808 protein-coding genes, 24 tRNA genes, 4 other RNA genes, 10 pseudogenes and 2 riboswitches (2 of these 848 running past the window's edge) are annotated in these 922746 nt (G+C 49.3%); of the genes and pseudogenes, 338 read left to right on the top strand and 508 right to left on the bottom strand.

The features are described 5' to 3' along the window. Positions 1 to 1948, top strand: partial view of a YccS family putative transporter gene (yccS, locus tag A7K98_RS07080; RefSeq protein WP_087487914.1) — the 3' portion only. Its footprint begins 197 nt before the window's first position; the window shows 1948 of its 2145 coding nt (coding positions 198-2145); its start codon lies off the left edge, out of view; its stop codon occupies positions 1946 to 1948. Here the strand turns inward: yccS and A7K98_RS07075 are convergent. Further along, on the bottom strand, positions 1923 to 2573 hold the full coding sequence (locus tag A7K98_RS07075; RefSeq protein ID WP_087487913.1) for a TfoX/Sxy family DNA transformation protein: 651 nt from the start codon (positions 2571 to 2573) through the stop codon (positions 1923 to 1925). The two genes, yccS and A7K98_RS07075, sit on opposite strands and share 26 nt — an antisense overlap. A 218-nt stretch (positions 2574 to 2791) precedes the next feature. Between A7K98_RS07075 and sulA the strand changes: the two genes are divergently transcribed. Both sulA and ompA read left to right on the top strand, forming a co-directional pair. Further along, entirely contained in the window at positions 2792 to 3283 is a 492-nt protein-coding gene (gene sulA / locus A7K98_RS07070; protein ID WP_087490404.1) for an SOS-induced cell division inhibitor SulA, read from the top strand. A 346-nt stretch (positions 3284 to 3629) separates the two neighbouring features. Next, the gene (gene ompA, locus A7K98_RS07065; RefSeq protein ID WP_087487912.1) at positions 3630 to 4685 is read left to right on the top strand and encodes a porin OmpA; all 1056 of its coding nucleotides are present in this window, start codon (positions 3630 to 3632) and stop codon (positions 4683 to 4685) included. Positions 4686 to 4775: 90 nt separating this feature from the next. On the opposite strand, the gene matP is transcribed toward ompA, so the two are convergent. Next, positions 4776 to 5240 carry a macrodomain Ter protein MatP gene (gene matP / locus A7K98_RS07060; protein WP_087487911.1) on the bottom strand — a complete coding sequence of 155 codons (465 nt, stop codon included), beginning with the start codon at positions 5238 to 5240 and terminating at the stop codon, positions 4776 to 4778. A gap of 170 nt (positions 5241 to 5410) precedes the next feature. On the opposite strand from matP, the gene A7K98_RS07055 reads away from it, so the two are divergent. Next, positions 5411 to 7171: an AAA family ATPase gene (locus A7K98_RS07055; protein WP_087487910.1), complete on the top strand. Its 1761-nt coding sequence runs from the start codon at positions 5411 to 5413 to the stop codon at positions 7169 to 7171. Positions 7172 to 7239: 68 nt separating this feature from the next. Then, positions 7240 to 7758 (top strand): bifunctional 3-hydroxydecanoyl-ACP dehydratase/trans-2-decenoyl-ACP isomerase, encoded by a 519-nt coding sequence (gene fabA, locus A7K98_RS07050; protein ID WP_157665891.1) that lies wholly within the window; start codon positions 7240 to 7242, stop codon positions 7756 to 7758. 512 nt (positions 7759 to 8270) lie between these two features. On the opposite strand, the gene rmf is transcribed toward fabA, so the two are convergent. The 6 genes from rmf to rlmKL all read right to left on the bottom strand — a co-directional run bounded on the left by rmf (position 8271) and on the right by rlmKL (position 16262). After that, positions 8271 to 8438 carry a ribosome modulation factor gene (rmf, locus tag A7K98_RS07040; RefSeq protein WP_087487907.1) on the bottom strand — a complete coding sequence of 56 codons (168 nt, stop codon included), beginning with the start codon at positions 8436 to 8438 and terminating at the stop codon, positions 8271 to 8273. A gap of 298 nt (positions 8439 to 8736) precedes the next feature. Continuing rightward, on the bottom strand, positions 8737 to 9306 hold the full coding sequence (pqiC, locus tag A7K98_RS07035) for a membrane integrity-associated transporter subunit PqiC (protein WP_157665889.1): 570 nt from the start codon (positions 9304 to 9306) through the stop codon (positions 8737 to 8739). Then, the gene (gene pqiB, locus A7K98_RS07030; protein ID WP_087487906.1) at positions 9303 to 10946 is read right to left on the bottom strand and encodes an intermembrane transport protein PqiB; all 1644 of its coding nucleotides are present in this window, start codon (positions 10944 to 10946) and stop codon (positions 9303 to 9305) included. The genes pqiC and pqiB overlap by 4 nt, the downstream gene beginning before the upstream one ends. Continuing rightward, entirely contained in the window at positions 10933 to 12216 is a 1284-nt protein-coding gene (gene pqiA, locus A7K98_RS07025; RefSeq protein ID WP_087487905.1) for a membrane integrity-associated transporter subunit PqiA, read from the bottom strand. The genes pqiB and pqiA overlap by 14 nt, the downstream gene beginning before the upstream one ends. Positions 12217 to 12221: 5 nt before the next feature. After that, positions 12222 to 14141, bottom strand: coding sequence for an ABC transporter ATP-binding protein (locus A7K98_RS07020; RefSeq protein ID WP_087487904.1), 1920 nt, complete (start codon positions 14139 to 14141; stop codon positions 12222 to 12224). Between the two features lie 6 nt (positions 14142 to 14147). After that, the gene (rlmKL, locus tag A7K98_RS07015; RefSeq protein WP_087487903.1) at positions 14148 to 16262 is read right to left on the bottom strand and encodes a bifunctional 23S rRNA (guanine(2069)-N(7))-methyltransferase RlmK/23S rRNA (guanine(2445)-N(2))-methyltransferase RlmL; all 2115 of its coding nucleotides are present in this window, start codon (positions 16260 to 16262) and stop codon (positions 14148 to 14150) included. Between the two features lie 107 nt (positions 16263 to 16369). Between rlmKL and A7K98_RS07010 the strand changes: the two genes are divergently transcribed. Then, positions 16370 to 17482, top strand: coding sequence for a YcbX family protein (locus tag A7K98_RS07010; protein ID WP_087487902.1), 1113 nt, complete (start codon positions 16370 to 16372; stop codon positions 17480 to 17482). A gap of 2 nt (positions 17483 to 17484) precedes the next feature. On the opposite strand, the gene A7K98_RS07005 is transcribed toward A7K98_RS07010, so the two are convergent. From A7K98_RS07005 to pepN, 3 genes are all read right to left on the bottom strand, one after another. After that, the gene (locus A7K98_RS07005) at positions 17485 to 18027 is read right to left on the bottom strand and encodes a cell division protein ZapC (RefSeq protein ID WP_087487901.1); all 543 of its coding nucleotides are present in this window, start codon (positions 18025 to 18027) and stop codon (positions 17485 to 17487) included. Between the two features lie 172 nt (positions 18028 to 18199). Further along, positions 18200 to 19210 carry a quinone-dependent dihydroorotate dehydrogenase gene (gene pyrD, locus A7K98_RS07000; protein WP_087487900.1) on the bottom strand — a complete coding sequence of 337 codons (1011 nt, stop codon included), beginning with the start codon at positions 19208 to 19210 and terminating at the stop codon, positions 18200 to 18202. A 212-nt stretch (positions 19211 to 19422) separates the two neighbouring features. After that, positions 19423 to 22038 carry an aminopeptidase N gene (gene pepN / locus A7K98_RS06995; protein WP_087487899.1) on the bottom strand — a complete coding sequence of 872 codons (2616 nt, stop codon included), beginning with the start codon at positions 22036 to 22038 and terminating at the stop codon, positions 19423 to 19425. A gap of 263 nt (positions 22039 to 22301) precedes the next feature. Here pepN and pncB point away from each other — a divergent pair, with 263 nt between their 5' ends. The 4 genes from pncB to A7K98_RS06975 all read left to right on the top strand — a co-directional run bounded on the left by pncB (position 22302) and on the right by A7K98_RS06975 (position 27877). Continuing rightward, positions 22302 to 23507: a nicotinate phosphoribosyltransferase gene (gene pncB, locus A7K98_RS06990; RefSeq protein ID WP_087490402.1), complete on the top strand. Its 1206-nt coding sequence runs from the start codon at positions 22302 to 22304 to the stop codon at positions 23505 to 23507. A 148-nt stretch (positions 23508 to 23655) separates the two neighbouring features. Beyond that, positions 23656 to 25056 carry an asparagine--tRNA ligase gene (asnS, locus tag A7K98_RS06985; RefSeq protein ID WP_087487898.1) on the top strand — a complete coding sequence of 467 codons (1401 nt, stop codon included), beginning with the start codon at positions 23656 to 23658 and terminating at the stop codon, positions 25054 to 25056. Between the two features lie 297 nt (positions 25057 to 25353). Next, positions 25354 to 26439 carry a porin OmpF gene (gene ompF / locus A7K98_RS06980; RefSeq protein WP_087487897.1) on the top strand — a complete coding sequence of 362 codons (1086 nt, stop codon included), beginning with the start codon at positions 25354 to 25356 and terminating at the stop codon, positions 26437 to 26439. Positions 26440 to 26686: 247 nt separating this feature from the next. Continuing rightward, a complete protein-coding gene (locus A7K98_RS06975; protein ID WP_087487896.1) occupies positions 26687 to 27877 on the top strand; it encodes an amino acid aminotransferase in 1191 nt (396 codons plus the stop codon). A 53-nt stretch (positions 27878 to 27930) separates the two neighbouring features. On the opposite strand, the gene A7K98_RS06970 is transcribed toward A7K98_RS06975, so the two are convergent. From A7K98_RS06970 to cmoM, 7 genes are all read right to left on the bottom strand, one after another. Further along, entirely contained in the window at positions 27931 to 28560 is a 630-nt protein-coding gene (locus A7K98_RS06970) for an MBL fold metallo-hydrolase (protein ID WP_087490401.1), read from the bottom strand. Positions 28561 to 28596: 36 nt separating this feature from the next. Further along, positions 28597 to 29148 carry a YcbK family protein gene (locus A7K98_RS06965; protein ID WP_087487895.1) on the bottom strand — a complete coding sequence of 184 codons (552 nt, stop codon included), beginning with the start codon at positions 29146 to 29148 and terminating at the stop codon, positions 28597 to 28599. Between the two features lie 174 nt (positions 29149 to 29322). Continuing rightward, positions 29323 to 31167, bottom strand: coding sequence for a L,D-transpeptidase (ldtD, locus tag A7K98_RS06960; RefSeq protein WP_087487894.1), 1845 nt, complete (start codon positions 31165 to 31167; stop codon positions 29323 to 29325). Between the two features lie 160 nt (positions 31168 to 31327). Continuing rightward, positions 31328 to 35782, bottom strand: a complete 4455-nt coding sequence (gene mukB, locus A7K98_RS06955) for a chromosome partition protein MukB (protein ID WP_087487893.1) — start codon at positions 35780 to 35782, stop codon at positions 31328 to 31330. Continuing rightward, positions 35779 to 36504, bottom strand: a complete 726-nt coding sequence (gene mukE, locus A7K98_RS06950; protein WP_087487892.1) for a chromosome partition protein MukE — start codon at positions 36502 to 36504, stop codon at positions 35779 to 35781. Before mukE ends, mukB begins: the two co-directional genes overlap by 4 nt. Continuing rightward, entirely contained in the window at positions 36485 to 37807 is a 1323-nt protein-coding gene (gene mukF / locus A7K98_RS06945; protein ID WP_087487891.1) for a chromosome partition protein MukF, read from the bottom strand. The genes mukE and mukF overlap by 20 nt, the downstream gene beginning before the upstream one ends. Beyond that, positions 37804 to 38589 (bottom strand): tRNA uridine 5-oxyacetic acid(34) methyltransferase CmoM, encoded by a 786-nt coding sequence (gene cmoM / locus A7K98_RS06940; protein ID WP_087487890.1) that lies wholly within the window; start codon positions 38587 to 38589, stop codon positions 37804 to 37806. Before cmoM ends, mukF begins: the two co-directional genes overlap by 4 nt. Before the next feature lie 124 nt (positions 38590 to 38713). Between cmoM and elyC the strand changes: the two genes are divergently transcribed. Continuing rightward, positions 38714 to 39469 carry an envelope biogenesis factor ElyC gene (gene elyC / locus A7K98_RS06935; RefSeq protein WP_087487889.1) on the top strand — a complete coding sequence of 252 codons (756 nt, stop codon included), beginning with the start codon at positions 38714 to 38716 and terminating at the stop codon, positions 39467 to 39469. A 4-nt stretch (positions 39470 to 39473) separates the two neighbouring features. On the opposite strand, the gene A7K98_RS06930 is transcribed toward elyC, so the two are convergent. The 11 genes from A7K98_RS06930 to serC all read right to left on the bottom strand — a co-directional run bounded on the left by A7K98_RS06930 (position 39474) and on the right by serC (position 52272). Further along, positions 39474 to 40367 (bottom strand): phosphotransferase, encoded by an 894-nt coding sequence (locus A7K98_RS06930; RefSeq protein ID WP_087487888.1) that lies wholly within the window; start codon positions 40365 to 40367, stop codon positions 39474 to 39476. A 64-nt stretch (positions 40368 to 40431) separates the two neighbouring features. Beyond that, positions 40432 to 41184: a 3-deoxy-manno-octulosonate cytidylyltransferase gene (kdsB, locus tag A7K98_RS06925; protein ID WP_087487887.1), complete on the bottom strand. Its 753-nt coding sequence runs from the start codon at positions 41182 to 41184 to the stop codon at positions 40432 to 40434. Further along, on the bottom strand, positions 41181 to 41363 hold the full coding sequence (locus A7K98_RS06920; RefSeq protein WP_087487886.1) for a Trm112 family protein: 183 nt from the start codon (positions 41361 to 41363) through the stop codon (positions 41181 to 41183). The genes kdsB and A7K98_RS06920 overlap by 4 nt, the downstream gene beginning before the upstream one ends. Before the next feature lie 154 nt (positions 41364 to 41517). Beyond that, positions 41518 to 42498 carry a tetraacyldisaccharide 4'-kinase gene (gene lpxK, locus A7K98_RS06915; protein WP_087487885.1) on the bottom strand — a complete coding sequence of 327 codons (981 nt, stop codon included), beginning with the start codon at positions 42496 to 42498 and terminating at the stop codon, positions 41518 to 41520. Continuing rightward, positions 42495 to 44243, bottom strand: coding sequence for a lipid A ABC transporter ATP-binding protein/permease MsbA (gene msbA / locus A7K98_RS06910; RefSeq protein WP_087487884.1), 1749 nt, complete (start codon positions 44241 to 44243; stop codon positions 42495 to 42497). Before msbA ends, lpxK begins: the two co-directional genes overlap by 4 nt. 34 nt (positions 44244 to 44277) lie before the next feature. Continuing rightward, complete coding sequence (locus tag A7K98_RS06905) at positions 44278 to 46530, bottom strand: DNA internalization-related competence protein ComEC/Rec2 (RefSeq protein WP_157665887.1); 2253 nt, start codon at positions 46528 to 46530, stop codon at positions 44278 to 44280. A gap of 223 nt (positions 46531 to 46753) precedes the next feature. Continuing rightward, complete coding sequence (gene ihfB, locus A7K98_RS06900; protein WP_038019815.1) at positions 46754 to 47038, bottom strand: integration host factor subunit beta; 285 nt, start codon at positions 47036 to 47038, stop codon at positions 46754 to 46756. 88 nt (positions 47039 to 47126) lie between these two features. After that, positions 47127 to 48806 carry a 30S ribosomal protein S1 gene (gene rpsA / locus A7K98_RS06895; protein ID WP_038019813.1) on the bottom strand — a complete coding sequence of 560 codons (1680 nt, stop codon included), beginning with the start codon at positions 48804 to 48806 and terminating at the stop codon, positions 47127 to 47129. Between the two features lie 126 nt (positions 48807 to 48932). Further along, positions 48933 to 49616 carry a (d)CMP kinase gene (cmk, locus tag A7K98_RS06890; protein WP_407703100.1) on the bottom strand — a complete coding sequence of 228 codons (684 nt, stop codon included), beginning with the start codon at positions 49614 to 49616 and terminating at the stop codon, positions 48933 to 48935. A 209-nt stretch (positions 49617 to 49825) separates the two neighbouring features. Beyond that, the gene (gene aroA, locus A7K98_RS06885; RefSeq protein WP_087487881.1) at positions 49826 to 51109 is read right to left on the bottom strand and encodes a 3-phosphoshikimate 1-carboxyvinyltransferase; all 1284 of its coding nucleotides are present in this window, start codon (positions 51107 to 51109) and stop codon (positions 49826 to 49828) included. A gap of 77 nt (positions 51110 to 51186) precedes the next feature. Then, a complete protein-coding gene (gene serC, locus A7K98_RS06880) occupies positions 51187 to 52272 on the bottom strand; it encodes a 3-phosphoserine/phosphohydroxythreonine transaminase (protein WP_087487880.1) in 1086 nt (361 codons plus the stop codon). A 298-nt stretch (positions 52273 to 52570) separates the two neighbouring features. Between serC and ycaO the strand changes: the two genes are divergently transcribed. The 4 genes from ycaO to pflA all read left to right on the top strand — a co-directional run bounded on the left by ycaO (position 52571) and on the right by pflA (position 58779). Continuing rightward, positions 52571 to 54343, top strand: a complete 1773-nt coding sequence (ycaO, locus tag A7K98_RS06875; RefSeq protein ID WP_087490400.1) for a 30S ribosomal protein S12 methylthiotransferase accessory factor YcaO — start codon at positions 52571 to 52573, stop codon at positions 54341 to 54343. Between the two features lie 321 nt (positions 54344 to 54664). Beyond that, the gene (focA, locus tag A7K98_RS06870) at positions 54665 to 55525 is read left to right on the top strand and encodes a formate transporter FocA (RefSeq protein ID WP_087487879.1); all 861 of its coding nucleotides are present in this window, start codon (positions 54665 to 54667) and stop codon (positions 55523 to 55525) included. 91 nt (positions 55526 to 55616) lie between these two features. Continuing rightward, positions 55617 to 57899 carry a formate C-acetyltransferase gene (gene pflB, locus A7K98_RS06865; protein WP_087487878.1) on the top strand — a complete coding sequence of 761 codons (2283 nt, stop codon included), beginning with the start codon at positions 55617 to 55619 and terminating at the stop codon, positions 57897 to 57899. A 139-nt stretch (positions 57900 to 58038) separates the two neighbouring features. Beyond that, a complete protein-coding gene (pflA, locus tag A7K98_RS06860; protein WP_087487877.1) occupies positions 58039 to 58779 on the top strand; it encodes a pyruvate formate lyase 1-activating protein in 741 nt (246 codons plus the stop codon). Between the two features lie 64 nt (positions 58780 to 58843). On the opposite strand, the gene A7K98_RS06855 is transcribed toward pflA, so the two are convergent. The 12 genes and pseudogenes from A7K98_RS06855 to lrp form a co-directional block, all read right to left on the bottom strand. After that, the gene (locus tag A7K98_RS06855; RefSeq protein WP_087490399.1) at positions 58844 to 59995 is read right to left on the bottom strand and encodes an MFS transporter; all 1152 of its coding nucleotides are present in this window, start codon (positions 59993 to 59995) and stop codon (positions 58844 to 58846) included. A gap of 263 nt (positions 59996 to 60258) precedes the next feature. Next, positions 60259 to 60543, bottom strand: a complete 285-nt coding sequence (locus A7K98_RS21270) for a hypothetical protein (RefSeq protein WP_157665884.1) — start codon at positions 60541 to 60543, stop codon at positions 60259 to 60261. Between the two features lie 285 nt (positions 60544 to 60828). Continuing rightward, complete coding sequence (locus A7K98_RS06850; RefSeq protein ID WP_087487876.1) at positions 60829 to 61785, bottom strand: Csu type fimbrial protein; 957 nt, start codon at positions 61783 to 61785, stop codon at positions 60829 to 60831. After that, positions 61776 to 64025, bottom strand: a complete 2250-nt coding sequence (locus A7K98_RS06845) for a fimbria/pilus outer membrane usher protein (protein WP_169715409.1) — start codon at positions 64023 to 64025, stop codon at positions 61776 to 61778. The genes A7K98_RS06850 and A7K98_RS06845 overlap by 10 nt, the downstream gene beginning before the upstream one ends. Positions 64026 to 64086: 61 nt before the next feature. Next, the gene (locus A7K98_RS06840) at positions 64087 to 64806 is read right to left on the bottom strand and encodes a fimbrial biogenesis chaperone (protein WP_087487874.1); all 720 of its coding nucleotides are present in this window, start codon (positions 64804 to 64806) and stop codon (positions 64087 to 64089) included. A 21-nt stretch (positions 64807 to 64827) separates the two neighbouring features. Then, positions 64828 to 65307 carry a Csu type fimbrial protein gene (locus tag A7K98_RS06835; RefSeq protein WP_087487873.1) on the bottom strand — a complete coding sequence of 160 codons (480 nt, stop codon included), beginning with the start codon at positions 65305 to 65307 and terminating at the stop codon, positions 64828 to 64830. Between the two features lie 816 nt (positions 65308 to 66123). Beyond that, the gene (serS, locus tag A7K98_RS06830) at positions 66124 to 67416 is read right to left on the bottom strand and encodes a serine--tRNA ligase (RefSeq protein ID WP_087487872.1); all 1293 of its coding nucleotides are present in this window, start codon (positions 67414 to 67416) and stop codon (positions 66124 to 66126) included. Positions 67417 to 67507: 91 nt separating this feature from the next. After that, a complete protein-coding gene (locus A7K98_RS06825; RefSeq protein WP_087487871.1) occupies positions 67508 to 68851 on the bottom strand; it encodes a replication-associated recombination protein A in 1344 nt (447 codons plus the stop codon). Between the two features lie 7 nt (positions 68852 to 68858). After that, the gene (gene lolA, locus A7K98_RS06820; protein ID WP_087487870.1) at positions 68859 to 69470 is read right to left on the bottom strand and encodes an outer membrane lipoprotein chaperone LolA; all 612 of its coding nucleotides are present in this window, start codon (positions 69468 to 69470) and stop codon (positions 68859 to 68861) included. Positions 69471 to 69648: 178 nt separating this feature from the next. Then, a pseudogene (locus A7K98_RS21765) lies at positions 69649 to 71925 on the bottom strand (DNA translocase FtsK); the annotation flags it as partial. A gap of 779 nt (positions 71926 to 72704) precedes the next feature. Continuing rightward, positions 72705 to 73368 (bottom strand): annotated as a pseudogene (locus A7K98_RS21760) (DNA translocase FtsK 4TM domain-containing protein); the annotation flags it as partial. A 115-nt stretch (positions 73369 to 73483) separates the two neighbouring features. Continuing rightward, a complete protein-coding gene (lrp, locus tag A7K98_RS06810) occupies positions 73484 to 73978 on the bottom strand; it encodes a leucine-responsive transcriptional regulator Lrp (protein WP_038019770.1) in 495 nt (164 codons plus the stop codon). Between the two features lie 507 nt (positions 73979 to 74485). Here lrp and trxB point away from each other — a divergent pair. The 5 genes from trxB (at position 74486) to infA (ending at position 80363) form a co-directional block, all read left to right on the top strand. Continuing rightward, entirely contained in the window at positions 74486 to 75448 is a 963-nt protein-coding gene (trxB, locus tag A7K98_RS06805; protein WP_087487868.1) for a thioredoxin-disulfide reductase, read from the top strand. 138 nt (positions 75449 to 75586) lie between these two features. Further along, the gene (gene cydD / locus A7K98_RS06800) at positions 75587 to 77359 is read left to right on the top strand and encodes a heme ABC transporter permease/ATP-binding protein CydD (protein ID WP_087487867.1); all 1773 of its coding nucleotides are present in this window, start codon (positions 75587 to 75589) and stop codon (positions 77357 to 77359) included. Beyond that, positions 77356 to 79089 carry a heme ABC transporter ATP-binding protein/permease CydC gene (gene cydC / locus A7K98_RS06795; RefSeq protein WP_087487866.1) on the top strand — a complete coding sequence of 578 codons (1734 nt, stop codon included), beginning with the start codon at positions 77356 to 77358 and terminating at the stop codon, positions 79087 to 79089. Before cydD ends, cydC begins: the two co-directional genes overlap by 4 nt. Before the next feature lie 15 nt (positions 79090 to 79104). Continuing rightward, complete coding sequence (gene aat / locus A7K98_RS06790) at positions 79105 to 79797, top strand: leucyl/phenylalanyl-tRNA--protein transferase (RefSeq protein ID WP_087490398.1); 693 nt, start codon at positions 79105 to 79107, stop codon at positions 79795 to 79797. Between the two features lie 347 nt (positions 79798 to 80144). Beyond that, a complete protein-coding gene (infA, locus tag A7K98_RS06785; RefSeq protein ID WP_002211347.1) occupies positions 80145 to 80363 on the top strand; it encodes a translation initiation factor IF-1 in 219 nt (72 codons plus the stop codon). Between the two features lie 86 nt (positions 80364 to 80449). Here the strand turns inward: infA and clpA are convergent, their stop codons facing one another. Next, a complete protein-coding gene (gene clpA / locus A7K98_RS06780) occupies positions 80450 to 82732 on the bottom strand; it encodes an ATP-dependent Clp protease ATP-binding subunit ClpA (RefSeq protein WP_087487865.1) in 2283 nt (760 codons plus the stop codon). 52 nt (positions 82733 to 82784) lie between these two features. Beyond that, on the bottom strand, positions 82785 to 83108 hold the full coding sequence (gene clpS / locus A7K98_RS06775) for an ATP-dependent Clp protease adapter ClpS (RefSeq protein WP_038019755.1): 324 nt from the start codon (positions 83106 to 83108) through the stop codon (positions 82785 to 82787). Between the two features lie 304 nt (positions 83109 to 83412). Here clpS and cspD point away from each other — a divergent pair, with 304 nt between their 5' ends. After that, a complete protein-coding gene (gene cspD, locus A7K98_RS06770) occupies positions 83413 to 83640 on the top strand; it encodes a cold shock domain-containing protein CspD (protein WP_087487864.1) in 228 nt (75 codons plus the stop codon). A gap of 50 nt (positions 83641 to 83690) precedes the next feature. On the opposite strand, the gene A7K98_RS06765 is transcribed toward cspD, so the two are convergent. After that, complete coding sequence (locus A7K98_RS06765) at positions 83691 to 85325, bottom strand: DUF2813 domain-containing protein (RefSeq protein ID WP_087487863.1); 1635 nt, start codon at positions 85323 to 85325, stop codon at positions 83691 to 83693. A gap of 367 nt (positions 85326 to 85692) precedes the next feature. On the opposite strand from A7K98_RS06765, the gene poxB reads away from it, so the two are divergent. Together poxB and ltaE are read left to right on the top strand one after the other, a co-directional pair. After that, positions 85693 to 87414, top strand: a complete 1722-nt coding sequence (poxB, locus tag A7K98_RS06760; protein WP_087487862.1) for a ubiquinone-dependent pyruvate dehydrogenase — start codon at positions 85693 to 85695, stop codon at positions 87412 to 87414. Positions 87415 to 87479: 65 nt separating this feature from the next. After that, entirely contained in the window at positions 87480 to 88481 is a 1002-nt protein-coding gene (gene ltaE, locus A7K98_RS06755; protein WP_087490397.1) for a low-specificity L-threonine aldolase, read from the top strand. Positions 88482 to 88501: 20 nt separating this feature from the next. Here the strand turns inward: ltaE and A7K98_RS06750 are convergent, their stop codons facing one another. Continuing rightward, positions 88502 to 89326, bottom strand: coding sequence for an N-acetylmuramoyl-L-alanine amidase (locus A7K98_RS06750; protein ID WP_087487861.1), 825 nt, complete (start codon positions 89324 to 89326; stop codon positions 88502 to 88504). Between the two features lie 177 nt (positions 89327 to 89503). On the opposite strand from A7K98_RS06750, the gene artP reads away from it, so the two are divergent. Genes artP through artM form a run of 4 tightly spaced genes read left to right on the top strand, consistent with a single transcriptional unit; the run spans position 89504 to position 92368 of the window. Next, positions 89504 to 90232 (top strand): arginine ABC transporter ATP-binding protein ArtP, encoded by a 729-nt coding sequence (gene artP / locus A7K98_RS06745; protein WP_087490396.1) that lies wholly within the window; start codon positions 89504 to 89506, stop codon positions 90230 to 90232. Between the two features lie 13 nt (positions 90233 to 90245). After that, the gene (gene artJ, locus A7K98_RS06740; RefSeq protein ID WP_087487860.1) at positions 90246 to 90977 is read left to right on the top strand and encodes an arginine ABC transporter substrate-binding protein; all 732 of its coding nucleotides are present in this window, start codon (positions 90246 to 90248) and stop codon (positions 90975 to 90977) included. 6 nt (positions 90978 to 90983) lie between these two features. Then, the gene (artQ, locus tag A7K98_RS06735) at positions 90984 to 91700 is read left to right on the top strand and encodes an arginine ABC transporter permease ArtQ (protein ID WP_087487859.1); all 717 of its coding nucleotides are present in this window, start codon (positions 90984 to 90986) and stop codon (positions 91698 to 91700) included. Further along, positions 91700 to 92368, top strand: coding sequence for an arginine ABC transporter permease ArtM (gene artM, locus A7K98_RS06730; RefSeq protein ID WP_087487858.1), 669 nt, complete (start codon positions 91700 to 91702; stop codon positions 92366 to 92368). Before artQ ends, artM begins: the two co-directional genes overlap by 1 nt. A gap of 95 nt (positions 92369 to 92463) precedes the next feature. Here the strand turns inward: artM and A7K98_RS06725 are convergent, their stop codons facing one another. From A7K98_RS06725 to A7K98_RS06690, 8 genes are all read right to left on the bottom strand, one after another. Further along, complete coding sequence (locus A7K98_RS06725; RefSeq protein WP_087487857.1) at positions 92464 to 92928, bottom strand: YbjO family protein; 465 nt, start codon at positions 92926 to 92928, stop codon at positions 92464 to 92466. Between the two features lie 44 nt (positions 92929 to 92972). Continuing rightward, positions 92973 to 93824 (bottom strand): putrescine ABC transporter permease PotI, encoded by an 852-nt coding sequence (gene potI / locus A7K98_RS06720; RefSeq protein WP_087487856.1) that lies wholly within the window; start codon positions 93822 to 93824, stop codon positions 92973 to 92975. Continuing rightward, positions 93821 to 94729 (bottom strand): putrescine ABC transporter permease PotH, encoded by a 909-nt coding sequence (gene potH, locus A7K98_RS06715; RefSeq protein WP_198361166.1) that lies wholly within the window; start codon positions 94727 to 94729, stop codon positions 93821 to 93823. Before potH ends, potI begins: the two co-directional genes overlap by 4 nt. 64 nt (positions 94730 to 94793) lie before the next feature. Then, positions 94794 to 95924: a putrescine ABC transporter ATP-binding subunit PotG gene (gene potG / locus A7K98_RS06710; protein WP_087487854.1), complete on the bottom strand. Its 1131-nt coding sequence runs from the start codon at positions 95922 to 95924 to the stop codon at positions 94794 to 94796. Between the two features lie 92 nt (positions 95925 to 96016). Beyond that, positions 96017 to 97126: a spermidine/putrescine ABC transporter substrate-binding protein PotF gene (gene potF / locus A7K98_RS06705; protein WP_087487853.1), complete on the bottom strand. Its 1110-nt coding sequence runs from the start codon at positions 97124 to 97126 to the stop codon at positions 96017 to 96019. Positions 97127 to 97491: 365 nt separating this feature from the next. After that, on the bottom strand, positions 97492 to 97971 hold the full coding sequence (locus A7K98_RS06700) for a YbjN domain-containing protein (RefSeq protein WP_087487852.1): 480 nt from the start codon (positions 97969 to 97971) through the stop codon (positions 97492 to 97494). Positions 97972 to 98234: 263 nt separating this feature from the next. Further along, a complete protein-coding gene (nfsA, locus tag A7K98_RS06695; protein WP_087487851.1) occupies positions 98235 to 98957 on the bottom strand; it encodes an oxygen-insensitive NADPH nitroreductase in 723 nt (240 codons plus the stop codon). A 35-nt stretch (positions 98958 to 98992) separates the two neighbouring features. Then, entirely contained in the window at positions 98993 to 99232 is a 240-nt protein-coding gene (locus A7K98_RS06690) for a DUF1418 family protein (protein ID WP_087487850.1), read from the bottom strand. Between the two features lie 170 nt (positions 99233 to 99402). Here A7K98_RS06690 and A7K98_RS06685 point away from each other — a divergent pair, with 170 nt between their 5' ends. From A7K98_RS06685 to ybjG, 3 genes are all read left to right on the top strand, one after another. Beyond that, positions 99403 to 99666: a GrxA family glutaredoxin gene (locus tag A7K98_RS06685; RefSeq protein WP_087487849.1), complete on the top strand. Its 264-nt coding sequence runs from the start codon at positions 99403 to 99405 to the stop codon at positions 99664 to 99666. A 202-nt stretch (positions 99667 to 99868) separates the two neighbouring features. Next, positions 99869 to 101554, top strand: a complete 1686-nt coding sequence (locus A7K98_RS06680; protein WP_087487848.1) for an aspartate:alanine antiporter — start codon at positions 99869 to 99871, stop codon at positions 101552 to 101554. Positions 101555 to 101897: 343 nt separating this feature from the next. After that, positions 101898 to 102503 carry an undecaprenyl-diphosphate phosphatase gene (ybjG, locus tag A7K98_RS06675; RefSeq protein ID WP_087487847.1) on the top strand — a complete coding sequence of 202 codons (606 nt, stop codon included), beginning with the start codon at positions 101898 to 101900 and terminating at the stop codon, positions 102501 to 102503. A gap of 41 nt (positions 102504 to 102544) precedes the next feature. On the opposite strand, the gene A7K98_RS06670 is transcribed toward ybjG, so the two are convergent. Continuing rightward, on the bottom strand, positions 102545 to 103744 hold the full coding sequence (locus tag A7K98_RS06670; protein WP_087490395.1) for a serine hydrolase: 1200 nt from the start codon (positions 103742 to 103744) through the stop codon (positions 102545 to 102547). Between the two features lie 467 nt (positions 103745 to 104211). Between A7K98_RS06670 and rimO the strand changes: the two genes are divergently transcribed. From rimO to moeB, 3 genes are all read left to right on the top strand, one after another. Then, positions 104212 to 105570, top strand: a complete 1359-nt coding sequence (rimO, locus tag A7K98_RS06665; RefSeq protein WP_087487846.1) for a 30S ribosomal protein S12 methylthiotransferase RimO — start codon at positions 104212 to 104214, stop codon at positions 105568 to 105570. A 224-nt stretch (positions 105571 to 105794) separates the two neighbouring features. Further along, positions 105795 to 107030 carry a molybdopterin molybdotransferase MoeA gene (gene moeA, locus A7K98_RS06660; protein ID WP_087487845.1) on the top strand — a complete coding sequence of 412 codons (1236 nt, stop codon included), beginning with the start codon at positions 105795 to 105797 and terminating at the stop codon, positions 107028 to 107030. A 3-nt stretch (positions 107031 to 107033) separates the two neighbouring features. After that, positions 107034 to 107792 (top strand): molybdopterin-synthase adenylyltransferase MoeB, encoded by a 759-nt coding sequence (moeB, locus tag A7K98_RS06655; protein WP_087487844.1) that lies wholly within the window; start codon positions 107034 to 107036, stop codon positions 107790 to 107792. An 87-nt stretch (positions 107793 to 107879) separates the two neighbouring features. Here moeB and A7K98_RS06650 read toward each other — a convergent pair whose 3' ends face one another. The 3 genes from A7K98_RS06650 to mntR form a co-directional block, all read right to left on the bottom strand. Continuing rightward, complete coding sequence (locus A7K98_RS06650) at positions 107880 to 109472, bottom strand: ABC-F family ATPase (protein ID WP_087487843.1); 1593 nt, start codon at positions 109470 to 109472, stop codon at positions 107880 to 107882. 264 nt (positions 109473 to 109736) lie between these two features. Then, positions 109737 to 110135: an H-NS family histone-like protein gene (locus A7K98_RS06645; RefSeq protein ID WP_038019697.1), complete on the bottom strand. Its 399-nt coding sequence runs from the start codon at positions 110133 to 110135 to the stop codon at positions 109737 to 109739. A gap of 673 nt (positions 110136 to 110808) precedes the next feature. After that, a complete protein-coding gene (gene mntR, locus A7K98_RS06640) occupies positions 110809 to 111276 on the bottom strand; it encodes a manganese-binding transcriptional regulator MntR (RefSeq protein WP_087487842.1) in 468 nt (155 codons plus the stop codon). 655 nt (positions 111277 to 111931) lie between these two features. On the opposite strand from mntR, the gene A7K98_RS06630 reads away from it, so the two are divergent. From A7K98_RS06630 to A7K98_RS06620, 3 genes are read left to right on the top strand one after another with little or no spacing between them, the layout of a single operon-like run. After that, on the top strand, positions 111932 to 112660 hold the full coding sequence (locus A7K98_RS06630; protein ID WP_087487840.1) for a gluconate 2-dehydrogenase subunit 3 family protein: 729 nt from the start codon (positions 111932 to 111934) through the stop codon (positions 112658 to 112660). After that, on the top strand, positions 112660 to 114438 hold the full coding sequence (locus A7K98_RS06625) for a GMC family oxidoreductase (protein WP_087487839.1): 1779 nt from the start codon (positions 112660 to 112662) through the stop codon (positions 114436 to 114438). Before A7K98_RS06630 ends, A7K98_RS06625 begins: the two co-directional genes overlap by 1 nt. Positions 114439 to 114448: 10 nt before the next feature. Further along, a complete protein-coding gene (locus A7K98_RS06620; RefSeq protein ID WP_232461598.1) occupies positions 114449 to 115747 on the top strand; it encodes a c-type cytochrome in 1299 nt (432 codons plus the stop codon). 46 nt (positions 115748 to 115793) lie between these two features. Here A7K98_RS06620 and A7K98_RS06615 read toward each other — a convergent pair whose 3' ends face one another. Further along, positions 115794 to 117116: an IS4 family transposase gene (locus A7K98_RS06615; RefSeq protein WP_087487838.1), complete on the bottom strand. Its 1323-nt coding sequence runs from the start codon at positions 117114 to 117116 to the stop codon at positions 115794 to 115796. 121 nt (positions 117117 to 117237) lie between these two features. Then, the gene (ompX, locus tag A7K98_RS06610; protein ID WP_087487837.1) at positions 117238 to 117750 is read right to left on the bottom strand and encodes an outer membrane protein OmpX; all 513 of its coding nucleotides are present in this window, start codon (positions 117748 to 117750) and stop codon (positions 117238 to 117240) included. A gap of 817 nt (positions 117751 to 118567) precedes the next feature. Between ompX and dps the strand changes: the two genes are divergently transcribed. Continuing rightward, positions 118568 to 119071 (top strand): DNA starvation/stationary phase protection protein Dps, encoded by a 504-nt coding sequence (dps, locus tag A7K98_RS06605; RefSeq protein WP_087487836.1) that lies wholly within the window; start codon positions 118568 to 118570, stop codon positions 119069 to 119071. A gap of 57 nt (positions 119072 to 119128) precedes the next feature. On the opposite strand, the gene rlmF is transcribed toward dps, so the two are convergent. The 3 genes from rlmF to dinG form a co-directional block, all read right to left on the bottom strand. Further along, the gene (gene rlmF / locus A7K98_RS06600; protein ID WP_087487835.1) at positions 119129 to 120058 is read right to left on the bottom strand and encodes a 23S rRNA (adenine(1618)-N(6))-methyltransferase RlmF; all 930 of its coding nucleotides are present in this window, start codon (positions 120056 to 120058) and stop codon (positions 119129 to 119131) included. Positions 120059 to 120150: 92 nt separating this feature from the next. Beyond that, positions 120151 to 121119 (bottom strand): DNA-binding protein YbiB, encoded by a 969-nt coding sequence (ybiB, locus tag A7K98_RS06595; RefSeq protein WP_087487834.1) that lies wholly within the window; start codon positions 121117 to 121119, stop codon positions 120151 to 120153. A 52-nt stretch (positions 121120 to 121171) separates the two neighbouring features. After that, on the bottom strand, positions 121172 to 123370 hold the full coding sequence (gene dinG, locus A7K98_RS06590; RefSeq protein WP_087490393.1) for an ATP-dependent DNA helicase DinG: 2199 nt from the start codon (positions 123368 to 123370) through the stop codon (positions 121172 to 121174). Between the two features lie 248 nt (positions 123371 to 123618). Between dinG and A7K98_RS21555 the strand changes: the two genes are divergently transcribed. After that, a complete protein-coding gene (locus A7K98_RS21555) occupies positions 123619 to 123723 on the top strand; it encodes a hypothetical protein (RefSeq protein ID WP_232461597.1) in 105 nt (34 codons plus the stop codon). A 62-nt stretch (positions 123724 to 123785) separates the two neighbouring features. On the opposite strand, the gene idi is transcribed toward A7K98_RS21555, so the two are convergent. The 5 genes from idi to pbpG form a co-directional block, all read right to left on the bottom strand. Next, complete coding sequence (gene idi / locus A7K98_RS06585) at positions 123786 to 124304, bottom strand: isopentenyl-diphosphate Delta-isomerase (RefSeq protein ID WP_087487833.1); 519 nt, start codon at positions 124302 to 124304, stop codon at positions 123786 to 123788. Between the two features lie 63 nt (positions 124305 to 124367). Next, the gene (locus A7K98_RS06580; protein ID WP_407703104.1) at positions 124368 to 125240 is read right to left on the bottom strand and encodes an oxygenase MpaB family protein; all 873 of its coding nucleotides are present in this window, start codon (positions 125238 to 125240) and stop codon (positions 124368 to 124370) included. A 55-nt stretch (positions 125241 to 125295) separates the two neighbouring features. Beyond that, positions 125296 to 127590 (bottom strand): beta-glucosidase BglX, encoded by a 2295-nt coding sequence (gene bglX, locus A7K98_RS06575; protein ID WP_087490392.1) that lies wholly within the window; start codon positions 127588 to 127590, stop codon positions 125296 to 125298. 126 nt (positions 127591 to 127716) lie between these two features. Continuing rightward, positions 127717 to 130167 (bottom strand): DUF3772 domain-containing protein, encoded by a 2451-nt coding sequence (locus A7K98_RS06570; protein WP_087487831.1) that lies wholly within the window; start codon positions 130165 to 130167, stop codon positions 127717 to 127719. Positions 130168 to 130346: 179 nt separating this feature from the next. Next, complete coding sequence (pbpG, locus tag A7K98_RS06565; RefSeq protein WP_087487830.1) at positions 130347 to 131255, bottom strand: D-alanyl-D-alanine endopeptidase; 909 nt, start codon at positions 131253 to 131255, stop codon at positions 130347 to 130349. 268 nt (positions 131256 to 131523) lie between these two features. On the opposite strand from pbpG, the gene A7K98_RS06560 reads away from it, so the two are divergent. Both A7K98_RS06560 and A7K98_RS06555 read left to right on the top strand, forming a co-directional pair. Further along, the gene (locus A7K98_RS06560) at positions 131524 to 132102 is read left to right on the top strand and encodes a DedA family protein (RefSeq protein ID WP_087487829.1); all 579 of its coding nucleotides are present in this window, start codon (positions 131524 to 131526) and stop codon (positions 132100 to 132102) included. A 147-nt stretch (positions 132103 to 132249) separates the two neighbouring features. Further along, positions 132250 to 133341 carry a L,D-transpeptidase family protein gene (locus A7K98_RS06555; RefSeq protein ID WP_087487828.1) on the top strand — a complete coding sequence of 364 codons (1092 nt, stop codon included), beginning with the start codon at positions 132250 to 132252 and terminating at the stop codon, positions 133339 to 133341. A gap of 293 nt (positions 133342 to 133634) precedes the next feature. Here the strand turns inward: A7K98_RS06555 and A7K98_RS06550 are convergent, their stop codons facing one another. From A7K98_RS06550 to moaA, 11 genes are all read right to left on the bottom strand, one after another. Next, positions 133635 to 134831 carry an MFS transporter gene (locus A7K98_RS06550; protein WP_087487827.1) on the bottom strand — a complete coding sequence of 399 codons (1197 nt, stop codon included), beginning with the start codon at positions 134829 to 134831 and terminating at the stop codon, positions 133635 to 133637. 74 nt (positions 134832 to 134905) lie between these two features. Further along, the gene (dusC, locus tag A7K98_RS06545) at positions 134906 to 135853 is read right to left on the bottom strand and encodes a tRNA dihydrouridine(16) synthase DusC (RefSeq protein WP_087487826.1); all 948 of its coding nucleotides are present in this window, start codon (positions 135851 to 135853) and stop codon (positions 134906 to 134908) included. Between the two features lie 4 nt (positions 135854 to 135857). Continuing rightward, positions 135858 to 137174 carry an ATP-dependent RNA helicase RhlE gene (gene rhlE, locus A7K98_RS06540; RefSeq protein WP_087487825.1) on the bottom strand — a complete coding sequence of 439 codons (1317 nt, stop codon included), beginning with the start codon at positions 137172 to 137174 and terminating at the stop codon, positions 135858 to 135860. A gap of 225 nt (positions 137175 to 137399) precedes the next feature. Then, on the bottom strand, positions 137400 to 137792 hold the full coding sequence (locus A7K98_RS06535; protein ID WP_087487824.1) for a YbhQ family protein: 393 nt from the start codon (positions 137790 to 137792) through the stop codon (positions 137400 to 137402). Positions 137793 to 138244: 452 nt separating this feature from the next. Next, on the bottom strand, positions 138245 to 138955 hold the full coding sequence (locus tag A7K98_RS06525; RefSeq protein WP_087487822.1) for a Bax inhibitor-1/YccA family protein: 711 nt from the start codon (positions 138953 to 138955) through the stop codon (positions 138245 to 138247). Positions 138956 to 139028: 73 nt separating this feature from the next. Beyond that, a complete protein-coding gene (locus A7K98_RS06520; RefSeq protein ID WP_087490391.1) occupies positions 139029 to 140087 on the bottom strand; it encodes a DUF1615 domain-containing protein in 1059 nt (352 codons plus the stop codon). Positions 140088 to 140173: 86 nt separating this feature from the next. Beyond that, positions 140174 to 140638, bottom strand: a complete 465-nt coding sequence (moaE, locus tag A7K98_RS06515; protein WP_087487821.1) for a molybdopterin synthase catalytic subunit MoaE — start codon at positions 140636 to 140638, stop codon at positions 140174 to 140176. Between the two features lie 5 nt (positions 140639 to 140643). Next, a complete protein-coding gene (moaD, locus tag A7K98_RS06510; protein ID WP_087487820.1) occupies positions 140644 to 140889 on the bottom strand; it encodes a molybdopterin synthase sulfur carrier subunit in 246 nt (81 codons plus the stop codon). Beyond that, entirely contained in the window at positions 140882 to 141367 is a 486-nt protein-coding gene (gene moaC / locus A7K98_RS06505; RefSeq protein ID WP_087487819.1) for a cyclic pyranopterin monophosphate synthase MoaC, read from the bottom strand. The genes moaD and moaC overlap by 8 nt, the downstream gene beginning before the upstream one ends. Before the next feature lie 2 nt (positions 141368 to 141369). Continuing rightward, positions 141370 to 141885, bottom strand: a complete 516-nt coding sequence (moaB, locus tag A7K98_RS06500) for a molybdenum cofactor biosynthesis protein B (protein ID WP_087487818.1) — start codon at positions 141883 to 141885, stop codon at positions 141370 to 141372. Positions 141886 to 141899: 14 nt separating this feature from the next. Continuing rightward, positions 141900 to 142913, bottom strand: a complete 1014-nt coding sequence (gene moaA, locus A7K98_RS06495) for a GTP 3',8-cyclase MoaA (RefSeq protein ID WP_232461631.1) — start codon at positions 142911 to 142913, stop codon at positions 141900 to 141902. After that, positions 142876 to 143013: riboswitch (molybdenum cofactor riboswitch) on the bottom strand. It overlaps the preceding gene by 38 nt. 206 nt (positions 143014 to 143219) lie before the next feature. Here moaA and A7K98_RS06490 point away from each other — a divergent pair. Then, complete coding sequence (locus tag A7K98_RS06490) at positions 143220 to 144122, top strand: gluconeogenesis factor YvcK family protein (protein WP_087487816.1); 903 nt, start codon at positions 143220 to 143222, stop codon at positions 144120 to 144122. 2 nt (positions 144123 to 144124) lie between these two features. On the opposite strand, the gene uvrB is transcribed toward A7K98_RS06490, so the two are convergent. Continuing rightward, a complete protein-coding gene (gene uvrB, locus A7K98_RS06485) occupies positions 144125 to 146155 on the bottom strand; it encodes an excinuclease ABC subunit UvrB (protein WP_087487815.1) in 2031 nt (676 codons plus the stop codon). 853 nt (positions 146156 to 147008) lie between these two features. On the opposite strand from uvrB, the gene A7K98_RS06480 reads away from it, so the two are divergent. Then, the gene (locus A7K98_RS06480; RefSeq protein ID WP_087487814.1) at positions 147009 to 147725 is read left to right on the top strand and encodes an ATP-binding cassette domain-containing protein; all 717 of its coding nucleotides are present in this window, start codon (positions 147009 to 147011) and stop codon (positions 147723 to 147725) included. Here the strand turns inward: A7K98_RS06480 and bioD are convergent. The 4 genes from bioD to bioB are packed head-to-tail and all read right to left on the bottom strand — an operon-like array spanning position 147718 to position 151340. Next, positions 147718 to 148401, bottom strand: a complete 684-nt coding sequence (gene bioD, locus A7K98_RS06475; protein WP_087487813.1) for a dethiobiotin synthase — start codon at positions 148399 to 148401, stop codon at positions 147718 to 147720. The genes A7K98_RS06480 and bioD overlap by 8 nt on opposite strands. Further along, entirely contained in the window at positions 148398 to 149174 is a 777-nt protein-coding gene (gene bioC / locus A7K98_RS06470) for a malonyl-ACP O-methyltransferase BioC (RefSeq protein WP_232461596.1), read from the bottom strand. Before bioC ends, bioD begins: the two co-directional genes overlap by 4 nt. Continuing rightward, positions 149158 to 150309 carry an 8-amino-7-oxononanoate synthase gene (gene bioF / locus A7K98_RS06465; protein WP_087487812.1) on the bottom strand — a complete coding sequence of 384 codons (1152 nt, stop codon included), beginning with the start codon at positions 150307 to 150309 and terminating at the stop codon, positions 149158 to 149160. Before bioF ends, bioC begins: the two co-directional genes overlap by 17 nt. After that, positions 150309 to 151340, bottom strand: a complete 1032-nt coding sequence (gene bioB, locus A7K98_RS06460) for a biotin synthase BioB (RefSeq protein WP_087487811.1) — start codon at positions 151338 to 151340, stop codon at positions 150309 to 150311. Before bioB ends, bioF begins: the two co-directional genes overlap by 1 nt. Positions 151341 to 151420: 80 nt before the next feature. Here bioB and bioA point away from each other — a divergent pair, with 80 nt between their 5' ends. Together bioA and A7K98_RS06450 are read left to right on the top strand one after the other, a co-directional pair. Beyond that, a complete protein-coding gene (gene bioA / locus A7K98_RS06455) occupies positions 151421 to 152719 on the top strand; it encodes an adenosylmethionine--8-amino-7-oxononanoate transaminase (protein WP_087487810.1) in 1299 nt (432 codons plus the stop codon). A gap of 114 nt (positions 152720 to 152833) precedes the next feature. Further along, the gene (locus A7K98_RS06450; protein WP_087487809.1) at positions 152834 to 153310 is read left to right on the top strand and encodes a kinase inhibitor; all 477 of its coding nucleotides are present in this window, start codon (positions 152834 to 152836) and stop codon (positions 153308 to 153310) included. Positions 153311 to 153365: 55 nt separating this feature from the next. Here the strand turns inward: A7K98_RS06450 and pgl are convergent, their stop codons facing one another. Beyond that, positions 153366 to 154358, bottom strand: a complete 993-nt coding sequence (gene pgl / locus A7K98_RS06445) for a 6-phosphogluconolactonase (protein WP_087487808.1) — start codon at positions 154356 to 154358, stop codon at positions 153366 to 153368. A 156-nt stretch (positions 154359 to 154514) separates the two neighbouring features. On the opposite strand from pgl, the gene A7K98_RS06440 reads away from it, so the two are divergent. Next, positions 154515 to 155333: a pyridoxal phosphatase gene (locus tag A7K98_RS06440; protein WP_087487807.1), complete on the top strand. Its 819-nt coding sequence runs from the start codon at positions 154515 to 154517 to the stop codon at positions 155331 to 155333. Between the two features lie 51 nt (positions 155334 to 155384). Here the strand turns inward: A7K98_RS06440 and A7K98_RS06435 are convergent, their stop codons facing one another. After that, entirely contained in the window at positions 155385 to 155543 is a 159-nt protein-coding gene (locus A7K98_RS06435) for an AcrZ family multidrug efflux pump-associated protein (RefSeq protein ID WP_087487806.1), read from the bottom strand. Positions 155544 to 155703: 160 nt separating this feature from the next. Here A7K98_RS06435 and A7K98_RS06430 point away from each other — a divergent pair, with 160 nt between their 5' ends. From A7K98_RS06430 to gpmA, 6 genes are all read left to right on the top strand, one after another. Continuing rightward, entirely contained in the window at positions 155704 to 156477 is a 774-nt protein-coding gene (locus A7K98_RS06430; RefSeq protein ID WP_087487805.1) for a TOBE domain-containing protein, read from the top strand. A 110-nt stretch (positions 156478 to 156587) separates the two neighbouring features. After that, entirely contained in the window at positions 156588 to 158066 is a 1479-nt protein-coding gene (gene modF / locus A7K98_RS06425; protein ID WP_087487804.1) for a molybdate ABC transporter ATP-binding protein ModF, read from the top strand. 224 nt (positions 158067 to 158290) lie between these two features. Continuing rightward, complete coding sequence (gene galT / locus A7K98_RS06420) at positions 158291 to 159334, top strand: galactose-1-phosphate uridylyltransferase (RefSeq protein ID WP_087487803.1); 1044 nt, start codon at positions 158291 to 158293, stop codon at positions 159332 to 159334. Position 159335: 1 nt separating this feature from the next. Further along, positions 159336 to 160502, top strand: coding sequence for a galactokinase (galK, locus tag A7K98_RS06415; RefSeq protein WP_087487802.1), 1167 nt, complete (start codon positions 159336 to 159338; stop codon positions 160500 to 160502). Then, entirely contained in the window at positions 160478 to 161509 is a 1032-nt protein-coding gene (gene galM / locus A7K98_RS06410; protein WP_087487801.1) for a galactose-1-epimerase, read from the top strand. Before galK ends, galM begins: the two co-directional genes overlap by 25 nt. 151 nt (positions 161510 to 161660) lie before the next feature. Continuing rightward, positions 161661 to 162413: a 2,3-diphosphoglycerate-dependent phosphoglycerate mutase gene (gene gpmA / locus A7K98_RS06405; RefSeq protein ID WP_087487800.1), complete on the top strand. Its 753-nt coding sequence runs from the start codon at positions 161661 to 161663 to the stop codon at positions 162411 to 162413. Between the two features lie 60 nt (positions 162414 to 162473). On the opposite strand, the gene aroG is transcribed toward gpmA, so the two are convergent. Continuing rightward, complete coding sequence (gene aroG / locus A7K98_RS06400) at positions 162474 to 163529, bottom strand: 3-deoxy-7-phosphoheptulonate synthase AroG (RefSeq protein ID WP_087487799.1); 1056 nt, start codon at positions 163527 to 163529, stop codon at positions 162474 to 162476. A gap of 279 nt (positions 163530 to 163808) precedes the next feature. Between aroG and zitB the strand changes: the two genes are divergently transcribed. Continuing rightward, entirely contained in the window at positions 163809 to 164792 is a 984-nt protein-coding gene (gene zitB, locus A7K98_RS06395; RefSeq protein ID WP_087487798.1) for a CDF family zinc transporter ZitB, read from the top strand. Between the two features lie 42 nt (positions 164793 to 164834). On the opposite strand, the gene A7K98_RS06390 is transcribed toward zitB, so the two are convergent. Then, entirely contained in the window at positions 164835 to 165320 is a 486-nt protein-coding gene (locus tag A7K98_RS06390; RefSeq protein ID WP_087487797.1) for a methylated-DNA--[protein]-cysteine S-methyltransferase, read from the bottom strand. Positions 165321 to 165480: 160 nt separating this feature from the next. On the opposite strand from A7K98_RS06390, the gene A7K98_RS06385 reads away from it, so the two are divergent. Further along, a complete protein-coding gene (locus tag A7K98_RS06385; protein ID WP_087493475.1) occupies positions 165481 to 166935 on the top strand; it encodes an AlkA N-terminal domain-containing protein in 1455 nt (484 codons plus the stop codon). Positions 166936 to 167120: 185 nt separating this feature from the next. Here the strand turns inward: A7K98_RS06385 and A7K98_RS06380 are convergent, their stop codons facing one another. From A7K98_RS06380 to sdhC, 26 genes are all read right to left on the bottom strand, one after another. Beyond that, positions 167121 to 168224: an SDR family oxidoreductase gene (locus A7K98_RS06380; protein ID WP_087487795.1), complete on the bottom strand. Its 1104-nt coding sequence runs from the start codon at positions 168222 to 168224 to the stop codon at positions 167121 to 167123. A gap of 1094 nt (positions 168225 to 169318) precedes the next feature. Then, positions 169319 to 169439: non-coding RNA, RtT sRNA (locus tag A7K98_RS06375), on the bottom strand. A 44-nt stretch (positions 169440 to 169483) separates the two neighbouring features. Continuing rightward, positions 169484 to 169559 (bottom strand) — tRNA-Lys (locus A7K98_RS06370). Between the two features lie 37 nt (positions 169560 to 169596). Beyond that, positions 169597 to 169717, bottom strand: a non-coding RNA gene (locus A7K98_RS06365) — RtT sRNA. Between the two features lie 13 nt (positions 169718 to 169730). Next, positions 169731 to 169806, bottom strand: a tRNA-Lys gene (locus tag A7K98_RS06360). Between the two features lie 37 nt (positions 169807 to 169843). After that, positions 169844 to 169919: transfer RNA gene (locus A7K98_RS06355), tRNA-Lys, on the bottom strand. 54 nt (positions 169920 to 169973) lie between these two features. Beyond that, positions 169974 to 170049, bottom strand: a tRNA-Lys gene (locus tag A7K98_RS06350). A gap of 165 nt (positions 170050 to 170214) precedes the next feature. Further along, positions 170215 to 171018: a cell division protein CpoB gene (gene cpoB / locus A7K98_RS06345; RefSeq protein ID WP_087487794.1), complete on the bottom strand. Its 804-nt coding sequence runs from the start codon at positions 171016 to 171018 to the stop codon at positions 170215 to 170217. Between the two features lie 9 nt (positions 171019 to 171027). Continuing rightward, complete coding sequence (gene pal, locus A7K98_RS06340; protein WP_087487793.1) at positions 171028 to 171546, bottom strand: peptidoglycan-associated lipoprotein Pal; 519 nt, start codon at positions 171544 to 171546, stop codon at positions 171028 to 171030. Between the two features lie 43 nt (positions 171547 to 171589). Beyond that, positions 171590 to 172885: a Tol-Pal system beta propeller repeat protein TolB gene (tolB, locus tag A7K98_RS06335; protein ID WP_087487792.1), complete on the bottom strand. Its 1296-nt coding sequence runs from the start codon at positions 172883 to 172885 to the stop codon at positions 171590 to 171592. A gap of 113 nt (positions 172886 to 172998) precedes the next feature. Further along, positions 172999 to 174405 carry a cell envelope integrity protein TolA gene (gene tolA / locus A7K98_RS06330; RefSeq protein ID WP_087487791.1) on the bottom strand — a complete coding sequence of 469 codons (1407 nt, stop codon included), beginning with the start codon at positions 174403 to 174405 and terminating at the stop codon, positions 172999 to 173001. Between the two features lie 26 nt (positions 174406 to 174431). Further along, on the bottom strand, positions 174432 to 174860 hold the full coding sequence (tolR, locus tag A7K98_RS06325; protein WP_087487790.1) for a colicin uptake protein TolR: 429 nt from the start codon (positions 174858 to 174860) through the stop codon (positions 174432 to 174434). A 14-nt stretch (positions 174861 to 174874) separates the two neighbouring features. Next, positions 174875 to 175561: a Tol-Pal system protein TolQ gene (gene tolQ, locus A7K98_RS06320; RefSeq protein WP_038019198.1), complete on the bottom strand. Its 687-nt coding sequence runs from the start codon at positions 175559 to 175561 to the stop codon at positions 174875 to 174877. Further along, positions 175558 to 175962, bottom strand: coding sequence for a tol-pal system-associated acyl-CoA thioesterase (gene ybgC, locus A7K98_RS06315; RefSeq protein WP_087487789.1), 405 nt, complete (start codon positions 175960 to 175962; stop codon positions 175558 to 175560). Before ybgC ends, tolQ begins: the two co-directional genes overlap by 4 nt. Positions 175963 to 176244: 282 nt before the next feature. Then, on the bottom strand, positions 176245 to 176532 hold the full coding sequence (gene ybgE / locus A7K98_RS06310; protein WP_322787365.1) for a cyd operon protein YbgE: 288 nt from the start codon (positions 176530 to 176532) through the stop codon (positions 176245 to 176247). A gap of 8 nt (positions 176533 to 176540) precedes the next feature. Continuing rightward, the gene (cydX, locus tag A7K98_RS06305; protein ID WP_087487787.1) at positions 176541 to 176651 is read right to left on the bottom strand and encodes a cytochrome bd-I oxidase subunit CydX; all 111 of its coding nucleotides are present in this window, start codon (positions 176649 to 176651) and stop codon (positions 176541 to 176543) included. A gap of 14 nt (positions 176652 to 176665) precedes the next feature. Continuing rightward, positions 176666 to 177805, bottom strand: a complete 1140-nt coding sequence (gene cydB / locus A7K98_RS06300) for a cytochrome d ubiquinol oxidase subunit II (RefSeq protein ID WP_087487786.1) — start codon at positions 177803 to 177805, stop codon at positions 176666 to 176668. Between the two features lie 15 nt (positions 177806 to 177820). Beyond that, entirely contained in the window at positions 177821 to 179389 is a 1569-nt protein-coding gene (gene cydA / locus A7K98_RS06295; protein WP_087487785.1) for a cytochrome ubiquinol oxidase subunit I, read from the bottom strand. A gap of 719 nt (positions 179390 to 180108) precedes the next feature. Next, positions 180109 to 180984: a succinate--CoA ligase subunit alpha gene (gene sucD, locus A7K98_RS06290; protein WP_087487784.1), complete on the bottom strand. Its 876-nt coding sequence runs from the start codon at positions 180982 to 180984 to the stop codon at positions 180109 to 180111. Further along, positions 180984 to 182150, bottom strand: coding sequence for an ADP-forming succinate--CoA ligase subunit beta (gene sucC / locus A7K98_RS06285; RefSeq protein ID WP_087490389.1), 1167 nt, complete (start codon positions 182148 to 182150; stop codon positions 180984 to 180986). The genes sucD and sucC overlap by 1 nt, the downstream gene beginning before the upstream one ends. Positions 182151 to 182217: 67 nt before the next feature. After that, positions 182218 to 183438: a 2-oxoglutarate dehydrogenase complex dihydrolipoyllysine-residue succinyltransferase gene (gene odhB / locus A7K98_RS06280; RefSeq protein ID WP_087487783.1), complete on the bottom strand. Its 1221-nt coding sequence runs from the start codon at positions 183436 to 183438 to the stop codon at positions 182218 to 182220. A 15-nt stretch (positions 183439 to 183453) separates the two neighbouring features. Then, on the bottom strand, positions 183454 to 186261 hold the full coding sequence (sucA, locus tag A7K98_RS06275) for a 2-oxoglutarate dehydrogenase E1 component (RefSeq protein ID WP_087487782.1): 2808 nt from the start codon (positions 186259 to 186261) through the stop codon (positions 183454 to 183456). Between the two features lie 399 nt (positions 186262 to 186660). After that, positions 186661 to 187374, bottom strand: coding sequence for a succinate dehydrogenase iron-sulfur subunit (locus tag A7K98_RS06270; RefSeq protein WP_087487781.1), 714 nt, complete (start codon positions 187372 to 187374; stop codon positions 186661 to 186663). A gap of 17 nt (positions 187375 to 187391) precedes the next feature. After that, a complete protein-coding gene (gene sdhA, locus A7K98_RS06265; RefSeq protein ID WP_087487780.1) occupies positions 187392 to 189158 on the bottom strand; it encodes a succinate dehydrogenase flavoprotein subunit in 1767 nt (588 codons plus the stop codon). Next, on the bottom strand, positions 189159 to 189506 hold the full coding sequence (gene sdhD, locus A7K98_RS06260; RefSeq protein ID WP_038019165.1) for a succinate dehydrogenase membrane anchor subunit: 348 nt from the start codon (positions 189504 to 189506) through the stop codon (positions 189159 to 189161). It lies immediately after the preceding gene. After that, the gene (gene sdhC, locus A7K98_RS06255; RefSeq protein ID WP_087487779.1) at positions 189500 to 189889 is read right to left on the bottom strand and encodes a succinate dehydrogenase cytochrome b556 subunit; all 390 of its coding nucleotides are present in this window, start codon (positions 189887 to 189889) and stop codon (positions 189500 to 189502) included. Before sdhC ends, sdhD begins: the two co-directional genes overlap by 7 nt. A gap of 596 nt (positions 189890 to 190485) precedes the next feature. Here sdhC and A7K98_RS06250 point away from each other — a divergent pair. After that, positions 190486 to 191769 (top strand): citrate synthase, encoded by a 1284-nt coding sequence (locus tag A7K98_RS06250; protein ID WP_087487778.1) that lies wholly within the window; start codon positions 190486 to 190488, stop codon positions 191767 to 191769. Between the two features lie 34 nt (positions 191770 to 191803). On the opposite strand, the gene aroE is transcribed toward A7K98_RS06250, so the two are convergent. The 9 genes from aroE to seqA form a co-directional block, all read right to left on the bottom strand. After that, positions 191804 to 192658, bottom strand: coding sequence for a shikimate dehydrogenase (aroE, locus tag A7K98_RS06245; protein WP_087487777.1), 855 nt, complete (start codon positions 192656 to 192658; stop codon positions 191804 to 191806). Between the two features lie 157 nt (positions 192659 to 192815). Beyond that, positions 192816 to 193550 (bottom strand): 5-oxoprolinase subunit PxpA, encoded by a 735-nt coding sequence (pxpA, locus tag A7K98_RS06240; RefSeq protein ID WP_087487776.1) that lies wholly within the window; start codon positions 193548 to 193550, stop codon positions 192816 to 192818. Then, positions 193547 to 194476, bottom strand: a complete 930-nt coding sequence (gene pxpC / locus A7K98_RS06235) for a 5-oxoprolinase subunit PxpC (protein WP_087487775.1) — start codon at positions 194474 to 194476, stop codon at positions 193547 to 193549. Before pxpC ends, pxpA begins: the two co-directional genes overlap by 4 nt. After that, positions 194470 to 195126, bottom strand: a complete 657-nt coding sequence (pxpB, locus tag A7K98_RS06230) for a 5-oxoprolinase subunit PxpB (protein WP_087490388.1) — start codon at positions 195124 to 195126, stop codon at positions 194470 to 194472. Before pxpB (A7K98_RS06230) ends, pxpC begins: the two co-directional genes overlap by 7 nt. Before the next feature lie 284 nt (positions 195127 to 195410). Continuing rightward, a complete protein-coding gene (locus A7K98_RS06225) occupies positions 195411 to 196154 on the bottom strand; it encodes a type 2 GTP cyclohydrolase I (RefSeq protein WP_087487774.1) in 744 nt (247 codons plus the stop codon). Beyond that, the gene (gene phrB, locus A7K98_RS06220) at positions 196147 to 197601 is read right to left on the bottom strand and encodes a deoxyribodipyrimidine photo-lyase (protein WP_087487773.1); all 1455 of its coding nucleotides are present in this window, start codon (positions 197599 to 197601) and stop codon (positions 196147 to 196149) included. The genes A7K98_RS06225 and phrB overlap by 8 nt, the downstream gene beginning before the upstream one ends. Next, complete coding sequence (locus A7K98_RS06215; protein WP_087487772.1) at positions 197598 to 198386, bottom strand: YbgA family protein; 789 nt, start codon at positions 198384 to 198386, stop codon at positions 197598 to 197600. Before A7K98_RS06215 ends, phrB begins: the two co-directional genes overlap by 4 nt. Positions 198387 to 198592: 206 nt before the next feature. After that, positions 198593 to 200233: a phosphoglucomutase (alpha-D-glucose-1,6-bisphosphate-dependent) gene (gene pgm, locus A7K98_RS06210; RefSeq protein ID WP_087487771.1), complete on the bottom strand. Its 1641-nt coding sequence runs from the start codon at positions 200231 to 200233 to the stop codon at positions 198593 to 198595. A gap of 29 nt (positions 200234 to 200262) precedes the next feature. Further along, positions 200263 to 200808: a replication initiation negative regulator SeqA gene (gene seqA / locus A7K98_RS06205; RefSeq protein ID WP_087487770.1), complete on the bottom strand. Its 546-nt coding sequence runs from the start codon at positions 200806 to 200808 to the stop codon at positions 200263 to 200265. 240 nt (positions 200809 to 201048) lie between these two features. Between seqA and ybfF the strand changes: the two genes are divergently transcribed. The 4 genes from ybfF to fur all read left to right on the top strand — a co-directional run bounded on the left by ybfF (position 201049) and on the right by fur (position 203695). Next, positions 201049 to 201831 carry an esterase gene (gene ybfF / locus A7K98_RS06200; protein ID WP_087487769.1) on the top strand — a complete coding sequence of 261 codons (783 nt, stop codon included), beginning with the start codon at positions 201049 to 201051 and terminating at the stop codon, positions 201829 to 201831. Positions 201832 to 201976: 145 nt separating this feature from the next. Beyond that, on the top strand, positions 201977 to 202252 hold the full coding sequence (gene ybfE, locus A7K98_RS06195; RefSeq protein WP_087487768.1) for a LexA regulated protein: 276 nt from the start codon (positions 201977 to 201979) through the stop codon (positions 202250 to 202252). A gap of 133 nt (positions 202253 to 202385) precedes the next feature. Beyond that, on the top strand, positions 202386 to 202916 hold the full coding sequence (gene fldA / locus A7K98_RS06190; RefSeq protein ID WP_087487767.1) for a flavodoxin FldA: 531 nt from the start codon (positions 202386 to 202388) through the stop codon (positions 202914 to 202916). A gap of 332 nt (positions 202917 to 203248) precedes the next feature. Next, positions 203249 to 203695, top strand: coding sequence for a ferric iron uptake transcriptional regulator (gene fur, locus A7K98_RS06185; RefSeq protein WP_087487766.1), 447 nt, complete (start codon positions 203249 to 203251; stop codon positions 203693 to 203695). Positions 203696 to 203830: 135 nt separating this feature from the next. Here fur and A7K98_RS06180 read toward each other — a convergent pair whose 3' ends face one another. The 5 genes from A7K98_RS06180 to nagE form a co-directional block, all read right to left on the bottom strand. Next, on the bottom strand, positions 203831 to 206602 hold the full coding sequence (locus A7K98_RS06180) for a family 20 glycosylhydrolase (RefSeq protein ID WP_087487765.1): 2772 nt from the start codon (positions 206600 to 206602) through the stop codon (positions 203831 to 203833). Positions 206603 to 206624: 22 nt separating this feature from the next. Further along, positions 206625 to 206828 (bottom strand): ChiQ/YbfN family lipoprotein, encoded by a 204-nt coding sequence (gene chiQ / locus A7K98_RS06175; protein ID WP_087487764.1) that lies wholly within the window; start codon positions 206826 to 206828, stop codon positions 206625 to 206627. A gap of 23 nt (positions 206829 to 206851) precedes the next feature. Next, positions 206852 to 208246, bottom strand: a complete 1395-nt coding sequence (locus A7K98_RS06170) for an OprD family outer membrane porin (RefSeq protein ID WP_087487763.1) — start codon at positions 208244 to 208246, stop codon at positions 206852 to 206854. A 322-nt stretch (positions 208247 to 208568) separates the two neighbouring features. After that, the gene (glnS, locus tag A7K98_RS06165) at positions 208569 to 210236 is read right to left on the bottom strand and encodes a glutamine--tRNA ligase (RefSeq protein WP_087487762.1); all 1668 of its coding nucleotides are present in this window, start codon (positions 210234 to 210236) and stop codon (positions 208569 to 208571) included. A gap of 152 nt (positions 210237 to 210388) precedes the next feature. Then, complete coding sequence (gene nagE, locus A7K98_RS06160; RefSeq protein WP_087490387.1) at positions 210389 to 212425, bottom strand: N-acetylglucosamine-specific PTS transporter subunit IIBC; 2037 nt, start codon at positions 212423 to 212425, stop codon at positions 210389 to 210391. 335 nt (positions 212426 to 212760) lie between these two features. Here nagE and nagB point away from each other — a divergent pair, with 335 nt between their 5' ends. The 12 genes from nagB (at position 212761) to A7K98_RS06095 (ending at position 219823) form a co-directional block, all read left to right on the top strand. Continuing rightward, entirely contained in the window at positions 212761 to 213561 is an 801-nt protein-coding gene (gene nagB / locus A7K98_RS06155; protein WP_087487761.1) for a glucosamine-6-phosphate deaminase, read from the top strand. Positions 213562 to 213633: 72 nt separating this feature from the next. Continuing rightward, a complete protein-coding gene (gene nagA / locus A7K98_RS06150; RefSeq protein WP_087487760.1) occupies positions 213634 to 214782 on the top strand; it encodes an N-acetylglucosamine-6-phosphate deacetylase in 1149 nt (382 codons plus the stop codon). 7 nt (positions 214783 to 214789) lie between these two features. Continuing rightward, positions 214790 to 216010 (top strand): DNA-binding transcriptional regulator NagC, encoded by a 1221-nt coding sequence (gene nagC / locus A7K98_RS06145; RefSeq protein WP_087487759.1) that lies wholly within the window; start codon positions 214790 to 214792, stop codon positions 216008 to 216010. A 38-nt stretch (positions 216011 to 216048) separates the two neighbouring features. Then, positions 216049 to 216801: an HAD-IIA family hydrolase gene (locus tag A7K98_RS06140; protein WP_087487758.1), complete on the top strand. Its 753-nt coding sequence runs from the start codon at positions 216049 to 216051 to the stop codon at positions 216799 to 216801. A 363-nt stretch (positions 216802 to 217164) separates the two neighbouring features. Then, a complete protein-coding gene (gene asnB / locus A7K98_RS06130; protein WP_087487756.1) occupies positions 217165 to 218829 on the top strand; it encodes an asparagine synthase B in 1665 nt (554 codons plus the stop codon). 335 nt (positions 218830 to 219164) lie between these two features. Next, positions 219165 to 219241, top strand: a tRNA-Met gene (locus tag A7K98_RS06125). Positions 219242 to 219247: 6 nt separating this feature from the next. Next, positions 219248 to 219332, top strand: a tRNA-Leu gene (locus tag A7K98_RS06120). Positions 219333 to 219360: 28 nt separating this feature from the next. Beyond that, positions 219361 to 219435, top strand: a tRNA-Gln gene (locus A7K98_RS06115). A gap of 34 nt (positions 219436 to 219469) precedes the next feature. Then, positions 219470 to 219544, top strand: a tRNA-Gln gene (locus tag A7K98_RS06110). Positions 219545 to 219563: 19 nt separating this feature from the next. Then, a tRNA-Met gene (locus A7K98_RS06105) sits at positions 219564 to 219640 on the top strand. A gap of 8 nt (positions 219641 to 219648) precedes the next feature. Further along, positions 219649 to 219723, top strand: a tRNA-Gln gene (locus A7K98_RS06100). Between the two features lie 25 nt (positions 219724 to 219748). Next, positions 219749 to 219823, top strand: a tRNA-Gln gene (locus tag A7K98_RS06095). Positions 219824 to 219997: 174 nt separating this feature from the next. On the opposite strand, the gene A7K98_RS06090 is transcribed toward A7K98_RS06095, so the two are convergent. After that, the gene (locus tag A7K98_RS06090; RefSeq protein WP_087487620.1) at positions 219998 to 221320 is read right to left on the bottom strand and encodes an IS4 family transposase; all 1323 of its coding nucleotides are present in this window, start codon (positions 221318 to 221320) and stop codon (positions 219998 to 220000) included. A 142-nt stretch (positions 221321 to 221462) separates the two neighbouring features. Further along, a complete protein-coding gene (ubiF, locus tag A7K98_RS06085) occupies positions 221463 to 222635 on the bottom strand; it encodes a 3-demethoxyubiquinol 3-hydroxylase (RefSeq protein WP_087487755.1) in 1173 nt (390 codons plus the stop codon). Between the two features lie 171 nt (positions 222636 to 222806). On the opposite strand from ubiF, the gene miaB reads away from it, so the two are divergent. From miaB to lipA, 22 genes are all read left to right on the top strand, one after another. Beyond that, the gene (gene miaB / locus A7K98_RS06080) at positions 222807 to 224231 is read left to right on the top strand and encodes a tRNA (N6-isopentenyl adenosine(37)-C2)-methylthiotransferase MiaB (protein WP_087490386.1); all 1425 of its coding nucleotides are present in this window, start codon (positions 222807 to 222809) and stop codon (positions 224229 to 224231) included. 194 nt (positions 224232 to 224425) lie between these two features. Further along, positions 224426 to 225478, top strand: a complete 1053-nt coding sequence (locus A7K98_RS06075) for a PhoH family protein (protein ID WP_038019106.1) — start codon at positions 224426 to 224428, stop codon at positions 225476 to 225478. Further along, entirely contained in the window at positions 225475 to 225954 is a 480-nt protein-coding gene (gene ybeY / locus A7K98_RS06070; RefSeq protein WP_087487754.1) for an rRNA maturation RNase YbeY, read from the top strand. Before A7K98_RS06075 ends, ybeY begins: the two co-directional genes overlap by 4 nt. Before the next feature lie 86 nt (positions 225955 to 226040). Beyond that, positions 226041 to 226922 (top strand): CNNM family magnesium/cobalt transport protein CorC, encoded by an 882-nt coding sequence (gene corC / locus A7K98_RS06065; protein ID WP_087487753.1) that lies wholly within the window; start codon positions 226041 to 226043, stop codon positions 226920 to 226922. 6 nt (positions 226923 to 226928) lie between these two features. After that, complete coding sequence (gene lnt, locus A7K98_RS06060) at positions 226929 to 228461, top strand: apolipoprotein N-acyltransferase (protein ID WP_087487752.1); 1533 nt, start codon at positions 226929 to 226931, stop codon at positions 228459 to 228461. A gap of 425 nt (positions 228462 to 228886) precedes the next feature. Beyond that, complete coding sequence (locus A7K98_RS06055) at positions 228887 to 229795, top strand: amino acid ABC transporter substrate-binding protein (protein WP_087487751.1); 909 nt, start codon at positions 228887 to 228889, stop codon at positions 229793 to 229795. Between the two features lie 151 nt (positions 229796 to 229946). Further along, positions 229947 to 230687 (top strand): amino acid ABC transporter permease, encoded by a 741-nt coding sequence (locus A7K98_RS06050; protein ID WP_087487750.1) that lies wholly within the window; start codon positions 229947 to 229949, stop codon positions 230685 to 230687. Continuing rightward, the gene (gltK, locus tag A7K98_RS06045; RefSeq protein ID WP_087487749.1) at positions 230687 to 231364 is read left to right on the top strand and encodes a glutamate/aspartate ABC transporter permease GltK; all 678 of its coding nucleotides are present in this window, start codon (positions 230687 to 230689) and stop codon (positions 231362 to 231364) included. The genes A7K98_RS06050 and gltK overlap by 1 nt, the downstream gene beginning before the upstream one ends. Next, a complete protein-coding gene (locus A7K98_RS06040) occupies positions 231364 to 232089 on the top strand; it encodes an amino acid ABC transporter ATP-binding protein (RefSeq protein WP_087487748.1) in 726 nt (241 codons plus the stop codon). Before gltK ends, A7K98_RS06040 begins: the two co-directional genes overlap by 1 nt. A 260-nt stretch (positions 232090 to 232349) precedes the next feature. Continuing rightward, positions 232350 to 234932, top strand: a complete 2583-nt coding sequence (gene leuS / locus A7K98_RS06035) for a leucine--tRNA ligase (RefSeq protein WP_087487747.1) — start codon at positions 232350 to 232352, stop codon at positions 234930 to 234932. Positions 234933 to 234946: 14 nt separating this feature from the next. Continuing rightward, a complete protein-coding gene (gene lptE / locus A7K98_RS06030; protein WP_087487746.1) occupies positions 234947 to 235543 on the top strand; it encodes an LPS assembly lipoprotein LptE in 597 nt (198 codons plus the stop codon). Then, complete coding sequence (gene holA, locus A7K98_RS06025) at positions 235540 to 236571, top strand: DNA polymerase III subunit delta (protein WP_087487745.1); 1032 nt, start codon at positions 235540 to 235542, stop codon at positions 236569 to 236571. Before lptE ends, holA begins: the two co-directional genes overlap by 4 nt. Beyond that, positions 236564 to 237208, top strand: a complete 645-nt coding sequence (gene nadD, locus A7K98_RS06020; RefSeq protein WP_087487744.1) for a nicotinate-nucleotide adenylyltransferase — start codon at positions 236564 to 236566, stop codon at positions 237206 to 237208. Before holA ends, nadD begins: the two co-directional genes overlap by 8 nt. A gap of 92 nt (positions 237209 to 237300) precedes the next feature. Further along, positions 237301 to 237618, top strand: a complete 318-nt coding sequence (gene rsfS, locus A7K98_RS06015; protein ID WP_087487743.1) for a ribosome silencing factor — start codon at positions 237301 to 237303, stop codon at positions 237616 to 237618. Positions 237619 to 237621: 3 nt separating this feature from the next. After that, on the top strand, positions 237622 to 238092 hold the full coding sequence (gene rlmH, locus A7K98_RS06010; protein WP_087487742.1) for a 23S rRNA (pseudouridine(1915)-N(3))-methyltransferase RlmH: 471 nt from the start codon (positions 237622 to 237624) through the stop codon (positions 238090 to 238092). A gap of 35 nt (positions 238093 to 238127) precedes the next feature. Further along, positions 238128 to 240032 carry a peptidoglycan DD-transpeptidase MrdA gene (gene mrdA, locus A7K98_RS06005; protein ID WP_087487741.1) on the top strand — a complete coding sequence of 635 codons (1905 nt, stop codon included), beginning with the start codon at positions 238128 to 238130 and terminating at the stop codon, positions 240030 to 240032. A gap of 8 nt (positions 240033 to 240040) precedes the next feature. After that, on the top strand, positions 240041 to 241153 hold the full coding sequence (gene mrdB, locus A7K98_RS06000) for a peptidoglycan glycosyltransferase MrdB (RefSeq protein ID WP_087490385.1): 1113 nt from the start codon (positions 240041 to 240043) through the stop codon (positions 241151 to 241153). Positions 241154 to 241163: 10 nt separating this feature from the next. Beyond that, positions 241164 to 242375 (top strand): endolytic peptidoglycan transglycosylase RlpA, encoded by a 1212-nt coding sequence (rlpA, locus tag A7K98_RS05995; RefSeq protein WP_087487740.1) that lies wholly within the window; start codon positions 241164 to 241166, stop codon positions 242373 to 242375. 118 nt (positions 242376 to 242493) lie between these two features. Further along, positions 242494 to 243705 (top strand): D-alanyl-D-alanine carboxypeptidase DacA, encoded by a 1212-nt coding sequence (gene dacA, locus A7K98_RS05990; RefSeq protein ID WP_087487739.1) that lies wholly within the window; start codon positions 242494 to 242496, stop codon positions 243703 to 243705. A gap of 94 nt (positions 243706 to 243799) precedes the next feature. Next, the gene (ybeD, locus tag A7K98_RS05985; RefSeq protein WP_038019064.1) at positions 243800 to 244063 is read left to right on the top strand and encodes a DUF493 family protein YbeD; all 264 of its coding nucleotides are present in this window, start codon (positions 243800 to 243802) and stop codon (positions 244061 to 244063) included. 85 nt (positions 244064 to 244148) lie between these two features. Continuing rightward, positions 244149 to 244805, top strand: coding sequence for a lipoyl(octanoyl) transferase LipB (lipB, locus tag A7K98_RS05980; protein WP_232461595.1), 657 nt, complete (start codon positions 244149 to 244151; stop codon positions 244803 to 244805). 136 nt (positions 244806 to 244941) lie between these two features. After that, positions 244942 to 245907, top strand: coding sequence for a lipoyl synthase (gene lipA, locus A7K98_RS05975; RefSeq protein WP_087487737.1), 966 nt, complete (start codon positions 244942 to 244944; stop codon positions 245905 to 245907). A gap of 190 nt (positions 245908 to 246097) precedes the next feature. Here the strand turns inward: lipA and tatE are convergent, their stop codons facing one another. From tatE to pagP, 3 genes are all read right to left on the bottom strand, one after another. Continuing rightward, positions 246098 to 246301 (bottom strand): twin-arginine translocase subunit TatE, encoded by a 204-nt coding sequence (gene tatE / locus A7K98_RS05970; RefSeq protein ID WP_087487736.1) that lies wholly within the window; start codon positions 246299 to 246301, stop codon positions 246098 to 246100. A 247-nt stretch (positions 246302 to 246548) separates the two neighbouring features. Further along, positions 246549 to 246758: a transcription antiterminator/RNA stability regulator CspE gene (gene cspE / locus A7K98_RS05965; RefSeq protein WP_038019505.1), complete on the bottom strand. Its 210-nt coding sequence runs from the start codon at positions 246756 to 246758 to the stop codon at positions 246549 to 246551. 149 nt (positions 246759 to 246907) lie between these two features. After that, a complete protein-coding gene (pagP, locus tag A7K98_RS05960; RefSeq protein WP_232461630.1) occupies positions 246908 to 247435 on the bottom strand; it encodes a lipid IV(A) palmitoyltransferase PagP in 528 nt (175 codons plus the stop codon). Between the two features lie 454 nt (positions 247436 to 247889). Here pagP and A7K98_RS05955 point away from each other — a divergent pair, with 454 nt between their 5' ends. Next, positions 247890 to 248969 carry a malate/lactate/ureidoglycolate dehydrogenase gene (locus A7K98_RS05955; protein WP_087487734.1) on the top strand — a complete coding sequence of 360 codons (1080 nt, stop codon included), beginning with the start codon at positions 247890 to 247892 and terminating at the stop codon, positions 248967 to 248969. Positions 248970 to 249039: 70 nt separating this feature from the next. Here A7K98_RS05955 and A7K98_RS05950 read toward each other — a convergent pair whose 3' ends face one another. After that, complete coding sequence (locus A7K98_RS05950) at positions 249040 to 250128, bottom strand: endonuclease/exonuclease/phosphatase family protein (RefSeq protein WP_087487733.1); 1089 nt, start codon at positions 250126 to 250128, stop codon at positions 249040 to 249042. Positions 250129 to 250835: 707 nt separating this feature from the next. Between A7K98_RS05950 and A7K98_RS21720 the strand changes: the two are divergent. Next, positions 250836 to 251000: pseudogene (locus A7K98_RS21720) on the top strand (IS6 family transposase); the annotation flags it as partial. Between the two features lie 89 nt (positions 251001 to 251089). Next, positions 251090 to 251281, top strand: coding sequence for a hypothetical protein (locus tag A7K98_RS21265; protein ID WP_157665880.1), 192 nt, complete (start codon positions 251090 to 251092; stop codon positions 251279 to 251281). Between the two features lie 3 nt (positions 251282 to 251284). On the opposite strand, the gene A7K98_RS05945 is transcribed toward A7K98_RS21265, so the two are convergent. From A7K98_RS05945 to A7K98_RS05930, 4 genes are all read right to left on the bottom strand, one after another. Next, the gene (locus tag A7K98_RS05945; protein ID WP_087487732.1) at positions 251285 to 252238 is read right to left on the bottom strand and encodes an aminoimidazole riboside kinase; all 954 of its coding nucleotides are present in this window, start codon (positions 252236 to 252238) and stop codon (positions 251285 to 251287) included. 26 nt (positions 252239 to 252264) lie between these two features. Next, positions 252265 to 253605 (bottom strand): carbohydrate porin, encoded by a 1341-nt coding sequence (locus A7K98_RS05940; RefSeq protein WP_087487731.1) that lies wholly within the window; start codon positions 253603 to 253605, stop codon positions 252265 to 252267. A 120-nt stretch (positions 253606 to 253725) separates the two neighbouring features. Next, the gene (locus A7K98_RS05935; protein ID WP_087487730.1) at positions 253726 to 255159 is read right to left on the bottom strand and encodes a glycoside hydrolase family 32 protein; all 1434 of its coding nucleotides are present in this window, start codon (positions 255157 to 255159) and stop codon (positions 253726 to 253728) included. 18 nt (positions 255160 to 255177) lie between these two features. Beyond that, positions 255178 to 256419: an MFS transporter gene (locus tag A7K98_RS05930; protein WP_087487729.1), complete on the bottom strand. Its 1242-nt coding sequence runs from the start codon at positions 256417 to 256419 to the stop codon at positions 255178 to 255180. Between the two features lie 242 nt (positions 256420 to 256661). On the opposite strand from A7K98_RS05930, the gene A7K98_RS05925 reads away from it, so the two are divergent. Further along, the gene (locus A7K98_RS05925; RefSeq protein WP_087487728.1) at positions 256662 to 257657 is read left to right on the top strand and encodes a LacI family DNA-binding transcriptional regulator; all 996 of its coding nucleotides are present in this window, start codon (positions 256662 to 256664) and stop codon (positions 257655 to 257657) included. 176 nt (positions 257658 to 257833) lie between these two features. On the opposite strand, the gene A7K98_RS05920 is transcribed toward A7K98_RS05925, so the two are convergent. From A7K98_RS05920 to A7K98_RS05895, 5 genes are all read right to left on the bottom strand, one after another. Further along, positions 257834 to 258394 (bottom strand): YbhB/YbcL family Raf kinase inhibitor-like protein, encoded by a 561-nt coding sequence (locus A7K98_RS05920; RefSeq protein WP_232461594.1) that lies wholly within the window; start codon positions 258392 to 258394, stop codon positions 257834 to 257836. Positions 258395 to 258541: 147 nt separating this feature from the next. Beyond that, a complete protein-coding gene (locus A7K98_RS05915) occupies positions 258542 to 259405 on the bottom strand; it encodes a phytanoyl-CoA dioxygenase family protein (protein ID WP_087487727.1) in 864 nt (287 codons plus the stop codon). 125 nt (positions 259406 to 259530) lie between these two features. Next, positions 259531 to 260298, bottom strand: a complete 768-nt coding sequence (locus A7K98_RS05910) for an ABC transporter substrate-binding protein (protein WP_232461629.1) — start codon at positions 260296 to 260298, stop codon at positions 259531 to 259533. A gap of 563 nt (positions 260299 to 260861) precedes the next feature. After that, positions 260862 to 261668 (bottom strand): shikimate dehydrogenase family protein, encoded by an 807-nt coding sequence (locus tag A7K98_RS05900; protein WP_087487724.1) that lies wholly within the window; start codon positions 261666 to 261668, stop codon positions 260862 to 260864. A 93-nt stretch (positions 261669 to 261761) separates the two neighbouring features. After that, positions 261762 to 262088 (bottom strand): YnfA family protein, encoded by a 327-nt coding sequence (locus tag A7K98_RS05895; RefSeq protein ID WP_087487723.1) that lies wholly within the window; start codon positions 262086 to 262088, stop codon positions 261762 to 261764. Positions 262089 to 262389: 301 nt separating this feature from the next. Here A7K98_RS05895 and A7K98_RS05890 point away from each other — a divergent pair, with 301 nt between their 5' ends. After that, complete coding sequence (locus A7K98_RS05890) at positions 262390 to 263343, top strand: aldo/keto reductase (RefSeq protein ID WP_087487722.1); 954 nt, start codon at positions 262390 to 262392, stop codon at positions 263341 to 263343. Positions 263344 to 263394: 51 nt separating this feature from the next. On the opposite strand, the gene A7K98_RS05885 is transcribed toward A7K98_RS05890, so the two are convergent. Both A7K98_RS05885 and A7K98_RS05880 read right to left on the bottom strand, forming a co-directional pair. Next, complete coding sequence (locus A7K98_RS05885) at positions 263395 to 264864, bottom strand: carboxylesterase/lipase family protein (protein ID WP_087487721.1); 1470 nt, start codon at positions 264862 to 264864, stop codon at positions 263395 to 263397. Between the two features lie 55 nt (positions 264865 to 264919). Continuing rightward, on the bottom strand, positions 264920 to 265738 hold the full coding sequence (locus A7K98_RS05880) for a transporter substrate-binding domain-containing protein (protein ID WP_087487720.1): 819 nt from the start codon (positions 265736 to 265738) through the stop codon (positions 264920 to 264922). A gap of 498 nt (positions 265739 to 266236) precedes the next feature. Here A7K98_RS05880 and A7K98_RS05875 point away from each other — a divergent pair, with 498 nt between their 5' ends. After that, positions 266237 to 266656, top strand: a complete 420-nt coding sequence (locus A7K98_RS05875; protein ID WP_087487719.1) for a DoxX family protein — start codon at positions 266237 to 266239, stop codon at positions 266654 to 266656. A gap of 130 nt (positions 266657 to 266786) precedes the next feature. Here A7K98_RS05875 and A7K98_RS05870 read toward each other — a convergent pair whose 3' ends face one another. Continuing rightward, a complete protein-coding gene (locus tag A7K98_RS05870) occupies positions 266787 to 267179 on the bottom strand; it encodes a winged helix-turn-helix transcriptional regulator (RefSeq protein ID WP_087487718.1) in 393 nt (130 codons plus the stop codon). Between the two features lie 129 nt (positions 267180 to 267308). Between A7K98_RS05870 and A7K98_RS05865 the strand changes: the two genes are divergently transcribed. Next, a complete protein-coding gene (locus tag A7K98_RS05865; protein ID WP_087487717.1) occupies positions 267309 to 268373 on the top strand; it encodes an NAD(P)-dependent alcohol dehydrogenase in 1065 nt (354 codons plus the stop codon). Between the two features lie 39 nt (positions 268374 to 268412). Here A7K98_RS05865 and A7K98_RS05860 read toward each other — a convergent pair whose 3' ends face one another. Next, positions 268413 to 269441 carry an ABC transporter substrate-binding protein gene (locus A7K98_RS05860; RefSeq protein ID WP_407703103.1) on the bottom strand — a complete coding sequence of 343 codons (1029 nt, stop codon included), beginning with the start codon at positions 269439 to 269441 and terminating at the stop codon, positions 268413 to 268415. Then, positions 269441 to 271561 (bottom strand): TonB-dependent receptor, encoded by a 2121-nt coding sequence (locus tag A7K98_RS05855; protein ID WP_087487716.1) that lies wholly within the window; start codon positions 271559 to 271561, stop codon positions 269441 to 269443. Before A7K98_RS05855 ends, A7K98_RS05860 begins: the two co-directional genes overlap by 1 nt. 505 nt (positions 271562 to 272066) lie before the next feature. Here A7K98_RS05855 and A7K98_RS05850 point away from each other — a divergent pair. Beyond that, positions 272067 to 272363, top strand: coding sequence for a hypothetical protein (locus A7K98_RS05850; protein ID WP_087487715.1), 297 nt, complete (start codon positions 272067 to 272069; stop codon positions 272361 to 272363). Between the two features lie 65 nt (positions 272364 to 272428). Here the strand turns inward: A7K98_RS05850 and A7K98_RS05845 are convergent, their stop codons facing one another. Beyond that, positions 272429 to 272845, bottom strand: a complete 417-nt coding sequence (locus tag A7K98_RS05845) for a lysozyme inhibitor LprI family protein (RefSeq protein ID WP_087487714.1) — start codon at positions 272843 to 272845, stop codon at positions 272429 to 272431. 93 nt (positions 272846 to 272938) lie between these two features. On the opposite strand from A7K98_RS05845, the gene A7K98_RS05840 reads away from it, so the two are divergent. Beyond that, complete coding sequence (locus A7K98_RS05840) at positions 272939 to 273712, top strand: AraC family transcriptional regulator (RefSeq protein ID WP_087487713.1); 774 nt, start codon at positions 272939 to 272941, stop codon at positions 273710 to 273712. A gap of 8 nt (positions 273713 to 273720) precedes the next feature. On the opposite strand, the gene leuA is transcribed toward A7K98_RS05840, so the two are convergent. Beyond that, complete coding sequence (gene leuA, locus A7K98_RS05835; RefSeq protein ID WP_087487712.1) at positions 273721 to 275406, bottom strand: 2-isopropylmalate synthase; 1686 nt, start codon at positions 275404 to 275406, stop codon at positions 273721 to 273723. A gap of 207 nt (positions 275407 to 275613) precedes the next feature. On the opposite strand from leuA, the gene A7K98_RS05830 reads away from it, so the two are divergent. Continuing rightward, positions 275614 to 276186: a sugar O-acetyltransferase gene (locus A7K98_RS05830; RefSeq protein ID WP_087490382.1), complete on the top strand. Its 573-nt coding sequence runs from the start codon at positions 275614 to 275616 to the stop codon at positions 276184 to 276186. A 34-nt stretch (positions 276187 to 276220) separates the two neighbouring features. On the opposite strand, the gene A7K98_RS05825 is transcribed toward A7K98_RS05830, so the two are convergent. From A7K98_RS05825 to A7K98_RS05815, 3 genes are all read right to left on the bottom strand, one after another. Beyond that, positions 276221 to 276802, bottom strand: a complete 582-nt coding sequence (locus tag A7K98_RS05825) for a YceI family protein (RefSeq protein WP_087487711.1) — start codon at positions 276800 to 276802, stop codon at positions 276221 to 276223. A 296-nt stretch (positions 276803 to 277098) separates the two neighbouring features. Further along, complete coding sequence (locus A7K98_RS05820) at positions 277099 to 277527, bottom strand: secondary thiamine-phosphate synthase enzyme YjbQ (RefSeq protein WP_087487710.1); 429 nt, start codon at positions 277525 to 277527, stop codon at positions 277099 to 277101. Positions 277528 to 277602: 75 nt separating this feature from the next. Continuing rightward, entirely contained in the window at positions 277603 to 277992 is a 390-nt protein-coding gene (locus A7K98_RS05815) for a nuclear transport factor 2 family protein (RefSeq protein WP_087487709.1), read from the bottom strand. A 92-nt stretch (positions 277993 to 278084) separates the two neighbouring features. Between A7K98_RS05815 and A7K98_RS05810 the strand changes: the two genes are divergently transcribed. Further along, on the top strand, positions 278085 to 278801 hold the full coding sequence (locus tag A7K98_RS05810; protein ID WP_087487708.1) for an AraC family transcriptional regulator: 717 nt from the start codon (positions 278085 to 278087) through the stop codon (positions 278799 to 278801). A gap of 62 nt (positions 278802 to 278863) precedes the next feature. On the opposite strand, the gene A7K98_RS05805 is transcribed toward A7K98_RS05810, so the two are convergent. From A7K98_RS05805 to A7K98_RS05795, 3 genes are all read right to left on the bottom strand, one after another. Then, positions 278864 to 279235, bottom strand: coding sequence for a hypothetical protein (locus A7K98_RS05805; RefSeq protein ID WP_087487707.1), 372 nt, complete (start codon positions 279233 to 279235; stop codon positions 278864 to 278866). 136 nt (positions 279236 to 279371) lie between these two features. Then, complete coding sequence (locus A7K98_RS05800; RefSeq protein WP_087487706.1) at positions 279372 to 280196, bottom strand: sugar phosphate isomerase/epimerase family protein; 825 nt, start codon at positions 280194 to 280196, stop codon at positions 279372 to 279374. A 281-nt stretch (positions 280197 to 280477) separates the two neighbouring features. After that, positions 280478 to 280975: a hypothetical protein gene (locus A7K98_RS05795; protein ID WP_087487705.1), complete on the bottom strand. Its 498-nt coding sequence runs from the start codon at positions 280973 to 280975 to the stop codon at positions 280478 to 280480. 432 nt (positions 280976 to 281407) lie between these two features. On the opposite strand from A7K98_RS05795, the gene kdpF reads away from it, so the two are divergent. Genes kdpF through kdpE form a run of 6 tightly spaced genes read left to right on the top strand, consistent with a single transcriptional unit; the run spans position 281408 to position 289185 of the window. After that, positions 281408 to 281497: a K(+)-transporting ATPase subunit F gene (gene kdpF, locus A7K98_RS05790; protein WP_038018986.1), complete on the top strand. Its 90-nt coding sequence runs from the start codon at positions 281408 to 281410 to the stop codon at positions 281495 to 281497. Further along, positions 281497 to 283176 carry a potassium-transporting ATPase subunit KdpA gene (gene kdpA / locus A7K98_RS05785; protein WP_087487704.1) on the top strand — a complete coding sequence of 560 codons (1680 nt, stop codon included), beginning with the start codon at positions 281497 to 281499 and terminating at the stop codon, positions 283174 to 283176. The genes kdpF and kdpA overlap by 1 nt, the downstream gene beginning before the upstream one ends. Positions 283177 to 283194: 18 nt before the next feature. Next, positions 283195 to 285240 (top strand): potassium-transporting ATPase subunit KdpB, encoded by a 2046-nt coding sequence (gene kdpB, locus A7K98_RS05780; protein ID WP_087487703.1) that lies wholly within the window; start codon positions 283195 to 283197, stop codon positions 285238 to 285240. Further along, positions 285237 to 285812, top strand: a complete 576-nt coding sequence (gene kdpC / locus A7K98_RS05775) for a potassium-transporting ATPase subunit KdpC (RefSeq protein WP_087487702.1) — start codon at positions 285237 to 285239, stop codon at positions 285810 to 285812. The genes kdpB and kdpC overlap by 4 nt, the downstream gene beginning before the upstream one ends. A gap of 8 nt (positions 285813 to 285820) precedes the next feature. Next, positions 285821 to 288499, top strand: coding sequence for a two-component system sensor histidine kinase KdpD (gene kdpD, locus A7K98_RS05770; protein WP_087487701.1), 2679 nt, complete (start codon positions 285821 to 285823; stop codon positions 288497 to 288499). 2 nt (positions 288500 to 288501) lie between these two features. Then, complete coding sequence (gene kdpE / locus A7K98_RS05765) at positions 288502 to 289185, top strand: two-component system response regulator KdpE (protein ID WP_087487700.1); 684 nt, start codon at positions 288502 to 288504, stop codon at positions 289183 to 289185. A 75-nt stretch (positions 289186 to 289260) separates the two neighbouring features. Here the strand turns inward: kdpE and A7K98_RS05760 are convergent, their stop codons facing one another. Then, positions 289261 to 290166 carry an alpha/beta fold hydrolase gene (locus tag A7K98_RS05760; RefSeq protein ID WP_087487699.1) on the bottom strand — a complete coding sequence of 302 codons (906 nt, stop codon included), beginning with the start codon at positions 290164 to 290166 and terminating at the stop codon, positions 289261 to 289263. A gap of 97 nt (positions 290167 to 290263) precedes the next feature. Between A7K98_RS05760 and A7K98_RS05755 the strand changes: the two genes are divergently transcribed. Further along, positions 290264 to 291127, top strand: a complete 864-nt coding sequence (locus A7K98_RS05755) for a LysR family transcriptional regulator (RefSeq protein WP_087487698.1) — start codon at positions 290264 to 290266, stop codon at positions 291125 to 291127. 170 nt (positions 291128 to 291297) lie between these two features. Here the strand turns inward: A7K98_RS05755 and A7K98_RS05750 are convergent, their stop codons facing one another. Further along, on the bottom strand, positions 291298 to 292449 hold the full coding sequence (locus A7K98_RS05750) for a nickel/cobalt efflux protein RcnA (RefSeq protein WP_087487697.1): 1152 nt from the start codon (positions 292447 to 292449) through the stop codon (positions 291298 to 291300). A 124-nt stretch (positions 292450 to 292573) separates the two neighbouring features. Here A7K98_RS05750 and rcnR point away from each other — a divergent pair, with 124 nt between their 5' ends. Both rcnR and A7K98_RS05740 read left to right on the top strand, forming a co-directional pair. Then, positions 292574 to 292846 (top strand): Ni(II)/Co(II)-binding transcriptional repressor RcnR, encoded by a 273-nt coding sequence (gene rcnR / locus A7K98_RS05745; protein ID WP_087487696.1) that lies wholly within the window; start codon positions 292574 to 292576, stop codon positions 292844 to 292846. A 322-nt stretch (positions 292847 to 293168) separates the two neighbouring features. Then, complete coding sequence (locus A7K98_RS05740) at positions 293169 to 294074, top strand: alpha/beta fold hydrolase (RefSeq protein ID WP_087487695.1); 906 nt, start codon at positions 293169 to 293171, stop codon at positions 294072 to 294074. A gap of 161 nt (positions 294075 to 294235) precedes the next feature. Here the strand turns inward: A7K98_RS05740 and A7K98_RS05735 are convergent, their stop codons facing one another. From A7K98_RS05735 to A7K98_RS05725, 3 genes are read right to left on the bottom strand one after another with little or no spacing between them, the layout of a single operon-like run. Beyond that, positions 294236 to 295579, bottom strand: a complete 1344-nt coding sequence (locus A7K98_RS05735; RefSeq protein WP_087487694.1) for a TolC family outer membrane protein — start codon at positions 295577 to 295579, stop codon at positions 294236 to 294238. After that, a complete protein-coding gene (locus A7K98_RS05730; RefSeq protein WP_087487693.1) occupies positions 295579 to 296904 on the bottom strand; it encodes an HlyD family type I secretion periplasmic adaptor subunit in 1326 nt (441 codons plus the stop codon). The genes A7K98_RS05735 and A7K98_RS05730 overlap by 1 nt, the downstream gene beginning before the upstream one ends. 1 nt (position 296905) lies before the next feature. Then, a complete protein-coding gene (locus tag A7K98_RS05725; protein WP_087490381.1) occupies positions 296906 to 298675 on the bottom strand; it encodes a type I secretion system permease/ATPase in 1770 nt (589 codons plus the stop codon). 466 nt (positions 298676 to 299141) lie between these two features. Here A7K98_RS05725 and A7K98_RS05720 point away from each other — a divergent pair, with 466 nt between their 5' ends. From A7K98_RS05720 to A7K98_RS05705, 4 genes are all read left to right on the top strand, one after another. Then, positions 299142 to 299804, top strand: coding sequence for a hypothetical protein (locus tag A7K98_RS05720; RefSeq protein ID WP_087487692.1), 663 nt, complete (start codon positions 299142 to 299144; stop codon positions 299802 to 299804). A 78-nt stretch (positions 299805 to 299882) separates the two neighbouring features. Next, the gene (locus tag A7K98_RS05715) at positions 299883 to 300548 is read left to right on the top strand and encodes a hypothetical protein (RefSeq protein ID WP_087487691.1); all 666 of its coding nucleotides are present in this window, start codon (positions 299883 to 299885) and stop codon (positions 300546 to 300548) included. 40 nt (positions 300549 to 300588) lie between these two features. Beyond that, the gene (locus A7K98_RS05710; protein WP_157665878.1) at positions 300589 to 301236 is read left to right on the top strand and encodes a hypothetical protein; all 648 of its coding nucleotides are present in this window, start codon (positions 300589 to 300591) and stop codon (positions 301234 to 301236) included. 178 nt (positions 301237 to 301414) lie between these two features. Beyond that, entirely contained in the window at positions 301415 to 304087 is a 2673-nt protein-coding gene (locus A7K98_RS05705; protein ID WP_157665876.1) for a calcium-binding protein, read from the top strand. 54 nt (positions 304088 to 304141) lie between these two features. On the opposite strand, the gene A7K98_RS05700 is transcribed toward A7K98_RS05705, so the two are convergent. Both A7K98_RS05700 and A7K98_RS05695 read right to left on the bottom strand, forming a co-directional pair. After that, positions 304142 to 304957, bottom strand: a complete 816-nt coding sequence (locus A7K98_RS05700; RefSeq protein WP_157665874.1) for a glutamate racemase — start codon at positions 304955 to 304957, stop codon at positions 304142 to 304144. Positions 304958 to 305627: 670 nt separating this feature from the next. Then, positions 305628 to 306305, bottom strand: a pseudogene (locus A7K98_RS05695) (methyltransferase); the annotation flags it as partial. Between the two features lie 66 nt (positions 306306 to 306371). Between A7K98_RS05695 and A7K98_RS05690 the strand changes: the two are divergent. Both A7K98_RS05690 and A7K98_RS21715 read left to right on the top strand, forming a co-directional pair. Further along, the gene (locus tag A7K98_RS05690; RefSeq protein ID WP_198361145.1) at positions 306372 to 306695 is read left to right on the top strand and encodes an MFS transporter; all 324 of its coding nucleotides are present in this window, start codon (positions 306372 to 306374) and stop codon (positions 306693 to 306695) included. A 252-nt stretch (positions 306696 to 306947) separates the two neighbouring features. Further along, positions 306948 to 307386, top strand: a pseudogene (locus tag A7K98_RS21715) (IS3 family transposase); the annotation flags it as partial. 52 nt (positions 307387 to 307438) lie between these two features. Here the strand turns inward: A7K98_RS21715 and A7K98_RS05680 are convergent. After that, positions 307439 to 308272, bottom strand: coding sequence for an SDR family oxidoreductase (locus A7K98_RS05680; protein ID WP_087487685.1), 834 nt, complete (start codon positions 308270 to 308272; stop codon positions 307439 to 307441). 159 nt (positions 308273 to 308431) lie between these two features. Here A7K98_RS05680 and A7K98_RS05675 point away from each other — a divergent pair, with 159 nt between their 5' ends. Beyond that, complete coding sequence (locus A7K98_RS05675; protein ID WP_087487684.1) at positions 308432 to 309349, top strand: LysR family transcriptional regulator; 918 nt, start codon at positions 308432 to 308434, stop codon at positions 309347 to 309349. A gap of 545 nt (positions 309350 to 309894) precedes the next feature. On the opposite strand, the gene A7K98_RS05665 is transcribed toward A7K98_RS05675, so the two are convergent. Then, a complete protein-coding gene (locus A7K98_RS05665; protein ID WP_157665872.1) occupies positions 309895 to 310800 on the bottom strand; it encodes a GGDEF domain-containing protein in 906 nt (301 codons plus the stop codon). 342 nt (positions 310801 to 311142) lie between these two features. Beyond that, a tRNA-Arg gene (locus A7K98_RS05660) sits at positions 311143 to 311219 on the bottom strand. A 179-nt stretch (positions 311220 to 311398) separates the two neighbouring features. Here A7K98_RS05660 and folD point away from each other — a divergent pair. After that, positions 311399 to 312265, top strand: a complete 867-nt coding sequence (gene folD / locus A7K98_RS05655) for a bifunctional methylenetetrahydrofolate dehydrogenase/methenyltetrahydrofolate cyclohydrolase FolD (RefSeq protein ID WP_087490380.1) — start codon at positions 311399 to 311401, stop codon at positions 312263 to 312265. After that, on the top strand, positions 312265 to 312477 hold the full coding sequence (ybcJ, locus tag A7K98_RS05650; protein WP_038018807.1) for a ribosome-associated protein YbcJ: 213 nt from the start codon (positions 312265 to 312267) through the stop codon (positions 312475 to 312477). Before folD ends, ybcJ begins: the two co-directional genes overlap by 1 nt. Positions 312478 to 312535: 58 nt before the next feature. On the opposite strand, the gene cysS is transcribed toward ybcJ, so the two are convergent. Then, entirely contained in the window at positions 312536 to 313921 is a 1386-nt protein-coding gene (cysS, locus tag A7K98_RS05645) for a cysteine--tRNA ligase (protein WP_087487682.1), read from the bottom strand. A 209-nt stretch (positions 313922 to 314130) separates the two neighbouring features. On the opposite strand from cysS, the gene ppiB reads away from it, so the two are divergent. The 6 genes from ppiB to A7K98_RS05615 all read left to right on the top strand — a co-directional run bounded on the left by ppiB (position 314131) and on the right by A7K98_RS05615 (position 318927). After that, positions 314131 to 314625: a peptidylprolyl isomerase B gene (gene ppiB, locus A7K98_RS05640; RefSeq protein ID WP_087487681.1), complete on the top strand. Its 495-nt coding sequence runs from the start codon at positions 314131 to 314133 to the stop codon at positions 314623 to 314625. Further along, positions 314625 to 315341, top strand: coding sequence for a UDP-2,3-diacylglucosamine diphosphatase (lpxH, locus tag A7K98_RS05635; RefSeq protein WP_087487680.1), 717 nt, complete (start codon positions 314625 to 314627; stop codon positions 315339 to 315341). Before ppiB ends, lpxH begins: the two co-directional genes overlap by 1 nt. A gap of 135 nt (positions 315342 to 315476) precedes the next feature. Then, complete coding sequence (gene purE, locus A7K98_RS05630; protein ID WP_038018799.1) at positions 315477 to 315986, top strand: 5-(carboxyamino)imidazole ribonucleotide mutase; 510 nt, start codon at positions 315477 to 315479, stop codon at positions 315984 to 315986. After that, positions 315983 to 317047 (top strand): 5-(carboxyamino)imidazole ribonucleotide synthase, encoded by a 1065-nt coding sequence (gene purK, locus A7K98_RS05625; protein ID WP_087487679.1) that lies wholly within the window; start codon positions 315983 to 315985, stop codon positions 317045 to 317047. The genes purE and purK overlap by 4 nt, the downstream gene beginning before the upstream one ends. A gap of 159 nt (positions 317048 to 317206) precedes the next feature. Continuing rightward, positions 317207 to 317995 carry an SDR family oxidoreductase gene (locus A7K98_RS05620; protein WP_087487678.1) on the top strand — a complete coding sequence of 263 codons (789 nt, stop codon included), beginning with the start codon at positions 317207 to 317209 and terminating at the stop codon, positions 317993 to 317995. 74 nt (positions 317996 to 318069) lie between these two features. Then, the gene (locus A7K98_RS05615; RefSeq protein WP_087487677.1) at positions 318070 to 318927 is read left to right on the top strand and encodes a co-chaperone YbbN; all 858 of its coding nucleotides are present in this window, start codon (positions 318070 to 318072) and stop codon (positions 318925 to 318927) included. Between the two features lie 225 nt (positions 318928 to 319152). Here the strand turns inward: A7K98_RS05615 and cueR are convergent, their stop codons facing one another. Next, on the bottom strand, positions 319153 to 319554 hold the full coding sequence (gene cueR / locus A7K98_RS05610) for a Cu(I)-responsive transcriptional regulator (RefSeq protein WP_087487676.1): 402 nt from the start codon (positions 319552 to 319554) through the stop codon (positions 319153 to 319155). A 151-nt stretch (positions 319555 to 319705) separates the two neighbouring features. On the opposite strand from cueR, the gene A7K98_RS05605 reads away from it, so the two are divergent. From A7K98_RS05605 to ybaK, 3 genes are read left to right on the top strand one after another with little or no spacing between them, the layout of a single operon-like run. Next, positions 319706 to 322255 carry a copper-translocating P-type ATPase gene (locus A7K98_RS05605; RefSeq protein WP_087487675.1) on the top strand — a complete coding sequence of 850 codons (2550 nt, stop codon included), beginning with the start codon at positions 319706 to 319708 and terminating at the stop codon, positions 322253 to 322255. 36 nt (positions 322256 to 322291) lie between these two features. Next, on the top strand, positions 322292 to 323098 hold the full coding sequence (locus tag A7K98_RS05600; RefSeq protein WP_087487674.1) for a TraB/GumN family protein: 807 nt from the start codon (positions 322292 to 322294) through the stop codon (positions 323096 to 323098). Between the two features lie 58 nt (positions 323099 to 323156). Then, positions 323157 to 323636 carry a Cys-tRNA(Pro)/Cys-tRNA(Cys) deacylase YbaK gene (gene ybaK, locus A7K98_RS05595; protein ID WP_087487673.1) on the top strand — a complete coding sequence of 160 codons (480 nt, stop codon included), beginning with the start codon at positions 323157 to 323159 and terminating at the stop codon, positions 323634 to 323636. Here the strand turns inward: ybaK and A7K98_RS05590 are convergent. Further along, positions 323633 to 324499, bottom strand: a complete 867-nt coding sequence (locus tag A7K98_RS05590; RefSeq protein WP_087490379.1) for a LysR family transcriptional regulator — start codon at positions 324497 to 324499, stop codon at positions 323633 to 323635. The two genes, ybaK and A7K98_RS05590, sit on opposite strands and share 4 nt — an antisense overlap. Before the next feature lie 92 nt (positions 324500 to 324591). On the opposite strand from A7K98_RS05590, the gene A7K98_RS05585 reads away from it, so the two are divergent. Further along, positions 324592 to 325032 carry a PACE efflux transporter gene (locus A7K98_RS05585; RefSeq protein WP_087487672.1) on the top strand — a complete coding sequence of 147 codons (441 nt, stop codon included), beginning with the start codon at positions 324592 to 324594 and terminating at the stop codon, positions 325030 to 325032. Between the two features lie 442 nt (positions 325033 to 325474). Further along, the gene (ybaL, locus tag A7K98_RS05580) at positions 325475 to 327163 is read left to right on the top strand and encodes a YbaL family putative K(+) efflux transporter (RefSeq protein ID WP_087487671.1); all 1689 of its coding nucleotides are present in this window, start codon (positions 325475 to 325477) and stop codon (positions 327161 to 327163) included. A 37-nt stretch (positions 327164 to 327200) separates the two neighbouring features. Here ybaL and A7K98_RS05575 read toward each other — a convergent pair whose 3' ends face one another. From A7K98_RS05575 to apt, 8 genes are all read right to left on the bottom strand, one after another. After that, complete coding sequence (locus tag A7K98_RS05575) at positions 327201 to 328502, bottom strand: inosine/guanosine kinase (RefSeq protein WP_087487670.1); 1302 nt, start codon at positions 328500 to 328502, stop codon at positions 327201 to 327203. A gap of 65 nt (positions 328503 to 328567) precedes the next feature. Continuing rightward, a complete protein-coding gene (hemH, locus tag A7K98_RS05570) occupies positions 328568 to 329527 on the bottom strand; it encodes a ferrochelatase (protein WP_087487669.1) in 960 nt (319 codons plus the stop codon). A gap of 122 nt (positions 329528 to 329649) precedes the next feature. Continuing rightward, entirely contained in the window at positions 329650 to 330294 is a 645-nt protein-coding gene (adk, locus tag A7K98_RS05565; RefSeq protein ID WP_087487668.1) for an adenylate kinase, read from the bottom strand. Positions 330295 to 330571: 277 nt separating this feature from the next. Next, positions 330572 to 332440, bottom strand: a complete 1869-nt coding sequence (gene htpG / locus A7K98_RS05560) for a molecular chaperone HtpG (protein ID WP_198361144.1) — start codon at positions 332438 to 332440, stop codon at positions 330572 to 330574. Between the two features lie 105 nt (positions 332441 to 332545). Then, positions 332546 to 333151 (bottom strand): recombination mediator RecR, encoded by a 606-nt coding sequence (gene recR, locus A7K98_RS05555; protein ID WP_087487666.1) that lies wholly within the window; start codon positions 333149 to 333151, stop codon positions 332546 to 332548. Further along, positions 333151 to 333480, bottom strand: coding sequence for a YbaB/EbfC family nucleoid-associated protein (locus A7K98_RS05550; protein ID WP_038018760.1), 330 nt, complete (start codon positions 333478 to 333480; stop codon positions 333151 to 333153). Before A7K98_RS05550 ends, recR begins: the two co-directional genes overlap by 1 nt. 54 nt (positions 333481 to 333534) lie before the next feature. After that, complete coding sequence (gene dnaX / locus A7K98_RS05545; RefSeq protein WP_087487665.1) at positions 333535 to 335475, bottom strand: DNA polymerase III subunit gamma/tau; 1941 nt, start codon at positions 335473 to 335475, stop codon at positions 333535 to 333537. A gap of 187 nt (positions 335476 to 335662) precedes the next feature. After that, positions 335663 to 336214: an adenine phosphoribosyltransferase gene (gene apt / locus A7K98_RS05540; RefSeq protein ID WP_087487664.1), complete on the bottom strand. Its 552-nt coding sequence runs from the start codon at positions 336212 to 336214 to the stop codon at positions 335663 to 335665. Between the two features lie 325 nt (positions 336215 to 336539). Here apt and priC point away from each other — a divergent pair, with 325 nt between their 5' ends. Together priC and rsmS are read left to right on the top strand one after the other, a co-directional pair. Then, a complete protein-coding gene (priC, locus tag A7K98_RS05535) occupies positions 336540 to 337070 on the top strand; it encodes a primosomal replication protein PriC (RefSeq protein WP_157665869.1) in 531 nt (176 codons plus the stop codon). A gap of 175 nt (positions 337071 to 337245) precedes the next feature. Next, positions 337246 to 337416, top strand: coding sequence for a pleiotropic regulatory protein RsmS (rsmS, locus tag A7K98_RS05530; protein ID WP_087490378.1), 171 nt, complete (start codon positions 337246 to 337248; stop codon positions 337414 to 337416). Positions 337417 to 337435: 19 nt separating this feature from the next. Here the strand turns inward: rsmS and acrR are convergent, their stop codons facing one another. Continuing rightward, entirely contained in the window at positions 337436 to 338068 is a 633-nt protein-coding gene (gene acrR, locus A7K98_RS05525; RefSeq protein ID WP_087490377.1) for a multidrug efflux transporter transcriptional repressor AcrR, read from the bottom strand. A gap of 174 nt (positions 338069 to 338242) precedes the next feature. Here acrR and A7K98_RS05520 point away from each other — a divergent pair, with 174 nt between their 5' ends. The 6 genes from A7K98_RS05520 to A7K98_RS05495 all read left to right on the top strand — a co-directional run bounded on the left by A7K98_RS05520 (position 338243) and on the right by A7K98_RS05495 (position 345140). Beyond that, complete coding sequence (locus A7K98_RS05520) at positions 338243 to 339421, top strand: efflux RND transporter periplasmic adaptor subunit (protein WP_087487662.1); 1179 nt, start codon at positions 338243 to 338245, stop codon at positions 339419 to 339421. 40 nt (positions 339422 to 339461) lie between these two features. Further along, the gene (locus A7K98_RS05515) at positions 339462 to 342608 is read left to right on the top strand and encodes an efflux RND transporter permease subunit (protein WP_087487661.1); all 3147 of its coding nucleotides are present in this window, start codon (positions 339462 to 339464) and stop codon (positions 342606 to 342608) included. Positions 342609 to 342780: 172 nt separating this feature from the next. Beyond that, positions 342781 to 343044: a type B 50S ribosomal protein L31 gene (locus tag A7K98_RS05510; protein ID WP_087487660.1), complete on the top strand. Its 264-nt coding sequence runs from the start codon at positions 342781 to 342783 to the stop codon at positions 343042 to 343044. Positions 343045 to 343046: 2 nt separating this feature from the next. Beyond that, a complete protein-coding gene (ykgO, locus tag A7K98_RS05505; RefSeq protein WP_087487659.1) occupies positions 343047 to 343187 on the top strand; it encodes a type B 50S ribosomal protein L36 in 141 nt (46 codons plus the stop codon). 1336 nt (positions 343188 to 344523) lie between these two features. Beyond that, a complete protein-coding gene (gene tomB / locus A7K98_RS05500) occupies positions 344524 to 344904 on the top strand; it encodes an Hha toxicity modulator TomB (RefSeq protein WP_087487658.1) in 381 nt (126 codons plus the stop codon). A 17-nt stretch (positions 344905 to 344921) separates the two neighbouring features. Next, positions 344922 to 345140, top strand: coding sequence for an HHA domain-containing protein (locus tag A7K98_RS05495; protein WP_087487657.1), 219 nt, complete (start codon positions 344922 to 344924; stop codon positions 345138 to 345140). Between the two features lie 366 nt (positions 345141 to 345506). On the opposite strand, the gene ffs is transcribed toward A7K98_RS05495, so the two are convergent. Next, positions 345507 to 345603: signal recognition particle sRNA small type (ffs, locus tag A7K98_RS05490), an RNA gene on the bottom strand. 155 nt (positions 345604 to 345758) lie between these two features. Here ffs and A7K98_RS05485 point away from each other — a divergent pair. Then, positions 345759 to 346073, top strand: a complete 315-nt coding sequence (locus A7K98_RS05485) for an MGMT family protein (protein WP_087487656.1) — start codon at positions 345759 to 345761, stop codon at positions 346071 to 346073. A 26-nt stretch (positions 346074 to 346099) separates the two neighbouring features. On the opposite strand, the gene A7K98_RS05480 is transcribed toward A7K98_RS05485, so the two are convergent. Next, positions 346100 to 346594, bottom strand: coding sequence for a YbaY family lipoprotein (locus tag A7K98_RS05480; protein ID WP_087487655.1), 495 nt, complete (start codon positions 346592 to 346594; stop codon positions 346100 to 346102). A 191-nt stretch (positions 346595 to 346785) separates the two neighbouring features. Between A7K98_RS05480 and tesB the strand changes: the two genes are divergently transcribed. From tesB to A7K98_RS05460, 3 genes are all read left to right on the top strand, one after another. Further along, positions 346786 to 347649 carry an acyl-CoA thioesterase II gene (tesB, locus tag A7K98_RS05475; protein ID WP_087487654.1) on the top strand — a complete coding sequence of 288 codons (864 nt, stop codon included), beginning with the start codon at positions 346786 to 346788 and terminating at the stop codon, positions 347647 to 347649. A 929-nt stretch (positions 347650 to 348578) separates the two neighbouring features. Next, positions 348579 to 349448 (top strand): MFS transporter, encoded by an 870-nt coding sequence (locus tag A7K98_RS05465; RefSeq protein WP_087487653.1) that lies wholly within the window; start codon positions 348579 to 348581, stop codon positions 349446 to 349448. A 16-nt stretch (positions 349449 to 349464) separates the two neighbouring features. Continuing rightward, the gene (locus tag A7K98_RS05460) at positions 349465 to 350430 is read left to right on the top strand and encodes an alpha/beta fold hydrolase (protein ID WP_087487652.1); all 966 of its coding nucleotides are present in this window, start codon (positions 349465 to 349467) and stop codon (positions 350428 to 350430) included. A 118-nt stretch (positions 350431 to 350548) separates the two neighbouring features. Here A7K98_RS05460 and amtB read toward each other — a convergent pair whose 3' ends face one another. The 5 genes from amtB to A7K98_RS05435 form a co-directional block, all read right to left on the bottom strand. Then, positions 350549 to 351835: an ammonium transporter AmtB gene (gene amtB / locus A7K98_RS05455; protein ID WP_087487651.1), complete on the bottom strand. Its 1287-nt coding sequence runs from the start codon at positions 351833 to 351835 to the stop codon at positions 350549 to 350551. A 32-nt stretch (positions 351836 to 351867) separates the two neighbouring features. After that, positions 351868 to 352206: a P-II family nitrogen regulator gene (gene glnK, locus A7K98_RS05450; RefSeq protein ID WP_038018716.1), complete on the bottom strand. Its 339-nt coding sequence runs from the start codon at positions 352204 to 352206 to the stop codon at positions 351868 to 351870. A 258-nt stretch (positions 352207 to 352464) separates the two neighbouring features. Then, a complete protein-coding gene (locus tag A7K98_RS05445) occupies positions 352465 to 354234 on the bottom strand; it encodes a SmdB family multidrug efflux ABC transporter permease/ATP-binding protein (protein ID WP_407703099.1) in 1770 nt (589 codons plus the stop codon). Further along, the gene (locus tag A7K98_RS05440; RefSeq protein ID WP_087487650.1) at positions 354235 to 356010 is read right to left on the bottom strand and encodes a SmdA family multidrug ABC transporter permease/ATP-binding protein; all 1776 of its coding nucleotides are present in this window, start codon (positions 356008 to 356010) and stop codon (positions 354235 to 354237) included. A gap of 22 nt (positions 356011 to 356032) precedes the next feature. Beyond that, positions 356033 to 356494, bottom strand: coding sequence for an Lrp/AsnC family transcriptional regulator (locus A7K98_RS05435; protein WP_087487649.1), 462 nt, complete (start codon positions 356492 to 356494; stop codon positions 356033 to 356035). A gap of 116 nt (positions 356495 to 356610) precedes the next feature. Between A7K98_RS05435 and A7K98_RS05430 the strand changes: the two genes are divergently transcribed. Then, the gene (locus A7K98_RS05430; protein ID WP_087487648.1) at positions 356611 to 357648 is read left to right on the top strand and encodes a PLP-dependent cysteine synthase family protein; all 1038 of its coding nucleotides are present in this window, start codon (positions 356611 to 356613) and stop codon (positions 357646 to 357648) included. A 96-nt stretch (positions 357649 to 357744) separates the two neighbouring features. Next, complete coding sequence (gene queC, locus A7K98_RS05425) at positions 357745 to 358440, top strand: 7-cyano-7-deazaguanine synthase QueC (protein WP_087487647.1); 696 nt, start codon at positions 357745 to 357747, stop codon at positions 358438 to 358440. Positions 358441 to 358489: 49 nt separating this feature from the next. On the opposite strand, the gene A7K98_RS05420 is transcribed toward queC, so the two are convergent. From A7K98_RS05420 to bolA, 9 genes are all read right to left on the bottom strand, one after another. Further along, the gene (locus tag A7K98_RS05420) at positions 358490 to 358891 is read right to left on the bottom strand and encodes an acyl-CoA thioesterase (protein ID WP_087487646.1); all 402 of its coding nucleotides are present in this window, start codon (positions 358889 to 358891) and stop codon (positions 358490 to 358492) included. A gap of 97 nt (positions 358892 to 358988) precedes the next feature. Then, positions 358989 to 359321: a ComEA family DNA-binding protein gene (locus A7K98_RS05415; RefSeq protein ID WP_087487645.1), complete on the bottom strand. Its 333-nt coding sequence runs from the start codon at positions 359319 to 359321 to the stop codon at positions 358989 to 358991. 137 nt (positions 359322 to 359458) lie between these two features. Continuing rightward, on the bottom strand, positions 359459 to 361330 hold the full coding sequence (gene ppiD / locus A7K98_RS05410) for a peptidylprolyl isomerase (protein WP_087487644.1): 1872 nt from the start codon (positions 361328 to 361330) through the stop codon (positions 359459 to 359461). 239 nt (positions 361331 to 361569) lie between these two features. After that, positions 361570 to 361842: a nucleoid-associated protein HU-beta gene (gene hupB, locus A7K98_RS05405; RefSeq protein WP_087487643.1), complete on the bottom strand. Its 273-nt coding sequence runs from the start codon at positions 361840 to 361842 to the stop codon at positions 361570 to 361572. A 189-nt stretch (positions 361843 to 362031) separates the two neighbouring features. Beyond that, positions 362032 to 364386: an endopeptidase La gene (lon, locus tag A7K98_RS05400; protein WP_087487642.1), complete on the bottom strand. Its 2355-nt coding sequence runs from the start codon at positions 364384 to 364386 to the stop codon at positions 362032 to 362034. A gap of 194 nt (positions 364387 to 364580) precedes the next feature. Then, positions 364581 to 365852 (bottom strand): ATP-dependent protease ATP-binding subunit ClpX, encoded by a 1272-nt coding sequence (gene clpX, locus A7K98_RS05395; protein ID WP_038018684.1) that lies wholly within the window; start codon positions 365850 to 365852, stop codon positions 364581 to 364583. A gap of 127 nt (positions 365853 to 365979) precedes the next feature. Then, on the bottom strand, positions 365980 to 366615 hold the full coding sequence (clpP, locus tag A7K98_RS05390; protein WP_038018682.1) for an ATP-dependent Clp endopeptidase proteolytic subunit ClpP: 636 nt from the start codon (positions 366613 to 366615) through the stop codon (positions 365980 to 365982). Between the two features lie 342 nt (positions 366616 to 366957). Beyond that, on the bottom strand, positions 366958 to 368262 hold the full coding sequence (tig, locus tag A7K98_RS05385) for a trigger factor (RefSeq protein WP_087487641.1): 1305 nt from the start codon (positions 368260 to 368262) through the stop codon (positions 366958 to 366960). Positions 368263 to 368562: 300 nt separating this feature from the next. Beyond that, the gene (bolA, locus tag A7K98_RS05380; RefSeq protein WP_087487640.1) at positions 368563 to 368877 is read right to left on the bottom strand and encodes a transcriptional regulator BolA; all 315 of its coding nucleotides are present in this window, start codon (positions 368875 to 368877) and stop codon (positions 368563 to 368565) included. 275 nt (positions 368878 to 369152) lie between these two features. Between bolA and A7K98_RS05375 the strand changes: the two genes are divergently transcribed. The 8 genes from A7K98_RS05375 to A7K98_RS05340 all read left to right on the top strand — a co-directional run bounded on the left by A7K98_RS05375 (position 369153) and on the right by A7K98_RS05340 (position 377909). After that, the gene (locus A7K98_RS05375) at positions 369153 to 369731 is read left to right on the top strand and encodes a lipoprotein (protein WP_087490375.1); all 579 of its coding nucleotides are present in this window, start codon (positions 369153 to 369155) and stop codon (positions 369729 to 369731) included. Positions 369732 to 369776: 45 nt separating this feature from the next. Next, positions 369777 to 371246, top strand: coding sequence for a muropeptide MFS transporter AmpG (gene ampG / locus A7K98_RS05370; protein WP_087487639.1), 1470 nt, complete (start codon positions 369777 to 369779; stop codon positions 371244 to 371246). Between the two features lie 393 nt (positions 371247 to 371639). Continuing rightward, positions 371640 to 372566: a cytochrome o ubiquinol oxidase subunit II gene (gene cyoA / locus A7K98_RS05365; RefSeq protein ID WP_087487638.1), complete on the top strand. Its 927-nt coding sequence runs from the start codon at positions 371640 to 371642 to the stop codon at positions 372564 to 372566. 4 nt (positions 372567 to 372570) lie between these two features. Then, complete coding sequence (gene cyoB / locus A7K98_RS05360; RefSeq protein WP_087487637.1) at positions 372571 to 374553, top strand: cytochrome o ubiquinol oxidase subunit I; 1983 nt, start codon at positions 372571 to 372573, stop codon at positions 374551 to 374553. Then, entirely contained in the window at positions 374553 to 375167 is a 615-nt protein-coding gene (locus tag A7K98_RS05355) for a cytochrome o ubiquinol oxidase subunit III (RefSeq protein ID WP_087487636.1), read from the top strand. Before cyoB ends, A7K98_RS05355 begins: the two co-directional genes overlap by 1 nt. Further along, the gene (locus A7K98_RS05350) at positions 375167 to 375496 is read left to right on the top strand and encodes a cytochrome o ubiquinol oxidase subunit IV (protein WP_087487635.1); all 330 of its coding nucleotides are present in this window, start codon (positions 375167 to 375169) and stop codon (positions 375494 to 375496) included. Before A7K98_RS05355 ends, A7K98_RS05350 begins: the two co-directional genes overlap by 1 nt. A 14-nt stretch (positions 375497 to 375510) precedes the next feature. Then, positions 375511 to 376401 carry a heme o synthase gene (gene cyoE / locus A7K98_RS05345; protein ID WP_087487634.1) on the top strand — a complete coding sequence of 297 codons (891 nt, stop codon included), beginning with the start codon at positions 375511 to 375513 and terminating at the stop codon, positions 376399 to 376401. Between the two features lie 131 nt (positions 376402 to 376532). After that, positions 376533 to 377909 (top strand): MFS transporter, encoded by a 1377-nt coding sequence (locus tag A7K98_RS05340; protein WP_087487633.1) that lies wholly within the window; start codon positions 376533 to 376535, stop codon positions 377907 to 377909. Between the two features lie 88 nt (positions 377910 to 377997). Here A7K98_RS05340 and A7K98_RS05335 read toward each other — a convergent pair whose 3' ends face one another. After that, positions 377998 to 378489, bottom strand: a complete 492-nt coding sequence (locus tag A7K98_RS05335) for a YajQ family cyclic di-GMP-binding protein (protein WP_087490374.1) — start codon at positions 378487 to 378489, stop codon at positions 377998 to 378000. A gap of 134 nt (positions 378490 to 378623) precedes the next feature. Between A7K98_RS05335 and panE the strand changes: the two genes are divergently transcribed. Continuing rightward, on the top strand, positions 378624 to 379541 hold the full coding sequence (gene panE, locus A7K98_RS05330; protein WP_087487632.1) for a 2-dehydropantoate 2-reductase: 918 nt from the start codon (positions 378624 to 378626) through the stop codon (positions 379539 to 379541). Further along, a complete protein-coding gene (gene yajL / locus A7K98_RS05325) occupies positions 379498 to 380103 on the top strand; it encodes a protein deglycase YajL (protein WP_087487631.1) in 606 nt (201 codons plus the stop codon). Before panE ends, yajL begins: the two co-directional genes overlap by 44 nt. Before the next feature lie 54 nt (positions 380104 to 380157). Here yajL and thiI read toward each other — a convergent pair whose 3' ends face one another. Next, positions 380158 to 381606: a tRNA uracil 4-sulfurtransferase ThiI gene (thiI, locus tag A7K98_RS05320; protein WP_087487630.1), complete on the bottom strand. Its 1449-nt coding sequence runs from the start codon at positions 381604 to 381606 to the stop codon at positions 380158 to 380160. A gap of 235 nt (positions 381607 to 381841) precedes the next feature. Here thiI and xseB point away from each other — a divergent pair, with 235 nt between their 5' ends. The 3 genes from xseB to dxs are packed head-to-tail and all read left to right on the top strand — an operon-like array spanning position 381842 to position 384868. Next, a complete protein-coding gene (gene xseB / locus A7K98_RS05315; RefSeq protein ID WP_087487629.1) occupies positions 381842 to 382084 on the top strand; it encodes an exodeoxyribonuclease VII small subunit in 243 nt (80 codons plus the stop codon). Continuing rightward, a complete protein-coding gene (ispA, locus tag A7K98_RS05310; protein ID WP_087487628.1) occupies positions 382084 to 382983 on the top strand; it encodes a (2E,6E)-farnesyl diphosphate synthase in 900 nt (299 codons plus the stop codon). The genes xseB and ispA overlap by 1 nt, the downstream gene beginning before the upstream one ends. A 19-nt stretch (positions 382984 to 383002) precedes the next feature. After that, positions 383003 to 384868 carry a 1-deoxy-D-xylulose-5-phosphate synthase gene (dxs, locus tag A7K98_RS05305; RefSeq protein WP_087487627.1) on the top strand — a complete coding sequence of 622 codons (1866 nt, stop codon included), beginning with the start codon at positions 383003 to 383005 and terminating at the stop codon, positions 384866 to 384868. Between the two features lie 51 nt (positions 384869 to 384919). On the opposite strand, the gene pgpA is transcribed toward dxs, so the two are convergent. The 6 genes from pgpA to nrdR all read right to left on the bottom strand — a co-directional run bounded on the left by pgpA (position 384920) and on the right by nrdR (position 389019). After that, positions 384920 to 385438, bottom strand: coding sequence for a phosphatidylglycerophosphatase A (gene pgpA, locus A7K98_RS05300; RefSeq protein WP_087487626.1), 519 nt, complete (start codon positions 385436 to 385438; stop codon positions 384920 to 384922). Further along, positions 385416 to 386393, bottom strand: coding sequence for a thiamine-phosphate kinase (thiL, locus tag A7K98_RS05295; RefSeq protein WP_087487625.1), 978 nt, complete (start codon positions 386391 to 386393; stop codon positions 385416 to 385418). The genes pgpA and thiL overlap by 23 nt, the downstream gene beginning before the upstream one ends. Positions 386394 to 386461: 68 nt before the next feature. Next, positions 386462 to 386881: a transcription antitermination factor NusB gene (gene nusB / locus A7K98_RS05290; RefSeq protein ID WP_038018629.1), complete on the bottom strand. Its 420-nt coding sequence runs from the start codon at positions 386879 to 386881 to the stop codon at positions 386462 to 386464. 16 nt (positions 386882 to 386897) lie between these two features. After that, positions 386898 to 387368: a 6,7-dimethyl-8-ribityllumazine synthase gene (gene ribH, locus A7K98_RS05285; protein WP_087487624.1), complete on the bottom strand. Its 471-nt coding sequence runs from the start codon at positions 387366 to 387368 to the stop codon at positions 386898 to 386900. Positions 387369 to 387461: 93 nt separating this feature from the next. Further along, a complete protein-coding gene (gene ribD / locus A7K98_RS05280) occupies positions 387462 to 388565 on the bottom strand; it encodes a bifunctional diaminohydroxyphosphoribosylaminopyrimidine deaminase/5-amino-6-(5-phosphoribosylamino)uracil reductase RibD (protein ID WP_087487623.1) in 1104 nt (367 codons plus the stop codon). Positions 388566 to 388569: 4 nt separating this feature from the next. Next, a complete protein-coding gene (nrdR, locus tag A7K98_RS05275) occupies positions 388570 to 389019 on the bottom strand; it encodes a transcriptional regulator NrdR (RefSeq protein ID WP_038018620.1) in 450 nt (149 codons plus the stop codon). A 189-nt stretch (positions 389020 to 389208) separates the two neighbouring features. Here nrdR and lysM point away from each other — a divergent pair, with 189 nt between their 5' ends. Together lysM and A7K98_RS05265 are read left to right on the top strand one after the other, a co-directional pair. Next, on the top strand, positions 389209 to 389643 hold the full coding sequence (lysM, locus tag A7K98_RS05270; RefSeq protein WP_087487622.1) for a peptidoglycan-binding protein LysM: 435 nt from the start codon (positions 389209 to 389211) through the stop codon (positions 389641 to 389643). A gap of 30 nt (positions 389644 to 389673) precedes the next feature. After that, a complete protein-coding gene (locus A7K98_RS05265; protein WP_157665867.1) occupies positions 389674 to 390183 on the top strand; it encodes a DUF3251 domain-containing protein in 510 nt (169 codons plus the stop codon). 44 nt (positions 390184 to 390227) lie between these two features. Here the strand turns inward: A7K98_RS05265 and A7K98_RS05260 are convergent, their stop codons facing one another. The 6 genes from A7K98_RS05260 to queA form a co-directional block, all read right to left on the bottom strand. Then, positions 390228 to 391550 (bottom strand): IS4 family transposase, encoded by a 1323-nt coding sequence (locus A7K98_RS05260; RefSeq protein ID WP_087487620.1) that lies wholly within the window; start codon positions 391548 to 391550, stop codon positions 390228 to 390230. Positions 391551 to 391672: 122 nt separating this feature from the next. Beyond that, complete coding sequence (gene secF / locus A7K98_RS05255) at positions 391673 to 392641, bottom strand: protein translocase subunit SecF (RefSeq protein ID WP_087487619.1); 969 nt, start codon at positions 392639 to 392641, stop codon at positions 391673 to 391675. Positions 392642 to 392651: 10 nt separating this feature from the next. Continuing rightward, the gene (gene secD / locus A7K98_RS05250) at positions 392652 to 394499 is read right to left on the bottom strand and encodes a protein translocase subunit SecD (protein WP_087487618.1); all 1848 of its coding nucleotides are present in this window, start codon (positions 394497 to 394499) and stop codon (positions 392652 to 392654) included. A 25-nt stretch (positions 394500 to 394524) separates the two neighbouring features. After that, a complete protein-coding gene (gene yajC / locus A7K98_RS05245) occupies positions 394525 to 394857 on the bottom strand; it encodes a preprotein translocase subunit YajC (protein ID WP_087487617.1) in 333 nt (110 codons plus the stop codon). Positions 394858 to 394882: 25 nt separating this feature from the next. Next, a complete protein-coding gene (gene tgt, locus A7K98_RS05240; RefSeq protein ID WP_087487616.1) occupies positions 394883 to 396007 on the bottom strand; it encodes a tRNA guanosine(34) transglycosylase Tgt in 1125 nt (374 codons plus the stop codon). Positions 396008 to 396086: 79 nt separating this feature from the next. Further along, on the bottom strand, positions 396087 to 397157 hold the full coding sequence (gene queA, locus A7K98_RS05235) for a tRNA preQ1(34) S-adenosylmethionine ribosyltransferase-isomerase QueA (protein WP_087487615.1): 1071 nt from the start codon (positions 397155 to 397157) through the stop codon (positions 396087 to 396089). Between the two features lie 102 nt (positions 397158 to 397259). Between queA and A7K98_RS05230 the strand changes: the two genes are divergently transcribed. From A7K98_RS05230 to A7K98_RS05215, 4 genes are all read left to right on the top strand, one after another. Continuing rightward, positions 397260 to 397841, top strand: a complete 582-nt coding sequence (locus tag A7K98_RS05230) for an acyl carrier protein phosphodiesterase (RefSeq protein WP_087487614.1) — start codon at positions 397260 to 397262, stop codon at positions 397839 to 397841. 108 nt (positions 397842 to 397949) lie between these two features. Beyond that, on the top strand, positions 397950 to 398552 hold the full coding sequence (locus A7K98_RS05225) for a peroxiredoxin C (protein WP_038019452.1): 603 nt from the start codon (positions 397950 to 397952) through the stop codon (positions 398550 to 398552). Positions 398553 to 398733: 181 nt separating this feature from the next. After that, a complete protein-coding gene (locus A7K98_RS05220; protein ID WP_087487613.1) occupies positions 398734 to 399249 on the top strand; it encodes a DUF1543 domain-containing protein in 516 nt (171 codons plus the stop codon). Between the two features lie 129 nt (positions 399250 to 399378). Beyond that, positions 399379 to 400677 carry a mechanosensitive ion channel family protein gene (locus tag A7K98_RS05215; protein WP_087487612.1) on the top strand — a complete coding sequence of 433 codons (1299 nt, stop codon included), beginning with the start codon at positions 399379 to 399381 and terminating at the stop codon, positions 400675 to 400677. A gap of 39 nt (positions 400678 to 400716) precedes the next feature. Here the strand turns inward: A7K98_RS05215 and proY are convergent, their stop codons facing one another. The 5 genes from proY to phoB form a co-directional block, all read right to left on the bottom strand. Then, positions 400717 to 402087: a proline-specific permease ProY gene (proY, locus tag A7K98_RS05210; protein ID WP_087487611.1), complete on the bottom strand. Its 1371-nt coding sequence runs from the start codon at positions 402085 to 402087 to the stop codon at positions 400717 to 400719. 66 nt (positions 402088 to 402153) lie between these two features. Then, a complete protein-coding gene (gene brnQ, locus A7K98_RS05205) occupies positions 402154 to 403473 on the bottom strand; it encodes a branched-chain amino acid transport system II carrier protein (RefSeq protein ID WP_087487610.1) in 1320 nt (439 codons plus the stop codon). A 392-nt stretch (positions 403474 to 403865) separates the two neighbouring features. Continuing rightward, entirely contained in the window at positions 403866 to 404969 is a 1104-nt protein-coding gene (locus tag A7K98_RS05200; protein WP_087487609.1) for a cobalamin-independent methionine synthase II family protein, read from the bottom strand. A 228-nt stretch (positions 404970 to 405197) separates the two neighbouring features. Then, positions 405198 to 406514, bottom strand: coding sequence for a phosphate regulon sensor histidine kinase PhoR (phoR, locus tag A7K98_RS05195; RefSeq protein ID WP_087490373.1), 1317 nt, complete (start codon positions 406512 to 406514; stop codon positions 405198 to 405200). A gap of 14 nt (positions 406515 to 406528) precedes the next feature. Beyond that, positions 406529 to 407218 (bottom strand): phosphate response regulator transcription factor PhoB, encoded by a 690-nt coding sequence (phoB, locus tag A7K98_RS05190; RefSeq protein ID WP_087487608.1) that lies wholly within the window; start codon positions 407216 to 407218, stop codon positions 406529 to 406531. 246 nt (positions 407219 to 407464) lie between these two features. Between phoB and sbcD the strand changes: the two genes are divergently transcribed. Then, entirely contained in the window at positions 407465 to 408703 is a 1239-nt protein-coding gene (gene sbcD / locus A7K98_RS05185; protein ID WP_087490372.1) for an exonuclease subunit SbcD, read from the top strand. Further along, positions 408700 to 412383, top strand: coding sequence for an AAA family ATPase (locus A7K98_RS05180; protein ID WP_087487607.1), 3684 nt, complete (start codon positions 408700 to 408702; stop codon positions 412381 to 412383). Before sbcD ends, A7K98_RS05180 begins: the two co-directional genes overlap by 4 nt. On the opposite strand, the gene qhpR is transcribed toward A7K98_RS05180, so the two are convergent. Together qhpR and A7K98_RS05170 are read right to left on the bottom strand one after the other, a co-directional pair. Continuing rightward, positions 412380 to 413423 (bottom strand): AraC-like transcriptional regulator QhpR, encoded by a 1044-nt coding sequence (gene qhpR / locus A7K98_RS05175; RefSeq protein WP_087490371.1) that lies wholly within the window; start codon positions 413421 to 413423, stop codon positions 412380 to 412382. The genes A7K98_RS05180 and qhpR overlap by 4 nt on opposite strands. Positions 413424 to 413595: 172 nt before the next feature. Beyond that, on the bottom strand, positions 413596 to 414600 hold the full coding sequence (locus A7K98_RS05170) for a phosphotransferase enzyme family protein (protein ID WP_087487606.1): 1005 nt from the start codon (positions 414598 to 414600) through the stop codon (positions 413596 to 413598). A gap of 266 nt (positions 414601 to 414866) precedes the next feature. Here A7K98_RS05170 and eat point away from each other — a divergent pair, with 266 nt between their 5' ends. Both eat and rdgC read left to right on the top strand, forming a co-directional pair. Next, positions 414867 to 416234, top strand: a complete 1368-nt coding sequence (eat, locus tag A7K98_RS05165; protein WP_087490370.1) for an ethanolamine permease — start codon at positions 414867 to 414869, stop codon at positions 416232 to 416234. A 154-nt stretch (positions 416235 to 416388) separates the two neighbouring features. Continuing rightward, complete coding sequence (gene rdgC / locus A7K98_RS05160) at positions 416389 to 417300, top strand: recombination-associated protein RdgC (protein ID WP_087487605.1); 912 nt, start codon at positions 416389 to 416391, stop codon at positions 417298 to 417300. Between the two features lie 41 nt (positions 417301 to 417341). Here the strand turns inward: rdgC and ppnP are convergent, their stop codons facing one another. Continuing rightward, positions 417342 to 417626, bottom strand: a complete 285-nt coding sequence (gene ppnP, locus A7K98_RS05155; RefSeq protein WP_038018563.1) for a pyrimidine/purine nucleoside phosphorylase — start codon at positions 417624 to 417626, stop codon at positions 417342 to 417344. A 279-nt stretch (positions 417627 to 417905) separates the two neighbouring features. Here ppnP and A7K98_RS05150 point away from each other — a divergent pair, with 279 nt between their 5' ends. From A7K98_RS05150 to A7K98_RS05135, 4 genes are read left to right on the top strand one after another with little or no spacing between them, the layout of a single operon-like run. Next, positions 417906 to 418736: an ABC transporter substrate-binding protein gene (locus A7K98_RS05150; RefSeq protein ID WP_087487604.1), complete on the top strand. Its 831-nt coding sequence runs from the start codon at positions 417906 to 417908 to the stop codon at positions 418734 to 418736. A 1-nt stretch (position 418737) separates the two neighbouring features. Further along, entirely contained in the window at positions 418738 to 419550 is an 813-nt protein-coding gene (locus tag A7K98_RS05145; RefSeq protein WP_087487603.1) for an amino acid ABC transporter ATP-binding protein, read from the top strand. After that, on the top strand, positions 419547 to 420335 hold the full coding sequence (locus tag A7K98_RS05140; protein ID WP_087487602.1) for an amino acid ABC transporter permease: 789 nt from the start codon (positions 419547 to 419549) through the stop codon (positions 420333 to 420335). The genes A7K98_RS05145 and A7K98_RS05140 overlap by 4 nt, the downstream gene beginning before the upstream one ends. Continuing rightward, complete coding sequence (locus A7K98_RS05135) at positions 420325 to 421014, top strand: ABC transporter permease subunit (protein ID WP_087487601.1); 690 nt, start codon at positions 420325 to 420327, stop codon at positions 421012 to 421014. Before A7K98_RS05140 ends, A7K98_RS05135 begins: the two co-directional genes overlap by 11 nt. Positions 421015 to 421029: 15 nt before the next feature. Here the strand turns inward: A7K98_RS05135 and aroL are convergent, their stop codons facing one another. Continuing rightward, positions 421030 to 421554 carry a shikimate kinase AroL gene (gene aroL, locus A7K98_RS05130; RefSeq protein ID WP_087490369.1) on the bottom strand — a complete coding sequence of 175 codons (525 nt, stop codon included), beginning with the start codon at positions 421552 to 421554 and terminating at the stop codon, positions 421030 to 421032. A 362-nt stretch (positions 421555 to 421916) separates the two neighbouring features. On the opposite strand from aroL, the gene A7K98_RS05125 reads away from it, so the two are divergent. Further along, on the top strand, positions 421917 to 422618 hold the full coding sequence (locus tag A7K98_RS05125) for a DUF2076 domain-containing protein (protein WP_087487600.1): 702 nt from the start codon (positions 421917 to 421919) through the stop codon (positions 422616 to 422618). 27 nt (positions 422619 to 422645) lie between these two features. Here A7K98_RS05125 and A7K98_RS05120 read toward each other — a convergent pair whose 3' ends face one another. After that, positions 422646 to 423089, bottom strand: a complete 444-nt coding sequence (locus A7K98_RS05120) for a YaiI/YqxD family protein (RefSeq protein WP_087487599.1) — start codon at positions 423087 to 423089, stop codon at positions 422646 to 422648. Between the two features lie 130 nt (positions 423090 to 423219). Here A7K98_RS05120 and proC point away from each other — a divergent pair, with 130 nt between their 5' ends. Further along, positions 423220 to 424032: a pyrroline-5-carboxylate reductase gene (gene proC, locus A7K98_RS05115; protein WP_087487598.1), complete on the top strand. Its 813-nt coding sequence runs from the start codon at positions 423220 to 423222 to the stop codon at positions 424030 to 424032. A gap of 46 nt (positions 424033 to 424078) precedes the next feature. On the opposite strand, the gene lpxO is transcribed toward proC, so the two are convergent. From lpxO to A7K98_RS05085, 5 genes are all read right to left on the bottom strand, one after another. Beyond that, positions 424079 to 424993, bottom strand: coding sequence for a lipid A hydroxylase LpxO (gene lpxO / locus A7K98_RS05110; protein WP_087490368.1), 915 nt, complete (start codon positions 424991 to 424993; stop codon positions 424079 to 424081). A gap of 231 nt (positions 424994 to 425224) precedes the next feature. Then, entirely contained in the window at positions 425225 to 425527 is a 303-nt protein-coding gene (locus tag A7K98_RS05105) for a PsiF family protein (protein ID WP_087487597.1), read from the bottom strand. 106 nt (positions 425528 to 425633) lie between these two features. Beyond that, positions 425634 to 425891 (bottom strand): sigma-S stabilization anti-adapter protein IraP, encoded by a 258-nt coding sequence (locus A7K98_RS05100; RefSeq protein WP_087487596.1) that lies wholly within the window; start codon positions 425889 to 425891, stop codon positions 425634 to 425636. A gap of 262 nt (positions 425892 to 426153) precedes the next feature. Next, positions 426154 to 426303, bottom strand: a complete 150-nt coding sequence (locus A7K98_RS21470; RefSeq protein WP_169715408.1) for a hypothetical protein — start codon at positions 426301 to 426303, stop codon at positions 426154 to 426156. Between the two features lie 365 nt (positions 426304 to 426668). After that, positions 426669 to 426965: an I78 family peptidase inhibitor gene (locus tag A7K98_RS05085; RefSeq protein ID WP_087490367.1), complete on the bottom strand. Its 297-nt coding sequence runs from the start codon at positions 426963 to 426965 to the stop codon at positions 426669 to 426671. Between the two features lie 368 nt (positions 426966 to 427333). Between A7K98_RS05085 and A7K98_RS05080 the strand changes: the two genes are divergently transcribed. Further along, complete coding sequence (locus A7K98_RS05080; protein WP_087487593.1) at positions 427334 to 427987, top strand: CPBP family intramembrane glutamic endopeptidase; 654 nt, start codon at positions 427334 to 427336, stop codon at positions 427985 to 427987. Positions 427988 to 428047: 60 nt separating this feature from the next. Here the strand turns inward: A7K98_RS05080 and A7K98_RS21465 are convergent, their stop codons facing one another. Then, complete coding sequence (locus A7K98_RS21465) at positions 428048 to 428215, bottom strand: hypothetical protein (RefSeq protein WP_169715407.1); 168 nt, start codon at positions 428213 to 428215, stop codon at positions 428048 to 428050. 225 nt (positions 428216 to 428440) lie between these two features. On the opposite strand from A7K98_RS21465, the gene A7K98_RS05075 reads away from it, so the two are divergent. Then, positions 428441 to 428626: a hypothetical protein gene (locus A7K98_RS05075; RefSeq protein WP_087487592.1), complete on the top strand. Its 186-nt coding sequence runs from the start codon at positions 428441 to 428443 to the stop codon at positions 428624 to 428626. 83 nt (positions 428627 to 428709) lie between these two features. Beyond that, complete coding sequence (locus A7K98_RS05070) at positions 428710 to 428994, top strand: hypothetical protein (RefSeq protein WP_087487591.1); 285 nt, start codon at positions 428710 to 428712, stop codon at positions 428992 to 428994. A gap of 50 nt (positions 428995 to 429044) precedes the next feature. On the opposite strand, the gene A7K98_RS05065 is transcribed toward A7K98_RS05070, so the two are convergent. From A7K98_RS05065 to adhP, 4 genes and pseudogenes are all read right to left on the bottom strand, one after another. After that, positions 429045 to 429473 carry an OsmC family protein gene (locus tag A7K98_RS05065; RefSeq protein ID WP_087487590.1) on the bottom strand — a complete coding sequence of 143 codons (429 nt, stop codon included), beginning with the start codon at positions 429471 to 429473 and terminating at the stop codon, positions 429045 to 429047. A 94-nt stretch (positions 429474 to 429567) separates the two neighbouring features. Then, positions 429568 to 430692 (bottom strand): annotated as a pseudogene (gene lldD / locus A7K98_RS05060) (FMN-dependent L-lactate dehydrogenase LldD); the annotation flags it as partial. Positions 430693 to 430694: 2 nt separating this feature from the next. Continuing rightward, a complete protein-coding gene (lldR, locus tag A7K98_RS05055) occupies positions 430695 to 431474 on the bottom strand; it encodes a transcriptional regulator LldR (protein ID WP_087487588.1) in 780 nt (259 codons plus the stop codon). A gap of 327 nt (positions 431475 to 431801) precedes the next feature. Next, positions 431802 to 432821, bottom strand: a complete 1020-nt coding sequence (gene adhP, locus A7K98_RS05050) for an alcohol dehydrogenase AdhP (protein ID WP_087487587.1) — start codon at positions 432819 to 432821, stop codon at positions 431802 to 431804. 471 nt (positions 432822 to 433292) lie between these two features. On the opposite strand from adhP, the gene A7K98_RS05045 reads away from it, so the two are divergent. After that, positions 433293 to 433892 (top strand): nitroreductase family protein, encoded by a 600-nt coding sequence (locus A7K98_RS05045; protein WP_087487586.1) that lies wholly within the window; start codon positions 433293 to 433295, stop codon positions 433890 to 433892. A 45-nt stretch (positions 433893 to 433937) separates the two neighbouring features. On the opposite strand, the gene A7K98_RS05040 is transcribed toward A7K98_RS05045, so the two are convergent. The 7 genes from A7K98_RS05040 to ffh all read right to left on the bottom strand — a co-directional run bounded on the left by A7K98_RS05040 (position 433938) and on the right by ffh (position 440520). Continuing rightward, complete coding sequence (locus A7K98_RS05040) at positions 433938 to 435227, bottom strand: cystathionine gamma-synthase family protein (protein WP_087487585.1); 1290 nt, start codon at positions 435225 to 435227, stop codon at positions 433938 to 433940. Between the two features lie 152 nt (positions 435228 to 435379). Next, on the bottom strand, positions 435380 to 436717 hold the full coding sequence (locus tag A7K98_RS05035) for an APC family permease (RefSeq protein WP_087487584.1): 1338 nt from the start codon (positions 436715 to 436717) through the stop codon (positions 435380 to 435382). 285 nt (positions 436718 to 437002) lie between these two features. After that, positions 437003 to 437350, bottom strand: a complete 348-nt coding sequence (gene rplS / locus A7K98_RS05030; protein WP_087487583.1) for a 50S ribosomal protein L19 — start codon at positions 437348 to 437350, stop codon at positions 437003 to 437005. A gap of 42 nt (positions 437351 to 437392) precedes the next feature. Continuing rightward, positions 437393 to 438157 carry a tRNA (guanosine(37)-N1)-methyltransferase TrmD gene (gene trmD, locus A7K98_RS05025; protein ID WP_198361163.1) on the bottom strand — a complete coding sequence of 255 codons (765 nt, stop codon included), beginning with the start codon at positions 438155 to 438157 and terminating at the stop codon, positions 437393 to 437395. Positions 438158 to 438192: 35 nt separating this feature from the next. After that, on the bottom strand, positions 438193 to 438747 hold the full coding sequence (gene rimM / locus A7K98_RS05020) for a ribosome maturation factor RimM (RefSeq protein WP_407703098.1): 555 nt from the start codon (positions 438745 to 438747) through the stop codon (positions 438193 to 438195). An 18-nt stretch (positions 438748 to 438765) separates the two neighbouring features. Further along, positions 438766 to 439014, bottom strand: a complete 249-nt coding sequence (gene rpsP, locus A7K98_RS05015) for a 30S ribosomal protein S16 (protein WP_087487581.1) — start codon at positions 439012 to 439014, stop codon at positions 438766 to 438768. 144 nt (positions 439015 to 439158) lie between these two features. Then, positions 439159 to 440520, bottom strand: a complete 1362-nt coding sequence (gene ffh, locus A7K98_RS05010) for a signal recognition particle protein (protein WP_087487580.1) — start codon at positions 440518 to 440520, stop codon at positions 439159 to 439161. Between the two features lie 171 nt (positions 440521 to 440691). On the opposite strand from ffh, the gene A7K98_RS05005 reads away from it, so the two are divergent. Further along, positions 440692 to 441483, top strand: a complete 792-nt coding sequence (locus A7K98_RS05005) for a cytochrome C assembly family protein (protein WP_087487579.1) — start codon at positions 440692 to 440694, stop codon at positions 441481 to 441483. Positions 441484 to 441510: 27 nt separating this feature from the next. Next, the gene (locus A7K98_RS05000) at positions 441511 to 442794 is read left to right on the top strand and encodes an HlyC/CorC family transporter (protein ID WP_087487578.1); all 1284 of its coding nucleotides are present in this window, start codon (positions 441511 to 441513) and stop codon (positions 442792 to 442794) included. 125 nt (positions 442795 to 442919) lie between these two features. Here A7K98_RS05000 and luxS read toward each other — a convergent pair whose 3' ends face one another. The 18 genes from luxS to A7K98_RS04910 form a co-directional block, all read right to left on the bottom strand. Further along, positions 442920 to 443435, bottom strand: a complete 516-nt coding sequence (gene luxS / locus A7K98_RS04995) for an S-ribosylhomocysteine lyase (protein ID WP_087487577.1) — start codon at positions 443433 to 443435, stop codon at positions 442920 to 442922. A 148-nt stretch (positions 443436 to 443583) separates the two neighbouring features. Further along, the gene (gshA, locus tag A7K98_RS04990) at positions 443584 to 445146 is read right to left on the bottom strand and encodes a glutamate--cysteine ligase (RefSeq protein ID WP_087487576.1); all 1563 of its coding nucleotides are present in this window, start codon (positions 445144 to 445146) and stop codon (positions 443584 to 443586) included. Positions 445147 to 445287: 141 nt separating this feature from the next. Continuing rightward, the gene (gene yqaB / locus A7K98_RS04985) at positions 445288 to 445854 is read right to left on the bottom strand and encodes a fructose-1-phosphate/6-phosphogluconate phosphatase (RefSeq protein WP_087487575.1); all 567 of its coding nucleotides are present in this window, start codon (positions 445852 to 445854) and stop codon (positions 445288 to 445290) included. Between the two features lie 266 nt (positions 445855 to 446120). Then, positions 446121 to 446197: transfer RNA gene (locus tag A7K98_RS04980), tRNA-Arg, on the bottom strand. Between the two features lie 8 nt (positions 446198 to 446205). Then, positions 446206 to 446298: transfer RNA gene (locus A7K98_RS04975), tRNA-Ser, on the bottom strand. Between the two features lie 78 nt (positions 446299 to 446376). After that, positions 446377 to 446453, bottom strand: a tRNA-Arg gene (locus tag A7K98_RS04970). A gap of 120 nt (positions 446454 to 446573) precedes the next feature. After that, positions 446574 to 446650 (bottom strand) — tRNA-Arg (locus A7K98_RS04965). Between the two features lie 49 nt (positions 446651 to 446699). Continuing rightward, positions 446700 to 446776 (bottom strand) — tRNA-Arg (locus A7K98_RS04960). Between the two features lie 81 nt (positions 446777 to 446857). Beyond that, positions 446858 to 446934, bottom strand: a tRNA-Arg gene (locus A7K98_RS04955). Positions 446935 to 446942: 8 nt separating this feature from the next. Further along, positions 446943 to 447035 (bottom strand) — tRNA-Ser (locus A7K98_RS04950). A 266-nt stretch (positions 447036 to 447301) separates the two neighbouring features. After that, complete coding sequence (gene csrA, locus A7K98_RS04945) at positions 447302 to 447487, bottom strand: carbon storage regulator CsrA (RefSeq protein ID WP_025902553.1); 186 nt, start codon at positions 447485 to 447487, stop codon at positions 447302 to 447304. 251 nt (positions 447488 to 447738) lie between these two features. Continuing rightward, positions 447739 to 450366 (bottom strand): alanine--tRNA ligase, encoded by a 2628-nt coding sequence (alaS, locus tag A7K98_RS04940; protein ID WP_087487574.1) that lies wholly within the window; start codon positions 450364 to 450366, stop codon positions 447739 to 447741. 137 nt (positions 450367 to 450503) lie between these two features. Continuing rightward, the gene (locus A7K98_RS04935; RefSeq protein ID WP_198361143.1) at positions 450504 to 451016 is read right to left on the bottom strand and encodes a regulatory protein RecX; all 513 of its coding nucleotides are present in this window, start codon (positions 451014 to 451016) and stop codon (positions 450504 to 450506) included. A 133-nt stretch (positions 451017 to 451149) separates the two neighbouring features. Next, positions 451150 to 452220 carry a recombinase RecA gene (recA, locus tag A7K98_RS04930; RefSeq protein ID WP_087487573.1) on the bottom strand — a complete coding sequence of 357 codons (1071 nt, stop codon included), beginning with the start codon at positions 452218 to 452220 and terminating at the stop codon, positions 451150 to 451152. Positions 452221 to 452318: 98 nt separating this feature from the next. Next, the gene (gene pncC, locus A7K98_RS04925) at positions 452319 to 452810 is read right to left on the bottom strand and encodes a nicotinamide-nucleotide amidase (protein ID WP_087487572.1); all 492 of its coding nucleotides are present in this window, start codon (positions 452808 to 452810) and stop codon (positions 452319 to 452321) included. A 226-nt stretch (positions 452811 to 453036) separates the two neighbouring features. Continuing rightward, a complete protein-coding gene (locus A7K98_RS04920) occupies positions 453037 to 453375 on the bottom strand; it encodes a zinc ribbon domain-containing protein YjdM (RefSeq protein ID WP_087487571.1) in 339 nt (112 codons plus the stop codon). A gap of 86 nt (positions 453376 to 453461) precedes the next feature. Next, positions 453462 to 454538 carry a lytic murein transglycosylase B gene (mltB, locus tag A7K98_RS04915; RefSeq protein WP_087490364.1) on the bottom strand — a complete coding sequence of 359 codons (1077 nt, stop codon included), beginning with the start codon at positions 454536 to 454538 and terminating at the stop codon, positions 453462 to 453464. Between the two features lie 409 nt (positions 454539 to 454947). After that, the gene (locus A7K98_RS04910; RefSeq protein WP_087487570.1) at positions 454948 to 455307 is read right to left on the bottom strand and encodes a gamma-glutamylcyclotransferase family protein; all 360 of its coding nucleotides are present in this window, start codon (positions 455305 to 455307) and stop codon (positions 454948 to 454950) included. A gap of 398 nt (positions 455308 to 455705) precedes the next feature. On the opposite strand from A7K98_RS04910, the gene mutS reads away from it, so the two are divergent. Beyond that, a complete protein-coding gene (gene mutS / locus A7K98_RS04905) occupies positions 455706 to 458267 on the top strand; it encodes a DNA mismatch repair protein MutS (protein ID WP_087487569.1) in 2562 nt (853 codons plus the stop codon). Positions 458268 to 458401: 134 nt separating this feature from the next. On the opposite strand, the gene rpoS is transcribed toward mutS, so the two are convergent. The 13 genes from rpoS to cysG all read right to left on the bottom strand — a co-directional run bounded on the left by rpoS (position 458402) and on the right by cysG (position 469577). Further along, a complete protein-coding gene (rpoS, locus tag A7K98_RS04900; RefSeq protein WP_087487568.1) occupies positions 458402 to 459391 on the bottom strand; it encodes an RNA polymerase sigma factor RpoS in 990 nt (329 codons plus the stop codon). Between the two features lie 48 nt (positions 459392 to 459439). Further along, positions 459440 to 460576: a murein hydrolase activator NlpD gene (gene nlpD, locus A7K98_RS04895; protein ID WP_087487567.1), complete on the bottom strand. Its 1137-nt coding sequence runs from the start codon at positions 460574 to 460576 to the stop codon at positions 459440 to 459442. A 160-nt stretch (positions 460577 to 460736) separates the two neighbouring features. After that, positions 460737 to 461363 carry a protein-L-isoaspartate(D-aspartate) O-methyltransferase gene (locus A7K98_RS04890; RefSeq protein WP_087487566.1) on the bottom strand — a complete coding sequence of 209 codons (627 nt, stop codon included), beginning with the start codon at positions 461361 to 461363 and terminating at the stop codon, positions 460737 to 460739. Next, a complete protein-coding gene (gene surE / locus A7K98_RS04885; protein ID WP_087487565.1) occupies positions 461357 to 462118 on the bottom strand; it encodes a 5'/3'-nucleotidase SurE in 762 nt (253 codons plus the stop codon). The genes A7K98_RS04890 and surE overlap by 7 nt, the downstream gene beginning before the upstream one ends. Continuing rightward, the gene (gene truD, locus A7K98_RS04880) at positions 462099 to 463142 is read right to left on the bottom strand and encodes a tRNA pseudouridine(13) synthase TruD (RefSeq protein WP_087487564.1); all 1044 of its coding nucleotides are present in this window, start codon (positions 463140 to 463142) and stop codon (positions 462099 to 462101) included. The genes surE and truD overlap by 20 nt, the downstream gene beginning before the upstream one ends. Positions 463143 to 463144: 2 nt before the next feature. Further along, on the bottom strand, positions 463145 to 463624 hold the full coding sequence (gene ispF, locus A7K98_RS04875; RefSeq protein WP_087487563.1) for a 2-C-methyl-D-erythritol 2,4-cyclodiphosphate synthase: 480 nt from the start codon (positions 463622 to 463624) through the stop codon (positions 463145 to 463147). Continuing rightward, positions 463624 to 464340: a 2-C-methyl-D-erythritol 4-phosphate cytidylyltransferase gene (ispD, locus tag A7K98_RS04870; protein ID WP_087487562.1), complete on the bottom strand. Its 717-nt coding sequence runs from the start codon at positions 464338 to 464340 to the stop codon at positions 463624 to 463626. The genes ispF and ispD overlap by 1 nt, the downstream gene beginning before the upstream one ends. An 11-nt stretch (positions 464341 to 464351) precedes the next feature. Continuing rightward, positions 464352 to 464669 carry a cell division protein FtsB gene (ftsB, locus tag A7K98_RS04865; RefSeq protein WP_087487561.1) on the bottom strand — a complete coding sequence of 106 codons (318 nt, stop codon included), beginning with the start codon at positions 464667 to 464669 and terminating at the stop codon, positions 464352 to 464354. 159 nt (positions 464670 to 464828) lie between these two features. Next, a complete protein-coding gene (locus tag A7K98_RS04860; protein ID WP_087487560.1) occupies positions 464829 to 465152 on the bottom strand; it encodes a DUF3561 family protein in 324 nt (107 codons plus the stop codon). A gap of 47 nt (positions 465153 to 465199) precedes the next feature. Next, on the bottom strand, positions 465200 to 465805 hold the full coding sequence (gene cysC, locus A7K98_RS04855) for an adenylyl-sulfate kinase (RefSeq protein ID WP_087487559.1): 606 nt from the start codon (positions 465803 to 465805) through the stop codon (positions 465200 to 465202). Further along, positions 465805 to 467235 carry a sulfate adenylyltransferase subunit CysN gene (gene cysN, locus A7K98_RS04850; RefSeq protein WP_087487558.1) on the bottom strand — a complete coding sequence of 477 codons (1431 nt, stop codon included), beginning with the start codon at positions 467233 to 467235 and terminating at the stop codon, positions 465805 to 465807. The genes cysC and cysN overlap by 1 nt, the downstream gene beginning before the upstream one ends. A gap of 10 nt (positions 467236 to 467245) precedes the next feature. Beyond that, positions 467246 to 468154 carry a sulfate adenylyltransferase subunit CysD gene (gene cysD, locus A7K98_RS04845; protein ID WP_038018387.1) on the bottom strand — a complete coding sequence of 303 codons (909 nt, stop codon included), beginning with the start codon at positions 468152 to 468154 and terminating at the stop codon, positions 467246 to 467248. A gap of 10 nt (positions 468155 to 468164) precedes the next feature. Continuing rightward, on the bottom strand, positions 468165 to 469577 hold the full coding sequence (cysG, locus tag A7K98_RS04840; RefSeq protein WP_087490363.1) for a siroheme synthase CysG: 1413 nt from the start codon (positions 469575 to 469577) through the stop codon (positions 468165 to 468167). A gap of 234 nt (positions 469578 to 469811) precedes the next feature. On the opposite strand from cysG, the gene A7K98_RS04835 reads away from it, so the two are divergent. After that, complete coding sequence (locus A7K98_RS04835) at positions 469812 to 470795, top strand: aminopeptidase (protein WP_087487557.1); 984 nt, start codon at positions 469812 to 469814, stop codon at positions 470793 to 470795. A 19-nt stretch (positions 470796 to 470814) separates the two neighbouring features. Here A7K98_RS04835 and A7K98_RS04830 read toward each other — a convergent pair whose 3' ends face one another. The 3 genes from A7K98_RS04830 to cysJ are packed head-to-tail and all read right to left on the bottom strand — an operon-like array spanning position 470815 to position 475084. Then, the gene (locus tag A7K98_RS04830; protein WP_087487556.1) at positions 470815 to 471549 is read right to left on the bottom strand and encodes a phosphoadenylyl-sulfate reductase; all 735 of its coding nucleotides are present in this window, start codon (positions 471547 to 471549) and stop codon (positions 470815 to 470817) included. A gap of 11 nt (positions 471550 to 471560) precedes the next feature. Then, positions 471561 to 473273, bottom strand: coding sequence for an assimilatory sulfite reductase (NADPH) hemoprotein subunit (cysI, locus tag A7K98_RS04825; protein ID WP_087487555.1), 1713 nt, complete (start codon positions 473271 to 473273; stop codon positions 471561 to 471563). Next, positions 473273 to 475084, bottom strand: a complete 1812-nt coding sequence (gene cysJ / locus A7K98_RS04820) for an NADPH-dependent assimilatory sulfite reductase flavoprotein subunit (RefSeq protein WP_087487554.1) — start codon at positions 475082 to 475084, stop codon at positions 473273 to 473275. Before cysJ ends, cysI begins: the two co-directional genes overlap by 1 nt. A gap of 273 nt (positions 475085 to 475357) precedes the next feature. Between cysJ and queD the strand changes: the two genes are divergently transcribed. Then, positions 475358 to 475720 (top strand): 6-carboxytetrahydropterin synthase QueD, encoded by a 363-nt coding sequence (gene queD / locus A7K98_RS04815; protein WP_087487553.1) that lies wholly within the window; start codon positions 475358 to 475360, stop codon positions 475718 to 475720. A gap of 50 nt (positions 475721 to 475770) precedes the next feature. On the opposite strand, the gene queE is transcribed toward queD, so the two are convergent. From queE to A7K98_RS04740, 15 genes are all read right to left on the bottom strand, one after another. Continuing rightward, positions 475771 to 476442: a 7-carboxy-7-deazaguanine synthase QueE gene (gene queE / locus A7K98_RS04810; protein ID WP_087490362.1), complete on the bottom strand. Its 672-nt coding sequence runs from the start codon at positions 476440 to 476442 to the stop codon at positions 475771 to 475773. Between the two features lie 108 nt (positions 476443 to 476550). Next, positions 476551 to 478215, bottom strand: coding sequence for a TadE/TadG family type IV pilus assembly protein (locus A7K98_RS04805; RefSeq protein ID WP_087487552.1), 1665 nt, complete (start codon positions 478213 to 478215; stop codon positions 476551 to 476553). A 47-nt stretch (positions 478216 to 478262) separates the two neighbouring features. Further along, complete coding sequence (locus tag A7K98_RS04800; protein ID WP_087487551.1) at positions 478263 to 478664, bottom strand: hypothetical protein; 402 nt, start codon at positions 478662 to 478664, stop codon at positions 478263 to 478265. Between the two features lie 13 nt (positions 478665 to 478677). Continuing rightward, positions 478678 to 479250: a tight adherence pilus pseudopilin TadF gene (gene tadF / locus A7K98_RS04795; protein ID WP_157665865.1), complete on the bottom strand. Its 573-nt coding sequence runs from the start codon at positions 479248 to 479250 to the stop codon at positions 478678 to 478680. 1 nt (position 479251) lies between these two features. Then, positions 479252 to 479764, bottom strand: a complete 513-nt coding sequence (locus A7K98_RS04790; RefSeq protein ID WP_087487549.1) for a TadE/TadG family type IV pilus assembly protein — start codon at positions 479762 to 479764, stop codon at positions 479252 to 479254. A 20-nt stretch (positions 479765 to 479784) separates the two neighbouring features. After that, positions 479785 to 480501: a tetratricopeptide repeat protein gene (locus tag A7K98_RS04785; protein WP_087487548.1), complete on the bottom strand. Its 717-nt coding sequence runs from the start codon at positions 480499 to 480501 to the stop codon at positions 479785 to 479787. A 28-nt stretch (positions 480502 to 480529) separates the two neighbouring features. After that, positions 480530 to 481381, bottom strand: coding sequence for a type II secretion system F family protein (locus A7K98_RS04780; protein WP_087487547.1), 852 nt, complete (start codon positions 481379 to 481381; stop codon positions 480530 to 480532). A gap of 2 nt (positions 481382 to 481383) precedes the next feature. Further along, positions 481384 to 482319, bottom strand: coding sequence for a type II secretion system F family protein (locus A7K98_RS04775; protein ID WP_087487546.1), 936 nt, complete (start codon positions 482317 to 482319; stop codon positions 481384 to 481386). Between the two features lie 4 nt (positions 482320 to 482323). Beyond that, a complete protein-coding gene (locus A7K98_RS04770) occupies positions 482324 to 483595 on the bottom strand; it encodes a CpaF family protein (protein ID WP_087487545.1) in 1272 nt (423 codons plus the stop codon). A 2-nt stretch (positions 483596 to 483597) separates the two neighbouring features. After that, the gene (locus A7K98_RS04765; RefSeq protein ID WP_087487544.1) at positions 483598 to 484737 is read right to left on the bottom strand and encodes a hypothetical protein; all 1140 of its coding nucleotides are present in this window, start codon (positions 484735 to 484737) and stop codon (positions 483598 to 483600) included. Between the two features lie 32 nt (positions 484738 to 484769). Continuing rightward, positions 484770 to 485195, bottom strand: coding sequence for a hypothetical protein (locus tag A7K98_RS04760; protein ID WP_087487543.1), 426 nt, complete (start codon positions 485193 to 485195; stop codon positions 484770 to 484772). A 10-nt stretch (positions 485196 to 485205) separates the two neighbouring features. Then, positions 485206 to 486564, bottom strand: a complete 1359-nt coding sequence (locus A7K98_RS04755; RefSeq protein ID WP_087487542.1) for a type II and III secretion system protein family protein — start codon at positions 486562 to 486564, stop codon at positions 485206 to 485208. Beyond that, entirely contained in the window at positions 486561 to 487334 is a 774-nt protein-coding gene (locus A7K98_RS04750; protein WP_087487541.1) for a CpaB family protein, read from the bottom strand. Before A7K98_RS04750 ends, A7K98_RS04755 begins: the two co-directional genes overlap by 4 nt. Before the next feature lie 12 nt (positions 487335 to 487346). Continuing rightward, a complete protein-coding gene (locus A7K98_RS04745; RefSeq protein WP_157665863.1) occupies positions 487347 to 487760 on the bottom strand; it encodes an A24 family peptidase in 414 nt (137 codons plus the stop codon). 58 nt (positions 487761 to 487818) lie between these two features. Then, entirely contained in the window at positions 487819 to 488067 is a 249-nt protein-coding gene (locus A7K98_RS04740) for a Flp family type IVb pilin (protein ID WP_087487539.1), read from the bottom strand. A gap of 463 nt (positions 488068 to 488530) precedes the next feature. Between A7K98_RS04740 and A7K98_RS04735 the strand changes: the two genes are divergently transcribed. Then, positions 488531 to 489922 carry an aminotransferase-like domain-containing protein gene (locus A7K98_RS04735; protein ID WP_087487538.1) on the top strand — a complete coding sequence of 464 codons (1392 nt, stop codon included), beginning with the start codon at positions 488531 to 488533 and terminating at the stop codon, positions 489920 to 489922. 59 nt (positions 489923 to 489981) lie between these two features. Here the strand turns inward: A7K98_RS04735 and eno are convergent, their stop codons facing one another. Both eno and pyrG read right to left on the bottom strand, forming a co-directional pair. Further along, positions 489982 to 491283, bottom strand: a complete 1302-nt coding sequence (gene eno, locus A7K98_RS04730) for a phosphopyruvate hydratase (protein ID WP_038018348.1) — start codon at positions 491281 to 491283, stop codon at positions 489982 to 489984. A gap of 87 nt (positions 491284 to 491370) precedes the next feature. Then, on the bottom strand, positions 491371 to 493008 hold the full coding sequence (gene pyrG, locus A7K98_RS04725) for a glutamine hydrolyzing CTP synthase (protein WP_087487537.1): 1638 nt from the start codon (positions 493006 to 493008) through the stop codon (positions 491371 to 491373). Between the two features lie 430 nt (positions 493009 to 493438). Between pyrG and A7K98_RS04720 the strand changes: the two genes are divergently transcribed. Continuing rightward, positions 493439 to 493891 (top strand): cupin domain-containing protein, encoded by a 453-nt coding sequence (locus A7K98_RS04720; protein ID WP_087487536.1) that lies wholly within the window; start codon positions 493439 to 493441, stop codon positions 493889 to 493891. 48 nt (positions 493892 to 493939) lie between these two features. Here the strand turns inward: A7K98_RS04720 and mazG are convergent, their stop codons facing one another. The 3 genes from mazG to rlmD all read right to left on the bottom strand — a co-directional run bounded on the left by mazG (position 493940) and on the right by rlmD (position 498408). Further along, entirely contained in the window at positions 493940 to 494746 is an 807-nt protein-coding gene (mazG, locus tag A7K98_RS04715; RefSeq protein ID WP_087487535.1) for a nucleoside triphosphate pyrophosphohydrolase, read from the bottom strand. A gap of 78 nt (positions 494747 to 494824) precedes the next feature. Beyond that, positions 494825 to 497059, bottom strand: a complete 2235-nt coding sequence (gene relA, locus A7K98_RS04710) for a GTP diphosphokinase (protein WP_087493474.1) — start codon at positions 497057 to 497059, stop codon at positions 494825 to 494827. Between the two features lie 32 nt (positions 497060 to 497091). Then, positions 497092 to 498408, bottom strand: coding sequence for a 23S rRNA (uracil(1939)-C(5))-methyltransferase RlmD (gene rlmD / locus A7K98_RS04705; RefSeq protein ID WP_087487533.1), 1317 nt, complete (start codon positions 498406 to 498408; stop codon positions 497092 to 497094). A 100-nt stretch (positions 498409 to 498508) separates the two neighbouring features. Between rlmD and barA the strand changes: the two genes are divergently transcribed. Then, positions 498509 to 501235, top strand: a complete 2727-nt coding sequence (gene barA, locus A7K98_RS04700) for a two-component sensor histidine kinase BarA (protein WP_087487532.1) — start codon at positions 498509 to 498511, stop codon at positions 501233 to 501235. Between the two features lie 23 nt (positions 501236 to 501258). On the opposite strand, the gene A7K98_RS04695 is transcribed toward barA, so the two are convergent. The 4 genes from A7K98_RS04695 to syd form a co-directional block, all read right to left on the bottom strand. Then, a complete protein-coding gene (locus tag A7K98_RS04695; protein ID WP_087487531.1) occupies positions 501259 to 501705 on the bottom strand; it encodes a flavodoxin in 447 nt (148 codons plus the stop codon). After that, positions 501705 to 502496 carry a tRNA pseudouridine(65) synthase TruC gene (truC, locus tag A7K98_RS04690; protein ID WP_087487530.1) on the bottom strand — a complete coding sequence of 264 codons (792 nt, stop codon included), beginning with the start codon at positions 502494 to 502496 and terminating at the stop codon, positions 501705 to 501707. Before truC ends, A7K98_RS04695 begins: the two co-directional genes overlap by 1 nt. After that, complete coding sequence (locus A7K98_RS04685) at positions 502496 to 502825, bottom strand: YqcC family protein (RefSeq protein ID WP_087487529.1); 330 nt, start codon at positions 502823 to 502825, stop codon at positions 502496 to 502498. The genes truC and A7K98_RS04685 overlap by 1 nt, the downstream gene beginning before the upstream one ends. A 583-nt stretch (positions 502826 to 503408) precedes the next feature. Then, positions 503409 to 503960, bottom strand: coding sequence for a SecY-interacting protein (syd, locus tag A7K98_RS04680; RefSeq protein WP_087487528.1), 552 nt, complete (start codon positions 503958 to 503960; stop codon positions 503409 to 503411). A 61-nt stretch (positions 503961 to 504021) separates the two neighbouring features. On the opposite strand from syd, the gene queF reads away from it, so the two are divergent. The 3 genes from queF to xni all read left to right on the top strand — a co-directional run bounded on the left by queF (position 504022) and on the right by xni (position 507365). After that, positions 504022 to 504867, top strand: coding sequence for an NADPH-dependent 7-cyano-7-deazaguanine reductase QueF (queF, locus tag A7K98_RS04675; RefSeq protein WP_087487527.1), 846 nt, complete (start codon positions 504022 to 504024; stop codon positions 504865 to 504867). Positions 504868 to 505154: 287 nt separating this feature from the next. Next, on the top strand, positions 505155 to 506519 hold the full coding sequence (ppnN, locus tag A7K98_RS04670; protein WP_087487526.1) for a nucleotide 5'-monophosphate nucleosidase PpnN: 1365 nt from the start codon (positions 505155 to 505157) through the stop codon (positions 506517 to 506519). Positions 506520 to 506600: 81 nt separating this feature from the next. Beyond that, a complete protein-coding gene (gene xni / locus A7K98_RS04665) occupies positions 506601 to 507365 on the top strand; it encodes a flap endonuclease Xni (protein WP_087487525.1) in 765 nt (254 codons plus the stop codon). A 9-nt stretch (positions 507366 to 507374) separates the two neighbouring features. Here xni and rlmM read toward each other — a convergent pair whose 3' ends face one another. The 4 genes from rlmM to A7K98_RS04645 form a co-directional block, all read right to left on the bottom strand. Further along, positions 507375 to 508478, bottom strand: coding sequence for a 23S rRNA (cytidine(2498)-2'-O)-methyltransferase RlmM (rlmM, locus tag A7K98_RS04660; RefSeq protein WP_087493473.1), 1104 nt, complete (start codon positions 508476 to 508478; stop codon positions 507375 to 507377). Beyond that, positions 508471 to 508866, bottom strand: coding sequence for a DUF423 domain-containing protein (locus A7K98_RS04655; protein WP_087487523.1), 396 nt, complete (start codon positions 508864 to 508866; stop codon positions 508471 to 508473). Before A7K98_RS04655 ends, rlmM begins: the two co-directional genes overlap by 8 nt. 41 nt (positions 508867 to 508907) lie before the next feature. Continuing rightward, on the bottom strand, positions 508908 to 509822 hold the full coding sequence (locus A7K98_RS04650) for a transcriptional regulator GcvA (protein WP_087487522.1): 915 nt from the start codon (positions 509820 to 509822) through the stop codon (positions 508908 to 508910). A 616-nt stretch (positions 509823 to 510438) separates the two neighbouring features. Beyond that, a complete protein-coding gene (locus A7K98_RS04645) occupies positions 510439 to 510666 on the bottom strand; it encodes a YgdI/YgdR family lipoprotein (protein WP_087487521.1) in 228 nt (75 codons plus the stop codon). Between the two features lie 198 nt (positions 510667 to 510864). Between A7K98_RS04645 and csdA the strand changes: the two genes are divergently transcribed. Both csdA and csdE read left to right on the top strand, forming a co-directional pair. Beyond that, positions 510865 to 512067, top strand: a complete 1203-nt coding sequence (csdA, locus tag A7K98_RS04640; RefSeq protein WP_087487520.1) for a cysteine desulfurase CsdA — start codon at positions 510865 to 510867, stop codon at positions 512065 to 512067. Positions 512068 to 512071: 4 nt separating this feature from the next. Continuing rightward, positions 512072 to 512509: a cysteine desulfurase sulfur acceptor subunit CsdE gene (gene csdE, locus A7K98_RS04635; RefSeq protein ID WP_087487519.1), complete on the top strand. Its 438-nt coding sequence runs from the start codon at positions 512072 to 512074 to the stop codon at positions 512507 to 512509. A gap of 17 nt (positions 512510 to 512526) precedes the next feature. Here the strand turns inward: csdE and tcdA are convergent, their stop codons facing one another. Both tcdA and mltA read right to left on the bottom strand, forming a co-directional pair. After that, a complete protein-coding gene (gene tcdA, locus A7K98_RS04630; protein WP_087487518.1) occupies positions 512527 to 513345 on the bottom strand; it encodes a tRNA cyclic N6-threonylcarbamoyladenosine(37) synthase TcdA in 819 nt (272 codons plus the stop codon). 88 nt (positions 513346 to 513433) lie between these two features. Beyond that, positions 513434 to 514534 carry a murein transglycosylase A gene (gene mltA / locus A7K98_RS04625; RefSeq protein ID WP_087487517.1) on the bottom strand — a complete coding sequence of 367 codons (1101 nt, stop codon included), beginning with the start codon at positions 514532 to 514534 and terminating at the stop codon, positions 513434 to 513436. 199 nt (positions 514535 to 514733) lie between these two features. On the opposite strand from mltA, the gene A7K98_RS04620 reads away from it, so the two are divergent. The 4 genes from A7K98_RS04620 to A7K98_RS04605 all read left to right on the top strand — a co-directional run bounded on the left by A7K98_RS04620 (position 514734) and on the right by A7K98_RS04605 (position 515143). After that, positions 514734 to 514810 (top strand) — tRNA-Met (locus tag A7K98_RS04620). Positions 514811 to 514844: 34 nt separating this feature from the next. Beyond that, a tRNA-Met gene (locus tag A7K98_RS04615) sits at positions 514845 to 514921 on the top strand. A gap of 34 nt (positions 514922 to 514955) precedes the next feature. Then, positions 514956 to 515032: transfer RNA gene (locus A7K98_RS04610), tRNA-Met, on the top strand. Positions 515033 to 515066: 34 nt separating this feature from the next. Beyond that, positions 515067 to 515143 (top strand) — tRNA-Met (locus A7K98_RS04605). 84 nt (positions 515144 to 515227) lie between these two features. Here A7K98_RS04605 and argS read toward each other — a convergent pair. The 3 genes from argS to adiA form a co-directional block, all read right to left on the bottom strand. After that, positions 515228 to 516973 carry an arginine--tRNA ligase gene (gene argS / locus A7K98_RS04600; RefSeq protein WP_087487516.1) on the bottom strand — a complete coding sequence of 582 codons (1746 nt, stop codon included), beginning with the start codon at positions 516971 to 516973 and terminating at the stop codon, positions 515228 to 515230. A 61-nt stretch (positions 516974 to 517034) separates the two neighbouring features. Beyond that, positions 517035 to 517514, bottom strand: coding sequence for a transcriptional regulator ArgR (argR, locus tag A7K98_RS04595; protein ID WP_087487515.1), 480 nt, complete (start codon positions 517512 to 517514; stop codon positions 517035 to 517037). A gap of 372 nt (positions 517515 to 517886) precedes the next feature. Continuing rightward, a complete protein-coding gene (gene adiA / locus A7K98_RS04590) occupies positions 517887 to 520169 on the bottom strand; it encodes an arginine decarboxylase (RefSeq protein ID WP_087487514.1) in 2283 nt (760 codons plus the stop codon). A 484-nt stretch (positions 520170 to 520653) separates the two neighbouring features. Here adiA and potE point away from each other — a divergent pair, with 484 nt between their 5' ends. The 3 genes from potE to argA all read left to right on the top strand — a co-directional run bounded on the left by potE (position 520654) and on the right by argA (position 524904). Beyond that, positions 520654 to 521982, top strand: coding sequence for a putrescine-ornithine antiporter (potE, locus tag A7K98_RS04585; protein WP_087487513.1), 1329 nt, complete (start codon positions 520654 to 520656; stop codon positions 521980 to 521982). Between the two features lie 462 nt (positions 521983 to 522444). Further along, positions 522445 to 523020 carry a cytochrome b/b6 domain-containing protein gene (locus A7K98_RS04580; RefSeq protein WP_087487512.1) on the top strand — a complete coding sequence of 192 codons (576 nt, stop codon included), beginning with the start codon at positions 522445 to 522447 and terminating at the stop codon, positions 523018 to 523020. A 555-nt stretch (positions 523021 to 523575) separates the two neighbouring features. Then, the gene (gene argA / locus A7K98_RS04575) at positions 523576 to 524904 is read left to right on the top strand and encodes an amino-acid N-acetyltransferase (RefSeq protein ID WP_087487511.1); all 1329 of its coding nucleotides are present in this window, start codon (positions 523576 to 523578) and stop codon (positions 524902 to 524904) included. A 44-nt stretch (positions 524905 to 524948) separates the two neighbouring features. Here argA and recD read toward each other — a convergent pair whose 3' ends face one another. The 11 genes from recD to rppH all read right to left on the bottom strand — a co-directional run bounded on the left by recD (position 524949) and on the right by rppH (position 540455). Then, entirely contained in the window at positions 524949 to 526796 is a 1848-nt protein-coding gene (gene recD, locus A7K98_RS04570; RefSeq protein WP_087487510.1) for an exodeoxyribonuclease V subunit alpha, read from the bottom strand. Continuing rightward, the gene (gene recB / locus A7K98_RS04565) at positions 526789 to 530391 is read right to left on the bottom strand and encodes an exodeoxyribonuclease V subunit beta (RefSeq protein ID WP_087490361.1); all 3603 of its coding nucleotides are present in this window, start codon (positions 530389 to 530391) and stop codon (positions 526789 to 526791) included. The genes recD and recB overlap by 8 nt, the downstream gene beginning before the upstream one ends. Before the next feature lie 45 nt (positions 530392 to 530436). Further along, the gene (gene recC / locus A7K98_RS04560) at positions 530437 to 533808 is read right to left on the bottom strand and encodes an exodeoxyribonuclease V subunit gamma (RefSeq protein WP_087487509.1); all 3372 of its coding nucleotides are present in this window, start codon (positions 533806 to 533808) and stop codon (positions 530437 to 530439) included. 75 nt (positions 533809 to 533883) lie between these two features. After that, on the bottom strand, positions 533884 to 534150 hold the full coding sequence (locus A7K98_RS21545; RefSeq protein WP_237268682.1) for a prepilin-type N-terminal cleavage/methylation domain-containing protein: 267 nt from the start codon (positions 534148 to 534150) through the stop codon (positions 533884 to 533886). A 31-nt stretch (positions 534151 to 534181) separates the two neighbouring features. Continuing rightward, positions 534182 to 534613 (bottom strand): DUF2509 family protein, encoded by a 432-nt coding sequence (locus tag A7K98_RS21540; protein WP_087487507.1) that lies wholly within the window; start codon positions 534611 to 534613, stop codon positions 534182 to 534184. After that, entirely contained in the window at positions 534610 to 535182 is a 573-nt protein-coding gene (locus A7K98_RS04545) for a prepilin peptidase-dependent protein (RefSeq protein ID WP_157665859.1), read from the bottom strand. Before A7K98_RS04545 ends, A7K98_RS21540 begins: the two co-directional genes overlap by 4 nt. Further along, a complete protein-coding gene (locus A7K98_RS04540) occupies positions 535179 to 535649 on the bottom strand; it encodes a prepilin-type N-terminal cleavage/methylation domain-containing protein (protein ID WP_157665856.1) in 471 nt (156 codons plus the stop codon). The genes A7K98_RS04545 and A7K98_RS04540 overlap by 4 nt, the downstream gene beginning before the upstream one ends. 214 nt (positions 535650 to 535863) lie before the next feature. Further along, positions 535864 to 536658, bottom strand: coding sequence for a thymidylate synthase (gene thyA / locus A7K98_RS04535; protein ID WP_087487504.1), 795 nt, complete (start codon positions 536656 to 536658; stop codon positions 535864 to 535866). Next, positions 536655 to 537536, bottom strand: coding sequence for a prolipoprotein diacylglyceryl transferase (lgt, locus tag A7K98_RS04530; RefSeq protein ID WP_087487503.1), 882 nt, complete (start codon positions 537534 to 537536; stop codon positions 536655 to 536657). Before lgt ends, thyA begins: the two co-directional genes overlap by 4 nt. Before the next feature lie 132 nt (positions 537537 to 537668). Beyond that, a complete protein-coding gene (ptsP, locus tag A7K98_RS04525) occupies positions 537669 to 539915 on the bottom strand; it encodes a phosphoenolpyruvate--protein phosphotransferase (RefSeq protein WP_087490360.1) in 2247 nt (748 codons plus the stop codon). Positions 539916 to 539927: 12 nt separating this feature from the next. After that, on the bottom strand, positions 539928 to 540455 hold the full coding sequence (gene rppH / locus A7K98_RS04520) for an RNA pyrophosphohydrolase (RefSeq protein ID WP_038018261.1): 528 nt from the start codon (positions 540453 to 540455) through the stop codon (positions 539928 to 539930). 682 nt (positions 540456 to 541137) lie between these two features. On the opposite strand from rppH, the gene mutH reads away from it, so the two are divergent. The 4 genes from mutH to A7K98_RS04500 all read left to right on the top strand — a co-directional run bounded on the left by mutH (position 541138) and on the right by A7K98_RS04500 (position 544383). After that, positions 541138 to 541824, top strand: coding sequence for a DNA mismatch repair endonuclease MutH (gene mutH, locus A7K98_RS04515; RefSeq protein WP_087490359.1), 687 nt, complete (start codon positions 541138 to 541140; stop codon positions 541822 to 541824). Between the two features lie 59 nt (positions 541825 to 541883). After that, positions 541884 to 542594: a TerC family protein gene (locus tag A7K98_RS04510; protein ID WP_087487502.1), complete on the top strand. Its 711-nt coding sequence runs from the start codon at positions 541884 to 541886 to the stop codon at positions 542592 to 542594. Positions 542595 to 542784: 190 nt separating this feature from the next. After that, positions 542785 to 543009, top strand: coding sequence for a YgdI/YgdR family lipoprotein (locus A7K98_RS04505; protein WP_087487501.1), 225 nt, complete (start codon positions 542785 to 542787; stop codon positions 543007 to 543009). A gap of 333 nt (positions 543010 to 543342) precedes the next feature. Continuing rightward, positions 543343 to 544383 carry an NADP(H)-dependent aldo-keto reductase gene (locus A7K98_RS04500; protein ID WP_087487500.1) on the top strand — a complete coding sequence of 347 codons (1041 nt, stop codon included), beginning with the start codon at positions 543343 to 543345 and terminating at the stop codon, positions 544381 to 544383. 36 nt (positions 544384 to 544419) lie between these two features. On the opposite strand, the gene lplT is transcribed toward A7K98_RS04500, so the two are convergent. The 6 genes from lplT to A7K98_RS04470 all read right to left on the bottom strand — a co-directional run bounded on the left by lplT (position 544420) and on the right by A7K98_RS04470 (position 557061). Continuing rightward, positions 544420 to 545643: a lysophospholipid transporter LplT gene (gene lplT, locus A7K98_RS04495; RefSeq protein WP_087487499.1), complete on the bottom strand. Its 1224-nt coding sequence runs from the start codon at positions 545641 to 545643 to the stop codon at positions 544420 to 544422. Further along, positions 545636 to 547807 carry a bifunctional acyl-ACP--phospholipid O-acyltransferase/long-chain-fatty-acid--ACP ligase gene (gene aas / locus A7K98_RS04490; RefSeq protein WP_087487498.1) on the bottom strand — a complete coding sequence of 724 codons (2172 nt, stop codon included), beginning with the start codon at positions 547805 to 547807 and terminating at the stop codon, positions 545636 to 545638. Before aas ends, lplT begins: the two co-directional genes overlap by 8 nt. Before the next feature lie 163 nt (positions 547808 to 547970). Further along, on the bottom strand, positions 547971 to 549404 hold the full coding sequence (locus A7K98_RS04485; protein WP_087487497.1) for an efflux transporter outer membrane subunit: 1434 nt from the start codon (positions 549402 to 549404) through the stop codon (positions 547971 to 547973). A gap of 3 nt (positions 549405 to 549407) precedes the next feature. Then, positions 549408 to 552509, bottom strand: a complete 3102-nt coding sequence (locus A7K98_RS04480) for an efflux RND transporter permease subunit (RefSeq protein WP_087487496.1) — start codon at positions 552507 to 552509, stop codon at positions 549408 to 549410. Beyond that, positions 552506 to 555721, bottom strand: coding sequence for an efflux RND transporter permease subunit (locus A7K98_RS04475; protein ID WP_087487495.1), 3216 nt, complete (start codon positions 555719 to 555721; stop codon positions 552506 to 552508). Before A7K98_RS04475 ends, A7K98_RS04480 begins: the two co-directional genes overlap by 4 nt. After that, the gene (locus A7K98_RS04470; RefSeq protein WP_087487494.1) at positions 555721 to 557061 is read right to left on the bottom strand and encodes an MdtA/MuxA family multidrug efflux RND transporter periplasmic adaptor subunit; all 1341 of its coding nucleotides are present in this window, start codon (positions 557059 to 557061) and stop codon (positions 555721 to 555723) included. Before A7K98_RS04470 ends, A7K98_RS04475 begins: the two co-directional genes overlap by 1 nt. Before the next feature lie 201 nt (positions 557062 to 557262). On the opposite strand from A7K98_RS04470, the gene A7K98_RS04465 reads away from it, so the two are divergent. Continuing rightward, complete coding sequence (locus tag A7K98_RS04465; protein ID WP_087487493.1) at positions 557263 to 557487, top strand: hypothetical protein; 225 nt, start codon at positions 557263 to 557265, stop codon at positions 557485 to 557487. Here the strand turns inward: A7K98_RS04465 and A7K98_RS04460 are convergent. Then, positions 557484 to 559241, bottom strand: a complete 1758-nt coding sequence (locus A7K98_RS04460; protein WP_087487492.1) for a penicillin-binding transpeptidase domain-containing protein — start codon at positions 559239 to 559241, stop codon at positions 557484 to 557486. The genes A7K98_RS04465 and A7K98_RS04460 overlap by 4 nt on opposite strands. A gap of 524 nt (positions 559242 to 559765) precedes the next feature. On the opposite strand from A7K98_RS04460, the gene galR reads away from it, so the two are divergent. Next, positions 559766 to 560779: an HTH-type transcriptional regulator GalR gene (galR, locus tag A7K98_RS04455; RefSeq protein ID WP_087487491.1), complete on the top strand. Its 1014-nt coding sequence runs from the start codon at positions 559766 to 559768 to the stop codon at positions 560777 to 560779. Between the two features lie 19 nt (positions 560780 to 560798). Here galR and lysA read toward each other — a convergent pair whose 3' ends face one another. Beyond that, on the bottom strand, positions 560799 to 562064 hold the full coding sequence (gene lysA, locus A7K98_RS04450) for a diaminopimelate decarboxylase (protein ID WP_087487490.1): 1266 nt from the start codon (positions 562062 to 562064) through the stop codon (positions 560799 to 560801). Positions 562065 to 562222: 158 nt separating this feature from the next. Between lysA and A7K98_RS04445 the strand changes: the two genes are divergently transcribed. From A7K98_RS04445 to A7K98_RS04435, 3 genes are read left to right on the top strand one after another with little or no spacing between them, the layout of a single operon-like run. Beyond that, entirely contained in the window at positions 562223 to 562624 is a 402-nt protein-coding gene (locus A7K98_RS04445) for a VOC family protein (protein WP_087487489.1), read from the top strand. 48 nt (positions 562625 to 562672) lie between these two features. Continuing rightward, positions 562673 to 563161, top strand: a complete 489-nt coding sequence (locus A7K98_RS04440) for a nuclear transport factor 2 family protein (RefSeq protein ID WP_087487488.1) — start codon at positions 562673 to 562675, stop codon at positions 563159 to 563161. A gap of 59 nt (positions 563162 to 563220) precedes the next feature. Continuing rightward, a complete protein-coding gene (locus A7K98_RS04435) occupies positions 563221 to 564156 on the top strand; it encodes a LysR family transcriptional regulator (RefSeq protein WP_087487487.1) in 936 nt (311 codons plus the stop codon). A gap of 2 nt (positions 564157 to 564158) precedes the next feature. On the opposite strand, the gene A7K98_RS04430 is transcribed toward A7K98_RS04435, so the two are convergent. Beyond that, positions 564159 to 565328 (bottom strand): MFS transporter, encoded by a 1170-nt coding sequence (locus A7K98_RS04430; RefSeq protein ID WP_087487486.1) that lies wholly within the window; start codon positions 565326 to 565328, stop codon positions 564159 to 564161. A 462-nt stretch (positions 565329 to 565790) separates the two neighbouring features. Here A7K98_RS04430 and A7K98_RS04425 point away from each other — a divergent pair, with 462 nt between their 5' ends. From A7K98_RS04425 to A7K98_RS04410, 4 genes are read left to right on the top strand one after another with little or no spacing between them, the layout of a single operon-like run. Then, positions 565791 to 566090, top strand: a complete 300-nt coding sequence (locus A7K98_RS04425) for a PTS sugar transporter subunit IIB (RefSeq protein ID WP_087487485.1) — start codon at positions 565791 to 565793, stop codon at positions 566088 to 566090. A gap of 13 nt (positions 566091 to 566103) precedes the next feature. Further along, the gene (locus tag A7K98_RS04420) at positions 566104 to 567390 is read left to right on the top strand and encodes a PTS sugar transporter subunit IIC (protein WP_087487484.1); all 1287 of its coding nucleotides are present in this window, start codon (positions 566104 to 566106) and stop codon (positions 567388 to 567390) included. A gap of 1 nt (position 567391) precedes the next feature. Next, positions 567392 to 567730 carry a PTS lactose/cellobiose transporter subunit IIA gene (locus A7K98_RS04415; RefSeq protein ID WP_087487483.1) on the top strand — a complete coding sequence of 113 codons (339 nt, stop codon included), beginning with the start codon at positions 567392 to 567394 and terminating at the stop codon, positions 567728 to 567730. Beyond that, on the top strand, positions 567727 to 569121 hold the full coding sequence (locus A7K98_RS04410; protein WP_087487482.1) for a 6-phospho-beta-glucosidase: 1395 nt from the start codon (positions 567727 to 567729) through the stop codon (positions 569119 to 569121). The genes A7K98_RS04415 and A7K98_RS04410 overlap by 4 nt, the downstream gene beginning before the upstream one ends. Before the next feature lie 320 nt (positions 569122 to 569441). On the opposite strand, the gene A7K98_RS04405 is transcribed toward A7K98_RS04410, so the two are convergent. From A7K98_RS04405 to xerD, 31 genes are all read right to left on the bottom strand, one after another. Then, entirely contained in the window at positions 569442 to 570608 is a 1167-nt protein-coding gene (locus tag A7K98_RS04405) for a nucleotide sugar dehydrogenase (protein WP_087487481.1), read from the bottom strand. 183 nt (positions 570609 to 570791) lie between these two features. Then, entirely contained in the window at positions 570792 to 571253 is a 462-nt protein-coding gene (locus tag A7K98_RS04400) for a DUF986 family protein (RefSeq protein WP_087487480.1), read from the bottom strand. A 52-nt stretch (positions 571254 to 571305) separates the two neighbouring features. Then, positions 571306 to 572154, bottom strand: coding sequence for a PTS mannose transporter subunit IID (locus tag A7K98_RS04395; RefSeq protein WP_087487479.1), 849 nt, complete (start codon positions 572152 to 572154; stop codon positions 571306 to 571308). Between the two features lie 12 nt (positions 572155 to 572166). Then, complete coding sequence (locus A7K98_RS04390) at positions 572167 to 572964, bottom strand: PTS mannose/fructose/sorbose transporter subunit IIC (RefSeq protein ID WP_087487478.1); 798 nt, start codon at positions 572962 to 572964, stop codon at positions 572167 to 572169. Positions 572965 to 573014: 50 nt separating this feature from the next. After that, complete coding sequence (gene manX / locus A7K98_RS04385) at positions 573015 to 573989, bottom strand: PTS mannose transporter subunit IIAB (protein WP_087487477.1); 975 nt, start codon at positions 573987 to 573989, stop codon at positions 573015 to 573017. 417 nt (positions 573990 to 574406) lie between these two features. After that, the gene (gene manA, locus A7K98_RS04380; RefSeq protein ID WP_087487476.1) at positions 574407 to 575582 is read right to left on the bottom strand and encodes a mannose-6-phosphate isomerase; all 1176 of its coding nucleotides are present in this window, start codon (positions 575580 to 575582) and stop codon (positions 574407 to 574409) included. 463 nt (positions 575583 to 576045) lie between these two features. Continuing rightward, positions 576046 to 576564 carry an iron transporter gene (locus A7K98_RS04375; RefSeq protein ID WP_087487475.1) on the bottom strand — a complete coding sequence of 173 codons (519 nt, stop codon included), beginning with the start codon at positions 576562 to 576564 and terminating at the stop codon, positions 576046 to 576048. 965 nt (positions 576565 to 577529) lie between these two features. Then, entirely contained in the window at positions 577530 to 578948 is a 1419-nt protein-coding gene (locus A7K98_RS04370) for a lipopolysaccharide biosynthesis protein (protein ID WP_087490358.1), read from the bottom strand. A 5-nt stretch (positions 578949 to 578953) separates the two neighbouring features. Then, positions 578954 to 579775, bottom strand: a complete 822-nt coding sequence (locus tag A7K98_RS04365; protein ID WP_087487474.1) for a glycosyltransferase family protein — start codon at positions 579773 to 579775, stop codon at positions 578954 to 578956. Positions 579776 to 579815: 40 nt separating this feature from the next. Beyond that, entirely contained in the window at positions 579816 to 580733 is a 918-nt protein-coding gene (rfbD, locus tag A7K98_RS04360) for a dTDP-4-dehydrorhamnose reductase (protein WP_232461592.1), read from the bottom strand. Next, complete coding sequence (locus A7K98_RS04355; protein ID WP_087487473.1) at positions 580726 to 581631, bottom strand: glycosyltransferase family 32 protein; 906 nt, start codon at positions 581629 to 581631, stop codon at positions 580726 to 580728. The genes rfbD and A7K98_RS04355 overlap by 8 nt, the downstream gene beginning before the upstream one ends. A gap of 2 nt (positions 581632 to 581633) precedes the next feature. Continuing rightward, the gene (locus tag A7K98_RS04350) at positions 581634 to 582581 is read right to left on the bottom strand and encodes a glycosyltransferase family 2 protein (protein ID WP_157665854.1); all 948 of its coding nucleotides are present in this window, start codon (positions 582579 to 582581) and stop codon (positions 581634 to 581636) included. 25 nt (positions 582582 to 582606) lie between these two features. After that, on the bottom strand, positions 582607 to 583974 hold the full coding sequence (locus A7K98_RS04345; RefSeq protein WP_157665852.1) for a hypothetical protein: 1368 nt from the start codon (positions 583972 to 583974) through the stop codon (positions 582607 to 582609). An 11-nt stretch (positions 583975 to 583985) separates the two neighbouring features. Further along, positions 583986 to 584726, bottom strand: coding sequence for a glycosyltransferase (locus A7K98_RS04340; RefSeq protein WP_087487470.1), 741 nt, complete (start codon positions 584724 to 584726; stop codon positions 583986 to 583988). Next, entirely contained in the window at positions 584723 to 585586 is an 864-nt protein-coding gene (locus tag A7K98_RS04335) for a glycosyltransferase (RefSeq protein ID WP_087487469.1), read from the bottom strand. The genes A7K98_RS04340 and A7K98_RS04335 overlap by 4 nt, the downstream gene beginning before the upstream one ends. A gap of 5 nt (positions 585587 to 585591) precedes the next feature. Further along, a complete protein-coding gene (locus A7K98_RS04330) occupies positions 585592 to 586689 on the bottom strand; it encodes an EpsG family protein (protein ID WP_087487468.1) in 1098 nt (365 codons plus the stop codon). A gap of 9 nt (positions 586690 to 586698) precedes the next feature. Beyond that, the gene (locus A7K98_RS04325; protein WP_087487467.1) at positions 586699 to 587616 is read right to left on the bottom strand and encodes a glycosyltransferase family 2 protein; all 918 of its coding nucleotides are present in this window, start codon (positions 587614 to 587616) and stop codon (positions 586699 to 586701) included. Positions 587617 to 587661: 45 nt separating this feature from the next. Further along, complete coding sequence (gene rfbC, locus A7K98_RS04320) at positions 587662 to 588195, bottom strand: dTDP-4-dehydrorhamnose 3,5-epimerase (RefSeq protein ID WP_087487466.1); 534 nt, start codon at positions 588193 to 588195, stop codon at positions 587662 to 587664. 1 nt (position 588196) lies between these two features. Continuing rightward, a complete protein-coding gene (gene rfbA / locus A7K98_RS04315; RefSeq protein WP_087487465.1) occupies positions 588197 to 589066 on the bottom strand; it encodes a glucose-1-phosphate thymidylyltransferase RfbA in 870 nt (289 codons plus the stop codon). 20 nt (positions 589067 to 589086) lie between these two features. After that, positions 589087 to 590148, bottom strand: a complete 1062-nt coding sequence (gene rffG / locus A7K98_RS04310; protein WP_087487464.1) for a dTDP-glucose 4,6-dehydratase — start codon at positions 590146 to 590148, stop codon at positions 589087 to 589089. A gap of 63 nt (positions 590149 to 590211) precedes the next feature. Next, entirely contained in the window at positions 590212 to 591126 is a 915-nt protein-coding gene (locus A7K98_RS04305) for a glycosyltransferase (RefSeq protein ID WP_087487463.1), read from the bottom strand. 25 nt (positions 591127 to 591151) lie between these two features. After that, positions 591152 to 592582, bottom strand: coding sequence for an undecaprenyl-phosphate galactose phosphotransferase WbaP (gene wbaP / locus A7K98_RS04300; protein ID WP_087493472.1), 1431 nt, complete (start codon positions 592580 to 592582; stop codon positions 591152 to 591154). Between the two features lie 157 nt (positions 592583 to 592739). Next, complete coding sequence (locus A7K98_RS04295) at positions 592740 to 594908, bottom strand: polysaccharide biosynthesis tyrosine autokinase (RefSeq protein WP_087487461.1); 2169 nt, start codon at positions 594906 to 594908, stop codon at positions 592740 to 592742. Between the two features lie 17 nt (positions 594909 to 594925). Then, positions 594926 to 595360 (bottom strand): arsenate reductase/protein-tyrosine-phosphatase family protein, encoded by a 435-nt coding sequence (locus A7K98_RS04290; RefSeq protein WP_087487460.1) that lies wholly within the window; start codon positions 595358 to 595360, stop codon positions 594926 to 594928. A gap of 2 nt (positions 595361 to 595362) precedes the next feature. Further along, a complete protein-coding gene (locus A7K98_RS04285; protein ID WP_087487459.1) occupies positions 595363 to 596499 on the bottom strand; it encodes a polysaccharide export protein in 1137 nt (378 codons plus the stop codon). Between the two features lie 125 nt (positions 596500 to 596624). Further along, entirely contained in the window at positions 596625 to 598118 is a 1494-nt protein-coding gene (locus A7K98_RS04280; protein ID WP_087487458.1) for a capsule assembly Wzi family protein, read from the bottom strand. 819 nt (positions 598119 to 598937) lie between these two features. Continuing rightward, the gene (gene lysS, locus A7K98_RS04270; RefSeq protein WP_087487456.1) at positions 598938 to 600458 is read right to left on the bottom strand and encodes a lysine--tRNA ligase; all 1521 of its coding nucleotides are present in this window, start codon (positions 600456 to 600458) and stop codon (positions 598938 to 598940) included. 9 nt (positions 600459 to 600467) lie between these two features. Further along, a protein-coding gene (gene prfB / locus A7K98_RS04265) for a peptide chain release factor 2 (RefSeq protein WP_157665850.1) occupies positions 600468 to 601566 on the bottom strand; the annotation gives its coding sequence in 2 pieces (ribosomal slippage) (positions 600468 to 601490 and positions 601492 to 601566; 1098 coding nt in all). Between the two features lie 140 nt (positions 601567 to 601706). After that, complete coding sequence (gene recJ / locus A7K98_RS04260; RefSeq protein WP_087487455.1) at positions 601707 to 603443, bottom strand: single-stranded-DNA-specific exonuclease RecJ; 1737 nt, start codon at positions 603441 to 603443, stop codon at positions 601707 to 601709. A gap of 3 nt (positions 603444 to 603446) precedes the next feature. Beyond that, the gene (gene dsbC / locus A7K98_RS04255; protein ID WP_087487454.1) at positions 603447 to 604151 is read right to left on the bottom strand and encodes a bifunctional protein-disulfide isomerase/oxidoreductase DsbC; all 705 of its coding nucleotides are present in this window, start codon (positions 604149 to 604151) and stop codon (positions 603447 to 603449) included. Between the two features lie 28 nt (positions 604152 to 604179). Next, a complete protein-coding gene (gene xerD / locus A7K98_RS04250) occupies positions 604180 to 605094 on the bottom strand; it encodes a site-specific tyrosine recombinase XerD (RefSeq protein WP_087487453.1) in 915 nt (304 codons plus the stop codon). Positions 605095 to 605424: 330 nt separating this feature from the next. On the opposite strand from xerD, the gene fldB reads away from it, so the two are divergent. Then, on the top strand, positions 605425 to 605943 hold the full coding sequence (gene fldB / locus A7K98_RS04245) for a flavodoxin FldB (RefSeq protein WP_087487452.1): 519 nt from the start codon (positions 605425 to 605427) through the stop codon (positions 605941 to 605943). 217 nt (positions 605944 to 606160) lie between these two features. On the opposite strand, the gene A7K98_RS04240 is transcribed toward fldB, so the two are convergent. After that, positions 606161 to 606535 carry a protein YgfX gene (locus A7K98_RS04240; RefSeq protein WP_157665848.1) on the bottom strand — a complete coding sequence of 125 codons (375 nt, stop codon included), beginning with the start codon at positions 606533 to 606535 and terminating at the stop codon, positions 606161 to 606163. A 16-nt stretch (positions 606536 to 606551) separates the two neighbouring features. Then, positions 606552 to 606836 (bottom strand): FAD assembly factor SdhE, encoded by a 285-nt coding sequence (gene sdhE, locus A7K98_RS04235; protein ID WP_087487450.1) that lies wholly within the window; start codon positions 606834 to 606836, stop codon positions 606552 to 606554. 400 nt (positions 606837 to 607236) lie between these two features. Here sdhE and ygfZ point away from each other — a divergent pair, with 400 nt between their 5' ends. After that, complete coding sequence (gene ygfZ / locus A7K98_RS04230) at positions 607237 to 608217, top strand: tRNA-modifying protein YgfZ (RefSeq protein WP_087490356.1); 981 nt, start codon at positions 607237 to 607239, stop codon at positions 608215 to 608217. A gap of 46 nt (positions 608218 to 608263) precedes the next feature. On the opposite strand, the gene trhA is transcribed toward ygfZ, so the two are convergent. From trhA to A7K98_RS04160, 14 genes are all read right to left on the bottom strand, one after another. Next, positions 608264 to 608917 carry a PAQR family membrane homeostasis protein TrhA gene (trhA, locus tag A7K98_RS04225; RefSeq protein WP_087487449.1) on the bottom strand — a complete coding sequence of 218 codons (654 nt, stop codon included), beginning with the start codon at positions 608915 to 608917 and terminating at the stop codon, positions 608264 to 608266. A 156-nt stretch (positions 608918 to 609073) separates the two neighbouring features. Further along, on the bottom strand, positions 609074 to 609634 hold the full coding sequence (locus A7K98_RS04220; RefSeq protein ID WP_157665846.1) for a GNAT family N-acetyltransferase: 561 nt from the start codon (positions 609632 to 609634) through the stop codon (positions 609074 to 609076). 91 nt (positions 609635 to 609725) lie between these two features. Next, on the bottom strand, positions 609726 to 612605 hold the full coding sequence (gcvP, locus tag A7K98_RS04215; protein WP_087487447.1) for an aminomethyl-transferring glycine dehydrogenase: 2880 nt from the start codon (positions 612603 to 612605) through the stop codon (positions 609726 to 609728). A 103-nt stretch (positions 612606 to 612708) separates the two neighbouring features. Continuing rightward, positions 612709 to 613089 carry a glycine cleavage system protein GcvH gene (gene gcvH, locus A7K98_RS04210; protein WP_087487446.1) on the bottom strand — a complete coding sequence of 127 codons (381 nt, stop codon included), beginning with the start codon at positions 613087 to 613089 and terminating at the stop codon, positions 612709 to 612711. Positions 613090 to 613114: 25 nt separating this feature from the next. After that, a complete protein-coding gene (gene gcvT, locus A7K98_RS04205; RefSeq protein WP_087487445.1) occupies positions 613115 to 614209 on the bottom strand; it encodes a glycine cleavage system aminomethyltransferase GcvT in 1095 nt (364 codons plus the stop codon). A gap of 370 nt (positions 614210 to 614579) precedes the next feature. Next, complete coding sequence (locus A7K98_RS04200; RefSeq protein ID WP_087487444.1) at positions 614580 to 615491, bottom strand: nucleoside hydrolase; 912 nt, start codon at positions 615489 to 615491, stop codon at positions 614580 to 614582. A 53-nt stretch (positions 615492 to 615544) separates the two neighbouring features. Then, complete coding sequence (locus A7K98_RS04195; protein ID WP_157665844.1) at positions 615545 to 616522, bottom strand: ABC transporter substrate-binding protein; 978 nt, start codon at positions 616520 to 616522, stop codon at positions 615545 to 615547. A 48-nt stretch (positions 616523 to 616570) separates the two neighbouring features. Further along, a complete protein-coding gene (locus A7K98_RS04190; protein ID WP_087487442.1) occupies positions 616571 to 617362 on the bottom strand; it encodes an ABC transporter permease in 792 nt (263 codons plus the stop codon). Then, positions 617355 to 618179, bottom strand: a complete 825-nt coding sequence (locus tag A7K98_RS04185; RefSeq protein ID WP_232461591.1) for an ABC transporter ATP-binding protein — start codon at positions 618177 to 618179, stop codon at positions 617355 to 617357. Before A7K98_RS04185 ends, A7K98_RS04190 begins: the two co-directional genes overlap by 8 nt. 29 nt (positions 618180 to 618208) lie before the next feature. Then, complete coding sequence (gene pncA / locus A7K98_RS04180; RefSeq protein ID WP_087487441.1) at positions 618209 to 618859, bottom strand: bifunctional nicotinamidase/pyrazinamidase; 651 nt, start codon at positions 618857 to 618859, stop codon at positions 618209 to 618211. 298 nt (positions 618860 to 619157) lie between these two features. After that, positions 619158 to 620366: an FAD-dependent 2-octaprenylphenol hydroxylase gene (gene ubiI, locus A7K98_RS04175; protein ID WP_087487440.1), complete on the bottom strand. Its 1209-nt coding sequence runs from the start codon at positions 620364 to 620366 to the stop codon at positions 619158 to 619160. A 13-nt stretch (positions 620367 to 620379) separates the two neighbouring features. Continuing rightward, on the bottom strand, positions 620380 to 621558 hold the full coding sequence (gene ubiH / locus A7K98_RS04170) for a 2-octaprenyl-6-methoxyphenyl hydroxylase (protein WP_087487439.1): 1179 nt from the start codon (positions 621556 to 621558) through the stop codon (positions 620380 to 620382). Positions 621559 to 621576: 18 nt separating this feature from the next. Then, on the bottom strand, positions 621577 to 622905 hold the full coding sequence (pepP, locus tag A7K98_RS04165) for a Xaa-Pro aminopeptidase (protein ID WP_087487438.1): 1329 nt from the start codon (positions 622903 to 622905) through the stop codon (positions 621577 to 621579). 43 nt (positions 622906 to 622948) lie between these two features. Next, entirely contained in the window at positions 622949 to 623527 is a 579-nt protein-coding gene (locus A7K98_RS04160) for a YecA/YgfB family protein (RefSeq protein WP_087487437.1), read from the bottom strand. Positions 623528 to 623692: 165 nt separating this feature from the next. Here A7K98_RS04160 and zapA point away from each other — a divergent pair, with 165 nt between their 5' ends. The 3 genes from zapA to A7K98_RS04140 all read left to right on the top strand — a co-directional run bounded on the left by zapA (position 623693) and on the right by A7K98_RS04140 (position 625281). After that, a complete protein-coding gene (gene zapA / locus A7K98_RS04155) occupies positions 623693 to 624022 on the top strand; it encodes a cell division protein ZapA (protein WP_038018096.1) in 330 nt (109 codons plus the stop codon). 39 nt (positions 624023 to 624061) lie between these two features. Beyond that, positions 624062 to 624246: non-coding RNA, 6S RNA (gene ssrS, locus A7K98_RS04150), on the top strand. Between the two features lie 411 nt (positions 624247 to 624657). Continuing rightward, complete coding sequence (locus tag A7K98_RS04140) at positions 624658 to 625281, top strand: 5-formyltetrahydrofolate cyclo-ligase (protein WP_087487435.1); 624 nt, start codon at positions 624658 to 624660, stop codon at positions 625279 to 625281. A gap of 168 nt (positions 625282 to 625449) precedes the next feature. On the opposite strand, the gene serA is transcribed toward A7K98_RS04140, so the two are convergent. Together serA and rpiA are read right to left on the bottom strand one after the other, a co-directional pair. Further along, complete coding sequence (serA, locus tag A7K98_RS04135; protein WP_087487434.1) at positions 625450 to 626688, bottom strand: phosphoglycerate dehydrogenase; 1239 nt, start codon at positions 626686 to 626688, stop codon at positions 625450 to 625452. A gap of 236 nt (positions 626689 to 626924) precedes the next feature. Next, a complete protein-coding gene (gene rpiA / locus A7K98_RS04130) occupies positions 626925 to 627590 on the bottom strand; it encodes a ribose-5-phosphate isomerase RpiA (protein WP_087487433.1) in 666 nt (221 codons plus the stop codon). A gap of 190 nt (positions 627591 to 627780) precedes the next feature. Between rpiA and A7K98_RS04125 the strand changes: the two genes are divergently transcribed. Continuing rightward, complete coding sequence (locus tag A7K98_RS04125; RefSeq protein ID WP_087490354.1) at positions 627781 to 628716, top strand: LysR family transcriptional regulator ArgP; 936 nt, start codon at positions 627781 to 627783, stop codon at positions 628714 to 628716. 17 nt (positions 628717 to 628733) lie between these two features. Here A7K98_RS04125 and A7K98_RS04120 read toward each other — a convergent pair whose 3' ends face one another. The 14 genes from A7K98_RS04120 to A7K98_RS04055 all read right to left on the bottom strand — a co-directional run bounded on the left by A7K98_RS04120 (position 628734) and on the right by A7K98_RS04055 (position 645050). Next, positions 628734 to 629471, bottom strand: coding sequence for an oxidative stress defense protein (locus A7K98_RS04120; protein WP_087487432.1), 738 nt, complete (start codon positions 629469 to 629471; stop codon positions 628734 to 628736). A 99-nt stretch (positions 629472 to 629570) separates the two neighbouring features. Further along, positions 629571 to 630200, bottom strand: coding sequence for a LysE family transporter (locus tag A7K98_RS04115; RefSeq protein WP_087487431.1), 630 nt, complete (start codon positions 630198 to 630200; stop codon positions 629571 to 629573). 147 nt (positions 630201 to 630347) lie between these two features. Beyond that, positions 630348 to 631217 (bottom strand): small-conductance mechanosensitive channel MscS, encoded by an 870-nt coding sequence (mscS, locus tag A7K98_RS04110; RefSeq protein WP_087487430.1) that lies wholly within the window; start codon positions 631215 to 631217, stop codon positions 630348 to 630350. A 180-nt stretch (positions 631218 to 631397) separates the two neighbouring features. Further along, positions 631398 to 632264, bottom strand: coding sequence for an NAD(P)-dependent oxidoreductase (locus A7K98_RS04105; protein ID WP_087487429.1), 867 nt, complete (start codon positions 632262 to 632264; stop codon positions 631398 to 631400). 16 nt (positions 632265 to 632280) lie between these two features. Beyond that, the gene (locus A7K98_RS04100) at positions 632281 to 632598 is read right to left on the bottom strand and encodes an EthD family reductase (RefSeq protein ID WP_087487428.1); all 318 of its coding nucleotides are present in this window, start codon (positions 632596 to 632598) and stop codon (positions 632281 to 632283) included. Positions 632599 to 632942: 344 nt separating this feature from the next. After that, complete coding sequence (gene fbaA / locus A7K98_RS04095; RefSeq protein WP_087487427.1) at positions 632943 to 634022, bottom strand: class II fructose-bisphosphate aldolase; 1080 nt, start codon at positions 634020 to 634022, stop codon at positions 632943 to 632945. Positions 634023 to 634108: 86 nt separating this feature from the next. Then, complete coding sequence (gene pgk, locus A7K98_RS04090) at positions 634109 to 635272, bottom strand: phosphoglycerate kinase (RefSeq protein WP_087487426.1); 1164 nt, start codon at positions 635270 to 635272, stop codon at positions 634109 to 634111. Between the two features lie 50 nt (positions 635273 to 635322). Continuing rightward, on the bottom strand, positions 635323 to 636342 hold the full coding sequence (epd, locus tag A7K98_RS04085) for an erythrose-4-phosphate dehydrogenase (RefSeq protein WP_087487425.1): 1020 nt from the start codon (positions 636340 to 636342) through the stop codon (positions 635323 to 635325). Positions 636343 to 636662: 320 nt separating this feature from the next. Further along, positions 636663 to 638654 (bottom strand): transketolase, encoded by a 1992-nt coding sequence (gene tkt / locus A7K98_RS04080; protein ID WP_087493471.1) that lies wholly within the window; start codon positions 638652 to 638654, stop codon positions 636663 to 636665. Between the two features lie 533 nt (positions 638655 to 639187). Next, entirely contained in the window at positions 639188 to 640513 is a 1326-nt protein-coding gene (locus A7K98_RS04075) for an OprD family outer membrane porin (RefSeq protein ID WP_087487423.1), read from the bottom strand. A 26-nt stretch (positions 640514 to 640539) separates the two neighbouring features. After that, positions 640540 to 641796 carry a M20 metallopeptidase family protein gene (locus A7K98_RS04070; RefSeq protein ID WP_198361142.1) on the bottom strand — a complete coding sequence of 419 codons (1257 nt, stop codon included), beginning with the start codon at positions 641794 to 641796 and terminating at the stop codon, positions 640540 to 640542. 13 nt (positions 641797 to 641809) lie between these two features. Then, positions 641810 to 642994 carry an acyl-CoA dehydrogenase family protein gene (locus A7K98_RS04065; protein WP_087487421.1) on the bottom strand — a complete coding sequence of 395 codons (1185 nt, stop codon included), beginning with the start codon at positions 642992 to 642994 and terminating at the stop codon, positions 641810 to 641812. Between the two features lie 17 nt (positions 642995 to 643011). Then, positions 643012 to 644316 carry an MFS transporter gene (locus A7K98_RS04060; protein WP_087487420.1) on the bottom strand — a complete coding sequence of 435 codons (1305 nt, stop codon included), beginning with the start codon at positions 644314 to 644316 and terminating at the stop codon, positions 643012 to 643014. 17 nt (positions 644317 to 644333) lie between these two features. After that, positions 644334 to 645050, bottom strand: a complete 717-nt coding sequence (locus tag A7K98_RS04055; RefSeq protein ID WP_087487419.1) for an enoyl-CoA hydratase/isomerase family protein — start codon at positions 645048 to 645050, stop codon at positions 644334 to 644336. A gap of 127 nt (positions 645051 to 645177) precedes the next feature. Here A7K98_RS04055 and A7K98_RS04050 point away from each other — a divergent pair, with 127 nt between their 5' ends. After that, a complete protein-coding gene (locus A7K98_RS04050) occupies positions 645178 to 646203 on the top strand; it encodes an alcohol dehydrogenase catalytic domain-containing protein (protein WP_087487418.1) in 1026 nt (341 codons plus the stop codon). Position 646204: 1 nt separating this feature from the next. Then, positions 646205 to 647695: a class I adenylate-forming enzyme family protein gene (locus tag A7K98_RS04045; RefSeq protein ID WP_087487417.1), complete on the top strand. Its 1491-nt coding sequence runs from the start codon at positions 646205 to 646207 to the stop codon at positions 647693 to 647695. Here A7K98_RS04045 and A7K98_RS04040 read toward each other — a convergent pair. From A7K98_RS04040 to speA, 4 genes are all read right to left on the bottom strand, one after another. After that, positions 647690 to 648430 (bottom strand): IclR family transcriptional regulator, encoded by a 741-nt coding sequence (locus A7K98_RS04040; RefSeq protein ID WP_087487416.1) that lies wholly within the window; start codon positions 648428 to 648430, stop codon positions 647690 to 647692. The two genes, A7K98_RS04045 and A7K98_RS04040, sit on opposite strands and share 6 nt — an antisense overlap. A gap of 219 nt (positions 648431 to 648649) precedes the next feature. Further along, positions 648650 to 649057, bottom strand: coding sequence for a YidB family protein (locus tag A7K98_RS04035; protein ID WP_087487415.1), 408 nt, complete (start codon positions 649055 to 649057; stop codon positions 648650 to 648652). 61 nt (positions 649058 to 649118) lie between these two features. Then, positions 649119 to 650039 (bottom strand): agmatinase, encoded by a 921-nt coding sequence (gene speB / locus A7K98_RS04030; RefSeq protein ID WP_087487414.1) that lies wholly within the window; start codon positions 650037 to 650039, stop codon positions 649119 to 649121. Positions 650040 to 650243: 204 nt separating this feature from the next. Further along, positions 650244 to 652220, bottom strand: coding sequence for a biosynthetic arginine decarboxylase (gene speA / locus A7K98_RS04025; RefSeq protein ID WP_087487413.1), 1977 nt, complete (start codon positions 652218 to 652220; stop codon positions 650244 to 650246). Between the two features lie 812 nt (positions 652221 to 653032). Between speA and metK the strand changes: the two genes are divergently transcribed. From metK to A7K98_RS03980, 8 genes are all read left to right on the top strand, one after another. Then, the gene (gene metK / locus A7K98_RS04015; protein WP_087487411.1) at positions 653033 to 654184 is read left to right on the top strand and encodes a methionine adenosyltransferase; all 1152 of its coding nucleotides are present in this window, start codon (positions 653033 to 653035) and stop codon (positions 654182 to 654184) included. Positions 654185 to 654633: 449 nt separating this feature from the next. After that, positions 654634 to 656031: a sugar porter family MFS transporter gene (locus A7K98_RS04010; RefSeq protein WP_087487410.1), complete on the top strand. Its 1398-nt coding sequence runs from the start codon at positions 654634 to 654636 to the stop codon at positions 656029 to 656031. Between the two features lie 104 nt (positions 656032 to 656135). Beyond that, a complete protein-coding gene (locus tag A7K98_RS04005) occupies positions 656136 to 656642 on the top strand; it encodes a SprT family zinc-dependent metalloprotease (RefSeq protein WP_087490353.1) in 507 nt (168 codons plus the stop codon). Between the two features lie 185 nt (positions 656643 to 656827). After that, complete coding sequence (gene rsmE, locus A7K98_RS04000; protein ID WP_087487409.1) at positions 656828 to 657559, top strand: 16S rRNA (uracil(1498)-N(3))-methyltransferase; 732 nt, start codon at positions 656828 to 656830, stop codon at positions 657557 to 657559. A 101-nt stretch (positions 657560 to 657660) separates the two neighbouring features. After that, positions 657661 to 658608: a glutathione synthase gene (gene gshB, locus A7K98_RS03995; protein WP_087487408.1), complete on the top strand. Its 948-nt coding sequence runs from the start codon at positions 657661 to 657663 to the stop codon at positions 658606 to 658608. Between the two features lie 72 nt (positions 658609 to 658680). Then, a complete protein-coding gene (locus A7K98_RS03990; protein WP_087487407.1) occupies positions 658681 to 659244 on the top strand; it encodes a YqgE/AlgH family protein in 564 nt (187 codons plus the stop codon). Continuing rightward, a complete protein-coding gene (ruvX, locus tag A7K98_RS03985; RefSeq protein WP_087487406.1) occupies positions 659244 to 659660 on the top strand; it encodes a Holliday junction resolvase RuvX in 417 nt (138 codons plus the stop codon). Before A7K98_RS03990 ends, ruvX begins: the two co-directional genes overlap by 1 nt. Before the next feature lie 120 nt (positions 659661 to 659780). Next, positions 659781 to 660152, top strand: coding sequence for a protease inhibitor I42 family protein (locus A7K98_RS03980; RefSeq protein WP_157665842.1), 372 nt, complete (start codon positions 659781 to 659783; stop codon positions 660150 to 660152). Here the strand turns inward: A7K98_RS03980 and A7K98_RS03975 are convergent. Next, positions 660133 to 661209 carry a type IV pilus twitching motility protein PilT gene (locus A7K98_RS03975; RefSeq protein WP_087487405.1) on the bottom strand — a complete coding sequence of 359 codons (1077 nt, stop codon included), beginning with the start codon at positions 661207 to 661209 and terminating at the stop codon, positions 660133 to 660135. The two genes, A7K98_RS03980 and A7K98_RS03975, sit on opposite strands and share 20 nt — an antisense overlap. Positions 661210 to 661223: 14 nt before the next feature. Between A7K98_RS03975 and A7K98_RS03970 the strand changes: the two genes are divergently transcribed. From A7K98_RS03970 to hemW, 4 genes are read left to right on the top strand one after another with little or no spacing between them, the layout of a single operon-like run. Next, complete coding sequence (locus A7K98_RS03970; protein ID WP_087487404.1) at positions 661224 to 661931, top strand: YggS family pyridoxal phosphate-dependent enzyme; 708 nt, start codon at positions 661224 to 661226, stop codon at positions 661929 to 661931. A gap of 12 nt (positions 661932 to 661943) precedes the next feature. Next, positions 661944 to 662498 (top strand): YggT family protein, encoded by a 555-nt coding sequence (locus A7K98_RS03965; protein ID WP_087487403.1) that lies wholly within the window; start codon positions 661944 to 661946, stop codon positions 662496 to 662498. A gap of 20 nt (positions 662499 to 662518) precedes the next feature. Further along, positions 662519 to 663112 (top strand): RdgB/HAM1 family non-canonical purine NTP pyrophosphatase, encoded by a 594-nt coding sequence (gene rdgB / locus A7K98_RS03960; protein WP_087490351.1) that lies wholly within the window; start codon positions 662519 to 662521, stop codon positions 663110 to 663112. Next, the gene (gene hemW, locus A7K98_RS03955) at positions 663105 to 664244 is read left to right on the top strand and encodes a radical SAM family heme chaperone HemW (RefSeq protein ID WP_087487402.1); all 1140 of its coding nucleotides are present in this window, start codon (positions 663105 to 663107) and stop codon (positions 664242 to 664244) included. Before rdgB ends, hemW begins: the two co-directional genes overlap by 8 nt. A gap of 55 nt (positions 664245 to 664299) precedes the next feature. Here hemW and A7K98_RS03950 read toward each other — a convergent pair whose 3' ends face one another. From A7K98_RS03950 to trmB, 3 genes are all read right to left on the bottom strand, one after another. Continuing rightward, positions 664300 to 665013 carry a DUF2884 family protein gene (locus A7K98_RS03950; RefSeq protein WP_087487401.1) on the bottom strand — a complete coding sequence of 238 codons (714 nt, stop codon included), beginning with the start codon at positions 665011 to 665013 and terminating at the stop codon, positions 664300 to 664302. An 89-nt stretch (positions 665014 to 665102) separates the two neighbouring features. Continuing rightward, the gene (locus A7K98_RS03945; RefSeq protein ID WP_087487400.1) at positions 665103 to 665429 is read right to left on the bottom strand and encodes a YggL family protein; all 327 of its coding nucleotides are present in this window, start codon (positions 665427 to 665429) and stop codon (positions 665103 to 665105) included. Beyond that, entirely contained in the window at positions 665429 to 666148 is a 720-nt protein-coding gene (gene trmB / locus A7K98_RS03940) for a tRNA (guanosine(46)-N7)-methyltransferase TrmB (RefSeq protein WP_087487399.1), read from the bottom strand. The genes A7K98_RS03945 and trmB overlap by 1 nt, the downstream gene beginning before the upstream one ends. 153 nt (positions 666149 to 666301) lie before the next feature. Here trmB and mutY point away from each other — a divergent pair, with 153 nt between their 5' ends. From mutY to mltC, 3 genes are read left to right on the top strand one after another with little or no spacing between them, the layout of a single operon-like run. Next, entirely contained in the window at positions 666302 to 667387 is a 1086-nt protein-coding gene (mutY, locus tag A7K98_RS03935) for an A/G-specific adenine glycosylase (protein ID WP_087490350.1), read from the top strand. Next, complete coding sequence (locus A7K98_RS03930) at positions 667387 to 667659, top strand: oxidative damage protection protein (protein WP_038018022.1); 273 nt, start codon at positions 667387 to 667389, stop codon at positions 667657 to 667659. The genes mutY and A7K98_RS03930 overlap by 1 nt, the downstream gene beginning before the upstream one ends. A gap of 53 nt (positions 667660 to 667712) precedes the next feature. Continuing rightward, complete coding sequence (mltC, locus tag A7K98_RS03925; protein WP_087487398.1) at positions 667713 to 668789, top strand: membrane-bound lytic murein transglycosylase MltC; 1077 nt, start codon at positions 667713 to 667715, stop codon at positions 668787 to 668789. A 42-nt stretch (positions 668790 to 668831) separates the two neighbouring features. Here the strand turns inward: mltC and A7K98_RS03920 are convergent, their stop codons facing one another. Together A7K98_RS03920 and A7K98_RS03910 are read right to left on the bottom strand one after the other, a co-directional pair. Beyond that, positions 668832 to 670985, bottom strand: coding sequence for an ornithine decarboxylase (locus A7K98_RS03920; protein ID WP_087487397.1), 2154 nt, complete (start codon positions 670983 to 670985; stop codon positions 668832 to 668834). Positions 670986 to 671541: 556 nt separating this feature from the next. Next, entirely contained in the window at positions 671542 to 672954 is a 1413-nt protein-coding gene (locus tag A7K98_RS03910; RefSeq protein ID WP_087490349.1) for an aminotransferase-like domain-containing protein, read from the bottom strand. A 175-nt stretch (positions 672955 to 673129) separates the two neighbouring features. Here A7K98_RS03910 and A7K98_RS21260 point away from each other — a divergent pair, with 175 nt between their 5' ends. From A7K98_RS21260 to A7K98_RS03900, 3 genes are all read left to right on the top strand, one after another. Further along, the gene (locus A7K98_RS21260) at positions 673130 to 673294 is read left to right on the top strand and encodes a hypothetical protein (RefSeq protein WP_157665840.1); all 165 of its coding nucleotides are present in this window, start codon (positions 673130 to 673132) and stop codon (positions 673292 to 673294) included. A gap of 178 nt (positions 673295 to 673472) precedes the next feature. Beyond that, a complete protein-coding gene (acuI, locus tag A7K98_RS03905) occupies positions 673473 to 674471 on the top strand; it encodes an acrylyl-CoA reductase (NADPH) (RefSeq protein WP_087487395.1) in 999 nt (332 codons plus the stop codon). 39 nt (positions 674472 to 674510) lie between these two features. Further along, entirely contained in the window at positions 674511 to 674807 is a 297-nt protein-coding gene (locus tag A7K98_RS03900) for a SelT/SelW/SelH family protein (RefSeq protein ID WP_087487394.1), read from the top strand. A gap of 7 nt (positions 674808 to 674814) precedes the next feature. Here the strand turns inward: A7K98_RS03900 and A7K98_RS03895 are convergent, their stop codons facing one another. The 3 genes from A7K98_RS03895 to A7K98_RS03885 form a co-directional block, all read right to left on the bottom strand. Further along, positions 674815 to 675315, bottom strand: coding sequence for a PadR family transcriptional regulator (locus A7K98_RS03895; RefSeq protein WP_087487393.1), 501 nt, complete (start codon positions 675313 to 675315; stop codon positions 674815 to 674817). A 47-nt stretch (positions 675316 to 675362) separates the two neighbouring features. Continuing rightward, positions 675363 to 676157: a siderophore-interacting protein gene (locus A7K98_RS03890; RefSeq protein WP_087487392.1), complete on the bottom strand. Its 795-nt coding sequence runs from the start codon at positions 676155 to 676157 to the stop codon at positions 675363 to 675365. Between the two features lie 271 nt (positions 676158 to 676428). After that, on the bottom strand, positions 676429 to 676827 hold the full coding sequence (locus A7K98_RS03885; RefSeq protein WP_087487391.1) for a winged helix-turn-helix transcriptional regulator: 399 nt from the start codon (positions 676825 to 676827) through the stop codon (positions 676429 to 676431). 93 nt (positions 676828 to 676920) lie between these two features. Between A7K98_RS03885 and A7K98_RS03880 the strand changes: the two genes are divergently transcribed. After that, the gene (locus A7K98_RS03880; RefSeq protein ID WP_087487390.1) at positions 676921 to 677772 is read left to right on the top strand and encodes an SDR family oxidoreductase; all 852 of its coding nucleotides are present in this window, start codon (positions 676921 to 676923) and stop codon (positions 677770 to 677772) included. Between the two features lie 256 nt (positions 677773 to 678028). Beyond that, positions 678029 to 679588, top strand: a complete 1560-nt coding sequence (gene treF, locus A7K98_RS03875; RefSeq protein WP_322787363.1) for an alpha,alpha-trehalase TreF — start codon at positions 678029 to 678031, stop codon at positions 679586 to 679588. A gap of 124 nt (positions 679589 to 679712) precedes the next feature. Here the strand turns inward: treF and A7K98_RS03870 are convergent, their stop codons facing one another. Then, positions 679713 to 680135: a hypothetical protein gene (locus tag A7K98_RS03870; RefSeq protein ID WP_157665838.1), complete on the bottom strand. Its 423-nt coding sequence runs from the start codon at positions 680133 to 680135 to the stop codon at positions 679713 to 679715. Positions 680136 to 680213: 78 nt separating this feature from the next. Between A7K98_RS03870 and A7K98_RS21710 the strand changes: the two genes are divergently transcribed. The 8 genes from A7K98_RS21710 to narI all read left to right on the top strand — a co-directional run bounded on the left by A7K98_RS21710 (position 680214) and on the right by narI (position 691870). Next, complete coding sequence (locus tag A7K98_RS21710; protein WP_157666048.1) at positions 680214 to 680324, top strand: AgrD family cyclic lactone autoinducer peptide; 111 nt, start codon at positions 680214 to 680216, stop codon at positions 680322 to 680324. 130 nt (positions 680325 to 680454) lie between these two features. Further along, positions 680455 to 682998, top strand: coding sequence for a nitrite reductase large subunit NirB (gene nirB, locus A7K98_RS03865; RefSeq protein WP_087487387.1), 2544 nt, complete (start codon positions 680455 to 680457; stop codon positions 682996 to 682998). Continuing rightward, on the top strand, positions 682995 to 683378 hold the full coding sequence (gene nirD / locus A7K98_RS03860; RefSeq protein ID WP_087487386.1) for a nitrite reductase small subunit NirD: 384 nt from the start codon (positions 682995 to 682997) through the stop codon (positions 683376 to 683378). The genes nirB and nirD overlap by 4 nt, the downstream gene beginning before the upstream one ends. Before the next feature lie 389 nt (positions 683379 to 683767). Continuing rightward, positions 683768 to 685156: a NarK family nitrate/nitrite MFS transporter gene (locus A7K98_RS03855; RefSeq protein ID WP_087487385.1), complete on the top strand. Its 1389-nt coding sequence runs from the start codon at positions 683768 to 683770 to the stop codon at positions 685154 to 685156. Positions 685157 to 685234: 78 nt separating this feature from the next. Then, positions 685235 to 688972: a nitrate reductase subunit alpha gene (locus A7K98_RS03850; RefSeq protein WP_087487384.1), complete on the top strand. Its 3738-nt coding sequence runs from the start codon at positions 685235 to 685237 to the stop codon at positions 688970 to 688972. Then, entirely contained in the window at positions 688972 to 690504 is a 1533-nt protein-coding gene (narH, locus tag A7K98_RS03845) for a nitrate reductase subunit beta (protein WP_087487383.1), read from the top strand. The genes A7K98_RS03850 and narH overlap by 1 nt, the downstream gene beginning before the upstream one ends. Continuing rightward, entirely contained in the window at positions 690504 to 691193 is a 690-nt protein-coding gene (narJ, locus tag A7K98_RS03840) for a nitrate reductase molybdenum cofactor assembly chaperone (RefSeq protein ID WP_087487382.1), read from the top strand. Before narH ends, narJ begins: the two co-directional genes overlap by 1 nt. Next, positions 691193 to 691870 (top strand): respiratory nitrate reductase subunit gamma, encoded by a 678-nt coding sequence (gene narI / locus A7K98_RS03835; RefSeq protein WP_087490348.1) that lies wholly within the window; start codon positions 691193 to 691195, stop codon positions 691868 to 691870. Before narJ ends, narI begins: the two co-directional genes overlap by 1 nt. Positions 691871 to 691934: 64 nt before the next feature. Here narI and A7K98_RS03830 read toward each other — a convergent pair whose 3' ends face one another. The 3 genes from A7K98_RS03830 to idnO all read right to left on the bottom strand — a co-directional run bounded on the left by A7K98_RS03830 (position 691935) and on the right by idnO (position 695086). Further along, positions 691935 to 692939 (bottom strand): substrate-binding domain-containing protein, encoded by a 1005-nt coding sequence (locus tag A7K98_RS03830; protein ID WP_087487381.1) that lies wholly within the window; start codon positions 692937 to 692939, stop codon positions 691935 to 691937. 11 nt (positions 692940 to 692950) lie between these two features. Then, positions 692951 to 694240 carry an MFS transporter gene (locus A7K98_RS03825; protein WP_087487380.1) on the bottom strand — a complete coding sequence of 430 codons (1290 nt, stop codon included), beginning with the start codon at positions 694238 to 694240 and terminating at the stop codon, positions 692951 to 692953. Positions 694241 to 694321: 81 nt separating this feature from the next. Next, positions 694322 to 695086: a gluconate 5-dehydrogenase gene (idnO, locus tag A7K98_RS03820; protein WP_087487379.1), complete on the bottom strand. Its 765-nt coding sequence runs from the start codon at positions 695084 to 695086 to the stop codon at positions 694322 to 694324. Between the two features lie 617 nt (positions 695087 to 695703). Here idnO and A7K98_RS03815 point away from each other — a divergent pair. The 4 genes from A7K98_RS03815 (at position 695704) to A7K98_RS03795 (ending at position 700639) form a co-directional block, all read left to right on the top strand. Continuing rightward, positions 695704 to 696312, top strand: a complete 609-nt coding sequence (locus A7K98_RS03815) for a hypothetical protein (RefSeq protein WP_087487378.1) — start codon at positions 695704 to 695706, stop codon at positions 696310 to 696312. A gap of 194 nt (positions 696313 to 696506) precedes the next feature. Next, the gene (locus A7K98_RS03810) at positions 696507 to 697499 is read left to right on the top strand and encodes a LacI family DNA-binding transcriptional regulator (protein ID WP_087487377.1); all 993 of its coding nucleotides are present in this window, start codon (positions 696507 to 696509) and stop codon (positions 697497 to 697499) included. A 208-nt stretch (positions 697500 to 697707) separates the two neighbouring features. Then, the gene (locus A7K98_RS03805) at positions 697708 to 699018 is read left to right on the top strand and encodes an MFS transporter (protein WP_087487376.1); all 1311 of its coding nucleotides are present in this window, start codon (positions 697708 to 697710) and stop codon (positions 699016 to 699018) included. Positions 699019 to 699445: 427 nt separating this feature from the next. Further along, on the top strand, positions 699446 to 700639 hold the full coding sequence (locus A7K98_RS03795) for an MFS transporter (RefSeq protein WP_087487374.1): 1194 nt from the start codon (positions 699446 to 699448) through the stop codon (positions 700637 to 700639). 58 nt (positions 700640 to 700697) lie between these two features. On the opposite strand, the gene A7K98_RS03790 is transcribed toward A7K98_RS03795, so the two are convergent. From A7K98_RS03790 to A7K98_RS03760, 7 genes are all read right to left on the bottom strand, one after another. After that, entirely contained in the window at positions 700698 to 701672 is a 975-nt protein-coding gene (locus A7K98_RS03790; RefSeq protein ID WP_232461590.1) for a GlxA family transcriptional regulator, read from the bottom strand. 76 nt (positions 701673 to 701748) lie between these two features. Continuing rightward, on the bottom strand, positions 701749 to 702357 hold the full coding sequence (locus A7K98_RS03785) for a LysE family translocator (RefSeq protein ID WP_087487372.1): 609 nt from the start codon (positions 702355 to 702357) through the stop codon (positions 701749 to 701751). A 115-nt stretch (positions 702358 to 702472) separates the two neighbouring features. Next, on the bottom strand, positions 702473 to 703231 hold the full coding sequence (locus tag A7K98_RS03780; protein WP_087487371.1) for a class I SAM-dependent methyltransferase: 759 nt from the start codon (positions 703229 to 703231) through the stop codon (positions 702473 to 702475). Continuing rightward, complete coding sequence (locus tag A7K98_RS03775; protein WP_087487370.1) at positions 703215 to 703709, bottom strand: MarR family winged helix-turn-helix transcriptional regulator; 495 nt, start codon at positions 703707 to 703709, stop codon at positions 703215 to 703217. The genes A7K98_RS03780 and A7K98_RS03775 overlap by 17 nt, the downstream gene beginning before the upstream one ends. Positions 703710 to 703864: 155 nt before the next feature. Beyond that, complete coding sequence (locus A7K98_RS03770) at positions 703865 to 704962, bottom strand: NADH:flavin oxidoreductase/NADH oxidase (RefSeq protein WP_087487369.1); 1098 nt, start codon at positions 704960 to 704962, stop codon at positions 703865 to 703867. 17 nt (positions 704963 to 704979) lie between these two features. Further along, a complete protein-coding gene (locus A7K98_RS03765) occupies positions 704980 to 705954 on the bottom strand; it encodes a zinc-binding dehydrogenase (protein ID WP_087487368.1) in 975 nt (324 codons plus the stop codon). Next, the gene (locus A7K98_RS03760; RefSeq protein ID WP_087487367.1) at positions 705947 to 706447 is read right to left on the bottom strand and encodes a lactoylglutathione lyase family protein; all 501 of its coding nucleotides are present in this window, start codon (positions 706445 to 706447) and stop codon (positions 705947 to 705949) included. The genes A7K98_RS03765 and A7K98_RS03760 overlap by 8 nt, the downstream gene beginning before the upstream one ends. A 95-nt stretch (positions 706448 to 706542) precedes the next feature. On the opposite strand from A7K98_RS03760, the gene A7K98_RS03755 reads away from it, so the two are divergent. Further along, positions 706543 to 707409 carry a LysR family transcriptional regulator gene (locus A7K98_RS03755; protein ID WP_087487366.1) on the top strand — a complete coding sequence of 289 codons (867 nt, stop codon included), beginning with the start codon at positions 706543 to 706545 and terminating at the stop codon, positions 707407 to 707409. Between the two features lie 3 nt (positions 707410 to 707412). Here A7K98_RS03755 and A7K98_RS03750 read toward each other — a convergent pair whose 3' ends face one another. Then, positions 707413 to 707934, bottom strand: coding sequence for an SRPBCC family protein (locus A7K98_RS03750; RefSeq protein ID WP_087490347.1), 522 nt, complete (start codon positions 707932 to 707934; stop codon positions 707413 to 707415). A 232-nt stretch (positions 707935 to 708166) separates the two neighbouring features. Here A7K98_RS03750 and A7K98_RS03745 point away from each other — a divergent pair, with 232 nt between their 5' ends. Beyond that, positions 708167 to 709066, top strand: a complete 900-nt coding sequence (locus A7K98_RS03745; RefSeq protein ID WP_087487365.1) for a LysR family transcriptional regulator — start codon at positions 708167 to 708169, stop codon at positions 709064 to 709066. 386 nt (positions 709067 to 709452) lie between these two features. Next, positions 709453 to 710715, top strand: a complete 1263-nt coding sequence (umuC, locus tag A7K98_RS03740; protein WP_087487364.1) for a translesion error-prone DNA polymerase V subunit UmuC — start codon at positions 709453 to 709455, stop codon at positions 710713 to 710715. Positions 710716 to 710877: 162 nt separating this feature from the next. On the opposite strand, the gene umuD is transcribed toward umuC, so the two are convergent. The 3 genes from umuD to A7K98_RS03725 all read right to left on the bottom strand — a co-directional run bounded on the left by umuD (position 710878) and on the right by A7K98_RS03725 (position 713400). Further along, entirely contained in the window at positions 710878 to 711300 is a 423-nt protein-coding gene (umuD, locus tag A7K98_RS03735; RefSeq protein ID WP_087487363.1) for a translesion error-prone DNA polymerase V autoproteolytic subunit, read from the bottom strand. 163 nt (positions 711301 to 711463) lie between these two features. Further along, positions 711464 to 712444: a LacI family DNA-binding transcriptional regulator gene (locus tag A7K98_RS03730; RefSeq protein WP_087487362.1), complete on the bottom strand. Its 981-nt coding sequence runs from the start codon at positions 712442 to 712444 to the stop codon at positions 711464 to 711466. A gap of 221 nt (positions 712445 to 712665) precedes the next feature. Beyond that, a complete protein-coding gene (locus A7K98_RS03725) occupies positions 712666 to 713400 on the bottom strand; it encodes a pirin family protein (RefSeq protein ID WP_038017877.1) in 735 nt (244 codons plus the stop codon). A gap of 143 nt (positions 713401 to 713543) precedes the next feature. Between A7K98_RS03725 and A7K98_RS03720 the strand changes: the two genes are divergently transcribed. Further along, positions 713544 to 714017 (top strand): MarR family winged helix-turn-helix transcriptional regulator, encoded by a 474-nt coding sequence (locus tag A7K98_RS03720; protein ID WP_232461589.1) that lies wholly within the window; start codon positions 713544 to 713546, stop codon positions 714015 to 714017. Positions 714018 to 714027: 10 nt separating this feature from the next. Here A7K98_RS03720 and A7K98_RS03715 read toward each other — a convergent pair whose 3' ends face one another. Further along, the gene (locus A7K98_RS03715; protein WP_232461588.1) at positions 714028 to 714447 is read right to left on the bottom strand and encodes an ester cyclase; all 420 of its coding nucleotides are present in this window, start codon (positions 714445 to 714447) and stop codon (positions 714028 to 714030) included. 562 nt (positions 714448 to 715009) lie between these two features. Here A7K98_RS03715 and A7K98_RS03710 point away from each other — a divergent pair. Together A7K98_RS03710 and lhpI are read left to right on the top strand one after the other, a co-directional pair. Then, entirely contained in the window at positions 715010 to 715957 is a 948-nt protein-coding gene (locus A7K98_RS03710) for a dihydrodipicolinate synthase family protein (protein WP_087487359.1), read from the top strand. A gap of 245 nt (positions 715958 to 716202) precedes the next feature. Next, the gene (gene lhpI / locus A7K98_RS03705; protein ID WP_198361141.1) at positions 716203 to 717975 is read left to right on the top strand and encodes a cis-3-hydroxy-L-proline dehydratase; all 1773 of its coding nucleotides are present in this window, start codon (positions 716203 to 716205) and stop codon (positions 717973 to 717975) included. 410 nt (positions 717976 to 718385) lie between these two features. Here lhpI and A7K98_RS03695 read toward each other — a convergent pair whose 3' ends face one another. The 5 genes from A7K98_RS03695 to A7K98_RS03670 form a co-directional block, all read right to left on the bottom strand. Next, positions 718386 to 719111, bottom strand: a complete 726-nt coding sequence (locus A7K98_RS03695) for an amino acid ABC transporter ATP-binding protein (protein WP_087487357.1) — start codon at positions 719109 to 719111, stop codon at positions 718386 to 718388. Further along, a complete protein-coding gene (locus A7K98_RS03690) occupies positions 719104 to 719754 on the bottom strand; it encodes an amino acid ABC transporter permease (protein WP_087487356.1) in 651 nt (216 codons plus the stop codon). The genes A7K98_RS03695 and A7K98_RS03690 overlap by 8 nt, the downstream gene beginning before the upstream one ends. Before the next feature lie 10 nt (positions 719755 to 719764). Then, positions 719765 to 720430, bottom strand: a complete 666-nt coding sequence (locus A7K98_RS03685) for an amino acid ABC transporter permease (RefSeq protein ID WP_087487355.1) — start codon at positions 720428 to 720430, stop codon at positions 719765 to 719767. Positions 720431 to 720732: 302 nt separating this feature from the next. Continuing rightward, positions 720733 to 721770 carry a trans-3-hydroxy-L-proline dehydratase gene (locus A7K98_RS03675; RefSeq protein ID WP_087487353.1) on the bottom strand — a complete coding sequence of 346 codons (1038 nt, stop codon included), beginning with the start codon at positions 721768 to 721770 and terminating at the stop codon, positions 720733 to 720735. Positions 721771 to 721848: 78 nt separating this feature from the next. Continuing rightward, positions 721849 to 722661: an ABC transporter substrate-binding protein gene (locus A7K98_RS03670; protein ID WP_087487352.1), complete on the bottom strand. Its 813-nt coding sequence runs from the start codon at positions 722659 to 722661 to the stop codon at positions 721849 to 721851. Between the two features lie 567 nt (positions 722662 to 723228). Between A7K98_RS03670 and A7K98_RS03665 the strand changes: the two genes are divergently transcribed. Next, positions 723229 to 723969 (top strand): aspartyl/asparaginyl beta-hydroxylase domain-containing protein, encoded by a 741-nt coding sequence (locus tag A7K98_RS03665; protein ID WP_087487351.1) that lies wholly within the window; start codon positions 723229 to 723231, stop codon positions 723967 to 723969. A 124-nt stretch (positions 723970 to 724093) separates the two neighbouring features. Here A7K98_RS03665 and A7K98_RS03660 read toward each other — a convergent pair whose 3' ends face one another. The 4 genes from A7K98_RS03660 to A7K98_RS03645 form a co-directional block, all read right to left on the bottom strand. Beyond that, positions 724094 to 726529, bottom strand: a complete 2436-nt coding sequence (locus A7K98_RS03660; protein ID WP_087487350.1) for a membrane-bound PQQ-dependent dehydrogenase, glucose/quinate/shikimate family — start codon at positions 726527 to 726529, stop codon at positions 724094 to 724096. 450 nt (positions 726530 to 726979) lie between these two features. After that, entirely contained in the window at positions 726980 to 727441 is a 462-nt protein-coding gene (locus A7K98_RS03655) for a GNAT family N-acetyltransferase (protein ID WP_087487349.1), read from the bottom strand. 249 nt (positions 727442 to 727690) lie between these two features. Further along, positions 727691 to 729172 carry an alpha-amylase gene (gene amyA, locus A7K98_RS03650; protein ID WP_087487348.1) on the bottom strand — a complete coding sequence of 494 codons (1482 nt, stop codon included), beginning with the start codon at positions 729170 to 729172 and terminating at the stop codon, positions 727691 to 727693. Positions 729173 to 729397: 225 nt separating this feature from the next. Further along, entirely contained in the window at positions 729398 to 730555 is a 1158-nt protein-coding gene (locus tag A7K98_RS03645) for a serine hydrolase domain-containing protein (protein ID WP_087487347.1), read from the bottom strand. 283 nt (positions 730556 to 730838) lie between these two features. On the opposite strand from A7K98_RS03645, the gene efeU reads away from it, so the two are divergent. Genes efeU through efeB form a run of 3 tightly spaced genes read left to right on the top strand, consistent with a single transcriptional unit; the run spans position 730839 to position 734914 of the window. Further along, complete coding sequence (gene efeU, locus A7K98_RS03640) at positions 730839 to 732410, top strand: iron uptake transporter permease EfeU (RefSeq protein WP_087487346.1); 1572 nt, start codon at positions 730839 to 730841, stop codon at positions 732408 to 732410. Positions 732411 to 732421: 11 nt separating this feature from the next. After that, positions 732422 to 733645: an iron uptake system protein EfeO gene (gene efeO / locus A7K98_RS03635; RefSeq protein ID WP_087487345.1), complete on the top strand. Its 1224-nt coding sequence runs from the start codon at positions 732422 to 732424 to the stop codon at positions 733643 to 733645. A gap of 3 nt (positions 733646 to 733648) precedes the next feature. Then, positions 733649 to 734914 (top strand): iron uptake transporter deferrochelatase/peroxidase subunit, encoded by a 1266-nt coding sequence (efeB, locus tag A7K98_RS03630; protein WP_087487344.1) that lies wholly within the window; start codon positions 733649 to 733651, stop codon positions 734912 to 734914. A 133-nt stretch (positions 734915 to 735047) separates the two neighbouring features. Here efeB and A7K98_RS03625 read toward each other — a convergent pair whose 3' ends face one another. Both A7K98_RS03625 and A7K98_RS03620 read right to left on the bottom strand, forming a co-directional pair. Beyond that, positions 735048 to 735812: an HAD hydrolase family protein gene (locus tag A7K98_RS03625; RefSeq protein WP_087487343.1), complete on the bottom strand. Its 765-nt coding sequence runs from the start codon at positions 735810 to 735812 to the stop codon at positions 735048 to 735050. A 289-nt stretch (positions 735813 to 736101) separates the two neighbouring features. Beyond that, positions 736102 to 736914 carry a hydroxypyruvate isomerase family protein gene (locus A7K98_RS03620; protein WP_087487342.1) on the bottom strand — a complete coding sequence of 271 codons (813 nt, stop codon included), beginning with the start codon at positions 736912 to 736914 and terminating at the stop codon, positions 736102 to 736104. Between the two features lie 495 nt (positions 736915 to 737409). Between A7K98_RS03620 and A7K98_RS21525 the strand changes: the two genes are divergently transcribed. The 3 genes from A7K98_RS21525 to A7K98_RS03605 are packed head-to-tail and all read left to right on the top strand — an operon-like array spanning position 737410 to position 741955. Further along, entirely contained in the window at positions 737410 to 738810 is a 1401-nt protein-coding gene (locus A7K98_RS21525) for a purine-cytosine permease family protein (protein WP_232461587.1), read from the top strand. 15 nt (positions 738811 to 738825) lie between these two features. Further along, entirely contained in the window at positions 738826 to 740469 is a 1644-nt protein-coding gene (locus tag A7K98_RS21520) for a GMC family oxidoreductase (RefSeq protein WP_087487340.1), read from the top strand. Continuing rightward, a complete protein-coding gene (locus A7K98_RS03605; RefSeq protein WP_087487339.1) occupies positions 740462 to 741955 on the top strand; it encodes an aldehyde dehydrogenase in 1494 nt (497 codons plus the stop codon). The genes A7K98_RS21520 and A7K98_RS03605 overlap by 8 nt, the downstream gene beginning before the upstream one ends. 137 nt (positions 741956 to 742092) lie before the next feature. Here A7K98_RS03605 and A7K98_RS03600 read toward each other — a convergent pair whose 3' ends face one another. Next, entirely contained in the window at positions 742093 to 742866 is a 774-nt protein-coding gene (locus A7K98_RS03600) for an amino acid ABC transporter substrate-binding protein (protein WP_087487338.1), read from the bottom strand. A gap of 980 nt (positions 742867 to 743846) precedes the next feature. Here A7K98_RS03600 and A7K98_RS03595 point away from each other — a divergent pair. From A7K98_RS03595 to A7K98_RS03585, 3 genes are all read left to right on the top strand, one after another. Next, positions 743847 to 744140: a type II toxin-antitoxin system TacA family antitoxin gene (locus tag A7K98_RS03595; protein ID WP_038917748.1), complete on the top strand. Its 294-nt coding sequence runs from the start codon at positions 743847 to 743849 to the stop codon at positions 744138 to 744140. Beyond that, complete coding sequence (locus tag A7K98_RS03590; RefSeq protein WP_087487337.1) at positions 744137 to 744625, top strand: GNAT family N-acetyltransferase; 489 nt, start codon at positions 744137 to 744139, stop codon at positions 744623 to 744625. The genes A7K98_RS03595 and A7K98_RS03590 overlap by 4 nt, the downstream gene beginning before the upstream one ends. A gap of 93 nt (positions 744626 to 744718) precedes the next feature. Beyond that, positions 744719 to 745822: a hypothetical protein gene (locus A7K98_RS03585; RefSeq protein WP_087487336.1), complete on the top strand. Its 1104-nt coding sequence runs from the start codon at positions 744719 to 744721 to the stop codon at positions 745820 to 745822. A gap of 262 nt (positions 745823 to 746084) precedes the next feature. On the opposite strand, the pseudogene A7K98_RS03580 reads toward A7K98_RS03585, so the two are convergent. Together A7K98_RS03580 and A7K98_RS21535 are read right to left on the bottom strand one after the other, a co-directional pair. Continuing rightward, positions 746085 to 746564: pseudogene (locus A7K98_RS03580) on the bottom strand (MobC family replication-relaxation protein); the annotation flags it as partial. A 156-nt stretch (positions 746565 to 746720) separates the two neighbouring features. Then, positions 746721 to 746926, bottom strand: a pseudogene (locus A7K98_RS21535) (transposase); the annotation flags it as partial. A 148-nt stretch (positions 746927 to 747074) separates the two neighbouring features. Here A7K98_RS21535 and A7K98_RS03575 point away from each other — a divergent pair. From A7K98_RS03575 to A7K98_RS03555, 5 genes are all read left to right on the top strand, one after another. Next, positions 747075 to 748484, top strand: a complete 1410-nt coding sequence (locus tag A7K98_RS03575; RefSeq protein WP_087487335.1) for a class I SAM-dependent DNA methyltransferase — start codon at positions 747075 to 747077, stop codon at positions 748482 to 748484. An 86-nt stretch (positions 748485 to 748570) separates the two neighbouring features. Beyond that, on the top strand, positions 748571 to 750100 hold the full coding sequence (locus A7K98_RS03570; protein ID WP_087487334.1) for a restriction endonuclease subunit S: 1530 nt from the start codon (positions 748571 to 748573) through the stop codon (positions 750098 to 750100). Beyond that, positions 750097 to 751695, top strand: coding sequence for a restriction system-associated AAA family ATPase (locus A7K98_RS03565; protein WP_087487333.1), 1599 nt, complete (start codon positions 750097 to 750099; stop codon positions 751693 to 751695). The genes A7K98_RS03570 and A7K98_RS03565 overlap by 4 nt, the downstream gene beginning before the upstream one ends. Then, positions 751695 to 752780: a hypothetical protein gene (locus A7K98_RS03560; protein ID WP_087487332.1), complete on the top strand. Its 1086-nt coding sequence runs from the start codon at positions 751695 to 751697 to the stop codon at positions 752778 to 752780. Before A7K98_RS03565 ends, A7K98_RS03560 begins: the two co-directional genes overlap by 1 nt. Before the next feature lie 538 nt (positions 752781 to 753318). Beyond that, positions 753319 to 754427 (top strand): IS3 family transposase gene (locus tag A7K98_RS03555; RefSeq protein WP_087487331.1). Its coding sequence is split into 2 segments (ribosomal slippage): positions 753319 to 753571 and positions 753571 to 754427, totalling 1110 coding nucleotides; the frame shifts between segments, so codons are not numbered across the junction. Positions 754428 to 754443: 16 nt separating this feature from the next. Here A7K98_RS03555 and A7K98_RS03550 read toward each other — a convergent pair. The 13 genes and pseudogenes from A7K98_RS03550 to prfC all read right to left on the bottom strand — a co-directional run. Further along, positions 754444 to 755043, bottom strand: a pseudogene (locus A7K98_RS03550) (tyrosine-type recombinase/integrase); the annotation flags it as partial. Positions 755044 to 755203: 160 nt separating this feature from the next. Then, positions 755204 to 755279 (bottom strand) — tRNA-Phe (locus A7K98_RS03545). A 160-nt stretch (positions 755280 to 755439) separates the two neighbouring features. Further along, positions 755440 to 757377 (bottom strand): penicillin-binding protein 2, encoded by a 1938-nt coding sequence (mrdA, locus tag A7K98_RS03540; protein ID WP_087487330.1) that lies wholly within the window; start codon positions 757375 to 757377, stop codon positions 755440 to 755442. Positions 757378 to 757555: 178 nt separating this feature from the next. Beyond that, positions 757556 to 758275 carry a purine-nucleoside phosphorylase gene (gene deoD / locus A7K98_RS03535; protein ID WP_087487329.1) on the bottom strand — a complete coding sequence of 240 codons (720 nt, stop codon included), beginning with the start codon at positions 758273 to 758275 and terminating at the stop codon, positions 757556 to 757558. 69 nt (positions 758276 to 758344) lie between these two features. Then, on the bottom strand, positions 758345 to 759568 hold the full coding sequence (gene deoB, locus A7K98_RS03530) for a phosphopentomutase (RefSeq protein ID WP_087487328.1): 1224 nt from the start codon (positions 759566 to 759568) through the stop codon (positions 758345 to 758347). 58 nt (positions 759569 to 759626) lie between these two features. Continuing rightward, positions 759627 to 760946 (bottom strand): thymidine phosphorylase, encoded by a 1320-nt coding sequence (gene deoA, locus A7K98_RS03525; RefSeq protein WP_087487327.1) that lies wholly within the window; start codon positions 760944 to 760946, stop codon positions 759627 to 759629. 30 nt (positions 760947 to 760976) lie between these two features. Further along, positions 760977 to 761756: a deoxyribose-phosphate aldolase gene (gene deoC / locus A7K98_RS03520; RefSeq protein ID WP_087487326.1), complete on the bottom strand. Its 780-nt coding sequence runs from the start codon at positions 761754 to 761756 to the stop codon at positions 760977 to 760979. Between the two features lie 229 nt (positions 761757 to 761985). Next, the gene (locus A7K98_RS03515; protein ID WP_087487325.1) at positions 761986 to 762792 is read right to left on the bottom strand and encodes a TatD family hydrolase; all 807 of its coding nucleotides are present in this window, start codon (positions 762790 to 762792) and stop codon (positions 761986 to 761988) included. 151 nt (positions 762793 to 762943) lie between these two features. Next, positions 762944 to 763105, bottom strand: coding sequence for a DUF1328 domain-containing protein (locus A7K98_RS03510; RefSeq protein ID WP_087487324.1), 162 nt, complete (start codon positions 763103 to 763105; stop codon positions 762944 to 762946). A gap of 124 nt (positions 763106 to 763229) precedes the next feature. Continuing rightward, positions 763230 to 763832 carry a BON domain-containing protein gene (locus A7K98_RS03505; protein ID WP_087487323.1) on the bottom strand — a complete coding sequence of 201 codons (603 nt, stop codon included), beginning with the start codon at positions 763830 to 763832 and terminating at the stop codon, positions 763230 to 763232. A gap of 460 nt (positions 763833 to 764292) precedes the next feature. Next, entirely contained in the window at positions 764293 to 765507 is a 1215-nt protein-coding gene (locus A7K98_RS03500; RefSeq protein WP_087487322.1) for an alpha-hydroxy acid oxidase, read from the bottom strand. Positions 765508 to 765615: 108 nt separating this feature from the next. Next, complete coding sequence (locus A7K98_RS03495; protein ID WP_087487321.1) at positions 765616 to 766932, bottom strand: MFS transporter; 1317 nt, start codon at positions 766930 to 766932, stop codon at positions 765616 to 765618. A 937-nt stretch (positions 766933 to 767869) separates the two neighbouring features. Continuing rightward, positions 767870 to 769459: a peptide chain release factor 3 gene (gene prfC / locus A7K98_RS03490; protein WP_087490345.1), complete on the bottom strand. Its 1590-nt coding sequence runs from the start codon at positions 769457 to 769459 to the stop codon at positions 767870 to 767872. 519 nt (positions 769460 to 769978) lie between these two features. Between prfC and ftnA the strand changes: the two genes are divergently transcribed. Next, entirely contained in the window at positions 769979 to 770482 is a 504-nt protein-coding gene (gene ftnA / locus A7K98_RS03485) for a non-heme ferritin (RefSeq protein ID WP_087487320.1), read from the top strand. Between the two features lie 39 nt (positions 770483 to 770521). Here the strand turns inward: ftnA and A7K98_RS03480 are convergent, their stop codons facing one another. From A7K98_RS03480 to A7K98_RS03460, 5 genes are all read right to left on the bottom strand, one after another. Beyond that, positions 770522 to 772276 (bottom strand): lysophospholipid acyltransferase family protein, encoded by a 1755-nt coding sequence (locus A7K98_RS03480; protein ID WP_087487319.1) that lies wholly within the window; start codon positions 772274 to 772276, stop codon positions 770522 to 770524. A 101-nt stretch (positions 772277 to 772377) separates the two neighbouring features. Continuing rightward, complete coding sequence (locus A7K98_RS03475) at positions 772378 to 773085, bottom strand: proteasome-type protease (RefSeq protein WP_087487318.1); 708 nt, start codon at positions 773083 to 773085, stop codon at positions 772378 to 772380. Between the two features lie 25 nt (positions 773086 to 773110). Beyond that, entirely contained in the window at positions 773111 to 773911 is an 801-nt protein-coding gene (locus tag A7K98_RS03470; RefSeq protein ID WP_087487317.1) for a transglutaminase family protein, read from the bottom strand. Beyond that, complete coding sequence (locus A7K98_RS03465; RefSeq protein ID WP_087487316.1) at positions 773908 to 774837, bottom strand: alpha-E domain-containing protein; 930 nt, start codon at positions 774835 to 774837, stop codon at positions 773908 to 773910. Before A7K98_RS03465 ends, A7K98_RS03470 begins: the two co-directional genes overlap by 4 nt. Then, positions 774831 to 776270 (bottom strand): circularly permuted type 2 ATP-grasp protein, encoded by a 1440-nt coding sequence (locus A7K98_RS03460; RefSeq protein WP_087487315.1) that lies wholly within the window; start codon positions 776268 to 776270, stop codon positions 774831 to 774833. The genes A7K98_RS03465 and A7K98_RS03460 overlap by 7 nt, the downstream gene beginning before the upstream one ends. Positions 776271 to 776683: 413 nt before the next feature. On the opposite strand from A7K98_RS03460, the gene A7K98_RS03450 reads away from it, so the two are divergent. Then, on the top strand, positions 776684 to 777166 hold the full coding sequence (locus A7K98_RS03450; RefSeq protein ID WP_087487313.1) for a YlaC family protein: 483 nt from the start codon (positions 776684 to 776686) through the stop codon (positions 777164 to 777166). 5 nt (positions 777167 to 777171) lie between these two features. On the opposite strand, the gene A7K98_RS03445 is transcribed toward A7K98_RS03450, so the two are convergent. The 5 genes from A7K98_RS03445 to exbB form a co-directional block, all read right to left on the bottom strand. Then, positions 777172 to 778569, bottom strand: a complete 1398-nt coding sequence (locus A7K98_RS03445) for an aminotransferase-like domain-containing protein (RefSeq protein ID WP_087493470.1) — start codon at positions 778567 to 778569, stop codon at positions 777172 to 777174. Positions 778570 to 778633: 64 nt separating this feature from the next. Next, complete coding sequence (locus A7K98_RS03440) at positions 778634 to 780751, bottom strand: putative bifunctional diguanylate cyclase/phosphodiesterase (protein ID WP_087487311.1); 2118 nt, start codon at positions 780749 to 780751, stop codon at positions 778634 to 778636. A gap of 415 nt (positions 780752 to 781166) precedes the next feature. Continuing rightward, positions 781167 to 782489: an MFS transporter gene (gene tcuC, locus A7K98_RS03435; RefSeq protein ID WP_087487310.1), complete on the bottom strand. Its 1323-nt coding sequence runs from the start codon at positions 782487 to 782489 to the stop codon at positions 781167 to 781169. A gap of 216 nt (positions 782490 to 782705) precedes the next feature. Next, entirely contained in the window at positions 782706 to 783140 is a 435-nt protein-coding gene (exbD, locus tag A7K98_RS03430) for a TonB system transport protein ExbD (RefSeq protein WP_087487309.1), read from the bottom strand. Between the two features lie 5 nt (positions 783141 to 783145). Then, complete coding sequence (gene exbB / locus A7K98_RS03425; RefSeq protein WP_169715430.1) at positions 783146 to 783883, bottom strand: tol-pal system-associated acyl-CoA thioesterase; 738 nt, start codon at positions 783881 to 783883, stop codon at positions 783146 to 783148. Between the two features lie 275 nt (positions 783884 to 784158). On the opposite strand from exbB, the gene metC reads away from it, so the two are divergent. Together metC and A7K98_RS03415 are read left to right on the top strand one after the other, a co-directional pair. Next, entirely contained in the window at positions 784159 to 785367 is a 1209-nt protein-coding gene (gene metC, locus A7K98_RS03420; RefSeq protein WP_087487308.1) for a cystathionine beta-lyase, read from the top strand. Between the two features lie 107 nt (positions 785368 to 785474). Beyond that, positions 785475 to 786137, top strand: coding sequence for a DedA family protein (locus A7K98_RS03415; RefSeq protein ID WP_087487307.1), 663 nt, complete (start codon positions 785475 to 785477; stop codon positions 786135 to 786137). 12 nt (positions 786138 to 786149) lie between these two features. On the opposite strand, the gene A7K98_RS03410 is transcribed toward A7K98_RS03415, so the two are convergent. Beyond that, positions 786150 to 787052 (bottom strand): AraC family transcriptional regulator, encoded by a 903-nt coding sequence (locus A7K98_RS03410; RefSeq protein ID WP_087487306.1) that lies wholly within the window; start codon positions 787050 to 787052, stop codon positions 786150 to 786152. A 155-nt stretch (positions 787053 to 787207) separates the two neighbouring features. Between A7K98_RS03410 and dkgA the strand changes: the two genes are divergently transcribed. After that, positions 787208 to 788038 (top strand): 2,5-didehydrogluconate reductase DkgA, encoded by an 831-nt coding sequence (gene dkgA, locus A7K98_RS03405; RefSeq protein WP_087487305.1) that lies wholly within the window; start codon positions 787208 to 787210, stop codon positions 788036 to 788038. A 37-nt stretch (positions 788039 to 788075) separates the two neighbouring features. Here the strand turns inward: dkgA and A7K98_RS03400 are convergent, their stop codons facing one another. From A7K98_RS03400 to A7K98_RS03380, 5 genes are all read right to left on the bottom strand, one after another. After that, entirely contained in the window at positions 788076 to 788291 is a 216-nt protein-coding gene (locus tag A7K98_RS03400) for a hypothetical protein (protein WP_157665836.1), read from the bottom strand. A gap of 19 nt (positions 788292 to 788310) precedes the next feature. Beyond that, complete coding sequence (gene ftsP, locus A7K98_RS03395; protein ID WP_087490343.1) at positions 788311 to 789732, bottom strand: cell division protein FtsP; 1422 nt, start codon at positions 789730 to 789732, stop codon at positions 788311 to 788313. Positions 789733 to 789823: 91 nt separating this feature from the next. Next, positions 789824 to 790555: a 1-acylglycerol-3-phosphate O-acyltransferase gene (locus tag A7K98_RS03390; protein WP_087487303.1), complete on the bottom strand. Its 732-nt coding sequence runs from the start codon at positions 790553 to 790555 to the stop codon at positions 789824 to 789826. A 161-nt stretch (positions 790556 to 790716) separates the two neighbouring features. Continuing rightward, a complete protein-coding gene (parC, locus tag A7K98_RS03385; protein WP_087487302.1) occupies positions 790717 to 792993 on the bottom strand; it encodes a DNA topoisomerase IV subunit A in 2277 nt (758 codons plus the stop codon). 200 nt (positions 792994 to 793193) lie between these two features. Further along, entirely contained in the window at positions 793194 to 793964 is a 771-nt protein-coding gene (locus tag A7K98_RS03380; protein WP_087490342.1) for a transporter substrate-binding domain-containing protein, read from the bottom strand. Positions 793965 to 794104: 140 nt separating this feature from the next. On the opposite strand from A7K98_RS03380, the gene A7K98_RS03375 reads away from it, so the two are divergent. Continuing rightward, positions 794105 to 794686 carry an NAD(P)H-dependent oxidoreductase gene (locus tag A7K98_RS03375; RefSeq protein ID WP_087487301.1) on the top strand — a complete coding sequence of 194 codons (582 nt, stop codon included), beginning with the start codon at positions 794105 to 794107 and terminating at the stop codon, positions 794684 to 794686. Here the strand turns inward: A7K98_RS03375 and A7K98_RS03370 are convergent. Further along, positions 794683 to 795609: a LysR substrate-binding domain-containing protein gene (locus A7K98_RS03370; protein ID WP_087487300.1), complete on the bottom strand. Its 927-nt coding sequence runs from the start codon at positions 795607 to 795609 to the stop codon at positions 794683 to 794685. The two genes, A7K98_RS03375 and A7K98_RS03370, sit on opposite strands and share 4 nt — an antisense overlap. Positions 795610 to 795763: 154 nt before the next feature. Then, a complete protein-coding gene (locus A7K98_RS03365) occupies positions 795764 to 796075 on the bottom strand; it encodes a MoaF-related domain-containing protein (RefSeq protein ID WP_087487299.1) in 312 nt (103 codons plus the stop codon). Positions 796076 to 796262: 187 nt separating this feature from the next. Between A7K98_RS03365 and A7K98_RS03360 the strand changes: the two genes are divergently transcribed. After that, a complete protein-coding gene (locus A7K98_RS03360) occupies positions 796263 to 797192 on the top strand; it encodes a LysR family transcriptional regulator (RefSeq protein WP_087487298.1) in 930 nt (309 codons plus the stop codon). On the opposite strand, the gene A7K98_RS03355 is transcribed toward A7K98_RS03360, so the two are convergent. Beyond that, positions 797107 to 797634 carry a GNAT family N-acetyltransferase gene (locus tag A7K98_RS03355; RefSeq protein ID WP_087487297.1) on the bottom strand — a complete coding sequence of 176 codons (528 nt, stop codon included), beginning with the start codon at positions 797632 to 797634 and terminating at the stop codon, positions 797107 to 797109. The two genes, A7K98_RS03360 and A7K98_RS03355, sit on opposite strands and share 86 nt — an antisense overlap. Before the next feature lie 62 nt (positions 797635 to 797696). On the opposite strand from A7K98_RS03355, the gene A7K98_RS03350 reads away from it, so the two are divergent. Then, positions 797697 to 798275, top strand: a complete 579-nt coding sequence (locus A7K98_RS03350) for a helix-turn-helix domain-containing protein (protein ID WP_087487296.1) — start codon at positions 797697 to 797699, stop codon at positions 798273 to 798275. 47 nt (positions 798276 to 798322) lie between these two features. Here the strand turns inward: A7K98_RS03350 and A7K98_RS03345 are convergent, their stop codons facing one another. Further along, positions 798323 to 799246 carry an alpha/beta hydrolase gene (locus A7K98_RS03345; RefSeq protein WP_198361140.1) on the bottom strand — a complete coding sequence of 308 codons (924 nt, stop codon included), beginning with the start codon at positions 799244 to 799246 and terminating at the stop codon, positions 798323 to 798325. A gap of 125 nt (positions 799247 to 799371) precedes the next feature. Further along, positions 799372 to 801675 (bottom strand): TonB-dependent siderophore receptor, encoded by a 2304-nt coding sequence (locus A7K98_RS03340; protein ID WP_232461586.1) that lies wholly within the window; start codon positions 801673 to 801675, stop codon positions 799372 to 799374. 291 nt (positions 801676 to 801966) lie between these two features. Between A7K98_RS03340 and A7K98_RS03335 the strand changes: the two genes are divergently transcribed. Further along, complete coding sequence (locus A7K98_RS03335; protein WP_087487295.1) at positions 801967 to 802884, top strand: DMT family transporter; 918 nt, start codon at positions 801967 to 801969, stop codon at positions 802882 to 802884. Positions 802885 to 802973: 89 nt separating this feature from the next. Here the strand turns inward: A7K98_RS03335 and parE are convergent, their stop codons facing one another. The 5 genes from parE to nudF are packed head-to-tail and all read right to left on the bottom strand — an operon-like array spanning position 802974 to position 807416. Next, on the bottom strand, positions 802974 to 804869 hold the full coding sequence (gene parE / locus A7K98_RS03330; protein WP_087487294.1) for a DNA topoisomerase IV subunit B: 1896 nt from the start codon (positions 804867 to 804869) through the stop codon (positions 802974 to 802976). 45 nt (positions 804870 to 804914) lie between these two features. Beyond that, positions 804915 to 805496: an esterase YqiA gene (gene yqiA, locus A7K98_RS03325; RefSeq protein ID WP_087487293.1), complete on the bottom strand. Its 582-nt coding sequence runs from the start codon at positions 805494 to 805496 to the stop codon at positions 804915 to 804917. A gap of 3 nt (positions 805497 to 805499) precedes the next feature. Next, entirely contained in the window at positions 805500 to 806327 is an 828-nt protein-coding gene (gene cpdA, locus A7K98_RS03320; RefSeq protein ID WP_087487292.1) for a 3',5'-cyclic-AMP phosphodiesterase, read from the bottom strand. Between the two features lie 31 nt (positions 806328 to 806358). Further along, complete coding sequence (locus tag A7K98_RS03315) at positions 806359 to 806784, bottom strand: DUF1249 family protein (RefSeq protein ID WP_087487291.1); 426 nt, start codon at positions 806782 to 806784, stop codon at positions 806359 to 806361. Further along, positions 806781 to 807416: an ADP-ribose diphosphatase gene (gene nudF / locus A7K98_RS03310; RefSeq protein ID WP_087487290.1), complete on the bottom strand. Its 636-nt coding sequence runs from the start codon at positions 807414 to 807416 to the stop codon at positions 806781 to 806783. The genes A7K98_RS03315 and nudF overlap by 4 nt, the downstream gene beginning before the upstream one ends. 223 nt (positions 807417 to 807639) lie before the next feature. Here nudF and tolC point away from each other — a divergent pair, with 223 nt between their 5' ends. The 3 genes from tolC to A7K98_RS03295 all read left to right on the top strand — a co-directional run bounded on the left by tolC (position 807640) and on the right by A7K98_RS03295 (position 811082). After that, positions 807640 to 809112 carry an outer membrane channel protein TolC gene (gene tolC / locus A7K98_RS03305; RefSeq protein WP_087487289.1) on the top strand — a complete coding sequence of 491 codons (1473 nt, stop codon included), beginning with the start codon at positions 807640 to 807642 and terminating at the stop codon, positions 809110 to 809112. Positions 809113 to 809253: 141 nt separating this feature from the next. Continuing rightward, positions 809254 to 809913, top strand: a complete 660-nt coding sequence (locus A7K98_RS03300) for a DUF1190 family protein (RefSeq protein WP_087487288.1) — start codon at positions 809254 to 809256, stop codon at positions 809911 to 809913. Positions 809914 to 809921: 8 nt separating this feature from the next. Further along, the gene (locus tag A7K98_RS03295; RefSeq protein ID WP_087487287.1) at positions 809922 to 811082 is read left to right on the top strand and encodes a glutathionylspermidine synthase family protein; all 1161 of its coding nucleotides are present in this window, start codon (positions 809922 to 809924) and stop codon (positions 811080 to 811082) included. Between the two features lie 48 nt (positions 811083 to 811130). On the opposite strand, the gene ygiD is transcribed toward A7K98_RS03295, so the two are convergent. Together ygiD and ribB are read right to left on the bottom strand one after the other, a co-directional pair. Further along, positions 811131 to 811916 carry a 4,5-DOPA-extradiol-dioxygenase gene (gene ygiD, locus A7K98_RS03290; RefSeq protein ID WP_087487286.1) on the bottom strand — a complete coding sequence of 262 codons (786 nt, stop codon included), beginning with the start codon at positions 811914 to 811916 and terminating at the stop codon, positions 811131 to 811133. Positions 811917 to 812116: 200 nt separating this feature from the next. Further along, complete coding sequence (ribB, locus tag A7K98_RS03285) at positions 812117 to 812773, bottom strand: 3,4-dihydroxy-2-butanone-4-phosphate synthase (RefSeq protein WP_087487285.1); 657 nt, start codon at positions 812771 to 812773, stop codon at positions 812117 to 812119. A gap of 106 nt (positions 812774 to 812879) precedes the next feature. Next, positions 812880 to 813028, bottom strand: a riboswitch (FMN riboswitch). Between the two features lie 182 nt (positions 813029 to 813210). Here ribB and ubiK point away from each other — a divergent pair. Beyond that, the gene (ubiK, locus tag A7K98_RS03280) at positions 813211 to 813507 is read left to right on the top strand and encodes a ubiquinone biosynthesis accessory factor UbiK (protein ID WP_087487284.1); all 297 of its coding nucleotides are present in this window, start codon (positions 813211 to 813213) and stop codon (positions 813505 to 813507) included. 50 nt (positions 813508 to 813557) lie between these two features. On the opposite strand, the gene hldE is transcribed toward ubiK, so the two are convergent. The 3 genes from hldE to A7K98_RS03265 all read right to left on the bottom strand — a co-directional run bounded on the left by hldE (position 813558) and on the right by A7K98_RS03265 (position 819373). After that, positions 813558 to 814988, bottom strand: a complete 1431-nt coding sequence (gene hldE, locus A7K98_RS03275) for a bifunctional D-glycero-beta-D-manno-heptose-7-phosphate kinase/D-glycero-beta-D-manno-heptose 1-phosphate adenylyltransferase HldE (RefSeq protein ID WP_087487283.1) — start codon at positions 814986 to 814988, stop codon at positions 813558 to 813560. A 182-nt stretch (positions 814989 to 815170) separates the two neighbouring features. Beyond that, positions 815171 to 818011, bottom strand: a complete 2841-nt coding sequence (glnE, locus tag A7K98_RS03270; RefSeq protein WP_087487282.1) for a bifunctional [glutamate--ammonia ligase]-adenylyl-L-tyrosine phosphorylase/[glutamate--ammonia-ligase] adenylyltransferase — start codon at positions 818009 to 818011, stop codon at positions 815171 to 815173. A gap of 45 nt (positions 818012 to 818056) precedes the next feature. Then, positions 818057 to 819373: a CYTH domain-containing protein gene (locus A7K98_RS03265; protein ID WP_087487281.1), complete on the bottom strand. Its 1317-nt coding sequence runs from the start codon at positions 819371 to 819373 to the stop codon at positions 818057 to 818059. A gap of 201 nt (positions 819374 to 819574) precedes the next feature. On the opposite strand from A7K98_RS03265, the gene A7K98_RS03260 reads away from it, so the two are divergent. Both A7K98_RS03260 and A7K98_RS03255 read left to right on the top strand, forming a co-directional pair. Further along, positions 819575 to 820198: a TIGR04211 family SH3 domain-containing protein gene (locus tag A7K98_RS03260; protein ID WP_087487280.1), complete on the top strand. Its 624-nt coding sequence runs from the start codon at positions 819575 to 819577 to the stop codon at positions 820196 to 820198. A 112-nt stretch (positions 820199 to 820310) separates the two neighbouring features. After that, positions 820311 to 821537 carry a multifunctional CCA addition/repair protein gene (locus A7K98_RS03255; protein WP_087487279.1) on the top strand — a complete coding sequence of 409 codons (1227 nt, stop codon included), beginning with the start codon at positions 820311 to 820313 and terminating at the stop codon, positions 821535 to 821537. 58 nt (positions 821538 to 821595) lie between these two features. Here the strand turns inward: A7K98_RS03255 and bacA are convergent, their stop codons facing one another. Next, on the bottom strand, positions 821596 to 822414 hold the full coding sequence (bacA, locus tag A7K98_RS03250; RefSeq protein ID WP_087487278.1) for an undecaprenyl-diphosphate phosphatase: 819 nt from the start codon (positions 822412 to 822414) through the stop codon (positions 821596 to 821598). A gap of 208 nt (positions 822415 to 822622) precedes the next feature. Then, positions 822623 to 822982: a bifunctional dihydroneopterin aldolase/7,8-dihydroneopterin epimerase gene (gene folB / locus A7K98_RS03245; protein ID WP_087487277.1), complete on the bottom strand. Its 360-nt coding sequence runs from the start codon at positions 822980 to 822982 to the stop codon at positions 822623 to 822625. 103 nt (positions 822983 to 823085) lie between these two features. Between folB and plsY the strand changes: the two genes are divergently transcribed. Continuing rightward, positions 823086 to 823709 (top strand): glycerol-3-phosphate 1-O-acyltransferase PlsY, encoded by a 624-nt coding sequence (gene plsY / locus A7K98_RS03240; RefSeq protein WP_087490339.1) that lies wholly within the window; start codon positions 823086 to 823088, stop codon positions 823707 to 823709. A gap of 27 nt (positions 823710 to 823736) precedes the next feature. Here plsY and tsaD read toward each other — a convergent pair whose 3' ends face one another. Continuing rightward, positions 823737 to 824756 (bottom strand): tRNA (adenosine(37)-N6)-threonylcarbamoyltransferase complex transferase subunit TsaD, encoded by a 1020-nt coding sequence (tsaD, locus tag A7K98_RS03235; protein ID WP_087487276.1) that lies wholly within the window; start codon positions 824754 to 824756, stop codon positions 823737 to 823739. Between the two features lie 281 nt (positions 824757 to 825037). Here tsaD and rpsU point away from each other — a divergent pair, with 281 nt between their 5' ends. The 14 genes from rpsU to A7K98_RS03160 all read left to right on the top strand — a co-directional run bounded on the left by rpsU (position 825038) and on the right by A7K98_RS03160 (position 839813). Next, positions 825038 to 825253: a 30S ribosomal protein S21 gene (gene rpsU, locus A7K98_RS03225; protein ID WP_001144069.1), complete on the top strand. Its 216-nt coding sequence runs from the start codon at positions 825038 to 825040 to the stop codon at positions 825251 to 825253. Between the two features lie 116 nt (positions 825254 to 825369). Next, positions 825370 to 827115: a DNA primase gene (dnaG, locus tag A7K98_RS03220; protein WP_087487275.1), complete on the top strand. Its 1746-nt coding sequence runs from the start codon at positions 825370 to 825372 to the stop codon at positions 827113 to 827115. 271 nt (positions 827116 to 827386) lie between these two features. Further along, positions 827387 to 829231: an RNA polymerase sigma factor RpoD gene (gene rpoD, locus A7K98_RS03215; protein WP_087487274.1), complete on the top strand. Its 1845-nt coding sequence runs from the start codon at positions 827387 to 827389 to the stop codon at positions 829229 to 829231. Between the two features lie 355 nt (positions 829232 to 829586). Further along, the gene (locus tag A7K98_RS03210; RefSeq protein ID WP_087487273.1) at positions 829587 to 830399 is read left to right on the top strand and encodes a DeoR/GlpR family DNA-binding transcription regulator; all 813 of its coding nucleotides are present in this window, start codon (positions 829587 to 829589) and stop codon (positions 830397 to 830399) included. Further along, positions 830383 to 831021 (top strand): 3-oxo-tetronate 4-phosphate decarboxylase, encoded by a 639-nt coding sequence (gene otnC / locus A7K98_RS03205; protein ID WP_087487272.1) that lies wholly within the window; start codon positions 830383 to 830385, stop codon positions 831019 to 831021. Before A7K98_RS03210 ends, otnC begins: the two co-directional genes overlap by 17 nt. Positions 831022 to 831066: 45 nt before the next feature. After that, a complete protein-coding gene (locus tag A7K98_RS03200) occupies positions 831067 to 831981 on the top strand; it encodes an AEC family transporter (RefSeq protein WP_087487271.1) in 915 nt (304 codons plus the stop codon). 51 nt (positions 831982 to 832032) lie between these two features. Further along, positions 832033 to 832731, top strand: a complete 699-nt coding sequence (locus A7K98_RS03195) for a molybdate ABC transporter substrate-binding protein (RefSeq protein WP_087487270.1) — start codon at positions 832033 to 832035, stop codon at positions 832729 to 832731. Between the two features lie 22 nt (positions 832732 to 832753). After that, on the top strand, positions 832754 to 833431 hold the full coding sequence (locus A7K98_RS03190; RefSeq protein WP_087487269.1) for an aspartate/glutamate racemase family protein: 678 nt from the start codon (positions 832754 to 832756) through the stop codon (positions 833429 to 833431). Beyond that, a complete protein-coding gene (gene otnK / locus A7K98_RS03185) occupies positions 833425 to 834696 on the top strand; it encodes a 3-oxo-tetronate kinase (protein ID WP_087487268.1) in 1272 nt (423 codons plus the stop codon). Before A7K98_RS03190 ends, otnK begins: the two co-directional genes overlap by 7 nt. Before the next feature lie 199 nt (positions 834697 to 834895). Beyond that, positions 834896 to 835657: a hypothetical protein gene (locus A7K98_RS03180; RefSeq protein ID WP_087487267.1), complete on the top strand. Its 762-nt coding sequence runs from the start codon at positions 834896 to 834898 to the stop codon at positions 835655 to 835657. A gap of 242 nt (positions 835658 to 835899) precedes the next feature. Continuing rightward, the gene (locus tag A7K98_RS03175) at positions 835900 to 836715 is read left to right on the top strand and encodes a transporter substrate-binding domain-containing protein (protein ID WP_087487266.1); all 816 of its coding nucleotides are present in this window, start codon (positions 835900 to 835902) and stop codon (positions 836713 to 836715) included. Between the two features lie 21 nt (positions 836716 to 836736). Continuing rightward, positions 836737 to 838245 (top strand): amino acid ABC transporter permease/ATP-binding protein, encoded by a 1509-nt coding sequence (locus tag A7K98_RS03170; RefSeq protein ID WP_087487265.1) that lies wholly within the window; start codon positions 836737 to 836739, stop codon positions 838243 to 838245. Positions 838246 to 838254: 9 nt separating this feature from the next. Further along, on the top strand, positions 838255 to 838959 hold the full coding sequence (locus tag A7K98_RS03165) for a GntR family transcriptional regulator (protein ID WP_087487264.1): 705 nt from the start codon (positions 838255 to 838257) through the stop codon (positions 838957 to 838959). Positions 838960 to 838976: 17 nt separating this feature from the next. Further along, positions 838977 to 839813, top strand: a complete 837-nt coding sequence (locus tag A7K98_RS03160) for an urea carboxylase-associated family protein (protein WP_087487263.1) — start codon at positions 838977 to 838979, stop codon at positions 839811 to 839813. Between the two features lie 165 nt (positions 839814 to 839978). Here A7K98_RS03160 and A7K98_RS03155 read toward each other — a convergent pair whose 3' ends face one another. After that, positions 839979 to 841250, bottom strand: a complete 1272-nt coding sequence (locus A7K98_RS03155; RefSeq protein ID WP_087487262.1) for a flavin-containing monooxygenase — start codon at positions 841248 to 841250, stop codon at positions 839979 to 839981. A gap of 168 nt (positions 841251 to 841418) precedes the next feature. Beyond that, a complete protein-coding gene (locus A7K98_RS03150; RefSeq protein WP_087487261.1) occupies positions 841419 to 842303 on the bottom strand; it encodes a DMT family transporter in 885 nt (294 codons plus the stop codon). A gap of 106 nt (positions 842304 to 842409) precedes the next feature. Between A7K98_RS03150 and A7K98_RS03145 the strand changes: the two genes are divergently transcribed. Then, on the top strand, positions 842410 to 843744 hold the full coding sequence (locus A7K98_RS03145) for an aminotransferase-like domain-containing protein (protein ID WP_087490338.1): 1335 nt from the start codon (positions 842410 to 842412) through the stop codon (positions 843742 to 843744). Between the two features lie 39 nt (positions 843745 to 843783). Here the strand turns inward: A7K98_RS03145 and A7K98_RS03140 are convergent, their stop codons facing one another. The 3 genes from A7K98_RS03140 to A7K98_RS03125 all read right to left on the bottom strand — a co-directional run bounded on the left by A7K98_RS03140 (position 843784) and on the right by A7K98_RS03125 (position 846835). Beyond that, positions 843784 to 845025: an LVIVD repeat-containing protein gene (locus A7K98_RS03140; protein ID WP_087487260.1), complete on the bottom strand. Its 1242-nt coding sequence runs from the start codon at positions 845023 to 845025 to the stop codon at positions 843784 to 843786. A 9-nt stretch (positions 845026 to 845034) separates the two neighbouring features. Beyond that, positions 845035 to 846099 carry a sugar ABC transporter substrate-binding protein gene (locus A7K98_RS03135; RefSeq protein ID WP_087487259.1) on the bottom strand — a complete coding sequence of 355 codons (1065 nt, stop codon included), beginning with the start codon at positions 846097 to 846099 and terminating at the stop codon, positions 845035 to 845037. A 295-nt stretch (positions 846100 to 846394) separates the two neighbouring features. Further along, positions 846395 to 846835 carry a hypothetical protein gene (locus tag A7K98_RS03125; protein ID WP_087487257.1) on the bottom strand — a complete coding sequence of 147 codons (441 nt, stop codon included), beginning with the start codon at positions 846833 to 846835 and terminating at the stop codon, positions 846395 to 846397. Between the two features lie 232 nt (positions 846836 to 847067). On the opposite strand from A7K98_RS03125, the gene A7K98_RS03120 reads away from it, so the two are divergent. Next, complete coding sequence (locus A7K98_RS03120; protein WP_087487256.1) at positions 847068 to 848858, top strand: tannase/feruloyl esterase family alpha/beta hydrolase; 1791 nt, start codon at positions 847068 to 847070, stop codon at positions 848856 to 848858. A 40-nt stretch (positions 848859 to 848898) separates the two neighbouring features. Here A7K98_RS03120 and malT read toward each other — a convergent pair whose 3' ends face one another. After that, positions 848899 to 851625, bottom strand: a complete 2727-nt coding sequence (gene malT, locus A7K98_RS03115; RefSeq protein WP_087487255.1) for an HTH-type transcriptional regulator MalT — start codon at positions 851623 to 851625, stop codon at positions 848899 to 848901. Positions 851626 to 851918: 293 nt separating this feature from the next. On the opposite strand from malT, the gene malP reads away from it, so the two are divergent. Together malP and malQ are read left to right on the top strand one after the other, a co-directional pair. Next, positions 851919 to 854336 carry a maltodextrin phosphorylase gene (gene malP, locus A7K98_RS03110; protein WP_087487254.1) on the top strand — a complete coding sequence of 806 codons (2418 nt, stop codon included), beginning with the start codon at positions 851919 to 851921 and terminating at the stop codon, positions 854334 to 854336. A gap of 9 nt (positions 854337 to 854345) precedes the next feature. Beyond that, the gene (gene malQ / locus A7K98_RS03105; protein WP_087487253.1) at positions 854346 to 856433 is read left to right on the top strand and encodes a 4-alpha-glucanotransferase; all 2088 of its coding nucleotides are present in this window, start codon (positions 854346 to 854348) and stop codon (positions 856431 to 856433) included. Between the two features lie 93 nt (positions 856434 to 856526). On the opposite strand, the gene A7K98_RS03100 is transcribed toward malQ, so the two are convergent. The 5 genes from A7K98_RS03100 to malE all read right to left on the bottom strand — a co-directional run bounded on the left by A7K98_RS03100 (position 856527) and on the right by malE (position 863076). Further along, positions 856527 to 857321 (bottom strand): DUF4037 domain-containing protein, encoded by a 795-nt coding sequence (locus A7K98_RS03100; RefSeq protein WP_157665833.1) that lies wholly within the window; start codon positions 857319 to 857321, stop codon positions 856527 to 856529. A 1023-nt stretch (positions 857322 to 858344) separates the two neighbouring features. Next, positions 858345 to 858836 carry a hypothetical protein gene (locus A7K98_RS03090; RefSeq protein ID WP_087487250.1) on the bottom strand — a complete coding sequence of 164 codons (492 nt, stop codon included), beginning with the start codon at positions 858834 to 858836 and terminating at the stop codon, positions 858345 to 858347. A 508-nt stretch (positions 858837 to 859344) separates the two neighbouring features. Next, the gene (gene malG, locus A7K98_RS03085; protein ID WP_087487249.1) at positions 859345 to 860235 is read right to left on the bottom strand and encodes a maltose ABC transporter permease MalG; all 891 of its coding nucleotides are present in this window, start codon (positions 860233 to 860235) and stop codon (positions 859345 to 859347) included. Between the two features lie 13 nt (positions 860236 to 860248). After that, positions 860249 to 861793 carry a maltose ABC transporter permease MalF gene (malF, locus tag A7K98_RS03080; protein ID WP_087487248.1) on the bottom strand — a complete coding sequence of 515 codons (1545 nt, stop codon included), beginning with the start codon at positions 861791 to 861793 and terminating at the stop codon, positions 860249 to 860251. Between the two features lie 86 nt (positions 861794 to 861879). Next, entirely contained in the window at positions 861880 to 863076 is a 1197-nt protein-coding gene (gene malE / locus A7K98_RS03075; RefSeq protein ID WP_087487247.1) for a maltose/maltodextrin ABC transporter substrate-binding protein MalE, read from the bottom strand. 388 nt (positions 863077 to 863464) lie between these two features. Between malE and malK the strand changes: the two genes are divergently transcribed. From malK to malM, 3 genes are all read left to right on the top strand, one after another. Beyond that, positions 863465 to 864574 carry a maltose/maltodextrin ABC transporter ATP-binding protein MalK gene (gene malK, locus A7K98_RS03065; RefSeq protein WP_087487245.1) on the top strand — a complete coding sequence of 370 codons (1110 nt, stop codon included), beginning with the start codon at positions 863465 to 863467 and terminating at the stop codon, positions 864572 to 864574. Between the two features lie 26 nt (positions 864575 to 864600). Further along, a complete protein-coding gene (locus A7K98_RS03060; protein WP_198361139.1) occupies positions 864601 to 865899 on the top strand; it encodes a maltoporin in 1299 nt (432 codons plus the stop codon). A 121-nt stretch (positions 865900 to 866020) separates the two neighbouring features. Next, positions 866021 to 866920, top strand: coding sequence for a maltose operon protein MalM (gene malM, locus A7K98_RS03055; RefSeq protein ID WP_087487243.1), 900 nt, complete (start codon positions 866021 to 866023; stop codon positions 866918 to 866920). Between the two features lie 42 nt (positions 866921 to 866962). Here malM and A7K98_RS03050 read toward each other — a convergent pair whose 3' ends face one another. From A7K98_RS03050 to nac, 7 genes are all read right to left on the bottom strand, one after another. Next, entirely contained in the window at positions 866963 to 867634 is a 672-nt protein-coding gene (locus A7K98_RS03050; protein ID WP_087487242.1) for a YecA/YgfB family protein, read from the bottom strand. Between the two features lie 131 nt (positions 867635 to 867765). Beyond that, positions 867766 to 868503 carry an amino acid ABC transporter ATP-binding protein gene (locus A7K98_RS03045; protein ID WP_087487241.1) on the bottom strand — a complete coding sequence of 246 codons (738 nt, stop codon included), beginning with the start codon at positions 868501 to 868503 and terminating at the stop codon, positions 867766 to 867768. Between the two features lie 9 nt (positions 868504 to 868512). Next, positions 868513 to 869268 (bottom strand): amino acid ABC transporter permease, encoded by a 756-nt coding sequence (locus A7K98_RS03040; RefSeq protein WP_087487240.1) that lies wholly within the window; start codon positions 869266 to 869268, stop codon positions 868513 to 868515. Between the two features lie 5 nt (positions 869269 to 869273). Further along, positions 869274 to 869969 carry an amino acid ABC transporter permease gene (locus A7K98_RS03035; RefSeq protein WP_087487239.1) on the bottom strand — a complete coding sequence of 232 codons (696 nt, stop codon included), beginning with the start codon at positions 869967 to 869969 and terminating at the stop codon, positions 869274 to 869276. Positions 869970 to 869983: 14 nt separating this feature from the next. After that, on the bottom strand, positions 869984 to 870745 hold the full coding sequence (locus tag A7K98_RS03030; RefSeq protein WP_087487238.1) for an SDR family oxidoreductase: 762 nt from the start codon (positions 870743 to 870745) through the stop codon (positions 869984 to 869986). A 110-nt stretch (positions 870746 to 870855) separates the two neighbouring features. Then, entirely contained in the window at positions 870856 to 871326 is a 471-nt protein-coding gene (locus A7K98_RS03025) for an acetyl-CoA carboxylase biotin carboxyl carrier protein (RefSeq protein WP_087487237.1), read from the bottom strand. A gap of 109 nt (positions 871327 to 871435) precedes the next feature. Then, positions 871436 to 872359, bottom strand: coding sequence for a nitrogen assimilation transcriptional regulator NAC (nac, locus tag A7K98_RS03020; RefSeq protein WP_087487236.1), 924 nt, complete (start codon positions 872357 to 872359; stop codon positions 871436 to 871438). A 467-nt stretch (positions 872360 to 872826) separates the two neighbouring features. Between nac and A7K98_RS03010 the strand changes: the two genes are divergently transcribed. Next, positions 872827 to 874032: a pyridoxal phosphate-dependent aminotransferase gene (locus tag A7K98_RS03010; RefSeq protein ID WP_087487234.1), complete on the top strand. Its 1206-nt coding sequence runs from the start codon at positions 872827 to 872829 to the stop codon at positions 874030 to 874032. A 114-nt stretch (positions 874033 to 874146) separates the two neighbouring features. Here the strand turns inward: A7K98_RS03010 and A7K98_RS03005 are convergent, their stop codons facing one another. The 4 genes from A7K98_RS03005 to A7K98_RS02990 are packed head-to-tail and all read right to left on the bottom strand — an operon-like array spanning position 874147 to position 877462. After that, on the bottom strand, positions 874147 to 874917 hold the full coding sequence (locus A7K98_RS03005) for a LamB/YcsF family protein (RefSeq protein ID WP_087487233.1): 771 nt from the start codon (positions 874915 to 874917) through the stop codon (positions 874147 to 874149). A gap of 14 nt (positions 874918 to 874931) precedes the next feature. Then, complete coding sequence (locus A7K98_RS03000) at positions 874932 to 875915, bottom strand: 5-oxoprolinase subunit C family protein (RefSeq protein WP_087487232.1); 984 nt, start codon at positions 875913 to 875915, stop codon at positions 874932 to 874934. Continuing rightward, positions 875912 to 876619, bottom strand: a complete 708-nt coding sequence (gene pxpB, locus A7K98_RS02995; protein ID WP_169715405.1) for a 5-oxoprolinase subunit PxpB — start codon at positions 876617 to 876619, stop codon at positions 875912 to 875914. The genes A7K98_RS03000 and pxpB (A7K98_RS02995) overlap by 4 nt, the downstream gene beginning before the upstream one ends. A 3-nt stretch (positions 876620 to 876622) precedes the next feature. Next, a complete protein-coding gene (locus A7K98_RS02990; RefSeq protein ID WP_087487230.1) occupies positions 876623 to 877462 on the bottom strand; it encodes a transporter substrate-binding domain-containing protein in 840 nt (279 codons plus the stop codon). A 307-nt stretch (positions 877463 to 877769) separates the two neighbouring features. On the opposite strand from A7K98_RS02990, the gene A7K98_RS02985 reads away from it, so the two are divergent. The 8 genes from A7K98_RS02985 (at position 877770) to A7K98_RS02950 (ending at position 886980) form a co-directional block, all read left to right on the top strand. Further along, complete coding sequence (locus A7K98_RS02985; protein WP_087487229.1) at positions 877770 to 878690, top strand: DMT family transporter; 921 nt, start codon at positions 877770 to 877772, stop codon at positions 878688 to 878690. A gap of 431 nt (positions 878691 to 879121) precedes the next feature. Further along, positions 879122 to 880753 (top strand): APC family permease, encoded by a 1632-nt coding sequence (locus A7K98_RS02980; protein ID WP_087487228.1) that lies wholly within the window; start codon positions 879122 to 879124, stop codon positions 880751 to 880753. 78 nt (positions 880754 to 880831) lie between these two features. Next, on the top strand, positions 880832 to 881761 hold the full coding sequence (locus A7K98_RS02975; protein WP_087487227.1) for a 4-hydroxyproline epimerase: 930 nt from the start codon (positions 880832 to 880834) through the stop codon (positions 881759 to 881761). Next, positions 881761 to 882885 (top strand): NAD(P)/FAD-dependent oxidoreductase, encoded by a 1125-nt coding sequence (locus A7K98_RS02970; protein WP_087487226.1) that lies wholly within the window; start codon positions 881761 to 881763, stop codon positions 882883 to 882885. Before A7K98_RS02975 ends, A7K98_RS02970 begins: the two co-directional genes overlap by 1 nt. Then, complete coding sequence (locus A7K98_RS02965; RefSeq protein ID WP_087487225.1) at positions 882866 to 883102, top strand: (2Fe-2S)-binding protein; 237 nt, start codon at positions 882866 to 882868, stop codon at positions 883100 to 883102. The genes A7K98_RS02970 and A7K98_RS02965 overlap by 20 nt, the downstream gene beginning before the upstream one ends. After that, positions 883095 to 884363 (top strand): NAD(P)/FAD-dependent oxidoreductase, encoded by a 1269-nt coding sequence (locus tag A7K98_RS02960; protein ID WP_087487224.1) that lies wholly within the window; start codon positions 883095 to 883097, stop codon positions 884361 to 884363. The genes A7K98_RS02965 and A7K98_RS02960 overlap by 8 nt, the downstream gene beginning before the upstream one ends. A 17-nt stretch (positions 884364 to 884380) precedes the next feature. Continuing rightward, positions 884381 to 885955 carry an aldehyde dehydrogenase (NADP(+)) gene (locus tag A7K98_RS02955; RefSeq protein WP_087487223.1) on the top strand — a complete coding sequence of 525 codons (1575 nt, stop codon included), beginning with the start codon at positions 884381 to 884383 and terminating at the stop codon, positions 885953 to 885955. 14 nt (positions 885956 to 885969) lie between these two features. Beyond that, complete coding sequence (locus tag A7K98_RS02950; protein WP_087487222.1) at positions 885970 to 886980, top strand: Ldh family oxidoreductase; 1011 nt, start codon at positions 885970 to 885972, stop codon at positions 886978 to 886980. Positions 886981 to 887041: 61 nt separating this feature from the next. On the opposite strand, the gene ilvD is transcribed toward A7K98_RS02950, so the two are convergent. Continuing rightward, the gene (ilvD, locus tag A7K98_RS02945) at positions 887042 to 888874 is read right to left on the bottom strand and encodes a dihydroxy-acid dehydratase (RefSeq protein WP_087487221.1); all 1833 of its coding nucleotides are present in this window, start codon (positions 888872 to 888874) and stop codon (positions 887042 to 887044) included. 99 nt (positions 888875 to 888973) lie between these two features. Between ilvD and A7K98_RS02940 the strand changes: the two genes are divergently transcribed. The 10 genes and pseudogenes from A7K98_RS02940 to A7K98_RS02895 all read left to right on the top strand — a co-directional run bounded on the left by A7K98_RS02940 (position 888974) and on the right by A7K98_RS02895 (position 900529). Then, entirely contained in the window at positions 888974 to 889885 is a 912-nt protein-coding gene (locus tag A7K98_RS02940; protein WP_087487220.1) for a LysR family transcriptional regulator, read from the top strand. A gap of 385 nt (positions 889886 to 890270) precedes the next feature. After that, positions 890271 to 891359: an ABC transporter ATP-binding protein gene (locus A7K98_RS02935; protein WP_087487219.1), complete on the top strand. Its 1089-nt coding sequence runs from the start codon at positions 890271 to 890273 to the stop codon at positions 891357 to 891359. Positions 891360 to 891418: 59 nt separating this feature from the next. Then, positions 891419 to 892486: an extracellular solute-binding protein gene (locus A7K98_RS02930; protein WP_087487218.1), complete on the top strand. Its 1068-nt coding sequence runs from the start codon at positions 891419 to 891421 to the stop codon at positions 892484 to 892486. A 26-nt stretch (positions 892487 to 892512) separates the two neighbouring features. Then, positions 892513 to 893859 carry an LLM class flavin-dependent oxidoreductase gene (locus A7K98_RS02925; protein ID WP_198361138.1) on the top strand — a complete coding sequence of 449 codons (1347 nt, stop codon included), beginning with the start codon at positions 892513 to 892515 and terminating at the stop codon, positions 893857 to 893859. 38 nt (positions 893860 to 893897) lie between these two features. Next, positions 893898 to 895694, top strand: a complete 1797-nt coding sequence (locus A7K98_RS02920; RefSeq protein WP_087487217.1) for an ABC transporter permease subunit — start codon at positions 893898 to 893900, stop codon at positions 895692 to 895694. Positions 895695 to 895863: 169 nt separating this feature from the next. Beyond that, a pseudogene (locus tag A7K98_RS02915) lies at positions 895864 to 896267 on the top strand ((R)-mandelonitrile lyase). A 335-nt stretch (positions 896268 to 896602) separates the two neighbouring features. Next, entirely contained in the window at positions 896603 to 897061 is a 459-nt protein-coding gene (locus tag A7K98_RS02910; RefSeq protein ID WP_087487216.1) for a GlcG/HbpS family heme-binding protein, read from the top strand. A 25-nt stretch (positions 897062 to 897086) separates the two neighbouring features. Further along, the gene (locus A7K98_RS02905) at positions 897087 to 897611 is read left to right on the top strand and encodes a sugar dehydrogenase complex small subunit (RefSeq protein ID WP_087487215.1); all 525 of its coding nucleotides are present in this window, start codon (positions 897087 to 897089) and stop codon (positions 897609 to 897611) included. Beyond that, positions 897604 to 899205: a GMC family oxidoreductase gene (locus A7K98_RS02900; protein WP_087487214.1), complete on the top strand. Its 1602-nt coding sequence runs from the start codon at positions 897604 to 897606 to the stop codon at positions 899203 to 899205. Before A7K98_RS02905 ends, A7K98_RS02900 begins: the two co-directional genes overlap by 8 nt. Before the next feature lie 10 nt (positions 899206 to 899215). Then, positions 899216 to 900529 carry a cytochrome c gene (locus tag A7K98_RS02895; protein WP_087487213.1) on the top strand — a complete coding sequence of 438 codons (1314 nt, stop codon included), beginning with the start codon at positions 899216 to 899218 and terminating at the stop codon, positions 900527 to 900529. 68 nt (positions 900530 to 900597) lie between these two features. Here A7K98_RS02895 and A7K98_RS02890 read toward each other — a convergent pair whose 3' ends face one another. Both A7K98_RS02890 and A7K98_RS02885 read right to left on the bottom strand, forming a co-directional pair. After that, on the bottom strand, positions 900598 to 900885 hold the full coding sequence (locus A7K98_RS02890; RefSeq protein ID WP_087487212.1) for a chorismate mutase: 288 nt from the start codon (positions 900883 to 900885) through the stop codon (positions 900598 to 900600). Positions 900886 to 900936: 51 nt separating this feature from the next. Then, complete coding sequence (locus tag A7K98_RS02885; protein WP_198361137.1) at positions 900937 to 902064, bottom strand: alpha/beta hydrolase; 1128 nt, start codon at positions 902062 to 902064, stop codon at positions 900937 to 900939. Between the two features lie 569 nt (positions 902065 to 902633). Between A7K98_RS02885 and A7K98_RS02880 the strand changes: the two genes are divergently transcribed. Next, a complete protein-coding gene (locus A7K98_RS02880; protein ID WP_157665831.1) occupies positions 902634 to 903728 on the top strand; it encodes a lactonase family protein in 1095 nt (364 codons plus the stop codon). A gap of 96 nt (positions 903729 to 903824) precedes the next feature. Here the strand turns inward: A7K98_RS02880 and A7K98_RS02875 are convergent, their stop codons facing one another. The 6 genes from A7K98_RS02875 to hutU all read right to left on the bottom strand — a co-directional run bounded on the left by A7K98_RS02875 (position 903825) and on the right by hutU (position 911776). Continuing rightward, entirely contained in the window at positions 903825 to 905144 is a 1320-nt protein-coding gene (locus A7K98_RS02875; RefSeq protein ID WP_087487210.1) for a gluconate:H+ symporter, read from the bottom strand. A 138-nt stretch (positions 905145 to 905282) separates the two neighbouring features. Further along, a complete protein-coding gene (gene idnD / locus A7K98_RS02870; RefSeq protein ID WP_407703097.1) occupies positions 905283 to 906326 on the bottom strand; it encodes an L-idonate 5-dehydrogenase in 1044 nt (347 codons plus the stop codon). 295 nt (positions 906327 to 906621) lie between these two features. After that, complete coding sequence (hutG, locus tag A7K98_RS02865) at positions 906622 to 907434, bottom strand: N-formylglutamate deformylase (RefSeq protein WP_087487209.1); 813 nt, start codon at positions 907432 to 907434, stop codon at positions 906622 to 906624. Continuing rightward, positions 907427 to 908635, bottom strand: coding sequence for an imidazolonepropionase (gene hutI / locus A7K98_RS02860; RefSeq protein ID WP_087487208.1), 1209 nt, complete (start codon positions 908633 to 908635; stop codon positions 907427 to 907429). Before hutI ends, hutG begins: the two co-directional genes overlap by 8 nt. Positions 908636 to 908646: 11 nt before the next feature. After that, positions 908647 to 910014, bottom strand: a complete 1368-nt coding sequence (locus tag A7K98_RS02855) for a purine-cytosine permease family protein (RefSeq protein ID WP_087487207.1) — start codon at positions 910012 to 910014, stop codon at positions 908647 to 908649. Between the two features lie 85 nt (positions 910015 to 910099). Next, positions 910100 to 911776, bottom strand: coding sequence for a urocanate hydratase (gene hutU / locus A7K98_RS02850; protein ID WP_087487206.1), 1677 nt, complete (start codon positions 911774 to 911776; stop codon positions 910100 to 910102). A 496-nt stretch (positions 911777 to 912272) separates the two neighbouring features. Here hutU and A7K98_RS02845 point away from each other — a divergent pair, with 496 nt between their 5' ends. Genes A7K98_RS02845 through A7K98_RS02825 form a run of 5 tightly spaced genes read left to right on the top strand, consistent with a single transcriptional unit; the run spans position 912273 to position 917141 of the window. Continuing rightward, positions 912273 to 913370: an ABC transporter ATP-binding protein gene (locus tag A7K98_RS02845; RefSeq protein ID WP_087487205.1), complete on the top strand. Its 1098-nt coding sequence runs from the start codon at positions 912273 to 912275 to the stop codon at positions 913368 to 913370. Next, the gene (locus tag A7K98_RS02840) at positions 913367 to 914011 is read left to right on the top strand and encodes an ABC transporter permease (RefSeq protein WP_087487204.1); all 645 of its coding nucleotides are present in this window, start codon (positions 913367 to 913369) and stop codon (positions 914009 to 914011) included. The genes A7K98_RS02845 and A7K98_RS02840 overlap by 4 nt, the downstream gene beginning before the upstream one ends. Positions 914012 to 914013: 2 nt before the next feature. Further along, positions 914014 to 914694 carry an ABC transporter permease gene (locus A7K98_RS02835; protein WP_087487203.1) on the top strand — a complete coding sequence of 227 codons (681 nt, stop codon included), beginning with the start codon at positions 914014 to 914016 and terminating at the stop codon, positions 914692 to 914694. Between the two features lie 29 nt (positions 914695 to 914723). Beyond that, the gene (locus tag A7K98_RS02830) at positions 914724 to 915599 is read left to right on the top strand and encodes an ABC transporter substrate-binding protein (protein ID WP_087487202.1); all 876 of its coding nucleotides are present in this window, start codon (positions 914724 to 914726) and stop codon (positions 915597 to 915599) included. 12 nt (positions 915600 to 915611) lie between these two features. Then, positions 915612 to 917141, top strand: coding sequence for an HAL/PAL/TAL family ammonia-lyase (locus tag A7K98_RS02825; protein ID WP_087487201.1), 1530 nt, complete (start codon positions 915612 to 915614; stop codon positions 917139 to 917141). 7 nt (positions 917142 to 917148) lie between these two features. Here the strand turns inward: A7K98_RS02825 and A7K98_RS02820 are convergent, their stop codons facing one another. After that, complete coding sequence (locus A7K98_RS02820; RefSeq protein WP_087487200.1) at positions 917149 to 917721, bottom strand: HutD/Ves family protein; 573 nt, start codon at positions 917719 to 917721, stop codon at positions 917149 to 917151. Continuing rightward, positions 917718 to 918479, bottom strand: a complete 762-nt coding sequence (hutC, locus tag A7K98_RS02815) for a histidine utilization repressor (protein ID WP_087487199.1) — start codon at positions 918477 to 918479, stop codon at positions 917718 to 917720. Before hutC ends, A7K98_RS02820 begins: the two co-directional genes overlap by 4 nt. A 100-nt stretch (positions 918480 to 918579) precedes the next feature. Here hutC and A7K98_RS02810 point away from each other — a divergent pair, with 100 nt between their 5' ends. Then, complete coding sequence (locus A7K98_RS02810; protein ID WP_087487198.1) at positions 918580 to 919941, top strand: formimidoylglutamate deiminase; 1362 nt, start codon at positions 918580 to 918582, stop codon at positions 919939 to 919941. Between the two features lie 49 nt (positions 919942 to 919990). Here A7K98_RS02810 and A7K98_RS02805 read toward each other — a convergent pair whose 3' ends face one another. Continuing rightward, a complete protein-coding gene (locus A7K98_RS02805) occupies positions 919991 to 920536 on the bottom strand; it encodes a C40 family peptidase (protein ID WP_087487197.1) in 546 nt (181 codons plus the stop codon). Between the two features lie 598 nt (positions 920537 to 921134). Between A7K98_RS02805 and kefF the strand changes: the two genes are divergently transcribed. Both kefF and kefC read left to right on the top strand, forming a co-directional pair. Beyond that, positions 921135 to 921665, top strand: a complete 531-nt coding sequence (kefF, locus tag A7K98_RS02800) for a glutathione-regulated potassium-efflux system oxidoreductase KefF (protein WP_087490334.1) — start codon at positions 921135 to 921137, stop codon at positions 921663 to 921665. Beyond that, positions 921658 to 922746, top strand: the 5' portion of a protein-coding gene (gene kefC / locus A7K98_RS02795; protein ID WP_087487196.1) for a glutathione-regulated potassium-efflux system protein KefC. 762 nt of this gene lie beyond the right edge of the window; only the first 1089 of its 1851 coding nucleotides appear in the window; the start codon lies at positions 921658 to 921660; the stop codon falls past the right edge of the window. Before kefF ends, kefC begins: the two co-directional genes overlap by 8 nt.

Below are 922746 nucleotides of genomic sequence, written 5' to 3'. Positions count from 1 at the left end.
CGGGCGGCTGCGTAATATGAGCATTACACTCGGTTGTTTTTGTCTGGCGACGGTTTCGGTTGAGCTGTTATTCCCACATCCCTGGCTGTTTTTCTTCGGTCTCGCCATCTCCAGCTGGCTCTATATTTTATTAGGAGCCCTGGGTCAACGCTATGCCACCATTGCGTTCGGTGCATTGCTGATGGCTATTTACACCATGCTGGGTATCCACTTATTCAGCCTGTGGTACCTGCAACCTCTCCTGCTGCTTAGCGGTGCTCTTTGGTACTATCTGCTGACTATGCTGATGCATCTGTTGTTCCCTGTACAACCAGTCCAGGAACAACTTGCTCAGACCTACAACCAGTTAGCAGGTTATCTGGATGCAAAAGCAAATCTGTTTGACCCTGATGCAGAGGCAACAGATGATCCGTCATTAATCCAGGCTGCCCTGGTTAACAGCCAACTGGTTTCGCAGTTTAATCTGACCAAAACTGCTATTCAGAGCCGGCTAAGCGGCGAGCGCGCAGCCCGTAATAGTCGTCGTTCATTGCTCTATTATTTTGCAGCTCAGGAAATTCATGAACGGGCCAACTCATCGCACATTCAGTACCATCAGTTGCGTAATGAGTGGCGATACAGCGAAATTTTATTCCGTTTTCAGCGCCTGATGCACATGCAGGCTGGTGCCTGCCGTCAGGTCGCTCATTCCGTGATTATGAAGCAGCCATATCATCATGACTCCCGGTTTGAACGGGCATTCTTCCATCTGCAACAAGCGTTGGATCGCCTGGCGCTTCACTCACCGGGAGACCCTCAGTCACGGGGCTTACACTGGTTATTGCGTAATCTGAAAGCGATAGATGACCAGTTGATCTCTATTGCTTCGGAACAGCTACTGAATAATTTATGGCTGAACAGTGATACGCATCTTTCACAGGAAGGGCTAACTGGCTGGCAGGACGTCAGGGTTCGTCTGACCCGCCATCTGAGCCCAAAATCGGCTCTGTTTCGTCATGCGGTTCGCGTGTCAGTGGTTCTGTGTGTCGGTTATGCGTTTATTATGCTGACCGGTATGGACCGGGGCTACTGGATATTACTGACCAGTTTATTCGTCTGCCAGCCAAACTACGCAGCAACCAAAAAGCGTCTGGCTCTGCGAATCATTGGTACTCTTGCCGGAATTATTATCGGCCTGCCGGTGCTGTGGCTGGTCCCCTCTATCCAGGGCCAGCTGATTTTGATAGTTATCAGCGGAGTCTTGTTTTTTGCCTTCCGGCTTATTCAGTATGCACAGGCAACAATATTTATCACCTTACTGGCGCTACTCAGCTTCAATCTGTTAGGTGAAGGTTTTGATGTCGCTTTACCCAGAATTATAGACACACTCATCGGTTGTGCTCTTTCCTGGATGGCTGTTGCCTGGATTTTCCCGGACTGGCGCTATCGTCAGTTACCTGACGTGATTAACAAAGCACTGGCTGCGAATAACAGATATCTGGACGCAATTCTCGAGCAATATCACGAGGGTAAAGATAATCGTATGTCCTATCGTGTTGCCCGCAGGGATGCGCACAATGCTGATGCGGAACTGGCACTGGTTATTTCTAATCTGAACAGTGGAAATGACCTGACTTTACCAGTCAAGGATCTGGCGTTCAGAGTGCTATGCCTCAATCACAGTTTCCTCAGTTACATCTCAGCATTAGGGGCCCACAGGGAAAAGACCGGACGAGAGGACTTATTGCAGTTATTGGACGATACCGTCAGCCTGTCAGAAAACATTGTGCAAACAACCCCTGACAGCGAGCAGCAGATTACCGAAAAGCTGCATGTTCTGATTAAAGAGATGAACAATATTGAAGCCAATCCGGAAAGCCGGGAGCCGGTGATGCTACAACAGATTGGCTTGTTACTGAAAGTGCTCCCTGATCTTATCAGCATCAGGAAGGAGTTGAAGGCCCTTTAGTCCCTTTACGCAGGGTAATTATCGGACTCTGAGTAAATTGCTGATACCAGTGTTTAAGCTCATCTCTGACCTCTCTGGCCAGCACTTCCTGGTGCTGTCCAGAGATTGCGCCTTGTAATGCGTACAATGTTTTCAGACCAAGATGGCGATTTTTACTTCTGAGCCTCGCCCAACATTGTTTGGCACCCAGATCACGTAACCGGCTCACCGTGGTGACTCCAACTTCAATCAGTAACATTTCCAGGCGAATACTCAGATTAGGCAAATCTTTAAGCCGTTGGCAGTTGAGTTGTGCTTCACGCAAGGCTCTGGCTTCATTCAGGGATCCCCGGGATAGGGCCAGCAGATCATCGGTGTGGTGCCAGAGTCTGGAATCTACTTTAAAGTAATTCAGGCTAATACATTGCCCACGTTTGTGGAAAATAAATGGCTGTAATGCGCGTTGTTGCAGGTAACGCTGCATAGTTTCGCTCGCCCGCAAATACAGCTCACCATCACTCACCAGTGCAAACACAATCTTTTCCACTGATAAGGAGTACCCACCAAACTGGGTACGTGACTGAATTTCGCCGAGTTCAGCCAACTGTTTCTTCGATTCTTCAACACGTTGAACGGATATATTCATCGCGAACCTCCCTGGTTCAGGCAATGGAACAGATGCCAATAAAATAATATTTATCAACATGTTGGAAGGTAAACAAAAGCTATTAGATGTTCAATGTATAAATCACGGTTTGGTGAGTTAGTTTCAGATTCTGCGAACTGTTTTCAGAAAAATGATTGATCTTTGTTCATAACAGGAATACTGTATATCCATACAGTTTATTGCGGATGGGTAAAAAAATGCGTACTCAGCTACTGAAATCAGAGACTTTTAACGTTCACCGTCACTCAGCCCCCTCTTCTGAGGCTTGCGGCTGCATCAGTGAGCTAAGTTATCATGCACAGCATCCTGCCCTGCTGAACAGTTTACTGCTACCTTTATTGAAGCAACTCAGTGAACAGTCACGCTGGCAGCTCTGGCTGACCCCGGCTCATAAACTAAACCGCCACTGGCTGCAGCAATCAGGCTTGCCACTGGATAAAAGCATGCAGGTGCCGTCACTCACCACTGAAGGGGGTGTCAGAGCAATGGCCAAAGCACTTCGCTCAGGTAATTTTAGTGTGGTTGTTGCCTGGTTGCCCGGACATTTGACAGCCGCTGAACGCGAAGAACTCGAACAGGCAGCAAAAGAGGGTCGTACTCTTGGTTTGATTATGCGGGAAGAAAATGACTTTAATTATTCCGGCAGACAGGAAAATCGATTGAAAATTCAGTCTCCCTTACTACATTGAGCTAAAATAAGATTTTTCCCAGGAAAAATTGCGTGAAGAAAAATAAATTACTGATGCCGCGCGACATTCCTGAGCCAACAATGGTTTAAGGCCAATTTGTGATGGGTTTGTTGAGCAGAGTTCAGTTTTAAATGTAACAAACTGTGTACGTTTTGCTGTTTTTTTACTGTACAACATCATATCCTACTTGTAACTTTCTAATCTCGTTGTAGACTTTAGCTCGCCAGGGTGCTCAATAATCTCCTTTTTGGCAGAGTAAAAATCGAGCGATATAACCCGGCGAAGGATTACAACCAAGAGCAACATTTATGCTCATTGCCTATTTTGGATGATAACGAGGCGCAAAATGAAAAAGACAGCTATCGCAATTGCAGTGGCACTGGCAGGTTTCGCTACCGTAGCGCAGGCCGCACCGAAAGATAACACCTGGTACACCGGTGGTAAACTGGGCTGGTCTCAGTACCACGATACCGGGTTCTACGGTAACAACTACGACGTCAGTAACGCTCCTAAGAAAAACCAGCTGGGTGCCGGTGCATTCGTTGGCTATCAGGCAAACCAGTACCTGGGCTTTGAACTGGGTTATGACTGGTTAGGCCGCATGCCTTACGGTTCAACTAACCACGGTGCTTTCAAAGCACAGGGCGTTCAGTTAGCAGCTAAACTGAGCTACCCAATCATGGACGATCTGGACGTGTATACCCGTCTGGGCGGCATGGTATGGCGTGCAGACAGCAAAGACTACCGCAATGGTTACTCTGACCACGATACCGGTGTTTCTCCACTGGCAGCAGTTGGTGTTGAATACGCAATCACTCAGAACTGGGCAACCCGTCTGGATTACCAGTGGGTTAACAACATCGGTGATGCACAGACCGTTGGTGCACGTCCTGATAACTCAATGCTGAGTGTTGGTGTTTCTTACCGTTTCGGTCAGGATGATGCTCCAGCCCCTGTTGCAGCTCCGGCACCAGCTCCGGCCCCGGTTGTTGAAACCAAACACTTTACTCTGAAATCAGACGTACTGTTTAACTTCAACAAAGCAACTCTGAAACCAAGCGGCCAGCAGGCTCTGGATCAGCTGTACACCCAGCTGAGCTCTGTAGATCCTAAAGATGGTTCTGTTGTTGTTCTGGGCTTCACCGACCGTATCGGTTCAGCACAATACAACCAGAAACTGTCTGAGCAGCGCGCACAGTCTGTTGTTAACTACCTGATTTCTAAAGGTATCCCTTCTAACAAAATCTCTGCACAAGGTATGGGTAAATCTGACCCAGTTACCGGTAGCACCTGTGACAACGTGAAAGGCCGTGCTGCCCTGATCGATTGCCTGGGTCCAGACCGTCGTGTTGAGATCGAAGTTAAAGGTATCAAAGACGTTGTTACTCAGCCACAGGGCTAATAAGTAACAGCGTAAAAAAACCCCGCCTAAGCGGGGTTTTTTATTGGTGGCGGTAAAGCAACCCGCCTGAACATAATGATAGCTGTCAGCCTATTTACTCTCAGAACCCTGCCCGAGAATTGATTGCAGATCCTGCTTCAGTGAAGACATCTGCGAAGCATATTTTTCTTTCCTTTCCGCATCCTCAATCAACTGAACAATCGTTTCTGACAATGTATTGTTGCGACGCTGTGCCAGCCCCGCCAGTCGTTGCCATACCAGGTATTCGAGATCGATTGATTTCTTGCGGGTATGCTGGTGCTCCGCGTTAAAATGCCTTTTCCTGCGAGCCCTGATAGTTTGCTTCATCCGGTTAAACAACACCGGATTCATATGTTGTTCAATCCAGCCAGCAATCTCTCCGGGCCGGTGTTCAAGAGTGATCAGTATTCTCACCGCTTCTTCCGCAGCACTCTGTTCCGGATATCGGGTGATGGCTTCACCTTCCCTGTGCTTTTTCACCAGGTACTTCCATTTCCAGCCGGACTCCAGATTCTCAAGTTGCAGATATTTCATCGGGGTCTCATCATCTTCAGGTATCAGAATAAGAATAACAGTTTTTTTCGCCGCTGTAGTAAGGATTACTTTAGCCTATTCTGTGCTGTACGCCTATCAAAGCACGCTGTTTCATCCCCTTATTTCCTGTATAATCGTCGCTTTCTTTACACCGGATAAATGCGATTACTTTGATCAGCTCTCAACTTTCCTGGCAAGCCCTGCAGCCGGATACCAGCCAATATGAGGCTGCTTTCTCCCGGCCGTCCGATGATGATGACGATATTCAGGCATCTGTACAGCCCCGTTTAATGAACGCTTTGGCCTATTTAGACAGTCAGACCCTAATGACAGTGCTGATGGTACGTAGTCAGGAAAATACTGACTATCTTTCCCGAATTGCCTCCGCCTGTATGGCGGTGTCTGAATCCGATCCAGAGAATCCTGCTGTTGCCCAAGGTTGGAATTACCAGCAACAGACTGACGGTAGTTATTTACTTGCGGAAGCCCCGGCAGACCAGGCATTATTCTGCCAGCAATCCGGGATTTATTTCAGTGAATGGGTCGAATGCAGCGAATTGTTCGGAGTTGTTCGCCAACAGGGTAACAAACTGGTTCCTGAGCCTGGCTTACTCCATCAGGCTAACGGAGGGACACTGATCCTTTCCGTTCGAACCCTGCTTGAACAACCTCTGATGTGGTTGCGCCTCAAAAAATACCTTACCAACGGTTCTTTTGAATGGGTTCCGGCTGATGAACGTAAGCCCTTCCCTTTTGCTTTGCCAGCCTTGCCTCTGAATGTAAAACTGATCCTGTGTGGCGATCGTGATGCTCTGGCAGCGTTTCAGGAATCGGAGCCTGAACTGATGGAGAATGCTCTTTATAGCGAATTTGAAGAGCAGTGGCGTATCCACGATGATGAAGATATGACGCTATGGTGTGAGTGGGTAAGAACCCTGTGCCGTGAGCTCATGTTGCCTGAAATTGCTGATGATGGCTGGCCACTGTTGGTGGTTGAAGGTTGTCGTTATACCGGTGATCAAACCTTGCTACCACTTTGCCCACGCTGGATACAGCGACAACTGATGGACGCGGTGACTTACGGTGGCGAAATTAATGCTGAATCATTGCGTGGTGCGCTGGAAGCCAGAGTATGGCGTGAAAGCTTTCTCCCTGAAAGAATGCAGGAAGAAATCAGCGAACAACAGATTCTTATTGATACTGATGGTGAAGTGACTGGTCAGGTCAACGGATTGTCTGTACTGGATTTCCCTGGTCATCCGCGCCCCTGGGGTGAGCCATCACGTATTACCTGTGTGGTTCATTACGGCGATGGCGAAGTAATGGATATTGAACGAAAAGCTGAACTGGGCGGTAATCTTCATGCTAAAGGTATGATGATTATCCAGGCGTATCTGATTTCTGAGCTTGAACTCGAACAACAATTGCCTTTCAGTGCATCAATGGTGTTTGAACAGTCATATTCAGAAGTTGACGGAGACAGTGCCTCGCTGGCTGAACTTTGTGCCTTAGTCAGTGCCTTATCTCAGCAACCGCTGTCGCAGTCAATCGCGGTTACCGGTTCAGTAGATCAGTTGGGTAATATTCAGCCGGTTGGCGGGCTCAATGAAAAAATCGAAGGTTTTTTCACGGTATGCTCTCAACGGGAGCTCACCGGCAAACAAGGGGTGATTATTCCGCAAACGAATGTCCGTCACCTTTCGCTAAGTACTGAAGTGGTGGAAGCGGTAAAAGCAGGACAGTTTCACTTGTGGGCAGTAGACAGTGCTGAAGAAGCTATTGAATTACTCACTGGTAAGAAATGGCGTGCTGATGACGAAAGCGAGGATCTTTTATCGCTGATCCAGGAGCGTATTACCAGAGCAACTCAACCTGAAACCAGAGGCGGTACAGGGCTGTTACGTTGGCTTAACTGGTTCAACCAGCGTTAATCGGACTTGCTCAGCGTACAACTGTAAGCTATTCTCCCCAATTCACAAATTTAAGGCTAAAAACAGACATGGTAGATAAACGCGATTCCTATACAAAAGAAGACCTTGCTGCCTCCGGACGCGGAGAGCTATTTGGCGAGAATGGCCCGCCATTACCAGCAGGGAACATGCTGATGATGGACCGTGTCGTCAAAATGTCCGAAACGGGTGGTAAGTACGATAAAGGTTTCGTTGAAGCTGAATTAGATATCACTCCTGATTTATGGTTTTTTGCCTGCCATTTCGTCAATGACCCGGTTATGCCTGGTTGTCTGGGCCTGGATGCTATGTGGCAACTGGTTGGTTTTTACCTTGGCTGGCTGGGTGCCGAAGGTAAAGGACGTGCACTGGGTGTAGGTGAAGTTAAATTCACCGGACAGGTATTACCGACAGCGAAGAAAGTCACTTACAAAATCCACTTCAAACGCGTTATCAATCGCAAGTTGGTAATGGGTGTTGCTGATGGAGAAGTTTTCGTTGATGGTCAGTTGATCTACAACGCTAACGATCTGAAAGTGGGTCTGTTCAAGGACGCTGCGGCGTTCTAATCCAGATTCAGCTATATCTTCTAAAGGCGGGTTTTCCCCGCCTTTTTTGTTTCTGTTATTCCACTGTTATCTGAGTTATCTGCTGCGACTGAGCAGGCTCGCCGATTCCCCTTATGTTACCTGTGTTATATCAATCTCCGGTTATCCTGCGGATATAACAGGACTGCCCCGGACCTGAATATTCCGGATGAAACCCTTCTGACTTACATCACAACGCTTAGCAGAGTAACCGCTTTTGGCTCACGTCAGGCTGACTGCCACACAATACATTTATGCCGGAAACCCGGGCGCCGGGGAATCAAGCTAAGCCGGGTAAATCAGCAGTGAAAATCATTATTTTATCTGCTGGTGATTTGAGGAAGTTATCAGAGAACAAGTCGGTGCGGGGTGTTATGAAATGCAGGACAGAAATCAGAGTGAAGTGAAACAGTACCGGTAGTAGTTTTTGCCAGTTATTTTCTGCCGGAACCCCTGACATCAGCAAAGGCTCCGGCACGCTTAGATCCTCAGAGTTAAGCAAACACCGAACGTTCGGCCATTGCCATCCGCCATCCGCCCAGCCAATGTGAGCGTGTGTCAGTGGTCTGATACGGACAATTCTCTTTCGGTCGTCCGGTTATTCCGGCCTGATAGCCGCGTGAATGTGCCCGCTCTAAGCGATCTCTTTTTTGTCTCTTCATACCAGCTTTCCCTCATAGTTTAAGGTGGGACGGGATAGAAAGGATCCGTGGTTAATAAATGCTCAACCACGTCCTATTTCTACCGCCTAAAAACCAAAAGATCAATGCCTAAAATTCATCTGGCTGTCACATTAATGCAATAGCTTTTCAGGAAACAGACTTAAGACAAGGCGTTAGCGGTAACAGACGTTTTTCAGCTCTGGTAATTTTACAAATCTAAGCAAAAGTCCGGATTTTTCTGAGCCGGGCTCGCTCCAAAAAAAAAGCCTCCACAGGGAGGCTTTATGATACTGAAAGATTACTGGCTGATTTGCTGTGCTATCTGTCTGGCTTCCTGTTGCCAGCCTTCTGCCAGAGTTCTGACCAGCGCAGCATAACCATCCTTATCCTGCTTCAGGACCAGTGAGAAAGGTTTGCGGATTGACTGATCTCCTTTCTGTAATATCCATGAACCGCTGATCACCGCCTTACCATCATATCGACCGTGGAAGCCAGTGACAGTTACTGACAGCGTATCGTAGTTATTACCTGCCAGTGACCCGGTCACCAGCCAGCCTGGCATTAACTGGCTCAGATTACTGACCAGTGTTTGCTGTAACTGCTGGTCCAGGGGACTGGCCCATAAATTACTTGTGGCAATGACATATTGCACATCACTGGTCTGATACGCTAATCCATTGCCGGACAGATAATCTGACACATTGACCGGTTCAACCCATAACACATGCTGATCACTGGTCAGCGAAGCAGAACTGGTCGCAACAGGTGTAGTCACCGGCATTGCCGGTAACTGATAATATTGCTTGTCAGCTTCACTACTACAGGCACTGAGTAACAGTGCAGTAATTAAAACCAAAATTCTGTTCACTGTTTTGCCCTCTTAGGCTCAGGATCTTTGCCTGGCTTCGCTTCAAAGACTAATGCATTGCTCTTGTTATTCAGTGTTTTCAGTACCGGTTGCAACTCCTGCAATACCTGATCAAGTCGCTGCATATCACCTACCAGCTTATTGTAAGCCGGGGACCCTGGCTGCAGGCCTTTCAGACTGCGGTTAAGATCACGCAATGTTTGCTGCATATCTGCCGGCAAGGTTTTCATTGCCGGACTGCCAGTGATCTTGTTCAGATTATCCAGCGTAGTTTGCAGGTTTTTCATTGTTTTCTGGCTTTCTTTCAGTGTGCCAGTAGCCTCATTGAGCATTGGAGCCAAAGGTAATTTCTCCACTTTGTCGAGAATGGCCATGACTTTCTGCTGTATCTGATTAAGGCCACCGACTACTGTTGGAATAATTTCATAACCTGCTACAGAATCCGGACCGGTAAACTGCGGAACATTGTTGTAAAAGTCCAGATCAACATACAGGGAACCGGTAATCAGGTTCGCTGTTTTCAGGCTGGCTCTTAATCCGTTCAGACGGCCTTGCTGCAGATGTTGTTCCATATTGAAATTATTGCCGACACTGGAAGCAAACCGGCCCGGTTCTATCCGGATCAGTACCGGAATCCGGTAGTCATTGTTCAGTGTGTCAAACCGGCCAGGGATAACATAAGGCACTTTTTCTACGGTTCCTAAACGGATACCCCGGAATTCTACCGGCGCGCCAGGTTCCAGACCGCGGATAGATTCATTGAAGAACAACAGGAAATCCGTATGTTCGGTGTACATTGACTCCTGAATCGAACGCTGATCATCAAATAAATGGTAGTCAGCTTTATTCTCTGCCGGTTCACCCAGAGGAGATCCATCAGGAACATCAAAACTGACGCCACCGCTGAACAATGTTGTCAGTGAGCCCATTTCAACGCGCATACCTGAGGCCGACATGTCCACCGCAATGCCACTGTCTTTCCAGAAACGCACGTTAGTCGTTACCAGCCTGTCATACGGAGCCTGAATAAACAGCTGATAACTCATCATTCTTTTTGTCGTGTCAAACTTGCTGGTTTCTACCGAACCAACACGGAAACCACGGAACAACACCGGATCTCCGGCATTAAGCTGCCCTGCTTTCGCACTATCCAGAATGATACGAATCCCCTTAGCATCCGGACCTGCCAGCGGTGGTGAATCGAGTAACTGATAATGTTCCGGCTGCTCACCATGTGTGCCAGGCTGTAATTCGATATAAGAACCGGAAAGCAGAGTCCCGAGGCCGGTAACTCCCTCACGGCCGATCTGAGGCTTCACTGTCCAGAAGACCGAGTCTTCATGCAGCATTTTGTCCATGCCGGAATTGAGTCGCGCCTTAATTTCTACATGCCGGAGATCGGTGCTCAGTTCGGCACTCTCCACCATACCGATATCGACACTACGACTTTTTATTGCCGTTTTGCCCGGCACAATACCTTCCGCATCGCTGGTGATCAGCGTGACTTCAGGACCCTGATGCGAAAAATGATAAAACAATATCCATGCACCAATCAGTACCGTGACTATCGGTACAATCCAAACCGGAGACCATCTTTTGATGTTCTCTATGCGGGCTGTTTCCTGATTATTCTCTTTCAACACCGGATTCCTCAACGGGGTTCTTTGATTCACGATCCCACAGCAGGCGGGGATCAAATGTCAGTGCGGCAAACATGGTTAAAATAACAACAGCAGCAAATAGCAAAGCACCAGGTGCCGGATAGATATTCATTAACCCTCCCATCCGCACCAGAGAGGACAAAATTGCAATAACAAATACATCGATCATTGACCAGCGACCGACAAATTCGACCACTTCATACACCAGATGCATTTTTTCATTATCCCTCTGCCCTCTGCCGCTGGCGTTCCAACTGAGCCAGGCAATGGCCAGAATTTTCAGTGTTGGCACCATAATACTGGCAATGAAAATCACCAGCGCAACAGGATATGAGCCATCACTCCACAGCAAAACGACACCCGCCATGATATTTGATGTGATTTTAGACCCCAGAGCATCGGTGATCATAATCGGCATAATATTAGCGGGAATATAAAGCATTACAGAAGTCAGTAACAAGGCCAGAGTCCACTGCAAACTTTGCTTTTTCCGTGCCGTGCCGTGTGAAAAACAGCGCGGACAGACAGAGTCGTGCAGTGGCAAAATAGCAGTACAGCATGGGCAGGAACGTAGCTCCTGCGCGAGTCCGCTCAAACCTGCCATCGGCATTTTAGGAAGTGCCGGAGCAGGTTTAATGTGCTGCCATAACCGACGCTTATCCACACACTGAAAGGTGCGTAACTGAAAAATGCAAAACAGGCACCAGGGCCAGAAGCTGATCCCTAACCCTATTTCGCCGTAAGCCATAAGTTTCACGAAACTTACCAGCACACCAGCCATAAAAATTTCGGCCATTCCCCAGTTTCGCAAATGGAAGAACAGTTTTGCCAGTTGAACCTTCAATGGCAGTGGCATACTCGCGTGATTCACCAGCAGGATAATGATGATCAGGCAGCAGGCCGGAATTCCCTGCACCAGCAACAGAAACAGAACCGCCAGTGGCTGGTAATCATCAGATACCATGATCCCCGGAATACGCGTCAGACTGATCTCACTGCTCAAACCAGCAACATGCATACTGATAAACGGAAACAGATTGGCGAGCACCAGCATCAACAATGCCGAAATAGCATAAGCAGTAGGCCGTTTAGCCGCATCCGGCCAGCGCATATCCAGAGTGGTATGACAACGCGGGCACACCGCTTTCGTCCCGACAGTCAAAGACGGTAAGCGGCATGCCATGTCACACTGAGGACACAAAACCCATGTGTCTGCATCTTTGAGCTGCTCACACCGGGTAATGTTCATCGGGGTTACTCTCCATTCCTGAGATTTTCAAGATATTCCCAGCGGGTAAATGCTTCTTCCAGAGCCTGTTCGGCCACCGAAAGCTGATCGATAACCGGTTGTGTTTTATCATGCGGCTGGCTGAAAAAATCAGCTTTACTCATTGTCGCCTGCAGTTGTGCGATTTCAGTTTCCAGTGTTTCGAGTTTCTGTGGCAACTGTTCAAGTTCCCGCGCCAGGTTATAACTTAGCTTAGCCGGTTTACTGGTTTTAGCATCCGTTGTAGTCGCTGTTTTCGCTACCGGTGCTGCCGCAGGTTTACTGGTAGCTGGCTTTTTTGCCAGTTTATAGGCTGCACGCTGCCCCCGGGCATCGTGGTACCCGCCAACAAAGCGACCGACTTCACCATTTCCTTCAAATATCCAGCAATCGGTCACTGTATTATCAACAAACTGACGATCATGGCTAACCAGCAGAACTGTTCCCTGATAGCCGTCGATCAGTTCCTCAAGCAACTCCAGTGTTTCCACATCCAGGTCATTGGTTGGTTCATCGAGAATCAGTAAATTACTGGGTTTAAGGAACAACCGCGCCAGTAACAGACGGTTACGTTCACCACCAGACAACGCACGAACCGGGGTCATCGCACGTTTCGGGTGGAACAGGAAGTCCTGTAAGTATCCCAGAACATGGCGTGGCTTGCCGTTGACCATCACTTCCTGTTTTCCTTCGGCCAGGTTGTCCATCACTGTACGGTCAGGATCCAGCTCAGCACGATGCTGGTCAAAATAGGCGACTTCCAGTTTGGTTCCACGATGGATTTTGCCACTGTCAGCCGTTAAATCCCCCAGCATCAGGCGCAGCAGTGTCGTTTTACCGCAACCGTTAGCTCCAATCAGTGCAATTTTATCGCCACGTTGAACCTGAGCGGAGAAATTTTCAACCAGTGTTTTGCCCTGTACCTGATAGTTGACATCTTCCAGTTCAAAGACAATTTTTCCTGAACGGGAAGCTTCTTCAACCTGCATATTGGCTTTGCCCATCACCTCACGACGTTCGGAACGTTCGCGACGTAAAGCTTTCAGGGCCCGAACCCGCCCCTCATTGCGTGTCCGGCGGGCTTTTATCCCCTGGCGAATCCACACCTCTTCCTGGGCCAGCTTGCGGTCGAATTCAGCATTTTGTAGCTCTTCAACCCGCAGTGCTTCTTCCTTACCCAGTACAAAATTGTCATAGTCACCCGGCCAGGACACCAGTTTGCCGCGATCAAGGTCGACAATACGCGTTGCCATATTGCGGATAAACGAACGGTCGTGAGAAATAAACACGATGCTGCCACTGAATGTCTTAAGAAAAGTTTCAAGCCAGTCGATAGTTTCAATATCAAGGTGGTTGGTTGGCTCATCCAGCAGTAACACTTTAGGGTTGCTGACCAGGGCACGACCCAACGCTGCCTTTCTTAACCAGCCACCGGACAGTGAAGACAATTCTGTTTCCGCATCCAGACCAATATTTTGCAATACATCATTAATGCGCCCCTCCAACTGCCAGAGGTTATGGTGGTCCAGCAGTGTCTGGAGTCTGGCCATCTCATTGAGATTTTTATCGCTGGGGTCCTGCATCACCAGATGTGAAATGGCATGATATTCTTTCAGATATTTTGCCTGCTCAGCGACACCTTCTGCGACAAAATCATAGACCGAACCGGTGATGTTTCGTGGCGGGTCCTGCTGCAGGCGCGCAACCACTAAATCCTGCTCGTAGATAATCCTGCCATCATCCAGCGGAATTTCCTGATTAATGATCTTCATCAGGGTTGATTTACCAGCACCATTACGTCCGACCAGACAAACCCGCTCATTTTCTTCGATATGCAGTTCGGTATTATCCAGTAACGGCGCATCACTGAATGACAGCCAGGCATTATGTATACTAATTAATGACATAAAAAATTATTCCTTACCCGTGGCAGTGATTAGCCAGCAATTATGGATATGTTTATTTCTGGCAAAATCCTGAGAAAGGGTTTTTTGCGTAATTTCCTGAGCCTGCAGTCCCAGTGCCGCCAGCCCGTCGAGATCCATTTTGAATCCGCGTTTATTATTCGAGAACATGATAGTGCCACCTTTACGCAGCAGTCGTTTCAGATCGCTGAACAGATCAAGATGATCCCGTTGCACATCAAAACTATCTTCCATACGTTTGGAGTTCGAGAACGTCGGTGGATCGATAAATATCAAATCAAATGATTCATGTGCTTCCTGCATCCAGCTCAGGCAGTCAGCCTGAATTAACCGATGCGCCCGGCCGGACAGTCCGTTCAACTGCAGGTTACGTTCGGCCCATTCAAGATAAGTACGTGACATATCTACTGTGGTGGTTGAACGGGCGCCACCGAGGCCCGCATGAACGCTGGCACTTCCGGTATAAGCAAACAGGTTAAGAAAATCTTTACCCTGGCTCATCTCGCCCAACATTTTGCGGGCAATCCGGTGATCAATAAACAGACCGGTATCCAGATAATCGGTCAGATTCACCAGTAAACGCGCGTTGTACTCTTCAACCGGGAAGAACTCCCCTTTTTCACCCAGTTTCTGGTACTGGCTTTTTCCTTTCTGTCGCTCACGCGTTTTCAGAACCAGACGATTTGCCGGCATATCCAGCACTGTCAGGGTGGCACTGATAACATCAAACAGGCGTTGACGGGCTTTTTGAGCATCTACCGTTTTTGGTGGTGCGTACTCCTGAATCACCACCCAGTCAGCATAACGATCGACCGCAATATTGTATTCCGGTAAATCCGCATCATAAATACGGTAGCAGTTAGTTCCTTCCTGCTTCGCCCATTTATCCAGCTTCTTAATATTCTTACGCAAGCGGTTAGCATAATCTTCGGCAATATCCCGCGTCGATTCTGATGAGCCGGCCATCAACTGGTAATTTTTTTGTACACAGTCAAGCGGACCATTTTTTGCTTTGAACTGTCTTTCGGCACGCAGTTGCAGGCAGCTTAACAGCTCCGGAGAGCCGCTAAACAGAGACAATTTCCAGCCTGCAAACTCACGTTTTACAATTCGTCCAAACTGACTGTGTAATGCAATCAGCGCTGGTTCACTTTCCAGGCGCTCACCGTAAGGCGGGTTGCTGAGTATCGTTCCGGTTTCTTCTGCCGGCAACGGGTTTTTCAGCTGAAGTACATCCTGAGCTTTAAAACTGATAAACGCAGCCATTCCTGCTTTACGGGCGTTGACCTGTGCCCGTTGGATCACCTGCGGATCATTATCGTATCCGTAGAACCGGACTTTTTTACCCTGCATCGCCAGGCTGGCGCGACGATTGGCTTCACTGCTGACTTCCTGCCAGACAGCTTCATTGTGCCCTTTCCATGCACTGAATCCCCAGTGTTTACGGGCCAGTCCCGGAGCACGATCAGCAGCGATCATCGCGGCTTCAATAAGCAGAGTACCTGACCCACACATTGGATCGATCATTGGTGTTCCTGCACGCCAGCCGGAACGCATGACAATCGCAGCAGCCAGGTTCTCTTTAAGCGGTGCCTGACCTGTCTGTTGGCGATAATTACGCTGATGCAACGCATCTCCACTTAAATCCAGTGAAAGACTTACTTTGTCTTTGTTCAGCCATGCAACAATCCGGATATCCGGTGATTCACGGTCAACGTCAGGGCGTGCCAGATTTTTTCGGGTGAAACTATCTACGATAGCGTCTTTCACCCGCATTGCACCAAACTGACTGTTACGGATAATTTCGTTTGTGCCATTGAAGTGCACTGCAAAACTGCGGTTGCTGTCGAACAATTCTGTCCATGGAACAGACTGAGCACCCACATACAGATCAAGATCACTCCACAGGCCGAATTCTCCCAATGGCAGCAGGATCCGTGAAGCAAGCCGGCTCCACATCAGGCTCTGATACAACATTTTGTCATCGCCCTGATAATGAACACCGCCCGGCACCAGCTGTATATTCTGAGCACCCAACGCTTCCAGCTCAGTTTTTAAAAGTTCTTCCAGCCCACGGCCTGTACTGGCAAACAGAGAATTCATATTTTTTAAGTCTACTTAATGGAAAATTGTTGCGCATTATAGCGAATCACGGCGCTATGTCATAAAGTTAGCGTCTTTATTAATGAGAAGCCTGGAACGGAGGCCCGATGATCACTTTGTCACGGCTGTTTATTCATCCGGTTAAATCAATGCGCGGGACTTCTGTTTCTCAGTCGCTGGTGCGTCCTCAGGGTTTGTCCTGGGATCGGACGTTTATGCTAACAACGACTGACGGAACATTTATTACAGCGCGTCAGTACCCTGAAATGGTGTTGTTTTCACCGCTGGTGGTCCCGGAAGGATTGTTTATTCAGGCCACTGACGGCAGCCAGATACTGGTCCGTTTTGAGGATTTCAGTGAAGATGGAGCCACGACCGAAGTCTGGGGAACACATTTTGCCGCGCAGATAGCTCCGGATAATATCAACCACTGGCTGAGCCGTTTTTTCCCGCATCCTGTCCAGTTACGCTGGACCGGAAATCAACCGACCCGCAGAGTCAAAAATCTTCCGGAGATTCCGGTAGGTTTTGCCGACGGCTACCCTTTTTTACTGGTCAGTGAAGCATCATTTTATGATTTGCAGAATCGCTGCCCGGCAGGCATTCGTATCGAACAGTTCCGCCCGAATCTGGTGGTGAGTGGCTCTGATGCCTGGCAGGAAGATCAGTGGTCAGTTATTCGTGTCGGCGATATCACGTTTGATGTCACCAAACCCTGCAGCCGTTGTATTTTTACTACCGTAAGCACCAGTCGTGGTAAAAAACACTCGTCAGGTGAACCGATGACGACCCTTAAAACCTTCAGGCTGGCGGGTGACGAAAGTGGAGATATTGACTTCGGGCTGAATCTGGTTGCCCGCAACAGTGGGGTTATTCGTTGTGGTGATGAAGTTAAGGTACTGAGTACCAGACCTGGCCGCCCATATGCGGTGAGTGAACGACAAGCTGGCATAACTCCGGTGAAAACAGAGGTTAGACCGGCGAATATCAGCTGGCAGGGGGAGAGTTTTGTCGGTAATACTCAGCAGATTTTATTAGAACAACTGGAAGGTGCAGGGTTCAGGATCCCGTATTCCTGTAGAGCAGGGTCCTGTGGCTGTTGCAAGATGAAATTAGTTAGCGGAGAAGTCACTGCTCTTAATTCTTCTGCGATTAACGGCGATACCATTTTAAGCTGCAGCTGTATTCCACACAGCGATTTGGTACTGCAGGCTGTTTAAAATTAACCGGCCTGTTCAAAACGCATAGTCGTGACCGGTTCATGGGGACGCAGGCGGTCATTCATTATTTTGATCGCTTCTCCAAGCAACAATTTCTTGCCGGACAATTCCAGTGAAGTCTGAGCTACCACGCACAATGCGGCACTGCTTCCACTTTCAACCACCAGCAGGAGTACCGGTTGCCGGGTGTCTGATAAAGTCGTTTCTGCCAGTTGGCCGGCTTCGGGTTGCCATCCGGAATGACAGGCCACAAAATGCCAGCTTTTGGGCATTAAGGGTTTCAGAAAACGGCTGGCAACCAGTGCATTTAATACCAGCTCAGCGCGCTGTTGATGATTGAAATCTACATCGCGACATTTTTCTTCGAAATTAAAAAAACTCGCAGCATCATCAACACAAAAACTCTGTGATTCAAAAGCATCAGGGGTCAGCATTTTTTTAGGGTAACGGGATCTAAAATGCAATCCTTCGGTTAAATCCAGCATCATACGATCCTGGGTATCATCATAATACCACTGCCAGCGATCATCAGGCTTTAATGTCATATATTGCCGCCTCTCTTAATACGGTCATTTACCGTTCCCTGAAATATAAATCACTACCGATGCTAAATCTTAAATAGCCGGAGTAAACCCGATGTTGCCCTCATGCGGATAAAATATAAACGAGCCAGAGGAATAAATAAACCCCTCTGGCTAAATATTACACTTTTTCTGCTTAAATATGTTTCACAATATCCCGGATTAGAGTCGGGCCTTTATAAATAAAGCCGGAATATATTTGAATCAGTGTTGCACCTGCAGCTAATTTTTCCTTAGCCGAGATTAATGAATCAATACCGCCAACACCAATAATGGGTAACCGACCGTTAAGTTCAACGTTCAGACGACGGATTATTTCAGTACTGCGTAACTGGACCGGACGCCCGCTCAACCCACCAGCTTCACCTGCATGAGGTAAACCTTCCACCAGTGATCGATCAAGTGTGGTATTCGTTGCAATTACACCATCAATATTATGCCGCACTAAACTGTCAGCTACCTGGATCAATTCCTCTTCAGAAAGATCCGGCGCGATCTTTACTGCCACCGGTACATATTTAAGATGACGCTTTTGCAATTCCTGTTGTTTATTTTTTATTGCTGACAGCAAATCATCTAAGGCTTCACCGTATTGCAAACTGCGTAATCCTGGTGTATTCGGAGAAGATATATTGACAGTAATATAGCCTGCATGTGCATAGGTCTTCTCCATGCAAATCAGGTAATCATCTTTTCCCTGCTCAACAGGAGTATCTTTATTTTTTCCGATATTGATTCCGATAATGCCGCGATACTTCGCTTTTTTGACATTCTCAACCAGATGATCAACCCCAAAATTATTAAATCCCATCCGGTTGATGATCCCTTCCGCTTCTACCAGACGGAATAAACGGGGTTTATCATTTCCTGCCTGAGCACGCGGTGTCACCGTACCGACTTCAACAAAACCAAACCCCATTGCCCCGAAGGCATCAATGCATTCTGCATTTTTATCTAAACCCGCGGCCAGCCCGAGCAGATTATCAAACTGCAGCCCCATGCAGGTCACCGGCCGGGAAGGAAGCCGCTGATGGATCAGGCGCTCAAACGGCGTACCCCGTAATAATTTTAATTGTTTAATCGACAGTTCATGAGCCCGTTCAGGATCAAGTTTAAATAATGCAGGACGGATGATTGGATATAACATGCACTCTCCCTGGGAACACTGGTCGCGGTTGGCGGCCTCTGGCCGATTCTGAATTCTGCGCCGGAATGGTAAAGAGCTTTCAGGCAAAAGTAAATTTAACCCTTACGGAGTGGCGCAATACTGAGGGACATCAACAAACCTTATGACTTCTCCCATAAAAAAACCACCGGCTTTCACCAGTGGTTGTTTAGTGGATCGCTACTCTCTGATGATCAGGCGGTCAGGGCTTTAGTGATCTTCTCATACAAATCGCCGGACAGATTTTCCAGTGATTTCAACTCTTCTAACGCTTCGCGCATCATCTGCTGGCGTTTTCCATCATAACGTTTCAGACGAATAAGTGGTTCTATCATCCGTGCCGCTATTTGAGGATTCCGCTTATTCAGGTCGGTTAGCATGCGTGTCAGGAACCGATAACCACTGCCATCTGCTGCATGGAACGCTGACGGGTTTGCAGAAGCAAAGGCACCGACCAGTGAACGTACGCGGTTAGGATTACTCATGGTAAATGAGCGATGTCCAAGCAGTGATTCGACTCTTGCCAGAACATCTGCAGCCGGGCTGGTTGCCTGCAAAATAAACCATTTATCCATCACCAGACCATCCTGATGCCAGCGATCGTCCCAGTGCTGAAGAAGTTCATCAACGCATGGCAGTTGAGCCGAGACAGCAGAACTTAAGGCGGCCAGTGCATCCGTCATATTATTCGCCTGCTGATACTGCTGACGTACCAGTGAATCTGCAGCCTGCTGCTCACCAAACACCAGATAGCTCAGGCAAATATTCTTCAATGCGCGCTTGCCGATATCGTGGTGCTCTACCCGGTATTCACCCGTCTGGTTCTGCTGATACGTTTCGAGTAATTCGTTATGCAGCGCTTTAGCCAGTGTCCGGATAATGGCGGTTCTGACTGCAGCGATCGCCTGAGGATCAATGACCTCAAACCATTCTGCCATTTCGTTTTCAGAAGGTAATGTGAGAATTAATGCAGTCAGCGCCGGGTCACGACCTTTATCCAGCAATACTGCACGGAATGCCTCGGCCACATGTTGTGGCAAAGACAATGGCTGCTTCTGTGAGAAGCGCAAAACATTCAGCTTCACATAGGTGGCGAGCAGACTCTGAGCGGCATCCCAGCGAGAGAAATCGTTACGGGCATGGCGCATCAGGAAGGTCAGCTGCGCATCACTCCACTGATAATCCAGTTTTACCGGTGCAGAAAACTCACGTAACAGAGAAGGAACTGGCTGGAAGTACACATGATCAAAGACAAAGGTCTGTTCATTCTGCGTAACATTCAGTACCGGGTTCACCGACTGTCCCTGATACTGTAACGGAATCACCCCACCCTCACCGTCATAGAGCTCAATATCCAGCGGGATATGTAACGGCAGCTTTTCTTTTTGATCTGCTGTCGGTGGTGTGTGCTGTTTTACGTGCAGTTTATAGGTTTCAGTATGCGGGTCATACTCATCCTGTACGGTCAGTACCGGTGTGCCAGACTGACTGTACCAACGACGGAACTGGGTCAAATCTACACCTGAGGCATCTTCCATCGCCTGAACAAAATCATCACAGGTTGCTGCACTGCCGTCATGGCGCTGGAAATAGAGTTTCATCCCCTGCTGGAATTTCTGCTCACCCAACAAAGTATGCATCATGCGGATCACTTCTGAACCTTTCTCATACACGGTAAGTGTATAGAAATTGTTCATTTCCATTACCTGATCCGGGCGGATCGGATGCGCCATCGGGCTGGCATCTTCGGCAAACTGTGCGCCACGCACCACACGGACATTATCAATACGATTTACCGGACGTGAACCTAGATCGGAACTAAATTCCTGATCACGGAAAACCGTCAGCCCCTCTTTCAGACTGAGCTGGAACCAGTCACGACAGGTCACACGGTTGCCGGTCCAGTTATGGAAATATTCGTGACCAATCACCGCCTCTATACCCAGATAATCTTTGTCGGTCGCAGTTTCGGCTTTAGCAAGGACATATTTGGAATTAAAGACGTTCAGCCCTTTATTTTCCATAGCCCCCATATTAAAGAAATCGACCGCTACAATCATAAAGATGTCGAGATCGTATTCCAGACCAAAGCGTTCTTCATCCCACTTCATACTCTGTTTAAGAGAGGTCATTGCCCAGTCGGCGCGATCGAGATTGCCTTTATCGACGAAAATTTCCAGGGCAACATCACGGCCAGATCGGGTGGTAAAACTGTCGCGCAACACATCGAATTCACCGGCAACCAACGCAAACAGATAGCATGGTTTCGGGAATGGGTCCTGCCATTTAACCCAATGACGGCCATCCTCACCTTCGCCGGAATCCAGACGGTTACCGTTAGACAGTAAATAAGGATATTTTTTCTTATCAGCACTGATAGTCGTTGTGAACCGGGCCAGCACATCGGGACGGTCCAGATACCAGGTAATATGGTGAAACCCTTCGGCTTCACACTGGGTGCAGAGAGCATCACCAGACTTATAGAGCCCCTCGAGGGCGGTATTTTTATCCGGATGAATGGTATTCACAATCTGCAGGCTGAATTGCTCCGGGACATTGTGAATAGTCAGCAGGCTGCCATCAATGGTGTAATCTTCCCTGTTGACTCCGTCGATGGTGATGGAATGTAAAGTTAACGACTCACCCTGCAAAACCAGAGCTGTTGCCTGATCATTCAGACGTTTGACCTGGCTTACTGCGGTCACTATGGTTTGTTGCTCATCAAGATCAAAACTCAGGTCAATATCAGTGATAGTGAAGTCCGGAGCCCGGTAATCGTGACGACACTTAATTTGCGGTTGATCTGTCATAATTCCTTCTCAGCCTTAGAAAATAGTCTCAGTTACTGAGTTTAAGCCTCCCCGGCTTATGTTTCCAGATGGAAAGCATAAGCTGACTAATTATCTACATTTTTTTAACATCAAGCACGATTTAACCTCGACCTGAAAGCATAAAGTGTGTTGTGATCCAATTCACTTTTCATAAGATCAGGTTATACTGCAACTGTTGTTTAATATTCTTAACTTTTACCTGACCAGGCCCTGCGCCGCGGAATAGGATGCAGATACGCGACATGAAACAACTTGCTTCCCCAATATTGTCTTCATTGCTGGATACCGACGCTTACAAGCTTCATATGCAGCAGGCGGTCTATCACCGCTATCGTGAGGTCTCTGTGACCGCGGAATTTCGCAGTCGCGGAGAAGACCTGCCTGGCCGGTATGCTGATGAAATTCGCCAGCAGATTCAGCTAATGCAGTCTCTGGCTCTTACCAGCGAAGAATATGATTATCTTAGCCGGCTCCCATTCTTCAGTGCTGACTATCTGCAGTGGCTGCGTACTTTCCGGTTTAATCCGCAACAGGTCACGGTGACTGACCAGCAAGACAAACTGGTTATTACGATTAGTGGCTTGTGGGTAGAGGTTATTCTGTGGGAAGTACCGTTGCTGGCAATGATCAGTGAACTGGTGCACCGTGACCGTACACCTGAAACTGGTGTCACTCAGGCAATTGATTACCTGCAAACCAAACTGACAGAATTCAGACAGGCTTCAGCTGATCTTGATCTCAGTCGATTCCGGCTGATGGATTTTGGTACCCGCCGCCGCTACTCTCGTCAGGTTCAACAGGCGATTGTTGAAACGCTGAAACAGGATGTCAGTTGGCTCACCGGCACCAGTAATTACGATTTGGCCAGACGCCTGGACATCACCCCGGTAGGGACCCAGGCTCATGAATGGTTCCAGGCTCACCAGCAAATCAGCCCGGACCTGGCAAACAGCCAGCGCGCTGCCTTGCAGGTATGGCTGGATGAATACCATGATAAGTTGGGCATTGCCCTGACTGACTGTATCAGTACCGATGTTTTCCTGCGAGATTTTGATTTTAGTTTTGCCAGCCGTTATCAGGGCTTGCGTCATGATTCAGGTGAACCTCGCGAATGGGGCGAAAAAGTTATCTCCCACTATCGCAAGCTGGGTATTGACCCGCAGACTAAAACATTAGTGTTTTCCGATAATCTGACGCTGAATAAAGCACTCGAGCTTTATCGCCATTTTGACAGTCGAATTAATGTCATTTTCGGTGTCGGGACCCGTCTTACCTGTGATATTCCGGGCGTACAGCCGTTGAATATTGTGATTAAGCTTGTCAGTTGCAACGGTAAGCCCGTCGCCAAGTTATCTGACAGCCCCGGTAAAATGATCTGCCATGATCAGTCATTCGTTCGTGCTCTGCAAAAAGCTTTCGACCTGCCACCGGTCAAACGAGCCAGCTAAAATTCGCGGAGAGGAGTGATTCTCTCCGCCCGCATGACTAAATCACTCCGCTTCGCGTAATTTTTCTTGTTTCCTGAAAACTCGCAAGTAACATATCTGCCATCCCCTGATGGGGCATTTATAAACATTATTGAATAGAGAGATAATTATGAGCGTAGTGCCTGTAGTGGACGTACTGCAAGGCCGGGTTGCTGTTGACAGTGAAGTCACAGTACGCGGCTGGGTTCGTACCCGTAGAGATTCCAAAGCCGGTCTTTCTTTTATCGCCATTTATGACGGTTCCTGCTTTAATCCCGTTCAGGCAGTTGTGAATAATTCTCTTAATAATTATCAGGATGAAGTATTACATCTGACCACCGGCTGTTCTGTAATTGTCACCGGCAAGGTCGTTGAGTCTCCGGGACAAGGTCAGGCTTTTGAGATTGCGGCCACTGAAATTGAAGTGACCGGCTGGGTCGAAGACCCGGATAGCTATCCGATGGCGGCTAAACGTCACAGTATCGAATATCTGCGCGAAGTTGCTCACCTGCGTCCGAGAACTAACCTGATCGGTGCGGTGGCCCGTGTTCGTCATACTCTTGCTCAGGCTATTCACCGTTTCTTCCATGAAAATGGCTACTTTTGGGTTTCAACCCCGTTAATCACCGCCTCTGATACCGAAGGTGCCGGAGAATTATTCCGCGTATCTACCCTTGATCTTGAAAATCTGCCACGCACCGAACAAGGCAAAGTCGACTTTAGTGAAGACTTCTTTGGTCAGGAGTCATTTCTGACCGTTTCCGGACAGCTGAATGGTGAAACCTATGCCAGCGCCCTGTCCAAAATCTACACCTTTGGTCCGACTTTCCGTGCAGAAAACTCTAACACCAGTCGCCACCTGGCGGAATTCTGGATGATTGAGCCGGAAATCGCCTTTGCTGATCTTAACGATGCTGCAGCGCTGGCTGAAGCCATGCTGAAATATGCGTTTAAAGCGGTGCTGGCGGAACGTCCGGATGATATGGCGTTCTTTGCCGAACGTGTAGATAAAGAAGCCATCACCCGCCTGGAAACCTTTATCGAGGCTGATTTTGCCCAGGTTGATTATACCGATGCCATCGAGATTCTGTTAAAAAGCGGGCAAACCTTCGAGAACCCGGTGTCATGGGGTATTGACCTCTCCTCAGAGCATGAACGTTTCCTGGCTGAAAAACATTTCTGTGCTCCGGTCGTGGTTAAAAACTACCCTAAAGACATCAAAGCCTTCTATATGCGCCTTAATGATGACGGTAAAACAGTAGCAGCTATGGACGTACTGGCACCGGGGATTGGTGAAATTATCGGTGGTTCACAGCGTGAAGAAAGGCTGGATGTGTTTGATCAGCGTCTGGCGGATATGGGACTGAATAAAGAAGATTACTGGTGGTACCGCGACCTGCGTCGTTACGGCACCGTGCCTCACTCAGGTTTTGGACTGGGTTTCGAACGTTTAATCGCTTATGTCACCGGCGTACAAAATGTAAGAGACGTTATCCCCTTCCCACGTACCCCAAGGAATGCTAATTTCTAAATTGAAATTAAAGCATAACAAATTCATATAGATAATAAAGCCGGCATCGTCCGGCTTTTTTGTTTTCTGAAATATTGATTAGTCTCACAAAGTTCCGTAGAATTTACATGTTGTAATACATTTTTGCACAATGAAACTGTAATACTACTTTTGTAGCATATTCGGGCTAGAAATGGCATCGTATGAATGGAAAGATGCCTTTGACACAGAAAGACACGAAACTTCGCAATCGGTTCTCGTAAAGAATTATTGACGGTAGTGGCAGTAGTCTACAATAAACTCCAATGAGGGTAATAAATGATGAAGCGCAACATCCTGGCAGTCGTGATCCCAGCTTTACTCGTTGCTGGCGCAGCAAACGCTGCAGAAATCTATAATAAAGACGGCAACAAGCTGGATCTGTACGGTAAAGTCGACGGCCTGCACTATTTTTCTAAAGATAGCGGAAGCGATGGCGACCAGTCTTACATCCGTTTTGGTTTCAAAGGTGAAACTCAGATTAATGACTGGCTGACCGGTTACGGCCAGTGGGAATACAACGTTCAGGCAAACAACTCTGAAGGTTCTGATGCACAAGACGGCAACAAAACCCGTCTGGGCTTCGCTGGTCTGAAAGCTGGCCAGTACGGTTCTATCGACTACGGTCGTAACTACGGTATCACCTATGACGTTCTGGGCTGGACCGATATGATCCCAGAATTTGGTGATGACTACGCAGTATCTGACACCCTGACTGGTCGTACTACTGGCGTTGCTACTTACCGTAACACCAACTTCTTTGGTCTGGTTGACGGATGGAACTTTGCTGTTCAGTACCAGGGCAAAAATGACCGTGATGATTCTAACTTCCAGAAATCAAACGGCGACGGCTACGGTATTTCTACCAGCTATACTTCACCAATTGGTGTTGGCATTACTGGTTCATTTGCTTCTCAGAACCGTACTGACGCACAGAAAACTGGCTATTACGGAAAAGGCGACCACGCACAGGTTTGGGCTACCGGCCTGAAATATGATGCGAACAACGTATACCTGGCAGCAACCTATGCTCAAGGTCAGAACATTTCGCCAATCTCTAAAACTGTAGACACCGTTACTAATTCTGGTTTTGCTAACAAAACTCAGGACATTGAAATCGTTGCTCAGTACCAGTTCGACTTCGGTCTGCGTCCATCCCTGGGCTACGTACAGACCAAAGCTAAAGATGTTGAAGGTATCGGTGACGTAGATATCGTTAAATATGTTGACGTTGCAGCAACTTATTACTTCAACAAAAACATGTCTACCTATGTTGATTACAAAATCAACCAGCTGAACAAAGACAACCAACTGGGCATTGCAAGCGACGACACCGTTGCTGTTGGTCTGGTTTACCAGTTCTAAGTTTCCACTACGGAAATTATCTGCGGGGCCGTTTACGGCCCCGTTTTTTTTGCCTGTGATATAGCGCTATGTTGCTGTTCATACAAAGTTCAGGACATTACTGCATTCATCCTAACCACCGGCGTTATTTGAAAAAATAATGATCCCGGGCAGATAAAATTGCCCTGCAACTGTTGGCAATTTGCTGAGCTCAGGATAACCTTGAACTATTGCTAACCGTTTCTCTACTCATTATCGGGTCTCACTCATGTTTGAACTAATTTCTGCTGCACCTGCTGATCCTATTTTAGGCCTGGCTGATCTGTTTCGCGCCGATGAACGTCCGAATAAAATTAATCTCGGCATTGGTGTTTATAAAGATGAAACAGCAAAAACCGCAGTACTGACCAGTGTGAAAAAAGCAGAACAATATTTGCTTGAAACGGAAACAACCAAAAATTATCTGAGTATCGATGGCTATCCGGTTTTTGGCCGCGTGACTCAGGAATTGCTGTTTGGTAAAGAAAACCCGCTGCTGGCTTCCGGACGAGTGCGCACCGCACAGACCCCGGGAGGCACCGGAGCGTTAAGAGTCGCTGCCGATTTTCTGGTGCAACAGACTGCCGTAAAACGTGTCTGGGTCAGTGACCCAAGCTGGCCTAATCATAAAAGTATCTTCACTGCCAGTGGCCTCGAAGTCTGTACTTACCGTTACTATGATGCAGAAAATCATCAGCTGGATTTTCCGGCCATGTTGCAGTCTTTACAGCAGGTTGCTGCCGGTGATGTCGTTCTGTTCCACGGATGCTGCCACAACCCAACCGGCATCGACCCAACACCTGAGCAATGGCAGCAGCTTGCAGAACTTTCGCTGTCGCGTGGATGGTTGCCTCTGTTTGATTTCGCCTATCAGGGATTCGGTAACGGACTGGACGAAGATGCTGCGGGTCTGCGCCTGTTTGCAGAAAAACACAAGGAAATGCTGGTCTGCAGCTCTTATTCCAAAAACTTTGGCCTGTACAACGAACGTGTGGGTGCTGTCACACTGATTGCAGAAAATGAAGCTGCGGCGACCGCTGCATTCAGTCAGATTAAATTTGCGATTCGCGCAAATTACTCTAACCCGCCATCACACGGCGCGGCGATTGTGGCTACCATTCTTAGCGATGACAATCTGCGCTCTATCTGGGAGCAGGAGTTATCAGATATGCGCCAGCGTATTCAGAGAATGCGTCAGTTATTTGTGAATACACTGACTGACAAAGGCGCTAATCAGGATTTCACTTTTATCAATAAGCAGAACGGAATGTTTTCTTACAGTGGCCTGACAACTGCTCAGGTACACCGCCTGCGGAGTGAGTTTGGTATTTATGCTGTCGATTCAGGCAGGATTAACATTGCCGGGATGACTCCGGACAATATGTCAACGCTGTGCGAATCGATTATCGCAGTGCTGTAACTTACCGCACCATTAAAAAAGCCATCCTTTGAGATGGCTTTTTTTGGCACGATTCAGGTGAGAAATGGGTTCGAAATACGTTCCCGCCCTAATGTTGAACGTGGCCCGTGACCCGCAATAAAAGTAACATCATCTCCCAGCGGTAGCAGAGTATCGACAATCGACTCAATCAGGTGCTGATGATTGCCCTGAGGGAAGTCTGAACGCCCCACTCCGCCTCTGAAGATAACATCTCCGGAAATCAGTAACCTGGCCTGACGGTCAAAAAAAACGATATGTCCCGGAGTATGCCCCGGACAGTGAAACACTTCCAGAGTATGGTTACCCACGGCAACCGTTTCCCCGGCGGTCAGCCACTGATCGGGTTGTAAAGGTTCGCAGTATGGGAAACCAAACATCTGGCTTTGTGCCGGTAATGAATCCAGCAAAAATTTATCGCGGATATCTGGCCCAATCACCGGAATCTGATAACGATCGGCTAACACCGCTGCGGCACCCACATGATCAAGATGTCCGTGGGTCAGAAGAATTTGTTTAGGGGTTTTCTGTAAGGTCATCAGCGCCTGCAAAATGACATCGGCATCTCCGCCGGGGTCTACCACTGCAGACTCACCTGTTTCATCACACCAGATAATCGAACAATTCTGGGAAAACGCAGTCACTGTAACAAGCTGATAGTGCAATTGACTCAAAGAATAAACCTCAAATAAAACAGAATATTATGACCAGTGGCGCACAGGTCCGGTATCAATATGTACAAAATCGCTTTTCGGATAATAGCCTACTCCGCCGGCGCGCATTTTCATGGCTGCCGCACGAACGGTCGACAGCTGAACCCCTTCAATATGAAAATCCATTGCCTGGCCAAGTGTATGATAGCTGTGTTTGGCTACACCACTGCTATGAGCACGTAACCGGTTATTCGTTGCCAGAGAGCGATAACCCGAAATCAGTTGTACCGGTTTACGCGTTCCCAGCATTACCTGTAGACGATAAAGCTGATCAAATAACCGCGGGTCGATAGACCGAACCTGATTCGCACGATAATCACGGAAGAAATGGTTAAGACGAGCCAGTTCACTTTTATTGTAACTGGTTCCGTTGAAGAATTCCGTTTTCAGTGACTCTCCGGTATTGAGATTATTAAGAGTCAGAATTCGCGGACGTGAAGAGGATACTGAAGCTTCTGCCAGACCCGGTAACAAAACCAGTCCGGCGGAAGCTCCGCCTAATAACAGCAGCTTGCGGCGCTGGGAATCAAATTTATCCATGAAAAGCTATAACCTGAGGCAATGGAACAAAAAACAGACAAAACGAACCATAACCAGATGGGCAGGATGCGTCAAGCAGACCACAGGCAATAAATGCTCAATACCTGAAATAAAAAACTGAAACAGTAGCCACCATCACAATTTAGTAGGGTGACAACTGCTTCAGCTCAGACTTCAGAGAATAAATTTACCGGCATTACCGACACTGCTCTGCCCGTTACGTGCCAGATTATCATAATTGTAAATATCGGTGCGGAACTGCGGTTTACCATCATCGGCAACCCAGGCAGTAAGATAGTAGAGATTCACCGGTATCCGGTGGCGGATAGCCACAAAACGGGTATCACCCTGTTGAATTGCACCGGAAATCCGGCTGCCATCCCAGCCCACATTCTGCAGTAACAGCCCCGCCAGCTCTGATGCCTTGTTTATCCTGACACAACCGGAGCTTAATGCCCTGATATCACGCTGGAATAACATGTGATTTGGGGTGTCATGCAGATAGATAGCATCGGAACTTGGCATATTAAATTTATAGCGACCTAACGCATTTTGCGGCCCAGGTGACTGGCGGATACGGTACGGGAAAGTGGCAGGGTTCACCATAGTCCAGTTAATCGTTTCCGGATTCACCACGGTGGAATCAGCACTCCAGCCAGAAAATAGCGTGAAACCATGCTTTTCCAGATAAGAAGGATCGCTTTTAGCCTTAGGAACAATATCTTCCCTGACCAGACTGGTAGGGACATTCCATGGCGGATTAAGTACCACGTTATTCAACGCACTACGCATCAAAGGCGTCTTTCTGTCAGGGCGGCCGACAATGACCCTTGAGCGCAGAATAGTTTTCCCGTCTTCATAAAAATTCATCGAGAAGTTAGGGATATTCACCATAATACCGTTATGCATATCGTCAGGCAGCAAACGCAACCGCTGCATATTAAGAGCCAGCAATCCGGCACGCATACGTGGTGTGACATTCAGCCATTCTCGAGTGCGGGCCCCGATAACACCATCCGGTGCCAGCCCCTGCCATTGCTGAAACCGTTTGACGGCATCAACCAGTTCAGGGCTGTAAACAGTTTGCGGATCAACCGGAGTAGCTGAAGGCGTTACAGGTGCAGTTCCCTGACTTGTCAGCGGAGGCGTTCCGTTACCGCTATCTGTGACTAAAGAACTCTTCTGAACTGCCGGTGTAGCAGGTGCTGATGATGTGCTGGCAGCGGCAGGAGAGATAACAACCGGATGAACGGCTGGTGACGGTGTATTATCCATTGGTGAGGCATTTGCGCTCAGCATTCCGCTACGGATCAGGATATCACGCAGCACCGGAATTTCCGGGCTGCTGTCTCCCGGCCTGACAGATCCCCGGCCATTCATATGCGGCCAGGTCTCGTGGTCAGCAAGTAATTTTTTCAATGCGTCCTGCATTGGCAGATATTGTGGGTGCTGCGGAGCTAATCCGGTAATAAACGCCGCATCCCGGTGGCCATTCACAGCACTTTGCCATAACGATATCTGTCCTGACGGCGGCATAGCCAGCGCATACGGAGTATTGCCATACAACCAGCTTTCCCCTTTTATCGGCGCTTCAGCAGCAAATTGCAGATAACCAAGCATTGCGTCAGATAAAATAAGATCTCTTTGCATTCCGGTAATATCACTGCGCGAAAGCCAGCTGATCCATTGCCCGAATTGAGGTTGCACACCAGAAAGTGCGACTTCCGCCAGCTGCTGCTGGAATCTTTCAACTGCCTGCTGATCCTGCCACATTGGCTGCATATGCCGCGCATGATACAGAGCTGCAAGTTCAGATAAGTAGTAAGGATGTATCCCGCCGGGCAAAGCACTGGTAATAGCGCTAAAGCTTTCTGCCGGCGCATGGAGATTTGTATGCTGATGATGAACTTCAGTCCCGGTCATCCCTTGTGCTGCCAAAAGTGATGAACCAGGCATCAATGCTAATGACAGCCCGCAGATTAATAATAAAGGCCTGAATTTATGACCATTTTTCAACATCCCTGACCCCTTATGTCTTACCGTAAGCAACAACAGTAGTCCAGACTTAGAATTTTCGCACTATCACATTCAGTTTAAACAATAAAACGGCATTTGCTGAAAAACAAATGCCGTTTTATGTTAATTAATTTCCGGATTCACTGAACCCGGCAACCTTCAGTTAACTCTCTGTCAACTGTCCGGCCGGAGGTGTCGCCGCTGAAGGTTCAGGACCAAATCCCCTTAAACCGACCACATGCACATGCTCCGTATTATTAATGACTTTACGTACCAGTTTATAGGTCGTGCCTTTCTCCGGACTAATATTTTCCGGGGCAGCAATCACCAGTTGCATGTCCAGACGTTCACAGAGTTCAAACAGTGTTGCAATCGAACGGCCATCAAGACGTGCTGCTTCATCCAGGAACAGCAACCGGCAAGGAGAAATATCTTTGCCGCGCAAACGACGTGACTCTTCTTCCCAGCTCTGAACTACCATAACCAGAATTGACATCCCGGTACCGATAGCTTCCCCGGTGGACAATGCACCACTCTCTGCCCGTAGCCATCCATCAGAACCACGGTTAACTTCAACTTCCATTTCCAGATAGTTACGGTAGTCCAGCAATTCCTCGCCAATCACTTGCGGTGTGCGTTGTCCAAGGTCAATCTGCGGATTCAGGCGCTGGTAAAGTTTTGCCAGTGCTTCTGAAAATGTCAGACGCTGGCTGTTAAACAGATCCTGATGCTGCTCGTGATCGCTGGCTAAAGTCTCAAGTAACACAGAGTGGGCTTCACGAACATTAACGTTCAGACGAACGCTATTGACCTGGCCAAAACTCACGGCCTGCAGCCCCTGGTTAAGTTGACGAATACGATTCTGTTCACGCTGAATAGTCTTACGAATAATATTCGCTGCACTACGTGAGCTGATTGCCAGATTTTGTTCACGGGCAGTCAGTTCTTCAGTCAGGCGATTCAGCTCGATTTCCATCTGTTCGATCGCTTCAACCGGATCATCAGTACGAATGATATCCTGGCGAATACGCTCGCGAAGATGCTGATACACCGCAATAAAGAAGCGGATCTTACGTTCCGGATATTTCGGGTCTTCCGACAATCGCAATACATCACGCAGATGTTCATTGTCGGCGACCGCCAGACGCAATGCTCCGAGTGCCTTATCTGACATTGAGCGCAGTTCATCACCACTCAGATACGCCAGCTCACGACGGTGCAGACGACGTTCAATACCGTTGTCTTTGACCAGCCGCATAACATTGCACCATCCGGCCTTGGCACGGACAACCTGCTCCCGGTTTTGCGCATAGTCACGTTCCAGTTTACGTAACCTTTTCTGTAAGGCATCCATTTCGGCTTCACAGAAAGTGATTTGTTTTTCCAGTTGATTACGGCGGGCCCTGTTATGGCTTAACTGGTTATACAACTCATCACGACGCAATCTGGAGCGCTCTTCTGCACTGGTATCCGCAGCCACACCGATATCCTGCATCTCCTGATGTAATTCACGGAGCATGTCTTTTTTGGCATCGTAGGAGCTTTTCAGAGAAGCCAGTACACGGGAATATTGAGTCAGTACAGACTGATGTTCCCGAAGTTTCTCTCTGGCCTGGGCACGTTCACCTTCGGCCTGTTCCAGCTGCTTACGCAATTTGTTACTGAGATCACTATTACCATCCAGCATGCTGCCGGAGTCGGCATAGCTGAAATGGGCGCGGCGTTGCAGAACTTCCGTCAGCGCAAATGACTGCTGACGATATTCCCGTTGCTTCTGTTGCGCTGTCTGATAATCAGCCTGTAACTGTGCATGCTGCTGAGGATCACTTTGCAGAACCGGTAACAAAGTTTCCAGTTTAGTGATTTTGCTGGCGTGCTGATGAAGATAACGGGAAGCTTCCTGTGCTTCTTCAACATGTTCACGAATTTCTTCACAACGATCTGCCAGTGTTTCATCCTGCAGCAGGCTGACCCGCGGCAGCAACCGGTTCAGGCGGGCAACCCCCTCTTTTGCAGCTTCATACTGCTGGCGTTGCTGAACGGTCTCATTTTCATGCTGATTCAGTGAACGCTCAATATCAATGCGCTGGCTGTTCAGCTGACGAATTTGTTCCTCAGGATCCTGCTCAAAGGCAATCGCCAGATGGCTGCCGATGAAACGGCTGAACGACTGATGCAGCCTCTGGGTTTTCTGGACATCGAAAGATAATGTGGCATAAGTTTCGGCCAGTTTTTCACGTTCGTTATGCAGTAATTCCAGCTGATTTTCCCTGGCTGCTCTGCCAAACAACGGTACTTTAGGGAAACGGGAATAACGCCACTGACGATCAGCCACCTTAACAATAACCGCGCCTTCCAGCTCATCGACGCTGAATACACTGTCATCAAATGACTGTGGATCACCTTCAATCAGGTAAAGATCCTCAGGGCAATCTTCCAGACCGGACAACTGTTCCTGAACCAGAGATAAATCCGGGACCACAATGGCATGGCGTGACGGGCCGTATAATGCCGAGAAATACGGAGCATCATCCAGTGTTACGTCATCATAGATCTCAGATAATAAAACACCGCCAAATTTCTCTGCCAGCTGGTTAAGGCGTGCATCTTCGGCACCGCCTGGCTGGCTGAGACGTTCGATTTGTTGCTCTGCTTCACGCTTTTTCGCGGCAACGGCATCACGTTCAACCGTCGTTTCGCGCTCACGTTCCAGCAACTGTTGCATGTAACCCGTAACCTGCTGGCTATTGGTTAATGCCTGGCCGGTTTGCTCGCTTAACTGGGTCAGTATTTCCTGCGCTGCCAGCCAGTGTGGTGCTTTGCTGGTCAGAGACGTGATCTTTTCCCGAATCTGACTCAGAGTCTGGCGCAGAGATAACCGCTGTTCTCCGGCATTAGCTACGGTTTCAGATAAGGCTTCAATCTGTGCTTCCAGCTCACGGTGCAACCCTTCCAGCGCATCGGCATCATATTGCTGTCCCTGACTTTTACAGAAATCAGCCAGCAAACGCTCGGCTTCATTTTGTTCACGTAACCGCTGCTCAAGTTCCGCCAGTCGCAGCCGGAGTGAAGAAAGCTGATCCGCATAATGTCGTTGGGTCGCTGCCTCACGGACAATTTCCCGCCCGGTTTGCCAGGCATCGTGACGGCTCACGGGACCAGAAATTTGGGTGACCAGTTCCAGTGCCTGTTCAAACTGACTGTGGGCTGCTTCAGCCACACTCAGTTTTTGTTCAAGCGACAGTAACTGGCTGGTCGCCTCCTCTTCACGGGCACTGAAGCGCTCCTGCCACTCTTCAGCACTCTCCAGTGATAAGTCAGGGATTTGACAAAGTTCGCGGGCGCGCTGCAGTGCCTGAATAGCCTGCTGATACTGAATAGCACGGGTTTGCTGAACATCCAGTGCTTGCTGGAAGTCGGCCAGCTGGCTCTTCAGTTCATCAACCTCGAGCTCAGCAGCTTCAGATCGTTGCTGATTATCTTCAAAGATCTCTTCCGCTTCCGCCACGACTTCATTTTGTTCTTCCAGACGGAAGGTCAGTTCTTCAAGCTCACTTTCGTAACGCTCAATTTTTTCCTGCTGACGCACCGCAGTCTGAACCAGATTCAGATGATCACTTGCCGCCTGGTAATCGGATTCCAGAGATCCTTCTGCTGCTGAATGCTCTGAAAGCTCCCGGGCCATTTCGACATGCCGGTATTGCCCACTGGCCAGCTCTTTACGCCCGGTGAACAATTCATTTCTCAGTAACAGAGCACCATCCAGATGAATACGGCGCTCATTGGCATGCCGCATATAATCCGCGGCGACATAATCGGTCGCTTCGGTGATCAGATGCTTAAACAGATTACGATCTGACTGAGTGACACGTATCGCTTCCAGTGTCATACGGTTTTCGCGCAGAGCCGCTTCCATATCCTGGAATGCTTTACGCACACCGCCGTTTTCAGGTAACAGGTAATCACGCAGTGAACGGGTTATCGCACTGGAGATCCCGCCATACAATGAGGCTTCAATAAGACGGTAATATTTGCTGCGATCTCCCTGAGTACGAAGGCGACGCGCCACAATTCCCTGCTCAAACATCATGCTGTGATAGTCAGTTACAGAGTTATACTGACGGAAAGTTACGTCTTCCAGTGCATCCAGTCGCTCTTTCACTTCATTAAGAGGCAGTACTTTAGCCTGGCGGCTGTTAACTATTTCAGTCAGCAATTCGGTCGGAGCAACCGACTCAGGCAAGTCATGGACACTAAAAGCTTTAATATCGACTTTCTTATCACGCCCTGAGATTTGTTGTAAGCGCACTCCCACGACAGAACGCTGCCCACGGGAATTAACGACATCCAGCACCGCATAACAAACCCCGGCACGCAATTTACCGTGCAAACCCTTATCGCGTGAGCCACTGGTGGCTCCCGCTTCAGTTGTATTTCTGAAATGCAGCAATGTCAGATCAGGAATTAAGGCGGTAATAAAGGCAGCCATGGTGGTCGATTTACCCGCACCATTTCCCCCGGACAGCGTGGTCACCATATCGTCAAGATCAAAGGTCCGGGCAAAAAAGCCGTTCCAGTTAATCAACGTTAGCGATCGAAACTTTCCACGTTCAATCATTCCTCGTCATCCTCCCCGCTGTCAGCGGCATCATCACTGATCTCATTTTCTGCTTCTGTCTGACTGGCTGTATCCCGCTGCTCGAGCGAAACACCTTCTCCGTCACGGATTAAACGCAACTGTGCTTCACGTGGTTCATCACCACTTCGAACCTCAGCACCAAAACGGAATACTGACTCCATAATCCGAAACTTACTGTTATCATTCCCCATAAACCAGACCATACCCAGTCTGCGCAGGCGGTTGAGTGAGGCACGCACCTTTTCCTGTAATTTCGCCCGATCAAAATCAGAACCGGTTGAACGCTGGTTAACGAAACGCAGCAGTTTCGACTCATCGGCCAGCGATAACAACTCGTCGTACAGTTCCTGCTGAGTAAAGATACCTTCATTGGCCAGCCGCTCTGGGCTAAGGTACAGATAACAAAGAATTTTTCCGACCATCATATCCAGTTCAGACATCACAGATCGGGAAATCAGCGTAGTGGAACGTGGTCGCAGATAAAAGAACCCTTCCGGAGCACGAATCAACTCCACGTGGTAACGGGCATAGAATTCTTCAAATTCACCCTGAAAATCCATTAAAAAGGCATGATTGTCTAATTCTTCAAAACCAATATGCCGGCCTGCTCTCAGTTGACTGTCCAGTGCCGGAAAAATCGGGTTAGCCAGTGCCTGTGCCAGTTTTACCGGCATCACTTGTTCAATATTTGTCGATGACATGTGCCTGCACCTTGGCTCCGTAATCATTTATAATTTGCCACACAGCAGGCAGTCCTGCTAAGTCAGCTTCGGAAACACCTAACCGTACGGCCTGATCGATAACAATTCGCGCTAAATCAAAATGCCGCGCCCGTGGATACTGCGCCAGATATTCTCTCATGACATCGGCCAGATTCAGGGGAATAGCCTGCTGTTTATAGATACGCAATGCTTCTTCAATCATTGCTGCCAGTTGTTCTCTGATTTCATTAAATTCTTCAAACTCCAGCTCCGCCGGTAATTCTCCGGTGACCTCTTCATTTCGTAAGGCCAGTTCATCTTCACGGGTATCAAACAGACGTTCAGCATTTGCATAGGTCAAAGCCCACGGAGACTGAAAATAATTTTGAACAGACTGGCGCAAACGCTGGGCAAAAACCCGGTTTTTGTCCATATCGATGGCAGTTCGGATGAACTTATGAACATGGCGGTCATAGCCAATCCACAGGTCAATTGCCTGTTGGCCCCAACTGGTAATACGGTCTAATTTGCTCTGCAAATCAAACACCAGTTTATCGACAAACCCCAAATCCGGGCTGTTAAGTGTCGCATCCTGAATACGCATCAGACTGGCCTGCAATTTATCACCGGCGGCTTCCAGCGTATCCTGCAGTTCACGCAAGGTACCGGAAGTTTCGGAAAGTAATAATTCACAGCTGGAAATAGCAGCCCGCCAGTCTTTATTCAGCAAAGCGGCAATATCGTCTTTAACGCCCTGCTGCTGTTCATCCATAGTACGCTGAGTCAAATCAATGCTGTCGAAAATCTCTGCCACTGAATACTTAAGCGGTGCAAACACATTTCGATGCCAGTGAAATTCGTCGCCATTCTCTTCGGCAGCATCGGCGGCCCGTTTCAGTTCATTGGCAACAATTGACAGTTGCATTGACAGACGCAGCGTTGAGAATTCACGCTGGCGAATATAATAATCGGTAATTCCAATCCCCAACGGGGTCAGACGGTAGATCGCATGGCCATCAGCCTGTTCGCTGGTAAAGCGATTTAATAATCGCTGTTTTACCATATCATTAATTGCGTTATTCGCTCTGGCTTGAACTGTTTCACTGGTTTGTTCAAAGGCTTTACTGACATGGCGGAAGCCATCAATCAGTTCACCTTCACTCAGTTCACCATCCATCCTTTCGCCGTTCAGTGTCGCGATCGCCAGCAGGAAAGCCAGACGCTCCGTCGGCAGCGATATAGAAAAATCGCTGGTACGGGCCCAGGAAACCAACTCCGGGATCGTCTGGGAGAAATCACTCATAATTGATCCTTTTGCAGAGGTTTACGCGCTGTGACATGAATATACCGGCCCAGGCTCAAAAAAGGTTCCTGACGGCAGAACCGGCGCTCCATTTCGAGGATCCCATCAAAACCATTAGCACTGGGTGGCATATCACGAATAAAATCACTGAACACCCGGATTCCTGCCCGCTGTTCAATGGTAAATCCGCAGTCAGTCAGCCAACCATAGACCTGCTGTGGATCGCGGGGATAATCCGGCGACAACGTTTTCTTCTTGCGCTTTTTCATATCTGCACGCAGATAGCCAAAATTACCCAGCGTCAGATTCTGCATCGTCAGTCCATGAAGATTATAAAACATAAGCGACAATATCCCTCCGGGGGTTAACGCGTCATATAATGCCTTTAGCGTCAGTTCAGGTTCCGCGATCCATTCCAGCACAGCATGAAACAATACCAGATCCGCGGGCTTAACCAAATGGTCAGCGATATCCTGAGCCCGCATTTGTTTAAAAACCATATTATTGTCGGCACCCAGCAGCCTGGCATGCTCTTCAGCACGCTTCAGCATCTCTTCAGAAACATCACCTAACAGGACGTTGTGCCCCTGTAATGCCAGCTTGCTGGAAATTTGCCCGACACCACCACCAGCATCCACCACCGATAATGCTCGCTGTGGAAGATTCGCTAATATAACATTCAGTTCATCCCAAAGAATTGCCTGACGGATTTGACCTTTCGCGGTACCGTAAATATTTTGAGTAAATTTCTCCGCAAGATCATCGAAATTACGATCCTTCATGCTAAAGCTCCGAGCGGGTGGTGAAACGAAATATGCTATTTTGTCACAGCTCTTGCAAGAATGTAGCTTTCATCCCTGAGATCGCGACCGGCTGCTGTTTTTTCAGACAAAACTGGTGATATTTATGCTGTTTATAGTTAAAAAATTGATTGGCGCACTGTTATCTCCCTTGCCGATCATCATCCTGTTCATGGCCTGTGGGCTGTTATTACTCTGGTTCACCCGGCGGCAAAAAACAGCCAAAATAATGATTTCGGCCAGTTGGCTGATTTTATTGCTATTAAGCCTGCAGCCTGTTGCTGATCGATTACTTGCCCCACTGGAGGATCATTATCCCACCTGGCAGGGAAATCAGCCGGTTGATTATATCGTGGTTTTAGGGGGTGGCTACACCTGGAATCCACAGTGGGCGCCAGGATCGAACCTGATTGGTAACAGCCTGCCACGGGTGGCAGAAGGGGTCCGTCAATGGCGTCTCAGCCCGGGGGCAAAATTAATTTTCACAGGGGCAAAGGCCGGGGGGAATCCTCGTAGCAATGCCAGTGTTGCTGCTGAAGTCGCTATGTCACTGGGTGTTCCGGCCACCGATATCATCGAGTTGGATCAGCCTAAAGATACAGCGGAGGAAGCTGCCGCAGTAAAAAATGTGGTAGGCAACCACTCCCTGCTGCTGGTGACCTCGGCGAACCACTTACCAAGGGCCATGATATTTTTCCAACGTCAGGGATTACACCCCTTCCCCGCGCCCGCCAACCAGCTCGCGATCAACAGTCCGTTAAACTTTTGGGAAAGGATAACACCTTCTGCACTATGGCTTTCGCACAGTGAACGAGCCTGGTACGAAACACTGGGCGGATGGTGGCAGAAGCTGACCGGTTAGGCCATCAGCCGAGCCAGGGGAGAAGATCAGTTTTGGCTTGTGCAAACAACCGGGCAGAAAATGGCCGGTTGTACACCACCTGCTCAGCTTCATGCCATAACCGGTATAAGGCGCAACGCCAGATAAACCCTTCATCCAGTGGATAGCGTTGACGATAAGCAAGGATCAAACTCTGGCCGGCAGCCTCTGTCCACAGCCGAAACAATTCATACTCAGCTGGTGCCCAGAGTATTCTGCCAGGCTGAACCATGGCAAGTAACCGGTCAGTATGCGAATCTTTGATAATATTCTTTAATTCGAGATTACCGTGAATCATTACATTTGGCTGACTAAGATCGGCAAATAAATCATCATGTCGGACCTGCGTCCGGTGTAAAATTTGCAAATCTTCCGCGGAAAGGACTGAAGGCTGTTTTTGCTGTAACAATGAAAAAAGTACTGAAGTGTACTGAAAATACCAGTCCGGCCAGCTCAGATTCTGACTGCTGTCAATGTAGCCACTCATGCCGTCAGCAGTCTGGCTGTGCCAGGATGACAGGCCATCAATAATTTGCTGTTCGAGGAATTCCCATTGCGGGGCCGAATGGGTCGGGACTTCCGCAGAAATTCCGCCTAATCGTTCCACCAGTAGTAATTCGTGAAAAGGAGGTCTTTCACTGAGGACGACGCCATAAACAGTGGGTACATGAACTGTTCCCTTCTGGCGTAACAACATCAGTTTCCTGGCTTCCTGTTCAGCCAGACCTGGCTGAGAAAAATAACGGACGGCCATGGGCATTGCCTGCCCGGATTGATCATAGAGTGCATACAGGCAGGACTGTGGCTGGCAGTTCAGGGTCTCGACTCTGCTGACCGATTCACCGAGGATAAGACTAAGCTCTGATTTTAACAGTTCCATGTTACCTCCTGAAAACTGACTGCCAGACAGCGGATACCGTTTCGCTACCCGTTGACACCACAGATTACTTACTGGTCAGAATTTCACGTACACGTTGCAGGTCATGCGGTGTATCGACACCCACTTGTGGCGTTTCTATAGCTACATCGACATGAATCTTTTCGCCATACCAAAGCACACGAAGCTGTTCCAGTAATTCAATTTGCTCCAGTGCACAAGGCTGCCAGCTGATGTAACGTCTGATAAAGCCGGCCCGGTAAGCATAAATACCAATATGCCGTAGCAAAGTATCCCCTGCCTGTTCGCGGGAATGCTCATACCGCTGGCGATCCCAGGGGATCGTCGCCCTGGAAAAATAGAGTGCGTAACCCTGATGATCGGTGACAACTTTTACTGCATTTGGGTTGAATGCTTCTTCCGCATCAGCTATCGGGACGGCCAATGTCGCCATACCGGAGGTCGCTTTTGCCAGATTATCCGCCACCTGACGGATAATTACTGGCGGGACAAGTGGTTCATCACCCTGAACATTAACGATAATCGTATCATCAGAAAATTCATACTTCCCGATAACTTCAGCCAGGCGTTCAGTGCCTGAATGATGGTCTTCACGGGTCATACAAACTTCGCCGCCAACTGCTGTCACCGCAGCAGCAACGTCCGGGTGATCAGTAGCCACAATGACTCTTGATGCTCCCGAAGCCAGGGCTTTCTGCAATACATGAACAACCATCGGCTGACCATTAATATCCACCAGCGGTTTGCCGGGCAACCGTGTTGAAGCATAACGCGCCGGGATGATGACCACAAAACTCATGGCAGACTCTCTTCCGCAGTCAGAGAACGGGCTTCGTATTCCAGTAAAACCGGAATTCCGTCACGAACGGGGTAGGCTAAGCCATCCGCTTTACAGGTCAGTTCCTGTAATTGTTGGTTAAATTGCAACTTACCATTGCAGACAGGGCATGCCACTATTTCAAGTAAACGGTGATCCATATTTCCTCCATCACGGACCGCAGGGTGCAGCTGATTAGCATACCACAGCCACCCACACAGGAGACATTGTTTGTCGTTAACAGGATTTCGGGAGGAGATAAAATCCCCCCGCTTCAGAGCTGATGATTGGTGGGGTAATCGTTAAAAAGGGATGTTATGACCGACAGAGACGGGTAATTTTTTCCAGCAGTGGCTCGACAGAATCACCAAAGAGCTGTGCTGTAACCGGCAAATACCACCAGTCATCGCGGGCAAAGCTACGGCATTTGACGGCATCTTTTTCGGTCATCAACAGCTGCTGATCGTTCGTCTGTAATTGTGCCAGTTCTTCAGCGCTATATGCATGATGGTCAGCAAAAGCAATTTCAGCCTGCGGGACGACCCCCATTGACCTGAGAGTGGCGAAAAATCGCGGAGGATGTCCAATGCCAGCCATCGCTACAACCCGGGAAAATTCGGACAGAGACCGCCTCTCACCACTTAGCAGGTTAACGGCCTCACCAGCAACAAGCTGCATGCTGATCTCGCCCGGTCCGGCATGACCACCGTTAATGATCACTGCATTAACGTCGCGTAATCTTGATTCCCGTTCTCTCATCGGTCCGGCGGGTAACCACCAGCCATTACCAAAACGCCTGACGCCATCAACCACGACTATCTCAATATCCCGCTGCAATGCGTAATGTTGCAGACCATCATCGGTAACAATGACATCAATCGTTGCGGAGTGAAGTAATGCAGCAACGGCATCAGCCCGACGGGGGGCAACGGCCACCGGAGCACCAGTTCGCTGGAAAATTAACACCGGCTCATCTCCGGCTTCAGCCGTAGTAGTATGTTCATCAAGTAGCAGAGGATAATGAGCAGCTTTCCCGCCATAACCGCGTGACACGACGCCGGCGTTAAGCCCCCTGGCCTGCAGCTGTTCAACCAGCCAGATAACGACAGGAGTCTTACCATTTCCGCCAGCCGTGAGATTACCCACAACGACTACTGGTACCGGGGCGCGCCAGCTTTTTCGCCAGCCTTTAATATAACTCAGGCGAATTAATCCGCTGATGGCACCATACAAAAATGAAAAGGGTAGCAGCAACCGCCACCACCCTGATTTACCACTCCACAGCTTATCGATCATTGACCAAACTGCATTTTATGGAGTTGAGCATAGGTACCACTTTTTTCCAGTAACGCCGAGTGAGTGCCGCGTTCAATGATTCTGCCATCCTCAACAACGACAATTTCATCCGCTTTCTCGATGGTTGATAACCGGTGAGCAATAACCAATGAAGTACGGTTCTTTTGCAGTTCATCCAGAGCTGCCTGAATTGCCCTCTCAGATTCAGTATCCAGTGCTGACGTTGCTTCGTCCAGAATCAGTACCGGGCAGTCACGTAACAGAGCGCGTGCGATAGCAATACGCTGACGCTGACCACCGGATAACAGCACCCCATTTTCGCCGATCACAGTATCCAGTCCATGCTCCATTTTGTTAATAAAGTCCATCGCATGAGCCATTTTAGCGACTTTCTCTATTTCCTCACGGCTGTACTTAGATTCACGGGCATAAGCGATATTATTCGCGATGGTGTCATTGAATAAGTGGACATTCTGAGAAACTAACGCAACCTGATCACGTAATGAATGCAGTGTGTATTCCCGCAGATCATGGCCATCCAGCGTAATCTCCCCGGACTGAATATCATAAAATCGGGTTAACAGGCTGGCGATAGTTGATTTGCCCGAACCGGAACGCCCCACCAGAGCCACTGTTTTACCTGCAGGTAATTTCATGGAGATATCACGCAGTGCCGGAATTTCGCGACCAGGATAACTGAATGTCACATGACGGAACTCAATATCACCTTCAGCCCGCTCTACCACGCGAGTCCCGGTATCCACTTCCTGTTCAGAATCCAGGATGGTGAACAGTGTCTGGCAGGCCGCCATACCGCGCTGAAACTGAGCATTGACGTTGGTCAGCGATTTTAACGGACGCATTAAAGCTATCATAGAAGAGAACACGACCGTAATTGTACCTGCGGTCAGTGTTTCCATTACTCCGGGATAACTGGCGGCATACAGAACAAATGCCAGTGCCAACGAAGCGATAAGCTGAATAATCGGGTCAGAAATTGAGGATGCTGATACCAGTTTCATCCCCTGCTGCCTCATGCGGTTACTGACCACATCAAAGCGCTTGGTTTCTACTTCCTGGCCACCAAAAATCAATACTTCTTTGTGCCCTTTCAGCATCTGTTCCGCACTGGTCGTCACCTGCCCCATAGTATTCTGCATGGTTTTACTGATGCCACGAAAACGTTTAGAGACCATTCGTATCGCTACAGAGACAACCGGAGCCAGCACAATAAGAATCAAAGATAACTGCCAGCTGTAGTAAAACATCATCACAAACAAGCCGATAATGGATGCGCCTTCACGGACTACCGTAACCAGAGCACTGGACGATGACGAAGCGACTTGTTCAGAATCATAAGTGATACGTGATAATAAGGTACCGGTCGATTGCTGATCGAAAAACGCAACCGGCATTCCCATCATATGAGAGAACAACCGACGGCGCATAGCCATCACAACATTCCCGGAAACCCAGGAAATGCAGTAGCTTGAAATATAACTGGTAACACCACGGATCAGCATCAGACCAATAACGGCTAAAGGCATCCATATCAGCACTGATTTATCGGCTTTGCCAAAACCATCATCAAGTAAGGGTTTGAGTAACGATAACATCAGGGTATCGCCTGCAGCATTCAGTATCAGAGCAACAGCCGACACAAAGAGTCCTGCTTTGTGTGGTGCGATGAGTGGCCAGAGCCTGCGGAATGTTTGCCACGTTGAGAGATCTTTATCTGGATGCATTATTTCTTCACGTTGTTAGAGATTGCGGCTTATTCTACCTGGATTCGGCTTTCACGCCAAACCACTGATGATACCAGCGCGGGAAAATTTGTTCGCGCATTTCTAAAACCTGATAGCTATCTTTATAAATTATCACAGATATCTGTCCTGAAACCGCAGTATCCAGCCAGCGAAAACCGGCATGACGATAACGCCCGACCACTGCCGAAGATGGCATTCTCCAGCTGTTATAGCGGGCCAGAGAGGCCATTGCCAGTTCGCCGTTTACTCTTCTCAGTAACACAGGTACTGATGATGTATTACTGCCGTGGTGAGGCACCTGAATAAATGTTGATCGCAGCTGTTCTTTTTCCAGTTTGACCAGCTGTTTTTCTGCCCGCCCTTCAATATCACCGGTCAGAAGCAGGCTTATACGCCCGTCACTCACTTTCAAAACACAGGAATCATCATTTTGCCCCCGGTTTTGCCCGACGGGTGGCCATAACACGGTAAACTTCAGTTTTTTCCATTGCCAGTTTTCCCCTCTGAAACAGGGGAGATGTTGTGGTCTGCCCAGGGCGGTCCGCAAAGGCACTCCTGGCCAGCGTTGTTTTATGCTGCTAAGCCCGCCATAGTGGTCAAGATGCCGGTGGCTGATAATTATTTGTTTCAGATCCAGTTGCCGGTGTAACAGCCAGGGAATAATCAACCTCTGCCCTGCATCCGAATGCTGCCAGCGATTTCCGGTATCATAAATCACCGCCTCATGCTGCTGGCTTATCACTACTGCCAGCCCATGCCCTACATCAAGCATATCCACCCGCCACAATTCTGATGAACCGTGAAAACGCCACAACAAGCAACTCAGCAAGGCTGCCATACCCGACATTTTAAAGCCGGCATATCCACCCGCACGGACAAATAGCAGACCACCCCAGATCAGTCCACTCCACAACCAGGCATCGCTGATGGTCAGCCAGCCGGAGGGCAGAACTTCAAGCGCATTACACAATAACATCACACTGTTATCAGCCAGTTGCCAGGCCAGCGCTGAATATCCTGACGGAGTCAGCAACAGAGCGATACCTGCCAGAGGTAATGTCAGCAGAGAGATTACCGGTATAGCCAGTAAATTCGCGGGGAGTGCAAACAGGCTGGTACCACTGAACAGCAACGCCTGCAAAGGTAACATCAATACCATCATTCCCAGTTGCAGATGGAGTAAGCGTAAAATAAACCAACGCCGTTGCCGCCTGTACCGCCGGGGTAAACTAAACCATCGATACCAAATCAGTAGCATCAGGACAGCCAGCATCGATAACCAAAAACTGTCAGACAAAATCAGCATTGGATCCGCCAACAGCAACAATGCTGCACAGCAAATCCAGATCTGCCAGCTATTCATGTTTAGTCGCTGATGACGGAATCCCATCCATAATGACACGGCCAGCATTGCACGTAATGACGGAGGCTGCATCCCCGACAGCCAGGTGTAAATTGCAGCCATCAGCCAGCTAATTGCCTGTGATGTCACCCGGTTGACATAACGGCTGGGCAACCAACGCTGTACACCAACAGCCAGCCACCATCCTGCCCCGCCCGCAAGTCCGATATGCATGCCTGAAATTGCCATTAAATGAGCAACACCGGTATCGCGGAACAGCTGACTAACGCGCGGAGGAATACTGTCCCGCAGACCAAAAAGTAGTGCCTGCAATATCCCGCTACTTTCCATCAACCGGGTTTCGTCTTGTACCTGCTGAATGATTTGGTGTCTCAGGTTGCATTGAGTTTGCAGTGGCACCTTATCCAGAACCCGTCCGTGCAACGGCGTATAGTTTGCCAGCGCCTGACGTTGCTGATCATAGCCTCCTTCATTCAGTTGACTATGGACAGCCCTTAATCTAAGACGCATCTCCCAACGCTGTCCTGCACAAAATTCCTCCACTGAATCACCGGTAGTCAGCCATGCCGATAAGGTGGGAAATTTGATTTGTTGCCCGGCGTTGAGAATAGTGACCTTAATCCTCTGCCTGTGGATTTCAATTGCAGTAACTCTGATCACCAAGCGAACAGGGTGAAGCGTCAGCTCTTCAACCTGCTGTAATTGCTGCCTGGCAACGGTGGTACCCCAGCAAAATATCAGCCCGGACCATGCAATTAACCATAACCACTGATAATTCGACCGCAGTAATAACACTGCGACTAAAACAATAAGTAGCAGAATCGATGGCCCCGGCAGCGAAGGCAAAAACAGTAACAGCACCAGGCTTCCCGGCGTAATCCAGGCAAATGAAATAGCGCTCACATACTCTCCTGTCAGTCAGAGAAATATAGTGTCGCAACATCAGGTAATGGCTCAGTGGTAAATATTCAGTTTGCGGGGGGTGGCTCAAAGTAAAATCCGCCATTGTTTACAGAGCAAAATGGCTTAGGGAATACTCGCAGAGCAGAGGGTGAATAAATTACAGGCAAAAAAAACGATACCCTAAGGTATCGTTTTTAGCATCCAATGAGTTCAGGCTCAGACATTATTCACTAATGTTTGCACGATCCCGTAACTCTTTTCCTGGTTTGAAGTGGGGAACGTATTTACCTTCCAGTTCCACTTTGTCACCCGTTTTCGGGTTACGGCCAGTACGGGGAGCACGATAGTGCAGAGAAAAACTGCCGAATCCCCGGATTTCGATACGCTCACCCTGAGCCAGGGTCGATGCCATGTGTTCAAGCATCTCTTTTACAGCATCTTCAACAGCCTTGGCCGGAATATGTGTCTGCTGGCTGGCAAGGCGTTCGATCAACTCTGACTTAGTCATGAATCCTCCGGTTAATTCCTTTATGGAACATTTGACAGCTGACCTGACCGGACAACGATGATACATCGTTGTCCGTCATTTCAGGCAATTACTCGCCTTTAGATGCTGCTTTGAACGCTTCAGCCATTGCGTTAGAGAAGCTGCCTTCGTCAGACTGTTTGTTGTTAACAGTTGCGATTGCATCTTTCTCGTCAGCTTCGTCTTTCGCACGGACAGACAGGCTAACAACACGGTTTTTACGATCAACACCGGTGAATTTAGCTTCAACTTCGTCGCCAACATTCAGAACCAGAGTTGCATCTTCAATACGGTCGCGTGAAGCTTCAGAAGCGCGCAGGTAACCTTCAACGCCGTCAGCTAACTCAACTGTAGCACCTTTCGCGTCAACTGCAGTAACTTTACCAGTTACGATCACGCCTTTTTTGTTCAGGGTGATGTAGTTGTTGAAAGGATCTTCAGCCAGTTGTTTAACGCCTAAAGAGATACGCTCACGTTCTGCATCAACCTGCAGTACAACGGCAGCGATTTCGTCGCCTTTTTTGTACTCACGAACAGCTTCTTCGCCGGTCGCGTTCCAGGAGATGTCTGACAGGTGAACCAGACCGTCGATACCACCGTCCAGGCCGATGAAGATACCAAAGTCAGTGATTGACTTGATTTTACCTTCAACGCGATCGCCTTTGTTGTGGGTCTCTGCGAACTGCTGCCATGGGTTAGATTTACACTGCTTCAGACCCAGGGAGATACGACGACGTTCTTCGTCGATGTCCAGAACCATAACTTCAACAACATCGCCCACGTTAACAACTTTAGACGGATGAATGTTTTTGTTAGTCCAGTCCATTTCTGAAACGTGAACCAGGCCTTCAACGCCTTCTTCGATTTCAACGAAGCAGCCGTAGTCAGTCAGGTTAGTCACACGACCAGTCAGACGAGTACCTTCAGGGTAACGCTTAGCGATAGCAACCCATGGATCTTCGCCCAGCTGTTTCAGGCCCAGAGACACACGAGTACGTTCACGGTCGAATTTCAGCACTTTAACAGTGATTTCGTCGCCAACGTTGACAATTTCGCTTGGGTGTTTAACACGTTTCCACGCCATATCAGTGATATGCAGCAGGCCGTCAACACCACCCAGATCAACGAATGCACCGTAGTCAGTAAGGTTCTTAACGATACCTTTAACTTCCATGCCTTCCTGCAGGTTTTCCAGCAGTTGATCACGTTCAGCACTGTTTTCAGATTCGATAACTGCACGACGTGAAACCACGACGTTGTTACGTTTCTGATCAAGCTTGATTACTTTGAATTCAAGCTCTTTGCCTTCCAGGTGCAGAGTATCGCGGACAGGACGTACATCAACCAGTGAACCTGGCAGGAACGCACGAATACCGTTCAGCTCAACAGTGAAGCCGCCCTTGACTTTGCCGTTGATAATACCGGTAACAGTTTCAGCTTCTTCATACGCTTTTTCCAGCGTGATCCAAGCTTCGTGACGTTTAGCTTTCTCACGGGACAGCAGAGTTTCACCGAAGCCGTCTTCTACAGCATCGAGGGCTACGTCAACTTCGTCGCCTACCTGGATTTCCAGTTCGCCAGCTGCGTTTTTGAACTGCTCTGCAGGAATTGCAGATTCAGATTTCAGGCCCGCATCAACCAGGACGATGTCTTTGTCGATAGCAACAACAACACCACGAACGATGGAACCCGGACGGGTTTCGATTTCTTTCAGGGACTCTTCAAAGAGTTGAGCAAAAGATTCAGTCATATTGATAATCTTCAGGATTCTTCAATTTAACGTCCATCTGACTTCTTGTCGGATGGGGTTGTTTCACATTCCCCGCACCATCCATGGAACGAGGGTATAGCATTCGGCCGATAATTTGCGTTGCAGTTATCGGAGTTCTTCCAACCGTGACCTGGCATATTCCAGTGACATATCAATCACTTGCTCAATAGTCATTCCGGTCGAATCAATGACCAGCGCATCAGTAGCAGGCACCAATGGTGCTACAGCACGATTACGATCCCGGTCATCACGCTCTTTTATCTCAGATAAAAGGCGCTCAAAGTTAACACTAAAGCCCTTTTCCTGCAACTGTAGCATACGTCGCTGAGCTCTTTCTTCTGCACTGGCATCAAGAAAAATTTTAACCGCGGCTTCCGGAAACACTACTGTCCCCATATCCCGGCCATCAGCAATCAATCCCGGAGCTTCTTTGAAAGCACGCTGACGACGTAACAACGCTTCACGTACCCGGGGGAAAGCGGCAACTTTTGACGCTGTATTACTCACTTCCTGACTCCGGATTTCATGAGTGACCTCTTCGCCTTCCAGAATCACCTGCATCTCATCCCTGGCAGGAACAAAGCGCACATCTAAATGTGCTGCAATCGGTACCAGAGCTTCTTCTGAACTGATATCGACATGGTGATGTAAAGCCGCCAGCGCGAGCACCCGATAAATTGCCCCGGAATCCAGTAAATGCCATTGCAGTTGTTCAGCGATTGCTTTGCACAGAGTGCCTTTCCCGGCCCCGCTTGGACCGTCAATAGTAATTACCGGCACCATTGTCATTAATCTCTCCTTCATCGCTGCTCTGGATTTCAGGCATAGAAATACGCCACTGGCGTTAAGTATACCCTCTCCCGCGGGAAGTAGCAGTGACTTATGCCACCAGCAGGTCAAAAAAACAGAACTTTACGCTAAACCAGGAAATGCCGGTATGAAATCATACCGGCACTCCCACACACTAACCATAGACCAGAAAATAGCGGATCGTCAGATTAATCGTGGCTGATTGCTGCCAACTGACGGAAATAGTCAGGGAATGTTTTCGCAGTACATCCTGGATCAAGAATAGTGACCGGCGTATCAGATAAAGCTACCAGTGAGAAACACATGGCGATACGGTGATCATTATAAGTTTCAATTTCGGCATGCTTCAGCGTTTGTGCCGGAGTGATACGAATAAAATCATGTCCTTCTTCGACAGTTGCCCCTACTTTACGCAATTCTGCTGCCATAGCTGCCAACCGGTCAGTCTCTTTCACCCGCCAGTTGTAAATGTTGGTCATCAGCGTGGTGCCTTCGGCAAACAGAGCTGTAGTAGCAATAGTCATCGCCGCATCAGGAATATGGTTCATATCCATCTCTATCGCCTTGAGAGTACCCCGACGACAGGAAATATAATCATCTCCCCACTCGATAACAGCGCCCATTTTTTCCAGTACATCAGCAAAACGGATATCGCCCTGAACACTGTTACGACCAATACCGGTCACCCGAACCGTACCGCCTTTAATAGCTGCGGCCGCCAGGAAATAAGAGGCTGAAGAGGCATCTCCTTCGACCAGGTAATGACCAGGTGACTGATACTGCTGCCCGCCCTGAATCACAAACGTCTGATATTGCTGGTTTTCAACATCAATACCAAAACACTTCATCAGATTGAGAGTGATATCAATATACGGCTTAGAAACCAGATCACCTTTAATTGTGATAGTTGTCTGCTCACTGGCTAAAGGCGCGGTCATCAGCAACGCGGTAAGGAACTGACTCGAGACGCTACCATCAACGCTGATGACCCCGCCCCGGAATCCGCCTTTCAGACGTAATGGAGGATAATCCTCATTTTCCAGATAACTGATATCAGCTCCGCCCTGGCGAAGCGCATCGACCAGATGACCAATAGGCCGTTCTTTCATACGCGGTTCACCGGTGAGAACAATATCATTCTCCGCCAGGCTCAGTGCGGCAGCCAGTGGACGCATGGCAGTGCCTGCGTTACCAAGAAAAAGTTCAACAGGTGCTGATGCATGTAATGGTCCGCCGATTCCGGTCACTACGCATTCAGTACGATCTTCAGATAATGAATAGTCGATACCCAGCAGGGTTAAGCCATTCAGCATATGTCTGATGTCATCGCTGTCCAGCAGGTTGGTCAGACGGGTAGTTCCCCTGGCCATCGCAGCCAGCAACAGGGCGCGGTTGGACACACTTTTCGAGCCGGGTAAATTTACCGTACCGTCGATATGGGCTACAGGTTGTAAGGTCAGAGAATCCGGCATGTAAAAATCACTCTTTATCAAAGATGAAAACCCCGTCGGTGACGGGGTAAACAGAAAAGCCTAAAAATCCTGCAGATTTAGCCGTGGCGGCGTTCAAAGTCCTGCATGAATTCGGTCAGTGCAGTAACACCAGCCAGAGGCATTGCATTGTAGATTGAGGCACGCATCCCGCCAACAACACGGTGTCCTTTCAGTGCATGCAGTCCCTGGCTGAGAGACTCTTCCAGGAACACTTTATCCAGCGCAGAATCTGCCAGTTGGAAGGGTACATTCATCCGTGAGCGGCTTCTGGCTGCTACATTATTACGATAGAAGTCGCTGCGATCAATGGTACCGTACAACAGGTCGGCTTTCTGCTGGTTCAGTTTATCCATTGCCGCAACGCCGCCCTGCTCTTTCAGCCAGCTGAACACCAGTCCGGATAAATACCAGGCAAACGACGGCGGTGTATTGAACATCGAGTTATTTTCGGCCAGTACGGTGTAGTCCAGAATTGAAGGCAGTTCTTTACGCGCTTTACCTAACAGATCTTCACGCACAATCACCAGCGTCAGACCTGCCGGGCCGATATTTTTTTGCGCACCAGCGTAAATGACACCGAAACGGCTGACATCAATTGGCTGTGACAGAATGGTAGACGAGAAATCGGCAACCACAATTTTATCACCGAAATCCGGCTGTTCATCAATCGCCGTACCATCGATAGTTTCGTTCGGACAATAATGGACGTAAGCGGCATTATCGTTAAGCTGCCATTGGCTCATTGGCAACAGAGCTGTTTTGCCTTCTTCATTGACCTTGATATCAATGACGTTTGGTGTGCAGTATTTTTCAGCTTCTTTTACGGCACTATGCGCCCAGTAACCACCATCGACATAATCTGCATGGCTGGCATCGCCCAGTAAATTTCCCGGTACCGCCGCAAACTGTCCACGGCCACCGCCATGACAAAACAGAACTTTATAGTTGGACGGGATTTTTAACAGATCACGGAAATCCTGCTCAGCAGTTTCGGCAACCTGAATAAATTCTTTACTACGATGGCTGATCTCCATTACTGAAGTGCCCAGTCCTTGCCAGTTGACCAGATCCTGCTGCGCACGACGAAGAACTTCTGTTGGCAACATTGCCGGACCAGAACTAAAATTATACACCTGCGTCATTTCTACTCACCATGATTACATCGAAAGGATTATCGGATATCCATCGGTTGTATCACTGCAGGAAAACAGCTGCAATAACTAATCTCCCCGTAACGACATTTTTATTCATCAATGGCTAATCACCTGACTCTCCCTGCTTATTTATGCTTCAGAGCTTTTTTTTGCCGTTGATAACCCTTACAAACACCAGGGGATAACAGAAGGTAATTTTCACACAGCCGGATAGCAGTAAACCGATAAAATCCGTATCATGCATAGCAAACCCTCTGTTTATTACTCCCCGGGAGAACGCGGCGCTATGACGCAAACATTTATACCTGGCAAAGATGCCGCTCTGGAAGATTCGATTTCACGGTTCCAGACTAAACTTCAGGCTCTGGGCTTTAATATCGAAGAAGCCTCATGGCTGAACCCGGTACCTAACGTCTGGTCCGTGCATATCCGCGATCGCGACTGCCCTCTGTGCTTTACTAACGGCAAAGGAGCCACCAAAAAAGCCGCGTTAGCCTCTGCTTTAGGTGAGTATTTCGAGCGCTTATCCACCAACTACTTCTTCGCTGATTTTTGGCTGGGTAACCGCATTTCTTCGGGTGATTTTGTCCATTATCCCAATGAGAAATGGTTCCCGTTGACCGAAGATGACGATCTGCCGGAAGGTTTACTTGATCCACAACTGCGCAGTTTTTACGATCCTGAGAATGTACTGGGTGCCAGCCTGCTGATTGATCTGCAATCCGGTAATGATGATCGTGGTATCTGTGCACTACCATTTACCCGCCAGTCAGATGATCAGGTGGTCTACATTCCGATGAACATTATTGGAAACCTGTATGTTTCCAACGGAATGTCTGCGGGTAATACCGCCAGTGAAGCCCGGGTACAGGGGCTTTCTGAAGTTTTTGAGCGTTATATTAAGAACCGGATTATTGCAGAATCTATTAGTCTGCCCGCGATTCCTGACGCTGTAATGGCACGCTACCCTGGTGTGGTTGCTGCCATCGAGCAACTCGAAGCTGAAGGCTTCCCAATCCTTGCATATGATGCGTCATTAGGCGGTCGTTATCCGGTTATCTGCGTAGTACTGTTTAACCCGTCAAACGGGACCTGCTTCGCTTCGTTCGGTGCGCATCCTGATTTCGGTGTTGCCCTGGAGAGAACGGTTACAGAATTACTGCAAGGGCGTAGTCTGAAAGACCTGGATGTATTTACTCCTCCTACTTTTGACGATGAAGAAGTGGCAGAGCACACTAATCTGGAAACTCATTTTATTGATTCCAGTGGTCTGATTTCATGGGACATGTTTAAAGAAACTCCTGACTATCCATTTGCAGACTGGTCATTCTCAGGGACAACTGGTCAGGAATTTTCGACACTGATGGATATTTTCCGTGCCGAAAATAAAGAAGTCTATATTGCCGATTATGAGCATCTGGGCGTTTATGCCTGCCGTATTATTGTTCCCGGAATGTCTGATATCTACCCGGCGGAAGATCTGTTACTCGCTAACAATAATATGGGAGCAGGTTTCCGCGAAACTTTCCTCAGTCTGCCTGGAAGCGAGTGGGAAGCTCAGGATTATCTTGACCTCATCTCACAGATGGACGATGAAGGTCTGGATGATTTCACCCGTGTCCGTGAGTTACTGGGCCTTGCTACCGGGAAAGATAATGGCTGGTCAACTCTGCGGGTTGGCGAACTAAAAGCAATGCTGGCGCTGGCGGGTGGTGACACCGAGCAGGCACTCATCTGGACCGAGTGGACTATCGAGTTTAATAACTCAGTATTCAGTGCAGAACGGGCAAATTATTATCGTTGTCTGCAAACCCTGCTGCTGCTGGCTCTGGAAGAGGAACGCACCCCGGCTGAATACCTGAATGCGTTTAACCGGATGTATGGCAGTGATGCCGTACAGGCTGCCTCGGCGGCCATTAGTGGTGAAGAACCTTTCTACGGATTGCATCAAGTCGATTTGGAACTTACTGCTTTCCCTGCTCACCAGTCACTGCTGGCAGCATACGAGAAACTTCAGGCAGCAAAACGCCAGTACTGGGCGACTAAAAGCACCAGCTAGCCTAAGGTTCACAAATTAATATTTTAAAACGCCGGTGATCCGGCGTTTTTTTTGTAATCCTTTCAGCCTGATGCCCCACTCTCTTTAACTGAAATGTCACTTTCCATCGTTATAATTAACTTAGCCATCCCCCTGCCATAAATCAAAAAAAAAAGCAGATATTAAAAATTATTTTAACTTTAAATATCATAACCTTACCATTAAAAATTGATAAATCACGGCCCACCAGGCTTATCTCACACTGTTAAAACTGATCCAGGTCAACTTAGAGAGTTATACCGTTTGGTACTCTGTATACAGAAAAAAACCTGAGGGTCTGGTGTGAAAACTGACAATCCTTTTGATTTGTTAATGCCCGCAGCTATGGCAAAAGTTGCCGAAGATGCCGGGGTGTATAAAGCGTCAAAAGCGCCATTAACCACCTTTTTTTTGGCGATAACTGCCGGTGTTTTCATTTCAATAGCTTTCACTTTCTATATCACCGCTACAACAGGTGCCGAATCACTGCCATTTGGTATTTCAAAACTCATTGGCGGTCTCTGTTTTTCACTGGGGCTGATTCTGGTGGTGATATGTGGCGCTGATTTATTCACATCAACAGTATTGATTGTGGTGGCTAAAGCCAGCGGACGCATTAGCTGGGGACAACTGACACGCCATTGGGTAATTGTCTATCTGGGAAATTTATGTGGCGCACTGTTTTTCGTCGGCCTGATTTGGCTTTCCGGGGAACATATGACTGGGAATGGCGCCTGGGGACTGAATGTCTTACAGACTGCCGATCATAAAATGCATCACACATTCACCGAAGCTGTAACCCTGGGAATACTGGCGAATTTACTGGTCTGTCTGGCGGTTTGGATGAGTTACTCCGGACGCTCGCTGGCAGACAAAACGCTGGCAATGATTTTGCCAGTCACCATGTTTGTATCGAGTGGGTTTGAACACAGTATTGCGAACATGTTCATGATCCCAATGGGTATTGTGATCAAATACTTCGCCTCTGCCGATTTCTGGCAACTTGCCGGCACTTCTGCAGAACAGTTTTCGTCCCTGACTCCCTGGCAGTTTATTAGCAGTAATCTGGTCCCTGTCACTCTCGGCAATATTATCGGTGGTGGTTTATTAGTGGGACTCACTTACTGGATTATTTACTTGCGTAACGGTAATAGTGAAGATTAATTTATCGATACTGCACTGAACATATTTTGTACCGGCTGGCGAAAACATTGTCGGCTGTATGCTGAATTCAACTTAACAAGGCAGGTATATCATGACTGAACTTAATGAAAAAATGAGCCAGGCCTGGCAGGGTTTTACTGCCGGAGAATGGCAGAACAGCGTGAACGTACGCGATTTCATTCAGAAAAACTATACTCCTTATCAGGGCGATGAAGCCTTCCTGAGTACAGCAACAGATGCGACAACTGTACTGTGGGATAAAGTGATGGAGGGTATCAAAATTGAAAACCGTACTCATGCTCCGGTTGATTTTGATACTGACCTGGCCTCAACTATCACTTCTCATGATGCCGGATATATTAATAAATCTCTCGAAAAAATTGTCGGTCTGCAAACTGATGCTCCGCTGAAACGTGCACTTATCCCTTACGGTGGTATCCGTATGGTTGAAGGTTCATGTCAGGTTTATGGCCGTGAACTGGACCCTTCGCTCAAAAAAATCTTCACTGAATACCGTAAAACACATAACCAGGGCGTCTTTGATGTCTATACCCCGGATATCATGCGCTGCCGTAAATCAGGGATTCTGACCGGGTTACCTGATGCTTATGGTCGTGGCCGTATTATCGGCGATTACCGCCGTGTCGCGCTCTACGGTATTGACGCTTTAATGAAAGATAAACTGGCTCAGTTTGGATCATTACAAAGTGATCTGGAAAACGGGAACGGGCTGGAAGAAACCATTCGTCTGCGTGAAGAAATTGCCGATCAGTACCAGGCCCTTAAAGATATGAAAGAAATGGCCAGCCGCTATGGCTGTGATATTTCTCAGCCTGCCACTGATGCGCGTGAAGCCGTACAATGGACTTACTTTGGTTATCTTGCTGCTGTGAAATCACAGAATGGTGCGGCAATGTCATTCGGTCGCGTATCCACATTCCTGGATATCTATATCGAACGTGATTTGCAGGCCGGAAAAATCAGTGAAGACGATGCTCAGGAACTGATAGACCATCTGGTAATGAAACTTCGTATGGTTCGTTTCCTGCGTACTCCGGAATATGATGAACTGTTCTCAGGAGATCCTATATGGGCAACAGAATCACTGGCCGGTATGGGCCTGGACGGGCGTACTCTGGTGACCAAAAGCACTTTCCGGTTCCTGAATACTCTGTACACCATGGGACCTTCACCAGAACCAAACATGACCATTTTGTGGTCTGAACAATTACCTCTTAACTTCAAAAAATTTGCGGCGAAAGTCTCCATCGATACTTCATCTATCCAGTATGAAAATGATGATCTGATGCGTCCTGACTTTAGCAGTGATGACTATGCGATTGCCTGTTGTGTCAGCCCAATGGTCGTCGGCAAACAAATGCAGTTCTTCGGTGCCCGGGCCAACCTGGCAAAAACCATGTTGTATGCCATTAATGGTGGTGTCGATGAGAAACTCAAAATTCAGGTAGGCCCTAAAGAAGCACCAATGACCGATGAAGTCCTGGACTTCGATAAAGTTATGGCACGGATGGACCACTTTATGGACTGGCTGGCGACACAGTATGTCACCGCACTGAATGTTATCCACTATATGCATGACAAATACAGTTATGAAGCTGCCCTGATGGCGCTGCATGACCGTGATGTTTACCGGACCATGGCTTGTGGTATCGCCGGGTTATCTGTTGCTGCTGACTCACTGTCAGCGATTAAATATGCAAAAGTTAAACCGGTTCGCGACGAAAATGGCCTGGCGATAGATTTCGAAATTGAAGGGGAATATCCACAGTTTGGTAATAATGATTCACGCGTTGATGACCTGGCCTGTGACCTGGTTGAGCGGTTTATGAAAAAAATTCAGAAACTGAAAACTTATCGCAATGCCGTTCCTACCCAGTCAGTGCTGACCATTACTTCTAACGTGGTATATGGTAAAAAAACAGGGAATACTCCGGATGGTCGTCGTGCCGGTGCTCCGTTTGGTCCAGGGGCAAACCCAATGCATGGACGTGATCAGAAAGGGGCGGTTGCTTCACTAACCTCCGTAGCAAAACTGCCATTTGCCTATGCAAAAGACGGTATCTCTTATACTTTCTCCATTGTACCTAACGCACTGGGTAAAGATGACGATGTACGTAAGGCTAACCTGGCAGGTCTGATGGACGGTTATTTCCATCATGAAGCAGATATTGAAGGTGGACAGCATCTGAATGTTAACGTCATGAACCGTGAAATGCTGCTGGAAGCTATGGATAATCCGGAAAAATACCCACAGCTGACTATTCGTGTTTCAGGTTATGCGGTCAGATTCAACTCGCTGACTAAAGAACAGCAACAGGATGTTATTACCCGTACCTTTACTCAATCTATCTAAGACTGTCGGCTCAGATAAAAGGCTCCCGACGGGAGCCTTTCTGGTCTTACTGGCCAATACTGAAGTTAACGACAACGTATGAATACCTGCTAATCCCGGCCTGCGTTTGTATCGCAGCTCACTCCGGAGGAACCATCGCATGTCAGTCACTGGTCATATCCATTCCGTTGAATCCTGTGGCACCGTAGACGGTCCGGGAATTCGTTTTATTGTCTTTTTTCAGGGGTGCTTATTGCGCTGCCTGTATTGTCATAACCGCGACACATGGGATCTGCATGGCGGTAAAGATGTCACTGTTACGGAACTGATGAATGATTTGCTTGCCTACCGCCACTATATTTCTGCATCCGGCGGTGGAGTTACCGCATCAGGCGGTGAAGCCATTCTTCAGGCTGAATTTGTTCGTGACTGGTTCAGGGCTTGTAAGCAAGCTGGTATCGACACCTGTCTGGATACTAACGGTTTTGTGAGACGTTATGATTCTGTGATAACAGAATTACTGGATGTCACCGACCTGGTGATGCTGGATCTGAAACAAATCAATGATGAAATTCATCAGAAACTCACCGGCGTACCAAATCACCGGATGCTGGAATTTGCCGAACATCTGCATAAAATTGGTAAGCGTACCTGGATAAGGTATGTGGTAGTACCTGGCTACAGTGATGATGATGAATCAGCTCATCTGCTGGGAAAATTTACTGCTCCAATGGAGAATATCGAGAAAATAGAGTTACTCCCCTATCATGAGCTTGGTAAACATAAATGGACTGCAATGGGAGAAGAATATCAGCTGGAAGGAGTCAAACCACCTTCCAAAGAGACCATGGAGCGGGTAAAAACTATTCTTGCCAGTTACGGGCACAAAGTTATCTACTAACTGAATTTAGCGATCAAAAAAGGGCCTGGCGGCCCTTTTTGTTTACTGTACTCATCCGAGATTATCAGGCATGTGCCACCGGAGTGGTCTGATGATTGGCCTTACGCAGCAGCATCAGTAGATACACGAACGACACTGCAGCAATCATAGTAAATAAAACATTATCTGAATAACGTTCCATCAGCAGTGAGATCATCCCCGGACCAACCAGACTTCCCACCGTATAACTCAGCAATAGTGCCTGATTCATTGCAATCAGTTCATGATGAGCAACCTTCTCACATGCCCATGACATTGCTACTGGGTAGAGAGTGAAGCAGGAGCAGCCCAACACAAACAATGCCGGAACCATTGCCAGCTGAGATAACATCGCGACAGCGCCCAGGATGACCATGAAAACCTGCACCCGCAGCACAGTCAGCCGGCCAAAACGATCTGCCAACCTTCCTACCGGCCACTGACCAAGAATCGCAGCACTGACCAGCAACGCCATCCAGTAACCTACATTCGCGTCACTCATACCCCGGTGAGAAAGATATAACGGCAGCAAGCCGTACAAAGATCCCAGCACAATACCAGACAGAATACAGCCGTTAATCCCAAGACGTGACGAGCTTCGGGTAAACATATTGCGAATTTTTGGGGTGCCGGCCTCTTCTGCCATTTGTGGAGTACTGATGCGGGCAAAAAACAACGGTAATAATGCCACGACAATAAACATCACCAGCATTGGGATCATATAACCAACATCGTCCGGGAAAAAACTCACCAGTAATTGCCCAAGGACCGTCGCGCCGTAATAAACAATCATATAGGCGGCCAGTAACCGTCCACGGTTACTTAACGTACCTGAACAAAGTAAGGCACTTTCTACCACCACCCAAACCAGTGCACATCCGATCCCGGCCAGAAAACGCCAGACTGTCCATCCGGGAAAACCACCAGTGGCCAACAGTGCACAGGTAGCTATCGCAAACACGATGGTGGCTATGTAATAACTACGATTAAAGCCCAGTCTTCTTATTACACGCCCGGCAATGATTGTTCCTAACAGATTCCCTGTAAAATAGGCAGAACTCACCACGCCCACCTGCCAGGTAGCGAACTGATCATGGGACAACCATAATGGTACCAGTGTATTTAATACCGCCACCGCGATAGTCAGTAACAATAAACCGGAAAGTAAAAGCAAGACAGGACGGGACCATGCAGACATAGCCATAACCACAAAAAAATAATAATTGTGGCGAATAATGGCACCAACAAAATTAAAGTCAATTAACAAAAAATGGCAAAGCATTTTTTGCTGGCGGGCCAAAAAACAGGCACAAAATTAAAAGGTTTGACAGTATTTTAAACAGTATTTATTCAGAATTTTAAATATAAAACCTGGCATAAGAAATTCCCCGGTACTTACAGTATCCGGGGAGAGACACACAGAGTAAACCTGGTACTATCAGCTTACTGTAATTTAGAGAATCAATAGCTTATTACTACCCTGCCGTATTCTGAGTCACTCACCGCCGAAGGTGGTTGTTGGTGTACTTTGACATCATAAGCAACTGGCCGGCTACAGCGGACATCCACCCGGGGATTAGCCGTGAAAGATGTCACCGACATTGCACAACGGTTAACAACGCGCAGATGAACATTTACTGCAGCTTCAATAATCGCCGCAGAGGCCGGAGTAAACCAACCCGAACCTTCTATGGCTAAACAAAACGACAGAACTATGACTAACTGAGTGTTGCCCGGATATCGCATACCCCTTCCCCCTTGCAGTTACTGCATCAGGCTTATGCTTTCCGCCTTCCATCCCCAATGAAACATAAATTAAATGTGGCAATCTGTGCTGCCTGCTCATTTAGATATACAAGAGGCGCAAACTGAATTCAAATAAAAATATAAATTTTAATGATTAAAATCATGATAATAGAAACTTATGAATTTATTATGATTAAAAAATAACTGGAAGCTTTACGAGAGGTTAAAACAAAAGCAGAAATAAAATTGCACAGTCGGGCGGTAACTGTGCAATCAGAGGAAGAATTAGTAGTTAAGTGTCACGGTTACCGTATCGCTATAGTCGCCAGGTGTTGGCCATGTCTGAGACGGGACAACCCCATACACTGTCAGACTCTGGCTACTACCGGTAGCCGAGCGAACTGACTCAGTATTGGTATTATTCCAGACCGTGCTATGGGCAGCATCCTGATACAACTGATAAGCAACACACTGATTGTCTGTGCTGTTGCACATATAGCGGTCAGACTGCTGACTGTGTAAGCCGGTACCCATTCCCACCGAAAATGCAGTATTTACCGGGCAGGTGACGGTCACCGTTGATGATGATGTTGCCGACAACGATGAAGAAACGGCAGGGCTTTGCTGACCAAAATCTAAATCGCTGACATCATTAATGGTGCAGCCGTTTTTTACCACCGCATTCGCGGCCAGCTGGACCTGCACCATACTGGTCTGAGCCATAGAGGCACAGGAAGGTAGCTGGCTGGCACTGGAAGCATAACTGTATTTAATATTCGACCAAAAGCCGTAATTATAATAATCCAGCGCAGTCAGCTTGCTCTGGCCCGACACTACCTTAGCAATCAGACTGAAATATTGCTCCAGAGATTGTCCTGTCGGTAGCTGATAATCAATTTCTGCATATCCCCCGCTGTTAGCCCCCAAAGCATTGGAAGGGTCGGTTGAAGGATACACATTAAAATAGAGCGGATAACCACTGACCCCGTTTGGATTCATCTGCAGTGGTGCATTATCCTGCAGAAACAAACAGGCCCGGATATATTCCGTCTTTCCATCGTAATTATTGCAGGTAAAGACAACCTGCCCGGAAGTAGTCGCAGCCTGGCCTGCAGTGACGGTCCCAAAACTAAAAGTTGTACCGCTTCCATTCCAGCAGGTAGGGGCTGCTGAGGCAGAGCCGGAAAAACAAAATCCTGCTGTTGCAGCCATGACTAACAAGATGACTCTGACTAATGACATATCGACTCCATTTGCACAACATTTTTTTCTGCAGGTAGTTTGGTCGGCAATGCTATCCGGCAGTCCCCTTGTGCCCGGTGAACAATTACCTCACCACCTGCCGGAGGATCTTCAAGATAGATATTGCCTTCATACCCAACCACAGTATGTGTTGTGCCTTTGGTTACATTGTTTCCTCTGGCGTCAACGACTCCAACGTCGGCAGCAAACGGAAGTACACTGCCATTTTCCTGCCTGCCGGTGATCATCAATGCGTGAGTCCGGTAAATAGAAAATGCCGCGACTGCCCCGCCACCACTCTTAGGTACCACCTGTTGTTCGGTATACAAGGCACGATAATCTTCAGGCAACGACAGCACATCAATAGAAATATTGTTGCGGAAGTATGGATCAAGATTATTAATGAACAACGTACCACTGCTATCCGTTTTACCTGCCGGACGATGTTGTAAATAGACCGGAATATTCGGAACCCCTGCAGTATCCACGATTGCAAAGGCATCACCCAGCTCACGCGTCGCATACAGGTGTCCCATAAACAGGCCCAGTGCCCCTGACATCGAGGCATAATAACTGTTCTGATGATTGTACTGATTGTATCCCAGCTCCAGATCGCTCCAGCGAGTACGCTGGCGATAATCCCCGTGCTTATTCGGGTTAGTCCCGTCCTGAACCGATACATCAGCACCCCAGTCCGGCTTATTTGAGTCCAGTTCGCGGGACCAACTGAGCTGATTGTAAACTGCCCCACTTTGCTGAGAATGCTGCACCGCAACATACTGCCGATCAGACAATGGCAGAGTCAGGTTGATATATACTGTTTTATCGCGGCTGTCAGATAATGACTGAGTCACACTGGTCGAAATATTGATTCGGTGCGTGAAAGTTCTGAACCATGAAAGTCCGGCATATTGCTGGTGAGTTCCCGGATACTGAAGATTTATCCAACTCATGCCGATCGTGCCAATATTGTCGAACGACCAGCTGACAAAAGCATTATCGGAGCGGGTCGCCAGCGTACCTTCTGCCAGTACCGACATATCGCGAAACTGACCGTCGCGCCGGGTCTCAGTAGCTGAAGCACTGAAACGCTGATTAGCCCACTGCCACCCTACTCCCCACTGTTTTCCGGTCTCAGATTCATGACGACTGACCGAGAGATCACTGTGTAAAATACCTATCTCAGGTGAAAGCAGATAATTAAAGCCGGCTCCGCCATCCTGCAACGGCTGGCTTTGCTCTGTATGTCCTTCAACGGTAAAACGATCAGTGACACCGGATCGCCAGTTACCTACCACCATAAAATTTGGATCATAGCTGAAAGACCGGTAACTATAATTTTCACGTACCCACCCGGCATTAAGGCTCCAGGTATTTAAACCACGTGATAACAACTGATTCGAGCCATACAGATTAAGATTAATAACCCGCTGCTGACCATTGATATCAGTAATCACCACCTGAGCAGTGCTGCTTCCTGTAAAAAACGGCGCAGTATTCAGGGTAAACTGACCTGGAGTCACACGTTGCGATGACTGCTTTATTCCCTGAACATAAAGATCAACGGTAGAAGGTAACGCAGCAGTATCCGACAGAATATCCTGAGACGATGTATTAAAATTGGGCTGCAGTGAATAATTATGTGACAAACTCATCCCGGCAAAACGCACACTGTTGGTCCAGGACTGAGCACCAGTATAACTGTCACCTAATGTCAGGCTGACCAGTTTATCCGGGTTTTCATAACTCCATGACGTCATCAGCCGCTGGGTACTATTGTCTGATTGTCCCCGCAACTGTTCTGCACGACTATTAAATGAGCTACTGAAATTCCCCGGGCCAATTCCAAAAGATCGCAGCTCAGTGTAAGCAGTGACAGCCTGATCACCAGCCTGGTGGCTGGCATAGAGATCATAATTCAGTGCGACCCCGTGCACTGCCGGGGATAGTTGACTGCTTGTAATTAACCCACGATGGTTAGAGGTTTCCAGTTGTTGGTCACCACCCAGCCAGCGTTTATCCGCCTGAATATCCAGAACTTGTTTAAGGGAGTCATAATTAATCTTCAACCCGGGCTTTGAGCTGAAATCAACACTATTTTTGCCGTCCACTAACCCCTGCAATTTAAGGTGCAGTTTACTGGCATCTTCCATTGAGATAATAAAGTGCTGATCTCTTTTCCTGATCTGAAACAGCCCGTTAACCGCAGAGCCATTAATTGTAATAGTCAGGTATAACATTTCATCCTGCGCAGCAAAGGCGTTGGATGAAATGAATAATGCTGTGCAAAGAATAAAAGAATTATTGAATAATGATCGGTACTGTTTTAGTTGTTGTATCATCATTTATGGTAAACATCAGTGTTGAACCGGAATACTTCCCTTTCGGTAAAGACCATGAACGGGTGCTATGCGCTAAAACATATCCCAGTAAACCCCGGTTAAGAGTCACCTGATGCTGACCAGAGGAGAGTATAACATTGCTCAGTTTCAAATGCTGAGAACCACGGTTTTCAATCGTTAAACGTTCCGGCGAAACATGAGTATTCAGATGGAAAACAAAATCACTCATGTTCAGTGCTGTTTTTGGAGTATTGATAAACACCGGTAAGGTATAACGTAATAAAAACCGGACAGCATGCTTGCCACTTTTATCCGCAGTTCCTGGTAATTCATCAACGACCAGTTTATATGACTGCTCTCCACTGTCAGCAGGTGCAGAAGGCATGATAACCCGCAATAGCTGCTGTTTTCCTGCAGGTATTGCCGTCATTGGCGGGCTTATCACCAGGTTTTGAGTTTCTGTCAGAACATCATTGCCATTGACCTGAGTCCATTGATAAACCCGGACCTGGGCGCTGATCGGATCGTTACCGATGTTATTGACATAAATTGGTTTGACATTCTCACCCGGAGAAAAATTAATATTTACCGGGAATACCTGCAAACTGGCGGCATATGAAAAGCAAGGCAATAAAAAAGAGACAATAATAAAAATCTTAGAACGCAACGAACGTAACATATGCCGGCCTGTAAATATCAATCAATAGTCAATTTTCAGCAATACCGTATCGGTATAATCACCTGCAGGGGCGACTTTAAGTGCATCAGCACTTACCTGACCATAAATTTTTATATCCTGCTCTTCACCAGTACCGGTATTAGTAGTACCACTGGTTAATGCAGAAGACGCGGCTTCATCGGAATAAAGTGAGTACGCAATTTTATTGCCGCTTGAATCTGACATTTCATAATCATGTGAACTATCAGAAGAAAGTTCATAAGGGGTATTTTTAGTACAAACCACACTTGCTGTTGCTTCTGCAGATAAAGCACCAGCATTGCTGTATTGGCTGCCGAAATTCATATCACCGGCAGTAATGCTGCATGCCTTTAATACTGTCAGGTAGACGTTCATATTAGCAGTTGCCTGCGCAGTATATGTTGTATCGTCAGCATGACTTACAGCAGTAAACAGCAGTGATGAGCTTAAAGAAAGCAAAACAAGTGATTTTTTAAACATATTTTTCTCTTTGTTATTATTTCAAATAATATATTGCATCTGAATCATCATAGTAATTAACCTGCCATAAAGAGACTGGTAAGTATTTTGGATGATTCGCAATGCGGCAGCATTATACTCGTCAAATATAAAAAACCAACAATCGAAGAACTGGATAATTTCTGATCGATACCCCATCAGAGCATAATATCGCCATTGCCATTTTGGGAGAATTAAAAACTACCACAATACTTTAAAATTCCCATAAAGGATGAGACTCACCCTCAAAAAAAACATAAACTCCTGATGGGTCAGATTGTTAACCTGTGGAAAAACTTTATTTTCTGTCAAAATAAACAGTGTAAAACTCTGCAATTTAACTGAACGATTAACTCTGCTAAATTTAAAATTATTGACTGATAATTGATTATTTTATAAACAAAAACCAGTAAATGTGAATTTCAGGTAAATTAATGGAAAAAAAACGACCTGTTATGGATACATAACCACCAATGCAAGGTATTGCTGCCAGATATGAAAATACAAAATCCGCTGGTATCCGGGTTAAATGACAATATCAGACACGTAAAATAAATTACTGTTCATTTTATCGCCATATAAAACACTATATAGATTCCAGCCTCTAATTTATCACCATATGTTTTTATCAGGTACCTATCTATTACATGGCTAAAATAACAAAGTAATAGTATTCATAGTTTCTGTTATGCATATTGCCGGTGCTGGCTGTAAATGACCTGGCAGATATCAGATGTAGTGAACCATGCAAAAAAAAACCTGCCGGTCAGGCAGGTTTTTCAGAACAACATCACTGAATTAACCAATGAACTCAAGGTTATTCATATATGGGCGGAGGACATCCGGAACACGAATACGACCGTCAGCCTGCTGGTAATTTTCCAGCACTGCAACCAGAGTACGTCCAACAGCCAGTCCGGAACCATTCAGAGTATGCAGCAAACGGGTCTTTTTATCTGATTTGCTACGGCAACGAGCCTGCATACGACGAGCCTGGAAATCCATGGTGTTAGAACACGATGAAATTTCACGATAAGTGTTCTGAGCCGGAAGCCAGACTTCAAGGTCATAGGTCTTGCTGGCGCCAAATCCCATATCGCCGGTGCATAACAGCATTTTACGATAAGGTAAATTAAGCAACTGCAGCACTTTTTCAGCATGACCAGTCAGTTCTTCAAGCGCCTGCATAGAATTCTCAGGTGCTACAACCTGTACCATTTCGACTTTATCAAACTGATGCATACGGATCAGACCACGGGTGTCACGTCCGTAAGAACCCGCTTCAGCACGGAAGCAAGGTGTGTGAGCAGTCATTTTGATGGGTAATGTATCTTCATCAAGAATTTCATCACGCACCAGATTCGTCAGCGGTACTTCTGCCGTTGGGATCAAAGCATAGTTACTACTGTCAGCTTCTTCTTCCAGAGGGCGGGTATGGAACAGGTCATTACCAAATTTAGGCAACTGCCCTGTCCCATACAAAGAATCATGGTTCACCAGATAAGGCACATACATTTCTGTGTACCCATGCTGGCTGGTATGCAAATCGAGCATAAACTGGCTCAGGGCACGGTGCATACGTGCAATTTGTCCTTGCATAACCACAAATCTTGAACCCGTAAGTTTAACTGCGGAGGCAAAATCCATCCCTCCAGCCATTTCGCCCAGGTCAACATGGTCACGCACAGTAAAATCGAAAACTGTCGGCTCACCCCAACGACTCACCTCAAGGTTATCGCTGTCGTCTTTACCCTGCGGAACATCGTCTGCAGGTAAATTAGGCAATGCCAGTGAGAAATCGCGGATTTCGGTCTGCAATACATCCAGTTCAGCTTTTGCTGCATCCAGACGTTCACCCAGATCATTCACTTCCTTACGCAATGGCTCGATATCTTCCCCACGCGCTTTGGCCTGACCGATGGATTTGGATCGTGAATTGCGTTCAGCCTGAAGGTTTTCAGTTTCTACCTGCAACACTTTACGACGTTCTTCCAGAGAACGCAGCATTTCAACATCCAGAGTAAATCCCCGGCGTGCCAGTTTTTCTGCAACTGCGTCTGGCTCATTACGCAGCAGATTGGGATCGAGCATGCTTATCCTGTGTATGAGTTAATGAATTGAATTTTCGTTGGGAAAAACCACAACACAAAGTTTTACGACTCACCTTACCGTAATGTTTTTATCAGCGGTAGCGTTTTGTCGGGCTATTTTGATCCTGTTCAGCCAGCCATGCCAGCTTTTCTGCAATTTTAGTTTCCAGACCACGTTCAACTGGCGAATAATAGTGCGAATCCGCCATTTCCGGCGGAAAATAATTCTCACCGGCCGCGTAAGCATTGGGTTCATTGTGCGCGTAACGGTACTCTTTCCCCAGGCCCATTTCTTTCATTAATTTAGTCGGTGCGTTGCGCAGATGTTCCGGAACATCATAATCGGGAAACTCTCTGGCTGCGCGCATTGCCGCATTAAACGCCGAGTAAACCGCGTTACTTTTAGGTGCGCATGCCAGGTATACAATCGCCTGTGCGATCGCCCTTTCACCTTCTGCGGGACCCACCCTGGTGAAACAATCCCAGGCTGCCAGTGCTACCTGCATACCTCGGGGATCGGCGTTACCTACATCCTCAGAAGCAATGGCCAGCAGACGTCTGGCAACATATAGTGGATCGCCGCCTGCGGTGATTATTCTGGCATACCAGTACAATGCAGCATCAGGCGCCGAACCCCGCACTGATTTATGCAGTGCTGAGATCAGATCGTAAAAACGATCGCCTTTGTTATCGAATCTGGCCGCGCGTTCACCTGCAACCTCAGTTAATAATAGCGGGGTTAAAGTCCGTTGGCCCTGTGAATCTGTCTCAGCCATATCGGCCATCATTTCTACAGTGTTCAGTGCCCTGCGTGCATCGCCATTCACTAATTCCGCGATCATTCTCCGGGTTTCGTCTGGCAAAACAATATTCTGTCCACCCAGACCACGATCTTTATCTGCCATCGCCTGACTGATAATTTTTTCGATATCATCCGGAGTCAGCGATTTCAGTAAGTAGACCCGTGCACGGGAGAGTAAAGCTGAATTGAGTTCAAATGACGGATTTTCGGTCGTTGCACCAATAAAGGTGATAGTCCCGTCTTCGATATGCGGCAGAAACGCATCCTGCTGGCTCTTATTAAAACGATGAACTTCATCGACAAATAAGATAGTTCTTCGCCCGGCCTGCCTGCTTTGTCTGGCTCTCTCAATGGCCTCACGTATTTCCTTAACACCGGAGGTCACTGCCGAAATTCGTTCTACACTGGCGTCAGCATAGCGGGCAATAATTTCAGCCAGTGTAGTTTTGCCGGTTCCCGGAGGTCCCCACAGAATCATCGAATGCAGATGTCCGGCCTCAATAGCACGCGGCAAAGGCTTACCGGCAGCCAGCAAATGTTGCTGACCACCATATTCTGCCAGTGTCTGAGGCCGCATCCGTGCGGCCAGTGGCTGAAATTCGTTAGCAGAGAAATCCAGAGAGAGTGTGTTCACAGTTACCTCACTGACGCTGATCGTCCAGGGTAACGCCTTTTGGCGGGGTAAATTTAAATTTATCCGGGCTGATAGCCCCGTTCTGTTGCGAAGTTAACTGATAACTGGTCCGTTGGCCGTCTTGTTCAACGGCACTGAACTGGCGAATGGTGCCATCCGGAGTGACGTTAATGGTAAATTGTTTCAGATTCCCGCCATTACTTTTTGGTGTCAGTTCAAAGGTATCCCCCTGCTGACTAACGTTATAATTCTTCCAGTCGGATGACTGGTTACGTGCGATCAGCATAAACGGCGTATTGCTGGTTGCATTTTTTAACCAGCTGGCGGTGACCTGTTGAACAAACGGGTTGTAAAACCATAAGGTTTTACCATCAGAGACAATGGTACTCTCATCTGGTGCAGTCATATGCCAGTTAAATAAACTTGGGCGTTTTACCCACAACTCTCCCTGGCCATCCTGCACATTATTACCTGAACCATCGGTCACTTTCTGGCTGAATGCTGCATGAAAACTGCCGACTTTATTGAGGCGAGCCTGCAGACCTGCTGCAGCATCAGCCATCACGCTGGCAGACATCATTAAACTTAATACACCTGTGGCGATTAGATATTTTCTCATCTCAAACCATTCCTTATTGTGTCGTTCCGACCCGGCATTCATTATCCTGGTCACTGTCACCCGATTCCGACAGGAGATAAAACTGAAAACTGATCTTTACTATGGGGGTGACGCAGCAGATAAGCAATGGGCCAGAAAACTCTGGCCCATAGAAACTCAGTCCTGCAATGTAAAAGAATTACATTTCATGAGACGGGGGAGATAAAACCTCACGATTACCATTATGGCCAGGTTCTGAGACAATACCCTGAGCTTCCATTTGTTCGATAATTCTCGCAGCGCGGTTATAGCCAATGCGGAACTGACGCTGAACACCTGAAATCGAGGCTCTGCGCTTATCAACCACAAATGCCACCGCCTGATCGAATAAAGGATCAAGCTCTTCACCACTACCGTCAGCAGCTCCGACACCACCTTCAGTCTCATCACCGGCAGTAATACTGTCGATATACTGTGGTCTGCCACGTGCTTTCCAGTCCTGAACAACGGCATGCACTTCCTGATCACGCACAAATGCGCCATGAACACGAACCGGCATTGATGAGTTAGGTGGCATGTACAGCATGTCCCCCATTCCCAACAGCGATTCTGCGCCGGCCTGATCCAGAATGGTCCGCGAGTCAATTTTGCTGGAAACAGTAAAAGCAATACGGGTCGGAATATTCGCTTTAATCAGACCAGTGATTACATCAACTGATGGGCGCTGAGTCGCCAGCACAAGATGGATCCCTGCTGCACGGGCTTTCTGAGCCAGACGGGCAATCAGTTCTTCTACCTTTTTGCCAACAGCCATCATCAAATCAGCAAACTCATCCACCATAACGACAATATATGGCAGTTTTTCCAGTACCTGAGGCGTAGTGTCCATACTGTCACCAGGCTTCCAGAATGGATCTGGAATTGGCCGGCCCATAGCCTCAGCCTGTTCAACTTTCTCGTTGTAACCAGCCAGATTACGAACCCCTAACGCCGACATCAGTTTATAGCGGCGTTCCATCTCACCGACGCTCCAGCGCAAGGCATTAGCCGCATCTTTCATATCGGTAACAACTTCGGTCAGAAGATGGGGGATCCCCTCATAGACTGACAATTCGAGCATTTTAGGGTCAATCATAATAAACCGGACTTCATCAGGCGTTGCTTTGTACAACATACTGATGATCATCGCATTGACCCCAACCGATTTACCTGAACCGGTAGTACCTGCAACCAGCAGATGTGGCATTTTGGCAAGGTCAGCCACAACCGGTTGTCCGGCAATATCTTTACCCAGTACAACGGCCAGTGGCGATGGATTGTCGCGGAACTTCGCACAATCCAACACTTCACGCAGATAAACGGTCTGACGGTGTTTGTTAGGTAATTCAAGACCCACGTACGGTTTACCCGGTATGACTTCAACGATACGTACAGCCACCGCTGATAATGAACGGGCAAGGTCGCGGGAAAGGTTAGAAATCCTGGCGGCTTTTACTCCCGGAGCCAAATCCAGCTCAAACCTGGTAATCACCGGCCCGGGAGATATTCCGACAACTTCCGCTTTAACACGGAAATCACTTAGCCTTGCCTCAACCAGTTTCCCGGTCTGTTCAAGAGCAAACATATCTACCGGTTCTTCTTCTGACGGCGGAGACGTCAGCAAATCCAAAGTCGGCAACGGTGTTGATGGCTTTTGTAATGGTTGCTCATGCCGAACCAGGAAAGGATGAAACAGACTCTGTTGTTCTGTCTTAACCACTTCTGGTGACTGATGAGCTTCCTGACTACTCTGCATCGCCTGTGGATCAGTTAACGGTGCTGCCGATTTTTCAGACGTAGAATCATATCCGGCATGCGCAACATTATGATGATCATGTTCATTTACCGGGTCGATAGTAAACAGAGGTTCACCAGGACCGTCATCCAGCAGATCTTCCATGGGTGAGAAATCGAATGCTGAAAAAGTTTCAGTCGCTGCAGGTGTATGCTGCCGGGTTTCAGGCTCTGGCTGATACCGCTGTTGCTGCTGCTCAGCAAACTGTCGCGCCAACACAGCTTGTTGCAACGCTTCTTCATCGTCCTGAGTTTGATCGCTGTCAGTAAAACCATAACGCTGGCTCTGTTGCGCTGCGAACTCCTGACGTAACTCAGCTTGCTCGAAGTCAGCCTGTTCTTCATCGCTGTAGGTAGCGCTAAACTCGTCGTTTCGGGCCTTCAGCTGTTCCTCACGGGCCTTTTCTTCAGCCATTCGCTGAGAAGGCAACCTGATGCCATAAGAAGCCATTTCCCTGCGGGTGGGTAACCGGACCGGATTTGGCCGTGGCAGTTCTGGTCCGCCAACGCCTTTCTTCACCTGTGGATTACCACTGTCCCGTGGAACATCAAATACCGGGTTATGTGAAGAGAGTTTGCCCATGCTGGCAGCAACGGCAAACGGAGACTGTCCGGCCGGCTTTGCCACAGCTGCCGCAGCTGTCGCCGCAGGAATCGCTGCCGCTGCGGGGGCAGACGGAGCTGTAGGTGCCGGGACGAATTGCTGAGACGCCGGTTGTTGCGTCGGAGCGTACTGCTGTGATGCAGGAGGCTGCGCCGGAACATACTGCTGTGACGTCGGTTGCTGTTGTGCCGGAGCATACTGCTGTGACGCAGGTTGCTGTTGTGCCGGTGCATATTGCTGCGATGTCGGCTGCTGCTGTGCAACAGGTGCTGCCTGTTCGGGCACTTCAAAGCGATAACGCGGAGGCTCGGCTACCTGTACTGTTCTTGTTTCAGCAGGCGCGGTGTAGGCCTGGCGGGCAACAATATTTTCCGCGCCAGGATTCGCTTGTGGTGCTGAGGACACAGGAGTGCTCACTGCAGTATGAGCAACTGATCCCTGAGCTTCAGGCATTGGCTGCCTGGCTGGTTCTGTTGGCTGAGACCATTGTGAAGGATTAAACAATGGGTCATTAGCATCGTTATCCGTTGTCTGACGTGGTGCACGGCTAAACAGCGGATCATTATCTTCTGCGTCAGGCGTAGTTTTCGGCCGACTGAACAGCGGATCGTTATCGTCTTCATCATAACGTCGGGTACTGAACAGCGGGTCGTTATCCTCGTCATCATGGGAAGGATGTTGTACAGCAGACGGTTTTTGTGCAGCTGCCATCTCTGGATTATTCACTGGCGGCACTGCGGTCAGAGGATCATGTGATTCCCGGCCAGCTGTAGGATCAGCGGCCACAGGTACACGATTTTTTCTGGCGACCGGTGCAGGTTCGAATTCCTCGTCGTCATCCTCATCGTCCCAGCGGTTATTATCCCGTGAACGATTGCTGGCAAAGGTGAGCACTGACATCACTGCCCCACCGATTTTCTCGGCAATCGTCAGCCACGACCAGCCAGTATAAAGAGTAATGCCAACAGCCCAGACACAGAGCAACACCAGTGTTCCTGTGGCCTGATTTAAATAGGGACTCATGGCACTACTCACCAGGCTGCCAATCACGCCGCCGGAAGCAAAATACCAGATATCATCCGCGTTAATGGCTGCCAGCCCGCAAGTGGTAACCACCAGAGCCAGAACACCAATCAGTCGCAGACCAATGGCAAAATAATCAACGAACTCGTCATTATGACGGTGACGGAAGGTTATCCAGCAAAGTCCGATGATGACCACCGGAATAGCATAGGACATGACCCCGAAGATAAATAACAGGGTATCTGCCAGCCATGCACCGGGGCTGCCACCCAGGTTGTGGATAGGTTCATGCCAGGCTGTCTGAGACCAACTGGGGTCAGAAGGGTTAAAACTGACCAGGGAAACCATAAGATAAACAGCAAAAAGCGCCACCAGAATCAGCAATGCTTCCAGCAGTCGCCGCCCACTGCTTAGCGGGGTTAAAGTTACTTCTTTGTCTTCTGTATATTCCTGGCTCAAGAGAACTCTCCAGGTGCCTGTCAACTTAAGAGAGGAACAGCACCGGTATTAGCACTGTCCCTGTATGAATTTACAGGAGTGTACCTAATTGCTGAAGATATTGCACCTGCCTGATTTAGCGAGTTTTAATCACCAGGCGGTTACTCTGTTTCACTTCTTCCATCACGACATAAGTACGGGTGTCATTCACGCCAGGCAGGCGCAGCAAGGTTTCACCCAGCAATTTACGGTAGGCAGACATGTCTGGTACACGGGTTTTCAGCAAATAGTCAAAATCACCGGAAACCAGGTGACATTCCTGAGTTTCCTCAAGTTTTTGTACTGCGGCGTTAAATTGTTCAAACACATCCGGCGCGCCACGATTCAGAGTTATCTCAACGAAAACCAGTAACGAGGCATCCAGGTAATGTGGATTGAGTAATGCTGTGTAACCAAGGATAAAACCCTGGCGCTCAAGACGCCGAACCCGCTCAAGGCAAGGCGTGGGGGATAATCCGACACGCTTTGAAAGTTCAACATTCGAAATTCGGCCATCTTTCTGCAGCTCATTCAGAATATTTCTATCAATACGATCAAGATCTTTGCCCGGACGCTTCTTATTGTCTGTCATTATTATTGTCTCTCTTTTTCCTTCCCTAAGACTACTTGCCCCTTAATCTGTCACTGATCCGGGACCTGAGTTATGTTTAAGCAATACCTGTATATTGATGCTTTCAATAGCTTTCATTGTCTGTCCACGCTAAAAGCTGCCAAATTAAGCTCAGGTTTAATGATTCAGTGACCAGACCCCGCACTCATGCAGGTTCAGGTTTGCTGAAGTTTATTTGCTTACCCCCATGTTTTCGCAAAACAGCAGGCGATTGTCAAAGCAAAACATCCAATTTCAGTACATCATTCCGCAGCAGGCCGTTATTAATGGTTTTCGGAAGCTGTTTTTGGTCATTTTCACCTTCATAGTCCACAAAATCCGGCCCTGAAACCTGTGTTATCGCTGACTGATTACTTTTAGCATTCACAATAATAAGTAATCCCGAGCCCGGAACTCTTTTTTTCGCTCTCCACTTTGCCTACAATCAGCAGATTGTTTTTCAGCAGACTGTTTATTGAGGAAAAAAGCATGGCCAAACACAGTAAATTACTTATCCTGGGTTCAGGGCCTGCAGGTTATACCGCAGCCGTTTATGCTGCGCGGGCTAATCTGAACCCCGTGCTGATTACCGGAGTTGAAAAAGGCGGACAGCTGACTACTACGACTGAAGTCGAAAACTGGCCAGGCGATCCTGAGCACCTGACCGGCCCGGGGTTGATGGAAAGGATGCACGAGCATGCAGTGAAATTTGATACTGAAATCGTGTTTGATCATATTCATACTGTCGATCTTAAAAACCGCCCTTTCCGTCTGACCGGTGACAGCGGCGAATACACTGCCGATGCGCTGATTATTGCTACCGGAGCCTCCGCCCGTTATATCGGTCTGCCTTCGGAAGAAGAATTTAAAGGAAAAGGTGTTTCTGCCTGTGCGACCTGCGATGGATTTTTCTATCGTCAGCAGAAAGTCGCGGTAGTTGGCGGTGGTAATACTGCCGTTGAAGAAGCTCTGTATCTTTCTAACATTGCTTCCGAAGTGCACCTGATTCACCGTCGTGAAAGTTTTCGCGCCGAGAAAATCCTGATCAACCGGTTGATGGACAAAGTCGCCAGCGGCAACATTGTTCTGCATACTAACCGGACTCTGGAAGCCGTTACCGGTGATGAAATGGGCGTGACAGGAGCTCGTCTGCAATCCACTGACGGACAGTCAGAATCTGAGCAGATTGATGTCGCAGGTGTGTTTATTGCTATCGGGCACAGCCCAAACACTGCGATCTTTGCCGATCAGCTGGAACTGAACAATGGCTATATTGTGGTTCAGTCGGGCCTGCATGGTAATGCTACTCAGACCAGTATCCCCGGCGTCTTTGCTGCCGGTGATGTGATGGACCACACCTATCGCCAGGCGATTACCTCCGCAGGTACTGGCTGTATGGCAGCACTGGATGCTGAGCGCTATCTGGACGGTTTAGCCGGAACTGACTGGTAAATTTTTACTGAGTATTTGATATGAAACAAGGCGACAGCGAATCTGTCGCCTTTTTGTTGCCTGCCATGATAGAGTTCCTGCATTAAATTAAGGAATATTAATCATTTCCTCAGCTTGCCGGACTCACAGCAAAAACTCATGAATAAATCCAGACAACAGTTTTTAATACGCTGGCTGAAACAGCAACGCCATTTTGGCCAGCGTTGGTTACGTCTCTCTGTGATCACCGGAATATTCAGCGCCGTTCTGATTATTGCTCAGGCCGCTCTGTTAGCCAGTCTGCTCGAATCTATCATTATCCGGCCAGCGACGGATAACCCACTGCTACCACGACTCTCTGCTCTGGCAGGATGCTTCATTCTGCGGGCGATATTGCATTATTTCAGAGAACTGTTTGGTTTTCGGGCCGGTACCGCCATCTGCGAAGCCATCCGCGGTCAGGTCATCGAACGCCTCGAGTCTCGTGGCCCGGTGTGGATTAAAACCCGACCGGTCGGGAGCTGGACTACCCTGTTGCAGGAACAGGTCGACAATATGCAGGATTATTATGCCCGCTACCTGCCGCAGATGTCGCTGGCTGCACTCATTCCGTTAATGATCCTGCTGGTACTGGCTCCACTCAACTGGGCAGCCGCGTTAATACTGTTTTGTACCGCCCCGCTGATCCCGCTGTTCATGGCGATGGTTGGCATGGGAGCGGCAGAAGCAAACCGCAAAAACTTCCATGCACTGGCACGATTAAGTGGTGACTTTCTTGACCGGTTACGTGGACTGGAAACATTGCGTCTGTTTCAGCGTGGTGCTGCTGAACAGAGGGCTATCGCTGACAGCTCGGAACAGTTTCGCCAACGCACAATGGAAGTTTTGCGAATGGCTTTCTTATCGTCAGCGGTTCTGGAGTTTTTTGCAGCAATTTCGATTGCTGTTGTCGCCGTCTATTTTGGCTTCTCCTACCTTGGTGTATTGCACTTCGGGGATTATCACCGCGGAGTTACCTTATTTGCCGGCTTTCTGGTGCTTATTCTTGCTCCTGAATTCTTTCAACCGTTGCGCGACCTGGGAAATTTTTATCACGCCAAAGCGCAGGCTACCGGTGCCGCGGATGTACTGGAGGAGTTTATGCAACAGACACAGCCAGAAGAGATCCCCCGATCACAGACTCAGCCGCAGTGGAACGGCCCGGTCACTCTTTGCGCAACAGATCTGGTTGTTACTACTGCCAGCGGCCATCCTCTGACACAGCCATTAAATTTCACCCTGCAAGCCGGTAAACGGGTCGCATTGCTGGGGACCAGTGGTGCCGGTAAAACCTCGCTGATTAATGCTTTGTTGGGGTTTTTACCTTATCAGGGATCGCTGAAAGTCAATGGCTGTGAACTACGCGACGCCGACATTGTTCACTGGCAGCAGATGATTGCATGGGTCGGGCAGAACCCGACACTGCCGGCTGACAGTTTGCGGCAGAATATTACCTTCGGACGGGTCTGTAGCGAGCAACAATTTGAGCAGGCTCTGCTTGCTTCGGGGGTAACTGAGTTCATCCCTCAGCTGGCACAAGGTGCTGATACGCTCATCGGTGATAATGCCACTGGATTATCCGTCGGGCAGGCACAACGGGTCGCAGTAGCCAGAGCTCTGTTACTGCCTTCCAGCGTGTTGTTGCCGGATGAACCTGCAGCCAGCCTGGATAGTCACAGCGAACAACGAGTCATGCAGGCACTACAAGCGGCATCACTGCAACAAACTACGTTGATGATTACTCATCAACCCGAAGGTTTGCAGCAATGGGACGAAATCTGGGTGATGAGCCACGGACAGATCATCCAACAAGGCGACTGGCAGACTCTGTCGGATTCCCGTGGTCTGTTCAGTGAACTGTTGTCTCATTCCCGTCAGGAGATTCAGCTATGAGTGCGTTGTTACCTTTTCTGCGTCTGTGGCGGCGGCATGGATTACTGCTTTCACTTGGCCTGCTACTGGCCATTGTGACTCTGCTGGCCAGTATCAGCCTGTTGACGCTTTCCGGCTGGTTTCTGGCAGCCTCCGCACTGGCCGGCACAGCAGGTCTGTACAGTTTTAACTATATGTTGCCGGCAGCCGGTGTCAGAGGGGCAGCCATTATTCGCACTGCCGCCCGCTATTTTGAACGACTGGTCAGTCACGACGGTACTTTTCGTGTGTTACAGCATCTGCGGGTCTATACCTTCAGCAAACTGTTCCCCCTCTCCCCTGCCGGCTTAGCTGAATTTCGCCAGGGTGATCTGTTAAATCGTTTTGTTGCCGATGTTGATAATCTGGATCACCTGTATCTGCGGGTTCTCTCGCCACTGGCGGGAGCATTACTGGTGATTATTGCCGTGACTTTCGGCCTGAGTTTTCTGAGCCTGCCGCTGGCCCTGATAACAGGCGGCATTATGTTGTTAAGCCTGCTGCTGCTTCCGATACTGTTTTACCGGTTGGGTGTTTCTTCAGGACAGCAGGTAACCGCACTGAGTGCTGCTTACCGCCTGCAACTGACACGCTGGCTGAGCAGCATGGCAGAGCTGAAAATTTATCAACATGATAAACACTGGCAACAGCAGTTATCTCAGACCGGACAGAATTTAGCTGATGCAAAGCAGCAACAACATTCTCTGAACGCAGCATCACAAAGCGTCCTGATGATCATCACCGGAATAACCGTCTGTATGATATTATGGCTGGGTTCGCTGTGGCTGAACTCTCCCGGACAGGATCCGACATTCATTGCTTTGTTTGCCTTCTGCGCACTGGCGGCTTTCGAATCGCTGGGACCGGTAGCAGCATCATTTCTGCACATCTCAAGGGTTGTACTGTCGGCCCGCCGCTTAACTGAGCTGTTAGATAAACCTCCACAGGTGATATTTCCCGCTCAATCCACGGCATCACAGACCACCGGTATTGCATTGAAGGTAACTGACCTGAGTTTTGCTTATCCTGGTCAACAGCAACTGGTCCTCGACGGGCTTAATCTGCAAGTCAGTTGCGGAGAAAAAATTGCGCTTCTCGGTTTTACTGGCTGCGGTAAGTCAACTCTACTCCAGCTGCTGACCAGGGCAGCTGATCCGCTGCAGGGTAACATTTGCTTTAACCAGCTGCCCCTTAAGGAATGGGACGAAACTTCACTTCGTCAGAGAACCAGTGTGGTTACGCAACGAGTGGCATTATTTAACCAGACTTTGCGTGATAACCTGCGGCTTGCCGCAGATAACAGTAGTGACAGTGAACTCATCGCCGTGCTACAACTCACTGGTCTGGATGCATTACTTGAAAATGAAGGTCTGGACAGTTGGATGGGTGAAGGTGGCCGGACGCTGTCAGGTGGAGAGCTACGCCGTTTAGCCATAGCCCGTGCATTATTGCACCAGGGTGATCTCTGGCTACTTGATGAACCCACTGAGGGGCTGGATGCCAGCACTGAACAACAGATCCTTGAGCTGTTACAGCGCGTCACTCAGGGTAAAACCGTTATCATGGTTACCCACCGCCTGAATGGTCTGGATAAAATGGATCGAATCTGCGTTATGGAAAATGGCGGGATCATCGAACAAGGCAGCCATCAACAGCTATTGAAGCTTCATGGCCGCTACCGGCAATTTTGCCAGCGTTTAACCGGTGAATGAACAACAACCATGCCACTGTATTTGCCACAATTGTCTGAGCACCCGGTAAGTTTTCCGGATCCTCGATCTGCATTGCGTGAGCCTGATGGATTACTGGCTTTCGGTGGCGATCTTTCTGTGGAAAGAATGGTCAGTGCCTATCGTCAGGGTATTTTCCCGTGGTTTTCAGAGCAGGATCCGCTACTTTGGTGGTCTCCTGACCCGCGGGCAGTATTGTATCCGACAGAATTCCATATCAGTCGTAGTATGGCCCGTTTTCAACGGACATCCCGCTACACGGTAACCATCGACCGGGACTTTTCGTCGGTTATTCATGGCTGTGCTACACAACGCGAAGACGGGACCTGGATTACCAATGAAGTCATCGCTGCCTGGCAGGAACTGTTTTGCGCCGGTCTGGCACACTCCGTTGAAGTTTGGGATGGCGGTAAGTTAACTGGCGGTTTATATGGGATGGCGCTCGGCCAGTTGTTTTGTGCTGAATCAATGTTCAGCCGCGCTGAAAATGCCTCTAAAACCGGGCTAATGAAGTTTTGCCAACATTTTTCAGCCCATGGCGGGCAGCTTATTGATTGCCAAATCCTTAATCCACATACAGCATCGTTGGGGGTGAGAGAGATTCCTCGTCGTCACTACCTGCAACAGATCAGTACATTGCAGGACCTGCAGTTGGATGCAAATTGCTGGCAGTCAGGCCCGGTGATTTAGTCGGGTGTAATGTTTTGCATACATTCAGCAGGAAAAGTGGTAGACTGCGTCTGCTTGTTATGTCGTTAGCGTTTTCGAAATGACTCTCCTGCACCGCAACCGGGAGTGAATACGCCAGGTACCAGAAGAACAACAAGGAAGGTTTTTCCCCGACTTGCTATTCCGATGAAAGCTCCTGCTTAATTTCCACGATTGACGTCACAGCACCCAGATTTCCGTAGAATGCGCATGTTTTTACATGACGCATAGCGAACTGTTGGTAAAAGCACCAACAATTCTTTACATAGATACCAGAATTCGGCATTATCTTGCCGATTCAAATTTAGCTAGTCCATTCAGAGGATTCGATGGCCAAAGAAGACAATATTGAAATGCAGGGTACCGTACTGGATACGTTGCCTAACACCATGTTCCGCGTTGAGCTAGAAAACGGCCACGTGGTTACCGCTCATATCTCTGGTAAAATGCGCAAAAACTATATCCGCATTCTGACCGGCGATAAAGTCACTGTAGAGCTGACGCCTTATGATTTGAGCAAGGGCCGCATTGTCTTCCGTAGTCGCTGATTTTCAGTAAAATAATTTGCCTGAAATAGCGGCATAAAAAAGGCCGGAATATCCGGCCTTCTGTTTTTACTGAACACGATAACGGATCAATGCACCGTACCTGCTGCTTTGCGCTTCTCAGCACTCTCGAAGTGGTAGGTTAACGTATTACTGGTTTTGTCCAGTGCTACAGTCACCGACCCGCCGTCAACCAACGAACCAAACAGCAGCTCATTCGCCAGCGGTTTCTTCAGATTTTCCTGTACCGTGCGGGCCATTGGTCGTGCACCCATTGCTTTGTCATAGCCTTTTTCAGCCAGCCAGTCACGGGCTTCATCACTCACTTCCAGAGAAACACCTTTCTGGTCCAGCTGTGCCTGTAGTTCGACAATGAATTTGTCCACTACCTGATGGATAACCTCTGCAGAGAGATGATCAAACCAGATGATATTATCCAGACGGTTACGGAATTCCGGCGTAAAGGTCTTTTTAATCTCTTCCATCGCATCTGTCGTATTATCCTGATGGATCAAACCAATCGATTTACGTTCAGTTTCACGAACCCCTGCGTTGGTCGTCATGACCAGTACCACATTACGGAAATCGGCTTTACGGCCGTTATTATCCGTCAGTGTGCCGTTATCCATCACCTGCAACAGCAGGTTGAACACATCAGGATGCGCTTTTTCGATTTCATCAAGCAATACCACTGAGTGAGGATGTTTAATCACCGCATCGGTCAGTAATCCACCCTGGTCAAAACCAACATATCCCGGAGGGGCACCAATCAGACGGCTTACAGTATGTCGTTCCATGTATTCAGACATATCGAAGCGCAACAGCTCAATGCCTAACGCTTTGGCCAGTTGTACTGTCACCTCTGTTTTACCTACACCGGTAGGGCCGGCAAACAGGAATGATCCTACAGGTTTATGATCCTGCCCTAATCCCGCACGGCTCATTTTGATCGCTTCAGCCAGTGCGTCGATAGCGTTATTCTGTCCAAACACCAGCATTTTCAGCCGTGAATCCAGATTACGTAAGGTATCTTTATCCGTAGCTGAAACGCTTTGCTCCGGAATCCGGGCAATACGCGCCACTACAGATTCGATATCCTGAACGTTGATGGTTTTTTTGCGTTTGCTCTGTGGCACCAGACGCGCCCTGGCTCCCGCTTCATCAATAACGTCGATCGCTTTATCAGGCAAATGACGATCATTAATGTATTTCACAGCTAACTCAACTGCCGCGCGCACCGCTTTTGCGGTGTAACGAACATCATGATGCGCTTCGTATTTCGCTTTCAGGCCATTGATAATCTGGATAGTCTCTTCGGCAGAAGGTTCCGTGATATCAATTTTCTGGAAACGACGGGCCAGCGCACGATCTTTTTCGAAAATCGAGCTGTATTCCTGGTAAGTCGTTGAGCCCATCACTCTGATTTTGCCACTGGAAAGCAGTGGTTTAATCAGATTAGCGGCATCGACCTGGCCTCCGGAGGCAGCACCGGCACCGATGATGGTATGGATCTCATCGATAAACAGAATGCTGTTCTCATCTTGCTCCAGCTGTTTCAGTAACGCTTTAAAGCGTTTCTCGAAATCACCACGATACTTAGTCCCGGCCAGCAGAGAACCGATATCCAGTGAATACAGAGTGCAGTCTTTCATCACCTCAGGGACATCACCCTGTTCGATGCGCCATGCCAGACCTTCGGCAATTGCGGTTTTACCGACCCCGGACTCACCCACCAGCAACGGGTTATTCTTACGGCGGCGACACAATACCTGCACCGCTCTTTCCAGCTCTTTGTCCCGGCCAATTAACGGGTCGATACCGCCGACCCTGGCCAGCTGATTCAGATTGGTGGTGAAGTTCTCCATACGTTCCTCCCCGCCTGCACTCTGTTCTTCGTTATTGGCCTGGTTCTCCGTATTCGGCGAACTGTCAGATTCGTCTTTACGGGTCCCGTGAGAAATAAAGTTCACCACGTCCAGACGGCTGACTTCATGCTTACGCAGCAAATATGCCGCCTGAGACTCCTGCTCGCTGAAAATTGCCACCAGCACATTCGCACCGTTGACTTCACTGCGGCCGGAAGACTGCACATGGAATACAGCACGTTGCAATACCCGCTGGAAGCTTAGCGTCGGCTGGGTATCACGTTCTGCATCACTGTCCGGAAGGACCGGGGTAGTTTTTTCGATGAAGGTTTCAAGTTCCTGACGCAGAACTCCCAAATCCACTGAGCAGGCTTCAAGTGCTTCGCGTGCTGACGGGTTACTGATCAATGCCAGTAACAGGTGTTCCACTGTCATAAACTCATGGTGGTGCTCCCGCGCCCTGGCGAAAGCCATATTTAAACTGAGTTCCAGTTCTTGATTGAGCATAAGGCACCTCCCCTCAATTAACGCTCTGATGTCTGCCTGTATATATGGTGGCTTAATCAGCTTTTTCCAGAGTGCACAGCAAGGGATGTTCATTTTCCCGTGCGTACTGGTTCACTCTGACGACTTTAGTTTCTGCCACTTCGGCAGTAAACACACCACAAATGGCCTTTCCTTCGTAATGTACCGTCAGCATTAACTGCGTTGCGCGTTCAGTATCATAAGAAAAGAACTTTTGCAGTACGTCAATAACAAATTCCATAGGTGTATAATCGTCATTGTTCAAAATGACCTTATACATAGACGGTGGCTTTAGCTCCTCACGGATTTTATCCTCTGCAAGGTGTTCAAAATTCAGCCAGTCGTTAGTGTTCGCCATAATATCCCACTGAAGTGCCCGCTACTTTGCGTAAGTTTCATCCGCTAAGTCTATCATGCTGCAAAAATGATGCGCAGCCTGCAACCCGATTGATAAAGATAAAACATGCTCGCTTCAATATCCCATAGCGTTAACTACTTCAAAGTTTGAGCAATTATCTGTTACTGCATGTCTGAATTTCTTGACGATAAATACAGGCAAAGAGATAGTCTCAGTTTACGGCTTGTCTGTTTTTTCATCAGATGGCGACTTTTTTCAGCCATCTTCTTTTCAATTTTGCAATTCAGGTGAGAGGCATCGTCACATGGAAACGGGTTTTGTAAAATGGTTTAACAATGCCAAAGGATTTGGTTTTATTTGTCCGGACACAGGAGGTGAAGATATTTTTGCACATTACTCCACCATTCAGATGGAAGGATATAAAACACTTAAAGCTGGCCAGAAAGTTAATTTTAACGCCAGCGAAGGCGCCAAAGGCAACCAGGCAAGTCTGATTATTCCTGTCAATGACGCTGGAATTAATCTGTCATAATCCAACGGGCTGCGCAAGTATCCCCCGCACAGCACGTTAAATCCCGGGGGTCAGGGATGTTTACCTTGCGCCAGCCCGCGCACTCTGCCCAGCATCTTTCTCAGCAGCATAGGAATCGACTGTACCCCACGATCAGCGACCGCCGATGCCACTGCAATCGCCAGTGACGGTTTTGAGCTGCGTTGGATCGCACGGGTAATGACACGGTGCATATTCACTCCCGCCTCCGGTGACAGCCCGGCAATCTGACGATAGATATCGGCAAAGCCCTGCCGGTAAAAATAATGCTCAATGTCCTTTGCCGGAAAGCGGGTCAGGTGATGGCGTACCTGCTGCTGCTCTGCCAGCTGGCTTTGGGCTACCGCCGCATATTTGTTACCGGCTTCATCGCCATCGGTCAGAACATGCCACGGGATTCCCATCAGACGCGCATATTTGAGAAGTGGCTTCAGCCCGGCCTGAGCAAACTCCACCACACATATTCCTTCAGAAGTTAACGATAATCCCGACTGGCGTGCCAGTTCATTAATCATCCAGACCTCAGTCTCGCCTTCCACCAGCAACCAGCAACGGGCAAACAAGGCAGACGGTCGGTTAACCTGAATATGAAAGGTGATTTTACGTAATTCATCAGAGGGCAGTTGTCCGGCCGACAACTGACGACTGGTGGTGGATTGTCTGCCGCGATCCAGCCGGCAAATGCTCTCCAGTGTGACCATGGAAAGCAGTTCTGCCGAATTAGTAGTCACAATTTTTTGCAGCGGCAGCAGGCTGAGAAATTCCCAGGTCACAGACAGCATCCTCGGATGCAATCGTGTTTCAGGGTCTTCCAGCAGCAGTATCGGTCTGGCTCTGTCCGACAAAATATTTGTTGGTTGAGGCTGTAACACCGCAGAAAAAAGTTCCAGTAACCAGGGATCGCGTTCACTCTCAGGCATTGCGGCAATACGACGGCTAAGATTGCTGAGTTGCTGCCAGGGTAAATCATTACGTAACGAAGCAACTTCCTGGCTATCAACAGGTACCGCTGAGCGCTGAATCCGGAAATAGTGATCTGCAAGCTGATACAGGGTCTCCAGAGCCTGGCGTATCAGACTGGCACTGACACCCCGGACAGGATCTGCAAAACGGTCTGATAACGTTGTCAATTGTTCGGCTGTTTCTGACGCATAAGTTGCGTCTGCCAGCCTCCGGTGCGACCCGGGCTGCCTGGCATTAAAGCGGGCATCACGTAAGCGCAGTACCGGAAACAGACGACGCAAAGATTCTGCGGCATTACTGGCTTCAGTCTCAGACAGGTCTGACCTGTCAGGAAACTGGCAATACTGGCGGGGTTGCCCTTCTTCCAGCACGGCATATACGCCGTAACGTAAGACCCGCCCTCCACCGGACGTTTCTGTCAGCAGAGTTTTCAGTGAATCAGGCAACGCATCTGCCTCCGCACCAAAAGTGAGAGTCAGCAAAATATGACATCGCGGGGCCGGGGAGTTATCCCGTGTCAGAAAAAAATCACGGGATGTAAAACGATAATCCATGGCTTGTGGCGATAAACTGAGACTAAGTGCATCCAGTAAGCTGGATTTACCCCAGGTATTTTCGCCTATTAACAGCATGACCTGCTTAAACGGCAATGATAAGTAAGCTATTCCACGAAAGTCTTTTATCTCAATATGTTCCAGCATCATCAGTCACTCATCACTCCGTTGGAAAGGCATTAGAAATGCTGTAAATTCAGCAGCCGGACGGTAGTTAATCAGACCGTGGCGACTTACCTGACTCCCAGCCAAAGATAGTTGATTTTAAGCGGCTGCGCCTGTCATATCATGATCAATGCACAGCTATTCCCGCTCACATATCTCTTACAGACGGCCTGATTGCCAAAGTAAGCTTCACGCGTATTTAACCATCCCGTTTCTCTTTCCCGGGTCTCAGGCAGCAGCAATGCCACTCAACATCCTGTCGGGCTTCATTATATAAGCTACACTTTTGTTCATTATTTCTGCCGTAAATTGATACTTCACAGTACCGGTTTCACTATCACAGGAGTAGAGAATGAAGAATACGGTTGCCTCGTTTATCGTAAAAAGCCTGGAACTTGCCGGTGTTAAACGGATTTGGGGAGTCACAGGTGACTCATTAAACGGAATCAGTGACAGCCTGAATAACCTGAAAACTATCGAATGGATGTCTACCCGCCACGAAGAAGCCGCTGCTTTTGCTGCGGGCGCCGAGGCGATGGTCACAGGGCAACTGGCGGTATGTGCCGGATCCTGCGGGCCCGGTAACCTCCATCTGATCAATGGATTATTTGACTGTCACCGCAATAACGTTCCGGTTCTGGCGATTGCCGCCCACATTCCCTCCAGCGAAATTGGCAGCAACTATTTTCAGGAAACTCATCCTCAGGAGCTGTTTAAAGAGTGCAGCCACTATTGTGAACTGGTGTCCAATCCGGAACAGTTACCGGTAGTTCTGGCAATAGCCATGCGTAAAGCCATACTGAACAAAGGGGTATCGGTCATTGTTTTACCTGGTGATATTGCATTGGAACCCGCCCCGGAACATGCGCCATTAGCCTGGTACCCGCCGGCGTTACCTGTCACCGTTCCTCCTCTGCTGCAACTGGATACACTGGCAGCCATGCTGAATCAGTCACAAAATATTACTCTGCTGTGTGGCAGTGGCTGTGCCGGTGCACATCAGCAGGTTACTGAACTGGCCAAAATGCTGAAGGCGCCGATAGTTCACGCGTTACGTGGCAAAGAACATCTTGAATACGATAATCCTTATGATGTGGGAATGACCGGCTTTATTGGCTTCTCCTCGGGTTATCATGCCATGTTGAATGCTGATACTCTGGTGTTGCTGGGTACCCGATTCCCCTACCGGGCTTTTTACCCGACGGAAGCCAAAGTCGTTCAACTGGATTTATCGGCTGATAGCCTGGGTGCGCATTGTCATGTGGACTTTCCGGTTATTGGAGATGTTAAAGCAACACTACAACTGTTGCTGCCACGCCTGCAGGAGAAGCAGGATCGTAAGCATCTCGACAGAGCTATCGAAAATTATCACGACTCGCGTAAAGATCTGGATGATCTGGCAACCCCCAACGATAAACTGCCGATCCATCCGCAATATCTGGCCGATCAAATCAGTAAACTGGCCAATGATGATGCCATTTTCACCTGCGATGTCGGTACCCCGACAGTATGGGCTGCCCGTTACCTGAAAATGAACGGTAAGCGCCGCCTGCTCGGGTCGTTTAATCACGGTTCTATGGCCAATGCAATGCCTCAGGCGATGGGAGCGCAGACCGTTGACAGAGCACGTCAGGTCGTTGCCTTGTGCGGTGACGGAGGATTTGCCATGTTGATGGGAGACCTGCTATCCATCGCGCAACATAAGTTGCCGGTTAAACTGATTATTTTCAATAACAGTGTGCTTGGTTTTGTGGCCATGGAGATGAAAGCGGGTGGATTTCTGACAGATGGTACTGAGCTGGATAATCCGGATTTTGCCGCAATTGCCGCGGCCTGTAATATCAAAGGTATTCATGTTGAAAAAGCATCAGAACTGACCGAAGCACTGCAGCAGGCTTTTGCGCACCCGGGCCCGGTCCTGGTAGATGTGACAACGGCCAGGGAAGAACTGGTTATGCCGCCTAAAGTCAAACTGGAACAGGCCAAAGGATTCAGTCTGTATATGCTACGGGCAATTATTAACGGACGGGGCGATCAAGTTATCGATCTGGCAAAAACTAACTGGTTGCGTTAAAAAGGAATATAGCCGCCATGGCGGCACCCTCACCTGATTCTTTTTCTGATACTGCGGAGCAGCCTGTGATTGATTTACGAAGTGATACTGTGACCCGGCCTGGTGCTGAGATGTTACGTAAGATGATTGCCGCCCCCACCGGCGATGATGTCTATGGTGACGATCCTACGGTCAATGCTCTGCAGGAAAAAGCGGCCGCGTTGAGTGGCAAACAGGCCGCTCTGTTTTTCCCTTCCGGTACTCAGGCTAACCTGGTGGCATTGCTCAGCCATTGTCAGCGTGGCGATGAATATATTGCCGGTCAGCTTGCCCACAACTATAAATATGAAGCAGGTGGTGCTGCGGTACTGGGCAGTATTCAGCCTCAGCCGGTCATGGCACTGGATGACGGTACCCTGCCGTTAGAGGAAATTCGTAAGGTTATCAAACCCCGCGATATTCATTTTGCCCGCACCCGGCTTATCAGCATCGAAAATACACATCATGGAAAAGTGCTGCCATTGCCCTATCTGAAAGAGGTGTTTGATTTTTCACGCCAGCACCAGTTGGGGCTGCATGTCGATGGAGCTCGTATTTTCAATGCAGCGGTTGCCTGCGGTCAGCCTCTGGAGGCACTAAGCCGTTATTGCGACAGCCTGTCGATTTGTTTATCTAAAGGGCTGGCCACTCCGGTAGGTTCTTTGTTGTGTGGCAGCCGTGAATTTATTGATGAAGCCAATCGCTGGCGGAAAATGACAGGGGGCGGAATGCGCCAGGCAGGAATTCTGGCCGCTGCCGGAATTTATGCGCTGGACCATAACGTTGAACGTCTGGCAGAAGACCACGAAAATGCCCGCTGGCTGGCACAGGAGTTAGCGGAGCTTGGTGTTGATGTAGAATGTCAGCATACGAATATGTTGTTTATTCGCCTGGCAGAAAAACAGGTTGCCCCGCTGCAACAGTGGATGGATCAGCACAATATCCGTATCAGCTTCTCAACGCGGACCCGGTTGGTTACTCATATTGATGCTGACCGCCATGCATTGCAGCAAGTCATCAGTGTCTGGAAAGCCTTTTTACAGCAATAATCTTTCGGCTTGCCGCCGCGTTAGTGCGGTGAGCCATACTTTTCCAGTAATGCCCGGGCAATAGCCTCGGTTTGCACATCGGCTTTGCCGCTGACCAGCCACGGTCTGAAATGCATCTGAAAAGCTTTAATTACTGTTTGCTGTTGTGGTTCAGACTCTGAGTCGTCAAAACCGTATCCGTACTGACGCAACAGCCCCATCAGAACAGTCGGATTTGAGGCTTGCAGAGGTGGCCGGCCGGCTATCAGGGATGCCACCGTTTGTGGGTCAGGCCATGCTCCCAGCCCTTCCTGTGCCAGAGTCTGCCACGGGAAACATGGGCCCGGGTCCTGCTTTCGCAATGGTGCAATGTCGCTGTGGCCAACAATATTCTGCGGGCGAATGTGATAACGGGTGACGATATCCCGCAGTAATTTTGTGAGTACCGCAATTTGCCTGGCGGGGTAAACATCACAACGATAACCATAGGACGTACGATAATATCCCCGGTTCACCAGTTCTATACCGACCGAAATGTTATTCAGATGAGTGACTCCCTGCCAGCTACTCTGCCCCGCATGCCATGCCACCTGAGATTCAGGAACCAGCTGTTCAATGTCTGCACGGCCGGCTGCGGGTTTTGTCGGATCAGGAATAAGATAATGAGCACTGACTTTCTCAGTGGTGAGAATATGCAATGAATCCGGATTATTTTCGGCGGTATAATGAATAACAATCATCTGCACCCGTGGTTCCTGACCACTGGCCTGGTGGTGATAATCCACCGAATAACCGGGATATTGTTTGATTCCGGGGGCCTGACAGCCGCTCAGCAGCATGGCCATTACCAGCCAACTTCGTTTCATTTTGTTTCCTGCCTCTGACTCCGGGGCCTGTTATATCTGACTACATCACGCACCACAACACATTCTGCTGCAGTTCTGACCACATAAGGCATTAAAATAATTTTCAGCCAGTGGAATTGCATAACTATGCTGGCAACGTTACTATCTGACCACTTTACCACTATTCAATTTTTGCGCATGAGTATTCAATTAAACGGGATTAACTGCTTTTACGGCGAACACCAGGCACTGTTCGACATTAGTCTGAATTGTCCCCGGGGTGAAACACTGGTACTGCTCGGTCCGAGTGGTGCAGGTAAAAGCTCGCTCCTGCGGGTACTCAATTTACTGGAAATGCCACGTTCCGGCGAACTCTCTATTGCCGGTAATCAGTTTAATTTCCGGAATAAACCTTCAGAAAATGATATCCGTGAACTTAGGCGCAATGTCGGAATTGTCTTTCAGCAGTATAATCTCTGGCCACATTTGACAGTAATGCAGAACCTGACAGAGGCCCCTTGCAGAGTGTTGGGTCTGAGTAAAGATGCTGCTGTCCAGCGTGCTAACGGCTTGCTTGAAAGGCTGAAACTCACTCCGTTTGCTAACCGTTTTCCGCTGCATCTGTCTGGCGGGCAGCAGCAACGTGTCGCGATTGCCAGAGCATTGATGATGGAACCCCAGGTATTGCTGTTTGATGAACCAACCGCTGCGCTGGACCCGGAGATTACCAGCCAGGTGGTTGATATCATCCGCGGGTTATCACGAACTAATATTACTCAGGTAATCGTTACTCATGAAGTGGAGGTTGCCCGCAAAACTGCCAGCCGCGTGGTATACATGGAAAACGGTCATATTATCGAACAGGGTGATGCCGGACATTTTAGTCAGCCGCAGACCCCTGAATTTGCACACTACCTGTCTCACTAACCGGATAATAACGATGAAAAAAATCATTTTAGCTGCCCTGCTGGCCGGTGCCAGCCTTAGTGCCTCTGCTGCCACTACACTGCATTTTGCTACCGAAGCCTCATATCCTCCGTTTGAATTTATCGGCGCGGATAACAAAATCCAGGGCTTCGACGTGGATCTTGCCAATGCCATCTGTAAAAAGATTGATGCTACCTGTGTATTCAGCAATCAGTCCTTTGACAGTTTGATCCCGGGACTGAAATTCCGCCGTTATGACGCTGTCATGGCGGGTATGGATATTACTCCTGATCGTGAAAAACAGGTGCTGTTCACTCAGGCTTATTATGACAACTCAGCATTGTTCATTGCTCAGAAAGGTAAGTTCACTGATATTGCGGCACTGAAGGGCTTGCGTGTTGGTGTTCAGAACGGGACCACTCACCAAAAATATCTGACTGATAAGCACCCTGAAATTACGATGGTGCCTTATGACAGCTACCAGAATGCCATGCTGGATCTGCAAAATGGCCGTCTGAATGCAGTGTTTGGAGATACTGCCGTCGTCAATGAATGGCTGAAGAAAGATCCTAAACTGGGAGCTGTAGGCAACAAAGTGACAGACAAAGATTACTTTGGTACCGGTCTGGGTATTGCTGTTCGCCAGGGCAACACAGCGCTGCAAAAATCTCTGAATGATGGCCTGACCGCGGTAAAAGCCGACGGTGAATATCAGACTATTTACCACAAATGGTTCCAGCAGTAATTTCTGATGATTGACTTATTTGCTATCGCAAGTGCCGCCGGGATGACCGTCGGCCTTGCCGTTTGTGCTCTGGTGATTGGCCTGCTGCTGGCAATGTTGTTTGCCGGCTGGGAGTCCCTGCGCTTTAAAGTACTGGCATGGCCCGGAACCCTGCTGGTGACAGTATTACGAGGATTACCTGAAATTCTGGTGGTACTTGGGATCTACTTTGGTGCTTCACAGGTACTTCTGACGCTGTCTGATGGTTTTGATATCTCGTTAGGATTCACCCGGTTTCATGTCCAGATGACTATCAGCGATTTCAATGTCAGCCCGTTTCTTTGCGGGGTCATTGCATTAGCATTGTTATATTCATCCTATGCTTCCCAGACGCTGCGCGGTGCATTGAAAGCGGTGCCCGGTGGCCAGTGGGAATCAGGGCAAGCCCTGGGAATGAAGAAATTCACCATTTTCCGTCGCCTGATTCTGCCACAAATGTGGCGCCATGCCCTGCCGGGGCTAGGAAATCAGTGGCTGGTACTGTTGAAAGATACTGCACTGGTGTCACTAATCAGTGTCAACGACCTGATGCTGCAAACCAAAAGTATTGCTATCCGCACCCAGCAGCCTTTTACATGGTATTTAATTGCCGCAGCGGTTTACCTGCTGGTGACCTTAGTCAGCCAGTTTATTTTACGGCGGGTGGAGCTTCGTGCTACCCGGTTTGAACAGGAGAATGCCTGATGGCTGAGTATTTTCCTCAGTTGCTGAAAGGCCTGCCTGTCAGCCTGTTTCTGACTCTGTCATCCATCGTGATTGCCCTGATTCTGGCCGTCATTTTTACGCTGATCCTGGCACTGAAAAAGCCACTGGCTGGCAGAGCGGTTAAAATATACATCACGCTGTTTACCGGCACTCCACTGCTGGTGCAGATCTTCCTGATTTATTACGGGCCGGGTCAGTTTCCACAGTTACAACACTATCCGCATTTATGGTCATTGCTCTCACAGCCGTGGTTATGCGCCATCGTAGCATTGTCGCTAAACAGCGCAGCCTATACCACCCAGCTATTCTATGGTGCGGTAAAAGCGATTGCCCCCGGACAATGGCAATCCTGTGCAGCTCTGGGGATGAGTAAAGGACAGACGCTGCGTATTTTATTGCCCTTCGCATTTAAACGCGCCCTCTCCGCTTATTCAAACGAAGTGATTTTGATTTTTAAGAGCACCTCTCTGGCTTACACCATTACCCTGATGGACGTGATGGGACAGGGCCAGCTGCTATTTGGCAGAAGCTATGACGTGACAGTATTTGTTGCGGCAGGGATTATTTATCTGTGTATCAACGGTCTGCTGACACTGTTATTACGTGGTGTGGAGCACTATGCACTACGTTTTGAACGCCGGAACTAACCAGTTGCGGGCAGAGTATCCTTCCCTGCCCGCGAAACTCACCCGGCACCCTGGTGACGGCTTCGCGGATAAACTGTAGCCGGAATGACCGGCTATCACGGTTTACGACGGAAGTAATGCCGGCTGCTGGCCGGCAGATAGAGCATCAGTAAAATCACCATATCCGGAATTTTCTGCAACAGCAGATGGTTACGCAACTGACTGATATCAGCCACATCCACCCCCTCAGCAATCTCCAGACCGTGCCAGCCAAATATTATTCCGGCTATCAGCAACACCAGACACTGGCAGGCGGTAAAAATACTCCTGCCACTACGGCGGCCTGACAACAATAGCCCGGCACTTAACAATTCAGTAATTAACAGAACCATCAGGACACTGAACAGCAATATATATCCCGGCAGACTACTAAGCTCTTCAAATACACCATCACGCGGTACACCTTCAGGCTGCTGAATGAACATCAGCAGATTAAACAACCGCGTTAAAATTATCGCCAGCACCGCGGTAATCACCGGTGCCGGTAAAGCATTTTGTGCCTTGTTCGGTCTCCCTGGCATCGGGTGCATCTCCTGTATGTTACTGCCCTTTCCGGTTCTGGCGGTCAGGAAGTCTCACGACGCGCGTTGTGGCCATCCCGAATCCGCTTTTTCTCTTCCTGAGCCATCAGCCGCCAGGCGATAAACCCGACCAGCCCCACAATAAATAATATTAACGATGCCAGTGCATTAATTTCCGGATTAACGCCGCGCCGCACTGCCGCAAAGATAGCCATTGGCAGGGTTGTCGCTCCGGGCCCCGTTACAAAGCTGGAAATCACCAAATCATCCAGTGACAGGGTAAATGCCAGTAACCAGCCGGTCACCACCGCTGGCAATATCATTGGCAGGGTAATGACAAAAAACACTTTAACAGGCCCCGCCCCCAGATCGAGTGCCGCCTCTTCGAAAGAGCGATCCAGCTCGCGTAACCGGGCATTAATCACTACTGACACATAAGCCGTACAGAAAGTAACATGTGCCATCCAGATAGTCAGCGCCCCTCTGTCAGCCGGCCAGCCAAATGCTTTTGCCATCGCCACAAATAATAGCAGTAACGATAGACCGGTGATCACATCCGGCATAACCAATGGTGCAGTCAGCATAAATGCAAAACTTTTATTACCGCGAAACCGGCCAAATCTGACAATAGTAAATGCTGCCAGCGTGCCCAGCACCACGGCCATACAGGCCGCCATTGCTGCAATCGATAAGCTAAGCACCACAGCATCTATCATGGCGCTGTCCTGGAACAACTGCCCGTACCAGCGGACAGAGAAATGGTCCCAGACAGTCACCAGCGCTGAGCTGTTAAACGAATAAACCACCAGCAACAACATCGGTGCATACAAAAACGTGAAACACAGCAGCAGAATAATAATCCGCCATGGCGAACGTGATACCGGTAATGCATTCATCGTTCAGCTCCCGATTGTTTATTTTGCTGCTTATGGAACCAGATAATAGGCAGTATCAGAATCAGTAATATAATCACTGCCAGTGCGGATGCGACCGGCCAGTCGTGGTTGTTGAAAAACTCCTGCCACAAAATCCGGCCAATCATGATGCTGTCCGGCCCTCCCAGCAGTTCAGGAATAACGTACTCACCCACCGCCGGAATAAATACCAGCATCGAACCGGCGATAATACCGCCGCGGGTTAGCGGAACAATAACGCTGAAAAATGTCCTTATCGGCCTCGCACCCAAATCCTGGGAGGCTTCAACCAGCGAGTAATCAATGCGCGTTAATGCGGTGTAAATTGGCAATACCATAAATGGCAGGTAGCAATAAACGATTCCGATATACACGGCGACATTGGTATACAAAATGACCAGTGGATGGTCGATGACTCCCAGCCACAACAGGAAACGGTTAAGAATACCGTTATTGTTTAACAGTCCCATCCAGGCATAAACTCTGACCAGGAAAGAGACCCATGATGGTAATACCACCAGTAATAACAGGATATTTCGGGTTGCCGGTTTACTATGGGCCACTGCCCAGGCCAAAGGATAAGCAATAAACAGGCAAATTACCGTTGAGATAGCCGCTGTCCTGAGTGATTGCAGATAAGCATCAAGATACAACGGGTCGTCGGTTAACTGTAGGTAGTTACCCAGATCCAGAACAAAACTCAGTTGAGAGTCTGCCCAGCTCAGCAGTTCTGTATACGGTGGAATAGCCCTGGCAATATCAGCAAAACTAATCTTCAGGACTATCAGAAACGGCAGTAAAAAAAACACCACCAGCCACAAGGCAGGAATAAGGATCACCAGCTTACGGCCATGTTTCATTTGCAAACGTTCTATAAGTCGGGGCATTATTTTATCCGCCACCAAAGGCTTGTCCTGTTCCGGACGAAACAGTTCAGTCATCACATCCTCCTCAGGCGGTTAAAACCACACAACTATCTGTTTCCCAGCACAAATTCACCTGGTCACCCCAAACCGGAGCACCAGCCCGGTAGCGGTTCGCATTCTGAAGCTGAGCGCTGAGCATCTGACCGCTGGCAAGGCGGACGTGATAAACGGATAAGTCCCCAAGATAGGCAATATGCACCACTTCACCACGGGCAATGTTGTAACCGTCCTCAGGTAAATCTGTACAAAGCATCACTTTCTCGGGACGCAATGCAACGCAGACAGGGACATTTTCAGCAACGGTCTCTGCACTATCAACTTTTAGCGGAAACTCGAGCCCCGGGCTGCTGATAATCATGCCGTCAGGCAGTTTTTCTGTCAGCACACCTTCAAACACATTCACTGAACCAATAAATTCAGCACTGTAACGGCTGGTCGGATGCTCATAGATATCTTCCGGTTCACCCAGCTGGATAAATTTACCGCGATTCATAATGGCAATTCGACCTGCCATCGTCATGGCTTCTTCCTGATCATGGGTTACCATGACACAGGTGGCCCCTACCCGTTCCAGGATATCCACAACTTCAAGCTGCATCCGATCCCGTAATTTTTTATCCAGTGCCCCCATCGGCTCATCAAGCAGTAACAGCCGTGGTCGTTTTGCCAGACTTCGGGCCAATGCCACCCGTTGCCGTTGTCCACCGGAGAGTTGGTGAGGTTTTCTTTTGGCATATTCCTGCATATGAACCAGCAGCAGCATTTCTTCAACCCGGGCAGCAATTTCGGCTTTAGGCAGCCTGTCCTGCTTCAGACCAAAGGCAATATTCTGTTCAACGGTCATATGAGGAAACAGAGCATAAGACTGGAACATCATATTCACCGGACGTTGGTAAGGCGGTACGCTGGAGAGGTCTTTGCCCTCCAGAATAATCTGCCCGTGGGTTGGCGTTTCAAAGCCTGCCAGCATTCTGAGTAAGGTTGATTTACCGCAGCCGGAAGCCCCAAGCAAAGCAAAAATCTCCCCTTTATAGATGGTCAGACTGACATCATCGACGGCATTTTGTCCGTCGAACGATTTGGTGAGATTACGTATTTCAAGTAACGGGGTAAGCGGCTTAGCCGTTTTAGGTTGCGGGCGAATATCATTAACCACGGCATATCTCCGGGACAGCAAAATCAGAACAATGAGTCAGTAAGCCTGGTATTTACCCAGCGCTTACTGACGTTTTTCATTACACAGCTAAATTACTGGCCGCTTTTCACCCGGGTCCAGGCACGGGTACGGACACGATCTAATTTAGGATCCTGTACTTTCAGGACAAAAAGTTTTTTCATCACATCCGGCGTCGGGAAAATCCCCGGATTATTACGGATATCTGCATTAATCAACGGCAATGAAGCTTTATTTCCGTTTGCGTAGTAAACACTGTTAGAGATATTGGCAATGACCTTAGGATCCATGATGTAGTTAAGCCATGCGTACGCTTCTTCAGTATTTTTGGCATCTTTCGGAATAGCCATCGTATCGAAGAAGGCCAGAGCACCTTGTTTAGGTATGCTGTAAGCCAGATGAACACCATTTTTTGCGGTATCAGCGCGATTTTTCGCCTGCAGTACATCCCCTGCCCAGCCGATAGCGACACAGATATTACCGTTGGCCAGATCATTGATATATTGAGAAGAATGGAAATAACGGATGCCTGGACGTAATTTGAGTAACAGATCGGTCGCAGCACCGGAATAATCTTTCGGATTGCTGCTGTTAGGATCTTTACCCAGATAGTTCAGTACTGTCGCAAAGATCTCTTCCGGTGCATCAAGGAACGACACACCACAACTCTGCAGTTTTTTCAGATTGTCAGGGTTAAGGACCAGATCCCAGCTATCTACCGGTGCATCCTTACCGAGGACCTGTCGTACTTTGTCGATATTGTAACCAATACCGGTCGTCGCCCACAGATAAGGAATGGCATATTTATTACCCGGATCATGCTGAGCAATTTTTGCCATCAGTTCCGGATCAAGGTTTTTATAGTTAGGTAATTTGCTCTTATCCAGCGGCTGGAATACCCCGGATTGCAACTGACGAGCCAGGAAACTGGAAGAAGGAACCACTACGTCATAGCCTGTGTTGCCGGCCATCAGTTTCCCTTCCAGAACTTCGTTCGAGTCAAACACATCGTAAACGACTTTAATGCCCGTCTGTTTTTCAAAATTAGCGACAGTGTCCGGAGCAATATAGTCCGACCAATTGTAAACATGTAAGACTTTTTGCTCTGCCACCGTGGTTGCAGAAATTGCCATCAGTGCCCCGGCAATAACTGCCGGTAACCATTTTTTACCCTGGCTGAACATATTTTCCTTCCTCCGACACCAAAAATGAAATAATCCGCTCAGGCGATGCAAGATTGACGCCATTTTCCTGACAACTTCAATAAAAACAATTTGTGTTGTTGTTTCGCCGAAGTAACAACAGAAACCCAAGGTTACACAAGGCTGTTGCAAGAATATAACTCCACACAGTTTTGTGCCATGCGAAGGCAGAAAAAACCAACTCAGTCGGCATCAGAAAGAAATATCAGAACATTATGTGGCATCAATGGATATTGATTAGAATAAATCGCCAGTACCGGTCAGATTAACCGAAATATATTAATGAGGAGTATTGGAGGAGAAGTGGACAAAACCACTGCTCCCCCGGCGGGGAGCAGCAGCGGGAATTAATGCAGAACAGCCTGCCGCAGCAGTGGTTGCGATGTATCGCTGTCATCAGCGACCACCAGCATATTGCTGGCAAAAGCTTCCATAATAATCATTGAAGCCTGGGCTTCACTTTGCTGCATAAAGTAAACGAACTGGGAACGGGTAATACCACATTCAATATTCAGAGACTGGCAGACTATCAGTTTCGGGATAGTTTCATCCTGAACATCCAGAAAGGCTTTGGCTGTCAGTGAACTGGCATTAATGTGGGACAATTCACCTGCCAGAGATAACAGAGCGGAAGGTCTGACTTCTGCCCTGGCAGTAAATAAAATGACATTGTCAGCGATATCCAGCTTTGCATCAAAAACCCCGTCAAAATTCTGCATCGCAGGTAAATGTAGTGCCTGGCAGCTGTCACATTCGAACCATTCGATATGTTGCTTATCCATCCATTCACACAGCGTTTGGGTTTCTGGTCTTACCAGTGTTTCCATTTTCGTATCCGGCTAAAGAACCAGCGCAATAGATTACGCATAAATGACAGTAAACACCATCGCATACGGCAAAAAGCACAACCCGTGCCACATAAACTGGCAGAACTTGTCACCAAATCAGCGGGATCGGATAATTTATAATCCGCAGAGTCACGCACCATCCTGATGCAAACCTCTGCACCAGAATGGTGTGACCGGACAATGCCGGGTGTTTTTTGTGCAACACCAAAAAACCGGCAAATAATTTTTGAAGGATAAGCAGATTAGCGGGTTGCCCAGCCTTGCTGATGCAGGAAATCTAACATGAACGGGCGGTTTTCTTTGATTATCATTCGTTGAATCATGTCACTCCAGCTTTCCTGGCGGCTGTTGGTGGCACGCTGCTGGTAATAGGCGAGAATATGCTGATCATATTCTTCCAGCGCCTGCGGATCGACAGGCTGATACTGATTCTCGTGCACCAGAAGTGAATGTGGGAGGCGAGGTTTCACTTCCGGTTTTGCTTCCGGCCAGCCAATGCACAACCCGAATAGTGGTAAAACAAAACGCGGCAGTTGCAGCAATTCACTCACTTCACGCGGGTTGTTTCGTAAACCGCCGATAAAAACACCACCCATTCCCAGTGATTCTGCAGCGACCATCGCATTTTGAGCCATCAAAGCCGTATCTACACAACCCAGTAATAACTGCTCGGCTAGCCCCAGTTCTGCTTGCGGGCAAATCTGCTGATGGCGATTGAAATCGGCACAAAACACCCAGAATTCAGCAGCCGCGCTGACCCAGGGTTGTTGTCCTGCCAGTTCGGCCAAACGATCACGCTTTTGACTATCGCTAATACGAATAATCGAACTGCATTGTAAAAAGCTGGAAGTAGAAGCAGATTGCGCCGCATTGAGAATGGCATGACACTGTTGTTCGGTAACCGGCTGTGGTTTGAAGGCCCGTACGGAACTATGATCGCAGAGTAAATCGATCGTTGGGGTCATTACTTTCTCCTCAATAAATAGGGTGACGGTCGTACTTATTTTGGCCCGGATAATTTCGGGAACATTGCTCTGAAGGTACGCCAGATGAGCAAAATAACCGCAGGCAAAATCAAAATTACGCCACAAAACAGGCTGACTTTGGCGAGTACATGGTGATTCGCTGCCGACGATAATTCAGTGCCACTGTTGAGCAATACCAATGCAATCAGGACGAAGAAAATACCAATAACTTCCAGAATAATCAGCCTGCGGGGTAATCGGGTACTATCCTGCATTCAGTTGGCTCCTCTTTTACCGATTGTGCGGACGACATAGTCTCAGACCGCTGATTGATAGTAGCATTCAGAATGACAGGTATTTCCTGCTTTTATTCATGCTGACTGACAGGCATGATACACAGACTTTATTGTATTGAAATCTGATATTACTTACTCAGGAGATCGCTATGTTTGCAGTGATTTTTGGTCGTCCCGGCTGCCCGTATTGTGTCCGCGCTAAAGACCTTGCAGAGAAATTAACCGAAGAACGCGATGATTTTAGCTATCGCTATGTCGATATTCATGCTGAAGGGATCACCAAAGCTGATCTGGAAAAAACTGTCGGTAAACCGGTAGAAACCGTACCGCAAATTTTCCTGGATGAACTGCACGTCGGCGGCTTTACCGACTTCGAAGCGTATGCAAAAGAAAATCTGGGTCTCTACCAGTAATGCTTCAGACAGGTGCATGGTTCCTGCCATGCACCTGGTGTCAGGTTGCCCATTCCCCCCCGCTGTCCGGCTCTGAAAATCCTTATCACTGATCATAGCCTGTCTTGGTAATTCCCTTTAGAATAGCCGCCTTTAATCTCAGCCCTCCCCGATCGGACGGATGCTGTCTTTCTCCCTGCTCTTACGGATAAGAAGTCAATTTGTGAACATTAATGTCGTTAACCTGCTCAGCGCCAATGACGTCCTGTTGCTGTTTGTGGTGCTTTCCCTTGGATTGTGTCTTGGAAAACTTCGTATCGGTAGCATTCAACTCGGTAGTTCCATCGGAGTATTGGTTATGTCGCTGCTACTCGGAGAGCAGCATTTTGCAATCAATACCAGTGCGCTAAGTCTCGGGTTCATGTTGTTTATCTTTTGTGTGGGAATTGAAGCCGGCCCTAATTTCTTTTCTATCTTTTTCCGGGACGGCAAGTATTACTTTATGCTTGCCTCAGTGATGGTCATCAGTGCATTACTGCTGGCCCTGGCTCTGGGTAAAGCATTCCACTGGGATATTGGACTGACAGCAGGCATGCTGGCCGGCTCAATGACATCGACGCCGGTGCTGGTTGGTGCCGGTGATACCCTTCGACAGAGTGTCAGCAACGGCGCACAGCTAAATGTAATGCAGGATCATCTGAGTCTTGGCTATGCGCTGACCTATTTGATAGGTCTGGTCAGTCTGATACTCGGAGCCCGTTACCTGCCCAGACTCCAGCATCAGGATCTCCCCACCAGTGCCCAGCAAATAGCCCGTGAGCGCGGGCTCGATGCCGACAGCCAGCGTAAAGTGTTTTTACCGGTGATCCGTGCCTATCGGGTTGGACCTGAGCTGGTTGAATGGAGTGATGGTAAAAACCTGCGTGAGCTGGGCATTTACCGGCAAACCGGTTGTTACATCGAACGAATCCGGCGTAACGGAATACTGGCCAGCCCCGACGGAGATGCAGTGCTGCAACAAGGAGATGATATTTCGCTGGTCGGTTATCCGGATGCGCATGCCAGACTCGACCCCAGTTTCAGACACGGCAAGGAAGTTTTCGACCGCGATTTGCTGGATATGCGTATTGTGACCGAAGAAATTGTGGTTAAAAATCACAATGCTATCAATAAGCGACTGGGTAAACTGCGTCTCACCGATCACGGCTGCTTCCTGAGCCGTGTAATACGTAACCAGATAGAAATGCCTATCGACGACAATATCATGCTGAATAAAGGCGATATTCTTCAGGTAAGTGGCGAAGCAAAACGAGTGAAAAGCATCGCCGACCAGATAGGTTTTGTCGCTATACATAGTCAGGTAACAGACCTGCTGGCGTTCTGCGCTTTTTTCGTTATTGGCCTGATGATAGGCATGGTCACTTTTCAGTTCAGTAACTTCAACGTTGGAGTAGGCAATGCAGCAGGATTGCTGTTTGCCGGGATTATGCTTGGTTTTTTACGCGCTAACCACCCTACGTTTGGCTATATCCCACAGGGGGCATTGACAATGGTCAAGGAGTTCGGTCTGATGGTCTTTATGGCTGGCGTCGGATTAAGTGCCGGTAGCGGGATAAACCATGGTCTGGGTAGTGCAGGACTGGCTATGCTGCTCTGCGGTTTGCTGGTCAGTCTGATCCCGGTAGTCATCGCCTATCTGTTCGGTGCCTATATTCTGAAGATGAACCGTGCCATGTTGTTTGGGGCTTTGATGGGAGCACGGACCTGCGCACCTGCCATGGAAATTATTACCGATACCGCGCGCAGCAGTATCCCGGCACTGGGTTACGCAGGAACTTATGCGATTGCCAATGTGCTTCTGACCCTGGCGGGGACGCTTATTGTGCTTATTTGGCCGCTTATTAGTTAAATTTTCATACCGAAGCGAACTTTCCCTGACTCTGGTCGTCATAACTTGTGCCACTGCTTTTCTTTAAAGTCCCCTGATGTTCGGGTCCCGCCAGTTTACTGGCGGTTTTTTTATTTCTGTGGTTCCTCAGTTTCTTCTCTGCAACGACATTTCGTGCCACTCATCGGTAAAAGCACATTAAAACAAGAAATAAGACCAGGATTATTTACTTTCTGTGACGTTGTTTTATGCTGTTAAGATTAACTTAATCACCAGACAGTAGGCTGAGGTTCTGATTTTAACTAATCCCCGACGCTGAACGTTGTAACATCGCGCCGATCGATGATAAGGACCGCATGAAATAATGGAAAACCTTAACCACATTCTGTTCCTGTGGATTAATGCCACCCCTGATTCACCTCACGCATTTATCGAACTTGCCCTGTTTTTTGCTAAAGACCTGATTGCAATTGTTCCGTTACTCATCGTTGCCCTGTGGTTATGGGGGCCGGACAGTCAGGTGCCCAGCCAGCGAGTACTGGTCCTGAAAACCGCTACAGCGTTGGTATACGCCCTGGCAATTGCCACTATCGTTGCGTTTCTTTATCCACATCCAAGACCGTTTGCTGTAGGTCTGGGCTATCAGTTCCTCAGCCATAGCGCTGATGGTTCCTACCCGAGTGATCATGGAACCACTATCTTCACCTTCGCGCTGGCATTTATCTGCTGGCACAGGGTCTGGTCAGGAATAATTTTACTGATTGCCGGAGTAGCCATTGCATGGTCCCGCGTCTATCTGGGGATTCACTGGCCAATGGATATGCTGGGTGGTTTTCTGGTTGGGATGCTTGGCTGTATTGCGTCACAATGCGGATGGGCGCTATATGGTGACCGCCTGCTAGCACTGGCCAGTACGGTATACCGTTTTATCTTCGGCCCACTGATTCGTAAAGGTTGGGTACACCATTAACAATGATAGCGGGCAAAGTTGAGACTTTGCCCGCTACGTTTTTAGCCAAACCACTTGTGGTATAAAGAACTCACCTGCAGGCTGATGTAATCCCAGATCCGACTAAAGAAGCCGCCCTGTTTGATATCCTCCAGCACGACCAGTTGTTTTTGCTCAATCACTTTCCCGTCCAGCTGGAAGTTAACGGTACCTACAACCTGACCTTTGGTCAGCGGAGCTTCCAGTGCCGGTGAATTCAGGGTATAGCCAGCTTTCAGATTGTTCACCTGGCCTTTCGGTACTGTCACTGCAGGGTTTTTAATCACCCCGAGATCGGCATATTTAGTATCACCGAACCAGACTCTCTGCTGCACAAACGGCTTATCAGATTTAATCGGAGAAACTGTTTCATAAAACTGAAAACCCCAGTTGAGTAACTTCTCGCTTTCTCTGAAACGAATCGCGTCGGTTTTTGCACCGAGCACTACCGAGATCAATCGCATATTACCTGAGGTGGCAGAAGCGACGAGGTTATTACCGGCCCCTGAGGTATATCCGGTTTTTATCCCATCAACATGTAAATCCGTACTCCAGAGTAAACGGTTACGGTTAGGCTGACGGATTTTATTGAAAGCAAATTCCTTTTCCTGATTCAGCGCATATTCATCCGGAACGTCACGGATAAGCGCCTGCCCAATCAGAGCCATATCCCGCGCAGTACTGTACTGCCCTGGCTCATCCAGACCATGCACTGTGGAGAAATGGGTATTTTGCAGACCCAGCTGCTTAACATAATTGTTCATCAGCTCAATAAAGGCACCCTGGCTACCCGCGACATAATCCGCCAGGGCAATACAGGCATCATTACCGGACTGAACCACAATACCTTTATTCAGGTCAGATACAGAAACCTGGTCTCCGGGCTTCAGGAACATCAGAGAAGAACCGCGTAACTGAGGATTACCTGTTGCCCAGGCATCCTGCCCAATCGAGACCATATCGGTGGATTTGATTTTCCCTGATTTTAACGCCTGCCCGATGACATAGCTGGTCATCATTTTAGTCAGGCTGGCAGGATCAAGCCGGTCATCCGCATGGGACTCCGCCAGAACTTTGCCACTGTTATAATCCATCAGGATCCAGGCTTTAGCATCTATTTGCGGCGCATTTGAAGGTTGGTCTGCCTGCACCAGGGTTGGAGATACCAGTAACAGAGCCACCATCACGGCACGATAACGGGGGGAGTGACATGTTTTTTGCATCATTAACAGTCCGTCCTTGTTTAAAAAAAGAGTATTCGCAAATGTGGTCCATCCACAGGATTTTGGCAACCGGAAACTTACTGTCATTGAACCAGCAAATACATTCGCCGGACTGAAGTCCCACCCTGCCGCAGAGCAGTTTCATCCGGACCAGACAGCACCGACAGATAATTTAATCTACTGATTTTGTTCCCGATACTATCAATAACATAAGCCAGAGGTGGTTGTATACTTTACCGGCAAGATTTGCACTGACCTGCCCGTTGTTTCCTGCTGGCCACGAGGTGAGCAGTTTAACTGCCTTTATTAGCTGTAGTAACGATAAAAAGGGTTATATTTCGCTGTGTTAACTATCCGCTTTGCAGGCCTTTACATAACAAGCGTCAATTCTGCCAGATTACTGTGTAATTTCCCCCAATCCTGGATTAAAATCGCGCGCTATTGCTGCACTTAAGCGGAGCTGAGCGATGTCGGATACAACTACAAATACTATTACAGAAAATAATTTACCTGCTGCCCCGAAAGTTGGGTTTCTCTCATTAGGATGTCCAAAGAATCTGGTGGATTCAGAGCGAATTCTGACAGAACTAAGAACTGAAGGTTACCAGGTCGTTCCAAGTTATAACGATGCAGACCTGGTCATTGTAAACACCTGCGGTTTTATTGACAGTGCGGTACAGGAATCGCTGGAAGCTATCGGCGAAGCACTGACCGAGAATGGTAAAGTCATTGTGACCGGTTGCCTGGGAGCGAAAGAAGACCAGATCCGTGAGGTTCATCCGAAAGTTCTGGAAATCACCGGTCCTCATAGTTATGAGCAGGTTTTATCACATGTGCATCACTATGCGCCTAAACCAGCCCATAACCCGTTTTTATCATTGGTGCCTGAGCAGGGAGTAAAACTGACTCCTCGCCACTATGCCTATCTGAAAATTTCCGAAGGGTGTAATCACCGTTGTACGTTCTGTATTATCCCGTCCATGCGCGGCGACCTCGACAGTCGTCCTATTGGCTCTGTTCTGGATGAAGCCCGTCGTCTGGTTGAGGCCGGGGTGAAAGAACTGCTGGTGATATCACAGGATACCTCTGCCTATGGTGTTGATGTTAAACATCGCACCGGATTCTGGAACGGATCACCGGTTAAAACCAGCATGGTTAGCCTGTGCGAACAACTCGCCCGGCTGGGTGTCTGGGTACGTCTGCATTATGTTTACCCTTACCCTCATGTGGATGATGTTATTCCGCTAATGGCTGAAGGGAAAATTCTGCCTTACCTGGATATTCCTTTACAACACGCCAGCCCGCGCATTCTGAAACTGATGAAGCGCCCCGGGTCTGTGGAACGCACACTTGAGCGGATTAAGCGCTGGCGTGAAATTTGCCCGGAACTGACACTACGCTCGACCTTTATTGTCGGGTTCCCGGGGGAAACCGAAGAAGATTTTGCAATGCTCCTCGACTTCCTTAAAGAAGCTCGTCTTGACCGTGTCGGGTGCTTTAAATACAGCCCTGTGGAAGGTGCAACTGCGAATCAGCTGGCAGATCAGGTCCCTGAAGAAGTTAAGGAAGAGCGTTATCACCGGTTTATGCAACTTCAGCAACAAATCTCCACCGAACGACTGGCAGAGAAAGTTGGCCGTGAAATTATGGTGATGATCGACGAAGTTGATGAAGAAGGAGCCGTTGGACGCAGCATGGCAGATGCACCTGAAATTGATGGTTCGGTTTATCTTAACGGTGAGTTCTCTGTCAAAGCAGGCGATATCGTGCATGTACGGGTAGAACATGCCGACGAATACGATCTGTGGGGCAGTAAAGTCAGCTAATTCCTGACATTCTGTGGCCTGGTTAACAGGCCACAGAGCTGCTCTGCATACACTTAGCCAGAGTTACCGAAATCTTTGGTATTGCCAATAATTGCCCTTCCTGCACCATCAGTTCCCCGACAACGGTCTAAAATGCTATCCTCAGTTGATTGTCATGACTGACCGGACAAGTACAACCAACATCTTGTCCCTTCCCGCATAGCGAAAACCAGGCAGGAGCCAATATGGAACCCTTTACCTCCGGACTAATCTCTCTGGAAGATGCACAGAACTTAATCCGCCAGCAGCTCTCCCCCATCCGGGACAAAGTGAGTCTTGCACTGAACGATGCTGTAGGACGAATCACTGCTGAACCAGTGATCTCTCCGATGGCAGTGCCGGTCTTCGATAATTCAGCTATGGATGGATATGCTGTCCGGATAGCAGACCTGCAACTTTCACACCCGCTACCTGTGGCAGGTAAAGCCCTGGCAGGCGTTCCTTTTCACGGAGAGTGGCCTGCAGGTTCAGTCGTCCGGATTATGACTGGCGCCCCAATCCCTCCCGGCACTGATGCCGTGATCATGCAGGAACAGGCCGAAGTGACCGAACAAGGCGTCAGTTTCAGTACAGAAGCCTCCCTGGGCCAAAATATTCGCCGTGCAGGAGAAGATATCCGTACCGGTGAACAGATTCTGGATTCCGGAATCCGGCTGGGAGCATCACAATTGCCTTTACTGGCCTCGTTGGGTATCAGTGAAGTCAGTGTCCTGCGTCGCTTACGTGTTGCACTGTTTTCCACCGGTGATGAACTGGTACCTGTTGGTCAGCCCCTGCAGGAAGGCCAGCTATATGATACCAACCGCTTTGCTATCCGTCTGATGCTGGAAAAGCTCGGCTGTGAAGTTGTCGATTTAGGAATTATTGCTGATGATCCACAACAGCTAAGAAATGCGTTCGAAGAGGCTAACCGGCAGGCTGATGTGGTCATCAGCACCGGAGGGGTCTCCGTCGGTGAAGCCGATTTCACCCGCGATATGCTTGAAGAATTAGGCACGGTTACCTTCTGGAAACTGGCGATGAAACCCGGTAAACCGTTTGCTTTTGGCCGGTTATCGGAAAGCTGGTTCTGTGGCTTGCCGGGCAACCCGGTTTCTGCAGTAGTCACCTTCTATCAACTGGTTCAGCCTATGCTGGCAATCTTGCTGGGACAGACACAGAGTGCTCTCCCTGAGCGACTGACCGCCCGTGCCGGAACATTACTGAAAAAAATGCCTGGCCGGCTCGATTTTCAGCGTGGGTATTTTACTACTGCAGCCGATGGCAGCTTGCAGGTGGCTCCAACCCCTCACCAGGGCTCACATGTATTCAGTTCATTTTCCAAAGCCAACTGCTTTATTGTTCTGGAACGTGATCGCAGCAACGTGCAACCTGGCGAGACCGTGATAATCGAGCCATTTAACTCTCTGCTGAGTGACTAAGCCATGACGCCGCTGAACGATGAAGAGATACTTCGCTATAACCGACAACTGGTGCTTAAAGGATTTGATTTTGACCGGCAGGAGCAACTGAAATCATCCAGGGTACTGATAGTTGGTCTGGGAGGTCTGGGCTGTGCAGCAGCCCCGTGGCTGGTATCGTCAGGAGTCGGGGAACTGACTCTGGTTGATTTTGACAAGGTATCGCTCTCCAATCTTCAGCGGCAGATACTGCACAGTGACGACACTCTCGGAATGGCGAAAACAGATTCGGCAGTGTTGTCACTCCGAAAAATCAACCCGTGGGTCACGCTGAATACCCTCAGTGAGCCACTGAGTGAAGATAACGCTGACAGTCTGGTTCGTAGCCATGATGCAGTCGTTGATTGCAGTGATAATGTAACTGCAAGGGAGTGCCTGAATGCTGCCTGTTTTCGGCATAAAGTACCGTTGATTTCTGGCGCAGCAATCCGAATGGAAGGTCAGTTATCCGTATTTCGCTGGCAGGAAAATGAGCCATGTTATCGCTGTATGAGCCGTCTGTTTGGTGAGCAAAACCTGAGTTGTGTAGAAGCCGGTGTGATGGCCCCTCTGGTCGGGGTTATTGGTGCTATGCAGGCCATGGAGACTATCAAGGTACTCACAGAATATGGTGAGACAGCGAGTGGTAAAATTATGTTATATGAAGCGATGACGTCACAGTTTCGTGAAATCCGTCTGATGCGAGACCCTGAGTGTGAAGTCTGCGGTCAGGCTGCCCACTAAAGATACAGCACAGAATACAGACCGCTACGCCTGTATTCTGTGCTGGCAGTGAGCCACTGCAGGCTGTCCTGGCGGACAGCCTGTGAATCAGGAAATACCCTGGCTACGTAAATAATCTTCGTAGCTGCCTGAGAAATCAGTGATATCTCCGGCTTTAATCTCAATAATTCGGGTTGCCAGTGAGCTGACAAATTCACGGTCGTGAGAGACAAAGATCAGTGTCCCTTCATACATTTCCAGCGCCATATTCAGCGACTCGATGGATTCCATATCCAGGTGGTTGGTAGGCTCATCCATTACCAGCACGTTTGGTTTTTCCATCATTAATTTACCAAACAGCATCCGCCCTTTTTCACCCCCGGACAGAACCTTCGCAGGCTTTTTAATATCGTCCTGAGAAAATAACAGACGTCCGAGAATACTGCGAACCGCCTGTTCATCATCACCTTCCTGTTTCCATTGACTCATCCAGTCAAATACTGTCAGGTCATTGGCAAAGTCTGCTGCATGATCCTGGGCATAATATCCCAGACTGGCATTTTCAGACCATTTAACGGTACCGTTATCCGGAGCTAAATCGCCTACCAGTGTTTTCAGTAAAGTGGTTTTACCAATACCGTTGGCACCGATAATTGCCACTTTTTCTCCGACTTCAAGTAACAGGTTGAAACGGTCAAACAGCAGTCCTTTATCAAAACCTTTACTTAATTCTTCCGTTTGCAGAGCATTCCTAAACAGTTTCTTATCCTGGTCAAAACGAATAAATGGATTCTGACGACTGGAGGCTTTAACTTCATCAAGTTTAATTTTGTCGATTTGTTTAGCACGGGAAGTTGCCTGACGTGATTTAGAGGCATTCGCACTAAAGCGGCTGACGAATGACTGCAATTCAGCAATCTGAGCTTTCTTCTTGGCATTATCTGATAATAAACGATCACGGGCCTGAGTTGCCGCCGTCATATATTCATCATAATTTCCGGCATAAACCCGCAGTTCACCATAATCCAGATCAGCCATATGAGTGCAGACCATATTCAGGAAATGACGGTCATGCGAAATGATAACCATAGTACTGTTACGTTCGTTTAAAACCTGCTCCAGCCAACGGATAGTATCAATATCGAGGTTGTTGGTTGGTTCATCGAGTAACAATATATCGGGATTAGAAAACAGAGCCTGAGCCAGCAACACACGTAATTTCCAGCCCGGAGCAACTTCACTCATCGGACCATAATGTTGCTCAAGTGGAATACCCACACCTAATAGTAGTTCACCGGCACGGGACTCGGCAGTATATCCATCCATTTCGCCATACTGAACTTCCAGTTCAGCCACTTTATACCCTTCTTCTTCACTCATTTCAGGTAAAGAATAAATACGGTCACGTTCCTGTTTTACTTCCCAAAGTTCATTATGTCCCATAATGACCGTATCAAGGACGGTAAAGTTTTCGAAAGCAAACTGATCCTGGCGTAATTTACCAATACGTTCGTTGGGATCATAAGAGACATTACCATTACTTGGCTGCAAATCGCCGCCAAGGATCTTCATAAACGTTGACTTACCGCTGCCGTTGGCACCAATTAAACCATAACGATTCCCTCCGCCAAACTTTACAGAGATATTTTCAAACAATGGCTTACTGCCAAACTGCATCGTCACATTACTGGTTACTAACACGGGATAGCCTTATAGATAAATCAAACTCAGGAAAAATGCTGCCAGAACGCTGTCTGTATACAATGCTTTCTGGCACCTCAGGATACTGTGGTTGCGGGACTGCAGACAACAGGCTGGCAATCCCGGATACCGGAACAATGCCGGTGACATCAGAGACAATCTGTTTACTGTCCCTGACCAGATGATCATGCTACTCAATAAAAGCAAAAAAGCCAGCAACAAAATGTCACTGGCTCTCCCACTAACAAGGAGTTTTGCACCTGATTAGATCAGGAAATCGTCCAGACTTTTACCTTCGTCCAGCGCTTTTTTGATAGCTGCCGGGGTACGGCCCTGGCCAGTCCATGATTTGCTTTCACCGTTTTCGTCGGTGTATTTATATTTAGCCGGGCGCGGAGCGCGTTTAACACGCTTTTTGCTGACTTCAATCGCACCCAGTAATTCGTTCGGGTCAATACCATCGGCTAACAGCATTTCACGGTATTTTGTCAGTTTCTCTTCTTTTTCACGGTTCTGAGCTTGTTCAGCTTCAATTTCTTCACGACGTTCATTAACAACGACGGTCAGTTTTTCCAGAACTTCTTCCAGATCACTCAATGCCAGGTCACGGGCCTGTGCACGCAGAGTGCGAATGTTATTGAGAACTTTAAATGCATCACTCATCATATTTTCCTTGCTTATCCGGGTACAATTAACTGTGGGGCTGAGGTTACCTAATTTAAATAGAAAAATAAATAGCCTATTACTGATTATATAATTTAAATTTTGAAATTAGCATTATCGGTTACAGGCAGAATAAGAATTAACGGTTGTTTAACAGTGTAACAGTTTTATGCCTAAGCTTTACCTACAGGTAGCAGAAGTAGAGTTTCCTGATATCGCTAATCTGTATATGACATAAGCACCACATTACATTTAGTCCTGATTAATTACTTAAGTCTTCTTTTCTAATCATAACATGACAGAAAAAACAGGGCTGTTGCTTATATTGATACAATCCGGTGATGTGATTAATCAAAATTCAGCTCATTACCCATCCTGAAAATGGGCCTTTTACCGGAAAACGGCGACAGTGGTGGTGATTAATTGTCTGACTCATTTACTATTACTACAGGCTTTGTTGCGATTTACCGTCAGAAAATTTCCACGATATCGCTGCAGGCATAAACAGAACTTTATTTTTTTTTATCAGGAATAAAGTGACCTGCCGCCGGTATCAGCAGGTAACAGATCACTGCTACCTCTATGCCCCTGGCTCCCGGGGGAAAGATTCAACCTCAGGATAAGCCAGGTTGGTGATATTCATGCAATAGCGTAAAGCTTAAATCTCAGAGATTTATTTACCAGACTGCTGCTTTTGATAAAAAGCTTTAAATATGGCCAGTGTTTCTTCGCTCACGTGATGTTCAATGCCTTCGGCATCACGGTGGGCAATTTCCTGACTCACACCTAATGTCAGCAGGAAGGTTTCAACAATATGATGACGTTCGCGACTTTGCTCCGCCAGCGTTTCACCTTCCGGGGTCAGGAAAACACCACGATAAGGAACCTGTTCCACCAGCCCGGTACTGGCAAGCTTCTTCAGCATCTTAGCGACAGTCGGCTGAGAAACGCCCAGCCTGGCAGCCATGTCCACCTGGCGTGCTTCGCCAAATTCATGAATCAAATCAGAGATTAGCTCAACATAATCATCAATAAGCTCGCGACGGTGTGCTTCCCTGACCTGCCTGAATCCTTCTACGTGCTCTTCGACATCCTTTATTGCACCCAAAGGAGTGCTGACATTATTTGCTCGACGATTCATTCAACTTCCTCTTTATAATCTTGCCGATCTCCTGATTAGAAACCGGCAATCTGCCGCGTATTGTAAACCAGCTGTGCAGAAGCTCAAATTTTTCATCAATAGCCGTGGCTAAAAGTTATAGCTAATGCTATACCTTGTTCATTGATTATACATCCACGCGCAATTTTCCGGTAACAAAAGGGGATGAATTGCGGTCGGATGTCCGGTTAAAGGAGAGACAACTGTGAACAGTTCATTACAATGTACAGCCTGCCGACACCATTCATCAGCAGAAACAAAGGTCAACAGCTCTCAGTGGCTGAAATATCTCTATTCTCACTCCCCTTTTAGCCTACGCCTGATGTTGGTCAACATTGTGCTTCGACAGTTTAAAAGCATAAGCCGGGGGGATTCTCCAGTGATTTGCTCTAAATCGTCATTTGAAAATATACAAAAAATTAACATTAGAGTTACATAAAATAAATATTTACACTTTATACCCTTATCAGAACCATGGGTATAAGCTTGTTTTTCAACGTAAAAAAACCACCTCTTCCTGTCGTATAGATAGCACGCTATCTTTTGCATTGTAACTTCCATTTTCAGGTGATTTATTAGCCTCAGAGCCTTAATTCACAGGCCGTTATCTGAAAATACTTATGGAAGGAGCAATGGTATGAAAAATACGCCCCGGAGTAAGGACTCCACCGGCAGACGACTTTTTTTACAACGTTCTCTATCGCTAATCCCTTTAGTTGCAGCCACAGGTACTCCTTTTGCCACCAGCCAGGCTGCCGAAAAAAAAACTCCGGCAGTCACTCAGGATTACGTACCGCAATTTTTTGACCCTCAGCAATGGGCGTTTATTAATGCCGCAGTTGATCGGCTAATTCCGGAAGATCAGAACGGGGCGGGAGCTGTCAGTGAAGGTGTTCCGGTCTACATCGATCGTCAGATGGAACTCCCTTATGGTTACGGACACCTCTGGTATATGCAGCCCCCTTTCGCATCCCACAGCGACCCGACCCTGGGCTACCAGTCCCCTCTGGTGCCTCGTGAGCTTTATCGCCAGGGGATTGCACTCACTGAGCACTACTGCCAGCAAACATTTCATAAGTCGTTTGCTCAACTCACCACCGACCAGCAGGATCAGGTATTACAGTTACTCGAAAAGAATACCCTGACGGATAACAATCTGAGTGGTTCGTTATTTTTTGAGCAACTGCTGGATAACACCAAGGAAGGCTACCTTGCAGACCCGGTACATGGAGGCAATCAGACTTTGGCTTCATGGAAACTGATTGGTTACCCGGGGGCTCGTGCAGATTATACCGACACCGTAGCACAGCCAAATGTCCCATACCCGTTGGGCCCTGTGAGTATTTCCGGTAAAAGGAGTGTCTGATGGCAACAACTAAAAAACCGGCAGCCGACATCGTCATTGTTGGCTTTGGCTGGACAGGTTCTCTGATGGCCCGTGAATTAGCAGATTCCGGATTAAAGATCGTCGCGCTGGAACGAGGTGAACAACGAGATACTTATCCGGATTTTGCTTATCCACGTATAACCGATGAACTCACCTATGGCATTCGTCTGAAATTATTTCAGAACGCAGCACGGGAAACCGTCACCGTCCGTCATACTTCGTCCCAGACAGCACTGCCTTATCGGCGTTTTGGGTCCTTTCTGCCAGGTAATGGTGTGGGTGGCGCAGGTGTCCACTGGAATGGCATGTTGTGGCGTCCACTGGCCGCCGATTTAAAAATGCACTCAACTCTGGTTGAGAAATATGGCGCGAATTTTATTCCGCAGGATATGACCGTCCAGGACTATCCTTTCACTTATGAAGAGATGGAACCTTTTTTCGACAAATTCGAAAAAATATGTGGTGCTTCCGGACAAGCTGGCAATCTGAATGGTGAAATTCAGTCAGGCGGAAACCCGTTTGAACAGCCCAGACAAAACCCCTACCCGACCAAACCACTGCAACGCTTGTATGCCGGTGATGTGTTCGCCAAAGCGGCAGAAAAAATGGGTTATCACCCATTCCCTTGCCCTGCTGCTAACTGTACCGAAGCCTGGACCAACCCTTATAAAGTGCAACTGGGAGTATGTAACTATTGTGGTTTCTGTGAACGCTTTGGTTGTTTCAATTATTCCAAAGGCTCTCCACAAAGTTGCGTAATTCCGTCACTCAAGGCCTATGATAATTTCGAACTGCGAACGAACGCCCAGGTGATTCGGGTCAATACCGATAATACGGGTAAACAAGCTACCGGAGTGACCTATATTGATGGCAGCGGTAATGAAGTGGAACAACCTGCATCCCTGGTGATTCTTAGTGCTTTCCAGCTGCATAATGTCCGGTTGTTATTACTCTCTAAAATCGGTAAGCCCTATGATCCGCAAACCGGCGAAGGTGTTGTCGGGCGAAATTATGCTTACCAGATGACAGGAGGTTCAAAACTGTTTTTTGGACCTGATCAGGATTTTAAACCGTTCGCGGCTACAGGTACCACAGCAACCTTTATCGACAACTTTAATGCCGAAAACTTCGACCATTCATCGCTTGGATTTGTCGGCGGCTCAACAATTTCTGCAGCATTCAGTGGTGGCCGTCCTATTCAACAGACACTGCTACCCTCTGACGCTCCCCGTTGGGGAAGTGGCTGGAAAACCGCAATAAAAACCCACTATGCACATACCATGTCTATTGGTGCTTCAGGTTCGGTAATGCCCTACCGGCAATGTTATCTCGATCTGGACCCGACTTATCATGATGTTAACGGACAACCATTACTGAGAATGACGTTCGACTGGCAACCTAATGAACTGAAAATGACTGAGTTTATTGGCGGAAAAGTTGAAGAGATCATCAAGGTCATTAATCCGCCACACTATGAAATGGGCTTTATGAACATGAACAGTCACTATGATGTTCGCCCTTATCAGTCAACACATACTACCGGCGGTGCAGTCATGGGCGACTCCCCCCGCACCAGCGTCGTCAACAAATACCTGCAAAGCTGGGATGTTCCTAACCTGTTTGTCCTTGGAGCCTGCTGTTTCCCGCAAAACCTGGCCTACAACCCGACAGGTATTGTCTGTGCTACAGCATTGTTCTCGGCACATGCGATTAAAACCCGCTATCTGGCTGCACCTGGCCCGCTGGTTACAATATAAGGAACATGGTATGCAGAAATTAAGGGTGTTTACCCCGTTGGCTATTATGCTGGCTGGGTTTTGTGGCTCTGTTTACGCTGATAACAGTCCTGCCTCGTCAGACAGCACATCGCTTTCCCGCGGAGAATATCTGGCCAGAGCCGGCGACTGTGTTGCCTGCCATACAGCAGAAGGAGGCAAACCTTTTGCCGGTGGATTGAAAATGACGACGCCGGTAGGGGCCATCTATTCAACAAATATCACTCCGGATAAAGATACCGGGATCGGTAATTACAGTTACGATGACTTTGTCAAAGCTGTACGCCAGGGAGTCAGTAAATCCGGATCAACCCTCTATCCGGCGATGCCGTATGCTTCTTTTACCAGGATATCAGACCAGGATATGCATGATCTGTATAACTATTTTATGCAGCAGGTTAAACCGGTCAGCCAGCAGAATAAAGCCTCTGATATCCCCTGGCCTTTGAGTATGCGCTGGCCACTGGCATTCTGGCGCTGGACATTTACCGATGATAAGCGTTTTCAGCCTGTCGAAGGTAAATCGGCAGAATGGCAACGGGGGGCGTATCTGGTCGAGGGGCTGGAACATTGCGGAGCCTGCCACACTCCGAGAGGTATAGCATTCCAGGAGAAAGCACTTGATCAAAGTGATCCGGTTTATCTGACGGGTAACACACTGGAAGGATGGTATGCACCGGATCTCACCGGCACGCAATCTGATGGTCTGGGTCGCTGGTCACAACAGGACATTGTCAGTTTCCTGAAAAATGGTGTAACGGCACAAAGCTCTGCCTTTGGTTCCATGTCAGAGGTGGTTCATGACAGTACCAGCTATCTTACCGACAGTGATCTTCAGGCAATTGCAGTCTATCTGAAATCGCTGCCTGCGGCACACCAGACGCAGGCGCCAGCCAGTAATAATGCTACCGCTCAGGCACTTTTTAAAGGCGATGTTTCTGCTACGGGTGCACAGGTTTATCTGGATAACTGTTCTGCCTGTCATCGCTCGGATGGTAAAGGGTATGATAAAACGTTCCCGTCACTGGCAGGCAATTCCGCAGTACTGAACAGTGACCCTTCATCAGTGATTCATATTATCTTGCAGGGGGGACAACGCGCAGTGACACCAGATATGCCGACCGGATTAACCATGCCGGACTTTGGTTGGCGGTTATCGGATCAGCAGGTCGCGGATGTCGCCACCTTTATCCGTCAGGGATGGGGGAATAATGCTGCTGCGGTCACAGCCAGTCAGGTTGCCGATATCCGCAAGCTAATCCCGAAACCCGCTTCTCAGGCTGCTAAGTAGCACTGGTTACCGGAAATAAAAAAACGGCCCGTTGGGCTAATGCCGGTCACTTAAGGTGACCGGCATTGTTTTTAAAGGGATATTTCGACCTTTTCTCCCTCACTTCTCTCACATATTCCCGTTCTCGTCGTGGTGGCAGTTTCAGCATCCCGGCATTACTGTAAAAGTGTTTAAGGTGACCCGGGATGGCTCCCGGTGAAGCCCACGGCAGACCGATCAGTAGCCGTAATATCTCTGATACTGCACCGCTGAAGCTCAACTGGTAAGGCAGGTAATTTCCTTTCAGGCTGAACGCCATTTTAATCATCTGGTAACGCACCAGGTTATACGTCAGCAGTATTCCCCATAGCTCCTGCTTCACCAGATCGGGCAACCGGCTTCTCAGCGTCCAGCGGTTTCCCAGTAAAAACTGCTTTGCCTCACGATATCCCAGCTCGATTTCCCAGCGATGCTTATAAAGTTCTGCCACGTCAGTCGCCGGATAACGCATCGCATCTGTCATGGAAGTGACTACCTGCCGTTCCGTCCCGTTCACTTTCCGCCTGATTAGCCTCACTATGAGTTCTTCCGGCAGGCCTTTCCATTGCTTTCTGGCCTGAGGCGTGGTTTTCAGTCGTATCAGTTCGTCCTGCCTGCCGAGCTTTCGTACCACTTCATACTGAGTGTTCTTTTTCAGCGGCGTTAGCCAGTGGCGATTTTCACCTGCATTATGCCAGTCATGTAACAACCCTAAAGAGTAAAAGCCCTTATCAAACAGCGTAATACTGTTATCCGGTGCATTTTCTGCCAGCTGAGCGGCCAGCCGCATTTCGTTGATATCGTAGCGACCTGACACACTTGCACGCAGCAGATGGCTGCTGAGTTCCATCAGACACACCATACGAACCTGAGGATAACCGCGTTCACCATGCTGATTAGATGCTTTGCCGAAGGCCTCTGCATTTTCAGGAGTGTCCTGGGTATGCCAGACAACGCCATCAACAGCATTAAGCGTCAACCCGTGCCAGAGAGGATGTCTGGCTTCTTCGTGCCAGTGTTGTTGAGTGAGATCAAACAGGACCCGGATGGCATCTTCGCCCAGTGTTTTTCGGCGGGCAATCACAGAGCTGGGTGCGGTAAATGACCGTCCGGTCCGGTCAACAATATCCATCAAATTCACGATATGGCTCATGGGCTTATTGTTGAATATGGCCATACCGATAACCAGCCAGACCATCGACTCAAGGGGAAGTTTACGCTTACGCAGCGTGACGGTATCAGTGAGGGAAAACGCCTGTCGGATGAGGTCAGGAGAGAGCAGGTCAGAGAGGCTCTGTACTTCTTCGGGAGCAGTGAGATTAATAATGCCGAGAGCTTGCGAAAGTTCCATTTAAAAAGGGTCCATGTCTGCACATGAACCCTTTTTACACCAACCACCGGATCGGTCAAATGATCCTTAAACGATCGGCATTAGCCCGTTGGGCCGTTTTTTCGTATTGGCAAGCAGCTTATTAGAAGCTGTAACCAACACCAGTGATCCAGGTACCCACGTCTACGCTGCGGATACGGCTCTGCTCGTAACCAACGTCGATAGCAACGTTTTCGATTGGGTTAAACTGCATACCTGCACCATAAGAGAAACCAACATCGCTGGTATCTTGCTTCTGGTAAGAAGTCTGGTTGTTCAGCTGGAATTTACCGTAGCCGATACCTACAACACCGTAGATGCTCGCCCAGTCATTCAGACGGTAAGCAGGACCACCAGTGAAGCCATAGTACTGACCTTTCTGATAATCATTACCGGTGTTACGATCTTTTTCGGTATAAGTGAAAGATCCGATCCAACCCAGTGGGTTAGAACCATCTTCGTAACGATATTTCAGGTTGAAGCCATTAGCTTTGTTCAGTACGCCCTGATAATCACTCTGTGCGTAACCTGCGCTAACGGTGCTCTGTGCCATTGCTGAACCGGCAGAAACCGCCAGTACGCAAGCTAATGCTGAAAGACATGCAATTTTTTTCATAATCACCTCAAATGTGAAACGACTTTTTTTCTGACAACAGGGAAAATATAACAAAAACCAGCAAGAAACTCTGCTGGAATTTTATTGTCTAACAGATTGTTTGGTGTAACAGAAAGTAAACAGAATTCTGTAATGCCATGATTTTATTTTAAATTAACCCTGTAATCTCTCCGTAATTAATTTGTGCTATCGACAAATCTTTAAGGATAATCTTAAAAACCACGGACATTTCTTTACGTTTCTAAAGCCTTTTTGGTTATAAAGTGAGCAATCAGAGTGGCAAAAATCACTTTTAAAATATTTTCCTTAATCATTTCTCTCAGATTTTCCCCGGGCAACTGTTCCCTGTTCAGATTCGTAGTTAATTCTTTCTGTTAATTGAGCGTTTAACCATCAGAATGAGTGTCGCTACATTGCTATCTCCAACAGAATCCTGATTACGGTCGAAACGAGGTCTTGCAGCAAAAAACTGACACGCTATTTCCGTCACCGGATAAAGCGCCCCCAACGGCTATGCGACAACAAATTTTGCATCGCAGAAAGAATGCCTCTTCGTGTTGTTGGCTTCCTGAGTATTGATAAACAATGCGTGGTTTAGTGTTTGTTGTTGCCGGATAAAAAAACCTGTGCTGTAAATACTGTCCTGGCCACAGCAGTTTCTGTTTGTCATCTGCGAGCGCCCGATATCAGGTTTTATCGCTTCGGACAATGCCAGTGATTGGCGTAACCTCCGTGCAAAATTGATTAGGGTTGCTATAATTGTTCTCGTGTTCACGAGATCTGACAGACAAGATCAACCAAGAGAGGAAATCATTAAATGAGTACCGCAAAACTGGTAAAAACTAAGGCTTCTGATCTGATTTACACCCGCAACGACGTTGTCGAGAAAGATAAAAAGGCAGCGATTAAAGTTTTAAGCCGTGTGGTGGTTGAGTTAATCGATCTCTCGCTGATTACCAAGCAGGCCCACTGGAATATGCGTGGAGCAAACTTCATTGCTGTTCATGAAATGCTGGATGGCTTCCGTACTGCCATTACTGAGCACCAGGATACTGTCGCTGAGCGTGTGGTTCAGTTAGGTGGTGTAGCACTGGGCACCACTCAGGTGGTCAATGACAAATCTCCCCTGAAAGCTTACCCGCTGAATATTCACACTGTTCAGGAACATCTGGTCGCACTGGCAGAACGTTATGCTCTGGTCGCCAACGATGTCCGTAAAGCGATTGATGAAGTTCCGGATGAGGACAGTGCAGATATCTTCACCGCTGCCTCCAGAGATTTAGACAAATTTCTGTGGTTCATCGAAGCCAACATTGAGTAATGCTGGCATTCGCTAACAGGTCCCCATCCCAGGGGGCCTGGTTTTTCTTTTACTAAATCAGCGCTGACTGAGACGTTTTTTCCTGATTGCTCCGGGTTGAAAGGTCCATGCCAGTATCCGGCTCTGCTTCTGGCCCTGCCCCATTTCCAGTACTCTCACCTCTTTACTGCCACATTGCTGTAGCAACAGTTTTAAAGGCTGAAGATTATCTTTTTTAGAAACCAGGCTACTGAACCAGACCACCTGCTCCGCAAAATCCACACTTTCACGGATCATCTGCCCGACAAATCCCTGTTCTCCGCCATCACACCACAACTCATTATGCTGCCCGGAAAAATTCAGTTTACTGTCACCAGACTGACCAAGATTACGAATTTTACGTTCACTACCCTGACGAGCCTCTTCCGCAGAACGGTGAAATGGCGGGTTGCACAGGGTCAGATGATAAAACTCACCTTTACGGATAATACCTTCAAACACAGCAGCAGGCTGTTTTTGCAGTCTCAGCCGGACTGCCCGCTGAAGCCCGGGATTTGCAGCGACAATGGAATTGGCCGAGGCTATTGAAGCCGGGTTAATATCCGAACCGGTGAACCGCCATCCATATTCTGCATAACCAATTAGTGGGTAAATACAGTTTGCACCACACCCAATATCCAGAACATCCACCGCTGCCGGAATACCGCCCTGCCAGTCTGCAGCCAGCAAATCTGCGATATGATGAATATAGTCGGCCCTTCCTGGCACCGGCGGGCACAAAAATCCTTCAGCTAACTGCCAGTTGAGATTGTAATACTGTTTCAACAGCGCCTGGTTCAGCGCTCTGACGGCATCCGGCTCAGCAAAATTCACCGAGGTAGTCCCGGCAGGAGTTGTTGTGACCCATTTTTGCAGTTGCGGGTTAATACTGCATAATTGCCCGATATCATACTGACCCTGGTAACGATTACGCGGATGCAGGGCAGGTTTAGAGATAGTTTTTTTCATAGTTCTTCACAAGAAAGACCGACAGTTTAGTACCCTGCCGGCCAGTAATACAAAGTGGTACCCGCGGGGCTTTGTTTACAGACTGGCAGATATTAATAGCCGTGGCTTTCTAATACAGCCAGTCCTTGCTCAACAGTTTCACTACGACCAGTAGCGACCAGACAGCAGGCAATCTGTAAACGCAGCGGTTGAGGTACCGGAATATTTCGTTCAAGCACAGTGGTAATCCAGTGAGCCGTATCCTGCGCCGATTTTGACGGTGGCAAATCAACCGGCTTTTCCGCCAGGCGTTCGGTCAGTTGCTCCGGCTGATCCTGCTGACTGTTCACCCAAAATAATGCCGGCCCACGTTGTGGATTAGCATAGACTTCGCCTTCACAACCATTCAGCAATAAGGCGGGTGACCGGGTTTGCTGGAAAAATGTTGCCACTTTCGGAATATATTCCGGATGAGAGACTGCCGACAGGCGCAATGCAGCACTGTCAGGAAACGGAGTCGCCAGTTTAGCCAGAGTGTGGGCGCTGTTGCGCAGTCCAAGTTGCCAGCGCAAAGCCAGTTGTCTGGCCAGAGGCGGACACCACTGGCTAACCGTCATAAACACCATTTTACCCTGATTTAGCTGTTGCTGTGCTTCAGACATACTGCTGACAGGAAAAATTTTTAACTCTGCCAGTACCGCCTCGGTGGTGACCCGGGTCGGGTCATAATCAATACCATGGACAAAGACCGGAAAACCGATTTTCTCCAGTAATAAGGCCAGTAACGGAGTCAGATTTCCCTGACGGCGGGCTCCATTGTAGGTTGGTATCACCACCGGCATCGGCTGATGCTCCGGCACCTGCAGCTTTGGCAGTTTTTCCTGCAATGCCTGCCAGAACCCCAACATTTCGCCTTCGCTTTCACCTTTAATCCGCAAAGCAATTAATACAGCACCAAGGATTAATGGCTCGATCTGATCATCCAGCATCGCCTGATAGAGCTGGAAGGCCGTCAGTTGATCGAGATCCCGGGCATGATTTTTTCCGCGGCCAATCTCTTTAACTATCCGGATAATATCCATCTGATATCCTGTCTGTGCGCAGTCGATGCTGCTCAAAAATCACATTATCCGGCTAGCGTCGTGGACGCCGCCGGGCTTTAGTTTTCGCTGCCACTGCCCGCTTTGCTGCTTTATTCTCACTGACTGGCGGAATATCCGGCTGCTCAATGGCAAACACAGGCAATGCCGCCAACAGTCTGCTGCCATAGGCCTTGCTGAACAGTCTCCGGTCATAAATAATCACCTCACCGGTGCACTGGTGGCTACGAATGAGTCGCCCGACTTGTTGAATCAGCGTGAATGAGGCGCTTGGCAGGCTTTGGATTTCGAACGGGTAGCGCTGCTGGCTTCGTAGCCACTCTCCTTCCGTGACAATAACCGGACTGTCTACCGGAGGAAAAGCAATTTTATGGATATGAACCTGAGTCAGCAGTTCACCTTTCAGGTCCAGCCCTTCCGAGAATGACTGTAAACCGACCAGCACACTCTGCTGTCCTTCTTTAACCCTTTGACGATGCAAACTGATTAACCGTGAACGCGGCTGATCGCCTTGTACCAGCAACATAAGCCTTAAATCAGCCACTTCATTCAAAAATAGCTGCATTGCCCGGCCACTGGAAAACAATACCAGACTGCCGGTGTGCTTTTTTTCTTCAACCTGCTGGCGGAAGTAACGGGCCATTTCGGCAATATGCAAAGCTTCCTGGCTAATTTGTGGTTCGTACTGCATTTTTGGAATCACCAGCTTACCCTGAGTGACATGGTCAAAGGGTGAATCCAGCGCAATAAAGCGATCCCCGGCAGCTTCGTTCAGCCCGGACATTTCACTCAACCGACGAAAGCTGTTCAGCGAACGTAGCGTTGCTGAGGTGAGAATGACATGCGGGACTTTCCGCCACAGCAATTTTTCCAGCTGGTCACTCACCCGGATACCGGCACAGTGAAAAAACAACTGACGTTTACCTTCGTGCCATTCCGTCGTCAGCCATTTTGAGACAGGAGCCCCTGACAGCTGCTTTAGTCCCGCCAGCCACCAGAGTTTGCTCAGCGATTCAAACCAGCCTAAAAAACGGTTCAGCTGCAACAGTCCACGGTGAATACGCACAATATCTTCTTTGCCGGTCATCTCTCCCAGCATATTGATCAGATTTTCTGTCAGCCCACGCAAGGCATCGCAAAGCTTAAATAGCTTCTGGCAGCGTTCTGCCGTCTCTTCCGGCAGTTCACCAAGCACAAAGCGGTATTCAACAGAGGTTTCACCCTGCTCAGGTAGCAAGGGAAGCATCTCAGCCACCAGCTCCATGATCAGTTGGCGGACAATGGCGCAATGCTCAGTAAGCCGCTCCGGATTAGCCAGTGGTGGAGGTGATTTGAAAGTAAACCAGCTGCGCAGGGTTTCGACCAGCTTACAGAATAAATCCAGTTGCAGCCCGGCTCCCGCCGGCGATATATCACTGCTCATTTCCAGCGCATCCCGGGCAACTTCTGGCAGATGATGGCCTTCATCCATCACCAGCAGCATCTCTTTTGCTGGCGGCAATACAGCATCGCTTTCCAGAGCCGCCATCACCAGGGCGTGATTAGCAACCACCACATCGGAATGTTCTATTTCTCTGCGGGCAAGGAAAAACGGGCATTCCCGATACCACTGACAATGGTGAGCAAGACAGCTGGTTTTATCCGTCGACATTCGCAACCAGTGAGCATCATCAATCTGCACATTACAGTGATCACGCAGGCCATCCCACTCTCCGCTATTGAGTTGTTTCTGCAACCGGTCAGCGACTTTTTGTTGCCTTTGCCGGGCTTCTCCTGACAAACCGCTGTCATTAGTTGCCGAACCTTCTTCCAGATAAAACAGCAGATCACCCTGAGCATCCTGCTGATCAGTCATGAAACTCAGGTTACGCGGGCAGACATAACGACGACGGCCAAAAGCTGCTGTAAAAGTCAGATCAGGAATAAACTGTTTGAGCAGCGGCAGATCTTTATCGAAGATCTGATCCTGTAAGGCAACATTCGCGGTGCTGATAACCAGCTTTTTTTCGGCTGACCGGGCAATGGCTATGCCCGGGATCAGATAAGACAGAGTTTTACCGACTCCGGTCGGGGCTTCAATTGCCAGATGGCGCCCTTCATCCCCTGACAGTGTTTTGGCGACCTCAGCGATCATTTGCCGCTGAGGCTGACGGGGGACAAAATCAGTCACCTGTGCCTGCAGCTGCTTATACCACTCACCAATCTGTAATTTTATTGCGGGTGTCAGAACCATAACGACCATCGGCTAAAAGAATCAGCCTGTATTTTTACACAGTATTTCTTCTGACGGCAGCCCCGACAGACTATTAGTCCAAAAAAACACGCTGTCCTTCCGTAAAACAATAGCAACCAGTGAAACTGACCATGAGAAAACAGAAAAACAACCAATAAAATGAAAATTCCCGACAAACGCGATGTTAACGTTTATCACAAGTCAGTTAAGAGTTATTATCAATTATCTGAATGAGGAGTGGCATTGAAATGAACCTGCAAAAAATCGGCATTACTTTTCTTTTCCTGTTACTGGCCCTTGGTGGCGTAGGTGGCCTGATGCTGGTCGGTTACAGCATTATCATCACCAGCTGATCATAGCCTGCGGGTAGTTTATCTGAGCCATCATCGTTTCTGCCCGTAAGCCCACCCTGATTCTATGGCCGCTGACTGTCTATGACCTTCTGAATCGTATACAGGAACCAGGGCGTAAACCTTTCTTCATCGCCAGCAATTTCCAGCTGCAATTCGGACAGACTGCTGTAGCGCCATGCATCCGCTTCCTGTGGATTAAGTTCTGGCTGTGCGTCAGAAACCCCGAAAAATATATGTCCATATTCATGTTCAGTTAACCCGTTTTTCAGGGGCAGTTTGTAACTGATTTCGAATGCAGGTTTCAGTGAAAGTGATAACCCCATCTCTTCACGCAAGCGCCTTTCGGCTGCGTGTTGAGTTGTCTCACCGGGAAAAGGATGACCGCAGCATGTATTGCTCCACAAACCACCGCAATGGTACTTATTTTCTGCGCGGCGCTGTAGCAGGAGCTCACCTCTGGCGTTGAAAACATAGACAGTCACCGCCCGGTGCATCAGTCCTTTTTGATGCACTTCCAGTTTTTCCATTTTTCCGGTGGGGTTATCGTCTTTATCAACAAGAATAACTTCTATCACTGGCATAAAATTCCTTAATCAACCTGCGGCAAGTATACACCTCTGCTTTGTGCCGGGAAATTGTTTGCATCAGGGAATTCGTCCAACGCGTCGCATCGCTTTGTGCCAGGCCCCCTGGCGGATTGACCAGCGCAGCAGCGCGGCAATACAGTGCATACTGTAACGGGTAGCAACCTGTTGTCGGGCGCTACGCAATGGCACTCCCGGAACCGGAGTCCATGCCGGCAGCAGGTCAGCTCCTGCTCTGAGCATAATATTCATCACCGGCCGGGCAGCTTTAGACGGTGCTGGTGCAGAAAATAATAACCGGCTAACCTGCAGAGTACGTTCATCAGTACGTAACTGAGGGCGCATGCTTTGCAGATAGTCTTCAACATCAGCCACCGTCAGAGGAAGATCTGTCGCCCCTAACGCAGTACCGGTCAGCGAAGCTTCCGCATAATAACGATTCTGCTCAGCCAGACTGAGTGAAGGATTTTTGTAACGCAGATGGGCCGCCAGAAAACTGGAGGTTTCAGCCACATGGACCCAGCGCAGCAAGCCGGGGTCACTGGCCTGATATCGCTCCCCGTCCGGATTCGTACCTGCAACCCGCAAATGAATACGCCTGACTTTATCAATCAAAAACTCAGCATCCTGGCGGTTGCCAAAGCTGGTAACCGCAATGAACTGGCTGGTCCTGCGTAAACGACCAAACAGATCATTTCGAAAGTCAGAGTGATCCCAGACTCCGGCCAGCGCAGAGGGATGCTGCATTTGTAGCAGCAGGGCAGCAATTCCACCGCACATCATCGATGAAAAATCGCCATGAACAGTCCAGACCATACTGTCAGGCCCGAACAGCCCCGGATCACCTGCCGGAGAAGTCAGATCAAACTCATTCAGAGATAATCCATTCAGCCGGTAGACCTGCCGGGCAATTTTATCGCGTATTACATTCATCATACTTTTCGCAGTTCAGGGCTGAACAATTGCCCTGAACTGACAGTTTCCCGGGTTATTGATAGGTGAACTGCGTTTTCTGAGTACGAACCGAATCCAGGCCAATCATCAGATTGAAACTACCGGGTTCTGCCACATACTTCATCTGTGAATTCCAGAATTTCAGATCACCTTCATCAACGGTGAATGTCACCTTTTGTGATTCACCGGCTTTCAGGTTTACCCGCCGGAATCCTTTCAGTTCTTCGACTGGACGGCTCAGGCTCGCCACCGGATCATTAAGGTACATCTGAACTATGGTCGCACCTTCACGCTTTCCACTGTTGGTCACGGTAACGCTGGCCTGTAAGCTGCCACCGTGTGAGAAGTGGCTGGCTGATAATGTCACCGGTGAGACCGTAAACTGTGTGTAGCTCAGGCCATAACCAAACGGATAGAGCGGTCCGTTCATCGCGTCATAATAATGAGAGGTATATTTATCCGGGTGAAGATAATCGTACGGGCGCCCTGTAGGCAGATGATTGTAGTAAATTGGAATCTGTCCCACAGACCGCGGGAAAGAAACAGGGAGTTTACCGGAAGGGTTTTTATCCCCAAACAGAACATCCGCAATGGCATGGCCGCCTTCAGTACCGCTAAACCAGGTTTCCAGAATCGCATCTGCCTGAGTCGCCTGCTTACTGATATCCAGAGGACGACCGTTCATCAATACAATCACCAACGGTTTACCGGTGGCTTTCAGCGCAGCCAGTAACTTACGCTGGCTTTCCGGAATACGAATATCACTGCGGCTGGAGGCTTCATGCGCCATCCCCTGTGATTCCCCTACTGCCGCCACTATAACATCGGCTTTTTTAGCTGCCTCAACGGCCTGATCCAGCAATTGTTGCGGAGACTGTTTATCCACGGTCACCGCCTGTTCATAGCTGTTGAGGAACTTCTGAACCAGTGGATTATCGGTAATGTTTGACCCTTTGGCATACAGCAAAGTAGCCTTACCATTGAGTGCTTCACGCATTCCCTGCAACAATGTCACTGACTGTCCTGCAACTCCGGCTGCCGACCAACTTCCCATAATATCGCGCTGGCTGTCAGCCAGTGGCCCGACTAACGCAATCGTTCCCTGCTTTTTCAGTGGTAAAACATCCAGCCGGTTTTTCAGCAAAACCAGTGTTTCTGCAGCGACTTCGCGAGCCTGCTGACGATGAAGACGGCTCTCCGCATTAGTATCTGTCGGATCACTGCCTGCGGGTCCGAGGTGGCTGTACGGGTCACGGAACAGCCCCATATCGTATTTAACATTCAGTACATGCCGGGTAGCATCATCAATTTCAGCCATCGTCACAGCACCGCTTTTCACCAGGCCTGGTAAATACTGGCTGTAATACTGATCGCTCATACTCATATCGATGCCGGATTTTAGCGCAATACGCACCGCATCCTGTGGATCACTGGCAACGCCATGTTTGATCAACTCTTTTATCGCACCGTGATCACTGATGGTGATCCCTTTGAATTTCCATTGATCCCGCAATACATCTTTTAGCAACCAACTGTCCGCGGTAGCCGGTACGCCATTAATTGAATTGAGTGCCACCATCACACCGCCACTACCGGCATCTAAAGCTGCTTTATACGGTGGCATATATTCCTGGAACATACGCTGCGGACTCATATCAACGGAATTATATTCGCGCCCACCTTCCACAGCCCCATACAAAGCAAAATGCTTAACGCTGGTCATCAGCGAATAACGATCCGCCGGACTCTTGCCCTGCATCGCCTGTACCATCGCCCGCCCCATTTCGGCAGTCAGCAAGGTATCCTCACCGAAACCTTCTGACATCCGTCCCCAGCGCGGCTCATGGCTGACGTCAACCATGGGTGCCCAGGTCATATTCAGCCCGTCATCTGCGGCTTCATAAGCAGAAATCTGACCTACAGTTTTGATAGCATCCAAATCCCAGCTGGCGGCCAGTCCCAGCGGTATAGGAAAGATGGTTCGCTGACCATGCACCACATCATAGGCAAAGAATAACGGGATTTTCAGGCGACTTAACTGCATAACCTGATCCTGCATCGCCCGAATATCCTGACGGGTGACGGTGTTAAAGATTGCTCCTACCTGCCCTTTGCGGATCATTTCACGAATAGCTGATTTCGGATTATCCGGACCTACGCTGATAAGACGTAACTGACCGATTTTCTCGTTCAGAGTCATTTTTGCCAGCAACTGTGTGACATAAGCATCGCGTGCCTTCTCATCACCAAACGTAGCGGGTTGTGACGTAGCAGCAATGGCCGAAGGAAGGGTAATACTTGCAAACAGTAACGGGTAAATCCATTTCATCGGCAGATTCTCAGCAGTAGATAACAGGCTTGGACCCGGTGCAATGTCCTGCACCGGCCTGAAAAGGCTTAAGAAAAGCATAGCATGCATCGCTGCCGGCGGGAACGAATGCCACCGGCCGGGCTATCAACCCTGATGGTCTGAGGACAATATATCTGCCGGATTCGCCGGAGTCGCTGACGCTTTCTGCTCAATAACCATGGTCTGCGGAGATGAAAGTGCAATGCCTTCGTTTCTCAGACGCACCAGAATCTCAAACAGCAACTCACTTTTCACCGACGAGATCAATCTCTGAGTCGCAACGTTGCCGGTAACGCTGAGCAGGATCCCCTGAGAAGAGAGATCTTTAAAGCTGACGGAAGGTGCCGGAGTATCAAGAATACGTTCATTGTCATTGTAGACGCCAAGCAAAATATCCTTTACCTGCACCGGGTCAATATCCAGCGGGAAAGTCAGCGGAATAGTCACCACACCCTGAGCATTGCCCATGGTTGCATTCCGCACATTCTGGGAAATCAACTGAGAATTAGGTACAATCACCGTGGATTTATCCGACAGCTGGATTTCTGTCGCCCTGACATTAATACGCCGGATATCCCCTTCATAACCACCAATCCCCACCAGGTCTCCTACTTTGACCGGGCGTTCTGTCAGCAGAATCAAGCCAGAAATAAAGTTTTTAACAATCTCCTGCAGGCCAAAACCGATCCCTACCGATAATGCACTGACAATCCATGCCAGTTTATTCCACTGTACCCCCATCACAGACAGTGTCATCAGTACCACTAACACATAACCCACATTACTGAACAGGGTGACTACTGAGACCCGCATCCCTTTATCCATAGCGGTCTTAGGTAAAAACTCCTCGTCCAGCCAACGGCGTACCCTGCGTAAAACGCAGATACTGGCAATCAACATAATAATGGCATTGACTACCTGAGAAGGGACGATATTTAGCTTTTCCAGCCCTTTACCTCCCCAGAACGCCAGCGCTTTCTGTAGCATGTCTGCCGGTGAGGAAGAGGTAATAGTGCCATTAAATAAGCCGAATACCAGCAGAAGTACCAGAGCCGATTTTAACAAGGCTGACAGCAGAGAAGAGATCTGGTGCAGGTAACGTTCGTTGATATTCAGTGAACTTTGTACCCTGCGACCACAGGCATTACTGGTAGAAAAAATGGCCTCACAGCTGTCGCCAGCAAGCTGGCTCAGTAAATAGAAAGAACTGAACAGGATACCAATCCAGACCGTTTCATAACTGACATAGCGACCAAAGGAAACATATCCTATCGCCAGTGCCAGCAGAATCACCAGTCCAGTGACAAACAGAGCAAACTCAATCAGGGCTGCCAGCGTCGAACGTACCGGAGGAGCCTCTTCATCATTTCTCATCCGCCGACGGGTACGGTTAATTCTCAGAATAATGACCACGCAAAAGATGCCGATCAACAACGCTGTCAGACCATTCCCAAACACTGTGGTGTTAACACTGGTTCCCACACTGTAGTTAAAGGTTTCGAGGGCCTGAAAAATAAACACCAGTGAAGCAATAATGGTTGGAAACGGCTTCATCGCCAGAGCGACTTCGTTGGTAATATTGGCCAGTCGCCATGAAGGACGACGAGTAGACAGGAATGCTCTGCCTAATCCTGCAATCAGACCACAGCTAATGCTCAGATGTACCAGACGGCTAACATACTCTTCAACATCACTGTCTACTTCATCAATGCGGGTAAACGCCTGTGCCAGGAAATTAAATGACAGAACAATGGCCAGCAGGGTCGTCAGCGCAATTGCAGTCGCCAGAAAACTGCGTCTGAGCCGGCCTTCCGGTAATTTGTTGATGCTGACCCAGGCCAGAAATTCTTCCGTATAGCGTCGGCCTAGTACCATCACCAGCACCGCCGCAAGCAGCCAACAAATTGTGCCTACCCGCCATTCCGGGCCCCAGGAAAGTGTTGCTGCATTCAGCAGTTCACCGCCAAATTCTGTGATCTTATCCCGGTCAAACTGATTGCTGTTATACAGCGGCTGCCAGAATGCAGACGAGAAAATACTCCCTGAATTCAGTGCCAGTTGTGTTTTCACCTGATCGCGGCGCAGATTAAGTATTTGTGCCGACAGATTAAGGCCACCCGATTTCAGCCCTTCGGCCTGCTTTATCTGGTTATCGAGGGTTGTTTTACGGGCTTCCAGTGAGCGCCGCTTGTTGCTGACTTCTGCGGTTTCTTTAACGCCACTGCCAGGCGCCGGTGCAGCGCCCAGTACCGCAAGCTGAGCATCCACTTTCTGACGTTCAGGGATCAGACTCTGCCCCAGGGTATCAGCGTTCTCTGACAACTGTTGTGCCATCTCATTGAGCTGACTCAGTGTTGAATCATTGGTCGATCCCGACACCTGCCCTTTAATTTTATCCAGCACCACCTGCATTTGAGTCAGTTCACGACTGGCATTAATCTGCGGCGCAGCAGGAGTTTGCTGGCTGGCATCGGTACTGTCTGCATAGACAAACGCCGAAAACTGAAAGCTAATCAGCAGTAAAAACAGTCTGAAGGTGATCGATAAAATACGCATGATGAGGTTGCATCCACAGATATACAGAACAGTGAAATCAAAAATAACTGGCCAGCCATAGGTTGTAGAGGGTTATTACCTTCTCAGCTATAAGAATGGCACTGAAAATGGACTTCCGGGAGGCTCAGAGGAACTGATATCCCGGAAATCTGATAAATGAATACTAATACCGTATTGGGTTAAAGCCCTTTCTCTTTTTTATACGCCAGTGCAGCAGCAGGAACCGGAGCTGCTTTACCGGTTTCCAGCCAGCTACGAATCCGGGTCGCGTCAGCAAAATGGGTATATTTGCCAAAAGCATCCAACACAACCAGAGCGACCGGGCGACCATTAATGGTAGTTCTCATTACCAGACAATGGCCGGCTTCATCGGTATAACCTGTTTTGGTTAAACGAATATTCCATTTATCGTTATACACCAGATGATTAGTATTACGGAACGGCAGTGCATAAGACGGATGACTAAACACCGCAGTTTCTTCTTTTGTTTTACTCAGCTCACCTATAAGCGGATAACGCTCTGTTGCTTTCAGCAGTTTCACCAGGTCACTGGCAGTTGAAACATTCTCCAGTGATAAACCCGTTGGTTCGACGTAGTGGGTATGCATCATGCCCAGGGAACGGGCTTTATTATTCATGGCCTGGATAAAGGCCTGATAGCCACCAGGGTAATGGGCTGCCAGACTGGCCGCTGCACGATTTTCTGACGACATGAGGGCCAGCAGCATCATATTACGACGGCTGATTTCACTGTTCAGTTTTACCCGCGAAAATACGCCTCTCATCTGAGGCGTATGGCTGATATCCACATTAATCACCTCATCCAGTGACTGATGAGCATCCAGAACTACCATGACGGTCATGAGTTTAGTCAGTGAGGCAATCGGCCGTACCCGGTCAGGATGGCTCGAAAACAGCACTTTATTGGTATTCAGGTCAATCACCAGGGCACTTCCGGAAGCAATCTGCGGTTGCACGGTACTGCTAACATCCGGAGTACTGCGTTCAGCATGAGCCGGGATTACCGCTGCTGTCAGAGGAGTACAAAGTGCAAAAAAAAGTAAAGAATGACGTAGTTGTAAGGACATTTTTTTTAAAGATACCTGAATGTTTTTTTAGTGCTGTGCAGACACAGGCCGCGGAGCCATTGCTGATTTCATCCCGCTGGCGGCAGCATCATACTCTGATCACAGGAAAAATGCCCAAATCACAGCGAGCAGCTATTGCACGGATTTTGTAAGAAAGTCTGACAAAACTGCCCAGCCCGCATGTTGATATCCCGGAGTATCAACATCGCACCAAAGCGTAATGACGTGTAAACTAAAATTTCGCTGAATCAGACCAGGACTCGTAACGTTGCATATTGATATTAACTCACTGATTCACCATTACGGTTATTTCGCCCTGTTGCTGGGTTGTATGGCTGAAGGTGAGACTTTTGTATTGCTGGGCGGGATAGCAGCTCATAAAGGATTACTGCATTTTGCTGGTGTGGTGATTGCTGCCATGGCCGGAGGGATCATTGGTGATCAGCTGCTGTACTGGCTGGGCCGCCGTTATGGTACCCGGTTATTATCTAAGTTCAGCAATCACCAGGATAAGGCCGCCCGTGCCAGTGAACTGATCAACCGCCACCCCAGTTTATTTGTGATTGGTGTACGTTTTATGTATGGTTTCCGAATTATCGGGCCAATCATTATCGGAACAAGTCAGCTATCACCCCGGCGTTTTCTGATATTTAATGTTATCGGTGCGTTTATCTGGGCGTTACTGTTTGTCAGCCTTGGTTACTTTGCCGGCAAGCTAATTACCCCCTGGTTTGATAAACTGGATGAATATCTGAAACCGGTGTTCTGGGTTGCAGGAATTGCTGTGGTGTTGTACATAGTCTGGAAAGGCATACGCTTTTTGCAACAACGGCGACAGCAACAATAACAGATGAATATCACGGGAAATGTATTGATGAAAAATGTCAGTTCCCGAACCCGGTATAAGTCCATATAATGTGCAGCCGGACAAAACATAGTCCGGCCATAAGAACCTTAACAAGCCGATATTCAGGCACTAACAAATTGTATAATCATGAAAAATAGCATTCGCGTCTTAGCTTCACTTGCGCTGGCTCTGGTGGCATACAGCCAGTCAGCGTTAGCAGTGGTTTATCCTTTGCCTTCGGCAAAGAGCAGTCTGATTGGCGAAAATCTGCAGATTACTATTCCCGACAACAGCCAGTTGCCGCTGGAAGCTTTTGCTTCTCAGTACCAGATGGGTCTGAGTAATATTCTGGAAGCAAACCCGGGTGTGGATGTCTATTTGCCAAAAGGCGGAACGAATCTGGTGATTCCACAGCAGTTGCTGCTGCCAGATGCACCGCGTGAAGGTATTGTTATCAACAGTGCAGAGATGCGTCTGTACTACTATCCTAAGGGCACCAACACCGTGGTGGTTCTGCCCATTGGTATCGGTGAGTTAGGTAAAGATACGCCACTGAACTGGGTTACCAGCGTTCAGCATAAGCGCCCGAACCCAACATGGACCCCAACAAAAGCGATGCACGCAGAATACCTGGCTAACGGACAAAACCTGCCAGATGTATTCCCGGCTGGCCCTGACAACCCGATGGGTCTGTATGCGCTGTACATCGGAAACCTGTATGCCATTCATGGAACCAATGCTAACTTTGGTATTGGATTGCGTGTCAGCCACGGTTGTGTCCGTCTGCGCGCTGATGACATCAAATGGCTGTTTGAACATGTACCAGTCGGTACCCGTGTCCAGTTTATCGATGAACCCGTCAAGGCTGCTGTAGAGCCAGATGGCTCACGCTACATTGAAGTTCATAACCCTCTGTCTACCACAGAAGAGCAATTTACTTCTAATGTTGAAGTTCCACTGCCTATTACTCCTGCAGTGAGCAAACTGCTGTCAGACCCGAGTATTAATCAGAATGTACTGAATGCAGCACTGAAAGCACGCAGTGGTATGCCAGTGAAAATTAATGGTGTGGAAAATAACATCGATACTTCACCGCATCCGGTTTCTGAAAATGATACTGCACTGCCAAAAGAAGAGCCGATGACACCTATGTCTGACCAGGGTGCCAATATCATTCAGACGAATGCCCCGGCTACGGATGCTCCGCTGACCATTACTCAGCCGGGTCCTGTTGAGTAACAGATCACTCTGACTGAAATGTTAAAAAACCGCCTGTATGAACTGGCGGTTTTTTATTGCCTGATTTCCCGGACAACAGGCCAACTCCGGTGAAGATCTCTCTGCCAGAAGTCTCAGACTGCAAATACCGTAGAATTTTAAATGGCTACAGCCTCTGCTCTACCCGTCAGAGCTAACTACTCTTTCACCATGAAGTCTTGCTGTGTAATGGCTTAGGAATCATAGTTGCAGGCCAAAAAAAACGCCCTGTTGATACAGAGCGTTTATTTGCAAAAATGGCTGTCACCGCTCAGCTAGCTGGTTCCTAACGGTTTCCGCGGGCACACCAACAGACGAATCATCATTAGTACACCGGCAATCACTACCAAAGAGGCTGCCAGATAAACCGACCGGATACCAAGGTGATTCATCAGCAGTCCGGCCACCGGCCCGGTCATTCCCAGACCAAAATCGAGGAACGCCGAATAAGTTCCCAGTGCCGACCCCTGGCTTTGCTGCTCTACCTGCTTCACAGCCTCTACCCCCAGAGCCGGGAATATCAGAGAAAAACCACAACCGGTTAATAGTGCTCCGATATCTGCCGCCAGCACTGAATCTGCATGCCACAGCAGAAATAACCCGATTGCTTCAGCAATAAATGACACCAGTGATACTTTAATCCCGCCAAACCGGGTAATCGCATTTCCTGAAACTAACCGAACTCCTGCAAATCCAAGACTGTAAAGAGTCAGGGTCATGGCGGCACCACTCCAGCCCCTGCTGCTGAAGTAAAGCGTGATAAAAGTCGCTATCACCCCAAACCCGATTGTTCCCAGTCCCAATGCGACACCGTAAATCCAGACCCGACGAAATACCTGACTAAACGGAACCCGCTGACCTACGGTAACCACTACTGCGGGTTTACGGCTGGCAAGATAGAAGCCGAGAGCACCCATCACAGCTACCAGGCCGGCAAAACCAAACACCCCCAGCCCCTGATTTAGCATCACCCCGAGTGGAGCGCCTATCGCCATAGCCATATAGGTTGCTACGCCGTTCCACGAGATAACCCTCGCCGTATGCACCGGACCGGCAATATTCATACCCCATAATGTGGAACCGGTGCTGCTAAAACTCTCACCAAAACCAAGAAATATCCGGCCAGCGGCCAGCAGCGACAGACTCAGTAACGGTTTTGAGGTTAAACAGGCGGCAATAATCGTCAGTACCCCACTCATTCCGCATAATATCAGGCCAAGCATTACGACTCTTTTTGGCCCCATACTGTCGGCCAGCCTGCCACTTTGCGGACGGCTGATCAGAGTAGAGAAATATTGCAGGCTGATGATAACTCCGGCAATAAAGGAACTATAACCAAGCTGGTGATGGACAAATCCAGGTAATACCGCCAGTGGCAGACCGACGGATAAATAGCAAAAGAATGTAAAAATAATGACAGATAAGATTCGTTTGTTTAACTGAGAACGACTCAGGACCGCAGATTCGGACATGATAAAGTGAAAACCCGGAGAGTATGGACTAAATGCACATTATCACAGTTGATGGTGATAACAACATCTATGTGTCACAAGGTATTAGCTGCAATGGCGTCAACCGTCTGAGCAATCTCTGCTGACGTTTTTAATGCACGTACGCGGGTAAAGACTTCACTGGCTTCCGGGTAAGCTTTTCGCAAATACCCCAGCCACTGCTTAATACGAGCGACATGATATAAACCGGTATCCCCTTGTTTCTCCAGCCGGCAGTATTTATTCAGCAACTGCACGACCTCTGGCCAGGGCATCGGTGCTTCATTATATTTGATAACTCTGCTGAGATTAGGAACGTTCAGCGCTCCTCTGCCCACCATCACCGCATCGCATCCGGTAACCTCACGACAAGCGGCGGCACTGTTATGGTCCCAGATTTCACCGTTTGCAATTACCGGGATGGATAATCGCTGGCGAATTTCACCAATAGCTTGCCAGTTAATAGCTTCGGCACGGTAACCGTCTTCTTTGGTGCGACCATGAACCACAATTTCGGTGGCTCCGGCACTGGCGACTGCATCTGCAATTTCATGGCATCTGGCAATTGAGTCCCACCCAAGCCGGACTTTAACTGTCACCGGTAAGGCGGCGGGAACGGCTTCACGCATCGCTTTCGCTGCCTGATAAATCACGTCAGGATCTTTCAGTAGTGTCGCCCCGCCACCGCTGCCATTCACCAGCTTTGACGGGCATCCGCAATTCAGGTCGACACCGTACGATCCCAGTTCAATTGCCCGTGCCGCATTCTCTGCCAGCCAGCCAGGATGCTGACCAAGCAACTGAATTCTCACCAGGGTGCCTGAGGATGTCCGGCTGGCATGATGCAATTCGGGGCAGAGCCGGTAGAAAGATTTTGCGGGTAACAGCTGATCAACCACACGGAGAAATTCGGTGATACAGAGATCATACTCATTCACTTCGGAAAGAAGATGCCTGACCAGAGAGTCAAGGACACCTTCCATCGGGGCCAGCAATACCCGCATACAATCAGGTCCGTTCTGTTTTCTTAGCTGCTGCCGGACGTCGTGGACGCTGACTGCCATTGTTATCCGCGCGCGGTGGGCGGGAATTTTGGCCACGACCTGCACCTTGTCCTTGCCCGCCTGGTCTCCGATCACGTCCACCCTGGCGTCCATTCTGAATAGGTTCGGCTTTGATGGAAGGATCAGGCTCATAACCCGGAATCGCCAGACGCGGAATTTCACGCTTCAATAGCCGTTCGATATCACGCAGTAGTTTGTGCTCGTCTACACATACCAGAGACAATGCAGCCCCGGTAGATGCCGCCCGACCGGTACGACCAATACGGTGTACATAGTCTTCTGCAACATTAGGTAGTTCATAGTTCACGACATGTGGCAGTTCTTCAATATCAATACCACGTGCCGCAATGTCAGTAGCAACCAGCACACGAATTTCGCCGGTTTTAAAATCAGCCAGCGCGCGGGTACGTGCTCCCTGACTTTTATTACCGTGAATCGCAGCGGCAGTGATACCGTCTTTGTTCAGCTGTTCTGCAAGGTGGTTAGCACCATGTTTTGTGCGGGTAAACACCAGTACCTGCTGCCAGTTATCACGACCTATCAGGTATGACAGTAGTTCCCGCTTACGCTTTTTATCAACAAAATGAACCTGCTGACTGACCTGCTCTGAAGCCGTATTACGGCGCACAACCTCAATCAATGACGGGCGATCAAGCAGTTTTTCTGCCAGCGCCTTAATATCGTCAGAAAAAGTGGCCGAGAACAGCAAATTCTGGCGGCGTGGAGGCAGTTTTGCCAGTACACGACGAATATCATGAATGAAGCCCATATCCAGCATACGGTCAGCTTCATCCAGTACCAGAATTTCTACCGCCGACAAATCAGCAGCATTCTGATGAACCAGATCAAGCAACCGGCCAGGGGTAGCAACCAGAATATCGACACCACCACGCAACTTCATCATCTGCGGATTAATACTAACTCCGCCAAAAACCACCAGTGAGCGCAGATTCAGATAACGACTGTATTCACGGACGTTTTCACCCACCTGAGCAGCAAGTTCACGGGTAGGTGTCAGGATCAATGCCCGGACCGGACGGCGCCCTTTAATGACTGATGGCTGTGTAGCAGATAACCGTTGCAACATCGGCAAGGTGAAACCGGCTGTCTTACCGGTACCTGTCTGGGCACTGGCTAACAGGTCACCGCCCGCAAGTACTACGGGAATAGCCTGTTTCTGAATAGGGGTTGGCTCGCTGTAGCCTTGTTCGCTGACAGCACGCAAAATATCGGCACTTAGACCGAGAGATTCAAAAGACATGGAAAATTATTACTCCGGGACGCCCTGACCGTAAGATAACGGTGCAGTTTTCAGGGGGTTATGTCATGTGACTCAGAGATAAGTCAGGGGCAAAAACTACGATGCATGATGAGCGTAGTTTAACAGAGTTAAGGTCACTGTGCGAGAGCCCCGGGCTATCAATCATACCGGAAAGGCAAAGGATCAGCAGATTTTGTCATGTCTGATCCTGCTAAAACAACGGAATTAACTACGTTTTTTTTCGACCTGGCGGACAGGTTCTTTAGCCAGCAGTGAGATTAACGCCGGGCCTACCAGCATAACCACGCCTAAGGCACCCACCAGTAAAGGATTATGTATCACCCGTGAGAACAGGAATAATGACAGCATTGCTGCGCCAAAATAGTAGGTGGTACTGGCTTCTTCGAGATAATCGCCTACCACACGCAGACGAGGTATGCGTTGCGTCACTATCATTGCCAACAATAATACGACATAAGCCGCAACAAGGGAGGCACTGACTTCGGTCAGCCATCGGTGTTTCCATCCCCACACCAGTAGCAGCATGACGCTCAGATGCATCGCAATATGGAAACAGGTTTGACCGGTGATAATCTTAACGCGATTAGACCATTTCATTTTTCTCTCCTGGCAGGCAAAAACGCCGCCGATACAAACCGACAAGTCGGTAAGGATTATCAGACTAATCCAGTTTCAAAAAAAGCACCTGTGATTTTTGATTTCCTGATGTCCAAATGTGATCAGAACACCAGTTTTCTTTGCGGACCAGGTGACTCAGCGGCAGTATTATGCCACAAAAATCACTTTTATTTCATTTTTTGCAATCCGTCCCCCCACCAGACAGTCAGTTATGCGCCCGAAAGGCCTGATTTTAGTGAGATGAGGCGAAAACAGATATTTTCGATTAGCACTGTTCTGACGGCCTTTAAAGCCACAAAAATCACTGATTTGAACGACCCGCCTCTCGATTACGAAGACAACAGAGGGCGTTTCCAGAAAAGGGGCAAACAAACTGGCAATTGCATAAAAAAACAGGGGCCATATGGCCCCTGTGACAGACTGAAAGCTGGTTAGCGACGGTTGCCAAAAATCCGCAACAACATCAGGAACAGGTTGATAAAATCAAGATACAGAGTCAGCGCTCCGACAATACTGTAACGGCGCAGATTTTCTTTATCGTCAGCATTGATGGATTCACCAATATTTTTCAGTTTCTGAGTGTCGTAGGCTGTCAGACCCACAAACACGACAACACCAATGTAGGTGATGGCCCACATCATTGCGGTACTTTTCAGCCAGAAATTCACCAGTGAAGCAATCAGGATACCAATCAGCGCCATAAACATCAGGCTGCCCAGTCGGCTCAAATCGCGTTTAGTGGTATAGCCAAACAGAGTCATGGCACCAAACATTCCGGCCGTCACGAAGAAAGTGCTGGCAATAGAAGAATAGGTGTAGACAAGGAAAATACTGGCCAGCGTCAGACCGGTGAGTGCTGAATAGAGCATAAATAATGAAGTCGCCAGCGCGCTACTCATTTTATGAACCATTCCGGATAAGACAAATACCACTGCCAGCTGAATGATGATCAATCCAAAAAACGTTAACTGGCTGGAGAAAATAAAGTCCATTACCCGTGGGGTTCTGGCCGCATACCAGCTGATAAATGCTGTAAGCAACAACCCGCAGGTCATCCATCCATAGACCTGTGCCATATACGTTTGCAGGCCAGAGCCTGCGCGTTGCAGTGTCGAATTATCCTGTCGTTGATATCGCTCCATGATTTACCTCTTTAGACGGTTAAACAGATAGGGTCAGTGTGACACAATTCAGGGCAGTTACGCCAGTCGCCGATCACTGCCGTGTCAGGCACTGCTGATAGCGGCTGTTAACCCGCTGAGCAAACCAGGCGGTGGTCAGATTACGGGTAATTTTGGGACTATGCAGTTCGATACCCGGTAACCTCTGACGAGGTAACGGACTTCCCTGCTGCTTATCGGCCAGCCGGAAAACCTGTTGCCAGACACGACTCTGTTGAAAATCGGGCGACTCTCCCTGTGCCAGTTGACGGTGAATTTCAGCAGCACTTAAACCGAGCTGCGACTGCAGGCTAAGCACTGCCTGTTCGGTTGCTCCTGCAGCGTCACTGTCATAACGCACCAAATCGCCATCCAGTGCCAGTTTGCGTCCCGTGAGTTGCATTACCGCAGCCTGAAAAGCAGCATTGCGGCTGGCATACCATCCGGCATTGAAATCCGCAAAGCGATATAACATCGCCGGGTAATCTGTCGGATAGCCCAAAAGATGCAGAGTTCCAAACCAGACACCCCCACGGCGGCTGAACACTTCCTGACGTACAGAATGTTTTACCGGCCATGGATAACCGGTGGCATGAGCTTCGGCAAAGGCAATACTGACCTGCATTGGTCCGCCGGTATGTACCGGGTTCAGATTACCAAACAGTCTCTGCCCCAGAGGAACTCTGTCGATCAGGTCATCAAAAATATCACTCAGTTGTTTTTCAGTATGCACTGTTCTCAGACGTTCAGCATAACTGCGCCCGTCTGATGAAGGTATTTTCAGCGCTGTGTTGACCAGAAATTGCGGGATATAGAGCGTTGCAGCCCGGCGGTAGATTTCTTTCAGGGCGATATCTGGCAAACCATTGACCGGTGCATCGGGATTAAACCCGGATTCCTGGCCAGCGACAGCAATAACGGCGCATAGATTACTGGCTGAAGGTGGCAAGGACTGATGGTGAAAACTTTGATAGATATCTTCAGACCAGCCAGCTTTATCGGTGACAGTGGGCGGTAACAGACGCTGAATTTTCGCTTTCACCGTGACAGGTTGTTGCACCGGAGCCGTAGTTGAATGCTGGCTACAACCATTCAGTAATAGCATTACCAGCATACCGGTAAGCCCTGAGGCCAACAGCCTGCTCACCGGACGCCCGGCACAACAGCGATAACCGAAAGAACCCGACAAATATCCCTGCATTAGTGCGGCGCAGACCAGCGTTCTGCAGCCTGCTGGTCGCTCTCTTTCGCATCCAGCCAGCGATCGCCCTGAGGCGTCGTTTCACGTTTCCAGAACGGAGCTTTGGTCTTGAGAATATCCATAATGTATTCTGCTGCGGCAAACGCGCTGTTGCGGTGCGCTGAACTGACACCGACAAATACAATCTGCTCCCCTGCTACCAGACTACCGACACGATGAATAATCACGATTCTCTGCAGTTCCCAGCGACCACGGGCTTCATCGGCTATCGAAGCCAGAACTTTTTCAGTCATCGAAGGATAATGTTCCAGCGTCAATGTTGCCACACTGTCACCAGCATTATGATTACGCACTTTGCCGGTGAAGGTGACAATAGCGCCGTCGGCATCATTTTCAGACAGCCACTGATGAGCCTCTGCGACAGAAAATGATGCTTCGCCTACCCGGATACGGGTCTGATTCATAGGGGTTAGCCTCCGGTAACTGGCGGAAAGAATGCTACTTCATCGCCGTCCTGCAGTGGGTGACTGAACGGAACCAACGTCTGGTTCACCGCTGCCAGTAATTTTCCTTTCTCCATCGCCAGCGCCCAGTTTTTATCACGGTCACTTAACGCCTGGCGCAATGATTCTACATCGCTGAACCCGAAAGGGACTTCAAGGCTGGCTGAGCCCGCCAGTTCACGAACCCGGGCAAATAATAAAATATTAATCATGGCTATCTGCTCTGAAGTCTCCCGACTTGCCCCCGGATTTACTGATCAGTCGTAACCGGTCAATGACAATGTCTTTCTGCACCGCTTTGCACATGTCATAGATAGTCAACGCAGCTACCGAGGCAGCTGTCAGAGCTTCCATCTCCACACCTGTTTTACCGGTGAGTCTGCAAAGGGTTTCGATATGAATCTGATTTTCGTCCGGTAATGCAGTCAGTGAAACTTCAACTTTACTCAGCATTAAAGGATGACAAAGAGGGATCAGATCCCAGGTACGTTTTGCCGCCTGGATTCCGGCAATTCTTGCGGTGGCAAATACATCACCCTTGTGATGGCTTCCATCGACAATCATCTGTAACGTGGTGGCACTCATATAGACAAAAGCTTCAGCACGGGCTTCCCGTACTGTTTCCTGTTTGGCCGAAACATCGACCATATGTGCCTCACCGGCACTGTTAATATGGGTCAGTTGAGACATACTCAGGGCTTCTTCAGTTGTGAAACAAAATTACAGGGTGAGGTGGTTGCATCAATCTGGGCTGAGATAATTCTCTCCCACGCCTGACGACACGCTCCTGTCGACCCCGGGACCGCAAAAATTAAGGTCTGGTTAGCCATCCCGGCAACTGCACGGGATTGCAGTGTTGATGAGTCGATCTCCTCAAATGAGATCATTCGGAACAGTTCACCAAAACCATCAATTGTGCGATCGAATAACGGCGACAATGCTTCAGGCGTGCTGTTTTTCAGATTAAAACCCGTGCCTCCGTTGATAATAACCACCTGAACCTGCTCACTGGCAATCCAGCGTGAAACGACCGCACGAATCTGGTAGCGATTGTCACTACAGATAACCTGTTCCGCCAGCTGATGGCCTGCCTCTGTTAGTGCTTCGCGTAAATAATCGCCGGAAGTATCGTTATGCTGATCCCTGCTGTCTGAAACAGTCATTACAGCCACGGTTAACGGGACAAACTCCTTTGGTGCTTTACTCATGATGTCTCTCCTGACTAACCGCCAATAAACGAAAGATTTTGGGTATGACCGGTAATGCCCTGATGCAGAAAATGAGTCTGTTTCTTCTGTCCGAGGCTGGAGGCGATTCTGGCCTGCAACTCATCCTGATGCTCATCACTGGCCAGCAAATCACGCAACGGTATGCCGTGATCACCGAACAGGCATAAATGCAGATTACCGACTGCCGATACCCTAAGCCGGTTGCAGCTCAGGCAAAAATCTTTTTCATAAGGCATTATCAGGCCCACACTGCCCTGATAATCCGGGTGGGTAAATACCTGGGCGGGTCCGTCATCTTTGGCTCTGACTCCAGCCTGCCAGCCACGTTGCAGCAACTGATCACGAATAACCTGACCAGATATATGGTGTTTTCTGAACAAATCACTGCCATCACCGGTTTCCATCAGTTCGATAAAACGCAACTGAATTGGTCGGGTACGGATCCATTCCAGAAAAGTTTGCAGGTGCTGGCTGTTCACATCACGCATTAGCACGGTGTTTACTTTGACCATGCTGAATCCGGCCTCAAACGCCGCGTCAATACCGGCCATCACCTGATGAAACTTGTCCTGTCCGGTGATGGCATGAAACTGGCGGGCATCAAGGCTGTCGATGCTGACATTGACTGCAGTCAGCCCGGCATCACGCCATTCGCGGATATCACGAGCCATCCGGTAACCGTTGGTCGTGGTGGCGATTTTCTTCAACCCTGAGTTTTCCCGGACAGCGGCGATGATGTCGGTAAAATCACGGCGCATGGAAGGCTCGCCCCCGGTGATGCGAATTTTCTCGGTACCCGCAGCAGCAAACGCACGCGTCACCCGACGAATTTCATCCAGTGATAAAAAACCTTTATTGCGGACACTGTTTGGCCGGTAACCGTCCGGCAGACAGTAAGTACAGCGGAAGTTACATACATCAGTAATTGACAGGCGCAGATAGTAAAAGCGCCTGTCAAACGTATCAATTAACTGAGACACAAGAACACCTTTCCGAAGTCGGGAGATGTGGTCATTTCTTCCCACACCCTGGCAGTGAAAACTGCGGCCCGTCAGCCATATTATTAGGAATAACACAGGCCAGAGGGGCTTGGAGTGTAAATTATCAGTACAGATAATCGTCTGGCTAAATTCTAGCGCGAAATGCCTGAATAAGCCATGTTGTTAGCCCTGGTCCGCCTTAAATGTTCAGTGAGGTCTGCAGATTAATCCGCTGTAAAACAGACATCCAATCAGCGAGAATAGTGAACTGAACGGTTCGCTGTTTTGTAGCTGTATTATTCTGACAGGATAGCCGCCATTAAAAGGAGATTTATGAATCGTACACTGGCAGATTTAGACCGCGTAGTCGCCATTGGTGGAGGCCACGGCTTAGGACGTGTCATGTCTTCGCTGTCCGCGCTGGGTTCCCGGTTAACCGGTATCGTTACTACCACAGATAACGGAGGGTCTACCGGCAGAATTCGTCGTTCCGAGGGTGGTATCGCCTGGGGAGATATGCGTAATTGCCTTAACCAGCTGATCACGGAACCCGGCATTGCTTCTGCGATGTTTGAATACCGCTTCAGTGGTCAGGGTGAACTGGCAGGACATAATCTGGGTAATCTGATGCTAAAAGCGCTGGATAACCTCAGTGTCCGGCCACTGGAAGCCATTAACCTGATCCGAAATGTGCTGAAAGTGGATGCATTTTTAATCCCAATGTCCGAACAACCGGTGGATTTAGTGGCAACCGATCGCCAGGGGAATGCTGTTTACGGTGAGACTGCTATCGATGCCATGAGTGAAATTCCTGCCACTCTGGAATTATTCCCTGATGTCTCGCCAACCCGCGAAGCTCTGGAAGCTGTGGCAGAAGCTGATCTGATACTTATTGGTCCGGGGAGTTTTTACACCAGCCTGATGCCGGTGTTATTGATGGAACAGATGGCCACAGCGCTGCGTCGCACCCCGGCAAAAATGATTTTTATTGGCAATCTGGGTAAAGAAAAAAGCCCTGCCGGTTCACTGACTGTGAGCGATAAGCTGCAATACATCGAACAGGTGATAGGTCGAAAGGTGATTGATGCCATTGTCGTCAGCCCTGCGGCAGATATCAGTCACCTTGAAGGGCGTCATGTCATTCAACATCCTCTGGAAGCCGGGGACATTAAATACCGCCATGACCGCCACTTATTGCATATCGCCCTGGAACAGGCAGTACAGAGCCTCGGTTAATATCAGGAAGCTGCAATAAACAGAGCACGGATTTCATGCAGTTCATCACGAACACGTGCTGCTTCCTCAAACTCAAGGTCCATTGCATGTTTATGCATTCTGGCTTCCAGTTCGGTGATTTTTTTCTGCATCGCCTGTGGGGTCAGCGCAGCATACTGACCACTGTTCTCAGCAGCACGTCCAGAACTCTGGCGTTTATCATGCGATTTACCTTTGCTCCGTCCAATCCCCTGACCCAGTTCCAGAATATCGGTCACTTTCTTGTTGAGCCTTGTCGGTACAATACCCTGAGCCGTATTCCAGGCTTGCTGTTTCTCTCTGCGACGTTCAGTCTCTTCTATGGCCCGACCCATTGAAGGCGTAATACGGTCTCCGTAGAGAATCGCTTTACCGTTAATGTTACGTGCTGCACGCCCAATTGTCTGAATCAGAGAACGTTCCGAACGTAAAAATCCTTCTTTATCCGCATCGAGAATGGCTACCAGAGAAACTTCTGGCATATCCAGCCCTTCCCTTAAGAGGTTAATGCCCACCAGCACATCGAATTCCCCTAAGCGCAAATCACGAATGATCTCCATTCTTTCTACCGTATCGATGTCAGAGTGCAGATAACGTACCCGTTCTCCATGCTCCTCAAGGTATTCCGTCAAATCTTCAGCCATCCGTTTGGTCAGCGTAGTCACCAGTACCCGTTCATTAATTTCTGCCCGTTGACGAATTTCCGACAACAGATCATCAACCTGAGTCGCCACCGGCCTGACTTCAATAATCGGGTCGAGCAACCCTGTCGGCCGTACCACCTGATCAATCACCTCATCGCCGGATTTTTCCAGCTCATAAGCGCCGGGTGTTGCCGAAACATAGATTGTCTGTGGAACCAGCGCCTCAAACTCCTCAAATTTCAGAGGGCGGTTATCAAGAGCAGATGGCAGGCGGAAACCGTATTCAACCAGATTTTCTTTTCGCGCACGGTCACCACGATACATCCCGCCAATCTGCGGTATCGTCACGTGGGATTCATCAACAACCAGCAAACCGTCTGCCGGCAGATAATCAAATAAAGTTGGTGGCGGCTCTCCGGGACCACGTCCGGACAGATAGCGGGAGTAGTTTTCGATACCCGAGCAATAGCCCAGTTCATTCATCATTTCCAGGTCAAACTGAGTTCGCTGTGCAATACGTTGCTCCTCGAGCAATTTATTATTCTCCAGCAACACCCGGCGCCGGTCCGCCAGTTCAACCTTAATTTCTTCCATCGACTCGATAATACGTTCCCGGGGGGTGACATAGTGCGTTTTGGGATAGACGGTGTAACGTGGCACTGTCTGTGCGACCTGCCCTGTCAGCGGATCAAAAATCGACAGACGCTCTACTTCATCATCAAACAGCTCAACCCGCAGTGCAATTTCGTCTGATTCCGCAGGGAAAATATCAATAACTTCGCCACGCACCCGAAAAGTACCGCGCTGAAATGCCTGATCATTGCGGGTATATTGCAGTTCTGCCAGACGGCGCAAAATACTGCGTTGGTCAATAATCATCCCACGGCTGAGATGCAGCATCATTTTCAGATACAGATCAGGATCACCCAGTCCATAGATTGCCGATACCGATGCCACCACAATGACATCCCGACGTTCCAGTAATGCTTTAGTCGCCGACAATCGCATTTGCTCAATATGTTCGTTGACCGAGGCATCCTTCTCTATGAAGGTGTCTGAACTGGGAACGTAAGCTTCAGGCTGGTAATAATCGTAGTAAGAGACAAAATATTCGACAGCGTTATCAGGGAAAAAGGCTTTCATTTCACCGTAAAGCTGGGCAGCCAGTGTTTTATTCGGAGCTAGCACCATGGTCGGACGGTTAAGGTCAGCGATGACATTGGCTATTGTGAATGTTTTCCCTGAGCCGGTCACTCCAAGCAATGTCTGGTGCGCCAGTCCGTCTTCCAGACCCTCTTCCAGCCGCCGGATAGCCTCTGGCTGGTCACCGGACGGTTTAAATTCGGAGTGAAGTTTGAAAGCCTTGCTCATCGTTTGATCACCTGTCGCTTTTTTTCGGGCGGGCTGAATAGTTTACTCACTGCCCCAAAATATGCCAATCAAAATACTGGATATGCAGACAGCTAATGTGAGATAAATAGCGTGAGTTACGGAATTCTATACGAATTAATTTTCATCCACCGGGTGATAATTTTCAGCCTGAAGGGTTATCCACTGCCAACCCAGCTGCAAATTGGTTTGTCAAGTTAATGTAACAAATTGTCCTTAGAATATCCGGGAGCTAACCGCGCAGGGTTGCTTTTAATTAACTATTTGAAAGAACAGAATTATTATTAAAAGTCCGATTTACAGCCAGCCTGATGCCAGGCCGCATATTTCCTTGGGTTAGCACTGTTTTAAGATGCTAATGCACATAGTTATCCACAGGAATGGTGGATAACTGATTTTAGCCCTGACAGCATCAGCTGTGCATAAAATGCCAATACCCTCCCGGGCGACCCAAAAAAAATTTTTTCAGCTTTTTTTTTGCGAAACTTCTGCGTTTTTCAATTCGTTGCCGCCATCGCTTTTTTCGTTATATTTGACTGCAATCAAGTAGCTCTCTTCAGATTTTCTGCCTTTTTCCGGGTCAGAATGCACCGTAAAACTTTCCGGTTAGCACCTACAAAGTGCAATCTCACCTCAGGCAAACCTCCGGTCATAACGAACCGGGATTCACATCACAGACCCGACGCGATTTCCCACTATAAAAGGCAATTATTTCATTACTGGCCTGATTATTGCTTTATTCAGTATAAAGCTGTCGCCTGAAGGAGAGATGGCGCGAAAGTCACAGGACATTCGCTCATTGGCCTGGCGTTACCCACACAGAGGAGTGCAACAGATGCTGAGTTTACGTGCAATCAATCAGTTTTATGGTCAAAATCATATTCTTTGGGATGTAGATATGGACCTGATGCCCGGCACCTGCACTGCTGTGCTGGGCCAACCTGGAATGGGAAAAACCACCCTGGTTAACTGCATTATGGGTTATCTGCCAGTCAACAGCGGCACGATCACCTGGCAGGAGAAGAACTCCCCGCCAAAAGATTTAAAGCAACAACCCTCTGAGCAACGGGCCAGAATGGGTATCGGTTATGTTCCTAAAGGCCGGCAAATATTTTCACAAATGAGTGTGGAAGATAATCTGGTAATTGCTCTGAAAGCCGCCCAAAGCACCCCGCCCCATGCTATACCACAAATGATTTTCGATCTTTTCCCGCATCTGTATGATTTACGCCATCAACGCAGTGGTGATTTATCGCTGGATCAACAACAACAGCTGGCGCTGGCCAGAGCTCTGGTTCTCGAACCGAAGTTGCTGATTCTGGATGAGCCAACTGAAGGTATGTCCCCGTGGCTGGAAGAAGATATGGGCAATCTGCTACGTTGCCTGAATCATGAATATGGTATGACCATCTTATTACTCGAACAGCGGGTATCCTTCATCCGTCGGGTAGCCGACTATTTTCTGTTACTGCATCGCGGACGCAACGTAGCAAACGGCCGGGTCAATCAACTGGATGAAGGAATGATTAATAAATGGATGACTGTCAGCTGATACCTTCAGGCAAACTGATATATTTCCCGCAGGCTGCAAACTGCTGTTCACTGGTTAACTGCGGGATTTCACCGAGCAACGGGGCAGGCAACCGTTGAATGAGTGTTTGCAGGTAGGGCTGATGGCGGTATTGCGGAGGCTGTACGCAGTTAGCAATCCAGCCAGCAAGTCTCAGTCCTGCAGACTGAACGGCATTGGCCGTCAGCAGCGCATGATTAATACATCCCAGTTTCATACCAACCACCAGGATAACCGGTAACTGCTCTGTCACAACCCAGTCGGAAAACAGAAAATCATCAGTCAGGGGAGTAAACCAGCCCCCCGCCCCTTCGACAGCAATCCAGTCCGATTTCTGTTCCAGATGACGCAGTCCTTCAGACATTACCTGCTGAGTTATTGGCCTGTTTTCTGCAGCACTGACAATATGCGGAGAAGTTGGTTCTTCGAATACCAACGGATTCACTTCACTGTAGCTTAACCCGGCTAATCCTGAGCGCTGTAACAGTAAACCATCACTGTTACGCAATCCGTCCGGGGTTCGTTCGGCTCCGGAAGCCACCGGCTTGTAGCCGGCAGCACGAAACCCCTGGCTGGTGGCTGCCTGAAGTAAGGCAGAGGTTGCCACCGATTTACCGGCCTCAGTATCGGTCCCGGTAATAAACCAGCAATTCTTCATTCTGATACTCCATAAACTATCTGATAACTCAGACGGTAACCTTGTGATTCTTTCGGCCAGCCAGCTTCCAGCAATGCAAGGCGCCGCCGGGTGAGTGGCAATCCCTGATCACGCTGGTGCAAATAGCTGGCACCTACCCCTTTCAGAGACCACAACGCATCTCTGACGGTAGGAAACCAAAGCGTCATCTGCTCACTGTGCAGCCGGAGACCAAAACCCTCAGTTGCATGGGCTAGCTCTTCGGCCGATAAAAAACGATTTACATGTGTCGTATTGTCTACTGCCTGCCAGGCCTGATTCACTTCCGGTAGTGACCCGGCAGCGACAGTGGAGAACCGCAGAGATCCGCCAGGATTCAGTGCTGAGCGTAACTGAGCTAATGCCTTTCTCAGATCACTGCTCCACTGCAGTGCCAGATTGCTCCAGATAATATCGAAACTTTTCTCGCGGAAAGGCAGTGCATCAATATCCGCCTGCAGATAACAGGACCCGGGGTCCCGCTCCCGGGCAGTACGCAACATCTCTGCGGAAATATCCAGTGCGGTTACCTGATAACCCTGCCCGGAAAAATAACGACTGTATCGTCCACTCCCGCAACCTGCATCCAGCACCCGGCCATTAACCGGCAGATCGGAAATCGTCAGCAGACGATCTCCCGTCATCTGTTGCAGGGCCGCATACTGTTCATAGTTCTCCGCTGCCCGGCCAAACGCCCGGCCGATGGCTGATTTATTGACCGTCATCAGCGATTGATCTTCAGCTTTCAAGCGCATATAACTGCTCCGCCAGTTGTTCTATTTGTTCCTTCTGGTGAGCCGCAGATAACGTAATGCGTAACCTGGCGCTGCCTGCCGGTACCGTGGGCGGCCGGATAGCATTAATCCAGAACCCACGTTGTCGCAGTGCAGCCGAAAGCTGGAGCGCAGCATGATTATCACCAATGATTAACGGTTGGATAGCACTGTCAGAAGGTAATAAATCCCAGCCTAATCCACTGACCTGATGGCGGAAAAAAGCAATATTTTGTTGTAACTGATCACGCAACTCATCACCCTGACGCACCAGTGCAATTGCACAACAGATAGCATCGGCTTGTGCCGGAGGCATCGCTGTGCTGTAAATCAGGTGACGTGCAGTCTGGCGCAGGTAATCGGCAACCTGTTTTGAGCATAATATTGCGGCGCCAGCCACCCCTAACGCTTTGCCAAAGGTAACTATCTGGATATCTGCCATTATCCGTTGCTGATGGCAGCTGCCGCGCCCTTCAGCACCGGTTACCCCGATACCATGCGCGTCATCCACCACCAGCCAACCCGATGACTGGTCAGCAAGACGGCGAAGTTCCGCGAGAGGGGAACTATCACCATCCATACTGAAAATACCTTCGGTAACAATCAGCGTTTCGCCTTCACAGGCGCGAACCAGCAACCTGTCCAGGCTCTCAGGGCTATTGTGCCGGAACCGGCACAAAGTGGCAGGACTGAGCGCAGCGGCCTCCAGCAAAGAAGCATGCATTAACTTATCAGCCAGTATCCGGTCATGTTGCCCGGTCAGCGCAAAAATCAGCGCCTGATTGGCAGCAAATCCACTGCTGAAGAGCAGTGCATCGCCATAGCCCAGCCAGTCTGCCAGCAACTGTTCCAACTGCTGATGTGCCGGCGTATAACCTGTGACGTGACCTGATGCACCAGCCCCTGCTCCCCACCGGTTTAATCCCCGCTGCCATGCTTCGATAATCTTAGGGTGCCGGCTAAGCCCGAGATAATCGTTAGAGGAAAAGTGGATATACTGCCGGTGTTGATCCGACAGCAGGCCCTGCGGGCCGGTCGTCACCGGCTGCATCTGACGCCATAATCCTTTACTTCTCTGAACGTCGAGAGCCTGTTCTATTCTATGTTGCCAGCTCATTACAGAGCCGCGTTATAAAACAGTGCCGTATCACTCTCCTGCAGTGCCTGCTGCAGAGCCTGTTCACGGACATTGTCACCCTGTTCAGTATAATTTTGCTCAGGATTCAGCCCCAGTTTCCGGAACAAACGCAGATCGCTGTCTTCTTCAGGGTTAGTGGTGGTCAGTAGTTTACAGCCATAGAAAATGGAATTAGCACCTGCCATAAAACACATGGCCTGAGTCTGCTCATTCATCTGCTCCCGCCCGGCAGAAAGACGTACATAGGAAGCCGGCATCATGATCCGCGCAACAGCAATCGTTCGAATAAAATCAAACGGATCAACATCTTCATTATCAGCGAGAGGAGTCCCTTTCACTTTTACCAGCATATTGATTGGCACACTTTCCGGAGGAACCGGCAAATTAGCCAGTTGTACCAGCAATCCGGCACGATCGGTCACCGTTTCTCCCAGACCGACAATGCCTCCGGAGCAAATTTTCATTCCTGCGTCCCTGACGGCACCTAAGGTATCAAGTCTCTCCTGGTAGGTACGAGTGGTAACGATGCTGCCGTAAAATTCAGGAGAGGTATCGAGGTTGTGATTGTAAAAATCAAGCCCGGCTTTAGCCAGTCGGTCAGCCTGAGCAGGAGTGAGAGTGCCTAAAGTCATACAGGTCTCCATTCCCATGGCTTTCACCCCTGCCACCATTTTCTCTAGATAAGGCATATCACGATCATGCGGGTTCTTCCACGCAGCCCCCATGCAAAAACGTGCGGAGCCGGCCTGACGGGCTTTACGCGCCGAAGCCAGAACTTCCTCAACTTCCATTAATCGTTCTGATTCCAGCCCGGTTTTATAACGGGCGCTCTGTGGACAATATTTACAATCCTCCGGACAAGCTCCTGTTTTGATGGACAACAGTGTACTGACCTGGACTTTACGCGGGTCAAAATGGCGGCGATGAACCTGCTGAGCTTCAAAAAGAAGTTCCAGTAACGGTTTTTCAAACAGGGCCCCGGCCTGGGAAAGTGTCCAGCGTTGTGACATGACATGCTCCGAATAATTAACAAATGCGACTGTTATACGTATACTTGTAAACTAAATCTTTTTAATTTGGTTTACAAGAAATGTTCACAGCCGAGGACCTCGCATTTGACCGCCAGCATATCTGGCACCCTTATACCTCGATGATCGATCCATTGCCCTGCTATCCGGTGGTATCGGCGCAGCAATGTACTCTTACGCTGGCGGATGGTCGCAATCTGATTGAAGGTATGTCTTCCTGGTGGGCAGCCATCCATGGTTACAACCACCCACGGCTTAACCGTGCACTGACCGAACAAATGGGACAGATGTCACATGTAATGTTTGGCGGGATTACTCATCCGGCGGCGGTGGCATTATGCCGAAAGCTTGTGGCTATGGCTCCGCAGGGGCTGGAGAAAGTCTTTCTGGCCGATTCCGGATCAGTAGCTGTCGAAGTTGCGATGAAAATGGCGGTTCAGTATTACAGTGGAGATGCTGCTCCACGTCATAAATTTCTGACAGTCCGCCACGGTTATCACGGAGACACTTTTGCTGCCATGTCAGTCTGCGATCCTGATAATTCGATGCATGCACTTTGGAAAGGCTATCTGCCTGAACATCTGTTTGTTCCTGCCCCGGCGACCAGATTTGATGATGCCTGGCAGGAGAGCGATATTGATGAAATGGAACAGATGCTGGCTATACACCACCAGCAGCTGGCCGCCGTTATTCTGGAACCCATCGTCCAGGGTGCAGGCGGAATGCGTTTTTACCACCCGAATTATCTGCGAAAAGTCAGGGAGTTATGTGATAGTTTCGGTGTTCTGATGATAGCTGATGAGATAGCCACCGGCTTTGGTCGTACCGGCAGGTTATTCGCCTGTGAGCATGCCGGTATTTCTCCGGATATTATGTGTGTGGGTAAAGGGCTGACAGGCGGAACAATGACACTCTCGGCCACGCTGGCGACCGAAAAGGTTGCTGATAAAATCAGCCGCAGCCCTGCCGGATGTTTTATGCATGGTCCGACATTTATGGGGAATCCTCTGGCCTGTGCCGTCGCCTGCGAAAGTCTGGCATTGCTCGAAGAAGGCCACTGGCAGCGACAGGTCCCTCGTATTGAACAACAACTGAAAGAGCAGCTAATGCCGCTAAGCGACTCTCCCCTGGTGGCTGATGTCCGGGTACTGGGTGCAATTGGAGTCGTGGAGTGCCGGCACCCGGTCCGAATGGCAGAAATTCAGCAATTCTTTGTTCAGCAAGGAGTCTGGATACGTCCGTTTGGTCGACTGATCTATCTGATGCCGCCCTATATTATTGGCCCCGATGAGCTGACCCGCCTGACAGAGGCAATCAGAATGGCCGTTCAGCAACCATCACTGTTTACCCTGCCGGAGTAAACGATGCTTCAGGTCCATTACGGGCCGGTACAGCGCTAAGTGGCTGTCCGTCGCGCAGATTTTGGGTTGCTAATCGGTTACACTAAGCAGGCTATCGATTTCAGGAGAATAAAAATGCGTTTATTCAGTCAGGATTTATCAGACGGACAGACTTTGCCGCAAGCCCACGTATTTAATGGTATGGGATATCAGGGTGATAATCTGTCACCTCAGCTACAGTGGGAAGATGCACCGGCGGGAACACGCAGTTTTGTCATTACCTGTTTTGACCCGGATGCGCCCACTGGTTGTGGCTGGTGGCACTGGGTAGTTGTCAACATTCCGGCAGAAGTCACCACAATTGAACAAGGTGCAGGTTCTGGGGTAGCAGCCCTGCCTGCTGGTGCTTTACAGACACGTACTGACTTTGGTTCGTCAGCTTACGGCGGCGCTGCACCGCCTGCGGGTGAAAAACACCGTTATGTATTTACGGTACATGCTATGGATACCGATAAACTGGATCTGTCCAGCGATGCCAGCGGTGCGATGGTTGGCTTCAATGTCCATTTTCATGCTCTGGCCAGTGCCAGCCTGACAGTGACATTTAACTGACATTGCCGGGGGAGATTGCCGCAGCTTCTCAGGCAATCTCCCTGCCGACTCAGTATTACGCGTTAAGCAGGTGGATGGTCACCCACATCGGCCCCTGCCCAACCGCATACCGACCCAGATCACTCAGTGCCCCGGTGTCTGCTGCAATGGCGTAGACTCCGATATGATGCGATTTCTGACCGGCTGCAATCAAATATTTCCCGGAGTTGTCGATATTAAACCCACGTGGTTGAGTTTCTGTTGGCCAGAAACCTGTCAGGGTCAGATTATCACCACTATCACTGACAGAGAAAATAGTCAGGATGCTACTGGTACGATCACAGGCATACAAAAAGCGTCCGTCCGGCGTCAGATGAATATCAGCAGCCCAGCGAGTGCCACTGAAATCTTCCGGCATCATATCCAGAGTCTGTACGGTTTCAGCTCCCTGATCATTCAGTTTCAGTACGCTCACCGTGCTGTCCAGTTCATTGACCAGATAACCGAATTTCCCGTCGGGATGAAAAGCCATATGTCGGGGACCGGCTCCCTCGCGGGTCGTAATCTGTCCGCTGGCCGGTTCACTTAACGTACCGTCGCTATTCCAGCGAAACGCACAGACCCGATCCTGTTTCAGAGCGGGTGCATATAACAGTTCTGAACTGCTGAGATTGGTTGAGTGACAACCATCCAGTCCGGAGATAGTCTGACTTACTGCCTGCGGCAGCCCCTGTGCATCCAGTGGTGTCACGGTCACCAGTCCGTCATGGTAGTAACCGGCAAACAGCGCATTGCCCCGGTGATCGGTAGATAAATGTGTTGCACTGCCGGGCAGTGCAGCTTGTCCGGCCTGAGTTAAGCTGCCATCTGCGGCAATTGAGAACGCAATAACGCGAAAATCAGGGCGCACACCCACGTACAACATGGATTTATGTGGGTTAACCACCATTGGCTGAACTTGTCCGTCAACATCAATTACCTGCAATAGTGTCAGTGCTCCGGCCTCAGAGAGCTGCCAGACATGAATTTGCTGACTTTCGGGACTGGCAATATAAACAACTTGTTGCATGAATTCTCCTTACCTGGAATCGGTGATTTTTCGGGTTTGCTCCACTGTAACGCAATATCCTGGCGCAAAAAATGATTTATTGATGCGGTTTTTTGCTGGCAAAGACAGAACCGGGGTAGACTTCGGAATCTATTCTATCTTCAGGTAAACTCCGCTATGAGCTATCGTGTTATTGCCCTTGATCTGGACGGAACGCTGCTGACGTCTGAAAAAAAGATTTTGCCCGAGTCTGTTGCAGCACTGTCAAAAGCCCGCGAAGCCGGGGTTGAGATATTGATCGTGACTGGCCGTCATCATAGTGCCATCCATCCGTTCTATCAGGCGTTGCAACTCACTTCCCCGGCAATTTGCTGTAACGGTACCTATCTGTACGATTATCAGAAGCGTCAGGTACTGGACAATGACCCGATGTCGGTCGCTCAGGCCGGGAAAGTCATTCAACGGCTGGAAGAAGAAGGTATAAAGGGCCTGTTGTATGCGGATGATGCCATGCTCTACGAACAACCCACTCCACATGTTATCCGCACCAAAGCGTGGGGAGAGACTCTTCCCGTCGATCAGCGACCGGTGTTTACCCGTGTAGAAAGCCTGGCAGATGTGGCACAACAGTCAGACAGATTATGGAAATTTGCCCTTTCTCACGACAATATTCCTCAGTTACAGGATTTCGCACAACGTATCGCGGAAGAAGCTCAGGTGACCTGTGAGTGGTCATGGGTTGATCAGGTGGATATTGCCCGTCAGGGAAACAGCAAAGGCAAGCGCCTGGCACAATGGCTGGCAACCCGCGGGTTATCGATGCAGGACGTGATTGCTTTCGGCGATAACTATAATGACCTGAGTATGCTGGAAACTGCCGGATTAGGTGTTGCGATGGGTAATGCGGACGAGGCGATTAAGGCCAAAGCCGGATGGGTGATCGGTGATAATAACCGGCCATCAATTGCTGAAGCGATTTACGAAAAAGTACTCTGAATATGAGATTAGCGACCGGCCCTTTCAGGGCTGGCCGCTAAATCAGACAGATTACGAATGAGTAGTCTGCTGTGATGCCTGATCATTACGACGTGAACCGGAAATCAGGTTGAATAATTCTCCCAGTCCGTAGATCAGTCCCAGCATAAGGGCCATCACGATTGGTACCATGATAATGGCCATCAGCAGGCTTTCGAGCAGTTCGAGCATATCAACCTCGGTATGTTCACCAAAAAAGCCAGTTTACCGGGAGCGTCAGCGAAAGCCCATTGCTTTTTGTGCTTTCACGCTGACCGGTCTTATCTGTGACCGTGCCTGATGCTACTATCCCGCCGGTAAATCCGGTTAACATCCCGAAGCAGGAGCCACTATGCAGGCTGACATCTCATTAAATATTCACCTCAGCAATAAGTTATTTGCCGATCCACGACGAATCAGATTGCTGCAGGCAATACAGCAGACCGGTTCCATCAGCCAGGGCGCCCGCCAGGCCGGAATCAGCTATAAAACCGCCTGGGATGCCATACACGAAATGAATACACTGGCTGAAAACCCCGTGGTAGCCAGTAATACTGGCGGGAAAGGCGGTGGTGGCGCGTCTCTTACCGCTTATGGCGAGCGTCTGATTCAGCTCTACCAGTTACTGGGGCAAATACAGCAAAAAGCCTTCGATAATTTGCAAAAAGATACCTTGCCCCTTAACAGCCTGCTGGCGGCCATAGCCCGTTCCTCACTGCAAACCAGTGCCCGTAACCAGCTGTTCGGTACTGTCAGTGCGATACAGCACACCGGTCCGATTGACATCATCACTGTCCTGCTAAGTGATAAACAAACGACAGTCCAGGTATCAATTACCCGGGACAGCAGCCACCGGCTTTTGTTGTCTGACGGCAAAGAGGTTTTGGTGCTGATTAAAGCTTCCTGGCTACAGATTCATTCAGAGCCGGTCAGCGCTGGTAACCAGTTTCCGGTAGTGATCAGCCATATCGTTCACGGGCCATCCAGCGATGAAGTCATTCTGCAATTGGCTAATGGCGAAACGTTATGTGCAACTCATCCCTCCGGTGAACATAATTTCACTGTGGGCCAACACGTACAAGCCAGTTTTCGCCCGGAAGATGCCTTGCTGGCCAGCCTGAACTAGCCCATCCGGCAGGAATCCCTCCTGCCCTCACCTGCATCGCTGCTTATGTTTGACAAGTTTTCTCCGGGCAGATACAACTGTGTAAAACAATGCATAAAACGGAACACAACATGACATCGTTGCAAATAACGCAAGGCACGTTTCGCCAGGGTAAACACTGGAAACTTCATATTGAGCAACTGGAGATTAAATCCGGCGAAAGCTGGGCTTTTGTCGGAACAAATGGCAGCGGAAAATCGTCACTGGCAAAAGCAGTGACCGGAGAACTTCCGGCAGCGACAGGGAGCGTTAATTCCGGCTTTAAACGTGCCGTCCGCTTATCGCTGGAACAGCTGTCACAGCTGGTGGCTGCTGAGTGGGAGCGCAATAACACTGACCTTTACAGTGAAGGTGAAAGCGAAGATGGGCGGCTGACCCGGCAGATCATTATGGATGATGTCTCTGATGAATCACGCTGCAGGATGCTGAGCGAACAGTTTGAGATTCAGCATTTGCTGGACAGACCATTCAGGTTTCTGTCGACCGGAGAAACGCGTAAAGCATTACTCTGTAAGACACTCATGTCTTCCCCGGATTTGCTGGTGCTGGATGAACCCTTTGATGGTCTGGACGTCGGATCCAGAGAAAATCTCAGCCGCCAGTTACATTCTCTGAGCCAGCAAGGAACAACACTGGTCCTGGTTCTTAACCGCTTTGAGGATATCCCGCAGTTTGTCGATAAAGTCGGAGTACTGGCTGAAGGGACACTCAGCCATATCGGTCCACAAGCAGAAATACTGAAGCAGGCATTGATTATCCAGCTGGCACACAGCGAAAAAATAAAAACAGTGACGCTACCGGAAGCTGATGACCCTGCAAGCCACAACAGTGAAAATGACACCCAGCCCCCTATCATTTTGCGAAACGGTAAAGTCTCCTGGGACGACAAACTCATCATTGATGGCCTGAACTGGCAGGTAGAGCCTGGCCAGCACTGGCAAATCACCGGGCCCAATGGCGCAGGTAAATCGACTCTGCTTAGCCTGGTCACTGGTGACCATCCCCAGGGATACAGTAATGATTTAACTCTGTTTGGCATTCGCCGTGGCAGTGGTGAAACTATCTGGGATATCAAACAGCACATTGGTTATGTCAGCAGCAGCCTGCACCTGGAATATCGGGTTAGTGCATCAGTACGCACGGTTATTCTGTCCGGATTCTTCGATTCGATAGGTTTGTACCAGGCGGTATCTGACCGGCAAAACCAGCTGGCCACACAGTGGCTGGCGTTGCTGGGAATGGACAACTCGCTGGCTTCGGCGTCTTTCCACAGCCTGTCATGGGGTCAGCAACGGCTGGTATTGATTGTACGCGCTCTGGTGAAACATCCTCGTGTGTTGATTCTGGATGAACCATTGCAGGGACTGGACGCGATTAACCGACAACTGATTCGTCAGTTTGTAAATGTACTGATTGGAGAAGGCCGTACTCAGTTACTGTTTGTGTCACATCATGCTGAAGATGCCCCGGACTGTATAACTCATCGCCTGACTTTTGTGCCGAAACAAACCGGCGGTTATGGTTTTCAGCAGGATTCTCTGAAAGTGTAGCCTTCCCTGAGGGCCGGGTATTCCCCCGGCCCCGTTAAGCAAATCCTGTTCGGTTACGCCATCTCAGCTAAGCCCCATTCTGCCCCACCAGTCTGCATTAGCCCGCAAAATTCCTGTTGTGTAAACGTTTCCATTACTCCACACTGATCACAAAATTTCCGGTTTCCCTGTGCTAACCTCATAGCATATCCGCTCACCAGACATGATGAATTTCAGGATAATTTATGCCTACATTTAATCCGGTAGATCACCCGCATCGCCGTTACAATCCGCTCACTGACCAGTGGGTACTGGTTTCTCCCCACCGGGCAAAGCGCCCCTGGCAGGGTGCGCAGGAAACTCCGGCAGTAACATCACTGCCCTCTCACGATCCTGACTGCTTTCTGTGTGCCGGCAATCAACGGATCACCGGCGATAAAAATCCCGACTATACCGGGACCTGGGTATTTACCAATGATTTTGCCGCGTTGATGACAGACACACCTCCGGCTCCGGAGAGCGATGATTTACTGATGCGTTGTGAAAGCGCACGAGGCACCAGCCGGGTCATCTGTTTTTCTCCCGATCACAGTAAAACACTGCCTGAATTGCCGCTGGAATCACTGCAACAAATAGTCAGTACCTGGCAGGAACAGACCGAAGAGCTGGGGAAAGAGTATCCCTGGGTTCAGGTATTTGAAAATAAAGGTGCGGCAATGGGTTGTTCCAACCCGCATCCTCATGGTCAGGTGTGGGCTAACAGCTTTTTGCCTAATGAAGCTGAGCGCGAAGATACCCATCAGCGACGCTATTATCAGCAGCACGGATCCCCGATGTTGTTGGATTATGTGGCCAAAGAGCTGGCCGACGGCCAACGCACTGTGGTTGAAACTGAACACTGGCTGGCTGTAGTCCCCTGGTGGGCGGCATGGCCGTTTGAAACACTATTGCTGCCAAAGGCACATGTACTTCGACTGACAGACCTCAATGCAGAACAGAGCCGGGATCTGGCGTTGATCCTTAAAAAACTGACCAGCCGTTACGACAATCTGTTCAGGTGCTCTTTCCCCTATTCTATGGGATGGCATGGTGCACCATTTAACGGTGAGCCTAATCAGCACTGGCAATTGCACGCTCATTTCTATCCGCCGTTATTGCGCTCAGCGACTGTACGAAAATTTATGGTGGGCTACGAAATGCTCGCTGAGACACAACGAGATTTAACTGCTGAACAAGCCGCTGAAAAACTGCGGGCGTTAAGTGATATCCATTTCAATGAGGCACGCTAAGATGCAATTACAGGAAAAAACTCAGACTCTTTTCAATACTCTTTTTGGCTATCCGGCAACTCATACTTTCCAGGCCCCGGGCCGGGTTAATCTGATCGGTGAACATACTGATTATAACGAAGGCTTTGTCCTGCCCTGCGCCATTGATTATCAGACAGTTATCAGTTGTGCAAAACGTACTGACAATCTGGTCCGGGTGATCGCTGCCGATTACGATAACGCACAGGATGAATTTTCACTGGATGAACCCATTGTTAGTGTTAAAGAGCCTTTATGGGCCAATTATGTCCGGGGTGTGATTAAGCATTTACGCCAGCGTAATGCCGGTTTCGGGGGAATGGATTTAGTGATTAGCGGCAACGTGCCACAGGGTGCGGGGCTGAGTTCGTCAGCTTCTCTGGAAGTTGCTATTGGTACGACTATCCAACAACTTTGGCATTTACCCTTCGAACCTGCTGAACTGGCACTGATTGGCCAGGAAGCGGAGAACCAGTTTGTTGGCTGTAACTGCGGCATTATGGATCAGATGATTTCTGCTCTGGGCAAAAAGGGCCATGCTTTATTGCTGGATTGTCGTTCACTGGCCACCCGCGCTGTCTCTGTCCCGACGAATGCTGCGGTAATTATCATTAATTCGAACTTTAAGCGTTCACTGGTCGGCAGTGAGTACAATACCCGAAGAGAGCAATGTGATACCGGGGCCCGTCTGTTTAACAAAGCATCGTTACGTGATGTTACACTGGCAGAGTTCAACGCAGTTGCGGCAGAAATAGATCCACTGGTCGCCAAACGTGTCCGTCATGTATTGACCGAAAACCAGCGCACCCTTGATGCGGCTGAAGCACTGACTCAGGGAGATTTGGTGACTGTCGGTCGTTTAATGGCTGAATCTCATGCCTCAATGCGTGATGACTTTGAAATTACTGTCCCGCAGATTGATCTGCTGGTTGAGATTGTCAAATCAGTGATAGGTGACCAGGGTGGGGTTCGTATGACCGGCGGAGGTTTTGGCGGTTGTATTGTTGCATTGATACCGTCAGAACTGGCAGAAAAAGTCCGTCAGGCAGTGGCCGAACAGTATGCTGCGCAGACGGGTATTACTGAAACCTTTTATGTATGCCATGCATCACAGGGGGCAGGAACATGTCACACAGTAACCAGTCAATAGCACCAGATGGTCAACCCTGGCGGATGACCGTATTACGTAATGCTAACGGGATGGACGTCACTTTTATGGACTGGGGTGCGACCTGGCTTTCTGCCAGAGTTCCGCTGCCCGATGGTTCCGTTCGTGAAGCCGTATTAGGGTGTGCATCCCCTGCTGATTATCTGAACCAGTCTTCCTATCTTGGTGCCTGCATCGGTCGCTATGCCAACCGGATTAATCAGGCACATTTAATCCGCACCGGCCATCAGTTAGCTGCCAACCAACCGCCGCATCAGTTACACGGCGGCCCGGAGGGCTTTAACCATCGTCGCTGGCTGATTGTCAGTCAGGCACCCGATGAAGTCACTTACCGGTTGCACTCCCCTGACGGTGACCAGGGATTCCCGGGCAATCTGACCGTACAGGTCCGTTATCAGCTCACTGACGATAATTCACTTCTGATAAGTTACGAAGCTGAAACTGACCAGCTCTGTCCGGTGGTACTGACTAACCACGCCTATTTTAACCTTGATGCGAATCAAGGTGATGCCCGCCAGCATCGGTTACAAATAACTGCTGACCGCTATCTGCCGGTTGCCACCGATGGTATTCCGGATAACGATCTTCAGCCAGTGGCTGGAAACGGTTTTGATTTTCGTCAGGAAAAACAAATCGCAGATGATTTTCTGACAGATGCTGATCAGAAAAAAGTTCGTGGTTATGATCATGCGTTTCTGCTAAACCAACGTGATCCCGACAGCGTACCGGCAGCCTGTTTAACATCGGAAGACGGAAAACTCAGTGTGGTGGTATATACAGATGCACCGGCATTACAATTTTATACCGGTAACTATTTAGCCGGAACACCAGCAAGACAGGGAGAATATGAGGACTATCAGGGGATCGCGTTAGAAAGCGGTTTTCTGCCAGACTCCCCTAATCACCCTGAATGGCCGCAACCAGATTGCTGGCTGGAGCCTGGCGAAAAAATACACACTACGACACGTTACCGGTTTACTGTCAGATAATCTGCAGAGAAATAGTCTGCTGAGTTGATCCCCGGACTTACGCCAGAGGCGGATTTCGGATATGTTAATCACTATCCTGTCCGGGGTATATTTCCGGTATTGGCACAGTTTCCATTATCATAGAACTTTTCGAGCATTAAGGAGTTAAGCGATGGCAGTAACCAAGCTTGTTCTGGTACGTCACGGCGAAAGCCAGTGGAATCAGGAAAACCGCTTTACCGGCTGGTACGATGTGGACCTGTCTGAAAAGGGCCGCGGAGAAGCAAAAGCCGCAGGGAAGTTACTGAAAGATGAAGGTTTCAGCTTCGACTTTGCTTATACGTCGGTTCTGAAGCGTGCTATCCATACTCTTTGGAATGTACTGGATGAACTTGATCAGGTCTGGCTGCCGGTTGAGAAATCCTGGCGCCTGAACGAACGCCATTACGGCGCACTGCAAGGCCTGAATAAAGCAGAAACCGCAGAAAAATACGGTGATGAGCAGGTAAAACAGTGGCGTCGTGGTTTTGCAGTAACTCCACCGGAACTGGATCGTAGTGATGAGCGTTTCCCCGGCCATGACCCGCGTTATGCCTCTTTAACCGCTGAACAATTGCCAACCACCGAAAGCCTGGCGCTGACCATTGAGCGCGTTATTCCATTCTGGGAACAGTCTATTCTGCCACGCATTAAAAGCGGTGAGAAAGTGATCATTGCGGCGCATGGTAACTCTCTGCGGGCATTGATCAAATATCTGGACAACATGTCAGAAGATGAAATTCTGGAACTGAATATTCCTACCGGGGTTCCACTGGTATATGAGTTTGATGAAAACTTCAAACCACTGAAACACTATTACCTGGGTAATGCCGACGAAATCGCAGCTAAAGCTGCTGCCGTCGCGAACCAGGGTAAAGCGAAGTAATCTGTCACCGACAGCACTTGCGATTTGCGGCCGGGAGCGATTCCCGGCCGTTTTTACTGGTTACTTCTGACGACGTTCACGTACTGCAGCTGCCAGCTGTTTCAACACTTTCTCAGTAGCTTCCCAGCCGATACAGGCATCCGTTACACTCTGGCCATAAACCAGTGGTTGTCCGCTGTCAGGATTCTGATTTCCTTCCACCAGATGGCTTTCGATCATCACACCAATAATGTCACGATCTCCACCGGCAATCTGACCCGCAACATCATCGGCAACATCCAGCTGCTTCTGAAACTGTTTCAGGCTGTTTGCATGGCTAAAATCGATCATAATCTGTGGCTTCAGACCCGCTTTTACCAGCCCCTGGCGAACAGATTCAACATCTGAAGCGCTATAATTCGGAACCCTTCCACCACGCAAAATAATATGACAATCCTGATTGCCCTGTGTTTCGACAATCGCCGAATGGCCATATTTGGTGACTGACAGGAAACAGTGCCCTGCGGAGGCGGCATTAATAGCATCGATAGCAACTTTAATTGTGCCGTCTGTACCATTTTTGAAGCCGACCGGACAGGAAAGACCTGAGGCCAGCTCGCGATGCACCTGAGATTCCGTCGTCCGGGCTCCAATCGCTCCCCAACTCATCATATCCGCCAGATACTGCGGAGTAATCATATCCAGAAATTCACCTGCAGCCGGCAGCCCGCTGTCATTAATATCCAGCAGCAGCTTACGGGCAATTTTCAGACCATCATTAATTTTGAAGCTTCCATCCATATCCGGATCATTGATCAGCCCTTTCCAGCCGACCGTTGTACGTGGTTTTTCAAAATAAACCCGCATAACAATTTCCAGATCTGCAGCAAGCTCCTTGCGCAGTGACAATAAGCGCCCGGCATACTCCAGAGCCGCTTTTGGATCATGGATTGAGCAAGGTCCAATGACCACCAGCAAACGATCATCCTGTCCTTGTAAGATTTTCTGAATTGCCTCACGGCAACGAAAAACTGTTGACGCTGCTTCTCCGGTTGCCGGAAATTTTTCCAGCAGGGCTACCGGTGGCAGCAGTTCTTTAATATCTCTGATCCTTAAGTCGTCATTCTGATAGTTCATAATGCTTCCGCTAAAAATAAGTCAACATGGTCCTCTGTACTCTAGCTTGCTGTACCTGAGGAGTAAATCAGCTTTACCGGGACAATTCTGCCCGAATAATCACCACTGTCTGTTAATTTGCTCCCGGAGAGAAGAAATATTTTTGCGCTAAAACAAGCACCGCCATTTTCTACTCTCTGCTTCCTTATGCCATACTAAACCGCAACATTACCTCAGTCACCGCAATGTGATTACTGCGTGACTTTTACCCGCAAGAAGCTTTCAGGATCCTTTATCGCTATGGCTCATGCTCATCATCACACCCAAACCAACGTAAACCGTACCAGGCTAAGGGCGGCATTTATTGTCACTGCGGTATTTATGCTGATTGAAGTCTTTGGTGGCTGGATGTCTGGTTCTCTGGCATTGCTGGCTGATGCAGGGCATATGCTGACAGACGCCGGAGCATTATTACTCTCACTGCTTGCTTCTCATTTTGCAGAGCGTAAAGCGTCCTCTCATCAGACTTATGGCATGTTACGGCTGACCACATTATCTGCGTTCGTTAATGCGCTGGCATTACTGGTGATTACTGTGCTGATTGTGTGGGAGGCTGTTGTCCGCTTCTTTGCTCCTGAACCGGTAGCCGGAGGGCTAATGATCGCAATTGCTGTGGCCGGGCTTTTTTCCAACCTGTTGTGCTTTTTCCTGCTTCGTCAGGGCGACGGGGAGCAGAACATGAATGTACGGGGTGCAGCACTCCATGTACTGGGGGATCTGCTCGGGTCTGTCGGTGCTATTATCGCGGCACTGCTGATTATATGGACCGGATGGACGCCCTTTGATCCAATCTTGTCTGTGCTGGTTTCACTGCTGATAGTACGCAGTGCCTGGCAATTATTACGACAAAGCTCGCGGGAACTGTTGGAAAGTGCTCCCGCAGAAGTCGATGTAACGAAACTGGCCAGACAACTGACACTGAATATTGCTGAAGTTCGTCACGTTCACCATGTGCATTTCTGGCAGGTGGGTGAGCAAAATATACTGACCCTGCATGCTCAGGTTATTCCCAATTATCAGCATGACCAGTTACTGCAACGCATCCATCAGTGGCTGCGTAGTAATTACGCGATAGATCATGCCACCGTACAGATTGAGTATCAGCCCTGCCAGCAAATGGAATGTCTGCTGATGAGCAGTTCAGGCACTCACTCCCCGCATTCTCATGCAGGGCATGGGCATGAGCACGAAGCTCATAACGGCGGCCATGTTCATTCACACTGATGCCAACCTGTTTGTGCCGGAGCGAGGACTGAATCAGCCAGTTTAACCTGGATAATCTTCTTCCAGCTGCAGTAACTGCTGTTTAACTCCCAACCCTCCGGCAAATCCTGTCAGACTACCATTAGCCCCTATCACCCGGTGGCAGGGAACAATAATCGATAACGGGTTTCTGCCATTTGCCGCCCCGACAGCCCTGACCGCTTTCGGACGACCAATGCGGGTGGCAATATCGCGGTAACTGCGGGTTTCTCCATAGGGTATCTCCGCCAGCGCCTGCCAGACCTGCAACTGGAAAAGAGTACCTTCCGGCTGCAGCGGCAATTCAAATTGTTGCCTCTGTCCGGCAAAATATTCGGTGAGCTGTTCTGCCGCCTGCATCAATAACGGGTGATCCGGTGACAGCAGGTCTGCACTGGCTCTGATACGTGCCGGGCGTTCATTTTCCCAGGCTACAGCCGCCAGCCCTTGTTCTCCGGCAATTAGTGTCAGTTCCCCTACAGGGGTAAGCAATAATTTATAACGATACATAGTGTGAGTCCCGTTAGCAGAATCAGATAACCTATTATGCCATTGTTCCGCAGCAAAACTGGCGGTTTTCGGACATCAGCATATTTTGTATAGATGTCCGAAAACCGCCAGTAACTGATGCAATCAGATCTATACTTATCTGGTTTCCGGGGAGAAATTTATGACTGATGAGAAGAGCGCTTACCAGGCACTGGTTAGTCGCGACAGCCGCTTTGACGGTCTGTTTTTTACCGCTGTTCGCTCAACCGGCATCTATTGCCGCCCTGTCTGCCCTGCCAGAACACCACTGCGCAAGAACTGTCAGTTTTTTCGTTATGCAGAGCAAGCCGAAAAAGCGGGTTATCGTCCATGCCTGCGTTGTCGCCCGGAACTGGCACCAGGCCATTCACCCATAGATCAGTCCGGTGTTTTATGTCAGCAACTGATCGATGCAGTAGAAGCCGGCTTACTGGAACAGGATTTCCGGATTTCAACAATTGCCAGCCAGTTTTCGCTGAGTGAACGCCAGTTACGCAGAATAATCAGTCAGCAGTTAGGGGTCACCCCGGGCGAGCTTCGACAAAGCCGGCGTCTGAGACTGGCGCGCCAGTTGCTTAGTGAGACCCGATTGCCAATTACCAGCATTGCTTTTGCCAGCGGTTTTGGCAGCATTCGTCAGTTCAACTCGGTATTTCTACAACAGTATCAGCTGCCTCCGGGCGCATTCAGAAAAAATGCACCTCAGCAGCCATCATCTGACTCGTCTGAAACATCCCGGGTCCGACTGTTTTATCGGCCACCGTTCGACTGGCCCGCTCTGTTGAGGTTCCTTGAAAAACGACGAATCAAGGAAGTTGAGTGGGTGGATAACGATCATTATCTGAGAACTGTTGCTATAGGGGAACATCAGGGATGGATTCGTGTTGGTCAGCATCCTCAACAACCCTGCCTTGAGGTGGAGTTCAGTCATTCTCTGGCACCGGCACTCCCGGTGCTGCTACAACGTTTACGGCAGCTGTTTGATCTCAACTGCCAGCCGGATCTTATTGCCGCACAACTGGCGACTGATCCCCTAATGGCACCATTGGTGGCGGCTTATCCCGGAGAAAGGGTCCCTGGTTGTTTTGATCGTTTTGAACTGGCTTTGAGAGCGATTCTTGGTCAGCAGGTCACCGTGGCTGCAGCAACTACACTAAGCAGCAGGCTGGCGCGCAGATTTGGCCAGCCGCTCGTCACCCCGTTTCCGGAACTTAGTCGACTGTCTCCACAGCCAGAGAATTTTATTGATGCTGTCGCAGATGATATTGGTTCGCTGGGTATTGTCGGTAGCCGGATTAAAGCTATTCTGGCCCTGGCTGAAGCCTGCAGGGAAGGATTATTCAGTGAGAAATATGCAATCGATCATCAGCAATTGTTGAACTCACTGACCGGACTGCCGGGAATCGGCCCCTGGACAGCACACTATATAGTAATGCGTGCGTTTTCGTGGACGGATGCCTTTCCAAAAGAAGATATTGCAATCCGCAAAGCCCTGGGGGGAATCACTGCCCGACAGGCCGAAGAATTGTCACAGGCATGGCGCCCGTGGCGTAGCTATGCAGTTATGTTGCTATGGCGTTCGCTGGGTACACAATAGCTCTCAAAAATCGTCCAGTCAGGCGGTAAATAATGCCAGTTCGCGGCCCCTGTCATGGCATTGAGGCACATATTTTTTCGATAACATTGCTACCCGCCAGTATAAATTGCTGCTACGGACATTTACCCGTCCGTAGCAACAAAATCATCTCAGGCAACATTTTCCCCACTAAATACCGGGTAAAATTATTTGAAATCTACCTGCATCAGCTCAGCGATCGTTGAGTTCTGCGTGGATATAACACATCTCTCCAGATAATCAGTAAATCTGGAAGGTTTCTGCATTCCAAGATTCAGCAGTTTGGTATTATCAAAAACGACATTGAGTTCTGAAAAGTGCCCATACAGCTTCATAGCCCGCAAAACTATCCGCTCGTTGCACGGTCCGAACACCGCTTTAAAGCTTTTACGGCTGGCGGATAACTGTTTATAAGACACTCTCTGGTAATCCACTCCCAGCGCTTTTTTCCCCGATGCCTTCGCCATCGCCTGATCAATTTCAGCAAAAGTCACACTGCTGTGCGTACCGGCAGAAATATGAATAACTTCATTCACTACATTTTTAGCATCCAGCATCATTACCAGAGCATCGGCACAATAATCTACCGGGATAACATCAATACGATCCTGCAGTCCACAGGTAAATTTCCCCAGCATCAGTACCATCTGGAATACCCAGAAAATACTCGCAGAAGGTAAACAGCCATGATCAGAGTGACCAACCACAATCGAAGGCCTGGCTATAACTAACGGAAAGTTTTCCAGAGTGGTGAGTTTGTTTTCAATCGCCGCTTTGCTCCAGGTGTACTCAACAACGTGTTGCTCGCGGGTGGAATTCAGGCTGTTTTCAGTGACCAGACTGTTAGGTTGCGGGGCGCATGACATCGCAGTGCCAACATGGATAAACTTTTCCAGTGTTTTGACCCGGCTCATCCGTTCTGCAAACAAAAATGTACCGTCAACATTAACTTTCCAGATGTATGGATTATTACCAAACGAGGCCACTGCAGCACAATTAATAACGTGTGTGACTTCATCCAGTCTGGAGTCTTCAGTAAAATCCTGTGGGCTCGCAAGGTCACCTGGAATGATATCTGCGGGAGTGATACGTTTTAATTGCGATTCAGTTAGCCCAAAGTTCTTCAGATTAGCCTGCACCCGCTGGCAGCCCTCTTCGGCTGAACCCGCTCTGACCAGTAGCAATAAACTGTCCTGATGATTTTTTACCAGGCTGGCAACAACTGCCCCGCCAAGAAAACCGGTAGAACCTGTAATTAATATTTTTTTCATAACCATATCATTGTTAAATAAACCATACAGGGCCGAATACGGAAAGTATTCTTCCCACCGCCCGAAGTTTTGTCTGCATTCACAGCATTTTTGTTTAACCTAAATCTGGCAGAGAAATCACCCCTCCCCTGACTTATTCAGGCGACATTCACTCTCATGACGGCAGTGCATTCGCCCAATGGCAGACTGTAATAAAAGAACATTAAATTTTCCCTGGAATCACTCCTGATAATCTTATTCAATCCTTAAAACCCTGGCAGATGTGTTTTTAATTGTTTCACAGTTATAATTTCCGTGACTAACGAATGAGTATCGTTAATGCAAAACGCCCGTCATCGATAAAATTCCCTTTAAACATTAATAATCAATGCGTTAACTTAATACAATCAGTCTCAACTTTTTACAAAGGAAGAAACCATCTGCTTTGCAAGAATAGTATTGTTCCCGGTATTTCACACGAGAAAAACGGAATGGTTTAATTTCGGTTTAATATCAGGGCAACTGACATAGCGCAGCCTGTCTGGCAGAGGTAAAAAAATAACTCAGTAATATCGATAATTTATTAACTTCATAATGTTATCTTAATAATTAATAAGTTCATCATTCCGGAAAATAAAATCATTTTGTTTTGGATTTATTTATAATTGAGGTCACTTCTGAACTTTCAAAACTTTTAGCTTAGTCCTGCCCCCTCATATAAACTTAGCAGGCTATTTATATAAGCTAATGCATGCTTCTGCTGATTAATTTTTATCTTATATAAAAACATTTCAATTGGATACTTATCTGATATTGGCCGCGAAGGGGTAATGAGAGGCAAGAGAGGCTTCTGAGTTTCATCTACTCTGCAGAATAAGGCACCCGTCTGACAGGCCCTGTCACGTACTCTGTGTCACAGAGACTCTCAATCACTGTAACTCAGACCAGCAAGATTATTATTGCTCTGAGGGCGTCTGAGTGGCTCACAGACATCAGTTCCTCATATTATCAGCCGTGATCCTTGCTTCAGCATATCCACAGCCATACCGCCTGAGTGTTCAGACTGGCGTTTAAACAAAAATCCGTTCTCAACCAGTAGAGTGCTATTTCGAAACAGCTGGATCGTGCAGGATGACTCACTAACGCTCGCCCTGTGGGCCGTTGTTACCAACGTTGTCCCACTGCGTGAGACCCGAACCTGCAGCAGGTTCTCATACTGCACGTTTATTTTACGGATCTCACAAACTAAAAAAGCACCCTGAAGGGTGCTTTTTCTGAATTGGTGGGTCGTGCAGGATTCGAACCTGCGACCAATTGATTAAAAGTCAACTGCTCTACCGACTGAGCTAACGACCCTTCGCGGGATATTCTGTGCTGTGGCATTCTTTATGAATGGTGGGTCGTGCAGGATGACTCGCTGACGCTCGCCCTGCGGGCCGTTGCTAACAACGTTGTCTCACTTCGTTCGACCCGAACCTGCAGCAGGTTCTCATGCTGCACGTTACTGTCACTGCTTACTTCTGAAACTGGTGGGTCGTGCAGGATTCGAACCTGCGACCAATTGATTAAAAGTCAACTGCTCTACCGACTGAGCTAACGACCCCTCGCGGGATATTCTGTGTTGTGCCACTCTTTAAGAATGGTGGGTCGTGCAGGATTCGAACCTGCGACCAATTGATTAAAAGTCAACTGCTCTACCGACTGAGCTAACGACCCGTCACAAAACACAAAACAAACATAAAAGAGAATAAATATCACCATCTCAGAAGATGGTGGGTCGTGCAGGATTCGAACCTGCGACCAATTGATTAAAAGTCAACTGCTCTACCGACTGAGCTAACGACCCTCTTTTATCATTACCGGATGCTATTTGTTTATCACCCGGCAACGGCGGCATATATTACTGATTTAACTGGGTAGCGCAACCCTTATTTAAAAAAAACTGACTGGTTGCTTACCTTTCACCCGGCAAGACCAGAAATCCAACAATTACTGGTCAGAATGCCGCTCGTTATCCTGCAGTCAGCCTTTTTTGTGCTGCTTTAGCAGCTGCAGTACCAGGATAGAGTTTGATCACTTGCTGGAACACGGCTTTGGATTTTGCGGTGTCTTTTTTATCCTGCATAACTACCCCCACCTTGTACAACGCTTCCGGTGCCTTAGGTGATTTAGGAAAGTTTTTAACCACGGTCGCAAAATAATATGCGGAATCATCCAGCCGGCCTTTATTGTAATAAAGCTGGCCCAGCCAGTAATTAGCATTTGGCTGATAAGTGGAGTCCGGATATTTTTTCACCCATGCCTGAAGAGCAGAGATCGCTTCATCAAACTTTTTCTGTTTGAGAATCAAATCCACAGCCGCATTGTAATCACTGTTAGCATCGCCTGACTGGGTTGCCTGACTGTTTCCAGCTGCAGGGGCTGTTGCAGTCTGATCAGTCGCAGAAGCGCCGTTATCGCCGCCTGCTACAGGTGCTGCTGCCGCAGATCCTTGAGCGGAAGCATTACTGCTTAATGAGTCAATCTGCTGATAGAGTTGCTTCTGCTGTTCTGCAAGCTGGTTTAACTGATAGGTATTTTGCTGAATTTCACCGCGTAACGAATCAATGTCATTTTGAGTGTCACTGAGTTGCTGTTGCAGTTGTTGCAGTAATTGAGCTTGCGCATTTGAAATGCGTTCAAGGGTGGTGACCCGGTCATCTACCGAGCCAGAGCCAACGCTACTGATTGACGCCTGAGCATGAGCGGCCGGAACGGCCGCTACAGCAATCAGTAACGACAGACTCAGAGTATGAAGTCTGAAGTTACTAATCATATAAATCTCTTAGTAAACCAGTACGGCACGACGGTTTTTAGCCCATGCGGCTTCGTCATGACCCAGTACTGCTGGTTTTTCTTTACCGTAAGAAACGATAGACATTTGGTCTTCGGCTACGCCTTTGCCCTGCAGATACATTTTAACTGCATTTGCACGACGCTCACCCAGTGCGATGTTGTACTCAGGAGTACCACGCTCATCCGCATGACCTTCGATGGTCACTTTGTATGAAGGGTTGCTACGCAGGAAGTTAGCATGCTGATCCAGCATCTGAGCGAACTCAGGCAGGATGTCATACTTGTCCAGACCAAAGTAAACAATATTGTTCTGTTGCAGCTGCTGCATTTGCAGACGAGCTTGTGCATCAGTAGACATATTGCCGCCATTAGCGCCATTACCGTATGCGCTGTCAGCACCACCGGTAGTTGCACCGCTATCATTATCATTTTTATGAGAGCTACACGCAGCGACAGCCATTACAGGCAGAGCCAGCATTAACCCTTTCAGCAGTTTATTCAGTTGCATTTCAAAATCCTATTATAGTTTGCCATACATATTTACACATGCATCACATATACGGAGACCAGGCAGGCGATGATACCTGTCCATCAGTCGCCGGAAGACGCGCTTTGAAACGCCCATCGATTGAAACCAACTGCAATATGGAACCATAACCCTGAGTAGAGCTATAAATAACCATTGTGCCGTTAGGTGCAAGACTTGGCGTCTCGTCCAGATACGTGTCCGTTAAAGTTTGAACGGCTCCCGTTTCCAGATCCAGTTTAGTGACATGTTGAGCACCGTTAACAGTGCTAATCATCACCAGAAATTTACCATCAGGAGAAACATCGGAATCCTGGTTCTGGTTACCCTGCCAGGAAATACGTTGTGGTGTTCCACCATTAATACCAATCTTATATATCTGCGGACGACCCGCCTGATCCGAAGTATACGCCAGTGTCTGACTGTCCGGGAACCAGGTAGGTTCAGTGCTGTTATAACGGGCATTAGTAACCTGATGAATCTGTCCTGAAGCCAGGTCCATTACATACAGGTTCAGGCTACCAGTTTTAGATAATGCAAATGCCAGTTTTGTCCCGTCAGGTGAAAATGCCGGGGCACCGTTATGTCGTGGGAAATCTGCAATTGTCCGGACTGAGCTGTTAGCCAATGTCTGAACCACCAGTGCAGAACGACCACTTTCAAAAGTTACATAGGCCAGTTTGCTGCCATCCGGTGACCATGCCGGGGACATTAATGGTTCTGAAGAACGATGCACTACAAACTGGTTATAGCCGTCGTAATCCGCAACCCGAAGTTCCCATGGATACTGGCCGCCGTTAGTCTGCACAATGTAAGCAATACGGGTACGGAATGCTCCTTTAATACCAGTCAGCTTCTGAAAAACTTCATCACTTGCGGTATGAGCTGCATAACGTAACCACTGTTTGGTCACTTTGTAAGAGTTCTGAGCTAACACAGTTCCCGGCGCACCTGCGGTGTCCACTAACTGATAAGAAACCTGGTAGCTACCATCCGGGTTGCCCTGAACCTGTCCAACTACAACGGCATCAATACCCAAAGCAGACCATGCTGCCGGCTGAACTGCCTGAGCAGTGGTAGGCTGTTGTGGCAGACGAGAGCGATCCAGCGGATTAAATTTACCACTGTTTCTCAGGTCAGCGGCAACAATTCCGCCAATGTCTTCAGGTGCTGCGCCGCTTCCTACCCACTGAAACGGAACCACACCAATCGGGCGTGCGGTGTTAACCCCCTGAGTGATTTCGATACGGACTTCGGCCTGCGAAACCACTGTCCACAGCAGTAAGAAAACACTCAAGGTTATACGAAATGCATGCTTCATCTTCTCTCCCTTATCTGAACATTGTGTTCATGATAATTCGTATAAATTCCGATAATTATCTGACAAAAGTACGACTACCCTTCACAGCATAGTCGATACTTTCCCCGGCTTCACTATTGGGGTTTAAACACCAGTGTTGAATCTTTTACCTGCTCCCAGACTTCAGGGCTTGGTTTAGGGAACTGCGCAGTTTTCGCCGCAGTAATCGCCGCCTGGCATAATGCGCTATCTCCACCTGCTGCGACTGCTGAAACAAGGGTTCCATTCTGCATCAGTTTTATATGTACATCACAGGTTTTGCCTGCGTAGCTATCAGGGTCGTAGAACCTGCTCTGAATTGCTGCCTGTACCTGACTCATATAGCTGGAAATTGCAGCACCGGAAGCCCCGGATTTTTTCTGGGTTCCCTGACCGGCTGCAGAAGCTCCCCCTTGTTTACTACTCTTAGGCGCATTTTTACCCGAGGACAGCCCTCCCAGTAAGTCATCGACTTCGCTGGTTTGCTTAGCCGCGGCCGCAGCTTTCGCTTTTGCTGCAGCTTTAGCATCTGCGGCGGCTTTAGCTTTAGCCTCGGCAGCTGCCTTAGCTTTAGCTTCGGCGGCAGCCTTTTCTTTAGCTTCAGCAGCAGCTTTTTCCTTAGCTTCGGCAGCAGCTTTCTGTTTAGCTTCAGCAGCGGCTTCCGCTTTAGCTTGCTGTTCGGCTTTTTCTTTCGCCTCTGCAGCGGCCTGAGCTTTAGCCTGCTGTTCTGCTTTCTCTTTAGCTTCGGCAGCAGCTTTTGCATCGGCAGTCGCTTTGGCTTTAGCAGCTGCCGCAGCATCTGCTTTGGCCTGCTCTGCAGCTTTAGCTTTCGCTTCAGCTGCGGCGGCTTTCGCTTGTTCTGCAGCTTTTGCTTTAGCTGCAGCAGCAGCGGCTTTAGCTTGTTCTGCAGCTTCGGCTTTTGCCTGTGCTGCGGCGGCCTTCGCCTGCTGGTCAGCCTGAGCCCTGGCTTCTGCTGCAGCGGCTTTCGCCTGCTGCTCGGCCTGAGCTTTGGCTTCGGCAGCAGCCGCTTTCGCCTGCTGGTCAGCCTGGGCTTTCGCTTCGGCGGCAGCTGCTTTAGCTTCTGCCGCTTTGGCTTCTGCTGCTTTTTCCTGCTGCGCAGCCTCTGCTTTCGCCGCAGCCGCCTGTTCAGCGGCCTGCTTTGCAGCCTCTTTAGCTTCTTTTTCTGCCTGCTGCTTAGCTTCTTTCGCCTGTTCAGCAGCCTGTTTATCAGCCTGTTCCTGCGCTTGTTTTGCCGCAGCCTGTTGCTGTTGTTTTACGTCTGGTTGTTGCGCCGGTTGAGCATTTTCACGGTTGTATTGGTCAACGACGGCTCCTGGATCAACCATGACCGCATCGATGTCACTTCCTCCCCCGCCACCGCTGGGTTGGATATTCTCGTCAAACGAACTAAAAATCAGTATCACGATCACCAGAACATGCAAGGCAACAGATATGATTATTGCGCGTTTTAACTTATCGTTTTGCTCGGTTGCCTTCGACACTCTCGGTTCCCAAAAACGGATGATAATTAAATCGGTTGAGTCATCAGGCCTACTGACTTAACTCCTGCCTGATGCAGTAAATTCAGAGCCTTAATGATTTCGTTGTAAGGCACATCTTTTGCTCCCCCGATCAAAAAGATACTTTTCGGGTTAGTTTCGAGAAGATGCTGGGCCTCACTGATAATCTGCTCCGGCGGGAGTTGTTCCAGCCGTTGATGATCTTCAACGATGGTATATTGCCCGACACCAGAAACTTCCAGAATTACCGGCGGATTATCGTCTGTCGATACTGTCTTAGAGTCAGTAGCATCAGGCAGATCAACATTGACACTCTGGGTAATGATTGGTGCTGTTGCCATAAAGATCAGTAACAACACCAGCAATACGTCCAGTAGCGGAACAATATTTATCTCTGACTTCAGGTCACGACGAGCGCGACCACGCGTTCTGGCCATGAGTCAACCTCTGCTTACTTAGTGCTTTCGCTGGTAAATGCCTGGCGATGCAGGATTGCGGTAAACTCTTCGGTAAAGTTGTCGTAGCCCTGTTCCAGCTTATTAACTCTCTGGTTCAGACGGTTATAAGCCATTACCGCCGGGATGGCTGCGAACAGACCAATAGCCGTGGCTATAAGTGCTTCCGCGATTCCCGGTGCTACCATTTGCAGAGTGGCCTGTTTCACAGCACCCAAAGCAATAAAGGCGTGCATAATCCCCCACACTGTACCAAACAGACCAATATACGGACTGATGGAACCGACAGTACCAAGGAACGGAATATGGTTTTCCAGGCTTTCCAGTTCGCGATTCATCGAGATTCGCATCGCGCGACTGGCACCTTCAACCACTGCCTCAGGAGCATGACCATTGGCACGATGCAGACGGGCAAACTCCTTAAAGCCGGCATAAAAAATTTGTTCGGAACCATTCAGTTCTTCCCGACGCCCCTGGCTTTCCTGGTATAAACGGGAGAGATCTACACCCGACCAGAATTTGTCTTCAAACGCTTCGGCTTCACGGCCCGCGGCATTAAGGATGCGAGTTCGTTGAATAATGATGGCCCATGAAACAATAGAAAAACCAATCAAAATCAACATAATGAATTTGACCAGAAGGCTTGCCTTCAGGAACAAATCAAGGATGTTCATGTCAGTCACTGCTTGAACTCCGCGACAATGGACTTAGGAAGCGCAATAGGCTTCATACGGTGTGTGTTGATACAGGCAATAAGAACTTCAGCTTCATTAATCAGCTTGCCTTCTGAATTTAGCATCCGCTGACGGAAAGTCATGGTTGCCCGCCCTAAATCGCTGACTTCACTCTCAATTTGCAGTAAGTCATCAAGTCGGGCCGCAGCAATATAATCCACCGTCATGCGCCGTACCACAAATGCCACCTGTTGTTCTAACAGCTCTTGCTGTGTAAAACCGCACTGGCGCAACATTTCTGTCCGGGCTCGTTCATAAAAAGCAATATAACTGGCGTGGTAAACCACCCCACCCGCATCAGTATCTTCGTAGTAGACCCTGACCGGCCAATGAAACAGTACGTTACTCACCCTACATCCTGGCATTAATTTAAACCAGCATACTATACGCAAGTGAAATGGGGTTTGGAATGGGACAATCCTGACCAGAGAAAATAATTATTTCGGCTGACACACTACAGCAACGACAGTTGCATGAATCTGACAAAACCTTAAGATTTTTTACTTAGTGGTTTAGTAAACAGATGGAAACCATGGAGAGTTGTGCGGAGACAAACAAAAACCCCGCACTAAATCATGCGGGGTGAAATATCTTATTACTCTTATAACTGAGCCGGCAGGACCGCCCGGGGGTCAGAAAACAAAATAACGCAGCACTGCAGCCAGCAGGATAAGCCAGGCGATCAGCGGATTAAACACCACTTTCCACAGTGTGGTGTGAATCACAAAACCTGAACCATGAATCACCCCACTGCATACTGCCCAAATTAGTACTAAGCCCCACAGCGTATTGTGGACTCCGGGGGCCAGGGAAATTCGTGAAGGATCCCAGAGAACACACCCGGCAATCAGCAAAGCTGCGCAGAGTGAAAGGCCCCGCAAAAGGGCCTTATCTGTCAGGTTATATAACCTGCCTGCCATTTCCTGCATCAGGATTGCTCGTCTTCATGGCCTTTGCTGACATTTTCAAGTGCCAGCGCAGTCATGACGCCAAAAGAACAAGCCAGAAGCGTGCCAAGTATCCAGGCAAAATACCACATCGTTGACCTCTCTTTTAATACAGTGAATGGCTGTTACGTTCGATATCATCTTTAGTGATACGGCCGTACATTTTGTAATAACACCATGCGGTGTAAGCCAGTATCAGCGGGACAAAGATAATCGCCGCAAATGTCATGGTGGTCAGGGTCCGCAAACTGGACGTTGCATCCCACATGGTCAGGCTCATTCCCGGATTAGTGTCTGAAGGCATAATGAACGGGAACATCGCTACACCGGCTGTCATAATGACGCAGGCAATCGTCAGAGATGAGAAAACGAAAGCCCATGCACCTTTATTCACCCGTGAGCACAGCACTGTCAGTAAGGGTAATACCACTCCCAACACCGGGAAGACCCACAATACTGGTGATGCTTTGAAATTAGCCATCCATGCGCCGGTTTCTCTGACCACATCTTTACCTACAGGGTTAGACGCCGCATGATGGTCAATAACACTTTTGACCACATAGCCATCGATACCATAGGCTACCCAGATGCCGGCAAGCACAAAACTGACCAGCATAATCAGTGTAGTAATCTGCGTCATACTACGACTACGCAGGTAGACTTCACCGGTGGTACGCATCTGTAAATATGCAGCCCCCTGGGTCAGAATCATCATCAGGCTCACGATCCCGGCCAGCAGCGCAAACGGATTAAGCAACATAAAGAAATTGCCGGTATAGAACAGCCGCAGGTATTCATCCATATGGAAGGGTACGCCCTGCAACAGGTTGCCAAACGCGACACCAATCACCAGCGGCGGAACAAAGCTACCAATAAAGATTCCCCAGTCCCACATCCCTCTCCAGCGGCTATCCGCCAGTTTTGAACGGTAATCGAAACCAATCGGCCGAAAGAACAGTGATGCCAGTACCAGAATCATCGCAACGTAAAATCCGGAGAATGCCGCTGCATAAACTGTTGGCCAGGCAGCAAATAATGCGCCGCCCGCCGTAATCAGCCAAACCTGGTTACCGTCCCAGTGCGGGGCAATACTGTTGATCATTATCCGGCGTTCAGTATCTGTTCGCCCGATAATGCGACTTAGCATCCCCACTCCCATATCAAAACCATCTGTGACGGCAAAACCGATTAACAGCACACCGACCAGCAGCCACCAGACAAAGCGCAATACTTCATAATCAAACATGTGAGCTCTCCTGAGTTATCGTGCCGGCTGTGTAGTTGCTGACAATTTTTCGTGATGATAACGGCCGGTTTTCAGACTGCTTGGACCCAGTCGTGCAAATTTGAACATCAGGTACATTTCCGCCACCAGGAACAGGGTATACAGTCCACAAATCAGCCCCATTGAGAACAATAAGTCTCCTGCGGTTAACGACGAATTTGCTACTGCAGTAGGTAATACTTCACCGATAGCCCACGGCTGACGACCATATTCGGCCACAAACCAGCCAGACTCCACAGCAATCCACGGTAACGGAATACCGTACAATGCAGCTTTAAGTAACCAGCGGCTTTTACCAATACGGTTGCGTAATACACTCCAGAATGAAAATGCAATAACGGCCAGCAACAACACACCACACAGCACCATAATGCGGAAGGCAAAATAAAGTGGGGCGACCTGTGGAATAGAATCTTTGGTCGCCTTAGCAATATCGGCCTCAGTAGCATCGGTTACATTCGGGGTGTAGCGTTTCAGTAATAATCCGTAACCCAGATCTTTTTTGGTCTGATTAAACTCAGCACGCACAGCCGGATCCTGGCTGCCATTCCGCAGTTCATTCAGTAAAGCATAGGCTTTCATACCATTACGGATTCTGACTTCATGTTGTGCCAGCAATTCTTTCAGCCCCGTCACCGGAGTATCGACAGACCGCGTGGCAATCAACCCGAGCAGATAAGGTATCTGGATGGAGTAATTATTCTTCTCTGTCTTCTGGTCAGGAATACCAAACAGGGTGAAAGAGGCCGGTGCGGGCTGAGTTTCCCATTCGGCTTCGATGGCAGCCAGCTTGGTTTTCTGCACATCGCCAATTTCATAACCTGACTCATCACCAAGGATAATTACTGATAACACTGCGGCCATGCCAAAACTTGCTGCGATAGCAAATGAACGTTTGGCAAAAGCAGTATCGCGACCTTTCAACAGATAGTAAGCACTGATCCCAAGGATAAACATCGCACCAGTGGTGTAGCCTGCGGCAACAGTGTGGACAAATTTAACCTGGGCAACCGGGTTCAGCACTAACTCTGAAAAACTCACCATTTCCATACGCATGGTTTCAAAGTTAAATTCTGAAGCGACCGGATTCTGCATCCATCCGTTAGCCACCAGAATCCACAGTGCAGACATATTTGAACCCAACGCCACCAGCCAGGTGACAGACAAATGTTGGACTTTACCCAGACGGTCCCAGCCGAAAAAGAATAAACCCACAAACGTAGATTCGAGGAAGAAAGCCATCAAACCTTCAATGGCCAGCGGCGCACCAAAGATATCTCCGACATAATGGGAATAATAAGACCAGTTAGTCCCGAACTGAAATTCCATAGTCAGTCCGGTAGCAACACCGAGGGCAAAATTTATACCAAACAGCTTGCCCCAGAATTTGGTCATATCTTTATAAATTTGTTTGCCGCTCAATACATATACTGTTTCCATGATAGCCAGTAAGAACGCCATACCGAGCGTCAGTGGCACAAACAGAAAGTGGTACATTGCAGTCAAGGCAAACTGTAGGCGAGACAGTTCGACGATATCAAACATCCTGACTCCTTGCTCTTTTTAATAAATAATTCTCTTCAGATAACATATTGTTGCTTCCGGTCTTCAGAGAATAAGTCGTTACTTTTAGCGGTTAACTGTGAGTCCGTTACTTCGGCAGCTAATTAACCTTTTTTCAGCGTCAGCCTCGGATATCCGCGGGTTGGCAGGTGATACCTGACCTCCTTTGGGGATCCTCAGCAGTTCTTCAGGCGTAAATAATTGATTTTTATCAAACAGTAATTAAGGGAATAATCTAAAGAAAAAAACCAAATTGACGTAAGACAATTTAATCCAAAATGCTTATTTATAGCCAGTGGAAAAACAGATATAAAACATGGTTTATTGATCTAAGTCGTTATTTGTCGATAAAAAGTTTGTTAGGTGAAAACGTACTCTGTAAAACAATCAAAAATCAGAGAGCAGTGTAAAAGAAGCGTAACAGAGAACCATTCAGTTCCATTGAGAAATAAAGGGTGTGGCTTTAATACCCCTGTTTTATGGACTACAAAAACAGCTTAACGGATTGTGATTAATTTAGATATATTTCATTTACAGTTTAATGATATTTCAACAACAAAATATATCCGGATTCGCAGAGGAACAATCTTTTACGCTGTTATTACAACCGGTTAATCTTTATCGTAAGACAACCCGCCCGGAGTTTCTGCAGGCAAAAAAAACCACCGGTCCAGCCGGTGGTTTTCTGATAACTCAACTAATTAACGGGCAGGTAAAACTGCTTTCACTGCATCGCCAATGTCTGCCAGGCTATGAACAGTTTTTACGCCTGCGGCTTCCAGCGCAGCAAACTTCTCATCTGCTGTCCCTTTACCACCAGCAATGATGGCGCCTGCATGGCCCATACGTTTGCCTTTTGGTGCAGTGACACCAGCGATATAGCTGACAACAGGCTTGGTAACATGTTCTTTAATATAGGCAGCCGCTTCTTCCTCAGCACTTCCGCCGATTTCACCAATCATGACGATAGCTTCAGTCTGTGGGTCCTGTTCAAACATTTTCAGGATGTCGATAAAGTTTGAACCAGGAATCGGGTCACCACCGATACCTACACAGGTAGACTGGCCATAGCCAATATCTGTGGTTTGCTTAACTGCTTCATAGGTCAGAGTCCCTGAACGGGAAACGATACCTACGCGGCCTGGCAGATGGATATGGCCTGGCATAATACCAATTTTACATTCACCCGGAGTGATAACTCCCGGGCAGTTTGGACCGATCATCCGCACACCGGCTTCATCCAGCTTCACTTTTACTGTCAGCATATCCAGAGTTGGGATACCTTCAGTAATCGTGATGATCAGTTTAATACCAGCATCAATAGCTTCAAGGATACTGTCTTTACAGAAAGGCGCAGGCACATAGATAACTGACGCAGTAGCACCGGTCTGCTCTACAGCTTCACGTACAGTATTAAATACCGGCAGTCCAAGGTGAGTGGTTCCGCCTTTGCCTGGCGTAACACCGCCAACCATCTGAGTTCCATAGGCAATCGCCTGTTCAGAGTGGAAAGTCCCCTGCCCGCCAGTGAAGCCCTGACAAATAACTTTGGTATTTTTATCGATCAGAATTGACATTATTTGCCCTCCGCTGCTGCAACCACGCGTTGAGCCGCGTCAGTCAGACTGGTTGCTGCAATAATATTTAAACCACTTTCTGCCAGTTTTTTCGCGCCCAGCTCTGCGTTGTTTCCTTCCAGACGCACCACCACAGGCACATTCACGCCCACTTCGGCAACAGCACCGATGATACCGTCAGCAATCAGGTCACAACGTACAATGCCGCCGAAAATGTTAACAAATACAGCTTTCACGGCACTGTCAGACAGAATAATTTTAAAGGCTTCGGTCACACGCTCTTTCGTCGCGCCGCCACCAACATCCAGGAAGTTAGCTGGCTGTCCGCCATGGTGTTTAACGATATCCATGGTACCCATCGCCAGTCCGGCACCATTAACCATACAGCCAATGTTGCCTTCCAGAGCCACGTAGTTCAGTTCCCATTGTGCAGCCTGAGCTTCACGGGCATCTTCCTGGCTTGGATCATGCATTTCACGCAGTTCCGGCTGACGGAACATCGCATTACTGTCGATGCTCAGTTTGCCATCCAGGCAGATCAGATCGCCGGTTTTGGTGATAACCAGAGGGTTAATTTCAACCAGTGCCAGATCACGTTCCAGGAACAGGGTTGCCAGGCCCATATAGATCTTAGCAAACTGGCTGACTTGTTTACCCTGCAGGCCCAGTTTGAAAGCCAGTTCACGACCTTGATAAGGCATCGGGCCAGTCAGTGGGTCAATCGCCATTTTATGGATCAGGTGCGGAGTCTCTTCAGCAACCTTTTCGATTTCAACACCACCTTCGGTAGAAGCCATAAATACGATACGACGGCTGCTACGATCGACAACTGCGCCCAGGTAAAGCTCTTTATCAATATCAGTGGCGGCTTCAACCAGAATCTGATTAACCGGCTGACCTGCTGCATCAGTCTGGTAAGTCACCAGATTTTTACCTAACCAGCTCTCCGCAAATGCGCGGATATCTTCTTTGCTGTTGACGACTTTAACGCCGCCAGCTTTACCACGCCCACCGGCATGGACCTGACATTTTACCACCCATGGGCCGGCACCGATTTTCGAAGCAGCTTCTTCGGCTTCACGTGGCGTAGTGCAGGCATACCCAACAGGAGCAGGTAAACCGTACCGGGCAAACAGTTGTTTTGCCTGATATTCATGTAGATTCATGATGTTCTGTCCATTCAGTTCTGAAAAGAAAAAAAACAGGCGCGTCACAGACGCGCCAGGCTAAAAATCAGACATCCAGCAGCAGGCGAGCCGGATCTTCCAGCAGCTCTTTAATGGCAACCAGGTAACCCACAGACTCGCGTCCGTCGATTAAACGGTGATCATAAGAAAGTGCCAGATACATCATTGGCAGGATCACCACCTGACCATTAACGGCCATTGGACGATCTTTGATCGCATGCATCCCAAGGATGGCGCTCTGTGGCGGGTTAATGATTGGCGTAGACATCAGCGATCCAAACACCCCGCCGTTGGTAATAGTAAAGTTACCGCCGGTCAGCTCTTCAACAGTCAGTTTGCCGTCACGACCTTTAATCGCCAGCTCTTTAATTTTCTTCTCAATTTCGGCCATGCTTAATGCATCAACGTCACGCAGTACCGGAGTTACCAGTCCACGCGGAGTAGAAACCGCAATGCTGACATCGAAGTAGTTATGGTAAACGACATCATCGCCATCGATAGAAGCATTGACTTCCGGATAACGTTTCAGTGCTTCAACCACTGCTTTGATATAGAACGACATAAAGCCCAGACGCACGCCATGGCGCTTCTCAAAAACTTCACCATATTGTTTTCTGAGATTCATGATCGGCTGCATGTTAATTTCATTGAAGGTCGTTAACATGGCGGTGCTGTTTTTGGCTTCCAGCAGACGTTCTGCCACACGCTTACGTAAACGCGTCATTGGAACACGTTTTTCGCTGCGATTCGCCAGAGCCGGTTGTGCAGCTGGTGCTGCGCTGGCTGCGGCTGGTTTGTCCTGTTTCTGCTGGCCTGCGAGATGTTTCTCGATATCTTCACGGGTCAGACGACCGCCTACACCGCTGCCTTTAATTTGTGAAGCATCCAGAGAATGCTCGGCAATTAGCCGACGAATAGCCGGACTCAGAGTATCGTTGGACTCTTCTTCCAGTGACGCGGTCTGGCGTTGTGCCGGAGTCGATTCAGTGGCCTCGGTCTTCACCGCAGATTCTTTACCGTTGCTGTTGCCTTCTTTCAGACGGCCGAGCAACTGACGTGAAGTCACTGTTGCACCTTCATCTTCCAGTACCGCTTCCAGTACCCCGTCAGCCACAGCCGGCACTTCAAGGATAACTTTGTCGGTTTCAATTTCTACCAGCACTTCATCGCGCTGGACGCTATCGCCCGGTTTTTTATGCCATGTAGCCACGGTGGCATCGGCAACAGATTCCGGTAAATCGGGAACGAGAATATCTAAGCTACTCATTGTCTTTCCTTATAATCAATCGACGTTCAGCGCATCATTAACCAGATCTTGCTGCTGCTGCTGGTGAACAGACATATAACCCACAGCAGGCGAGGCTGATGCAGGACGACCTGCATAGCGCAATGACGCTCCCTGCGGTACAACTTCACGGAAATTATGCTGACAGGAATACCACGCGCCCTGATTCAGCGGCTCTTCCTGACACCACACAAAATCAGTTACATGTGAATACGCCTGCAGGATTTCCTGCACAACCTGATGCGGGAACGGATACAGTTGCTCAATACGAATAATGGCGACATCCTGCTGACCATTCTTACGACGCTGCTCAAGTAAATCGTAATAAACCTTGCCGGCGCACATCACCACACGACGGACATTTTTAGGATCCAGCTCATCAATCTCGCCAATCGCCGGCATAAAACTGCCCTCTGCCAGTTCATCCAACCCGGATATTGCCAGCGGATGGCGCAGCAGAGATTTAGGCGACATCACAATCAACGGACGGCGCATACCTCGCAGCGCCTGGCGACGAAGCATGTGATAGACCTGAGCCGGTGTTGAAGGTACGCAAACCTGCATATTCTGCTCAGCACAGAGTTGCAGATAGCGCTCAAGACGGGCAGATGAGTGCTCAGGCCCCTGACCTTCATAGCCATGTGGCAACAACATCACAAGACCACACATCCGGCCCCATTTCTGTTCGCCTGAACTGATGAACTGGTCAATCACCACCTGTGCACCGTTGGCAAAATCACCAAACTGCGCTTCCCAGATAGTCAGCGTACGCGGTTCTGCAGTGGCATAACCATATTCAAATGCCAGTACCGCCTCTTCAGACAGGACCGAATCCCAGACCTTAAATTTACCCTGGCCATTATGGATGTGTTGCAGCGGAGTATAGGTTGAACCATTAATCTGGTTATGAATAACCGCATGACGGTGGAAGAAGGTCCCGCGTCCGGTATCTTCACCGGATAAACGAATCGGCACGCCTTCATCTACCAGAGTGGCATAGGCCAGGTTCTCAGCCCCGCCCCAGTCGAACGGTTTGCTGCCTTCCGCCATTTCCTGACGATCACGATAGATTTTCAACACCCTGGACTGGGCTTCAATCCCTTCGGGAATCTGGCTGATTCGTCTTGCCAGTTCCTGCAGCCGTTTTTTATCAACGGTCGCCGGATAGGTTTCATCCCATTCGTGGTTAAGATACGGTGACCAGGTATAAGTATTGAGACTCATCGGACGCCACTCTTCCACCACACACTCTCCGGCGTCAAGGGCATCGCGGTACAGGTTCACCATTTCTGTCGCATCTTCACCGTTGATCACCCCTTCTTCCTGCAGGCGATCGGCATAGATTTTGCGAGGCGTTGGATGTTTTTTGATTTTCTTATACATGACTGGCTGAGTTGCACTTGGCTCATCAGCTTCGTTATGACCATGGCGGCGATAACACACCAGATCGATAAATACGTCACGTTTAAAGGTATTGCGATAATCCAGTGCCAGACGTGTGACAAAAGCCACCGCTTCCGGATCATCCGCATTCACATGGAAAATCGGTGCCAGCACCATTTTCCCGATATCAGTACAATACGGGGTTGAACGGGCATCGTGTGGGTTAGAGGTGGTGAATCCCACCTGATTGTTGATAACAATCCGTACAGTCCCGCCGACTTCATAACCACGCGCCTGAGACATATTCAGAGTTTCCTGAACTACCCCCTGGCCGGTCACTGCTGCATCACCATGAATAGTGACAGGCAGAACCTGGTCAATTGACGGCTGTGCCAGGCGATCCAGACGAGCACGAACAGAGCCCATCACTACAGGGCTGACAATTTCCAGATGCGACGGGTTAAAAGCCAGAGCCAGATGCACCAGTCCGCCTTCAGTTTCGACGTCTGATGAAAAGCCCATATGGTATTTTACGTCACCGGTGCCCAGGTGCTCTTTGTGTTTCCCGGCAAACTCATCGAACAAATCCTGAGTTTTCTTACCGAGGACATTAATCAGTACATTCAGACGGCCACGGTGTGCCATCCCCAGTACCACTTCTTTGGTGCCGTGTTTTCCTGCATGGCGAATCATTTCACGCAGCATAGGAATTAAAGCGTCACCACCTTCCAGTGAGAAACGTTTAGCTCCGGGAAATTTTGCCCCAAGGTATTTTTCCATACCTTCGGCCGCGGTCAGCTCTTTCAGAAAGCCTTTTTTCTCAGCCTGAGTAAAGCTGGCATGCCCCACAACCGATTCAATTCTTTGCTGGATCCAGCGTTTCTCTTCGGTGTTGTTGATATGCATATATTCAGCACCGATTGAACCACAGTAGGTTTGTTTCAGCGCTTCATATAAATCGGCAAGCTTCATGGTGTCTTTGCCAATCGCAAAGGAACCGACATTAAAGGTTTCGCCGAAATCTTCTGCGGTCAACTCGTGAAATGCAGGGTCCAGATCAGGGACCGGCTCCTGTTTCCAAAGCCCTAACGGGTCAAGATTAGCCTGCTGATGTCCGCGAAACCGGAAAGCATTGATTAACTGCAATACTTTTACCTGCCGTGAATTGGCAGCCGGGTCGGTGACAGAGGAAGTATAGCGGGTTGAATCTTTCGCCAGTCTGCGGAAATACTCACGGGTCGTCGAATGAAACTGTTCCGGACGAAGGTCATTAGCCGGAAACTGGTCAAACAGTTCCCGCCAGACAGGTTCCACAGAATCAGGGCTGGTGAGGTAGTCCTCATACAACTGTTCTATGTAAGACTGGTTCGCGCCCGCCAGCCAGGAAGAATCCAGCCAGGGTTTCATTGCACTGTTCTGCATGGTGATCCCTTATGCATTATCATGCTTTTCGTAGTTGTTGTTGCCGTTTTCACGGATGTTCCGGGACAATGCGTCGGCCGATGAATGCCATTCCGCAGTAAAAACTGCATATTAGTTCATCCGGTCATTTCAGACACTCAGTCAGGAGCTAACCTTTCTCCTGAATGACTGTCTGCTGTGACCATCACCCTGTTTTATACCATTAAACAAGGTGTTATGGACATGCAAGATTACTTTCAACAGCCACACTGCCTCACAGGTTCAACGAAGCGAACACAGAAAATCTTCCTTTGTCCGCAAGGGAACCTTTGTAAACCTTTTATCGTCCTGAATCAGAGATAAAAGATTTAAAGAGGTTTCCATGAAGTACCGGGAAGCATTGGCTTCCCGGTAGCGATATCATGCACCACGTTGCAATAGCATAGACTTAATATGGCCAATTGCGCGGGTCGGGTTCAGTCCTTTTGGACAAACATTCACACAATTCATAATGCTGTGGCAGCGGAACACACTGAATGCATCATCCAAATCATCCAGACGCGCATCTGTTTCAGTATCACGGCTATCAATCAGGAAACGATACGCCGCCAGTAAACCGGCAGGCCCGACAAATTTGTCAGGGTTCCACCAGAATGACGGGCAGGATGTAGAACAGCAGGCACATAGAATACATTCATACAATCCGTCAAGATGAGCGCGCTCATCCGGTGACTGAAGGTTTTCACGGGCCGGTGGATTACGGTCATTATTTTGCAGGAAAGGCTTAATTTTTTCGTACTGGGCGTAGAACTGCCCCATATCCACCACCAGATCACGGATGACCGGCAGACCCGGTAAAGGACGGATAACAATTTTACCTTTTCCACGCAAAGTCGAGACCGGCGTAATACATGCCAGACCGTTTTTACCGTTCATATTTACGCCGTCAGATCCACAAACACCTTCGCGGCATGAGCGGCGAAAAGCCAGGGTCGGGTCCTGTTCTTTCAGGCGGATAAGCGCGTCCAGCAACATCATATCCCTGCCATCTTCTGCCTCCAGCGTGTAATCCTGCATCCGAGGGGCATCATCAACTTCAGGGTTATACCGGTACAGCGAAAATTCTAGTTTCATTTGTCTCTCTCCACCGATTAATAAGTACGAATTTTCGGCGGAAACGCCGGACGTAACTTAGGCTGCATGTTGACTTCACGTCTTGTCATGCTCTCGGTTTGTGGCAAATACAGGCTATGGCACAACCAGTTTTCATCATCCCGATCCGGGAAGTCGAAGCGGCTATGGGCACCACGGCTTTCAGTACGATAGTTCGCAGCCACAGCGGTGGCATAGGCGGTTTCCATCAGATTATCCAGCTCCAGACACTCAACACGTTGAGTATTGAAATCCGGGGAACGGTCATCAAGACGTGCCGACTTAAGACGCTCGCGAATCTGTTTCAGCTCTTCCAGTCCTTTTGCCATTGCATCACCTTCGCGGAATACCGAGAAGTTGTGCTGCATACAGGTTTGTAAGGCTTTACGAATTTCCGCAGGATCTTCGCCGCTGGTGTTATTATCCCAACGCTGATAACGCTCAAGAGCTGCGTTGATCTCTTCTTCACTGGCATCGGCCAGAGGGCCTTGTTCTTCAATACACTCAAGCAAATGCAGCCCGGCCGCACGACCAAACACCACCAGGTCCAGCAGGGAGTTGCCGCCCAGGCGGTTTGCACCATGTACTGAAACGCAGGCAATTTCGCCCACCGCAAACAGGCCCGGAATCACAACATCGTTGCCATTCTCATCGATATTCAGTGCCTGACCGGTCACGCGGGTCGGAATACCACCCATCATATAGTGACAGGTCGGGATGACCGGAATCGGTTCCTTCACCGGATCGACATGGGCGAAGGTACGGGATAATTCCAGAATTCCCGGTAAACGAGACTCCAGAACTTCTTTACCTAAATGGTCGAGTTTCAGTTTCAGGTGAGGTCCCCACGGACCGTCGCAACCACGGCCTTCACGAATCTCAATCATCATTGAACGGGCAACCACATCACGGCCAGCCAGGTCTTTGGCATTCGGTGCATAACGTTCCATAAAACGCTCACCGTGCTTGTTCAGCAAATACCCGCCTTCCCCACGGCAACCTTCTGTCACCAGAACACCGGCTCCGGCAATGCCCGTAGGATGGAACTGCCACATTTCCATGTCCTGAACAGGAACTCCGGCGCGCAACGCCATCCCGACACCGTCACCGGTGTTAATATGAGCATTGGTGGTTGACTGATAAATACGTCCGGCACCGCCGGTCGCCAGGATGGTGGCTTTTGCTTTGAAATAAACTACTTCACCGGTTTCGATGCACAACGCAGTACAGCCGACGATGGCACCATCATGATTTTTCACCAGATCCAGTGCGTACCATTCGGAGAAAATAGTCGTTTTATTCTTCAGGTTCTGCTGATAAAGGGTGTGTAATAAAGCATGGCCGGTACGGTCAGCTGCTGCCGCAGTTCGGGCTGCCTGCTCACCGCCAAAATTTTTAGACTGGCCGCCAAACGGACGCTGATAGACACGGCCATCATCCAGACGGGAAAACGGCAGTCCCATATGCTCCAGTTCCAGAATCGCTTCCGGTCCGGTCTTACACATATACTCGATAGCATCCTGGTCACCAATGTAGTCAGACCCCTTTACGGTGTCATACATGTGCCATTCCCAGTTATCTTCATGGGTATTCCCCAGCGCAACGGTGATACCGCCCTGCGCAGATACTGTATGCGAACGGGTAGGAAAAACTTTTGATAACAGGGCACAGCTCTGCCCTGACTGAGAAATCTGTAGTGCTGCACGCATACCTGCGCCGCCGGCACCAATAACTACGGCATCAAACTCTCTGACTGGCAAACTCATTTACACACCCCACACGATAATCGTTCCGTAAATCGCATACGTTAATAACGCCAGGACAACCAGGCCCTGCACTACCAGCCGTAATGCTACATTTTTGACATAATCGGTCAGCACCTGCCACATACCGATCCAGCCATGAATCAGAATCGAAAATAACGTCAGAAGAGTGAATACACGGGTGAATGTTGCAGAGAAGAAACCGTGCCAGACATCAAAGGTGATGTGACTGGTAAAAATAAAGAAACCCAGTATATAGACTACATAGAGGGCAATGACTATTGCAGCACCCCGCAGCAGTAACCAGTCATGAATACCGTTACGGCCCAGTGCAGATGCGTTAGTTACCATACAAGAACTCCCGCCAGAACAGAAAGAACAACAGTGATCCCAAAAGTGACCTGAGCAGAACGGGTACCCGCTGCCAGTGTCTCTTCGAGAAAGCCAAAATCCATCAACAGATGGCGAATACCGCCGGCAATGTGATACGCAAGTGCCGTCAGAATGCCCCAGACAATGAACCTGACCACGAAACCACTCATGATTGCCGCGGCCTGTTGAAAACCTTCAGGGGAGGAGAGAGATAATCCAAGTAACCAGAGCAGGATACCGACAGCGACAAACGTAATCACGCCGGATACGCGGTGGAGGATGGATGCTATTGCAGTCAAGGGAAACTTGATCGTTGAGAGATCCAGATTGACAGGTCTTTGTTTTTTCAAGGTTTTGCCCACACAGCTCTTTATTATTTTAGCTTCCTCCGGTCCTGCAGGAACGTTAAAGACAGCCTGTAGCCTGACTTTTCCGACCCCCTGACAGTAACATCCAGTGTTAAATGACGCGTAAAAACGCTGGGTGACTCCTGATTGCAGGTGATTCCGGAGACCTTCGTAAAGTATAGGTTGATCACATTCTGATTACAATTACCCTACAAACTGTTTGGGTAAATTTCGGCAGAAGAGTGATCATCATCACGATACTATCAACTTAGCCGACACCTCCGGGTAAATTTACATTAAATAAACATTTTTTTTACATATTTGTTCGGGAAATCGTTATCATAGTCTTACGTTGATCAGGATAGACTTTCCGATAACCGTAAGTTATATAACTGTTCGGAAGCACATCGCTTAGGCAATTATTATAGAGACATCTCAATGCCAAAATTCAGCGGGCAATCACAATCATAGACCTTCCTGCGGTCACAGGTTTTTTAAAAAATGTAATCAACCTGAGCAGTAAAGAATGTGAGGTATGTTTTTTTTCAGGCCAGTATTGCGCATATTTTGGCGTTCTTGATGGTTGCAATGAGACGCTAAAGGAGACCAAAATGACAGATAAGAAAGTGACGTTAACCCTGGAGGGAACAACGTCTGTAGAGCTCGATGTCCTCAAAGGTACACTGGGCCAGGATGTGGTAGATGTTCGTGCTCTGGGGAATAGCGGATTATATACTTTTGACCCGGGATTCACCTCCACAGCCTCCTGTGAATCAAAGATCACTTTCATCGATGGTGATGAGGGGATTCTGTTACATCGTGGTTACCCTATTTCACAATTAGCGACAAATTCCACCTACCTGGAAGTCTGTTATATCCTGCTGTATGGCGAAGCCCCGACTCCTGAACAGTATGAACAATTCAAAATCACTGTTACCCGCCATACCATGATTCATGAGCAGATCACCCGTCTGTTCCACGGCTTCCGCCGGGATTCACACCCGATGGCAGTTATGTGCGGAGTGACCGGTGCGCTGGCAGCGTTCTATCATGACTCGCTGGATGTAAATAACGAGCGTCACCGTGATATTGCCGCCTATCGCCTGCTGTCAAAAATGCCTACCGTTGCAGCGATGTGCTACAAATATTCGTTAGGTCAACCGTTTATCTACCCACGTAATGATCTCTCATACGCGGGCAATTTCCTGCATATGATGTTTGCGACTCCCTGTGAAGACTATGTAGTCAACCCTGTGCTGGAAAGAGCGATGGACAGAATACTGATTCTGCACGCCGATCATGAGCAAAATGCCTCAACTTCCACAGTACGTACTGCTGGTTCATCCGGTGCCAACCCGTTTGCCTGTATCGCGGCAGGGATTGCTTCTTTGTGGGGACCAGCTCATGGCGGTGCCAACGAAGCAACTTTGCGAATGCTGGAAGAGATTGAAACCGTCGATCATATCCCTGAATTTATCCGTCGTGCCAAAGATAAAAACGATTCATTCCGCCTGATGGGCTTTGGCCACCGCGTCTATAAAAATTATGATCCACGAGCTACCGTGATGCGTGAAACCTGTCACGAAGTTCTGAAAGAACTGAATATGAAGGATGATTTGCTGGAAGTAGCAATGGCCCTGGAACATATTGCGCTCAACGACCCGTATTTTATTGAACGTAAACTGTACCCGAACGTCGATTTCTACTCCGGATTGATTCTTAAGGCGATGGGAATCCCGACCTCCATGTTTACCGTCATTTTCGCAATGGCCCGTACAGTTGGCTGGATAGCTCACTGGATTGAAATGCATGAAGAAGGCATGAAAATCGCCCGTCCACGTCAGTTGTATACTGGCTATACCGAGCGTGAGTTCCAGTCCAGACTTAAAAAGTAAGCCTGCGAAGGTGCCCCCGGGCACCTTCATTCCGTCAGCCGGTAAACAACGTTTGCAGAACTTTGCGCATCGGTGTTTTATCGGCTGAAATATCAAACCAGTACGCCAGATTCAGCGCTCCCTGATTAACCAGCATATTCAACCCGTTAAGCGTTTCGCATCCTTTGTCAGCTGCTGCACGTAACAGAGCTGTTTGTGGCGGATTAGGAATCACATCAGCAACGAATAACTTCGCAGGCAGGCTGTCTGTATCAATATCCGGCATGGCATCCGCATCATCCAGCCCGACAGAAGTAGCATTCACCAGAATATCGAAGTCATTATCAATCTTTAGTCCGGGCGTCCATTCAGCATAGTTTGCTGTTGCATCGGTATTATTATTGATAAGCTCTGCTAAATCTTGTCCCTTCGCTTTATCACGATTGAAGATAGTGATTTCACGGACACCCGCCAGGGCAGATTCGACAGCAATAGCCCGAGCTGCGCCGCCCGCCCCCAGAAGAGCCAGTTTTTTACCCTGTGGATCAATCTGCTGTTTCAGGGCTTCCACAAATCCTTTACCGTCGGTGTTTTCACCTGTCAGCTTACCGTCACGGATAATCACGCAGTTAACAGCCCCAATAACTTTTGCTGACGTGCCGACTTCATCAATGTATTTCAGAATGGTTTGTTTATTTGGAATTGAGCAGTTGAAACCTCGCCAGCCCATCGCTTTAGCGCCGGCAACGGCCATTTCAAGCTGCTGCTGTCCGACATCACAGTTAATATAGCGGGCGTTGATTCCCTGATGGCGATATGCTTCTTCCATCATTGCTACGGTCGGGTTTTCATTGCAGGGGGAGGAAAAAGACCCCGTAAGATCGCTGAGAAAATTTTGTTGTTCAGCCATTATTTGCTCCTGATTTTTATCGGGTCATTTAAGGGTTGGACAAAATAATAACACCAGATTCCTGAATAATTAGCTTGTTGATCATAGCATTAATTAACTGAACCTACCAAACCCCGGCATCCCTGCCGATGGTAGTTGGTATAAACAGCACAAAAAATTATGCAGAAATACTAATATTTTCACGCCGGAAAGCGGCATTCAGTTCGCGGGCAAATTCCACAGCATGCTCGCCATCACCATGCAGGCAAACTGTTTCAGCATTCACTTTTACCCGTTCACCACTCACTGCTATTACTTCTCCACGGCTAACCATCATCAGTGTCTGTGCAATAGCCTGCTCTGCACTCGTCAGTAAATCGCCAGGCTGACCACGCGGTACCAGTTGCCCGTTAGCGGTGTAACCGCGATCGGCAAACACTTCTTCGCGGGTAGTCAGGCCATAATGGCGACCCGCGTTTATCAGTTCACTGTTCGCCAGCCCAACCAGTACCAGCGATGAGTCAACCGCAGCCACTGCACGGGCGATAGCATCAGCCAGTTCAGGTTCACGGGCGGCCTGGTTATACAACATGCCATGAGGCTTCACATGCGATAGTCGCACTCCTTCACTAACTGCCATTGCCTGTAATGCCCCAATCTGGAACAGTTGCTGGGCATAAACCTCAGCCGGTGGCAGTGTCATGGCCGTTCTGCCGAAGTTTTCCCGGTCAGGAAAGGACGGGTGAGCACCAATATTTACCTGATACTCTTTCGCCCAGCGTACTGACTGCAACATTGTCTGTGCATCCCCGGCGTGAAAACCGCAAGCAATATTCGCCGAGCTCACCAGTTGCAGTAGCTGCTGATCGAATTTCCCGCCTTCACCCAGGTCGGCATTTAAATCTATTTTCATGACCCGATAAGTCCCCATTTCATCATATCCAGCGCATGTTGCTGGTGCTGTTTAGCCTGCCTGGCTTCGTCTAACGTACAATAAATAAAGTGAACCGGTTCTCCCGGACGGATTTGCGCAAGATGATATAAATCAGCAGAGATAACGACCCCGATACGTGGGTATCCTCCGGTAGTCTGGGCATCTGACATCAGCACGACTGGCTGTCCACCATTAGTCACCTGAACAGTCCCCGGCACTACTGCATGCGATAGCAATTCCCTTGGTTTGCTGCGCTGCAGGGTCCTGCCCTGCAAACGGTAACCCATCCGGTTACTCTGTGGCGACAATACCCAGCCGGTTCTCCAGAATGCCTGTTGTGCTTCCCTACTAAATTCCCGGTATTCTGGCCCTGGCAACACGCGGATGCGATTCCCCCACAGTAATTGCCTGACCCCGACACTTTGTGAAAAATTATGGGTAGGCAAATTTAGCGGCAACATATCTCCGTCGCGCAGATACCTGCCCTGCCAGCCCCCGAAACCGCCCTTCACGTCCGTGCTACAGGATCCCATCACTGGTGAAATATCAAAGCCGCCGTTCACCGCCAGATAACTGCGAACACCACGAATAGCCCGGGTTAGTGTCAGAATCTGCCCCTGGCGGGCCGGAATTCTCCAACCAGTCCACACGGCCTTACCATCCAGTTCTGCGTGGCACCCGGCTCCTGTGAGAGCAAACCAGCTGTCCCGTTCAAACCGAAACTGGCACTGCCCCAGGGTAATTTCTAACACAGCACTGTCAGCAGCATTACCCGCCAGCAGATTCGCGGTTTCCATCGCCGGTCTGTCCATCACACCGGTAAGACTGATCCCCGACTGACCATAGCCAGGACGCCCGAAATCCTGTACCGACGTCGCCATCCCGGCACGAATGACAGTTAACATTGCCCCTCCTTTTGCGGAACAAAACGAACCCGATCTCCCGGTGCCAACAGCACCGGTGGCGTGCGTTGCGGCATAAACAGCGACAGCGTTGTTCGGCCTATCAGTTGCCAGCCCCCCGGCGCTACCAGCGGATAGATGCCTGTCTGGCTGCCCCCAATACCAACACTTCCCGCCGTCACAGCAACACGAGGCTCAGCACGACGTGGGCAATGAATTTTAGGATCAAGCCCGGCAAGATAAGGAAATCCCGGCTGGAAGCCAATGCAATACACGGTGTACAGAACGGAACTATGCAGTTCAACCACCTGAGAGGCTGACAGCTGGCAGTTGCGGGCAACATCCTGCAGATCAGGTCCGGCTTCTTTGCCGTAAACCACCGGGATATCAATAGTTCGCGAAGGTGGGATTTCTGCATCACTCTCATCCCACCAGACATTTAACTGCAGTAATAGCGCACTGGCATCGTCAGGAATATTATGAAAAATCACCGTCAGATTATTCATGCCAGGCACAACCTCCCGTACCTGTTCAAGCGAGGTAAGACGGCGTGCCAGGCCCCATATTCGTTGTTGGGCTTCCAGGGTCACCGGCGGAGATAACTCCAGAACCGCTGCCTGCTCGCCCAGCATATAAAATCTGATTTGCTGCACTACCTTGCCTCCACTGAGATCTTTTCGTTCTGCATCTGAGAGGGCTGCCGGAATCGCCACACGGAGCAGAACAGTTGCTAACTGTTATCCGCAACCCGGCGATAAGTGTCAATAATTTTAATTACCGGTTTGATTTACAGCGAGTTTTAGAATCAGTGTGCAGGCAGTAATTGCTGTTAAAATGCGGGAAAAGGCCAGGAACCTGCGGGCTGGAGAGGGAAAAGGTGAAGCATGAGCTCTGCTTCACCGCTGATACTGCGTCTGTCTGGTGTCAGTCCCCTAAATCAGGCCGGATTATCGATATCCACAAAAATAACCTCCAGCCCCTGGGTCTCTGCTAACCATTCGCCAAGTGCTCTAACTCCACCACGTTCTGTTGCATGATGACCAGCGGCAAAAAAATGCAAGCCTCGCTCACGTGCAATATGAATCGTTTTCTCGGACACTTCCCCACTGATGAATGCATCGACACCGTAGTCCGCAGCATCGTCAATAAAACCCTGACCACCACCGGTACACCAGGCAACAGTCTGGATAACCTGTGGTGCATTATCTCCGCAATGCAACGGAGTACGACCAAGTTTCTCAGCGATCAGCGAGGCAAAAACCTCCCCGGAAAGTGGCGTTTCCAGTCGCCCAAAAGGCACCAGAGGCACAATTTCACCTTCCGGAATAATACCCAGAAGTTTTGCCAGTTGGGCATTATTTCCCAGCTCAGGATGAGCATCCAGCGGCAAATGCCATCCGTACATATTGATGTCATTCAGCAGTAATGTCCGCAACCGCTGACGTTTCATTCCCTTAATCAGTGGTGATTCATTTTTCCAGAAATACCCATGGTGAACAATCAACGCATCGGCCTGCAAACTGACCGCTTCATCCAGTAATGCCTGGCAGGCGGTCACCCCTGTGACCACTCTTTTGATCTCGCTACGTCCTTCAACCTGCATACCATTCGGGGCATAGTCACTGAAACTCTGGCTGTTCAGTTGCTGGTTAATTAATTGTTCAAGCCGGATATTATTCATGGTTTTTTTCCTGTGCTGATGTTCCGCCACGCTTTGCGGCCTCGAATGCTTTCAGAGTAGTCTGCCGTACCTGTCGGTGATCAACAATGGGTAGAGGATAATCCAAAGTTACCTGCTGTTTTTTTGCCCAGGCCTGAGGATCATGGATGGCTTTCCCCGGAATCATAGCCAGCTCAGGCACCCAGTGGCGTATAAAATCGCCCTGAGGATCAAATCGTTCTCCCTGAAGCTGTGGATTGAAAATCCGAAAATAAGGAGCGGCATCGGTGCCGGTTGATGCAGCCCATTGCCAGCCTCCGTTGTTTGCAGCGAGATCACCATCCAGCAACTGCGTCATAAAATAGCGTTCTCCCTCCCGCCAGTCTGCCAGCAGGTCTTTGACCAGAAAGCTGGCAACAATCATTCTCAGGCGATTATGCATCCACCCGGTCGCCCGCAGTTGTCGCATGCCTGCATCCACTATCGGAAAGCCGGTATTGCCCTGCTGCCATGCCAGCAGTTGCTCTTCATCCTGTCGCCATTGAATATGACGAGTCCAGTCAGTGAATGGCTGATGCCGGCACAACTGCGGATAAGCCACCAACAAATGGCGATAAAATTCACGCCAGAACAGTTCATTCAGCCAGACCGCTTCCGGTCCGCCGGAGAGTGCCTGAGGGTGATCGTGCAGAATGCGATACAGACACTGCCGGGCTGAAATTTGCCCTGTTGCCAGATAAGGAGACAGGGCACTGGTTCCGGCTAATGCCGGAAAATCTCTGTCCTTTGCATAATTCCGAATGGTTTGCTGGCTGAAACTACGCAACCGTTGCAGCGCCGCACGATGTCCGGGCGGAAATTGTTTTCGGTCATAATCACTGCTGTGTGGACTGAGTGACGGAATGGCATCGGCAGTGATATCTGATGGCAGTATTCTTGCCGCAGGCGCCGGATAGCATTCCGGTAGCTCCGCAGTTAAAGCATTAATCAGCGCTTTGCTGAACGGTGTATAAACATTATACATCGTGCCCTTACCCGTCAGGACACTGCCAGGCGGTAAAAGTGTCCCGTCCTGAAATCCCTGACAGATAATATCGTTATCTGATAATTCCTTCTCAGCCAGCCGGTCTCTTCGCTGTTCATTCAGTTCATACTGATAATTATAAAATAGCTGTGTCGCATGATACCTGATGCAGATTTCCTTCAGGCAACTGACACTGTCAGTAAAATTGTCTGCCGTGGCATATAACAGGGGGATTCCGAGTGAAAGCAGTTCCTCACTGAGTAATCTGAGTGCATCGGCCATAAACGCCAGTTGCCTTCCGGAAACATTATGCTGCTGCCACTGTTCCGGAGTGGCAATAAACAGTGCAATCACCCTTGCCTGCGGATCCTGACAGGCAGCATATAATGCCGGGTGGTCATGAAGTCGCAGATCATTTCTCAGCCAGACAAAATGGGTTTTCACGGTATCTCCTGTTGCGTTTTCCCTGCCTGAGCGTCAGGTAACCAGGGGAATAAAAATCGTTGTGAAGCCAGCCATGGATGAGGATATTCAGCCTGTAGATGACGCAATTCATCGATAGCAGCCGTTAAGGGCTGCAATCCGCGCCGGTATTGATCAATTGTCTCTGTCAGATGCTGGCGCCGTTGTCCCGTGATAAATGGCCTGAAGTAACCCTGCATATGCATCAATGCATTAGTGTTATCACGACGATTCGCCGGCAACATGAGTATCTGCATGAGTTTACGGCGATACTGCCGGGCAAACTCATTCAGACTACTGCTGGCCGCCACCCCGGCGACCAATGGTCCCAATTCACGGTACAGTGGCTGAGAATGAGCCAGCAACAACATCTTATAGTGACTGTGAAACTGGATTAATTTATGAGCCGTCAAAGGCTGCGCGCACATGGCATCGAATTCTGCCCGCGCGCAAACAGCCGCGATAAATGAGTGTCGCAGATCCGAATCCACTAATGCGTCGACAGTACAAAAAGGGATATCGTCGGGAAACCCGGACGGTAAAGATTGCTCAACGAGCATGCCATTAACCCTAAATTCCTCCTCTCCGGGAAATCCGACAATCGTCCCATCGTCTGCCAGCACAGTTTCTGCATTGTTTTCAGGGCGTTGTTTATGGCAGGCAACCGGCTGCAAACTGATCCCGGCAGGCAGCAGTGGTTGACTCCCTGCTACAATCCGCTGACTCTGCTCGTCGGAGAGCACGCCAATAATTAACGGTTCACTCATAAACTTGTACCATTTTATCTTCTTGTACAGGTTTACAGTATAATCATGCCAGAGATGAAAATCCTCTGTTGTACTGTTTTTTACAGACTATCCCTGAAGAATTTCAGACAAAAGCGAGTGCGGAGCCCGGTACAGGCCATTGAACAGATAAAATTCAGACAACAAAAAAGCGCCCGAAGGCGCTTTCTTTATAACAGTGTTAACTGTCAGGCATTTTTCAGAACTTCACTGACAATCTTAACAGCTTCCTGTTCGATTTTTTCACGATGCTCAGCACCCAGGAAGCTTTCACAATAAATTTTGTAAGCATCTTCGGTACCTGAGGGGCGGGCAGCGAACCAGCCGTTTTTGGTCATCACCTTCAGACCGCCAATCGAAGCACCGTTGCCAGGAGCCTCTGTCAGACGAGCGATAATTGGGTCACCTGCCAGAGTGTCAGCACTGACCATCTCCGGAGACAGCTTAGACAACACTGCTTTTTGTGCAGAACTGGCCGTCGCCTGGATACGGTTGTAGCTTGGAGAACCAAATTTAGCCGCCAGATTATCATAGTGCTGCTGCGGGTTCAGACCTGTCACTGCGGTAATTTCAGCAGCCAGCAGACACATAATGATGCCATCTTTATCGGTTGACCACGGTGTACCGTCAAAACGCAGGAACGAAGCACCGGCACTCTCTTCACCACCAAAGCCGAGGGTACCATCATATAACCCGTCCACGAACCACTTGAAGCCCACCGGAACTTCCACCAGCTTACGGCCTAAATCTTCAACCACCCGGTCAATCATGGCGCTGGAAACCAGCGTTTTTCCAACAGCTACATCGGCTGACCACTGTTTACGGTGACGGAACAGATAATCAATCGCTACAGCCAGGTAATGGTTCGGATTCATCAGCCCTGCAGGGGTAACAATTCCGTGACGGTCGTAGTCCGGATCGTTGGCAAAAGCTAAATCGAATTTGTCGCGCAAAGCCAGCAACCCTGCCATCGCGCACTCAGAAGAGCAATCCATGCGGATTACACCATCTTTATCCAGGTGCATAAAGCGGAAGGTCTGATCGATGGCATCGTTAACCAGGGTAATATTCAGCTGATAATGTTCGGCGATCCGTGGCCAGTAGCCAATGCCGGATCCACCCAGTGGATCAACACCGATGGTCAGGTTTGCTTTTTTGATCGCATCAAAGTCAATGATCTCAGCCAGACCTTCGATATAAGGCTGCACCAGATCCTGCTCACTAATCAGACCACTCTCGTAAGCCTGATTAAGCGTGAAACGTTTGACATCACGAAGGCCATCTTTAATCAGCTGATTGGCCCGTACTTCAACCACTTTCGTCACATTGGTATCAGCAGGTCCGCCATTAGGCGGATTGTATTTAATACCGCCATCATCCGGAGGATTATGAGACGGCGTAATCACAATACCGTCAGCCTGTGAACTGTGACGTTTATTATGTTCAAGAATCGCGTTAGAGACAGAAGGCGTTGGAGTATAACCGTTATCCTTCTGGATAATCACTTCAACACCGTTAGCCGTCAGAACTTCCAGTACCGAAAGTATCGCGGGTTCTGAAAGTGCATGAGTATCCTTACCAACATAGCAAGGCCCGGTAACGCCATTTTTTTTGCGTTCTTCAGCAATAGCCTGGGCGATAGCAAGGATATGAGTTTCGTTGAAACTGTGTCGGGCTGAACTGCCACGGTGACCGGAAGTACCAAACTTAACAGCATGCTCACTGTTAGCTGTATCCGGTTTCAGCACATAATATTGTGATGTAAGTTGTGCAACATTAATCAGGTCACTCTGCTGAGCAGGTTGCCCTGCTCTTGGGTGATTGGCCATGGCATTTCTCCCTAACGCTTATGTTCGGATTAGATAGTACCGCAAACTTTATCAGCGAGTTCCTGAGGGAACTTCATTGACTGCATAATATGTTCAATCATGCTGCACTTACGTCCGGTGTTGGTATTAGTAATAACCCAATACGGAGTTCCCGGAATATGTTTTGGCTTGGTGTGAGTACCATTCTGTAACAGTGTTTGTTCATCACCGGCAAAATAGACCCGGGTACGCCCCTGCATGGTGGTGGTTGCCAGCTGAAACTCCTGCGGTTCCAGTCGGTAAAGTGTTGACAACACCATCATAAACCGGTTAACCGCACGCTTCTGCTCTGCATATTCATCGGATAACAGCAGTTCACGTACTGTACGGACCCGATCCTGCGGACGAACATCACTGCGCACAGCAGCCAGTGCAGGTGCTTCATCCTTTTCCGCTTTGCCCTGATCGGAGCCAGAAACCGCCTGCTCAGAAACTTTCAGCATTCTGCGCAGAATATCAGAGGCACTTTCGCCAATATGACGTGTATGGCTGGCAATATAGCGATAAAGGTCATCGTCTACTTCAATCGTTTTCATCTTTTTCCGTACTGTTATGACTGAGGTAAAAATCCTGTAAACATCAGTATACCGGAAATTTCCGGGGATTCTGTGCGCGGTATTTTACCTGTTGATTATAAAATTAAACTCAGACCAGCCGGTAGCGCTGAATAGCGATTCCGTTAAAAGTCAGAAAATGCCCTAAAGATTTGCCGCTGAGTTCCTGAAAGATTAAACCATGATACCCTAAGCAAGCCTTTCCACTGTAAGAACTTTGCCATGATTTTAAACAGCCGTCTGCAAACTGAACAAATTGATGAAGAATCATCCCCGACCCTGCTGATTCATGGCCTGTTCGGCAGTCTGGACAATCTGGGAGTCCTGGCTCGTAGCCTGAAATCCCATACCCGGGTGTTACAGGTGGATGTCAGAAATCACGGCCACTCCCCACGTTCCACGGAAATGAGTTATGCCGCGATGGCCCGGGATATGGTGGATACGCTTGATCACCACCAGCTGGAACAGGTGGATGTAATAGGCCACTCAATGGGTGGTAAAATTGCGATGGCACTGGCCGCTCTCGCGCCACAGCGGGTGCGTCGGCTGATAATGATCGACATCGCTCCGGTGGATTATCAGGCCAGGCGACATGATGATATTTTTGCCGCACTGCGGGCAGTGACAGATGCTGCCGTTACACGCAGAGAATCGGCGGCAGAATTAATGCGCCCTATTCTCAATGATGAAATGGTGATCAGTTTTCTGCTGAAATCCTTCCATCAGGGGGAATGGTTATTTAACGTCCCGGTTCTCTGGGATAATTATGCCGCTATCACTGGCTGGGAGACCTGCCCTGCCTGGCCTGGCCCTGCCTTGTTTATTGCCGGTGGCTCCTCACCCTACCTGGATAACTGTTATCGTGCTGAATTACTGGCACAGTTTCCTCATGCAAAAGCATATATCGTTGCGGGTGCTGGACACTGGGTTCACGCAGAAAAACCGCAGGCAGTCATCAGCGCAGTACAACGTTTCCTGTCACTGAATGCGAAAACTCCGGAGTGATGCTGTATAAGTATTGGCGTCATTCATCGCACTGGAGTATGATTGCGCGCTAAATTTTTATCGTGTGCTTTTAACATGATAACTGTATTCATTCATCACTTTGCTGCGTGTATCTGATATAACGCAGGTGTCAGTTTCAAAAATCATGGCAAAAGAAAATACGGATCGTACCACGCTCGATTTGTTCGCCAACGAACGCCGGCCGGGACGTCCCAAAACCAGCCTGCTTTCGCGGGATGAGCAACTGCGGATAAATAAACGCAATCAGCTGAAACGAGATAAAGTCCGTGGATTGCAGCGGGTTGAACTTAAAATGAGCAGTGACATTGTCGATGCTCTGAATTCTCTGGCGGCAGAACAAAACCTGAGTCGAAGTGAGCTCATAGAACAAATCATTCTGGCGCAACTAAAACAGGGCTAGCCCGGGACAACCGCACTCAGGAACAAAACTGGCCGGTTTACAAGTTTCTCACACTACTCAGGTCTGCTATCATCTGCATATCTGTACTGAAATTACAATTATCTGAACTAAAGATTCAAGAGGTTATCCCCACATGGCAATCGTAGGCATCTTTTTTGGCAGCGATACCGGCAACACAGAAAACATCGCAAAAATGATCCAAAAACAATTGGGTAAAGACGTTGCTGAAGTGCACGACATCGCTAAAAGTACCAAAGAAGATTTGGAAGCTTTCGATATTCTGCTGCTGGGTATCCCAACCTGGTACTATGGAGAAGCACAGTGTGACTGGGATGATTTCTTTCCTACCCTGGAAGAAATTGATTTTAACGGTAAGCTGGTAGCGTTGTTTGGTTGTGGTGACCAGGAAGATTATGCGGAATATTTCTGTGACGCTCTGGGCACAATCCGCGACATTATTGAGCCGAACGGTGCAGTTATTGTCGGCCACTGGCCAACCGCCGGTTACCACTTCGAAGCCTCTAAAGGTCTGGCTGATGACAGTCATTTCCTGGGACTGGCCGTTGATGAAGATCGCCAGCCGGAATTAACCAGCCAACGTGTTAGTCAGTGGGTTAACCAGGTGGCAGAAGAGCTACAACTGAAAGAAATCCTCGACGCTTAATAGGGTTTTTCATCAGAATTGTGGTACTGTTAGCTTCAGGCACCTGCGGGAATGACTAAGATGACCAGTAGTTCCCGCATTAATTTCTTCAGCACGGACACGAATCTTTCATCTGTTCAGTGTATACAGACTGAACCGGACAGAAAGCAACGAACTGTCTGTTTTCTCTGCCAGTTACTTGCCTGGTGAGCATTTCACCCGGGGTGTTTTAAGGGCTGTAGTTTCAATTTTGGTGCATCAGTTCTATAATGAACTAAAAATTATAAGGTCATTACCAAACTTCAGGGCTTCTTGCCAAAGTCATTTTTCAAAAGTAACAGGACACAAACTGCATGACTGACAACAACTCCGCATTGAAGAAGGCTGGTCTGAAAGTGACGCTTCCGAGACTGAAAATTCTGGAAGTGCTTCAGGAACCAGAATGCCACCACGTCAGTGCGGAAGACTTGTACAAACGCCTGATTGATATGGGTGAAGAAATTGGCCTGGCCACTGTATATCGTGTGCTTAACCAGTTTGATGACGCGGGCATTGTAACGCGCCATAACTTCGAAGGCGGTAAGTCAGTTTTTGAATTGACTCAACAACAGCATCATGACCATTTAATTTGCCTCGATTGCGGTAAAGTGATTGAGTTCAGTGATGAGTCGATTGAACAACGCCAGCGTGAAATCGCTTCACGGTTTGGTATTAAGCTGACGAACCACAGCCTGTATCTGTACGGCCATTGTACCGAAGGCGATTGCCGCGAAGATGAGTCACTGCATAACGATAAATAATCAGAATCCGTTTTGATTATTCAGGCGATGAAGGGACTATTTTCTACCCGCAATACAGCCTGTACCTGATAAACCCGCACTTCGTTGCGGGTTTTTTGTTATCTGTTTCGGTATTAAAGAGTCCCCCGGGCCAGCTTACTTTTCGCTGTGCCAGCTGTTACTCCAGCGATGATAAAAACGTTTAAACGAGAGTAACCAACGTTTGGTTGCTGATGTACGGCATTGCTGAAAACAGCATTGGTCGTTATCTGTCATGGTCAACGGCACATTCCGGCTAAAGCGTTTCCCATCCGGACTGACTGATCGGACGAGTAAATCACCATTCACCGCCGGCACCTGCTGCGAATTATAACGCAACCATTGCCGGCCTCCATTAGTAGAAAATTCCACGTTGATTCCTGGCAGAGATGTATTTGCCAGCAAACAACCCGAACGAATTTCCGCTCCCGGCACCGGAATTCTGTATGCAATACCGCTGGCATCAAGCCGCGCAAGCACTGACTGACCCAACAGATTCGCAAATCTCTGCCAGTCACTATTCAATCGTCGCAGATCGACATGATGTGTTACGCCCTTCTCAAATCGCCTGCCCTGCTGATAATCCAGTTCCCAGTCAGCTTTATGCCATGCACGTTCAGCAACAGAAAATAACCTCGGATATAACCGGTATTCCATATCCTGATCGGAACGGACGACTTCACTCCAGACCTGTGCTGACATTCCATAAGCCCCGGGCCAGTGACCTTCTGATGTGGCGGCGAATACCTGCCCGTCACGATCTGTCGAAATTTCGGCATTCTGTGGCAAATTATCCGGGGTAAAACCGAAAATTTTCTGCTCATCACTATATCTTGTCGCCCAGTAATAACCAGGTTCCGCGCCGTTCACTTCATAAGGCATATCCAGATACAGATAATCCGGGTTAGAAACTATCACCTGATAGCCTTTATCTGCCCAGTCATTTACTGATTCAGCTCCGCCCCAGTACAGAGTATCCCAGAAGTTCAGGGCATTAGCCGGAGTGGCGAACTGTTGGTTATCACGATTCTCTTTCAGACCGTCCTGCCAGGCCTGAATCCCTTCCAGACCTTGTTTTTGCGCTATTTCACTGACCTGCAAAGCAAACCAGCCAGGCAATGCCTTTAAACTCGTCACCTGCCCGCTTTTCACCAACGATGCACATCGGGCAGATTTCGCCCAGGGTTGGTCCTGACGACTGAGGTTTCGCTGACCTTTACCTGCTTCAGGGTGTGCAACATCAGTATAGCCCGCCCCCAGATAGATATTTTTGGCTTCATCTCCGCCAAAATGCCAGCGGGTCAGGGGTTGCCCGGCCTCCCGATGCATTTGAATAATTTCCGACATCACCTTCTCAGTGAAGCGTAAGGTTGAAGGCAGGCAAGGATTCACAAAACTGGTCCTGTCATAAAACTGCACGGTGGTGACCTGAGAATTATCACCCTCATCCTGTAAGCGATACTCCATTGCCTGTAATGGTCTGCCTTCCGACATCAGTTTTTTATATCTCGCCTCCATTGAAATGACCGCTGCTCTGGCATGCGCAGGTATATCAATTTCCGGCATGATAAGAATCTGTCTGACAGCCGCATACTTCACTATATCGATATAGTCCTGACGAGTGAAATAGCCGCTGCCGGAGGTCGTGTTGTCCGGACCGGAACCCAACTGGGGTAGCAGACAGTGGGTTTCGCTCAGGTCATGGCAACGTTGCCCTCCAACCTGAGTGAGCCCGGGTAACCCCGGTATCTCAATTCGCCATCCTTCATCATCACTGAGATGCAAATGCAGGACATTGAGCTTGTATGCCGCCATCTGATCCAGGGTACGCAGAATAGCGGCTTTAGAATGAAAGTTTCTGGCAACATCAATGAAGATTCCGCGGTAAGCAAAACGAGGTGCATCATAGATTGTCATTACAGGAATTAGTGGTTCGCCCTGCAACGGAATCAGTTGCAATAATGATTGCAGGCCATAAAACACACCCTGTTCGTCATATCCGGTGACCAGGATTTTTTCCAGGGAAATTGCCAGCCGGTAGGCTCCTTGTTTTATTTTTTGCCCCTGAAATTCTGATGGTTCAATTTTTGTCTCTAACGGATAACCTTGCCCGGAAGTGATACCGGCAGATTTCAGTGCCTGATTCACCATGAGAGCAGTCTCTGCAGGTAGCGCTGTCAGATCTTCCTTAACTCCTTGTTTCAGATTAATATCTTTTTCACTTAATACCACCTGCAGCGGTGTAGGAATAATTTGACCACGCAATTCTTCGGGATCCAGCCAGCGTGTGTGCTGGTTTTTCTGATAACGATTCCCGGCGGTCATCAGGACATTGACATCAGATGTTGCCCGCCGCCACTGACTAAAGGGTACTTCAGCCATTTCCGTGAGCGAAGAAGTCGCAGTGGCCGCAATAACTTTTGGTGTACCGCTGCCCGAGGTGACATACCAGCGAGGTAATACATCACTCTGTGACACCTGCCAGTATTCATTAATCAGCGGCAATACGACTGCCTGCCCGGCCGGAAATCCGCGGAAGTTAGCCGTCGGTTCGATTTTGTGCAAATCCCCCACCAGATGAGTAACAGTAAACTGATCATTATCACTCTGTAGTACCTGACGAATTCCGGAAAAGTAAATTGCCCAGTCATTATCTCTGAGAGTGACTCCGGGATTGACCAGAGTAATTGTCGCCCGGTAACAGCTGCCCCAGTCCCCGCCCAGAGCCGCACAATCCACGCCATGACTGGAGGCCAGGTTGTCCTGCACAGAAAATTTAACCGAAAAACGGCTAATAGCATCAATTGTCTTCTGGTCTGCTTGGGCAGCGCCACCCAACAACAGCGCACTTACCGTGCCTGCCAGCAGACATTTTGGATTGATTCTCATGAGTCATCCTTAATTCATGGAGTTAATGTTTTTCTGGCCTGATTTCTTTACTTACCTGGTCACAACGGATGATGGCATCTTCATCATCACCACTTTTCAGCGTATTGATACAAATCTGGTAATCGAGCGGGCTGACCGTTTCTGTGTTTTCGGTTGCTCCTGCCATCCGGGATTGCTGACAGCCTGTCAGCCCCGCCAGGGTAAAAAAACAGATCAAATATTTCATTGTCATTCCTTAACAGAGAAAAATTAAATCAGCCGGAAAGGGATCATCATTAGAAGTTTTACATCACGCTCATCCTGGAACAGATTGCCATATCCTCCGGCACCTCCGGGGATCGAAGAATGGTTGTTGTATTGAGTAAAATGAAGTTTGAACAGCGTGCCTTTAGCCCTGCCCTGTTGAACAGTGTATAACCCGTCAAGGCTCCATGCGGATTCGCTGATTTTGTTTCCCTTACGGTACCAGTAATCCGGAGAATCCATCACTGATGCAGGTTTAGCATTCCAGCCATAAGCAATTGAGGCACCTACTGCCCAACCTGGCAGCTGCCAGTGGCTGAGATCATACATCGCACTAATAAACAGAGCTTTTTCACCGTTAGCATTAAAGTCGGAACGGTTATCCCACCAGATATCCATACGCCCGTTTGATGAAGCATAGGTGGGTGTCATTCTCTGCAGAAAATAACCTTGCCTGCCTTCGGCTTTGACCGCGGTGGCTTCAAGACGCAGATCCAGCTGCCCCAACCGGTAACCCAGCGTTAAAGCCTGCAACCATGCAGTGCCATCATATAACTGGTTTTCGCCCTGCTGACCCGAATAATTTTGTGAGCCGTAAAACTGATAACTGCTGTTCAGTGGACTACCGGCCAGATAGAATGAATAGCTGGTTTTGACCAGAAACTGACGGGTATAATTTTTAGCTTCTCCATAGGCTGCTTCCAGGATCAGACCGTTTTTAAGGGAATATTTCGCCCCTAAAGAATGCAACCAGGCTATCTTTGAATGACGATCATTCTTATAGAATCTGTCCATCTCAAGGTGCCAGGGGGATTTATAGCGATTGGCCCACATATACGAAAATTTCAGATTACCGGCGGCAGCATAATCAAAGTCAGCTCCAACTTCGGCTCCCTGATAAGTGCCTGGCAACAAACTCCAGTGGGGAGCCAGTAAGGTTTGACCTTCCGGCTGAATATAGCCAGCGTGCAAATTAAACCAGTCATGATGTATTTTTGCGGCGGCTTTATACAGGCTCAACCCGCTCTTATCACCTCTCCAGTCCTCAGAATAGGCACGGTTGGCTGATGAGAAAGCTATTTCATTCGGGTGTCCACTCTCGCCGGCCTCAGTCATTTCTATTGCGGTGAAAGCAGCCAGATCAATACCAAAAACTCCGGATACATAGCCTGAAGAAAAATCCAGATTACCGTTCCATGTACCGTGTGAAAGGTTAGTTCTGTATTTTCCGTCGGATAAGTCTCTTCGTTCCCGCTCTCGTTGCCAGTAGTAGATATTTCCGGTCAGCTGACTGTCATCGATAAATCCTGCAGCGTTTACTGGCGGTGCCAGACTGATTCCACAGCTGACAGTGAAGAGTGACAGGGTTAAGATCTTAAAATTGCGGGTGTTGTCAGTCATATCGTGGATCCTTCCCGATAATTCTTGCCTGCGGATTGATAATTTAGCAGCCATCTTTCCTGACAGCCGCGATGTGCTCACACCTGATAATAAGTTATCACTTCAAGATTATTTTTCGCGATGCGAATTATCAATCAGATTTTTACCGCAGTTTCAAATACCTGATACTGTTCACAAAACAGACAAAAGGGAGATTTCTATTAAAATCAACGGGATAATTAGCGTAAATTTCAGCAGGAATAATGGAATATATGAAGATTGTGATCGTATTTATATCAAAAAAAACGCCACAATCGTGGCGTTTTTAGGTCAGTCACTGCAATCAGGCGTCAACTTTTGCCCAGGTATCCCGCAGGCCTACCGTGCGGTTAAAGACTAATTTTTCAGGGCCAGAGTAAACACTGTCCGCGCAAAAATAACCTTCACGCTCAAACTGATAAGAGAAAGAAGCTTCAGCGTTTTTCAGGCTCTGTTCTGCATATCCCTGACGGATCTGCAAAGAATCAGGGTTAATCGCGGATAAGAAGTCCTCTTCTGCTCCAGGATTTGGAACACTGAATAACCGGTCATACAGACGGAATTCAGCGGGGACTCCCGCAGCCACAGATACCCAGTGGATCACACCTTTCACTTTACGGCCATCGGCAGGATCTTTACTTAATGTATCAATATCACACTGGCAGTAGATGGCAGTAATGTTGCCCTCTGCATCTTTTTCTGCCCGCTCCGCTTTGATTACGTAAGCATTACGCAGACGAACTTCTTTACCCGTTACCAGACGCTTGTACTGCTTATTCGCTTCCTCACGGAAATCAGCGCGGTCAATCCACACTTCGCGGCTGAAGATCACCTCACGGGTCCCCATTTCCGGACGATTAGGATGATTCGGCATGGTCAGGACTTCAGTATGCCCTTCCGGCAGGTTTTCAATAATGACACGCACAGGATCAAGCACTGCCATTGCCCGTGGAGCATTTTCGTTCAGATCATCACGAATACAGGATTCCAGTGACGCCATCTCAACGATATTATCCTGTTTAGTCACACCGATACGACGGCAGAACTCACGGACAGCAGAAGCTGTATAACCACGACGACGCAAACCTGACACGGTCAGCATACGTGGGTCATCCCATCCTTCCACGACTTTCTCAGACACCAGCTGAGTCAGTTTCCGTTTTGACATTACTGCATATTCAAGATTAAGCCGTGAGAACTCATACTGACGCGGGTGGACTTCAATAGAAATATTATCCAGCACCCAGTCATACAGACGACGGTTATCCTGAAATTCCAGCGTACACAGTGAATGAGTAATCCCTTCCAGCGCATCCGAAATACAGTGGGTGAAGTCATACATCGGGTAGATGCACCACGCATTTCCGGTTTGATGGTGTTCAGCAAACTTAATCCGGTACAGTACCGGGTCGCGCATGACCATAAAGCTGGAAGCCATATCGATTTTAGCGCGCAGGCAGGCAGTACCTTCGGCAAAACCACCGTTACGCATTTTTTCGAACAGCGCCAGATTCTCTTCAGGCGAACGATCACGGTAAGGGCTGTTTTTACCCGGAGAGGTCAGTGAACCACGATATTCACGAATCTGATCGGCAGAAAGTTCATCAACATAAGCCAGCCCTTTCTGAATCAGTTCTGTCGCGTAGTGATATAACTGATCAAAATAGTCTGAAGAATAATGAATCTGACCGTTCCACTGGTAGCCCAGCCACTGCACATCGCGTTTAATGGACTCAACAAACTCTACGTCTTCTTTGACAGGGTTAGTGTCATCGAAACGCAAATTACATTGTCCCTGATAGTCCTCGGCAATTCCAAAGTTCAGACAAATGGATTTTGCATGACCAATGTGCAGATAGCCATTCGGCTCGGGTGGAAAACGTGTATGCACAGTGTTGTGCTTACCGCTCGCCAAATCTTCGTCAATTATCTGACGAATAAAGTTAGTTGGGCGGGCTTCAGCCTCACTCATCTCAATTTCCTCAGTACGTAGATCAGGGTAATTTACCCATAACAGTTAACGGATATGATCCACAAAGCGACACCGGGAAACAACCGTTTGTTGATAAACAAAGATAAAAAAAGGCAGGAATTGCTTCCTGCCTGATAACTACCGGGGCTAAATCAGCCTTTTATCTCATAAATGGCTGTTTCACCTGCAACTACATGACTGCCTGCCAGGAGTTTCAGCCCGCTATAGTCTTCGATATTGCTGACCACCACCGGACTCACCATAGATTTCGCATGAGTGTTCAGATAATCCAGGTCCATTTCCAGTACCGGCTGACCGGTGACCACGTTGTCACCTTCATTAATCAGACAGGTGAAGCCCTGCCCCTGTAAAGCAACAGTATCCAGCCCCATATGAACAATCACTTCAACCCCTTCATCCGAAATGAGGCAAAACGCATGATGGGTTTCAAAGATTTTTACCACCGTACCGTTCAGAGGTGCCACTACGGTCCCACTGTCAGGTATGATAGCCAGCCCGTCACCAACAGCTTTAGAGGCAAAGGCTTCATCCGGGACTTGTTCCAGGGCGACCACTTCACCACTGACCGGGGCCACCAGCGTAGCGACAACCGGTAAAGAAACATTACGTACGGCCTGAACCGGTGTTGATACTTTCTGGCTGCTTTCCTGGGCTACCGGGCCACCCACTGCGGATACCGGACCTTTGCTCAGCACCGTTTTCATGGCTCTGGCAATACTCTCAGCCTGAGTACCCACCACAATCTGAATACTTTGCTTATTCAGCCGGATGACACCTGCCGCTCCCAGCTTTTTAGCCAGAGAGTCGTTAACCTGATCGGCATCTGCCACATTCAGTCGTAAGCGGGTAATACAGGCATCGATATTCGTCAGATTGTCTGATCCGCCGACAGCACCAATATAACGGCGCGCCAGAGTTTCAGTGTCTGATTCGTTGCTGGTGGAATGGTCAACATCTTCATCATAACCGTCAGCCTCATCGCCGCTCACCGCCAGCTCCCGTCCTGGCGTTTTCAAATCAAATTTGATGATGGTGTAACGGAACACGACATAGTAAATAACGAAGAACACCAGCCCCTGAGGTATCAGCATATACCAGTGTGTCGCCAGCGGATTACGGGTAGACAACGCCAGATCCACCAATCCCGCACTGAAACCAAAACCGGCAATCCAGTGCATTGATGCTGCGATGAACACCGAAATTCCGGTCAGTACCGCGTGAATCACGTATAACACCGGTGCAACGAACATAAATGAAAACTCAAGGGGTTCGGTGATCCCGGTAAAAAAGGCGGCAAAAGCTGCGGCCAGCATGATACTGCCCACTTTTGCACGGTTCTCAGGACGAGCACACTGCCAGATTGCCAGCGCAGCTCCCGGCAGGCCGAACATCATTATCGGGAAGAATCCTGCCTGATAACGACCAGTGATCCCGACGATACCCGTACCATTAGCAATAGATTCAGCACCACCCAGAAATTTAGGAATATCATTAATCCCTGCAACATCAAACCAGAACACAGAGTTCAGCGCATGATGCAAACCGACAGGAATCAACAAACGGTTAAAGAAAGCATAGATGCCCGCCCCTGCAGCACCCATTTTCTGAATATGTTCGCCAAATGATACCAGCCCACCAAAAATAACCGGCCAGACGTACATCAGAATAAACGCGACCACAATCATCAGGAAAGAAACGAGGATCGGAACCAACCGGCGGCCACTAAAAAAGGACAGAGCTTTCGGTAATTCAACATGGCTAAACCGGTTATAGACTTCTGCCGATAGTATGCCCACCAGAATACCGACGAACTGATTATTAATTTTACCAAATGCGGCAGGCACCTGATCGACAGGGATTTTCTGAATCATTGCCACCGCGGCAGGTGAACAGAGTGTTGTCACTACCAGAAAACCGACAAATCCGGTCAGTGCAGCAGAACCATCTTTATCTTTTGATAAGCCGTAAGCTACCCCGATAGCAAATAGTACCGACATATTATCGATAATTGCAGAACCGGATTTAATCAGCAAAGCAGCTAATGCATTACCGGCTCCCCAGGCATCCGGATCCAGCCAGTAACCGACCCCCATCAGGATGGCGGCGGCGGGCAGAGTTGCTACCGGCACCATCAGTGCACGCCCGACCTTTTGTAAATAACCAAGTATTTTCACCAAATTCCCCCTTAACACAGGCTGTAAGACGCATATGCCCGCTGAACTCCAGGCTTCAGACGTTCAGACAGTGCCAGCATGTAAACTCTGTCATTGAGTGTATGTAGTTTTTAATTCGCTTCGCAAATTAATTCCCAGTTTATCGTGACAAGGATCAACAAAAACCACTTTGCAAGATGGATGCCACTAGCAATAAACCAGCACTTATTTTATGATTTTAATTATCGATACAGCATCCCGAACACGGTGCTATTGTGTCAGATGTTAAGCCACCGGCCACCGGCACAACCTCACCGTTTACCGATTTACACACTAAATTGAGGTAATGTATGAGACTTATCCCGCTGGAAAGCTCCGCCAGTGTTGCTCGCTGGGCAGCCAGATATATCGCCCAACGAATTAACGCTTTTCGCCCAACCGCTGACCGCCCTTTCGTTCTCGGCCTGCCAACAGGCAGTACGCCCCAGCAAACTTACAAAGTTTTGATAGAAATGCACCAAAAAGGTGAGGTCAGCTTCAAAAATGTCGTCACCTTTAATATGGACGAATATGTCGGGCTACCTGTTGATCATCCGGAAAGCTATCATACCTTTATGTATCAGAATTTTTTTGATCATATTGATATTCCCGCTGAAAACATTAATTTACTGAATGGTACTGCAACGGATGTAGATGCAGAGTGCCGCCGTTATGAAGATAAAATTCGTCAGTACGGTAAAATTCATCTGTTTATGGGTGGTGTAGGCAACGACGGACATATTGCCTTTAATGAACCCGCCTCTTCTCTGGCATCAAGAACACGGATTAAAACCCTGACTCATGAAACCCGGGTGGCCAATTCCCGCTTCTTTGGGGGAGATGTGAATCTGGTACCTAAACATGCTCTGACGGTGGGCGTCGGTACCTTGCTGGAAGCTGAAGAAGTGATGATCCTGGTGAACGGACAGGTAAAAGCTCAGGCCCTGCAGGCTGCCGTTGAAGGGAATGTTAACCATATGTGGACCATCAGCTGCCTGCAACTTCATGAGAAATCGATTATCGTCTGCGACGAACCGGCTACCCAGGAACTCAAAGTTAAAACAGTGAAGTACTTCCGTGAAATGGAAGCCGACAATATTAAAGATATTTAACTCAGCAAGTAATGCAGATAATCAATGCCTGTGATTGCTACCAGGCGTTGGCTATCTCGTGGAGAAACCCGAATGTACGCTTTAGTCAATGGCCGGATTTATACCGGATACCAGGTGCTTGATGATCATGCGGTAGTGATCAACAACGGACTGATTGAACAGCTCTGCCCTGTCAGCCAGTTACCGGAAAATACCCGTCGCTGTGATGTTGACGGAGCCATTATTTCTCCCGGCTTTATCGATCTGCAGCTGAATGGTTGCGGAGGCGTGCAGTTCAATGATGAGTTATCAGCCCTGAGTATCGAAACTCTGGATATCATGCAACGTGCTAACGAAAAGTCAGGCTGCACCAGCTTTCTGCCAACGCTTATCACCAGCACCGACGAAATGATTCATAAAGCCGTCGACACCATGCAACAATGGCTGGCGCAGCGCAAAAATCAGGCTTTGGGATTGCACATAGAAGGCCCATGGCTGAATAAAGCCAAAAAAGGGACACATAACCAGGATCTTATTCGCCCCTGCTCACCGGAGCTTTTAAAATTCCTTTGTGATAACGCCGATGCCATCTGTCAGATTACCCTGGCCCCGGAAAATGTCAGTAGCCAGGATATTCGCGCATTATGCGAAGCCGGAATCGTGGTTTCCGCCGGGCACTCTAATGCAACCTATAAGGAAGCGATAGCTGGATTTGATGCCGGTATTACCAGCGCAACCCATCTGTATAATGCGATGAGTGCCGCTGTCGGACGCGAGCCAGGTCTGGCGGGAGCTATTTTTGATGCACCACAAGTCTTTTGTGGAGTGATTGCCGACGGGTTGCATGTTCACTACGCAAATATCAGAAATGCTAAACATCTGAAAGGCGATAAGTTGATCCTCGTCACAGATGCGACCGCTCCGGCGGGAGCTGATATAGAACAGTTCATTTTTGCCGATAAAACAATATACTATCGTGACGGCTTGTGTGTGGATGAAAATGGTACGCTGAGTGGTTCTTCTCTGACCATGATTGAGGCTGTACGTAACAGCGTTGAACATATCGGTATCTCTCTGGAAGAGACTCTGAGAATGGCAACCCTTTATCCGGCCCGCGCCATGGGTGTTGAAAAACAGCTGGGGACAATTCAGCAAGGTAAAGTTGCTAACCTGACTGTATTTTCACGTGAGTTTAAAATATTAAAAACCATCGTTAATGGTAACGAGGTTTTCAGCGGGTAAGTATTTAATGGGCACTGGCAGACAGACGCAAATTGGCAACATTGATCTTGTAAAGCAGTTAAACAGCGCAGCAGTCTATCGGCTGATTGATCAGGAAGGGCCAATATCCCGTATCCAGATAGCAGAGATAAGCCAGCTTGCCCCCGCCAGTGTCACAAAAATAACCCGTCAGCTGATTGAGCGTGGTCTGATTAAAGAAGTTGATCAGCAAGCCTCAACCGGAGGACGCAGGGCCATTTCCATTGTCACCGAAAGCCGGGGTTTTCATACCATTGCGGTACGATTAGGGCGCCAGGATGCGACCCTGGCCCTGTTTGACCTTGGCGGCCATTTGCTAACCGAACAGCACTACCCTATTGACCAGACCGACCAACAGGCGGTTGAACAGGCGTTGTTTGCCGCGATTGAGGCATTTATTTCACAGCAACAATCCCTGCTGGATGAACTGATCGCTATTTCAGTAATTCTGCCCGGGCTGGTTGATCCAGTGCAGGGGATTGTGCGTTTCATGCCGCATATTGGTAAAACCAACTGGCCTCTGGTGAGTAACCTTACCGCCCGGTTTAATACTGCCAGCTTTGTCGGCCACGATATTCGCAGTCTGGCACTTGCTGAACACTACTTTGGTGCAACCCGCGACTGTGCTGATTCACTGTTAGTTCGCATTCACCGTGGAACCGGTGCCGGTATCATCGTTAATGGCAATATTTTCCTCGGTACCAACGGAAATGTCGGGGAAATTGGGCATATTCAGGTCGATCCGCTGGGGGAACGCTGCTACTGCGGTAATTTTGGCTGCCTGGAAACCATCGCCTCAAATAGTGCCATCCTGCAAAAAGCGAAAGCGCTGGTTGCCCAGGGGTATCCTGGCAAACTGAAACAGTCGTCCATGACTATCTCTGATATTTGCCAGGCAGCCAATCAGGGCGATGCCCTGGCTCAGGGATTAATTAAAGAGGTGGGTACTCATCTTGGTAAAGCGCTGGCGATTGCCATTAATATGTTTAATCCGCAAAAAGTGGTGCTGGCTGGCGAATTAACGGAAGCGGAGTCTGTCCTGTTCCCGGTGATCCAGCGTTGCATTGATACCCAGGCTTTGAGCGATTTTCGTCAAAATCTGCCGGTCGTACGTTCACAACTGGATAATCGTTCAGCTATCGGCGCTTTTGCCCTGGCTAAGCGCGCTATGCTCAATGGCGTTCTGCTCCAGCATTTACTCGAAGAATAATTTATCAACTCTGTACTGAGACTCCCGGACAACTACTAATGACGATTAAAAATGTGATTTGCGATATTGACGGCGTGTTAATGCATGACAACACCGCCGTTAAAGGTGCCAAAGAGTTCTTACATGGGTTACTGGAGAAAGAGATCCCACTGGTGGTTCTGACCAATTACCCGTCACAGACGGAACAGGACCTGGCAAATCGTTTCGCCTCGGCTGGAATTAACCTGCCGGAATCAGTATTTTATACTTCTGCAATGGCGACAGCCGACTTTCTGCAACGGCAGCAAGGAAAAAAGGCCTATGTAATTGGCGAAGGCGCTTTGATCCATGAACTGTATAAAGCCGGTTTCACCATTACCGATATCAATCCTGATTTTGTCATAGTCGGAGAAACACGGTCTTTTAACTGGGAAATGATGCACAAAGCAGCATTTTTTGTCGCCGGCGGAGCACGGTTTATTGCCACAAACCCCGATTCCCATGGCCGGGGATATGTGCCGGCTTGTGGTGCATTATGTGCAGGTATTGAACGAATTTCTGGCCGCAGCCCGTTTGTGGTGGGTAAACCGAGCCCGTATATCATGAGAGCTGCGCTGAATAAAATGCATGCTCACTCCGAAGATACAGTCATTATTGGAGACAATCTGCGCACCGATATTCTGGCCGGATTTCAGGCGGGTTTAAAAACAATTCTGGTATTGTCGGGCGTATCTCAGGCGACAGATGTCAATAATATGCCGTTCCGCCCGGACTGGATTTTCCCGTCTGTTGCCGATATAGATCTGTTCTGAACATAGTTTTTACTGATAACTGGCGGCCTGGCGGCCGCAGTCAGACATCTCTGCCGGTGGCTCATCACCGGCAAACTGGCCCTCTACAGACCAGATCCCTAGTCTGTTACCTGATAAATCATAAAGATTAAAAAACAACCACACAGCCAGTTTCATTGAATATAATTTAAAAAAACACCATAAAAAATGAACAAACATCAAAGTTTAAGGCTGGCGTGCGATTATTTTCAATTTCATGGCTAAATATCTTGCAATGGTTAGGGGAAATAGCGCATTTTCTTATACATCGCGCCCGGACAGGCAGCTGTAAGACACGATTTTTTGTATAAACAATATTACCGTATGTGAACTCAGGAGTAGATTATGTGTTCGATTTTTGGGGTTCTGGATCTGAAAACTGATCCCGTTGAATTGCGTAAAAAAGCGCTGGAACTTTCCCGTCTGATGCGCCACCGTGGCCCGGACTGGTCAGGTATTTATGCCGATGATAAGGCGATTCTGGCTCATGAGCGCTTATCAATTGTTGACGTCAATAACGGAGCGCAACCACTGTACAATGCTGCCGGAACTCATGTTCTGGCCGTTAACGGTGAAATCTATAACCACCGTGCATTACGTGCAGAACTGGGTGACCGTTACCAGTTCCAGACCGATTCTGACTGTGAAGTCATTCTGGCATTGTACCAGGAAAAAGGTATCGATTTCCTGGATGAGCTGCAGGGAATGTTCGCTTTTATCCTGTACGACAAAGAGAAAAACAGCTGGCTGATCGGCCGTGATCATATCGGCATTATTCCTCTGTACATTGGCTATGATGAGCACGGTAACCTGTTTGCCGCCTCTGAAATGAAAGCCCTGGTTCCGGTATGTCGTACTATCAGTGAATTCCCTCCTGGAAGCTATATGTCCAGCACCGACGGGGAAATCCATCAGTACTACAAACGTGACTGGATGGAATACGAAAATGTTGCCAACAACCAGACCGATGCAGCAGCACTGAAAGAAGCACTGGAAGAGTCAGTAAAAAGCCACCTGATGTCAGATGTTCCTTATGGTGTGTTACTGTCGGGCGGTCTTGATTCTTCTATCATTTCAGCAGTTACCAAACGTTTTGCTGCTAAACGTATTGAAGATCAGGATAAAAGTGATGCCTGGTGGCCTCAACTGCACTCATTTGCGGTTGGCCTGAAAGGTGCTCCGGATCTGAAAGCAGCCAAAGAAGTGGCAGATTCACTGGGTACAGTACACCATGAAATCCACTTTACTGAGCAGGAAGGTCTGGATGCCATCCGTGACGTTATCTATCACATTGAAACTTATGATGTAACGACTATCCGTGCATCAACGCCAATGTATCTGATGTCACGTAAGATCAAGGCAATGGGCATCAAGATGGTCCTGTCTGGCGAAGGCGCTGATGAAGTGTTTGGCGGTTATCTGTATTTCCATAAAGCGCCGAATGCTAAAGAGTTCCATGAAGAAAACGTGCGTAAACTGGCTGCCCTGCACATGTACGATTGCGCCAGAGCGAACAAAGCAATGTCTGCCTGGGGTGTTGAAGCCAGGGTCCCATTCCTGGATAAAAACTTCCTGGATGTGGCAATGCGTATCAACCCTGAAGATAAGATGTGTGGCAGTAACGGCAAGATGGAAAAACACATCCTGCGCGAATGTTTCTCCTCTTATCTGCCACACAGCGTAGCATGGCGCCAGAAAGAGCAGTTTTCTGACGGCGTAGGTTACAGCTGGATTGATACCCTGAAAGAAGTTGCAGCAAAACAGGTTACTGATCAGCAACTGGAGATGGCACACTTCCGTTTCCCGTACAACACGCCAACTTCTAAGGAAGCGTTCCTGTACCGTGAGATTTTTGAAGAACTGTTCCCGGTGGCCAGTGCTGCAGAATGTGTCCCTGGCGGCCCGTCAGTGGCTTGTTCTTCAGCGAAAGCCATTGAGTGGGACGAAGCGTTCAAAACTATGGACGACCCATCAGGCCGTGCGGTAGGCGTCCACCAGGCTGCTTACTAAGCCCTGTAATCTGCTTTACTCTCAGGCCGCGCTTGTCGCGGCCTTTTTTATGGCTTTTTGTCACCTGCACCGCTAATTTACAACGCCCCTCCCTTTACGGCTTTTACCTGCAACGTATTGAATCCCTTTTACTCCTGTGATGCCTTACCGGCATAAATCCCCTCTTCTCACGGTGAAGAAGCAGCACAAAGCGATTAACAATTCGCCATAATGGTTATTCACCAGTCAAACAAACCCATTCTGGCAAAAAACGTCAAAAAATTTGTTGACGATCATGGGTCAACTCCGCATAATGCGCCCCGCAACGCCGATGAAGGTAACGCGAAAAAAAACATGGCTACGTAGCTCAGTTGGTTAGAGCACATCACTCATAATGATGGGGTCACAGGTTCGAATCCCGTCGTAGCCACCAGTTTTTGCGGGAGTGGCGAAATTGGTAGACGCACCAGATTTAGGTTCTGGCGCCGCAAGGTGTGCGAGTTCAAGTCTCGCCTCCCGCACCATTTCACGTTATCTTTAAAGTTTAGCAGGTGGGATATCGCCAAGCGGTAAGGCACCGGTTTTTGATACCGGCATTCCCTGGTTCGAATCCAGGTATCCCAGCCAAATTTGATGTGCTTTGAGTTCCCTAAATCGAAGATGGGATATCGCCAAGCGGTAAGGCACCGGTTTTTGATACCGGCATTCCCTGGTTCGAATCCAGGTATCCCAGCCACATTGAATAGCAGTATTATGGCTACGTAGCTCAGCTGGTTAGAGCACATCACTCATAATGATGGGGTCACAGGTTCAAATCCCGTCGTAGCCACCAGACACTATTGGGGTGTCGCCAAGCGGTAAGGCACTGGTTTCTGATACCAGCATTCCGGGGTTCGAATCCCTGCACCCCAGCCAATTTTATAATTAAAAAAGCACCGAATGGGGTGTCGCCAAGCGGTAAGGCACTGGTTTCTGATACCAGCATTCCGGGGTTCGAATCCCTGCACCCCAGCCATTTTTGAAAGCTCACTTAGGTGGGCTTTTTTCTTTTGTGCCTCCGTATCAGCATCTCACTCCCCTGCTGTCAGGATTTTCCGGCCACCAGCTATTCTCCCGGCCAGAAGCCCACGCTGCCCGTGTACAGCACTGAATGAGACGTAAAAAAAAACGACCCGAAGGTTAATGCCGGTCACTTAAGGTGACCGGCATTGTTTTTAAAGGGATATTTCGACCTTTTCTCCCTCACTTCTCTCACATATTCCCGTTCTCGTCGTGGTGGCAGTTTCAGCATCCCGGCATTACTGTAAAAGTGTTTAAGGTGACCCGGGATGACTCCCGGTGAAGCCCACGGCAGACCGATCAGTAGCCGTAATATCTCTGATACTGCACCGCTGAAGCTCAACTGGTAAGGCAGGTAATTTCCTTTCAGGCTGAACGCCATTTTAATCATCTGGTAACGCACCAGGTTATACGTCAGCAGTATTCCCCATAGCTCCTGCTTCACCAGATCGGGCAACCGGCTTCTCAGCGTCCAGCGGTTTCCCAGTAAAAACTGCTTTGCCTCACGATATCCCAGCTCGATTTCCCAGCGATGCTTATAAAGTTCTGCCACGTCAGTCGCCGGATAACGCATCGCATCTGTCATGGAAGTGACTACCTGCCGTTCCGTCCCGTTCACTTTCCGCCTGATTAGCCTCACTATGAGTTCTTCCGGCAGGCCTTTCCATTGCTTTCTGGCCTGAGGCGTGGTTTTCAGTCGTATCAGTTCGTCCTGCCTGCCGAGCTTTCGTACCACTTCATACTGAGTGTTCTTTTTCAGCGGCGTTAGCCAGTGGCGATTTTCACCTGCATTATGCCAGTCATGTAACAACCCTAAAGAGTAAAAGCCCTTATCAAACAGCGTAATACTGTTATCCGGTGCATTTTCTGCCAGCTGAGCGGCCAGCCGCATTTCGTTGATATCGTAGCGACCTGACACACTTGCACGCAGCAGATGGCTGCTGAGTTCCATCAGACACACCATACGAACCTGAGGATAACCGCGTTCACCATGCTGATTAGATGCTTTGCCGAAGGCCTCTGCATTTTCAGGAGTGTCCTGGGTATGCCAGACAACGCCATCAACAGCATTAAGCGTCAACCCGTGCCAGAGGGGATGTCTGGCTTCTTCGTGCCAGTGTTGTTGAGTGAGATCAAACAGGACCCGGATGGCATCTTCGCCCAGTGTTTTTCGGCGGGCAATCACAGAGCTGGGTGCGGTAAATGACCGTCCGGTCCGGTCAACAATATCCATCAAATTCACGATATGGCTCATGGGCTTATTGTTGAATATGGCCATACCGATAACCAGCCAGACCATCGACTCAAGGGGAAGTTTACGCTTACGCAGCGTGACGGTATCAGTGAGGGAAAACGCCTGTCGGATGAGGTCAGGAGAGAGCAGGTCAGAGAGGCTTTGTACTTCTTCGGGAGCAGTGAGATTAATAATGCCGAGAGCTTGCGAAAGTTCCATTTAAAAAGGGTCCATGTCTGCACATGAACCCTTTTTACACCAACCACCGGATCGGTCAAATGATCCTTAAACGATCGGCATTAACCCGAAGGTCGTTTTAATTTTTGCTCAGCTGGCGGATGTTGTCATATCACGGCGTTGTCTATAATCCGAGAGCATAGCTGAGTGCTTTTTTCTTCAACCACCCACCACGCTGGGCAGCCATCAGCCCAAGATTCCTTGCCAGCATTAACGGATGGCTCTGATTACTGAATGCCAGGTAGAACAAATCCATCCCGTTTTGCATCAGCAGATTGTCTTTATAACGTTGGCGCTGATAGCGTTTCAGTACCGGCATTTGCCACCATTCGCTGCCGGTACGTTTTGCACCGGCCAATATATCAATCAGTGCATCAACGTCCCGGTAGCCAAGGTTAACGCCCTGCCCGGCTAAAGGGTTAATGGTATGAGCAGCATCTCCCACCAGGGCAAGTCCCGGACGAACATACTGACTGGCATGCCGACGGGTCAGCGGAAATGCGCCCGCAGACAGTACCCTGACCTTACCCAGTCGCGACGGAAAATGGCGGGTAACTTCTTCGGTCAGTTGTTCCGGTGTCAGTTTAACTAACTGACGAATACGTGGAACACTGTCGTACCAGACCAGAGAAGCAAAATTATCATACAGTGGAAGAAAGGCACGTGGCCCCTGAGGAGTGAACTGTTGCCAGGTGCTGTCACCGGGCGAATCCTCGCATTCCACTGAAATCAACATGCAGGATTGTGAATAATCCCAGCCACTGACGCCAATCCCGGCCAGGCGACGAACCTGAGAATTGGCTCCGTCAGCCCCGGTCCATAACCGGGTCGAAATCTGCTGTTGATTATCGAGAGTCAGATTCCAGTACTCATCCTGATATTCCGCAGCAGAGACAGATGCCGGACAAATTACCGTGATGCCCTGTGCCTGCATTTTTTCCCACAATGCCCATTGCAGGACGCTGTTTTCCACCATAAAGCCTAATTCAGGCAAACCAAGGGAGGCCGCGTCAAATACAGCATGGGCATTCTGCCATTCCCAGGTTTCCAGACGACGATAAGCTGCACAGCGCATCGCTACGATAGCATCCCAGACGTCAAGTTCTTTCAACAGAGCCACTGATGCGGCACCTATGGCTGAAATCCGCACATCCGGCGATCTTAGGGGATCAAAAGGGCGTGGCTGCTGATGTTCGATAACCGCCACTCTGAAGTGATGTCTGGCCAGTCCACAGGCCAGCGCGGCACCCACCATGCCTGCTCCGGTGATCACCACGTCAAACTGCTGTTGCTGCATGTTATTATCCTTCCTGAGACAGATACCCGCTGATGCCCGGGTAACGTTACTCACGACAGTGTACCGGAAAATTCTATGACAATCAGAAAAGCCGCTACACTGGTCACAACAGCAGCAAAGCATTACAATGTGTCGCCTGCACATCCTTGCACTGAATTAATGGCCAGTTTGATGACAAAAAAATTGCATATTAAGACCTGGGGCTGCCAGATGAATGAATACGATTCATCTAAAATGTCAGACCTGTTGAACACTACTCATGGCTTCACGCTGACCGAAAATGCGGAAGAAGCCGACGTATTGTTGCTCAATACCTGTTCCATCAGGGAAAAGGCCCAGGAGAAAGTGTTCCACCAGCTGGGACGCTGGAGAATACTGAAAGAAAAGAATCCGGACCTGATTATCGGGGTTGGCGGTTGCGTTGCTTCCCAGGAAGGTGACCATATTCGCCAGCGTGCCCACTATGTGGATATCGTGTTTGGTCCACAGACCCTGCACCGCCTGCCGGAAATGATTAACAGCGTTCGCGGTGACCGCAGTCCGGTGGTTGATATCAGTTTCCCGGAAATCGAAAAATTCGACCGTTTGCCTGAACCCCGGGCGGATGGTCCGACCGCTTTCGTTTCAATTATGGAAGGCTGCAATAAGTATTGTACTTTCTGCGTGGTGCCTTACACCCGTGGTGAAGAAGTCAGCCGTCCAAGTGACGATATCCTGTTCGAAATTGCCCAACTGGCTGCTCAGGGAGTGCGTGAAGTCAATCTGCTGGGCCAGAACGTTAACGCCTATCGTGGTGAGAATTTTGACGGTTCAGAGTGCAGTTTTGCTGACTTACTGCGTTTAGTGGCAGCTATTGATGGCATCGACCGTATTCGCTTTACCACCAGCCATCCTATTGAATTTACCGATGACATCATCGAGGTGTATCGCGATACACCAGAACTGGTCAGTTTCCTGCATTTGCCGGTACAAAGCGGTGCAGACCGTATCCTGACACTGATGAAACGCGCCCATACCGCGCTGGAATTTAAAGCCATCATCCGCAAACTGCGGCTGGCTCGTCCGGATATTCAGATAAGCTCTGATTTCATCGTCGGTTTTCCGGGTGAAACCAACGAAGATTTTGAAAAGACTATGAAACTGATCGCTGATGTTAATTTTGACATGAGCTTCAGTTTTATTTACTCAGCACGTCCGGGTACCCCGGCGGCTGATTTGCCTGATGATGTCAGCGAAGAAGAGAAAAAACAGCGTCTGTGGATATTGCAGGAGCGGGTTAACCAGCAAGCCATGGCCTGGAGCCGTCGGATGCTGGGAACCGTTCAGCGTGTACTGGTAGAAGGCACATCCCGTAAGAATCTGATGGAACTGTCAGGGCGCACCGAAAATAACCGCGTGGTTAACTTCGAAGGAACTCCGGAAATGATCGGTAAGTTTGTTGATGTCGAAATTGTCGATGTTTATCCGAACTCACTGCGCGGCGTGGTAGTACTGACCGAAAAAGATATGGGGCTGCGTGTCACAGAATCACCGGCTTCTGTTATTGCCCGTACCCGCAAAGAGAATGAATCCGGCGTTGGTGTCTGGCAACCCTGATTAGCATATCTGTTGCGGCAGCACTCTGTTGCCGCAAATTTGCCTGCCCGGGGCTGGAATTTCCCGATACAGCCCCGATATCTTGTTATACCATTGCATCTCTCGTAAACAGCATAAATACTCTGTTATGTCTCCTTTCTCTGAAGGAACATTCGTTGCTGATTAACCGGCCCTGAGCGACCCATAGGATTACTTTGAATATCGAAACCCGCGAAATTGCCCTCGAACCCGCAGACAACCAACGTCTGCTCAGTCTGACCGGCCCTTTTGACGATAATCTGAAACATCTGGAGCGTCGACTGGGGATAGAAATTAACCGTCGTGATAACCGTTTTACACTGTCCGGAAAACCTCTGTGTGTCGATGCTGCAGAACATATTCTGAAGACACTGTATGTGGATACCGCTCCGGTACGTGGCCAGAATAAGGATATCGACCCGGAAGATATCCATCTGGCTATCAAAGAGAGTCGCGTTCTGGAACAGACTGCTGAAAGCGTGCCGGACTATGGTAAAGCGGTCAATATTCAGACCCGACGCGGAGTTATTAAACCGCGTACCCCAAATCAGGCAAGTTATATTGCCAATATTCTGGATCATGATATTACCTTTGGTATTGGTCCGGCCGGTACCGGTAAAACTTACCTGGCGGTGGCCGCAGCCGTAGATGCCCTGGAACGTCAGGAGATTCGCCGCATTCTGCTGACCCGTCCGGCAGTGGAAGCCGGGGAGAAACTGGGCTTTTTACCAGGTGACCTTAGTCAAAAAGTAGACCCTTATCTGCGCCCGCTTTACGATGCATTGTTCGAAATGCTCGGTTTTGAACGGGTTGAAAAACTGATTGAGCGTAATGTTATCGAGGTTGCTCCACTGGCTTATATGCGCGGACGAACTCTTAACGACGCCTTTATCATCCTGGATGAAAGTCAGAACACCACCATCGAGCAGATGAAAATGTTTCTGACCCGTATTGGCTTTAACTCTAAAGCGGTAATCACCGGGGATGTAACACAAATCGACTTACCAAGAAACGCCCGTTCCGGACTGAAACATGCGATTGAAGTGCTGTCCGGGGTTGAAGAACTCAGTTTTAATTTTTTCCACAGCGAAGATGTGGTCCGCCATCCTGTTGTTGCACGGATTGTGGTGGCCTATGAAGCCTGGGAAGAAGCAGACCAGAAACGCCGTGAGCGTCTGGCTGAAGAGCGCAAACGTGATGCGCTGTCCCCCCCTCAGGAGAATGTATGAGCAGTACCGTAACACTGGATTTGCAGAATGCCTGTGAAAATCCGCAGGGATTACCCGATGAAGCCTCATTTATGCGCTGGCTGACCGCCGCTGTTTCTCTGTTTCAGCCGGAGAGTGAAGTCACTATCCGGCTGGTGGATGAAGCCGAGAGCCATGAACTGAACCGGACCTATCGGGGGATGGATAAACCGACTAATGTATTGTCGTTCCCGTTTGAGGCACCACCTGGTATTGAAGATCTGCCATTGCTTGGCGACCTGATTATCTGCCGGCAGGTTGTGGAACGTGAAGCCGCTGAACAACAGAAGTTACCGGAGGCCCACTGGGCACATATGGTCGTGCATGGAACCCTGCATCTGTTAGGCTATGACCACATCGAAGATGAAGAAGCCGAAGAGATGGAAGGGATCGAAACTGAGATAATGCTTGCTATGGGCTATCCTGACCCGTACATTTCCGAGAAAGACATCGATTGATGACCGGTGAATCCCGGACCCCTGCTGTCAGTGTCGTTTCCTGACAGCGTATAATTCAAATACAGTGAGTACTAAATAAATACGCCATGAGCGATGACCATTCACAAAACAGCGACACCCCCGGTAGTAAAAAGGGATTCTTCTCATTACTGATTAATCAACTGTTCCACGGCGAACCACAGAACCGTGATGAATTACTGGAACTCATCCGTGATTCTGAACAGAAAGAACTGATTGACCAGGATACCCGCGATATGATGGAAGGCGTGATGGAAATCGCCGAACAGCGGGTACGAGATATTATGATCCCCCGCTCCCAGATGATCACCCTGAAAAAAGATCAGACACTCGAAGAGTGCCTGGATGTGATTATTGAGTCCGCACACTCCCGGTTTCCTGTGATCAGTGAAGATAAAGATCATGTGGAAGGTATACTGATGGCCAAAGATTTACTGCCGTTTATGCGCAGTAGCTCTGCTCCGTTCAGTATCGCTGATGTCCTGCGCCCTGTGGTGGTGGTGCCGGAGAGCAAACGTGTTGATCGTATGCTTAAAGAGTTTCGGTCACAGCGCTACCATATGGCGATTGTCATCGACGAATTTGGTGGTGTATCAGGACTGGTGACTATCGAAGATATTCTTGAGCTGATCGTCGGCGAAATTGAAGATGAGTACGACGAAGAGAACGACAGCGATATCCGCCAGCTCAGCCGCCATACCTATTCCTTACGTGCACTGACCCCGATAGAAGACTTCAACGAGCTGTTTGGTACCAGCTTCAGTGATGAAGAAGTCGATACCATCGGTGGTCTGGTGATGCAAAGCTTTGGCCACCTGCCGGCCAGAGGGGAAAGTATCACCCTTGATGGTTATCAGTTTAAAGTTGCCATGGCTGACCGACGCCGGATCCTCCAGGTCCATGTTAAAATTCCTGACGATGCCACTACACCTCAACCTGAAGACGAATAACAGCCTATGACGGCACTGAATCAGTTACTCCGGCAACAGAAAATACGCCTGTTGCTGGCTTTACTTACGGGTGCCGTTGGCACCCTGGCGTTTTCTCCTTATGATTTCTGGCCTGCCGCCCTGTTATCCCTGACGGGATTACAGGCGTTAACTCTGAAACGCACTACCCCTCAGGCGTTGGCTATTGGCTTTGTCTGGGGAATGGGCCTGTTTGGTTCAGGCGTTAACTGGGTATACGTCAGTATCGCGACCTTTGGTGGTATGCCGGGCCCGGTCAATGTATTCCTGGTGGTGTTACTAGCCGCCTGGTTATCACTGTTTCCGATGTTTTTCAGCGCCCTGTTAAACCGCTTTTGGCCAGCAGCAACTCTGACCCGACTGATTCTTGCTGCCCCTGCATTGTGGCAGACTACTGAATTTTTACGTGGCTGGATACTGACCGGATTTCCCTGGCTACAATTTGGTTACAGCCAGATCAATGGCCCACTGAAAGGCCTGGCCCCTATTGCCGGAGTAGAGAGCATCACGCTGGTATTAATGGTCGTCGCGGGGCTGATTACCTACAGTCTGGTACAGCGGAACCTTCGGGCATTACTGGTAGCCGTGGCCATCATTATTATCGGCTGGCCATTACGATATTTGCACTGGTACCAGCCGCAAAACGACCGCAAAGTTTCAGTTGCTCTGGTGCAGGGAAATATTCCGCAGTCAATGAAATGGGATCCTCAGCAGCTGCAGTCCACATTAAATACCTATCTGCGGCTGACCCGTCCGGTACTGGGTAACGCTAAAATTGTTATCTGGCCAGAGTCTGCCATCACCGATCTGGAAACCAATGAACAGCCTTTCCTGACTCAGTTAGATCAGGTACTGCGAAGTGAAGGCAGCACACTGGCGACCGGTATTGTTGATTCAAGATTGCAGGCAGATAACCGTTACCACGATTACAACAGCGTCGTGGTGTTAGGTAATCCACAGCCCTACAGTTATCAGAGTCAGAACCGTTATCAGAAAAATCACCTGGTACCCTTTGGCGAGTTTGTTCCTATGGCCAGCCTTCTCAGGCCACTGGCACCATTTTTTGACTTACCGATGTCCGGATTTAGCCGGGGCAAATATGTTCAGCCACCGTTAAACCTTGATGGTTATCAGCTGACTACTGCGATCTGTTACGAAATTGTCCTCGGTGAGCATGTCAGGGATAATTTCCGTCCCGATACCGATTTTCTGCTGACAGTGTCAAATGATGCATGGTTCGGTCACTCCATCGGTCCGTGGCAGCATCTGCAAATGGCAAGAATGCGTGCTCTGGAGCTTGGCAGGCCCCTGTTAAGAGATACCAATAACGGAGTCACTGCTATTGTCGATGCTCAGGGTGATATTACGCAGGAAATCCCTCAATTCCATGAAGGTGTATTGCAGGCTGAAGTAACCCCGACACGAGGAATCACTCCTTATGCCCGTAGTGGCAATCTGACCGTGTGGCTGCTATCGGCATTTGCCGTTGCTGGTGCACTGGTATTGCGTCGCCGTCGTTAAACTGTCTGCCGGAGCCTGACTCCGGCAGCTCTCCCCCCGGTTATGCCTTTCCGTTTCTGTTCTGAAATATCTGCCCTGAATTTTCAGCCCCCACGCCCATACCCGGTATGCCGCCATAAATTAATTGTTTTTATCCTTACCTATGGATGGCATACATATTGCTTAATTATTAGTGATGCTTAGAAACATACTGAAACAGCAGCCGGAAGCCTGAATCGCACCAATAAAGTGCAAATACCGACTCCTGTTGGTTAATTGCGCAAATTATTGTTCAGATTGCGTCCGTCGTCTCAGTTAAGAAACAAGAACGTTTCATTTCATTAACAATGAACTAAGGTAAAACTGTAACCAGTTACAGCAAACTCACCCAATCATCAATTTCTGCCTCCCGCAGGCTGAAAGCGGGAGACTAAAGGAGCACTGATATGAAATTACGGAAACTGGCCCTTGGCCTTGCGATCACTGGTGTTCTGTCTGGTGTGGTCTATGCCGAAGATGCCCCTTCAGCTCAGCCCTCCACGCTCGATAAAATTGCTAAAAACGGTGTCGTGGTAGTAGGCCATCGCGAGTCATCTGTGCCTTTCTCTTACTATGACAATCAGCAAAAAGTGGTGGGATATTCACAGGATTATTCCAACGCGATTGTCGAAGCAATTAAAAAGAAACTGAATAAGCCTGATCTGACGGTAAAAATGTTACCTATCACTTCACAGAACCGTATCCCGCTGCTGCAAAACGGTACCTATGATTTTGAATGTGGATCAACCACCAATAACCTCGAACGACAGAAGCAGGCCGATTTCTCAGACACCATTTTTGTGGTCGGCACACGCCTGCTGGTTAAAAAAGGCAGCCCGATTAAAGATTTCCCGGATCTGAAAGGCAAAACCGTGGTTGTGACTTCCGGAACCACTTCAGAAATTCTGCTGAATAAACTCAATGACGATAAAAAAATGGGTATGAGAATCATCAGCGCCAAAGATCATGGTGATTCTTTCCGTACTCTGGAAACCGGCCGGGCCGTCGCTTTTATGATGGATGACGCGTTACTTGCCGGTGAACGAGCCAAAGCTAAAAACCCTGCAGACTGGGTCATTGTGGGTACCCCACAATCTCATGAAGCCTACGGTTGTATGTTACGCAAAAATGATCCGGACTTTAAACAGCTGATGGACAGCACCATTGCTCAGGCGCAGACCTCCGGGGAAGCTGCCAAATGGTATGAGCGCTGGTTCAAACAGCCTATTCCGCCAAAAAATATGATCATGAACTTCGATATGTCAGAGGATATGAAAGCGTTATTCAAATCACCTAATGACAAAGCACTTAACTAACCACAACCCTAACAGCAAGACAGTGCCTCAGGCATAACGGAGGCTTCTGACGCTACCGCATACGCAGCATTCTGGCGGGTGGTAGCGTCATTGCGGCTGAGTTCGTCAGCCTTCAGGGTAGCCTTGCTATCCTTTTTACCGGGAGTTGATTATGGGCACAAACTGGAACTGGGGGATATTTTTTGAACAGGCCCCGTTCGGCAATACCACTTATCTGGGTTGGTTATGGTCCGGTTTCCAGGTCACGATTGCAGTCTCGTTGTGCGCATGGGTGGTCGCTTTTCTGGTCGGTTCGCTGTTTGGAATTTTGCGTACCTTACCGAATCGCTTTTTGTCAGCCATCGGTGCCTGCTATGTCGAGCTGTTTCGTAATATTCCACTGATTGTACAGTTTTTCTTCTGGTATCTGGTCGCCCCGGAACTGGTAGGGGAAAACCTCGGGATGTGGTTTAAATCTGAACTTGATCCAAATATTCAGTTCTTCGTCTGTTCCGTTATTTGCCTGGGATTATTCACCGCTGCTCGTGTGTGTGAACAAGTGAGAACGGCTATCCAGTCACTGCCCCGTGGTCAGAAAAATGCCAGTATGGCACTCGGTATGACACTGCCACAGTGCTACCGTTATGTGTTATTGCCTAATGCTTACCGGATCATCGTTCCGCCGATGACGTCAGAAATGCTCAATCTGGTGAAAAACTCAGCCATCGCCTCGACAATTGGCCTGGTCGATATGGCGGCCCAGGCAGGTAAATTGCTTGACTACTCTGCCCATGCCTACGAGTCATTCACTGCCATTACTGTGGCTTATATCATTATCAATGCTGCCATCATGCTGGTCATGAGTCTGCTGGAACGCAAACTGCGCTTACCTGGCCATATAGGGAGTAAATAATGTATTCATTTGACTGGAGCTCAATTCCGCCAAGCCTGCCATTCCTCGCCGACGGGATGATCGTTACTCTTAAAATCACAGTCTGCGCCATCGTCGTCGGCATTCTGTGGGGCACATTACTGGCAGTCATGCGTTTATCCGGCGTGGGGATCATCAGTTGGTTCGCCCGTCTGTATGTCAACCTGTTCAGGGCCGTACCGCTGGTCATGGTTTTGTTATGGTTTTATCTGATCGTTCCGGGTTTTCTGCAATCGGTATTAGGCCTGTCGCCAAAAACCGATATCCGGCTGATTTCTGCGATGGTGGCTTTTTCGCTGTTTGAGGCCGCCTACTATTCAGAGATTATCCGTGCAGGAATCCAGAGTATTGGTAAAGGCCAGTCTGGTGCAGCGCTGGCTTTGGGGATGACTCAGGGGCAGGCTATGCGGCTGGTGATTCTGCCACAGGCTTTCCGTGCCATGGTGCCATTACTCCTTACTCAGGGAATTGTGCTGTTTCAGGATACATCCCTGGTTTACGTCCTCAGCCTGGCTGACTTCTTCCGTACCGCCTCTACCATAGGCGACAGGGATGGTACCCAGGTAGAAATGATACTGTTTGCCGGCCTGGTCTATTTTGTTATCAGTCTGTGCATTTCACTGCTGGTCAGTTATATGAAAAAGAGAAGGACCGTCTGATGATAAACCTGAAAAATGTTTCTAAATGGTATGGCCACTTTCAGGTGCTGACAGACTGCACCACGGAAGTTAAAAAAGGTGAGGTTGTGGTGGTATGCGGCCCGTCGGGCTCAGGAAAATCAACACTGATCAAAACAGTGAATGGTCTGGAGCCGGTTCAGCAGGGAAGTATTCTGGTCAACGGTACCGAAGTTAATGACCGGAAAACTAACCTGGCAAAACTGCGTAGTAAGGTGGGGATGGTTTTCCAGCATTTTGAGTTATTCCCGCATCTGAGTATTGTCGATAATCTGACGCTGGCTCAGGTAAAAGTTCTGGGCAGAAATAAAGCAGAGGCCCGGGACAAGGGGCTGAAATTACTGGCCAGGGTTGGACTGGCAGCACATGCAGAGAAGTTTCCGGGGCAACTGTCTGGTGGTCAACAACAGAGGGTAGCAATAGCCAGAGCTCTCTGCATGGACCCTATCGCCATGTTGTTTGATGAGCCAACCTCGGCACTGGACCCGGAAATGATTAATGAAGTGCTGGATGTCATGGTAGAACTGGCAAATGAAGGCATGACAATGATGGTGGTTACCCACGAAATGGGCTTTGCCCGTAAGGTAGCAAACCGGGTCATCTTTATGGATGAAGGAAAAATTGTCGAGGATTCTGATAAGGATGCATTTTTTAATCATCCTGCTTCAGAACGTGCCAAAGATTTCCTGGCAAAAATTATTCATTAATCTTCACTTTTGGCATTTCACTGCGACGGCAGTGAAATGCCGCTATTTCCGGTATCGACCTCCTGTTTTCGGCGGTTGCCCCGCACCTCTGTCCCGAAATATTCTGCTTTCACTTGCTTGCCTTCACCGGTTTACCGGATAAATCACCTTCCGGAGTGATGCGGGTGTTGTTGCGCACCGGGCTTATGGGTATGCTATGCGGATCATATGAAAATCACTGCAGTTAGCTTCGCGCAATTCAACAAGGACCACAGGCTGCCATGCAAGAGCAATACCGCCCGGAAGAGATAGAATCTAAAGTCCAGAAACACTGGCACGATCAGGAAACCTTTAAAGTCACTGAACAGGAAGGGAAAGAGAAGTACTACTGCCTGTCAATGCTACCCTATCCTTCTGGTCGTCTACATATGGGACATGTGCGTAACTACACCATTGGTGATGTTATTGCCCGTTATCAGCGACTGCTTGGGAAAAATGTTCTGCAGCCGATAGGCTGGGATGCTTTTGGTCTACCTGCTGAAGGTGCGGCGGTGAAAAACAATACCGCCCCTGCCCCGTGGACCTACGAAAATATTGCCTACATGAAAAACCAGCTGAAACTGCTGGGTTTCGGTTATGACTGGAGCCGTGAACTGGCCACCTGTCAGCCTGAATATTACCGCTGGGAACAGTGGTTCTTCACGAAGCTGTTCGAGAAAGGCCTGGTTTACAAAAAAACCTCAGCAGTAAACTGGTGCCCGAATGACCAGACTGTACTGGCTAACGAGCAGGTTATCGATGGTTGTTGCTGGCGTTGCGATACTAAAGTTGAACGCAAAGAAATCCCACAATGGTTTATTAAAATTACTGCCTATGCAGAAGAGCTGTTGAACGACCTGGATTCTCTGGAAGGTTGGCCTGAACAGGTTAAAACCATGCAGCGTAACTGGATTGGTCGCTCTGAAGGGGTTGAAATTACCTTTGATGTCGCCGACAGCAGCGAAAAACTGACCGTTTATACAACCCGTCCGGACACCTTTATGGGGGCCACTTATGTTGCAGTAGCCGCCGGGCATCCGCTGGCACAACAAGCCGCAGTGAATAACCCTGCGCTGACAGCATTTATTGATGAGTGCCGGAATACCAAAGTTGCCGAAGCTGATATGGCAACGATGGAGAAAAAAGGCCACCCTACAGGGACCTTTGTGATTCACCCACTGACGGGTGAAAAATTACCGGTTTGGGTAGCTAATTTTGTACTGATGGAATACGGCACTGGTGCGGTAATGGCCGTTCCGGGACATGATCAGCGTGACTGGGAATTTGCCCGTAAGTATGACCTGCCGATCAAGCCTGTAATCCTCAATGAAGATGGCAGTGAGCCGGATATTTCAGAAGCAGCAATGACCAGTAAAGGAACACTGTTTAATTCTGCACAGTTTGATGGACTCTCTTATCAGGACGGTTTTAATGCCATTGCTGATGCTCTGGCAGCTAAAGGTGTGGGTGAGCGTAAAGTAAACTATCGTCTGCGTGACTGGGGTGTATCCCGTCAGCGCTACTGGGGTGCGCCAATTCCGATGGTAACTCTGGAAGACGGTACCGTCATCCCGACACCTGAAGATCAACTGCCGGTGATTTTGCCTGAAGATGTCGAAATGAACGGGATCACCAGCCCAATTAAAGCCGATCCTGAGTGGGCAAAAACCACCGTCAACGGTCAGCCGGCACTGCGTGAAACTGATACCTTCGATACCTTTATGGAATCCTCCTGGTATTACGCACGTTACACCTGTGCTGATTATGATAAAGGGATGCTGGCCCCGGCTGCTGCCAACTACTGGCTGCCGGTTGATCAGTATGTTGGCGGTATTGAACATGCGATCATGCACCTGATGTATTTCCGCTTCTTCCACAAGTTATTGCGTGATGCGGGTCTGGTGAACTCTAACGAGCCAGCCAAACGTCTGTTATGTCAGGGAATGGTTCTGGCTGATGCCTTCTACTACACCGGTAACAGCGGAGAGCGTAACTGGGTTTCTCCGGTTGATGTCTCAGTAGTACGCGATGATAAAGGGCGTATTACCAGTGCTACCGATAAAGACGGACGTGAAGTGATTTATGCCGGTATGAGTAAGATGTCAAAATCTAAAAATAACGGCATTGACCCACAACTGATGGTCGAACGTTACGGTGCAGATACCGTACGTCTGTTTATGATGTTTGCCTCTCCGGCTGATATGACTCTGGAATGGCAGGAATCCGGTGTTGAAGGGGCTAACCGCTTCCTGAAGCGTGTCTGGAAACTGGTTTACGACCACAGCAGTAAAGGCAATGCACCGGCCCTGCAGGTTGATGCGCTTAATGAAGACCAGAAAGCACTTCGTCGTGATGTTCATAAAACTATTGCGAAAGTGTCGGATGATATCGGTCGTCGTCAGACCTTTAATACCGCCATCGCCGCTATTATGGAACTGATGAATAAACTGCTGAAAGCGCCACAGGATACCGACCAGGACCGTGCACTGATGCAGGAAGCTCTGGATTCTGTGGTCCGGCTGCTGTATCCGTTCACTCCTCATGCCTGCTTCGAACTGTGGCAGACACTGGGTCATACCGACACTGTCGACAATACCGCCTGGCCGGTAGCCGATGAAAGTGCCATGGTTGAAGACTCCGTGTTAGTGGTGGTTCAGGTGAATGGTAAGGTTCGTGGCAAAATCACGGTTCCGGTCACTGCAACCCAGGAACAGGTTCAGGCACTGGCTGCTAAAGAACATCTTGTGGCAAAATATCTGGAAGGCGTGACTATACGTAAAGTTATTTACGTTCCGGGTAAACTGCTTAACCTGGTCGTAGGTTAAGCGCAGGAGGCAATGTGCGACAATTTTTTTCAACTCTGATACTTGCGGTGGCTGTACTGGCCACCGCAGGCTGTGGTTTTCATACCCGCGGGACAACGCAAATCCCGAAGGAAATGCAGACCATGATTTTAACCAGTAGTGATCCTTATGGCCCACTGGCCAGAACCGTGCGTCAGGAATTGCGGTTAAATGCGATTACACTGGTTGATGATAGTGCTGACCGACGTAATAACATTCCGTCATTACGTCTTGAGGCAGAAAATACCGGTCGCTCTACTGCCTCTGTGTTTATTGATGGTACTGCGGCGGAGTATCAGCTGCATCTGACCGTGACAGCACAGGTATTGTTGCCAGGTAAAGGAATTTACCCGTTAAGTACTACGGTTTACCGGACGTTCTTTGATAACTCCGGGGTTCCGCTGGCGAAAGATTCTGAGCAGGACATGATTTACCAGGAGATGCGGGTACGAGCCGCAGACCAGCTGGTTCGCCAGTTGATCGCTGTACATGCGGCACAGTTAAATTCAGCAGAAACTTTGCCTGCCCCGGAAACGATCACATCGCACTCCGGACAACAAAGTGACTCTGCAGGTTCCGCGACCTCACAATGATTAGGCTTTACCCTGAACAACTCGCCGCGCAACTCTCTGAGGGATTGCGCGGCAGTTATTTTCTGTGTGGCAATGACCCGTTGCTACGCCAGGAAAGTCACGATGCCATTATCGCTGCCGCACGGCAGCAGCAGTTCCTCGAAAATCTCAGTTTCAGCGTGGATAATCATACTGACTGGGATGCGCTATTCATTGCCTGCCAGTCCTTTAGTTTATTTACCCAGCGTCAGACGCTGACACTGGAGATGCCGGAAAATGGTCCGGCCACGGCACTGGCAACCCGGCTGGTACAACTGGCCGAAATGCTGCACAGCGATCTGATCCTGATTGTTCACCTGAACAAACTCTCTAAAGCCCAGGAAAACAGCCAGTGGTTTAAAGCACTGTCCGGAAACGGTGTTATGGTACCCTGCACCACCCCGGAACAGGCACAGCTGCCACGCTGGGTTAGTCAGCGCTGCAGTGCGCTTGGATTATCAGTGGATCAGCAGGCCATTAATTTATTGTGCTACTGCTATGAAGGTAATCTGCTGGCACTCTCTCAGGCACTGGAACGTTTATCTTTGTTGTGGCCTGAAGGCCAGCTGACCTTACCGAGAGTTGAGCAGGCGGTGAATGATGCAGCCCATTTCTCTCCGTATCACTGGGTCGATGCCATTCTGGGCGGAAAGAGCCGCCGGGCATTACATATTCTGCAGCAACTGCAAAAAGAAGCAGCCGAGCCGGTCATTCTGCTACGCACATTACAGCGTGAAGTCATGACACTGCTGCGTTTACAGCAGGATCAGGGAGCACAACCGCTCCGCCAGCTCATGGACCAGCATCGAATCTGGCAAAACCGCAGGCCGCTGTTTAGCGCCGCGCTGGAGCGACTGGATAAATCCCGGCTTCACCAGTCAATCCGCCTGCTGACCGCTATTGAACTTATGATCAAACAGGATTTTGGCAGCGATGTCTGGCCGGCACTCTCGTCTCTGACACTGCAACTCTCTCTTGATCACAGCTCACCGGCACTCGATCATGTCTGAATTGCATGCACTGTTTGGCGGTACTTTCGATCCGGTTCATTATGGCCATTTACATGCCGTAGAATCGCTGGCAGCACAGACCGGGCTGCATAAAGTCACTTTGTTGCCAAATAACCTGCCCCCTCACCGGCCGCAACCGGAAGCCAGCGCAGAACAACGCCTTGCGATGCTGCGTTGCGCCATTGCCGGTTTGCCGTTGTTTGATATTGATGATCGGGAATTGCACCGTGATGAGCCGTCCTGGACGGTTAACACTTTGGAAATATTACGGGCCGAACGCGGAGCCTCGCAACCTCTGGCATTTATTATTGGTCAGGATTCTCTGCTGGCACTCAACACCTGGCATCGCTGGCGAGAGCTGACGTCATTATGCCATCTGCTGATCTGTCGTCGTCCCGGCTATCAGCAGCAACCTGAGTCCGCTGAATTGCAGCAATGGATCAACCAGCATCTGACCCGTGATGTACAACAATTACATCAGCAACCGTCCGGACTGATCCTACTGGCCGATACTCCGCTATACTCAATATCAGCGACCGATATCCGCCAGCGTCGCCATGCAGGTCTTTCCTGTGCGGATCTGTTACCTCAAGCGGTGATAAACTACATCGAACAGGCTGGCTTATATCGCGATTGATTGTTGCGTGCTATACTGCGCCGCTTCAAATTCGGCTGGTCGCCAGAAGCGACGGTCATTCTGTTTAGTCAGTTCATCACGAGGGGAACCTTTTGCAAGGCCAGACACTCCAATCCTTTGTTATCGATAAAGTCGATGACCTTAAAGCTCAGGATATCATTGCTATTGATGTCCGTGGAAAATCCAGTATTACCGATTGTATGGTTATCTGTACCGGAACATCTAACCGTCACGTGGTTTCAATTGCCGATCACCTGGTTCAGGAATCACGCGCAGCCGGAGTAAGCCCACTGGGCACCGACGGAAAAGCCGGCGGTGACTGGGTAGTCGTCGATCTCGGTGAAGTTATTGTGCATGTTATGCAGGAAGAGAGCCGCCAGTTGTATGAGCTGGAAAAACTCTGGAGCTGATGCTTGAAACTGCAACTTGTCGCCGTCGGTACTAAAATGCCAGACTGGGTGCAGACCGGATTTATGGATTATCTGCGCCGTTTCCCTAAAGATATGCCGTTTGAGCTGACTGAAGTTCCTGCCGGTAAGCGGGGGAAAAACGCAGATATTAAACGCATTCTTGAAAAAGAAGGCGATGCGATGCTGGCTGCTGTCGGGAAAGGTAACCGGATAGTCACACTGGATATCCCGGGACAGCCCTGGGAAACCCCTCAACTGGCGCAACAACTGGAACGCTGGAAACAGGACGGGCGTGATGTCAGCCTGCTGATCGGTGGACCAGAGGGACTGGCTCCTGCCTGCAAAGCTGCTGCCGAACAAAGCTGGTCTCTATCAGCGCTTACACTCCCTCACCCGCTGGTGCGTGTTCTGGTCGCGGAAAGCCTCTACCGGGCGTGGAGTATTACCACTAACCACCCTTATCACCGCGAATAGCCAGATAAGGTAACTTCCGGACTGACAGGCCGCGGATGAATCTAACCAGAAGTGCTTTCAGGGATTACAGTGCCGAACAACAATTGTTCGCCAGACGGGCGTTGATTGCTTTTCTCGGCATTTTTATGCTGAGTGCGATTCTGGTGTTTAATCTCTGGCATCTGCAGGTTCTGCGTTTTGATGATTACAGCACCCGGTCAAATCAGAACCGCATTAAGCTGGTGCCTGTCGCCCCCAGCAGGGGAATGATTTACGACCGGAACAAAATTCCTCTGGCCATCAACCGGACCATTTACCAGGCCGAGTTGGTACCTGAAAAAGTGGCAAATCTGTCACAGACTCTGCGTGAATTACAGACCGTTCTGAATTTAAGCCAGGAAGACCTTGATGCGTTTGAGAAAGAACGCAAACGTTCCCGGCGTTTTACCTCTATTCCGTTGAAAAGCAATCTCAACGAACTACAGATAGCCCGCTTTTCCGTCAATCAGTATCGTTACCCCGGGGTAGAAATCAAAGGCTATCAGCGACGCTTTTATCCTTATGGCGCCACCCTCACCCATGTAGTGGGATATGTTTCTAAAATTAATGACAGGGATGTGCTGAGGCTCGATCAGGAAGGAAAAACCGGTAACTACGCGGCAACTCATGATATCGGGAAACTGGGTATCGAGAGCTTTTACGAAGATACTTTGCACGGGAAAACCGGTTATGAAGAAGTCGAGGTCAATAACCGCGGCAGAGTGATCCGCCAGCTGAATCAGGAACCGCCGGTTGCTGGTCACGACATCTATCTGAGCCTCGACCTGAAACTACAACAATACATTGAAACGTTGTTGCAGGGCAGCCGCGCTGCCGTGGTGGTGACCGACCCACGCAATGGCGAAATACTCGCGATGGTTTCCAACCCTAGTTACGATGCCAACCTGTTTGTTAACGGGATTTCCGCGACCGATTATAAAACGTTGCTGACCGACCAGAACCGTCCTCTGTACAACAGGGCCATTCAGGCGGCCTACCCACCGGCATCCACGGTCAAACCGTATGTAGCTGTTTCAGCGTTAACCGCAGGTGTGATTAATCGTAACACCACATTATTCGATCCTGGCTGGTGGCAATTACCAGGATCCGATAAACGCTACCGGGACTGGAAAAAATGGGGGCATGGCCGGCTTAACGTCACGAAATCTCTTGAAGAATCTGCTGATACATTTTTTTATCAGGTCGCCTATGATATGGGCATTGACCGGTTGTCAGAGTGGATGCAGAAATTTGGTTATGGCTCACGAACCGGAGTTGATTTGCCCCAGGAAAGTGCCGGGAATATGCCTACCCGTGAATGGAAGCTACGCCGGTTTAAAAAACCCTGGTATCAGGGTGATACCATTCCGGTAGGCATTGGGCAAGGTTACTGGACAGCCACGCCGCTGCAAATGAATAAAGCGATGATGACACTGATTAATGACGGGGTGGTGAAAGTCCCTCATTTTCTGATGGCTGAGAGTCGTGGTTCTGAAATTGTTCCGTTCCGTCCGGCAGAGGCAGGTACCATTGGTGAAATACATTCCGGCTACTGGGAAATCGCCAAAGACGGAATGTACGGCGTCGCTAACCGGCCAAACGGTACGGCACGCAAAAGTTTTGATAATGCTCCGTATAAAATTGCGGCCAAATCTGGTACCGCTCAGGTTTTTGGCCTGAAAGAGAATGAAACATACAACGCCCATCGGATTGCCGAAAGACTGCGGGATCATAAACTGATGACCGCCTTTGCTCCTTACGATAATCCACGGGTTGCTGTCACTATGATTTTAGAAAACGGCGGTGCGGGTGCTGCAGTCGGTACCATAATGCGGCAGATTCTGGATCACATCATGCTGGGAGACAACAATACTGATCTCCCTCAGGCTGTACCGCTTCCTCCAGGTTACGAAGGTGAGTAAATATGTCTTTGAGTGATAGTCCGCAGAAAAAATCGATCTGGACCCGTATCCATATCGATCCTCTGTTTGTACTAATAATTTTTACCCTGCTCACCTACAGTGGATTTGTCATCTGGAGTGCCAGTGGTCAGGATCCCGGGATGATGGAACGTAAGCTGGAGCAGATAGCTATGGGAGTCACCCTGATGCTGGCACTGGCTCAGGTTCCGCCACGGGTCTATGAAAGCTGGGCTCCCTATTTGTACATTCTGAGTATCATCCTGTTGGTAGCGGTTGATGCTTTTGGTCATATCAGTAAAGGGGCCCAACGCTGGCTGGACCTCGGTTTTATCCGTTTCCAGCCTTCAGAAATTGCCAAAATCGCGGTCCCGTTAATGGTTGCAAGGTTTATCAACCGGGATGTTTGTCCGCCAACACTGAAAAATACCGCATTAGCGCTGATACTGATTTTCTTACCCACTTTGCTGGTCGCGGCTCAGCCGGACCTGGGTACGGCGATACTGATTGCGGCGTCCGGGCTGTTTGTACTGTTCCTGTCAGGAATGAGCTGGAAACTGATTGCGGTTGCCTTTTTGCTGGTGGCTGCGTTTATCCCTATCCTCTGGTTTTTCCTGATGCACGACTATCAGCGTGATCGTGTAATGATGCTGCTGAATCCGGAAAGTGACCCGCTGGGCGCTGGTTACCATATTATTCAGTCGAAAATTGCAATCGGCTCAGGTGGCCTTCACGGTAAAGGCTGGTTGCACGGTACACAGTCGCAGCTGGAATTTTTGCCGGAACGGCATACGGACTTTATCTTTGCGGTACTGGCAGAAGAGCTGGGGCTGGTCGGCGTGCTGGCATTACTGGCACTGTATCTGTTATTAATTATACGCGGGCTGGTCATTGCCGCCAAAGCACAAACCACTTTCGGCCGGGTATTGTCGGGTGGCATCATGCTGATATTATTTGTCTATGTCTTTGTAAATATTGGTATGGTAAGCGGTATTTTGCCGGTCGTAGGTGTTCCGCTACCGTTAATCAGTTACGGCGGTTCAGCACTGATCGTATTAATGGCAGGATTTGGCATCGTAATGTCGATCCATACTCATCGAAAAATGTTATCAAAAAGCGTTTAAGAGGCGATACATGCGTAAGGAATTGCTGATCAGTATTGGGCTGGCATCGTTAGTGTTGGCGGGGTGTTCCGGCAACCAGGAGCAACAGTATGCGGCTCCTCCTCAACCCGCCTGGACCGGCCCTGTGGTCGAAATTCCGGGGGTACAACCAAAGTATGAAGCATTAATTCCATCGGCTAACCAGGACTACAAGGTCAATGGTTCCAGTTATACCGTCGTAAAAGATACGTCTAATTTTAGTCAGATCGGGCTGGCCAGCTCTTACGGACAGGAGTCTGCCGGAAATACCACGGCCTCCGGCGAACCGTTTGATCCTAATGCATATACCGCAGCCTCTCCGGTTCTGCCGATCCCCAGCTATGCCAGGGTAACCAATCTGGCTAACGGACGCCAGTTGGTGGTACGAATTAATGACCGCGGGCCGTTTGTTCAGGGTCGTATCATTGACTTATCCTCATCTGCAGCCAATCGCCTGAATATCTCTGACAACACCCGCGTGCGTGTCGATGCGATTACTGTGTCGCCGGACGGTACGTTATCCGGTCCCGGCACTGTTGGCACTAAAGTCGCCATCCAGAGTTATGACCTGCCGGCACGGCCAAATCTTGATAGTCCGATGCCATCAGCCCCTGTTATGAGCGGAAGCAGTACTGCACTGCCTGAAACAGCGCCAACGGCTCAGGCCAGTGACACTCAGGGTAATGTGATGCCTGTTGCTAACAGTACCCTGCAAAGTAATAACAGCATGGGTGCGCCGGTGCACAGTAATGGCTTCCTTGGTGCACCACAACCTCTGGCCAGTGGTGTTCTGGAATCTGATACCCCTTCAGCCCCGGCTGCGGCGGCAGTAGCAGCCCCGGCCCATACGGCACCACAATCAGAGGCAGCTGCAGAAGCGGCAGCAGTTACAGCTCCTGACCCGGGTCCGGTGACCTCCCCTGTTCCGGCAGCCAAAACACCCGCGGCTAAAGCACCGGTTGTTTCAACCGGCAAAGGTCATGGATTTGTGGTTCAGGTGGCAGCCATTAATGACCAGCAGCGCGCAACTCAACTGGCTCAAAAGCTGGGACAACGTTTTGGCGTGGCCGGACATACTGAAGTCGTTAACGGAAGTGTCTACCGTGTGCAGTTGGGTGGATATGCTGATCGCAAACAAGCCGTAGCGTTACAGCAACGTTTAGCCAGCGAGCAAATCACTTCATTTGTGACTACTGCACATTAATCATCCCGTTACTGCGAGTAAAAGCATAAACTTAAGTAAAGCAGGATGCCTGTAAGCCAGGCATCCTGTTATAGTTTGTGACAAACATTTACTGCCCGCGGATAAAGTTATTATAAAAATGAACAGAAAGACCTCTTTATATTTATGTTCCAGATTCAGCGCAGTATCTCTGGTTGCGTTGCTGTTAAGTCATTCAGCCCTGGCTGATGAAGTTAATTTAAAAACCATGATCCCGGGAGTGCCGGACATCGATGCAGAAGCCTACGTTCTTATCGATTATAATTCCGGTACCGTGCTGGCAGAGAAGAATGCCGATACCCGCAGGGATCCCGCCAGCCTGACCAAAATGATGACCAGTTACGTCATTGGTCAGGCAATCAAAGCGGGTAAAATTCATCAGGATGATATGGTGACTGTGGGTCAGGATGCCTGGGCCACCGGCAACCCGGTATTTAAAGGTTCATCACTCATGTTCCTGAAACCAGGCGACCGGGTCCCGGTTTCACAGCTTACCCGCGGCATTGTGCTGCAATCCGGTAATGATGCCTGTGTTGCAATGGCTGACTATGTTGCCGGCAGCCAGGACGCCTTTGTCGGGCTGATGAACAACTATGTTAAAGCTCTGGGCTTACAAAACACCCACTTTATGACGGTCCACGGACTGGATGCTGATGGCCAGTATAGTTCTGCCCGCGATATGGCACTGATTGGTCGTGCGCTGATCCGCGATGTGCCGGAAGAGTATGCAGTCTATAAAGAAAAAGAATTTACCTTTAATAACATCCGTCAGACTAACCGTAATGGCTTGTTATGGGATACCAGTCTGAATGTTGATGGCATCAAAACCGGCCATACCAACTCTGCCGGATACAATCTGGTAGCCTCAGCAACAGAAGGACAGATGCGTCTGATTTCTGCTGTGCTGGGCGGGCACACTTACAAAGGGCGTGAAACCGAAAGCAAGAAATTGCTCACCTGGGGATTCCGCTTCTTTGAAACGGTGTCTCCGCTCAAAGCAGGTAAAGATTTTGCCTCAGAGCCTGTCTGGTTTGGTGACAGCGATCATGCTCAACTCGGCGTGGAAAAAGATGTCTGGCTGACCGTACCGCGAGGTCGGGCCAAAGATCTTAAAGCCAGTTATGTACTGAATAATACTGAACTGCACGCTCCGCTGGCGAAAAACCAGGTCATTGGCACAATTGACTTTCAGCTGGATGGCAAGACCATTGCCAAAGAACCGCTGGTGGTGCTGAATGAGGTGAAACAGGGTGGTTTCTTTAGCCGGATAATCGATTATATTAAACTGATGTTCCACCACTGGCTGGGGTGACCTGACGGGTTGAATTCCCCGTAACCACCCCAATATAGTAAAGTATTACCATGCCCCCGAATTTTCGGGGGCATCTTTTGTTCACGGAGTCACTATGAAAACCAAACTTAATGAATTGCTCGAATTCCCAACCCCGTTCACCTATAAAGTTATGGGGCTGGCACAGCCAGAGCTGGTTGATCAGGTGATTGAAGTGGTACAACGCCATGCCCCTGGTGATTACTCACCGGATGTAAAACCAAGTAGCAAAGGCAATTATCACTCAGTTTCTATTACGATTAACGCAACTCATATTGAACAGGTCGAGACGCTTTACGAAGAACTCGGCAATATCGAAATTGTTCGTATGGTGCTGTAACCCCCCTGCGCCGGGTAATGGCTGATGTTCAGCCGCCACTCCCGGCGCTATACTCCTCTTATCTGTTTTCTACCGGGTTAACCTCTTGTCTGAACACCTTATTGTCCGACAGCTAGGATTACGTGACTGGCATACCGTTTCACAGGCAATGCACCAGTTTACCGATCAACGAACTGCGGAAAGCTGCGATGAACTGTGGCTGGTCCAGCATCCTGCAGTATTCACTCAGGGTCAGGCGGGTAAGCCGGAGCATCTGTTATCTCCCGGCGATATCCCGGTGATGCAGAGCGACAGAGGCGGCCAGGTCACCTACCACGGCCCTGGTCAGCAAATTCTTTACGTCATGGTTGATATTCGTCGTCGTAAGCTGGGAGTTCGTGAACTGGTCACGGTACTTGAACAAACAGTGATTGCTACCCTGGCCGATTTTTCGGTGGCAGCCCGCTCACGAGATGATGCTCCGGGTGTCTATGTTGAAGAGAAGAAAATATGCTCCCTGGGCCTGCGGATTCGTAAAGGCTGTTCCTTCCATGGACTAGCTTTGAATGTTGATATGGATCTTGGGCCATTTCTGAGAATCAATCCCTGCGGTTACGCCGGTATGGAAATGACGCGATTGGCAGATTTAACCGATGGCCGTCATTTAGATGAAGTCCCCCGCCGGCTGGTTGATCATTTCACCCGACTGATAAGCTATCCCCGGATAGAATTTACCCAACAGGCCCCCTGTCAGGTTGAATAAAGCTTTACAAATATGTAACTTTTGCAGCCTCACGGGGCTGCTCAGCCGCAGGCAAAATGATATACTTTTTTCAATGTTACAAAATTAGTTGAATACAGACAGTCCTGTAGTCAATCAGCAAACGGAACCCGCAGAAATGAGTAAACCTGTTCAGATAGAACGCGGCGTCAAATATCGTGATGCAGATAAGATGGCCCTGATCCCTGTAAAAACAGTTGTCAGTGAACGTCAGGAATTACTGCGTAAGCCGGAGTGGATGAAAATCAAGCTCCCTGCTGACTCCACCCGGATTCAGGGTATCAAAGCGGCCATGCGTAAAAATGGCCTGCATTCCGTCTGTGAAGAAGCTTCCTGTCCGAATCTGTCAGAGTGTTTTAACCACGGTACAGCAACTTTTATGATCCTTGGGGCTATTTGTACCCGCCGTTGTCCGTTTTGCGATGTTGCACATGGACGACCACTGCCTCCGGACGCTGCCGAAGCCGGTAAGCTCGCCCAGGCAATTGCTGACATGAAACTGCGTTATGTGGTGATTACCTCTGTTGACCGCGATGATTTACGGGACGGTGGCGCACAACATTTTGCTGATTGTATTTCAGCTATTCGTGAAAAAAGCCCTGCAATAAAAATTGAAACTCTGGTCCCGGATTTTCGTGGCCGGATGGACCGGGCACTCGATATTCTGACAGCGACTCCGCCGGATGTGTTTAACCATAATCTGGAAAATGTGCCGCGTATTTACCGTCAGGTAAGGCCAGGGGCTGACTACCAATGGTCGCTGACACTACTGGAAAGATTTAAGCAGGCTCATCCTGACATTCCGACAAAATCAGGACTGATGGTTGGTCTGGGTGAGACCAATGCCGAAATTGTTGAAGTGATGCGTGATTTACGCCGTCATGGAGTCACCATGCTGACTCTGGGACAGTACCTGCAGCCCAGCCGTCATCACCTACCGGTACAGCGTTATGTTAGCCCGGATGAGTTTGATGAAATGAAAGCAGAAGCTATGGCAATGGGCTTTACCCATGCTGCCTGTGGCCCGTTTGTGCGCTCTTCTTACCACGCCGACATGCAGGCTCAGGGCATCGAGATTAAGTAACTCCCTCAGCGCAGAGGATGCATTAGCCAGCAGCCTCTGCGTATCTCTACCGGGCTGCCACAGCATTGCTGGCGTAAAGCTTTGGTGACCGTAGAACTTCTGCTCAGCCCCTTAAAAACAAAAAACCAGACAGCCTGACTATCTGGTTTTTATTGACAATAAATACGGGTATTTATTGCGGGACCTGCCATTATTCTTTATGTGTCACACGTTCGGCAGGGATTTCCTCTGCTTCACTTTTAGCAACTGCAGAATCATCATCTTTCATGGCTTTTTTAAAGCCTTTAATTGCGCTACCCAGGTCACCACCTAATGAGCGTAATTTATTGGTGCCGAAAAGCAATACGATAAGAGCACCAATGATCAGCAGTTTTGCAATACTGATACCTTCCATAATATACCTTTAAACCTCTGCGAAGATCGTTACATCTACATTAATACGCAAAGCTGAGTATAACACAAAACAATTCTGTAACAGACTACGAATAGCACTAATCATACCGAAAGCCTGCAGTATCCTTACAGAACAAATCGTTAAATAGCTTCTGCCTGATAATTAGCCACTTTACTAAAAATAGTTTTGGTGGAATTCAGGCAATAAAAAACCCGCCGTGGCGGGTTTTAGAGATTCTGACTGAAAATTACAGGCTGATAACGTTAGCAGCAGATGGGCCTTTGGCACCGTCAGTAATTTCAAACTCTACACGCTGACCTTCAGCCAGAGTTTTGAAGCCATTGCTCACGATTGCAGAGAAGTGTACGAATACATCTTTGCTGCCATCTTCAGGAGTAATGAAACCGAATCCTTTAGATTCATTAAACCACTTAACGTTACCTTTAATCTTGGACATCTTATTACCTTTACATGAAAAATGGACACTAAACTGTGTCGGCATCCAGTACATCAATTCCGGTGCAATTTGTCCAGCGCCAATTAAAGAAAAAGTGATAAATATCCCAAATTTGTCACAATAGGGCATTTTTTGCACAGTAATGAAGTTTAAAACTGTACTCTGACCCACGCAAAGTAAACGTTTCCGTTGTTATACGTTCCGGGAATATAGGTCATCTGAAAATTGACCGGACCGTAGCCAATGGATGCCAGCGGCAATACCAGTGGGATAGGAATATAGTTCCAGTTGTTACGTGCAGTCACCCCTGCCGTATAACCCGCTCCCAGGTGAAACTTCTGGTTACTGAATGGCCGCCATGTAGCCTCCCAGCCATAGCCGCCTATCGGCTCCCATTTGTTAAAGGAGTCTTTAAACGCCATCAGATAAAGACCCTGCCAGTTTCCCTTTTCATCGTATCGGGAGATACCACCACCTGCGCCCCAGGGTCTTTCGTTATAGCGATCAATATGCTCACGATCGTAAGTCAGTCGATTATGCCAGGTAATAGCCGGCAGATATAAATCGACAGTTTGCGGTGAGTTCCATGTTTCGGCCACATTACCGGTAAATGTATCCCAGCCCTGCGATATTGTCTGCCCTATCCCCGCAGCCTCTGTCACTGAAGTGCTTAGCATCCCGGCCAGCACCACGGCCATTTGAATCGTTCTCTTCGTATACACCAGATTAACCTGCCAGATAATGATTTCTAAATTGCGGTTCTCTGACGGCCAGGTGGCTCGTCCGGTTCCCGGCGATTAACGATATTGTTTCCCGACAGAAACGTCCCGAAAGATGCGTATCATCATATTCCCTGAACCTTAGCCAGCAATTAGACATCAGGACTTAGAAAAAAAACAGACGACATTTCTTAAATAACGTGCTGTATATGATAGATAAAAACTATTTCTCTCTATTGGTATCGGGCAGTTTTCTAAAAAAATCCAGTTATCGGTTGTAAACAAATGCTAACCGGCATGCCCTGTGGGGTTCAGGCCCCGCTTTTTTGCCCTAAATGCTATTAGGATCAGCCAGCGACACGCCGGTTAACGCCAGACCATTTGTAGTACTTTCAAACAGGAGTATTAACCAATGTCAGTCTCAGGAAGCGAAGTTATTATCTCAGCCAGTGATTTACACCAGTTCATATTTTCTTTATGGCAGTATGCGGGAAGTGAAACTACAGAAGCGCGGCTGATTGCAGATCACCTGATCTCAGCGAATCTGGCCGGTCACGACTCACACGGTGCAGGAATGGTGCCCTCTTATATGCGTTCAATGCAACAAGGGCATCTGCAACTCAACCAGCAGGCCCGGTTGGTCAAAGACAGCGGGGTTATTCTGACTTTTGATGGTCAGGCCGCATTCGGTCAGGTTGCTGCCCGTCAGGCTATAGATGCCGGTATAGAACGAGCCCTGCAGTTTGGAATGTCTGCTGTCGGTTTACATAATGCTCACCATATTGGACGGATCGGTTACTGGGCTGAGGCCTGTGCTGAACATGGACTGGTATCATTTCACTTTGTTAACGTCACCGGCGATCCGATGGTCGCTCCGTTTGGCGGCAGTGATCGTCGTTTCGGAACAAACCCGTTTTGTGCCATTTTCCCGAGAGCCGGAAAACCACCGTTATTACTGGATTTCGCTACCAGTGCTATTGCCTACGGTAAAACCAGAGTCGCGTGGAATAAAGGTGTCCAGGTAGCTAAAGGTTCTCTGATTGACAGTACAGGACAGCCAACCCGTGAACCATCAGTGATGCATCAGTCACCCTATGGAGCACTGTTGCCGTTTGGTCAGCACAAAGGATATGCCCTGGCGGTGATGTGTGAAATCCTGGGAGGTGCACTTTCCGGCGGCCAGACGACCTACACAGAAACACTTCAATCCAGCCATGATGCAATATTCAATTGCATGACCTCAGTGATTATTAACCCGGAAGCCTTCGGCGCACCGCACATGGAGCAGGAAGCAGAAGCTTTTATTGAGTGGGTTAAAAACTCTCCCGAAGCCGGAGAAGGTTCGATAAAAGTGCCTGGTGAATGGGAAGCAATGAATCGCCAACTCAGGCAGCGGGATGGTATTCCACTGGATATACAAAGCTGGAATGATATTGTGGCTGCAGCCAGGAAAGCCGGCATGCCAGAGCATGAAATCCCTGTATTTAACTGACGACAGGCGCTCAAAAACAGGACACAGTTTCAGCCAGCAGGGTGTTGTTGAAACTGTGTTCTGCATTCAGTCAGAAGCGTTCGCCGGGAGTATGCACTGCAGAGACTTCTGAATCAGTCTGCGCCAGAATTTCCTGTGCCATCTGTTCATCTTCCGGATCTTTTTCAAGTCCTTGTTGCATAGATCCTTTTTTCGGTGAGTAGATCAGGTGGGCAAGAAACGGATAATGATCGGAACCGATACTCTCCAGGCGCCGAAGAGCACCCAGCACAAAATCCTGGCTGTGAAAAACGTGGTCCAGTGGCCAGCGGAAAATTGGGTAACCGGCATGGAAAGTGCAATACATGCCTCTGCCTCTGCGTGGATCTAACAGACCGCTCAGTTTGAGAAACAGCCGGGTAGTCGCTGACCATGCCACATCATTCAGGTCTCCCGTGACAATTGTAGGTAAACGGCTGGGAGCAACACTTTTTCCTACCATCACCAGTTCGGCATCTCTGTCTGTTGACTCATCATTTTCAGTAGGACTTGGCGGCATAGGATGAAGGCAATGCAGGCGAACTGAAACCTCGTCATTCAGTTTTACCAGCATATGCATTGACGGGATTTCATCATCGACCAGATACTGAATCTGCGCATCGCTCAGTGGAAGTTTCGACCAGACATGCATGCCGTAAAGGTTATCTTTAGGGCATTTAAGGCTATACGGATAGTCACCATCTAGAACACTCAGTTGCTGTTCCCACCACAAATCAGTTTCTACAGCCACCAGAATATCGGGACGTTCAGTGCTGACCAGTTTCAGCAGCTTATCCACCCCACGGTTTGGCGTAAGAACATTGGAGACCAGAAGTCGAATACCTGGTTGCCTGATATAGCCGCTGGCGTCTCTGACCTGCTTCTTACCCCAGGGGGTGTAAGGCAGTACCCACCAGCCATGATAAACAAAACACAGCAAGGCAATAATCAACAGGATCCCGCAAAGCAGTGGTGCATCTGGCCAGGCATACCATTGCGTCAACACCAGTACTCCGGAAATTACCAGCAGCTGTACTCTGGGGAAATCCCAAACCCTGACCCACCATGCAGAGTGGCGTGACAGAGATGCCAGACTGACCAACGCCAACAGTAAAGTCAAAAAACAATCCAGATAAATCACGACTACTCCTTCTGTCCTGTCGGTAAGACTACCTTTGAGTAATTACTGCTGATAATAGTACAAATTAGCGGTATGGCGGCTGATGTCGGTAATTTTCCGATCCGGCAGTTGTGAACAGGACAAACCAGTCACTGTATATACACCGCTCAGAACCATAACCTTACACTTGTGCGTGAATTAATCATTCCAGTGTAGTTATATAAACAACTGATTATTAAATTTATTATTCCAGTTTCACTCTCATTATTATCACATTCTTACTTCAGTAATGCGGAGTGGCTCCAGAAAAAAGCAACGATAACCTGATGGATACGGATAACATCATCGCCAGTCCAGGATTTATAACTCAAACGACCGGGAGCCTTTTAATTTCGGAGTCATCACTGACAACGATGTAAAATTCTATGGCAGAGGAAGAAATTCATTGGCATTGGGGGGCGCCATGGATTTAACCGTCAGGGAAAACCCACAGATAATATTCCTTTCGGGTCTTTTAATGGCAGCCTGAGAGACGAATGTCTGACTGCCACTGGTTAAATGTCACTTAAAGATACTTAGGAGAATATGCAACACCGGGGTCAGAGATGGAGAAACAACTGTACTGGTAGTAGTACCCACCTTCCGGCTTCTGTTCAGGGTACCCTGACAAAGCTTATATCAATGTTAACAGCCGCTGGGCTGATCCGCACCGGGCCATTAACAACAAAAAGCTAAAACAAATAATCAGTGGCACTTCAGGGTTTCAATCCCTTAAGACCGCCTGCTCCGGAATAAAGGGGAGAAAAATGATGCGTGCACTGCGCAGAGGTCAGGTCGAATCATTTTATTTTGAGATCCTCGTGGGGTATGCGTCTGGTGAGCATACTCTTTGAAATATAAGACATTAAGTTACACCAGAGTTTCTCCCATCAAAAAAATTTTAACAGAGCCTTCCCAACTGCCGACCCGCTAAAAAGGCCCTGTGACTGGCAATCCAGACGGCATCACAGCAATGGACGCTACGGGTAAGGGACTGGCGTATGGCGATAAGCCTCTTTTTATTATCGGGTTCGGTAACCGTCTGATTGGTCAGGTCCGGGAAAAGGCATTTATACAGAATAATGAACATGCTCCCCCCGGAGAGCCATATCAGGCGTTCTGTTTTCTGGCCTGAAAGCTAAAAAATTTCCTCTGTGTTAAACAATAACTCATGTGTTGATTCCCTAAACGCCATCACACCCTGCATATCAGGCAGAGCTGTTAACGCCCCTTTTGCAGAGGTTGCGAGCGCACCACAGGCACTGGCTTGCGTCAAAGCCTGTTTGAGCTGCATCAGATTTTCTAAACTATTTCCCTGAGCTACACTTGCCAGTAATCCTGCCATAAACGCATCGCCCGCACCGGTCGTATCAATACTTTCTACATCGTATGCGCTCACCTGAATGACCTGAGCCTGCCATAGCACAATTGCCCCTTCAGAGCCGCACGTCACCACCTTCAGCCGTGACGGATAGTTGTTTAAGGTTCTCAGTGCTTTTTGATGCTGCGTAGTACCAGCCAGCCAGTACAACTCCTCCAGTGAGAGCTTGAGAATATCTGCCTTAAGTGCAAAATGGCGCACAGTCTCTAACATCTTTTGGGCATCTGGCCACATCTGCTCACGCAGATTAATGTCAAAACTCAACAGGCCGCCGCCCTGCCTGATAGTATCAATAGCACGCTCCAGGGTGTTGCGGCAGGTCGTAGCGACCAGGGCCAGTGAGCAAAAATGTAAAATGTCTTTACCTAATTCCGGGAGATTGTCGTCCGTCAAAAACTGATCAGCTGACGGGGCGACCAGAAAGGTAAAACTGCGATCACCCTTGTCACCGAGTGAAACCAGCACGGTGCTGGTTCGGTGCTGCGTATCACACTGCATATAACGGGTATCCACACCGTGCACAACCAGCAAATTTTTCAGAAAATGGCCGAAGGGATCGTCGCCGACACGGCCGATAAAACCGCAGTCGCATCCCAGACGCGTGGCACCGACAGCGACATTGACCGGAGCGCTCCCCGCGCAGGCACTGAACTGCATTTCCCCCTGTGGCAGTAAATCAATCACCGCGTCGCCTAATGTCCAGACTTTCATAATTTTCCCTTAATATAAATCACATATCAGAACAGATATTTAAAGCGAATCCGTGCGCCGTAACGTTCGTCGTTACTGCCACTATCAGATGCCGATGAATCGAGCCAGGAGGCGTAAGCCCCGAGGTAAATAATGAAATTGGGCATATCCATGATATCTGGCAGTTGCCATGAAGTGTGGAGGGTATGAATGTCGTAGCGGCCCGGAGCGAGGATCGCGCAGTCGTTGTCACAGTCGGCTCTTACCCCCGCCATATTGAATTTGTCGATTTTATTGTGGGCATAGATATAACCAAGCTCTACTCGATGCCACAACGCATTGATTCCGGTAGTAAAATCTTGTTCATCTGCAGCATTAAGATAAGCCGTGCTTAAATTTACTATAGCACCGTGGTCTGGATCGGTTTTCAGAGTGTTCCAGCTCATTGTCATACCGTAACCGGTACGGCTGGACTTATCTTCAAAGCGGCCGTTCATCTGCTGATAGCCATAGGCATTATTCACCAGATTGCTCTCCATTGCGGCAGCTACCGACCACGAGTCAGACTGCCAAGCCACCACCGGACGCACATACACTACATTTTTACGGTTATCCAGTGCATTGCCGTGATAGGTTTGGTCGACGAAGAGCGAACTGCCGTCTTCCACCAGCGTATTGACTTCGAAATACCAGTTATCTATGTTTTTGCTTAGCAGGAAATTGCCACCGCTATTGCTGCGACCCCGGCCTTCTTTCATCATGTAGATATAGCCGTAACCGTCGCTGTAGAGATCGTTAGCGGTATTTCCGGAGTACTCAATAAAGGTATCCTGATTTAGCGGGAACATATCCCAGGCTTCAAAGCGACCTGTTTTAATTTTCCAGTCATCCTGTTGACCGAAGAAAAATGCTGCGTCGTCAAGATTCATTTTTCCATTCAGGTCCGCTAACGGCTGCACGCTGAAACCGACATATTTACCATTAACACCTGTTCTCATCCCATCAAAACCAAGAAGAATGCGCCCATTAATATCCCAGCGTTCTTTTTTACCTGGCGTCCAGTTTTTATTTGCGTTCGTTTTAAGCGAGGTAAGGCCGTCGGTACGGCTAGCCTCGTCCATATTAAACTCAACATCACCATAGAATTTTAAATCGCCGTTATCATTAACCTGTAGCGAAGGTTTTGCAGATGCGCTGCTGGCAATCGTGCGGGGTTCACTCTGTTTTAATTCGCGGATCTCGGCTTCTGCACTGGCGGCGCGCGCTTCGGTGGCTTTTAGTCGGTTTTCCATTCGCGCCAGACGCTCTTCAACAGAGAGGCGTTCCTGCGCACAGGCCATTCCGCTAAATACAGATGTCAACACACAACCGATTAAGATTATTTTCATCGGGAAACCTTTTATTATTGCGTTAAACCATCATTAATGGCTCAGGAGAACAATCCGGATAAATAGGCAGCAAGAACCCGTCCGTCGCCAGGGACGGGTTATTTTTAATGTTTGTTTTATTTATTCAAGTTGCCATGCACCGCTATCAGATAATAAAGCACTGCCACTCCAGGAAAATAAACATAACTCCCGACGTCCGTCCTCAGGATATATACGACTGCTGAGGCACGCCTCGCCGTTATTGACGAAGACTTCAACTGATGAACTGTCGATAAATAGCCGCAGATGCAGATCACGACAGAGGAGTATTGGCACGCTGCGTGTTCCGCATAGGCTATGCTGAGGATAGCAACGCTCCAGCACCAGACGCTGCTGCTGGGCATCAACATATACCCTCAGCCCATCACCAAGACCCAGTCCATACTGTTCGGCATCGCTGTCAGACGTTTTCCAGTTAAGCACCACTTCCATAGCTTCGGCATTTTCCGCCACGCCGACCTGCTGATTGCTCAACCTGCTAACCGGCCAGGGCAACCAGCTTTGACGCAGGCTTTCCACTTCTCTGGCCGGACGCATTTGCAGACGATTATCGTTACTAAGGCTGAGTTCCCGCGGAAGAGACAGCATACCGGCCCAACCATCCTGCTGTTCCGGCAGCGGCGATTCCCACATATCCAGCCAGCCAATGACAATGCGTCGTCCGTCAGGCGTCAGGAAACTCTGAGGAGCGTAAAAGTCATGGCCGTGATCCATTTCGACAAAGCCACTGGTGCGGACAAACGGTTGCCCTGGCTGCCAGTCACCAAGAAGATAGCCACTCTGGAACAGATTGCGATGGTTGAAACCTCGTGCAGTCATGCCCTGCGGGGAGAACATCAGCACTCGCTTATTACCTAGGGTAAAGAAGTCCGGGCATTCCCACATGAAGCCCATTCCTGATTCCGCTTCGTCCAGCACGCCTTCTTCCTGCCACTGATGCAGATCTGTAGAACGATACAAGCGCACCTGCCCGGTCTCACCTATACGTGAGCCGACGATCATGTACCATAAGTCTCCTTCGCGCCAGACTTTCGGGTCCCGGAAATGGTGAATACCCTGCGGTGTATCTACCACAATCCCCTGCCGCTCAAAGTGAATGCCGTCGCGACTGGTTGCCAAACACTGCACCTGATAGAGGTTGTCTTCGTTACTGGCGTCACCGTGGAATTTGTGGCCTGTGTAGATCAATGCCAGGGTATCACCGTCCACCACCGCTGAGCCGGAAAAGCAGCCATCTTTGTCTTCCGCCCCTTCCGGGGCAAGCGCCACGGGTAAATGCTCCCAGTGCAGCAGATCCTGACTTCGCGCGTGTCCCCAATGCATCGGTCCCCATTGGGTGGAGTATGGATGATGCTGATAAAAGGCGTGATACCAGCCGTCGAACCATACTAGTCCGTTAGGATCGTTCATCCATCCCGCCCGGGCGGCCAGATGGTAGTGCGGGTACCAGCGTAGATTGAGCGCATCGCTCTTCGCTTTAAGTTCCTGTTCAGCTTCAGCAATTGAGTAGGTCATTATTTACACTCTTTTCATTCAGATAGCGGAAAATTTTGAGATTTGCGAATTCGCCGAAGCGTCGCTGTTTCGCAGTAAAAACATTGAGATAAAGGTGATACAGAACACCAGCATGCCCATAAACAGATAGGATTCAGCGAAACCATATCTTTCGTAGCTGTAACCCGCCAGTGGTGATAGCACCGTGGCGATAACCGAACTGGTGCAGGCGAAACCCACCAAATAAAGCGTCGATGAAAGACGCTTGTCAAAATTCAAGCTGTTATATTTGAAGATCGCCACCAGAAGAACCGGCAGCTCGACGGCATGTAGCAGTTTGGCAATGGATATCAGCAACGGCCCTTCTACCAGCCCGGAGGCAATCATGCGCATCGCCATCACCATGCCAGCGAAGATCAGGCCATTTTTAGCACCCACGCGGTTCACCAGCCACGGCGCACAAAACATCCCACCCGCTTCAAGCAATACCTGAAATGAATTCAGATAGCCGTACATCTCATTACCTTCCTGAAACGAGGCAAATTGCGACGAAAAATAGACCGGAAATTGTTGATCGTACACGCTGTAAATACAGGTGCCGACGACGAAAAACACCATTGCCCAGAAACGCGGCAGGGTCAGCAGACGCAGCGCATCTTGCAGCGTCACTTTTCCTCCTGCCACTGCTTCCTGCATGGCATGGGCCGCAGAGGACACTCGCAGCCGGGCCAGCAGTACCATAAACATCAGCCCGGAGCAGCTGGCCACCGCAAAATTCAACTTCGGGTCAATATTAAACAGCAGCCCGGCAAAAAACGTTGCTACCGCCCATCCCAATGACCCCCACATCCGCGCTTTGCCAAATTCGAACTGGCTCTGACGAGCCACCCGCTCGGTAAAGGATTCCAGCACGCCGATACCGCCATTAAAGGTCAGACCGATGAAAATGCCACCGAATACGCTGCCGAGCAGAATATTAACTTTCAGCAGGTACTCAAACAGCAGAAAAGCCGGGCCGGAGAGGATCAGCATCACCGTGAGATACCACAAAAGATGTTTGCGCAGGCCAAGCTTATCCTGAATGAAGCCGTAGCAAATTTGCGCGAACAGCGCGGAGATCGAGAGAACCGAATAGATAATCCCCGTATCCCCGGCTTTCAGCCTGATTTCCTGATGCAGCCAGATGGAAAGTAATGAGCCTGAGGCAGACCAGCTGACAAAAAAGAAAAACAGCAGAGCACTGAGTAAAGGGTAACTGCGGGAATGATGGACTTTCATCATAGCTATCTCATATTTAAGCAATGATTAGATGGTAACGTTAACATAAAATAATCATCACCCCATTTTCCTTCCATTTATGAGGTTAATCACAAAAGTTAACGTTAACATACGAGATATGAGATCCAGCTCAACACTTGTGATAAAAGGTTTGCGGCTTGCCCGAAAAGAGTCACGTATTATCCCTTTCACATCAGCAAATTAGTTATAATGCCGTAGCAACACGGTAATGATGGAGTAAGACAATGGCCTCTCTAAAAGATGTGGCAAAATTGGCAAACGTATCACTGATGACCGTGTCCCGCGCGCTTAACAGCCCGGACCGTCTAAAACCAAAAACCCTGGCTCGCGTGCAAAAGGCCATCGAGCTGACGAACTATGTGCCGGATCTGTCAGCAAAGAAGATCCGCAATGCTCATGCTTCCCCCAATACCATCGGCGTTCTTGCGCTGGATACCGTGACTACCCCGTTCTCTGTGGAGATTACCCTATCCATTGAAGAAACCGCCCGCGCACGAGGCTGGAACAGTTTTGTGGTCAACATGTTCTCCGATGACAGCCCGGAAACCATGGTCGATCTGCTGCTCTCTCACCGTCCGGACGGCATCATCTATACCACCATGGGTCTGCGCCAGGTTCCGTTGCCTCCCAAGCTGCTGACATTGCCTTGCGTGCTGGCGAACTGTGAAAGCCAGCACGCTCCGGTCGCGAGCTACATTCCGGATGATGAACAGGGTCAGTATAACGCGGTGCAGGCGCTGCTGGCTGCTGGTTATCGTCGTCCGCTTTGTCTGCACTTACCCGCAAAACATCTGGCAACTATCCGACGCCGCCAGGGACTGGAACGCGCATGCCGCGAAGCCGGTGTCGATCCGGATACGCTCGCTCACGTGTATATGGAATCTGGCGATGAGCACTATCGCGATATGCCCGGGATACTGCTGGCGCATATGCTACACGGCAAGCCGCAGCACGACTCAGTGATCTGCGGCAACGATCGCATCGCGTTTATGGTGTATCAAACATTGCTTGGGCAGGGGTTACGTATCCCGCAGGACGTTGCTGTACTGGGTTATGACAATATGGTGGGTATTGGCGATCTCTTCGTCCCCCCGCTTTCGACGGTACAGCTACCGCACTATCAGATTGGTCGCTTGAGTGCGCTACACATTATTAATCAGCTAACACACAGCGATATCACTCGGGTGGAAAGTCCGCTTCTTTTGCGCGAATCGCTGTAGTATGGCCGCCAGGATTTCTCAACCAGGGAAAGTGATAACAATTTAAAATTTTATAACCGTATCGCGATCTTACTAAATGAGTGTTTGCTGAGAGTCACCGGCAGCATTGGATTTACTGAGGCATCAGTCCTCCGTGACCCGTAGTCATCCCCGGTCTGCCCGTTTATACGGGCAGACTATTTTTTACCCGAATATAATCCGGTCATCCCCGCAGCGCCCAGGGCATGCCCTTCCAGTTTCTGTAGCAACTCAGCCTGACTCAACCCTTCCGGCAAACTATCCGCAGGTAGATTCGTGGCTACCAGAGTAAAAGTGTAAGTGTGAATATCGCCATTCACCGGCGGACACGGACCGTCATACACCAGTTTATCAAAGCTGTTTTTCCCGCCGATAAACCCATGGCCGTTAGCCAGAGCAGTTCTCAGAAACTGATGCTGAGTGGCCGGAATACCATAGGCGAGCAGATGGGTAGCACCCAGCCCGTTACGACCTTCTGCATCCTGAATAATCAATGCAAAACTCTGTGTGGCAGCAGGCGGGTTTTCCCAGCTCAGTGGCGGAGAAATATTTTGCCCATGACAGCTTTTGACGTGAGGAAGATTTCCGCCCATTGCCGAAGGCATAACATGACCGGAAGTAAAATCAGGGGAAGTTAAAGTGAAAGGAGCCGCAGTTGCGCTAAATGCTGCAGTCAGACTCAGGCTGGCTAACAACAAACTGTTCAACGTTTTTTTCATCGGTTATTCCGGTAAAAGGTTCAGCCGGCTACACCGGCAAGAGCTAAACATAAATCTGTCGCTCAACCCTGAACCAAATTACCGAAAAACACAATGGTTGTGCCGGGAAACGGGTTCCCGACAACAATATCGTTTAGTTAACAGCGATCAGCGCTGGTCTTCCCCTGCCTGCTGCACAAAAAATGAAGCACCTTTCGGTTTCTGAGGCAAACGGAACTGGTTATCCACGCAACGAATATTGCCACTCTCTTCACCTGCCACTACCTGACGTTCATGTTGCGAAGGCAACGGATTTTCGGCCAGAGGCAAAGCATCTTCGGCTGAATAAACAGCGATAAACAAAGTTCGTGGCAACGGGCTGTTATTCGGCGCAGAAGCATGTAACAAGCGGGTATGCATAAAACAAACACTACCGGCAGGTCCAAGACAGGCAACCGGACTGGTACATTGTTCTTTTACGACCTGGTCATCCACTGAGCCGGTAAATTTTCCTTCCTGCCAGTGATTATGTAACGGCCCCTTATGACTTCCCGGGATCACCTGTAACGGACCATTATCGGCCGTCACTTCACTGACCATTAACAAGGCAGTCACCAGGTCATCATTGGTATGTGGCGTAAACAGAAAATCCTGATGCCACTTCACCTCGGTTTTTGTACCAGGCAGTTTTGAATTGATTTTACTATGGTGAAAACGAACAGCAGGACCAATCAGCTGCGCCGCAATCTCACTCATCCGCGACTGACAGGCAGCCTGGTAATAAAGTGCGGATATTTCTGTAGGAGAGGCAATCCTGCGTAAAGAGGGATGATCTGCTGAGTGATCACTGTCAACATCAAAGCGCGAACGTCCGTCAATAGTTTCACCATAGGCACTGTTGTGCTGGCGGCTTTCTTCAACCCATGCGGCAAATGCCGTCTGTAATGCATCGATCTCTTCGGCTGAAAATACCTGTTCGACAACCAGAACACCCTGCTCATTAAACTGGTCTACCTGCCATTGTTCAATCATAACTGCCTCATTACTACCACGGAGCTACCTGCCTTACCTCCACGGTGATGTCACTGATGCAATAACAAGGTTTAACGCCGGCAGGAGTGTCTGGCGTTAAACCTTCCCTGGTGCAGAAATGAAAATTAACTGGCTTTAATCGTTTTAATATCTTCAGCTGTTACCGGGATGAAATGGTATTTTTCAAACAGTTGTTTGTACTGCGCCGTTTTACTGAACTTACTCAACCCTTCTTCCATAGCTTTTTTGACGACAGGGTCATCTTTACGTACCCCGAATCCAATCAGAACCGGATACAGCAATTTGTCAGAAGTGATAACGACCCGACCTTTAAGCCGCTGAACCACACCCTGGGCCACGGCTACATCGGTAATCTGTGCTTCAACCGCCTTAGAAAGCAATGCCTGAGTTACCTGTGGATCTGTCGGATACTCGCTAATGGTAATCGCCGGTTTGCCTTTGGCTACACAGGAGTCCTGAGAGAATTTCATCAGACCTTGCAGGAAAGAAGTACCCGCCATAGTACCAATTTTATGGCCGCACATTTCGGCCGGGTCTTCAGGCTTATATTTGCTGTCGGACAGAGTCACTATCTTCTCACCGGTTTTCAGGTAAGGGATCATATCAATCACTTTCAGGCGCTCAGCCGTGATATACATCGAAGAGTTAGTGATATCAAAGCGTTTGCCTTGCAGGCCCGGAATCAGGTTAGGAAAACGGGTATCGACATTCACTGAGGTTTTACCTAAGGACGCGGCAATGCCCTTTAGCATTTCAATATCAAACCCGGCGGGCTGGCCATTCAGCATATATTCATAAGGAGCAAAAGTAATATCTGAACCGGCGGTGATAACCCCGGGTTTCAGAAAGTCGGCATTAGCCTGGCTGGCCATTGCCAGTAATCCTAAACCTAACGCTGCTGATAAACACCGCACTGAGGACAACGAATGGGTCACTTTCATAAGACTCTCCTGCTGAGGCAATCGCCCTGCGATAATATGTTACTGTCGGGGGTAGACTTCACGGGTGCATATCATTACTGCCCCAGTAATATCCGCAGTAATCTTGCGGCTGTAGTTACTTTCAACCAAATATTGCCTGTAAGGAAAGTACGAAATTTATTGTCAGACCAACGAAAAAAAATGCCCAACTTATCCAGAGGAAAAAATTATTACCGCGATTTTTCGTCAGATAAATACTGCTGATGAATACCACCAGTGGAAAAATAAAACCGGTCGAAAATATGATAATAAACAATCGCGGAAGAATAACAGAGACAGAACAACAGACAGACAGACTATTATAAACAGGTCTTTGATCATCGGATCCCATTCACTGATATATAAGTAAATCAGTTTACTGCACAGAAGCAGCCGAAACCGGGAAATGGCTGGCCCCTGAAATATCAACACCCGGTTTCGGTTTTCTTCTGCATTCCGGAGGAAAAGTCCCCCGTTCAGGATTCCAGCATAAATTTTATCATCAGAGAGATTTGCGCCGAAAGCATGGCTTCCCCGGTATGAACCGGCAGCCCGGCCTGTTCCGCAGCCAGCAGCAACGGCGTTTTTTCGGGATAAATAATAATGTCACACACCAGAGTTCCCGGCCCCAGATGTTGCAGTGAGAATGCCTGCTGGTCATCATCGCCCATTCCGGCAGGCGTCGCATTAATGGCAATATCACAATGAGACGGGCTACGGGTTCCGTGGATAACGACCAGTCCGGGGTGATGGCTGGCCAACTGCCCTGCCAGTTCTAATACTGCGGGTTCAGATCGGTTATACAAAATAAGCTCGGTAACGCCATGACTGGCCAGCGCATGAGCAATAGCACTGGCAGCGCCACCAGCCCCGGCCAGATAAATTCTTTTCCCGGCAACCTCATAACCCCGTTGCTGTAATCCGGAGACGAATCCTTCTCCGTCGAACAGGGCTCCGCTCAGTTTTCCGTCCGGCAGTCTTTTAATCACATTACAGGCACCGGCCAGTTGTGCCTCTGGCGAAATATAATCCAGTAACCCTGTTACTGCACGCTTATGTGGCATGGTAATCACGGCACCTGAAAAATTCTGGCAATGCCTTAACCCCTCCAGTGCCGACTGCAGTCCATCAGGGGCAACATGCAAAGGGATCATAAGTACGTTTTCCCTCTGCTGCTGGCTTAACTCCCGGTTGATCAGTTGTGGAGCCCTGACCCGGGCGATCGGGTCACCAATAATAGCCATTAATCGCGTTAACCCACTGACAGACTCAACAGATGACATATCCCTTTCTCCGCGAATAATTAATTTCCGGCCAGTTCACTGATTATAACAGACAGTGAAAATTTGCCATTTTGCACAGGATCCTTTGGCAATTTATGTCGGCTGACAGACTATGATAAGCATCCCCGCCAGTGCGACCACCCCACCGGCAATATCCCATCGGGTGAGTGAAATTCCTTCGACAATTCTTAACCAGGCCAGCGCAACACAAATATAAACACCGCCATAAGCCGCATAAGTCCTGCCAGCCGCCGCCGGATTAAGCGTTAATAACCAGGCAAATATTATCAGGCAAAGTGCTCCGGGTAGCAGCAGCCAGTGGCTTTTGTGTTCACGTAATACCAGATACGGAAACCAGCACCCGGCGATTTCTGCCACCGCCGTCAGAATAAATAACAAACCAGTTTTTAGTAACAGCATGCGTCCTGATTCACTCCCTGAGATGATTTTATTGCTATAGCAACAGTCACCCTATCCCTGTAAGCACAAGGGCTGGCAACGTTTTACTACAGTTATAGTGTAAGAGACCCCGATATTTTTTACGGCCAGATATTGAGGAATATTCATGTTATATCGCAACATTGGTTCTGCCAGATAGTAAAAGTCACGATATGCTGAGAGTTGTCTTCAGGAAATCCCGCCGCTGAGCGGACAGAGTAAGTATCAGGCCGGGTCGCTGTCAGTGACTGCCTATGTTTTTACTATCAGGAGAATTTCAGAGATGACTAAACGACTACTGGGACAGACGAGTTTGTCCATCACCCCACTGGTATTTGGCGGCAATGTGTTCGGATGGACCATTGATGAGGCCGCCAGCTTTAAAATACTGGATGCTTTTATCGATCACGGTTTTGACACCATCGATACTGCCGATGTCTATTCCCGCTGGGCAGAAGGTAACCAGGGGGGAGAATCTGAAACCATTATCGGTCGCTGGCTGAAAGCCCATCCTGGCCGCCGTGAACAGATAAAATTATTCACCAAAGTCGGTTCAGATTTAGGTATTGAAGGCCATAAAGGATTATCGAAAAAATGGATTATCCAGGCTGTAGAAGACTCGTTACGCCGTCTGAATACTGATTATATTGATCTCTATTTCTCTCACTGGCCTGATCCTGAAACTCCGTACGAAGAGACTCTGGAAGCCTACAAAAAACTGCTGGCTGACGGAAAAATTCGTGCCATAGGTGCATCTAACCTCGATGCCACCCAGCTTTCTGATGCCCTGAATGTTGCCGCTCAACACTCACTGCCGGCCTACCAGGTATTGCAACCAGAGTATAACCTGTATGATCGCAGCAGCTTTGACGGTCCACTGCGTGATCTGTGCATTAAGAAAAATATTGGTGTTGTTACCTACTACAGTCTGGCCTCAGGTTTCCTGACCGGAAAATACCGCAAACAGGACGATTTACAACAAAGCAAACGTGGCTCAGGAATCAGTAAATACCTGAATCCGCGTGGTTTTAAAATTGTGGATGCCATTACCAGCGTGGCGGAAGAACATAATGCCAAACCCGCTGAAGTAGCGCTGGCCTGGCTGATTGCCCGCGAAGGAGTCACGGCACCGATTGCCAGTGCCACCAGTACCAGTCAGGTCGAAAGCTTTGCTAAAGCACTGCTGCTTTCGCTGACACCTCAGCAGCTGTCACTGTTGGATACTGTCAGCAAATAATCTGCTTTCCTTAAAATCGTTCAGGGGCCTTCAACGCCCCTGAAAATATCTTCATGCCAGTGGTTCTCTCACGCTGTTCCAGATCTTACGTTTACAGCCAACAGTATCCCCCAGCGAAGAAATTCCCTCGTTATTCAGCGACAGACTTTGTGACAGCACATCATCCCCCCCGGGTTGCCCATAGAACAACGGGTCATGATATTTTATAAAATTAACCCAGTGCTGCATCAGCAGTGCGCCTGTCAGAGAATGCTGTGCATCGGATGCTACAAAACCTTGCATATAAGGATCGTTAAAATTACGCCAGATGTAGGGTAAATCACAGGCATGCACGCAGTAGCCTTCAAACACTCCTTCGGTCTGCAACAGATTAAACCGGTAAAGGTAAGTACCGGCATCAGTCATCTGATGAGCTTCGGCAAGATCGAGTGTTGGCAAAATATATTCGAGGTCAGAGATAATATCGATCAGCGGATAATCCGAATATTGCAGATGAATCTGCTCAACACACTGTTGTAGTTGGCGGGGCAGATAGTGAGTCAGTTTAGCCCGGCAAAGATTGGCAGGAAGCTGAAAATAGCCATCATGCTGATTAAAACCCGCCAGCAAAGGAATTCTGGTGGCCGTTTTTTTTGCAATGGCCTGCTGTGGGGAGTCCTGTAAAAACTTTCCGTCAGTCACCGTGCGAAACGGGAACAGAAAACCGTACTCTTCGACAGTGCGGGTTTGCGCCATCATCAGATGCCGGTCACTGGCCTGCAGGGGGGAATCGCTGCCGCTAATCTGTTCCAGGTGCTGTAAAAAAATCGTAGTGACATCATTAGCCTGCTGCAATGAATGTACACAAGAACCTCCACCGCTCGCTGAAATCGCCGCATGAAACAATCCTCTTCCCTGCCCGCTGGCCAGCAACGCCGCCACTGATTTTGCCCCCGATGACTCTCCGGCAAGAGTCACGCGGCCAGCATCACCATTAAATACAGAAATATTTTCCTGCACCCACTGTAAGGCCAGTATCTGGTCATGATGAGCGACATTACCGCTGCCGTGGAACTGGTGGCCCAGGGCCTGGCCCAGTTCCATAAATCCCATACATCCCAGCCGGTAACTGACCGTCACTACCACGATGCCTTCACTGGCCAGAGTCTGTCCGTCATAGACCGGCTGGCTGGCGCTACCGTACATTGCTGACCCACCATGCAGCCAGACCAGCACAGGGTAACCATTGACCGGCGAGGGTGCTGCAGGTGCCCAGACATTCAGATAAAGACAATCCTCACTGACGGAGAATGGCGAAATCATCAGCTCAGCTGAAAGGCCGGATCGGCGTTCTGGCTGAAGAGCCGCAGGCCGAAACTGTGTGGCATCAATCATCTGTGCCGGATTTATGACGGCTTCAGAAACGAGAAAACGTCGTTCAGCCACTGGCGGCTCGCCATACGGAATTCCCCGGAAGCAATTAATCCTGCCATTTGTGGTTCCGGTAATCGCACTCAGTCCGGTGTCGACGGTGACCTGCATAGTAATGACCTATGGTAAACGGGGCCGGTTAACGATGATCCGGCCCGTGGGCAAGTTATTTTGGCATCAGTGTTGCGATATCCTGCGGCGTCAGACGAGTAAATCCGTAACGCTGCAACAATTGCTGATAACCCGGGGTTTGCTGATACTCCGTGATAGCACGGGTCAAAGCTTCTTTAACCTCAGTATCACCTTTTCTGACTCCGATACCAATCAGTACCGGGGTCAGCAATTCATCTGAAGTCACTTTCAGCCTGTTTTTAAAGCGGTCAGTCAGCCCTTTAGATAATGCAGCATCGGTAAGCTGAGCATCGGCAGCATGACTAAATAAAGCACGGGTTGCTTCCGGATTAGACGGATATTCTTCGATGATTATTTTTTGATGTGTCGCTGAATCAGCACAGAGTGAATCGTTAGCTACCCGCATCTGTTTAGCGGCAAATGATCCCTGCATTGTGGCCACTTTTTTTCCACACAGCATCGTCATATTTGTCAGGTTTTTCGGAGCGCTGGCCAGCATCACTATTGCCTGCCCTCCTTTCAGGTAAGGAATCATATCCATTGCCTGAAGTCGTTGCGGAGTAATATATAATGACGAACTCATAATATCGTATTTTCCGCTCATCAGCCCCACAACAAGATTAGCGAATCTGGTATCCATAAATACCGGTTTGCGATTCATTAATTTTGCAACCTGAGTCATAAACTCAATATCAAAGCCCTGAGGCTGGTCATTTTTGACATATTCATAAGGATAATATGTCATATCTGAACCAATAGTCAGGTTACCCGCAGATGAAAAACCATTGGCACAGGCATAAAAACTACTCAACGCCAGGCTGGCAATGGCTGCCATCATTTTAAATTTACTCATAATCACCCCATAAAAATAACCTATGAAAAATTCAATTCAACATAAGAAAAATATATTAATAATCCAGGAAAGAGATAAAACCGTGACTAAATTTATATGACAACAAAACCCCGAAAAGTAATTTTATAATTCCAGTCTGGTAAAGATTAAATAATGATATATATTGCCAGTAACCACATTCCCGTTACTCTCTGTTGGTACTACCAGCTACCCTCAGCTTACGGTTCGTCATTTTCACTCTGGCATGTTGCCTTGTCCGGGAGAAGTCAAAAACAGACTTATTATTTTCATAATAGGCATTACGAACCTGAAAATATGTCTGTTATTGTCCGGCTGACAGCGTGCATTTCTGAATGGCAGAATCTGCCCGGAAAGACACCAGCAGGAGCACAAAAACCAAAATTGCCACTCTAAATTTTTGATGTTTTTATTCAAAAAATAGTGGTGATGTTTTTGGCGCTTTTGACGTACCTTACTATTTTTAAACGGGGAATTTTTATGAATAAGCTGATTGCTGGTTTTGATCGTGTTGTAGATCATCCTGATTTTGCGAAACTGCTGCTGCGTCTGGTGTTCGGGTTGCTGATGCTGTTTCACGGCAGTTTTAAGCTGGTACATGGGGTCGACTGGATTAAACCGATGCTGGCGGCCCATGGTTTACCAGGTTTTGTAGCCTATGGTGCTTACATTGGAGAAATTATTGCACCAGTATTAATTATACTGGGAGTCTGGACCCGGGTTGCCGGGCTGGTTTACGCCATTAACCTGTTATTCGCCGTCGTACTGGTAGTAGGTGGTAACTTCTTCAAAACTACCGAGGTTGGTGCATGGGCACTGGAAACCGAAGCACTTTACTTCTTTGGTGGCCTGATCATTATGTTGCTCGGTGCGGGAAAATACAGTATCTCCCGACAGTAGCAATTTTTATTACCCCCAAATTTCCTGCGAATCTGTGTCCGACAGGAAATATTAACTGTGTCAGACGTTGTTGTATTTGGCTGCCGGCAAATCTGCCGGCAGTTTTTTATCCCGCGTAGGCCAACGCCTGTCAGGTCTGATTTTGTGTATTACGCAGCAAATTTTCAGACATTTCATCCAGTGCCTGCTGATTAGCCAGCCCCCATAAATACATTTGCTCTACAGGCTCTGCCACTATTTTCCCCAAAGCGGTCAGCGAATATTCCACTTTCGGCGGGACGACACTAAACACTTCCCGGTGAATAAGCCCCCGTAACTCCAGTTCCTTTAGCGTCTGAAACAACATCTTTTTGGAAATACCTTGTAGGCTGCGTTGCAGCTCCCCGGTTCTGGCTGCGCCATGAGGCCAGTGCCAGAGTGCATGCAACACCATGCTGCTCCATTTCACCGAAAACAGATCCATCAGCCTGCGAGGCCCTGAATCTGCATAGAAATACAACTTATCCCCTTCCCACTCCGGCATGCTCTGCTCCGTTATTGACGGGTAGTCACCAAATGGTGACTACTACCATTTATGGTTCTGCATATCTATAGTGTGCCACTCTTTTTATGTCGTAACACTTCGCGGGGCTGTCCCGCTGGCAGGCAGACTATGCAAATTAACTCTCTTATGGCCCTGAACTCCAAAACTCCGCTGGCAACCGGGCCCGTTTCTCTCCGTCCTGTACAACCCGGTGATGTCCGTATTGATATTCTCTATTGTGGCGTATGCCATTCCGATTTGCATATGGCACGTAATGAATGGGGCGTCAGCCAATATCCTCTGGTTCCGGGGCATGAAATTGTCGGCAGAGTCAGGGAAACCGGAGCTGCAGTCAGCCGTTTTCGGCCCGGAGACTATGTCGGCGTCGGAGTGATGGTTGATTCCTGCGGGCAATGTCAGTTCTGCCAACAGCAGGAAGAGCAATATTGTAGTCAGGGGTTTACGCCGACCTATAACGGAACCGATCGTTACACCGGTAAAACAACCTTCGGTGGCTATGCTGAGCAGATTATTGTCGATCAGCATTTTGTTGTCTCCGTGCCCGATAACCTGCCTTTGCATGCTGTTGCACCGCTGCTCTGCGCAGGAGTAACCGTCTGGTCTCCCCTGAAAAATCACAATCTGCAACCCGGGCAGAAAGTCGGTGTAATTGGTCTGGGCGGTCTTGGTCATATGGCGGTCAAACTGGCCAGTGCCCTGGGAGCAGAAGTCACCTTATTCACTACCTCGCCGCAAAAAGGCGTCGATGCACTACGTCTGGGCGCGACTCAGGTGGTGGTTTCAACCGATGCCGTGCAAATGGCAGAATGCAGCCAAAAACTGGATCTGATTCTGAACTGTGTTGCGGCTCCGCACTCGTTGGATCCCTATCTGAACACGCTGAAAACCAATGGCCGAATGGTACTGGTGGGTATTCCTGATAATCCACATCCGGGCCCGGAAATCACTCCGCTGGTTTTCAGACGTCTGAGCATCAGTGGTTCGTCAATTGGTAGCATTGCAGAAACCCAGCAAATGCTCGACTTCTGCGGTAAGCATGATATTACAGCGGATGTTGAGATGATTGGTGGTGAGGATATTGAGGAGGCATTTAGTCGGATGTTGTCAGGGAACATTAAATACCGCTTCGTTATCGATATGCAACGAACCCGCTGGGATCATGTCGCTGGCTAAGTGTTGCGCCGCCCGTGTATTTTGCGGGCGGCATCATACTCATTGTGGTGGCTCAGCAGCCAGAATACGTTTTGCCTGATCGTCAGTCAGTGGATAGTCGAAAAATTTCTGATAGAAATCACGGGTCTGACGAACCATATCCAGCCCAGGGAATAATGCAGGGTGCAGTAACCGGGCTGCCCACTGAATTTGCAGAGCAGTTTCGGTTCCGTAACGATCCCAGGGGAAAACCCCTGACGGATTGCGCACCACATGGTGTTGTTTTACGGCACGTAACTGACTAAATATCGCCTGATACGGAGACTGTTCCAGCGTTCCTGCCGATGCATCCAGAATAATGTAATCCGGTTGCCAGGCAAGTACCTGCTCAGGGGTAATCTGCTTCATATTACCGTCAACACTTGCAGCGACATTTCTGCCACCCGCCAGTTTGATCCAGGTGTCAATCAGCGTATTACGCCCGTCAACTTTCAGTGGTTTCAGCGACTGAATATGTAACACTGTCGGGCGCTGTTGCTGGCTCAGTCCACTGGTTTTCTGACTGATCATTGAGATTTGTTGGTTCAGGTAACGGTTATAAGCTTCCGCACGCTGACGGGTTTGTGGCGTCCCCACTACCGCAGCCGTGGTTAGCAACGAACGTTCCATCGACGGAAAATCATCAAAATTCATCATCAACACCGGAATTCCGGCCTGACGGTAACTCTCTGCTGCCGGATCATTTTTTGGTACAAATACTACATCTGCATGTCTTAATACCAGTGCCTCGCTGGAAAACTCATGCCCCGGCGTCTGGAGCGCGTTATACAGAGAGGGCTGGACTTTAAACATCCATGGCCGATCTTTAGGATGGTTTACCGTAGCAACGATACGATCCCCGGCACCTAAGGTCATCAGCAGTGAGTGATGTGCGAACCAGCCATCGGCAATCCTCAGGGCGCTGTCTGGCACTGTGACCTGGTGCCCTGCGTCATCCGTGACCGTCTGTGCTGCCACCCACGGACTGGCACACAAACTGAACAGCAAAGTGGCTAAAGCCGGGAGTTTACCCGGCAATGTAGTTTTTATCAAAATTGCACCTGCATAGAGACTTCAGCCATCCGCGGTTCCCCCAGATAAGCACTCGCATAACCCGCTCCGGTATATCCGTTCAGACCACCTGGCACGATATTGGTCCAGTAATGGCGGTTAGTCAGGTTAGTGATATCCACCCGGAAGGTTGTTGCTTTCGCAAACAGGTGGGTTTTCCATGAGCTCCCAAGATCAACCGTCGTATAACTGCCGACCCAACCGGAGTTCGTATTATCAGTGCTGCGCCGCCCGACATAGCGAACTCCGGCGTGCACTTCAGAGCCATACAATACCGGCAGATCATATGAAGCGAACAGGCTGGCAGTATAACGGGCCAGACCAACCACCTGCTTATCGCTGGTAGTGGTACTCGCCGTATCCAGCAAACGCGGGTCAAGCCAGGTCATACCACCGTAGATATGAATACTTTGGGTCGCATCACCTTCGGCCATTAACTCCAGACCCCGGTTGCGTTGTTCACCATCCAGTCCATACACCCCATCACTATTGGTATAAGCGAACGGACGTTTAATCTGGAACAACGCAGCGGTCAGCAGCATCCGGCCTACCGCCAGTTTACTACCGGCTTCAATTTGTTTGCTGCGGTAAGGTGCCAGAATGTTACCTGCGTTAGAAGCTCCGGTAGGTGCGGTATCCCCCTGCTGCAGGCTATCGGCATAAGTCACATACAATGTCAGAGGATCGACAGGTTTGTACAGCAGGCTGGCAGAACCACTGAAACCACTGTCAGAAGAATCGCTGGTTCTTGTTCCGCTGGCTCCGTAGTTTGAGGTCGCTAACTGGCTTTCACTTCCTGCCAGGATGGTGCTCCACTGCGGTGAAAACGTCAGGGTGTCGCTTAACAACAGTGATGTCTGGGTGGTACTCGCCGAGTGATAACGATGAGTAAAGTCAGGATAATCAGGCTCTGCAAACGCTTGTGGATTATCCAGTGAGGCGCTGCCCAGAGTATATGTTCCCCCCGACACCGGGTTATAGTTCTTCCACGAAAAACCACGAATCCCGGCAGAAATCTGATGAGTCACCGACCCGGTTGCTTCTTCGCCACTGATATTCGCCATATAGCTGTTAATCGTGAAACGACTGGCCGTACTGGTCGAGGCGGTAGTGGTGTAATCACCGGCATTATTGGTCAGCGTATTGGTGACGGCCGTAGATTCACGATCAGCAATCTGACGTAAAAAACCAACCTCGCCGAGCCAGTTGCCATTGAAGTCGTGTTTCAGATGAATACCGGCTGTCATCGTGTGATTGTTATCACCGGCATACGACTGGCCAAGATGGGCTGTTTTCGGATTCGGGGCAGAAGGGAAAGAAACGCCATTGGCCAGCGCAAATTTCCCCGGCAGACCTTTATCGTAATAATGGTAATAACTGAAATTGGTTTCCAGCAGTGTCTTATCAGTCAGGTTAGCATCCAGCGCCAGGCTGAACATCTGGCGGCGGATTTTACTACCTTTCACATAGCCGTCGCCTTCATCATCCAGCACATTAGCCCGGTAGCGAATTCTGTCATTACTGTCGAGCGGACCACCAAAGTCTCCGGCCAGTTTATGGGTCAGACCTGTCCCTCCGCCAACGGTAATGGAATGATATGGGGTATCCGTACCGCGTTTTGACACGAAATTAAACAGCCCTGCCGGGTTTGCGGGTCCATAGAGTGATCCTGCCAGACCATCAAGAACTTCGATATGATCAAACTGTTCAACCGGATAATCAGTCGTCGAAACTACATTCAATCCATCGATCATACTATTTTGTACAACGCTGCCTTGCATCCCACGGGTCTGTGGCCGGGCACCATCGCCTTGTACCGATGGCATATAACGGTACAGTTGATTAACGCTCTTTAATTGCTGAGCTTTCATCATCGGTGCAGACAACGTTTGTACCGACCATGGAGTATCTTTGACGCTGGTTTTTCCCAGATTACCCAGAGTTGCCTGCTGTTTGGTTGCATCAGCACTGTTAGCCGGCTTTGCTTTTACCACCAGAGTTTGCCCGGGGTTCTGAACAGCCGCCGACGCTGAGATACTTGCCAGTAATGAAAGACATAACAGACTTTTTTTGCCCTGAAAATCCTTACCCGTAAACATTATTTTTTCCGCTACTATTTTTATTTTTAATTATTCCCGAAACAAACGGTTGCCACTGCTTTTCGGGAGCCGAAAAAGGAATATAACGCTATGTAGTTATTTATATAACGATTAAATAAATTAAAACGTTTCAGAATGTATATTGGTCGCCACTACTTTATCTGATAAAAAAATCCGAAGGCGATTTCTGATGTCTGGAGCCGTTGCCTGATGTGGTTGAAACTCATCACGGAGAGCCGGCGGCCTGACCAAATGCCGGTTTGCATATTTCCGCCTCGCTTTGCCTCTGAGAAATACAACCTATTATTTTGTATAATCCGGCCCGGTCAGAGCCACTGATTCTGGCTAAAACCCGTACAGAAACGATTCCCGGGGGAACGTTTTTATCTGTAGCAGAAACAACTGTTGGGATATCGAAAAACAGGTAAACAACACGCAAAAGCGATTGAAGTACAGACAGCACTTCACAGATTCTATGGCGGACTTAAATTTTGAGGAGTTCATCATGAAAAAACTGGCGATTTGTCTTACTGCTCCACTGTTACTGGTCTCTGCATTGTCTTATGCTGCGCCGGGCCCACAGTCTGATGACCACCATGACTTTGAACATCATATGCACGGCGGTATGCATCCTCCGCATCCAATGCCGGTTTACGCTGTGACCGAAACAACCTCAACACCTGCCGAAACACTGAAGAATCTGGTGTCTCAGGTGCCTCAGGTTGATGCCGGTAAATACCAGGTAAAAATTGAAGTGCTGCCACTGCCACCGAAGCCAGAAAAACCTGCAGGCGCACATTAATTTAATGCGTTGTAGCTGATCTGTAGTGTTGTGTTATGCCTCCGCAGGCAAATCCGGGGGCATACTCAGCCCTGCAGGTCAGTGCTGTTGCGTAAGGTATACAACTCTATTGCCTGATTACGCGTCAGGCGCATACTGGCCTCACTCATAATTATCGACCAGACAGTCCCTTGTTGTTGTCGGTAGAATGCTCTTAACGAATCAAGATAACGGTCGCGATAGGTTAACCATGCGCGCTGTGACATTTTCATTGCTGCTTTAAATTCCGGCGACTGACCATCAGTCAGCAACCGGTACTGCTGGTTTAAGGCTTTATCCCAGGACTGTTCAGCAACGGAATAACAGTCCACGCTATCAAGCGTACTGACGGCTTTCTGACCACACTCTTTCAGTGAGTTGTCAATCGATGCAGCAAATTCCGGTTCTGCCATTACCGGCAGAGAGAAAAAAAGCCCGCTCAGCATGATCATTTTCAACTTCATCACCACTCCCCCGAAAATTACCGGTTATAGTCTTTACCAGACCCGACTATAGTTTCAGTCAATAATAGCTTACGGATATTCAAAGGTAACTTCATGCACGATGACTTTCTGGCTCCCGGCCAGTCACTGACAACCGTCGCTATAGATTATCCGCATGGGGCCGGAGAACCCGCACATAGCCATCGCAGCTGCCAGCTTATTCATATCCTCAGTGGGTTGGTCAGAGTCACTACCTCTGCCGGAGACTGGCTGGTCCCACCGGGCCGGGGGGTCTGGTTACCCGCCAGAACCCGTCACAGCCTGAAATTTACCGGCCGTGTGCAGGCCAGAACTTTATTTGTCGATCCACTGGCTCGTGCTGATCTGCCAGCTCAGTGTCAGGTAGTACAAATCACCCCGCTGCTCAGAGAACTGATTAATGCATCACTGGGTATTTCTGCCAGTTTTCCTTCTGGTGGGCGCGATGAACGAATTATAGAGTTAATTCTGGACGAGCTTCGGATAATGCCAATATTGCCACTGAATTTACCCGAGCCCGGCGATCCACAATTGCTGGCATTGTGTGAAGAGATTAAACAGAATATCTCGGAAAACTACGAACTCGAACAGGTTGCCAGCCAGCTTGCGATTAGCGGCAGAACTTTGTCGCGCCGCTTTCAACGCGAAACCGGACTGAGTTTTAGTGACTGGGTAAGACGGGCGAAAATAATTGCAGCAATGAATGCACTGAGCCAGGGGCATTCGGTACTGGAGGCTGCCCAGGAAGCCGGATATGACAGTCCGGCAGCCTTCAGTGTTATGTTTCGACGCGTACTGGGCGTCTCTCCCAGTGAATACAGTGCTCCACCAGCACAGACGCCCGTCTGACTCTGCCGTCAGGCAGAAACACCTTTAATGCTTTCCAGCTGACCACAGGCATTAAACAGAGCCTGCAAAGACGCCGCTGAAACATCGTTATCAATACCCACACCGATTAAACGTTCACCATTACCAGACTGACAGCTCACATAGGCCACCGCACGACTGTGGCTTTGATGCCCCAGTGTATGCTCATCGTAATCGCCAATCTGTGCCTGGATATCGAAACTGTGGCATACAGCATCTACCGCCGCAGACAATAATCCATTGCCACTGCCACTAATCTGACGTTGTTCCCCCTGATATCCAACCGTGGCAGTGAAATGGCGAATATCCCGTTCATCACTGCGAATTTCATAGCTCAGCAGTTCAATCACGGGCTGTTCACTCAGACCGTAACTCTGGCGGAACAATCGCCAGATATCGCCACTGCTCATCTCTCTGCCGGTAGCATCAGTTTCACGTTGTACCACTTTACTGAAGTCAATCTGCACCCCTCGTGGTAATTTCAGACCATGGTTCTGCTCAAGCAACCAGGCGGCTCCGCTCTTGCCAGACTGACTGTTCACACGAATCACTGCTTCATAATTACAACCGACATCCAGGGGATCCAGCAACAGATAAGGAATTTGCCATGGCTGGTCCGGATTTTGCTGACGAACAGCAAATCCTTTTTTAATCGCATCCTGATGAGAACCTGAGAACGCAGTAAACACCAACTCTCCGGCATACGGATGACGGGGATGTACAGGCAACTGATTACACTGTTCTACCAGTTCAACTATCGCCGGCAAATTACTGAAATCTAAACCAGGTGAAATACCCTGGGTATAGAGATTCAGCGCCAGAGTTACCAGATCCACGTTACCGGTACGTTCACCATTACCAAACAGGCAACCTTCAACACGATCGGCACCTGCCAGCATCGCCAGTTCAGCACTGGCCACTCCGGTGCCACGGTCATTATGCGGATGAACACTGATGGACACCTGTTTCCGACGGCTAAAATGACGGCAGAACCACTCAATCTGGTCGGCATAGACATTCGGAGTATTGACTTCAACGGTCGCAGGAAGGTTAATAATCATCGGCCGCTCGTCGCTGGGATCCCAGACTTCAGCTACGGCTTCGCATACTTCCAGCGAAAATTCCAGCTCAGTAAAACAGAATGTCTCCGGGGAATACTCAAAGGTCCAGCGGGTTTGTGGATATTGCTCCGCCAGACGGCGAATATGCTTCGCACCTCTGACCGCCAGTTCCCGGGTCGCCGCTTTATCCTGATTAAATACCACCTCACGGAATAACGGAGAAGTTGCGTTATAGAGATGGACAATCGCCTGAGGAACATCTTTCAGCGCTTCAAAGGTTCGCTCAATCAGGTCATTACGTGAAGGCGTCAGAACCTGAATAATCACATCATCGGGAATAGCATTTTCAGTAATCAGACCGCGAACAAAATCGAAATCCGTTTGCGAAGCAGAAGGGAAAGCAACTTCAATTTGCTTAAAGCCGCAGTTAACCAGCATTTCAAAAAACTGCCGTTTACGCTGATTATCCATGGGTTCAGCCAGTGACTGGTTGCCGTCACGCAAATCACTGGAACACCACTGTGGAACTTTGGTCAATGTATTACCGGGCCACTGGCGGTCAGGCAGATTGACGACAGGATAGGCCAGATATTTTTTTGACGGGTCAGCTAACATAATTACTCTCCATTTCGCTCAACATCAGAATATGCAGTGAGTATGATGCAAATTGCCGACAGCTGCGCCGCGTTAACTGACAGTCATCTTTGCATAACGGACAATTTCCCCTGTCATCACGCAATTCAGACAAAAAGAGCAGTGCTCAGACAGATAATTACCGTATGCTCAGCAAACGAACTAAAGTTCTGACAAGGAATAATAATGATGAATAAGATTACCCGGGTCGCTGATGGCCAGTTGTATGACGCCAACCATGACCCGGCGATTCTGGCGTTGAGAACGCATGTAAAGCAGGCCTGCGCCCGTTATAACCAGACTCCGGCCGAAGATATCAATTTAAGATGCCGGTTGTTAAAAAACCTGCTTGGAAAATGTGGCCCCAATATTATTATTGAGCCGCCATTCTATTGTGACTACGGTTCGCATATTTTCCTCGGCGAAAATTTTTATGCTAATCACAACCTGATTATTCTTGATGCCGCCAGGGTCACCATTGGTGACAATGTATTTATCGGCCCGAATGTCGGGTTGCACACGGCGGGTCACCCGTTGGATTATCAGACCCGAAACCAGGGACTGGAATATGCCCTGCCAATCACTATCGGTAATAACGTCTGGATTGGGGCCGGTGTGAATATCGTACCTGGTGTATCGGTGGGGGATAACAGTGTGATTGGCGCTGGCAGTGTGGTGACTAAAAATATCCCGGCTAACGTTGTGGCAGCGGGTAATCCCTGCAGAGTTTTGCGTGAAATAAGCCAAAGCCCGGTAAGTTAATCACCGGGCTATCTGAAGCTGGCAGTTCACCAGATTACTGGCTGTGAGCTTCAGTCGAAATGGTCAGTGTTACCTCATCAGCAACCGCCGGTATAAACTGATCCAGTTTAAATTCGGAGCGTTTAAGTGTGGCTGTCGCATCAAACCCAACGGCAGGCTTTTTGAGCATAGGTTGTTCACCTAATTTATTCAGTGTAGCGTGCAACGTTACTGGTTTAGTAATCCCTTTCAGCGTCAGATCACCATAAACATCATATTTATTGTGGCCTTTTGCGACAACTTTGGTGCTGTGAAAAGTGGCGGTCGGATATTTAGCCACATCGAAATATTCATCGCCGCGAAATTCTGTAGTCAGAGCCGGAACATGCGTATCAATCTGACTAACTGGAATTGTCACATCCAGTTTGGCCTTAGCCGGGTGTTGAGGATCAAATACCAGAGTTCCTGACGTAGATGGAATATTTGCTGTCGGGTGAGAAAAACCGAAATGGTTCCAGGTTACAATAACTGATGTATGATTAGGGTCCAGCTGATAGGTCAGTTCCTGTGCATGTGACAGAGGAATATACAAACTGGCTAATGTAATCAGAGGTAACAAGGCTTTATTAAATCTCATCAAATACTCCGGGTAGTTAAGTGGGATGTTTAATTATGGATTTAAATATCTGTTAATTCCGACTTTATTCATAGTCAATATTTTTGCTAACTTTCATCAAATTCTTTCAGTAATACCAACAGTAAATAATAACCCACAAAAACCTTTATCTGATGATGCAACCTAATAAAACGCATTCCTGCAATCACAGTTAATATTTTTGTAGGCTTCCATTAAATTCACTCAGTAATACCAGTAGTAAATAATAACTCACAAAAACCTTTTAGCTGATCTGACAGCGTAATAAAGCGTAAAGTTTAGCCAAAAGTCTCACCCTGTAATGTCAGCACTACAGTACGACTTCCGCCATGATTGCGGTGCTCACATAAATAAATCCCCTGCCAGGTACCTAAATTCAGTTGCCCATGAGTCACCGGTATCATCAACGCCGGTCCCAACAGGCTGCTTTTCAGATGCGCAGGCATATCATCACTGCCTTCATAAGTATGCTGATAATACGGCTCGTTTTCCGGCACCGCATGATTAAAAAACCGTTCAAAATCACCTCTGACTGTCGGGTCAGCATTTTCATTAATTGTCAGAGAGGCGGATGTGTGTTGAATAAAAATATGCAGCAACCCGGTCCTGATTTGCGCCATATCAGAAATAGCCCGCTCTATTTCTGCAGTAATCAGGTGAAACCCCCGGCTACGCGGAGCGAGTTTTACGGTTTTTTGAATCCACATAAGCTTACCTTTCCTGAAAGAGTTCACTGACAGGGTAACATTACCAGCAGTCTCAGTTAACCTCCGGATAGTGCATTAACAGCTACCCAGATCCCTGCTCTCCTGAGGGCCGGCAGTCTGGCGGGTCAGCTCATGGCAGCGATAAATTCTGTCATCGCGGAGTTCAAAATGCGCCATTACTTCAAACTCACTGACCTGCCCGTTGGCCTGAGTCACTATGACCTGGTGGCGGGTAAATACATTCTGTGAGGATTCAGCACTCGCGATGATTTGTAGTTTCATCTGTCGGCTATGATGTTTCAGCCTCTGCAAATGGCTTACAAACTGCTGGTAGTTAAGTATTTTACCATCAACACACTGCTGATATTCGGGGCTAAAAAATTGCAGTAACGCAGACTCATCATGTCCGGGACGAGTAATCACAGTCTCTAATGCCTGGCTGACCAGTTTCAGCGGGTTATTCATTTCAGTTCCTCAGTAAACAGACAAAATCAGCCTCGCACAGAACTGCCATGACCTGTTAACCTGATTAGGACATAAAATACGGATAACCGGCCATGTTAATTTTCCGCGACTTTAAGTATGAAAAACAGCAATGTACAGACTGGCATCAGCACAGTTGTGGCCAGCTCTACTATCCGTTAACCGGAACAATGATGACAGAAACCCACACTGAAAAATGGCTGGTTACCCCGGGGACTATGGCCTGGTTTCCATCTGGTACAGTACATCGTTCGACATCCGGCAGTCAGGTATCAGGAATCAATATCTATTTTCAGACAACAGACAAACTGTGCTGCCCCGAGATACCCCACCTGTTTCGCGCAGGGACATTTATTCCCGGAATACTGGAAAGACTCCGTGATAACTCCAACCAGCAATACTGCCAACTGGCCCTTGCTCTGCTGGCCCATGAAATTACCGCTGCTCCGCCACTGCCCCATCATATTGTTTTGCCAGAGGATCGCCGGGCCAGAGCAGTTGCCATGTTCATTATCGCTCACCCGGATTCATGTCTGACCCGGACAGAACTTGCAGAGCAACAGGGGCTCAGCGGAAGAACCCTTAGTCGGTTATTTCGCCAGCAAACAGGGTTGAGTTTCAGCCAGTGGCGACAACAGACGAAACTGGTTTCCTCTCTGGAAGCCGTGTTGGCGGGTAACAGAATTGAAGGGATTGCCGAAAACTTTGGTTATGCCAATACCAGTGCTTATATCGCAGCTTTCCGACAGCACTTTGGACGGACGCCGGCAAAATTCCGACAATCAGCATAACGGTCTTAGTACGAAACAGGACTCCGTAGACCAGTATACGCAAATGTCGTTTGGTACTAATTTCAGTGACCATTGTCGAAACTGTATTCCACCGAATCCGGGTAAGCACAGCCGCCCATCCCCAAATACTCTGTGCCGGGTTTACGGGTGTAGTGAAATGGCACAAAGAAATCGAATTTAGTAATCTGAACATCGGCAGGATTAATAATTATCTCGTCACGGCTCAACAGATACCATTCCCCGCGGGTTTCACGTTTTGCCATCAGATTATGGATCACTCCTTCGACAACACGCTGAGAGGTCAGCTCCGGGCAGGCACGCTGGTCTTCGTCCCGCCCGTTCATCATTTCTGCGTACCAGGTTCCCGGCAGCGAAGCCCCAACCAGAAACAGGGTCGTCAGACTAAACAGCACGATAATCAGCAGATTTTTCATTCCACAGACACAATCAGTAATAACTGTTAAGTTACAGCATAGCAGTGATTACCGGTACGGGGTGTGTAACGGGGTTTATCTGGCACCTGAAGGAACAGTGTCCGGCATAATATGGGCTACCGGCCACCGGGATAATCTAAAAATTAGCCTGCGCTAAAATATCTTTGAGTGCCGCAAAGGCCTGCTGTGCCACCAGACGAGGTTCCTGCGCTTTTAACTGATCATTAAATACTTCCAGTCCGACAGGCCCCTGGTAATTCAGTTCGGAAAGACGCTGTAATAATGTTTTTACCGGCAAAACACCTTCTCCCGGCAATAAGCGGTTATGCCTGGCAACTGAGATTAGACGGTCAGGTGATGGAATTTCACTGACATCGGACAGTTGCACCAGAAAAATTTTTTCTGCCGGAATCTCGTTCAGATCATCGGCAGTTCTGTTCAGAGCAAAAATATGAAAAGCATCAATCACCAGCCCTAAAGCAGGAGAATTAATTTCACGTACAATCTCCCAGGCCCGGGGTGTGGTATGGATAAAAGTACTCCAGCTCATAGCTTCATAGGCAATTCGCAGGCCTCTTTGCACTGCCTGTTCCACCAGCCAGCGCAAATCGGCAATGATATTGCCCTCGAGGCAATCGGCTGATGTATTTGCCGGAACCAACACTGTCTTCGCCCCGACAAGTACCGCAGTATCCAGTATTTCCAGTGCCTGCTGGCATTTACTTTCCCGCTGAGAGGCTGAAGCACCATCAAAATCCAGTAATACCTGATAATCGGTGAGTGTCATCTGTGACTTTGCCAGCCATTGTTTCACCTGATGAGCATCACCTTCTGTTTGCCAGATATCCTGCTGCCACAACTCAATCTGAGCAAATCCGGCCGCGGCCGCAGCTTCAATTTTTTGCTCCGTCGTACCACCCAACAAAATGGTATTCAGGAATAACTTATTTTTACCTGCCATTCGATCCTCCCGGGCAGAGTTTTATTATCGTCATGAAATAAAAAAACACACTCTGTAAAATTTCAGTAAGATATAAAACACCTGCCAGATAGTCTGTAATATATTTATTGCATCGGGTAACTGATAAGTGACCGCACAATAAATATCTCCGTGCGACAAACCGCATTACAGACCATAAAGCGTTCAGGTAAAATGTCAAACACTTAACAAAGATATAATAATGACAAAATCTTTCCGGGCACAAAACTATCCATACTGATGTGAATAAAAAACAATACCGCTTATTTTCTGAGTAATTCTTCAAGTCTTGTTTCGAAAATCCCGGATGATGAACATTCCTGTGGTTTCACTTTATCGTTTCCATCACTGGCTATTTTCCCGGCCAGGCCACTCACCTGAATCATCACATGACTTCCCTCTGCCGCCGCCCAGACCTGAGTCACCAGACGATAATGCAGAGTGAGTTGCTCAGGGGCCTGATATGACCCGCAATCTAACCATTTTCCTGCCAACCCAGGAGCATCACCACTGGCGGCTATAATACCATTGTTACTATCCCTGACAGTGGGTGTCACACCTGCCTGCTGATAATAACGGATAACCACTGCTATCAGTTCCTGCGGGGTGCGGTTTCCGATGGTTAATGTTTGCACAGATGCATCCATTCCTGTCGAGTCAGGGGCTGTGGTCTTATTTTCCTGACCTTCGCTTTTTTCCGGACCGTAAATATTAATACAGCCACATAACAGTAGCACCGACAGTAAAATTATCCGTCTCATAAAAAGTTACCGGTAATAAAGTGTGGTACAACCTGCAAGGGTAATGCATATCAGTACCAGTATAAAAAACTTATATTTCATCAGTGCCCCCGAAAATTTGATTACTCATATTCACTCCGGTGATGCAGGTTATTTAATCAATAACACAGTCGCTTTCCGGTTCCTTCCTCCAAAATACCGAAGTCATCAGATTACAAACAGCTGAAAACACCTGGTAATGATAGTGAGATATACAGATTGACCCGGCAAGTGCTGTTCCGGCTCCCTGTAGCCCCTCTGATTCCGGTAACCTGAAGCCAGTCATCAGGTTAACTGCTGTTAAAATCGCCAGTTTTTATATTTTTTTTACGGCTTCACCTGTGTATTTTTACCCTTTTTTTTCCTGTGAAATTCTACACTCGTCAGCTGTTAATTCTGCCCCGGAGAACGGCAATGACAGCTTATATTGTGGGTGGCGTAATACTGGTGATCCTGCTTTCGGGTTATCTGATTTATGCTCTGATTCATGCGGAGGAGTTCTGATGAATACCTCTGTAATTTATTTACTGGCAGCTTTTATGATTATTCTGCTGCTACTGGCAAAACCGCTGGGTAATTTTATCGCGTTACTGATAGCGGGTGCTCCCGGAAAACCGGTTGTCATTCTGGAGCAATGGGCCGGACGGCTCACCGGGATTCGCGATAGCGAAATGAACTGGCGCCAATATCTGTCTGCCTTGCTGCTGATTAATCTGGCAGGACTGGCGGTACTGTTCACTATTTTGATGGCTCAGGGCTATCTTCCGCTTAACCCTCAGCATCTGCCCGGAATGAGCTGGCACCTGGCACTGAATACAGCGGTCAGTTTTGTGACCAACACTGACTGGCAGGCTTATGCAGGTGAAACTACCCTGAGTTATTTTAGCCAGATGGCCGGACTGACAGTACAGAACTTTCTGTCAGCAGCTACCGGAATTGCCGTCGCTTTCGTACTGATACGGGCATTAAGCCGGCGTGAAACCCAAGCCCTGGGCAATGCCTGGTACGATTTGCTACGCATTACACTGTATCTGCTGTTGCCACTCTCATTCCTGCTGGCGATATTCCTTATCTGGCAGGGGACATTACAAAATTTCTCAGCTTGTCTGCCGGTCACCACATTGCAGGGATTGCACCAGTGTCTGCCTATGGGACCCGTCGCGTCTCAGGAAGCAATTAAAATGCTGGGAACTAACGGTGGTGGCTTTTTTAACGCAAATTCTGCGCATCCCTTCGAAAATCCAACTGCCCTGAGTAATTTTGCTCAGATGCTGGCTATTTTTCTTATTCCGGCCGCGCTCTGCTTTGCTTTCGGCAAATCCGTCAGGGATAACCGTCAGGGTCACAGTCTGTTATGGGTGATGAGCCTGGTGTTTATTCTCTGTGCGTTACTGGTTATCCACGCCGAATGGCTGGGTAATCCTGACCTGCTGACACAAGGTGGGTTGTCTGCGGCAAATATGGAAGGTAAAGAGAGCCGCTTTGGAATCACGGTCAGTTCTCTTTTCACCGTGATAACCACCGCAGCATCCTGCGGGGCAGTTAACGCGATGCCAGATTCATTTACCGCGATAGGTGGAATGGTCCCGCTTTGGCTGATGCAGATTGGTGAAGTGATTTTTGGCGGTGTCGGTTCCGGCTTTTACGGCATGATGCTGTTTGTATTGCTGGCGGTGTTTATTGCCGGGCTAATGATTGGACGCACGCCGGAATATCTGGGGAAAAAAATTACTGCCCGGGAAATGAAACTGATTGCACTCGCCATTCTGGTGAGTCCGGCATTAGTCCTGGCAGGTACCGCTCTGGCACTGCTGACTGGCAACGGACAGAGTGCCATTCTTAATCCCGGGGCGCATGGATTTACTGAAATTCTCTATGCCCTCTCCTCTGCCGCCAATAACAATGGCAGCGCTTTTTCCGGGCTCAATGCTACCACTCCGTTCTGGAACATTCTGCTCGCGTTTTGCATGCTGGCTGGCCGGTTTGCCGTGATTATCCCGGTGCTGGCAATCGCCGGTTCCCTGGTGGTCAGGAAAAGCCAGCCGGCAGGTCCGGGAACACTCTCATCCTATGGTCCGTTGTTTATCGGCCTGCTGACCGGCACCGTGATGCTGATTGGTGCACTGACTTTTGTTCCTGCCCTGGCATTAGGCCCGGTGGCAGATTACTTATCCTCACACTAAGTGAGCCGGAGCTTAGCTATGAAATCATCTTCTGTGATCTTCTCAGATTCGCAGCTGGTCCGCCAGGCAATCATCGCCTCATTTGCCAAGCTGAATCCACGGGTTCAGTGGCGTAATCCGGTAATGTTCATTGTACTGGCTGGCAGTATTTTCACTACGCTGCTGACAGTTTTTGGGCTGACTGATGGCCATGTGATGTTTACTCTCTCCATCAGTGGCTGGCTGTGGCTGACACTGTTGTTTGCTAATTTTGCTGAAGCACTGGCCGAAGGCCGCAGCCAGGCTCAGGCCAGTGCGTTACGGGATGCCCGGCAAACAGTCATGGCTAAAAAATTAGTCAACGCCCACTACGGTTCCGCCACGCAACTGACCCCTGCTTCCGCATTACGTAAGGACGATGTCGTACTGGCAGAAGCCGGCGACATTATCCCCTGCGACGGAGAAGTGATTCAGGGGGGAGCGTCAGTCGACGAAAGTGCTATCACCGGTGAATCTGCTCCCGTGATTCGTGAATCCGGAGGAGACTTTGCTTCGGTGACCGGTGGTACGCGAATACTCTCTGACTGGTTAGTGATTCGTTGCACAGCTAACCCGGGAGAGACCTTTCTCGACAGGATGATCGCTATGGTAGAAGGCGCTCAGCGGCGTAAAACTCCGAATGAAATCGCCCTGACCATCCTGCTGGTAGCGCTGACACTTATCTTTCTTTTAGTCACTGCAAGTTTATGGCCCTTCTCGGCCTATAGCGGCACTGCCGTCGGAGTGACTTCTCTGATTGCGTTACTCATCTGTCTGATACCCACCACTATTGGCGGTTTACTCTCAGCGATTGGTGTGGCGGGTATGAGCAGAATGCTTGGGGCTAATGTTATTGCGACCAGTGGGCGGGCGGTGGAAGCCGCCGGCGATATTGATGTGTTATTGCTGGATAAAACCGGCACCATCACCCTTGGCAACCGCCAGGCGTCGGATTTTATTCCGGCCCCCGGGGTTAATGAGCAACAACTGGCAGATGCAGCACTACTGTCATCGCTGGCAGACGAAACGCCTGAGGGCCGCAGCATAGTGGTTCTGGCCAGACAACGGTTCGGTCTGAAAGAGAAAGATATTGGTACGGCGACTTTTGTACCGTTTACGGCTCAGAGCAGAATGAGTGGTATCAATATTGGAGAGCGGATCATCCGTAAAGGCTCAGTGGATGCCATTCAGCGCTATATTGAAGCCGCAGGTAACCAGTTTCCTGCCGCCGTCGAACAGGCGGTCAGTGAGGTTGCCCGACGGGGAGAGACACCTCTGGTGGTAGCAGAAGGTAGCCATGTACTGGGGGTCATCGCCCTGAAAGATATTGTTAAAGGAGGCATTAAACAACGTTTTGCCCGGTTACGGGCCATGGGAATTAAAACCGTGATGATTACCGGGGATAATCGTCTGACTGCAGCAGCAATTGCGGCTGAGGCTGGCGTTGATGATTTTCTGGCGGAAGCGACACCGGAAGCAAAGCTGGCACTGATCCGACAGTACCAAAACGAGGGTCGTCTGGTCGCCATGACCGGTGACGGAACCAACGACGCTCCGGCTTTAGCCCAGGCCGATGTCGCAGTCGCGATGAATTCAGGAACCCGCGCAGCAAAAGAAGCCGGCAATATGGTTGATCTGGATTCAAACCCCACCAAACTGATCGAAATTGTACATATCGGAAAACAGATGCTGATGACCCGTGGCTCACTGACCACCTTTAGCATTGCCAACGACGTGGCTAAATATTTTGCCATTATTCCGGCAGCTTTTGCGGCCAGCTACCCGCAACTGAATACCCTGAATGTTATGCATCTGCATTCACCGGAATCAGCCATTCTTAGTGCCGTTATTTTTAATGCACTGATCATCTTCTTCCTAACTCCACTGGCACTCAAAGGCGTTCCATGGAAACCCATGAGTGCTGCGGCACTATTGCGCCGTAATTTATGGATCTATGGCCTGGGGGGATTAGTCGTGCCCTTTGTCGGCATCAAAATTATCGATTTACTGTTAACGTTCCTGGAACGGGCACAGGAGGTGTTATGAGACAGTTACGCCCTGCACTTATCGTATTTACAGTCCTTTTTCTGATAACTGCCGGAGTCTATCCGCTGCTGACCACGCTGGCTGGCCAGTGGTGGTTTCCGTACCAGGCTCAAGGGTCACTGATTACAACCGGTGATCAAATCCGTGGTTCGGCTCTGCTGGGACAAGATTTCACGTCAGCAGGCTACTTTCATGCCCGGCCTTCCGCCACCAGTGGATTTCCATACAATCCTTTGGCCTCCGGTGGCAGTAATCTGGCTGTCAGTAATCCGTTGCTTGATACCAGAATTGCGCAACAGGCCATGCTGCTGCACCAACAAAACCCGCTGGCCCGTGGCAAAATTCCCGTCGATTTACTGACTGCTTCTGCCAGTGGTCTGGATAACGGCATATCGCCCGCCGCTGCACAATGGCAACTACCTCGCGTGGCTCAAGCCAGGGGAATGACGGAGCAGCAATTGCAGATTATGATAGCCAAAAATACCGTCCATCCGTGGCCGGCATTTATCGGGGATAGCTATGTCAATGTAACCCGGTTAAATGTTGACCTCGATAATCTGAACGCCAGGTAACCCGATTCATGACAGAGCACAACCAGCGCCCTGACCCGGATACTCTGCTACAACAGCCTGAGTGCAGTCACCGGGGAAAGCTTAAAATTTACTTCGGAGCCAGTGCCGGGGTCGGCAAAACCTACGCGATGTTGCAGGAAGCACGGCGATTAAGGGATCAGGGGCTGGAAGTGTTGTGCGGTGTAGTAGAAACCCACGGGCGTGAAGAAACAGCCCGTTTGTTACAGGGTTTACCACAGCTTCCCCCGGCGCAGTATCTGCACCGGGGAAAACGTATCAGCGGATTCGATCCTGATGCTGCCCTGGCCCGTCACCCGGCGCTGATTCTGATGGATGAACTGGCATTCACCAACCCCCCCGGCAGTCGTCATCCAAAACGCTGGCAGGATGTTGAAGAGTTGCTGGAGGCCGGGATTGATGTGCTGACGACCCTCAATGTACAGCACCTGGAAAGTCTGAATGATCTGGTCAGTACAATGACAGGCATCAGAGTCAGAGAAACGCTTCCCGATCCGTTTTTTGATGCAGCAGATGAGATTATCCTGGTGGATCTGCCGGCTGATGATCTCAGACAACGACTGGCAGACGGTAAGATCTATATTCCGGCACAGGCTGAGCGGGCGATTGAGCATTTCTTCCGCAAAGGTAATTTAATAGCCCTGCGTGAACTTGCTCTGCGTCGTACTGCTGACAGAGTCGATGAGCAAATGCGCCTGTGGCGTGACAACCGGGAAAACGATCAGCTCTGGCACAGTCGCGATACTCTGTTGTTGTGTCTGGACTCTGAACGTGGCAATGAAAAGCTGATACGTACTGCAGCGCGACTGGCCGGAAAACTCGGTTGCGACTGGCATGCGGTATATGCTGAAACACCAGGGCTGTACAAACTTCCGGAGCAGCGCCGTCGTGCTATTCTCAAGGCATTACGGCTGGCCCGTGATATGGGGGCAGAAACAGCAACATTATCCGATCCGGATCGCGCTCTGGCGGTTATGCGCTATGCCCGCGAACACCGGCTGGGAAAAATCATGGTCGGACGAACAGAAAAACCACGCTGGGATCCACGTAAAACCCTGACTGAGCAGTTAACCCGCCGTCAGGATGGCCCGGATATTATCGTTATAGCACTGGACGATGTCGCTGCAACACCTGCGGATAAAACCCACGATAACCCTGTAACGCGTATCGCATGGCACGGCTATTTGCGAGGTTCAGCAATGGCTGTGGTGTTGTGTGCCGTCACGACATTAATAACAAGCCGCTGGTTACCACAGATTGATGATTCTAATCTGGCAATGCTTTACCTGCTGAATGTAGTCATTATTGCTTTGCTGTATGGCCGCTGGCCTTCGGTAATTGCCAGCATCATTAATGTCATTAGTTTCGATCTGTTTTTTATTGCGCCTAAAGGGACTCTGGAAATTGCCAATATCCAGTATCTTGTCACCTTTGGTGTGATGCTGATCGTCGGAATTGTTATCGGAAATCTCACCGCCGGTGTCCGCCACCAGGCGCGTATTGCCCGCTACCGGGAACAACGAACCCGGCAGTTGTATGAAATGTCGAAAGCGCTGGCTCATACCAGAAGTAACACCGAACTGGCTGCAGTCAGCGAAAATTTTATCGCTTCGACTTTCAATGCAACCTGCCAGTTGTTACTGCCGGATGATCAGGGCAATCTGCTGCCACTGACGGCCCGACAGCCAATGACACCCTGGGACGAGAGCATCGCCCGCTGGAGTGCAGGCAAAGGTCTGGCTGCCGGTGCCGGGACAGATACTCTGCCGGCAGTGCCTTACCAGATTATCCCTCTCAACAGCGGCGACAGAACCCATGGATTAGTCATTATTGAACCCGTCAGTCTGCGTCAGTTAATGATCCCTGAACAACAACGTCTGATGGAAACCTTTAGTATGTTGATTGCTGGTGCTCTTGAACGACAACGGCTGCTTAGCAGTGAGCAGCAGGCGCGTCTGAACAGCGAACGGGAACAACTACGCAATGCTTTCCTCGCTGCTTTGTCACACGATCTGCGAACTCCTCTGACCATACTTTCCGGGCAGGCAGAAATGTTATCTGCAGACCTGTTACGGGAACAATCGGATCATACTTTTCAGGCTCAACAGATCCACCAGCAGGTGATCAGCACTTCACGTCTGGTCAATAACCTGTTGGATATGGCACGTTTTCAGTCTGACGGTTTTACGTTGAATAAAGAATGGATGACCTTGCAGGAAGTCGCAGGTAGCGCCCTGCAATCTATGCCGGGAGTTTCTCAGCGTGATAACGTCAAATTAATCATAGCTGACCCCTTATCTCTGGTCTGGCTGGATGGTGCATTGTTCCAACGGGTGATGATGAATTTATTAGAAAATGCCACTAAATATGCCGGGGAACATGCCAGTATAGAACTACGTGCAGTAACACATAACGGCGAATTTCGTGTTGATATTCTGGACGATGGTCCGGGAATACCCGGCGACCAATTCCTGGACATATTTAATAAGTTTACCCGCGGAAATAAAGAGTCAAATATCCCGGGGATTGGTCTGGGGCTGGCCATTTGCCAGGCCATTGTGAGCGTGCATGAAGGTACCATAACCGCAGCTAACCGCCCGGAAGGCGGAGCTGTATTTTCGGTTATTCTGCCTCAACCCGAACCACCACAACTGGAGGATCTGGAGTAACCATGGCAATTTCTGTACTGATAATCGAGGATGAGCAGCATATCCGTCGTTTTCTGCGCGTAGCACTGGAAGCCGAATCTTTCCGCGTTCATAAAGCGGATACCCTGCAACGAGGCCTGATTGAAGCGGCCACGCGCAAACCTGAACTGGTGATCCTCGATCTCGGATTGCCTGACGGTAATGGTGTGGATTTTATCCGTGAGTTTCGTCAGTGGAGCCAGGCCCCACTTATCGTCCTTTCTGCCCGCAGCGATGAGGCGGATAAGATTATCGCTCTGGATGCTGGTGCCGATGATTATTTATGTAAACCCTTTGGTATCGGCGAATTTCTTGCCAGGCTAAGGGTTCTGCAGCGACGAATACATCAGCCAGATAGTGGTGACGCGGTTTATACATTTTCACAGGTCACCGTTGACCTTGCGGCACGGACAGTCACCCGCAATGGTAGCCATGTACATCTGACTCCCATCGAGTTTCGTTTACTGGCCGTGCTACTGAAAAACCACGACAAAGTACTAACCCGCTATCAGTTGTTGAGCCAGGTATGGGGACCTAATGCCGTAGAAAGTAACCACTATCTGCGAATATATATGGGGCACCTGCGACAAAAGCTGGAAAATGATCCTGCCAGGCCCTGCCATCTACTCACAGAAAGCGGTATCGGTTACCGGTTTATTTTGCAGTAAGCCCGGGCGGCAATAAGACCCATCTGTTCCTGCCGGGTAGCCTGTGGCCAGAAGTACAACCTGAGACTGACTGTTTTATTGATTCATTGCTGAGCATTCAGGTGAATTAAAGAAATCAGCCAGTTGTCTGGTCGTTTCTTCAGGTTGTTCTTCAGGTAAGAAATGTCCGCAGGGTAATCCTTTTGCAGTCACCTGTTCAGCCCGTTGATGCCATAATGCTTCAACCGGATAAAGCGATCCTACCAGTCCGCTGGTGCCCCACAATACCAGTAATGGCATTTCCAGCTTGTTGCCTGCATCAGCCTTATCGTGGAGCAGATCGATGCCCGCTGATGCACGGTAATCTTCACAACTGGCGTGGATAGCCGCCGGATCACGAAAACTTTCGCGATATTCCTCCAGTGCTTCGTTCGAATAGACAGCCATCCCACTCCTTCCCCACGCCTTAAGTTTACTTTCCATATAAAAATCAGCCTGTGCACCGATAAGCCTTTCAGGTAACGGGGATGGTTGAATCAGAAAAAACCAGTGGTAGTAACCGGTCGCAAATTTCCTGTCAGTTCGGGCATACATCTCCTCTGTTGGCGCAATATCCAGTAGTGCCAGTTTTTCAACTGACTGTGGATAATCCAGGGCCATGCGATATGCCACCCGGGCACCTCTGTCATGTCCGGCTAACATAAAGGTCTGATATCCAAGAGCTTGCATCAGGCTAATCTGGTCTGACGCCATTACACGTTTAGAATAGGTCAGATGTTTTGCATCCGATGACGGTTTATCTGAACCACCGTAGCCCCGCAGATCAGGGGCTATGACCCGAAATCCCCGGGCTACCAGTGCAGGAGCGACCTTGTGCCAGCAGGCAGAAGTCTGCGGGTAGCCATGCAGCAGCAATAAGGGTATCCCCTCCCCGCCCATCCTCACGCGCAGTTTCAGACCTGACGGAAGGGTGATTTTAGTATCCTCAAAACCTTCAAACATAATTAACTCCTGAGTGAATAATTTCAGTCAGGATTATGGTCACCTGCAATTAATTTGTTAAATTAATAATAAATAACCTAATTAAGTTGATTCCTTAATGAATAGCGCAACTGCTTTTGAACTTGATGCACTTAATGCTTTTGTCACTGTGGCGGAATACCGGAGTTTTACCCTGGCGGCCGACAGGCTCAGCCTGACCCAGTCAACGATTAGCCAGCAGATTAAACGTCTGGAGGAACGGGTAGGCAAAACTCTGTTTTTGCGTTCTACCCGTTCGGTAAACCTGACAACAGACGGCCACCTGTTAATTGATTATGCCCGCTCTATATTGAAACTGGCGAATGAAGCTCATACACGGTTACTGGATAATGAAATCGCCGGCCATCTGTCATTGGCAGTTTGTGATGATCTGGCCAGTTACTGGTTACCTGACATTATCCGGCGGTACCATCAATGTACCCGGAATGTCCGGCTTGAAATCAATGTGGGTATCACCGACCAGCTGTTGGAGAGTGGCGAGCGCGGTTGCAGCGATATAATTCTGGCTAAATCTTTAGAACTTAACTCCAACAGCAGGATGATTGGCAGCTCCCCGCTGGTCTGGGTAGGAGACCCCGATCTGGTCAGTGATTCTCAACAACCTGTACCACTGGCGCTATTCGATGAAGGCTGTGTTTATCGCCGTGCGGCAGTCAGCACCTTAAATAGTGCCGGGAGATGTTGGGAAGCTACGGTGATCAGTCCCGGACTCAGTGCCATTCATGCAGCAGTCATTGCCGGGGTTGCGATAGCCCCTCTTGCGGAATGCTTTGTTCCTTCAGAATTTAACAAAATTAGCACTGGTTTACCGCCTTTGCCTCAGGTTTGTTTTACCCTGACGATAGCGAAGGCAGCGGAAAGCAAACCCGAGGTGCAGCGTTTTCTGGAACTGATGACCGTAAGCGGATTAACTTTTAACTGAGGCCGGGGGTAAGGCGCGACTTATGTCTGACACCATTACAGGTCGGGTCTGGCATTTAACGTTACCAAAGCACCCGTATGTTGCTGCCGGATAAAATCAGAAGCTAACAGAACAGGCACGCTGTTCTGTCCCCAAACATCAGACCTAAAGGCAACTCAGGCAAATTCGTTTTACTGATGGGCCAGAGCACTCCAACCGTGGATTCCCATATAGATTCCCGTGACCGCAATTAATACACTCGAAAAATAAGGAGCTCTGCGGGCTATGGTATTAAAACCTTTCCATCGTTTAGCAACCTGCCGCACACTTATCGCCGCACCCACTCCCACAGAAACCAATGTCAATGCCAGGCCAATACTAAAGCAAATGACCAGGGTTGCCCCCAGAGCCAGAGCTTTGAGCTGCAGGCAGATTAATAACACAGTAATAGCCGCCGGGCAGGGAATGAGTCCGCCAGTCAACCCAAACAACAGGATTTGCCAGTTGCCTACTTTTTGCCCGGTAAAACGCCGTTTGATATCATTAGCATGAGCCAGTTCATGGGTATCCTGATATTCCTGCAGGTTCCTGCCAATGCCTGCAGATAACGTACCATTATCGTGGTCATGGTTATGGTTATGGTCGTGGTCGTGGTCGTGGTCGTGGTCACCATAGTTCAAATCATAATCATGATGATGGCCATGATGTCCCAGAGACAATCGAACACTAAACCGGCGCGACTCCGGAACCGGGTAAACAGATTCCAGGTAATCCCCGTGATCAACAAACTTGTAAATCTGCGAGAATGTACTCTGTTGACCCGGAATAACTAATGAGACGTCCCCTGCCTGCCATTTTCGGCCGCTTAGCGTACGAAACTGCCAACGGGCAAGCTGCCCTTCACCTGCCACCGATAGTTCTACAGCGCCGTGACCAGTATCAATTCGTTTTACATCACCATGCGGCGAATGTTCATGAGTGTTCATACCTGCCAGCCAGTTTCTTTCTCCGCGCCAGGTTTGCCAGAACATCCAGCCAGCGGTCCCCAGAATAATGACTGCGGAAATCAGTTGTAGCCAGGGTTCGGCAGATTCAGCGGTAAATTTGTGGCTGATCATCATCCCGCCAAACGCAATTAACCAGACAATAGCGGTGTGTGAAAGTGTTGCTGCCAACCCCAGCATCACAGCCTGTCGGGTAGTGCCTTTTATGGCGATGATAAAAGCCGCCATCATAGTTTTCGAGTGCCCCGGTTCCAGTCCATGAAGCACTCCAAGCAGAATAGCCCCTGGAATAAAAAACCACGCATTGCCTTGCTGGAGGAGAGCGGTAAATTCGGTCATATAAAAATGTCCTGGTTAACAATAGAGAGCAGCAATCTACTCCCCCCCAGTATAATATACTCCCCCCCCTGTAGACCAGTGATGATATAATAATGCCTATACCACCTCCTGCAGGAACCTCGAAATGTCACATACTACTCAGGAAAAACAAAAACTTAAAAACCGAGCCAGTAAAATCCAGGGACAGGTAGCTGCTCTGAAAAATATGCTGGATGAACCTCACGACTGCGCGGAAGTCTTGCAGCAAATTGCAGCCATAAGAGGCGCCGTAAATGGTTTAATGCGTGAAGTCATCAAAGGGCATTTAACAGAGCATATTGTTCATGAGGATGAAGTTCAAAAACGCGAGGAAGATCTGGATGTAGTACTGAAAATACTTGATTCCTATATTAAATAGTTTATTAACACCAATCATCAGTTCAAACATTACCTGCCAGATTCGGGCTGTTTCAGCTTAATAGTTTTCGGTGTAAAACCACTGCTAATGCGCTCCGCAGCTATATCAGCCATACTCCGGAGAATCAGACTCACGGCGACACTCTTCTGTCTGCGGCCAACGATTTCCTCTTTTCATTTCCGTTCAGATATGCAACCATTAAGGAATTGATCATTTCCTTATTTTTATATCTATTGATGCCAGCTAATTAGAATCAAATTAACTGGTCGTAAAAACCCCATCAAATAAGGAAATGATCATTTTAAAATATAAGGAGACCTTTATGCCAGACACTACCAACTCACATTGCTGGTCACAGCCGGTCGACCAGCTACCCGGATTCAATCACTACTACCAGACGGTTGAAGGAGTAAGAATACATTATGTCAGTGGCGGAAATCCGCAGGGCGAAGTTTTGTTGCTGCTGGCAGGATTTCCCCAGAGCTGGTATGCATGGCATAAAGTGATGCCACACCTTGCTGAGCGTTTCCGGATTATTGCACCTGATTTACCAGGCCAGGGCGATTCCGACAAACCTTTACATGGTTATGATACGCTGGCGCTGGCAGGGAAAATTCATGCACTGATGCAAATTTTAGGTATAGAACGTTACTCTCTGGCAGCACATGATGTCGGCGCCTGGGTGGCCTGGCCCTATGCCATGAAATATAGCCAGCAGGTTAAAAAACTGGCTTTGCTGGATGCAGGTATCCCCGGGATTACCTTACCGGAGGCTTTACCGGTTTCTCCGGATAATGCCTGGAAACTGTGGCACTTTGCCTTTCATCTGGTACCTGATTTGCCTGAATCCCTGATTCGTGGACGTGAAGATATTTATCTGGAATGGTTTTTACGCCGTAAAACTGTGAGCCCTATGGTTTTCACCGACGGAGATATGGCGGAGTATTTGCGGATTTTTCGCAAGGAAGGAGCATTACGTGCAGGCCTGGCCCCTTATCGTGAAATAGCACTGTCTGCAGAACAGAACCGACAACTTCGTGACCAGGGCAAACTGACAGTTCCTCTGCTGGCGGTCAGTGCTGATCAGGGCTCAATAGCCGATATGGCTGCTCCGTTATGCCAGTTTTCAGAGAATGTTACCGCAATAACCATTGCGCACAGTGGCCATTTTATTCCGGATGAACAACCCGCTGCACTGGCCAGTGCACTGAATGAGTTTTTCAGCTGAAAAGCTGAACAGATAGCACCATCCTGTTCTGCCAGCCGCGGTGACGTATCCGTTGCTGGCAGTGCAGCGCTCATTGCCAGCACTCCACGAGATAGGCTGACTAACACTGTTTAACCACCCGTCAGGCTTTAAGCCAATATTCAGAGCCACTGGCCTGCGGTTTACCGACGTTCAAATAATGAGGCGAGTTGCTGCAACACCTTACCATCCACTAACCCTGCGTAATAATGCAGTTCCAGCCAGGCTGAGACCGCACTGTAACGGGCTTCCGACAGATCCCTTTGTACCGAGCTAAGCTGCAGTTCTGCATTCAACACATCCTGATTGATACGTTCCCCTCCCCGAACACTGCTCTTTGTCGCCACTATCAGAGTCTGCTGAGTACGTTCAGCCAGCTGATAGGCGGCAATTTTTGCCCGGGAGCTGTTTAGCAGATGGTACTGTTTACGTATCTGTTTGCGAATTTCATTGTTTTGTAAGTCCTTACCATGAATGGCTTGCTGATATTGTGCCTGAGCACGGCGGGTTGCTGCAGCTGTGCCGCCACCGGAAAAAATCGGCATACTGATTTGTATACCCACTGTCCCTGTGTCATAGCGCTGATGATAATTTGATTCACCGTCCGAATAGGTGTTTCTGTAGCTGACCACCAGGCTCGCCTGCGGAAAATGCCCGGCGCGCTGCTTTTCAATTTCATGCTTAGCCACCTCAAGAGAATAATTAAGCGCCTGCAGTTGCGCATTGTGTTTTATGGCCAGTGCCAGCCAGTGCGGGTAGCCGTTAGATTCTGAGAGTAGTAACCCCGGATTTTTCAGCAGCGGAGTAAGTTCTTCGATGGTCACCGCTGTTCCGGTGATTAATTGCAGCTCCTGCAGGCTGAGGTCCAGATTGTTTTGTGCCGCTATCTGCTCCGCACAGGCCAGATTTATCCGGGCCTCTGTTTCAAGGATATCGGTCAGTGTTCCTTCGCCGGCCTGATACAGCCGCTGGTTGAGTTGATGCTGTTCGGTGAAAACTCGTTGTTGTTGCAACACCAGTTCATTCAGTTCTGCGTGATACAAGGCCGCCGTATAGGCGTTGAATAAACGCAGCAGTAATCTCTGCTGTTGATCCCGCATTAGCTGTTTTGCCTGTTCTGCACCCGCAGTCCCCTGTCGGTAAACTGACCAGCTTTCATAATCCAGCAGCGGCTGACGTAAGGATAGCGACGATACATAGCTACCGTACTGGCGTTCAGTACTACGGTTGCCGGAAGTGACCGTAGAATCGTGATACGACTTCTGATAGTCATAAACCACTTTAGGCAATAAAGCCGCCAGCCCGATAAACTCCTGTTCCTTACCTGCCTGACTGGCCTGTATGGCCGACTGATATTGCGGATCATTCACCAGTGCACGCTGCCAGGCCTCTGTTATCCCCAACGCGTGCACTGGCTGAATACAGGCCAATATCACTAACAGGCAATAGCTTGCCTGTTGAGAAGGAAGCATTCTGTTTTTCATCATTACTCCTCCGTAAACGCCGGTTTCAGTCGATCAGACAAGGGTTTAAACAGGTAGTTGAACAGTGAACGTTCACCGGTGCGAACAAAAGCTTCGACAGGCATTCCCGGGCGGACGTTAAAGGTTTCAATAAAGTCATTATTCTCCCCCTCCACCTGAATATAGAGGGCGTAATAAGGCTGGTCGGTGGTGGGATTTTGTAACTGATCGGCGCCGACTAACCTGATACGGCCGCTCACCCGGGGGGTGGTACTTTGATTAAATGCGGTAAATAACAGCTCAACCTGAGCCCCTGGCGACACTTTATCTATCAGATTTACCGGTAATTGTGCAGCTATCTGCAACGGTTGCTTATCCGGGACAATCTCCATCAGTATTTGCCCGCTCCCGACAACCCCTCCCTGGGTATGTAATGCCAGACCCACCACCAGTCCACTGGCAGGAGCAGTAATCACTGTATTATCGAGTTCATATTCAGCCACGCGTAAACGCTGGCTGAGATCCTGCTGAACATGTTGAATATCAATTAACTGGCTGTGGATCTCTTTCTGGTAATCGCGCTCATGCTGAATCAACCTGTGTTCCAGTTCCATGCGCTGTTGTTGCATGCTGGTAATATTGCTGCTTTCCTGCTGCCGGGTTCCTGATAGCTGAAAATATTGCCGCTCCAGTTCTGACAGGCGGTTAGCTGCAACGTACCCCTGTTCTGCCAGCGGACGCAGTCTGTGTAGTTGCTGACTAAGCAAACGAAGTTGCGACTGGTAGTTATCCGCCATGGCCTGCGCACCGGCGATTTGAGCGGTCATTGCGCTAATTGCTGAGCGAATAGCCGTGATTTCCTGCTGCCGCGAAGCCCGGCGACTGAGGAAAAGTTGTTGCTGTGCAGTGCGTAACGCTGAAATAAATGGTGAGCCCCCGGGTGTACCCGCTTTTAGCGGTTCATCCCCGAAGATAACCAGAGGCAAATTATCACGTTCAGCCAGAAGCCGGCTCAGCGTTGCCCTGGCTTCGGATTGCTGATTGCGCAGATTATCGCGTAAAGCTCGCGCGGAGGTATCATCGAGTACCACCAGTCTCTGGGCGTACCGGACATATTGTCCTTCACTTACTTCAAGCCTGGCTATCCTTCCTCCTGACACAGGCTGCACCGCCTTTCTGTTTTCTGCCACTATAACCACGCCAGGAACCGTCACTCCTTTATCCAGTGGCGCCCGGATCGCCCAGACCAACATACCGGTAAAAACCACAGCAACAATGGCAACACCGTTATGCATCAGCCTCCGGGGCCGGGGAAAGTCAGTTTTCTCTGCCTGAGGGGGTTTTGACATTTTAGTTCACTCCCGGCGGCCGGGTGGATTTTGTCATGTTGTCCGGAGTTGGACGATTTTTGACGGCTGGCGCTGGCTGTTCCGCAGCACGAATACTCTGCATAAACTGCTGAGTGCTGCCTGAATAGCTCATCTGTCCGTGAGTGAGAATCAGTATTTTATTGCTGCAGGGCAGCAGTAACCGGGTATGAGTAATGATAATTTGTGTACTTCCGGCAACTTGTTGCGCCCTGATGGCAGCAATCAATGCCTGTTTACCCTCATCATCCAGGCTGGCATCCGGTTCATCCAGTACTATCATTCGCGGGGAGTGATACAGGGCTCTTGCCAGGCCCAAACGCTGTTTCTGACCACCTGAAAGTATGATCCCGGTCGGCCCCAGCAGCGTATCGTAGCCCGCTGGCAGTTGCAGTATCATACGGTGGATCCCTGCATTGCGGGCTGCCGTCACTATTTTTTCTTCATCCGGATCAGAGAACCGGGCAATATTTTCAGCCACAGTCCCTTCAAAAAGTTGAATATCCTGGGGCAGATAACCGAGGCAAGGACCAAGAGTCAGCGGGTCATACTGATGAATATCTGCGCCATCCAGCCGTACTGATCCCATAAAAGGTTCAACTGCACCCACCAACAGTCTGGCAAGCGTCGATTTCCCGCCACCGGAAGGACCCATAACCATCATCACGTCACCGGGTTGTAATTCAAAACTAATATCGCGAAGCGGGTATTGAGCCAGGCCCGGTAGTTTTGCTGAGAGATTATCTACGCGCAGATTTCCGGAAGGTGAAGGTAGCGGCATAGCCTGTCTGCCCGCAGGGAACTGTTCTAACAACGCACTTAACCGTTGCCATGCCTGGAGTGCCTGCGTCCAGCCTTTCCATACAGCTATCAGTTGATCGACCGGGGCCAGCACCCGCCCCGTCAGGATTGAACCGGCAATCATCATCCCCGGCGTAATTTCACCATTCAGGACCAACAATGCGCCGAGACCTAATACCCCGGACTGGAGTACCAGTCTGACAAAACGGGTTATAGCTGAAATCGCGGCGCCTTTCTCACTGACCAGATTTTGTTGCTGTAAAAATGCTTCATGCTGTATCAACCATTTGCGGTACATAGCCTCTTGCATGCCCATGGCCGTTATGGTATCTGCCTGGCGCAAACAGGTGTTAGCCTGTAGAGTTGCTGAGGCAGAGATCGATCCTGCCTGATTCATGGCTTCATGTGTCAGACGCTGATTCAGCCACGCCAGCAGAATTAAAATAATTGCTCCGGCCAATGCCATTATCCCCAGCCAGGGATGTAGCCAAAAAATGATCAACAAGTAGACGGGAAACCAGGGAGCATCAAAAAAAGCAAATAATGCATTGCCACTGGCAAACTGCCTTAACAGGGTTAGATCATTCAGAGCCTGGGAGGAATGCGTAGTATTTTGGCGAAGAAAACCTTCAAATGCACTGAAAAATATACGCTTATTTATTTTTGTATCTAAATAAGCCCCCAACCGAATTAACAAAACATTGCGAATCCATTCAACAACTCCTATGGAGAAAAATAACCAGATAACCATGACAGTTAACATGATAAGAGTCATTTTATTTCCGGAAGATAATACCCTGTCATACACCTGCAGCATATAAACCGAAGGAGCCAGCATCAGAAGATTAATAATCACACTGAAAAAAACAATACTCCACAGCTCTTTTTTGCAACTTAATACAGCAGCGGTTAACTCGTTTCTTCCGGAAAATTCAGATGCAGACTTTCTCATTTTGTCCATTGACTATCCATGTCGACCTTCGCTGTCGGTGATTACACGCCAAAGTGCGACTCCCCAGTCGGCACCCCGGTTTTAGCACTGGCATTCACAGTTCATAGTGAACACAAAAATAATGGCAAGAAAAGCACTTTTTGTCGATGCCCGGGAAGAATAATTATTAATTCACTGACGGCTTAATTTTAAATTACCAGTTAATTCATTAATTTATATTACTTACAGACAGTCATCCTGATTTTGATCCCTCGCATATTTTTTAATTTTTAAGATTTTTTCGTGTTTAATTTTCTTAAATGAAATATTCACATACCCGGAAGAGTATCCGCAGTGATATTTTATAGTCAATCATTAAGATATTGATAGGATATAAGATTAATTATGCTAAATTCCTTGCAACAGTAAGTTTCGCATGGAGCAGAGCCAGATATCACATCTTTCAGGCCACCAGGAAAAATAGATTATGGAAAATCGCATCAGAAAAAATCCGAAAGCTATTACCGGAAAGCAGTATTTAATACTGGGGAGGCCTGCCGGCCTCTTGCTGCTTTGTCTTTCCGCAATTTTCAATTACATCTACTCCATGCTTATCCCCGTATTTTATGTATTAGCAATCCAACTCCCGACAGAACAAGATATCCACTATACTGAAGGTCTATTCACTTACAGAGAGGTGGGAAGAAAATATTACCAGATAGGCTTAAAAAAAGGAAAAGACACTGAATTTTTCTCATGTAAACAAAATTATTTTGGCCCTCACCTTTGTGAAATCGATAAAAATTATTACAGTCAAATCATAGAAGATTTAGAAAAACAACATAAACAGACGAATGTAGATATTAAACATAAACTGTATGAACAATGGCAGGGAAAACCAGCAAGAATTGGCTGGTTTAGCCAAAACTATAGTTTTTTAAGTACCAAACGAAGGGTTATCCAGGCTACCGTTGACGGTAAAGAGGTGGTTAAAATTGAGAGTGTAAAAAAAATAATTAATAAACGTAAAGATACCTGGTTTGTTGATATAATAATCTCACTCCCCTTTCTGGCTGGCATAATTTACCTTGCCTCAGTGTTAATTTTAAATAATGGAGGAAAAGAAACTAATAATCAAACGACAGATTAATACTCATGAAATTAACATTAATTTCATGAAAATTTAAACTCTCCACACTGCCCAGTGTCAGTAAAGAAAATACACACCATGAATAATAACACTACCAAAAAACCTGAAACCCTTGCTGAAAATAGTTATTTAATACCAGGGAGACCTGCTGGCAGCTTATTGGTTTGCCTGGGTGCAATCATCTATTACCTGTACTGCATGATTATCCCTATTTTTTTTACATTAGCTGTTCAGTTCCCGGAACAACAAGACATCCACTATACTGAAGGTTTGTTTACTTACAGAGAAGTGGCAAGAAAACATTACCAGATTGGCGTGATTACAGATAGTAATACTGATTTCTTTTCATGTCGTTCATCTTATTTCGCCCCTGACCTTTGCGAAATAGACAAAGAATATTATAAGCAATTAGAAGATGAGTTAAAAAGAAACAATAAACGAACCAATATTATTATTGAACCAAAAATTTATCAAGAATGGCAGGGAAAACCAGCAAAAATCGGCTGGTTCAGGCAGAGATATAGCTTATTCAGTACCGACAGAAGAGTTGTCCAGGTCATCATTGATGGCAAAGAAGTCGTTTCAAAGGAGAATGTTAACAAGAATATCATCAGAAGCAAGGAAAGCTGGATTCTTGATCTAATAATATCATTACCATTGTTGGCATTTACTTCCTACCTCACCTTAACGCTAATATTAAATAAGGACAATAAACATGATAATCTAAGAAAAAAAGGTCTATAACAAAAAATTATATTTCACAGTTAAAATGCAAGAGTGTATCATGGATAGGAATAACCAAGAAAACACCGGAAAACTTAGTGGGAAGCTTTTTTTTATACCAGGCATACCTGCCGGGTGGATATTATCATATCTGGGACTAATATTTTTTTACTTGTACTTTGTGATTACTCCACTATTTTTCTCTCACGCTATTGAATTTCCAAACAAAGATGAAATTCATTACTCTGAAGGAGTATTCACTTACAGAGAGGTAGGTAGAAAAAACTACCAGATGGGAGTAAGCTCCAGTACTAATACTGAATTTTTTTCATGTAAGTCATCTTATCTCAGTCCTGACGTTTGTGAAGTAGACCGCATATACATCAACCAGTTATTTGATCTTTTAAAAAAAAATAATAAACCTGAAAATGTGATCCCTCTTCAAAAATTATATCAAAAATGGAAGGGTAAACCCGTAATAATAGGCTGGTTCAGACAGAGGTATAACATTTTTAGTACTGGAAGAAGAGTTGTACAGGTTATCATTAGTGACGAGGAGGTGGTTTCAAATAAAAATGTAATTGATACTATTGCCTGGGAAAAAAACAACTGGTTTATTACCTTGGTAATATCATCTCCATTATTTGTTATCATCACAACAATCACCAATAGAATCATATTAAATAGGGATATTAAAAATGGGAAATAAAACAATTGAAGCTGGGTTAGGCAACTTATTATCTTTCATAAGCTGGAATACAAATATCGCCCCCACAATTAAAAACATTGCTGAAGCTAATGAAAATAATTCTTACTTTAAAGCAACTGTCAGTAGTCTACAAACAGCAGGTTCTGCATTAGAGACGGTTGGGAAAAGCTTCCCACTAATGAATATTGCTGGAAAAAATATTCCGGTTGCTGCGGTAGCCCTGTCAGCTGCAGGACTTTTAACAGATTTTTCTTCAATGGCAAGAGCCTATGAATCGACCGGGAAAATTAACACAAGTGATATCTACTCGGCTCTGGGGAATGTTGCTTCTGTAGCCAGTGCTATCGCTCTGGCTGCAGCTGCTGGGGCTGCCTCTGCACCTGTTGCGCTTGGGGCTGCTGGTGGATTAACCGTCCTCGCGGCAGTGTTATCGATAGCCAGTATGGCAGCCAAGGGTTCTATTGACCCGGGTAAGTATATGGATAATATCAGGGATGCCTTAAAACCGCTCAGTGATGCGCTGGGTGATGCCTACGATAATGCTATAGAAAATTTGTCGGATATGGTGGATTCTGCAGCTAACGCATTTGATGCGCTGACGGATTATATGAATGATGCCATGGAGTCACTGGCAAATTTTGCCCGGTCATTATTCGAGGATCCTGCCAGGGACGCCGCCAATAACGCAGCCGACCAGGCTGCTGCTGCGGCTGAGGATGCTGCCAACCAGGCCAGCCCGCTGATCGTCGATCTAGACGGAGATGGTGTAGAAACAGCAGAGTCTCCGGTTTATTTCGACCACGACGGCAATGGTTACGCGCAACTTTCTGGCTGGGTGGGTAGAGATGATGGGTTACTGGTACTGGACCGTAACGGCAACCATATCATAGATGATGGCAGTGAGTTATTTGGCAATAATACAGTGAGTTCCTCCGGTGAGACGGCGAACAACGGTTTCCTTGCACTGGCAGATTATGACAGCAACGGCGATGGGATGATTAGCAGCAAGGACGACATTTTTACCCGCCTGCAAATCTGGCAGGATCGTAACGGAAACGGCGTGACTGATGAAGGTGAGCTGTTCAGCCTGGAACAGGCGGGTATTGCGGCTATTCAGCTGAACTGGAGCAACAGTAAAGTCACCGATGAATATGGGAATGAGTTCCGCCAGCAAGGCCAGTATATAAAAACCGACGGAAGTCTGGCAGAAATCGTAGATGTCTGGTTCAGAGAAACCCGCAGTAATACCCTGGACAAACATAAAGTAGCGGTCAGCGACGATATCGCCAGCCTGCCAGATATTACCGCCACTGGGAATGTCAGTAATTTACATCAGTTAATCGCCCGTGGCGACCATGTTCTCAGAGATCTGGTGGAGCAATTTATTCAACAACCCGATCAGCAATTACGTTTTCAGTTGACCGATAAAATTATGCGACAAATGAGCGGAGCCATAAATTATACCGAAGATAGTCGTGGAGCATTTATTAGTGGTCAGAAATTGTTTGCTCTGGAAGCTTTTTTAGGCAGCGAATTCAGACAAAATGGTCATCCGGCCCCCTTGAGTAATGCAGCCCAACGTCTTGAATCAGCCTATGATATTTTACTGAACAACATTTATGCACAATTAACCGTGCAAACCCACCTGGCACCATTAATTGAGCAGGTTAACTGGCAGATAGAAAACCAGCAAATCGTTGCGGATACCAGCACTCTTATCAGGACACTACGGGAAGGGATAAATCAGTCCGATCTGGCTGCCCGGGATCAGCTGGTCGATTTATTGTTTGTTGTACAGCACCTGGATAGTGATTTTACGCGTCAACTGACCGAACAACTCTCAATGCTTAGCAATGCAGAAGGCGATGCTTTTGAGCGCATACTGGATATATTCATGCCCGAACTTTCCGCCCATCAGGTAATTGGAAACTTCGGTGACGATACTCTTTCTGCCGGGGAGATAGCATCGGTTATGTATGGGCTGGACGGCAATGACACACTAACCGGTTCAAAATTTACTGATACGTTGTATGGCAATAAGGGCGACGACTATCTGAATGGTAGCTACGGCAATGATCTGTATATCTACACTCGCGGTGACGGGCACGACACGATTATGGAATCGTCCTTCGAGGGGACTGACGACCGGCTGTGGCTGAAAGATATCACCGCCTCTCAGGTGACGGTCAGCCGTGACGGGGCCGATATACTGCTGACCATTGCCGAAAGTAGCGCCGGGGCCGCTGACGGTGGTTCGGTGCGGCTGGTGGATCAGGCCGCATCGGGCAAATTCCAGACCGGAGTGGAATGGCTTGAGTTTGCCGACGGTACGCGCTGGAACCAGCAGCAACTGCGCGAGCAGATGTTTGCCACCGCCATAACCCCGGGGGATGACCGGATCACCGGCTCAAATATGGATGACCGGCTGCAGGGCGGGCACGGCGACGACTATCTGAATGGTAGCTACGGCAATGATCTGTATATCTACGCCCGGGGTGACGGGCACGACACGATTATGGAATCGTCCTTCGAAGGCACTGACGACCGGCTGTGGCTGAAAGATATCACCGCCTCTCAGGTGACGGTCAGCCGTGACGGGGCCGATATGCTGCTGACCATTGCCGAAAGTAGCGCCGGGGCCGCTGACGGTGGTTCGGTGCGGCTGGTGGATCAGGCCGAATCGGGTAAATTCCAGACCGGGGTGGAATGGGTAGATTTTGCCAATGGCCTTAGCTGGAATACATCAATGTTAAGCGAGTCATCTGTACCGGAAGACTGTTCTTTTTTCACCACTCCCCCCGAAATCACACAGGGTTATGAAGCAATGTACCTTAGCCACGATCTGATCTGATGCAGGCTATTGAAAAGTGGCGGCAGAATCTCTACCCACTGCCGCTACATTAGCTTAGAAACTGACCAGTTCTGCAACCAGCCCGCTATTTAGCGAGGCAAGGGCGATATTGAACTCATGTACGGGATATTGCCTGCTCTCAGTGGCAATACAGCGGGTCACTCCCCTGCCGGTGGTCACCAGCGGGGCAATATTACTGACCAGAGTATCGGCAGGATCTAAAAATGCAATCTGTGGTGCTGCGCTGGTAAAATAAGGTTTCAGCCAGGGCAGATGGGTTGAAGACATGGTGACTACATCTGTCTGCGGATAGGCCTGTAACATCGCAGTGATAAAATCCGACACCAGCTGTTGTGTTTTCTGTGGCTGATGAATAAACGAGAAATCCTCCACCAACCCGACCAGAGAAGATGCATTAATTCCCGATACCGAACATCCGGCCACAGTTTCTCTGTCCAGGAAGCGGGAAAAAGCTTCGCTGCTCACCATACTCTCAACCCCCAACACAATGACCTGTTGGTTAACTGAAACCAGGCAGGCTTCTGCCAGCGGGGGTTCAACGCCCAGTAACGGGACGGGTAGCTGCTGCTTCAGCTCCTGTATCACCACGATTGAAGGTGCATTGGACGCCAGAACCACGGCACTGCAGCCTTCCGACAGCAAAAACTGTGAAGCGGAGAGTGTCGCATCCAGCAACTGACGGTAATTTTTTTTGCCATAAGGAAACTGTTTTCTGTCTGCCAGATAAATCAGGTCTTGCTGCGGATAACTTTTCCTGAGTTTTTCGACAATGGCATAACTACCAATTCCGGCATCAAAAACACCAATCGGTGAAGCCTTACCAGATTCAGCACAGCGCTCTGTATTCAATTGCTCTCCCCCGGACCATGACCTGGCCCTGTTAATATCCTGTGTTGATGCATTAACCATAAAGGGAATTAATCAGGAAAAGAAATTAAAATTTCTGATCAGCCCGTAATATCCGTCAGACATGACGAGATTTTAGGATGATAAAGTTGCTGTTAGTGACTGCCCCTGGCGAGGCTATGTATTACTGATACAGGACTGCGTGTTATGCAGTGGTGGCGACAACAATTGCAGCTGACCAGGTCAGGCACCTTGTTAGCAGGACAATTCTCAGGCAGAGGCATCGCAAAACAACTCAGATTTTAAATCTGTTCTCATGTTCTTGACAATATTATAAACATCACGACTATATTCCGTAATACTATTGTCGAATGTAACCTCTCGTTGAATAACTCTGAACTGGAAAATACGAACCGGGATCGACTTTTCTTTTTTGTCCGTTATCTAAAGGCTCAGGCACCCCATTTTCATAATTTCCCCCCGCGAATAGTCACTCAGGGAATGCAGGTACTTCGCCGCCCCACTTTTCTAAATTACAGCAGACATTAACGGGCAGTCGGCTTATCCTCTGCCTGGATAATGAAAATTCATTTAAATGATTTACATGCCCGGTGCTTTTAAGCCACAGAGCATGTAACCCTGTAATAAATCGCATTATTCACCAGTTGATTATTTATACAATAACCACCTCAGCAATAGACACATAACAACCGGTAGTAATTACCCGATTCAGTTTCAAATCAGCCTTCCCGAGTAAAATACTGAGTTCTTCTTCATCACGTGTTTTACCGCCATCAAAACTGCTGAGTAATAACAAGTCAATTTCGTTGCCACCATACCAGGTATTGCCTGGTGGAATAATCGGTTCCATGATAAGTAGCTTAGAATTTTCATGCATTGCCTGACGTATACATTTTAAGATTTTCGTGGCCTGTGCATCCGGCCAGTCCATTGCAATGTATTTTAACAGATAGATATCAGCCAGGGGGCAGGAAACAAAAAAATCCCCGTTCTGAAGCTGCCATCGGGAATCATCATTTAACTCACTAAGACGGCTTCTGGATAAAACCGCTTCCCGGTCAAACAGTATACCTGTCAATGTGGGGTTACTTCGTAATACAGCAAGCAATAACCCTCCCATTCCGCCAGCAATATCGACCACTGTAGCATTTTTGGGGAAATCATAGCTGCGGACTAAAAAGCTATCTTCTACTTCAGACATTGAGGACATGCAGGAGTGAAAATCATAAAGAGAATTTTTATTATTATCCTTGCTCCAATACTCATAAAATGACTCACCAAATTGTTGTTTAAATGCATCTCCGCCCTTAAGATTTTCAGGTAAATTACCCGTACGCTGGTACTTGCGGCGGCAGCATTTTCTGGATCGTCTTATGCAAACATTTTCCCGGGGCTGGTGATTTCAGGGACAGGACAGGGAATTGTCTGGACAGCAATGTGGATAGCTTCGGGTTCAGGCATAATTCATCGCCAGCAGGGGATTGCTTCCGGCATGGCCTCTACTACGTTGAATATAGGTAATGCTATTGGTATTGCTTTACTGACAGCGTTATCTGGTGGCGGGGTTGACAATCTACATAATGAAAAGACGGTAACAAGCCCTGAACATGCTCTGCAACTGGCTTTTTATCTTGCCGCCATCGGGTTAATTACAGGGCTGTTGGTCTCCTGTCTGTTAGCCCGTAAGGCCAGGGGGAATTTTCCGGCGGAAACAGCGTAACTAAAAGCCGAAATCATTCCGGAGGCCATGACAAAAAAGCGATGAAGCCATCAGACCGGAAGCTGATGGCACAGCATGCAGTCTTTTTTCAAGGGGCAGTTTTCATCAGGGCTGCCAGATCCTTGCTGTTAGCCAATACAGTGACTGCGATAAACCCGTTCTCCTCAGAGAAAACCTGCAAATTTCTGACTGGCTTAATCGGATTACAGACAATCAGAAAAACGGGGGGATGGGTCACATAATGTGAAATAGTTCAGATGGAACCACAACAAGGCTTACCGTCTCTGACATACCTATAAAACCCAAAAAGCGTTTAAACAATCAAAGCCCTGAGTCATTGGCGGTACCCGCAAGCCACAATGCATGATCGGCTATCAGATGCTCGTTCTGTTTGTCTGCTCCATGTGATTGATGGCAATCCGTTATGAAAACGGCGAGGAATATGTGGGTAATACGCTAATTTCATACACTAAAAAACAAAATATCCAGCTCAATTTTTTCCAAACGAAAAACCTCAGCAGAATGTTTATATTGAGCATGATAACTGAACAGTGCGCTATGGCTGGGCCAGCACCTGGCGACAACATGGTAATGCTTTTATCATCACCAACGACCTAATATGGTACCGAATGGGTTTACACCGATGCAACATATTCAACGCTTATCTGATTATACTTATTGCCTACGTTAAAGAATGGGGGATCAACAAATTAGCTCCCCCATTGTTTTATATTCAATGAATATTAGCCAGGAGTCTGTAATTTACCCGCACGCATCGCAGCGATCACGCCACCATCGATGAGCAAATCACTGCCCGTAATGAATCCGGCATCAGGCCCGAGTAAGAATGAAGCAGTTACTGCAATTTCTTCAGGTGGTGCCATACGTTTCACTGGCGATGCATCAACCATAGCACGGTAGATATCACCAATTTCAGAATTAAGTTCATGCAGTGCCAGCGGCGTAACGATGATACCAGGGCTGATGGAGTTAACGCGCGCACCTTTATCACCCCATGTCATCGCTGATGCTTGCACACGGAGATGATTTGCTCGTTTAGCCAGCATGTAAGCCACCAGAGTGTTAGGAACGGCTTCAGGTTGCAGGAATGACAGACTGAGCAATTCTTCCGTTGGCGTGTATGCCAACGCATGATCCTGCTCAGGTGTTAAGGCAGGCATCATATGGCCTGCCATGCTGGAAATAATCAGACCTGCACCACCTTGAGCAATCACTTTTTCAAACTCTTCAAATACCACTGCAGCACCATATAAATCGACTTCTAATACTTTATCAACCGGTGCCATATTTGGCGACAAACCCGCGGTATTCACTACTTGCATCACGTTGCCCAGTGATGCTGCATAAGAGGCTAACAACTCAACAGAAGAACGGGAAGCGACATCGACAGGGTGGGTTTTAACCTGATATCCCGCGTCGCTCAGTTGACTGGCCGCATTCTGCAACGTTTGTTGGTTGAAATCAGCTAACAGGACAGTTTTTCCAAATCCCTGACGACGTGCGATAGCCATACCGATGCCGCCAGCACCAATGATAACCACGATATCTTTAGACATTTTTACTCCAAAATTTTAAGGTGCTAACACATGACACAAAGCTTCATATGCCAGTTACGTAATGACGTATGTGGATCCAACGATAATGAAAGTCTATCCTGCCTAAATTCAGATGATAAGATGCTTAATACTTAATGCACCTATATCAGGAATTTATTAATGTTGCGTGATGAACTCGGCGATTTGGCTGCTTTCTTAGTGGTCGCAGAAGAACGAAGTTTTACCCGTGCTGCAGCCCGCCTTTCCACCTCTCAGCCCTCATTAAGCCAGACAGTACGCCGTCTTGAAGAGAGATTAGGCGTGCGTTTATTAATACGAAATACACGCAATGTCGCTGTCACCGAAGCTGGTGAGCAGTTGGTGAATACGCTGCACCCCGCGTTAAACGATATCAATAACCGTTTGCAGGCGTTGAGTCAGTTTCGTGAGAAGCCAGCTGGATTAGTGAGAATCACTACCGGGCAACATGCTGCGGATACGCTGATCTGGCCAGCTGTAGCTGAAAGATTACACGCCTTTCCCGACATCAAAATAGAGCTATCGCTGGATTCTGCGTTAACCGATATTGTTAGTGATCGTTTTGATGCTGGTATCAGATTAGGTGAACAAATTGCTCAGGATATGGTTGCATTACGTATCGGCCCGGATATTCGTATGGCGGTGGTTGGCGCACCAGGTTATCTGGCGAAAAATCCGCAACCACTAACACCGCAGGATTTAACCAGCCATTCATGTATCAATATGCGTATGCCAAGCGCTGGGGGGATTTATCCATGGGAATTCAGTCAGGGGGAACGAGAGCTGCATGTTCGGGTTGATGGACAATTTGTCGTGAATAATATTGTCGCCGCAGCAAAAGCAGCAGAAGAAGGGCTAGGGCTGGCAATCGTCATGGAAGATCAAGTCATCACACAAATTGCGGAGGGTAGACTGGTGCGCGTATTGGATGACTGGTGTCGACCTTTCTCTGGCTATCACATTTATTATCCCAGCCGTCGCCTGCTTTCACCAGCGTTTCAGACATTCCTGCAAACGTTAAGGCGTCGCTACCGCGAGCTCGCCACTCAAGACCAGTAAATACACCTTAAGGTTGAGCTCGCGGGAAGTTATTTTGAAGGTTTAAGATCACCATACCAATATGAAACAGTCACTCCACCATCCATCAGGAAATCGCTGCCGTTGATAATACTGCCTTCCGGTCGCGACTACAGCCGCACCACCGCGTCCAGTTGGAGAGTGTTCCAGCATATCTCGATATCCAGTACCACTCGGTGCCTGGAATTCATCATTAGCCAGAGGTGTATAAATAATTCCGGGGTTTATGGTAGCCACTCGTGCCCACGTTTTCCTCATTTAACAGCTTAGGACATTACACGTAGCGCGTGGCTACTTCTTCACCCGGAGTGGTCGTAAGCGCCTCATTCTGCTCAACGGAAAGAAGCGCAAGACGGTGCCCTGATTTCGAAGCAAAAACAGTTCCCGAACCGCCCTACGCAATAACCCTGATGCACTGTCCGGTTGTAGCAATTATTGCTGGCCGTTTTTCCAGTCTCGTTTCTGACGCTGTATCACGTATGCCTCTCCAGATTATCAACCGGCATACGCGCCATCTGTAGCATCAGTTATCTTTCAACAGAGCCGTCATCTGCGTAAACAATACAATTTCTGCCTTCTCTCTTTGCTCTGTAGAGGGCTTCGTCAGCATATATCATTGCTGAGGTGAAGTTTTCATAGCGGCTCTTGGTTGATACCCCCGCGCTGATGGTAATTCTAATGTCTTTGTTGTAGTCCATCGTGATAGCTTTCTTTATTTTGGTGACCAATTCCTTAGCATTGATACTGTCCTTCATGATGATGCAGAACTCTTCCCCACCAGACCTGGAGACAGAAACGCTTTCATTTGCGAACTCACTTAAAGCAAGTCCTATCGCGATCAACACTTTATCTCCGGTCTCATGGCCATGTGAGTCATTAATACGTTTAAAGTGGTCTATATCTAAGATGCAAACCGTCCCTGCTTGTTTTTCCATATCCCTGAGTGTGAAGTTCAATGCTCGTCTGTTAGGTAACCCTGTCAGCTCATCGGTTAATGACAAACTGACAGCTGACTTGTAGTTAAAGTTAACAAACGAGACAAACTCATTGAAAGATACAATGATGAGTAGTATCGCGGGTATAAACAGCACTGAGACAATGATCAGTGCGAACCGGGAGGCGAAATAGCCTAATCCTGAAACGAGTATCACCAGCAAACAGTTAAAAATAATAAACAGGCCACACCTAAAAAATCCAACGTATCTTTCGTACGGCTGAGTTCTGAGGGACTTGGATAAAAACCATGCAATTGCTATTGAGGTGGCGAAATCAATATAGAAATAAAATTCTATCTCAGAATATGGCTTCGCTTTGAATGCCAGCACCCCGATCACCGCTAATGCTAAAACTGTATATACCAGGAAAGAGAAAAATACCAGGCGGTTTGGTTTTCCCTTAAAGTCGATTAATGTGTCATTTTTCTTAGTTATCACTGAGTACCCCCTCCTGAATTTGCGGGGCACTTTATCATGTTGATTTGATGACAGTAACCGACTGAGGTTGGTATAGCAATTGTTGCTTACCAGATAACCGGATCGCTATACTGCCCCATCCGGCCGTTAATCAACAGAATGATGATTCCCTGTGTACGGACTTGATTTTTGCGGATGTGGGCTTCGTTCAGGGCATCGAACTGACTGAACCGGTTAATGTTCACAATATGGTGTGGATCTGGATGTGAATAGGTGAGTCGACGTGGACAGATATTGCCCCTGTCTTATAGCTTGCTTTTATTGGGATAAGTAGACATTACAGGACAGTAGTAGAAGGGAAAATGGTGCGCCCTATAGGATTCGAACCTATGACCTACGGCTTAGAAGGCCGGTGCTCTATCCAACTGAGCTAAGGGCGCCCTGATTTCCGACGAATTATACGGTCACCGGTCACTGAGTCAATGTTTTTACGCGACTTTCCGTTCTGTTGATGAAGGTTTAGGCAACTGGCAGTGATTCTTTGCCTGACAGCGTGCGCCGCTTCTGACAAAATAGGTGCCTTCACCTTATGATTCTAACTCCGTGGATTTTTTCTCTGATGTCAGCACAGATTATTGATGGTAAAACGATTGCGCAGCAGGTTCGTCTGGAAGTTGCGGAAAAAGTTAAACAGCGTCTTGCAGCGGGTAAACGCGCCCCTGGTCTGGCGGTAGTACTGGTCGGAGAAAACCCGGCATCACAAATTTATGTAGGCAGTAAACGTAAAGCCTGTGAAGAAGTAGGCTTTGTGTCGCGCTCATATGATTTACCGGCCACGACCGGTGAGCAGGAGCTGCTGGAACTGATCGATAAGTTAAATAATGATAATGAAATCGACGGCATTCTGGTGCAGTTACCTCTGCCTGAAGGCATCGATAACATCAAAGTACTGGAGCGGATTGCAGCCGACAAAGATGTCGATGGCTTCCACCCGTATAACGTAGGACGCCTGTGTCAGCGCGCCCCACTGCTGCGCCCATGCACCCCGCGCGGCATTATGACCCTGCTGGAACGTTATAATATCGAAACTTTCGGTGCCAATGCCGTAGTTATCGGGGCTTCCAACATTGTCGGTCGTCCAATGAGCCTGGAATTGCTGCTGGCCGGTTGCACCACAACTGTGACCCATCGTTTTACCCGTAATCTGCGTCAGCATGTTGAAAACGCCGATTTGTTGGTGGTTGCGGTAGGTAAAGCCAATTTTATTCCGGGAGAGTGGATTAAACCGGGTGCAGTGGTGATTGATGTCGGAATCAACCGCCTTGAAGATGGCCGGGTAGTCGGTGATGTCGAATTTGAGACCGCAGCACAACGCGCATCCTGGATCACCCCGGTTCCGGGCGGCGTAGGCCCAATGACCGTAGCTACCTTAATTCAGAACACTTTACAGGCCTGTGAAGAGTATCACGACGGAGTAAATGCATAATGGCAACCTTTTCACTGGGTAAATTCCCGCACGTTGAACTGTGTGATCTGTTGAAACTGGAAGGCTGGGCCGAAAGTGGCGCTCAGGCAAAAGCATTTATTGCCGACGGACTTGTTACCGTTAATGGTCAGGTAGAGACCCGTAAACGCTGTAAAATTGTCAGCGGTCAGACCGTTAGTTTTGCCGGACAGTCAATTTCAGTTATCGCCTGAATCTGCAAAAAGGGCGACCGGTGAACCGGTCGCCCTTTCTATTACTGCCGACTGAAAATTACTTACGACGCCAGTTGGTTCCCTGTGGACCGTCTTCCAGAATAATTCCCAGTTCGTTCAGCTTATCTCGTGCAATATCTGCCTGAGCCCAGTTTTTACTTTCACGGGCATCTTTACGCATTTTGATAAGCGCTTCAATTTCCGCCACTTCTTCGTCGTTACTCGCGGCAGAGCTTTGCAGAAACAGTTCCGGGTCCTGCTGCAGAATACCCAGCACTTTAGCAATCTGGCGCAATTTGGCGGCCAGAGCATCAGCAGCAACACTGTCTTCAGTTTTCAGGCGGTTAACTTCGCGTCCCATATCAAACAGCACCGAATAGGCTTCCGGAGTATTAAAATCATCATTCATTGCGTCCCGGAAGCGCTGCTCAAACTCAGCACCTTCGGCAGCTTCTGCCTGAGGATTAGTATTACGCAATGCAGTGTACAGGCGTTCCAGCGCCGCGCGGGCCTGCTTCAGATTATCTTCGCTGTAATTCAGTTGACTGCGATAATGACCGGACATCAGAAAATAACGGACGGTCTCGGCATCATAATGCTTCAGAACATCGCGAACCGTAAAAAAGTTACCCAGAGATTTGGACATTTTTTCACGATCAATCATTACCATGCCGGAGTGCATCCAGTAATTCACATATTCACCGCCATGCGCACAGGTCGACTGGGCAATTTCGTTTTCATGGTGCGGGAACATCAGGTCTGAACCACCGCCATGAATATCAAAATGCTCGCCTAACTGGCTGCAGTTCATTGCCGAACACTCAATATGCCAGCCAGGGCGGCCCGCTCCCCACGGAGAAGGCCAACTCGGCTCATCCGCTTTAGACATTTTCCACAGCACAAAATCCATTGGATTTTTCTTCACATCAGCGACTTCGACTCGCGCACCGGCCTGCAACTGCTCCAGATCCTGACGGGAGAGTTCACCATAGTGGCTGTCACTTAGTACATCAAACATCACGTCACCGTTGTCAGCCACATAAGCATGACCACGCTGCAGCAGTTTTTCTACCAGTTCAATAATTTCACTGATGTGTCGGGTAGCACGCGGTTCCACATCTGGCGGCAGAATCCCCAGCGCATCAAAATCGCTGTGCATCTCGCCGATCATCCGGTTGGTGAGAACCTCAATGGTTTCACCATTTTCATTGGCACGTTTAATGATTTTGTCATCAATATCGGTGATATTTCTGACATATTTCAGCTGGTAACCCAGGTAACGCAAATAGCGTGAAACAACGTCAAAAGCGACAAAAGTTCTGCCATGTCCAATATGACACAGGTCATAAACGGTAATACCGCACACGTACATGCCCACCTTGCCGGCATGAATAGGTTTGAATTCCTCTTTTTGTCTGCTCTGAGTGTTATAAATTTTTAGCATTTAACTATTCCGTTTAAACGTGTGCGATAACTCTGGTTATTGTGCCGTATTTTTCACGCGACTGCGACGTAATGCAAGCCATCCGGCATCATCAGTTTTCGCCATACTGCCGTAAGCATAAAATTTATGATATAAGGAGCCTCTGCGATTGCCCTTCCCTGTAATCAGGAAGAGTTAAATACCGACAATAACCATGACAGGATGAAATTATGGTCACTTTCCAGACTAATTTTGGTGATATCGTTATTAAAACATTTGACGATAAAGCACCTACTACCGTGAAAAACTTCCTGGAGTACTGCCGCGAAGGTTTTTACGACAACACTATTTTCCATCGCGTTATTAACGGCTTTATGATCCAGGGCGGTGGTTTCGAACCTGGTATGAAACAGAAATCTACCAAAGAAGAAATCCGTAACGAAGCTAACAACGGTCTGAAAAACACCCGTGGCACCCTGGCAATGGCTCGTACTTCTGCGCCACACTCTGCCACTGCACAGTTTTTTATCAACGTTGCAGACAATGACTTCCTGAACTTCCGTGACGAAAGCCTGCAGGGCTGGGGTTACTGCGTATTTGCTGAAGTGGTTGAAGGTATGGACGTGGTTGAGAAAATCAAAGCCGTTTCTACCGGCCGCAGTGGTATGCACCAGGACGTTCCAAAAGATGACGTTGTTATCCAGAAAGTGACCGTCAGCGAGTAATGCCGCGAACGCTTTTTATAGCAGATTTACATCTGTGTCAGGAAGAACCGGCAATCACTGCCGGTTTTCTGCGTTTTTTACAACGCGAAGCCACAGAGTGTGAAGCGCTGTATATTCTCGGTGACCTGTTTGAAAGCTGGATTGGTGACGATGACCCAAACCCGTTGCATCAGCAGGTCGCCGAAGCCCTGGCATCGTTAAGTGTTCCGGTATTTTTTATACACGGTAACCGCGATTTCCTGCTGGGCCGTACTTATGCTAAACGCTGCGGGATGCAGTTACTGCCGGAAGAACAGTTGCTGGAACTGTATGGCCGGAGGGTGCTGATTATGCATGGCGACACCCTGTGTACTGACGACGAGGGTTACCAGCGCTTTCGCAAAAAAGTCCACCAACCCTGGCTACAGCGTGTCTTCCTGATGCTACCGTTGTTTGTCCGTCAGAAAATTGCCTCCAGAATGCGGAATGACAGTAGCAAGGCTAACCAGTCAAAAAGCATGGAAATAATGGATGTGAATCCACAGGCGGTAGTAGAGGCAATGCAACGCCACCATGCCACATTGCTGATTCACGGACATACTCATCGTCCGGAAATCCACAACCTGACTGTCAGTCAACAGCCGGCGCAACGTGCAGTACTCGGTGCATGGCATCAACAGGGATCGGTGATCATTGTTGATGAAAATGGCGTCACTCTTCACGCTTTCCCGTGGTAAATTTCAGGTGAAATGTCCGGTTGTGTAGTGACGCAACCGTTTTCCTCAGCGCTGTCTCATGCTATTCTCACGCCCTTCTCAATGTGTATAACCTGTACCGCACAGGTTCTTTAACTGCTCACAGGAGTTGACCGCATGTCGTCGAATACTGCCCCGGCCCGTATCGCTATTATTATGGGTTCTAAAAGTGACTGGGCTACGATGCAGTATGCTGCAGAAATCCTTAACGAACTGAATCTTGCTCATCATGTGGAAGTGGTTTCTGCCCACCGCACCCCGGACAAACTGTTTAGTTTTGCTGAAAATGCCCAACAACAGGGCTTTCATGTGATTATCGCCGGTGCCGGAGGAGCAGCTCACCTGCCAGGTATGCTGGCGGCAAAAACTTTAGTTCCGGTTCTGGGTGTTCCGGTGCAAAGTGCCGCGCTGAGCGGTGTCGACAGCCTTTACTCGATTGTGCAGATGCCACGCGGCATCCCGGTTGGAACACTGGCTATCGGTAAAGCAGGTGCGGCGAACGCAGCACTACTGGCCGCCCAGATTCTGGCAGTTAACGATCCTGCACTGGCAAGCCGTCTGAGCGCCTGGCGGACAGCACAGAGCGATGCGGTTCTGGAAAACCCGGACCCACGGGAGGAAGCATGAAGTCAGTTTGCGTACTCGGTAACGGACAGCTTGGCCGGATGTTGCGCCAGGCCGGAGAACCGCTGGGGATAGCCGTTTATCCGGTTGGCACCGATGCTGAACCGGAAGCGCTGCCGATTCGCCAGAGTGTGATCACCGCGGAAATTGAACGCTGGCCGGAAACTGCGCTGACCCGCGAACTGGCAAGCCACCCGGCGTTCGTTAACCGCGATATTTTTCCACGTCTGGCGGATCGCCTGACTCAGAAACAATTGCTGGATCAGCTGGGACTGGCCACTGCACCGTGGCAACTATTGAGCGATGCCAGCGAATGGCCGGAAGTTTATGCACGACTGGGCGAGCTGGCAATCGTTAAACGGCGCACTGGTGGCTACGATGGCCGTGGTCAGTGGCGCCTGCGCCAGCCTGACTGCCTGACCTTGCCGGAAGAGTGCTACGGTGAGTGTATTGTCGAGCAGGGCATCAATTTCTCAGGTGAAGTTTCTCTGGTCGGTGCTCGTGGTCGTGACGGTACTACCGTATTTTATCCACTGACTCATAATCTGCATCATAACGGTATTTTGCTGACCAGCGTGGCACTGCCTGAACCAGATGCTGACCAACAGCGTCAGGCGGAAAGCATGCTCTCTGCCATCATGCAGGAACTGGATTATGTCGGTGTGATCGCCATGGAGTGTTTTGTCACTCCACAGGGATTACTGATTAACGAGCTGGCGCCAAGAGTACATAACAGTGGCCACTGGACACAAAATGGTGCCTCTGTCAGCCAGTTTGAACTGCATCTGCGAGCCATTCTTGGTTTAGCGCTGCCCAAACCAGTGGTTTTTGCTCCTTCTGTAATGGTGAATATCATTGGCTGTGCTCTGAATCTGCAATGGCTGGAACAGCCTCTGGTTCACCTGCACTGGTACGAAAAAGAAGTGCGTCCTGGCCGTAAATTGGGTCACCTTAATCTGACTGACAGTGACAAACTCCGACTTAAAGATAATCTTCGAGCCCTGGTCTCACAGCTGCCGGAAGAATATGCCGCAGCTATCGACTGGGCCAGCGATAAGCTGTAATTCCTCTCTGCACAGGAAACTCCGGCATTCCTGTGCAGCCTCTCTGTTTTTACCGTTAATTCCCGGCCAGCCATTGGTGCTGTCGCTACTTTCTGTGTAATACTCCGGCATACCTGAAACGCGTTTTACGCTCCTCTTCCGCCAGTAACGTGTGAATTTATGCAAAAAAATATCTTAATCACCGGATGTTCCAGTGGTATCGGTGCGGTTGCTGCCCGTGACCTGTTGATGCGTGGTTACCGGGTTCTTGCTGCCTGTCGCAAACCGGAAGATGTTAGCCGGATGGAGCAACTCGGATACACCGGTGTTTTACTCAACCTGGATGACCCACAAAGCGTGGAAACAGCCGCCGGTCAGGTCGCAGAATTGTGCGATGGTAAACTCTATGCACTGTTTAATAATGCCGGTTTCGGGGTTTATGGTCCGTTACATACCCTCTCGCGCCACCAGCTTGAACAACAATTTTCTGCCAACTTTTTCGCCGTTCACCAACTGACCATGCTGTTGCTTCCTTGTTTACAGGCCAGTGGAAATGCCAGAATAGTGAATACCAGTTCCGTGATGGGGCTGATTTCCACCCCGGGGCGTGGCGCCTATGCGGCCAGTAAATATGCCCTGGAAGCCTGGTCAGATGCTCTGCGAATGGAACTGCAACACAGCAAGGTCCGTGTCAGCCTGATTGAGCCAGGTCCTGTTTCAACAGAATTTACCGACAATGTCGTACAGGGTGAATCCGATCGTCCGGTGACCAATCCCGGGATTGCAGCCCGTTTTACGCTGCCACCTCAGGCAATTTTGCCAAAACTGCGTCACGCTCTGGAAAGTCGCCACCCACGTCAACGCTATCCTGTCACAGTGGTCGCTCATGTAATGTCTGTGGCCCGACGGCTGCTACCGGGTATACTTCTGGATCGAATTTTAAGCAGTCATTCATCACCAGAAAAATAGCCGCTTGAACTCAGGCAGCATGTCCCCATATCTGACAGATAACGGTTAAATTTTCAGACCAAGGAACACAGCTTATGTCACCGCAAGCCCCGATTATTGATGTTAATGAATCCAACCTGCAGCAGGTACTCGAACAGTCTATGCAGGTTCCGGTGCTGTTCTATTTCTGGTCAGCACGAAGTCAACACTGCCAGGAACTGACGCCGGTTCTGGAAAAACTGGCTACAGAGTATCGCGGGCAATTCCTGCTGGCTATGCTGGACTGCGATGAACAGCAAATGGTGGCATCACAGTTCGGTTTACGGGCTATCCCGACAGTGTATCTGTTTAAAGACGGACAGCCGGTCGATGGCTTCCAGGGACCACAGCCGGAAGAGGCTATTCGCGCACTGCTGGAAAAAGTGTTACCACGTGAAGACGAGATCAAAGTTCAGCAGGCTTTGGCATTGCTGGATGAAGAGAAACCACTGGAAGCTCTGCCGCTGCTGAAAGATGCCTGGCAGATTAGCCAGCATGCCAGCGAAACCGGATTCCTGCTGGCTGAAACTCTGCTGCAACTCAACCGCAGTGATGAGGCTGAAGAAGTATTAAAACACGTGCCACTGCAGGATCAGGATACCCGCTATCAAAGCTTGCTGGCGCAGATCGATTTACTGCGTCAGGCAGCAGATACCCCGGAGATACAACAGCTGCAAACTGAGCTTGATGCAGACCCAACCAATACCGGAATTGCCGCCAAACTGGCGATTCAGTTTCATCAGGTAGGACGTAACGAAGAAGCTCTGGAACTGCTGTTCAGCTTTCTGAAAACTGATCTGGCTGCCGGTGGCGGTGAATTGCGTAAAACCTTCCAGGAAATTTTGGCAGCACTGGGCACCGGTGATGCACTGGCCGGCAAATATCGCCGTCAGTTATATTCCCTGCTCTATTAATTACCTACTGCCACCGCGTAACTAAGCGTGGTGGCAACTTCCAGACAGGCTGTCGATAATCGGCCATGCCAGAATTAAAAGCACTGTTCAGAAAATCTGAGTTTAAGCCTTGCTCTGTGACAGCTGACCTACGGCTTAGAAGGCCGTTGGTCTGTTTCTAAAATCCTGCAAACAAACACGATTCAGTAATGCGGTTTGCTACTATATGGCTATCAGTATATGTGGCTATCCGTGGTGGCAACTTCCTGACAGGCTGTCGATAATCGGGCAATCTGCCCCATCATCCCCCGGGCAGCTATCTGCCAACGTTATCAGACGCTGACGCATTTCCTGGAGTTCCTGCATCTGCCGGTCGATATCACTGACTTTACGTAAAGTACGGGCCTTAATATCAGCGCTGTGACGGTGCGGATCATTAAACATGCCCACCAGTTCCCGACACTCTTCAAGACTGAACCCGACCTGCCTTGCCTGGCGTAACAAGGTCAGCTCCTCAATGTGGTGTCCGGCGTAGCTGCGATAGCCATTGGCGCTACGTTGCGGCGGGGTCATAATGCCCTTCTCTTCGTAAAAACGAATCGCTTTGCTGGATAAACCGGTTTTACGGGCGACATCACTGATGTTCATTAAGCTTCTCCGTCACTGAATAAATCGGCCCCGGTGGGCAGCCGGCAGAGTTCACTACAGATTACTGCTTTTATGTTGACCTTTACCTTACAGGAAGGTTTACACTTTTGGTACTGTGAATAGACACTCTGTGTCAGAAGGAGATAAAACAATGTCTGAACCCCTGATTTTACAACTGGATGGCCTCTCCTGTGGTCACTGTATTAAACGAGTTAAAGAAGTTCTGGAACAGCGTGACGATGTAGCATCGGCCGATGTCACTCTGGAACAAGCGGTAGTTAATGGTACAGCCTCGGCAGAGGATCTGATTCCGGTGATTGAACAGGCCGGATATCATGCCAGCCAGCCGCAGGAACAATCGCACCCAAAGTCTGAACCGCTGACAGCAAATTCACCCGCGCCGGACGGGCTGGCAGCGGATCCTGTTATTCCGGCCTCCCCGGCAGAAGATAATAGCCAGCCGGTACAGTTGCTGATTGATGGTATGAGCTGTGCCAGCTGTGTTAGCCGGGTTGAAAAAGCATTAAACCAGGTCGACAAGGTCCGCCAGGCCAGAGTTAATCTGGCGGATCGCAGTGCTTTAATCAGCGGAAACGCCGATCCTCAGTCTCTGATTGCTGCCGTCACCGCCGCCGGTTATGGCGCGATGCTGGTTGTCGATGAAACTGAACGACGTGAACAGCAACAGAAATCTGCACGGCAAAATTTTATTCGTTTCAGCTGGCAGGCTGCGCTCGCACTGCTGGTCGGGATCCCGGTGATGATCTGGGGAATGACCAGCCATAATATGATGCTGACACCCCAAAATCTGCTGACCTGGCAAATTATCGGGATCGTCACATTGCTGGTGATGATCATCGCAGGTGGGCATTTTTATCGCAGCGCCTGGAAAAGCTTATGCAACCGTACGGCTACCATGGATACGCTGGTTGCCCTGGGCACCACAGTCGCCTGGGCCTACTCTGCCAGCGTGGTATTGTTCCCGGAGAGTTTCCCGCTGCCGGCGCGGCATCTCTATTTTGAAGCCAGTAGCATGATTATCGGGCTGATTAATCTGGGACATGCGCTGGAACAACGAGCCAGACAGCACTCTTCTCAGGCCCTGGAAAAGTTGTTGGATTTGACTCCTCAGGAAGCCACAGTAATCCGTGACGAGGGGGATATTTCTCTGCCTGTCAGTGAGATTGAACCCGGAATGCGCCTGCGGTTACGGGCCGGACACAGAGTGCCGGTAGACGGTGTTATCGACTCCGGGCAAGGAACCATTGATGAATCAATGCTGACCGGTGAAGCCTGGCCGCAACAAAAAACCACGACAGATCCTGTGCACGCAGGGACACTGGTGGTTGACGGGACGCTGAGTTTTCGGGCTACAGCCACCGGTAAAAATACTGCGCTGGCACGAATTATCTCTCTGGTCAGAAATGCCCAGAGCAGTAAACCGCGGATCGGCCAGCTTGCTGACCGCATTTCAGCCATATTCGTCCCGGCAGTCATCATTATTGCCCTGTTTAGCGGACTTATCTGGTATCTGGCAGGCCCCACTCCTCAGTTTGCTTACAGTATGGTGGTGATCACCAGCGTGTTAATCATTGCCTGTCCGTGTGCTTTAGGTCTGGCAACCCCGATGTCTATTATTGCCGGGGTCGGACGTGCTGCAGAAGCAGGGATTCTGGTGAAAGATGCTGATGCCCTGCAACAGGCCAGCAATGTGGATACCGTGGTATTTGATAAAACCGGTACTCTGACCACCGGGCGGCCGGCAGTTACTGGCGTAACACTGTTTCATCATTATTCAGAACAGCATGTTCTGAGCCTGGCGGCGGCTGTTGAACAGCATTCGTCACACCCGCTGGCTACGGCAATAGTGTCACAGGTCGCGGAAACCTCTCTTCCGGCAGTCAGCCAGCTTCAGACTGTGGCAGGCAAAGGACTTTCTGCCGAATGTGAGGGGCATCAGTTACTGCTGGGCAATCAGCGCCTGCTGTCCGATGCCGGTATTGATGTCACAGCCGCCGAAGAGGAGCTGCAACGCGCCAGCCTGCAGGGCGCCACACCAGTACTACTGGCCATTGACGGCCAGCTGGCAGCATTACTGGCCATCAGCGACCCACTGCGTCCGGAAACCGTTCAGGTTGTGGCACAGCTGCAACAGCAGGGTTATCAGGTCGTCATGTTAACCGGTGACCGGCAAAAAACTGCAGAGGTAGTCGCAGCCAGTGCCGGAATACGCCAGGTCATTGCAGAAGTGTTGCCGGCCGATAAAGCCGATGCCGTTAAACAGCTTCAGCAACAAGGACACCGTGTGGCAATGGTTGGCGACGGAATCAATGATGCACCCGCGCTGGCTCAGGCTGAGACGGGGATAGCTATCAGCGGCGGCAGCGATATAGCAGTAGAAACAGCGACTATGGCCATGATGCGTCAGGATTTAAGGGCTGTCACAGACGCACTGATGATTTCGGTAGCGACATTGCGGAATATGAAGCAGAACCTGTTTGGAGCCTTCGTCTATAACTGTCTGGGTATTCCTCTGGCTGCCGGGGTGCTCTATCCGCTGACAGGGACTTTGCTCAATCCGGTTATTGCAGGAGCTGCAATGGCATTATCCTCCATTACGGTAGTGTCGAATGCTAACCGACTGTTAAGATTCCGTTTACCTGAGCAGAATAAGCTATCCCTGCCCGTCGGAAATGACTAGCATAGTCCTAAAGGTATTGATACAGGACATCCGGTAATGGCATCACTGTGGCAATCGCTACAAAAATTATGGCAAGTGATGATGCCGGTCAGTTACAGCTGGCCGGCCGTCGATCTGCGGGTGAACAACAACAGGATTCATCTGGTCGGCAGTATTCATATGGGTACCCGCAATATGTATCCGCTCTCCGAACCTTTACTCAGACAGTTGCGTGCCGCTGACGCGCTGGTCGTTGAAGCCGATATCCTTTCTGACCCGTCTCCGTTAAACCATGATGATGAACGCCCTCCGCTGGCTGAACGTTTTGAGCCGGAACTGACAACGGAGCTGCTAAAACGCTGCTCAGAAAATGATGTGCTGCCTGAGACTATTGAACACCTGCCTGCCTGGCAAATCGCTCTGATATTGCAAAGCCGTCAGGCTCAGAGACTCGGTCTGCGGCCGGAATACGGGATTGATTATCAGCTGCTACAGGCAGCAAAATCGATGGGGAAACCGGTCATTGAACTGGAAGGAGCCAGTACTCAGCTGGCACTACTGACACAGCTTCCCGATGACGGACTGGCACTGCTCAGCGATTCCCTGCAACACTGGCATACCAATGCGCGGCTGTTGCAGACCATGATTAGCTGGTGGGTGGAAGGCCCGCCACGCGGTGATTTACAGGCCAGTTTGTTGCCTTCCACCTTCAGTAGTTCGTTGAATGATACGCTTATCCGGCAACGTAATATTGAATGGAAACAGCAACTCAGCCGCCTGTCACCGGGCCGGTATCTGGTCGCGGTCGGGGCACTGCATCTGTATGGCGAGGATAATTTACCCGCCATGTTTGGCCGGAAATAATCTGCCGGCAGTTATCGCCTGCCGGTGGTTCCGGAACAACGGGCAACAAGGAAAATATATGACACCTGCAATCCTGCTGCTGGAAAAACAGAAAATAAAATTTCAGCTCCATCAATATGAACATGACAGCCATGAAACCAATTTTGGCGATGAAGTGGTGCGCAAGTTACAACTTAATCCGCTACAGGTATTTAAAACGCTGCTGGTATCCCTGAATGGCGACGGAAAAAATCTGGCGGTTGCAGTGACCCCGGTGGCGACTCAACTGGATTTGAAAAAAGTAGCGAAGGCGTTTGGAGCTAAAAAAGCGGATATGGCAGATCCTATGGTTGCACAGCGTGTTACCGGCTACCTGGTGGGCGGGATTAGCCCGTTAGGCCAGAAGAAACGTTTACCGACAGTGATTGACCAGGGCGCAACTGAGTTTCCGTCTATGTACATTTCCGGAGGTAAGCGCGGGCTGGATATTTCACTTGCCCCCGCAGATCTGGCTACCCTGCTTGCTGCACCATTTGCAGATATTGCACGCCACGATTAATCACTCTGCTGGCATAACTGGTCAATCATCCAGTAACCGGCAGGTCCGGGTGGATGGCGGGTTGACCAGATAACATCCATCCGGCTTTGCTGCTGCCAGCCTGGCAGAGTCAGCTCCTGCAATACTCCCCGGCCAAATTGCCGTACCATCCAACAGGGCAACTCGCTCCAGCCAAATCCCTGCTCTGCCATATCCATTAGTAACAAATAAGACGAGGCAGACCAGGACTGGCCTGTTGCTTTGCTTTCCGGCGGACGGATCCACGTATTTAGCCGCAACTGGCGAACCTGCTTTAGCCCCGATGCCGTCAGTTGAGACTCTGCCGCCAACGGATGCTGATGATGGATGTAAATTCCCATAGTAACCAGCACCTTTAACCGTCTGGCTTCCAGCTCTGGTGACAGTACCGGCTGCTCGCGGATCACTCCTAAATGCGCCCTCCCGGTCTGCAATAGTTCCAGTACATCATCATCTTCGGCCACCAGACATTCAAATTCAATATCAGGATAACGCTCAGCAAACCGGTGCAATAATGTTTCATGGTGGTCCGCAGGCCAGATATCAGAAATAGCCAGTGTCAGCCGTGGTTCAATACCGCGCGACATGCGAATTGCCAAATCATCCAGTCGCCGGCTGGCTGCCAGGATATCGTTGACCCGCGCTAAAGCACGTAAACCTTCTTCCGTAAGCACAGGCTGTCTGCCGCTACGCTCAAACAACAGAAAGCCCATATCATCCTCCAGGCGTGCAACTGCCGCACTGATGGTGGACTGACTTTTCCCTAATGCCCTGGCGGCCGCTGAAAAAGAACCGCTGGCGACAGTCTGTACAAAAGCTTCGAGTGATTCAGGTGAATAACGCATCTTCATCCTATCGGTTTTTACGATACGTCCTCATTTTACCCTGCTAACAACTCCGGTGAAAATAGTCGCAACTTTTTTTTGGAGCATATTTTATGCGTAGCCGTTCGACGACAGGACGTTTATTACACACAGTCAGTTATGAATTCTTTGCGTTACTGATCACCATACCGGGCGCTGCCTGGATTATGGACCGCCCAATCGGCGGAATAGGCATCACCGCCATTGTACTATCGGTTTCAGCGATGGTCTGGAACGTGATTTTTAATATTTTATTTGATCGCTGGTTTTCACCGCATGTCCCGCGCGGTCTGCTGGTCCGTACCCTTCAGGCTGTCGGTTTCGAAGGCGGGTTCGTTGTGATAGCGGTCCCCCTGACCGCAGTTATGCTGAATATCAGCCTGGTCAGCGCTCTGATGCTGGATATCGGGTTTCTTCTGTTTTATCTGCCTTATACTTATCTGTTTAACTGGTGCTGGGACAAACTGCCAGCCGCAGTGAACAGATTAAGACAATCCCGGCCCTGTATCCGTTAACAGTGCTTCTCCGGTCGCCAAACGGCGACCGGGATAAATTATGCAGAAGAATACCGTACTGTATTAATCATAGCCTTACTGCGGTTCAGTCTTCGGTTCGGCGCTAATTGACTTGTCGCAATTTCTCATCGGTCAGCCAGATTAATGATTGTATAATTTATGCTTCCGGGTCATAAAAACGGTCCAACTTTCTCAATCTGCTGGCTTACAATCCCGTTGTTACCTCATCTGACAATATTTCGCTGCACACTACGATATCGTTTTGTGCCGTTATTTATTGTTAACACTGAAAATTTACTGCTGCTTTATAAAGAAGAGTAATTTTTCACCAGCTTTCCTTCAATTTTTGCTATTTTGGATAAATAAATTTATTTCGGATTAGCCTCTGATTTGTACCATCATTCACGACTGGCAAGGATTGCCATGCCGTTAAGGAGAGATCATGCACCATACCACTCCCCTAATCACCACCATTGTCGGCGCGCTGGTGCTGGCTTTTCTGCTCGGTATGCTGGCGAATAAACTGCGAATTTCTCCGCTGGTCGGTTACCTGCTGGCTGGCGTACTGGCGGGGCCTTTTACTCCGGGATTTGTCGCTGATACCAATCTTGCTCCGGAACTGGCTGAACTGGGTGTTATTTTGCTGATGTTCGGCGTGGGATTACATTTTTCGCTGAAAGATTTAATGTCGGTAAAAGGGATTGCCATCCCGGGCGCGATTGCACAAATTTTTGTAGCAACATTGCTTGGGCTTGGGCTCTCCTCGGCCCTTGGCTGGAGTCTGATGACCGGTCTGGTCTTTGGTCTCTGTCTTTCCACCGCCAGTACCGTCGTATTGCTCAGAGCACTGGAGGAGCGGCAACTGGTGGACAGCCAGCGTGGGCGGATTGCTATCGGCTGGCTGATTGTTGAAGATCTGGTAATGGTGCTGACCCTGGTCTTACTCCCGGCCATTGCAGGAATGATGGAACAGGGAAATGCCAGTTTCAGCCTGCTGTTATGGGATCTATTAATCACCATCGGTAAAGTGGTTGCTTTTATGGTGATTATGGTGGTTTTTGGCCGGCGTGCTGTGCCATGGATTCTGGCGAAAAGTGCTGCTACCGGCTCACGCGAACTTTTTACCCTGGCCGTTCTGGCACTGGCGCTGGGTATTGCTTTCGGAGCCGTAGAGTTCTTTGATGTCTCCTTCGCACTCGGCGCTTTCTTCGCAGGGATGGTTCTCAACGAATCAGAACTGAGTCACCGGGCAGCACATGATACTTTGCCGCTTCGGGATGCCTTTGCCGTGTTGTTTTTTGTCTCGGTCGGTATGCTGTTTGACCCGCACATTCTGATTGAACGGCCGCTGGCAGTACTGGGGGCTCTGGCTATCATCCTGTTCGGCAAATCGATAGCGGCCTGGTTGCTGGTTACCTGGCTGGGACACTCCCGCCGTACCGCAATGACTATTTCGGTCAGCCTGGCACAGATTGGTGAATTTGCTTTTATCCTTGCAGGTCTGGGCGTTTCTCTGGGGCTGTTAAATGATGACGGGCGCAACCTGGTGCTGGCCGCCGCGATTATGTCAATAATGATTAACCCGGTGATGTTTACTCTGGCTGAGCGTTATCTGATGAAAACAGAGCAGCAGAGTGATAACAGCCAGCCGGATCTTCAGGAAGAAGAGCCCCTGGTTCCGCTTGAAATCTGCAACCATGCAGTGATTGTCGGTTATGGCCGGGTGGGAAGTCTGTTATGTCAGAAGCTCAACAAACTAAGGATTCCGGTGGTGGTTATTGAAACCACCAGGGCGCGGGTGGAAGTTGTCCGGGAACAAGGTATTCATGCAGTGTCCGGAAATGCAGCACGTCATGAAATTATGGACGTAGCTCGTCTGGATTGTGCCCGCTGGCTATTACTGACTATCCCAAATGGGTATGAATCCGGAGAAATCATTGCTGCTGCCAGAGAAAAACGCCCGGATATCGCGATTATTGCGCGGGCTCACTACGATGATGAAGTGACTTATATTATGGAACGTGGAGCCAACCGGGTGATTATGGGCGAACGAGAAATTGCTAACAGCATGCTGGATATTCTGGAAACAGAAATAGAAGAGCAGCCTGTCAGCAGAGAATGCCCTGTCTGACAATGTTGCATGCTGCCCGTAGCCGGGCAGCATAGATTTAACGATCCCAGTAAGCTTCTTCCAGACTATCTTCCCGCTCCGGCAAGCCTCTGCTCAGACGTGGGGAGTGTTGATTCAGCACCTGATAGCTCACACGGTTAGCATATTTACACACCTGTGCCAGCGAGGAGTACGTAAGATACTGATGCGCATGTTTGGCTGAATTTGGCACTTTCTGCCGGTGATAATTGTTGGCTGTGATATCGTGCAACACCGCCGCCAGTGCACCGTCTCCGGCGCCGTTGGTGTTCATAATCCTTTCAGGACCGCCCATATAAGGCGCAATATGCGAATAGATCTTTATCGGTTGCCGGCAGTCCTGACGACGCATTCCCCGACTAAACTCGTACTGATTAAACTCAGGGATTGCCCCCGGTAATAGCGGCAGATTGGTTTTTCGTTTGCTGGCATCTTCAGTAAATCCAGCCATATACAGGCCAGCTGGTCCGGCGGTACACAATACCAGATCAACCCACTGCAGAGCTTTATCTGCTGCCAGCAAAGGGTCAGACTCTCCGGTTAGCTCACAGGCTTCATCTTCATTCATTGCCACAATTGAAACATGTTCACTCAGAAAATCACGCCAGAATTGTGGGTTCTCGGCAATTACGTGCCTTGTTCCCAAGGTCAGCACCACCGGCACCTGATGTTTTTTAGCGTATTCAATAGCTTTCATGGTGGCGTGCGGCATCGGTTCGCCAGCTTTCGCCCTTACCAGGTAAGATGTCAGTACCAGCACTGCCGCTTCAGCAATCTGCTGTTCGGGAATACTTTCCGGATGCAACTGGTTCATATCCCCCGGGCTTATCGCAAATGTCCGCTCCCCCTGCTCACTGATCAGGGTGTAACAACGGCCAATCGAGCCCTCTACTCCTTGCATGCAGTTCAGGTCAACTTTACTGGAGGTATTACACAGGTAACGATAGGCATAATCACCAATTTTTATATTACTGCACATCACGCCCAGTAATACCGAACGGTCATCTGCCAGTACCGAGTAATTATGCAGGGTATTGCCGACAGTGCCGCCGGCAAACTGGTGTGTTATCAACTGCCCTGCCACCAGTTCCTGATAAAGAGCATCGGCCACATTATTTTCGATCACCAACGAATGCCCGCGACTTAAACCGTAACGTTCCAGGAAGCTATCGTCTACTTTTGCCTCAATATCAACCATGATTTGATCGATACCAACCACCGGAGGTGTCGTCTCTGATTCGGCAGGAGCTGCCTGGAGTAACGGGTCACGGGCACTGACCGGGAAATAATGTTTAGATTTACGCTGGCCGGGAAATTTCATGTTTTTCTGTTAATCGCAGGAATAAAAGGCGAATACTAGCATAATTCCGGCGATTAACGGTTATCTCATCGGTACTGGTTGACCAGCTGCAGCATCATTTCGATATGCAGTTCATCGTCATTCAGTGCCGGGATATACTCAAACTTCTCTCCGCCAGCGTGCATAAAGAATTCCCGGTTCTGACCATTAATCTCTTCCAGGGTTTCCAGACAATCGGCAGAAAAACCGGGGCTCATCACCTGAATATGACGAATACCTTTAGCTGGCAGCGATTTAACCGTTTCATCGGTATATGGCGACAACCAGGGTTCCCGGCCAAATCGTGACTGGTAGGTCATGATAAGCTGTTGCTCTGACATTCCCAGTGCTTCACGCAGCAACGTGGTGGTTTCGGCACAACGCTGTGGATAGTCATCCCCTTCATTGGCGAATCGCTGCGGAATACCATGAAACGACAACAATAAGACATCCGGCTTACCATGTTCGGCAAAGGCGCGTTCGGCCGATGCTTTCAGGGCAGCGATATAACCAGGATGAGTGGCGTAATCACGAATAAACTGGATATCCGGCAGTGTCCGGACTGGCAGAAAGATCTGATGCAGTGCATCCCAGACCGCCGATACAGTGGTAGAGGAAAATTGCGGATAGAGAGGCAGGACAATCAGCCGGGTCACTCCCTGCTCCAGAAGCTGGTTCACGGCACTGTCCAGCGACGGATTGCCATAGCTCATCCCCAGTGCAACCGGCATATCGGTCTTCGCAGCCAGCGCATCCCGTTGACGTTTACTGAACACCAGCAACGGTGACCCTTCTTCCATCCATACCGAGGCATAGAGTTTGGCGACCCGCGGAGAGCGCAATGGCAAAATAGCGCCGTTAAGTACCGGCCACCAGATCAGACGCGGAACATCCACCACCCGTTTATCACTAAGAAATTGCTTCAGATAGCGTTTGACTGCAGAAGAGGTTGGCGCATCAGGCGTGCCTAAATTCACCAGCAGGACACCTGGCTTATCTTGCCTCATAGTAATTTCCTGATAATAAGCTTGTACAAAGAAAGGCTTATTGTAGCGTATCCTGACGAAGGGAAAAGCAATTACTGCTATTGGTGACAGCGCGAACCGGTAAAATCCGGTCCGCACAGGGATTAACCCAGGATAGTTGCCAGCTCACTGCTGACATCCGCCACAGGGCGGGTACCGTCGATTTTCTGGTAACGGGTATGACCTTCAGCGGCTTCTTTGCTGTAATAAGCGATCAGAGGAGCTGTCATCTGATGATATTCCACCAGACGTTTACGAACCGTTTCTTCCTGGTCATCTTTACGGATGGTCAGTTCTTCACCGGTCACATCATCCAGCCCTTCCTGCTTCGGCGGGTTATAGGTGACATGATAAACACGGCCTGAAGGTGCATGCACACGGCGGCCAATGATACGGTCAACAATAATTTCATCCGGAACTGCAAATTCCAGGACGTAATCGACAGTAATTCCGGCGTCTTTCATGGCATCAGCCTGAGGAATAGTCCGCGGGAAACCATCCAGCAGAAAACCAGCTTTGCAGTCGTCCTGCGCAATGCGCTCTTTAACCAGGGCAATGACCAGCTCATCTGTGACCAGTTTACCCGCATCCATAATGGCTTTGGCCTGCATACCCAGCTCTGTGCCAGCTTTTACTGCCGCACGTAACATATCACCGGTAGAGATCTGCGGAATACCGTATTTCTCCATGATGAACTGAGCCTGAGTTCCTTTACCTGCACCCGGAGCACCGAGCAAAATAATACGCATTGCGTAATACCTCTTGCGAATCGCGTTTAATAAACTTTCAGAAGGGCAAAAACATAACATTATGTCCCGCTATCCACAAGGAAAGGAGCGGCCCGGAGTCGGGTAAATGGGGGATATGTACAGAAAGACAGCTTGTTATCGGTAACACCTGCCTCAGACAGCAAAATAACCGCGAAATCATCACCGATCGTGCGAAAGATGAGAACTTTAGCCCGGACAACCTTACCAAAAATAATGCCCCGGTAAACCGGGGCATTTTACGCTGAGAGAAAAAAGATTAACCCAGCAGTAACTGATTCATACGGCGGATAAACTGGTTCGGATCTTCCAGCGTTCCCCGCTCAGCAAACAGAGCCTGATCCAGCAGTAACTCAGTCCAGTCAGCAAAACGACTATCGTCTGTCGTTCCTGCCGCCTGTTTCACCAGTGGATGATCCGGATTAATTTCGAAGATATATTTAACTTCCGGCGCTTCCTGGCCCGCAGCAGCAAACAGTTTCGCCATCTGAGTACTCATTTCATCGGCGTCGGTCACCACAATGGCCGGGGTATCGGTCAGACGATGCGTCAGACGCACATCTTTCACCCGGTCACCGAGCAGAGTTTTCACGCGCTCAACAAATGGCTCAAGGGCTTTTTCGCTCTCTTTCTGCTCTTCGGTTTCTTCGTCGGCCAGCTTATCCAGCGTATCATCAGCTTTACTCACTGACTGGAAGATCTTGCCATCAAACTCGGTCAGATAGCTCATCATCCATTCATCGATGCGCTCAGACAGCAGTAGGACTTCAATCCCTTTCTTACGGAACAGTTCCAGGTGTGGACTGTTTTTCGCTGCTGCGTAGCTGTCAGCAGTGATGTAATAGATCTTTTCCTGACCCTCAGACATCCGGCTGATGTACTGTTCCAGGGTCACCGTCTGCTCTGAACTTTCAGAATGAGTCGAAGCAAAACGCAGCAGCTTCGCAATGGCTGGCAGGTTAGTCGGATCTTCTGCTGGCCCCTCTTTCAGTGCCAGACCAAAGGCCTTCCAGAATTGCAGATATTTAGCTTCATCATCTTTTGCCAGTTTTTCCAGCATTTGCAGAGTACGCTTAGTTAACGCGCTACGCAGGCTCTGGGTCACACGGCTGTCCTGCAGAATTTCACGGGAGACATTCAGCGGCAGATCATTGGAATCTATCAGACCACGAACGAATCGCAGATAATTCGGCATAAACTGTTCTGCGTCGTCCATAATAAATACGCGCTGTACATACAGCTTCAGACCATGTTTATGATCGCGGTTCCACATATCCCAGGGAGCCTGAGCCGGGATATACAGCAGGCTGGTATATTCCTGTTTTCCCTCGACCCGGTTGTGACTCCAGATCAGTGGATCTGTAAAGTCATGGGCAATATGTTTATAAAAATCGTTGTACTCTTCGTCAGTAATTTCTGACTTATTACGGGTCCACAGTGCCTGAGCCTTATTTACTTTTTCCCAGGTCGTGGTCTCGTTTTCTTCGTCTTTAGTTTCGATCTCAACCGGAAGTGCAATATGGTCTGAGTACTTACTGACTATATTACGCACCCGCCAGCTGTCGAGAAACTCATCTTCACCTTCACGCAGGTGTAATGTAATTTCTGTTCCGCGATCGGCTTTTTCGATATCTGCCAGCGTATATTCGCCTTCACCGGCAGATTCCCAGAATACGCCCTGATCGGCAGGCGCACCCGCAGCACGCGTACGGACCGTCACTTTATCAGCAACGATAAAGGCCGAATAAAAACCAACACCAAACTGACCAATCAGTTGGCTGTCTTTTACCTGATCCGATCCCATTGATTCAAGGAAAGCTTTGGTTCCTGATTTGGCGATTGTGCCCAGGTTGTCAATAACTTCCTCACGGCTCATACCGATACCGTTGTCACTCAGAGTCAGCGTGCGCTGGTCTTTATCGACGGATAAGCGAACACGTAATTCACCGTCACCTTCATACAGCGAAGCGTTTGACAGGGCACGAAAACGGAGTTTATCTGCTGCATCAGATGCGTTAGAGATAAGCTCACGCAAAAAGATCTCTTTATTTGAGTAGAGCGAATGGATCATCAGTTGCAGAAGTTGCTTTACTTCTGACTGGAAACCACGAGTCTCTTGTCCTTTCATTGTCATTGATACCTCAAAAAATCAGGATTAACGAATGTCGGGATATAAGATGGGGATGAAACCGGAGATTTCAAGCTGATGTTCCACAGGAACATCAGCAAGCGATTAATATTTAAACTTTTGACGCCCGGCGAGCGAATGCGACAGTGTTGTACCATCCACCATTTCCAGTTCTCCGCCCACAGGAACACCATGTGCGATGCGGCTGGCCTCCACGGAGTACTGGCGGCAAAGATCAGCGATATAATTCGCGGTCGCTTCACCTTCGATAGTCGGATTAGTTGCCAGAATCACTTCAGTGATGGTTTCGGTTTGTAGTCGCTGTTCCAGAATATCCAGGCCAATGTCGCCCGGCCCGATACCGTCTAATGGCGACAGATGCCCCATCAGTACAAAGTAGCGGCCTGAAAACTGCCCGGTCTGCTCAACTGCGTGAATATCTGCAGGACTCTCTACAACGCAAATAATACCATTCTGCTGGCGTCTTGGATTCGCACAGATGGTACACATTTCCTGTTCTGTAAAGGTCCGACAATGAGAGCAGTGACCAATTTCCGACATCGCGCGGGTCAGCGCCTGTGCCAGACGCATCCCGCCACTACGATCCCGTTGCAGCAAATGAAAGGCCATGCGCTGCGCTGACTTAGGCCCGACACCGGGCAGACAACGCAGCGATTCCATCAGAGATTCCAGCAGCGGGCTTGTCTGCATCAGAATGGCATCTTAAAGCCAGGAGGTAACTGCATACCTGCAGAAACTGAAGCCATTTTCTCTTTCTGAGTCTCTTCAATGCGACGTGCGGCATCGTTAAATGCGGCAGCAACCAGATCTTCCAGCATCTCTTTGTCGTCTTCCAGCAGGCTTGGGTCGATTTCAACGCGACGGCAGTTATGAGCACCATTGATGGTAACTTTAACCAGACCGGCACCGGATTCACCAGTTACTTCCAGCGCAGCGATCTCTTCCTGAACCTGAGCCATTTTGTCCTGCATTTGCTGGGCTTGCTTCATTAAGTTACCCAGACCACCTTTACCAAACATAATACTCTCTCTCTGCTTAGGCCACAGTCATCCTGATGATGACCTGCAGCATGATTACACGGGTCGGATGCTTTCTTCATCCAGATCCGCATCAAATAATTTCTGCAATGTCCGGATATAAGGATCATTAACCATAGACTGACGCGCCTGGCTCAGCTTTTCTTCATAAATAGCCTGACGCCATTCGAGTGGTGTCAGTACAGCGGGATTATCATCTGCCTCGATGGTCAGTTCAACTGTTTCGCCTGCTTGCGCCGACAAAACTTCCGCCAACACTTTACGCGCCGAAGGCGAATTCAGGTGTCCCTGCGCCGGACGAAGGTGCAGACAAACACTGCTCCCCTGTTGCTGCTTCCAGGCATTTAGCGCCAGTTGCTGCACCAGTTTTGGCAAATTCAGCTGCGCAATTTCCGCAGCCCAGGGATCACGTTGCTGAGCTTCTTCGGCCAGTCTGGCCGCCAGTTCCGGTGTTTTTTCATGCTCCAGCGCAGTACGTAACGCCTTAGGTGTTGTCACCGGCTGCACAACTTCCGCTTCCGGTAGCTGTGTTTTCCAGCGATAACGTTCCTTTTTTTCAGGCTGGCCGTTCGCATCACTTTGTGCGGAGCGGGCTTTACTCCCCCGCTCAGTCACTGCTGCAAGTCGCTGCAAAGCATTCTGCGCCGGCTGCGCGGTTTGCACCGCCGGCTCAGTCTTTTTTGTGCCGCTGGCTCCCCGGCGTAGCAGTTCTGTTCGTGCCTGTAATAACTGGCTGGTAGTACCCGTGATGGACGGAGGAGGTTCCGACGGGGCCTCCGATGGCGCCGGACTGATTGCCGCAGGTGCCGGTGCTGGCGCAACTGCTACTGGCTGAACCATCGCCGCCGGGACTCCGGCAGGCACTACCGACGGAGCTGTTTCAATAACGGCCAGCGGATGAAACGCCAGAGCCCGCAGCAGGGTCATCTCAACTCCCATGCGAGGATCAGGCGCCAGCGAGAGCTCTTTTCTGCCCATCAGCAGTGTCTGGTAGTAGAGCTGAACTTCTTCAGGAGGCAGTTTTCTTGCCAGTTCCCGTAGTTGCTGCTCACTGGTAATAAACTCTTCATTCAGTGAACCAGGCAATAACTGCAGCATGGCTACGCAATGCAACAGGCGCAACATCTCCACCAGCAGGGCTTCCCATTCCACTCCCCGGGCAGCGGCTTGCTGTAACAGAGTCATCACGGACTCCCCCTGACCGGCGGACAGTGCCTCAATCAATGCCAGGGGCTGACTGCTGTCAAGAGTCCCCAACATTCCGGCTACCGTTTCGGTGGTCACGGCCCCTTGCCCCATGGCAATCGCCTGATCAGTCAGGCTTAAACCGTCGCGCAGGCTGCCGTCTGCCGCACGAGCCAGTAGCTGCAAGGCCCGGGGTTCGGCACTGATATTTTCGCTGTTAAGTATCCGTGTTAACTGCTGGCTAATCTGTTCTACATCCAGCGCCTTCAGATGAAACTGCAGGCAACGGGAAAGAATGGTCACTGGTAATTTTTGCGGGTCAGTCGTCGCCAGCAAAAATTTCACATGTTCCGGCGGTTCTTCCAGTGTTTTCAGTAATGCGTTGAAACTATGGCGCGATAACATGTGAACTTCATCGATCAGATACACTTTAAAACGACCACGGGCCGGAGCGTATTGCACGTTATCCAGCAGGTCGCGGGTATCTTCGACTTTGGTACGGGATGCCGCATCGATTTCAATCAGATCGACAAACCGGCCCTGCTCAATTTCCCGGCAATTTTCACACTGCCCGCAAGGGGTAGCAGTGATCCCCTGTTCACAGTTCAGGCCTTTTGCCAGCAAGCGGGCAATGGTAGTTTTACCGACACCACGAGTGCCGGAGAAAAGATAGGCGTGATGGAGTCTGCCCAATGACAAACCATTGGCCAGCGCGGTCAAAACATGCTGTTGGCCGACAACATCAGCAAAAATCTGAGGCCGCCACTTTCGCGCAAGAACCTGATAACTCATGGAATTTTAGTCACTGGATAGGGTTAACACATCATGCAGCGCCCCGTGAGGTGACACTGCATCTCGAATCGATAGCGGCAGCAGACAGAGATTGACTCTGCTTGTCTGTGCACTGTCTAGTGTATCAGCCACCTGGCCCATTGCCTATAAATTTAGGTCAGGACCAGGCTGTGATCAGTTGCGCTTATCAGTGGCCCGGGAAGTTAACCACACTGAAACAGTCAATACCTAACGCCCGCAGACGGGACTCACCTTCCAGATCAAAAAGGTTGATCACAAAGGCAGCATCATGCACTTCGGCACCGGCGCGACGAATCAGTTTAACCGTCGCTTCAATGGTACCACCAGTGGCCAACAGGTCATCCACCACCAGCACTACATCGCCAGGTTTTACCGCATCGGTATGCATTTCCAGCACATCGGTACCGTACTCAAGAGAAAATTCTTCACGGTAAGTTTCACGCGGCAGCTTGCCTGGTTTACGCACAGGAACAAAACCCACACCCAGCCCCAGCGCCACCGGTGCGCCAAATAAAAACCCGCGAGCTTCGGTCCCGACAACTTTGGTAATGCCCTTGCCACGATAACGTTCAACCAGCACTTCAATGGTCGCTGAATACGCTTTTACATCTTCCAGCAGTCCGGTAACATCACGGAAAAGGATCCCGGGTTTTGGATAGTCCGGAACACTTTTAATGCTATTTTTAATGGATTCAAGCTGTTGCTCAGTTACGCTCATAATGGTACGCCTGGTGAAGTCTCAGTAACACGCAGCCCCTGCCTCTCACGGTGACATCACCGTGGACGGCAAAGTCATTATCAGAGGGACCGCGCACGAAAACGGACAAATCTAAGCAAACTGCAAAACAATTGCAACCTCAGAGCCGTGGCTTGTGCTTATTTATACTGTTGCACAATCCAGGATCAATGTTCTTACAATAAATCAGTCCTCTCTCTGTGTGCAATCAGTCTGTTTACAGAGTGCCAGTCTGGCAGAGGAGATGGCTTTTATTCCACCAGTTACACCCGACGGGTACAGAGTTCTTCGTGACAGGCGAGTAAATATGAATAAACAAAAAGTCATTCGCCAGTTTACGGCATTAACAGACCATTTGCGCCGGCAAACGGAACAGGCTGGCAACCCCGTATGCCGGGAAAAACGCTTTGACCCACAGTTATTTATGGATAATGGCAACCGGCTTCAGGATTATCTTCAACAAGTGAATGCCAGCCTGGAAAAGCTGTCAGGGATTAGCTCTGCTGAATCACCTGAATTTCAATGGCTGTCACAACGGTTACTTGATCAATGCCAGGCCATGCAACGGGAACTGAATACTTTAGACAGCAGACGTGCCGTGTTACCTACGGTGGCAGACTACTGGCTAAACAAGTATCAGGAGCAACGGGGTTATGAATCCAGATTGTGCGAGATGATTTCTCAGCACGAGCAACAATTAAATAACGCAGAGACTTTACAGCAACAGCAACTGATCGCCAACAAACTGGATCTGCTGGAGCAAAGACTGGCGCGCTGCCGGGCCGCTTTGCAGGAAAGTTACTGGCAGACCTCTGTGCGAACACCGCAAGAGAATTAGTCGCGCTTCTTCCAGGTCAGTCAGTGACCCGCTTAACCCATTTCTGGCTGACATCGTGCCCAAAAGGTGACAACCTGCCCTTTCGGTAGCGGCTTAGCCGTTAATGCGACAACCGGATCACCCGGAATTACCGCACATACAGGTAAATCACTTTTTTACAGAACAGGTTAACTTTATGTCGCTGGAATCTGCACCTGAAGAGGTTAAACTTGCTGTTGATTTAATTATGCTTTTAGAAGAGAACCAGATACCAGCCCGGCTGGTACTAAAAGCGCTGGAAATTGTCCGACAGGATTACATTGCCAAGCGAGATATAGAAGAAAAAGGAATGACACCAGGTACCTGATATTGCTGGTGTCTGTGGGTTATTTTTGCAGTGCCGGACTCAGGCGAAGCATATCAATAAAAGCTTCAACTAAATCGGGTGCTTCCTTTTCTAAGTTGAAGCTTGCCGGAGTAAACAACCAGTTTTCCATCAAACCGCTGATATAACTGCGCATTAATATGGCAGCCTGGCGGGTGTTGAGATTAGGGGGAAGCTGCCCTTGGCATATGCAATTATGTAAAGAAGCTTCAATTTTTGGATAGCATTCCAGCAAGAGGCTTTGCTGAATTTTTTGAAATGTTTCCATTTCTCCGACAAACTCACATTTATGGAATATAATTTCCATCAGTGCACGACGTGAGCGGTCTGTCACAGTCGATTGCAACAATGTAACGAGCAGTGCTTTCATCTGAGCCAGCGGGTCATCCGGATACTGAATCTGATATTCCTGTTCCAGTTCATCCAGATGCGCATCGCATTGCAGCCAGATCTCATTAAGAATGTCGATTTTATTTTTGAAGTGCCAGTAAATCGCTCCACGTGTAACGCCAGCCCGGGTTGCAATATCTGACAACGAAGTGGAAGAAACTCCGTTGGTGGAAAAGCAGTGGATCGCGGCTTCAATAATCTGATTTCGCGTCTCCAGTGCCTGCTCTTTAGTTTTTCGTGCCATAGAAAGTCTGTCTTTATAAGGGTCGAGGTGTATATGCCCCGCCATCAGGCATATACCGATTTACATACATTCATGTATATATGTACGATAGCATGGTTTGTATTTTTGCACAGCTACAGGTCGTTATCTTTGGGCACAGTAGCTCGTTAAATTCCGGATATTAGAGGTTTATTTATGAAAAAAAACAGAGGATTGTCACCTCTGGCGGCCATCCTGATGTTATCCGGGAGCGTAGCTCTTACCGGGTGTGATAATAATAAAACACAGGCATCCGGACAGCAGCAGGCTCCACAGGTTGGTGTGGTGACGTTACAAACCGCTCCGCTAAAAATCATCACAGAGTTACCTGGCCGTACTTCAGCTTTTCGGGTGGCAGAAGTCCGACCGCAGGTTTCCGGAATTATTCTTAGAAGAAACTTTGTCGAAGGGAGTGATATTAAAGCAGGTGAGTCATTGTATCAGATTGACCCTGCAACCTATCAGGCCGCTTATGACAGTGCTTTGGGCGATTTAGCCAAGGCACAAGCCAATGCACGTATCGCTGAGTTAACCGTACGTCGTTATAAACCGTTGATGGGTACCAAATATATCAGTCAGCAGGATTATGACACCGCTGTGGCTACCGCAGCGCAGGATAATGCGGCTGTTCAGTCAGCAAAAGCCAGTGTAGAAACCGCCAGAATTAACCTGGCTTACACCAAAGTCAGTTCACCTATTTCCGGGCGTATCGGTAAGTCATCCGTGACCGAAGGTGCACTGGTGCAAAGTGCGCAGACCACTGCTCTGGCAACCGTTCAACAGTTAGATCCGCTGTATGTCGATGTGACCCAGTCAAGCGATGAATTTCTGCGGCTGAAATCTGAGATGGCTTCTGGAAAATTACAACAGGTGAACGGCAAAGCTCAGGTGTCTGTTGTACTGGATAACGGTGCAACATTCAGCCAGACCGGTACCCTGGAGTTCTCTGACGTTACCGTAGATGAAACCACCGGTTCTATCACTCTGCGGGCAATTGTCCCTAACCCTGACCATACATTGCTGCCAGGTATGTTCGTGCGTGCCCGACTGGATGAGGGAACAAACCCTAATGCCTTGCTGGTGCCTCAACAAGCCATTACCCGTACCCCTACCGGCCAGGCAACAGCCATGGTTGTTGGTGCAGATAATAAAGTTGAAGTGCGCATTGTCACAGCTGATCAGGCTATCGGTGATAAATGGCTGGTCACTAAAGGGCTGAGTGCCGGAGATAAAGTGATTACTGTTGGTCTGCAACGCGCTAAACCAGGCGCCCAGGTTACTCCTGAAGAAGTAAAACCTGATGCAGACAGCCAGGCAAACAGCAATGCACAGTAACTATCAGAAAAACCTTTGTTATTACAGGAGCCACTGATACATGGCTAAGTTCTTTATCGATCGCCCGATTTTTGCATGGGTACTCGCCATCATTGTGATGCTGGCGGGAGCATTGTCGATTCTGAACCTCCCGATTGAGCAATACCCTGCGGTTGCTCCTCCGGCGGTGCAGATTCAGGCAACCTATCCGGGCGCTGATGCAAAAACGCTTCAGGATTCCGTCACCCAGGTCATAGAACAAAATATGAACGGGATTGATGGTTTACTGTATATGTCTTCCAGCAGTGACTCTTCAGGGACACTGCAGTTAACACTGACCTTTGCGGCCGGAACCAACGCTGATATCGCGCAGGTTCAGGTGCAAAACAAACTACAACTGGCAACACCATTACTGCCTCAGGAAGTACAGCAACAGGGGATCAGTGTTAAAAAATCCTCCAGCAGCTTCCTGATGGTGGCGGGTTTTGTCAGTGATGATGGCAGCATGGACCAGAATGATATTGCTGACTATGTGGCTTCGAATATCAAAGATCCTATCAGTCGTACCCTGGGGGTAGGTGATACTCAGCTGTTCGGTGCCCAGTACGCTATGCGTATCTGGATGGACCCGGCAAAACTGAATAATTACCAGCTCACCCCGGTCGATGTTATTTCTGCCATTACTGCCCAGAACGCCCAGGTGGCTGCCGGTCAGTTAGGGGGTTCACCTCCGGCACCAGGCCAGCAGTTGAATGCATCTATCATTGCTCAGACGCGTCTGACTTCTCCGGATGAGTTTAAGAAAATCCTGCTAAAAGTGAACCCTGACGGTTCTCAGGTGACTCTGGGTGATGTTGCTGATGTGGCGCTGGGCGGCGAAAACTATGAAGTTATTGCTCGTTATAACGGAAAACCTGCCGCGGGTCTGGGGATCAAGCTGGCTACCGGGGCAAATGCCCTGGATACCGCTGCAGCAGTAAAAGCGGAGCTGGCTAAACTGCAGCCTTTCTTCCCGCACGGGTTGAGAGTTGTTTACCCGTATGACACCACGCCATTCGTGAAGATTTCTATTTTCGAAGTGGTTAAAACACTGTTCGAAGCGATTGTGCTGGTGTTCCTGGTGATGTATCTGTTCCTGCAGAATTTCCGTGCCACACTGATTCCGACCATTGCGGTGCCGGTAGTGTTGCTGGGAACCTTTGCCATCCTGAACGCTTTTGGTTATTCGATAAACACCCTGACGATGTTCGGGCTGATACTGGCTATCGGTCTACTGGTCGATGATGCCATCGTGGTGGTAGAGAACGTTGAACGTGTCATGGTTGAAGAAAATCTCCCGCCAAAAGAAGCCACTAAACGTTCAATGGAGCAGATTCAGGGGGCACTGGTCGGGATCGCCCTGGTATTGTCTGCGGTATTTATTCCTATGGCCTTCTTTGGCGGGTCTACCGGGGTAATTTATCGTCAGTTCTCTATTACTATCGTTTCGGCGATGGCGCTGTCGGTTCTGGTGGCATTGATTCTGACTCCGGCTCTGTGTTCAACCATTCTGAAACCGATCAAACCAGGTGATCACGGAAAAGAGAAAGGTTTCTTTGGCTGGTTTAACCGGATTTTCGACAAGAGCACAAACCACTACGTAAACAGTGTCAGTCACATTATCCGTCGTACCGGGCGGTATCTGGTGATTTACCTTGTCATCGTAGTCGGAATGGTGTGGCTGTTTGCTAAACTGCCAACCTCATTCTTGCCGGATGAAGACCAGGGACTGTTACTCGCACAGGCACAATTACCTGCCGGAGCGACCCAACAGCGTACCCAGAAGGTTATGGATCAAATCACCAACTACTTCCTGACCAAAGAGAAAGATAACGTTCAGTCTGTGTTTACAGTAAACGGCTTTGGTTTCTCGGGTCGCGGGCAGAACACCGGTATTGCCTTTGTCAGTCTGAAACCGTGGGATGAACGTTCCGGAAGTAATAACAAAGTTCCGGCGATTGCCGGACGGGCTATGGCTGCATTAAGCCAGATTAAAGATGCCTTTGTTATTCCGTTCAACCTTCCGGCAATTATCGAGTTAGGTAATGCTACAGGTTTCGACTTTGAACTGATTGACCAAGGTAACCTGGGCCATGAGAAGTTACTGGAAGCCCGTAATCAGTTGTTAGGTATGGCAGCACAGCATCCTGATGTACTGGTCGGAGTTCGTCCTAACGGCATGGAAGATACCCCTCAGTACAAACTGATCATCGATCAGGAGAAGGCTAACGCACTGGGCGTGTCCATTTCGGATATCAATACCACCATTGGTGCCAGTTGGGGTGGTAGTTACGTCAATGACTTCATCGACCGTGGCCGTGTGAAGAAAGTTTACGTGATGGGTAAAGCCGTCGATCGTATGCTGCCTAGCGACATCGATAAGTGGTATGTCCGTAACAGTAGCGGAACGATGGTTCCATTCTCGGCATTCTCGTCGGCGAAATGGCAGTATGGTTCTCCGCGTCTGGAACGTTATAACGGCTTACCGTCAATGGAGATTCTGGGGCAACCCGCTCCTGGTAAAAGTTCCGGTGAAGCAATGGCGTTAATGGAACAACTGGCGTCTAAACTTCCGGCCGGAGTTGGTTATGAATGGACAGGAATGTCTTATCAGGAACGAATGTCAGGAAACCAGGCACCTGCGCTGTACGCCATTTCACTGATTGTCGTGTTCCTGTGTCTGGCAGCGCTGTATGAGAGCTGGTCAATTCCGTTCTCAGTTATGCTGGTGGTTCCGTTGGGTATTATTGGTGCCCTGCTGTTTACTACCCTGCGCGGACTGAGTAATGACGTTTACTTTGTGGTTGGCCTGTTAACTACTATCGGGCTTTCCGCGAAAAACGCCATACTGATTGTCGAGTTTGCCAAAGACCTGATGGACAAGGAAGGCAAAGGCCTGGTCGAATCTACGCTGGAAGCAGTTCGTATGCGTCTGCGGCCGATTCTGATGACCTCGCTGGCCTTTATCCTTGGGGTACTGCCATTGGCTATCAGTACCGGTGCAGGTTCCGGCTCACAAAATGCCGTAGGTACTGGTGTTATCGGTGGTATGGTGACAGCAACCTGTCTGGCAATATTCCTTGTTCCGGTATTCTTCGTCGTAGTACGTCGTCGGTTCGGCAAGACTAAAGCTGTGGATGAGAACACCACTCATATTGAACACAAATAGTCTGCCATAGTATAAATTAACTGACAAAGAGGCTGCCCCGGCAGCCTCTTTTTTTATCCTGAATTCAACCACTTCACTCCAGTCACTAAAAACCATCACTGCTAAGCCTTGCCTGTAACGATTAAAATCGCCATACTATTGATATGTTATAACATAACAAATTAGAGGCATTATGAAACCGGAAATTCATCCTTACTACCGACCTGTGGTTTTTCACGATACAACCGCAAATGAATATTTCAAAGTCGGTTCAACCATCAAAACTGACCGGACCATTGAGTATCAGGGAGAAACTTTCCCGTATGTCACATTAGATGTTTCTTCTGTGTCTCACAGCTTTTATACCGGCAAACAGAAATCCATTTCTAAAGACAGTAGTGCGGCCAGATTCCAGCAACGGTATGGCCGTTTTCTGGGAAATAAAACAGGAGAATAACCATGCAGGTGCTCAGTTCACTTAAATCTGCGAAACAGCGCCATCCCGACTGCAAGCTGGTTCGTCGTCATGGCCGGGTATATGTAATCTGTAAATCGAATCCACGCTTCAAAGCGGTTCAGGGCAGAAAAAAGAAACGCTAAAACCAGAAAAGCGGCCGTTTGGGCCGCTTTTTAGTGGTAAGTTAATATTATCATCACCCTATGCCTTTCAGACACTCGTCCGAAATATCTGTACGTTAATCGCTACCATCACACCAGGCACGAAAAAAACCTTTGGGCAGAGCCCTTCCACGCGTTCTCTTTTGCAGCGACATTAACCAGTACAACTCATATGACCCCGGTCTGATAATCAATACAATAGCGATAAATGACGACAGCTTTTATCTGATTAACCGACACAGTTTCGCCGAAAGCACTGGCTTGCAGATAGATATTAAATCCTGCCTGAAACACAAACCGGAACCCATAGCAGGAAGCACCAGCTGCCAGTACTGTATAAACCTTCGTTGATCGATACCTGACAAGTATTCGTAAGAAAGTCACGGTTAATGCCACCAAATTCAGACCTCGGACAGATGCTCCATAGCCACCCGTTCAAACACGGTTAACAGGAGTTGTCTTTCAGGCTGGCTGCAACGCAAACCTGACGGTGAGCATGCGGCAGAGAGCGTTGTCAATCGTCAGAGAGAACGGGTAAATATGCGATGTCTGCCCTGAACAAGCCAGATTTATCAACGCGATTATCGCCCGGCACAACCATTGTTCAGCCAGCGACTGAATCCCCTTCCCTCCTCCGGGACAAGACGCCAGAAAGATCTTCAGAGGTCAAAGGATGATGATTACAGGACACCAGAGAGATACAAAAATGTTATGCACTGGCGTATCCAACAGCATCAGCCGTAAACGAAAGCAAATAAGTGTTTCTAAATATCAAAACTCTGGGCATACAGCAGCTAGGGATTAATCTTTGGCAACTGTTATGCTAAGCTGGCCAGCAGCGATGATTAATCTTTCGCAGGAACCGTGAGGAGTAATTATCGTGTCAGCCTGAAGATTACTGATTATCACAGGCCGTTTTTTAAGAAAAATCTTTATTGATAGATTCAATCTATAGATGATAGTTTGCCAGTATGTTCAAATCAGGTTCATACTGTAACTAGTCCCGTTTAATCACCCCTGTACTGTTTATTGATGAATGCTTACCCTGGTGTTATAGCTATTTAATCCCGGGTATTTTAATAAACATCTGAGACAAATTATTGGGAATAAAAAGTCTGCTGACAGTTAAACTATTTTGTTGGACAGAGGTCAGAATTTACATCATTGATCATTTATGTTGTGAGGCGGTTAATTTTCAAAACTATTCACAATGAAATGCCAGGCATGTAAGTTAAGCAACATCAGTCATTGAGAATCTTCCGTAGCTTTCTATTTTCGCTGAAATTATCTTCAGCCGGGTTTATGAGAGGTGGAAAAGATGGATGAATACTCACCTAAACGGTATGATGTGGCGCAGTTGAAGTTTCTGTGTGAAAATCTGTTTGATGAAAGTATCGCGACCCTCAACGTACAGCAGGCTTGCTGGATAAATGACCCTGCTTCAGCAGAAAACCTGCAACTGCACGAACTGATTGAACACATTGCAGCTTTCAGTATTCTCTATAAATTAAAACATAGCGAAGACGAACAACTGATTAAACAGGTTGATAAATATCTTGACGACACATTTACATTATTCAGTGGTTACACTGTAAATAAACAGGACTTTAGTTTCTGGAAAACATCGTCAAACCAGTTATTTAGATTATTTTTTGAGGCAAGTCCCTGTGAGACAAATGGACACAGCTTCACACATTAGCCAGGAGTGGTTTTAATATGAGCAGCCCTACACTAACTAAAACAGATTATCTGATGCGTCTGAGACGTTGTCGGTCTATTGATACCCTTGAGCGGGTAATCGAGAAGAATAAATATGAATTATCTGACGAAGATTTGGTGGTTTTTTATTCAGCCGCTGATCACCGTCTTGCTGAACTGACCATGAATAAATTGTATGACAAAGTTCCGGCAACCGTATGGAAGTATGTAAGGTAACAATACTGCATTTTTATTCCCGTGATTAAACAGATTACCTGTCTGACACTTCAGAGCCGCTGACGATTGAATATAGAATGAATAATACCTGCGGGGGTCTGTTATTTCCCGCAGACAGATATTTCCTTAGGTCCTGCCCTGTTAATACCCTTTGCTGTAGTGACTAGTTCTGCAGACAGGATATTGCTTTCCTGCGTAAGTAATAACACTTAGCAGACAAAACACGATTGAAAATCAGAATATAAATGACTATCAGTAACATGAACTTGCTATGTGGGCGTAGAGTAATCAGGCTGTAGCTTCTGACGGAAATATAAACAGAACGGATAACTGAGAAGAGATTCTGAAGAATCGATTGGGTGGGGCCTCTGCCAGCGACATCCCGGCACATGCGTCACCTGCTGCGGCTGCTTCCTTCCGGATCTGACCGGGTTCACAAGTTAGCATTGCGGGAGAACCAGCAGAGTCCCCATTGAAAAGCTCTGATTTCTCAAAGCGCAGGCATTATCAGTGATGGTGAGGTTAATTGCAAGTCTGTGACAGTTAACCGTTGTTTTCTTGAGCACTGCTGCCAACTATAATTACCTGTAAGTCAGATAAAAAGCATCAGGGTAGAAAATGAAAGAAGAATTAAATTTCCGGGAAAGAGTATGGATGATAGTTGCAGCCATCCCTCACGGGCAGGTGACTACCTACGGAGATATTGCCAGGCTGGCAGGAAATTCTAAAGCTGCCAGACAGGTCGGCGGGGTACTCAGTAAATTGCCGGTAGGTTCAACCCTGCCCTGGCATCGGGTAGTCAACCGGATGGGACAAATTTCGTTGCAGGGAGAAAACCTGTTGCGCCAGAGAAATGCCCTGTTAGCTGAGAATATAGAAATTGGTCCCCGGCAAACAATCTCTCTGGCTAAATATCGCTGGTCAGGCGATTAATTATCACCTGACCAGATTTGCGCGGATTATGGTGCAACAGGTGCACTTGCCGGCGTCGCAACCGGAACAGCGACCTGAGGAACGGCAACCAGCATCAGATCTTTACGCTGTGTGACACCAGAGCTCACAGGCTGCAGTGACTCTGAAGCAAAAATAACCCGTCCGTCCAGTGTTATGGCTGCACTTAACAGTACCTGCCCCTGAGGATTGACATCTCTGCCGTTAAACGGAAGTTTGTAGTGAAGAGGTGCCTGCTGTCCGGAAATTTTCTGAACTTTCTGCGCTATTACCCGGGTAGGCCCTGTTCCGCCTGAAGCATCTGACAAAGTCACAGTCAGTAAGGCATTTTCAGGCAATGCGATACGCTGGCGGACAAATACAGCTCCGGAGATTACAGGTTGCGCAACATTGGCACTAATGCCAGGCGCTTTCAGCGCACCCACGGGTACATCAGATTTATCAGCACATGCTGTAACGGACAATGCTATAACTAAACCACTGATAATATGCATAGGTTTCATTGATGTCGTCTCCTTATGAACAGAATGAACAACGGTGCTCTATAGTTACTCAATAGTGTTTTTTGCCACCGCTATGCAATAATTCTGGCAGATTGTCCGGTTTCTTCCTGTTTATTAATGCCAAACTTGCTGAACTGGCAAATTATAAGAAAATTCCTGGTTAATAACCTATTGATCATTCTGAGGTAACTATGAGTCAGGCATTAGAGAAATTACTCAAATTATTACAACCAGAACAACTGGATAGCCGGTTATTTCGGGCAGACTGTGAAGAACTTGGCTTGCCACAGGTGTTCGGAGGACAGGTTGTTGGTCAGGCTCTGTGTGCTGCACAACAAACCACTGAGAGTGATCGCCATGTACATTCGTTTCACAGCTATTTTCTGAGACCGGGTGACAGTCGTCAGTCGATTATTTACGACGTTGAAATTCTGCGGGATGGCAGAAGCCTCAGTGCCCGCAGAGTTAAAGCCATTCAAAACGGAGTTCCAATCTTCTTTATGACAGCCTCTTTTCAGGCTGCGGCAGAAGGTTTTGAACATCAGACTACGATGCCGGAGATTCGCGGACCGGAAGGACTACCCAGTGAGCAGCAGCTGGCTGCTCAGTTATTTAATAAAATTCCCGAAAAGTTACGCCCACTGATGAGTGCTGAGCGCCCTCTTGAATTTAGGCCGGTGCAACTGCATAACCCATTACAGGGCCATGTTAGCGAGCCTGTCCGTCAGGTCTGGTTAAAAGCCAACGGTAAACTACCTGAAAATCAAAATCTGCATCAATATATGTTGGGGTATGCTTCTGATTTCAATTTTCTGCCAGTGGCTTTGCAACCTCATGGCAAAGGATTTCTCGAGCCAGATATGCAGGTCGCCACGATCGATCATTCAATGTGGTTCCATCGCCCCATAAACCTTAATGAATGGCTGCTTTACAGTGTGAACAGCCCTTCAGCTTCAGGAACCCGCGGGTTTGTGCGTGGTGAATTTTATAGTCAGGATGGGCAGTTGCTGGCTTCTGCTGTTCAGGAAGGCGTTATCCGGTTACGTAAAAACTGATGAGTTCGCCACTGACTTTTCTCAAGACAAGCAGGTGCAGAACACCGGTGGTAAAGGCCTCCCGAAATATTTCCGCCCCCGTTGAGGGGGCTGTTACTACTTTGACTGACAACTCCGGCAATTTCATTAGCAGTTCATATCGTTGTTTTGAACAGTATGTAACATTGTATAACTAGCAAAACCCCACAATTTCATGATTTATGTTATCCCCTGCGATGTTTCCGTCAATGCCACATCATCAGGGGCGAGAATAGATATTCCCGGCTGAAAGCTATTGAAACTGGCTGCCAGTAGCAGTGACTCTTCGCTGTTGTGAAGCTCACCACTGCTTATCACTCTCTGCCAACAATACGTTATCCCTTCCCGGGCCGGATTTTGAACTCTGCCAGTAGTTACGGAAGGTCGCTGTTTTCATCCAGGCAAGGTGACATAACACTGAATGCAACCATACATCCCCTTTAATGCCCGGGTTTATACTGCATTTTAGCCGAATTTGTTAATGCTATTTCAACGCATGACCCGGAGGCCAGACTGACATCCAGGAGCGACACAGTGACCTGAACATCTGTTTTCAGATAACAGACAACCGCCCCGATAATAAGAGTCGCCTTAGAACCAACCCTGCATAAAAACCCGGGGCAGTGCTCCCCTAACCTATCACGGCCTTCAACCGGGTAAGTGAGCTGCCTCATTCCCCTGTTCCCGGAAAAAGTGTATTGCCTGTACAAACGCTTCATCCCGGTCAAATTGCCTTGGTCTGCCTGTTTTCATCCTCCTGCCCTCACTAATACATACCAATCGATATAAAATAGATTGACAGCACCCCACTCTGCACTCAACATATATACCAATCGATATATAAATAATAAATTAACGCTACTGCGTGAAATTCACACACAGAGTGAAATGCACTCCGGAGTGTTACTTAGATGAAAAAGCATTCGCAAAATGATGAGGCTGAGAGCCTGCCTGTTGTTGGTTTACTGGCTCTGGCTATGATTAGCACCCCTGTCGCTTTTTCCCTTGGTATGCCGGCAGGAACCTGGCTGGGGAATCTCCTGGGATGGCGTTTGTCTTTTGCTTTGATGTCCGGATTATCCGTAACGCTGATAGCCAGGATCATTCTGGTGGTCCCTTATTTTCCCGGCCAGGCCGTTGGGCAAAAAATGCGTCTTACCCGGGCCCTGCTAATTCCCGGTATCCGTCCGATTCCGGTAGGTGTTCTGACCTGGATGCTTGCGCACAATATTCTCTATAGCTACATTCCCCCTTTCCTGCCTCAGGCCGGACTGTCATCAAGCGTGGATATTGTTCTGCTGGTTTTTGGTTTGGCGGCGATGGCCGGAATCTTCATTACCTGCCGGGTGACCGGACCCAGATTACGCATTGTCGTGCTTCTTTCACTGGCTGTCTTTGCCCTGGCCCCGGTCATATCTGGAATTTCTGCGACATCCCCTGCCGTCATTTATCCCGGAATTACTGCCCGGGGCCTGACGTTCGGAGGCGCAGCCACATTACTGCAAACAACCCTGTCGGAAACTGCGGGTGAGCATGCTGATATTACGCTTTCAATGAATGTCCTGACCTGGACACCTGGTGACCATACCGGCGGCCTTTTACTCAGACATGCAGGGGTCCATGCTTTCCCCCGGGTCTTACTGGCTTTGCTCATCGTTGCTCTGCTTATTGCCTTCGGTGCCAAAAATCATGGATTCCCTTCAGGTCCCGCAGGTCATAATTTTTATCCTCCCATTACCGGCCCCTGGTCAGGGGTCATTTACAGTCCGACATCTTCTTAGAACAGGAAATAACCCCATGAGTTTAAAGAAAAAATCAACCAGTACCGAATTATTAAGTTCCGCTATGGGCAGTTCAATAGCCTTTGCTGAAGCACAACCCGAAGAGTTCCCCGTACCTCAGGGATTTAATAGTGGATACGAGACAATCGATGGAATCAGGCTGCATTATGTTAAAGGCGGACAGGGTCCTCTGGTTTATCTTGTTCATGGATTCGGTCAATCCTGGTTTGAATGGCATCAGATAATGCCGGAACTGGCAAAAACACATACTGTAGTGGCCGTTGACCTGCCTGGTCTGGGACTATCGCAGCCACCTGCCAGTTCATATACCGGTGAGGACATATCTGAGTATCTTTATAAACTGGCAATCAACTTCAGTGGCGATAACAAATTCTCGCTTGTCGCCCATGACATCGGTATCTGGAATAGCTACCCCATGGCGATAAAACACCAGGACAAAATCAGCAAGCTTATCTTTATGGAAGCCCCGATTCCGGATAAACGCATGTACGACTTCCCGGCATTTTCTCCTGAAGGCGAGTCTCTGGTATGGCACTTCAGTTTTTTCGCGGCAAAACAGCAACTGGCCGAAACACTGATTAGAGGAAACGAAGAATTCTTTCTGACCCACTTCATTAAAGAACATGCCAGCAATAAAGATGCTTTTACCCCAGAGCTACTGCATATGTATGCTGAATCCTATGCCAAACCGCATACCCTCACGGCATCATTCGAATATTACAGGGCGTTAAATCAATCCATTGAACAGAATAAAATCCTGGCTAAAGATAAACTTAACATACCGGTCATGGCGATTGGCGGCGGCGGGCATGGGGGAATGGGGCAGTTTCAGATTGATCAAATGAAAGAATATGCGACCAATGTCGAGGGGCATGTATTAGCAGGATGTGGACACTGGTTGCCTGAGGAATGCCCGGAACAACTGAATCCATTGGTGGTAAGATTTATTAATGATCAATAATTTAGCCGTCTTCTTTTGCAGGATAATCACCGCATAAAACGACGTTAATTCAGGAATTAAAAAGGGCGACAAGCGCCCTTTTTCTTATTACCGGCCACCAGCCGTTAATTTATATAACTTACTGGTTGTAAGCATTCTCACCATGGCTGTTCACATCCAGACCTTCACGTTCCTGATCTTCAGGAGCACGCAGTCCGACAGCCATATCAGCCACTTTGAAGCTAATGAAAGCAACCACACCAGACCAGACGATAGTTACGATACAGCTCAGAATCTGCACCCATACCTGATGGCCCATAGTGACACCTTCTGCATAGCCCACTCCGCCCAGAGAAGAGGAAGCGAACACACCAGTCAGGATACAACCAACGATACCACACACGCCGTGTACACCGAACACATCGCAAGGGTCATCAACACGCAGGAAGCGTTTCAGTGAAGTTACACCCCACATACCTGCCAGGCCAGCGACCAGACCGATAATCAGTGCACCGCCCACGCCAACGTAACCACAAGCCGGAGTAATCGCTACCAGACCAGCAATGAATCCGGAACATGCACCCAGCAGAGAAGGTTTACCGCGTAATACCCACTCACCAAACACCCAGGACAATACTGCACCAGCGGTAGCAACTACGGTGTTCAGGAAGGCCAGAGCAGCAATCTCGTTTGCAGAGGCAGCTGAACCGGCGTTAAAGCCAAACCAACCGATATACAGAATCGCGGTACCAATGAAGACCATCGGCAGGTTATGTGGTTTGAAGGCTTCTTTGCCAAAACCAGCACGTTTGCCCAGCATGTAGGCACCCACCAGCGCAGCAACTGCAGCATTAATATGCACCACAGTACCACCAGCAAAATCCAGAGCACCATCTTTTGCCAGCAGACCGTTGCCCCACACCATGTGCGCGATTGGGAAGTAAGAAAGCGTTACCCAGATAATAGTAAAAATCAGTACCGCTGAGAAACGTACGCGCTCAGCAAGGCCACCCAGTACCAGTCCAACGGTAATACAGGCAAATGAAGCCTGGAATGCTACGTGGATATACTGATAAATGGTGCCCATGACTGCTTTCAGTTCGATACCTTTCAGCATCACCCAACCAAAGCCGCCAAAATAATCGTTGCCGTCACTGAAGGTCAGTGAATAGCCGTAAATAACCCAAATGACTGCAACCAGAGAAAAAGTCACCGCAACCTGAGTCAGCATTGACAATACGTTCTTACCACGGATAAGACCGCCGTAAAACAGAGCTACGCCTGGTACAGACATAAACAGCACCAGAGCAGTACAAATCATCATAAATCCATTATCGGCCTGATCTGCTACCGCAGGGGCAGCAAATGCGAGCGATGGCGAAAGTGCCGCACCCACCAGAGCCAGTTTCGTCAGAAGTTTATTCATTTTTTCCCTTCCCTCAACAATCAAAGGCTAAATTAAAGCGCAGCTTCGTCAGTTTCACCGGTACGGATACGAATGACCCGTTGCAGTTCTGAAACAAAAATTTTCCCATCACCAATTTTGCCGGTATAAGCGGCTTTACTAATAATATCAACAACTTCATCAAGCTGGTCATCTGCAATTGCAATATCAATTTTTACTTTAGGCAAAAAGTTAACACTGTATTCAGCCCCACGATAAAGTTCTGCGTGACCTTTCTGACGACCAAAACCTTTGACTTCAGTAACGGTCAATCCCTGAATACCTACTGAAGATAATGCTTCACGCACGTCTTCTAACTTAAATGGCTTGATAACCACGGTCACCAGTTTCATATCACTCCCTCCGGGTATTAAAATTATAAGTTGCACTGAACCTGCTCTATCAGAAGCAAACGCCATGCCATTTATTTTCTTATTCTAAAGTTAATCGAAAGCGCGAAATCAGCGGCTGGTCTGCCAGTCATAACAGAAGAAAAGAGGGAGACAGAAAAAAGCGCCACACTTATGCACCATACTGGTGCCACAGGCATCAACGTGGTGCATTCATCGGAGTCGTCTGATTAAAATGTACTAATAGAGTGCATCGCTCGCTTAGCGGGATGAGGTGTTGCTATGTGATAGTTCATGACCTGCCCGCTGCAACTGATACATTTGGCGGTAGCGTCCTTTCATTGCCAGCAACTGCGCATGAGTGCCACTTTCGATAATTTCTCCCCGGTCAAGAACAAGAATATTATCAGCGGTGGTAATGGTTGATAGCCGGTGCGCAATAACCACCAGTGTTGTTTTATTACGTAACTGAGCAAGCACCTGTTGCACCGCCAGCTCGGTTCCGGAATCGATACTTGCCGTTGCTTCATCAAGAATCAGCAACGCCGGCACATCGACCAGAATACGAGCCAGGGCCAGTAACTGTTTTTGCCCTGCAGATAAACTACTACCCTGCTCGCCCAGTGGGGTATGAATACCCTGAGGCAGATTTTCCATCCAGCCGGTCAGCCGCACTTGTTGCAGAGCATCCAGTACCATTGCTTCGGAGATATTTCTGCCCAACCGGATATTCTCCAGCAGAGTGTCGGCCAGCACCGTCGGGTCTTGCTGAACCATCCCCACTCCCTTGCGTAATACCTGATGGCTCATCTCACTCACTGACCGCCCGTCAATAGTGATATACCCACGTTCCACCGGATAATATCCCATCAGCAAGCTGGCAAGAGTACTTTTACCGCTACCGGTATGGCCAACCAACGCCAGAAAGCCTCCTTCACTGGCATGACAGTAAATATTTTTCAAAACGTCACGCCCCGGTTGGTAAGCGAATGACAAATTGCTGACTGCCAACTGGCCGGACTGGATGGGCTGATTGTCCTGTCCATAATGCTGCGCAGGGGTATCCATGAGTTCAAATATCCGCTCCGCCGAAACAACCGCCTGTTGCAGTAATGACTGACGGGTGGTCAGTTCAATCAGAGGTTCTTCGATTCGCCCCAGATAAGCGATAAAGGCATACAGTACTCCAACCTCAAAATGCCCCGGAGCAGCCAGACAAAACACTAACACCAGCATCGCCAGGATCACTGCCGTAAACAGGTTTAATAGTGGTCTTAGCAAAAATGCATCCAGCCGCAAAATTTTCATTCTGGCCTGATAATGGTTTTCGTTATGCTGCTTAAGCTGCTTAGCAAAATGTTTCTGACGGCGGAACTGCTGTACCACCGTCATTCCATTAATGACTTCATTCAGGCTGTTATTAATATCGGCCAGATAGGTTCTGACCAGACGAGCGATCCCGGTACTGCGTTTTTGATAGGCAATCATCACGCCAAAAACCAGCGGAAAAATGCAGACTGCTATCAGCGCCATTTGCCAGTTCAGAGCAAACATTGCTACCAGCATGGCAATAATCAGAGTCGCGCTGCGCAACACACTGGCAACAACAGTAATATACAGATCCCTGACTACTTCAGTGTCATTAGTCACTCTGGAAACCAGTTGTCCTACCGGCTGGGTATCGAACGCTTTCAGCGGCTGGCGTAATGCGGCATCCATCACCTCACAACGCAGTTTCTGCACCACCCCAATAGCAGCCTGATTAAATAGTAATGACTGTCGGTAGTTAAACCATGCCGCCAGAATCTGCAGTATCAGGAAACCAGCCCCAATAACGATTACCGGCCCCCACAACCACTGATCAGCGCTGATAAAATGGTCAATAAAGTAACTAATTAACACGGGGCCAGCCACTTGTGCCGCAGCTGCCAGTACCAGCAACAGCACCGCAGTAAGCAGTTGTTTCTTCCACGGCATACCATAAATCAGTAACCGCTTTAAGGTTTTCATAAAGGATACCGGTTGAGACACTCAAACCTCCTGGAGGGGCTCGCAAACCGGATCCGGACTACCGGTCAGGGATGCTTCAATTTTCTGATACTGATACATCTCTCTGTACCAACCAGGAACCTTTTCCAGTTGCAGATGTGGACCACGTTGTGCAATTTTGCCGTTCTGCAGCACCACAATTTCATCAGCCATGGCCAGTGCAGAAAGCCGGTGGGCAGTAATAATAACCGTACGCTGGCCCAGCCATTGGCGCAGGTTCGTCAGTATCTGGTGCTCTGTCCCGCCATCTACTGCCGATAAGGCATCATCAAGGATCAGTATTTCTGCATCCATTAGCAGTGCTCTGGCCAGGGAAATTCGTTGTTTTTGTCCACCGGATAACATTACCCCGCGTTCTCCCACCTGAGTATTGTATCCGTCAGGAAGACGCTGGATATCCTTGTCTACACAGGCTATCTGAGCCACTCTGGTAATCTGTTGTGGGCTGGCGTGTGGATTTCCCAGCGCAATGTTATTCGCAATAGTATCAGAGAACAAAAAAGGTGCCTGGCTGACGACCGCCAGCCGTTGTCGCCAGTCATCAAGTGACCAGTAAGGAAGAGGTTGTGACTGATAGCGCACCTCACCGTCTGTTATATCAAAATGACGCTGTATCAGTGCCAGCAGTGTAGACTTCCCGCTACCGGTCGGACCGCAAACGCCAAGGATAGCGCCACGGGGTATTGTAATACTGACCTGCTGCAGAACCGGGGTCTCACTTTGTGGGTAAATAAATTGTCTGATATCTATTTGTATATCACTTTGTTCTTCCGACAGCCGATATTTCCCGTCAATGATCGCCGGTTTCAGGGAGAGCAGAGCTTCGATCCTTATCCAGGCCGCACTCCCCCGCTCCACAATATTAAACATCCATGCCAGAGCCAGCATTGGCCAAATCATTAATCCCAGATACATTACGAAACTGGTTAGCTGACCAAGCGTGAGTTGCTGGTGCCAGACCATCCAGCCACCGCCGGCAATTGCCAGAAAATTAGAACAGGCAACAGCCAGATAAATGACGGGTTCAAACAAAGAATCAACCCGTGCGACACGTAAGTTATCAGTACTGGTCTGCTCAGAAGTGTTAAGAAACTGAGCTGAGCGATAGTCTTCCAGGCCAAATGATTTAATCATTCTGATACTGGTTAAGCTTTCCTGAGTCTGGTCATTCAGGGATGAAAATGCAGCCTGGGCATCGCGAAAACACTGGTGGAGTTGTTTACCACAACGATTAATAATCCACGCCATTAGCGGCATAGGCAGTAAAGCGATAAGGGTCAGCTGCCAACTGATTTGTGTACTCATGACAACCAGAACCGCCAGCCCCATAACCAGCGAATCAATCAATGTCAGAACACCCTCGCCTGCAGCAAATACTACCCGGTCAACATCGTTAGTTGCTCTGGCAAGCAGGTCACCGGTGCGATGGTTCAGATAAAACTCCGGACTCTGCTGACTTAGCTGACGATAGTACTTTTCGCGTAGCACCACGGCCAGTCGATAGGCCGCGCCAAACAGCAATACCCTCCAGACATAACGGAGCAAATAAGTCAGCATGGCAATGGCCAGTATGGCAACAATCCATACTGCCAACTGTCGATGAGAAAAGCTGTGGTGAGTGACTCCGTCAACGATAATCCCGACCAGTCTGGGTGGCAGCAATTGCAGTAAAGCAACGACGATCAGCAGGCTGACGGCGCCGCCATACCTTCGCCATTCTGTAGCAAAATATTCGCGCAATTGACTAAATAGCAGCACAGAAGAATCTCATTATTATGGGTTATAAATTCAGCGGAATGGCAGTGGTATATTTTATTTCTTCCATCGCAAAACTGGAGGTGATTTCCGTTAAACCAGCAATACCCTCTACCAGTTTTTTGTAGAGTGCATCATAAGCCTTCATATCCGCGACCTGAATGCGTAGCAGATAATCATACTCGCCGGACATTCTGTAGCATCCCATCACCTGAGGCAGCTCATCGATTAGTGCTGCAAAGCTCTGATACCATTGTTTATTATGCTGTTGCGTCTTAATGAACATAAATGCCGTCAGGCTTAAACCCAGTTTTTCAGCATCCAGTAACGTCACCCGACTACGGATAATCCCGTTATCTTCGAGTTTTTTCAGTCGTTTCCAGCAAGGAGTGGATGTCAGATTAACCGCATCTGCCAGTGCCTGTAATGACATTGTACTGTCTTCCTGCAGTAACGACAGGAGTTTACGGTCTGTTTTATCTATCATTGCGCCCTCTCTGGAGAATATTTTTCTCTTAGGGTGGCATAATAACGGATATTTAATCAGTTTATTTTCCGCAGGGTGCTTTATGCTGTTTTTTTGCAACACTGAGGAAATTTTTCATGGCCGACCAATGGGTTCGTAACGCAATCAACGAAATCAACGCAGACTTTCGCCGTTCAGCAGATACTCATTTGATTCGCTTTACGCTGCGCGAATTTCCTGGTATCCGTTTTTATCTTAAAGACGAAAGCACTCACCCCAGTGGTAGCCTGAAACACCGTCTGGCCCGTTCGCTGTTTCTTTACGGACTGAGCAACGGATGGATAACCCGCAATACAACGATTATTGAATCGTCTTCCGGCAGCACCGCTGTTTCCGAAGCATATTTTGCCCGTTTGCTGGGGCTGCCTTTCATTGCAGTAATGCCGGCAGCAACCACTAAAAGAAAAATAGAGCAGATCAACTTTTACGGTGGTAAGTGCCATTTCACCGAAACCTCGGCAAAGATCTATCAGCAGTCAGCCCTGCTGGCCAGGGAATTAGACGGGCACTATATGGATCAGTTTACCTATGCGGAAAGAGCAACCGACTGGCGGGGTAACAACAATATAGCCGACAGTATCTTCCGGCAAATGGAGGATGAACCCTGCCCCGTGCCCGCCAGCATTATAATGAGCGCCGGCACCGGCGGGACCACAGCAACCCTGGGTCGTTATATCCGTTATCGCGGGTATAATACTCAACTGATGGTCACCGATCCTGAGAACTCAGTCTTTTATGATTTCTGGCAGCAACGTGATCTTTCTCTTACCTGCCCGACAAGCAGCCGGATAGAGGGAATTGGACGCCCTCGTGTTGAACCCTCCTTTTTACCGGGAGTGGTCGACCGGATGCTTAAAGTTCCTGATGGCGCATCACTGGCGGCGATGTACTCGCTGGAAAAAATTCTTGGCCGACGAGTGGGTGCTTCTACGGGAACCAATTTTTGCGGAATGATTCATGCTGCCAGAGAGATGAAAGCCCGCGGACAACAAGGCTCACTGGTTTCACTGATCTGTGACAGTGGTGAACGTTATCCCGACACCTATTACAATCCACAGTGGGTTGCCGAAAATATTGGCGATATTAGCCAGTGGCAGACAGAACTGGATTTGTGACAAATAAACCTATTTCCGGAATCATATCTCACGCAGTTTTGTCCTTTTGGCTGCCAGGCGTTAACATACCGGTGAACGTTGACAGGAATAAAGATAATGAAAATTGCGGTAGTTGTTTTTAGTGGTGGTCAGGACTCAACCACCTGCCTGATACAGGCCCTTAACCAGTATGATGAAGTGCACTGTGTTACTTTTGATTATGGCCAGCGCCATCGTCAGGAAATCGAAGTTGCCCGCGATTTATGCCAGCAATTAGGCGCTCGCGCTCACAAAGTCCTGGATGTGACACTGCTGAATGAACTGGCTATCAGTAGCCTGACACGGGATAACATTCCGGTACCAGCCTACGATCCTGACGGCAATGGCTTGCCAAGCACCTTTGTGCCGGGCAGAAATATTTTGTTCCTGACCCTTGCATCAATTTATGCCTATCAGGTGAACGCAGAAGCCGTGATCACTGGTGTGTGCGAAACAGATTTTTCAGGTTACCCGGATTGCAGGGACGATTTCGTTAAAGCGCTAAATACAGCTGTACAGTTAGGTATGGCACGGGACGTGCGTTTTGAAACTCCGCTGATGTGGCTGAACAAAGCTGAAACCTGGGCACTGGCAGACTACTGGCAACAACTGCCTTTGATCAGGCACTCTACGCTGACCTGCTATAACGGCATACAGGGTGATGGATGTGGCGAATGTGCCGCCTGCCATCTTCGGGCCAAGGGTCTGGCAGAATATCAGCAAGCTCCACAGGCAGTAATGGATGCTATGAAAAGTAAAACCGGCCTGCGCTAATGATTAACCAGAGCAACGCAACGGGGTTGCTCTGGTTGTTTTACTGCAACTATTGCTGATTGATCATCTCCAGAAAAGTTTTGATTTCCCCGCTCACCGGTACGCTTTTCTGCTGTTTTAAATCCAGGCAAACAAAAGTGATACGGGCATCAGCAACCAGAGTACCTTCACTACTGTGAGTGACCTTTTGCTCCATCACTGCACTTCTCTCTGAAATTTCTGCCATCCGACAGGTCACTTCCAGACAGTCCCCCAGTTTTGCAGCCCGTCGGTAATTTATATTGATATTAACGGCGATAAAGGCCAGATGCTGTTGAGTTAGCCAGTCTGCAACACCACTTTTGTCCAGCCATTCCCAGCGAGCTTCTTCCAGAAACTCAAGGTAACGCGCATTATTCACGTGCTGATAAACATCCAGATGATAACCACGAACTTTAATCAATGTTGTCATGAGTGGCACTCTCCGTCAGTAGTAACTGGTATGACCACTATATTCTGACAAATTCTGCTCATGACAACCTGAAAATGACATAAATCTGGGAATCAATTCACAGTTTCAGCCTGGAAAGATTCCTTTCAACCAGTGCTGTGCCAAAACCAGGCACTTCAGACAATTGTTCAACAGAAGTGAATGGACCATATTGTTCCCGGTATTCAACAATTGAACGGGCTTTTTTCAGTCCAACCCCATTCATTGCCCCTGCCAGCATCTCTGCAGTTCCCTGATTAATGCTCACTTTCTCTGATACCCGGGGGGCAGCAGCGGACTGCGTGACATCTGGCGATTTAGCCTCATTTCCTGAAGCCTCCAACGGTATTAGCCCACTGGTTGCCAGTAATAACAAAGTCAGACGCAGAGTGTGTGATATTCCTGATTGCATAGGTAATTCTCCCTGATTGAATTCAGGATCAGCATGGCAGAGTTCTGAACGGGGGTATTCAGTGAGTATTTAAAAAGCAGAAAGGCTGCACAAGGCAGCCTTTCTGATTACAGTGTTACAGTTTTATCTGCGGGGTGTTACTGAACCTGTTGCGCCCCGACACCATATTTGATTTTGGCATTCTGACGCAGGTTTTGCAGTAATGCGGCAAATGCCAGTTGAGCATTGTTCTGTGCCACTCCGGTTTTCATTGAATTAACCTGGCCTTGCGGCAGAGTTCCTTCAGTGACTTTATCCAGAGACAGAATAACAATATTGCCCTGTCCGTCTTCACCGATACCGTAGGAAGGCTTACCTTCCTGAGGCTGAGGTAATTCATAAACAGTCTCAGTGGCAGCATTCGGGCTGTTGCGTTGCAGAGTTTGAGTCGCGCCAAATTTCAGACCTGCGGCATCGAAGTCAGCGGTTTTACCCTGCTTCAACTGAGCAAGCAGTGTATTAGCCTGATTACGTGCCTGTTGCAATGCTTTGTCATGCTTAATGGCATCGGCAATCTGACCTTTTACCTCATCCAGAGGTTTAGTCGACTCAGGTTTATGATCGCTGATACGCAATACAAAAGCTCTGTCACCATCAACAGTAATAATGTCTGAATTATTGCCTGGTGCACCATTACTCCCCAGTAAAGTGCCACCCAGAATCACCTGTTTAACCTGATCAAAATTCAGTTCTGCAGGTAATGAATCACGGGTAAACCAGCCTGTTTCGACAGCTTTAACTCCGGCAGCACTTTCAGCACCTGCCAGAGAGGCGTTGTTGTTGCTGGCAGCATCACTGACTTTCTGCTGCAGTTTATAGAAATCACTGACAGCACCATCCTGTTCAGCGCTCTGGGCAACAGTCGCATAAACATCAGATAATGGTTTAATCTGCTGAGGCTGAATATCGTCCAGACGAGCGATCAGGAAACCTACAGAACTCTTAATCACGCCAGACAACTGGCCTTTAGTGGTCAGTCCGGCATTTTTCAGTTCGTCAGGCAGTGTCTCAGGTTCCAGCCAGCCCATATCACCACCATTACGTGCTGAAATTGGGTCGATAGATTTTGTTTTTGCCAGCGTGGCAAAATCTGCACCTTGTTTCAGCTGAGCCAGAATTGCATCGGCATCGGCCTGAGTTTTCACCTGAATTACGCTGTAACGGGTACGTTGCGGGGTGGTATAGTCGCTTTTATGGCTGTCATACCAGGCTTGCACCTGTTGCTGTGTCGGAGTTTTCTGCAGGCTGGCAGCATCCAGTTTGATATAGCTGACACGGAACTGCTCAGGTGCCAGGAAGCTGTCTTTATGTTGCTGGTAATAGCTGTTGATCTCATCGTCTGACACAGTCTGCTTCGCAGCCAGGGCATCGGTATTAATCACAGCTTCACGAATATCGCGGTTCTGGGCTAACAGGCTGACCAGTTGCTGAGTCTCGTACGGCAGCATGAAATCTGTGTTGCTGACACCATTAACCAGCTGGCCAGTACTCAGGCTCTTACGTAATGCAGCAGCATATTGGTCTGGAGTCAGCCCCATATTGCTCAGCAGACTGGTAAAACGGGCATTATCAAAATGACCATTAGTCTGGAAAGGCTGCTGAGAAAAAATATCTTGTTTAATCTGATCGTTAGTGACATCCAGCCCCAGTGATTTCACATACTGTTGCAGCAATTCCTGGTCAATCAGATCAGACATCGCCTGCTGGCGCATCTGCTGGATAAAGCTGTCAGTTCCTGCCAGTTGTGAATACTGTGCACCTAACTGTTGTTGCTGACGAGCACGTTCATTGCTGAATGCGTTTTGCAGGTCTGCACTACTGATAGTGACACCGTTGACTTTGGCAGCATAATCATTATTACCACCAATCAAATAGTTACCCACGCCGGTCAGCACGAATGAAACAATGATCAGTCCCAGTATAATCTTCAGCACGATGTGGCTAGAGGCCGTGCGTAAATTGTCCATCATGGTATGGCAACACTCCGCTGTAGTATAAATATGACGCTTTACCGTCGCCGTTCAACTCAAAAACCACTCAGACTACAATGCTGATGATTTCCGTTCGCGTCTGGTGATGTGCCGTCTTAAGTTCGCCGTTGAACGGCATAAAAAAAGGCACATCACCATGATGTGCCTGTATGTTACATGAGAACGAGTGTACAGTCCTCAATCCATGAAAGAAAATCCTTTCAGATGGTTAAATACTATTAATTAACAGAGTCTTTCAGTGCTTTACCGGCACGGAAACCAGGGACTTTACCAGCCGGGATAGTGATTTCTTTTCCGGTCTGTGGGTTGCGGCCAGTACGTTCAGCACGTTCGCGTACGGAGAAGGTACCGAAACCAACTAAAGCCACATCATCACCCTCTTTCAGTGAATCTGTCACTGCACCCATAAATGCATCTAAAACACGTCCGGCTGCTGCTTTCGAAATATCCGCGCTCGCAGCAATTTTGTCGATCAACTGTGATTTATTCACTCTATCATCCCCTTTTATTTTTTCACTTTATCGACAGAACGCTCTGCAGACAAAGAACAGCCTGTTATAGCAAGCATCTCAGGTATACACAACGGTATTACTCTGAATTTCTATGCCTGCTACATCAGAATAAACAAAGGGGTCATTGCGCAATTTCTCTGCAACAATGACCTTCCCTGTACGATAAACTTATTTTGCTGCTGCAACCTCAAAGCCTTCAGGGGCACGTTCCAGTGCCAGCTTCAGAACTTCTTCGATGCGTTTTACCGGATAAATCTTCAGGTCAGCAATCACATTATCCGGAATCTCTTCCAGATCACGTTTATTCTCATCCGGAATCAGTACCGTTTTGATGCCACCACGATGTGCCGCCAGCAGTTTCTCTTTCAGACCACCAATGGGCAGTACCTGGCCACGAAGAGTAATCTCTCCGGTCATCGCCACATCCGCTCTGACAGGGTTCCCGGTTAAGGCTGAAACCAGTGCAGTACACATCGCGATCCCGGCGCTCGGGCCATCTTTTGGCGTTGCACCTTCAGGTACGTGAACGTGAATATCGCGTTTTTCGTAGAAGTCGCTGTTAATGCCCAGCTTATCTGCTCTGGCGCGTACTACAGTCATCGCCGCCTGAATAGATTCCTGCATCACCTCGCCCAGTGAACCGGTATAGGATAACTTCCCTTTACCAGGAACGCTGGCCGTCTCAATGGTCAGCAGATCACCGCCGACTTCAGTCCAGGCCAGTCCGGTAACTTCACCAATCCGGTTCTGATCATCAGCACGACCATAATCAAAGCGTTGTACCCCGAGATAATCTTTCAGATTGTCACCGGTAATAGCAATATGCTTTTTCTTTTTATCCAGCAGCAGTGCTTTCACTGCTTTCCGGCACAGTTTTGACAGTTCACGTTCCAGGCTACGGACCCCAGCTTCACGGGTATAGTAACGGATGATCCCCATCAGCGCACTGTCATCCACAGTAATCTCTTTAGGCTTCAGTGCATTGCGTTCAATCTGTTTCGGAAGCAGGTGGCGCTTAGCAATATTCAGTTTTTCATCTTCGGTATAACCCGATAAACGAATCACTTCCATACGATCCAGCAACGGAGCCGGGATATTCATCGAGTTCGATGTTGCAACAAACATCACATCAGAAAGATCATAATCGACTTCCAGATAGTGATCGTTAAACGCAATATTCTGCTCGGGATCCAGCACTTCCAGCAACGCAGAAGCCGGATCACCACGCATGTCTGAGGACATCTTGTCGATTTCGTCCAGCAGGAACAGCGGGTTTTTTACCCCGACTTTAGCCATTTTCTGGATAAGCTTACCAGGCATAGAACCAATATAAGTCCGACGATGGCCTCTGATTTCAGCCTCATCACGAACTCCGCCTAACGCCATACGGACATACTGGCGACCAGTAGCCTTGGCGATAGACTGACCAAGTGAGGTTTTACCCACACCCGGAGGCCCTACCAGGCACAGGATTGGCCCTTTAATCTTGTTGACACGGCTCTGGACCGCTAAATATTCCAGAATGCGGTCTTTAACTCTGTCGAGCCCGTAATGGTCGGTGTCCAGTGTTTCCTGAGCCTTAGTCAGGTCTTTTTTCACCTTACTACGACTGTTCCATGGCACCTGTACCATCCAGTCGATATAGCCACGGACTACCGTTGCTTCTGCCGACATTGGAGACATCATTTTCAGTTTTTGCAGCTCGGCTTCGGTTTTTTCCTTCGCCTCTTTTGGCATTTTAGCCGCTTCAATTTTCTGCTTCAGCGCTTCAAACTCGTCTGGCGCATCGTCCATTTCGCCGAGTTCTTTCTGAATAGCTTTCATTTGCTCATTCAGGTAATACTCGCGCTGGCTTTTTTCCATCTGCTTTTTCACACGATTGCGAATCCGTTTTTCGACCTGAAGTAAGTCGATTTCGGATTCCATCATGGCCATCAGATATTCAAGACGCTCATTGATGTCTGTCATTTCCAGCACAGACTGCTTGTCCGCCAGTTTAAGCGGCATATGTGCAGCAATGGTGTCGGCCAGACGTGCAGCATCATCAATGTTGTTCAGTGATGTCAGCACCTCAGGAGGAATCTTTTTATTTAGCTTGATGTAGCCTTCGAACTGGTTAACCGCAGTACGCACCAACACTTCCTGCTCGCGCTCTTCAATTTCAGCAGAGGAGAGATACTCAGCGTGGGCGACAAAATGTTCACCGTTATCTGTAAGCGACTCGATGCGCGCACGCTGCAAGCCTTCCACCAGTACTTTGACTGTACCATCAGGAAGCTTCAGCATTTGCAGGACAGAAGCAACTGTACCGACAGAAAAAAGATCATTTACACCAGGCTCATCAGTAGATGCTTCTTTTTGAGCAACCAGCAGGATCTTTTTATCGTTGTCCATTGCCGCTTCCAGACAGCGAATCGACTTCTCACGTCCGACAAACAACGGAATAACCATGTGCGGATAAACCACCACATCGCGTAACGGCAATACGGGGATTTCAATGCGTTCGGAACGCTCAGAATTCATAGAGCTCTCTCTTAGTTTAATTTCCGCCAGGTGATGGGCTCAGCCACCCTTTTTCACAGCCAGGGTACTTCAGGCCCAAAGGTTATTGAGTATATGGGGATGATGACACGACATTCAATGTCATAAATGCGAGAAAAAATAAAAGGGGAAACAATTTCCCCCTTATTTGCTAATAACCTGCAGATTTTGTCGATTTATTCGCCAGAAGCCTGAGCTTCCTGCTTACCATAAATCAACAGCGGTTCAGACTGACCATCAATGACCGAATCATCAATAACGACTTTTTCAATTCCTTCCATTGAAGGCAGGTCATACATGGTATCCAGCAACGCGGCTTCCACAATTGAACGCAATCCGCGGGCACCGGTTTTACGGGCCATCGCTTTTTTGGCGATTGCAGTCAATGCTTCTTCGCGGAACTCAAGTTCAGCACCTTCCAGGTGGAACAATGCCTGATATTGTTTAGTCAGAGCATTTTTTGGTTCCCGCAGGATCTGAATTAATGCTTCTTCACTTAACTCGTTCAGCGTTGCAACCACTGGCAGACGACCGATAAATTCCGGAATTAATCCAAATTTAATCAGATCTTCTGGCTCAACCTGAGACAGCAGCTGCCCTTCGGTCGCCTTCTGCGATTTATCTTTCACGGTTGCGCCGAAGCCAATGCCAGAGCCGGTTTCAACACGCTGAGCAATCACTTTATCCAGGCCGGCGAATGCACCTCCACAGATAAACAGAATTTTTGAGGTATCGACCTGTAAAAATTCCTGTTGTGGATGTTTACGCCCACCCTGAGGTGGTACTGCAGCAACAGTGCCTTCAATCAGCTTCAGCAATGCCTGCTGAACGCCTTCACCGGATACATCACGGGTGATCGACGGGTTGTCAGATTTGCGTGAAATTTTATCAATTTCATCAATATAGACAATTCCGCGCTGAGCTTTCTGCACATCGTAGTCACATTTCTGCAACAGTTTCTGGATAATATTTTCGACATCTTCACCCACATAACCCGCTTCGGTCAGTGTGGTTGCATCAGCCATAGTAAAAGGAACATCCAGTAACCGGGCCAGAGTTTCTGCCAGTAATGTTTTACCGCTACCGGTCGGTCCGATCAGCAGAATATTACTTTTACCCAGTTCAACACCGTTGCTGGTATCGCCATTACGCAAGCGTTTGTAGTGGTTATACACCGCTACCGACAGCACTTTTTTGGCTTTTTCCTGGCCAATCACGTAATCGTCGAGATGAACGCGAATTTCATGTGGTGTAGGCAAAGCGCTACGTTCACGATGAGGCGCGACTTCTTTAATCTCTTCGCGGATGATGTCATTGCATAAATCAACGCATTCATCACAGATATACACTGACGGACCGGCAATCAGTTTACGCACTTCATGCTGGCTCTTGCCGCAAAAAGAGCAGTACAGCAACTTACCTGAACCGTCTTTGCGCTTTTCTGTCATCAGTAACCTCTTTAATAGTTTCGGCAACCTGCAGCGCCAGTCATTGTGCTACAGGTTGACATCGTCAATGTACTATTCACTTCGTCTGACTGCACATCCTTTCATTTATGCAGTGTAGCAAATAGTCTTATTTACGCTGCGTCAGAATAGAGTCAACTAAACCATACTCTACCGCTTCTGCTGCCGAGAGGAAACGATCACGTTCGGTGTCCTGCTCAATCTGTTCCAGCGGTTTGCCAGTATGCTTAGCCATTAATTCATTCATCCGCTGTTTCACTTTCAGAATTTCGCGGGCGTGAATTTCAATATCAGTAGCCTGACCCTGGAAGCCACCTAATGGCTGATGAATCATAACCCTGGAATTTGGCAGGCAGAAACGTTTGCCTTCAGTACCGGCGGTTAACAGGAAAGAGCCCATTGAACACGCCTGCCCCATACAAATCGTGCTGACATCCGGTTTAATAAACTGCATGGTGTCATAAATTGACATGCCTGCAGTGATAACGCCACCAGGCGAGTTAATGTACAGGTAAATATCTTTCTCAGGATTTTCAGCTTCTAAAAACAGCATTTGTGCGACGATCAGGTTGGCCATCTGGTCTTCAACCTGTCCGGTCAGAAAAATCACACGCTCTTTAAGTAAGCGGGAAAAGATGTCGTAAGAACGCTCTCCGCGTGATGTCTGCTCCACCACCATTGGCACCAATGCCATCTGGGATGCCATTTGTGAGGCCAGCATTTCACGTTCGCTACTGTATGACATAACCGTCTCCTGAATTAATTACATTGGTAACACTCTGTACCGATTTTTACGTTAGGAAAGCTACGAATCTACGAAGCCTGCCTCCTTCCGACAACGTCAGGACGGTTAATCAGCCAGTCTCATATCACATACCCCTATATGAGGGGTAACTACCGGTATTTCAAGCATAACAATCTTTTGATAATTCGCGAATATTACACCAGAGATTACCCGATAATCTGTCGGTTAATCCATGATAATCCGACAAAAAGCACAGACCGTTACCGTTTTACTGCGTCTAAAGTAAAAAAGCCCGTGATCATTTTGATCACGGGCTTTATATCAGAGCGGATCAAAAATGGCTTATGCCATCTGTCCCTGATTCATCAGATCCTGGAAGTTAGCTGCTTTTTCGGTAACTTTGGCTTTTTCCAGCAGCACGTCAACTGCCTGCTCTTCCAGTGCAACGTTACGCATGTTGTTCATCAGCTCGTTATTTTTGCCGTAGAACTCGATCACTTCCTGAGGATCTTCATACGCAGAAGCCATTTCTGCGATCAGGCCTTTCACACGCTCTTCGTCAGCTTTTAACTCGCTGGTGCGGATAACTTCGCCCAGCAGCAGGCCAACAACAACACGGCGTTTAGCTTGTTCTTCAAACAGTTCACGTGGTAATTCCAGTGCCTGTTTTTCGTTACCACCAAAACGCTGTGCCGCCTGGCGACGCAAAACGTCAACTTCGCTGTCGATCAGTGCAGCAGGAACATCGATATCGTTGGCATTGATCAGACCATCGATAGTCTGGGTTTTAATGCTGTTACGTACCGCGCCTTTCAGTTCACGTTCCATGTTCTTACGTACTTCAGTACGCAGACCAGCAACAGAACCATCAGCAACACCGAAACGCTTCACGAACTCTTCAGTAAATTCTGGCAGTTCACGCTGTTCAACTTTTTTCAGAACAATCGCAAACTTAGCGTCTTTACCTTTCAGAGTTTCGGCGTGGTATTCTTCAGGGAATTTCACGTCGATGGTAAATTCTTCACCTGCTTTATGACCTACCAGGCCTTCTTCGAAGCCCGGGATCATACGACCTTGTCCCATTGCCAGTACGAAGTCAGAAGATTTACCACCTTCAAACTCTTCACCGTCAACTGAACCAGAGAAATCGATAGTGACACGATCTTCTGCAGTCGCTGCAGCATCGGTTTCTTTCCAGTCAGCCTGCTGCTTACGCAGGGTATCCAGCATGGCATCAACATCTTCGTCTTTCACTTCAGCAACAGGTTTTTCAACCTCGATAGTTTCCAGACCTTTCAGTTCGATTTCCGGATACACTTCAAACTCAACAGAGTAAGTGAAGTCTTCACCCAGCTTATACTCACCAGGAATATATTTAGGTGCGCCCGCCGGATTAATTTTTTCTTTGATGATCGCATCAATGAAGTTGCGGGACATCAGTTCACCCAGTACATCCTGACGTACAGATGCACCATAGCGCTGTTCAATGATGTTCTTAGGCACTTTGCCTTTACGGAAACCATCGATACGGACTTTCTTAGCTACTTCTACCAGCTCTTTCTTCACCGCAGTCTCAATGCTGTCAGCAGCGACAGTGATGGTAATGCGACGGCCAAGGCCCTGTGTGGTTTCAACTGAAACTTGCATCTTGTTACCTCAAAAAATCACGTGCTCGGTCAACTTCAGACATCACGCATTATACAATACGCGCCATCTAACAACCGGGAAGGCTTCCGTGAAGAAAACTCCGATCCCTGTTACCAGAAGCGTCCCGAAGACATTCCGGAAAAATAGACGCAGCATTATAGCGGCATCGATCGATTGAGTCGAGAAGCCACATGCAGACGAGACCTGCGATATTGCGGCTTTTTGACCTGTTGCAGATTTTTTTTCAAAAAAAACGGCCTTTCGGCCGTCATTAATGATCTTTTACTGAGTATTTAAGACTTATACCTGCAATCCTGCACCCCGGCAATCAGGTGATGCAGGCACTGTGTCCTGTAACCCCTGCCATTCACTGGCAGTATAAGTATGCAACGCCAGTGCATGCACCGGCCCGGCCAGTTCTTCGGACAGGACACCGTAAATCGCACGGTGGCGAGCCAGAAAGCGCTGCCCGCTGAACCGGTCAGTGACAATCACCACTTTGAAGTGACTCTCAGAACCGGCAGGTACGTTGTGACGGTAGCTTTCATCCTGCACTTCCAGATACAGCGGATGAAATTCGTCACGCAACTTATCTTCTATCTGTTCACGAATCATTTTTGACACTCCTGACTGGCGAGCGCGCTGCCCTTTTAATCAATACTAGTTTGTTTTTCATTATTACTGTGTGAAAGCACAAAAAAAAACGTGCTATTTTATAACCAATTGCGCATGATAGCTTCGCGCGATGTCCGGACTATGGATGAGTTAGCTGCTGAAATCCAGAGACTTTTTCAGATTTAACCGCTAACCAGCCCTGACCGCCGCAAGAATAGTCCCTGACTGCGGCCATTGCGGCCCTACTGTTTTTATCATGTGATGAGAAAATGTGTATGTTAAAAAGAGCAATCTTTCCTCTGCTGGCTGCGTTTGCCCTGGTCGGTTGTGCGACCAGCAGCAATACTCTTGATGTTACGCCAAAGATAACATTACCTCAGCAGGATCCAAGCCTGATGGGTGTGACTGTCAGCATTAACGGTGCTGATCAGAGAAGCAGCCAGGCGCTGGCACAGGTGACCCGTGATAACCAGTTGGTCACGCTGACTCCGTCCCGCGATCTGCGGTTCCTGTTGCAGGAAGTCCTGGAGAAACAGATGACAGCCAGGGGTTATATGATTGGCCCTAACGGTGCAGTTGATTTGCAGATCGTGGTTAATAAACTGTATGCCGACGTGACTCAGGGTAACCTGCGTTACAGCATTACTACCAATGCGGATGTCTCTATCACTGCTACCGCGAAAAATGGTAACAAGCAGATGAAGACCTATCGTCAGACTTACAGTGTTGAAGGTCCGTTTACCGCAAACAACGATAAAATCACCAAAGCTGTTAACTCCACCCTTGGCGATGTTATTTCTGATATGGCTGCAGACACCAGCATTAACGAGTTCATTAAACAAAACTCCCACTGAATGCTATGATGGCTGCATGAATTTTCTTCGTGCAGCCAGGATGCCATGCGTTCAGACTATTTAAAGATTTTCACCCAGCGTAACTTTGCTGTTCTGCTGTTGCTGGGGTTCTCTTCAGGCCTGCCACTGGCACTGACATCCGGCACACTTCAGGCCTGGATGACTGTCGAAAATATTGATTTAAAAACTATCGGTATTTTCTCTCTGGTCGGACAGGCCTATGTTTTCAAGTTTCTCTGGTCGCCGTTTATGGACCGCTACTCTCCTCCTTTATTAGGCCGTCGTCGTGGATGGCTGCTGCTGACACAATGCGCATTAATTCTCGTGATTGCTGCACTGGGTTTTGTACAACCAGCCGGTCATCTGACTTTGCTCGCGCTACTGGCAGTGCTGGTAGCCTTTTGCTCAGCCTCACAGGATATTGTGTTCGATGCCTGGAAAACCGATGTGTTACCTGCTGAACAACGAGGCAGTGGTGCGGCGATCACCGTGCTGGGTTACCGGCTGGGCATGATGGTTTCGGGCGGCTTAGCTTTATGGCTGGCAGACCGTTATCTGGGATGGAACGCTACCTACTGGCTGATGGCATTACTGATGCTGCCGGGAATTGCCGGGACATTGCTGGCAAAAAATCCTGTCGGCCCTGCAACCCCTCCGTTAACCCTGCGCCAGGCCGTAGTCTCACCTTTGCTGGACTTTTTTAGTCGCAACAACGCCTGGCTGATGATTACCCTGATTATCCTTTATAAGCTGGGCGATGCTTTTGCGGGTGCCCTGACCACTACTTTTCTGATTCGCGGACTAGGATTTAACCCGGGTGATGTGGGACTGGTGAATAAATCGTTGGGATTACTGGCCACGATTATCGGGGCACTGTATGGCGGAGTCCTGATGCAGAAGCTGAGTTTGTACCGCGCACTGATGTGGTTCGGAATTCTGCAAACCCTTTCGAATCTTGCTTACTGGCTACTGACTGTCACCAGCGTACATTTGTGGAGTATGGCCAGCGCAGTATTTATTGAAAATCTGTGTGGTGGCATGGGCACGGCTGCTTTTGTTGCCCTGCTAATGGCGTTATGTAACTCTTCATTTTCGGCGACCCAGTTTGCTTTGTTGTCTGCATTGTCAGCCGTAGGACGGGTTTATGTGGGTCCCGCTGCCGGTTGGCTGGTTGAATTGTGGGGTTGGCCAGGGTTCTATGCCTTTAGTGTAATAGCCGGTATTCCTGGTCTGGTTCTATTGTTTATCACCCGCCACAGTCTGGTACCTGCCGTGACTGGCCAGTTCACACAACGTCATCATTTCTCATATGCCTACCGTTGGGCATTTCGCGTTTTCCTCGTCGGTTGCCTGGTACTTTTCTCATGGCTGGCTACACTTACCCTGGGTGCAATGCATTGGCTGCCTGAAAGTTTTCGGGATGCACCGCTGTTTGAAGCAGGAATGGTTATTCTGGTTTGCGCAGTGTTATTTGGAGTGTTCCTGGACTGTCTGAGCCTGAAAAAAGATATTTAACGCTCAACCTTTTTTTAACTGATGAGTATTTTTTTTCAATTAGCATTTAATGATTGTCTTTAACATTTACGTAATCTCAGTGCCGCCAGGATATTGCATTTAAGTTAACATGATGACCAAAAGATAACTGAATGTTAATTTTTTGATAACAATTTAGAGTGGTTATAGCAATTAGGAACATTAGCCATAGGGTTATTTCCGTTTAGTTATATAAAGCCAAATGATTGATGTGAATGATAATTTCGGAGCGGCAACAATTCATGTTAAATCCCGTAAAAAATGTGGATACAGTTCACTGACAGAACTTCAAGCTGGTTTACAGTACATAAACCTTCCCGTAAAATGCCGCCACACTTAAACGACAATAGAGCCCTTTGTCATTGAGGTCGTTAAATGAGACTCAGGAAATACAATAAAAGTTTGGGGATTTTGTCACTTATCACCGGCGCTGCTCTGCTTAGTGGCTGTGATAGTGCATTGTTAAATCCTAAAGGTCAGATTGCACTGGAGCAACGTTCACTGATTTTGACAGCCTTCGGCTTGATGTTAGTGGTAGTCATCCCGGCAGTCTTAATGGCTATCGTATTCGCCTGGAAATATCGGGCATCCAATACGAACGCTAAATACTCACCTAACTGGTCGCATTCTAATAAGATTGAAGCTGTGGTTTGGACCATTCCAATCCTCATCATCATCTTCCTTGGTGTGTTGACATGGAAATCTACTCACGCTCTCGAGCCAAGTAAGCCACTCGCTTCAAACGTAAAACCTGTAGAGATTGATGTTGTTGCCCTCGACTGGAAATGGCTGTTTATCTATCCAGAGCAAGGAATTGCAACCGTGAACCAGATTGCATTCCCGGCAAATACACCGGTCAGCTTTAAAATTACCTCAAATTCAGTCATGAACTCCTTCTTTATTCCTACCCTTGGCAGCCAGATCTATGCCATGGCAGGTATGCAGACTAAACTGCATCTGATTGCGAATGAACCAGGAACTTTTGACGGTATTTCTTCAAACTTCAGCGGTCCTGGTTTCTCTGGCATGAAATTTAAAGCCATCGCAACTAAAGACGATGCGGACTTCCAGCAGTGGGTAGCGAAGGTGAAAGCTTCACCAAATACGCTGACGACTATGGATGACTTCAACAAGCTGGCAGCACCAAGTCAGGACAACCCGGTCGAGTACTTCTCTTCTGCTAATCCTGATCTGTTCAAACAGGTTGTTGATAAGTTTATGTCACACGACGGGAAAATGGACATGTCTGCACATGATGGCATGAACATGGACCACGCAGCTTCCGCCGGAGCAGGGGAATAATACCATGTTAGGAAAATTGAGCTTAGCAGCGGTACCACTAGACGTACCTATCGTCATGGTGACCTGTGCTGCTATCATTGTTGGTGGTATCGCAGTTCTCGCCGCCATTACTTACTTCGGTAAGTGGAAGTATCTGTGGTCAGAATGGCTGACCTCGGTTGACCATAAAAAACTCGGAATCATGTATATGATTCTGGCATTCGTCATGCTGTTGCGTGGTTTTGCCGATGCCATCATGATGCGTAGCCAGCAGGTGCTTGCATCTGCCGGAGAAGCTGGCTTCCTGCCCCCCCATCACTACGACCAAATCTTTACTGCCCACGGCGTAATTATGATTTTCTTCGTAGCGATGCCATTTGTCGTCGGTCTGATGAACATCGCAGTTCCGTTACAGATTGGTGCCCGTGACGTTGCCTTCCCGTTCCTGAACAACCTGAGTTTCTGGTTTACAGTGATCGGTGTAGTGCTGGTAAACCTGTCGCTGGGTGTGGGTGAATTTGCTCAGACCGGCTGGCTGGCCTACCCGCCTCTTTCGGGTGCCGAATACAGTCCGGGTGTCGGAGTAGACTACTGGATATGGAGTCTGCAACTATCGGGTATAGGTACCACGCTGACAGGGATCAACTTCTTCGTGACCATCCTGAAGATGCGTGCTCCTGGCATGACCATGTTCAAAATGCCGGTATTCACCTGGGCATCACTGTGTACTAACGTACTGATTATCGCTGCGTTCCCGGTATTAACCGTGACCCTGGCACTGCTGACCCTGGACCGTTATCTGGGCTTCCATTTCTTCACCAACGAAATGGGCGGCAACATGATGATGTACGTCAACCTGATTTGGGTTTGGGGACATCCGGAAGTTTATATTCTGGTTCTGCCGGTATTTGGTGTGTTCTCTGAAGTGACCGCAACCTTCGCCAAAAAGCGTATGTTTGGTTACACCTCAATGGTGTGGGCAACCGTGGCCATTACCGTACTGTCGTTTATCGTTTGGCTGCACCACTTCTTCACGATGGGTGCCGGTGCCAACGTTAACGCCTTCTTCGGTATCATGACCATGATCATCGCGATTCCGACCGGGGTTAAAATCTTTAACTGGCTGTTCACTATGTATCAGGGTCGTATTCAGATGACTTCTGCTATGCTGTGGACCGTCGGCTTTATCGTGACCTTCTCTGTCGGTGGTATGACCGGGGTACTGTTAGCCGTTCCTGGTGCTGACTTTGTACTGCACAACAGCCTGTTCCTGATTGCTCACTTCCATAACGTTATTATCGGTGGTGTAGTGTTCGGTATCATGGCCGGTGTCAGCTACTGGTTCCCGAAAGCCTTTGGTTTTACCCTGAGCGAAAAATGGGGTAAACGTGCATTCTGGTTCTGGATTATTGGTTTCTTCGTTGCCTTTATGCCACTGTACGCACTGGGCTTTATGGGTATGACTCGTCGTCTGAGCCAGAACATTGATCCTCAGTTCCACCCACTGCTGGTAGTTGCAGCATGCGGTGCTGGCCTGATTGCTATCGGGATCATCTGCCAGGTGATTATGTTCTGGGTATCGGTCCGTGACCGTGATCAGAACCGTGATCTGACGGGTGATGCCTGGGGTGGCCGTACGCTGGACTGGGCATGCTCATCTCCTCCTCCGTTCTATAACTTTGCTATCATTCCTGAAATCCATGAGCGTGATGCGTTCTGGGAAATGAAAGAACGTGGTGAAGCTTATAAGAAGCCTGCGAAATATGAACCTATTCATATGCCGAAAAACAGTGGTATTCCGATTATCATTGCCCTGTTTGCCACAATTTTCGGTTTCGCAATGATCTGGTGGATTTGGTGGCTGGCTGGCCTGTCCTTCCTTGCGATGATTGTTTTGTGGATCGGCAAAAGCTTTGATGAAGACGTGGACTACTATGTCTCTGTTGAAGAAATTGAGCGGATCGAAAACAAGCACTTTGAAGAACTTAGCAAAGCAGGTGTTAAATAATGTCTTCTGAAACTCTCACTAAACACCACGACGCCCATGCGGAGCATGGGCATCACGATGCAGGAGCCAATAAAGTCTTTGGCTTCTGGATCTACCTGATGAGTGACTGCATTATCTTTGCAACACTGTTTGCAACGTATGCAGTAATGGTTCACAGCACTGCTGGCGGGCCTTCAGGGAAAGACTTTTTTGAACTGCCTTATGTTCTGGGTGAAACAGCATTACTGCTGCTGAGCTCGATTACTTACGGTTTTTCCGTTATCAGCATGAACAAAAACAGCAAAGGTGCCGTCATTGGCTGGTTGCTGCTGACGTTCCTGTTTGGTCTCGGATTCATCGGTATGGAAATCAACGAATTCCATCACCTGATTCAGGAAGGCTGGGGTCCGCAACGCAGTGGCTTCCTGTCAGCATTCTTTACCTTAGTCGGTACCCATGGTCTGCACGTGACCTGTGGTCTGATTTGGATGCTGGTCCTGATGTTCCAGGTAGGAACCCGTGGTCTGACGGCAACAAACCGTACCCGTATCATGTGCCTGAGCTTGTTCTGGCACTTCCTTGATGTGGTATGGATTTGTGTATTCACCATTGTTTATCTGATGGGGGCCATGTAATGAGCCATTCAGTAACCGAACATGGCGCGTCTCACGGTAGTGTGAAGTCATATGTTGTCGGCTTCATTCTCTCTGTCATTCTGACCGGTATCCCATTCTGGCTGGTTATGGATGGGGGCGTTGCAAAAAGCACAACTCTGGCAGTGGTAGTGCTCTGTGCCGTGGTACAGATCGTTGTTCACCTGGTATACTTCCTGCATCTGGACCGTAAGTCAGAGGGCGGCTGGAACCTGGTAGCCATAGTCTTCTCAGCAGTCATTATTTTGATTGTTGTCGTTGGCTCACTGTGGATCATGTGGAACCTTAACTACAACATGATGCCCCACTAACAGAGTTATACGTAATGATTAAGCAATACCTGCAAGTCACAAAACCAGGAATTATTTTCGGAAACTTAATTTCTGTGATAGGTGGTTTTCTGCTGGCTTCTAAAGGCAGCATAAACTTCACTCTTTTTCTCGCATCACTGGTTGGTGTATCGCTGGTCGTTGCATCAGGTTGTGTATTTAACAACGTGATTGACCGTGATATTGACCGAAAGATGGAGAGAACGAAGAACCGGGTCCTTGTAAAAGGGCTCATTTCCGCGAAAACTAGCCTGGTTTATGCAACATTATTAGGTATTGCTGGCTTTGCGTTGCTGTACTTTGGAGCCAACCCACTGGCAATGTGGTTGTCAGTGATTGGCTTCATCGTATACGTCGGCATCTATAGCCTCTATATGAAGCGTAATTCAGTTTACGGCACATTAATCGGTAGCTTATCTGGGGCTGCGCCTCCGGTCATTGGTTACTGTGCTGTAAGCAACGAATTTGATGCTGGTGCACTGATTCTGTTAGCCATCTTTAGCCTGTGGCAGATGCCGCATTCGTATGCGATTGCTATCTACCGGTTTAAAGATTATCAGGCAGCAAATATCCCGGTGTTACCGGTGGTGAAAGGTATCTCAGTCGCTAAAAACCATATCACCTTGTATATCGTGGCGTTTATGGTAGCAACTCTGATGCTGTCACTGGGTGGCTACGCAGGCTATAAATACCTGGTGGTTGCAGCAGCCGTCAGTGTCTGGTGGCTGGGTATGGCGCTTTCGGGGTATAAAAGCTCGAATGATGATCGTATCTGGGCACGTAAGTTGTTCGTCTTTTCGATTGTTGCTATCACGGCACTGAGTGTCATGATGTCAGTCGATTTTATGACACCGGCTTCTAAAGACCTCCTGACCTACGTCTGGTAACTCTGCTGTGGATCTAAGAAAAGGCGCGATTTCGCGCCTTTTCTTTTTTTGTTACCACTGGTTAAAAACAATTATTTTACCCGCCCTGCTCTGCCCCGTACTATAGCGTCAGAAAATGAAAAGAGGTTTTAATGAACGATAATAAAATGACGCCCCTGGAGTTAAGAGCAACCTGGGGCCTTGGGACAGTGTTTTCCCTGCGCATGTTGGGCATGTTTATGGTTCTCCCGGTACTGACAACTTATGGAATGGCACTGCAGGGGGCTTCAGAAACATTGATAGGTCTGGCAATAGGTATTTACGGTTTAGCCCAGGCAATCTTTCAAATTCCTTTCGGTTTACTCTCTGATCGTATTGGTCGAAAGCCACTGATTGTCGGCGGGTTGCTGCTGTTTGTTCTGGGCAGTGTCATTGCCGCCACCACCAGTTCTATCTGGGGTATTATTCTTGGTCGTGCTTTGCAGGGTTCAGGAGCTATTGCTGCCGCCGTAATGGCCCTGCTTTCTGATTTAACCCGTGAGCAGAACCGTACCAAAGCGATGGCCTTTATCGGCATCAGCTTCGGCGTTACATTTGCGATTGCCATGGTACTGGGCCCGATAGTTACCCATATTCTGGGTCTGCATGCCCTGTTCTGGATGATTGCTATCCTCGCCGTACTGGGAATTGTGATTACCCTGCTGGTTGTTCCTTCAGCAACTGACCATGTTCTGAACCGTGAGTCAGGAATGGTCAAAGGCAGTTTTCGCAAGGTACTGGGGAATTCGCGGCTGCTGAAACTGAATTTCGGCATCCTTTGCCTGCATATCCTGCTGATGTCCAGTTTTGTCGCGCTGCCGGGACAATTCGAGGATGCCGGTTTTCCTGCATCACAGCACTGGAAAGTTTATCTGGCGACTATGCTGATTGCTTTTGCTGCAGTGATGCCGTTTATCATCATTGCCGAAGTAAAACGTAAGATGAAGCTGGTCTTTGTCAGTTGCGTGGCATTACTGGTGATTGCTGAAATTATTCTGTGGGGTGCCGGTACTCATTTCTGGACTTTGGTGGTCGGTGTTCAGATATTTTTCTTCGCCTTTAATCTGATGGAAGCGATTCTGCCGTCACTGATCAGCAAAGAATCTCCTGCCGGTTATAAAGGCACCGCGATGGGAATTTATTCTACCAGCCAGTTTATCGGCGTTGCGATTGGTGGCAGTGTGGGTGGCTGGATATTTGGCCATATCGATGCTCAGACTGTATTTCTTGCAGGAACCTTGTTGGCGGTCGTCTGGTTGTTGGTGAGCCTGACCATGAAGGAACCTCCTTATGTTAGCAGCCTGCGGCTGGTTTCCGGTGAATTGCAGCACGCTGAAGGACTGGATCAGCGACTGGCGACTCTGGAAGGGGTTTCTTCAGTGATGATGGTTCCTGAGGAAAAAAGTATTTACGTTAAAATTGACAGCAAAGTGACTAACCGCGAAGCTCTGGAAGCTATTGTTGCGGAATATCAGCCTTTGCACCGTTAATCCCCTGCCCTGCCGGCAGAGTTAAAAAAAGCGCGGACCTGACAGGACCGCGCTTTTTTATTGCACTATTATATTTGCCGGACGACGACTAATCGCGGAAATTTTTAAACTGAAACGGCTGACCCAGATTACCGTTACGCACCAGATTCATCGCCCCCTGCAGGTCATCACGGGATTTTCCGGTGACACGCAGTGACTCTCCCTGAATCTGAGTCTGCACTTTCAGTTTGCTGTCTTTGATCAGCTTGACGATTTTCTTCGCCACATCTGACTCAATGCCTTTTTTTAATTTTGCGTCGACCGCCCAGTTCTTACCACTGTGTTCAATCTCTTCAGGTACTTCAAGCGCAGCACCTTCGATTCCACGTTTCAGTAACTTCTCGCGCAAAATATCCACCAGCTGCTTTACCTGAAAATCAGATTCTGAGCTGAGGCGGATGGTTTCATTTTTTTCGTTTAATTCAACGCTGGCTGTCACGTTGCGAAAATCAAACCGGGTAGACAATTCGCGGCTGGCATTTTCCACCGCATTACGCACTTCCTGAAGCTCGACTTCAGAAACAATATCGAAAGATGGCATCTTTTCTTCTCCTGACTCTGGTTTGCCATGCATAATACGCAGATTAACGCGGTAAACAAATGCCTCCATTCAGAAAAGGCCCCCTTCAGGGTGAAAAAATACCGTTTTATCGCTGCTGACATGCTGGAGTAATCATGAATATAACCGTACTGGGTTGCGGTGCATTAGGACAGATTTGGCTTGCTGCACTGAGCCGCCAGGGACATCAGGTACAGGGTTGGTTAAGGGTAACTCATCCCCATACTACGGTGCATGTCACCAGTCCGGAAGGTGAAGTGTATCGCCATTTTTTCCCGGCCAATAACCCGGCATTTCTGGCAGAAAGTGATCTGTTACTGGTCACTCTGAAGGCCGCACAGATTTCCAGTGCCTTACAACAGATTCAGCCCTTGATTCCTGCCCACTGTACTATTGTACTGATGCATAACGGCATGGGAGTCATGGATGAACTACCCCCTCTGGAACAGCCGGTACTTCGGGCAATCACCACCCACTCCTCTTACCGTACCCAGGGCCGGGTCATTCATGTCGCCCATGGAATAACGCATCTGGGGCCGGTAGCACGCAACCAGGACCAGCTCAGTCCGCTAGCCGACATGATGCATGCGGCCCTACCGGATGTGGCCTGGCATAACGATATTTTACCCGCCAGCTGGAATAAGCTGGCAATCAATTGCGTGATTAATCCGTTGAGCATCAAATACAACTGCCGCAATGGTGAAATTCTGCAGCATCAGGATGAAATACAGCAGATTTGCGAGGAGATGGCCGCCGTAATGGCCAGGGCAAATTTGCATGCCGATGCCCGTCAGTTACAGGCTAATGCCACTCACGTTATTCAAAACAGTGCCGGAAATTTTTCATCCATGCTCCAGGATATACAAGCCGGGCGCAGTACCGAAATTGATTACATCACCGGTTACCTGCTACGTAAGGCCACCGAATTTGGAATCGCAATTCCGGTGAATCGCAAACTCTTTCAACTCGTAAAATCCAAGGAGTCTGCCAATGGGCACCCCGAAATCAGTGCTGGTTTGCCTGGCACATGGTAGTGAAGAAATCGAAGCGGTTACCGTTATTGATCTGCTGGTCAGAGCGGGTATCCGGGTCACTACCGCCAGTGTGGAAAGTAATGGCGAAACCCTGATTGTCTGCTCACGCGGCGTTAAAATTCAAAGTGATACCACTCTGGTAGCTGTTGCTGATCAGCCTTTTGATGCTGTCGTTCTGCCCGGAGGAGTTCAGGGGGCGGACACATTCAGCGACAGCCTGTTATTGCTGGAAACCGTGCGGCAGTTTACCGCAACCGGCCGGATTGTTGCCGCTATCTGTGCGTCACCTGCCAAAGTTCTGGCTGCGCATCGTCTGTTTCCGGTGGGAAATATGACCGGTTTTCCTGGACTGCAATCCGGGATCCCTGAACAACAATGGATGGAACGTCGGGTGGTCTGGGATCCACGGGTTAACCTGCTGACCAGCCAGGGTCCGGGGACTTCGTTTGACTTTGCACTGAAATTGATTGACCTGCTGGCCGGGCACGATACCGCCAGGGAAGTTGCTGAGCCACTGGTGCTTGCACCGGGCATTTATAATTATCAGGAAACGAACGGATAAAAAAACCCGCATACCAGGTATGCGGGTTTAGCTGTTATCTTTCTGACGCAGTACTTACGGGCGGTACACCTTAACGTTAGTGTAGCCCTGTTCACGCAGATATAAAGCCTGTAAACGACTCATCACTCCCCTGTCACAGTACAGTAACCATGTGCGAGACTGATCCAGCGAAGCAAACTGGCTGCCCAGTTTGTAGAAAGGTAATGACTGAATAGTCACATTGTCTGCTTTTAACGGACGATCATCCTGTTCATCAATCGAACGAATATCCAGAATGCTGTCATTTTCGCCAAAGGCTGCCACTGTCTCGACTTCCACGACATCACGGGTTGCCTGCTCAGCAATTTCACGAATATCGAGATTGCTGGCTTCCTGGACAACTTTTTCAAGCACTGAGAAATCGAAATTCTCTTCTTCCGCGTGAATACGGCTTTTTACTGCTTTCACTGTCGGGCTTTTGGAAATAACACCACAATATTCCGGCATTGTGCGGGCAAAATCTTCGGTGCCAATTTCACGAGCCAGATTGATGATATGTTCTTTATCATGTGAAATCAGTGGCCGCAGAATCAGAGTGTCGCTGGCATTATCAATCAGCCGAAGGTTAGTCAGTGTCTGGCTGGAAACCTGGCCGAGTGCTTCTCCGGTGACCAGCGCCTGAACGCCATAGCGTTCGGCAATCATTGACGCCGCACGTACCATCATACGCTTGAGAACAACGCCCATCTGACCGTCATCGATATTTTCGAGAATTTCTCCGACCACCGGCTCAAAATCGATCGCAATAAAACGCACCCGATGAGAACGACCAAAGCGATTCCACAGATAGTGGGCAACCTGGCGGACACCAATCTCGTGCGCAGCCCCGCCCAGATTGAAGAAACAATAATGGACACGGCAACCGCGGCGCATCAGCATATAACTGGAAACACCCGAGTCAAAACCTCCGGAAATCAGAGACAGTACATCCTCCTGAGTTCCGATAGGAAAACCACCAATCCCTTCACGGCGTTCGGTGATCATCAACAGGCGATCATCTTCAATTTCCAGATTAACTGTCACCTGCGGATTGGTCAGTTTAACGCTGGCAGTAGCAATGTGCTGGTTCAGACCACCACCCACATAACGTTCTACGTCCTGGGAGCTGAAGTCATGCTTACCGCGCCTTTTGGCTCTCACACAAAAGGTTTTACCTTCCAGACGGTCACGGTACAACTCCAGAGTCTGCTCAAAGATATTATGCACATCAGTGTAGCTGTGCTCTTCAACCGCCAGAATATGGTGGATGCCGGGAATTCGGGTCAGCTCTTCAGCAATGACCGTCTTAAGTTCCTCGCGTTTAGAGCGCACGACAATATGGTCCCAGTGACGAACAACTTTAATCTCTTCATCAATGGTCTTCAGGATATTGCGAATGTTTCCGTTCAGGATCTTAATAAAACGCAGCCGGACAGACTGGCTTTTGATCGTGATTTCCGGAAACAATTTTATGATAAACTTCATGGCGGCAAAGGCTTATTCAGGGAAATAAGTGTTAATAACGACACACTTAACTGTTAAAATCAGATTATTGCGGACGGCAAAACATTGCCCCGCATCCAGGATGCGCAAGTATATCACCTTTGTTGAAAGTCTGCTTCTGCAACCTCCGTCACATTGATCATTTTGCTTATCGTTCGTCGTCGGCTACCATAAGCAATTAGAAATGAATAAATAACTCATTGAGCCGGTACTGACTATGCCAAAAAAAACCGAACCTTCTGTCAGCTTTGAAAGTGCTTTGCAGGAGCTGGAATCCATCATCCGGCGTCTTGAAACGGGAGAATTACCGTTAGAAGAAGCCCTGAATGAATTTGAAAGAGGCGTTAAACTGGCAAAAACTGGTCAACAGACTTTACAGAAAGCCGAGCAGCGGGTGCAGATTTTGCTTAAACCAGACAGCGACGCTGAATTAGATGCTTTCACTCCGGATAATCACTGATGGATTTTTCGACACTGATTGCTGCCTATCGTGAACGGGTAGACAATGTATTAACCGGATTATTGCAGGATGTCCCTTTTCAGAGTTCTCCTCTGATCGAAGCTATGCAATATGGCGTACTGTTAGGCGGCAAACGGATGCGCCCTTTTTTGGTTTATGCCACGGGTGAAATGCTGGGCACCCCTCAGGCAGCACTGGATATTCCTGCCGCTGCCATTGAATGTATTCACGCCTACTCACTGATCCATGACGATTTACCGGCGATGGACGACGACGCGTTACGCCGCGGGAAACCGACCTGCCACATCGCTTTTGGTGAAGATACTGCCATTCTTGCAGGTGATGCTTTACAGACCCTGGCATTCTCTGTGCTGGCTGATCAGCCCATGCCAGAGGTTTCTGACCGCTCGCGGCTGGCAATGATTTCCGAGTTGGCAGCGGCCAGCGGTGCTGGCGGGATGTGTGGTGGCCAGGCGTTGGATTTAGCCGCCGAAGGGCAGTCTGTCAGCCTGCAGGAGCTCGAAACCATTCATCGTCATAAGACCGGAGCACTTATTCGTTCTGCGGTACGGCTGGGAGCCTTATCTGCAGGAGAACGCGGTAAAGCATTACTGCCAGATTTAGACCGTTATGCCAATGCTATCGGCCTGGCTTTTCAGGTTCAGGACGATATCCTGGATATTGTCGGAGATACCGAAGTCATTGGTAAACGCCAGGGTGCTGACCTGGCTCTGGGAAAAAGTACCTACCCGGCATTGCTGGGGCTGGACGGTGCCAGGGAGAAAGCCCTGCAGCTGTACCAGGAAGCCATGGATGCTTTAGACAGACTCGCCGCTCACTCTTTAGATACTGCCTTACTGAAGGCACTGGCGGGTTACATAATTGAACGTGATAAATAACATCCATAATGAGTCACTGATGAGTTTTGATACCACCAAATACCCTACACTGGCACTGGCAAGCACAGTTCAGGAATTACGTTTATTGCCAAAAGACAAGCTCCCTGCCTTGTGCAATGAGTTGCGCCAGTACCTGCTCGACAGTGTCAGCCAGTCAAGCGGACATTTTGCGTCCGGTCTGGGGGTCGTGGAACTGACTGTTGCATTGCATTATGTCTATAACACCCCGTTTGATCATCTGGTGTGGGATGTTGGCCATCAGGCTTACCCGCATAAAATTCTTACAGGCCGGCGTGATCGTATCGGTACGATCCGCAAAAAAAACGGGCTCCATCCTTTTCCGTGGCGTGAAGAAAGTGAACATGATGTGTTGAGTGTTGGCCACTCTTCCACGTCGATCAGTGCCGGGCTGGGAATGGCCGTCGCTGCTGAAAAAGAAGCCGCCGGCCGTCGTACCGTTTGTGTGATTGGCGACGGAGCACTGACCGCCGGAATGGCTTTTGAAGCTATGAACCACGCCGGTGATATCAAACCTGATCTGCTAGTGATCCTCAACGATAACGATATGTCGATCTCTGAAAATGTCGGAGCACTCAACAATCGTGTAGCGCAGATTCTTTCCGGAAAAACCTACTCCTGGTTGCGCGAAAGCGGTAAACGGGTACTGACCGGAATTCCGCCGATTAAAGAACTGGTGAAACGCACAGAAGAGCATCTGAAAGGGATGGTTTCTCCGGGCACTCTGTTTGAAGAGCTGGGATTCAACTATATCGGGCCGGTTGACGGACATGATGTTCTGGCACTGGTAAGCGCATTAACCAATATGCGCAGCCTGAAGGGTCCTCAGTTTCTGCATATTATTACTAAGAAAGGGAAAGGCTACGCTCCTGCCGAACAGGACCCAATCGCCTGGCACGCGGTTCCTACCTTTGATCCGGCCAGCGGTGAATTGCCGAAAAGCAAAGGCGGGATTCCAACCTATTCACAGATTTTCGGTGACTGGTTATGTGAAATGGCTGCTCAGGACGAGAAACTGATGGCCGTTACACCCGCAATGCGAGAAGGCTCAGGTATGGTGCGCTTCTCCCGCGAATTTCCCGGACAGTATTTTGATGTCGCTATTGCCGAACAGCACGCGGTCACTTTTGCGGCCGGACTGGCTATCGGTGGCTACAAGCCCGTGGTCGCCATTTATTCGACTTTCCTGCAGCGCGCTTATGATCAGTTGATTCATGATGTGGTGATCCAAAAATTACCGGTGCTGTTTGCAATTGATCGTGGCGGAATCGTCGGTGCTGACGGACAGACGCATCAGGGTGCCTTTGATATCTCATTCCTGCGCTGTATTCCTGAAATGGTCATCATGACACCCAGCGATGAAAATGAGTGCCGTGACATGCTGTTTACCGGTTACCACTATCAGCAAGGCCCGAGCGCTGTGCGGTACCCGCGCGGTAGTGGACGTGGCCTGCAGCAGGAGGCTCCACAACAGTTGCCTTTAGGTAAAGGTGTGATTAAACGTCAGGGTGAATCACTGGCAATTCTGAACTTTGGCACACTGTTGCCGGAAGCAGAGAAAGTTGCTGAATCGATGAATGCCACCCTGGTTGATATGCGCTTTGTCAAACCACTGGATACTGAACTGATTCTGCAAATGGCTGAACAGCATTCTGATCTGGTGACGCTGGAAGAAGGTGCAATCAGTGGCGGTGCAGGAAGTGGTGTCAATGAAGTATTGATGGCTTCCCGTCGTATGACTCCGGTATTGAATCTGGGCCTGCCTGACAAATTTATTCCGCAGGGTACACAGGAAGAAATTCGTCATGATCTGGGACTGGATGCCGAAGGCATTGAGTCAGCGATCAAAGAGTGGCAGAACCGCTAAAGCTCAGTCAGGAGGCCGCCACTGGCAGCCTCCTGAATCATAAATATCAGGTCAGACCGGCAACAGCCCCGGATAGTAGTGACCGATAGCAAACAAAATCACTGCAGATAAAATTCCTGCCACAATATCATCAATCATAATTCCCATTCCGCCGCTGACATTCCGGTCAAACCAACGGATAGGCCAGGGTTTCCACATATCAAGAATACGGAATACGACAAAACCGGCAGCCACCCATTGCCAGTGATGATTTGGAATTGCTATCAGAGTGATCCACATCCCGATAAATTCATCCCAGACAATACTGCCATGGTCATGAACGCCCATATCTTTCGCAGTACGGTGACAGAGATAAACCCCAAGGCAAATTCCCGCCAGTACCACCAGGTAATAGAGGTCCTCTGGCAACAGTATCAGCAGATACCAGAAGGGTAACGCAGCCAGCGACCCGACAGTTCCGGGAACAACAGGACTCAGTCCGCTGCCGAAACCTGTCGCCAGCAAATGCCATGGATTGCTGAGATGAATACGTGAAAGTATCTGTTGTCTATTTTCGGCCAAAATGGTCATATCCTTTCAGGTCAAACCGTGCGGGCTTACCGTTATCCAGCAATACCAGTCCGTCAGCTTCCGGGGCAATCTGCCCGATACAGTGATAGCCGACCCCCAAATGATCGAGAGCAACCGCCAACGCTCCCCGGTTAACTTCCGGGACAGTAAAGCATAATTCATAATCTTCACCGCCACTCAGTGCCCAGCGCAATGCCTGAGACTTATCGAAACCTTCCAGTAATGCAGTAGACAGTGGAATCGCCTCGGTATTAATCCTGGCACCTACCCTGCTTGCTTTTAGCACGTGTCCCAGGTCGGACAGTAAGCCGTCAGAAATATCGATAGCCGAAGTGGCTAAATCACGTAACGCCTGACCTTGCAAAATACGCGGTACAGGCCGCAGGTGACGTTTAATCAGAGCTTCATGGATAGCCGGATCATCAATCCGGTAATGATGCTGTAATAATGCCAGACCGGCGGCACTGTCTCCCAGGGTGCCGGTCACAAAAATCCAGTCTCCTGGTTTTGCTCCCGAACGCTTCAGCGCTCGGCCGGAGGGTACCAGTCCATGAATTCCAAGCGTCATGCTCAGCGGACCGCGGGTAGTATCACCGCCAATCAGCTGCATATCATAATAATCAAGCAGTTCAAACAGACTGTCACTGAAGGCCTGCAACCAGGTTTCATTTGCTTCCGGTAAGGTGAGTGCCAGTGTCAGCCATGCAGGGTCAGCGCCCATAGCGGCTAAATCACTCAGATTGACAGCCAGGGCTTTGTAGCCGAGATCAGACGGGTGGATATCCCGCAAAAAATGCACGCCCTCTACCAGAGTATCTGTACTGATAGCGAGTACCTGTTTTTCCGGTACTGCCAGCAGGGCGCAGTCATCACCAATACCTTTAATCACATCGCGGCGGGAACTGGTGACACGGTTGAAATAGCGAGCTATCAGCTCAAATTCGCCACAGGACATAAACAGGTTCACTCAGCGGGTAATTTAACAGGCATAAAAAAAGGCCGGATTAACCGGCCTCAGATTAATTACTTACGGTTAGGACGAATTTGTGGCGCTGCTTTATCCAGTACACCGTTAACAAATTTGTGGCTGTCCTCGGCACCAAATACTTTTGCCAGCTCAATCCCTTCATTGATGGCCACTTTATATGGCACATCTGAACGCTTACTCAGTTCAAACAGAGCAATACGCAGAGCAGCCTTCTCAACTTCTCCCAGTTCATCCAGACGACGGGAAAGGTACGGCTTCATCAGATCATCAAGATAGGCGCTGTTGGTCGCGACACCTGCCAGTAATTCACGGAAGTAGTTAACATCAACATCTTTGACGTCCTGTTCCGCCAGAAACTGGTATTCCACATCGGCAATGTCATTGTTGGATATCTGCCAGGAGTACAATGCCTGTAAGGCACACTCCCTGGCACGGCGTCGGGCAGCAGGTTTCACAAAATTCCCCTTAAAATCAGGCGTTAATAGCTTTTAAAACATTAATCATTTCTAGTGCGGTCAGGGCCGCTTCGGCACCTTTGTTACCCGCTTTGGTACCGGCACGCTCAATAGCCTGCTCGATATTTTCAGTGGTCAGCACGCCGAAGGCTACCGGAATATCACTGTTCATTGCCACATCGGCAATTCCTGAACTGGCTTCACCCGCAACAAACTCAAAGTGTGCAGTACCGCCACGAATCACAGTACCCAGCGCAACTACCGCATCATATTTGCCGGTTTTGCTCAGTGCTCTGGCCGCCAGTGGTAATTCATATGCACCAGGCACCCAGACCACAGTAATATTGTCATCTTTGACCTGACCGATACGTTTCAGTGCATCAACCGCACCATCCAGCAGGCTGTCATTGATAAAGTTATTAAAACGAGCAATCACAATGGCAATATTTGCGTTAGGTGTTGCTACCGGAGCTTCAATAATTTTCATACTTTTCCTTTCAGGTATTAGTCGGGTCGCCCGGCAAGGGGGGCGAATTTTAGCATACTCTTTTGCGCTCTGCTCTCGCTTTTGCGCAAACTGTTATTCCGGACGTAAAATGACCCGCAGATCGTTTCCGACACGGCGGACATCAGTAAAACTAAAGCCTGGTGCATCAGCCAGATGGCTGAGTCCCGGCAGTGTACATAAACCGCGGGCATCATTACCGAGTAATTTCGGGGCGATATAGACTATCAGCTCATCAACCAGCCCCGCACGCAGTAATGCACCCGCCAGCGTAGGTCCGGCTTCAGTCCAGACGCTGTTAATCTGTTGCTGGCCCAGCAACATCATCATTGCGACCAGATCAGTTGCCCCCTGATGCTGAGGAACCACAAATTGTTTTACGGTTTCCGGCCAGTCACCGGATAATGCCGAACGCATCAGCCATGTCTCTCCTGGCTGGTTAAACAACTGCTGTTCGGGTTTGAGTAACTGCTGGCGATCGATAATTACCCTGACCGGCTGGCGCAGATTTTCCTCTCCCCCTATCGCTGACAGGCTGTCACTATCAAGAGAATGGCTGCGTACTGTCAACGCCGGATCATCAGCAATCACTGTTGCACTGGTGCTTAGTATTGCATGGCTGGCAGCGCGAAAGCGCTGAACATCGCGTCGCGATTCGGGGGAAGTAATCCACTGGCTCTCTCCGTTAGCCATGGCGGTCCGGCCATCGAGTGATGCTCCCAGTTTCAGTTGCAGCCACGGAAAGCCTGTACGCATCCGTTTCAGAAATCCCCGGTTAAGTACTTCGGCGTCCTGCTGCATTAAACCATGGCTCACTTCAATCCCGGCCTGTTGCAGGCGATAGAGTCCCCTGCCCGCCACTTCCGGATTAGGGTCCTGCATTGCGGCAACAACCCGACTGACTCCGGCTGCTATCAGCGCATCACAACAAGGCGGTGTACGGCCAAAATGGCTGCAAGGTTCCAGTGTGACATAAGCTGTTGCCCCTTTGGCCTGATCCCCGGCCGCCCGCAATGCATGAACTTCTGCATGCGGGCCACCGGCACGCTGATGCCAGCCTTCACCGACAATCTGTCCGTCCCTGACGATGACACACCCGACATTTGGATTAGGTGCGGTAGTAAAACGTCCGCGGCGCGCCAGTTCCAGAGCGCGGGCCATATAGTGTTGATCAGACATAGTGTCAGTCCTGTAACCTGGCAATTTCTTCACCGAACTCACGGATGTCCTCGAAACTTCGATACACAGAGGCAAAGCGGATATAAGCCACTTTATCCAGCATTTTTAGTTCATCCATCACCAGATTCCCCAACATTTTGCTCGGGACTTCACGTTCTCCGGTCGCCCGCAGATGCGCTTTAATCCGGTGTACGGCACTGTCCAGATCATCCGCACTCACCGGGCGTTTTTCCAGAGCTTTCATCATGCCGCGAACCAGTTTGTCTTCATCAAAGGGCTCGCGCACATCATCACTTTTCACCACTCTTGGCATAACAAGTTCTGCCACTTCAAAAGTAGTGAATCGTTCATGGCAAACCAGACACTGACGCCGACGACGGACAGACGACCCTTCACTGACCAGACGAGAGTCTATTACTTTGGTATCCACTGCGGCACAAAACGGACAATGCATGGAATATTCCCGGTACAGAGATTCAATGGCTCTAGTGTAACGCGAAGTCAGTGTTAACTAAACGTATTCACGTGCTGTTAGTTTCATTTTGGAGAATCAGATTTTGTTTATTTTTCATGTCCGACTATTTCAACTATCCTTAACCGGACACAGGTTGTGTACGCACTTAGGAAAAATTTAGGAGAAATTATGGGACTGTTTAGTTTTGTCAAAGAAGCAGGTGAGAAACTGTGGGATGCCGTATCTGCTGATGCTGGCACTAAAATTCAGGATCACCTGAACAAACTGGGAATTCCTGACAGTGACAAAGTTAATGTCAGTGTCAATGACGGCACCGCGACAGTTTCGGGTGACGGTCTGAGCCAGGAACTGAAAGAAAAAATCCTGATTGCTGTCGGCAACGTCGCGGGTATTACACAGGTAGACGATAAAATTACCGCCAGCGGCGCGGAAAGCAGTCCGACCTTCTATACCGTCAAATCCGGGGATACACTGAGCGCTATCTCCAAACAGTTTTATGGCGACGCTGGTAAGTACAACAAAATTTTTGAAGCCAATAAGCCGATGCTGTCCAGTCCGGATAAAATTTATCCAGGACAGGCTCTGCGCATTCCACAAGCTTAAGATCCGGCGATGAAAAACAGGCATTTATGGGTGCTCGTGTCCTCACTGGTACTGGCCGGATGCAGCCATTCGGTGCCGCCAGCCACAACACTGGATACTACTGTAGGGCAACTGAACCGCTCTCTGAGTCATTTGTCTGAGCAATCGTCGGCTCTGGCTTATCAACACCGGATGAATGCAGCCTCTACTCATGGTGCATGGTTAGTGCCTCTGGCCAACAGCCCTGTGGAATTGCTCGACCCTCAGGCAAAGTTACTGTTACAGCTGGTGCCACAGTCTTCGGATACCGGCACCGTGTTGCAGGTAAAAAATGCCGGGACTGCGGTACTGCCACCGTTTGAACTGACTGCGGAGTTGTCAGCCATTTCCGCTGACCAACAGGAGGCTACTTCGTCTCCATCGCCTCTGACGCAACAGGTCATCCGGCAGATAACGCCGCTGTCCCCCGGAGAACAGGCACAGTTTGTGTTGAAAGCCCCGGAGATGGCCCATGATCAGTCACTGGTAGTTAATGTTCATCAGTTCCGGCCATTTAAATAGCCTGTCCTGTTAAACAAAAAAGGCAGCCCGCGGGCTAATGCCGGTCACTTAAGGTGACCGGCATTGTTTTTAAAGGGATATTTCGACCTTTTCTCCCTCACTTCTCTCACATATTCCCGTTCTCGTCGTGGTGGCAGTTTCAGCATCCCGGCATTACTGTAAAAGTGTTTAAGGTGACCCGGGATGACTCCCGGTGAAGCCCACGGCAGACCGATCAGTAGCCGTAATATCTCTGATACTGCACCGCTGAAGCTCAACTGGTAAGGCAGGTAATTTCCTTTCAGGCTGAACGCCATTTTAATCATCTGGTAACGCACCAGGTTATACGTCAGCAGTATTCCCCATAGCTCCTGCTTCACCAGATCGGGCAACCGGCTTCTCAGCGTCCAGCGGTTTCCCAGTAAAAACTGCTTTGCCTCACGATATCCCAGCTCGATTTCCCAGCGATGCTTATAAAGTTCTGCCACGTCAGTCGCCGGATAACGCATCGCATCTGTCATGGAAGTGACTACCTGCCGTTCCGTCCCGTTCACTTTCCGCCTGATTAGCCTCACTATGAGTTCTTCCGGCAGGCCTTTCCATTGCTTTCTGGCCTGAGGCGTGGTTTTCAGTCGTATCAGTTCGTCCTGCCTGCCGAGCTTTCGTACCACTTCATACTGAGTGTTCTTTTTCAGCGGCGTTAGCCAGTGGCGATTTTCACCTGCATTATGCCAGTCATGTAACAACCCTAAAGAGTAAAAGCCCTTATCAAACAGCGTAATACTGTTATCCGGTGCATTTTCTGCCAGCTGAGCGGCCAGCCGCATTTCGTTGATATCGTAGCGACCTGACACACTTGCACGCAGCAGATGGCTGCTGAGTTCCATCAGACACACCATACGAACCTGAGGATAACCGCGTTCACCATGCTGATTAGATGCTTTGCCGAAGGCCTCTGCATTTTCAGGAGTGTCCTGGGTATGCCAGACAACGCCATCAACAGCATTAAGCGTCAACCCGTGCCAGAGGGGATGTCTGGCTTCTTCGTGCCAGTGTTGTTGAGTGAGATCAAACAGGACCCGGATGGCATCTTCGCCCAGTGTTTTTCGGCGGGCAATCACAGAGCTGGGTGCGGTAAATGACCGTCCGGTCCGGTCAACAATATCCATCAAATTCACGATATGGCTCATGGGCTTATTGTTGAATATGGCCATACCGATAACCAGCCAGACCATCGACTCAAGGGGAAGTTTACGCTTACGCAGCGTGACGGTATCAGTGAGGGAAAACGCCTGTCGGATGAGGTCAGGAGAGAGCAGGTCAGAGAGGCTTTGTACTTCTTCGGGAGCAGTGAGATTAATAATGCCGAGAGCTTGCGAAAGTTCCATTTAAAAAGGGTCCATGTCTGCACATGAACCCTTTTTACACCAACCACCGGATCGGTCAAATGATCCTTAAACGATCGGCATTAGCCCGCGGGCTGCCTTTTTTACTGCTGAAAAGAAGGTGATTACGGAAGTAATGACTTCTGGTCAGCCCCTTCTTTTTCGACTTTCTGTACCAGCATATGCTCACGTTTCATGCCCAGCTTCAGCGCCAGCGCAGAAGCCACATAAATCGAAGAGACAGTACCGATAGTGATACCGATCAGCATCGTCAGTGAGAAACCTCTCAGTAACTCACCACCAAACAGGAACAACATCAGAACAACCACCAGCGTAGTGGCAGATGTCATGATAGTACGGCTCAGTGTCTGGGTCAGAGAGACGTTAACAATATCATAAGGCGTTCCGCGACGAATTTTGCGGAAGTTCTCACGAATACGGTCCGATACCACGATACTGTCGTTCAGCGAGTAACCGATTACCGACATCAGTGATGCCACAATCGTCAGATCGATTTCGATATGGAACAACGACAGAACACCCATCGTAATTATCACATCGTGCGCCAGTGCCAGAACGGCACCCAACGCCAGTCGCCACTCAAAGCGGAAACCGACATAAATCAGAATACAGATTAATGCCACCAACAGAGCCATGCCCCCGGCCTGCGCCAGGTCACTACCCACACTTGGTCCGACAAATTCAATCCGTTTCACGACGGCAGTCTGACTGGTCGCCTGATTAATCACAGAAACGACTTTGTTACCTAATTCCTGTCCGGTGTTGCCCGCATTGGGTGACAGACGGACAACAACATCACGGCTGCTACCGAAGTTCTGGACCTGGGGTTCCATAAAGCCGGCGTTTTGCAACGCCTGACGCATAGTATCCAGCTCACCTGGCTTCTCGAGGGTAATCTCGATAACGGTCCCGCCAGTGAAGTCCAGCCCCCAGTTAAACCCACGGACTCCCATGACCAGCACGGAAGCCACCAGCAGTAATCCGGAGATAGCAAAGGCCAGATAGTCCCAGCGCATAAAATCATGCACTTTACGACCATAGTTTAATTGTTCAACACTATATTGCTGTGCCATTACGCGCTCCTCAGATTGACAGCTTATTGATACGTTTGCCGCCATACAGCAGGTTCACGATAGCACGTGTACCAACGATTGCTGTGAACATGGAGGTCGCAACACCAATGGCTGTCGTAATCGCAAATCCTTTGATAGACCCGGTACCTACGGCATACAGGATAATCGCAGTAATCAGCGTCGTAATGTTGGCATCAACGATACTGGAGAACGCACCACGGTATCCCTCATGAATAGCCTGCTGAACACTGCGGCCGTTCCTGAGTTCTTCTTTGATACGTTCATTGATTAATACGTTTGCATCGACGGCGACGGCAAGAGTCAGAACGATCCCTGCAATCCCCGGCATGGTCAGTGTCGCGCCCGGTAACAAGGACATGATACCAACAATCAGCACCAGGTTAGAGATCAGTGCAGTCGTTGCAATCACACCAAACTTCTTATACCAGACAACCATAAACAGAATCGAGGCAATCAGCCCCCACAGGCAGGCATGCAGACCCTGATTGATATTCTGTTGTCCCATAGTTGGACCGATGGTTCTTTCTTCAACAATCTGAATAGGTGCAATCAGAGCACCGGCACGCAGTAACAACGACAGCTGGCGAGCTTCGTTCGGATTGTTGATCCCTGTGATTCGGAAGCTGTTACCGAGGCGAGACTGAATGTTCGCGACGTTAATAACTTCTTCTTCTTTCTGCAGGATAGCGCGGCCGTTGGCATCTTTCTTACCACTGTCTTTATACTGAACAAACAGGGTTGCCATCGGTTTACCGATATTATCCTTGGTATAATTAGACATCATATTTCCGCCGGCACTGTCGAGGGAAATATTAACCTGTGGCTGATTATACTCATCCATGCTGGAGGTGGAGTCTGTAATGTGATCACCGGTCAGGATAACACGCTTGTACAGCACTACCGGCTGGCCATCCTGAGTCAGTTTCACTTCAGAGTCACCCGGCACACGACCTTGCGCAGCTGCCGTAGCATCAACACTGGTGTTTACCGGACGGAATTCCAGAGTCGCAGTGGCGCCAAGAATTTCTTTCGCACGGGCAGTATCCTGAATACCTGGTAACTCAACCACAATCCGGTCAGAACCCTGACGCTGAACCAGTGGTTCGGCCACACCCAGCTGATTCACACGGTTACGCAGAATGTTAATGTTCTGCTGTACCGCATATTCACGGGCTTCGCTCAGACGGGCATCAGTCATCACCGCAGTCAGGCCAGTGCTGCCATCACTCTTAATCACTAAATCATTGTGACGTGGGCTCAGGTAACTAATGGCTTTATCGCGGTCATCACTGTTAGCAAAGCTGACAGTGACACCATAGTTTGGCGCTTTGCCAACAGTGGTATAAGGGATTTTCTGATCACGCAGGTCACTGCGGATATTGTCTGAGTTCTGCTCCTGCAGCTTACTTAACGCAGTATCCATATCGACTTCCATCAGGAAGTGGACACCACCACGTAAATCAAGCCCCAGCTTCATTGGCTCAGCAGAAATCAGCGCCAGCCATGCCGGAGTTGCAGGGGCCAGGTTCAGTGCAACAACATAGTTGTCACCTAAACCACTGACCAACGCTTCACGGGCACGCAGCTGAATATCGGTATTAGTAAAGCGGGCAAGGATAGCACCATTTTCCAGAGCAATAGATTTGCTCGGGATCTTGTCCTTACTGAGAATACTCTGGATCTGATCCAACGTTTGCTCACTGGCGGCGGCACCCCGCGCACCAGTGATTTGCACGGCCGGATCCTCTCCATACAGGTTGGGAAGTGCATACAGCAGACCGCCGATAAGGACAACGATCAGCATGATGTACTTCCACAAAGGATAACGGTTTAACACGGCAATTCCCTTAGGGGAGAAAAAATTACAGCGCCTTCATTGTGCCTTTCGGCAGAACGGCAGCCACGAAATCACGTTTGATCACGACTTCAGTCGTATCGTTCAGTGCAATCACCACATATCCGGTTTCAGAAACTTTAGTCACGCGGCCGACCAGACCACCGTTAGTTAAAACTTCATCACCTTTCCCGATCGCATCCATCAGTTTTTTATGATCTTTTGAACGCTTCTGCTGTGGACGCAAAATCATAAAATAGAAAATCAAACCGAAAACGACCAGCATGATCACCAGAGAATATGGACTTCCCTGAGACGGAGTACCAGCAGCGGCAACAGCGTCAGAAATGAAAAAACTCATTAAATTTCCCTCATTAGATTTATAGTCAAACGTTCAGAGCCGGGACGTCTTTCCCCGTCTTTTGATAAAAATCAGCCACAAAGTGCTCTAATTTATCGTCTTCAATAGCTTTACGTAAACCCGCCATCAGACGCTGATAGTAACGCAAATTGTGAATAGTATTCAGTCTCGCACCCAAAATTTCATTACAACGGTCCAGATGATGCAAATATGCACGACTGTAATGACGACAGGTGTAGCAGTCACACTCCGCATCCAGAGGAGAAGTGTCGTCCTTATGTTTCGCATTACGAATCTTGACTACACCATCAGTCACAAATAAGTGACCGTTACGGGCATTACGGGTTGGCATAACACAGTCGAACATATCAACGCCGCGACGAACCCCTTCAACGAGGTCCTCCGGTTTACCCACTCCCATCAGATAGCGAGGTTTATCTTCAGGAATCTGTGGACAAACATGCTCAAGGATACGATGCATATCTGCTTTTGGCTCACCTACCGCCAGACCGCCCACAGCGTACCCATCAAATCCTATCTCTACCAGCCCTTTAACTGAGACATCTCGTAAATCTTCGTAAACACTTCCCTGGATAATACCGAACAGCGCATTTTTATTACCCAGTGAATCAAACCGGTCACGGCTGCGTTTTGCCCAGCGTAACGACATTTCCATGGAGCGTTTAGCATAATCCCAGTCAGCCGGGTATGGCGTGCACTCATCAAAAATCATAACGATATCTGAACCGAGATCGTACTGAATTTCCATCGATTTTTCAGGGTCGAGGAATATCGGGTCGCCATTGATCGGGTTACGGAAATGAACACCAGCTTCGGTAATTTTACGAATGTCCCCCAGGCTGAAAACCTGGAAGCCTCCGGAATCGGTCAGAATCGGCCCCTGCCACTGCATAAAGTCATGCAGGTCGCCATGCAGCTTCATGATTTCCTGGCCCGGACGTAACCACAGATGGAACGTATTCCCGAGAATAATTTGTGCTCCGGTCTCTCTAACTTCTTCCGGAGTCATGCCTTTTACCGTGCCATAGGTTCCCACTGGCATAAATGCCGGAGTTTCTACCACACCACGGTCAAACACTAACCGGCCACGACGCGCACGCCCGTCTGTTTTCATTAATTCAAACTTCACAAAACCTCCACCAGATAAACAGTCTGATGTTAACAGTTAAACATCCTGATCATGGTCGGTATTTTACCGACCAGCTTTCCTATTCCCCGATCGTCTGCTCAGCAGCCGCGGGGTTTTTATGAATAAACATGGCATCGCCGTAGCTGAAGAAGCGATATTGCTCATTCACGGCCTGGCGATAGGCTTCCATCGTCTGACGATAACCGGCAAAGGCCGACACCAGCATAATCAGTGTTGATTCCGGCAGATGAAAGTTGGTGATCAGAGCATCAATCACCTGGTATTGATAGCCCGGATAAATGAAAATCTGCGTATCATCAAAAAATGGTGCAATAAGTTGTTCTTTGGCAGCCTGTGCCGCACTTTCCAGTGAACGGACAGAAGTGGTTCCTACTGCTACCACTTTATTACCCCGGGCCTTGCAGGCCAGAACTGCATCGACGACTTCCTGAGGAACTTCCGCATACTCAGAATGCATCTTATGGTCTTCAATACTGTCGACCCGCACCGGCTGAAATGTCCCTGCCCCGACATGCAGGGTGACAAAAGCCATTTCAACCCCTTTATCGCGCAATGCCTGTAACAATGGCTCATCGAAATGCAGGCCTGCGGTAGGTGCAGCAACTGCACCCGGGCGAGCGCTGTACACGGTTTGATACAATTCACGATCCGACTCTTCATCCGGACGGTCAATGTAGGGTGGTAACGGCATATGCCCGACCTGGTTGAGGATATCCAGTACCGCGCGCTCATCCGCAAACTCAATCTCGAACAGGGTGTCGTGGCGGGCTACCATTGTCGCTTTTACACTTTCGTCATCTCCCAGTAGCAGTTCACTGCCGGGTTTAGGTGACTTGGAGGCACGGACATGAGCCAGCACACGGTGTTCATCAAGCATGCGCTCAACCAGCACTTCAATCTTTCCGCCACTGGCTTTACGACCAAACACCCGTGCGGGGATCACCCGGGTATTATTAAATACCAGCAGATCGCCGGCATTAAGCTTATCCAGCACTTCAGTGAAAATCCCATGGGAGATCTCACCCGTAGGGCCATCCAGTGACAGCAGGCGGCAACCGCTCCGGTCAGGCTGGGGATAATGAGCTATTAATGACTCTGGCAGGTCAAAATTAAAATCAGCAACGCGCATGGCGGAATATTCCGGGCAAAAAATCAGGCGACATAGTGTAGCGGAAAAGCAGCCATTACTGAACCACTGGCTGTTCAGCTAAATATTCGCCTATAATGCGGCATGAATTTTCTAGCCCACCTCCATCTTGCCAGCCTGTCACAGAGTTCTCTGTTGGGAAATCTGATGGCCGATTTTGTCCGTGGTGACCCGTCCTTACAATGGGATGCCGGAATCGCTGACGGTATTCGCCTGCACCGCCGGCTGGACAGTCTGACCGATCAACTACCTGAAGTCCGTGAAGCCAGATTACTGTTCCGTGACGAAACGCGCCGGGTGTCTCCGATTACCCTTGATGTTATCTGGGATCACTTTCTGGCCCGCGACTGGGATAAATACCATCCGCAATTTTCACTGGCTGATTTTTGTCAGCAGGCAGAACAGCAGATTCGACCGTATCTGCCCAAAACGCCAGCGGACTTTCGTGAACTGAATGAACTGATGTGGCCTGAGCAGTGGCTGGAAAAATATGCCCGACCGGAACGGCTGGAAGTGGTTTTACTTGGCATGGCCAGAAGACGACCTAAACTGGCTAAATTAGAGCAGTCATATCAGGATTTTGTGGATAACTACAGCGCACTGGAACGCCTTTTTTCTCAGTTTTACCCGCGTCTGATGCATTCAGCCACAGAAAAAAGGCTGTAAAACTGCGTTGCTGCTGTCATACTCCTGTCTGCAAATTACAAGATGATTATTGTGCTCACTGACAGTAACATGGTCAGTGTTTTTAACCCCTAAGCGATTGGAGTGATTATGGTACTGGTTACCCGTCAGGCCCCTGACTTTACGGCTGCTGCCGTACTCGGCAACGGTGAAATCGTTGAAGATTTCAACTTTAAAAAACACACTGCAGGCAAACCTGTTGTGCTGTTCTTCTGGCCAATGGACTTCACCTTTGTCTGTCCTTCCGAACTGATCGCCTTCGACAAACGTTATGCTGAATTCCAGAAACGTGGTGTGGAAGTAGTTGGTGTTTCCTTTGATTCAGAGTTCGTGCATAACGCATGGCGTAACACTGCAATCAACGACGGTGGTATCGGTCCGGTGAAATATGCCATGGTTGCTGATATCAAACGTGAAATCCAGCAGGCATACGGTATTGAACATCCGGATGCAGGCGTTGCGCTGCGTGGTTCGTTCCTGATTGATAAAGAAGGTGTGGTACGTCATCAGGTAGTTAACGATCTGCCATTAGGCCGTAACATTGATGAAATGCTGCGTATGGTTGATGCGCTGCAATTCCACGAAGAGCATGGCGAAGTTTGCCCTGCACAGTGGGAAAAAGGCCAGGAAGGTATGGGCGCGTCCCCTGAAGGTGTTGCTAAATACCTTACCGCTAACGCTGGCAAGCTGTAATACTGCATTTTAATAACCCGCTACGGCGGGTTATTTTTTATCTGAATTCTGTTGGCTTTCAGCCTCCCCTTTCCTTTCTCTCAACAGCCAGACTCAGTTCTGTTACTCAATCAGTTTTTTTATTATCGTTATATAATTTATTGTACAGCGATAAATCCACCACTCTTCTGCGACAACGTTTATGAAGCTTTTTATGTTTTACCTGGGCGGCAGCGCCGGGAAATCGAATATTGAAGTGCATGATATCCAGTTTGCTGTCAGTGAAACCCCGGAGCAGGCCTGGCCATATCTGCGTGAAGTATGGTTTGGTGATAAAGATAAACTGCATATTGATGGCTTTGCCGAATTGCAGTGGGCCGATGGTTACCGGATTACTCTGTCACAGCAACCCTCTCAAAGCCATCTGCGGTTATGGTTTGTCAATGCAGGAGCCTACCGCCCTGATGAGCTGGCAGAATTGCATGCCTTTGACCTGTTTGTCGCAGAAGATGCGGCAACTGCCAGACAAAAAGCCCTGAATACTCTGCTGACCGGTCACGACCAACAACATAAAGATAACCTGAAAGATGTCGATGACTGCATATTGCTGGAGCAGATTGGTGGCTGGTATCTGCGGCTGGAAGCAGACCCACAAGGTCAGCGCTATACACCCCAATGGCAGGGCTATCATCCAATTGTCATAACATCTGACGAATAATCACTGATACCAATGGCCTGCATGAGTAAAGATATGTATTAGCAGGCCGTATTTGCCTTAGTAATTCGCACTTCTCCCGCTAAAACTTTAAGCTTACCGGTATGAGATAACACATATACAGGGAGACATATGCAACAACAAATTACGGACTGGCTTCAGGCTTTAGGACTGACGCATTACACCAATATTCTGGCGGTGGTAGCAGTATTAGTAGCCATCGTTTTTATTTCTCTGATTATCCATCTGATCCTGCACAAATGCCTGTTACCGATGTTTAAACGGCGTGCAGAAAAAAGCCCGCATCAATGGCCAAAAGCGCTGTTACGCAATAAATTATTCCACCGTGTGGCCTGGTTATTACAGGGGATTTTGTTCCAGTTTTTAACGCAGATCCTGCTGGACAGTAACACCCCGGTATTCAATGCACTCATGACTGCAGGCGAACTGTGGACCATCCTTTACACCATGCTGATTGGTTTTTCGCTGCTGGACGTGGTGCAGTATGTCTCGGCCAGAAGCATGCTGGCCAGCCAGTTGCCACTGCGGGGGATTCTGCAGAGTGTCAAACTGGTTGCCGCTATCCTGATCAGCATCCTGATGATCTCAGTGTTGCTGGGTAAATCCCCGGGAGTGTTGTTAACCGGCCTGGGTGCCATGACAGCGGTGTTGATGCTGGTGTTTAAAGACCCGATTCTTGGGCTGGTCGCCGGTATTCAGCTGGCAGCGAACGATATGCTGAAACTTAATGACTGGCTGGATATGCCAAGATATGGCGCCGATGGCGCAGTCATTGACATAAATCTCACCACGGTCAAAGTGCGTAACTGGGACAACACCATTGTTACTATTCCTGCCTACGCCCTGATTTCCGATTCATTTAAAAACTGGCGTGGAATGTCTGAATCCGGTGGACGAAGAATTAAACGCAGCCTGAATATTGATACCACCAGTATTCATTTTCTTTCTGAACAGGAAGCCGAAAAGCTGAGCAAAGCTCATCTACTGGTGCCTTATCTGGAGAAGAAGCGTCATGAAGTTACACAATGGAATGCAATCAATGCGGAAGGCAGTTTGTCGCCTCTGAATTACCGGGCACTGACCAATGTCGGCACTTTCAGAATCTGGCTGGAAAACTGGTTGCGTATCCATCCACAAATTCATCAGGAAATGACACTGATGGTGCGCCAACTGGCACCTACTGAAAATGGCCTGCCGATAGAAATTTATGCCTTCACCAATACCACGGTCTGGACGGAGTACGAACAAATCCAGAGTGATATTTTTGATTATATTTATGCCGCTTTACCGTCATTTGGCCTGCGGGTGCATCAGAGCCCGACTGGCAGCGATATGCGCGCTTTCGGTGTTGAACTGGCCGCTGTAGTCAATCCGGCGACAGCAAAAGATGACCGGCCAACAAACCTCTGAAAAACCTGCCAGACCGGGCTTCCGGTCTGGCAGTGGACGTTATTGCTTAGCCGTTGCCGTATCCCGTTTTTTTATCCAACGGTAACCCAGCAGCAGTAACACGACCCACACCGCACCGGCATACAATGACAGCCGGGTGTCAGGGAAATAGCCAATCATGGCGATAATAAACACCAGGAATAAAATTCCCACCACTGACATCGCCGAACCACCAGGCATCGGAAACTGCAATTTACCGGCAGCTTCTGCACCAATTTTTTTACGAAACCCAATCTGGGCCAGCAAAATCATAATCCATACCCAGACGGTCGCAAAAGTGGCCAGTGAGGCTATCACCAGAAACACTTTTTCCGGCATCAGATAATTCAGCAGCACTGCAATCAGTAATGCCACCATCATGACGACTACGGTCAGCCAGGGGGTGCCACGTTTTGATACTGCCATAAAGGCTTTCGGCGCATCACCCTGACCTGCCATACCGTGCAGCATCCGGCCCACACCAAAAATATCGCTGTTAATCGCCGACAGAGAAGCAGTGATCACCACAAAATTAAGCAGTGAAGCCGCGGCAGCAATACCTAAGTGCTGGAAAGTCAGTACAAACGGGCTGCCGTTGGTGCCGACCTGATTCCACGGATAGATAGACATAATGACAAACAATGTCCCGACATAAAAAACCAGGATGCGCCACGGTACAGAGTTGATTGCCTGAGGGATAGATTTCTCTGGTTTGTCAGCCTCACCGGCAGTGATGCCAATAATCTCAATACCGCCATAGGCAAACATCACCATCTGCAATGACAGCAGCATACCGGTCACCCCATGGGCAAAAAACCCGCCATGGATCCAAAGATTACTGATTCCTGTCGGGTGCCCGCCGTTACCGATACCCCAGACAATCATCCCAAGCCCGGCCAGAATCATGATAATAATGGTAGCGACTTTGAAGAACGAGAACCAAAATTCGACTTCGCCGAATATCTTCACGCTCATAATGTTAATAGCGCCGATAATCAGCACCACACTGAGTACCCAAATCCACTGCGGGACATCAGGGAACCAGATTCCCATATAGACACCAAAAGCGGTGACATCGGCAATGCCGACAATCAGAATTTCAAAACAGTAGGTCCATCCGGTGATATAACCAGCCATCGGGCCCAGATAGTCTCTGGCATAACGGGAAAACGAGCCGGAATTCGGATTATTCACCGACATTTCGCCCAACGCGCGCATGATGATGTAGGCAACTGCCCCGCCAATCACATAGGCCAGTAACACACTCGGGCCTGCCATTTTAATGGCATCGGCTGATCCATAAAACAATCCGGTCCCGATGGCAGAACCCAATGCCATAAAGCGAATGTGTCGTGTGGTTAGCCCGCGGCTAAGCTGATTTTTATTTTGCATAACACTCTGTACCTGTAAAAAGAAAAACCACGGGCGGGCCCGTGGTTTACCTGTCAATCGCAGTGATTATTGACGTACTTCTACCTGCTGGCTTCCTTTCATCCGGTCAACAATGACACACACCAGAATAATCACCAGTGTCGGTGGCAGCCATGATAATCCCTGATCGGCCAGCGGCAGATTCTGACAGAATCCTGGCAGTAAGTCTTTAAATTCGCTGCCTTTCACTGCATCAACAATGCCAAACAGCAGGCTTATCAGCATGGCCGGGGCCACGATACGGCTGCTTTTATTCCACCAGCGCACGGTAAAGCTCAACAGTACCAGCACAATACATGGTGGATAAATTGCAGTTAGTACCGGGATAGACAGCTGAATCAGATGGCTCAGTCCAAGGTTAGACACCACCATGGAGAACAGGCCAAGGATAAATACCAGCGTACGGTAAGATAACGGGAGCAGTTGAGCAAAAAACTCAGCACAGGCACAGGTCAGGCCCACTGCCGTTACCATACAGGCAACAAAAATCAGTGCTCCGAGGAACAGGCTGCCACCGCTACCAAATGTCTGCTGGACATAGGCATGCAGGATTGCCGCACCATTCGAGCTTTGCGCAACCAGGTGACCGCTTCCGGAACCCAGTTTGAACAGACACAAATAAACCAGCGTCAGGCCCACTCCGGCAATAATACCCGCCAGCATGGTATAACGGGTCAGCAGACCTTTGTCTTCAATACCACGTGAACGGGCAGCGTTAACAATCACGATACCAAATACCAGCGCACCCAGGGTATCCATGGTCAGATAACCATTAACGAAACCATTCGAGAAAGCTGCGTGCTGATAGGCATCAACTGCCGGAATTTCACCGCCAGCCGGCCACATAATCGCGGCTATACCCAGAATCGCCAGTGCAACAATTTTTAGTGGCGCCAGGAAATGACCTACTGTATCCAGCAGTTTTCCCGGATAGAGCGAAATCAGAATAACCAGCGCGAAATAGATCAGGCTATAAATCAGCAAAGGCACTGCCCCGTCTCCCGCCAGCGGCGCAATACCAATCTCGAAAGAAACGGTTGCGGTGCGCGGGGTCGCAAATAACGGGCCAACGGCCAGATAGCAGACGGTTGCCAACACAAGACCTGCCGCCTTACCAATAGGCGAACTGAGGGAGTCGATACCTCCGCCAACTCTGGCAAGTGCAATCACTGTGAGTACCGGGAGGCCTACTGCAGTGATCAGAAAACCAATCGCAGCGGTCCAGACATGTTCCCCGGCCTGAATACCCACCATCGGTGGGAAAATAATATTACCCGCGCCAACAAACAGGGCAAATGTCATAAAGCCCAGCGCAAGGATATCTTTTGAAGTTAAACTTTTAGTCATAAATTACTCTGCACACCATGTGCTGAAAGTACCTGGAAGTTGGGTTTGATCATCATTGCACCGTGAGCCATGACTCACCTGAATTGAGTGATCAGAACAGGCCCGATCAACAAAACTGAGTGAAATTAGGATTATTTTTTTTCACCGATGCTGAATGACAACGGCCATAAGTAAAACTTTTATAGCGGAGAAAGGCAATATCAGATCGAAAAACCAGTATTAAATGCCGTATCTGGCATTAAAGACAGTGGAAATTAGTGGATTATGGTTTAGATAAGGATGATGATTTGTTTATTATTTGTCCGGATGCTGGTTTATCCATGCATTTATCCTATGGACCGTACACATAAGGCGCAAATTTTGCGCCTTATGTAGTACAAGTTCGCGTTAAATCACCAGACTTCGCTGGCAATAGTCACCACGCTGCGGACTTTTTGCCATTGCTGCTCTTCGGTCAGGCTATTACCCTCTTCGGTGGAGGCAAAACCACATTGCGGGCTCAGGCAGATTTGATCAAGACTCAGGTACTGACTGGCCTCGGCAATTCGCGCCTTCACCCGGGCGGGATCTTCCGGCGTTCCGTTTTTAGTAGTGATCAATCCCAGCACCGCCTGCTGATGTCCGGGTTTAATAAAGCGTAACGGCTCAAAGCCACCGGATCGTTCATTATCGTATTCCAGAAAAAAGGCATCGACATTGACCTGACCGAAAAGGATCTCTGCCACTGGCTCATATCCTCCTTCAGAGATCCAGGTGGAGCGGAAATTTCCCCGACAGACATGCAGACCAATGGTCAGATCATGAGGTTTACCGATCAGCGCTTTATTCAGTACCTGAGCGTAAGTGGCAGCCAGCACCTGAGGATCATCCCCCCGCTCTCTGACCTGAGCTCGCTGATCTTCTGAACAGAGATAAGCCCAGACAGTATCGTCGAGTTGCAGATAACGGCAGCCTGCATCATAGAAGGCACGAATCGCATCACGCCAGGTCGTGGCCAGATCATCGAAATATTCAGCCAGATCAGGATAGACGCTTTCATCAATATATTTGCGCCCGCCACGGAAATGCAGCACGCTCGGGCTGGGGATAGTCATCTTCGCCACGCTTTTACCGGCAACGCTCTGCAGGAAACGAAAGTCCTCCAGCATAGGATGTTCACCAAACCCCAGTTTCCCGGTTACCCGAACACCACGGGCTTTAGTTTGCACTCCGTTAAACTGAATGCCGTGGTCAGATTCAAAAGGTTCAACCCCTTCCAGCCCGTCAAAAAAATCAAAATGCCACCAGGCGCGGCGAAACTCACCATCGGTCACCACCTTTAAGCCCGCAGCCTGCTGCTGCTCAACCACATCACGAATCGCTGCGTTTTCAGCTTTACGCAACCCTTCGGCATCGAGACTTCCTGCCGAAAATTGTATCCGTGCCTGTTTTATCGCTTCGGGTCGCAGAAAACTCCCGACAATATCGGCGCGAAACGGTGCCTCAGCTCTTTGCATAATTACTCTCCTGATGCCGGAGGTGACCGGCAGATCTGTTTAAGCCATCCAGACGGCTAAATTGTGATTTTTTCAGGGTGGCATGAGAAAATCAGCCTGACAATTGAATATAATTCATTCGTAATGAATTTATTTCATCTGTAGTCCGAAAGCGACCGGCAATCTCAGTTACGGGATAAATCAGTGGGAACACAGTCACCGCAGAGAACGTACTGCGGTGACTGTCAGCTATTGGCTGGTCACAGGAATGGCAGCATTCCCCGGAACAATCATCCGTGCAGCCAGAGAAAAACTAAAGCAGGTACAGTGATCAGGTTCACTGGTGATAGATAACCGGGCACCATGATGCCCCAGAGCATGTTTCACAATCGCCAGTCCCAGACCACTGCCGCCGGTATTACGTGATCTGGCTTTATCTACCCGATAGAAACGTTCGGTGAGACGCGGGATATGTTCAGCAGCAATCCCCGGGCCATCATCGGATACCGAAAAATATGCTCCCTCAACAGAGCGTTTCCAGACAATATCAATATGGGTTTTTTCGGGGGTATGGTTGACTGAGTTATAGATTAGGTTGGAGATAGCGCTGCGTAACTGCTCATCGTTGCCGTATATCCGTAGCTTTTCATCTATAGAAAAAGTGATTTTTTGTCGGCCCTGACTAAGAGTTTCGGCTTCCTGTTGCAGCATATGTAACATTGCCGGAACATCAACTATCTCTTTCATATTCAGTGCAGGTGCTGCTTCGATACGCGTTAGCGTCATCAGCTGTTTAACCAGCCCTTCCATGCGCCGCGACTGTTCCTGCATAGTCCCCACAGCTTTGAAATAGACTTTATCATTCAGCTGATTGTCTTCCATCATTTCCAGATAACCCTGGATAACCGTCAATGGGGTACGCAGTTCATGGCTGACATTAGCGAAAAAGTGGCGCCGCATATTTTCCAGCTGCCGCATCTGCGTCATATCTCTGGCGCTGATCAGCCACTGCCCTTCGCTGTAGGGCATAATCCTGAACTCCATGTGATGCCCGTTATTCAGTAGCTGGGTCAAAGGAGTTTCGAAATTTTTAGCCTGCAGATAGCGGGAAAACTCAGGATAACGCAGCAGGTTGAGGATATTTTGCCCGTTATCCTCCGGCCAGCGTAAACCCAGATATTGTTGTGCCAGCCCGTTGCACCAAAAAATATTGCCCTCTTCGGTGGTCAGGATCAGCCCGTCAGGCAGCGATTCTGCACCACTGCGAAAGCGTTTAATCAGATTACGCAACTCTCCGCGTCGCCGCCGGTTGCGCACCTGCATCAGAAATAAGCCATGAAACAGAGGTTCCCAACTGCCTTTACCGGTTGGCGGAGTCATGGTCCTGTCGACCCACAGCCAGTGTGATAAACGCATTAGTTGGAAGAAATGCCAGAAAAGTAATAAGACAACCGCCAGCAGCAGGCACCAGGCCAGTTGCCGGGTCAGTAACCCAGCCACACCACCGGCCAGGCAGGCAAGCAGAAATTCAGATATCAGGGTGCGCCACGAAAGTTTGTCCAGCACGAGTGACACTCCATTCAGAAACGGGCAGAGAAACGATATCCTGTACCACGGACTGTTTGTACCATACGCTCATGGCCTGTGACTTCAAGTGCCTTACGCAGACGACGGATATGAACATCTACCGTCCGGTCTTCAACATACACATTAGTTCCCCAGACATGATTCAGCAATTGTTCTCTGCTGTAAACGCGTTCCGGGTGAGTCATAAAGAAATGCAGTAATTTATATTCAGTTGGTCCCATTTCTACCGGAGTTTCTCCGGACATAACCCGGTGCGAGGTCGGGTCCAGCGTTAGCCCCTGAATATCAATCAGCTCATCATCTGCCGTCGGCGAAATACGACGAATCACCGCTTTTATCCTGGCGATCAGTTCCTTCGGCGAAAAAGGTTTGGTCATATAGTCATCGGCGCCAGCATCCAGCCCGCGAACCCGATCTTCCTCTTCCCCTTTGGCCGTCAACATCACGACCGGAATATCCCGGGTCATCGCTTCTTTTTTCAGATAACGGATAAACTGAATACCACTACCACCAGGTAACATCCAGTCCAGTAATATCAGATCGGGCCAGGGTTCAATCAGTTTTTTTACTGCGCTGTCATAATCCTCAGCTTCGATGGGATGATAGTCATTCTGCTCCAGCACGAAACATAACATTTCGCGAATCGGAGCCTCATCTTCTACGACCAGAATGCGTTTAGCCATTGTTTCTCCAGCGAATATCTTCGGGTATTTCCGAAGTTGCGGCGCCATTATGAGTCAGTTTTATGACAGTTTTATGAATAAATGCCAGCTTATTTTCTGAGAACATGTCATAAAAATTTATTGATTTTTGCTAACCGTACTGTGCCAGTGGCCATCCTGTAATACAAATCCGGACAAGCCACTCTTTTTTTATCCGGGAGCCGGTAACAGGTATACTGCGTGCAGCAGGGTGAAACCGGGAACATTATGAAAATTATCCATACTTCTGACTGGCATTTGGGTCAGTTTTTTTATACCCGTAGCAGGGCTTATGAACATCAGTCTTTTCTCGACTGGTTATTGCAACAAATTACCGACCACCAGGTCGATGCCCTGATAGTCGCAGGTGATATTTTTGATACCGGTTCGCCACCCAGTTATGCCAGGGAAATCTACAACCACTTTGTGGTCTCGTTACAACAGACAGGTTGCCAGTTGGTTATTCTGGCCGGTAATCACGACTCAGTTGCCATGCTTAACGAATCACGGGAATTACTTGCGTGCCTGAACACCCGGGTTATCGCCAGTGCCGGGACTGACATTAGTAATCAACTGGTTATTCTCCGCGATAAGCAACAGCAGCCTGCGGCGGTACTCTGTGCCATCCCCTATCTGCGTCCCCGGGATATTCAGTTGAGTCAGGCCGGTCTGGACAGCCAGCAGAAACAACAAAACCTGTTACAGGCGATCACCGATCATTACCGGCAATGCTATGACGGCGCGCTTGGTTTGCGGGATGAACTGGGTCAACCTGAACTGCCGGTTATTGCCACCGGACATCTGACCGCGCTGGGTTCCCGCAGCAGTGAGTCGGTACGGGATATCTATATCGGCAGCCTGGATGCATTTCCGGCATCAGCGTTCCCTCCCGCGGATTATATCGCCCTGGGACATATTCATCGCCCGCAACAGGTCGGCGGGCAACCACACATCCGCTACAGCGGATCACCCATTGCACTCAGTTTCGATGAACCAGGTAAGGAGAAAAGCGTCTGCCTGGTAGAATGTGGCCCCGGCCAGCCACTCACAGTAACTACTCTGCCTGTTCCTTGTTTCCAGCCCATGCAAACCCTGAGAGGTTCACTGGAAGAGATAGAAACACAAATCAATGCACTGACTGCCGATGACAGTGGCCGGCCGGTATGGCTGGATATTGAAGTCACGCAACAGGACTATCTCAGTGACTTGCAACAACGCATCGAAACCCTGGTGTCAGGCAAACCTGCAGAAGTGTTACTGCTACGCCGCAGTCGTGAACGCTCGACGGCAGGCATTCAGCGGATGGAGAACGAAACGCTCAATGAACTCACCGCAGAAGATGTATTTCTGCGCCGCCTTGAGCTGGAACAACAACTGTCAGAAGATGATCGCCAGCGACTACTGACCCTTTATCTGCAGACGCTGGAACAGGTACAACACGCCGGACAGGAGCAGGACAACGAATGAAAATACTAAGCCTGCGGTTCAAAAACCTGAATGCTCTGCGCGGCGAGTGGATGATCGATTTTCGTCAGCCACCGTTTGCCGGCAACGGTCTGTTTGCCATCACCGGTGATACCGGAGCCGGTAAGACCACCCTGCTGGATGCTATTTGTCTGGCACTCTACCATCAGACGCCACGCCTGGGCCCGGTCACACCGACCCAGAATGAACTGATGTCACGCGGAACCAGCGAGTGTCTGGCGGAAGTCGAATTTGAGATTAAAGGTCAGGCATGGCGGGCATTCTGGAGCCAGAACAGAGCGCGTGGCCAGCATAATGGCAAATTACAACCTCCACGGGTTGAACTGGCGCGTTGCGAGGATAATGTTATCGTCGCCGACAAAATTCAGGATAAATTACGAATCACCGAACAGCTTTCGGGGCTGAACTTCCAGCGCTTCACCCGTTCAATGATGTTATCTCAGGGACAGTTTGCGGCCTTTCTGAATGCGCCTTCAGCAGAGCGGGCAGAACTGCTGGAGGAACTGACCGGTACCGAAATTTACGGGCAAATTTCACAGGCAGTATTTGAAACGCACAAGCAGTTACGCCAGCAACTGGATAACCTGCAAGCCGGTGCCTCCGGCGTCCTGTTACTGAATGAGGAGACTCGTGATCAACTCAGCCTGCAACAGACTGACCTGCAGCAGCAGGAGCAGGCACTACAGCAGGAGAGTTTGCTGATTAGTCAGGCGCAGCAGTGGCTGCAGCAACACCAGTTACTGACCAGCAAACGTCTGCAACGTGAGCAGGAACATCAGGCAATGGCCGCTCAATGGCGGCAGGCAGCTCCAGGGAGGCAACGCCTGGCCGAAAGTGAACCCGCAGAAAAAGTGCGAGGACTCTGGCAGCAACTGCTACGCCAGCAGCAGGAGCAACAGCAATTACTGGCTCAGCAGGTCACTTCACAACAGCAACTGAACCACTCAGAAACACTGCAACAACAGTCAGCGACTCAGTATCAACAGGCTGAGTCCGGGCTTCAGCAGTTGCGGGAGCAGCAACAGCAACAGGAAGCCTTACTGACCGGACAGGTGATCCCGTTGGATCAACAAATAACCACCGGACAACAGCAGTATAACCGCAGCCGCCAGGAACTTAGTGCAGTTCAGCAACAGCTGTTACCTTTAAGTCAGCAACACGGCACTGTTTCACTACAGTCTGAAACTCTCAGTAAACAAAGGCAGCAGTGGCTGCAATGGCGGGAAAACCACCAGAATATTGCCGGTTATGGAACACATCTGCAGCTTTGGCAACACCGTCTGGTCGGTTGGCAACAGCAGCAACAGGATGTTCTGGAAGCTGAACGACAATTAAATGAACATCAGCAACAGACGGCCCTGCTGGAAAAGTCACTGACGGAACTGAATCAGCAGATTCAGCCATTACAAAATGCTGAAAAGACAGCTGCTGAGGTATTTGAACAACACGAGAAACAACTTCGGGCACTGGAGGTTACGGCCAACACCGCCGGATTACGTCACTCGCTGGAACAATATCAGGTACAGCGTAATCTCCACCAGCAGCTGTTAGTTCTGGCCTCTAAAGCGGCGCCTCTGAAACAGCAACTTGACCGTCTGCGACAGGAACAGATCCGGTTAAACCAGCAAATCATTAATGATGAACAATCGCTGGAACAATTTCGCCGTCACTATCAGACCGAAAAAAAGCAGTTGCAGGCTGTCACTGCACTGTGTGAGCTTGAAGCTAAAATTGCCAATCTTTCGGTATTGCGCGATCAGTTGATCGCGGGACAGCCCTGCCCGCTCTGTGGGTCCGGTGAACATCCTTCCGTGGAACACTATCGCCAGCTACAGCCGGATGAGAATCAGCAGGAAAGAAAACGCCTGGAACAGAGTGTTGCCGCACTTCAGGAACAGGGGATCCAACAGAAAACCGGTCTGATTCAGGCACAACAACGCACTCAGCAGCTGCAAACGGATATTGATGCGCTGAGTAGTGAGCTGGAAAGCCTTTCCCGGCAGTGGCAACAACTCGCAGACAGTAACAACAGCAACATTGAAATCAGCGACCACACTGCACTTAACCAACAGATTCAAACCCTCGAAAAACAGGAAGCAGAAACCCGTCAGCAATTGCAGCAACATGAAGCTGCCGCGCTTTCCTGCCAGCAGGCACGGGAAGCGTTATATCTCTGCCGGGAGAAATTACAGCAACATCAGCAGCAATTAAGTTTGCTAAACCAGCAACTGGAAAACAGCCAGAAAAAAACCAGTGAATTAGGTGACCGTCACCGGCAGGCCACAGCGCTGGCAGCTGAACGTTCAGAACAATTGCGTACTGATATTCGCCAGTTTTCACTGGAATTACCCGAACAGAGTAGTGACGCAGAACAATGGTTTTCAGAGCAACTTAAGCTCTGGAGTGACTGGCAGGCAAATGAAAAACAGCTCCGGGATAGTGAATCTGAACATATCCGCCTGACATCTCTCCTGGAGAGTCTGCATCAGGAGCTGACCCGGCAGAAAAATGCCGTACAGCAGGCTGAAGAGGCAACCGCACAACAACTTACTGAACTGGAACAACTTCGTCTGCAGCGACAGCAATTGTTCGGTGATCAGCAGGTCAGTCTTGCCCGTCAGGCTATGCACGATCAAATACAGCAACAGGAATTGCAGGTACGCAACCTGCAACAGCAATGGCAACAGACCCGCGACCAGCTAAGCCTGCTGAATGGTCAGCACAGCCAGTTGCAACAGCAAATAACTCGTCTGACCGCCCAAATCACAGAGAGTGAACAAGAGTTCGATTCAGCTCTGCAACAACAGGGCTTCAGTAGCCGCCAGGCTTTCAGCGATGCTTTACTGGACGAAGGTGAAGCGACAGCACTTCGTCAGCAACTTGAGCAACTGGATCAGTCACTTCGCCAGACCGATATTTTGCATCGCCAGGCCATCGAAACCGATCAGCAACATCTGTTGCAGCGCCCTGAGCAGAGCCATCAGGAGGCTGCGCTCCTGGAACAGCAGCAACAAACATTACAGCAGCAGCTTAAAGAGAATTTGCATCATCAGGGAGAAATCCGTGAGAGGCTGCATGCGGATGATCGTTACCGGCAGCAACAGCAACAGTTACTGGCTCAGATCAGTCAACAGCAACGGTTACTGGCTGACTGGGATCATCTGAACCGGCTGATTGGTTCAGCCACCGGTGCGGTATTCCGTCGCTTTGCTCAGGGACTGACACTGGATCATCTGGTATGGCTGGCTAATCAGCAACTGGCGCGGCTGCATGGTCGCTATCTGTTACAACGTCAGGCAACTGATGCTCTTGAGCTATCGGTGATTGATACCTGGCAGGCAGATAATCAGCGTGATACCCGCACACTGTCAGGCGGAGAAAGCTTTTTGGTCAGTCTGGCTCTGGCGCTGGCATTGTCAGACCTGGTCAGCGATAAAAACCGCATTGAATCACTGTTTCTGGACGAGGGCTTCGGCACTCTGGACGGACAGACACTGGATGTTGCTCTGGATGCTCTGGACAGCCTGAATGCCAGCGGTAAAAACATCGGAGTCATCAGTCATGTGGAAGCCATGAAAGAACGAATTCCGCTGCAAATCCGCGTTATTAAGGTCAACGGCTTAGGTTACAGTAAACTGGAACTGCCCTCAGAAACTGGCTAAGCCGTCTCTGTCTCCGCCGGCCGGGTTTCCTGCCGGCGCCATTGCCGCGGGCTGATACCAAACCAACGTCGGCAGGCCCGGGAAAATGCGCTCACTTCTGAATAACCAAGCAACATCGCCATTGACGAGACTGACAAAGATTTCTGCTGGAGGTAATGAGTCGCCAGTTCACAGCGGACGTTGTCCACAAGCCCGGAGAAACTGACGTTTTGCTCACGCAGTCGGCGTTGCAACGTCCAGGCAGACAGCCCCATATTTTCCGCCACCTCTTCCAGCACCGGTTCGCCTTTGCTCAGTAACAGATGGATAGCGGCGCGGACTTTGCCGGTCAGTCCCTGGCTGTCACGGGTAATATTCAACCGTTGCAGAGCGTCCTGCATCACCATTAACAGCATGGGGTCGTTATCCGGCATGCTGCGTTGCAGATCACGTTTTGCAATTATCAGTGAATTGTATGGCTGGTCGAAATAGACCGGTGCATCAAAGATTTTACAGTGTTCATGCCAGTTTTCAGGGCGGGAATGTTCAAAATGCACTTCGCGAGGTGCCCAGTGTTGGCCGGCCCCATGACGAATCAGGTTCATAAACATTCCCAGTGTCAGCTCAGCATCCTGCCGACGGCTCAGAATAGCGCCGTGGCGAACCTGGTAGTCCAGACGCCAGTAATCACCTTTATCGGTACGACGTACCAGAGTATCGTGCTGATGGCAGGGGAATGCCTGAACAACGTTATTCAGAGCGCTTTCCAGTGTCGGCGAGCAGAGTCCAATATAGCCAATCAGCCCCAGAGACTGAGGTTTAAACTGACGGCCATAATGCAGTCCAAAATTATCCGTGCCGGAATGACGGGCAGCTTCTTCCAGAACACGGCAATAATTGACCAGCCCCAGACTCAGTGTCGGGCTGCTCAGTAGTTCAGGATCGACGCCACTCAGCCCGAAGATTCTGTCGACATCGCCGCCCTGACCGGTGATAAAATCACTCAGCCCGGTGGCTGCAGCAGCCAGTACTCCACGGTTACCGGCCATCAGACCGGACATTGCCTGCGAAGTGCTGTGCAAAAGTGCTATCGGTTGTTCCATTGTGCCTCCCCGGATTGGCCGAAACAGCATTGATCAATGCAATTTTCGTACCAGTGTCCGGTGAAGCAAAACCACCATTTAACCGCGATAATAACTGCCGTTGAGCGGCACATTGCACAGCCACTGTGCATTACTGCCCTACCGGCCAGCGATCAGTCTCCAGATAGCGGTGGCATAAACGTACTGTCTCTGCCGACCACTGCTGTTCCAGGCCACGCGCCATTTCCGTACTGGCATGAGAACCCATCCAGGCACTAAGCTGTAACCGGCGCTGCATCAGTAAGTCCGGCAGTATAGCCAGATCTTCATCACTGATATGGGCCGTTTTTTCATAACCTGTCAGCCAGTTTTCTATCCATTCTGCTGCCCGTGGGTGATGTTCGAAGAAACTGATAGCCGCTGCTAAATCGTGCATATACCAGCCAAAACCGCAGTCATCAAAATCGATAATTTTAGTTTGTCCCTGATGGTGTAACAGATTAGTCAGGCGCAAATCGGCGTGAATCAAACCATAGCGTTCCGGCGACTGACCATAAGCAGACAACCGGTGGTTAATTTTATCCAGCGCCTGAAAAATCAGCGGGTGGTGATGGTTCTCCAGCAAGGGAGCATCCTGCCAGCGTCCCCAGTGCCCTTGCCCTCCCACCATGGTCTGATGATCCCAGACAATGCGCCGGAAGGACTCCGGCCGCTGCCACTGGCGACTGTGCTGGTGCAATCTGGCGGTGACTTCTCCGAGAGCACGGAAAGCCACGGGATCAACATTGGTGGTTGGCATCTCACCGTCCATCCAGTGAAAAATCACGACATGGCGGACATCCCCGTCTTCTGTTTGTAGCGTCTGTACCTGTTCTCCCTGCGGATCACTCACCGCCTGCGGTACTTCAGTACCACTTTCTCTGAGCGCATCCAGCCACAGTAATTCACTGACAATATCCTGCTTGCTGTGATAATTGGCCCGATGCAGCCTCAGAGCATAACGCTGCCCTGCAGATTCCAGCGAAAAAGTCGCATTTTCAGAACGGCAAATCAGTGACAGCTGCCCGTCACTCAACTGCGGATAGCGGAGCAACGCCGCCGCTGCTATCTGCATCAATTGCTGATCAGTTAAAGAGTCATTCTGTTGTACGTCCATTATCCGCACCCCGGTCGTTAATTAATTCAGTCATCGTTAACATCAGCATGCCTGCGGTAAGCCATGGATTTCCTGACTCTGTAACAGCAAAACCTGGCTTTACACGACAATGACACAGAACCGGAGAGCGAAGTTGACTTCACATGACAAATTTATGACAGCCCGGGTCAGGTATTCAGCCTTCTTCGCGCGGCATTATCCTTGTGACAGCTTATTCCGCAGATCTCAGATCCGGCGGGGAATGCATATACGACGGGGATACAATGATGACAACAAAACTTAAGCCCACGCTTGGTACCTTTTCACTGTGGGGAATTGCCGTAGGTCTGGTTATTTCAGGCGAATATTTTGGCTGGAGCTATGGCTGGGGTGTCGCAGGGACACTCGGATTTCTGATAACCACCCTCCTGATAGCATTAATGTATGGTTGTTTTATTTTTAGTTTCACCGAGCTAACGACCGCAATTCCTCATGCCGGTGGCCCTTTCGCCTACAGCAGACGGGCATTTGGTGAAACCGGCGGGCTTATCGCCGGGCTGGCAACACTGATTGAGTTTGTGTTTGCACCTCCGGCAATTGCTCTGGCGATTGGCGCTTATCTCAACGTGCAGTTCCCTACTCTGGACCCGAAGATTGCCGCAGTGGTGGCCTATCTGGTGTTTATGGGGCTGAATATCCTTGGCGTTAAACTGGCAGCGATGTTTGAACTGATTGTTACCTTGCTGGCAGTCATTGAATTGCTGGTGTTTATGGGAGTAGTTTCTCCGGGGTTCAGCCTGGCAAATTTCACCGCTCACGGCTGGGCCGGTGCTGAAGGTTTTGGAATGCAGGCGATCAGTGGTGTTTTTGCCGCTATTCCTTTTGCTATCTGGTTTTTCCTGGCCATTGAAGGTGCAGCCATGGCCGCCGAAGAGGCAAAAGACCCACGTAAAAATATCCCGCGTGCCTATATCGCAGGGATTCTGACGCTGGTTGTGCTGGCGCTTGGCGTTATGCTGCTGGCCGGTGGAGCCGGTGACTGGCGCAAACTTTCAGATATCAACGATCCCCTGCCTCAGGCAATGAAAATGATTGTTGGTGAACACTCCCGCTGGATGCATATGCTGGTGTGGATTGGCCTGTTCGGGCTGATTGCCAGTTTCCACGGAATTATCCTTGGCTACTCGCGGCAGTTTTTCGCACTGGCACGTGCCGGGTATCTGCCTCCCTCGCTGGCCAAACTGTCACGCTTTCAAACCCCTTACCGTGCAACACTTGCCGGAGGTGTTATCGGCATCATCGCGATTTTCAGTGATAACTGGATCCATCTGCAGGGTATGACTCTGACTGCAGCTATGATCACCCTGGCCGTGTTTGGTGCCATTGTGATGTATATCATGAGCATGTTGAGCCTGTTCAAATTGCGTCGCAGCCAGCCAGATATGCCACGGAGTTTTATGGCACCTGGTTATCCGCTGGTACCAGGCATTGCTCTGGTGCTGGCCGTTATTTGTCTGGTATCTATGATCTGGTTTAACCCGATCATTGCTCTGCTGTTTGTGGCAATTATGGCAGCGGGTTACTGCTATTTCCGTCTGACCTCAGCCCAGCGCCGTGAGGCTCCGCGCGATGAGTTGCTGATGAGCCAGGAGTAAACAGAGTCCAACGTGGCAGGAAGCCTTTCCTGCCACGTCCTTTCCCTTTTCCATGTAAGTTTCTCTCATTTATTACCGCGAATGCTGAAACGCGCTCAACGATTGGGTATCATCTCCCCCGCTATCCCGGACAATGCTGGCTTAAGGAATTCAGATGCTGTGGTTTAAAAATATGATGGTTTATCGTCTTAGTCGGGAAATCCCGCTGTCTGCAGACGATATGGAGAAACAACTGAGCGCGTGCAGTTTTACCCCCTGCGGAAGCCAGGATCAGATGAAAACCGGCTGGGTCCCGCCACTGAATAACCAGACCGATTCGCTGGTGCATTTCAGTAATGGTCAGATGTTGTTATGTGCCCGCAAAGAAGAAAAAATCCTGCCTTCGCCGGTAATTAAACAGGCACTTGAGGCCAAAATCAGTCGTCTGGAAGCCGAACAGCAACGGAAACTGAAAAAAACCGAAAAAGATTCTCTGAAAGATGAGGTTATTCATAGCCTGTTGCCACGGGCTTTCAGCCGCTACAGCCAGACCTGGTTGTGGATTGACACTCAGCATCAGCTGATTATGACTGACAGCGCCAGTGCCAAAAAATCTGAAGATTTACTGGCACTGTTACGAAAAAGCCTGGGATCATTACCCGTGGTGCCACTCGCGCTGGAAACGCCGGTTGAACTGACACTAACCGAATGGGTCCGTTCCGGCAGTCTGCCCGGAGGGTTTGCCCTGCTGGACGAAGCAGAGCTGAAATCTACCCTGGAAGAAGGCGGAGTGATTCGTTGTAAGAAACAGGTACTGGTCAGCGATGAAATTGCTCATCACATCGAAGCAGGAAAAAGAGTGACCAAACTGGCTCTGGACTGGCAGGAACGTCTGCAGTTTATCGTCTGCGATGACGGTACCGTCAAACGACTAAAGTTCAGCGATACACTGCGTGAACAGAACGACGATATTGATCGTGAAGATCCGGCATTACGTTTTGATGCGGATTTTGTGCTGATGACAGGAGAACTGGCGGCGTTTACAGAAGCCCTGGTTGCCGCGTTGGGTGGCGAAGCACAGCAATAACAGGCTTCCATGCTCTGCATTCGCAGAGCATGGAAAATCCGTTACAGGTAACGGCACAGGTAAGCGCTGTCTTCCGCAACCTGTAAATAGAATTCGCTGTTGCCCGGGACATTAAATACCTGACCGGCTTCATACCAGCGCCATTCGGTTTCACCTGGCAGTAAAACTTTCAGCGACCCGCTGACAACCGTCATTTCTTCCGGCTTTCCGGTGCCAAAAGTGTACTCACCTGCAGACATAACCCCGACCGAAGAAACCCCGGACAGCGAATTTTCAAAACCAATCGACTTCACTTTACCTTCAAAGTACTCATTAGACTTCAGCATGCAGATTCCTTATTAGTCAGCAGGGTGTTTCTGACAGTGTAAAAGCAGTGCAATCAACTTGTCACGTAAATAATCAGACCGATCATCAGCTTAATGAATTACGCTGTGCGGGTTTCACCACAGAGCAGTTTCCCCCGGATTCAGGCAGTTTCCCTGCGCAAATTCTCTTTAATACATTTTTCTTATAGATAAGCATTTTTATGAATTTTGAGATGGTGCGAATTTATGGGAGCGTAGTTATCAGACAACAAATGATGATAATAATCTCCCGGGGGTACGATGACTGTGACGCTAACTAACGGAAAAAAAGCGATTTTTGCACTTAGCCTGCTGGCGCTGAATAGCCTGGCCATTTCTGCAGCTCATGCAGATCAATTAGCGGATATTAAAAAAGCCGGAGTGGTAAGGGTTGCCACTTTTGATGCCAATCCACCGTTTGGATCGATCGATCCTAAGACTCATGAACTGGTTGGTTACGATATCGATTTTGCTAAAGCACTGGCCAAAGCCTGGGGAGTTAAATTACAACTGGTCGCCACCAACCCGGCCAACCGTATTCCGCTGTTGCAGTCCGGTAAAGCAGACCTGATTGTGGCCGATATTACCATTACTCCTGAGCGGGCGCAGGTGGTGGACTTTTCAACCCCTTATTTTGTGACCGGCCAGCAGTTTCTGGTGCCCGCCAGTTCCGGAAACTCTCTGGAAAGTTACAGTAAAGACCGGATAGGCGCAGTAAAAGGGACTACCGGTGAACAGGCTCTGCATCAGCGTTTCCCGCAAGCGCGTGTGCTGGCTTATGATGATATTCCGCTGGCATTAACTGCCCTGCGCAACGGTAATGTGCAGGCGATTACTCAGGACAGTACGATTCTGGCCGGACTCCTGGCAGAAGCTCCTGATAAACAGAAATTTAAAATCCTGCCTGACCTGCTGAGTAAAGAAGAAATTGGTGTCGGGGTTTCTAAAAATCAGCCAGCTCTGCTCAATGCAGTCAATGACGAACTGGTCAGTCTGGAGAAAAGTGGTGAGGCAGCGGCCATCTATAACCGCTGGTTCGGTCCGGGCACTCCGGCTCCTCAGCCGCGTAATTTTACTATTAAAGCCAACTGATATGTCAGCTCACTCATCTCTGTCCGCCGCTACGGCGGACAGTTCATCGCAACAGGCACAGATCCTTTTTCGCCAGGTCAGCAAAAGTTATGCCAGCCATCAGGTGCTTAATAGTATCGATTTGTCGGTCAATGCAGGGGAAGTTATCGCCATCCTTGGGCCTTCAGGTTCCGGAAAATCGACCCTTATCCGTCTGGTCAATCAGCTGGAGTCCATTACCAGCGGCGAGATCTATATTGATCAACAACCGGTCAGTACTCTGAAAGGTCGGGCCCTGCAGGACCTGCGTCAGCAGATAGGTTTTGTTTTTCAGCAATTTAACCTCTACCCACATCTGACAGCACTGCAAAATATCACACTGGCTCTGGAGAAAATTCACCGCCAGACTCCTGAGCAGGCCAGACAACGGGCGGTAAGCTTACTGAAGCAGGTCGGTCTGGAAGATAAAGCAGACCACTTCCCTGCACAGCTCTCCGGCGGTCAGCAGCAAAGGGTCGCTATCGCGCGGGCACTATCCTCAGAACCGAAAATATTACTGTTTGATGAGCCTACCTCAGCACTTGACCCGGAAATGATTGGTGAAGTGTTACTGGTGATGAAGCAACTGGCTCACAGTGGTATTACGCTTCTGGTCGTCACCCATGAAATGCAGTTTGCCAGAGAGATTGCCGACCGGATTGTGTTTATCGACCAGGGACAGATTCTGGAGAACAGCCATCCCGGAGATTTTTTCAGGGCTCCTGAGCATCCACGGGCACAACGCTTTTTGCAAAAAGTTCTTAATCCTCTGCATCAGGAATCAGAACCACTATGATTCATTTAGACTGGCACGGCGTGCTTTCCGGGCAACCACTGCAGTGGATCATTTCCGGTTTTCTTACCACGGTGTGGGTCACGCTCGCTGGCTGCATTCTGGCCACAGTGCTGGCAATACTGTTACTCGCCTTGCAGCTCAGCCAGTTTCGCCCGGCGCAGGCTATTGTGGCTGTCTGGGTTTTGCTGTTTCGCAACACTCCAATCCTGGTACAACTGCTGTTCTGGTATTTTGCAGCATGGAATTTACTGCCCGCCGACTGGAAAGCGGTGGTGAATAATGTTTATCCCTGGTCGGTTTTGCCAGGTAACGTCTGGTGGCTGACACCGGAATTTATCTGTTCGGCCTGGGGGCTGGCGGTGTTTGGATCGGCATTTCTGCTGGGCGAGGTAGAATCCGGGATTCGCGCTATTTCACGCGGGCAACATGAAGCAGCACTGGTTCAGGGATTTCGCGGCTGGATACTGTTGCGATGGATTATCCTGCCGCAGGCATTAAGCAATGCCTGGCAGCCGATAGTCGGGCAGTACCTGAATCTGATGAAACTTTCCTCACTGGCCAGCGCCATTGGTTTTGCAGAACTGACTTATCAGGTCAGGCAGATTGAAAGCTACAACGCGCATGCTCTGGAAGCATTTGCGGTAGGGTCCGCTATCTATCTGGTTGTCGGGTTACTGCTTGGTAGTGCTCTGGGAGCACTGGGGCGTAAGACATTTAGCCGCCCAATTGCTCACCGCCCTGCCACCGTTTCTGTTCTGCCTGAGAGTGAACCTGATGAACGCTGAAATTTCGGTGATTACCGATAATCTGGGATATTTACTGTGGGGACAGACTGCCCAGGGAACTCCGGGGGGCGTATTACTGACTCTGCTGATGGCAGCCGGTGCTGCCCTTCTGGCTTTACCGCTGGGGATCCTGTTGGCTGCCAGTGCGAACTACGGCTCCGTCAGCTGGCGCAGATTACTGTTTATCTGGGCTGATCTGATTCGCGGTATTCCACTGATATTTGTGATTTTCTGGTTGTGGTATCTGCTACCGATGCTGAGTGGTATCGAAATTCCGGGACCATTAACAGTAACCCTGGCGCTGGCCTGGTTCACTTCCGCGTCAGTGATGCATAGCGTGCTTTCCGGACTGGCTGCATTGCCTGCCGGTCAGTCGGAAGCGGCACGGGCACAGGGTTTCGGAACGGCAGCGACCCTCTGGTACATTTTGCTGCCTCAGGTACTCAGAAATATCCTGCCTTCGCTGACAGGTATCTTTATCAGCCTGTTAAAAGATACTTCGCTGGCTTTTATCGTCAATGTCCCGGAACTGACCACACTGGCCGGGCAGGTAAATAACCGCGTACAGATTTACCCGGTGGCTATTTTCGTGTTCACCGGTGCTGTCTATTATCTGTTGTGCTTAGGTCTGGAATTGCTGACAAAACGCTGGCAAAAAAGCCGTCGTCAGTGGGTATGAATGGTGCCGGGAATATTACCCGGCACGCTGCTGTGATAAAACCTGCAGAATATTGCTGACAACTTCCTGCGGCGCGCGGGAAGCATCAATAATATGATGAGCAGTAGCAGAATAGAGCGGACTTCTGACTTTAAGGATATCACTCATCTCTTCGGTGATCGGCCGGCCGGTCAGTGTAGGACGCTGTTCGGTTTCGGGGTCAGCACTCAGGCGCTTGGCCAGCTCTCCCGGTTCAACGCTCAGCCAGAATACCCGACCATGGTCACGCATAAACTGGCGATTTTCCTGGCGCAGTATAATCCCGCCTCCGGTCGCAACCACTGATGACTCAGCAGTTACCGCCACCAGCGATTCAGATTCTTTACTTCGAAAACTGTCCCATCCCTGCTCGGCAACAATTTGTGCAATGGTACACTGCAGTGACGATTGCAAATGATGGTCCGTATCATGGAATGCATAGCCCAATGTCTGTGATAACAGATGTCCGATGGTTGTTTTTCCACAACCCCGGGCACCTATCAGATAGATGGGTAATGACATAAAGGCCGATCCTCCGCCGGGATAATTATAAAGAGACTGAATATAAAACGTATGCATGATAACCGGAAATAGCGTCGACAGCCACCTGAAGACAGCGGTTAAACGCGCTAAATACGCCAGTCCGCGCCACTTCAGGCCGACCGCAATATTTTTTTACCGCGATTACGTTTACTTTAGCTGGCAGCACCCCCATATATAGAGAGCTGAAACGGGATTTTGCCAGATTCAGTCAACAGTATCATAATTTCAGGGCTCCGGTGACACCTGTGACAACTGCCGGGGTCATTTTGTAACAAAATGTCACAACCATTATCCCTGAACTTCAGAGGATAATGACATTAAAGATGATGAGAGGTTTCACCATGCAGAGCGAAGAACAAAAATTGATTGATGGTCTGTTTAGCCGTTTACAACAGGCTGAAAGCCAAACCGGCCCGCGGGATCCTGCGGCAGAACAGTTGATTAAAAGCCATCTGCAAAATCAGCCGGCGGCGGCTTACTATATGTCACAAGCCCTGATCATTCAGGAAGCCGCAATGAAAAAACTCAATGACCGGGTTTCTGAACTGGAAACACGGATTCAGCAGCAACAGCAACAGCAGCCACAACAAAGCAGTGGCGGGTTCCTGGCAGGTTTGTTTGGTGGCGGTAATTCTCAGCCGCGTCAGCCGGAACCACAGCAATCTTCTGCGTGGGGAAATCAGCAACAACCTCAGCAGGCACCTTCGCAACAACCTACCTATAACGCTCCTCCTGCAGCAGCACGCGGTACCGGCTTTCTGGGCGGGGCATTGCAAACGGCAGCAGGTGTCGCTGGTGGGGTTGTGCTGGCTGATATGCTGACCAGCATGTTCCACCACTCTCAGCCCGAAGAGATCGTGAATATTATTAACGAAACTCCAACGCAGACCCCGGATTTTAACCAGAACCTGGATACGTTTAATTACGGGGATAACGGCCTTCCGGCGGATGATAATCGCTGGGATGATAATAATAATGGTGGCGGATTTGACAGCTTCTTTGGCGACAATAACTTCAACGATGACGATGACAGCTTCCTGTAATCGCCCCCACTAAAAGTTCAGGCAGCCTCAGCGCTGCCTGAACCATTTATCCAGTTCATTAGCAAATAACTGCCGGTCTTTCTGATTAAGAGCCGGTGGCCCGCCTGATGCAATCCCGCTGGCCCGTAGCGTGTCCATAAAATCGCGCATGGTTAAACGTTCACGGATGGTAGCCGGAGAATAACGCTCTCCTCTTGGATTGAGCGCTGCAGCCCCTTTTTCCAGCACTTCAGCCGCCAGTGGGATATCAGCTGTGATCACTAAATCTCCGGCCATAGCCCGCTGGACAATTTCGTTATCCGCCACGTCAAACCCGGCAGCGACCCGTAAACTGTGCAGCCAGGGTGACGGAGGCAACCGCAGTGACTGGTTAGCGACAAAAGTAATATGTGTTTGCGTTCTTTCTGCCGCACGATAAAGTATTTCTTTGATTACTGTCGGACAAGCGTCTGCGTCAACCCAGATAGCCATAATCATTCCTGCCAGGGACTAAACCCGAATTGTGAACTATTATGCCGACGGAGAACAACTATTTATCTCCGTGTTGTCAGGGTGATATCAGATACTCAATTAATTTTCTGACACCAACAAAGGACAGGTAATGCTCAACAAAAAAATTGGTTTTATCGGCTGTGGCAATATGACCAAAGCAATCGTTAACGGCATTGTGAAAAGCCAGGTCATTGCACCGGAAAATATCTGGATATTCGATCGTAAAAGCGCAACCAACCAGGAAATGGCGGAAAAATATGGTCTGAATGCTGCTGAAAGCCCGGAATCGCTGGCCGGTGCGGTAGATATTCTGGTTGCTGCAGTCAAACCCAATGTGATCAGCAAAGTATTGAGCGATATTGCCGGGCAGATCAAAAAAGAGACTCTGGTCGTTTCCATTGCGGCAGGGGTTACCCTGGAAACTTTATCTGGTGTCCTGGGTGATTCACGGAAAATTATTCGCGTGATGCCTAATACCCCGGCATTAGTGGGTGAAGGCATGAGTTCTGTCACACCCAATGCTCTGGTCACCGCCGATGAAACTGCAATCGTATTAGAAATCTTCCAGAGTTTCGGTAAAGCCGGGCTGGTTAGCGAATATTTAATCCATTCAGTGGTCGGGGTAAGCGGCTCCTCCCCTGCATATATTTTTATGCTGATTGAAGCGATGGCTGATGCTGCAGTTCTGGGTGGAATGCCCAGAAAACAGGCTTACGAATTTGCTGCTCAGGCAGTGAAAGGGGCTGCACAGATGGTGCTGGAAACCGGACTGCATCCCGCACAGTTAAAAGACAATGTTTGTTCGCCAGGCGGTACTACGATTGAAGCCGTACAGACTCTGGAAAGCCAGGGGTTCCGCTCAGCGGTTATGCTGGCTATGCAAAAATGCATGGAAAAATCAGAATTTTTAAGCAAAAAGTAAATCTTTCGCAGGTTCCGGCCTAAGGCCGGAACTCCGCATATCAGTGCTACCAGTGTCTGAATACAGATATCAGCAGCCACAGAAAAATAAGTACAATCACGCCATTTTTTAGCACGTAGTAAAGTTTACGATTGCGCTTTTTCAGACGTTGTCCTGCATCACGAGCAGCACTAATGTATTTAAAAATCCGGTTAATCGCTCCAGTCCGGTCATTTTCATCATTAGGTGAAGCCGCCGCAGACATGAGATTTTTTCCAACCCAGTGATTAACTGCCTGAGCCCAGTGCCATTTCATAGGCCGTTCAATATCACAGAATAAAATTATCCGTGTTTGCTGAGTATCATTCTGTGCCCGGTGGACAAAGGTTTCATCAAAGATAATGGCTTCACCATCACGCCAGCTACGTCTTTCTCCATCGACCTCAATAAAGCACTGGTCATTGTTCGGAGTCACTAATCCCAGGTGATAGCGTACCGAACCCGCATAAGGATCACGATGTTGACCTAAGTGGCTACCCGCCGGTAATTCAGCAAACATCGCAGCTTTAATTCCGGGGATGGAATTTACCAGTCTGGTGGTCACCGGACAGAGTTGTTCTGCCGACGGATGAGCGTCACCATACCATTTCAGATAAAAGCGTTTCCAGCCACGTTTAAAGAAAGTATTAAAACCGGCATCATTATTTCCACTGGCCGCTTTAATGTGATCCTGCAGACTGATAGCTTCATTACGAATCGTTTGCCAGTGTTCTTTTAAAGGTTGTAACTCAGGAAAGGTTTGATCTGAAAACCACGATTGTTGTGATGGCAGAGACGAAAATCCGGTCATAAATATATTTACCGGTGCCATAAATGTCGAATGGTCAAATAATTGTCGGGAAATTTTTTGTTTTACTTTCCCGCGTGAATGGGCATAGCAAACACTAATAATAAATACGCAGATAATAATAAGTGCAACCACCACTCTCATCCTTAAGTTAATGATGTCTGAATACAGATTTCCGGATATGAAAAAATGTAAATTTTAATCTAAGATCTGACCGATGGATAATTTATAGTAACGTAAGTTATTTGTTGTTGCATTGAGTGCGGGATATGGCAGGGAAAGATATATAGCGTACATCTGCTCAATAAAAAACAGCCTCATCAGGAGGCTGTCTGTAAATGACTACCCACTACTACTGGCGGGAGATTAGCCTTTTTTCAGGCAACTGCTCATAAATGATTTACGTGCATCGCCTTTTAATGCTTTCTCTTTTGCATCAGCATTACAGGTTTTCATTTTATGTTGTTGTGGTGTCAGACCATCAACTTTATGATCTTTTTTCAGGCAGCTGCTCATAAAGCTTTTACGGGCATCACCTTTCAGACTTTGAGAACTGGCTTCATGGTTACAGTCAGTCATTTTTTGTTGTTGTGCAGTTTTTTCTGCAGCGGAGGCAGAACCTGCAGCACAAAGTCCGCACAGAGCCAGTGCGATCATCATCTTTTTCATTGCATACTCCTGTCAAATAGATACCGGTCATCAGGCCGGAGATAAAGCCGCCTTTAATATGGCGGAAATAATATTATCTGCGACTTATTGAGGATTATCCATCTGACTAAGGATGATTAATTGCAGAAATTTCTGCAATCAACCGGGAGTAGGCATCATCGTGACGAATTCCGTGAGCTGAATCGCTATTATCAGCAATCTTTTTATGAAGTTTTGTTTCAATCCGGTCGAGCGATTCGGGCGGCAGGCTATCCAGCATCGCCGATAAAATAACCTCCATCGCTGCGAGTCGCTCCGTCTGAAGCTTATATTCTTCATCTCTTTCAGCAAGTTTAATTAACAGCTCAGCGATCAGGTTTTTCATACTTAAGCCTCAGCATTCTCTGAGGCCTGAACTTAACACCAAATTCATAAAAAAACAGATTTTTTTATTAAACCGGGTACAAACAGAAGCAGGAGCTTCCTGAAGAAACAAAGTTGTTCACTAAAAGAAGAGTAATGTGAACATCAGAAGAGAAAAATGTGAATTACCGAGGCGAAAACTATACTAAAGCAAAACCGGCTTAGGACATCTGCCGGAGTTTCAGGACTGGTATGAAACCAGCCCTGATTCAACTGTTAGCGGATTAGTGTCCATTATAACCGTAGTGAGGACCGCCGCCGCCATGGCCGCCACCGCCCCAGCCACCACCACCGCCACCCGGAGGTGGGAAAATGCAGCCGTTCAGCATAACAACGAACCCCAGCACTGCAGCAATTTTAACTAGTCGTACCATAATAACCTCGATATTGTGGTTGTTATCTGAAAACATCCTCAGTATATCTCTAAGGTAGGTAAGAAAAATCCGCATCACATGGCTATTGATTTTGTGAAACTAATCATGACGATTTTCTTACAGTTAACAGACAGGAAACTGGCTTTAAAACCACAAAATTGCCGGAAACTGTTACTTTCCTCACGTTCTGATTCGACTATATCTGCAGATAAAGGCCCGTTACTGAAGAGACGTGGAGTAGTTCAAATGCACGTTACTATGAATTTTGCCCAAAAAAAATCCCGCCGGAGCGGGAAAAAGGATTCGGTAACGAGTGCGGATGATAATAAATGCCGATAATGACTTTCTGATGACAGGCAGTGACATTAACCACAATAGACTTTGGTAATGTTTCTTTGTGCATCGGCAAAAAAATTCAGGCGACGAAGGTTAAAATCCATAGTGACGACTGAGTCAGGTGCAATCGCTCTGACAGGGTTGTCAAAGCGCAGATTATTGACTGATGACAGCGGTTTACCGATATATTGCTGATAATCGGATGCGCCACACATATCATCATCCGGCACATATGTGGTTTGTGCTTTATCGTGATGGCTGGCTGACTGACAGCCGGCCAGCAGTACAATCCCAAACACCAGTAGTGCTTTTCCGTGTAATGTCATATCAATTCCTCTGTTCATATCCATACTTTCCGTTCTGGCTGGTAAGACGCCACAACGACCAGATAATTCAGAGCCTAATTTAATAACGAAATGACACATATGGCACGGAAAATCCGTCCTGAAAAGGATTAAAATTAGCTTAAGTTCACCACAGATAGTGGGCCTCAGCAGTTTATTTTTTTCAACAACTCAGCCGGATCTGTACGACTAAAATCATTCAGATTCAATCTATTCCATAAAAAAACAATACCTGTAAAGCCTGATGGTGAGCGGCCTGGCGGCAAAACTCTGTGGTGATTGCGTGCCATGACTCGACAGTGATTTGTACCATTGATATTATTCGGAAGATTCTTAACGTTGAGCGACCAATGAACACTCAATCAGACAAAATAACACTGACCGCGTTTTATCTTGGCAGTTTTGTTATCTACTACCTGATAACACTGATGATAACGCTGTTCCCTAATTTTGCTGCACTGCGTACCAGTGGTTTACTGGTGCCGGTACTCTGTTTGTTTGAATTTGCGGTCATTTATCCGTTATATCGTTTCTACTGCCAACGTCGGACAGATATTCCGTTTAATCAGCTTCAGCCATTGCAGACCCTGCTGTTCACTCTGGCGCTGTTTGTGCTGATGGTGGCCGAAACGCAGTACATGCTACCTGAAGTCTGGCTTTCAGAGCAGGCGAGCCAGGCACGCAGTTCACAGCTGATTTTACTGATCACCGCAGTATGTCTGGCTCCGGTGTTTGAAGAAGTGCTGTTTCGTGGATTTTTGCTGCAAACTTTTCTGCTGTGGGCGCCGAAAAGCCGCTTCGCCTGTATGCTACTGACATCTCTGCTGTTTGCAGCGATGCATACTCAGTATGTACACTGGCAATCAATTGCTGCCCTGACACTGTTTTCTCTGTTACTGTGTTGGGCCAGGCTGAAGAGTAACGGGCTGGCATTACCGGTATTTCTGCACACCCTGAATAATCTGATTGCTCTGGCTCCGGCATTGTATCTTTCAGCATTCTGAGCATGAAGCTCAGGGAGACCACATTAGTCTCCCCGCTGGCGCAAGCCAGAGTTATTTCAGTTAAGCGTTCTCCTGCTCAAAATGATTTTTAAATTGCTCATAAATCGAAATCATATTGGCTGCATCACCCTGGAGCGGACTGAGTTTGCCGGCACGCACCAGCTCGATGACCAGCTGTAATGCCGCCTGCTTTGGATGTTCTGCGGGTTGGGAAATCGCTTCATTCATAAAGAGTACCTGTGGATATTGAATGGAATAACGCAAACCGAAAGTGTAACGCAGTTAACTACTCTCTGGCAGAGTAACCGCTCTCTTTTTCGGTCTTTGATGGCGAACGGATGCAACAGAGTTGCCGGATTCAGGCATTACCGGCTGGAAGGATGAACCCAGCGACAATGCTATACTAATATTCCGGCTGCCGGGACACGAGGATACTGAGCTAAGGAGTCAGTTATGTTAATCGGATTTGTATTACTAGTCAGTGCCTGTGGCAACGATGCCTGTGACGCTTTACCCGTGTCAGAACATATTTTCCCCAGCCAGGCCAGTTGTGAAATGATGGCTGACAGGATTCATAAAGTACGCCCGCACGCAGTTTTGATTTGCGGGGAAGTTCATCGGGATCCACAACCACAATAACGCACCCTGTATACCGGTGAATCTGCGGCTCATCATCCGCCATTTCTGATGATTAATGTATTACGCTGAACTTCGGGCATCTTATGAGAGTAAAGAAACAATCCCGACCACGTAAACCTTCCGGGCGCTGGGTTTATTACCTGTTATATCAGGATATTATTTGGCCCTGCCCTGTCCGTTGGGAGTGGGAATCGGGTTTTGGTGGCTGGCTGCCCTTTTACTACGCACCGACGTTTGAATTTATCGCAGCCGATCCTTCCCGTGTCACTCGTATTCAGTCTTCCTGCAGGCCTGCCAGTCGCAGAAAAATTCGTCAGGGTATTCAGTATGCTGGACTGTTGGCCGGAGAGCAGGAAAATGATGAGTAATTGCAGGAAGAGAGTTCACAGCCCGCAGTAACTGCGGGCCGGATAAACCGTCAGTTGATTAAGGTATAATCGAGAGTAATTTCGGTGTTCAGTAACTGAGAGACCGGACAACCTGCTTTTGCTTTCAGGATAATTTCTTCAAATGCTTTCGCATCAATCCCTGGTAACTCAATCACACTCACCAAAGCGACTTTGGTAATAGCAAATCCCTCTCCTTTTTTATCCAGTGAAACATCGGCAGTAGTATCAATACTTTTCGGCGGATGTCCCGCCTGTCCGAGCATCAGAGATAATGCCATCGAGAAACAGGCAGCATGTGCCGCACCAATCAGCTCCTCAGGATTAGTCCCTGGCTTATCTTCAAACCGGGTATTAAATCCATAGGGTTGCTGACTCAGAGCACCGCTCTGGGTACTAACGGTACCCTGACCTTTAATATCACCTTCCCAATGTGCCGAGCCTTTTTTATGTATCGTCATACTTTCCTCCGGTTCAGGGTATAAAGAATTAAGTATAGACCTGATGCAACACACAACCGGGTTTTATGAATTATCCCAGGCTTGCAACATTAGCCAACAGCTCCCGGCTGATTTCACTGATCGATTTGGCCCCGGTGAGTGTCATTGCAACACGCATTTCACTGGCAATCAGTCGCAGTAAATTGTCTACTCCCTGCTGTCCATGGGTGGCAAGCGCATAGATAAATGCTCTTCCCAGCAGTACAGTATCAGCTCCCAGCGCCAGCATCCGCACGACATCCAGACCGTTCCTAATACCACTGTCTGCCAGCAATGTAATTTCCCCTTTCACCGCATCCGCAATCGCCGGCATAGCTCGTGCTGAAGACAGTACTCCATCCAGCTGTCGGCCACCGTGGTTTGATACTACAATTCCGTCAGCACCAAAACGTACAGCATCCCTGGCATCTTCTGGATCGAGTATCCCTTTAATCACCATCGGACCATCCCAGAAATCGCGAATCCACTCCAGATCTTTCCATGAGATGGAGGGATCAAAGTTATTTGCCAGCCAGCCAATATAATCTTCCAGCGCGGTCGGCTTACCAAGATAAGCAGACACATTACCAAGGTCATGAGGCCTGCCGAGTAATCCGACATCCCATGCCCAGCGAGGATGCTGTACCGATTGCAGATAACGGCGGGAAGCTGCGAATGGTCCACTCATCCCGGAATGGGCATCACGATAGCGTGCACCGGGTGTCGGCATATCGACAGTAAAGACCAACACCGAGCAACCGGCAGCCTTAGCCCTTTCCAGGGCATTACGCATAAACCCGCGATCCCGGAGTACATAAAGCTGAAACCACATAGGCCTCGACATTGCCGGTGCAACTTCTTCAATCGGACAGACAGATACGGTAGAGAGGGTAAATGGGATTCCGGCAGCAGAGGCAGCTTTTGCCGCCTGAACTTCGCCCCGCCGGGCATACATTCCTGTCAGTCCGACCGGCCCGAGAGCGACTGGCATCGACAATGTCTCATTAAATAACTGAGTTTCCAGACTCAGAGAAGACATGTTCCTCAGCACACGCTGGCGTAATGCGACCTGAGAAAGATCATCAGTATTGCGTTTCAGAGTGTACTCGGAATAAGCACCACCATCGATATAGTGAAATAAAAAGGGTGGCAGGCGTCGTTTTGCAGCAGCGCGGTAATCAGAAGAAGCAGATATAATCATGATCAATTCCCTGTTCGGGGCTGAAGCTCATCAGGCAGACAAATAACTCTGAGTTGTCTGGCATAATCTTCATCCAGCTGTTGGGTCGTTTTATGCACGAAACTGAGGTGACTGCCAGCGGCCAGCCTTGCAGCAGGAGCATCTCCGCTGAGGATAGCCTGTAACAGATGCCAGTGTTGTTTAGTCAGCTGACTGACAATTTGCTGACTGGCAAACATTTGCTGATGGCTCTGTAACACTGAGCTGTGCAGTAAACCAAACAATCCACGCATCGTCTGTAACAACACAGCATTATGCGAAGCTTCCGCAATCATTAAATGAAAGCGTGCATCAGCCTGTGCTATCAGGCTGGTATCACTGCCCGGCCGCAGTTCACTCATTGCATCAAAGCAATACTGCAGTCGCTGTTTATCGTTGCTGCTGGCGCGAAGCGCTGCATGCCATGCGGTGCCTGCTTCAAGAGTATGCCTGGCTTCCAGAATATCGAGCCGGTATCCGGGATCATCAGTCAGCAAGGTAGTCACGGGTTCCACCATCACCGGTTCTGTCCAGGGTGTAATCCGCTGCCGGACAAAGGTACCACCGCCCGGCTGAGTATAAACCACCCCTGCACTGTTCAGTTTCTGGAGTGCTTCACGAACCGACGCACGCGATACCTGCCACTGGCTGGCCAGTTCACGTTCAGAAGGCAGGCGCATTCCTGCATGCAATGACTGCTGTTTGATCAGTTGCTGCAGCAGGTTCACCAGCCGATCGGTGATTTTTTCGGGTGACCGGGTCATACATTTCTCCGCTTCCTCCGGATTTCAGAGGCTGGCAGTTTCAACAGTTCTGTTAATGTTAACACTGTGTTGTCAGAGATATCCTAACCACAGGAACCTAAGTTCGTTAACTAAATACGTTTAAGATCACATTCTGGATCAGTGTTCTGTGAATGAGATTACTTTTCCGGTGTGACTGGTCTGACCAAAAGTACATTTTCCGAACAGACTAAAATACCAGTGACATGGATAACTGCTGTTTTGCTATCCGGGTGACCAGCAAAAAAAAACTCTGACCACCAGGATCAGAGCTTTTGTGACACCCTAAGAAAGTACTTTGTGAATCAGTTAGTGTGCGTGGCTACAAAAATCGATAACCATTCTGCCTTTGATCTTGCCCTGTTCCATTTCGTGGAAAATATCGTTGATATCTTCTACCGGACGTTTTTCAACTTTAGGCACTACTTTACCTTCGGCGGCAAAGCGGAAGGCTTCAGCAAGGTCTTTACGGGTACCCACCAGCGATCCTACAACCTCAATACCATCCAGAACCAGGCGAGGGATATCCAGGCTCATTGATTCCGGTGGAAGCCCGACCGCGACCACCCTGCCACCAGCACGTACACAATAGACTGCTGAGTTGAAAGCAGATTTGGCTACTGCAGTGACTACAGCCGCATGTGCACCGCCACATTTTTCCTGCATGACTTTGGCTGCATCCTCTTTCAAAGGATTAATGGTCAGATCAGCCCCCATATCACGGGCGAATTCTAACTGCGCCTCATTAACATCAACGGCAACAACTTTGGCGTTAAATACATTTTTAGCATATTGCAAAGCCAGATTCCCCAGCCCCCCCAGCCCGTAGATAGCAATCCACTGTCCAGGTCGAATATTAGAGACCTTAACAGCTTTGTAAGTGGTCACCCCGGCGCAGGTAATACTGCTGGCCTCTGCAGAATCCAGCCCATCAGGGACCTTTACCGCATAATCAGCAACCACAATGCACTCTTCCGCCATACCACCATCCACAGTATAACCGGCGTTTTTCACACTACGGCACAGTGTTTCATTTCCACTGTTACAGTATTCACAGTAACCACACCCCTGGAAAAACCAGGCCACACTGGCACGATCGCCAGGCTTCAGAGACGTCACGCCAGGGCCAATTTGTTTAACAATCCCGATACCTTCATGACCAAGGATTACTCCGGTTTTATCACCAAAATCGCCATTTTTAACATGAAGATCTGTATGGCATACCCCACAATACTCCATTTGCAGTAATGCTTCGCCATGTTCAAGAGGACGTAACTTTTTATCAACAATTTCAACGTTATGATCTTTAGTAACGACAGCAGCTTTCATACCGGGACTCCTGTAAAAAGGTGAACAAAACCATATAACCCTGGCTGAGTTCACTTTAGTGAATCTCAGACGGCAGGCTTTGATAATTATCACAGAAAGATTAAATAAACTGACCTTTTAACACCAATGCACTGTAGCAGCTTCTCCGGCAGGCTGACCAGATGCAATTAAACATAAATGAGAATAAGAATCCTTTCTCTATAATCATTGGTTCTATACCTGCCTGCCAGGTTGTACCTGGTCAGCAGTACTGACTGATATGCGGCTGACTGACCTGATGAAAAAGTGCTCAGCGCCCTGAAAGTTTTGCCCGCTGCCCTTATTCATATCATTTGATTTCTACCATCAGAAATATTGCTTAAGATAGGCAGGTAGACTCTGAACCGATCGGTTATGCTGTTCCCTGACAGGCAAACCTCACCACTCCAGGCGTTGGACCCGGGGCGGTTATCCCAAAGTTAAGGAGACACTATGTCACAAGGTTTTAATGAACTGTCGGCTAAACGCAGAACTATTTATGCGCTGGGCCCAAATTTACCGCTGACAGATGATCAGGTCATCTCACTGATTCAGACGGCTATCAAAAACTCACCTTCTGCCTTTAACTCGCAAAGCTCCCGCGCACTGATTCTGCTCGGTGATCAGCATAAAACCTTCTGGTCCCTGACCAAAGAGCAACTGCGAAAACACGTCCCGGCAGATGCTTTTGAAGCAACAGATAACAAGATTAACAGCTTCGCGGCTGCTGCCGGCTCAGTGTTGTTTTTCGAAGATCAGGATGTAGTTAGCGGACTGCAGCAGAAATTTGCGGCCTATGCCGATAACTTCCCTGTCTGGTCAGAACACAGTACCGGTATTGCACAGTATGCGGTCTGGCTGGCACTGGCTGAACAAGGGATTGGTGCGAACCTGCAGCACTATAACCCGCTGGTTGATGAAGACGTACGTAAAACCTGGAATGTTCCTGCATCCTGGAAGTTACGTGCTCAGTTGAACTTCGGTTCCATTGAAGCACCTGCCGGCGAAAAAGCGTATATCGCTGACAGCGAGCGTTTTATTATTGCCCGCTAAGTGCCTCTTATCTTCAGGCCGGTGTCACCACCGGCCTGTCCATGATCACTGGTCTAAAACGTCCAGCGCCTGCTGTAGGTCGGCAATCAGATCGTCAGGATGTTCAATCCCTATCGAAACCCTCACTGTCGTTTCCAGAATTGCAAAGGCTTCGCGGGTCTCGCGGGCAACACCGGAATGAGTCGTCGTCGCCGGATGACTGGCCAGTGACTCGGTTCCACCCAGACTGACCGCCTGGCGAAATATTTTCAGCTGGTTCAGAAAGCGAAATGCATCTGCCTGCGACTGCCCGACATCAAAGGAAAAAGTCGAACCTGCCCCTGTACACTGTTCACGATACAACCTGCCTGCGGGTGTCGCAGGATCATTGAACGGCAGATAATGCACTGCAGTAATTTTCGGCTGTTGTCGCAAAAACTCAGCTACCCGTTGTGCATTGCTATTCGCCTTCTCCATCCGCAATTGCAGAGTTTCCAGAGAACGCCCCAGCATCCAGCATGAGTGAGGATCAAGCTGAGTACCAATCGCACTACGCATCTGCCTTACCTGTGCCATCAGCGTCCGGTTACCCATTGCCGCCCCGGCGACCAGATCAGAATGCCCGCCGACATATTTTGTCAGAGAATACACACTGATATCAGCCCCCAGCGACAGAGGACGCTGAAACACCGGGCCCAACAGAGTATTGTCACAAATCACCGGCGGACGAAATCCCTGTATCTGTTCCAGTTCATCGGCGAGCCTGGCGAGTAGCCGGATATCCGCCAGTGAATTGGTCGGATTTGCCGGTGTTTCGGCGAAAATTGCTGAAATCCTGCCGGCATTTGCTGCCTGCTTCGCGGTGGCTAACATCGACGGATAATCCAGTGAATCACTCAGTGGCTGACTGCTGATACCGAGCCTGGCCAGCGTTTTGTTAAACAGAGTTTCCGTCCCTCCGTATAACGGCTGAGTTTTTAGTACGACATCCCCCGGCTGGCATAGCGTCAGTAACACTGAGCTGATAGCCGACATCCCGGAAGAAAATAATGCGCAACGTTCGGCACCTTCATACAGTGCCAGGCGATCTTCGACAATCTCACTGTTTGGATGGTTAAATCTTGAGTAAACCAGCCCCTCCCTGGTGCCTTCAGGCGCTGGCTTTCGCCCGCTGGCAACATTAAAAAACTCCTGCCCCTCTTCCGCTGTTCGAAAGATAAAGGTTGAGGTCAGAAATACCGGCGGTTTAACTGCACCTTCTGAGAGCAGTGGATCATAACCGTAACTGGTCATTAATGTTTCAGGGTGCAGCTGGTGCTCTCCCTGACGGGTTTTCAGGCTTTTACCATCACTCATACAAAGTTCCTTTTGTTCTTCATCCCGTAAATTAACGGGAGATTCAGATATTACCCCGGGCAAGCTTCAGACCTGTCACCAGGAAGATATTCAGACAGCACTGCAAATCAGCCCCGAACCGACGCCCTGCCCTGAGCTGCGTTTTTCAGAAATCATAGCACCCGAAACAGTTGTTGCTGCCCACGGCGTAGCCAGTAAACAAACAGTCCGATAACCAGCCAACCCGCAGCGACCCCCAGAGCGAAAGCATGCATGCTGAACAGTACCGGTAGCAGCATCAACAAACCGGCCAACGGTAACAGTCCGTACAGCAGGATATTACGCAACCCAAGACGTTTTTGTCTGACCAACATCCAGCCTGTGACAGATAAATGCAGAAAAATAAATCCACAAATCGCCCCGACATCAACAAATGAAACCAGATGCGACAACCCATCCGGGGTCAGAGCAGCCACTATCGCCAACAGGCTGTTGACTGCGGCTGCCAGCAAAATACTGATAACCGGCAGACCGTTAGACTGGCTCACCTTACTTAAGGCAGACGGTAAAATTCGGTCCCGGGACAGACTGAACAGCAGCCTTCCTGCCGCCGCCTGACCAATCATTGCCGAGAATGCAGCACCGAATGCTTTTACTATCGCCAGTAAATCGCCCAGCCAGCCGGCTACCGATTGGCTCACAATACTGTAGTAAGCTTTACCCTGCATTTCCGGATGTTCAGTCAGCCAGTGACTGCTCCAAGGGCTGAGTAATGAGGCCAGCCAGGTCTGGGCAACAAACAGGCCGCCTGCAACAAACAGGCAAATCAACGTCGCTCTGCCAGTTTGTCTGCGGTCACCGTTATTCTCTTCACCAAACGAAGAGATGGCATCGAATCCCAGAAATGACAGTAATGCCACTGAAACTGAGGACAACAGCAGATCGGTATGAATCCCACCGGTCCCTGTCACTGGTTGCATAAGCGGAACGGCACTTCCCTTATGCCACACCACCCATGCACCGCCAATGAGGATCATCAACAGCACGGCAACTTCAGCACTGACAACCAGCAGAGAAACTTTTCGGGCCCGTTGCAGACCAATCACATTCAGCCCGGTAGTGACTGCAACCGCCAGTAACGTCCAGCACCAGACCGGCAATGCGGGAAATAAGGCATTCAGTGAGATACCGCTAAACAGATAAGCCACTGCAGGAATAAACAGATAGTCGAGCAGAATGACCCAGCCAGCGATAAATCCGGCCGCTGGTGATATGCCTCGGGATGCATAGGCATATACTGCTCCGGCATTAGGGACTTCTGCAGACATAACCGAATAGGACCAGGCTGTAAACGCCATCACCAGTGTGGCAATCAGATATACCAGCGGTGTCACGCCCTCACTGCTGGCTTCCAGTGTCCCGTATAGCCCTACCGGTGCGGCAGGACCGATAAACAGCAGTCCCATCACCACCATATCCCGCAGACGGAGTGTGCGTTTCAGCTGATTCATTATTTCTCTCTGTGTCTGTAAGCAGCCATCAGCGGCTGGTATTGTTATTTCGTTAGCTGCCAGATAATGACACAGTAAGAATTAAAACTTTATCTGCTTTCGCCGGTTACAACGCAAATAATGTGATAACTAACTGAAGAATCTGGAAAAAGCAGACAGGAAGTGACAGTACAAGACTTAGCATATTGATGACGGGAAGCCGAACTACCGGCACAAAAAAAAGGGGCTGGCCATTGGCCAACCCCTTGTTCTCTATTAACTTTTAGATGTCGCGTTAGCGATACCTTAGTTAAGACGCTCTCTGATACGAGCAGCCTTACCAGTACGCTCACGCAGGTAGTACAGTTTGGCCTGACGTACAGCACCACGACGTTTAACAGTAATACTGTCAACTACCGGTGAGTGAGTCTGGAATACACGCTCAACACCTTCGCCGTTAGAAATTTTACGAACAGTGAATGCAGAGTGCAGACCGCGGTTACGAATAGCGATAACCACGCCCTCAAATGCCTGCAGACGTTTTTTAGAACCTTCAACGACCCATACTTTCACTTCCACGGAATCACCCGGACGGAATGAAGGTACATCCTGTTTCATCTGTTCTTGTTCAAGTTGCTTGATAATGTTGCTCATAATTAAATCTCTTATCCTGGGTAAACTGATATATAGGGAAGACTATTCTTCCGCATCATCATGTTGCTGCTGCTGATGTTCATAACGAAACTCACGCAGCAATTTAGCTTGCTCTTCAGTCAGAGCCAGGTTTTCCAGAAGTTCAGGTCTTCTAAGCCAGGTGCGGCCCAGCGACTGCTTCAGACGCCAGCGGCGAATTTCAGCATGGTTGCCCGACAGTAAAACCGGCGGTACTTCCACACCCTCTAACACTTCAGGCCTGGTATAATGCGGACAATCCAGCAATCCATCAGAAAACGAATCTTCATCAGCCGATGCCTGTTTCCCGAGTACTCCCGGAATAAACCGGGCCACTGAGTCAATCATCGTCATTGCCGGCAGTTCCCCGCCACTGAGTACGTAATCACCGATTGACCATTCTTCATCAATTTCGGCGTCGATTACCCGCTCATCAATACCTTCGTAGCGTCCACATACCAGAATTAACTTCTGGTCTGTCGCTAACTCGCAAACACCCTGTTGGTCCAGTTTGCGCCCCTGAGGTGACAGGTAAATTACCTTAGCGCCCTCACCTGCCGCTGCCTTGGCTGCGTGGATTGCATCCCGTAAAGGTTGCACCATCATCAGCATTCCCGGCCCGCCCCCGTAAGGACGATCGTCGACAGTACGATGCCTGTCATGTGTGAAGTCTCTTGGACTCCAGCACTGAATGCTGAGCAGACCATTTTTCACAGCCCGGCCAGTTACCCCGTAATCGGTAATCGCACGAAACATCTCTGGAAACAGGCTAATCACACCAATCCACATCGCGTTCGCCGTTGGGTTACCGTTATGTCCGGAGATCAAAAACCAGGATCCCAGTCTACTTCAATTGTGCCAGTAGCGAGATCGACTTTTCTGATAACCTGTTCATAAAGAAACGGAATTAACCGTTCTTTCGCGCCAAACGCATCTTTCAGGTTTGCCTTTACCACCAGAACATCGTTAGAGCCGGTTTCCATCATATCAATGACTTTCCCCATCCCGTAACCATCAACGTTAACTACCTGACAACCAATAAGGTCCTTCCAGTAGTAATCGCCGTCTTCCAGTGTCGGCAGCTGCGTGGAATCAACCAATATTTCGCAATTGGTTAACTGCGCTGCTGCATCACGATCATCAATGCCTTTGACTTTGATAATCATGTCCTGATTATGATTTTTCCACCCTTCCAGCTCAATCTGCTGCCATTGACCGGCACGCTGAATAAACCACGGTTGGTAATCAAAGATACGCTCAGCATCTTCAGTGGATGAAAACACCTTGAGCCAACCGCGAATACCGTAGGCCGCTCCCATTTTTCCTAATACCAGCGAATTCATCGGAGGTTGTGCGGTAGTTTTTCTGGTTATGCTCATGTTCGCCACCGTGACAGATTAAGCTGCTTTTTTTGCTTCTTTAACCAGCGCGTGAACGCGGTCAGAAACGGTGGCACCTAAGCCAACCCAATGTTCAATGCGGTCCAGATCCAGACGCACTGCTTCAGCCTGACCAGAAGCAACCGGGTTGAAGAAGCCAACACGCTCAATGAAACGACCATTACGCGCATTACGGCTGTCAGTAACGACAACCTGATAGAACGGACGCTTTTTAGCGCCGTGACGTGCCAAACGAATTGTTACCATAACATCCTCTTTAGTTAATAAAACACCCGGCCCCCATCGAGGGAGGAGGCCGGGTGCAATATAAAAAGCCCCAAAATTTTACTCGTTTGGGCGCAAAAAGCAACCTGTTAAGTAAATTAGCTTCAGGGCTTTTAGTTTTCCGGCTTAACGGCCGGGAAATCCTGGCGGCATCATACCTTTCATGCCACGCATCATCTTGGCCATACCGCCCTTCTTCATCTTCTTCATCATCCGCTGCATATCATCAAACTGCTTCAGCAGGCGGTTGACATCCTGGACCTGCAAACCACAGCCCATGGCAATACGGCGTTTACGTGACCCTTTGATAATCTCTGGCTTTTCGCGCTCTTTACGGGTCATGGAATTAATAATCGCTTCCATCCGTACCAGCACTTTATCGTCCATCTGTGATTTCACATTGTCCGGTAACTGTCCCATGCCCGGCAATTTACCCATCAGGCTGGCCATCCCGCCCATGTTGCGCATTTGCTTGAGCTGTGCCAGAAAATCGTTCAGATCAAAGCCATCACCGGTTTTAAGCTTTTTCGCCAGCTTCTCAGCCTGGTCACGGTCAACTTTGCTTTCAATATCTTCAATCAGCGATAACATATCGCCCATGCCGAGGATACGCGAAGCAATACGATCCGGATAGAAAGCTTCCAGGGCATCGGTTTTTTCACCCATACCCATAAACTTGATTGGTTTACCGGTGATGTGGCGAATAGACAGTGCCGCACCGCCGCGGGCATCACCATCGACTTTTGTCAGGATCACCCCTGTCAGTGGCAGGGCTTCGTTAAATGCTTTCGCCGTATTTGCCGCATCCTGACCGGTCATGGCGTCAACCACAAACAGTGTTTCTACAGGGTTAATTGCAGCATGGACCAGTTTTATCTCATCCATCATCGCTTCGTCTACGTGCAAACGACCGGCGGTATCCACCAGCAGCACATCATAAAATTTCAGGCGTGCTTCACTTAAGGCATGTTTAACGATATCGACAGGTTTCTGAGTAATATCTGACGGGCAGAAATCAATGCCTACCTGTTCAGCCAGCGTCTCCAGCTGTTTAATCGCCGCAGGGCGATATACGTCAGCTGAGACCACCAGAACCTTTTTCTTGTGTTTCTCTTTAAGGAACTTACCCAGCTTCCCGACACTGGTAGTTTTACCGGCCCCTTGCAGACCAGCCATCAGCACCACGGCAGGAGGCTGTGCGGCAAGATTCAGAGTGTTATTTTCTGCACCCATTGCCGCCACCAACTGGTCGCGAACAATTTTGATAAATTCCTGGCCCGGGGTCAGGCTTTTATTAACATCCTGCCCCACCGCGCTCTCTTTCACCCGTGCGATAAAATCACGCACTACAGGGAGTGCAACATCTGCTTCCAGTAACGCCATGCGTACTTCACGCAGAGTGTCTTTAATATTGTCTTCTGTCAGCCTTCCGCGGCCGCTGATATTGCGCAGTGTTTGCGACAAACGATCGGTTAAATTATCAAACATTACCTTTCACTCTGAAATATTGCGAAGCCGCCCGGGCGACATTTTTGAGGGAGTATAACATGAAGCGTAGCCGATCTCTGCAATTGACCATGAGATCGTTTGGCGCGAGTCGTTGCTGACGCTATACTGCCTGTCTGAACTCTCAATGATGACTAACACGATACCCTTAATATGTCAGTTTTTGCGATTGTGGCGCTATTTGCCTATTCACTGAGTCTTGCCCTGATCATCCCCAGTTTGTTAACCCGGGGAAGTGGCTGGCGGCGTATGGCTATGCTTTCAGCGATTGTCGCGTTGATTACCCACGGTGTCGCGATTGAGCAACGGATTTTTATTCTGAATTCAGAACAAAATTTTAGTTTGCTAAACACGGGCTCACTGGTCAGCCTGATGATTTGTGCGGTAATGACTATTGTTGCATCCCGCAACCGTGGGTGGCTGTTGCTGCCTTTTGTGTATGCATTTGCACTGATTAACCTGGCATTTGCCACTTTTGTACCCAATGCTTTCCTGACTCACCTCGAAACCACACCGGGGATCATGATTCATATCGGACTGGCATTATTTGCCTATGCCACTCTGATCATCGCTGCGCTGTATGCATTACAGCTGGCCTGGATTGATTATCAGCTGAAAAATAAGAAACTGGCGTTCAGTCATGATATGCCGCCATTAATGGTGATAGAGCGCAAGATGTTCCATATCACTCAGGTTGGGGTTGTACTGTTAACGCTGGTGCTTTGCAGCGGGCTGTTTTATATGCGTGATCTGTTCTCTGCAGAGAATGTCGATAAAGCTGTACTTTCCCTGCTTGCCTGGTTTGTTTATATCGTGCTGCTGTGGGGACATTTCCATGAAGGCTGGCGTGGACGCCGTGTTGTCTGGTTCAACTGCAGCGGAGCTGTTCTGCTGACCATGGCCTATTTTGGCAGCCGTATTTTACAACATCTGCTAACTCATTAATCTGTATAAAATAAAGGAAATTTCGCGTTGGAACATGTTTCAACCACATCGCTAATCATTACCCTGGTAGTTATGGTACTGATCTCTGCCTGGTTTGCTGGTTCTGAAACCGGGATAATGACACTTAACCGGTATAAGCTGCGCCACAATGCAAAAAACGGTAACCGCGCAGCAAAACGAGTAGAGAAACTACTCTCCAGACCTGACCGGCTGTTAAGCCTGGTGCTGATTGGCAATAACCTGGTGAATATTCTGGCCTCTTCGGTCGCCACCATCGTCGGTATTCGTTTATACGGCAATGCCGGGGTGGCAATCGCTACCGGAATTCTGACGTTTGTCGTGCTGGTGTTTGCCGAAGTTCTGCCTAAAACCATTGCAGCGCTCTACCCGGAAAAAGTGGCCTACCCGAGCAGTTTCTTACTGGCTCCGTTGCAGGTCATTATGATGCCGATTGTCTGGCTGCTGAACTCTATTACCCGGTTGCTGATGCGGATGGTCGGAATTAAGGCCAATGGTTCTGCGAGCTCAGCACTGAGTAAGGAAGAATTACGTACCATCGTCTATGAGTCACGGACTCTGATGTCACGCCGTAATCAGGACATGTTGCTGTCGATACTGGATCTCGAAAAGGTCACCGTCGATTACATTATGGTACCACGCAACGAAATCGTCGGGATTAACGTCAATGATGACTGGAAATCGGTTATCCGTCAGCTGACTCACTCTCCGCACGGCCGGATTGTACTGTTCCGCGATACGCTGGATGATGCGGTTGGAATGCTCAGGGTTCGTGAAGCCTGGCGGATGATGACCGAGAAAAAAGAGTTCACCAAGGAAACCCTGTTACGTGCAGCCGACGAAATTTATTACGTGCCACAGGGGACAGCTCTGAACACCCAGTTGGTAAAATTTCAGCGTAATAAAAAGAAAGCCGGTCTGGTAGTGGATGAATATGGTGATATTAAAGGGCTGGTCACTATCGAAGATATCCTGGAAGAGATTGTCGGTGATTTTACAACCTCCATGTCTCCTACCCTTGCCGAAGAAGTCTTACCGCAGAATGACGGTTCAGTGCTGGTAGATGGCAGTGCCAACGTCAGAGAAATTAATAAAGTCTTTAACTGGGACTTACCGGAAGATGGTGGCAGAACAATTAACGGGATGATCCTTGAAGTTCTCGAAGAGATCCCGGAGGTTAATCGTCGGGTACAAATTGGCCACTATGCCATCGAGATACTTGATGTGCAGGATAATATGATTAAACAAACCCGGATTACTCCACACACTACTCTGGAGCATTCTCTGGGCTAATCTGCCAGCAGATGGCCACCTCTCTCAGCGCAGTGATGGTGTTACGCTGACAATAAAAAAGGCGTCATGCATTGCATGGCGCCTTTTTTTGCCCTGGCCTTTGGAGTGGCCGGCAGTCTGCAAAACTAGATATGCAGCTCTTTCAGAGTTTCCGGCGGTAATGCCAGCTCTTCATTGTGGTTCACACGAACATCATTCTCGATGATGTGACGAGCGATATCCTGTGCTTCTTCCAGAGAGTGCATCTGGTAAGTACCACACTGAAACTCATTCAGCTCAGGAATTTTACGCTGGTCAGTAACTTTCAGTACATCCTGCATTGCTGCTTTCCAGGAGTCAGCCACTTTCTGTTCTGCCGGAGTACCAATCAGGCTCATATAGAACCCGGTACGACAGCCCATCGGTGAAATATCGATAATTTCGACGCCCTGGCCATTCAAATGATTACGCATAAACCCGGCAAACAGGTGCTCCAGGGTATGAATACCACGCTCAGGCATAACTTCTTTGTTCGGGATACAGAAGCGTAAATCGAACACAGTGATGGTATCGCCATGCGGCGTATTCATAGTCTTGGCAACACGGACAGCCGGCGCGGCCATGCGTGTATGATCAACAGTAAAGCTATCCAACAATGGCATATGGTCACCTCTTTTAAAAAAATTTTTTCAATCAATGAAACTTTTTCGTCTGCCCCGCGTCTGAGTATATGAAAGACGCGCATTTGTTATCATCATCCCTGACAACAGAGATGTTACTTTGGCCACAGTGATGTGGCCTTTTCTTTTTTCAGCCTTCCCTGCCTGCCAGATAATCTTCAAAACTTAGTGTATCTGCGGCTTCAGTTTTGGCCTGCGCAGCAAACGACTCCTGCGCCTGACGACGAAATTCTTCTTCAGTTAATACTTCCAGCGGCTCCTGCATTAACATCTGACGATATTTTTCTGCCAGTTGTGTACCCGCTGCTGCCAGCCCCTGCTGCTGCATGTCCTGCAAAATCTTCGCCGAATAGGTTTTTGCCGGATCATCTATCGACTCTAATAACCGACGACACACTTGCTGGTAAGCTTCATCACCATTAGGTGCATCTAACACACGGGCAATACGCTGCAAACCGGCAAACATTTGATGACCGGCTTCCTGCAGCGAATAAATTTGCTCACCACAACCAGCGCTCAGTTTTAGCCCCGGCTTACGTCCTTCCATCACAACGCGGTTCCAGTTGCCACGGGTACATTGCAGTTCATCAACACTCATTTCCGGGGCATCTGCCAGAGCACACCAAATCAGGAACATATCCAGGAAACGAATCTGTTCTTCGTTTATCCCAATCGGGGTAAACGGATTAACATCCAGCGAGCGAACTTCAATATATTCAATCCCACCACGGCTTAGTGCAGCCGAAGGGGCTTCACCAGCGCGAATCACCCGTTTCGGTCGAATTGGCGCATACAGCTCGTTTTCAATCTGCAATACATTGGTGTTCAGCTGAATACGTTTGCCTTCACTGTCTGTCACACCAATTTTAGCATACTCTTCCGAAGGGGTTTTGATGGCTTTTTTCAGAGCTGCCACGTAGCCTTCAAGAGTGTTAAACGTAATACCTAACGCGCTCTGTGACTTATTGGTATATCCCAGATCGCTAAGACGTAAAGATGTTGCGTAAGGCAGCCAGGATGTCCCTTTATCGTTACTTTCTAACGGCAGTTCACCTTTGCCCTGTGGCAGGAAACTTTCACAAATAGCCGGAGAAGCTCCAAACAGATAAGGGATGATCCAACCAAAGCGATAATAGTTACGAATCAGCTGCAGGTACCCGGCAGAAATTTCATCTTTTGCTTCTGCTAAGGTATCAATGCCCAGCCTCGCCTGCCAGAACGCCTCCGGTAAAGAGAAGTTATAGTGCAGCCCGGAAATGACCTGCATCAGCGAACCATAGCGATGCTTTAACCCTTCGCGATAAACTGTTTTCATCCGGCCAATGTTCGAGCTGCCGTACTGAGCCAGAGTGATATCTTCCGGGTCATTGATAATGCAAGGCATGCTGAAGGGCCACAAACGTTCATCACCCAGAGAACGGGTAACATAGCGATGAATATCGCGCAGGAACGCCAGTAAATGCTTAATATCACGATCGACCGGAGTCACAAACTCCAGTAAAGACTCCGCAAAATCGGTAATTATCCAGTCATGGGTCAGCGCAGAGCCCAACGTTTCAGGATGCCCCTGTAAAGACAGTTGCCCGTCTGGCTGTACACGTAATGTTTCCCGCTCTATGCCACGACCAATGCCTTGTACTGCTTCAGGGTGCTTTTCCAGCCAGCTTAATGCTTCAGATACGTCAGGTATCACTGTCACCTCCCACGGTGATAATTATGTCTTATAGTTCTGTACGATTGCGTGTAACAATGAACCAAAACAGACGATAAACCAAAATAATTGCCATGAAACTACCTCTGCGACGCCGGCTGCTACCGTCACAGTTGCGGGTAGTTACAAGTGTCGGACGTCCACGACATCCATTCCGGCAGCTTTAGCAGCACGTACACCAAAGTCTGCGTCTTCAAAAACTACACAACGGGTGGCCGGTACTCCCATCAGCCTGGCACATTCCAGAAAAGTCTGGGGATCTGGTTTATGCGCACTGACATCATCTGCAGCCACCAGGACGTTAAACAGATGACGGACACCCAGATGGGTCAGCAGGCGTTCTGCCATGCTGCGGCTGCTACCGGTACCGACAGCCATGGGCACCTTACCGTGATACTTTTTGGCAACCTCAATCAACGGTAACAGCGTTGAGGTCACCAGTAAAAATTTGTCCAGTTGTTGCTCTTTTTCAGCCGCCAGCTGCTGAGGATCCAGTGTGGCATGATTGGCTATAATAATCTGCCCGGCAATTTTCCAGCCCGGAGAGCCATTAAGAGCAACCATTTGTTCGAAAGAAAATGTCAGGCCGTACTTTTCCAGTACCTGCTTCCATGCCTGGCGGTGTGCCGGCTCACTGTTAACCAGCGTGCCATCCATATCAAAAATAAGCCCGTCATAATGATCGTACATAGTAACTCCAGACTAAACCGATAAGTCGTTACTTTATATTAATGCAGGTGAATTGTCGCCGTCCGTAGTAAACCGTAAATGCTAACAACAATAAACAGCTAACGGACTGATGTGCAATGCAAATAATCTGCTAAAAGACAGCGCGATAATTGTTGAACGCAGGCGTCAGTGCCGGGAGATAATATGAAGAAATTTCGGGTTGATCCGGGAGATTGCTTTAAACAGGGTCAGAAATTATCAGAGTTGAAAAACTAAGGGGAAAGTAATGGTGCATCCGGGAGGATTCGAACCTCCGACCGCCCGGTTCGTAGCCGGGTACTCTATCCAGCTGAGCTACGGATGCAGTACAAATGGCGGTGAGGGAGGGATTCGAACCCTCGATGCAGCTTTTGACCGCATACTCCCTTAGCAGGGGAGCGCCTTCAGCCTCTCGGCCACCTCACCACAGATACTTCGCTGCCTGTTTACCCGCAACACCGGAAACCGGTAGCTGGCGTGAAGAACAGGAATTTACATCAGAAATGGTGCATCCGGGAGGATTCGAACCTCCGACCGCCCGGTTCGTAGCCGGGTACTCTATCCAGCTGAGCTACGGATGCAGTACAAAATATATGTGCAGTAGTACTCACCACTGCCTGATACAACGGCTTGTGGCTGACAACTAAAAATTTCCGAAAGCTCAATTCACTGTGATAGCGAAGATAATTGCTCTCAGGAAATGGTGCATCCGGGAGGATTCGAACCTCCGACCGCCCGGTTCGTAGCCGGGTACTCTATCCAGCTGAGCTACGGATGCATCGGAAAACTATTGATGGATTTGTACAACCTGGGAAACTACACGAGAATGGTGCATCCGGGAGGATTCGAACCTCCGACCGCTCGGTTCGTAGCCGAGTACTCTATCCAGCTGAGCTACGGATGCATTTCTGAATTCTTGTATAATGCAGAGTGCTGACATCACATCTTAGTAGTGAATTAACAAGTCTGATTTACCGTTTACGTATGGTGCATCCGGGAGGATTCGAACCTCCGACCGCTCGGTTCGTAGCCGAGTACTCTATCCAGCTGAGCTACGGATGCAACGTAAATGGCGGTGAGGGAGGGATTCGAACCCTCGATGCAGCTTTTGACCGCATACTCCCTTAGCAGGGGAGCGCCTTCAGCCTCTCGGCCACCTCACCACTTGTTACTACGCTACCCGCCCCGACGTTGTGCTTAAGACTGCTCTTCGTCGCTGCGTTGGCGCACATATTACTTTCCCCGACTTATAAGTCAAACAATTTTTCCGCCAGATTGTTTGTTTGCGCGTTTAGTCATCAATCAGGGCATTTAAAAGCCAAAAAGAGTGTATTTTCAACGGCACAGCAACAGGGATAGTTCGGGGCTTCACTAAAAAATGAGGGGCGAAAAGATGGCGCGCCTCGTCGAATACGAGGCGCTGAATATGTTAATAGTCCGGCTGCTGGGTTTTTTCTGCCTGAATACGCTGATAGATCTCTTCGCGGTGCACAGACACCTCTTTGGGAGCATTCACGCCAATACGTACCTGGTTCCCTTTCACACCCAATACCGTGACCGTCACCTCATCGCCAATCATGAGAGTTTCACCAACTCGACGAGTTAGAATAAGCATTCTTTGCTCCTTGAAAGATTAAAAGAGTCGGGCCAGTTCTGGCTCCCGGCAAATCCATCGTATAACGTATTGCTATCTATTGACTACGACTGATACAGAAAATTCAACCAGTCCGCCAATACATTTCGCTAATAGTTAGTTTAGCCGAAATACACCATTACTACCTGACTTTATCATTTTAGGTTGCTTATCGTGTAAAAAACGCCCTGAGAATCTTCCCCGGGCGCCTTCACCGGTAGCTTGTTTATCTTTTACAATTTCCCGCTGACCAGGGCTTCAACCCCTGCCAGAGCCGCTGGTAATGCTGCAGGATCGGTACCGCCGGCCTGAGCCATATCCGGACGCCCTCCCCCTTTACCACCGACCTGGCTGGCAATAATGCCGATCAGTTCCCCTGCTTTAATTCTGTCAGTTAAATCTTTCGTTACACCAGCAATAAGCGATACTTTACCTTCACTGACTGTTCCCAGCACAATGACGGCAGATCCTAACTGGTTTTTTAAATCATCGACCATAGTACGTAACAGTTTTGGTTCAGTGTTACGTAATTCGCTGACCAGCAGTTTTACACCTTTCACTTCTACCGCTTTGGTCGCCAGTGAGCTGCTTTCCTGGGCGGCTTGCTGGTCCTGCAACTGCTGCAGTTCTTTTTCCAGTGAACGTACCTGTTCAACCAGTGAACGCACTTTCTCATTCAGATTGCTGCTGTTCGCTTTCACCTGATGAGCAATATCATGTAACTGTAGATCCTGAGCGAATACTGTTTCCAGTGCGCTTTCTCCGGTTACTGCTTCAATACGGCGCACACCTGCTGCTGTTCCGGATTCAGAAATAATACGGAACAGTCCGATATCACCGGTACGGCTGGCATGAGTACCACCACACAGTTCTACCGAAAAATCACCCATAGTCAGAACACGAACTTTCTGATCATATTTCTCACCAAACAGCGCCATTGCACCATTCGCTTTGGCAGCGTCCAGATCCATAATATCGGTTTCTACAGCCAGGTTACGACGCACCTGCGAATTGACGATTTCATTAACCCGGCGTAACTGCTCAGGTTTCACTGCTTCAGTGTGAGAAAAATCGAAACGCAGATATTTGTCATTAACCAGTGAGCCTTTCTGCGCCACATGATCACCTAACACTTCACGCAATGCCGCATGTAACAGGTGAGTTGCCGAGTGATTCAGACGAATCCGTGCGCGACGGGCTTCATCCACCTGCGCTGTCACACTGTCGCCAACTTTCAGGCTGCCCCGGGTCAGTCGTCCAACATGACCATTGGATTTACCGTATTTCTGGGTATCGGTTACAGAGAATGCGGCTCCGCTGGTATTCAGTACACCTGTATCACCAACCTGCCCGCCAGATTCACCATAAAATGGAGTCTGGTCGAGGATAATCACAGCTTCTTCAGTACCTGTCAGTTGGTCCACTGCCTGCCCATTGACAAAAATAGCAGTGACTTTTGATTGTTCCTGTAAATGCTCATAGCCGGTAAATACAGACTCGCTGTCAACACGGATCAGATTATTGTAGTCAGCACTGAAACCACTGGCATCACGGGCACGTTGACGCTGCGCTTCCATCGCGGCTTCAAAGCCAGCTTCATCAATTTTCAGATTACGCTCACGACATACGTCAGCGGTTAAGTCTGCCGGGAAGCCGAAAGTGTCATACAGGCGGAAGACAGTTTCGCCATCCAGGGTATCCCCTTTCAGCGCAGCCAGTTCTTCGTCCAGCAATGCCAGCCCACGTTCCAGGGTTTTTGCAAACTGTTCTTCTTCTGTTTTCAGTACCGATTCAACATGAGCCTGTTGTTTCTTCAGGTCTTCACCGGCACTACCCATGACGTTAATTAATGGCTGTACCAGTTTATAGAAGAAGCTCTCAGTGGCTCCGAGCATATTTCCATGTCGGACTGCACGGCGAATAATACGACGCAATACATAACCACGGTTTTCATTAGACGGTATAACGCCATCTGCAATCAGGAACGCACAGGAACGAATATGATCTGCAATTACCCGTAAAGACTTATTACTCAGATCTTTAGCCCCGGTGACTTCAGCCACAGAGCTAATCAGTTCGCAGAACAGGTCAATTTCGTAGTTAGAGTTTACATGCTGAAGTACAGCACTGATTCGCTCCAGCCCCATGCCGGTATCAACTGAAGGTTTCGGCAATGGCAGCATGGTTCCGTCTGGCTGACGGTTAAACTGCATAAAGACGATATTCCAGATTTCGATATAACGATCGCCATCTTCTTCCGGACTCCCCGGAGGGCCACCCCAGATATGATCGCCATGATCATAGAAAATTTCACTGCACGGTCCACAAGGACCGGTATCGCCCATCTGCCAGAAGTTATCTGACGCGTAAGCACTGCCTTTATTATCACCAATACGAATAATGCGCTCTGCAGGAATCCCGATATCTTTTGCCCAGATATCGTAGGCTTCATCATCGGTCTCATATACGGTGACCCACAGACGCTCTTTTGGCAGGGCAAACCATTCTGATCCGGTCAGCAGTTCCCACGCAAAAGCAATGGCTTCTGATTTAAAATAATCGCCAAAACTGAAATTGCCCAGCATTTCAAAGAAAGTATGGTGGCGGGCGGTATAACCCACATTTTCAAGATCGTTATGTTTACCACCGGCGCGAACACAGCGCTGCGACGTTGTGGCGCGCTTGTAATCGCGTTTGTCCTGACCCAGGAAAACGTCTTTAAACTGATTCATACCGGCGTTAGTAAACAGCAACGTCGGATCATTATTTGGTACGAGGGAGCTGCTGGCTACAACCTGATGTCCCTTGCTCTTAAAGAAATCGAGAAACGCTTGACGGATCTCAGCAGTACTCTTGCTCATATATATCCTGGTATCACGCTAACGGAAGTTCCTTTGGGTCCGGGCAACCTGTGGATCATGGTCTGCCGGTGACAGTGGAACAAAAAAGTGGGAATAAGATAAGTTTTCTTCACAGGGAAGTAAAATCTCATTATGACTCAGCCGGTAAAATTTACCAAAACAGAACGAATATCCTCCATCAGAAACCCTCTGGAGTGTAAAAATCGTTGTAACCGGGCTTTTTCACGTGCTTCTGTTGGCCATTTATGACCATATTTTTTTCTCGCAACATCTTCCGCCTGTTGTTGCCAGTCGATATCAGCGTCTGCCAGCCCCTGACTGATAAGCTCACGCTCAATTCCTTTTTGCTGCAAATCCTGGCGAATTCGCTGCGGTCCGTAACCATTGCGGCCGCGGCTTTGGATAAATAGCCGGGTAAATCTCTGGTCATCCAGCCAGCCATTTTCTTCACACCAGGCAATCACTGATGCCAGGGCTGTTTCATCGACAGCAATATGTTCCTCACCATCCCGTTGCTGACTCCGCCAGACCGAGAGCCGAATTTTCTCTTTCAGTTCCTGAACGGAATGATCACGTTGGGCCAGCAGGCGCGTTGCCCTGTCCAGCAAAGAAGAAAACATGGGGTGGCGCTCAGTTTCCGTAAATAACATAACGGCTCCTTTTTCGGTCAGGTATCACTGCTGTTACTCCATTATTTTACCAGCGTCGGTAGTAAAAAAACAAAAACGGGAGATGGCCTCACAGCCATCTCCCGTTTATCTGATCATTTTCAGATTATTTGTATCAGAACTCCTGATGATCTTCGCTCATTTCATCCTGACTGTCAGATTCTTTGGCAGTTTCAGACGATTCCGGCGTAGGATTATTCAGCAGCATATCGCGTAATTTCTGCTCAATTTCTGTTGCAGCCTGAGGATTATCACGCAGGTAATTGCCGGCATTCGCTTTACCCTGGCCAATTTTATCGCCATTGTAGCTATACCATGCACCGGCTTTCTCAATCAGCTTGTGCTTAACACCCAGGTCGACCAGTTCGCCGTAGAAGTTAATACCTTCTCCGTACATAATCTGGAATTCAGCCTGCTTAAATGGTGCAGCAATTTTGTTCTTAACAACTTTGACGCGGGTTTCACTACCAACGACATTATCGCCTTCTTTGATAGCGCCGATGCGACGAATATCCAGACGTACAGAGGCGTAAAATTTCAGTGCATTACCGCCGGTAGTTGTTTCCGGGTTACCGAACATAACACCAATTTTCATACGAATCTGGTTAATAAAGATCAGCAGAGTATTAGACTGTTTCAGGTTACCTGCCAGTTTACGCATCGCCTGGCTCATCATACGAGCTGCCAGCCCCATATGAGAATCACCAATCTCGCCTTCAATTTCGGCTTTAGGTGTCAGTGCAGCAACGGAGTCAACGATAATAACATCCACCGCTCCTGAACGAGCCAGCGCATCACAAATTTCCAGAGCCTGCTCACCGGTATCAGGCTGAGAACACAGCAGGTTATCAATATCTACACCCAGTTTTTTGGCATATACCGGGTCCAGCGCATGTTCAGCATCGATAAACGCACAGGTTTTACCTTTACGTTGAGCGGCTGCAATCACCTGCAGAGTCAGTGTGGTTTTCCCGGAAGATTCAGGTCCGTAGATCTCGACGATACGACCCATTGGTAATCCACCAGCACCCAGAGCAATATCCAGTGACAGTGAACCGGTTGAAATGGTCTCAACATCCATAGTGCGGTCTTCACCCAGACGCATAATGGAGCCTTTGCCGAATTGTTTTTCAATCTGCCCCAGCGCTGCGGCTAAAGCCTTCTGTTTGTTTTCGTCGATCGCCATTTCAACTCCTGATTATGCCGGATTAGCCAGGCAAATTTGTGGGTATTCTTTGTCTCTGATGGAAAGCAATTATACTGTATAGTCATACAGTATCAAGTTTATTTTTCCAGAAACTCACTGCACAGCGTTCGCAACGCAAATGCCACGGCCTGAGAGCGCACGCTGTCTCTGTCTCCGCTAAAATGTCGGCACTCCGCCAACACCCGGCCATCTGCCGAAGCAAAGCCAAACCAGACCGTACCAACGGGTTTATCTTCACTACCGCCGTCCGGTCCGGCAATACCGCTCACTGACACCGCGAAATCGGCCCTTGCGGTGTGCAATGCTCCGGAGGCCATTTCACGAACCGTAGCTTCACTTACTGCCCCGTGGGCTTCCAGCGTGGCAGCACTCACCCCCAACTGGCTCATTTTCGCCTGATTACTATAGGTCACAAATCCCTGCCCGAACCATGCTGAGCTACCGCTGATATCAGTAATAACTTTGGCAATCCAGCCGCCGGTACAGGACTCGGCACTGGTGAGTGTGGCGCCTCGTGACAGTAAATACTGCCCGGTGGTGATGCTTAACTGACGTAAATCCTTATCCATCCCTTTCCCTCCATGTTGCTATATGAGTGGTTCATCTTCAGCTACAGAAGATACTAGGGATTAATGACAGCTTTTCAAGTCATCAGGAGTTACAGCGGCGGAAATTCAGAACAGACACGCTACAGAATGCGTCAGACAGATGAAGTGTGCAGATTTATTGTGTAATTCAGCACAGTATTCGCCTTCACTGACCTGCTCAGAAGGCGAATACTGTCTGGTTCAGGAGTTAAATTTTCTTAACAAATTCAGATTTCAGTTTCATAGGGCCAAAGCCGTCAATACGGCAGTCGATATTATGGTCACCATCGACCAGACGAATACCTTTCACCCGTGTACCAATCTTAAGAACTGATGAGCTTCCTTTGACCTTCAGGTCTTTGACAATAGTGACCGAATCACCATCAGCCAGTAGATTACCATTGGCATCACGAACACTCAGAGCTTCATCAGACGGAGTTGTCTGACCGGCAGGCCACAAATGTCCGCATTCAGGACAGTTAAGATTTTCGCCGTCCTGCCAGCTGTAAAGTGAGTGGCATTGTGGGCAGGGAGGAAGTGTTTGCATCAGGAATCCTTATAATTGCATCAGGCAGAGGCGCCGGCAAAGGGCGCCATCCTATATCCTTACAAACACTAAGGGAAGTCATGTCGTTAAAAAACGCCCTGACTCCTTGCATCTCGCACGGCTTCACCTAACTGCCATACGGCCATAGCGTAATGTGTGCTGTGGTTATAACGGGTAATGGTGTAGAAATTGGGTAGCCCGAACCAGTACTGGTAACTTTGCCCCATATCAAGACGTAACAGGCTGACCTTTTGTGTACCCGCAAGTGGCGACTGAGGTCTCAGACCGGCAGCAGCCAGTTGGCTAACGGTATAACCGGCATTAAAACCATTATCCAGATAAGGAGCTGATCCACTGGCCGGGATAGCTATTGCCTGTCCTGCCTGCCAGCCATGCTGTTGGAAGTAGTGGGCAACACTGCCGATAGCATCTACCGGATCCCAGAGATTAATATGTCCGTCACCATCAAAATCCACCGCGTACTGTTTATACGCAGAAGGCATAAACTGACCGTAACCCATTGCTCCGGCAAATGAGCCTCTCAGCTCCAACGGATTGTCCTGTTCGCTGCGGGCCATCAGCAAGAAAGTTTCCAGCTCACTGCTGAAGTAGGCAGAGCGTCGCGGATAGTCAAAGGACAAGGTGGCCAGCGCATCAAGGATTCGGGTTTTACCCATCACACGTCCCCAACGGGTTTCCACCCCGATGATTCCAACGATAATTTCCGGAGGAACACCGTATTTCTGCTGAGCCCGCAGTAAATCTCCCTGATACTGATTCCAGAAGGCTACGCCATTTTTGACATTGCCAGGGGTAATGAATTTGTTCCGGTAGCGTATCCAGGCACCATTAGGTCCCACCGGGGCTGCCGTAGTGGGAGCCTGCTGGTCCATCAGGCGTAGCACATAATCCAGGCGTTTAGCCTGTCCCAGCCACGACTCCAGTTGTTGACGGTCAAAGCCATGCTTTGCCACCATCATATTAATAAATTTTTCGGTTTCCGGGCGCCCGATAAAATCACCGGAAAGCATTGCCTGTCCGGCAGGAGGTGCCTGTAAAAAGCCACCCCGTGGTACGGTCGCCGAACGCGGGACATTTTCGGTTTTACTACTGCAGGCAACCAGCAACACAAATAACGGTAACAATGAAATTTTGTAGCGCATCAGAAACCTATTAACCAGAAACAGACATTTGCTCATGTTAATGCTTTGCTTAACAGACAAACAGTAGACTCGTGCAAAAAAAGCCGATAAAAACCACGTTTATCGAATAAAATAGTAAAAATCCCAGCCGCGATGGGGGAAAAACATCAATCCGGCCTTGAGGAAAGAAACGGGGCTCCAAAAATTATCCGTTTATAATCAGCAAACACCCCCTCACCTGCCTCTGCATGCAAGACAACATAGTGGATTATTGCCTGATATCCAGGGCAGAAAGAAAACACGGCTCTTACCCTGTTCCCTGCAGCCACTAAACACAACCACAGGCTGTTTATCGACGTGACTATAAAGATAATTTCAGTGACGGATGTCAGACATCCGTCAGCGGAAGAAAATGCTAAAACAGAGGGATTTACGCGGAAGTTTTGGCTACATATACCCAGGCAGTTTCACCTGACATTAATCTGACCTGAATGCGGTGATAGTCATCAACTTCATAGGCATCGGCATTGAGTAACTCCTCTGCCGATACTGTAAAGACCATTCCGGAGACCTGATCGGAGTCATTTTCACTCTTACGGACAATAGGATGAAAACGCTCACCACTTTCTGCCAGTACCTGCGGATCAGTAATTTCGACCATATCTTTGCGCCAGCCGGTCATTGCATCAGATTTTCCCTCCGGCAGTCGCCCAAAATTCGCCTGCTGAACTTCTGTTAACTGAAGCGTTCCGTATGAAAAAAGTCGTTCACTGTATTGCGGGTCTGTCATCTGTCACCTCTGATGATTGATAAATCATGTTGAAAACTGATCAGGCAGAAAATATCCGGCAGAATTCTAACCGATTTCTGGCCGAATGTTGGTCTGCTCAGGCGTAATATTAATTAATCACGATCTTGCTCAGTCAAAAGATTTCATTGTTTCGGGCCAGTACGAAGAAACAAGCCTTGTCACAGGTTTTCCCGGCTAACAGAGTCCGTTATCATATCCACTTTGTACTTGTGAAAAGACAAACCAGCCAGTGGTCACTGCCACGATATTTTGGGCGGGCGACGCGCTGACCGATAAATGCAGAATTTCATGAGAGCCAGTGAGACAAGGTGAGAACCAATGATAAACATAAAATCACTTAACTCTCTCATTTTTATGATAATGGATATCTCAACACTATGAGTACATCAGGAAATTTAGATTCCCATACCCCAATGATGCAGCAGTATCTGCGCCTTAAAGCAGAGCAGCCGGAAATTTTGCTGTTTTACCGTATGGGTGATTTTTATGAATTGTTTTACGACGACGCCCGTAAAGCATCACAGTTACTGGACATTTCTCTGACCAAACGGGGAGCCTCAGCGGGTCAGCCTATTCCGATGGCCGGCGTGCCGTATCACGCGGTGGAAGGTTATCTGGCAAAACTGGTTCAGTTGGGAGAATCGGTTGCTATCTGTGAACAGATTGGCGATCCGGCCCTGAGTAAAGGCCCTGTCGAACGTAAGGTTGTCCGCATTGTCACCCCCGGTACCATCAGTGATGAAGCGCTGCTGAATGAGCGCCAGGATAATTTGCTGGCCGCGGTATATGCCAGCCCGAAAGGGGTGGGTTTTGGCTATGCCACACTTGATATCAGCTCTGGACGTTTTTTACTTAGCGAACCTGAGAATGAAGAAGCGCTGGCTGCTGAACTGCAACGCACTAACCCTTCAGAACTGCTCTATCCGGAAGATTTTACTGCGATGTCCCTGATAGATGGCCGTCGGGGATTGCGCCGCCGCCCGTTATGGGAATTTGAAATCGATACCGCCAGACAGCAACTCAATCTGCAGTTTGGTACCCGTGACCTGCGCGGTTTTGGCGTGGAACAGTCACTGACGGGTTTGCCCGCTGCTGGTTGTTTGTTGCAGTATGTTCGTGATACCCAGCGCACCTCACTGCCACATATTCGCTCACTGAGCATGGTTCGCCAGCAGGATACCATTATCATGGATGCGGCGACCCGACGAAATCTTGAAATTACCCAAAATCTGGCCGGTGGTACGGATAACACCCTGGCCGCTGTGATGGATAAAACCGTCACCCCGATGGGTAGCCGTATGCTTAAACGCTGGCTGCATATGCCACTACGTGATCCACAGGTGATTATTGGTCGTCAGACCTGTATTGCCGAATTGCAGGATCTCAGCGATCAGTTGCAACCCTTACTGCATCAGATTGGCGATCTGGAGCGAATTCTGGCACGGCTGGCATTACGTACCGCCAGACCACGTGACCTGGCGCGAATGCGCCATGCATTTCGTCAGCTTCCGGAAATTCAGCAATTACTGGCCGGGGTCACCAGTCCACGTTTAGCGACCCTTGCTCAACAGAGTGGTGAATTCCCGCAACTACGTGAACTGCTGGAACGGGCTATTATTGAATCCCCTCCGGTGCTGGTCCGTGATGGCGGAGTTATTGCCCCGGGATACAACGCTGAGCTGGATGAATGGCGGGCACTGGCCGATGGTGCTACCGATTACCTGGATAAACTGGAAATTCGTGAACGTGAAAAGCTTGGGCTGGATACGCTAAAAGTCGGCTTCAATGCTATTCATGGTTACTATATTCAGGTTAGCCGGGGACAGAGCCACCAGGTCCCGATGCATTACGTGCGCCGCCAGACACTGAAAAATGCCGAACGATATATTATTCCTGAACTGAAGGAATATGAAGACAAAGTGCTCACCTCAAAAGGTAAAGCGCTGTCTCTGGAAAAGGCGTTATATGACGAACTTTTTGCGGAGCTGCTGCCACACCTGGAAGCACTGCAGGTCAGTGCCAGTGCCCTGGCCGAACTGGATGTGCTGAGTAATCTGGCTGAGCGGGCACAAAGCCTGAATTACTGCTGCCCGCAATTGCAGGAGGCTCCGGGAATTACTATCCGCGAAGGTCGTCATCCGGTAGTTGAGCAGGTGCTGAAAGAGCCGTTTATTGCTAACCCGTTGTCGCTCTCGCCACAACGCCGGATGTTGATTGTTACCGGGCCAAATATGGGGGGTAAAAGTACCTATATGCGTCAGACAGCACTGATTGCGCTGCTGGCCTGGACCGGAAGTTATGTTCCGGCGGATGCCGTGACCCTCGGCCCGGTTGACAGGATTTTCACCCGCGTAGGGGCTGCTGATGATCTGGCGTCCGGCCGTTCCACCTTTATGGTCGAAATGACCGAAACGGCAAATATTCTGCATAATGCGACGGCAAACAGCCTGGTGCTTATGGATGAAATTGGCCGGGGAACTTCCACCTATGATGGTTTATCGCTGGCCTGGGCCTGTGCAGAAAACCTGGCTAACCGGATTAAAGCGCTAACGTTGTTTGCTACTCACTACTTCGAGCTAACTACCCTACCGGACAGTCTGGAAGGTGTGGAGAACGTTCATCTGGATGCCATGGAGCATGGTGACACCATTGCCTTTATGCACAGTGTGCAGAATGGTCCGGCGAGTAAGAGTTACGGATTAGCGGTAGCAGCACTGGCAGGAGTACCGAAAGAAGTGATTAAGCGGGCCAGACAAAAGCTGCGTGAACTCGAGCAAATTTCTGCGCAGAATCCGCCGTCACAAGCTGATGGTTCTCAGTTAAATCTGCTGACCAGTGAAGTTTCGCCTGCTGTTGAAGCCCTGGAAGCGCTGGACCCTGACAGCTTATCTCCCCGTCAGGCTCTGGAGTGGTTATACCGGTTAAAAAATCTGGTCTGAAACTTCGGCGGTTTCGTTTAACGCGAGCTGGCCGCCAAAAAAGAAAGCAGCCTGTTGATACAGGCTGCTCTCGGTTTTCATCATCAATGATAAAGGGTTGTTTCGTGAATACACATCCGTGTTAACTGTCCATGTTACTCGCGAAATAACGCTTCAATGCTCAAACCCTGTCCCTGTAATATCTCCCGCAACCGGCGTAAACCTTCCACCTGAATCTGGCGGACACGTTCACGGGTCAAGGAAATTTCCTGGCCGACATCTTCCAGAGTCGCAGCCTCATAGCCCAGCAAGCCAAAACGTCTTGCCAGAACTTCACGTTGTTTTGGATTCAGCTCGTACAACCATTTAACAATGCTCTGTTTCATATCATTGTTCTGGGTACGGTCTTCCGGTCCGGTATCGTTATCATCAGACAAGATATCCAGCAACGCCTTATCAGAGTCACCACCTAACGGGGTATCAACTGATGTAATTCTCTCGTTTAAGCGCAGCATCCTGCTGACATCTTCAACCGGTTTATCCAGTTGCTCGGCTATCTCTTCCGCACTTGGCTCATGGTCAAGTACGTGAGCTAATTCCCGGGCAGTACGCAGATAAACATTAAGCTCTTTTACGATATGAATCGGCAGACGGATAGTCCGGGTCTGATTCATAATCGCCCGCTCAATGGTCTGGCGGATCCACCAGGTCGCGTAAGTAGAAAAACGGAATCCACGCTCTGGATCGAATTTTTCTACCGCACGAATCAGGCCAAGGTTTCCTTCCTCGATCAGATCCAACAGTGCCAGCCCACGATTACTGTAGCGGCGTGAGATTTTTACAACTAACCGCAGATTACTTTCGATCATCCGGCGGCGTGCAGCCACATCCCCGCGCAGTGCTCTGCGTGCGAACAGCACTTCCTCTTCAGCCGTCAGCAGGGGTGAATATCCAATCTCCCCCAGATAGAGCTGGGTTGCATCCATAACCCGTTGATTACTTGTCTGAGATAGCAGGTCATCATCCGTAACTTCATCATCTTTAGAGTCATTTGCTACCAGTGCAGTCTCATCGAAGGTCTCACTACCATTCTCATCAAAAGCATCTTCATGTAACTCATCAACTTTAAGTGTATTTTGGCTCATCAATGGCTCCTCCCCTTATCCCGGACAGAGCCATATCAGCTCTGCCTGTTAACGTTGCGGTAAATAGCGCAACGGATTGACGGATTTCCCCTTATAACGAATTTCAAAGTGCAATCTAACTGAGCTGGTACCGGTACTGCCCATGGTTGCAATTTTTTGCCCTGCGCTCACTTCCTGTTGTTCGCGGACCAGCATCGTATCATTGTGTGCGTAGGCACTCAGGTAATCATCATTATGTTTAATGATGATCAGGTTGCCGTAGCCCCTGAGCGCATTACCTGCATAAACGACACGACCTGCTGCAGTAGCGACAACTGGCTGTCCCCGGGAACCGGCAATATCAATACCTTTATTGCCGCCTTCAGAGGCAGAGAAATTGTCAATAATCTTGCCTTCAGTTGGCCAACGCCATCCGGCGATTGGCGCAGAACTCGCTGAAGTACTGCTGGCCGTCGGTGGATTCACTGGGGCAGTAATCGGTGCTGAAGCACTTCCTGTGACCAGTGGTTTTGACGGCAGCAATTTACTGCCACTGCTTACGGTACTGCTTGTTTCGTCATCAGAATCTTCAGAGTACGTAATTACGGGTTGCTGCGCAACCGGGCGGGGGTGAGGTGTCACCGATTGATTTTTAGGAGGTTGAGAGGAATCAGCTATCGAAATAGCATTACCACCGGTAATTGGCTGACCGGAACTGTTACCTACCTGTAACACCTGACCAACACTCAGGCTATATGGGGCCGCGACATTATTGCGTTGTGCAAGGTCACGGAAATCATTGCCAGTGATCCAGGCAATGTAAAACAGGGTATCGCCCCGTTTTACGGTGTAGGTAGGTCCATTATAGCTACCTTTCGGAATATTCCCATAAGTGCGATTGTAAACTATGTGACCATTTTCGGTCCGGACAGGGGCTTGTGCCGGAACAGCAGATGAAGATTCGATGCGTGGTGATGCCACCGTCATCCCGGCGCCAGGGCCTGAAGGTACCGTATTGTTCACCTGAGGCGTTGCACTACGTCCGGAATTAAGCAACGATCCGTTCCCGCTGTGTCCGCCTGCGCTGCCGCCAATGGCAGAAATTGGAGCCTGATTATTTCCGGAACTGCATCCTGCCAGGACAGCCGCGGCAACAGTCAGTACTGCAAAACGGCGAAATTGAAATAGTGTGCTTCCCGTGCTCATTGTTCCCCCATGATAACCAGCGGAAGAGTGATGACCAGCCACCGAATACAGAGGGCCTTCCCTCTGCTCTGTCGTAACGGTCACTTAAAAGGTACGTGGAACTGACAATCCTGACAGCGCCACGCTGCGCGATAATATAACGCTCAGTAAATCATTAATATCAGGCCAGATCACCCTGAATCAGTGGTACAAAACGCACAGGCTCTATCACATCATCGATAAAAGTATCCCCTGAACGCTGAATTCGCCGTAACACCTGATGCTCATCACCAACCGGCAGTACCATGACGCCCTGTTCGCTCAGCTGCCCGCACAGGGCCGCCGGAATCTCTGGCGGTGCCGCGGTAACAATAATAGCATCAAATGGACCACGGGAAGGCCAGCCCTGCCAGCCATCCCCATGACGGGTAGAGATATTATGCAGATCAAGCTGCTTCAACCGACGCTTTGCCTGCCACTGCAGACTTTTTATACGTTCTACAGAATAAACATGATCCACCAGATGAGCCAGAATGGCTGTCTGGTAACCTGATCCGGTGCCAATTTCCAGCACCCGTGACCGGGAAGTCAGCCCAAGCAGCTCGGTCATTCTTGCCACCATATAGGGCTGAGAAATGGTCTGGCCATAACCAATCGGCAAGGCATTGTTGTCCCAGGCCTTATGTTCAAACGCTTCATCGATGAAATGTTCCCGCGGGACTTCAGCGATGGCACGTAAAATGTGCTCATCACTGATTCCCTGCTTGCGCAGCAATGTCAGTAACGTTTCAATGCGTTTGTTCAGCATGGCAATGCAACCTCAGCCAGTTCCAGCCAGTCTGCCAGTTTTTCCTGAGTACGATGTGCTGTCAGGTCGGCATCCAGAGCGGTAATTGAGATGTAACCTTGTTCAATAGCAGAAAAATCCGTATCCGGCCCGGCGTCCAGTACCCCGGCCAGAGGCCCTATCCAGTAGATGGTTTCACCGCGTGGATCTTTCTGAGTAATGACCTGATCAGACGGATGCCGCCGGCCACAACGAGTGACACGATAGCCTTTGATCTCTTCCATTGGCAGATCAGGAACATTAATATTCAGAATGCGCCCGGTACGCAATGGTACACGCTGCAACGCCTGCAAAATCGCACAGGCAGCCGCAGCCGCAGTCGCGTAATGAGTCTGTCCGTTAAGCGAGATAGCCAGTGCTGGTAACCCCAAATGGCGTCCTTCCATGGCGGCGGCAACCGTACCGGAGTAGATAACATCATCGCCCAGATTAGGGCCGGCATTAATCCCGGAAACCACAATATCTGGTTTCGGCTGCATCAGAGCATTAACCCCAAGAAATACGCAATCTGTCGGTGTACCCATTAATACTGCAATATCGCCATTACTGTGGGTGAATGTGCGTAGTGGTGCCTCCAGCGTCAGTGCGTTGGAAGCGCCGCTGCGATTTCGGTCCGGTGCGACAATCTGCACATCGGCCATTTTCCGCAACTCACCTGCCAGCACCTGAATGCCCGGGGCAAACACCCCATCGTCATTACTCAGCAATATCCTCAAACTCACCTCCTTGTTGTAAAAGTTCACGGACAACACTGGTTGCAAAACTCCCCGCCGGCAGCCAGAAATCCAGTTTCAGCGTAGTACTGTCAAGCCATTGCCAGCGCAACTCTTTCGGAACCACCAGCATGGCCCGTCGCGCGGCTTCGACTTTCTCTTTGATCAGCAAGTCACAAAGATCAGGCTGTTGATCCAGAATCTGCTGTTCGAAATTTAACGCGTCAGCTTGTGGCCCTGCATGGCCTTTGCCTGCCAGAGGAGCGGTCAGACGAAGTTCTCCCTGCTGTAACCGCAGACGTACATCATCCAGCTCATCGGTTGTCGCAACAAACCAGCTCCCCCGCCCGGTCAGTTGTACACAATCGCCTTCTAAAAGGGTGGTCAGATTTCCCTGAGCGGCCAGACGTGCACTGGTTACCTGATTAAACATAGCACTTCGGGCCGCAGAGAGAAGCAAACTACGCTTATTGCGATCACGGATCGTGATTTCTCCCCGTGCCCACTGGCCTGCCATCGTCAGGTTATGGCCGTCCCGGCCAAAGCGTTGTTCACCAAAATAGTTCACAGCACCGTCACGGGAAATCAAAGCCAGTCGCTGTTCGGCGGCTGCCTGATCACTGATTTGACGAATAATAAGACTGAAAGCATTTCCGGCCAGCGCACCGGTACGAATTTTACGCTTATGACGGCTGACCTGCAGGATTTCACAACCTTCGAGCGAAAACCCGCTCATATCCGGCATCTCTTTTCCCGGTACCCGCAGGCAAAAGGTTTGTTCAGTGACCGCATGGCGATCTTTCATTCCGGCAAAACTGACTTCTCTGGCCGGGATTTTCAGATATCGCGCCAGCGCATCAGCGACAAACCTGGTGTTACATCCGGTTTTACGTAACCGGACCAGTAACTGTTCGCCTTCACCATCCGGCAAATAGCCTAAATCTTCGGTGACCCGAAAATCTTCAGCCGTGGTTTTAATCTTTCCTGATATCTGCGGCTGGCCATGCAGATACAGGAGGTCACTCATTTTCATTTACCGGCCACCGTCAGTAGTGCTACAGCTTCACAGGCGATACCTTCACCACGACCGGTAAAACCCAGTTTTTCAGTAGTTGTCGCTTTCACATTGACCTGGTCCATATGGCAACCCAAATCTTCCGCAATGTTGACCCGCATCTGAGCAACATGTGGCAACATTTTTGGGGCCTGAGCAATGATAGTAATGTCCACATTACCTATCTGATAGCCTTTATTGCGGATCCGTGACCAGGCTTCCCGCAACAGTCCACGACTGTCGGCACCTTTAAAAGCAGGGTCGGTATCCGGGAACAGTTTACCGATATCTCCCATCGCCACAGCTCCCAACAGTGCATCAGTCAATGCATGAAGCGCCACATCACCATCCGAGTGGGCAATAAATCCCCGGTCAAACGGAATTCTGACTCCGCCTATCACCAGCGGACCTTCGCCGCCGAATGCGTGAACATCAAAACCATGGCCGATACGCATTATGCGTTCTCCTCTGAGTGTATGCGGGTTAAAAAGAATTCTGCCAGTGCCAGATCTTCCGGGCGGGTCACTTTAATATTATCGCTGCGCCCGTAGACCAACTGCGGATGGTAACCACAGTATTCGAGTGCGGAGGCTTCATCTGTAATCACCGCACCTTCATCCATCGCCCGCTGCAGACAGTCTGCCAGTAGCCGGTACGGAAACAGCTGTGGAGTAAGTGCGTGCCAGAGATCCTCACGGTCAACCGTATGGGCAATCAGAGACATTCGTGGCTCTGCCCGTTTCATGGTATCACGCACCGGAGAAGCCAGAATGCCGCCGGTCTTACTGCTGAGTGTCAGTTCCAGCAAACGTTGCAGGTCATCAGGATGCAGACAGGGTCGCGCCGCATCATGAACCAATACCCAGCGGGCATCATTAATGGCCTGAAGTCCTGCCCGAACAGAATCAGCACGCGACTCACCACCGATAACAGTACAGATCCGTGGGTCGGCAGCCAGTGGCAGGCGAAGAAACTGTTGATCCTCCGGATGCAGAGCGACGACGACCTGTTTTATTGACGGATGACTGAGCAGAGAGGCAATGCTGTATTCAAGCAGAGTACGTTGACCTATGGTCAGGTATTGTTTTGGACGATCAGATTGCATCCGGCTACCGATGCCGGCAGCCGGAACTACAGCAATCACATCCGGAAGGGACACGGTGCTATTCATTATTGTCTTTATTATCGTTGTTGGTTTGGCATTGCGGATTGCGCGTTGCGTTTATTTTGCTCTGGCACCAGACGATAGAAAGTTTCGCCAGGACGTATCATTCCCAGCTCATTGCGTGCCCGCTCTTCGATAGCTTCAGAACCACCGTTCAGATCATCGATTTCAGCGAACAACTGATCATTTCGCGTTTTCAGCTTGGCATTGCTAGCCTGCTGAACCGCCACTTCCTGATTTACCGTTGTGTAATCATGAATACCGTTTTTACCGAGCCACAGCGAGTACTGTAGCCAGCCAAGTAAAACCAGTAACAATATTGTCAGTTTTCCCATCCCCGCCCCCTGAAAAACGGCTCAATCATCCCATAACTTTTGGCAGGACTCCACTGTGGAGACAAAAATGTCGTATTTTTCATGATAATTCTGACGGCGAAAGCGTGAAAGCCGCTATAAAAAGCGTTTTTTCTGTCAGGCAGGAACCGCGGCTGATGGCTATTTCCAGCCAGCAAGGAAGGAAAATAGCACCCAGAAAAATGAAATCACAATCAGAAGTGTGAATATCAACGTCCGGACCAGGCGGTTGTTAAACCAGATACTGAGGGCAATACCAGTGATTACGGATACCGGCAGCAGTGCGAGAAAGAAAGGCCAGGTATACATAAAAAAGAACAGCACGCTGGCTCCGAAATAGAAAAACGGAGTCACCAGCGCCAGTAGATACGCAAAAAAGCCAATGATCCCCCCGGAAAGAGAAGCCGCGGGCCGCTCTTCGGGGGTATCATGTTGTTTGGCTGGTAAGGTAGTCACGTTCTGCATATCAATCCTGTCGGTAACCGCCGGGGTCAGAGAAACGCCCCGCCGTCTTAAAGATCGATAATATCCTGCCTGCGCAGCAGATCGATGATTTCCTCGCTCAGTTTTGTAACCAATTGTTCGCCATCCAGATGCAATTCCGGCTGCTCCGGAACCTCGTAAACAGCATCAATACCCGTAAAGTTGGTCAGTTCACCTGCCCGTGCTTTACGATAAAGTCCTTTCGGATCCCTGGCCTCACAAATATGTAACGGGGTATCGACAAACACTTCGACAAACTGTCCTGCATCCAGCAATTCCCTGACCATCTGCCGTTCGCTTCGGTGCGGTGAGATAAAGGCTGTAAGTACCAGCAGCCCTGCATCCGCCATCAGTCTGGCCACTTCGCCCACACGACGAATATTCTCTTTCCGGTCAGCATCACTAAAGCCAAGATCACGGCACAATCCATGCCGGACATTATCGCCGTCCAGCAGAAAGGTATTTACCCCTGCCTGAAACAGCTGTTGTTCAACCGCGTCTGCCAGTGTGGACTTACCGGACCCTGAGAGCCCGGTGAACCATACCACTGCACCACGATGACCTTGTCGTTGCTCGCGATCCGCACGGGTAACAGTGTGCGGATGCCAGACTACATTTTCATCATGTTCAGCCATTAACGGCCCCCTGAAATATCACGGGCACCCCAATGCGGATAATGTTTACGAATCAGCGCATTTAATTCGCGCTCAAATGCACCATATTGCTGAGCATCCTGTACCGCCAGCTGGTCACGCAGGGCAAACACCATGCCTGCTCCGACAGTGACATTGCTTAAACGATCGATGAAAATCAGCCCGCCGGTCACCGCGTTTTGAGCGTATGCATCGATAACCACTGGCTCATCAAAAGTCACCACAACCCGGCCAATACCGTTAAGTGGCAGTTCATCGGTTTCCGAGGTTACCAGGGTATTAATGTTCACCTGATGCAGGATGCTATCGATGCTGGCACGGGCCTGTTTACCCGCCACTTTCACCTGATAACTGTTACCCACCTTCAGTGGTTTTTCCGCCATCCAGACCACATCAATCTCAGCTGACTGCACCGCCTGTAAAGTATCTTCGGCGTCGACCAGCAGATCACCACGACTGATATCAATTTCATCCGCCAGTACCAGAGTAATCGCTTCCCCGGCATAAGCTTCCGTCAGATCTTCATCAAAGGTGACAATCCGCGCTACCGTCGATTTCACACCAGAGGGCAGAACTTTAACCTGCTGGCCGGTATAGACTTTTCCTGACGCCAGAGTACCGGCATAACCACGAAAATCGAGATTTGGACGGTTAACATACTGAACAGGGAAGCGCATGGCTTGCTGCTCTGTATCACGACGAATTTGTACAGTTTCCAGAATTTCCAGCAGCCCTGGTCCGTTGTACCACGGCATATTTTCGCTGGTACTGACGACGTTATCACCGGTCAGTGCAGACAGCGGTACAAAACGAATATCCAGGTCATCCGGCAACTGGCTGGCAAAATCCAGATAGTCACTCTGAATGTTATTAAAAACATCCTGACTGTAATCCACCAGGTCCATTTTATTCACAGCCACAATCAGATGTTTAATCCCTAGCAGGGTAGAGATATAGCTGTGGCGCCGTGTCTGATCCAGCACCCCTTTACGGGCATCAATCAGTAGAATAGAGAGATCACAGGTGGAAGCCCCGGTGGCCATATTACGGGTATATTGTTCGTGTCCCGGGGTATCAGCAATAATAAACTTCCGCTTTTCTGTGGAAAAATAGCGGTAAGCAACATCGATAGTAATCCCCTGTTCACGCTCTGCCTGTAAACCATCAACCAGTAATGCCAGATCGAGTTTTTCGCCCTGAGTACCGTGACGTTTACTGTCATTCTGCAGTGATGAGAGCTGATCTTCATAGATCTGTCGGGTATCGTGTAATAAGCGACCAATCAGGGTGCTTTTTCCGTCATCGACACTGCCGCAGGTCAGAAAACGCAGCAGGCTTTTATGTTGTTGTGCAGTCAGCCAGGCTTCAACGCCACCCTGATCGGCAATCTGTTGTGCTAATAATTCATTCATGGCAGTTTCCTCAGAAGTATCCCTGGCGTTTTTTGAGTTCCATCGAACCAGACTGATCACGGTCAATCACACGGCCCTGGCGTTCACTGGTGGTTGAAACCAGCATCTCCTCAATAATTTCCGGCAGTGACTGTGCTTCAGATTCCACAGCACCCGTCAGCGGCCAGCAGCCTAAAGTACGGAAACGAACCATCCGTTGCTTAATCTCTTCACCCGGTTGCAGATTAATCCGGTCATCATCCACCATCATTAACATCCCGTCGCGTTCCAGAACCGGACGCGGAGCGGCCAGATACAGCGGAACAATCTCGATATTTTCCAGGAAAATATATTGCCAGATATCCAGTTCGGTCCAGTTGGACAGCGGGAATACACGGATACTCTCGCCTTTATTAATCTGTCCGTTATAGTTGTGCCATAATTCCGGACGCTGGTTTTTCGGGTCCCAACGGTGGAAGCGATCACGGAACGAATAAATGCGCTCTTTGGCCCGCGATTTTTCTTCGTCACGGCGGGCACCACCAAATGCCGCATCAAAACCGTATTTGTTCAGTGCCTGTTTCAGCCCTTCGGTTTTCATAATGTCAGTATGTTTGGCGCTGCCGTGCACAAACGGGTTAATCCCCATCGCCACCCCTTCAGGGTTACGGTGTACCAGCAGTTCTGCACCAATATTTTTTACGGTGCGATCGCGGAACTCATACATTTCACGAAATTTCCAGCCGGTATCCACATGCAGCAACGGGAATGGTAATTTTCCCGGATGGAATGCTTTACGGGCCAGGTGCAGCATCACTGAGGAATCTTTACCAATGGAATACATCATTACCGGGTTACTGAACTCAGCAGCCACCTCACGGATGATATGAATACTCTCTGCTTCCAGCTGGCGCAGATGAGTTAATCGTTTTTGATCCATACAACTTTCCTCAAACAGAAGGGTTCAGCAGCGGGTCTTCGTGAAGCTGCGATGATGAAGTTTGAAACCAGGCGAGCTGATCCTGTAGCAGGACCACTTCACCGATAACCAGTAACGCCGGAGAAGGCGCTTGTTGTGCAAGTGATTCCAGGCCGGCTAACGTGCCTTTAATAATTTGTTGATCCGCCCGGGTGCCGCGACTAATGATCGCCACCGGCGTTGTCCCTTCCCGGCCATGAGCAATCAGCTGGCTGCTGATGGTGGCAGCATTCACGGCCCCCATATAGATGGCCAGTGTCTGCCGGGCCCTGGCCAGTGAAGGCCAGTCCAGATCATTGCCTGCACGGCAGTGCCCGGTGATAAACAACACACTCTGCGAATGTTCACGATGAGTCAGCGGAATACCCGCATAGGCTGTTGCGCCGGATGCGGCAGTAATTCCCGGAACCACCTGAAACGGAATCCCGGCTTCAGCAGCGACCTGTAATTCTTCGCCGCCGCGACCAAAAATAAACGGATCACCGCCTTTCAGCCGGACTACCCGTTTACCCTCTAATGCATGGCTGACTAACAGACGGTTAGTCTCTTCCTGAATAACCAGATGTGCTCCGGCGCGTTTGCCGACACAAATCCGTTCAGCATCACGCCGGCAAAGGTCCAGCACCTCTTCACTGACAAGGTGGTCATACAGAACCACATCCGCCAACTGTAGTACCTGTAATCCACGTAAAGTGAGCAGCCCCGGATCACCCGGCCCTGCCCCTACCAGATAAATTTCGCCTTTCGGACTGTCCTGATGATGCAACTCGTGATCAGCCAGTTGCTCTGCCTCTTTAAGGCGACCAGCTGCGACCAGAGCACCAAAACGCCCTCCGAGCAACCGCTCCCAGTAATAACGGCGCTGTTTCATCGAAGGAAACTGCTGTTTCACCTTTTCTCGCCACTGACCGGCAATCCGCGCCATATCACCAAGGCTGGTCGGTAATAATGCTTCCAGTTTCTCCCGCCAGATACGGGCCAGTACCGGCGCAGTTCCGCCGGAAGAAATAGCCACCACCAGCGGTGAACGGTCAACAATTGAAGGAAAAATAAAGGTGCAACGCGCCTGATCATCGACCACGTTTACCAGTTTCTGACGCAATTCAGCAGCTTCATAGACCCGCTGATTTAGCGCCGAATCATCTGTCGCAGCAATCACCAGAAATACTGTGTCCAGCTGCTGTTCGGTAAATTCCGTAGCCTGCCAGTGAATCTCCTGCTGGTGGTGAAGTTCCTGCAGTTCTGTACATAGCTGACGAGCAACCAGTTGAATGACCGCACCTGAACGACGCAGCAGGTGAATTTTTCGTGCAGCAACGTCCCCACCACCAACCACTAATACTGGTCGGCCTGTGAGGTCTGCAAAGACAGGAAGATAGTCCACAGTATCCTTAGTATTATTATTCTGAATAACAGGCACTATACGACTGACAGGCCGGTATTGAAATGTCGTTTTGGAATGAGCTGTAACAGAATGGAATATGTATATAAATCAATATGTTTTAAAACAGCACAAAACAGCCAGGCTTTCGGATAAACAGGTATGGCGGATTATCTGGCAGAGTTCCATACTAACCGCTATTCCGGCTTTGCTATTTATTCCTAAGGAATCTGTACTATGTCAGCCCCTTTCCGCCTCAGTGTCAGTCTGCTGGCACTCTGTTGCGGCCTGAGTTTCAGTACCATCGCAGCCAGCACCGCACCTGTCGGACAGTATGCGGATAATCAAACCCGGAAAATTGCCAGCCTGTTTCCGGGAAGAATGGCCGGCAGCCCGGCCGAACTGATGGCTGCGGAATATATAAACCAGCATCTTAAAAGGCTGGGATACCAGAGTGATACCCGTCAACAGAACACGGCTTATCGATGGCAGCCACAATCCGGCGAACCGGTGCTTCAGAAGGTCACGGCGACATCGGTCATCGCTGCAAAGAGTGGTCTGTTGCCCGGTGAGATAGTTATTATGGCTCACCTTGATACCCGTATCCCCGAAAATGCCCGTCAGCAACAGCAGGACGTTGGTGGGCTACGTTTACAGGGAGTAGATAATAATGCCGCAGCCCTTGGGGTGATGCTGGAACTGGCTAAGCAATTGTCTGATAAACGTCTGCGTTATGGCATTCGTTTTGTGGCTCTGAGCGCCACCGAAAACGGCATGCAGGGTATGGAGAATTACCTCTCGCGGATGAGTGCCGATGAGCGGCAGAACACGCTACTGGTCATCAATCTGGATGAACTGATTGCCGGTAAAAGCCTGGATTTTGTCAGTGGTGTCAGGACTTCAGCCACGGAACAGACGGATACCGCCGGTAAAGCACTGGCTATTGCCCACCGGTTGGGGATACCAGCCCATGCGACCAGACTGAATGCTGCAGATAATCATCAGGCGACCCCGTTTGATAAAGCCGGAATGCCTTATTTGCTGGTCACCGCAGACAGTGATGGCCACCACCGCCAGGCAACATTACTGGGTGATCAGACCAGCCGTGATAATCTGCAGTTTATTGACCGGCATATGCCGGGTCGGCTGGCAAAACGCAGCCGTCAGGTGGTGAGTGTATTGTTACCATGCATCAGCCAGATGAACAGTACCGCCGGCTAAACACCGGCGGCAACATCAGTCAGCCTTCGTGCAGGCCACATTCCCGTTTCAGACCAAAAAAGCGGGTTTCTTCTTCTGCCATACCAGGTTCCCATTTACGGGTAGTATGAGTGTCGCCTACCGATAAATAACCCTGATCCCATAACGGATGGTACTGCAGTCCATTTTGTTTCAGGTACTGGTAAACCTGACGGTTATCCCAGTCGATAATTGGCAGAAGTTTAAACACTCCGCGCTGGACCGATAGCACCGGTAACCCGGCACGGCTCCCGGATTGCTCACGACGCAGGCCAGCAAACCATGACGCGGCCTGCAGAGTTTGCAGAGCGCGATTCATCGGTTCAACTTTGTTGATAGTATTATATTTTTCAATACCTTCAACGCCCTGCTCCCACAATTTTCCGTAATGGGCTTCCTGCCACGCAGCCGATTCTGTCGCACGAAACACCTGTAGATTCAGTTGCAACTGTTCAGTCAACTGATCGATAAACTGATAGGTTTCCGGAAACAGATAACCGGTATCTGTGAGGATCACCGGAATATTCGGCTGCTGACGGGTTACCAGGTGCAGACATACTGCCGCCTGAATTCCAAAACTGGAACTGAGCACAAAGTTGCCTGGCAGATTCTCCAGTCCCCATTCCACACGTTGTTCTGCACTCAGCGTTTCCAGATGCTGGTTTACTTCAGCCAGCGCCTGTTGTTGCTGTGCCTTATCCAGCGCATTCAGTTCAGATAACTGTAGCTCTGCCATAGATTCCTCCGTTATTCCCAAAAGTCCCGGGCAGGATCCAGCACCGGTCTGACTACCCCGGCACGAATCACAAAGTCACCGAAACCTTCATCGGACTGACGTTCTTTTGCCCAGCGACCAATCAGTTCATCCAGTACAGCCAGGATTTCCTGCTGGGTAATATTTTCACGATACATACGTGGAATACGGGTCCCGATGCGGTTCCCGCCCAGATGCAGATTATAGCGGCCAGGTGCTTTACCGACTAAGCCCGCTTCTGCCAGCAGTGCCCTTCCACAACCGTTAGGGCAGCCTGTAACACGTAAAACAATGTGCTCTTCTGCAACACCATGGCGGGCCATAATGGTTTCAACTTCATCGACGAAAGCCGGCAGAAAACGCTCAGCCTCTGCCATCGCCAACGGGCAGGTTGGGAAAGCGACACAGGCCATAGAGTTTTCACGCTGAGCAGTCACTGACTCCATCAAACCATGAGCACGGGCCAGATCTTCAATAGCCTGTTTTTGCTGCTCAGGAACACCCGCCACAATCAGGTTCTGGTTAGCGGTAAGCCGGAAATCGCCCTGATGAATCTTAGCAATTTCGGCAATACCGGTCTTTAGCGTCCGTTGCGGTGAATCCAGCAGACGGCCATTTTCGATAAACAGCGTCAGATGCCATTTTCCGTCAATTCCTTTAATCCAGCCAAATCTGTCGCCACGGGTGGTAAATTCATAAGGACGAATGTCTTCAAAAGTGATGCCGGCACGACGCTCTACTTCGGCCTTAAACACATCAACACCAACACGTTCCAGAGTGTATTTGGTTTTGGCATTTTTACGATCGGTGCGGTTACCCCAGTCACGCTGAGTAGTGACCACTGCAGCAGCAACATCCAGGGTTTTATCCAGTGGCAGGAAGCCTATTTCACTGGCGGTGCGGGCATAGGTAGCTTTATTACCGTGATCGATAGACAGTCCGCCACCTAACAGCAGGTTAAAGCCAACCAGTTTGCCGTTTTCTGCCACTGCGACAAAGTTCATGTCGTTAGCATGCAGATCCACGTCATTATTCGGTGGGATCACTACCGTGGTTTTAAACTTACGAGGCAGATAAGTAGAACCCAGAATCGGTTCTTCATCAGTAGTGGCAACCTTTTCCTGATCCCACCAGATTTCTGCATAAGCACGGGTCTGTGGCAGCAGATGTTCAGACAGGCGTTTTGCCCATTCGTAAGCTTCCTGATGCAGTTCCGACTCTACCGGGTTCGAGGTACAGAGCACGTTACGGTTTACATCATTAGCAGTTGCTAATGCATCCAGCCCGACCTCATGCAGCATCTCGTGCGCTGGTTTCACATTTTTCTTCAGAATACCGTGAAACTGAAAAGTCTGGCGGTTGGTCAGACGAATACTGCCATAGATGGTTTTTTCGCTGGCAAAACGGTCGATCGCCAGCCATTGCTGGGGCGTAATGATTCCCCCAGGCAACCGACAACGCAGCATCATTGCATGGCGTGGTTCCAGTTTCTGTTCGGCGCGGCTCGCACGAATATCACGGTCATCCTGTTGATACATTCCGTGGAAACGGATCAGCAGAAAATTATCCCCGCGAAAACCGCCTGTCAGGCCGTCAGTCAGATCATCAGTAATCGTACCACGCAGAAAGTTACTCTCTTTTTTAAGACGTTCTGCGTCGGCAAGCTTGCCTTCCACCACGAGTGGACCTGGATTTTTATTACTCATTAGTACACATCTCTCTGGTAACGGCGCGCTATGCGCAGCTCACTCAAATATTCGTCGGCTGATTCGCTGTCCATCTGTCCGTGTTCGGCAATAATGTCCACCAGCGCCTGTTCAACGTCTTTTGCCATCCGGCCAGCATCACCACAGACATACAGGTGAGCACCTTCTGCAATCCAGCGCCAGACTTCTGCTCCCTTCTCACGCAGTTTGTCCTGGACATAGATTTTCTGCTGCTGATCACGCGACCAGGCCAGATCTATATTAGTCAGCAGACCATCTTTAACGTACTTCTGCCATTCCACCTGATACAGGAAGTCTTCAGTAAAGTGCGGGTTGCCAAAGAACAGCCAGTTTTTCCCGCCGGCAGCATCATTGTCACGCTGTTGGATAAAAGCACGGAACGGGGCAATTCCGGTCCCCGGTCCAATCATGATCACCGGGGCTTCAGGATCTTCCGGCAAACGGAAGTTATCGTTATGCTCGATAAACACTCGGACTTCGCCTTCCTCCGGTAAACGATCGGCGAGGAAACCAGAAGCTCCACCGCTGCGGGCACGGCCTTCAATATCGTAACGCACCACACCCACCGTAATATGCACTTCATCTTCGGTTTCAGCCTGTGAAGAGGCGATAGAGTAAAGGCGCGGAGTCAGGGGCCGCAGTAGTTCGGTTAACTGTTCAGCATGCAATTCAGTAGGGGCATGTCGTACCATATCGACAATCGGCCACTGCTGTGCATAGGCCTGTAATGCCGCTTTATCACTGATTAGCGCCAGTAACTCACTGTTGCCAGAAAGATGGGCATATTTTTCGACAATTTGTGGTGTATTCACCGTCAGCTCAAAATGCTGTTGCAGCGCAACGGCCAGCGGCAGTGTTTCACCTTTGAGGCTGATTTCCTGTGAACCGTCCAGCCATAACAATCCGAGCAGCTCTTCTGCCAGCTGAGGATCATTTTCATACCAGATACCCAACGCATCTCCCGGCCGGTAACGCAATCCTGAGCTACCTAAATCAATCTCCAGATGGCGGATATCTTTTTCTGAATCGTTCCCGGTAATTTTCTGATTGACCGACAGGGAGGCTACCAGAGGCTGTTCTTTGGTATACGGCGTACTGTCAATTTCATCGGTGGCCCCGCTGGCTGCCAGCGAAACCTGGGCGGCGGTAGAGGCGGGCAGACGTTGTTTCAACAGGGCAACAATTTCCTGACGCCACTTATCTGCAGTGGCTTTAAAATCGACATCCGCATCGGCCCGCGCCAGCAAACGTTCTGCACCCAGCTCACCCAGACGCTGATCAAAATCTTTACCTGCCTGGCAGAAAAACTCATAAGACGTATCACCCAGCCCGAATACGGCAAACGCAGTATCGGTGAATTTGGGTGCTTTCTTCGACAGCAGGAATTTATGCAACGCCACGGCCTCTTCCGGAGGTTCACCTTCCCCCTGAGTTGAGGTCACAACCAGCAGTAATTTCTCTTGCCCTATCTGCTTAAACTTATAATCTCCGGCATTAACCAGAGTGACGGTGACTCCGGCGGCCAGTAAATCATCGCGTAACTGTTCTGCCAGCCGACGCGCATTACCGGTCTGCGACGCAGAGAGTACGGTAACCGCAGGGGCCTGACTCACTGCGCTGGTCGTAGCCGGAGCTGCAGAACCAGGCTGAGCAATTGTTTCACCACTGATCCGTCCCCAGAAATAGCCGGAAAGCCAGGCCAGCTGGGTAACGGAAAAATCCTGTGTTGTCTTTTGTAGTTGTGCCAGCTGTTCCGCCGAGAGCGGAAGCTGTGGGGCCTGATTGGTCATTGCGTTTATGATTCCAGTATCATCGGCGGAAAAGGAATAAAGACTGTAAGGTTAACCACAAAATTATGCATGTTAAAGACGGCTTATGCATATCACATAACCAAATTAGCTAAATGGTTTTATCGGTAGTATTAACCAGAAAAAGTGGTAAGCAGAATCCCGGATGGCTGCGACAGATGGCCTGAGGTGGGTTGGAGGAAAATTACCGGGGAAAAATGTGAGATAACCCAGGTTTTACGGTAGAATCTGCGCCTTTAACGCCTGGAACCCATTATGTCTGTAACCACATTATTCAAAGAATTTCAGTTTGAAGCTGCCCACTACCTGCCACATGTCCCCGACGGACATAAATGTGGCCGCCTGCATGGTCACTCATTTCTGGTTCGTCTGGAAATTACCGGCGAAGTCGATCCACATACCGGCTGGGTGATGGATTTTGCCGAGCTGAAAGCGCGCTTTAAACCACTTTACGAACAACTCGATCATCATTATCTGAACGAAATTGACGGGCTTGAAAATCCCACCAGTGAAGTACTGGCCATATGGATTTGGCAGAAAATGAAACCTGTCCTGCCATTGCTTAGCGCTGTAATGATTAAAGAGACCTGTACCGCAGGCTGTACCTATCGCGGATAATCACAGCGGATCAACAGTGATCCGCTCTGTCTTTCCCGCCGGTACGATGGTCAGGCAATATTCAGATATTTGTGAGTCTGCATAGAGAGTCGCCAGTTTCTGGCGATGCAGGTGTTAATGCATAACTCTGTCGCATCCTGTTTACAACTGATCGGCTGCAATGCAATCACCCGTGATTTATCGTCCTGAATTTTAACCAGCAACTCATCCAACGCATCAATATCCCGCTGCCGTGCCACCGGATGCTTGATTTCATCAGCACGAAACAGTGCCGGAGTCAGAACGTCATAACCACCACGCATATTGACCTTCGGAGAGACGGTGACAAAAGTGTCTTCAGAACACTGCACCGGATGGGTTCCGCTGGTTTCTATCTGACACCGGTAGCCGAAAGCTTCCAGTGCCTCAGTGAGTGGCCGTAAATCGTAGATTGCCGGTTCTCCGCCGGTAATCACCACATGTCGGGCTGTCCAGCCCTGAGCACTGATCATTTTCAGGATAGTCAGAGCTTCTGCATTGCCCCATTGATCACTTTCGACCGTTTTGGTCAGAATATCGCCCACCGGAACTGCATTTTCAGGCAATTTTTCCCAGGTATGCTTGGTGTCACACCAGGAACAGCCAACAGGACAACCCTGCAGGCGAATGAAAATAGCCGGAACTCCGGTAAAAAAACCTTCACCCTGAAGGGTTTGAAACATTTCGTTAATCGGGTACTGCATTACTGGCTCAATAGTCGTGATTAAGTAATCGGCTATTATTACAGATACTGCGCCGCAGATCATGTCTGATCCTGCGGCACAATCTGCAACTACCGGTAATGGTCTGATTTAATCCACCGCCAGATGGCCGGTTTCATCAGTGATAATCCCTTTAATCAGCTTCACTAAATCATCACGCTTGCTTGCCGTTTTAGAACGTGCCGGGCCGGTGCAATTGTTGGCCCAGTAGTCAACCCAGGTGTAAGCATTCGTTGTAGAGATATAATAAATTTCTACCTTAGAGGCATTAGTTTCAGAGCGGGCCAGAATTCCCTCTTCAATCTTCTGGCAAAGATTATAGGTTTTCAGCCACTTATCGGTAGTAATTTTCGGATAGGGACTATCATCACCATCTGACATCATAATAAATACCTTACGGCGGTTAGTACCCTCCATCATTACCGGCACTGAGCGAATCAGCCCTGAGGAAAGATGCGTCCCGCCCACGGGGTCCATTTTTTGGAACTGATCTAACTCAGTCTTTGAGTTTGTCAGAGGAATCAGCCAGGAAAGAGCACTTTCTTTAGTCAGGTCATTTCCTGCCTTATGTTTCCACCAGCCAGCCTGGCGACACATATAATGCCAGGGACGATAGTCGGCTGAGTCGTAAGGAGTCCAGAGCAAAGGGAAAGTGATTATAGCTTCATTACCGAACATTTTTTCCAGTGTTGCCGGGTAATTGATTGATTCATCGTGCTCAATAGTGAAAGTAACGGCCTGACGGGAGAATATTTTTGCAGCCTTTGCATATTCCTGCTCAATCAATCCCTGCGATTCCTTGCTAAATATATCTTCGAGCTTATTTCTGGGGTCATTAGGATCCGGATATTTATCCCGCGGGTCAAAACAGGAATACTGCATCTGTCCCTCATTTACACCATAAGCAGAGTTTTTGCGGCACCAACGGTTTTGCATTTCTGCCTCTTTAATCGTTGGGAGAGAAGCGGCCACATATTTCTTATAAAAAGAATAACGAGCTGAATCCATATAATAAGTTTGGGTTTTAAGCGGCTTTCTGGCGTAGCTGGTGGAGACCTTTTTATCTCCCCAGAAGGCATAATTAATATTCCAGTCAGAATTCGGTACAAACAGTACTGAACACCCCATATTCTGACCACCACGCTGGTTCGTTCCCGGCATAACAACTGACACCCCGGTGCTGAACGGTACAATAGCGATCTTCGATTCCGGACTGTTTGTCAGTACAAAATCGGTAATTTCCGCAAACACACTTTTGAGTATGGCAATTCTCCCCCCCGCCTGAGAACCTGAGAAATCGACCACAAACACATAATCTGCCGGTTTAGACACATATTTGTTCACATGGCCGTTACCCGCTTTCAGTTTATAGTCAGATTTACCGGAGGTAACTGGCTGGTAAGTAAATAACTGCGGCAGAGTCAGCGAAATGTCGACATCATAATAGGTATAACGGGTATCTGAACCGGCAAGATGTTGCCCTTCTGCTACCGTAAAATTAACCTCAGGGACCGATTTCATTCCCGGAAAATAGTATTTCATCCACGACACCACCATATCGCGATTTCTCTCTATTTCCTGTCGCCCACTCACACTCTGAGTATCATTTGCCAGAGTAGCTGCTGAGACCGCCAGCGTAGCCTCAGATGATGCATCTGCCAGACGTGCTCTGTTGGCCATCATTGATACACTGTTAATCCCTAAAGTCATCAGGCCGAATACAATTGGCAGTAGAATTGCCAGGGGGACAATCATGACGCCACCTTCACTCCTGAACCGGCGAAGTACAGACAACAGCCTTTTTATAAACATTTCCGTATGTCTTCCGCTGTAGTTAATTTATAAGATTGCCGGCGAGTTCCTTGCAGACAAAACAACTCAGGGATGCCTGCCGGCCGGTATTTCTCGACCCATACTCCCGAAGGATCTTTCAGGAATCTTGCTGCACCTGACAAACTGAATCCTGACGGATTAATGTCTATCAAAATGACATCCAGCTGTCGTGCCAGGGTCGGGCTCAGATAAAGCTGATGGTTTATCTCTCTGCTAATACGATTATCTGCAGGGGTATTACTGTCGATAAAAATGATAGCCTGTGGCCTGCTCTCTGCAGAGCTGGTACGTACTGCCCGCTTACCGGCCGCCGCCGCTGCCAGGGTTACACAACAACCGGCGATTAGCAGTGCGTGGAAGCATCTTTTCATCGGTAGCCTCTGTTCAACGCACCAGTACGATATTGGAAACAGTAATAGTCCCGGGTAACGCGTCCAGTTTTGTCAGAAGAGCAGAGATACTTCCTGTTGGTGCAGGAACGCTCAACGTCACCTGGTAGAGAGGTACCCAGCGCCCACGGATACTCATCGGTGACAATGCACTGTAACTGGTCAGTGCGGTGACCGATGGTGCACACTTTGCCGCACCCGCCGTCAGTTTCTGATACTGATCGGTCTTAGGACTGGTAGTGCCGGTTTTAAAACTCAGGCTTTCCACCTGTACGCACAATTTGTCGACACTTTTATCATCTGCCATATATTTGGCCAGACTGACCAGTTGGCTGACATCGGCAGAAGTTAGGGTTTCACGTCCATCATAAAGTGTGACACGCTCGCGGATCACCGAAGCCAGAGAGGCCGTTATCCGCTCAGCTTTGCTGCGGGTCAGCAGCCAGAAACCATAATCCATTGCGCCGCAACTGAGGATGGCCAGCAGAGGGAAAATAAAAGCAGCTTCGACTATCACAGACCCCTGCTCTGATTTTCCCTGCCGCCACAGCGCTCTCTTCCCTGCCATATTACTGATCTCCCCGTTCATATTCCTGTACGTACACCAGCCGGCGATTAAGTGAGTTGTTCAGACTGGTAAGTAACTGCTTCACGCTGCTATTGCTATCAAATGCAAACAGCAATGGTTGATAGCGGTAGCTTGCGCTGTAAACAGCCAACGGAAATTTACTGCTATTACCGGTGCTGCAATTCCCTGTCAGGGCGCGGCTGACAGAACTGCAATAGGTAATCTTTAGTGTAAAATCCCTGGGATCGATAAACATCGATAACAAGGCACTTTGTTCTTTCACATTTCGGGTAAATAACGCACTGTAGTCCGCGTTATTTTCCGTGCGCGAAGTGATCCTTGCCGCTTCCGCTAACGTTAAATCCACCGAGGCAGAGATATATAAATACCGGCAAACTTCAAAAATAAGAAAAACCAGAAAAACAAACACAATAAATATAAATGAAAATTCCAGCGTGATGGACCCTTGCTCACGGGATACCGACCGCCTGATCATCCTGATCACTGTACGCATAACTCACTCCGGTATTAACATCAGAAACTTTCTACCCTGAAAAGATCTGCCACCAACATATCCGGGTTTTTGGCATAATTCCCACGCTTAATAATCTCTCTGGCATAACGCAGATCACCGGTTTTCACCAGGGCAAATGCCAGATTATGCTCCAGTTGTGGATTACGGTAGCCGCGTAAGTACACCGGTAACAGCATCTGCACCGCTTCATGATAACGTTTCTGCACGATGTAAATCATGGCAATATTATTAACTACCGACTCCTCCTGGAAATAAGCATTTCTGGCCAGTTCAAAACTGTTTAGCGCCCCCTGCAGGTCGCCCATTTCAGCCTGAATCACCCCCTTCAGGTTCAGTGCCTCTCCATTGTTTTTATTTTTATTTAATGCCATCGCCACAAAGCTAAGTGCTTCTTTGTATTTTTTTAGCGAGCTCAGATTTTTACTCTCCAGCAGGTAGACTTTAAGGTCACCACCAGCGGCTAATAATTTCTGTAGATGAAACAGTGAAGAATTAAAGTCGCCTGAGAGATAATAATATTCCGCCAACTGTAAACGGGTTTGCGGAGAATTATTCTTCTTCAGCTCTTCCTGCTTGATTTTAATTAGGCCAGCATAATTTCCGGTCTTAAGCAGCAGCTGTTCATCAACCATCCCTTTACTCATAGAAAACCGTTTACCGGCCACGGTGGTGGATGTCTGACTGCAACCGGCCAGAACACAGAGAATAACTGCCATTGCTGTCCGTTTTAGCATTTTCACGTGATTAATTTCCCATATTTGCCATCATTCTCATCAGTCCCGGTGCGGCAACAATAATGATCACCGGAAACATAAAGAACAGGATCAACGGCACACTCATTTTCGCCCCCAACTGGCCAATTTTTTCTTCTGTCGCCAGTATCTGAACTTCCCTGATTTCTCGTGCCAGCTCTACCAATTGTTCGTACATAGAAGACCCGTATTGCAGGCTTTGTTGCAGCATCGCGCAAAACATCCGTGTCTCAGCCGACGGTAATTCCCGGTAAAAGTGTTCCAGTGCTGAACTCAGGCCACTGACTTCGGTCCTGCGCACCAGACGACTGATAAAAGGTCCAAAATCCGGATTAATACCGGCCATTTTGTCGGATAAAAATTTGAAGGCTTGTTCAATGGTCATTCCACATTGCACGCTGATAGCCAGCAGTTCGATCATCCAGGGCAATTCAGCACTCAGGACTTTTACCCGTCGTTTAACAAATACAGATCGCAACATGCCAGGCAGAATAATGGTGGAAACCAGACTAATGGTTGCCGCCATCAATAATGTTGCACGATCGAGATCCTGTCCGGTCAGCTTACCGGACAGAATTGCCAGCAAAAACAGGCCTGCGGCCATCATCACCTTATAGGCTATATTGGCATCCAGCTTGCGGTAGATATTCAGTAATGGATTATTCTGTTCCAGTACCATCTCGGTGTGATGATGTTCTTTTAGCTGCTGAATTTTGAGTTTATGCACAGTGGCATCCACCACTACCAACGATTGCTTTAGCTTCTGAGCCCGCATTTTATTCAGCACTATGCCGCCGGTCAGCAGCAGTACAACGACTATCAGCATAATAAGCACCGGACTCATGATTACAGTTTCCTCATCAGAAATTTGATCACCAGCAAGCCCACAACTTCACTGCCAATCAGGTAATACAACAATATCCTCCCGTCTTCATCTTCCAGCACATACTGGAAATTTTCAGGACTGATAAATTTGAGCAGGACGAGGAAAATAAACGGTATGGCACCAGTGATCTTGGAGGACATACGCATTTCAGATGTCATCGACAGCATCTTTTTTTCCATTGCAACTCCGCTGGAAATAGAACGCTGCAGTTTGTTCAGCACTTCACGTAAACGCCCACCACTGTTGATGTTCAGCAGGATGGCAACAATGAAAAAGTAATATTCCCGATACGGATAATTACGCCACGACTCCATAAACACTATTTCAGCCTGTTCGCCAAAGTTCAGCCGCCTGGAAATTGCCGAAAACTCCCGGCTCAGAGAGTTATTGGAGTTCTGACTGTAATCGGACATTGCCTGAAGAAATGTCCGTCCTGCAGAAATAGCACCACCAATAGTGGTGAGAGCCTCGCTAAAATTGAGAGAAAACTGCTTATGGCGACGTTTTTTTATGATTTTGTACGTGACCAGATAACTGGCAATCAGCCCCACGACTAACACCCAACTTAGCGGGAATCCGATATACATTGCATTGACAGCCAGTAACACCATGGTTACTAACACAGGAATCAACAAATTTTTAATTAACGCTGCACTACTGCCGCCATAAAAGACACGGAAAATCGCAGACAACCGATCTGTAAACCCGATTTTCAGTCGGAGAATAGCCGTTGATTGCTCTGATACCGTCGTCGTTTTCTGACTCATGATCGACATCAGTACCTGTTTGCGCTGACCGGTGTAAGAGAGCGCCTGGCGGGTAAACATATTTCTTTGCAGGACAATTAACAGGAAGAGCACTGCCATCACCATTAGCAAAATAAATAGTATATTCATCAGACTAACCAAAAATCGTTTTCAGTAGATCTTCACAGGCATGTGCTCTGGCCCGGTGAATAACACTGGAGCGACCAGACAGACCGGGGGTAATAAAACGCCCGACGACTTTCCCCTGAACACTGTCATCCACCGAAAAATTAAAGATATCCTGTAGCACAATAGTGTCGCCTTCCAGACCCATAACCTCTGTTATATGGGTAATTTTTCTCGAACCGTCATGTAAGCGACTGGCCTGAATAATCAGGTTAACCGCAGAGGTAATATTGCGACGAATAGCTTCTATAGGCAGGTTGAGATTGGCCATCATTACCATGTTTTCAAGACGAGCCACTGCATCGCGTGGTGAGTTAGCATGCAGAGTAGTCATGGAACCGTCGTGCCCGGTATTCATTGCCTGCAACATTTCAAAAGTTTCACCACCACGGCACTCCCCAACGATAATCCGGTCAGGGCGCATACGAAGTGTATTAATCATCAGGTCACGCATGGTGATCTGCCCCGTATTCTCTGCTCCAGCCATTCGGGTTTCCAGCCTGACAACATGCTGCTGTTGTAACTTCAGTTCTGCAGCATCCTCAAGGGTGATGACACGCTCATCACTGTTGATATGCTGAGATAAGGCATTCAGCAAGGTAGTTTTCCCTGAACCTGTGCCCCCGGAAATGACAATATTGCTTTGGCAACGAACCGCTATTGACAGAAAATTAGCCATCTGTTCGCTCATTGCCCCCCAGTTAACTAAATCACGCAGGGTACGGGACACATTGCTAAATTTACGAATAGAGATCGAGGTACCATCCAGAGCTACCGGGTTGATGACCACATTTAGCCTGCTGCCGTCGGCCATCCTTGCATCCACCAGAGGCTGGGATTCATCCACCCGGCGACCAACCCGGTTAACCAGTCGTTTAGCAATATCGGTAAGCTGCTGGTTATCGACAAAGCGCTTACCGGTTAACACCAGCTTTCCGCTCCGCTCTACGAAAATATGCTCAGGACCATTCACCAGAATATCGCTGACTGATTCATCTTCCATTAGCTCACGCAACGGGCCGACACCAAGAATTTCATCTGCCATCGACGATGCCAGTTCACGGGTCTCTTCGGAGGGAAGATACTGGCTGTACTCAACGCTGGTCCGATGGATTACCTGAGATATTTCACGGATCAGGGCATTACGGTCATCCAGAATTTTATCTATCTGATCGAGATCAAGCCTGGGTAAAGCCAGACTGCGTAATTGCCGGGCAAGTTCTGCATACTTTGGGTTCATAATTAATCAGACTTCCTTGTTAGCCGACTCTTCATGACTGAAAAAAGTGAATTTCCTTTAGCCACCCTTTCTTTAGCTGCTCTTTTTTTCCCTAACAGCAGATAAGTAAGATTTTCCAGCACAGTCTTGTTCTTACCACTGAAGTCCAGAGTCATTGAAGGATCCCCGGCTTTTAGCAAATAAGGGACGATGATATCAACGGGTTGTCCGATAAGATCTCCGGCTTCACGGGCATTAACTTCACTGCTGACTTTCGGATGATGCTGGTTAAAGCAGAGATAGAGACGTCTGAGACCGTTATTGCTGCTTTGCAGGTGGGCATTTGCTTCGAGTATTTTTTTCGCCACCCGTACCGATGCCAGGTTACGGTCACAGATCAACAGAACGCAATCAGAGTGGGTCAAAACATTTTCGATATCCTGGTCGGAAGCATTGAAGGCACTAAAATCAAAAATTACGCACTGATGGCGGTCATAGACTGGATCGTTAAAAAACCAGGCATGATTGTTTTCTTCATACATCGCAAAAAAGTTGTTCTGTAGCAGTGTAATTTCATTGCTGATTGATACCCGGGAAATCAGGTCCAGATTACGGCTGCCACCTGCCCCCTGCACCAGTAAGGTTGGTGACTGGCGACGTCTGGCAATATCTTCAGCAATGTAATAACTGAGGGATGAAGTACCAATTCCCCCTTTGCAGCCCAGAATAGCCATTTTCACAGCACTGTTTGCTTCTCTGCCGGTCTGACCTTTTGCCACAATCAGCGGCGCAATCCGGTTCAGTTGGGACGGGTAATGGCAGTAAGAAATCTGTTTTTGCAGATAACTGTCAGCCAGTATCAAAGAATCACGATGTCCGACTGCCACCCGGATTGCAGTACGTGAAACATGCAAATTCATCAGTTGCGCGATTGATTCAGGAGTATCAAAATCACTGACTTCAAAAACGACCGCATCCACATCTGTAGATTCGGTATAATTCTCAAGCTGCCCCACTGAACCTGAAAAACACCGGATATCCCCGGTATCTCTGATTGCCAGTTGTTCGCAAATTTTTTCCATCACCTGTTGATCTGCAGCAACCACCAGAACACTTTCGGTATGTACTTGCTGGCTTTTTTGATTCGAGGAAAATAACAGCATTCGGCCTCCCTGCCGGTCTGTGAATCAGCAATTTACTGACGTAACGACGAATTAAGGTTGTTTTTTACCGCACATCCGAGCTCCGGATAACTGTCAAACTGGTAAGTACTTTTCCTCGACTGACACAACGCATCATTTTTTTGGGTATTAATGGTGATACTGGCCAGTGCAACCGGAGAGGCCGTGTTCTGCGCCGGTTTTTTCTGTAACAGGACGCGGTTGGGTGAAATTCCGGCATTAATCAACCGCTGCTTCAGACGCTCTGCCAGTGCATCGGCATCATTGAGATACCATTGCACAGAGATCGAGCCGCCGAGAAACTGATGAAATGAAACCACCTCGGCGACCAGAATCTCCTGATCAATATCATTGCGCCCTTTGAGCTCAAACTGATACCCCTGAGCGGCCACCCCGGCACAGCTCCATAATCCAATCAACAGCAGAATCCATTGCCGCATAATCGCCTCACTAATAAATAAAACCACCCTGCTCGATAAAACTGATGACACCCTTTTCTGCGCTACTGCCTGTCACATTACTGATATTAAAATAGCGCTCCAGCAGGCTGCTGCGCTGCCAGGCCGGTAATGTCACCTGGCTTGAAGACACTGGCCTGACCAGATTAATAGTGGCCACCACCACCAGTTCGGTTTTTTCCCGTTGAGCAGAAGTAGAGCGGAAAAATGCCCCCAGCACCGGAATGTCGCCGATAAACGGAACTTTCTTCAGTGCCTCCTGTTCTGTCTCACTGAGTAATCCTGCCAGCACAAAGCTTTCACCGTCGGCCAGTTCTACCGTGGTCCTGGCTTTACGGGATTTCAGTGCCGGCAGATAATAAGTTGTACCGGCTGAGCTGGACTGAGTATCAATATTGCTGACCTCCTGGTAGATCATCAGTTTGACCTTCTGGCTGTTCTCGACTTTGGCACCAATGGTCATCCTGACCCCGACCTCTTTATAATCGACCGTAGTGCCATTTAAAGAGCTGGTCACCATGGGAATCTCCCCCCCTACCAGAAAATCCGCCGTTTCTCCGGACAGAACAGATAAGTTGGGCTCCGCCAGCACTCTGGCGACCGATTCATTCCCCAGAGCATGAATCATTGAGGTTAATTCACTGGCATTAAACTTCAGTTTATTAAGTACAAAATTCCCGGTATCCAGCGCCTGCCCCCACTCAATTCCCAGGTTGTCGCTGTAGGTTTTATTCAGTTCAACCACCGAAATTTTGACATTGACCTGATTCGCCTGAGGAAGACGCATACGGTTTTGCAGCTTTTTGTACTGCAACTGCCTGAGTAACGGTACCTTTAAGTCACCGGTATATTCAGTCTTAATAGTGATATCATTGATTTCAGCTTCCATTCCCAGCGCCTCACCGACAATCTGGTAAATGGCATCGCGGCTCTCTTCATCAACCGCTATCCCCGCCAGTATGTAACTGTCCCCGACTTTCTTCAGCTCAATGGTCGAACCTGGAAACTGATCCTGGATTTGCAGTGCAAGCTTACCTACCAACGGATCAACCACAACTTTAATTTTGCGGGTAACATCATTCTGCACCAGCAGGATTTCGCCAATCCCGTTTTGAATCCCGTAAATCACCACTTCCCGGTCACTGATCAGGTTGTAATCAACAATTTCCGGGTCGGTGGTAAATACGGTATCAATCACCGTATTCATTTTCAGAGTCCGCGCCCCGCCTTTTGACAGATAAACCGTTTCGGCGAAACAGGATAACGGCAACAGCAGCCCGGCCAGTAACAGGCAAACAGACCACAGCCGTAATCGGTGAGTTTGAGGCACACATCGGGTCAGGCAATTCATTGTGCTGTTCCTTGCGTTGCACTGAGAGTTTTCCGCTTAGCTTTATCCTGACCCGTCGGGAACAGAATCACTTCATACTTACGGGTCACCCTGTATAACCGTTTCAGATCTCCGGAACTCAGCTCAAGATCAAGTGACAGATTCCCCGTCACTTTATTTTTATCACTACTTTCGAGTAATGGCTGGCGATCCAGCAGCGTTTCAACCGCCTTACCGGGGTAGCTAATGACCCGCCGGGCTTCAAAGATCCGGAAAAAATTTAGTGACGAATCCCCCTGTAAAACACCTTCACTGCGTTTACTCCGGGCCGGGGGATTTTCTGTCACAAACCTCAAATAAACATCGACATAGTCCCCGGGACGTAACTGATGTATTGCGCCGGTAAATGGCTCATTAATGACCGTTTTATAACGAGTCATATTTGCGGCAGCCAGTTTATTTTTGGGATCGTCAGGGCTAACATTGCTCACCAGAATACGGTCGCCAGGTTTCTTATCGGTGAGCAGAAACATACCGCGCAGTGAGTCAGCAGTTATTTCTGCCACTTCCGGACCCTCTGCCGGTAAAGATTCGCTCTTCATGGCGAAATCTTCATCCCGTAACAAGCTGCCTGCGGGGAGTACTTTTTCACTGATAAAATAATTCACCTGCCGGAAAGCAGCCTGAGGAGTTACGGACTCCGGAGTCGGCGTACCGTTACTCATCAGCAATCCCACCCCGCCGACAATAAGTAATAAAACAGCCAGAATTACTAAGAGTCTCTGGTTCACTGGAGGTCCTGTTTATCCCAAATGAAGAAGTAAATAACCGCAACTAATCGCAACCCCATAGGGCAGTGTCATCTTCCTGCTCCCTTTATGCAGCAGTCGTAAAAAAATAACGATCAGAATCAATGGTATTCCGGACAATGTAACCAGGAATAAAAAATTTACCATCTGATCTGCCGGAATTGAGAGGCTGAGTGCAGCAATAAGTTTAATATCACCGGCACCTATTACATTAGCTATTACCAGCAACATCCCCACAATCAGTGTCATTAATGGCCAGAGTATATTCACATTACCATTTATCGTAACAGCGATAATTAACGATAACAGTGCCACCAACATCACTGTATTGTTCTTTATTTTCCTGGAGGATATATCGGTATAGCAAACCGACAACAACAGCAGCACCAGCAGACTATAGATGAACATCGTCATATCATTTATACAACAATAAGGAGGCCTGACTCGCCCCCTTCTCTGTTATCCGTTACGGTGCTTTATTCGCATTAGTAATATTGTTACCCAGCAACTCGAACTTATCGGTAATCGCTTTCAGGAATGATGCATCCTTTGAACCAAACAAGCCGAGTAACATGGTACTAATAGCTACCGCAATAACTGCATATTCAATCGCGGTAACACCGTCTTCTTTTGACAACGCATTAATGGCACGATGGGTGCCTTCTTTAACAGCAATCTGTGCTTTTAATGATAATGAGTTTAGTTGGTTAATCATGGCTAGTCATCCTTAAATACAATGATATCTATTAAATATAGTTAACAATAATCCTTCACCTTATATTATCCGGAGTCCCGGATAACGAACCTGATGATACGTTCAGTTCATGGATACACAAGTAACAAAAGTGAAATTTAAAAATGTCACTGGCCTTATTTGAAAAGAATTCTGACCATTATAGCATCCCACACTGAAATTAATCGCAGGAGCCCCCCATCTATCACGCTACGTTACAGGAACCGATACATTCCCCTGTCAGAATATTTCATTAACGAGATGATTATTACCTGAATATCACTATTCGACCTCAGTTAAGGTGAAAGCAATCGATATAAAGATAACAGGCAAACAATAATTAAACACAAACCGATAACATTAATTTATTTATCTTGCGAGCTTATAGTATTGCATGATATTTATAAAAAGGTAATTCAGTGATATTCATAGGGAACATGTTTAAATGCTGAACAAACAAACTATTAAACAACAGATCATTGATGACGTCTGTCAAATGATTTTCGTTGGTACTCTGAAACGTGGTGATTTTCTGCCTTCAATCCGGGCAATGAGTGATCGCTATAAAGTATCCCGTGGAACAGTCATGCTGGTTTATAAGAGCCTTGAATGTCTGGGATATATTCAGGGACATGAACGCAGTGGCTACCTGGTCACAGGGACGCCAGAACTAACCGAATTCTCCGTAAGTAAGGTAGCCGGAGATACATTCGGGAAGGAGATCCTGCATTCTGACGAGAACAGATATCCGGCCACCCGTATTTATCAGTGGCTCGAACACCATCACCGGATGCAATTACCAAAACACTTTATTCGTCGCTGGTGCCTGAATAATAGTTCTGCCAGACATCCGGCGGGCTGGAATCAGAGTGATGTGAGCGACAAACAACTCAGAAAAAGCCTGTGTCGGTTTATCCGGATTTCCAGGGGAGTTTCACTGCAGCCGGATAATCTGATGATGCTGTCCGGAATGCAGGAAGCATTGCTGCTGATTGGTAAAACACTGGCCAGTAAGCGGAAAAACGTAACAATTCTGGTGGAAGACCCTTGTGCGCCGAATGTGCAGGAATTATTCCGCTGCCTTAACTTTCAGGTCATTCCGGTGAGTGTCGATGAGCAGGGTATTCGGGTTGATGATTTTCCCACTCAGGGTGCAGACCTGATTTTTACTTCTCCGGCACTTCAGTTCCCAACCGGCAGCTGTCTGAGCATGACAAGACGGCGAAAACTTTGTCAGTGGGCAGTTCAACATGATGCAATGATCATCGAAAATGATAGCTCTGCTATGCTGGGGTTTGGTCAGTCGGTGATCCCGGCCCTGAGCCAGCATTATCCCGATTCGCAAATTATCTATCTGACCCATCTGGCAGAACTGACCGGCAACGGAATGAATATTTGCTGTCTTGTTGCCCCTCTCTCATTTATGCAACTAATGCAGCAATACCAGCCGTTACTGAGTAGTGAAAACAATCCGCTGACCAGATCCCTGCTAAGCGCATTTTTCGATTCATCCCACTTTATGAAATATCTGACCGAAAGCCTGCAAACACGCAAGCATAAAGCACTACTGGCGCTGGAAGGTATTCAACAACTGTGGCCCGAAACGCTGTCTTACGGAACGAATAATGCCGGATTTCTGACTTTCCGGGCAGAAGTAGAGCAAATGCCTGAAGAGTTGCTTAACCACACTATTTTCCCGTTGGATATTTTTCGTCATATCCCACGGGAACAAGGGCAAAAACAGCAAAGTATGATCTATCCGTTTAGCTTACTAAGCATAAATGAGATAGAGAAAATAAATCACCAGCTAATGATGTCTGCACCACTCTATTCATAATGCAAAAAAAACCCTCAGACAATGTCCGAGGGTTTTCATAAAGAGTTCAGGGCAATGAATTATGCCTGACCTTTAATCTCTTTACGGCCGTTGAACTGAGCTTTCTGGCCCAGAGCTTCTTCAATACGAATCAACTGATTGTACTTAGCTACACGGTCAGAACGGCTCATTGAACCGGTTTTGATTTGACCTGCAGCAGTACCTACCGCCAGGTCAGCGATGGTAGCATCTTCAGTTTCACCTGAACGGTGAGAAATAACCGCAGTGTAACCGGCATCTTTCGCCATTTTGATCGCAGCCAGAGTTTCGGTCAGAGAACCGATCTGGTTGAATTTGATCAGAATAGAGTTAGCGATACCTTTTTCAATCCCTTCTTTCAGGATTTTGGTGTTGGTGACGAACAGATCATCGCCAACTAACTGCAGCTTATCGCCCAGAACTTTAGTCTGGTAGGCAAAACCTTCCCAGTCAGATTCGTTCAGGCCATCTTCGATAGATACAATTGGATATTGCTGAGTCAGTTGTTCCAGGTAATGAGTGAATTCCTGAGAAGTAAAGGTTTTACCTTCACCTTTCAGTTCATAGTTACCGGTTTCTTTGTTGTAGAACTCAGACGCAGCACAGTCCATCGCCAGAGTCACATCTTTACCCAGCTCATAACCTGCTGCTTTTACCGCTTCTGCGATAACTGCTAATGCTTCTGCGTTAGACGCCAGGTTAGGTGCATAACCACCTTCATCACCCACTGCGGTATTCAGGCCTTTAGCCTTCAGAACTTTAGCCAGGTGGTGGAAAACTTCAGAACCAATGCGGATAGCTTCTTTAATGCTGGAAGCGCCAACCGGCTGGATCATAAATTCCTGAATATCAACGTTGTTGTCTGCATGCTCACCACCATTGATGATGTTCATCATCGGCAATGGCATAGAGAATTTGCCGGCAGTACCGTTCAGTTCAGCAATATGTGCGTACAGAGGCAGGCCTTTAGAAGCTGCAGCGGCTTTTGCTGCTGCCAGTGATACCGCCAGGATTGCGTTAGCACCAAACTTAGACTTGTTTTCGGTACCATCCAGTTCGATCATGATTTTATCAATGTTCGCCTGGTCTTTGGCATCTTTACCGGTCACCGCATCAGCAATTGGCCCGTTAACGGCAGCGACTGCTTTAGTCACGCCTTTACCCAGGAAACGAGATTTATCGCCATCACGCAGTTCCAGCGCTTCACGGGAACCCGTAGAAGCTCCTGACGGTGCAGCTGCCAGTCCAACGAAACCACCTTCCAGATGTACTTCTGCTTCAACAGTCGGGTTACCACGTGAATCGATAATTTCACGACCGATGACTTTTACGATTTTGGACATTCGTTTTTCCTCAGTACAAGTTAAGCTAAAACTTCTCAATCCTAAGACAAGCAACGCGCGAAAAGTTCGCGCGTTGCAGTGATAAGCTTACTTCGCCAGACTTTTTTGATAGTCCACCGATGCCTTCACAAATCCGGCAAACAGCGGGTGACCATCACGCGGTGTCGAGGTAAATTCCGGGTGGAACTGGCAGGCCACAAACCATGGATGATTTGGGTTTTCGATAATTTCTACCAGTTGGTCATCTCCGGAACGACCCGCAATCCGTAAACCTGCGGCTTCAATAGGCTTCAGTAACAGATTATTGACTTCATAGCGGTGACGATGGCGTTCCACAATTGTCTGAGCACCGTACAGTTTGCTTACCAGGCTGTCTTCTGACAGCTGACAAGCCTGACTACCCAGACGCATGGTACCGCCCAAATCACTCTGCTCATCGCGTACTTCAACATTGCCTTCTTCATCACGCCATTCAGTAATCAGCGCAACCACAGGGTATTTGCAGTCCGGTTCAAACTCAGTTGAACTGGCACCGGCCATGCCTGCCACGTTACGGGCAAACTCAATCAGTGCAACCTGCATCCCCAGGCAAATGCCGAGGTACGGAATTTTGTTCTCACGGGCATATTGAGCCGTGATGATTTTACCTTCGATCCCGCGTGAACCAAATCCGCCAGGGATAAGGATTGCATCCAGACCAGCCAGTAATTCAACACCACGGGTTTCAACGTCCTGTGAATCAATCAGTTTAATGTTCACTGTCACACGGTTTTTCAGCCCCGCATGTTTCAGTGCTTCAATCACTGATTTATATGCATCAGGCAGTTCTACATATTTACCCACCATCCCGATAGTCACTTCACCACCCGGATTGGCTTGTTCGTAAATCACCTGCTCCCACTCTAACAAATCTGCCTGTGGTGCATTCAGGTTAAACCGCTTACAGATAAAATCATCCAGCCCCTGCGATTTCAACATGCCAGGGATTTTATAAATGGAATCTACATCTTTCAGAGAGATAACTGCTTTCTCTGATACGTTACAGAACAACGCAATTTTTGCGCGCTCATTAGCAGGCACTGCACGGTCTGAACGACAGATTAGCACATCTGGCTGGATTCCGATCGATAACAATTCTTTAACAGAATGTTGCGTCGGTTTAGTTTTTACTTCACCGGCTGCTGCCAGGTATGGAACCAGCGTCAGATGCATATACAGAGTATGCTCACGGCCTACATCAACAGCCATCTGACGGATAGCTTCGAGGAATGGCAGAGATTCGATATCACCTACCGTACCGCCAATTTCAACCAGTACTACATCGTGGCCTTCGCCGCCTTCAATAATGCGTTCTTTGATAGCATTAGTAATGTGCGGGATCACCTGAATCGTCGCACCCAGGTAGTCACCACGGCGCTCTTTACGTAGCACTTCAGAGTAGATACGCCCGGTGGTGAAGTTATTACGACGGGACATCCGGGTACGGATAAAACGTTCGTAGTGACCTAAGTCCAGATCCGTCTCTGCACCATCATCAGTGACAAATACTTCACCATGCTGAGTTGGGCTCATGGTGCCAGGATCGACGTTAATATAAGGGTCAAGCTTCATAATGGTCACTTTCAGACCACGAGCTTCAAGAATAGCTGCCAGGGAGGCTGCAGCAATGCCTTTACCCAGAGAGGAAACGACCCCGCCGGTCACAAAAATATAGTTCGTTGTCATGCTGAACCTGAGAGTTAAGGTTTAAAGATGGTGGAATCACCAGGACGGGAACACAGTCTACCTGAAAGGCGCATCCGCCACAAATGATGATTCAAAGACTCTTCACTCTGCGTAACTGACACACTACGGTAAAAAAGTGCCTCAGAGGTTGATTTCAATCACAATTCCGCCTGATTTTGCGAAAAAGCTGAAACGAGTTAGCTAAAGAATAAAATCATAATTAATCCTGCCAGCCGGCAAATCTGACCGCTGAAGGTTAAAAATAACGATAATACTTTAGTGAACTATTTTACCGCAACAACCGGTTCGACTCTGGCCAGCCAATCGGTATACCAAAAAGTGAACGGTCACACTCACTATTTGTTAATGGAGTGTTACAAATAATTCCTCTAGCCTGACTCTCTACAAAGTAACGTCAGATGAGGTCAACATGAAAAAATTTTCTGCCATACCTTTAATTACAGCCGGCCTGTTATCCGTCTCAGTAATGTCACTGGCGGCTGAACCACCTACTGCGTCAGGCAAGGCGGATATCCTGGTACAAAGCCAGTCATCCTGGAATGGAAAGCCTTATCAGCATTATCCGACTCAGCGTCCTGAGCTGACGGTGATCAAACTGACGATTCCGGCTAACTCTGCTCTGCCATGGCATGAACACAGTTTTCCTAACGCAGGCTATGTGTTGCAGGGACAGTTGACCCTGGAGGATAAGGCATCCGGAAAATCGCATACGTTTAAGCAGGGAGAAGCATTCACCGAATCGGTAGGTTCAATTCATCGCGGGGTCAGTGGTGATCAACCCACAGTGCTCATCCTGACTTACTCAGGCGTGAAAGGAAAACCAACCTTTATTCCGGCGCCCGGAGAAAAAGGCGAATATTAACGGCAGCTTTCCGGCCTCTTCAGAGGCCGGATGTTTCTCAGAGGATATTCAGCAAACTGCCTTTTCCAGGCTTTTTACCTGTTGCCATGCGTCTTCCATTTGCTGCAGGCTGGCTTCCTGCATCGTCATCCCTTGATCGGCAATAATCTGTTCTACCTGGCGAAAACGCTTTTCAAATTTATCGTTGGCTTTTTGTAATGCCGTTTCTGCCTTACTGCCAAGATGACGGGACAGGTTGACCGTGGCAAACAGCAGATCACCAATCTCCTCTTCCAGTCGTTGTGGATTAATGACTGGGCGGTTTGCTTCTTCCATCACTTCAGCAATTTCTTCGTGCACTTTATCCAGTACGGGGCCGGTTTCCTTCCAGTCAAATCCGACATGACTACAGCGTTTCTGGATTTTATAAGCCCGCATTAAGGCTGGCATCGCACGCGGTATATCATCCAGCGCAGAAGAGAGTGCTTTGTCCTGGCGTTCCTGCTGTTTCAGTTGCTCCCAGTGATGGTTAATCTCTGCGATATCTTGCCTGTCATTGCCGGCAAAAATATGCGGATGACGGCGCTCAAGCTTGGCACTTATACTGTTACATACATCCGAAAAGTCAAACAGCTGTTGCTCTCCGGCCATCTGAGCGTAAAACACTACCTGAAACAGTAAATCCCCCAGTTCTTCCTGCAAACCGACAAAATCTTTGCGGGAAATTGCGTCCAGAACTTCATAGGTCTCTTCCAGGGTATAGGGGGCAATACTGTCAAAGGTTTGCTGTTTATCCCACGGGCAGCCCTGCTGTGGGTCCCGTAGCTGTTGCATGATGGTTAGCAGGCGTTGAAGAGCAGTTTGTGATTCATTCATTGGTCAGTCCGGAAATCAGGAGGGTGAGCAGACTATCGCGGTGACTCTGGCAGCACAGAGTCACCGCACTGTGACAGGTTAATGACGGCGTTTGGCGTCGATAATGTCCGGAACCTGGTTCAGACGTGCCAGAATCCGCCCCAGTACCTGCTGGTTATAAATTTCAATGTCCATATCGATAGTTGCCAGCTGCTTTTTGGTATCGCTGTGACTGGACACACCCAGTACATTCACCTTTTCATTGGCCAGAATGGTAGTGATATCACGCAGCAAACCACTACGGTCGTTCGCAACTACCCTGACTACCAGCGAATAACCACTGGAGTAACTTTCTCCCCAGACAGCATCGACAATACGTTCAGGAGCATGATTCATCAGTTCTGCCAGTTGATCACAGTCAGCACGGTGAATTGAAATCCCCCGCCCCTGAGTGATAAATCCGACGATATCATCGCCCGGAATTGGCTGACAGCAACGGGCAATATGGTGCATCAGGTTGCCCACCCCTTCTACCACCACCCGCCCACTCTCTTTGTGCGCGTGCTGAGGGTTGTGGCTTTTCTGGGTTAACTGACGTAACGCAATACGGTCTTCTTCTTCGGCAGTCGGCTTATTCAGTTTTCCTTGCAGGAAATTAACCATCTGGTTAAGACGAATATCACCGCCACCAATCGCAGCAAGCACTTCATCCATTGAAGTCATGTTATAACGAGGCAACAGCAGCTTTTCCGCCTCTTTAAGGCTGATATCCATATGGCTCAGCTCGCTGTCAAGAATCTGCCGTCCGGCAAGGATATTTTTGTCCCTGTCCTGTTTACGGAACCACGCATGAACTTTTGCCCGGCCACGACTGGTTGTGATATATCCCAGATTGGGATTCAGCCAGTCCCTGCTTGGGTTTGGTTGTTTCTGGGTAATGACTTCGACCTGGTCACCCATTTGCAACTGATAGGTGAAAGGCACAATTCGCCCGCTGATTTTGGCACCAATACAACGATGACCAATATCACTGTGAATGTGATAAGCAAAATCCAGTGGTGTCGAGCCTGCCGGTAAATCGATAACATCGCCTTTCGGGGTAAACACATACACCCGGTCATCAAACACCTGGCTGCGGACCTCTTCCAGCATTTCACCACTGTCCGCCATTTCTTCCTGCCAGGCGATCAGACGGCGTAACCAGGCTATCCGCTCCTCATGCCCCGCGGCTCCGCGTGCACTGGTAATCCCCGGACCTTCTTTGTATTTCCAGTGTGCCGCAACCCCCAGTTCAGCATCTTCATGCATTTGCCGGGTTCGGATCTGAATCTCTACTGTTTTTCCCTTAGGGCCCAACACGACAGTATGAATTGACTGGTAACCATTAGGTTTCGGGTTAGCTACGTAATCATCGAATTCACTGGGCAGATGCCGGTAAAGGGTGTGAACAATCCCCAATGCACCGTAACAATCCTGAAGCCGGTCAGCCACAATTCGTACCGCACGCACATCGAACAGTTCATCGAAAGAGAGCGATTTTTTCTGCATCTTACGCCAGATGCTGTAAATGTGCTTTGGCCGGCCATAAACTTCGGCACGCACACCTTCGCGGGCTATTTCCTGGCGCAGGCTGTCGACGAAATTCTCAATATACTGTTCACGGTCAATCCGCCGCTCATGCAGCAGTTTGGCAATACGCTTATATTCATCCGGGTGAAGGTAACGGAAGCAGTAATCTTCCAGCTCCCATTTCAGCTGACCAATACCCAGTCGGTTGGCCAGAGGAGCATAAATATTGGTACTCTCTTTAGCGGCAAGAACCCGTTCATCTTCCGGGGCGTCTTTCATTTCCCGCAGATGTGCGACCCGTTCGGCCAGTTTAATGACCACACAACGGAAATCTTCCACCATGGCAAGCAGCATGCGGCGAACATTATCCACCTGCTCTGAAGCCATGGAGTCATTATGTGTGGCTTTTAGCTGGCGGATGGCATCCATATCACGCACACCATGTACCAGCGAAACGATCCCTTTGCCAAAACGCTCTTCTAACTGCTCTTCAGTGACGACATTCTCGTTTGCCAGCGGGAATAATAACGCCGCCCGTAACGTATCGTTGTCCATACTGAGTTCAGTCAGAATTTCAACCATCTCAATACCACGCCACAGCAGCATGGGTTGAAGCGGATGGTGGCTGGTTTCCGTTTCGCAATAACGCCAGCAGTCCGCCAGACGCTGACAGGACTGCTCATTGGCAATCCCGAGACTGGCGATCCACTGTTCGAGGGCAAATTCCCCCGCCGTATTCATATGCGCACTTCTTACCGCAACCATAACTTCTCCTGCATGACGACCAGTCAGGTCGTTTAGGTTCTGCTAAACAGCACCATTGATTCCAGATGGCTGGTGTGGGGAAACATATCCAGCATTGCAACCCGTTGCGGAGTATACCCTGCCGCCAACAGTGGCTCGCTGTCACGCGCCAGTGTTGCAGGGTTACAGGAAACATACACAATTCGCTCAGGTGCCAGAGCGATGATATGTGACATTATTCCTGCCGCGCCGGCTCTGGCCGGGTCGAGTAATATCTTGCTGAATCCTTGTGTTGCCCAGGACTGCTCAGCCACATCCTGCTCTAAATCGTGCTGGAAGAATGTGACATTCTGCAAATCATTATCCTGCGCATTATACGCTGCCTGCCGGACTAAAGCTGCAACCCCTTCCACACCAACCACATTTTCTACAAATTTTCCTAATGGCAGGGTGAAATTACCCATACCACAAAACAGATCTAATACCCGATCGCCTGGCTGCAGTGCCAGCCAGTCGATGGCTGTCGCCACCATCTGTTGGTTGACCTTGTCATTGACCTGAATAAAATCCTGAGGACTGAACGACAATTTAAGGTTATGCGACTGATAATAAGGCATTTCTCCACAAATATGTTGCAGAGTGTCACTGTCAGCAGCAAAAAACAATGTCAGTTGATGACTCTGCGAAAATCGTTCCAGTTTTGCTAAATCTGCGACAGAAAATGGTTTCAGATGACGCAATACCAGCACAGTCGTGTTATCTGCCTGAACCAGCTCAAGGTGTCCCAACTGACGAACACCCTGTAATTCAGTTAAACATTGGCGCAGTTCCGGTAGTAACTGTGTCAGTGGTTGCACCAGTACAGGGCACTGGCTGATATTAACGATGTCATTGCTGCCATTTTTGCGAAACCCCATGTCCAGTTGTTGCTGCTGCTTATTCCACCGTAAACTCAGACGGGCCCGACGGCGATAATGCCATTCATCGGCACTGATAATTTTTTCAACGGTGATATTCTGACCAGTAGACTGACTCAGCATACGTTGCAGTGCCCGGGCTTTACTTTGTTGTTGCAGCTCTTCGGTTGCATGTTGTTGCTGACAACCTCCACAAACACCAAAGTGCTGACATCGTGGTGCAACACGCTGTGGACTCTTGCTCAACAAACGGGTCGCTTTGCCCCGGGAAAACTGACGCTTATCTTCCAGTACCGTCACGCGGACTTTTTCCCCCGGTAGCGCCCCACTGACAAACAACGTTTTTCCCTGATGGCGGGCGACTCCCTGACCAAAAGGATCGAGTTCATCAATGGTAACCTCCAGCTCTTTTTGCGGGCGGGTACGCTTTGCAGACGAGTAAAATTGCACCATCAGTTATTTATTCTCTTAATATTACACATTGCCCAACAGCTGCCGGGCCAAAGACCGGCAAATTTCAGGGAGCGGATGGAACACATCAACCGTAAAAATTATGACTAAACTTAGCCTGCGCGCGCGGATGATCCTGCTGACTCTGGCGCCGACCTTAGCCCTTGGTCTGTTAATGAGTTCCTGGTTTGTCGTTCATCGTTATAGTGAATTGCAACGCCAGCTGTTATTTGCGGGTACTAATATCATAGAACCTCTGGCGGTCTCCTGCGAATACGGCATGACCTATTATGACAAAGATGCGATTCGAAATCTGGTCAGTCTGTTGCACCGACGCCATTCTTCTATTGTCCGTGCCATTACCGTGTTCGACAACCAAAAACAGCTGTATGTCAGTTCGAACAGAAATCAAAACACGGCACTGATGATGAGCGACCACACCACCCCATTCACTGACGGTGTTGTTATGATCCGTCAGGGAAACTTAGCCATCTTACGTACCCCGATAATTTCTGAGGGGCATGATACGGAAAAATCACCACCGGAAAGTGGCAGAAAAGAGAAGAATATCCTTGGCTATGTGGCCATTGAACTCGATTTACGGGCTATCCAGTTGGAGCAGTACCAGGAGATTTTTATTTCTGCGTTATTACTGTTAACCAGTCTGGGCGCCGCATTACTGATTGCCTGGCGCTTAAGTCGTGATATCACAATCCCCATTCGTAAAATGGCTCTGACTGTTGACCGGATTGGTCGCGGCCATCTGAGTAGCAGAGTCACCGGTACTGTTCCTGGTGAGCTCAGCCTGCTGCAAAAAGGGATTAACGGAATGGCTGCCTCTCTGGGTGAATATCATGAAGAGATGCAGGAAAGCATCAGTCAGGCGACCTCAGATTTACGGGAAACTCTGGAACAACTGGAAATTCGTAATGTGGAGCTGGATCTGGCGAACAAAAGAGCACAGCAGGTAGTACGGGTAAAATCTGAGTTTCTGGCAACAATGTCGCATGAATTACGTACCCCGCTTAACGGCGTGATCGGTTTCAGCCGTCAGTTACTCAAAACGCCACTGGATGAGACACAACGCGATTATCTGCAAACCATCGAGCGTTCAGCCGGTCATTTGCTGACTATCATTAACGATGTACTGGATTTTTCAAAACTCGAAGCAGGACGGCTGACGCTGGAATCGATTCCGTTTCCGTTACGTTCAACCTTCGATGAAACACTGAGGCTTCTGGCTCCTGCCGCTCATGATAAAGGGCTGGAACTGACTGTCAGTATTGACCCGCAACTGCCCGATAACCTGATCGGTGACCCGCTGCGTTTCCGGCAAATATTCATTAATTTGATCGACAATGCCATCAAATTCACCGCCAACGGAACAGTCAGAGTAGTAATTTCACTCCTTCATCAACAGTCTGGTGAGATCACTTTGCAATTACAGGTAAGTGATACTGGCATTGGCATTACCGGAGAACAAAAGGAACGAATTTTTGATGCATTCAGCCAGGCTGATGCCAGTATCTCACGTCGTCATGGCGGCACAGGTCTGGGGCTGGAAATTACCCGTCAGTTGGTACATGAAATGGCAGGTTCTATTGAAGTCAGCCATCATTACCCGCAGGGCACAATATTCACGGTTTTGCTGACACTGCCTCTCAGTCCGCAAATCCCGGCAGCAGCCACTGAGTCACCTGCAGTCGGTGGCCAACGTCTCTGTTATGTTGAATCTCATCCGCAAGCAGCCTGTGATGGTAGTATCGCACTGAGTGGGTTGCCATGGCAGGTACAACATTTTCAGACGTTGCAGCAACTGCCTGCTAAGCAGGCTGACTGGCTGATATATGCGGTCCCCGCCGACCTGACGCCACAGCAACTCCTCTCTTCCCGTCTCAGAGAGATACTTTATCAACATGCCCGGCATATTATTATGCTGCTGCCGGCCACGCTGATGCTCAATGCCGAAAAACTCAAACGGGAAGGGATGTGGGTCATAGTAAAACCCCTGACGCTTCACCAAATCATACTGGCACTGCGACAACAGCCAATTCCGGCCCGACAGGAGATACCGCTGATTGCTCCCCCTCGCCTGCCGCTCACCGTATTAGCGGTGGATGACAACGCGGCTAACCTGAAACTGATTGGCGCACTGCTTAAAGATCAGGTGACTCACTGCATATTGTGTAAGAGTGCTAAAGAGGCTATTGCGGTGGCATGCCAGCAGCCTCTGGATGTGATTCTGATGGATGTTCAGATGCCGGAGATCGATGGTTTACAGGCCAGTACACAAATCCGTGAATTGCCTTTGCATAAACACACTCCTGTCATCGCTGTCACCGCTTTTCCTGTGGAAAAGCAACAACAGCAATTTTTGGCATCCGGAATGAATGAGTCACTGGCTAAACCGGTCAATGAAAAAATTCTCTACCGGCTGTTATCCCGTTATGCCCGGCAGCAACCAGAAAAAATTTCACCCTCGCCAGCCAGCGTCATTGACTGGCCACTGGCCCTGCAGCGTGTTGCCGGAAAAACTGAGCTGGCAAAAGAGATGTTACAAATGCTGCTGAATTCGTTGCCCGGCGTACAGCAGGCACTTAACGGGCCACTGCTACCTGAGTCTCATCAGAATATTTTGCATCAGGTACACAAACTGCATGGCAGCTGCGCTTATTGCGGTGTACCACAGTTGCAGCAATGTTGCAGAAGGCTGGAAGAGGCATTACGCCAGGAGCCTGATCCCCGGCAACTGGAACCGGAGATCTTTGAACTGCTTGATGAAACCGAAAAGGTACTGGTGGCAGGAAACCACTGGCTGGCTAAGGAGTAGCCATCGCTTTGGCTGGTCGTGGGCTACAGCAGGCTGGCCCACTGTTCAATCCAGGGCAAGGCAACTTCCTCGGGTTCCGGATGCTCACCGGCATCAATCAGCAGAACGTCACCGATGCGTTGTGCCTGGTGTTCCTGAAGAAGCTCATCAAAAGACAGGCCCGCCGCAGAGAAATTCTCGTAGCTGCTATCGCCCAGAGCAATGATGCCGTAGCGGATGGAAGGCTGATAACCCAGCGTTTCTTTTATCGAATAAAACAGTCCGGCGATCGATTCAGGAAACTCTCCCTGGCCTGTGGTAGAGGTAATAATCAACCGGATATTAATGCTCTCATCCAGCCACTGACTCAGCTCAGGCTCCTCAAAGATTTGTACCTGATGACCGGCCCCGACCAGCAACGGCTCTGCCTCTTCAGCCACCAGCAATGCGTTACCATAAACAGTGCCTACATAAATTCCGATATTAGCCATTAACTTTCCTCTGTGTGCTCAGGGTCACTGCTGTTTCCCTGCTCAGCGTATGTTGCGGCGGGTAATTTTGACAGTAACGCCTGCCAGCCAAAGTGCTCAAAAGCCTGTAGCCAGACACTATCGGGTCCGGCCTGCAACTGCAATATTTCGCCGGTGACAGGATGAGTCAACTCCAGACGGCTGGCGTGTAACATCAGCCGTTTGCAGCCAAAGTGTTCGGCTGCGCCGCGATTTTGTCGTAAATCACCGTGCCTGCTGTCACCGATGATAGGATGCCTGAGATGAGACATATGCCGGCGCAGCTGATGTTTCCTGCCAGTACGCGGGCTGAGTTCCATTAGTGTGTAACGACAACTATCGTAACGGCCGACCGGCACCGGCAACTCTGCGTGTGCCAGTGGCTGATAGCCGGTCACCGCCGGTTGAGCTTCACGCGGGGCCTGTGAATGTTTATCAGCGATTTTATCCAGCTCTTCCATCAAAGGATAATCGAGGACTCCTTCCTCATTAAGCCAGCCACGCACGATAGCATGGTATGTCTTCTGCATCTGATGTTGTTCAAATTGCTGGGACAACAGTCTGGCAGTATCTGCAGACAACGCAAACAGCAATACTCCGGAAGTGGGACGATCCAGCCGGTGAACGGTAAAGACGTGCTGGTCCAGCTGATCACGCAGAGTCTGCATAACAAAGCGGGTTTCATGGCGATCCAGCCAGCTGCGGTGAACCAACATCCCTGCTGGTTTATTCACCGCAACCAGCCATTGATCCTGATAGATAATTTCAAGCATTAAACAGATTCTTGTGCAAACAGACCGTCAAGCTGGCTTAAGGTCACTAATAATACAGGGCGGACACTAAGATGCGGCTCCAGTGCCATTTCAAAATAAGGAGTGACTACCATATTGACGGGTAAATCTTCGCCGGCATCGACCATGGCCGTCAGACGAGGAATCAACACCCATTGTAGCCATTCCAACGGGTGCAGCTTATCCAGACAGAAAGGCTGGTCGCTGTTCAGGGCTTGTGGTTCCGGGGCTTCCTGCTGCCATAACTGATGGTCACGCAGAATCTGCTCCAGCTGAGTCAGCCGCTGCTGAATAATCGGGTGCGATGTCACAGGTATCTCCTGAATACTGATAAAAACCGCGCCAGCATAACATTGCATCGGATAAAAGTGAGGAGATAAAAAAAGGGAGTACTGTAAAAAACAGTACTCCCAATCTGTTCGCAGCAATCCGGCTACATTAGTGCTCCCTGCAATTCACTGGACTTATTCAGCATTAGCAATGTCATCCTGACTGCAATCTGGTCCACTGAGGTGCTATACATCCACTACAGCAATTGTCCCTCCTGCGGAGGTGTTATTCGCCCTTTATCAGAGCAGGCTAGTTTTTCCTTAACTCACCTTGCGGTGTCTTACATCCTGTAAAAACACCACCCTCCCTGGGTTGTTTTCATCCTGAAAACCTAATCATCCCTGGCTTCCTGCCCGTGAAAGCTATTCTGGCAGAGTTGCTATTTTTCGCAACACAATTTTCACTGAAAAAATCCGATTTATCTATATATTTCAATAACTTTTAATTAAACCACTGAAAAAATAAGGTTTTATATATAACGCAATTTACCGGATCAAAGTCTGTTTTTTGATCTCTTACATATAAAGTAAGTGATCTCTTACGCCTTAATCGGGATAAAATGGGCTATTTCGTTACAACAACAGCTAATTTGTTAAGAAAATCATCGACAGTTTCAGACAAAACTTCACGTTTTTTTGTACCAAGCGCCTCTCTGATGACTTCACCGCTCAGATTGCATATCGAAATAATTTCGGTGTCATGGTCGGTGGCGGCAATAAATAAGGTTGGGCTCTGCTTCAGACGTCGTTTCATCACCAGATGACCAATCAGATTTTCCTGAACACGACTGAAATCTTCTTCATTCCATACCTGCAACAGAGTCACAGGCATACCAAACCATTCCGCCTGCATATCTCCGGCGAACTGAGCGGTATACCATCCCGTGACCGCCGGTTGCAGGCTAATCTCCAGGCCGCGTTCTACCGCATCCAGAGATGGAGGCAGACTAAAAGGTTGCGGCTGCCAGTAAACTCCCTGTGCGTCCCGGCTAACTTCACACGGTGAATCAATACCATACAGCTCAGTACTGTAGGGCAAATGGCCGGTTTGCTGTTGCCACTCCTCACAATAACGGCGACTAAACTGCCTCATGGCCTCTAAGGTTTGCTGCATCATTCATTTTCTCACTTCTGATCGGGTACACTGAGCACAACTCTATTTTACCAGCGGTACTGTTATGAATCATTATGACCATCACCAGGCGCTCGAAGGGCTGACCCTCGGGAAACAAACTACTTATACTGAGCATTATGCACCGCAGCTGTTACAGCCGGTACCACGTAGTCTTAACCGCGATGCACTGAACCTGCACGATGATAATCTGCCGTTTCACGGAGAAGATCTGTGGACCTTATATGAACTGTCATGGCTGAATTCTCTGGGAGTTCCCCAGGTCGCTATCGGCCATATGGCTCTCAGCGCCACCAGTATTAACCTGATTGAATCTAAAAGTTTTAAACTGTATCTCAACAGCTTTAATCAGACAAAATTTGCTGACAGGGATTCGGTCAGGCAAACGCTTGAGCAGGATCTTGCAGCCTGCGCTCAGGGCACGGTCAAAATCACCCTGCACAGTCTGGACGAATTTGAAGGTCAGCCAATAGGATCCTTCAAAGGAGAGTGTATCGATTCACTGCCAGTCACGGTTGATAATTACAGTTTCGATAATAATTTACTGTCAGGTGCTACCGAACCAGAGTCGGTAGAAGAGACTCTGGTTAGCCATTTGCTGAAATCGAACTGCCTGATCACCTCTCAGCCAGACTGGGGTTCTGTGATGATCCGCTATCGCGGACCGCGTATTCGCCGCGAAGCATTACTGCGTTATCTGCTCTCTTTTCGGCAACATAACGAATTTCATGAGCAATGTGTGGAACGCATATTTTGTGATCTGCTTAAGTTCTGCCAGCCTGAAGAGCTGACCGTGTATGCACGTTATACACGTCGCGGTGGCCTGGACATTAATCCATGGCGTAGCAACGTCCGTTTTGACGCCCCGACCGCGCGTTTGGCACGTCAGTAAGATTACCTCTGGCTCTGCCATGCCTGAATTCCCCCGTTCCGGCTGGCAGAGGATACGGATACATCCGCAACAACTGACCGGTAACCTTGTCACACAGGTAGCCACGGTGACCGGTGCTGTCTGAGTACAGAATCCGCACGGATAAACCTTGTTAAAATTCAGACTATAACGATACTTAGAGAACCCGGCTCTCAGACAGATAGCCGGACAGGGAGCCGGCGTCACGGCAATTCTTCGTACAGCCGCTGTGTGATGCAGCAGTTCCCCATGGGGAGTAAGGAGTTCTTTTGATTACACATATCAGCCCGCTCGGGGCAATGGATCTGCTTTCCCAGATGGAAGTGGATATGCTGAAAAGAACCGCCAGCAGTGATTTATACCAACTGTTCCGTAACTGCTCGCTGGCCGTACTGAACTCCGGAAGCCTGACTGATAACAGCCAGCAGCTGTTATCGCGCTTCGGTGACTTTGACATTAATGTGTTACGCCGCGAACGCGGTGTGAAACTGGAATTAATCAACCCGCCGGAAGATGCTTTTGTTGACGGGCAAATTATCCGTTCACTGCAGGCCAATCTGTTCGCTGTGCTGCGTGATATCCTGTTTGTTACCGGACAACTGAATAACTCTCAACCTTTTCGTGATCCCCATTCAGAAGATTCAGCTTTTATTACTAACCTGGTGTTTTCCATCCTGCGTAATGCCAGGGCTCTGCATATCGGCGAGTTACCGAATAATGTGGTGTGCTGGGGTGGGCACTCTGTTAATGCAGTTGAATATCAGTACTGTCGTGATGTCGGTACCCAGCTAGGTCTGCGTGAACTGAATATTTGTACCGGCTGCGGACCCGGAGTTATGGAAGCACCCATGAAAGGTGCAGCAGTTGGCCACGCGCAGCAACGTTATCGCGAAGGCAGATTTATCGGCCTGACCGAACCCTCAATTATTGCCGCTGAGCCCCCTAACCCGCTGGTAAACGAGCTGATTATCATGCCGGATATCGAAAAACGCCTGGAAGCGTTTGTGAGGATTGCTCATGGCATCATCATTTTTCCTGGCGGTGTGGGTACTGCGGAAGAACTGTTGTATCTGCTGGGGATTCTGATGCATCCGGCCAACCAGCATCAGGTGTTACCGTTAATCCTTACCGGACCTCAGGAAAGTGCAGACTATTTCCGTGTGCTGGATGATTTTATTGTAAACACACTGGGGGAAGAAGCCACCAGGCATTACCAGATCATTATTGATGATGCTCCGGCGGTGGCTAAAGCCATTAAACAGGCGATGCCGGCAGTGAAAGAGTACCGTCGCCAGACAGGAGATGCCTACAGTTTCAACTGGTCATTGCGCATTGAACCTGAACTGCAACTGCCGTTCCAGCCAACTCATGCCAATATGACTGCGCTGAACCTGCATAAAGATCAGCCTAAGGACAAACTGGCAGCGGATCTGCGTCGCATGTTCTCAGGTATTGTCGCCGGAAATGTGAAAGACTCCGGAATTCGGGAAATTCGGGCACACGGACCATTTAAAATTCATGGTGATGCCGATATTATGCAACGGATGGATGCTCTGTTGCAGGGCTTCATTGCTCAGCACCGGATGAAATTACCGGGCAGTGCTTATGAACCCTGCTACGAAATTATCCTCTGATATCATCGTTTGCCGGCCACTTAAACTGGCCGGCGCTCTTTTCATCAGCTGATTGCCCCGTAATCACTTTTTCCGGCTTTTATGACATATCATCTGTTAATTATTGATGCTTTAAACCTTATCCGACGAATTCATGCCGTGCAGGGAGATCAGTGCGCCAGAGGGGTACGTGCGGCCACTCACCAGTTGCTGCAACACAGCCAGCCAACCCACGTTGTGGCTGTGTTCGATAATCCCCTTCAGCGCCAGGGCTGGCGGCATGAGCTGTTGCCTGGTTACAAAGCAGGACGCCCGGAAATGCCTGAACAGTTACGCCAGATAATGCCTGAACTGCAGCAAATATTTGAACAGTGTGGAGTTCACTGCTGGCAAGCCGGAGAAGATGAAGCTGATGATCTGGCTGCCACTCTGGCCTGCAAGATGTCACAGGCCGGACATCAGGCGACCATTGTTTCTACCGATAAGGGTTATTGCCAGTTACTGGCTCCGGAGATCCGTTTGCGCGACTATTTTCAGAAGCGCTGGCTCGACGTTCCTTTTATTCGTGAGGAGTATGGCGTAGCTCCCCGGCAACTGCCTGATTACTGGGGATTGTGTGGGATAAGTAGTAGCAAAATCCCGGGGGTTGCCGGTATCGGACCCAAAAGTGCCAGCGAGTTAATCGGCCGGTTCCAGACTCTGGAGCAGTTATTTGAACAGTTGGATCAGGTCCCGGAAAAGTGGCAGAAAAAATTACGTGGGGCCAGAGAAATGGCCCTGCTGTCACGTCAGGTCTCCCGGCTCTCTGCCGGGCTGAGTTTGCAGGGCAATCTGAAAAGTTTGCGTTATCTGCCGGAAAGCCAGTAAGTCGCGGGGTTACCCGCGCTCATCCAGCCGCCCAGCGTGAGCACTCCAGATACGACGGATATGTACCGTCACTTCTTCTCTGTCGTGATATAACTGCCGTGCCTGAATCTGAGCATTAACACCACCAGCAGTCAGCGCCTGTTCAATCATTTCCAGGTTTTGTGAAACTTCCTCATAGCGTTTCTTCATTGGCAGTTTCAGGTTAAAAATCGCGTCACGGCACCAGCCATTCACCAGCCATTCTGTCATCAGTGACGCTACCCGGACCGGTTTTTCTACCATATCGCACACCAGCCAGCTGATATTTGATTTTGGCGGGCGGAATTTAAAACCATCTTCACGGTGATGCATGACCTGCCCGGTATCCATCAGTGCCGGCGCCATCGGGCCATTATCCACGGCATACACCATCATACTGCGTTTCACCAGTTGATAAGTCCAGCCACCCGGGCAAGCTCCCAGGTCCACGGCATACATACCACTGGCCAGCCGCTCATCCCATTCATCCGCCGGTACAAACACGTGGAACGCTTCTTCGAGTTTCAGCGTAGAACGGCTTGGCGCATCTGACGGGAACTTCAGCCGGGGAATGCCCATAAACAGAGGTGAGTTATTGTCCGGATAAGAATATCCGACATAGCAGGTTCCGGAAGCAATAAAGAATACATGTACTACCGGGCGTTTATTGCTTTCATAATTAAGCAAAATACCATTTTGTCGTAATGCCGCACGCAGCGGCACCGTAAACTTACGGCAAAATTTCAGCAGTTCTTTCGCTTCATTAGTATCCGGGACTTCAACCCGCAGATCACCGCCCTTTTCCACGGCTCCGGTCAGCATTCCGACTATCGGCGAAATACGGTCTTCCTGTGGCAGGTCGCGCAGTAGTTCACCCACCACAATCATCTGTCGGGCAAATATCAGTGACTGAAAAGGGATCTCCCGGATCAGTTTATCGGCATCTTCATACTGATAGCATTCAAAGATGACATAACCGGAGTTGTCTTTCACTCTGGCAAAACCAAACACCTGCAATTTTGTCGCACGCGCGGTAATTTCCGCCGCACACTCTTTTTCAAAACCAGACCGACAATATAATAATACTTTATTCATGGCTGCTCGCCCTTCGTTTCAGACGCAGAGCGCCAATCAACATCAAAAACCATCCCGCCAGGAAACAGAGTCCTCCGACAGGCGTAATAAACACTAAAAATTTCAGGTGGGACAATGCCAGACAATACAGGCTGCCGCTGAACAACACGGTTCCCAGCGCCAGCATCGCAGCACTCCAGTAAAACCAGATATTGGCTCTGCGCAACATCGCCGCAGCCAGACCGAGAATCGCCAGGGTATGGTACGCCTGGTATTCCAACCCGGTATGAATCCAGGCCATTTCATTATTTCCCAGAGTTTTACTTAATACATGGGCACCAAATGCCCCAAAAGCTACCAGCAGAAAACCACTGACAGCCACAAAAATAAACATGGTACGGCTGGACATCACCTGCTCCTCATCCTGCCCTCAGGCCATTACTGCGAGAATTAATCATACCGGAAACGAAACTTTTCCTGCTCGCTGGCAGCCCTGGCCAGAATCCATTGCCGGAAAGCGGCTATTTTACCCAGATCTGCCTGACTGTCATGACAAACCAGATAAAAAGCATTCTGACTGGCTAAAACATCATTAAACGGACAGATTAACCGCCCGCTCTCAATTTCGCTCTGCACCATAACATTATTCGCCAGAGCGATCCCTTGCCCATGAATTGCTGCCTGCAAAACCATCGACGAATGGCTGAAAATCGGGCCCTGCTGCACATTCACCCCGCTCAGCCCCAACTGACGGGTATAGGTTTGCCAGTCACGTCGCGATGCATCATGCAACAGGGTAAAACTGGTTAAATCCGCCGGGCTCTTAAGCGAATGCTCACCGGTCAGCAAAGCCGGAGAACAGACGGGTAACAGATACTCTGCATAGAGTTTTTCGACGCGCAAGCCGGGCCAGTTACCGCGGCCATAAAATATCGCAACATCCACATCATCAGACAATTTATCCTCTTCCCTGTCTACCGCCTGGATTCGGACATCAATCCCGGGGCAATCCTGGTTAAAACTGGAAAGGCGCGGAACCAGCCACTGAATAGCGAAACTGGGTAGCAGACTGACAGTTAATGCACCTTTAGCACTTCGTGCCTGTAGTTTGCGGGTGGCATCATTTAACGATGCGAAAATTTCTTTGATATCCAGCGAATAGCTCTGACCTTCTTCGGTCAGCAATAATGAACGGTTACGGCGGCGAAAAAGTTTCAACCCCAGAAAGTCCTCCAGTGACTTGATCTGGTGGCTTACTGCTGCCTGAGTAACAAACAACTCCTCAGCAGCACGGGTAAAACTCAAATGCCGTGCAGCGGCATCAAAAACTTTCAGCGCATTGAGTGGTGGCAGACGTTTTGACATAACATTCTTCAGACTCACAGACCTAAGGGGTACCGAAAGCGTAACAGGCTTCGGTATTAGTTTTATTAATCCGAAGCATTATAAATTGTCCATTGAGGAAGCTCCAGCAAATACCTATAGTTGCGCCACTTCCTGAGCCGGAACGGAAAGTGTCTTATTCCTTTGGGTATCTGAGACTTTTGGCTTTGGGTGGTGATGTTGTGTTTGCATTTGGTCTGTTTTTCAGACCTGCTTAATTTCCTGTGATATACCCTGTCTGTCCATAGTTTATATTTTTTACAGCACCGCTATATGCGGTGTTTTTTTTTGCCAAAAATTCATATGACAGCATATATCACTACCATAAAACCATCACCCGGTACTTGTGCAGTTAACCCGGCTAATGCTGCAGGCCAATCGTTTGCGTGATGACATTTTGTCAGTTTGGATAGATTTAGTTAATGCAAAAAAAGCATAAACAAGACAGGCCATTGTCGTAAAAACAGGAAGCGCAAGGAAGGAAGAACGGCTGAGTTCAGGACATACACCAGTCAACAAAGATAGCGGGTCCCCCCGCGGCGCATAAGTAGCCGGGAGGGAAACAGTCAGCCGCTGTCGGCACAGCGGCTGTTACAACTTACTGGCCGACTTCGGTCATATCTTTGACGTCAGAGCGGTTAATCTGTTGTTTGTTGCCATTACTGTCTTTGTAAACCATCATGCCGGTATCATCATCCACCGTTGGTTTCCCCTGGGCAACCAGAGTACGGCCGTCATTGGTGTGCAGAACATAATTTGAAGAACAACCCACCAGGGTAAACATCAGTGCTGAAACAACGAAAGCTGCTGCGATAGGCTTTTTCATTTATTATCTCCTTAATAAGGGTATCTTACACTGTCAGTCATCATTGAATGACGCGGCCTGTCAGTTTCGCAGTAACAACTGCCTTATGCGATTATCTGCTGACAGTCTGCTTATAAAAGCATATGACAAAGCAGATAACCTGCCAGCAAACTGGTGCATTTTCAGGCTTATCTTAAATTTATCAGACACGAGTATGTTATGAATGGTTTTAACCCTGCGGAATTTCGCCGCCAGTTCCCTGCGTTGAACAGCCAGGAGATCTATCTGGACAGTGCGGCCACAGCCCTGAAGCCGCGGGCAATGACAGAGGCCACCTCGGAATTTTATCAGACTGCCGGGACTGTTCACCGTAGCCAGCATGCGCGGGCTCAACGGCTGACCGAAATATATGAAAATACCCGCCAGCAGGTCGCTGATTTACTTAACGCAGGGGCTGCACGGCAAATCATCTGGACCCGCGGAGCCACCGAATCAGTTAATATGGTCGCCAACAGCTGGCTTAGCCAGCAGTTGCAGCCTGGAGATAAGATTCTGGTTAGCGAAATGGAACATCATGCCAACCTGCTGCCATGGCTGATGATCGCCCGTCAACGGGGTGCAGAGGTGGTTAAATGGCCGGTTACTTCACAGGGGTTACCACGTTATGACCTGTTGCCGGATCTGCTTACATCACGGACACGCTTGCTGGCGGTCAGCCAGATGTCTAATGTCACCGGGGTGATGCCTGATTTAGAAAAGATCATTTCGCTGGCTCATGCCGCCGGAGTCAAAGTTCTGGTAGACGGAGCGCAAGGCGTGGTGCATCAACCGCCAGATTTACAGCAACTGGCTGCCGACTTTTATCTGTTTTCCTGCCATAAAATGTACGGCCCGACCGGCCTTGGGGTGTTGTTTGCCCGTGAAGAACGGCTCAGCGAAATGACTCCATGGATGGGAGGAGGAAAGATGATCGATGAGGTCAGCTTTGAGGGCTTTACCCCGCGTACTGCGCCCTGGGGATTTGAAGCCGGCACCCCGAATATAGCCGGAGTTTATGGCTTTAATGCCACTCTGGATTTTTTAGCTGCAGTGAATCTGCCGGAAGCAGAGCTGTGGAGTCAGTCGCTGGCGAATGACGCCGAAAACCGACTATCCACCCTTCCCGGATTTCGTAGCTTCCGTCAGCACTCTGCGCCTCTGCTGTCGTTCACTATCGATGGCATCCACCCTGCGGATCTGGTGGCATTACTGGCTGAACAAAATATTGCTCTGCGTGCCGGACAACACTGTGCTCAGCCATTAATGGCCGCGCTGAATATCAGTGGTACGCTGCGGGCTTCCTTTGCCCCCTATAACAATCAGCAGGATGTCGACGCCCTGATCCATGCAGTCAGCACAGCTGTTCTGATGCTAAGTGAGTAACGTTATGAAAGAAATAATTGCGCCTCATCCGTTTGGAACAGAGATAACGGAAGCAATGCTACTACAGCAATTCTCAGGGTTTCAGCACTGGGAAGAACGTTACCGGCAATTGATTATGTTGAGCCGGCAACTTCCGCCACTCCCGGACGCTCTGAAACAGCCTGAGATCGAAATCTCCGGGTGCGAAAACCGTGTCTGGCTGGGCTGTGAGAAACTGACGGATGGCCGCCTGCATTTTTACGGTGACAGCGAAGGCCGAATTGTTAAGGGTTTACTGGCTATCCTGCTGACCATCAACGAAGGGAAAACAGCCAGCGAGATCCTCAATCAGGAACCGCTGGCTATTTTTGAGAAACTTGGGCTAAAACAGCAATTGAGCACCAGCCGCAGCAGTGGTCTGGATGCACTGGCTGCCGCCATCAGACGGGCGGCAGAGCTATAAGCGGCAGGAGAGTTTCGTCAGAGGGCTGATGTAGCACTCTGACGTTGCTTACGTGCGAGATATTTCTTTAAGGCATGGGATGCGGCGATAAAACCAAAGCTGGCGGTCACCATAGTCGCTGAACCAAACCCTGACTCACAGTCCATACGCTTTGGCCCTTCAGCGGTACTGCGTGAAGCACATACCGTACCGTCGGGTTGTGGATAAACCAGTGCTTCAGTGGAAAAGACACAATCAATCCCCAGCTTGCCCTTACTGTTTTTTACCACCGAATAGTCTGACTTCAGACGCTCACGTAACTTAGCCGCCAGCGGATCCTGAATAGTTTTTGCCAAATCGGCCACTGAGATTTGTGTCGGGTCGATTTGCCCACCTGCTCCACCTGTAGTAACCAGCGGGATTTTGTACCGGCGGCAGTATGCCAGCAGTGCGGCTTTCGGCCTGACACTGTCGATGGCATCAATCACATAATCAAAGCCTGTTCCTATCAGAGCAGCAACATTTTCCGGGGTGACAAAATCATCCACACAGATAACCTCACATTCCGGGTTTATCTGACGAATGCGCTCAGCCATCACCTCAGTTTTGGATTGCCCGACAGTACCACGCAAAGCGTGGATTTGCCGGTTGGTATTGGTGACACAAACATCATCCATATCAATTAATGTCAGACTACCTATACCGGTACGGGCCAGTGCTTCTGCAGCCCATGAACCTACGCCACCAATACCCACGACACAAAAACGGGCCGCAGCAAAATTATTTAGCGCCTGCTGACCATACAGACGTCCTGTACCGCCAAAACGCTGGCGCCAGCTATCGGTAACTTCCGGCATAGTTCCTCTTCTATTTAATTCATTACCGGAGCGCTATTTCGCTCCGGCCACCACACTCTTTATAGCCTCCCGCAGGAGGCCCTGACAATTAACGGGTCAGCAGTCCTGACCCGGGCGCAGATTTTAACACCCAAACCCGTCCATAGTGATTATAAAAACCAGCAAGATGTGCGGCATCCGGCCCAATCCCCTGATAAATATCAAAATGCTGTCCTTTAATAGCGCCACCAACATCCAGAGCTACCATCAGCCGCATCTGATAAGTCCCGTTAAACTTGCCCTGATTATTTAACTGTGGAATTTCAGCTAACAGTACTGTGCCCGGCGGGATCAGTGAACGATCTGAAGCTACCGAGGCTTTAGCAACCAGAGGAACGGCGCTGGCCCCGCGAACAGGGGTGTACTCTTCAGGCCTGAAGAATACAAAAGAGGCATTGGTCTCCAGCAATGCACGAACATCCTGATAAGAATGATTCTGTGCCCATTCACGGATTGCCTGCATTGACATATCTTCGCGTTTTACTTCACCGCGATCGATCAGTTCTTTGCCAATACTATGATAGGCCCAGCCATTCTTCCCGCCGTAACCAAAGAATGTCAGTGGACGGCCATCACCAAAATCGACATAACCGCTGCCCTGTACATCCATCATAAAGTTATCGATTAAAGAATTACTCCAGGCAATCACGTAACGTGAATCAAGCGCACCGTTATAAATTTCGGCACGGCTGGGTAACTTATGACCACGTTTGCGCGGCGGCATCCGGTAAATAGGATACTGAAATTCGCCCTGTCTTGTATAACGGGCTTCGATGACCGGAGTGTAATACCCGGTAAATTGCACGTTGCCGTAATTATCTGTGCCTTCCATCTGCCAGGCATCCACGCCAAATTGACGTAACTGACGGGTATTGCCACCGGATGTCAGCCAGTTCTCAATAGCCAGATAAGTAGCACGGTTACGGTTAAACAACCCGCCGGAAGCGAGCTGAATTTGCCGGACCTGCTCAGCAAAATCACGGGCGTTTACCGGTGCGCCTTTTGCATTAGGCTGGTTAACTAATGCAAACGGCTGATCGAGCTTGCCATCCTTATACTGCTGACCGCGATCGGTAGGTTTTGATGAACATCCGGCTAAAATGGCCAGAATGACCCCCGTCACTGCATATTTTGCCCAGTTTCCTTTCATTATGCTGCCTTTACTGAATTGTCTGAGGCGAAGATAGCAGAGGGAGCCGGATAATTAAATCATCCGCCGTGCCTGTCCGGGGGATTTACATAAAAAAACAAAAACCGCCGGAAAATTCAGCAGACCACGGTTTTTTTACGGTTTTTCTAAAAAATGGGTTGCATCAGATCCCATGAGGAGTATAGTGCGCATCCACGGACGCGGGGTGGAGCAGCCTGGTAGCTCGTCGGGCTCATAACCCGAAGGTCGTCGGTTCAAATCCGGCCCCCGCAACCAATACATTGTTAAGCAGTAAAGATAGTTACGCGGACGCGGGGTGGAGCAGCTTGGTAGCTCGTCGGGCTCATAACCCGAAGGTCGTCGGTTCAAATCCGGCCCCCGCAACCAATACAATGTAAAGCACTAATGACAGTCACACGGACGCGGGGTGGAGCAGCCTGGTAGCTCGTCGGGCTCATAACCCGAAGGTCGTCGGTTCAAATCCGGCCCCCGCAACCAATACAATGTAAAGCACTAATGACAGTCACACGGACGCGGGGTGGAGCAGCCTGGTAGCTCGTCGGGCTCATAACCCGAAGGTCGTCGGTTCAAATCCGGCCCCCGCAACCAATATAAGAAAGCTTATCAAATCTGTTTTGATAAGCTTTTTTTTCGTGCGTAGAAAATTATAGCAGGCCCGCGGCCTGCCAGAGTTTACATCCTTTCGGGCACCTTAAGCCCCAGCGTATCCATACCCTGCTTTAACACCCGCCCGGTTAACGCCGCCAGTGCCAACCGGCTTTGCCGCTCTTCCGGATGATCATGATTCAGAATAGGCGATGCCGCATAAAACCCGGAAAACAGGGAAGCCAGTTCGTAGAGATAATTACACATGATATTAGGCATCCCTTCCCGTGCCACACCCTGTAGTGCTTCCTCAAATTGCAGAATCTTCACCGCCAGACTTCTCTCTGCGCCCGAAGTAAATCGCAGATCAGTCACCAGAGAGTCAGTCTGAGACTGGCTCAGCTCAGCTTTACGCAAAATCGAGCTAATCCGCGCGCAGGCATACTGAATATAAGGTGCGGTATTGCCTTCAAAACTCAGCATTAAATCCCAGTCAAATACATAGTCTGTTATACGGTTTTTCGACAGATCTGCATATTTAACCGCTCCAATACCAATCACTTCCGAAAGTTCACTCAGCTCTTCTGCTGGCAAATGCGGTGATTTTTCGCTGACCAGTTTATGGGCACGAACCACGGCTTCTTCAAGCAGTTCCGCCAGGCGAATGGTTCCTCCCTCACGGGTTTTAAACGGTTTGCCCTCTTTATCCAGCATCATGCCAAATTTATGATGTTCCAGGCTAACGGATGGTGGAACATATCCGGCACGGCGAACGATTTCCCAGGCCATCATTAAATGCTGATGCTGCCGCGCATCAATATAATAGAGAACCCGATCGGCATGCAGCGTCTGATAACGATATTTGGCGCAGGCAATATCGGTAGTGGTATACAAATATCCGCCATCCTGTTTACGGATGATTACCCCCATCGGCTCGCCCTGTTTATTGCGATAGTTATCCAGATACACCATGACAGTCTCAGACTCTTCAGTCGCAATACCGCGATCCAGCAGGTCATTAACTATCTCTGGCAGCATTGCATTATAAGAACTTTCGCCGCGAATATCGGCGGGAGACAACGAGACGCCTAACCGGTCGTAATTTTTCTGGTTTTGCGTCATCGAAATATCCACCAGCTTATGCCACATCCGGCGACAATATTCGTCCCCTTGCTGCAGCTTAACTACATAGCTGCGGGCTCTCAGTGCAAAATCAGGATCTTCGTCATACAATTTTTTGGCGGCGCGATAAAATCCTTCAAGGTCAGACAGGGAAATATCACCGTCATTCTCAGCTTTTTCCAGATAGGCAATCAACATACCAAACTGGGTGCCCCAGTCACCGATATGATTCACCCGTGTGACCTTATGCCCCAGGAACTCCAGAGTCCTGACGCTGGCATCACCAATAATGGTTGAACGCAAATGGCCCACATGCATCTCTTTAGCCACATTAGGTGATGAATAATCCACCACCACATGCTGTGCCGGCTGCTTCGCGACCGACAACCGGGCATCTTTAAATGCCAGCCCCGTCTGATGCAGTATCCACTGCTCATTCAGAAACAGATTAATAAATCCGGGCTTGACGGCTTCAGCCCGGTCAATAATTTCTCTGCTCTGTTTATTATTCATCAGCTGCCCGGCCACCTGCTCAGCTAACAATAATGGATTTTGCCCCTGAGATTTTCCAAGAGCCATCATACTATCTATCTGATAATCGCCGAACTCAGGTCGGCCAGACGGACGTACAGAAACAGATTTATCTGTTGTTATATTACTCTCTTCCATCGCCAGTCTGACCCGTTCGGCCAGGACGGATTTAATATCCATAAATCACCTTCATAAATTGACCACAGAAAATATAATCAGTTAACCCGAATAGTTATATTCTTCAGCCATCTGAATTCAGAATCCCTATTACTGACTGCTGTAACTGTTGAGAATTAATACCAATTACCGGAACGACAAATATAGTATCATCGCCGGCTACAGTTCCCAGAATACCATCCGATTTTCCGCAGGAATCAAGCAAGCGGGCAATCAAAGGTGCCGCACCGGGAACCGTATGTGCGACGACCATCCAGTCATTGGTTTCAACACTCAGCACAGAACTTTTCAGGGTGGTTTTCGCGGTAGGTATCCCCCGCTCTGCCGGCAGACAATAGACCATTTCCATTCTGGCATTGCGGGTTCTGACCGCGCCATAGCTGGTCAGCATACGTGATACTTTCGACTGGTTTATATGGGCGAAGCCATTCGCAGTCAGATACTCTACAAACTCGGCTTGTGAACCAAATCGTTCCTCTCTTAGCAGTTGCTGAAAGGCCTTATCGAGGTCTAAATGTTTAATGTTTTTGATGGTATCAGTCATGGTGTTCTCTGAATTAATGAATACATAGGGAATATTATTTTTGTCGGAATAAGAAATACCATTTCCTGATAAAATATTCCCGATAAATATTCACGGAATAATCATTCATTGACTTTAATCATATAACTACCCCGCCACTTAAGTCTCTGTAAACACCCCCTACAGATAAATACATCGGCTAACATTTTATTACACGAAAAGCATCCGTTCATTCCCTCACATTAATTAATCTGATCATTGAAAACTGAATAATTATTTCAAGAAATTTAAAAACACGCTGGCAGCAGTGGGTATTCTCCACTGCTGCCAGATTATTATTACTATGGATATTTCCGTTCTGTTTCATAATTAATGAACAGAACGGCATATTTATCAGGCTTTGACACACATCACGTGATAAACACCGTGCTCTTTTTCTGCCCCTTCGGTTTCATGTTCGAAACCCGGGAAGGCATCATCCCATGCCTGAAGCGCCTGCAGATAAGCAATTTGCGGACTGTTTTTATCACCGAAATTCTCACCAGACATCAGCATCGGGATTCCTGGTGGATAAGGGATAACGGAGTTCGCTGCGGTGCGCCCTGCCAGCTCATAAATGGAGACCAGCTCAGTATTATCCCTGACCAGCTGAGTGTAAGCATCACGTGGCAGCATATCCATCTGTGGCAGCGTCGAATAGGCTTTGTTAAGCTGTTCGCTTGGGTTATGTGTTTTCAGGAACGAAATCATGCGTTGGCCCAGTTGCTGCATCGTCATATTGCCATACAGCGCCGGATCGGTTTCCACCAGACCAGGTAACACTTCAGACAGCAGTGCATCTGCATCATAGTGCTTTTTAAATGACATCAGGCTGTTCATCAGGGTCGCCCATTTACCTTTGGTCACACCCATTGAGAACAGGAACATCACCTGGAAATCGGTAGTACGGGTCGGCACAATCCCCAGACTGGAAAGATATGCGGTAACCAGAGCAGCGGGAACACCATTATCCTGCAGGCTGCCATCGCTGTTCAGTCCCGGCGTTAACAGACTGACTTTTACCGGATCGAGCATTACCCAGTTCTCATCCAGATCACTGAAGCCATGCCAGCTGTCCTGCGGGTCAAGTGCCCAGCATGACTGCTCTTTAACCAGCAACTCCGTCGGAGCATCCGCAAAATCATAACGATTTCCGGTGCGCGGGCAGGTCACCGTCTGAGCATTCCAGGGTTTAAAGAACCAGTCATTATTCTTTTCAGCCTCACGGAATGAACGTGCTACAGCCTGGCGGAACTCCACAGCCTCTTCGATCACTTCGGTCGTCAGGTTGACCCCCTGATTACCTTCCATCATCGCCGCAGCAACATCGTTAGATGCGGCAATTGAGTATAAAGGCGAGGTGGTGGCATGCATCATGTATGCCTGACTGAACTGCGCTGGTTTAATATTACCGCGACCTTCCCGAATATGGATATAGGAGGCCTGAGACAACGCATTCAGTAATTTGTGGGTTGAATGCGTAGCAAAAATTGTCGGCTGATCAGCAGTATGCTGAGCTTTATCACCACGCATGGCGTGGAAGCCTTTATAAATCGGGTTGAAGCGCGAGTAACCGAACCAGGCTTCATCATAGTGAATACGATCACAGCTCTGTCCCAGTAACTGCTGAATAGTGTCACCGTTATAAATCAGACCATCATAGGTACAGTTAGTTACGACACTATAAGCCGGGCGCTGATTTGCTGCTTCACTGGCAAAATGGTTCTGTTTAATCTTCTGGCGCAACGCTTCAGGCTGCATCTGGGCTTTAGGAATCGGACCAATAATCCCGTAAGCATTACGGGTCGGGGTCATGTAAACCGGATGAACGCCGGTCAGCATTAAACCCTGTTCGATAGATTTATGGCTGTTACGGTCACAGATGGCAATATCCTGGTCAGTACAGCAGGCCTGCATAATAGTGCGGTTTGCCCCGGATGTTCCGACAACCAGCGAATAAGAGCGGTCAGCACCAAATACACCGGCGATGTATTTTTCACTCTCACCGAAGGCTCCGGTATGATCCAGCATCGATCCCAGGCAAGCCCTTTCGATTCCCATATCAGTCCGGAAAATATTTTCGCCATAAAAGTCGAAGAATTTACGGCCAACCGGAGTTTTACAGAAACCAATACCGCCCTGATGACCAGGCGCTGACCATGAGTACTCTTTCTCTTTAGCATATTTCATCATCGCAGCCATCAAAGGCGGCATAATGACTTTTTCATAACGTGCTACGGCTGACTGCAAACGACCCACGATAAAATCAGTAGTGTCATCCAGTACCAGGAAAGTTTCACTGACATCACCCATGATCTCCGCAGGTACCGAAGCATTATCCTGATGAGAATTAATCAGTAAAAATGCCGGAGCCTTTTCATGACGGATACGCAGTTGTTTTAAGAAGCCCGTAATTTCGGCACTCTTCTCTGGTGCCCACTCCAGCATCACGCAATCGACCGGTGCCGTTGAGCTGACATAGTTGGTGGCTTCTGCATAGTTGGCAGAAAACCGAACCTGTTCGCCTTTACTGAACAGTGAAGTAGTAATTTTCTCAACTGTCTGCTCAATCGGAGTGAGTGGTGTTGTGGTACTTAGGGCTTTATTGACAACCACTAAATAATTTTTATCACACATAAGATCCTCATTATTATACTTTGTATAAACGGTCAGGGCGTGCATCGCTTATTTATAATGATGAGAAATAAGCGATGTATTTCCTGGTGAGAAAGTCAAAAAGATAATCAACCTGACCTGATGAAGATGAAATTAAACGATAGAAATTATTTTTTCCAGTCTATTTTTTCGTAAAAAAAAACATTTAAATACTAATTCATTAGTCATGACTTTTAATATAAACACTTAATGAAAGCACAAAAATAAATTCATTTAAAAACAACAATATATGATATTTTTTTGTTAAAAAATGGCATCCGAATATTTATATTAAAATAAATTTAACCGGCTAATTATTGATATTGATCAATTTCAATTTAAGATAATTACATTTAATGTGAAGCCAGAAAAGTTAATTCAAAAATAACCAAAAATATTTAAATTCAAAAATTAAGAATTTAAATACAAATATGAATATCAGATAATTTTAAACCAGGAGAATATTATGGCTTCAAATTCCAGGAAAATGGGAGTCGTCGATCTGACGGTCCTTGTCGCCGTGAATATGATGGGCTCAGGTATCATCATGCTGCCTGCCAGCCTCGCTGAGACCGGAGCAATTTCAATTTTATCATGGGTTGTTACCGTAGTCGGGGCGATGTGCATTGCCTATACTTTTGCAAAGTGCGGTGCCTTGTGTCGTCGTGCCGGAGGTATGTCCGCATATGCTGAGGAAGCCCACGGAAAATCAGCCTTTTTTATTGCGTCTTACACTTACTACATCTGTCTGGTTATCAGTTGTGTTGCTATTGCCGTCTCCGCTGCAGGCTATATGGCACCGTTTGCGCCATGGATTAAAAGCTCACCGGTCCATACCTTCCTGACTGTAATTGCAATATTAGTGGTTACCATGGTCGCTAACTTTAAAGGACCAAAAATCACCGGGAAAATCTCAAGCTTCACCATCTGGGGAATAATCATACCGGTTGCCGGTCTGTCAGTGATCGGCTGGTTCTGGTTCGATCCGGCCATTTTCAGTGCCGCGTGGAATCCACATTCAATGTCTACCGGCAGTGCCATTTCTTCCGGTATTTCACTGACTTTATGGGCATTCCTTGGAGTAGAGTCAGCAGGTGCTAACTCGGATGCGGTCGAAAACCCGGAACGTAACGTCCCGCTGGCTTGCCTGTTTGGTACCGGATTTGCGGCCATCGTCTACATTGCTTCGACAACAGTAATTCAGGGCATTGTGCCTAATGATCAACTGGTAACCTCAGATGCGCCGTTTGGTCTGGTGTTCTCCATGATGTTTACCCCACTGGTCGGACAGATCATCACTGCGCTGGCAGTTATCGCCTGCATCGGCTCTCTGCTGGGTTGGCAGTTCACCAATGCTCAGGTCTCTAAAGCCGCGGCTGACGACAAATTATTTCCGAAAATCTTCGGTAAAATCAGCAAAAGTGATGCCCCCATTGCCGGTATGCTGATTATGCTGGTACTGGAATTATTGCTGGCATCAATGACTATCTCTCCGAACCTGTTGAAACAGTTCAATATGCTGTTGAACCTGGCAGTATTTATCAACATGGTCCCTTATGTACTGTCGATGACTGGCCTGCAGGTTATGATGCAGAAAAACCATGTCAGCAAATCTCAGTACCGTATCGCCTCTCTGGTGAGTACTTTTGCAGTGCTGTACAGCATTTACGGAGTGTATTCATGTGGTGTGGAAGCCGTCTTCGGCGGAACCATTATTACCCTGATAGGTTATATCTTCTACGGATTTCTGGCAGGTCGTGATACTCCGTCTGATTCTCCTTCTTCTGCGGTCTGACCTTCCCTGTTCCCTCTGCCGTTGGCAGGGGGAAATTTCAGTGTTTACTCATCCCGGCTATATGCTCTCAGTGATAACGAACAGCCATCTTTTCATTCAGTTGCCTTTCGTAAAGCCATCTTACTGCGCGGTGAAACAGTCAACCGGTCATGCCTTGAAAAACCCTCCGTGCGGCAACGACTGTCAGAGTTTAAAAATTCATACTGAACTATTTTCCCGGGAGAACAGGCACAGAGTGGGTTTAATCCCCCTTGCCAGCCGCTGGTTTTGGCAAACCAACCACTACCGGCCAAAGTTCACAGGCTTGAGTACAATAAAAGGGAATATGGGCCCCCTGAGGTTTCAGGTACGGGTCGGCATCAGCGAAAGACTCAACAACAATGACATATCTTAAGATATTAAGGTTTTGCTAAGGATTCCCTGCCACATTACTAAAAAAACCCACCAACAGAGACTGATATTATGGTTTATCGTATCCGTGATGTACTTCCACATCAGGACAGCCGTTTTTTTCGTCATCTTCATATACTGGTAGCACTGCTGATTCTGGCTCAAATCATAAATTCCAATCTGACTCAACGTAAAGCCCTGGGACAATGGTCTGTGACGGGCATAGTGACATGGCTGCATATTATTGCAGGATTTGCCACACTGTTTTGTGGCGTCATCATGTTATGCTGGATGCTCTCCCAACGTGGTTTCCGGTATTATTTCTCCTGGGTCTGTCTGGATTTTCGCGGAATCATGCAAGATTTCAGAACACTCGGCAAATTACGCTTACCCGATGCTCATCCGGGCGGTATCGCTGCAACAGTTCAGGGGCTGGGTGTGGTTTCTTTGCATATTGTTGCGGTTTGCGGTGGGTTATGGTTTGTGCTGAATACTTACTATGGTGCCAATGCAGCACTGACACATCAGGTGCTGCATCTGCATAAGGCTCTGACTCTCTATATTGAAACTTATTTCTGGGCTCACGCCACTATGGGGATAGTGCATATGTTTCTCACCCTCCGTTCACAGCAACTGCACCAGCCCTGACTCCCGTTATCTGGCTGATAACTAGTAACGACACCATCATTTTAACCCTGAAGATGACCTGTCTGTCGCAGACATTACTGCATTGATTTTTGCCACAGTTTATACCGAAATAATTCTCTGATTTCATACCATTATCTGCCAGGAATAACAGTCACCGGCTCAACACCGCCTGGCAGAATTACCTGTAAACTCATCAGGCAGCCGGGAAGTCAGGTAGCGTTGATTTGTCATTTTCCTGAGTCATACTGAGGTTTTGCTGGCAGATGTTCAGGTGTCCGGTCGCAGTACTGCTCCTCCCTTTTCAAACACATTGCTGCAGACATCTTTAGTCTGTGCAACAGAGTTGGTTAAAATGACAACAAACAGTGAATCAGGCAAGAAAACATTTTTCTGACAATAGCGAAAAATGTCTACCTAACAGAATGATAGTTAATAAGTTTTATTAGATATCCAGCGGAAAACCGGCTAACAGCTATTGGGGACAGTACTTGCAAACCAGAGCATAAAAGAATAAAAATACATTAAAACCGAATAACCATTCACCCGGAGAGTGCCGTGAAGGAACGTAGTACCGAATTAGTTCAGGGGTTTCGTCATACAGTCCCGTACATCAACGCTCATCGCGACAAGACCTTTGTCATCATGCTTGGCGGCGAAGCCATTGAACACGAGAACTTCTCCGGCATAGTGAATGATATTGGATTGTTGCATAGTCTGGGGATCCGCCTGGTACTGGTGTATGGCGCCCGTCCACAGATTGATGCGAATCTGGCAGACCACCAACTGGAACCGTTGTATCACAAATATACCCGTGTGACTGACGCGACTTCACTTGAGCTGGTTAAACAGGCTGCCGGTCGTCTGCAACTGGAAATCACCGCTCGTCTGTCGATGAGCGTAAGCAATACCCCGCTACAGGGCGCGCATATTAATGTGGTGAGTGGCAATTTTATTATCGCTCAGCCGCTGGGCGTCGATGACGGGGTCGATTATTGCCATTCAGGACGTATTCGCCGTATTGACCACCAGGCTATTCATCGCCAGCTGGATAACGATGCCATTGTACTGATTGGCCCGGTTGCCGTTTCTGTCACCGGTGAGAGTTTTAACCTGACTTCAGAAGAAGTTGCGACTCAGGTTGCCATTAAACTGAAAGCAGAAAAAATGATTGGCTTCTGCTCTGAACAAGGCGTGACCGATGCGGAAGGGAATATCGTGTCCGAAATGTTCCCGAATCAGGCACAGCAACGGGTTGATGCCTTTGAGCAACAGGGCGAATATCTTTCCGGTACTGTGCGTTTTTTACGTGGTGCTGTTCAGGCATGTCGCAGCGGTGTTCCCCGCAGTCATCTGATCAGCTATCAGGAAGATGGCGCTCTTTTACAGGAACTGTTCTCACGGGAAGGTATAGGTACTCAGGTAGTTATGGAGTCTGCAGAACAGATCCGTAAAGCCACTATCGACGATATCGGCGGCATATTAGAGTTAATTCGTCCGTTAGAACAACAGGGTATCCTGGTGCGTCGTTCCCGCGAGCAGCTGGAAATGGAAATTAATAAATTTACCGTGGTGGTCCGCGATAACCTGACAATTGCTTGTGCCGCACTCTATCCGTTCCCTGAAGAGATGATTGGGGAAATGGCGTGCGTAGCGGTTCATCCGGAATATCGTAGTTCTTCAAGGGGCGAGGTATTGTTGCAGCATATCTGTCTGCAGGCCCGGATGATGGGGCTGCGTAAAATTTTTGTTCTGACTACCCGCAGTATTCACTGGTTCCAGGAACGTGGTTTTATTCCGGTGGATATCGAATCCCTGCCGGAAACTAAAAAGAAAATGTACAACTATCAGCGCCGTTCTAAAGTGCTGATGCTGAATCTGAACTGAAGTACAGCATCCCTCTGCAGACAGAGGGATGCATTTCCAGAGCATCAGACCTGAGGCTGAGCCAGTTGCCAGCTCAGACCACTGCGCCGCAGAGTCCGCGACTGAACCGCCCGGTTAAACAGCGATTCATCGCTGTAAATCGTCAGTTGTTTACGTGCACGGGTAATCGCGGTATATACCAGTTCACGGCTCAGCACAGGGCTGAACTGAGGCGGTAACACCAGTGCGGTGTGATCAAATTCAGATCCTTGTGATTTATGAACAGTCATCGCCCAGGCAGTATCATGCGGCGGCAGACGACTCGGCTGAACAGCTTTAACATCGCCTTCCGGTAGCATAAAGTACACCTTCAGTTGTCCATTGCTATCAGCCATCGTGATCCCGATATCCCCGTTAAACAGCCCTAATGCACTATCGTTACGGGTTATCATAACCGGTCTTCCTGAATACCATTGCCCGTTCGCCGGGGCGAGGCGCTTCTGCTGGCGTAAGCGTTGTTCTATCCTTTGATTCAGACCACTGACGCCGAACGGCCCTTCACGCAATGCACAAAGCAACTGATAGCGGCTAAACGCCTGCAAAACATCTTCAGGCTCAGACTGTTGGCGGATCATTTCCAGCATTCCGGCATAACCATCACTGATGTCACCCAACATTGCCAGCCAGTCATCGGCCGATGCCAGAGAACGCAAAGCAATATCCTGATATTCATCTTTGCGGATAGCGTCCAGTCTGGCCAAATCACCCTGGTTAACAGCGGCAGCCAGCTGCCCGATGCCGGAACCGGCAGAAAAACGATAGCTCTGACGCAACAGGCACAGGCTGTCACGCACTGCAGGGGCTTGTTCAACCACAGTTCCGTTCAGGCTGGCACCGGTTAATTCTGACAGTTCTCTGGCACGCTGCGGGCTGTATCCGTATTCTGCACAACGGCAGATATCGCCCAACACAGCCCCCGCCTCAACCGAAGCCAGCTGATCACGGTCACCGAGAAATATCACACGGGCAGTGGGCGGTAGCGCACTGATCAGTGAAGCCATCATCGACAAATCCACCATTGATGCCTCATCCACCACCAGTACATCCAGGTGTAAAGGATTCCCGGCATGATAACGCAGGCTACGGGTGCCAGGCCTTGCACCCAGTAACCGGTGCAGAGTGGTTGCTTCCTGTGGGAAACGGGACTTTAGTTCATCGCTGACCGGCAGAGCCTGCAAAGCTTTACCGAGCGATTCTGTCAGCCTTGCGGCAGCTTTACCGGTAGGGGCTGCCAGACAGATACGTAATCGTTGTGGTTCCAGCAGCAGTAATGCCGCCAGCAACCGGGCAACCGTTGTGGTTTTGCCGGTACCAGGTCCGCCAGAAATCACTGAATGCTGTCGGGTCAGGGCCACAGCAGCAGCTATTTTCTGCCAGTTATTTCCTTCCTCGCCAAATAACCGGTCAAGAATAGTTCTAATCTCTGACGGTTCAGTAAGTTTCGCTGGTAAATCGGCCGAAAAGAAACCAGCAACCTGTCGTTCCTGGTGCCACATCCGGTGCAGGTAGAGCCTGTCATTGTCTAAAACCAGTGGGGTTGCCAGTGAGCCATCGCTTACAGCATTCCAGCGACTAAGCAGTTCTTTCCACAACTGCGGTTCCTGAGGTGCTCCCGCAGCCTGCCAAAGTTCACTGACCAGCACTAACTGACGCCCGGAAAATAACTTATCCGGCTGAAGCAGAGATAACGGTAAACAAACATGCCCTTCACCGCTCCCGGCACTGAGACAGGCAGCGGCCAGTAATCCGGGGGAAGAACCGCTGTTTTCCACCAGCCGGGCAAAACGCAGGTCCAGCGGTCGAAATATCTGAGCTTCCTGAGCCTGCTTCAGTAACTGTTCAAATTCAGACATCAGCAATTCCCTCATTCCCGGCGAACAGGTTGTCCAACTGCCGGATAAAGTCTTCCTCCGGGCGGGTAAAGAACACTCCATTTTCCGGTTGTTCACCTCCCATCCCTCTAAGGAACAGATAGAAAACGCCACCAAAGTGTTGTTGGTACTGATAACCGTCAATCCGGTGTCTCAGATAGCGGTGCAACGCCAGGCTGTAAAGCTGATATTGCATATCATAACGATGATCAATCATTGCCTGTTCCATTGCCTGCGGAGTATAGGCACTGCTGTCGGCCCCCAGCCAGTTTGATTTATAATCCAGCAGGTAGTATTTGCCCTGCCAGCGAAAGACCAGGTCAATAAATCCTTTCAGCATCCCCTTCACCTGAAAGAAATCCACTGCCGGAGCCCGGCCTGACAAATCATCGAAACTTCTCATCAGACTATCTAACGCCTGCGGCTGAAGTAATTGATCTATCGGCAGATAAAACTCCATTTCCACCAGCCGGTCCTGTGGCAACAATGCAGATAATGATAATCCGTCGGCCATCAACGGCGTGCCGAGCAGAGTACTCAGCCACTGCTGTAATACCGGAACCCAGTGATCCGGATAGCCGTGCGCCGCCACCTGTTCAGCCAGCCACTGCTCAGGTACCGGCTCACTGAATTCAAGTTGCTCAAACAGGCTGTGCAGAAATGTCCCTGGCCCTGCGCCGCGTGGAAAGTGATGAGCTGTCAGCTGCAATGGTTGTTCGTCCTGTTGCTCCCCGACAGCATCAATATCAAATCCCGGCATGATATCCAGCAAACGCGAACTGCCATGTCGTTGCAGACCTGAATAACTGGTGACCCGCCAGAAATCATTGAGTGATCTGGTTAGATGTCGGCTGGCCAGTGGCTGACCTGAAACTCCGGGGTCATGCCAGTTGCTGACTTCGGCGTTATCTGCCATAACCACACCGATATTGTCATCCTGGAGCGTAAGTAAGTGCTGACGTAACTGTTCCGCCGTAGCCGGCTGGCCCTGCTGTAACAGATAACCAATCGCACTGTTATGGATATCAGTCTCCCCCTGAGCTTTGCGGTTTCCACGAAACAGAGGAGCAAGACCAATGCTGCAATGCCAGACCGACCGGGTTAATGCAACATAGAGCAGCCTTAAATCCTCGGCCAGTCGCTCCTCTTCGGCAAGTTCAAGGCTTTGCTCCTGCTGTTGCAAATCAAGCACTGCCAAATAACTCTCCCGATCATGGTAGAGCGCCGCTTCCGCCTGTCGCCAACTGGCCGCAAAAGGTAACCACACCAGCGGATACTCCAGTCCTTTCGATTTATGAATAGTGACTATCTGTACCAGATGTCGATCGCTTTCAAGTCGTAACTGCTGGCTGCTGGCATTGATATCCGGGTGTAAAATCTGCCGGCTAAGATAACGTACCAGCGCGTGGGGGCTGTCCAGTTGTACAGAGGCCTCCTGTAGTAATTCACCAAGATGCATGATGTCAGTCAGCCGTCGCTCCCCGCCATCGCTGGCCAGCAAATTTTCTGCCAGGCACTGTTGAATCATCAGTTCGCGCAACATTGGTAATATTCCCGACTGGCGCCACAACTGCTGCCACCCGGCAAACTGATCAGTAACTTCATCCCAACGCGTACTGTCCTGAGTTATTTGTTCAAGTGTTGCAGCATCAGTACCAATGATTGAGGTTGCCAGCGCGGTACGTAAAGTACGCTCCTGCTCCGGGGCTAATATCGCCTGTAAAATCCATAATAATTCCCGGGCTTCGGTGGTCAGCCAGACACTGTCGCGGCTGGAAAGATAGACCGACGCAATCCCTTTGAGCTGTAAAGCATCTCTGATAATTCCGGCTTCCCGGCTGCTGCGTACCAGCACCGTAATATCCGCAGCGGTCACCGGCCTTTCCTGCTGTTTACTGTCAATAAAACAGGCTTTTCCCTGCTGCCCGGCAGTGAGCCAGCGGGCAATATCATTTGCCGCCTGCTTCGCCATGATTTGCTGGTACTCACTTACCCCCATGCCTTCGCCGGGAGCCAGCCAGAAGCGCATTGCTGGCTGAACCTCGCCATGCAACTGCAGGCTGAGAGTCTGGTTGCGCTCACTGGAAGCTACCGGCTGAAAAGGAATATCACTGAAAATAAAAGGATTTTCCGTGCCGGAGAACAGCCGGTTAACTCCGGCAACCATTGCCGGTGACGAACGCCAGTTGGTGCCTAACGTGTAGTGAGCACTGACTTCTTTTCTGGCAGAGATATAGGTAAAAATATCTGCACCACGAAATGCATAGATAGCCTGTTTCGGATCGCCAATCAGCAACATAGCATTCTGCGCCTGCCCGCCATACAGAGCGTTAAATATGCGGTACTGTAAGGGGTCGGTATCCTGAAATTCATCAATCATTGCCACCGGATAACGCTGGCGTATAGATTCAGCCAGCGCCGGTCCGGCCTCATGCTGCAACGCATAATCCAGCCGACTGAGCAGATCATCAAAACTCAATAATGCCTGTTGGCGCTTTTGCTGAATTACAGAGAGGCGAATTTCGCGCAATGCGTGGCTGACCAGACAATCATAAAGAGTTACCGGGTGCTGCAAAAAGAGTTCAATTTGCGTAAATACCGGATGCTGTGGAGCCTGACCCTTTTTGGTTTTTTCGGTCAGTATACTTTGGGCAAAACGCCCGAGTTCTTTAGGAAACTGATAGCTGCTCCCGGTATCCGCGGCCCACACATCCAGCTTTTCCAGCCAGACTGGTAAATTCTTTTTACTGTAGCTGCGTTTATCCACATCAGACAGCTCAACCAGTTCCCGGATATCCGCAGATGCGGCAGACCAGGCCTGTTTCAGTTCGCTGATTCGCTGCATGTTCTGCTGATGGCGTTGTTCGAGGCTCTGATCTTCATCGACCGGGGATTTAATCTCCGGCATTTCACCCTGTAACCATGGCAACAGAGAGGCCAGCAAATGTTCTGGCCCGCTAAAGTTCTCCAACACAGCCCGGGCAGTGTCCCCGGACAACGGGTAACAGTAACGACGCCAGAAATCTGCTGCACCCTGGCTCAGTAATTGCTGCTGGTTCTCAACCAGTTGTTGCTCAAATAACATTCCGGATTCAAAAGCATTCATATTCAGCATCCGCTGGCAAAAACCATGAATAGTGAATATTGATGCTTCATCCATTTGCCGCTCAGCGGCCAGCAATAACCCGGCGGCTGCCGGTAAATCAGTAATCTGCTGTAACAGAGGCTGCCAGGCGCTGTCCTGTTTAGCCGGGGCTGGGTCTGAACCACCTGAAAGCTCTGCCTCATGGCGCTGCCCTTCAACGGCCCGGATACAGGCAATTCGTAAACCATGAATATTGTCACGGATACGCCCGCGTAGTTCTGCGGTTGCGGCTTCGGTAAACGTCACCACCAGTATCTCTTCAACGGATAACGGGCGGCTGTAGGCTTGTTCACCGCCCAACCCCAGTAACAAACGCAGATACAGAATACCAATGGTATAAGTTTTACCAGTGCCGGCAGAGGCTTCAATCAGCCTCTGGCCCTGTAAAGGCAAAAGTAACGGGTCCAGTGTTTCAGCCTGTTGCAAGCTCATCATCAGTTACTCATTGTTAATATCATCAGTCCCGACATCGCCGGCTTATTCTGCGACATGGGCTAAAATCACCGGCAGATACCACAACTCAGCCGCAGTGCATATTTCCGTAATCATCAGCGGATCGGTCTCACGGGACAGTCGTTTCAGGAACGGATCGCTTCCTTCACCGGGCACCAGAAAATTACCATTCCAGGCATCGGTCAGTTTTTGCAGTGCTTTACGCTGAGTATCTTCATCCTTCAACAACTGATTATCGTTCCCCAGGCTGGCTTTCAGCCAGCTGCCACCACAGCCCTTGAGCAGTAACAGTGGCTGATTCATCCCCTGCTTAAAACCGGCTATCAGACGTTCGAGTTGCTCTGTTGCCTGTATCTGAGGCAGCGGTAAAAAACGCCAGCAGCTGTTCTTACGCCCATACATCCGGCTGATCCCCTGGCCGCCAAGCGCGCAATACACCATATGCTCTATCCATAACAGCAAGCCATCACTAAGATTCAGTTCTCCGGGGCGCCAGCGTAAAATGCCATCCTGCTGAACGCCGGTCAGCCAGCCAGTCAGCCGTACCGACAATTCCAGATCTACTTCCAGACTCCGGGTTTCCCCAAGTTGCCCCTGAACCTGATCGGAAATTTCCTGCATTTCTGCCAGCTGTTTGTCACGCAATATGGCGCCGAATGCACCGTAGGGAAGATGTCCCGCCAGCCGTTGACGGCGGAAAAATAGTTCACTGTCCTGACCGAAAATCAGTGTATTCAGTAACTGATGGTTCAGTTGGTAACGTTGCAGATTATCCAGTTCGAAAGGTTCGGTATCAGGTAAATCTTCTTGTTGATCGACAAACCGGACTCCCAACCGCTCCGTAAACCAGGCCCGGACAGGATGCCGCCAGAAGCTTAATAACTGATTCAGGGTGATTTCCTGGCACTGATAATCGTCCAGTGGCTGAGCGAAGTCAGGCATTGCCTCCCCCTGCCCGAGTGCCGAGGGTAGCCATTCACTGGCAAAACTTTGCCCGGCACTCTGCGGAATATAATTCTGTTCAGCAAACGGGGTACGACTATGATGATGTACCAGATGCTCCGAGACCCGCCGGGCACTGTCATCAACATTCAGTGATTCATCTCCCGGCAGGCAAAAACTCTGTGCAATGTATTCACACAGCTCGCTGACCAGAACCGACGGCAGACGTTCTCTGTTGTCCTGAATACTACGGCCAATGTAGCTGATATACAGCCGGTCACGTGCAGAGACCAGCGCTTCAAGAAACAGGTAACGGTCATCATCACGGCGGCTGCGATCTCCACGCCGTGGGGATTGTTGCATCAGATCAAATCCTGAAGGAGTCAGGGTCCGTGGATATACCCCGTCATTCATTCCTAACAGGCAAACCACTTTAAAGGGTATCGAGCGCATTGGCATCAGGGTACAAAAGTTTACCTGCCCGGCCAGAAAACGCTGGCTGATCCGCTGTTGATCCAGTTTCGAACTCAGTTCATCACGCAATATTGTGACCGGAATTTCGGCCGGATAACGGGCTTCAATACCCTGCTCAGTCAGTTGTCGCCACTGCTCATCAATAATTGCCAGCGCGGCTTCACTGTCTGCATCTCCTGCAAAAAAAGTGGTAATCATTTCACGACAACAAGGCTGCCATTCAGTCAGGGTCAGACTCTGCTTTAAACGCTGCCGCCACTCGGTCAGGCAACTGAGTAGTTCTGCCAGCTGACCCGCGAGCTCAGCCATCAGCCCGGCTGCTTCATCGTAAGGTAAAATGCCCTGCCAGTCCCCCTGGTCACTGTCCAGGGCATAACCCAGCAACATCCGCTGCAGACCAAATTGCCAGGTATGCTGCCCGGTCACCGGCAGAGAAAGCTCACTGACACTGCTGTCATCAAGCCCCCAGCGGACACCAGACTCATCTACCCAGTGCCGTAATGTGGTTAATCCCTGCTCATTGATTGCGAATCTGGCAGCCAGTGCCGGAACTTCCAGTAATGCCAGTACATCTTCCGGGGTAAAACGACTGTCAGGCAGTGATAACAACTGCAGAAATGCCTGAATGACCGGATGAGCATAGCTGGCACGGCGGTCTGAAATGGCAAACGGGATATGACGCTGTCGATCAGCACCGGCGAACACTGACTGGATAAATGGTGAGTAGCTATCGATGTCAGCGACCATCACAATAATATCGCGCGGCTTCAGTTCAGGATCTGCCTCCATTAACCCGAGCAGATAATCCTGCAATACTTCAGTTTCCCGCTGCGGGCTATGGCAGGCATGTAATGAGAACGAATCGTCACCTTCTGCCAGAAGGCGCTTGCTAAAACTGTGACTAAATTGTTCTATCGTCAGCCCGGTGACCGCATGATCTTCAAGGCTAAGAATGTCCTGTTGCAGGCTGTGCAGCAGAGTGTCGTGACCGGGTTCAGCAAAAGCATCTATTTCATTATCCAGCGCATCCATCTGTGCCAGTAAATAGAGATTATCGCGCCCCAGTTTTCCCCAGGACGCGAGTAACGGCTGAGTCAGCTGCTGCTCCCCTTCCGGGGTAAACAGAGATTCAGCCTGCTGTGGCTGACGGAACATCGCCCGCTGCTGCGTGGAATTAAGAAGCCTGCGCTGACGGTTTTGCAGTCTGGCGAGAAATGCCGAATCGCGGATATCCCCCCAGTAATCACGACAAGGATTGGTAAACAGCAAATGGATATCAATGTGTCGGCCCAGGGCCTGTAAAGCCTGCAGATAGACCGGTGGTAATGCCGATATACCACAGATAAACACCCGGGGAGGAAGTCCCGGAGGGGGAGTAGTGCTCTGTTCCAGAGCCTGAATAAACCGCGAATAGAGGTTGGCACGGTGCCATTCAGGCTGTCCCAGCTCTGCTGTGTATTCCACCAATGCCCGCCATAACGGCGCCTGCCAGAGTTGAGCCTCACCAGGCCCCTCAGCCAGCTGATGCTGTTCCCATAAATTCAGCCAGTCGGGGCGGTAGACCAGATACTGGTCAAACAAGTCGGCAATACGGCTGCTAAGCTGAAATAGCTTACGTTTATCCGCATCGTCAGTCAGGTAATGACGCAAAGGCAGAAAATCATCACGATCCAGCATTTCGGGCAGCAGCGTCATCAGCTTCCAGCTCATCGCACTTTTATTAAAGGCACTTTGCTGCGGGATATCTGGTAATACCCGGACAAACATCTGCCAGATAAAGGTGGCAGGCAGCGGGAATTCGATATTCGCCGCGATACTAAACTTCTCTGCCAGGGACATCTGCAACCACTGTGCCATACCAGGGCTTTGCACCAGCACCACTTCACTGGCAAAGGGATCATCCAGCGGCTGCACTTTAATAATATGAGCAGTCAGATCCTTCAGAATATCCAGATGATTGGAATGATAAACGCTGAACATATTTTCTCCTGAAACTGCTGCCGGCTATGCCCGTCACTCTACCTTCTCATCCATGGGTTGCAAGCCTTAGAGTAGTTATTCCGGCAGATGTCCGTCAAACGGTGGACAAAACCACTGTTCCAGTTCGGAATGCCGGTTAAATGGTCCCTGTACTTTAGCGGTCACCAACAGGCAGCCATCTTCTGTCATTTCCCGCTTAAGCTCGCTGTGCCATCCAGTTGGTGGTTTTCCTGCCAGCACCTGAGTTGCGGCCCAACTGGCATCGCGCTGTGCCTGCCGCATTCGAAAACCATACACCAGTTGCTGATGATACCCGGATAACAGTAAAACGGTCAGCGACAATATAAGTAATGCAATCAGGCATTCTGCCAGGCTAAAGCCGTGGTTGCGAAACGGCGCATAATGTCTCGTCCGGCAACGGACAAAGGTCGGTCCAACCGGCAGGTACTGCCACCACTGTCTGGCGGCCGTTTTTAGATGCGACCACTTGCCGCCAAAGACTTTTTTCACCACTGGCCGACATCCCCAGTAACAGCGCTGTTTCTGGTGTTTGCCAGAGCAGGCAACTTTGCCAGTCCTGCGTGGCAGGAGACTGGCATTGCCAGCCGTTGGCTGACGGCCACTGACGTAATAGTCCCCATTGCAGTGCCGATTGTGCCTGGTAAAAATCCCGCAAATACGCAGTTTCGTCTGCTATCCCTGCCATGCTCTGTTCCAGTAACCGGGCGCTGCCATGCAGTAACATGATGCCTGACAGCAGCAGTACCATGACCATTAACAGCGGGCTGCTGCCTCTGCGATTCACAGATTTTCTGCCAGTAGCCAGTGGTGACGCACCAGGCTGATATGCGGACCTGCTGACATCCGCAGAGTTATACCAATCCGTGGCGCCTGTAACATAAAAGTCAGTTCATCTACCTGCAAAACCGCGGGATCAGTTAGCCGCTCCCAGCCACTGCCCTGACACCCGTTAACATTCCTCTGCGTCTCTATCTGCCCGTCCCGCCACCGGTAACCATAACTTTCGTTGTGGATCCCCCCGGACAGACCGGCAGAGATATAACGTCGATCCTGCCATTGCAGAATCAGACAGTGCTGATCGTGACTTATTGTGATCGCAGGCAATCGGCAAGGTGCCTGTTGGCAGTACCCTGCCCGACGCAGGCTTTTTTCAAAAATCAGCATCAGCTGGTGTATTTCCTGAGCCAACTGCTGCTGTTGCTGTAAACGGCGACTTTGCTGAAACAACTGTGGAAAAAACTGCCCGGCGGCAAGAAATATCAGGCTACTTAACAGCATCGCTAACAACATTTCTCCCAGCGAGAATCCGGCTGATATCTTTTGCATGAGTGGTAACAAGGGTTGCTTATTCACAGACATCCCTCCTGTTCCGGCTGGCAAATTCTGATTCTGGCGCGGGCCGAAATGATTGCCCGCCAACGTTGCTCAGATGGCCCGAACTCAATACTTCCGGCTCTTGCAACACTTCGGCGACCATAAAATCCTGGCTCTCCGTTGACTTTCGGAGCAGCCTGCTGAGGATAAAGTGACCGCCAGACAAACCTCCCCGCCTGGCTGCAATCTTTTGCTGCAGGCAACGGATGGGCGTCAATACACCAGTAACCGTCCTTGTATAAAACTACGAGAGGTAAATCACGGTTGGCACGGTGCGCATATTCACGTACTCCGGCCAGAAAAAAATGCAACCGGGTTGCGGTTTCTGACAATTGTTGCCGCTCGCGCCAGCCTTGCCAGAAATGCCCGCCACCACCTGCCAGCAGAGCAATTATCAGCAAAACGACCATCAGTTCCGGCAGGGTGAATCCGCCAGTAGAAATCATTAATCGGTTTCTGTTCATTAGGCGAGTATCGCGAACATCGCCGCTGCGGAACAGGCGAAAACAGCCAGATTACGTGGCAGGCTGCAAGTCTGTAAATCCGGTTACACCCTCCTCATTAGAATACAGAGAACAGTCGCAATCCGGGGAAAAAAGCCAAAAAAAACGGCAGAGCTGTCAGGCTCTGCCGTATTATTTCAGGACTGAAAAACAGAAATCAGATAGCTACCGGCGCTTTTATTGCCGGGTGCGGGTCATAGCCTTCAATTTCGAAATCTTCAAAACGATAATCGAAAATAGACTCCGGCTTACGCTTAATTTTCAGCACAGGCAACGGACGCGGTTCGCGGGTTAATTGCAGGCGGGTCTGTTCAAGATGATTGTTGTACAGATGGGTATCCCCGCCGGTCCAGACGAAATCACCTACCTGCAGATCGCACTGCTGTGCCACCATATGAACCAGCAGAGCATAGCTGGCAATATTAAACGGCAGACCAAGGAAAATATCACAGGAACGTTGATATAACTGGCAGCTCAGACGCCCGTCAGCCACATAGAACTGGAAGAAGGCATGGCATGGAGCCAGAGCCATTTTATCAAGTTCACCGACATTCCATGCTGAAACAATAATACGCCGTGAGTTCGGGTCCTGCTTCAGCTGGCGAATCACTTCGCTTATCTGATCAATATGGCGCCCGTCGGCGGCTGGCCAGCTACGCCATTGTTTGCCATAGACTGGGCCTAAATCGCCATTTTCATCAGCCCACTCATCCCAGATACTAACTTTATTCTCTTTCAGATAGCCAATATTGGTGTCACCCTGCAGGAACCACAGCAGTTCATGAATAATTGAACGCAGATGGCACTTCTTGGTAGTGACCAGCGGAAAGCCCTGCTGCAGATCGAAACGCATCTGATGGCCAAAAATCGATAACGTACCCGTGCCGGTACGGTCGTCTTTAGCTGTGCCTTCATTTAAAACCTTCTGCATCAGTTCCAGATACTGTTTCATTTTACTTCACCCGGTTGTTTCAGTGGGCTGGTACGGTAAGCCCAAATCATCATAATAACACCGGCCAGAATCATTGGTATGGAGAGAATCTGCCCCATACTGATCACGCCATCAAACAGTCCCAACTGGGCGTCCGGCTGACGGAAAAACTCAACAATGATACGGAAAGCGCCGTAACCAATCAGGAACAGACCAGAAACACTTCCCCTTGGGCGCGGTTTGCGAATAAATACATTCAGGATGATGAACAAAATCACCCCTTCCAGCAACAGCTCATAAATCTGTGACGGGTGACGTGGCAATACCCCGTAAGTATCCAGTAACGACTGCCATTGTGGATGAGTCGCCACCAGCGCCACATCTTCATCATGAGATCCCGGGAACAGCATCGCCCATGGGCAGTTCGGATCCACGCGGCCCCACAATTCGCCGTTAATAAAATTACCCAGACGACCGGCACCCAGACCAAACGGGATGAGCGGTGCAATAAAATCAGATACCTGGAAGAAAGTACGATGAGTCCGGCGGGCAAAAATCAGCATCACCACAATAACGCCAATCAATCCGCCGTGGAATGACATTCCGCCATCCCACACTTTGAATAAGTAGAGTGGATTCGCCAGGAACAACGGCAGGTTATAAAACAGCACATAACCAATACGCCCGCCCAGGAAAACCCCAAGGAAACCAGCATACAGTAGGTTTTCGACTTCATTTTTGGTCCAGCCACTGCCTGGCTTATTAGCCCGACGTCCCGCCAGCCACATGGCAAAAATGAAACCGATAAGGTACATCAGACCGTACCAGTGAAGCGAAACCGGACCAACAGAAAAAATCACCGGGTCAAATTTAGGAAAAGCAAGATAGCCGTTAGTCATCTTTCACCATTATTCTTTCTATCTGAAAGCCTGCCGTCACGGGGGTTCCCGGGAGCCAGACAGTAAAGAGGTGCGCATGATAGCACAGCCTCTCTGCCGGTGTGATCAGCAAATGTAAACATGGATGAGTGGTCAGCGCCCGCCACGGATTAAACCACCCAGACCGCGTCGCTCCATAAAAACCACCACCTGATAACGGACTTCACTGGCGGTACTGGCCTGTAGCACCTGCTCAGCCAGCTGTTCCGTTTCAGTGCAATCCAGGTGACGTAACAGATACTTAACCCGCGGTACGTTTTTACCGTTCATGCTTAAATGACGGAAGCCCATGCCAACCAGCAATGCCACGCACATCGGATCTCCGGCCATTTCACCGCACAGACTCATCGGCAGATTATGCCGCCGGGCTTCTGAACTGATGTGATACAACGCCTGCAGAACCGACGGATGCAAAGGGTCGTACAGATTAGCCACGCGGGTGTTGTTACGATCAACTGCCAGCAAATACTGAGTCAGGTCGTTACTGCCTACTGAAATAAAATCAACGCTTCGGGCAACCTGAGGGATCAGAAATACCATTGAGGGTACTTCAATCATGATGCCAATCTTTGGACGAGGGATCACATAACCCAGCATCTCTTCAACTTCATGACCTGCCCGCTCAATCAGTTTACGGGCATCGTCTATCTCATCAATGCTGGTCACCATCGGCAACAGGATATTCAGGTTACCGGAGGCCGCATTCGCCCTTAACATGGCCCTGACCTGTACCAGAAAGATCTCCGGCTGGTCCAGCGTCAGGCGAATTCCCCGCCAGCCCAGACTCGGGTTCTCTTCACTAATTGGCATATAAGGCAGCTGTTTATCCGCGCCAATATCCAGAGTTCGCAGAGTCACTGACTTATTATTAAATAGCTGCAACATGCCCTGATACTGAGAGACCTGTTCTTCTTCCGAAGGAAAACCACTTTGCAGCATAAACGGCACTTCGGTTCGGTACAGGCCAACCCCGTCAACCCAACTGTTCAGTGCCTGTTCCAGTTCAGCACTGAGACCGGCATTTAGCAGAATCTCGATGTTTTCACCGCTTTTCAGCTCACCGGGTTGTTCCACCACCGCTTCGGCAGTTTTACTCAGAGCATTCTCTTCCCGGATTAACCGTTGATACTCTTTGATGAGGATCGGTTCCGGATCGACCAGTAACTCACCACGATAACCATCAACAATCAGCAGATGTTTGTTCAGCTGATCCGGGCGAATATCTGCCCCCATCACTGCCGGTATGCCCATTGCACGTGTGAGGATCGCAGCATGAGAGTTAGCAGCACCATCACGCACCACCACTCCCGCCAGACGTTCCGGCGGCACTTCTGCCAGTGCAGTTGCTGTCAGTTCATCAGCCACCAGCACAAAGCGTTCCGGCCAGGCGTTGGTGCCCTGCAGGCTGTCATCAAGATGAAACAGCAGACGCTGTCCCAGTTCTCGGATATCTCCACTGCGTTCACGCAGGTAGGCATCTTTCAGGTCGGCAAACTGTCCGGCGTACTGTTCGATCACCGTTTTCACTGCCCATTCCGCGACAGATCCACGGTCGATTTCCGCCAGCAGATCTTTCTTCAGGCGTGGATCACTGAGCAGGTGGGAATAGAGATCGAAAATTGCGGCGCTTTCTTTCTGCACACTGGTGGTAAAACGTTTACTGTAACGGCGAAACTCATCACCGGATTCACTAATGGCCAGCAGTAAACGTTCTTTTTCCTGGGCGATATCCAGCGTTGAAGCCTGACTTACCTGATCCAGGGTTGGCTGAATATGATCCACCCAGCCGGGTGCCACCGCCACTCCCGGAGAAGCAGCAATCGCCCGGATACGGCTTTGGCGAAATACCCCAAACAACTGTCCGACCTGGGACTGAGAAAGTAACGTACCCACCTGAGTGGCCAGGGTCATAAGGAACGACTCTTCGGTTTCATCAAAAGAGCGCAGCTCCCGCTGCTGTACGACCAACACCCCCATGACCTGACGGCGGTTGATAATAGGCGCCCCGAGGAACGAACGGTAGTTTTCCTCTTTTACCGACGGAATAATTTTAAAACTGGGGTGGCTTTGGGCATCGGCAAGGTTAATCGGCTCGGCAAGCCGACCGACCAGCCCGACAATTCCCTCATCCAGGGCAAGAGTAATGGTACGGCCCCGCGGCTTTTTCAGGCCGCGGGTCGCCATCAGGTAATAGCACTGACGCTCATGGTCGGCCAGATAAACCGAACAGACTTCAGTTTCCATCACACGGCAAATTTCGTGGACCAGAATTTCCAGTGCCTCATTTAACCGGGAGGCACTGGCAACCTTTTCGACAATATCGCGCAACTGAGTGAGCATCAGCGGCATGCTCTATCCTCTTTTTCTTCTGCCTGAGGGTTGACTGCGTTGCAGTGAATTTTCCGCGACAGACATCACGACAGTAGCAAACTCCTTCATCACACGGCGATAAACATCCCGTTTGAAAGAAACAACCTGCCGGACCGGATACCAGAAACTTACCCAGCGCCAGCCATCAAATTCGGGCGTACTGCTTCCCTGTACATTGATGGCGCCATCATGACTTTGCAGCTGTAACAGAAACCATTTTTGTTTCTGGCCGATACACACCGGCCGGGTATCCCAACGCACCAAACGTTTGGGCAACTTGTAACGTAGCCAGTTACGGGTCGAGGCGATAATGCGTACATCTTTACGATGCAACCCGACTTCTTCGAACAATTCGCGATACATCGCCTGTTCCGGGGTTTCACCAGGGTTGATTCCTCCCTGAGGAAACTGCCAGGAATGTTGTCCAAACCGCCTGGCCCACAGAACCTGTCCTTGCCTGTTACAGATCACAATCCCAACATTCGGGCGGTAGCCATCATCATCGATCACCAGACTACCTCAAAGCTATCTTCAGATAGCCTGATTGTTTCATACTCCTTACAGGCGGTAAACCATTGGCTGATGGGCTTTCAGTATAATAATTCCGGGATAACTCACAATTTTTCGCCAAGTTATAAACAGAGGAAGCCATTAACGGGCAATTTTATGCACCTTTTCTGTGGATAGCTTTGTGAAGAACGCGGGAATTCCCTGAATAATACAGTAGAGAAATGCAACTTACCTCATGAAAATATAAAAATATAAACCATATATAACAATAAGTTAAAAATGATATTTCGGTTAAAAAATGGCAAAAAACTTATCCGGTATAAAGAGCACTTAACTCACTGAGCAAATTTTAGCCACCGACATTTTTATCCACAGTTTATGGTGATATGTTGTCCACGAGAGCAAAAAAATGGCACTTGCTGGCAAAGTCAAGGCTGTAAATCGAACCAGTAGTCCGCTTAATTCACAGTTATCCCATTTTTCTGTGGATAACAGGGCGTATAATCCTGTTTATTATTGATGACAACGGGGTATAAACCCCGGCACATGATGCTTGTCACACAAATATCCGGATAAAAAAACACGGTTAATCATGCTATTATCTGGTTTATCCCCTGCAATTTTGCCTGTGAATGATTCACAAATTAAAGCCGGGTACTTTTTAACCAGCCTCAGGAGTTTTATGAACTACCCTTCCTCCCCATACGGAGTTCCGGAAAATGAGCAGGCGCTGATGCAACGGGCTTATGCGCTGGCAGGCCAGACGCTGGAAGAACTGGCTGCTTCACTGGCTATTCGTGTCCCGGCAGATCTGAGGCGTGATAAAGGCTGGATAGGCACATTAATCGAACTTCATCTGGGTGCCAGTGCCGGTAGTAAAGCCGAGCAGGATTTTGCTCATCTGGGAATTGAGCTGAAAACCATCCCGGTGGACCAGCTTGGTCGCCCACTGGAAACCACTTTTGTTTGCGTTGCCCCGCTGACAGGTAACAGTGGCGTTGACTGGCAACACAGCCATCTTCGGCATAAGCTGTCGCGCGTATTGTGGATTCCGGTGGAAGGTACCCGTACCATTCCTCTGAAGCAGCGCAGAATTGGTAGCCCGCTATTATGGAGCCCCTCAGAACAGGAAGATAAAATGCTGCAGGCGGACTGGGAGGAACTGATGGATATGATTGTGTTGGGTGAGGTGGATAAAATCACTGCACGCCATGGTCAGTACCTGCAAATTCGCCCTAAAGCAGCGAACAGCAAAGCCCTGACCGGGGGCATTGGCCCGCAAGGACAACCAGTGATGACCTTACCGCGCGGTTTCTATCTGAAAAAAACATTTACCGGCCCTCTGCTGGCCCGTCATTTTTTACTTTAGTCACAGAATGCAGCCCGGTTATACTCCTCGTTTAGCTTTCGTTTAGGATTAATGTGAGTATGTTCGAGTGGATTGCGGACCCCAATGCCTGGCTGGCGCTAGGGACACTGATTGTTCTTGAAGTTGTCCTTGGCATCGACAATATTATTTTTCTTTCTCTGGTTGTTTCTAAACTTCCGGAACATCAGCAAAACCGGGCCCGGCGTTTAGGGCTGATGGCGGCAATGATGATGCGACTGGCGTTGCTGGCATCCATCGCCTGGGTTGTTCGTCTGACTACTCCGCTGTTTACGCTGCTAAATCATGATTTTTCTGCCAGAGATCTGATCCTGCTGGCCGGTGGTTTATTTCTGATCTGGAAATCTGCGAAAGAGATCCATGAAACGATCGAAGGTGATGAGGAAGCACCACAAAGCCGTGTCCATTCCTTTATCGGTGCAATTATCCAAATCATGCTGCTGGATATTATCTTTAGCCTGGATTCGGTGATTACTGCTGTCGGATTATCAGACCATCTGTTTATTATGATGGCTGCCGTGGTGATTGCTGTGATGATGATGATGTTTGCTGCCAGAGCAATTGGGGAATTTGTAGAACGTCATCAGACAATAAAAATGCTGGCACTGGCATTTTTGATTCTGGTCGGTTTTACCCTGATGCTGGAAAGCTTTTCAATACATGTTCCGAAAGGCTACATCTACTTTGCGATGTTCTTCTCAATGGGTGTCGAATTACTCAATTTATTACGGGGTAAGAAAAAGTCCCATTAAGTTCCCGGATAACAGTGTGTCCGGCGGTTAACAGAAGAAAAACCCGCTGTTTTCTGCCGGATCGTTCGCTGTACATATTTAGTTACCGCTTTTTACCCGTTTATTTCTCAATTCAGACCTGTCCGGTTTGTTTACCCTGCATAAATCATTTATACCAAGAGTAATGATAATAAAACTGTCGGGGAACAGAATGAAAAATCTGAGAAAAACCGCCTTATGTGGCATTTTGCTGGGAAGCGCACTCTTAGCAGGTTGCAGCAGCCACTATGTCATGGCAACCAAAGATGGTCGGATGATCATGACCGACGGTAAACCTAAAATAGATAAAGATACCGGTCTGGTGCAATATACTGATGAAGCGGGTAATCAAATCCAGATTAACGGGGACGAAATCTCCGGTATTATCGAACGCTGAGTTGTAACTCCCGAATTATCCCCAAAGACTGCTGCCCTGAATTATGACTGTCTGATAAGACAGTCATAATGGTATAGCGGCACAGTATTGCCATATGTTTAATCATCCTGCTCCCCGGTAAGAAGGGTTTTATTCGTTTTTCCGGCTCAACGTGGTTTGTCTGTATTCTGACAGCAAAAAGTCAGGAACCCGAAATATCAGTCACTGATGATTTCGCTGCCTGCTGACGGCGGTGAAACACGGGGGAACTCTGGCTGGTCTGGACTTGCGTCGGGTGCCAGTGTAGATTTCCCCTTACCCATCATGACAACCATGACAAAAAGGAAACCAGCTATGCTCTATCATCGCATTCCCCATAGTTCGCTGGAAGTGAGTCAGCTGGGCCTGGGTACCATGACCTTCGGCGAGCAAAACAGTGAAGCCGATGCACATGCCCAATTAGATTATGCCCTCAGCCAGGGAATCAATCTGGTAGATACCGCCGAGATGTATCCGGTTCCTCCCCGTCCGGAAACTCAGGGGCTGACCGAAAAATATATTGGCAGCTGGCTGAAAAAAACTGGCAACCGCGACAAAATCATCCTGGCCAGTAAAGTTGCCGGGCCAGCCAGAGGCAACAATGCGCAGATTCGCCCCGGCCAGGCGGTTGACCGTAAAAATATCCGCGCAGCACTGGATGCCAGCCTGCAACGGCTAAATACCGATTACCTCGATTTATATCAGATCCACTGGCCACAACGTCCTGCGAACTTTTTTGGCAAACTGGGTTACCAGTACACCGAAGAAAATGTCCCGGTAACGCTGCTGGAAACTCTGGAAGCCTTATCTGAGCAGGTACGGGCAGGGAAAATCAGATATATCGGAGTGTCGAATGAAACCCCCTGGGGAGTAATGCGTTATCTGCAACTGGCAGAAAAACATGAACTGCCACGCATTGTCAGCATCCAGAATCCCTACAGCCTGTTGAATCGTAGTTTTGAAGTCGGGCTGGCAGAAATTAGCCAGTATGAAGGGGTGGAATTACTCGCCTATTCATCACTCGGGTTCGGCACACTAAGCGGTAAATACCTGAACGGTCAGCAACCTGCTAATGCCAGAAATACCCTGTTCAGCCGGTTTACCCGTTACTCCGGAGAACAGTCTGCCGGGGCTGTAGCCGCTTATGTTGCGCTGGCACAACAGCATGGACTGGACCCGTCGCAGATGGCTCTGGCGTTTGTCCGCCAGCAACCTTTTGTCGCCAGTACGTTGCTTGGCGCTACTACCCTGCAACAGCTAAAGATTAATATTGATAGTTTTAATCTGACGCTGGATGAAGAACTGATGCAGCAACTGGAAGCGATTCATCGTCGCTATACCTACCCGGCACCATAACGGGCTGTTGGTTGCCGCGGCTTGTGCCGCGGCAGATTACTGCTGTTGCTGACGTGGATGCTGGCGTTGCCGGGTCCATTGCCAGAACCATAAACCGACGATAGCCAGTGCAAACAGAGTACCAAAGGCAATCCCCGTAAATACCGCAGAAGCACCAAGCCGTACGGCCAGCGTGTAAATAGCCAGCATCACCAGCATGGCGACATTTTCACCCAGATTTTGCACCGCTATTGCCGGTCCTGCTCCCACAGAAGCCTGACCACGCACCTGCAGCAAGGCATTTAACGGCACAACAAACAGCCCGCCGCAAATACCGAGCACGATTAACCAGAAACCACCACTGTACAGATGCTGCGTCAGGGTGAACGCTACCACCACCAGCCCCACCAGAATTCCGGCTGGCATACATCTTCGGGTATGCTTCAGAGATATCAGTTTTTCCGCCAGCAATGCTCCGCCAACAATACCAATGGCGACCATCGCATTCAGTATTGTCGGGGTTTTATTATCAACAATCCCCAAAGCCACCGGCACCCACAGCACCAGCAGAAAGCGTAACGTGACTCCGGCCCCCCAGAACATACTGGTGCCGATGAGTGAAAAGCGGGTTTCAGGGTCCTGCCACAGCGTCTGTCCGTCCTGGCGGAAACGGCTGACCATCTGCCGCCAGCGCCAGTTTTTCCCAGGCTGGGCCGCCGGTAATGACGGAATCAACATATTCGCCAGCACGGCCAGCGCATAAATGACAGCACAGACCAGTAACGCCGTAGAAATATGCCAGTCGGCCAGCACACCTCCGGTCACTGATCCCAGCAGGATGGCTGCAATGGTGGAACTCTCCATCAGGCCATTGCCACGAATCAGCTGATCTTTGCTCATCAGCTCGCCAAGTATTCCGTATTTAGCCGGGGAGTAAGCTGCCGCCCCGATTCCAACTAATGCATAGCCAACAAACGGATTAAAATTAATTCCGATTAACGCAGCGCCGATAAATTTCAAGCCGTTGGCCAGCATCATCACCCGGCCTTTCGGGAAACTGTCGGCAAACTGGCCGACAAAAGGTGCCAGTAATACATAAGCCACCACAAAGACCATCTGCAGCACCGGTTGGGTCCATTCGGCATAGTCGGCACGTTTTAATACAGCCAGGGTAGCGAACAATAAGGCATTGTCACCAAAGGCAGAGAAAAACTGAGCCAGCAGTACCGGACGCAACCCGGAGGCTCGTTCGGGCGCAGGACCTGAACTCAAATCATTCATTATCACTCCTGGCAGGTTGCTGTTCCGCGTCTGCGGCCATCACTTTCAGTTGCTGGTAATCAGGTTTTCCGCTACCCAGCAACGGTAAATGAGGCAAATAACGGATATCCCGTGGGACGGTCAGCTCGCTATAACCCAACTCACGGCTGGCCTGGATTAGCCGTTCCCGGTTCAGATGCGGATCTGTGGTAAATAATACCAGGGCTTCACCGCGTAGAGGATCAGATTTAACTGATGATGCATGCTGAAAATCAGCAGAAACATGCAAAGCGACCATTTCAGGGATTTCCAGGGAAACCATTTCACCCGCCAGTTTGGCAAAGCGTTTCACCCGTCCCTGAATCTGGCAGAAACCTTCGCTGTCAAAACTGACAATATCGCCAGTGTCATACCATCCTGCTTCACTCACCCCTTCGCCATTATCTGCTACCGGCGGCTCAATCACGCCAGGGGCTTCCAGCCGCAAATACCCTTTCATCAGATTAGGGCCACTTACCTGCAAGCGCCCGCCATTTTCAATGCCCGGCACAGAGATCAGCCGGTAATCCATTGCCGGAAGGATACGCCCCACGGTGTTAAACCGGGCGGCCAGAGGCACATTGATTGATAATACCGGCGCACATTCGGTCGCCCCGTATCCCTCCAGAATACGCAGCCCAAATTTTTCCATATAGAGATCACGGGTTGAGTCACGCAACTTCTCTGCACCGGCCACCACATAACGTACCCGGGCGAAATCATAGGGATGAGCATACTGCGCATAGCGAGCCAGAAACGCCGGTGTACCAAACAGCACCGTGCAGTTCCGGTCGTAGACCAGTTCGGGAATAATCCGGTAGTGCAGCGGGCTGGGATAAAGGAACGTTTCGGCTCCGGTAAACAAAGGTGTAAACAGTCCCACGGTCAGCCCAAAAGCATGAAACAGTGGCAGAGAGGACATAAAGCGATCGCCCGGGCGAAAGTCCGCTACAGTACGAATCTGTTCCACATTGGCGAGTAAGCTTTTATGGCTGTGAACGACCCCTTTGGGATTTCCCTCGGAACCGGATGTGAACAGAATCATTGCCGCGTCTTCCGGCTGCTGTGGCAACTGAGCTTTATGTGGTACGACTAAATGCCAGAGTATCCACAGTTTATCGCGCAACTGCAGCGCCGGTTTTAAATCTTCAAGATAAACCCAGTTGACCCCGGTAATACCTTCAGTCAGATACCAGAGTTTTCCTTTATCCAGGAACTGTCGTGAGGTAAAAATCGTGGTGATTTTCGCCGCAGTCACCGCCACCTGTAACCCTTTAACGCCCGCCGAGTAGTTGAGCATTGCCGGGACACGACCACGCAGAATCGCGCCTAAAATAACCGCAGGAGTAATTGAGGTATTTGGCAGTAACAGACCAGGTGTCGCCGTCGGGGGGCAATATTTATCCAGCAACCGGGCAACGCCGAGAATTTTTTTCAGCAGTCCCCGATAACTGTCGGGAGAAAACTGCACATCTTCGATACAGGCACGACGCCAGCCATAGCGTTTGGCCGCGCTAAGATAAGCATCGAACAGGGTCTGGCGTGGGCGCACCGCCATGCGGGCTTCCATCATAATATGTTGCAGGTGTTCACCCGCCTGAGCACGTCGCTGACGTGCAGATGGCGCCGTCGGCATCGGTATGACGGTAGCCGGCAGAATATGCAGAGAAATTTGAGGAAAAGCACGGCGTTTTATTTCGCCACTTTTGCGGGCGAACCAGCTGTATTCAGCACCTTCAATCCGCACCGGCACCACTCTGGCACCACTTTTGGCCGCCACAAACCCGGCACCACTGTAGACTTTCATTAGCGAGCCGGTCACCGAAATCCGGCCTTCCGGAAAAATCACCACCGGCCGCCCCTGCTCCACAATCCGGATCAGATGTTTGACTGACATTGGCTTTAATGGGTCGAGCGTCACCACTTCCACCAGTGACTGCACGGCTTTCATATACCATTTATCCGATAATCCGGACCACACCGCAAATACCGGCTTTACCGGCAAAAACAGCGCCAGCAGTAAACCATCAAGGAAAGAGACATGGTTAGGCGTAAGCAACACCTTGCCATTATTCAGCGCCGATAAGTCTCCCTGAACCCGGATGCGCCACAATAGCCGGCAAAGTCCGCGCAATAAGCTAAACATCCACTCTCCTTAGCTTTCAGATAGTAATATGTCGGATTAAACACGTTTGTGTCGCCTGACACAATTCCCTGGCATAAAATGCCTTTAACTTTTGTACAAAATACACTCAGTCACAGGCCCCTGAATATTCAGAAGCCTGGAACTGGCAGGGAAATACGGGGGATTACTGACCGCTGGCGGCCGGAGCGTCGGGCAGCTGTGAACTGTCCCAGCCACCACCCAACGCGGCTATCAGCGCAACACTGGTGACCCACTGGGTGCTCTGCAGCGAGAGCAGGCTCTGGCGGGAGCTGAGACTGGTATTTTCGGTGGTTGCGACATCCAGATAATCAATCATTCCGGCATCATACTGATTACGGGTCACCCGGGCAGACTCAACCGCCGCAGTGGTGGCCTCCTCCCGGGCTGCAATTTCGTCTTTCAGGGTATTCAGTTCGACAAGATTGTCCTCAACGCCCTGGATAGCTGTCAGTACTGTCTGACGGTAAGTGGCAACACTGGCATCATAAGAAGCTCTTGCCTGTTCCACTTTGGCAGAGGTGGCGCCGAAATCCAGTACCGTGCCACTTAGCTCCGGTCCCAGTGACCAGACCCTTTCCGGCAGTGAGAACAGGTTATGCAACACCGATGAGCTGAAACCGCCAGTCGCACTGATACTGAGATCAGGATAATAACCGGCAATCGCTACGCCCACTGCCGCATTGGCAGCAGCTACATTACGTTCGGCATAGGCAATATCCGGACGGCGCTGAAGCAGACTGCCAGGAATAGCTTGCGGGATGGGCGGCAAAGTCCCTGGCACAGGAGCCACTGCCAGTGAAAATTCAGACGGTGTTTTGCCCAGTAACAAGGCAATGGCATGTTCCAGTTGGGCACGCTGCCACTGGTAATCCAGAGCCGTTGCACGGGTACTCGCCAGCTGATTTTGTGCCTGTGCCAGTGTCCCGCGATCTTCATCACCAGCCTGATATTTATTGTTAATGACCCTTAAATAACGGGTATAGGCATCAATACTCTGCTGGTAGAGGGCAATACGCTGATCCATAAAGCGAATCTGGAAATAGTCCTGCGCCAGTTCAGACTGAGCACTAAGGGTGGCGTTCGCCAGCTCAGCAGCACTGGCCGATGCTGTTGCACGGTTCTCTTCCAGGGTACGCCGTAACTTGCCCCACAGATCCAGTTCCCAGCTGGCCGACAGCTCTGCCGTATGGCTGTTGGAGATGGTCTGCACCGGATTGCTGCCATTACTGTGGCTGGCACTGCGGGTAGAACTGGCACTGCCAGATACCGTCGGAAACAGCGCAGCTTTCGACTGTGCTGCCAGAGCCTGCGCTTCACGGTACTGTGCCAGGTACATAGCAATATTCTGGTTGGAAATCACCACTTGTGGCATCAGCTGGTTCAGCACCGGATCATTGTAGACCTGCCACCATTCCCCTTTAGGCAGTGAGTCACCCGGCCGTGCCTGTTGCCAGCCCTTCGCTTCTTTATATTGCAACGGAATATCCGCCGACGGACGATGGTAGTCCGGCCCCACCATACAACCGCTGAGAAGTAATGCCAGACAGACTGGTGTCAATTTTTTCGTGAATTTCATCAATCAGGATCCTGGGGCCCGGACACGGTGCCATTGTCGTTTAGTGGCGCGGCTCAACCGGTCCAGCCACAAATACACCACCGGGGTGGTAAAGAGAGTCAGTAACTGGCTGAGCGCCAGTCCGCCGGCAATCGCCAGACCTAACGGGCTGCGCAAATCAGCATCACCACCGTGGCCCAGAGCCAGAGGCAGTGCGCCGAAGAATGCCGCCAGGGTCGTCATCATGATCGGTCTGAAACGATGAATACAGGCCTGAGTAATCGCCTGTTGTGGCGTCAGTCCCTGTCTGCGCTCAGCATCCAGCGCGAAATCGATCATCATAATCGCATTCTTTTTGACAATACCTATCAGCAACACAATCCCAATCAACGCAATAACCGTCAACTGGGTATTGGTCAGAATCAGCAACAGCAAGGCCCCCACACCAGCAGAAGGCAGTGTCGAAAGTATGGTCAGCGGATGGATATAGCTTTCATACAACATCCCAAGCACGATATAGACCGCCAGCAGTGCTGCGGCAATCAGCCATGGCATGGTCGCCGTCAGCTCGGTAAAGGCTTTCGCCGTTCCCTGGAAGCCGGCTGAGATAGTATCCGGCAGCGCAATCTTCGCCATCGCCTGGCTTATCAGTTGCTGAGCCTGTTCCAGCGATACACCATCTGCCAGGTTAAAGGCGATGGTACTGGTGGCTGACTGCCCCTGATGCGCAACCGACAACGGCGCATTGCCGCCCCTGAAGCTGGCAAAGGCAGAAAGAGGTATCCGTGCACCACTGTTATTGATGACATACAGATGCTGAAGTTCGGTCGGGTCTTCAGTATCACTGCTTTGCAGCATCATCACCACATGGTACTGGTTAAGTGTTTTGTAGATAGTGGCAATCTGCCGCTGGCTAAACGAGTTGTTCAGCAAGGTATCTAACATATTCACATTCACCCCTAACCGGGTAGCCCGGTCGCGGTCGATATCAATCATTACTTCCTGACCGCCGGTTTGTGAATCTGAATCAACACTGGTCAGCTGCGGAATGGCACTGAGTGCTGCTTCCACTTTCGGAGTCCAGACCCTTAGCAGATCCAGGTCATCAGCCTGCAGGCTGAACTGATAGGTTGCGTTAGCACTGCGTCCGCCAATATGAATATCCTGAGCTGCCATCAGAAACATCTGTGCACCTGCCACATGGCTGCCCTTCATGGTCAGCCGGTTCGCAACTTCGGTGGCGGTCGCAGAGCGCTGACTGAAATCTTTCAGACGGATAAAGAAGCTTGCCGAGTTCCTTGAACCAAACATACCGCCCCCCATCGATGACATCACTGAATCCACCGCCGGGTCAGAACGAATAATTTTGGTAAACTCCTTCACTTTCGGCAGCATCGCCTGGAATGAGATATTCTGATCAGCACGTACCGCCCCCATCAGCAGCCCGGTATCCTGGTTAGGAAAGAACCCTTTCTGAACCACTGAATAGAGGAAAAGATTCAACAGGATGGTCAGCAGCAGGCTGAACATGGTCAGTTTCTGGTGTGCCATTACCCAGCTCAACCCATCGGTATAGGCGCTGAGCAAACGATTTAACTGAGTTTCTATCCAGCGAAACAGTGGATGCGGGCGCTTTGTGACCGGGGGATGACGTTTCAACAGCCGGGCACATAACATCGGGGTCAGACTCAGCGACACCACCATCGAAATGACCAGCGAGATAGTCAGTGTGACCGCAAATTCACGGAACAACCGTCCGACAATACTGCCCATCAACAGGATAGGGATAAACACGGCTATCAGGGAGACCGTCATTGAAAGTACAGTGAAACTCACCTCTCTGGCACCACGCACCGATGCCCGAACCGGCCCAAGCCCGGACTCAATATGGCGCATGATATTTTCCAGCACCACAATGGCATCATCGACCACAAATCCGGTTGCCACTATCAGTGCCATCAGTGACAGGTTATCCAGGCTGTACCCCAGCAGATACATCACCATACAGGTGCCAATCAGCGATACCGGTAGCGCTACCGCCGGGATCAGCACGGCCTGCCAGTTACGCAGGAAAACAAACACCACGGCAATCACCAGCAATACGGCGACCAGCAAAGTCTCTTCAGTGTCATACAGTGAGGCACGCACCAGCGGCGAACGGTCGACCACCAGTTTCAGGGCGGTATCCGCCGGGATAGAGGCTTCTAACGCCGGGAGCTGTGCTTTAATCGCGTCGATGGTTTGCAGCATGTTGGCCCCGGCCTGGCGGGTAACCCCCAGCATCACTGCCGGACTGCCGTTCAGGAAACCGGCATTGAATTTATCCTGCACATTGTCATAGACCGTCGCCACATCGCTCAGCCGCACGGCTTTGCCATTCTGATACACCACAATCAGGTTGCGGTAATAGGCAGCACTTTCCAGCTGACTGTTACTGTCGATAGACCAGGAGAGTTTGTCGCCCTGCAAAACACCTTTTGGCAGGTTAGAGGTGCTGTCGGCGACTGCCGCACGTACCGTATCCAGCGAAATGCCATACTGGGTCAGTTTCGCCGGTTGCAGATCGATACGCACTGCCGGTAACGCACTACCAAACAAGGTGACCGCACCCACCCCGTTAACCTGCGCCAGTACCTGCTCCACTTTACTTTCGGCAATATCATACAGTTCACCGGCCGTACGGTTTGGCGATGTCAGCGCTATCATCACTATCGGCGCATCAGACGGGTTGGCCTTACGATAGGTCGGTAGCGACGGCATACTGCTTGGCAGCAGGCTGCGGGCAGCGTTAATCGCTGCCTGTACATCGCGGGCGGCACCGTTGATATCGCGGCTGAGATCAAACTGCAAAATAATGGTGGTCGAACTTTGCGAACTGCTGGAAGTCATTTCGCTGACCCCGGCAATTTCCCCCAGTGCACGTTCCAGAGGAGTCGCAACGGTCGCCGCCATCGTTTCCGGGCTGGCGCCAGGCAGGCTGGCGCTGACCATAATGGTCGGAAAATCCACCTGCGGTAACGGGGCGACCGGCAGCAGCCGGTAACCCAGTGCTCCGAGCAACAGTATCGCCATGGTCAGCAACAGAGTAGCAACCGGCCGGAAAATAAACAGCCGGGTGATATTCATGATGCCCCCCGCGGGTTGCGTTTACGCTTCATATAACGCTTACCACGCTGAGAAATTCCGTCGAACCACAGATAAATGACCGGAGTGGAAAACAGGGTCAGCACCTGGCTGACAATCAGTCCGCCAACAATTACCAACCCCAGAGGTTCACGCAATTCAGATCCTGAGCCGGTCGCCAGCATCAATGGCAATGCACCGAGCAAGGCCGCCATTGTGGTCATCAGAATCGGTCTGAAACGTAACAGACACGCCTGATGAATAGCATCACGAGGGGACATATGCTGTTTGTTTTCGGCTTCCAGCGCGAAGTCGATCATCATGATCGCATTCTTTTTCACGATACCGATTAACAGGATCACCCCGATCAGCGCTATCAGGCTGAACTCATTACCGGTCAGCAACAGTGCCAGCAAAGCACCAATCGCCGCTGATGGCAGAGTAGACAGAATAGTCACCGGGTGAATAAAGCTCTCATAGAGGATCCCCAGCACCAGATACATAGTCAGCAGCGCCGCAAGGATCAGCCACAGAGTATTACCGGTGGCCGCCTGGAACGCCGAAGCCTCCCCCTGGTACTCCATCGTTATCGAAGATGGCATCTCCAGTTGTTTGCTGACTTCACTGATAACTTTCTGTGCCTGTTCAATCGAATAGCCATGGTTGAGGTTAAACGACAGCATCACCGCCGGATACTGGTTAAGTCGCATATTCATCAGTGAACCCAGCTGCTGATGGATAGTCGCAATCGAAGTCAGTTTCACCATACCGGTGGTGGTAGTGGTCGTGGAATCAGATGAGGTACTGCTACCTGAGCTGCTGTTACTGTCTGTGGTCGACGTAGACGAACTGCTGCCTGAAGTTGACCCTGAAGTACCGTTAGTGACCGAAGATTGCAGATAGATATCATTCAGTGACTGCGGACTCTCCTGATACTGAGGAGCCACTTCCAGCACCACACGATACTGATTTGACTGGGTAAAGATGGTCGATACCAGTCGCTGACCGAAGGCGTTGTACAGAGCCGTATCGACATCCGAGGCGGTGATCCCCAGACGGGCGGCTTTATCGCGATCCAGGTCAACAAACGCAATACGCCCCTGATCCTGAAGATTACTGACCACACTGTTAAATTCCGGTCGTTTGGACAGGGCAGCAATCAGTTTCGGGGTATAGTTCACCAGATCTTCACTGTCGAGCGATGCCAGGGTGAACTGATACTGACTCGGAGTGACCTGGTCATCTACGGTCAGATCCTGTGCCTGCTGCATATACAGCTTAATTCCCGGAACCTTCAGCGCAGCCTGCTGCAGCTGCTTAACAATTTCAGCGCCTGTATCACTACGTTCAGAGAAAGGTTTCAGGTTTATCTGCAGCCGGCCACTGTTAAGACTGGTATTGGAACCGTCAATCCCGATAGTCGAAGTCAGCGACTCTACCGACGGGTTTTGCAGCACCACATCCGCCAGTTCCTGCTGGCGTCTGGACATTTCCTGGAATGAAACATCCTGAGAGGCGACAGTGACTCCCTGAATCAGCCCGGTATCCTGTTGCGGGAAGAAACCTTTCGGGACAGCCAGATAGAGCAGTGCCGTCAGTGCAAATGTCGCCAGCGCCACCAGCAGAGTTATTTTCTGATGGTTAAGTACAATCGTCAGCAGGCGATCATAACCCCGGATGATTTTTTCAAACACCTCCTCGCCTTTACGGGAGAAGCGGGACTGTTTCTCTTTCGGGATATGGCGTAGCAGATAAGCACTGAGCATCGGGGTCAGCGTCAAAGAGACCACCAGCGAGACCAGTATTGATACCGCCAGGGTAATCGCAAATTCACGGAACAGTCGGCCGACCACGTCCCCCATAAACAACAGCGGGATCAGTACGGCAATCAGTGAGAATGTCAGGGATATCAGGGTAAAACCGATTTGCTGCGAACCTTTCAGGGCCGCCTGCATCGGCGATTCTCCGTCCTCCAGCCGTCGCGAAATATTTTCCACCACCACAATGGCATCATCAATAACAAAGCCGGTGGCAATGGTCAGCGCCATCAGTGACAGGTTATTCAGGCTGAAATCCAGCAGATACATCACACCAAACGTACCCACCAGCGACAGAGGGACTGCGACACTCGGAATCAGTGTTGCCGCAATATTACGCAGGAACAGGAAGGTCACCATCACTACCAGTGCAATCGACAGTAACAGTTCGAACTGCACATCTTCGATGGAAGCACGGATAGTCTGAGTACGGTCAGAAACGACCGTCAGTTTAACCCCGTCCGGTAAGGCCGCCTGTAATTTTGGCAACTGTGCTTTAATGCCGTCAACCACCTGTATTACGTTAGCTCCGGGCTGACGCTGCACACTGATGATGATCGCTGGCTTCTTGTTTGCCCACGCGGACTGGAAACGGTTTTCTGCACCCTGGGTAATAGTGGCAATATCTTTCAGACGCAAGGCTGAGCCATTTTGCCAGGTCAGAATCAGATTGCCGTACTCTTCCGGGGTTTTCAGCTGATCATTGGCATCAATAGTTACTGAGTGATATTTGCCGTCAAATCCGCCTTTCGAACCATTAACGTTACTGTTGGAGATTAGGGTATTCACATCCTCCAGCGTCAGATTGTGGGCGGCCAGCGCCTGCGGATTAAGCTGTACGCGAATAGCCGGCTGGTTTCCTCCGGCTAACGTTACCATCCCTACCCCGCTTATCTGTGACAGCTTAAGAGCCACGCGGGTATTGACTAAATCCTGAATCCGGGTGAGCGGCAGGTTATCGGCGGTGGCCGACAGAGTAATAACTGCCGTATCTGCCGGGTTCACCTTTTTATAAGTCGGCGGGTTCGGCAAATCATCCGGCAGCAGGCTGGTTGCTGTATTAATTGCTGCCTGAACTTCCTGCTCCGCAACATCCAGGGAGAGATCCAGATCAAAACGCAGGGTAATAATGGATGAACCGCCGGAACTGTCAGAAGTCATCTGACTCAGCCCGGCCATCTCACCGAGGTTACGTTCCAGAGGTGAGGTCACCGAGGTTGACATCACACTCGGGCTGGCACCGGGATAAAGTGTCGTGACCTGAATGGTCGGATAATCGACCTCCGGCAACGCTGATACCGACAGGAAACGGTAAGCGAAGATACCTGATAACAGAATCCCCACCATCAGCAGGATGGTGGCGACGGGACGCTGAATAAATAGCCGGGACGGATTCATTAATGGCTTGCCTGCGTACTGTCTTTAGTATCAGCTGCAGATGCGGCGCTGTCGGTGGTAGTAGTGGTCACAGTGCTATCAGTCGCGACTGACACTTTTGCGCCGGTCGTCAGGCGGTCGATACCATCGGTCACCAGACGGTCACCCGGATTCACTCCGCTCAGTACCACCTGCTTATCGGTGCCAAAGGCCGGGCCAGCAGTAATGGATTTACGGGTGACAGTGTTGTCAGCATTAATCACAAATACAAAACTGCCATCGCTGCTCAGTTGCACGGCCTGCACCGGCACTACAGTGGCGTTTTTCAGTACATTGGTTTGCAGACGCAGATTCACAAACTGGTTGGCATACAGCGATTCATCTTTGTTAGCAAAGGTGGCTTTCATTTCAATACTGCCGGTGCTGGTATCAATGCTGTTACTGATAAAGCGCACCTCACCCTGTGCCAGTACCGTGGTGTTGTTCTGATCAAAAGCTGTTGCCGGTAACGCCTCACCATGATGCAGGGCTTTGATCAGTGTCGGGATATTGCTCTGCGGCACACTGAATGTGACTGCAGCAGGCTGCATCTGGGTAATAGTCACAATACCGGTAGTGGACGAACTCTGTACCATGTTCCCCGGGTCTACCAGCCGTAACCCAACGCGGCCACTGACCGGCGCGGTAATTCGTGCATAGTCGATACTGACTTTAGCACTGTCGATTTGTGCCTGGTCTTCTTTCACAGCTCCGGCGTACTGCCCCGCAGTCGCTTCCTGGGTTTCCAGGTCCTGACGGGAGAGTGAATCTTCGGCAAACAATTTGCGATAACGGGCCAGGGTTAACCGGGCGCTGGTGAGTAACGCCTGATTCTGAGCCAGTGCTCCCTGATACTGTGCCAGAGTAGCCTGGTAGGTCCGGTCATCGATTTGAGCCAGCAACTGACCTGCTTTCACCATCTGCCCTTCGGTGAAATAGACTTTTTCCAGCTGTCCGTCGACCCGGCTGGTCACTGTTACGCTGGCATTGGGGATTACGGTACCCGGAGCACTCAGGTAGACAGGAACATCGGCCTGACTGGCAACGCCGGCATGCACGATAGTTGCCGCGCCTGCGCCTCCTGCCATAGCGCCCCAACGCCCCCCACCACGTTTCCCTTGCTGGTTATGCATTTCTCCACCACGACCACCGCGGGCATGACCGCCAGGCCCCCCGGGACCACCAGGACCGGCAAAGCCCCCCGCCGGACCGCCGGAAAACCACACCCGCCATACCACTCCGCCAATAATCGCACACAAGATAATTAACAACAGCCATCTCAGCCAGTGAGTTCGAACAGGTTTCTTTAGGTTATTAGTCATCAGATTTCGTGATTATCAGAGAAAGTGGATACACCAGACAGAAGTAATCTTTGTGCAGTGATATGAAAAAATGAACTCTGACTATTATTGACAACAGAGCCGCTATTTTTCCACCGCCAAAACGTAAGAATTTCGTTAAACCGTGTCGATCCTGACAGGTAAAACGCTTCAAAATATAATGTAAGGCAGGGGAAACAGCCAATGATAATTACGAATAATTATCATTTATCCATAAAATTCCCGGCTGGCGCCAATAAGCCGCGCTTTGGCCTGAATACAGATAACCGGTGGCTGCCTCAGGGACAGACAACGGCGAAGCCCGTCTGTATCGCTAATGCCCTGTCAGAGAAAGAGAAGCGCTGGTTTCGGCAGAGCGTGGCGGGAGGACTCTCCCACTGCCACGGTCTGCCGGAGTCGGGTAATTAATCGGGCGGAGTGGAGGTATCAGTTCCCGGTGGCAGACTGGCATTGGTACTGTAGAGAGCATCCGGGGCGATGTTCATATACTTCAGCACCGGGCCGATGATATTACCGAAAACCGGCGCGGCCACCGAACCACCGAAGTGAGCACCCGCTGTCGGATGGTTAATCATTATCACCAGCGCGACCACCGGATGACTGGCCGGAGCAACCCCGGCGGTATAGTTGATATAGCCGCCATCATACTTACCACTACTGCCCATTTTTTCGGCGGTACCGGTTTTAATCGCCAGACGGTATCCGGGAACTGCAGCACGTACCCCTGAGCCGCCAGGTAAGGCATCACTTTCCATCATATGCACGACACTACGCACCACATCTTCATCAGCAACCCGTGTCCCTTCTACCGGCGGAGTCACTTTAGTGATGGATAACGGACGATAAATACCAAATGATCCCAGAGTCGCATATTCACGGGCAATCTGCAGCGGGGTCAAACGTAAACCATAACCAAAGGCGAAGGTCGCGCGTTCGATGTCCGCCCAGCGCTGACGATGCAGCGGGAAGTAACCGGTACTTTCCCCGGTCAGACCCAGATCCGTCGGTCTGCCTAAGCCAAAGGAGCGGTAAGTATTTACCAACACTTCTGCCGGCATCGCCAGCGCAATGTGGGATACCCCGATATCACTCGACTTCTGCAATATGCCGGTCATGGTCAGTCGTGGCCAGTGTCCGACGTCACGAATCAGATGCCCGTCCACCCGGTAAGGCGTGGTATCAAGCACCGAATCGGGCCGCACCAGATGACGCTGCAATCCTTCCATCACCACCAGCGGCTTGACGGTAGAGCCGGGCTCAAAACTGTCGTTAATCGCGACATTACGCATCTGTGCCGGCGTTGCATCATCATAATTGTTTGGGTTATATGACGGATAAGAGGCCATGCCGAGGATTTCCCCGGTATCTACCCGCACCATCACCGCCGCACCAGAGTCGGCTTTATTCTGTATCACACCGTCACGCAGTTTGCTGTACATGGTGTACTGGATAAATTTATCAATACTCAGCTGTACCGTTGGTGGCTGGGTCGGTGGCTGATAGCTAATCATCGAAATAATATTGCCGTGGCGATCCTGGCGGTACTTCTCTTTGCCCGGTTCGCCCTGCAAAATTTTATCGAAACTCTTCTCGATACCGTTCAGGCCACTGTTATCAGCGCCGACAATACCAATCAGCGGCGCCGCCGCATCACTCATCGGATAGAAACGGCTGTCATCATAAACGGAAGAGATCCCCGCCAGATGCAACTGGGTGATATCTTTAGCAATACCCAGCTCGATTTTCCGGCCCAGATAGAGAAAACGTTTCTTCGGATTGGCGGTGATCTGTGCCGCCAGCTGCTCCGGACGCATATCCAGTGCCGATGCCAGGTAGGCCCATTTCGGATCGTAAAAATTAGGGTTGCCTTCCATCACTTTAAGCGGATCGGCAATAATATCGCGGGACGGCACGCTCAGTGCCAGGGTGTCACCATTCCTGTCCAGCAGTGTGCCACGGTTGGTCGGCAAAACGACCTCACGTAACGAACGCTGGTCAGCTTCTTTCTCCAGCATCGGATGATCCAGTAACTGCAAATCTCCTACGCGCAGAACCAGGAATACCAGGCAACCTACGACGCCAAGACACACCAGGCGAAATCGAAAAGGGTTAAACGTAGCTTTGATCTGGTCTTTTCCCAGCATCTTCTTTATCCGGGGCATAACATTCCGCTGAATTATGAATAATAAGGCGTATTAACACAGTCTTATAATGAATTTACCCGCAGGATCACAGCGAAAGTGTGTATCAGTTGGTAATCTTTAATGAGAGTGAACATTGATAGCATATCAGGGCAACAGAAGAAATGAGAAATCGGAGGCAAAAAAAACCTGCGCTTCAGCGCAGGTTGGTGTAATCAAAACTGTTGATGTTCACCCATCAATACCTCTGGGACGTTTAATTTACCAGGTTTCCGGTATTTCTCTCTACAACATAAACGCAACAGTTGTCCGCAAAATGTAAGCAGCTATTTAGAGATTAACGCTTCAAATACATTGGACTATCTCTGTATTACCTGAGCAACACAGCTTATCTCCCGGAGACATGACAGGGTCTGTGTCATTATTCTGAAAAACCTGACTATTTTAATCAAATTTGCGGGTTAGCCGACATTTTATCAGCTTGCAGTCCGTCTGCTTTTCCGTAACACTGGTCCAATGTGTAAACGTTTTCCCGGAACCCCACCATGGCTACTATAAAGGATGTCGCCAGACTCGCCGGCGTCTCAGTCGCCACTGTTTCCCGAGTGCTCAATCATTCGCCGAAGGCCAGTGAAGCTTCACGCCAGGCGGTGCAGGAAGCTATGCAGGAACTGCACTACCAGCCCAATGCCAATGCCCGCGCCCTGGCCCAGCAAACTACAGCGACCATTGGCCTGATTGTGGCGGATGTCGCTGACCCTTTCTTCGGGGCGATGGTGAAAGCGGTTGATGAAGTGGCAAGTCAGACCAACAACTTCCTACTGATTGGTAATGGCTACCACGATGAACATCAGGAACGGCTGGCCATTCAGCAACTGATTCGCCATCAGTGTGAAGCTCTGGTACTGCATGTCAAAAAAATACCAGATGATGAGCTGTCGGAATTAATGCGCTATATCCCGGGAATCGTATTGATCAACCGGACTCTGCCGGGTTTTGAACAGCGCTGTGTTGCACTGGATGATAATTACGGTGGCTGGCTGGCTACCCGCCATCTGATTCAGCAGGGGCACGAAAATATTGCGTTTATCTGTTCTGACCATACCATCTCGGATGCCAGTGACCGACTCGCTGGCTACTACCGGGCGTTGAATGATCACCAGATTCCGGCCAACCGACAACTGGTGGCCTTTGGCGAACCGGATGAAACCGGCGGGGAACAGGCAATGATCAATCTGCTGGCTCAGGGTAAAGCCTTCAGCGCAGTCGCCTGTTATAACGATTCAATGGCCGCAGGTGCACTGGCCGCACTCAGTGACAACAGTATTCAGGTGCCACAGCAGATGTCACTGATGGGTTTTGATGATGTGCTGGTTTCCCGTTATCTCAGGCCCCGGCTGACCACTATCCGTTATCCGGTAGTTACCATGGCTCAACAGGCTGCAGCCCTGGCGCTGGCATTATCGAAAAATGAACCTGCCCCGCCAGTCACCCATCTGTTTCACCCTACCCTGGTCATCCGCCATTCCGTTGCCAGGCATAACGATCAGCCGGGCTAATTCGCCCGGCTGTCAGCCATTACTGACCGGCGTCTGACTCCAGTGCCAGCAATTCACTGATGGTCTGGGCCCGGCGAATTTCACGCGGCTGACCTTCAGTAAACAATATCTCCGGGATCAGTGGCCGGCTGTTGTAATTTGAAGACATTGATGCGCCATAAGCCCCGGTATCATGAAATACCAGATAATCGCCAACCTTTGCCTGAGGCAGTGCACGCGGTTCCACCATGCCACCTTCCAGTTGGGTAAACACATCCCCGGATTCGCATAACGGTCCGGCCACGACTGAATCAACAGTGACGTTGCTGTCAGCCTGACTTCCATCGGCTGGCATCACGGAAATTTCATGGTAGCTGCCGTACATTGACGGACGCATCAGATCACTGAATCCGGCATCCACCAGCACAAAGTGGCGGCTTCCCATCTGTTTAACAGCACGTACCTGACTGACCAGAACACCTGACTGAGCAACCAGAAAACGACCCGGCTCAATTTCCAGGGTCACCGGATGTCCCAGGTGATCGGCAATCCGCTCACGTGCCCCGTTCCACAGGTTGTAATAGTGCGTCGGATCGATTTCTGCTTCTGCATAACGGTAAGGGATGGATAACCCGCCACCGGCAGAAATGGCCGGAACATCCGCTCCGCTGCTGATTACCTGATCCACCATCGCGTCACATACCTGTTGCAGATGCTGATAATCAACCCCGGATCCAATATGCATATGCAAACCTGCCAGCGTCAGTCCTTTATCACGCACCACCTGCAAGGCTTCATTCAGTGCCAGATACCAGATCCCGTGTTTACTGTTTTCACCACCGGTATTGGTTTTCTGGCTGTGACCATGACCAAATCCCGGGTTAATCCGCAGCCATACCGGATGACCGGCGGAGACTTCCGCCAGTTGATGCAGCATATCGATAGATCCGGCATTCACCGGAATCTTCAGTTCAGCCACCCGTTGTAATACCGCGTGATCGAGCACATCAGCAGTAAACACGATATCGTCGCCTCCGGCGGGATAACCGGCAACTAACGCCCGTTCAATTTCGCCCAGCGAAACAGAGTCAACTTTAACCCCGGCGTCGCGCATCAGCCGTAAAATATGAATATTAGAGCAGGCTTTCTGGGCAAAGCGGATCACGTCAAAATCCCCCAGTTTCGCAATCTGCCGGCGGATCACTTCGCCATCATAGGCCCAGAAGGGTCCCTGATAGTATTGTGCCAAAGGAAGCAGGTTTTTCTGGTTAAGGGCGGTTTCGGTGGTTGTTAACGGGCGTGGCATAATTTAGCGTCTCCTGTGCTGTTATCCACAGTAAGCCACAGCTTCACCATATTGAAAAATATCATTTCATCTGATATCTATTTATATCTGATATAGACTGTTGCAGTCATCTGTTTTCCGGCTGTCTCCTGAACTTACCTGATGTAAGGAATCTACCGTTGCGTACACAAAAGAAATGTATGGGTTATCTGGCCATTGTGGTTGACGATTACGACCGGGCAATTGACTACTATACTAACAGCCTGGGTTTTACTCTGGTGGAAGATACCCCGCAACCTGGCAAACGCTGGGTGGTTGTCACGCCTAACGTGGACAGCGACTGCAACCTGCTGCTTGCCCGCGCCTCTAACCCGCGACAAACCGAATTTATCGGGAACCAGTGTGGTGGCAGAGTGTTTCTGTTTTTGCAGACCGATGATTTCTGGCGTGATTACCACAAGATGTTAAAAGCCGGGGTCCATTTTTGCGAAGACCCGCGTGAAGAAGAGTACGGCACTGTGGTGGTATTTGAAGATCTCTACGGTAACCGCTGGGATCTCTACCAGAATCGTCAGAGCTGAGCCGGATACCGGCTAAGGCTTTTCTGTTAAAGGCACGGAGTTTTTCTCATGAAACATGCATTTGTTCTGGCAGTTAGTCTGTTCTGTTCAGCAGGAGCCCTGGCGGCAGCCAGTCAGCCTTTCCCGCCGCCATCGGCGCATAGTCCGGCACGGAATCTGCAACAGGAAAACAGTAATCTGCAACTGGTTTACCAGTTCTATCAGGATTTCTTTAATCAGCATAATTTACAGGCTGCAGACCGCGATTTGGCACCTGAATATAAGCAACATAACCCGCACGTACCTGACGGACGAGCACCGTTTGTCAGTTATTTCGCCGGGTATTTTAAAGCAAACCCGCAGGCCCATTCCGATATCACTCAGTATGGCACCTACGGCGACCGGGTTTTTCTGCGGGTTCATTCAGTAAAAAATCCTGATGACCGTGGCCGCGCTATCGTCGATATCTTTCGGGTGGAACACGGAAAAATTGTAGAACACTGGGATTCGGTCCAGGAAGTGCCACCAACCTCAGCCAACAATAACACCATGTTCTGAGTAACCACTCCTCCCTGCTCTGCCCCGGGTTTACGGGGCATTTTCGGTAATACAGAGTTATGCAAAAAATACACTGGCGTCAGATTGAGATCTTCCACGCCATTATGACCCGTGGCAGCCTGACTCAGGCAGCAGAGTTCCTCCATACCTCTCAGCCGACACTCAGCCGCGAACTGGCCCGGTTTGAGCAACAACTGTCCGTCAGCCTGTTTAGCCGTGTGCGTGGACGACTGCAACCAACAGTACAAGGGTTGCGGCTTTTCGAGGAAGTCGAACGCAGCTGGTATGGAATGGAAAGGATACGTGAAGTTGCCGAAGGATTGCGTGACTTTCATCAGGCCGAGTTATCGGTAGCCTGTCTGCCTGCCTTTTCCCAGTCACTGTTACCAGCACTTTGCCAACCGTTTCTGGAACTCTATCCGACAGTCAGCATGAATATTATCCCTCGTGAATCGCCGTTGCTGGAGGAGTGGCTTTCTGCGCAGCGTTATGACCTGGGAATGACTGAGACTCACAGTGTGCCCGCCGGGACTGAGTTACTGCCATTGCTTACCGTTGATGAAGTGTGCGTATTGCCGGAACATCATCCGCTGGCCTCACAGGATCAGCTGACCCCTGCTGATTTTTCCGGATTGCCTTTTATCAGCCTGTCCAAAGACGATAGTTACCGACAGTTGCTGGATAATCTGTTCCGTGAACAGGAAGTCAGCCGGATGCTGCGCATGGAAACGCACAGTGCGGCATCAGTATGTGCAATGGTTAAAGCGGGGATTGGTGTATCAATTATTAATCCGCTGACGGCACTTGATTATGCCGGTCGTGGAGTGGTTATGCGGCGTTTCAGTATCAGCGTGCCTTTTACTGTCAGTCTGATCCGGCCATTACACCGGCCAGCTTCCGCGCTGACCGGCGCATTTATTCGTCATCTGCAACAACAGGCCGGACAATTTGTCCGGCAGATTGAACAGCAGTTACAGCCTTCCAACACCCTCTGACATCACTGCTGGCGCAGTTCACGCGCCGGTGCATGTGACCCGCCACGGAAGGTTAACAACGCCACCAGTAAACCGACCACAGCCAGTACCGCTGCAGCGACCGGCACCGAAGTCAGTCCCAGGCCACGGCTAATCACCAGCCCGCCCAGCCATGCGCCGATAGCATTCCCCAGATTAAATGCTGAAATATTCAGTGTAGATACCAGATGCGGGGCATCTTTACCGTGACGTACTACATTGATTTGCAGCGCCGGAACGGTCGAGAATGTCGCCATTGACCAGATAAACAGGGTAATTTCGGCCAGCCACATTTCGCTGCTGGTCCAGCGGAACAACAGCGAAAATACGGCAATCAGAGTAAAGCTTAATAGCAGACTAAAAGAGACTTTCCAGTCCGCCAGTCGCCCACCCATGATGTTGCCGAGCGTCAGACCCGCGCCCATCAGGAACAGTGTCCAGCTAACACCTTTATCACTGATACCGGTCACCTGTAGCAGCAGCGGTGCGATATAGCTGAATAGCGCAAACATTGCTGCGGCAAAGAAAACTGTCATCAGCAGTGATAGCCAGAGTTTACCGTTAGCCAGTGCACTGATTTCACTCATCAGGTCGACCGGTTTTTCTTCCCGGTTGACCGGCAGGCTCAGCGCCAGACCAATAAACGCCAGAATCCCGATACCGCCCACGGCCCAGAAGGTGGCTCGCCAGCCGTACAACTGACCAAACCAGGTCCCGAGTGGCACGCCCAATACGTTCGCCAGCGTCAGTCCGGTAAACATCAGTGCCACAGCCGAGGCCTGACGGTTAGGCGCCACCAGGCTGGCAGCGACTACAGAACCGATGCCAAAAAATGCACCATGACATAGTGCCGTCACTACCCTGGCCAGCATCAGCAGATTGTAATCCGGTGCCAAAGCACACATCAGATTACCGAGAATAAAGATCAGCATCAGCAACAATAAGGTACGTTTACGCGGCAGACGTGCCGTCACCAACGCCATAATCGGAGCACCAATCGCCACCCCCAGTGCATAGCCACTAATCAGCCAGCCGGCAGACGGGATAGAGACATGCAGGTTCCCCGCCACATCGGGGAGTAATCCCATAATCACAAACTCAGTGGTTCCGATAGCAAACGCACTCAGTGCCAGTGCCAGTAGAGCTACGGGCATAAAGACTCCTGTTATAATTTATTAGAAACTACGACACCCGGCGACAGGCGCAGGTCCCCACCGGGTCAGACTGAATGATTGAATGAAACAACACAGCACACATATCAGTAAAGCACAGCTTAGCCAGTGATCAAACTACCGTTACTGCAATTCATTATTGCATTAGCCGCAAAAGTCGCTGACGAGTATTTAACTACAGAATAATTCCTGAACAGCTTATGAAAATGAAATATTTTACTATTCCGGTCAACAACTGAATTTCTTTATTTTATCCACAAATACAATTAAAGACCCAAGTAATAAAATCCACTAATAACTTTCTAAAAAATAAAAAACCACTGAAATAACCCTCTGTTTTCCCCCGTGTGATTTACCGCACACTATAAATTAAATATAACCTGTATAAACCCGATAGCACATTATTATCATTCAGGATGAATGGATCGCACTCAGGGAAGAACTATGAAAAATATACTGCTTTGTTGTGCCGCAGGAATGTCCACCAGCATGCTGGTCAGCCGCATGCAGAAATATGCCGCAGACCAGTCGATTGACGTTGAAATCAATGCCATAAGTATCAATGAATTAGACTCCCACCTTACCAATACAGACTGTTGCCTGCTGGGACCGCAGGTTAAATATAAACTGGCCGAAGTGCAGCAAAAACTGGCGCCACTGAATATTCCGGTGGCAGTAATCGATATCCGTGACTATGGCATGATGCGCGGCGATAAAGTACTGGAATCGGCGCTGGCGATGTAATTACGGAGGGGATATGGATATTAACCGCATGTTTTCCGCACTGGAACGGGTCATGTTACCTGTTGCCGCCAAAATATCATCTCAGCGGCATATTATGGCTATCCGGGACGGATTTATCTCAGTAATGCCATTTATGATTATCGGTTCTTTTATACTGATATTTGCCTACCCGCCGTTCTCAGAAGGTAATCAGTTTTTTATTGCCAAAGGCTGGTTATATATTGCTGCCGAATACAAACAGCAACTACTCACCCCGTATAATATGACAATGGGGATTATGTCGGTGTATATCTGCCCGGCAATCGGTTACTGCCTGGCGCGACACTACCGGCTGGAGGGGCTGAACACGGCATTGTTGTCACTGGTAGCCTTTTTACTGATCTGCTGCCCGTTAAACAACGGAATGATAGAGAGCAGCTATCTGGGCGGTTCCGGGATCTTCACCGCCATCATTGTCGCGATAGGCGTCTGTGAACTGTCACGCGCCTTACAGCAGAGAAATATCGGTATCCGCTTACCGGAACAGGTACCGGATAACATCCGTAAATCCTTTAATCAGTTAATTCCATTGTCACTGGTGCTGCTACTGCTATTCCCGGTCAGCCTGGCCGTACAGTCATTCAGCGGTATGCTGATTCCGCAGGCGATTATGGCACTGTTCAGCCCGCTGTTATCCGCCTCAGATTCATTACCGGCGGTGATCATTGCGGTGATTATTTGCCATGTACTGTGGTTTGCAGGAATTCATGGCGCAACGATTGTCAGCGGCTTTTTACAGGCATTCTGGCTGACTAATCTGGGTATTAACCAGAGCAGGCTGGCCAGTGGCCTGGCGGCAGAACATATTTTTGTCGAACCTTTCTGGGCCTTCTTTATTACCCTGGGCGGCTCCGGGGCCACGCTCGGACTGGTACTGCTCTACCTGCGCAGTAAATCTGCCCACCTGCGCTCTATCGGAAAAATATCGCTGGTGCCCTCGCTGTTTAACATTAATGAACCGGTGATATTTGGGACTCCGATAGTGATGAACACCCTGTTTTTTATCCCGTTTATCCTGACCCCGGCGGTTAACGCGGTCCTCGCCTGGTTTGCCATTAAATATGGTCTGGTGGCGCATATTGTCTCTCTGGCGCCGTGGACCTCTCCCGGCCCGATTGGTGCGGCCTGGGCGGCTGGCTGGGATATCAATGCCGCCCTGCTGGTACTGGTACTGGTGTGCAGCTCTGCACTGATCTACTACCCGTTCTGCAAACTGTATGAACGGAGTTTGCTGGCCGAAGAACAGACCCCCGGAGCCTGAGATGGATATTAATGAAGAAATGATGATCAACCTGATTTTGTGCGCCGGCGAGTCCAAATCCTACGCCATGGAGGCAATACAGGCAGCGCGTATCAGCCAGTGGGAAACGGCGGCCGATTGTCTGCAGAAGTCCACGCTGTCAGCCCGACAATGTCACAACAGCCAGACGCAACTGATTGGTCTGGATGAAGGTTGCGGCAAAATCCCGGTCAGCCTGATTATGGTTCATGCTCAGGATCACATTATGAATGCCATGCTGTGCCGGGAGATGGCGGAAGAGATTGTCGCGCTGTATCAGAAATTCAATTCACTCACCTCACTGAGAAAGGAAGCCGAATGAAAATAGTGACTATCGGGGGCGGTTCCAGCTATACCCCGGAGCTGATAGAAGGATTTATTCTCCGCAAAGATAAATTACCGATCAAAGAGATCTGGCTGGTAGATATTGAGGAAGGCAAAGAGAAGTTGCAAATTGTCGGCGATATGGCAAGACGAATGATTGAATCTGCCGGGCTACCGTGGCAGGTTCGTCTGACGCTGGACCGTAAAGCCGCCCTGAAAGATGCCGATTTTGTCACCACGCAGTTTCGCGTGGGCTTACTGGAAGCCCGGCTGAAAGACGAATGCATTCCTTTAGCTCATGGCTATCTCGGTCAGGAAACCAACGGGGCAGGCGGTATTATGAAAGCCCTGCGTACCATTCCGGTGATCCTCGACATTATCAAAGATATGCGCCAGCAATGCCCGAATGCCTGGCTGGTTAACTTCACTAACCCGGCAGGGATGGTTACCGAAGCGGCTATTCGTTACGGGCACTGGGAGAAAACGATTGGCCTGTGTAATGTGCCGTTCAGCCATATTGAACAGGCAAAAACAGTGCTGGACCAGCCGGAACAGGCACTGTTCTTTAAATTTGCCGGGCTGAATCACTTTCACTGGCACCGCGTATGGGACCGCCAGGGAACTGAGCACACCGCCGTGCTGCTGGAGGCGATTTATGCGGACCAACAGCAAAATGAAGGCCTGACCAATATTCATCAGATTCCGTTTAATGTTGAGCAGGTTCGCCACCTCGGACTCCTGCCTTGTGGCTACCACCGCTACTATTACCTGGAACAGCAGATGCTGGGCCATGCGGTTGAAGATTTTGAAAATTACGCCACCCGCGCCGAAGTGGTTAAAGCCACCGAGAACCGGTTATTTGAAATGTATAAAAACCCGGACCTGAAAGAAAAACCGGCAGAACTGGCACAACGCGGCGGCGCACATTACAGCGATGCTGCCTGTGATTTGATTGAATCAATTTACAACGACAGCCGAAAAATGATGGTAGTCAGCACCCGCAACAATGGCGCGCTGGCAGACCTGCCTTATGACAGTGTCGCCGAAGTCTCTTCCTATATTACCTCGCATGGTGCCGAGCCGCTGACCTGGGGAACCTTCCCCCCTGCAGCACGAGGGATGTTGCAACTGATGAAAGCAATGGAGCAAACGGTGATTGAAGCCGCTGTAACGGGTGACTACGGTGCGGCTCTGCATGCCTTCACCATCAATCCGCTGATTCGTGGCGGCGATACCGCCCGTCAGGTACTGGACCAGTTGCTGTATGCCCATAAAAAATATCTGCCGCAGTTCAGCGATGCTATCGCCCGCATTGAAGCGACTCAGTCTGCAGATACCCGGTTTGTTGACGATTTACTGGCCGACCGTAAGAACCATCAGCAACAGTGAGCCAGCGAAAGACTTTCTAGTGTCCTGTTAAGTCAGGAAAGCAGTAAGCAGTAAGCAGTAAGCAGTAAGCAGTAAGCAGTAAGTAGTAAGTAGTGAGTAGTAAGTAATAAGCAGAGAGAAGTTAATCACTTATCAGTGCATCTGCTGTTAAGCAAATATGTTTCTTATGACTTCATTAGTAAGCAGTGACTCCCTGAAGGGGTGTCAGTACTGGCAAGGACGCTGGACGGCCCCCCGGATACTGCAGGATAACAGGGAGTAAAGTTAAGCCCCACAGCACGGTGCAATACGCCTGCTGCGGGGCTTTCTTTCAGAACGGTTTAATCGCTACCGAATAAATCGCGGGTATAGACTTTATCGCTGACATCTTTCAGCTCATCGACCAGCCGGTTGGCAATAATCACATCGCACTGCTGTTTCAGCTCATTCACATCGTGAGTGACCGGTGAATTAAAGAACAGAGGTTCATTCAGCACGGGTTCATAAACCATCACGTCCACACCTTTAGATTTCAGGCGTTTCATAATGCCCTGCACCGCCGAGGCACGGAAATTATCTGAACCGGCCTTCATCACCAGCCGATAGATACCCACTTTTTTCGGCTTACGTTTTAAAATACTGTCGGCGATAAAATCTTTGCGGGTACGGTTCGCATCAACAATTGCGCTGATAATATTGTTGGGTACGTTGTGGTAGTTAGCCAGTAACTGTTTGGTATCTTTCGGCAGGCAGTAACCACCATAGCCAAACGACGGGTTGTTGTAGTGGCTGCCGATACGCGGGTCCAGGCCGATGCCTTCGATGATCTGACGGCTGTTCAGACCGTGGTGTTCGGCATAGCTGTCCAGTTCATTGAAGTATGAAATTCGCAGCGCCAGATAGGTATTGGCAAACAGTTTAATCGCTTCGGCTTCAGTATCATCGGTAAACAGTACCGCGATATCCTCTTTTTCTGCGCCTTCCACCAGCAGTTCGGCAAAGCGTTTTCCGGCAGGCGTCTGGCTTCCGACCACAATACGGGACGGGTACAGGTTGTCATACAACGCACGCCCTTCACGCAGAAACTCTGGCGAAAAAATAATATTGTCTACGCCAAGACGCTGTTTCAGATCACGGGTAAAACCGACCGGGATGGTGGACTTAATCACGATGGTTGCCTGCGGGTTAATCGCCAGCACATCGTTAATTACAGACTCAACGCTTTTGGTATTAAAGTAGTTATTTACCGGATCATAATCGGTTGGCGTGGCCACAATCACATAATCAGCGCCGGTGTACGCCAGCTGCTTATCGGTGGTTGCCGTAAAATTCAGCTGTCTGGTCGCCAGATAATGTTCGATTTCAGTATCGACAATCGGTGAAATACCGTTATTCAGTTTATCGACTTTGGCCTGGTCGATGTCTAACGCGACCACTTCATTATGTTGTGCCAGTAGAATACCATTAGAAAGCCCGACATAGCCGGTACCGGCAATAGCAATTTTCATAGTACATACGTCCATTGAGTAAGCATAAAACTGCCAGACTCTGCGATGCTCAGGCAGAGCGGAATAATGGACACTATTGTGCCGCTGCCAGCCACAACAACCAAACAAATTATGAGATTTTTTGTGCTTTTAGGAATCAGGAGGAATCAGTTGAGGGTAACAAAGCGCACTAAAACACGGCTTTCAGCCGTGCGTTGCCACCATAGTACGGTAAATCTGTTCAAGATCATCAATGTTTCGTACGCGGATCAGCAAATTACGTGATTCGAGGCTAATGACTAATACCCCATCCTCTGACAGATTAATTTTCTGAATCCGCGAGTAAGGAATATACAGCGAAGAGAACCAGAACCCATCCGGTTTAAATAACAGCATCGGACGGCGCAGCCATATCATGTAGACCCCTGCCAGCAGCAGCACCGACAGCAGCCAGTTGGTCAGCGCTGACCCCTGGTGATTAATATTGTTGTACAGCAATATCGCTACCAGCCCGATAAAAATAGTACCGTCAATCCGTTTGCCACGTAACAACCCTACTTTCAGCGTTGTCGGCCCCTTCAGCCAGCCGGTGACCACTTCATCAAACAGTAACCAGCCAGTCAGGCAGACGGCAAACAGTAACAAAATACCCTCGGTCAGCGACATAAACACTCCCAAAAACAGCGGGGGCAATTTGCCCCCGCAACACTATTACAGATTAAAGACCCAGTAATCCTATGGCATAACCCACAATACCGATAACGAAGAAGCCAATAATGATCCACAGCGCATTCACTTTCTTACGCAGCAACCACATACAGGCGAAGGTTAACAGTAACGGTACCAGACCCGGCATCAACTGGTCGATAATAGTCTGAACTGTGGTCACATGCTCAGCGCCGTTCGGGTCTTTAATGGTTGAGACCACTAACGGAATATTCACATGGGTCCATTTGTTAACCAAAGCCCCCATGACAAATAAGCCGAGAATCGACGCTCCTTCCGTCAGTTTTTGCAGGAAGCCACCGCCCATATCTTTGACGATATCAATCCCTTTACGATATCCGTAAGCCACACCGTAATAACGGGTCAGCAGGCGCACAATATTAAACAACACAAAGAACAGTAATGGCCCGAGCAGGCTACCACTCATCGCAATACCTGCCCCAAGTGCCGCAAATACCGGACGCACAGTCCCCCAGTAGATCGGGTCACCTACCCCGGCCAGCGGGCCCATCAGTCCGACTTTGATACCGTTAATCGCAGCATCATCGATTGCCGCGCCGTTGGCACGTTGTTCTTCCATCGCCAGTGTAACGCCCAGTACCGGCGCCGCCACATATGGATGGGTGTTAAAGAATTCCAGATGACGCTTAATCGCCTGACGGCGGGCATCGTTATTTTCCGGATACAACCGGCGGATAGCCGGAACCATCGAAAAACAGAACCCCAGCGCCTGCATACGTTCAAAGTTCCATGAGCCCTGAAACAGGTTTGAACGGATAAAGACACCACGAATATCGCCGGGGGTGAGTTTTTTCTCTGTCGGACGAGCTGTATCAACCATTTCTCTCACCTCTTAATCTAATTCGTTATCAAGGTCGTTGTTTGCTGCCGCCGCCGCAGGTGCCGCAGAACGGTTATATTTAGGGCTGAGCTGGATATACAGCACCGCCATCACCGCGCCGATAACACCCAGCGCCACCAGGTTGAAATTAGTGAACGCTGCAGTGACAAAACCAAGGTAAAAGAAAGGCATCAGGTAGCCGGCACGCATCATATTAATCACCATGGCGTAACCGACGACGACTATCATACCGCCTGCGATGTTCAGACCATTAGTGACAACTTCCGGAATGGAATTCAGCATAGCCTGAACTTCACTGGTACCGACCGAAATAGCGACAATGACCGCAGGTATTGCAATACGCATTGCCTGCAACAACAACGCCGAAACGTGTATCCAGGACAATGCCGTCAGGTTGCCGTTATTCGCCGCCTTATCAGCAGCATGCTGGAAACCGACGGTAATGGTACGAACAATAATAGTTAATACCTGGCCGGCAGCGGCCAGTGGAATGGCCAGCGCGATACCGGCACCGATACCCTGATGCCCGGCAATAACCAGGATGGTAGATATAATTGAAGCCAGGGCAGCATCCGGAGCTACAGCAGCACCGATATTCATCCAGCCCAGAGCAATCATTTCTAAAGTACCGCCGATAATAATCCCGGTTTTCATATCACCCAGGACTATACCCACTAAGGTACAGGCCACCAGAGGACGGTGGAACTGAAACTCATCAAGTATCGACTCCATGCCGGAAATACAGGCAACGATGAATATCAGTACAATCTGAAGGGTGGTTATCTCCATTGTACTTCTCCTGTGAGGTTAAACTGATAATGCGACACAGCAGCCAGGGGTTACTGGCTCACTTTGCCGATAAGATCCATCATTTTTAGTTTCTGATCAGTTGAGACCTTCCGCACTTCCAGCTCAATGCCCCTGGCATTAAGTTTTTTGAACGCCTCAATATCTTTCTCATCCACAGAAACTGCATTATTCACCTGGGTTTTACCCTGACGGAATGCCATACCCCCGATATTCACGCTGGTGATTTTTACTCCCCCATCCACCAGTCGTTCAACATCCGTTGGATTGGTAAACAGCAGCATGACCCGCTGACCGGCATATTTAGGGTTGTTATAAACCCGCAGCATCTTGGCGATATCAACGACATGGGCAGTCACTCCGGGAGGAGCTACCTGGGTCAGCAATGTTTTACGCACCTGATCAGCAGCCACTTCATCGCTGACCACAATAATGCGCGAAACATTGGTTTCTTTGGTCCAGCGGGTCGCTACCTGACCATGGATCAGACGGTCATCGATACGTGCCAGACCTATGGTCATATAATCACTGGCGGACATCGGTTTCACCGGTGCTGCAACGGCAGGTTTCACTGCCTGAGGCGCGGCCACAGGGGCAGTCGCTTCTTCTGGCTGATGTTTCAGGGCGCGCACCCCTTCACGGCCGGTTTCCAGTGCCAGATCCACCAGTTCGGCAAAGGTCGGGTTATCATCTCTTGCCATAAAGGTTTCGACCAGCATTGGCACGTTAACCCCGGCAATCACTTCGTAATTCTCTTTATCCACCACAATGCGGCTGGCCGCATTAAACGGGCTGCCTCCCCAGGTATCCACCAGGAACAGTACTCCCTCACTGGTATCGAGCTCAGTTAACCTCGCAGTATATTTTTCAATTAACGTGTCAGCATTCTCACCGGGAACAAAGTCAATCCAGCCGACGTTTCCCTGTTCGCCTAAAAGCATTTCTGTGGTCTTCAGTAGTTGTTCAGCTGCCCAACCATGAGTACCAATCACAATAGCAATAGTCACTTGCTACCTCCCGTTGAACTACATCTTTCTCAAAGGTCCCGCACCTGTCATTGTTATGATAGAAAAGCCACGCAGGTGTCAGGAAAGTGTATTCATTGACAGAGTTATTTTATGCTCTAAAAAAAATAAATTATGTGATGAAGCGCAGTAAATTGAGGGAATAAATAGACCTTGTCTGATACCTGACATTATTAAAAGTAATACATTTCGACAAAGTGAAGTATTTATAACAAACCGGTTAAAGAAAAATAACCAGAGTTCAGATCCTGTTACTGAGTTAACAGCAGCGAAGCGAATATATTTATAATAATGATTTATAAAGAGATGTCTTTTAGCAGAATCAAAAAATGAGAACGGGGTTCCGGATATCAATAAAAACAGGCAGGCAGAGTTATCTCTGCCGCCAGCATAAATAATTTAGTGAACTTCGCAGCAGGCTCCGGCAAGCCGGCCCTGGCCACTCACCAGTAAAGGGCCTTCCGTTGCCGGAATAAATGCAGATTCCCCGGGCTGCAGGGTCAGTTCCTGGCCAGAGCACTGACAACGGGCAGTGCCTTCCAGACAGAAAATGATACGAGGTCCGGGCCAGGACAGCGCCTGTGGCGCGGGCTGCAGCTGATGGATAGCAAAACTAAAATCATCGACCGGTACCGGAAAACTAATTTCATTCTGTGAAATAACTGGCCGGGTCAGCAGCTGTTCCTCAGGACAACTCACAAATTCAACATTTTTCAGCAGTTCAGGAATATCGATATGCTTAGGAGTCAGCCCGGCACGCAGAACATTATTGGAGTTAGCCATAATCTCCAGCCCGCTCCCCTGCAAATAAGCATGCGGTGTTTTAGCATACAGAAACATCGCCTGACCCGGCTGCAATACCACCACGTTAAGCAACAATGGCATAAACTGCCCCATATCTGCCGGGTAGGAATGTTGCAGGCTGCGTACCGTCTGCCAGGGGTCTCCCGGCAAGTGAGCACTGACTTCAGCCAGCCTTTGCAATGCCAATTCCGCCTCACTGCCCTGCAATGAGAGTAAGGCAGCAAACAGAGCTTTTAGCCCCGCCGTATCCGGCTGAGCGATAAAGGCAGAAATTTGCGGATGTGCTTCGGTAAGCGGTTCCAGCAATCCGGCAATCTGTTCCGGCGGCCGAAAACCATTCATTGCTCTGAACGGAGTCAGGGCAAACACCAGCTCGGGTTTATGGTTGTTATCTTTATAGTTACGCAGTGGTGAACTTAACGGGATACCTGCCTGGTTCTCGCGAGCATAACCCTGTTCAGCGGCCTGTTTATCAGGATGCACCTGTACTGACAGAGGACCGCCCGCACATAATACTTTGAATAAAAAAGGCAACCCGCCAAAGCGGCGGGCCACGCTTTCGCCGAGCAATTGCTGCGGTTGTTGGCTAATCAGCTCCGCCAGACTGACGGGTTTACCGGCCACAAAAATCTGCGAACTGGCATCCGGATGCGCCCCCATCCATAATTCGGCCATCGGCAGATTTTCAGGATTATCAATACCGTATAACTCAGTTAATGCAGTTTTACTGCCCCAGTCATAATGCTGAATGGTATTAATTAATTTATTCATCACTGTTCCTTGTTGCATCTGCCCGTTTGGACTCCGGTCAAAATATAAAACATTAATTACCGTAAACCGGTAGTAAACCAACGCTAACCAACAAACATGAGATCTGGCGCAAATATTTATTAAATAAATACCATCAGGGCACTATTTGCAAAAGCAGAGCACCCCGAAAACAGTGGGAAATAATCTGAAAAAAACCTGACGCTAAAATAAAACCGGCGACGGTGTTTAGTTACGTCTTTACATCAGGCACAGGGAAAATGTATCCGGACAGCGGGTAATGATTACAGGGAAAAATAGTGACTGAATATTTGAAAGGTTACAGCGGAAAAACGGGGAACGGTGCAGGATAAAAATACTCAGGAAGAGAACCAGACAAAGCCAACCAGATAAGACGGGAAAGTGGTTCTGAGGAATTGCGGATGACTGATTAGCGGCCTGCCCGCACAGACAGGCCTGAAAACAGTTACTGTGGATAATGAAAGGTGAAGGTTTCGGTGAATGGCGCAAACCACTGTGGAATACCGGTGGCTTTATCGATGTGCCGGGCATAGCCCGCCTCATCAGGGGCATTGTATTTCAGAGTAACTTTATAGGTACCGGCACCGGCCATTTTAACACTGTGGGCGTAATGAGCTCCGTCATCCGCTGACATAGGTAACAACTGACCAAATTCCAGGAAGTTACTATCCCCCTGCTTCTGAACCACATAATCGACCGATAGATAAGGGATCCATTCACCTTCAGAAAAGCCCCATTGATTACCTTTAGTCGCATGGACATCAGTTTCGAGATGGATCACATCTTTCCCCATCACCATCGATTGTGGCGACGGGCTGGTCTCAATGTTTAGCAGATAAGAGGAAGCAATCTGCATACCCTCATGTTCGACAGGCCCGCCAATCGGATACTCTTTGGCAAAAACCGCCCCTGAAAACATTACTGATCCCAGCGCCACACTGATTAGTAACTTTGAAGATTTCATTCTGCTTACCGCTCCTGACAGTTAGCTCTCGGCTGGTACACCATGCGCCAGCCCCGCAGGCAACCTAAAGCCAACAAAAACAGATGTAAATGACAATCATTATCACATTAATGTTTTTTTACTAAAGCTTATAAAGATGTGTGCTGAGAGAGGAATGGTAATATTTGCTGATACAGTGAACATTGTCAGGGTAAACTCAGTTACGGGTCTATAGCTCAGGTTTACAAACTAATTCCAGAAAAACAAGAGTGGTCGGTTTAAATTATTAAATTAGTCGACTTCACATTATTTATAGTAAAAAATGATTATCAGTAGCAGTCTCAGGATATTTCTCAACTATCATACTACTAATCAAAAGATTAAGAATGGATTTATAAAACGTTTGGCCACAGGATGTCTTGATAAAACTTTATGTTTAAAATTTAATATTATTAATGAAGTATGTATAACTAATGGCAAATCTCTATTAGGAATCATGATTAACACCTATCAACGAATAAATAAAGAAACATCGATGGAATATCTAATGCAGAAAAACAATAATTACATATCAAAAAAAATAGGATGAAGACGATACTACAAAAGTTTTCCTATACTATTTCTGGTAATAATACTGGTATAATGAGGGACTTAATAGATTAATACATTGCAGCATACTAACATAACATATTATTTGCTTCTGAATATATATAATATCTTTTAAATACTGGGGGGGGTAATGTACAGAGAATCCAAACTTCAGGGAAGTGTTTAATAGATAACTTTAGAGGAGATGAGGTGCAACACAGCACCTGCAGTATTACAGATGCTTTTAGCAGAACACCAAAAATAATTATAACCAGTACTTGGAAGCCGACAGATGAAGTTATAAGAAATCAAGAAGAAGACAAGCAAAGGTCATGATTTATATACATAAATATAAAGGTTAACTTTAGAGTTGATTTAATCCAACTAGCCATTGTTAATTATCGTTTAAACTTTAAAGAACTCATTACCCACTTTCGTTCAACCAAGACAATTAATAATGAATATACCACAACCCCCAGTAAAATAGAGGCAACAAGGTTAACCACCTCACCTACACCTGATAAGAAATGAATTTTCGAAAATAGCACTATGATATACATTATCAAGGCACAACAAATTGGAATTATAATTACAGATAAAAACTTAACAAAACTGCCATGTAACATTTTTACTGCCAGATACATGTTAGGAAAAAACATCAAAACATTAGCAATAAAATAAAGTTTGACTAGCCAAAAAACACCAAAGAAACCACCAATAATAAAAGCACCAACTTGAAGAATAGCGTTATAAATACTTATTGACACAAGAACATTAGTTTTTCCATTGGCCATAAAAACTGACCCTGTAGTACTTACAAAAGATTGCATAATAGCCACAGGGGCAAGCCAAAAGATCAATCCTGGAACCATATCCCATTTAGGACCAAAGAAAAAACGAACAAATTCGACGCTTACAGAAGATAAACCTAACATCAAAGGCGGAGTTAATATAGAAATGGCTTTGACAACTTGCATATACGAGTTAAAAGCAGCATTTTTATCATTTTGTAATCGACTAAGGATAGGATAAAGTGAGCGTGTCAAAACAAATGTAATGTTCTGCACAGGGAAGAGCATTAACCTGTAAGAAAGAGAATATTGCCCTAGAGTGGATGCATTAGAAAATCTCCCAATAATAATTTGATCCGCATTCCTGGAAAAATAATTAATGAAATTAAATGCGACAAGCCCAGAAGTAAAAGATAACAACTCTTTTACAGCAAAAAAATTAAAACTAATAGCGCTCTTCCATTGAGAGGATACAACAAAACCAAAAGCGCTAAGAATTGAATATAAAACTACTTGAACAACTAAGCTGTAGACACCAAAACCTGAGATACATAGAATGATGGCTGTGAATAACGAAACCAAAGAGGAGACAATTTCAACCAGGCCAATTTTTTGAAATTTCGACTCCCTCTCTAATAATGCCAAATGAATAGAAGTTATACTATTTATAGGAAAAGTGAAAGCAATAATAATTAAAATGGGAACGAGTCTTAATTCGTTAAAAAAAATGGAAATAGTATGCGAGAATATAATTATACAGATACAAATCAGAGAACCAAAAATAAAATTTAACCCAAGAACTGATCTTTTCAACTCTTCAGTTACTTCTTCTCTTTGAATGATTGCCGCAGAAGAACCAAGATCTCTAATTATGTTAGTAAAATTCACAACAACGGTAGCCATGGACATAAGTCCGATTTCAGAAGGAGAAAGAAATCTGGAAAAAACAAAAATCCCAAGCATTTGGCTAGAAATTTTAACTAATTGAGAAATTGATACCCATTTTACATTATTTAATAGTCTCATTTGTATCACTTATTCTTCAAGCTTGAAATAACTAACTTTAATGTTTTATCATTCATGGTTAATGAATAACCAAGGTAGCCTAATACTTTATTTCTCACTTTACTGATTAGAGCGTTCCATTTAGTATTTCTTTTAAAGAGTGTGTTGAAACTACTAAGGGCAAAATTGTCATGTTCAATCTGTTGAACTTGTGAGTAAGCTTTCAAACATGGTAAAACTTTGGCACCACTAAGTTGCATAGAAATGCTTAGCCATATATCATCAGCCTTAGGTGCTAAACTTAAATAATCATCGGTAAAGACGAACTTGCTTAATATATGCTTCCTGGATAACATACAACCACCGACACCAGTAATTATAAAATCTTTATATAAAATTTCAGAATCGGCAACGAGAGGGAAATCATTATAACTTCTTAAGTGACCAAATATATTTCTTCTCATTTTCCGTATTCTTGAAGCAACAACATACTCACCCGAAAATTCACAAAAATGAGAATACAATTCACTCAACCACTCTCGTCCATAAATAACATCGTCGTCGGCATACACTAGAATGTCGTTATCATTACATTCCATTAGTATAGGCATTATTTTTCTATAAGGGCCAGTATTTCGAGTAAACTTAAACTCAATAATATCAGCAAAAATATTGAGTTTATCTAACCACTCAGGAACATTGTTAATTCCATCATCAGACAGATATTTGTCTTTTGAGACCCACACGATTATCTTATCTGGCTTTTTACTTTGTAAAACTAAAGAAAATAAAGTTGCTGCACATAAATCAAGTCTTGATGAAATAGTAGTAATATTAACAATTAACATCGTAATGCCTAAATAATAAATTAATGAAGGATATTTTAACTCAATTGATTAAACTTATGACTTTCATGACTGCCTTTTTCCAGTCAGATGGTGGTGTAAAATGTGATATTTTTGAAGTAGACATTACTGAAAATGATGGGCGGGCAGCCAAGGTCGGAAACTCGGAAGTAGTGATAAAGTTCACCTTTGGCTTTATCTGAATATAACCCATTTGAAATGCACACTGGAAGATATACTCCGAAAAGCCAGCCCAAGAAATCTTTTCTCCACCACAAAAATGATAGATCCCACCTGATGCATCACAATCGATCATATTATATACGGCATTTGCAATATCACCTGCATAAGTTGGGCATCCAAGCTGGTCAGAAACTACATTTATTTCATTTTTATCTCGACCTATACGAAGCATCGTTTTTAGGAAGTTATTACCGTGTTCACTGAATACCCAGGAAGTCCGGAGAATAACTGATTCTGGAAAAATACTTTGAATTAATAATTCACCGGCTAATTTTGTTTTTCCATAAACACTTCTAGGATTAACAAGGTCAGTTTCAACATATGGTTCCGATTTGTAACCATCAAAAACATAATCAGTAGAAATGTGAATTAATTTAGAACCAATATTTTTGGCGGCTATTGCAAGATTTGCTGGCCCAAAACTATTGACATTTACAGCCTGTTGACTCTCAACTTCAGCTCTATCAACAGAAGTATAGGCAGCACAATTGATAATAACATCAGGTTTATATTGTTCTACTAATGATATGACTTTTTCTCTATCACAAATATCAAGAGATTTCGAATCAAGAGGGATTAAAAGTACATTTTCTTTTCTAATATCTGTGAAACACTTACCTAATTGTCCTTTAGCTCCGGTTAGCAAAACTTTCATAATCGCCCTCACCTTTAAAATGATTTTAAAATATAATAACTTAACAAAATTAATTTTATTCATCTACACCTGAAATGACTTCACCTAAAATACTATGCTTTAAATAAATCTTTTTTTCTAGGAAAATACGAACCCAAAATCTTGTCCCACTAGTAAATTTCAAAACAGGTGGATGGTATATAGATTTAGAGGAACTGAGACATACAGCGATTGCAATAAATATTGATTTAGATTTAAATATGTAATTTAGAAAATGGCCTGTACTACCAGAATTAACCATTTGTAGATTGTATTTTCTTTTTGACAAAACCAAAGCACAAGCCACGTAACATCTAAGGTAAGACAGTTCTGGTAATCCCTGGACAATATTACTTCCTATTAGATCATCGTAATATGAATCACCTTGGTCATTAAAAATGCTTTTCTCAAATTCTTTTAACCATTCAATTATGAAATGAGACCCCGGTGGGCTCGCAATCAGCCAATTTTCAACTATCGGTTGATTAAAATCAGTAGTGCAATCGTCTGAGTAGCAGACAAACACATCATCAGCTGAGCAGCTATTAATCACCCAGTCAAAATCATCAAATAAAAAAGAAGTTGCATCGACCCAAATACCGCCATATTTCTTTAACAAATTGAGTCTAATAAGGTCTGATTTGTGGGCAGCTAAAATATTTGGTGGAAAATCGATTTTTTTTATGAAACTTGAATAATTATTTTCATCCAAAAAGTTAACTTGATACTTATTACACTTTGTCTTTATGTTTTTAATACATAAATCAACAAGAGTATCATCCCTACCAGACCCCCAATATAACCATATGATACGGGGAATGTCTGATGGCACCGAAGTTTTATTTTGGCTGAATGAGAAAGTTTTTTTTTCAATTGAAGTTACAGGACAAGCAAGTTCTTTAATTATACTAAGGAATGTTAATATTTTTTTAAAAATAACCATAATCACTTACCCTTTATTAAAATTGTGAATTTAATATAAAATAAAGTAAGCAACCTAATAAGATTCGGGGTTTTTAACCTAATAAAATCACATGTTATTAACACATCCAAAAACCTATAAAAAAAATTATTATTAAGTATATTAATAAAAGCAGTTTGTTCTTTGAAGAAAAAGTAAGCATTGAAGTCTTTAATTAGAACACATAATAACAGATGTTTCCTTATGAACGAAATTATATACTTTTCAGATTCAAGATATGTATTGATAAAATACTTACTAGCGGAAACATTCATCGTGCGACTCATTTGCATGTGTCTGTCTTTACATATACATACTTGAGGATTATCAGTATCATAACAAATCAACTCACCAGCATCGTCACATCTTATTGCAAAACCCCAATCTTGATGTTTATCTTGCAATGGATCAAAGAGTGTACCCAAATAATTTTTCTTATCGATAGATATAGTCGAACTTCTAAAATCCCCATGCTCTAGAAAAATAAAATCTCTCAAATCATTTATTTCACCGGAGAATGTAACTATGTTGTAATCAGCTTCATTATGATAGTCCTTAAATGGTCCAAAATAAATACCGGATTGATTTCTATTCATAAATTTTATTCTATCAGCGATATATTTAGGTTCAAACAAGTCATCTGAATCGAGTAAGAATACAAATCTATACTTTGATTTCGAGATTCCAATGTTTCTCGAAACAGAAGCATTAGATTTTTCGTTCTTCTGCAAAAGGATCACATTCTCGTATTTAGTTACAATTTCTTTCGTTAGATCAATATCGTTTGAAAAATCATCAATAAGAATAATTTCATAAGGAATGGATGTAGACGATGAAATTACACTTTCAATTGTTTTAGATATATAACCTGAACTATTTCTAATAGGGATTATTACTGAAACACCATACTCTAAAACTTCGTCTTTACTCATCTCAAAATACCACTTAGACAAAAAGTCATTTAATAAAATATTGAATCTGAGGTTCATTACTTTTTTTTGGCATGATCGGAATAGACCCCCTTCTCTCAGTATAGAAAACTTTGATATCAGAACTTTCAAGTGCTCTTTGTGAAATCTTAGTATTGAAAGCCTGAATTATATCACCTGAAATGTTGGTAGGATAAACATTTAAAACAACATCTTCGCAAATGTCTTTATCAAAAGATGATATAATTACTGCGTGCCCAGAATTTGAAACATATATATCACCTTTTATGGACTTACTTCCATCGCTAACCCTCAGTCCAGCACCTTTTATATTTCTGTCAGACTTTAGGCTTAAATTTATTTTGCTGGAATGATCATGAATAATAACTCCATAGAAAAAACAGTTCTCCGTTATTAAATTAATATTAACATTAGTTGAACGTGGCTCAATCTCACAGCCTGAATATGCAGACATTTTACATTTAGCATTAACAGTAACATTGTTGGACGCTGAAATCTTAATACAAGATCCCAACTGCAGATCGTTCCCCCTTACAGGGAACACTTGGCCTGAATTAACAAACTCACCATTCAAATAAATATTACATGATTTATTTATATAACACGGAAACACTGCATTTTTACAATGAACCATGCCGTTAAACATAATATCCTTTGCAGATTCTATATATAACGCATGAGAAGAGGTTGACCCTCTGGAAAATTTCAAATTAGAGATAGAATTATTTTTTTTATCTACAAGAAAATAATCATCCTCACCTCCATCTATGATAATAGAGCCGTGGAATTTCAAATTACTTCCTCTTATTTCTAACGTAGAGAGATTACCATATAGATATTCATATGTACTGCCATAGGTTCCACGCCTTCTTAAAGTACTATTATCAGAGATAATTTCAATATCATTTACTTCAATTATCCATTTTGAATCGTTATTTTTTAATCCATTGAAATATGTAGCATTTTTCCGTAAAACCAGTTTATTTCCAGGTTTCAACGATGATAAACAGCGGTTAAACGCAGGTCCATCATCAGTTTCTCCATCACCTAAACACCCAAACCATTCCGGAGTTATATAGTCTACAACTCCAATCCGGCACCAAACATAATCCTTGAAGTTACTTTCAAATGTAATGCCATTATCAATTTTTTTGTTTTTACTGCTAACCAGCTTAAAGTAACCTCCTCCCCGCTCCGTATTTTTCGAATATGAATTCAAAAAAACTACATCGCCTTCCTTCGCGTCACTAAGATTGTTAAACTCATCAACGGTCAGTATTTTTTTTTTGGTTATTTTCATCTGTTCCCACAGAGATGAAGAAGCAGCAGGAGAAAATATCATTACTGAAATTAAGAGGTTTCTTCTGGTTAGCATAATAAATCACCTTATTTATATTTTTCAGCCATATTTACCATCCCTGAAGATTCATATTTCTCTATATCCCTGCCAGTTAAACCATACATCCTTGAGTATATCGGGCCAGACGCATGTAAACACTTTATATCTTTTATTATTCCTGACTTTAACCCCAAAAATTTAAAGGCTAGTTGAATAAATCCATCCTCTCCAAATTTAAAATTAAGGTTGTATCTATTAAAAAACCATTTAATCATCATATAGTGTTTTCGCCTAAAACCTGCACACCATCCCCCGGTAGGTCCTTTCTGGATTATTTTATCTTGATAATAACAATCAATATAGTTTTCTTTTCCTGGTTTAGACCCATTTGTTAATTCATTTTGAACTACATCTAATGCAATAAAACCAAACCTTTTGAAACAAGAAAAATAATCAATGAATATATTATCTACTTCATCAGGAAACTCAATGACATCATCATCAACTTCAATAATAATAGAACCTGACGCTTCTGCAAAAAGTTTTTTATATGCATTAATCCCTGAATTAACTTCATTTCTGAATATTTTAATCCCAATAAAATCCTTGTAGTCTCTTTCAAACTCTTGCATGAATTTATATGAGTCATCATCAGAGCAATTATCCATAATTATTATTTCACATTCTGTTTTTTTTTGTATGGCGTTATATAAAGCAGGCAAACACATTTTTAAAAAAACTTCGCGATTCCAGGTTAAAATAACAAAGCTAACATTAGTTTTTTTCATTTAATACTTCCTAGTTTACCTATACAAGAATGAAAAAAGCCAAGCATCATATATTTTATTTTTCTAGCTTTATCTTCTTCGTATAAAACAGTACATAATACTTCGTGTATAATTCTTAAAACATTTAGGTAGAAATACCCGGGTGATTTAAAAAAATACTTCCACGACAAGTGTGTACCATTCCTTACTATATAATATTTTCTTATATAGTTATGGTTGTTCGGTTTCAGCGTCACTCCCATAAATTTGAAAACGCGCCTATCTCCTATTGCATGTTCTAGACAGATTTCGTAATTAATATATATAACTTCATTCCTGACGTAAGCTTTCAGACAAATCTCTGTATCAACATGGTCAATAATATAATTTTCATTGACCCCAGATATCTCATCCCAAAAATCTTTTGAAATCCCCATCCCTGAACTGATGGCAAAAGTTGTAAAATCCGAGTCATTAACAACGTCATATCCGAATTTTTTTAAATGAACAAACTTTGCATAGGTGTTTGAATTAACATCAATAAAATTGGAACACACTATTTTAGCTTTTTTATCTAGTATAAAAGCTTCCATCGAATTGAAATATATATCAGGAACAACAGAATCCTGATCAAAGGTGAATACATAACTTATATTATCAGATGTATTTTCAATTCCTCTCGCAATAGCTCCAGCAATACCTCCTTTATTCTTGTTATGTATGTAGTTGCAACCAATAACATTATCAAAAAAATCTGTTTTTTCTTTAGAATTATCAATTATTATCCATTCCACTGTATCGAACTTTCTACAATAACCCTTAATCTTGTCCAGTTCGGATTCCCCAGGATTGTACAATATAAATAATGATGCCATCTTCATCTTAACTATCCTTTGAATAATTTAATGCTTGATAATACCCAAATAATCGAAAGCAGTATTGTTCCAAAACCAAATACATCCATACCTATTTTCTTATAAAGATAGTTTTTATTTAAAAAGTAAAAACTTTCGATGAAAAATAATATATCAAATATCGCAAAGTATTCAACAAATCTTAATGCTATTGCATCATTCGATCTGAATGCCACACTTAAAATTATTGAAATACATACTGTGTAGACAAGATATATATATTCTTTTTCCCAATCTTTTTTTCTAACAATGAGCACTGTGGACACAAGAATAAGTATGACAAACTTTAACATAAAGTATGTGGTAATAATCCTTGTAGCTTTAACACCGTATGCCCCATTTAAATACGGTAATAGTCTGTTGTATACGATTGGAATCGACTGGAAAAAATTTATTATCACATCAGGATTAACTAGCAAACCAAGAAATATAAATGACAATAATAAAACTAGTATTATTTTCATTGATAGACTTTTTCTTGGAAGTAATCTACATAAAAGTGGTATCACACAGAAAACTGCGGAAATATGGAACAATGCCGCAACTATAATCAGCAAAAAAGCTTTTATATATTTATCTTCTGAAAATAAAAAATAACCTATTGTGCTTAGTATTATTGCTACTGAAAATCGGACCTGTGTAAAGTCATGAACAAAGTAAAATCTAGAATAATACACTAGTAATATAACAAAAATATATCGTCTAAACTTTTCAGATCTTAGTAAGAACATTAATGAACTGATAGATATCAGGCAGAAGAAGAAATTCATATAGTCATATGAAAGACCTAACCAATTAAAAAATCTAGACATAAAATAAAATGCTGGATCTTTTAGTGATACCCATGACTCCCCAAATACTTCTAATTTAGAGCGTCCATACCAGTCTTCAAACATATCATAATCTGGTGAATACTCAGGTCCAAACTCATAAACTATCAAGGATAGAGTTATTGCCACTATACTTGATAGTAACAAATACTGATTTTTATTTAATGTTATCCCTTTCAAACCTATTAATGCTAGAGATGCTAAAATTAAATAGCATATCCATATTACGGCGTAAAACATCGTTCACTCCTAGCGTGGAATCTTACCCATTTTGTTTTTTATCCCATCTACTAGACCTTGCATCATAAGACTTAACTTATGCAGTCTTTGATCTTCGAATAAAACTAATTTTATCAACATTTTTATATTATTATTGATATCGAAAATCACCCAAATTGGTTTTTCTCTTATATATTTTTTATATAAATATATTGAGTTCCTAATCATATAATAGCGTCGAATACCATTATGATTAGTTGGTCTTACATCTCTACCAAGAAAAGATCCTTTTGATTGATCGCCTAATTTATGATATAGCATTGCATTATTAGATACATATATATTATACCCATTGACTAAACTCCTAATACAATACTCTGTATCCACTTGATCTATAAACAGATTATCCATAAAGCATCCTTGACTTTCCCAGATATCTAAATTTATATAACAGCCTGAAGATATAAGTATTGAAACTTCACAATCTTTTTCTGGTATTATATATTTCCATTTGCTATTACTGAACTTTATGAATTTAATTCTATTATCTTTATCCGAACAGTCAATTTGATTTGCCCCGATCATTGAAGCTTTCTTTTTTCCATCTTTGGAAATAATATCAACATTTTCTTTAGTTAATATCATTTCAAGAATAAATTTTTCATTTATTCTTGAGTCCTGGTCAAAAGTAAAAGCCCACTGGTATCCTTTTTTCTTAGCTGAACGAAGACCTTGATTTAATGCTGTCGCTATACCTACATTCGATTCATTTAAAATGAAAAAAACTGTATTTTCGGAATAAAAATGTTCTTGTAACTTCTTAATTCTCTCATTATCACTACCATTATCAACTACAATAACTTGAGAACTCTGAGCTAACAATTCTGCGATGAGATTTATAGTTCCTGGTTCTGGCTGATATGTGACAATAATTGATATAAATTCCACTTTATATTTCCTAGTCCCTCCAGTTGAAACCTGGAGGGCTCTTAATTAGAATTCAGATAATTTCTGTCCGTTACTGTCTTTTTCTGAAAGCAAAGGTTCAAAATCTATAGGCCACTCAATGCCCACTTCTGGGTCATTCCAGGCCAGACAGCCCTCAAAACCCGGGGTATAGTAATCGGTACATTTATATTCAAAGTCTGCGATATCTGAAAGTACCACAAAGCCATGCGCCAGACCGGGTGGGATCCAGAACTGAGTTTTATTTTCCTCAGAAAGGAGCACCCCTTCCCACTGACCATAGGTCGGCGAGTCTTTACGGATATCTACGGCAACGTCAAACACCTCACCACGTACTACCCGCACCAGCTTACCCTGCGCATGTTTGGTCTGGAAATGCAGCCCGCGCAATACTCCCTTAGAAGAGCGCGAATGATTATCCTGAACAAAGTCAAAATCGATATTCAGCATTTGTTGGTAGCGTTTTTTCTCAAACGTTTCGAGGAAGAAACCACGTTCATCACCGAATACTTTTGGCTGGATAATTTTTACATCGGCAATTTTGGTATCAATAACCTGCATGTTAGTTCCCTTCAATCATACGTTGTAAATATTGTCCGTAGCCGGTTTTTGCCAGTAATTTTGCCTGTACCTGCACCTGCTGTTTAGTGAGCCAGCCTTTTTTATAGGCAATCTCTTCCAGACAAGCGACTTTGTAGCCCTGACGCTTCTCGATGGTATGAATAAATGATGATGCTTCTAACAGGCTGTCATGGGTACCGGTATCCAGCCAGGCAAATCCACGACCTAGCTTCTCTACATGCAGGGAATTCTTCTCAAGATACATTTCATTGAGGGTGGTGATTTCCAGTTCACCACGTTCTGATGGTTTAACCTGTTTAGCCATCTCCACCACATCTTTGTCATAGAAGTAGAGGCCGGTTACAGCCCAGTTAGATTTTGGTTTAGCTGGCTTTTCTTCAAGAGAAATTGCGCGGTTATTTTCATCGAATTCAACTACACCAAAACGTTCAGGATCCATCACCTGATAACCAAAGACTGTCGCACCTTCGTTACGCTGAACCACGTTTTCCAGTTTACGTCCAAAGCTTTCGCCAAAGTAGATATTATCGCCTAATACCAGCGCACAGCTGTCGCCATTGATAAACTCTTCGCCGATAATAAAGGCCTGAGCCAGGCCGTCCGGGCTAGGCTGAATTGCATAAGAGAAACTGACACCAAACTGGCTACCGTCACCCAGCAGACGTTTAAAACCTGGCATATCATCAGGCGTCGAGATAATCAGAATCTCGCGAATGCCGGCCAGCATTAATACCGAGATAGGATAAAACACCATCGGTTTATCGTAGATCGGCATCAGCTGTTTTGAGACGCCCTGAGTAATTGGATATAAGCGGGTACCGGAACCACCGGCTAATACAATACCTTTCATGTAATTTCTTTTCCTGTTAATCAGATTGAACCAAGACGTTCGCCGGCGTATGAACCGTCCAGCACCCGTTGCCACCAGGTCTGATTGTTCAGATACCATTCCACTGTTTTGCGGATTCCGGTTTCAAACGTTTCGGCCGGAGTCCAGCCCAGTTCACGCTCAATTTTGGAAGCATCGATAGCATAACGCAGGTCATGGCCAGGACGATCTTTTACATAGGTAATTAAGTCAGTATAGCTGGCGACTCCTGCTGGTTTGTTCGGAACCAGTTCCTCCAGTAAGCCGCAGATGGTTTTCACTACATCAATATTTTTGCGCTCGTTATGACCACCGATATTATAGGTTTCACCCACTTCACCTTTAGTTACTACGGTGTAAAGCGCACGGGCATGATCTTCAACATACAACCAGTCGCGGATCTGGCTGCCATTGCCATATACCGGTAATGGTTTTCCCGCTACCGCGTTAAGGATAATCAGCGGGATCAGCTTTTCCGGAAAGTGATAAGGACCGTAGTTATTTGAACAGTTGGTGACAATGGTCGGTAAACCATAGGTACGCAGCCAGGCTCTTACCAGATGATCACTGGAAGCTTTAGAGGCTGAATACGGGCTGCTTGGTGCATAGGGTGTAGTCTCAGTAAACAGGTCGTCGGTCCCCTCCAGATCACCATACACTTCATCGGTAGAAATATGGTGGAAACGGAAAGCCTGTTTTTCCGCCTCACTGAGTGTATTCCAGTACTGACGGGTCGCTTCCAGCAGCGTATAAGTACCCACCATATTTGTCTCGATAAATGCCGCAGGACCATCGATAGAACGATCAACATGGCTTTCGGCAGCGAGGTGCATTACTGCATCTGGCTGATATTTACTAAATAACGCATCCAGTGCCTGACGATCACAGATATTAACCTGTTCAAAATGATAGCGTGGATTATCGGCAACTTCTGCCAGTGATTCCAGGTTGCCGGCATAGGTCAGGCTATCAACCACTATCGCCTCATCCCGGGTATTATTAATAATATTGCGTACCACAGCTGAACCAATAAACCCTGCACCACCGGTGACTATAATCTTCATATGAACTATTAACCCTCTTACCAGATTTACTATTTGGAATTTAATATTAATAAAACGCCCAAGCTACTTGTTAGTCCAATACCGCTTATGCATACTTAATTTTTTTATTACCCCTGCCGGTATTTTTTTATATTTCTGACCAAGTTTATAGCCAACAATCTTCATAAAATTATTCAGACATGCAACCGGGATATACCATAATCCATGTTTTATCAGATAGCGAAACTCAGAAAGAATAAATTTCTTACCTTCTCCGCCCGCGCCACCAAACTGCTGGCGTATCCAGGGTTCATCGGTATGAAATACACCAATATCAAAGTAGCGGCGAAACTCCTCGGCCGGAGTATAATTATGTGAATGTTTGACCTGAGCCTGTGCAGCATAAGCTACCTTATATCCGGCCAGTACTGCTTTAGCGGTAAAATACATATCTTCACACAAGATAGTTTCAAGCGGGAAACCACCAATTTCCTTATAAACATCGGTACGGTAGGCGGAAAAGGAATTTGACATAAATGCCACTTTAATTCCTTTCTGCGGGATATCATGCTGGCTATAAATATGGCTTACCGGGGGGTAGTTAAACAGTCGGGCATGCTGTGCCAGTGGGTTAGCATCATCATGCGGTAGTTGTCGTCCGTAAGCGCAAGCGACCTGCGGATCAGAGAACACACTAATGATATTTTCGATAAATCCGGGCTGAGGTATTGCATCCTGGGTCAGGAAAATCACTACATCATAATGCCCGGACTGCATTTGTAATGCCTGATTGCGTGTACCACCATGATTAAATTCGGCGCTGCTGATGGTAAGCACATCAAACCCCGCCTGCCTGGCAATTTCTACACTGTTATCTTTACTCGAAGAATCAATCACCTGAACATGCAGGTTATCCGGGGCATATTTTTTTAGATTATCAACGCATTGTTGCCAAACCGTCCCGCCATTATATACCGGAATTGCTACAAAATAGTTCATGGTATTTATCTTAAATCCTTAGCGATTAATAAGCGCCATCACGCTTCAGTACCACACCGACTGTTTTAAAGAGAATGGCAATATCGTTCCACATCGACCAGTTTTTAACATACCAGGCATCAAAATAGACCCGGGTTTCATAGTCAACATCACTGCGCCCGCTAACCTGCCAGAGTCCGGTCATACCTGGTTTACTCATCAGATAGTAATCGACCTGATCATGGTAACGCTCCAGTTCTTCCTGAATAATCGGCCGGGGTCCCACCAGGCTCATTTCGCCTTTTAGGACATTAAATAACTGCGGCAGTTCATCCATACTGGTACGGCGTAGTACTGCACCAATCCTGGTAATCCGCGGGTCATTTTTCAGTTTAAAGGTGGCATCCCATTCAGCCTTTGCTTCAGGGTCTGTAGCCAGTAGTTCTTCAAGTAATTCTTTTGAATTCACTGCCATAGATCTGAACTTCAGACATTTAAATGGTTTACCGTGTTTACCAATTCGTTCATGCCCATAAATCGCCGGACCACCGTCTTTTTTAACTTTACTGCGGATATATAGCAGTAGTGGGGATAACAGCACAATAATCGCCAGGGAAGCAAAGATATCAAACCCTCGTTTCAGAAAACGTGATGACCATTTTGCCAGGCTCTGATGTACCCTGAAAATCATTACTTCATGGCTAAAAATAAACGACATATCGGTACTGTCCAGTGGCACACCACGCAGCGTTGGGATTACCGAGACATAACGATAACCTTTAATCATCATTTCACGCAGCCAGGTATTACGCAGTTCACTCTGATGATTCTCTACCGCCACAATAAACTGCAAGCGTTTATCTACCCCGTTACCCAGCCATGTAGTATCACAATGTAATAATGGGATACCGTGCAATTCCTTTTCTTCAGCGAACTGGTCTTCGGTATTAATAAATCCGGTGACCCGAAATCCCAGATTTTTTTCGCTGGTTATCGCCTGAAAAGCATCGATAGCATTTTTTCCACTACCAATAATTATTGCATCACGCCGCCAGATGCCTGCTTTATCCAGTAGTTTCTTGGTCAGCATACGCAGTGCCGGAACCATAATCAGTACTAAAATCCATGTCAGCACCCATAAATAGCGGGAAAAATACCATTTAGCAAAAGCCACAATCGCAATTTCAAATACCGCAAAAATAACTAATGTGCGCAGTATCTCTTTCAGTTCAAACCAGAAGGTCTTGCGATAAAAATAGTGACGCAGACGCATGGCAAACCAGCCAATACAAACCAGTGCCAACATCCAGTGCAGGCTAATCCAGCCTTCGGTTGGCTCCTCAGGGATCCGGTCACTAAAATGGCTAAGCGTAAGATGTAATATCCCCATAGCGATATAAATTGCCAGGGTAAAACCGATAAAATCTGAGAGGATCAGTATTACACTGACCCAGAAATTTCGGGTTAGACGCGTCATGGTTTTCCTTACCAGTATCCCGTAACAGGGTGGTATAAAGTGTTTGCAGGCAGATGAAATTATGCCGGATGGTGCTGAATATTCGCCGGTCAGATAAGTATTTTAGTCAGAGACTGCAGCCCGAGGGCTGCAGTGGTATTTCTTGCTCGTCTTACACTTATTTCTGTTTTTCGTCGTAAGAATAACCATAGTGGCTATAACCGTAGCCATAGTAGCTGCTGGCTTTTTTGATCACGCCGTTCAGGATACAACCTTTAATATCTACCCCGCTCTGCTCAAAGCGACGAATACTGACCTCAAGTTCTTTGGCGGTATTCTGCTCAAAACGGGCGACCAGCAGAGTGGTTCCGGCATAACGACCAATAACTGCCGCATCAGTTACCGCCAGAATTGGCGGGGTATCCACCAGCACCAGATCATAGTTCTCACTGGCCCAGTCAATTAACTGCTGGAAACGGGAATGCATTAACAGTTCCGCGGGATTCGGTGGTATTGCCCCACGGGCAATAAAGTCAAATCCTGCCGCTGTAACCGGCTTAATCCCCTGAGCAATAGTTGATTTTCCTGACAGAATATCCGATAAGCCATGGTCAACGCTGTGATTAAAGATCTGGTGCGCATAGCCTTTGCGCATATCCGCATCGATAAAAAGTACCCGCTGTCCCCCCTGAGCAATGACTGCGGCCAGGTTGGTGGTGACAAAGGTTTTACCGGCATTCGGGCTGGCACCGGAGATCATCAGCACATTATTGCGTGCTTCCATCATGGCAAAATGCAGGCTGGTGCGCAGACTTCGTATGGCCTCGATAGCAAGATCAGCCGGATTATCAATGGCCAGGAAGCTGGTATTCTCTTTCTGTTTGCCTTTAGCTTTCAGAGAACGCTTGGGAGTCTGGCGCGCCATCCATTCAGATACCGGCACACTGGCATAAACATTAATCCCCAGTTCTTCCAGCTGTTCTGGTGATTCAATACCACGGCGTAAAAATACTCTGAGCAGAACAAGAGCTATTGATATAAAACTTCCAAGTACAATACCAATCAATACTATTATTTTTTTATTTGGCTTAATTGGCTGAGGTTCCGTTACCGCATCATCAATAATACGTACATTACCAATTGCACTGTTTTTAGCAATATTCAGTTCCTGTTGTCTATTAAGTAACTGCATATACACAGCTCGTCCAGACTCAACGTCACGACTCAACCTTAGAACTTCTTGCTGTGTTGCTGGCATTGCAGAGACTTGTTTATTAAGTTGAGCTTTTTCTTGCTGCAGAGTTTTGCGTTTTTCCAGCAATGCCTTATAGGTCGGATGGTCCTTGGTAAATAACTGCGAGACTTCAGCTTCTCTGAAAGTTAACTGATTCAGTTGATTATCAACATTGACTACCTGATCCAGCGTTGAACGGGCTTGTAAGTTTAAGTCCACTGAATCACTGCGTTTACGGTAAGCACTCAGTTTATCTTCTGCGGTATCCAGATCAGCCCTAACCTGTGGTAATTGCTGATTAAGAAAATCGAGGCTTTTGGTATCCTGAGCTGCCTGACGGGCAATATTTTGTGCCAGGTAATTATCACTAATGCTTCTGAGTATTTGTTGAATTACATCAGGCTCAGTTCCGGTGAGGGTAAGATTTAGCATACCTGTATCTTTGCCCTGATCTGCCGCGACAAACGCTTGTTGCAGATTATTTATAGCACTTAGACGTGTCAGGTAATTTATATTGAATATTGTACCTGTTTTTGCTTCCAGGTTAGTAATCATTAAAGATACACCCGGTAATTGCACAAGTTGACCAACTTGCCCTTTTATCAGATTTCCATTCTCAGACAATGTAAAATTACCATCATTACCTGCCGTTAAAGTTAAAGTTGGTGTTTTACCATTCTGATTTTCGACGAAAATTCGTCCAACAACAAGTTTTCCGGGCTTATTACCCGTTAATCTGGACCAACCACGACCAAAAATAGGAAAATATTTTTGGCTGACCTGCGCTTGCAAATTTAAATCATCAACAGTTTTGCCTAAAATCATCCTTGATTGCAGAAGTGCAATTTCGGGTGCTGACTCCGGTTGAGTATTTGGTAACATTTGACTCAGGCTGTTCAAAATAGCGTTACCTTGTTTTTGCTCAACCTGAATCAGTGCGTCCGCCTGATAGACCGGGGTGGCAAACAGTGCATAGAGAATTGCCATTACGGTAAATACCGCAGTCACACTAATAATCAGTTTACGGTGATCAATTATTTCGCCAACCAGACGTCCCAGATCGATTTCATCAGAGTCCGGACTGGCCGGTTTATTAGTTAAAGAGGGAGACATGTATTTACTTCCTAAAGTTAACCGCCCAGTTTACCGGCCCAGCTGTTACATGCCTGGTCCAGTAACTGATAGACAAATTCAAACGCTTCCATACTCTGCCGGTACGGGTCGGGAATCTCTTTATTAGACAGCCAGTGACCGATTAATAAGGTTTTACCACGTGCTTCCGGGGCGATTTTAGTCACCTGTTCGATATGGTGTTTTTCCATTACAAGAATCAGATCATACTGACGTCCCAGAGTACCGGTAAACTGTCGGCCTTTATGCCCTTCCAGTGACAGATTATGTTTTTCTGCCACCGCTATTGCCGAACTGTCGGCCGCATGGTCCACCAGCGCCCCGACCCCGGCCGAATCGATCTTTTTACCGGGCAATGCCCGGCGTAACATCCTCTCACCTATCGGTGAACGGCAGATATTACCGGTGCAGACCACCAGAATAGAATTAAACATAATTATTTGAGATCCTTATAATAATTAGCAGTCTCGGTTATGTTGTATACTCCGGTAATAGTTGGCAGTAACTGTGAAATTACACGGTTCCAACGGACAATTGGTGCAGCGGTGACGTAAACAATATCATAGGGCTGTAACTGGAATTCACTGGCCATTACCATGGTGGAGGCATCTTTGGCATTTAACTGATAAATATTAGCGATACGGCCATCTTTTTCTTTCGGTATTCTCCTTACAACAAAAATCCCCGATGCATCAGATGTGGACTGGTTGATTCCTTGAGCATTACCCAGCGCCTCAGCCAGTGTCATACCACTGCGGTCCATCTTCAGGGTGCTTTGCTGACCGACATCACCCATTACAAATACTTTCTGATCGTCATTGCGCGGTACAAACAGAATATCGCCAGGGTAGAGCAGATGGTTCTCCATCAGATCACCTTTCTGCATCAGTGCCTGCAGGGAAATAACAATATCCTTACCATTATGCGTCAGTACCACATGGCGCCAGTCGGCGTCTGCTGTCAGGCCTCCGGCGGCGTTAATTGCATCCATAATGGTAAGCGGTACATTGGTAATCGCCTGCTGGCCTGATTTGGTGACTTCACCGGTCACATAGGCTTTTTGTGAACGGAAAGCCGCCACACTAACATCGACTTGCGGGCTTTCGATATAGGTGGCTAAACGGCGGGCCAGTTCACTTCGCACCTCATTAAGAGTCTGTCCTTCCACATGCACTTTACCAATATAAGGATAGAAAATATCACCGTCAGCCCCCACCCAGTTGCCGGTGTCACTGGCACTGCGGTAGGTACCGGCCGGGGTGGTCAGCTCCGGATGGTCATAGACGGTAATCATCAGTACATCGCCGGGACCGATACGATACTGATAGCTACTCAGCAGGCTGTCCAGTTGTGGATTAGGCTGTGCCAGTACCGGTTTAGGGCGTAGCTGATCGATTAAATCCGGAGTCATCGGGTAGACATTAACCAGTTTATCCCAGTCATAGTCACTGTCCGGCAGTTCAACGGTATTTTTACGCAGGCTGTTTAGCCCCTGACCGGGGATGATAGTACAACCGCTCAGCAGGCCCACCAGGGCTGCAGCGGCTGTTAATTTCAGTACGGTTGTTTTCATCAATTTATTTCATCAGTTATTATTAGACACTGCTGACTTTTACCTGTCCCTGGCTGTTCTGCATTATATCAGCGGCAATCCCTGCCACTGGCTGTTGTAATGCAGCGTTCCTTAGTCAGTCCTGGTTATAAATTAAACGGCACTTCCAGTGAGGCGCTGGCACCCAGGTCATTATTATCATTATGGTTAGCATCGGTATACCAGCCCAGCAGATTTAGCCGTACCGATTTATAGACATTGCTGCCCCAGCCCAGTTGTACCCCTTTCAGGGTATCTGCATGCGGGAAGGCATAGTTAGTACTCTGGTTATCCGGATTGACCTTGGCGTAGAAAATTCTGGCACTCCAGCGCTGATTATCTTCGGTCACCAGCTCGGCTTTAGTCGCCAGCAACCGGCCATCTCCGCCAATACTGTCACCCAGTGCATAGCCCTGCTGATAATAACCATCTTTATAAATGTGGTGTTGATAACTGTAATTAGTTCGTCCCATATCGGTACGGGTATCATGACCTTCCACATACCAGTTCAGCGCGTTTTTACCGATGCTGTAGTGCCCTTCCACCCCTGCCAGATACATATTGGCAGATGGCAGCATACCGGCTTCGTCTTCACCAATAATCTGACCGTAGAGACTGATCGGAATACCGAGGGTCGGCTCCAGTTTTAGTTTGGCATCAAAGCCCGCCAGCTGGTTACCCGGTTCATTAGGATCGTTTGGCGCAGTATTATCATTACCGGAAAAACCATCCCAGAAATTACGTAACGATTCCGGGCGTCCCTGTCCGCCCCACTGCATTACGCGGCTGGCACCCAGTTCCAGTGACTGCCACGGCGAAACACTTAATCGCATCCCGATAATTTTGGTATGCGGTACTGCGCTATATTGAGATTCCTGTGAGGCAGAAATCTGGTACTGCCATGGGCCAATCCAGTTGAGCCACCAGGTCTGCGGGGCGGTCTGCTGGTCACGTTGCAGCATAAAACCGGTTAACGGGCGTGCGGCATCAGAACGAATCAGGCTGCCTTCATAGCCAGGCCCCCACCACTGTGGGGTCTGCCCGAAGGAGAGCCACTGGCCGAGGAATTTCACCGCGCCATAGCTGTTATTCAGGTTGGCACGGGAAGGAGAACCAATCTGCTCTCCAGCTTCCAGGTTGCCCTGTAAGTTCACATCCCACCAGTCGCCGCTGTTACTGGCAATCACCGACAGGCTGTTATCGGCCGGGGTAGACTGGGCGAAAGGTTTAGGCTGGCCAGAGCCGTCAGTAGAGGTATAGGCTTTAACACGCACATCGGATTTCAGCACCCGTAACCGTTCCTGGACACGTTCCAGCGCCAGCTGTTCGGAAGCATAAGAAGGATGGGCTTTATCCAGTGCAGCTTCGATGGCGTCTTCACTTAACGGCCAGGTACTGAGGCTAAGATGAATCACCCCGCGATCCGCCAGCCAGCTCAGGTCTGAACGTAAATCGCTGTCGGGTAATACCAGTCCACCGGCAAAACTGCTGGCAGCAGGCAATAATGCAAGACCCACTGCCAGAGCCAGCAGGCTCTTTTTGACACCGCGGCGCGGTTGGCCGGGCTGCGGGTAATCTGCCCCGGTTAAGGCTTTTTGCATCAGTGCTGTCTCCTTTGCTGTCCTGCTGGCCGCACAATCTGTATGGCTGTGGCAACCGGCTGACGATAAAATATAAATAATGGTGAAATGTTGGTTATTGTTAGTGTCATATCGCTGAACACTTATCAATCACTAATATGGATATGGCCTGCAACTGATAAGTTTGCCAGAGCTCACTGTGAACAGGCAACTATTGGCGGATTCTTCATCAACCCCATGGCTGATAAGCGACATTTTTCAACGGTCGTCTAAGAAAATAGCAGAGTTTACTGATTAGCCTGCTTTTTTTTGCAGAAAAGTGCGAAAAATCATTTCGCAGACACGCTACCGCCCCAGGCTTACAGCTACCAGTGTACTGTAGGCAGGGAAGTCCGTCCGGTTTTACGGTGATATCCGCCTGCGCAGTTCTGCAAATTGTGGTCTGTCCGGAACCAGTTCCGAAACGACACCGGATAAAGTCTCAACAAATGTTCAACAATTCCAGTAATATCTGCCAATTATTAAGAATTAATTCAGGTAAATATATAGAGAAATTCCTGGTTTTTTACTTTTGCTGACAATCAATCTTGCAACTGACTAAAAATGCCCCAACCCGGGGATTCCCGAGCCTGCAGGGATAAGATTTTTACGGCTAATAATACAGTAATGAAACTTCAATATGTATGGATGATGCAGAATCATCAGCATTGAGGCGTAACAGGCAGAATTGTGCGCAGGAAACCGCGAAGTGGGTGATTTCTGAAAAAAGTAATGCCCGCGAATAGCGGGCATCAATGTGAACCACTGGCAGTCATCACTGCCCGTGCTCATTGGCGGGAATTATTTTGCTTCCGGGCGCAGTGCCGGGAACAGAATCACATCACGAATAGTATGGCTGTTGGTAAACAGCATGACCATACGGTCGATACCAATCCCCAGTCCGGCAGTTGGCGGCAGGCCATGTTCCAGTGCGGTCACATAGTCTTCATCGTAGAACATCGCTTCATCATCACCGGCATCTTTGGCATTCACCTGCTGCTGAAAACGATCGGCCTGGTCTTCGGCATCATTCAGCTCCGAGAAGCCGTTACCAATCTCACGTCCGCCAATAAAGAATTCAAATCGGTCGGTGATTTCCGGGTTCTGGTCATTACGGCGGGCCAGCGGCGAAACTTCGGCCGGATATTCGGTAATAAAGGTGGGCTGAATCAGCTGGCTTTCGGCAGTCTCTTCGAAAATCTCGGTGACCACACGTCCCAGCCCCCAGCTTTTCTCAACCTTGATACCCAGCGTAGCAGCAATAGCGGTCGCTTTATCAAAATCCTCCAGGTCGCTTAGCTCAGTTTCCGGACGGTATTTTTTAATCGCTTCACGCATCGTGAGGCGGGCAAATGGCTTGCCAAAATCAAACAGCTGGTCACCGTAAGTGACTTCGGTGTGGCCCAGTACCTTCTCTGCCAGAGTACGGAACAGGCTTTCGGTCAGTTCAATCAGGTCGTTGTAGTCTGCGTACGCCATATAGAGTTCCATCATGGTGAACTCAGGGTTATGGCGTGGCGAAATACCTTCATTACGGAAGTTACGGTTGATTTCAAACACGCGGTCAAAACCACCCACCACCAGACGTTTCAGATAAAGTTCCGGCGCAATACGCAGGTACATATCGATGTCCAGCGCATTATGATGGGTGATAAACGGACGGGCTGATGCACCGCCAGGGATCACCTGCATCATTGGGGTTTCCACTTCCATAAACTCGCGTTCAACCATGAACTGACGGATGCCGGCCATGATTTTAGAACGCACCTGGAAAGTATGACGGGATTCTTCGTTGGCAATCAGATCCAGGTAACGCTGGCGGTAACGGGTTTCCTGATCGGCCAGACCGTGGAATTTATCCGGTAACGGGCGAAGTGCTTTAGTCAGCAGACGCAGTTCGCTGCAATGGATAGAGAGTTCACCGGTTTTAGTTTTGAACAGTTTACCGCGTGCTCCCAGGATATCGCCAAGGTCCCATTTCTTAAACTGTTCGTTGTAGTAACCTTCCGGTAAATCATCACGCGAAACATACAGCTGAATACGGCCGCCATTGTCCTGCAGGGTAACAAAGGAGGCTTTCCCCATGATGCGACGGGTCATCATACGCCCGGCCACGCTGACTTCGATGCCGAGATCTTCCAGTTGCTCGCTGTCTTTATCATCAAACTGTTTATGCAGCTTGTCAGACAGGGTATCGCGACGGAAGTCATTCGGAAATGCTACGCCATTCTGGCGCAGCGCGGCCAGCTTCTCACGACGACTTTTCAGTTCGTTGTTGAGTTCCTGGCTGGCATCAGCGTGCTGTGGTTGTTGTTCAGACATGGGGGTTCCTTATAAACCTGCTTTTAAACTTGCTTCAATAAAACGGTCGAGGTCGCCATCCAGAACCGCCTGGGTATTACGTGTTTCCACGCCGGTACGCAGATCTTTAATCCGCGAATCATCCAATACATAAGAACGGATCTGGCTGCCCCAGCCGATATCAGATTTGTTGTCTTCCAGCGCCTGTTTTTCGGCATTCTTTTTCTGCATTTCCAGCTCGTACAGCTTAGCTTTCATCTGCTTCATCGCCTGGTCTTTGTTTTTATGCTGGGAGCGGTCATTCTGACACTGGGTAACAGTGTTGGTCGGGATATGGGTAATACGCACTGCCGATTCGGTACGGTTAACGTGCTGTCCACCGGCACCCGAGGCACGGTATACGTCAATACGTAAGTCGGCCGGGTTAATTTCAATATCAATATCGTCCGCGACTTCCGGATAGACAAATGCCGAACTAAATGATGTATGGCGGCGGCCACCGGAGTCAAACGGGCTCTTACGCACCAGACGGTGAACACCTGTTTCGGTACGCAGCCAGCCGAAAGCATATTCCCCGGAAATACGGATAGTTGCCGATTTTATACCGGCCACATCACCATCAGACTCTTCAATAACTTCTGTTTTAAAGCCTTTATCTTCTGCCCAGCGCAGATACATACGTAACAGCATGCTGGCCCAGTCCTGGGCTTCGGTACCACCGGAGCCGGCCTGCAGGTCGATATAACAGTCAGCACTGTCGTACTCACCAGAGAACATCCGGCGGAATTCCAGTTCGGCCAGTTTCTTGTCCAGATCATCCAGTTCAGCCACTGCCTCGTTGAATGTCTCTTCGTCGTCCGCTTCTACCGCCAGGTCCAGCAACCCGCTGACATCCTCCAGCCCCTGGGCCAGCTGATTCAGGGTGTTAACAATCACTTCCAGTGAGGAACGCTCTTTACCCAGCGCCTGTGCGCGCTCCGGTTCGTTCCACACATCGGACTGTTCCAGCTCAGCGTTTACTTCTTCGAGACGTTCATTTTTAGCATCGTAGTCAAAGATACCCCCTAAGCACATTGCTGCGCTCAGTAAGGTCCTGGATACGGTTTCTGACCGGATTAATTTCAAACATGGCGTAATAGTTCTTTTAGTTGGTCGGTTATGGGCTTAATTAAGGCCACACAGTGTACCGCAAAGGTGAAGTTTCGGGTATCCCCTGTGCGTCAGCAAGCGGCTATTTGTTGCACAGAAAACCCCGTTTATTAAGAAAGATCAGCTTACCGGCCAGAGGTGTTCGACTAACAGCTGCACGTTACGCTGGCCGCGAAACTCATTCACATCCAGTTTATAGGCGACTTCCGCCTGTTGTATGCTGTTATCCGGCCACAGGGTAGTATCGATATTAAAAGCGATGCCATCCAGCAGTGGTCCGCCACCGAGCGGCTCCAGCATCAGTTTCAGGTGACGTTCGCCTACCAGCCGTTGCTGCAGAATGCGAAATTTACCGTCGAAAACTGGCTCCGGAAATGCCTGTCCCCACGGGCCTGCTTCCCGCAAAATTTCCGCGGTATGCAGTGTCAGCTCCTGCCCGGACAACTCACCATCCGACCAGACCACACCCTGCAGCTGCTGTTCGTCCAGCCACTGCCCGGCAAGTTCAGCAAATGCCAGCCGGAACGGTTCAAACTGATCTTCATTCAGTGATAACCCGGCCGCCATCGCATGACCGCCGAATTTAAGAATCAGTCCGGGGTTCAGGGTATCCAGCCGCTCCAGCACATCACGCAGATGCAGACCGCTGATAGAGCGTCCTGATCCTTTCAGTGTTCCGTCACCTGCCGGGGCAAAGGCAAATACCGGCCGGTGAAAACGCTCTTTTAGCCGGGAAGCCACAATCCCAACCACGCCCTGATGCCATTCGGGATGGTAGAACGCCAGCCCGTTAGGCAACTGCTGCTGTTGTTGTTCCAGTGAGTCACACAGGCTTAATGCTTCGGCCTGCATCCCCTGCTCAATCTCTTTGCGCGTCTGATTTAATGCGTCCAGTTCACTGGCCAGCATCCGGGCCTGTTGAGTATCGGTACAGAGTAGCAACGCAACACCGACCGACATATCATCCAGCCGCCCTGCGGCATTGAGCCGTGGGCCCAGTGCAAACCCAAGGTCGGTGGCGACCAGTTTTGCAGGTTGCCGGTTAGCCACTTCCAGTAACGCGCGGATGCCTGGCCGACATTTACCGGCACGGATACGCTGCAACCCTTGCCAGACCAGGATACGGTTATTGGCATCCAGCGGCACGACGTCGGCTACGGTACCCAGCGCGACCAGGTCAAGTAATTCTGCCAGATTGGGTTGCGGGCGGGAGCTGAACCAGTTTTGATCGCGCAGATATGCCCGCAGTGCCAGCATCAGATAAAATGCGACCCCGACTCCTGCCAGGGAACGGGACAGAAACCCGCAATCATCAAGATTAGGGTTAACAATCGCGGCAGCTTCCGGCAAGGTTTCGCCAGGCAAGTGGTGATCGGTAATGACCACCGGAATACCATATTCACTGGCCAGCGCGACTCCTGCATGTGAGGAAATGCCGTTGTCGACGGTCAGAATAAATTCCGCACCCCGCGCGCGAGCTTGTTCAACCACTTCAGGGCTCAGGCCATAACCGTCTTCAAAGCGGTTAGGCACCAGAAAATCAACGTTATCCGCACCCATGCCACGTAACGCCAGCAACGATAATGCTGTGCTGGTTGCTCCGTCGGCATCGAAATCCCCGACTACTATAATCCGCTGTCCAGCGACCATCGCCTGGTGCAGCAGTGCCGCCGCGGTTTCAATTCCGTTCAGCCCTTGCCAGGGCAACAGAGCTGCTGCACTACGTTCGAGTTCTGAGGCTGAACGGACGCCACGCAGCGCATACAAACGACGTAACAATGCCGGCATATCGTCCGGCAACACAGCATCTGCAGCCGCCAGGCGACGGCGCAGTTGCGAAACATGTTTTCCGGCCAAGAGTTACTTACCTGTCGTCAGACTATCGAGATACTGTTTCAGTTCCTGTGGCCCCTGATAGCCCGGGATCAGGGTGCCGGTTTCGGTAATAATTGCCGGAGTTCCCTGAATGCCATACATCAGACCTAACTGATACTGACGGTTAAGGTCAATATTACAGCTGGCAGGTGCAGGTGCTTTACCGCTCATCGCCTCATCAAAGGCTTTATTACGATCAGCAGCACACCATACGGATTTCATGGCTTTTGAAACTTCGCCGCCCATTCCCTCACGCGGGAACGCCAGATAACGTACGGTAATTCCTAAGGCATTATAATCCGCCATCTGCTCATGCAGCTTGTGGCAGTAGCCACAGGTAATATCGGTAAATACCGTCACCACATGTTGCTGTTTTGGCGCTTTATAAATGATCATATCCGGCACCATCTGTTCCATTTTCTTGCCCAGTTGGCGGAAAGTGACATTGACCGGATGCGGTCCGCTGACATCGTACAGCGGTCCCTGAATCATTTGCTTACCATCATCGCTCATATAGAAAACGCCGCTGTCAGTCAGCACGGTTTTCATTCCCGGCAATGGCGATGGCTGGATATCGGTGACCTTAACACCCAGACGTTGCAGGGTGCTCTGAATCGCTGAATCGTCTGCATGAGCCAGACCCGAAATTGCTGACCACAACAGGGTCACTGCTAAAAGCGTTTTTTTCATGAACATTCAGTCCTTTTCATCCGCCGGTTCAGCCCCGGGGATGATGCTGTTGATGTAACTGTCGTAGCCTTTCGTTGGCTACATGAGTATAGATCTGAGTGGTCGACAGATCGCTGTGACCGAGCAGCATTTGTACTACCCGCAAATCAGCACCGTGATTTAGCAGATGCGTGGCAAATGCATGGCGCAATACGTGCGGTGACAACTTTTCACTGTCGATACCGGCCAGCACTGCGTAGTGCTTTATCCGGTGCCAGAAGGTCTGTCGTGTCATCTGCTGAGCACGGTTACTGGGGAACATGACATCCAGCGACTGACCGTTGGTCAGCCAGGGACGGCCATATTCCAGATATTGTTCCAGCCAGTACACCGCCTCTTCTCCCAGCGGCACCAGCCGTTCTTTATCACCTTTACCGATAACCCGGACCACCCCCTGACGCAGGCTGATATCACTGACCGATAAGCCCACCAGCTCAGAGACCCGCAATCCGGTCGCGTAGAGTAACTCCAGCATGGCTTTATCACGTAATTCCAGAGGAATTTCTGTCGAAGGGGCCTGTAGCAGCCGTTCAATCTGTGATTCGCTGAGGTCTTTAGGTAACCGCTGGGGCAGTTTAGGCGATGAAAGTACCGCACTGGGGTCATCACTGCGCTGCTTTTCCCGGTACAGATACTGAAACAAGCGACGCATTGCACTGAGCTGCCTGGCCGAACTGCTGGCTTTATAGCCACCTTCCAGCCGTTCGGCAAGGAAACTCTGTAAATCTTCTGCCGTCACATCCAGTAACGAAAGCTGCTGTGCCGCCAGCCAGTCGGTCAGCTGATGCAGATCCTGGCGGTAAGAGGAAAGAGTATTTTGTGCCAGATTACGTTCAATCCACAGCGTGTCGAGAAACAGCTCGATTTTGCTGAGATTTTCATCATGTTGCTGTTGTTCCTGCACCCTGCCTCCTTTTTTCACAACACAGCTAATCACGGTTTAGCCGGCGGTTTTATCACCGCCCGGTCATTATGCCTGAAATGGTACGGTGATGGCTAAGAGAATCTCCGGCAGCCCTGGCGGTGCTGACTGCCCTGTTTAGCCGGGGGTGGCCCCCCATTCCCCGTTCAGACGTCGTCTGAAGAGAGTTACAGATGTCGTTTTCCCTGACAACCTGCATCAGATATCAATGACAGCAGATTTCCAGCGGGTTAGCAGGATAACGCCAGCGCCTTTAACGCCATTCTCTGCTACCATACGCCGCAGTTTTCGATCAACAGAGCAAATAACGGCATGAAAATCGGATTATTCTACGGTTCCAGTACCTGCTATACCGAAATAGTGGCGGAAAAAATCCGCGATTTTATCGGCGCTGATTTGGTCACTTTGCACAATGTAAAAGACGGAACCACCGAATCCATGCAGCATTATGATCTGCTGATTATGGGGATCCCGACCTGGGATTTTGGTGAGTTACAGGAAGACTGGGAAGCCATCTGGCCTATGTTGCCAGACCTACAACTGCAGGGAAAAATTGTGGCGCTGTACGGAATGGGTGATCAGATTGGTTACAGCGAATGGTTCCTGGATGCTCTGGGTATGTTGCATGATTTGCTGCAACCGATGGGCGTTCGTTTTGTCGGCTACTGGCCAACCGCGGGTTTTGAATTTATCAGCCAGAAGGCGGTATTACCGGGGGGCAATCAGTTTGTCGGCCTGGCACTGGATGATGTAAATCAGTTTGAACTGACCGATGAACGGATTGAGCAGTGGTGCGAACAGATTCTGACCGAAATGTCGGCCCTGCTGTAAATTTATCAGTCATCCTGGTTGTTGCAGTGGCAAAGTGATTTGCAGTTAAGATTAACCGCTGCGTTTGTGGCTAAGTTTTACAGGGCAAATACCAACACAGCGGTTGTTAATACCGTACGCTTGCCAGTGCAGCTGCCGGTAATGCACCGTTGTCGTTACGATACAGATGTCAGTGCGGCACAGACACCAGCCCCACCGGATAACCCCCTGCTGCCGGTCAGCAGGGTAATCTGCAGCAATAAAACCAGTGCATTCGCAGACCACGCCAGTCAGCTTCAGGCATTGCATCCTTTATCAGCCAGAACTTCATCCGCTGGCATTGTTCGTTTTCCAGCGTCAGTAATACTGCCCAGGGCAGCCAGCCCGGATTTCTGACCGTTCTCCAGCGTTGCTGTTGCCAGTACCAGATCCCCTGGTTATCCAGCTCTATTTTTCCGCAACGCCCGGAAAATCGCCGGCGGGCCTGCTTGCCTTCCTGCCATACCAGCAGGAAGGAAAGCAGCTTTAGTGGTGACCACAGCAACGGCCAGGGCGAACAGAGCAGAGCCACTAACAGCAGAAACTGTATCAGCCATTGTATTCGCCCTGCCATTCGTGATGCTGTCAGCTCAGAGTGCCACCGGGCCGCGTTGTGCATTGCGTTCACGAATCAGATTAACCATCCGTTTCAGTTCAGGATCTGCCGGTTCGCCATGTTCCATCATCCAGTTAAATAAATCAGGGTCATCGGCACGCAACAGGTTAATAAAACACTGCTTATCGTGGTCACTGAGCGAGTCATATTCGTATTTAAAGAATGGCATAATCGCGATATCCAGTTCCAGCATGCCACGGCGGCAAGCCCACTGAACGCGGGATTTATCTTCAATTCCCGGGGAGGTAGTGTTCGGCATTATTTATCCTGTGCTGTTAACCGACAGGCGGACAGTTTACCCCGGTTAGCCCGCCGCTTGCGACACTCCCCGGCTAGCGGCGTTAAAAATTGCGTACTGCGCTGCAGTCAGTCGGTGGCAAATCTGAACCAAACCCTGTTTTCTCCTCTGTTCTCAGCAGCCCGACTGAGTGTCAGTGTTCAACAAGGTTGCATATCCCGGGACTGAATTGACCAGATTGCTCTCTGGAGCCGGGCAAATCGCCAACAGTGCGCATTTGTGGTGTGGTTGTGCCCTTTTCAGCAGAGCAGCTTTGGTGAATAATGCGCAGACACAGGCCAATTTTATCGTCGGTGCAGGAAAACGGCCATGCGCCGGTTCTGCCGCACTGACACTTCAGATTCAGCCACAGGATCTTCTTATGCCCGCAAATACTCTTTCATACCCGGCACCGGCAGAGGCTCTGCCACTGACCGTTATTGCACTCGACGACTGGGCTCTGGTTACTGCCCGCGGACCTGACAGCACCAGTTACCTGCAGGGTCAGCTCACGCTGGATGTTGCAGCGCTTGAGGAGAATAATCACCGTCTGGCCGCGCATTGTGATGCGAAAGGAAAAATGTGGAGCAACCTGCGACTGTTCCATGATCTGCAGGATTACGGCTATCTGTTACGCCGCCAGGTTCGTGAACAACAGCTGACCGAGCTGAAAAAGTATGCGGTATTTTCCAAAGTGACTCTTGCTGCAGACGACAGCCGCCTGCTGACCGGTGTGGCTGGCAGTGGCGCCCGTGATGCACTGGCCGGAATCTTTGCTCAGTTGCCGGACAGTGAAAATCCACGTGTGCAGGCTGATAACACCCTGCTGCTCTGGCTGCCATTACCGGAAGAACGTTTTCTGGTTATCGCCGCTGAACCAGAAACTACGGCATTACGTCATGCACTGAACAGCGCACAGTCTGCTGACAGCCAGCAGTGGCTGGCACTGAATATTGCGGCCGGAGAGCCACTGATTGATACCGCAGTCAGCGACGAATTTATTCCTCAGGCGACCAATCTTCAGGCTCTCAATGCCATCAGCTTTAAAAAGGGCTGTTATACCGGTCAGGAAATGGTTGCCCGGGCTAAATATCGCGGGGCCAATAAGCGTGCGCTTTACTGGCTGCGTGGCAACAGTGAAAAAATCCCGGTTGCCGGAGATTCGCTGGAATTGCAGATGGGCGATAAATGGCGTCGTACCGGCACCGTACTGGCTGCTGTCAGGCTGAGTAACGGTGAACTGTCACTGCAGGCCGTACTGAATAATGACCTGGAAAGCGACGCAGTACTGCGTCCGGAAGGGGATGAAGGTGCGGTGCTCAACGTTCAGCCACTGCCCTACTCTCTGGCAGAAGCTGACTGACCGTTACCGGCAGTGCCTGAATCAGGCACTGCCGGACTACTGGCGTTTAGCGAACGTAAAAGTAGATTGCGCAGAAATGGCAGATTGCGCCCCCCAGCACAAAGCCGTGCCAGATAGCATGATTAAACGGAATACGCCGCGAGACATAAAAAATAACCCCCAGCGAATAAACAATCCCACCGATTGCCAGTAACCAAACGCAGGCCGCTGACAGCCGGGTCGCCATCTGGTAAATCACCACCAGCGATAACCAGCCCATCAGCAGATAGGTCACTACCGAGACAATTTTGAAACGGTGAGCAAACCCCAGTTTAAAAATAATCCCCGCCAGTGCCAGCAACCAGATGACCACCATTAATCCGTAAGCCAGCGGGGATTTCAGCCCTACCAGCAGAAACGGGGTATAGGTCCCGGCAATCAACAGATAAATCGCGCAGTGGTCAAATTTTTTCAGCCACGGCTTAGCTTCGGGTGAGGGAATCGCATGATAGAGGGTGGATGCCAGGAAAAGCAGGATCATACTGCCACCATACAGACTGTAACTGGTAATCGTCATCGCGCCGGCATGGGTGTTAATCGCCCGGGTCAGTAACAATACCAGCCCGACAATTCCGAATATACATCCCAATCCGTGGCTGACGCTGTTTGCAACCTCTTCAGCGACGGAATATCCTTTCGGAAAAAAACGGTGTTTTGTCATCGAATGCTTCCTGAATTAATGCCAGATTCCTGATAAATCCCCCACAGCGTAGCGAAGAAAATTTTCAGTGTACAGTTGTAAGCTGAAATAAATTTGTGAATGGCTGTAACCAGCTTCACAAAGAGGCCGTTTCTCCACAGCCCCGCATATTTTAGTTCAGACTGACCAGCGTCCGGCAGCTGTTTCAGGGACTTTTGGATCACTGCTTAACCGCGAGAACAACAGGTCATTACGCCACCCGCCGTCAAGCCAAAAACTTTGTCTTAAACATCCCTCATAGTGAAATCCACACCGCTCCATCAGACGAACACAGGGGGTATTACCCTCAGTTACCCGACAGAACAGCCGGTGGCCATAGCCGCCGCCAAAAAATGCGCTGCTCAGTGCATGCAGTGACTCACTGCCATAGCCTTTACCCTGACCTTCCCGGCTCAGAATAAAACCTGCCTCAGCTATCCCGGGGTCAGTCATACACCTGCCAGTAAGGCCTACCGGCCTACCCTGTTCACCTTCACTCAGTAACAGACAAAGCCAGTGGCTACTGTGGCGATCCCAGTCAGCCAGACGAAGAGTAAACCGCTCACGGATTTCCGCTTCACTCAATGGATCGGTGATAAAGCGCATAACCTGCCGGTCCTGATACAGATGGCAGAAAAAGGACCAGTCATTTCTGGTTAGCCGGCGGCCGGTCAGGCGCGCGGTTGTCAGCTGCTTCATCGGTTTCTCCATCGACATATAAAAAAACCGCGGTCTCTGCAAAGAGCCGCGGTGTTTACTTTACCCGAACTGTATGACGGCAATATTCTGTTTACTGTGCCTGATAATCGCTGATCGGTACACAGGAGCAGAACAGATTGCGATCGCCGTATACGTCATCCAGTCGTTTAACGGTCGGCCAGTATTTGTCCTCGCTGCCGGCAGGGAAAACTGCCTGTTCACGGGTATAACTGTGTTGCCATTCCCCTGTGATTTCCTGCTGGGTATGTGGAGCATTCACCAGCGGATTATCGTTCGCCGGCCATTCACCTGCGGCTACTTTGTCAATTTCGCTGCGGATTGCCAGCATTGCTGCAATAAACCGGTCCAGTTCCTGCTGACTTTCTGACTCTGTGGGTTCCACCATCAGGGTTCCCGCCACCGGGAACGACATGGTCGGTGCATGGAAACCATAGTCAATCAGCCGTTTGGCAATATCCATTTCACTGATCCCTGTCTGTTCTTTCAGCGGGCGAATATCCAGAATACATTCATGCGCCACGTGCCCGTCTGCACCGGTATAAAGGATCGGATAAGCGTCACTCAGACGACGGGCGATATAGTTAGCATTGAGAATCGCCACTGAGCTTGCCTGACGCAAACCTTCCGCCCCCATCATCCGGATATACATCCAGCTGATAGGCAGAATAGAGGCACTGCCAAAGGGTGCTGCTGAAACTGCGCCTTCACGGGTCAGAACGCCGTCCAGTTGAACCACACTGTGCCCGGGAACAAACGGTGCCAGGTGGGCTTTTACGCCAATTGGTCCCATTCCCGGTCCGCCGCCGCCATGTGGAATGCAGAAGGTTTTGTGCAGATTCAGGTGTGATACATCGGCACCAATAAATCCGGGAGAGGTCAGCCCGACCTGGGCATTCATATTGGCACCATCCAGATAAACCTGACCTCCGTGCTGATGAACAATCTGGCAGACTTCACCGATTGTGGCTTCATAAACTCCGTGGGTTGACGGGTAAGTAACCATAATGCAGGATAGCTGTTCACCCGCCTGCTCGGCTTTCAGACGAAGATCATCAAGATCAATATTCCCCTGTTTATCACAGGCCACAACCACGACTTCCATACCGGCCATCTGAGCTGAGGCAGGATTGGTACCGTGGGCAGATGCAGGAATCAGACAGATATTGCGTTCCGGCTGCTGACGACTTTCATGATAACGACGGATAGCCAGCAGGCCTGCGTATTCTCCCTGCGCACCGGAATTTGGCTGCATACAGAGAGCATCATAACCCGTCAGTTGCACCAGCCAGCGTGACAACATATCAATCATCTGCAGATAACCTGCCGCCTGAGAAGTCGGGCAGAACGGATGTAACCCCGCAAACTCCGGCCAGGTAACCGGCAGCATTTCTGCGACAGCATTGAGTTTCATGGTGCAGGAACCGAGCGGGATCATGGCCTGATTCAATGCCAGATCTTTTTTCTCCAGCCGGTGCAGGTAACGCATCATTTCCGTTTCGCTGTGATAACGGTTAAACACCGGATGAGTGAGGATCGCATCGTTGCGGTATAACGCCTGCGGGATCGAATGGCTCTCAGTAGCCAGCGACTGATCCAGGCTATCGATATCCACTGGCGCAGTGTCACCGGTAATAATCGTAACCAGGGCTTGCAGGTCTTCGCGGGCGGTTGTTTCATCCAGAGTGATTCCGACCGCCTGATGCAGATCGGTACGTAAATTAACCCGGTGCTCAGCCGCACGCTGCAGCACTGCCGCTTTATCTTTCACTTCAACCATCAGGGTATCAAACCACTGATGATTACGAATTTTCACGCCTCGTTGCTGCAACGCTGCCGCCAGAATATCGGTCATGCGGTGAATACGTTCAGCAATAGTTTTCAGGCCCTGCGGACCATGCCAGACTGCATACATACCGGCAATATTGGCCAGCAATACCTGAGAGGTACAGATGTTGGAGTTAGCTTTTTCCCGGCGGATATGTTGCTCACGGGTCTGCATCGCCATACGCAATGCCTGATTACCGCTAACATCCCGTGATACCCCGATAATCCTGCCGGGCATTGCACGTTTGTGCTCGTCACGGCTGGCGAAGAACGCCGCATGTGGCCCGCCGTAGCCCATAGGCACACCAAACCGTTGTGATGATCCAAACACAATGTCTGCGCCCTGAGCACCTGGTGAGGTCAGTAATACCAGTGCCATAAAATCGGCCGCGACACTGACGATCACTTTGCGTTGCTTCAGTTGCGCGATGATTTCACGATAGTCATGCAGGTGGCCACGGGTACCGCAATACTGCAGCAACACACCGAACAGATCCTGATGGTCAGCAGCACGTTCTGCCGCATCAATGATCAGTTCAAAACCAAAGGTTTCGGCACGGGTACGCACCACATCGAGAGTTTGCGGATGAATATCGTCGGCAACAAAAAACTTATTGGCATTTTTCAGCTTACTGACGCGTTTTGCCATTGCCATCGCTTCAGCAGCAGCGGTCGCCTCATCCAGCAACGAGGCCGAGGCGATATCCATCCCGGTCAAATCGAGTGTCAGTTGCTGGAAATTAAGCAGTGCTTCCAGTCGGCCCTGAGAAACTTCCGGCTGATAGGGAGTATAAGCCGTATACCAGCCCGGATTTTCCAGCAGATTACGCAGGATAACCGGCGGAGTAATAACTGCACTGTAACCCATACCTATCCAGGATTTGTATAACTTGTTTTTTCCGGCAATAGCCTTCAGCTCAGCCAGAGCCTGCTGCTCAGTGACCGCTTCACCTGTCGCCGGCAGTTCAGGCAGACGAATTGACTGCGGAACAATCGCATTAATCAGTGCCGGTAAGCTGTCTGCACCAATGCTTTGTAGCATAGTTTGCTGCTGCTTTTCGGTCGGGCCAATATGGCGGGAGATAAAGTCATTCTGGTTTTCAAGCTGGCTGAGAGTCCGGGTCATTCGCTGTGCATCCTGAATCTGGCTGGAATTAATACGGCAGCAGCACTGGCAACTGCCGTTTCAGGTCATTCCGGCTACAGACTGTGCAGCCGGGGTCTGGCAGTTATTCGTCAATCGCGGCTTTATAGGCTGCTGCATCCAGCAGGCCATCTTCTCCTCCGGCCGGTTGTAATTTGAATAACCAGCCAGCGTTGTAAGGGTCACTGTTCACCAGTTCCGGGTTTTCGGCCAGCGCTTCATTAACCGCAATAACTTCACCATTCAGCGGTGCATAGATATCGGAAGCCGCTTTTACCGATTCGGCAACAGCACAGTCATCACCCTGTTGCAGTTGTGCGCCAGTTTCTGGCAGGTCAACAAACACCATGTCACCCAACAGCTCCTGGGCATGTTCGGTAATTCCGACGGTTACACTGCCATCATCTTCAAAACGTACCCACTCGTGACTTTCACGGTATTTCAGTTCAGCCGGAACATTGCTCATTGGGGTTATCTCCTGAAATTATTTTTTATACCAAAGGTTTGCCGGCACGAACGAAAACCGGCCGGGTAACGGTGACCGGCATCTCGCGCTGGCGAATTTGTACCACAGCAGTATCACCGACAGAGGCAGGGACACGGGCCAGGGCAATACCGCAGCCCAGGGTGGGCGAAAACGAACCGCTGGTAATGATCCCTTGCTGCTGTACACCGTCACTGTCAGTAAACAGCACCGGTAGCTCATTTCGCAATACACCTTTTTCTTTCAGCACCAGTCCGACCAGTTTTTCTGTGCCAGTCCTGCGTTGCTGTTCCAGAGCTTCACGTCCGATAAACTGACGATCTTCCGGTTGCCAGGCGATGGTCCAGCCCATATTGGCCGCCAGTGGAGATACTGACTCATCCATTTCCTGACCATACAGGTTCATACCCGCCTCCAGTCGCAGAGTATCGCGGGCTCCGAGACCGGCCGGTTTCACTCCTGCGTTAAGCAACTGCTGCCAGAAATCTGCTGCCTGAGCGGCAGGTAACGCAATTTCATAGCCAGCTTCCCCGGTGTATCCGGTGGTAGCAATAAACAGATCACCGCTCTGAACTCCGTAAAACGGCGCCATTCCTTCAGTTTGCTGGCGCTGGCTGTCAGTAAACAGCGTGCGCGCCTTTTGCTGTGCCTGTGGCCCCTGCACTGCTATCAGAGCCAGTTCACTGCGTTCCTGTAACTGCACCTCAAATGCACTGGCATGTTCCGTTATCCAGGCGAGATCTTTCTCTCTGGTAGCAGAATTGACCACCAGCCGGAAATACTCTTCTGAAAGAAAATAGACAATTAAGTCATCAATAACGCCACCGGAAGCATTCAGCATCGCGCTGTATAAAGCTTTGCCGGGTGTAGTGAGTCTGGCGACATCATTTGCCAGCAGATAACGGAGAAATTCGCGGCTGCGCGGCCCGGTAATATCCACTATGGTCATATGTGAAACGTCGAACATTCCGGCATCGTGGCGTACGGCCTGGTGTTCATCAATCTGAGAACCGTAATGCAAAGGCATCATCCAGCCGTGAAAATCCACCATTCTGGCCCCGCAGGCCTGATGCTGTTCAAACAAAGGTGTGTGCTGAGTCATAACTGTCCCGTTGATAAGTAAGGGTTTTACCCTGAGCTGTCAGGCCGCCACGGTTATCTGTCGCAACGCAAACGTTATCCTTAGCAAAAAACTTACCACCGAAAGGCAAAATTAACTATAAGCAAAATAATGGCGAAACAGGGTGATGCACCGACATAGTGCATAAATAATTGCAGATAAATAAACCAGGTAATCAGTAAAATATAGATTTAAACACTGTTTAACCGGGTAATATTTAGTATATCTACGAACTTAAAGGAAGGGTTATTGTTAATAAAAGACGCCATGCCTGAGACATCGGATTAGAAAAAGTATGGCAAAGCACAGCGTCAAATTAGAATAAATCAAACGAGGATCAATTACGGTGCATTCAGTGGCTGAGCAATTCCATCAGCATCCGGAACAGTCGTTGATCATCGACCCCGGTAATAACTTTCGCATTGGGCTGGCGTCCGGCCAGATGCCGTTCACTGACAAAGCCGACACTTCGCCCGTAGTTAATGCCGGGAGTACAGTCGACACTAACCAGTGCCATAATCCCCGTAAAACAGTCAGGGTCCAACAGCCCGGCAATCACACAAGGATCATGCAGACAAGGATCTGCGGCACCGTAATCTGCCAGCATCACAGCTGCCAGCTGACAGGACGCTGAATCCGATTGGCGTAACGCTTCGATGCGCGGTGCGGTTAATAAAGCCTTTGAAGTCACATCCAGCCCGAACAACGTCAGTGGTACTCCGGCCGCCAGTACCACTTCTGCAGCATGAGGGTCGCAGGCAAAATTAAATTCTGCGGCAGGGGTCGTATTCCCCGGGCAGAATACCGCCCCACCCATCACGACTATCTGTTTTATCAGCGGGACAATCTCCGGTGCCTTAATCAGTGCCAGGGCAATATTGGTCATGGGACCGAGCACGCAGAGTGTTATTTCTGAGGGTGCCGCCAGCACTGTGTCGATAATAAAATCGACGGCATGTTGTTCTGCGGGACGGAGTTCCGAATCAGGCAAACCACTGTTCCCCAGACCATCAGCACCATGTACTGACGAAAGCCGGGCTGGCCCCGGAAAAATCGCCCGCGAACATCCGGCAAATACTGGGATATCCTCCCGCCCCAGAAAAGAGAGGATGCGTAATGCATTGCGGGTGACCGCAGGTAAAGGCAGGTTGCCTGCAACCGTGGTAATTCCGCGCACATTGAGCTGCTCACCCGCAGCCAGAGCCATCATTAATGCAACTGCATCATCCACACCGGGATCACAATCGATAATTATCTTTTCCATACCCTCTCCTGCCCTGCGCATTGTTTTCCGCAGGGCCTGTAGTGGTGAGCCGCTTACTTGAGTAACTGGTTGGTGTAGTATTTATCGGCCGGTAACACCGTTTTTATCTGGCCGGTTGCCTGTAATGCTTTGGCAATCGGCAACCAGTTCTCATCACTTTGCATCATGTAACCCTGCGGCCCTTTCATATCCGGAGAGATAATTTTCCAGGCTTTGGTGCTCAGAGCCACTGACCCACTGTCCGGATAGGCTTTATGCAACAGTTCTGCGGCATCATCCGGATGAGCTGCTGCCCATTCCGTGGCTTTGATCGTGGCCTGCATCCATTTTTTCGCCACATCACCGTGATCCTGCAGATAGCGGGTGGAAGCGGTATACGCCCAGACCGGTACATCCGGCACACCGGCATCTTTACCCACCAGTTGTCCCGGAGTCTTGTTTTGTGACAGCTCAACATCGGGAATCAGGAAGTTATTAGTATTGGTGGCAATATCAACTTTGCCAGCCAGTAACAGCGGCACATCACTGTCCTGGGCAATAATAAATTTCACATCACTTTCCTGAAGTCCGGCCGCTTTGAGCACAAACGGCATCATCGCTTTACTCCAGGAATCGGTATAAATCGCGATCGATTTACCTTTCAAATCTTTCAGAGATACCGGAACCCCGGGTTTAGTAAACAGCCCCCAGTTATTATGCTGAGCATATAAACCCACAGCGATCACAGGCAGTCCCTGATCGGCTGCAAATACCACATCGGTAGTGGCATTCAGGCCAACATCAGCCTGGCCCAGCGCCAGCATGCGGGCAGTGGTTTGTGAATCTGGCGGGAAAATAACTTTCACATCCAGTCCCGCCTGCTGATAGAAGCCTTTTTCCTGCCCCACTACAATAGGGATCAGTTCGTGATCGGCTCCGGCCCAGTCATAGACAAAGCGGATGGGTGTCAGAGTTTCGGCATGCGCAAAGCCCGCCGAAACACCGGACAGTAATGCACTGAGAATGGCGGTACGAATAATAGCTGCTTTCACTGTGTATACCTCTGTCAGGATAATAGGTTGCGGTGAATTTCACCGGGCTTAACGTAAGTAACCCGGGGCTTTGGTCCGGCTTCTCCACGGAGTGGCTAACCTTTCCAGGCCCAGTACAATCAGGAATGAACCCACACCAATCGACGTCAGCAGGATCATCGCCGCATACACCCCGGCGGTGTCCATCCGCGCATTGGCGCTGAGCAGATAAGTCCCCAGTCCCTGCTGGGCCGATGCCGTCCACTCCCCGATGACCGCTCCGGTTACCGCATAAGTCGCCCCGATTTTAAGCCCGGAGAACAACGGACCGACGCAGGCCGGCAGTTTGACCAGCATAAATACCCGCAGCGGTTTACCGCCCATAAGTCTGGCCAGGTTCAGCATGTCGCGGTCGATGCCCGCCAGCCCGTCCAGCACATTAACGACGACCGGGAAAAAGACTATCCATGCCACGATAATCAGTTTTGGCAGCAGACCAAAACCGAAAATAATCACCAGAGGTGCGGCAATAGCTACAATCGGCACTGCCTGGGAAACTATAAGCGCCGGCATAACCAGTCGCTGAACCAGCGGAATTTGCCCCATCAGTAATGCCAGTACAAATCCAGCCACCGCGCCAAGCAGATACCCCATCGCGGTTTCTGACAGCGTTTGCCAGGTCAGTAACTGTAACCGCTGACCATTCTCCAGCAGGGTGCGGAATGCTGTCAGTGGTGAAGGAATTACATACTGCGGCAGCCCGGAAATCCAGATAACCAACTGCCACAGAACGACAATCATCACCAGCGAAATCAGCCAGACCAGTACCGCCCGCCAGGGATGCTGCTGAGAGTTATTCATGGCGGCCTCCGTTTTGTTTCTCATCGTGATACAGCCGGCTCATAATCTGTCGTTTCAGCTGCACAAAAGTATCTCCGGTCAGGTCTTCCAGGGTACGCGGTCTTGGCAGTTCCACGGTCAGGATTTCGGCTATCCGCCCGGGACGCGGGGTCATTACCACAATCCGATCCGCCAGGAAAATCGCTTCATCCACATCGTGGGTAACAAACAGCACCGTCCGTTTGAGATCACGCCAGATTTGTAATAACCACTCCTGCATACTGAATCTTGTCTGAGCATCCAGGGCTCCAAACGGTTCATCCAGCAACATCACTTCTTTACCGGCAGCGACGGTACGCATCATCGCTACCCTCTGACGCATTCCTCCCGATAACGCATGCGGATAATGGTCAAGAAAATCCCCCAACCCGTAACGGGTGGCCAGCTCCTCAGCCTGTTGGCGATCGGCCGCACTGACACCCCGGGTTAATGCAGCCGCCAGGGTAATATTGCCGCGCACCGTGCGCCACGGCAGCATCAGGTCTTTTTGCAGCATATAGCCGACCTGTCCTGGCTTGTTGGTCACATCTTTTCCTTCCAGGAAAATCCGCCCTTCACTGGAAGGCAGCAGCCCGGATACCACATTAAACAGAGTGCTTTTGCCACAGCCCGAGGCACCAAGGATGCAGATAAACTCGCCTTCACACACCTGCAGGCTGACATTATTAAGTGCAGTGACATCTCCGTAACGGACGGTAAGGTTATTAATTTCCAGCCGGATCGGCCTTGAATCCACCGGGTCCGCCGGAGGAGGCATATCTGTGGTCAGTACAGACATAGTGTCTCCCTGTCAGAACAGTTTTAGTTTTAGTTAACAGCGGAAGAGTGGATTAGTTTTACACCCTGCGACAGCATCTGTTCACGGGCCGCAGCCAGTGATCCCTGTAAATCTATCGCTTTACAGGCATCCTCAATCACTGAAGTCGTAAAGCCCGCCAGGCTAGCGTCGATGGCTGTCATGGAGACACAAAAGTCTGTTGCCAGACCCACCACATACAGCGTGTGAATATCGCGGGCATGCAGATACGAGGCCAGCCCTGTAGTGGTCTGCCGGTCAGCCTCAGTAAATGCTGAATAGCTGTCGATATGCGAATGGCAACCTTTGCGGATAATCAGTTGTGCATGAGGGACCTGCAGGCTGGCATGCAGAGCCGCATCTTCACTGCCCTGAACCGCATGAACCGGCCAGAGGATTTGCGGGCCGTAGGGGGTATCGATAAATTCACCGGGTTGTTTTCCCGGATGGTTGGCCGCAAAAGAGATATGACCCGACGGATGCCAGTCCTGGGTAAGAATAACGTTGGCGAAGCGGCTTGCCAGTTGATTGATTAACGGGATGATAGTTTCCCCGCCTTCCACGGCCAGGGTTCCGCCGGTCACAAAGCAATTCTGTACATCGACAATAATTAACGCGCTGTGCTGGTCGCTGGCCGGCACAGTGGTCGCTGATGACTGCATAACATTATCCCCGTAATTATAATGAGCATTGTTGCTATCAACCGGTAGTCAGGCAAAGACAGCCAGCGTTCATATTATGACCAAAACTCACCATAATGCCCGATTATAGGTTCATATTTCATAGACTTAAAGCACTATATTCCGGGTGTAATGTTTACCATAATAGGAGTTTCTTATCCGGCGGGAGAGGCGTTTTCCGGATGCACAGGCGGTTTACTGCTGCATTTCTGTGATATGTCACAGAACAGGAGGAGAATATCTTATTGTGGCCCGCAGGAATGCGGGCCGGATTACAAAGTTAACTATTTTTCAGCCAGTCCGGCAAATCATGCAGACCCATTGCCTGTTTCAGTAACTGAGGCTTTACTCCGGGTAAAGTATCCGCCAGTTTCAGACCAATATCCCTTAATAATTTACGGGCGGGGTTATTACCGGCAAACAGATCACGGAAGCCCTGCATTGAAGCCAGCATCAAAGCCGCGCTGTGTTTCCGGCTACGCTCATAACGCCGCAGATACAGGTGCTGACCAATATCTTTCCCCTGTTGCTGCAGACGGCGAATTTCACCAATCAGTTCTGCGGCATCCATAAACCCGAGATTCACCCCCTGGCCTGCCAGCGGATGAATGGTATGAGCCGCATCCCCTACCAGTGCCAGCCGGTGGGCAGCGAACTGTCGGGCATATCTTGCCGTCAGCGGGAAGGTTTTACGATCACTTTCCAGCTGACAGCGGCCGAGCTTCATATCAAACGCTACTGCCAGTTGCTGGTTAAACTGATCTTCTGACATCCCCTGAGCCCGGCTGGCCTGTTGCGGGTCGCAGGACCAGACGATGGAGCTAAGATGCGGATCCTGTAATGGCAAAAACGCCAGAATACCTTCCGCATAGAAAATCTGCCGTGCTACTGAATTATGAGGCTGTTCAGTACGGATGTTAGCTACCAGCGCGTGATGCTGGTAATCACGGAACACCAGCGGAATATCGGCTTTGTCCCGAAGCCACGAGTGTGCGCCGTCGGCAGCCACCAGTAGTCTGGCGGTTAACATACTGCCATCCTGCAGAGTCACAAAGGCTTCATTATCGCCAAAAGCTACCTGTTGCAACTGTGCAGGAGCTATCAGCTGAATATCACTGCACTGGCTGGCACGTTGCCACAGGGCATGATGAATCACCTGGTTTTCAACAATATGCCCCAGGCTGGCAATGCCCTGAGGTCGTTCATCAAAACGGATATGACCAAAACTGTCCTTTTCCCAGACTTCCATTCCGTGATAGGCGCTGGCACGCATCGCCAGAATATCCTGCCATACGCCAAGATGGCTGAGCAGACGTTCGCTGGCAAGGTTGATTGCCGATACCCGAATGGCAGGTGCAGCCTGCATATCAGGGGCACGGGGTGGGGTCTGTTCCAGTACCGCCACTTTCATACCGCAGCCCTGCAGTCCACAGGCAACGGCCAGACCAACCATACCGCCACCGGCAATCACAACATCAAAGCTCTGCATCACTGTTCTCTCATTAACGTTTTACCCAGCCCAGAGTCCGTCCGGCCAGTTGATGTTTAAGCCACGGCAGTTTACCCATGACGCTTAACCCGGCATTGCGGCCGATAATTAACGGCAGGTCCTGATTAGAAAATAACCTGACCAGTCCGTCGGTAATAGCGACCGTTTTCCGCCGATCCGGCAGACGCCGCTGGCGGTACTGATCCAGTACCTGATAACTGCCAATATCCTGGCCTGCGGCCTGAGCCTGAGCTACGGTTTCGGCCAGGGTCATCACATCGCGCAGGCCGAGGTTAAACCCCTGCCCGGCAATGGGATGAAGTGTCTGTGCGGCATTCCCCACCAGTGCCAGCCGGTGGCGGGTAATCTCAGTCGCCTGCTGTAATACCAGCGGATAATAATCGCGTTTACCACAATGCAGAAACCGCCCCTGACGCCAGCCAAAAGCCTGTTGCAGATGTTCAAGAAATTGCTGTTCACTCCACTGCCGAACCTCATCACGGTGTTCCACCGGGAGGCTCCAGACCAGCGAGAAACGATTTCCGGACATCGGTAACAGTGCCAGTGGCCCGTCGGTGGTAAAACGCTCATAAGCACGGCCCCGGGGAGGCTCACTGGTGGTCACATTAGCGATGACTGCCAGCTGCTGATAATCCTCTTTTTGCCAGTCAACACCACAGCCTGACGCCAGCGACGATCCTGAACCATTTGCCACCACCAGCATACTGCCGGTAAGTTGCTGGCCGTTATCCAGGCTGACTGTCACCTGTTCTGCTTTGCGCTGAACTTCTGTGACCTGAGCTGGGCAAACCACCGTAACACCCCGGGCTTTTTTTAGCCGCTCAAACAGCCGCTGACCTGCTTCATGCAGTTCAATGACATTACCCAGCGCCGGCACCCCGTATTCACGCTGGCTAATCCCCACATAACCCGGATGTCCGCGATCACTGACATGAATATCAGTGATCGGAGTCGCGCAGTCAGCTAAAGAAGGCCAGACGCCAATATTCTGCAGTTGCTGACAAGTACCAGCAGCCAGTGCAATGGCCCGGCCGTCAAAACCGGGATGGCCACGCTCACCCGGCGTTGTCGCTTCAATCAGAGTGACAGGAAGTTTTCCATCGGTCAGGTAAGAAACGGCCAGTGCCAGTGTTGCACCGGTCATTCCTCCCCCCGCAATTATCATGCTCATGCTGACGTATTTTACCCGTTACTGGTGTGACTGTCTGGCCGCGGCCATCAGTGCTTCAATATCATCCGCTGTTTTTACTACAGTATCAGTCAGGTTTTCATGACCGTGCTCAGTAATCAGGATATCGTCTTCAATTCTTATACCAATTCCGCGATATTGTGCAGGAACATCGGCATCCGGTGCAATGTAAAGCCCCGGCTCAACAGTCAGTACCATGCCAGGTTCCAGCAATCGCTCACGGGAAGGTGAACCGTAGTCACCAACATCGTGCACATCCAGCCCCATCCAGTGACCCAGCCCGTGCATATAAAACTGTCGATGGGCATTTTCAGCAATCAGGGTATCCACATCTCCCTGCATCACGCCCAGCGCCACCAGGCCGGTCACCATTATCCGTATGACCTGATCATTGACTTCACGGATACTGATGCCGGGCCGGTAGACCGACAAGGCGTGTTCCAGAGAGGCCAGTACAATGTCATAAATCTGTCGTTGTGCCGGGCTGAAACGACCGTTCACCGGGAACGTTCTGGTAATGTCACCGGCATAACCATAGAGTTCACATCCGGCATCAATCAGTACTAAATCACCGTCGCGTAACTCGCTCTCATTTTCGGTGTAGTGCAGAATGCAGCCATTTTCACCACCGCCCACGATAGTGTTATACGAGGCAAACCGGGATCCGTGGCGACTGAACTCATGCAGGATTTCGCCTTCCAGCTGATATTCAAACATCCCCGGACGGCAGGTTTCCATCGCGCGTTGGTGCGCTAACGCCGAAATTTTTCCGGTTTTACGCAGAATGGCTATCTCTTCGGCATCTTTAAACAGCCGCATTTCATGGACCCACGGCCGCCAGTCGGTGATGGTTGACGGGGCATGCAGGTTCTGCCGGCTGCCGTTGCGCAGAGTCCCGAGTGCCGCAGACAATTTCAGGTCAGCAAACGGATACTCTCCCGGTGCGTGATAGATAACATCCAGACCATTCAGCAACTGTGAGAGTTGTTGGTCCAGGTCATCCCAGGGCAGCGCCTTATCGACACCCAGTTTTTCCGGGGCGGCTTGTTGCCCCAGACGACGGCCAAACCAGATTTCGGCATTCAGATCACGAACACGGTTAAACAGTACACTGTGATTATGATTTTCATCGCTTTTAATCAATACCAGCAACGCTTCCGGCTCGTTAAATCCGGTGAAATACCAGAAATCACTGTTCTGGCGAAACAGATATTCAGTGTCACGGCTGCGGGTGACTTCCGGGGCTGCAAAGATTAAGGCGGCACTACCGGGCACCATTTTGGCCAGTAATGACTGGCGACGTTGTTGATAATTTTCCAGAGTAATCACAATCAGGCTCCCTGTTTACCCGGCGACTACGCACGGGAATTGATTAATGCAACGTGGGTTTCTGTACTTCCGGTGCTGTTGGTTGTGGATGATTAAAGGTTTCGTAGCACAGTACCGCAGCTACCCTTACGTATTCCAACACTTCTTCCAGCGATTGCTCCAGCTCTTCCTGATCTTCATCTTCATCGTACCCCAACTGTGCGATGGTACGCAGATCATCAATGGCTTCACCGGTTTCGCCGGTCACTTTATCCAGTTTAGGCTGAGTCACTCCCAGCCCCAGCAGGAAGTGATTGACCCAGCCGGCCAGCGCATCAGCACGTTCAAACACGCTGGTTTTACTTTCATCGGGCATTAATAAGCGGAACATAAAGCCGTCATCTTCCAGCGTTTGCTGAACTGAGTCACGTAGTTGCTGTAATGGCTGTGACAGGGCCTGGGAAAAAGCCATACCGTCGTTCGCCAGGTCATGGACCAGGGTTTTCCAGCTGTGATCCTGATTGCCGCCACAGATTATGCCGCTGATCAGACCGTGCATCTCTGACGCGGTCATACCTACGCCCTGCAACGACAAGGTGGCAGATAAGGCTTCAAAAGAAGGTAGTGCGTTCTGTAAGGACATAGTTATTCATCAATGTTGGAGAGTTAAGTTCATGGTATGCTACCACTAGCAGCCTGAAGGATTCCAGAAAAGGGGTTGTAAGTTATTATTCAGGCCTATATAGTGGCCCCCGTTCCCCGATATAAAGCATCGGAAGCGGGTAATGTAATCAGTCAGGAAGGTGGCATGTCTGCGCAACCAGTAGATATTCAGATATTTGGTCGTTCGTTAAGAGTTAATTGTCCGCCGGAACAGCAGGAAGCGTTAACTGCGGCAGCAGCTGACCTTGACCAGCGCTTACAGGACCTGAAAGTCCGAACCCGGGTAAACAACACCGAACAGTTGGTGTTTATCGCTGCGTTAAACATCTGTCATGAGTTAGCGCAGGAAAAGAACAAGACCCGTGATTACGCATCGAATATGGAACAACGTATTCGTATGTTACAGCAGACTATTGAGCAGGCTTTAGTCGAGCAGGGTCGGATCACTGATCGTCAGGGTCCAAAATTCGAATAACACTTTATGGAACCTGTGCTAAACTAACCATGAAGTAAATTTTCTCTGGGATGTTTGTGAACGGGCCAGTCCCCTGAGCCGATATTTCATACCAAACAGAATGTGGCGCTTCATTAACTGTGCGCATGCCCGGTCCGTCCGGGAAGCCTAATGATAATGACGACATGTTCACCTTGAACCAAGGGTTCAAGGGTTACAGCCTGTAGCGGCATCCCGGAGATCTCCCCTTTTGTACTCCTGATTACTGTACACCTGGTTAGCAATACTCATCTGAAGAACCGTGAAGTACTATGATGAAGTACCATCATCTGGCAGCATCAGGCACAATTCTGAAGCACTGATAAGCACTACTGATTCTTAGTTTCATTTCTCTGATCTCAATAAGCCTCTGATTTCGATATTTCTCTGATACAACAGAGTTCCGACGTTGTTGCGCGATAGCCTTGCAGGCGTCCGGTTTAGCGCTGACTGTTGCCGGAATCTCAGCCGTTTTTGCCTCTGCATTGTTACTTATCATTCCTGATAGTGAGTTTTGGTTTAACCTGAATGCGTTGAACCAGACTGCCGCTTTAAGCACGCTGACCATTCTGCCCGCTTCTGACTCTGTGTTAGAGTGGCTGACCCGCTAAATCATCATGGACAGCACTGTGACCCCCTTACCTGACAATCAACGCCAGCAGATCCGTAGCGAAATCCGCCGCCGCCGCAAAGCCCTGAGCGATGATCAACAACGGCTGGCAGCACAACAGGCGGCCCAACAGGCGCTCAGTTTTCCGCCGTTGACTCAGGCAAATAAAGTGGCGGTGTTTCTGTCGGTAGATGGTGAGCTGGATACCCGCCCGCTGATCGAATTGCTGTGGCAGAGAGGCCAGCAGGTTTATTTGCCGGTTCTGCATCCGTTTTCAGCCGGTAATTTGCTGTTTATTCGCTACCTGCCGGAAACCCCGCTGACGCCTAACCGGCTGCGGATCCCTGAACCTCCGTTAGATATCCGTCAGATGGCCACTCTGGACGAATTAGAGGTTATTCTGGTGCCACTGGTGGCGTTTGATGTTCACGGGCAACGGCTGGGGATGGGCGGAGGATATTACGATCGGACACTTCAGCACTGGCAACAACATGGCTGCCTGCCAGCCGGCTATGCCCATAACTGTCAACAGGTCGGGGAGTTGCCGGTAGCAGGCTGGGATATCCCGCTACCGGCGCTGATTACCCCGGATAAGGTGTGGCAGTGGCCAACCGGTCGCAACAGCTTCTGACAACAGCCAGACTAAACACCGAATCCGGTCCAGAAAACAGGTCATCGCGACATCAGCAGCCAGCGTAATTCACTTACCTGCAACCGGCCGATAAAAAAAGGGAAAAGCCAGGCTTTTCCCTTGTTTATCGCGGGGCGAAAGTCATCCCACGGTGTTGTCAGTCAATGATTAGTACAGCAGACGGGCACGCAGTGTTCCCTGAATACCTTTCATTGCTTCCAGAGCTTTATCCGCAACTTCCTGCGGAGCATCGATATCGATAACCACATAACCCATATACGGGGTAGTCTGCAGATACTGACCCATGATGTTGATGCCCTGCTCCGCAAAAATCTGGTTAATTGCGGTCAGTACACCCGGACGGTTTTCATGGATATGCAACAGACGGCTGGCACTGGCAGCATGGGCTGGCAGAGAGACTTCCGGGAAATTAACCGCTGACAGGGTAGAACCATTGTCAGAGTATTTGATTAATTTACCTGAGACTTCCAGGCCGATATTTTCCTGAGCTTCCTCGGTAGAACCGCCGATATGTGGCGTCAGGATCACGTTATCAAACTCACACAGCGGAGAGATAAACGGATCGCTGTTCGTCGCAGGTTCGACCGGGTAAACATCGATGGCAGCCCCACCGACATGTTTGCTGGCCAGAGCTTCACACAACGCCGGGATATCGATAACAGTTCCGCGTGAGGCATTGATCAACAATCCGCCTTTTTTCATCGCGGCCAGTTCTTCAGCACCAATCATATTTTGGGTGTTCGGTGTTTCAGGAACATGCAGAGTGACCACATCGCTCATTGCCAGCAGGTCGTGCAATCCTTTCACCTGAGTGGCATTACCTAACGGCAGTTTGTCTTCCACATCATAGAAGAACACATGCATACCCAGGCTTTCCGCCAACACTCCCAGCTGCATGCCGATATGACCGTAACCCACGATCCCCAGTTTTTTACCACGGGCTTCGAAGGAACCTTTGGCATTTTTATTCCAGATACCACGGTGAGCTTTGGCATTGGCTTCAGGAATTCCACGCAGCAACAGCAGCAGTTCACCAATCACCAGTTCTGCCACAGAACGAGTGTTTGAGAACGGTGCATTAAATACCGGAATACCACGTTTACCGGCAGCATCCAGATCAACCTGGTTGGTTCCGATACAGAAGCAGCCGACAGCGACCAGTTTTTCGGCCGCAGCGAAAACTTCTTCGGTTAACTGGGAACGGGAACGGATACCGATAAAGTGCGCATCACGAATCGACTCTTTCAGGGCTTCAGTATCCAGCGCTCCTTTGTGGAATTCGATGTTGGTGTAACCTGCTGCGCGTAAATTATCCAGTGCTGTCTGATGGACACCTTCCACCAGCAGGAACTTAATTTTATCTTTCTCGAGTGATACCTTTGCCATTGCCCGACCTTATGGTTAACGATAATGAGAGGAATATAAGAATTTCTTCTGTCAACATAACAAATATTACGCTGCGGGCAACAGAAACCGATTGCCCTGGCAGCATGCCCGACAGTGGGCTTCAGCAGATTGCGGGGAAAATCAGATTCTCCACCCTGCCGGAAAGCAGATTTTATCAAGGGTTGACTAAACTGTGATATAAATCACTAAAATCAGCGATAAAAAAAAGACGACACTCAGTCGTCTTTAGTCAGTGTAATCACGCCGTTATCGGTACCAATCAACGCCACATCAGCCCCCCTGGCAGCAAACAGTCCTACTGTTACTACACCCGGCAGTGCATTAATCATAATTTCCAGTTCGCGTGGATTTACGATACTCAGATTATGAACATCGAGAATAATATTACCGTTATCAGTCAGCACATTCTGACGATACTCCGGCAGTCCCCCCATTTTGACTAACTGACGGGCTACATAAGATCTTGCCATCGGAATGACTTCAACCGGCAGGGGAAAACGTCCCAGTACATCGACCTGTTTAGTGTCATCAGCAATACAGATAAATTTATCCGCCACTGCGGCGACAATTTTTTCACGGGTCAGTGCGGCCCCGCCACCTTTGATCATTTGCATCTGCGGGTTAATTTCATCTGCACCATCAACATACACCGACAAACGATCGATAGTATTCAGGTCAAAAACCTGAATTCCATAGCTAAGTAATTTTTCTGTCGAGGCTTCGGAGCTGGAAACCGCTCCTTCGATGTCATGTTTTATTGTCGCTAATGCATCGATAAAATGGGCTGCAGTGGTGCCGGTACCTACACCGACCACTGTTCCCGGCTGAACATACTTCAGTGCTGCCCAGCCTACCGCTTTTTTAAGTTCATCCCGGCTCATGATATGTTTAAACCTGTGCGCTCTGTTCGTTGGCGTAGTATAAAACAAGCAGCAGGAAAAAAAATTAATGTTGCTGCCGGATTGCGTGGATTCTATTGCGAACCGCAAATTTTTTCTGACAATGCGGCTTACAGCACAAAGCAAACACTATAATGCAGGATACGTCCCCCCTGAAGCAGAGAGCAAAACTATGAAACGCCCGGATTACCGAACCCTTCAGGCCCTGGATGCAGTTATTCGCGAGCGCGGCTTTGAACGTGCCGCACAAAAACTTTGTATTACCCAGTCTGCAGTATCGCAGCGAATTAAACAGCTTGAGAATCTGTTTGGCCAACCGTTACTGGTGCGCACTGTACCGCCACGCCCGACCGAACAGGGCCAGAAGTTACTGGCGTTACTGCATCAGGTTGAAATGCTGGAAGAACAGTGGCTGGCCGATGAAACCGGAGGCAGTACACCGCTGTTGCTGTCAATTGCGGTCAACGCCGACAGTCTGGCAACCTGGCTGTTACCCGCCCTGAAAGATGTGCTGGCAGACTCACCGGTACGTCTGAACTTACAGGTAGAAGATGAAAGCCGCACTCAGGAACGCTTACGGCGGGGTGAAGTAGTAGGTGCCGTCAGTATCCAGCCTCAGGCCCTGCCCAGCTGTCTTGTCGATCAGCTCGGTGCACTCGATTATCTGTTTGTTGCGTCGCCGGAATTCGCCAAACGCTATTTCCCAAACGGAGTCACCCGTTCTGCACTGCTGAAAGCTCCGGCGGTCGCGTTCGACCACCTGGATGATATGCATCAGGCTTTCCTGCAGCAATATTTCGATTTACCACCGGGCAGTGTTCCCTGTCATATCGTCAATTCGTCCGAAGCCTTTGTTCAGTTGGCCAGACAAGGTTCAGTCTGTTGTATGATCCCACATCTGCAGATTGGTGGTGAATTAGCCCGCGGCGAGCTGGTTGATTTAACCCCCGGGCTTTATCAACGGCGGATGCTGTACTGGCACCGTTTTGCCCCTGAAAGCCGGTTAATGCGACGGGTAACTGACGCGCTACTGGAACATGGCCACGGAGTATTACGACAGGACGATTTCCCGGCCAGTGACAATTCTCCCACCGGCCAGGCTCGCTAACCCCCCTGCCCGCGACGTTAGTTCGTCGCTGCAGGTTGTGGTTTCAGTTCAAATACCACGTTCAGCTCGTCATCAAAATTAATGCTCTGCTGTTGATAGGTTTCCTGCGGGGTGGTATCTGCGCTGGCTTTTGCCAGAGCATACATCCGCATCACCGGCTGTGGACGGGCATTCTCTGTATGATACTGAATGCTCCAGACTGGCCCCAGTTCTGCATGGAAACCGGCGGCCAGAACCTGAGCCTGACTAATCGCATCTTTAATCGCTTCCTGCCGGGCCTGCTGTTGATAACGGGCAGCATCCGCTACCCCGGGAGTGACTGAACGGATTTCATTCAGACCACCTTTCAGTGCACCATCCAGCAGATCATTGAGTTTATCAATATTCCTCACTGTAACCGTCACCTGGCGGGTCGCCTGATAACCCGTTAGCTGAGGTTTCCCCTGCTTGCTGTAATCATATTGCGGCTGGGTACTGATATTGGCTGCATCGATATCTTTATTCTCAATCCCCTGGCTGTGCAGAAAATCAAAATATTTTGCGACCCGTGCATCCACCTGTTTTTTAGCATCAGCAGCCTGTTGCGCTGTCAGCTGTACCACAATGCTGAGGGTCGCCATATCCGGCTTTGCCTGAACCGAAGCATGACCGGAGGTGGAGATATGCGGTGAGTCCGGTACTTCTCCGGCCAGCGCCGCTAGTGAGGTTAAACTTCCCGCCAGAATGGCAGGGATAACGATCTGAAATAATTTCACGGTAAGGGTTCCCTGTCTGCAATTTATCGCCTGAGATTACAGGCAATACTGGCAAATTGGAGTGGGCTGCCGTCTGAAAGTTCGTCGTCAGACACAGTTTTACAATGCGCCACGCAGCATAGCGACGCCTTCGCTACCCAGTCTGATGGCCAGATAAAACATCATGGCGGCGACCAGCAGATTAATCACCTGCTGGGTACGCCCCTGCTTAAGCCACGGAGACAACCCGCTGGCCAGCAATGCCAGAGCATAAAACCAGACCACCGATGCTGTTACAGCCCCCAGAACAAACCACACCCGGGACTCTGCCGGAACCTGGCTTCCCAGGCTACCGAGCACCACAAAGGTGTCCAGGTAGACATGAGGATTAAGCCAGGTAACCGCAATTAAGGTCAGCAGGATTTTAAACCGCTGTTGCTGAACAGATTGCGAATCATTCCCTGCCACTGCCGGACGCAAGGCCTGGCGTAAGGTTCCCCATCCATACCACAACAGAAAGGCACAACCCGCCCAGGTGATAAACTGCAGCGCCAGCGGTGAGTGTTGCAGAACGGCACTGCCGCCAAATACCCCCGCGCAAATCAGCACCACATCACTCAGAATACAAAAGCTGGCCGCCATCAGGGCATAGCGGCGTAATATTCCCTGATTCAGAATCAGTGTATTTTGTGGCCCCAACGGCAGGATAAGCGCCGCCCCAAGGGTAATTCCTTGTAAATAGAATAACATAGAGTGTTCTCCGGCAATCAATGCGCAGAGTCTGGCGATTTTTCAGCAGAAAGTGAAATGGAAAGAACTTATCAGTAATTAGGAAAATTAATCAGGCGGGGAAAATCGGGGCCTGCCAGTGATATTTACACTGGCAGGCAGAGATGTTTACGCTTTTTCTTCAGCCCTTGCCGCCGGAGGATTGATGATATGCACATCCATCTGCGGATAAGGAATACCAATACTGTTGGCATCCAGCGCCCGTTTAAAGGCAGCCATCAGATCCCAGTAAGTCTGAGTCTGATCGTTATAAGTGGTCCAGCAACGGACAATCACATTCAGTGTTGATGCGCCCATTTCATTCAGCGCCACCACGATCGGTTTGTCTTTAATGACACGCTGTTCAGCTTCGACCACCTGACGTAATACCGTAAAGACCTGATCAATATCCGCATCGTACGATACACCAATAATGAAATGGCTACGGCTTAGAGGTTCACGATTATAGTTGATGATTTTGCTCGAGATAATTCCACCGTTAGGCACCACTACAATGTTGCCGTCGGAGGTACGCAGCGTAGTTGAGAAAATTTGCACACTCACCACGGTACCGGAGGCCCCGCCGATATCCACAAATTCACCCACGCGGAACGGACGGAAAGTCACCAGCAGTACACCTGCTGCAAAGTTTGACAGGGATCCCTGCAATGCCAGACCCACGGCTAAACCTACGGCACCCAATACCGCAATCACCGAAGCGGTCTGAACTCCGACGCGGCTCAGTGCGGCAATCAGCGTGAAGGCAATGATGACATAGCGCACCAGCACCGATAAAAAGTCGGCGACGGTTTGGTCAATACTGCGCGCCAGCAGGAGTTTGTTAAAGCCATTAGATAATACCCGGGCAATAATAAAACCAACAAACAAAATAGCCAGCGCCGCGGCAACGTTTACCGCATAGCTCAGTAACAGTTCCTGATTACGTGCCAGCCAACTGCCGGCATTGTGAATGCTGTCAACGACGTTTAAGTCTTGCATCGAATAATCCTGTAATAAATTCCCGAATGAAACCACAGAAGCTGATCTCTCAGCCACTCAGCGCAAAGGGTAAACAATAAATGGCAGATTGCCAAATCTGCCAGCGAATGAGCAGCCAATTTTAGGAAATTATTACCTGACCTTATCGGTTATTGAGATTTCTCAGTCTAAATGGCGGAATTATCCAGGTTTTTTAGGCTGACTGGAACGCAACGTGTAGTCTGCCATAATGGACCAGTCTCGCTCCCCGCCCCCAGCCTCAATAGCGCGTGACATTTGCTGATGGACTGCTGACAACATAGGTAATGGCGCTGCCAGTTGTGTCGCAGCTTCAGTGGCGAGATTGAGATCTTTCAATCCAAGATTAGCTTTAAAGCCGGGTACATATTCGCCTTCGGCAATCAGCTGAGAATAAACCTGGTAAGATCTCCCTCCAAACAGAGTGCCCAGAATCAGTTCAAAGAAGTCACTACGGGGTACTCCGTTTACATCAGTCAGAGCGACTGCCTCTGCCATTGCTTCAATAGACATCGCAATCATCATGTTACAGGCAATTTTGGCAGCATGAGCGGCAGGAGGATGATCCCCCAGAGACCATACTTTTCTGCCGATTGCCTGAAACAGCGGCTCAGCCCTGGCAATTAAATCCGGATCACCAGCCGCAAGGATATTCAGTTCCCCCCGGGCAGCAACATCCGGGCGGCCCAGTACCGGGGCCGCAATAAAGCCGATTCCAGCCTCACGATGGTAGTCTGTCAGTTGTTCTGACATAGCCACAGACAGTGTGGAACTGACGACATGAATTACCCCTGGCCGACACAGGCTGAAGAAATCACTGGCAAAGACCACTTCGCGAATTGCTGCATCATCAGACAGCATCGTCAGTACAGCATCAGTCTGGAATACTTCTGCCGGAGTTTTCACCGCTATAATCCCCGGCATAACATTGCCGGAACGGGTCCAGCATTTCACAGTGTGCCCTGCCGCCAGTAACCGGCCAGCAATTCCACGGCCCATAGCCCCTAATCCAATTAAGCCATACTCCATCACACACTCCTTCTGATTACAAAGATACGCCGCGAATGCGGGCAGGAATAAGATCGGTAAACTTCGGGACGTCCTGCATTACGCCGAGCACATCCTCGGCATTAAATGCCTGCTGAACAGCCTGTTCATCACGAAAAATGCATTCGCAAATTGCCAGAGTGCCGTTCTGTGAATGTGTCGGAAAGAAAGCACTGACACTCTCCAGACCGTACTGCTGCCATGCCTGCATGACCAGCGGCAGATGGTGCTCAGTGTAGTAAAGACGATCAAAACGGCTGTCGGCAGTGCCCTGGTAAGTAACATAGACGATAACCTGTGATGATAAATTGTGCATAGTAATTTCCGAAAAGCAGAGTGAATGTACCGGCGACAGGCCGGTGAATATTGCAGGGTTTATTTTGCTGTGATCGTTTCGGGGGCTGGTAGCAACTGCCTTAGCGATTTAATTACCGATCGGTACAAATTTAAGGCCAGAGCTTCCTGGTGTCAATTAATTTTATATCACTCGGTATAAAATAAGATTAATGATCCTGATAATGCTGTATATCGCTTAACGGGGTATCAGGCAGTCAGGCAGTCAGGCAGTCAGGCAGTCAGGCAGTCAGGCAGGATTTGAGCGCGGCTCAAAGGCAAAAAAAAGCCTGCCAGGCGGCAGGCTTTCTCTGACAACCTTAGTGGTTACAGGCGGTCGATAGCGTTAAGTTCTTTAAAAGCTTGTTCCAGACGAACAACCATTGAACTCTGAGCCGCACGTAACCAGACGCGAGGGTCATAGTATTTTTTGTTTGGCTTATCATCGCCTTCCGGGTTGCCCAGCTGTGACTGCAGGTAGCCTTCGTTCTTTTTGTAGAATTCCAGGATACCGTGCCAGTTGGCCCACTGTGTATCAGTATCGATGTTCATTTTAATCACACCGTAACCGATAGATTCTTTAATCTCTTCCGCAGAAGAACCAGAACCACCGTGGAATACGAAATTCAGAGAGTTATGTGGCAGGCCGTGTTTCTCGCTCACATAATCCTGAGAGTTACGCAGAATTTTTGGAGTCAGCTGAACGTTACCTGGTTTGTAAACACCATGAACGTTACCGAAGGATGCCGCAATGGTGAAGTTCGGGCTGATAGCATTCAGTTTGGTGTATGCATAATCAACATCTTCAGGCTGGGTATAAAGTGCGGAGTTATCCAGGTGTGAGTTATCTACACCATCTTCTTCACCACCAGTACAACCCAGTTCGATTTCCAGCGTCATACCCATTTTAGCCATTCGGGCCAGGTATTTACCGCTGATCTCGATATTTTCTTCCAACGGTTCTTCTGACAGGTCAATCATGTGAGAAGAGAACAGTGGTTTACCGGTTTTTGCAAAGTGCGCTTCACCTGCATCCAGCAGCCCGTCGATCCACGGCAGTAATTTCTTCGCGCAGTGGTCAGTATGCAGGATTACCGGCACACCATAGGCTTCTGCCATCAGATGCACGTGATGCGCACCGGCAATGGCTCCCATGATTGACGCGCCCTGAGGCTTGTCAGTTTTATAGCCTTTACCGGCAACAAAAGCAGCACCGCCGTTAGAGAACTGAATAATGACCGGCGCTTTGGCTTTCGCTGCAGCTTCCAGTACCGCATTGATGGAGTCACTGCCTACGCAGTTAACTGCTGGCAGAGCAAAGTGATTTTCTTTGGCTACTTTGAAGATTTTCTGTACATCTTCACCAGTAACTACACCAGGTTTTACGAAATCAAAAATTTTAGACATAACATTGTCCTGTTTCGTTGGCCGTAAACGGAAGCCCGTCAATCGGGCAAAATCGGTGCAGCCATCCGGCCACACCTGCTGCTGAATTACTGTTTTGCGCGCTCTTCCAGCATAGCAACTGCCGGAAGTTTTTTGCCTTCAACAAATTCCAGGAAAGCGCCGCCACCAGTGGAGATGTAAGAGATTTTGTTCTCAATCCCGAACAGGTCAATCGCGGCCAGAGTATCGCCACCACCGGCAACAGAGAATGCTTCGCTGTCAGCAATCGCATTTGCAACGATCTCGGTACCTTTACGGAAGTTAGGGAATTCAAATACCCCTACCGGACCATTCCACAGAATTGTTTTGGCTTCTTTAAGAATCTTCGCCATAGCCTGCGCTGTTTCATCACCGAAATCCATGATCTCTTCGTTGTCCTGAACTTCAGACACTTTTTTCACGGTAGCAGGTGCAGTTTCAGAAAACTCTGTACCTACACGGGAGTCGACAGGAACCGGAATACCATACTGATCGCGCAGTTTTCTCGCAGCGTCGACAAATTCTGGTTCGTACAGTGATTTACCGACGTTGTTATCGATAGCCACGAAGGTATTGGCGATACCACCACCCACAATCACCGTATCGGCAATATTGACCAGAGACTGCAGCACATCAAACTTGGTAGAAACTTTCGAACCACCCACCACAGCAACCATCGGACGAGCCGGGTTGCTCATTGCTTTACCCAGGGCTTCCAGTTCTGCAGACAGCAGTGGACCGGCGCAGGCGATTGGCGCAAATTTGCCGACGCCGTGAGTAGATGCCTGAGCACGGTGTGCGGTACCAAAAGCATCCATCACAAATACATCACACAGTGCCGCGTATTTTTTCGACAGGGTTTCGTCGTCTTTCTTCTCGCCCTTGTTGAAACGGACGTTTTCCAGCACCACCAGCTCACCGGCCTGTACATCGACACCATCCAGGTAGTCTTTTGCCAGTTTCACGCTGGTACCACTCAGTTTATCTTTCAGGTAGTTCACCACCGGCAACAGGGAGAATTCTTCGTTGTACTCACCTTCCGTCGGACGACCCAGATGCGAGGTCACCATCACTTTTGCACCCTGCTTCAGTGCCGATTCAATCGTTGGTAATGATGCACGAATACGGGCATCTGACGTTACTTTCCCTTCTTTTACCGGCACATTAAGATCGGCACGAATCAGTACACGTTTACCCGCAAGATCCAGATCGGTCATTTTAATTACAGACATGGTGAATCCTCTCGTTAACTCTCATATGTTTTGCCAGGCGCAAGCGCGCCTTACCTGAAATTACCTGCAGACATTGCTAACGTAGTATCCAGCATACGGTTAGCAAAGCCCCATTCGTTATCGCACCATACCAGGGTTTTCACCAGGTGCTGACCACTGACCCGGGTCTGAGTACCATCCACGATGGCGCTGTGCGGATCATGGTTAAAATCAACAGAAACTAACGGTAATTCCGTGTAGTCGACTATACCACGAAATACCCCGTGGGCAGCGTTTTGCAACACTGCATTAACTTCTGCGGCAGAGACTGCCGTTTCCAGCGTGACGCTCAAATCAATCGCCGTCACGTTAATCACGGGCACCCGAACGGCTATCGCTTCAAACCGATCCGAAAATTTCGGAAGTATCCGTGTAATCCCCGCCGCCAGTTTGGTATCGACCGGAATAATGGACTGGCTCGCGGCACGTGTCCGGCGCAAATCATCATGGTATGCGTCCAGAACCTGTTGATCGTGCATCGATGAGTGAATAGTAGTAACCGTTCCCGACACGATACTAAAAGCATCATCCAGCAATTTAATCACAGGAATAATACAGTTAGTGGTACAGGAAGCATTAGACACTATCCGGTCATCTTCCCGTAGCGCCTGATGATTAACTCCGTAGACCACGGTAGCATCCAGGTCATTGCCTCCGGGATGAGAGAACAATACCTTTTTAGCACCCGCCGCCAGGTGTGCTTCTCCATCAGCACGGCTGCCATATTTACCGGTACAGTCCAGCACAATATCGATATCCAGCTCAGACCACGGTAAATCTTTAATCAATGGTTCATGCAGCAGACGGATGGTGTCCCGGCCTACTTTCAGTAACTCATCTTCCAGCCGGACCTCATAAGCAAAGCGACCATGGCTGGTGTCGTATTTCAGTAAATGGGCAATCCCTTCACTGTCAGCCAGCTCATTGATTGCGATGACCGAAATTTCGGTATGACGTCCGCTTTCATATAGCGCCCGCAGCACACCCCGGCCAATACGTCCAAAACCATTAATAGCAATTCTGATGGTCATTTCACTACCATTACCTTAAACCGCCGCCACGGTACTTTCTGTTACCGTCACAGCCTCTGTCAGTCTGATTACAACAGCACAACAATCATTGATGGTGCCATTGAAGAAGCCCAACTGAAACGCTTCAGCTGAGAATAAATCATGCCTGGTCACACGGGAATGACTGAGATCAACTGTGATCTTAATATTTCGATCAGCTTCACATTTTTAACCAATGATTGTGCATAAATAAAACAGTTAGCCGGTTCCGGCTGCAGTTAAAAAAACAGCATGACAGGAATCTGCCATGCTGAGAGATTAACAGCTGACTCAAAATGCTGTTACAGGATGGCTTTTGCTTTCGCTACCACGTTATCCACGGTAAAGCCGAACTCTTTAAACAGCAGATCTGCCGGGGCAGACTCACCGAAAGTGGTCATCCCTACAATCGCACCTTTCAGGCCTGTGTATTTGAACCAGTAGTCGGCAATGCCTGCTTCCACTGCCACACGGGCGCTGACGGCCGCAGGCAGTACAGATTCACGGTAAGCCGCATCCTGTTTGTCGAAGGCATCGGTGGATGGCATAGAAACCACACGCACTTTACGTCCTTCAGCAGTCAGTTTGTCCGCCGCGTCCACCGCCAGAGAAACCTCTGAACCGGTGGCAATCAGGATCAGTTCCGGCTGGCCGTCGCTGTCTTTCAGGATATAACCGCCACGGGCCACGTTCGCCAGCTGCTCAGCACTGCGCGGCTGCTGGATCAGGTTCTGACGGGAGAAAATCAGCGCACTCGGGCCGTCCTGACGTTCAATCGCATATTTCCAGGCCACTGCAGATTCCACCTGGTCACACGGACGCCAGGTGCTCATGTTAGGCGTGGTACGCAGACTGGCCAGCTGTTCAACCGGCTGGTGAGTCGGGCCGTCTTCACCCAGACCGATAGAGTCATGGGTATACACCATGATCTGGCGGATTTTCATCAGTGCTGCCATACGCGCCGCATTACGGGCATATTCGACAAACATCAGGAAGGTCGCGGTGTACGGCAGGAAACCACCGTGCAGGGCCAGACCGTTGGCAATCGCGGTCATACCGAATTCACGGACACCGTAATGGATGTAGTTACCGGCCGGGTCTTCGTTAAGCGGTTTGGAGCCGGACCACATGGTCAGGTTACTTGGTGCCAGGTCAGCTGAGCCGCCCAGATATTCCGGCAGCAGTTTGCCGAAAGCTTCAATGGCATTCTGTGAGGCTTTACGGCTGGCGATATTTGCCGGATTTGCCTGCAGCTGCTCAACATATTTCTGAGATTCGGCCTGCCAGTTTGCCGGCAGCTGGCCGGTGGTACGACGCTGGTACTCTTTTGCCAGTTCAGGGAAGGCTTCGCGGTAAGCCGCAAATTTCTGGTTCCACGCCTGCTCTTTTTCCTGGCCGGCAGCCTTGGCATCCCAGGCTGCATAAATATCAGCAGGGATTTCAAACGGAGGGTAGTTCCAGCCCAGCTGTTTACGGGTCAGTGCAATTTCGTCATTACCCAGAGCCGCGCCGTGGGCATCATGAGTTCCGGCTTTGTTCGGTGAGCCGAAACCAATCACGGTTTTACACATCAGCAGTGACGGCTTGTCTGTTACGCTGCGGGCTTCTTCAATCGCTTGACGCACGGCTTCACTGTCGTGACCGTCGATTCCGCGGATTACGTGCCAGCCATAGGCTTCAAAGCGCAGTCCGGTGTCATCAGTAAACCAGCCGTCAACGTGACCATCGATAGAGATACCGTTGTCATCGTAGAACGCCATCAGTTTGCCGAGTTTCAGGGTACCTGCCAGTGAGCAGACTTCGTGAGAAATCCCTTCCATCATGCAGCCGTCGCCCATAAACACGTAAGTGTGGTGATCGACGATGTCATGGCCAGGGCGGTTAAACTGTGCAGCCAGGGTACGTTCAGCAATCGCGAAACCGACTGCATTGGCAATCCCCTGTCCCAGAGGTCCGGTGGTGGTTTCCACGCCCGGGGTGTAGCCGTATTCCGGGTGACCCGGGGTACGTGAGTGCAGCTGACGGAAGTTGGCCAGTTCCTGAATCGGCAGGTCGTAACCTGTCAGGTGCAGCAGGCTGTAAATCAGCATTGAGCCGTGGCCGTTAGACAGCACAAAGCGGTCGCGATCACTCCATGACGGGTTCTGCGGGTTATGGTTCAGGTAATCGCGCCATAACACTTCGGCAATATCCGCCATACCCATAGGGGCACCTGGATGGCCGGAATTGGCTTTCTGAACGGCATCCATACTGAGAGCGCGAATCGCGTTGGCGAGTTCTTTATGTGAGGGCATGTTTTAACTCCAGATCGGCAAGAAGCCTTCCCTGAGTGAAATTGGCTATTTCATTGAAAATCAACAATTATCAGGCAAGGCAGAAATACTTTACTCCCTAAATGTACATGAAAAACAGGGCAAAAGTATATGCCGCAGGCGGCGAATTGTGCGACTAAAGAGACTTCGGCGACAGATCTACCGCCTGAAGTAATGATCACGGAATATTTTCCGTTTAAACCCGCTTCACACCGGATAGTTACCAGTTGGCAGGGAATATTACGCTGAATAGCTCTGAAGCTATCCGCGGGCAAACAACCGTCTGCCGGCGACGGGTGAAGGAGAATGAATGGCGGTGCTGTTTTCAGATAACTCTGTCTGTGCAGCTATAGCTATCCGCCAGTGGGATCACGGTTCCACCGGCAGGCAATGTGTAGCAGTACTGATCGCCTGCAGATAGTTAGCACAGAGCAATAAAAAAACCGGCCTTTTTGCAGAAGGCCGGCAATTTCTCATGGTAAGAAAAATTCCATTTTAATCGTGGCGCTCATTGATCAAAACTTCAGGTTATAAGTCATAATTAACCAGTTACGGTTATTACCTTTAGTGTTGTCATAGATATTGTTAGTTTTAGACAACCCGTTACGCCACTCCAGCCCCAGGCCTTTAAACGTACCTGACGGGAAGACATAGGCCAGGCTAATATCCCGCTCAAACTCTTTGGCAGATTCCATATTGCGCTGTTTAATATTATCCCCCTTCAGATAGGCAATTTTAAAAGTAAGCCCGGGTATATTAACACCAGAGAAATAGTACGAATATTGTACATAGCGGGTTCTTTCACCCGCCCGGGTGAAGTTATAAAACATCCGGTCGGTATATAAATAATAGTTGACCCCGCTGGCCTCTTTCCCTTTAAGACTGGCCTGATTAAGGGTAGGCATCAGACTGTCGGCAGAAACCTGCTGGTATCCGGCCAACAGGCTGTGATATCCAAGACGGTAAGTTTCTGACAACGACCAGGTATTATTATTTATTTTTCCGTCATTGTTTTTGGTATAACCGCTGGCTTTATATCCGGTTTCTCCGTTACGCCCTGCAGAACGGCTGTTAAAATAACGAGCCTCCGTTTCAAATGAACTGTCGTGCGTTACAGGTATTCGCCACTTAGCGCCGAGATAATTCTGCGTGTAATAGTCTTCCAGCTGAGAAATATAATATTGACCGGTCACACCCGGGGTAAAATGATAATCCAGACCGCCAAAATAAAACCCGTCAGATGCTTTGGTTCCGCCGGCAATAGCAAGCCCGGTACGATCCGTAGACCATCGACCGACAACTCTGGTCAGATAACCGGCATTAATCTCCGCTCGCCTGATATCTTTTGAAGTAATACTTAATCCCTGGAAATACTGTGGAGTTACCCGTGCATTATTAGAGATCACTACCGGAAGTTTAAATTGCAGGTCATTGCCATATCTGACTTCAGTTTTTGAAATCCGTAGTTTAACCGCTCCACCTAAGCGCCCCCAACTGCGAACCCCGGCACCATTGCTGCCCCCGGTCGGGATCATAGTACCACCGGTATGATGGTCAGAATTACCAGAGAGCTTAATCCCACCATTCACATCAGCATCCAGACCCAGTCCTATCAGCCCTGAAGTATAGCCGGACTGGTAGAAAATATTATAACCCTGTGCCCATTCTTCATTTCTTGAGGAGTATCTACCGGTATTACTGTTTGCCACCGGTGTATCATACTTATTATTAATATACATATTGGTAAAATTAATATTAAGTTTGCTATCATCAATAAAATCACTGGCAAAAACGGCGTGCGGAACAGCCAACACCACCAGTAATGGTATTTTCCTATTCATTATATTTAACCTTTAACTAGTTATTATTATTTAAGGTGAAGTGACAGTACAGAGAACGTTTTAATCCCCAAAGCTATAGCGCGGTCATCAGCAATAAATTTATTTGAATGAGTAGGCCAGATGTATTCGCCAGAATCCACCAGTTCAGGCGGTGTTGCTCCCATTCTGATAAATAGTCCGGGTACTCGTTGGGCATATTCAGCAAAGTCATCAGTACCATAAGTTCCGCCATCAACCGTTACTTTATGTTGGCTGATTAGTGAAAGCTGCGGAACTACACTTTCTACCAGTGAGGGTTCATTTTTTCCGGCAATATAATTATTGGAAGAGAGAGACATTTTTACCGATGCCCCGACCGCTGTAGCAATTCCCTCACTGACCGAAGACATTCGCTGCAGTACGAAATCACGCTGTTGATTATCCACCGTACGTACCGTACCTTCCAAAACCACACTGTCCGCCAGAATATTATGCCGCTGTCCACCATATATCCGGCCAACCGTAATTACCGGTGGCATTGACTGACTCAGATTCACCTGGCGGGTTGGAATGGTTTGCCAGGCAGAAATAATCTGAGCTGCAATGGGGACCGGATCAATTCCGGTCCATGGGAAAGCCGCATGGGTTGACTTGCCGGTAACCTCCAACCGGAAAGTATCTGCTGAAGCAGTGGTACGATACTGCCCCAAACGATATTCACCCAGCGGCCCCGCCGTAACATGCAGTCCAATGCATACATCCGGAACCGGGACATCAAGCACTCCCTCTCTGATCATTTGACGCGCCCCGCCATTTTCTCCGTCCGGTGCGCCTTCTTCAGCTGGCTGAAAAATAAATTTAAAACTGCCGGTAAAACGCCGGGGGTGAGCGGCCACCAACCGGGCGAACCCCAGAACCATAGCCATATGTACATCATGCCCGCAGGCATGCATTACACCCGTTTCCTCCTCACCACCACCGGTTTTAGGGTAAAAAGCACGTACCTTCGAGGCATATGGCAGTTGCGTCTGTTCGGTTAAAGGCAGCGCATCCAGTTCGGCCCGAAATGCACGACATATCCCCGGTCGTTCACAGGTTATCAATGCCACTATTCCGGTGCCGGCAATGCCTGTCTGAACAGGAATACCGTAGCTACTCAGTTGTCCGGCAATAAACTTGCTGGTAGCAAATTCCCTGTTGGATAATTCCGGATACTGATGGAGATGATGCCTGAGGTTTATAATCTCAGGTAACAAGGTTTGGATATCATCATCCAGTTCGGGCCATTCGGCGATAATATTCATAAATAGCCCTTTCTCAGTACAGAAATGAAATTGGGGGAGAAATATCATTCACCAGATAATTGCCTATCGCTTTATATTTGTAATCCAGCGAATCATGGGTGGTATGAGTTCTGGCATTTCTCCAGTGCCGGTCAAAATTCAACGATCTCTGGGTAGTCGCCGCTCCGCCGATATCGTATAAACGTTCGCAGACCTGCAATGCAGCTTTAGTCGACAAAATTTTGGCTTCTGCTACCGCGATTGAAGCTGCTGACAATAAGCGTTCGGTTTGCTCGTCACTGTACTGGCCGGTTAACTGAGCCTGAGAAGCCAGGTCAACTTTTCGTGCAGCGCTTTCTACCAGTGCTTCCGCCGCATGAATTTGCGCAGATAATTCGCCAATGGTGTGCAGAATATAAGGATCGTCCGCGGCCCTGTTCACCCCACTCTCTTTTACCGGCCGGACCCCGGTACCAATCCAGGAAACGGCATCGTCCAGAGCGGCCAGACCGATACCGATATCCACCGAACAATGAATCAGTTGGGCCACAGCCCCTACATAATTTCGTTTACTGACCCAGTGATGCAACGGGATAATCCAGTCGGGGAGGACTTCAACATTGTTCAGCTGTGTTGTTCCACTGGCAGTTGTCCGCTGCCCCATGCCATCCCAGTCATCCAGCAGTGTCAGACCGGGGGCATCTTTGGGCACCAGTACATAGACCGCCTCACCGGATTCCCCTACCGCCTGTACTTTGATGAAATCTGCGAACAGACAGCCGGTGCTGTAGAATTTATTGCCATTGAGCAGATACCTGCCATCGCTGTAGCTCAGCCTGGTGCTGATTTCGCCACGAATTTTCCCGCCGCGCTCCGCAATTGCCCCGGAGCTCAATGACTTGTTGGCTATTTTTTCAAAATAGATGGATTGCTGTTCTGCTGTAGCGATCAGCCGCAAATGCTCAACCGTGGCAAAATGAGGAAACAGGGCCTGAGCCACGCAAGGGTCAGCTTTTGCCAGAATAATAAAGATGGCTGACACCGTGGTAAAAGAGATATCACCGCCGCCAAATTGCGCCGGCAGACGAGCCGCCCCCAGAGTAGAGTCACGAATCATCGCCATTTGTCCGAACGGAAGCGTACGGCTGGCATCACGTTCCGCAGCACCCGGAGCAATTTTCGCCGCCAGTTCGCAGGCTAATTCAATATAATCACGCATATTCTGCCTTCATTAGATTATTTTTTTAACAATACTTTCCCGGGAATACCAGCCAGTAGCATAATCAGTCCGAGGATGATAAAAATCGTCACATAATGCAGCGCCGAAGTAATACTGCCGGTATTGGTTTTCAGGTATCCGATAAAAGACGGCACCAGAATTTGCCCTAACTGACCAAACAGGCTGACCAGTGCAATACAACCCGCTCTTGAACTTTCAGAAAAATATTGTGAGGGAATGGTCCAGTAAATAGCCGTTGCCACCAGATAGCCCGAACTCATCAGTACCAACGTTGCCACCGTATAGCCGGCATTATGTAATACCCACGGCAGAATAATTAATGCGGTAATAATGGCGATGACACCCCCGGCAAAAAACCAGCGCCGTTCCTGATAACGGTCTGACAGCCTGGAAACCAGCAGCATGACAATCACACCAACAATCCACGGCACTGATGACAACATGCCAACCGACCCCAGACTGATATTGCCGGATTCTTTAATAATCGATGGAGCCCAAAAATTCACGACATTGCCGGTGCAAATAATAGTCAATACATAGCTGACAATAATAATCCACACGCGGAAATCTTTGACTGCTTTCAGCAGATTGTCTTTTTTGTTCGGCTTATCTTGCTGCTGATCTCTGGTCAGTGTGGCCAGCACCAGCGATTTTTCCGCAGCAGTTAACCAACGGGCATGTTCAGGTTTATCATCCAACCAGAACCAGGCCAGCACCCCAATAAATAACGGCAGGATGCCGGTGAAAATAAACAACCACTGCCAGCCTCTGAAACCGGCGACATCATTCAGATGTGTCATTACCCAACTGGCCAGCGGGCCGCCAACAATTCCACAAATCCCTATAGCAATAATAAACCGCGACGAGACTCTGGCTCGCCAGGCAGTTGGAAACCAATAGGTCAGATAGAGAATAACCCCGGGGAAAAACCCGGCTTCGGCAGCACCCAGCAAAAATCTGAAAAAGTAAAACTGTCCGGTAGTTCTGGCAAATGCCGTGCCGATGGTAGCGATTCCCCAAAGGATCATCACCCGGGTAATAGTTTTTTTAGCACCATATTTCTCCAGCATTAAGGTACCTGGAATATCAAATACCAGACACCCCAGAGATAATGCACCCACAATCAACCCAAAAGAGGCATCATTAATATTTAGATCACTTTTGAATTGCAAATGCGCAAAACTGATATTCACTCTCTCCAGCCAGCAAATAACAAAGCACAGGCAGAGAAAAGGCATTAACCGCCAGGCGACCTTACCAAAAACTTCATTTTCATTGAGGGTATTTAATTGATCACTCATTATTATTCTCACACAATTTATTCATGCGACACTGATTGTTTAGTGACTAATAATCTGGCCTTGTCTATTTCTGAGAAATAAAGATCTAACTGCCGCCGCCGCTCTGATAAAATAAGGTGTTTTGTCCATCCTGCAGCTTGTGCCACTTTATCTGTAGAAAGCTGTCTGGCCAGCTCTATAGCACTCTCCCGCGGCTGTTCAGAGAGAGCATTAACCAGCCCCCAGTCCAGTGATTGTTGTGCAGTAAACTTTCTGCCGGTCAGCATCAGGTCCAGAGCACGACTTTCACCGACCAGCAATGGCAGGGTAATTGCGCTAAACCCAGAAAGCATACCGTGATGAATTTCGGGAAAACTGAACCGGGTATCCGGATGTGCAATGCGGTAATCGCAGTGGATTGCCAGGCTGATCCCCAGACCCAGGGTATAACCATGTAATGCAGCAATTACTGGTTTATTTAAAGGCTGTAATACTCCGGGTAGTGATCGGGCTAAAATATCGGTAGTCACCGTGCGGCCTTTTTCCTGTGCCTCTTTTAGATCAGATCCGGCACAGAATGCACGCTCCCCTTCCCCATAAATAACAATAGTTCTGACATTATCTTCGGTACGCGCATAATCCCAGACCTCACCGAGTCTGATTTTAGATTGTTCGTCCAGTGCATTTAATTTTTCCGGGCGGTTTAACCCTATCAGTAAAATACCTTCTGCCGTTAACTGATGACTGATTGTCATTCTAAACGCTCCCCCAAATGTACCTTGTAAATTCCGGCTGAGGGATTAGAATACCGCAACGTGCACAATACGCACACATTGTTCTCTATATGAATTTGTCATTAGCTTAGTAATTTATGAGATAACTATGAAAGCGATCATACTCAAAGATTTTGGCTTACCGTCACAACTGGTTATCCGTGACACCGCATTACCCGAAGTACCTGCCGGCCATGTACTGATTGAAATCCAGGCTTCCGGGATCTGCCACCATGATATTCTGCATCGTCAGGGGCGTTTACCACACGCCCGTAAAGGAGTAGTACTGGGTCATGAAGCCTCCGGGATTATCAGACGGGCAGGTAGTGAAGTAGATAACCGTAAACCAGGCGATCGTGTCGTTATCTACCAGCGGCGTTTTTGCGGTAAATGCCCGTTCTGTCTGGCTGGTCGGCATGACCTCTGCAAAGCATTGGGTGCCCCCTCTGTCGATACCGAAGGTTCCTACGCAGAGTTCATCTCAGTTCCCGCAGTTTCTACTGTGCTGCTGCCCGACAATATTTCGTTCAAAGATGCGGCACTTGCCAGTTGCCCGATAGCGACCAGTCTGAGAGCGATTAATCTGTCACAACTAAAAGCCGGAGAAACAGTACTGATCAACGGAGCCAGTGGCGGATTAGGCAGCCATCAGATCCTGCTGGCGAAAGCTTTCGGTGCCACCGTGATTGCCGTGACAAGAGATCCGAATAAAGCCGGCTTCTTATCATCATTAGGTGCCGACCAGGTCATTGTCAGCCCTGATAATCAATATGCTGCAGAGGTCTGGAAACTGACAGAGAAGCAAGGAGTACAGGTTGCTCTGGATAATACGGCCGTTAGTTTACCGGAAACATTGAGGGGGATGACCCACGGCGGGCGGGTTATTCTGCTCGGAAATATCAATCCGCATGATATTAATATCTCTCCCGGGTTACTGATTGGCAGGCGTTTAAGCCTGCAGGGCTCTGGCAGTGCCACCCTGGCGGAAGTCAACCAGTCGTTGGCGCTGATAAGCCGTGGCATTATCAAGCCCATCATCCATCAGGTGATGGAATTCAATGATGTGGCTGCTGCCCATCAGCTCTTAGAAACCTCCGATATCACCGGCCGTATTGTTCTGCAGGGATGGAAATAATATGAATATTTACCATCTGTTTCTTAACGCCCGGCATAAATATGCCGATAACATTGCAATTATTGATCCCCGAAATCATATATCCCTCACCTTTTCAGCAATTGTTGATAAGTTCCATCTGGTTGCGAAGTTCCTGGACCAACAGTCGATACCCGCCGGGAGTAAAGTCGCTCTGTTAGGTGACACGGATGCAGAATCACTGATACTTGACTACGCCTTGATGGCCAGCGGTCGGGTGAGAGTCCCGTTGGATAATGCCCTGTCTGTGCGGGAATTGCAGTCGCAGATTAATGATTCTGGCGCCATGGTACTGGCTTACCAGCAAAACTGTCGTGAAGTTGCTTTATCCCTGAGCCAGCAAGGTATCCGCTGTATTCCGGTCTCACTCTTCACTTCAGGTCCGGCCACTCCTTATCAGATAGCGGATATTCACCCGCAACAATTGTTATCTTTAAATTACACCGGAGGGTCCACAGGGCAGCCTAAAGCTGTAATGCATACTCATGCCTCATTTGTCAGTGTTATTTCCAATATGATCCTCGCCAGGCAGATTGTGCCCGGCGATAAATTTCTGAACGTCCGCCCATTGTGGCCAATTGCTGCGGTGGTGGTGCTTGCCCATATTCTGGCCGGAGGAACCGTCATATTAGAACAACGTTTCAGGGCTGAGTCATATATCTCATTGCTGCAATATCATGAAGCCAGATACTCTTCACTCGTCCCCACTCAGTTGGCAAGACTGCTTAGTCTGTTACCAGATCAGCCATTGGAGGATCTTCCCGCTCTTGGCTGTATTGATATCGGTGCATCAGCAATTCCCGGTGAGGTGCTGGACCAGGCATTACGGGTGTTCAACGGACGGCTGGCTCTGTTATATGGCATGACCGAAGCGCCGTGGAGTAGCTATTTACGTTATGCCACGCTCCCTGTAGAAATCCGCCAATCCGGCAGCGAACTTTCAGGACTGACTGGCTATCCGGTATTCGGGGCTGCCATAAAAATAGCTGGCCCTGACCTGGCGGGTATCGGCGAAATTATCATCGGCGGCATGCACCTTATGGCAGGTTACTGGAGAAATGAAGCCCTGACTTTGCAAACCTTACAGGATGGCTGGCTTAAAACCGGGGATTTAGGGGTATATACAGAACAAGGCTATATCCGTATTGTTGGCAGAATAAAAGAAATCATCCGCAGTGGCGGAAAATCGGTACTTCCCGCAGAGGTTGAACAGTGCATCCTTTTACATCCCGGCATTTCTGAAGTGCATGTATTTGGCCAGCCGGATCCGGAATGGGGAGAAAAAATCTGTGCGGCGATAGTACTTTCTGATCCTGCGACTGCAATGAGCACCGATGATCTCACCGAATTCTGTAAAAGCCAGCTGTCCCGTTTTAAGGTACCGAAGACTTTTTATATTCTCGACTCTCTTCCACGTTCGCACTATGGGAAAATAAAGTCAGCCGAGGTGATGAAAAAAATTGAGCAGTTATAAATAGTTGAGCTGACCAGAAATATTTTCACAGGCCCGTTTCAAATGGCCCGCCAGAGGAGAATTTAACGATAACTCTTTTTCGGTATCCAGCCCGGCAATGACCAGCGCCCCAATTCCTTCACTGCGGGGGTTGAGCACCGGGTAGGCGATTGAGTTTAAGCCGAGTTGTTGTTCATTCGCACCGATACAGAACCCCTTAGCAGCACGAATTTCTGTCAGACGGGGCTCAATTTCCGCACAGCGCTGTTCATCCAGAATCTCACGGCAAACCAGGGGATTATAGGTCGCCAGCATAGCTAATCCGCTGGGGATTTTATCAATCGGATACTGGTCGGAAAGATCCATTAACACATTGAGTGGTGTTAACTGGGTCCAGATCCGTTCAATCAGGACCACATGTTCGCGCACCGGAATAGACAATGAAATCACCGCCTGCTTATCAGTCAGTAATTTCTGTATCTCCACCATAAACGGCAATGCAACACGACGGATATTCAGCCGGTTTAGATATCTGGTGGAGTAAAATAAGCTCTCAGGGCCGCTTTTAAACATGCCATCTTCATGGATTACCAGGTCCCAGACAATCAGGCTTTTAAGAATTCGGTGAACAGTTGTACGATCCAGCCCCGATAATTTCGCCAGCTCTAAAGCTGAAGCCCCCTGCTTTAAATCTGAGATAATTCGCAGCAATGTCACGGCTTTATCGATAACCTGAATCGGACTTTTTCTTATCATTTAAATTATTTTACTCAGTCATTGGAGTATGTGGGGCTGGCAAAGCCTCTCTGAGGCCGGACAATTGTCGCATATATACCATCGAACATTCAATTTAACGCAAGCCCGGGTACGGCGGGCAGCGCCCCGGACGGCAGATTTCCTGGTCTTAACCCCGGAACGGCAGTAAAAAAGCCGGTCTCTTTGCAGAGTACCGGCCTGGTTCACACAGACTGTTAATTAGCCTTTGAAAATACTTTCCACCAGCGATCCCAGATCCAGCTGGCTGTTGTTGCCAGTGGCTTCAGGATGAACTTCACCCTGTGGAGAGATTTTATCAACCAGCTGTGGCAGCAACTGAGATAAGGTGCCGGAAGCGCCGTCAACATCGGTACCCAGTTTATCGGCCAGTGACTGCAGATCATCGTTGCTGAAGGCAGACTGAATATCACCACTGCTGACCGGCTGGTTAAAGCCATTGCTCAGCCATGAAGACAGGACTTCGCCCAGTCCACCCTGCTGAAATTTCTGGATCAGCACTTCAATTCCACCCTGTTCCTGGACCCAGCTCCAGACAGCCTGTAACTGGCCCAGATTATTTTGCTGACCGCCTGTCAGTGATCCTACCAGCTCATCCAGTAAACCCATGTGACTCTCCTTCCCGTTAAGTGTTCGTTATATTATTTTTCAACAGACGAACACAAGTCAGTTACGCTTTGTTCGCTGCCTGTACGTGCAACATATCCAGCGCCAGTGACGCAGCAGCCAGAGAGGTGATGTCAGCGTGATCATAACCCGGTGCAACTTCCACCAGATCCATACCCACAATGTTCAGCCCCTGTAACCCACGAACCAGTTTAGCGGCTTTATCTGATGTCAGACCACCAATAACCGGTGTCCCGGTACCTGGAGCATGTGCCGGGTCCAGACAGTCAATATCGAATGTCAGATAAACCGGCAGGTCACCCACCGTCTGTTTAATCTCAGCCAGGATACTGTCTACTGACAGGTCATTGACACGACCTGCGTCCAGCACATTGAATCCCAGTTGTTTGTCGTATTCCGTCCGGATACCAATCTGCACCGAATGATTCGGATCGATCAGCCCTTCATTAGGCGCGTGGTAAAACATCGTGCCGTGGTCGAAGGTCGGGCCGTTCGAATAAGTATCGGTGTGGGCATCAAAATGCACCAGTGCCATTTTGCCAAAATGTTTGGCATGTGCCCGTAATAGTGGCAAAGAAATATAGTGGTCGCCACCAAACGTCAGCATCCGCTTGCCGTTAGCCAGCAGCTTTTCCGCGTGGGCCTGCAGTTTAGTCGACATATCCTGCGAATCGCCAAAGGCATACACCAGGTCACCACAGTCGATCACCTTCAGGCTCTGGCGAAGATCAAAGTCCCACGGCCAGCGACACCCTTCCCAGGCCAGATTAGTCGATATCTGACGGATGGCTCCCGGCCCCAGGCGACTGCCGGGACGGCCGGAAGTGGCTGCATCAAAAGGTACCCCGGTGATCACCCATTCAGCATCACTGTCATAAGGCTGAAAATTCAGCGGAAACCGCATAAAACCAAAGGCATTAGACACCAGAGAGTTGTCATATTCATTACCCAGGGTATGGTACATATTTGTTCCTCTATATTTCCGTGAACCGGTAATCTACTGAAAAACAGTAGTATTCCGGCCTGATCGTGACGAAAAAAAACCCTTGTGTGTCGTTAAACCCGACGCACAAGGGTGATAGATAATTATGGTATTTCGCTGCAATGACTGCAATGACTGCAATGACTAATCATGCGTTCAAACATCGCCTGACGCAGCGCCTTTGGCTTACTCATCTTCCAGATAAGTGTAACCGTACAAACCACTTTCAAATTCGGACAGGAACTGGTCACGCAGATCTTCGTCGATCACACTGGCAGTGACTTGCTTATGGAACAGCTCCAGCAATTCCTGTGGATCCAGCTGAACATACTGCAGCATATCCGCGACAGTATCCCCTTCATCTGACAATTCCACATCTACTGAACCGTCATCAAAAGCATAAACGTTCACCGCTTCTGTATCACCGAACAGGTTATGCATGTTACCAAGAATTTCCTGGTAAGCGCCGACCATAAAGAAGCCCAGCATCGGCGGGTTATCCGCATCATACTCCGGCATCGGCATGGTGGTCGCAATACCATCGCCATCCACATAATGGTCGATAGTACCGTCTGAATCACAGGTAATATCCAGCAGCACCGCACGGCGTTCAGGCGATTTGTTCAGTCCTTCCAGCGGCAGTACCGGGAATAACTGATCAATCCCCCAGGCATCCGGCATCGACTGGAACAGCGAGAAGTTTACATAGATTTTGTCTGCCATCCGCTCCTGTAATTCATCGATGATTGGCCGGTGGGCACGGTTGCTCGGGTCCAGGTGCTGACGGGTGTAGTGACAGATGCTCAGATAGAGCTGTTCTGCCCAGGCACGCTGATTCAGATCATAGGTCCCTGCGGAGTAACCGGTATGGATATCTGACAGGTCCATCTGGCTGTCATGCAGCCATTCACGCAGCGAGCGACGTACATTCGGCTCATGCATTTCCTGCCAGGTGTCCCACATACTAACGATTGGCCGTGGGGCATCTTCTGCCGGTGCCTGAGGGGTGGTAAATTCGTTACGTTCCACACCGATAATATTCGATACCAGAACAGTATGGTGAGCAGTCACCGCACGTCCGGATTCAGTAATTACCGTAGGATGTTCCAGACCATGCTCGTCACAGGCACCACCAATCGCCCAAATCACGTTATTGGCATATTCATTCAGCCCGTAGTTCACTGAACAGTCAGACTGGGAACGGGTGCCTTCATAATCCACACCCAGACCACCACCCACATCGAAGCATTTGATGTTGACGCCCAGTTTTGCCAGTTCCACATAGAAACGGGCAGACTCACGAACCCCGGTCGAAATATCGCGGATATTCGCCATCTGAGAACCCAGATGGAAGTGCAGCAGTTGCAGGCTATCCAGACGACCGGCATTACGCATTATGTCCACCAGCTGTAATACCTGGGTCGCTGACAGACCAAATTTCGATTTTTCACCACCACTCGACTGCCATTTTCCTGAGCCCTGAGATGCCAGACGGGCGCGGATCCCCAGACGCGGAGTAACATTCAGGCGTTCAGCTTCTTCCAGAACCAGCCTTACCTCAGTCATCTTTTCGATAACCAGATATACTTTGTGACCCAGTTTTTCACCAATCAGTGCCAGGCGAATATATTCACGGTCTTTATAACCATTACAGACAATGACTGAACGGGTCTGCCCGGCATGCGCCAGTACTGCCATCAGTTCAGCTTTGGAACCCGCTTCCAGACCCAGCGGTTCTCCGGAATTAATCAGTGATTCGATAACCCGCTTATGCTGGTTCACCTTAATGGGATATACCAGGAAGTAATCACCGGTATAACCGAAGGATTCACGCGCACGCTTAAACGCAGCGTTAATTGAACGCAAACGGTGTTGCAGGATTTGCGGGAAGCAGAACAGCGCCGGTAAACGCTGGCCCTGAGCCTCACGTTCCTTAACCAGTTTTGCCAGGTCAACACGGACCTCAGGTTTATCAGGATTCGGACAGACACTGATATGACCGAGTTCGTTTACGTCATAATAGTTATTGCCCCACCACGCGATGTTATAAGTCTTTAACATCCGGCTGGCTTCCTGATCATTCACTGCAACTTCCTGCATTGAACGCAGTACCCCATGTTCGCCTGCTGACGAACCCTTAATAGTCTTCATGTCGTCAGACATCGCGAACCTCTATCTTAGATTGAAAAGTGAAACAGCTGTTTTCTTGCATGGAGAATTTTCTCCTGACCGAAGTGCCTGCTTCTGTCACCAGGTATAGCACACTCTCCTGGCAAGCGTGGCAACCTCAGGGTAAATCACCGGGAGCCAAATCGGTCTGTGGAACAGTTCCACAGGCGACACGACGCAGTAATACCGAACCTGAAGTGCATACCTTAACCGGCGCAGGTGTCGGAAAAATTACCGCAGCAAAGGTAACTTCGTCGGGAAAAGTTTTTTGGACAGGAATATACGAAGACAACAGACAGGGCACCCGGCACAACAGGACCAGGCTGAGAACCAAAAGATAATGAGTAAGGCGCCTTCATTAGTTTTATCACCTCCACATATGCCAGAAGCATACGGAAAACGTACTGAGGGTGAAGGTCAGAATCACAGTAATTCCAACACTACAGCAGCGCTTTTTCTGCGCTACGAAACACCTGCTACCATCCCGGGCAGCAGCGGCTGTTTATACCGTTCAGAGCCTGAAAAAGCAAAGAATTATTGGCGCAAACGGGTACAGTGTTCCACTCTTTTACATTTCGCAATGGCTTAATCTGAAAAAAAGTCTGGAATTCGGGGCGGAGACTGCCCTAAAATGGACGTCCGGATGGTTTTCCATCTAAATGATTAAGAACCAGGCAGTGTCTTTCCAGTCTGTGCTTTTAAGCACACCTTGTACCGCTCACAGCGTTGTCTGAAGAAGCGAAAGTGAGCATGATTGATGTTCGCCAGGCGATTGAATTGAAACCAGAGAGTAAGGTAAGGAACAAATGGCAAAACACCTATTTACATCCGAGTCCGTATCAGAAGGGCATCCCGATAAAATTGCTGATCAGATCTCTGATGCAGTGCTGGATGCCATTCTTGAACAAGATCCGAAAGCACGCGTAGCTTGTGAAACCTATGTGAAAACCGGAATGGTACTGGTAGGTGGTGAAGTGACTACCAGCGCATGGGTCGACATCGAAGACATCGCCCGTAAAACGGTCCGTGATATCGGCTATATCCACTCAGATATGGGCTTTGACGCGAACTCCTGCGCAGTATTAAGCGCTATCGGTAAACAATCGCCGGATATTAATCAGGGTGTTGACCGTGCAGATCCTCTGGAACAGGGTGCCGGAGACCAGGGACTGATGTTTGGTTATGCGACCAACGAAACTGATGTTCTGATGCCTGCACCACTGACTTATGCGCACCGTCTGGTACAGCGCCAGTCTGAAGTACGCAAAGATGGCTCTCTGCCATGGCTGCGTCCGGATGCTAAAAGCCAGGTCACTTTCCAGTATGACGACGGTAAAATCGTTGGTATCGATGCGGTTGTTCTGTCAACCCAGCACTCAGAAGATATTGGTCAGAAAGAACTGCAGGAAGCAGTTATGGAAACCATTATCAAGCCGGTACTGCCTGCAGAATGGCTGAACAGCTCAACCAAATACTTCATTAACCCGACTGGCCGTTTTGTTATCGGCGGACCTATGGGTGACTGTGGTTTAACCGGACGTAAAATCATCGTTGATACCTACGGCGGCATGGCTCGTCATGGTGGCGGTGCATTCTCTGGTAAAGATCCATCTAAAGTTGACCGTTCAGCAGCTTACGCGGCACGTTATGTTGCTAAAAACATCGTTGCTGCCGGTCTGGCTGACCGTTGTGAAATCCAGGTGTCTTACGCTATCGGTATCGCTGAACCAACCTCTATCATGGTTGAAACTTTCGGCACCGAGAAAGTACCTACTGAAACACTGACCCTGCTGGTACGTGAGTTCTTCGATCTGCGTCCATATGGTCTGATTCAGATGCTGGATCTGTTGCACCCAATCTACCGTGAGACTGCTGCCTATGGCCACTTTGGCCGTGAGCATTTCCCATGGGAAAAAACCGACAAAGCTGCCGCGCTGCGCGAAGCTGCCGGACTGTAATTGTTGCTACAGGGCAGCTTTGCTGCCCTGTTATTCCCTTCGCTCCCCCTGCCTAAATGGTTAGCGCTGCTTAACAGAGCATGCTGTGAAACCAGATTTATTCTCCCGGTCTTTTGTGAAAAACGTGCTTAGTTATGTGATCCGGCTCAAGTGGTAACGATTACAACTCTCTGAAAATTATTTCTCAGATTTTTCAGGGTATAACAAATTAATTCAATCGTTAAAAATGGGTTGCTTTGAGTCGTCAGTGCGGGGATATAATCTGACCCCCTGCCGGAAACATAATTTAACCCTCCGGCTGGCGCTAAATGGTTTTTTTTCGAATTAAATATTTCTTTCAGAGGGTTATCATGTGTAACCGATTACATCAATGTGATCTGGCTCACTGATAAACTGAAAGGATTTTTTTAACATTACAACAAGAATGATAGTTAACAGCGGAGGCTAAAATGCCTGGCAATACTAATAAAAGCAGAACGTCGAACAAGATGATGACATTTTTTGTCTGCTTCCTTGCGGCACTGGCGGGATTACTGTTTGGTCTGGATATCGGTGTCATTGCCGGCGCCCTGCCTTTCATCGCAAAAGATTTTAATGTGACTGCTCACCAGCAGGAATGGATCGTCAGCTCAATGATGTTTGGTGCGGCAGTAGGTGCCGTCGGCAGTGGCTGGATGTCCTCACAACTGGGGCGTAAAAAAAGCCTGATGGCCGGAGCTATCCTGTTTGTTGCAGGGTCACTCTGCTCCGCCTTTGCCAGCAACCCTGAAGTGCTGATTGCCGCCCGTGTACTGTTGGGTCTGGCTGTTGGTATCGCTTCTTATACTGCACCTCTGTATCTGTCCGAGATTGCCCCGGAAAAAATCCGCGGCAGTATGATTTCACTGTATCAGCTGATGATTACTATCGGGATTCTGGGTGCTTACCTGTCAGATACTGCCTTCAGCTACGCCGGTGAATGGCGCTGGATGCTGGGGGTTATTACTATTCCTGCCCTGTTACTGCTGATCGGGGTTATCTTCCTGCCTAACAGCCCGCGTTGGCTGGCAGCAAAAGGTAACTTCCAGGATGCACAGCGGGTTCTGGACCGTCTGCGTGATACCAGTGAACAAGCGAAACGTGAGCTGGATGAAATCCGTGAAAGTCTGAAGATTAAACAAACTGGCTGGGCACTGTTTACTTCTAACCCTAACTTCCGTCGTGCGGTCTATCTGGGTGTTCTGTTGCAGGTTATGCAGCAGTTTACCGGGATGAACGTAATTATGTACTACGCGCCAAAAATCTTCGAAATCGCCGGGTTTACCAACACCACCCAGCAGATGTGGGGAACAGTAATTGTCGGTGGTATCAACGTCCTGGCAACCTTTATTGCAATCGGACTGGTTGACCGTTGGGGCCGTAAACCTACGCTGATTCTGGGCTTTATCGTAATGGCCGCAGGTATGGGTATTCTGGGAACCATGCTGCATATCGGTATGCATTCGCTGGGTCAGCAATATTTCGCTATCGCCATGCTGCTGATCTTCATCATTGGTTTCGCAATGAGCGCCGGTCCGCTGATTTGGGTACTGTGTTCAGAGATCCAGCCGCTGAAAGGTCGTGATTTTGGTATCACCGTTTCTACGGCCACCAACTGGATTGCCAATATGATTGTCGGCGCGACCTTCCTGACTCTGCTGAACTCTCTGGGTAACGCAGGTACTTTCGGTCTGTACGCTGCACTGAACATAGTATTTATTATCCTGACTCTGGTTCTGATACCTGAAACCAAAGGTGTTTCTCTGGAACACATTGAACGCAACCTGATGCAGGGTAAAAAATTACGCAATATCGGTGATAAGAATTAATTCTTTATCCCGCGGAACCCGACAGGCAACGGAAACGTTGCCTGTTTTTTTTGCGGTAATCACCGTTGATTGTAATCTGCCCTGACTGGCTTTATGCTGCCGCTATGAAAACACCTCGTCTGCCCATCGCCCTTCAGCAAGCTGTTATGCGTTCGCTGCGCGAACATTTACAGCGCGCGAATGAAAGCCTGAAACAGTCATATCCTGAACCGTCTGTCCTCTATCAGCAACGGGGAACGACTGCTGGTACAGCCTGGCTGCAACAATGGGAAATTCGCCTTAATCCGGTGCTGTTGCTGGAAAATAAGCAACCCTTTATTGATGAAGTGGTGCCGCATGAACTGGCCCACCTGCTGGTCTGGAAAGAGTTTGGCCGGGTTGCTCCGCACGGTAAAGAGTGGAAATGGATGATGGAAACCGTGCTGGGAGTCAGTGCCAGTCGCACTCATCATTTCAGTACCGATACCCTGCAAAAGACTTTTGCCTATGCCTGTCACTGCCGACAGCATCAGCTAACGGTTCGACGCCATAACCGGGTAATACGTGGCGAAACCCGCTACAGTTGTACCCACTGTGGCAGCGAACTCACCCGTGGTGAGTTTCAGGCCTGAGGTCTCCGGCAATATTGCCCGCCCCCGCGTCGTCTGTGGCATAATGCAACTACAGCAGCAAACGCTGACTGATTAAAAAAGAACGTGTAGCGGTTGACGTTCTTATCACAGGCAGGGACACTGCTGATTCATTCACTAACTGATGGCTGGCCATAAGATACCAGCCCGGAACTGGCAGATTTTTCATGCGCATACCCCGCATTTTTCACCCGGAAATAATAGCAAATAACAGTGAATTTCAGCTTAGCGAAGAAGCAGCGAACCATGTTGGCCGGGTACTAAGAATGACCACCGGACAGTCACTGGAACTGTTCGATGGCAGTAATCAGATATTTAGTGCCACCATTGTGCGCGCTGATAAAAAAAGCGTTACTGTTCAGGTCGCTGAGGGTATCACCGATGATCGCGAATCACCGTTATATCTTCACCTTGGCCAGGTGATGTCTCGCGGAGAAAAAATGGAGTTTACCATCCAGAAATCGATAGAGCTGGGGGTAAATCTAATCACGCCACTGATTTCGGAACGCTGCGGAGTCAAACTCGATGCAGAAAGACTGGAGAAAAAGCGCCAGCAGTGGCAAAAAATTGCTATAGCGGCCTGTGAGCAGTCAGGCAGAAATGTGGTCCCGGAAATCCGCCCTGTCATGTCGCTGAATGAATGGTGTGCTGAGCAGGAGCAGGGACTGAAACTGAATCTGCATCCACGGGCTTCAGCAAGCATTAATACCTTGCCGCTGCCGGTCAGCCGGATCCGGATGCTGATTGGCCCGGAAGGCGGGCTGAGCGCCGATGAAATCGACATGGCTGCCAGCCAGGGATTCACTGATATCCTGCTGGGCCCGCGAGTGTTACGTACCGAAACAGCCGCCCTGACTGTGCTGACGGCACTGCAGGTAAGATTTGGTGATTTAGGGTAATCTGCCCTGACACCGGCACCTGCGGTAAAGCCCCAAAGATCCTGAACCGGTAAAATCCGTTAATGATAAGGTAGTCATTACTGCCTTCCGAGGAGATAAGAATGATTAAGCTTGGCATAGTGATGGATCCTATTGCGGACATCAATATTAAGAAAGACACCAGTTTTGCAATGCTGCTGGAAGCACAGCGCCGGGGTTATGAAATCCATTATATGGAAATGAATGATCTGTACCTGCGTGGCGGAGTGGCCAGCGCTCGTACCCGCTTGCTCACCGTTGAGCAAAACTACGATGGCTGGTATCAGTTCGGCAGCGAGCAGGAGATCCCGCTGGCTGACCTGAATGTGATTCTGATGCGCAAAGATCCGCCGTTTGATACCGAATTTATTTATGCCACTTACATTCTGGAGCGTGCCGAAGAGCTGGGCACTCTGGTGGTTAATAAACCTCAAAGCCTGCGTGACTGTAACGAAAAACTGTTCACTGCATGGTTTGCTGATTTAACCCCGGATACTCTGGTGACCCGTAGTCAGCAAAAACTACGTGAGTTCTGGCAGGAACACGGCGATATCATTATGAAACCGCTGGATGGTATGGGTGGAACCTCGATTTTCCGTGTAAAGCAGGATGACCCGAATTTTTCGGTAATCTGTGAGGCACTGACTCATGATAATACTACCTTCTGCATGGCTCAGAACTACCTGCCAGCGATCAAAGAAGGTGATAAGCGTGTGCTGGTTGTCGACGGTGAACCAGTGCCTTACTGCCTGGCGAGGATCCCGAAATCAGGCGAAACCCGGGGTAACCTGGCAGCTGGTGGACGTGGCGAAGCCCGCCCGTTAAGCGAAAGTGACTGGGAAATTGCCCGTAAGGTTGCGCCGGTTCTGAAACAAAAAGGTCTGATTTTTGTCGGACTGGATATTATTGGTGACCGCCTTACCGAAATTAATGTCACCAGCCCGACCTGTGTTCGTGAAATTGAGGCCGCGTTCCCAATCTCCATCACCGGAATGCTGATGGACGCGATTGAGAAGCGCCTGGGCAAGTAACCACCGCCTGAGTATTGCCCGGCAGCCCTGGGGTTGCCGGATATTTTTTCAAAATAAACTTACAGAGTCAGTATGAATTTACAGCACCATTTTCTGATCGCGATGCCCTCATTACAGGACCCGGTATTCAAACGGTCTGTAATCTATGTTTGTGAGCACAACGATGAAGGAGCAATGGGCCTGATTGTGAACAAGCCCATGGAAAACCTGACTATTGAGGGTGTGCTGAGCAAACTAGACATTACGCCACAACAAAATGATGCTGCACATACCTTAGAAAACCCGGTGTATAACGGCGGACCGGTGGCAGAAGATCGCGGTTTTATCCTGCACTCACCGCAACACAATTTTTCTTCCAGCATCACCATTTCAGAACATACCGTACTGACTACTTCAAAAGATGTTCTTGAGTCGCTGGGTACTGAACAGCAACCAGAGAATATCATTGTTGCACTGGGATATTGCAGCTGGGAGAAATTGCAGCTGGAAAACGAAATTCTGGAAAACGCATGGCTGACTATTCCGGCCAGTGAAAAAATTCTGTTCCATACTCCGGCAGCTGAACGCTGGCGTAATGCAGCGAAACATATCGGTATCGATATCAGTCAGATGAGCAGCGAAGCGGGGCATGCCTGATGTCAGTAAAAACCTTACTCGGATTCGATTTCGGGACCCGTAGTATCGGAGTGGCTATCGGCCAGCAACTGACCGGTACCGCCAGACCTCTGACAGCAATCAAAGCACAGGACGGAGTCCCTGACTGGAATGTGATTGAAAAGCTGCTGAAAGAGTGGCAACCCGACTTAGTGGTGGTTGGTCTGCCACTGAATATGGATGGAACAGAGCAACCTCTGACTGCCCGTGCCCGTAAATTTGCCAACCGACTGCATGGCAGATTTGGTGTTGTGGTTGAATTACAGGATGAACGCCTGAGTACTGTTGAAGCGCGTGCAGGTCTGTTTGAAACGGGTGGTTATCGTGCACTGACCAAGGGTAAGGTCGATTCCGGTTCAGCGGTGATCATTCTGGAAAGCTGGTTCGACAACCATTAATCCCCTGCCCTGAACATTTACACCCCAGCGGCTGACAACATTTTGTCGTTATTCAGCCCAACATTACAGTAATTAGTGCTAAGATAATAGCTTCGAACAGCATAAAAAGGAGATTTATTGATGAACAGATTTATTAGCTGTCTGGCTGTTGCACTAAGCTGTATGAGTGTTGCGGCTGTCGCGGCAGAAACACCTGCTCAGCTCAACGGCGTGGCAGGCAAACCGATTCTTCTGACCCTGGATGCCAGTCCGACCACCGGCTATCAGTGGATGGTAAGTCAGTTACCTTCCGGTTTACTGCTGATTCCTGGCAGTTATCGCCAGTCTCCCGATTGCAAATCGGGCATGGTGGGGTGTTCAGGCCAGCAGACATTTTATCTGATTGGCCGCAAAGCCGGCACCTCAACCCTGAAAATGATTTATGGCCGGACGTTTGACAGCGCCGACTGGCTAGAGAAGAGTATCCGGGTGGTCATCTCTGCTGTCCCTTAACACTTCCCGGCCAGATACTGTTCTGAACAGCTGATACAGCGTCGCTGACAATACGTCTGTCCTGTGTTGGCTTCCCTGCTTCTCTCGCTGCTGAGGGAGGAAAACACTGCATGCCATCAGCCGAGCTGGTCTGTATTATTCCCGCCAGCAGATGAGTCTTACCTTCACGGATAACACTGGCAACTGCCGGGGTATTCACCAGAACTTCAAACTCTGCCCGCTGCTGACCGGCCTGCTTATCATCATCCACCAGTCGCTGAGCAATCACTGCCGTCAGGCATGCAGCCAGCCGGGCGCTGACAAATGCCTTCTCGCCGGGCGGAAAACTATCGACCAGCCGTTCAACGGCCTGTGCTGCCGTTCTGGTATGCAGGGTTGCCAGCACCAGATGGCCGGTTTCTGCAGCAGTCAGAGCCAGCCGGATTGTCTGAGGATCACGCAATTCACCCAGCATGATAATATCCGGGTCCTGGCGTAACGCTGCCACCAGCCCCTGACTGAAACAGGAGAAATCCCTTCCTGCTTCGCGTTGCTGAATCAAAGAGCGCTGACTGTCGTAAATGTATTCAACAGGGTCCTCCAGGGTAATAATATGCAGCGCCCTTTGTCGGCTGATTGTATTAATCATGGCCGCCAGCGAAGTCGATTTTCCGCAACCGGTCGCTCCGGTGAATAGTATCAGCCCTGTATTTTCACCGGTCAGACGATGGCAGATAGCAGGTATCCCCAGGCTCTCCATGGAGGGGATCTGCTGACGCAAAATACGTAATGCCAGCGACATTCCACCATTACGGCGGAAAATACAGGCTCTCAGGCGGATACCTGACACCGTTGTCACTGCGGTGTCACAGTGGCCGTGGCTGAGCAGCTGTTGCTGTTGCTCATCCGACAGCCAGTCATCACAAAACTGATGCAGGGTCTCGTCGCTCACCGGAGCCAGTCCTGGTGGCGTTGTCAGTTGCCCCTGACAACGCCACCAGGGTAAATGTCCACAGCAGAGGTGCAGATCAGAGGCATTATGCTTTACACTAAGCGCAACAATTTCATCTAACTCCATAAAACAGCCCGGTGATGACTTCCATTCAGCATAATTTACAGAATATTCGTCAGCGTATTAGTACTGCCGCCGAAAGTTGCGGCAGAGATCCACAGCAAATTACGCTGCTGGCAGTAAGTAAAACTAAACCTGTGAGCGACATTCGCGAAGCCTGGCAGGCCGGGCAGCGTTGTTTTGGTGAAAATTATGTACAGGAAGGCGTGGATAAAGTGGCTCAGACCGGAGACTTAACCGGGCTGGAATGGCACTTTATCGGGCCGTTGCAATCCAATAAAAGCCGTCTGGTGGCCGAAAACTTTGACTGGTGCCATACCCTCGACCGACAGAAGCTGGCACAACGGCTCAACGATCAGCGTCCACCACAACGTGGGCCACTGAATGTGCTTATCCAGGTAAATATCAGCGATGAATCCAGCAAATCAGGGATCAGTGTCAGTGAAATCCCCGACCTTGCACGACAGATTGCTGAATTACCACAGCTGAAATTACGTGGTCTGATGGCAATTCCTGCGCCATCAGAAAATTATCAATCACAACTGGCGGTATGCCGACAGATGGCTGCTGCATTTCACGCATTACAGGCGGAATACAGCGGGATTGATACGTTATCGCTGGGAATGAGCGATGATATGGACGCCGCCATTGAAGCCGGCAGTACGATGGTTCGCATTGGCTCAGCCATTTTTGGCGCCCGCCAGTATCCGCCCTCTTCACCCCAATAACTGAGGACACTCATGTACACTCTGACTTTTCTGGTCAAAACGGTTATCGATCTTTACGTCATGGTTCTGCTGCTACGTATCTGGATGCAGTGGGCCCGCTGTGATTTCTACAATCCGCTGGCACAATTTATCGTCAAGCTGACTCAACCGGTGATCCGTCCGTTACGCCGTATTATCCCCGCAATTGGTCCGATTGACACTGCGTCTTTAGTGCTGGCCCTGGTGCTGACCATTATCAAATTCCCGTTACTGATGCTGATTCAGTCAGGCGGCTTTGTGATTGGCCTGAGCAATGTGCTGATTGGGGTGCTGTCGTTGTTGAAAGCCGCCGGTAATCTGGTGTTCTGGGTGATTCTGATCCGTTCACTGATGAGCTGGGTAAGTCAGGGCCGCAGCCCGATAGATTATGTGCTGGTACAACTGACAGAGCCGTTAATGGCACCTGTTCGCCGTATTCTGCCAGCCATGGGCGGTATCGACTTTTCTGCCATGGTGGTGGTTCTGATTCTTTATGCACTGAATTTTCTCGGAATGGATCTGTTTCCGGGACTCTGGTATCTGCTGTAACTCTGAACGTTGGAATGATTATGCAAAAAGTTGTACTGGCAACCGGTAACCCCGGTAAAGTCCGTGAACTGGCCGAACCTCTGGCAGAATTTGGTTTCGATATTGTGGCTCAGACCGAACTGGGCGTCGATTCTGTGGAAGAAACCGGCCTGACCTTTATCGAAAATGCGCTGATAAAAGCCCGCCATGCAGCACGCGTCACTGGTTTACCGGCGATTGCTGACGATTCCGGACTGGCCGTTGATGTGTTGGGTGGTGCTCCCGGCATCTACTCTGCCCGTTATGCGGGGGTTGAGGCTACTGACCAGCAGAATCTGGATAAACTGCTGGCAGCTATGCAGGAGGTTCCTGATGATAAGCGTCAGGCCGCATTCCACTGCGTGCTGGTCTACCTGCGCCATGCCGATGACCCGACCCCACTGGTGTTCCACGGACAGTGGCCTGGAGTCATTGCCCGTGAAAGCCACGGAACTGGCGGCTTTGGTTATGATCCCATTTTTTACCTGCCGGCGCTGAACACCACGGCAGCAGGAATGACCAAAGCCGAAAAACTGGCAATTTCACACCGCGGGCAGGCACTGAAACTGCTACTGGATGCCTTACGTAATGGGTAATCTGCCACCACTGAGTCTGTATATTCATATTCCCTGGTGTGTACAGAAGTGCCCGTATTGTGATTTCAACTCTCACGCACTGAAAGGCGATGTTCCGCATATGGAATATGTGGAACATTTGCTGGCCGACCTGGAGTGTGACCTCCCCCTGACTTCAGGGCGTGAAGTCTCGACAATTTTTATCGGCGGCGGCACCCCCAGTCTGCTCAGCAGCGAAGCAATGCATGTCTTACTGAACGGTGTTCGTCAGCGTTTACCGCTGGCCGCAGATGCCGAAATAACGATGGAAGCTAACCCTGGCACCGTAGAAGCTGATCGTTTTAGCGGCTATCAGCAGGCCGGGGTTAACCGTATTTCTATCGGAGTACAGAGTTTCAGCCCTGCCAAGCTACAACGCCTGGGACGTATCCATGGGCCGGAAGAAGCAAAACGGGCGGCAGAGCTGGCCGCCGGGCTGGGGCTGCGCAGCTTTAACCTCGATTTGATGCACGGTCTGCCTGATCAGTCGCTGGAAGAAGCCTTAGACGATTTACGACAGGCGATTGCGTTATCTCCACCGCATCTTTCATGGTATCAACTGACCATTGAACCTAATACGTTGTTTGCCTCACGGCCACCAGTATTGCCAGATGATGATGCATTGTGGGATATCTTTGAGCAGGGGCATCAGTTGCTTACCGATGCGGGTTATCAGCAATACGAAACCTCTGCCTATGCCCGTCCCGGCCTGCAATGTCAGCACAATCTGAACTACTGGCGGTTTGGCGACTATCTGGGAATTGGTTGTGGTTCCCACGGCAAACTTACCCGGGCTGACGGTGAAATTATCAGAACGGTGAAAACCCGCCATCCAAAGGGGTTTATGCGCGGTGAATACCTGGATAAACGCTACAGCGTGCCTGATGATGAAAAGCCGTTTGAATATTTTATGAACCGCTTCCGCTTATCCGAGCCCTGCCCTCGGGATGAATTTAGCCGCTTTACCGGGCTGAATGAGCAACATATTCGTCCTGCTCTGGACCAGGCAATCGCAGCCGGTTATTTACAGGAGACGGCAGCCAGTTGGCAGGTCACAGAGAAAGGCCGGCTGTTCCTTAACAGTTTGCTGGAATTTTTTCTGGAACAGGAATAACTGACTGAGATATTCAGCAGTATCAGAGGACCTGATACTGCTGATACTGAAGAGATTACTTACTAAGCTGTTGCCAGATGGCTGTGCGTTGTTGTTCCAGTGCTTCAACCTTCCCGCAAACCTGATGACCAAACGCCTGAAAATCCTTTTCCTGCTTACTGGCTTCGCTACGGATAGACTGTTGTAGCCCACCCAGGTTACCCATTAATGCCTGCAGAGGGTTATCGCCGGATGATTTGGAACTCCCCAGTTCATTCAGGCTGTCCTGGAGTATTCCGCCCATCGCGTTTTGCACCAGTTTTTCACCATCAGCCCGAACCTGATCAATCGCCGCATGATGGAAATATAGTCCATCATCACGATGTTCAATCACGCGGTTCATCTGTGCTTTCAGGCCAGTATCCAGTGTCGCCAGCCGTGTCCGAACATGACTGTCGGGACCCAGTTTCTCGACAATCACTTTATCCAGCGCATTACGGCTGGTTTCCAGCCGCTGAAGGGCACCCTGGTCAATCCACGGTAAATCACTGCGTAATGCAGACTGATAGGCAATCGCCTGCTGACGCAATGCCTGGCTGGCATGCACCGGTTGGCCGTTAAACGTCATCTCTCCCTGCGGAGAAATAGTCAGATTACCATTACTGCCACTGACAGCCACCTGCTGTGCCGTGACAGCAATATCATCCTGAGGTTTTACCGGGCACTGATAATCTGCCCACGCCGGGGTGGTAGCCAGCAAAACCCCGACAGCGATAACTTCACGTAACATGCATACTCCTTTCTGTCCCGGCAATGCATTATTTGCTGTCGGGCACTGGTTCACTGACTGATAACAACAGGTAACTCACCTGCAGAGACTTAGTCCCACCAGACGTCAAACAGTTCCGTGACTTTTACATCAGACAATTTACGTGCTTCCAGCCACTCACGTACTAACTGGCGGTGCTCATCGGTACATTTTCCGGTTTGCTGCAGACAGACGAGTCCTTCCCATTGCAGATAGCCGCTACCGTCATAAGCCAGGCCATTTGGCTCAATCACTTCATCGACAAAAGCATCCAGAGTGGCATCAATATCCTGCTCTGAGGTACCTGCGGCAAAGGTCCAGCTAACAGAAAAACCAAGTTCCTGAAATTCTGCCAGGTGCATTTTCTTACGTAAACGACGACTACGTTGTACTGCCATTATTTAATCCTCTCAAACATCAAATCCCAAACTCCGTGTCCCAGACGCTGGCCACGTTGTTCAAACTTAGTTAACGGACGGCTTTCCGGGCGCGGTACAAAGTTACCTTCGGCCGAATGGTTACGATAACCAGGAATATTTTGCATCACTTCCAGCATGTGCTCCGCATAGTTTTCCCAGTCGGTAGCCATATGGAAATCACCGCCGAGTTTTAGCTTACGTAATACCAGCTCAGCAAAAGGTACCTGAACTATACGACGTTTATTATGACGGGCTTTATGCCACGGATCAGGGAAAAACAGCTGAACCATACGCAGTGAATTATCCGGGATCATCGATTCCAGCACTTCCATAGCATCGTGGCACATCACCCGCAGGTTGGTCAGCCCGGCTTCATGGGCAGCTCCCAGACAGGCACCCACGCCGGGCGCATGAACTTCAATCCCAAAAAAGTCCTGATGAGGATTTTGCTGAGCCATGGTGACCAGCGAAGCCCCCATTCCAAAACCGATTTCTAACACCACCGGTGCTTCACGGCCAAACAGTGCGGCAAAGTTCACCGGTTCAGGTGTAAACTCAACCCCCATCTCCGGCCAGTAATTGTCCAGCGCGTGCTGCTGGCCATTGGTCAGTCGGCCCTGACGACGGACAAAGCTGCGGATACGCCGTAACGGACGACCGTTCTCGTCGAACTCTGGCGTGATGACATCATTGATCATAGTAATGCCTGTAGGTTGATATTTTAACAAAGACGGGAATTATCCAAACTTCGTCCCCGGAAGCAAGCCTTTGCAATGTTCATGTTTACAGTCTGGCAGGTCTGTGCTGGAATTCCTGCCTCTTGTGAGCTTTTGGTGGAAATTTTCGCGGTCATGATGCAATCATCGCACTTTGCGCAATACACTCTCGACTGGTACCAGAAATATGGGCGTAAGACCCTGCCCTGGCAACAGCAAAAAACCCCGTATAAGGTGTGGTTGTCTGAGGTAATGCTACAGCAGACTCAGGTTGCCACGGTGATCCCTTACTTCGAACGCTTTATGGCCCGCTTTCCGACGGTTACTGATTTGGCTGCCGCGCCGCTTGACGAGGTGCTGCATCTGTGGACCGGCCTGGGTTACTACGCCCGCGCCCGTAATCTGCATAAGGCTGCCTGCCAGGTGGCAGAAAAGCACGGGGGGATTTTCCCACAAAACTTCGAAGATGTCGCAGATTTACCGGGGGTCGGACGTTCGACGGCCGGAGCCATCCTCTCGCTGTCACTGGGACAGCACTACCCTATCCTCGACGGTAATGTAAAACGGGTACTAGCCCGTTGCTACGCGGTCGATGGCTGGCCGGGAAAAACCGATGTAGAAAAACGGCTCTGGCAGCTGAGTGAGCAGGTCACCCCTGCGCAGGGTGTCAGCCAGTTCAACCAGGCAATGATGGATCTTGGAGCGACGGTCTGCACCCGTTCACGTCCCAAATGCGAGCTGTGCCCGCTAAGCAGTGGATGTATCGCTTATGCTCATCACAGCTGGGAAAAATATCCCGGGAAAAAACCGAAAAAGGCCCAGCCAGTAAAAACTGCCTGGTTTTTATTACTGCAACAGGGTGAAAATGTGCTGTTACAGCAGCGGCCTCCGGTGGGAATCTGGGGAGGGTTATACTGTTTCCCACAGTTTGACAGCGAACAAGCCATGCATGACTGGCTGGCAGAACGGGGGATCAGTGGCTCAGTGCAGCAAATGACTGCATTTCGTCATACTTTCAGCCATTTTCATCTGGATATTGTACCCTGTTATCTGAACAAGCCGGCTTTCGGCTCTTTAATGGATGAAAGCAGCAGTCTCTGGTATAACTTAGCGCGAGCTCCCGAGGTCGGACTGGCCGCTCCGGTAGAGCGTCTGTTAAATGAGCTGAGACACCCGCAACAACTGGTATTACACTCGCGTAAGCCAAACGAGGAAGAATAATGAGTCGCACAATTTTTTGTACTTACCTGCAACGCGAAGCTGAAGGACAAGATTTTCAGTTATATCCGGGTGAACTGGGGAAACGTATTTTTCAGGAAATTTCTAAACCAGCCTGGCAGGAGTGGATGACCAAGCAAACCATGCTGATCAACGAGAAAAAACTCAGCATGATGAATCCTGAAGATCGTAAAGTGCTGGAACAGGAAATGATAAATTTTCTGTTTGAGGGGAAAGATGTCCATATTGAAGGTTATACTCCTCCGGCACCGTAATATTCTGTATTGCGTGAAAACGTTCGTTACCCACAATCAGCCAAACAGATAAAATGAAAAAACTGTACCCACTACTGTTGATTGCTCCGTTACTGGTCTCCTGTTCCAGCCATAAGACCCCGGCATTTAATGAAGCCTGGGTGAAAGACACCAACGGCTTTGACATTCTGATGGGGCAGTTTGCCCATAACATTGAGAATATCTGGGGCATTAATGAGGTACTGATTGCCGGGCCGAAAGACTATGTAAAATATAGCGATAACTATTACACCCGCAGTCATATCAACTTTGACAGCGGTAATATTACTATCGAGACCATTGCCGGTACTGACCCGATGGCCAGTCTGCGCCAGGCAATTATTACCACCTTACTGATTGGTGAAAACCCCGGTAATGTGGATCTCTATTCAGACGCCAATGACATTAAGCTAAGCCAGGAGCCTTTGCTGTACGGTGAGGTACTGGATAATACTGGTCACGCCATTCGCTGGCAGGGCCGGGCAGCCAGTTTTGCCGACTATCTGTTGAAATATAAACTTCAGCGCCGGATGTCCGGGCTGCATGTTATCTGGTCGGTAACCATTCCGATGGTACCAAACCATCTGAATAAACGTGCGCATAAATATCTGCCGCTGGTACGCAAAGCCTCAGAACAGTACGGTGTAGACTCTTCACTGATCCTGGCTATTATGCAAACCGAGTCCAGTTTTAACCCGTATGCGGTCAGTAACTCTGATGCACTTGGTCTGATGCAGGTCGTTCAGCATACTGCAGGGGTTGACGTATTCCGGATGAAGGGTAAATGGGGCAAACCAAGCCGCGGATATCTGCTGGATCCGGCCAACAATATTGATGCCGGTACGGCCTACCTGTCACTGCTGCAGAATACCTATCTGGCAGGAATCTCTAACCCGGTCTCACGGCGTTATGCAGTGATCACTGCGTATAACGGTGGTGCCGGAAGCGTGTTGCGTATCTTCTCATCGAACAAAGATCGCGCCTTCAGCATTATCAATGGCATGTCACCGGATCAGGTTTACCAGACCCTGGTCAATAACCACCCGGCGATGGAATCACGGCGTTATCTGTACAAAGTGAATAATGCTCAGCACAGCTATTATCGCTATTAAACATGAACCCGATACCGGGCTACCGGTATCGGGTTCTGTATTTTAGTCTAGCGCATCGGGTAACAACACCCAGCCGTAAAGGCGTTCAGTACCCTTTTCATCTTCACGAATATAAACGCCCTGCAACTCCGGAGAAAATCCTGGCAGCAGATTAATCCCCTCTTCCAGTGCCAGAAAATAACGCTGCACCGCACCACCCCAAAGTTCGCCCGGCACCACACAGAGCACACCTGGCGGATAAGGTAAGGCTCCCTCGGCAGCAATCCGGCCCTCAGCCTGTGCCAGCGGTACCAGCTCCACTTCGCCCCTCAGATACAGATGGTGAGCCCGCTGTGCATTCATCCTGACCGGTGGCAGGCTCTGCTGACGGAACATTGCTTTTTGCAGATCCTTCACCTGATAACTGACATACAGTGTGTGCATTTCCTGGCATAGCTGACGCAGGGTGTAACCTTTGTAGCGATGTTCATATTTGCGATAAATGGTTGGCAGAACCTCTTCCAGCAACGCATCCTCTTCAACATGCTGTTCGAACTGCGCCAGTTTGGCCACCAGTTTTGCCATCTTATCGGCGCTTTCTGCCGGGGTCATCAGGAACAGAATTGAGTTAAGATCGCATTTTTCCGGCACAATACCGTTTTCCCGCAGATAATGGGCGAGAATTGTCGCGGGAATACCAAAATTACTGTACTCACCGGTTGCTGCATCTATGCCTGGTGTGGTCAGCAACAATTTGCAGGGATCCACCAGATACTGCCCCTGTGCATAACCGGCAAAACCATGCCAGCGAGCTCCGGGCTCAAAACTAAAGTAGCGGCGATCACTGGCCAGAGTCTCTGTCGGGATATCTTCCCAGCGCTTGCCATCGACAGTTTCCGGCAGGAACGGACGGATCATCCGGCACTGTGAAAGAATCGCCTTACGAGCCTCAATTCCCAGAGTGACACACTCCTGCCACAGCTTACGGCCCGCCTGCCCCTGATGAATTTTCGCATTCACATCCAGGGCGGCAAACAACGGATAAAACGGGCTGGTAGAAGCGTGCAACATAAAGGCATTATTCAGCCGCTTATGCGGGCAGAAACGCTTTTGTCCGCGAATATGGTTATCTTTCTTGTGGATCTGTGAGGTCTGGGAGAATCCTGCCAGTTGTTTATGCACTGACTGAGTCACAAAGATCCCCGGATCATTCTCTTTCAGATCCAGCAGCAGCGGCGAGCAATCAGCCATCATCGGGATAAACTGTTCGTAACCCAGCCAGGCAGAATCAAACAGTATGTAATCACACAGATGACCAATTTTATCGACGACCTGACGCGCGTTATATACGGTACCGTCATAGGTTCCCAACTGGATAATTGCCAGACGGAAAGGACGAGCTTCTTTTGCCCGATCCGGTGCAACCTGCTGTAGCTGTTTACGCAGATAACCTTCATCAAAGCAGTGCGCATCAATACCACCGATAAAACCGAACGGATTACGGGCAGCTTCCAGATAGACCGGCGTTGCCCCTGCCTGAATTAAAGCACCGTGATGATTCGACTTGTGGTTATTGCGATCAAACAACACCAGATCGCCCGGGGTCAGTAACGCATTGGTCACAACTTTGTTGGCGCTGGAAGTCCCGTTCAGCACAAAGTAGGTTTTATCCGCATTAAATACTTTTGCCGCAAACTTTTGGGCATCTTTGGCCGAACCCTCATGGATCAGCAGATCACCCAGCCGGACATCAGCATTACACATATCTGAACGGAAAATATTCTCGCCAAAGAAGTCAAAGAACTGACGACCAGCCGGATGTTTACGGAAGAACTCACCGCCCTGATGACCGGGACAGGCAAAAGTACTGTTGTTCATTCCGACATAACGGGTCAGCGTGTCGAAAAAAGGAGGCAGTAGCGCTTCCTGATACTCACCGGCAGCCTGTTCCAGTGCAGCATTACCTTCTGCATCAGGATGATACTCACCGGTAATGACTCCTGTGTCATCCTGAGAAGACAGATGACCGGCTACAAATACCGGCAAGTTAAAGCCACTGCGCCTGAGCAAAGAGAGCATCGCTTTGCTGGCATCGGCCACAGTCAGTACGACCGCAGCCACGTCGGTAAAATCAGTATGTTCCAGAGCCACCAGCGGCCGCTCAGAAGAAATAACCGGAATCAGCGCGGCACTGGCCGCAATTTTCATTGGTGTCATAGCACAAATCCCCAAAGGTCAAGGATGAGTGGGTGCTCGAAGGCACAGCATGGGGAAAATTCCCCGGCGAATAATGTCAGATATCTGGCTGTGAACCTGGTTCAGTTCGGGATGATAGACATCAGTAAAATCAGAAATGTCTCTGTTCTTACTCATGCCCAACAAGCAGCCACAGGCTGGCTTCACCGCATGGTGAAAAACGGAGTATTCCGGCAGGCACCCTGGTACTCAGCACAGGGGTGCTGGTTGATGATCAAATTACGAGCAGAACAGAAATTGATGTTCACCGTAATATCCTCGCAGGGCAGTTAATGGCAAAAATAAACGGCGCTCATAATGTCACCTTTGCCATACTCAGGCAAGCAATAATTAATCAGTTAAGGTTAATAAAAGTGTAATATAACACACTGATAAATATGTTAATTATAAAAAACAACGGAATGAGAAAACACATTTAGTGACTTTATATTCACCCTGCAGCCGGATTAGTCACTAATGCGACTGCAGGGTGAACAGAGAATCAACTGCCTGGCCATCGCCGGGCAACGGAAAGCGCTTATTCCATCGCCTGACGAATAGTTTCTCCGAGCCTTTCCATGACTTTGCGATATTTTTCATCAGGAGATAAAGCACAGTTTATTCTCAGACAGTTGCGATGCTTTCCTGATGCAGAGAACAAAGAACCAGGCGCGACCTGAATTTTCATTTGCGATAACTTGCTGGCGACACAAACCATATCTACCTGCGGCGGCAGCTCCACCCATAACATAAAACCGCCCGTCGGCCGGGTAACACAAATACCGTCCGGGAAATATTCGAGCAACCAGTTTGTGTAAGTCTCCATATTACGCAGATAAATCTGGCGCATACGTCGAACATGCGGGTAGTAATGACCACCGCGAATAAATGCCAGCGTAGCCAGTTGAGTGGCCGGGACATTGGTGCCACTTACCGCATACTTCATCTGTAACAGCCGATCGTAGTAGCGCCCGGGGGCTATCCAGCCGATACGCAGACCCGGTGCTATGGTTTTGGTAAACGAACTGCACAGCATGACTCTGCCATCAATATCCAGTGAATGGATCGTAGCCGGCCGTGGGTAGTCAGTCGCCAAATCACCATAAATATCATCTTCAAAGATGACGATATCATGCTGCTGGGCGAGAGAAATAATTGCCCGTTTGCGTGGCTCCGGCATAATAAAACCCAGAGGGTTATTACAGTTAGGCACCACAATCACCCCTTTAATCGGCCACTGCCCCAGGGCCAGTTCGAGAGCCTCAACACTTAGCCCGCTTTGAGGATCCGTCGGAATTTCTATCGCTTTCAACCCCAGGCTACGCAACAGTTGCATGGTGCCGTAATATGCCGGGGATTCAACCGCAATAATATCTCCGGGTTTGCATATCGCCAGCAATGCCAGCGATAAAGCATTATGACAACCGCTGGTAATAATCAGGTCATCCCCGGTCACCACAGAGCCGCTGTCGAGCATCAGTCTGGCAATTTCACTACGTAACTCACAATTACCTGCCAGTTCATCATAATTAAGAATTTCTACCGGCTGCTGGCGAATTAAACGGTTAAGTTCACGCCACAGAGGTTGCAGGCTGGGTTGAGAGGCATCCGGGAAACCGCCGCCAAAAGAGACAATCTGAGGATCTTTGCTGGCCTCCAGTAAAGTATAAACCTGGTCCCACTGCGTCACCTCCACAGGGCGCTGTACCGGCCGTGATGCAGCCGGGACAGGAGGAGGAGCTTTCTGTGGAGCGACAAAATATCCCGAACGGGGCTGTGCGGTGATCAGACGTTGCTGCTCCAGTAACTGATAGGTTTGCTGAACTGTGCTGATACTGACACCGTGTTCCTGGCTCAGAGTACGTACCGACGGTAATTTCTCCCCTTCGCGGTATAACCCTTGAATAATCCTTTCACTGAGCAGGCTGGCAAGTTGCTGGTAACGCGTCACACTGTATCCCCCGTTATAACCATACAGACAGATAAACCAGTACAGACTGATGGGCAAAATCACCATCAGCGGCACTTTTAGAGCATCTGTATGGTAAACAAATATGTTTTTTGCATCTGTATTATTTTAGTAAATCTCCTGAAAATGAACATTCAGACAAGACAGGAGGTGACAGATGGAATTTCATGAAAACAGATCCCGGCAACCGTTTATCGGCTATATCCAGCTGGCCAAATCACTCAGATACTGGTGGCAGCGCCGGAAAAAACACAGCCAGGTACAAACGGAAAACAGCATTCCACCACAGGCTGTCTGTCTGAACAGTGATACACAGAAATAGTCATAATTCCCCCCTGTCACCCTCAGGATGGCAGGGTTTCCTTTCCGGCCTGCTGAACTCCTTTTTTCCTGCATACACTACTTTGTGATAAACCACCGGCACTGATATGCTGCATTATGCTTTCCTGTGCTTTGCGGCACCGCCTTAGTGCCGCGCGTCACTTTATCCGGGAGTCACTATGTTTCAGGCAATATTGATTGAAAAGGATGAACAAGGTTACCGCACCACGCTGAGTCAGCTTCAGGAGTCTCAGTTACCGGGCGCCACGGTATCACTTAACGTTTTGTATTCCAGTCTGAATTATAAAGATGCATTGGCCATCGTTAACCGCGCACCAATTGTCCGTACATTTCCAATGGTCCCTGGCATTGATTTTGTCGGTGAAGTCACCAGCAGCCAGCATCCGCAGTGGAAACCAGGAGATCTGGCAATTCTTACCGGTTGGGGCGTAGGAGAGAATCACTGGGGTGGCCTTGCTGAAAAGGCCGCGGTGAATGGTGACTGGCTGGTTCCGGTGCCTGATGCCCTGCCTCCGGTGAGTACCATGGCTATCGGTACTGCCGGGCTGACTGCCATGCTGTGCCTGATGGCACTCGAAAGACAGGGCATTAAGCCAGGACAAGGTGAAGTGCTGGTGACCGGCGCCAGTGGAGGAGTTGGCAGTTTTGCTGTCTGGTTACTGGCGCTAGCCGGATATCAGGTAGTTGCCAGCACTGGTCGTCAGGATGATGAAGCCTGGCTGACCGGTACACTCGGAGCATCACGGACAATTTCGCGGGATACGTTAAATCAGCCAGGAAAACCACTGGCGAAAGAACAATGGATCGCGGCGATTGATACGGTCGGTAGTCACACGTTAAGCAATGTTTTAGCCGCTACTGCCCGCAATGGTGTCGTTGCAGCCTGCGGTATGGCCCAGGGGCTCGATTTACCGGCAAGTGTTGCTCCTTTTATTCTGCGCGGAGTCACCCTGACAGGCGTAGACAGTGTTATGTGCCCGATGGCGCTCCGTCGCGACGCCTGGCAACGGCTGGCAGAGGTTTATGACCCTGCAACCTTTGAGAAGATCGCTCGAATTATTCCGCTGGCGGCAGCTATTGGCGGCGCCGATGACTTACTTAACGGTCAGGTTCGTGGCAGACTGATTGTTAACTGCCAGCCCTCTGCCGGCAACTAACAGCCAGATCTGTAATATCAACTATTCAGGAAAATTGCGATGAGCCACCGCCCGACAATCACTATCCATTATTGCAGCCAGTGTCAGTGGTTGTTGCGTTCGTCATGGATGGCCCAGGAACTACTCAGCACCTTTGCTGATGACCTGGCTGCGGTGACATTACAACCGGGCCGTGGTGGTATCTTTGAAATTCACGCTGATGGTGAGTTGCTATGGGAAAGGAAACGGGACGGGGGTTTTCCGGATGCTGTCACACTGAAACAACGGGTCAGAGATTACTGTTTCCCTGAAAAAAATCTCGGTCACATTGATAATCATAAACAGCCACCAGTCTGACCCTGGTTCAGCTACGCTCAATACGTTTTGCTGCATCGTCCAGCGCATCGATAAGAGCGTAAATGGTTTCCTGTGATAACTCAGGTTCCGCTAACCGGGTATTCAGCGCCATTTTAAGGTTATGCACCGCTCTTTCTATCTGCGGAATACGACGGTTTTTTCCGACCACCGCCAGCATTTTCAGCCGTTCGGAAATTTCCAGCAACTGCGCACTTCCCTGCTCCAGTAATTGCTGACCGTAAGCTGTCAGTTGATAGCTTTTACGGCCTGCATCCGGATTTTGCGGCACAATAGCATCCATCTCCTCCAGCAGCATCAGTGCCGGGTAGATAATACCCGGGCTGGGGGTATACTCGCCCTGAGCCAGAGTTTCAATCGACTTAATCAGCTCATAGCCGTGGGCTGGCTGTTGTTGCAGAAAACTGAGCACCAGTAATCTGATTTCTGCGGCATCCAGAATCTTTTCGCGACGGCGGCGTTGCAGCAAACCGGATTTAGCAATATTCATAGTTCTTTTCCTTTATCCCCCTGCCGGTTTCAGGCAGGGGGGTGATATTACCCTTTGTGGTGCCAGTAAGCCACACCACGCACCAGGCCTGAATGGCAGTGGCGTTGTTCGATAAAGTAATCGTTGAGCACTTTAACCGCCTCTCCTTCCCCTGTCAGCCAGATGAAATAATCGTCTTCCGGTAGCGTTAATGACGCCAGTTGTTGCTGACAACGTTGGATCCCTTCACTGTTCATCGTCCCGCTACCGAAACAGGTGAGTTCTGCATTTGCCGGCAGATTTGGCAGATAATTTTTCACCAATGCTTCATCGGTGAATGCCAGTAATATTAACTTTTCAGCCTGAGTTTCAGCTAACCGGCGCTGTACTGCAGGCAGGCCGCTTTCGTCGAAGGCCAGAACCTGAACACGATAATCGACAGGAATAATTATCGAACCACGTGGCCCGCCGACAGCCAGAGGATCGCCTGGCTGAGCCTGTTCAGCCCACTGGCTGGCAACACCATGCTCATGGCGGAAGAAATCCAGCGTCAGACGGGTTTTTCCGTCAAAAAACAGCGGAGTATAATCACGTGACAGTGGGCGTTCTCCGTCAGGCCAGGCAATCCCTTCATCAGTCACCTGTGGCAGTAACAGCTTGCCGGTCTGTGGGTCAGGGAAAAAGATCTTACTGTGATCATCAAAGCCCGGAGAGTTGTAACCGTCCAGTTCTTCGCTGGTGAACTCTATACGCCAGAAATTATCGGCAACCAGTGTTTTACTACTGACGGTCAGTTTGCGAAAACGTAATTCATTTCTTACCCGCTTTGGCAATGCGCGTCCTGATGATAATGATGCAGACATAGAATTTCTCTCAGTTTAACTGTTGTCAGTCTGTGGTACTGTGTCCACAGAATAATGGAATGATTCTCATTTAATGAATGATAATCTATCTATGATATATCTTTATCACAAGCGAAAAATAACCTTAACACCAAAAACAGCGCGTAAACTCAGCCAGAAAAGGAAGAAATTTTAAATAAAAACAGAATGATAAATATTATTAACCCGTCAGTGGGTGATCGCATTTTATGTATCTTTTCACTCACCACAAAATCATCTGACAACCTAAGACTCAAAGCTCCTGCTGTTCTTTGCGCTGGTCAAAATCTTCACGGTTTTGTTGTATGCGTTGCACATTATCTTCCAGCCAGTCAGCCAGCCCGATAAGCTTCTGCTCTGCTTCATGACCGAGTGGTGTCAGCCAGTATTCAACATGTGGCGGGACCACATCATAAGCTTTACGGGCAATAAATCCGTCCTGCTCCATATTACGCAGAGTCTGGGAGAGCATCCGTTCACTGACCCCACCAATTTTTCTGCGCAACTCACTAAAGCGTAATACATCCTGCTTCAGTGCCAGCAATACCAGCACACTCCAGCGTCCGGTAAGACGTTTCAGGATGTGGCGCGATGAACAGTTCACATTCAGCAATTCACCACGGACATATTTCTGATGTAAATTTCCTGACATTTTTCAGACTAACCTTTTTGTAAGTACTTACTAAAAGTAAGTTTAGTTTTTATAGTAATGACTGTCACCGAATATCTTTCAGGAGAACTTACTATGATCGCCATTACCGGAGCTACCGGCCAGTTAGGCCGTAAAGTTATTCAGCAACTGCTTAAGACCCTGCCCGCCAGCCAGCTGATTGCACTGGTACGGGATCCCGCCAGTGCCGCTGATAAGTTACCAGCCGGCATTATTTTACGGGAAGCCGACTATAACCGGCCGGAAACCCTGCTCCCGGCTCTGCAGGGTGCAGAGAAACTGCTGCTGATTTCGTCGAGTGAAGTTGGCAAGCGTGATGTACAACATGGAGCGGTCATCGATGCGGCAGCCCGGGCAGGGATAAAATTTATTGCCTATACCAGCCTGCTGCATGCCGATACTTCACCGCTCGGTCTGGCAACAGAACACCGGGCTACCGAGGCACGACTGGCGAAATCGGGTATCGGTTACGCACTGCTGCGTAACGGCTGGTATAGTGAAAACTATGCAGCCAGCATTGGACCGGCACTCACCCACCATGCTTTTATCGGTGCTACCGGAGAAGGAAAAATTGCTTCAGCGTCCCGCCAGGATTATGCAGAAGCCGCAGCTAAAGTCATTACTGCCGACCATCAGGCAGGGAAAATCTATGAACTTGCCGGCGACGATGCCTACACCCTGCAACAATTCAGCGACGAAATCGCCCGCCAGAGTGGCGAGAAAGTTGACTACGTAAATCTGCCACAGAGTGAATTTGCTGCAGCGCTAAAACAGGCAGGATTACCGGCTGGCCTGGCAGACATGCTGGCTGATTCCGATGCAGGAGCTGCAGCGGGAGGACTGTTTGATAACAGCAAAACCCTCAGCCAACTGATTGGCCGGGCCACCACACCTTTCAGACAGACGATTACTGATACTCTGAAATAATCCCCATTATCAGGCACCGTGCCCCCACGGTGCTTGCATTTTGCAACGTTTTACCCGCCCGGCTTTACACAGCAATACCCTCGGTAAAAACAGCAGTGTCTATACTTAGTCTCTGAGATGAATATTTTCTTTTGGCTAAGATGATGAGGAGGTTGTTATCAATACTTCATCCCTGAACCGTTTCCCGGAACAACCGGCTCAGAACAGCGACGAAACCGGATATCACTATGATCCGCATGAACTGATTCTGGAAGGCATGGAAGATTATGAGCCTGAACCGGAAATTATTGACGGCCTCCCGGCTGCCGATGCCCTGACACCGGCCGATCGTTACCTTGAATTATTTGAGCATGTTCAGAAAGCACGGATCTTTGAAGACAGTAAAACTTTCGCTGACTGCTCACCGAACAGTGATCCGCTGGATATCCTGATTGAGTATCGCCGGCAGCGCCGTGAAAATCGTAACTTCAATCTGCGTGCATTTGTCGGGCAACACTTTACACCACCCCCTGCCGGTGATGTTTACCACCATGAAGAGACCAGTAAACCTTTGTGTCAGCATATTGATGACCTGTGGCAGGTATTGGTGCGTGAACCAGGCAATCATCAGCCGTTCTCTTCACTGTTGCCGCTGCCAAAACCCTATGTGGTTCCGGGCGGTCGCTTCGGCGAGGTCTACTACTGGGATTCTTATTTCACCATGCTTGGACTGGCAGAAAGTAACAGGAAAGATCTGCTGCAGGATATGGCGGACAACTTTGCGTGGCTGATAGAAACTTACGGTCATATACCTAACGGTAACCGAACCTACTATCTGAGTCGCTCACAACCGCCGGTTTTTGCCCTGATGGTTGAACTGTTTGAACAGGCAGGTTTGCCTGGCAGTACCCGCTATTTACAGCAGTTGATCCGTGAATATCAGTACTGGATGGATGGTTCAGGGGCACTGTTGCCTGATCAGGCTCATCGTCATGTGGTCAGAATGCCTGATGGCAGTTTTCTGAACCGCTACTGGGATGACCGGGATACCCCACGTGATGAGTCATGGCGCGAAGATATTGCCACCGCCAAACTTTCAGGCCGACCGGCCAGTGAGGTTTACCGTGATTTACGCGCCGGAGCGGCCTCAGGCTGGGACTACTCTTCCCGCTGGCTAAGAGATCCCAAACGCTTAGCCAGTATCCGGACTACCCAGTATATCCCGGTCGATCTGAATGCCTTCCTTTATAAGCTGGAAACCACGATTGTCCGGCTGGCAGAAGAAGAAGGAGAGTTGCTGACCTCCCGCAGCTGGCAGAAAAAGGCCGATGCCCGACGCAAAGCGATGAACCATTATTTATGGGACGATATTTCCGGCGTCTATCGTGACTATGACTGGCGCCGTAAAATCGCCGGCAGTTTCTCTGCTGCCGCCGTGGTACCGCTGTTTACCGGGCTCGCCAGCCGTGAACAAGCCCGGCGTATGGCCGTTCAGTTGCGCCAATTGCTGTTGACCTCCGGGGGACTGTTGTCATCAATGGTCGACAGCGGCGAACAGTGGGATAAACCTAATGGCTGGGCACCATTGCAATGGATGGCTATTGAGGGACTGAATGCCTATGGTGAAACCCGGCTAGCCAGAGAGATTGCGGTTAACTGGCTGACAACGGTGTCACATTTCTATTCCCTGCACCATAAGCTGGTTGAAAAGTATGATATCAGCGGTCAACGGGCAAGACCCGGTGGAGGTGGTGAATACCCGCTACAGGACGGATTCGGCTGGACCAACGGTGTCACCCGTTGCCTGATGCCCACTTACGGTCGCTATCTGCCATAACGGGGGAATATCTGAAGCTTTTAGCCCGTAAATACCGCGATAAAAAATGGCAATAAAAACCCCGGCACTCAGGCCGGGGCTTGGCAAACCACTGGCCGGACCCTGAGGTCCGGACCTGCGCAGATTAATCAGTGATCGATTTTTTTGCGCTGGATGCAGCATCCTTGGTTTTATTCCACGCTTTAGTGGCACCTTCCTCGGTGCTGTTCACTGCCGAGTGGGTGGTCTCTTTGGTTTTGTTCCAGCCTTTCTGAGTACCTTCTTTGGTCTTATTCCAGGTACTCTGAGATTTTTCCTTCAGCGAAGTGCTGGTACTGTTGTCACCTTTGAGTTTATTTACCGTCTGCTCATTTTTTTCCTGCATACGGTGTTTGGCTTTAGTTGCCGCTTCAGAAGTACGGTCTGTGGCTTTCTCAGAAGTTTCAGACGCTTTATTTTTCAGATGCTGCGTCTGCTCCTGCAGTTGCTGGCTGGTTGTTTCTGCAAATACATGAGCTGTGAAGAAAGTCATAGAAATTGCTACAGCAGTTAATGTCTTTTTCATCATGGTTTTCCTTGTTTTTGCTTGTGAATCAACCCTAGCAGCCAACATTCACCCTGACAAGGAGACACAAGATAATACAGAATTCTCTTACCGTTTTGGGTAATAACTGTCGTAATCCCGCTGTTTTTCGCACAATCTTCTGCGCAAAGTGCGTCACCTTGCTTCACGTATCAACCTGTTTTTTTGCGGTAAATTTCCTCATAGTTGGCTTTGCATTCAGCCCCGGTCCTCTGAAACAACAAAAGATGCATTTGATGTGCATCAATATGTCCCGCCCTGCCTTGTCGTAGAGTCAATACTCCCTGATGGTGATGAGGTCATAATGAGTAATATCAGATTGTGTGTAATCGGCAACGGTATGGTCGGCCACCGGTTGATTGAAGAACTTATCGACAAACAGTCTGCCGACACCCTGGAGATTACGGTGTTCTGTGAAGAACCCAGGGTTGCCTATGACCGCGTCCACCTCTCTTCATATTTCTCACATCATACCGCTGAGGATTTATCTCTGGTGCGGGAAGGCTTCTATGAAAAACATCAGGTACGGGTGTTTACCAGTGAACGGGCAGTGAATATCGACCGCCAACGGAAAGAGGTCAGTTCGGGGCATGGGCGCATTGTGGCTTATGACAAACTGGTGATCGCTACCGGTTCCCGCCCATGGATCCCCCCGATTGACGGCAGTGATACTGCCGATTGCTTTGTTTACCGGACGATTGGTGATTTAAACGCGATTGAAGCCTGTGCGTTACGCAGCCAGCGCGGAGTTGTTATTGGTGGCGGTCTGCTGGGGCTGGAAGCGGCTGGGGCACTGAAAAGTCTCGGAATTGAGACTCATGTCGTTGAGTTTGCAGATGTCCTGATGGCAGAACAACTCGATCGTCAGGGCGGTGAACTGTTACGGAAAAAAATTGAACGTCTTGGTGTCAGAGTTCATACCGGTAAAAATACCCGGCAGATCATTCAGCAAGGCCAGCAAGCCCGCAAAACACTCTGTTTTGCCGACGGTTCGCAACTGGAAACCGACTTTATCGTATTCTCTACCGGCATCCGTCCACAGGATGCCCTTGCCCGCCAGTGTGGCCTGGAAATCGCCGAACGAGGCGGCATTATCATCAATGATAGCTGCCAGACCAGTGATCCTGATATTTATGCCATCGGTGAATGTGCCAGCTGGAATCAACATGTTTACGGATTGGTTGCCCCGGGATACAAAATGGCACGAGTCACCGCCGCACAACTTTCCGGCCAGCCAGAGACTTTCAGCGGCGCGGATCTGAGTGCCAAATTAAAACTACTTGGTGTTGATGTCGGAGGAATTGGTGATGCTCATGGCCGGACACCCGGCTGCCAGAGCTATGTTTATCTGGATGAGAGCAAGGAGGTCTACAAGCGCCTGATTGTCAGTCAGTCCCCTGCCCGCCTGCTCGGTGCAGTGCTGGTCGGAGATACCAGCAGCTACGGTGATCTCCTGCAGCTAATGCTTAACAATATCTCTCTGCCTGATAACCCGGAACAGCTGATTCTCCCGGCCACAACCAGTAATGCGGCCCCGGTTATCGGGGTCGATAAGTTACCTGACAATGCTCAGATATGTTCCTGTTTTGATGTCAGTAAAGGCACGCTCATTAACGCCATTCATCAGGGGTGCCATACAGTGGCGGCACTAAAAGCCGCAACTCATGCCGGCACGGGTTGCGGAGGATGCCTGCCTCTGCTGACACAGGTTCTGAACAGTGAACTGGAACGTCAGGGAATCGAAGTGAATAACCACCTGTGTGAACACTTCCCCTACTCGCGTCAGGAGCTGTTTCACCTGATCCGTGTCGGACAGATAAAAACTTTTTCCGGGCTACTGGAGAAATACGGAAAAGGTTATGGCTGCGAAATTTGTAAACCTGTCGCGGCCAGCCTGCTGGCATCCGCCTGGAACGAATATGTCCTGCAACCCGCACTGGTCCCGCTGCAGGATTCGAATGATAGTTTCCTCGCCAACATCCAGAAAGACGGCAGCTATTCAGTAATCCCGCGTACCGCCGGTGGAGAAATTACACCGCAACAACTGCGGGTGCTGGGAGAGATTGCCACTGAGTTTAGTCTTTACAGTAAAATTACCGGCTCTCAGCGCATTGCCCTGTTCGGGGTACAAAAAGATGACTTACCCGCTATCTGGAGCAGGCTGATTGATGCTGGCTTTGAAACAGGGCATGCCTATGCCAAGGCCCTGCGAATGGCAAAAACCTGCGTCGGAAGTCGCTGGTGCCGCTACGGTGTCGGTGACAGTACCAGCCTCGGGGTATTGCTGGAAAACCGCTATAAAGGGATCCGTACCCCGCATAAAATGAAATTCGGTGTTTCCGGTTGTACCCGTGAATGCGCCGAAGCCCAAAGCAAAGATATTGGTGTGATTGCCAGCGAAAAAGGCTGGAACCTGTATGTCTGTGGTAACGGTGGGATGAAACCTCGCCACGCAGATCTGCTGGCAGCAGACCTCGACCAGCAGACACTGATTCGTTATATCGACCGCTTTATGATGTTCTATCTGCGCACCGCCGATAAATTACAGCGTACTTCGGTATGGCTGGACAATATGCAGGGCGGTATTGGTTATCTGAAGCGAGTCATTATTGATGACCAGTTGGAAATTGCACAACAGTCAGAGGATGAGTTGCAGTTACTTCGGGAGCAATACCAGTGTGAATGGCAGCAAACCGTCCGGCACCCCGAAACTCAATCACGTTTCCGCCATTTCATCAACAGTACCCAACGTGACCCGCTGATACAAATGGTACCGGAAGGCCACCAGCATCGTCCGGCTACCCTCACAGAACGTACTTCGCCGGTATATGAGGAGGATCAGTCATGAGCCACTGGACGGATATTTGCCGGGTCGAAGATATTCTGCCTGCTACAGGAATCTGTGCCTTGCTGGAAAATCAGCAAATTGCAGTATTTCGTCCCACACAAGATCAGTCACTGTTTGCCATTAGTAATATTGATCCGTTCTTTCAGGCCAGCGTTCTGAGCCGCGGCATTATTGCCGGACATAACGGTGAGTTGTGGGTCGCCAGTCCGTTAAAAAAACAGCACTTCAGACTGAAGGATGGCTGGTGCCTTGAAGATGGCAAATTTTCAGTTGCGGCTTACCCGGTGCGGGTCGTCGATGGCAGAGTGCAGTTGCAGGCAACCGGAGTTATTGCACAGTGCGATAACCCACAGCCCGAAAGCTGGCAGGCAAATGAATAACCGGGCCAACAACAGCTTTCTCTACAGAGAACTCCGGACTTAGCTATGTTTCCCGGCGGCTTCCCGATGGTGGCTAATCACCATCACAGGCTGATTGATCTTTCTACGGAATGCTGAGCCGGGATTATCAGGGTGAACGGAGATAATTAAAACTTAATAAAGCAACAAATAAGCAGAGTGATTCAATGATAGTTCCCGACAAAACACTGTCCGGGATCAATCAGCCCGCACGGTAACCCGGGGTAAAATTCAATTACCGGCAACTGATAATTAAAAATATATCAGAAGTCACAAATGATAATCATTTATTACTTCTGAATTTCTCTACCTTTTAAATTCTTATTACCTGATGCAGGTAATGTTATCCACCTACAACACTGGACCAGGCCATGTCGTTAAACAATAATCATTCCGGGCTTTTGACGCAATGGGAACCCGAGAATCAGCAGTTCTGGGAAAATTCCGGAAAAAAAATAGCGCAACGTAATCTGTGGATTTCGGTATTTGCATTATTACTGTCATTCTGTGTCTGGATGTTATTCAGCGCAGTGTCGATTAATCTGAATAAAGCCGGATTTAATTTTACTACCGACCAGCTATTTATGCTCACGGCATTACCGGCACTCTCAGGCGCTATTTTGCGGGTACCTTACTCTTTTATGGTGCCATTAATGGGTGGCCGTAAATGGACCGCGATTTCCACCCTGATCCTGATTATTCCCTGCCTGTGGTTAGGCGTTGCCGTGCAGAATCCGACTACCGGATACAACACCTTTATTATTATTTCCCTGATGTGTGGTTTCGCCGGGGCGAATTTCGCTTCCAGTATGGGAAATATCAGCTTTTTCTTTCCTAAAGCCCGCCAGGGCAGTGCTTTGGGGATCAACGGCGGCCTGGGGAATCTGGGGGTGAGTGTAATGCAACTGGTGGCCCCGATGGTACTGGTGCTACCGCTGTTCGGCCAGATGGCCGGTCAGGGTACGCAATTGCCGGATGGTTCGGTTTTCTGGCTGTCTAATGCCGCCTGGATTTGGGTGCCACTACTGATTATAGCTACCCTCGCCGCCTGGTTCGGGATGAACGATGTTCCCGGAACCCGAATGTCCGTGGCTCAGCAGTTGCCGGTACTGAAACGCGGTCATATGTGGTTACTCAGCCTGTTGTATCTGACGACTTTTGGTTCGTTTATCGGATTTTCAGCCGGTTTTGCAATGCTGGCCAGAACCCAGTTCCCGGGAGTCGACATTCTGAAACTGGCTTTTTTTGGCCCGTTCCTTGGTGCTTTGGCCCGCTCCTGTGGCGGGATGATATCGGATAAATTTGGTGGTGTTCGGGTAACGCTGATCAATTACCTGTTTATGGTTATTTTCTGCGGTTTGCTGTTTATCACTCTGCCGGACGGCACCCCCGGTTCAGGTAATTTCGATGCGTTCTACTGCGTATTTATGGGTTTATTCCTGACTGCCGGACTGGGTAGTGGCTCAACATTCCAGATGATTGCAGTTATTTTCCGCCGGTTAACTATTAATAAATCCCTGGCCGAAGGTGCCAGCGAAGCCGAAGCAGGACAGATTGCAGTAACAGAAACGGCTTCTGCGCTCGGCTTTATCTCAGCTATCGGGGCCTTCGGTGGTTTCTTTATTCCGAAAGCTTTCGGCACTTCACTGGCACTTACCGGTTCTCCCGTGGGTGCTATGAAGCTTTTCCTGGTCTTTTACATCGTCTGTTTACTGATAACAGGGCTGGTTTACGGCCGCAAAAAATCAGCTAACCAATAACACAGAACGCCACAGTCTGAGAGTAAGCAGCGTCTGACACGATAACAGCGACAGAGCAGGTTTTGTACGGAGAGCAAGATGAGCAAACTACTGGATAAACTCCGCTATTTTAAGCAAAAAGAGAGCACGTTTTCGCAGGATCATGGTCAGGTAATGAACAGTAACCGTGACTGGGAAGACGGCTACCGGCAGCGTTGGCAGCATGACAAAATTGTCCGTTCAACCCACGGGGTAAATTGCACCGGATCCTGTAGCTGGAAAATTTATGTCAAAAATGGGCTGGTCACCTGGGAAACCCAGCAGACCGATTATCCACGTACCCGCGCGGATCTGCCCAACCATGAACCTCGTGGTTGCCCGCGTGGCGCCAGCTATTCCTGGTATATCTATAGCGCCAACCGGCTTAAATATCCGCTGGTGCGCAAGCAGCTTATTCGTCTGTGGCGTGAAGCATTGCAGCAATACAGTGATCCGGTACAGGCCTGGGACAGCATTGTCAGCGATGAAACAAAATCAGCCAGTTATAAGCAAGCCCGCGGTCGTGGTGGCTTTGTCAGATCTGACTGGAACGAACTGAACCAGCTGATTGCCGCCGCCAATATCTGGACGGTTAAAAATTATGGCCCTGACAGGGTAGCGGGGTTTTCACCGATTCCGGCGATGTCGATGGTCTCGTATGCTGCAGGTACCCGTTATTTGTCACTGATGGGAGGCACCTGCCTGAGTTTCTATGACTGGTATTGTGATCTGCCTCCCGCCTCGCCGATGACGTGGGGAGAGCAGACCGATGTGCCTGAATCTGCAGACTGGTATAACTCGGCATATATTATTGCCTGGGGCTCAAACGTACCGCAGACCAGAACCCCGGATGCCCATTTTTTCACTGAAGTCCGGTACAAAGGCACCAAAACGGTGGCTATTACCCCCGATTATGCTGAAGTTGCCAAACTTAGTGACCACTGGCTGGCTCCAAAACAAGGGACTGATGCCGCACTGGCGATGGCAATGGGCCATGTGATCCTCACAGAATTTCATATAAACAATCCCAGTGACTATTTCCTGAATTATTGTCGCCGTTATACCGACATGCCAATGCTGGTGTTGCTGGAACAAACCAGCGAAGGCTATTACCAGCCAGGACGGCTGCTGCGGGCTGCCGATCTCCCTGACAGTCTGGGGGAAACCAATAATCCGGACTGGAAAACAGTCGCTTTTAATCAGCATGGGCAACTGGTTATTCCTAATGGTTCGGCCGGTTTCCGCTGGGGGCAACAAGGAAAATGGAATCTTGAAGCCCGTGCTGCTGACAATGACACGGAACTACGCCTGACACTGGCAGAGGGTTACGATGATTTGTGCGGTGTTGCATTCCCTTATTTTGGTGGTCAGGAATCACCCCATTTCCGCCATGTGAAACAGTCCCCGGTACTGGTTCATACTCTGCCAACACGTCAAATCACACTGACCGATGGCCGCCAGGTAAATGTGGTGAGCGTCTATGACCTGACGCTGGCTAATTACGGAGTAGATAGAGGTTTTGGCGATGTGCAATCAGCAGCCAGCTACGACGAGCTGAAATCCTGCTCACCGGCATGGGCTGAACAGATTTGTGGTGTCCCCCGCCAGCAGATTATCCGTATTGCCAGAGAATTTGCCGATACTGCTCATAAAACGCATGGCCGTTCGATGATTATTGTCGGCGCGGGAATGAACCACTGGTATCACATGGATATGAACTACCGTGGTCTGATGAATATGCTGATTTTTTGTGGCTGTGTCGGACAAACCGGTGGCGGCTGGGCACATTATGTTGGCCAGGAAAAACTGCGTCCACAGACCGGCTGGCAGCCGCTGGCCTTTGCGCTGGACTGGGCCCGTCCGCCACGCCATATGAACAGTACTTCATTTTTCTACAATCACTCGGCTCAGTGGCGCTATGAAAAACTGACGGTCAAAGAGTTGTTATCACCGCTGGCTAACCCCGCTGAGTTTAGTGGTCAACTCATCGATTTTAACGTGCGCGCCGAACGGATGGGCTGGCTTCCCTCTTCCCCTCAACTAAATACCAATCCGCTGAATATTGCACAACGCGCCAAAACTGCCGGGGTCTCACCGGTCGATTACACTGTGGAAGCTCTGCAAAACGGAAAATTGCGCTTTGCCAGTGAACAACCCGACAGCGGTTGCAACCATCCACGCAACCTGTTTGTCTGGCGTTCCAACCTGCTCGGCTCCTCAGCCAAAGGGCATGAATATATGCTGCGCTATCTGTTGGGGATTGAACACGGTATCCAGGGCAGTGAAACGGTGGCAGAGCCGGGGATGTCTCCGGAAGAGGTCGACTGGCAAACGAAGGCCCGCGAAGGCAAACTCGATCTGCTGGTCACTCTCGACTTCAGAATGTCCAGTACCTGCCTGTTTTCGGATATTGTTCTGCCGACCGCCACCTGGTATGAAAAAGACGATATGAATACCTCGGACATGCATCCGTTTATTCATCCGCTGTCTGCTGCTGTCGATCCGGTCTGGGAATCTCGTAGTGACTGGGAAATCTATAAAGGCATCGCCAAAACATTTTCGGAACTCTGCCCGGGACATCTCGGTGTAGAAAGTGATGTGGTGCTGTTGCCTATCCAGCATGATTCACCCGCTGAACTTGCTCAGCCTTATGAGGTGAAGCAGTGGCACAAAGGTGAATGCCCGCTGCAACCCGGCAAAAACGCCCCGCATATTCAGGTGGTAGAACGGGATTATCCGGCACTCAGTGAGCGCTTTATGTCTGTTGGCCCGTTGCTTGAAAAACTGGGGAATGGCGGTAAAGGGATCAGCTGGAATACCGAAAAAGAGGTCGAACTGCTGCGGCAGCTGAACCATAGTTGTCATGAAGGGGCTGGCAAAGGTCAGCCACAGCTCAATTCCGCGATTGATGCCGCTGAAATGATCCTGGCTCTGGCACCTGAAACTAACGGCCAGGTTGCGGTTAAAGCCTGGCAGGCACTGGGCAAAATCACCGGCCGGGATCATACCCATCTTGCTATGCCAAAACAGGATGAAAAAATCCGTTTCCGGGATATTCAGGCACAACCGCGCAAAATCATCTCCAGCCCCACCTGGTCAGGGCTGGAGGATGAGCATGTTTCCTACAACGCCTGCTATACCAACGTCCATGAACTGATCCCGTGGCGAACGCTGACTGGCCGCCAACAGTTGTATCAGGATCATCCGTGGATGCGGGCATTCGGTGAAAGCCTGGTCAGCTACCGGCCGCCGGTTAATACCCGTAGCGTTGAACAACTCAGTCATATTCCGTCCAACGGTTATCCGGAAAAAACACTTAACTTTCTGACGCCACATCAGAAATGGGGCATTCACTCCACCTACAGCGAGAATCTGCTAATGCTGACACTGTCCCGTGGCGGACCGATTGTCTGGATGAGTGAGCAGGACGCCCGGGAAATGGGCATCCGTGATAACGACTGGATCGAAGCATTTAACAGCAATGGTGCACTGACAGCCCGTGCAGTTGTCAGCCAGCGCGTCCCGGCAGGGATGACTATGATGTACCACGCTCAGGAGCGAATAACTAATATTCCAGGTTCGGAAGTCACTGGTATGCGTGGAGGAATTCATAACTCGGTGACCCGTATCAGTCCGAAACCTACCCATATGATTGGTGGTTATGTTCATCAGTGTTACGGATTCAACTATTACGGCACCGTCGGTTCAAACCGGGATGAATTTATCATTGTGCGAAAAATGAAAAATATCAGTTGGCTGGATGACGAAGGCCGCGACCAGACACAGGAGGCGGAGTAATGAAAATACGTTCCCAGGTTGGCATGGTGCTCAACCTTGATAAATGTATTGGCTGTCATACCTGTTCTGTGACCTGTAAAAATGTCTGGACCAGTCGTGAAGGTATGGAATATGCCTGGTTCAATAACGTTGAAAGCAAACCTGGTATTGGTTATCCCGCCGCCTGGGAGGATCAGGAAAAATGGCAGGGAGGCTGGATTCGTAAAATAAATGGCCGCATTACTCCTCGTCTGGGCAATAAAGTCGGAGTACTGAGTAAAATTTTTGCTAACCCGGTCGTCCCGGGAATAGATGATTACTATGAACCATTCACCTTTGATTACCAGCATCTGCACAACGCACCGCAGGGTAAACATCAGCCTACTGCCCGCCCGCGTTCACTTATCAGCGGTCAGAGGATGGATAAGATCACTTCCGGCCCCAACTGGGAAGAAATTCTGGGTGGTGAGTTCGAAAAACGTTCTGCCGATCAGAACTTTGCACAGATAGAAAAGCAGATTTACGGCGAGTTTGAACATACATTTATGATGTATATGCCGAGGCTTTGTGAGCACTGCCTCAATCCGGCCTGTGTTGCCACCTGTCCGAGCGGGGCAATTTATAAACGTGAGGAAGACGGTATCGTCCTGATTGACCAGGATCGCTGTCGTGGCTGGCGTCTGTGCATCAGCGGTTGTCCGTATAAAAAAATCTATTTCAACTGGAAAAGTGGGAAATCAGAAAAATGCATTTTCTGTTATCCGCGTATTGAAGCGGGTATGCCCACTGTCTGCTCCGAGACCTGCGTTGGCCGTATTCGTTACCTCGGGGTTCTGCTGTATGACGCAGATAAAATTCTGCCTGCCGCCAGTACCGCCGAAGAACAGGATTTATACCAGCGCCAGACAGAAGTCTTTCTCGACCCGAACGATCCTCAGGTGATTGCAGAAGCACTGCAACAGGGCATTCCACAGAATGTTCTGGAAGCGGCACAAAACTCACCGGTCTGGAAACTAGCAATGGAATGGAAACTGGCGCTGCCGTTGCATCCGGAATACCGCACACTGCCAATGGTCTGGTACGTACCGCCACTTTCTCCGCTACAGTCTGCCGCAGAGTCCGGAATTCTTGAGTCTGAGGGGGTACTCCCGGCAGTAGAACAGTTGCGGATACCGCTGCGGTATCTTGCCAATATGCTGACCGCTGGTGACACCGCGCCGGTCTTGTCTGCACTGAAACGTATGATGGCGATGCGTCATTACAAACGGGCCCAGACTGTCGAAGGTATTACTGACACCCGCGCCCTGCAGGAAACCGGGCTGACAGCAGAACAGGCCGAAGAGATGTACCGCTATCTGGCGATAGCCAACTATGAAGACCGTTTTGTCGTGCCTTCCGGTCATCGCGAACTGGCTCGCGAGGCGTTTCCTGAACGTAACGGCTGTGGTTTCAGTTTTGGCGATGGCTGCCACGGCAGCGATTCACATTTCAACCTGTTTAACAGTCGCCGCATCGATGCCATCGATGTTTCGGATAAAGCAGGAGGTCAGTGATGTCAGCATTAAAACTGATCGCTATCCTGCTTGAATATCCTTCTCAGACGCTCTGGGATGCCGCAGATGAAATCCTGGCGCTGACAGTAGCCGACTATCCCGAACTGTCCCCGTTTGTCCAGGGTTACCTGCAGGCTCCGCTGCTGGATCGCCAGCAGGAATGGTGTGAGACATTTGATCGCGGCAGGGCCACCTCCCTGTTGCTGTTTGAACATGTCCATGCTGAATCCCGTGACCGGGGACAGGCGATGGTCGATCTTCTGGCACAATATCAGGCTGCAGGTCTTGAAGCGGATAGCCGGGAACTGCCTGACTATCTGCCCGTTTATCTGGAGTATTTATCGCTTTGTTCTGAAAGTGAAAGCCGTCAGGGATTACGGGATATTGCGGAAATTCTGGCATTACTTGGTGGCCGTCTGGCCCAACGTGGCAGTGAATTCAGGCCATTATTCGACATGCTGCTGGGGCTGGCAGACAGTCCGCTGCGCAGTGCCAGCGTGCTGGAAAAAATTGCGGGGGAATCCCGGGATGATACCCCTCAGGCAATGGATGCGCTCTGGGAGGAGGAACAGGTGAAATTTATCGAAGATCCTGCGTGCAAACAGGCCGCTGAACAGCAATACCGACAGCGTTTCAGCCAGCAGGTTACCCCACAATATCTGGATTTATCCGCAGGAGGTCGAAAATGATGAGCTGGCTGAATACGTTTCTGTTCGACCTTTACCCTTACCTGTGCGGCACCGTATTTCTGGTAGGTAGCTGGCTCCGTTATGACTACGGCCAGTACAGCTGGCGAGCGGCCTCCAGCCAGATGCTGGATAAAGAAGGTATGACCCTGGCATCAAACCTGTTTCATATCGGAATTCTTGGTATTTTATTTGGCCATCTGTTTGGACTACTGACCCCACACTGGGTATATGAACCATTCCTGTCGATTGCCGCCAAACAAAAACTGGCCATGCTGGCTGGAGGAGTTTGCGGAATAATGACCCTGACCGGCGGCGGAATGCTGCTAAAGCGTCGTCTGTATAATCCACGCATCCGCGCCACCTCGACCCGGGCCGATATCCTGATCCTCAGCTTACTGCTGATTCAGGCATGTCTGGGGCTGATAACTATTCTGTTCTCTGCACAGCATATGGACGGGCACGAGATGATGAAACTGGTGGGCTGGGCACAATCGGTGGTGACTTTTCGCGGAAATGCGGCAGCCAGCCTGCAAGGGGTCGATTTCATTTACCGGATACACCTGGTACTGGGAATGACTCTGTTCCTGCTGTTCCCGTTTACCCGACTGGTACATATCTGGAGCGCACCAGTTGAGTATCTGACACGGAGATATCAGCTGGTACGTTCGCGTCGTTAAACCGGAGCCAGAGGCACTGTCCGTCTCCTCTGGCTCTGCTCTGTGCAACGGAAAGGGATGCCGGCTACAGGGTATCCCCCAAAAATAACCGGTATCCCAGATCTATACACAGTTCCTCAGCAGCGGAATCGCTCTTGTCTTCCAGTCTGTTTAACAGTTGCCTGGTAGCAACCTGCCCGATAGCTAATCTTGGAGTGATAACACTGGCAATTTTTTGCTGATTTGCATGACCAATATCCAGTCCGTGGAACCCGGCTATCGCGATTTGCTGCGGAACTGCGATTTTCAGGGCCTGACATTCCAGTAAAACCCCCACGGCCAGGTCATCATTAGTACAGAACACCGCGTCGGTTTGCGGGAACTTCTGCATAATCTGTCCGAACATTTTCTGTCCGAGAGCCATCGAAGATATCTCTTTTGGCACAATATGCCGCCCTTCCATTCCCCGGCTTTGCAGGGCCTGTTCAACCCCCCGGTAGCGGCTGATGTCTCGCGGGTCATCCATCGAACCCAGGAAAACAATATGCTGCCGCCCCCGGGCAATCAGTTGTTCAGTCATATCAAAGGCTGCCTGCTGGTTATTAAAACCGACCTGCAAATCCAGCGCTCCGGGACCAATTTCCATCAGTTCTGCCACCGGAACACCGGAGGCACGAATGCTGCTAAGTGCTGGCTGGCTGTGTTGCCTGCCGGTCAGGATCAACGCATCGATATGGTATGACAGTAGTGTGATAATTTTTTGCTGTTCAGTCAGGGGGTCATAATCATGGCTGGCAATAATGGTCTGATAATTATGCTCTTCGGCCACCTGCTGAATACCATCGAGTACATCAGCAAAGATCTGATTGCGAAACGAAGGAATAATCACTCCCAGGGTCCGGCTACGGGCCCCGGCTAAAATATCCGGTAACCGGTTAGGAATATAGTCATGCTGACGCATAACTTCATCAATGGCCCGACGGCTACGTTCCGACACATTTTCCGGTCCACGCATATAACGGCTGACCGTCATTTTGGTCAGTCCGGCGAGGTCCGCAATATCCTGCAAAGACATCCTGTTCCGTTTCATCGCTATTCCTTTTACTTTGCATCACCTTTCAGCAACCGACGAGTGACCAAATTCCCTGAAGGGACTTTCAGGAAAAACACCAACCCTACAGAAACCAGCAATGCAATGGCCATAAAAGTGTAAGAAGCCCCCGGACCACCGGTCAGACCATTAAGATAGCCCACCAGCCAGGCTCCGGCAAAAGCTCCCAGCGCCCCGCAACAGTTAATTAACCCGATAGAAATCCCCGCCACATTTTTTGGCAGCAATTCAGGAATCAACGCAAAAAACGGTCCATACGGGGCATACATACAAGCAGCAGCCAGTACCAGCAAGCCATAGGAAAACCAGAATGAGTAGCTCCCAAGTAACCAGGACCCAAAAAAAGTAACTGACGCAATCAGCAATAATGGCCAGATAAAAAGCCGACGCAGCCCGGTTTTATCTGACAGCCATGAAATCACCAGCATAGTAATAATCGCGGCCAGATACGGAACTGCGGCCAGCCAGCCTACCCGGACAATGTCCATTGATGCAGCGCTACGCAGTATCGATGGCATCCACATCATAAAACCATACACTCCGATGCTCCACAGAGCGTGTAACAGGCACAGTACCACCACATTGCGGGAACGCAGGGCCTGCGGCACATTGCGCATCGGTGGTATTGCCTGCTGCTCTTCAGCCATTGCACTGGCCAGTTGCTGCTTTTCTGTTTCTGTCAGCCAGCTCACCTGCTCCGGTTTGTCCCGGACAATAAACCACCAGAAGATGGCCCAGATTAAGGCAGGCACACCCTCGAAAATAAACATTTCCCGCCAGCCAAAAGCATTGATCAGATATCCGGAAACAATAGACATCCATAACACCGTGACCGGGTTACCTAATACCAGAAAGGTATTAGCCCGTGAACGTTCCTGACGGGTGAACCAGTTGCTGATGTAAATCAGCATCGCTGGCATCACTGCGGCTTCAACAACACCCAGAACAAAGCGGATCACCATCAGAGCCGGAATATTGCTGATAAGTCCGGTCGCAGCGGCACAAAATCCCCACAACAGCAGGCTGGTAAACACCAGTTTACGGACACTGCGTTTCACTGCATAAATTGCCCCGGGCACCTGAAAAATGAAGTAGCCGAGAAAGAACAGTGCTCCAATCAGAGAGGAGGTGCCACGGCTAATTCCAAGATCTGCTTCAATCCCAGAGGCAGCAGCAAAGCCGTAGTTGGCCCGATCCAGATATGCCAGGCTGTAAGTAATAAAAATCACCGGCATTAAATACCACCAGCGTTTCACCGGCAGTTTTCTGCTTGTATTCATGGGGGAACATCCTGTGTGTGCCGAAGGGGCAACCAGTAAGATATCTTCAGGGCAAACTCTGATTCCGTCTGCCCCTGTATTTTATACTGAGGCCAGCATTCCGCCGTCGACAAATAAGACATGACCGTTAACGAAATCCGAGGCCTGAGCTGACAGAAATACCGCAGCACCCATCAGTTCTTCAGGTTTTCCCCAGCGAGCGGCTGGAGTCCGGCGACACAGCCAGTCAGAAAATTGCTTATCGTTTACCAGAGCTGCCGTCATTTCTGAATCAAAATAGCCGGGAGCAATCGCGTTGACCTGAATGTTATAGCGTGCCAGTTCGACACACATCCCTTTGGTCAGCATTTTCACCGCACCTTTTGAGGCAGCGTAAGGCGTAATATTATCGCGTCCTAATTCGCTCTGCATTGAGCAAATATTAATAATTTTCCCGCGCTTGCGGGTCATCATTTTTCGGGCAACCTGCTGTGAAACAAGAAATACTGACTTCTGATTGACGTCAATAATCCTGTCCCACTGATCCACCGGAAACTCCGTGAAAGGAGCACGATACTGGATTCCGGCATTGTTAATTAAAATATCCAACGGGCCGGTTTCGGTTTCAATACGTTCAATCGCGGCGGTGACTGCGGCAGGATCGGTGACATCAAAAGCACTGGCGCTGGCCCGGATTCCTAACGTCTGTAATTCTGCGACCGCGCTTTCACAACGTTGCAGGTCGCGTCCGTTAATAATCACTTCTGCACCGTGCTCGCCCAACCCACGCGCCATCAACAATCCCAGTCCTTGTGTTGACCCGGTAATCAGTGCCCGTTTGCCGGTTAAATCGAATAATTTACTCATCAGAGAATCTCATTTCATCAACTGTTACGCGTAACTTTACTCGCCTTCTGGCTACGCATGAAAGAGGATGACTGTTTTTTTTGGCCCTTTATTTACAATGTGTGATCTTTGTCAGATTTATCCACGACATGATTTTTCTTTCAGCGAAACACTGGAGCTTAAGTATTGTTCGCCGCAATGACTGCACAGTGGTTATCATTATGCTCAACAAACCGTTGGTATTTTTTCATAAAGCAAACTTCACCGGATCATTTGTGACAAATACTGAATATAAAAATGACAAATAAACGCCAGGACAATGATTATTTATGACAGATATTCTGCGCCTCAAGTTTTTAAATTAGCGTCTAAAAGGCTCCACATAACGCTTTGCTAAAACTGTAATATTCTTATTTTCAGATAATTCTACCTGGCCTGCTGGAACAAGGGGTAAATAACTGACATAATCAAACGATATTATTATTACCAGGAGAGAAACTCTACTCAATAAAATATACCGTGAGTCGGATGTCATCACTGACAGCGCCAGGAAATGTCTCACACGGGCACCAATACCAATATCACCGGTACATGGATTTCACATAAAAATCAACACTGTAAAAAAAATGTGGTGCTATATGAATAACAAGGAAGTCATTCGGTCAATTGCTATTGTTGATACCTGTAATTATACCTGTATCGCAATTAAAACCTTATGCAGATACATTTCTGATAATATATCAGTTCAGGAGTTCTCCTCTGTCGATGAGCTGCTTAATCACCCGTCAGCGGGCAGTTTTGAATTCGTCTTCTATGATACCCTCACGACCCACTCGATAGTCATTGACCCGGAAAGCGATATTTTAAGAATTAAACAAAGCTTGCCGGAATGTAAAGTCTGTCTGCTTTCTGTACTGCATCAGTTTATGAGTATCAAAAATGCCGATTTTGAGCTGGATAAACGATTATCTCTGGATGACTTCAGCTTCTTCATCCGCATACTTTGCCGTAACAACAGCGAAAAATGTAAAAGAAATTATAGTGTTATATTTGAAAATCGGCTCAATCTCAACAAAGAGCAGGTTTCTCTGCTACGTGCCTATCTCTACAACCTGAACACTAAAAATATTGCAGAGCTGCTTAACTGTAATCTGCGTAAAGTCTACTTTTACCGTGAAGGTGCCATAAAAAAAGGTGCAGAGCAGACACAATTCTTTCGTTCAATTGGCCGTTTAATTAATCCCTGAAACTACCGACTCAGTCCTGGAGCGCCACCAGAGTGCTCCAGGGGCTGCAACAAAAAACCGACTCTGGCGAACAGAGACCACGACAGATTTCAGGTTACATTAAAGTGACATGCCGGCTATTTTTGAAGTAACCTGTTAATACGCTGGCGGCATTTTGCTGCAGCTATTCCGTTAAGGTTGCCTGGATCTCCGGTATGAAAAACCAGCGTATTACCCTGCATGATATCGCCTCTCTGGCCGGAGTGACTCCAATGACGGTCAGCCGTTATCTGCGTACACCAGAAAAAGTTACCACTGAAACATCACAGCGAATTGCTGCGGTCATCAAAGAGTTGGGTTACCTGCCTGATCAGGACAACCCGCAAATTGCCAGCCAGACCACAGCGCGTATTGGTGTGTTAATCCCGTCATTTCATAACCAGATCTTTCCGGGACTACTGGCTGGTATTGAATCCGTTATCGGTAATACCGGCTTCAAAACAGTGGTGGTAAGTTACGATTACGATGCTGACAGGGAAGAGGAACAAATAGCCGCACTACTGGCAATGCAGGTCAAAGGGCTCATTCTCTCTGAATCTACACATACGGTACGTGCCGAAAAATACCTGAAAGCTGCCACAATCCCGGTCGCAGAAGTCATGGGCAATCAGTATCAGCCGGGGCGGATCTGTGTCGGATTTGATAATCATCAGGCCGGCTTTGATATGACCCAACTGCTGCTTAGCCGCGGCAGACAGAACATTATCTATTTTGGCTCGATGTCCGATTTACGGGATCAGCAACGTTTTGCCGGGTATTGTGCGGCCATGCAGCAGGCCGGGCGCCCGTCGGGACAAATCACACCCAACAAAATATCATCAGTATCTATCGGTAACGGCATGATGGCCCTCGCCCGCCATAAGTATCCCGACGTTGACGGTATCCTCTGTACAAACGACGATTTAGCGGTGGGTGTGCTACAGGAGTGTTTGCAGTCAGGAGTGAAAGTCCCACAACAGCTAAGTATTGCTGGTTTTCACGGGTTGGAAATTGGCCAGGTTACGCCGTTAAAACTGGCGAGCGTTATCACCCCACGTTTCGAAATAGGCAAAGCCGTGGCTGAAATTATGCTGCAGAAAATTGCCGGACAATCCCCGGAAATCCATTTAGATCTCCACTACCAGCTTTCGGCCGGAGAAACACTCTGAGCTTTTCCCGACCTTATCCCTGTCAGATCCCTGCCTGGTTCACGAACCTTGTAACACACTTTCTTAACATGCCCTTACGTGACCCTGATCCCACACTGTCAGTGCAAAAACACGTTTTATAGCTCCTGATAAGCACAGTTCGCAGCGCGTAACTGCACCCGCAGGGTTCTGCTTTGCGTCAACTGACAAAACAGAAAGGGGATATATCATGCAAAAATCACAGCCGGGAACCCGCTGGTTTCGGATTATTGTGCCGATCCTGATAGCCTGCATCATGTCGTTTATGGATCGGGTAAATATCAGTTTCGCATTGCCGGGCGGTATGGAGCAGGATCTGCTGATGTCCAGCCAGATGGCCGGGGTAGTTAGCGGTATTTTCTTTATTGGTTATCTGTTTTTGCAGGTTCCTGGTGGGCATATCGCAGTACGTGGCAGTGGTAAACGTTTTATTGCCTGGTCGCTTGTTGCCTGGGCCGTTGTTTCTGTCGCTACCGGGTTTGTGACTCATCAGTACCAGCTGTTGATTTTACGTTTTGCACTGGGGGTCTCTGAAGGTGGGATGTTGCCGGTAGTTCTGACAATGGTCAGCAACTGGTTTCCTGAAAAAGAGCTGGGGCGTGCTAATGCATTTGTCATGATGTTCGCCCCGCTTGGCGGAATGATTACCGCCCCTGTCTCCGGATGGATTATTGCACTGCTAGACTGGCGCTGGTTATTTATTATCGAAGGATTACTGTCGGTAGTGGTTCTGGCAGTCTGGTGGCTGATGGTCAGTGACCGCCCTGAAGATGCCCGTTGGCTGCCGGCAGCAGAACGGGAATATCTGCTGCGCGAAATGGCCCGTGACAAGGCCGAGCGGAGCAAACTCCCTCCGATCAGTCATGCTCCCCTGCAAGAGGTTTTCCATAACCCGGGCCTGATGAAGTTAGTGATTCTGAACTTTTTCTATCAGACAGGTGATTACGGATACACTCTGTGGCTGCCGACTATTATCAAAAACCTGACCGGAGCTAGTATTGGTAACGTCGGTTTGCTGACAGTGCTACCTTTTATCGCGACGTTATCAGGGATTTATGTCGTCTCTTACCTGAGCGATAAAACCGGCAAACGTCGGCAATGGGTGATGATTTCTCTGTTCTGTTTTGCGGCCTGCCTGTTGGCCTCAGTCCTGTTACGTGAATTTGTGCTGGCTGCTTATCTGGCTCTGGTGGCTTGCGGCTTTTTCCTGAAAGCAGCCACCAGCCCGTTCTGGAGTATTCCGGGACGTATTGCACCGCCGGAAGCAGCCGGTAGTGCCCGTGGTGTAATTAACGGACTGGGGAATCTGGGCGGTTTCTGCGGCCCCTGGCTGGTCGGATTAATGATCTACCTGTACGGACAGAATGCAGCCGTTGTTACTCTGGCAGGCTCTCTGATCATTGCCGGGATTATTGCGGCATTACTGCCAACGCAGTGTGATCTGCGCCCGGCAGAGGCACGGCAGCAGAATTTCACCCCACGTATTCATGATGCCAAATAATACTGTCACCCGGTAACGCTGTTGCCGGGTGCAGCCTTCACCTTTCAGGGCGTATTTTTCTGATAACCCCGTGTAACGAATTAAACTCAACCGGAAGGGGTTTAACGACTTTCTCCTTATTCATCCGCAGCAGGTAACGTAAATCCCGGAATCACTGCAATCTGCAATATGGCGGGTTTCGCCCCGGATTACAGCGCCGGTAAAGGTCTGCCGGAAAGCAGTTCTGCCAGCAGCATCAGAGCCAATGACACGATTTTGTTTTACTAACCTCAGATCACCACCAGCATCTCTACTGGCTTTTATCAGAATATTCACTTGTACTTCGCAGCACTTTACGCAGAATTGTATCCCGGCATAAGGAATCTCCCGGCATACCCTCTTTGGGCCTTCACCGGAGAGTCAGGGAGCAACGATTTTCAGGAACAGCATGAACAACAATCAACGACAAACCGCGCTGACTCAACAGATTGCGTTATTTGCCTTAATGTTTTTGCCCGGGCTCAGCTGGTCAAGCTGGGTCAGCCGGACACCGGCGATGCGGGATATTTTACAGGCCTCAGTTGAAACGATGGGTGTGATCTTGTTTGGATTCTCCTGCGGTTCTATGGCGGGAATCTTACTGGCTGGCAAGCTGATCAACCATTTTGGCATCCGTAAGATCATGATTAGCGGATATTTTCTGCTGCTGAGCGGATTACTGGTATTAGCACTGAGCCTGCATCTGCAGAGTGTCATACTGGCATTTACTGCTCTCGCTCTGTTTGGTTTTGGGGCAGGATTAGCCGATATTTGTATTAATATTGAAGCATCTGCATTCGAACGACGGCAAAAAAAGCCAATAATGACGATACTGCATGGTTTTTTCAGCTGCGGTACCCTGGCCGGAGCATTAGCCGGAATGCTGATGACCTACCTGCAGCTTGCTCCTGAGTGGCACTTTAGTCTGATTTTTATACTGGCTGCCTTATGTGTATTGCCGCTGATTAAACGACTTGGCTGGCACAGTGAACAGGAAATCAGCAGCGATACCCATCATGACAGCTATCTGAGGCAGGTCGCCCGTGCGCTGCGCGACAAACGTCTGCTTTGGCTGAGTGTGGTGATTCTGGCCATGGCACTGGCCGAAGGTGCCGCTAACGACTGGGTGCCACTGCTGATGACCGATGAATATCATTTCAGTCACTCCAGTGGGATTTTGGTCTATGTTGGTTTTACCGCAGGCATGACTCTGGGCCGGTTTATTGGTGGCAGTTTTGTCCGCCGTTTTGGTCGCGCATTGATGCTAAGACTGAGTGCTCTGTCAGCAATTACCGGTCTGCTGTTGGTGGTTTTTTCTTCCAGCCAGTGGCTGGCAGCTGTGGCAGTACTGTTCTGGGGAATTGGCGCATCGCTGGGGTTCCCGCTGACGCTGTCAGCGGCCGGGGAAGGCCATAACAGTAATATCCGTGTCACCATTGCCGCCACTGTTGGTTATGTCGCTTTTCTGGCCGGACCGCCGTTACTGGGAATGATCGGTCAGCATGCCGGTCTGAAAATGGCCATGCTGCCGGTATTGCTGATGGTTACGCTGGCATTTTTCTGTACTTCTGCAGCCAGCCATTCGCCAAAACAATCTCCCTGATATTTTGCCCGGAATCAGGCTCAACCAGAACAGGATGCTGTTCCTGATCTCTGTTCTGTCAGCTGTTTACTGGCGGCTTGTTTTCGAGCCGCCAGCGTGCCGGAGAACTGCCACTCCGGCGTTTAAAATGCCGGCTAAAATGTGAAGCGTCCGTGAACCCACATTCGGCAGCAATCTGCTGCAGGCTTCGCGAGGTTCTCAGCATTAACCAGCTGGCATAATCGAGTTTCATTTCACTGTATAACTGGCGTGAGGTAAAACCGGTTTCACTGATTAAACAACGATCCAGTTGCCGGCGGGAAAGCCCACTGCTACGGGCAATTTCTTCAGCACTCAGATTGTTGCTGATATTTTTCCGCATAGTGATGATGGCTGCTCTGACCGGTGCTGTACTGTTTTGTAAATCCGCAAAATGCCAGCCAGCCGCTGCCGGAGCGGAAAAACCGGCCACCAGCATATCCGAAAGCCCTTTGTACGCCCTGCTACTGCCCAGTTTTTTCTCCAGCAACAATGTCGCCAGTTCGATAGTGGCATGACCGCCCGGGCAGGAGTAGACCTGCTGCTGTTGTAACACGTTCTGGTCGGTAACAGGGGTTATCAGCGGGAAGGCTTCAGCAAATTCATTGTAATGCCGCCAGTGCACCAGAATCTGCTGGCCGGCCAGTCCACAGGCTGCCAGCAGGAACGCAGCATTATCTATGCTTACCAGCGGAATGCTTTTATTTCTGATACTCCTCAGCCATGGCTGATAAAGGGCTGCTTCAGCCAGCACCACTGAGGGAATATTGCCGCCGAAGATAACGAAATAATCACAACTTCCGGTGCTCAGCTGCAGCGAGCTGAGACAACTGTCGGGCAGCAGCTGTGCCCCGCAGCTGGCTTTCACCGGACCGGTAGTGAGTGAAGCCAGTGTCCAGTGGCATATCACCTGCCGACTGTAGTCTTCATCATCGCCTGAGAATCTCAGCTTATCGAGAAATCCTCCCAGCGACAGTAATGAGAATCCTGGCATCAACAGAAGTATAAATTTCACCTGACACTGTACTGACATATTTGGTACTTATCCCCGGTTCTGATTTCACAGGCAGCACGGTTTGACCTGCAAAAGTTCACTCTGCGACCAGCAGAAAACAGCCGCCAATGATAATGAACACGGTCCCGCAAAACCGGCTGAACTGCTGTCCGTAAGACAACAGAAAATGACGGAAACGGCCAGCCGTTAAACTCACTATAGTTTCGGTGACAGACTCTGCCAGTGCAAACGTGAGTACCATCACCACCAGTTGACCTGCCAGCGCCTGTTGTGGATTGATAAACTGAGACAGGAACGCACCAAAAAAAAGAAAGACTTTGGGATTGGAAGCCGCCGCCGCCACTCCCTGCAAAAACAGCATCAACTTGCCAGAGTTGCCGGTTTTGCCGGTAATCTCCACTGAGCGCTGCATCCATTGTTTTATCCCTAATCCCAGCAGATAAGCCCCGCCAGCCAGCTTAATATAGTGCAGCAGCGATGGAACGACTTTCAACAGTGCTGAGATCCCTAATACGGAAATCACCATCAGGACCATAAATGTCACCACACCGCCGACAATGGTATACAGGGTCAGCGAGGGACCAAATTTGACACTGTGTGTCACCACCAGCATTGCGTTAGGTCCCGGGGTGAGTGCCAGCCCGAAACAGGCTGCAGCAAAGTAACACCATAATGTAAGATCCATATTGCCTCCTTTTTTGCTTAGCGTAAGGGCAATATGGCGGATTAAACATGTACAGAATGGACATCTGACAGTGGGATAACGACAAGGCAGGAGGACCGGCAGATCCTCCCCTGCATCAACCGGTTTTACCGGCCCGGATAATTACCGGCCAGTTGACCGCCCTCAGTTGTTGCGCATCTCCCCATAACTCTTCAATATCCTGACTAAATTGCTGCAGAATTGCAGAATTTCCGGCTTCGCGTGCCCGTGTTACTGCTGACCATGTGGAGATATAACCCAGCAGTTGTTGAAGATTCCACTGATAACTAATTTGCAGCGACGGAGTGGTGATTTCATTAAACGGAAAACAGATATCGCGATAACCGTTATCAACCAGTCGCCTTTCCGACGGCCAGTATGGCCCGATTTCATCATGATAAAAATGAAGAAAACGTTCATTTAACTGCTCATCCAACTGCAGTACCCCATAGCTTATCAGTGCAATCACAGCACCCGGTGCAGCAATTCTTTTTACTTCACGGTAAAACTGCTCCAGCTGAAACCAGTGAGCAGCCTGGGCTGCAGTAATCAGGCTGTACTGTTTATCGTCCTGTGGCAAAGCCTCAGCCGGTGCACAATGGTAAACCACCCGCTCATGCGGTATCGCACTTTGAATCTGCGTCTCACTGGGATCCGTGCCTGTGACCGACTCAAAATAGTCGGCCAGCAGACAGGTTAATTGCCCGTTACCACAACCTACATCCAAAGCTGACCGTCTGTCCGGTGCAAGGCTTGCCAGAAAAGCCGCCAGCTCCGCAGGATAACGGGGACGGTATTGTGCATAATCACTGCCACCGGCACTGAACCAGTTACGCTGACTAACGGTTTGTTGCATGTTGTTCTCCTGTTACCGGCAATGTCGCACTGGCAAGTGCAATTCTTTCCTGGAAACTCTGTGTTTCAAGGCAATGGATTAGCGTTTCAAGAGAACGCATTACCGGCCATCCTGCATCCTGTTCCAGCGTGGCTATCGCGCTAAAAATGGCCTCCCAGTGGCTGAGTAATCGTCCGGTCAGCGCTTCTCCCTCTGGTGTCAGGCTGAGTGCTGAACTTCGGCCATCACTGAGTTGTTGGCGGCTGACAATCCCCTCCTGTTCCATCAGAGCCACTGACTGGCTGACAGCTCCCTGAGTAAGGCGGGTCGCTGCTGTCACTTCCTGAACCGTCACTGCCCCTTCATTCATAGCCCGTAAAATTGGCGTGAACCTTGGCCGGTAGCGGATATTCATATTCCGGTAAGTTTCTTCGGAACCTTTATCCACTAACTCAGCCAGATATCTGAGTAATTCCCCCAGACCGGGTTTAATTTTCATACATGACTCCACGACTGATCATTAAAAATACATTAGTGCTAATGTATTTTTTTAGCAATAGTCCGTGATTCTTTTTTATCCTCCCACCGTTTTTTCGCTAAACAGCCAGTTTGCAGGTAAAAAAATGGCGCCCTTATCGGGGCGCCATTTCAGTGTTACTCACTAACGCTATAGCGTTCCAGCCAGTGTGCATAAGGGGCCGGCAGTACCCAGGACGGCCGGTCTTTATGCAGAGCCAGTGCCGCCTGATAACTCCAGTGCGGGTTTTTCAGATGAGCACGACCGACCATCACCAGGTCGAGTTGCTCATCAACCACCGTCTGATTAGCAACAACCGGAGAGTCAATTCCCCATGCCGAGGCTACCGGCACCCCGGTTTCACGACGTACCCGTTCAGCAATGGGAGCAAGGAATGCGGTCCCCCAGGGGATACTGGCATCGGGAGTGGAGAAGCCCATGCTGACACTCAGCAGGTCGAGTCCCTGATCCCGCCAGTAGCGGGTTAATATCATCGCTTCCTGCAAGGTTTCCTCATCGCGGCCATCAAATTCCAGCACTCCGAAACGTGCGGTCAGCGGCAGGTTTTCCGGCCAGACTTCGCGTACTGCATCGAATGTTTCGCGCAGGAACCGGCCACGCCCTTCAGCATCACCACCATATTCGTCAGTGCGCTGATTCGCGTGTACAGAGAAAAAGCTCTGAGCCAGATAACCATGAGCGAAATGCAGTTCAAGCCATTCAAAACCCGCATCACGGGCACGCTTTGCTGCACTGACAAAATCATCCCGTACGCGGTGAATATCCTGCAGCGTCATTTCTTTGGGCACCCGTGGCAGATTCGCGCCAAAAGCCACCGCTGACGGAGAAATTGTTTCCCATGCAGCCGGATTATCCGCCGGAATGTGGTCATCCCCTTCCCAGGGTAAATTGGCACTCGCTTTGCGACCAGCATGGCCTATCTGGATTCCTGGCACCGATCCGGTCGCTTTAATTTCGCGGGCTATCTGTGCCAGTGCTTCGGCCTGCTGATCGTTCCACAGTCCCAGGCAGCCCGGTGTAATCCGGCCTTCGGGTGAAACCGCGGTTGCTTCAACAATCACCAGCCCGGCTCCACCGCGTGCCAGACTGTTATAGTGAACCCTGTGCCAGTGATTGCTGAGTCCGTCAGTTGCGCTGTACTGGCACATGGGTGGTACCGCAATGCGATTGCGCAGCGTAATATCTTTCAGCGTAAAAGGGGTAAAAAGATCCATCGGTTCTCCTGTTTACCTTACAACACAATAATTTGTTTACCGCTGAAGTCGCGGTGTTTCAATCTAAGCAGCTGTTCGGCCAGTTGCTCTCGCGGGAACGTCAGCAATAATTCGCTTTCCAGAGTACCTGCATTTATCTGCTGCAGCATACGCTCTCCTTGCTGTGTCAAAGCACGCCACTGACTTTCATCACCATGCTGATGCAACGCACCGAGTGCGACTTCATGCAGTGATAACGCCCTGCCAAACGCCGGATTAGGCCACTGCGCAACCCGCCCCTGAATACAGACCAGATGGCCGTTGGCCAGCAAATCTGCAGATAACAGAGCTGCATGGTCCTGATTTACGGCATCAATAACGGCAAAATAACGACGCCGTGGCTGACTGGCCTGATAGCGCTCATCATCCAGGCAGTATTTTGCCCCCAAAGCATGCAGCCGTGACCAGTGACGCTCACTACTCAGTACCGTCACCTCAAAGCCACGGGCACTGGCCAGTTGAACCAGAAAATTCCCTACTGAGCCTCCGGCACCGGCAATCAGAACTGCGGCTCCCGGAGTAACAGGGATCTTTTCTATTGCCTGCCAGGCAGTCAGTCCCGGGCAAGGGAATGCAGCTGCTGTCACAAAATCCAGACCATCAGGAATACGCATCACCGTTTGCGCGCGGATGGCCGTGTATTCCGCATAGCTGCCATCACGCTGCAGATTCTGATGATAAGCCACGCGGCAGCCAATCAACTGAGGATCAACCTCGCTTCCGGCCGCTACCACAGTGCCCGCACCATCAACTCCCGGTACCCAGCCCGCACGGTTACCCAGAACTTTCCAGTCCACCGGATTCAGTCCAATCGCCGCATTCTTTACCAGCACATCATCGGGCTGCAACGGGGTTGCACTCACGGTCTGCTCTGTTAATGCCTGCAGATCGTTACCGCCTGGCCATACCCGGGCCTGCCAGTGCTCGGGGGGCGTAAACTGATGATTAGACATAAGCACCTGCTGAATAAGTTAATTCATAACTGTGGCTATAAATTTCAATGATATTACCGAACGGATCTTCCATATAAACCATGCGATACGGTTTCTCCCCCGGAAAATACTCACGAACCGGCATCCGCTGTTTTCCCCCTGCGGCGACTATTTTCTCCGCCAGCCCCTCAACATCAGGATCCTGAACGCAAAAATGGAATACGCCGGTTTTCCAGTATTCAAAGTTATTTTCCGGTTTTGCCGCAGCTTTGAATTCGAAAATCTCTACACCAACCCGATCCCCGGTGGACAGATGAGCGATGCGGAATTTCTCCCAGCCACCGCCAAACACATCGCTGCACATCACACCAATGGCGGAGTCGTCTTCCTGAATGTCGGTAGGCGGCATAATCAGATACCAGCCCATCACTTCGGTATAAAATTTTACTGCCGCATCGAGATCAGTCACTGAGAGACCAATGTGCGAGAAAGTCCGCGGGTAAGGTGTTGGCATGATGAATTTCTCCTGAGATGAATAGATCCACAGGCTACGTGGCATCATGTATAATGAAAACAGTGAACAGGTTATAGGCTGTATAAAATTTTATTATGTTTAATCCCCAGTGGCTTAAGTCATTTACTACCCTGACAGAAACCGGCAGCTTTACAGACAGTGCCGAACAACTGGGAATTACTCAGGCCGCAGTCAGTCAGCACATCCGGCATCTTGAGCAACTACTGGGACCGTTGTTGCTTCGCTCGCGACGCCCGATGGAACTGACCCCTGCCGGTCGCGCGTTGCTGGACTATTGCCAGCAGGTGGACCGTGCACAGCGCCATCTTGAGTTACGTCTTGGTGAAGGGGATATCACCTGTGGTGAGATCAGTCTGATCTCACCCGGCAGTATCGGCCTGCGCCTTTATCCGCTGCTGTTGGACTGGCAGGAGCAGCATCGCGATTTAAGCATCCGGCACCGCTTCGCTCCGGACAGTGAAGTGACCGATGCCGTACTGCATAACCGTTTTGAAATGGGTCTGGTCACGCAAAAACCGGATGATAAACGCCTGGCTTTCCGCAGCTTTGCCGAAGAACCATTGGAACTGGTAGTACCTGCAGGCTGTGACGTATCTGGCTGGCAGGATCTGGAAGCATTGGGTTTTATTGATCATCCTGACGGGCAAGCAATGGCAACCCGGCTTCTCAGTCGCTACTTTCCCGGCAATCCCGGAGTGCGCAACCTGCCACAGCGCGGATTCAGCAACCAGATTAGCCTGATTCTGGAACCCGTCGCCCGTGGGCTTGGCTTTTCAGTTCTGCCCCGCTTCGCCCGGCTGGCATTCAGCAGAGCTCAGGATATCCGGGTCATCGAAGGTACCCACGGGCTGGTAGATACCATCTGGTTAATTCACCGGGCCGAGTGGCCACTCTCTTCCAGGGCACAGCAGGCACTGGAGTGGCTGAGCCAGCGGATCTGATAATTACTTCGCAGCTTTTGCAGCTTTCGCGGCAGCAACCAGGCCATCCAGCCAGTCCTGATGACCATTAATCATCGGGTTAGGCTTCGCGTTAGCCAGTTCAACCGCGGGCTTACCATTCTGTGTTTCCTGGGTCAGGATACGTACGCGGTTATCCGGCAGATCTTCCACCAGCCAGGCATGCAGCACGTCCAGCCGCTCGTCAGTTCCTTCTTCACCCGCCCAGCCATGCCATGAAACACGGGCAGCTTCACCCGCAGCTGGCGCAACATATTCGGTCACTTTAGATTCCACAGGGAAACCAAAAGTTTCGAAGTAAAAACGAACTCCCTGCTCCAGCTCCGGGCCTTTATTGTCATAGAAACGAGCATTCGCCGAGTTTTTGTAATATTCAGGCCAGCGTGCCGGGGTGCTGAGTAATGGCCAGATATCTTCAGTCGTCAGGCCAGCCACAATCACTTCATTCGAGCAGTAATTATCAGAAAAGCCCGGAACAAAACCTTCCGGCCAGTTAATTGCATTCATTTTCATCGCGCTGTCTCCATCATGAAAAGCTACACATTCTGTATAGCGGACAGCGAAATTATCAGGTGGCTGAAGAAATAAGGCCAATCACCATTTTTTATCTCAGATATCACCCCAGATGATATCTTAATCCATTGCAGGCTGAGATTTTATGGTCGTCTGACTGGCTAAATTACCCGGCTCATGTTTTGATAACAGCTGTATTCTGAGTTTCCTGTTATGTCAGAGAGCCATGAAAACCGATATCCGCACCCTTGATCTCAATTTACTCAAAACACTGGATGCGCTGCTGGATGAACGCAGTGTTACCCGTGCCGCTGAACGGCTGTCTCTGACACAGCCGGCGGTTAGTGGCATGCTGACACGGTTACGTGAGTGTTTTGATGATCCGTTGTTTACCCGCAGCCAGCGCGGAATTATTCCCACCCTGCGCGCTCTTGAACTGGCTCAGCCGGTAAAAGCGATTCTGGCGGAAGTCAGCGAACTGTTGCAGCCGAAGGCTTTTGACCCTGCCACCGCAGAAATCACATTGAATATTGCTGCCACCGATTACGCGCTGCGGGCAGTGATCGTCCCGTTTATGGCGGCTCTGCAGCTACAGGCGCCTGCAATTCGTGTTGCAGTGCTGCCGGTGAATAATGAACAACTAAATGCTCAGTTTGAACGCGGCGACATTGATATTGCTCTGGTTACTCCCGACAGCGCCCCTCCGGGGCTGCATGCCCGCTCCCTGTATCACGAAGACTATGTCTGTTTAATGCGCGAACAACACCCACTGGCACGGGCTGACGCCCTGACACTGGATGCATTTTGCACTCAGGACCATGCCCTGGTGTCATATACCGGTGGAAATTTTCGTGGCGTCACTGATGAGGCTCTTGATGCGCTGGGCCGTTCCCGGCGGGTTACTCTTTCGGTCTGCAGTTTTCTGGTACTGCCAGAAATTCTCCGTGTCAGTAATCTGATTAGTGTGGTCCCGCGCCGGCTGGCGATGAATCTGCCCGGGCTGAAAGTGTTGCAGCCACCGCTGGACATTAAAGGTTTTACCAAAACGGTGGTCTGGCATGACAGATCACACCGCGATGCCGGGCAGCGCTGGTTGCGGGAATTATTGTTTGCTATCGCCATCTGAGACAGCCAAAGCCTGTCAGTTACTGGCGCCGTAAAAAACACTAACTGTCTCTCTGTACTCTTTTTATAAGGGCCCTGAACGGGCCCTTTTATTTGCCACTTTTTTGCTGCCGGGTATCGCCCTGCCCGCTAAATTCCCTTACCCGCCAAAAGCTTTGCTGTCTTGTTCCATAAGAGACTTGACCCGTTTTTTCCATCGGCAAATACTGTATATACAAACAGTATAAATCGAACAAAAAATGAGCTTCTTTATCACAACCACTGACAACCTGAAGGGCCGTTTTCCCGTCAGCCCCGCTTGCTGTTATCCGGCCAACGATGTTATCTGCCGGTTTATCCGGCTGATGACGAAGCGATCTTTTCAGTTACCAATATCACGGAGGGCTTATGTTTGCGCTGGTTGATGTCAATTCATTCTATGCAAGCTGTGAAGGGGTATTCAGGCCGGATCTGCGGGGAAAAGCAGTGATCGTGCTGAGTAATAATGACGGCTGCATCATTGCCCGCAGTGCCGAAGTGAAAAAGCTAAATATTCCGATGGGCGTTCCGTACTTTAAGCTAAAAGATGAGATAAAAAAGCATAACATTTATGTCTTTAGCTCAAATTATGCCTTGTATGCCGATATGAGTGATCGTGTGATGTCGATCCTGGAGAGTATGGCCCCTTCGGTGGAAATCTATTCGATCGATGAAGCCTTTATGGATCTGAGTGGTATCCGAAATTGCAGGAATCTGGAGGAGTTCGGTCATGATATTCGTCGGAGGGTGAAACAGGAAGCACACCTGACAGTAGGTGTTGGCATCGCGCCAACCAAGACACTGGCCAAACTCGCTAACTATGCCGCGAAGAAATGGACAAAGACCGGTGGTGTGCTGGATTTATCGAATGCCGAACGCCAGCGTAAACTGATGTCGCTGGTGCCGGTAGAGGAAGTCTGGGGAGTTGGCCGCAGAATTAGCCGCAAGCTGAATACCATGGGGATTATCACCGCTAAAGATCTGTCGGAACAAAGTACCTGGATTATCCGCAAACACTTTAACGTGGTGCTCGAACGCACGGTCCGTGAACTGCGTGGTGAACCCTGCCTGCAACTGGAAGAGTTTGCCCCGGTAAAACAGCAAATCATCTGCTCGCGTTCTTTCGGTACCCGTATTACCGAATTCACTGCTATGCGTCAGGCTGTCTGTGCTTATGCTGAACGCGCTGCTGAAAAGCTGCGCGGTGAACGGCAGTACTGCCGACAGATCACCGTATTTATCCGCACCAGCCCCCACGCCGCTGGCGAAACATTTTACGGTAATCAGGCCACCGGAAAACTACTGACGCCTTCCAACGATACCCGCGATATTGTTCGTATCGCAATGAATGCTCTGGAAAATATCTGGCGCGACGGGCATCGCTATATGAAAGCCGGGGTGGTACTGGGGGACTTTTTCAGCCAGGGAGTATCACAGCTCAACCTGTTTGACGAATACGCCCCCCGGGCCAACAGTGAAGCGCTGATGCGTGTTATCGACGGGCTGAATCAGAGTGGTAAAGGCAAGTTATGGTTCGCCGGACAGGGAATTATCAAAAGCTGGTCAATGAAGCGCGATATGCTGTCACCTGCCTATACCACACGCTATGCCGATCTGCCTGTGGCGAAGTAACCGATCGTTATCCAGCTCCCCGATGGCGGAAATCTCTTAGAGAGGGCAGCCATTAAGGATATTCAGGGGGGATGGAGTTTGAGATATCAGTAACGCCTGCAGAAAAGGCAGCTTTTCCCGGGCTGGCAGCCTCCTCCATAGCCCTGTCCGCTTTCTTCGCCTTTACTGGCCGAAGGTTTTTACCACATGTCTGACGACCCCAAAGATCTCAAACTGATCAGGATCAGTAATGGCTATCTCCGCATGCCTGGCATTCATTGGCCGCAGATGCAGGGAAGGACGCAGCATCAGCTGTTTTACTGTAAATTCACCGCTGACCGCAGCCACCACAATATCCCCGTGTCCGGCAGTCAGCGAACTATCAACAATCAGCATATCCCCGTCATCGATCCCGCCTTCTGTCATGGAATCGCCGCTCACCCGGATAAAATAAGTCGCCCCGGGATGATTCACCAGTAGCTGATTCAGATCGATCCTTTGTTCGATGTAGTCCTGTGCCGGTGACGGGAAACCACAAGGGACGCGGCTGATAAAAAAAGGCAGTTCCAGAATCGCGCGGATCTCTGCGGGCTGATAAAACTTCATAACCGGGCTCCCGGAAATTAACTGTATATATATACAGTAACGTTAATCAGCAAAACAGATCAAGATGGCGAATTCGGATTTTTGTCAACCAAATGACTAAACAGGATATTTTCCGAATATTATTCATCAGCGGAGCCGCCGGCCCCGGGAAAGTGCCGGATATTCAGCTGCTGGACCGAACCACCAGACGCCAGTCCAGAACCAGCCTCTCAGCATTACTGTCCGGATTATCAATTTTATTCAGCAATAAGCTGACCGCCTGACGTCCGATATCTGCCGAAGGTTGTTCAATGGTGGTCAGTTGCGGGGAAACCATCTCAGCCAGTGGAATGCCATCGAAACCTACCATTGCTATATCGTCAGGAATGGCAAGCCCGGCATCCTGAATGGCACACATCGCCCCTGCTGCCAGGGTATCTGAAATAGCAAATACAGCATCAGGCCGTGGCTCTGTTTTCAGCAGTTTATCCATGGCCGCCTTACCGGCAGCAAAACTTAAATCGCTGGCATATTCTATGGCGCTAAAGTCATTACCGGCCTGCTGCAGTGCATCGAGATAACCTGCCTCACGAAAACGGGCATATTTATAATTCAGATCATGATTGATCAATGCTACCCGCCGGTAACCCTGTGACAACAGATAGCGAACCACATGACCAGAAGCATCATGATCATTAATGCCGACACAGGAAATATCACCGGCATCGGCATGCTCAGCACACTGAACCCAGGGCATCCGTCCAATCAGGTTCGTCAGCTCCGGTAACCGGGAAGTGGCATCCATGGTAATAATACCATCAACCATTTTTCCCGAGAGCAAAGCCAGACTCGAACGGGAACGTTGCGGATCGGCGCCGGAATTACATAGCAGTATCCGGTAACCATTCTTTTCAGCCTGCTCTTCAATACCTTTAACCACATCGGCGCAGAACGGGTTGCCGATGTCAGAAACCATCACCAGGATCATGGAACTACGTGAGGTTCGCAGCTGACGAGCCAACAAATTAGGCTGATAGTTACACTCACGGATGGCTGCCAGCACCCGTTCAAGGTTTTTGGTTTTTACGCTGTCACTGTTATTCAGCACACGGGAAACCGTGGCAACAGATACACCTGCCAGCCTGGCTATTTTTTGTATCGACATAAAAGACCCGCCATCCTGCGATCAATTGATTAATCAGAGGCTAGCACAGTTTAAGAACTGCAGGTACGAACGGCAGCAGATTCCTGCCGTCAGACACGAGCCATTCAGTGCCAGGCCTTGCCCTACACGGAATGGCGTCGGATGTGAACGGAAAAAAAAACCTTTACCGGCGATGACACAATCCTCCACTCAGGAGTCCCGGGTAACCGCCGGTCAGTATTTTACGAACCGCTGATGATCCCGTCGGTTACCGCGACAGCATCCAGCCGGACCAGGAAACAGACCAGAGTCGAAGTTCCGGTAGATTCCACTGCCGGTAATTCTCCCTCTTCACTACAGACTGCATCACCTTTATACAGTGGCGGACCGGTTACATCGATTTCACCGTCCATCACATACAGATATTGCGCAAACCCCGGCCGTGACGGAATGGCAACCTTATCTTTGTGCTCCAGCCTGATATCATAAATAAACACCTGCTGGCGGATATCCAGAGGGGCATTTTCACCTTCAGGGCCAGCCAGCAATGTCCATTCTCCGGTGATCACTCCCTGAGGGCGATCCATAAACTGCACCCGGGGCGGCAGATTTGCCGCGCAGGGACGGATAAAAATCTGCAGCAGTTCCGCAGGAACAATTGGTGTTGATTCTTCGTGCCAGCTCCCTTCACCGGCATTCATCATCATCAGCTTTTTGGCCGACAGCGGCACACGATTACCCTGCTGATCTTCGTGCACCATTGAGCCCTGCCAGAGATAGCTGAGAATTTCATCATTCTGATGCTGATGCATACTGACCAGGGTACCTGTTTGCAGGTTACTGTGATCGATAATACTCAGCGGCCCCAGAGAGGGATCCTCGCGCCCGGGAAGGATATTACCAGGGCGCATACGACGAATTCTGAATGCTCCATATTCAAACGCCGTGTCAGGTTCAGCACGTAATAAATGAAACATAACGATCTCCATAGCCGGTCAGGAATTACCACTGACAACCTTAATTAAATGATATGCTGCTGAGAAATATCCGGTATCCACACTAATACCCGCCATACTCTGCAGAGCAGGGACGGCCGCCTCTGTTCCCGAAGGAGATTATCGTGTCACCTGTTCACCACAATAGCCCGGCAGAAGAGACACAGCAATTAGGTGAAGAACTCAGACAGGTGATTAGTGCGTTTGTCCGTGAAGTCAGAAAGGCGACCGGAACCCAGCGCAATTCTCAGCACGAAACGTTAGAACTGCTGGAAGCCTCCGGTCCGTTGTCGGTGGCTGAACTGGCGCGACTGCGGGGGGTCAAACACCAGAGTATGCGGCTGGTTGCCGCCGAGCTGGAACAACAACAGCTGGTAGTCCGCCAGAAAGATCCGGCAGACAATCGCGCACAGTTAATTACATTAACCGACGATGCACGCAGTCAGTTAGCGGCTGCCAGAGCTCTGCGCTCAGAATGGATTGCCGGTGAATTGCACCGCAAACTGGATACAGCATCGCAGGAAGAACTACGTCACGGGCTGGCAGCACTGCGTAAACTGCTCGATGCAGGGCTGCAACCACCAGAGAATCATCAGTGATACATCGCGGCTAATGTGATGCCGCCTGTAACTGACGAATCACTTCCGGTAGATTATTAAGCCCCCAATGGGCGATATAACGCCCGTCACGAATCTGTACCATATCAAATACCGAAATAACTATTGGCAGCCCCGTTTCCATCACCCCACCCAGTGGGCCGGTATGGTATCCGCTAATGATTTTGCGGGCCGAGACAATATCGTTTTCTGCCACCAGCAGTTCCAGACTGACCTGTAACTGTGAAATCGCCGGCCGCAGCACCCTGTCAAAGGTATTCCACAGACTTTGCTTATCACTGGCCATCCCCGGTGGAGCGGTATGATTAATAAACTGCTCAGCGACCAGTTCATCGAATGCCTGCCGGTTCCCTTCGGCAATCACCTGTTGATTAAAACGCCTGACTATCTGTTTGTTTTGTTCTGACATCATCCTGCCCTCTCAATATATACAGTTAGACTGTATATATTGATGAAAAAGAATACAAGCAGATTGTCAGCCTTACCAGATCCCTCACCAGTCTGTTACTGGCAGCGATCAACCCGGAATTGGTCCAAAATGCCCCGTCACAGAAGGAGATCTGAACGTTTTAGATTCGCAGGGTATGATGGAACAGACAAACTGAGTATTCTGCCATGGCTCAGATCCGGTGAGTTTAGGAATCACTGAAATTGTCGAAACAAACGACCGGGGCGGGATACCTGCGATCAAAAGCGTAAAAATCACCGTCATGTACAGGCCAGAGACTCTGCCATCTCCCTGATTATTGCTTTAAATACAACGCAGATCCCAAAGATAAGAATTTCTTAGATCAGATCGGCTTTACAAGCCAAACCCTCATGTATATCGTATACCATAGTTGATAGACAATAAACGAAACTCCCGGGCAGGGTGATATGACCCAATAATGCCGGCAGGGAATTTACCCCTTAATGCAGCCGCCCGCGCCTGCGAATCGATTAGCGATGTCCGAACAGACATTGGAGGAAATAAGATGAGCACAAATATCTTTACCGGCACTATCCCTGCCCTTATGACACCGTGTAATGCGGATCGCCAGCCTGACTTTGATGCTCTGGTGGCAAAAGGCCGTGAGTTGATTGATATCGGTATGAGCGCAGTGGTGTACTGCGGTTCAATGGGTGACTGGCCACTGCTGACCGAAGCTCAACGTCAGGAAGGCGTTGCCCGTCTGGTAGCTGCTGGCGTACCGACCATTGTGGGTACCGGGGCCGTCAATACCAAAGAAGCCGTCTCCCATGCGGCACATGCAGCTAAAGTAGGTGCTCACGGCCTGATGGTTATTCCACGGGTGCTGTCACGGGGCACTTCACCGGCGGCACAAAAAGCCCACTTTTCTGCCATTCTGGCTGCGGCACCAAAACTGCCGGCCGTTATCTACAACAGCCCGTACTATGGCTTTGCCACCCGTGCCGACCTGTTCTTTGAACTGCGCAGCCAGTACCCTAACCTGATTGGTTTTAAAGAGTTTGGCGGTGCAGCAGATATGCGCTATGCCGCAGAAAACATCACCTCTCAGGATGATGATGTCATTCTGATGGCTGGTGTCGATACTCAGGTGTTCCATGGCTTTGTAAATTGCGGTGCGACCGGTGCTATCACGGGAATTGGTAATGCTCTGCCACGGGAAGTTCTGCAACTGATCGATTTAAGTAAAAAAGCGGCTCAGGGTGATGCGACCGCCCGTCGTCAGGCTAAAGAGCTGGAATCAGCGCTGGCAGTTCTGTCATCTTTTGATGAAGGAACCGATCTGGTACTTTACTACAAATATCTGATGGTCCTGAACGGTGATAAAGAATACTCACTGCATTTTAACGAAACCGATGTACTGAGCGATGCACAACGCCGTTATGCAGAAACCCAGTACACTCTGTTCCGTAACTGGTACAGCAACTGGAGTGCACAGCTGAATCAGGCGTAATTCAGCCTTATGGCCGGCTACGGCCATAGCAACAGCTACTCCCGCTCCGCACAGAGGACCTGCGATGTCGCCAGACACCTGTCCTCTGTGTCTTTTTGAATATCTGCCCACCGTTGCTGCTCAGCGCGGCAATAGCAGAGGGGCGTTTCACGGTTCCGCAGAGAGTTAAGCCTGGTATTCTCCTGCCCTGATACCGGCAACCGGAACCCGCACCGATAACGATAAGCCGGATAACAGGTATCGCGATGACTGTAATGAGCAATGTCCCGACAACTACCGCTGTACAGGGGCGCAGCCTGGTAGAAGGAAGTGCCGAAGGAGCACTGATTTCTGCCAGTATTGGCCTGAGTTTCTGGGGGGGGATCGACCCTTTTAGCGGTGAAGTTATTGACCGCCATCACCCGCTAAGCGGTGAAATAATCACTGGTAAGATTCTGGCTATTCCAGGCGGACGCGGCTCCTGTACAGGAAGCAGCGTGATGCTGGAGTTGATCCTCAACGGCCATGCCCCCGCCGGGCTGATCCTTGCCGAACCGGATGAAATACTGACACTTGGCGTATTAGTTGCCGAAGTTATTTTTGGTAAATCCTTCCCTGTACTGTGTATCGGTGCCGGGGCATTTGCTGAATTGCCCGCCAGCGGTACCCTCACCCGAATTACCGGAGCCTGTGCCAGCTTTGGAGAGCAAAGCCTGACCGCATCGCCATTGTCTCAGCCAGAACCTGTCAGCCAGGCCACACTGAATCTGCAACCCCGTGATCAGGAGATGCTGGATGGGGTTCACGGGAAAGCCGCTCAGGTTGCCATGCAGCTTATTTCACGCATTGCGGCATTACAGGGCGCAACAGAACTGATCAGTATCACTCAGGCTCATATCGACGGCTGCATTTATACCGGCCCTGCCAGTCTGCGCTTTGCCGAACAGCTGGTTGCCTGGGGCGGAAAAGTCCAGGTTCCGACGACCCTGAACTCCATATCGGTAGATAAGCGTAAATGGCGTGAACTTGGGGTCAGTAAAGATCTGGGAGAACCCGCCAGTGCGCTTGGCGATGCGTACCTGAATATGGGTGCCAGAGTCAGTTTTACCTGTGCACCTTATCTGCTCGACAGCAAACCGGCAGAAGGTGACCAGATAGTATGGGCGGAATCCAATGCAGTGGTGTATGCCAATAGTGTATTGGGGGCCAGAACCCTGAAGTATCCGGACTATCTGGATATTTGTATCGCGCTCACCGGACGGGCACCGTTAACCGGTAGCCATTGTGATGACGGGAGACGGGCGACAGTACAGATTGATGTGCAGAAACCTGCCGGTGCTGATGACTCGTTCTATCCTTTGCTGGGATACCATATCGGATTGCTGGCAGCGACAGAGATCCCTGTCATTCACGGGCTGGAAAATGCAGCACCCGACTCAGACGATCTGAAGGCTTTCGGTGCCGCCTTTGCCACCACATCAGCAGCACCGATGTTCCACGTCGCGGGTATCACACCGGAAGCTCCGGATACCGCGACTGCACTGGGAGGCCTGACGCCGCAGCGGCATCTTAGCGTGACTGCCGATGATCTGGCCCGTTCCTGGCTGGAGCTGGACGGTTCTGAAGAACCCGATGTCCAGTTAATCTCTCTGGGAAATCCGCATTTTTCATTCACCGAATGCGCGCACCTGGCAGCATTGTGTAAAGGCAAAACCAAACATCCGCACACCGCAATGGTGGTGACTATGGGTCGTGAGGTCAATATTCAGGCAACCGCCGCCGGGTATATTGCGGAACTGGAACGCTTTGGCGCTCTGATTGTGACGGATACCTGCTGGTGCATGCTGGGTGAACCAGTGATCCCGGTAGCGACATCAACGCTGATGACCAACTCCGGTAAATATGCGCACTATGCTCCGGGGCTGGTCGGCCGTAAGGTTCACTTCGGCAGTCTGGCAAGCTGTGTAGAAGCTTCATGCAGTGGCCGCTGGTTACGCGGTGTGCCTGAATGGATTGTGGCAGCCCAACAAAACCGATAATAGCTCTCCTTCCGCCGGGCCTGACCCGGCGTTTTTTATCCTGCCGGACAATCTACTGCCCTCTCTTTACTAAATATTTCCCGGCACGCCAGCTGTTTCCGCCCGGCTATGATCGACGAAAACCAGATATCGGAGAGGCATTATCCGTTCTGGTTCTCAGCCGTGGTTTATTGTCTCTGAGGTTTATCTTCCCGCGATGCTCAGGCTAATCTCCCCTGCTGTGGTCATCAGGTTGCGGGTAAACAACCACGCCGGAAAGATATTACTGAGAGCGCTGATAAATAGCTGGTGATTACTGCCTGGAATAAAAGACGAACAATAAGGATGGGATAAGACAGGCAAAGCCATCAGGACAGAGCAGCAGTAAATCAGGAAAAACCAGGGCCGGCAGGATTTGCCGGCCATCAGAATCACCCGACTACAGATTTCAGAAATTGTGCAGTTTCGGGAGTTTGTGGATTACCGATTACCTGCTCCGGGCTGCCGATTTCATGCACCACGCCATTGCGGAAGAAGGCTACGCGATCCGAAACATCACGCGCAAAACGAATTTCGTGAGTGACCAGTACCATCGTCATACCATCTTCCGCCAGCATACGCATGGTATCCAGAACCTCACCCACCAGTTGCGGATCCAGTGCCGAAGTTGCTTCATCAAACAGCATGTAATCCGGTGACATTGCCAGTGCACGGGCAATCGCCATACGTTGTTGCTGACCACCGGATAAGCGGCCCGGAAAAGCCTTGAGTTTCTCACCTAATCCAACATGTTTTAGCTGTCGAACCGCCATATCTTCCGCCGCAGACTTGCTCAGCCCCAGCACCTTACGCGGTGCCAGCATCACATTCTCCAGTACCGTTAAATGCGGGAATGCATTCCATTGCTGAAACACGATACCAATCTTCTGTCGCAGGCGATTAAGGTCAGTATTTTTGTCATGAACCTCAATACCATCGACGCGGATATTCCCTTGCTGAATAGGCTCCAGTCCGTTCAGACACATCAGAAGTGTTGATTTACCAGACCCCGAACCTCCGATAATCGAAACCACCTCACCTTTATCGACAGTCAGGCTGACCCCTTTAATGACTTCCAGGTTACCAAACGATTTGTGTACATTATTAATTTCAATCATTTTCCTGCCACCTTTTTTCCAGCAAAGTACCCAGCCAGGCTAATACCAGACTCATAAAGTAATAAATAACCCCGGCAATACACAGCACCAGCAGAGGCTCCTGAATTCGGGTCACAATAATTTGTGAAGCCCTGAGTAATTCGATAATGCCAATCCACATCACCAGTGAGGTATCTTTCATTAATCCCAGTAACAGATTCAGCCAGCCGGGAAAAATAACTCTGACCGCCAGAGGTAATACGATAAACCGCATATCCTGCCAGTAAGTCATTCCGAGTGAACGGCTGGCGCGCCGCAGATTTAGCGGCACAGATAACAATCCGGCCCGGACAATTTCGGTACAAAACGCAGCCGCGTACATTCCCAGTACCAGATAGCCGATGGTGAAAATACTCCAGTCGAGATTAAGAATACTTTTCAGGGCATTAAACAGAACAAACTGAATCAGCAGAGGCACGCTTTTAAAGATGTCCATAATTAACGCCAGCGGCAGCGTGGGGCCGGGCAGAGCCACTCTCGCCCATCCCAAAATCACACCGATAATCGTTCCCATCACAATCGAGGCTGCCGTCAGTTCCAAGGTGGTTGCTGCACCCTGTAACATGAAAACAAAGTCCTGCAGAGTAAAACTGGTAGTAAACATGGGTTATCCCTTAATAACGAAACAGCCGCCAGCCCAGACCACGGGCACCCAGTACAATGACCTTGGCAATCAGGTAATAAAGCACTGCAGCAATAGAGAAAAGCTCGAAGGTACGGAAAGTCAGTACGTTGAAGTTTTGAGTCACGCCGGTCAGGTCATTATCCAGACCAACCACCACACCCAGCGAAGTCATCAGCACCGACCAGACCATTTGGTTAGTCAGCGGATGAAAGACGACCCGCAGCAGTTGTGGGACCACAATCGTCCGGTAGGCCATAAATGCCGGCATACCCAGCGAACGGGCAGCGCGAACCTGAGTGGCCGGAATCGCTTTCATACCGCCACGGAATATCTCAGCCAGATAGCCGGCATTATTAAATGCGATACCGCCGATCAATGCCGTCCATGAGCTGATATTGATGTTGAAGTTACCCAAACCGAAATAAAGGATATAAATCTGGAATAATGAGGGGGTGTTCCTGGCAACCGAAATCCATGCCATCGCCACTCCGCGTAATATTTTACTCTGGGAATTACGCATGGCCGTCAGCGCAAAGGCGATCAGGACACCCAGTACCATGGTAATCACGGCGGTTTCAAGGGTGACTAATGCCCCCTGTAACATCTGTGGCAGCACATTAAAGGCGCTTCGCCAGTGGAAAGTATAATCAAGCATAGAGATCACCTTTATAGGTTTACTATCTTAGTATTTCGTATACGACATACATTACACGCAAACTTTATGCCAGGTTGTCACCAGCGGCTAATATTCGTTTTCGCGGAAGGTCTCAGGGAAAATAGTTATAATTTTCAGTAAGTCATAGCAGCCGTTCAGCCACAGATACTGAATCCAAAGAAAATGCCTGACTATTGTTGCCCGAAATTGCCACATGAAAGGACAGGCTGCGGTGTATTCAGGCACACCGGCAGTCCCGGTGCGCCAAAATGCTGCAACGGCAAAGGTGTAATACATCTGCATTAAATCCCAATGCCTGCAGGCCAGGTGTCGGTCAGAGTATATCCTTCCGGCCACGGGTCTTGCGGGTCCAGCATATGCTGATGTGTTCCGGTAACCCAGGCACGCCCTGAAATCGCCGGGATAATTCCCTGTCGGCCCTGAATATCCGTTGTTTCCAGAATACGGCAATGAAATTCTGAGCCAATAATTGAACGGCCAACAAAAGGCTGTCCCGGGCTCAGAATACCTTTGGCATGTAGTACTGCCATCCGTGCGGAACATCCGGTACCACAGGGAGAGCGGTCAATTTTACCCGGGCGAATCACCACTGCATTCGCGCCGGTCACTATGCCATTTTCGGTAGTGACTGGTGCCGCCAACTGACAAAAAGAGATGTGGTTCCAGTCAGCATTTAGAGGATGGCGGAATCCCAGTTGCTCGTTCGCCGCTTTGGTAATTTTCAAGCCGGTTTCTACCAAATCTTTCGCTTCATCCGCAGTGATGGAAAAACCTAATTTACGCGCATCGGTAATGGCAAAACTGTCACCACCATACGCGGTATCAACCTGAATACTGCCGAGCCCGGGGACTTCAATCCATGCATCCAGTTGGTCTGCGAACGAAGGGACATTATGGATTTCTACCCGCTGCACCTTTCCGTCCCTGCATTCAGCAATGGCCTCAATCAGCCCACCGGGCGCTTCCAGCACCAGCCGGGTCTCAGGTTCTGTCATTGGTAAAATACCGGTATCCAGTAATACGGTAGAGACACAAATAGAATTTGAACCGGACATCGGTGGCACGTCCGCCGGTTCCATAATGATCCATCCCATCATGGCCCGTGGATCTTTCGGTGGCACCAGCAGATTAACGTGGCGGAACACCCCACCGCGTGGCTCGTTCAGAACAAAGTTACGTAATACATTATCCCGCTCAATCCAGCGGGACTGCTCCCACAATGTCTCGCCCGGAGGAGGAGCAACCCCACCGACTATCACATCCCCGACTTCACCTTCAGCATGGCAACTGACTACATGAACAATTTTCGACGACCGCATCAGGAAATTCTCTCCGCTTCATTTCTTGTGCAAAAAACACCCGCCACTACAGGCGGGCCGGATATGACATGTCAGGAATCAGTAATAAACGCCTGGTACGGTCAGATTGACAGGAGTACCGCCGACCCATTTTTTATACAGTTCAGCATAACGGCCGGTACGAACCTGCTGGTTAACAAACAGATTGAGGAAGTGGGTCAGCCCGTATTGATCACGTTTAACCGCCAGAGAAACGTAGTCGATGGTGTAAGGAGCGTTACCGGCAATTTTCAGACCTTTATATTTGCCGGATTTTATTACGGATGAAGCCACAGTATTGGTAACTACGGTTGCATCAATGTGCCCCTGAGCAACAGCCAGGATAGTATCGTTTTGTGACTGGTAAGCACGGAACGAGCCGGTTCCCCAGTCTTTTACGCTTTTCGCCAGGGCAATGGCTTCAAAGGTACCGCTGGTATCCCCTACCGGACGGCCTTTCAGATCGTCGAAGCTGTTGATGTTTTTATCGTCGCGGGTTAACACCACCATCTGGAAAGCAAAATACGGGATGGTCATTGAAACTGTTTTGGCACGTTCCAGGGTATCGGAAGTACTGGCCACAATAATATCAGCGCGACCAGACATCAGCGCAGGAATACGATCAGGGAAAGGCGTTTCGACAATCACCGGAGTAACACCCAGTACCTTGGCCAGATCTTTACAGTAGTCAACATCAAAACCTTCCGGATTGTTTTGGTCATCCCGCATTCCCATAGGAGGGAAATCAAGAGTCACGGCACAACGCAGTTTTCCGGAATCAATAATCGTATCTAATTGATCGGCATTTGCTGCATGAATGGAAGAAACGCTTGCCAGGGCAACGAGCGCTAAAGAGATAATCGTTTTTTTCATAAAGCCTCCGGTGACATATGTTGGATAACGGATATAGAATTTCGTATACCATATCCATTGCACAAATCGTGCCTGTTTTTAATTATTTTTAATTTTCAATGCATTATGGAAAATACCTGCAGTGAGGAAAGCTACAGGGTGACGACGTTGAGTCCTGACAGTGCATTTTTGAGCCCGGTAAGCACCGTTACGGGGCGAAAATATGAACTGATTTGGAGCTTAGCACCCGGAACTGAAAAACAGCCACAGTGATGACGTTATTTTGTGATCTCACCGATAACCTGCGATAACGCAGATAAGATAACCTTCTGTATTACTGGTAACTTTTATTAAATTCGCCTTTTTTGATAAGCAGAATACCGGCAGTAATGGCATTTTATAGAGGTTTTTTTTGCGGCTGCAGACAGCAGATTTCGTAAAAATAATAATAAATTCAGTAAGTCAGGTAATTTTCCGCACAGCTACAGCGGTAATGCCGGGACAGAAATTCAGAACGCTGGCTGATACCCGGCTTAAGGGTGCTTCAGCCCCCCGCATATTTAATGCATTTATTGCAGGGATATATTTATGCAACAGACATCACGTCCGCCATTTTTACGCCGTTTACTGATGAAAACAGGCAAAAAGTTTCTGCGCTGGAATAATGATTTTCAGACACGGCATTCACTGATCGCCACCACTCCGAAAATCGATAATTCAGCTTTTGACTGGGTTCCTTTGCTGGAAAACAACTGGCAGGAGATCCGTGCTGAACTGGATGATTTGCTGAAAAATCCGGAGAAAATCCCGTCATTTCACCAGATTTCACCGGATCAGAAACGTATTTCGAAAGGTGATAACTGGAAGACCTTTGGATTTTATGTTTACGGTAACCGGGTTGATGAAAACTGTGCTATTTGTCCAAAAACCGCTGAACTGATAAGTGCCATCCCGCATATGCGCACGGCAATGTTCTCGATACTGCAACCCCACTACCACATTGTTCCGCACAAAGGACCGACCCGTGCAGTTGTTCGTGCGCATCTGGGGCTGATAGTGCCAAAAGAACAGGAAAAACTGTGGATTCGCGTTGATGATCAGAAACTGCACTGGGAAGAAGGCAAAGTAGTTCTGTTTGATGATTCTTACGAGCATGAAGTGCGTAATGACACTGACGAACTGCGCGCCGTACTGTTCATGGATATCGACCGCCCGATGGATAAAACCGGTACTCTGGTCAACAATCTGCTGTTTTCACTGATTAAAGCCAGTCCGTATATCAAACAGCCGCTGAAAAATATCGCCAAATGGAATCAGAATAACCACTAACCGGCGCCTTGTATTTACATCAGCAACGCCATTATCCGGCCAATTTTCTGCCCGCTTAAAGATTAAAAAGCCGCTCCCGAAGGAGCGGCCCGATTCAGAAATCACCTGATGCTATCCTGGTGAATTAATGTGTCTGGTTGATCAGATTGTCCGGCAAAGCATAAGCAATAATATAATCCCCGACATCCGGCGAATGACTCATCCCCCCTGCCGAGATCACCACATACTCTTTACCTGTTACCGGAGATTTATAAATCAGCGGTGCTGCAACTGCTCCTACCGGTAACCGGGCTTTCCATACGACTTTACCGGTTGAGGAATCCATTGCCCGCAGATAGTAATCCTGAGTACCCGCGAAGAATACCAGGCCCGACGCGGTGGATGTCGGCCCTCCCAGGGTCGGCATACCCAGAGGTATTTGCATGTGCGTTTTAATTCCTAAAGGCCCGGTATCCTGAACCGTTCCCAGAGGAACCTGCCAGACCAGCTTACGGGTATTAAGATCTATCGCACTCATGCTACCGAATGGCGGATTATTACAAGGCACACCCAAAGGCGACTGGAGAATATCAATTTTCACGCCGCCATAAATACCGGCGATCTGCGGCCTGATGGTTCCCATAAAGCCCGGAACCTCATCAGTGGTAACTTTGTATTTTTTCGCGTTTTCCCGGGTGACTAACGACATTCTTAACGGCATGCGCATATCATTGACAAACATCATGCCGGTATTTTCGTCAATCGTCAGTCCTCCCCAGTTCATTCCCCCTAACAGGCTTGGCCATTCAATATACGGTTTTTCTGTCGGCGGGGTGTATGGACCCACATACACTGAATCTTTAAACATGATCCGGCAGTAAAGCTGATCAAAGGTAGTAATCCCCCACATTGATTTTTCTGTCAGTGGCTCCGCACCAATTGTTGGCATACCAACAGAGAAAGGCTGGGTTGGGGATAAATGCTCTCCTTCGGCTGCCGGGGACGAAACAACCGCACGCTCCTGCACTTCAGTCAGAGGCTGACCGGTTCGACGGTCAAGTACAAATATCTGACCAGTTTTGGTGGTCTGGATTAATGCAGGGACTTCTTCGCCATTAGCATTTTTCATCTGGTATAAAACTGGCTGAGAAGGTAAATCGTAGTCCCAGACATCGTGGTGAACTGTCTGATAGACCCATTTCACTTTACCGTTTGAAGCATCTACCGCAACAATCGCCGCCCCATACTTCTCTTTTGCCTGATTACGATCGCCACCCCAGTAATCCGGTGGTCCGTTGCCGGTAGGCAGATAAACCAGATTCAGCTGTTTATCATAGGTCGGAATAGTCCAGACATTGGGTGTTTCAAGAGTGAACTGATGATCGGCGGCCGTCGTATCCGCAGAGTCTTTTGCACCAACATCCCAGGCCCAGACTAATTTACCGGATAGCACATCAAAAGCACGGACTGTCCCGGAAGGTTCACCAGCAACAATGTCTCGTACCCAGCCTCCGACAACCGCCAGATGCCCCATCACGACCGGCAGAGAGGTTGGATGGTAACGTTTGCTGTTCTCGGTAGGCCCCATACCTTTTTTAAGATCAACGTAACCGTTGTCACCAAAGGTGGTACACAGAGAGCCATCGTGAGCATCAAGCGCAAATAAACGAGCATCGACAGAAGATACAAGGATCCGCTGACGGCACTGTTTTACTCCACTGAATTCGGCTTTTTGTGCTTCCGGCAAACCGGGATCGTTATCAATATCATAATAGCCTACCCCGCGACAGGTCACATGCTCAGCAGTTTTGGCATGAGGATCAAACTTCCACAATGCTTTACCACTGTCAGCATCAAGCGCAGTAATCAGGTTTTCAGGGGTGCATGAGTAGAGGACATTCCCGATTTGTAACGGTGTATTTTCATCAACGCCAGTACCTGAGCCGGTAATTCTTCGTCCGGTACGGTATGTCCAGGCCACCTGTAATTCACTGACATTACCAGGTGTAATCTGGCTATAGGGCGCAAACCGGGTGCCTGAAGCATTTCGTCCGTAAAACTCCCAGTTAGCCGGCTGGTCATCTGTTTTACTGGCATGAGGAGTTTGCGCGACCGGATTAGAAATACCACCGTGTGGATAGAAGGCAGCAATAAATGTGGCGACCAATGCCAAAAATACCACATTACCGAGCCAGTTAGCGGAACGTTGCAGGGATTTCGAAGCAACAGAATTCGCGGCACCATTCCACAGGCTAAGCAGCAAAATAATTGCCGGAATCAGCAGGCGAGGCAGAAGCAGCCAATAATCTACTGCTCCTGTTTCAGATAATGCCCAAATACAGGTGATAATAAAAACCAGAACAGAGTAAGCTGTAGTAAAGGTTTTTCTTAATAATGAAAAAATGGCCAGTAATAAATATGCCAGTCCTGCGATAAGATAATAATACGACCCTCCCAGAGAAACTAACTTAACGCCACCATAAAGCAATACCCCTGAGATAATAAGAACAACAACTGAAAATAAGATATTAAGAGTTTTTTTAATTGAAGAATTAAAACTCCCGGAATGAAGATCACTCATAATCTTTTATAATTTCCAATAGAAAATACAACGCCTCTCGCCGTAAAGCGAAGACTCAATGCAGTTTTATGTACCGATATTTTATCGCAGATTTAATCAGGTATAGTCTGTGTTATACCGCACAACCAATGACCACAGCCACAGAATTGAACATGATAAATATACAATAACCTTGCCATTGAATATTCAGACTTTTGCAATAAGCACTCTTTAGTTAATTATTGATACTTAGTTATCTTTGGTACCAGTCCTTACAGGAAATATAATCCATCAGGACCTGGTCCGACGCTCAGAACACTCAGTTAACCTTTCTGATACAGACGGAAACCAAAGTGAACATTATGTTACTCTTGTTAATATACCAAATCAAAGTGTAATCAGATGCTAACGATTAATTATTTTCATTGACAGTTGCGCAAAATAACATCAACTTTGAAAAAAAAGAGACTCTCAGAGTGGTTTGCGCATCAGCGCATTTTCCAGTGTCACGCCACGACGAACCGGGTATCCTCGTTCCATAACCACAAACCCCATCTGCCTGAAAAAGGGTTCTGCTGTTTTGCTTACCTGTGCCGTCAGTTCGCTTAACTCAAGACGTCCGGCTTGTTCATGGATAGCGTTCATTAACAGACTGCCAACCCCCTGACGCGGGTACTTTCCCGAAACAAAGAAATGATCAATATATCCGTCGGGTTGAACATCGGCATATCCGGCAATATCGCCGGCAATTTCCACCACAAACGGCTGCAGTTTTCTCATCATCGCTGTCCAGCGATGAGCATCAATATCCTCTGACGCCCATGCGGCAATTTGCTGCGGCGTATAATCCCGTGCTGCAATATCACGGATGGAGGAACAGAAGACCTGAAAAAGTGCAGCCTCATCCCCTTCTCTGAATCGTCGTAATTTCATACAGTCCTTATGGTGGCTAAACAGTGAAGCTCTGAAGGTGAAATATCAGCAAATTTTCATACCGTAATAATAGTTTTTTTCATGAAGATTCAGCTAACAGCACTGAGGATAGCGAGTGGATAACAGCAAGCAGAACCAGAAAACAAACATCAGATGTTCTCAAATACACAGCCTCCGGGGAATATTGCTCCACCGGAGGCTGCACATAATAACGTTGTCTGAAAAGCAGGGTTATGCCGACAGAATGGCTTATTCCGCCAACACCCAGACACTGACACTGCCAGCATTACAGAAGAATTGCCCGTGCCCCTGTTCATCAGTTTCAACAATATCTTCCCGGTTGCCCAGCAAATCACGCCATTTTCGCTGTGCTAACGCTTCACCGGTATCAATACTCTTCTCTCCGGCCTCACCGTTAGACATCACAACAACACATCCCTGCTGCTCTGCAGTACCACTGCGGCTAAAGGCGATGCAGTTAGGATGGTCAAAATAGTCAGTCTGAGCCCCCCAGGCATAAGTTTGTCGTGCCCGGATCAGCGTTTCCAGGTGTTCAATCACCGGGAGTTCAACTGTACATGGCTTACCGTCATCCCCTGCATCTTCATAGCTGGCCCCGGTCAGGTCCGGATAAAAAATGATAGGCACACCCTGCTCGCGCAATAAGGTCAACGCATAAGCTAAAGGCTTAAACCAGGGTTCTACCGGGGATTCCAGCGCCTGTAACGGCTGAGTATCGTGGTTGGCAACCAGCGTCACCGCGTGTGCTGCATCTGCTGCCACCAGTGTATTGTCAAAGATCTTGCTGAGATCAAAATCTGAACCGCCTTTGGAGGCATGATGGAAGTTCAGCTGGAGCGGTGCATCAAACAACATGGTTTTATAGTCAACCTGCTGCAGATAGTTCTGCAACACTTCCACTTCAAATGACCAGTATTCTGCCACCATATACATCGGTTGTTCCGAATGTTCCTGAATATGGTCAATCCACTCTTTATAGAACCAGGCAGGGATATGTTTCACCGCATCCAGCCGGAAGCCGTTACATTTGGTTTGATCGATAATCCAGCGACCCCAGTATTTCAGCTCTTCATTCACTGCATTATTTCGGAAATCGATGTTGGCGCCCATCAGGTAATCGTAATTACCGAACTCTGAATCTACCTGATCATTCCAGCCACCGGCGGTATAGTCGTTCACAATCTTAAAAATGCCGTTTTCGTCCGGATTTTCGATATGGTCAACGCCACTGAAGCAGCGGAAATCCCAGATAAATTTCGAATACTCACCCTTTCTGCCAGGAAAGGTAAAACGGGTCCAGGCTTCAGCATCAATGACTTCGTCACTGATATCATCACGATCATCCATATTCACGCGATTAACCTGGACCTGCTCTTTTTCATCCGCGCCCATCTTGTGATTAAGTACCACATCAATGATCACGCTGATCTTATTCTGTTGCAGAGCATTTATCGCTGCCAGTAACCCTTCTTTATCTCCGTACTTGGTCGCACGGGTTCCTTTTTGATCAAATTCGCCAAGATCAAACAGATCATAGATATCGTAACCCACTGAGCTTCCGCCGGAATCACCTTTGCAGGCCGGTGGCAGCCAGACACCTGTGATACCAATTTCTGACAGCCATGCGGCTTTTTCGGCAGCTTCCGGCCAGAGTTTGCCTCCGTCCGGGTAATACCAGTGAAAAAACTGAAACAGCGTAGGATTCTGCATAGTCGTTTTCCCATAACAAGACCGGTGGATGAAGTATGGTGCAGGATGGAAAAAAGTAGCAGCGGAGCTCAGAGAATTGTGTAAAAAACATCCACCAAAAGATAAAGACTGTTCAGCGCATTCCCTCACTGACGTAGTCTGCGAACAGGGCAAAAGTGAAGAAACAGGGCGATAATGCCGTGGCCACTTTTCCCGGCCACAGACAGTACACCCCGTGCTGACGATTTAGCGCAATACAGCAGCAGAACGAGACAGAGCACTGATCAGTTGGTCATTTTCTGAAACGGTTCTGAACGGTGACGGATACTGACGACGTGTATAGCCGTAACTGAGGCCGTGGCGGGGATCAGCGAATGCCTGCTGTCCGCCAGCCCCGCTGTGACCAAATGCGCCCTGACCGAGCGAAGGATAATATTCAGCGCTGGCATGAAAACCGACGGAAAACGCTTTGAAGTTTTTCAGTACCAGATCCTCGCCTCGTGACTGAATCTGTGTGACCTGCGACAGTGTCTCTGCTGTCAGCAGTGGTGGTTTATTTTCAACCTGACTGGCTGCCACAGCATACATTTTTGCCAGACCACGGGCAGAAGCTACACCGCCGAAAGATATCGTCCCCGAACGTCTGGCCTTCAGGGAGTTGACCAGTGCCCAGAGCGGCGGGTTGTCGGGATGATGGCGGTTAAACGCAATGCCAGCAATGCTGTCAGCTGCAGGAGCATTAGCCAGCAACTCCGCCAGTTTCTCAGGGGTAAGATCACCCGCTAAAGTTGGCTGATAACGCGAGTCCAGGGCCTCTGGCATCCCCAGGAAAAAATCCACGTCGTAAGCCTGCTGCACCCGTTCAGAAAAATGCTGCTGAACAGTTCGGCCGGTGACACGGCAGACCACTTCGTTCAGCAGAGCTCCAAACACCAACGCGTGATAGCCAAAAGCAGAGCCCGGGTTCCAGTAAGGACGTTGTCTGGCCAGCTGTTCAGCCACTCGCCGGTCATCGGTCAGCTCATCGGCAGTGAAGCCGTAGTCAGCACCAGGCAAACCCGCCTGATGACTCATCAGCTGACGCAGGGTGATATTTTCTTTACCCTTTGCTGCAAATTCGGGCCAGTAATAACTGACTTTTTCATCCAGGCTGAGCAGCCCGTCCTGTAGCAACAGCGCCACGACTAAAGCTCCGGCACCTTTACTGGCAGAATAAGTATCAAACAATGCATCAGCCGTGGTTTCCGGCCCGCTCCATAAATCAACCACCAGCTTTCCGTGGTGGTAGGCTGCCAGCTGAGCACTTAACTGCCCATTTTCGGCTGCCACAACTTCAGCAAAGGTGCTTTTTACTGCTTCAAAACCGGCAGCAACACTGCCATGGATCAGGTTTTCATCATTCATCACAGATGCCTTAATGGGGATACAGACGGCATATCTGGCACTGAGCGACCAGTAATCCGAATTTCATAAATTATCCGTTGTTTTTCGAATATAAAACTCAGTACTTAAGGTTTTATTAAGAATTAAATAATTTATACCTCACATTTCGTGCCAAATAACAATTTATTACACAATGTTTCAACCCCTACCGGTTTACTTTCAGCGCTATTCGGGATATTTCATATACTCATGAAAATGATATTAATTGTAATTATCATTTAGGATTAAGTGACGGGGAATTCTGGTGTTAGCAACTTTTGTTATCGCACTGCGTGAGGGGCTCGAAGCTGCTCTGATCGTCGGCATTATTGCCGCGTTTTTACGTAAAAACGGGAAAAGTCTGGGTGCCATGTGGGCAGGAGTCGTGCTGGCCGTTTTCCTTTCATTACTGGTCGGTGTTGGCCTCAGCCTGACCGAACGTGCTCTGCCTCAGGCCAGCCAGGAAGCGATGGAAACCGTGATTGGTCTGGTGGCTGTATTTTTTGTAACCGGAATGGTGATGTGGATGAACAACCACGCCCATGAAATTAAGCGCCAACTGGAAAGCGAAGCCGCCGTTGCCATCCGACAATCCAGTGCCATGGCGCTGGCCAGCATGGCTTTTCTGGCTGTCCTTAAAGAAGGCTTTGAAACCAGCGTCTTTTTGCTGGCGACCTTCTCAGTTGCTCAGTCTGCCGTCTGGGCGGTGGCAGGTGCTGTTCTTGGGTTGATCCTGGCTGTCGTCATTGGCTGGGGTATCTATATCGGTGGTGTCAAACTCAACCTGGGTCGTTTCTTTCGCTATACCGGCATGTTCCTGATTCTGGTTGCCGCCGGGTTGATTATCAGCGCTCTGCGTAGCGGTCATGAAGCTGGCTGGCTGAATATTGGTCAGCAACGGGTTGCTAATCTCAGTTGGGCCATCCCTCCCGGATCAGTACGTTCAGCACTGATCACTGGTGTTCTGGGTATTCCAACCGATCCCCGGTTACTGGAACTATGTGGCTGGGGTATCTACATCGTGCTGGTAGGTATTCTGGTCTACTGGCCACGTCATTTACGACCTTCAGCCACCCGCAGCCGCCAGTTACTGTTTGGTTCGGCCGCGGTACTGGCACTGGCTGCACTGGCGCTATTCAGTGGTTATCCCCGCGCGACCCTGCAACTTCCTGCCACAGCCCCTCTGCAAGGTGGTGGAACGGCTACTGTGCAGAAACAATCTGCCGGGGGCTACCAGTTACAGATTACCACCGCTCAACAGAAGCAACTTAGCTATGAGCTTGCCGACGGCCAGCAAAAAAGCTCAGAGCAGCGAGGTGTCGTATTGCAGCAATGGAATATTACCCGTCAGCCGGAAGTGAGTGGTCTGCCCGCAACGCTGACCGTCGATCAGGTCCTGGCACTGTACGGTAATCGCATTCCGGTTGGGTTAAGTCCGGCGCAGCACCCCGGCCCGTATAACGTTAGCTGGCAGGTCAACTGCTCGGTGGATGCTGAAACGGCAGGCCAGGCGCTCTACAGTGCAGCCGCTCACACCACCACGCTGATGACCCTTTCCGGTGGCGGTTTATTGTCTCCACGCACCTATACTGCCCGCAGCCCAATGCCGCAGGTCGGTTGTGACTGGCAGCTGGATGACAGCTGGCAATCTCAGGTCGATGACGCCATGCAAAATGTAGTTCAGGCACAGTTGCGTCATACCTTCTGGGCTATTCAGTTGCCGCTACTGTTAGGTTTGCTGGCCATTATTTTACTCATTCTGGCATTGCGCCGCCGGGACGATTCCCGTCAGGCATCTGATGCTGGTTATCGTTCTGTTTCTCCTGAAAACAAATAAAGGAACTATTCATGCTCAAATCTGCTTTTATTAAGAAACCCTCTGTTCTGAGTTCAGCAATCGTTTCGGCACTGTTACTGGTCTCGGTTGATGCAATGGCAGCCGGTGGTGCAGCTCCGGTGAGCAATGGTGTATCTCAGGTGAATGTCACCTTAACCGGCGCAGAAGGCGGAACATGTATCGTTGACCACAGCAGTGCCAAGGCTGGTCCGGTGACTTTCACCGTAGTCAACAAAACGGCTACTGCAATCACTGAACTCGAATTACTGAGTGACAACCGTATTCTTGGTGAAAAAGAAAACCTGGCTCCGGGGCTGCCTGCGGCTAAGTTCACTCTGACACTGGATGGCGGCAAATATCAGATTTACTGTCCTGGTGCTAAGCAGGAACTGATTAACTTTACCGTCACCGGTAAAAGTGCAGCTAAAGCCACCGGTAGTACTGCTGAACTGCTGAAGCAAGGTACTGTGGGTTATTCTGCCTATGTAAACGGTGTGGTAGACGCGATGGTAGTGGCGGTTGATCAGCTGAAAGCCGATATTGATGCTGGTGATCTGGAAAAGGCAAAAGCCCAGTATGCAAAAGCCCGTCCGTTCTACGAACGTATCGAATCTGATGTCAGCGGTTTCGTACTACCTGGTTTTAAAGCCACTGATAATGCCGGTAACCTCGATTATCTGATCGATATGCGTGCCTCTAACCTCGACCCTAAAGTGGGCTGGCACGGTTTTCACGCGATTGAGCGCGATCTGTTCGGTAACGGAAAAATCACCGACGACACCAAAAAACTGGCCGCAGAGCTGCAGCAGAATGTCACCAAACTGGACAGCCTGACTAAAGCGCTGACCTATAAGCCTGAAGATCTGGCTAATGGCGCGGCTGACTTGCTGGAAGAAGTACAGAGCAACAAAATCAGTGGTGAAGAAGAAGCGTTCAGCCACATTGACCTCGTGGACTTTGCCGGTAACGTGGAAGGTGCCCAACAGGCGTTTGAATTCCTGAAACCAGGCCTGAGCAAAATCGACCCTGATTTGACCAAACGTGTTGAAAGTCAGTTTGCTAACGTCAATAAAATGCTTGATGCCTATCGTGATGGTAAAATCGCCGGTGGTTATAAATACTACACTGCAGATCTGAAAGCCGCTGATGCTGCGAAACTGAGTAAAGCCGTTCAGGCGCTGCAGGAACCGTTATCTAAAATTGCAGAGAAAGTGGCGACCGTCGGAGGTGCCTGAGTCATGAAGGACAAACAGTTTGCGAAGCGTGATACCACCAGCGTTTCACGCCGTCATCTGTTGAAAGGAGCTGTGGCCAGTGCACTGGCCCTGCCCGGCGTTGCGGCTGCTCATAATGCAGCCGCCGCGAAAGCCGACCCGGAAGACCGGGTCGACCTTTCACAGCAACATGCCTTTTATGGTCATGCCGGTCAGGCCGGTGTGACTACCCCGCCTCAGCGTCATGTGATGTTTATGACCTTTGATATGACCAGTCAGAACCCGCGCGATTTGCAGATTTTACTGGCGCGGTGGTCGGCAGCAATTGCCCAGATGATGGCTGGTGAGATTATTGGTCAGGTTGAGCCGGAGAGAAACAGTGGAATCGGCATGGATACCGGTGAAGCGCTCGACCTTGCTCCGGCATCACTGACCGTCACCGTCGGATTAGGTCCACGTATTTTTGGTGATACTTATGGCCTGCAACAGCATAAGCCACCGTTAATGCGGGAGCTGGAAGAACTGCCCAGTGATAACCTGCAACCGGCATTGAGCGGTGGTGATCTTTCACTACAAGCCTGTGCTGACGACCCGCAGGTTGCCTATCATGCTATCCGGAATCTGGCCCGAATTGCCAAAGATACCGGAGCTGCGGCTACCCGCTGGTCAGTACTGGGTTTTGGCCGTGCCTCGGCCGGAAAAAATCAGTCGACACCTCGTAATCTGTTCGGTTTTAAGGATGGCACCCGCAACCTGACTGAGCAGAGTGATTTCGATAAATTTGTCTGGATTAACGATGGCGGTCCGGCCTGGCAGCAAAAGGGAACCTACCAGGTGGTGCGCAAAATAAAAATGCACATCGAAAACTGGGATACTGATCGCGTCAGCGACCAGAATGCGGTGTTTGGCCGGCATAAAGTCTCCGGTGCACCATTAAGCGGCGAAAAAGAGTTCGATACCCCGGACTTCCAGAAAAAAGGGAGCGACGGAACCCATGTCATCCCAATGACAGCGCATATCAGTCTGGCCGCTCATGAGAATAACCAGGGAATTCGCATTCTGCGCCGTTCGTATAACTATACCGACGGCATAAATAACCTGGGAATGCTGGATGCAGGTTTGCTGTTTATCAGCTATCAGAAAGACCCGGCCCATTTCGAAGCGTTGCAGACAAGGCTTGGTGCCGCAGATGCACTGAATGAGTATATCTCGCATATCGGGTCGGGAATTTTCTTTATCCCTCCGGCTCCGGCAGAAGGCGAGTATATCGGTGCACAACTGTTTGCCTGACAATAACTCTGGCTGTGCTGTTTATTGCATAGCGGATAATCAGGCTTCAGACTGACCCGCTGAACGGTGCAGATTCATCTGCACCGTTTTTTCTTGCCTGGCAATTGCCTGTGAGTCTGGCTTTAACCCTGGATCAGTTCACTGCTAAAGATTGTTGTTTTGCCGACAGCGAATCAATAAAACACGGAAGCTCATCAATATCACAATAGTGGTCAGCATGTTCAAACAGTACCGGCGCTCCCAGAAACACCGAATATCCCGCATGCTTCAGCATGGTAAAATCATTATTGTCGTTACCAAAAACCCAGGCATTATCTACTGCTATCCCCAGTTTCTGTAATGCAGCATATTTATTATTACTCGCAGGCGTAATATCAAAAATATCTTCATTCCGGTGATGATAGATAATGCTGTGACTTCCCTGCTCAAGCAGAAACCTGCTGGCTGTTTCCTGAAAATTATTGTCCAGAACCAGGATTTTAGTGACGCCTTCATCCACTACCGATTGCTGGTGAGTTTCGCAGGGAGTCAGAGAGCGGATATAGTCGTGAAACGGGTGACTTTTCGCAGAGACAGAATAGTTCCAGTTTCCGTCGAGCAGATACGGAACCTGTTGTTGTACTAACAATTCCAGTAGCCCTGAAAGTTCGTGGCCAGAAAAATTCTGACTAAACAGGCACTCCCCACTTTTCCACGCCATGCTGCCGTTACAACCAATCATCACATGATGATGCAGACTTTCCGGCAACAGCGGCAGCATGTCCCTGACCGGTCTGGCCGAGGCAAACACAATGTTGTGATGGCTGCTGATATTTTCTAACGCCAGCAACATCTCGCCAGAAAGCGGCTGGCCGTTTTTAATGATGGTCCCGTCTAAATCGAATATAAAATCTTTCATGGTTTACGTTCCGCCCGGTTTATATTTCCGGTACTGGCTGTAGTTCAAAAAACAGATGACTGGTCAGAAAGCATAGCCGTAACCCAATTCCCCTGAGTTACCCGATAACCGCTCACCGGTTAGTGAAGGAGTCAGACAATTGCTGATTTATTTTGCTGTAATCAATGTCTGAAACTCCACCGGAACAGTCACCAGATTATATTGTGTTACTGTAAGCAAGTCTCTTCCGGCGGTAACATTAACCTGCAAAGGTTATTATGTCGAAGCAGCAATCACGAGGTTTCGCCGGTCAGCAGTGTTTTGGGCTATGAGCCCGTGGGAAATGCGTTCTCCAGCGCAGCCCGTCGCGGGTATTGGTTAATGGCCGGTATTCACATCCTACCCATCCCTGATATCCGACATCGACCAGCGCATCGAAAATAAAATTCCAGTTAAGCTCGCCACTACCAGGCTCATTACGTCCCGGAGAATCGGCAATCTGCACATGCCCGATATGTGGAAAGAAATGGCGTAGTTTAGCCGTGACGTCCCCTTCACTTCTTTGGGTATGGTAGAAATCAAACAGCAGTTTAACGTTATTCGCTCCGGAATCCTGAATAACAGACAGCGCCTGAGCCTGAGTATGGAGAATAAATCGCGGATTATCATGAGGATTCATCGCTTCCAGAACCAGTTCGATATTATCCCTCGCTGCCAGTTCAGCCGCAGTTCTGACATTCTCAACCAAAGTGCTGTACGCTGCTTCATCACTGACATCCGGTTGCCGGATACCGGACTGAAGATGGATAGTCCGGCAGTTCAGGCCGGAAGCGTATTCGATAGCCTTCTCTATGTCGGCGATAAATGCTGTCACACTGTCCGGGTGACAGGCCTGACCGGAGGCTTTAAGCGATCCTGCCGGGCCGACCGGAGTATTAATCAGTACCTGCTGCAACCCACTGTTTGCCAATAACTCCCTGAAAAATAGAACGGAGTGCTCATAAGGCCAGGCAAACTCAGCTGCCTTAAATCCGGCTGCTGCCGCAGCATCATAACGCTGCTCAACCGGAAGTTCGGTAAACAACCATTTCAGGTTAGCGCTAAACTTTAGTAAATGAGTCATAGAGCACCGTTTTCTTACTGGAGGATACCGACACTCAAACTACGATATCGGCCTTATAGTATCAATATAATCTTCTGACATGTGAAATAACGATTAAAATCTACTTTCGGCTGGAGACATATCAATATTTTCGTCTCTTCAAAGTCATGAAATTAAAATACCAACTCACCTTAAAATGTTCCAATAGCACTCATTATTGCATCGAATTAATAAACCGCAGCTTTGAGCATCACTTACCCCATGTAAATCATTAGGTTAGAAAAAATTCTCGATATTTATTTACTGTTCAGCTTTATTCATTTTTCTTAAAAAATAAACCCATTATCCCCGACTGCATCTTATTTTTATATACGTTGCTTATGTTTTTCTTAATTTCTCTGAATAGCCATCTGTTGCACTATCCGGAGAACGTTATTTTCACCCTGACCAGATTCATGGGTGTTATAACCACGGCCACGTGGCAAGCCTGCAAATGACTATGTTGAGATAACTATAATGTCAAACACTCCAAAAGATAACGCTGTCGCAACCAGTATAGAACTGAGTACTATCCAGCCTATTCCTGCCAATGAGCGCCATGGTAAACCACGCGATCTTTTTACCATTTGGTTTGGTTCAAACATAATGCTACTCACGGTGATTACCGGAGCTCTGGCAGTAAGCATTTTCCACCTGTCTTTTATCTGGGCAACTATCGCCGTATTGATTGGAAACCTGGCAGGTGGTTTGTTTATGGCGCTGCATTCAGCACAGGGGCCGCAATTAGGTGTGCCGCAGATGGTACAGACCCGTGGACAATTTGGTTCATATGGCTCAGTACTGGTGGTTGCACTGGTCGTTATCATGTATATCGGCTTTCTGGCATCGAACCTGGTTCTGGGAGGCCAGTCACTTCATGCTATTTATCCCCCTGTCTCAACGGATAGTGGCATTCTGATCTCTGCAGTGCTTAGTCTGGTAGCCTGTGCCTTCGGTTATAATCTGATTCACGCATATACCAAAGTCATGTCGTGGGTATCAGGGATTATTTTAGTTGCTGCATTTGTCTGGATTATTTTCATTCATGGTCTGCCAACTGATTTTCTCGCACAAAATGGTTTTAACCTGAGCGGTTTTCTTGGAGCCATTTCTATTGCTGCACTATGGCAATTGGCCTATGCCCCTTATGTTTCTGATTATTCGCGTTATATGCCAAAAGATATTAGCGAAAAAAGTGTCTTTTGGTGCAGCTATCTTGGCTGTGTGCTCGGTTCACTGTTTCCAATGATTCTTGGGATTTTGGTATCAGTTTGCATCGTAAATGGCGATTTAATCACCGGGATTGTTAATATGACAGGAGGATTGTCTTCTGTCGTTATTATCGTTTTTGCTTTGGGAATTGCTGCTACAAATGCAATGAATTTGTATTGCGGAGTGCTCTGTACACTCACCCTCGGCCAAACATTTTTGCCAAAATGGTCGCCACTTTCAGGTTCCCGCATCGTAGTTTCAATTATCACTATTCTTATCGAAGTATTAATTGCCGTTTATGGCCAGGAGAACTTCCTGGTGAATTACACTAACTTTATTTTAATGCTGCTGTATGTACTGGTGCCCTGGACCGCTATTAATCTGGTTGATTACTATCTGGTCGCACACGGTAAATATGATGTTCCATCGTTTTTCCGTCGCGACGGCGGCATATATGGTTATTTCAATTCAAAAGCTATTTTCTGTTATCTGCTCGGAATTGTGGTTGAGATTCCATTTATGTCTACGGCTATTTATACCGGACCGGCAGCTAATATGCTGGGAGGCGCAGATATATCCTGGATTATTGGTTTGGCAGTTGTTTCACCGGTGTATTTTTTGCTCAGTCGTACTCAAACATCCACCCAGACCTCAATTGTTAAGTAATCACAGGAGATAGCAATGAACAATAGTGAAACCTATGACTACATTATTATTGGTGGGGGATCGGCGGGTTCCGTGCTCGCGTCACGTCTTGCTCAGCAGCCAGATCTGAAGATTTGTCTTATTGAGGCTGGAAGTCGTGATGATACACCACGAATTCAGACTCCTGCCGGAACTATCACCTTATATAAGAGTAAAAAGTTCAGCTGGAATTTTTACTCCATGCCACAAACGCGCTTAGGAGGAAGAACAATCCACGTCCCGCGCGGGAAAGCGCTTGGCGGATCTTCATCCATGAACAGTATGATCTATATTCGTGGCTTACCGTCAGATTATGATAACTGGAAAAAGCAAGGCTGTGACGGCTGGGGCTGGGATGATGTTCTGCCGTGGTTCAAATATTCGGAGAAAAATTTACTCTCACAAGATCCTGCTTATCATGGATTTGAAGGCGAATTACTGGTTGATAAACCTCGCGACCCAAATCCACTATCCAGACTATTTGTCTCCGCAGGACAAAGCTGCGGATTAGCTGAAAACAATGATTTTAACGGCAAATCGCTGGCTGGTGTTGGCATTTATAACGTCACCCAAAAAGATGGTAAGCGTTTATCAAGCTATCGGGCTTTTTTACATCCTCATCTGGAACGCAGTAATTTAACCGTCAAGACGGGCTGTACTGTGCAAAAGTTGATTATCGAAGACAAAATAGTCAAAGGTGTTTCTGCGACTGAAGAAGGCAGCACTGAGACAATATCACTTCTTTGTCGCCATGAAGTGATTCTCTCAGCAGGCTCAATTAGCTCGCCGCATATTTTAATGAAATCAGGCATCGGACCAGCAGCAGAACTTGAAGCTGCTGGCATCACCGTAATACACCCTCTGCCTGGTGTCGGGAAAAATCTTCAGGATCACCTTGATGGTCTGGTCACTGTTCGCTCTAAAAGCCCGGTAACACTCGGCTTTTCATTGGCTGCATGGAAACCGATTCTGACTTCTCCGTTCAGTTACTTGTTACGCCGTAAAGGCTGGCTAACCACCAACTATGTAGAGGCCGGTGGATTTGCCAGCACAAAACTTAGTCAGGGTGAACCCGATATTCAGTTTCATTTTGTACCGGGTTACCGCAGCCATCGTGGGCGTCTGTTTGAATGGGGACATGGTTTCGCTATCCATACCTGTGTTCTGCGCCCAAAATCAATCGGTGCATTACATTTGCAACGTGACGGGAAAATCGCCATCGACTTCAATTTTCTCGCGGACCCTTATGATGCCAACGTTCTGGTTGAAGGAATAAAAGCAGCAAGAAATATCCTGTCCCAACCAGAATTTAAAGCGCTGCATGGCGAAGAGATGTTGCCTGGTAAAAATATTCAGACTGACGAGCAATTACATCAGTACGTCAAAGAGTATTGCGCCACAGTTTTTCATCCGGTTGGCACCTGTAAAATGGGCCTCGATGCAATGAGCGTCGTTAACCCGGATACCCTTGAGGTATATGGGGTAGATAACTTACGAATAGCAGATGCATCCATTATGCCAACGCTTATCAGCGGTAATACTAATGCTCCGTCAATTATGATTGGTGAGCGTGCAGCCAGCATGATTCTCAACAAAATATCTTCAGCAAGCGTGAGTCAACAGGAAAACACCTATGCATAACCGTGATTACTGGCAAGACCTGCTAAAGAAACAAAAATTTATTCGCCATTCGTTTATTGAAGGTTCCCCCTGGTTTGCTAAAAGCGGGAAAACTTACGAGGTGATTAATCCGGCCAGCAATATGGTACTGGCTGAAGTAACCGCTTGCCAGGCTGATGACGTAGAAATAGCTGTACGTTCAGCGCGTCAGGCATTTGATTCAGGCATCTGGTCGGATTCCCCGTTATCGCATCGTAAAGCAGTGTTGCAAAAACTGGCAGAACTGATGCTGGAACACAGAGAAGAACTGGCTCTACTTGAAAGTGTAAGTATGGGTAAACCAGTACTTGATGCTTTTAACATTGATATTCCGGGTGCTGCTCACGTCATTTCATGGTACGCAGAAAGCATTGACAAAATTTATGATGAAATTGCCCCGACCCGACCGGGTACTCTGGCTACAATCACCCGCGAACCCGTGGGAGTAGTGGCTGCGATTGTTCCCTGGAATTTCCCGCTGGATATTGCTGCATGGAAAATCGGTCCGGCATTAGCCGCTGGCAATAGTGTGATACTCAAACCTTCGGAGCATTCACCTTTCACCGCTTTAAAGTTAGCTGAGCTGGCGTTGAGAGCCGGGCTTCCGGCTGGCGTTCTGAATGTCGTCACCGGCTTGGGAATGGAAACCGGTGCAGCTCTGGGATTACACAAAGATGTTGATGTCATTACCTTTACAGGCTCGACAGCGGTCGGCAAAGCTTTTATGGAATATTCAGGCAAATCAAACCTGAAACAGGTCTGGCTTGAATGCGGCGGGAAAAGCGCCAACATCATTTTGTCTGGTTGTCAGGACCTTGAGCTGGCTGCAGAGAAAGCGGCATTCGGGATTTGCTTTAATCAGGGTGAAGTCTGCTCGGCTAACTCCCGGTTATTAGTTGAACGCAGTATTTATGCTGACTTTATGGAAAAGCTTCTCGAACAACTGCAGCACTGGCAACCCGCACATCCAATGGAACCAACGGCAAAGATGGGAGCAATGATCTCAACTGCGCACAAGGATAAGGTACTGAATTTTATTCATACCGCGATTGAACAAGGCGGAATTCTTCGTGCCGGGGGTGAGCAGGTAGAAATTGAATCAGTAGCTAATTACATTTCTCCAACGGTTATTGAGGTGACGAGCGATGATATGGCTTTATGGCGTGATGAAGTTTTTGGCCCTGTATTAGCGATCAAAGTCGTTGAGGACGAAAAAGAAGCTATTGATCTTGCTAATAACCATATCTACGCCCTTGCCGCATCAATATGGTCTGATGATCTTAACCAGGCCCACCGCGTTGCCCGTAAACTCAACGCAGGGACAGTTTCGGTGAATACTGTTGATGCTCTGGATGTCACTGTGCCTTTTGGTGGTAATAAACAGTCAGGGTTTGGTCGTGATCTGTCATTACATGCTTTTGATAAATTCACCAAATTAAAAACAACCTGGTTTGAATTCCGCCAGTGATTGTTGTGGGTATTTAACCCGTTTTACAATCGGGTTAAATACCTTAAGCAGCATCAGGCTTTAAATAAATCGACTGCCTTCAGGCTGAAACCACTATCTATCACACTGTTAGTAAATGTATTCAGGACAAACATAAGTCATTTCGAAACATCAACACCAAAGTATTTTATTGAAATGCGTTGATAGGTCCCGTCATTTTTTATGTCTTCAATAGCACTATTTATTTCCTTACGTAGCTCAGGATTATTCTTTCTTATTAATACAGCTTCCTGTTCCGCATTGGTTTTTTCAGCAACAACCTTCACCGGGGCATCAGGTTCATGCTTTTTAAAATCCAGGAAAGAAAGATTGCTATTGATAGTGGCATCAGCACGCCCCTGAATGACCAGAGCAATTGACTGATCAAAACCATCTGTACCTACAACATCAGATCCAAGTTTACGCGCATCCAGGGCAAAGCTACTGGTCAGTGTTAGTGCTGTTTTTTTTCCTTTCAAATCGGAAAATGCATGAATCCCTGTATTGTTTTTATTCACAATCAGTACAATCTTAGGAGCGATATATGGCTCTGAAAAGTCATATTTTGCTTTACGTTCAGGTGTTATTGACACCTGATTGATGACCGCATCGTAACGATTGGCATCCAGTCCTGCAACCAGCCCATCCCATCGCCCTTCAACAAATTCAGCTTTCACCCCGATCCGTTTGGCAATCTCGCGAGCAATATCAACGTCAAAACCTACCAGCTTTCCCGAAGCATCATGGTACGTAAAAGGTGGGAATGTGCCTTCTGTACCGACTTTAAAAACGCCATCCGATTTGATCTTCGTGAGATCATCCTGAGCATATCCATTGCTAATGAAGCCGAGTGGAATAGCAAATACCAGTAAAGAAAATAAATATGACCTCATAACAGCCCCTTTATAACCCAATATATTAACAATATTACCAGCCTAAAAATTAATATTATTTTTTAATCATAAAACAGCCTTGATTAAGGCCGTATGACATATAGACCATGCTATAATTTTGACAAGCACCAGCAAATTAAATTATCGATTTCTTTATAAAATCACACTAAAGCCACCCCAAATTTCTCAATGCGAATATAAAAGTCACACCAGGCAACTATTATTTATGATAAAAAACACCTGAAATATATCACGCACATCCCTTAGAATTAATCATCAATAATTGATTTTCATTTCCAAAATAAGCCTAAATTATAAATTACCTTAACAAAGATACTTTTAATGATAAGGTTGATTACCTTTAACCGGAGCGATAGTGCTGTCGGGAACACATTTGCATTGCGCATCAGCGCAACCCCGCGAGGGCGAGCCTCAGGGATGAGGCGAGTCATCGAACCAGGTTCGATGGAGAGTTCGGGCCGCTGCTATTTACAGGTAATAAAAAGCAAAAAACCCGCCAGAGGCGGGTTCTTCTAAATAGTGGTGCCCGTACCCGGACAAATGCGTCGGGAACATATTTGCATTGCGCATCAGCGCAACCCCGCAGGGGCGAGCCTCAGGGATGAGGCGAGTCATCGAACCTTGTTCGATGAAGAGTTCGGGCCGCTGCTATTTACAGGTAATAAAAAGCAAAAAACCCGCCAGAGGCGGGTTCTTCTAATTAGTGGTGCCCGAACTCGGGAACATTCAGCTTTCTATTAAGTTGAAATCTAGCATAAATATTAATCGCTCTAGTTGTCAAGACCCGTGTTGTGACCCGTAATTTCATATGTAGATCAAAATGATGTAGCACAGGCGATAAAGAAATGTCTGGTTCGTTCCTTTGGTTCGATTCCCTATGGTACTAATAAATCGTAATGACATTAGCGTTACATTTGCTGTATGATCAATATCCAGAGAGTAGGCCGGAGGATAACATCATGCCAGCGACGAACAGCGTTTCTGTTAAACGCGAAACACTGAATTTACGCATCAAACCCGCAGAACGGGATCTGATTGATCGTGCAGCTAAGGCCAGAGGAAAAAATCGTACCGATTTTGTCCTTGAAGCTGCTCGCGCTGCAGCGGAGGAAGCGTTGATCGATCAGCGCATCATCATGGCAGATCCTGACGCTTATCAGGAATTCCTTGCCCGTTTGGATCAAGCTCCCTCTCCGAATGCCGCGCTGCGTAAAACCATGCAAACACCTGCACCGTGGGAACAGAAAAAATGATTTCCGCCCCTGAGCCACTCCGTGCCGAACATGTACTATCTTCATTCTGTTGCGGCGTGGAGTCTATGGACAACTGGCTAAAACTACGGGCGATGAAAAATCAGGTCACTGGAGCATCACGAACTTTCGTCAGTTGCGATGATTCAAAAGTGTTGGCGTATTACTCATTGGCTTCCAGTGCTGTAGCAATGAATTCAGCTCCCGGACGTTTTCGCCGAAATATGCCCGATCCTATCCCGGTCGTGGTGTTGGGGAGGTTGGCTGTGGATACGTCATTGCATGGTCAAGGTGTTGGCCGTGCTCTGGTATGTGATGCTGGGCTAAGAGTGATTCAGGTTGCTGATACTATCGGCATTCGCGGGATGCTGGTTCATGCGCTGTCTGATGAGGCACGGGAATTTTATCTACGGGTGGGGTTTGAACCTTCGCCGATAGATCCGATGATGCTGATGGTGACGTTGGGGGATTTGGTTGGGAGTTTTTAATTTCAGACTATTTTTTTCAGTACCATTTAGAAATGAATGTTATTTTTTCGGAGTGTTTACAATTATTGTAAGTTAAACTTTATAGAGGGTAATATGATTGACATAAATTCTTTTGAAAAGATGGAAAGTACACAGTCACATACATTTATTAATTTTTCTCAAGGAGTGCCTTATACGACTTTAGGATGGAGTAGCTATAAAAATTTCAATAAGAAAATGAATGATATCTTGTTGAAAGTGAAAGATGAATTTGATGTCGATGTTTATCTTCAGGAGTATGAGGATATTAATATATCTGAGAATTTTTATTGGATATATAGTTTTTCAGTAAATGAAAAAGATGTTTTGATAAATATAAATTCTTTTATTAAAAGCAACGTAAATGATGTGATGAACTGTTTTTTTATTAAGGAGGACGATGAACTATACTCTTTCAATAATCATGATGAAAATTTTAAAAATTACATGCATCCCTTTTTGGCAAACTATTATTGCCATATGGTTTTTACTTATGACATGTATATAAAACCTACGCATCCACCAAGAGAAAAATCTTATAGTAAAGAGACTTTCGATATTTCTAAAGTCAGTACTATAATGAAATTATCTGAATTTAAAAAAACAATTAATGATTATATGAGTATTACCAATCATTCTGAGCATCATGAGTATATGTATGCTGATGATGGCTTTTTTTCGAGTAAGTATGAAGGAAATAAAACGCTGAGGGAGGAGTGCCTTCCAATAATAAAATATGTTGAATATAAAAATATTCCGAAGGATTTATACACTCAGTTGGGTATTAAAAAAGATAATTTTGACGCAAAAATATTCAACGATAAGTTTGCTATTATATTGGAAATAACATCTGCTGTGCCTGATCATGACCATCATTACTTATCAATAAGAAAAAGTGTCACACCAGAAGGATATTTGCCAGTAAAAAATATGCACGATTTGAAAAAGGAATTTGATATGTTCCCTGACAAAATTGTAAGGGCAATAAACTTAAAGCATGAAAAGGAATATGGAGATGAAAGGATACTTATAGTAAATATGCCCATGGAGTATACATATCAAAATGAGGGGTATATAATAGATGAAATCTTAAAGGAAGTAAAAGAAAGGGTGGTGCGAGGAAAAGGCAGCTTTGTTGAAATCCTGCTTAATGATAAGAAAATAATAAAATTATTTTAAATTAAAATGTTTTTTAATATGGTTTGTTATATCAAGAGTATTTAAAATGATTATGCTATATTCATGGTCTGCAATGTGGTAACAATTTTTTGATGTTGATATCTGCGATTTATACATATAGATAATGAGGTGGGGTTAAGATTCATCTGTCAATAAAAACTAGTCTGATGCATGGTGTCCGAAAAATGGTAATCCCAATAAAGAAGTTGAAGTGGAGTTACCATATTGGGACAGATACAAAGATATTTTAGATTAAATTGATCTATGTATCAAATCCGAAAACATGACGATGCCGCGCTTCCAGCGGGATGTGTTGACGGTTAACGATGGCGTTTTCACGCTATTGAACAGCAGCTCAATCACGCGTTTCATCTGCGGGGTGGGTACGATATAGAAAACGTACATCCAGTGTTGCTGCGTGCGGGTCAACAAATGGTTGGTGATAATCACCATGATAATTGGCTTTGGTTTTCAGACTGCGCTCAGTTTCTACTGCGATGGCTGTTCCGTCTGGTAACGTTATCACCCCGTTCAGGTGATATAATTGATAACGGCTGCGGAACGTTGAGCAAGTGTAACTAACCCATCCATAAGCGCCTTTCTTTTCCAGAATAAGCCGTGTGAGCTGGTTATCAAGATGATACTCCAGCATCCAGCCGGTGATTTTCGAAGACTCGAACCGAGCAGGAAAACCATCATCATCTAGCGTGATGACAACGGCTAATCCGTCGTTTGTGATCCCCCCGTTCGTCGAACTGAATGACCCACAATCTGATCCACAGATTCCCGATACGAAGGGATAAATCAAAACGCATCGGAAAAGATTTTTAAGACAACTTATTGAATCACAGGAATATATTGATTGGTAAGGTGGTATAAAAAAGGAAAGGTGGTACCCGGAGGTAGGTATCACTCCCTCACCCGATGTAACAGCCACCAGTGAACCGTTTTCATATTGCTTGCGTCATTTGAATATCTGGTTTGCATTGATGTCATGCAAGTGTACGACATGAGACACGGTCATGCTGGGCTTCATTGTCTGGTGGATAATGGTAATTTTTCCTGTAGGGTACGGCGGTGACGCTCTGATAACACTTCAACCATCGTACCAGTTTGACTGGTGTTAAACATAGGTCTATGCCTATGTCTTACTGTCGAGGTATCCGGTTTAAACGGGGCTATTACACGTAGATAGCTGAGTCATGTTCTGGCACACTAACGAGTAGTCTAATCTTTTCAGCCTGAGACGCAAATGAAACAAGATAACATCATCCAAAAAGTCTGGAGCCTTTGCAACATTTTGCGAGGTGACGGCATAACTTACTATCAGTATGTGTCCGAGCTCAGCTACTTGCTTTTTCTCAAAATCGCGGAAGAAAATGGGACAGAGACACTTATCCCTGAGGGGGCTCGTTGGGCAGATTTGGAGTCACATAGTGAAGAGGGGCTGCTAGGATTTTATCAAGAGACGCTTACTCACTTAGGTGCAACCGTAGAAAATGAGGTTATCAAAGCCATTTATGCGTTTCCTACGACAGTCTTTTCTCATTCAGAGAACCTTAAGGCAGTTATTGATGGAATTGCAAAAATCGATTGGCATCAAGTGGGTAAGGATGGATTTGGTGATTTTTATAGTGGCTTAATTGATAAAAGTGCGCAAGACACCCGTTCTGGTGCAGGACAATACTTTACGCCTCGACCATTGGTTGAGGCTATTGTCAAATTAACAAAACCAGCCCTCGGCGATCTTATTCAAGATCCTGCTACTGGAAGTGGTGGTTTCCTTGTGGCTGCTAATGATTATATTCTGCGTGCTAATTCCATAAAAGAATATAAATCTAACCCTCCTAAATATCAGGGGGTAGAAATAGAAAAAAATACTCGTAGAATTTGTTTGATGAATACATTTTTACACGGCTTAGATGCGGAAATTATTTATGGAGATGCTCTTACTGATGATGCAGAAAGCTTAGAACCTGCAAATATTATACTTGCTAACCCACCGTTTGGTAGTAAAGCAGGTAGCAAACGCCCTCTAAGAAATGATATTCCATTTCCTAATAGCAATAAGCAACTTGCTTTTTTGCAGCATATTTACCTTTGCCTCAAACCTGGTGGTCGTGCTGCAGTTGTTCTTCCTGATAATATTTTATTTGAAGGCGGTGTTGCAAAAGCAATAAGAACGGAATTGATGGATAAATGCAATCTTCATACTATCTTACGGCTGCCTACTGGGATTTTTTATGCTGCTGGCGTAAAAACAAATGTTCTATTTTTCTCTCTGCAAGGTGATGAAAATCAGAGGACTAAGAATATTTGGATCTACGATATGCGTGCGAACATGCCGAAGTTCGGAAAGACTTCTCCACTTGAATATAAACACTTTGAAGACTTCATTAATTGCTTTGGAGATGATCCATATGGATTGTCCCCTCGTCAAGATCAGGGAGGGGATGGTCGTTTTCGCTGTTATACCAGAGAGGCTATTGCCAAGCGAGGAGATAATCTAGATATTTCTTGGCTTAGCGATGATGAATCGGTAAGCGACTTGACCGATATCGATGAAATAATGACAGCAATTGTTGGTCATCTTAATTCTGCACTACTAGATATTGAGGCGATTGCAGATGAGCTTGCAGATACCGTAAAATTAAGGGATTGATAATGTTTAACTTGATTAGCAATCCAGTCCGTTATTTCTTAGCGCGTGGCATGTCTATCTGTATCTGTTGTGAGTAAGGGGGGAGTATGAATAAGCTGCCGAGAGGTTGGATTAACGTCACTTTTGAAGATGTCGTTGATGTAAACCCGCGGAAGTCTGTTGATTTGACTTTTGATGATATGGTCACATTCGTACCCATGGCTGCCGTTAGTGAAATATCAGGTTCTATAACTAATGGGGTTGTTCGTCCTTTACGTGAGGTGAATAAAGGATTTACTCAGTTTGCTGAGAATGATGTTATCTTTGCAAAAATAACACCATCAATGGAAAATGGAAAATCAGCTGTTGCTATCGGCTTAGAGAATGGTATTGGATTTGGTTCAACAGAGTTCCATGTTCTAAGAAGCCGTGGAGCAGTGTTGCCAGAGTATATTTGGTGTTTTATCCGTCAAAAATCTTTTCGTGAGGCGGCACAAAAAGTGATGTCTGGTGCTGTAGGGCAGCAGCGGGTTCCAGCCAGCTATTTAAAAACACATACACTACCATTGCCTCCGCTAAATGAGCAAAAACGTATTATTTCAAAGATAGAGAAGCAGAATGCTCGTATTATTCGTGCACATTATGAGCTTGATTGCATTCCAGCCTTAATTGAGAAATATAAAGAATCAATCCTTAAGTTAGTCTTTGAACATGTCGATGGGGTTGATACTACTATTGATGAGTTGGCTGAGTTTGTAACCAGTGGTTCTCGTGGTTGGGCTAAATATTATTCCAATGATGGGTCACTATTCCTACGTGTTGGAAATACTAAACGTGGCTCAATAGACTTAGACCTTTCTGATAAACAAAAAGTTGCTCCACCAAGTGGAAGCGAAGGAACTCGTACACGCATTCAAGATGGTGATATTTTAGTTACTATAACTGCAGATTTAGGACGTGTTGCTGTTATTCCTGACGATTTTGAAGAAGCATATGTTAACCAACATATATCTTTAGTGAGACTAAAATCACCATTGATATCTCGCTATTTAGCATGGTTTTTGGTAAGCCCCGAAGGACAAATTCTCCTCAAAAAAAATAATCGGGGTGCGATTAAGGCAGGCTTACGTCTTGATGATATAAGAAAAATAAAAATTGTTTTGCCGGAAATGAAAAAGCAAGAGCAGATAGTGAGATGTATTGAGGCATCATTCGAATTGCTAAATAGAGTAATGGCTGAGCATGCTGCTCTGAATAATTTATTACCGAAACTTGATGCTGCAATACATAAAATGGCTTTTCGAGGTCAACTGGTTCCTCAAGGGTTGAGTGATGAACCTGTGAATATCTCTTTATCTCAAATTTACTCTGAGAAAACGACGGTAAAAAAAGAAACATCACAAGCACGCCGAAAGAAGGAATCGATTATGAAGAACCCCAAAGAAAGCCTATTAGAAGATAGTAAAAATTGGCCTGACAAGGGGCTATTATTTGAAGAAATAGCTAAACGAAATGCTATCCCATATGACACTATGCGAGATATAATTTTTGCACTATTAGCAGAAGAAAAACCTAGGCTAAAGCAGATTTTTGATAAGGAAACTGCGAGTATGTATCTGCAGAGGGTAAAAAAATGAGGCTACGCTACCTAAAAGTAGAAAGCTCTTCTACCAATGGGAGGTTGTTTGATGGGCTTGAGGTCTGGTTTGGGCGTGGAGCGGATGGAAAACAAGGTGAAGCATTGTCACCTCTTTGTTTAATCGGTCCAAACGGGTCGGGTAAGTCCCAGTTTTTACAATTAATAGCAGAGATTTTTCAGGCCGCATGGCATGAACATGCGCCTCAGGAAGAACGAGCAAGTGCTAACAATGATGTGCTTTTTGAACTGAATTATCTCATTGGGCTTGATAGTAATAATAAGCTAACAGATGTTAAGCTGGTTCGAACCAAGCAAGGGCGAAATATTGGCCCCATTCAACTTTATTGTGATGGTTTGCAAGAACCAATTAGTACTGACTCACCTGAGTTTGGTAAGTATCTTCCTTCAATAGTAATCGGTTATACATCTGGAGATAATGAGACGCTGAGCTTGCCATTTCAGATCAGTCGAAGCGGTTATGCAAACGATGTGGCAGGAGCTGCTTTGGGGGATTCTGCCTCAATGAACCTGCCAGATAATCGATTAATGATGATCGATTATGGTACCAATCTTGAGGTGTTATTCTCTAATCTTATGCTTGGAAAGCAAGAGATTAGAGATGAGATTCTGAGACATGCTCGTCTTTCAGATATTGCCTCTTGTCGCTGTGTCGTACGTTTGGCTCATTCGGCAGCGCCAAAAACGTCGGTGAAAAGGAATAGAAATACAGGGAGGAAAGGTATTCAATTAACCGATGAACTTGAAAATATTATCTTGTCTTTGAAGCGTACGGCGACTTGTTGGACCGAAGATAAGAAAACTGAGACATATATTTTTGACTTTTTTATAAATGAAGCTACTCGTGATGCTTTTTCCTATTTTTGGAATGATGCTTTCTCACTTTATCGTGCACTACACAAACTTGCATTATTGAATGATTTGGCGATTCCGAGACCTGCTCGTAAACGTTTAGAGAGGGCAGTAAAGGAACGCCGTTTTGCCTCTCGGTTACCAGAACCGCAACAAGAGGATATGGTTTTCGGTTTTGAAGAAGTTCGTTTCTGGCCTGTTGGTGAAAGGAAGAATGCTGTTGACTATGTGTCACTATCAGATGGTGAGCATCAACAAGCATTGATTCTTGGTATATACGCAATGATAAACGAAAAGAATGCATTATTTCTTCTTGATGAGCCAGAATCACACTTCAATCCACAATGGCGAGTGAAGTTTGTTCAGCGTTTAATGGATTTAAGAGGTTCGAGAGATGACCAAGAGCTTCTGCTTACATCTCACGCTCCTTTTGTCCCATCTGATATGCCAAGAGAGCAAGTATTAATATTTTCACGCTATAAAGACAAAATTATAGTTAAAGAACCCGAAATCGAAACGTTTGGGGCAACTTTTGACCGAATTCTTGAGAGTTGTTTTGAAATTAGCCCTCCGATATCAAAGATTGCCGAGGAGAGAATAAATGAGTTACTTAAATCAGATGATGTAGAAAAAATTGAACAGGTTTTAAATGAGTTTGGGCAGTCTGTCGAGAAAGCATTTTTGGCAAATCATTTACGGATGTTGAAAAAGAAAGGTAACTGATGCTTTTTACATACACTCCCTTGTCACTAGAAGAAAACTGGTTAAATTCAACAGTTATTAATATATTGAACGTTTCTATGCGATCAATTCTTAATGGTGGTGATGTTTCTTCATGGCCTGATATGATACCTCCCGATCGGCGGTTACAGCTACAGACTCGTAGTGGTATCAGAGATCGTATTTTAAATTTCCTAAGAGAATTTATTGAATTAGAACGTGTGAATCAAGAAGCATTATTGATTACTATGGGACAGCAAACTTCTTTGCCTAACGTTTTATATGATGATTCAGTTTGTACTGGAATTGGTAAATTTCCAGAGAATATTCGAAAAGTAGCCGATGATTTATTCCGATTTCTTTTTGAAAAACAGCTAACGACTATAAATATATTGGGAAAGTGCTTACGTGATATTCATTATGAAGCTATTTATTTTCACCTTCCATGGCGAATTTGTCCATTCTGTGGATTGGGGTATTTAAGAGCACCTGGGGCTCCAAGGCATGCCCTTGATCATTTCATGCCTATTTCTAAATATCCTTTTGCTGGAGCTGATTTTCGCAATCTTCCGCCAATGTGTAGCGAGTGTAATTCTGATTTTAAAAAAAATACAGACGTCCTAATTGATGAAGATGGACATAGGCGGCATTGTGTAGACCCCTACCATGGGCCATTTTTTAAAGTTAGCTTATCCGAAAGTATACCTTTTGCGGGCAGTGTCAGAGGTGCTATTAGACTTCCCAAATGGGATATTAAATTTATTGGTGAGCCGCAGGAGCAAGCTGAAAATTGGGACCGTATTTTTAAAATTAGAGAACGTTATAAACGGGACGTTCTCGATGTTGACTTTAGATTTTGGCTTGAGCAATTTTCCGTATGGTATTTAAGCAGTAATCAAGGCCAATTATTAGGCGATGAAATTGCTGCTTCTATTCCAGAATATATTGATTCTGTTCTCCAGGTCGGACTTGCTGATCGTGCTTTCTTGAAAGCACAGGTTTTTGAGCTATTACATGTTGAATGTTTAGATCCTGAACGTGGAGATGACATGAAGGCTTTTTTGGAGGATTTAATGTTGTATACATGATATAAATCTAGTAGAGAAAATTTAATTAATAAAATGCCTATGTGTTGCATTGTTATGAAATTTTAGCTAAGGGTTTTAAAATGGACGTGAGTGTTATGAAAAACTTGGTGATATACAAACTGTTTCCTGTTATTTTTGAGGGCGCTAGTGAATGTTTTACATGAGTGCCTGAATTTGTTAGCTTAGATCTATCTTTGATAGTTGTGGAGTATTTGTATAGATATTTTTAGACTTTTGGGTGCAATATTATCATGGGGCTTTGTTTTTTTAAACCCTATTCATTTTAACCTATCCAGTAAAATATGGTATTAAATGATATTCTATTTTGATGTGCCTTTCATATGGCAGTAATAGAGTAATTATTTGTACTATATAGTTTTCATCGTGGAATAATTATCTATAGTATTTTTTTACCAAAGCATTTATCTACCTACATATAACATCCCCTCGTATACGATGAGTCAAATGGTAATCCCCCCGAAAAATCGGTGTGTTCATAAGTAGAATTTTCTACTAACCTGAATTCAGGGGGATCTCTATGAAGCGATCACGTTTTACTGACAGCCAGATTATGGCCATTTTCAAACAGGCCGAAGCCGGAACGCCGGTTTCTGAACTGTGCCGCGAGCATGGTATGAGTAATGCCAGCTTCTATAAGTGGCGTTCACGCTTTGGTGGGATGGATGCCTCCATGATGACCCGTCTCAAAGAGCTGGAAGACGAAAATCGTCGCCTCAAAAAGATGTATGCCGAAGAACGGCTTAAAGCCGAGATAATTCAGGAAGCCATGACAAAAAAGTGGTGAAACCATCGCATCGGAAGCAGATGGCACAAGAAGCGGTCCGGCTTCGGCAAGTCAGTATTCGTTTTGCCTGCCAGTTATTTGCCGTCAGTGAAAGTTGCTATCGCTACCAACCTACACTGAGTGAAGAAAATGAAGCTATTGCTGATTGGCTGCTGCGCATAACTGACAGCCAGCGCAATTGGGGATTTGGCCTGTGCTTTTTGTACCTCCGTAATGTAAAAAACCTCCGGTTTAACCACAAAAGGGTGTACCGGATTTACTGCGAACTGTCGCTAAACATGCGGATAAAGCCGAAAAAGCGCTTAAAACGGGAGAAACCCGAAGCGTTAGCGGTGCCTGAAAACAGTAATGAATGCTGGTCAATGGACTTCATGCACGATCAATTATCGGATGGCCGTTCGGTCTGCCTGTTAAATATTATTGATGATTTCAATCGTGAAGCCCTGGCAATAGAGGTCGATTTTTCTCTGCCGGCAAGTCGGGTTGTACGAACGCTGGAACAGCTTATTGAGTGGAAAGGGAAACCCACAGCAATACGCTGTGATAACGGACCGGACTATACCAGTAATACGTTGATATCATGGGCGAATACAAGAGGTATCCAGATTAACTTTATCCAGCCAGGTAATCCGCAGCAAAATGCCTATATAGAGCGTTACAATAGGACGGTACGCTATGACTGGCTGGGACAACACCTGTTTACCTCACTGGATGAATTGCAGAACTATGCCACGCGATGGCAATGGTTTTATAATCACGAGCGACCGAATATGGCACTGAATGGCTATACGCCGATGCAACATATTCAACGCTTATCTGATTCTACTTATCGCCTCCGTTAAAAATGGGGGGATTACCATGTTGGGTCACTACCGGGGTCACGACGCCATCCAAATCGTAAGCCGGATTGTATTTGATGACGCCCTGCTGTACGGCGTGGCGCATGATTTTGGTCAGATGCTGGCGCACCCGTCCGGCGACGTCATGCACGCCTTTATCGTCGATGGTTTTAACCAACTGTGCCAGATGGCGGGTTTCAACCTGCGCGATATCCATCGCGCCAATAGCAGGGAAAACGTAGCGTTTCAGGCAGGTGAGGATTTTATCGGCGTGCGCGTCCGACCAGAGTTTGAGGCTGCTGGTGTGCCACGCCATCGTGACATACTGGAATGTTCGGGATTCATCAACGGCGGAGTTGTTCGCCTTGCGAAGCTGAGAAGGGCTGATGCCGGACGCCAGTAATTTACGCGCCGCATCGCGCTTTTCACGGGCTTCCGCCAGCGTAGTCTGAGGATAGGGACCAAAGGCCAGACGGCTTTCTTTAAGACAGAGGCGATAGCGGAAATACCATAACTTAGCGCCACTGGTCGATACCGTTAGGTACAGGCCTTGCGAGTCGGTGAGTTTGTATGATTTTGCTAGAGGTTTTGCTGAGCGGATTTTGCTGTCAGTTAACATGTGAGGGTCACTCCAGTTGTCGAACTGAATGACCCGCAATCTGACCCCAAATTCTCCGGATACGAAGGGATAAATCAAAACGTATCAGAAAGACTTTTTATCCCAACCTGTTGAATTGCAACAACATAGGAATTCATAGGAAGGCATAAAAAAAGAATAGTGGTGCCCGAACTCGGAATCGAACCAAGGACACGGGGATTTTCAATCCCCTGCTCTACCGACTGAGCTATTCGGGCAACGGGGCGCATTAAACCTTAATCACTGTGCTGCGTCAATCAATTTTCATCACTAGCGTGCTGACCGCTTGCTTTTACAGCAACTTTTGGCCTTTTGCTTCACTTATAAACAATCTGAATACTTTAGCCGCATCCCCCGGCCGGGGAGTGCGGCTAAGGATTACTGGTCGGTGGTCACCGAACCGGGAGCAACTCCGCCGTTGTCCGGAATATTCTGCGGAATAGCACCTTTATCATCCGCAGGCGGAACAGCACTCCCCTGTGGCAGCATAATATGGTCAAGTATCTGACGCATCAGCGGTGCCGCGACAACGCCGTTAATACCACCATTTTCCAGAATCACCGCCACAGCCACTTTAGGGTCTTTAAACGGCGCAAACGCAGTATAGAAAATATGGTCACGCAGGCGCACAGGAATCATTTTCGCGTTATACACCTGGTTCTCCCTCAGGCTGAATACCTGCGAGGTACCACTCTTCGCCGCAATGCCATATGGCGCGGTATGGAAGTATTTATATCCGGTACCGTTTGGAGCATTCGCCATACCAAACATAGCATGTCGCACCAGCGACCAGTAAGGAGAGTTAGGATCGCCAATTTGTGGCGCCGCAGAAGCCGGCTGATAAGGTTCTACCGTATTGCCCTGCTGTTCTTTCATCAGCAGGTGCGGTGTCAGCACCTTCCCGTTATTTAACAGAGTCACCAGTGCTTTTACCATCTGAATCGGCGTCGCAATCCAGTAGCCCTGTCCGATACCTACGGAAATGGTATCCCCCTGATACCAGGCTTTTTTATGCACCGCCTGCTTCCAGTCACGGCTTGGCAGCAGCCCCTTATATTCTTCGTGCAGATCAATACCGGTCAGTCTGCCGTAACCAAACTGGCTGAGCATAGTGTGAATTCTGTCGATTCCCATCATATACGCGACCTGGTAGAAGAAAGTATCCGCAGACTCTTCTATCGCCTTAGTTACGTTCAGCATGCCATGACCGGTTTTTTTCCAGTCCCGGTAATGGCGATCAGTGCCCGGTAATGTCCAGGTCGGAGCCCCGAAGAAAGTTGTCTGTGGAGTAATAACCCCGTTAAGCAGAGCAGACATCGCCATATAGGGCTTAACTGTGGATGCCGGTGGATACAGCCCCTGGGTGACGCGGTTAATCAACGGCAGATCTTTATTGTGCAGCAGATCTTCATAGGCTTTATAGCTGATCCCCTTAACAAACGGGTTAGGATCATAGCTGGGAGCCGAGACCATCGCCAGTACCGAGCCATCGTGCGGATCTTCTACCAGTACAGCGGCACGCTGTCCTGCCAGCAGGTTTTCAACATATTGTTGCAACGGCAGGTCCAGGGTCAGCCAGACATTTTTACCTGCTACCGGCGGCTGTTCGCTCAATACCCGGACAATACGTCCGTGGTTGTCGACTTCAACTTCCTGATAACCGGTTTGCCCGTGCAGCACTGACTCGTAATAACCTTCAATACCCTGCTTACCAATGTTGTGGTCAGCAGCATAGTTCTCAGAAATACCTGCAGCATTCAGTTTCTTAAAGTCGTTATCATTAATTTTCGAGACATAACCGACCACATGCGCTAAATCCGCACCGTACGGGTATTGTCTGTCCTGATAAGATTCGATACTCACGCCCGGGAAACGATATTCATCGATCGAAAATCGGGCTATCTGCTCTTCTGACAGCTCGTCTTTAACGATAATCGGCTTGTAACGGCTGTTCTGCTTCAGGCGATGCCAGAAGTCAGCCACATCGTCCGGAGTCAGACCAATCAGCGGAGTCAGTGCCTGGATAGTCTCTTTCAGGTTAGTGATCTGGTAGGGAATAATCGTCAGATCATACTGGGTGATATTTTTTACCAGCGGTGTGCCATTCCGGTCATAGATAATCCCACGCGTTGGCGCGATCGGGATCATTTTGATGTCATTATTGTTAGACCGGGTCTGGTAGTAACTGTGTTCGTTAATCTGCAGGCGATAGAGGTTATACGCCAGGATGCCAAAGCAAGCCGCCACTAAGCCAAAAGCCGCTATTGCACGACGAATGAACAGTTTTTCTTCAATTTCGAAATTACGCAGCTTCATTACATAACATAGTTTGCTGGGAGCATGATCTTCAAACGCCTATCATAGAGAGATAGTTAGCCAGTGCCAAGTTGAGCCCGGGGAAACTAAAGTGTGTCACTTATTTAAAAATGTAACATAAGGTGAATAACGCGAAAAAATGCCGGAGCACTATTCCGCGTTATCATCAGGACGGGGATTACGCCTGAGAACCCGCTAACACAGATTCCAGAGCGATATTAATCATGTCATTAAACGTAGTCTGACGCTCTTCTGCAGTCGTCTGCTCACCGGAACGGATATGGTCAGAGACAGTACAGATAGCCAGCGCTTTCGCTCCGAACTCTGCCGCAACACCATAAATACCAGCAGCTTCCATCTCTACCCCGAGAATGCCGTATTTTTCCATCACATCAAACATCTGCGGGTCAGGGCTGTAAAATAAATCAGCCGAGAAGATGTTACCTACACGGGCATCGATTCCCAGTTTTTTCGCCGCATCCACTGCATTACGCACCAGATCGAAATCAGCGATGGCCGCAAAATCATGGTCTTTAAAACGCATACGGTTCACTTTAGAATCGGTACAGGCACCCATACCAATCACGACGTCACGCAGTTTAACGTCCGGACGAACCGCTCCGCAGGAACCTACACGAATAATGGTTTTCACGCCAAAATCAGTGATCAGCTCTTTAGCATAAATGGAGCAGGAAGGAATACCCATTCCGTGGCCCATTACCGAAATTTTACGGCCTTTATAAGTCCCGGTATAACCGAGCATACCGCGCACATTGTTAACCTCACGGGCATCCTGCAGAAAGTTTTCTGCAATATATTTAGCACGCAGCGGATCGCCCGGCATCAGAACCACGTCAGCGAAATCACCCGGTTCAGCATTAATATGAGGTGTAGCCATGTTGTTTTTTCCTCTCAAACAGGTCATTGCCTGGCTCAGCACCAGGCAGTGAAAAATCAGGGATGCTTTTTACAGCATGTTACGCCCGTAATCCATAGCAGAAAGACCGAAATATGTCGCTATCGTCTGGCCGATATCAGCAAATGTGTCTCGTTGTCCCCTGGATCCTGGTTTAACGTCAGGGCCATAGATTAATACCGGAATATGCTCGCGGGTATGGTCGGTGCCGTGCCAGGTTGGGTCACAACCATGGTCAGCGGTCAGGATAAGAATATCCCCCGGATTCACCAGCGCCATCAGTTCCGGAAGGCGACGATCAAACAGCTCCAGACCGGCGGCATAACCAGCCACATCACGGCGGTGTCCCCAACTTGAATCGAAATCGACAAAGTTAGTAAACACAATTGAGTTATCAGGCGCCTGTTGCATTTCGATGACTGTGGCATCAAATAACGCATCCAGCCCGGTGGCTTTTACTCTTTTAGTGATTCCCTGTTGGGCATAAATATCGGCAATTTTACCCACCGAAATTACCTCACCACCCTTCTCTTCCACCAGCTTCTGCAGCATGGTTGCGGAAGGCGGTTCAACAGCCAAATCATGTCGGTTGCCGGTACGAACGAACTCGCCCGCTTTTTGTCCGATAAATGGCCGGGCAATCACCCTGCCAATATTGTAGCCACCCTCGGTTAACTCTTTACGGGCAATTTCGCATAATTCATACAACCGCTCCAGCCCGAAAGTCTCTTCGTGGCAGGCAATCTGGAATACCGAATCGGCGGAAGTATAAAAAATAGGTTTTCCGGTGCGCATGTGCTCTTCGCCCAGTTGATCGAGGATCACTGTACCTGAAGAGTGACAGTTACCAAGGTAACCGGGTAACCCCGCCTTTTCTGTCAGAGTATCCAGCAATGGCTGTGGAAAACTGTTGGTTTCATCAGAGAAGTAGCCCCAGTCAAACAATACCGGTACTCCGGCAATTTCCCAGTGTCCGGACGGGGTGTCTTTTCCCGAAGAGAGTTCACTGGCACTGGCATAGGCTCCGATAACCTCAGCCTGAGCATCCATGCCTGCCGGGATTTTTCCTGTCGACAGCTCTGCTGACTTCGCCAGCCCCAGAGATGTCAGGTTCGGTAACGATAACGGGCCTTTTCTGCCCTGATCGGCCCGACCTTCACTACAGGCTTGTGCAATATGGCCCAGGGTATCTGAACCGGTATCACCGAATTTTTCCGCATCCGCGCTGGCACCGATCCCGAAGGAATCCAGTACCATGATAAATGCACGTTTCATTCTCGCCTCCTATGCGTTTACAGAGTGAAAAAAACTGATCAGAACAGTATGCTACCAATTAACTAATTCTGCGATAGATGAGCGGTATTTCTTTCGCTGGCTGGTCACTGATACTCATCGCTTCGCGAATATCTTTCGCTGCCATCTGCCAGCTGTCTTCATCAGCCGCGTGAATCACCGCTAACGGACTTTGTGCATCCACCGCTTGTCCCAGTTCAGCCACTTCAGTCAGGCCGACACGATAATCAATTCCGTCACTGGCCCGCTGTCGACCGCCCCCTAACCGGACCACAGTCATACCGATTTCCCGGGTATCCATCGCATGGAGATAACCTTCGGCGGTGGCAAACAGTGGTTTAATCACCGGAGCTGTCGGCAGATAGCGTTGGTAATGCTCAACGAAATCAGCCGGACCACGCTGTTCTGCCACCATTCTGCCAAACACTTCTGCTGCACGGCCGTTGTCCAGCACCTGCATCAGCCGTGCCCGGGCCGCCGCATCATCAGATGCCAGACCACTGCTGACCAGCATTTCGCTGCATAATGCCAATGTTACTTCCAGCAGGCGTGAATTCCGCTCATCCCCTCTCAGGAATCGCACCGCCTCACGAACCTCCGTTGCATTCCCGGCGGAACGGGCCAGTACCTGACTCATATCGGTCAGCAGTGCCGTCGTTTTGCAGCCTGCGCCGTTAGCTACTCCGACAATAGCACCCGCCAGCAACTCTGATTGTGCGTAATCTGGCATAAATGCACCACTGCCCACTTTTACGTCCATCACCAGCGCATCCAGCCCCTCCGCCAGTTTCTTCGCCAGAATAGAAGCAGTAATCAGTGGTATAGAATCAACGGTGGCACTGATATCACGGGTTGCATAAAAACGCTGATCGGCCGGTGCCAGTGACCGGGTCTGGCCGATTATCGCTACCCCGGTATCACGGATGATCTGACGGAAACGTTGATCATCAGGAAAAATATCAAATCCGGGAATCGCTTCCAGCTTATCCAGCGTTCCGCCGGTATGACCGAGGCCGCGCCCGGAAATCATCGGCACATAGCCGCCACAGGCAGCAATCATCGGTCCCAGCATCAGGGATGTAACATCGCCAACACCGCCGGTGGAATGTTTATCCACCACCGGGCCATTGAGATGTAAATCCTGCCAGTTGAGGACTGTGCCGGAGTCACGCATAGCCAGTGTCAGAGCTACCCGTTCCGGCAAAGTCATATCACGGAACCAGATAGCCATTGCCAGAGCGGCAATTTGCCCTTCTGATACCGAATTATCTGTGATCCCCCGGATAAAATGGCTGATTTCCGGGGCGCTTAGCACATGCCCATCGCGCTTTTTACGAATAATTTCCTGTGGCAGTAACATATCGACCTCCTGCTTGCAGTGAGCCGTGAATCAGTAACCGGAAGTGGTTCCGTTAACCTCCGTACCACAGGTTTTCAGCAGACTGTTCAGTAACCCGGATGCTCCGAAACGGAAATGCCGCGCATCAGCCCATTCATCGCCAAGGATCTCAGCGGCCAGCGCCAGATAGGCAGCGGCATCTTCGGTGGTCCGGACTCCACCGGCAGGTTTGAATCCGACGCTGGCGGCAACGCCTTTATCACGAATCACTTCCAGCATAATTCTGGCGGTTTCCAGAGTGGCATTAACCGGCACCTTCCCGGTCGAGGTTTTGATAAAATCAGCCCCGGATTCAATCGCAATTTCAGAAGCCTGGCGAATCAGTGCTGGTTGCTGTAACTCACCACTTTCAATAATCACTTTTAGCAGTACTTTTGCCTCATGACACGCCTTGCTACAGGCACTCACCAGTTCTGCTCCACGTTGTGCATCACCGGCTTTTAGCGACCGCCAGGGAAACACAACGTCAACTTCATCTGCACCATAAGCAATGGCAGCACGGGTCTCCGCAAGGGCAATTTGCACGTCATCGCCCCCTGCAGGGAAATTGGTTACTGTGGCAATACGCACCTGAGGTGTTCCCTGCTCACGCAGTACTTTTCGCGCCAGAGGGACAAATCGTGGATAGATGCAAATAGCAGCGGTCAGGCCGGCCGGGGAATTTGCCTGGTGACAAAGCGCGGTCACTTTGTCCTCAGTATCATCATCATTGAGCGTAGTAAGATCCATCAGCCCTATTGCCCTGCGGGCAATGTCGGTCATATCAGTCATGAAGATTTCCTCTGCGGGCAAGCGCCCTTTGATATTTTTCTAACAATAAAATGCCTTTCTATGTTCATATAATAACAAAGATACAGCAAAACAATCGCGAGAAGGATCAAACAAATGCTGTTTTCCTGGGGTAATAACGGCGAAACAGTAGTAAATAAATCGGTGAGGCGCGGCTTTACGTATGCAGACAACACCGAATGTTTCGATAATAACATTACATCCCGGTTCGCTACGTTGGGGATTGTCCGTTATCCGTCTGCAAACGAGGAAATAGCTGAACAGTATTTTCCAGAATAACTTCCGCAATCTGTTCCGCAGGCTCAGAACGTAATTCAGCCAGTATCTGACAAACCACGGCTACCTGCTCTGGCCGGTTAGGTTGTCCCTGATATCCCTGTAAGGGCATGTCGGGCGCATCCGTTTCCAGCACCAGTGATGACAACGGCAGGCTGGCTATCGTGTGGCGTGTTTTTGCTGCTCGTGGGTATGTGATAGTTCCACCGACCCCAATCCGGTAACCGAGTTTAACAAATGCCATCGCCTGAGGCAGGCTACCGGCAAAACCGTGAATGACTCCGGTCGCCGGTAATTGTGCCTGACGGAGTAACCCGGCCAGTGGGTCATGAGTTCGCCGCGAATGAAGGATAAGCGGTAAATCATAGCGTTTAGCCAACGCACACTGCGCTTTGAGAAAGGTGATCTGTTTTGCGGACTGAGCAGCCAGGGCCGGAGTGAAATAGTCCAGACCGGTTTCCCCGATAGCCACCAGCTTTTCTGGCCGCTGATGTAACCATTGCTGCAACTTGTCGATATCATCATCACAATGATCATCTGACCAGACCGGATGCAGTCCGAGCGCAGCGTAAAGAGGAGAATAGGTGTCGGCCAGTTGCATCACAGCAGAAAAACGTGCCTGAGTGACAGCAGGAATAATGATTTTTTCCACGCCAGCACTCCGGGCACGGGCCAGCTCCGTCGTTTCCTGATGTTCAAACGGCGGAAAATCATAATGGCAGTGAGTATCAATAAATCGCAAGGCTGTCTCCTTTCACCAGAATGCCGTAACGCACCGGCACTCAGACTGGCAATACGACAGAAAGTTGACAGAAGTGTATCAGGAGAGCAGGGCCGCCGGTATCCATACCGGCAACCACTGTTAGATAATCTGTGAAGGGCTCAGCCGTGGCTCAGAGTCTTTTCCGGCCAGTGAACAGACTGATAAGGAACAAAATAATACCAACAATAAATACAACCTTAGCCGCCCATGCTGCGGTTCCTGCCAGCCCGCCAAAACCCAGCGCAGCGGCAATTAACGCAATCACCAGAAAGATAATTCCCCAACGAAACATAGTCATCTCCTTACTTTCATGAACAAATGCATCTCTAAAAGTTGTTCTGATTAATGCTCAGAACCGGTATCTATCCTGAATACTCTTTTGTTGATAACACTCCTTTTCCGTTGCCGAAATCAGGTTATTCGCCGACAGATAACTGATTTTTTACTTCCCTGACACCCGATACTTTCGCTGCAATCTCACCCGCATGGACTTTCTGTTCACGACTGCTGACCTTACCGGTCAGTAACACAACTCCATGACTGGTTGTCACCGAGACATGGCGGGAAGAGATACTTTTTTCCGTGACTAATCTGGCAACAATTTCACTGGTTGTTGCCGTATCACTGGCATAACTCTTCAGATTAGTTTGTTGCTGCGGTTTAATGTGCAAATCAGCATTAACCTGTCGCACCCCTTTCACCGAAGCCACCAACTGTTTTACTTTGCTGATTTGCCTGTATGACGCGACAAATCCTTTTACTGACACAACCCCACGGTTCGTAGACACCGAAAGGTCAGTACTATTTATATGCTGATCATCCACCAGCACTGTTTTCACTTTGGCCGTGATGGCACTGTCATCCATAAACTTATCAACACTTTTCAACGATAAATCGAGAGACGGATCGTCGTGTTTTTCTGCTCCCTGCCCCTTTGCCGGGAGTTCGGCGGCGCTGATATTCAGGCTAATCAGCAGCGAAACCAGCAACAACCGGCGTAAACAGCTTATTCTTTTCATTCATTTTTCCTGTGTGACTGCCTCGTCCGGCCTGACGGTTAACCTCATTTGGGAAAACACCCTGTATACAGCCTGCGAACCGCAACCACATGACATTAATAGTAGTCGAATTTTATAGTTATGCTGATTTTTAGGAATCGGCTTAACCCCGGGAGTCCTGCCTGTAGGCGCCCTGTGGACTTCCCGCACGTCTGTTGTGCAGCTACTTATATTAAACAATTTACTGGCTTTCAAAGAAGCAGCAGATTCCGGGATTTTAGCAGGGGCAGAATGATGGCGTTGTTGAAGGTGATGGCTGAGGTAACACGACCAGTGACCTGACAAATCAGTAATCTAAAGATATCAGACGCAAAAAAAACCGGAGACAGATTCTGTCTCCGGCGTTATGTTCCCCGCTAATCACGTCAGAACAGAGTTCTGTCGGTCACCGGCCAATTCATTAAGCAGAAATAACAATGTTCTACTGGCGTGGTGGCTGCCATTCTGCCGTCTTACGACGCAGTAACTCCCAGTCCAGGTAGCGTGCGTCCAGAACACTGAACTGCGGACAACCCAGTAAAGCAATCACGCGGCTGATCTCCTCTTTCAGAATATCGATAACCCGTTGAGCACCAGGCTGGCCACCGGCAGCCAGACCATAAGAAGTCGCACGACCTAACAGTACTCCTTCTGCGCCTAATGCCAGGGCTTTAACAATATCGCTGCCACGACGGAAACCACCATCCAGCAGTACAGGAATCCGGCCGCGGACCGCTTCCATCACTTCAGGCAGTATTTCCATCGAAGATAATGCCCCATCCAACTGACGGCCACCGTGATTTGACAGAATCACTCCGTCGGCCCCGGCTTCTGCAGCTTTCATGACATCATATTTATTCAGCAGGCCTTTAATCAGTAATTTACGCGGCCACAGATCACGCAACCAGCGAACGTCATCCCACGACAGTTCAGCAGACAACTGTGAGGCCAGAGCATGCGCTGCGCCTTTCACATCATCTTTGCCCGGCTCCAGTAAATCACCCAGGTTAGCAAAGCGCGGGAAACCGTTTGGTATCAGAACATCGGCCATCCAGCGCGGATGCATAACCACATCCAGCATATTGCGATAGCTGAGTTTCAGGTGCCCGCGATAATTGCGGGAGTCCCATTCACGTTTACCATGTACCGGGTTATCAACGGTTAATACAATGGTATCAATTCTTGAATTAAGTAAGCGTTTTACCAGTTGCTCGACAAAACTGCGATTTCGGTAAAGATAGATTTGCATCCACACCCGGGCATCGGTTTTATTACAGATGTCTTCCAGCGAAACGGTTGATACGTTACTTAATACATAAGGAATACCAGACGCTGCAGCTGCACGCGCCAGTGACAAATCCCCCTGGTTGGACAGTAAACCACTGAATCCGGTCGGGCCAATAACAAACGGCGCTTCACAACGTTCTCCCAGGATAGTTTTGCCAATATCCCGCTTAGAGACATCGACCAGTGCCTGAGGCCGAAAAGCAATCTCGTTGAATACGCTGCGGTTGCGTTTCAGCGATACTTCGTCTTCTGAGGCACCATCCAGGAACTCAAAACAAAAATTTGGAACTCTGCAGCGAGCCACACCACGCATCTCGTCTACATTCTGGACCCGTTGCAGATCCCCACCTCTGTACATACGCCGTTTCATAATATCCCCGAAAAATCTGCTGGCTAATCAATAACATTTAAATCAGAACAGCAATGCCACGCCTTCAGTTTTACGCCCCCCGGCACTGAGCATGGCATGCTGCTTTAATTATCTCTGGGTCAGCGGTTGTTTTGCCGGCTGCACATGACGTTCACCCACGGTGATAGGCCGGTCAAAATTAATCATCAACGATGAAATCAGGTAGACCAGTGCCGCAGCGACAAACAGCATCATCGAAGAGTAGTAATTGCCGGTGAAGGACACCAGATAACCGATAACAATCGGGACAATCGCTGACCAGATATTGCTGGAGAAATTCATGATCCCCACAATTGAGCCAGCCATCTTCTGCGCACCCAGTAACGACGGGATAGACCAGTAAACACTACACCAGCGCAGACCAAAGATAGCCACACCCAGCCACATAATCACGGCTATCGGAGAGGTTGCCTGAGCGGCCAGATAGACCCCGACACCGGCAGCAATAGCAGAGACCGACAGGAAAGAATGGAACACAGTATTATCTTTGTAACCGCGTTTACGCAGTTTATCCATCAGATATCCGCCCAGCATCTGCCCGATAAAACACAGGAAGAAGATAAACGCCATTGCCATCCCCATATCCTTCAGGTTCAGGTCGCGGTCTTTTTGCAGATAAAATGGTAGCCAGGTCATCAACCCGTAGAAAACAGTACTGTAGGAACACCAGCCACAGATAAGAGCAATAACATTGCGCTGAGCCAGACACTGTTTAACTTCTTTAAATGTCGGAGGCTGATGTTTTTGTTCTGCCGGGCCATTAGCCTCAGTCAGATAATTCAGCTCTTCTTTGTTAACTCCGGGATGTTCGCCAGGATTATTACGAATATACCACCAGACCAGAATCCCCATCGCGACAGTCACAGCACCGGCAATTACAAAAGCCATCCGCCAGTCATTGAAGAAAGCAATCAGTCCGGTAATTACAATAGCCCCAACGGCTGTACCTAACGGTGCTCCACCATCCAGCAGCATAGATCCACGACCACGCTCATTCGGAGTCAGCCAGGTCCCCATCAGTTTGGCACCCGCGGGCATAATCGGTGACTCAGTCACTCCCAGCGCGACACGGGCAATGAACAGTGAATAAACTCCGGTACAAACTGCGACCATCGCCTGGGCAATACCCCAGAAAACAGCAGCCAGTGCGATAATGGTTCTTTTCTTAAAGCGATCCGCCAGCATCCCGGCCGGGATTTGCATTAACGCGTAAGCCCAGAAGAAACCACTCTGAATAAAGCCAATCACCTGAGCGTCATGAAGCCCAAATTCATCTGAAATATAGGGTAATGCAATCGACAGTGATGCGCGGTCAATATAATTAATTGCGCCTAACATTAGCATCAGGAAAAATATAATCCATCTGACATTGGATCGTTTAGCCATATTATTCACCCTGTGAAAATCGACAGATTTCTGCCGGCAGATAAACCCACAGATTTGTTGCGGTAAATTTGTGAATCTGTTCTGCTATTTCTGAAAATAGTGGTTAGTTTTCGGGAGTCATCAGATTTCCGGCACAGAAATAAGTGTCCATAATAAACACAGGGAGATAATGGATTATTTCCCACGCCATCCAGGCAGTTATTTCACTCATATCACAAAGCCATCCGGAGTTTGCTATTCACCGCGTATCGTCTGCGCCGATATGCCACGTCATTTCGCTGGTGTGGTCATCACTCAACCCTGTGCAATAAAAGTCCCCGGTTCAGATGTCTGACGGTTGCAGACACTTTCATCCCGGCTTGCTCCTGTTATCTGTAAGACGAAAGCGATTTCGCCGTCCGTGTCAGCCTGAGAGCGTGACCACCGACTCTGATAACATCTCATGTATCATTAACACACACATAGAACAAATGAACATTACCGTTACATTCATCATTTGCCTATGACTGTCGTTAAAATCTGTGACAGGGATCGGATTAGTAACCAAAGTGGGTATTTTTGAACATAAAGGCAGTATTTGTGACAGAATTCACTGTTTTTAATTATAACTACTGAGTCAGAATGATATTACAAATGATCATCACATGATTATTTGATTGTGATCGCAGGTGGCGGTTATGCCCGTCCCCTCCCTCTTTTGGCAGTCAGAGTCCGTTATCAGTGAAGAGTCAGAGGGTCTCAGGGAAATAAATCACCGGCATATATCGCTGAATATAAAGAAGGGAAAATCGCATCCACCTGAACAGCCAGGGTGATGTTTAAGGAGCGAATATAGAATAACGGCCACTGCTGAAACAGACAGTGGCCGTAACAGGTAGAAAAACCTGAGATGCTGATAAACCTGCACCGGCAAAACCGGGCGGCTATCAACTGAAGATTAGTGTTCGCGGGTCTTACGGAACTCTACATCAGGGTAACGTTCCTGAGTAATATTCAGGTTAACCATGGTCGGGGCAATATAAGTCAGGTTATCACCACCATCCAGAGCCAGGTTAATCTCGTTCTTACGCTGGAATTCGTCGAACTTTTTCGCATCGCTGCATTCTACCCAACGTGCAGTAGAAACATTCACAGATTCGTAAATGGCTTCAACGTTATATTCACTTTTCAGACGGGCGACGACCACATCAAACTGAAGTACCCCAACCGCACCAACGATCAAATCATTGTTAGATACCGGACGGAAGACCTGTACCGCCCCTTCTTCTGATAACTGAACCAGACCTTTCAGCAACTGTTTTTGTTTCAGCGGATCGCGCAGGCGAATGCGGCGGAACAATTCCGGTGCGAAGTTAGGAATGCCGGTAAATTTCATTTTCTCACCCTGAGTAAATGAATCACCGATCTGAATGGTCCCGTGGTTGTGCAGACCAATAATATCACCAGGGTATGCTTCTTCGACATGTGCACGGTCGCCGGCCATAAAGGTCAGAGCATCAGAGATAACCACATCTTTACCGGTGCGCACCTGGTACATCTTCATGCCTTTTTCATACTTTCCAGATACTACGCGCAGGAAAGCCACACGGTCGCGGTGTTTCGGGTCCATATTGGCCTGAATTTTAAACACAAATCCGGTAAATTTATCATCGGCCGCGACAACTTCACGGGTGTCGGTACGACGTGGCATCGGGGCCGGAGCCCAGCTGACCAGCCCATCCAGCATATGGTCGACACCAAAGTTACCCAACGCTGTACCAAAGAATACCGGGGTCAGTTGGCCCTGCAGGAACGCCTCCTGATCAAATTCATGCGATGCTCCCTGAACCAGCTCCAGCTCTTCACGCAACTGAGTAGCCAGTTCGTCACCAATGGCTTCATCCAGCTGTGGGTTGTTCAGCCCCTTCACCGTACGAACTTCCTGGATGGTATGTCCTTTCCCGCTCTGATAAAGATAGATTTCATCTTTATACAGATGATATACCCCTTTAAACAGTTTCCCGCAGCCGATAGGCCAGGTAATCGGAGCACAGGCGATTTTCAGTTCATTTTCAACTTCGTCCATGACTTCCATAGGATCACGGATATCACGGTCGAGTTTATTCATAAAAGTCAGGATCGGCGTATCACGTAACCGGGTGACTTCCATCAGTTTACGGGTCCGGTCTTCGACCCCTTTCGCCGCATCAATCACCATCAGGCAGCAGTCCACCGCCGTCAGGGTACGGTAGGTATCTTCCGAGAAGTCTTCGTGCCCCGGGGTATCCAGCAGGTTGACCAGTTTGTCGCGGTACGGGAACTGCATCACAGAGGTGGTAATCGAGATCCCACGCTGTTTCTCCATCTCCATCCAGTCTGACTTAGCATGCTGACTGGACCCACGGCCTTTCACTGTCCCGGCCGTCTGAATGGCCTGTCCGAATAATAAAACTTTTTCTGTAATTGTGGTTTTACCCGCATCCGGATGCGAAATAATCGCAAATGTGCGGCGACGAGCCACTTCGTCTAAAAAGGGTGCTGTAGCCATTAACAGGTTCTTCACTGTTGGCGGAAACGCATTGCAGAAGTGCATTTCCGGAAAATCACGCAGGCCGGGAAAAATTTTACCGGCGTTTATCACGAAGTTAACTGAGCGGTCATCACCGGCATCAGTCAATACCCCGGACTTGTTCCGGAGGGCCGGTGGTCCGCATTTCTGCCCGTCACCGCTCTCCGCGGGGCATATGTTACATGAAACCGGGCGTTTACGGTATGTCAGCCCGCAGGGTTTATTGTCGCCGGTCGTTGAATTTAGCACCATTTTTTGCCGAAAAACTCTGCGGCTGATTGATTTGTAGCGATCCTGTTGCGAGGGTAGTTATCGGGAAGTGTTAAAAAAGATAACAATGAGAAATACTTTCATTACGTATTCCAAATAATTCGTATTAATAACCATATGAAAAATAAAGAAAAAAATAAACACACCCTCTTCACAAGAAGACCTGAGTGATGCATAATTGTTCACCATAAAGTTACAAATTCTAATCTCTGTTAAAAGGTCACAGCTATGCTTACCCCTGATATGATTTCTCGTCTGAATGATCAGTTGAATCTGGAATTCTATTCCGCCAATTTATATCTGCAAATGAGCGCCTGGTGTGCGGATAAAGGTTATGAGGGAGCTGCTTCATTCCTGAAAACTCACTCCCGTGAAGAAATGGACCATATGCAGCGTCTGTTTGATTACCTGAGTGATACCGGTGCATTACCTGTGCTGGGCAGCATTGATGCCCCACCGGTTACCTTTGAATCTCTGTCTGATGTGTTTACCCGTACTTATCAACACGAGCAGTTGATCACCAGCAAAATCAATGAACTGGCTCATGCTGCAATGACTACTCAGGACTACTCTACCTTCAACTTCCTGCAATGGTACGTTGCTGAGCAGCATGAAGAAGAGAAGACCTTTAAAAATGTTCTGGATAAACTGGGTATGCTGGAAAACAGCTCTAATGGAGCGTTCCTGCTGGATAAAGACCTGGGTCGCATGAACAGCACCACTCACAGCTAATCTGTGCGAATTTGCTAAAGCAGGGGCCAGCCCCCTGCTTTATTCTGCTGTTTCCGCTACTGTCTTCTGTTCTGCCCCATCCACGCCATCCTGCCGGGTAAATACCCCGACATAACGCTGATATCTCAGCGGCTTAATCAGCGATAAATCCACCAACACCAGACCGTCAACACAATTATTGAAATCCGGGTCACTACCGAAATCAATAAACTGCACCCCGCCAGGCTCACAAAGCTCTGAATACTGTTTATATAATGGCGGAATTGCACATCCCATATTCGCCAGCAGACGCTTCAGTCGCCGTAAATCCTGCTGATAATCATCGCCACTGAACTGAGCAAGCACTTCGGGCAATGACGCAGGGTAAGGACGGCGTGAAGTGGCAAGCTCCGCAGCCGGAGGAAAATAGAGCCGGTAAAAAGCCACCAGCAAATCGCGTGCCGCCAACGGAAGACCGCCAGAGATTGATACCGGACCGAACAGATAGCGAATATGTGGATAACGGGCCAGAAACGCACCAATGCCCATCCACAGGTACTCTAACCCGCGACTCCCCCAGTAAGCAGGCTGAACGAAACTGCGCCCCAGTTCAATGCCCTGCGCCAGTACCGGCAGCATCCCCGGATCATATTCAAACAGGCTCTGGCTGTAGATCCCCCGGATTTCTTCCCCGGTGAGTTGTGATGCAGTAGGTAACAGACGATAGGCACCGACAATCTCCAGTGCATCATCATCCCACAACATCAGATGGAAGTAGTCATCATCATAGCGGTCCAGATCACGCCGCCGGCCACTGCCTTCCCCGACAGCACGAAAGGCTATTTCCCGTAAACGACCAATTTCCCGCAGTACCGGTACATAGCTTTCCTTGCCCCGTTGCCAGAGAAAAATATATTTGCCGTCTGGCAGCCTGCCCAACAGTTCACTGCTGAACAGCTGTTTACGTACCGCCCCTCTGTCTTCAGGCCGGGCAATCGCATTTTCGGTCTGAAATAGTCCGGGACGGCCACGGGCAATCCGGTAAAGATGCTTACGTAACCGCGCGGCCACTTCTTTGGCAGGAGTATGTCCATCGTGCCAGTTGCTAAACGGAATACGCGCCCCTACCTGCATTTTTACGGTAGTGCCACGACAACGGAACATCTCCCTGACCAGCATAAGCAGAGCCGCTGACGGGCAGAGTTTGGCGGTCAGATAAAAAGGCAGACTGTTTTTACCGGCGACAAATACCGGCAGTACCGGTGCGCGGCTTTTAGCGGCAAGGCGGACAAAGCTGTGATGCCAGCGGCCATCTTTAATTCCCTTGCTGCTTAACCGGGAAACCTCCCCGGCAGGAAAAATGATAACCACGCCCTGATTAGCCAGTTGTTGCCGGATACCGGATAACTGTTCGCGACCAGTTTTCTGGCCCATATTATCCACCGGCAGCAGAACAGGATGCAGGCTGGTCAGGCTCATCAGTAAACGGTTAGCCACGATTTTCACATCGCGTCTGACCTGAGCGACAGCATGCAATAATGCCAGACCATCTAACGCACCTAGCGGATGGTTAGCTACCAGTACCAGCGGGCCACTGACCGGGATTTGTTCCAGCTCGCGGGCGGTGAGTTCACAGCGGACATCCAGATATTCCAGAATCTGTTCAACCATTTCCAGGCCGTGCAGATGAGGATATTCGGCGGCAAACCGGATAAATTCCTGTTCGCGCATCGCCCGGCGTAAAAAACGTTTTTGCCATTCAGAGGCATTGAATTCAGGCCAATAGTCCTGCAACAGATGATCGACGGTAAACACCGGGGTTCCCCCTGAGACAGATAGAATAAGGCACTGAAGCACATTACTTTTCGGGGATGACAGAGTGATGACAGCGGTACGCTGTCATCACAGAGAGAGGATTATAATTCGAGCGGTGGCAGACGGGTAAAGACACTCAGCAAGCCTTTGCTCCATAGCTGCCGGATTTGTGAGAAATAGGGATGCTGATCCGTCAGATGATACTGTTCTGCATCACTGTAACTATCAGTACGGTAAATCATCACATCCAGCGGCAAGCCTACTGAAATATTACTGGCCAGTGTGGAATCCATCGAAATCAGCGCACACTGCATCGCCTGTTCCAGCGGTGTTTCATAGCGCAGCACGCGGTCGATAATCGGCTTGCCATATTTACTCTCACCAATCTGAAAGTAAGGAGTGTCAGCACCGGCTTCGATAAAATTCCCCTGCGGGTAAATCTGGAACAACCGGGGTTCTTCACCGCGAATCTGCCCGCCGAGCAGCAGAGTCCCGCTAAATTCTTCCCCGTCGCGTTTAATCACTTCGCGCAGTGTTTCTCCGATCATCAGTGCAACATCATATAATGATGCTGACTTCAGGATCCCTGACATCTCTCCCCCCTCCTGATGAGCCCGCCGTAACAAACTGAGCACACTCTGAGTAGTGGCCAGATTGCCGGCGCTCTGCAGGACCAGCGTCCTTTCATTGTCTACCTGAAAAACATGCAGTTTCCGGAAGGTAGAGATATGGTCAACGCCGGCATTAGTCCGCGAGTCAGACACAAATACCATGCCTGAAGATAAACGCATTGCGACGCAATAAGTCATAGTAAGGATCCTGATTCCATAAGTGCTATTGTTGCGGGGCGACCTTCTGCACGGCCGCTACAGCCCGCATACTTTCTCCCCCGCCGCCCAGCCGTACTCCGCGGACCGGGCAGGCATCCAGATAATCGACCCCGACAGCCAGTTTCAGATGCTGGCGGGTATCGCGGGTATTGTTAGTAATATCAAAACTTTCCCAACGGTCATTTACCCATGCTTCTACCCAGGCGTGAGTAGCGACATGTTCGGTATTATCAGTATACAGGTAACCACTGACATAACGTGCCGGAATCCCCAAACTGCGACAACAGGCCAGAAAAACATGGCTGTGATCCTGGCAGACACCGGTTCCCCGGGCAAAGACTTCACTGGCCGTATCGGCAACCGTCGTACTGCCAGGCCGGTACGGCATTTTTTCCAGTACTGCCGTCATCATCGCTTCGAGTGACGCCAGCGGCTGCGCCTCCTGCCAGTATTCCTGAGCAAAAGCACGAATTTCACGATCCGGCTGGGTTAACGGCGAGAAGCGTAAAAAAACCAGCGGTGACAAATGGCACTCATCGGTATAGCTGAAATCGTCCTGCTCGTGGATAGTCACTTCCCCTCGCGCCTGGATCTCAAGGATCTGATGGGGCGAATCCAGGGTCAGTACGTGCATTACATTGCCATAGGCATCCACTGTCCGGGTGGCATCACCAGGCAGCATCAGCTCCCAGTGAACAATTTGCTGATTGGGTGTGTTCTGTGGCGTCAGACGCAGATACTGGGTGCTGAGTTTTACCTGGTCGTCGTAGCTATACCAGGTCTTATGATCGATTGTCAGTTTCATTGTGCCTCCAGATACGTTTCCTGAATACTTTGCGCCAGCTGATTAATCCGCGATGAAAAGCTCTCCAGCCAGACATAAACACCGTCGGTGATTAAACTTTCCCAGCTGTTAAACCGTAACTCCGCCAGCATCTGGCTGGTGAGTAACCGTGGCCGGTCTTCGCCGTGCTTGCCAATCAGCTCCAACTGCCTGGAGATAGCCTCAATACAGGAGTGCAATGAACGGGGACTTTCGTTGCGCAAAATCAGTAACTGATTGACGTTATCCTGCATGACCTGTTGATGGAAAATCGTGTGATACCCTTCTTTTGCCGACACCGCACGTAGCAAAGTGTCGAGGAAATAGTATTCACGTACCGAATCTTCCTGCACTCCGGGCAATTCCTGGTTAATGGTCAGTAACCGGGCAGTTCCGTCACAGCGCTCCAGTTGTGTCCCCAGTTGAATAAAGTATAGTGCATCCCCCCGTAACAGGGTGCCGAGCAGCGCACCACGGAACAGGTGGGAACGTTCCTTGACCCAGTCAAAAAAACTGTCGGCATTGGCACTGGTCACTCCACGGCGCCGCATATTACGCAGCTCAATCCAGGTACTGTTGATACTTTCCCAGACTTCTGAAGAGAGACTGCCCCGAACCGCATGAGCGTTGTTCCACGCCGATTGCCAACAGCTAAAAATACTGCCCGGGTTACGATCATCAAGAGCATAAAAATTAAACAGCTGCGGCATGGTGTAACGACCGTTCAGCATTTCAAACAGCTGCTTTGTGCCGGTCAGATTCACTGGCAGTAATAGTTCGTCGCCCTGATTCTGATGAACCGCCAGCATCGATAACCGGTTAGTCACATCCAGAACCCTGGCGAGCTGCTCAGCACGTTCCAGATAACGCGCCATCCAATATAATCCACTCGCTGTGCGACTTAACATGATGAATCATCCTCCAGAACCCAGGTATCTTTGGTTCCCCCTCCCTGAGAGGAGTTCACCACCAGTGACCCTTCCGTTAATGCCACCCGGGTCAGACCTCCGGGGACCAGACGAATATCGGCCCCGCACAGTGCAAATGGCCGTAAATCGATATGCCTTGGAGCCAGTCCCTCCCCCGTAAATGTCGGGCAGGTTGATAACGACAACGTGTCCTGAGCGATATAATTGTCCGGGCGAGCCAGCAACCTGGCGCGAAAATCTTCGATTTCGGCACGGCTGGCGACCGGACCTATCAGCATGCCGTAGCCACCGGCGCCGTGGACCTCTTTCACGACCATTTTGTCGAGATTCGCCAGCACATAGCTCAGATCCTTTGGACGACGACATTGCCAGGTCGGCACATTATTAAGAATCGGTTCTTCCTGGAGGTAGTAACGGATCATATCCGGAACATAAGGGTAGATAGACTTATCATCTGCAACCCCTGTACCGATGGCGTTCGCCAGCACCACGTTACCGGCACGATAGACCGACAACAGACCAGCAACGCCCAGCATAGAATCCGCGCGGAATGCCAGTGGATCAAGGAAGGCATCATCGACACGACGATAAATAACATCAACTTTGCACGGCCCTTCGGTCGTACGCATCAACACCGCTCCGTCTTTAACAAACAGATCGGCACTTTCTACCAGTTCAACCCCCATCTGCTGAGCAAGAAAACTGTGTTCAAAGTAAGCACTGTTGAAGCGGCCCGGGGTTAATACCACCACAACCGGATCGTTAACCGGCGAGCTTTCACGCAGGGTTTGTAGCAGATGTGAGGGGTAGCGCTCCACCGGAGCAATTGACTGTGTGGCAAATAACTCAGGATACAACCGCATCATCATTTTACGGTTTTCCAGCATATAGGAGACGCCGGAAGGTGTTCTGAGGTTATCCTCCAACACATAATATTCACCGTCGCTGTTACGGACCATGTCAACACCGACAATATGCGCGTAGATGTTCCGGTGAAGATCAACGCCCTGCATACAGGGCTGGTATTGATCATTAACCAGCACCTGTTCAGCAGGAATAATTCCGGCCTTCAGAATATGCTGCTGATGATAAATATCGTGCAGAAACAAGTTTAATGCCTGAACCCGCTGGCGGATCCCTTTATCCAGTTGCGCCCATTCGCTGGCCGGAATAATACGTGGCACGCTGTCGAACGGGATTAACCGGTCAGCACCATCATCATCACCATAGACATTAAAGGTAATGCCGACACGGTGAAATAATAGTTCTGCCTCCTCCTTCTTACGGGCAATAGCCTCTTTATCCGCCTGCTTTAACCACTCCCAGTAGTCTTTGTAGTGGGGCCGGTACAATCCATCTTTGAGTAACATCTCATCATAAAAATTTGCTGCTATCTGATAGCTATGATTCATGCTCCACCCACCGCTTTCCTGTGATGACCTGAGATAGCTCTGCATTTTTTATGCCAGGAGTTGGGCATAAAATTTTCTGAAATCCCGTTAGTTAGTGTTGTTTTTCTGAAAAAAAGCCAGCCAGGCATCACGAAACAATGGACTAAGATCTCCGCAGCGCCTGTTATTTGTGCGCGCACTGCGAAGGCGCACCGTTTCGGGGAATCGCAAACCATCGGCTTTTGAACAGCTTAAATTCATAATTCAGGACACTCCCCCATAACAGTACCTGCCATGATGGGTTTTCACTGTTATGCAGCAACTGGTTAACAAAAACCGCATCCCTGATAACTGTTATAGCCACGATTGGTGTATCTGTCTCTTTTTAGTCTGAAATATTTGTGATGAACTATGGGCAGAACAGCGGAGGATATATGGACAAAGTTAAACAAATTCTTCAGCAGGAAATCGATCGTCTTAATGTCGCAGAGCAGCGGGACAATTTGCCACGCTTTAGTTTTACGTTTTTGCGTAAACATCCCGGGCTGTGGTTCGTCATGTATCTCTGTTATGCATTATGCGTGGCACTGATCTTCTCTACCGAGATGCTGGGCTGGCCAGCCTTCTGGTTCGCCACTGCCTTTGTTCTGGGAATGAGTCTGTTGATGCTGATGGATATCTCGCCTAAATACCGTTTCGAAGATATCGATGCCCTGGATTTACGGGTCTGCTATAACGGCGAGTGGTACTACATCCGGGCAGTCTCTCAGCAATGCATTAACGCGATTAACAACGATCCGGAAGTACCGTCACAGGTGAAACAAGGGATCGCCAGATTGCTGGAGAAAAAAGGGGAAGTTGATTTTTATGATATCTATCATCTGACCTGGGGTGGTCGCAGCGCAGCAACTATCTGAGTTATTCAGCTAAGCTGCCCGACTATCAGTTCACCAAGAACAGTCACCGCCTGTTCTGCCCGTTGATCCCAGGGCCAGGCGGCATTAAAACGAAAACAGTGACGATGCTGCCGGGAAGCAGAAAACAGCTCTCCCGGCGCAATGCTAATTCCCTTCGCCAGTGCCTGATGGTAGAGCTGTGTACTGTCGAAGTCCGGAGGCAGTTCAATCCACAAAAAATCCCCGCCATGATCTGCATGGATCACAGCTTCCGCCGGTAAGGCTCGTTGCAATGCCGTAATGGCCAGTTTTTTACGTGCGGCGAGCTGACGACGCAGGCGTTTCAGATGCTGGTCATAATGCTGACTTTCCAGAAAACCGACCAGTGCCAGTTGTATCGGTGTACTTACCGACAGAGTGCTCATCAGTTGTAGCTGCTGTATCCGTAGCGCATGTTTCCGGGTCACCACCCAGCCGATACGAAATCCGGCGACCAGATCTTTCGAGAAAGAACCGCAATGCAACACTGTGCCACCGTTATCCCATGCCAGGGCCGGCAGCGGCGGCTGTTCTCCTTCCCACAGGCTGGTATAAACATCATCTTCAATCAGCGCCACCTGATTCTCTGCTAACAGACTGACCAGTTGCTGTTTATGTTCAGCGGATAGGGTATAACCGAGAGGATTCTGGTGGCTGGTCATCAGCCAGCAGGCTTTTACCGGCCAGCGTTGCAACGCCTGTTGAAGACTGGCTAAATCGATCCCTTCTCCGGGAACGGCAGGGATAGCCAGCGCTTTAAGCTTCAGTCGTTCAATTGCCTGTAAGGCACCGTAAAACGCGGGGCTTTCTATAATGACCCAGTCACCCGGTTCTGTTACCGCCTGCAGGCTCAGGTTCAGAGCATCCATGGCGCCATTAGTGATTACAATATCGTCCGGCGATACCAGAATACCCTGCCGGGTATAGCGCCGGGCCAGAATTTTGCGTAATTCGACATTACCGGGCGGCAGATTATCAATAGCATCGCCGGTGGTTAGATGGCGGGAAACATCGCCTAATGAGCGCATTAACGCCCGCATCGGGAAAAGTTCAGGGTCAGGAAACGCAGAGCCGAAAGGCACTATCTGTGGGTCACGGCAGGCCTGCAGGACATCAAACACGAAACGGTTAGTATCCGCCTGTTCACTGTGTTTTACCGCAGCAGCGTCATGGGGAAGACCAGGGGCGACATAATAACCGGATTGTGGGCGGGAGATAATCCAGCCCTGACTTTCCAGCAGAGTGTAGGCATTCATGACAGTCATCAGGCTGACCTGCAACAGCTCAGACTGGGCACGTAACGAAGGCAGCTTATCTCCTGCCTGCCAGATGCCCGCTTCAATTTGCTGCTGCATCTGTTCTGCTATCTGCTGAAATTTACTCACATCACTCCGGTATCACTGTTCCTGTGGTCAGCCACAGGACTGTTTTTCAGTGCAGTGCCGAAAATCAGGCCCTGATTTTTTGCGAACCGGTTTCCGGCACCAGATCCAGTTTCACCGGACGAGGCAGCTTACCCTGGACTTCAGGTAACACCAATTGCTCCGGAGGAACCGGCCGGCTGAAGTAGAACCCCTGCAGGATGTTACAACCCAGGCTGGCCAGCTGACGTTGTTGTTCCTCAGTTTCTACACCTTCCGCCACGATGTTCAGATTCATATTTTTTGCCAGATCGATGATCATCGACAGTAACCGGGTATCAGTACACTGCTTGTTTATCTCCCGCACGAATGCACGGTCAATTTTCAGCTCACTGGCTGGCATACTTTGCAGATACAACAGACTGGAATAACCGGTACCGAAATCATCAATCGAAACTTTAATACCATATTCTTTCAGAGCCGTCAGAATACGGATAGTTTCCTGAGGCGATCGCATGGCGGTGGTTTCGGTAATTTCGAGGATCAGTTTGTCAGCAGGGACTTTATTTGCCGTTAAGGCATTCAGGACTACGCTCTGCAGCATCTCCTGTTCAAACTGAAGTGCTGACAGGTTCACCGAGACCGAAAGTTCCGTATTACCCTGAGCATGCCAGATAGCCAGCTGACGGCAGGCTTCATTCAGTACCCACTCACCTACCTGAATGATCATGCCACTTTTCTCGGCAATCGGTAAGAACTTATCCGGAGAGAGCAGGCCACGGGTTGGATGCTGCCAACGAACCAGAGCTTCATAACCAATAATATTGCCACTCTGTGCATCATTCTTCGGCTGATAGAACAGACGCAGCTCATTGTGGTACAACGCCCGCCACAATTCGTTTTTCAGCTGCACCTGGCTTTTACCCATCGAATTCATGCTGGCACGGTAGATGCTGTAACCATTACGACCATTATTTTTGGTGTGGTACATCGCAACATCAGCATTGAACATCATTTCACGACCTTCAGCACCATGCTGTGGGTACTGTGCGATACCAATACTGATAGAAACCATCAGTTCATATTCACCGATATGGAAAGGCTGCTCTATCGCCTTCACCATTCGCGAGGCAATATCTTCGGCTTGTTCAGCAGAAGTCCCCGGGGTCAGTAACACAAACTCATCGCCCCCTACCCGCGCCAGAACCTGCTCTGATTCAAGAATATTTTTCAGACGGTCAGACGCGGTAACCAGCAGACGGTCGCCGATATGGTGCCCGTAGGCATCATTGATCATTTTAAAACCGTCGAGATCGAGAAACATCAGCGAGAAGGTTGCAATACCTGCAGAGGCATTGCGGATATAATGTTCCAGCTGTTCTTCCAGATAGACACGGTTTGGCAGCAGTGTGAGTGGATCATGCATCGCCAGTTTGTGCAGTTCACGGTTGGCCAGATGTAATTTTTTTGCCAGACGGGTCGCTTTAATTTGTGAATCGACCATCGAAATTAGCAGACTGGAACCCAGTATTGCCAGGGTAAACAGAAACACCCAGATAGCCAGGGTCGGGGAATTTACACCATGCCCGTCAATGTAGCTGCCCTCATGAAAGCTGGCAGCTGCCATGCCGGTGTAGTGCATTCCGGCAATCGCGACACCCATAACCAGTGATGCCTGCAAACGACGCATCACAATACCATTTTCGCCTTTACGCAGGTTGAAGGCCAGCCACAGCGCTACGCCTGAAGCGACATAGGCTATCAGCACTGACAAGGCCACCAGCCAGTAATTCCACTCAATCGGAGGTTGCACCAGCAGAGCATACATTCCGATGTAATGCATCCCTACCACGCCACTTCCCAGTAGCATTGCACCACCCACCAGGCGGCCAAACCCCAGTTGCGGATGACCAATCACCTGTTGTAAGGCGGCAATAGAGGCAACAATGACGATAATTAACGACGCGGCAGTATCGCTGGTGCCATAGTGCATTGGCATCGGAAACATCATTGCCAGGATACCAATAAAATGCATCGACCAGACACCAATCCCCATTGCGGTACCACCACCCGCCAGCCATAACTTCGCTTTCCATCCCTGGGAACTGGCAACCCGTCCTGCCGTATCAAGGGCAGTAAAAGAGGCTATAAAGGCAATGATAAGTGAAATTAACACCAGCCATTTATTCCAGGATACATCCAGCATGCTGACTCCCTTTGTCTTGGGTTATTTAAGCAAAGATATTATTAAAAATGACAGAGACAAAAAGGAAAGCTGTCATCTTCATTTACGGCCAACGGTAAACTCATCATTAATGAGTTATTTTCAGTTATTTCATTAAGCTGCAACAATTTGCAGATCTGCCAGGGGCAATGGAAATAAACGTAGTGCAACGAATGTTGCTGCGTGAAAATCTGTTAGTGAATTTTCTACCAGTAGGCATAGTACGCCAGATAATCCGACGGAAACAAACCTTAATTAATCTTATGTCTAAAAAAAATGGTTTGCCGAAGCGAGGGCTCCGGCAAATGGTGGTTTTACTCTGACGGGCAACACTCAGGAGAGGCTTACGGGTGGAGAATAACCAGCCGCTCAGGCCAGTCACCTGAGCGGCCACAGACTACAGACTGTGCAGTGGTCCTGCGGTCTTTTTCTGCTGATAGCGTCGCACCAGGTAACCGATGCATAGAGTTCCTACCAGACCACAGCAACCGGCAAAGGTCAGCCATGCTCCCGGCATCGATTTATCATCTGTCGCATGAATCAGATAACTGGATACCGCAGGGGTAAACCCGCCGAACAATGCTGTCGCCAGACTGTAGGCCAGAGAGAACCCTGCCGCCCGGACTTCAGCCGGCATGATCTCTGCCAGATAGACCACCATCGCCCCGTTATAGCTGGCGTAGAGGAATGACAACCACAGCTCGGCAGTTAACAGATGACCAAACGACGGTGCCGCTACCATCCACTTCAGCACTGGCCACGCAGTCAGCATAGTTAACAGGGTGAAGGTTATCAGCAGCGGGCGGCGACCAATCCGGTCAGACAACGATCCCATCACCGGCAGCCAGAATAAATTCGATACACCGACAAATAGCGTCACCATAAAACTCTGGTGGTCCGTCATCATCAGCACTGTCTTACCAAAGGTCGGGGTAAAGGCCGTAATCATATAGAACATGACGGTGGTGGTAACCACCATCAGCATCCCGGCGAGAACCAGTGCCCAGTTGCTGGCCACTGAACGCATAATTTCTGTCATGCCGGGACGATGTTTACGCTGCTGAAAACTCTCTGTCTCTTCCAGCATACGGCGGATATAAAACAGGAAGGGAACAATCAGGCAGCCGATAATAAACGGAATACGCCAACCCCAGTCTGTCACCTGACCTTTGTCCAGCCAGTGATTCAGCATTAACCCCAGTAACGCAGCAAAGATAACCGATAATTGCTGACTCCCCGACTGCCAGCTGACATAGAAGCCTTTGCGCCCTTTCGGCGCGATTTCAGACAGGTAAACGGAAACCCCACCCAGTTCAACCCCGGCGGAGAATCCCTGCAATAAACGACCTACGAGGATAATTAACGGAGCCGCCGCGCCAATCGTCTGATAACCCGGGGTCAGAGCAATAGTCAGAGTACCAATAGCCATCAGTCCCAGGGTCAGCAGTAACCCTTTACGGCGACCATGATGGTCAATATAAGCACCGAGGATAATGGCCCCCAGAGGGCGCATCAGGAAACCGGCACCAAAGGTCATCAGTGTCAGCATCAACGATGAATAAGGGTCATTGCCCGGGAAGAAGGTTTTTGAAATGGCGGTGGCATAGTAGCCAAACACCATAAAGTCGTACATTTCAAGAAAGTTTCCGCTGGTCACACGGAAAATAGATTTAGCTCCGCTGGTTTTAGCCGCCGGAGAAGATGTACCCGAATTATTCATTGCTCAGCCCTGCCGTTATAGTTTTAGTCTGCACTGTTTATTTACCCCGGTTACCAGCAGAAAGATGTGACGACAGTCATCTTTATGATTTACAGAAACATACAATTTGGTAACAAAACAACAACCGGCAGATTGTAAACATCAGACTATTTCTAAACGGTGGCAAAAAAAAACCTCCCGAAAGGGAGGTTCATTTAGTTCGGACTGGTACAGGAATTAGTTGCCCGCGGTAGTTCCGGCGGTTTCCAGCCCCATCAGTCCAATCTTCAGATAGCCTGCGGCACGCAATTGATCCATCACACTCATCAGCGTGGCATAGTCCACATCTTTATCCGCCTGGAAGAAGATGGTGCTTTCTTTGTTGCCACTGGTCAGTGAATCAATGGCCGAAACCAGCTGTTCTTTTGAGACTTCATTGTTGCCGACATACAGTTGTTTGTCCGCTTTAATACTCAGATAGACCGGTTTATCCGGACGAGGCTGAGGAACGCTGGTTGAAGCCGGAAGATTAACTTTGACATCTACGGTGGCCAGAGGCGCTGCAACCATAAAAATGATTAACAGCACTAACATAACGTCGATAAACGGCGTTACGTTAATTTCACTCATTTCCCCATCGCTTTCTAAATCATCTTTCAGATGCATCGCCATAACAATTAACTCACCCGCAGTTTATGTGCGGAAGCCCGCAGATCTACCGGCTCATGGCTCTGCCCTAAATCCAGATCACGGCTCTGCAGCAATAATACCTGAGCGGCAGTATCACTTAATGAAGCTTTATAACCAGCAATCATCCGTGCAAATACGTTATAAATCACTACCGCAGGAATTGCTGCAACCAGACCTACCGCAGTAGCAAGCAGCGCTTCGGCAATCCCCGGAGCCACGACTGCCAGGTTAGTGGTCTGACTTTGAGCAATCCCGATAAAGCTGTTCATGATGCCCCATACGGTACCGAACAGACCGATAAACGGTGCGACAGAACCGATGGTTGCCAGGAAGCCATTACCCCGTGATGCATAACGACCGACGGCTGCGACTCTTCGCTCCAGACGGAAACCGGTACGATCTTTGATACCGTCACTGTCTTCTGCGCCGGCAGAAAGCTGACGTTCATCCTGAGCTTCTGCAATCAGACTGCGACTGTGACTGTTGGCAGCGAATTTGCTGGCAACATCGACGGCCTGCTGTAATGTACGCACTTCTTTCAGGGCTTTCTGTTCTGATTTAAGGCGCCGTTTGGCCGAACTCAGTTCTGTAAACTTGCCGAAGAAGATTGCCCAGGTAACCACAGAGGCGAGCAACAAGCCTATCATTACTACTTTTACAACAATATCAGCATGATGATACATGCCCAGAACGGACAGATCCGTTTGCATCAAATTATTGGTCACCACTTGTACTACCCCATCTCAACGGTTAATTTCTTGCAATCACGCGATGATACCAAAACACAGCTTAATTGATAGTAGTTATCATTAGTATTTACAAATTCTTCCAATATTCGTGGCTGACATCTGTGACGTTTTGTGGTTACGCCGGACAGCTGAACAGCAGTAATCCGTTACTCTCCGTGTTATCCGGCCCGCGATTTTTCTTTGATACTCTGGCCTGAGCAACATTTCATGTTAAGTTGTAGTAAAGGTATTTACAGGCAGAGCAGGAATCAATGACAGACAAAAAAACAGATAAAAAACTGGAAACCACACTGGTCAGTGCCGGCCGGCAGAAACGTTATACTGCCGGCGCAGTTAACAGCGTTATTCAGCGTGCATCTTCTCTGGTCTTCGACACCGTTGCTGATAAAAAACGTGCCGCCGCAGGGCGCACCCGTGGAGAGTTGTTTTACGGGCGCCGCGGGACTCTGACCCACTTTTCATTGCAGGATGCGATGACAGAACTGGAAAATGGTGCTGGTTGTGCCCTTTACCCTTGCGGAGCCGCCGCAGTCACCAATGCTATTCTGGCGTTTGTTGAAAGCGGCGATCATGTACTGATGAGTGGTTCGGTCTATGAACCCACCCGCGATTTCTGCAATGTGATCCTGCGTAAACTGAACGTAGCTACCACTTTCTTCCCTCACATCAGCGGAGCGGAGATTATTCAGTGGCTGAAGCCGGAAACACGGGTGGTATTTCTTGAATCCCCGGCCTCCATCACTATGGAGGTTCAGGATATTCCCGCCATTGTCGCCGCCATTCGCCAGGCTGCCCCGAATGCCATCATTATGATGGACAATACCTGGGCGGCAGGAGTGCTGTTTAACGCACTCGATTTCGGAATTGATATTTCTATCCAGGCTGGCACTAAGTACCTGATAGGACATTCCGATGCGATGATCGGTACCGCAGTCGCCAATCAGCGCTGCTGGGACACCCTGCGCGAAAACTCTTACCTGATGGGTCAGATGGTTGATGCAGATACCGCCTATATGACTTCACGCGGCCTGCGTACCCTGGGGGTAAGATTACGTCAGCATGAAGAGAGCAGCATTCAGGTTGCTGAATGGCTTGCGGAGCGGGAAGAGGTCTGGCGGGTCAATCATCCGGCACTGCCACAGTCTCCCGGTCATGAGTTCTGGAAGCGTGATTTTTCCGGCAGCAGCGGTTTATTTTCGTTTATTCTGCGTCGCGAACTGTCACGTGAAGCACTGGCTGACTTCCTGGATAACTTCCAACATTTCAGCATGGCTTATTCCTGGGGCGGCTTTGAATCTCTGATCCTCGCCAATCAGCCTGATGAAATTGCCGCTATCCGACCGGATCAGGAGCCTCACTTACCGGGGACACTGATAAGGCTGCATATCGGGCTGGAAAACGTGGATGATTTAATCGCTGATCTGGCCGCAGGTTTCGACCGGCTGGCTCGTTATGCCTGACAACGCATCCGGCCATTGTGGCCGGAAATTTATTACAGGGATTTGTCGTTGTATGACGGATGCCCGCAGTATGAAACCCTGACACGGGTCAGGTTACGGGAAGAAAAATGAGTGCTTTACACGAGATAATCCATGCCCTGTGGCATCAGGATTTCGCCGTTCTGGCGGATCCGCATGTTATCTGGATTGTCTACGCGGTGATGTTTTGCATGCTGTTTCTGGAAAACGGGTTACTGCCCGCGGCTTTTTTGCCGGGTGACAGTTTACTGCTGCTGGCAGGAGCCATGATTGCTAAAGGGGTGATGGGATTTCTTCCGACGGTTGTAATCCTTACCTGTGCTGCCAGCCTGGGATTCTGGATGGGATATCTGCAGGGGCGGTGGCTGGGAAATACCCGGCTGGTGCAGGGCTGGCTGAAACACCTGCCCGCTAAATATCACCAACGAGCCTGGCAGATGTTCAACCGTCATGGTCTGGCGGCTTTACTCGCAGGCCGATTTCTGGCGTTTGTTCGCACGGTTCTGCCGACTATGGCTGGAATTTCCGGGCTTAGTAACACCCGCTTTCAACTGTTCAACTGGTTAAGCGGCCTGTTGTGGGTCGTACTGCTGGTCGCCCTGGGGTACGGTATCAGCCATGTGCCGTTTATTAAACGCCATGAAGATCAGGTAATGGCTATACTGATGCTGCTGCCTCTCCTGCTGCTGGTCTGTGGCCTGGCAGGCAGTCTGGTATTTCTCTGGAAGAAAAAGCGCCAGACTTCAGTATAAAACCCGCTCACGTCAGGCATCGACTGATGCCTGACGTACCCGCTGAATTTCCTCCCCCGGGGTCACCCCGAAATACCGTTTATATTCACGGGAAAACTGCGAAACACTTTCATACCCTACTTCGATTGCCGCATTACCTGCCTTCATTTGCTGATGCGCCAGCAATCGTCTGGCCTCATGCAACCGGTAACGTTTCAGATATTGCAGCGGCGAGGTCTGAGTGACCGTTTTAAAATGGTGATAAAATGCCGAAGTACTCATATTGACCTCAGCCGCCAGGATATCAATGCTTAACGCACTTCGGTAGTCCTGCTCTATCCGACGCAGCGCTTTAGCTATCTGGCTAATACGGGTCTGACTGCCGGACAGTGATAACAGTGCCCTGCCACAAGGACCGGTCAGTAAATAGAAGTACATCTCTTTAATGATCTGATTTGCCAGCAGTCTGGCTTCCAGAGGCCGGGTCATCACCTCCAGTAATCTTTCAGAAATTCTCAGCATATCCTGAGTTAATTCAGCCGAATGGATAGCAGTGATCAACTGAGATGGCTGATATTCGTATTGCTCACCAATTTCGAGGATCATTTCCTGTACCAGCAACATATCCACATCAATAAATAATCCGGCCAACGGCTGCTCTTTACTGCCATGCGTTTCACATTCCACCGGCAGCGCGACACTGAGCAGCAGATAGCGGCTGGGATCGTAGCTGAAACTGATATCCCCCAGATATCCGGTTTTACTGCCCTGAAACAGAATGGCAATCCCGGGGCGATACATAACAGGACTGAGTTTTAAATGTTCATCGGCATACATCAGCGATACATTTTTTATCGGGCTGAGTCCTCCGGACAAAGAATGATGTAAAGCAATGACCTGCTGAGCCAGGCGCTGACAATATTTGTTATCAGACATTAAATTTCCTCTCTTGCCGGAATCCGACCCTCCCCTGGCGGGGTTAAAAAATAATCAATATCAGACAATCACTCTCTGCCAGATACCCGGATAGCAACTACACTTAACCTCAGACCTCACCACCTGACGTGTTTTTTGCCACGGAGGAAACTGAAATGTCCGAACAATCTATCATCAGGCTGAATGACGGCCATCTTATGCCACAGTTAGGGCTCGGCGTCTGGCAGGCTTCAGTAGAAGAAACCCGACACGCCGTCCGACACGCATTGCAAACCGGCTACCGATCTATCGATACCGCAGCCATTTATCAGAACGAAGAAGGCGTTGGTCAGGCATTAAGTGAAGCGGCACTACCACGGGAAAATCTGTTTATTACCACCAAACTGTGGAACAGTGACCAGACCCGCGCGGCTGAAGCTCTCGAACTTAGCCTGAAGAAATTACAGCTTGATTATGTTGATCTATACCTTATCCACTGGCCCTGTCCGCAACAGAATGACTATATCGGCGCCTGGCAGCAACTGATTGAGTTGCAGAAGCAGGGGCTGATTAAAAGTATCGGTGTATGTAATTTTCAGCAGGAGCATCTGCAAAACATTATTCGTGAAACCGGCGTAACCCCGGTGATTAATCAGATAGAACTGCATCCTCTGTTTCAACAACGTCCGATGCATGCATGGAACGGGTTGCATCACATTCAGACTGAATCATGGAGCCCGCTGGCACAAGGCGGTAAAGGCGTATTCGATCACCCGAAAATTCAGTATCTGGCGGATAAATACCAGAAAACACCGGCACAAATCGTTATCCGTTGGCATATCGATAATGGGCTGGTAGTCATCCCGAAATCTGTCACAGCAAAACGGATTGAAGAGAATTTCGCGGTATTTGATTTTAGCCTGGAAAAAACCGAGCTGACTGATCTGACCGTGCTGGAAGCAGGTAAAAGGCTGGGGCCGGATCCGGATACCTTTAACCGGACCTGAACCGAAAATGCCACGTTAGCCACTGCGAATGCAGTGGCTAAACCACGAATTTTTGCAGCAGGCGAATAGCCCGGATCATGGCTTCGTCCCGAAGTTCACCATAATCGTGATCATCGTTTTGTACACCCTGCAAAATACTAATCAAGCCCTGAACCGACAGTTCCCGCCCGTCACCCAGCAACTCCAGAACAGCACCACCTATCTCATTACAGAGGGCTTTTGCCTCAGTGAAATCATCTGCCTGTGACATCATATCCTCCGGAGAAACGCGGTTAGTTAATCGCCTGCTGAACCATCAGCTGACCGGCGCAGCCACGATCGGCCAGCTCCAGATTCTGACTATAGTAGACAAACGGGAAATGCTCCGAAGAACTTTGCGGAAAAGTCACCAACAACTCGACACTGCCATCCACCCAGACAGTATCTTTCCAGCCACGATCCTCTACCATTGCCGGTGCGCCGTTAATACTGATAATCAGGAACATTGCCCCCTGAATATGGAACGGCTGAGGCTGATTTGCCTGGATTGTCCAGCGTTCTACTGCGCCCTGTTGCACCACAGTATCAATCCGTTTCAGATCCCAGGCTTTACCATTAATTCCTGCCGGTGAATCATCCAGCTGTATCTGGCGGCTGCCGGAAACATTATTCGCCTGCGGCTGGGGAGCCAGCTGCGAAGGTATGCCATCAGTGACCAGCGGTAATAATCCGGTCGGACGCAGAGTTAGTACCAGTGTTGATGTCAGGATCGATGAAGGTTCGAAAATACCTTTGATCCGCTCAATTAAGGTCGCGGCAGTACCGGCAGTGATTGAGACGTCATTCCCCTGGGAGAGATCTACCAACACTTCACGACGTTCCCCCGGAGCCAGTGATAACTGTTGCACAGTGACCGCTGAAGGTAAAAAGCCCTGATCACCGGCAATCACTGTGAAAGGCCGGTTATCACTGAGCTGTAGCTGATAACGACGAGCGTTTGAGGCGTTGAGTAACCGTAAACGGACCCAGCCTCTGGAGACATTGACATAAGGTTCGCGGATACCATTAACCAGCAGAATATCGCCGTAAAATCCTTCGTCTGCGCCACTGTCGTAGACCGGCGAGCCAAAGTTATCCAGACGTTTATCCTGGATAATCAACGGGAAATCATCCACTCCATAGTGTTTAGGCAACGGCAATGACTTACTGTTGTCATCTTCAATCAACCACATGCCGGCCAGGCCATTATAAACATGGGGTGCCATATGGTGAGGAGTATCCGCATGGTACCAGCAGGTGGCTGCAGCCTGACGCACCGGCAGTATGGGCGCCCAGTCTACATTCGGCGAAATCTGTCGTGGTGCCCCACCGTTTAACGCGCCCTGTACCTGCAATCCGCTGACCGTCATCGACACCGGCTCAGACAGACGGTTGCTGTAAATCAGTTTTACATCATCGCCATTATGAACTCTGACCGTCGGCCCGAGGTAAAGTCCGTTAAACCCCCAGACCGGAACTTTACTGGTGCCATTAAATGCCCAGTGGCTGGCCTGTAAAGTCAGAAATAGTGGCTGACCACGGCGCGATTCAAGCAGAGGTGGTACCGGCAGAGCATTTTCTCCGGTGTCTGCTGCCAGCGCACTGTGCGGCAGCAAAGTACTGCCAAGAGCTGCGCCGGCGGATAACTGCAGAAACTGACGACGGTTAAAAGACATAATACTTCCGACCTTATACTGATAACACTGCAGGTGGTGATTCACCACAAACAAGCAACACGCCTGGCAAACCTTTTGCCGTGGCGAACAACTATTTTTCCTGTGCCCGGCGGGCAACTTCTTCATTTAACACTTCAAGCCTGGCTGACATCAGTTCACGACAATGCGTTGCCAGCTTACGTGCAGACTGACCTTCAAATTGTTTTATATCCACCGGGGGAAGCATTTCAACAATCACCAGCCCGTTACGCCAGCGGTTCAGCTTAATCTGGTTATGCGTGTTGGAAATAACAATCGGAATTACCGGTACACCGGCAGCCAGGGCTGCATGAAACGCACCGGTTTTAAAAGGCAGCAATCCGCGACCACGGCTACGGGTTCCTTCCGGAAACATCCAGAAAGAGATGTCTTTCTTTTTAAACTGAGCCACTAATTCACTGATAGTGTCGTGAGCCTTACTGCGGTTATCACGATCAATCAACAGGTTTCCGGTCAGCCAGTACAGCTGGCCAAAAAAAGGTATCCACGCCAGGCTTTTTTTACCGACGGTTACGGTTGGCGGCTGAACCATATTCGCGGCCGTCACCATATCGTAGTTATTCTGGTGGTTAGCAATATAGATGGCATTACCGAAGTTGTCGGCATCCGCAGGTTTGCGTAACTCAACACGGATTCCAAACACGGTGTTCAGACGTCCAAAGGCATGAGCAAAGGTGGCAACATGTCGCGGATTTCTCGGTGAAAAACAGCACCAGAGACAACCAAATACACAGACGAAAATAGAATAAATAACAACGATAATTGCGCGCACAATTAACAGCATAACAACCTCATAATAGCAGCCTGCTTCACTTCCATCCCTGAAGCGCAGACAGAAACTCCATTGCGGGCAACACCGCAATGGCAGTAGTCATCAGAACTCAGATAAACAGCCGGCAAGTATAACGTTTTTTTTACTCTTCGCAGTGATTGCCGGCAGATTTATCATTCTGCAGTGTCCGCCACATCCTGATTCAGTGACGGAGCGTCGACTTCGACCCGATCAATTCGTTGCAGACCACGAGGCAACAATGTACCCCGCCGTCCGCGCTCGGTTCTGAATTTTTGTAAATCATCTTCACGCAGCATCAGCTTGCGTTTGCCCACATGTAAAGTCACCACACTCTGAGGTGGCAGCAGTAACAACCAGGCCAGTTTATCGCTCCCCGCAGCAGCTTCGGCAGCAGGAATGGAGATGATCTTATTCCCTTTGCCTTTTGACAACTGTGGCAGATCTTTCACCGGGAACATCAGCATCCGCCCTGCCGCAGTAATCGCCAGCAACATATCTTCATCACTGTGCACTGCCAGCGGCGTCATGACTTTGGCATTCGCAGGTAAACTCAGTACGGCTTTACCGGCACGATTTCGCGACAGCAAATCGTTAAAGGTGCAGATAAAGCCATAACCGGCGTCAGAGGCCATCAGCAAGCGCTGATCGTCGGCTTCCATCAGTACCTGCTCCACCACGGCCCCCGGTGGTGGGGTCAGTTTGCCGGTCAGCGGTTCTCCCTGTCCACGGGCAGAAGGCAGGCTGTTAGGATCCAGGGTGTAGCTACGGCCGGTAGAGTCAATAAACGACACCGGCAGATTACTTTTACCTTTTGCTGACGCCAGATAACTGTCACCTGCTTTGTAGCTCAGCCCGGCCGGATCAATATCATGGCCTTTGGCACTTCTTACCCAGCCCATCTGCGACAGCACAACTGTCACCGGCTCTGAAGGAACAAGGTCTGTTTCACTGATAGCTTTCGCTTCCTCACGTTCCCGCAACGGAGAACGGCGGGAGTCACCATAAGTTTTACTGTCAGCCTGCAGCTCTTTCTTCAGCAGGGTATTCATTTTACGCTCAGAGGCCAGCAGTGCCTGTAATTCATCACGTTCTTTCGCCAGTTCATCCTGTTCACCGCGAATCTTCATCTCCTCAAGTTTTGCAAGGTGACGTAATTTCAGTTCAAGGATGGCTTCAGCCTGGGTTTCGCTGATGGAAAAACGTGACATCAGGACAGCTTTCGGCTCATCCTCATGGCGAATAATCTCAATAACTTCATCAATATTCAGGAAGGCAATCAGCAAACCTTCCAGAATATGCAGTCTGTTCAGCACCTTATCCAGACGGAAGGTTAACCGCTTACGGACTGTCTCACGACGATACACCAGCCATTCACTGAGAATCTCCAGCAGGTTCTTCACTGCCGGGCGGTTATCCAGGCCGATCATATTCAGGTTAATGCGGTAGCTTTTTTCCAGATCCGTCGTGGCGAACAGGTGGTTCATCAGAGGATCAGCATCTACTCTGCTGGAACGAGGTACAATCACCAGTCGGGTCGGGTTTTCATGGTCGGATTCGTCTCGCAGATCCTCAACCATCGGCAGTTTTTTATTGCGCATCTGAGCCGCAATCTGCTCCAGCACCTTGGCGCCGGACACCTGATGAGGCAGCGCGGTGATAACAATTTCGCCCTCTTCTTTCTTCCAGACTGCGCGCTGACGAACACTGCCGCGACCGTTTTCATAAATCTTACGGATTTCGCTGCGCGGGGTAATAATTTCAGCTTCGGTCGGGAAGTCAGGCCCCTGAACAATATCCAGTAACTCATCGAGTGAGGTATTGGGTTTATCAATCAGGGTAATTGCCGCATCGGCGACTTCACGTAAATTGTGTGGAGGAATATCAGTTGCCATCCCCACCGCAATACCGGTCGTGCCGTTCAGCAGGATATTTGGCAACCTGGCAGGCAGCATTTTCGGCTCCTGCAAAGTACCATCAAAGTTGGCCACATAATCTACCGTGCCCTGCCCCAGTTCACTGAGCAGTAACTCGGCATAACGTGACAAACGCGATTCGGTGTAACGCATGGCTGCAAAGGATTTAGGATCATCCGGAGCACCCCAGTTCCCCTGCCCGTCAACCAGTGGATAACGGTATGAGAAAGGCTGAGCCATCAGCACCATTGCTTCGTAACAGGCGCTGTCACCGTGTGGATGATATTTACCCAGAACATCCCCGACGGTACGTGCCGACTTTTTAAACTTTGCACTGGCATTTAATCCCAGCTCAGACATTGCATAAATAATACGCCGCTGAACTGGCTTGAGTCCGTCCCCGATATAAGGAAGAGCCCTGTCCATGATTACGTACATGGAGTAATTCAGGTATGCGTTCTCGGTAAATTTGTGCAATGCAAGACGTTCTGCACCGTCCCGGGTCATGTCACTCATTGATTATCAATCCTCACTTCGCAGCCAGACAGACACCCGTCTGTGGCAGTTCTCTGCCGGGGATAGTACCTTATTCGCCGTGCTTAGTCACAGGTGCGTTACCGACTGTGCCGCAGCTTTCGCCTGCAATTGGGTTACAGGCGTAAAAAAATATCAGTATCGCTTATCCGGGCAAATCTCTTTACTGCCAGAGACAGGAGTTATAAGCCTGCGGCGCCCAGCCATTGCTCAGCGATTTTCCGGTATTCGCCGGTCTCCTGACTCAGATGCTGCCACTGATCGACATACTGTTTCCAGCTGCTGTCATCACGGGGGATCATGTAAGCTTTTTCACCATATTGCAGTGGTGCTTTGGGATTCAGTGCGCATAAGCCCGGATTACGCCCTTGCTGATATTCTGCTTCAGAGGCATCCGTGATCATAACATCCGCCTTGCCGCTGAGAATTTGGCCAAATATGGTGACATTATCCGGGAACAGGGTCAGAGTAGCTCGCGGCAGATACTGATGAACAAAGGCTTCATTAGTACCCCCGGCCGGTTCAGTTACCCTCACCTCCGGCCGATTCAGCTGTTCAACTGTCTGATACTTCTCACGGTCAGCACAACGAACCAGGGGAATTTTTCCGTCACTGCCAAGGGGTCTGGCAAACCAGGCAATTCGCTGGCGATTCAAAGTGACTGACACCCCACCTACCGCAATATCACAATGCTGGCTGATAAAATCGTTGCTGAGAGTCTTCCAGCGGGTCGCAATCCACTGCGGTTTTGCCCCGAGGCTGGCAGCGAGTGATTCCGCCATCGAAATATCCAGCCCTTCATATTGCCCGTCAGGCCGCAGAAAGCTGTAGGGCTTGTAATCTCCGGTGGTACAAACCCTTAATACTTTTGTCTGTAACACGGTGTCGAGATGTGATTGCGCACTGGCCATCACCGGCAGTAACAGCAAGGCCGTAGAAAGTTTCTTTAACATCTTTTTTTCCCGGAAGCAGCGATAGAACATAACATTCCCTGATTATTGCACTGGCTGCAAAGGTATTATGCAAAACAGGCCATTTTTTTCTGCATCGCGGCAGTTAACAATAGGCGCATACATTTTAAGAGGAACACACTATGAGTAAGATCCTGATTATTGACGGGGGCACCACCTTCGGCCATTCCGCCGGACGCCTGAACCATACCCTTAGCGATGAAGGCGCCAGCGAACTGAGCCGCCTTGGGCATGAAGTGTCAGTCACCCGCATCGACCAGGGATACGACATTGAAGCAGAAATCGAAAAATTCGCCAGTCATGACACCGTTATCCTGCAAATGCCGGGTTGGTGGATGGGTGAACCCTGGACGGTGAAAAAATATATCGACGAAGTCTTTACCTATGGTCACGGGCGCCTGTACGCCAGTGATGGTCGTACCCGTGCCGACAGTGAAAAGAAATATGGGTCCGGCGGGCTGTTACAGGGGAAAACATATATGTTGTCACTGACCTGGAACGCTCCGTTACAGGCGTTTACCGACCCTCAGCAATTCTTCGAAGGCGTTGGCGTGGATGGGGTATACCTGCACAGCCACAAAGCGTTCCAGTTCCTGGGAATGAGTGGTTTACCAACCTTTATCTGTAATGATGTGATTAAAGATCCTCAGGTTCCTGTGTACCTGGAAAACTATCGCCAGCATTTACAGCAGGTATTCGGTTAATTTTTTGCTGTAGCCGTCGGTGGCAACAACAGGTGGTGTTCAATCACAGCCTGTTGCAGATAATCCAGAAAACAGCGAATACGAACAGTCAGAGCAGTATTACGGTAATACAGCGCATGAACCGGTAATAACATACTCTGTATTTCCTGCTCCAGTATCGGTACCAGCCGGCCTTCCCGCACCGCGGTTTTCGAGGCAAAATCCGACAGTCTTGCGATTCCCTGGCCGGCAATGGCCAGTTGCAGTAATGTCTCGCCACTCGATGCACGAAGCGTCGGGGTAATCTGAATAAATTCCTGACGATGATTGAAGATTGGCCAGTGGTTATGCACCACCGGCTGAGTAAATCCCAGAGTACGGTGATCTGCCAGTTGCTCTGTCTGTTCCGGCACACCATAACGTCGCAGATAGTCCGGACTGGCAAATAACCGCAGAGGGCTGTAGCCAAGGATCCGTGCGTGAATACGGGAATCCTGTAACGCGCCCATACGAATCGCGATATCGGTTTGCTGTTCCAGCAGATCAATCGGCAGATCATCGGTAGTAAGTTCCGGATCGATCTGTGGATAACGGCTGATAAATCCCCCCAGCAGCGGCACGATAACATGCTGCATAAATGAAGGAGCAGTATTAATCCGCAACCGCCCGGAAGGGGTTTCACGGCGTACTGCCAGTTCATCTTCTGCCGATGCCACAGATTCCAGAATTTGTCTGGCCCGTTGCAGAAACAGATTCCCTTCAGAGGTCAGCGCCATCCGTCGGGTTGTTCGCAACATCAGTGTGGTATCCAGTTTGCTCTCCAGACGGCTGAGCGAACGGCTAACAGAAGAGACCGTCATTGCCAGTTGTCCAGCAGCTGCGGTAATAGAACCACTGTCTGCTACCGCAACCCAGATTCGCATATCTTCCAGTGTAACTTTCATTGATAAGTTCAGTGGTCCCTGGCCATCCCCCGGTTGTGCGCCAGTGGATGGTCCTGTCAACATTCAAAGACTGCAGTTTGCCACTGTCAGGCCGGTGGCTGCCAGAGAACCCGCACAAAATACCTGTCGGGAAGAAATGACCGGTTGTCTGTTGTCAGACGATTTGCCCTTCCATAACATAAAAATCGCCACCCATGGTGGTGTAGTAAGCATAAGAGCGACCGGTACTGAAGTTATCACAATGCACCACTGTATTATTATCCGATTCCTGCCAGCTGATCAGAAAACTGCCATCAGCGAGTTCGCGCCACTGAAAAGGAACATCCATAACCGTACCGGTCAGCTCACCACTAAGAAATTCCACGGTAATAATTTCCTGATTTGGATGATAACTGTTTTTTACCACCAGCCCGTTATTCATTGTCAGAGTGAAACTTTTACCTGCATGTGGAAACTGAATTGCCATTGTGATTCTCCTTCAAATTTTATTCGCAGCACCCGGTGTTAACCGGCCTGCTAACCCGTGCAGAATATCACTCAGGCGGTGAGTTCTGCAGACCAGGGAATACTAACTGTTACCAGGCTTACGGATAATCTACAATCAGGAACTAGTGAATAGAAAAATATTCCTTAATTTATTAAGAGATAAAAATATGTATTCAGTCAAAGACTTATCGGTGTTTATCCGCGCAGCCCAAAGCCATAGCTTTGCCGAGGCAGCCAGTAGCCTGGGGTTAACCGCATCCGCCGTCGGTAAAGTGATTCAGAAAATTGAAGATCGTCACAACATCCGGCTGTTTAAGCGCAACACCCGTCATATTTTCCTGACCGAAGAAGGGGAAGTCCTGCTACATCATGCCATGACGATTGTCGGGGAGTTTGATAATGCGGTGAACGCTTTCAGCGAACTGAAAAACAGTGAACGGGGAAAACTTAAGATCAGTATCCCGAATATTGATTTACTGTTTGGTGAGTTACTGGCCGATTTTATGCGCGATCATCCACAGACCGAACTGGAAATCGATGTGAATGATGAGCATAGCGATATCATTAAAGACGGTTTCGATGCTGTTATTCGTTTTGGCGAAAGTGCCGATTCACGACTATATGCCCGGACTATCGGCACGCTGACCATGGGAGTGTTCCATGCCCCTGACTATCAGCCGACCGATATACTCACAGCTAACCAGTTTCTGCTCTACCGTTTTCCTTCCACCGGAAAAACGGAACACTGGGATGGAGCGCTGCCGTTTGATCCGCGGGCGGTAAAACACGCCAGTGTGATTAATTCAATCCCACTTATCCACCGCCTGTGCCTGGCCGGCGGTGGTCTGGCGTGGTTACCGGAAGCCTTGTGTCATGAGGACTTGCGGGCGGGTCGTCTGCAGAAAATGGCAGGCAGCGAAACCACCCAGCGTACCGTCAATATTGTCTGGCCAAACAATCGCAATGCCGGGCTAAGACTGCGTGCCTTTATACAGTTTTTTGCCCGGGAATTTATGAACCATCCGATGCTGAAACCGCCCGCAATGGTTCCAGCGGCAGATAGAGGAATGTCAGATCCAGCCAGCGACCAAACTTAGTTCCTACTTCCGGAATTCTGACTTCACCGGTAAAGCCGAGTGACTGATGCAATGCAATCGACGCCAGATTTTCGGATTCGATAGCGGCGACCATGACATGCAATCCCTGCGCGACTGCCATCGAAATAAGCTCATTCATCAGCAACCGCCCCGCCCCTTTACCACGAAAGTCATGCCGGACATAAACCGAATGTTCAACGGTAAAACGGTAACCTTCTTTCGCACTCCACTCTCCATAGCTTGCATAACCGGCAACCTTTTGCTGATCATCCGTAATAACTATCACCGGATAACCTGCCTGTTGCCGCTGGACCATCCATGACTTGCGCTCTTCGCCATCTACAGTGTGATCAGTCCAGATAGCCGCTGAATGGACAACAGCATGGTTATAGATACCGGCAATCGCTTCACAATCCTCAACACTGGCGTGGCGTATTTTCATGGTGGACACTCTCCGCTTTGTTTACTAAAATGGACAATCATTCAATATAGTGAATATCCACCATGATAGACGAAATGTCCAGTAAAGAAGACGATATAAATATACGCATCGGCCTGAAGGTAAAAAGCGAGCGGGAAAATCGTGGCTGGTCGTTGACCACTCTGGCGGATCATTCCGGTGTGTCACGGGCTATGATCCATAAAATTGAGCGCGGAGAAAGCAGCCCGACAGCCACACTTCTGGCAAGACTGGCCGGGGCGTTTGGTTTCTCAATGTCACAGCTCATTGCTCTGTCTGAAGTGACCGCCGGAACACTGTTACGCCATGATCAGCAGCCGGTCTGGCAGGACCCGGAAACCGGTTATATCCGGCGTCATGTCTCCCCCGGAGCAATCCCCGTTGATCTGGTCAGTGTCGAATTACCGGCCAGGGTTTCGGTGCCCATGCCAGCCATCTCTTATATGTCACGCAGGCAACTGATATGGGTGCTGGAAGGTGAGCTTGTGTTTACCGAAGGCAATCACCGCTTTACGCTGAGTTGTGGCGATTGTCTTGAATTAGGTGATCCTGTGGATTGCATTTTTACCAACGCCAGTGACCAGTTGTGTCGCTATGCCGTGGTGGTTCTGAAAGCGCAGTAAGCTACAGTTGACGGAGGGTTATCCCCTCCGTAGTAACACCAGACTGACTACGGTTGTGATACCCGCAGTAATGCCTCTTCCAGTGATGCAGGGAACATCTGACCGTGGCTCAGACCGGGAAACAACAGATAACTCGCCGCGATACCTTTATCATGTAACTGAGTTACCGTTTTACTGACCGCCCCCAGGACATCATTACCTGGAGCCGCATTTTTTCGCTGCGGGTCACCATCACCTTCCATCAGGAACAGTTGTTTATCCCTTAGCCGGTCAACAGGAAGTGACACCATTTGTGTCAGCAAACCAAAATCCATCTGCCCCAGTGACGGGCTGGCGGCATAATACTGATGAAAGAAATCCGAATTAACGTAAGAATCCAGGACCCACAGTCCGGCAAAAGAGTGCCCCCATACCCCACGCCGGGCAGTATTCAGCGGCAGATTTTGTTCAGTCTGTGGCGCGATAGTACCTTCCAGCAATTTTCGGAATATTAAACTCCCGCCAGTTGGTCTGCCACGGCGATCCAGTTGCAGTGCAGATCCATCCCGCGAAGCAGCCTCCGGAGTATAATCATAGGTCCGCCCTTTAAGATCGAAAGGCAGATCAGTCTGATAACCAACCGCTATAATCACCGGTGGATTATGTTGCGACAGTTTTTCCAGCAATGGCTCAGAGAGCTTATCCATCACCGAGTTTCCGTCCAGCATATACAGCACCGGATATCCTTTCACCGGCGGAGCTTTATCCGGAATGGCAGTCCAGACCTTGTAGTGTCGTTGCCCGTCTGCTGAATCGAAGGTTTTTACTGTGAAGTGATATACGGCCGAACCTTTATCCGCAATATTGGGTCCCAGGGGGGCCATATTTGGTCTGGCATTCGCCACAGAACAAGCACCGGCAATGCATCCGGTAATACAGATCAGGGATATCAGAGTTTTGTAGCCAGTCAGCCTGCGGCCAGAAGCATTCATCAACTTTTCTCTCTCTAATAGCAATACCGCCGGCAAAAGCAGGCGGTATTGGGTTAATTCCGTCAGGTATCTGCTGAGATAATGCCTGAACAGGGCAGCAGATCGCCGCCCTGTGGGCCGGATTATCAGAAGTGCATTCCCAGTTCCATGTAGTAGGTACGTCCTGATTCGTTATAGGTCCGGGCTCCGGCGCCATAGGCGTAGGTACCACTGGCTCCGGAGGTTAAGGCATTCCCCTCACGGTAATGACGTTTATCCAGCAGATTATCAATACCCGCAGTCACATCCACATTTTTATTCACGTTGTAGACGGCACTGAAGCCAAATACCGCATAAGGATTGACCTGCCAGGTTTCGGTACCTGAGGTCGCTTCACCCTGAGTATTATATTTTTGTGGTTTCTGTCTACCATACCAGGTCATGGTGCCCTGGACCGCTAAATCATCGGTCGCCTGCCAGTCCAGCGTCGAGTTAATGGTAAATTTAGGGATAATCGACAGGTAATCACCGGTAGATTTATTCTCATTAGCAATGATATAGGTGAAGTTGTTATTCATCGTCACACTATCACTGATTGGGAAGTTAAGGGTTCCTTCCAGTCCCTCCACCAGTGACTTAGGTACGTTAGTCCACTGATAAACATTGGAGGTACCGTTATAGTATGCAGAGCTGGTTCCGGCAGCGATTTTGTTACGGTAATCGTTGCGATACCAGGTCAGACCGGCCTGAACACCTTCATGATGGTATTCAATCCCAATCTCTTTATTGATACTGGTTTCAGCCTTCAGATTTTTATTCCCTTGCAGATAGCAAGTCGCCCCTGTGTCATAACAACCGTTACCATTGCTGTACAACAGGTAGTTAGGGTTAGTCTGGTACAGGTTTGGTGCTTTCCATGCACGGGCAATCCCCATTTTCAGAGTGAAGTCATCACCCAGATCCTGAGACAGGTTCAGAGACGGGCTGATATTACTGCCGGTATAGGACTGATGGTTTAACCGTACACCCGGGGTCAGTTTAGTGGAGTCGGTCAGGTCAATGTTATCTTCGGTATAGATACCCCAGATATTTGCTGAACTGTATTCACTGCGGTTGGTTTCTGATACGCCTCCAATCTCTGAGGTTGCCGCATAAGTGTTCGAGGTCGGATCTTTCATCGCCTGATGGTTAAACTCAGCACCAAAGGTCAGATTTTGCTCCACCCAGCCATTGATCGGAATATTAATATCTGAGTGGACATTAGTATCATTCAGATTAATGGTCGCAAAACCTTCATCCGTGGTCGAAAACAGCCCTTCTAATCCGCCGGACAAACCTTCTTTCAGACGGGTATTACGTGTTTTCTCGAACTGGATGTAGTTATTGGTGGTGACACCATTATCCCACGCACCGGTATATTTAAGCGCCAGAGTCTGGCGATAAATAATGTTGGTTGATTTACCGTAGTAAGCTTTGGTCAGAGTTGAACTGTTGGTATTCTGGGTATCTCCGGCGTACAGGTTACCCTGGCGGCTGTAACCTGCATCTAACTCCAGCGCTTGCATCGGAGCAAATTCCCAGCGCAGTACACCGTTAATATTTTTGTTGATAACCCCTTCACGACCGGCCGGAACCATACCGGCATATTTTCCTGTACGCTCTGCGGAATGGCCGTCGTTAATATTCTGGCCATCGGCCTGGGTTTTGCTCCAGTTGCCATACAGACGCATAGTCAGAGTATCGGTCAGTCCGCCACTCAGATCGAAGTTTTCACGTTTAGTCGCACCTTCCTGTTTGTGCTCCGGTACGTTGTAATAGCTGTTAAAGCTGCCATGCCAGGTTTTACCGGTCGGTTTAGTGACAATATTCACTACCCCACCCATAGCGCCATTACCGTACATTGCTGCAGCAGGTCCGCGAATAACTTCGATATGATCGATCATCTCCGGAGGTACCCAGTTGCTGTCGCCGCGGGTATCACGTTCGCCACGCCAGCCATAACGTACCGAGTTCTTACTGCTGACCGGCATACCGTCGATAAGGATCAGCGTATTTTCCGGTCCCATACCACGGATATCAATCTGTCGGTTGTTACCGCGCTGACCACTGGTCGAGTTGCCCGTCAGGTTAACGCCAGGCATGGTACGGATAATTTCAGATACATCGCGCTGGATCGGATGTTTTTTGATAGCTTCCTGATCGATGATCGATACGCCGGGCGCCTGTAAAGTCTGTACCCGCCCGGTCACCACAATGGTGGCATCGTCCTCTTTTTTGGCTTCAGGAGTGACTACTTTTTTTGTTTCAGCGGATGTCTGTTTTTTAACCGTAGCACCGGTACTTTGCGGGATATTCTGATCTGAGGAATCTGTCGCATTCGACAGAGGAGTCATAAAACTGCCTGCTACCAGCGATGCCAGCAGCGAGTATTTCAATGATTTATTTGCCATAGAATTGTAAAATTACTGTGTATTATTATTGAACAGAAATAGTAATGAGAATTATTCCTAATATCAATAACGTTTTGAAACACAAAGTAAAGAAACCGTAAAGCCCTTTAACCGGGCGAGGGATACCGGTAGCAAAGCCAGTAAATACAAAGGGTTTTACCTGTTAAACCTGTGGTTTACAATGGAAAATCCCGACCATTTTTGGCAATTATTGAATAGAACAAATATTTTATTACAAATAGAATTGAACGCTTTTTTAATTTTTTAATGTCAGCTTAATCTAAGGTTGCAATGAATACATCCCGACAGGGTATCTATCTGGTTTTACTCGCCGCTACGCTGTGGGGAAGCTCAGGAGTCTGTGCCCAGTATCTTTTTGAATCATATCATTTTAGTGCCGGCGGGATGACAATGATCCGCCTGCTGGCAGCCGGTTTACTGCTTACCTTGCTTGGAATATTGCAGGGTAATCATCCGCTGGCGATGTTTCGGGAAACCGCGACTTTAAAACGGCTGCTGATTTTCAGTGTATTTGGCACGCTGTTAGTCCAGCTTTCATTTCTGATCACCATCCAAAAAACCAACGCGGCAACCGCAACGGTATTGCAGTTTCTGACCCCGGTGGTGTTGGTGTTATATACCATGTTCACCAAAAGAACCTTGCCGGGGCTGGTGATTTTTATCGCTGTGCTGACTTCGCTGGCAGGTACTGTATTAATGGCGACTCACGGCGATCTGACCTCATTGCAGCTTCCTTTGTGGGGGCTATTCTGGGGGCTGATATCTGCCGGAGCGGCGGCATTTAACTCTTCTTATTCGTCAGGACTGATTCGCCAGTTCGGAACCCTGCCGGTGGTTGGAATTAGTATGCTGATCGCCGGATGTTGTCTGATACCGTTCTGCCTGCCGGGACTGCATCTGCGCCAGCTGGATGCTACCGGCTGGCTGGCTTTAGGATATCTGGTTCTGGTGGGAACGGCCTTAACGTTTAGCCTGTTTCTCAGAGGAGCATTTCTGACAGGCAGCCAGAATGCCAGCATCCTGAGCTGTGCTGAGCCTCTGAGCAGTACCGTGCTGTCAGTATTATTGCTGGGAGTATCGTTTGGTGTGGCCGAGTGGGCAGGATCGTTGTTGATTATTCTGTCGGTGATATTTATAACCGTGGCACCGGACAAACAGCGGGCGAAAACAACCTTAACCGAGCTGTAAACCTGTTGCGGTTCAGAGCGGAGCAGCATTTAAACAGAGCTTGCTCCGTCAGGTCATTACCGGCAGACGACGGGTCTGCCGGCAAACAACTAGACTTCGATATCGACTTTATCACCGCGCTCCTGCAACCAGTTACGACGGTCTTCTGAGCGTTTCTTCGCCAGCAACATATCCATGACTTTCAGGGTTTCATCCACATCATCATCATCGACCGTCAGCTGAACCAGGCGGCGGGTATTAGGATCAAGGGTGGTCTCGCGCAACTGCAGCGGGTTCATCTCACCCAGGCCTTTAAAGCGCTGAACGTTCACTTTACCGCGCTTACGTTTCAGTTGTTCCAGAACCCCGGCTTTCTCATCTTCATCCAGCGCATAATAGACTTCTTTGCCAAGATCGATACGGTACAACGGCGGCATAGCCACATAGACATGCCCCCCTTTCACCAGCGCACGGAAATGACGAACGAACAGCGCACACAGTAACGTGGCGATATGCAGTCCGTCGGAGTCAGCATCGGCCAGGATACAAATCTTACCGTAGCGTAACAGGCTGAGATCTTCGCTGTCCGGATCAATACCAATCGCCACAGAAATATCATGAACTTCCTGCGATGCCAGCACTTCATCGGAAGATACTTCCCAGGTGTTCAGAATCTTACCTTTCAACGGCATAATGGCCTGATATTCACGATCCCGGGCCTGTTTTGCCGAGCCTCCGGCGGAATCACCTTCCACAAGGAACAACTCGGTTTTATTCAAATCCTGCGCGGTACAATCGGCCAGTTTCCCGGGCAGTGCCGGACCACTGGTAATTTTCTTACGAACAACCTTTTTCGCTGCCCGCATCCGTCGTTGAGCACTGGCAATGGCCATTTCAGCCAGTTGTTCGGCCAACTGAACATTCTGATTCAGCCACAGGCTGAAAGCATCTTTAACCACTCCGGAAACGAAGGCCGCTGTCTGGCGGGAAGATAGACGCTCTTTGGTCTGCCCGGCAAACTGCGGATCCTGCATTTTTACCGACAATACATAGGCACAACGATCCCAGATATCTTCCGCCGAGAGTTTGACTCCGCGTGGCAAAATATTCCGGTATTCGCAGAAATTACGCATCGCGTCCAACAGTCCCTGACGCAGACCGTTAACATGGGTTCCGCCCTGCATGGTCGGAATCAGGTTAACATAGCTTTCTGTCAGCAACTCCCCGCCTTCCGGTAACCAAAGTAACGCCCAGTCAACAGCTTCAGTATCGCCGGCAAAGCTACCGACAAACGGTTGTTCAGGTAAGGTTGGCAGGCCATCTACCGCTTCTTTCAGATAATCCGTCAGCCCGTCCTGATAACACCAGCGTTGCTCTGTGTTATTTGCTTTATCGTTGAAAATAATTTCTACGCCCGGACAGAGCACGGCTTTTGCTTTCAGCAAATGAGTCAGGCGGGAGACAGAAAAGCGCGGGCTGTCAAAGAATGATGCATCGGGCCAGAAACGCACACGGGTGCCGCTGTTGCGACGGCCAACGGTGCCGGTGACCCGCAGGTCTTCCACTTTTTCGCCATGCTCAAACGCCATCTCGTAGATTTCGCCATTACGACGAACCGCCACTTCGACCCGCGTAGACAAGGCATTAACTACTGAGATGCCGACACCATGCAGGCCGCCGGAGAACTGATAGTTTTTGTTTGAGAACTTACCCCCGGCATGCAGGCGGCAAAAAATTAATTCAATTGCCGGAACACCTTCTTCAGGGTGAATATCGACCGGCATTCCCCGACCGTCATCAATCACTTCCAGTGACTGATCAGCATGCAGGATTACTTCCACACGTTTGGCGTGTCCGGCCAGTGCTTCATCGATACTGTTATCGATGACTTCCTGCCCAAGGTGGTTAGGACGCGTGGTATCCGTATACATGCCGGGGCGCCGACGAACAGGCTCCAGCCCGGTCAGTACCTCAATAGCATCCGCGTTATAACTTGATTGAGTCATCGTTCTCTTTTCGTTAGTTCTGAATTTTGTTAGCCGGGTGCGAAGCTATTCGCAGGCTATCCCCAGGAAATCAATAAGCTGTGCAAAATAGCGATCAATGCCCTGGAAGGCATGATCTCCTCCTTCCTCGATGGTCTGCCGGCAGGCGGAGTAATACTCCAGCGCGACGCGGTAATCGAGGACCTCATCTCCGGTCTGCAATAACAGCCAGATCAGATCCGGAGCATCAAGGGGATCAATATGCATCACCTTCAGATCATAGATATGGCGAGACTCTAACACATAATGTTGCCCGGTGTATGGGTTCCGGTTGTCGCCAAGAAAATCTTCCAGCAGTTCAAAAGGCCGGGTCGCGGGGTTAATCACCACTGCCGGCAGCGTAAAACATTGTGACAACCAGGTCGCATAAAAGCCACCGAGCGAAGAACCAACAATTCCCAGCGGAAGCCCGGCATGTTGCATCACCAGTTCTTCCAGCATCAAAGCGGCCTGGTCCGGATAAGCAGGCAACTGAGGGATAAGCATGGTAATTTCCGGATGGTGCTGCTGAATCCATTGCTGTAACAAGGTCGCTTTTGCTGAACGGGGGGAACTGTTAAAACCATGCAGATAGAGCAAGGTGGACATTAGTTAATATCCTTCTGATTCCAGATCAGGCAGAAATTCGCGGGTATTCAGACGGCACACCTGAGTCGTCAGCTGACCGTCGGCTCCCAGTGTCAGCCAGCGCCAGCCTGGCGCGACAGAATCAATAGTGAATCCGGAACAGTGAGGTTTGAACTGGACACAGGTTGAGGGCGTCGCCAGTACTCTGCGGCCCTGCCAAATCTCGTCCATTTCCTGATGAATATGTCCGCAAAGCAGGGTCGCTGCGCGTGGGTATTTTTGCAGAATCATATCCAGCTGATGAGAATTTCGCAGGCTGTGCTGATCCAGCCAGCTGCATCCTGAGGCCACAGGATGATGGTGTAGCAAAATCACGGTATCCCGGTCGGGATAGGCAGCCAGAGCTTTTTCCAGCCATTCCAGTTGGAACTCACTCAGCATCCCATGAGGAACCCCATAGACCTGGCTATCCAGCAACAGCATTTGCCAGCGTTGACCCAGCAAAACATGTTTAGACTGGCTGATACCCGCTTTCGCCAGGGTATCGTACATGGCAGGCTGAAAGTCGTGATTTCCGGGTAGCCATACACAAGGCGCAGTAAACCGCTGGACACCTTCCGCAAAATGCTGATAGGCCTCCACAGAATGATCCTGCGACAAATCACCGGTAGCAATAATCAGATCATAATGCTGTTGCTGAGCGATCACCGCATCCAGCACTGCCTGATAACCCGACCAGGTATTGACCCCCAGCAGAGATTCGTCTTTTCCCTTAAACAAATGCGTGTCGGTAATTTGCAGCACTCTGATCTGCGAATCGTCAGCAATCCCAGGGACTAACACACTATCCAAGGCAAATCCTTAGTGAGCACACCATTATTCTTTAATATACGGCCTCTGCCATTGCTCCGTGAATCAGGCAATAACGTAGCCATTCGGCAAGAAACTGGTTTATCTGATGTTTTTCATCACGCTGATGCAATTTTTTATTCGGGTAATCATAGCGTGCTTTAAAACGATAGATCTGTTGAGTCGAACACACTTCCGCAACCATAGCATCATGATAAAGTCTGACAGACATCGCTGGCAGACTCCAGTAACTTACTGCAGGAGCTATCTGGCTGATATTGACTCTGGTTGTGTAACGCGTTGATTCTTCAATGGTCAGACGATATCTGGCACCATTGATCTGATAGGTAATTGTGGCACCTTCCTGTTCATCACGTGGTAACAGACGACGCAACTGAGCGTAATTAGTCTCATTAAGTCGCATCATCTCAGGAAAATCCGGGGTGTAACGTTGTCTCATGTGGTTATCCACTCTTGTTTCAGTCTTTCGTGGTGCAGTTCCAGCCATTGCAAAGCAATTACTGAGGCTGCGTTATCTATAATCCCCTCTTCTACCCATTGATAAGCCTGTCCCCGGCTCACCACCCGAACCAGAATATCCTCATTCTCTTCTTCGAGCCCGTGATATCCCGTCGCCTGGCTGGCATCGACTTCTCCGACCATTATCGAAATTCGTTCACTGGTTCCCCCGGGGCTTGTCAGATAATTTAGCACAGGTTTAATACGGCCAACGGTTAATCCTGCTTCTTCCATTGCTTCACGGCGGGCAACATCTTCATCGGACTCCCCTGGCTCGATCATACCCGCCACCATCTCCAGTAACCAGGGAGTCACTGAATTATCATAGGCAGGAATACGGATTTGTTCTGTCAGAACCAGTTGGTCGCGGTTTGCATCATACAGCATCAATACTACAGCATTTCCACGTTCCAGGACTTCACGGATAACCACATCACTCATTCCTCCGTTATATAAACGGTGGCGAAACTGGTACTTTACTAATGAGAAAAAACCGTTATAAACCTGATCTCTGGTAATAATTTCGACATCACTGCGCCCGAAAATAATCGGAGATGATGTTAATTTATGCATCGTTGACTCCTGATAACGTATACTGACAAGCTGATGTAAAGTTATATACTGCAATTGTTACACCCCGTTGCAGGGGATTCTGGTCCTTTATTTCACGTGATCCTGAGCAGAAGGCACGTTCAGCCAACTTAAGATGCCATCTTACTCTGCTAGAATCGCTGATTATTTTTTGGCTCCCGACAGCACCATTTTATGCAATTTCGCTGCAATACAAGGAATGCAAATGAAAAAATTGCTCCCCATTTTTATTAGCCTGAGTCTTGCCGGCTTCTCTCAGCTTAGCCAGGCCGAAGATTTACTTCAGGTTTACCAACAGGCCAGGGCTACTAACCCGGACCTGCGCAGTGCTGCTGCCGACCGTGATGCCGCATTTGAGAAAATCAATGAATCACGCAGCCCGTTATTACCTCAGTTAGGTTTGGGCGGCGATTACGCTTTCAATAGCGGGTACCGTGATGGTAGCGGGCTGCACTCTAATGCAGTCAGCGCATCACTGCAGTTAACTCAGACTATTTTTGATATGTCGAAATGGCGTGCGTTAACACTTCAGGAAAAAACGGCAGGAATTCAGGACGTAACATACCAGGTCGCTCAACAGGATCTGATACTGAATACCGCAACAGCCTATTTTAATGTTCTGAATGCAATTGATACACTTTCATATACCGAAGCACAAAAACAGTCCATCTATCGTGAATTAGACCAGACAACCCAACGTTTCAATGTTGGCCTGGTAGCGATTACGGATGTACAGAACGCCAGAGCGCAATATGACTCCGTACTGGCCAGTGAAGTCACCGCCCGTAATAACCTCGACAATATGATGGAAGCATTGCGTCAGGTGACCGGAAATGATTATAACGCACTGGCTTCATTGAATGTTTCTGTGTTCAGAACCCAGCGTCCTGAAGCGATTAATGCGCTTCTTAAAGAAGCAGATAATCACAATCTGACCTTATTATCAGCTCGTCTGACCCAGGATTTAGCCCGTGAGGAGATTAAATCTGCAGAAGCCGGACATATGCCAACACTGGGCCTGACGGCCTCTACCAGTCTGTCAAATACCCGTTATGGCGGCAGATATGCCAATACAACCAGCTCTAATGATAACAATATTACCGGCACCAATCAGATTGGCCTGAGCTTGTCCATTCCGTTGTATAGCGGCGGCTCTGTGACCTCTCAGGTAAAACAGGCGGAATATAATTTTGCCGGAGCTGGCGAAAAGCTGGAATCCGCACACCGCTCTGCTATTCAGACCGTACGTTCTTCATTTAACAACGTTAATGCGTCTATCAGCAGTATCAACGCTTACAAACAGGCGGTAGTTTCTGCGCAAAGTTCACTGGATGCCATGGAAGCTGGCTATCAGGTGGGTACCCGTACAATCGTTGACGTACTGGATGCAACTACCACCCTGTATAATGCCAAGCAGCAGCTTTCTGATGCCCGTTACAGCTACATGATCAACCAGCTGAATATTAAATACGCGCTGGGTACGCTGAATGAACAGGACCTGGCAGTACTGAACTCACAGTTAGGTAAGCCAGTACCAACGTCACCCGATATAGTGGCCCCGGAAAACCCGCAACAGGAAGCTTATGCCGATGGTTCTGATACCCCGGCAAAAGCCACACCGGCAGCAGCACGAAAACCTCGTGCTACGCGCCATAGCGGAAATCCTTTCAGTCAGTAATATAAATTTGCCGGGGAATGACCTCCCCGGCAAATGTATGTATAACAACGTAAAGATCCGCACCCGCCAGGCCCTGTCGCTTCATTTTTAACCGTCCTTCCCCTATTCTTATCCCTGACCTTTGGGCTATGGAAAAATAAAATGAAACGGACAAAAAATATCCGTCATGCTGCTTTTCGAAAAAGCTGGCAGGCACGCCATCTGACGCCGGTTGCAGTTGCCATTTCGGCAGTTGTACTGCTGAGTGGTTGCGAACAAAAAGATGAAAAAGTCGCGATGTATATGAATGCCGATCAGTGTAGTTCGGCAAACCCCGGCCATGAAGCTCAATGCAGCGTGGCTTACAATAATGCAGTCAAAGAAGCAGCACGGACGGCACCTAAATATGCCAGCCGTGAAGATTGTGTAGCCGAATTCGGTGAAAATCAGTGCCAGCCAGCTCCGGCTCAGGCATCCACTGCAGCCGAACCACAGCAAAGTGGCAGCTTCTGGATGCCGTTAATGGCAGGTTATATGATGGGCCGTATGATGGGTGGAGGCATGGCTCAGCCGCTGTTTACCCCGCGTAATCCGGCCAGCCCGGCGAATGGCCAGTTTGTCGATGCTTCCGGCAAATCTTATGGTCCGGCCGCCGCCGGCCGAACGGCCACAGTACCGAAAAGTGCCATGGCACCAAAACCTGCAACAACCAGCACTATCACCCGTGGTGGATTTGGTGAGTCGGTGGCTCGACAGAACAGTATGCAACGGCAAAGTGCCGGGCCAGCAAGCCGTAGCACTTCCCGCTCATTCGGGGGCTAAGCCAGATTATGCAACGAATTACCATTGCAGAACGACCTGACTGGCGCCGTAAAGCTGAAGAGTATGGTTTTAATTTTCACACTATGTATGGCGAGCCTTACTGGAGTGAAGAAGCCTGTTATCAGTTTAGCCTGTCCCAGATTGAATATCTGGAAAGTGTCACAGCCGAACTGCATCAGATGTGCCTGCAGGCCGTGGAAAAAGTGGTTGGCAGTGAGCAGCTACTGGATAAATTCCGCATTCCAAAACATGTCAGGGAATTTGTGATCAGCTCATGGCATAGCCGTCAGCCATCGCTTTATTCACGACTCGATCTGGCGTGGAGTGGCAGCGGTGACGCGAAACTGCTGGAAAATAATGCCGATACTCCTACCTCATTGTATGAAGCGGCATTTTTTCAGTGGATCTGGCTGGAAGATCAGTCAGCCGCCGGGCTGTTGCCGGCAGGCAGTGATCAGTTCAACAGTTTGCAGGAAAAACTCATTGAACGGTTCGCTCAGCTGCACCAGCAATCCGGGATCAATTACCTGCATATGAGTTGCTGTCGTGATACCAGTGAAGACCGCGCAACGATTCAGTACTTACAGGATTGTGCAACAGAGGCTGGGTTACCGAATGAGTTTTTGTATATCGACGATATCGGGCTGGGTGAAAAGGGCCAGTTCACAGATATGCAGGATCAGGTGATCAGTAATTTGTTTAAACTCTACCCGTGGGAGTTTATGTTCCGTGAATCGTTTTCCATGAAACTGGCTGATGCCGGTGTTCGCTGGCTGGAACCTGCATGGAAAAGCATTATCTCGAATAAAGCTATTCTGCCACTTCTTTGGGAGATGTTTCCCGGGCATCCAAATCTGTTGCCTGCCTGGTTCTGTGAGGATAACCCGCCACTTCCGGAGAAATATGTGGTGAAACCGCTGTTTTCCCGTGAAGGTGCCAATATCCGGATCATCGAACAAGGTCGTGAAATTGCCGAGGCTGACGGTCCTTATGGTGAAGAAGGATCGATTATCCAGCAATACCATCCGTTACCCGTATTCGGGGATAACCATACGGTTATTGGCAGCTGGCTGATTGATGACCAGCCTGCAGGTATTGGTCTGCGTGAAGATAAACAGCTGATTACTCAGGATCTGTCACGGTTTTATCCGCATTTCTTTACCAGCTAAACCATTTCACAGGGGACAACACTGTTTGCCCCCTGCTATTCCGGCCGTTTATTCCACCAGCACTGACAACATACTTAACGACCCCATTTCAATCCCGTCAATTGGCACTGAAATTTTGTCTTCAGGTGATGCCGCACCCAGCACATACAACAGTGGCAGATAGTGTTCCACAGAAGGATTCGATAATGCGGCCCCGTCGTGCTGCATAAAATTCACTAACGGATGCTGCGCCGGATTACCCTGCCATTGCAGATTTTCCCGGACATAATCATTAAATGATACTGCCCATGGATAGGCTTCATCACCACCACCCCAGCGGGCTTTACGCAGGTTATGCACCACATTACCACTGGCTACAATCATCACTCCCTGCGAGCGTAACGCGGCCAGTTTTTGCCCCAGTGCAAAATGATATTCAGCCGGTTGAGTACCATCAATACTCAACTGAACTACCGGAATTGATGCATCCGGGTACATTTTGATCAATACGCCCCAGGAACCATGATCCAAACCCCAGTTGTGATCCATAATCACTGGCACCGGAGACAATAAATTTGCGACCTGTTCAGCCAGCTCCGGAGATCCTGGTGCATTGTACAATGTGTCAAACAATGCCTGCGGGAATCCACCAAAGTCATGGATGGTACGAGGTTTATCCATCGCGGTCACTGCTGTACCGTGGGTATACCAGTGCGCGGAAATCGCCAGGATGGCTTTTGGCCGTGGTAACTGTTGTCCCAGCGCCTGCCAACATTGTGTATAACGATTATCTTCCAGAACATTCATTGGGCTGCCATGTCCTAAAAACAGAACCGGCATACGTGAACCCGTCATAATTTTTCTCCGCAAAGTCAGATTGCTCATGTGCTACAAAATACTCTTTTCTACAAGGAATACACCCGGCGGATAATGATGATCATATTCAGAGATTTTGAATGATATGCAGAAGGGCTGTGGAAGGTCTGGCTGGCAGGCATAAAAAAAGCTGGCAGACTTGCCAGCTTTTCTAAAAATGATTACAGGTTGTGCTGTATTCAGACAGCCTGACGATTATCGTGCTGCTGGCGCCAGGCGACCAGATCTTCGATAGTGACAACCGGCATATTATGCTGTTTAGCAAACACAATGGCTTCAGGTGCACGTGCCATTGACCCATCATCATTGGTCAGCTCACAGAGTACGCCCATCGATTTAAATCCGGCCAGACGGACCAGATCAACCGTCGCCTCAGTATGTCCACCACGGGTCAGAACACCACCTTCGCGGGCACGCAACGGGAACACATGGCCAGGACGGTTAAGATCAGAAGGCTGGGCATCATCAGCGACAGCAGCGCGCACGGTAGTGATTCGGTCTTTCGCAGACACACCCGTGGTGACTCCCTGAGCGGCTTCGATAGTCACAGTAAAACCGGTGCCGTATGGGCTGGTATTGTTATCAACCATCATCGGTAAATCGAGCTGACGGCGACGCTGTTCGGTCATGCACAGGCAAACGATGCCACTGCCGTGACGAATGGTCAGAGCCATCTGCTCAACAGTCATGGTCTCTGCAGCGAAAATCATATCCGCTTCGTTTTCACGATTTTCGTCATCAAGCACCATCACACCACGATTTTCACGTAGTGCTGCAAATGCACGTTCTACACGCTCTTCAGGCGTGCCAAATTCAGAAAGAAGAGTCTGATTCATGGTAAAAACCCTTTTATGATAAATGTTACCAGAACCAGGGCAGCTTAGGAGGAATGTCAGTAAGACAAAAAATAACGGTCAGAACCGATCAGGTTCACTAATGTATCGTTACCCTCTCCCATCCGGACTCTAACCGTCGGCCCCGGAATTACACCGGATCTGCTGACCTTCAGCCAAAGGCTGAAGCGCTCGCGGGCTTTCAGTGAAAACTGATTTACCGCCGGTGGGGAATTTCGCCCCGCCCTGAGAATAAGCAAAATCACTATATCCCCAAATGTCAGAAACGGCAATCACCTGACCACTAAAAGTTATTATCAGATCCTGCGGTTTAATTTATAGGTTTCCCGTTTCCGGCAGAGGCATTACACTTAACTTATTCAGGGGGCGCCACCGGCAGCACCTCATTCGCTTTCTGGCGACAACTACAGGAATCTGTCATGATTGATACTAAAAAAATTGAACAACTCGCACGTCAGGTACAGGATGCAATGCCACAGGGAATCCGTAACTTAGGTGATGATGTTGAGAAAAAAATTCGTCAGGTACTGCAGGCTCAGCTGGGTCGTATGGATTTAGTCAACCGGGAAGAATTTGATGTTCAGACTCAGGTATTACTGCGTACCCGCGAAAAGCTGACCGCCCTGGAGCAGCGTCTTAACGCCCTGGAAGCTGCGGCTAACCCGGTGACTACCCCAGCCGTAAAACCAGCATCGCCGACAGACAGCGAAGCCTAATCCGGCACTGGCTAACTGCGGGAGCGTACACTCCCGCATGCCTGCTGTTATCAGGAAGAACGGCTTTTGATAGTTTTAATGATATTGGTAGTAGAAATTCCATCTTCAAAATTCAGAATCCGAACTTCCCCGCCATTTGCGACCACTTCTTTACCACCAGCGACCTGCTCAGGCTTATAATCACCGCCTTTCACCAACAGATCCGGCAATATTTCGCTGATCAAACGTTGTGGTGTATCTTCTTCAAACGATACCACCCAGTCCACAGCTTCCAGTGCACCCAGCACAATCATCCGGTTGATTAACGGGTTAACCGGCCGGCTGTCGCCTTTCAGACGTCGGGTGGAAGCATCGCTGTTGACCGCAACTATCAGTCGGTCACCCAACTGACGGGCATTCGCCAGGTAAGAGACATGCCCGGCATGCAAAATATCAAACACACCGTTGGTCATCACTACTTTCTCACCACGGGCACGGGCTTGTTCTACGGCGGCTTTCAGTTGTTGCTCATCCATAACACCGAAACCACTGTCCGGACGGGCGTGAATAGCATTTTCCAGTTCGACCGGGCTGACAGTAGAAGTACCCAGTTTACCAACCACCACTCCGGCTCCCGCATTGGCCAGGAAACAGGCATCTTCCAGAGAACAACCCGCGGCCAACGCAGCTGCCAGCACGCCAATCACTGTGTCACCGGCGCCGGTCACATCATAAACTTCCTGCGCCAGAGTGGGTAAATGCACAGGTTCTTTACCCGGCTGTAGCAGTGTCATTCCGTTTTCTGACCGGGTCACCAGCAGTGCCGACAGATCATAATCAGTGAGCAGTGCCATTCCCCGCTCGACAATATCGTCAACATCACGGCATTTTCCGGCGACGGCTTCAAACTCAGAAAGATTTGGAGTCAGTAGTGTGGCGCCACGATAACGTTCAAAATCGGTGCCTTTCGGATCAATCAGTACCGGAACACCGGCATCACGGGCAATACCAATCAGCGTCTGTACATCAGACAATGCGCCTTTTGCATAATCAGATAACACCACCGCGCCTACATTTCCGACAGTAGCACGCATCTGCTGATTAATCGGTTCTGGATCGATATTTTCAAATCCTTCCTCAAAATCAAGGCGAATAAGCTGCTGATTTCTTGAAAGAATACGTAGTTTAGTAATCGTCGGATGTGTACTGACTTTGACAAAATCACAGCCAACATTCACATTTTCGAGGGTACGGGATAAGGTCTGCGCGGCTTCATCTGCCCCGGTCAGCCCAATCAGCCGTGACGTAGTACCCAGCGCGGCGATATTCATTGCCACGTTGGCAGCACCACCGGGACGTTCTTCGATGGTTTCGACTTTAACCACAGGCACAGGGGCTTCAGGAGATATTCGTTGTGTCGGTCCATACCAGTAACGATCTAACATGACGTCACCAATTACCAATACACCCGCACGGCCAAAATCAGGCAGCGTTACTTTCATTCCAGCGACTCCAGAGCGTGTAAATCAGACTAAAAAATTTTGCCGATAATAACATAAACACTCATCAGGAGTGGTTATCTGTAAACAATGTAGCCGGCTATGCGACACAGCCGGCAAAGTCAATCTCAGTTAAGGCAACAACAGCAGTAAAAAGTTGCCATTATTCAAACAGGTTATTGTTTTTATTCCGCAGGTTGTTCCAGCCAGTGTTGCCAGCTCTGGCTGACAATCTGACGCTGTTGTTCAAAGATTTGCGGATCTACATGGCCAGGTAAAGACTGCAACGCCAGATGGTGCAGAGTATCCCGCAGCGTGACATAGGTAGTCGTCAGCTCTGCGGCTTCCTGGTCCGGCACTATTCCCCCTCCTGCCATAGCTTCAAAAATCCGGACATTATCCGGCCAGCGGGTCAGTGTTGGTTGTTCAGCGGCATAGCGCAGCACCAGATACTGGGCAATAAATTCAATATCCGTAATTCCTCCGCTGTCGGCTTTGATATCCCAGCGTCCTTTATGCTTATTACCCAGGTGCTGACGCATTTTTTCACGCATTTCACGCACTTCGTCCTGCAGTTTCTGCGGCTCTCTCGGCCGGGTAAGAACTTCACGCCGGATATCATTAAAGCGGTTAGCCAGAGCCGGTTCACCAAAGACTACGCGTGCTCTCACCAGAGCCTGATGTTCCCAGGTCCAGGCTTCTTCCAGCTGATACTGACGAAATGCATCACAGGTGCTGACCAGCATTCCGGCAGCTCCGGATGGACGGAGCCTGGCATCTACCTCGTACAAAATACCGGATGCGGTCCGGGTGCTGAATAAATGCATGACCCGTTGAGTCAGCCGCAGATAGAACTGACGACTGTCAATGCTACGCTCTCCATCGGTAACCGAGGTTTCCGGGCTGTCATGTAAAAACACCAGATCTAAATCGGAACTGTAGCCCAGCTCAAGCCCGCCCAGTTTGCCGTACCCGACAACAGCAAAACCACGTTGTTGCTGATCACTCAGGTGAGAAGGCCTGCCATAGCGCGCGACCATCATGTTCCATGCTTGTTGAACGACAGTTTCCAGAATGGCCTCTGCCAGCCAGGTAAGGTGATCACTCACTTTCATCACCGGCAGTGTTCTGGCGAGATCCGCCGCCGCGATTCGCAGATGCTGTGTCAGTTTAAACTGGCGTAATGCTTCCAGCTGTTGCTCTTCATCATCCACCGGAATACGCATCAGATACTGACGCAACTCATCACGATAAGCATCAGTTGCGGTTGGCTGATAAAGTGTTGCCGGATCAAGCAGCTCATCCAGCAACAACGGATGGCGGGCCAGCTGATCGGCTACCATCGGTGAAGCCGCACACAGACGGATCAGGTGGGATAATGCTGCCGGATATTCAGTCAGCAGCTCCAGATAGGTGCTGCGGGTCAGCACTCCGGTCAGTAGCGGTATCAGCCGGTGCAACGTCTCATCCGCCTGCGAACTACCACAAAGCCCGGAAAGCAGGCGTGGCATCAGCTGGTCTAATGCCAGCCGACCCCGTGGCCCGATAGTCCGTCGCGCCACATCATTGCGAAAATCCTGCAATACTCTGAGCAACCGCTGACGCTGTTCATCATTCAGTTCAGGGGTCAGTGGTGCTAATTCTTCTGGCTGATAATCGCCCAGCCAGAGTTCACTGTAATCGCTGAGTTCAGACTGCTCTGCGGCTTCCGGAACATCTTCGCCAATCAGATCATTAAAAATCGTCCTTACCCGTTCCATATGCTCTGCCAGCCGGTCGCTCAGACCTGACCAGCCGTTTTCACCCATTGCCCAGGCCAGGCGTTCACGATGCAGCTCATCAGACGGTAATGTCTGCGTTTGCTCATCATTGATACTCTGCAGCAGGTTCTCCAGACGGCGTAACCAGAGCCAGGCATCCCGTAACTGACTGACCTGCAACGGGGGCAATAAACCCAGTCCGGCAATGGCTTCCAGTGCAGCCAGCCAGGAGCGCTGCTGAAGTGAACGCTCACGTCCCCCCCGGATTAACTGAAACACCTGCACGATAAATTCGCATTCGCGAATTCCGCCGGCACCCAGTTTTATGTTATCTGACAGCCCCCGACGCCGTACCTCACGGGCAATCATGCTCTTCATGGTCCGCAGAGACTGAATAACGCTAAAATCAATATAGCGGCGGTAGATAAACGGCCGCAGCATTTGCTGAAGCTCCTGATAGCCCTGATCATCCTCCGGTCCCATGATGCGCGCTTTGACCATCGCATAACGTTCCCAGTCCCGGCCCTGCTCCTGGTAGTAATCTTCCAGTGCTGCATAGCTCATGACCAGTGGCCCGCTGTCACCAAATGGTCTCAGCCGCATATCGACCCGGTAGACAAAACCATCAGTAGTTTGCTGATCCAGCATTTTTATCAGCCGCTGCCCCATTCGGGTAAAAAACTGAGTATTATCCAGCTCACGCCTTCCGCCACGGGTCACTCCGTTCTCCGGCCAGGCAAAAATCAAATCGATATCAGAGGAAAAATTCAGCTCACGGCCACCAAGCTTGCCCATTCCCAGTATATAGAGTTGCTGTTCCACGCCGTCAGCATTGCACGGAGTCCCCCAGTCAATGCAGCACTGGCGATAACACCAGTCACGGGTCGCAATAATTAATACTTCGGCCAGTTCGCTAAGCTGCAACAAACTGTGTTCTGTGTCTGAAAGGGACAGGCATTGCATCCAGCCAATTCGTACCATCATATAGCGACGGAAATGCCGCAGCGCCTGCATCATTGCAGCCTCACTGTCGGCACCTGCCAGCCACTCCTGCAACCAGCCTGCATACTGTTGCCACTCATCAGGCTGCGGAGGATGTTGCTGTAATTTACTGCGCCATTCCGGCTGTTGTTGCAGGTTTTCGGCAATAAAATCGCTGAATGCCAGCGCTGCAGATTCCGGCTCGCTGAGGGATGCCACAGGCAGCTCAAGCAACTCTGCCATTTTTTGGGTCTGTTCTTTCATTAACAAAGGTAACGGCAACATAAACTTATCCTGTCACATCCAATGAGAAAGCCGGTCCTGCGTCAGTTATTCGCCGATTTTGTGCGCTTCGCTACCGTTAATCCAGAACGGTGCCTGACGGTGCAGCGAACGAATCGTCCACGGCAGATCCTGATAGCGCCCCTGATGGATTTGCTGAAGTACCAGCCACCAGGGTTCCAGCCAGCTGTCCACCGCTACCAGGGGGTACGCGCCACATAACAGACATACCGCCAGCAACTGCTTATGAATACGTTGTGATTTGTCCTGATATTCGGTCGGCTGATTAAATTCGGCAGTGGTCGCTTTGAGTTCTGCAAATACACGGCCCAGCATCACATCACAAAAACGTTTAAACGATCCCTGCAATTTTTTTCTGTGCTTCTCTTCCAGAACTGACTTCCAGGGCTGCTCGGTCAGCCAGTGAGTAAGCGCTAACTGGGTTTCACTCCAGCGGGCAGAGAAACAGAGTTCTTCGGCCGGAGTAGTGGCCATTTCCTGACTCAGCGTCAGCAGTGATTCGCGCAACGAGCCGCTGGCTTTGCGGGGGAGCATGCTACCAAACAAAGTGAACACTTCACGAAGTGCCAGCAGAATCTCAGCAACCCGTGCACCGGCATCGCTGTTGCCTTCCAGCCAAAGCTCTTCATGGTATTGCCATTCATTCAACAACACCGACAACATGGTTTGCAGCCCTTGTTCGCAGTTCAGTTTTTTCTCTGTCTGCAAACGCGGGAACGGTCGGATACTTTTCGGCGGATTACCCTGAGCCAGATGGTAACCTCTGGCCGCTTTACTCAGGCTTCCTGGCCGCAGCCCCCCGTCACTAATTAAATCGAAGGCAAAGGCCATCAACGCCTGGCGTGAGCCCTGCTTTAGCTCCAGTTCCACCTCAAATAACGGCGTCTGTAGCTCCCCGGCAATAACAGCCCCCTGATCAAAAGCCACTTCAATCTCACTGTCTTCGTAACTCACCAGCCACTTTTCACGAACAAAATCAGTCCGGAACAACGGCTGCAACCGCTGTTGCAGTTCCTGAATGTCCGCGCCCTGAGGCCAGACATTTTCAGGCAGCAGACGAATATCCAGCACGTCATTTTGCAGACTGACATTGAATTCAGGGCGCTGATGCAGACCGCCGATAGTCTGACCGCTGGTTTTCAGCGTCATTTCGTACTGTTGATTAATTCCACGGATACGCAATCCCATATCCCAGCGGCGTAACTGGTTATCAGGCGTCTCAAAATAGATGTTGGCCAGTGCCTGTGGCGCAGAGTGTTGATGTGGCCAGCGGTTAAGCCGTTCTGCCAGTTGTGAGGCTGCCTGTGAACTGGCAATGAACTTTAATTCTGTTTCGATGGTCATAGGATCTCTGAATGTCACAATTACTATCAATAAACCGGTAAATTACTCCGTTTCCAGAGTAATCGACTAAAGACGCACTGTCTTTGATTTGTTAGGCTTTAGCATCGCCGAGAACAAGATAGTTCTCATTTATATCTGTCCGGCCCCTCTCCAGACTGTGGCATTAAAATTTACCTATATAATATGCAAAAACGACGTCGAATGAATAAACTTACACGCACTGGTATTTTTCTCCTGGCTTTCAGCAGTATAGCTCCTGTAGTTCATGCAGATACTACCCGCTATATTTCTGATGAGCTTTCCACCTGGGTTCGTAGTGGACCTGGCGACCAGTATCGTCTGGTTGGCAAAGTCAACGCTGGCGATCAGGTCACATTGTTGCAAACTAATCCTGACACCAAATACGGTGAAATTCGCGATTCTGCCGGCAACACCACCTGGATTCCGTTATCACAGCTGAGTGACACTCCCAGCCTGCGTACTCAGGTACCACAACTGCAGCAGCAGGTGAAGCAACTGACCGATAAGCTGGCGAATATCGACAATAGCTGGAATCAGCGAACTGCCGATATGCAGAAGAAAGTGGCTGGCAGTGACAGTGCCATTGATGCGCTGAAACAGGAAAACCAGACCCTGAAAAATTCTCTGATTGTCGCGCAGAAAAAAGTGGCGGCAGCAAATGTTCAGTTGGATGACAAGCAACGAGCGATTATCATGCAGTGGTTTATGTATGGTGGTGGCGTAATGGGCCTGGGCCTGCTGCTTGGATTGTTACTGCCACGGATGATCCCGCGCCGTAAAAGTAATGACCGCTGGATGCGCTGATAACTTCCGGTTTTCTGCGGAATACCGCGCATTCCTGCAGGGTATTTCGTACGCTAAGCTCTGACTTTTCAGCCAGCAGCGGCGAACGGCTAACAGACACAGGAGTTGTGGTGTGAAAACTTATCTGGTCGGTGGTGCCGTCCGTGATGCATTGCTTAATTTACCGGTAAAAGACCGGGACTGGGTCGTAGTAGGTGCGACCCCGGAAGAACTACTTAGCCTTGGATATCAACAGGCCGGACGTGATTTCCCAGTGTTTTTGCACCCTACCAGCCACGAAGAATATGCTCTGGCGCGTACTGAACGTAAAGCCGGGCATGGTTATACCGGATTTACGACTCGCTTTTCCCCTGATGTAACCCTTCCCGAAGATTTACAACGCCGCGATCTGACTATCAATGCGATTGCGCAGGACAGTGACGGTGAAATTATTGACCCCTGGCAGGGACAGCAGGATCTAAAGCTGCGTCTGTTACGCCATGTCTCTCCGGCCTTTGTCGAGGACCCGTTACGCGTTTTACGGGTAGCCCGGTTTGCGGCCCGCTTTTCCGGACTGGGATTTCGGGTCGCTGAACCCACGCTGGAATTGATGAAACAATTGTCCGCAAGTGGTGAATTACAGCATCTGACCGCCGAACGAGTATGGAAGGAGACCGAAAAAGCGTTAGCGACGGACCACCCTGAGTTCTTCTTTCAGGTACTGCGGGAATGTAATGCACTGAAGATACTGTTTCCCGAACTGGATGACCTGTTTGGCGTGCCAGCCCCGGCCAAATGGCATCCGGAAATTGATACCGGCATTCATAGTCTGATGACACTGTCGATGGCTGCACGGTTGACCGAAGACACTGCAATTCGTTTTGCCGCTCTGTTCCATGATGCCGGTAAGGCCATGACCCCGAAAGAAGTCTGGCCTTCTCATCCCGGGCATGGTGCTGCGGGGCTGCCACTGGTCAACGCACTGTGCCAGCGACTAAAAGTCCCGAATCATGTGCGTGAACTTGCCCTGGTGATTACCGAATTTCATGATGTCATCCACACTATCCAGCGTCAGCCGCCGGAGAAAGTGATCCATCTGTTTGACAGTATTGATGTCTGGCGCAGGCCGGAACGTCTTACACAACTCACTATTGCCAGTGAAGCTGATGCCCGTGGCCGTGAGGGATTAACAGAACAGCCCTATCCCCAGGCTGCCTTTACCCTGGGGTTGTACCAGACTGCTGCAGCGGTTCCTGTCTCTGAGGTTATTCGTGACGGATTCAGTGGGCCGCATATCCGTACTGAACTGACCCGTCGCCGGATTGCCGCACTTCAGACGACCCACCCACAACCCGCCTGAAAAAAGCATAAAAAAAGGCCGGTAACGAATACCGGCCATATTTTTAGTGTACAAACACTCAGGCAAAGATCATGTACACCACTACCGCCAGGATAAAGCGATAGATAGCGAACGGGATAAACGAAATCCGCTTAATTAGTTCCAGGAACGTTTTAATCGCAATCAGTGCCACAATAAACGCCATGATAAAACCGACAGCAAACATCGGAATATCGCTGGCGGTCAGGAAGTTGAGGCTCTTATATAAATCCAGAGCTGTCGCACCAATCATCATCGGAACTGCCAGCAGGAAAGAGTACTCAGAAGCTGCATAACGGCTAACGCCCATCAGCATCCCGCCGGAGATAGTCGCACCGGAGCGAGAGAACCCCGGCCATAGCGCCAGACACTGGAAGCAACCAATCATAAACGCCTGACGGTAGCTGATATCATCCAGACCCACCGATTTTGGCTGTTTAGGTTTAAAGAACTCTGCCAGCAACAACAAAATGCCTCCCGCGACCAGTGCATACATCACATTGATCGGAGTAAACAGTGTCTTGATGCGATCATGCAGAATAAGCCCCAGCACCACGGCCGGAATCATCCCCAGAATAATATGGATCAGTGTCAGATGTCCCTGCCCTGTACCTTCATGCGGGACTTTCCCGAAATGAATGCCTATCAGGCCAAACAGCCTGCGCCAGAACATCACCACCACTGCAAGGATAGATCCCAGTTGAATGACAACTTCGAAAGTTTCTGCAGTTTGATCCTCAAACCCCAGTAAATGGCCAACGATAATCATGTGGCCGGTAGATGAAACGGGTAAGAACTCCGTTAACCCTTCAACAATGCCCAAAATGGCTGCAATAAACAGGTGGTGCAAGTCTGCCATCAAAAAATCCTCTTCAATCCATCCCAATCAACACAACACCTGACAGCCATCTTTGCTGACGGCTTTAAATAAACAGCTATGTGAAGTTACTCTGAACAGTGTCAGAACCACGGAAACCCTGCTTAAGACAAAGGCTTCTGCGGTATATGACACTCAATACTCTGATTGGGTTTCAGTTTGATGGCAATTAATTAATATATGTTACGGATTATTTAGGAATAATTCCTCTCTCGATACGGACTCCGACCTGGGTTGCCTGCGCAACTGCGCCAGGTTTGCTCACCTTAATCCGCACCCCGGGTAAGCCAAAACGTTGCATCAGTAATTCTGCTACTTCTTCGGCTACCCGCTCGACCAGAGCAAAACGCTGCCCCTGTAAATGCTGTAATACCGCTTCAGAGACATCTGCATAGCTTAGACAATCAGCCACATCATCACTTTTCGCCGCTTTGCGGTTATCCCAGGCCATTTCAATATCCAGTAATAATTTTTGCTGAATAGTCTGTTCCCAGTCATACGCGCCAATGGTGGTAAATACTGTCAGCTGTTCAATAAAGACAAGATCCATCGTGATACTCTCTGTGTTTTTACGGTTATCAGATACCACTTCCGCTGCTTTATGCGTATTATCCAGACAGCAACCAAAACAACGGACAGGTATGGGAAGTATTATGACAGTAATCGCTGCAGGTATGATCCTTTTTGCGTATCTTTGCGGTTCCGTTTCCGGAGCAATTCTGTTGTGCAAATTCTGCGGATATCCCGATCCCCGTACTCAGGGTTCCGGTAATCCTGGCGCGACCAATATTTTGCGGGTGGGCGGCAAACTGGCTGCAGTTGCGGTGCTGTTATTTGATGTCATAAAAGGCATGCTGCCGGTCTGGCTGGCGTGGGAGTTACACGTCTCCCCGTTCTTCCTGGGTCTGACGGCAATTGCGGCCTGCCTCGGTCATATCTATCCGGTATTTTTTGGTTTTCGTGGCGGTAAAGGCGTAGCGACTGCACTGGGATCAATTGCCCCGATTGGCTGGGATTTGACAGGGCTGATGATGGGGACGTGGATTCTGACGGTGCTGCTCAGCGGTTACTCGTCGCTGGGAGCGATTATCAGCGCATTAATCGCACCATTCTATGTCTGGTGGTTTAAACCGCAGTTTACCTTTCCGGTTTCTATGCTTTCCTGCCTGATTCTGCTTCGCCACCACGACAATATTCAGCGTTTATGGCGGGGTATGGAACCCCGCCTGTGGAAACGCAAAACTAAAAAGCGCCCTTCAGAAAGCGGAGAACAGTAGTTCTCTGACCCGCTGAAATTTCTCAGATTAAGGTGTTAACGGCGGCAGCTCCGCTAATGGCCAACGTGGCCGTACCGTAATCCCCAGATCGCTGTGGGTTCCCCCTTTCAGGCGCACCATTCCGGCATAAGCTATCATGGCACCGTTGTCGGTACAGAATGCAGGTCTGGCATAAAATACTTCTCCACCGCGCTGTTGCATCATCTCTGCCATGCGTTCACGCAATGTTTTGTTAGCACTCACTCCTCCGGCAATCACCAGCTTTTTAAAGCCTGTCTGCTGAAGTGCGCGCTTACATTTAATCATCAGGGTATCTACCACTGCATCTTCAAATGCCCTCGCAATATCTGCTTTGGTCTGAGCATCATCGTCATGGTTGCGGATGGTATTCGCGGCAAAGGTTTTCAGGCCGGAGAAGCTGAAGTCCAGGCCTGGCCTGTCAGTCATTGGGCGTGGAAAGGTAAAACGACCGGCAGTGCCCTCTGCAGCCATTTTCGAAAGCAGCGGTCCACCTGGATAATCCAGCCCCAGTAATTTAGCTGTTTTATCAAAAGCTTCACCGGCAGCATCATCAATCGACTCACCGAGTAGCTCATATTCGCCAATGCCGGTGACACTGATAAGCTGGGTATGGCCCCCTGAAACCAGCAGAGCAACAAACGGAAATTCCGGCGGGTTATCTTCCAGCATAGGAGCCAGCAGATGGCCTTCCATATGATGAACGGGGATAGCCGGCACCTGCCAGGCAAACGCCAGAGAGCGACCAACAGTGGCTCCGACCATTAATGCCCCAACCAGTCCGGGACCGGCAGTGTAGGCCACGGCATCAATATCTGCAGCCGTCAGCCCGGCTTCTGCCATCGCCGCCTGAATGAGCGGTACGGTTTTACGGACATGGTCGCGCGATGCCAGTTCCGGCACCACACCGCCATAATCGGCGTGTAAACTCACCTGGCTATAAAGCTGATTAGCCAACAGACCGGATTCATCGTCATAAATTGCAATTCCGGTTTCATCGCAAGACGTTTCAATACCCAAAACTCGCATCACACTCACCTCTGATTTCGCCGCAGGAGTGTACCACAGCTAACAATTCTGGCCTACGCTGCACTATTTCATTAAAAAGATTTTTTACCGGCCAAAGAATAGGCTATACTCCGCGGTCTGAAAAAACCGGCAACCACAGTGCTGCAAAGCGCTTTGTTGGTTTGAAATTGTTCATGGTGCTTTACAAGCCAGCTGCCGCTGGAGTAAAATACTGCACCATTTTGAAATAAGCTGGCGCTGCAGCCAGCTGCACAAATCGAATTTATCGAGGTGAGAGTTACATGCCGGTAATTAAAGTACGTGAAAACGAGCCTTTCGACGTAGCACTGCGTCGCTTCAAGCGTTCCTGTGAAAAAGCAGGCGTTCTGGCTGAAGTCCGTCGTCGTGAGTTTTATGAAAAACCAACGACCGAACGTAAGCGCGCTAAAGCGTCTGCTGTTAAGCGTCATGCCAAGAAACTGGCTCGCGAAAACGCACGCCGCACTCGTCTGTACTAATTTGTCCGGGAGTTCGCTCCCATGCGTGTTACACGCAGACTGAGTAAAGTGAAAGGCCGTGCTTTCCGAAAGGAAGCGCGGCTTGTTGTCGTTTATGAGTTAAAGAACCGGAGTCTATGGCTGGGAAAATACCGCGTATATTTATCAATGACTTGCTTGCCCGCACAGACATCGTGGATCTTATTGATGCCCGCGTGAAGCTGAAAAAGCAAGGCAAGAATTATCACGCCTGTTGCCCTTTCCATAACGAAAAAACCCCGTCCTTTACTGTCAACGGTGACAAACAGTTTTACCACTGCTTTGGCTGTGGTGCTCATGGTAACGCTATTGATTTTCTGATGAATTTCGACCGTCTGGAATTTGTCGAAACCATCGAAGAACTGGCCACCATGAACGGACTGGAAGTTCCCTACGAAAGCGGTAGCGGTGACACCCCAATGGAGCGACATCAGCGACAAAGTCTTTATCAGCTGATGGACGGTCTGAATCAGTTTTACCAGTCCTCTTTATCACAACCTCAGGCAGAGCCTGCACGGCGCTATCTGCAAAGTCGCGGACTCAGCCAGCAGGTGATTGAACACTTTGCGATGGGGTTTGCCCCTCCGGGTTGGGACAACGCATTAAAGCGTTTTGGCAAACATCAGGAAGATAAACACTCACTGACAGAAGCCGGGATGCTGGTCACCAATGATAATGGTCGCAGTTATGACCGTTTTCGTGACCGGGTTATGTTCCCCATCCGCGATAAACGCGGCAGAGTGATTGGTTTTGGTGGTCGGGTTCTGGGCAATGATACGCCCAAATACCTTAACTCACCTGAGACCTCAATTTTTCATAAAGGCCGACAGTTGTACGGGCTTTATGAAGTCACACAGATCCATAGCCAGCCTGCCAGACTGTTAGTGGTTGAAGGCTATATGGATGTGGTGGCACTGGCGCAGTTTGGCATTGATTATGCAGTTGCATCTCTGGGGACTTCAACCACCAGTGAACATATACAGCTGCTGTTCAGAAATACCGATACCGTGATCTGCTGTTATGACGGTGACCGGGCGGGACGAGATGCCGCATGGCGCGCTCTGGAAACCGCCCTGCCCTACATTACAGACGGTCGTCAGTTGCGTTTTATGTTTCTGCCGGACGGTGAAGACCCGGATACGCTGGTGCGTAAAGAAGGCAAACAGGCGTTTGAACAACGAATGGAACAGGCTGTTCCGTTGTCAGACTTCCTGTTCGACAATTTACTCCCTCAGGTTGACCTGAGTACCCGCGACGGAAAAGCGCGTTTAAGCACCCTGGCACTGCCGCTGATTAGTCAGATCCCGGGGGAAACGCTGCGGATTTATCTGCGTCAGGTGCTGGGCAGTAAACTGGGTATTCTGGACGACAACCAGTTGGAGAAACTGTTGCCAGCGCGGGCAGAAAACAAACCGGTGAACGTCACTCCGGTGATGAAAAAAACCACCATGCGAATTCTGGTGGCGTTGCTGTTACAGAATCCGGCACTGGCGGCGAAAGTACCGTCGCTGGAGGGGTTAAAAGAGACCGGCATTGCTGGTCTGCCATTGTTTGCTGAGCTGATACAACGCTGCAATGAGCAACCCGGATTAACCACAGGCCAGTTGCTGGAAAGCTATCGTGATACTAAAACTGCGCAGTCCCTTGAAACTCTGGCTGTGTGGAACCACATGATAGTAGATGATGAAGTTGAGGCTGTGTTTAATGACTCACTGACCAGCATTTATAACACAGCACTGGAACAGCGACTGGAATGGCTGATAGCCCGCGATCGCACGCAGGGCCTGAACAGTGACGAGCGACGTGAACTACAATCGTTACTGACGGCACTGGCAAAAAAATAGAGTGTTGGTTAACCAGCTGTTAACACGCTAACCTGCAACTGAATGTAAATTCTGCTGTAAAAACCACCGGTTTCTACAGAGTTGTCAGGCTTCTTCTATACTGAAGCCTGAATGATGACAAAAAGATTACTCGCGGCTTAATTGCCGATTACTCAGGGCAGATGCCCATTGCTGCGATGAAGGCCGCAGCCAATTAAACGCCTTTAACTGTTATTTGTCGGCTTACCCCGGCAAACACCGATCTCATTAACAGAAGTGTGGATACCGTCTTATGGAGCAAAACCCGCAGTCACAGCTGAAGCTACTTGTCACCCGTGGTAAGGAGCAAGGCTATCTGACCTATGCTGAGGTCAATGACCATCTGCCGGAAGATATTGTCGACTCCGATCAGATTGAAGACATTATTCAGATGATCAACGACATGGGTATTCAGGTGGTTGAAGAAGCCCCTGATGCCGATGATCTGATGCTGAATGAAAACAGTTCCGATACTGATGAAGATGCAGCAGAAGCGGCCGCGCAGGTACTTTCCAGCGTTGAGTCTGAAATTGGCCGGACCACTGACCCTGTACGCATGTATATGCGCGAAATGGGTACTGTAGAACTGCTCACCCGCGAAGGCGAAATTGATATTGCCAAACGTATTGAAGATGGTATTAACCAGGTTCAATGCTCAGTCGCGGAATATCCGGAAGCAATCACTTATCTGCTGGAACAATACGACAGAGTCGAAGCCGGAGAAGCACGGCTTTCCGATATCATTACTGGTTTTGTCGATCCAAATGCTGAAGAAGATCTGGCACCAACGGCAACCAATATCGGGTCAGAGTTATCGGAAGAAGACCGTAACGATGATGACGACGAAGATGAAGATAGTGAAGATGACAACTCAGAAGATGATAACTCTATCGATCCTGAGCTGGCTCGTGAGAAATTCAGTGAATTACGTGCTCAGTACGAAGTCACCCGTACCGTCATCAAAAGCAAAAGCCGCAGCCATGCTGATGCCATTGCCGAAATTCAGAATCTGTCTGAAGTCTTTAAGCAGTTCCGTTTAGTACCTAAGCAGTTTGATTACCTGGTGAACAACATGCGCCAGATGATGGATCGCGTCCGTGCTCAGGAACGCGCCATCATGAAACTGTGTGTTGAAGTGTGCAAGATGCCGAAGAAAAACTTCATCACACTGTTCACTGGTAACGAAACTAACGGCACCTGGTTTAAAGCTGCCCTGGCAATGAAAAAGCCGTGGTCTGAAAAGCTGCTGGAAGTTGAAGATGATGTTGAACGCGGCCTGAACAAACTGGCTCAGGTTGAGGAAGAAACCGGTCTGACCATCGAACAGGTGAAGGACATCAACCGTCGTATGTCTATCGGTGAAGCGAAAGCCCGCCGTGCGAAAAAAGAGATGGTAGAAGCTAACCTGCGTCTGGTGATTTCAATTGCTAAAAAATACACCAACCGTGGCCTGCAGTTCCTGGATCTGATTCAGGAAGGTAACATCGGTCTGATGAAAGCAGTTGATAAATTTGAATACCGTCGCGGTTACAAGTTCTCAACCTATGCTACATGGTGGATTCGTCAGGCAATTACCCGTTCAATTGCAGACCAGGCCAGAACCATTCGTATCCCGGTGCACATGATCGAAACCATCAACAAACTGAACCGTATTTCACGTCAGATGTTGCAGGAAATGGGTCGTGAGCCTTCGCCGGAAGAACTGGCAGAACGGATGCTGATGCCTGAAGATAAAATCCGTAAAGTGCTGAAAATCGCGAAAGAGCCTATTTCGATGGAAACACCGATTGGCGATGACGAAGATTCGCATCTGGGTGATTTTATCGAAGACACCACGCTGGAATTGCCGCTGGATTCAGCAACGTCAGAAAGCCTGCGTTCTGCTACACATGACGTACTGGCTGGCCTGACTGCCCGTGAAGCAAAAGTTCTGCGGATGCGTTTTGGTATCGATATGAACACTGATCATACGCTGGAAGAAGTGGGTAAACAGTTCGACGTAACCCGTGAGCGTATTCGTCAGATTGAAGCCAAAGCACTGCGTAAATTACGTCACCCAAGCCGCTCGGAAGTTCTGCGTAGCTTCCTGGATGACTAACCGGCAGTCTGCCGGATAATCCCGGCATCACTTGCTTAGCGAAAACCTCATCATTCTGATGAGGTTTTTTTTTGCCCATATTCCCTGGTTTATCAGTCACTGTCGCCCGCTTGCTAAGCGATAAAACCGGCGGATATTTTTACCCTTTTTCTGTCCTGCTGATATTTCACATGATAATGTGAAAAATAAAATCACTTTCATTATTTATATAATATATAAATATTAATAACTTAACTAAAATAAGATTAATTTAACCCTATGTAAAATCTGTGATTACGCAACTTTTAATGTGAAATTGTTCACCGTAAACTACTGTTATTAACACAGAGAAAGACAGTTATAAGAGTGGTGACAGATGGCGATTGCATTAACGGCTAACGAACGTCGGGACTTTATCTATCGCTATGTGCATGAAAACCAGATTGCGCTTTACGATGCCCTGGCCTCTCTGATGAATGTGTCACATATGACTATCCGTCGTGATGTACAGATTCTTGAACGGGAAGGTAAAGTCCAGCGGGTCAATGGCGGAATCAGACTGAGTGAATTACTGCACCAGGAGCTACCGTATCAGGAAAAATCATACCTGAACCACAAGCTGAAAAAAGAGCTGGGTAAGCGGGCAATGCAGCGTATCTCAGAAGGAACCATTATCTATCTGGATGCGGGCACCACGACTTTTGAAATCGCCTGTTGTATTCCGGCTAATTTTCATCTGACAGTGGTGACTAATGATTTTTCTATCAGCCAGTTGCTGATGTCTAACCCGGCGATTGATCTTTATCATGTCGGTGGGCGGGTGGATAAACGTAATTTGTCCTGTGTCGGACTAAGTGCGGCTAATTTTATTAAGGCTCTGAATATTGATTTGGCTTTTCTGAGTGCCAGCTCGTGGGATTTAGTCCACGGTATTTCGACACCTTATGAAGGTAAAGCTGTCGTTAAACAGACCGTCATTTCCGTGTCGAATAAAAATATTCTGGTATCGGACAGCAGCAAATATGGCAAGTACGGTTTTTATACCGTCTGCCCGTTAACCACGATGGATGAAATAATTACCGACTCTATCTCCGGCGAATGTAAACAGAGCTTGCTTGAGATAACGTCACCAAAAGTGACGTTTATCGATATATTTCAGGAAGGAAGTTATTATGAAAGACGAAAATAAAATACGCGAAGAAATATGCCTTACCGGAGCAAGCTTATATAACAGAGGATATATTGTCGGTTCTTCAGGAAATATCAGTGCCTGCCTGGATGATGGCTGGCTGATTACCCCTACCGATGCCTGCCTGGGGACTCTTGACCCGAATGATATTGCTAAAGTCAGCCTGGCCGGCGAGTGGATTAGCGGAAATAAACCGTCGAAAACACTTTTATTGCATCGTGGTATCTATAAACAAAATCCGGCAGCCAGCAGTGTTCTGCACACGCATTCCACCTCGCTGGTCCTGCTGACCTTACTGGGTGTCTGGGCGCCTGATGCTATTCTGCCCCCTATCACGCCTTACCAGGTAATGAAAGTCGGCAGAATCCCGCTGATTGAATATCAGCGACCAGGAGCGCCGGAGGTGGCGGAAATAGTTGCCGGTCTGGCAGACAAAGTGAAAGGAGTCATGCTGGAACGCCTGGGGCCGGTTGTCTGGGGGAACAGTGTTTCACAGGCCAGTTATATCCTGGAAGAATTAGAAGAAACGGCAAAACTATGGATAGAAACTGGCCGAAAGGCAGAACTGCTTTCTCAGCAGGCCATTAATGATTTGGAAACAACATTTAAATGCCAATGGTAACCACTGTTTAAATTACCCTACTCACTATACACAGGTAAAAATAAAATGACCGCTTATGAAATTATGCCACGCGTGGCATATTTAATCGCTGTGTCAATGATAGGCTGGTATGCATCCAGGAAATTCAAAATAAATTCCAAAGATATCGCCAACTTATTAATTTATATTTTTTCACCCATTGTCTGTTTTGTATTAATACTGAATTCTCCGGCAGGCGTTGGATATGCCATGTACTCGGTGGTATTTTACGTCGTATCCTGTATTGCTGCTTTTCTGGCGCTATTTGTCGGGCGTTTTTTATGGAAAGACAATCGCGCGAATCTGTTTGGTGCTGCCGGCGGACAGGGTAATGTCGGCTATTTTGTTCTGCCACTGGCCATCGGGCTACTGGGAGGCACTCCGGATGGAGCTGCGGCCATCAGTATTGTCGTGTTTGCTAAAGTCGCGTCCAGTATCTATGAATTTACAGCGGCCTACTATATTACCGCCCGTGGCCTCTATTCCGTGAAAACCAGTCTGATCCGCGTCGCCAAAATGCCTACCCTGCATGCTGCGATCCTGGCTCTGATTTTGAAATATTTTCATTTCGAACTGCCGGGCTTTATTAAAAGTGGAGTGGACGGCTTTGTGGGGGGTTACTCTACCCTGGGTATGATGATTATCGGGATGTCACTGGCAAGATTTGACAAGCTGGTACCAGACTGGAAATTCGCTTTCTATTCCATTATCTGGAAACAGGGTCTGTACGCTCTGGTGATCATCCTTATTTTCCGCCAGTTCCATCTTCAGACTTATGAATATGTGGTGATGGTGATGCTGGCCTGTAACCCCCTGCCTGCCAACATTGCAGCCGTGGCATCAGCGCTGGATGTGCACCCGGAAAAAGCCGCCTTTGCCATCATGGTCAGTACTATACTGGCGGTGATTACTGTCCCTGTCACTATCTGGCTGGCCATGTAGCCAAACGGGTCGCTGTACCGCGGCCCAACAGGATTAATTCAGGAGTTATCTATGAGCCATTCAGCCCCTTTATCACTGCACAGTGCGTTAGTGGTCCGTTCACCTTTTGATGCGGCATTGCTTGAGCGTTATCGTCGTCAGTCCGGAGAGATTGATATTCACTGGACCCCGACAACAGTGCTGATGAAAAACATCGAAAACGGCCAGCAGTGTGATGTGGTTATTGTCACCGACCCGGCAATGGATCAACTGGTAGCACAAGGGATTGTCGATCCGGCAACCCGCAAACCACTGGTGATTTCGCGTATAGGGTTTGCAGTAAAACAAGGTGCACCACATGTTGATGTTTCTACAACAGAACAGCTGGTGAAAACTTTGCGTGAAGGACGCTCCATCTGTTACTCCATCGGCGGAGCCAGTGGTATTCATTTCAAAACTGTCCTGAAGAAACTGGGAATTGAGCAGGAAATTGATGCCAAAGCCAGCCCGATCCCGGAAGGTTTCACAGCAGAAAAACTGATCAGCGGAGAAGCAGATCTGGCTATTCAGCAAATCAGCGAGTTACTGGTTGTCCCAGGAGTCGAAATCATTGGTTACCTGCCGGATGAATTGCAGAAGATCACTGCATTTTCCATTGCGCAGTTTGCTAATTCAGAACGTAAACAACAGGCGGCAGAACTGATCGATATTGTCACCGCGGCAAACACTGCGGATGAATATCAGAAATTTGGTCTGGAACTGCGTAATTAACCCCCTGTACCGGGAGAACACCGTGACGAAATCAATAGTTCTGTTACATGCCACCCCGGTGGCAATGCAGCCGATCACTGAGGCAATGCAGGCTTTATGGCCGGAAGCGACAGCGATTCATTTACTGGATGAAGGGTTATCGCTGGAACGGGCAAAATCGCCGCAGCTTACACCGGCCCTGGCAGACCGTTTTATCCGCTTTGGTAACTATGCGCGTGATATGGGCGCTGACGGCATTCTGGCCACCTGTTCCGCTTTTGGCGATCCACTGGAGCAGATGGAGGAGATGTTCAGTATCCCGGTACTGAAACCGAATGAAGCCATGTTTGAAGCTGCACTGGAATACGGCGACAGGATAGGGATGCTGGCCACTTTTGCCCCGGCAGTCGGTAGTATGGAAAGCGAATTCTATGCGCTGACCAGCCAGCGGCAGAGTAAGGCCACTCTGAAAACAATCTGTGTACCCGGTGCTATAGAGGCCTTACGGGCCGGAGATGCCCGCCGCCATCATGAGCTGGTCGCTGAGTACGCCCCTCAACTGGCAGATTGTCAGGCGATTATGCTGGCCCATTTTTCAACGTCCGGAGCACTGGCAACCGTTCAGGCTGCCAGCACTTTACCCATACTGGCGGCACCACAGTCCGCTGTTCTGAAAATGAAACACCGGCTGGCCCGGGATACAGGGAGCGACTCATGTTAATAGGTGTGATAGCAGATGATTTCACCGGTGCCAGTGATATTGGTGTCACACTGGCCGGTGGGCTACCGGAAGAAGGTGGCCTGAAAACCGCACTGTACATGGGAGTGCCTGATGTTCCGGCAGACAAAGCTATTGGCGCCGGAGTCATTGCCCTGAAAAGCCGTTCCTGGCCGGCAGACCAGGCAATTGAGCAGTCATTGCTGGCCTGTGACTGGTTGTTAGCACAGGGATGCCGGCAGATTATTTTTAAATACTGTTCGACCTTCGATTCTACCGACCAGGGGAATATTGGTCCGGTGGCCGAAGCACTGGCAGAAAAGCTGGCCGCACGGGGAGTTGTGGTTTGCCCGTCATTCCCTGCCATGAAAAGGACTCTGTATCAGGGGCATCTGTTTGTAAATGATCAGCTGCTGAACGAATCAGGGATGGAAAACCATCCGCTGACCCCGATGACCGATGCTGACCTGCGGCGGGTACTGGCCAGCCAGTCAACTCTGCCGCAAGGTTTTATCCACTGGCAGCAGGTACAGCAAGGCAGCGAAACAATACGAACCCTGTTACAGCAGCAGGCCGGAGAACAAAAATGCCTGGTTCTGGTGGATGCCATCAGTGATGACGACCTGTTATCCATTGCCAAAGCCTGCCATGATGCCCCGCTACTGACCGGTGCATCGGCGATTGCCCGGGGGCTGCCACATAACTTTATTTCCCGGGATGAAGCCCGTGGCGAAAAACCAGAATCCTTTTCCGTTCAGGGCCAGGGTGCCATTCTGGTCGGCAGCTGCTCACGGATGACGTTACGACAGATTGAATACCACCGCCAGCGTTATGCTGTTCTGCCGCTGGATGTGGAACAGATAATTCGTGGTGAGGCCGGCTATGATGAGCTGATTCAGTTTGTAGCTGACCACCAGCAGCAGTTGCCGCTGATTTACACCTCCGGCGATGCAGCTCATGTCCGACAGTTACAACAGAAGTACGGACGTGAAGAAGTTTCTCAGGCCATTGAACAGTTTTTTGCCGGGCTGGCACCCTTACTGACTGGCGCAGGAGTGCGGCGTCTGGTGGTCGGCGGGGGTGAAACCTCAGGTGCGATTGTGACGGGGCTTGGTATTCGTTCGGTAGTGATTGGTGCAGAACTCAGCACTGGCGTACCGGCTCTGCTGGCCAGCGATCATCAGGGCTCGTTGGGACTGGCGCTTAAATCCGGTAACTTCGGTGAAGAGGACTTTTTCTCCCGGGCTCTGACACTGCTGGGTGAGTAACACGAGGGCGGCAATCACTGCCCCTAAAACTCAGCGAGCCCGCGACTTTCTCAGCCAGATTATCAGTCACTGATAACTCGTACCCCTGCCGCCTCGCGGCAGGGTTGCCCTGTTCCCGGCATTAGCGGTAATTTGCCACGAGGGCTGCACATGTTACCCTTCACCGCATCAGCCACTTAGCTCTCCGGGGTTCTCTTTTATGCTGTTTAGTCAGTTTCGTCCGGCCATTCTCGGTTTCAGCCAGCCTGCAGCCCGTGAGTTGCCACCCGAATTTCTGTTGCATCAGGAAGGAGCTCTCAGTGAATACTATATTCCGTTCGATTACCTCAATCCTGAGGCACGCATTGTGTTGGTTGGCATTACGCCTGGCTATCAGCAATGGCTGGATGCCGTCACTGCAGCTCATCAGGCATTGCTAAATGGCGACAGTGATCAGCAGGCTCTGTACCTCGCTAAACAGCAGGGAGCATTCAGCGGCGCAATTCGCAATAATCTGACGCAGCTACTGGATGCCATCGGTCTGGCTGACTGGCTGGGCATTCACTCCTGCCGCTCACTGTTTGCTGAGGATATGGCGTTAGTACACTTTACTTCGCTGTTTAATCAGCCGATATTTGTGAACGGAAAAAACTACAATAACACCCCATCATTTCACCGTTCCCCGTTGCTGAAAAAAAGCATCGAACGCGGATTTGCCGCTGAAGCGCGGCAGCTTTCTCAGGCGGTATTTGTCCCACTCGGACCGGTGGTAACCGCCGGTCTGGAATGGCTGGCAGAGCAACAGCAGATAGATCCTTCACGGATACTGGCAGGTCTGCCCCACCCTTCAGGTGCTAACAGCGAACGAATTCATTATTTTCTGGGTAAAAAGCCCCGGGAAACCCTGTCACGACAAACCAATCCGCAACAGCTGGATCAGGCCAGAGAATTGTTGCTGCAAAAGGTCGCAGCACTGCGCTGATACCGTCATCACCCCACCGGCTACCTCGCTGAGATCGGACCAGTCGGCTAAAATTTCGATAACCACCATGCATTTGCCTGCCTGATGGTGCAAACCGTGGTGCATTTTGCACCATTTTGCACCATTCTCAGTGCCACAGCAGGTCTTTACCGGCAAAAAATTTCCTTAGCTTTCGCGCATAACAAAACATGGCACGATAAATGAATTGTCATTGTTCAACAATATATCGCGGAGATACTGAAATGAAATCCATATTACGTTTAGCCTGTCTTGCAGCCCCTCTGTTCTTTGGCCTGGCGCAGGCTGCAACCTTACAGCCCGGCCATCTTCTGGTGGGGTCTGACCTGACTTATCCTCCGTACAACTATTTAGATCAGGGTAAACCGGCAGGCTTTGATGCCGAATTTATCAACCTTATCTCTGCACCACTGAAACTGACCCCGGTAGTGGTTGATACCCGTTTTGCCAGTCTGATCCTGGGCCTGAAAAGTAACCGTTTTGATATCGTGGCATCCACGCTTTATGTCACCCCGGAACGGGCACAGCAGGTTGACTTTCTTCCGTACATGAAAACCGGGGGATCATTACTGGTACAGGCAAACTCAACATTTTTACCGCAAAAGCCGGAAGACTTATGCGGTAAGCGGGTTTCATCAATTAAAGGGGGAGCCTGGATCGCCCGGCTGAATAAGCTGTCCACAGACTACTGTCAGCCAAAAGGTCTCGGAGCTATTTCAGTGCTTGAGTTCCCGACCTCCCCTGAAGCCGCTCAGGCACTGCTATCCAGAGCCGTCGATGTTCAGTACGAGGACGCGGCCGTGGCTAAAGCAACCGTTGAAAAGACCGGTAAACGCTTAAAAATTAGCTCATCCCGGATTATCTACCCTGTTGTCGTCGGGCTGGCAGTAAACAAAAATAACCCGGAACTGCTTAGCCAGCTAAAAGCCTCATTTGCGCAAAAAGTGAAAGATGGCAGCTATCAGGTATTACTGCACAAATACAACCTGCAAATGCCGGATAACAGTGAAGTCGCCAAAGCGCTGGCCGGAACTCTGTAACAGTTATCTGCGGGGGCAAAGATGAATTTTGACTGGTCTTATCTGATAAGTTTATTCCGCGATGCGGATTTCTGGCAGGCCAGCTGGATGGTGGTGAAACTCAGCGTACTGACGTGGCTGGGCGGCATTGTGCTGGGGCTGGGTGTTGCACTGGCTAAACAGTCCACTAATCCGCTGATTCGCAATCTGGCTGCAGGCTATATCTGGCTGTTTCGCAGCCTGCCGTTGCTGGTACTGCTTATTTTTACCTATAACCTGCCGCAAATGATACCGGCAACCAGCGCGGTGTTATCCAATCCCTTTGCTGCCGGACTTATTGCATTAATTTTGAGTGAAACGGCATACATCGCTGAAATTCACCGTGGCGGTTTAATATCGGTACAGCAGGGACAATTTGAAGCCGGTAAGGCACTGGGGCTTAATACCCGCCAGATCCGTTTCAGCATCATCATTCCACAGTCGCTGCGGATTTCACTGCCCACACTGGTGAATGAATTTATTACCATCGTAAAAATGACATCGCTGGTTTCAGTCATCTCCCTGTCTGAAATTCTGATGGTCGGCGAACGGTTGTATACCGAAAACTTTAAGGTAATGGAAACATTACTGGCGGTGGCCTGCTATTACGTGCTGATTGTCACCGTCTTCGAACGGCTGTTTGGCTGGCTGGAACGCCGGTGCGATGTGAAAAACCGTAAACCTGCCTTTTTCGATGCTGAACAGATAAAGGCATCTTTGCCAGCAACACCGACAGCAATACGAAAAAGCCAAAGCGCTTCAGCCAAACCAATACTGCAACTGAACGGTTTGAGTAAGGCTTTTAACGGCAAGCCAGTATTAAACGATATCAGCCTCAGTGTCAGACCAGGAGAAGTTATTTCGATCATCGGTCCTTCCGGCTCAGGTAAAACTACGCTGATCCGAATGGTCAACGGGTTGGAAAAAATGGACGAAGGCAGCGTTGAATTGCTAGGACGAGAATTCATCACCGCCGGACAACGGGACAATGCCTTACCCTATCGGGCTCAGATCACCAGGCTGGGTATGGTGTTTCAGGGATTTAACCTGTTCCCACATAAAACGGTGCTGGAAAACCTGATGCTGGCACCTCTGTTACATCAAAGCGATTCACGTAAAGAGCTCCATCAACGCAGTCTGGTCATGCTGGATAAAGTGGGCATGCTTGAGCATGCCAATAAATACCCACACCAGTTATCCGGTGGCCAGCAGCAAAGAGTCGCGATTGCCCGAACTCTGGTCATGAAACCCGCGGTAGTACTGTTTGACGAACCGACCTCAGCGCTGGATCCGGAGCGGGTCAGTGAGGTATTACAGGTGATTGAGAAACTGGCGGAAGAAGGTATCACCATGCTGATTGTGACGCATGAAATGAAATTTGCCTTAGCTATCTCTGACCGGATTGTCTTTATGGAACAGGGCCGTATCGGGGTAGATGCTCCGCCTGCAGAAATTCTGGAAATGCACGACCACCGGATTTTTAAATTCATCAACAATATGGCAGCAGCCTGAGAGGTCACGATGCAGGAATTGAGCAATGCATCCCGGCAGTTGAACATTGAAATTCCGGAAAATGCCGATTATTCAGGGCTTCCGGCTTTCGCACGGGTCGCTACCCTGCTGCGGGAAAATATTATTAACGGCAATCTGATTGCCGGCCAGCCACTGGCAGAGACCGAACTGGCAGAACGCTGTGACAGCTCGCGTAATACTTTGCGGGAAGCGTTGCGTTTTCTGCACGCCGAAGGGCTGGTGAACTATCAGCAAAATCGCGGTGTGTTTGTTCGCCAGCTGGACCGGCGCGATATTCGCGATATTTTTAAAGCCCGTCGTCATCTGGAGGTGCTGGCACTCACTACCAGCACACCAGTCAGTGAATTTCATCTTAACCGGATGCAGCAGCATCTGGACAACGCGGCTCTGGCAGCCAGTGCAGAACAGTGGCGGGAAGTAGGTACCCACAGCCTGCGCTTTCATCAAAGTATTGTTCAGATGCTAGGCTGCCAGCGTTTCAATGATTTTTTTAGTGTGCTGCTAGCCCAGTTGCGCCTGCTGTTTTGTAGCGGTGCCGCAGAGCGGGAGTTTCAGCTTCCGTGGATTGCCCGCGACAGCGACATTTTGTCGTTACTGAACCAGCAACAATCTCAGGCAGCCTGCTCTGCATTAATCGATTATCTCGATTATTCAGAACGCCAGCTGACCGCTTCTTTCAGTCATCCCGCTTAATACGGAGAATTACCCTGATGTCGAATTATCCTGCTGCCTATCAAAGTACCTCTGGTTCAGCCCTGGATGTGGACCGCGAGTTTTATAAAGCCCTGGCCGAAGGTCCGCATGAACTGCTCTCTTCTCATCTGGTGCCAATCCGTACCGGATTTGCCTGGGAAGTTCCCGCTGGTCATCTGTTCCGCATTACCGCCCCACAAGGGCCCCAGGTAGGTGATCTGAATATCTGGAACCGCCATGATCCACGGGAAAGAATGTGGGTCTCCCGCACCCGTCAGCTACAGCGGGCGCATCTTTCTGTTTACGATCGCCTGTGGTCGAACCTGCCATTTATCCGCCCGATGGCCACCATCACCGCCGATTCTCTGGCAGATTATGGGATAGACAGCGATGGCGGTCGCGTTCACGATTTGCTGGGCACCCGCTGTGATCCCTATGTCAATAAACTGCTGACCGGGGAAGATTTTGATCATCACTGCCACTCAAACCTGGTACGTGCCGTCCAGCCGTGGGGCCTGACTGAATTTGATGTGCATGACGTGATGAATGTATTCCAGTGCACCGGTCTGAACGATAATGATCAGTACTTTATGAAAGCCTGCCCTGCGCAATCCGGTGATTATCTTGAATTTTTCGCTGAGATTGATTTGCTATGTGCAATTTCCACCTGCCCGGGCGGTGACTTATCACTGCCAATGTGGGGAGATGAAGCGGAGGATACTCTGAAAGTTTGCCGGCCGTTAGGGGTTGAGATTTTCAAACCTCAGACAGAACTGCTGGCTGGCTGGAGTTCACCAAAATCTCCGGATTATCGGGGAAATCACGGAATGCAGCTGAAACCGGTGAGCTGGTAACGCTAAAAAAATCCCCCTGTAGTCAGATAAATACTTCAGGGGGAAACCGTAGTGCGGGTAAAATTGTGATTAAAAGCTCTGTCACTGCCCCTGGTGTTGGCCGACAGTCAGTTTAAGGATTCAGCACCGCCAGTAAGTTCTGATGGCGGCGCTGAGAACAGAAAATTACTTCTTTGTCGCCGACTGATTGTGATAATTCATATACTGGCGCTGGATAGCAATCTGGTCAGCAATATACTTAGCATCGTGCCAGACACCCCAGATAAAGGTTGAGCCACGGCGTGATAACCACGGCAGCCCCAGGAAATAGATTCCCGGCTCGGAAGATATCCCACGCTGATGTTGAGGTTTGCCCTGAGCATCAAAAGCATCTACCTGCAACCAGCTGTAATCGGTTGAATAGCCGGTAGCCCAGACGATCGAGGTAATTCCTTCAGCCTGCAGATCCAGCGACAGTGTCGGATCGGTAATGCAGGTCGGATCTGGCAGAATTTCGTGTGCTTCAGGTTCCGGAGGTAAATCCAGACCATTACGGGCGATATACTGATCGGCAGCCTGTAGCATGCCCAGATAGCTGGCATCACCATTAGCAATATTTTGCGCCAGATCATCAGCAAAGCTGACTTTACCATCGTCATAACCACGGGTCAGACCCACGAGGTTAACACCTTCGTTCGCCAGTTTACGGAAATCGATGGTGTAGCCCCCGTTGGCACCGCTGACGGCAATAGTGACGTGTTCTTTGCCTGGTTTAGTCGCCGTAGCATCCCACTCTCCCAGCACCCCGAGCCACCAGCAGAAATCACGGTTACGATAAGCCCGCGGCGGGCGATCATGTGCACCGACTGACAGATAGACTTTTTTGCCGGCACGGCATAACTCTTCGGCAATCTGAACCCCGGAAGAGCCTGCACCTACCACCAGTACACCACCTTCAGGTAACTGCTGTGGATTATGGTAATCGGCGGAGTGGATTTGGGTCAGACCGATATCCTGCGGAATCACCGGTGGAATAACCGGTTTCTGGAAAGGACCGGTGGCGGCTACCAGACGACGGGCTTCGATAACACCTTCGGAAGTTTCAATCGTAAATCCGGGACGCCCTGTGTTACGGGTTACTTTTTTAACTTCAACACCGGTCCGGATAGGTGCATTAAATTTTTCGGCATAGGCTTCAAAGTAGTCAGCAACACTCTCTTTCGGGGCAAAGCCATCAGGACTGACATCAGCAAATTCCATATTCGGGAAGCGGTCATGCCAGGCCGGGCCATTCGCCACCAGACTATCCCAGCGACGGCTTCTCCAGTTACCGGCAATCCGGTTACGCTCAATCACCAGGTGAGGAATTTCCAGTTTGGTCAGGTGTTCACTCATTGCTACACCCGCCTGTCCGGCCCCAACCACCAGCGTATCTATTTCCAGTTTCTCAGTCGTCATTAGCTCTATCCCCTGCAGGGTTTCAGGTACAGCATAACCCTGTACTTAGTGAATCATCATTAATGACTCCAAAGTAAGGACGCAGCAGGTTTTAGTAAAATACTTTAAAACTGGTTACTGGCTATAAAATAATGATGGTCAGCCATTTGCCTGCCATATCACCGGCATTCACCGTCTGGCCAGCGCCACACACACAATAACCCCGGCAGTGACCGCCAGCACAGGTAATGTAATGGTTTCGCGGAGCAGAAGGGCCGACAATATCAGGCCAAAAAACGGCTGTAATAACTGTAGTTGCCCGACGACGGCTATCCCCCCGGTAGCCAACCCCTGATACCAGAAAATAAACCCTATCAGCATACTGAACAGCGAAACATATCCCAGTGCCAGCTGACCGCTGATACTAATGTCAGTAAAACTGAGCGGACGCGTCAGCAGGCTGACCGGCAAGGTCAGAGGCAGACAGAAAATCAGCGCCAGGCAAATAACCTGCAAACCACCAAACCGCCGGGAGAGGCGCGCACCTTCCGCGTATCCCAGACCACAGACCACCACTGCAGCCAGCATCAGTGCATCCCCCTGTAAACTGCCACTGCCAGGCTGCGATACAGAAAAACCACCCACCAGGGCGCTGCCACAGAATGCAGACACCCAGAAACGGATCGCCGGGCGTTCAGCACCCAGTAACACCGCAAACAGCGCCGTCATCAGGGGTAACAGTGCCAGAAAAATGATCGAATGAGAGGCACTCATCTGTTGCAGCGCCAACGCACTGAGCAGAGGAAAACCGATCACCACTCCGGCTGCTACCGTAACTAACCCGGCAATATCACGACGGTTTAGCCTGGTCCAGCGGTCCCGCTGGCGAAATACCAGCAGTAATGCCAGCAGACCGGCGATCGCTGCCCGGCAAAATGTCAGGAACAGCGGATCCATCTGCTGAACAGCGATACGGGTAGCCGGTAACGAGCCACTAAAAATGCTCACCCCGGTGAGCCCCTGCATAATCCCGGCCAGTGGCCCACGCCCCGGCCGGTCAGTCTGTTTAATCATTAGTTATCCCCTGTAAGACGGGTACCCCGGAAAATCATCCGGTTGACCCGAAGGAGATTAATTCGCATCATTTATGACAATCAAAAAATTGTCATGGATACATCTGATGAGAAACCGCTACAAATCCCTGGTGGATCAGTTTGCGACAGATATCCGTCACGGCAGGCTGGTGGCCGGGCACCGGCTGCCCACTCACCGTGCTCTCGCCCTTCAGCACCATATTTCACTGGCTACTGCCAGCCGCGTTTATGCCGAACTGATGAGCATGGGGCTGGTTCAGGGTGAAACCGGACGCGGTACCTTTGTCAGAGATATTTCATTACCGCCGGGGATGGGTGTCGATCAGCAGGAAATTGCCAGTGATATTGTGGATCTGAGTTTTAACTATCCGATGCTGGAACAACAAACCCCCTGGTTACGGGAGGCACTGCGACGGTTAAGTGACAGTAGCAACCCGGAAGCCTTACTGCGTTATCAGCCTCATGCCGGCAGGCTGGCCGACAGACAGGTAATGGCTGACTGGGTAAAGGCTGCCGGGGTGAGTGCCAGTGCTGAGGATCTGTTAATCGTTAATGGTGCTCAGCATGGCCTGAGTATTATTCTGATGAGCCTGTTGCAACCCGGGGATGTGATAGCTGTCGATGCAGTGACTTATCCCGGATTTAAGGCCCTGGCCAGCCTGTGTCATCTGGAAGTCGTTCCCATACCAGTGACTTCTCACGGACCGGATCTCTCTGCGCTGCAATTGCTTTGCCAGCAGAGACGTATCAAGGCGCTGTACAGCATGCCGACCCTGCATAATCCACTGGGTTGGGTATTAACCAGCGCTCAGCGCAAAGCCGTAACAGCTATCTGCCGCCAACATGATCTGTTAATTATTGAAGATGCAGCTTATGCCCGGCTGGTAAAGAAACCACCTCCCCCGCTATGTCGGTTCGCACCGGAACGCACCTTGTATGTTGCTGGTTTTTCGAAAAATATCGCGACCGGGTTGCGGGTTGGAGTGGTAGTGGCTCCGGCCAGCTATCGGCCACAACTGGAGCGGGCTATACGGGCTACCAGCTGGAACACTCCTGCATTGCTGACCAGCCTGATCAGAGGATGGTTGCAGGACGGTACGGTCGAGCGGTTAGAAGTGATGAAACGTCAGGATGCCAGACAACGTCAGACACTGGCCCGCCAGATTCTGGGTTATCTGAACCCGACAGGCCATCCTGACTCTTATTTTCTCTGGATACCACTGACCGGTGAGATACGTGCCGGACAAGTCGCCAGCCGCCTGGCAGCGATGAAGATCGCAGTTTCAACGGCAGAGCCCTTTTCGGTGACGGCAAATCCTCCCAATGCATTACGAATCGCTCTGGGATCGGTGGATCTCACGGTCCTGAAAACTGCGTTACAGCAGGTCAGAGAGGCGATTGAGTATTACAGGGATCTGTAATGTCAGAAAAAAAGCCAGCCGGCAGGCTGGCTTATCAGATTATCCCAGGTATTCGATAATCGACAGCCCGGCATTGTAGTCGGTGCTGTAAATAATACCTTCGGCATCAACAAACACATCACAGGACTGGATCACCCGTGGTCTCCCGGGTCGGGTATCCATCATCTTTTGCGGTGCGGCAGGCACCAAAGCTCCCGTTTCCACCGGACGATACGGATTGCTGATATCGTAAGCCCTGACCCCGGCATTCTGATAGGTGGCAAAAATCAGCGTTGAACTGATAAAGCTACCCGGTCGGTTTTCATGCAGGTTATGCGGCCCAAAATGCGACCCTTTAGCCACATAATCGGTTTCATCCGGTTGCGGGAAGGTAGAAATACTCACCGGGTTGGTCTTATCACGGATATCAAACAACCAGATCAGTTTTTCACCGTCCTGTTGCTCATCCAGCACCGCCTCATCCAGCACCACCAGCAGATCGCGATCCGGCAACGGTAGCGCGGTGTGTGTCCCTCCGCCAAACGGTGGGCTCCAGTTGCGGTGGCTCAGCAATTGAGGGGCAGTCCGGTCTTTCACATCCAGAATCGTCAGCCCACCATCCCGCCAGCAGCCATAAGCGGTATCGCCGCTGATGATCGCATGATGGAATGCATAACGTTTGCCTTCCGGCCAGTCAGGTACTTCACCTGCCTGCTGATTCATCCCCGGCAACCACCATTTCCCGGCAACCGACGGTTTATGTGGATCGGCCAGATCAATAGTCAGGAAGATGTAATCCGTAAAGCCATCGATCAGTGCCGACACATAGGCCCAACGGCCGCCCACATACCAGATGCGGTGAATACCAATGCCACTCAGGGACAGAAAACTGATCTCGCGGGGTTGCTCTGGAGAAGAAATATCAAAGATCCGCAGCCCGGCACTCCAGCCTTTATCCTGTACATCACTTACCGTGTGGCCTACCTGCCGGGTGTAATAAACCTTTTCGTCAGCGAAGCGCACATCAGCAAACAGATCGCGGGCGTTGATGACCAGCAGCAGATCATCGTGAGCCTGTAAATGGACATTCCATGTACCTGGCGGTGCGGCAACATAATTGACCGTTTTTGGCCGGGAGGGATCACGCACATCCACGACCGAAAAGCCTGAGGAGACCATATGGCCGATATAAGCAAAGCCACGGTGCACCATCAGCTGCACCCCGTCAGGTCTGCCGCCCTGATCGCTGTGCCCGATCAGCCGCATATTACGGCTGTAATCAGGTTGCGGTAATGAGCTCATATTGCCCCCTTACTTTGCTTTGGCTTCCAGAGTGGCAAACCAGGGTTCGACAAAATCATTAGTCTGGCCCCAGCCCGGGATAATTTTAGCCAGGCTGGCCATATTCACATCACCACTCTGCTGATTCAGCAAAGCCTGAGATACTGATGACGCTTTAAAATCATAAGTGGCCGGAGTTTTTTCGCCGGCAATTTTCAGTGCTACCAGACGCACATTAGTAGCCCCAATCAGCTGCGGATCTACCGCCGCAGTCATCTGCCACGGGCTGTTTTTACTGTGCATCATCTGCAGATCCTGATTGGAAATATCAATGCTGTACAACTTAATCTCGGTACGGCCATTTTCCTGCAGAGCTTTATATGCACCCTGACTAAAGGCATCCCAGGATCCCCAGATAGCATCAATTTTGCCTTTTGGATATTTCGCCAGAATAGCACCGACTTTATTAGCAGTATCTCCCTGAACGTCACTGGAGACAGCCCCCAGCGATTCCAGCTGTTTGATGCCCGGGTTTTGTTGCAGCAGTTTCTGGTACTCTTTTTCACGACGATCCATTGGCGGGAAGCCAGCCACCCACAGTTTTACGATATTGGCCTTACCATGAAAATCTTTTACCAGCTGTCCGAAGGACATATCGGTCAGAGATGCATCATCCTGCTGAGTCACGGTCACACCGGGAATAGTATCCGGTACTGCGGTATCGAACACAGACACTGCAATGCCTGCTTTGACAATCCGTTTAACCAGCTCTTCAGAATAAGGTGCGCGGCCCTGCGACAGAATAATTCCGTCATACTTCTGAGTAATAGCCTGATTTACGAAATCCTGAAAACGGGCGTCATCACCGTTGCTCAGAAAAGTATTCACTTTAAAGCCCAGCTTACGCGCCTGTTTAATGGCTCCGGCCACAAACTGGGTGGTATTGTCGTCTGAACCAAGGTTACGGATCACCGCAATACGAACCGGCCCCTGATGATTTGCCAGTGCTGCCGGCAGCGGCGCCGGGGTTTCGGCGAAGGCCGCCGTACTGCTAAGTAAACTCAGTGCCAGTAACGAGAGTGCTATTTTTTTCATCTTCTGCCCCGAAATTTTCGCCTGTAATCAGGCTGATTATTGTGATTTTCAGAAAATAGTGCAGAGAACGACTGCGGCTATTTTCCTGAGGCATGGCCGGGCCCTGCCTGGTTTTTAGCTGGCTGTCCTCACCGGGCACCCGTCGGAACACCTGGGTCCGTAGAGCCGGATAGTTTGCCTGCGATATCCGTCCAAACATATATCCGTCTGGATGTCTGAACGTGATACTACCTAATCCGTTAACTACTGGCTACCGCCTTACGCAGGCAGCCATATAATTTATCTGTATATCGTTTCAGGGCTGATAGCGGATATGGCTGATACGCAGGTGGTGGGTCATCTCCCGTAAAAAAACCAGATAGCAAAATGCGATAGTTTCCTGCGCCGTAAGCGACAACGGACTGTAAGAGAGCCGGTCAGTCAGCTGATTAAAGGCGCTTTCCAGAGCCTCTGGAGTAATTTCATTGCTGCCGTCCAGCCAAAGATCGCTGACCTGGAAAAGCAGCGCATCGCTACTGGCAGCTTCGCCAGGCGCAGGCAGTTTGCCACCCTGCGATTCGAGAATCTCTTCCACACGATAGATCAACGTTTCTACCCCCCAGGCATCTACCTGCCCGCCGTTGAATAATCCGGCAGCGGCTTGCTGGTAGCCACCATGCAGCTCAAGCATTAACTGTGTTGGTGGCTGATAAAATGCTATGGAATCTGCTGATACAGAAAAAAAGTAACCTGACATGGTAATCCCTCCGGTTTCAGGCAGCGCCCTTTGCGCCTCTGCAACACTGTTTTATCGATTATTTTACGCTTTCAGCAATATACAGCCCGGCAGACGGACTGTAAGCTGTTTATCTGCTCGCCCGGATAGCCGGGAACACTCAGAAACAGCAGTCTGCCTGCACAGAGCAGAGTGCCGCTTCCCGCCCGGTGATTCTCCTTTCAGCAGACTTTTTATAAACGGATCGATATTTATGAAACATTTTCAGATGACTCTGCGGATACTGGCTGTCGCATTGCTTTACTGTCTGTTCAGCCCGCTGACGCAGGCTGCCACGACCCTGCCAGTAGTTCAGCCCTCAGGCGACTGTAGTGCACTGGCACAACAGGACTTTTCTGCTCAGACAGGTGCAGGAGTAAAGATTACCTCTGCCCGCAGCGAAAACAGCCCCAAAGGCAGTTACTGCAAAGTTACTGCCACCATAGCGCCGGATATTGGCGTACAAATCGCCTTACCTGCCAGCCACTGGACACAGCGTTTTCTGCAGGTAGGCTGTGGTGGCTTGTGCGGAAGTATCAATCTCAGCCTGTCCAATACCTCAGGCTGCACCCCGGCTATGAATGGTGAATTTGTAGTCGCCGCAACCGATATGGGGCACAGTGGCAGCATGATGGATGCCAGTTGGGCAGATGACCCGCAAAAACGGATTGATTTCGCCTGGCGCGCCAACCACCTGACGGCTCTGCTGTCAAAAGCAGTGATTGAGGCCTGGTACAAACAACCGCCAAAATACTCCTACTTTATGGGCTGTTCCGATGGCGGCCGTGAAGCACTGATGGAAGCCGAACGCTTTCCGCAGGATTTCAACGGTATTTCAGCCGGAGCCCCTGCGGCGTTATTTACCATTCAGAACTCGTTCTTTCATGGCTGGAGCGTCGTAGCTAACCAGCGGGCCGATGGCAGCGCTATTCTGCTGAAAGACCGTCTGGAATTAATCCACCGCACCGCACTGGCACACTGCCCGACGCTGTCCGGTGTCAACGACGGCATTTTGCAAAATCCCTATGCCTGCCACTTTTCTCCCTCCTGGTTTAAGCTGTGTAAGCCTGGCGAGAGCGATCATTCATCCTGTCTGACCGCTGAAGAACTCTCTGTGGTCAGCCGTTACTATGAAGGGGCCAGTGACGACCACGGCCATAAGTATGTGTTGGGCGGATTCCCGATTGGTTCAGAATTACGCTGGCCTGTGCCTGCCACAGCGGATGCCGCCTCGCCATCTGAATCGATGGTTCTGCCTGCCTTGCAGTCAGTACTGTTAGCACCTGGTCACAGCAAAATTAGCTCAATGAAAGATTTCCCGTTAACTGCAGCTAACTTTAAACGGGTCAATGAATATGCACCGCTGTACAACGCCACCAATACTAATCTCAGCGCTTATCGTGGTCAGGGCGGGAAGCTCATCCTCTGGCAGGGGCTGGCTGACGACTCCATCAGTCCGGTCATCTCTCAGGCGTATTACCGGGGTGTGGTGAAAACTCTGGGCCAGCAGGCGACCGACTCTTTCCTGCGTTACTTCCTGTTGCCGGGAGTTGGTCACTGCGGTGGCGGCGATGGCTATGATCAGGTCGATTTGCTGACACCATTGATGGCCTGGACAGAGCAAGGTAAGGCACCTGAGCAGTTAATTACCGGAAAAAGTCTGCATCCACAATCCATGATGCCAGCCGCCCCTCCGGCTCCGGCGAAAAACGACAGCAAATCCGATGCGAATGAAGCTCAGTTCCACGGTATGCAGCGCCCGAGTGTCCCTTATGCGTCACCGGTCCCTGCGTTAAAAGCTACCCGGCCGGTATATCCTTATCCGTATATTGCCGTCTACAAAGGCCACGGAGACGTTAACGATGCTGCCAGCTATAAGCCGGTGAAATCGGAAGCTTTTGCCAAAGTCGCCTTTGGCAATGAAGCGATAGGATGGATAGGTCCTGATAATCAGAAAAATTATCAGGTTAAAGATAATCAACTACAGGTAGTTGCGCAGAAATAATCTTCGCTTTCCGGCACTGCATTTCAGTGCCGGAACATTTTCAGGCGCTGTATCCCATCACTTTCAACAGCTGCTGTGCCTGCTGTACCGCTTCCTGGCGATGAGCCACACCCAGTTTCTGATACAAATTGCGGATATGAGTTTTAATGGTCGTGGAAGCCACGTCCAGTTCACCGGCAATCTGATCATTGCTGTATCCCGAATAAATCAGTCCCAGCACCTGCCACTCGCGCTGTGTCAGCGGGCTGGTGCGTATAAGCTCTGGTACCTGCGGGTTAGTCAGTAATTTGCTGACAAATCCCTCATCAAAATGGGCAAACTTATGCCGGTGATGCTGGTTAATCTCCCGCAGTATCTGCTCTGCCCTTCGCAGTTCCAGTTCAGGTAGCAGGTTGAGCTGGATTAACTGGCGCAGCTGCTGTGCCATCATTTCGCCTTCAATCACAAAATGGCTGATAAATCCGGTACGGTTCGCCAGAGTCAGCGCCTCCGTCAGAGCCCGCTGGGCATCGGTTTTCCGACCGGTCTGCCAGTAAAGCAGATTACTCAGTAACAGGTTGCGGTTCAGATCGCTTATCAGCCGCAGCTGGCGGGCATTCTGATTCAGCTCATCCAGTACCACTTCGGCTTCATTATATTTTTCGAGTAAGATCTGCACTCTGGCAATGTTTCGCCACTGGCCTTGCTGAAAATGATTACCTGCGACTTCCGGTTTACGGGCCTGAAGTAACCACTGGCGTGCCGCCGCTTTATCACCGGTCATTTGCCAGTAAATAACGCGCGGTTTATCGGTGTTAGTGATCCAGTCGGTATGATACTGACCGTTTTTCAGCAGCATTTCACAACGCTGTAAATGGTAGCCGGCGTTATCAATCTGACCACGGGCCAGAGCGCATTTTGCCAGCATCGCCAGGCACTGTAACTGCTGTTGCGGCTGATAATTATCCAGTACCGCCAGCCCTTCCCGTGCCGACTGCTCAGCAGCATCCAGTCGCGACCAGGACCATAACACCTGGGAACGTAAACGCAGCAAAAACTCATGCATCGGCAACTGCTCTAAATGCTGTTCCCTGACCAGTTCAAATGCCCTGTCCTGCATTTCATAAGCTGCCTGCAGGAATCCCTGGGCAATCAGAATTTCACTCTGTTGCAGTAACGCCCAAAGGGCATAATGGTAGGCCTGATGTCGCAGAGCTATTTGCTCCGTTTGTTGCATCAGTGGCAGTGCACGCACTAAATCGCCTCTGCAGTGCTGAATCTCCCCTGTCACAGAGGTGGCAACAATCCGGCTGTAGTAACTCTCATGTGGCAGATAGTCCAGCGCATTGGCGGCCAGCGCTTCGGCTTCATCCTGACGACCATCGTTAATCGCTACCTGGGCACGAAGTGCATCAAACTCGGCCATCACCTCCGTCGGTATTTCAATATGCCGCCGTTGCATCTCTTCTTCGGCAAGCATCAGTAAAGCATCCACTTCACTGTACCGGTGCTGGCTCTGCGCCAGCCAGGCCTGTAACAGCACCAGTTTTGGCTCGTCTATCAATAGTTCATAAGGCAATGCATTCAGGCACTGTTCAAGCAGCAGTAATTCGCTCTGGTTAAACAGCGTCCAGGCGTTCTGTAACAGAATTTCCCTTAGCAGCACCGTATCACTGGCACCCAGTGCATGGTAAATCGCCTCTGCAGGAAAGCCCTGAGCCAGCCAGCCTTCTGCGGCTGCCCGGTGGATGGCCGGCAGCTCAGCAGCCAGTTCTCTCTGGCAGCGCTGTCGCAAAAAACCGGCAAACAGTGGATGGAAATTAAACCATTCACCGCTATCATCCATCCGGTGGATAAACAGCCCTTGCCGCTCCAGCTCTTCCAGCCGCTGCTGACCATAATTACCGTCGGTCAGACGCATAATCAGGGCATCATTCATTGAGCGTAAAACTGAACTGCGTAACAGAAAATCGCGGGTAGCAGCATCTTCCCTGCCCAACACTTCATCCGACAGATATTCACACAGATGGCTGGCATTCAGCCCGGACAGTTTACTGGCTGACTGACGAGCGGATTGTTGCGGGGAACCGACAGACTGACGTGCGGAAAACGCGATTAATTGTAACGCTGTGACCCAACCAGCAACTTCGTCACATAATTGCCGACTGTCGCTTTGGTCAATCGGGTCTTTCAGACGGTAGTCAAAAAATTGCTGAGTTTCCTCATGAGTAAATGCTAGCTGAAGGGTCGTCAGTTCCAGAAGTTGCTCACGCACCCGCAGGTTAGCAATTCCCAGCGGAGGCAGAGTCCGGGAGAGAATGACCAGGGAAACATTTTCCGGCTGGTGACGCAAAAAGAAACGCATCGCATCATGAATTTCGTCATTAGAAATCAGATGATAATCATCAATTACCAGCAGAAGTGGCCGGTGCCAGTCAGAAAGCTCAACAAACAGCTGAGAAAACAGGGCTGACAGGCTGGCATACTGATGTTTCTGGCTCATGGCTTCACTTTTAACACAGTGCCCCCCACAAGCCTGTTGAATCGCAGCCATCAGGTAACCGGCAAAACGCTCCGGCTGATTATCACCTTCATCCAGAGAGTACCAGCCCAGATCATTGTTACCGGCAGCCCAGTGAGAAACCAGTGTTGTTTTTCCGTAACCGGCGGGGCCGGAAACCAGAGTTAAACGATACGCCGGAGCCATTGACAGCCGCTTCAGCAGTCGTTCCCTGACTACAGTATTCTGTTGCCGCACAGGGCGGCTAAGTTTAGAAGGTATCAGCATAATATCCGGCTCTTATCGCCGTCTCCGGCCTGCATCATCTTTATTTAATTAACTGAATTAATTTTTTTTTATAAATTCCACCTTTGAAATATCAATTGCAATATTGTTACGTTTTTACATATCGTTTAGTTGCTCTCCGTCACATTTTGAGCAACGCTTTTTAGAGTCTTTTCTTCTCAGGCCAGTATCCTCCGGCTACGCCCTGTTCCTCCTCCCTGTCTAATCGTTATCAGGAGGATGCCGCCGACCGCTACTGGATACAGCATAGCGATAATCTATTCCAATCATGACCAATGAATGAGGCAGGTGATCAGGTGACTTTAGATAAGACGCAATTCTCAGACGCACTAAAACGCCAGTGGCAGGGATTTGGTTTGCAGCAGGCTGAGGAGATGACTCCACATCAGTGGTGGCAGGCAACCAGTGCAGCCCTCTCCGAACTTCTCCGGGCGCAACCGTCAGCAGCAATCACAGACAAGAAACAACGTCACGTCAATTATATTTCGATGGAGTTCCTGATAGGCCGTCTGACCTCCAACAATCTGATCAACCTCGACTGGTATCAGACCGTGGCAGATACCCTGAAACAATACAATGTGGAACTGGCCGATGTACTGGAACAGGAGACCGACCCGGCACTTGGCAACGGTGGCTTAGGCCGACTGGCCGCCTGTTTTCTGGATTCGATGGCAACAGTGGGCCAGTCTGCGACCGGCTATGGCCTTAATTATCAGTATGGCCTGTTTCGCCAGTCATTCGACCAGGGCCAGCAACACGAAGCACCAGATAACTGGCAGCGCGAAAGCTATCCGTGGTTCAGCCACAACAGCGCCCTGTCGGTAGATGTGGCTTTTGGTGGCAAACTGACCCGTGACAGCCACGGCAAAGAGCAGTGGCAACCAGCCTTTACTCTGCGCGGGGAAGCTCATGATTTACCGGTTGTAGGCTACCGTAACGGCATCAGCCAACCATTGCGGTTATGGCAGGCCACCAACGTTCATCCGTTCGACCTGAGTCTGTTCAATGACGGAAAATTTCTGCACGCTGAACAGCAGGGAATTGATGCCGCAAAACTGACTAAAGTACTCTACCCCAACGATAATCATGATGCCGGGAAACGCCTGCGTCTGATGCAGCAATATTTCCAGTGTGCCTGCTCCGTTGCCGATATTTTGCGGCGCCACCATAAGGCGGGACGTAAGATTGCGGATTTACCAAAGTATGAAGTGATCCAGCTGAATGATACCCACCCGACAATTGCTATCCCGGAATTGTTGCGTATTCTGATTGATGAACATCAACTGGACTGGGATGCCGCCTGGGAGATCAGCAGCCGTACTTTCGCCTATACCAACCATACGCTGATGCCTGAAGCACTGGAGCGCTGGGACGAAAAACTGGTTAAGAGCCTGCTGCCACGCCACTTCTCAATCATCAAAACCCTGAATGCGCGATTTAAAAAACTGGTTGAGAAACAGTGGCCGGGCCAGCCGGAAGTCTGGGAGAAACTTTCCGTCCACCAGGACCGACAGATACGTATGGCCAACCTGTGTGTGGTCAGTGGTTTTGCGGTTAACGGCGTGGCGGCCCTCCATTCAGAACTGGTGGTGAAGGATCTGTTTCCGGAATATCACCAGCTCTGGCCCAACAAATTCCATAATGTGACCAACGGCATTACCCCGCGCCGCTGGCTCAAATTGTGTAATCCGGCATTATCTGACCTGATTGATCAGCGGCTGGACTGCTCGTGGGTAGACAACCTCGATGCGCTGAAGCAGCTGGAAAGTGCAGTAGATGACCCTGCGTTCTGTCAGCGTTATCAGCAAATTAAACGTGATAACAAAGATAAGCTGGTGCAGTACGTCAAACATGTCACCGGGCTGGAGCTGAACCCTGAAGCGATGTTTGATGTGCAGATTAAACGCCTGCACGAATACAAACGCCAGCATCTGAATCTGCTGCATATTTTGTCGTTGTACCGCCGGTTACGGGACAATCCAAAGGCCGATATTGTGCCGCGGGTGTTCCTGTTTGGTGCCAAAGCCGCTCCCGGGTACTACCTGGCGAAAAATATTATTTATGCGATTAACAAGGTTGCCGAAAAGATTAACCATGACCCACTGGTGGCCGGACGTCTGAAAGTGGTGTTTATTCCGGATTACCGGGTCTCGGTTGCCGAACTGATGATTCCGGCAGCTGATCTCTCCGAGCAAATTTCCACCGCCGGTAAAGAAGCTTCCGGCACCGGCAATATGAAGCTGGCGCTGAACGGTGCACTGACTATCGGAACTCTGGATGGTGCCAATGTGGAAATCGCCGAACAGGTCGGTGAAGAGAATATCTTTATTTTTGGTAATACGGTCGATCAGGTGAAGGCATTGCAGGCCGCGGGTTATGATCCGCTTAAGATCCGCAAAAAAGATAAGCATCTCGATGCGATCCTTACCGAACTGGAAAACGGTTTCTTCAGCGACGGAGATACTGATGCCTTCCGGCTGATGCTCGACAGCCTGCTCAGTGGCGGCGATCCCTATCTGGTATTGGCTGACTTTGCGGCTTATTGCCAGTCACAGCAACAAGCAGCCGATCAGTATCGCGACCGTGCCCTCTGGACCCGTAAAACGATTCTTAATACTGCCCGTGTCGGTATCTTCAGCTCCGATCGTTCTATCCGTGACTATCAGCAACGAATCTGGCAGGCAAAACGCTAAGGAGGCAGCATGGACAACAAAGCACTGGAACAGGCTGCCAGGGAGGCAGGTATCGCCTCCGGCTTTATCAATGCCCATGGTAAACAGCAGGAGACGGCCCCGGAAACCCGGCAAAAACTGTTGGATGCCATGAATTTCAGCCACCGCCCGGTTGCAGAATTTAGCCCGGTGCCCGGAGTCAGGGTATTTACCGCCGGTGGCCGGCTGGCCCTGCCGATCAGTGGAAACGGCGAATATCAGTGGCAGCTAAAACAGGAGAGTGGTACCAGCCAGCAAGGCCGGATCAGTGGTGAGATGACCCTGGTATTGCCGGGAAAAATTCCTGCCGGTTACCATCAGCTGACACTCTCCCGCGGTGAGCAGCAATGGCACTGCCGGGTGATTGTTGCTCCGAAACGCTGCTTTGAACCGGAAGCGCTACTGTCAGGGAAAAAGCTGTGGGGAGCCTGTACTCAGCTGTACACCCTGCGTTCTGAGAATAACTGGGGAATTGGTGATTTCGGCGATTTACGGCAACTGCTGCCACAGATTGCCGAACGTGGTGGTGCATTTGTAGGTCTGAACCCGATTCATGCGCTTTACCCGGCGAATCCGACCGCAGCCAGTCCTTACAGCCCCTCTTCCCGGCGCTGGTTAAACGTCATTTATATCGATGTTAATGAAGTCGAAGATTTCAGGCTCAGTGACGAAGCACAGCAGTGGTGGGCTTTACCACAAACCCGCAAACGGCTGAAAGCTGCACGAGCCGCAGAGTTTGTCGATTACAGTGAAGTGATGGCGCTGAAACTGGCCGGGCTGCGGCTGGCATATCAGCGATTTGTGACCCGCCCGGCCCGCGATCCGCAGGTGAAAGCCCTGGCTGCATTTAGTGAACATGGCGGCGAAAGTCTGAGATTACAGGCAGTATTTGATGCGCTTTACCAGTATCTGGCAGAAACCCGCGGTGAAGCCCTGGGATGGAACGACTGGCCGGAAGAGTATCATGACGCCCGTGGACCGGCTGTACAAGAGTTCTGCGAACAACATACCAGCGAGGTTGGATTTTACTGCTGGTTACAATGGCTGGCAGAGACCCAACTGGTCAGTTGCTATGAGATCAGCCAGCAGCACGAGATGCCGATCGGTTTGTACCGCGATCTGGCTGTGGGGATCGTTCGTGGCGGATCGGAAACCTGGGATGACGGGGAATTATTTTGTCTGGATGCCTCGGTAGGTGCGCCGCCGGATATTCTGGGTCCACAGGGACAGAACTGGGATCTGCGGCCGATGGATCCCTGGGTGATGACCCAACGAGGCTATCAGCCATTTATCGATATGCTGCGGGCTAATATGACCAGCTGCGGGGCGCTGCGGATCGATCATGTGATGAACCTGCTGCGTTTATGGTGGATCCCTGCCGGAGAAACTGCCGATAAAGGGGCTTATATCCGTTACCCGGTAGATGATTTGCTGGCCGTTCTGGCTTTAGAGAGCCACCGCCATCAGTGCATGGTGATTGGTGAGGATCTGGGCACCGTGCCGGTAGAAATTGTCAGTAAGCTGCGGGAATCCGGAGTCTACTCCTACAAAGTGCTGTATTTTGAGCAGGATGAAGAAAACCATTTCCGCGCGCCTCAATCCTATCCGCAGCAGGCGATGGCAACCCTGACCACTCATGATCTGCCCACCCTGCGTGGTTACTGGCAGGCCGATGATTTAACCCTGGGGAAAACCCTGGGCTTATACCGTGATCAGGAAGTATTGCAGGGTCTCTATGCTGACCGGGCCCGGGCCCGACAGGGTCTGCTTGATGCGCTGCATCACTATGACTGTATCCCGAAGAAAACCGGTCATCGTGCGGCGTTAATGGAAATGACTCCGGTACTAAACCGTGGATTACAGCGCTATGTAGCCGACAGTGCCTGTGCCTTACTGGGCCTGCAGCCGGAGGACTGGCTGGATATGGCAACTCCGGTCAATATTCCCGGCACGAATACCGAATATCCCAACTGGCGACGTAAGCTGAGTAAAACGCTGGAAGACATATTTGCCGATGAGCACATCAATAAACTGATCAAAGACCTGGATAAACGCAGGAAAAAGGTGTCGGTCGGCTAAGCACTCTGGCATAACAAGCTTCTGTTCTGCGCAGAAGCTTGTTTTACAGATGCATCCGGCAGGTTGTTTTAATCTGCCGGATAACGGGCTGTCTTAATATAACGGGGTTTTGTAAATCACCGACAACGCCTGACAGTAATTTGGCACCGCCAGAATCTGGTTACTGCTAATAAACTGATCCACCGCGCCAAATTCAGGTAACTGCTTTAATTCATCATCGGTGATCGCTGCAGCAATTGAATGTTCTAATTTCAGCGAATCCACAAAGGTAAATTCTCTGTGATGAACGCTGGTCATTTCCGGCGCAATCGCACCGGGAATCTGTTTTTCTACCTGCAGATTAGCAACAAAAAGGCAGGCATTATTGATGCTCTCTTCTCTGGTGTGCTGATCTTTTGCGGTAAGAATACGCTCTAACAACGGGGATAACTCCGCTGCACATACCAGAGTTGAAAAACAGGTTCCAAACCATTTGGGATAAGGAACATAGACTTGTTCGGTCAGCATGGCTAAGCGCATAATATTTTCGGCCATACGTACCGCAATTATCGTCGCCCCTAACCTGTCATTCACACTATCTGCCCTGCCGATATAAGCCCGTTCTTCTGCGATTTTCCCCCACTGAGCAGCAATCTTATACAGCCACACCTGTTGTGGAAAATAAGCGAATTTCTGCCTGAACGCGGTTAATTCACCAGTGTCATCATGAAACACCTTTCCGGCAGTAATCAACAGCAGAAACTGCTCGGAATAATTCAGCCATTGCAGGGTTTCCAGCCCGCGGGTGAGGTCTGTTTGCAGGTACATCCGGCTCCACATACTGAGGGTATAGAGTTCAACCCCATGCCAGGACCCCAGCATTTCCGGATACAAATCAGGTGAATTCACAGGCCGACACCCATTGGGGTACTTTACCGAAAAACCCTGAAATGATTCTGGTAAATGAGTATCCATAACCGACATAATTTCAGCGGCGACAGTTTTAAAATTATCTTCCGGTAAAAAAAGCTGCACACAGGGACCAAAATCATGATCAGTTGAGACAGAATCATCATATCCCAATACTTCAGACCCCCGCCCCATCCGGGCACAGGCATATTTTATTTCAGGAAAGAACCTGAGCATTATGGGTTTTACCACCTGTTGGTAAAACAGCTCCGATAAATTCAGACCACTGATTTGATTCATGAGCATCCTTAATAAGGGGTAATCTACCGACAGGCAGTGGCATCACCAGTGACTAATTCAGACCGTTCACACGGGTTCATCTCAGCATGGATCATCAGGAATTGCGGCCATCCTTCCTTTTATATTCCAATCAGATTTTCCGCATTAACCTGTCCCTGCTCAACGTCAGATTCTGACTGAGCGTCAGGATGACGTAAAGCCATTGGATACAAGTATGTTTGAGTAAGCCGGGGGCAGATAAAGTTGAGAAGCTTTTACCTGGATTTGTTCTGTTCGATAAATACGGAATTGGGAATATATCAGGGGAGAGCCTTCTATGCTGATTATAATCTTCGGGAAAGAGAGCTGTTAATTACGAAAACCTACTTCTGAGCTTGCCAGACAGTACAACAAAAACTCACCTTATGACCAGGCTTATGAATATATCAACACTGCAGTCGCCGGTGAAACTGTTACCCAAATCCATACCGATAAAAAACGGCTGACGGGTATGGCTCGCTGGTTGCATTAGTATCACCGAAAAAATTAGCATCACCGGCAAAAGTGATGTAACGACAAGGGGATCAGTTGGCCCCTTAATCGTCATAACCAGATCACTGTGCTTCAGAAGTCGTTTTCTCTTTCCTTCTGTGCTTAAAGAATTCATGAGTTTCACGCATCCTTTCAGCCTTGAGTCGGATCGCTTCTGCCAGTGACAGTGGCGGCCTGTATGTTTTCTTAGGTTTAGAATTCAATAACATAACCTCTTCCCTCTGGTTCCAGATTACTGTGAATCTGTTTGATGTTGTATCTGCACCTGAATCGCAGCATCACAATATTGTACAGTCTTGATAATTCAGGAGAGTCAGCAAGAAACATGTAACAATATGGCTTGTGTCTAGTGTAATGCTGCACAATACCCTGGTCAATTATTGTACTCAGCTTATCCGCATTGTTCGAATCCGGAGGCACAAAATTTTGGCCTTTTTCTATGTTGCTCACCAGGTCAAACGCAATTTCGTAACACCCACCAATGCGATTTAAAAATGCAGGTCGAACGCCGGTCAAAATTCCATCGGGAATGCCTATACAGGAATCACAGTATTCCACAATTTCATTAAAATGAATTTCGTACTCATGCGGATACACCTTCACCGAATACATCATCCTGTGCCGGTCATCCGGCATAACAGCCTGAACTTTATCGAAAATGGCCATAGAAATGAGATCATCCATGTTGGGAACTATCATCCTGATTCTCTGGATTGGTTATCCAGGTACGCTGGCACCACGCTTTCCATAAAGCCAAACAATGCTCCGGCAAACACCACTTCCCGGTGATGACATGGCCTGAACGCAGGCCTTATCTGGAGGCCGGTACTGGCCAGTCAGAAAGATACTGGCTTCGATAAAACCGTCAGGGGCCGGGATTGATTATAATCTTCATCGACGGGGAAAGGAGAAACAGCGGCATTTTTGCGTTTCGGTTCTCAACATTATTAGCTTATCGCTGTCTGGTTCCCTGGCGGGACAACTTTCCTGTCACTGCTCCACCCGGGCAAAAGATATATAGCAATCCGCCGGCTGAAGATAAGCGCAAAGGCTGCCGTCCGGAAGCCAGTAACCTGTTCCCTGAACCGCACAATCATTGGATAAAAAAAGCGACCGTTAACGGTCGCCGAAATGGAGGAAATTCACAAGTCACACACCCATTGCTGAGATTAAGCGCAATTCATCTTACCGGTCAGCCCTTAACACCTCCCGCTGTCAGCCCGCCTACCAGCCAGCGTTGAGCTATCAGGAACACCGCAGTAATCGGGATAGCTGACAATATTGCGGCTGCTGCGAAATCGCCCCACAGATAGTTTTGCGGATTCAGATATTGCTGCATGCCGACCGCCAGCGTATAGCTGTTTACATCGCGTAATAACAGCGATGCAACCGGCACTTCGGTAATCGCTCCGATAAACGACAGAATAAAGACCACGGCCAAAATCGGCACCGAGAGCGGTAACAGCACCAGCCGGAAAGCCTGCCACGGGGTGGCACCATCCAGCGCCGCCGCTTCTTCCAGCGAACCATCAATAGTTTCAAAATAGCCTTTAATGGTCCAGACATGCAGAGCAGTACCTCCCATATAGGCGAATATCACCCCACCGTGAGTATTCAGCCCAAGGAACGGGATATAGTTACCCAACCGGTCAAACAGTGCATACAACGCAACCAGTGACAGTACTGCCGGGAACATCTGAAAAATCAGCATCGCTTTCAGTACCGGACTTTTGCCACGAAATTTCATTCTGGCAAACGCATAAGCCGCAGTGGTCGAAAGAGCGACGATCCCAACAGCGGTAATCCCCGCAATTTTCACCGAATTCCACAGCCATAACAGCACAGGGAACGGCGGTGGAGTGATCGACCCGTCACTGTTAGTCACCGCGATCCCCAGAGCCAGTTTCCAGTGATCCCATGAAATATGTTCCGGGATCAGACTGCCGGTGGCGAAATTGCCGGGCCGCAGTGAGATAGCAATCACCATCAGTAACGGAAACAGGATCAGTGCCAGAAAACACAGCAGTAACAGATGAGTCACCAGCAACCTGGCTTTCTGTGATTTTGGTTTAACCATAGACATAACCGGCAGCTCCTTAATCAAATTTCATACGTGATGCTTTCAGATTCACCAGCGCCAGCACACCCACCAGCAGGAAAATCAGTGTGGCAACCGCTGCCGCCAGACCAAAGTCCTGACCCCCTCCTCCTTCAAAGGCGATACGGTAGGTATAGCTAACCAGCAAATCGGTATGCCCTGCCGGAGTGGTAGTACCCAGCATATCCGGCCCCCCGTTGGTCAGCAGTTGAATAAGTACAAAGTTATTAAAGTTGAATGCAAAACTGGCGATCATCAATGGCGTCAGCGGTTTGATCAGCAACGGGAAAGTGATCCGCAGGAAATTTTGCAATGGAGTTGCTCCATCCATTGCCGAAGCCTCATACAGATCATCCGGGATCGCTTTCAGCAGCCCCATACACAGGATCATCATATAAGGGTAACCGAGCCAGGTATTGACGATAACTATCATGGTTTTAGCCGTCAGAGGATCGCTAAACCATGATGGTTTAATGCCAAACAGTGCGTTAAGCATCAGGTTGATCTCACCAAAACTCTGGTTAAATAACCCTTTAAAAATCAGTATCGAAATAAATGCCGGTACCGCATAAGGCAGGATCAGTAACATGCGGTACACTGCTTTACCTTTCAGTTCCTCCCACTGCACCACGCAAGCCAGCACCATGCCAACTGCCACGGTAAATACCACCGTCAGTAATGAAAACACCACGGTCCAGATGAAAATCGAAACAAAAGGCTGGCGGATTCCTTCATCTTCAAATACCCGCAGGAAGTTACCCCAGCCAATGCCTACGGTGTATCCGGGACTCAGTTTTTCCGCCTGCCACTCTCCCTGGCTATCCACCGCCTGATAGAAGCCGGTTTGCGGATTAGGCCGGTAGAGCGTGCCAGTCTGTACATTGGTCAGCTGCTGATTTTCGCTGTTCAGACGATACAACGGTTGAGTGCCGGAAAACTGACGCAACGAGCTCATTCGCAGGGTTTCACCGTCCGGCAGTTGCACTGCCAGCTTGCCCAGCGCCAGGCGGTTTTGGGTAATCACCCGCAATCCGGCTTTCTCTCCGGCCGGTAATGTCTGCGCCGTCACCGGAATATTCTGCGCGTCGGAAGCATTCAGGCTGAAGGGTGCCGACAGCAGTACCTGCGGATTGTCATCGCTGGTAAGCGCCAGCTGCCACTGGTCACCTGCCGGATACAGGCCAAAAGTGAATGTTTTCCCCCCCTGAAATTCGCGGCTCAGTAATACCGACTGAGCACGTTCAAAGGTCAACTGGTTAGTGCTGCTGTAATTGGTAAAAGCAATGGCGATAGTGCAGACCAAAGGGAACAGAACAAACAGCGACATACCTGCCAGTCCAGGATAGAGATAGCGCCACGAATAAGCATGGCGGTTGGCATAGATATACAGCCCGGCGCCGGAAATAATCAGCGTCACTATGGCAAACAGATACTCACCCTGCGCATACATCAGCACGATCAGATAGCCGGTGATACAAGCGAGAATGGCAAGAATCAGCCATTTCAACACAACACCTGACGGACTTTTTTTGGCTACTGGCATAAGAGCATCCTTGTGGAAGCACTGCACAACCGTCTGGCTGCGCAGTGTTTTTTCTTTATCTGAATCTCACTGTTCAGTGCGGCGTATTATTTGACTATCCGCGCCTGAGCATCTTTCAGTGCCTGATCGACGGTCTGACGACCATTGATAGCATTAAGGATCGCACTACGCTCTGCATACCAGAAGTTACTCATCTGCGGGATATTCGGCATGATTTCGCCGTTTTTCGCATTCGCCATAGTGGCAGAAATCCGTGGATCTTTTTCCAGCTGTTGCTGATAAGATTTCAGCGCTACAGCACCCAGCGGCTTATCTTTATTCATCGTCGCCAGGCCGTCATCGGTAATCAGATAGTTTTCGATAAACTCTTTCGCCAGCTCTTTATTCGGGCTGGCGGCATTAATACCCGCCGTCAACACACCGACAAAAGGTTTGGAAGGCTTACCGCCAAAAGTTGGCAGCAGAGTCACTGCGTAGTTAATTTTGCTCTTATCCAGGTTCGACCAGGACCAGGGACCATCAATCGTCATCGCCGTCTGACCTTTATTAAAGGCTGCTTCGGCAATCGAATAGTCAGTATCCGCATTGATATGCTTGTTTTTCACCATATCTAGAATAAATTGCAGGCCGGCTTTAGACCCGGCGTTATCTACCCCGGTATCTTTGACATTGTATTTGCCGTTCTCAAATTTAAACGCATAACCGCCGTCAGCAGCAATAATTGGCCAGGTGAAGAACGGTTCCTGCAGGTTCCACATAATGGCGCTTTTACCCTTCGCTCTTAGCTGAGTATCCAGTGCCGGAATTTCTTCCCAGGTTTTCGGAGCCTGCTTAATGATGTCTTTGTTGTAAATCAGCGACAACGCTTCCACGGCAATCGGATAGCCGATCAGTTTGCCGTTATAGGTCACTGCATCCCAGGTAAACGGAAACAGTTTATCTTTGAATTTCTGGTCCGGGGTAATCTCTGCCAATAAACCGGACTGGGCATAACCGCCGAACCGATCATGTGCCCAGAAAATAATGTCCGGACCATTACCGGTCGCCGCGACCTGCGGATATTTCTCTTCCAGCTGGTCCGGATGTTCCACAGTGACACTGATTCCGGTGTCTTTCTCGAACTTTTTGCCGACTTCTGCCAGGCCGTTATACGCTTTATCGCCGTTAATCCAGATAACCAGCTTTCCTTCTTCTATTTTGGCGAAAGCAGAAGATGACAGCACCAGTGTAGCCAGCGCTGAAAGAGCCAGAGAGTGTTTAATTGTCCTGATGCTGAGGGCCATAATCCAATCCTTCTGTTACCTGAGTGAAATCAGGGGTTGTGCCATACCGTGGTATGACCGGGTCTCAGTCCAGTGTGAATTTATCCGCCCCCTGCTTCATCATCCCCCGGCCTACGCCCCCACGCCTCAGAATGTGATCTGCGCTGCATTCTCCGGCGTTCTGTGCTGTGACACACAAAAAAACACCATTCTTTTTGCCGGTGTGATCACGAATTTGATTAACCAGGGGAACCTCTGACCCGCCACAAGGCTCTCTCATCCTCCCTTCTCCTCCCCCCTGAAAAATTTTGTTACGGATGATTACGCCCGGTCTTGAATGCTGCATTGTTCATTACATAACGTTTCATGCTGCCTGCGAGTTGCTGCCAGCGAAATCAGGAGATATAGGATGGCGAGTGTTTCCTTAGACAGCGTGTACAAATCCTACGGCGATACCGTCATATCCAGAGATATCACTCTGGATATTGAAGAAGGTGAATTTGTCGTTCTGGTAGGACCTTCAGGCTGCGGAAAATCCACCATCCTGCGGATGATTGCCGGGCTGGAAGACATTACTGCCGGTGAGCTGAAAATTGCCGGCCAACGGATGAATGAAACCCCTCCGGCTGACCGTGGTATTGGCATGGTGTTTCAGTCTTATGCGCTCTATCCACACCTGACAGTGGCAGAGAACATGTCATTTGGGCTGAAACTGGCCGGTGCCAAAAAATCAGAAATAACACAGCGGGTGAATCAGGTCGCTGAAGTATTACAGCTGGCCCATCTTCTGGACAGACGTCCGAAAGCGCTGTCAGGCGGCCAACGTCAACGTGTCGCTATTGGCCGTACTCTGGTTGCTGAACCTTCCGTGTTTCTGCTGGATGAACCTTTGTCGAATCTGGATGCGGCGCTGCGGGTGCAAATGCGTATTGAGATTTCGCGCCTACATAAGCGCCTGAAACGCACCATGATTTACGTGACCCACGACCAGGTAGAAGCGATGACACTGGCCGACAAAATTGTCGTGCTGGATGCCGGGCAGATCGCGCAGATCGGTAAACCGCTGGCCCTGTATCACTACCCTGCCAACCGCTTTGTCGCCGGGTTTATTGGTTCACCAAAAATGAATTTCCTGCCGGTAAAAGTCACCGCCGCTGAAGCTCAGCGGGTCGAAGTCGAACTGCCAAATCAGCAGCGTATCTGGCTGATGGTCGAAGGCCATGACATCACCCCCGGCAGCAATCTTTCTCTGGGTATCCGCCCTGAACATCTGCTGCCCGGAGAGGGTGCGGAAGTCACCCTTTCCGGCGAAGTCCAGGTCACAGAACGGCTCGGCAACGAAACACAAATCCACATCCAAATTCCGGCAATTCGTCAGAACCTGGTGTACCGCCAGAATGACGTGGTGCTGGCAGAAGAAGGTGCAACATTCACTATCGGTTTACCGCCACACCGCTGCCATCTGTTCCGTGAAGACGGTACAGCCTGTCGGCGGTTACACCCGGAACCAGGTGTATGAAAGCACGCGATCCCTACAGGAGATTAATGATGATAACAATGCGTAGTTCCTCCCTGGCTCTGGCAGTGGCCGCCGGTATCCTTTCTACACAGGCAATGGCTGTTGATTTTAGTGGTTACGCCCGTTCCGGAATTGGGTTTAGTGGCAAAGGTGGTGATCAGCGATGTTTCCAGACCACCGGTGCCGGCAGTAAATATCGTCTGGGTAACGAATGTGAAACCTATGCCGAATTAAAACTTGGTCAGGAACTGTGGAAACAAGGAGATAAAAGTTTCTATTTTGATACTAACGTCGCCTATTCCGTTTCACAGGACAATGACTGGGAATCGACTGATCCTGCGTTCCGTGAAGCCAATGTAAAAGGTAAAAACCTGATCGACTGGTTGCCGGGATCCACACTGTGGGCAGGTAAGCGTTTCTACCAGCGTCATGACGTTCATATGATCGACTTCTACTACTGGGATATTTCAGGTCCTGGTGCCGGTCTGGAAGATGTAGATCTGGGCTTTGGTAAACTGTCTATGGCGGTGACACGTAACACTGAAAGCGGCGGCTCTTATGGTTATATCGCCAGCCAACTGAATGAAGTTGCCACCACCAACAACACTTTTGACGTGCGTCTGGCTGGTCTGCAAACCAACCCGGGCGGCGTTCTGGAACTGGGTGTCGATTATGGTCGTGCGGATACCCGTAAAGGCTATCATCTGGCAGAGGGCGCTACCAAAGACGGTGTAATGATCACCGCAGAACATACCCAAAGCATCTACAGCGGCTATAACAAATTTGTCCTGCAGTACGCCACTGACGCCATGACCGACTCAAGTACCGGCAACGCCATTGGTAAATCTCAGGGATCCAGTGTTTACAACAATGGCCATATGATTCGCGTTATTGACCACGGTGCCATCGACTTCAATGATACCTGGAGCATGATGTACGTGGCGATGTATCAAAATGTTGATCGCGATAACAATAACGGAACCACCTGGTACACCGTTGGTGTGCGCCCGATGTATAAATGGACGCCAATCATGAGTACCTTGCTGGAAGTCGGTTACGATAACGTTAAATCTCAACGTACCGGCGATCGCAATGATCAGTATAAAGTCACCCTGGCGCAACAGTGGCAGGCTGGCAGCAGCATCTGGTCCCGTCCGGCTATCCGTATATTTACAACCTACGCGAACTGGAACGAAAAATGGGGCTACAACACAGATTCTGGCGTGAACAATGGCTTAGCAATGAATGATACCAGCACCACCACCTATAGCCGCGGCAAAAATAATGAAGTTGCCTTCGGTGTTCAGATGGAAGCCTGGTGGTAATCCGCACTCTACTGTCAGTTGCGGATAATAAAGTAGTGTGTTGTTAATCAACCAGGAGACGGACCGGCAGGATGTTGTTGGGGTCACTGCCGGTCGTATTCGTATCCCTAAGGAAGCCATCATGAAAAAAAGTTTGCTGTTCCTGTGTCTGTCATTGGTCCTGTCAGGGGTCAGCCCGACACTGGTATCTGCTGCAGAAAACACGGCAAATACTGCGCCGTCCATTTCCAGCCAGACGTTGCATAATTTATCCTGGACACCGTTGGTCCCGCCGGTAACTCAGGATGTCACACTGGGTAATGCTTCTGTAGAAATAAATCAGGGAGATATTCAGGGGGCTGTAGCGGCCTTTGCCTTACCTGCTGACCGGGGATCGCTGGAAATCACTCTGTCGAGTATGGCCACCGGTAAATCGGTGTACGCCCCGAATGTCTTGATTCTGGATGAACAATTACGTCCTGCTGCATTTTTTCCTTCGGACTATTTCACTTACCAGAAACCCGGCATCGTTTCCAGCGACCGGCTGGAAGGCACTCTTAAACTGACCCCGGCACTGGGGCAGAAACAAATTTATCTGCTGGTGTATACCACCACTCAGGACCTGGAAAAAACCACCAAAATGATCAACCCTGCAAAAGCCTTTGCTGCAGGCGTGGGTAATGCAGTACCCGATATCCCGGATCCGGTGGCACGTCATACCAGTACCGGTATGCTCAGTCTGAAAGTCAGTGCCGAGCAAAGCAGTGGCAATGTCATGATAGGTCAGTTCTTACCTTCGTCTTCTGCGGCTCCGGCTGCGGCACCGGTCGTGGTGGGTAATACTCATCCGACAGCAGCTCCTGCGGCGCCGGCGAAACCGGATGAACCGATGCTGAACGATTCAGAAAGCTACTACAATACGGCGATTAAAAAAGCGGTTGCGGCGGGCAATGTAGACAAAGCCTTAAAACTGTTGGATGAAGCAGAACGGCTGGGTTCTAAAACAGCGCGGAAAACGTTTATCGACAGTGTGAAACACTGACAATAGATCGGCCGGGAAACCGGCCGATACTCTCTGCTGTAATCAGTGCAGGCAGCACTGTTTAAATTTCTTACCACTACCGCAAGGACAGGGATCATTGCGCCCGGCCTTAATTTCAGCGATAAACGGCTGATTAACCACCGGAACCTCGTCGGTCCGCAGATCAAGCCAGTAGTGATGCAAGGCTAATGCGGCTGGTCGAATCGCTTCGATACTGGTTTCAAACTCTTCCGGGCTTAGCTGATCGAGCTTTTCAAAGTGTTCTTCACTGCCATGGAGGGTAATTGCCTCCAGTGATGGCTGCAGATTTTCCGGCAGTGCCGGCCATTGCCCCAGAGCAGCCCCACGCAGGTAACCAAAACACCACTCTTCAACTATGGTAAATTCCTGACCTTCGGTTTCACGGGTGCCAAATAACGGCTCAAACTGGTCCGGGTAATCGGTTAACCGCTGATCGATGTCGTCCATATGCTGGAAAGTCAGCGTCATAAAACGCTCCATTTCCCGCTCAGAACTCCAGCGTGGCACTTTGGATGTACCACCCCACACTTCTACCAGCCAGCGCTCCGGCTCAACCATCACCGGTCCGGAAAGAATTGCTGTCAGCAATCCGTCCAGCCCCGACACATCCAGCACGGAATCCTCATCACCATACTTCATGAAGATATCATCCAGCCATTCCAGCTCTTTCTCTGTCAGGGGACCCTGTGTCATTAACTGCTACCTCATTTCTGTTGCCGGCAGTATACCGGCGTCGTGAAGGAGTAAGTATAACAGCAGTGCCTGTCAGATGGAGAACCTCCTGCAGACGGGTTAGCAGAATCTTCCCAAAACTGTCTCAAAGATTAATGAGAACGTAAATCAGACAGAAAACGCTGAGCACGGGGATGCTGAGGCGCAGTAAAAAACTGGTCCGGATCCGCTTTTTCCAGAATCTGCCCCTGGTCCATAAACCAGATGGTATCTGCCACTTCCCGGGCAAAATTCATTTCATGGGTCACGCACATCATGGTCATTCCTTCCTGAGCCAGGCTGCGCATCACACTCAAAACTTCCCCCACCATTTCCGGGTCGAGTGCCGAGGTCGGCTCATCAAATAACATCACCGGAGGTTTCATCGCCAGGGCGCGGGCAATAGCCACCCGTTGCTGCTGTCCGCCGGAAAGCTGGGCCGGATAAGCATCGGCTTTATGTGACATCCCGACCCGTTCCAGCAACTCACCCGCCTGTTTAAAGGCTTCACCACGGCGAACACCCAAGACTTTTACCGGCGACATCATAATGTTTTCAATCACTGATACATGCGGGAACAGATTAAAATTCTGGAACACAAACCCGATACGCCGACGCAGATGATTCAGCCGGGTACTGCTGCCATGAATATTGTGGCCGTCGAACAGAATCTCGCCCTGTTCGATAGGTTCCAGCCGGTTAACCGTACGAATTAATGTTGATTTTCCTGAGCCGGAAGGGCCACAGACCACCACCACCTCTCCGCTGTTTATTTCAGCATTCACATTGGTGAGTGCCTGATATTCGCCATACCATTTATTCACCTGGTTAAAGATAATCATCGAACGCATGGTCGCTCCTTACTGTGATTGTGATTGAGACAGGACCATTGGCGTGGTCACCGTATTATTTTCCGGTTGCGGACGTTGACGTTTATCAGTAATTCTTTTTTCCAGCCGGTTCGCCAGCCAGGTCAGGCTGAAATTGATCAGGTAATATCCCAGCGCAACAATGGCGAATACCTGAAAAGGTTTGGTCAGTAACTGGTTATTGACCTGGTTCGCGGCATAGGTCAGTTCAGGCACATTAATCACATAACCCAGCGAAGTATCTTTGATAATCGAAACTAACTGGCTGACCAGACTTGGCAGGGTGTTATAGAGAGCCTGTGGCAAAATCACCAGCCACAGAGTGCGCAGATGCCCCATACCTAATGCCCGTGCCGCTTCATTTTGTCCTGCAGGCAACGCCTGAATGCCGCCACGGACAATTTCTGCGATATAGGCACTTTCGTAGACCACCAGAGTGCATAACATAGTGGCAAACCCACCAGCATCATGACCTACCAGCAATGGCACACAGAAGTAAGTCCAGAACACCACCATCAGCAGAGGAACACCGCGCAACATATATACCCAACAGGCGGCAGCTACCCGTAACCAGCGCCAGTGCGCCAGCCTGGCCAGGCCTATCAGAATGCCGACAGGAAAGGCCAGAATCACTGCCAGCAGCGACAGCAGCAAGGTGCACAGAATTCCGCCCAGTGGTCCCTGGGGATACTGCCCCATCAGCAATAACATGCCGTTATTGTGCAAAATAGTGAAAAAATCAGACATGCTGGTTACCTCTGGTAAGCGCGCTGAAAACGGCGAGCCAGCAATGCTCCGGCCCCCATCAGTATCAGCGAGAAAATCAGATAGCCGACACTGGCTACCAGGTAGGATTCAAATGTCCGGAATGTCTCGTTTTCGATATCACGGGTGACATAAGTCAGCTCAGCAACACCGATCACCATCGCCAGACTGGTATTCTTGAATAACAGCACCGTGTGGTTTATCACCGACGGCAGCGCGTTACGGATAGCCTGCGGCAAAATAACCAGCCGCATTGACTGCAGATAACCCATGCCCAGAGATCTGGCACCTTCCGTCTGACCATTAGGGATGGCCCGTAATCCACTACGGATATCCTCTGAGAAATACGCGGCCTGGCAAAACCCCAGGGCAATCAGTGAAAATAAAAACTCGGTATCATAGTTATTTACCCAGTTTTGCACTGCCTGCGGTAACATCGTCGGAATGGCGAAGTACCACATCATCAGCTGAATCAGAGTTGGTACATTACGGTGGTAAGAGACATAGGCGGCGACCAGATAATGAGCGGCGCGAAAATGGCTCAGGCGAATAACAACCAACAGTAAAGCCAGAACCATTGCCAGTATCCAGGCACCCACTGCCAGCTCCAGAGTGACCACCATGCCATCCACTATCATCTGACCATGCTGACCGGTGACTACGGCGTTGAAATCGAGTGCCATGGTAATTTTTCCTTCTACTCAGCCGCACCGGCATAGTCTGCCGGACGCATCGTTGATAATCCGCCAGGCACCTGCAGAGTTGGCGTGATCTCAATATTGCCAATGTTTACCGCTACCGGAGCAGACAGAGCAAAGGCGACACAGTCGGCGATATCTTTTGCCTCAGGCAGTTCAAAACCATCAATAAAACGGCGACGCGCTTCTTCGTGGTCTCCGGAGACATTGCCAAAAATATCGGTCGCGACCCGTCCGGGGCAGATTTCGGTGATTCGCACCCGCTTACCATAGCAATCGACACGCAACTGACGAGACAACGCATGTACCCCCGCCTTGGTGGCGTGATAAATCGAGTTGCCGTTGAAGTTATAAATGGCAGCAATCGAGGTGATATTAATCACATGCCCCCGGTCACGCTCTACCATGCCAGGCACCAGTAACCGGCACAGATGCAGGACCGCCCGCAGATTGACATCAACCTGTGTATCAATGGCCTCTTCATCAGCATTCAGAATTGATCCCGGGCGGGAGACCCCGGCGTTATTCACCAGAATATCCACCTGCAGGTCACGACATAATTCGGTCAGCGCTTCCAGATTGCCAACATCAGCGACATGAGGAATACAACCGGTGCGGGCGGCCAGCGCCAACAGAGGCTCTTCACGACGAGCGACGGCATGAACGGTAATCCCCTCCTGGCATAAACGCTCAACTATCGCCTCTCCCATTCCGGCGGAGGCTCCGGTCACCAGAGCAACCTTATAATCTGAAAATGGCATAATCGCTTCTCCTTGGTTGGGCAGCCGTGCTGCCCTGAGTGTTTATCTGACTGTATTAAGTTTCGTGGAAACGGAATAAGAGGTTAACGCTGTGATCCAATAAGCGGGACTTATACCGGCGAATCATCATTGACTTGCCCTGCTTTGAGCACCACAACTACGGGGCTGTCATATTCAACGTTTTCCCCCCCGACCATTATTTCGCGTATTGTTCCGTCCGCCGGGCTGCGCAGTGGCAACAGCATCATTCCGCTCTGCACTAAACCCAACAGATCACCAGCTTTGACCGGGACTCCGGCGCGAACATAAGGTTCGGGATGGCCAGGATAGCCGCTCAGAAAGCGACCAGGCAGAGGGGACGTTACTGTTAAAACTGATTCCGCCGGCAGCGAGTCTGACGGCTGTGAAGCGACAGGACTGCTTGCCATGCTCCGGGGATCGGGAAATGGTGTTTCTGACGGGTTAAAGCGCATCCGCACCGTCCAGCCACTGCCCTGCAGTTTGATTTCGGTTAAACGTGCCGCAGACATGCTGGCGGCCATTTGACGTAAATGAGTGAGGCGTATCTGTGCTGCGTCCATTAGGTATCCTGCTGCAGGCCAATAATCAGGGTGTCAGTCACTGGCACTGTAGCCTGCCCCCTTAACGCCCGGTAAGAGGGTTTCGTTGTGCTGCTATAAGATCCGCTTATCAGCCCGCCAGCATCAGCGGGCGATTATCCAGAGCGCGTGGTGCCATCAGTGACAGCAGGATGGTTTTTACCGCTTCGGCAGGCTGAGATAACGGCAAATGATCAGACATACAGAAGGACAATGAGGTTTGCACATTAGGTTCTGTTATCTTTGCCATCCAGGCATTGGACGCGCCCAGCATCGCCCTGGCGGCAGATTCCGGCATAATCGTGCAGCCCAGCCCCGCGGCCAGTGCAGCATTCAGGGTAGTCTGAGACTCAATTTCACAACTGACCTGATAACCCAGCCCTTCCTGCACAAACGCATCATCCACCACTTTGCGCATAATGTTGTAGATACGGGGCAGGAAAAGATTGAGCCGGGCCACTGCAGACAGGCTGATTTCCGTGACCGGTTCTCCCAGTGCATACGGACAGACCAGATACAGATCTTCTTTCATCAGAGAGATAAAACGCAGCCCGTGGATCTGCCGGTTATCGTAAATCACCGCCATATCCATCCGCCCGTTCATGATCAGTTCGCTGAGTGTAGTGCCGAAATTTTCATTGAAATAAAGCACAATTCCCGGATGCTGGCGGCGAACTTCCTGCATTAACGGCAGTGCCAGTTGCTGTGCTGCCGTACCCGGTGCCAGCCCTACCGACACATGGCCGGTCAGCGCCTTACCGGCACCTTCGATGGCGCTTTGTGCCTGGTCACATTGCCGGAGGATTGCCTGGGCATGGGCATAGAGTATTTTACCCGCCTCGGTCGGAGTGACTCCCCGTTGGGTACGAATTACCAGTTGCTGTTTGACCTCCCCTTCCAGGGTAGCTAACTGTTGGCTAAGTGCCGGTTGAGCAATATGCAAAATATCCGCAGCCTGGGTCAGGCTGCCGACATCGACAATTTTAACAAAGTACTTCAGGCGGCGCAGATTCATGGGGTTCTCCTGGTGCCGGGCGATAAGTCTGTTATAGCAATATCGGTGCCAGCATCAGCAAAACGCCGCACAGCGCGGTTTGCCCCGGAGTAAACAAAAATAGTTCTGTCGCCATAGGCTCTGCTTAGAGCAGAAACCTGTCCACTAACGCACCACGTTGGTGCAATCAATTCGCACAGCATAATTTCGGGGTTAAAATTACTTATAATCAGTAGGTTAAAAAACAGTCTGTTAACTTTTTGCTGCGAAACCCATTTATTCGTCTGGCTGACAGACACTATTCGCTTGTCCTGCTATTGGCTAAGGTTATGACTCCACAACAAAGCGTTATTGTTCGCTACCCCCTGCACCGCTCTATGCTGCTGACAGACCCCTGAAACTCAAGGTCACGTTCTGCCACGCCGCGCTATCCCCGGGCGTATCACGCCACGCGGCTTTTAACTCCCGTAACCTGGAACTGCTACCCCATGCCTGATATTTCTGAACGTCTGAATAATGTCACCGTCTCCGCATCTCTTGCGCTGACGCAAAAAGCCCGAGATCTTGCAGCGGAAGGGATTGATGTTGTTACCCTGTCAACAGGTGAGCCAGACTTCCCGACTCCGGACCATGCTATCGAAGCGGCTTATACCGCAGCCCGTAACGGCGACACCCGTTACCCGCCTGCCGATGGTTCACCTGCGTTACGTCAGGCAATCCGACGCAAATTCATCAGAGATAATCAGTTAGATTATGATGTCAGCCAGATTCTGACTGCCGGTGGCGCAAAACAAATTATTTTCAATGCCATGATGGCCACACTGAACCCGGGGGATGAGGTGGTTATCCCTTCTCCGTCATGGATTAGTTATGCCGATATTATCCGCTTTGCAGGGGGCACACCGGTGCCTGTCAGTTGCCAGCAGCAGCATGGCTTTATCCCGCAACCCGAAGATATTGAAGCGGCAATCACGCCCAATACAAAATGGCTGCTGCTGAATTTCCCGGGCAATCCAACCGGTGCTGTCGCCACACGGGATGAGTTACAGGCTATTGCCGGGATGCTGCTCAGATATCCGGACCTGTGGATTATGACCGATGATATCTATGAGCATCTTATCTATGATAATGCGTCATTCTATACCCTGGCACAGGTTGAACCTCGTCTTAAAGACAGAGTTTTGACGGTGAACGGCGTATCAAAAGCCTGGTCAATGACTGGCTGGCGTCTCGGCTTCTGCGGGGGTCCTAAAACGCTCATCACCGCAATGAGTAACGTCAATACGCAGAATGCCGGTGGTATCTGTACACTGACTCAGGCGGCGGCTGTCGCTGTGCTGGATGGCCCGCAGGATCTGCTGAAACACCGTGCCGAAATTTATCAGCAGCGCCGGGACTATGTTGTTAAAAGACTAAACGCTGTACCAGGCCTGAGTTGTCATACTCCTGGCGGCGCATTCTATCTGTTTATCAATGTCAGCGAATTTATCGGCAGAACGACGGCCGGTGGACGGTTAATTAATAACGACAGTGATTTTGTGATGGCGCTGATTGAAGAGCAGTATGTGGTGACAGTACCGGGTGCAGCCTACGGTATGAGCCCCTATTTTCGTATCTCATATGCGACCAGCATGGAGCGTCTGGAAACTGGTTGCGACCGCATTCATGCCTTCTGCAGTGGCTTTCTGTCATAACCAGTCAGCTGTCCGACACAAAGCCATCCTTCGGGGTGGCTTTATTGTTTGCGGGCCATAAAAAAACCGCGCTCTGCAACAGAACGCGGTAAACACAGCTACCGTGCAAAATGACTACTGAGACAATACTTCCGCCGCCGGGGCCAGGGTATGACCACTGGCACTAATTTCGCTGCACACCAGTTCGGCCAGTTCTACAGAACCCGGGGTATCACTGTGGATAAGGATAGAACCGGCACGCACAACTATTTCCGTCCCTTCAATGGTAGTTACCGTGCCTTTATCCAGAAACTGGCGAACACGGGCACGCACTTCAGCCTCAGCAGTAATCACGGCGCCTGGCTGACCGCGCGGTACCAGCCGGCCTTCCTGTTGATAAGCACGATCCACCAGGAACAGTGTCAGCGTCGGTAACCCCGCTTCTCTGGCCGCTGACTCAATAATGGTATCGGCCATACAAAAGACAATTACCTGAGGATCAATCCGCGCGACGGCCTGCATTACCTGTAATGCCAGTTGTGGATCACGGTTAATCTGATTGCCCATAGCTGCATGAAAACTCAGATGTGCAATCCGCGTACCTTCTGCAGTGGCAATTCCCTGCAAGGCACCGAACTGATAGACCACCTGCTGACAAATCTCTTCTGCGGAATAGCTATGCTCACGACGACCAAAGCCCTGCCGGTCCGGAAACCCCGGATGCGCGCCGATACCCACGCCACGTTGACGGGCCATACGTACCATCCGGGTCATGATGGCCGGATCACCGGCATGAAATCCGCAGGCAATATTGGCTGAGGAAACATGATTAATAAGTGCGGCATCATCGCACACCTGCCAGATACCAAACCCTTCGCCCATATCGGAATTCACATCAATTTTCATCTCTCGTCTCCTTGTCAGCAAACAGCATGGCGCCACAGAGCCACATGAGTGCGCAATTCATCTAACCAGCGTTCAGTCAGTGCACGAATTTCCTTCGCCTGATGATAATCGGTCTGTACCAGTTGCAGGCTCTCTCCGGGCTGAATCTGCCCCAGCAACCAGAGATCTTCCTCAATCACACAGGCGATTTTCGGATAGCCTCCGGCGGTATTAGCATCACTTAGCTGAATAATTGGCTCGCCTGCTGGCGGCACCTGGATGATACCGGGGATCAGACCGTAGGAACGAAGTTCGATAGTTTCCGAGGGCTGTAACGGAGTCCCGCTCAGCCGGTAGCCGGTACGGTTACTCTGCATAGAAACTTTCCAGCTTTGCTGCCAGAAACGGTCTGACTGTGAGCTGAATAAATGATACTCACCGGAAGGAATAGCACGAATTTGAACTTCCCCTTTGCTGTTGCGGGGAAAAGCATAATGCAGCGCATGTTGTGGCGGCTCAACGCCGATTCCTCCAGCAGGCAGCCGCGCTGATGCATTACTGCCGATGGCCAGGCAGTCACCCCGCCGGAGAGGTCTGCCGTCCATGCCACCAAATTCGCCACGTAAAGAGGTACTGCGGGAACCCAGCACCTGAGCAACCTCAATCCCGCCTGCCACGCACAGATAGCCACGAGCGCCGCTACGGGGAAAACGTAGTTCCAGTTGCTGGCCTTTTTTCACCGGGCACGCCCACCAGCCTGGCAATGGCTGCCCGTCCAGTAACGCCCGGCAATCCGCACCGGTCAGAGCTATTGCCGTATCCTGTAAGAATGTGACTCTGAACGGAAACAGCTGAATCTCGATTGCGGCACTATTCTCGTCATTACCCAGCAAAATATTACCTGCTCTCAGCGCCAGCGGATCCATCACTCCACTGACAGAGACGCCGATATCACGCCAGCCGGGTCGCCCGGCATCCTGAACAGTATTCAGGGCAGCACTTTGTTCTATTTCAATCACTGTTCGGTTTTCTCCGGAACAAAACGGATGATATCGCCGGGAGCAATCAGAGCCGGAGGGGTACGTAGCGGGTCAAAAAATTCCACACTGGCAAAGCCGATGGCATTCCAGCCATTCGGCCCGGTTAACACCGAAACCCCGGTCTGAGGTCCGCCAATGGTCACCGTACCTTTCAGCATATTCAGAGATGGCACTGATTTTCGGGGTGTTGCCAGCGCCGGATCCAGACCATGTAAATAGCCAAATCCGGGCGCACTTCCGACGGCGCAGACCGTGTAATGTCCCTGATAATGGCGGCGAATCACTTCAGCCGCACTCAACCCGGTATGGCGACAGACATTGTCCAGATCGATGGCCTGCTCTCCGCCATATTCAACAGGGATAATGACTTCACGTCCTTGCAGATCGATAGCGCGGGCTTGTTGCCACAGCTCTTCCAGCCAGACCATAACCTGCTGCGGATCCTCCGGAATCTGTTTCAGTATCACCAGCAGATTAGTCACCCCGGGGATAAGCATTTCAACCGCCGGGTCATGACGTAATCCGGCGGCCAGCGACCAGATACGTCGCTGGGCGGCTAAATCAAACCCTCCGGGAGCTTCAGCCAGCCATGCCCTGGCCCCCATTGCCGAAATCCGCAACCGCTGAACGGAAACCACCGATAAAAGCGCAGGCGACTTTGGCTCTCCTGAAATCAATTCCATGGGTTAATCCAACGGCTGGAACTTCAGTGAAGATAATGGCTGTACGTGGTCTTCACGCACCATTTTGTATTCGGTATTTGGACCAATCCAGGTGTTCCAGATTTTATCGATGGTGCCGTTATCATCCATCGCTTTCAGGCTGCTGTTCACACTGGCCAGCAGTTGCGGCTCACCCTTTTTCATGCCAACGCCGATTGGTTCTAGCGCCATTGGCTCTTTGATCATTGCCAGGCCAATACCATCTTTCTGTGCCTGAGAAATCATCTTGATGGCCGTCATTGTATTGGTCACGAAGCCCTGGACTTTGTTCTGTTCCAGCGCAAGGAAAGCTGAGGCGGCATCCTGGAAGGTCACCGGTTTTCCGCCTTTCAGGACAATTGACTGCTCGGAAGTTGTGCCTTTATTAGCACTGATGCGCTTACCTTTGAAGTAGCTCAGCGGTTTACCGGCATTCGCGGCTTTAACCACCAGCATCTCTTTGGCAATGTAGTAGGGGTCGCTGAACTGAATCTGACTGCCACGGGTTTTGGTATAAGCCAGGTTAGCAATCAGAACATCGGCACGCCCGGTAGCAATGACTGCAACACGTGCTTCTACCGAGGTCGGAACCAGTTGTGGTTTGACTCCCATCTGGCTGGCCAGTGCTTTACACAGGTCAATATCCATACCGCTTAACTGACGGGTTTTAGGATCAGGGGACGCAAACGGCGGCACATCAGAATAGACTGCGCATCTCAGCACACCTGAACTTTTTACCGAAGCGAGCAAATCAGCTTTTGCGGCTGAAACCACCATCAACAGTGGTAACGCCAGAGCCAGGGAAGAGTATCGTTTAAATGCCATGCAGTCATCTCCTGTGGATGTTTACACCATCCCCCTGTCAGACAGATGACAGGCTGATAAGCGTATTAAGGTTTCTTGCGGTGCATAACGACTATATCGGCGGGGTAAAATTTGCGGTAAGAGGTAAAGCCTGTCGGGAGATAGGCGAATTATATGGCAGGTGAAATCAGGTCACGCCAGCCAACAATAAGCAAAAATTATCGACCCACAATCAAATCCTGTTATCCGTCATTTCTCTTCCTGCCTATCGTGGTGCTGATCCTGCTTCTGTGACAGAACCAGGCGATTCATCTCACAGGATAAAAAAATGAATTCCAGATTAGGGGTATTGCTGAAAATATCTTCATGTCTCTGTTCAACCCTGATGCTGGCCTGCGTTAAAGGTCTCCATGGTCAGATTCCTACCGGCGAGGTTATTTTTTTCCGCTCATTTATTGCGTTATTTCCGTTGCTGACCTGGCTAAAACTGCAGGGCAATATCAGGGATAATATTAAAACCCATAATCTGTTTGGTCATCTTATCCGTGGCTTTTCCGGAACCGGCGGCATGTACTTCAACTACCTGGCACTGGTGTATATTTCTCTGGCAGATGCTACCGCACTCAGTTATGCCGCTCCGCTGTTTACCGTGATTATGGCTGCAATTCTGCTGAAAGAGCACGTTCGTCTGTCGCGCTGGTTAGCCGTGGTCGCCGGATTCTCAGGGATTATTGTCATGTTATTCTCCGGTCCCGGCAGCAGCAGTTCATTACTCTTTGGCCACAGTGGACACGACGGAGCTGCGCTTGGTGTGCTGTTTGCTCTGGTGGCAGCCCTCTGTACCGCAACATCGAATGTGCAAATCCGTTTTCTGAATGGCATTGAGAAACCCGGCGCGATTGTGTTCTATTTTTCACTGATGACCACACTTATCGGATTAGCGACTGCCGCGTTTGGCTGGAAGGTCCCCACTCATCAACAACTCCTGTTACTGACTGGTTGTGGGTTATTTGGCGGCATGGCCCAGATACTGGTGACGCTCAGTCTGCGTTTTACCGATGCCTCGTTGCTGGCCCCGTTTGATTACACCACTCTGGTGTGGTCAATGGTGATTGGTTATCTGTTCCTGAGTAGTCTGCCAGGACCCTCCACATTACTGGGCGCCAGTATAGTGGCGATGGCAGGAATATTTACTTTGTGGTCAGAGCAACGCCGCAGACGTCCACGGGTCAGAGAAACCGCCAGTTAATATCCTCGTATGACTTTGACTCCCGCCCGGGAGTCAAACTACCGTTTCACCCCCGATCGCTCCTGACTTTTGCCGCTTATTACCTGCCCTAAAAACTTTGCAGACAAACAAAGCACACTTCCGGTTTCTGACGGCAACTGAGTTTTTCTGTCGGTTTCGCAGTGCTGATCACCACCAAAGTTAAATCTTACCCCCCTCATCCCCGGCATTAAGCAACATCACACCCGGTGACAGTAATTTTTGCACCGGATTTGTGCCTTGCATCCCAAATATGCACTATCGGTGATCGCCATCTAATCATCACCCTATAAAAAACAATAACTTAAAAACTGGCATGCAAAATGCTCCTGATTGATCAGATATCGAATATAGTATACTGTTAATTCATTGTTAAAAAAACAATGCTTTCAGCAACTCATTACGGGGTGTTTATGTCTGGAAATTTTAAAAAACAGCTGTCGCTGACTGACCTGACGTTTATCGGGTTAGGCGCTATTTTTGGTTCTGGCTGGCTGTTCGCCGCCAGCCATGTTTCGTCAATAGCCGGCCCGGCAGGTATTTTTTCATGGATGATCGGCGGCTTTGCCGTGCTGTTGCTGGGAATTGTTTTTTGCGAGCTGGGTGCAGCTATCCCACGGGCCGGAGGAGTGATTAGCTATCCGGTCTATTCGCACGGCCCGCTACTCGGCTATCTGATGGGGTCCATCACGGTTATTGCCTTTACCAGTCTGGTTGCCATCGAAGTGGTTGCTGCACGTCAGTATGCCGGTGCCTGGTTTCCGGGACTGACCATCAGTAGTTCCGGCGCACCAACGGTCGCTGGCTGGATTTTCCAGTTCGTAGTGCTGTGCGGTTTTTTCTATATTAACTACAACAGCGTCAAAACCTTTGCCCGTACTAATAACATTATCAGTGTGTTCAAGTTTATTGTGCCACTGCTGGTGCTGGGCTGCCTGTTTATGTTTTTTAAACCTGCCAACCTGCACATTGCGCAGTTTGCGCCATTCGGTATGAGTGGCGTGGAAATGGCAGTCTCTGCCGGTGGCGTTATCTTTGCTTACCTGGGTCTGACACCGATCATTTCGGTAGCCAGTGAGGTACAAAACCCGCAACGCACTATTCCGATTGCGATGATCGCTTCCGTATTACTGTCGGCCATCATTTATGTGTTACTGCAACTGGCATTCGTCGGTAGTATTCCGACCGAAATGCTGGCACACGGCTGGGCGGCTATCAGCAAAGAATTCACCCTGCCTTACCGTGATATCACTCTGGCTCTGGGTATTGCCTGGCTGGGCTACTTCGTGGTGGCTGACGCCATCATCTCTCCGACCGGTTGCGGCAATATCTATATGAACGCCACCCCGCGGGTTGTCTATGCCTGGGCCAAATCCGGTACTCTGTTTAGCATCTTCGCCCGGGTGGATAAAAAATCGGGCATTCCGCGTCCGGCATTGTGGTTATCTTTCGCTCTGTCAGTGTTCTGGACACTGCCCTTCCCGTCCTGGGAAGCACTGATTAATGTGGTCTCTGCTGCCCTGGTACTTAGTTATGCACTGGCACCAATTACGGTCGCGGCATTACGCAAAACCAGCCCTGATCTTGAGCGTCCTTTCCGGGTCCGTGGTTTTAGCGTAATTGGTCCGCTGTCATTTATTATCGCATCGCTGATTGTCTACTGGTCAGGCTGGAGCACTATCTCCTGGCTGCTTGGCTTACAGATCCTGATGTTTATCATCTATGTTGCCTGTGCACGGTTTGCTCCGACCAAAAAAATATCAATGAAACAGCAGGTTATCTCCTCATCCTGGCTGATCGCTTTCTATGCAGCAATGCTGGTACTTTCCTGGGCCGGTAGTTTTGGTGGTCATGGTTATATTTCTCATCCGCTGGATACCCTGGTGGTCGCCGTAGTTGCGCTGGTTATCTACTACTGGGGCTCAGCGGTAGCCTTACCCGCTGCAATGGTCGATTTTAATGACGAAGATACTGCCGTGCAGAGCCCGGCGGCAGTCCGTCGGCCATCCCGCGCGGTACAGCCCGCGTATCGTCAGACACATTAAGCGAATGCGAAGGCGGTTGCTGTCAGCACCGCCTTCGCTAACAGAGTTTGCACGTTAATCAGAATTTACGGGGAAGATATGCAGAAGATCGCGATTATTGATTCACATACCGGTGGTGAACCCACCCGCTTAGTGACGGCGGGTTTTCCGGATCTGGGGCAAGGCACAATGGCCGAAAGACTAGAGCGGCTGTCCGGCGAGTTTGACCACTATCGTCGTACCTGCATGCTGGAACCTCGCGGTAACGATGTGCTGGTAGGGGCGCTGCTGTGCGAGCCGGTCGATCCGGCGGCGGCGGCCGGAGTGATTTTCTTCAATAACACCGGATACCTCGGGATGTGTGGTCACGGAACCATCGGACTGGTACGTTCGCTGGCACATATGGGGAAAATCGCCCCGGGGGAACATATCATCGAAACCCCGGTCGGCAAAGTTACCGCGACTCTGCACGAGGATCTGAGCGTCAGTGTCCGTAATGTTCCCTCCTGGCGTTACCGTAAAGCGGTCACACTGCACAGTGAGACTCTGGGTGAGATCACCGGAGATATCTCCTGGGGAGGAAACTGGTTTTTCCTGATCAATGATCACGGATTAGAAGTCACTCCGCAAAATATCCCGGCACTGACCCGTTATGCCCTGCAGGTTCAACAGGAATTACAACAGCAGGAGATCTTCGGCGATCAGCAGGGAATTATCGATCACATCGAGCTTTTTGCCGCCGATCCGCAAGCCGACAGCCGCAGTTTTGTACTTTGCCCCGGCGGGCAATGGGATCGATCTCCTTGTGGTACTGGCACCAGTGCAAAACTAGCCTGCCTGGCTGCCGATGGCAAACTTGCCGCCGGAGAAGAGTGGTGCCAGGCCAGCGTGATTGGCAGCCGTTTCATTGCCAGTTATCAGCCTGAGGGAGATAAAATTATTCCAACCCTGCGCGGGACTGCTCATATCTGTGGCGAAACTACCCTGCTGATTGATGATAATGATCCGTTTGCCTGGGGGATTGTCTGATGTCAGACACTGCCGATGTGATTGTCATTGGCGGCGGGATTGTCGGTGCCTGTTGCGCCTGGCAACTGGCATCACACGGTTTATCGGTGGTAGTGCTGGATGCGGGTTTTCCGGCCGCGACTGCCTCAGGAATGGGCCATCTGCTGATTCTTGACGATAACCCGGCGGAACTGTCGATTACCGGTTATTCGCTGCAACGCTGGCGGGATATCAGCCAGCAACTTCCTGCGGGCGCAGCCTGGAAACAGAATGGCACGTTGTGGATGGCAGCCAGTGATGAAGAGATGGAGGTTGCCGAAAAGAAAGCCACCATCCTGCAACAACAAGGTATCCCCTGTCGCCTGCTGACGGGGCAACAGATGACTGAGGCCGAACCTCTGATTCGTGAAGGACTGACCGGCGGGCTGGAAATCAGCAGCGATGGCATTCTCTATGCTCCGGTCGTCGCTGACTGGATGTTAAATCAGCCTGGCATCCGTCGTGTGACTGCGGAAGTCACCGCTATCGAAGAACCGCAGGTTGTCTGTCGCGATGGTCGTCGTTTCAGAGCACCACATATTTTGCTGGCCAATGGTGTACAGGCCCCGGATCTGCTGCCGGAAATTCCGGTAGTCCCCAAAAAAGGCCATCTGTTGATTACCGACCGCTATCCCGGTATTGCCCGTCGTACTCTGGTCGAACTTGGATATGTCACCAGCGCCCACAATGCCAGCGGACCTTCCACCGCCTGCAATATTCAGCCGCGCCCCACCGGTCAGTTATTGATTGGATCAACACGGCAGTTTGATACTACCGATCCACAGGTGGAAAGCTGGATGCTGAGCAAAATGTTACGGCGTGCCTGTGAATATGCACCGGCACTCCGGCAACTCAATGCCGTCCGGGCCTGGACAGGTTCCCGTGCTGCTTCCCCGGATGGCCTGCCGCTGATTGGACGTCATCCCCATCGTGCGGGAGTCTGGCTGGCCGTCGGCCATGAAGGTCTGGGAGTCACAACTGCGACAGCAACCGCAGATTTAATCACCGCAGCGTTACTGAATACCCCACCACCACTGTCAGGGCACGATTTTCTGCCTGACCGGTTTTTAGTTCACGGAGAAGCTTATGCCACAGCTATTCATTGACGGACAACAGGTCACCCTGGCAGAAGGTGCGACGGTCGCTGCTGCACTGAGTATGGTGGGCGACCACTGCAGTCGTACCTCAGTCAGTGGCAGCCGGCGCGCTCCGGTGTGCGGCATGGGTATCTGCCAGGAGTGCCGGGTAATGATTAACGGACAGCGACGACTGGCCTGTCAGACCTTATGCCAGGAAGCGATGGAAGTGGTGACCTATGAGTGAATTGCAGACAGATATTCTGGTGGCCGGTGCGGGTCCCGCAGGGATCTCGGCGGCGCTGGCGGCAGCCGACTGCGGCTGTCATGTCGTGGTGATTGATGATAACCCACGGGCTGGCGGACAAATCTGGCGTGGGGGTCCCGGCAGCCACTTACCGGACAATGCCTTGCTGGCGCTGGAAAAACTCCGCCAGCATCCGCGTATCCGGCTGATGCCGGCAACCCGGCTGGTGATGTGTATCCGTGAAGGTGTGTATCTGCTGGAAGAAAATCAGCAAGCCAGCCAGCTACGTGCCGAAAAAGTCATTATCTGCACCGGTGCCCGTGAATTGCTGCTGCCGTTTCCCGGCTGGACACTCCCCGGAGTGACGGGGGCTGGCGGGTTACAGGCATTAGTTAAAGGCGGTGTACCTGTCACTTCACAACGGATTGTTATCGCCGGAAGCGGCCCGTTATTGCTGGCCAGCGCCCACACCGCAAAACAACAGGGTGCGCAGATTATCGGCCTGCTGGAACAACAATCCTGGCCGGCGGTTGTCGCTATGATGGCACAACTCTGGCGCTGGCCATCAAAACTGGGCCAGGCCGTCACGTTATTTAACCGCCACTACCGGGCAGGCAGCTATGTCACCGAAGCACTGGGTGACAGCCGACTGGAAGCGGTAAAAATCCGTCAGGGCAGACAGGAAAAAACGATTTCCTGTGACCGTCTGGCCTGTGGTTATGGTCTGGTCCCTAATCTGCAACTGGCCGAACTGCTGGGAGCAGAACATGACAACGACGGTATTTTCGTTGATGAACACCAACGCACCCAACTGCCCGGTATCTACGCTGCCGGAGAGTGTACCGGCATTGGCGGCAGTGAGCTGTCGATAGCCGAAGGCACCATTGCCGGCTACTGCGCCGCTGGTCATCCACAACATGCTACCTCGTGGATAGCCCGCCGCGAACACTGGCAGGCATTTGCCCTGCTGCTAAAACAAGGCTTCGGCCTGAAAAGCGAGTTAAAAAATCTGGTCAGCGATTCTACTGTGATCTGCCGTTGTGAGGACGTGCGTTGGTCAGAGGTCAGTTCACTGGAAAATCTGAAACATATCAAAATGCTCACCCGTTGCGGCATGGGTCCCTGTCAGGGAAAAATCTGCCATAGCAGTCTGCGCTTTCTTAAGCCACTGGCCGGCAGCCAGACCCGACCGCCCGTAATGAATGCACGGATTGACACACTGTGTCTGCCGGATGAGCAAGCCCCCCGATCACCTACTTAATCAACAGGAAAACGACTATGCAAATTCAGGGAAAACAATTTATTCAGGGCCAGCGTAGCCAGCAAGGCCAGGAACAACTGCACAGTGTGGATGCAACTACAGGAGAAACTCTGGCCACCTTCTATGCCGCCACCGAACAGGAAGCCAGTGCGGCTTGTGTTGCTGCGGCTGATGCTTTTCAGATCTTCCGGCAAACCACGGTGCAGCAACGGGCTGAGCTGCTGAACAGCATTGCCGATGAACTGGACGCACTGGACGACGAATTTATTCACAAAGTAATGCAGGAGACCGCACTGCCGGAAGGACGAATTCGCGGTGAACGAGCGCGCACCAGCGGCCAGATGCGACTGTTTGCTACCGTGTTAGCGCGCGGAGATTTTTTGGGTGCCCGGATTGATACAGCATTACCGGATCGCACCCCGTTACCGCGCCCCGATTTACGTCAGGCTAAACTGGGTGTCGGCCCTGTCGCCGTATTTGGCGCCAGTAACTTCCCGCTGGCGTTCTCTACGGCAGGCGGCGATACCGCATCAGCACTGGCGGCCGGTTGCTCTGTCGTGATGAAAGCCCATACCGGTCATATGATCACCGCTGAATATGTGGCTACCGCAATTATTACCGCACTGGAAAAATGTGGTCTGCCAGGCGGCGTGTTTAATATGCTGTATGGCAGCAATATTGGCAGTGTTGTGGTGCGTCATCCGGAAATCCAGGCGGTCGGCTTTACCGGCTCACTGCGTGGTGGCCGCGCTATCTGTGATATGGCTGCGGCACGATCTCAGCCAATTCCGGTATTTGCCGAAATGAGCAGTATCAATCCGATGTTGCTGCTGCCGGAAGCTCTGCAGAACCGTGGCACAGAAATTGCCCGCCAACTGACCGATTCAGTGGTTGCCGGATGCGGCCAGTTCTGCACCAACCCGGGCATGATTATCGGCATCCGTTCTCCTCAGTTCTCCGCATTTTTACAGCAAATGAGTGACAATATTGCCAGCAGCCCGGCCCAGACCATGCTGAACCGTGGTGTACTGGCCAGCTACCAGCACGGACTGCAGGAACTGTCACAACACCCGGGGGTAACTCATCTCGCTGGCCAGCCTCAACAGGGCGTCCAGGCATTCCCGCAACTGTTCAGTGCCGGGGCAGAATTGCTGCTGAACGGTGATCCGTTATTACAGGAAGAAGTTTTCGGCCCGGTGAGTGTGGTCATTGAAGTGGAAAGCCACCAGCAGTTAAAAGCCGCGTTACGCGCGATACGTGGTCAGTTGACCATCACTCTGCTGGCAGAAGATAACGACCTGGTAGATTTCGCAGATCTGGTGCCTGTTATTGAACAGAAAGCCGGTCGCCTGCTGGTTAATGGTTATCCGACAGGGGTTGAGGTTTGTGATGCTATGGTTCATGGTGGCCCTTATCCTGCCACTTCTGATTCACGTGGCACCTCGGTAGGTACACTGGCCATCGAACGTTATCTGCGCCCTGTCTGTTACCAGAACTATCCGCAACATCTGCTGCCGGCCGCGTTGCAGGATAGCAACCCGCTGAAAATCGACAGGCTGGTTAACGGTAAAATGACCCGCGAAGCTCTGTAAGGAGGACGTAAACTATGAAACTGAGCATTGATCAGACCAACCAACTGATCAGCAATATCCTCAGTACGGCCGGATTCAATCCGGCACATACTCAGGCCATTACCGACACCATTATGGCAGGTGAAATTGATGGCTGCCGTTCACATGGTGTCTGGCGTACTCTGGGAATTGTCAGGACCCTGACTGAGGGCAAAGTCGTTCCTGACGCGCAACCTGAAATTACGGATCTGAGCCCGGGAGTGCTGAGTGTCGATGCTGCGGGCGGTTTTTCTCCACTGGCCTACCAGCTGGCTTTGCCGGAATTTATCAGTAAAACCCGCAGCCAGGGAATTGCAGCCCTGGCCATCCGGCATTGTGTGCACTTTTCGGCGCTGTGGGTCGAAATTGAAAAACTGACAGACGCCGGGCTGGTTGGCATGGCATATACCCCTTCTCATGCCTGGGTAGCTCCGACCGGCGGCCGGGAGCCAGTATTCGGCACCAACCCGATGGCATTTGGCTGGCCACGCCAGGGACATCCGCCGTTTATTTTTGACTTTGCTACCAGCGCAGTGGCCCGGGGTGAAATTGAGTTACATCGCCGCAGTGGCACCCCGTTACCTGAAGGCTGGGGGGTTGACCGCGAGGGTAACAGCAGCAGTGATGCGACAGAGGTATTGGATCACGGGGCAATGCTGACCTTCGGTGGTCATAAAGGATCTGCACTGGCTGCAATGATCGAGTTACTGGCTGGCCCGTTGATTGGCGATCTGACCAGCGCCGGATCGCTGGCCTGGGATAACGGCAGCAAAGCCCTGCCGTATCACGGCGAACTTCTGATTGCGATTAACCCTGCCATTTTCCCGGGTGGAGACGGCCCGGAAAATCAGCAACGGGCAGAGCAGATGTTCGATGCCATCGTCGGTCAGGGAGCTCGCCTGCCTTCTCAGCGACGCTACCGTAACCGTCAGGACAGCCTGCAACACGGGCTGGATATTCCGGATAATCTGTATCAGGAATTATGCCAGTTACTGCCTGCGGACTGATTCGGCCCCGTTGTTGGTGTGGTTCCAGGCTGCCGGTATCACAGATGGTCCCTGCCGACCGTCAATCGATCAGCCTTACCGCTCCCTGTGCCGCGCTGGAGGTCATGGCTGCATAAGCTTTAAGTGCCGATGACACCCGGCGTTGCCGCGCCAATGGCTGCCAGGCTGCTTTTCCCAGCGCCTCCATCTGTTGGCGGCGCAGTGCCAGCAGTTGCGGATCCACCAGCAGAGTGATTGCACGACGGGGAATATCTATCTCAATGATATCCCCGTCTTCGATCAGTGCAATATTACCGCCCTCTGCCGCTTCCGGTGAAACATGGCCTATGGATAATCCTGAGGAGCCGCCGGAAAAGCGTCCATCCGTAAGCAATGCACAACTTTTATTCAATGCTTTTGATTTCAGATAACTGGTCGGGTACAGCATTTCCTGCATTCCTGGCCCACCACGCGGCCCTTCGTAACGGACAACGACCACTTCCCCCGGTTGTACAATACCGGACAAAATTCCTGCAACGGCTTCGTCCTGTCCTTCAAATACCCGGGCTCTGCCGGTAAAACTAAGCATTGAGGGATCAACACTGGCCGTTTTTACAATACATCCGTCCCGCGCAATATTGCCGTACAGCACTGCCAGTCCACCATCCTGTGAGAAAGCATGGGTTGCACTGCGCAGGCACCCTGTCTGTCTCCGGGTATCCAGTGCCGGATAATAGTTGTTCTGACTGAAGGCCCGGGTGGTACGCACTCCGCCAGGTGCCGCCCGGTAAAAACGCCTTACCCGTTCTGAGGGTTGTTGTTTTACATCCCACTCAGCCAGTGCTTCACCCAGGGTCTGCGCATGTACCGTGCCACAATCCTGATGAATCAGCCCTGCCCGTGCCAGTTCACCCAGCACTGCCATTACGCCACCTGCACGGTGTACATCTTCCATATGAATGTTTTCCACTGCCGGAGCAACCTTACATAACACCGGCACTTTACGTGATAAGCGATCAATATCCGCCATAGTAAAACTGACATCGCCTTCATATGCTGCAGCCAGCAGATGCAGGACCGTATTGGTGGAACCCCCCATCGCAATATCCATTGCCATGGCATTTTCAAAGGCTTGTCTGGTGGCTATCGCTCGTGGCAGTACGCTGCCATCCCCCTGCTCGTAAAACCGGCGGCATAACGCGACTATCTGCCGCCCTGCTTCCAGAAATAGTTCGCCACGTAATGCATGGGTGGCCAGCAATGAACCGTTTCCTGGCAACGCTAACCCCAGTGCCTCGGTCAGACAATTCATCGAGTTGGCGGTGAACATTCCGGAACAGGAGCCGCAGGTCGGACAAGCCGCATTTTCTACCGCCGCAACTTCCTGATCACTCATCCGATCATCAGCAGCGACAACCATCGCATCAATCAAATCAAATGCCCGCCTTTCACCTCTCAGGGTCATTTTCCCTGACTCCATCGGGCCGCCAGAAACAAAAATCACCGGAATATTCAGTCGTAATGCTGCCATTAACATTCCCGGAGTGATTTTATCGCAGTTGGAAATACAGACCATGGCGTCGGCACAGTGCGCGTTCACCATATATTCCACACTGTCAGCAATCAGTTCCCGCGAAGGCAGGCTATAGAGCATGCCTTCATGGCCCATCGCAATTCCGTCATCGATGGCAATGGTGTTGAATTCTTTGGCGACTCCCCCCGCCTGTTCAATCTCACGTGCGACCATCTGACCAAGATCTTTCAGATGCACATGGCCGGGAACAAACTGAGTAAAAGAGTTCACCACCGCAATGATGGGCTTTCCGAAATCAGCATCGGTCATTCCGGTGGCCCGCCATAAACTGCGGGCGCCGGCCATATTACGACCATGGGTGGAAGTACGGGAACGGTACATAGCAGAGTCCTCACATTAAGTAAGGCCTGAGAGTAGTATGGACATCATCTGCGGTGAAATATATTCTCAGAGGCTGATTAAGTCGCTGTGGATCTGATAATGAATGTTCGCCAGTTAGAACAGTTCGTGGCTGTCGCCGAAACTCTGCACTTCAGTAAAGCAGCTGCACGTCTGCATATGACCCAACCGCCCCTTAGCCAGTCGATTATTGCGCTGGAAAAAGAGTTGGGACAGTCGCTGTTTATCCGCAGTAACCGCAAAGTACAGCTGACCGGGTTTGGTGAGCAGTGGCTGGAATATGTAAAAACTGCCCTGCAGAATCTGCAGGAATTACCGGCAATCGCCGAAAAATTACAGAACGGTGAATACGGAAATTTATCACTGACCTTTATCAGTTACGCCGGCTATAACATTCTGCCAACGCTGGTCAAAGACTTCAGACAACACTATCCGAATGCCGGACTGACGCTGACCGAAGCGACCAGTGATGTTCAGATGGAGCTGCTAAAACAGGGAAAAACTGACATCGGCATCGTGATTCCGCACCAGACAGACCATCTGCCTGCTGGTCTGATGTATCAGAAAATTCTCTCAGAGCCTTTGATAGCCGCTGTACCAGAACTATGGCTGGAAGAGGGAAAACTGCCATCGGTACAGAGCGGCCTCTGCCCACAACAGCTTATCAGCCTGCCGCTGGTCATGTTCCCTCAGTCGGCAGCCCCTCCGTTTTATTCACTGGTTATGCGCTATTACGCTGCCCATGGGGCTGTCCCGGTAATTGCCCAGCAGGCTATTCAGATGCAAACCATCATCAGCCTGGTTGCTGCGGGGATCGGGATCGCGTTAGTTCCTGCATCACTGCGACAATTAGCGCGCCAGGGGGTCGTTTATCTGGATTTACCGGCCAGCCCGCCACAACTGGAAATCGGTTTTATCTGGCGCCAGGAGAATAGCTCTCCCGTACTGCACAACCTGATCACACTGGCTGCGAATATCATTGTCACCGCCTGAGTTTGAAGCAGTTTTCTCCCGAAAACAGCCTGTGAGGATCGGATCTTCCAACACCGTTCTTTCCTGATAACGGGATCAATACCGGCAAAGGGCAAAGAGACATTCCGGCATGAGGATTTTCCTGCTGATCATCATTTATCAGCAATGTTTCTGCCTGTTGCATGCGGGACGATACATTTTATATTGCTGCCGACAATATAAAATATTGTCTGGAGCTAACCTTTGATTTAAAAGGGTTTTAGCTAAGAATGGATAGTATATGATTTTTATATGTTCACTTTGATTTAAATAACGGTATGTTGGCAAAAGAGGTTATAAACGACAGAAAATTAAATAAACCACCTCATAAAATACAGGAGCGTTATTCTTTATTTATCCGGGGTTAATGATGATTGATACAGAAAATACAGAATCAACGACAAAAAATAAAAAAATAAAAATGCACACGCAGTCTCTGTCTAAAAATTATGGCTCAGTCACAGCACTGCATCCGACTGATATTAATGTTTATGACGGGGAAATATTAACTTTACTGGGCCCGTCCGGCTCAGGGAAAACAACATTACTGCAAATTATTAGCGGATTAACCTCACCCAGTTCAGGAGAACTTTTTATTAATGGTGAGGTGAAAACGCACACTCCCCCTCACCTGAGAGATATCGGCGTTGTTTTCCAGAACTATGCTTTATTTCCTCAAATGAATGTCTACGAAAATATTGCTTTTCCGCTACAGATGCGGCGACTCACAGCCAGTGATATTAAAAAGAAAGTAAATAATGCGCTGGAGATGGTCGGTCTGGCCGCTCACGGTAATCGTTTCCCGCATGAAATGTCCGGAGGCCAGCAACAACGGGTAGCACTGGCCCGGAGCCTGGTTTATCAGCCGTCACTGTTGCTGATGGATGAATCACTGTCAGCCCTCGACAGAAAACTTCGGGAAAGCATTCAGCTTGAGATAAAGAAGATCCATCGTGATACCGGCACCACCATCATCTTTGTCACCCATGATCAAGAAGAAGCATTAGCCCTGTCTGACCGGGTATGTCTGATGAATTCAGGCCGGGTGGAACAAACTGATACTCCGGAAAATATTTATGAAAATCCGGAAAGCCTGTTTGCTGCCGATTTTATTGGTATTTCTAACCGGCTGGACGGAATTATTGAAAGTGATGGTTTTTTACAAACTGCGGAAGGAAAACTCCCTGTTCCTGCAGGAAAGAGCGGAATATCTTCCGGCAGTCACGCTGCATTAATTATTCGCCCTGAATATATTCGCAGAATAGATTCACCGGGTTTGTTATCCGGCAAGGTGACTGACATTATTTATGCCGGTCCGGAGAGTCGGTTAATCGTCACATTAAATAAAGGCACGGTACTGACACTTCGACAACCTGCAGGAATTCCACTGCCACAACCAGGTGAAATTATTAATCTGCACTGGGAAATGTCTGACAGCCGGCTACTGACACATTAAATATTTTCAGTACTAAATCTTTATTTACTCACCAACAATATTTTGAGGGAGGCTGAACCATGCTTAAAAAACAAGATAGTCGTCGGGGATTTTTAAAAACAATGGGTATCACCGGTGCAGCATTGGCGGTGCCCTCATTATGGATCCCCCGCTCGTTTGCAGCAGAAACTCTGGTGATTGCCGATAATGGCGGTTCTCTGGGACCCGCACTCCGTAAGGCATTTTACGATCCGTTCGAAAAAGAAACCGGTATTCATATCACTAATGTGGCTCACGAATCAGATGCTGTGACTCAGTTTAAACTGGCCGTGGATTCAGGTTCCCATATGTGGGATATCGCGATGGTGACTCCGGATAACGTTATCCGTCTGACAGAAGGTAAAAACTACCTCGCGCCGCTGGAGATGACCGGCAGCGATACACAAGACATTCTCCCTGGCATGCTGACGGGTAACTGGTTTGGATTTTCTGTCTGGGCCGCCATTATGGCTTACCGGACCGATAAATTTGGCAACAATGGCCCTGCAAACTGGAAAGATTACTGGGATACCAACAAATTTCCTGGCCGCCGCGGACTGTACCGCTCACCGTCCTGTACCTTTGAAGCCGCATTGCTGGCCGATGGCGTGGCTCCGGCAGATCTCTATCCGCTGGATATCGACAGAGCAATGAAATCTCTGGATAAAATTCGCGACCATATCAATGTCTGGTGGTCCGATGGTGCTCAGAATACCCAGTTGTTACAAAGCGGTGAAGTCAGCCTGTCAGACACCTGGAACTCCCGGGCACTGGCAGCGATCCATGCCGGGGCTCCGGTAAAAATCGTCTGGCAAGGGACCTATAGTGTCGATGGCTGGTCAATCGTCAGCGGGACTCCCAGACTCGCCCAGGCACGTCAGTTCATCAAATTCTGCATGCGGCCTGACCGCCAGGCAGAGTACTCCGCACTCACCAGCAACGGCCCAAGTAATTCTAAGGCACTCGGTCTGATGGACAAATCCGCAGCTCAGCAGCTGGCTACCTGGCCTGAAAACCTCAAAGGTCTGGTCCGTCAGGATGCCACCTGGTGGGGTAAAAATTACGATGCCGCTAATGAACGTTTCCAGGAATGGCTCATCGGGGGCTGATTCACATCGAATTCGGGGAGTAGCAAATGAGCAGCAAACAAATTCATCTGGGATTACTCGCGCAGCCTTATGGTGACCATATGTCTGCCTGGCTTAATTCCAGTGCACCGGCAGGTGGAGCCACCAATATTGGCTATCTGAAAGAGCTGGCCCGTACCGCAGAACAAGGGTTATTTGATCTGTTCTTTATTGCGGATACTCCGGCAACCCGTACCGATAATTTACATATTCACAGCCGTTCACCTAATTACATGAACAGGCTGGAACCCATCACCCAGCTCACCGCGATTGCAGGCGCGACTCAACACATCGGTCTGGGAGCAACGGCATCCACCAGCTTTTATGAGCCGTATAACATTGCCCGCTTATTTGCTTCTCTGGATCTTATTTCTGAGGGCAGAGCCGCATGGAATATTGTGACATCCGCCAATGATTACGCGGCCAGAAATTTTGGTCTCGACCGGCTGCCGCCGCATGACAAACGTTATGCCCGGGCGAAAGAGTTCTACTCTATCGTCGCCAGCCTGTGGGATACCTGGGATGATGACGCATTTATTTATGACCGCGAGCAATACCGGTATTTTGACCCGGAAAAATATCATACCACTGATTTCAATGGCGAATTTTTCAAAGTCTTCGGCGGACTGAATATTCAGCGCAGCCCGCAGGGACATCCGGTAATTATTCAGGCAGGCTCTTCTGAAGCCGGGAAAACACTGGCGGCCGAAACCGCTGAAGTGGTGTTTGCGTCCGATCCGACACTGACCGCAGGGCAGAAATTTTATGCTGATCTTAAAGGCCGGATGCCCGGTTTTGGACGGCATCCTGATGATCTGAAAATCCTGGCGGGTTTGTCGGTAGTCACTGGCGAGAGCCTCTGGGAAGCCCAGGATAAATTTCAACAGCTACAAAATATGATTCATCCGGAGGTCGGAAAAATGATGCTCAGTGCCGACCTGGAAACCGACTTAAGTGACCTGCCGTTGGATGAGCCTATTCCTGTCGAGCTGATTCCGGAAAAAGCGAATTTTCACCAGGCTTATTTCAACCAGCTGGCCGCCATGATCCGTGAACAAAAATTAACCCTGAGGCAGCTTTATTCCTCCTATGAACGTGGCAAGGTCTCTCTATGCGGCACTCCCGCAATGATAGCTGACCATATGACCGAATGGATGGAATCTGATGCTGCTGACGGATTTATGCTCAGTTTTCACACGCTGCCCGATGACTTACAGGATTTCGTCCGTCAGGTGGTCCCTGAGTTACAGGCGCGCGGGCTTTACCGGACTGACTATCAGGGGCAGACACTACGTGACCATCTGGGCCTTTCGCGCCCCGTGAATCGTCATACTCCCCGTTCGTCTGACCGCTGAAATTTCGGTATCTGAGAGATTGCCGGTAAGGATTTGTTATGAGTACGGTGACTGAAATTGCCCTGAAATCGGTGCCCGGGCGCTTTTTCAGGCGTCCTGGCATGTTATGGCTTGCGGTGCCGGGGATCATTTTTCTGGCATTGTTTCTGCTGTTTCCGTCGCTGCGGATTTTTATACTGAGCGTGACCAATGCCGGAGGCCATTTTTCTCTGGCCGGATTCGACAGATTCGCCACCCACGGCGTTTACCAGCGGGTATTGCTAAACACCTTTGTGATTGCTTTCTGGACCACCGCCCTGAGCCTGCTGTTTGGCTATCCCCTGGCTTACTGGTTAAGCCGGGTCACTGCCGGACTGCGAAAAATACTTATGATGCTTATCCTGCTGGCTTTCTGGAGCAGCACCTTAGTCAAAAACTTCACCTGGCTGATTTTACTGGGGCATAACGGACCGGTGGCCGAAGCCGCACGATGGCTGGGATTAAATGGCGATAATATGTTGTTTAACCGTCCGGTGGTGATCTTTGCCATGGTGCATACCATGCTGCCGCTGGGGGTAGTGACACTGATGCCGGTGTTAAGTCAGATCAATGACAATCTGTTAAAAGCTGCGGCAACCCTGGGGGCTGACGGGGCTCAGGCTTTCTGGCGTATCTTTTTTACCTTGTCGATGCGGGGTGTCGCGGCGGCTGGGTTACTCATATTTATCAGTAGTCTGGGTTTTTTTATTACCCCCACCTTCCTCGGCAGCCCACATGAAATGATGCTTGGGCAGATGATCATCCTGCAGATTAATCAGTTACAGAACTGGCAGTTGGGTTGTGCTCTGGCGGTGATTCTGGTGCTGGCCGCCGTGATCAGCTGCATTATTTATGACCTGCTGTTTGGTTTATCTTCCCTGGCAGGTGAAAGCCGCAGCAATACCTCGCGGCGACACCGGTTACTCAGCCGTCTGGGCTGGGTGATTGTTGACCTGCTGGCTCGCCTGTCATCGGGGCTACTGTGGCTGTCAGGCCCTCTGCGGAGACGTGGATTCAGACTGCCACTGTTAGGCGTGTTCAGCTGGTTATTGATTGCGGTGTTGGTTCTGCCGGTGCTGGCGGTGATCCCTATGTCATTTACCGCCAGCAGCTTCTTGTCGTTTCCGCCACAAGGTTTCAGTCTGAAATGGTATCAGGTCTATTTTTCTTCATCGCAGTGGATGGATGCAACACTCCGCTCATTTGCGATTGGTCTGGTCGTTGCAGTGTGCAGTACGGTAATTGCGGGTATGGCTGCCTATAGTCTTAGCCGTTCTCACAGTCGCTTATCGCGGGTTATTTTTCTGCTGTTCCTGCTGCCAATGATTATCCCGGCTATCGTCATTGCGATTGCACTGTTTTATCTTTGCGCCCATACAGGTCTGGTGGCGACCAATACAGGGATTATTATCGGCCATATTGTGATTGCACTGCCGATGGTGTTTGTCATTTTGCTGACATCATTTCGTGGGCATGACTGGCGGCTAAATCAGGCTGCGGCCACCCTTGGCGCAGGTAAATTACAGATCTTATACCGCATCACCCTGCCTTCGGTAAAAGGAGGGCTGCTGGCGGCTTTTGTGATTGGTTTTCTCAGCTCGTTCGAGGAATTAACCGTGGCATTATTTATCGGTGGCGGTCTGAAAACTACACTACCTAAGCAGATGTGGGACGATATTTTACTCCAGATTACTCCGACACTGGCTGCGGCTTCTACCGCCGTCCTGTTGATTGTGGTGCTGTTTTTCCTGTTGTTACAGTGGGGCAGCAGAGGCATAAAACGTGGCAAACACAGCAGTGTTACCGGCAATCAGTAATCCTGTTTATCAGAGATTAGCCTGCCACCAGCGACAGGTTTCCTGCCTCTGAAGGTTAATGATCCAGATTCATAAACACACTCAGCCCGGCGGCAATTATCTGTCGCCGTTTTTTTGCACAATTATTCACCACATTCTGTTCCACAGATACCACAGGAAAATAATGATGCTGAAAATTATCACCAATGGTTCGGTCCCGTCAGCCAAAGGTCCGGACAGCTATTTTACCGGTAATGTACGTATTGATGCTCCTTTTAGCGGCAGCGACGATGCCAAAGTAGGCGGCGCAACCGTGACCTTTGAACCCGGAGCACGAACTGCCTGGCATACTCACCCGCTCGGCCAGACTCTGATAGTCACCCACGGCCAGGGATGGATTCAGTGTGAAGGCGAAGCTATTCAGGTGATCAACAGCGGTGATATCGTGTGGATCCCCCGGATGTTAAACACTGGCACGGTGCCACTCCTGCAACCTCCATGACCCATATTGCCATTGCTGAATCACTGAATGGTAGCCCGGTCGACTGGATGGAAAAGGTTACTGATGAGCAATATCAGATCCAGTTATCGTAAACTATAAATTACACATCCGGGATAATGATCATTATTCCGGAAACTTTCATTTCCAGAGCTAAACCTGTGAACCTCAGAACCTGCCTGCAACCTGCATAATTACTAAACACCACAATTAACATTTGACTAGCTCTGTTAACCACACCAGCACCATTGTTAACATCAAAAAAACTTAATTAGCCATGAGTTTTATTTATATAACATTGTTAACAATAACCTTACAAAGTACCCTTGTACTGCGATTTCGCACGCGCAGATATCCGTGCTGTCGCTGATGAAACGACAAAAATAACCGGCGCCGTCAGACCCCGGACAATAAACTGGAATCAGGCACAATGAAAACTAAAACGCTTCTGGCAGCTGCATTGCTGCTCACCACCGGGTACGCCGCTACCGCCGGCGCAGCCACTCTGACCAACAGTCAGGCTAACCATGTCATTGAGAATGCTGAATCAACCATCAAAGCGCAAAACAGCACCGGATGTGCAGTTGTCGTCGATAACGATGGAATGTTGCTGTCGTTCCAGCGTTTAGATGGTGCCACCCCGGGATGTATCGATGCAGCTATCGGCAAAGCACGTACCTCTGCCCTCTACCATGCCCCGTCAGTGAAGTTTATGCAGCGCCTGCAAAGTGGCGAGACGACCGTATTAGCTATCCCGCATGCCGTACCATTAGGTGGCGGTTATCCGTTAACTCTGCAGGGTGAAGTTGTTGGTGCGGTTGGTGTGAGTACACCGAAGCAGGATCTGGACAACCAGGCATCAGAAACCGCGGCTAAATCCCTGAAGTAGAGCTTCACTGATAAGGAACACCCCAATGAATCTTACACGCCGCCGGTTGCTGACCGGCTCGGCGGGGCTGATAGTGGCTGGCGTATTGTCGCAGACTCTGTCAGGCCGCTATGCGCTGGCCAGTCCGCCACTGGCTTCCGCAGTCGCCCCCTCCGCCGGATTTAACACATTATCGGTACTGATTACCGGTCAGGATAAGCCCGATGCCCTGCTGGCGCAGCGCCTGTACAGCTGGTTAGCAGCCCATACTTCCGGTCTGGACAGTCAGTTGGAGACGCTGAGCTCACTGCTGCAACAACACTCTGATGCTAATGGCAGCACCCTGCTTAGCCTGATGAAATCGCAGCCAGAAAATATTAATACACTCTATCAGTCACTGGTGTCTGGCTGGTATCTCGGTGTTGTCGGGCCACTGCCGCGTCCGGACTGCATCGCCTTCGAAAATATTGTCAGCTACCAACTGCTCAAACAATCTGTGTTACCGCCAAGCTACGCGCCGGGCCAACCAGGATTCTGGGTGCAGCCACCTGCGGGGAGAGTACATGTCTGATTCATTAAGCGCCGACGTTGTTGTTATCGGAGCCGGGATTGCCGGTTCACTGGCAGCACTAAAAATGGCTAAAGCGGGTGCCTCTGTCTTAATCCTTGAATCCGGTCCGGAAATTAAGCGTGACGAAGCGGTGAACTATTTTCGCAACTCGCCATTTAAAGGCGATTTTACCGAACCGTATCCGCCGGAACCCTGGGCACCTCAGCCTAAATTTATTCCGACTGATAACAATTATCTGATCCAGAAAGGTCCGGACCCTTATCGTGCCCAGTATTTACGTGGCATCGGTGGTACCACCTGGCACTGGGCCGGTCAGGCGTTTCGTCTGCTGCCAAACGATATGAAGATCAATACCCTGTACGGTGTTGGTCGTGACTGGCCAATCAGCTATGAGGACTTAGAGCCTTACTACAGCGATGCGGAATACCAGATGGGAGTTTCCGGTGATGATGATTTAAATTCGCCGCGCTCACGTCCTTACCCGTTACCAGGCATTCCGTTACCTTACGGTTTTGAGCGCCTGAAACAGCGCCTTAGCCCGCTTGGCTATCAGGTGGGTATCGGTCCGCAGGCACGTAACAGTATTCCTTATCAGGGACGCCCGGCCTGCTGTGGTAATAACAACTGTATGCCTGTTTGTCCTATCGATGCTCAGTACCACGGCGGGATCTCTGCCCGCAAAGCAGTGGATGCCGGGGTAAAAATTATCGCCAATGCCGTGGTTTACCGCATCGAAGCAGATGATCATGGCGTGATCCAGGCTGTACATTATCTGGATCAAAACAAAGCGACTCACCGCGTGACCGGTAAACAGTTTGTTCTGACCGCAAACGGCGTTGAAAGCCCGAAAATTCTGCTGCTGTCGACCTCAGATCGCTATCCAAACGGTATTGCTAACAGCTCCGGGATGGTAGGACGTAACCTGATGGACCACCCGGGCACCTCCGTCGAGTTTTATGCTGACGAGCCAATCTGGTTTGGTCGTGGTCCGATGCGTCCGGGCAGTATCAACAACATGCGTGACGGTAGCTGGCGTAGCGAGCGTTCCGCATTGCGTATCGACCTGGCTAACACCTCGCCGGTGCGTTATCTGACCGAGCGTCTGGTACGTCAGGGTTATTACGGCAAAGCGCTGAACGACAAACTGGCCTTCCAGGCCGAGCGTTTTGTACAGCTGAAATGCCTGCTGGAAATGCTGCCGGATCCGGAAAACCGCTTAGTCCTCAGCAAAACTGAGAAAGATGCCTGGGGTATCCCGCGTCTTGAGGTGTATTACAAATTCCCTGAATACGTGCATGCCGGTTATGACCAGTCTATGTCTGACTTCCGGAAAATTGTTCAGCAGATGGGTGGAACCGAGCCGCTATATAGCCAGCGTGGTGTCTACGACAACAACCAGCATATCACCGGCACCATGATTATGGGCAGCGATCCTAAGAACTCCGTCGTTGACGGTAACTGTCGTACCCATGACCATCCGAACCTGTTTATTGCCGGTACCGGAATCATGCCTTCGGCGTCAACCGTTAACTCCACTTTAACGGGGACGGCTCTGGCGTTGCGTATGGCCGACTATGTGCTGAAAAGCCTGTAAGGAAAAGCTGATGAAAGCTGTGATAATTCGATCGGCCATCGCGTTAGCTCTGATGCATGGCAGCCTGGCACTGGCGGCAGATGATAATGCTGACTTAATTAAACGCGGAGAATATCTGGCAACTGCCAGTGACTGTACCGCTTGTCATACGGCCCCTGGTGGTCCGGCATATGGCGGTGGTTACCCGGTAGCGACTCCGTTCGGTAAAATCTGGGGAAGTAATATCTCCTCAGATAAACAATTTGGTATTGGTAGCTGGACCGACGATCAGTTTGTCGCGGCGGTCCGTCAGGGTGTCGGTAAAAACGGCGAGCAGCTGTATCCGGCGATGCCGTATGACGCATTTACCAAGATGAAACGCGACGATGTTCTGGCCATCAAAGCCTACCTGATGTCATTACCGGCTGTGCATAAAGCCGCACCAGAAACCTCTCTGCCGTTCCCGTTCAACCAGCGTTGGGGGATGCGTTTCTGGAAAATGTTTAACCTGACTGAAGGCGAACTGAAAAATGACCCTCAGCAGAGCCCACAATGGAACAATGGTCGTTACCTGGTAGAGGCACTGGCACACTGTACCACCTGCCATACACCGCGTAATCTGACCATGGGAATGGATACCAGCAAACCGCTATCCGGCGGGGATTTAGGCGACTGGATTGCCTTTAATATTACCCCGGGTAAATCAGGAATCGGCGACTGGTCGAGTCAGGATATCGTGACCTACCTGAAAACCGGTTACCTGGCAGGCAAAGCCTCAGCATCAGGCCCGATGGCCGAAGCGATTGAGCACAGCCTGCAATATCTGCCGGATTCAGATTTGCAGGATATAGCCACTTACCTGAAATCGGTAAAACCGGTGGATGATGAGAAGCAGAGCGTGCCACGGGACAGCCAGGGACAGCCGTCGGATGCCATTATCCGCCTGCGGGGTGCTGATGCAGCCACTCTACAGTCACAACCCGGCGCTGTGGTATTTGAAGGCAACTGTTCGACCTGTCACGGTGCTGAAGGTGCCGGATCAGGCCAGGGATTCCACGCCTATCCGTCACTGTTCCACCACTCCAGCACCGGAGCCATCGATCCTAAAAACGTGGTATCGGTGATACTGAACGGTGTTAACCGCCATATGCAACAGGGTGATATTTTTATGCCATCCTTTGCTCCGCAGTTAAACGATCAGCAGGTGGCTGATGTGGCGAACTTTGTGATGCAGAAATTTGGCAATCCGGCGGCTGAAAAAGTAGACACCAGCCAGGTTTCCAAAGCACGGAAAAATGCCAGTCTGCCGTTACCGCCAACCTTTGCAGACGGTGCTAATCCGTAATCACGGAAGGTTTTAGAATCACTCTGCTATTAGCGACAGCTTCGGCTGTCGCTAATTACTGGCTCTGATCACCGGGCTGTCTGTTGGTGATACTCAGTTTCCAGCGCAATAAAACTACTGATCATTTCCCGCCAGACTGTTTCAGCCACTGTCACTGATAACCCCTGCTGTTCCGCCAGTACCTTAATCCGTTTAATAACCGCAGCGACCCGTTCCGGAGCAGGAATTAATCCGGGGTCAGTTTTAAAACCGGCAGCAGCCTGAACACAACGCTGGCGTTCAGCCAGCAAACGAACCAGTTGGGTGTCCAGACGATCTATATCCTGCCTGACATCATCAATTGACTGATAATCCATATCTTTACCTGTTATTTAGCAAAAACGAAGTGCCTGTTATCCCCTGGCAGATTATTTATCCGCAGCCATCACCCGGTAAACAAACGGAACCGAGTCGCGCAGCGAAACATTCACCGTTCCCCCGTGATCCATCCCTGCATACTGCTTCACTTCCACCGGGGTTCCGGCTGCCTGTACATCTTTGGCAAATTGTTGCTGCATGGCTGTCGGCACATTAACGTCCTGCAAGCCGATGCCGATAAACACCGGATGATCAATTTTTAGCGTGTTGTAGCGTAATGACGGCAACTGGGAATCCAGTAATCCCTGAAAATCAGGCAGGAAACTGTTTTTATCGTTCAGCCGTTGTTCCATAACGTGTTTTGTCAGCGGGGTAATACACAGCTGCTCCGCCAGTTTCACATCGGCAATGGCCTGTTTCTGGAAATAGTCAGCCACTTTCAGTTTTTTATTTTCGTCCGCTGCCGAGAGGAAAATATAGTACGCATAAGGGATTTTCGGATCGCCTGCGGATGTCACTGAGGTGGTTTTAAAAATATCACTGACGGTAGTATGAGCATTAATATAAGGCGTGCCAGTTAACACCGTGCCCAACACATGCAGATCCGGGGCATAAGATGGCTGATAACCGGAGGCTGCAAAAGCGGCATGCGCCCCCTGCGACTGACCCACGATGATCAGTTTATTACTCAAAGGGAAGCTTTTCAGGGCTGCGGTAGCACTGTCCAGTACACTCCAGGCCTCAGACCGCGCATTAAGATAGTGATGTAATCCGGCCGATCCCAGTCCGGCATAATCAGGCGCTACCACCGCAAATCCCAGAGATAACCAGCTGTTCAGATATTGCTGATCACGTGCTGAACGGGGATTAAGAGAAGGCGCACAGTCATTCGCTACACCTACGGTGCCATGAGTCCAGACCACTACCGGCCATCCTCCTTGCGGAGCCGGGCCTTTCGGTAAAAAAACCGCCCCACTGTCCTGGCGGGGAGTTTTACCATCTACACCGTCCAGCGAAGAGTAACGAATCAGATATTGCGCCGAAGCTTCAGATAAACCGTGATCCGCCGGCAGAGGAGATTTTGTCAGTAGCACACCGTTCGGTGTCACCGGTGCGGCATGCACCGCAGCACTTACAGCGACGACTGTCGCCAGTAAAACAGCTTTAACTTTATTCATCCGTTTCTCCTGTCTGTGATGCATACCCGTAAATAAAATGCCGTCCGCTACTACCGACAGATCCTGAGCCTTAGTTTTAGCCGTCACAGAAAGGGAAAACAGATGGCATCCGCAGCCTGCCTGCATCGAAACCGCTAAAGCAGACCACGGTTGAGACATGCCATCGCCTGGCCACCGGAAGGCTGCGATCGCAGGTCCGATAATTTATAAGATAACTTTCACTGTGACGATGCGGGTTCACTATTTCATAGTCATGACAGCTTTAACAGGAATATTGAAGCTGAAGATGCGTTAATATTTTATTTTATATACATAACCTTAATGAAATCGCTTCCCGTGAATATCACAAAGCCTGCCAAAGCCTTCACCGCCTGCCTGCCATATAAACATTAATATCATCGATGAGTTGGCAGATATTACAGCCTTGCTTTTATGGGTCGCCACACGTTTATCAGACCGGTTCAGATACCTGTTTCACCGCCTGCATGGCTGATGGTCAGAAGCTGTTTTTGTCCTGCCATATCACGTATGCTCAGAAGAAAACGCCCCTGACTCAGGAACCGCTCAGTATGCAACCTCAAACTCTATTGCTGGGAAGCTGGACCGGAGTGTCCGGTAACCCCCGGGCAGAGAAAACATCTCATCCCAGTGAAGGAATTTATCGTTTACACCTGCTCCCTGATGGCAGCCTGCATATCGTGGATAGGCTGAAAACCGACAACCCGTCCTGGATTGTTGTCAGCAGGGATCAACGTTTCCTGTACACCGCCAATGAAAGTGAAACCGGCCGCGTAAGTGCCGTTGAAATTAACCCGCAAGGTCCGTTGCGGTTAATCAACAGTCAGCAGACCCGGGGCGCCCACCCGACCCACGCCTGTCTGACCCCGGATGGCAACTATCTGCTGGCGGCAAACTATTCAGACGGCATGAACAATGCCGGATTTATTGTGTTCCCGTTAGCAGATTCAGGGGAGATAGGTGAAGCTGTCCAGCACGTTCGCTTCGAAAAAGGATCTGCAGTGCTCACTGACCGCCAGCAGAGCGGACATGCTCACTCGGTCAATATCAGTCCCGATGGTAAAACATTATATGTGGCCGACCTGGGAGCCGACATTGTGCGGGTCTATCACTACCAGCCGCATACCGATACACCTTTCCAGCCTCAGCCGCAGGACGATATCCGTTTCCCCGGTGGAGCAGGTCCGCGGCATATGGCGTTTTCAGCAGATGGCCGTTTTCTCTGCATTGTCACCGAGATGTCGGCACAGATTCACGTATTTCAGATAGCCAATGATCAACTGCAGGCTGTTCAGGTAATCGGTCTGTCTGACAGTGACTCGCCTCAGGAAAATGCCGGTGCAGGGATACTGTTCAGCCCGGATGGCCGGTTTCTCTATGCAGGGAACCGCCAGCAGCACAATGAAATTTTAGTGTTCAGCGTAGATCCACAGAGCGGTCGCCTGAGTGACAGGCGACAGTTTTCTTCCGGCGGTGTTGAACCCAGAGCCTTTGCCTTTGATAACAGCGGGAATTTCCTGCTGGCCGCCAATGTCTGGTCGAATTCGGTAGTCGTATTTTCGCGGGATCCGGAAAATGGCGAATTACACCCGGCCGGCAAGAGCCTGCATATTGGCACCCCGACCGACATTAAATTTCTTAGGTAAGATGACCACCGGTTATCCCGAACCCTACTGTAATTCTCGGTCAAACATCCCCTCGCCGGCGGCACACAGTCTGCCGGCACGGGGAGCATTAACAGATTAGTGCAGTACTGAGTTAAGAATAAGGACTCCGGCCAGACCCATCACCGAAATCAGTGTTTCCATCACAGTCCAGGTTTTCAGTGTTTCAGTCACGCTCAGATTAAAGTAGCCTTTGAATAACCAGAAACCGGGGTCATTAACATGCGAGGCGATCACGCTACCAGACCCTACCGCCAACACCATTAGTGCAGGGTCTGCGTGAGTCACCGCGATAATCGGAGTGACAATACCCGCGGTAGTAATCGCCGCTACTGTGGCTGATCCCAACGCAACTCGCAGCATTGCCGCCACGGTCCAGCACATCAATAGTGGCGACAATGACGATCCTTTCATCATTCCTGCGATAAAATCGCCCACCCCACTGTCCACCAGGACTTGTTTAAATGCCCCGCCACCGGCAATGATAAATACAATCATGGCAATTGACGAAATTGAGGAGCTGCACATCTCCATGACTTCGCCCATTTTCCGGCCATTGCGCAATCCGAGGGTAAATACGGCGATCACCACGGCAATAAACAGCGCGATCGCAGGGTTACCAATAAATTCGAAAAACTGACGGAGCGGATTCTCTTTCGGAGTTGTGAGTTCAAAAACTGCGGCAATCGCCATAAGGATCACCGGGATGACTGCAGCAAATATACTAATAGCGAATCCGGGCAACTCATGTTCGGCGAAAATTTTGGGGTTATACAGCCCTTCCGGCGGTTCTTTTTCAAAGTTTTTTAGGAACTTAGAAAATACCGGACCGGCCACAATCACCGTTGGCAGGGTAATAATTATGCCATACAACAGTGTGGTACCCAGATTGGCCCCGAAGATAGCGGCGATCGCCGTCGGCCCCGGGTGCGGAGGCAGGAAGCAATGGGTCACTGACAATGCAGCCACCATCGGCAGCCCCACATACAGTAATGGCATACCGGCGGCGGCCACCACGGTAAACACCAGCGGTAACAACAGGACAAAACCAATTTCATAAAACATGGCCAGCCCGACAATCAGCCCTGTCACCATCAGAGCCCATTGCACCCGCTGTTTACCAAAAGCCGCAATCAACGTGGTCGCCACCCGTTGGGCGGCCCCGGTATCTGACACCAGCTTACCGAGCATGGCACCAAAACCAAGAATCATCGCAAGGCTGCCCAGAGTACCGCCAACCCCTTTTTGTACAGAAGCCAGGGCCTGCAACGGTGTCATCCCTTCGGCTATACCTACGACGATGGAGACAAAAATCAGAGATAAAAAGCCGTTGGCCTTGAAAACAATCATCAGGACCAGCAGCAGTATTACCCCGAGCGCTATTATTGTAATTGGCATAATTCAGCTCCCATTAAAGGTATAAACAGAAAAGGACAGATGAGTAAAAAAGTAAAAAAACTCTGATTCAGCACATCAGACAGTCAACGCCCTGTTCCGCTACCACGGGAACAACAGCGATACTTTCGTCATGCCCGTTCAAAAGGACAGCTGAACTTTAGCTGCTCTCTGCTTATCTCCGGCAAAATTAAGTGCCGCATCAATATCCTGATAGTCAAATTCACCGCTATATAACGGCAATGGGTCGATGGTACCGTTTTCCAGCCATTCAACAGCGGTGACAAATTCGTGGGTAAAGCGGAACGATCCGACAAGATTGATCTCTTTGGCAATCAACATCATGACCGGAAAACCAGGTACATCCCCCCCCATGCCAACCTGTACCAGCGTGCCTTTCGCACGGGTAACCTCAAGACAACGGGTCAGAGAAGCGGGATGGCCGGATGCCTCAAAAGAAACATCGAAATAGCCCTTGTCGGCAAGGAAAGGTGTGAAATCGCCCTGTGAGGCATCGATTGTCTGTGTCGCACCCATGGCCTCCGCCATTGCCAGCGAGCGCGGGCTGATATCGGTACACACCACTTCTGCGGCTCCGCGGGCTTTAGCTGCTGCCGCAATCAGGCAACCAATAGGGCCCACGCCGGAAATAAACACTTTTTTACCCTGTAGATCACCCGCCTGATAAGTCGCATGAATGCATACGGCCAGAGGTTCTGCAAATACCATCACTCTGTCATCGGCCTGATTATTGAAGGGGATGCACTGAGCGCTGTCGACGATTTTGTACTGACTGAAACCGCCATCCACATGCGGAAAGTACATCGCACTGCCAAAAAAACGCATAGTGGTGCACTGATTCTCTTCTCCGGCTTCACAGTATTTACAGTGACCGCAGGGTTTGGAGGGATTGATCGCAACTTTCTGGTTTTCCGGTAATGCCGGATTATCACTTTTCACCACCAAACCAATCACTTCATGCCCGAGAATCATAGGCATTTTTACGGCAAAACTCCCCACCTTACCGTGCTGGTAATAATGCAAATCAGAACCACAGATCCCGCCACGGGTAATACGTACCAGAGTTCCGGTGCCCTGATAATTTACCTGCTGGCTCGTCACTTCAACCTGTTGCTTACCAGAAATCATGCAGGAATTGGTGGTGATCTTGATAATGGTGTTCATGGTCGCCCTCTGCAAATACAGTTGTTCAGGCGCGTATCAGAGCGTGATTTACCAGAGAAAACTGTGATGAGCAGCGGATTACTTTATGTTAAAGAAGTCTGTTATCGATAACGTGACAAGCGTATTGGTTGGCTAAAGGGGCGATGGCAGCGTTTCAGACATAGCCAGCAGAGGCGAGATCCCCCGGCAAGATGACCACAATGAATCACCTTACCGGAGATAAATACCGGATTTCCTGAGTAACGGTGTTGTCAGAAAGCCGGATACCTGAACTCCGGCAGAATGTCAGAGATAATTATTCCTGATAACGCTGTTTTGCCCAGTTCAGTGCAGTATCGGTCAGCGCCTTGAGCAGGCGCTGAACCCGGGCAGCGATCGCCGGTTGCCAGGCAAAACTCTCCTCATCCATATAAATACACTGTGCCATTTCCAGCTGCACAGCATGAATATGCTGCTGTGGATTGCCATAGTGCCTGGTAATGTAACCACCTTTAAACCGACCGTTCAGCACATGGCTGTAAAGCGGCGTTTCTGCCGGTGGATTTTCGCAACATTGCAGTAAAGCCTGGCTTAATGCCGGATCACAGCTGTGGCCGTCAGCAGTACCGAAATTGAGATCCGGCAGGCGGCCTTCAAATAACCGTGGAACCACAGAACGGATAGAATGCGCATCCCAGAGCAACACGTAACCGAACTTATCCCGTAATCTCGTCAGTTCAGCGGCCAAAGCATCGTGATAGGGCTGCCAGACAGAAGTGAGAATCTGTGCTTTCTCAGACTGATCTGGCTGGCCTCCTTGGGTAAACAGTGGCTCACCGTCAAAGAAAATATCGGTAAATAGTCCGGTGGTTGCGCTGCTGTACAATGGTTTATCATCAGCCGGACGGTTTAAATCCACCACATAACGCGAATAACCGGCGACCAGGGTGCTGGCACCCGACTCAGCAATTCCCTGATAGAGTTCCGGAATGTGCCAGTCGGTATCCTCCAGCCGGCGCCCTCTGGTGGTCAGCCCGGCAGCAACCCCTTTGGTCAGCGCTGTTCCCGGATGGGGCATACTGATCAGTAATGGTAGTGTTCCGCGGGTTAATTCAAATGCCTTAGTCACGATAGACTTCCTCCCCCTGAAAGATAACCTGTTTCGATAATGTCCCACCCAGCCAGTAGCTCAGTTCAGCGGGATGTTCTACATCCCAGGCAACGAAGCTGGCCTCTTTACCTGCTTCCAGTGAGCCGCAATCATTTTCAATGCCCAGCGCCCGGGCGGCATAAATAGTCACCCCGGCCAGCGCCTCTTCCGGTGTCATCCGGAACAGGGTACAGGCCATATTCATCACTAATCTCAGCGATAACATCGGGGAAGTTCCGGGGTTCATATCACTGGAAATCGCCATCGCAACGCCGTACTGACGCAGTAAACTGACCGGTGGTTGCCGGGTTTCGCGTAAGAAGTAATAAGCGCCTGGCAACAACACCGCGACGGTACCTTGTTGCGCCATCTCTGCAATGTCCGGCTCACACAGATATTCCAGATGGTCGGCTGATAATGCATGATAGCGTGCGGCCAGTGCGGCACCATGTTGCAGTGAGAGTTGTTCCGCGTGCAGCTTTACCGGTAAGCCCAGCGAGGTGGCTACCTGAAATACCCGTTCTACCTGAGCTGCCGAAAATGCCAGGTGCTCACAGAATGCATCTACCGCATCCACCAGCCCTTCCTGATGCAATTCGGGCAGCAATTGCTGGCAAATGTAATCAATCCAGTCATCGGCTCGTCCCTGATACTCCGGCGGAACGGCATGTGCGGCGAGGCAGGTACTGCGGATAGTCAGAGGTAGCTCGCGGCCAAGCTGCCTGATCACCCGCAACATTTTCCGTTCACTTTGCAGATCCAGACCATATCCGGATTTTATCTCCAGCGCAGTGACGCCATCCTGTCTCAAAGCCTGAATACGTTGAGTCGCCTGCTTCAGCAATAGCTGTTCGCTGGCCTCGCGGGTCTCACGCACGGTACTGGCTATTCCGCCACCTGCAGCGGCTATCTCAGCATAACTGATGCCCTGCAGGCGCTGTTCAAATTCTGCTGCACGGTTGCCACCAAATACCGAGTGCGTATGGCAATCCACCAGCCCGGGAGTAACCAGCCGCCCTTTCAGGTCAACCCGGCGGGTTACCGAAACCTCCGGCAGGCAGCCGGACTCTCCGATCCAAAAAATCGTCTTTCCGTGAGTCAGCAGCGCTGCATCAGAGATCAGATGATATTTTCCACAGGACATGGTCACTGCCCGGCAATGATGCCAAAGTGTGTACATAACAAACCTCTTTAGTCGCGTGCTGACTCACGTTTGCGCAGCCAGTAGTAAACAATCGCCGGCAACAACAGCCCGATAATCCATGAAATATCCACGCCACCTAACACTTTGACCATTGGCCCGCTGTAGAACCCACTGTCGATAAATGGCGTTTGTACTATCACCCCTAACAGATACGTTCCCAGCCCGACAGCATTCCATGCCCGGTATTTCCCCGCCGGATTATTCAGCGCAGCAATGTCGATCGACTGATGGTTGAAAAAGTAGTAATCCACCAGGTTCACGGCACTCCATGGAGTGAAAAAGGTTAACAGGAACAACAGGAAGGATTTGAAGGCACTCAGGAAAGAGTGCTGGCCAATCATTGCAAGCCCCGTGGCAACAATAATCACTGCCGCCAGAATGGCCAGACGTGCCAGTTGACTGAGGTGTGCCACGCGGCCACGGCAATTGTAAACGGTGGCCAGACACATCATGCTGCCATAGGCGTTCAGAGTGTTAATTGTCAGTTTGCCAAAAGCGATACTCAGATAGAGCAGGATGGCTACCCCACCGGTTCCGCCGAGGCTGACGATATATTCAACCTCATGCCCCATCAGTTTGCCCTGTGATAACGCAGCCGCAAAGACTCCCATGGTCATCGCAACCTGAGCACCAATAACCGATCCGCCGCCAACGGCAAAAAACACTTTACGTGACGAGGTACTGGCAGGCAGATATCGGGAATAGTCAGCCACATAGGGGCCAAAGGTAATCTGCCAGGAAGCAGACAGACCGACCGCTGTCAGCAGCGTCGCCCAGTGAAATGGCTGAACGGTTAACAGTTCACTTAACGAGTGAAGGGTTCCCATTTTCCAGAACAGCCAGACAAACGCGATAATCCCAATCAGACTCGCCAGTTTGCCCATCAGGTGAATTAACCGGTATCCGGTATAAGCGATGATTAATGTGGCAACCGCAAAAATAACAATTCCGCTGGTTTCGGAAATGCCAAAAATAGCAGAGATCGCCTGCCCGGAAAGTACCGCTCCGGTGGCAATAAAACCAAGATACATCAGGCATACCAACAGAATGGGCAGGCAGGCACCATAAACCCCAAACTGCACGCGACTGCTAATCATCTGCGGGATGCCAAGTTTCGGCCCCTGGGCAGCATGCAGTGCCATGACGATGCCACCGGCAACCTGGCCGATAGCTAAACCAATCAAAGACCAGAACACATCTCCACCAAACACGATGGTCAGCGCACCGGTCATCACTGCCGTGATTTGCAGGTTTGCCCCCATCCATAAGGTAAACTGACTGAAGATACTGCCGTGACGTTCATTGTCAGGAATCGGTTCGATAGAACGGGTTTCGGTAAAACTATTTTGGCTCATCGTGATCTCCCGCAACCAGTAAATGTGCGGCCTGAGCCGCACGATATATAACGGAAACAGCAATTTCCGTGCCTCATTGTCCGGATCAGCCGTTAATCATCGGCAGATTCAGACCCTGTTCACGGGCACACTCGATCGCAATGTCGTAGCCGGCATCGGCATGACGCATAACACCTGTTGCCGGGTCATTACTCAGAACCCGGGCAATACGTTCTGCGGCTTCATCGGTGCCATCACAAACAATGACCATCCCGGAGTGCTGGGAGAAGCCCATACCTACACCGCCGCCGTGGTGCAAAGAGACCCAGGTTGCGCCACTGGCGGTATTAAGCAGAGCATTGAGCAACGGCCAGTCTGATACAGCATCGGAGCCATCTTTCATCGATTCTGTTTCACGGTTCGGGCTGGCAACGGACCCTGAATCCAGATGATCACGGCCAATCACGATAGGCGCAGAGAGTTCGCCACTGCGAACCATTTCATTAAATGCCAGGCCGAGACGGGCGCGCTGACCTAAACCGACCCAGCAGATGCGGGCAGGTAATCCCTGGAAGCTGATACGCTCACGGGCCATATCCAGCCAGCGATGCAGATGTTCGTCATCGGGAATCAGTTCTTTTACTTTGGCATCGGTACGGTAAATATCTTCGGCAGAGCCTGACAGTGCCGCCCAGCGGAAAGGCCCAATCCCCCGGCAGAACAATGGACGGATGTAAGCAGGAACAAATCCAGGGAAATCAAAGGCATTTTTCACACCCATTTCCATCGCCATCTGGCGGATATTGTTACCGTAATCAAATACCGGAATACCCTGTTTCTGAAAATCCAGCATCGCCTGAACATGCTGAGCCATCGAGTTTTTAGCGGCGAGGATCACGGCAGCCGGTTCTGATTCTGCTTTAGCGCGATAAGTTTCCCAGTCCCAACCTACCGGCAGATATCCGTTTAACGGGTCATGAGCACTGGTCTGGTCTGTAACCATATCCGGACGTACACCACGGCGAACCAGCTCAGGTAATATCTCTGCTGCGTTGCCGTGTAATGCAATAGAAATTGCCTCACCTTTGGCGGTGTAATTTTTCAGGCGTTCCAGTGCATCATCCAGTGAGCTGGCCTGTTCATCCACATACCTGGTACGCAGACGAAAATCGATACGTGACTGCTGGCATTCAATGTTCAGTGAGCAGGCACCGGCCAGTGTGGCAGCTAACGGTTGAGCACCACCCATTCCACCCAGCCCGGCAGTCAACACCCAACGACCACGTAAAGAGCCGTCATAATGCTGACGGCCTGCTTCAACAAAAGTCTCGTAAGTGCCCTGCACAATCCCCTGGCTGCCAATATAGATCCATGAACCGGCGGTCATTTGTCCGTACATTGCCAGTCCTTTGGCATCCAGTTCATTAAAATGCTCCCAGGTTGCCCAGTGTGGAACCAGATTGGAGTTAGCAATCAACACACGCGGAGCATTGCTGTGAGTTTTAAATACCCCTACCGGCTTGCCTGACTGCACCAGCAATGTTTCATCATCTTCAAGCTGTTTAAGTGTTGAGACGATTTTGTCATAGCATTCCCAGTTTCTGGCTGCCCGACCAATGCCACCATAAACCACCAGTTCTTTCGGGTTTTCAGCAACTTCAGGATCAAGGTTGTTCATCAGCATCCGCAGCGGAGCTTCTGTCAGCCAGCTTTTAGCATTCAGCGTGTTACCACGCGGGGAACGGATTTCAACATCACGAAAACGGGTTGTTTGCTTAGTCATGCGCCTTACCTTCTTCATATTACCTGCAGTCAGTGGCAGGGAGGGGGTGTGTACTGCACCTTACTTGTATATACATGATAAGCATATTTAATGCCAGGTTGATAAAAAACATAAATTCCCATTATTAATCAATTTGTTATTTAAATTTATTTTTAATAAACCCGGACAAAAAGCAGGAAGGTTATTGCATAAAGTTCAATTTTAGTGCAAAAAACAGCCGCAAACGCACTGTAATCGTGCAAAAAATACTAAAAAACCGATACCGGTCACGAAAAAATTAATAACCACGCTGAATATCTTCGCTCTCTCACTCAGATAGCCTAATAAATAAAATCAAATTAATTCTTATTAAACAACACACTAACCAAACACAGCTCAAGGCAAAAACTGCAGATGGCATAAAGATTGCTAGTTGTACATACAAGGATATACATCAACAGCATTTATCCGCTGTCCTGTTACAGCGAGTCATTCACCAACACCATGGAACATCAAGATGATTACCTTCCGGAATGTAACCAAACACTATGGTAACGGGGCAGTTGTCGTCGACGGGCTGAATCTTGAAGCTCAGGGCGGGAAAATTACGGTACTGGTTGGCCCAAGCGGCTGCGGTAAAACCACCTCATTACGAATGATCAACCGCCTGGTTGAACCTTCTACCGGGCAGATTCTGCTTAATGGTGAAGCTACCGAACAAATGGATGTTGTCCAGCTACGCCGCCGTATCGGCTATGTCATCCAGAATGCCGGGCTGTTTCCACATAAAAACATACTCGACAATATTGCAACCACCGCCATCCTGTGTGGCGTCGCCAAAACTAAAGCCCGGAAACGGGCTGCAGAGTTGCTGGAAGTAGTCGGTCTGGATGGCTCAATGTCTAAACGTTATCCGTGGCAGCTGTCCGGCGGACAGCAGCAGCGGGTGGGTGTCGCCAGAGCCCTGGCCGCAGACCCTGAATTTATGCTGATGGATGAACCTTTCAGTGCCGTTGACCCGGTGGTCCGTGAGCAGTTACAGGATGAGTTTTTAAGGATTCAACGGGCGGTCAGTAAAACCATCATTATGGTAACTCATGATATCGATGAGGCCATGAAACTCGGGGATCAGGTGGCAGTATTGCGTCCGGGAGGACGACTGGCCCAGATAGCGACCCCGGGAGAATTACTGAATACGCCACAAAACCCGTTTGTGGCCGATTTCATCGGCAGGGATCGTGGCTATCGTAAACTCAGTTTTCGCGATGCAGGCAGTGACCTGCCGTTGCGTGAGGAGCCTTCGGTTGAACTGGGGAGTAGCCTGTCACAAGCCCGCCAGATAGCCATTGATCCCTGGGTGTTAGTCACTCATGAAGGAAAAGCGCTTGGCTGGCTGGATACCCGTCAGCAAATCGCCACTGCCGAGGTGCAATTTGTCAATCTGGGAGCAACCTTCTGCCATGTCTCAGGCTCACTCCGCCATCTGCTGGATGCAGCACTCAGCTCTCCTTGTCACCGTGCAGTTTTAGTCAATGATCAACAACAGCCTCTCGGCAGCATCGCGCTGGATGAAGTACTGAACAGATGCAAAAGCACTCCGGCGGAGGTGGTATGAGATTCGACTGGCTATGGAGTCAACATAACACCATCCTGCAACTGCTGCTGTGGCATAGCTATTTATCCATTGTCCCTGTGTTAGTGGGTCTGATACTGGCTATCCCTGTGGGTTGGGGAATCAACCGGCTGTCGTTATTAAAGTCTTTTATTATCAATATATTTGGCCTGCTTTACACCATTCCTTCGCTGGCCCTGTTTGTATTGTTACCACCGCTGCTCGGCACCAAAATCCTTGACCCGATCAACGTACTGGTTGCTCTGACCATTTATAGCTTTGCATTACTGGTACGCATTGTCAGTGACGGGCTGGATTCGGTATCGCCGGATACCCGCCAGGCCGCCTCTGCTATTGGCTTCACGCCGCTACAGCAGTTTTTCCAGGTCAATCTGCCTCTGGCAGTGCCGGTGATTGGTGCTGGTATGCGGGTCGCCATTGTTTCTAATGTCAGTATCGTTTCTGTCGCCGCATTAATCGGCACCCCGCAGCTGGGTTCACTGTTTACCCAGGGATTTCAGTTGCAGTTCCTCACTCCGATTATTGCCGGCATTGCGCTGAGCATATTACTGGCACTGATCCTGGATCGGCTGGTGGTATTTACCACCCGTCGGCTCAGTCACTGGCAACCCCTGAGAGGATAATCATGATTGACTGGTTTTTAAATCCTGCCCACTGGACCGGGGACGACGGTATTCTGCCACTGCTGGCTCAGCATATCGGCTACAGCGCCGTGTCACTGTTGATTGCGGTAATTATTGCCTTTCCGGTGGGATGCTATACCGGCCATACCGGTAAAGGCGAAGCCTTACTGATCGGCTCAACTAATGCACTGCGTTCACTGCCCTCTTTCGGGCTTATTATTCTGCTGGTGATATTACTGTCGGGATCATTTGAATCGGATATGGCATTTGTCGTGCCTTGTATCCTGGTTCTGGTGGTACTGGCCCTGCCGCCGGTGGCGCTCGGCGTTCATGCCGGCATTCGTGCGGTCGAACCCAGTGTCAGAGATGCTGCCATCGGCATTGGCTTAACTCCGCGTCAGATCTTACTGCAGGTTGAACTGCCCTGTGCACTGCCACTGATCCTGTCCGGTATTCGCAGTGCTGCTCTGCAAATCATTTCTACTGCCACCATTGCGGCTTATGTCTCTTTAGGAGGACTGGGCCGGTTAATTATTGATGGCCGCGCTGCCAATGATTTTAACCAGATGGTGGCCGGGGCGATATTAATTGCCCTGCTGGCTTTGCTGATCGATGTGTTATTTGCTCTGGGAGAAAAATATGTCGTGTCTCCCGGAATTACCCGCCGTTTGAAAACCCAATAACCGCGCATAGTGCGCCAAAGGATATCAAGATGAAGATGAAAAACAGTGCCCTGACGCTCCTTTCTGCTCTGCTGCTATCGGCCACCAGCGGTGCATGGGCAGCCTCTAAAGTGATCATTGGTTCTGCTGACTTTCCGGAAAGCCAGTTACTGGGAACCATTTACGCCGGGGCGTTAAAAGCCAAAAATATTCCGGTAGACACTAAACTGAATATCGGCAGCCGCGAAGTCTATATTCCTGCGCTGCGGGATGGCTCGATTAATGTTATTCCGGAATACAGCGGTGCATTACTGAGCTATCTGGATGCAAAGAATGATGCTCACAGCAGTGATGAAGTCGCAAAAGCCCTTGCTGCAAAACTACCTGAGGGCTTAAAAATGCTGAATATTTCACCGGCAGAAGACCGTGATGTACTGGCGGTCACTCAGAAAACCGCTGAGAAATATCATCTGAAATCCATCAGTGACTTAAAGCCCATTGCCGGGCAACTGGTTCTTGGCGGACCAGCTGAATGGAAAACCCGTCATGAGGGGCTACCGGGCCTGCAGGAAGTTTATCAGCTGAAATTTAAAGATTTCAAAGTATTAGATGTCGGCGGACCGCTGACTCTGAGTGCTCTGAAAAACAACCAGATTCAGGCAGCAGACATACTCTCCACTTCTCCGGATATCAAAAAGAACCATTTAGTGGTACTTGAAGATCCTAACCATTTGTTTGCAGCCCAGAATGTGGTGCCTATTGTGGCAACCGCTGCCGTTGACAGCGCTGCTGAAGCAACTCTGAATGAAGTTTCCGCCAAACTCACAACAGATGACCTGATTGATATGAATGAACAACTGGCAGAATTTACCAGTATTGATGATGTTGCCCACCAGTGGCTGGTAAAACATGGCATGAGTAAATAAAGGCTAATCCGCATGAGTATCACTTCTGCCACGACGATCACTCTGGGAACTGCAGAGTCATCGATTGATGAAATCATACAGATAGCTGACGGTGCCCCCGTCAGTCTGGCTACCGATGCCCTGCAAAACATGGACAGGGTTCATAGCTACGTTCGTAACGCTATTGATCAGGGGGAAGTGATTTACGGGCTGACAACCGGAGTAGGTTCTCTGGTCAGCACCCGGCTAACTGCCGAACAAATCGCCGATTCGCAGATCAATATGCTACGCAGCCATGCCTGTGGCACCGGAGCGGATCTTTCGATTCGTGAAACGCGTGCCATGATGGCAGTCACGCTGAAATCATTACTGCAGGGATACAGCGGAGTCAGTTCGTCGCTGGCAATACGACTGTCGGAAATGCTTAACCGTCAGGTTATCCCCTGGTCACCTTCCGGGGGATCGGTGGGTTATCTGATTGCCACCGCCCATATTGGACTGTCGGTGTTTGGTGAGGGGAAATGCTGGTATCAGGGGCAGTTACTGCCCTCTGCACAAGCATTAGCGCTGGCAGGAATGTCTGTCGTTAAACCCGGGCCCCGTGAAGGGCATGCCCTGATTGGCGGCACCTACGAAATCACCGGGCTGGGTTGTCTGGCGATAGCCGACTTCCGGCGGTTATTGCCGGTGGCGGATATGGCGGGCGGGATTTGTCTGGAAGCCTTGTGTGGTAACACCCGGGGCTATGATGCCAGGCTGCATCAGTTGCGGCCGCATCCGGGACAGCTGGAAACCGCCCGCATTATGCGATCGCTGCTGCGCGACAGTGAAATTCTTGAAACCTGGAAAAATCACCGGGTTCAGGATGCACTCAGCCTGCGCTGTATTCCGCAGATTCACGGTGCAGTACGCGATCAGCTGGAAAACTGTGCGCAGATCCTGACACGGGAACTTAACAGTGTGACCGACAATCCGTTGTTTGTGATTGAAGATCAGCAACTGATTACCCTGCCCGGCGGTAACGGACACGGTGCTCCGGTCGCTTTGGCCCTGGATGCTCTGGCTATTGCTATCGCCCAGCTCAGTACCGCTTCACAGGCACGTTCCGACAGGATAACCAATACGCACCTCAGTGGATTACCGGCTTTTCTGGTGCCTCCGGGCAGTGGGATTTCGGGCATGATGATCCCCCCCTATGCCGCAGCGGCACTCGCCGGGGACAATCGCAGCCTGGCTGGTCCCGCCAGTATTCATACCGTTTCCACCTGCGCCGGTCAGGAAGACCATATCAGCATGGGGGTGTCTGCCGCGAGAAAGGCGTTAAAAGCGGTTGAGAATGCAGAGGATATTATCGGAATCGAGTTACTTTGTGGTTGCCAGGCTCTGGAGTTTCACCGCCCACTTAAAGCATCGGTGGGTAGCGAAGCGACTCTGGCACTGGTCAGGAAGCAGGTTCCTTTCCGCCAACAGGACAGCGCCGTTTATCCTGACATGCAGGCTATTCGTGGTCTTATTCGCGAAGGAACACTGGCCCGGCTACTCACGGATCTGAGCTGCCAGTAACTGATGTTTACTGACTGTGGCTGATTTCAGACAGCGTAACCCTGGCAAAGGATGTGCCGGGGAAATCGCTGACCGACAATACCTCTTCACCGTCAGTCAACAGACAGTCATAGCGCTGCAGTAAAAACTGCTCTCCGGCGCTGTGTACCGTCAGGCTGGCGCCGGCATTCAGCAATAACCGGGTTCCGCCCTCATAGTGCCATTCAGCCAGATCGCTCCAGTTGACGGTTGCCCGAAAGCTGTCTGCGCGGTAAATCACATTAAAATCCAACAAAGGCCCGTCAACCACCCGGCAATAAACCTGCGATGTTCCTGAAAAATCTGTGGCACAAAATGGCCGGATAAGCGCCCCGGGCTGACCGTCAATGTCCAGATACATTCCTCCGCCTTCCAGCACACTGATATTACGCAGATAGCCGTCGAAGCGGGAAAACGGTCCGGACTGGCTGATCGTCGCCACAGAAATTCGCCAGTCATATTCTCCTTGCAAGTCTCCGGACTTGCAGATTTCCCGGGTTTCTCCCTGGCCATTTTTCCATGGCATCACGGTCACATCCTGAAAGCGCAGTACGCGGATCATTTACGCATGCTCCCTTCCAGCCGGTAACGTGGACCCGGGTACACCAGCCTGACACTGGTCACAATTTTTTTCTCTTTTTGTCCGGTCCAGGTACGGCGGTTCACCAACAGACAAGGCGTAATTTCGTCAATCTCAAGATAGGTGCTCTCGTTACGACTGACATTTATTGCTTCAATAACGTGCTCGCCCTCAACAATAGGGGCAATTGAGGAAAGATAGGCATTCGGAGTGATACGGGTAAAGTCCTGCTGTAGATAATCAGGAACTACCTGGCTGTTAACCAGCCGGTCTTCCAGCATCACCGGAACCCCATTTTCATAATGGCAAATCAGGGAGTGATACAGCCGGCTGCCTTTCTGCATTTCAAAACTCAGCGCCTGCTGTGCATCAGCAGCGATTTCTGTCAGACGAAAGACCCTGGAATGGTGGCGATGTCCCCTGCTGGTAATCTCATCGGCAATATTATTAATTTCCAGCAGTGCCGACTGGCCACGGATTTCGGCAACAAATGTCCCGACTCCCTGCATCCGGACCAACAGTCCTTCAGAAGTGAGTTCACGCAGTGCCCGGTTGATGGTCATCCTGCTGTAGCCAAATAAATTGACCAGTTCACTCTCAGAAGGAACCCGAAAATTGACCGGCCATGTACCGCTATGAATTTTAGTCTTGATCATCGCCTTAACCCGCTCATAAAACGGAGCAGGAATGCCTGGCTGTTCGTCCATAAGGAGAATTTTTTCCTGATCTGACTGTTCCATTTATCAATCCTCAATGTAATAACAAACGCAGTTTACTCCATGCCTATTTAGATGTATATATACGTACATGTATATACAAATAACCCCGGAGAGATAAAAGATGGCTGTCTGGTTTGCAGAAAAAGCATTGCTTCCTGAGGGCTGGGCAAAAAATGTCCGGATTACGGTTTCCGACCAGGGGGATATCACCTCAGTCACCCCGGATTCTCCGCCGGAAGGAAGCCCGTTGGGTGCTGTCGTGGTGCCTGGCATGCCAAATCTGCACTCTCATGCTTTTCAGCGTGCTATGGCCGGCCTGACCGAAGTTGCCGCCGACCCTGCCGATAGTTTCTGGAGTTGGCGTGATTTAATGTATCGCCTGGTGGCAAAAATCACTCCCCAACAGACCGAAATTATTGCCCGTTATTTGTATACCGAAATGCTTAAAGCGGGCTATACCTCTGTGGCCGAGTTCCATTATCTGCACCACGATCCTCAGGGTAGCCGCTATCCACGCCATGAAGAGATGGCACTGCGTATTTCCGAAGCAGCCCGCCAGGCCGGTATCGGGCTGACACTGCTGCCGGTTCTCTACAGTTATGCCGGATTCGGCGGCCAGACCCCGTCACAGGGCCAGAAACGTTTTATTCATGACACCGAAAGCTACCTGTCACTCCATGACAAGCTGAGTAAACAGTTAGCCACAATTCCGATGCAGCGTACCGGGATCTGCTTCCATTCACTTCGGGCAGTCACCCCGGAACAAATCACGGAAGTTCTGGCCGCCACTTCCCACCCTCAGCCGGTTCATATTCATATTGCTGAGCAACAAAAAGAGGTTGATGACTGCCTGAGTTGGAGTGGCCAGCGTCCGGTGGAGTGGCTGTATAATAATTTTCAGGTTGATCAGCACTGGTGCCTAATCCACGCAACCCATCTGACCGATCAGGAAACTGATACTATCGCAGATTCACGAGCGGTAGCCGGACTGTGTCTGACTACTGAAGCGAATCTGGGAGACGGCATTTTCCCGGGTCAGAGATATATTGCACGGGGCGGTATATGGGGTATTGGTTCAGACAGCCATATCAGCGTCAGTGTCAGCGAGGATTTGCGCTGGTTTGAATATGGGCAACGTCTGCAGCACCAGCGGCGTAACCGGCTGACTACCCCGCAACAACCCTTTATCGGTAATGTTCTTTACCAGGGTGCGCTACAGGGCGGATCACAGGCTCTGGGTCAGCAAACTGGCCGGATTGAAGCCGGTTATCGTGCCGACTTACTGGTACTGAACCACGAAGATCCTTTTATTGCCACCGCGGATGACAACATGTTGCTGAATCGCTGGATCTTCGCCTGTACGGCGAATCCTGTGCGGCATGTGATGACCGGTGGACGCTGGGTGATTCAGGATGGTCGTCATCAGGATGATGAATTACTGAGACAGGAATTTATCCGGGTCATGCAACAACTGGCCGGTTAATGGCTGACAATATTCCGCCACCGGCCGGTATTTCCTGCCGGTGGCAATATCAGCCCACTTTATTCCCGTAATTGAAACTGATTTGTGAGTTGTATTCACGAGGCAGGCGCCGGGCTTCCAGATAGACTGATTTCCAGTACGGATTATTCAGTGAGGAACGAACAACGCCGCGGCTGACCGAGGCATGAAGGAAATGCCGGTCGGTATCATAGAAGCCAACATGTAATTCATTTTTAATCCGGAAGAACACCAGATCGCCCGGCAATAAATTGGCCTGGGCCACAGGTTTCCCCATATTGATTAATTCTTTGGTGGTCACGCGTTCCATCGGGATATTAAAACGGTCTTTCAGGGTTCGCCAGACAAAGCCGGAACAATCTACACCGGTCAGTTGTGTTCCGCCCCACTGATATTTAGTGCCCTGCCATGAATGCATCTGGTCATGCAACGCGGCAATCACAGAGATGAGATCCGATTGCTGAGCATTTTCGGTATCGGCCGCTACAGTGACAGTTTGCCTGGGTTTCGATGAACAACCTGCCAGAACACAAAACAGCAGACAGGCGATAATTTTAGCGGGCGCAGAATTGATCATCGGCAGGTTTCTCGGGAACAAAAGGGAATAAGAAATTTATACCGTAAATAACTAAGAAAAATGAATAGCAAATTGGCGAATTCTTAATATCTTCGCGTAATTTACATAAATTTACAGAGAGGATGACCTTTTATGTCCCGCACCCCGGCTATTTTGGATAAAAATCTCTGTTTGCCATGAAATATATCCGTTCTGTTATTAGTGTTTATATCCTGCCAGTGAATGTTGCCGTGATGGCTTAGTAATGTGACAGAAAGAAAATAGCGTTAATTAGATTATCCCCCCGTCCGGAGCAGTCCGTAAATTCCACTGGTTATTGTCACATCCGAAATTAATAACCGAACCGGCGATAATTTATTATCCGGGTACTGTTTTATGGCCATTCAACACCGCAACCAAACCGTGTGACCGCATGATATCAATACTGTTGGGGATAGTCTGGTCTCTGATTTTCTGCCCGTTTAGCGGAGAATAACTCAGACCAGCGACTATCTTCCGGTTGCCAGGGATTTTAGTCACTAATGCAGTGAAATCTGGCTATATTGTAGTAAAGCTTAATGGTTTTCTTTTTTGATACCTTTTTCCAATGGGGATTTTTGTGATTCTGATTATCTATGCGCATCCTTATCCGAATTACTCGCACGCTAACCGCTTTATGCTGGATCAGGTCAGAGATCTGCCCTACGTAAAGATTCATTCACTGTACGATCACTACCCGGATTTCGCGATTGATATTGCCCGCGAACAACAGCTGCTGTCCGAAGCCAGTCTGGTTATTTTACAACACCCGATGCAGTGGTACAGCATGCCACCTTTGCTGAAACTCTGGCTGGATAAAGTGCTGACTCATGGCTGGGCTTACGGCCATAACGGCCATCAGTTGCAGGGAAAATCGCTGATGTGGGCAGTAACTACCGGCGGAAATCTCAACCATTTTAGCCTCGGAGACCATCCCGGTTTTGAGGTACTGGCACAACCGATACAAGCCACCGCCCTGTATTGCGGCATGAAATGGTTGCCTCCGTTTACCATGCATAATGCTTTTGTCAGTGGTGATAACGATTTGAAACAACAGGCGACGCAGTACCGGAATCGTCTGGAAGCGTGGAAGGAGCAATATCATGGATAGTCAGAATATGCTGGAAGTCCTGATTTATCTGGGGTCAGCGGCACTGATTGTGCCAATAGCTGTGCGGCTCGGCCTGGGGTCGGTGCTGGGCTATCTGATTGCCGGCTGTATTATCGGCCCCTGGGGTTTGCGGCTGGTCTCCGATGTAGAAAGCATCCTCAATTTCGCTGAAATCGGCGTGGTGCTGATGCTGTTTATTATCGGGCTGGAGATGGACCCGAAACGGTTGTGGAGTATCCGTCGCCAGGTGTTCGGTAGCGGCAGTCTGCAAATGGTAATTTGTGGGGGATTCCTGGCGGTGCTCTGTCACCTGCTGGGGCTGGACTGGCCGGTTGCCATTCTGGTCGGGCTGACACTGGCGCTCTCCTCAACCGCTATTGCCATGGCGGCGATGGCGGAGCGTAACCTGACAATCTCTCCGGTTGGCCGTTCCTCATTTTCAGTATTGCTGTTCCAGGACATTGCCGCGATTCCGTTAGTCGCCATGATCCCGCTACTGGCCGGAGGCGGCGGTGCTATGGATCTGCATTCGGTGCTGATTTCCACCATCAAGGTGATTATTACTCTGGTGATCGTCGTGTTGCTGGGCCGTTACGTTACTCGTCCGTTGTTGCGTTTTGTCGCCCGTTCCGGGCTACGGGAAGTGTTCAGTGCCATCGCCCTGTTCTTAGTTTTCGGCTTTGGCATCCTGCTGGAGCACGCCGGGTTGTCGATGGCGATGGGCGCGTTTCTCGCCGGGGTATTACTGGCCAGTTCTGAATATCGCCATGCGCTGGAAAGCGATATACAACCTTTTAAAGGCTTATTACTGGGTCTGTTCTTTATCGGCGTGGGAATGTCGATCGACTTTGGTACCCTGATCCACGATCCTTTGCGCATTATCATCCTGCTGGTTGGCTTTCTGGTATTTAAGATGGTTTCCCTGTGGATTGTGGCAAAAATCACCCGCATTTCCCGGTTACAACGACGCTGGTATGTGGTGCTGCTGGGGCAAGGCAGTGAATTTGCTTTTGTAGTTTTTGGGGCCGCCCACAGTGCCCGGGTACTGGACGATAGCTGGTCTAAAGCATTGATCCTGGCG

This window comes from Tatumella citrea (genome assembly GCF_002163585.1).
Lineage (GTDB): Bacteria > Pseudomonadota > Gammaproteobacteria > Enterobacterales > Enterobacteriaceae > Tatumella > Tatumella citrea.
Note: the sequence above shows the minus strand (reverse complement) of the source record. Positions and strands in the feature narration are given on the sequence as shown.

What these genes read in the sequence shown, in the direction of transcription:
- A7K98_RS02930 (WP_087487218.1), top strand. Translation starts at nt 891,419, where the DNA reads ATGCTTAAAAAACAAGATAGTCGTCGGGGATTTTTAAAAACAATGGGT.
- A7K98_RS06490 (WP_087487816.1), top strand. Translation starts at nt 143,220, where the DNA reads ATGAATCGTACACTGGCAGATTTAGACCGCGTAGTCGCCATTGGTGGA.
- A7K98_RS04645 (WP_087487521.1), bottom strand. Translation starts at nt 510,666, where the DNA reads ATGAAAAAGCCTATCGCAGCAGCTTTCGTTGTTTCAGCACTGATGTTT.
- A7K98_RS05870 (WP_087487718.1), bottom strand. Translation starts at nt 267,179, where the DNA reads ATGCCGGAGTGGGAAGGGGATAAGTTGTATTTCTATGCAGATTCAGGG.
- mltA (WP_087487517.1), bottom strand. Translation starts at nt 514,534, where the DNA reads ATGAAAGGAAACTGGGCAAAATATGCAGTGACGGGGGTCATTCTGGCC.
- kdpF (WP_038018986.1), top strand. Translation starts at nt 281,408, where the DNA reads ATGACAGCTTATATTGTGGGTGGCGTAATACTGGTGATCCTGCTTTCG.
- A7K98_RS02980 (WP_087487228.1), top strand. Translation starts at nt 879,122, where the DNA reads ATGTCTGGAAATTTTAAAAAACAGCTGTCGCTGACTGACCTGACGTTT.
- rfbC (WP_087487466.1), bottom strand. Translation starts at nt 588,195, where the DNA reads ATGCAGGTTATTGATACCAAAATTGCCGATGTAAAAATTATCCAGCCA.
- A7K98_RS03890 (WP_087487392.1), bottom strand. Translation starts at nt 676,157, where the DNA reads ATGTCTGCATCATTATCATCAGGACGCGCATTGCCAAAGCGGGTAAGA.
- A7K98_RS03950 (WP_087487401.1), bottom strand. Translation starts at nt 665,013, where the DNA reads ATGTTACGTGAAGTTATCGCTGTCGGGGTTTTGCTGGCTACCACCCCG.
- umuD (WP_087487363.1), bottom strand. Translation starts at nt 711,300, where the DNA reads ATGAAGTTTTATCAGCCCGCAGAGATCCGCGCGATTCTGGAACTGCCT.
- A7K98_RS03040 (WP_087487240.1), bottom strand. Translation starts at nt 869,268, where the DNA reads ATGTCTGATTTTTTCACTATTTTGCACAATAACGGCATGTTATTGCTG.
- A7K98_RS05865 (WP_087487717.1), top strand. Translation starts at nt 267,309, where the DNA reads ATGCAAATTAACTCTCTTATGGCCCTGAACTCCAAAACTCCGCTGGCA.
- A7K98_RS03830 (WP_087487381.1), bottom strand. Translation starts at nt 692,939, where the DNA reads ATGAAACGGAACAGGATGTCTTTGCAGGATATTGCGGACCTCGCCGGA.
- sucD (WP_087487784.1), bottom strand. Translation starts at nt 180,984, where the DNA reads ATGTCAATTCTGATCGATAAAAATACCAAAGTTATTTGTCAGGGCTTC.
- bioD (WP_087487813.1), bottom strand. Translation starts at nt 148,401, where the DNA reads ATGAAGAATTGCTGGTTTATTACCGGGACCGATACTGAGGCCGGTAAA.
- zapA (WP_038018096.1), top strand. Translation starts at nt 623,693, where the DNA reads ATGTCTGCGCAACCAGTAGATATTCAGATATTTGGTCGTTCGTTAAGA.
- mukE (WP_087487892.1), bottom strand. Translation starts at nt 36,504, where the DNA reads ATGTCATCGACAAATATTGAACAAGTGATGCCGGTAAAACTGGCACAG.
- ilvD (WP_087487221.1), bottom strand. Translation starts at nt 888,874, where the DNA reads ATGTACCGTTCCCGTACTTCCACCCATGGTCGTAATATGGCCGGCGCC.
- A7K98_RS03730 (WP_087487362.1), bottom strand. Translation starts at nt 712,444, where the DNA reads ATGTCGATACAAAAAATAGCCAGGCTGGCAGGTGTATCTGTTGCCACG.
- moeA (WP_087487845.1), top strand. Translation starts at nt 105,795, where the DNA reads ATGGAACCCTTTACCTCCGGACTAATCTCTCTGGAAGATGCACAGAAC.
- A7K98_RS04105 (WP_087487429.1), bottom strand. Translation starts at nt 632,264, where the DNA reads ATGGAGTATGGCTTAATTGGATTAGGGGCTATGGGCCGTGGAATTGCT.
- A7K98_RS06535 (WP_087487824.1), bottom strand. Translation starts at nt 137,792, where the DNA reads ATGAAATGGTCTAATCGCGTTAAGATTATCACCGGTCAAACCTGTTTC.
- A7K98_RS03295 (WP_087487287.1), top strand. Translation starts at nt 809,922, where the DNA reads ATGCAACGAATTACCATTGCAGAACGACCTGACTGGCGCCGTAAAGCT.
- A7K98_RS05935 (WP_087487730.1), bottom strand. Translation starts at nt 255,159, where the DNA reads ATGACCTACTCAATTGCTGAAGCTGAACAGGAACTTAAAGCGAAGAGC.
- cysN (WP_087487558.1), bottom strand. Translation starts at nt 467,235, where the DNA reads ATGAATGAATTATTAGCACAACAGATTGCCGATCAGGGTGGCGTTGAA.
- plsY (WP_087490339.1), top strand. Translation starts at nt 823,086, where the DNA reads ATGACAGTAATCGCTGCAGGTATGATCCTTTTTGCGTATCTTTGCGGT.
- A7K98_RS05805 (WP_087487707.1), bottom strand. Translation starts at nt 279,235, where the DNA reads ATGAAAAATCTGCTGATTATCGTGCTGTTTAGTCTGACGACCCTGTTT.
- A7K98_RS02910 (WP_087487216.1), top strand. Translation starts at nt 896,603, where the DNA reads ATGAAAACTAAAACGCTTCTGGCAGCTGCATTGCTGCTCACCACCGGG.
- lysM (WP_087487622.1), top strand. Translation starts at nt 389,209, where the DNA reads ATGGGACTGTTTAGTTTTGTCAAAGAAGCAGGTGAGAAACTGTGGGAT.
- narH (WP_087487383.1), top strand. Translation starts at nt 688,972, where the DNA reads ATGAAAATACGTTCCCAGGTTGGCATGGTGCTCAACCTTGATAAATGT.
- A7K98_RS06450 (WP_087487809.1), top strand. Translation starts at nt 152,834, where the DNA reads ATGCGTTTATTCAGTCAGGATTTATCAGACGGACAGACTTTGCCGCAA.
- kdsB (WP_087487887.1), bottom strand. Translation starts at nt 41,184, where the DNA reads ATGAGTTTTGTGGTCATCATCCCGGCGCGTTATGCTTCAACACGGTTG.
- A7K98_RS06435 (WP_087487806.1), bottom strand. Translation starts at nt 155,543, where the DNA reads ATGCTCGAACTGCTCGAAAGCCTGCTGATGGCCATTATCATGGTACCA.
- nagB (WP_087487761.1), top strand. Translation starts at nt 212,761, where the DNA reads ATGAGACTTATCCCGCTGGAAAGCTCCGCCAGTGTTGCTCGCTGGGCA.
- kdpD (WP_087487701.1), top strand. Translation starts at nt 285,821, where the DNA reads ATGACAGAGCACAACCAGCGCCCTGACCCGGATACTCTGCTACAACAG.
- apt (WP_087487664.1), bottom strand. Translation starts at nt 336,214, where the DNA reads ATGAGCGTAACTGAGCAACAGCTTGAATCCATTAAAAATAGCATTAAA.
- A7K98_RS03970 (WP_087487404.1), top strand. Translation starts at nt 661,224, where the DNA reads ATGACTTCCATTCAGCATAATTTACAGAATATTCGTCAGCGTATTAGT.
- A7K98_RS21470 (WP_169715408.1), bottom strand. Translation starts at nt 426,303, where the DNA reads ATGGTACGACTAGTTAAAATTGCTGCAGTGCTGGGGTTCGTTGTTATG.
- mrdA (WP_087487330.1), bottom strand. Translation starts at nt 757,377, where the DNA reads ATGAAGCTGCGTAATTTCGAAATTGAAGAAAAACTGTTCATTCGTCGT.
- aroL (WP_087490369.1), bottom strand. Translation starts at nt 421,554, where the DNA reads ATGTCATTACCCATCTATCTGATAGGTGCCCGGGGTTGTGGAAAAACA.
- lnt (WP_087487752.1), top strand. Translation starts at nt 226,929, where the DNA reads ATGACGGCACTGAATCAGTTACTCCGGCAACAGAAAATACGCCTGTTG.
- A7K98_RS03125 (WP_087487257.1), bottom strand. Translation starts at nt 846,835, where the DNA reads ATGTCAGGTTACTTTTTTTCTGTATCAGCAGATTCCATAGCATTTTAT.
- A7K98_RS04350 (WP_157665854.1), bottom strand. Translation starts at nt 582,581, where the DNA reads ATGAGTAAAGACGAAGTTTTAGAGTATGGTGTTTCAGTAATAATCCCT.
- A7K98_RS06385 (WP_087493475.1), top strand. Translation starts at nt 165,481, where the DNA reads ATGACTGATGAGAAGAGCGCTTACCAGGCACTGGTTAGTCGCGACAGC.
- serA (WP_087487434.1), bottom strand. Translation starts at nt 626,688, where the DNA reads ATGGCAAAGGTATCACTCGAGAAAGATAAAATTAAGTTCCTGCTGGTG.
- bioA (WP_087487810.1), top strand. Translation starts at nt 151,421, where the DNA reads ATGTTCACAGCCGAGGACCTCGCATTTGACCGCCAGCATATCTGGCAC.
- A7K98_RS04890 (WP_087487566.1), bottom strand. Translation starts at nt 461,363, where the DNA reads ATGCTGAACAAACGCATTGAAACGTTACTGACATTGCTGCGCAAGCAG.
- A7K98_RS04295 (WP_087487461.1), bottom strand. Translation starts at nt 594,908, where the DNA reads ATGTCTCCCTCTTTAACTAATAAACCGGCCAGTCCGGACTCTGATGAA.
- A7K98_RS05795 (WP_087487705.1), bottom strand. Translation starts at nt 280,975, where the DNA reads ATGAGACGGATAATTTTACTGTCGGTGCTACTGTTATGTGGCTGTATT.
- A7K98_RS05355 (WP_087487636.1), top strand. Translation starts at nt 374,553, where the DNA reads ATGTCTTCTGAAACTCTCACTAAACACCACGACGCCCATGCGGAGCAT.
- ruvX (WP_087487406.1), top strand. Translation starts at nt 659,244, where the DNA reads ATGTCAGTAAAAACCTTACTCGGATTCGATTTCGGGACCCGTAGTATC.
- tadF (WP_157665865.1), bottom strand. Translation starts at nt 479,250, where the DNA reads ATGGCAGGGAAGAGAGCGCTGTGGCGGCAGGGAAAATCAGAGCAGGGG.
- artP (WP_087490396.1), top strand. Translation starts at nt 89,504, where the DNA reads ATGAGTATTCAATTAAACGGGATTAACTGCTTTTACGGCGAACACCAG.
- ybjG (WP_087487847.1), top strand. Translation starts at nt 101,898, where the DNA reads ATGGAAAACCTTAACCACATTCTGTTCCTGTGGATTAATGCCACCCCT.
- A7K98_RS06480 (WP_087487814.1), top strand. Translation starts at nt 147,009, where the DNA reads ATGCTGAGTTTACGTGCAATCAATCAGTTTTATGGTCAAAATCATATT.
- A7K98_RS05945 (WP_087487732.1), bottom strand. Translation starts at nt 252,238, where the DNA reads ATGAAAGTCTGGACATTAGGCGACGCGGTGATTGATTTACTGCCACAG.
- malG (WP_087487249.1), bottom strand. Translation starts at nt 860,235, where the DNA reads ATGTCTATGGTTAAACCAAAATCACAGAAAGCCAGGTTGCTGGTGACT.
- ybcJ (WP_038018807.1), top strand. Translation starts at nt 312,265, where the DNA reads ATGGCAACCTTTTCACTGGGTAAATTCCCGCACGTTGAACTGTGTGAT.
- ispA (WP_087487628.1), top strand. Translation starts at nt 382,084, where the DNA reads ATGGATTTTTCGACACTGATTGCTGCCTATCGTGAACGGGTAGACAAT.
- A7K98_RS04285 (WP_087487459.1), bottom strand. Translation starts at nt 596,499, where the DNA reads ATGAAAACAACCGTACTGAAATTAACAGCCGCTGCAGCCCTGGTGGGC.
- A7K98_RS05420 (WP_087487646.1), bottom strand. Translation starts at nt 358,891, where the DNA reads ATGACAACATTGATTAAAGTTCGTGGTTATCATCTGGATGTTTATCAG.
- dnaX (WP_087487665.1), bottom strand. Translation starts at nt 335,475, where the DNA reads ATGAGTTATCAGGTTCTTGCGCGAAAGTGGCGGCCTCAGATTTTTGCT.
- rfbA (WP_087487465.1), bottom strand. Translation starts at nt 589,066, where the DNA reads ATGAAAGGTATTGTATTAGCCGGTGGTTCCGGTACCCGCTTATATCCA.
- idnD (WP_407703097.1), bottom strand. Translation starts at nt 906,326, where the DNA reads ATGAACACCATTATCAAGATCACCACCAATTCCTGCATGATTTCTGGT.
- A7K98_RS05550 (WP_038018760.1), bottom strand. Translation starts at nt 333,480, where the DNA reads ATGTTTGGTAAAGGTGGTCTGGGTAACTTAATGAAGCAAGCCCAGCAA.
- lipA (WP_087487737.1), top strand. Translation starts at nt 244,942, where the DNA reads ATGAGTAAACCTGTTCAGATAGAACGCGGCGTCAAATATCGTGATGCA.
- A7K98_RS03725 (WP_038017877.1), bottom strand. Translation starts at nt 713,400, where the DNA reads ATGTTTCATTTATTACGTGCTGAACCTGACACGGCGTTTGAATATGGA.
- A7K98_RS05590 (WP_087490379.1), bottom strand. Translation starts at nt 324,499, where the DNA reads ATGCGTTATTCACCTGAATCACTCGAAGCTTTTGTACAGACTGTCGCC.
- galM (WP_087487801.1), top strand. Translation starts at nt 160,478, where the DNA reads ATGTCACACAGTAACCAGTCAATAGCACCAGATGGTCAACCCTGGCGG.
- csrA (WP_025902553.1), bottom strand. Translation starts at nt 447,487, where the DNA reads ATGCTTATTCTAACTCGTCGAGTTGGTGAAACTCTCATGATTGGCGAT.
- cydC (WP_087487866.1), top strand. Translation starts at nt 77,356, where the DNA reads ATGAGTGCGTTGTTACCTTTTCTGCGTCTGTGGCGGCGGCATGGATTA.
- acuI (WP_087487395.1), top strand. Translation starts at nt 673,473, where the DNA reads ATGTTTCAGGCAATATTGATTGAAAAGGATGAACAAGGTTACCGCACC.
- A7K98_RS03670 (WP_087487352.1), bottom strand. Translation starts at nt 722,661, where the DNA reads ATGAAAAAAACGATTATCTCTTTAGCGCTCGTTGCCCTGGCAAGCGTT.
- pxpC (WP_087487775.1), bottom strand. Translation starts at nt 194,476, where the DNA reads ATGTTAACTGTCATTCGTGCCGGGATGGCGACGTCGGTACAGGATTTC.
- cmk (WP_407703100.1), bottom strand. Translation starts at nt 49,616, where the DNA reads ATGACAATGGTGCCGGTAATTACTATTGACGGTCCAAGCGGGGCCGGG.
- idi (WP_087487833.1), bottom strand. Translation starts at nt 124,304, where the DNA reads ATGCCAGTGATAGAAGTTATTCTTGTTGATAAAGACGATAACCCCACC.
- efeB (WP_087487344.1), top strand. Translation starts at nt 733,649, where the DNA reads ATGAAGGACAAACAGTTTGCGAAGCGTGATACCACCAGCGTTTCACGC.
- treF (WP_322787363.1), top strand. Translation starts at nt 678,029, where the DNA reads ATGGAAGATTATGAGCCTGAACCGGAAATTATTGACGGCCTCCCGGCT.
- A7K98_RS05715 (WP_087487691.1), top strand. Translation starts at nt 299,883, where the DNA reads ATGAATAATAACACTACCAAAAAACCTGAAACCCTTGCTGAAAATAGT.
- bacA (WP_087487278.1), bottom strand. Translation starts at nt 822,414, where the DNA reads ATGGCAGACTTGCACCACCTGTTTATTGCAGCCATTTTGGGCATTGTT.
- adiA (WP_087487514.1), bottom strand. Translation starts at nt 520,169, where the DNA reads ATGTGTGATAAAAATTATTTAGTGGTTGTCAATAAAGCCCTAAGTACC.
- A7K98_RS06685 (WP_087487849.1), top strand. Translation starts at nt 99,403, where the DNA reads ATGTTTGCAGTGATTTTTGGTCGTCCCGGCTGCCCGTATTGTGTCCGC.
- parE (WP_087487294.1), bottom strand. Translation starts at nt 804,869, where the DNA reads ATGACTCAATCAAGTTATAACGCGGATGCTATTGAGGTACTGACCGGG.
- A7K98_RS07075 (WP_087487913.1), bottom strand. Translation starts at nt 2,573, where the DNA reads ATGAATATATCCGTTCAACGTGTTGAAGAATCGAAGAAACAGTTGGCT.
- A7K98_RS06050 (WP_087487750.1), top strand. Translation starts at nt 229,947, where the DNA reads ATGGGCACAAACTGGAACTGGGGGATATTTTTTGAACAGGCCCCGTTC.
- A7K98_RS04240 (WP_157665848.1), bottom strand. Translation starts at nt 606,535, where the DNA reads ATGGCAGGGCGAATACAATGGCTGATACAGTTTCTGCTGTTAGTGGCT.
- A7K98_RS04200 (WP_087487444.1), bottom strand. Translation starts at nt 615,491, where the DNA reads ATGGAAAAGATAATTATCGATTGTGATCCCGGTGTGGATGATGCAGTT.
- aroA (WP_087487881.1), bottom strand. Translation starts at nt 51,109, where the DNA reads ATGCCGGATTCTCTGACCTTACAACCTGTAGCCCATATCGACGGTACG.
- lgt (WP_087487503.1), bottom strand. Translation starts at nt 537,536, where the DNA reads ATGACTAACGGCTATCTTGCTTTTCCTAAATTTGACCCGGTGATTTTT.
- thiL (WP_087487625.1), bottom strand. Translation starts at nt 386,393, where the DNA reads ATGTCCTGTGGCGAATTTGAGCTGATAGCTCGCTATTTCAACCGTGTC.
- A7K98_RS02845 (WP_087487205.1), top strand. Translation starts at nt 912,273, where the DNA reads ATGATTACCTTCCGGAATGTAACCAAACACTATGGTAACGGGGCAGTT.
- A7K98_RS03685 (WP_087487355.1), bottom strand. Translation starts at nt 720,430, where the DNA reads ATGCTTGATTATACTTTCCACTGGCGAAGCGCCTTTAATGTGCTGCCA.
- A7K98_RS04005 (WP_087490353.1), top strand. Translation starts at nt 656,136, where the DNA reads ATGAAAACACCTCGTCTGCCCATCGCCCTTCAGCAAGCTGTTATGCGT.
- tolB (WP_087487792.1), bottom strand. Translation starts at nt 172,885, where the DNA reads ATGAAGCATGCATTTCGTATAACCTTGAGTGTTTTCTTACTGCTGTGG.
- lolA (WP_087487870.1), bottom strand. Translation starts at nt 69,470, where the DNA reads ATGAGAAAATATCTAATCGCCACAGGTGTATTAAGTTTAATGATGTCT.
- pflB (WP_087487878.1), top strand. Translation starts at nt 55,617, where the DNA reads ATGACTGAACTTAATGAAAAAATGAGCCAGGCCTGGCAGGGTTTTACT.
- A7K98_RS04290 (WP_087487460.1), bottom strand. Translation starts at nt 595,360, where the DNA reads ATGTTTAATTCTATTCTGGTGGTCTGCACCGGTAATATCTGCCGTTCA.
- A7K98_RS03945 (WP_087487400.1), bottom strand. Translation starts at nt 665,429, where the DNA reads ATGGCAGTACAACGTAGTCGTCGTTTACGTAAGAAAATGCACCTGGCA.
- pyrG (WP_087487537.1), bottom strand. Translation starts at nt 493,008, where the DNA reads ATGACAACGAACTATATTTTTGTGACCGGCGGGGTCGTTTCCTCTCTG.
- A7K98_RS05675 (WP_087487684.1), top strand. Translation starts at nt 308,432, where the DNA reads ATGTTGCGTGATGAACTCGGCGATTTGGCTGCTTTCTTAGTGGTCGCA.
- clpP (WP_038018682.1), bottom strand. Translation starts at nt 366,615, where the DNA reads ATGTCATACAGTAGCGAACGTGAAATGCTGGCCTCACAAATGGCATCC.
- A7K98_RS05480 (WP_087487655.1), bottom strand. Translation starts at nt 346,594, where the DNA reads ATGAAACCTATGCATATTATCAGTGGTTTAGTTATAGCATTGTCCGTT.
- A7K98_RS04335 (WP_087487469.1), bottom strand. Translation starts at nt 585,586, where the DNA reads ATGAAGATGGCATCATTATTTATATTGTACAATCCTGGGGAATCCGAA.
- tesB (WP_087487654.1), top strand. Translation starts at nt 346,786, where the DNA reads ATGAGTCAGGCATTAGAGAAATTACTCAAATTATTACAACCAGAACAA.
- prfC (WP_087490345.1), bottom strand. Translation starts at nt 769,459, where the DNA reads ATGGCTACAGCACCCTTTTTAGACGAAGTGGCTCGTCGCCGCACATTT.
- A7K98_RS04440 (WP_087487488.1), top strand. Translation starts at nt 562,673, where the DNA reads ATGAAACATGCATTTGTTCTGGCAGTTAGTCTGTTCTGTTCAGCAGGA.
- A7K98_RS03260 (WP_087487280.1), top strand. Translation starts at nt 819,575, where the DNA reads ATGAATAAACTTACACGCACTGGTATTTTTCTCCTGGCTTTCAGCAGT.
- A7K98_RS04410 (WP_087487482.1), top strand. Translation starts at nt 567,727, where the DNA reads ATGAAAATAGTGACTATCGGGGGCGGTTCCAGCTATACCCCGGAGCTG.
- A7K98_RS05005 (WP_087487579.1), top strand. Translation starts at nt 440,692, where the DNA reads ATGTCAGTTTTTGCGATTGTGGCGCTATTTGCCTATTCACTGAGTCTT.
- A7K98_RS03370 (WP_087487300.1), bottom strand. Translation starts at nt 795,609, where the DNA reads ATGAAAGTTACACTGGAAGATATGCGAATCTGGGTTGCGGTAGCAGAC.
- A7K98_RS05260 (WP_087487620.1), bottom strand. Translation starts at nt 391,550, where the DNA reads ATGGAACTTTCGCAAGCTCTCGGCATTATTAATCTCACTGCTCCCGAA.
- A7K98_RS06250 (WP_087487778.1), top strand. Translation starts at nt 190,486, where the DNA reads ATGACAGATAAGAAAGTGACGTTAACCCTGGAGGGAACAACGTCTGTA.
- A7K98_RS03870 (WP_157665838.1), bottom strand. Translation starts at nt 680,135, where the DNA reads ATGATGAAAAAGACATTAACTGCTGTAGCAATTTCTATGACTTTCTTC.
- A7K98_RS03475 (WP_087487318.1), bottom strand. Translation starts at nt 773,085, where the DNA reads ATGACTTATTGCGTCGCAATGCGTTTATCTTCAGGCATGGTATTTGTG.
- nagC (WP_087487759.1), top strand. Translation starts at nt 214,790, where the DNA reads ATGGGCACTGGCAGACAGACGCAAATTGGCAACATTGATCTTGTAAAG.
- A7K98_RS04510 (WP_087487502.1), top strand. Translation starts at nt 541,884, where the DNA reads ATGTTCGAGTGGATTGCGGACCCCAATGCCTGGCTGGCGCTAGGGACA.
- A7K98_RS03165 (WP_087487264.1), top strand. Translation starts at nt 838,255, where the DNA reads ATGCAGGAATTGAGCAATGCATCCCGGCAGTTGAACATTGAAATTCCG.
- A7K98_RS04500 (WP_087487500.1), top strand. Translation starts at nt 543,343, where the DNA reads ATGCTCTATCATCGCATTCCCCATAGTTCGCTGGAAGTGAGTCAGCTG.
- A7K98_RS04920 (WP_087487571.1), bottom strand. Translation starts at nt 453,375, where the DNA reads ATGCAAACACTTCCTCCCTGCCCACAATGCCACTCACTTTACAGCTGG.
- rhlE (WP_087487825.1), bottom strand. Translation starts at nt 137,174, where the DNA reads ATGTCTTTTGAATCTCTCGGTCTAAGTGCCGATATTTTGCGTGCTGTC.
- A7K98_RS04220 (WP_157665846.1), bottom strand. Translation starts at nt 609,634, where the DNA reads ATGAAGCAGCTGACAACCGCGCGCCTGACCGGCCGCCGGCTAACCAGA.
- matP (WP_087487911.1), bottom strand. Translation starts at nt 5,240, where the DNA reads ATGAAATATCTGCAACTTGAGAATCTGGAGTCCGGCTGGAAATGGAAG.
- adk (WP_087487668.1), bottom strand. Translation starts at nt 330,294, where the DNA reads ATGCGTATTATTTTGCTCGGTGCTCCGGGTGCAGGTAAAGGAACTCAG.
- A7K98_RS04305 (WP_087487463.1), bottom strand. Translation starts at nt 591,126, where the DNA reads ATGAACTATTTTGTAGCAATTCCGGTATATAATGGCGGGACGGTTTGG.
- A7K98_RS04430 (WP_087487486.1), bottom strand. Translation starts at nt 565,328, where the DNA reads ATGCCCGTAGCTCTACTGGCACTGGCACTGAGTGCGTTTGCTATCGGA.
- deoC (WP_087487326.1), bottom strand. Translation starts at nt 761,756, where the DNA reads ATGACTGATATGACCGACATTGCCCGCAGGGCAATAGGGCTGATGGAT.
- msbA (WP_087487884.1), bottom strand. Translation starts at nt 44,243, where the DNA reads ATGCATCCAGATAAAGATCTCTCAACGTGGCAAACATTCCGCAGGCTC.
- A7K98_RS05855 (WP_087487716.1), bottom strand. Translation starts at nt 271,561, where the DNA reads ATGTTTACGGGTAAGGATTTTCAGGGCAAAAAAAGTCTGTTATGTCTT.
- A7K98_RS05915 (WP_087487727.1), bottom strand. Translation starts at nt 259,405, where the DNA reads ATGATTGAACAATGGCAGGTAGACCAGTTTAATGAGCAGGGTGTTCTG.
- A7K98_RS05145 (WP_087487603.1), top strand. Translation starts at nt 418,738, where the DNA reads ATGTCAGCTCACTCATCTCTGTCCGCCGCTACGGCGGACAGTTCATCG.
- ybgE (WP_322787365.1), bottom strand. Translation starts at nt 176,532, where the DNA reads ATGGCAGGCAGGTTATATAACCTGACAGATAAGGCCCTTTTGCGGGGC.
- A7K98_RS05890 (WP_087487722.1), top strand. Translation starts at nt 262,390, where the DNA reads ATGACTAAACGACTACTGGGACAGACGAGTTTGTCCATCACCCCACTG.
- A7K98_RS05460 (WP_087487652.1), top strand. Translation starts at nt 349,465, where the DNA reads ATGAGTTTAAAGAAAAAATCAACCAGTACCGAATTATTAAGTTCCGCT.
- mltC (WP_087487398.1), top strand. Translation starts at nt 667,713, where the DNA reads ATGAAAAAACTGTACCCACTACTGTTGATTGCTCCGTTACTGGTCTCC.
- ppiB (WP_087487681.1), top strand. Translation starts at nt 314,131, where the DNA reads ATGGTCACTTTCCAGACTAATTTTGGTGATATCGTTATTAAAACATTT.
- uvrB (WP_087487815.1), bottom strand. Translation starts at nt 146,155, where the DNA reads ATGAGCAAGGCTTTCAAACTTCACTCCGAATTTAAACCGTCCGGTGAC.
- A7K98_RS02880 (WP_157665831.1), top strand. Translation starts at nt 902,634, where the DNA reads ATGCAACCTCAAACTCTATTGCTGGGAAGCTGGACCGGAGTGTCCGGT.
- A7K98_RS03760 (WP_087487367.1), bottom strand. Translation starts at nt 706,447, where the DNA reads ATGCCAACACCTTACCCGCGGACTTTCTCGCACATTGGTCTCTCAGTG.
- brnQ (WP_087487610.1), bottom strand. Translation starts at nt 403,473, where the DNA reads ATGACTAAAAGTTTAACTTCAAAAGATATCCTTGCGCTGGGCTTTATG.
- cspD (WP_087487864.1), top strand. Translation starts at nt 83,413, where the DNA reads ATGGAAACGGGTTTTGTAAAATGGTTTAACAATGCCAAAGGATTTGGT.
- cspE (WP_038019505.1), bottom strand. Translation starts at nt 246,758, where the DNA reads ATGTCCAAGATTAAAGGTAACGTTAAGTGGTTTAATGAATCTAAAGGA.
- otnC (WP_087487272.1), top strand. Translation starts at nt 830,383, where the DNA reads ATGAAAGACGAAAATAAAATACGCGAAGAAATATGCCTTACCGGAGCA.
- A7K98_RS02970 (WP_087487226.1), top strand. Translation starts at nt 881,761, where the DNA reads ATGTCAGACACTGCCGATGTGATTGTCATTGGCGGCGGGATTGTCGGT.
- ybiB (WP_087487834.1), bottom strand. Translation starts at nt 121,119, where the DNA reads ATGGATATTATCCGGATAGTTAAAGAGATTGGCCGCGGAAAAAATCAT.
- A7K98_RS04475 (WP_087487495.1), bottom strand. Translation starts at nt 555,721, where the DNA reads ATGAATCCGTCCCGGCTATTTATTCAGCGTCCCGTCGCCACCATCCTG.
- A7K98_RS06670 (WP_087490395.1), bottom strand. Translation starts at nt 103,744, where the DNA reads ATGCAAAAAACATGTCACTCCCCCCGTTATCGTGCCGTGATGGTGGCT.
- A7K98_RS04800 (WP_087487551.1), bottom strand. Translation starts at nt 478,664, where the DNA reads ATGAAAAGATGCTTCCACGCACTGCTAATCGCCGGTTGTTGTGTAACC.
- A7K98_RS03365 (WP_087487299.1), bottom strand. Translation starts at nt 796,075, where the DNA reads ATGGCAATTCAGTTTCCACATGCAGGTAAAAGTTTCACTCTGACAATG.
- ispF (WP_087487563.1), bottom strand. Translation starts at nt 463,624, where the DNA reads ATGCGTATCGGCCATGGTTTTGATGTTCACGCATTCGGCGGCGAAGGT.
- A7K98_RS05605 (WP_087487675.1), top strand. Translation starts at nt 319,706, where the DNA reads ATGTCTGAACCCCTGATTTTACAACTGGATGGCCTCTCCTGTGGTCAC.
- A7K98_RS02950 (WP_087487222.1), top strand. Translation starts at nt 885,970, where the DNA reads ATGAAACTGAGCATTGATCAGACCAACCAACTGATCAGCAATATCCTC.
- purK (WP_087487679.1), top strand. Translation starts at nt 315,983, where the DNA reads ATGAAGTCAGTTTGCGTACTCGGTAACGGACAGCTTGGCCGGATGTTG.
- A7K98_RS03195 (WP_087487270.1), top strand. Translation starts at nt 832,033, where the DNA reads ATGAGCCATTCAGCCCCTTTATCACTGCACAGTGCGTTAGTGGTCCGT.
- A7K98_RS03710 (WP_087487359.1), top strand. Translation starts at nt 715,010, where the DNA reads ATGAGCACAAATATCTTTACCGGCACTATCCCTGCCCTTATGACACCG.
- bioB (WP_087487811.1), bottom strand. Translation starts at nt 151,340, where the DNA reads ATGTCACAACGCTGGACACTTTCCCAGGCCGGGGCCCTGTTTGAAAAA.
- A7K98_RS03495 (WP_087487321.1), bottom strand. Translation starts at nt 766,932, where the DNA reads ATGGCTAAACGATCCAATGTCAGATGGATTATATTTTTCCTGATGCTA.
- A7K98_RS06570 (WP_087487831.1), bottom strand. Translation starts at nt 130,167, where the DNA reads ATGCGTATTTTATCGATCACCTTCAGACTGTTTTTACTGCTGATTAGC.
- pgk (WP_087487426.1), bottom strand. Translation starts at nt 635,272, where the DNA reads ATGTCTGTAATTAAAATGACCGATCTGGATCTTGCGGGTAAACGTGTA.
- pxpA (WP_087487776.1), bottom strand. Translation starts at nt 193,550, where the DNA reads ATGAAAATAGATTTAAATGCCGACCTGGGTGAAGGCGGGAAATTCGAT.
- A7K98_RS03715 (WP_232461588.1), bottom strand. Translation starts at nt 714,447, where the DNA reads ATGATGTCAGAACAAAACAAACAGATAGTCAGGCGTTTTAATCAACAG.
- thiI (WP_087487630.1), bottom strand. Translation starts at nt 381,606, where the DNA reads ATGAAGTTTATCATAAAATTGTTTCCGGAAATCACGATCAAAAGCCAG.
- A7K98_RS05900 (WP_087487724.1), bottom strand. Translation starts at nt 261,668, where the DNA reads ATGTCATCTGTTGAGTCTGTCAGTGGGTTAACGCGATTAATGGCTATT.
- A7K98_RS02855 (WP_087487207.1), bottom strand. Translation starts at nt 910,014, where the DNA reads ATGAGCCAAAATAGTTTTACCGAAACCCGTTCTATCGAACCGATTCCT.
- sdhA (WP_087487780.1), bottom strand. Translation starts at nt 189,158, where the DNA reads ATGAGTTTGCCAGTCAGAGAGTTTGATGCCGTAGTTATTGGTGCCGGC.
- xseB (WP_087487629.1), top strand. Translation starts at nt 381,842, where the DNA reads ATGCCAAAAAAAACCGAACCTTCTGTCAGCTTTGAAAGTGCTTTGCAG.
- A7K98_RS04390 (WP_087487478.1), bottom strand. Translation starts at nt 572,964, where the DNA reads ATGGAGATAACCACCCTTCAGATTGTACTGATATTCATCGTTGCCTGT.
- A7K98_RS02990 (WP_087487230.1), bottom strand. Translation starts at nt 877,462, where the DNA reads ATGGCATTTAAACGATACTCTTCCCTGGCTCTGGCGTTACCACTGTTG.
- A7K98_RS05940 (WP_087487731.1), bottom strand. Translation starts at nt 253,605, where the DNA reads ATGAAAATAATCTTAATCGGTTGTGTGTTGACATCTGTATTTAGCGGA.
- A7K98_RS03145 (WP_087490338.1), top strand. Translation starts at nt 842,410, where the DNA reads ATGAGAAACCGCTACAAATCCCTGGTGGATCAGTTTGCGACAGATATC.
- A7K98_RS03380 (WP_087490342.1), bottom strand. Translation starts at nt 793,964, where the DNA reads ATGTTAAAGAAACTTTCTACGGCCTTGCTGTTACTGCCGGTGATGGCC.
- A7K98_RS02885 (WP_198361137.1), bottom strand. Translation starts at nt 902,064, where the DNA reads ATGAATAAAGTTAAAGCTGTTTTACTGGCGACAGTCGTCGCTGTAAGT.
- A7K98_RS06225 (WP_087487774.1), bottom strand. Translation starts at nt 196,154, where the DNA reads ATGAATAATATCCGGCTTGAACAATTAATTAACCAGCAACTGAACAGC.
- pbpG (WP_087487830.1), bottom strand. Translation starts at nt 131,255, where the DNA reads ATGTCCTTACAACTACGTCATTCTTTACTTTTTTTTGCACTTTGTACT.
- A7K98_RS04045 (WP_087487417.1), top strand. Translation starts at nt 646,205, where the DNA reads ATGAATATTTACCATCTGTTTCTTAACGCCCGGCATAAATATGCCGAT.
- A7K98_RS07005 (WP_087487901.1), bottom strand. Translation starts at nt 18,027, where the DNA reads ATGACATTAAAGCCTGATGATCGCTGGCAGTGGTATTATGATGATACC.
- dsbC (WP_087487454.1), bottom strand. Translation starts at nt 604,151, where the DNA reads ATGAAAAAAACGCTTTTAGCAGTGACCCTGTTGTGGTCAGCAATTTCG.
- A7K98_RS03415 (WP_087487307.1), top strand. Translation starts at nt 785,475, where the DNA reads ATGAGTGCTTTACACGAGATAATCCATGCCCTGTGGCATCAGGATTTC.
- A7K98_RS03160 (WP_087487263.1), top strand. Translation starts at nt 838,977, where the DNA reads ATGTCGAATTATCCTGCTGCCTATCAAAGTACCTCTGGTTCAGCCCTG.
- A7K98_RS05725 (WP_087490381.1), bottom strand. Translation starts at nt 298,675, where the DNA reads ATGAGAAAGTCTGCATCTGAATTTTCCGGAAGAAACGAGTTAACCGCT.
- A7K98_RS07010 (WP_087487902.1), top strand. Translation starts at nt 16,370, where the DNA reads ATGATCACTTTGTCACGGCTGTTTATTCATCCGGTTAAATCAATGCGC.
- A7K98_RS06835 (WP_087487873.1), bottom strand. Translation starts at nt 65,307, where the DNA reads ATGTTTAAAAAATCACTTGTTTTGCTTTCTTTAAGCTCATCACTGCTG.
- elyC (WP_087487889.1), top strand. Translation starts at nt 38,714, where the DNA reads ATGCTGTTTATAGTTAAAAAATTGATTGGCGCACTGTTATCTCCCTTG.
- A7K98_RS05435 (WP_087487649.1), bottom strand. Translation starts at nt 356,494, where the DNA reads ATGATAGATAAAACAGACCGTAAACTCCTGTCGTTACTGCAGGAAGAC.
- A7K98_RS06180 (WP_087487765.1), bottom strand. Translation starts at nt 206,602, where the DNA reads ATGAGAATCAATCCAAAATGTCTGCTGGCAGGCACGGTAAGTGCGCTG.
- A7K98_RS04330 (WP_087487468.1), bottom strand. Translation starts at nt 586,689, where the DNA reads ATGTTTTACGCCGTAATATGGATATGCTATTTAATTTTAGCATCTCTA.
- ybaL (WP_087487671.1), top strand. Translation starts at nt 325,475, where the DNA reads ATGCACCATACCACTCCCCTAATCACCACCATTGTCGGCGCGCTGGTG.
- phoB (WP_087487608.1), bottom strand. Translation starts at nt 407,218, where the DNA reads ATGGCTAAACGCATTCTGGTCGTAGAAGATGAGGCTCCGATTCGCGAA.
- A7K98_RS04125 (WP_087490354.1), top strand. Translation starts at nt 627,781, where the DNA reads ATGAAACGCCCGGATTACCGAACCCTTCAGGCCCTGGATGCAGTTATT.
- A7K98_RS06845 (WP_169715409.1), bottom strand. Translation starts at nt 64,025, where the DNA reads ATGTTATACCTGACTATTACAATTAATGGCTCTGCGGTTAACGGGCTG.
- cydA (WP_087487785.1), bottom strand. Translation starts at nt 179,389, where the DNA reads ATGTTTGATATCGTCGAACTGTCTCGCCTACAGTTTGCCTTGACTGCA.
- priC (WP_157665869.1), top strand. Translation starts at nt 336,540, where the DNA reads ATGAATAAACAAAAAGTCATTCGCCAGTTTACGGCATTAACAGACCAT.
- ampG (WP_087487639.1), top strand. Translation starts at nt 369,777, where the DNA reads ATGCGTTCAGACTATTTAAAGATTTTCACCCAGCGTAACTTTGCTGTT.
- A7K98_RS03655 (WP_087487349.1), bottom strand. Translation starts at nt 727,441, where the DNA reads ATGAAATTACGACGATTCAGAGAAGGGGATGAGGCTGCACTTTTTCAG.
- rpiA (WP_087487433.1), bottom strand. Translation starts at nt 627,590, where the DNA reads ATGAGCCGGGATGAACTTAAAAAAGCGGTAGGCTGGGCAGCACTGAAG.
- A7K98_RS04505 (WP_087487501.1), top strand. Translation starts at nt 542,785, where the DNA reads ATGAAAAATCTGAGAAAAACCGCCTTATGTGGCATTTTGCTGGGAAGC.
- ycaO (WP_087490400.1), top strand. Translation starts at nt 52,571, where the DNA reads ATGACGCAAACATTTATACCTGGCAAAGATGCCGCTCTGGAAGATTCG.
- A7K98_RS03140 (WP_087487260.1), bottom strand. Translation starts at nt 845,025, where the DNA reads ATGAGCTCATTACCGCAACCTGATTACAGCCGTAATATGCGGCTGATC.
- A7K98_RS05040 (WP_087487585.1), bottom strand. Translation starts at nt 435,227, where the DNA reads ATGAGTGATGGTAAAAGCCTGAAAACCCGTCAGGGAGAGCACCAGCTG.
- A7K98_RS06855 (WP_087490399.1), bottom strand. Translation starts at nt 59,995, where the DNA reads ATGTCTGCATGGTCCCGTCCTGTCTTGCTTTTACTTTCCGGTTTATTG.
- A7K98_RS04770 (WP_087487545.1), bottom strand. Translation starts at nt 483,595, where the DNA reads ATGAACCCAAAGTATGCAGAACTTGCCCGGCAATTACGCAGTCTGGCT.
- A7K98_RS07020 (WP_087487904.1), bottom strand. Translation starts at nt 14,141, where the DNA reads ATGTCATTAATTAGTATACATAATGCCTGGCTGTCATTCAGTGATGCG.
- A7K98_RS02900 (WP_087487214.1), top strand. Translation starts at nt 897,604, where the DNA reads ATGTCTGATTCATTAAGCGCCGACGTTGTTGTTATCGGAGCCGGGATT.
- A7K98_RS05080 (WP_087487593.1), top strand. Translation starts at nt 427,334, where the DNA reads ATGAACACTCAATCAGACAAAATAACACTGACCGCGTTTTATCTTGGC.
- A7K98_RS06620 (WP_232461598.1), top strand. Translation starts at nt 114,449, where the DNA reads ATGCAGAAATTAAGGGTGTTTACCCCGTTGGCTATTATGCTGGCTGGG.
- odhB (WP_087487783.1), bottom strand. Translation starts at nt 183,438, where the DNA reads ATGAGTAGCTTAGATATTCTCGTTCCCGATTTACCGGAATCTGTTGCC.
- ompX (WP_087487837.1), bottom strand. Translation starts at nt 117,750, where the DNA reads ATGAAAAAAATTGCATGTCTTTCAGCATTAGCTTGCGTACTGGCGGTT.
- A7K98_RS04160 (WP_087487437.1), bottom strand. Translation starts at nt 623,527, where the DNA reads ATGTCCTTACAGAACGCACTACCTTCTTTTGAAGCCTTATCTGCCACC.
- A7K98_RS21260 (WP_157665840.1), top strand. Translation starts at nt 673,130, where the DNA reads ATGGAATTTCATGAAAACAGATCCCGGCAACCGTTTATCGGCTATATC.
- A7K98_RS04540 (WP_157665856.1), bottom strand. Translation starts at nt 535,649, where the DNA reads ATGATTTCTACTGGCGGATTCACCCTGCCGGAACTGATGGTCGTTTTG.
- argR (WP_087487515.1), bottom strand. Translation starts at nt 517,514, where the DNA reads ATGACTGATACCATCAAAAACATTAAACATTTAGACCTCGATAAGGCC.
- A7K98_RS05140 (WP_087487602.1), top strand. Translation starts at nt 419,547, where the DNA reads ATGATTCATTTAGACTGGCACGGCGTGCTTTCCGGGCAACCACTGCAG.
- A7K98_RS05065 (WP_087487590.1), bottom strand. Translation starts at nt 429,473, where the DNA reads ATGACGATACATAAAAAAGGCTCGGCACATTGGGAAGGTGATATTAAA.
- clpS (WP_038019755.1), bottom strand. Translation starts at nt 83,108, where the DNA reads ATGGCGAACACTAACGACTGGCTGAATTTTGAACACCTTGCAGAGGAT.
- ybfF (WP_087487769.1), top strand. Translation starts at nt 201,049, where the DNA reads ATGATTTTAAACAGCCGTCTGCAAACTGAACAAATTGATGAAGAATCA.
- queA (WP_087487615.1), bottom strand. Translation starts at nt 397,157, where the DNA reads ATGCGCGTTGCTGATTTTAATTTTGACCTGCCAGAGTCATTAATAGCT.
- A7K98_RS04765 (WP_087487544.1), bottom strand. Translation starts at nt 484,737, where the DNA reads ATGCTGTTATTTTCCTCGAATCAAAAAAGCCAGCAAGTACATACCGAA.
- moaC (WP_087487819.1), bottom strand. Translation starts at nt 141,367, where the DNA reads ATGTCTCAACTGACCCATATTAACAGTGCCGGTGAGGCACATATGGTC.
- pal (WP_087487793.1), bottom strand. Translation starts at nt 171,546, where the DNA reads ATGCAACTGAATAAACTGCTGAAAGGGTTAATGCTGGCTCTGCCTGTA.
- A7K98_RS05680 (WP_087487685.1), bottom strand. Translation starts at nt 308,272, where the DNA reads ATGTCTAAAGATATCGTGGTTATCATTGGTGCTGGCGGCATCGGTATG.
- A7K98_RS03560 (WP_087487332.1), top strand. Translation starts at nt 751,695, where the DNA reads ATGCTTTTTACATACACTCCCTTGTCACTAGAAGAAAACTGGTTAAAT.
- cysS (WP_087487682.1), bottom strand. Translation starts at nt 313,921, where the DNA reads ATGCTAAAAATTTATAACACTCAGAGCAGACAAAAAGAGGAATTCAAA.
- pxpB (WP_169715405.1), bottom strand. Translation starts at nt 876,619, where the DNA reads ATGGAATTGATTTCAGGAGAGCCAAAGTCGCCTGCGCTTTTATCGGTG.
- A7K98_RS05815 (WP_087487709.1), bottom strand. Translation starts at nt 277,992, where the DNA reads ATGAATAACCCGCTGAAACTGGTCAGCCAGGCATTAGAGACTGTGATT.
- A7K98_RS04100 (WP_087487428.1), bottom strand. Translation starts at nt 632,598, where the DNA reads ATGCACAATTTATCATCACAGGTTATCGTCTATGTTACTTACCAGGGC.
- lpxH (WP_087487680.1), top strand. Translation starts at nt 314,625, where the DNA reads ATGCCGCGAACGCTTTTTATAGCAGATTTACATCTGTGTCAGGAAGAA.
- A7K98_RS03500 (WP_087487322.1), bottom strand. Translation starts at nt 765,507, where the DNA reads ATGAAACGGCGTATGTACAGAGGTGGGGATCTGCAACGGGTCCAGAAT.
- chiQ (WP_087487764.1), bottom strand. Translation starts at nt 206,828, where the DNA reads ATGAAATATTTGATCTGTTTTTTTACCCTGGCGGGGCTGACAGGCTGT.
- eno (WP_038018348.1), bottom strand. Translation starts at nt 491,283, where the DNA reads ATGTCCAAAATCGTAAAAGTCATCGGTCGTGAAATTATCGATTCACGT.
- A7K98_RS06440 (WP_087487807.1), top strand. Translation starts at nt 154,515, where the DNA reads ATGAGCTATCGTGTTATTGCCCTTGATCTGGACGGAACGCTGCTGACG.
- potH (WP_198361166.1), bottom strand. Translation starts at nt 94,729, where the DNA reads ATGCCCCGACTTATAGAACGTTTGCAAATGAAACATGGCCGTAAGCTG.
- A7K98_RS03885 (WP_087487391.1), bottom strand. Translation starts at nt 676,827, where the DNA reads ATGTCAGGAAATTTACATCAGAAATATGTCCGTGGTGAATTGCTGAAT.
- A7K98_RS03460 (WP_087487315.1), bottom strand. Translation starts at nt 776,270, where the DNA reads ATGAATCATAGCTATCAGATAGCAGCAAATTTTTATGATGAGATGTTA.
- cydB (WP_087487786.1), bottom strand. Translation starts at nt 177,805, where the DNA reads ATGTTTGATTATGAAGTATTGCGCTTTGTCTGGTGGCTGCTGGTCGGT.
- A7K98_RS05200 (WP_087487609.1), bottom strand. Translation starts at nt 404,969, where the DNA reads ATGCAAAGAGCTGAGGCACCGTTTCGCGCCGATATTGTCGGGAGTTTT.
- A7K98_RS02955 (WP_087487223.1), top strand. Translation starts at nt 884,381, where the DNA reads ATGCAAATTCAGGGAAAACAATTTATTCAGGGCCAGCGTAGCCAGCAA.
- zitB (WP_087487798.1), top strand. Translation starts at nt 163,809, where the DNA reads ATGGCTCATGCTCATCATCACACCCAAACCAACGTAAACCGTACCAGG.
- pncA (WP_087487441.1), bottom strand. Translation starts at nt 618,859, where the DNA reads ATGCAGTCATCAGCGACCACTGTGCCGGCCAGCGACCAGCACAGCGCG.
- gcvP (WP_087487447.1), bottom strand. Translation starts at nt 612,605, where the DNA reads ATGACCCGGACTCTCAGCCAGCTTGAAAACCAGAATGACTTTATCTCC.
- A7K98_RS06765 (WP_087487863.1), bottom strand. Translation starts at nt 85,325, where the DNA reads ATGATGCTGGAACATATTGAGATAAAAGACTTTCGTGGAATAGCTTAC.
- A7K98_RS03770 (WP_087487369.1), bottom strand. Translation starts at nt 704,962, where the DNA reads ATGGATCTTTTTACCCCTTTTACGCTGAAAGATATTACGCTGCGCAAT.
- rimO (WP_087487846.1), top strand. Translation starts at nt 104,212, where the DNA reads ATGTCGGATACAACTACAAATACTATTACAGAAAATAATTTACCTGCT.
- lpxK (WP_087487885.1), bottom strand. Translation starts at nt 42,498, where the DNA reads ATGATCGATAAGCTGTGGAGTGGTAAATCAGGGTGGTGGCGGTTGCTG.
- A7K98_RS03200 (WP_087487271.1), top strand. Translation starts at nt 831,067, where the DNA reads ATGACCGCTTATGAAATTATGCCACGCGTGGCATATTTAATCGCTGTG.
- speA (WP_087487413.1), bottom strand. Translation starts at nt 652,220, where the DNA reads ATGTCTGACGACATGAAGACTATTAAGGGTTCGTCAGCAGGCGAACAT.
- idnO (WP_087487379.1), bottom strand. Translation starts at nt 695,086, where the DNA reads ATGAGTAAATTATTCGATTTAACCGGCAAACGGGCACTGATTACCGGG.
- A7K98_RS04760 (WP_087487543.1), bottom strand. Translation starts at nt 485,195, where the DNA reads ATGCGGCAATGGATTCTGCTGTTGATTGGATTATGGAGCTGTGCCGGG.
- A7K98_RS05810 (WP_087487708.1), top strand. Translation starts at nt 278,085, where the DNA reads ATGTTAATTTTCCGCGACTTTAAGTATGAAAAACAGCAATGTACAGAC.
- leuA (WP_087487712.1), bottom strand. Translation starts at nt 275,406, where the DNA reads ATGTTAGCTGACCCGTCAAAAAAATATCTGGCCTATCCTGTCGTCAAT.
- A7K98_RS05710 (WP_157665878.1), top strand. Translation starts at nt 300,589, where the DNA reads ATGGATAGGAATAACCAAGAAAACACCGGAAAACTTAGTGGGAAGCTT.
- A7K98_RS04755 (WP_087487542.1), bottom strand. Translation starts at nt 486,564, where the DNA reads ATGAATTGCCTGACCCGATGTGTGCCTCAAACTCACCGATTACGGCTG.
- yqaB (WP_087487575.1), bottom strand. Translation starts at nt 445,854, where the DNA reads ATGTACGATCATTATGACGGGCTTATTTTTGATATGGATGGCACGCTG.
- A7K98_RS03620 (WP_087487342.1), bottom strand. Translation starts at nt 736,914, where the DNA reads ATGACTCATTTACTAAAGTTTAGCGCTAACCTGAAATGGTTGTTTACC.
- A7K98_RS03410 (WP_087487306.1), bottom strand. Translation starts at nt 787,052, where the DNA reads ATGTCTGATAACAAATATTGTCAGCGCCTGGCTCAGCAGGTCATTGCT.
- A7K98_RS03990 (WP_087487407.1), top strand. Translation starts at nt 658,681, where the DNA reads ATGAATTTACAGCACCATTTTCTGATCGCGATGCCCTCATTACAGGAC.
- bioF (WP_087487812.1), bottom strand. Translation starts at nt 150,309, where the DNA reads ATGAGCTGGCAACATAGAATAGAACAGGCTCTCGACGTTCAGAGAAGT.
- glnE (WP_087487282.1), bottom strand. Translation starts at nt 818,011, where the DNA reads ATGTTGCCGTTACCTTTGTTAATGAAAGAACAGACCCAAAAAATGGCA.
- A7K98_RS05515 (WP_087487661.1), top strand. Translation starts at nt 339,462, where the DNA reads ATGGCTAAGTTCTTTATCGATCGCCCGATTTTTGCATGGGTACTCGCC.
- asnB (WP_087487756.1), top strand. Translation starts at nt 217,165, where the DNA reads ATGTGTTCGATTTTTGGGGTTCTGGATCTGAAAACTGATCCCGTTGAA.
- cpoB (WP_087487794.1), bottom strand. Translation starts at nt 171,018, where the DNA reads ATGATTAGTAACTTCAGACTTCATACTCTGAGTCTGTCGTTACTGATT.
- hemW (WP_087487402.1), top strand. Translation starts at nt 663,105, where the DNA reads ATGGGTAATCTGCCACCACTGAGTCTGTATATTCATATTCCCTGGTGT.
- A7K98_RS02925 (WP_198361138.1), top strand. Translation starts at nt 892,513, where the DNA reads ATGAGCAGCAAACAAATTCATCTGGGATTACTCGCGCAGCCTTATGGT.
- lplT (WP_087487499.1), bottom strand. Translation starts at nt 545,643, where the DNA reads ATGAATGATTTGAGTTCAGGTCCTGCGCCCGAACGAGCCTCCGGGTTG.
- A7K98_RS02805 (WP_087487197.1), bottom strand. Translation starts at nt 920,536, where the DNA reads ATGATCAATTCTGCGCCCGCTAAAATTATCGCCTGTCTGCTGTTTTGT.
- tcdA (WP_087487518.1), bottom strand. Translation starts at nt 513,345, where the DNA reads ATGCCGGAAGTTACCGATAGCTGGCGCCAGCGTTTTGGCGGTACAGGA.
- A7K98_RS05925 (WP_087487728.1), top strand. Translation starts at nt 256,662, where the DNA reads ATGGCCTCTCTAAAAGATGTGGCAAAATTGGCAAACGTATCACTGATG.
- A7K98_RS04790 (WP_087487549.1), bottom strand. Translation starts at nt 479,764, where the DNA reads ATGCGTACAGTGATCAGGATGATCAGGCGGTCGGTATCCCGTGAGCAA.
- A7K98_RS02820 (WP_087487200.1), bottom strand. Translation starts at nt 917,721, where the DNA reads ATGATCCGCGTACTGCGCTTTCAGGATGTGACCGTGATGCCATGGAAA.
- potE (WP_087487513.1), top strand. Translation starts at nt 520,654, where the DNA reads ATGGCTTCAAATTCCAGGAAAATGGGAGTCGTCGATCTGACGGTCCTT.
- A7K98_RS04465 (WP_087487493.1), top strand. Translation starts at nt 557,263, where the DNA reads ATGATAATTACGAATAATTATCATTTATCCATAAAATTCCCGGCTGGC.
- A7K98_RS06555 (WP_087487828.1), top strand. Translation starts at nt 132,250, where the DNA reads ATGAAAAATAGCATTCGCGTCTTAGCTTCACTTGCGCTGGCTCTGGTG.
- A7K98_RS04060 (WP_087487420.1), bottom strand. Translation starts at nt 644,316, where the DNA reads ATGAGTGATCAATTAAATACCCTCAATGAAAATGAAGTTTTTGGTAAG.
- A7K98_RS06615 (WP_087487838.1), bottom strand. Translation starts at nt 117,116, where the DNA reads ATGGAACTTTCGCAAGCTCTCGGCATTATTAATCTCACTGCTCCCGAA.
- A7K98_RS03360 (WP_087487298.1), top strand. Translation starts at nt 796,263, where the DNA reads ATGTATTCAGTCAAAGACTTATCGGTGTTTATCCGCGCAGCCCAAAGC.
- pflA (WP_087487877.1), top strand. Translation starts at nt 58,039, where the DNA reads ATGTCAGTCACTGGTCATATCCATTCCGTTGAATCCTGTGGCACCGTA.
- A7K98_RS04365 (WP_087487474.1), bottom strand. Translation starts at nt 579,775, where the DNA reads ATGTTAATTGTTAATATTACTACTATTTCATCAAGACTTGATTTATGT.
- A7K98_RS06920 (WP_087487886.1), bottom strand. Translation starts at nt 41,363, where the DNA reads ATGGATCACCGTTTACTTGAAATAGTGGCATGCCCTGTCTGCAATGGT.
- sucC (WP_087490389.1), bottom strand. Translation starts at nt 182,150, where the DNA reads ATGAATCTACATGAATATCAGGCAAAACAACTGTTTGCCCGGTACGGT.
- pqiA (WP_087487905.1), bottom strand. Translation starts at nt 12,216, where the DNA reads ATGAACATTACCCGGTGTGAGCAGCTCAAAGATGCAGACACATGGGTT.
- narJ (WP_087487382.1), top strand. Translation starts at nt 690,504, where the DNA reads ATGTCAGCATTAAAACTGATCGCTATCCTGCTTGAATATCCTTCTCAG.
- aroE (WP_087487777.1), bottom strand. Translation starts at nt 192,658, where the DNA reads ATGGCTGAACAACAAAATTTTCTCAGCGATCTTACGGGGTCTTTTTCC.
- fbaA (WP_087487427.1), bottom strand. Translation starts at nt 634,022, where the DNA reads ATGTCTAAAATTTTTGATTTCGTAAAACCTGGTGTAGTTACTGGTGAA.
- A7K98_RS05125 (WP_087487600.1), top strand. Translation starts at nt 421,917, where the DNA reads ATGCAGAGCGAAGAACAAAAATTGATTGATGGTCTGTTTAGCCGTTTA.
- A7K98_RS03930 (WP_038018022.1), top strand. Translation starts at nt 667,387, where the DNA reads ATGAGTCGCACAATTTTTTGTACTTACCTGCAACGCGAAGCTGAAGGA.
- A7K98_RS03695 (WP_087487357.1), bottom strand. Translation starts at nt 719,111, where the DNA reads ATGATTGAAATTAATAATGTACACAAATCGTTTGGTAACCTGGAAGTC.
- A7K98_RS02905 (WP_087487215.1), top strand. Translation starts at nt 897,087, where the DNA reads ATGAATCTTACACGCCGCCGGTTGCTGACCGGCTCGGCGGGGCTGATA.
- truD (WP_087487564.1), bottom strand. Translation starts at nt 463,142, where the DNA reads ATGAGTGACCTCCTGTATCTGCATGGCCAGCCGCAGATATCAGGAAAG.
- bglX (WP_087490392.1), bottom strand. Translation starts at nt 127,590, where the DNA reads ATGAAATGGATTTACCCGTTACTGTTTGCAAGTATTACCCTTCCTTCG.
- proC (WP_087487598.1), top strand. Translation starts at nt 423,220, where the DNA reads ATGCTCAACAAAAAAATTGGTTTTATCGGCTGTGGCAATATGACCAAA.
- truC (WP_087487530.1), bottom strand. Translation starts at nt 502,496, where the DNA reads ATGCTTGAAATTATCTATCAGGATCAATGGCTGGTTGCGGTGAATAAA.
- A7K98_RS03980 (WP_157665842.1), top strand. Translation starts at nt 659,781, where the DNA reads ATGAACAGATTTATTAGCTGTCTGGCTGTTGCACTAAGCTGTATGAGT.
- nadD (WP_087487744.1), top strand. Translation starts at nt 236,564, where the DNA reads ATGTCTGAATTGCATGCACTGTTTGGCGGTACTTTCGATCCGGTTCAT.
- A7K98_RS05585 (WP_087487672.1), top strand. Translation starts at nt 324,592, where the DNA reads ATGCGTAGCCGTTCGACGACAGGACGTTTATTACACACAGTCAGTTAT.
- A7K98_RS06930 (WP_087487888.1), bottom strand. Translation starts at nt 40,367, where the DNA reads ATGGAACTGTTAAAATCAGAGCTTAGTCTTATCCTCGGTGAATCGGTC.
- ribB (WP_087487285.1), bottom strand. Translation starts at nt 812,773, where the DNA reads ATGAATCAGACTCTTCTTTCTGAATTTGGCACGCCTGAAGAGCGTGTA.
- A7K98_RS04780 (WP_087487547.1), bottom strand. Translation starts at nt 481,381, where the DNA reads ATGAGTCCGGTGCTTATTATGCTGATAGTCGTTGTACTGCTGCTGACC.
- qhpR (WP_087490371.1), bottom strand. Translation starts at nt 413,423, where the DNA reads ATGTCCGGTCTGATGGCCGGTAACCGTGGAGTACTGGCTGCTGCAGCC.
- recC (WP_087487509.1), bottom strand. Translation starts at nt 533,808, where the DNA reads ATGTTCAGCGTTTATCATTCCAATCATCTGGATATTCTGAAGGATCTG.
- A7K98_RS03900 (WP_087487394.1), top strand. Translation starts at nt 674,511, where the DNA reads ATGAGCCACCGCCCGACAATCACTATCCATTATTGCAGCCAGTGTCAG.
- hutU (WP_087487206.1), bottom strand. Translation starts at nt 911,776, where the DNA reads ATGACTAAGCAAACAACCCGTTTTCGTGATGTTGAAATCCGTTCCCCG.
- rlmD (WP_087487533.1), bottom strand. Translation starts at nt 498,408, where the DNA reads ATGGTGCAATTTTACTCGTCTGCAAAGCGTACCCGCCCGCAAAAAGAG.
- A7K98_RS03785 (WP_087487372.1), bottom strand. Translation starts at nt 702,357, where the DNA reads ATGGATCTTACATTATGGTGTTACTTTGCTGCAGCCTGTTTCGGGCTG.
- moaD (WP_087487820.1), bottom strand. Translation starts at nt 140,889, where the DNA reads ATGATTAATATTTTATTATTTGCCCGGGTTCGTGAACTGGCGGGCTCA.
- rdgC (WP_087487605.1), top strand. Translation starts at nt 416,389, where the DNA reads ATGCTGTGGTTTAAAAATATGATGGTTTATCGTCTTAGTCGGGAAATC.
- pyrD (WP_087487900.1), bottom strand. Translation starts at nt 19,210, where the DNA reads ATGTTATATCCAATCATCCGTCCTGCATTATTTAAACTTGATCCTGAA.
- trxB (WP_087487868.1), top strand. Translation starts at nt 74,486, where the DNA reads ATGGCCAAACACAGTAAATTACTTATCCTGGGTTCAGGGCCTGCAGGT.
- A7K98_RS04345 (WP_157665852.1), bottom strand. Translation starts at nt 583,974, where the DNA reads ATGCTAACCAGAAGAAACCTCTTAATTTCAGTAATGATATTTTCTCCT.
- hutC (WP_087487199.1), bottom strand. Translation starts at nt 918,479, where the DNA reads ATGGAACAGTCAGATCAGGAAAAAATTCTCCTTATGGACGAACAGCCA.
- A7K98_RS21465 (WP_169715407.1), bottom strand. Translation starts at nt 428,215, where the DNA reads ATGAATGAAGCGATTTCCCAACCCGCAGAACATCCAAAGCAGGCGGCA.
- rlmF (WP_087487835.1), bottom strand. Translation starts at nt 120,058, where the DNA reads ATGAAAAAAACTATCTCTAAACCTGCCCTGCATCCGCGTAATCGTTAC.
- modF (WP_087487804.1), top strand. Translation starts at nt 156,588, where the DNA reads ATGACATCGTTGCAAATAACGCAAGGCACGTTTCGCCAGGGTAAACAC.
- A7K98_RS21270 (WP_157665884.1), bottom strand. Translation starts at nt 60,543, where the DNA reads ATGCGATATCCGGGCAACACTCAGTTAGTCATAGTTCTGTCGTTTTGT.
- A7K98_RS06690 (WP_087487850.1), bottom strand. Translation starts at nt 99,232, where the DNA reads ATGCAGGATAGTACCCGATTACCCCGCAGGCTGATTATTCTGGAAGTT.
- A7K98_RS05350 (WP_087487635.1), top strand. Translation starts at nt 375,167, where the DNA reads ATGAGCCATTCAGTAACCGAACATGGCGCGTCTCACGGTAGTGTGAAG.
- A7K98_RS06390 (WP_087487797.1), bottom strand. Translation starts at nt 165,320, where the DNA reads ATGTATCGTTATAAATTATTGCTTACCCCTGTAGGGGAACTGACACTA.
- A7K98_RS04050 (WP_087487418.1), top strand. Translation starts at nt 645,178, where the DNA reads ATGAAAGCGATCATACTCAAAGATTTTGGCTTACCGTCACAACTGGTT.
- A7K98_RS03175 (WP_087487266.1), top strand. Translation starts at nt 835,900, where the DNA reads ATGAAATCCATATTACGTTTAGCCTGTCTTGCAGCCCCTCTGTTCTTT.
- nac (WP_087487236.1), bottom strand. Translation starts at nt 872,359, where the DNA reads ATGAATCTGCGCCGCCTGAAGTACTTTGTTAAAATTGTCGATGTCGGC.
- rcnR (WP_087487696.1), top strand. Translation starts at nt 292,574, where the DNA reads ATGTCACATACTACTCAGGAAAAACAAAAACTTAAAAACCGAGCCAGT.
- A7K98_RS05120 (WP_087487599.1), bottom strand. Translation starts at nt 423,089, where the DNA reads ATGGCTATCTGGGTTGACGCAGACGCTTGTCCGACAGTAATCAAAGAA.
- A7K98_RS03805 (WP_087487376.1), top strand. Translation starts at nt 697,708, where the DNA reads ATGCAAAAATCACAGCCGGGAACCCGCTGGTTTCGGATTATTGTGCCG.
- A7K98_RS06430 (WP_087487805.1), top strand. Translation starts at nt 155,704, where the DNA reads ATGCAGGCTGACATCTCATTAAATATTCACCTCAGCAATAAGTTATTT.
- A7K98_RS06630 (WP_087487840.1), top strand. Translation starts at nt 111,932, where the DNA reads ATGAAAAATACGCCCCGGAGTAAGGACTCCACCGGCAGACGACTTTTT.
- mutS (WP_087487569.1), top strand. Translation starts at nt 455,706, where the DNA reads ATGAGTACATCAGGAAATTTAGATTCCCATACCCCAATGATGCAGCAG.
- A7K98_RS04835 (WP_087487557.1), top strand. Translation starts at nt 469,812, where the DNA reads ATGTCAGCCCCTTTCCGCCTCAGTGTCAGTCTGCTGGCACTCTGTTGC.
- thyA (WP_087487504.1), bottom strand. Translation starts at nt 536,658, where the DNA reads ATGAAACAGTATCTGGAACTGATGCAGAAGGTTTTAAATGAAGGCACA.
- rsmS (WP_087490378.1), top strand. Translation starts at nt 337,246, where the DNA reads ATGTCGCTGGAATCTGCACCTGAAGAGGTTAAACTTGCTGTTGATTTA.
- A7K98_RS04415 (WP_087487483.1), top strand. Translation starts at nt 567,392, where the DNA reads ATGGATATTAATGAAGAAATGATGATCAACCTGATTTTGTGCGCCGGC.
- dinG (WP_087490393.1), bottom strand. Translation starts at nt 123,370, where the DNA reads ATGGTTCTGACACCCGCAATAAAATTACAGATTGGTGAGTGGTATAAG.
- malK (WP_087487245.1), top strand. Translation starts at nt 863,465, where the DNA reads ATGGCGAGTGTTTCCTTAGACAGCGTGTACAAATCCTACGGCGATACC.
- A7K98_RS03645 (WP_087487347.1), bottom strand. Translation starts at nt 730,555, where the DNA reads ATGAATGATGAAAACCTGATCCATGGCAGTGTTGCTGCCGGTTTTGAA.
- A7K98_RS21525 (WP_232461587.1), top strand. Translation starts at nt 737,410, where the DNA reads ATGTCAAACACTCCAAAAGATAACGCTGTCGCAACCAGTATAGAACTG.
- A7K98_RS05885 (WP_087487721.1), bottom strand. Translation starts at nt 264,864, where the DNA reads ATGCAGGTCACCGTCGACACCGGACTGAGTGCGATTACCGGAACCACA.
- A7K98_RS02825 (WP_087487201.1), top strand. Translation starts at nt 915,612, where the DNA reads ATGAGTATCACTTCTGCCACGACGATCACTCTGGGAACTGCAGAGTCA.
- A7K98_RS03180 (WP_087487267.1), top strand. Translation starts at nt 834,896, where the DNA reads ATGCTGTTTAGTCAGTTTCGTCCGGCCATTCTCGGTTTCAGCCAGCCT.
- epd (WP_087487425.1), bottom strand. Translation starts at nt 636,342, where the DNA reads ATGACCATCAGAATTGCTATTAATGGTTTTGGACGTATTGGCCGGGGT.
- A7K98_RS03975 (WP_087487405.1), bottom strand. Translation starts at nt 661,209, where the DNA reads ATGGAGTTAGATGAAATTGTTGCGCTTAGTGTAAAGCATAATGCCTCT.
- A7K98_RS05150 (WP_087487604.1), top strand. Translation starts at nt 417,906, where the DNA reads ATGACTGTGACGCTAACTAACGGAAAAAAAGCGATTTTTGCACTTAGC.
- sdhD (WP_038019165.1), bottom strand. Translation starts at nt 189,506, where the DNA reads ATGGTAACTAACGCATCTGCACTGGGCCGTAACGGTATTCATGACTGG.
- cysJ (WP_087487554.1), bottom strand. Translation starts at nt 475,084, where the DNA reads ATGACCAATCAGGCCCCACAGCTTCCGCTCTCGGCGGAACAGCTGGCA.
- A7K98_RS04650 (WP_087487522.1), bottom strand. Translation starts at nt 509,822, where the DNA reads ATGTCAAAACGTCTGCCACCACTCAATGCGCTGAAAGTTTTTGATGCC.
- dnaG (WP_087487275.1), top strand. Translation starts at nt 825,370, where the DNA reads ATGGCTGGGAAAATACCGCGTATATTTATCAATGACTTGCTTGCCCGC.
- mltB (WP_087490364.1), bottom strand. Translation starts at nt 454,538, where the DNA reads ATGCGCTACAAAATTTCATTGTTACCGTTATTTGTGTTGCTGGTTGCC.
- A7K98_RS06975 (WP_087487896.1), top strand. Translation starts at nt 26,687, where the DNA reads ATGTTTGAACTAATTTCTGCTGCACCTGCTGATCCTATTTTAGGCCTG.
- A7K98_RS04720 (WP_087487536.1), top strand. Translation starts at nt 493,439, where the DNA reads ATGAAAAAATTTTCTGCCATACCTTTAATTACAGCCGGCCTGTTATCC.
- amtB (WP_087487651.1), bottom strand. Translation starts at nt 351,835, where the DNA reads ATGAATAAACTTCTGACGAAACTGGCTCTGGTGGGTGCGGCACTTTCG.
- A7K98_RS04355 (WP_087487473.1), bottom strand. Translation starts at nt 581,631, where the DNA reads ATGGTTATTTTTAAAAAAATATTAACATTCCTTAGTATAATTAAAGAA.
- A7K98_RS04935 (WP_198361143.1), bottom strand. Translation starts at nt 451,016, where the DNA reads ATGTTATTTACGGAAACTGAGCGCCACCCCATGTTTTCTTCTTTGCTG.
- A7K98_RS03505 (WP_087487323.1), bottom strand. Translation starts at nt 763,832, where the DNA reads ATGAAAAGAATAAGCTGTTTACGCCGGTTGTTGCTGGTTTCGCTGCTG.
- amyA (WP_087487348.1), bottom strand. Translation starts at nt 729,172, where the DNA reads ATGCAGAATCCTACGCTGTTTCAGTTTTTTCACTGGTATTACCCGGAC.
- A7K98_RS02985 (WP_087487229.1), top strand. Translation starts at nt 877,770, where the DNA reads ATGAATTCCAGATTAGGGGTATTGCTGAAAATATCTTCATGTCTCTGT.
- aas (WP_087487498.1), bottom strand. Translation starts at nt 547,807, where the DNA reads ATGTTTAGCTTATTGCGCGGACTTTGCCGGCTATTGTGGCGCATCCGG.
- ompF (WP_087487897.1), top strand. Translation starts at nt 25,354, where the DNA reads ATGATGAAGCGCAACATCCTGGCAGTCGTGATCCCAGCTTTACTCGTT.
- fur (WP_087487766.1), top strand. Translation starts at nt 203,249, where the DNA reads ATGACTGACAACAACTCCGCATTGAAGAAGGCTGGTCTGAAAGTGACG.
- A7K98_RS03440 (WP_087487311.1), bottom strand. Translation starts at nt 780,751, where the DNA reads ATGCTGGATGTATCCTGGAATAAATGGCTGGTGTTAATTTCACTTATC.
- ybfE (WP_087487768.1), top strand. Translation starts at nt 201,977, where the DNA reads ATGGCAAAAGAAAATACGGATCGTACCACGCTCGATTTGTTCGCCAAC.
- A7K98_RS05760 (WP_087487699.1), bottom strand. Translation starts at nt 290,166, where the DNA reads ATGTTTGAAGGTTTTGAGGATACTAAAATCACCCTTCCGTCAGGTCTG.
- A7K98_RS03815 (WP_087487378.1), top strand. Translation starts at nt 695,704, where the DNA reads ATGAATAACAAGGAAGTCATTCGGTCAATTGCTATTGTTGATACCTGT.
- serC (WP_087487880.1), bottom strand. Translation starts at nt 52,272, where the DNA reads ATGACGCAGGTGTATAATTTTAGTTCTGGTCCGGCAATGTTGCCAACA.
- A7K98_RS03265 (WP_087487281.1), bottom strand. Translation starts at nt 819,373, where the DNA reads ATGACCATCGAAACAGAATTAAAGTTCATTGCCAGTTCACAGGCAGCC.
- rimM (WP_407703098.1), bottom strand. Translation starts at nt 438,747, where the DNA reads ATGAGCATAACCAGAAAAACTACCGCACAACCTCCGATGAATTCGCTG.
- sdhE (WP_087487450.1), bottom strand. Translation starts at nt 606,836, where the DNA reads ATGCCGAACACTACCTCCCCGGGAATTGAAGATAAATCCCGCGTTCAG.
- fldA (WP_087487767.1), top strand. Translation starts at nt 202,386, where the DNA reads ATGGCAATCGTAGGCATCTTTTTTGGCAGCGATACCGGCAACACAGAA.
- A7K98_RS04695 (WP_087487531.1), bottom strand. Translation starts at nt 501,705, where the DNA reads ATGGCTAATATCGGAATTTATGTAGGCACTGTTTATGGTAACGCATTG.
- A7K98_RS04190 (WP_087487442.1), bottom strand. Translation starts at nt 617,362, where the DNA reads ATGAATAACTCTCAGCAGCATCCCTGGCGGGCGGTACTGGTCTGGCTG.
- A7K98_RS03375 (WP_087487301.1), top strand. Translation starts at nt 794,105, where the DNA reads ATGAGTAAGATCCTGATTATTGACGGGGGCACCACCTTCGGCCATTCC.
- A7K98_RS04740 (WP_087487539.1), bottom strand. Translation starts at nt 488,067, where the DNA reads ATGATTAACCAACTAAACTCATTATCATTAAAAGCACAGATTGCTGTT.
- hemH (WP_087487669.1), bottom strand. Translation starts at nt 329,527, where the DNA reads ATGAGGCAAGATAAGCCAGGTGTCCTGCTGGTGAATTTAGGCACGCCT.
- A7K98_RS03400 (WP_157665836.1), bottom strand. Translation starts at nt 788,291, where the DNA reads ATGATGTCACAGGCAGATGATTTCACTGAGGCAAAAGCCCTCTGTAAT.
- lon (WP_087487642.1), bottom strand. Translation starts at nt 364,386, where the DNA reads ATGAATTCTGAGCGTTCCGAACGCATTGAAATCCCCGTATTGCCGTTA.
- A7K98_RS02875 (WP_087487210.1), bottom strand. Translation starts at nt 905,144, where the DNA reads ATGCCAATTACAATAATAGCGCTCGGGGTAATACTGCTGCTGGTCCTG.
- ygfZ (WP_087490356.1), top strand. Translation starts at nt 607,237, where the DNA reads ATGCCCGCAAATACTCTTTCATACCCGGCACCGGCAGAGGCTCTGCCA.
- A7K98_RS05085 (WP_087490367.1), bottom strand. Translation starts at nt 426,965, where the DNA reads ATGACATTACACGGAAAAGCACTACTGGTGTTTGGGATTGTACTGCTG.
- acrR (WP_087490377.1), bottom strand. Translation starts at nt 338,068, where the DNA reads ATGGCACGAAAAACTAAAGAGCAGGCACTGGAGACGCGAAATCAGATT.
- gcvH (WP_087487446.1), bottom strand. Translation starts at nt 613,089, where the DNA reads ATGAGCAATGTTCCGGCTGAACTGAAATACCGTGAAAGTCACGAGTGG.
- A7K98_RS05075 (WP_087487592.1), top strand. Translation starts at nt 428,441, where the DNA reads ATGTTAATCGGATTTGTATTACTAGTCAGTGCCTGTGGCAACGATGCC.
- efeO (WP_087487345.1), top strand. Translation starts at nt 732,422, where the DNA reads ATGCTCAAATCTGCTTTTATTAAGAAACCCTCTGTTCTGAGTTCAGCA.
- A7K98_RS03465 (WP_087487316.1), bottom strand. Translation starts at nt 774,837, where the DNA reads ATGTTAAGTCGCACAGCGAGTGGATTATATTGGATGGCGCGTTATCTG.
- tatE (WP_087487736.1), bottom strand. Translation starts at nt 246,301, where the DNA reads ATGGAAGGTATCAGTATTGCAAAACTGCTGATCATTGGTGCTCTTATC.
- A7K98_RS02940 (WP_087487220.1), top strand. Translation starts at nt 888,974, where the DNA reads ATGAATGTTCGCCAGTTAGAACAGTTCGTGGCTGTCGCCGAAACTCTG.
- A7K98_RS03755 (WP_087487366.1), top strand. Translation starts at nt 706,543, where the DNA reads ATGTTTAATCCCCAGTGGCTTAAGTCATTTACTACCCTGACAGAAACC.
- A7K98_RS04395 (WP_087487479.1), bottom strand. Translation starts at nt 572,154, where the DNA reads ATGGTTGATACAGCTCGTCCGACAGAGAAAAAACTCACCCCCGGCGAT.
- narI (WP_087490348.1), top strand. Translation starts at nt 691,193, where the DNA reads ATGAGCTGGCTGAATACGTTTCTGTTCGACCTTTACCCTTACCTGTGC.
- A7K98_RS05820 (WP_087487710.1), bottom strand. Translation starts at nt 277,527, where the DNA reads ATGTGGATTCAAAAAACCGTAAAACTCGCTCCGCGTAGCCGGGGGTTT.
- A7K98_RS04185 (WP_232461591.1), bottom strand. Translation starts at nt 618,179, where the DNA reads ATGTCTGTACTGACCACAGATATGCCTCCTCCGGCGGACCCGGTGGAT.
- A7K98_RS06055 (WP_087487751.1), top strand. Translation starts at nt 228,887, where the DNA reads ATGAAATTACGGAAACTGGCCCTTGGCCTTGCGATCACTGGTGTTCTG.
- pgl (WP_087487808.1), bottom strand. Translation starts at nt 154,358, where the DNA reads ATGCAACAAGTTGTTTATATTGCCAGTCCCGAAAGTCAGCAAATTCAT.
- tig (WP_087487641.1), bottom strand. Translation starts at nt 368,262, where the DNA reads ATGCAAGTTTCAGTTGAAACCACACAGGGCCTTGGCCGTCGCATTACC.
- A7K98_RS06520 (WP_087490391.1), bottom strand. Translation starts at nt 140,087, where the DNA reads ATGCTGGTAATGCTATTACTGAATGGTTGTAGCCAGCATTCAACTACG.
- metC (WP_087487308.1), top strand. Translation starts at nt 784,159, where the DNA reads ATGACAGACAAAAAAACAGATAAAAAACTGGAAACCACACTGGTCAGT.
- lysS (WP_087487456.1), bottom strand. Translation starts at nt 600,458, where the DNA reads ATGTCTGAACAACAACCACAGCACGCTGATGCCAGCCAGGAACTCAAC.
- A7K98_RS06525 (WP_087487822.1), bottom strand. Translation starts at nt 138,955, where the DNA reads ATGGAGCGATATCAACGACAGGATAATTCGACACTGCAACGCGCAGGC.
- A7K98_RS03355 (WP_087487297.1), bottom strand. Translation starts at nt 797,634, where the DNA reads ATGAAAATACGCCACGCCAGTGTTGAGGATTGTGAAGCGATTGCCGGT.
- leuS (WP_087487747.1), top strand. Translation starts at nt 232,350, where the DNA reads ATGCAAGAGCAATACCGCCCGGAAGAGATAGAATCTAAAGTCCAGAAA.
- A7K98_RS04065 (WP_087487421.1), bottom strand. Translation starts at nt 642,994, where the DNA reads ATGCGTGATTATATTGAATTAGCCTGCGAACTGGCGGCGAAAATTGCT.
- cmoM (WP_087487890.1), bottom strand. Translation starts at nt 38,589, where the DNA reads ATGAAGGATCGTAATTTCGATGATCTTGCGGAGAAATTTACTCAAAAT.
- tsaD (WP_087487276.1), bottom strand. Translation starts at nt 824,756, where the DNA reads ATGCGAGTTTTGGGTATTGAAACGTCTTGCGATGAAACCGGAATTGCA.
- A7K98_RS06840 (WP_087487874.1), bottom strand. Translation starts at nt 64,806, where the DNA reads ATGTTACGTTCGTTGCGTTCTAAGATTTTTATTATTGTCTCTTTTTTA.
- luxS (WP_087487577.1), bottom strand. Translation starts at nt 443,435, where the DNA reads ATGCCATTGTTGGATAGCTTTACTGTTGATCATACACGCATGGCCGCG.
- A7K98_RS05830 (WP_087490382.1), top strand. Translation starts at nt 275,614, where the DNA reads ATGAATAAGATTACCCGGGTCGCTGATGGCCAGTTGTATGACGCCAAC.
- panE (WP_087487632.1), top strand. Translation starts at nt 378,624, where the DNA reads ATGAATATAACCGTACTGGGTTGCGGTGCATTAGGACAGATTTGGCTT.
- asnS (WP_087487898.1), top strand. Translation starts at nt 23,656, where the DNA reads ATGAGCGTAGTGCCTGTAGTGGACGTACTGCAAGGCCGGGTTGCTGTT.
- gltK (WP_087487749.1), top strand. Translation starts at nt 230,687, where the DNA reads ATGTATTCATTTGACTGGAGCTCAATTCCGCCAAGCCTGCCATTCCTC.
- ubiI (WP_087487440.1), bottom strand. Translation starts at nt 620,366, where the DNA reads ATGCAGAGCTTTGATGTTGTGATTGCCGGTGGCGGTATGGTTGGTCTG.
- parC (WP_087487302.1), bottom strand. Translation starts at nt 792,993, where the DNA reads ATGAGTGACATGACCCGGGACGGTGCAGAACGTCTTGCATTGCACAAA.
- A7K98_RS04460 (WP_087487492.1), bottom strand. Translation starts at nt 559,241, where the DNA reads ATGCCCCGGATAAAGAAGATGCTGGGAAAAGACCAGATCAAAGCTACG.
- A7K98_RS05495 (WP_087487657.1), top strand. Translation starts at nt 344,922, where the DNA reads ATGAGCAGCCCTACACTAACTAAAACAGATTATCTGATGCGTCTGAGA.
- A7K98_RS05100 (WP_087487596.1), bottom strand. Translation starts at nt 425,891, where the DNA reads ATGAAAAACCTGATCGCTGAGCTGTTAATTAAACTTGCTGAAAGAGAT.
- aroG (WP_087487799.1), bottom strand. Translation starts at nt 163,529, where the DNA reads ATGAACTATCAGAATGACGACTTAAGGATCAGAGATATTAAAGAACTG.
- A7K98_RS05845 (WP_087487714.1), bottom strand. Translation starts at nt 272,845, where the DNA reads ATGAAGTTGAAAATGATCATGCTGAGCGGGCTTTTTTTCTCTCTGCCG.
- nlpD (WP_087487567.1), bottom strand. Translation starts at nt 460,576, where the DNA reads ATGAGCACGGGAAGCACACTATTTCAATTTCGCCGTTTTGCAGTACTG.
- A7K98_RS03135 (WP_087487259.1), bottom strand. Translation starts at nt 846,099, where the DNA reads ATGAAAAAAATAGCACTCTCGTTACTGGCACTGAGTTTACTTAGCAGT.
- A7K98_RS03780 (WP_087487371.1), bottom strand. Translation starts at nt 703,231, where the DNA reads ATGCAACAAACCGTTAGTCAGCGTAACTGGTTCAGTGCCGGTGGCAGT.
- ispD (WP_087487562.1), bottom strand. Translation starts at nt 464,340, where the DNA reads ATGAATAGCACCGTGTCCCTTCCGGATGTGATTGCTGTAGTTCCGGCT.
- deoB (WP_087487328.1), bottom strand. Translation starts at nt 759,568, where the DNA reads ATGAAACGTGCATTTATCATGGTACTGGATTCCTTCGGGATCGGTGCC.
- rpsP (WP_087487581.1), bottom strand. Translation starts at nt 439,014, where the DNA reads ATGGTAACAATTCGTTTGGCACGTCACGGCGCTAAAAAGCGTCCGTTC.
- A7K98_RS05335 (WP_087490374.1), bottom strand. Translation starts at nt 378,489, where the DNA reads ATGCCATCTTTCGATATTGTTTCTGAAGTCGAGCTTCAGGAAGTGCGT.
- mutY (WP_087490350.1), top strand. Translation starts at nt 666,302, where the DNA reads ATGATGCAATCATCGCACTTTGCGCAATACACTCTCGACTGGTACCAG.
- deoD (WP_087487329.1), bottom strand. Translation starts at nt 758,275, where the DNA reads ATGGCTACACCTCATATTAATGCTGAACCGGGTGATTTCGCTGACGTG.
- rlmM (WP_087493473.1), bottom strand. Translation starts at nt 508,478, where the DNA reads ATGAATAAAGTATTATTATATTGTCGGTCTGGTTTTGAAAAAGAGTGT.
- exbD (WP_087487309.1), bottom strand. Translation starts at nt 783,140, where the DNA reads ATGGCGATGCATCTGAAAGATGATTTAGAAAGCGATGGGGAAATGAGT.
- A7K98_RS05740 (WP_087487695.1), top strand. Translation starts at nt 293,169, where the DNA reads ATGCCAGACACTACCAACTCACATTGCTGGTCACAGCCGGTCGACCAG.
- A7K98_RS03595 (WP_038917748.1), top strand. Translation starts at nt 743,847, where the DNA reads ATGCCAGCGACGAACAGCGTTTCTGTTAAACGCGAAACACTGAATTTA.
- A7K98_RS06380 (WP_087487795.1), bottom strand. Translation starts at nt 168,224, where the DNA reads ATGAAAAAAATATTAATTACAGGTTCTACCGGTTTTCTTGGCGGGGCA.
- A7K98_RS05880 (WP_087487720.1), bottom strand. Translation starts at nt 265,738, where the DNA reads ATGAGTAAATTTAAAATGATGGCAGCCATTGCCAGCCTGGCGTTGAGT.
- malT (WP_087487255.1), bottom strand. Translation starts at nt 851,625, where the DNA reads ATGCTGATACCTTCTAAACTTAGCCGCCCTGTGCGGCAACAGAATACT.
- A7K98_RS03895 (WP_087487393.1), bottom strand. Translation starts at nt 675,315, where the DNA reads ATGAATATTGCTAAATCCGGTTTGCTGCAACGCCGCCGTCGCGAAAAG.
- queE (WP_087490362.1), bottom strand. Translation starts at nt 476,442, where the DNA reads ATGCAGTACCCGATTAACGAAATGTTTCAAACCCTTCAGGGTGAAGGT.
- A7K98_RS05825 (WP_087487711.1), bottom strand. Translation starts at nt 276,802, where the DNA reads ATGAGATTTAATAAAGCCTTGTTACCTCTGATTACATTAGCCAGTTTG.
- A7K98_RS04400 (WP_087487480.1), bottom strand. Translation starts at nt 571,253, where the DNA reads ATGTCGCTGACCGAGGGTATTTTGTTACTGTTTGCCGTCTGCCTGACT.
- A7K98_RS03300 (WP_087487288.1), top strand. Translation starts at nt 809,254, where the DNA reads ATGAAACGGACAAAAAATATCCGTCATGCTGCTTTTCGAAAAAGCTGG.
- ompA (WP_087487912.1), top strand. Translation starts at nt 3,630, where the DNA reads ATGAAAAAGACAGCTATCGCAATTGCAGTGGCACTGGCAGGTTTCGCT.
- A7K98_RS03005 (WP_087487233.1), bottom strand. Translation starts at nt 874,917, where the DNA reads ATGAAAATTGATGTGAATTCCGATATGGGCGAAGGGTTTGGTATCTGG.
- A7K98_RS04405 (WP_087487481.1), bottom strand. Translation starts at nt 570,608, where the DNA reads ATGAAAATTGCTATTGCCGGTACCGGCTATGTCGGGCTTTCTAATGGT.
- A7K98_RS06550 (WP_087487827.1), bottom strand. Translation starts at nt 134,831, where the DNA reads ATGTCCGAATCTGCGGTCCTGAGTCGTTCTCAGTTAAACAAACGAATC.
- A7K98_RS05375 (WP_087490375.1), top strand. Translation starts at nt 369,153, where the DNA reads ATGTTAAAAAGAGCAATCTTTCCTCTGCTGGCTGCGTTTGCCCTGGTC.
- argS (WP_087487516.1), bottom strand. Translation starts at nt 516,973, where the DNA reads ATGGATATTAAATCCGTCCTGGCCGAACGGGTCAGACTGGCGATGGAA.
- A7K98_RS03060 (WP_198361139.1), top strand. Translation starts at nt 864,601, where the DNA reads ATGATGATAACAATGCGTAGTTCCTCCCTGGCTCTGGCAGTGGCCGCC.
- trmD (WP_198361163.1), bottom strand. Translation starts at nt 438,157, where the DNA reads ATGTGGATTGGTGTGATTAGCCTGTTTCCAGAGATGTTTCGTGCGATT.
- syd (WP_087487528.1), bottom strand. Translation starts at nt 503,960, where the DNA reads ATGATGCAGCAAACCTTAGAGGCCATGAGGCAGTTTAGTCGCCGTTAT.
- A7K98_RS05575 (WP_087487670.1), bottom strand. Translation starts at nt 328,502, where the DNA reads ATGAAATTTCCCGGCCAGCGTAAATCTAAACATTATTTCCCGGTCAGT.
- lhpI (WP_198361141.1), top strand. Translation starts at nt 716,203, where the DNA reads ATGACTGTAATGAGCAATGTCCCGACAACTACCGCTGTACAGGGGCGC.
- A7K98_RS04075 (WP_087487423.1), bottom strand. Translation starts at nt 640,513, where the DNA reads ATGAATAGGAAAATACCATTACTGGTGGTGTTGGCTGTTCCGCACGCC.
- recR (WP_087487666.1), bottom strand. Translation starts at nt 333,151, where the DNA reads ATGCAGACAAGCCCGCTGCTGGAATCTCTGATGGAATCGCTGCGTTGT.
- A7K98_RS03850 (WP_087487384.1), top strand. Translation starts at nt 685,235, where the DNA reads ATGAGCAAACTACTGGATAAACTCCGCTATTTTAAGCAAAAAGAGAGC.
- A7K98_RS06580 (WP_407703104.1), bottom strand. Translation starts at nt 125,240, where the DNA reads ATGAATGTAATACGCGATAAAATTGCCCGGCAGGTCTACCGGCTGAAT.
- barA (WP_087487532.1), top strand. Translation starts at nt 498,509, where the DNA reads ATGACTAAACTTAGCCTGCGCGCGCGGATGATCCTGCTGACTCTGGCG.
- A7K98_RS03390 (WP_087487303.1), bottom strand. Translation starts at nt 790,555, where the DNA reads ATGCTGTTAATTGTGCGCGCAATTATCGTTGTTATTTATTCTATTTTC.
- A7K98_RS03810 (WP_087487377.1), top strand. Translation starts at nt 696,507, where the DNA reads ATGAAAAACCAGCGTATTACCCTGCATGATATCGCCTCTCTGGCCGGA.
- A7K98_RS04140 (WP_087487435.1), top strand. Translation starts at nt 624,658, where the DNA reads ATGGACAGCACTGTGACCCCCTTACCTGACAATCAACGCCAGCAGATC.
- A7K98_RS05180 (WP_087487607.1), top strand. Translation starts at nt 408,700, where the DNA reads ATGAAAATACTAAGCCTGCGGTTCAAAAACCTGAATGCTCTGCGCGGC.
- A7K98_RS06170 (WP_087487763.1), bottom strand. Translation starts at nt 208,246, where the DNA reads ATGACTGACAACACCCGCAATTTTAAGATCTTAACCCTGTCACTCTTC.
- yajC (WP_087487617.1), bottom strand. Translation starts at nt 394,857, where the DNA reads ATGAGTTTTTTCATTTCTGACGCTGTTGCCGCTGCTGGTACTCCGTCT.
- A7K98_RS04010 (WP_087487410.1), top strand. Translation starts at nt 654,634, where the DNA reads ATGCCTGGCAATACTAATAAAAGCAGAACGTCGAACAAGATGATGACA.
- A7K98_RS05070 (WP_087487591.1), top strand. Translation starts at nt 428,710, where the DNA reads ATGAGAGTAAAGAAACAATCCCGACCACGTAAACCTTCCGGGCGCTGG.
- A7K98_RS04485 (WP_087487497.1), bottom strand. Translation starts at nt 549,404, where the DNA reads ATGAAATTCACGAAAAAATTGACACCAGTCTGTCTGGCATTACTTCTC.
- seqA (WP_087487770.1), bottom strand. Translation starts at nt 200,808, where the DNA reads ATGAAAACGATTGAAGTAGACGATGACCTTTATCGCTATATTGCCAGC.
- pgm (WP_087487771.1), bottom strand. Translation starts at nt 200,233, where the DNA reads ATGGCCAATCACCCAAGAGCAGGGCAACCTGCTCAGCAGAGTGACCTG.
- malP (WP_087487254.1), top strand. Translation starts at nt 851,919, where the DNA reads ATGAATGAGGCAGGTGATCAGGTGACTTTAGATAAGACGCAATTCTCA.
- ubiK (WP_087487284.1), top strand. Translation starts at nt 813,211, where the DNA reads ATGATTGATACTAAAAAAATTGAACAACTCGCACGTCAGGTACAGGAT.
- A7K98_RS04035 (WP_087487415.1), bottom strand. Translation starts at nt 649,057, where the DNA reads ATGGGTTTACTGGATGAGCTGGTAGGATCACTGACAGGCGGTCAGCAA.
- A7K98_RS05620 (WP_087487678.1), top strand. Translation starts at nt 317,207, where the DNA reads ATGCAAAAAAATATCTTAATCACCGGATGTTCCAGTGGTATCGGTGCG.
- A7K98_RS03825 (WP_087487380.1), bottom strand. Translation starts at nt 694,240, where the DNA reads ATGAATACAAGCAGAAAACTGCCGGTGAAACGCTGGTGGTATTTAATG.
- yqiA (WP_087487293.1), bottom strand. Translation starts at nt 805,496, where the DNA reads ATGTCCACCTTGCTCTATCTGCATGGTTTTAACAGTTCCCCCCGTTCA.
- cueR (WP_087487676.1), bottom strand. Translation starts at nt 319,554, where the DNA reads ATGAACATCAGTGATGTCGCCCGTAAAACCGGTTTATCCAGCAAAGCG.
- A7K98_RS03600 (WP_087487338.1), bottom strand. Translation starts at nt 742,866, where the DNA reads ATGAGGTCATATTTATTTTCTTTACTGGTATTTGCTATTCCACTCGGC.
- A7K98_RS05920 (WP_232461594.1), bottom strand. Translation starts at nt 258,394, where the DNA reads ATGAAAAAAACGTTGAACAGTTTGTTGTTAGCCAGCCTGAGTCTGACT.
- A7K98_RS04470 (WP_087487494.1), bottom strand. Translation starts at nt 557,061, where the DNA reads ATGACTAATAACCTAAAGAAACCTGTTCGAACTCACTGGCTGAGATGG.
- ribD (WP_087487623.1), bottom strand. Translation starts at nt 388,565, where the DNA reads ATGTCTGATCAACACTATATGGCCCGCGCTCTGGAACTGGCGCGCCGC.
- poxB (WP_087487862.1), top strand. Translation starts at nt 85,693, where the DNA reads ATGAAGAATACGGTTGCCTCGTTTATCGTAAAAAGCCTGGAACTTGCC.
- rfbD (WP_232461592.1), bottom strand. Translation starts at nt 580,733, where the DNA reads ATGAATAAAATTAATTTTGTTAAGTTATTATATTTTAAAATCATTTTA.
- A7K98_RS04745 (WP_157665863.1), bottom strand. Translation starts at nt 487,760, where the DNA reads ATGTTCATCTATAGTCTGCTGGTGCTGCTGTTGTTGTCGGTTTGCTAT.
- kdpB (WP_087487703.1), top strand. Translation starts at nt 283,195, where the DNA reads ATGAAATCATCTTCTGTGATCTTCTCAGATTCGCAGCTGGTCCGCCAG.
- A7K98_RS03965 (WP_087487403.1), top strand. Translation starts at nt 661,944, where the DNA reads ATGTACACTCTGACTTTTCTGGTCAAAACGGTTATCGATCTTTACGTC.
- glnK (WP_038018716.1), bottom strand. Translation starts at nt 352,206, where the DNA reads ATGAAACTGGTGACCGTGGTTATCAAGCCATTTAAGTTAGAAGACGTG.
- A7K98_RS03025 (WP_087487237.1), bottom strand. Translation starts at nt 871,326, where the DNA reads ATGGACGCAGCACAGATACGCCTCACTCATTTACGTCAAATGGCCGCC.
- secF (WP_087487619.1), bottom strand. Translation starts at nt 392,641, where the DNA reads ATGGCACAGCAATATAGTGTTGAACAATTAAACTATGGTCGTAAAGTG.
- A7K98_RS04830 (WP_087487556.1), bottom strand. Translation starts at nt 471,549, where the DNA reads ATGGCAGAGCTACAGTTATCTGAACTGAATGCGCTGGATAAGGCACAG.
- A7K98_RS05045 (WP_087487586.1), top strand. Translation starts at nt 433,293, where the DNA reads ATGTCACAAGGTTTTAATGAACTGTCGGCTAAACGCAGAACTATTTAT.
- malF (WP_087487248.1), bottom strand. Translation starts at nt 861,793, where the DNA reads ATGCCAGTAGCCAAAAAAAGTCCGTCAGGTGTTGTGTTGAAATGGCTG.
- moaB (WP_087487818.1), bottom strand. Translation starts at nt 141,885, where the DNA reads ATGAGTAAAGCACCAAAGGAGTTTGTCCCGTTAACCGTGGCTGTAATG.
- holA (WP_087487745.1), top strand. Translation starts at nt 235,540, where the DNA reads ATGATTAGGCTTTACCCTGAACAACTCGCCGCGCAACTCTCTGAGGGA.
- dxs (WP_087487627.1), top strand. Translation starts at nt 383,003, where the DNA reads ATGAGTTTTGATACCACCAAATACCCTACACTGGCACTGGCAAGCACA.
- A7K98_RS03575 (WP_087487335.1), top strand. Translation starts at nt 747,075, where the DNA reads ATGAAACAAGATAACATCATCCAAAAAGTCTGGAGCCTTTGCAACATT.
- cysC (WP_087487559.1), bottom strand. Translation starts at nt 465,805, where the DNA reads ATGGCTGAACATGATGAAAATGTAGTCTGGCATCCGCACACTGTTACC.
- ybeD (WP_038019064.1), top strand. Translation starts at nt 243,800, where the DNA reads ATGAAAACCAAACTTAATGAATTGCTCGAATTCCCAACCCCGTTCACC.
- rlmKL (WP_087487903.1), bottom strand. Translation starts at nt 16,262, where the DNA reads ATGAATTCTCTGTTTGCCAGTACAGGCCGTGGGCTGGAAGAACTTTTA.
- rplS (WP_087487583.1), bottom strand. Translation starts at nt 437,350, where the DNA reads ATGAGCAACATTATCAAGCAACTTGAACAAGAACAGATGAAACAGGAT.
- kdpA (WP_087487704.1), top strand. Translation starts at nt 281,497, where the DNA reads ATGAATACCTCTGTAATTTATTTACTGGCAGCTTTTATGATTATTCTG.
- A7K98_RS03030 (WP_087487238.1), bottom strand. Translation starts at nt 870,745, where the DNA reads ATGCCATTTTCAGATTATAAGGTTGCTCTGGTGACCGGAGCCTCCGCC.
- A7K98_RS05170 (WP_087487606.1), bottom strand. Translation starts at nt 414,600, where the DNA reads ATGGACGTACAACAGAATGACTCTTTAACTGATCAGCAATTGATGCAG.
- A7K98_RS03155 (WP_087487262.1), bottom strand. Translation starts at nt 841,250, where the DNA reads ATGACGACTGAGAAACTGGAAATAGATACGCTGGTGGTTGGGGCCGGA.
- tcuC (WP_087487310.1), bottom strand. Translation starts at nt 782,489, where the DNA reads ATGAATAATTCGGGTACATCTTCTCCGGCGGCTAAAACCAGCGGAGCT.
- A7K98_RS05800 (WP_087487706.1), bottom strand. Translation starts at nt 280,196, where the DNA reads ATGGCAGGTAAAAATAAGTTATTCCTGAATACCATTTTGTTGGGTGGT.
- A7K98_RS04055 (WP_087487419.1), bottom strand. Translation starts at nt 645,050, where the DNA reads ATGACAATCAGTCATCAGTTAACGGCAGAAGGTATTTTACTGATAGGG.
- A7K98_RS05840 (WP_087487713.1), top strand. Translation starts at nt 272,939, where the DNA reads ATGCACGATGACTTTCTGGCTCCCGGCCAGTCACTGACAACCGTCGCT.
- A7K98_RS05135 (WP_087487601.1), top strand. Translation starts at nt 420,325, where the DNA reads ATGAACGCTGAAATTTCGGTGATTACCGATAATCTGGGATATTTACTG.
- queC (WP_087487647.1), top strand. Translation starts at nt 357,745, where the DNA reads ATGAAAATTGCGGTAGTTGTTTTTAGTGGTGGTCAGGACTCAACCACC.
- gshB (WP_087487408.1), top strand. Translation starts at nt 657,661, where the DNA reads ATGATTAAGCTTGGCATAGTGATGGATCCTATTGCGGACATCAATATT.
- A7K98_RS03585 (WP_087487336.1), top strand. Translation starts at nt 744,719, where the DNA reads ATGATTGACATAAATTCTTTTGAAAAGATGGAAAGTACACAGTCACAT.
- A7K98_RS04340 (WP_087487470.1), bottom strand. Translation starts at nt 584,726, where the DNA reads ATGAAAAAAACTAATGTTAGCTTTGTTATTTTAACCTGGAATCGCGAA.
- dps (WP_087487836.1), top strand. Translation starts at nt 118,568, where the DNA reads ATGAGTACCGCAAAACTGGTAAAAACTAAGGCTTCTGATCTGATTTAC.
- rpsA (WP_038019813.1), bottom strand. Translation starts at nt 48,806, where the DNA reads ATGACTGAATCTTTTGCTCAACTCTTTGAAGAGTCCCTGAAAGAAATC.
- cydX (WP_087487787.1), bottom strand. Translation starts at nt 176,651, where the DNA reads ATGTGGTATTTTGCCTGGATACTTGGCACGCTTCTGGCTTGTTCTTTT.
- A7K98_RS03605 (WP_087487339.1), top strand. Translation starts at nt 740,462, where the DNA reads ATGCATAACCGTGATTACTGGCAAGACCTGCTAAAGAAACAAAAATTT.
- pepN (WP_087487899.1), bottom strand. Translation starts at nt 22,038, where the DNA reads ATGACAGATCAACCGCAAATTAAGTGTCGTCACGATTACCGGGCTCCG.
- A7K98_RS04860 (WP_087487560.1), bottom strand. Translation starts at nt 465,152, where the DNA reads ATGCAGAACGTGACTACCTTACCAGCCAAACAACATGATACCCCCGAA.
- A7K98_RS02895 (WP_087487213.1), top strand. Translation starts at nt 899,216, where the DNA reads ATGAAAGCTGTGATAATTCGATCGGCCATCGCGTTAGCTCTGATGCAT.
- fldB (WP_087487452.1), top strand. Translation starts at nt 605,425, where the DNA reads ATGAAAATCGGATTATTCTACGGTTCCAGTACCTGCTATACCGAAATA.
- A7K98_RS03625 (WP_087487343.1), bottom strand. Translation starts at nt 735,812, where the DNA reads ATGAAAGATTTTATATTCGATTTAGACGGGACCATCATTAAAAACGGC.
- A7K98_RS04785 (WP_087487548.1), bottom strand. Translation starts at nt 480,501, where the DNA reads ATGGCAGTTATTCTCTGTGTTCTGGCCGGTTGCAGTCAGACATCCACC.
- A7K98_RS05910 (WP_232461629.1), bottom strand. Translation starts at nt 260,298, where the DNA reads ATGGCCAGCCAGGCTAATGCCGACTTTCTGAAACCCGGGGTTATCACC.
- speB (WP_087487414.1), bottom strand. Translation starts at nt 650,039, where the DNA reads ATGTACCATACCCTGGGTAATGAATATGACAACTCTCTGGTGTCTAAT.
- A7K98_RS04115 (WP_087487431.1), bottom strand. Translation starts at nt 630,200, where the DNA reads ATGTTATTCTATTTACAAGGAATTACCCTTGGGGCGGCGCTTATCCTG.
- artQ (WP_087487859.1), top strand. Translation starts at nt 90,984, where the DNA reads ATGATTGACTTATTTGCTATCGCAAGTGCCGCCGGGATGACCGTCGGC.
- hldE (WP_087487283.1), bottom strand. Translation starts at nt 814,988, where the DNA reads ATGAAAGTAACGCTGCCTGATTTTGGCCGTGCGGGTGTATTGGTAATT.
- pncB (WP_087490402.1), top strand. Translation starts at nt 22,302, where the DNA reads ATGAAACAACTTGCTTCCCCAATATTGTCTTCATTGCTGGATACCGAC.
- A7K98_RS02960 (WP_087487224.1), top strand. Translation starts at nt 883,095, where the DNA reads ATGAGTGAATTGCAGACAGATATTCTGGTGGCCGGTGCGGGTCCCGCA.
- ftnA (WP_087487320.1), top strand. Translation starts at nt 769,979, where the DNA reads ATGCTTACCCCTGATATGATTTCTCGTCTGAATGATCAGTTGAATCTG.
- A7K98_RS05230 (WP_087487614.1), top strand. Translation starts at nt 397,260, where the DNA reads ATGAATTTTCTAGCCCACCTCCATCTTGCCAGCCTGTCACAGAGTTCT.
- alaS (WP_087487574.1), bottom strand. Translation starts at nt 450,366, where the DNA reads ATGAGCAAGAGTACTGCTGAGATCCGTCAAGCGTTTCTCGATTTCTTT.
- rpoS (WP_087487568.1), bottom strand. Translation starts at nt 459,391, where the DNA reads ATGAGCCAAAATACACTTAAAGTTGATGAGTTACATGAAGATGCTTTT.
- A7K98_RS02975 (WP_087487227.1), top strand. Translation starts at nt 880,832, where the DNA reads ATGCAGAAGATCGCGATTATTGATTCACATACCGGTGGTGAACCCACC.
- lysA (WP_087487490.1), bottom strand. Translation starts at nt 562,064, where the DNA reads ATGCCACGCCCGTTAACAACCACCGAAACCGCCCTTAACCAGAAAAAC.
- pgpA (WP_087487626.1), bottom strand. Translation starts at nt 385,438, where the DNA reads ATGACCATTTTGGCCGAAAATAGACAACAGATACTTTCACGTATTCAT.
- A7K98_RS03665 (WP_087487351.1), top strand. Translation starts at nt 723,229, where the DNA reads ATGCAACAGACATCACGTCCGCCATTTTTACGCCGTTTACTGATGAAA.
- A7K98_RS05105 (WP_087487597.1), bottom strand. Translation starts at nt 425,527, where the DNA reads ATGAAAAAGATGATGATCGCACTGGCTCTGTGCGGACTTTGTGCTGCA.
- A7K98_RS04420 (WP_087487484.1), top strand. Translation starts at nt 566,104, where the DNA reads ATGGATATTAACCGCATGTTTTCCGCACTGGAACGGGTCATGTTACCT.
- A7K98_RS04775 (WP_087487546.1), bottom strand. Translation starts at nt 482,319, where the DNA reads ATGAATATACTATTTATTTTGCTAATGGTGATGGCAGTGCTCTTCCTG.
- A7K98_RS06270 (WP_087487781.1), bottom strand. Translation starts at nt 187,374, where the DNA reads ATGAAACTAGAATTTTCGCTGTACCGGTATAACCCTGAAGTTGATGAT.
- malM (WP_087487243.1), top strand. Translation starts at nt 866,021, where the DNA reads ATGAAAAAAAGTTTGCTGTTCCTGTGTCTGTCATTGGTCCTGTCAGGG.
- A7K98_RS03315 (WP_087487291.1), bottom strand. Translation starts at nt 806,784, where the DNA reads ATGAGACAACGTTACACCCCGGATTTTCCTGAGATGATGCGACTTAAT.
- mscS (WP_087487430.1), bottom strand. Translation starts at nt 631,217, where the DNA reads ATGCAAGACTTAAACGTCGTTGACAGCATTCACAATGCCGGCAGTTGG.
- relA (WP_087493474.1), bottom strand. Translation starts at nt 497,059, where the DNA reads ATGGTTGCGGTAAGAAGTGCGCATATGAATACGGCGGGGGAATTTGCC.
- A7K98_RS05520 (WP_087487662.1), top strand. Translation starts at nt 338,243, where the DNA reads ATGAAAAAAAACAGAGGATTGTCACCTCTGGCGGCCATCCTGATGTTA.
- ubiF (WP_087487755.1), bottom strand. Translation starts at nt 222,635, where the DNA reads ATGCAGCAACAGCAGTTTGACGTGGTGATCACCGGAGCAGGCATGGTG.
- clpX (WP_038018684.1), bottom strand. Translation starts at nt 365,852, where the DNA reads ATGACAGAAAAGCGCAAAGACGGTTCAGGTAAGTTGCTGTACTGCTCT.
- adhP (WP_087487587.1), bottom strand. Translation starts at nt 432,821, where the DNA reads ATGAAAGCTGCTGTCGTTACTAAAGATCATAACGTTGAAATTGTTGAT.
- queF (WP_087487527.1), top strand. Translation starts at nt 504,022, where the DNA reads ATGAATCATTATGACCATCACCAGGCGCTCGAAGGGCTGACCCTCGGG.
- sulA (WP_087490404.1), top strand. Translation starts at nt 2,792, where the DNA reads ATGCGTACTCAGCTACTGAAATCAGAGACTTTTAACGTTCACCGTCAC.
- infA (WP_002211347.1), top strand. Translation starts at nt 80,145, where the DNA reads ATGGCCAAAGAAGACAATATTGAAATGCAGGGTACCGTACTGGATACG.
- pncC (WP_087487572.1), bottom strand. Translation starts at nt 452,810, where the DNA reads ATGGATAAGGATTTACGTCAGTTAAGCATCACCACCGGGCAGTATTTA.
- moaE (WP_087487821.1), bottom strand. Translation starts at nt 140,638, where the DNA reads ATGAATCAGACCCGTATCCGGGTAGGCGAAGCATCATTTTCTGTCGCA.
- A7K98_RS06090 (WP_087487620.1), bottom strand. Translation starts at nt 221,320, where the DNA reads ATGGAACTTTCGCAAGCTCTCGGCATTATTAATCTCACTGCTCCCGAA.
- A7K98_RS05340 (WP_087487633.1), top strand. Translation starts at nt 376,533, where the DNA reads ATGAACGATAATAAAATGACGCCCCTGGAGTTAAGAGCAACCTGGGGC.
- A7K98_RS03035 (WP_087487239.1), bottom strand. Translation starts at nt 869,969, where the DNA reads ATGGCACTCGATTTCAACGCCGTAGTCACCGGTCAGCATGGTCAGATG.
- recA (WP_087487573.1), bottom strand. Translation starts at nt 452,220, where the DNA reads ATGGCGATCGACGAAAACAAACAGAAGGCTTTAGCCGCAGCGCTGGGG.
- potF (WP_087487853.1), bottom strand. Translation starts at nt 97,126, where the DNA reads ATGTTCAGCCAGGGTAAAAAATGGTTACCGGCAGTTATTGCCGGGGCA.
- fabA (WP_157665891.1), top strand. Translation starts at nt 7,240, where the DNA reads ATGGTAGATAAACGCGATTCCTATACAAAAGAAGACCTTGCTGCCTCC.
- A7K98_RS03795 (WP_087487374.1), top strand. Translation starts at nt 699,446, where the DNA reads ATGAACAACAATCAACGACAAACCGCGCTGACTCAACAGATTGCGTTA.
- nagA (WP_087487760.1), top strand. Translation starts at nt 213,634, where the DNA reads ATGTACGCTTTAGTCAATGGCCGGATTTATACCGGATACCAGGTGCTT.
- A7K98_RS05615 (WP_087487677.1), top strand. Translation starts at nt 318,070, where the DNA reads ATGTCACCGCAAGCCCCGATTATTGATGTTAATGAATCCAACCTGCAG.
- tolC (WP_087487289.1), top strand. Translation starts at nt 807,640, where the DNA reads ATGAAAAAATTGCTCCCCATTTTTATTAGCCTGAGTCTTGCCGGCTTC.
- galR (WP_087487491.1), top strand. Translation starts at nt 559,766, where the DNA reads ATGGCTACTATAAAGGATGTCGCCAGACTCGCCGGCGTCTCAGTCGCC.
- A7K98_RS03340 (WP_232461586.1), bottom strand. Translation starts at nt 801,675, where the DNA reads ATGGCAAATAAATCATTGAAATACTCGCTGCTGGCATCGCTGGTAGCA.
- glnS (WP_087487762.1), bottom strand. Translation starts at nt 210,236, where the DNA reads ATGAGTGAGGCTGAAGCCCGCCCAACTAACTTTATTCGTCAGATAATT.
- A7K98_RS06645 (WP_038019697.1), bottom strand. Translation starts at nt 110,135, where the DNA reads ATGAGTGATGCATTTAAAGTTCTCAATAACATTCGCACTCTGCGTGCA.
- tomB (WP_087487658.1), top strand. Translation starts at nt 344,524, where the DNA reads ATGGATGAATACTCACCTAAACGGTATGATGTGGCGCAGTTGAAGTTT.
- gcvT (WP_087487445.1), bottom strand. Translation starts at nt 614,209, where the DNA reads ATGACTCAGCACACACCTTTGTTTGAACAGCATCAGGCCTGCGGGGCC.
- deoA (WP_087487327.1), bottom strand. Translation starts at nt 760,946, where the DNA reads ATGTTACTGCCACAGGAAATTATTCGTAAAAAGCGCGATGGGCATGTG.
- A7K98_RS04735 (WP_087487538.1), top strand. Translation starts at nt 488,531, where the DNA reads ATGCTGAACAAACAAACTATTAAACAACAGATCATTGATGACGTCTGT.
- A7K98_RS03565 (WP_087487333.1), top strand. Translation starts at nt 750,097, where the DNA reads ATGAGGCTACGCTACCTAAAAGTAGAAAGCTCTTCTACCAATGGGAGG.
- A7K98_RS04655 (WP_087487523.1), bottom strand. Translation starts at nt 508,866, where the DNA reads ATGTCCAGCCGTACCATGTTTATTTTTGTGGCTGTCAGTGGTTTTCTG.
- lldR (WP_087487588.1), bottom strand. Translation starts at nt 431,474, where the DNA reads ATGACCCGGTCACCCGAAAAAATCACCGATCGGCTGGTGAACCTGCTG.
- A7K98_RS03880 (WP_087487390.1), top strand. Translation starts at nt 676,921, where the DNA reads ATGATCGCCATTACCGGAGCTACCGGCCAGTTAGGCCGTAAAGTTATT.
- ubiH (WP_087487439.1), bottom strand. Translation starts at nt 621,558, where the DNA reads ATGAGCATGATAATTGCGGGGGGAGGAATGACCGGTGCAACACTGGCA.
- A7K98_RS03745 (WP_087487365.1), top strand. Translation starts at nt 708,167, where the DNA reads ATGAAAACCGATATCCGCACCCTTGATCTCAATTTACTCAAAACACTG.
- A7K98_RS03050 (WP_087487242.1), bottom strand. Translation starts at nt 867,634, where the DNA reads ATGACACAGGGTCCCCTGACAGAGAAAGAGCTGGAATGGCTGGATGAT.
- A7K98_RS03010 (WP_087487234.1), top strand. Translation starts at nt 872,827, where the DNA reads ATGCCTGATATTTCTGAACGTCTGAATAATGTCACCGTCTCCGCATCT.
- ygiD (WP_087487286.1), bottom strand. Translation starts at nt 811,916, where the DNA reads ATGACGGGTTCACGTATGCCGGTTCTGTTTTTAGGACATGGCAGCCCA.
- mutH (WP_087490359.1), top strand. Translation starts at nt 541,138, where the DNA reads ATGAACTACCCTTCCTCCCCATACGGAGTTCCGGAAAATGAGCAGGCG.
- A7K98_RS05930 (WP_087487729.1), bottom strand. Translation starts at nt 256,419, where the DNA reads ATGATGAAAGTCCATCATTCCCGCAGTTACCCTTTACTCAGTGCTCTG.
- purE (WP_038018799.1), top strand. Translation starts at nt 315,477, where the DNA reads ATGTCGTCGAATACTGCCCCGGCCCGTATCGCTATTATTATGGGTTCT.
- A7K98_RS06625 (WP_087487839.1), top strand. Translation starts at nt 112,660, where the DNA reads ATGGCAACAACTAAAAAACCGGCAGCCGACATCGTCATTGTTGGCTTT.
- A7K98_RS04480 (WP_087487496.1), bottom strand. Translation starts at nt 552,509, where the DNA reads ATGAATATCACCCGGCTGTTTATTTTCCGGCCGGTTGCTACTCTGTTG.
- malQ (WP_087487253.1), top strand. Translation starts at nt 854,346, where the DNA reads ATGGACAACAAAGCACTGGAACAGGCTGCCAGGGAGGCAGGTATCGCC.
- A7K98_RS06850 (WP_087487876.1), bottom strand. Translation starts at nt 61,785, where the DNA reads ATGTCATTAGTCAGAGTCATCTTGTTAGTCATGGCTGCAACAGCAGGA.
- dusC (WP_087487826.1), bottom strand. Translation starts at nt 135,853, where the DNA reads ATGCGGGTATTGCTGGCCCCGATGGAAGGTGTCCTTGACTCTCTGGTC.
- A7K98_RS05895 (WP_087487723.1), bottom strand. Translation starts at nt 262,088, where the DNA reads ATGCTGTTACTAAAAACTGGTTTGTTATTTATTCTGACGGCGGTGGCA.
- A7K98_RS05750 (WP_087487697.1), bottom strand. Translation starts at nt 292,449, where the DNA reads ATGACCGAATTTACCGCTCTCCTCCAGCAAGGCAATGCGTGGTTTTTT.
- dacA (WP_087487739.1), top strand. Translation starts at nt 242,494, where the DNA reads ATGAACAGAAAGACCTCTTTATATTTATGTTCCAGATTCAGCGCAGTA.
- wbaP (WP_087493472.1), bottom strand. Translation starts at nt 592,582, where the DNA reads ATGACGCGTCTAACCCGAAATTTCTGGGTCAGTGTAATACTGATCCTC.
- nfsA (WP_087487851.1), bottom strand. Translation starts at nt 98,957, where the DNA reads ATGACCCCAACGATCGATTTACTCTGCGATCATAGTTCCGTACGGGCC.
- A7K98_RS03470 (WP_087487317.1), bottom strand. Translation starts at nt 773,911, where the DNA reads ATGAAACTGACAATCGATCATAAGACCTGGTATAGCTACGACGACCAG.
- A7K98_RS04425 (WP_087487485.1), top strand. Translation starts at nt 565,791, where the DNA reads ATGAAAAATATACTGCTTTGTTGTGCCGCAGGAATGTCCACCAGCATG.
- ykgO (WP_087487659.1), top strand. Translation starts at nt 343,047, where the DNA reads ATGCAGGTGCTCAGTTCACTTAAATCTGCGAAACAGCGCCATCCCGAC.
- csdA (WP_087487520.1), top strand. Translation starts at nt 510,865, where the DNA reads ATGAATGGTTTTAACCCTGCGGAATTTCGCCGCCAGTTCCCTGCGTTG.
- mazG (WP_087487535.1), bottom strand. Translation starts at nt 494,746, where the DNA reads ATGAATGAATCACAAACTGCTCTTCAACGCCTGCTAACCATCATGCAA.
- yajL (WP_087487631.1), top strand. Translation starts at nt 379,498, where the DNA reads ATGGGCACCCCGAAATCAGTGCTGGTTTGCCTGGCACATGGTAGTGAA.
- ribH (WP_087487624.1), bottom strand. Translation starts at nt 387,368, where the DNA reads ATGAAAATTATTGAAGCTCCGGTAGCAACACCTAACGCAAATATTGCC.
- mukB (WP_087487893.1), bottom strand. Translation starts at nt 35,782, where the DNA reads ATGATTGAACGTGGAAAGTTTCGATCGCTAACGTTGATTAACTGGAAC.
- A7K98_RS04370 (WP_087490358.1), bottom strand. Translation starts at nt 578,948, where the DNA reads ATGAGACTATTAAATAATGTAAAATGGGTATCAATTTCTCAATTAGTT.
- manA (WP_087487476.1), bottom strand. Translation starts at nt 575,582, where the DNA reads ATGAATAAATTAATTAATACCATTCAGCATTATGACTGGGGCAGTAAA.
- rlpA (WP_087487740.1), top strand. Translation starts at nt 241,164, where the DNA reads ATGCGTAAGGAATTGCTGATCAGTATTGGGCTGGCATCGTTAGTGTTG.
- mrdA (WP_087487741.1), top strand. Translation starts at nt 238,128, where the DNA reads ATGAATCTAACCAGAAGTGCTTTCAGGGATTACAGTGCCGAACAACAA.
- A7K98_RS03750 (WP_087490347.1), bottom strand. Translation starts at nt 707,934, where the DNA reads ATGAATGCAATTAACTGGCCGGAAGGTTTTGTTCCGGGCTTTTCTGAT.
- cydD (WP_087487867.1), top strand. Translation starts at nt 75,587, where the DNA reads ATGAATAAATCCAGACAACAGTTTTTAATACGCTGGCTGAAACAGCAA.
- A7K98_RS05510 (WP_087487660.1), top strand. Translation starts at nt 342,781, where the DNA reads ATGAAACCGGAAATTCATCCTTACTACCGACCTGTGGTTTTTCACGAT.
- metK (WP_087487411.1), top strand. Translation starts at nt 653,033, where the DNA reads ATGGCAAAACACCTATTTACATCCGAGTCCGTATCAGAAGGGCATCCC.
- A7K98_RS03120 (WP_087487256.1), top strand. Translation starts at nt 847,068, where the DNA reads ATGAAACATTTTCAGATGACTCTGCGGATACTGGCTGTCGCATTGCTT.
- sucA (WP_087487782.1), bottom strand. Translation starts at nt 186,261, where the DNA reads ATGCAGAACAGTGCAATGAAACCCTGGCTGGATTCTTCCTGGCTGGCG.
- ptsP (WP_087490360.1), bottom strand. Translation starts at nt 539,915, where the DNA reads ATGCTCACTCAGTTGCGCGATATTGTCGAAAAGGTTGCCAGTGCCTCC.
- hutI (WP_087487208.1), bottom strand. Translation starts at nt 908,635, where the DNA reads ATGTACACACTTTGGCATCATTGCCGGGCAGTGACCATGTCCTGTGGA.
- recB (WP_087490361.1), bottom strand. Translation starts at nt 530,391, where the DNA reads ATGAGCTTGCAACAGGCTGAAACACTGGACCCGTTACTTTTGCCTTTA.
- A7K98_RS03920 (WP_087487397.1), bottom strand. Translation starts at nt 670,985, where the DNA reads ATGACACCAATGAAAATTGCGGCCAGTGCCGCGCTGATTCCGGTTATT.
- artJ (WP_087487860.1), top strand. Translation starts at nt 90,246, where the DNA reads ATGAAAAAAATCATTTTAGCTGCCCTGCTGGCCGGTGCCAGCCTTAGT.
- A7K98_RS02835 (WP_087487203.1), top strand. Translation starts at nt 914,014, where the DNA reads ATGATTGACTGGTTTTTAAATCCTGCCCACTGGACCGGGGACGACGGT.
- A7K98_RS06700 (WP_087487852.1), bottom strand. Translation starts at nt 97,971, where the DNA reads ATGGAAACACTGGTAAGACCAGAAACCCAAACGCTGTGTGAATGGATG.
- A7K98_RS03090 (WP_087487250.1), bottom strand. Translation starts at nt 858,836, where the DNA reads ATGGATGATCTCATTTCTATGGCCATTTTCGATAAAGTTCAGGCTGTT.
- ldtD (WP_087487894.1), bottom strand. Translation starts at nt 31,167, where the DNA reads ATGTTGAAAAATGGTCATAAATTCAGGCCTTTATTATTAATCTGCGGG.
- A7K98_RS21520 (WP_087487340.1), top strand. Translation starts at nt 738,826, where the DNA reads ATGAACAATAGTGAAACCTATGACTACATTATTATTGGTGGGGGATCG.
- potI (WP_087487856.1), bottom strand. Translation starts at nt 93,824, where the DNA reads ATGAATGCATTACCGGTATCACGTTCGCCATGGCGGATTATTATTCTG.
- rpsU (WP_001144069.1), top strand. Translation starts at nt 825,038, where the DNA reads ATGCCGGTAATTAAAGTACGTGAAAACGAGCCTTTCGACGTAGCACTG.
- rdgB (WP_087490351.1), top strand. Translation starts at nt 662,519, where the DNA reads ATGCAAAAAGTTGTACTGGCAACCGGTAACCCCGGTAAAGTCCGTGAA.
- A7K98_RS05600 (WP_087487674.1), top strand. Translation starts at nt 322,292, where the DNA reads ATGGCATCACTGTGGCAATCGCTACAAAAATTATGGCAAGTGATGATG.
- sbcD (WP_087490372.1), top strand. Translation starts at nt 407,465, where the DNA reads ATGAAAATTATCCATACTTCTGACTGGCATTTGGGTCAGTTTTTTTAT.
- A7K98_RS03775 (WP_087487370.1), bottom strand. Translation starts at nt 703,709, where the DNA reads ATGAAAATTAAACCCGGTCTGGGGGAATTACTCAGATATCTGGCTGAG.
- ffh (WP_087487580.1), bottom strand. Translation starts at nt 440,520, where the DNA reads ATGTTTGATAATTTAACCGATCGTTTGTCGCAAACACTGCGCAATATC.
- nirD (WP_087487386.1), top strand. Translation starts at nt 682,995, where the DNA reads ATGAGCCACTGGACGGATATTTGCCGGGTCGAAGATATTCTGCCTGCT.
- otnK (WP_087487268.1), top strand. Translation starts at nt 833,425, where the DNA reads ATGTTAATAGGTGTGATAGCAGATGATTTCACCGGTGCCAGTGATATT.
- galK (WP_087487802.1), top strand. Translation starts at nt 159,336, where the DNA reads ATGCAATTACAGGAAAAAACTCAGACTCTTTTCAATACTCTTTTTGGC.
- htpG (WP_198361144.1), bottom strand. Translation starts at nt 332,440, where the DNA reads ATGAAAGGACAAGAGACTCGTGGTTTCCAGTCAGAAGTAAAGCAACTT.
- A7K98_RS02830 (WP_087487202.1), top strand. Translation starts at nt 914,724, where the DNA reads ATGAAGATGAAAAACAGTGCCCTGACGCTCCTTTCTGCTCTGCTGCTA.
- A7K98_RS05485 (WP_087487656.1), top strand. Translation starts at nt 345,759, where the DNA reads ATGAAAGAAGAATTAAATTTCCGGGAAAGAGTATGGATGATAGTTGCA.
- cyoE (WP_087487634.1), top strand. Translation starts at nt 375,511, where the DNA reads ATGATTAAGCAATACCTGCAAGTCACAAAACCAGGAATTATTTTCGGA.
- cyoA (WP_087487638.1), top strand. Translation starts at nt 371,640, where the DNA reads ATGAGACTCAGGAAATACAATAAAAGTTTGGGGATTTTGTCACTTATC.
- A7K98_RS06750 (WP_087487861.1), bottom strand. Translation starts at nt 89,326, where the DNA reads ATGAAACGAAGTTGGCTGGTAATGGCCATGCTGCTGAGCGGCTGTCAG.
- cysI (WP_087487555.1), bottom strand. Translation starts at nt 473,273, where the DNA reads ATGAGTAATAAAAATCCAGGTCCACTCGTGGTGGAAGGCAAGCTTGCC.
- A7K98_RS04805 (WP_087487552.1), bottom strand. Translation starts at nt 478,215, where the DNA reads ATGATTGTCCCCCTGGCAATTCTACTGCCAATTGTATTCGGCCTGATG.
- dkgA (WP_087487305.1), top strand. Translation starts at nt 787,208, where the DNA reads ATGTCCGAACAATCTATCATCAGGCTGAATGACGGCCATCTTATGCCA.
- A7K98_RS05875 (WP_087487719.1), top strand. Translation starts at nt 266,237, where the DNA reads ATGAATAAGCTGATTGCTGGTTTTGATCGTGTTGTAGATCATCCTGAT.
- kdpC (WP_087487702.1), top strand. Translation starts at nt 285,237, where the DNA reads ATGAGACAGTTACGCCCTGCACTTATCGTATTTACAGTCCTTTTTCTG.
- bioC (WP_232461596.1), bottom strand. Translation starts at nt 149,174, where the DNA reads ATGCGCTTGAAAGCTGAAGATCAATCGCTGATGACGGTCAATAAATCA.
- queD (WP_087487553.1), top strand. Translation starts at nt 475,358, where the DNA reads ATGTCTGTAACCACATTATTCAAAGAATTTCAGTTTGAAGCTGCCCAC.
- A7K98_RS06215 (WP_087487772.1), bottom strand. Translation starts at nt 198,386, where the DNA reads ATGAGTGAACCGTTAATTATTGGCGTGCTCTCCGACGAGCAGAGTCAG.
- A7K98_RS04040 (WP_087487416.1), bottom strand. Translation starts at nt 648,430, where the DNA reads ATGATAAGAAAAAGTCCGATTCAGGTTATCGATAAAGCCGTGACATTG.
- pagP (WP_232461630.1), bottom strand. Translation starts at nt 247,435, where the DNA reads ATGCTAAGCACTTCAGTGACAGAGGCTGCGGGGATAGGGCAGACAATA.
- galT (WP_087487803.1), top strand. Translation starts at nt 158,291, where the DNA reads ATGCCTACATTTAATCCGGTAGATCACCCGCATCGCCGTTACAATCCG.
- artM (WP_087487858.1), top strand. Translation starts at nt 91,700, where the DNA reads ATGGCTGAGTATTTTCCTCAGTTGCTGAAAGGCCTGCCTGTCAGCCTG.
- nirB (WP_087487387.1), top strand. Translation starts at nt 680,455, where the DNA reads ATGAGTAATATCAGATTGTGTGTAATCGGCAACGGTATGGTCGGCCAC.
- A7K98_RS05755 (WP_087487698.1), top strand. Translation starts at nt 290,264, where the DNA reads ATGAATAGCGCAACTGCTTTTGAACTTGATGCACTTAATGCTTTTGTC.
- A7K98_RS05735 (WP_087487694.1), bottom strand. Translation starts at nt 295,579, where the DNA reads ATGATGAAAAACAGAATGCTTCCTTCTCAACAGGCAAGCTATTGCCTG.
- csdE (WP_087487519.1), top strand. Translation starts at nt 512,072, where the DNA reads ATGAAAGAAATAATTGCGCCTCATCCGTTTGGAACAGAGATAACGGAA.
- rpoD (WP_087487274.1), top strand. Translation starts at nt 827,387, where the DNA reads ATGGAGCAAAACCCGCAGTCACAGCTGAAGCTACTTGTCACCCGTGGT.
- folB (WP_087487277.1), bottom strand. Translation starts at nt 822,982, where the DNA reads ATGGATCTTGTCTTTATTGAACAGCTGACAGTATTTACCACCATTGGC.
- A7K98_RS03570 (WP_087487334.1), top strand. Translation starts at nt 748,571, where the DNA reads ATGAATAAGCTGCCGAGAGGTTGGATTAACGTCACTTTTGAAGATGTC.
- ihfB (WP_038019815.1), bottom strand. Translation starts at nt 47,038, where the DNA reads ATGACTAAGTCAGAGTTGATCGAACGCCTTGCCAGCCAGCAGACACAT.
- A7K98_RS02935 (WP_087487219.1), top strand. Translation starts at nt 890,271, where the DNA reads ATGATGATTGATACAGAAAATACAGAATCAACGACAAAAAATAAAAAA.
- tkt (WP_087493471.1), bottom strand. Translation starts at nt 638,654, where the DNA reads ATGCCCTCACATAAAGAACTCGCCAACGCGATTCGCGCTCTCAGTATG.
- nudF (WP_087487290.1), bottom strand. Translation starts at nt 807,416, where the DNA reads ATGCATAAATTAACATCATCTCCGATTATTTTCGGGCGCAGTGATGTC.
- gpmA (WP_087487800.1), top strand. Translation starts at nt 161,661, where the DNA reads ATGGCAGTAACCAAGCTTGTTCTGGTACGTCACGGCGAAAGCCAGTGG.
- umuC (WP_087487364.1), top strand. Translation starts at nt 709,453, where the DNA reads ATGTTTGCGCTGGTTGATGTCAATTCATTCTATGCAAGCTGTGAAGGG.
- A7K98_RS03350 (WP_087487296.1), top strand. Translation starts at nt 797,697, where the DNA reads ATGATAGACGAAATGTCCAGTAAAGAAGACGATATAAATATACGCATC.
- A7K98_RS05220 (WP_087487613.1), top strand. Translation starts at nt 398,734, where the DNA reads ATGAAGCTTTTTATGTTTTACCTGGGCGGCAGCGCCGGGAAATCGAAT.
- cysD (WP_038018387.1), bottom strand. Translation starts at nt 468,154, where the DNA reads ATGGATCAAAAACGATTAACTCATCTGCGCCAGCTGGAAGCAGAGAGT.
- A7K98_RS02840 (WP_087487204.1), top strand. Translation starts at nt 913,367, where the DNA reads ATGAGATTCGACTGGCTATGGAGTCAACATAACACCATCCTGCAACTG.
- A7K98_RS04580 (WP_087487512.1), top strand. Translation starts at nt 522,445, where the DNA reads ATGGTTTATCGTATCCGTGATGTACTTCCACATCAGGACAGCCGTTTT.
- A7K98_RS03675 (WP_087487353.1), bottom strand. Translation starts at nt 721,770, where the DNA reads ATGCGGTCGTCGAAAATTGTTCATGTAGTCAGTTGCCATGCTGAAGGT.
- ppiD (WP_087487644.1), bottom strand. Translation starts at nt 361,330, where the DNA reads ATGATGGACAATTTACGCACGGCCTCTAGCCACATCGTGCTGAAGATT.
- A7K98_RS04070 (WP_198361142.1), bottom strand. Translation starts at nt 641,796, where the DNA reads ATGAATATTATCGCCGAATGGCCCGAACTGGATGATGATATCCAAACC.
- A7K98_RS05225 (WP_038019452.1), top strand. Translation starts at nt 397,950, where the DNA reads ATGGTACTGGTTACCCGTCAGGCCCCTGACTTTACGGCTGCTGCCGTA.
- A7K98_RS05850 (WP_087487715.1), top strand. Translation starts at nt 272,067, where the DNA reads ATGAAAAAACTGGCGATTTGTCTTACTGCTCCACTGTTACTGGTCTCT.
- A7K98_RS06965 (WP_087487895.1), bottom strand. Translation starts at nt 29,148, where the DNA reads ATGGATAAATTTGATTCCCAGCGCCGCAAGCTGCTGTTATTAGGCGGA.
- A7K98_RS03335 (WP_087487295.1), top strand. Translation starts at nt 801,967, where the DNA reads ATGAATACATCCCGACAGGGTATCTATCTGGTTTTACTCGCCGCTACG.
- kdpE (WP_087487700.1), top strand. Translation starts at nt 288,502, where the DNA reads ATGGCAATTTCTGTACTGATAATCGAGGATGAGCAGCATATCCGTCGT.
- A7K98_RS03855 (WP_087487385.1), top strand. Translation starts at nt 683,768, where the DNA reads ATGTCGTTAAACAATAATCATTCCGGGCTTTTGACGCAATGGGAACCC.
- A7K98_RS21555 (WP_232461597.1), top strand. Translation starts at nt 123,619, where the DNA reads ATGAACCTGCAAAAAATCGGCATTACTTTTCTTTTCCTGTTACTGGCC.
- ybeY (WP_087487754.1), top strand. Translation starts at nt 225,475, where the DNA reads ATGAGCAGTACCGTAACACTGGATTTGCAGAATGCCTGTGAAAATCCG.
- rmf (WP_087487907.1), bottom strand. Translation starts at nt 8,438, where the DNA reads ATGAAGAGACAAAAAAGAGATCGCTTAGAGCGGGCACATTCACGCGGC.
- xni (WP_087487525.1), top strand. Translation starts at nt 506,601, where the DNA reads ATGACATATCATCTGTTAATTATTGATGCTTTAAACCTTATCCGACGA.
- eat (WP_087490370.1), top strand. Translation starts at nt 414,867, where the DNA reads ATGACAACAAAACTTAAGCCCACGCTTGGTACCTTTTCACTGTGGGGA.
- rffG (WP_087487464.1), bottom strand. Translation starts at nt 590,148, where the DNA reads ATGAAGATTATAGTCACCGGTGGTGCAGGGTTTATTGGTTCAGCTGTG.
- lrp (WP_038019770.1), bottom strand. Translation starts at nt 73,978, where the DNA reads ATGACAGACAATAAGAAGCGTCCGGGCAAAGATCTTGATCGTATTGAT.
- moeB (WP_087487844.1), top strand. Translation starts at nt 107,034, where the DNA reads ATGACGCCGCTGAACGATGAAGAGATACTTCGCTATAACCGACAACTG.
- tolR (WP_087487790.1), bottom strand. Translation starts at nt 174,860, where the DNA reads ATGGCCAGAACGCGTGGTCGCGCTCGTCGTGACCTGAAGTCAGAGATA.
- ftsB (WP_087487561.1), bottom strand. Translation starts at nt 464,669, where the DNA reads ATGGGAAAACTGACAATATTGTTACTGGTTTTACTTGGCTGGCTACAG.
- A7K98_RS05035 (WP_087487584.1), bottom strand. Translation starts at nt 436,717, where the DNA reads ATGAATCAGCTGAAACGCACACTCCGTCTGCGGGATATGGTGGTGATG.
- A7K98_RS03150 (WP_087487261.1), bottom strand. Translation starts at nt 842,303, where the DNA reads ATGATTAAACAGACTGACCGGCCGGGGCGTGGGCCACTGGCCGGGATT.
- malE (WP_087487247.1), bottom strand. Translation starts at nt 863,076, where the DNA reads ATGGCCCTCAGCATCAGGACAATTAAACACTCTCTGGCTCTTTCAGCG.
- ybaK (WP_087487673.1), top strand. Translation starts at nt 323,157, where the DNA reads ATGACACCTGCAATCCTGCTGCTGGAAAAACAGAAAATAAAATTTCAG.
- A7K98_RS04910 (WP_087487570.1), bottom strand. Translation starts at nt 455,307, where the DNA reads ATGACAGACCCGCAATACAGTGAACGACTTTTTTCATACGGAACGCTT.
- A7K98_RS03170 (WP_087487265.1), top strand. Translation starts at nt 836,737, where the DNA reads ATGAATTTTGACTGGTCTTATCTGATAAGTTTATTCCGCGATGCGGAT.
- mntR (WP_087487842.1), bottom strand. Translation starts at nt 111,276, where the DNA reads ATGAATCGTCGAGCAAATAATGTCAGCACTCCTTTGGGTGCAATAAAG.
- folD (WP_087490380.1), top strand. Translation starts at nt 311,399, where the DNA reads ATGTCAGCACAGATTATTGATGGTAAAACGATTGCGCAGCAGGTTCGT.
- ftsP (WP_087490343.1), bottom strand. Translation starts at nt 789,732, where the DNA reads ATGTCTTTTAACCGTCGTCAGTTTCTGCAGTTATCCGCCGGCGCAGCT.
- A7K98_RS05705 (WP_157665876.1), top strand. Translation starts at nt 301,415, where the DNA reads ATGAATATTGCTGGAAAAAATATTCCGGTTGCTGCGGTAGCCCTGTCA.
- A7K98_RS02810 (WP_087487198.1), top strand. Translation starts at nt 918,580, where the DNA reads ATGGCTGTCTGGTTTGCAGAAAAAGCATTGCTTCCTGAGGGCTGGGCA.
- A7K98_RS03510 (WP_087487324.1), bottom strand. Translation starts at nt 763,105, where the DNA reads ATGTTTCGTTGGGGAATTATCTTTCTGGTGATTGCGTTAATTGCCGCT.
- mukF (WP_087487891.1), bottom strand. Translation starts at nt 37,807, where the DNA reads ATGAGTGATTTCTCCCAGACGATCCCGGAGTTGGTTTCCTGGGCCCGT.
- corC (WP_087487753.1), top strand. Translation starts at nt 226,041, where the DNA reads ATGAGCGATGACCATTCACAAAACAGCGACACCCCCGGTAGTAAAAAG.
- A7K98_RS03450 (WP_087487313.1), top strand. Translation starts at nt 776,684, where the DNA reads ATGGACAAAGTTAAACAAATTCTTCAGCAGGAAATCGATCGTCTTAAT.
- clpA (WP_087487865.1), bottom strand. Translation starts at nt 82,732, where the DNA reads ATGCTCAATCAAGAACTGGAACTCAGTTTAAATATGGCTTTCGCCAGG.
- A7K98_RS03210 (WP_087487273.1), top strand. Translation starts at nt 829,587, where the DNA reads ATGGCGATTGCATTAACGGCTAACGAACGTCGGGACTTTATCTATCGC.
- A7K98_RS02920 (WP_087487217.1), top strand. Translation starts at nt 893,898, where the DNA reads ATGAGTACGGTGACTGAAATTGCCCTGAAATCGGTGCCCGGGCGCTTT.
- A7K98_RS05730 (WP_087487693.1), bottom strand. Translation starts at nt 296,904, where the DNA reads ATGTCAAAACCCCCTCAGGCAGAGAAAACTGACTTTCCCCGGCCCCGG.
- nrdR (WP_038018620.1), bottom strand. Translation starts at nt 389,019, where the DNA reads ATGCATTGTCCGTTTTGTGCCGCAGTGGATACCAAAGTAATAGACTCT.
- A7K98_RS05415 (WP_087487645.1), bottom strand. Translation starts at nt 359,321, where the DNA reads ATGCAATCAGGAATATCACACACTCTGCGTCTGACTTTGTTATTACTG.
- A7K98_RS03590 (WP_087487337.1), top strand. Translation starts at nt 744,137, where the DNA reads ATGATTTCCGCCCCTGAGCCACTCCGTGCCGAACATGTACTATCTTCA.
- serS (WP_087487872.1), bottom strand. Translation starts at nt 67,416, where the DNA reads ATGCTCGATCCCAATCTGCTGCGTAATGAGCCAGACGCAGTTGCAGAA.
- A7K98_RS06140 (WP_087487758.1), top strand. Translation starts at nt 216,049, where the DNA reads ATGACGATTAAAAATGTGATTTGCGATATTGACGGCGTGTTAATGCAT.
- A7K98_RS03045 (WP_087487241.1), bottom strand. Translation starts at nt 868,503, where the DNA reads ATGCGTTCGATGATTATCTTTAACCAGGTGAATAAATGGTATGGCGAA.
- A7K98_RS03690 (WP_087487356.1), bottom strand. Translation starts at nt 719,754, where the DNA reads ATGTTTACTACCAGTTTTACTCTGCAGGACTTTGTTTTCATGTTACAG.
- A7K98_RS06725 (WP_087487857.1), bottom strand. Translation starts at nt 92,928, where the DNA reads ATGCCAGGGAGACCGAACAAGGCACAAAATGCTTTACCGGCACCGGTG.
- trmB (WP_087487399.1), bottom strand. Translation starts at nt 666,148, where the DNA reads ATGATCAATGATGTCATCACGCCAGAGTTCGACGAGAACGGTCGTCCG.
- A7K98_RS05430 (WP_087487648.1), top strand. Translation starts at nt 356,611, where the DNA reads ATGGCCGACCAATGGGTTCGTAACGCAATCAACGAAATCAACGCAGAC.
- bolA (WP_087487640.1), bottom strand. Translation starts at nt 368,877, where the DNA reads ATGATTCGTGAACAGATAGAAGATAAGTTGCGTGACGAATTTCATCCG.
- A7K98_RS02965 (WP_087487225.1), top strand. Translation starts at nt 882,866, where the DNA reads ATGCCACAGCTATTCATTGACGGACAACAGGTCACCCTGGCAGAAGGT.
- A7K98_RS05720 (WP_087487692.1), top strand. Translation starts at nt 299,142, where the DNA reads ATGGAAAATCGCATCAGAAAAAATCCGAAAGCTATTACCGGAAAGCAG.
- A7K98_RS05215 (WP_087487612.1), top strand. Translation starts at nt 399,379, where the DNA reads ATGCAACAACAAATTACGGACTGGCTTCAGGCTTTAGGACTGACGCAT.
- A7K98_RS03765 (WP_087487368.1), bottom strand. Translation starts at nt 705,954, where the DNA reads ATGTCTAATCATCAGTTTACGCCCCCCGAGCACTGGCAGGCCCGGGTA.
- recD (WP_087487510.1), bottom strand. Translation starts at nt 526,796, where the DNA reads ATGTCTGAATTTGAACAGTTACTGAAGCAGGCTCAGGAAGCTCAGATA.
- A7K98_RS05955 (WP_087487734.1), top strand. Translation starts at nt 247,890, where the DNA reads ATGTCAGTCTCAGGAAGCGAAGTTATTATCTCAGCCAGTGATTTACAC.
- rsmE (WP_087487409.1), top strand. Translation starts at nt 656,828, where the DNA reads ATGCGCATACCCCGCATTTTTCACCCGGAAATAATAGCAAATAACAGT.
- A7K98_RS04435 (WP_087487487.1), top strand. Translation starts at nt 563,221, where the DNA reads ATGCAAAAAATACACTGGCGTCAGATTGAGATCTTCCACGCCATTATG.
- A7K98_RS04375 (WP_087487475.1), bottom strand. Translation starts at nt 576,564, where the DNA reads ATGAAATCTTCAAAGTTACTAATCAGTGTGGCGCTGGGATCAGTAATG.
- A7K98_RS03660 (WP_087487350.1), bottom strand. Translation starts at nt 726,529, where the DNA reads ATGAGTGATCTTCATTCCGGGAGTTTTAATTCTTCAATTAAAAAAACT.
- cyoB (WP_087487637.1), top strand. Translation starts at nt 372,571, where the DNA reads ATGTTAGGAAAATTGAGCTTAGCAGCGGTACCACTAGACGTACCTATC.
- miaB (WP_087490386.1), top strand. Translation starts at nt 222,807, where the DNA reads ATGACAAAAAAATTGCATATTAAGACCTGGGGCTGCCAGATGAATGAA.
- ppnP (WP_038018563.1), bottom strand. Translation starts at nt 417,626, where the DNA reads ATGCTGAAGTCTAATGAGTACTTTGAAGGTAAAGTGAAGTCGATTGGT.
- A7K98_RS02890 (WP_087487212.1), bottom strand. Translation starts at nt 900,885, where the DNA reads ATGGATTATCAGTCAATTGATGATGTCAGGCAGGATATAGATCGTCTG.
- trhA (WP_087487449.1), bottom strand. Translation starts at nt 608,917, where the DNA reads ATGACAAAACACCGTTTTTTTCCGAAAGGATATTCCGTCGCTGAAGAG.
- A7K98_RS05465 (WP_087487653.1), top strand. Translation starts at nt 348,579, where the DNA reads ATGAAAAAGCATTCGCAAAATGATGAGGCTGAGAGCCTGCCTGTTGTT.
- proY (WP_087487611.1), bottom strand. Translation starts at nt 402,087, where the DNA reads ATGCAAAATAAAAATCAGCTTAGCCGCGGGCTAACCACACGACACATT.
- A7K98_RS04280 (WP_087487458.1), bottom strand. Translation starts at nt 598,118, where the DNA reads ATGCAAAAAGCCTTAACCGGGGCAGATTACCCGCAGCCCGGCCAACCG.
- A7K98_RS06040 (WP_087487748.1), top strand. Translation starts at nt 231,364, where the DNA reads ATGATAAACCTGAAAAATGTTTCTAAATGGTATGGCCACTTTCAGGTG.
- A7K98_RS03345 (WP_198361140.1), bottom strand. Translation starts at nt 799,246, where the DNA reads ATGAATGCTTCTGGCCGCAGGCTGACTGGCTACAAAACTCTGATATCC.